Source organism: Ruegeria sp. C6 (assembly GCF_056537625.1).
The window spans coordinates 566,852-1,465,948 of the sequence record NZ_JBQFRW010000001.1; the positions used below are offsets into that span (position 1 = coordinate 566,852).

Here is an 899,097-nt window from a genome sequence, read left to right on the forward strand (position 1 = left end):
CAGGCGATCATGGTAGGGATCGTACCAACGCGGATACAAGATCATCGCAGCTGCAAAAAGCTGCGCCCGCGTAAGATTCCGTTGGCGACGGAGCAGGGGTGCATCATCTTGCGTCAGCCCCCACCCAGCGTAGAATGGTTGCCCGAACACGCGAGGTTTGTGCCCGGCCAATATCGCCTCAAATCCCATCTGCGAGGACAGCGTGTAAACCCCGATGGCCCCTTCAAGCAGCGACCATGGACTTATCGGGCTGTCGAGGATCGATATTCTGTGACTCAGATCCTGATCGGAAAAGTATCCCTTGCGGTGGCCTGCCGTGGTTTCGGGGTGGCTTTTGATGAGGATGCGTGCGCCGGGGTTTTCCTCTTGCGCGATTACCAGCATCTCGCGGAACCGTGCATAGTCGCCGTTGCTTGCGGTGACGGCAGCATCTCCCTGCGTCTGGTCGATCACTAGAACGTAGCCAGGATCGGGAGGCGTCAGATCAAGGTCAAAGGCCGAGTATTTGCTCAGATGCAGCTCTCGGATGCGCGCGATTGCGCCTCGCGCGCGATCCAGCAGGGCGGTGTTATCCAGCGGATGCGTGACCAACAGAGTTTCCAGATCCGAAGGCACACTCGGATCAAAATGCAGACCCGATCGATCCAACAACAGACCCATGGGTGCCTCACCGCTTCGTCCAGGGTGCAGAGACCGCAGGAACGCGTCTTCGACCCTCAGGACGGGCACATCGCGTTTCTGCGCGATACCCATGCCCCGATGGGCTGTCGGGCTGTTGCCCCAAACCCCGACCAGATCGTCTGGCTGTGGCAGTCCAAGCCGGATGTCATACCCGGCCAGAGACAATATACGACGCAGCCGCGACTGTGACAGGAACCCACCGTTGTAAACAAAAAGCCGGGAGCGTTCGCCCCCGGCCGTGTTCTCCGATTCAGAGAGCATTCATCAGTTACCCGTAAGCGTCGCCACATTCGCAAATGGCGTCAGACCTCCAGCAATCAGCGAGACAGATTTGCTCCACTGTGCATATGGGGCCTCGGTGACATATATCGTGTCATCGTCTCGGATCACGAAATCGCGGGCGATGAACAGGCCATTGGGTGCGGTCAGGTTCAGCAAATAGATCATGCGCTGATCACCCTGTAGCTCGGGACGTCCCATGACATTGCGCGCCACATCCTGCCGTTCCTCACGCAGAACAAAAATACCGGTCGGGTCTGAAGATAGCGGCTGTAGGCCTCCGACCTGTGCCAGCGCCTCAAGGGCGGATAGGTCCTGACTTTCAAAGGCCACGCGGGATTGCCCGCCGGTCGAACCCAGCGCGATGTATGAGCGGCTGTCCTGTTCGACCAGAATGCGATCGCCGCCGCGCAGGGCGATATCGGTTTCCGGGTTGCGGAACAGATCGTCGTACCAGATGGTTCCTCTTTGCTTGCCCCTGATCACAGTGACCAATGCGATATCGGATGCAACTGCCACCCCGCCTGCTTGCGCGAGCATGGTCGACAACGAGCCAGTCGGTCGCTCAATCGGATAGATTCCCGGCGCACCGATAGTTCCGGTCAGAGAAACGGTCGACCCATCACCCGGAGTACGCGACACTTGGACCTGCGGATCCGGAGTCTGTTCTTCCAGCTTCGAGGAAATCAACGTGCGGAGCTGCTCAGGCGTATTGCCCGCTGCACGCAGCCGCCCTGCATAAGGGACAAATATGTAACCTTCGCTGTCGACCTGCACCTGATCCAGAACGGTTGCGCCACCGGCTGCGGAACTTAGCAACCCATCCTCGACATTTTCCCAGATGCTGAGGCTCAGAATATCGCCGGGGCGTACGGTATCGGATGCGACGCTTTGCGCGCTGCGGAAGGATTTCGAAAACCCGTATTGCGGAATCACCGATGTGGCCCGCGCAACACGGTCGTCGACCTCAACCACAAAGGCGTTACCCCCGTTTTCGACCGACCCGGCTAGAATTTCGTTTTTGTTCGGTCCGGATTTGGGAAGCTGGCATGCTGCCAGCAGGCCAAGGGCCGCCACAAGGGAAACCCCCCGGATCCATCGGGTAGGAAAGCGCTGCACTGCCGATTTACCTCAATCGTCTTTGTTTTGGGAAGGTTACCCGCATCGCTTCGAAACATCCAGCAGCAGGTTGCCCGCGATCATTCAACAACGCGCAACTGTGGCGCTGTGGCCTCTTTATCGGAGAGCAACCCTTGATAGGGGTCCTGAGCCGATAGCATCATATCAGCCGCTCGCCGCAGCAATTGACGACGCCCTTGGCGAGAATAGAACCCCCCGGGGACTTGGCAGGTTTCCAGAAGAAATTGGCGATAAGCCCGATAGGCCTTGCCGCCCGGGGCATCTGGCTGGGCAAAGAATGCCTCAATCGATTGCCGAGATACGAATTCGGGCTTGTCATAAACCGACTGCCCAAAAATCCGCAAAGGAATGCCGCGCCACAGAACCTGCTGGCCTGCCGTGGAATTCACCGTCACGGCGGATTTTGCATCGTCTAGCAACCTGGCCAGCTTACCACCGGGCACATAGTGAATTCGGTTTGTGATGCCGTGCTGTGCTGCAAGCTGGCGCGCCCGCAGCCGCAGCGGTTCACGGTGGTTCTCAAGCGGGTGTTCCTTGATGACAAGGTGGTGATGCGCAGGGGCGCCTTTGGCGAATCCGGCGATCACTTGTTCGAGAAAATCGGACATACCGGAAAAATCCGAGTGATATTGGACCGAGCTGTCATGCCCCAATTGCAACAGCACAAGGTGATAGGGAAAACCGCTCCACCTGACCTGTGCTGTGGCCCAGCCCCGCTGTAGCCTGTGAATGGGCATCAGACTCAGACGTTTGAAGTACAAACGAAACTCTTTCGAAACCGGCAGCTCTCGATGGGGTCGGAAATTCCGGTATCTGCGATTCAGAAACAGCACGAACCAGTGATAGAGGGCACCGTAAAAGATGTGCTGGCGCATATCGCCCCAATGGGAAGGCGGTGGGGGGGCGTGCCCTTCGGACTGTTCCAGCGCCGTCTGCATCTGCGCCACATCCAGTTCCATCAGGCGTGAGTTTCCGTTCGACCCGTTTCGTTCATAGGTCACCCACCAAGGGCGCAGGTAGCCTTCTTCAAACACATGAACAGTGGTCCCGCGTGCTTTGGCAATCTCAACTGCGCGTGCATGCACGGGCCGGGTGTCGCCATAGAGCACGATATCGGTCACATCATAGTGGGTGAGCAATTCGCTTAAGGTCTCCGGCCAATCATCTGGCGCGCCGCGATATGGAATGTAACTGGATTTGTCGCCCCAGAAAGCCTGATCGCCCGCGTTGAAGCCGACCCGCCAGACCTGAGCACCCGCAGCCCGCAGCATCCGACCAAGCGCGTTAAAGAACGGACCATGCGGTCCTTGTAGAAACAGGAACACACGCCGGTTAGGGCTGTTGGCCAAAGGGATCATGCGGTCTGCTCGTGTGGTGACTTTTGGTGCGTTTGTATAAAATTATGCCTCTTTGTCGTTTTCACGGCAAGGCAGGGCTTGCCGGTAGAGCTACGTGCCTTTACCTCGGCTATTGAAGCTAGGTTCAGAGGGTTAATGACATGTTCACAGGGATCGTCACCGATATTGGCACCGTTACCGAACTGGACCAGCAGGGAGACCTGCGGGCACGGATCAAGACAAGCTATGAAACGGCGGGCATTGATATTGGCGCTTCCATCGCAAGCGATGGCGTCTGTCTGACCGTCATTACACTGGGCGATGACTGGTATGATGTCCAGATCAGCGCTGAGACGGTTTCGAAAACCAATCTGGACAGTTGGCAGTTGGGCAAGCGCGTCAACCTGGAACGTGCCTTGAAAGTCGGGGATGAATTGGGAGGGCACATCGTCTCGGGCCACGTGGATGGCGTGGCAGAGGTGGTCTCTGTGATAGACGAGGGTGACAGCACGCGGGTGACATTGCGGGCGCCGGCCAATCTGGCCCGGTTTATCGCTCCGAAAGGGTCCGTCGCGCTGAACGGCACATCGCTGACGGTTAATGATGTGGACGGGTGTGACTTTGGTATCAACTTCATTCCCCACACCAAAGAGGTCACCACATGGGGTGACGTCTCGGTTGGTGATCGCGTGAACCTTGAGATCGATACTCTGGCCCGATACGTCGCGCGACTGGCCGAGATGTCCTGACCTTCAGGTGGAAGGTCCAAATTTGGCCGTCAGCCTCTTGGACAGCCACCAGAAGCATGAAGCCAGCAGGATTGAGACATACCCGTCGATGGCGTAGTGCCAGGCGAGGTGAACCGAGCCTAATAAGATGATGAAGACAAACACCGACAGCGCCCAGCCGAGCCAACGCGAATAGGTGAAGCCGTAGAACGCCAGCAGCACGGTAGAGGCAACATGCATGCTGGGCATCGCCGAGATTCCGCCTGCTAGCCCATTATTCCGATAACCATCCAACAGCATTTCATGCACATTCAGCGCCCAGACCGGGCTGATTTCGTGTGAATTGCGTAACAGCTCTATCTGCGGAACGAAGTCAGAGCCAAGATTGAAGGGTTCGTAGTAAACGGGACCAACCGAGGCAAAGATGGTTGCAATCACGTTGCCGCCTACAAACCAGCACAATGCAAACGCAACCAGAAAAACGGTGCTGCGGTTCGGGTCACTGCGGTCCAGACAGGCGACGCAAACCGCAATGTAAATCATGGGAAACCAGATGTGATAGGCGCCATTTATCGCAGTGGTTACGATCGGTGATCCCAAAATGGGCCATAGCAAAGTCCACGGATCGACGCCGCCGTGCAGAAACCGGTCCCATTGTACAAATTGCTCATCCCAGAGTGTCGGATTCACAGCATGTATTTCGTTCTTCAGGAAGGTATAGGTCAGGATAAGAGCGACGATGCTGAGAAAGCAGATAACCGCATCGGTCGCTTTTTCAACATCTGCCATCTTGGATTGCAGATCTTGCAACATCCATTGAATTGGCTTTTTGGGTCGCACAACGAACATGGCAACGCCAAGTCGCCAAAGAACGAAATTTGCGAACATGAAACCAAGCAGACGAACTGAGATGACAATCAGGGAAGAGGTCGAAAAATCCCAATATGACCGTCCTACATAGATGCTAACGGCAATGGCATAGACCATCTGCAGTGCAATGAGTGATAGCAGCAGCCTGTTTCGCCGAAGGGCGCTTACACGCACGAAATTCGCAGCGGGCAGATCAGCGGTCTTAGACACTGGGCTCAAATTCTCGTCTAGCTAGGACATTATACAATGACTGGTGCCCAGGATATCAGGCGATCCAAGGGCCCAATTGGGGCAATTTGTGGACAAAGTTCACGCAACCGGCCTAAAGGTTCAGCTATTGGCAACAATGCGCAGAAAAGGCCTAAGTCAAAACTGGCGCATAGGATTGGTAAACTGAGTTGGCACCAGATTTCATCGCTGGCCCTATAGCGCTGGGCATATCAATCTATCTCGCAATGCTTACAGGCTGGTCTTTGCGTCCACTCTGGTCTATCCCGCCATTCAAACCCGTTGTGCGAAAGGCTGCCCTATGAGTTTTGAAACCCCCGGACCGGTAGAGGCCCAATTGCGCGAGGCGATCAGTCCGATTGAAGAGATCATCGAAGAGGCCCGTAAGGGCCGGATGTACATTCTTGTGGATCACGAGGACCGCGAGAATGAGGGTGATCTGGTGATCGCGGCCGAGTTCGCTGACGCGGAGGCGATCAATTTCATGGCGACCCATGGGCGCGGGTTGGTCTGCCTGCCGATGACGGCTGAACGAATCGATAGTCTGGGGCTGCCGATGATGGCGGTGAACAACTCGTCGCGTCATGAGACAGCCTTCACCGTGTCTATAGAAGCCCGCGAGGGAGTTTCGACGGGAATATCGGCCGCTGATCGCGCACTAACGGTGGCGACCGCGATCAACGAGCAAAACACTATGGCTCACATAGCGACCCCAGGCCATGTCTTCCCCTTGCGCGCCAAAAGGGGCGGGGTATTGGTGCGGGCGGGGCATACCGAGGCCGCCGTTGATATCTCGCGTCTTGCCGGGCTGAACCCCTCGGGCGTGATCTGCGAGATCATGAAGCCCGATGGCACAATGGCGCGCCTGCCTGATCTGGTCGCCTTCGCCAAAGAGCATGACATGAAGATCGGCACGATCAGTGATCTGATCGCCTATCGCTCGCGTAACGACAATCTGGTGGTTGAAACTTCGCGCGAGACAGTGAATTCCGAATACGGTGGCGAATGGGAGATGCGGATTTTCACCGACCAGACCCACGGTATCGAACACGTTGTCATGATCAAGGGCGACATCACAACGCCCGAGCCGGTCCTGACCCGGACCCACGCCCTGCATGAAGCGCCCGATATTCTGGGTCTTGGCCCGAAATCTTCACGAGAGCTGCCCCGCGCGATGGAAAAGATCGCCGAAGAGGGGCGCGGCGTCGTTTGCCTTTTCCGTCAGCCGCGAAATTCGCTGTATGCCGCAGACGACGAAGGCCCGCGCACGATCAAGCAAACCGGTCTGGGTGCGCAGATCCTGTCCAAGATGGGTATTCAGGAACTGGTGTTGCTGACAGACTCGCCTGAAACCGTATATCTGGGGCTCGACGCGTTTGGACTGTCAATCGTCGGCACCCGCTCGATCCTCAAGGAAGACTGATAATGGCTGAAAAAGACAAACATGGCATTCTGCCGACTCCCAGCTTCGACAAGCCGGTGAAACTGCTGCTGGTGGTGGCTCCGTTCTACCGTGCCATCGCTGACAACATGGTCGCTGGTGCCAAGGCCGAGATCGAGGCCGCAGGCGGAACCTGCGACGTGGTCGAAGTGCCCGGTGCGCTGGAAATCCCAACCACTATCGCCATGGCCGACCGCCAGTGTAACTACGACGGCTATGTCGCGTTGGGCTGTGTCATTCGGGGCGAGACGACGCATTATGAAACCGTCTGCAACGACTCTAGCCGTGCAATCCAGTTGATGGGCCTGCAGGGCCTGCTGATCGGCAATGGCATCCTGACTGTCGAAAACGACGAACAGGCCGAGGTACGTGCAAACCCCGAAAAGATGAATAAAGGCGGTGGAGCGGCGGCTGCGGCCTTGCATCTGATCGCGCTCAGCCGTAAGTGGGGCTCTTCCAAAAAGGGCGTGGGCTTCAAGCCACCGTCCGAGTCCATCCTTGTGGCGGGCGACAGCAACGGACCCACGACAGCATGACCCAGACAGACGCGCCGAAACCGGCCAACCAGAAACGCCTTATGAAATCCGCCGCCCGGCTTTATGCCGTGCAGGCACTGTTCCAGATGGAGCAGTCGGGCCAGACGACTGAACAGGTTGTGAATGAGTTTCTGGATCATCGGTTTGGCGCGGTCTACGAGGGGGATGAGATGCTGGATGGCGATATTAGTGTCTTCCGTAAGTTGGTGGATGACGCCGTGAACTACCAGGCCACCATCGACCAGATGACCGATCGTGCATTGGTCGCCAAATGGCCTATTGCGCGCATCGATCCGACCCTGCGCGCTGTGTTTCGCGCGGCCGGGGCTGAGTTGACCCAGAGCGACACGCCGCCAAAGGTCGTGATCACCGAATTCGTCGATGTCGCACGTGCGTTCTTCCCGGAAGGCAAAGAGCCCAAATTCGTGAACGCTGTGCTGGATCACATGGCGCGCGAAGCCCAGCCCGAGGCGTTCTGACGCCTTTACCGCGACCCTGCATGCGCTAGACTCACCATCACAGCGCAAGGAGGTTCGCCATGCCCAAACTGGTCCGTCTCTACATTACGCAAGTCATCTGGGGCTTTGTGATCTCGGCCGTCTTTGTCGGGGTGCTGCTGGCGCTCAACGTGGCCAATCTACGGCATCTAATCACCAGTTCGGAAATTGGTCTGATCGCGTTGGCCATGATCTGGTTCATGAACGGGATCGTCTTTGCGGGTGTGCAGTTCGCCTATGCTATCATGAGCATGGCTGAGAAGCCGAACAAACCAAGTGGTGGAACACCGATTGCTCATGGTTTGAAGCCTGCGCCGATCAAACAGGAAGTGCGCGCAGGGCGCTGATTTATTAGGTAAATATGTGGCGGGACCACCAGTCAACCGTGCGGTTTGATTCCCGAGGACCTGTATGTACAGGTGGGCGCCAGGTAATCAGGCCAGGACCTAAACAGAGCCAGCCCCCTCGGAATTGCTTAAGGCCACCAGAATGCTACCTGTCACAAGAAGGGCAGAACCCGCCACGGGCCTAAGTAGGGCCTGAAGCAGGTTCGCACAAGGGGTTAAGCATCAACAGTTTCGTGCAATGCGGTGCGCATCTTGCCGAAATGTTCATCCCATCCGTCATCCAGCGAAAGGATCAGGCCAAAGGCGTCAGCCCCTTGAGGTAAGCCCTCGTGCAGCAGTCCAAGGCGTGTACCGCCGGCGACGGGTTCCAGCGTCCACTTGACCACACTTTCGGCGCCGCCCATCGGTTTTATGGTGAATGTATATTCAAGATACTCTGGACGTCTCGCTTCACGCACTTCACCCCAAATCAGAAGGTCGCCACTGGTCGTCCCGAACATCTCAAGCTTTTGTCCAGCAGCAAGGGGACGTTCGGGTTTGTGAAACCACTCGGCCAACCGGTCGGGATCAGTCAAATAGTCCCAAACGACTTCCGGTGTGGCGCGGAGAAAGATTGTTTTCTGCAAAACTGCGTCTGTCATTTCTTATTCCCTTCGATAGCTTTCTTCAGATTTGCGAGGCGATCATCCCAGAACCGGTCGAAGTAGCTGAGCCAGTCCAGAACCGGAGCCATTCCTTTGGGTTCAAGGCGATTGATGCGTTCGCGTCCACGAGCTTCGACGGTGATCAATCCTCCGTCGGACAAAACGGTCAGATGCTTTTTGACGGCCGCGCGAGTCATGTCGAAACGCTCGGTTAGTTGAGCGATCGTCATATCCTGCGCTGCCAGCATCTGAACGATGTCGCGGCGGGTCGGGTCCGCCAGAGCGCGAAATGCGTTTTGGGTCTGTGTCTTCATCGGGCACCTCTTATTGGATACCATTTGGTTTCATATTATTGCGATACCAAATGGTACCATGTCAAGCTGCTTGATTTTTGTTCATGAATTGTTCACATTCTCGGAATGACACTAATTATGCAGCCCGGACAAAAGCTGGCCCGTGGTGTTTCGCGTCACTTGTTGACCCACGGCTATGTTTCGATTGAAGAATTTGTCCCCACCCGAGGGTTGCGTGTCGATGTGATGGGGCTGGGCCCTAAGGGTGAGATATGGGTGGTCGAGTGTAAATCCAGCCGCGCCGATTATCAGTCGGATTCCAAATGGCAGGGCTATCTTGACTGGTGTGACCGATTCTTTTGGGCGGTTGATACGGATTTCCCGACCGAGCTTCTGCCTGCGGAAACAGGCTTGATCATCGCTGATGCCTATGATGCCGAAATCATCCGTATGGGGCCAGAAAGCAAGCTGGCCCCGGCGCGGCGCAAAAAGATGGTTCAGAAATTCGCGATGGATTCTGCGCGTCGGTTGCAGGCCTTGCGTGACCCCAGGGTTTAGCTTTTGATGGCGCGCGCGGCTTGGGCTGCGGCGCGGATTTCCTCGGCGATTTCTTCGGCCTCTTCGGGGTCGAAATCCATTGGAATCTCAATTCCGGCACCTTCAATGAACAGCCGCACCATACCATGATCGGTGGGGCCGATCTGCAGGTTCGCTTCGATATCGCGTTCGGTATTGATGCTCATGTTCGCCTCCGGGAAATGCGCTTTGGTGCTAACGCGCGATGGGTTGAGAATCAAGCCGACTATGGGGTCAGATAGGGCATGGTGACGGCAACGCTCAGACCTTTCCGCGCCGAGGATGCGCCGTGGCTGGTAGAACAGCATGACCTGCTCTATTCCCGCGACGAGGGGTTTGATGACAGTTTCGGCCCGCTGGTTGCCCGCATTCTGACGGAATTCATCGCGGATCATGATCCAACTTGCGAACAAGGCTGGATCGCCGAGTGCGACGGGGATCGTTTGGGTAGTATTTTCTGTGTCAGGCTGGATGATCAAACCGCCAAGCTGCGGTTGTTTCTGCTGCTGCCCGAGGCTCGTGGACAGGGGCTGGGCAAGCGGCTACTGACTGCCTGCATGGGTTTCGCCCGCGACGCAGGATATCGCCAGATGGTGCTGTGGACCCATGAGAGTCACGCCGCCGCTTGCGGGCTGTATCGTGCGTTTGGGTGGGAGCTTGTCGACAGCAAGCCGGTGCATTCCTTCGGTGTCGATCTGGTCGAACAAAGCTGGCGAATTCAGCTTTAATCCCCTTGCAATCCCCGTACGCCTTCGCTAAATCGCCCCTCACAAGTGCCGCCTTAGCTCAGTTGGTTAGAGCGCTGGATTGTGGATCCAGAGGTCCCCTGTTCAAGCCAGGGAGGCGGTACCATCTCCCAAAACCCAAGAACGGTTTGCCGGTTGCAGGTCTTTCTGTATACCCGGTACTTGGCGAAAGCTGCGTTCCGATGACATGAGCAAGATATGCCGGATAAGAAACCTGTAGACATCCGTAGAAGTGCGAGACTGTCTGTCGCGCCGATGATGGATTGGACCGACAAGAATTGCCGGTTTCTGCATCGTTTGCTGAGTTCTGAGACCTTGCTTTATACTGAAATGGTCACAGCGCCTGCTTTGGTGCGCGGCGGCGCGCTGCATCTGCTGGACTTTAATCCTCAGGAGCACCCGGTTGCGTTGCAGCTAGGGGGTTCTGACCCGCAGGAATTGGCGCAGGCGGCCATGCTGGGCGCTGAAGCCGGATATGACGAGATCAACTTGAACTGTGGGTGTCCGTCTGACCGGGTGCAATCAGGGACATTTGGTGCGATATTGATGCGCGCACCCGAAAAGGTCGCGGAATGCGTTGCGGCGATGCGCGAGGCAGTGAAGGTCGAAGTCACGGTGAAATGCCGTATCGGTGTTGACGAACAGGAACCTTCAGAAGTGCTACCTGCTTTCCTCGACCAAATTCGCGAGGCCGGATGCCAACGTGTCACGATCCATGCGCGCAAAGCTTGGTTGCAGGGGTTAAGCCCGAAGGAAAACAGGGATATTCCACCGTTGGACTATGGTCTTGTGCACCGGATGAAGGCTGATTTTTCGGACATGCACATCTCGATCAATGGTGGCATTACGTCGCTTGCTCAGGCGCAACAGCATCTGGAGGCTGGGCTTGATGGTGTCATGATCGGTCGTGCCGCCTATCACCAACCGACAGATATTCTGGCGGCTGCGGACCCGTTGATCTTTGGAACGGGCAGTGTCGCGGATCCCATTGAAGTGGTGCAAAATATGCTGCCCTATGTCGAGGCGCATCTTGTCGACGGTGGTCGATTGCACCAGATCACGCGGCACATGCTGGGCCTGTTCGCGGGGCGTCCTGGTGCGCGGGGATGGCGGCGGATGCTCTCCGAAGGTGCTGTGCGCGAGAATGCCGGCCCAGAAGTGATCCTGCAGGCTCTGGACTCTGTCGCTGCGCTATCGCAGGTGGAACAGGTAGGCTAAGACGGCTTCGAGCCGCTATGGGGGAATGATGCCCGAGACGATGTTGCTGGCCCAGATGCTGGGCCTTTTGCTTGTGATCGGCGCTTTGGCCGGGGTGTTGGCTGGGCTTTTGGGCGTTGGTGGTGGAATCGTTCTGGTGCCCGCGTTTTTCTATGCGTTTCAGACACTTGGATATGGCGGGCCTCAGCTGATGCAGCTATGCCTAGCAACTTCGCTGGCGACGATCATTGTAACGTCGATCCGATCGGTTCTTAGCCATAACAAGAAAGGCGCGGTGGATTGGGGCATCCTGCGCGGCTGGGGGCCAGGCATAGCGGTGGGTGCGGTGATCGGTGTTCTAGTGGCTTCAGCTCTGAGGACAGAGTTTTTGCAGGCGCTGTTCGGCATGCTTGGCATGGTCATCGGCGTCTATCTTGGTTTGGGAAAATCCGAGTGGCGGTTGGGGGATGCAATGCCCAAGGGATTGCGCCGCGCTGTGCTTTCGCCTTCGGTCGGGTTTCTGTCGGTACTGATGGGAATTGGCGGGGGCAGTTTCGGTGTTCCGCTCATGAGCCTTTATAACACTCCGATCCACCGGGCGGTTGCGACCGCAGCGGGCTTTGGCGTGATCATCGCTGTACCGTCGGTGCTGGGTTTCTTATTTCTCAACATCGCTCCGGAGCATCGCCCGCCGCTGACCATTGGCGCGGTCAATCTGGTGGCTTTCGGTATCGTCGTTGCGATGACTATGATCACCGCCCCGTGGGGCGTTAAGCTGGCGCATGCGATGGATCCGAAGCCGCTCAGGCGGGTCTTCGCGGTATTCCTTACACTGGTTGCTCTGAATATGCTGAGAAAGGCGTTGGGGTGGTAGCGACGTTTTACGAGCTAGGTTGGGTAAAGTTTCCTTATGATGGAGCGTTGGCGGATTGGGTGGCGCACGCTCTTCCCACTGCGCGTGCGTCCGTCAGCGATCCGGCTCATGCAGCTTGGCACGATTGCGATGGCACGTGGTTCATTGGCGTTGATGCACTGGACAATGATGCGCAGGGCAGGGTCGCGGGTTCGCCTGCACTGGCGGGCGCGGCCATCGAACTGGCACATCAGCAGTTTGGATCGATTGATCTGCACAAAGGGCAGGTGTCGGTAATATATCCGGGCTACCCTCAACCCCGGCGTGGCGAAAGCGAGGCTGCGGCGCGGTATCGTGCGCGGCGAGATGCGGCGCATGTGGACGGGCTCAAGCCAGCTGGCCCTGATCGACGACGGCGGGTGGATGAACCTCATGCCTGGATATTGGGTATCCCACTTACCGAGGCCAGTGTGGACGCAGCACCAATGGTGCTGTGGGAGGGAAGCCACAAAATCCTCGGCGATGCTTTTCGGTCCGCGATGAAGAAGGTGCCGCGGCATGAATTGGGCGAGGCCGATATCACAGATGTCTATCAGGCTGCGCGCCGCGAAGTATTCGAGACCTGTCCGCGCCTCGAACTACCAGCACGCCCAGGCGAAGCCTATCTGTTGCACCGCCACTGTCTGCATGGTGTTGCACCATGGGGTCCGAATGCCAGCGCTGGACCGGATGGACGGATGATCGCCTATTTCCGCCCTCAGTTGCCTGGTGGTGTAGCGCAGTGGCTCGAATCCCCGTAACCTCCTGCCATTGTTTGGCTTTGGAGAGTTGGTTCGATGATTACGGTTCACACGAATGCAGATGGTGCCCTTATTGAGGTCGAGCTTTCGGGCGAGGTCACTAGCGCAGATTACGCGAGCACGCTTGTTCCCGCTATTGAGGCCGCATTGGAAGAGCACGACGCCATACGTCTGCTGGCGATCGTTGGGTCCGAGTTCAAGGGATATGATCTGGGTGCCGCATGGTCTGATACCAAGTTGGGGCTCAGCCATTGGCGCGGATTCGACCGGATTGGCGTTGTGGCGGACCAGGGATGGGTGCAAACAAGCGTCCGCCTGGCTGCCCCGATCCTGCCTTGCCCGGTGCACGTTTTTGGAATGGATGAGGTGGAGGAAGCGCGTCGCTGGATGCGCGAATCTCTCGGGGCGATCCACGTGACGGATCTGGGCGGACCTTGCGTGCAGATCAGCCTGATGGGCAAACTGGATTCACAGGAATACGGTCAGGCTCAAACCGATCTTGATGCGCTATTGCGCGAACGTGACGGGTTTCGCCTGTTGATCGATCTGCGCGAGTTCGATGGTTGGCAGGGTCTGACTGCAATGGCAGCCCATTTCAGACTGGCGGCTGGTCACATTGGGATGCTGGATCGTGCAGCGATTGTCGGTGACAAGACATGGCAAAAAATGGCGCAACGCATGGCCAGTCATGTTCTGGGAACGCGGACTCAGTATTTCCCGGCGGAGGAATACGAGAATGCAATAACCTGGCTTGCGACTGGCTAAATGCTCTAAAAATGTTTCAGAAACAATGTCTTGCAATCATAGGCATTGTTCTTTTTTGCGTTGACGTTACGGAATGCAACTTTAAGTTAGCGCTATTATTGACTGGTTGGTCAAATAACTTAAAAAGTCCTTACCTGTCCCGGATTTAGAGGGAGAGGCAACAAGCTGTTTCGCGTCGCTGTGGGCCACCACTCACTCAAACACAGCTTCCGGACTCTTCCCCCTCGGTGTTCGGAACGGTCCCGCAGTGGCGCGTCGTTTATTACATATTGGAAGAGCAATGATTTTTCGCTCAGTACTAAAGCGCATTCTTTCGAAGGACACCCCCGAACAGGCTGAAAGCCACGAGTTGGAAGCTGAGTTGCGCCCGCGACCTGCAAAGACGACAACCCAGAACGAGCTGGTTGAACTGTTCGGTTCTGAGTTGCGGGATCACGAATCTCTGAGTGATCTTAAGCCTGCGCGGTCGCCAAAATACTAGGCTTGCGGATCAGGACCCTTGCAGCCGGGCGACACGGCCACCACGGCGCTTTGCCAGACGGGGTTTGCGTTCCGGCAGATCCTGCATGATTTCGGCCCGTTCGGTGCTGTCCATCTTTGACCAGCGCGTGATCTCCTCAATGGTGCGGTAGCAGCCGGTGCAGATACGTTCGGTCGGATGAACGACGCAGATTTGGATGCAAGGGCTTTCGACCTCGTCCCGTTTCCAAACCATATTCGTCATGGGCGTTTTCCGATCCGTCAAAGAAAGCGCAGTCTGTCCAGCGCGCCTTGCAGAATATAACCTGCTGCGACGTGATCAATAACCTGTCCGCGACGTTTTCGTGTCGTATCCGCCTCAAGCAGTGCTTTTTCTGCCGCAACGGTACTTAGTCGTTCGTCCCAGAAACCGATGGGCAGATCGGTCAAACGGGTCATGTTTCGTGCGAAGGCGCGGGTTGACTGGCAGCGCGGCCCTTCGCTGCCATCCATGTTGCGCGGCAGTCCGAGGATGATTCCGCCGATCTCACGTTCGGTCACAATCTCGATCAAACGCGCGGAATCCAGTGTGAATTTCTTGCGTCGCACCGTCTCAAGCGGGGTGGCCACGCCGCGCATCCGGTCCGAGACGGAAACGCCGATGGTCTTTTCTCCCAGATCCAGCCCCATCAGGGCTGACATTGGGGGCAGGGATGCTGCGAAGTCTTCGAACGCGTCGTGGATCATTGAGCGATTCCGGCCTGCAGCGCGGCAGCGTCGATCATCTCCAACGCTTCGGCGTTACCCGCAAATACTTCCTTGGCTTCGTTCCTGATTTTGATGGCGCGTTGGCCTTCGCCCAGCACGCCCAAGGCGGCAATCAGGCGTGCCCACTCCTCGGGTGTCCCGCCCTCGGTCGCAAGGCGGTCCGAAAGGCCATCGACCATACCGCGGATCATTTCTTGTCGTTCTTCTGGCGACATCTCGGTAGCGGCATTTACATCGTCTTGGCTGGGGCCGGATGCAGCAGAAAAGTCGGGTGTGTTGAACACGCCTGCGCGGAATGCCAATTCATCGATCTGTGACCGGATGGCATTCGCCCATGGCGCGCCGGCCGGGGCGTCATTCAGGGTTTCGACCCAAACGCGATAAGCCATATCAGGCCGCCCGGTCTGTGCCAGCATCTGCCCCCAATAATACCGGGCAGGACCCAAGCGCTGATTGCGCTTAAGCGCCTGTCGCAAGGCGGCTTCCGCTTCTGGTGAGACGTAGCCGCCAGCGGCCAAAATCATCATCTCTGCCTGATCCGAATAGGCCTGAGCCGAGGCATTGTCACCCGACAGTTCGATCACACGGGTTTGTGCCTCATACCCTGCTTTGAAGTTCCCCGCGTTGGTTTCATGCTGTGCCAGCAGGGTATGGCCTTGCAGATCATCGGGGCGTTCGGCCACAGTTTCGCGCAGCCGGTTCAGCAAAGTTGCATAGCTTTCGTCCAGCGGAGGCGTCTGGAGCGGTGTGGCAATGCCCTCGGCCTCAGCCTGGCTGGGTCGATTTTCGCGCAGGTCTTCTGCCATTTCCAGACGAACTGAAAGGGGCATGTCAGGGAAACCGGCGGCACCCAACTGACGATACATCGCCAAACCGCCACCAACCAGAACGGCGGCCATGGCGAGGAACGCTATTATGGTAACCAAGCGTGATGGCCCGGTGCCTTTGTCTTCATTGCGCATCTGCGCGTCTGCGGCCAGGATACGGCGCGAGATTTCCGTGCGTACACGCTCGGCATCAGCTTTCGCGATCACGCCGCGCGCCAAGTCTTTGTCGATGCCTGCTAGCTGTTCACGATAGACTCGCAGATCATAAGCAGCTGTCGGGCCGGTGCCGCGACGACCGCGCAGCATCGTGTAACCCAGGAAAATCGCGATCAGCAGCGCGATCAAAAAGATGAGAACCCAGAACGGCATGGTCCCTCCAAAATGGTTGCCCTGACTTAGACCTGTCGGCGCATGGAAAAAAGGGACAAATAGCCGCGAAGGGCGCTCATGTCGCAATAGTGCATTATTGCGGCGTTGCGCGGCAGGGTTAAAATGTACGGGCACGGCATACCTGCGCCCAATCATCGAAGACCGGACGGATTCGCACATGAAACACTACTCAGCCTTTGCTGTAGCGCGCGAAGCGCTGCGCTATCACACCGGATGGGAGCGCGCATGGCGTTCGCCGGAGCCTAAGAAGCGCTATGACGTCATTATCGTCGGGGCCGGCGGTCACGGTTTGGCAACAGCCTACTATCTTGGCAAGAACTACGGCATCCAGAACGTCGCCGTAATAGAAAAAGGCTGGTTGGGCGGTGGCAACACCGGTCGGAACACGACCATCATCCGATCGAACTATCTGCAGGACCCGTCAGCGGCGATTTACGAAAAGGCGCGCGGTCTCTACGAAGATCTGAGCCAGGAACTGAACTATAACATCATGTTCAGTCCGCGTGGCGTAATCATGCTGGCGCAGACCCAGCACGAGATTCGCGGCTATCAGCGTACTGCGCATGCGAATGCGCTGCAGGGTGTTCAGACCGAATGGATTGGGCCCGAGCGTGTGAAAGAACTGGTGCCGATCATTAATCTGGAAGGTCCGCGCTATCCGGTTCTGGGCGGGCTTTGGCAGGAACGTGGTGGGACCGCGCGCCATGATGCGGTGGCATGGGGCTATGCCCGTGCATGCTCGGCCATGGGTATGGACATTATCCAGAGATGCGAAGTCACCGGCGTCCGGTCCGAAAACGGTCGTGTTGTCGGGGTCGATACCACAAAAGGGGCCATCGATTGTGACAAGCTGGGGATCGTGGTTGCGGGGCATTCCGGCCAGTTGGCTGAGATGGCGGGTTTCCGACTGCCACTGGAAGCCGTCGCGCTGCAGGCGCTGGTATCCGAGCCGATCAAACCCTGCATGGATGTCGTTGTGATGGCGAACACCGTACACGGCTACATGTCTCAGTCCGACAAGGGCGAGATGGTGATTGGTGGTGGCACGGACGGGTTCAACAACTATACCCAGCGCGGCAGCTTCCACCATATCGAGGAAACGGTACGCGCATTGGTCGAAACTTTCCCGATGATCTCGCGCCTGAAAATGCTGCGCCAGTGGGGCGGTATTGTGGATATGACCGGCGACCGTTCACCCATCCTGTCGAAAACACCGCTTAATGGCTGCTTTATCAACGCAGGCTGGGGCACCGGCGGCTTCAAGGCCATTCCGGGATCAGGCTGGGGCATGGCACAGCTGATGGCCACGGGGCATTCACCACTGACCGAAGCCTTCTCCCTGGATCGTTTCAAAGAAGGCCGCTTCATCGACGAAAGCGTCGCGGCCGGGGTGGCGCACTGATGAAGATTTTTCGTCGAAAAATCTCGCACGCCCGTCACGCAGAATCTGCAGGCAGATACGTCTCGCCTGCTGCCAAGAGGATGATCACATGCTGATCTTGAAATGCCCCTATTGCGGCGTCGAAGCCGAAGAAACTGAACTGGCTGCAGGTGGCGAGGCGCATTTGAAGCGTTATGGCCCGGGCTCGTCAGATGATGAGTTCCACGACTACCTGTTCATGCGCGAAAACCCCAAGGGCGTTCATTTCGAACGCTGGCGCCATGCCAATGGGTGCGGCAAGTGGTTCCACGCCGCGCGCTGTACGAACACGCTTGAGGTCTTTGGCACCTATCCGGCGCAGACAACCGAGCCGCCGCAAGAGATCAAGGATGCCATCACCGCCAAGCGTCCCGGCTGGACGTGGAGAGAGTACAAATGATCCGTACAGCCATCCAAAATACCGCCTGCGAAAGGTCCGCATCATGAGCACCCGTCTCGCAAAACATGGCCGTTTGATTGATCGGTCGAAAAAGGTCAACTTCACCTTCAACGGCACCTCGATGCAGGGCTACGAGGGCGATACGCTCGCGTCTGCCTTGCTGGCAAATGATCAGATGATGATGGGCCGGTCGTTCAAGTATCACCGCCCGCGCGGCGTGGTCGCCAGTGGCGCGGAAGAGCCAAACGCTCTGGTCGGTCTGGGTGAGGGCAACCGGTTTGAGCCGAACCAGCGCGCCACCACGACAGAGCTGTTCAATGGTCTGACATCCGCATCACAGAACCACTGGCCGAACCTCGAGTTCGACATCGGCGCGATCAATACGCATCTGTCGCGGTTTCTGCCCGCCGGTTTCTATTACAAGATGTTCATCCATCCGAAACCGTTCTGGAAACATGTTTACGAGCCGTTTATTCGCCAGTCGGCGGGTTTGGGCAAAGCGCCCGACAAGGACAACCGTGACGCGGACACATACGAGCACTTTTACGCCTTCACCGATGTCTTGGTGATTGGCGGTGGCGTTGCAGGTCTGCAGGCCGCCAAAACGGCAGCCCAGTCCGGTGCCAGGGTAATGTTGATTGAACAAACCGCACATTGGGGCGGTCGCGCTCCGGTTGATGGCGGTACCATCAATGGTGAGCCTGTGGATAAGTTCGTGGAACAATTGGTTTCCGAACTCGAAACAATGGACAACGTCACCATGCGCAATCGCTGCATGGGCGCTGGTGTCTATGACCACGGTTATGTGCTGGGTTATGAGCGCCTGACAGACCACAAGCCGGGTGTTCAGGGCCCGCGTCACCGCCTGTGGCGCATTCGTGCGAAGCAGGTCGTGACCGCGACTGGTGCGATTGAGCGTCCGCTGTCATTCGCAGGCAATGATGTGCCTGGCGTCATGCTGGCCTCTGCCATGCGCGACTATGTGGTCAACTGGGGCGTGACGCCGGGTGACCGTGTCATCATCGCCACCAACAATGATGACGCCTACCGGACTGCAATTACCTTGAAGCAGGCCGGTGTCGATGTCCTGCGCGTGGTTGATGCGCGCGACACCGCCGGACCTCTGGCCGAAGAGGCGCGTCAGCTGGGTATCCGCGTCGATCCGGGCAAGGCGATCGCAAAGGTCAAAGGCGGCAAGCGGGTCAAGAAAGTTGCGATCTGCAATCAAGAGGGTATCGGAGGCGCCCGGGAAGAGGTCGAATGCGATGCGATTGCCATGTCAGGTGGCTGGTCTCCGGTCGTGCATATGTGGTCGCATTGCGGCGGCAAGCTGATCTGGGACGAGGCGAACGCGCATTTCCGCCCCGATCCTTCGCGTCCTCCGCTGGGGGCCGACGGTGCAGGTTTTGTTCTGGCGGCAGGGGCTTCGAACGGCCCGCTGGCCTTGGGAGATGTCCTGAAGGATGCAGATACTGCCGGCAAAGCGGCAGCGAAGGCGGCCGGGTTCGCTGCGAAGCGCACCAAAGCGCCAGTTGGTGAGACTACGGCCGAGGCCCCAATGGCCGCTGTCTGGCTGATGCCTTCTAATGCCGAGATTGATCTGCGCATGAAATCGTGGCTGGACTTCCAGAACGACGTCAAGGTCTCGGACGTGCAACTGGCTGCGCGCGAGGGCTATGAAAGTGTCGAGCATACCAAGCGCTACACCACGCTGGGCATGGCAACGGATCAGGGTAAGTTGAGTAATATCAACGGTCTGGCAATCCTTGCTGATGCGCTGGATTCAGAGATCCCGAAGGTCGGCACCACCACCTTCCGCCCGCCCTATACTCCCATCTCGATGGCTTCGATTGGTGGTGAAGCGCGTGGTGAGGTGTTCCAGCCGATCCGTCAAACGCCGATTCATAACTGGCACGATAAGAACGGAGCCGATTGGGAGCCGGTCGGCCACTGGCGCCGGACCTATGCCTATGTCCGTCCCGGTGAATCCGTGCATGACGCGGTTAACCGAGAGGTGAAAAACACCCGCGAAAACCTCGGGCTGTTGGATGCTTCGACACTCGGCAAGCTGATCGTCAAAGGCCCCGACGCAGGCAAGTTCCTGGACATGATGTACACCAACATGATGTCCACGCTGAAGGTCGGCAAATGCCGCTATGGCCTGATGTGTTCCGAGAATGGCTTCCTGATCGACGACGGCGTTGTTGCCCGCATCGATGAGGACACATGGCTGTGCCACACCACCACAGGCGGGGCCGAGCGTATCCATGGCCACATGGAAGAATGGCTGCAGACGGAGTGGTGGGACTGGAAAGTCTACGTCGCGAACGTGACCGAGCAATATGCTCAGGTTGCCGTTGCGGGCCCGAACGCCCGCAAGGTGTTGGAGAAGCTCGGCGGCATGGACCTGTCGAAAGAGGCGCTGCCCTTCATGGAATGGCGTGACGGTAAGATCGGTGCGTTCGACGCGCGGGCCTACCGTATCTCGTTCTCGGGTGAGCTGTCCTATGAGATCGCGGTCCCTGCAAGCCAAGGTCAGGCGTTCTGGGACGCTCTGATCGAGGCAGGGCAGGAGTTCGGAGTGATGCCATACGGCACCGAATGTCTGCATATTCTGCGTGCCGAGAAAGGCTTTATCATGATCGGCGATGAGACCGACGGCACCGTGATCCCGCAGGATCTGGGGCTGCACTGGGCGCTGTCCAAAAAGAAAGAGGATTACCTCGGAAAACGCGCCCATTCGCGGACCCATATGGCCGATCCTGAGCGTTGGAAACTGGTTGGTCTTGAGACTGTGGATGGATCGGTTCTGCCGGACGGTGCCTATGCGGTGGGCGAGGGCGTGAATGCGAACGGTCAGCGCAACATGATCGGTCGCGTAACTTCGACCTACTACTCGGCCAATCTGGGCAAAGGCATCGCCATGGGCCTGATCAAACACGGCCCCGACCGGATGGGCGAAGTGGTCGAGTTCCCGGGCACTGACGGCAAAACCTACAAGGCCAAGATCGTGGACCCGATCTTCTATGACAAGGACGGGGAGAAGCAGAATGTCTGAACCCATCAGCGCACTGAACCACGCCTCATATGATGGCATCGCCAAGATCGAGGAATGCGGCCTACAGGGCATGATCACACTGCGCGGTGATCTGTCGGATAAGGTACTGGCTAAGGCTGTCAAAGACGCCACCGGGCAGAAAGTGCCCGGTCAGCGTGAAGCGTTTGTGAATGGCGACACCGGTGTTTGCTGGATGTCCACCGACGAATTGCTGGTGCTTGTGCCTTATGCCGAGGTCGAGGCCAAACTGGCCGCGATGACCAACGCGCTAAGTGGTACGCACGCGCTGGCGGTCAACGTCTCCGACGCGCGGGCCGTATTCCGCGTTTCGGGCGCGAACGCACGCGAGGTATTGGGCAAGCTGGCTCCGGTTGAGCTGTCGGCCGAGGCATTCCAACCCGGCCAGATCCGCCGTTCGCGTTTGGCGCAGGTGGCAGGTGCCTTCTGGATGGACGACGCTGAGACTTTCCGCATCGTCTGCTTCCGCTCTGCGGCGGACTATGCGTTCAAATTGCTGAAGGTTGCGGCGCAGCCCGGCAGCGAGGTCGGGGTTTATTAAGCCCTGATCGCCTGATGATATGTGGGTGAGGGGGCTTTGCCCCCTCGGCCTGCGGCCTCACTCCCAAGGTATTTCTGTCGAGATGAAGGCCGGATCTCTGGTTCGGGTGTCAGGGGTTCGCGCTGAACAGGAATGTCGGGAATTGAGTGAGTGCACGCTTGCCCGTGAGGGCTGACTTGCCGGTTTCGCCTGTGTGTGGGTCGTGGCAATGGCTATAGAAAGCCAGGTCTTCTGATAGTTTTTTCATGGCCGCGCTGCGGTTGTCTGCGCTCAGATAAGGTGCGTGCGTTGAGAGAAACAGCGCAGGGTTATCTTTTTCTAACCAAGGCAGCATAGAAGGCAGGACCGAAAATTCAGCGCCTTCGATATCCATTTTGACCAAAGAGACATCAGTCAGGTCGACGGATTCAGAAAATTGATCCCAACCGATGGTAAGTGCGTCGGTGCCATGGCTTCCTTCGTGGAGCAATGATGACGTTGAATCGCCTGCCTCTCCGTGCGCTGAAGCCATTCGTGTCACTCCAAACCCATCTGACAAGGCGATGCTGAAGGCTGATACGTTTCGGATGTCGTTCAGCTCTAGGTTCCAGACCAAATGGCGGTAAGCCACTGGGTCAGGCTCAAAACACCACACATGGCGAGCGCGGCGCGCGGCATAGAGGACCGTGGGGCCGATCCATGCACCGATATCAAGATAGTCCTTTTCGGGCGACAGATAGTGGTCCAGCACCGAAAATGTCTCAGGTTCCCACTCCCCGGCTGATACCTTGCGCCAGAATTTCGAGTGGTAGGGGTCCAGGCGAAAGGGTTCACCGTTCAAGTTGCCCGCATAGTATCCGCGGGCGCGATAGAACATTTTGCGCGCCTGTGTCAGCATCGCGGACCTCCGGGTTTTTGTGTTGCGGCCCTTGACCTGCGGCGGCTGTCAAAGCATTTAACCTTTGGAACCGCAACATTCATTTTCAACAGGGGGCCGAGATGGCTTTTGAACTTCCTGATCTTCCTTATGCACATGACGCGCTGGCAGCCAAGGGTATGTCCGCGGAAACGCTGGAATATCACCATGACCTGCACCACAAGGCCTATGTCGACAACGGCAACAAGCTGATCGCCGGCACCGAGTGGGACGGCAAGTCACTGGAAGAGATCATCGTTGGCACATACGACGCAAATGCCGTCGCGCAGAACGGTATCTTCAACAACATCAGCCAGCTGTGGAACCACAACCAGTTCTGGGAGATGATGGGCCCCGGTGGCAACGCGATGCCCGGTGAGCTGGAGAAGGCTCTGACCGAGAGCTTTGGTTCGGTTGACGAATTCAAGTCGCAGTTCAGCGCTGCCGGTGCCGGTCAGTTTGGTTCCGGCTGGGCGTGGCTGGTCAAGAATGCCGACGGTTCGTTGGCAGTGACGAAAACTGAAAACGGCGTGAACCCGCTGTGCTTCGGTCAAACCGCACTGCTTGGTTGTGATGTGTGGGAGCATTCCTATTACATCGATTTCCGCAACAAGCGTCCGGCGTATCTGTCGAACTTCCTCGACAATCTTGTAAATTGGGAAAACGTCGCCTCGCGGATGTGATTTCCACTTGGTAGAACTTAATGAATGGCCCGCTGGCAGTGATGCTGGCGGGCTTTTTGTTATGAATTGATGGGTGGCCGGTAAAAACCTGCCGGTACGTCAACTTTCATTATTCCACCTATTGTGCACGGCCTTTCAGCACCTACGTAAAGTAGGCGGAGGGAGAGTACCGCCAATCAACCAAAAACCTATCAAAATGCGAGCGAAACACCAACGCCGCATCGTTAAACAGGTGTGTCTAAGGGACAGGCGAAGGCCAACCTAAGCGATACAGGAGATCACGAATGGCTGCACTTGAACAGGGAACATGGGTTATCATCGCCGATGGGGAAAAAGCGCTGGTGATGGAGAATATCACGGACGCACAGGACCCCAACTTGGTCGTCGTGTCGGTCGAAGAACAGGACGCAGCACCGACAAAGCCAAGTGACAGGGCAGGGCGGCGACCCGATACGGGACCGAACCAGAAATCTGCAGTTGAAGAGGAGACATGGAAGTCCCACGCAAAATCTCTGTTCGTTCAGGATGTGGCGAACCTTCTGAATCGCAAGGGGCTGAAAGGGGCCTATAAACGATTGGTGTTGGTTGCCAGTCCGCATGTTCTGGGCCTGTTGCGCCGTCGGCTGCACAGTGAAGTGCTGGCAAAGGTTGTGGCCGAAGTCGACAAAACACTCACAAACCACCCGTTGCACAAGGTCGAACGGATACTGAAGACTCGGTTGGCGAAACCTGCCTAAACGAATACTGAGACTCGGGCGGTTTGCGCCGCCCGATTGCCAGTTTTTCTTAGTTCAGTAATTTGCGAAGCGCGGACATGGTCGCATCCGGTGTGTCGACCCAGGTGATGAATTCTGCCAGAGAACCATCTGCAAACCCCTGACCGATCAGTTGATTCAGCAGCGTGTGCAGCGTGTCCCAGTACCCGTCAACATTCATCACCAGAATGGGTTTGTCATGAAGCCCCAGTTGCCGCCATGTCAGTGCTTCGAAAAGTTCGTCCAATGATCCGGGGCCGCCGGGCAGGACAACTACGGCATCCGCGTTCATGATCATCACTTTTTTACGCTCGTGCATCGTCTCGGTCACGATGAACCGGGTAAGGTCGGTCTTGCCGACCTCGCGCTGAAGCAAGTGCACCGGGATCACCCCAAATGTATCGCCGCCGGACGATTGTGCCGCCCGCGCGACCTCGCCCATAAGACCCACATCTCCGGCCCCGTAGACCAGCCGCCAGCCTTCGTTGGCCAACAAGGTTCCAAAGCTGTGGGCAGCGGCGGAGTAGGCAGGATTCACACCATTGCGTGACCCGCAGTACACACAGACGGATTTCTGGGACATAGGTAGGGCTCTCTGCTCTTGTGTTAGGGGTTTTGACCCCTGATAGCGGGATTGATAGGTTGGCTCAACCGCTCCATGAAATGCGCGCCAAACTGGGCATTTCCCGGGCGGAGTGAAAGGAAAAGAATGAACGCCAAATCGGGAAGCGGAGGTTCTGGTACCTTCATATGGGGGCTGGTTGCCGGGATCGTTGTGGTGCTCGTTGCGGGCGGGTTGTACCTGTCCGGTCTGTTCGGCGAGCCGGAACAGCAGGCTGAGCAGGAAGCAACCGAAACATCCGAGCCGATTGCGGAGGTCGCTGAGCCGGAAACCCAGCCAGCGGAGGCGCAGCCCGAAAGCCAGGCGGCGGAAGCCAGCGAATCTGTTGCTGAAGACACACCGCCCGAGATTTCCGATCAAACTCCGGATAGCGAAGAAGCGGATGTTCCGGTTTTGGCCGCGCCGGTTCTGGATCAGATATTCGTTGAAACCGATGGAAACGCGGTACTATCCGGCAATGCCGAGCCGGGGTCCGAGGTCAGTGTTTTGCTGGACGGTGAGACTGTTCACAGCTTCACCGTCGATGACAGCGGCCAGTTCGCCGAGTTTGTATCGATCCCGTTTGCAGACGACGCTCGCGGGCTTGTTCTTGAGACCCGGAAAGGCGAAGACACCAGCCGTTCAGATGATTATCTGATCGCGGCGCTGCCCGAACCGGTCCTGCCGACCGTGTCAGAGCCCGCTGCCGATGAGCCGGTCGAAGAGGTTGCCGAGGCACAGACGACGGATACGGAAACAACCGATCAGCAAGCAGCCAACCAAGCTGAAACCGAAGAGAATGAACCAGAAGTTGCAGGTGCCGCAACGCCACCTGTGAATGAGAACGCGCCCGCGACTGAAACTCAGCCGGAATCAGGCGACGCGCCTGACCAGCAGGTTGCGATCCTGCGCTCGGGCGAAGAAGGGGTTGAACTTTTGCAAGCACCCACTGTTCAGGATACGCCGCCAGAGCAGATTGCCCTGGACACGATTGGCTATTCGGACGCGGGTGATGTGGAATTGACCGGGCGGGCACAGGATGGATCGGCCGTACGCTTGTATCTGGACAACCAGCTTGTGGCCGACATTGCACCAGCGACTGACGGGCAATGGCGCGGCGAGGTCGAGGGCATTGACCCCGGAGTGTACACTCTGAGGGTGGATGAGGTTGCCCCTGATGGCACTGTGGTCAGCAGGCTTGAGACACCGTTCAAACGCGAACCCGTTGAGGTTTTGCGCGCGACCGAAACCACCAATCCGAGTGAGGCCTCAACCGACGCTCCGGCGATCCGCTCGGTCACGGTTCAAAAGGGTGATACGCTTTGGGCGATCTCGCGCGACCGGTTTGGTGACGGTGTGCTGTATGTCAAACTTTTCGAGGCTAACAAAGATTCGATCCGTGATCCTGACCTGATCTATCCAGGGCAGATTTTCACCATTCCTGAATAAACATGACCACTGGCCCAACTGGGCCAGGGCAATTCTCTGACCGCAGTTAAGGTACGTGATGAGACAACCATCCGCGATCAAAACCGATACGGACGAGCATCGTTCGGGCTGGCGAACCATCCGCAAGGTTTCGCCCTATCTTTGGCCCGAGGACGAGCCATGGGTGAAACGGCGTGTCATTTTGGCGATGGCGATGCTGGTGCTGGCCAAGCTGATCGCGGTGTATACTCCCATCCTGTACAAAGGTGCCGTGGATGGTTTGGCGGGCGAAGGTGTACCGCCGCTTGCGTTGGGTGCGATCGGATTGACCGTTGCCTATGGTGTGGCCCGCATGATGACTGTTGGCTTCCAGCAATTGCGGGATGCGTTCTTTGCACCGGTTGGGCAACGCGCGCTGCGAGCGCTGGCGCTTGAGACGTTCCAGCACATTCACCAGCTCTCGATGCGCTATCACGTGACCCGGCGCACGGGTGGTCTCAGCCGGATAATCGAGCGGGGCGTGAAAGGCGTAGAGTTTCTGTTGCGGTTTCTGCTGTTTTCAATCGGGCCGCTGATCCTGGAATTGCTTCTGGTGTCGATCATCCTGCTATGGTTATTCGACGTCTGGTATCTGGTTGTCGTTGCGGTGACGATTGCGCTTTATATATGGTTCACCTTTGCGGTGACCGAGTGGCGCGTGAAGCTGCGGCGCGAGATGAACGATCAGGATACCGAGGCCAACCAGCGCGCCATCGACAGCCTGCTGAACTTCGAAACAGTCAAGTATTTCAATGCCGAAACCCGTGAAGCCGAACGGTATGATGTTTCGATGAAGGGTTACGCGAAGGCCGCGCTGAAGACGGCCTATTCGCTGGCATTCCTGAATTTTGGCCAGTCGTTCCTGATCACATGCGGCCTGATTGGCGTGATGGTTCTGGCTGCAATGGGCGTGCAGAAGGGGGCGCTGACCGTCGGCGATTTCGTTATGGTTAATGCTTACATGATCCAGATAACCGTTCCGCTGAATTTTCTTGGCACGGTGTACCGCGAAATTCGTCAATCTCTGGTGGATATGGGGCAGATGTTTGATCTGTTGGAACAGCCAGCAGAAGTGATGGACAAACCCTGCGCCCCGAACCTGAAGGTAAATGGTGGGGAGGTCACGCTTGAAGATGTCCGCTTTGGATACGAGCCTGATCGCGAAATCCTCAAGGGCGTTTCCTTGACCGTACCAGCCGGTCAGACCGTTGCGATTGTCGGCGCCACCGGGTCTGGGAAATCCACAATCGGACGGCTGCTGTTTCGGTTCTACGATGTCACCGGCGGGTCGCTGAAAATCGACGGGCAGGATGTGCGCGATGTTAGCCAGTCAAGCCTGCATGCCTCGATCGGTGTCGTTCCGCAGGATACGGTCCTGTTCAATGACACGATCCGATACAATATCGCTTATGGGCGCGAAGGCGCGACCCAGCAGGATGTAGAGACCGCCGCCAAATCCGCGCAGATTCATGATTTCATCGTCAGCCTGCCAGAAGGGTACGATACCAAGGTCGGCGAACGCGGCCTGAAACTATCAGGCGGAGAAAAGCAACGCGTCGGCATCGCCCGAACCTTGCTGAAAAACCCGCCGATCTTGTTGTTGGACGAAGCGACGTCAGCCTTGGATACGGATACCGAGCAGGACATCAAAGATGCTTTGGCCCGGGCGGGTGAGGGGCGGACGGTGATTACCATCGCACACCGCCTTAGCACCATTGCCGAGGCCGACCGGATCGTCGTGCTGGAACGTGGTGAGATCATCGAGCAGGGCACGCATGATGAGCTGCTCAGCCGCGAAGGGCGATATGCCCAGCTATGGAACCGTCAACAGGCCGACAGCGAAGCGGCCTAGGCCCGACAGCCTTGACTGCCAATGATTGTGCGGATCGGTTCGAAAAGAAAATCGGCTGCTGTGGTACGGTTTCCGTTTGACGCGGATCCGCCGCCGCGACACTTTGCAGACCGAAACACAGACAAGGAAAAACTTCATGAAAATGCGAGCAGCAGCAGCGTTGACTGCAACACTGTTGATGGCCACTTCGGCGGCAGCCGAGGATCTGGAATTCTTGATTATCAACGAAACCAGCTATGACCTGGTTGAGTTCAACGTGTCTCCGGCCTCGTCCGGCAGCTGGGAAGGCAACCTGCTTGAGGGTGGTTATCTGGGCGCGGATTACGAAGTAGACGTCCTTATTGCGGACGGGCTGACCACCTGTGTCTATGACATCCGCGGTGTTTTCAGCGACGGAGAATCGATTGAAGACTATGGTCTGAACCTGTGTGATCTGGGCGAATACGCGTTCGTCGAGTAACGCGTCTGCCAGAATTGAAAAGGCGAGCCCGAAGGCTCGCCTTTTTTTATTCCGCCGCCTTCAACGGTGTTGTTGGAGGATGATCAGGGCGGTCGTCCTGAGCGCTCTGATCAGGGGCAGCTTTGTCCTGTTCATCGGTCCAGATCATTTCGGCTGCTTGCACATCTCTCGCGCTTTGGCCGATTGCCATGTCCTGCGCGATTTGGCTGGATCGGCCCGCCGTGGCGCGAGCCAGCGCCTTACCCAGCCATACCGCGTAGGTTGTGACCCACACTCGCAGCGCCAGGAATGACGGCGTCACGATCAGTGTCAACACCGTGGCCGTACCCAAGCCAAAGACCACCGCCGTGGCCAGCTGTTTCCACCACAATGCCGTGGGGCTGTCGATCGAATACCCTCCGCCGATGAAATCCAGCGACAGGCCGAACATCATCGGGGTCAGACCCGCCATTGTTGTCAGCGTAGTCAGCAGAACCGGACGGATGCGCGCCTCAGCCGTGCGGACAATTGCATCAATGCGAGACATGTAGCCGCTATATTCCTGGTAGGTGTCGATCAGAACAATGTTGTTGTTCACCACGATCCCGGCCAACGCCACGATCCCGGTCCCGGTCATGATGATCGAGAACGGTTGTTGCATTACCATCATGCCCAGCAACACGCCGGTCGTAGACAGAACCACGGCCAGCAGCACCAGCACCGAGTTGTAGAACGAGTTGAACTGCGCCAGCAGGATCACGAACATTAGACCCAGTGCTGCCAGGAATGCGCTGGACAGGAACGCCTGGCTTTCAGCCTGATCCTCCTGATCGCCGGTCCATTCCCAAGTGATGGTGCGACCAAAAGGGTCGGTTTCCAGCCACTCGGTCAGCACGGCAATCCGTTCGTTCGGATTGATCAGGGCAAACCGAGCGTCACCGCTTTCGATGGCGGACCGCACTTCACCCACGTTCTCGGCACCCGTTAGTTGAACGAGTTCGAACTCTGCTCCGTCCGCGCTGGTAATCGTGGTGCCAGTTGGTGTGGCACCTTCGCCAATCGCGCGCACGGTTGCCAAACGCAGCTCTGCACCGTCAGGACCGGTGGTCACGATCTTGCTCAGCCCAGGCTCGACATCCGCTTTAACGTCATAGTAGCGCTGTTGATCCGCGCGATTGATCTCGGCGAGCTTAGCCACGGGTTTGCGGGTGACGAAGTTCGACAGGGGGACCAACCCGTCCGGTGTGCGAACTTTCAGCGTATCCAGCGTCGACAGGACGCGATCCTGATCAGGTAGGCGGACGCGGATTTCTACCTCTTCATCGGTTGAATCCGGTCGCATTTCACCCAGCAAGATGCCACGCGTCACAAGCTGTACCATCGCGCCAACGGTTGCGACGTCCGCGCCGAATCGACCCGCCTTGGCCACGTCCACGTCGATCTGCCAGTCGATGCCGGGCAGGGGCAGGGTGTCCTCGATCTTGATCAAGCCGGGTGTGGTGTCAAAGGCTTCTCGTGCTGTGACGGTCGCGGCCGTCAGATCCTCCCAGCTATCGCCTTTGATGCGCAGATGAACGGGCTTGGCGGAAGCAGGACCTTGTTCCAGCGCCTGAAGATCAACGATAAAGCCAGGAAGGGTTGCCAGCTCTGCGGTTAGTTCGTCCAGAACAAAATTGCCGTCATATTCCGCCGCGACCTCTTCCTTTGCAAAGCCAAGTAGACCTGCAATCGGTCCCCAGAACCAACCGGTAATCTGTTCAGAGCTGATTGGGCGATCTTCCCAAGGAATGAGCTCGAACTGGACGCGACCAATTGTGTCGGCGGGGGCTTCTGCACCGCCATTGTTCTGATTGAGCCCACCTTCGCCCGCAAAGGCAAATACGTTGATCACCGCCGGGTGTTCGCTGATCACGCGCTCGGCCTCAAGAACCATTTCGTCCTTTTCAGCCAGAGACAGGTTGCCGCGCGCCCGGACATAGGCCGTGGCCTGTTCCGGTTCGCTTTCCACGAAGAATTCAACGCCGCGAGAGTTTTGCGGGAATATGATGAATGCGACCCAAAACACCGCTGCAAAGACGACTGCGATGGACACCACCGGCATGACCGGATTGCCGACCAGGAACTTGATCACATAACCGAAGGGCGTGTGCTCTTTAGCGGTATGAACATGTTCATCCGGGGCGCGTTCGATCTTGGCAGCACTCAGCGTGACCGACCCAGCGAAGGCGCCGAACAGAAACAGCAGCACGCCAGCAAGTGAACCGCCGGGCAGCAGATAGTTGGGGTTCAAAACCTGCATCGCGCCGAGGAAGATCATATATAATGAAGGCGGCACCAGAAGCACTCGCAGCCACCAAGGCGTGCGGGCTCGCAGCCAGTTCGAGCTGCGCTCGAAACTGCGGCTCATACGGCCCGAGACACCGCCCACGACCGGCAGGTAGATCAGTGCCACAATCAGCGAGGCCGACAGAACGAAGATCAGCGTGATGGGCAGCATCTTCATGAACTCGCCGGGAATACCGGGCCAGAACAACATCGGAAGAAATGCACACAGTGTAGTGGCCGTCGACGAAACAATCGGCCAGAACATCCGTTGCGCCGCCTCGACATAGGCGTGCATCGGACCAACGCCTTCTTTAATGCGCTTGTCGGCATATTCCACAACAACGATGGCGCCATCGACCAGCATGCCCACGGCAAGGATCAGGCCAAACATCACCATATTCGAGATGGTGACCCCGATCATCGCGAGGAAGGCGAAGCACAACAGAAACGAGGTAGGAATGGCAAAACCCACCAACAACGCGGCGCGTGTTCCCAACGAAGCCAATACCACGATCATCACCAGCGCGACGGCAGTCAGAACCGATCCTTCAAGCTGGCGCACCATTGAATCGACGATGCGGCTTTGGTCGTTTGAGGTGCCCACATCAACAGCGGCCTGCAGTTCGGCTGGCCACTTGATTTGTTCTTCGGCGACGGTGGCTTTGATCAGCGCAACGGTGTCGATCAGATTGAAGCCCTTGCGCTTGACGACCTGCAGCGCGACGGTGGGTTCGCCGTTGAACCGGGCTGTGCCCGCGCGGTCTTCAAACGTATAGTTGATTTCGGCCAGTTCGCCTAAGGTGACCACGCGGTCTCCGTTGACCTTTACGGGCAGGCCATAGACGTCCTGAGCAGTCTTAAATGACGACGGGATCTTGACCGAGAACGTGCCCTGTTCGGTCTCGACCTCACCTGCAGCGATCAGTTGGTTGTTGTTTTGCACAACGTTGATCAGTTCGGCGGCCGTGACGTTGTAGGCCTCAAGCCGCAGCGGGTCGATCACGACCTCAAGCATTTCATCGCGGTTTCCGGCAATGCCAGCTTCCAGCACTGCGTCCAACGCCTCAAGTTCGTCCTGCAGATCTTTGGCAACGCGTGCCATTGTACGCTCTGGTACCGGGCCGGTCAGGTTAACAATGACGATGGGAAACTCGGAGAAGTTGACCTCGGTAATCGTGTATTGCTCAGCCCCATCAGGGAAATCAGCTTGCGCGGTGTTCATGGCATCGCGCACATCCGCGATGGTGGCGGATTTGTCCCAACCGAACTCGAACTCCAGCAGAATGCCTGCGTAGCCCTCGGCGGCGGTGGCGGTCATCGTGTCCAACCCGTCGAGATCGGCCATCTCGGTTTCCATCGGCCTGATCAGCAGGCTTTCGCTGTCCTCGGCTGAAATCCCTGGAAACTGCACCGACACAAAGAGCATCGGGATATCGATGTCGGGTTCACCCTCTTTTGGGAGCCCGACATAAGCATACCCGCCGATAACCAGCGAAATCGCGATGAAAGCCAGCACCATTCTGGCACGGCTTGCGGCCCAACTGACGATACCCGTCATTGCGATGCTTCCCTGTATGTCGGCGCGACCGTCACACCACGTGTGACGAATTCCTGCCCGATCACGATGATATCAGCAGTTTCCGGCAGGCCACCAACCCATACACCATCAGCGGTGTCACGCAGAAGGCGGATCGGAACAAAATCAACGACATTGTCGGCTACCACGGTGCGAACACCAAGCTCACCTTCATTGTTCAAGGTCAGTGCGGATTGGGGCAGCAGATGTGCCTTGACCCCTTCGGCCGCGATCTGAATGTTGGCGGTTTGGCCGTCACGGATCAGCAGTTCCGGGTTTGGCACTGTGATCTCGACCTCGAATGTCCGCGTGGTTTCATCGGCCGAACGGCTGAGGAAGGTCACGCGCCCCTCGACCTGCAGACCCGTAACCAACTGCGCAGTTGCCATCGATCCGACAATGATCCGATTCACTTCTGATTCAGGCACAAAACCCACCAGCTTGATCGGATCGAGCTGGATGACGGTTGCGCAGAGCGAGCCGGGCTGCATCAGGCTGCCCAATTCCGCAGTATCACTTTCAAGCAGACCCTTGAACGGTGCGCTGATGGTCAGGCGATCAATCTCGCGCTGAGCGGCTGCTACTGCTGCGGTGGCGGCTTCAATCCCGGCTTGCGTAGCTTCCAAACCAGCCTCGGCGGATTTGATTCCGGCCTCGGCAGTGCTCATTTCAGCTTCGCTTGAGATACGGCGCGTTTCTGATCCAAACCCGGTTTCAGACAGCTTGCGGGCTGCTTTCAGATTGATTTCGGCTTCAGCCAAACGGGCGTGAGCTTCTTCCAGGCGCGCTTCGGCCTCGGGAACGCGGCTTTCGGCCTCAAGCTTGGCTGCCATGGCTTCGGCCAGGCTCGCGGGCCGGGTTCCGGGGTCAAGCTCGCACAGCAGATCTCCTGCTTCGACAAAAGCTCCTTTGCGCTTGGGCTCGGACAGGACTGTCGAAATGGTTTCGGCAAGGACCTCGACCTGGCGGTTTGCCTTGGTCTGACCCCGTAATTGAACGGCGCTGCCGATCTCGCGCGCAGATGAGCGCAGCACAACAACGCCGATCGAGTCCGGTGATTGCACCGATTCCGAGGCCTCGGTCGCGGTCTCGGATGGTTCGTCTCCGCGACCTGCAAATGCAAACAGCGCGTCGCGCTCGAAAACAAGAAAATACAACGCAACAATAACCAAAATGGCGTTAACGAATGAAATCAATCGCATGCGGTAGAATCTCCAGATCTGTTCGCGCGGTCGGCTTTAGCCGCTATCCCTTAAAATGGGGCTGTGGCCATGTCTTTTCCATACTGAACTGAATAGTTCGGTTTAGTTTTTTACGCAAGGGTCACCCACATGGTGGCAAATGTATGAATTCGGGCACTTGGCTTGGCCTGATCGCCGGGGTATGACATGGCGCTAGAAAACCGGACACTTAAGCCTGGGGGCAGGGATGAGCGACGCCGACAGTTTTATTGAAGAGGTCACCGAAGAGGTGCGCCGCGATCGCATGTACCTTCTTTTGCGCCGTTGGGGCTGGGTCGGTGTGCTGGCTGTCGTGGCCATTGTCGGGGGCGCTGCGTTCAACGAATACCGAAAAGCACGCGATACCAACCAGGCCGAGGCTCTAGGTGATGCGATTCTGTCAGCGCTGGCTGAAAACGGATCGGTCGAACGGGCACAAAGCCTGCAGGCGATCGATGCTGCGTCTGTCGGCGGTGACGCGGTTTTGAACATGTTGCTGTCCGCCTCTCAGGCCGAGGCCGGATCGGCGCAAGATGCGGTGAACAGTCTGAACGCGATCGCCACGCAGGGGGATTTGCCCGAAATCTATCGCGCGATTGCAAGTTTCAAGGCATTGCTACTGCAAACTGACACGATGCCAGTGGCGGGTCGTCGTCAACAGTTCGAAGCGCTGGCCATACCTGGTGCTCCTTTGCGTCTGCTCGCCGAAGAACAATTGGCCCTGATCGATGTGGCCGAGGGCAATACGCAAGCCGCTTTGGACCGTTTGCAGGCGTTGCGCCAGGACGCCGAGGCCAGCGTCGATCTGCAACAGCGCGCGGCTCAACTGATCGTCGCGCTTGGGGGCGAACCCGAGCCCGTGGCGAACCAGCAGGGTTAACCGGCAGCGAAACGGAACATCACAGGCGAGTTTGTAGATTATGCTATCACGTTATTTCTCAGGCTTCGGATTTCCCGTTGCGGCAGCCGCGCTCACCGTTCTCAGCGCCTGTCAGGAACCCGAAGTCATTCTGCCGGGTGAGCGTGAGGATATTCGTGCCTCCATCGACAACGAAACCGTTGAAACCCGTGGCACCAAACCGATCAGTATTCCGGCTCAAAGCCGCAACGCCAACTGGTCGCAAAGCGCGGGTACACCCGCCTTCCGTACTACCAACGCAGCGCTGAGTGCCACACCGCAGCGTATTTGGTCTGCTAACATTGGGTCCGGCGATAGCCGAAAACAGCGGATCACCGCAGACCCTGTTGTTGCTGGTGGCCTGATATATACGCTCGATTCCGGGGCAAATGTCTCGGCTGTTACGCCCCAAGGGCAGGTCGCCTGGAGCACAAACCTGATCCCGCCGAATGAAAAGGACGGGGATGCCACAGGCGGAGGGCTCGCCTATGCCGACGGTGTGCTTTATGTCTCGTCGGGTTTCGGTAGGCTGACCGCCCTCGATGCGAAATCCGGGGCGCAAAGGTGGCAGAAACGTCTGAATGCAACTGGCAGCGGTGCTCCTTTGGTTAGCGGCGGCATACTCTATCTGGTGGCCGGGGACGAAACCGGTTGGGCGGTGAATACCAAGGATGGGCGGATCATCTGGCAAATCGAAGGCACGCCGAGCGTCGGCAACGTTCTGGGTGCACCTGCTCCCGTGATTGCCTCGGACCTGTCAGTCTTTGCCTTTGGATCGGGTGATGTCGCGGCAACATTCCGCCGGGGCGGTATTTTACGCTGGAACGCGTCCGTTGCAGGCGGGCGTCGGGGCCGAGCGGCAGCTCAGATCGTGGATGTGACCGCCGGGCCCATGGTGTCGGGTAGTTCGGTCATAATCGGCAACCACTCGGGGCGCACGGTTTCCTTCGACGGGAATTCGGGTGAGCGGAACTGGACTGCACCGGAGGGGGCCGTTGATACAGTCTGGCCGGCGGGGAACAGTGTTTTCCTGATCAGTGATCGCAGTCAATTGGTACGGCTGGATGCAGCCGATGGCTCGACTGTCTGGGCCATCGATCTGCCGGGCTTCGTCAAGAACAAGCCGGGCCGCCGGGGTCCGATCTTTGCCCATTACGGCCCGATCATGGCCGGTGGACGCCTTGTCGTGGCTTCGAACGACGGCTATCTGCGCTTCTTCAATCCCGTCGACGGAGCGCTGGTGCATCAGGTCGAAGTGCCGGGTGGCGCGACCACGGCACCGGTTGTGGCGGGTCAGACGCTGTATGTTGTGTCGACCAAGGGCGAACTGCACGCTTTCCGTTGACGACAAGATGCGTTAAAGGGCGCATCTTGAGTCTTGAAAGTTGAGTATCATGTCGCTGACCCTCGCCATCGTGGGGCGCCCGAATGTGGGCAAATCCACTCTGTTCAATCGCCTTGTGGGCAAACGCCTGGCATTGGTCGACGACCAGCCCGGCGTAACGCGTGACCTGCGCGAAGGTGAAGGGCGGCTGGGCGACTTGCGTTTTACCGTGATCGACACGGCGGGTCTTGAGGACGCAACCGATGACAGCTTGCAAGGTCGGATGCGCCGCCTGACCGAGCGTGCAGTGGACATGGCCGATGTCTGCCTGTTCATGATTGACGCGCGGGTGGGCTTGACGCCCACGGACGAAATGTTCGCCGAGATTCTGCGTAAGCGCTCCAAACACGTGATCCTGGCAGCGAACAAGGCCGAAGGGAACGCGGCTGATGCGGGCGTGCTTGAAGCATACAACCTTGGCCTTGGCGAGCCGGTGCGTCTGTCGGGCGAACATGGCGAGGGGATGACGGACCTCTATGCGCAGTTGATGCCACTGGCTGACGCGGCTGAAGAGGCGCGCGTAGAAGAGACACCGCAAACCGATATCGAGCTGGACGAAGACGGGGAAGGCGAAGCCCCGCTGATCACCGCTGACAAACCCCTGCAAGTCGCAGTAGTTGGCCGTCCGAATGCCGGTAAATCCACCCTGATTAACAAGATCATCGGCGAGGATCGATTGCTGACCGGCCCCGAGGCCGGGATCACGCGCGACGCGATCAGCTTGCGGATCGACTGGGCCGACCCTGATGGGGACAGCACCCCGATGCGGATTTTTGATACCGCCGGAATGCGGAAGAAGGCCAAGGTGCAGGAGAAGCTTGAGAAACTCTCGGTTTCCGACGGGCTGCGCGCAGTCAAGTTTGCCGAGGTCGTCGTCGTGTTGCTGGATGCGGCTATCCCATTCGAGCAACAGGACCTGCGCATTGCCGATCTGGCCGAACGTGAGGGTCGTGCTGTGGTCGTCGCCGTCAACAAATGGGATATCGAAGAAGACAAACAGGAAAAGCTGCGCGATCTGAAAGAATCCTTCGAACGCTTGCTGCCGCAGTTGCGTGGAGCGCCGCTGATCACAGTCTCGGCTAAAACAGGCCGCGGTTTGGAACGTTTGCGCGCCGCGATATTGCGTGCCCATGACGTGTGGAACCGCCGCGTGCCGACCGCTGCGCTGAACCGTTGGCTGACCGCCATGCTGGAACAGCACCCGCCGCCAGCCCCGCAGGGGCGCCGGATCAAGCTGCGGTATATGACGCAGGCCAAGACCCGCCCGCCCGGGTTTGTGGTCATGTGTTCGCATCCGGACAAGATGCCTGACAGCTATTCGCGTTATCTGGTCAACGGCCTGCGCGAGGATTTTGATATGCCGGGCACCCCTATCCGCCTGACGTTGCGCGGACAGGGCGATAAGAACCCCTACAAAGGGCGGCGCAAGAAAAACGCAGGCGCACTGGCCAAGCATCTCAAGGGACGGGCGTAACTGCGCTAATTTCCAGCATTTTCAGAGAGGGGGCGTGACAGCCCCGTTTCTGCGCGTTAGCATTCAAGCACGTGCATTTGTTTTGCACGTGCTGCTTGTTTGCGGGATCTCCGCACTTAATTTTGAATTTGTGATTGGTCGGACCTCCGTGGGGAGCGGGCGTGATGGATCTGAGAGAATATACAAGACAATACGCGGTGCAGGACAACAAGCTTGCCGCGCTCAGTTATTTCGGAACATTCGCGGTGTATTTCGCATCGCTTACATTGGCGATCACCTATATCGACCGCTGGTACATCATGATCCCGGCGGGGATCGTTTTTGCCTTCTCTGCCGTGCGTCTCTATGTCCTGCAGCATGATTGCGGGCACCATTCGTTGTTCGAGACGCGCGAGCAGAACGAATGGGCTGGCCATGGGTTATCGCCCTTCACATTTGCCCCGTTCGAGGTGATGAAGCAGAACCACAATCTGCATCACGCCGGAATCGGCAACCTCGAGCATCGCGAGACCGGTGAAATCCACACCATGACGCTGCGCGAATGGAACGAGGCGGATTGGAAAAAGCGTTTGTTTTACCGACTGTATCGGAATCCCTTCATTCTGGTGCCGGTTGGCGCGCTATTCACATACTTCATCCGCTATCGCTGGCCCAAGAACACCGTGCGGTTCGGTGTGATGGGCGTGGTGCTGCACAACCTCTCGATTGTTGTGTTTTTGGGACTGCTGTATTTGATCGCCGGTGCCACCGGCATTCTGGTCTGGCTGGTGTTTTCGCTGCTGGGCGGGATGCTTGGGGTGTTCCTGGTGTATTTGCAGCACAATTTCGAGGACACCTACTGGGATCGCCGCCCCGAGCTGGATCCAAAGCTGGCTGCGTTGGAGGGGTCCTCGGCGCTGGATTTCGGCTGGTGGTTCGATAATGCGGTGGCCTGCATCACATTGCATGACATCCACCATTTCAATGCGCGCATCCCATCTTACCGGCTGCGCGCGTGCCACTATAACCTGCCGCCAGAATACACACCGCGACGGATCAAGTTTCCCGAGGCAGTGGCGGCGCTGAATCTGAAACTATGGGATGAAGACGCCAAAAGACTTGTCCCATTTCCCAGCCGAACTGCAGGCCATCGCCTGGCCGAAAGCGGGTAACCTCCTATCTAATTCTTGAATTGGCGCTCTCTCAGGAACGTATGTGCTGTGCATTTACAATCTGGGGGAGTTAACGAAAGGAAACGAAATGACCGCAGTTACTGAGGTGCGTGGCGTAGGGCCAGCGCTTGCTAAGGCATTGAATGCAAAGGGCTACAAAACAGCAGAAGCCATTGCCAAGGCCAAACCGGAAGATCTGTCCGGCACCCCGCGCGTCGGTTCCACCCGCGCAGCTAAGCTGATCGCGGCTGCGAAAGAAGTCGTCGGTGCCAAGCCCGAGCCCGCGCGCCGCGCTGCCACCCGCAAGCCTGCCGAGCGGAAATCGGCTGTGCAGCGCGCGACAGCCAAAAGCAATGCGGCTGCGAACAAGGCCGAGGCCGAGCGTAAGGCGGCAAAGGAGCGCGCGGCGGCAGAACAGGCCGCTGCCGAGGCCAAGGCAAAGAAAAAGGCGAAAGCCAAGGCCAAGGCTGAAAAGGCGGCCAAGAAGAAGTCTGAAATGGAGGCGGTGTTTTCCAAAGCCAAGGAAAAGGTCAAGGAAAAGACCAAGAAGGGTAAGAAAAACAAGAAGCCCAAAAAAGACGTTAAGAAAAAGGACGCCAAAAAGAAGGACGATAAGAAGTCTGACAAGAAGAAGTCCGAGAAGAAGCCCGGAAAGAAGAAAGATAAGAAAAAGGCGAAGAAGTGATACTTCTGCGCCTTGTCTGATCGGAAACCGGCGCCTAAATGCGCCGGTTTTTTTATGTCAGCGTGCCGTTGGTCTGAAGGGTTAGCTTGCCGCCCAGATAGGGTGCCAGAACCTCGGGCAGGGTGACCGTCCCATCCGCATTCTGACCATTTTCCAACACAGCTATCAGGCAGCGCCCCACGGCCAGGCCCGAACCATTCAGGGTATGGACATATTCTGGCTTGCCCCCGGCCTCTGGCCGGAAGCGCGCATTCATGCGGCGCGCCTGAAAATCCCCGCATGTCGAGACCGAGCTGATCTCGCGATAAGTATTTTGGCCCGGCAGCCACGCCTCGATGTCGTAAGTGCGTCGTGCACCAAAGCCCATGTCGCCGGTGCACAAGATCACGGTGCGATAGGGAATGCCCAGCTTTTCAAGAATGCCTTCGGCGCAGCGCAGCATACGTTTCTGTTCATCATCCGACTTGTCCGGTTGGGTGACCGAGACCATCTCGACCTTTTCGAACTGGTGCTGCCGCAGCATCCCGCGTGTGTCCTTGCCGGCACTACCAGCCTCGGACCGGAAGCACAGCGAATGCGCGGTATAGCGGCGAGGCAGGTAACTCTCCTCGATCATCGTGTCGTTGACGATGTTGGTCAGCGACACTTCGGAGGTTGGAATCAACCACCAGCCTTCGCGGGTTTGATAGCTGTCCTCGCCAAACTTCGGCAACTGACCAGTACCCTGCATCATTTCCGAGAGAACCAGAACCGGGCCGTTGACCTCGGTCAGATCATTCTCGTTGATATGGGTGTCCAGCATGAACTGCGCCAAAGCGCGGTGGATGCGCGCGACGCCGCCCGAAAGCAGCACAAAGCGCGAGCCAGAGAGTTTGGCGGCCGTCTCAAAATCCATGCCGTTTTGGACGGCATCGATTTCGAAATGCTCTTTAGGTGCAAAATCCAATTCGCGTGGTGTGCCCCAGCGGTTGATTTCGACATTGTCGTTCTCATCCGCGCCTTCGGGCACATCCTCGGCGGGCAGGTTCGCGATGCGGATCAGCTGGTCGGCCAGCAGAGCATCCAGATCCTTGGCCTCGGTCTGCATCCGCGCCACTTCGGCCTTTTTCTCGGCGACCAGAGCGCGCAGGCGTTCGAATTCAGCTTCATCCCCGCGCCCTTTGGCAGCGCCAACCTCTTTGGAGGCCTTTTTCTGCTCGGCCTGAGCTGTCTCAGCAGCCAGAATCTTGGCGCGGCGGCTTTCGTCCAGCCTCAGCAGGTCTGACGACACCGGCGCGTCCCCACGGCGCGCAAGGGCGGCGTCGAAGGCGGCTGGGTTTTCGCGTATGGCGCGGATGTCGTGCATGGTTCAGATCCTTAACTGCGTGAATCACTGAATCCGCTTATGCACCATCTGAATGGCAGGGTGTAGCACCGGTTACGACTTATCCGATTCCTCGTGGGATTCATGCGCCAGATGGCCATCCCACTCTTCGGTTGGGATTTTCGGCTCGGGCGGGTCGGCCATGTACGAAGGTGTCATGATCTGCACGTTATTCTCATTGAACACGGCCACGATGTTGCGGTGCAAATCCGAGCGGATTTTGGGAATGATGCTGCCTCGCGTGGTATAGCCGTTGATCTGATAGTTGATCGCGTAATCGGCCAGGGCGGTCCACAAAACAAAAGGTTCGGGCTTGGCCTTGATTCCCTTGGTGCGATGGGCTGCCTCGATCAGCATCGCTTCGATCTTTTCGGGCGGCTCTTCATAGCCAATCCCGACGGTCGTATGCAGCAGCAACCCGCTACCGTCTGTTCTTTTTGAGAAATTCACCACGTCCGAATTCATCAATTGGGCGTTCGGGATCGAGATCAGTTCATTCTTGATGGACTTCAGATGCGTCTCCATCAACTTGATCTGCACCACATCGCCAATATGGTCCCCGATCTGGATCCGATCCCCAATCGAGGTTGAGCGGCGATAGATCACGAAGAGCCCCGCCAGCATGTTCGACACGACCGAGTTTGCGCCCAGCGACAGCATGGCACCAACCAGAATCGTCAGCCCCTGAAACGCCGCCGAATCTGATCCGGGGATGTAAGGGACAGCAAAGACCAGAGCGATCAGGATAACGACGACGCGGGCGATGTTGAAGGTCGGGTTCACCCAGTGGCTTTCAAAATCGCCCATGTCAAAGGTTCCCGCCTCGACGGCGTCAAAGAACACACGCATGCCCCGGATAATATACAGCGTTATCCATGCGATCAGTATCAACATGATCAGGTTTGGGATGTAGCTGAGGATGCCTTTGAAGATCAGCAGGACCGGCTCGGTCAAGTAGGTCAGCAGGAGTTGCGCGAAATAGCGCGTCTCGGCAAAGGCAAGCAGAACGAAGGAGAGGTAGTAGTAGAAGCCGAGGAAAAAGATCACCAGCAGGACAAAATTCAGAGCATACCGGATCAACGCGGCGATGGCCTCGGCCTGAACACTTTTGGCGGTCGCGGTTTCGACATCCTTGAGGTAACGCTTGACCAGTTTCAGCGTACGGCGGCGAATGCGCCGGTGCAGCCACAGGATAACGACGACAAAAAGCGCGAATCCAGCTGTCCATGCTAAGGCTTCGATGGCACCCGAAACACGCGCCTGTTCGGTGCGGTTTGCGCGATAGCTTTCAATGGATTGTTTAATAGCGTCGCCGTGCAACAAACTGAGAACGTTCAAGTCCATCTGCTCAAGCTCGGAATCGGCATCGGTCACGATCGAAACTTGAACACCATCGGCAAAGATTCGAATGCCGAACTCTGAGTCCTCGAAGGTTATAGAGACCTGCTCGGCGTCTGAGGCCTCGGCGATTTCGATTATCTTGTTCTGTACACCCGCGGCCCGTTCCGGTGCGGGCAGTGCGCTGGAGCCGCGCAGGTGAAACAAGGTGTCGCCGTCAACGATAACCGGAGCCTGAAAAATCTCTGACTCAGTGTCTTCTATAGCAGGCTCTTCGCTAGTGGCGTTCTGTGCCCATACGGGCGACGCCAGAAGACCTAAACAGGCTGTCACGAGCATCAGGCGAACAAACGCGCCAAGGGTCTGGATTGATTGAATCATTAGGCCTCCTGCCACAGGACTATATCTGACTGGAAGGGTCTGCCTAGAACATATCTGCAACGTCCGGCAGCAAACCTTTGAACCCGATGGTCGAAATGGGGCCAGGTTTGCTTGCAAACCCATGTTTCAAAGCATAGGTTCCCGCAAACTTTGCAGAGAGCTCTCTGCATCATCAGAACAAAGGAATATCCCATGGAAGGTGGCGCAATCGCCCAGTTTCTCCCGCTGATCCTGATCTTCGCGATTATGTATTTTCTGCTGATCCGTCCGCAGCAGAAAAAGATGAAGGAACATCAGGCCATGGTCGAAGCCGTGCGCCGGGGCGATCAGGTTGTCACCCAAGGCGGGCTGATCGGCAAGGTGTCGAAGGTCAAGGAAGGCGACAACGAGATCGAAGTCGAGATCGCCGAGGGCGTTAAGGTTCGCGTGGTCAAATCGACCATCGCTCAGGTTCTGAACAAGACCGAACCTGCGAAGTAACTTCGCGCGACAATTCCTTGAAAAGGCAGGGTAATGCTGCAAATTGATTCCTGGAAGCGGGTTCTGATCTGGTCGGTCTGTGTGATCGGTCTGTTCCTTGCCCTGCCGAATGCGTTTTATACGCGCGTAGAACAATCTAACGATGCCAAGGCTGCGATTGAGCTGGGCATTGATACACCTGAAATGCAGGCCGAGGCCGCGCAATGGCCGAACTGGCTGCCGTCGTCTCTGGTCAATCTCGGGCTCGACTTGCGCGGCGGCGCGCATTTGCTTGCCGAGGTCAAGGTTGATGATGTCTACGAATCCCGGATGGAGGCGATGTGGCCCGAAATCCGCGACGCGCTGCGTGATGAACGCGCGACGGTCGGCACGATCCGTCGTCAGGATTCGGCGCCTGACGAGATTCGCGTGCGCATCAGCCAACCCGAGGGCATGTCCCGCGCATTAGAGGTTGTGCGCGGTCTGGCCCGACAGGTGCAGACGCTGACCGGGGCAGGGGCAACAGATATAGAGGCCCGCGCTGAGGGGGACACTATCGTTGTCCAACTGTCCGAGGCCGAAAAGCTTGCTTCGGATGACCGCACCGTGCGCCAGTCCCTTGAGATCATCCGCCGTCGGATCGACGAGGTTGGCACACGCGAACCAACTATCCAGCGCCAGGGCGCTGATCGTATCCTGATTCAGGTGCCCGGTATCGGCAGCGCCGGGGAGCTCAAAGAGATTATCGGCACGACGGCACAGTTGACGTTCAATCCTGTCGTTGGGCGCGGGACTGACCCGGATGCCATTCCGGGCGTTGGTGAGAAGCTTGTGCCATCGATCGATGAAGATGGTGTGTACTACACTCTGGACGCCGCACCCGTCGTGACCGGTGAAGAATTGGTCGACGCGCAGCCATCCTTCGACCAGAACGGCCGCCCTGCGGTCAGCTTCCGGTTCAACACCTCTGGCGCGCGCAAATTCGGCGATTACACGCTAGAAAACATTGGCGCACCCTTTGCTATCGTCCTGGATGACGAGGTGATCTCGGCCCCTGTAATCCAAAGCCATATCCCAGGTGGTTCGGGCATCATCACTGGCAACTTCACAGTTGAAGAAAGCACCAATTTGGCCGTTCTGCTGCGCGCAGGTGCCTTGCCTGCAGGTCTGGACTTCCTCGAAGAGCGCACCATCGGCCCTGAGCTGGGTCAGGACAGTATCGACGCAGGTAAAGTCGCGACAATCGTGGCCTTTGTCGCCGTGTTGGTATTCATGGCTCTAAGCTACGGCCTGTTCGGCATCTTCGCCAATATTGCGCTGATCCTGAACGTGGGGCTTTTGTTTGGCCTGCTCTCACTGATCGGCGCCACGCTGACCTTGCCCGGGATCGCGGGTATCGTGCTGACCGTCGGCATGGCAGTTGACGCCAACGTGCTGATCTTCGAGCGTATCCGCGAAGAGCTGAAATCTGCCAAAGGTCCGGCGCGTGCCATCGAGCTGGGATACGAAAAAGCGCTTTCGGCCATTCTGGACGCAAACGTGACCACATTCATTACCGCAACCATCCTGTTTGCCATGGGCAGTGGTCCCGTGCGCGGCTTCTCCATTACGCTTGGTCTGGGTATTCTGACCTCGGTCTTCACCGCGATCTTTGTGACGCGTCTGATGATCGTGATGTGGTTCGAACGCCGCCGTCCGAAAACGATCGAGGTTTGACATGAGACTGAAACTCGTACCCCAAAACACCTCGTTCGATTTCTTTAGCCGTTGGAAGGTCTGGCTGGGCATCTCGGGTTTGATGATGGTGATCGCATTCACGTCATTCCTGCTGCAAGGGCTGAACTTCGGCATCGACTTTCGCGGCGGCACCACGATCCGGACCCAAAGCGCGCAAGAGATCGACGTCGGCGCCTATCGCGACGCCATCGCGCCGCTTGAGCTTGGCGATGTGACTATCACCGAGATTTTTGATCCCACCTTTGGCGAGGATGAAAACGTCGCGATGATCCGCATTCAGGCACAGGACGGGGCCGAAGCTGTGGCGGCCGCAACCGTCACAGCCGTCGAAGAAGCGCTGACCGTTGCCGCGCCGGATATCCAGTTCGTCTCGGTAGAATCGGTTGGCCCCAAGGTTTCGGGTGAGTTGATCCAGACCGCGGTCATTGCGGTCGCCTTGGCGATTGGCGCAGTGCTTGTCTATATCTGGCTCAGGTTCGAATGGCAGTTCGCACTCGGGGCGGTCGCCGCGTTGGTGCATGACGTGATCCTGACAATCGGCATCTTCTCGGAACTACAAATCCGTTTTGACCTGGCGATCATCGCCGCTCTTCTGACTATCGTCGGCTATTCGCTGAACGACACCGTGGTCGTCTTCGACCGGGTTCGCGAAAACCTGCGGAAGTACAAGAAGAAAGACCTCAAAGAGGTGCTGAACATCTCGATCAACGAAACGCTCAGCCGGACGGTGATGACCTCTGTGACCACGCTGCTGGCGCTGATCTCGCTCTATGTACTGGGCGGAGACGTGATCCGAGGCTTTGTCTTCGCGATGATCTGGGGCGTGATCGTCGGGACCTATTCGTCTGTCTTCGTGGCCTCGACCATCCTGCTGTGGTTGGGGGTCAAGCGCGACTGGTCGAAGCCGTCGAATACGGCGGGCAACCAGTTTGCCAACATTGATGCCTGAGTATTTCGGCCAGACCCCAACCGGTCTGGCCGTTATTATTTTCGCCGCCTTTGTTGGGGGCATCGTGCGCGGGTTCTCCGGCTTTGGGACGGCCCTGATCTTCCTGCCCATCGCCAGCCCGTATCTTGGCCCCTTCGGTGCCATCATCGCGCTGACGGTCATGGACATATTTGGCCCGATCCCGAACCTGCGCCGCGCAGGGACGGTTGTTGACAAGGCAGATCTGATGCGCCTTTTGGTCGGGTGCGCGCTACTTCTACCGGTTGGCTTATGGCTGCTAACCCGGACCGATCCCGAAGTGTTTCGCTATATCGTCAGCCTGATTTCATTGTCGATGCTGGCCGTTCTGGTTTTTGGTCTGCGCTACCGGGGAGCGGTATCGCGTGGCATGGTTGCTGCGATCGGCGGGGCTGCAGGGCTACTGGGCGGGGTAGCCGGGATACCGGGGCCTGCTGTCATCCTGTTTTATATGTCACGGCCCTTACCGGTTGAGATCATCCGCGCGACGATCCTACTGTTCCTGTTTGCTTTCGATTTGCTGATCCTTGGATATCTCGGTGGGATGGGGCGTCTTTCGATCGCGAGCATCGGATTGGGCCTTGCTTTGGCAGTTCCCAACCTTGCGGGCAACTGGCTGGGAGGCTGGATGTTCCGACCCGAGTACGAGAACCTCTACCGCGCCGCAGCCTATCTGGTGATTGCAACAGCGGCCTTGTCCGGCCTGCCGCTTTGGGGCTAGAACCCTGCACATGCGCCTGAACGAGATCACATATACAAACGCTCAGCCGGTTGATGGCTATGGCCCCGGGTTCTTTCGGATAGGCGGGGAAGTTCATGATGGGGCAGTCCTGACCGGCCCCACCGGTACATCGGCTTGGGCGGGTTACTCCGACGCCCAGACCCTGCTGGCCTTGTCCGAACATGTCGATGTTCTGTTCATCGGTACGGGCAAAGAACTGACCCACATCCCAGCCGACTTGCGCACCACATTGGAAGAGGCAGGTCTGGGTGTCGAAATCATGAACTCTCCGGCGGCCTGCCGCACCTACAACGTGCTGCTTTCCGAAGGCCGCCGCATTGCGCTTGCGCTGATCCCGGTCTGAGGATCTGTTCTTCCACTGGCTAAAAATATCTCGGTGAGTGTGAGGGGCTGGCCCCTCACTGCGATCCGACCAGCCGCTCTGCGGCAATTCCGACCTTTTGCCCACACGCACAATCCGCTAAGCGGGCTTCATGACTTTAAAGGTAACCGATCTGGCCATCGCACGCGGCGGAGTTCCCGTGCTCGAAGGGCTGAGCTTCTCGCTTGAGGCAGGAAGGGCGCTGATTCTGCGTGGACCGAATGGGATCGGAAAGACAACATTACTGCGTACGCTTGCGGGCCTGCAACCGCCGCTGGCAGGGCAAATCGACGGGGCAGAAGACCAGATCGCATACGCGTCCCATTCCGACGGGTTAAAACCGACCCTGACCGTTGTCGAAAACCTCAACTTCTGGGCGTCGGTCTTTGGCACCCGTGATATCCAGCACGCCCTTGATGCGTTTGAGCTGAACGAGTTGGCTGACCGCCATGCGGGCAACCTTTCGGCAGGGCAGAAACGGCGTCTGGGATTGGCGCGTATGTTGGTTACTGGCCGCCCGATCTGGATGCTGGACGAGCCGACGGTCTCGCTGGATCGTCACGCCGTGCAGATGTTTGCGGATGCTGTGCGCGCGCATCTGGGGCAGGGTGGTTCGGCCCTGATCGCGACCCATATTGATCTTGGCTTGGACGGAGAGGTTCTGGACGTTGGCCCCAACAAGGCCAAGCCCAAGCCCATCGACGATTTCGACGGAGGTTTCTTGTGATCGCCTTATTGCTGCGTGATCTGAAATTGGCCTTCCGTGCGGGGGGTGGCTTTGGTCTCGGTCTTGCTTTCTTCCTGATCGTCACCGTTCTGGTGCCATTCTCGGTTGGCCCGCAATCTTCGCTGCTTTCGACCATCGCACCGGGCGTTCTTTGGCTGGGCGCGCTTTTGGCGTGTCTGCTGTCACTTGATCGCCTTCTGGCGCTGGATTGGGAAGACGGCTCGCTTGATCTGCTCGCGACCGCGCCGCTTCCGTTGGAATCGGTTGTTACCGTCAAAGCGCTAGCCCATTGGCTAACCACCGGATTGCCGCTGGTTCTGGCCGCGCCGTTCCTAGGCGTGTTGCTAAACCTGCCTGTACCCGGGTTTTCGTGGCTAGTGATCTCACTGCTCCTCGGTACTCCGGCGATGAGCGTTATCGGCACTTTTGGCGCGGCCCTTACTGTTGGTCTAAAACGGGGCGGTCTGCTACTGTCGCTTCTGGTTTTGCCGCTCTACGTGCCGACTTTGATTTTCGGAGCCGAGGTCGCCCGACGCGGTGCGACAGGCATGGAGACGCAAACGCCCCTGCTAATGCTGGCAGGGATTACCGCCGCAACGGTCGCACTTTTACCCTTTGCCAGCGCAGCGGTACTGCGCATCAATCTTAGGTGATGGCCACAAAGCTTGACTGAGGTCAATTGAGAACCACGCCGACTCGGACTAGATAGAGCCCATGACAATCGCAGCCAAAGCCAATGCCCTTTGGGAATACGCCAACCCGCGTAAGTTCCTCGCGACCAGCGAACGGGTCCTTCCGTTCTTCTGGATCAGCTCAGGTCTTTGTCTGGTCGTCGGATTGATCTGGGGCTTTTTCTTCACCCCGGATGACTACAAGCAAGGCTCGACCGTAAAGATCATCTATTTGCATGTGCCCGCCGCGTTGATGGCGATCAATTGCTGGCTGATGATGCTGGCAACTTCGCTGGTCTGGCTGGTGCGTCGCCACCATGTCAGTGCGCTGGCTGCCCGCGCCGCTGCGCCCATCGGCATCGTGATGACGCTGATCGCATTGGCCACCGGAGCGATCTGGGGGCAGCCCATGTGGGGGACATGGTGGGCCTGGGACCCGCGCCTGACCTCGTTCCTCATCCTGTTCCTGTTTTATCTGGGCTATGTCGCCCTGTGGGAGGCCATCGAAGACCCGGACACCGCGGCTGACCTGACCTCGGTCCTTTGCCTTGTGGGTTCGGTCTTTGCGTTCCTCAGCCGGTATGCGGTGAACTTCTGGAATCAGGGGCTGCATCAGGGGGCTTCGGTGATGCGCGCCGGGGCGATCACAGGCACGGATACTGAGGAGAAGGTAAGCAATATCTACTTCTATCCACTGCTGCTTTGCATCATCGGCTTTGTACTGCTGTTCATTGCGCTGGTCTTCTATCGTACGGGCACAGAAATTCGCGCCCGCCGGACCAAGGCGCTTATGGCGCGTGAAAGGGTGAGCGGATGATGCCTGATCTTGGAAAATATGCCGATACCGTCTTGTGGTCCTATGTCGTGTCAATCGGACTTCTGATCGCATTGGTGGGTTTCAGCGTGATCCGGGGCCGTAAAGTACGGGCCGAGATGGAGAAGTTTGAACAAAGGATGTCACGCAATGGCTAAGATTTCGCCCCTGATGATCGCGCCTCCGCTGATTTTCGGCGCCTTCGCTGTACTCGCGGGCATCGGCATGTTCCGCGACGATCCTAACGCCTTGCCCTCGGCGCGCGAGGGTCAGCCAGCGCCGCCGGTTGTACTGACCGAGTTCGCGGGCAAACCGGGCTTCGATGATGCCACACTGCGTGATGGCGAGGTCAAGCTGGTCAACTACTGGGCCAGTTGGTGTGCACCATGCCGCGTCGAACACCCCAATCTGCAGGCTCTGTCTGACGAGGGTATCCCGGTCTATGGTATCAACTACAAAGATCAACTGGACAACGCCGAAGGATTTCTTGCCGAACTGGGCGATCCCTATGCCGGTATCGGTCGGGATGAACAGGGCCGCATGGGGCTGGACTGGGGCGTCTACGGTGTGCCCGAAACCTATGTGATCGACGGTGAGGGCACGATCATCCTGCGCTGGGCTGGTCCGGTCACTCAGCGGGTGATCGAAAGCACGATCCGCCCAGCACTTGAGAAAGCCGCAGGTGGCTCATAAGCGATAGCCACCGGTGACGCCCAGAACCTCACCAGTGATGAAGGATGCGGCATCGGACGCCAGAAACCTGACGACTTTGGCGATATCCTCGGGCTTTCCCGCGCGACCTAAAGCGGTTTCTTTGACAAACAGCGCGGTCAACTCCTCGGACCGGGGCGCTTCGGGGATGTTGATCGCACCCGGCGCGACTGCATTAACGCGTATCCCCTTTGGCCCAAGCTCCTTTGCCATGGCGTGGGTCCATAGATTCAGGGCGGCTTTGCTGGCCCCATAGGTCACCGCATCCCGAGGCGGCAAGACCGCGTTCATAGATGAGATACTGACGATTGAGGCGTCGCGTTTCAAATGTGGTAGCGCAGCAGCCAACAATGCGGCAGGGACCAGCAGGTTCAAATCCAGAATGGCGCGGTGGTCCTCGGCCCGAAATTCCTCTTTGGGGGTAGATTTCACAAGGCCGGCATTGTTGACGATCACATCCAGCCTTCCAAACCTCTCGATCACCTGCGAAATCACGCTAGCCGGCTGGTCGGGCGCAGATAGATCGGAGCGTATGGCCAGAACATCCCCACCCAGTAGCTCGGGCGTGGGTTTGCTCGACAGCCAAGTAAACGCGACGCGGTGATCACGGCTGAGGTCTTCGACGATTGCACGCCCAATTCCGCGTGCACCGCCGGTTATCAATGCGACTTTGTCCATAATCGTAGGAAATCGGTAAAATGGCTGGGCTTCAAGCCGTTACTTACGGACCAAAATCCAGATCATCGCGCCGATGAATGCAAAAGTGGTCAGATTCATAAGCGTATCCGTCAGATCACCGATCAGCATGGCTCAGCCCCTCTTCTCGTAGCCCTCGGAACAGGCAGACCATCAGCAGAACCGAGATGAACACAAAGGGCAGCGCCCCGAGTGAGATCAGGACTTTGACCGATTCCACCGAGCCCGAAAGGATCATCGCGACACTCAATAAGCCCAGCAATGCACCCCAGATCAGCCGCACGCGCGGGGGCGGGTTTTCATCCCCCTGGGACGAGAATGTACCCAGCACAAAGGCCGCGCTTACAACGCTGGTTACGATGAACAGAAACGCCGCTGCTACGGTTGCAAGTATTGTGATCTGCGATAAGGGCAAACGGTCGAGCAGGGCGAAGGTCACACGCTCGATGTTTGTTTGCGTATAGGCCAGCAGTTCTCCGGCACCGTTGAGCGCCTCGAACAGACCGATGCCGCCGAAGGCACCGAACCAAAGGATCGAGAACAGCGTGGGCGCAAAGAGTACTCCGATCACGAATTCCCGGATCGTGCGACCGCGAGAGATACGCGCGACGAACACACCAACAAAAGGTCCCCAGGCGATCCACCAGACCATATAGGTGAGGGTCCAGTCGCTGAACCATTTGGTGACGTCATCGCCGAAGAAGGTGAAGGTCTGAAAGCCCCGAGGGATGACATTGGTGACGTAATCGCCGAACCCTTGAACCACAGTGTTCAACAGATACTCTGTAGGCCCGAGGACCACTGTGTAGGCCACAAGGCAGATCGCGATCAGCATTGCCGCATTCGACAAGCGCGCCATGCCTTGGCCAAGGTCGATTAACAGAGCAGGGATGTAGGCTGCGACCATCGCCAGGAAAACAACGCCGATCAGAAGGGCACCAACCGTTTCCCGGCCACCCAGAACCGCAATCCCGTCCGCAACCTGGAACACACCCATGGCCATTGAACCGCCAACACCGATAGAGATTGCAACAATGGCCATGAAATCCGACAGCCACCCGACCCGCTCGGCCCAGCGTTCTCCTGGGAACAGGCTTTTGATCGGTGCACTGACCATCATGCCTGTCCCGCGCCGAAAGCTGAAATAAGCAATGGTCAGCGCGGTCGAACCGTAAATCGCCCATGCGTGCAGGCCCCAATGGAAGTTTGTTGCCAGCATGGCCTGCTGCGCGGCGACATAGTCGGGTGCCATGCCCGAGATGAAGTTGAAATGGGTAAGGGGCTCGGCGACCGCCCAGAACAGCAGTCCAACGCCCATTCCTGCGGAGAACAGCATTGAGATCCAGGTGGCGGTCGAGAACTCGGGCTCTTCATCATCCCGGCCCAGACGGATTTTGCCATAGGGCGAAAAGGCCAGAACCAAACACCCGATCAACATGCCTGAGGCCGCGAGCATCACGAACCAACCGCGACTGTGGAAGGTTTGTTGCACGATGCTATTGGCCCAAGTCACCAAGCTTTCGATATCGACGACGCCCCAGATCCCGATCACGGCGATGACGCTAAGCGAGCAAACCAATAGGGCGTTGGGCTTTTTCATGGTGATGAAATTCCGAAGACTGTCTTGCCCAACAGTTTCAGATTTTTGAATAAATGGCCAGAAAACAAAACCCCCGGCGCAGGGCCGGGGGCTGAGGTTGGATATCAACCTGCTGATTTATGACGCTTTTGCGAGATTGCGCAGCACGTATTGCAGCACACCGCCGTTTTCGATGTATTCGATCTCGGGCGCGGTATCGATGCGGCACTTCAGGGTGATCGTCTTTTCGGTACCATCTCCGTAAATGATGGTGCAGGGCACTTCCTGCAGGGGCTCAACTGAATCCAACCCGTGGATCGATACGGTCTCATCACCCTTCAGACCCAGTGTCTTGCGGGTATCACCATCGGTGAATTCGAACGGTATGACGCCCATGCCTACCAGGTTTGAACGGTGGATGCGCTCAAAACTCTCGGCGATCACTGCCTTGACGCCAAGCAGAGCTGTGCCCTTGGCCGCCCAGTCGCGTGACGAACCTGCACCGTACTGTTCGCCGCCAAAGACGACCAGCGGGGTGCCTTGCTCCTGATAGGCCATCGATGCTTCGTAGACCGAGGTTTGTTCACCATCCGGGCCTTTTGTATAACCGCCTTCGACGCCATCCAGCATCTCGTTCTTGACGCGGATATTGGCGAAGGTGCCGCGCATCATGATCTCGTGGTTGCCACGGCGTGAGCCATACGAGTTGAATTCGCGCGGCTGAACCTGACGATCGGTCAGATACTTCCCTGCAGGTGTCGTTGTCGCAAACGAACCGGCGGGCGAGATATGGTCGGTGGTGATCATGTCGCCCAGGATCAGCAGAACTTTTGCACCATCGATATTCGAGATCGTGCCCGGCTCAGGCCCCATGCCTTGGAAATAGGGAGGGTTTTGAATGTACGTTGACGTCGGTGGCCAATCATAGGTTTCCTGTTGCGGAACCTCGACCTCCTGCCATTTCTCGTCGCCCTTGAAGACATCGGCATATTTCGACTGGAACGCCTCGCGGGTTACGGTTGCCTCAACCAATTCGGCGATTTCGCTTTGGGTCGGCCAGATGTCTTTCATGTAGACATCGTTGCCGGCCTGATCCTGTCCAATCGGTTCCGAGGTCAGGTCGATGTCCAACGTACCAGCCAAAGCATAAACCACCACCAGCGGCGGTGAAGCCAGATAGTTGGCGCGCACGTCGGGCGAGATGCGGCCTTCAAAGTTGCGGTTGCCTGAAAGAACCGAAGTGGCAACAAGATCGCCTTCGGCAATCGCTTCGCTGATTTCCCTTTGGATCGGACCTGAGTTGCCAATACAGGTGGTGCAGCCATAGCCAACAAGGTTGAAGCCGATCTTGTCCAGATCTTCCTGCAGACCCGCAGCTTCCAAGTAGGCGGACACAACCTGCGAGCCGGGCGCCAATGAGGTCTTTACCCACGGTTTGCGATCCAATCCCAGCGCGGCGGCTTTACGTGCAACGAGGCCCGCGCCGATCATTACATACGGGTTCGACGTGTTGGTGCAGGAGGTGATCGAGGCGATCACGACTTTGCCCGATTCCATGCCGTAGTTTTCGCCTTTGACCTCTATTTGTTTGCCCATCGGGCGTTTGAAGGTCTCGGCCATTTCCTTGGTGAATGCGGCCTTGGCGTCGGTTAGTGCGACATAATCCTGCGGCCGTTTCGGGCCCGAGATCGCAGGAACAATTGTGCCCATATCCAGCGACAGAGTGTCGGTGTAGATCGGCGCGTAATCGGCATCGCGCCAGAAGCCGTTTTCCTTGGCGTAGGCCTCGACCAATGCGATGCGGTCTTCGTCGCGTCCAGTATTGCGCATATAGCGCAAGGTCTCGCCGTCAATCGGGAAGAAACCACAGGTCGCGCCGTATTCGGGGGCCATGTTGGCGATGGTTGCGCGATCGGCCAAGGGCAAGCGGTCCAGACCTTCGCCGTAGAATTCAACGAATTTACCAACCACGCCTTTCTCGCGCAGCATCTCGACGACTTTCAGGACAAGGTCAGTTCCCGTTGTGCCTTCGACCATCGAACCGGTCAGTTCAAAGCCCACAACCTCGGGGATCAGCATCGAGATCGGTTGACCCAGCATCGCTGCCTCGGCCTCGATCCCGCCAACGCCCCAGCCCAGAACGGCCATGCCGTTGACCATGGTGGTGTGGCTGTCAGTACCAACAAGTGTATCGGGATAAGCGACTTCTTCGCCGCTTTGGTCCGTGTCCGTCCAGACGGTCTGCGCCAGATATTCCAGGTTTACTTGGTGGCAGATACCGGTGCCGGGAGGCACGACGCGGAAATTGTTGAACGCGTTCTGACCCCATTTCAGGAACTGATAGCGTTCCATGTTGCGCTCATATTCGCGGTCCACGTTCATCTGAAACGCGCGTGGGTTGCCGAACTCATCAATCATGACCGAGTGGTCGATGACCAGATCGACCGGGTTCAGCGGGTTGATCTTTTGCGCGTCCCCACCAAGGCCCTTGATGCCGTCGCGCATCGCTGCCAGATCCACCACGGCCGGAACTCCGGTAAAGTCTTGCATCAGAACCCGGGCAGGGCGATAGGCAATCTCACGTGGGTTCTTGCCACCGTTGGCACCCCATTCGGCAAAGGCTTTGATGTCATCGACGGAAACCGAGAACCCGTCATCTTCGAACCGCAGCATGTTTTCCAGAACCACTTTCAACGCGGCAGGCAGATTCGAAAAATCGCCTAAGCCTGCTTCTTGCGCGGCTGGAATCGAATAATAGGAAATGGATTTGCCATTCACGTTCAGGCTGCGGCGTGTCTTGGCGGTGTCCTGTCCGACCTTGATGGGCATCTGTGGCCTCCCTCTCAAATGACTTGGAATACGGGCTTCGCTAAGGGTTATCTGCATTACCACACCAGTTGTTTCAAGGTGAAACGGGCAGTTTGGGTGGTTTTTTGTATACCATTGCACACATTTTGTCGAAAGCTTGTGTCTGAGGTCTCAAGAAACCTTGATTGGCAGTTTATTCGGTTCCGACTTAAACCTTTCAGGCAATCATCCTCTATCGAGAGAAAACATGCTCAGATCAGTCGCTGCGACCGCGTTTGTTTCACTCTTTCTTGCTGCCCCGGCTCAGGCGCAGGATGATCCGGTGGTGGTCGAACTGTTCACCTCGCAGGGGTGCTCGTCCTGCCCGCCAGCGGACCGGATCATGCATGAATTGGCCAAGCGGGATGATGTAATCGGTCTGGCGTTGCATGTGGATTATTGGGACTACATTGGCTGGAAAGATGAATACGCCAATCCCGACCACACCGATCGTCAGCGCGCCTATGCACGTGAAGGCGGGCGGACGATGATCTACACGCCGCAGATGGTTGTGAATGGGCAGCAGGATGTGGTTGGGGCCAAGTCAATTGAACTGAACCGGCTAATCGATGCACACCTGGCTGCGCCGCCGGAGGCCGAGGTCAGTGCCACGCGTACTGCGAACGAAGTATCCATGAATGTCGTTCCGATCGAGTTACCAGACGACGAAACCTATGATGTTCGGATTGTGCAGTATTCGCCGATGCGTCGCACCTCGATCCGGCGTGGCGAATTGGCCGGACATGATCTGGATTATGCAAACGTGGTCGAGAATTGGCAGATTGCCGGTCGCTGGGATGGCCAAACACCGCAGAGTTTCACCGCAACATTGTCATCGGAATTGCCTGCCGTTGTTCTGATCCAGCGCAGTGGCCATGGTCCGATCGTGGCCGCAGCGCGGGTTAAGTGATCAGGGCATATCCTTTGGCTGGACCCCCAGTCCCCTCCAGGACTTCCAGCGCCGATGAATCCAGAACCATTGTCCCATGTGCTGACGCACCATCGCTTCCAGGTCGTCATTGGTGAACTGGGTCATGGTTTTGGCATCAGTATGCGGGACCGGGTCGTGTAGGACGATCTCAAAATCGATCCCGTTGGGTTGGCGCACTGCATAGCAGGGGATCAGCACAGCCTTGTATTTGATCGCAAGTTCCGCGTTCAGCACCGAGGTGACGGCGGGTTTGCCGAAAAAGGTCAGCTCCTCACCACCATGCGCATGCAGGTCGGATACAATGGCAATGATGCCTCCGCTTTTCAGTGAACGGACCATTTCGACCATACCTCGGCGGCCCTGTTCGAACATGGGCGACCCGGTCTGATAGAATGCCTCGACATACATGTCGTTGAAATATGGATTTGCCATGCGGCGATAGAGGCTGCCGATGGGTTTACCGCTACGCGCCTGCAGCGCGACCCGCGCGGCCAGATAGTGCCCGAAATGCGCAGTGATCATCATCACTGGACGCCCTTCCGCCACGGCGGCATCAAATGCTTCGACACCCGAGCCCGATACTTTGGCCTTGCTTTGTCGCTCGATGAAACCGTCGGCTGAAAAATGCTCCATGATCGCGCGCCCGGCATTGTCAGGCACGGCGCGGCAGATGCGTTTGACCTCGGCCTCGGGCAGGTCTGGGCAGGTGAGTTTCAGGTTGCGGCGCACGCGGGTTCGAAACCCGACAATAGGGGCAAGCCAGCGCACAATCGCGCCCATCGCTCCGATGCGGCGCTCATATGGCAGCAGGCGCATGCCGCGGATTACGCCGGTCAGAAACAGGTTGGCGACGTAGTATTTTCCAAGCTCAAATCGGCTTAGTTCCGACTTTTCGACGGGCATGGGGAGAGACACCTGAGCGTTGTGAACTGCGCGACGAGACATACAGGCCCCATCGTGCGATCACAAGTGGTCGCGCCTTGCCGGACTATTCTGCATTCTCCTCCGCCTCGACCAGTGCGATCGCGCCCTCGTCCAAAAGCGCGCGGATGGCTGCAACGATCTGCGACATCGCATCTTCACTGTCGGATTGTTTGACCTTGCCACGTTCGGCCATTTCTTCCCGTAAGTTTTCCGCCATGCGAGAGGACATGTTGGCTAGGAAGAACTCGACCGTGGCGAGGTCATCGTCGCTATTGGCTCCGGCCAACGCCGTGATGAGAACGGGTTGATCCACACCGCGCAGAATCGCTGGAACATCGCGGGGTTGGATGCGCGAGGGCACATGCGAAAAGATGAAGATCGATTGCCGGACGGTATCCGCAAAATCGGCGTCTTCTTCGTCCAACGCGGTCAGCAAACCATTACGCGTCGCCGCGGCTGACTGGTTGAGGATCGCGCCCACACGCTCACCCGGCCCATCCCGAAAGGCGGGCTCGGGGCGTTGATCCAGCTGAGCGGCCAAGGACCATCCGATCCGCTCAACCGCCTCGGGCGTCACGTTGGCCGTTTTCGAGACTGCATAAGTTATCCGTCGCGCTGTGGGGCCGGGCAGGTGGCCCAACAACTGGGCAGCCTTGGCGGTTTCGAGTTTCGACAGCATAACGGCGGCGACTTCTGTGCTTTCAGCTTTGGCCATTTCGGCCAGATCTTCTGAGGGTACTTCGCGCAAACGCTGCCATGGGTCACCGATCTGCCTCACGCCAGCTACCTTGCGCAGCCGGGCGGCGGTGGCTGGGGCGATCTTGCCGTTCACCGCGTCCAGAGCACCGGCTAGCCCATGTGGAAATGCAAGCCCTACGCCATCCAGCGCATCGGCAAATTCCTGTGCGACGGCGGCCAACGTTACCCGGTCAACCAACCCCATCTGTCCAAGTTGGTGGGTAAGTTGTTCCTGCAGTGAATCGGGAAGCTCTTCCAACGGGATATCCGCCCCCTCGTTCAGCAGCAGCCGAACCACAACCGCGGCTTTCTCTCGGTTGCTGAGGGCGCGCGGCACAACACGTGGCGCATCATTGTCTTGTTCAACGACCGGGGTTTGCGTGCCCGGCGTCATCTGCACCATTAGGTTCGTGTCCTGCATCTGCCTGCAATGCCTCATTCGCGTTGCAGGCAGAATATAGAGAGTCGGGTAAAGAAACCCTGAAACTCAGTAGCTATATGTCAGCCCTGTTCTGATCGCTTCGCGCAGCGATGTCTCAGCCCATGTGCCTTCGCCACCACGCGCCTTGATCTCGCGCCATTGTGCGATGGCCAACTCGGTCTTGCCCTGGGTAACAAATCCCTGACCCATGTAGCTGCGGGCGAGGATGTTGTCGGGGTTGGATTCAATTGCTTTCTGGTAAAATGCGTCAGCCAGTTTCAGCTCACCCATCTTGCGATAGGTGAATCCCCAATAGGTCTGCACCCGATCATCATCTTGATCCATGATACGCAGAATGCCCTGAGCATTTTCGTACTGCCCGTCGTAAGCCAACTCGCGCACGGCATCATACAGTTGGTCTTCGGTGAAATTTGTCTTGTTGGGTTTGACGCAGCGCCCGGCTGCCTCGTCATAAACGCGGCCAAACAGGCATTTCTTGGTGGTGTTGGTGGGCTTGGGCGGGCTGCTGTCCCCACCACCCGCAGCGATGGCCATGGGCGCGAAGGTAAAGGCCTGAAGAGCGATGGCCGAGGCTAGTACAAGACGCATTTTCCTACTCCGTTGTCAAAGAGACTTGTTACAATCATAGCTTGATCTTCAAAAAAGCTAACGATTGACTGATCGCTTTTATTCACAAGCAGGAAATAAAAATGTCAGCTATTGACGATTTTCATGCAGCTTTGGCTTTCGCTGTCCCAAATTGTGCCTTCAGCACAGGACTGGGTTTGCTTGGTGTTACCGTTACAGGCAAATCCGGCGGTGCCCGCACAGATAAGAGCAATTGCGCATAGAGCAGTTCGTAGCATCGAGTTTTCCTTTCGCGGAAACTGTGCCAACAGATTAACCGATTTTTGCCAATCTGGCAAAGACACAAGGCCCGGCTGCATTGAGCAAGCCGGGCCAAGTTTTTAGCACTGTTTGAGTTTGAATTATTCGCCGAATACGCGGGCGAAAATCGTATCTACATGTTTGGTATGGTAGCCGAGATCGAATTTCTCTTCGATTTCTTTCGGGCTCAGCGCGGCGGTGACATCAGCGTCGGCCAACAGTTCCTCTTTGAAGTCGGTGCGATGCTCCCAGACTTTCAGTGCGTTGCGCTGAACCATGGCATAGGCATCCTCGCGGCTTACACCGGCTTGGGTCAACGCCAACAGCACTCGTTGGCTCATAACAAGACCGGGGAACTTGTTCATGTTCTCGATCATGTTCTCGGGGAAGATCAGCATCTTGTCGATTACACCGGTCAATCGCGCGAGTGCAAAGTCCAGCGTGATAGTGGCATCCGGCCCGATCATGCGTTCGACCGAGGAATGCGAGATATCGCGCTCGTGCCACAGCGCCACGTTCTCCATCGCCGGGATCACGGCCGCACGCACCATGCGCGCAAGACCGGTCAGGTTCTCGGTCAGGACCGGGTTCTTCTTGTGCGGCATCGCCGAGGAACCTTTCTGTCCCATCGAGAAGAACTCGGCACCTTCCAACACCTCTGTCCGCTGCATATGGCGGATTTCGATAGCGATGTTTTCGATGCTGCTGGCGATAACACCCAGTGTGGCGAAGAATGCGGCGTGACGGTCGCGGGGAATGACCTGTGTGCTGATCGGTTCAGGCACCAGACCCAGCTTGTCGCAGACATGCTCTTCAACCTGCGGGTCGATATTCGCAAACGTCCCGACCGCGCCGCTGATCGCTCCGGTGGCGATTTCCGCGCGGGCATCGCGCATCCGGGACAAGTTGCGGTCCATCTCGGCATAGAAGCGGGCAAAGGTCAGGCCCATCGTGGTGGGTTCGGCATGGATACCGTGGCTGCGACCGATGCGAACGGTGTCTTTGTGCTCGATCGCGCGGCGTTTCAGGGCAGCCAACAGACCTTCGAGGTCTGCAATCAGCAGGTCGGCGGCGCGGGTCAGTTGCACATTGAAGCAAGTGTCCAGCACGTCCGAGGAGGTCATGCCCTGATGCACGAAACGAGCTTCCTCGCTACCCACATGTTCGGCCAGATGGGTCAAGAAGGCGATGACGTCGTGTTTGGTGACGGCCTCGATCTCGTCGATACGGGCGACATCAAACTCCACATCCTTGGCTTTCCACACGGCCTCGGCGTTTTCACGCGGGATCACGCCTAGATCGGCCATGGCGTCGCAGGCGTGCGCCTCGATCTCGTACCAAATGCGGAACTTGCTCTCGGGTGACCAGATGGCGACCATATCGGGGCGTGAATAGCGGGGAATCATTGGCGGCAGCACCTTTTTATGATTGGGATGAGGCGTTGGCGCGGGGTTTAGCCGCGCATTGACCAAGGAACAAGGCGCGAGTGCTGGGATGAGACGGTTTGCCCTGATTTTATTGCTTTGGCCCGGATTTGTGGCCGCCGACGAGTTTCAGCAACTGACGGGTGATGAGATTCTGATGGCGCTTGCTGGCAAGAAGCTCGACTATGGCGAGGGGATCACCCAGACCTTCGATAGCAATATGCAAACGCAGTACTTTTCAGGCCGCCCAAGTTCGGGACGATGGGCCGTTCGTGATGATCGCTATTGCTCGGTCTGGCCGCCTTCGGATTTCTGGGCTTGTTATGATGTTGAGCAAAGCGGTGAAACCATCCGGTTTGTGGATGATTCAGGCAATACAACTGACGGAATCTATTTGAAGTGAGCCTGCCCAGAAATATTTATGATTTCCAGGGGGTTTGGGACCTGAGCCGCCTCATCCGGGACGAGCGTGCAGGCCAGATCATTCAGGCCGAGGGTAAGGCAGAGCTACGGCAAGATACCCAAGGGTTGGTCTATGATGAGACGGTCACGCTGCGTGTTCCGGGGCAGCCTGCAATGACGGGAACGCGTCGATACCTTTGGCGCGACGCCGGTGATCGGATCGCTATCCATTTTGATGATGATCGGTTTTTTCACGCACTCAAACTTGGCCAAACCCGCGTCAAGGATCATCACGATTGCCCGCCGGACAGCTATGATGCAGACTATGATTTCTCAGGATGGCCGCGCTGGACAGTCCGCTGGACTGTATCAGGACCGCGAAAATCCTATGAAATGGAGACCAAATACGCGCTGCGATAGCGTAATCATCTTGCAGCAACGGCCCGGAACGGGCATTGCTGCATGTGCAAATAAGTCCGAATGTGGAGAAATGAGATGAACGCAAACGTACTGGCCAATGCTTTTGGCCCGCGTGAGGGGACGGCGCTGCGCGTCAAGCAGGTGGTTCTGGTTGCCCTGGGTATCGTTGCTCTGGCTGTTGCAGCCAAAATCAAAGTGCCGATGTGGCCGGTTCCGATCACCATGGGCACATTCGCCGTTTTGACCATCGGCACCGCTTATGGCGCGCGCCTTGGCCTGATCACGATGCTGGGTTACCTGCTGGTTGGTGCTCTGGGCTTTGACGTGTTTGCAGGTTCCTCGGCCGAAAAATACGGCCTGACCTACATGATGGGTGGCACCGGCGGCTATCTGGTCGGTTACCTGATGGCGACCATTCTGCTGGGCGCACTGGCCGCGCGCGGCTGGGATCGTTCGGTCGGCAAGCTGGCGCTGGCGCTGGTACTGGCCAACGTGCTGATCTACGTGCCGGGCCTGCTGTGGCTGGGTCAGCTGTATGGCTGGGACAAGCCGATCCTGGATTGGGGTCTGACACCGTTCCTGCTGGGTGACGCGATCAAGCTGGCGCTGGCCGCTCTGCTGATCCCTGGCCTGTGGAAGCTGCTGGGCGACGCACGCACCTGATAGCGCGCTCTTGCGCAAGATACACCCGCGTTCGGAGCTTTCCGGACGCGGGTTTTTTATTGTCTGCAGAACAGGATACTGGACAAAGTCAAACTGCATGGGCAACCTGACATCAGAAAACTGATCAGGTTATTGAGATATGCGTATTTTGTTAAGCTTGGCGCTTGCTGCAAGTGCCGTGACTTGGTTGGCTGTAACGCCTGTGCAAGCTGACACACCGGTGACCTACACCGATGAAGGGCGCGCCCTGTTCCGCTTTGAGGTTCCCGACTTTTGGGCATTGCGTACCGGTGGCCCGCGTGAAATCGAGGATACCAATCTGGGCGATGCCCGTGCGGTTTCGCGCGTCATGGGGATCAGACCGGTGACCGACGATAATGTCTGGATGGGCTTCGTCTCACCATCACGGGTTTCCAGCATTCAGGGCGGGGTGCGCTATCTTGAGGATATCGACAAATTCCTCGTCAAGGACCCGACGGTGACCAGCACCAGTGATACAAGGATTGGTGGGAGGCCTGCGCATGTTATCCGCGGCACCGGCAATCGGGATGGGCGAGGCGTAAACTTTACCGCCACTGTGATCGACCTGCCGCGAGACCGTGTTGCGATTGGGGTTGCGATCCTGCGTGACGGGGCCGACCCGTCTTATGTTGATGCCTTGAACGCCGTTTTCGCGTCGTTCCGGTCTTTGCAGTAAGGAGGCTCGGATGACTCGCAAACTGTTAAAACGGTCTGTTCTGGCGCTGGGGTTGGGTACTGCAACGTTTACATTGTCCGCCTGCGATGGCGTGTCCGTCGGGGTGGGGTATGGCGTTGGGTATGACCCGTTCTACGACTCGATGCTGTGGAATGATTACTACCACGACCGTAACGTGAATGTAGATGTTGACATAAACCGCCCAGACCGGCCCGACCGCCCCGATCGACCGGTTCGTCCGAACCCTCCACCGCGGCCAAAGCCACCGATCGCCAAACCGCCGTCGCGTCCGCATCCCCCGGTGGCGCGTCCTCCGACGGCACGGCCACCAATTCACCGACCCTCACCGAGGCGCCGTTAGAAAAAGGGGGCAAAAGCCCCCTTCAATCATTATCATAAGCTGACAAAGGTGGTTTTTAGTCCAGCAGCTCAGTCGTGATATGGGCCGAGCCTTCAAGGGTTCGGTGCACGGGACATTTATCTGCGATCTCCAATAGCTTAGCACGTTGCGCGGCATCCAGCGGCCCTTGTAGCCGTATCTTGCGGCGGAACTGATCGACCTTGCCATCGCTGGCCAGTCCGGCGTCCTGGGCGTGTACCTTGTCGTGGCAGACATCGACGGTGATACCTGTCAGCGGCCATTTCTTGCGCCGCGCATACATGCGAATGGTCATCGAGGTACAGGCGCCCAATCCCGAGGACACAAATCCATAAGGGGACATGCCTCGGTCCGTTCCTCCGTACGAAGCGGGCTCGTCAGCGACCGCATGGTGGCGCGGGCCGGACTGGATGTCTTGCAGGAACCCTGCCGGGTCTGCCTCGGTCACGCGAACAACACCTTCCGGGGCGCCGGGTGGTGGGGCGGGCGGGCACAGTTTGACGTATCGCGACACCCAAGCCGCAATGACATCCGCCGCGTAATCCGCATCAGCGGCGCGTGTGATCAGATGGTCGGCATCGTCCAGCGTGACAAAACTTTTTGGATGCTTCGCAGCCAGAAAGATGGTGCTGGCGTTGTCAATGCTGACCGTGTCATCGCGCGGTGCGTGCAGGATCAGAAGCGCTGCTTTCAAATCTGAAACGGCAGGGCTAAGCGCGGCCTCTGAAATGTCATCGACAAAAGCTTTGCCAATTCGGAACGGGCGACCGCCAAGCGAAACCTCTGCGCTGCCTTGCGCCTGAATCTCGGGCAGGGCGGCCTCGAAATGGTGTGATACGTGGCCCGGGTCAGCAGGCGCACCCAATGTGACGACCGCCTTGATCGACGGTATGCCAGCGCGTGCGCGCAGTACCGCAGCGCCGCCAAGTGAATGGCCAATAAGCAGGGCGGGGGCCATGTTGCGGCCGGACAGGTAGTGCGCTGCAGCGATCAGATCTTCGACATTTGAGGTGAATGTCGTATTCGCAAACTCTCCATTCGAGTGGCCAAGGCCTGTAAAATCAAACCTGAGCACGGCGATGCCCATCGCCGCCAAACGCGCCGAAATGCGCCGTGCGGCAGGTATGTCCTTAGAGCAGGTAAAGCAATGCGCAAACAAAGCCGTTGCCAGTACCGGCCCGTCCGGCAGATCAAGGCGCGCGGCCAATTGGCTGCCGTCGTGACCGGCGAAAGTAATGCGTTCGGTGGGCATGATGAATCCTTGGTGGTCCAGGTTTCGACAATACTGTGTGCTGTGTGCGGTTCTCTCAACCCCTGTGTCAGTGGCGTAACAGGAAGGTGAGGGGGTGGGACCACGTAGCCCTTGGCGCGTCGCATCAATGCATTGTTGGGGTTGGTATCTGAACAATCAAAAAATGTGATGATAATTCGGATAAACATTCATTTTACTTATTTATACTTGGACCCCAACTTGCAATCATCCTTCTTATCCAAAGCAGAGGTCAAAATGGCACATACAACATCTGCACCGCTAAGCCCGACACTCCACGCCGGAGTTCTGTTGGCAATTCTCGTGACTGGCGCAATTGGTTTTGCACTGGGACAAAGCTGGCCGCTGACGAATACGTCTGAGGACACGCCAACTCTCACAGCGCCTGAGGATTGGCACGGTAATGTCAGACGGTCCCACTGGTCAAACTAGGCGATAGCGCTTAGCCAGACCCCATCAACTGTGCGTCGAACGGATACTTCGTGAGGTTTTCATAGCCGTCTTCGGTGATCAGCACCTGATCTTCCAGCTTGATCGAGAAATCGCCGCCAACCTCGCCAACTGCCGCTTCGACGCACAACACCATTCCGGGTTCAAGTGGATAATCATAGGATCCCTCGACCGCCTTGTCGGGATAGGCTACCAAGGGCCATTCATCGCACAATCCAACTCCATGCATCAGGCAGCCGTATTTCTGTGCCTGAAACTTGTCATCCAGCCGATGGGCATTCGCAGTTAGTTCCGGGATCATGACGCCGGGCTTCAGCATTTCCATATTGGTCATGATATGCTCATGCGCGTGCTGCATGGCATAGATCATGTCGGGGCGCGGTTTTTGATCGCCGATCCACCAGGTTCGTGAGATGTCGACGCAAATGCCGTAAGACCCGATCAGGTCGGTATCGAACGCGATGATTTCATTTTGCCGCGTGATGCGCGGGCCGCATTCCTGAAACCAGGGATTGGTGCGCTGGCCCGAGGCAAGCAAGCGGGTCTCGATCCATTCACCACCGCGCCGGATGTTTTCAGCATGTAGCACTGCCCAAATGTCATCCTCGGATGTCTTCCCGTCTCCGACATTGACACGTGCGAAGCGCTCCATTTCGGCCACTGCGGTCTCGCAGGCGTGGCTGGCGCAGCGCATGGCGAGGATTTCGTCTGGGCCTTTGATGGCACGGGTTTTCTCGGTAAGCTCTTCGCCCTCCATCACCTCGAACCCCTGAGCCTCAAGCGCGCGCAGGCCGTGCAGCATGATCTTGTCGACACCCAGCCGCATGTTGCCGCCGCCGTGTTCTTCGATCAGGGCGCGCACCTCGTTTGAGAACACATCTGCGGCAACGTCAATCTTGTCGCCCCGGTCGAAATAGAACAGATCGGCGCCCGAGCGCTGCTCGCGCACCAGCGGGTTGAATTTCGACAAGAACGGAGAGTTCTTGTAGTCCCAGATCACCATATACCCGTCAGCGCAAACCAGAACGGCCCGGAACGGGTTATGGGTGTTCCACAGCTGCATGTTGGTGCTGTCAGTCGCGTAGCGGATATTCAGGGGGTCAAACAGCAAGATCCCGCCCCAATCGCGTTGCACGATGGCCTGAGTTAGGCGTTTCCAGCGAAATTCACGCATCCGCTCCAGATTGGGCAGGCTCAACCCAGCTGCGGCCCATTCGTCAAAGGCAAGCTGTGTCGGTCCGATCTCGATCCTGTCGTTGTCGTTCGGAGTTCCGTCCCCGAGTGTGGCGCCTTTGGTCGGGTCGATCTTGCGGGTGTCGCGATATGGTGTGTTCACGGCTGGACCTTTCTGCTTGCCTGCTCAACCTGCAAATCCAAACGCGCCACGTCTTCCAGGTTTGCGACCGTCTTCTGGTCGCTTTTTGACCGACAGAACCAGAGCAGGGTGCTATGCCTCGACTATGACCGTGATACTACAGCAAGCCATTCCATATGATCCACTCGCGCCAAACCCGCTGCCCGGCATCAAGCCCGCAGACCCAAGGGACTGGCTGCATCGCGACGATGCGTTTGCTGCCCAGATGCAACGACGTGCCGCGCTGATTGCGCAGCAAAAATCGGACGTCCTGGCGCAAAGCCCCGAGGCGTTGCTACCCGCGCAGGAGTTGCTGGATCTGGTCATTCAGCAAGCCTATCCGAATGCCTCCGATCACGTTGTACGGCCAGACGGCATTAGGGTCGAGGTTGATCGAGATCGTCCGCTGGAAACGCTCGGTCATCTGGTGCAAGAGGATTTCTGCATTCTGCAGAAACACGGGGATGAGCATGTTCTGACGGGCGCGATCCTGTGCTTTCCCGCAAGCTGGATGCTGTCCGAAAAGTTCATGCGCCCGTTGATTGGGATCCATGAGCCGGTTGACGCCTACGACGCCAATATTGCCCGCAGAGTTCAACGTTTGTTTGATGGCATTCAGCCCGACCGACCGCTTTGGCGATTTAATGCGCTTTGGTACCATGATGCCGAACTGTTCCAACCGCGCAGTCTCATGCAGCGGCGCACGCCAGAGGACGAAAATTCGGCCCGATTTCTGCGCAGCGAACGTCAGACTCTTTTGCGTTTACCAAAGACACAGGCCGTGGTGTTCGCGATCCACACTTATGTAATGGCCGCTGATCAGGTCCTAAAAATGGAAAACCCCGCCTGACGGCGGGGCCTCCAAGGAGGGTCTTGGGTAATTTGGTTACATGCCGAGCGCGTTGGCGACCTCGGCAAAAGCATTCGTTGCGTTCAGGCCAAAAATCGCTGTGGTAAAGGCCAGAACCTGAGTGTTGAGGCGAAAATCCTCACCCCGGATCAAATTGACTGCGGCCAAGGACATCGCAATGGGGGTCGATATACTTGCGACAGCGCCGGTCATGCCCCAGCTGGTCAGTCGCAGAATGTCGCTTGGACGTTCCGTTTCGTCCGCGGACTGCGCATTGTCAGTTGTCACAGGGGTCTCGGTGCGGAATGCGATGCTGAGCAATTGGTCGTCGCTTAGTTTAATCGGCCGCGGCTTGGTGTGTTTTGCCTGAGCGTACTCCGCGTCTGGATCAGGTAGGTCCAGCCCCGCAAACGGGCCGCTGACCGCTTCGAAAATCTGCTTGCGATTCCGTGCGTTGCGCGGTGCGATTGAATCAAAGGCGCTCATGAATTGTTCGATGGTCAGAACCGTTTTGGGCGACAACCACTCGACTCGGCGGGTGGTGCAGATGTCGACCATTCGGTACAGGATGACCACAAGCATCAACTCGGATATCTCACTATCATCAAGCAGTTTTGACACTGGACAAATCGAGATCGTCAGCCTGTTAACCGGCGGCGTCACCGCAGCACGCGGCATAGTTTTGAGACCAGCGGTTCGATCCATCCGCTCATGGTGATTGTGATCTACTTGGGTTGGTTCCGAGTCCAATGTCAGACGCACGAGATATTGGCTGCTGACGATACTGGCCTCCGATGCGCTAAGAAGCGTCTTGCGCTCGACCAGATGGCCATAGTCACCCAGCGTCGTCGAGACGACCTCGCACATACGCTCAAGCGCGCCATGTGCCGACCCGTCAAACTGGAGCCCACCGTGGTAACTATGCTTTGCAGTCACAGCATGTTCCTTTGCTGTCATAATCTTCACAACAAATTAACAGGCGAAATGGCGCAAATTTTGACCAAAATGGAAAAAAGTCGAAATATTCCAAGATTGATTACGCTTTGGAAACCAAGAAAATCGGGGTTTCCTTAAATCTATGTGGCAACAATGTGGCCGAATTCAGGTGCTCTGACGTCAAGCCTATGACTGCCCTAGTTGTCGATTCGCGCCGCCATGATTGCAATGGATTGCTGGTAGACCGAGGCCGCATTCCATTGCTGTATGACCGCAAAATTCGGCTCTCCGGGTTGATAGCCGCGACCGAGCTTCCACCCTTTCTTACGTAGAAAATTCGCGGTCGAGGCAAGCGCGTCGGTCATGTTATAAAAATCGACCCGACCATCGCCCGTGGCGTCCACACCATAGGTCAGGGCATTGCCGGGCAGAAACTGTGTATGCCCCAGCTCGCCATGTTTTGCCCCTTTTGTCGCCATCGTAAGGGTACCTTGGTCAACCAGTTTTAAGGCGCCGATAGCGTGCGGGATGAAGAATTCGGATCGGCGACAATCATAGGCTAATGTCGTGATTGCGGAAACAACCTGACTATCTCCCATGAAACCTCCAAAGCCGGTTTCCATGCCGTGAATGGCAATTAGCACACCCGCCGGTACGCCATATTGACGCTCGAGCGCGGCGTAAAACTGCGGATTGCGAGCTTTGCGCTTGCGCCCTTGCGCAACGATGGTGTTTGCCCCGCGCACCTGCATGAATTTCTCCAATGAGTATTTAAAGCTCTTCTGATTGCGATCCGCGGCAATCGTACGTGTTGCATATTGCGTTTGTGCGAGCGCTTGCAGACCCTTCTTTTTCACACCCGCTCGTTTGGCGGTTTTGGCAAAGTCGGCTTTCCAGGCCTCAAACCCGCTGCTGGTATTCCCACAAGGGGCGGACAGTGCCACCGAGGGCAGAAGGAACGCGAGTGCAGCGTAAAGGCGAAGACGAGGCATAGAGGAAATCCGAGTGCAAAAAAAAACTACGCTCAGCCTAAGCCGAGTTCGACCTACCGCAAAGTGCTTTAATAGAGATCAAGCTCGTCTGTGCCTTTCAGGGATTCGAACCATTCATCCGGGGTTTTGTCGATCTTGGCATGTTTGACCATCATCGCGTTCATATTTGGCAGACTGGATGAGTCCGGCCATTCATCGGGTTGCCACAGGTTTGATCGAATGATGCATTTGGGACAGTGCGCAAAGACGGTTTCGACATGGATCAACAGGGCCAGCTTGGGCACGCGTCCACCAACGGCCATGTTTGAAAGAAGTTCGGGATCTGCGCTAATTCTCGCGGATCCCCGCAGGCGCAGAGTTTCCAATTTTCCGGGGACAAAGAATATCACGCTGACGCGCTGATCTTTCAGCAAATTATGAAACGTATCCACGCGCTTGTTCCCGGGCCGGTCCGGGATCGTAATCATCGAGTTCGAGAGCACCTGCACAAACCCCGCAGGATCGCCACGAGGCGAAATATCGAGATGCCCATCGGGATTGGCCGAAGCGATCAGGCAGAACGAGGACATGCCGATGAAGTCTCGACACATCTCATCAAGTGCAGGCAATTCCTTTGCAATGATCTGCGGCAAGGGTTGCCCGCAAATGCGTTCCAGATCTTTTTCCGAGGTTACAAGTCCTGAATACTCAGAAAAGGGTTTGTCGCTTGCGGGCATGTGCTCTCTCCGCCTGATGTTGAGCTCAAATTTTGAAAGATCATCATCGATCCGTCAAATCTCGCGGAGATACAGAAAAAGGGGCGCCCGATGGGCGCCCCCTGAGAATTTTCGTCGAAAATTCTTAATCAGCAGCTGTAGTACATGCCGTACTCAACCGGGTGAGGTGTGTGCTCGTAGGTTTCTACCTCTTCCATCTTCAGCGCGATGTAGCCGTCAATCTGGTCTTTGGTGAACACGTCGCCTTGCAGCAGGAAGTCGTGATCAGATGCCAGCGCTTCCAGAGCTTCGCGCAGGCTGCCGCAGACGGTCGGGATGTCGGCCAGTTCTTCGGCAGGAAGATCGTACAGGTTCTTGTCCATGGCTTCGCCCGGATCGATCTTGTTCTTGATGCCGTCCAGACCGGCCATCAGCAGCGCGGCGAACGCCAGATAGGGGTTTGCGGCCGGATCGGGGAAGCGGGCCTCGACGCGCTTGGCTTTCGGGCTTTCGGTCCACGGAATACGCACGCAGCCTGAACGGTTGCGGGCCGAATAGGCGCGCAAGACGGGGGCTTCGAACCCTGGGATCAGACGCTTGTAGCTGTTGGTTGCCGGGTTGGTGAAGGCGTTCAGCGTTTTGGCGTGTTTCAGGATGCCGCCGATAAAGTACAGCGCCTCATCAGACAGGTCGGCGTATTTGTCGCCCGCGAACAGCGGCTTGCCGTCTTTCCAGATCGACATGTTCACGTGCATGCCGGTGCCGTTGTCACCTGCGATTGGCTTCGGCATGAAGGTCGCCGATTTGCCATAGGCATGTGCAACGTTGTGGATCACGTACTTGTATTTCTGCAGCTCATCGGCCTGCTTGGTCAGGCTGTCGAAGATAAGGCCCAGTTCGTGCTGACAGGATGCAACCTCGTGGTGGTGCTTGTCGACCTTCATGCCCAGACGCTTCATTGTCGACAGCATTTCCGAGCGCAGGTCCTGCGCTTCGTCAACGGGGTTTACGGGGAAGTAACCACCTTTGACGCCCGGACGATGGCCCATGTTGCCCATCTCGTATTCGGTGTCGGTGTTCCACGATGCATCAGTCGCATCAACTTCGTAGGATACCTTGTTGATACTGTTCGAGAAACGAACGTCATCAAAGAGGAAAAATTCGGCCTCAGGACCCATATAGGCCACATCACCAATACCGGAAGCCTTCAGGTACGCTTCGGCTTTCTGAGCGGTGCCTCGCGGGTCACGTTCATAGGCTTCACCAGTGTCAGGCTCCACAACCGAGCAGTGCAGGCAGATGGTCTTTTCCGCATAGAACGGATCGACATAGGCGCTGTCGGTGTCGGGCATCAGTTTCATGTCGGAAGCTTCAATCGACTTCCAGCCCGCGATGGACGAACCGTCGAACATAAAGCCCTCTTCCAGGAAGTCCTCATCGACCTGATCGGACATGATGGTGACGTGCTGAAGTTTGCCACGCGGGTCGGTAAAGCGGATGTCGACGTATTCGGCGTCTTCATCACGGATCAGCTGAAGAACTGCGTCCTTGCTCATACTATTTGTTCCTCTGATTTGAAGATTGCTGTGTTACAGGGCTTCCGAACCGGTTTCGCCGGTGCGGATACGAATGGCTTGTTCGATAGGTGAGACAAAGATTTTTCCGTCCCCGATCTTGTCGGTCTTTGCGGCGCTAACGATGGCTTCGATCGCTGCGTCAACCTGATCATCATCCAGCACGACCTCGACCTTTACCTTGGGTAGAAAGTCGACAACATATTCTGCGCCGCGATAAAGTTCGGTGTGACCTTTCTGGCGACCAAAGCCTTTCACCTCGACCACGCTGAGGCCCTGGACTCCCACGTCTTGCAGCGCCTCTTTCACTTCGTCCAGTTTGAACGGCTTGATGATCGCTTCGATCTTTTTCATTCCGGCTCACCTTGTATGGTTGTCTCGATGGCAATGATCACGTCTAAGATCGGGCGGCAATGGAACTGCGAATTTGGTCGCCTTGTGGTGCTGCGAAATCGTGCAACGGGTTAAATTTTGATCGATGTGCACAAAATGTAATCAGAATTGAATCGCGTGAGGGCGCAATATGGCAGAGTTGCTGACAGCGGCACAGATGCGGACGATCGAAAAGTCCGCGATTGAGTCCGGTGACGTGAGCGGGCTGGAGCTGATGGAGCGGGCGGGGCGCGGTGTTCTTCAAGCCGTATTTGAAGAATGGCTAGAGCTGCAGCGGGGGCCAGCCCCCGCACCCCCGAGGTATTTGGGGCCAGATGAAGAGGATCCGCTGCGTGCGGTAATTCTTTGCGGGCCAGGAAATAACGGGGGGGATGGATTTGTTGTTGCACGCTTGCTGCGGGAGCGCGGCTGGGAGGTGGCGGCATTTCTTCTTGGTGATCCGGCGAAGCTGCCACCAGATGCGCGTGTGAATCATGACAGGTGGGGCGAATTGGGGGAGGTTCACCCATTTTCCGAAGTGTTTGCCGCGCATCAAGGGGCTGACCTTTATGTCGATGCGTTATTCGGGACGGGCTTACAGCGACCGCTTGAGGGTGATGTTCTAAAATGGGCAGAAATGACTGCCTCGGATCCAGCCATCGCCGAAAAGACAGTATCCGTTGATATGCCGTCTGGCCTGTGTTCCGATAGTGGGCGTGAGCTGGTCCCGGGGACCGCGACGGTTCAGGCCAGGCTCACGGTATCGTTTCATACTGCAAAGCTGGGGCATTATCTGGGGCTGGGGCCGGTCAGAAGTGGCCGATTGGTCGTCAAGGACATTGGTTTGGAGGAGGGAGTTCAGGGCGCGGTCAAACTGGTGACCACCCCTGATGCTGATTTTTCGAAGGCAACTGCCTTACACAAATATGCGCATGGGCATGCCTTGATTATTAGCGGAGGTGCGGGGGCAACCGGCGCGGCAAGGCTGGCGGCACGTGGTGCATTACGCATCGGGGCCGGATTGGTGACGCTGGGTGTTCCACCCTCGGCTCAGATGGAGGTTGCCAGTCACATCACTGCGCTGATGCTGCAGCGGGTCCAGAGCGGCGATGATCTGATGGAAGTCCTGATGGATGCGCGGTTGAATGCACTATGCCTCGGTCCTGGTTTAGGGCTGGCGCGTGCGCAGGAGCTGGTTCCTGCGGCGCTGGCCTTGGGGCGTCCCGCAGTGCTGGACGCGGATGCTTTGACGGCGTTTGCTGATGCGCCAGAGGTGCTGTTGGACATGCTCCATGACAGATGTGTTCTGACACCGCACGGGGGCGAGTTTGCGCGATTGTTCCCGGAGATCTCCGAAAAGCTCTCGATCAAGCCGGGCAGAGGGCCGGCTTATTCCAAAGTGGATGCCGTGCGTGAGGCGGCCAAGCAGGCTGGCTGTGTGGTACTATACAAGGGCCCCGACACGGTGATTGCTGCACCGGATGGGCAATGTGTGATCAATGCGGCGCTGTTTGACCGGGCGGCGCCCTGGCTGGCGACAGCAGGGTCGGGCGATGTGCTTGCCGGGTTCATAACGGGGCTACTGGCGCGGAGCTTCAACCCGATGGCTGCAGCCAAGGCCGCAGCTTGGTTACATGTGGAATGCGCCAGGCTATTTGGGCCGGGGTTGATTGCTGAAGATCTGCCGGAACAAGTGCCAGCGGTATTCGCACGGCTTGAAATAAATGGGTCATAGGCAAATATTGGCCGATCGCGGGTCAAAGCGGCAATGTTTCGCCTTATGATTTACCTGTGCGCATAACGGGTGTTTGCAAGCTGCAACACGCAGCGCAAGAATTGTCTTGCAGGTTAGCAGGGTGCTGCTTTCGAACTAGGCCAAAATATTGATTATAAAACGCTTTCCCTGAAGGCCCCCGCTTCCGCCTGTGGCAGAAATGCAATGCCGGGCTAATAAGCTTTAGCAATCATTGGAACCGTTAATCCAGGTGCGCATATCGGCAATATCAAAAAAACTGACCCATCTATGGTGAATGACATGACAGTGAATTTTAAGCTGACTTCGATAGCAGCGGCGCTTGTCGCAACAACGGCAATCCCCGCCGCCGCCGAACTGAAATACGAAAACAACACGGGCGGTTATGTCCTGCTTTATGGTCAGTTGCACCCGGCCTTAATCTCGGTTGACGACGGTGAAGAGACCGAAACGCGCGTTCTGGACAATGACCTGTCAAACAGCCGCGTCGGTTTGGAACTGTTGCAGCCCTTCGGCAACAACGATTTCACCTTCCGTTTTGAAACCGGGCTTGGTCTGCCGAGCTCGAGCGAGTGGAACCAGCTGGGCACAGATTTCAGCGGCTGGACGCGTGAAGATATCCGTCACGCGGATTTCGCACTTGCCGGTGACTGGGGTAAATTCTCGGCCGGTCAGGGCAGCATGGTGGCCGATGGCGCTGCCGAAGTGGATCTGTCTTACGTCGGAACCGCGCTGTATTCCTTTACCAACGATGAAAATGGCGGGTTCTTCTATCGCGGTACTGACGGTTTTCTGAGCGACATCACCGTTGGCGATTCCAGCAGCAACTTTGACGGTGCGCGCCGTGGCCGCGTTCGGTATGACACGCCGGAGTTCAGCGGTTTTAAGGCCGGCATCGCCTATGGTCAGAACATTCTGTCCAGCAGCGATGACGATGACTATTACGATATCGGCCTTCGCTATAACAACACCTTCGGCGGCGGGGTTGAATTTGCAGCGGCGGTTGCATACTCGGTGCGCTCGGCTGACGATGGATCGGGGGACCGCAAGGATACGATCGGGTCGGCCTCGGTTATGCTGCAAAACGGCCTGAGCTTCACCGTAGCCGCCGGTACGCGGGACAATGACGCGGATGGTGCGTCTGACCCGAACTACTTCTACGGCAAGATTGCCTATGAGGATCGGTGGGTATCCTGGGGTAAAACCGGTATCGGGATCGACTATTACTCGGGCTCGGACTTCGTAAATGACGGCTCCAGCACCGATGCTTGGGGCATCGCTGTTGTTCAGCGTATCGACAGCATCAATACAGATGCATATCTGAAATACCGCAATCACGATTTCGAAGATGGCGCTTCGTTCGACAACAACGAGGCGTGGGTGCTGGGGGCCCGCTGGAGGTTCTGATTTCTCAGCTTTCGATGATCGAACGCTCCGGCCTGTGCCGGGGCGTTTTTTCGTCTGTAATAGGGGTAAAACCAGCCTGAAAGGGCCTTTGCCTCTTGCACGCAGGCGGCTGTGCAAATAGAAGGCGTCAAATTTGCCCGGCGCGCCCGTTTTGCGCGCCCCGAATCCTATGGGGACTACCAAAATGCAGGTTACCGAGACGCTGAACGAAGGTCTGAAGCGCGGCTACAACATCGTTGTGACCGCAGCCGAGCTGGACGACAAGGTCAACGAGAAACTGACCGAAGCGCAGCCCGAGGTTGAAATGAAGGGTTTCCGCAAAGGCAAGGTGCCGATGGCTCTGCTGAAAAAGCAGTTCGGCCAGCGCCTGCTTGGCGAAGCGATGCAAGAAACCATCGACGGTGCGATGAACAAGCACTTTGAGGACAGCGGCGAACGTCCTGCTTTGCAGCCCGAGGTCAAGATGACCAACGAGGACTGGAAAGAAGGCGACGACGTAGAAGTTGCGATGTCCTACGAAGCGCTGCCCGAGATTCCGGAAGTTGACCTGAAATCGGTCGAACTGGAGAAGCTGGTTGTCAAAGCGGACGACGCAGCCGTGGAAGAAGCGCTGAACAACCTGGCTGAGACCGCGCAGAACTTCAAAGCGCGTCGCAAAGGTTCGAAAGCCAAAGACGGTGACCAGATCGTGTTCGACTTTGTTGGTAAGGTTGACGGCGAAGAGTTCGAAGGCGGTTCGGCTGAAGATTACCCGCTGGTTCTGGGCTCGAACAGCTTCATCCCCGGCTTTGAAGAGCAGTTGGTTGGTGTGAAGGCCGAGGAAGAAAAAGACGTCAACGTCACCTTCCCCGAAGAATACGGTGCTGAGCATCTGGCCGGCAAAGACGCCGTTTTCACCTGCACCATCAAAGAGGTGAAAGAGCCGGTCGCGGCTGAGGTCGACGACGAGTTGGCCAAGAAATTTGGTGCCGAAGATCTGGCTGGGTTGAAGGCACAGATCGCCGAGCGTCTGGAAGCCGAATATGCTGGTGCGTCCCGTGCAGTTATGAAGCGCGCTTTGTTGGACGTGCTGGACGAGAAAGTCTCGTTCGACCTGCCGCCGTCACTGGTAGAAGCCGAAGCCAAGCAGATCGCACACCAGCTGTGGCACGAGGAAAACCCTGACGTTGAAGGTCACGATCACGATCCGATCGAACCAACCGACGAGCATAACAAGCTTGCCGAACGCCGCGTGCGTCTGGGCCTGCTGCTTGCCGAACTGGGCCAGAAGGCCGAGGTTGAAGTGACCGACTCGGAAATGACACAAGCGATCATGAACCAGGCGCGTCAGTACCCGGGCCAGGAGCGCCAGTTTTTTGAATTTGTGCAGCAGAACGCCCAAATGCAGCAGCAGCTGCGTGCGCCTATCTTTGAAGACAAGGTTGTCGACTACGTCTTCGAACTGGCTCAGGTTGCGGACAAAGAAGTCAGCAAGGACGATCTGCAAAAAGCCGTTGAGGCACTGGAAGAGGAATAATCCTCTTCCTTCCCCCATTAGGGGTCAAAAAAAAGCGGAGCCGTCTCGAATTAGACGGCTCCGCATGGGTGGCTTTGTACTATGAGGTGAGGGGGTCAGGCCTCATGAGCAAAAGCACGGGGGGTCTGTAACAGAGCGGTCTTCTGCTCTGGGGTGAATGTGTCGGACAGCGCTTCGATCAGTTTCAGCACTGCCTGCCTTTCTTCTTCCGTCTTGGCCGCACTCATCTGTTCGACAAAGTACTTCTCAAGATCGGTGAGCGGCTTGTGGTCACGATTTGCCGGGCTGAGTTTGGCGGCCTTTTTGGCCTCGAAGAACTCCAACGCCTTTTCTTCTTCGATAAAGACATCGTGGTGAATGTCTGCGAATTCGCGAAGACCCGAAATCCTTTCTTCTGTGCAATCCAGCAACGCCGCCATGGCCGGTACCTTGCCCATCGGAACGGTTTCGCCCACATAGTCGTAAGGCGCACAGTTCGAGCGTTTGAGAACGCGGTTCATAACCGGGTCAATCACGGTGATGATGTCCTGGATACCCGCACTACGGCAGTATTCCAGAGATCCGATCATCAGCTCACAGGTCGCGTAAGAAACCGAGTTCTTCTCTTTTCCTCGGGTCAGTCGCTGCGTGTCGACGCAGAAGCGGGTGGATTCCCACATGGTCGCGCTGCGCATCGGCGCTTCGCCGCATAAGATATCCGAGAACACATCTGAAAGCATGTGCGGGCCGGTGGTCTGGAGTGCACGTACTGCGGCTACGACGTTCCCCTCATCGTCGAGACCAATTACGTATGCAGGATCCAGGTGATCGAACTGATCGATTTCCTTGCCGTCTTCGATGTGGACGTCCCATCCAAGTCGTCCACCAAAAACCCGAGCGCGCAGTTCGAACATATCGTCAAGAACTTCGGTGAACAGATGTCTGTTCAGCCCATCAACTACCAAAATCATGTTAACCCCCTTCGAGTGATCTGTCTGTGGATAAGACGTTACCCGGTTTCCACAGCGAATCTATTGGGGGTTTCCCGTAATATTGGCTTTTTTTAGCCCAATTTCGGCAAAATTTGGCTTTATCCTGGGTAGATTAAGCCGATTCCGATGGCCCGACCGACAGCCTGCGGAGTCGTCAGTGCATTAAGCTTTTCGCGAGAAGAGCGCAAGTGCACCTCAACCGTGCGGTGCGAAATCGACAGGATATCGCCGATATCTTGTTGCGATTTACCCGCTGCGGCCCATTGCAAAATCTCCAATTCTCGGCTGGAGAGGGTCGGGTGGTACAGCATCCGGCTGATCGTATCCGATGTCATGACATTGTCATGGATGTGTACGGCCAATGATTGCAGGTCACTTATCACGTTGGGCACCAGTTTCTTCCACTCATCCCGGCTGCACTCGCGCACTGCGCTAAGCAAGCCGATATCTCCGTACGGCCCGCGAACCGGAATCGTAATGCCTTGATCTGGAATGCCAAAATCATGTGCATCGCGAAAAACGCGCTGGAAATCTTTACCGCGTTCCAGACGGCTCCAGTCGACCGGAGCGATACTGCGCTGGCTCATGTGCAGCGTCGGATCGATCAGGTGCAGGCCTTGCTCTTGATAGTGGGTTTTCCAGTCGTCCCCATAAGTCACATGGCCGTGAATCGTACCTGCAGCAGGATTCATACCCGCATAGGCTGCGTGGTCCATTTCATATTTGTCACAGACCTGACGCAGGAACTCGTCATACCGAGTATCCTGTTCGGGAAGAGTGCTGAGATCAACAATATCCATACGGTAACGACCAGTTAGACCCGAGTGAGCGGGCGGATCCCCTTGGCCAGGAAAATGATACTGTCTTCCCTGACGTCAAGCAGGACACCACATTTCGCTTGTCAAGACAAGAAGATGTGGGAAATGTCTGCCTTTTATAGGTAAATGTGCCTTTCGGGCACACAATTACGCACCTTTAAAAGATTTAACGTCAGAGTTGTGCAGTAGGTCATGGGATTCGCCGTGGCATTTCGAAGGTTATGTATGTGCATTACAATCGAAATGCGAATTAAACATGCCTATTCTGTGGCAGAAACCAGACCCGTCTCGACGAGCATGCCTCTGGCCTTTGCTTCGGGCCAATATCCTTTGGCATAAAGAAAGATGGCACGTTGCTGATCTCCATCAGACAAAAGCCAGGCACCTCGCAGGTATTTTCCGGCAAACTCCAGATTGGTATCGGCGTCCAGCAGGCCTTCGGCATTTCCAGTATAACCCATTGATCGCGCAGTGGCCGGGAGGATTTGCAGAAGCCCATAATAGGGCCGGTTCACCGCCCACGGCCGATGTGTACTTTCACGGATGGCCAGCTTGTGCACCAACTCCCGCGGGAGCTCGTAGTGGTCAGCCCATTTATTAATCGAAACGCGAAGCTCGGGTGTTTCATTGGGGTAGAGGGGGGGATCGAACGTATCGCCGGAACCCGAGCTGCCAGGACTGCCACAAGCTGCAAGCGGTGCCATAAGCAACAAGGTTAAGACGTGGCGACGAAGGAGGGGGGTCATCAAAATACTCCTGATTGCGAATGGCGATGATATGAAACCCTCGCCGGTCTGCAAGGCCAGGCGAACAATCGGGCCGAATTTTGCTTGCGATGTAACAAAAAGAAAAAGGGCCGCGTAAAAGCGCGGCCCTTTGATATTGGATATGCAGTCAGATCAGGCTTTTGCTTCGTCTTCTTCGACCGGAGCTTCTTCGGCAACCAGATCTTCGTCTTCCGAAGCGGCAGAGCCTATGTCGTCGAACAGCTCGGCGATCTCGAATTCGGCAGCGGCTTCTTCTTCAGCAGCCAGTTCCTGGATCGATTTGCCCGATGCCTGCAGTTCGGCTTCTTCTTCCGAACGTGCGACGTTCATCTTGATCTCGACTTCTACCTCGGGGTGCAGGTTGACTGCGACCGAGTGCAGACCCAGTTCCTTAATCGGAGCGATCAGGGCAATCTGTTTCTTGTCGACGGTGAAACCAGCTTCGGTTGCAGCGTCTGCGGCGTCACGCGGGGTGACCGAACCGTACAGAGCGCCGGCATCCGATGCCGAGCGAATCACGATGAACTGCTGACCGTCCAGCTTTTCAGCCAGCGCTTCAGCTTCTTTCTTAGTTTCCAGGTTGCGTGCCTCAAGCTGCGCTTTCTGGGCTTCGAACGACGCGATGTTGGCGTTCGATGCGCTCAGCGCTTTGCCTTGGGGCAGCAGGAAGTTGCGGGCGTAGCCGGGCTTGACGTCAACGACGTCGCCCATCTGACCCAGTTTCGCAACGCGTTCCAGAAGGATAACTTGCATGTCAGTCTCTCCTTACTTCACGGCGTAGGGCAGCAGGGCGAGGAAGCGGGCGCGCTTGATAGCACGGGCCAGTTCACGCTGCTTTTTCGCCGAAACGGCGGTGATGCGCGAAGGTACGATCTTGCCACGCTCAGAGATGTAGCGCTGCAGCAGACGAGTGTCTTTGTAGTCGATTTTCGGCGCGTTCTCACCCGAGAACGGGCAGACCTTGCGGCGGCGGAAAAATGGTTTTGCGGCCATGGTTTATGTCCTTTCGTCAGGCGTTGATCAGCGGCGCTCGCGGCGGCCTTCGCGCTCATCGCGCTTCTGCATCTGGACCGAAGGGCCCTCGGCATGCTCGTCGACCTTGATGGTCAGAACGCGCATCACGTCATCATGCAGGCGCATCAGGCGTTCCATTTCCTGAACCGCACCCGAAGGGGCATCGGTTTTCAGGAAGGCATAGTGGCCTTTGCGGTTCTTGTTGATCTTGTAAGCCATCGTCTTGACGCCCCAGTACTCGCTTTCGACGACGTTGCCGCCGTTGTCAGCCAGAACGGTGCCGAAATGTTCGACAAGGCTTTCTGCCTGCGCGTTGGACAAATCCTGACGCGCGATCATTACATGCTCATACAGTGGCATGTGCACTCCTGTTTATATCAAGGCGCATTTCAAAGGCGGGGCCATATGGTCCTTCGCGACCCTGCCACGAGAGGCTGCGCGATTCATAACTCCTGCGAAGGATGGCCCCGTATACACGTTTGAGCGGGCGGGGCAAGCCCTGCCACATATGCCTTTGTGAAGTCGCCCTATTTCCACTGGTGCGCCCAATTCCTGACGCTTTTCGCCCCGAGGTTGTTCATGAAGCCGGGAGGACCCGGTAGATTGGAAAACATAGACAGGGCAAGACAATGGCCGTCATGAACACAAACACTTTTGAACAATCGGCGCCTGCCGCGGTATTTGATAAATCCGTCCCCGTTCTGATTACGTTTGCGCCGAATTGGCGGGCTCGGATGTTTCTTCTGCGTGCCGTTGGTGTCTTTCTGATCGTGTCGGCCTTTTCGATGTGGTTGATGCCGGGTTCGGTTATGGGGGCCGAGGTTTGGCCTATCAAGTTGGTCGCTTCACTGATGTTCCTGATTGTTGGCGTCAGCCTGCTGACCATCGAGGTGATGGATGCGCGCCCAGACGCCTATTTTGACCCAATCCGCCGCGAGGTTCGCATTCTGCAGAAAAACGAAAACGGTCGGCCGCAAACGGTATTGCGCCGCAGCTACGACTCGCTGGGTGGCGCGCGTTTCGCTGACGACCAGGTCGAACTGTACGATGTAGACGGAAGCCTGCTGATGAAGCTACCACTGGAATCGGCGGATGTTGGCTCAGCGCTCAAAGGTCAACTCAGCCAAAACGTAACAATTTTCGCCTGATTTTTATTCTGTTCAAAAAGGAACAGAAGTTGTGAATCAAAAAAACTTGTGTGCCGCCCTTGGGCGGCACATTTTCGTAGGTGAGCAACCCACCCGGTTTGCAACAACACCATTGCGGAGATTGTTATGAAATCCACCCTTATTGCTGCTGCTTTGGCCGTATCGGCGACCACAGCATTCGCCAGTGCTGAAAAATACGTTTTGGACTCCAGCCATAGCCAGGTCATCTTCAGTTGGAACCACCTTGGCTTTTCGACCACCACGGGCATGTTTTCGGGCTTTGAGGGCGAAATCATGTTTGATCAGGAAGACCCGGCAGCATCGAGCGTGACTGTTTCGATGCCGGTCGTTGAGATGATCACCGGTTGGAAACCGCGCGAAGATCACTTCATGACCGAAGATTTCTTTGGCGCAGCCGAAGGTGATCTGGTGACCTTCACTTCAACTGGTATTGAGGTCACTGGCGAGAACACAGCCAACATCACCGGTGATCTGACCATGAATGGTGTCACCAAATCCGTGGTTCTGGATGCCAAGCTGAACCAAGTGGGTGAACACCCGATGGCGGGCAAGCCATGGGCCGGATTTGACGCCACCACGACGCTGGTGCGCAGCGATTTTGATTTGGGCCAATTCGCTCCATTCGTGGGTGACGAGGTCGAGGTCAAGATTTCGATCGAGGCACAGAAGGCCGACTAATCCCTTCATGATCCCAAAAAGAAACCGTCGGGGTTATGCGCCCCGGCGGTTTTTTATTTGTTGTCGCGTTCTGCCGTCAATTCGACTGCCACGATAACCGTGAACCCCAACGAATCTTCGGTGGGTTGCGATGTTCCAACGTCGAAATCCATTCGGTTGAGTTCCAGATTCCCCGACATCGTCGCTGCATCGTCGGCCAGTTCCAGCGTAAATGGCAGGACGACATCGATAGATTTGTCCCGGATTGTCAGAGGTCCTCGCGCCTCATAACCCGCATCCGTTTTGAACAGGTCGGCCTTAAATTGAGCCGTAGGAAACTGCGCACTGTCAAAGAAATCCGCACCCATCGCTTGGTCGGTGACTGTGCCGAGGCTGAGTGAACCAATGGCAATCGTTACATCGACGGAACCGGCCAACCCCGGCTCGGCGGGATCCTCAAACGCTATCGCTGCAGTCCAGTCAGCAAACTCGCCGCTTACGGGACTGCCCAATTGCGAGATAGTAATCGACAGGGATCCGTCTTCGACCTCCCATTCCGATTGAACTTGCGCAAGTTCGGCCGTGTCTTCGGTTGCTTTGGACTGGTCGTCAAAGACACCGGTGGACCAACCTCCGACCAGCACCGCGCCCCAGATTGCCAAGGCGGCGAAGGCGGGAACAATGGAATGGTGCTGCGCCGGGGGTTCCGGCGCGTCCGATTGGCCGGGCAGCATACGGCGCAGGGTACTGTCTTTGTCCACGACATGGTGTTTCAGCGCGCCCGCTATGTGCAGCACGAGCGCCACACCCAGGGCCCAGACGAAAAGCCAATGCAGGCTGGCGCTGATGTCGGCAAGGAAAGCTGACTTCGGAATAAGCGGCAGGTTCTGACCAAGGGGCCATAGGATCGGCGCGAAGCCGTCGGTGGCGGCGTGGTGGATCCAGCCGCTGAGCGGAGCCAGTACAAGCGAGCCGTACAGCAGCCAGTGCACAGTTTCGGCGGCGAAGGCCTCGGGTTTGTTTTCAGCGTTCAGCAAGCCCGGCTTCGTCTGGGTAACAGCCCAAAGGATTCGGGCCAGTGCGACGAAGAACACGGTAACACCAATGGTTTTGTGCAGTGAAAACAGCTGGGCGGCGCGGGCGATGTCATCCTCGGTCGTGGGAATGCTCGGATCGTAAATCGCATGGGCCAATTGGTTCGCGAACCAGCCCAGCGGCAGAGCCGTCAGGATCAGTAGTGCGGTCAGCCAGTGAAATGCTTTGGTTACACCACCATAGCTGGACCGGGTGTTGGTAAGGGGCATCGATTGGCTCTCCGAGTTTCTGAATTGAGGGTAAGTTAAATGGATGCCGTGTGGACACAAGACAGAGAAATGCACAGTAAAGGTGTCCTGATGCAGAACGCAGGCAATGCTTGTGCCGCGCCGATTGTCAGTTTAAACCCCGCCGAAATCTGACGTCACGCAAGAGGCACCAATGACACGCGCGTTTGTTTTCCCCGGGCAGGGCGCCCAGACCATCGGAATGGGCAAGGCCTTGGCTGAGGCATATCCAGCCGCCCGCGCCGTTTTCGATGAGGTCGATGAGGCCTTGGGCGAAAAACTGAGCGATCTGATCTGGGACGGCGATATCGCAGAGCTGACCCTGACTCAGAATGCACAGCCCGCGCTGATGGCAACCTCGATGGCCGCAATGCGCGCACTTGAGGCCGAAGGCGTTTCGATTTCAATAGCATCTTATGTGGCGGGTCACTCGCTGGGTGAATACTCGGCGCTGGCTGCGGCCGGAGCCTTGACGGTTGCCGATACTGCCCGCCTGCTGCGGACGCGCGGGCAGGCCATGCAAAGTGCAGTGCCGGTGGGCGAGGGCGCAATGGCCGCCATTCTGGGGCTCGATCTTGAAGCGGTGCGCGCCGTTGCGGACGAGGCCGCGCAAGATGAGGTCTGTCAGGCAGCCAATGACAACGACCCGACCCAGATTGTTGTGTCTGGTTCAAAGGCCGCTGTTGAGCGCGCAGCCGAGATCGCCAAGGAAAAAGGTGCCAAGCGTGCAATTATGTTGCCGGTAAGTGCTCCATTTCACTGTGCGCTGATGCAGCCTGCGGCAGATGTAATGGCAGAGGCTTTGGCCTCGGTTGAAATCAAAGCGCCTGCCGTGCCTTTGGTTGCGAATGTTCGCGCCGAAGCTGTGGCTGATCCAGATATGATCCGTCAGTTGCTGGTGGAACAGGTCACCGGCTCGGTTCGGTGGCGTGAGAGCGTACAGTACATGGTCGCGCAGGGTGTGACCGAAGCGTGGGAGATCGGCGCGGGCAAAGCTCTGTCGGGAATGATCCGCAAGATCGATCGAGCATTGGCGTGCACAGCGGTCGGGGCGCCTGAAGATGTACAAAAAGCCGTTAACCCCGGCGCATGAACAAGGGACAGCCGCCGGATTCGGCGGCCAGAGAGGAAACATAGATGTTTGATTTGACAAGTAAGAATGCGCTAATCACCGGTGCTTCGGGTGGTATTGGCGGCGATATCGCCCGCGCGCTTTACGACGCTGGTGCAACTGTTGGCCTTTCCGGAACGCGCGTGGAGCCTCTGCAAGCTCTGGCCGACAGCCTTGGCGATCGTGCGCATGTCTTGCCGTGTAACCTGAGCGATCCCGAAGCCGTCGAGGCCCTGCCGAAACAAGCGGCTGAGGCGATGGGCTCGGTTGATATTCTGGTGAACAACGCAGGCATCACACGCGATAACCTGTTCATGCGCATGTCGGATGAAGAATGGCAGAGCGTGATCGACGTGAACATGACCGCAACGATGAAGCTGTGCAAAGGCGTGATCAGGGGCATGATGAAGGCGCGCTGGGGTCGGATCGTCAATGTCTCGTCCGTTGTGGCTGCGATCGGAAACCCAGGGCAAGCGAACTATGCTGCCTCCAAGGCCGGCATGATCGGCTTTTCCAAGGCGCTGGCGCATGAGGTTGCGACCCGTGGCATTACCGTTAATGCGGTTGCGCCGGGCTTTATCACCACCGCGATGACCGAGAAGCTGACGGATGAGCAAAAGAAGGGTCTGCTGCTCAAGGTTCCGGCCGGTCGTATGGGTGATCCGCAGGAAATCGCAGCCGCTGTGCTGTATCTGGCAAGCCCTGAAGCAGGTTATGTTACCGGAAGCACCTTGCATGTGAATGGCGGTATGGCCATGTTGTAATCGCAATTCAGGGTGGGCGCGAAAGCGTTTGCCTTGTGCGTTGTCTGTGCTATAGGCGGCGCATATGCGCAGGAACCGGTCCAAGGGCCGGTTCTCTGATTTCCCGGGGACCCGGGACCCAAACCGCCCGGAAAGGGCAAAACAAGTCCACCCCGAACGGGCAAGGGCAGAACCGGGCGGACAGCCCTGAAATTGAAATGAGGAATAGACATGAGCGACGTCGCAGATCGCGTAAAGAAGATCGTTGTTGAGCACCTGGGTGTTGAAGAGGACAAGGTTGCCGAAAACGCCTCGTTCATCGACGATCTGGGCGCAGACAGCCTGGACACCGTTGAGCTGGTAATGGCGTTCGAAGAAGAGTTCGGCATCGAGATTCCGGACGACGCAGCCGAGACCATCCAGACCTTTGGCGACGCGGTCAAATTCATCAGCGAAGCTTCCTAAGCTGACCTGACTGAGACAAAAACGGCGCTTCCGGGCAACGGAAGCGCCGTTTTTTATGCTCTGCCACATTTCGCGCTTGCTTTGAGGCGTTGAGGCTCCGCACTCTGACACCTGAGGCAAGTTTCTGAGCGGGCAAGGGCATGATAAGATCCACCCCGATGATCAATACGGCGCGTCTGACCTTGTGTGCAATGCGCCCCGAGGATTTCAACCGGTTCGCCGAAATCTGGCGCGACCCCGAAGTTGTACGCCATATCGGAGGCACCCCGAAAACGCGCGGCGAGGCGTGGGATTCTTTCCTGCGCAACGCTGGACATTGGCAGATGACCGGGTTCGGTCAATGGGGTGTGATGCTGCAGTCGAATCGTACTCTGATCGGGCAAGCCGGGTTCTTCTATGGCAACCGGTCTCTGGGCGATGATTTCGATGGTTTTCCCGAAGCCGGCTGGGTTCTGGCCCCTGACATGCAGGGGCAAGGATACGGGTGTGAGGCCGCGCAGGCGGCGCACGACTGGTTCGACCGGATCATTCCGGGCCCGTTGGTTGCGCTGATCGACGCGGACCATGCAGCCTCACAGCGATTGGCTGAAAAGCTGGGCTACAAGCTGTTGCGCGAAGCTGAATACCGCGGCACCCCCGTTCATCTGTTTCGCCGTGACGGACCTCCTACACGGGTGTGAAACGCATTAGGCAGTGCGATGCCGCAAAATGGACGAGCTTTGCCGATCTTGTGAAACAAAGCGGCAAACTGAGACTCTATGCTATCGTGGAATTACGGAATGATTCAGCGGAGGATATGAATCATGATGATTTACCCCACGATGGAGTTGCAGAACGGTCGGTGCGTTACGCTGGACAAGGGGCGTCTGGATGAAGCGATGATCTGGCATGTAGATCCAGTCGAGACCGCGCGCGGCTGGTCTGCGGCTGGAGCGGAATGGATGCAGCTTACGGATTTTGACGCGATCGAGGGCCGGGATACCAATTCCGAACTGATCGAAGAAATCATTCGCTCCTCTGAAATGTCAGTGCAGCTGGCAGGGGGGATGCGGACCCGCGAGCATGTTGAACATTGGATCAACAAAGGGGCCGGTCGAATCGTGATTGGCACACTTGCGGCCTGGGACCCGCAGTTGGTTAAGGAACTGGCCAAGCTTTATCCCGACCAGATCGTGTTGGCGGTTGATGTTTGGCAAGGGCAAGTGATGACCGAAGGTTGGCGCAGCCAAAGTGCGTTTACCCCGGAAGCCTTCATCGAAGCTTTCGCGGATACGCCTCTTGCTGCCATTCTGGTGACCGATATCGATAGCGATATGGAAGACGTCGAGGCGCAGCTGGGTCTGATTTCAGGACTGGCCGAAAAATCGCGTACACCGATCATAGCCAGCGGTGTCGTGCGTACCAGCGACGATATCTCTCGTCTCGCCTATATCTCGAATATTTCGGGTGCGATCGTTGGCCGGGCACTGTTCCGCAAGTCCGTCGATCTGTCCGAAGCATTGGAAGTCGCCCAATCGGCACACGAGCCAGTCGCCGAGTTCCAGTAAACTTCAGTACCAGACGACCCGCCTTTCCCGTTGAAGGAAGGGCGGGTTTTTGCTTTTCAGGCATCGTTCAACTCAATTGACAGAGGATTTGAACAGGTTACGGCACAAGGATGCCGGTTCAGAATATGCCGTTGCTCTTGCCCCCGCACCCCGGGCCGGGGTATGAGCGGTTCTCATAACAGGAAGCAGGCAAGAGGCACTTCATGCGCAGAGTCGTTGTAACCGGTCTTGGATTGGTCACTCCTTTGGCCAGTGGGGTTGAGGAAACATGGTCACGGCTGCTGGATGGAGAATCCGGCGCAGGACCAATCACGCAGTTTGATGCCGAGGCAAGCGGGGTCACCACGACCTATGCCTGCGAAGTGCCGCGCGGAGATGGCACCAATGGGACATTCAACCCCGACGACTGGATGCCGCCGAAAGAACAGCGCAAGATCGAGGATTTCATCCTATATTCCATCGCTGCAGCCGAGATGGCTTGCAAGGATGCCAATTGGCTGCCCGAAGACGAAGAAGACCGCCTGCGCACTGGCGTTCTGATTGGGTCCGGTATCGGTGGGCTGGGATCAATTGCCAACACGGCCAACCTGATCCGCGACAAAGGTCCGCGCAGGGTTTCTCCGTTCTTTATCCCGGGCGCGCTAATCAATCTGGCCTCGGGGCAGGTTTCGATCCGTCATGGGTTCAAGGGGCCGAACCACTCGGTCGTGACTGCTTGCTCGACCGGTGCCCATGCGATCGGTGATGCCAGCCGCATCATCCGCGCCGGGGATGCAGACGTGATGATCGCAGGCGGCGGCGAGGGCTGTATTTGCGAAATCGGTATCGCCGGCTTCAACGCCTGCAAGGCGCTGTCGACCAAATACGCCGATGATCCGAAGAAAGCGAGCCGCCCCTATGACATCGACCGCGACGGTTTCGTCATGGGCGAAGGTGCAGGCATTGTAGTTCTTGAGGATTACGAACACGCCAAAGCGCGCGGTGCCAAGATCTATGCCGAGGTTCTGGGCTACGGCATGTCCGGCGACGCCTACCACATCACCGCGCCGTCTGAGGATGGCGACGGGGCTGAGCGCTCGATGAAAGCCGCATTGCGCAGCGCAGGTTTGGAACCGAAGGATCTGGATTACATCAACGCGCATGGCACCTCGACCATGGCGGATACAATTGAACTGGGTGCAGTTGAGCGCCTGCTGGGCGATCATGCCAGCAATGCGACTATGACCTCGACCAAATCGGCCACCGGTCACCTGCTGGGCGCTGCTGGCGCGATTGAGGCGATCTTTTCGATCCTTGCGATCCGCGATCAGGTTGCACCGCCGACCATCAACCTGGACAACCCTGCGGTGGAGACTCCGATCGACTTGGCACCGAATGCAAAACGAGAGCGTGAGATCAACGTGGCCTTGTCAAATTCGTTCGGCTTCGGCGGCACCAATGCAAGTGTGATCTTCGGAAAGGTCAACTAAATGTGGCGAGCGCTCGCTTCGAACGCGTTGACAATACTGATCGTTGGGCTGTTCCTGATGGGCGGTGTCGTCCTGTGGGGGCAGTCGCAATACAAGTCCGAAGGACCGCTGGAAACCGCGATCTGCCTGCAGGTAAAGCCAGGCTCCAACATGACACGGGTCAGCCGTGACCTCGAGGATCAAGGTGCGATCAGCAGCGGGTTGATTTTCCGCTTAGCTGCTGATTACACAGACAAATCTCAGCAGCTGAAAGCGGGTAGCTTTCTGGTTCGCGAAGGCGCGTCGATGGAGCAAATCGTCGACGACATAACTCATAGCGGCGCCAGCACTTGCGGGACCGAGATCGAATACCGCATTGGCGTGACCCGTATGCAGACCCGCGTGCGGGAGCTGAACCCGGCGACTCTGGATTTTGATGAGGTGGCTTCCTTTGTGATCGGCGAAGAGGACGCCCCGGAAGTTTATGCAGAAAAACGCGGTGAGGCGGATACGCGTTATCGCATCTCGTTAGCTGAAGGCGTCACCAGTTGGCAGATTGTTGAGTCGCTAAAGGCGATGGATTTGCTAACCGGCGAAGTAGCCGATTTGCCCGCTGAAGGGATGTTGGCCCCTGACAGTTATGAGGTCAGACCCGGTGAAGATCGGAATGCAATTCTTGCTGAAATGCAGGAAAAACAGCAGCTTAGAATCAACGCAGCGTGGGAGGGGCGTCAGGATGGTTTACCTCTGAACAGCCCCGAAGAGATGCTGATTTTGGCTTCGATCATCGAAAAAGAAACAGGTCAGCCGGAAGAGCGTGGCCAGGTAGCCAGCGTTTTCGTTAACCGTCTGAACCAAGGTATGAGGCTGCAGACAGACCCGACGGTGATCTATGGTGTAACCAAAGGGCAGGGTACTTTGGGTCGCGGTTTGCGGCAAAGCGAACTGCGCGGTGCGACGCCTTGGAACACCTATGTCATCGAAGGGCTGCCACCCACCCCGATTGCCAATCCGGGTCTTGCGAGCCTTGAGGCTGCGGTGGCACCTGACAACACGGATTTCATCTTCTTTGTTGCGGACGGAACCGGTGGTCATGCCTTTGCCGAGACCCTGCAAGAGCACAATCGCAACGTCGCAAAGTGGCGTGAGATCGAGGCTGAGCGGAATTCCGGGAACTGATTCAATCGTCCGTGTTGTGCAGGTTTGAAGCGGCACTTTGTCCGACTTGTACAACACGAATCTCTGACCCCGATAAAGCAACGGCCCGGTCAATCGACCGGGCCGTTTCTTATTCAGGCCGCTTTCGCGCGACGCGGTCGGCGGCGTCTCTGACCGCCCGGTTTGGGCGCACCAGAGTGCTGAGGTTTCGGGCCGCGACGGCGGTTGCTTGGACGGCGCGGGGTTTTCTTTGGTGAGATTGCTTCAGGCATCTCACCGCTGGCGACCGGGATTTCGATCTTCATCAGCTTCTGAATCTGACGCAGCAGGTCGACCTCTTCCGCCGAGCAGAAGGCAATGGCCTCGCCCTCGCGGCCTGCACGAGCGGTGCGGCCGATGCGGTGGACATAGTTGTCCGGTACCTCGGGCAGGTCGTAGTTGATCACATAGGCCACGCCCGGAATATCGATGCCGCGCGCGGCGACGTCGGTAGCGACCAGAACATTGACCTCACCGGCGCGGAACGCCTTGATTGCGCGGTCGCGCTGGCCCTGACTTTTGTTGCCGTGGATCGAGGCTGCATTGTAGCCATCGGCGACAAGCCCCTTCATCAGCTTTTCCGCTCCGTGTTTGGTACGAGAAAAGACCAGCGTCAGCGCGTCCATGTCAGCCGAGAGGATCTCGCGCAGTTTGGCGGGTTTTGCAGGCTTTTCAACAAAGTGGATCGACTGCGTGATCTTGTCGGCTGCTTTGCCGGGGGGCGAGACCTGCACCCGTTGCGGGTTGGTCAAATAGGCACGGCTGAGCTCTTCCATTTGCTTCGGCATGGTGGCTGAGAACAGCATGGTTTGGCGCGGCGTGCCCAGTTCCGGCGCGATCCGACGCAGGGCATGGATGAAGCCCATATCGAGCATCTGGTCAGCCTCGTCCAGTACGAGGTGCTTGACTGAACCCAGATTAACCGCACCGCGATCCATCAGGTCGATCAGGCGACCGGGGGTGGCGACAAGAATGTCGGTGCCGCGCGCCAGAAACATGATCTGCTTGTTGATCGACTGACCGCCAACCACGGTCGCGACGCGGATCTTGGTTTTCTTGGTTAAGTTGCGAAGGCTGTCGGCGATCTGGTTGACCAACTCGCGGGTGGGCGCAAGGATCAGCGCCTTGGCGGTTTTGGGATCGGGCTTGCCGGGCTGGGCCAGCAGATGGTCGATCAGCGGCAGGCCAAAGGCCAATGTCTTACCTGTACCGGTCTGGGCGAGGCCAAGGATATCGTGACCATTCAGGGCCAGCGGGATCGCCTGGTTCTGGATCGGGGTCGGTTGAGTGAAGTTGGCGCGTTTGAGCGCATCATTTAGAGCGGGCGCAAGGCCCAGCATATCGAAGTCGAACAAATAACTATCCTTTACAGCCCGAGGCAAAGGTCCACGGGCAAGTCGTGATGGGCCGCTTCCGCGACCGGCAGGGGTTGTGCGAAACCTCAGGACGTGCAGGCGTTCCCTGCAGCATCTGATTGTCGCGTCAAGAACCCTGCGTGATGGGGAACTATGGGTGAATCGGGCGCTGTTGGGGGCGGTGTCGCCCACGTGCTCACGCGGTAGCGTTGTTTGAGGGGCACATGCGCCTTGCGGTCGCGATTGTCAAGCGCCGTGTCGGCCATAAGCTTGCGCGGGTTGCGCGTTTGCCAGATACGGTTCGGAAGGTTTTATGAGTCGGGTCATGACATTCAGAGCTTTACACGGAGCGGATTTGAGGACCGCCAGCGTCGCCCTTGTCATCGGCGGGATGATGTGGGGGCTGTACTGGATTCCGGTTCGCTACTTTGTCGACCAAGGACTGGATGGCCCATGGCCCGGTATTGTGATGTACACCTCGGCGTTGATCGTACTGACGCCTTTCCTGATGCGCGAACGGCAAGCGCTTTTGAAAGACTGGCGCGGGCTGATCTTGAGCGGGATGTTCACCGGTGCTGCGTTCAGCTTGTTTACCATCAGTCTGGTTTACACAGATGTCGTCCGGTCAATCCTGCTGTTCTATCTGACACCGGTCTGGGGAACGATCCTTGGAATGGTGTTTCTGGGTGAACGTCTTGGCCCGGCGCGCGTGCTGGGCTTACTCTGCGGTCTGGGTGGCATGTTCATCGTGCTTGGCGGAGAACAGGGGTTTCCTTGGCCGCGCAATACTGGAGACTGGCTGGCCCTGATCTCGGGGATCACTTGGGCGATGGGATCGCTGGGGCTTTATCGGACGTCCGGTATCTCTGTTCCGGGGCAGGTTTTTGCCTTTGTTTCAGGCGCTTTGGTGTTGTCTCTGCTGAGCGTTCCATTCAGCGGCGGTTTGGCGTCATCAGAGGCAGTCGGCGAGATGGTTATACGTATCGGCCCGGTCGCGTTGCTGTCGGTCCTGTACACCTTGCCGATGTTTTTTCTGACGATTTGGCCCGCAACCAAGCTTACCCCGGCACGCGTTGGTCTACTGCTGATGAGCGAAGTTGTGGTGGGCCTGATCTCGGCGGCGGTCTTCTCGGGCGAGCCGTTTGGGATGAGAGAAGCATTGGGTGCGGCTTTGATCGTAAGCGCTGCGTTTCTTGAGGTCATGCGGGGCTGATCGTTAACGGATCGGACGCCGGGTGTTGCATCTTCGTTGCGTAACGCGTTGACTTTGCGCGCTTTTCTTGGTACGAATTATGTCATGCTAGAAGAGGTGGGCAACGGCCCCGGGGCGACCCGGCGGTCGTTTTTCGTTTCTCTCGTGCGGAAAAACTCACGCATGAGGTCACAGGCAAACATGACTTTGATTACCCCGGAAGAGCGGATTTCTCAGACGGCTGATTTGTTGCAGTCGCTCGAAAGATCCATTCGCGATCTGCGCCAAGCAGCGGAAGAACTGCGAAAACAGATCGGTGCCGGGGAGGATGCAAACCTTGCCGGAACAGGCAAGCAACTGGGTCAGCTAGAGGGGCTGATCCGCAGTTGCCAGAAAGTGGAGACAAGCTTTGTCGAACAACATCACAGACAAGCCGGAATTGCCCAAGGGGGCTATGCGCTCGACCTTGATCGGGCACGATCTGAGATCGGGTGCAGGCTGGCTCGCCTCCGCGCCTGCTGCGGTGCAGGACAGATTTCTGAGTGAGATCGGGGAGGGGGGGCTGTGTGCCCTCCCTTTCCTGTTCGAGTTCTGGGCGCTGCCGCATCAGTTGCCGCCCGAGGGCGACTGGCGGTCGTGGGTGATCATGGGCGGGCGCGGGGCCGGTAAGACGCGGTCGGGGGCCGAGTGGGTGCGGTCGGTGGTCGAGGGGTCATTGCCTCTGGATCGGGGGCAGGCGTGTCGTGTGGCTCTGGTCGGTGAGACATTTGATCAGGTGCGCGATGTGATGATCTTTGGGGATAGCGGGATATTGCAGTGTTCACCGCCGGATCGGCGGCCTGTTTGGAAGGCGTCTGAACGCAAGCTGGTTTGGCCTAACGGGTCCGAGGCGCAGGCGTTTTCGGCGCATGATCCCGAGGGGCTGCGGGGGCCGCAATTCGATGCGGCCTGGGTGGATGAGCTGGCCAAGTGGAAGAAGGCGGGCGAGACCTGGGATATGTTGCAATTTGCGCTGCGGCTGGGGGAACGGCCGCGGGTCTGTGTGACCACGACGCCGCGCAATGTGAAGGTTTTGAAGGATTTGCTGGCGTCGCCGTCGACCGTGCAGACCCACGCGCCGACCGAGGCGAACCGGGCCAATCTGGCGGACTCGTTTTTGCAGGAGGTGCGCGCGCGTTACGCGGGCACGCGGCTGGGGCGGCAGGAGTTGGACGGGGTGCTATTGTCGGACGCCGAGGGGGCGTTGTGGACGGGTTCGATGCTGGAGGCGGCACGCTGTGCGCAGGTGCGCGCATTGGACCGGGTTGTCGTGGCGCTGGACCCGGCGGTGACGACGGGGTCGGATGCGGATGCCTGCGGGATCGTGGTCGTTGGTGCTCAGTTGCAGGGGCCGCCCGAGGACTGGCGGGCCTATGTGCTGGCTGACCGGACGGTGCAGGGCGTTGGCCCGGCGGGCTGGGCGCAGGCGGCGATTGACGCGATGGGCGAGTTTGGGGCCGAACGACTGGTGGCCGAGGTCAATCAGGGCGGGCAACTGGTGGAAGAGGTCGTGCGGCAGGTGGACCCTTTGGTGCCTTATCGCGCGGTGCGGGCGTCGCGCGGCAAGGTCGCGCGGGCTGAGCCTGTGGCGGCGCTGTACGAACAGGGGCGGGTAAGCCATGTGGCCGGGCTGGATGCGCTAGAGGAGCAGATGTGCCAGATGACCGCGCGCGGGTTCGAAGGGCAGGGCTCACCCGACCGGGTCGACGCGTTGGTCTGGGCGCTGCATGAGTTAGTTGTGGCACCTGCGGGGGCGTTTCGGCGGCCCAAGGTGCGGAGTTTGTGAGCACTTTGAGGGTTGCTCTACAAACAATCATATTTCGCCTTAAGGGCTGCTCTTTCGCTGGGCGCATTCAGGTTCAGGACGTTGGGTACTCTTGATTCCAACTGTCCTCGTATTCGCCGAGCAACCGGGACAACGTCAGCAGCGAAGAAAACAGCCTTGCGTGGACATCCGGCGACATCATTGTTTTGTAGTCATCAAGCAGCTGCACAAGAACGACTACGTTGGAGGCAAACACCTCATAGACGTGTTTGTCGGCAGCGGTCGGTTCCTTGGTCCAGTTATTGTTTGTATCGGAGTGTCCGGACGGCACAGGTTCGTTTTCATTCATCGGGTGGCCTCTTCAATTTGAAGCACACGTGGGGGCATGTGAAACGCAGACAATTGCCGTGGCATGAAATCACAAGAACTTGGCGGTGATTGCAAAGGATTTAAGTTAAGTGTCCAGCAAGCCGCTAAGCCTTACAATTGGCCATGATGGATTCAGGGACAGGATTGGCCTGATCGGGTCGACGCGCCGGTCAGGGCGCTGCATGAGTTGGTGGTGGGGCCAGCAGGGGCGCATCGGCGTCCTCGGGTAAGGGCTTTGTAAGAGATAATGCTTCTTCTGCGTTCTGTTACTGTTAGTCCCGACTTGCATATCTTTGTCGGCAGCGTTTACCTGCCTCGGAATTGGGCTGAATGCGAGTAAAGTCAAATGAGTAGCAATAGGATTCTGGGCTATCTTCTGACGTGCATCGCCGTATTTCCCGTCTTGGCATCGGCGCAACTTCTGGGCAGCCCTTACGGGAAATTCACATTCGTTTTGCGGGTTGAGGACAGCGGTGATCAGGCTGGTATTCACTCCATCGCCACTGCGGTTCAGATTTTGGACAATCAAGAAAAAGTAGGATCTGAGCCTAACGCCCAGGATGCTGAACTTAGCTTTTTCTTTGCTTCCGGACGCGGTTTTATTGAGAATGATAGAGTTTCTATCAAAGCCCTCGAGCAGTTTCCTAGAGAATTGGTTGATGCAGTAGTTAATCTGCCTACCAATACTGACATTTGTTATGTTCAAGGCTTCAAACTGTTGGTGCAAGACGGCTCTCGTACACAAAATTTGGTCGTTTCAGTTCATGATAGTACTGACGCCGAAATGGAGGATGCTTATCGGTGTTTTGCCGCGGGTGTTTGGTACTTCAAGTTTGGAAACATCGGCGGGTTTGAGGCGAGCCGTTGGAGAGAAATGCTGGCTAAAGTAATTGGCTCTAGTAGACGAGATTAATGATCATTTCTGTCCGTTGCCCACCCCCCGTACGCATCATTCCCGGGGCTTAAACTTCTTTCCGTCATAACTCCTTTCAACAAGCCGAGCAGAGCGGCGGCAGAAAGGAGCACAGATGGTATTCGATTTCTTGCGTCGTGGATCGGCTGGCGAGGCGCCCGAGGTGAAGGCGAGCGCGGCGGGGCCGGTTGTGGCGTGGCAGACGGGTGGGCGCGTGGCGTGGAGCCCTCGGGATGCGGTGTCGCTGACGCGGACGGGGTTTTCGGGGAATCCGGTGGGGTTTCGCTCGGTCAAGTTGATTGCCGAGGCGGCGGCGGCGTTGCCTTTGGTGTTGCAGGATCTAGCGCAACGGTTTGATGTTCATCCGATCCTGTCGCTGATGCGTCGTCCGAATGCGGCGCAGGGGCGGGCGGAGTTGATGGAGGCCTTGTTTGGGCAATTGCTGCTGTCGGGCAATGCTTATGTCGAGGCCGTGCAGGCCGATGAGGGCCTGCCGGTTGAACTGCATGTGCTGCGATCCGACCGGATGAGCGTGGTGCCGGGGGCGGATGGGTGGCCAAAGGCGTATGATTACGCAGTGGGCGGTAAGACGCATCGGTTTGCGGCGGAAAATATCTGTCATATCAAGTCGTTCCACCCGCAGGATGATCACTATGGGTTCTCGCCGATGCAGGCGGCGGCGATGGCGATTGATGTGCATAACAGCGCGTCCCGGTGGTCGAAATCGTTGTTGGATAATGCGGCGCGGCCTTCGGGGGCGCTGGTGTGGAAAGGCGATGGCCACGGGGTAATGGCCGAGGATCAGTTCCGCCGCCTGTCCGATGAGATCGAGCAGAATTATCGCGGGGCGCGGAATGCGGGCCGTCCGATGGTTCTGGAAGGGGGGCTGGATTGGAAGCCGATGGGGTTCTCACCGTCCGATATGGAGTTTCAAAAGACCAAGGAAGCCGCCGCCCGCGAGATCGCGTTGGCCTTTGGGGTCCCGCCAATGTTGTTGGGGATACAAGGCGATGCGACCTATTCGAACTATCAGGAGGCCAACCGGGCGTTTTATCGCCTGACCGTGCTGCCCCTGGTGACGCGGGTGGCGGCGGCGGTTTCGGAATGGCTGGTGGGCTTTACCGGCGAAGAGCTGGTGCTGAAACCCGATCTGGATCAGGTGCCTGCGTTGTCGGCGGAACGCGATGCGCAATGGGCGCGGGTCAATGGGGCCGATTTCCTGACGGATGCTGAAAAGCGGGCGTTGCTGGGGCTACCTGAGCGTGCGGATGTCTGAGGGGTATCCTCCGTTCGACTGCTCGCCGGGTCTGCGCCTGGCGGCGCATGAGCGGGTATCCGAGATCCAGCATGCGCACCTGTGCAGGCGTCTGGATCAGATCGAAGAGATGATGGAGCGGCTGGAGAAGCGGTTGTGGCTGACGGTCTATGGCGTGGCCGCCGTGATCCTTGCGCAAGCCTTTCAGTCTATCTTAGTGGTAACGCCATAAGTTCAGTATGTTACATGGAGAAGTTCATGGAGTTGGAGCATAAATTCGCGCGTTTTGGCGATGGTTTGTCGGTGTCCGACGATGCGGTGATCGAGGGTTATGCCAGCCTGTTTGGGCAGGTTGATCAGGGCAGTGATGTGGTGCAGCGCGGGGCGTATCGCGGCTCGCTGGACGGGCTCGCTAAGGCCGGTCAGCGGGTCAAGATGCTGTGGCAGCACGATCCGGCACAGCCCATCGGCGTCTGGGACGAGGTGCGCGAGGACGACACTGGCCTGTGGGTCAAAGGGCGCTTGCTGGAGAGCACGCAGAAGGGCCGCGAGGCGGCGGAGTTGATCCGGGCGGGCGCGATCGATGGCCTGTCGATTGGTTATCGCACCAAGCGGGCTGTTAAAAATGACAAGGGCCAGCGGGTCCTGACCGAACTGGAGCTGTGGGAGGTGTCTTTGGTGACCTTCCCGATGCTGCCCAGTGCGCGGGTGGCGGCGAAGGGGACGGACCCTGAGGCCGAGAACACCTGGCGCAGTATTGCCGAGGTGTTCGACGACGCTCGGCAGGAGCTGGCGCGGACCTAGCGCGCCTCAATTCCACCCCGAAAAAGGAAGTGCTGATGAGCAAGACCGAGACTCCGGCCTTGACCGGAGAGGGTGAACCCCTGGTTCAGGAGGTGAAGCAGGCGATGGCTGGCTTCGTGAATGAATTCAAGGGCCTGAAGGCTGAAGTTAAAACCAAACTGCAACAGACAGAAGAGCGACTGACCATGCTGGATCGTAAATCAACCATCGCGGCGCGCCCGCATCTTGCGGCCTCGATCGAGGACGGCGCACCGCATCAGAAGGCCTTTGACGCCTATGTGCGTTCGGGCGAGGATGACGGGCTGCGCGGGCTGGAGATGGAATCGAAATCTTTGTCGACGGCGGTGAACAGTGATGGCGGATTTCTGGTTGATCCGCAGACCGCTGAGGCGATCAAATCGGTACTGAATTCGACCGCTTCGATCCGTTCGATTGTGTCAGTGGTAAATGTCGAGGCGAACTCATTTGACGTTCTGATTGACCACACGGATGTGGGTGCGGGCTGGGCTGATGAAAACTCCGCCACAGCGGAAACTGGTACGCCGTCGATTGACCGTATCTCGATCCCGCTGCACGAGCTGAGCGCGCTGCCCAAAGCGTCGCAGCGTCTGTTGGATGACAGTGCGTTTGACGTCGAAGGCTGGCTGGCCGGTCGCATCGCCGACAAGTTTGCACGGGCCGAGGCGGCGGCGTTCATCAATGGTGATGGTGTGGACAAGCCCAAGGGTATCCTGACCCATCGTACGATGGAAAACGGCAGCTGGGGCTGGGATAGCCTGGGTTATGTCGCGTCGGGCATTGATGGTGGCGTCGATGCGGATGCGATTGTGGACGTGGTCTATGCGCTGGGCGCGCAGTACCGGGTGAACGGCACTTTCGTGATGAACTCGAAAACCGCGGGTCTGATCCGCAAGCTGAAGGACAGCGATGGCCGCTTCCTTTGGTCGGATGGCCTAGCCGCTGGTGAGCCTGCGCGTCTGATGGGCTATCCGGTGCTGATTGCCGAGGACATGCCGGATGCGGCGACCGACAGCTATTCGATTGCCTTCGGTGACTTCCAGTCGGGCTACACCATAGCCGAACGTCCCGATCTGCGCGTGCTGCGCGATCCGTTCAGCGCCAAGCCGCATGTCCTGTTCTACGCGACCAAGCGCGTGGGCGGTGATGTGAGCGATTTTGCTGCAATCAAACTGCTGAAATTCGGCATCGCCTAAGCGGTGGCGGATCCGGGGGGCTGCAAGGCCCCTCGGGCGGCGGGCGCGGGCCGGGGTGAGATCCCCCGCGTTGTCTAGCTGCTCCCCTCCGTCCGAGCAACGTGGGGCGGCGCGTGCCCGTCATTTTCCAAGGATACGGCCCCGGAGGGGTCCGAGATTGCGGAGTGAATGGATGATGTTGATCGAAGAAACCGCCATCGCGGATGCGGCGCTGCCGGTGGATCAGTTCAAGGCGCATCTGCGGCTGGGCACGGGGTTTGCCGAGGGCAATGTGCAGGACGAGGTGTTGAATGGCTTTCTGCGTGCGGCCATTGCGGCGATTGAGGCGCGCACCGGTAAGGTGCTGATCGAACGGGATTTCTCGTGGAGCCTGAACGGTTGGCGCGATCCAGCAGGTGAAGTGCTGCCGGTGGCCCCGGTGGTCTCGGTTGCTGCGATCACGCTGACGGATGCGGCGGGGACCGACACGCTTGTGGATGCCGAAGCTTACCGTTTGGAGCGCGACATGCAGCGCCCTAGGTTGCGTCCGGTTGGCGCTTGTTTGCCAAGGGTGCAGACCGGCGGCTCGGTGAAGATTGCCTTCACTGTCGGGATGGCCACGGATTGGGGCGGGCTGCCCGCTGACCTTGGGCAGGCGGTGCTGCTGCTGGCGGCGCATTACTACGAATACCGCGATGAGACGGCGCTGGGCGCGGGGTGCATGCCATTTGGTGTCACCAGTCTGATCCAGCGTTATCGAACTGTGCGCTTCGGCGCGGGGGTGACGCAATGAGCGCGCCGCGACTGAATCGCAAGCTGGTGCTGGAGGCTCCGATCCGTAGTGCCGATGGTGCGGGCGGCTATACCGAGACATGGGCTGCGCTGGGCGCGCTTTGGGCCGAGGTGACGGCACGTAGCGGGGCGGAACGCGCGGTCGGTGGCGCCTCGGTGTCGCGGGTTGGCTATCGGATCGTAGTCCGGGGCGCACCTGAGGGATCATCCATGCGGCCCACGCCTGATCAGCGATTTGTTGAGGGGGCGCGCCGGTTTGTCATTCGTGCAGTGGCCGAGCGCGATCCACGCGGCCAGTACCTGACTTGTTTCGCAGATGAAGAGGTGGCCGCATGAGCTATGGCGTTGCAGCCGCTTTGCAGGCGGCGGTGTTTCAACAATTGGCGGGCGATGCGCAGGTCAGCACCCTTTCGGGTGGTGCGATCTATGACGCGGTGCCGTCGGGAGTGTTGCCGCAAACTTACGTGACACTTGGCCCGGAAGAGGTGCGCGACGCGTCGGACCGGACGGGCGCAGGCGCGGTGCATCGGTTCACGGTCTCAGTGGTGTCCGAAGCGGCGGGCTTTGGCGCGGCCAAGACATTGGCGGGCGCAGTGTGTGACGCGCTGGAAGGCGCGGCGTTGACATTGGACCGGGGCCATCTGGTGGGGCTGTGGTTCGAACGCGCTAGCGCCCGACGCACGGGAACCGGCGGCGCGATCCGCCAGATCGATCTGAGATTCCGCGCCCGCGTGGAAGACGACTAAGCAATCAACGGAGAGAGCATATGGCTGCCCAGAACGGAAAAGACCTGTTGGTCAAAGTGGATATGAACGGCACCGGCCTGTTCGAGACCATCGCGGGGCTGCGCGCCACGCGTATCAGTTTCAACGCGGAAAGTGTGGATGTGACCAGCCTGGAAAGTCAGGGCGGGTGGCGCGAGCTGCTGTCGGGGGCCGGGGTCAAATCGGCCGCTATTTCGGGCTCGGGCGTGTTCAAGGATGCGGGCACAGATGAGCGTGCGCGCCAGCTGTTCTTTGACGGTGAGACGCCCGGCTTTCAGGTGATCATCCCCGATTTCGGTATTGTCGAAGGCCCGTTTCAGGTCAGCAGCATCGAATATGCGGGCTCGCATAACGGTGAGGCGACCTACGAGATGAGCATGGCAAGCGCCGGCGCGCTGAGCTTTACGGCGCTCTGATGGCCAATCCGTGGACGGGCGAGGTGGCGCTGACAATCGATGGGGAGCAGCGGGTGCTCAAGCTGACATTGGGTGCTTTGGCGGAATTGGAACAAGAGCTGCAGGCCGGGTCTCTGGTCGAGCTGGTGCAGCGGCTCGAGGGTGGCGCGTATTCCAGCGGCGATGTGCTGGCGTTGCTTGTTGCCGGGCTGCGCGGCGGCGGGTCTCAGGTGACCCGCGATGATCTGCTGCATGCCGAGATTGCGGGCGGGCCGATGGCGGGGGCCAAGGCGGCAGCCGAGTTGCTGGCGCGGGCCTTCATGGTGCCCGAGTGAGCGGGTTCGACTGGGCCGTACTGATGCGGGCCGGGTTCCTCGGCCTTCGGCTGACGCCGGATCAGTTCTGGCGTCTGACCCCGGCTGAGCTGCGGCTGATGCTGGGGCAGGGCGCCGGGATGCCCGCGATGAACCGGGCAGGGCTGGATGCGCTGCTGGCGGCCTATCCGGACAAGACACAAGGAGAGCGTAATGACGGATCGTGATGGTTTTGACGACCTGCAGGAGCGGGGAGAGGCGCTGGGTGATGCGCTGGGCGATGCGGCGACCATGGCCTCGGCATTTGATGGCCAGATGCGGCGGATCAAGGCCGCGTTTGAAGAGACCGGCAAGGATGTGGCCACGCTCGAGCGTGGCATGTCCGGCGGGTTGCGCAAGGCGTTTGATGGCGTGGTGCTGGACGGAATGAACCTTTCAGGCGCGCTGGATGTGCTGAAGAACTCGATGATCCGCACGGCGTATTCGGCGGCGATCAAACCTGTGACGGATCATTTTGGCGGCATGCTGGCCAACGGGGTTGGTGGGTTGGTTCAGGGGATTCTGCCCTTCGCGGACGGAGGCAGTTTTTCTCAGGGCCGTGTGATGCCGTTTGCCAATGGTGGGGTCGTTAGCAGTCCAACCATGTTCCCGATGCGAGGCGGCACCGGGTTGATGGGTGAGGCGGGTCCCGAGGCGATCATGCCACTGGCGCGCGGGGCCGATGGCAAGCTGGGTGTGCGGTCACAGGGCGGCGCGCGAGCGGTCAACGTGGTGATGAATATCTCAACACCGGACGTGCAGGGGTTCCGCCGCTCTCAGGGGCAGATTGCGGCGCAGATGAGCCGCGCATTGGGCCGCGGCAATCGCAACAGATAAGGGGAGCAGGCGATGAATTTCCACGAGGTGAGATTTCCCGCCAGCCTGAGCTTTGGCTCGGTCGGTGGGCCGGAACGGCGCACGGATATCGTGACGCTGGCCAACGGGTTCGAAGAACGCAACACGCCCTGGGCGCATTCGCGCAGGCGCTATGATGCCGGGCTGGGGATGCGGTCGCTAGACGATATCGAGACGCTGATCTCGTTTTTTGAGGCGCGGCAGGGCCAGATGTTTGGATTCCGCTGGAAGGACTGGTCGGATTTCAAGTCGGGCGCAGCAACGGCTGAAGTCGACAAGGGCGATCAGGTGATTGCGCGCGGGGATGGCGAGACGACCGATTTTCAGCTGATCAAGAGCTACAGCTCGGGTGGATTCAGTTATGTAAGGCCAATCCTGAAGCCGGTACTGGGGACCGTGACGCTGGGGCTGGATCAGGACGCGCAACGCGAAGGCGTGGACTTTGAGGTCGATCTGGCGACCGGGCGCGTGATGTTCTCGGCCCCGCCGCCTGAGCAGGTCGAGATTACAGCCGGGTTTGAGTTCGACGTTCCGGTACGGTTCGACACCGACAAGATCCAGACCAGCGTTGCCAGCTTTCAGGCCGGTGACGTCCCGAACGTACCGGTGGTCGAGGTGCGGGTCTGATGAGCGGGGACAAACAGGCGCTGCAGGCGCATTTGCAAAGCGGGCTGACCACCACCTGTCGTTGCTGGGCAATCACGCGCAGCGACGGGCAGGTCTATGGTTTCACGGATCACGATATGGAGTTGCGCTTTGACGGGCTGGTGTTCAAAGCCAGCACCGGTCTGACCGCTGCGGCGATCGAGCAGGCAACCGGCCTGTCGATCGATAATACCGAGGCGATGGGCGCGCTGTCTGATGCCTCGGTCCGGGAAGAGGATATCGAGGCGGGGCGCTTTGATGGGGCCGAGGTGCGGGCCTGGCTGGTCAATTGGGCCGATCCTGAGCAGCGGATGCTGCAGTTTCGTGGTTCGATTGGCGAGTTGCGTCGCGCTGGCGGGGCGTTTCATGCGGAATTGCGCGGGTTGACCGATCTGCTGAACCGGCCTTTAGGGCGGATTTATCAGAAGCCCTGTACGGCAGTGTTCGGGGATAAGGCGTGCCGCTTTGCCCTGGAGACGCCGGGTTATCGCGCTGAGGCTGAAATTGTCGCGCTGGACGGCGCGGCTTTGCGTTTGCAGGGCGCGGAGAGTTCTGATGCGGGTTGGTTTGAACGCGGCAGGCTGGATGTGCTGGACGGGGCTGCGCAGGGCCTGTGGGCCTCGATCAAGCTGGATGAACAGGTCAGAGATGGCCGCGATGTCACGCTGTGGTCGGCGATTGGCGGCGGGCTGGCGGTTGGGGACCGGGTCCAGCTGATCGCCGGGTGTGACAAGCGCATGACCACTTGCCGACTGAAGTTCAACAACATGCTGAATTTTCAGGGCTTCCCTGACCTGCCGCACGAGGATTGGGTCATGGCCGTACCCAAGCGCAGTAGTCAACACAAAGGGGGAAGCAGGCGGTGATGCGGACAAAACAAGATATCGTGGACGAAGCGCGCGGATGGCTGGGCACACCTTATGTTCATCAGGCCTCTGTTCGGGGTGCAGGCGCTGATTGTCTGGGCTTGCTGCGGGGCGTTTGGCGCGCGGTGATGGGGCATGAGCCTGAGGCGGTGCCGGTCTACAGCATGGATTGGTCCGAGCCGCAGGGTGAGGAACGCATGTGGGCCGCAGCCCGTCGCCATCTAGTCGAGAAATCGCCCGATGATTTGGCCCCGGGGGATGTATTGCTGTTTCGGATGCGGGATGCGGCCGTGGCAAAGCATCTGGGCATCGTCAGCGCCCAAGACCCGATGCGATTCATCCACGCCTATACCGGGCATGGTGTTGTTGAAAACACGCTGAGCGAGCCTTGGCGTCGCCGCGTGGTCGCTTGTTTCGAATTCCCGCTGGAGGATTTCTGATGGCCACAATAGTTCTGTCTGCTGCAGGTGCGGCAATAGGTGGTTCGATCGGGGGCTCGGTTGCGGGTCTGTCCACGGCGGTGATTGGCCGCGCGGTCGGGGCGACGCTGGGGCGGGTGATCGACAACCGGTTGATGGCCAGCCAATCCGTAATGGGCGGCGGCAGCGAGGTGGTCGAGACCGGGCGTCTGGATCGTTTCCGTCTCACCGAAACCGGTGAGGGTGCGACCGTCGCGACGGTCTTCGGCCGGATGCGAGTTGGAGGACAGGTCATCTGGGCCTCGGACTTTCTGGAAACCCGATCGACCTCGACGACGACGCAAACATCAGGCGGTGGCGGTGGAGGCAAGGGGAAACCCAAGCCCGTTGAAGTGACGACAACGACAACCACGCATAGCTACAGCTATTCTGTGTCTCTGGCGATTGCCGTGGGCGCGGGACAGGTTGCGGATATCACGCGTGTCTGGGCCGATGGTGAAGAGGTCGAGCGTAGATCGCTGAACATGCGAATTTATCGCGGCGATCACGAGCAATTGCCCGACCCGCTCATTGAAGCGGTCGAAGGGGCAGGCACGGTGCCCGCTTATCGCGGCACGGCTTATGTGGTGATTGAAGATCTGGCGCTGGGTCCCTTTGGCAACCGAGTGCCGCAATTCTCGTTCGAGGTGGTGCGGCAGGAACAAGACGAGATGCCGGATGCCGAGGACGCGCTGTCTCGGATCATCAAGGGGGTGGCCTTGATGCCGGGTACGGGGGAATACGCGCTGGCTTCATCTCAGGTTAATTACACCAAGGGCCGTGGGCGCAGTTGGGCGGCGAATGTCAATTCACCATCGGGCAAGTCCGATCTGGTGACCTCGACGCGGGCGCTCGACCAGGAATTGCCGGGCTGCGAGGCGGCTTCGTTAATCGTGTCGTGGTTCGGCGATGATTTGCGCTGCGGAGAATGCCAGATCCGCCCCAAGGTTGAACGCAAGAATATCGAGGGCGCAAACATGCCCTGGAGTGTTTCAGGTCTGTCCCGAACTGCGGCGGGGCAGGTGAAATGGCAGGATGGGCGTCCGGTTTATGGCGGCACACCGGCTGATGCGGCCGTAGTGCAGGCGATCCGGCACCTGAAGAAATCGGGCAAACGGGTTATGTTTTATCCGTTTATTTTGATGGAGCAATCAGAGGGCAACGGCCTGCCTGATCCGTGGTCCGATGCGCCGGATCAGCCACATTTGCCTTGGCGTGGGCGGATCACTTTGGATGTTGCTCCGGGGCGGCCAGGCTCGCCGGATCAAACAGCCGATGCGGATGCGCAGGTGGCGGCGTTCTTTGGTACGGCGCGCGCGTCACATTTCTCGACCAGCGGCAGCAAAGTGACCTATCGCGGCCCTAGCGAATGGGGATTACGGCGGTTCATTCTGCACTATGCGGCCCTTTGCAAGGCGGCGGGCGGCGTGGAGTCCTTCTGCATCGGGTCCGAGATGCGCGGGCTAACGCAAATCCGCAGCGCGTCTGGCTTCGCTGCAGTTGCGGGGCTGCGGTCTCTGGCCGCGGAAGTGCGCGCGATATTGGGGCCGGAAACTAAGATCGGCTATGCCGCAGACTGGACCGAGTATTTCGGGTATCAGCCGCAAGACGGCACCGGAGACCGGTATTTCCACCTCGACCCGCTTTGGGCCGATGAGAACATAGATTTTGTCGGCATCGACAACTATATGCCGCTGTCCGACTGGCGGGACAGGGCCTCGCATCTGGACGCTGAGGTGTCGAATGGGTCGATCTACGATCTGGACTATCTGCGCGGCAATATCGAAGGCGGCGAGGGGTATGATTGGTACTATGCCTCACCGGAGGAAGCCGAAGCGCAGATCCGAAGCCCGATCACTGATGACGATCATGGCGAGCCGTGGGTCTGGCGGTACAAGGACCTGCGCAACTGGTGGGCAAACCGACATCATGAGCGGATCGGGGGTGTGCGGCAGGAAACGCCAACGGGTTGGGTTCCGGGGTCCAAGCCAATCTGGTTCACCGAACTGGGCTGCGCGGCGATCGACAAGGGCACGAACCAGCCGAACAAATTCTTGGACCCAAAGTCGTCTGAATCAAATTTGCCGCGGTATTCCAACGGGGTACGGGACGATTTTATCATGGTTCAGTACCTTCGGGCCGTCCTTGGCTATTGGGGTGATGCTGAGATCAACCCGGTTTCAGATATCTATGACGGCCCGATGGTGGACCTGTCGAACGCCTTTGTCTGGGCTTGGGATGCGCGTCCGTTCCCGACTTTCCCGAACCTGCGGTCGCAGTGGTCGGACGGCGATAACTATGCACGTGGGCATTGGCTGAACGGGCGATCCGGGTCGCGGACTCTGGCCTCGGTCGTGACAGAAATCTGCCATGAGGCAGGGGTGACCGCGATTGATGTGTCCGAGCTCTACGGCGTGGTACGCGGTTACGCGGTTGAGGACGTAATGAACGCTCGGCAGGCCTTGCAGCCGCTGATGCTGCGCTATGGGTTCGACGCGATCGAGCGGGACGGGGTGCTGAAGTTTAAAACCCGCGACGGGCGTCGGGCCGTTGAAATCGACCCCGAGCAGATCGCCATCAGCGCGGATATCGACGGGCCAGTGGAACATCGCCGCGAGGCTGAGGCCGAGATGACCGGGCGTGTGCGTCTGCGGTTCGTCCAGTCGGATGCGGACCATGATGTTGTCGCGGAAGAGGCCGTCTTGCCTGATGACAGAACCCATTCGGTCGCCGTCAACGAAATGCCTCTGTCGATGACCCGCGCCGAAGGGCGTCAGACGGTCGAGCGCTGGCTGAGCGAATCCCGCATTTCGCGCGAGACGGCGCGCTTTGCTCTGCCGCCCTCGCTGCTGCATGTCGGGGCCGGCGATGTGGTGCGTTTGCCGGATGCCGGGGACGGAACGCTATATCGGATTGACCGGCTGGAACAGGCCGAGATGCAATTGGCGGATGCAGTACGGATTGAACCCGGCGTCTATACGCCGTCCGGCGTGCTGGACGATGTGGCGGCAGCCAAGCCGTTCATTGCTCCGGTGCCAGTTCTGCCGGTGCTCATGGATCTGCCGCTGATCACTGGATCCGAAGCGCCCCATGCGCCGTATCTGGCGATATCGGCCGAGCCCTGGCCCGGTAACGTGGCTGTTTATTCGGCTGCACAGGATGAGGACTATACCTTGCATCAAGTGATCGCGGGGCAGGCGGTGATTGGCTTCACCGAAACACCCCTGCGACGCGCAGGCGCTGGGATCTGGGACGAAGGGGCCGCGTTGCGTGTCAACCTGATCGATGGCGTGTTGGAGTCTCGCCCACGCTCGGCGTTGCTGAGTGGTGCCAATCTGGCTGCCATCGGTGACGGAACACCGGGCAATTGGGAAGTGTTCCAGTTCTCGGATGCGGTCTTGCAGGAGACTGGCGTTTACAATTTGTCAGGCCGCTTGCGTGGTCAGCTGGGTACGGATGCCCTGATGCCGGATGTATGGTCTGAAGCGTCTACCTTTGTCCTACTGGATGAACGTGTTTATCAGACCGGATTGCTGCGCACCGAACGCCGCGTGGCCAAGCATTACCGTATCGGCCCTGCAACGCGCGGCTACGAGGACCCGGCATATGTGCATCTGGTTGAAGCGTTCGATGGCAATGGGCTGAGACCTTATGCGCCAGTGCATTTGCAGGCTTCTGCGTCGGCTACCGGGGACAAGATCTCGTGGGTGCGCCGCACCCGGATTGACGGCGATGACTGGAGCGCATTGGATGTGCCTCTGGGCGAAGAAAGCGAATCCTATCTGATCCGCGTCTTCACTGAGGGTGCTTTGTTGCGCGAAACTGTCACCAGTGATCCGGTTTGGCAGTATTCTGCCGCGATGAAAGCCGATGACGGGCTGGCCGGACCCTACGATATCGCAGTCGCGCAGGTTTCGGCTACCTACGGACCCGGGGCGTTTGCGCGCCTTTCGGTCTGCTAGCCGTGCGGCCAGTCCTGCACGGAGATCTCAGCGCGGCGGCGCGGGCTTTGCTGGCCGCGCCGCGAACCGACCGCGATAGGATAAGCACCCTCCTGATTGCTGAGGCCGAACTGGCGGATCGACATGTCGCCAGAACAGGGCGGTTGCATCCTGTTTATGGAAATGGCTCGTTGATGGCAGCCGCGCGCTGCCGGCCCTTGGCAGACGAGCCAAATTTCGACGATCTGCAATATTGCCAATGTTTCGAGATGGTTCTGCGCAAACTGATCCGGTTCCAAATCAGCCAGATGCGCAGCTGACACATTTTGAGGCGGCAAGGTCCAGCTCTAGCCTTCCGTGCGCTATTTCCTCGCCGCAATCTTCGCAATAGCCGAATTCGTCTTCGTCCATCCGGTTCAGCGCGGCCCGAAGCCGATGCGTTTCGGTGTCGCGCCGGGCCTGTTGCGCCTTGGCCATTGCTTGATTTTGCAACGCATCCATCCGGCTGAGCCGACCCACTGCCTGTTGATCCAGCTCCACAACTGATTGCGCATCCTGACCGGCGGCGGATTGCGCGGCCAGATCGCGAAGGCGCTGGTGAATAAGCTTCCGAAAATGGTCCAGATCGGCTGAGTTCATTTTTTGTTGTAGTGCATATCAAGGGTTTGCGTTTGGTAATTTTACGACTAGATGGCTATTCTAAGCGCAGCAAAGGATGAAAAGCCATGTTCGAAACGCGCAGCCAAGTGACACCTGTGGACCCGGTTTGGGACCGCATCACCTCGGAAGCCCATGCAGCCGTCGAGAAAGAGCCGCTGATGGGTGGGTTGGTGCACGCCTGTATCTTGCATCACCGCAGTCTTGAGAGGGCATTGTCCTATCGCATCTCGGCCAAGCTATGCTCGAATGAGATGTCGATGATGGTACTGCGTGAGATCGTGGATGAGGCCTATGCTGACGACAAAGCGTTGATTGAAGCCGCGCGCGCGGACCTGATGGCTGTTTATGAACGCGATCCGGCCTGCCACCGCCTGCTGCAACCGATCCTTTATTTCAAAGGGTATCAGGCGATGCAGGCTTATCGCGTGGCCCACTGGCTTTGGAACAAGGGGCGCCATGATCTGGCGTATTTCTTCCAGATGCGATCTTCCGAGATATTCGGCATTGATATCCATCCAGCTGCCCGCATCGGTAAAGGCATCATGATCGACCATGCCCATTCTATCGTGATCGGTGAAACCGCTGTGGTTGGGGACAATGTTTCGATGCTGCATTCGGTGACGCTGGGCGGAACCGGTAAGGAAGAAGAACAGCGCCATCCAACCATTGGTGACGGCGTTCTGATCGGCGCTGGTGCTAAGGTTCTGGGCAATATCGAGGTTGGCCATTGCAGCCGTATCGCCGCCGGATCAGTGGTGCTGCAGGAAGTGCCACCGTGCACGACGGTCGCTGGCATTCCCGCCAAGATCGTGGGCGAGGCCGGGTGCGATCAGCCGTCAATCTCGATGGATCATATGCTGGGGAAAGACCAGTAATTCGGAGTGAATAGACGAAAAAGGCCGCCTTGGGGTTCGAGGCGGCCTTTTTTTGTGCATGATCTTCTGGGCTTAGGCCAACATGACCATCGGATTTTCCAGATTGTCGACGATGGCTTGCAGCAGCTGAGCGCCAAGCGCGCCGTCGATGACCCGGTGATCGACCGACATGGTGACGGACATGACGGTTGCGACCGTCAGTTCTCCGTCATCGCCCACGATGGGTTTCTTGAGGCCGGTACCAACTGCGAGGATACCTGCATGCGGCGGGTTCACGATGGCATCGAAATTGTCGATGCCGAACATGCCGAGGTTCGAGACCGCGAAAGTACCGCCTTGGTACTCGTGCGGGGCCAGCTTGCGCTCGCGGGCGCGTCCGGCGAGGTCTTTCATCTCGGCCGACAGCGCCGACAGCGATTTGGTGTCGGCATCTTGCAGGACCGGAGTGAACAGACCGCCCTCGATGGCGACGGCAACAGCCACATCCGAAGGTTTCAGTTGCAGAACCCGGTCACCCGCCCAGACGGCATTGCACTCGGGCACCTGCTGCAGCGCGTTGGCGACGGCCTTGATGATGAAGTCGTTGACGCTGAGCTTCACACCCCGGCCTTCGAGCTGCTTGTTCAACTGGCTGCGGAACTTGAGTAGCGCATCCAGCTTAATGTCGCGACGCAGGTAGAAATGCGGGATGGTCTGTTTGGCCTCAGACAGACGCGCGGCGATGGTCTTGCGCATGCCATCGAGTTTGATCTCTTCATATTCGCGGCCTTCGTACATCTTGGCCACGGCGTCCGCCGATGGACCTGCGGGAGCGGCGGCGGTTGGGGCGGCTGCAGCAGCAGGCGCAGGTGCCGCTGCAGGTGCGGCTGTGGCGCTTTCCACATCGGCTTTGACGATACGGCCATGTGGGCCAGAACCTGAGATTTGAGCCAGATCTAGACCCCTTTGCGCGGCAATCCGACGAGCAAGGGGGGATGCGAAGATACGACCGCCATCCGCTTTGGCCGGTGCCGCTGGGGCAGGGGCGGACGCCTCGGGTGCCGCCGGTGCGGCAGCCTCGTTGCCCGCTGCGGCAGCTGGCGCAGCCGCGGGAGCAGCGGTTGGCGTTGCACCGATATCATCAGCGCTTTCCCCATCTTCCAGCAGGACTGCGATGGCGGTGTTGACTTTAACGCCTTCGGTTCCCTCAGGAATAAGGATCTTGCCGACGGTGCCTTCGTCAACAGCCTCGAACTCCATTGTTGCCTTGTCGGTTTCAATTTCGGCCAGCAGATCGCCCGAGGAGACGGTGTCGCCTTCCTTGACGAGCCATTTTGCAAGTGTGCCTTCCTCCATCGTCGGGGACAGGGCAGGCATCAGGATTTCGGTGGGCATTTCAGCGCTCCTCAATCAGAGTAATTTGGTCAAAGGGCGCCTTGGGGCGCCCGGTGCCGCGTGCGAGTGTCGCAATCGCAGCCTCGATTTTGTCTTTGTTCTCCGCCATCCAGACATAGGCGGTCTGGTGTGAGGGGCGCGCGCCGATCAACCGCATATCCGCCGCCAATCGCTCGGGTACAAGCGCCCGCACGATGCGGTTGTCGATGTCAATCTCGACACGGTAGCATTCGGTTGCTGGATCGCGGCCCCTGATCTCCATTACCGGTAGGTCACCTGTTTCACCGCAGCGATCACCTCATCGGTGGTGATCAGCGCCAGCTTTTCGAGGTTCGCCGCATATGGCATCGGAACATCTTTGCCGGTGAGGGTGATGACCGGGGCGTCGAGATAATCGAACGCTTCCTGCATGACCACCGAGCTGATGTAGCTACCGACGGAACCTTGCGGCCAGCCTTCTTCGACAGTCACAAGACGGTTGGTTTTCATCACCGAGTTGATGATCGCACCGGTGTCCATCGGGCGGATAGTGCGCAGGTCGATCACCTCGGCGCTGATGCCGTCTTCGGCCAGTTTGTCTGCGGCTTCCAGCGCATATTGCATGCCGATGCCGAAGCTGACGATGGTCACATCCGAGCCTTCGCGCCAGATGCGGGCCTTGCCCAGCGGGATGGTCAGGTCATCCACTTGTGGCACGTCGAAGGACCGGCCGTAGAGGATTTCGTTTTCCAGGAAGACCACCGGGTTCGGGTCGCGGATGGCTGATTTCAGCAGACCTTTAGCATCGGCTGCGGAATAGGGCATCACCACTTTGAGACCGGGCACCTGCATGTACCATGCGGCGTAGTCCTGCGAGTGTTGCGCGGCCACGCGGGCAGCGGCACCGTTAGGGCCACGGAATACGATCGGACAGCCCATCTGACCGCCAGACATATAAAGCGTTTTGGCGGCAGAGTTGATGATCTGATCAATCGCCTGCATGGCGAAGTTGAAGGTCATGAACTCGACAATCGGTTTCAGCCCGCCAAAGGCCGAGCCGACGGCGATGCCGGTGAAGCCGTGTTCAGTGATCGGGGTGTCGATGACACGTTTGGCACCGAATTCATCGAGCAGGCCTTGAGAGATTTTATAGGCGCCCTGATATTCAGCGACTTCTTCGCCCATCAGATAGACATCTTCGTCGCCGCGCATTTCTTCGGCCATCGCGTCGCGCAAGGCTTCGCGGACGGTTTGCTGCGCCATCTCGGCGTCGGCAGGCCAATCGGGCGACAGGTCCACAACCGGAGCAGCGGGGGCTGCTGCGGCAGGAGCGGGGGCCTCAACCGCCGCAGGGGCGGCTTCGGCCTCCGCTGCGGCTGCGGGCGCAGCCACGGGCAGGGCGGAGGCGTCTTCACCATCTTCGACCAGGATCGCGATAGGGGTGTTTACTTTGACCCCTTCGGTGCCCTCGCTGATCAGAATCTTACCGACGATGCCTTCATCGACGGCTTCGAACTCCATCGTCGCCTTGTCGGTTTCGATTTCGGCCATGATGTCGCCCGAGGATACGGTGTCGCCTTCCTTGACCAGCCACTTGGCCAATGTGCCCTCTTCCATCGTGGGCGAAAGGGCGGGCATGAGAATTTCGGTTGCCATGTCTTATTCGTCCTCTCAGGCGTAGATATCAGTCCAGAGCTCGTCCAGCGACGGCTCGGGGCTTTCTTTCGAGAATTCGGCGGCCTGATTGACGACCTCTTTGATCTCTTTGTCGATCGCCTTCAGGTCATCCTCGGTCGCGTGTTTGCCGGTTAGCAGCAGCTCGCGTACATGTTCGATCGGATCGCTTTGTTCGCGGACCTTCTGAACCTCTTCGCGTGTACGGTACTTGGCCGGGTCAGACATCGAGTGGCCGCGATAGCGGTAGGTTTTCACCTCGAGGATGTAGGGACCTTTGCCCGCACGGCAGTGGGCGACCGCTTTTTCACCTGCGGCTTTGACGGCCAGCACATCCATGCCGTTCACCATTTCACCCGGTATTCCGAAGGCTTGACCGCGGTGGTAGATGTCGGCCGAAGAGGTCGAGCGTGCTTGCGCGGTGCCCATGGCATACTGGTTGTTCTCGATCACGAATACCACCGGCAGTTCCCAAAGAGCAGCCATATTGAAGGTCTCATAGACCTGACCCTGGTTGGCCGCGCCATCACCGAAATAGGTGAAGGTGACGCCGCCGTTCTCTTTGTACTTGTCAGCAAAGGCCAGACCCGCACCCAGCGGAACCTGTGCGCCAACGATGCCGTGGCCGCCATAGAAATTCTTCTCTTTCGAGAACATGTGCATCGAGCCGCCTTTGCCTTTGGACAGCCCGCCTTCGCGACCGGTCAATTCGGCCATTACGCCGCCCGGGTCCATTCCACAGGCCAGCATGTGGCCGTGATCGCGATAGGACGTGATGCGCTTGTCGCCTTCTTTGGCCGCGGCCTCAAGGCCGACAACAACCGCTTCCTGACCGATGTAGAGGTGGCAGAAACCCCCGATCAGACCCATGCCGTAGAGTTGACCTGCCTTTTCCTCGAATCGGCGGATCAGCAGCATCTCGCGGTAATATGTGGTCAGTTCTTCCGCAGAAACATTTGGTTTCTTTGTGGTTTTTCGGGCAGCCATAGTGGCGATCTCCCCCTTTCGGCAAGATAGTTTAGCGTTAAACTATCTCATAGAGCATTTCACACGTTCTGGCGAGTACTAATGTTACGCGAGGGCAGGATACGCGAGTTGCGGCCTGCCACAGCTTATCTTCCGGGCGTTAAGGTACAGAGATTCTTAGTCAAAAATTTCGTCAGCGGATGACGATCTCATCCGCGCGGATCATGCCGAGCACTGAGCGGGCCTGTTGATCCAGCAGATCGAGATCCAGATAGGTGTCTGACAGTCGGCGGGTCAGGTTCTCCATCTGCTCGATCTCGGCGTTCAGCTGCGCCAGATCGCGAGACAAAACATCGCGCTCGGCGGCAATCTCGACCCGGCGAAACAGACCGTAATCCCCTTGAACGGCGGCAAAGGTGAAATACACCCCCAGCATGAAGGCGATTGAGAAGAAAATGAAAGCCCCTAAACCGGGCCGATTGGAACGGGACACTGTGTTAACCGCCGTGTGAAATACTGCCTCAGAAACGCACCCTTTTTGGATGTCTCGACGCACTATGTCACAGGTGATTCGGGTTGTGAATCCCCTGTGTAGAAAAAGCTGAGACCTGAGGTTTGAGCGCTTACGGGTCCAGCGCGGCCACACCCGGCAAGGTCTTGCCTTCCATCCATTCAAGGAAGGCACCACCAGCAGTAGAGATATATGAGAAATCCGTTGCCGCGCCCGAGGCGTTCAGTGCGGCCACCGTGTCGCCCCCGCCCGCGACCGAGGTCAGCTTGCCATCGCGGGTTAGTGCAGCCGCCTTCAGCGCCGCCGCATTGGTTGCGGCATCGAAGGGGGTCAGCTCAAACGCCCCCAGTGGGCCGTTCCAAATCAGGGTCTGGCTTTTTTCCAGCACTTCGGACACGGCTGCGACGCTTTCGGGACCGGCGTCTAGGATCATCGAGTCAGAAGGGCACTGATCAGCGGGCAGCACCTGATGCGGCGCGTTGGCCTCGAACACTTCGGCCACGACGATGTCGCGCGGCAGGACGATCGTACAGCCAGCGGCTTCGGCCTTGCCGAGGATTTCGGCGGCGGTATCGGTCATGGCGTGCTCGGCCAGTGATTTGCCGACATCGATCCCCTGCGCCAGTAGGAATGTATTCGCCATGCCACCGCCGATGACCAGATAGTCAACCTTTTCGATCAGGTTGCCCAGCAGGTCCAGCTTGGTCGACACTTTGGCGCCCCCGACAACCGCTGTGACAGGCCGCTTGGGCGCGCCCAGGGCGGCCTCAAGTGCGCTCAGTTCCTGCTGCATCAGGCGTCCGGCACAGGCGGGCAGCAGACGGGCCAGCGCCTCGGTCGAGCTGTGGGCGCGGTGCGCGGCCGAGAAGGCATCGTTGCAATAGATGTCGCCCAGCTTTGCCATGCCTTGGGCAAGTGGGACGCTGTTCTTGGTCTCCTCGGCATGGAAGCGGGTGTTTTCCAGCAGCAGAACCTCACCTTCCGCCAGGGCGGAAGCTGCGGTTTCAGCCTCATAGCCCACGCAATCATCGGCAAAGCGCACGGGAGCCCCAAAAGCGGATTCAAGTGCTGGCACAAGCTGCTTCAATGACAGCTCGGGTACATGCTGACCACCGGGGCGTCCGAAATGGGCCAGCAGGATGGGTTTACCGCCTGCGGCGAGGATATCGCGCACGGTTGGCACGATCCGTTGAATGCGGGTGTCGTCGGTCACCACGCCATCCGCGACCGGTACGTTGATATCCACGCGCACCAGAACCCGCTTACCGCCAAGATCCATATCGTCCAGAGATTTCCAGCCCATCGCGCTCATCCTTGCCCATTGCATCCAGTTTCAGCGGTTCTTTTCCTGCATTTTGCGTTCAGGTCAATGCGTCACTTGGCATTCGCGCGCCCGCGTCATAGGTATTTGCGCAAGTTTCAAAGACAGGAGGGCCAGATGGCCGAGATCAAAGACCCCGAAAACACGATCATCATTGAGCTGAAAGACGGCAATGTCGTCATCGAATTGCTGCCTGATGTGGCCCCTCAGCACTCGGCCCGCATGAAAGAGCTGGCCCGTGGTGGTGAGTATGACAACGTCGCCTTCCACCGTGTGATCGACGGGTTCATGGCGCAAACCGGCGATGTGCAGCATGGCGACATGGAAGACGGGTTCAACATTCGTATGGCGGGCACCGGTGGATCGTCGCTGCCGAACGTACCTGCCGAGTTTTCGAAACTGCCTCATGATCGCGGCACGTTGGGTGCGGCACGCTCGGCCAACCCGGATTCGGCAAACTCGCAGTTCTTCATTAACTTCAAGGACAACCATTTCCTAAACGGCCAGTACACCGTGTATGGCCGCGTCATCGACGGGATGGAGCATGTAGACGCGATTGTGCGTGGTGAGCCGCCAGCGAGCCCCGACCGCATGATCAGCGTTAAGGTGGCTGCTGATGCATAAGCTGGCCGCAGTTTTTACCTTGCTGGCCAGCCCTGCGCTGGCAACCGGGCTTGAGATCGAGATCGAGGGCGAGGGGGCCAATGGCACCGTCACCGTCGACCTGTTCGAAGATATTGCGCCCAAGCATGTGGAGCAGATCACCGCTCTGGCCGCTGCTGGTCAGTACGATGGGGTTGTGTTCCATCGTGTGATCGATGGGTTCATGGCGCAGACCGGCGATGTTGAGTTTGGCCGTGTCGGTGGCGACATGCGTCGTGCGGGTACGGGTGGATCGGATCGCCCTGATCTGCCTGCTGAATTCTCGGATTTCAATTATGAACGGGGCGTCGTGGGTATGGCGCGGGCGCAGGACCCAGACAGCGCGAACTCGCAATTCTTCATTATGTTCGAGCCTGGCCCGTTCCTGAATGGTCAGTACACGGTTGTCGGTCAGGTGACAGAAGGGATGGACGTGGTCGATGCGATCAAGCGGGGCGATGGCCCTAATGGCGCAGTGATCGGACAACCGGATGCGATGAAAAAGGTCACTGTGACCGAATAAAAGAAAACCCCGGCGCGCTTCTGCGGGCCGGGGGTTCTTGATGCGGCCGGGTCAATCGTCGTCCGACATCGCCCGCCAGATCAGCGCGCCAATCGCGCCGCCGATCAAAGGTGCCACCCAGAACAGCCATAGCTGCGCCAGTGCCGGACCATCGGCAAACAACGCCACGCCGGTTGACCGGGCAGGATTCACAGAGGTGTTGGTCACCGGAATCGAGATCAGGTGGATCAGCGTCAGCCCCAAACCAATCGCGATCGGGGCGAACCCGGCAGGCGCGCCGCTGGAGGTCGCACCGAGAATGATCACGATGAAGAACGCCGTCATGACGATTTCGATCACCAACGCTGACATCATCGAATAGCCTTCGGGTGACGCCTCGCCATACCCGTTTGAGGCAAACCCCCCGACGCCTTCAAAGCCCGGTGCTCCGCTGACGATCAGATAGAGCACGGCTGCTGCGGCGATCGCTCCGATCACCTGCGCGATCCAGTAGGGGATTAGATCCTTGGCATCGAACCGCCCGCCGATCATCAGCCCAAGGCTGACCGCCGGGTTGAAATGCCCGCCCGAGATATGACCGACCGCGTAGGCCATGGTCAGCACCGTCAGGCCGAAAGCGAACGAAACGCCCAGCCAGCCGATACCCACATCGGCTACGCCTGCAGCCAGCACCGCGCTGCCGCAGCCGCCCAGAACCAGCCAGAATGTACCGAAGAATTCGGCCATGAGTTTTGATGACATGAAAAGCCCTCCAGAAATCAATGACTTTAAGGTTAATTCAAAAAACGCTTTTTGTGAAACTGTGAGAATGCGGGGAATTTTCCTTCAAGACACGTCAGATAGGGGGACTGTTAGGGAATATGCTTATTCCGGTGAGCTGGCGATTGAGAACGACACACTCGGCTCAACTTGCGTTTTTCTCCTTTGCGCCCCAATGTCCGGTATCGGTTGTGGGCTTGCGATGTGGTGGGGGTATCAAAGTGAAGTTCAAAAAACTGTATTCGGATGCTCAAGGCGAAAGCCATTGGAAAGACATCGAAGTCGAACTTGAAGAGCAAAGCTTTGCACCACCTGCGAAAGCAATCGAGATTTCAAAGCCAGAAGCTGTCAAGCAAACCATGTTCTTGAGACTCAAGAAGGGTTGGGATGAGCCAATTCATCCCACACCTGTCGCTCAAAAGCTCATTTGTCTTTCTGGCTCAGTGCGCGTGACCGCGAGCGACGGGGAATTCAGAGATATTGGTCCGGGTGACGTCTGGCATATGGAAGACAAACACGGCAAAGGCCACCACACAGTAGTAACAAGCGATGATGATTTTCTTTCGGTGATCGTACAGTACGAGTAGCGGGGGCAGCGCAGACCAAGCCCTCCTGATCAACCAAGCGCATTGCGGCACTTGCGCGGTGTAAGGCCGCTTCGTCCCGCATTGAGGACATTGTTAGATTTAGACGAACACCCCAAAACAAAAAAAACGCCGCAGGGTATCCTGCGGCGTTGCTGATTGGTCTTGCCGATAAGTGTTTACTGCTTCACTTCAGCCGCCGGGTTGGCACCCGATTTGCCGCTGCGGCCCGGGTTCAGCGGGTCGTCCTGACGCTGCACCGAACCTTCGAAATGCGCGCCGCTTTCAATGGCGATGGTCTTGTGAATGATGTCGCCTTCGACGCGGGCGGTCGAGGTCAGGCGGACCTTCAGGCCGCGGACGCGGCCCACGATACGGCCGTTGACCACTACGTCATCTGCAGTGACTTCGCCCTTGATGGTGGCGGTCTCGCCGATGGTCAGCAGATGGGCGCGGATGTCGCCTTCGACGGTGCCCTCGACCTGGATATCGCCCGAGGTCTTGATGTTACCGGTGATGTGCAGATCCGAGGACAGCACCGATGCCGGTGGCTTGGGCTTGGGAGGGGTGCTGGCCTTTGTTTCAGCCGGTGCAGGTGTTGCCGGAGTGGCCGGAGCGGCCGGTTTTGCTGCCTCAGTCTCTTTCGACCCGGGTTCGTTGATTTTGCTCTTAGAAAACATTTCTCGCAGCCTTGATGTAAGTCATTGGGTTCATGGGTTTTCCGTTCACGCGCACCTCATAGTGCAGATGCGTGCCGGTCGATCGTCCGGTGGTACCCATATCAGCAATATGGTCCCCGCGCGAGACCCTTTGGCCAACCTTAACGCGAAGATTGCTGTTATGAGCGTAAAGTGTCTCAATCCCGAAGGCGTGTTTGATTTTCACCAGCTTTCCGAAACCGGATTGCCAGCCCGCATGGGTGACAACGCCATCGGCGGTCGCAAAGATATCGGTCCCGCGAGGACCGGCGAAATCCGACCCGTTATGCATGCGCCGGCCGCCGGTTTTGGGGTCGCGGCGGGTTCCGTAGCCACTGGTATAACGGACAGCGGCGCGCACCGGGCTGGCGAAGGGGGCCTTTTCCGCAGCGATGCGATAGAGGTTCAGCTGGTCCATCTGTTCCAGCAGGATATTGGCGCGGATCTGGTCGGGGCTCAGTTCCTCACCGCGGGTGCTGAAGGATAAAGGGGTCAGCGGACCGCCCATACCGCTATATCCGCGCCGAACTTCGTCGAGGATACGATCTGTTGGCATGCCCGCGCTGCGGAACATCTTGTCGAGAGGTTCGACTGAGATCAGCATCGCCTCTTCCAACTGGCGGAAAATCTCGTCGCTGCGCTCCTGCATCAGGCGGATTTCAAGCTCTAGCTCGTCACGCTGGTCCAACGCGCCTTGCGCATCGGCAGCGATCTGGTCGCGCTGCGCCGCGGTCCGGGCCAGGGCATCGGTCATAAATGCCATCTGTTCCGGGTTTGCCGATGCCATCGCATAAGCCGCGTCCGCATCATTGCTGGGTTGCAGTTCGGCCAGTTTGGTCCGCGCGTCTTCGCGCTGCTTCATAGTGGCGCGCAGCGTGGTTTGGATCACCTCGATGCCGGTCTCCAGCTCGCGCCGGCGGTTCTCGGATTCCAGCAATTCGGACTGCATGACCGAAATCTGTTCCAGAGCTGCGTTGAACCTGTCATGTGCAGCCAGCGCTTCGGCCGCACGCGCATCGCGCTCTTCCGACAGGATGTTCAGACGTTCTTGATACGTAGCCTGATCGCGCTTGGCCTGTTCCCGGAAATTGCCCGATCCGATGCTGTCCATCAACAGAACTGACGTGGCAATCGCGGTCCAGGCGACCATCACCGACACACCGGCGACTGCAGCGATCTGAGTTTCAGAACTCAGTCGGATGAACCGCGTGTCGTTGTCAGATTTCAGAAAAACACGGCGCTCTGGAAAGTGCCGCTCGAGCAGTGAGTGTAGTTTAATTGCCAGACGTGTCCGCACGCGTCCTACCTCAATTGTCCCCATATCTCGGAGCCGGTCGTGAGTGAGTAGCCGCTCCTTGACGCGATTGCATAAAGCGGTCGAGGCATTCGGGCAAGTTTGTTAACCAATCAAGAGCTATGAACGGAGAATTACCGCACGTGATCGGCGAGAACTTGCCGATAGCGAGCATTTGCTGTCAGTCCGACACAACTCCGGGTGGTGGCAGGTCTTCGGTCAGGGGCCAATAGAAATCTGGCGGCAGTCCGGCCTCGGCCCGTTTCTCTTCGTTAAATGGTGGTTTCAGCGCGCCGTGGAAATAGCGGCGGACGAGGGCGTGGAATACATCCTTGGGGTCGGCATTCTCGCGCCCGCACAAGAAGTGGAACCATTTCGAGCCATAGGCGACGTGACCAACTTCCTCGGCATAAATCACTTCCAGTGCAGCGACTGCGTCGTCAGCCTTGGCCTTGCGGAAAATGTCGATCATTCCGGGGGTCACGTCCAGCCCACGTGCCTCAAGCACCATTGGGACGACGGCAAGACGACCCATAAGATCCTCGGCAGTGTCCTCGGCGGCGCGCCACATGCCTGCATGGGCGGGCAGGGCACCATAATGGCTGCCTATCTGTTCGAGGCAGTCGCAGACCATCTCAAAATGGCGTGATTCTTCTTCGGCGCATTTCACCCAATCATCGTAGAACCCGATGGGCATGGGCACATCCCCGAACCGGGCGATGATGTCCCAGTGCAGGTCCACCGCGTTCAATTCGATATGGGCAACGGCGTGCAACAGCGCGATACGACCTGCTTCTGACCCCGGCCTGCGGCGGGGTACATCGCGGGGCGATAACAGCTCGGGTTTATCGGGACGCGCAGGGTAAAGCGGAGGCTCGGCAGTGCCCACTGCGATCTCGGGTGCTTCGCCTTTTCGGGCGGCAAACCATTCGGCGGCATAGCGTTTGGACAGAGCAGTCTTCTCGCGCCCGACCGATGTGGTCAGAATCTCGGTCGCCATTTCGGTCAGTGTTTTTGACACGCTTGCCCCCTTACGCTGCACTCCGCGCGGGTCATACCCTTGATGCCCGCGCGGGTCGAGAGGGCTAGAGCGCGCGTGCGGCCTCCAACACTTCGTCCACATGACCCGGCACTTTCACCTTGCGCCAGACACGGGCGATTTTTCCATCCGCATCAATCAGAAAGGTCGAGCGTTCGATGCCCATGGATTTGCGTCCGTACATGTTCTTTTCGACCCAGACGCCATAATCTTCGCACACGCTCTGACCCTCATCGGACAAAAGCGGCGTCGTCAGGCCGTGCTTGGCGACAAATTTGTCATGCTTTGCCAAGGTATCGCGCGAGATGCCGAAAACGTTAGCACCCGCATCCGCAAAGGCTTGTAGTTGTTCCGAGAAACCGATGGATTCCTTGGTGCAGCCCGGCGTATCATCGCGGGGATAGAAAAACAGAACGACCGCGCGGCCACGCTGTTCCGACAGGGTCACCTCGCCGCCGCCGTCGCGAGGCAGTGTAAAGTCGGGTGCGATGTCTGAGACTTCGGGCATATTCAAACTCCGGCTGAGAAATTAACGGTTGCCGCATATCATAGGGCTCCGTTGACAGGTTGAAAGGCGTGAGACGCAAATTGGTCCAGCAAGAACAGCAGGATGACACGAAGGCGGATAAGAAACCCCGCCGTCGGTCGCGGCGTCGGACCGCAGGCCTGTGGACATTGCGCGGTGTCTTCATCCTTGGATTTCTGGCACTGGTCACCGGCTTTATGGTTGTCGGCCAGCGCATGCACGCGCCGGATTGGTTGCGCGACCGGGTCGAGGCGCGCCTTGATCAGACATTGGGTGGCGTCAAAGTTCGGTTCGGCGATGTCAGTTTCATCATTCATGAAGGCTGGCGTCCGCGACTGCGACTGACTGATGTTCGTATCAGCGATGCGGACGGACGGCAGATTGCCGAAGTGTCCGACCTGCGGGCCAGCCTGTCGATGCGCCCGCTGTTGCGCGGGCATGTGCGCCCGAAGCGGATCATATTGCAAGGCGCGCAGATTGCACTGACAAGGGGTGTCGATGGAGCGCTGTCGCTGACCGTCGGTGCCGGAAGTGCGCCGGTCGGTCAGGCCCGGAACCTGGCGCAGCTGATTGAATCATCGGACGAGGTGTTCCAGGCACCTATTTTGTCAGCCCTGACCTCGGTCGAACTGGATACAATTACGCTGGACTATCAGGACCTGCGGTTGGGCCGGTCCTGGGTGCTGGACGGCGGGCGTATTCAGGCCAACCGCAGCGCGGGTGAGGTTCGTCTGGCCACCAATTTCTCGGTGCTGGCCGGTCGCGATTATGTCAGCACGATCGAGGCCAACTATACCAGTTTGCTGGGCAGTCCCGCTGCGCAGTTCGGCATCTCGATCACCGATCTTCCCGCCGAGGATATCGCAGGCCACAGCCCGGCGCTGGCATGGATGCAGGTACTTCGCACACCGATCTCAGGTGCTTTGAGGGGTGGCATTGATACTGAGGGCGCGCTGGGGCCGGTCTTTGCCACGTTGAATCTGGGTGCAGGCGCCGTGCAGCCCACGCCTGAAACAACACCGATCAAATTCGACGCGGCGCGGACGTATTTTACCTACGACCCGAAACAACAGGCGCTGGATTTCAATGAAGTCTCGATCCAGTCTGCCTGGGGTACGGTGCAGGCAGATGGCAAGGCCTTTCTACATGGGGTCAAAGCTGGCGGGTTGGACAGTATGTCGGGGCAGTTCCGCCTCAGCGGGATTGAGATCAACCCGGCCAATCTGTTCCCCGAAGCACTGAATCTGACGCGGGCCGATGTTGATTTCCAGATGAAACTTGCGCCGTTCCGTATACAGCTGGGGCAAATGACGGTTGAAGATGGTGCACATCGCGCACGGCTCAGCGGGTCTCTGGCTGGTTTGACCGACGGCTGGGTCGCAGCCATTGACGCGCAGATTGATCGGATGAGCTCTGATCAGCTGTTGAACTACTGGCCCGAACGACTTGCCCCGAAACCGCGCCTTTGGGTCACCGATAACCTCTATCACGGAGAAATGTCCGATCTGGATTTCGCCCTGCGTCTACGGCCCGGCGAAAAGCCGGACATCTATGCGGATTTCGAATTCGACGAGACCGAGATTCGGTTCGCCAAGACGTTGCCAACTATCCAAGACGCGCAGGGGCAGGCCAGCCTGCTCAACCGGCGCTTTACCGTCTCGGCGCAAACGGGGATTGTGATCGCGGATGAAGGAGGTGCTGTTGATGCCTCGGGCACCTCGTTCATCATTCCCGATACCGGCATCAAAAAAACCACCCCGGCCATTGCGCGGATTAAGGCCAGCGGCAGTGTAACCGCAGCCATGTCATTGCTGGACCGCCCGCCGCTGCAACTGTTGACCAAGGCCAATCTGCCGGTGGATCTGGCCGACGGTCAGGTCAGTCTGAGTGGAACGCTTTCCTTGCCGCTGATCAAGGGCCTGAAGCTGGAAGATACCAGGTTCCATTTCGTTGGCGAGTTGTCGAATTTGGACAGCAGCAAGCTGGTACCCGGATTTGAAGTCAGCGCAGACCGATTGGACCTGAGCGGCGACCAGACGCAAGTGGCCATCCAGGGCGAGGGGCTGTTTGGTGTTGTACCGGTTGAAGCGCTTTGGCGGCAGCCGATCGGAGGCGAAACCCCGCAGCAAAGCGAACTGACAGGTCAAATCGAATTCTCCCCGCGTCTGATGGAACAAATCAATGCCGGACTGCCGCGCGGCATGTTGACCGGAGAGGGGATCGCCGATTTCAGCCTGAGTCTTGGTGCGGGTGAGCCCCCGCGCTTGTCCGCACAATCCGATCTGGTTGGTGTCGCGCTGGCGATCCCTGAGCTTGGATGGCGCAAATCAGCCAGCACTGGCGGCTCTCTGACTGCCGAGGCCACGCTGGGCGCTCAGCTAAGTGTCGATTCCCTTCGGATCAACGCTGCTGGTCTACGGACAACTGCAGCGATCTCGTTCCGGGATGGCGGGTTCGAAAGGGTACGGTTCAGCACGTTCGAACTGGGCGACTGGCTTGCAGTTCCGGCGGAATTGATTGGGCGTGGTGCCGCGCTGCCAGATATCCGTGTGTTGGGCGGCGTGCTTGATCTGGGAAAATCCACCATCGGTGAGGGAGGTAGCAGCGGTGGTGCTGCCGGGCCCGGGCCAAAGCTGGATGTGAAGCTGGACCGACTACAAGTCACTGAATCCGTTGCGTTGACCGGGTTGACTGGCTCGTTTCAAACCACTGGCGGACTGACCGGCAGCTTTGCGTCGCAAGTCAATGGCGGTGCAGCGATCCGCGGTCAGGTCACCCCGCGCGCGTCCCGATCTGCGGTTGGTCTAACCTCGGACGATGCAGGGGCAGTTCTGCGATCAGCGGGGGTTCTGACGCAGGCACGCGGTGGAACAATGCAATTGCAGCTGGATCCGATCGCAGAGCCTGGAAACTATGACGTCGACCTGAAAATCAAAAATACGCGGATCACGGACGCCCCGGCCATGGCAGCGATATTGAACGCGATCAGTCTGGTGGGGTTGCTGGATGAAATGGCGGGGCAAGGTATTTTCTTCGCAGCCATCGACAGCAAAATGCGTATCACTCCGACCGAGGTGAAAGTGCTGAGCGGTAGTGCCGTGGGGCCATCAATGGGGCTGTCCTTTGATGGTACGGTCGACACTGTAGCCGGGATGCTGAACCTGCGCGGCGCGATTTCACCGATCTATCTGGTCAATGCAATTGGCAGCGTTCTGACCAAAAAGGGGGAAGGTATCTTTGCCTTCAACTACACTTTGTCCGGACCGCTGTCCGACCCGCAAGTTTCGGTCAATCCTCTGTCTGGTCTCGCACCTCTGTTTCTGCGCAACCTGTTGCGCGAGCCTGCGCCAACGGTCTCGGATGGCCCGAATGCCACACCGGATCGATCTGGCGAACCCAATCCCGCCTTCCAGACACGTGGTGAGGATCGCTGATCTGAGCTGTGGCCGAATCTGTCGGGCCGATGTATGGCGCGGCCATGAAACTCAGCGACTTTGACTTCCACCTGCCCGAACACCTGATTGCCACGCGTCCCGCCAGCCCGCGCTCGTCCGCGCGACTGCTGCTTGCGCAGGGTGATGCTGTTCAGGACCGGCGCGTGTTCGATCTGCCGGACATATTGCAGCCCGGGGACCGTCTGGTGCTGAACGACACCCGCGTCATTCCCGCTCGCCTCAGCGGTCGCCGCCACCGTGACAGCGCGCAAGGGCCGGTATCTGCCGCGATTGAGGCGACATTGCTGGACCCGCAATCTGATGGTTGTTGGGCCGCGCTGATCAAGCCGCTTAAGAAGATCAAACCGGGCGAAGAGATCGTATTCTCAGACGATCTGAGCGCAACCCTGGACCGAGTTGCCGATGGCCAAGCCTATCTGCGCTTTAACCTGACCGGAGAGGATTTCGATCAAGCGTTGGAGCAGGCCGGCGCGATGCCGTTGCCTCCCTACATCGCAGCGAAACGTGCGGCGGATGAACAAGACAAGACCGACTACCAAACTGTGTGGGCGCGAAACTCCGGAGCCGTAGCGGCCCCAACCGCGTCCTTGCATTTTGATGATGCGCTTTTGCAGGCGCTATCGGAGCGCGGTGTCGAGTTCACGCATGTCACACTGCATGTGGGGGCAGGCACATTTCTGCCGGTCAAAGTGGAAGACGTGACCACCCACAAGATGCACGCCGAATGGGGACGGGTCAGCGCGCAGGCCGCTGCCGAGATTGCGGCGACCAAAGAAGCGGGCGGGCGCGTTATCCCGGTGGGCACAACTGCCCTTCGACTGATCGAAAGCGCAGCACGACGCGGCCGGATCGCGCCGTGGGAAGGCGAGACCGATATCTTCATATACCCAGGTTTTGAATTTCACGTCACTGATGCGCTGATGACCAACTTCCACCTGCCGAAATCCACATTGCTGATGCTGGTTTCGGCGTTGATTGGGCAGGATCGGGTCAAGTCGGTCTATGACCACGCTATCGCAGAAGAATATCGCTTTTTCTCATACGGCGACGGGTCTCTGCTTATACCATAGTCGTATCTTGGCCATCTGCGCCCTTACAATGTCGTAGACAAGCGCGACGTGCTTCGTCATTGACGGCAAAGCGGACAAAACACACCGGCAATTTTGGATAGACAGAATGCTTCAGGTTCTTTCCAGCGCTTGGGCGCTTCTTTTGGGAATGGGATTGCTGATGGTCGGCAACGGCCTGCAGGGCACGTTGCTGGGTGTGCGCGGCGAAATCGAGGGCTTTTCGACCCTCGAGATGTCTTTTGTTATGTCGGCCTATTTCCTTGGCTTCCTAGGTGGTTCGCGTTTGGCCCCCGAGATGATCCGGCGAGTTGGTCACGTGCGCGTATTCGCAGCGCTGGCTTCCTTTATCTCAGCCGTCATGATCATGTATCCGATGCTCACGGATCCGATTGCATGGTCGCTGGGCCGTGTGATTATCGGATTCTGTTTCTCGGGCGTGTACGTGACGGCGGAAAGCTGGCTGAACAACGCGGCCAACAACGAGAATCGGGGACAGGCGCTGTCGCTTTATATGATGGTGCAGATGACGGGGGTCGTGAGTGCTCAGGCATTGCTGCTGGTCGGTGACCCGGCGGGATATGAGACCTTTGTCATCGCTTCTATTCTGGTTTCGATCTCATTTGCGCCTATTCTGCTGTCCATCTCTCCAACACCGGCGTTCGATACCACCAAACCGATGACATTACGCCAACTGATGGAAACATCGCCACTGGGCTGTGTCGGCATGTTCTTGTTGGGCGGGATATTCTCAGCGCAATTCGGGATGAGCGCCGTTTATGGCGCTCAGGTGGGGTTGAGTCTGGTCGAGATTTCGACCTTCGTCGCGGTGTTTTATATCGGCGCCGTAGTCCTACAATATCCGTTGGGCTGGATGTCCGACAGAATGGACCGCCGTCTGCTGATCATGCTGGTGGCCGCTGTTGGTGGGGTAGGCGCCGTGATAGGCATGATACTGGGCGTCACTTTCACCATGCTTCTCGTAGCTGCCTTTATCATCGGCGGCATGACAAGCCCGCTCTATTCTCTGTTGATCGCGTATACCAATGACTACTTGGAGTATGACGATATGTCGGCGGCTTCGGGCGGTCTGGTTTTTATTAACGGCTTGGGCGCAATCGCAGGTCCAATTATCACCGGTTGGCTAATGGGGGCTGGCGTGCTCGGCCCACAAGGCTTTTTCCTGTTCATCGCGGCGCTGATGTTCATCATGGCCGCCTATGCGGCCTATCGTATGACCCAGCGCGTCTACAAACCCGTGGATGAAACCGGATCGATTGCCCCGATCTACCCGACATCTTCGCCCGTTGCCCTGGAAGTTGCGCAAGAGGTCGCCATTGAAGCAGCCCAGGACGAGCAGGATACGCAAGAACCCGCCTGAGCGCCGGAAATGTGACTTTTGTGTTGCAATATGTTACTGTCACAAATCTGTAAAAGTGATTTTAATGACGTTACGTCCTGGGGAGGGCAATTACGGAGTCTAGGGCAATGGTAGGTCCTGAAGAAGTATTGAGTTTTTGGTTAGATGAGGTTGGCCCCGAGGGGTGGTACCTGCAGGATGAAGCGCTGGATGCGCGGATCCGGGAAAAATTTCTTTCAACATGGGAAGCCGCGTGCGAGGGGAAATTCTCGCTTTGGTTGACCTATCCCAGCGGATCACTGGCCTATATTATCCTTATGGATCAGTTGCCTCGCAACATGTTCCGGGGAAGCAAACAGGCATTTGCATCGGATCGGGCTGCACTGGCTGCAGCGAAATGCGCAGTCGACAAAGGCTGGGATCTTAAGATCGACGAACCGGCGCGGCAGTTCTTTTACCTGCCGATGATGCATTCGGAAAATCTGTGTGATCAGGAGCGTTGCGTGCGCCTTATGATCGAGCGGATGCCAGAAGGCGGCGACAGCAATTTGCTACATGCGCGCGCTCATCGTGAGGTGATCCGCAAGTTCGGTCGTTTCCCATATCGCAACGATGCGTTGGAACGCGCGACTACTGAACACGAAGCCGCATATGTCAGCAATGGCGGCTACGGGTCGACCGTGCGCGAGTTGCAGGCCGCGACCTAGGTCGCGGGCTCACAGCCTTTAAGGATCAGAAGCCGGTCGGTGACAGTGTCGGCAGATGTCGTGATGGCATAGTCGATCAAGTCTTCCGGTTTTTCGACCAGGCCCGCCAATCGGGCCTGAGTGTCTTCCAGCTTCCCCTCCAGATCACCCAAACGTCGCAATGCCGCATTCAGCTGTTGGCGCGTGACCGCATCGAGTTGCGTGCCCTGACTGCTAAGGGTTGCAAGATCGCTGCGCAACGCGGCCAGTTCCCCACGAATTCCCTGCGCCTGATCTCGTAGCGGCGCCACGACCTGCAGGTTCTCAGCAAACCCGACCCGGATCTGATCGACAGACTGCGCAAGTTTCCACCCCAGAAACAGGCATAAAGCCAACAATATCAATGTCGCGTTCAAAAGAGCGAGCAGTAAATCTTTGAGCGTTTTAGCCATGATACGCCTTTCGAAAATCGGGAAGGTCAAAAACTGGTAGTGCATATTCGTCAGTTCTAGCCTTTGCGGTAACGTGGGTATAGGCTGAATTCAGCTCCAAATACCTGATTTGACCCCGCGTCACATATGTCGCGGGCTCTGATGTTGATGCGTTGTAAAAAATAGTTTAACGGTAAACTAGTTTTTGAACTGACCTGTGCCGAGAGGGAAACATGGCTGCACAATCTTATGATCTGATCGTAATCGGGGCTGGCCCCGGTGGCTATGTGGCCGCTATTCGCGCGGCGCAACTGGGCCTGAAGACCGCTGTTGTCGAGCGCGAACATCTGGGTGGTATCTGCCTGAACTGGGGCTGTATCCCGACAAAGGCACTACTGCGGTCATCGGAAGTGTTCCACCTGATGGAGCGTGCCAAGGATTTTGGCTTGAAAGCAGACAAGGTCGGCTACGATCTGGATGCGGTTGTGAAGCGCTCGCGCGGTGTTGCCGCGCAGTTGTCCGGCGGTATAGGTCATCTGCTGAAAAAGAACAAAGTCGCCGTTGTCATGGGTGAGGCATCGATCCCCGCCAAGGGCAAGGTCAGCGTCAAAACAGACAAAGGCACGGAAGACCTAACTGCGAAGAATATCGTTCTGGCCACCGGTGCCCGGGCGCGCGAACTGCCGGGCCTTGAAGCGGATGGCGATCTGGTCTGGACGTACAAACACGCGCTGCAACCGCCGCGGATGCCCAAGAAACTGCTGGTCATCGGCTCGGGTGCGATCGGGATCGAATTCGCCAGCTTCTATAACACTTTGGGCGCGGACACGACCGTGGTCGAGGTGATGGATCGAGTGCTGCCTGTCGAAGATGCCGAGATCAGTGCATTTGCCAAGAAAGCTTTCACCAAGCAGGGCATGACCATCATGGAAAAGGCGATGGTTAAACAATTGGACCGCGCCAAGGACAAGGTGACTGCGCATATCGAGGTGAAAGGCAAGGTTGAGAAACACGATTTTGACACGGTGATCTCGGCCGTGGGCATCGTCGGCAATGTGGAAAACCTCGGGCTTGAAGCCTTGGGTGTGAAGATCGACCGCACGCACGTGGTCACCGATGAATACTGCCGCACTGGGGTAGACGGGCTTTACGCTATAGGTGATATCGCCGGGGCGCCCTGGCTGGCACACAAAGCCAGCCACGAAGGCGTGATGGTCGCGGAACTGATCGCGGGCAAACACGCACATCCGGTCAAGCCTGAAAGCATCGCGGGCTGCACTTATTGCCAGCCTCAGGTCGCTTCGGTTGGGTATAGCGAAGCCAAGGCCAAAGAGCTGGGCTATGACATCAAGGTCGGACGCTTCCCGTTCATCGGCAACGGCAAGGCCATCGCGCTTGGTGAGCCCGAGGGACTGATCAAGACCGTCTTCGATGCCAAGACTGGGGAACTGCTAGGTGCACACATGATCGGTGCCGAAGTCACAGAGCTTATTCAGGGCTATGTGGTCGGTCGCCAGTTGGAAACCACTGAAGAAGACCTGATGAACACCGTCTTCCCGCATCCGACGCTGTCTGAAATGATGCATGAAAGCGTGCTGGATGCCTATGGACGCGTGATCCACATGTAAGGACAGGGGGCTCTGCCCCCGCCGCGGCAAGCCGCGACTCCCCCGAGATATTTATAGCCAGATGAAGCAGGGGATCCGTACTTCATCTGGCCGAAAATACCTCGGAGCGCGAGGCAGAGCCTCGCAAAGGATCCTCATTTATTTATTGCTTCCAATATACGGGCCCACGAGCGGATGCCTCTGTGGAAGCTTTTGACGTCGTATTTCTCGTTCGGCGAGTGGATGGCATCATCGTCATTGGCATACCCAACCAGCATCGAATCCAGCCCCAACACTGTATTGAAATATCCAACCACTGGGATTGATCCGCCCATCCCGGTGAAAACGGCCTCGCGATTCCACTCGTCCGAAAGTGCTCCGCGGGCCGCTTCGAATTCTGGGCGGCTAAGGTTCATCACCGAAGCAGGAGAGCCTTCGAGATCACTGTCCCAGACCACTTTAGCATCCGTGGACAGGCGCTCTTCGACATGTTTGCGGATCCTTTTGCGGAGCGCGTCCGGGTCCATGTCGCCGACCAGGCGGCAGGTGATCTTGCAATGTGCCTCGGACGGGATAACGGTTTTGGAGCCCGCGCCGTTGTAACCTCCCCAAAGGCCATTCACTTCGAGCGTGGGTCGCGCCCATTGTTGTTCCAGCGTGGAATAGCCTGTTTCACCGTGCGGCTCGGTATAGCCAACCGAATTCAGGTATTCCGTTTCATCGAACCCGCAATTCTCCCATTGGCGCAACTGCTCGGCCGGGACTTCGTGTACGCCTTCGTAAAAACCTTCGACTGCGACGCGGCCGGTTTCTTCATCATAGAAGGATGCGACGATGCGCGACAGTTCCCGCAGCGGGTTCAGACCCGGCCCGCCATAGTGGCCCGAATGCAGGTCGATGCGGGGACCGATGATTGTGAATTCATCCTTGAGCATGCCGCGCAATTGCGACGCTATCGAAGGCACCCCCCGCGACACCATCGAAGTATCACAGACCAACGCGAGATCCGCCTGAAGCTCGGATTTGTTTGCTTTGAGAAATGGCACGAGCGAGGGCGACCCGGATTCTTCCTCACCTTCGAAGAAAAACGTGATGCGGCAGGGCAGGGTGCCATGCACTGCTTTCCAGGCGCGGCAGGCCTCGACGAAGGTCATCAGTTGGCCTTTGTCGTCAGAAGCGCCGCGCCCGCGTATCACCTGTCCGTGTGGAGTGTCTTCCAAAGCCGGATCGAAAGGATCGCGTGTCCACAGCTCCAGCGGATCGACAGGTTGCACATCATAGTGTCCATAGAACAGAACATGCGGCCCACCGCTGTCCTCACCGACATGGCCAACGACCATGGGATGTCCCGGAGTTTCGCGCTTTTCGGCTGCAATACCGATACTTTTCAGATCCGCCACCAGCCAATCGGCAGCCTGGTCGACTTGGTCCTTGAAGGCCGGGTCAGTCGAGATGGAGGGAATGCGCAGAAACTCCATCAGGCGGTCAATGGAGGTGGTCAGATCGGCGTCGATCCGGCTCAGTACAGCGTCAAGCGACATAGGGGTCTCCTGGGAAGGTCTTGAAATTGGGCAGAGCCTATCAGCATGGGCGGTACCGTCCAGCAGGTTTCTGTGCTGGATCTGGGGGAAAGGCCTGCGGCGTTTCCTCGCGTCTTGTGGTCGTAACTTTGCTTGTCGGTTTAGGCGTTTGGCGTTATTTGATGCAAATCAAAGTTGGGTTCAGCTGTTCGGCTGTAGGCCAGTTGGACAGATGAACGCGACGCCATACTTCCAGCCCGGCTTGTGAAGTGGCGAAAAAAGTCGCCCGGGGCTATAATAACCGGGCATCCAAGGAGGGTCCGTTGGACTATACTGCTCAGCTCGATACAGCGATTGCCAGGCTGCATGACGAAGGACGTTATCGGACCTTTATCGATATTGAACGCCGGAACGGTCATTTTCCGCATGCGGTACGGACTTGTCCCGATGGTTCGCAGCAGAACATCACCGTGTGGTGTGGCAATGATTATTTGGGCATGGGTCAGAATCCTGTTGTTCTGGAGGCCATGCACGAGGCGGTGGAGGCCGCAGGCGCAGGCTCGGGCGGAACGCGCAACATTTCAGGCACGACAGTCTATCACAAACGGCTGGAAGCTGAATTGGCGGACTTGCACGGCAAAGAAGCCGCACTGCTATTCACCAGTGCCTATATCGCCAATGACGCGACACTCAGCACTCTGCCAAAACTGTTCCCCGGCCTGATTATATATTCCGATGCACTGAACCATGCGTCGATGATCGAAGGCGTGCGCCGCAACGGGGGTGCCAAACGCATCTTCCGCCACAATGACGTGGCACATCTGCGTGAGTTGCTTGAGGCTGATGACCCTGCAGCCCCCAAGCTGATCGCGTTTGAGTCGGTCTATTCGATGGATGGCGATTTCGGACCCATTGAAGAGATTTGCGATCTGGCCGATGAATTCGGTGCTTTGACCTATATTGATGAGGTTCACGCAGTTGGCATGTACGGCCCCCGCGGCGGGGGTGTAACCGAGCGTGATCGGTTGGCGCATCGCATTGACATCATCAACGGAACGCTTGCCAAAGCCTACGGTGTCATGGGCGGCTACATCGCGGCGAGTGCCAAGATGTGTGACGCCATCCGGTCCTATGCGCCGGGCTTTATCTTTACTACCTCGCTGCCACCTGCGGTTGCGGCAGGGGCGGCAGCCTCGGTGGCCTATCTCAAGCGCGCGCCTGAACTGCGCGAGCAGCACCAGACCCAGGCCAGCATTCTTAAGCTGAGGCTGAAAGGACTTGGCATGCCTCTGATTGATCACGGCAGCCACATTGTGCCGGTGATCGTTGGCAACCCCGTCCACACCAAGAAGTTGAGCGATATGCTGCTGGATGACTATGGTATCTATGTGCAGCCAATCAATTTCCCGACCGTTCCGCGCGGCACCGAACGTCTGCGGTTTACGCCATCTCCGGTGCATGGACCCGACGAAATGAACCGTCTGGTGCAGGCGATGGACGAACTTTGGTCACATTGTGCGCTAAATCGCGCCGAACTTGCTGGATAACCTCACGCTAAAGTGTGCAACGAGTTTGCTGCGTGTTAAGCTTACGCTAACAAAAGAAGCGGACGAATCGTTATAGGGGCGATTCGACGTTTGCGCGTAACACGCGACAGGCAAAGATGGGGCAGCAGGAATGATTGGGCGCAGATCACAGCGCGATTCCGAAGAAGACATGGACGTCAGACCCAAGGGTTTTGATGACTATGAGGTACGGCTTGGCGATGTCATGCGCGGCGAACGTGCAACGATGGGCAAGTCGCTTCTGGATGTGCAGCGTGAACTGCGAATCAAAGCCAACTACATCGCCGCCATCGAAAATGCAGATCCCGATGCCTTTGACACACCCGGCTTCATCGCCGGGTATGTGCGTTCATATGCCCGTTATCTGGGCATGAACCCCGATGATACTTTTGCGACCTTCTGTCAGGAAAGCGGTTTCGAGGTTGCGCATGGCATGTCGGCCGAGGCGTCGGTGGTCAAAAAAGCGCAAGGTGGTTTGCCTTCACGCGGGCCGATGGGGCGTGATCCGTTTGTCTCGCCCAGTACGCCTTATATTCCGGGCCGCGAATCCGTAGTCAGCCAGATTGAACCGCGTGCTATTGGATCGACGCTGGTGCTGTTGGCCGTCATTGGCGGCATCGGTTATGGGGGCTGGTCGGTTCTGAACCGCATTCAGCAGGTGCAGGTCAGCCCGGTTGAGCAGGCCCCCGTCGTGCTTACAGACCTTGACCCGCTGGATGCCGCACAGGCCCGGCCCGAGGGAACCGAGCTGGCCAGCGCCGAGGTGCCAAGCTCTGAAGCGCTGGATCGTCTGTATCGTCCGCAGGCACTTGATGTGCCGGTGCTGGTGGCGCGGGATGCGCCGATTTCCACGCTTGATCCGCGCAATGTCGGAACGTTCCGCGCGCCTGAACCTCCGCAAATCAAAGTGACCGAAGTTCATACGGTTGAACGCCCGGCCTTGCCTCAAGTGGTTGAAAAGCTGGATACGACGCTGAAGATCGTGGCCGTGAACCCCGCTTGGATGCGTGTCACGGCAGCCGATGGCAGCGTGATTTTCGAAGGAACTCTGGGCACCGTTGAGCAGGGCAGCACGTTCGAGGTGCCGCTCACCGAGGAACCCCCGCAACTGCGAGCAGGAGCCGCGGGGTCGGTCTATTTCTCGATGAATGGCGAACATTTTGGTCCTGTGGGCGCGCCGGGTACGGTGGCCAAAGGTGTTGTTCTGTCAAAAGATGCCGTTGCAGAAACCTTCGCAGTTGCCGATCTTGAGGCCGATCAGAACAGCGCACTCAAGCAACTGGTGGCCGAGTTGCAGACCGAGGCGGCAGAAGCGCCCGCCGAGTGATCTTGGCATTGCTCCCCAAGGGATGGCGAACTATCTAAGGGTCAATTCAGGCTGATCCGGATCGATCCTCATGTCGCTCAATCACGTGCGCCCCTGGCGCAATATCTATCGCCGCAAATCCCGCCAGATCATGGTTGGCAATGTGCCCGTCGGAGGTGACGCACCGATTGCCGTGCAGACCATGACCAACACGCTGACCACCGATGTGGCTGCGACCGTGGCACAGGTGCAGGCGGCAGCAGAGGCGGGGGCGGATATCGTGCGGGTCTCGGTCCCGGATGAGGCCTCGTCAATAGCGCTGAAAGAGATCGTGCGCGAAAGCCCTGTTCCTATCGTGGCTGATATTCATTTCCACTACCGTCGCGGAATCGAATCCGCCGAGGCCGGTGCGGCCTGTCTGCGGATCAATCCGGGCAATATCGGCGATGAAAAACGGGTGAAAGAGGTCATCAAAGCCGCGCGAGACCACAATTGCTCGATCCGGATCGGGGTGAACGCAGGGAGCCTGGAAAAGCACCTGCTTGAGAAATACGGCGAGCCGTGCCCCGAAGCGATGGTCGAGAGCGGGTTGGAGCATATCCGTATTCTCGAAGACAACGACTTTCACAATTTCAAGATCAGTGTGAAAGCCAGCGACGTATTCCTGTCAGCCGCGGCTTATCAGGGCATTGCCGAGGCGACGGATGCGCCCATCCATCTGGGCATCACCGAGGCCGGAGGGCTGGTCAGCGGCACCATCAAATCGGCCATCGGTCTGGGCAATCTGCTGTGGATGGGCATTGGCGACACGATCCGCGTCAGCCTGTCTGCTGATCCGGTGGAAGAGGTCAAGGTCGGCTATGAGATCCTGAAATCTCTGGGCTTGCGCCATCGCGGCGTGAACATCATCTCATGCCCCTCCTGCGCGCGACAGGGTTTTGACGTAATCAAAACGGTTGAGGCGTTGGAACATCGCTTGGAACACATCAAGACACCCATGAGCCTGTCGATCATCGGCTGTGTCGTGAACGGTCCGGGTGAGGCGCTGATGACAGATGTCGGTTTCACCGGTGGCGGGGCAGGCTCGGGCATGGTCTATCTGGCAGGCAAAGCCAGCCACAAGATGTCAAACGACCAGATGATTGATCACATCGTTGAAGAGGTCGAAAAGAAGGCAGCAGAGCTGGATGCGGCAGCTGAAGCTGCTGAGTAACAAGGCCTATGCAACAGGCATTTGCTGTGTAGCGCAGTGAATGCCGCCGCCCAGCTCGCCCAATACGTCGACATTCAATGCAATGATCTCGCGCCCGGGGTAGTGACGAGCCAGGGCCATCTGTGCAATCTCATCGGTTTCGCGGTCTCCGAACTGGGCCATCACGATGCCGCTATTGCAAACATAGTAATTCGCGTAAGACGCCACGAATTCGGGATCGTTAACTCGGCGCCTATTGGGTTCAGGGATCACCTCAACCTGCAATCCTTCGGCGACGAGACGGTCATGAGAATCAAGGGCCGCGACATGAAACGGATCATCCATATCCGGCTCGTCTGGCAGGTTGATCAAAACGCGCCCAGGGCCGGTGAAGCGCGCCAGACTGTCGATGTGGTAATCGGTGATATCCTCGCCCCAGACCCCATCAGACCAGACCATGCGGTCAGCCCCATAGGCTGCCAGTAATCGGGATTCAATTTCGTTGCGTGACAGGTCTGGATTGCGGTTCTCATTCACCCACGAGCTTTCATGGGCCATGATCAACCCATGCCCGTCTTGTTCTACACCACCGGCCTCGCCCCTCAAGCCGGACGGAAGCAGGGGCAGGCCGAGGTGATCGGCAACCTTACTGGCGATTTGCGCATCGTGTTTGTGCACCTGTTTCCGGCCCCAGCCATTGAACTGGATACGAGTGACCGCAATCCCGCCTCGATTGTCGATCACGAAGATTGGACCTGCGTCGCGGCACCACAAATCTTCGGTTGGAACATCCCAGAGCTCGACTGATGAGGAAAGTTTTTGACGCGCATCCGCATGGTGCTTTGCCGCCGCAAGCATTGTCACGGGTTCAAAGGCGGAAATGGCGTTCGCGATTTCCGCGATGGTTTGTTGCACCATATCCAGAAAGATCTGGTCACGGTAAACTTTGCGGCTGACCGGCCATTGCATAAATGTGCGTTCGTGGGGCGCTTCTTCCGCCGGTACAAAGAAGTTTGAGGTGCGCTGAGCGAGGGGTTGCTTAGACAGGCCCATAAAACTCAGCGCGCCTCCAGTGAGTAAGAGGTTCCGTCGATCCATGCTGGAAACCTACAGTGATGACTTAACCCTGTTCTGCCCGAACTCCATTTGCGATCTGGAGCATTTGGTCTGCGGGCAGGTACCCGCGCATCATTTCGGTGCCCAGAACAAAGGATGGTGTGCCTGAAATCCGCAGCTTTTGCGCCAGATCGCGGGTTTTTGCGATTTCTTCGGTGACCTCATCGCTGTTCATTGCCGCGATGATCGCGTCGCTGTCCAGACCCAGCCCATCTGAAATCCGGCGCAGGGTCACCTCGGAGGGCTCGCCGCTGAATTCCAGCAGAGCGTCATGCACCTGCTTATAGGCATCGTCTCCCGCCACCTGTTTTGTTGCGATGGCAAAGCGGGATGACGCTACAGAGGCATCGCCCAGGATCGGCAATTCCTTAATCACAAGACGGATATTGCCGTCCTCGGCCAGCAGGGTGGCCACTTCGGGCACGGCGCGCCGGCAGTAACCGCAACGGTAGTCCATGAACTCGACCAGAGTAACATCGCCGTCCGGATTGCCACCGACCCAGCTGTAACCGTCATTAAAAAGCTCGTCAGCGTTGGCCGCGACGAGCTCCTTGTCAGCCTGAGCCTCGGCAACGGCATTGCGTTCCTCAAGGATGTTGATCGCCTCGAGGATCACTTCGGGGTTTTCCAGAAGGTATTCGCGCACCTGTGCGCCAAACTCGGCCTTCTCGGCGTCGCTCATCGCGTTCAATTCCAGCGCCTGCGCAGGACCAGTGATCAGGGAAAGACCCAATAGGGCCGGTGCAGCATGTCTCAGGATCATTTCCGTTTCCTCTGTTTCTTCTTCTTTGCGCGCTCCGAGGCAATCAACACATCCTGTGCCCTTTGCCAACCCGGAGAGCCTTCGGGGAGCTGTGCAACAGCCCGTTTAGCATGTATGCCCGCATCATCAAGTCGGCCCTGCAGCGCATAGCGTTCTGCAGTCACCGCAGACGCCATTCCGTTGTTGCCCACCTGCGAATAGGCAGAACCCAGATCCTGCATCAGCCGGGCATTGCGATAGTCGCGTGCGCGCGCCTTTTCAAGCACTTGCAGGGCTTTCTTCGTCTTGCCATCCGCCAGCAAAGCACGTCCGTAACCGGCGAGGATCAGGGCATTGTTGGGCGCCATATCAACGGCTGCACCGTAGGCATCCACAGCTTCGCGCACGCGCCGGTTCTCCAATAGAATCTGGCCCTTCAATTCATAAAAAAACGGATCGTCAGGGCGAATCTCCAGCGCACCATCGATTGCGGCGCGGGCACTGGCGAGATCGCGATTTTGATGATGGGCCGATGCCTCGCGCATCAGGCGTATGTCACGATCTTTTTCTTCGCCCGCGCGACGCATGGTCCAGGTCGGGGATCGAAGAAAGGCTGACAACTTACCTTTGATCCGCGCGAACCAGTAATCGGCATTTGCGTTTTGCTCTGCCTTGTCGCCGAATTCGTTCAGAAAGGCCTCGGCCGCGCGCAAACGTTCGCGGCTGGTAGGGTGTGAGCGCATGTAGGGGTCTTGATTGACGGGGTTCAACAGCTCTTGCCCCGCGAACTTACGGTGCAGGTTGACCATCCCGCGCGGAGATACTCCCGCCCAACGCAAATAGCTGGCAGCACTTCGATCCGCCGAGGCTTCTTCGGCCCGCGTATGGCCCAGAAAGCTGCGCAGCGCCGAGGCTTGTGTGCCCGCTGCAATTCCTGCAGCAGCTTCTCCGCCACCTGCGGCTGCGGCTGCAAGCGCTAAAAGTGTCCCAAGCTGCGCGTTACGTTGTGCCGCGCGCAGGTTCTCTGAGCGTCTGGCCAAGTGGCCGTTGGCGATGTGCGCGGCCTCGTGTGCGATCACCGCTTGCAGCATCTCGGGCGTATCGACGCTCAGGATCAAGCCATAGTTGATATAGATCGTGTTGTAATCGATCACGAAGGCATTGAACGTACCATCATTGACGATCAGTACGCGCACCCGGTTGGTGTTCAGGCCAGCGGCCCGCAGGATCGGAAAGGCAAGCTCTTGCAGCCCGTGTTCAATGTCGGGATCGCGGATAAGGCTTTGCGCGCTGGCCTGCATGGCGCTGATCGACCATGTCACTGCCAGCAGCAACACGGCCGGGATTGACGCCAGCCGGGATAAGCGTTCAAAAGCCATGGCTGCAACATGGGAGATGGCCATGAGAAACTCAACCCGTTCCGGGGTCGATCCCTTCATCGTGATGGACGTGATGGAGGCCGCGCGCAAGGCGGAAGAAGCCGGGCGGCATGTCGTTCACATGGAAGTAGGTCAACCGGGGACCGGCGCACCCAAAGGGGCAACCGAAGCATTGGCGAAGGCCATGGAACAAGGGCCGCTTGGGTATACGGTGGCTTTGGGTTTGCCCGCTCTTCGTCAGCGGATCGCGCAGATGTATGGTGAATGGTATGGCGTTGATCTCAATCCAGAACGGGTGGTCATCACACCGGGATCATCGGGCGGGTTTTTGCTCGCCTTTACCGCTCTGTTCGACAGCGGTGATTGGGTGGGGATTGGTGCCCCGGGATATCCCTCATATAGGCAAATCCTGAAAGCATTGGGTTTGGTGCCGGTAGACTTGCCGACAGCACCGGAAAACCGGCTGCAGCCGGTGCCCGCCGATTTCACGGGGCTTGATTTGCAGGGATTGATGGTTGCCTCGCCTGCCAACCCGACTGGGACAATGCTGGATCATGCGGCGATGCAGGCGCTGATCGATGCGGCGCACGCGCAGGGTGCATCGTTCATCAGTGACGAGATTTATCACGGGCTGGAATACGAGGCCAAAGCCGTCACTGCGCTCGAGCTGACGGATGAGTGCTATGTGATAAACTCATTCTCCAAATATTTTTCGATGACCGGCTGGCGCGTTGGCTGGATGGTTGTGCCCGAGGATCAGGTACGGGTGGTTGAGCGGATTGCCCAGAACATGTTCATCTGCGCGCCTCACGCCAGTCAGGTGGCCGCATTGGCAGCTATGGATTGTAACGACGAATTGCAGGCAAATCTGGATGTATACCGCCGCAATCGTCTGTTGATGCTGGACGGGTTGCCCAAGGCCGGTTTTACCAATATCGCACCGCCGGATGGGGCGTTTTATGTTTACGCGGATGTCTCAGACTTGACCGATGACAGCCGGGCATTTGCAGCCGAGATTCTCGACAAAGCCGGGGTTGCCGTGACGCCGGGGCTGGATTTCGACCCAGTGCGCGGGCACACGACGCTGCGATTTTCCTATGCGCGATCGACCGAAGACATTCAGGATGGGCTGGATCGGCTGCAACGTTTTATGGCCAAGCGGGGTGCGATCCCGCAATCGGCCTAAAGCGTTCACAAAGGCGGCGTCATGCGATAGGCTCTGCCTCAAACGATCTCGGGATAACTTGAGGCCATGAGCAGGATTTTCTACGCAATCGCCCTGATCTGGGCGTTGAACGGTGTCGCTGTCGCGCAGGACTTCAGCGCGCTCGCACGCGTCCTTCCGGACCAGAGCGGCATCGTCGATGATGGTAATACCGGCGTAAGGGTCGAACTTGGGCTGACTCAAGGCGTGCCATACCGCGTGTTCACGCTGCGCGATCCATACCGCGTGGTTCTGGATTTCCAAGAGGTCGACTGGTCTGGCCTGAACCGCGAGACCTTCCTACAAACCAGCCGGATCAGCGGTGTTCAATTCGGGGCATACGTGCCCGGTTGGTCGCGTCTGGTGTTGGAGCTGGGCGCTCCGCTGGCGGTGGAAACAGCTGATCTGCGGTTTGATCAGGCGACGGGCACTGCTCAACTATCGCTGCACCTAAAAGGCACTGATTTTGACAGTTTTGCAGCCAGCGCAGGTGCCCCCCGTCAGCCCGGCTGGGATTTGCCGGAACCCGCAGTGACACCGGCACTGCCGCGGCGCGACGGCGTGCGGGCGGTACGGGTCATGCTGGATCCCGGGCATGGCGGCATTGATCCCGGGGCAGAATTCGCTGATACCAATGAGAAAACACTGATGCTGACCTTCGCGCGAGAGCTGCGAGAGGCGCTGCTGCGTACCGGCGGTTTCGAAGTGGTGATGACGCGTGTTGACGATCAATTCGTCTCGCTCGAACGCCGTATCTCGCTGGCACATCAGGCCGGGGCCGACGTGTTTATCTCACTGCACGCGGATTCGCTTTCCGAAGGGCTGGCGCATGGGTCGGTCGTCTACACTCTTTCAGAGGAAGCTTCAGACGTTGCCAGTCAAAAGCTGGCCGAACGGCATGACCGGAGTGATTTGATCGCAGGTATTGATCTCAGCGGTGCAGACGATCAGGTCGCTGATGTGTTGCTGGATCTGGCTCGGCAAGAGACTGTGCCACGCAGTAGCGCACTGGCGCGCTCGCTGGTGGATGGAATGACGCAGCAGGGAGGCCCGATGAATCGTCGCCCGCTACGTTCTTCGTCGTTTTCGGTGTTGAAGGCAGCAGATATCCCGTCGGTTCTGGTTGAGCTGGGTTTTTTGTCCAGCCCGCGCGATTTCAAGAACATCTCTGATCCAAACTGGCGCGCATCCATGGCGCATGGGCTTGTGCAGGGGCTTGAGAACTGGCGTCGGGACGATCTGGTGAAGCGATCTCTGATCGGACAATGACGCAGCGGCGCAAAACAGCCATTGTAGCCTTTCGTGTTTTGACCCTGCGCGGGGGCGACACTATATAGGCGTCATCGCGAGTAAAAGGCAGTAACGTGATCCGGTTCATTCTTTCGTTCTTCGGGGCAATTTTCAGTCTCGTGACCTTAGGTATTTTTATGGCCGCGCTGGTCGTTGGCGCGGTGTTTTGGATGTATGGCCGAGACCTGCCCAGTCATGAATCATTGGCACAATACAAACCACCGACGATCAGCCGGATTTACTCGGGTGAGGGCCAGCTGATCGACGAATTTGCGCAGGAGCGCCGCCTGTTCACGCCGTCCGAGGAAATTCCCGATCTGGTAAAACAGGCGTTTATCTCGGCGGAAGACAAGAATTTCTATATCCATCAGGGCTATGACCCGCGCGGTATCATTGCTGCCGGGGTCGAGGCCGTGCGCACTAAAGGCGAAACCGTTCGTGGTGCGTCAACCATCACGCAGCAGGTGATGAAGAACTTCCTGTTGTCCGGTGACCGCCGGGCCGAGCGCAAGATCAAGGAAATTATCCTCGCCACCCGGCTTGAGGATACCTTGGACAAGGAACAGATCCTCGAGCTCTATATGAACGAGATCTTTCTGGGCCAGAACTCTTATGGTGTGACCGCTGCTGCGCAGACCTATTTCAACAAAACTCTGCAGGAACTGGCCCCGCATGAAGCCGCGATGCTGGCGGCGATGCCCAAGGCACCATCGGACTACCATCCTGTGCGGCAGAAAGAACGTTTGCTGAACCGCCGCAACTATGTGCTGCGCGAGATGCAGCAGAACGGCTATATCGATCAGGCCACCTATGAGACCGAAGTCGAGATGCCTTTGCGTTCGGTTCAGAACGGGGATTTTGAAAGCTTCCGCACTGCACTGCCGCCGCGTGACTATTTCACCGACGAAATCCGACGCCAGTTGAGCGAGGATTTTGGCGAGGGTGAGTTCTTCACTGGCGGTTTCACCGTACGCGCCTCGGTGGATGAGGAAATGCAGGTCGAAGCGGCGAAAGCCCTACGCACGGCGCTGCAGAAATACGACCGCTCTCGCGGGCGGTGGCGCGGCACAGGCGAAGTCATCGCCGAGGAGAAGCTGGCGGATGAAGCACAGTGGCGCGAGGCGCTGGCGATCATGGAAATCCCCCGCGACGTGGTGCTGCCGACGCAGTGGTATCCGGCCGTTGTTCTGAACGTGGCCGACCAATCCCTGACCGTCGGGATCGAAGATGGCCCAGCAGATGGCACAATCCCGCGCGAAGACATCAAGTGGATGCAGGGCAATTTCCAGGACAATTTCAAACGCGGTGATGTCATTCTGGTGATGGCCGGCGAAGAAGGGCAATGGTCCGCCCGTCAGGTGCCCGAAGTGCAGGGCGGCTTTGTCGCGATGGACGTAAATTCGGGCCGTGTTCTGGCGATGCAGGGTGGGTTCTCGTATCAGGACACCGTGTTCAACCGCGCCACTCAGGCGCAGCGCCAGCCCGGGTCCAGCTTCAAGCCATTCGTTTATGCCGCTGCTCTGGATAGCGGATACAGCCCCGCGACGATCGTTGTGGATGCGCCGATCGAGGTGAATACACCGCAGGGCCTGTGGCGTCCCAAAAACTCGACGAACAAGTTTTACGGTCCAACGCCCTTGCGTACCGGGATCGAACAGTCGCGGAACCTGATGACCATCCGTCTGGCGCAAGAAGTCACAATGCCCGTGGTCGCAGGTTATGCCGAGCGGTTTGGCGTTTATGACCGGATGGGTGCGTTCCTTGCGAACTCGCTAGGGTCTGAAGAGACTACGCTGTACAAAATGGTCGCTGCCTATGCGATGTTCGCCAATGGTGGCGAGCGGGTTGAACCCACACTGGTTGACCGTATTCAGGACCGGTTCGGCAAGACCATCTATCGCCATGACGATCGCCAGTGCGTCGATTGTAACTCTAGCTGGCTTGAGCCTGATGAGTCGCCCACGATCCTCACCGATCGCAGCCAGGTCATGGATGCCATCACCGCCTACCAGTTGACGTCGATGATGAAGGGCGTGGTTGATCGCGGCACTGCATCACGTGTTGTGAACCTGCCCGTGCCCACAGCGGGCAAGACCGGCACCACGAACGAATCCAAGGATGCGTGGTTCATCGGTTTCACCTCAAATATCGTGGCCGGTTGCTACATCGGTTATGACCGCCCGCGCCCGATGGGCCGAGGGGCCTACGGCGGCACCTTGTGCGGTCCTGTGTTCCAAAGCTTTATGGAAAAAGCAGTCGAGAAATACGGCGGTGGCCCGTTCGAGGTGCCTCCGGGTGGCCATTTCATCAAGATTGACCGTTTCAGCGGCGCGCGCCTGCCAGAAGACGCGAGTGGAGAATATGTGGTCGCCGAGTATTTCCGTGATGGCGTGGATGGTTTTATCGATCGCGTCTATGACGGTGGCTTCGCGATGGGATCTGACCTACCGTTGTTTGAAGAGGCAAGTTCGGGCCGTCAGGTGACCACCTCAACCGGGGATACGATCACGGTTGGCCCCAATGCCAGCCAGGGCGATCTGCAGGGCGGCGGGCTTTACTGATCCGCCCAAGTTTCCCGGCTCAGTCGTCTTGTGGTGCCTCGCACCTCTTGCTATCACGCACACCTGATTGAGCAAGTTGGGACCTGACCATGCGCGCCGAAACCCAGAATATCGTGGCGGAAATCGAAAAGTCGCTGGAGCTGCTGGCGCAGCGCATGGACTATCAAACAGCGCCGCACCGGTTGGAGGAATTCAACGCGCGTGTTGAAGATCCGAACCTGTGGGACAATCCCGAGAACGCGCAGAAATTGATGCGCGAACGGCAGTTGCTGGTCGATGCCATCGAGACCTACGAATCCATCAAGACCGATCTCAGCGACAATATCGAGCTGATCGAACTGGGCGAGATGGAAGAGGACGAAGAGGTCGTGACCGACGCCGAAGAAGCGATCAAAAAGCTGCAGACCAAGGCCGCAAAGAAAGAGCTTGAGGCGCTGCTTGATGGCGAGGCGGACGGCAATGATACCTTCCTTGAGATCAACTCGGGCGCGGGCGGTACGGAAAGCTGCGACTGGGCCTCGATGCTGGCGCGGATGTATGTCCGCTGGGCCGAGAAAAAAGGCTATACGGTCGAACTGCAATCCGAGACAGCGGGGGAAGAGGCGGGGATCAAGTCCGCCGCCTACAAGATAACTGGCCACAACGCCTATGGCTGGTTGAAATCGGAAAGTGGCGTGCACCGTCTGGTGCGTATCTCTCCGTTCGACTCGGCGGCCAAGCGTCATACCTCGTTCAGTTCGGTCTGGGTTTATCCTGTGGTGGATGACAATATAGAGATTGAGGTGAACCCGGCCGATATCCGCGTCGACACCTATCGCTCGTCCGGTGCTGGTGGTCAGCACGTGAACACCACCGACTCGGCGGTTCGGATTACGCATATTCCAACCGGAATTGTGGTGACCAGTTCCGAGAAATCGCAGCACCAGAACCGAGATATTGCCATGAAGGCGCTCAAGTCCCGGCTGTACCAGCAAGAACTGGATCGCAGAAACGCCGAGATCAACGCCGCCCACGAAGCCAAGGGTGATGCGGGCTGGGGCAACCAGATCCGGTCTTACGTGCTGCAGCCCTATCAGATGGTCAAAGACTTGCGGACCAATCACGAGACATCGGACACCAAGGGTGTGCTGGATGGTGATCTGGATGGTTTCATGGCGGCGACACTGGCCCTGAATGTCTCGGGCAAAAGCCGGTCCGAGGCACAGGGCGACGGCTAATTGCGGCAGTCCCTGACCTCGGCTGTGAACCTGATCAAGGGCCACTGGCAATTGATCGCAATTGTCGCGTTGGTGTTTGTGTTCTGGAACACGATGCTGGTGCTTCCGTTGAAAATCCTGGTTGTGTTCCTGCATGAGCTTTCGCATGCCGGTGCCATTATCCTGACCGGTGGTTCGGTTGAAAGTTTCTCGGTCTCTCCACAACAAGGTGGCCTGGTTATTGGCCGAGGAGGCAATCGGTTGGTCAGTCTGTCAGCGGGATATCTTGGGTCCTTGATGCTTGGGATGGGCCTGCTGATGATCGCCCTGCGCACCAATGCCGATCGGGCTGCGCTTGGTCTCTTTGGGGGAGTCATGCTGATTGTTGCGCTCCTGTATATCCGGGAACCGTTTGCCATGGCGTTCAGCGCGGGCTGTGGAGCGGTGATGCTGGCCACCGCGTGGTTCCTGAACCGCAACCTGTGTGATCTGATTCTACGGGTCATCGGGCTGACCAGCATGATCTACGTTCCGTTTGACATTTTCGATGACACGATCCGACGCGCGGGATTGCGATCAGATGCATATATGCTGGCTGAAGAATTCGGCGGAACCACCATGATGTGGGGCGGGTTGTGGCTGGTGCTTAGTCTGGTGATGATCGTCTTTGGTCTGAAGAATGTGCTGGGCCGCAATAGCAATGTGCGGATCGACCTCAGGATCAGATGATGCGCGCTCTTGCGCCGCTCTTCTTCGCGAAATTCTAAAAAGATACATTTAAACAGTGGCTTTAAATGGTCCGAGCACGTCGCTAGGCTGATGACGAGCAGCCAAAGGACCAACCCGCATGGATTTGACCAGAGCATCCGCGACGGACATTCTTGACGCCTTGTCCCGCCGACAGCTTTCAGCTGCAGAACTGATGCGCGCGACGCTGGATCGGATCGCCCAGGTGAACGGTGAGGTAAACGCGATTGTCGCGCTGCGGGATGAAGACGCTTTGATGGCCGAGGCGCGGGCGGCGGATGCCGCGTCACCTCGCGGCGCGCTGCACGGGTTGCCGATAGCGGTGAAAGATCTGGTAAATGTGGCAGGGATCACTTCGACGCAGGGTTCGCCATTGTTCAAGGATCATGTGCCGCAAACTGACGATCTGCTGGCCGTCCGGCTAAGGGCTGCTGGGGCAATTCTGATCGGTAAGACCAACACGCCGGAATTCGGACTGGGTTCGCACACGTTCAATCCTGTCTATGGTGCAACACGCAACCCTTATGATCCCACGAAAACCTGTGGAGGTTCATCGGGCGGTGCAGCAGTGGCGTTGGCGACGGGAATGCTGGCGCTGGCGGACGGCTCGGACATGATGGGCAGCCTGCGCAACCCGGCCGCATGGAACAACGTATACGGGTTCAGGCCAAGTTGGGGGCGCGTTCCGTCTGAGCCAGTGGGGGACGGTTATCTGCATCAGCTTTCAACTCTGGGGCCTATGGCGCGCAGCCCTGAAGACATCGGGCTATTGCTTGACGTCATATCCGGCCCCGATCCAAGGATGCCATTAAGCACAGAGGTCGAGCGCGTGTCGCCCGTTCAAGCGGCTGATCTGACAGGGATGCGCATAGGCTGGTTGGGCGACTGGGGCGGGGCGTTTCCATGCGAAGAGGGTATCCTCGCGCTATGCCGCGATGCGTTGCACGTTTTCGAAGAACGCGGTGCGCGAGTTGAGGCGCTTGCACCCCCGTTTGACGCGGACCTGATCTGGGACAGTTGGATTACTCTGCGCTCCTGGTCAGTGGCCGCAGGGTTGGAGCCTTTGGCCAAGAAGAAATCATCACTCAAAGACACCGCGCAATGGGAGTTGGAGCGCGGCCTGGCGCTCAGCGCGATGGATGTGCACCGGGCCAGTGTGAACCGGTCTGACTGGCACAAGCGGGCGGTGGAGCTTTTCGAAGACTATGACGCCTTGGTGTTGCCCGCAGCGCAGGTCTGGCCGTTCGAGCTCGAAACGCCGTACCCAACCGAAATCAAGGGGCAGGGGATGGATACCTACCATCGCTGGATGCAGGTCGTGACACCCGTTAGCCTTTTAGGGTTGCCCTGTCTGGGTGCGCCTGTCGGTTTCGGACCAAAAGGGCTGCCGATGGGAATGCAGCTGTTCGGTCCGCGTGGTGCAGATGCGCGGATCTTGTCGATTGGGGCGGCATATCATTCTGCAACGCTTTGGCCTCAGAAACGACCCGCCATGTAGAACAACCGCCCGGGAGGAGAAAACAAGAATGGACAAACCCTTTGGTGTGCCGACGCTGAAACCCGTTGATACCGCGATGCTTAAAGAGGCACTGCGCCGAGCGTGGCAGGATTATCGCCGCGCGCCGCTTTTTGGGCTTCTGTTCGCAGGCTTCTACGTGCTGGCCGGGTGGCTGATGGCGTGGGTCACGCTGCAGACGGGAACGTCGTTCTGGCTGGTTTTGGCCGCGATCGGCTTTCCCCTGATCGGGCCGTTTGCTGCCGTGGGATTGTATGAGGTCTCGCACCGGTTGGAACAGGGTGAGCCGTTGAATCCCGGTGCGATCTTCGGCGTGGTCATACAGCAAAGCCGAAGGCAACTGCCGTCGATCTGCGCCATTATCGTGGTGATCTTTCTGTTCTGGTTCTTTCTGGGCCACATGATCTTTGCCCTGTTCATGGGGCTGTCGACGATGACCAACATTTCAACATCATTTGAGGTGTTCCTGACCCCGAATGGGCTGAGCATGTTGGTACTGGGCACACTGGTCGGGGCCGTATTTGCAATCATTCTGTACATGATCACCGTGCTGTCGATTCCTATGTTGCTGGATCGTGAGCTGGATTTTGTGACCGCGATGATCACCAGCTTTGCCTATGTCAAAGCGAACATGGGTGTGATGCTGGCGTGGGGGGCCTTCATCGCGATCATCACTTTTTTGGCGATGATCCCTTGGTTCCTGGGCCTGTTTATCGTCCTGCCTTTGCTGGGGCATGCCAGCTGGCATCTTTATCGCTTGATCTTGGACAACGATCCGTCCGGGGCTGCTCAGCCGACACCCTCTTAAATCTGTCCGTTTAAGTCAGGCCCTGATGAATTGTGCGCCTTTCGGGCCGATTGCAGTGCTGCGGACAAATCATGCCCAAGGTGATGCAGCGTAAGCCGTCTTACATCGGATCCACTGCCACCGGCCAACCGATACACATAACCCGACCATTCCTGAGGTGCCCATTCAGGCGGAAGGTTCAGAACCATCATTCTGCAATCCTGTGCGCCGGGCCGGGACATCAATACGCAGACTTGTCCGCCGATGTGAGAAACGATGCCCTGAACCTCACGCGTGGGGGCGGAGCATCCGGGCATCTGCGACAAGGGCTCATAGCTGCGTAACAAGGTGCAATGCCGAATGCGGCGGATAAACAGCAGCCGGTGCAGTGTTGGTTCGCGTCGGTTTGGCGGGGCCTCAGCGGCGTGATAAAATCCGGTCGCCATAGTTTTTTCTGACCTGGTGACGAGAAATCGATCGATGATTTCTGATGCGGGATGAGCGGCGACCGGTTCTATTTCATCCAAAGGTTTCAGCAGGATACGCGCGTCGATATCGAAGAATCGACACATCCGGTCCAGCACATCCGGCCTGGGAAAACTTTCACCTGACAGATAGCGATTAAACTGCGTTCGATTGATGCCCAATTGGCGGCAAAGCTCTGAAACCGACCGATAACTGTTTGCGAGCTGCCTGAGGTTGGCTCCGAACATGCTGCGCAATTCTGCGGGGCTTCGATTGATGTCGGTCACTTCTGTCCCAGATTTCCGTTTGTATCTTCAGCAAAAACAGGTTTGCGGCGGCACAGCGGCCGCGCAGTATTCAGAAATCGTAAAGTTGACCCCAACGGGCGCTGCAAAGCGCCTCGCTACGCGTCACAGGCTAGTCTGATGATAAGCAAAATCAATAGGCTTTTAGCCTATTTGCATGATCTTTTTCATGCTGTTGCTCATATATGATGAACGCATTAAGCCTTTTTGAGGTTAGCAGGGCACCATGGCCAAGCAGGCCGCCGCCCCAAGATTGAATTCAGTCCCAGGGCGGAAATGGGGCTTAGTCACCGCGCAACAGGGCAGCAACTCCGGTACGGGCGATTTCAATCAAGCCAAGAGGGCGCATCAGATCGGCAAAGGCATCGATCTTGTCCGGTGCACCGGTGATCTCGAAGATGAACGAATTCAGCGTACTATCGACGACATTGGCCCGGAAAATGTCGGCCAGTCGCAGGGCTTCGACCCGTTTGTCGCCTTCACCCACAACCTTTATGATCGCCAACTCGCGCTCGACCGAAGCACCTTCGACTGTCAGATCATGCACGTCACGGACCGACACGATGCGTCCAAGCTGCGCCTTGATCTGCTCGATCACTTGCGGGGTGCCGGTGGTGACGATGGTAATTCGGCTGAGATGCCCGGTATGGTCAACCTCGGCAACCGTTAGACTTTCAATATTATAGCCACGACCCGAGAATAGACCAATTACGCGGGCCAGAACCCCCGGTTCGTTTTCAACCAGCACCGCGATCGTGTGTTGTTCCTGCACGTCCGAGAATGTTGGGCGTAGGTTATATGCAGAATGGCGGGTTGCACCTTTTTTGATTTGCAGGGCAGACATTCATGTCCCTTTCATGATCTTGAGAGAGCCGGGCGCCATCCTGCGCCCGATAAAGTTAGTCGAATTTTGTTAAACCAGAACCGACCCCTTGCTATCGATCACGCCCTGCGTTTCGGCTTCGCCCAGCAGCATCTCATTGTGGGCCTTGCCCGATGGGATCATCGGGAAGCAATTCTCGTGCTTTTCGACCACGCAGTCGAAGATGACCGGACCGTCGTAATTGATCATCTCGATGATCGCGTCGTCCAGATCGGCCGGGTCGGAACACAGGATACCCTTGGCACCAAAGGCTTCAGCGAGCTTGACGAAATCAGGCAGGGCCTCGGACCACGAATGCGAATAGCGTTCGCCGTGCAGCAGTTCTTGCCATTGTCGTACCATTCCAAGCCGCTCGTTATTCAGAATGAACTGTTTCACGGGCAGGCGGTATTGCGCGGCCGTGCCCATTTCCTGCATGTTCATCAGCCACGAGGCCTCACCAGCCACATTGATGACCAGCGCATCGGGATGTGCCATTTGCACACCGATCGAGGCGGGGAAACCATAGCCCATGGTGCCCAGACCGCCCGAGGTCATCCAGCGGTTGGGGTCTTCAAAACCCAGGTATTGCGCCGCCCACATCTGGTGCTGTCCAACCTCGGTTGTGACATAGCGGTCGTATTTTTTCGTCAGCTCTTCAAGCCGTTGCAGCGCGTATTGCGGCTTGATGGTCTTCTCGCTGTTTGTGAAGGCAAGGCAGTTGACCTTGCGCCATTCGTTAATCTGGTCTTGCCACTGCTTGATATTGGCAGCGTCTGTTTTGCGACCGCGTGCTTTCCAGACTTTCAGAATATCCTCAAGCACGTGGGCAACATCGCCAACTATTGGAATGTCGACACGGATAACTTTGTTGATCGACGAAGGGTCGATATCTACATGGGCTTTGATTGAGTTCGGCGAGAACGCATCGATCCGGCCGGTGATACGGTCATCAAATCGCGCGCCGATGTTTATCATCAGATCGCAATCATGCATCGCCATGTTGGCCTCGTAGAGCCCATGCATCCCAAGCATACCGATCCAGTTTTCGCCAGAGGCCGGATAGGCCCCAAGCCCCATCAGAGTCGAAGTGATCGGAAAGCCGGTTGCATCCACCAGTTCGCGCAGCAGCTGGCTGGCAGCTGGACCAGAATTGATAACGCCACCACCGGTATAGAACACTGGTTTCTTCGCGGTCTCGATTGCTGCGACAAGTTCCGTGATTTCTTCCAAATCGCCTTTCAATACCGGCTGATAATGGGAAGTTGACGGTTTCGGCGTTGTATACTCTCCCGAGGCAAACTGAACGTCCTTCGGAATATCGACCAGCACGGGGCCGGGGCGACCCGATGTGGCCACATGGAAGGCTTCGTGCATAGTCGCCGCCAGCGAGTCGGTATCCTTCACCAACCAGTTGTGCTTGGTGCAGGGGCGGGTGATGCCCACGGTGTCGGCTTCCTGAAAGGCGTCAGAGCCAATCATGAAGGTCGGAACCTGACCGGTCAGAACAACGATCGGAATTGAATCCAACAACGCATCGGTCAAGCCGGTCACGGCATTGGTCGCGCCAGGACCGGATGTGACCAAGGCAACGCCCGGCTTGCCGGTCGAGCGGGCATAGCCTTCGGCAGCATGTACCGCACCTTGCTCATGCCGTACCAGAATGTGACGGATGTCATTTTGCAGAAAGATCTCGTCATAGATCGGTAGGACGGCGCCACCTGGGTATCCGAATACCGTGTCCACGCCCTGATCCTTGAGGGCCTGAACAACCATCTTTGCGCCGGTCATCTCACGTGTCATCTGCTTTGCTCCGTTCGCGACATGTGTCTTGCGTGTTGCCAAAAAAAAGCCCCCGAGATTTTCGGAGGCGCATGGGTTCGATTATGGTTTACCGTTACCGGCCCATGCGCGTGTTTCCTACGATTACGACTAGCGCTTTCATCGCCAGAGGCTCCTTCTTTGCGTGCAGGGACATTATGGTTGAGGGGAAGGGGCGTCAACAGGCAAATACAAAAATATTGTAAGTCTGGGCTTGTGGGATTTGATATTTTGTTGCGCAAAATGACGCAGGTCGAGAAATATCCGCGAAAATTCGCCGCAAATTGGTAGGCGATCGGGTGATCAACAGTGGTCTGATTGCGTCAGGCCCATGTCTGAAACAGACCAGAGCAGCGCCCGATGCTGAGACAGGCTGGTGAAAACAGCGCTAAATCGGGAGGTCAGACATGCTGCACGATCTTGTGGATCTGGGGCGCTATCCGATCGATCGGCCTGATTCATACGGGTACAGGCAGCTGATCGCGGACCTGAGGCGGGACCTGGAAGCTGATGGATGCGCGGTCCTCCCCGGCTTTGTGCACGAAGATGGCCTTGGGAAACTGATCGCTGAGGCCGATCACGTCGCTCCCAAAGCCCATCGATCGTTCAATCGCACGAATGCCTATTTTACGCAGGATGATCCCAGTTACGGGATCGGTCATCCAATCCGACGGTTTTATGACCGATCCAACGCCTTTGTTCCGGCTGACAACTTCCCTGTCACAAGCCCGCTGCGGCGTATTTATCAGTATGAAGGTTTCATGCCTTTCATCCGCACGGCTTTGAACGAGCCGGAGGATCGGTTCTTCCGATATGATGACCCGTTGGCGGATGTGATCATCAATGTGGTCGAGAAGGGAGGCGGCTTTCCGTGGCATTTTGACACCAATAATTACACCGTGACGCTGGCAATCCAGAATGGCGAGGAGGGCGGTGCATTCGAATACGCACCCAATCTGCGGACCAGTGAAGACGAGAATTTCAAAGGCGTCGCTGCGATTTTGGATGGCAGCAGGAGGGGCGTACACCAATTGGAACTGCAACCGGGCGACCTGCAGATTTTCAAGGGGCGCTATGCCTTGCACCGGGTTGCGCCGGTTGGAGGACAACGGAAACGCTATGTTGGTATCTTTTCGTTTGTCGAAACCGAAGGCATGTGTGGTGGGGTGGAGCGGACCCGTCAACTCTATGGCCGTGTGCTGCCGCATCATTATGAGCGTGAAGGGTTGCGGGGTGATCAACTGCTTGACTGATATGTGCTAGTCTCGGGCCCGAGGTTGGAAGAGGGCTGTTTAGATGCAGATATTACAACTTACACCATTTGTCCTTTGTTCTTCTTTGGACGCGCAGATTGAGTTCTACACTCAGCGGCTTGGGTTTTCCTGCACATTCAGGCAGGACAATTATGCCTTTTTGCGCCGTGATCCTGTAGCGATCCGATTATTGGAATGTCCACCGCGTCAGGATGGGCGCGCATTGGGGGATGAGCAGTCGTTCTATGTTGACGTCAAAGGAATCGACAGCCTGTTCGAAAGCCTGCGCCCCAGGTTGGAGGAGCTGCCTGAAGGGCGGGTGCGCCCGCCATTCGATCAGCCCTATCAGCAGCGCGAATTTCATGTCCTCGATGAAGACGGGACTTTGGTGTTCTTTGGTGAAGATATCAGTGAACGCGGCAGCGTGTAGTGCTCCCGCCCGACTTCAATGTGCCGTTGGCACATCTCCTTCGGTTGGGCCGGGCAGCGCGTTTCGCGCTGCGGTCATAGCCCGGGGCTGGTGCCCTGCAGGACGCCATGCTCCAGGGCATAGCGGGTCAAGCCGGCGGTGGAGGAGATGCCAAGTTTGCGCTTGATGTTCTTGCGATGCGTCTCAACTGTGCGCACCGAAATGTCCAGCGCCAGTGCCACCTCTTTGTTGGATTTACCCTGCGCCAATTCCAGCAGGATTGTCTGTTCCCGGCCGGTCAGCGCCTCGCGCGTGTTGCCGTCCTTGGGCTCCAGCGAGCCGCTGGCCCCGGTACATAGATACCGCTCGCCCCGCATCACGGCATCGATGGCTTGCTTGATCTCTTCGGTGGGAACGTCCTTGAGGATATAGCCTTTGGCGCCGTGGCTGAGCGCGGTTGAGATGTATTCGGGACTGTCATGCATCGACAGGATCAGAACGCGGGTTTTGGGCAGGCGCTCTAAAATGATCTCGGTGGCGTTCAACCCGCTCAGGCCGGGCATATTGAGATCCATCAGGATCACGTCCGGCTGCAGGTGGGTTGCTCGATCGACAGCTTCTTGTCCGTTGGAAAGTGTGCCGACAACTTCGATCTCATCATAGCTTTCCAGCAGAGACTGAATGCCTTCGGCGACCATGGGGTGATCGTCGACAATAAGGACCCGGATGATTGAGTCGGACATCAGATACCGGCCTTTCGTTTTGGCGTTGGGTCTTCCTGTGGTGGCAGCATATGACTGAGCGGCAAGCTGACCTCAATCACGGTGCCGCTGCGCCCGCCGCGCGATGAGAGGATGCGTAAAGTGCCGTCAAGCTGTTCGATCCGTTCCTGCATGTTGCGTAGCCCGATCCCGGTGCTGACATGGCCTGGTTCGTTCCGCAACCCGCGACCATTGTCTGTAATCCGCATCGTGGCGCCTTTCTTATGACCCCGCAGGTCAATGGTAACACGGGTTGCTCCCGAGTGGCGCTCGATATTGGTCAGGGCTTCCTGCGCAATACGGTAGAGGGCGATCTTGCTGTCTTGATCCAATCGGTTTCGGAACACCACGGTTGAGAAATCGGTTTCAATACCCGTGCGTTCACTGAAATCGTCGGTCAAAGCCTTGAGCGCTGGCCCAAGCCCAAGATCATCCAGAACACCAGGACGCAGGTCGCGGCTGATGCGGCGAACCTCGGTGATGGCGGTGGCCAGATTGTCGATACCTGTTTGCAATGGTTCCTGCGCCGACTCGTCATCCCCGCGGATCAGACGTCGTCGGGCGTTGTCCAGTGCATAGCGTACGCCAACCAGAATCTGGCTGATGCCGTCATGCAATTCGCGGGCGACGCGCCCGCGCTCTTCTTCCTGAGCGTCCAATACCCGCTGTGTCAGTTCCTTAAGCTTGGCATCAGCCAGCCGCCGTTCGCGGAAGTTCAGCAACATGCCCGAGGCAAAGACGATCAGAACAGCGGCCAGAACAATGCCTCCGATATAAAGGAAGGTTCGCTGCACGCGCGCCTCAACCTCAGCACGGGCATTGGCGACGGTGGCGACGATGTCATCGATGAACACACCCGTGCCCACCACCCAGCGCCAGTCCTGCAGGCCAACAACATAGGCGATCATCTGAGCCTCTTCACCGGTCGATGGTTTTTGCCACATAAAGCTGTGCCAGCCCGCGCCCTGTCGGGCGAGCGTGATAAACTCATCCACAATCGGGGTGCCATCGCTGTCGGTCAGATCGGCCCAGTTGCGATTGATGAATTCAGTCTGGCGCGGGCTGACGAGGTTGTTGCCGTCATAGTCATAGACAAAGAAGAACCCGTCCTTGCCGTAAATCATCGCCGACAGAATCTGGGTCACGAGGTTTTTTGCGATTTCGTCATCCGGGGAGGCGCGACCGTAAATATAGGCAAACCCATTCCGCGCCTGGGTCACGTAATTACGCAGCTCTTCTTTTTTGGCTTCGATCAGGCGGCGCTCGAGGGCCTGTATCTCACTCTCGGCGGTCGCGCGGGATTCATAAGCGACCACCATTGCAATGGCCGCAACCGCTGCGATCAGCGGGATTGCGGCAACCAGCGACAGTTTTTGCGCATAGGTTAGCGAGATTAGGTTCCGGATTCCTCCCATGTTCGAATCGATACGCAAGCTGCCGGGAAATTGCAAAAAATTTGGAAGAACACAGTGCTCGGCCACAGTGATTTGGGCGTGAGCGGGTAAAATCAACCGGATTTGTGCTTTAGAATGTGGAAAAACCCGACTGGCTACGTAGTAGTAGGTATTCACATTCATGTGTGTGGAACTAGGCTAACGCGCACTAGAAACGATCGACCCGGCATCACCCGGGGAATGAATATGAAGGGGAGGATCACTCATATGGATCGTCGTAAGTTTCTGAAAACATCAGCACTGGGCGGCTCGGCCGCTGCAGCCACCACGCTGGCAGCGCCCGCCTATGCGCAAGGCAAGCGCACGCTGACTATGGTCACCTCGTGGGGCCGTGGCCTCGCAGGTGTGTTCGACAGCGCGCAGCGTTGCGCCGACAGCATTACCACAATGTCGGATGGCGACCTGAACGTTGAAATCAAAGCCGCTGGTGAACTGGTTGGTGCCTTTGAGGTGTTTGACGCGGTATCGTCCGGTCAGGCCGATATGTACCACGCGGCAGACTACTACTTTGTGGGTCAGCACCCGGGCTATGCGTTCTTCACCGCTGTTCCATTTGGCATGACCGCGCAGGAACTGGTGAACTGGTACTACCATGCCGGCGGCATGGAGCTGCATGATGAGCTGGGCGAAATCTTCGGCCTGAAATCCTTCCTGGCCGGTAACACTGGCGCGCAGGCAGGTGGCTGGTACTCGAAAGAGATCAACAGCCCCGAAGACTTTAACGGCCTGAAATTCCGCATGCCGGGTCTGGGCGGCAAGGCGCTAGGCAAACTGGGCGCTTCCGTTCAGAACATTCCGGGGTCGGAAGTGTATCAGGCGCTGTCGTCCGGTGCTATTGACGGAACCGAGTGGATCGGTCCCTGGGCTGACGAAAAAGCGGGCTTCCAGGAAATCACCAAAACCTACTACACCGCGGGCTTCCACGAGCCGGGTGCGGGTCTGTCGCTGGCCACCAACCGCGAGGTTTATGACAGCCTGTCCGCCGCGCAGCAGAAGATCATCGAGATCGCAGCTGCCGAGTGCCACCAGTGGAACCTGGCACAATTCCTGGCCAACAACGGTGCAGCGCTGCAGCGTCTGCAGGCCGGTGGTGTCAAGGTCATGGAATTCCCTGACAGCGTTTGGGACGCGTTTGGCGCAGCCAGCCAGGAAGTTCTGGATGAAAACATGGGTGATGAGCTGTTCAAGCGCATTCACGACAGCGCTATGGAGTCGATGGCAGCATCGTCGGCATGGAACAACCTGTCGTCGGGTGTCTACACCTCGCAGCGTGACCGCGTACGCGGCTAAGCAATCCGCTCAATGCAATCGGTTCCCCCGTCAGCGGGGGAGCCTTTCCTGTTGCACATAAGCGGCCCGGACATGCCGTCATAACCAAACGTGCAACCGATGCGACCTGGGGACAACATGCAGGACGAAAACGGTATCTCGTTCTTCGGCGCCCTGTGGAATGGACTGGTCTGGTTCATTCAGAACATTGCCGAAGCCTTCTATAATTTCGGATACGCCATCACGCATCCGCAGCTCTGGCTGGACTGGTCGAACAAAGAAGCAATCATGCGCTTTGTTTATTATGGCGGGTCTGTCGAGTTCTTCTTCGTGATCTTCGCGCTGTTTCTGGTGCTGACGGCCATTGGTCTTTACTATCGGAACTTCATGTGGGGAATGGTGCGCGGGCTCGAGGGCTTCGCCAATACCACTGGCCGCTTCTTTGCGTGGGCGGGATTGCTGATGGTAATTCAGCAGATCGTTATAGTATTCATGCAGCGGGTGTTCACACGGCCGGATATGTCCTTTGGGCTGGGTATCCCTTTTCAAATGGATATCAGTTGGTTCGCCGAAGAACTTAAACTCTACAACGCCATGGTTGTGTGCCTTTGCTGCACCTACACATTCGTGCAGGGCGGCCATGTGCGCGTTGACCTGATTTATGCGGGCATCAGTCACAAGGCCAAACGCGTCGTTGATATGTGCGGGGCGGTTCTGTTCATGATGCCCATGGCCGTTCTGACCTGGATGTATGGATGGTACTTCATGTGGCGGCACCTGATCGTGCCGAAACCCTCGGCCAGTGACACGCTGGATAGGCTTGTGGCCAAGTCCCGAGCGCTGCGTTGGAACGTGGAAACCATCGGGTTTAGTCCCAACGGGTTCAACGCCTACTTCCTGTTCAAAATCCTGCTGGTGGCCTTTGCCGCCATGGTGTTCCTGCACGCGATTGCGTTCCTGTATCGCTCGTATCTGGAATACGTGGAAGGGCCGGAAAGTGAAGGAAAATACCTCGACAAGGACAGCCTTGGCGAGGGTGAAGAAGCCTACGAAGGCGCGCATTAGGGACGGAGAACCAGACAATGCTATTCGGACTTGATGGCGTCGAGATAGGCCTCATTATCGTATTTTTCTGCCTCTTCGGAGGCATTCTTTCGGGTTTCCCCGTGGCCTTTGCCATCGGTGGGGCCGGGGTGATTTCGTTCGGGATTATCGCTGCATTGGATAGTGCCGGACTGTTGATCCACCAGGCGATCGACACCGGCTCGCAAGCCTACCGCGACGTGGTGAATTCTGGCGTCAAACCTGACGTGATATCCGTGTTCCGATACCCGGATTTGCCAAGGATCGCCGAGCCGGTCTTTGTACAAGGCTGGGAAACCGCGCTGGACCGGAATGTTTCCTTCATCGTGAACCGCATGAACGAACGTGTTCTGGCCGGGCAGTCGATCGAGACGCTGCTGGCGGTGCTGATGTTCGTTCTGATGGGCATCACGCTGGAGCGTTCAAAAATTGCAAACGACCTGCTGACCACGATGGCGCGCGTCTTTGGCCCGCTGCCCGGTGGCCTTGCGGTCTCGATTGTGGTCGTGGGCGCGTTCCTTGCTGCCTCGACCGGTATCGTCGGCGCGACCGTTGTTACCATGGGACTGTTGGCCCTGCCGACCATGCTGCGGAACAACTATTCGCCGGAATTGGCGACAGGTGTGATCGCGGCCTCGGGTACGTTGGGGCAGATCATTCCACCCTCCATCGTGATCGTTCTGCTAGGTACACTGGCTGGTGACCTCTATTCGACCGCGCAGGAAACACGCGCGGTTGAGGCCGGGTGCACCGACGCGCTGACCTATCTGGGCGAGCCTGCAGTTGTTTCGGTGGGTACACTGTTCCAGGCGGCGCTGCTGCCTGGGATCATGTTGGCGCTGCTCTATGCGCTCTATGCCTTTGGCTATGCGCTGTTGAACCCGGAAAAGGCCCCGGCTGTTGAATTGTCGGGAGGCTCGGGTGAAACCATCACGCGCTCGGAAGGGCTGACCTGGCTGCTGGGCGCTCCGGTTGCTCTGATTGTTGGCGCGGTGCTTCTGGGAAGCGCGGGAGTGATTGGCAGCCAGAACATCTCGGTCTCGGCATTTACGGATATCGGGCAGGGCGCCTCGCTGCGCACGAACGTGTCCGAAGAGTGTAAGGCTTCGATGATCGAACTGCATGGGCAATCAGCCTGGGACCAGGCCGTGGCCGAGCAGGAAGCGATTGACGAAGCAGGTGGTTCGTCCGAAGCCCAGCGTCTGAGCGAAGAGGAACTGGCTGCTGCGCAAGAGGCCAAGATCGCCGCTGCAGCGCCAATTGGCAACGGTGTCGCCGTGATTGTGGTACTGCTGGGTCTGACACTGGTGCTGGGTCGCGGAATCGCACCGTCGCAAGCGCCGCAGCCTCTGATCGTCGGAGCGATTGGCCTGTTGCTGATGCTGTTGGTCGACGTGTTGCTGATCGCGCCAACGACTTCGTCCGGGGCTACGTTCCTGATACTCGCCATACCTTTTGCGCTCGCAATGCATGGGTGCAAAGAAGCTGCCGCCCGTTGCGCGACCAATGATCTGATCCGTGTGGTCTTCCCACCGCTGGTGCTGATCATCGCGGTGTTGGGTTCGATTCTTGGCGGTGTCACCAACCCTACGCCGGCTGCGGCACTGGGGGCGGGTGGAGCGATCATGCTAGCGGCCTATCGGAAACTTCAGGATCAGAACCGGTCGGGCAAAGTGATCATCTGGTCAACCTTCGCAGTGATCATCGCACTGGTGATGGGGGTGAACTTCGATCTGCGCATCAATCAGGGCAATGTTTCGGTTGAAAGCTGGATCGCGTTCATCATCGCCTATTCGGCCTACCTCTATGCGCTGTTCGGCTTGATCTACGGCTGCTGGGTTCTGTTCTCAAGCGGGGTTCTGACACCGGTGGTGCGTGAGACAGCGAAGGTGACGTCGATGGTCTTCACCATCCTGATCGGATCGCAACTGCTGAACCTGGTGGTGATTTCCTTTGGTGGAGAGCACTATATCCAGCAGTTCCTGCGCAGCTTTGATAATGAATTCACGGTCTTCCTGATAGTGATGCTGGTGCTGTTCATTCTTGGCTTTGTGCTGGATTTCCTTGAGATCATCTACATTGTGATCCCGATCGTGGGCCCCGTGATCTATGGCGGATCGTTTGATCCGAAATGGGTGACCATCATGGTGGCGGTGAACCTGCAGACCTCGTTCCTGACGCCTCCGTTCGGATTTGCGCTGTTCTATCTCAGGGGTGTTGCGCCGAAAGAGGTCACCACTGGCCACATCTATCGCGGCATCATACCGTTCGTGATCATTCAGGTTGTGGGCATCGCAATCCTGTGGTTCTTCCCGTCGATTGTAACCATCGTTCCTGACCTGATCCCGAACTGATCTGTCGCTTAGACTGACGAATACGGAGGCCCATTAGGGCCTCCGTTTGTTTTTCAGGAATTCGGCTGTGGGTGTGTCAGCCTTTCAAACTCCGCTTCAGTGGCATGATCGATTGCAAGGTCTGTGGTCTCGACAAGTCCGGCATTGGGATTGTCGAACGTGGCCTTGTCCAGCTTGCCGACCTTTTGCCCGACAATGGTGGTCACCACCGCATCGCCAGTGACATTCACAACCGTCCGCATCATATCGAGGATCCGGTCGACGGCCAGAATGATGCCGATGCCTTCCAGCGGCATACCCAACTGGTTCAGAACCATCGCCAGCATCACTATCCCCACACCGGGCACACCTGCCGTGCCGATTGAGGCCAGAACCGAGATTGAAATCACGGTCAGATAACCGCTCAACCCCAGATCGATGCCATAGGCGTTGGCCAGAAATACCGTCGCCACACCATGCATGATTGCGGTGCCGTCCATGTTGATCGTCGCCCCTAACGGAATACCGAACGAGGCCACGGAACGGTCAACGCCGACGCGCTGAGTCACGCATTGTAAGCTGGCCGGAATTGTCGCGTTCGAGCTTGAGGTCGAGAACGCAAACACCTGCGCCGAGCGCATCTTGCGCAGGAATACCCGAGGGCTCAGCCCGGTCGTAAAATACAGCAGCGCCATCAACGTGACACACAGATGGAATACCAGCGTCAGGCTGATCGTGGTCAGATAGCCGATCACCGGTCCGAACAGGCCAAAGCCCTCCATCGCAAAGGTTTTGGCAATCAGGCTGAAGACGCCGATGGGGGCGAAGGCCATGACGATATTGACGATCTTCATCGCCAGTTCATTCATGAACTCGCAGCCTTCCACAAAGGCCTTGGCGCGGCTGCCCATCATTAGCACTGCAATACCAACGACCATCACGTAGAAGATGATCTGCAGCATCTCACCATTGGCCAACGCGTTGATCGGGTTCTTGGGAATGATGTTTGCCAGTATTTCCCAAGTGGTCTGTGGGTTGGCGACGCTTACGCTGTCACCGGCCAGATGCAGGCTCGTGAATCCGGTACCCGGCCCAATGAGGCCCGCAAAGATCAAGGCAGTTGTCACGGCCAAGGCCGTGGTGGCCAGATAGGTGACGAAGGTCAGCCCTCCGACACGGCCCAGCAATTTGACATCGCCAATGCCGACAACGCCGCACAGCAGTGAGAATACAACCAGCGGCACAACAAGCATCTGAAGTGCATTAAGGAACATTTGCCCAAACATGGACAGCACACCCTGCACAAGTGTTGCGTTGAGCGCAGCGATATCGAGATAGTTCAAGACCAGACCAAAGATCGAGCCCAAGGCGAGCGCGACCAGAATCTGGGTCGTCAGCGTGGCCGAAACCAGTCGGCGTGCGGCATATGTCATTTTCCCCCTCCTTCAGAACCTCTGCGACAGGGTGGGAGGCCTGCCGTAGCGACAATAAAGCCAGCCCGGTCAGCGTCTGATTGAGCTGCGGGTTTCAGGTTTGGGCTGGACGTTTAGAAGTGCGGCTAATTTGGTGACCTTGCGTCAACTTTCAATCGCACGGGCGGGGGAAGGTCGATTAAGATTGCTTAACAATTGGGCACAACATGGCGGAAGGTAGTTTAACGTGATGAAAAAAATGTATTTATTTTGTCGATGCAGGTGCTGAAAATTCGATCAAGTCCCAACGATTTCCGAAAGGATCCCGCCAGACGGCGACAATTCCATAGGGTTCACGGCGCGGGCGCTCTTCAAATCCTACGCCTGCTTCCAGCATCGCCGCGTGATCGCGGTAGAAATCATCTGTTTCGAGGAAAAAGCCAACGCGCCCACCGGTTTGATTGCCGACCGATGCGATCTGTTCCGCGCCCACCGCCTTGGCCAGCAACAACGAAGCACCATCCGAGCCCGGAGGCGTGATCCGCACCCAGCGTTTACCATCGCCCAGATCAATATCCTGCGTCAGAGTAAAGCACAGCACTTTGGTGTAGAACGCGATCGCTGCGTCATAATCCGGGACGACCAGCGTCACCGCATGAAGGCTCTGACGCATGATAGATTAACCTTTGGTGGGGTGGCGGTCAGGCAGCTGGATGTTGGCCACCTGCTCGGCAATCGGGGCCGACGAAAGGGGGTGGTGGGCCGTATGGTCACACTGCTCGGGATTTTTAATTCGCTGCCATTCACCCTGCATATAGACCTGCAAGCCCGCGAATTTGGCCTTGTACCCCATCTTGGGGCTGCCGGGCACCCAATAGCCCAGATAAATATAGGGCAACCCAGCCTCGCGCGCGATCTCGATATGGTCGAGAATCATGTAAGTGCCCAGCGAGCTTTGCTGGAACTCTGGATCGTAGAATGAGTAAACCATGCTCAGCCCGTCATCCAGTACATCGGTCAAACTGACGGCGATCAGCTCACCGGTTTCGGGATCGGCATATTCTACGACTCGGCTGCGGATCGGAGTTTCCTCGATCATCGCGGCGAATTCGAAGACATCCATATCGGCCATGCCGCCATCCGCATGGCGCGCGTCCAGATACCGACGGAACAGGTCGAACTGTTCATCCGTTGCCCAGGGCGATGTTGCACGTCGGATCAAGTAGGAATTGCGCTTGTGGGCCCGTTTTTGGCTTTTGCTTGGCTGAAAGGCTGACACATCGATACGGGCAGACAGACAGGCGGCGCAGTCGGTGCAGGACGGGCGATACAGAACATTCTGCGAGCGGCGAAATCCTTGTTGTGAAAGGCAATTGTTCAATTGATCCGCACCTTCCCCCTGTAGGGCGGTGAACAGTTTGCGCTCCATCCTGCCCTCAAGGTAAGGGCAGGGCTGGGGTGCCGTCACATAGAATTGTGGCGCAATTGGCAGCGTGTGTCGCATGAAGGTCCCGCATTTCCTCGGAACCGATGATAGCAACGGTTTTTGACGCAGCCAAGTGTTTCACTCAGGTGTTTTTAGGCGCGCTGGTTGATCATCACGGTGCCGAGGAAGGCATCGGTCAGGCCCTGACAGCGGGCGCTGGTCATCATCATGATGACCGAAATGATCTGTAGTACCGGGATCGCCATGCTGACAAAGTAACCTGCCGTATGTGCAATGGCTTTCCCCGTATCCATTCGGGCGCCAAAGGCGTCACGCAACTCTATCCCCATGAAGCGCATCCCCAGCGTGGCCGAGCCGTTGGCGATGGTAACGACGCGATAGACAAAGCTGATAACTGCGTAGATCAGCGCCAATATGAAGAAGCCCATGCCAAAGGTCAGCAGAATCGCAACTGTACAGAGCAATGAGATAAAGGCGATGTCGAACAGCCACGCGAAAAAGCGCTTGGTCGCTACGGATTGGTAGAATTCGGGTTGGCTGTCGGGGTCAGGCAGATGAGACATAGACTGTAATCCGGGTATTGTGCAGAAACACCCTGTCCCGATGGGCGGGACAGGGCAAGTCGCAATTAGGCAGGTTGTTCGCCGTTTTCGTCATCACGATTATCGCGGGCGCGTTCGTCCATGAACTCGTCGAACTCGGCCTTGTCCTTGGCTTCGCGCAGGCGGTGCAGGAACGCCTCAAAGTCTTTCTGTTCACGCTCCAAACGTGCCAGTGTGTCGGCCTTGTAGGCGTCAAACGCGCTGTTGCCCGAAGGTTTCATAGCGCTCATGTGGCTGTTCCACGACGAACGGCGGCTGCAGGATTTGCTGAACATGCGTTTGCTCCAGATCATATAGGCAAGAAAGGCCAGGCCGATGGGCCAGAAGAAGATAAAGCCAAGGACCATTGCGGCGATCCAGGCGCCTTTGCCCTTGCTATCAAGCCAGGCTTCGCTTCGGTGCAGCCATCCCGGATTTTGGGGAACGGCGTGGTCGGACAATGCGGTCATGTGCTCTCTCCAGTTAGGATGTAAATGCTTTTCACATTGCCAAGATGGGAGGGGGGATAGGTGGTTGCAAGGGGGTATGTGAAAAAGATTTACATTTTTCGGAATCCAGCGTCTGACCGGGCGATTCAATCAGCGGGGTAAGGCGGATTTGCGTCTCAGTATTGCAGGCCGAGCGACGCAGCCCATCGATTAAACGTTTCATTAAGAAGGCTTAATAATCAAACCCTTCCATAGGGTTTGCACGATGGCTGCATACATAGTTTTCCGAGGAGTAATCAAGGGAGGTCGCTGAAATGGTTGTTGTGAACACAACTCATTGGCCGTTCGGGTCAGAGGAGAGTTTCATCTTGTCGACCGAACCAGGCCTAGCTTCGCAAGGCGGCGTATCTAGTTCGATTGATCAAGTCGATTTGCCTTTTTTGAACCTCGATCCCCATGATCTCGAAGGGAAAGAAGATCTGCCGGATATCGAACTGCGCGGGTTTTGGGACGGGGTGATCGACAGCACGGTCAGCGCGTATCAGGGCGCTGGGTCTCACGAGGTTGAGTTCAGTCTTTCGATGGTGAACTACGAGATCGCGACACGCGGAAGCGCCACGCTCATTTCCGAGCTGTACCATACACAGCAAGTCGCGCTTGAAACCATAAGCATGCATGGAACGGACATACCTGTTTCTTATGAGGCCCGGTCCGCCTTTGGATTTGAGGGCGTTCACATTAGTCAGGCAGCACAGTTTCAGCATCTGTCTATAGCCAGCGAACTGGGGGAGATGTTCGATGTGCATGGGTTCGATGCAAATGGCGATCTGGTTCTGGCGTCATACGGCTATTACGAGGTCGTCGAGATCGCAGGCAAGCTTCATCAAAACGGAATTTCTGATTTTGCACTGAGTTTCGAGGTGTCGTTCGAGCTCGAAATGAATGAGACCGGTCTTTATGAAGTATTTGCTGCGGTCTCGTTCGATGGCCAAATTGACTTTAACGACGGAATGTCGCGCTTTTTTGAGTTTGAAGAGGATATGTATTTCCCAGCTCGCGATCTGGGGAGTGTGGAATTTGGCCCTTTGCCAGATGGCTTGTTCCAACAACTGGCGATGTTTCAGGCTCATATGGGTGACGCCTGGGACGAGTTGGTGAGTTTGAACGATCAGCTTGAGGCGGTGTTTTTGCAGCTTCGTGAAGACGAGCACTATGATGAGTGGGATTTGGCCGGGCAGGGGATTGAAAATCCGTTCACTTTCGATTTGCCGCCAGTGGATCAGTGGCTATAACGATTTGGACATTCGGCCCTTTCTGCTGTTCAATCGGACAGGGCTAAGCCAACTCTGTCCGATCATGTGCGCTGGCCGCATCTGATTTTCGGCCGTCACAAGTCATAGGCAAATGGAAGATATTGAAAACACCAGCCCACCGTCACTCGATCAGATCCTCTCGCTGGAAAAACAGGTATGGACTGCGCTGGTTGAAGGCAATGCACAGGCCGACCGGGCGCTGCTGAGCCCCGATTTTCTGGGCGTGTATCCAACGGGTTTTGCCAATCGCGACGATCATGTTGGCCAGTTCGCCGATGCGCCTACGATGGCGCAATATGAACTCAGCGATACCAGGTTGCGCGTCTTATCGGCGGATGTGGTTTTGCTCTCATACAGGGCAGATTATCTGCGCCCCGAAGCACAGGAATGGGAGGCGATGCTGATCTCATCCCTGTGGGAGCGGCGTCACGATGTCTGGATCAACAGTTTCAGCCAGGACACGCCACTGGAACGGTCATGAGCCAGCCTCTTGTTATCAACCGCTTGCCGCGCGCTTTTCATACCGATCTGGGTGACGAAACACGCGCGGCGCTGCCCGATTTGACTGCCGAGCAGGGGGAGTTGATCGCGGGAACTGCGGGCTCTAGCCCCTACCTGAAAGGGTTGATTGACCAAGAAAGGAACTGGTTGCCACACGCGTTGCAGCAACCGGACCAGGCATTGTCGGAAGTGATGGACGCGGCGCGCGCGCTGCCGTCGAATCAGTTGAAACCCGGTTTGCGGCAAGCGAAGAGGCGCATGGCCTTGCTGACGGCGCTGGCCGATCTGGCGGGTTCTTGGCCGTTGGAAAAGGTAACTGCCGCGCTGACCGACTTTGGCGCTTTGGCCGTAGATGTGGCAGCGAAGGCCGAAATTGCTGCGTTGATCCGGCGCGGCAAGCTGCCGGGTATGACCGAGAATGATGTCGAAGCCGCTGCTGGCATGGTCATTCTGGCGATGGGCAAAATGGGCGCACATGAGCTGAACTACAGCTCGGATATCGATCTGATCGTGCTGTTCGACGAAACCCGTTTCGATCCCGATGATTTCTACGAAGCGCGACAGGGCATGGTGCGCGCCACGCGGAATTTCTGTGCCACGCTCAGCGACAAGACGGCGGATGGCTATGTATTTCGCACCGATCTGCGACTGCGCCCGGACCCGGCAGTCACACCCGTGTGTCTGGCGATGGAAGCGGCCGAGCGGTATTACGAAAGTCTTGGGCGCACGTGGGAACGTGCGGCCTATATCAAGGCACGCCCCTGCGCCGGGGATATCGCGGCAGGTCAGAGATTTCTCGATGCATTGCGCCCGTTCGTTTGGCGGCGGCATCTGGATTTTGCCGCCATTCAAGACGCTCATGACATGCGACTTCGTATACGCGAGAACAAGGGAACGGGCGGAAGCCTCTCGATTCCCGGCCACGATATGAAGCTGGGGCAGGGCGGTATTCGAGAGATCGAGTTCTTCACCCAGACCCGCCAATTGATCGCTGGCGGACGTGATCCAGACCTTCGCGTCCGGGGCACCGTTCCCGGTCTGGCGGCGCTGGCCTCAAAAGGCTGGGTGCCCGAAGATGTCGCCGAGAAGCTGACCGATCATTACCGTGCCCACCGCGAGGTCGAGCATCGAATCCAGATGGTGCATGACGCGCAGACCCATAAGGTGCCAAATTCAGAGGACGGTATCGAACGGGTCGCGTGCCTGATGGGCATCAGCAGCGCCGAATTGACCGCCGAACTGACCCGCCGCCTGACCGAAGTGCACGAACTGACCGAAGGGTTCTTCGCCCCTGGACCAGGCGCGGCACCCGTGCCGCTTCAGGAGGTTGAGTTTGACAAGGGTGTGCTGGCCCGCTGGCCGACTTACCCGGCGCTTCGATCGCAGCGTGGTGCACGGATATTCGAGCGGCTCAGACCGGAACTTTTAGCGCGATTGGCGAAAACTGCGAAACCCGACGAAGCATTGCTGGCGCTGGATGGGTTTTTGGCAGGATTACCCGCTGGGGTGCAGCTGTTTTCCCTGTTCGAAGCGAACCCGCATCTGATTGATCTGCTGGTCGATATCGTTGGGACGTCACATGCGCTCGCCACCCATCTGTCGCGCAACGCCTCGGTTTTTGATGCGGTGATTGGTGGCAGTTTCTTCAGCGATTGGCCCGGGCAGGCGACCTTGCAGTTGGACTTGACGCAGGCCTTGGCAGAGGAAAGCGACTATGAAACACAGCTCGATTTCGCACGTCGCTGGTGCAAGGAGTGGCACTTTCGCATCGGTGTGCATCATCTGCGCGGACTGATCGATGGGGCGCAGGCCGGGCAGCAATATGCCGAACTGGCGCAGGCCGTGATTGCGGCGGTTCTGCCCTGCGTTGTCGACCAGTTCTCCAAAAAGCATGGACCGGCGCCCGGGCGCGGCGCCGCGGTTTTGGGCATGGGGTCACTTGGGGCAGGTCGCATCAACTCGCAATCCGATCTGGACATGATTGTCATCTACGATCCTCAGGATCAGGACATGTCCGATGGCCCTCGCCCGCTGGCAACGCGGACATACTACGCTCGTTTCACCCAGGCTCTGATCACGGCGCTCAGCGCGCCAATGTCGCAGGGACGGCTTTATGAGGTCGACATGCGTCTGCGCCCGTCGGGCAATCAGGGGCCGGTGGCCACAAGCTGGGCCAGCTTCACCAACTATCAGCAGAATGAGGCCTGGGTGTGGGAACACCTTGCTTTGACTCGCGCCCATGTCGTCGCAGGCGACGCCGGTCTGGTCGAGGATATCGAAAACTTCCGCGCTGATTTCCTGTCGCAACCGCGCGACCGTGACAAAGTGCTGAAAGAAGTGGCCGAGATGCGCGAAAGGCTGGCCGCCGCAAAAGCGCCAGCGGGCGTTTGGGACGCAAAGAATGGGCCGGGCCGCATGATGGATATCGAACTGATGGCAGAGACGGGCGCATTGCTGGCCGGATTGCCCCAGCGCGATGTACACTCGGGTCTGGACGGGGCGGTCGCTGTCGGGCTGCTGGATGTCGCGCAGGCGCAAACCCTGAAGGGTTGTTACGATTTATGCTGGTCGGTGCAATGTGCGGCGCGTCTGCTGTCGGGAAAGGTGATCGAGGCCGATAAGATCGGTGAAGGCGGTACGGCCTTTCTGTGCCGGGCGACCGGGTTCGATCAGGTCGAACAGCTGCAATCCGCGTTGCAAGACAATTACAGCACTGCGGCCTCGTTGATTGGCGCAGTTGTCGGAAGGGTTGAAGATGGCACGCAGTGATGATCCGAATGACCACAAAGGCCTGATCCGCGAGGCGTATCGCATTGAAGGCATCACCTTGCCCGAGTGTCGCAGCATCTTTCTGGATTGGGCGCTGAGCCTGCCCGGAGAGCTTGATCAAAATCAGGCCTTGACCAACCTGCACGCAGTCTATTCGGAACAGGCTGCTGATCATCCGATGACGCAGGTCCTGACCGAGGGTTTGCAGGCGGCCCAAGCCCCCAAGCGTCGTGGCGGCTGGCGCAAGCGCAATCGTTAACGGGGCTTTCACCCCCGTGCATTCACGATTATGAGGGCGCCATGACACCCGTAGCTGACCGCCCCCGTATCCGTTTGAAACCCAAGGCCAATGCGCGTGGCCTGCGCCACGGGTTTCCCTGGGTCTATGCCAATGACATCGTCACCGACCGCCGGACCCGCAAAATCGGGCCGGGGTCCTTGGCTGTGCTGGAAGACGAGAAGCGCGCGCCAATCGCTCTGGTCGCGGTGAATCCGGTCTCGAAGATCATGTGCCGGGTACTTGATCGCGATATCGGCGCGCAGTTGGATGCGGACTGGTTTGAAACCCGTCTGCGCCGCGCGCTTGAGATGCGCGAGCGACTGTTCGATGCGCCGTACTACCGCCTGATCCATGCCGAGGCGGATGGGTTTCCCGGGGTGATCATCGACCGGTTCGGCGACGCCTGCGTGATCCAACCCAACGCAGTCTGGGCTGAGGCACATCTTGAATCTCTGACCGACGCGCTAGTCAAGGTGACCGGGGTCGACACAGTGCTGAAGAACGCCTCGGGGCGCACGCGTGTGCTCGAGGGGTTGGACGACACCAATCTGACCTTGCGCGGCACCGCGCCCGATAAGCCTCTGCCGGTGCCAATGAATGGCGCAACCTACATGGCTGACCTGACTGGTGGGCAGAAAACCGGCCTGTTCTATGACCAACGCCCCAATCACGCGTTTGCCGCCAAGTTGGTTCACCCCGAGGCGCAGGTGCTGGATGTATTCAGCCACGTCGGAGGCTTTGGTCTGGCCATGCTGGCGGGCGGCGCAGCACAGGCATTGTCCGTTGACGGCTCGGCAGCGGCGCTCGAACTGGCGGCGAAGGGCGCAGAAGCCTCAGGATTTTCTGCCCGTTTCCAGACCCGACAAGGCGACGCCTTTGATATACTGACTAAACTCGGCGAAGAGGGCGCGTTGTTCGACGTCGTCATCTGTGATCCCCCGGCTTTTGCACCTTCGAAACAAGCATTGGACGCAGGCCTGCGCGCCTATGAGCGTACCGCACGTCTGGCGGCTCCGCTGGTCAAACCGGGCGGGTATCTTGGCCTCTGCTCCTGTTCTCATGCCGCTGATCTGGGCCGCTTCCGCGATGCCTCATCCCGTGGGATCGGACGGGCAGGACGACAGGCCCAACTGATCCGAACTGGCTTTGCCGGGCCGGACCATCCACAACTGCCGCAGCTGGCAGAAAGCGGCTACCTCAAAGCCGTGTTTTACCGTCTGTGAAGGCGGTTCTTGATACCTGCGTCATCTATCCCACGGTGATGCGAGAGATGCTGTTGGGCGCTGCGAGGCTTGGTTATTTCACGCCCGTCTGGTCTGCACGTATCCTCGAAGAATGGGCTCGTGCCGCCCGCAAACTCGGCCCCGAGGGCGAGGCGCAGGCGCGCGCCGAAATCGCGCTGGTTCAAGCCCATTGGCCAAATGCCGAGCGACCTGCCAACCTCGGTGTTGAACAGCGCCTATGGTTGCCGGATGCCGCCGACATCCACGTTCTCGCAACGGCGGTCACAAGCTCGGCAGATGTCATTGTCACCGTCAATGCCAAAGACTTTCCCAAGAATATGTTGGCCGACGAAGGGCTTGAGCGGCGCGATCCGGACGGGCTGCTGCATGAACTCTGGCTGTCCGACCCCGAAGGCATGACGCAGGTTTCCAAAGCGGTCCTTGCTGAAGCCAACCGGCTATCCGGTGCTCAATGGACCTTGCGCAGCTTAATGAAAAAAGCCCGCCTGCCGCGCCTTGGCAAAGCCCTGAGTACTTAATTCGGGATCCCATTCATCTGGCCAAAAATATCTCGGGGAGCGCGAGGGGCTGGCCCCTCGCTCCTATCCTAAACTCCCACGCCCCACTTTTGTTCAAGTACTTCCAGAGCTGCGATCCGCTCATCCGTCTTTGGATGACTCATCAACCAAGCGGGCACAACGCCCGCGCGCTGCTGTGTCAGATCCTCAAGCTTGTGGAACAAAGACTTCTGTGGACCAATCCCGATCCCGGCTTTTGTCAAAAGCGCTGCCGCATATTCATCCGCCTCATATTCATCACTCCGCGACAGGCGGGAGGCCAGCAAATGAGTCAGCATATTTGCAATCCAGGCTCCAATGAAGGGGATGAAGCGGTTCAATAGCATCATCAGCGCAGCACGCAGGGCGTTTTGACCCGAGAAATCAATCATCCGCCGCCGGGCGTGGCCAAGGGCGACATGGCCCAATTCATGCGCGATTACGCTTGCCATTTCTTCCGCTGATACTTCGCCGTTGCCAAATTTGCGATAAAAACCGCGAGTGATGAAAATACGCCCATCCGGCGCGGCCAGCCCGTTCACCGGATCGATCTCGTAGATGTAGACTGGGACCCGATCAATCTCCAAGGCTGCAGCCAGCCGGTCCGTCATGCGTTTTAGCGCAGGATCGGCCAGTTCGGTGGACTTCGCATCCAACTCACGATGCGTGCGCCAGACGGATATCCGGTACATCACAACGGCATAGGCTATGGCCAGCAGGATGGGTGTTAAGCGAAGCATGAGTTAGATATGGGCGGCCCACCCCGAGGAGGCAAGCGGTAACTCGCCCTTCACGTCCGATCAGTTATGCGGCTCAATCCAGCCTTACCTGCCTGGCGAGGGCAGGTGCAGGTTCGAATGAAACTCGGCAAGGGACTGCTTGGTTAAGACCTCGCCCTTCGAAGCCTCAAAAAATGCGCGTTCAGCTTCCTTTTCTGCGACCAGAGCATCAACTCTCAGGTCCCTCACATCCGCGCGCAGAGCGTCGCGCGCCTCCTCGTAGGTTTCAGCATCGCGCAGCTCATCCTCAAGCGCACTCAGCTTGTCATCATAGTCCGGGTCCGCAGGATCAAGTGCGGCGATATCATCGGCGATGTCTTCGCTGCTGCGGCCATCGTAGTCTTCGTTCAGATCACGCAGTTCACGGCGCGCCTCATAGAGGTCACCGCGTAAGTCGTAATAGGTTTCCGCCGCCGCCTGGTAGGTCGCGATTTTGCCGACATTGCTGTTGGGTGAAGCATTGCGGAACGCCGGGGCCGCTGCCTTAGACGCATTCAGGTTACGCAGCTTGTCCGAGCCATAGGGATCGGTGATCGCTGCAACAAGCGGGTCGCGGTAATAGCGATAGCGGTCCTTCTTGCGATCGGAATATGGCTTGTCGTAGCGCAGTCGATAGTCGGTTTCATCATAGATCTTCTTATCGTCCGAATAGCGGAAGCCGTCAGGACCGTAAGGCACCGGCTGGACCGTTGCCCAGTCCTTGTGCCGGTAGTTTGGCTGTGGCAGATCGAGATTGCCGTGGAACTCGCCCAGCGTCGCCTTGGTCAATGTACGCCCTTTCGAAGCGTCATAAAAGGCAGCCTCCGCATCTTGCAACGCGTCGCGGATTTCGTATTTCAGATCCCTCAGATCCGCGCGCAGATCGTCGCGCGCCTCCTCATAGGTTTCAGCATCGCGCAGCTCATCCTCAAGCGCACTCAGCTTGTCATCGTAGTTCGGGTCCGCAGGATCAAGCGCGGCGATATCATCAGCGATGTCTTCGCTGCTGCGGCCATCGTAGTCTTCGTTCAGATCACGCAGTTCACGGCGCGTATCATAGAGGTCACCGCGCAGGTCGTAATAGGTTTCCGCCGCCGCCTGATAGGTCGCGATCTTGCCGACATTGCTGTTGGGTGAAGCATTGCGGAACGCCGGGGCTGCTGCCTTAGACGCATTCAGGTTACGCAGCTTGTCCGAGCCATCGGGATCGGTGATCGCTGCAACAAGCGGGTCGCGATAGCGACGCTTGCTGGGCTTCTTATTGTCATAGTGCTTGGATTTATAATCCGTGCGAGCAACAGGTCGCGGGGAATACTCAACAGGAGCCACCGACGCCTTGCGGTACGATTTCTTTACCCGGTTCGCGCTTGACTTGGTTTTTACCGGCGAACGCTTGCCAAATAGTTGCTCGACATCGCGTTTAAACTCTCTTCCAAAGCCCGCCAGTGTGGTTTTTTGTACCTTGCCGTTACGTCCCTTAGCTTTAGCAGAGGTTTTGGCTGACCGGTGGTGTTTTGCCTTTTGCTTCTTGTTGAACCCGAAAGCCTTTTCCACGCGGTGCGTTTTGGACTTGGCCTTGCCGGGATCTTTACCCGCGCTTTTGGCACCCTTAGTCTTGCCGGATTTTCCCTTTTCGCCACCTTTGTTGCCGTCGTTGCTTTTTCCAGAATTACCTTTGCCGCCGCCGCGGCCCTTTCCATTGCCATTATCATTCTTGGCATAAGCGGCGTCAGGGGAAAGTACCAATGTCGCGGTCGCACCCGATGCAATTGCGAACGCTGTAATGGTCAAAACAGATGTCAGTATATTTCGTAGTTTTGAAATGGTCATCTCAGCCCCCCAGCTTCAATCCCTTTGTCGTATATCACGAATTCGAGAGAGGCAGGGAATTTTGCCGAGATTGTTTCTTTGGTGGTGCTTTTGACGCGAATATCTCTGAAAACTAGGCCTATTGTTTCCGGTTTCTGAGTTAACCAGGACTCCGACGGTGACTAGCGCGTCAGTTCCCGCATACCTTGTTCCAAACCCGCCAGCGTCATGGGTACCATGCGATCTTCGAATATCTCACGGATCATGCCGATCGAATGGGTATATTCCCAATACTTCTGAGGCACTGGATTGATCCACAGGTTCGATGTCCACTGTTCGCGTGCACGCCCCAGCCAGACTTGGCCAGATTCCTGATTCCAATGCTCATTTGCACCGCCGGGATAAGCGATCTCGTAGGGACTCATCGAGGCATCGCCGACAAAGATGCATTTGTAGTCCGGCCCGTATGTGCGCAAGACCTCGTGCGTCGGAGTTTGCTGATCCCAGCGGCGGCGATTGTCGCGCCAGACGCCTTCATAGAGGCAATTGTGGAAGTAGTAGTATTCCAGATGTTTGAATTCGGTTCGGGCCGCTGAGAACAGTTCTTCGACGACCTTGATATGCGGGTCCATCGATCCGCCCACGTCCAGAAACAAAAGCACTTTGACGGCGTTGTGTCGTTCGGGTCGGGTTTTGACATCCAGATATCCGTGTTCAGCCGTAGCCCTGATCGTTCCATCCAGATCAAGCTCTTCCGCTGCACCTTCACGCGCCCAGCGGCGCAGGCGTTTCAAGGCAACCTTGATGTTCCGGGTGCCCAGTTCAACAGTGTCATCTAAGTTCTTGAATTCGCGCTTGTCCCAGACCTTTACTGCACGCTGATGGCGGCTTTCTTTCTGGCCGATGCGCACGCCTTCGGGGTTGTAGCCATAGGCACCGAAAGGTGAGGTGCCCGCGGTGCCGATCCACTTGTTACCGCCCTGATGGCGACCCTGTTGGTCCTTGAGGCGCTCGCGTAGCGTCTCCATCAGTTTATCAAAGCCACCAAGCGCCTCGATCTCGGCTTTTTCTTCATCCGAAAGGTGCTTTTCGGCCATCTTTGCAAGCCACTCGGCGGGAATATCGACCGCCTCGAGTACTTGATCGAAACTGATTTCACCCAACCCTTCGAAACTGGCGGCAAAGGCACGGTCGAACTTGTCGATGTTGCGCTCGTCTTTCACCATCGAAACGCGGGCGAGATAGAAAAACGCCTCGACATCGTATGTCGCCAAGCCCATTTTCATCCCTTCCAGAAACGTCAGGTACTCGCGCAGAGATACGGGAATGCCAGCGTTTCGGAGGTTTTCGAAGAAGGGCAGGAACATCGTTCTATACCAGGCGGACAATGACCAGTGAAATCACCAGCCCGACCAACGCAAAGGCAATGCCGTAACCTGCGGCGTATTGAACCATATCAGCACCGCTTCCGTTACGTTTGCGTGCTGTCAACGCGCCCAGAATCGCGCCCAGAATAGCCATGCCCAGAACCACTATCATGTGACGTTATCCACCCGTGCTTGTGGCGGCTGACTGCGCGATGTCTTGTGTGACCGAGCGCACCACCAAATCCGAGCCGAAGCCGTAACGTGCCCATCCGATACTGTCCAGCCGAACGCGACGTGCCTGATCTAGTTGACCGGACTGCCGCAGTGCCTCGGATTTGAGCAGCAGCAGGGTGGCCAGAAGGGCGGCGTTCTCGGCCTTGGTCATGACATTGATTGCTTTGTTCAATTCGGGCAGGGCCTCGGTGCCCTGACCCTGTGCCAAAGCAAATGCTGCGGTTTGTGCCGTGATATGAGCGCGCTGAATTTCCGTTCCCGGGGTGGCGTTCAGGTATTTCAGGGCAATTTCATATTGCTGCTGCGCCGCCTCGGGGTCGTCGAATTGCCCCATGCGCCCCAGCAGATAATGCGGATAGGCGCGGCGGTGGTCGGTCCAGCCTTGCTGTTGACCAATTCGCGCTGCCTCGTTCGCAGCGTTAACGCGCTTGGCCGTACCAGCGCCAGCCCCCAAAGCGCGTTGAACTGCATTAATCCACGCCCGAGGTGTCTCAGTAACCTGTTGTGGCGCAACCCGATCCCCTCTGGGGTTCAGCCGGCTGAGTACGCCGGGCAGAACCGCTGCCACCTGTTCGCGTGTCATGCCATTTTGCAACTCAGGCGCATAGGCTGCGCGCAGGATCAACATGTCGAATCCGGTCAGAACCGTGTGGAAATTGTCGTCGTTGAATACTGAATCGGTTAGGCGATAGAGGTCGTTCAGAGGTCCAAGTGCCTGAGCCAATTCTTCATGCAGGCAGTCCCGAATTTCCTGTGGGCTGGCATCGTAGGGGATGAATATCCCGATCCGTTCACGTTTTCGCAGTTCGGTCCAGTTGCTTTTGCTTTTGCGCCTGTCACGGCGGTATTCTTCCAGACTTGAAGAGTTGGGAACGACGAAACAGGCTGCCTGCGGCAGGATGCGGCGGATCTGTTTCTGGCTTACAGCCTCGATCGTGATGTTCGCCTGACCCTCTGGAATCTGCCGGATGTCGATCTTCGCCTCACGTTGCAACCGGGTCAGTAGCCGGCTCAGGTCGGTCTGCATCGTTGGTGGCGGTGTCCCAGTCAGACGCACCGTGATGGGTCCATCAAATCGGGTGAAAACGGGCAACTCTGCGCCGCTCTCAAGTGCGAAATGCAGCGATAGGAAATCTGCGGCGATGTTCTTGTTTGAGCGGGCAGGCGGGCTTGGACGAGCAGCGCCGAAGGATTTAGACGGCGGCAGCGAAGCTTCAATCACCTGGGTACGGGTCGGCGTCTCGATCCGGTCGACCGTGGTGCAGGCAGACAGCGCCGCCAGAACTAGGGTTGCGCCTAAAAGCCTCATGGTCGCTGATACTTCAGGAACGGCGACAACTTGCCGATGCGGTCATAGAGTTTGCGTGCGGTATGGTTGTTTTCCTGCGTCAGCCAATAGACTGAGGGGGCTTTCTGCCTGTCCGCTTCTTCATAGACGGCCTCAATCAGGGCGCGTCCAACTCCGGTGCCTCGCGCTTCTGGGCGGGCATAGAGATCCTGCAGATAGCAGACACTTTCTTCCTTCCAGGCGTGGCGATGAAACAGGTAGTGGGTCAGTCCAAGCAGTTGCCCATCCAAATCCGCGACTATACAGGAAAAGTCATTCGGATCATCACCTAAGAGCCGCGCAAAGGTGCTTTGGAAAGTCGAATCCGGCACTTTGGTTTCATAAAATGCCAGGTAGTCACGCCACATTTCGGCCCATTGATCCCGGTCTTCTGGTCGCAAGGGGCGAATTGTGAGGGCGTTAGTCATTTTATTATTTCCTGCTCTGGAGGCCCGATTGGCGCGGGGTCTTTCGTTGATGTAATGCTGACACCCGACCGTACCGATGACAAGCTGTGATCACCGCTTGCTACGCGCCATAAAGGCCAGCCGTTCAAACAGGTGTACGTCCTGCTCATTTTTTAGAAGCGCACCATGCAGCTTGGGCAGTGCATTCACACCGTCGCGTTTAAGGTCCTCAGCGCTCAAGTCCTCAGCCAAGAGCAGTTTCAGCCAGTCCAGCACTTCCGAGGTCGAGGGCTTTTTCTTCAAACCCTGCGTTTCGCGGATTTCGTAGAACTGGGTCAGCGCGGTGGTCAGCAGCGCATCTTTGATGCCGGGGTGATGGACTTCGACGATACGGCGCATCGTGGCTTCGTCTGGAAAGCGGATGTAGTGAAAGAAGCAGCGGCGCAGGAATGCGTCAGGTAGTTCCTTTTCGTTGTTCGACGTGATTATGACGATAGGGCGGTTCTTGGCACGGATCGTCTCGCCAGTCTCGTAGACGTGGAACTCCATCTTATCGAGTTCTTGCAATAGATCGTTGGGGAATTCGATATCAGCCTTGTCGATCTCGTCGATCAGTAGCACGACCTTTTCATCCGCATCGAATGCCTGCCACAGCTTGCCCTTGCGAATATAGTTCGAGACATCATGCACGCGCTCTTCGCCAAGCTGGCTATCGCGCAAACGGCTGACCGCATCGTATTCATACAACCCCTGTTGCGCTCGGGTGGTGGATTTCACGTTCCACTCAATCATCGTCAGCCCCAGCGCGCCTGCGACCTGTTTCGCCAGCTCGGTCTTGCCAGTTCCGGGCTCGCCCTTGACCAACAAGGGGCGTTCCAGCGTGACGGCAGCGTTCACGGCAATGTTCAGATCGTCGGTGGCAACATATTCTGCGGTGCCTTGAAAACGTGCGGTCATGGGACCCCTCATGTGGTTTCCGCGGAATGCGGGCTGGGTTTGCTCTGCTCGGGTTACAGAGAGGCAAGGTTATTTACAAGCCGGGCCGCAGCGTCGCGAAAGGATGGGATGGGCTGTAAGTCCAATCTGTTTTGGGCGATTCGTTCGGGGCGGGGTATCGCAGGGGTTGAAGCTGCCTGAAAAACGCCTTGCGAGAACCACAGAAAAACAAGGTTTTGTTGTTACAAGTCTCAATATTAGAGCAGTCGGAGTGACGCGGCGGCGAGGCATACGTTTGTGTAGTGACAATCTCTGCCCCGTCGGATAAACGCTCCGCAGAAGGGGGTGCCGAATGTCAGGTAATACAATCGCAACCGACGTTTCAGGCCATACCGAGGGAGCAAATATGAAGCAGGAAGTTTTTCTGCCGGAAGATTACCGTCCGGCTGAAGATGAACCTTTCATGAATGATCGCCAGCTTGAGTATTTTCGCCGCAAGCTGATGGATTGGAAGACAGAACTACTCGCAGGCAGCCGTGATACGATCGAAGGTCTGCAGGACAACACCCGAAACATTCCCGATGTCGCTGACCGCGCAAGCGAAGAGACCGACCGTGCGCTGGAACTGCGCACCCGGGATCGTCAGCGTAAGCTGGTGGCCAAAATCGACTCGGCCCTGCGCCGGATCGAAGAAGGGGAGTATGGATATTGCGAGAAGACCGGTGATCCGATCTCGCTCAAGCGCCTGGATGCGCGTCCTATCGCGACTATGACGCTTGAGGCGCAAGAGCGTCACGAGCGCCGCGAAAAGGTCCACCGCGACGATTGATCGCTGGGAAATTGCAATAAAACAACAGCGCCGGGGCCTGTCGCCCCGGCGTTTTTGCGTTATGGCAGGCCCATGAATATCAATGGTCTGAATTTCTGCGTCATTGGCGGCGGCATTGGGGGCATGGCGGCGGCACTCGCACTGCGAAGTCAGGGTGCTCAGGTGACGGTTCTGGAGCAGGCCCCAGAACTGACCGAAGTTGGTGCTGGATTGCAAATCAGTGCGAACGGGATGGCGGTACTGCGTGCGCTAGGCGTAGCTGGTAAGGTGCCGGAGGCCGGACAAATCTCGGGTGGGACCGTTCTGCGCGATTACCGTAATGGGCGCGTGATCAGTCGGGTCCCGGTCCCTGCCGCTGGGTCGACTTACTATTATCACCGGGCAGATCTGCTGGACCTGTTACACAAAGCCGCCTTGCGCTCTGGGGTGGATATTCGGCTGGATGCACGTGTCGCCACGGTTCATAAACACCCAAGCGAAGCCGAGATCGTTCTGGAAAGCGGCGAAAGGCTGCGTGCGGAATGCGCGATCGCCGCAGACGGTGGGCGCAGCGCTATCCGTCCGATCTTGAATGGCCCCGAGGTCCCGGTTTTCACCCATCAGGTTGCCTGGCGAGCAACGATTCCCTGGACCCAGCGAGAAGAACTGCCATGCGCGTCCTTGACGATGGGGCCAGGCCGGCACGTGGTAACCTACCCGCTGCGCGATCAACGCCTCGTGAACATCGTGGCCATAGAAGAGCGTTCCGACTGGAAAGAGGAAGGCTGGCGACGTCAGGGTGATCCCGACGACCTGCGAACCCGGTTCGCCGATTTTGGCGGACCGGTTGGTGACATATTGTCAAAGATTGACGAGGTTCACCTTTGGGCGCTGTTTCTGCGCCCCGTGGCGCAAATCTGGCAGAATGGGCGATTGGCCTTACTTGGGGATGCGGCGCACCCGACGTTGCCTTTTATGGCCCAAGGAGCTTGCCTGGCACTGGAAGATGCCTGGGTCCTGACACGCGCGTTCCAGGACAACTCAGGCGTCGCCCGCGCATTGGCTACCTATGAAGCCACTCGACGACCGCGTGCCAGGCAAGTGGTTGGCGCCGCAGGCGCAAATGCGCGTAATTTCCACCTTCGTGGGCCAATGAGGCTGGCCGCACAGGCCGCCTTAATGGCGGTTGGTCCACGCTTGGCACGGCGCTACGAGTGGATCTATAGCTACGACGCGACCGCGTAAGCGTTCACAGGTCGAGATCAACCCAGACCGGCACATGGTCCGAAGGTTTTTCGTGCCCCCTCACTTCGGCATCGATCCTGCAATCACGCATCAAATCTGCAGCTTGCGGCGTCAGAAGAAAGTGATCGATGCGAATCCCGTCGTTTCTGTTCCACGCGCCGGCTTGATAATCCCAGAATGAGTAATGACCAGGGCCTTGCGTTCGCGCGCGAAAGGCTTCAGTGAAGCCCAGATTCAATACCTTGCGGAATGCAGCGCGACTTTCGGGTCGAAAAAGCGCATCCTCGCGCCAGGCGTCGGGGCGCTTGGCATCTTCGGCCTGCGGAATAATATTGTAATCCCCGGCCATCAACGCGGGTTCCTCTGATGCCATCAAATCGCGGGCACGATCATAGAGGCGCTCCATCCACTCAAGCTTGTAGTCATATTTCGGCCCCGGCACCGGATTGCCATTTGGCAGATACAATCCGCAGATGCGCAGTGCTCTCTTTCCTATGACAGTAGCTTCGATCCAGCGCGCCTGCTCATCACTTTCATCACCGGGCAACCCACGGGAGACATCCTCAAGCGGCAATTTCGAAAGGATTGCAACGCCGTTGAAGCTCTTTTGCCCGTGGGTTTCAACGTTATATCCGCGCTCCTCGAAAATCTCGCGGGGGAAATTCTCATCAATAGATTTGATTTCCTGCAGCAACACAACATCGGGCTGCGCCTCATCCAACCAGCGAGGTAACGCCTCGGCCCGTGCCTTGATACCGTTGATGTTGAATGTGGCGATTTTCATGCGTGATCCTCCGGTGCCATTGGCAACCTATCGCGCAGAATACACGCTACGGCAAGTTGCCGAACAAGTAAGCGAGGCTCTGCCTCGCGCTCCGAGGTATTTTGGGCCAGATGAAGAAACGGATTCTTAACCATATTCGTCAAAACTGAGTATGCGGTACAGGCGGAGGCGCCGATGACCGCGCCAGGTGAAGTTCTCTGACTTTGACTGTCAGAGAGCGGATCCCTCTTCATCTGGCTAAAAATACCTTGGGGGTGTGGGGGCAAAGCCCCCACTTGGCGCTACATCGAGAACGATGTGCCGCAGCCGCAGGAAGACGTGGCGTTGGGGTTCTCAATCACGAAGCGCGCGCCGATGAGTTCCTGTGTGAAATCAATTACCGCGTTCTCCAGAAACGGCAGAGAGATCGAGTCGACGATGACCTTTTGGCCTTTGCCCTCTAGCACCAAATCGTCCTCTTTCGGCTCATCCAGGGCGATCTCGTATTGAAAACCGGAACATCCGCCACCCTCCACAGCGACACGCAGGGCCTGGCCCTGATCTGCGGCACCGATTTCGGCCAGGCGTTCAAAGGCGCGTTCTGTGACTGTTGGGGGCAGATTCATGCCGGTCTCCAAAGGTTTATTTCCTTAGCATCGTACAATATATGGAACCTAACGACAGGCGACAAGGACAAGACCTTTGGACAGAGCGGGTTTTGCCTCGGACCCAGGCCGCGCAAGGGGGCGGCTTGTACCTGAGGAGGAAAGCAGTTTTCGGTCATGCTTTCAGCGCGACCGGGACAGGATTATTCACGCTAGCGCATTTCGGCGGCTCAAACACAAAACCCAAGTGTTTGTTGAGCATGAGGGTGACAGTTATCGAACCCGCCTGACGCATTCCATAGAAGTGGCTCAGGTGGCCCGAACGATTGCCGGGGCCTTAGGCCTGAACGGCGAATTGACCGAAGCGGTCGCGTTGGCGCATGACCTCGGGCATACACCGTTTGGTCACACGGGCGAGGACGCTCTGCATGCGTTGATGGAGCCATATGGTGGCTTCGATCACAACGCGCAGGCCATTCGGATCGTAACCAAACTTGAGCGTCACTACGCCGAGTTCGATGGGTGCAACCTGACCTGGGAATGTCTGGAAGGGATAGCCAAGCACAACGGGCCGGTCACTGGTGCATTGCCTTGGGCATTGGCCGAGTGTAATCGGGGCTTTGACCTCGAACTTCACACCCATGCGAGCGCCGAGGCGCAGGTCGCGGCGTTGTCAGACGACATTGCCTACAACAACCACGATCTGTTTGACGGATTGCGGGCGGGATTGTTCAGAGATGAAGACATTCAGCAGCTTCCCATAATTGATGCCTGTTTCGCCGAAGTGGATGCCAAATTTCCGGGTCTTGACCCTTATCGCCGTCGGCACGAGGCGCTCAGACGGGTATTTGGCGTCATGGTTTCGGATGTTATCGACACCTCACGCGCGTTGATAGCGGTCTCGGGGGCGCAGTCGGTCGAGGATATCCGCCATCTGGGTTATCCGGTCATTCAATTCTCGGATGATCTTTGGGCGAAGCTCAAACAGATCCGCGCCTTCCTGTTTTCGCGCATGTATCGCGCACCGAGCGTGATGGAAGTGCGCGTCAGTGTCAGCAAGGTGGTTGAGGAACTGTTTCCGATTTACCTGTCCGATCCCAAACAGATGCCGCGCCATTGGCACAGCGATATCAAGGCGGCAACAGATGAAACCGCGCTGGCCCGCATCGTCTCAGATTATATCGCGGGCATGACCGACAGGTTTGCGCTGCAAGACCATGCCCGGCTGACCGGAGATCACTCGATCGCAATATAGGCGATGGCCCAGACCTGTTGGCTGGCTTGTGTTTGAGCCAGTTCAGCATCATCCGTGGGCGGGAAAACGATCATCGTGGGGCCGTAACTACCAATGCCCATCGGCACGCCATCCGCGTGGGTGGCCACGATGGGTTGATGTGTCTCGATGCTTTCCCATGGAATTTCAGCCTGATAGCCATCCATAGCCATGGGCAGAGCAGATTTGCCCCTCGCACCTGCCATCGTCATCACGTCAGATAACAGCGGACCAGCGAAGGTATAGTCGCGCTGGTTCTCTGGCGGGCCATAGCGGATGGTTATTTCGATCTGATCCAACCCGTCCAGCATGGCAGCGTCAAAGCCTGCTGCACCGTCATGTGTGACTTCGAGAAAACCCAACAGCCCACCGTCATTCTCAGCGCGCGCGGGCAGATTGGTTTCGGTGATGGCGCCACCGAGCGTCAGCAATACGTGGCCTTGAGGTGAGGGCATCTCGGCCCATGTGGGCAGGGCGGTGGTCAGCAGCAAGGCGAAGGGCAGGGTAAGGCGCATTCAGGGGCTCCGGTCACGGTTTTCCCCGACCTTAGCCCTGATAGCGGTTAATCCAAGCGCAAAATTTAGGCGTCCATTGACCTTGGCGCTTTGCGTGGTAAACCCCGCGGCAAGCAAAAGGACATCCGAAATGAACCTGTTTTCCGAGATCCGCGGCCTGGTACTGGACGCGCTGGCGCAGATGCAGTCCGAAGGCGCGCTGCCTGAGGGGCTGAGCTTTGACAACGTGGCGGTTGAGCCTCCGCGCGATGCGGCGCATGGCGATATGGCGACCAATGCGGCGATGGTACTGGCGAAACCAGCGAAGATGAAGCCGCGGGACATTGCGGATGTGCTGGCAGGCAAGCTGTCTGCGGACGGTCGGATCACCAGCGCCGAGGTGGCAGGTCCGGGCTTTCTAAACCTGCGGCTTGCGCCTTCGGTTTGGCAGGGAGTGTTGGCTGCGGTGCTGGAAAAGGGCACCGATTATGGCCGTTCGACCATGGGACATGGTCAGAAGGTGAACGTGGAGTATGTCTCGGCCAACCCGACCGGCCCGCTGCATGTGGGCCACACGCGGGGGGCTGTGTTCGGTGATGCGCTAGCAAGCTTGCTGGCCTATTCGGGCCATGAGGTGACCCGCGAATACTACATCAACGATGGCGGCGCGCAGGTGGATGTGCTGGCGCGGTCGGCATATGAACGGTATCGCGAGGCTAACGGGCTGAGCCCCGAGATCGCAGAAGGTCTCTATCCCGGCGATTACCTGATCCCGATCGGTCAGGCGCTGAAAGAGAAATACGGCGACAGCCTGATCGACAAGCCTGAAAGCGTATGGCTGGAAGAGCTGCGCGAGTTCTCGACCGGCGCTATGATGGACCTGATCCGCGCCGACCTGAAGGCGCTGGGTGTTGAGATGGATGTGTTCTTCTCAGAGAAGTCGCTCTACGGCACAGGGCGGATCGAGGCTGCGCTTCAGTCGCTAACCGACAAGGGCCTGATCTACGAAGGCGTTCTTGAGCCGCCCAAGGGTAAGAAACCCGAGGATTGGGAACCGCGCGAGCAGACCTTGTTCAAGTCGACCGAACACGGGGATGACGTCGACCGCCCGGTCAAGAAATCGGACGGCAGCTGGACCTATTTCGCCCCGGATATCGCTTATCATTATGACAAGGTGAGCCGTGGGTTTGACGCGCTAATCGACGTGTTCGGTGCGGACCATGGCGGCTATGTCAAACGGATGAAGGCGGCGGTTTCGGCCCTTTCCGATGGTAAGGTGCCGCTGGATATCAAGCTGACCCAATTGGTGAAGTTGTGGAAGAATGGCGAGCCATTCAAGATGTCCAAGCGGGCAGGGAACTTTGTCACGTTGCGCGATGTAGTCGATCAGGTCGGGCCTGATGTAACCCGTTTCGTGATGCTGACCCGCAAGAACGACGCACCGCTGGATTTCGATTTCGACAAGGTGTTGGAACAAAGCCGCGAAAACCCGGTGTTCTACGTCCAATACGCCCATGCCCGCGTCATGAGTGTGCTGCGCCGCGCCGCTGAGGCCGGGATTTCTGCCGATGATGCTACGCTATCTGGGGCAGATCTGGGCAAGATCGACCACGCCTCTGAGCTGACCGTTGCCAAGAAGCTGGCAGAATGGCCACGTCTGGTTGAAATCGCCGCTCGCACAAATGAACCGCACCGGGTTGCCTTCTATCTCTATGAATTGGCAGGAGATTTCCACGCGCTGTGGAACAAGGGCAATGACGAAACCCAGTTGCGCTTCATTCAGGATGGCGATGTTGCCACAAGCCAATCGAAAATCGCACTGGCCCGGGCTGTTTCTGTTGTGATTTCAGCGGGCTTGGGTATTCTTGGCGTTACCCCGGCGCAGGAGATGCGATAACAAATATCGCCCGAACCGCCGGTCTGAGGCAGACAAGAAATGACCCGCGCGCCACTTTTTACGGCGCAATCGGGCGGTGAGGCGGAAATGGCAAGTTACGATTACTCGGGGCAGCATAGCCCCGAGCAGATGCATTACTCGAATCAATCGCATCCTGAAGATGCGTATGATTATCCTGATGAAAGCTATAGCTATGATGACGCCCCGCGCGCAGGCGCTGGGCTGGGCCGCATTGTCAACGTGCTTGGGGCGGTTGCGTCTTTGGCGCTGGTCGCCGGAGTCGGCGTTTGGGGCTACCAACTGATCATGCGCGACGTCAGCGGGGTACCGGTCGTGCGCGCCGCCGAAGGACCCATGCGCGTGCAGCCCGAAAATCCCGGCGGGACGCCTGCCGATCATCAGGGACTAGCGGTAAATGCAGTTGCCGCTGTCGGGACTGCTGCACCGCCAGCAGATCGTCTGATCCTCGCACCGCGCCCCGTGTCTCTGACTGATGAAGACACGCCCATGACCGCGCTTGAGGCCACAAATGCAGTGCAAGTGATTGAGGAACCCGCCACTGATCAGGCGATCGTGAACGCTCTGGCCGAAGGGCTCGCCGCTGAACCTCTGCCTGAACAGACGCCTGAGCAGGGCGTGCAATTGGCTTCCCTGGTCACGCCCGAAGACGAGCCCGCGATTGATCCGGCTGATTACGCCGCGCAACAGCCCGACCCTAAGATTGCTGCACTGCCTGGTGTGCGCCGGTCGCTGCGTCCGCATGTGCGTCCAGCCCGCGCTACGCCAAGTTCTATTTCGTCCAACAGCGCTACGGAAGCTGCGATCAATGCTGCAGTAAAGGCTGCTGTTGGTCTGGATGTTGATCCCGATACATTGACCAAAGGCACGCGATTGGCTCAGCTTGGGGCATACGAAAGTGCAGATGTGGCGCAGGCCGAATGGGCACGTTTGAATGGCCGATTTGGAGAATATATGGATGGAAAACAGCGTGTTATCCAGAAGACCTCAAGCGGAGGACGAACCTTCTATCGTCTGCGTGTCATGGGGTTTGATGATCTGAGCGACTCGCGCCAGTTTTGCGCGGCCCTAGTCGCGCAGGGTGCAGACTGTATCCCGGTCGCCGTCCGGTGAGATTTGGCGCGGTTATCACCGATGCCGAAGGGCTGCGCCTGACGCCGGATGAAAAAGCTTTGTTCAAAGAGATGAACCCGTTCGGGTTCATTCTGTTTGCCCGCAACATCGAATCCGCTGACCAGACCCGCGCCTTGTGCGAGGACTTCCGCGAGGCGGTTGGCCGAAATTGCCTAATCACAGTCGATCAGGAGGGGGGCCGCGTACAACGTCTGCGCGCACCTTTAGCCCGTGAATGGTTGCCCCCTTTGGATCATGTCGCGCATGCCGGAGATCAGGCCGAGCGCGCGATGTATCTGCGCTATCGTCTGATCGCGCATGAACTGCTGGGATTGGGCATCGACAGCAATTGTGCGCCGATGGTTGATCTGGCCCGCGAGGGTACTCATGCGTTCCTGAAGAACCGCTGCTATGGGTCTGATCCCGAAAAGGTTTCCGCGATTGGTCGAGCCGTTGCCAACGGACACTTTGATGGCGGAGTGTTGCCGGTAGTAAAGCACATGCCCGGCCACGGTCTGTCGACGCTCGACAGTCATCACGAGTTGCCGCATGTGGATCTTTCTCTAAGTGCACTGGAAGCGGCAGATTTTGCACCATTCCGCGCGCTGAACGACTTGCCGATGGGGATGACGGCGCATTTGGTTTATGACCAGATCGATCCACGGCCCGCAACGATTTCTGCTGGAATGATGACGTTGATTAGGGAGCGCATCGGTTTCGACGGTCTGATTATGACCGACGATATCACGATGAAAGCCCTGAACGGCGCGCCCGCCGACTTGGCCCGACAGGCACTGGACGCTGGATGCGATGTTGCTTTGCACTGCAACGGGGCCTTTGAAGAACGCGCGCAGGTGCTCGAAGCCGCTGGTGAGATGTCGGATGCGGCACAAGCCCGCGCAGATCGGGCGCTGGCCCGGAGACAACCGCCACAGGAACTTGACATCCAAGCCGCCGAGGCGGAACTATCTGCCCTAATGGGCGGGCAGGTATATGCAGGATAACCTTTTCAGCGAAGACCCGGTCTCGGTTGCCGATCGGTTGGCCGCCGAGGCTTTGATTGTGGACGTCGATGGGTTTGAGGGTCCGCTCGATGTGCTTTTGACACTTTCGCGTACGCAAAAAGTGGACTTGCGCAAAATCTCGGTTCTGGCGTTGGCGCAACAGTATCTGACCTTTGTCGAAAAAGCGCGGCAGTTGCGGATCGAACTGGCCGCCGACTATCTGGTGATGGCCGCTTGGCTAGCTTTCCTCAAATCCCGCTTGCTGCTGCCCCCGGACCCGGATGATGAAGGCCCCTCGGGTGAGGAACTGGCCGCGCACCTCGCATTCCAATTGGAGCGTCTGCAGGCCATGCGCGATGCCGCTGCGCGCCTGATGGCGCGTGATCAATTGGGCCGTGATTTTTTCAAACGTGGGCAGGGTGAGGATGTTACGCGTATCCGCACCGTGACCTATTCCGCGACGCTACTGGACCTGATGCAGGGCTACGCGCGTATCCGCACGCGTGACGAGTTCCGACCCTTCGTCATGGACCGCGACGCCGTTTTCACCATGGAACAAGCGCTTGAGCGGATGCGGCCCCTGATAGGCTTTGCCGGTGCGTGGACGGATATGGAGACCTACCTGCCCGAAGGCTGGGATGCTGATCCGGTGCGGCGACGCTCGGCCACGGCTGCAACCTTCGCAGCCTCGCTTGAGCTGGTGAAAGAAGGACATATGGAGATCAAGCAAAGCGAGACCTTTGCGCCGATCCATCTGCGTAAGAGGACTGAGACACGTGACTGACGCCAACGAAGAGACATGCACACTGTTCGAAGCGCCGCCCTTGGCGGAACAGGAACGTATGGTCGAGGCCGTGCTGTTTGCCAGCGCCGAGCCAGTGACGATTGGTGATCTTGAAGCGCGGATGCCCCATGGAAGCAATGCCGCGCAAGCTGTTGAATCGCTTCAGAAACGATACGAAGGGCGCGGGGTGCGTGTGGTGCGCGTTGGTGAGGCTTGGGCGATCCGCACAGCCCCCGATCTTGGCTTCCTGATGCAGAAGGAAACGGTTGAGACCCGCAAGCTTAGCCGGGCGGCCATCGAAACGCTGGCGATCGTGGCTTATCACCAGCCCTGCACGCGTGCGGAGATCGAGGAAATCCGGGGCGTGTCCGTTTCGCGCGGCACCATTGACCAACTGCTTGAGATGGAGTGGATCCGACTGGGCCGCCGTCGCATGACACCAGGCCGTCCGGTGACATTCGTCGTAACGCCTGAGTTTCTGGATCATTTCGGGCTGGAAAACGCCCGTGACCTGCCGGGCCTGAAGGAGTTGCGCGCAGCCGGATTGTTGGAGAATCGCCCACCCCCTGGTGCTGTGCCGCTGGGCGAAGGGCAGGGTGATGACGAGGACGAAGATCAAACCGAACTGTTCGAAGAAGAGTGATCGGACAGCCCTTTTATTGCCGCAGATCCCGCCTATCATAGGGTGCAGGAAACGGAGTTGAGCCAATGAATGCCAATCGGATCATCGATATGATCGTGCGCCGGGTGATGCGTCGCCTGGTGAACCACGGTGTGGACAAGGGTATTGATATGGCCAGCAAGGTGGGCCGCAAACCGGGTCAGTCTGATGTTGAGAATGGCCCCGAGGCGGATCGCCAGATGCGCGATGCGACCAAGCGCCAAAATCAAAGCGCAAAGCAGATGCGTCAGGTGTCGCGTCAGATGCGTCGGTTCATGAAGTTCTGAAACTCAGCCCACAGCTTTGAAATGCTTGGACAGTTTCAGGCCTTGACCCTGATAGTTCGAGGCAATCCCAGCACCATATAGCTGTGTCGGCATTTCTGCCATCTTCTCATAAACCAGGCGCCCGACGACTTGTCCGTGTTCCAACACAAATGGCGCTTCGTGGCAGCGCACTTCCAGCACCCCGCGTGATCCAGCGCCGCCTGCTTCGGCATGTCCAAAGCCCGGGTCAAAGAATCCGGCGTAATGTACCCGGAACTCGCCGACCATAGCCAGATAAGGGGCCATTTCAGCAGCATACATTGGCGGGATATGCACCGCTTCGCGGCTGACGAGAATGTAGAACGCGCCGGGGTCGAGGATGATGCGACCATCCTTGGTATGCACCTCTTCCCAGTATTCCTGCGGGTCGTATTCGCCGATCCGATCCAGATCGATCACCCCGGTATGGGGCTTGGCGCGATAGCCGACCAGATCGGTATCGGGCAGTTGCAGATCGACCGAAAACCCCAACCCGTCCTGAATGACGGCTGGCCCATCAACCAACGGCGTTTGACCATGCAACGCGGTCAGCTCGGCGTCGCTGAGTACCGCCTGACCTTTGCGGAAACGGATCTGATTCAGACGCATTCCGGGGCGCACCAGAACCGAGAACGATCGCGGGCAGATCTCGGCATAAAGCGGACCTGTGTAGCCTGCGGGAACCCGATCAAACTCGGTTCCGCCATCGGTGATCGTGCGCGTGAGCAAGTCGAGCCGCCCGGTCGAGCTTTTGGCATTGGCCACCGCACTGACGTCATCGGGCAGGGCGAGTGATTCCATCAGCGGCACCAGATAGACACAGCCCTTTTCCAGAACAGCGCCTTCAGTGATGTCGATGCGGTGCATCTCAAACTCGGCCAGCCGGTCTGCGACAGAACGCCCTTCGCCCGCCAGAAAGGACGCGCGCACCCGGTAAGCCACTGTGCCCAAACGTAGATCAAGGCTTGCCGGCTGCACTTGTGCAGGGATGATATCCGGGCTTGCGGCGATCTCAGCGCGTGCAATCATCGCCTCAAGCTGTTGGTTTGGGCAAACACCTGTCATCTCGATCCCCTCTGCTGCCAGAGCGGGATCTGGCCTATGTGCCATAAACGTCGGTGTGATTTGGTCGGGCTAGCAGGACTCGAACCTGCGACCTTCCGTCCCCCAGACGGACGCGCTACCAGGCTGCGCCATAGCCCGACGTTGAGGTGTTCATAAAGACTTTCCCGGCGGGGGCAAGAGGAAATCATCGCCTTTTTTGCTATCCCGCCGTGTGGTGTTCGACGCGATCCAGCCACCTGCGCAGGTCCTTGGCGATGGGTGCAATTTGGTGCAACAGCTCATCGTCATACTCGTCACGATTCCATGCCAGCGAGGCAATACCACCCATCAGCGGCGCTGCATCCAGCTCAGCCGGTATCGGGTTGGGTTCGGGGGTTGCGACGGGTTTCGGAGCCCTCGGGGCAGGGGAATGGGCGGGTTCGCCCAAATCCATGTCGATCTGGTTTGCGGATGGTTCCGGCGCTGAAGCGAACGGAACCACAGTATCGTCGATGCTGGGTACGGGCGCGTTTTCATCCAGGCTAGGTGACAGCGATGCAACATGCGCAACGCCCTGTTCCCGAAGGATACGCTGAACACCTTTGATGGTAATCCCGTCCTCGTGCAGCAGTTTCTTGATACCGCCCAGCAGACGCATATCATTGGGGCGATAATATCGCCGCCCACCGGCGCGTTTGACGGGTTTGACTTGGGTAAACCGGCTTTCCCAGAAACGCAGCACATGAGCCTGAACTCCGAGCCAGTCCGCAACTTCACTTATGGTGCGAAAGGCATCGGGGGACTTACTCATAACCTGGATGTCCTGAACTTACTTGCGGTTCCCTGCGGCGACGCGATCCTTCATCAGGTGCGACGGACGGAATGTCAGTACACGACGGGGCTGGATCGGAACCTCTTCACCGGTTTTAGGGTTGCGACCGATACGGGCAGTTTTGTCCCGAACGCTGAAGGTGCCGAAGGACGAAATCTTGACCTGTTCGCCACGCACCAGCGCGTCAGACATGTGGTTCAGAACGCTTTCGACCAGCTGTGCGCTTTCATTGCGTGACAGGCCAACCTCACGAAAGACGGCCTCGCTCAGATCCATTCGGGTCAGTGTTTTGTCGCCCATGCTTTTTCCCCTGTTGATGTCTGAGCATATGGCTATGCAAAATTCGCTGTCAATATCAATGAATTGCAGGAGGCTCTGTAAGCCGGATTGTGCCGGTCACCAACGCAGTGCGACCGCACCCCAGGCCAGACCGCCACCAATCGCCTCTGTAACGATCAGATCGCCGGTTTTGATCTGGCCGTTTTGCTTGCCCACCGACAAGGCCAGAGGGATGGAGGCTGCCGATGTGTTGCCATGGTCCTGAACGGTGACCACAACGTTATCCATCGGCAGGCCCATCTTCTTGGCGGTGCCCTGAATAATGCGGATATTGGCCTGATGCGGCACGATCCAGTCAACATCGTCGCTGGACAGACCTGCACGCTCCAGCGCAACTTCTGCGGTTCGGGCCAGTTTTTCGACCGCATGACGGAAGACCTGATTGCCCTGCATCCGCAAGTGGCCGGTGGATTGGGTCGAAACCCCGCCATCAACATAGAGAAGGTCTTTGTAGCGTCCGTCCGAATTCAAGTCGGTCGCAAGAATACCGCGATCATCCGAAGTGCCCTGACCCTCTTGCTCTTCCAGAACCAGTGCGCCCGCGCCATCGCCAAATAGCACGCAGGTCGACCGGTCGGTCCAGTCCATGATTCGTGAAAAGGTCTCGGCGCCGATCACCAGTACGCGCTTCGCCTGACCGGACAGGATCAGGGCGTTGGCGTTGCTGAGCGCAAAGACAAACCCTGCGCAGACCGCCTGTACATCGAAGGCAAAACCATTTGTCATACCCAACCGGGCCTGAACCATGGTTGCCGCCGAAGGAAAGGTCAAATCAGCTGTGGAGGTTGCCAGCACAATCGCGTCGATATCATCCGCCGTCAGTCCGGCATCAGCCAGTGCGGCTTCGGCCGCTTTGGTGGCCAGATCGGATGTGGTTTCGTCCTCGGCCGCGAAGTGTCGCCGCTCGATCCCGGACCGGGTGCGAATCCATTCGTCCGTCGTATCCAGCGTTTTCTCGAACTCAGAGTTCGGTACAACGCGCTCTGGCAAATAATGCCCGACACCTACAACAACTGAGCGGCCTGCCATGCTGGGGTACTGCCTTTTTTGTTATTATTCCGATTGAGACACGGAATGGGCCGCATCTTGTGCAAGTGCGGCTGTTGATGCAACCCGTGCCGCCAATTTTTCGGCGAAACCGGATTCAGCCAGAGTGAAGGCCAGCTTAACCGCTGCGGAAACGCCGGTTGCGTCCGCTCCGCCGTGGGATTTCACCACGGTTCCGTTGAGTCCCAGGAACACGCCGCCATTGACGCGGCGCGGGTCTATCCGCTTTTTCAGACGATTCAACGACGTGATTGCCAGGATCGAGGCCAGCCGGGATAGGGGCGAGTATTTGAACGCTTCACGAAGCAAATCACCGATAAGGTTCGCGGTGCCTTCGCCGGTTTTAATGGCGACATTTCCAGTGAAGCCGTCGGTCACGATCACGTCAGCTTTGTCGCCGGGGATATCGCTGCCTTCGACAAAGCCCACGAATTCGAAATTCGCCTGATCGGCAAAGTCCGAGATCATCGCGTGGGCTTCTTTCAGTTCGGCGCGGCCCTTGTGTTCTTCGGTGCCGACATTCAGCAACCCGATCCGAGGGCGGCTGAGCGCCATACCGTTGCGCGCGTATGAAGCCCCCATCAGCGCGTATTGCAACAGGTCCTTGGCATCAGCGCGCACATCTGCGCCGACGTCCAGCATCACGTTGAACCCATGCGGATTGCGCGAGGGCCACAGGATCGCGATGGCAGGGCGGTTCACGCCGGGCAGCTTGCGCAGCCGCAACATGGACATGGCCATCAGCGCGCCCGTATTGCCGCAGGACACCGCGCCGTGCGCTTCACCTGCACGCACCGCTTCCAGAGCGGACCACATCGACGTGCTCTTGCCGCTGCGGACAACCTGGCTTGGTTTGTCTTCCATCGTGACCACGTCCGGGCAATCACGAAAAACGACGCGCCCATCAAGGACACGCCGTTTGGCAACCAGCTTGCGCAGTTCCTGTTCCTGACCGTGCAGGATGAACCCGATCTTCGGGTTCTTGTCCGCAGATTTTGCAATGCCCGCCACAACGACGGCAGGGCCCGAATCTCCGCCCATAGCGTCAACCGAGATGATGATCCGTCCGGTCTGCGTGGGCTGATCCGTCATGCCTTGGCCTGCGTCCAATCAGGCTTAGGCCGCGTCTTCGTCCAGGTCGATTTCGTCGGCCTGAGCGACGACTTCACGATCGTCATAGTGGCCGCAAGATGCGCAAACGTGGTGCGGGCGCTTCAGCTCGCCGCAGTTCGGGCATTCGTTCGGGTTTGCAGCAACCAGAGCGTCGTGTGCGCGGCGGTTGTTGCGACGCGACTTGGAAACTTTGTTCTGTTGGACGGCCATGGTCTCAACCTTTGTCTGATATGGGCTGACAGATTCGCTGTCAGCCGGGTTACGTACTTTGTTTTCTCGTGGTTTGACGCGCGTTTAAGGGGCTTGCCCCGCAATGTCCAACCCAAATTCCAATGAGCGCGCGAAAATACTGCGATTCTCGTCATGTTCAAGCGGTTTTTCTGACGGCCTGCTATGACAGGAAATCCCTCGCCTGTCACTCGTCTTTTTTCATCGCATCCCGCAGCCCGGCCAAACCACCGAAGGGTTTTACATCCTCATCCGTGAGGGCCTGTTTGCCCGGTTCGGTATAGTCTATCTGGCCCAGCTCGACTCCATCCTTCCGTGGGTATTGGGGCAGGGCCAGCGACAGCGCTTCAACCATGATCAGCGCAGGATCGATCTCGGGGCCAAGCGGTTCGGTTTCGTCATCCTCGGGGATTTCGAACTCGGGCTCCTCCGGATCGCTCCAATCAGCCACAAAGACGCGACTCACCGGGGTGTCGATGCGTGTGGTCACAGGTTCCAGCGTCACGACACAAGGTTGGATCACCGTTGCGCCCAGCTTGCCTGAAAGCGTCCAATCCCGTTTGCCCTGCGCGCGCAATTCGCCGACAAAGCTGAGCTTGCGCAGGCCAAGCAGGCCGAGCTCTTGTTTTATGGCCTCCAGCGCCTCGCCGGTCGGGCGCAACTCAAACGGGGTCGGAGCGTTTTGCGGCAGGTCTGCGACGCGTAAAGATGTCTGGTTGCTCATTCGTGAGGTTTTCCTGTGTTGAACCGGAGCCTTGGTTTCTGTAATCGGATAGGGTCCGCAAGGGGCCATGGCAAGAGGATGTGCATGTTGAAGGGTTTGAACAGGTTGAAACCAGCGTCGAAAACGCTTGTCTTTGCGGCCTGTCTGGCGGTCGTGGGCGCATGTTCACCAATCTTCAAGAATCACGGCTACGTGCCTCCGCCAGAGGATCTGGCCAAAATCAAGGTCGGCGTCGATACCCGCGATAGTGTTGAAGAAACCATCGGCGCGCCCAGCTCGGCGGGCGTGGTGCGGGATTCGGGCTATTACTATGTCGCCTCGCGCGTCCGTCATTATGGGCCCAAACGACCCGAGGTCGTTTCACGTGAACTGGTCGCGATCAGCTTTGATCAGCGCGGTGTCGTTCGCAATATCGAGCGGTTCGGCCTGGAAGACGGCTATGTCATCGTGCTGGATCGTCGCGTGACCGATTCCAACGTGGAAGACAAAGGCTTCCTGCGTCAGCTTCTGGGTAACATCGGCAACTTCAACCCGGCAAATATTCCTGGCGCAAACAACTAAAGCGACCAATTCTCTTGCAGTGGTCACAGGACAGTCACACATTCTGTAGTAAGGACCAGACAGATGTGACCGGTCAGCAACCGCAGGAGGATGCGACCATGGCGGTTTTGTTGGACAAGGGCCGATATCGCGCCCGCTTGGCGCAAACCGAGCAAGACGTGGCGGCGGCGCAGACGCTGAGGATGCTGACCTTTGCTACTGATGGTCAGGATTGTGATGCTTTTGACGAACGCTGCGCCCATGTTCTGGTCGAAGATCTGCAGGCCGGTGAGGCGTTGGTGTGCTGTTTCCGTGTGCTGACAATGCAGGGCGGCTTCGAAGTCGGACTCAGCTACTCGGCACAGTTCTATGATCTGTCGGCGCTACGCGATTTTACCGGACCGATGGTCGAGATGGGTCGGTTCTGTATCCACCCGGACTACAATGATCCGGATATCTTGCGTGTCGCGTGGGGCGCAATGACGGCGTATGTCGATCAGAACGGGATCGAAATGCTGTTTGGTTGTTCGTCATTCGCTGGAACAGAAACTGCCGAATATCTTGATGCTTTTGCGATGCTCAAACACCGGCATCTGGCACCAAGGCGTTGGTTGCCACGAGTCAAGGCGCCGGATGTGTTTCGCTTTGCGGCGCGTTTGCGCCGACGCCCCGATGTAAAACAGGCGATGCTTAGGATGCCGCCCTTGTTGCGCACCTATCTGATGATGGGGGGGTGGGTCAGCGATCATGCGGTGGTGGACAGGCACATGAACACCCTGCATGTGTTCACTGGCCTTGAAATCGGAGCAATTCCCCCAGCTCGTAAACGGTTGCTGCGCGCGGTGGCTGGGTGATTTGAGTATCTGGGAAAAGGTGAAGTTGGGGCGTTGACGCCTTGCTTTGGCCGGTTTAGCTGGCGGGTATGGCGAGAATTCCTTTATTGCAGATGTCCGGTATCTCTCTGACGTTCGGGGGTGATCCGGTGTTTTCCGATCTGGACCTTGTGGTTCAACCCGGTGATCGCGTCGCGCTGGTCGGGCGGAACGGGTCTGGCAAATCCACCTTGATGAAAGTGATGGCAGGGCTGGTTGAGGCCGATCAGGGTGAAATCGTCATCCCTCCTGGTAAATCAGTGGGTTACATGGAGCAGGATCCCGGAATGCAGGGATTCGCGACGCTTGGAGATTATGCCTCAAGCGGGTTGGAACCGGGTGAGCTGTATAAGGTCGAACGCGCGGGCGAAGGGCTGAAATTCGACCCTGAGCGTGCGGTCGAAACCGCTTCGGGTGGGGAAAGGCGACGCGCCGCCTTGGCCAAGCTGATGGCCGAAGCGCCGGACCTGATGTTGCTGGACGAACCGACGAACCACCTGGATATCGAGGCGATAGCGTGGTTGGAGCGTGAGTTGGGCTCGACCCGTGCAGCCTATGTTCTGATCTCGCATGATCGCGCATTCCTGCGTGCGTTGACCCGTGCGACGCTGTGGATCGATCGCGGAGTTGTGCGGCGGCAGGAACAGGGCTTTGCGGCCTTTGAAAACTGGAGGGACAAGGTCTGGGAAGAGGAGGATCAGCAGCGCCACAAGCTGAACCGCTTGATCAAGTCCGAGTCGCGATGGGCCGTCGAGGGTATCAGCGCCCGCCGCAAGCGCAATCAGGGTCGTGTTCGGGCGCTACAAGCCTTGCGCGCCGAGCGTGCAGCGCAGATCAAACGTCAGGGATCGGCTGCCATGACGTTGGAATCCGGTCCGAAATCAGGCCGCAAGGTCATCGAGGCCAATGGCGTTTCAAAGGCATTTGACTCTCAGCAGATCGTGCACAATTTCGATCTTCTGGTTCAGCGCGGTGACCGTGTGGCCTTTGTTGGGCCGAACGGTGTGGGCAAGACCACGTTGCTGAAAATGCTGCTGGGTCAGGTCGAACCGGACAAGGGTTCGGTGGTGCTGGGTACTAACCTTGAGATCGCCGTGTTCGATCAGGCGAGGGCACAGCTGGACCCGGAAATGAGCCTGTGGGACAGCTTGACCGGCGATCCCGAGATGCGGGTCTCGGGCAAGGCCGATCAGGTGATGGTCGGCGGGCAGCCCAAGCATGTGGTGGGCTATCTCAAAGAGTTTCTGTTTGATGATGCGCAGGCAAGAGCGGCTGTTAAGTCATTGTCCGGAGGGGAAAAAGCCCGGTTGCTGTTGGCGAAACTGATGGCAAAAACCTCTAACCTGCTGGTGCTGGACGAACCAACCAACGATCTGGATGTCGAAACGCTGGATCTGCTGCAGGAATTGCTGGACGACTATGATGGCACGGTGCTGCTCGTTAGCCACGATCGGGATTTTCTGGATCGTGTTGCGACCACAACCATCGCCATGGAGGGCAACGGGCGCGCGACCGTCTATGCTGGTGGTTGGTCCGATTACATCGCTCAGCGAGGTGATGTGATTGCGAAAAAGGAAGAAAAACCAAGGCCTTCAAAGCCGAAAGTGAAGCAAGAGGCGAAGCAGAAGGCGGGGCTTTCATTTTCGGAGAAACACCGACTTGAGAAGCTACCAGCAGAGATCGCGCGCCTTGAAGCCGAGATCGCCAAGCTCGAAGATCTGATGTCTGATCCTGAGCTGTTCACACGCGAACCGATCAAGTTCCAGAAGGCAACCGATGCCCTGGTCGAACGGCAGGTAAAACTGTCAGCGGCTGAGGAAGAGTGGCTGATGCTGGAAGAGAAGGCCGAAGCCGGTTGAGTCCGAGTTGTACAACCTCAATCGACTAGATTGTCTGAGTTGTACAAACCTATGCACCGGTTTGCGCGTGCTCAAATGGGGCGGGCGGGGTTACCGGCAACAGTTGCTCCGGCGGGGACGTCCTTCGTGACGACACTGCCCGCGCCGACGATGGCGCGGTCTCCGATAGTGACGCCGGGCATGATGATCGCGCCGCCGCCGATCCAGACGTTTTCGCCGATTGTCACCGGGTGGTCGATTTCCAGACCCTGTGCGCGCAGGGCTGGGTCTTTGGCGTGTTGGGCGCAATAGATCTGTGCCGTGGGGCCGAGCATCGAGTCACTGCCGATGCGAACAGGCGCGGTGTCGAGAATGACACAGCCCGCATTCAGATAAACCCGGTCGCCCAGCGACAGGTTCATTCCATAAGCGCAGTGGAACGGAGCCTCAAAATAGCAATCTTGCCCGATCCCCGCAAAGAGCGCCGCCAATTCGGGAGCTATAGCCCCTCGGTCATCGGGCGGGCAGGTGTTGTGGGCATGGACCGCGCGGCGTGCTTTCATACGAAGCACTTCCAGTTCGGGGTCGAGGCAGCAATACCACTCGCCTGCCGCCATTTTCTGCCGCTCGGTCATGAAACCCGTCTTAGCGCATCCGCAGGGCACCGTCGATGCGGATGACCTCTCCGTTCAGGTAGTCCATCTCGACGATGAACCCGGCCAGACGACCGTATTCGCGCGGGTCGCCGAGGCGAGCAGGGTTGGGGACGTCCGCCGCAAGCTGTTGCTGCACCTCTTCAGGCAGGCCGGCCAGCATCGGGGTCATGAAGATGCCCGGTGCGATGGCCATCACACGGATACCAGTCGAGGCCAGATCGCGCGCCATGGGTAGCGTCATGCCGACCACGCCGCCTTTCGAGGCTGCATAGGCCGCCTGACCCTTTTGCCCGTCAAAGGCCGCGATCGAGGCGGTGTTGATAATCACGCCGCGCGCGCCATCCGGTTCGGGGTCATTCTTTGCCATCTCTGCGGCAGCAAGACGCGAGACGTTGAAGGAACCGACCAGATTGATGTCGATGGTACGCTGGAACGCCTCCAGAGGGTGGGGGCCGTCTTTGCCCACAGTCTTAGCTCCAATCGCAATTCCGGCGCAGTTCACTGCGGCGGTGATGCGACCCATCTTGTCCATCGCATGTGCAATCGCTGAAGCGACCGAGGCCTCAACCGTCACATCGGTTTGTGCGAAATGTCCGCCGATTTCAGCCGCGACCTGCGGGCCACGCTCGGCGTCGCGGTCAAGGATTGTGACCTGCGCGCCGTTCTCGGCAAAGTGACGGGCTGTGGCTTCACCCAGGCCGGAGGCTCCGCCGGTGATCACCGCAGCTGTGGTTGAGAGTTGCATGGCGGGTTCCTTCCTGATCTGAACACTTGTTCAGATAATCCCAACCATGGCCCTCTGTCCAGTCACAGCTTTGATCAATCAAGCCTGCTGCGCTGCTGCATCGGCGTGACGCCAAACGCAGCCCGGTACACACGCGAGAAATGGCCGGCGCTTTCGAAACCGCAGGCAAAGGCGACCTCGGTCACCGAAGATTCGGTCTGCAACAGCAGATTGCGGGCGCGGTCCAGCCGCAATTCCATGAAGTATTTCTTAGGCGAGGTGTTCAGGAATTTCCCAAACAGGCGCTCCAGTTGCCGGGTTGAGATGCCGATATCGCTGGCAATGACCGAGGGGGACAACGGGCTTTGGATATTGTCGGTCATGATGTGGATTGCCTTGGCCAGATGCGCGTTCCGCATCCCGTTGCGCGATTGCAGCGAAACGCGCTGATCGGCGGTGGCGTTGCGCACGGCGTTATAGACCATTTGATCGGCCACTGCGACTGATAGATCGTGACCGTGGTCGCGTTCGATCAGGTGCAGCATCAGATCGGCGGTTGCGGTGCCACCCGAGGCGGTCATGTGTTTTTCGTCGGCGACAAAGACGCTGCGAACAAGGTTTATCTCGGGGAAGGCCTCCATGAAAGCATCATGGTATTCCCAATGGATCGCTGCCTGCATCCCATCCAAAAATCCGGCCTCGGCCAGCAGCCATGCACCGGAACACAAGGCGCTGATATTGGTGCCCCGTGCCCGCTCTCGGCGCAGGGTTGCGAGCAGCGGACGCGAGACGTGATTGCGCATGTTTATTCCTGACAGAACAAACAGTTGGTCACATTTTGGGATAGATCCCAATCCGCCATGCACCAAAGTGACCGATCCGTTTGAACAGACCGCATGCTCTGCGTGTTCGGACAGGAAGGACCATCGATAAAGATCTTCCTCGGCCAGCAAATTTGCGATCCGCAATGGCTCGACCGCGCAGGAGAAGGCGAGATGCGAGAATTCCTCGACCAGTATGAAGGCGTAGTGCTGTGTTTGGCTCATCGATAGGACCGGAATCAGGGCGTTCTGACAGTTTTCTGCATGCTGCACGAAAACTAACTGTATACAACATGTATTTTTATACGATACCAGAGGGCAAGCTATCGATTCGCGGGATCGTGATGAAGGGGATCGGATGAGGGACGAAGGGAAATCACCAAAAGAGGCGTTGGCTGAGCATCTGAAGATGTCGGTTCTGACCCTGCGTTTGCGTCCCGGAGAGGATTTGGACGAGGCGCAGCTGTCGCAGGCCTTTGGCCTGTCGCGCACGCCATTGCGCGAAGTGTTCCGGCAGTTGGCCGGTGAGGGGTATCTGGACCTGCGCACCCATCGCGGGGCGCGGGTGTCAGAGATGTCTCATACCACGCTACGCGATTTCTTTCTGGTTGCGCCGATGGTCTATGGCGCGGTGCTGCGTCTGGCCGCGGCGAATGCGACGCACGATCAGATCGATCAGTTGAAAGAGGCGCAAGAGACGTTTGGGCAAGCCTTGCGTACAGGCTCGGCTGAGGAGCGGACGCTGGCCAATACCCGGTTTCACGAGGTGACCGGAGAGATGGCGGGGAATGTCTATTTATCCCCATCGTTCAACCGGTTGCTGATCGATCACGCGCGGATCGGGATGACATTTTATCGCCCGCAGACCGCACGAATGGCTGAGAACCTTTCAGAGGCGAGCGACCAGCATGACGCCATCATCGCCGCCATCGAGGCGGGCGATGAGGCCGCTGCTGCGCAGCTGGCCGACGACCACTGGACCCTGTCACGCGATCAGATCGAGCTGTTCGTGATGCCCGAGGGGTTGGATTTTCCGCTGGGGCAGGTCCCCGGTAAGACTTCTGCATGAGGGACACATGACTCCGATCTTCAGATTTGAGGGTATTTATACGCCGGTGGTGACACCCTACACGGCGGATGGTGGCGTGAACTGGGACGCGTTGGTCGAGGTGATCGAGTACCTGATCGAGAATGGTGTGCACGGGCTGATCTCGGGCGGGTCCACCGGCGAAAACTATGCGCAGACCGTCGATGAGCGGCTGGAACTGGCGCGCTTTACGCATGAACAACTGAAGGGGCGTGTGCCTCTGGTTGTGGGAACGGGGGCGATGCTGACCGGGGATTCCGTCGCTTTGGCTTCAGGTGCGCGAGACCTAGGCGCTGATGCGATCTTGTTGGCCAGCCCGCCCTATTCGGTGCCCACCGACCGCGAGAATGCGCTGAACGCTCTGGCAATCGACAAGGCGGCTGACCTGCCGGTGATGCTGTACAACTATCCACACCGGACCGGCACGATGATGGGGGAAGAGTTCCTGGACCGCGTAGGCCGCAGCCGGAACTTCTGTGGCATCAAGGAAAGCTCGGGCGATATCAACCGGGTTCATCTGCTGGCGCGGGATTATCCGCATATTCAGCTGGGCTGCGGCATGGATGATCAGGCGCTGGAGTTCTTCGCCTGGGGAGCGCCGTTCTGGGTCTGTGGTGGGTCGAACTTTCTGCCCGCCGAACACGTGGCGCTGTATCAGGCTTGTGTGATCGAGGGCAACTTTGCCAAGGGCCGTCGCATCATGAGCGCGCTGATGCCGCTGATGCGGGTGCTGGAGCAGGGCGGCAAGTTCATCCAGACGATCAAACATGGCGTCACCATGAACGGGATTGACGCAGGCGTGGTAAGACCGCCTCTGAAAGGTTTGAACAAAGATGACAAACGCGCGCTGGAGCAGGTGACGCGCGTTCTGAAACGCAAAATCGCAGATATTTTGGCGGAGGGTTAAGGCATGGGCTTGTTGACGAAAGACGAATACGAATCCATCGCTGCGCATCTGGATCTGCCGACGGGCGCTTTCATCGATGGCGGCTACCGCCCGGCGACCTCAGGGCAGGTGTTCGAGACTATCAATCCAGCCACCGGGGCTGTGCTGACCAGCATTGCTGCCTGCGGATCGGAGGATGTGGATTTTGCGGTCGAAAAGGCGCGAGAAGCCTTTGACGACGGGCGTTGGTCAAAGATGCACCCCTCGGATCGCAAGGACATTCTGATCCGCTTGTGCAAGCTGCTTACCCGCAACGCGCGGGAACTGGCGGTGATGGAGAGCATCGACAGCGGCAAGACGATCTTTGATTGCGAAACTGTGGATGTGCCCGAGACGATCCACTGCCTGAAATGGCATGCCGAGGCAATCGACAAGATCTATGATCAGGTCAGCCCGGCCAGTGATGACCACATCGCCATGGTCGTGCGTGAGCCCATCGGCGTGGTTGGGCTGGTCCTGCCGTGGAACTTCCCCTTGCTGATGCTGGCGTGGAAGATCGGGCCGGCGCTGGCGGCGGGCTGTTCGGTGGTGGTGAAACCGGCGGCCGAGACTTCTCTGACCGCTTTAAAGGTGGCGGAGCTGGCGTCTGAGGCCGGGTTGCCGCGCGGTGTGCTGAACGTGGTACCAGGTGGTGGCGCCGAGGTGGGCGAACCCATCGGGCGGCATATGGACATCGACATGGTGTCTTTTACCGGCTCGACCGTAACCGGAAAGAAGTTCCTGAGCTATTCCGCTGAAAGCAATGCCAAGGAAGTTGTGCTTGAAATGGGCGGCAAAAACCCGGCCATCGTCTTGCACGATGCGGAAAATCTGGATCGGGTGGCGGCGCATGTCGTCAATGGCGCATTCTGGAACATGGGCGAGAATTGCTCGGCCTCGTCGCGGTTGATCGTGCATAAGGACGTGAAGGCAGAACTGCTGGAACGGATCGCGCATCATGCCAAGCACTGGAATGTCGGCGACCCGTTGGACCCAGAGACCCGCATGGGCGCGCTTGTCAGCGAGGGGCATTATTCCAAGGTGTGCGGCTATCTGGATCAGGCCGAGACTGTGCTGATTGGTGGCAAGGCGGAGAATGGGTTTGTTGAAGCCACGGTGGTCGAGGTGCCCGGAAACGATGCCACGCTGGCGCGCGAGGAGATCTTTGGCCCGGTTTTGTCGGTGATCGAAGTTTCGGGCTTTGACGAGGCGATCAGCATTGCCAATGACACCGAGTATGGGCTGTGCGCCTCGATCTTCACGGCCAACGCCAAACGCGCGATCCGGGGTGCCCGGGCGATCCGGGCGGGTACCGTCACGATCAACAGCTTTGGTGAAGGGGATATCACCACACCCTTTGGTGGCTACAAGCAGTCCGGGTTTGGTGGCCGGGACAACTCGGTTCACGCCCATGATCAGTATACCCAGCTGAAAACCATCTGGATTGATCTGGCCGATGACGAAGATGAGGCGGTAGATTGACGATCTACACCGCCAAACGTTTGCCCCGGCAAACCGGCGTGGCAGGATGGAATGCCATCCTGCCTCTGCAGCAAGACCTGCCTCGGCTTGAGCAAGACCAGACCGCAGATGTGACCATCATCGGCGGTGGTTTTGCCGGGCTGTCCGCAGCGCTGAGGCTGCATCAGCTTGATCCGACGCTGAAGGTTGTGGTGCTTGAGGCTGGGCGCTTTGCGGAAGGCTCTGCCGGGCGCAACTCAGGGTTCATGATCGATCTGCCGCATGACTTGGCCTCGGACAATTACGCCAGCGATGGGCTGGAGGCAGATCGGGCCACAATCGCGCTGAATCGCCAGGCGATTTCCTTTGCGACCCGGGTAGCCGCTGAGTGCGACCTGTCGCCGGAGATGTTCGACCCGTGTGGCAAGATCAACGCTGCTGCGACCGCAGCGGGTGATCGGCACAACGCAGACTACGCAGTGCATTTGGCACGATTGGGAGAGCCCCACGAGCTTTATGACGCACACCAGATGCAGGCGCTGACGGGCAGCCCGCATTACACTTCGGGTCTGTTTGCGCCGGGGACGGTGATGATCCAGCCAGCAGCCTATGTTCGGGCTCTCTCAACGCATCTGGCTGGGCGGATCGGTGTTTATGAAAACTCTGCCGTGACCGGGTTTCGCAAACAAGGCGGTGGCTGGGCGGTCGAGACCGAACAGGCGCGGGTTTCGACGGGGCGGATCGTGATGGCAACGAATGGTCACCTGGAAAGCTTTGGGTTTTACCAGCGGCGTCTGATGCACATCTGCCTCTACGCGTCGATAACGGAACCGCTGACGCCAGATCAGATCGCCACGCTGGGCGGACAGCCACGCTGGTCGGTAACGCCAGCGGATCCGATGGGCACTTCGGTCCGGCGGGTTTCGGGCAGTTATGGGGATCGCATTCTGATCCGGACCTGTTCAAGCTTTCATCCTGAAATCCACAGCGGCGACAGCCATTTGAAACGGGCAGGCGCGGTGCACGATCGTAAGTTTCAGGAGCGATTTCCCAACTTGCCGAATGTACAGATGCAGCACCGTTGGGCTGGGATGCTGTGCCTCAGCCGCAATGGCTCGGCCGCGTTCGGTGAGATCGAGCAGGGTGTATATGCCGCCTGCTGTCAAAACGGATTGGGTATAGCGCGAGGAACATTGCAGGGAATGGGCGTGGCAGAGCTTGTACTGGGGAAAGACTCCCAGATTGCAGATCATTTTCTGGCGCAACCGATGCCACCGCGTTTGCCACCCGAGCCCTTCGCATCGGTTGGGGCCAATGCGTATCTGCGCTGGAAAGAGTGGCGATCAGGGGCGGAATAGCTTGCAGGCTGGTCAGGGCAGGCTGAGCTTTGCCATCCGTCCGCCATCGATCGTGTAAATTTGACCGGTGACAAAACCCGCTTCCTCGGCTGCCAAGAACGTGACCAGTGCGGCGACTTCTTTCGGGTCGCCGGTGCGGCCTACGGGATGAATGCGGGCGATATCCCGGCGGAATGAGCCGGGGTCGTTCATGCTCTCGATGAAATCGATGTTGAGGTCTGTGTCGATCCAGCCCGGTGCCACTGCATTGCAGCGAATGCCTTCTGCTCCGTGGTCCACGGCAACCGCGCGGGTCAGCCCATGCAGCCCGGCCTTAGAGGCGCAGTAGGCGGCGTGGCCGGGGTTGCTGCCCAACCCCTCGACCGAGCCGATATTGACAATGCTGCCCTTGGTTTTGCGCAGATGTGGCAGTGCAGCCTGGATCAGCAGGAACGGGGCGGTCAGGTTGACCATGAGGTTGCGTTGCCAATCTTCAAGCGGCATGTCGTTGACGGAAGCCTCCTGCATCATGCCTGCATTGTTGATCAGTACGTCCAGCTGGCCCGCGCTGTCCACAACCTGCTTGATGATCTGCACCGGGCTTTCCGGGTTTGCAAAATCCGCCGGGATAGAGGGGAACTCATCATCCTTACCGCGCTGCGCAGTGTAGACATTAGCCCCTTCTTCGCGCAGCCGCCGGGCGATGGCTTGTCCGATGCCACTGCGGCCACCGGTCACGAGCGCTGTTTTTCCTGCAAATCTTTTCATTGTACCGGCTTGCCCCCATTCACTTCGACCAGAGCACCACACATGTAGCGCGCCGAATTCGAGGCGAGAAAAAGGATCACTTCGGCTATATCTTCGGGTTCGGCAATACGCCCTAAAGGCACCGACTTCCCAAGCTCGGCAATCGCCGTATCAGGATCGAACCCACGTTTGGCAAAGCCCGAACGCAGCATCGGTGTGTTCACCTCGTTCGGGCAAACGGCGTTGATGCGGATGCCCTGATGGGCGTGATCGTGCCCCATGCATTGGGTGAGGCTGGCAATGGCCGCTTTGGTCATGCAGTACACCGCATGATCCGGGCCAGGTCGAAGGCCCCAGCACGAGGCAGTGTTCACAATAGCACCGCCACCCGCCGCCGCCATGATTGGAATCGCAGCGCGGCAGATACGGAAAGGGGCCTCGACATTCACTCCGACGGACAGGGCCCAGTCCTCATCGGATGTTTCAGTCACCGGGCCGCGGGTGATCACGCCTGCATTGTTGATCACGATATCAAGACCATCCAGCGCCTGATGCGCGGCCAAGGCCAGCCCGTCGCAATAGTCGGGATCGCGCAGATCGCCGGGCAGATGCGCCTCGGATTCAAGGCTGCCCACATCGCGGTCAGCAACAGCCACACGCGCGCCTTCGGCCCGCAGCTGGCTGACGATGGCGGCCCCGATCCCGCCCGACGCCCCTGTGACGAGTGCGGTTTTTTCAGCGAACCTCATTCGTGTACCTCCCCGGGATTTAGTAGGACTGGTTCAGCTCATCCGCAGCCGGTATTTCGCGCTCGCGCCGGGCGATGTAATCCAGCAGCTCTTCGTTCTTGGCGATATCGAGCGTTGGTTCCTGATACTCGGCCAGCAGCTTGCGGGCGTGTTTCAGGGCGCGTTCGGTGATTTCAACACAACCCTCAGCCTGCCATTGTTCGATCGAGTTGTTGTCGAACATATCCGGCATGAAGAATGCGCTCTGGAAATTGTCCTGCGTATGCGGATGCCCAAGGTAATGCCCGCCCGGACCGATATCACCGACTGCCGAAACGGCCTGATCGAAATCGCCCCATTTCGGGCCCTCGGCCATGCGATAGGCCATGGCGCATTGTTCTGCGTCAACGATGAACTTGGCGGTCGAGCAGTGCATCCCGGCCTCGTTCCAGCCCGCCGAATGCCAGATGTAGTTGGCGCCGGAATGGATCACGGCCTGCAGAGTGGTTGCGGATTCATAGCCTGCCTGCGCGTCGAACGTCTTGGCTCCGCCCAGAGTGTTTGAGGTACGCCAAGGCACTTCGTAATACCGGGCCATCTGTCCAATCATGAAGTTCATCAGACTGATCTCGGGCGTGCCTGCCATCGGTGCGCCGGATTTCATCGAGACGGTCGACAGGTAGTGCCCGTAGATCGCGGGCGCGCCCTTGCGGATCACCTGCGTATAGGCCAGCGCGCTGAGCGCCTCGGCATTCAGTTGCGCCACGGTCGCCGGAACGCTGGCAGGCGTATTGGCCCCGCCCAGAACGAAGGGCGAGCACAACACCGGCTGCTTTCGGCGACAGAAGGCGCGCATCGCGCCCAGCATGGTTTCATCCCAGACCAGCGGCGAATTGCCGTTGCAATTGCCAGTGGTGACCGGGTGATCTTCAAGGAAATCCTCGCCGAACAGGATGGCGCACATCTCCATGACATCTTCGGCATTCTTGGGGCTGGTGGTCATGCCCATGAAGGTTTTGTCAGAGTGCTTCATTGACGAATAGGTAATCCGCAGATGCCGCTGACTGATCGGGTGATCATAGGGCTCCACGATGTGATGGGCCGAGGAATGCAGCGCGGGCAACATATGGCTGAGCTTGTGGAACATCGCCAGATCGTCCAGCGTCGGGTTGCGGCGCACATCTTCCAGATCGCGCAGGAACGGCGCGCCGGTCATTGGCACGAAGATCGAGTGTTTACCGCCCAGCCGCACGTTCTTTTTCGGATCGCGCGCGTGGTAGGTGAAATCTGACGGAATGGTCGCGATCAGCTCACGCACCAGACCGCGATCCAGATAGACGAGCTCGCCGTCTACCTTGGCACCAGCCTTCTTCCAGTCTTCCAGCGCGATGGGATCACGGAACTGGACACCCCCGTTTTCCAGAATATCCATCGAGGCCGCATCAATGCGTTCTACCTGTGCGCCGTCCATAACCTCGCATAACGGAATGCCGCGGGTCAGGCCCGGCAACATCTCGAAGTTTGGAGCGGTGCGCATGGCGCGCCGGGCTGAGCGCCCTCCGGTACGTGTGGCTGTGGCAGTTCTGGTCATATGGTGCCTCCTTCCGGTTCAGAGTGGAACGGAAAGGGTGAGGTCCACATGCAGGAATGCGAAAGACTGTTGCGAAATGCGACGCCGAAATATCACAAGTGTAAATAACCACTCGAAGTCAGCCCATAGAGTAGTATTGTTAGTCTTACGCCCATTTGGGTTTCAGTACCATCAGACAAAAACGATTCCGAAAATGCCTTTGTCAGGACATTCGTGTATGACATTGCTCAATGTCTGCTCAGCGGACAAAGCTACCCTTCACTTGTTTGGTTTCAATGAACACTCGCAACCAAATGCGGACATACCCGATCCGCAGTTTGTACAGGGAGCAACTATGGCCGCTTAGGTAAACTAACGTTGGGCATGCGATGAAGTCGGCTTTTTTTCGCAACCTATTCTGCGCGGTTGCACCTGCATCCGGTCAATTTGCGCGCTTCGCAATCGACTAGTGCCTTGAGCCGATCTACCACCTCAACGACATCGAGGTAAATCGCTTTAGAACCCACTTAAACGTTCTATGAGCCAGTACATCGATACCGACCCGATGCCATAAGCGGCAATCACAGTCGCCCTTTGGCTAACTGGACGTGCCATCAATCGCCAGATCGCGACAAGAAGTGCCAAAGCTCCGACAAAGCTCAACTGACCAGCTTCGACGCCTAGGTTGAAGGCAAACAAGGCTGCAGGAATATCGTTGGAGGGAAGTCCTATCTCGGCCAAAGCGCCTGCAAAACCAAGGCCGTGCAAAAGCCCAAATCCGAAACAAACGATCCAGGGCTTTTGTTTTGAAAGTCGAAAACGCCCGTCACCGCCCTTAACAATTTCCATTGCCAAAAAAACGATAGAAAGCGCAATGACGGCCTCGACCGGCGGGCCGGGGACATTCAGAAATCCCAGCGTTGCCAGTGCCAGTGTTATTGAATGTGCCAAGGTGAATGCCGTGATTGCTCCCGCCAGTCTCCACGGATCAGGGACCAAAATAAATAGGGCGAAGACGAAGAGCAGATGATCCCAGCCTTCTAGTATGTGTTCATAACCCAACTGAAAATAAGCTATGAAAACAGACCATGTTGTCTGTTCAAAAGGTATGTTTTGGATGGCTTCATCCGGGGTGAAACGAAGCGTGGCAGGCTCGGCGTGCAGAGGATGCACACGGACCAAAACGTCGTTCTTTTGTGCCGCCAGTCCGTCGATCTCGATGGATTGGCCCGCGATCTCAGCACGGCATTCGACAACCCAGGAAGAAACCCACGCTCGCCCATCGGAGATTGGGTCAGGGCCGTGCGTGGGTGTACAGCCATCCGGTAACACCGCATCAATCGCCATTGGTTGACCATACACATCTGGTTTTCGCCAATGGACACTCCAAGTGTCCGTAGTGATTTGTCGAATTTCCAAGTATCCCGGATCAAGCGCATGCGCGTTGGCGTACCCCGTGGGCCACGCGAACAGCAGAGCAAACATCAAGCTGAAGAAGAAGTTCATTTGACCTGACCTGTGAGATCGGGTGCTGTGATCTCATAATTGTCGGCAAGAGCCTCGTATTGCGCCTGCGCCAAATCTTCGCTCATGGCGCGACGCCAATCACGAAGCACCACACTGTGGATCTCTTGCAAGCGAGGTATCCGGCTTGGTTCAATGGCAAGCACTTTCACCAGATGGATGCCGTAACCTGATTGGACCGGCCCCATCCACTGACCTTTTTCGAGATTGGAGAGACCATTGGAAAATCCGGTTCCAAAGACCGAGTCGATTACCCGTGTCGCGGTTAGGGGCATTGATGCAGGCAGTAGTGTCGCGCTTTCCAAGCCGGAAGTCTCTTGTTCCGCACGCAAGGCGGCCAGTGCACTTTCAATCTCAGTCTCACTTGGTCCTTCACCAAGAAAAACTTGAGTGAACGCGACCTTATTGGGTGTCGCGTAGCGGTCCGTGTTTTGTTGGAGGAAAGCCTCTAGATCTTCGTCTTCTGGAATAACTGAAGCGGCGATGGCTTCGGTCAGAAAATCCATCTTTTGGCTCAGCCGCGATCTAATCACGCTATCTCCGCGTTCCAAGCCAAGCTTCCTTGCTTCCCTAACTAAAACTTCTTCGCGAATTGAAGCGTCGACCAACGCTTGTAACTCGGAACCGCTTGGCTGGCGTTTCCACCTTGCTTCGAACTGTGAAGCTAACAGCGCGGCATCACTTTCGCTTATAGCTATCGTCTCCGGATCCGCAGCGGCGTCGTTATCTGGTGATATTATGTGGAACCAAATGAATATGGCAGCTCCGATCAAGAAGAAATGGAACAGAGGTTCTTTCACTATTCGCATGAAGGCTCCTGCGTGAAACGCGATACGGCATTATGTTTTATGCTGGCATCAGGCAGTTGAATAACACAAGGAATTGCAACTCAAGGCGCGCCGCTTATCAAAAGAGCGTCCCGAGTTAGTGATTGCGACCTGGGTCCCCAAATCTGCACGAAGTAAGGTCACTCTGCCGGCGTGTACCAAATCGGCGAGGAATACGCGCGCTCCTGATGCGTAAGTACCGCATCTTCTGGCAGCTCCGCACCAAACCTCAGTTTGTCGTACAACACCCAGCGTGGGGTTGGGATTTCGAGCGCACGTACGTAATAGAATGCCCGCGCATTTGGATCGAAATCAGGATCAGACCAAACGGTTACCAGTTCGGCGGTTCCAATTGTATTGGTCCAGCTGGCGGTTTCCAGATCCACGGTATTCCCAACCGCAGGGATCTTGCCGTTTTGATCGGCAACACGGTTGTCCGACCATGCCACGTCATAAACGCTTTCCTGCAAAGCACCTTCGGAATCGAGCCATCCCTTTATCACCTGTACGCGATCCAGGTTGGCCCCGACCGGGTCGCGCAGAGCAGCGATCAGGAATGTGGGCGGACCTTCACCCTCGCGAGGTCGCAAATCCGAACCCATTGGAACACCTTTTGTGTAGCCCACATCTGCAAGAAAGCGAGTTTCAACATCAGCGTCGAGGAAATCCCATCCGCCAAAGAACCGTAGACCAATCCGCGGTCCAGTGCTCGCGTAGGTTTCGCGCCGCTTGAACGCATCGAAGATCGCAGCGCGAGTATTGTCGGTCGCCCAAACGGCCGTGTATCCAGAAGCTACAAGGAGGTCGCCAGGAATTTCGCCAAGATCGTTGGCGATGAAAGGATGCTTTATTCTCGTGGCCGAAGGTTCAACGCTGACGGATTTTCCGAAGAAGTTATCTTCCTCAGCGGTTGCTAGAGACGTATGGCTGTCCGTCGCGCCACCCATGCCAAACTTATATGGGTTCACGCCGAACTTCTCTTCCAACAACAAACCGCGCTTCAAGGCTTCTCGGGCGTACTCGCCGGCCAGCATGTCATCGGTTTTCAGCTCGGTTATGTCGAGATTGCCAACGTCCCAGTTTTCGTAATCCGCGAATTCGTCGTCGGGGCTCAGATAGGGGTGCGCTTCGCCGTCGCCCTTGATCTGAGTGACTTCGTAATGGGGCTCCCATTTTGCGCGGGCAGCCACATATTCCTCGTCGACCTTGCCACCGTGATAGGTGTCTTCGGTCGGGAACATCCATCCGTTCGAAAGGTTGCCGTTATGGGCGAAAGCTACCGCGCGACCACCCGTTTTTTCTTGATAGTCATCTAGCCATGCATACAGCGTCCTTGGGTCGGTATCACCAAATGGCGGTTGCGTGACTGGCGGCACCATCTGAAGCGCCCTGATGGGCCCATCGCGCAGCATAACATTCCGGTGCAGGTTGAAGCCCTTGGGTACAGAAGTCCACTCGAACCCTATGAACGCCGTGAAATTGCCGGGGTCGTTGTGTTCTTCCGCAGCCAGAACGATTTGCTCCCATGTAAAAGCAAAAGCGTCAGCACCCGGGCTGTAGGAGTCCAGAAGGACTTCTGGCAGGGTCATTTGCGAGAAATTGGTAATGATATCGAACGCCGCTTTGCCGGCCTCTTCGCCGCCTGCCTTGTAACCTTCGTACCATTCCAAACCTTTCGGATCGGCAAGAACGCCTGGCTTGCCAGCCTGAAGGTCAGGGGCGAATCCCATTAGGTCAGTGTGATCCGTAAGAACCATCCAGTCCAGGGGCCGGGCCAGTCTTACTGGTTGACCCGTTGAAGAAGTAACCTGTTCACCTTTTGCAAAACGCCATGCTTCATCAGGCAACAGAGTGTTCCCAAAAGCACCTGCGTCCAGCGAAAGCCCGGTGTGAAGATGCGTGTCTCCCCACAGCGGTCGCTCGGGGAAAGTGCGTTCGGCATACGGGGAATACGGTTGATCTGAGAACAAGCCTGCCGCGGCTTCTTCACTTGGAACAGCATCTGCAAGGACAGTCGATGATGCCAGCCCTAGTGAGATAGAACAAACAAAAGCTCGAAGCATATGGAACTCCTAAATCAAGATAGCGCGGTGGTGCCGATGACCTACAACTCAAGAATTAATATTCCTATTTCTCTATATAACATCAATTTTCCGTTTGTGGGGATATTCCGCTCTTGGCATTGTCACGATGGTACACTTAGGAGTTTGTCTGAAGAAGTTGGTCTAACGATAACTCCATAAGCCATCTCCTAGATTGTTGTGCTCAACATCGAGAAAGGAAGCTTTAGAGAAATTGCGACTCAGCACCGTTTGGATTGGCGAATGCCCATCGTCTGCCTGTATACACTTTGCAAAGTTGGCATTGCGGCGATGAGATGACATCCCGGGCTATCGCGACATGGATCATTATAGGCTCGAAGCGGAATCTCGCAGGATGTAGGCCAAGGTTGTTGCAGTTCGAGTTACTCGACGTGCAACATCTGCCATTTATCGCTGGTGCCCGCAGGTGGCCGTCCGATTGTATCAACCCAATTGAACCAGTGCGTGACGCTTCTTGCCCGCGCTCAGCTTGATCGGCGATGACAACGCGCCTGCGTCGATCATCAAGCCCGCATCTGTCAGCGGGGCATCGTCCAGTTTGGCGCCGTTTTCGGCGATCAGGCGTTTGGCTTCTTTGCCGGATTTGGCAAGGCCGGATTTGACGATCAACTGCACGATGGACATGCCGTCACCCAGCTCTGATGCGCTGAGGGTCAGGGTCGGGAGGTCTCCGCCAACGCCGCCCTTTTCGAACACCTCGCGCGCGGTCGCCTCGGCGGTTGCAGCGGCTTCTGCACCGTGCAGCAGAGTTGTGACTTCGTTGGCGAGGCGGATTTTGGCCTCGTTGATTTCGGACCCTTGCAGCGCGGCCATGCGGTCGCATTCGTCTACCGGAAGCTCGGTGAAGATTTTCAGGAACCGTCCCACATCGGCGTCGGTCGTGTTGCGCCAGAACTGCCAGAACTCATAGGCGCTCAGCATGTCGCCGTTCAGCCAGACGGCTCCACCTTGCGATTTGCCCATTTTGCGACCATCGCTGGTGGTCAGCAGGGGTGTGGTCAGACCGTAGATTTCGTGATCCAGTACGCGGCGGGTCAGGTCGATGCCGTTGACGATGTTGCCCCACTGGTCCGAGCCGCCCATCTGCAGAACGCAGTTATACCGGCGGTTCAGTTCGAGGAAGTCATAGGCCTGCAGGATCATGTAGTTGAATTCGAGGAACGACAGCGATTGCTCGCGGTCCAGCCGCGATTTCACCGATTCAAAGCTCAGCATCCGGTTAACCGAGAAATGCCGCCCAATATCGCGCAGGAAATCGAGGTAGTTCAGGCTGTCGAGCCATTCGGCATTGTTCAGCATCAACGCGCCGGTCTCGCTGCCATCGTAAGACAGGTATTTCGAGAACACCTGTTTCATGCCTGCGATATTGGCGTCGATCTGTTCAGGGCCCAGTAGCGGGCGTTCGTCTGAACGGAACGAGGGATCGCCCACTTTGGTCGTGCCGCCGCCCATCAGGGTGATCGGTTTGTGCCCAGTCTTTTGCAGCCAGCGCAGCACCATGATGTTCATCAGGTGACCCACGTGTAAAGACTGCGCCGTGGCGTCATAGCCGATATAAGCCGTCTGCACCCCAGAGATCAGCGCGTCGTCAAGGCCCTGATAATCGGTGCAGTCGGCGAGAAAGCCGCGCTCGATCATCGTGGCGATGAAATCCGATTTGGGGTGGTAGGTCATGACGCTCAACAGGCCTTGTGTTCTGGCCCTCTCTGCAAGGGCTGGTGTAAGTCATAGGTCAGTAATTTCAAAACCAGACCCGCTTGGTCGCAAGACGGAAGGTACATTCATGCGACTGGCCTTCTAATTCCCTAAGTCTCGCGGAATGTCCAGTCATTGGCGAGCAAGTGCAGTCCGTACTGAAAGAATCTTGCGGATGAGCTTTATGAGGGAAACGCGAAGAAACAACGCATAACGAAACACAGAATATCGCGTCAGTCTTTGAAGCGTACCAAGTCCTGCCGGATAACCTCTGGTTCTAGCGTGCAGTGTGTCTGGACAGAAGCGGCTTTTCATTCTTGATGTGGCGTTCAATCAGTTGCTTTTGCAGCTTCCCGGATGGGATCGGGCAGGCGGGCTTGGGGGCAAATTCCAGTTCTGTTATCTCGGGGAATATGCTCAGGATTTCTATTCGTGCTTCTGGACTGATGGCCTTGAGCACTTCCGGTCCGGTGAACAGGCTTTCCGATGGTGCGCCTTCGGCATAGACTACCTCGTGCTGTCCAAAAAGAAGGTGAAAATACTCGACGCTCTGGGCATCCTGGTCGATGAAAATACCGGGCAGCGAAGTCAGATTGACGGCGGGTACCAGAACTTCGGAAGTCCTGAACATCCGCTCGACAATCTTCGAAGACACCAGCATCCGGTGCTGCCGGGACACCACAAGATCACGCTGAGGCAAGCCCAGACCTAACGCTCCGGCGCTGATACGAACCGGGCGCAGTTTGGGGTTTGCGGCCAGTTCCGGGGCAGATATCGTGCGGCGAAACACCCGCAGCAGGGTGGCAAATCCGGGCCCATCACCTGTGGGATCAAACACTTCGATCTCATCGCTGGCTTTCAGATCCTCGACCGCCTTATGGCCACCCCTTACCCGAATATTCGTGCCACTGGTGAAACAGGGAACAAAGTCGTCAACGGGCAGATTTACGACTGGACTGGCGAAGGCACCGTCACCCAGCGCCGTGATCGTCAGTGTTGTGTTGAGCGGGGGGACATCCCCCAAAAAGCCGATGAAAAATCCTTGCTCGGCTCCGCCGCCAAACGCGCCGTTGCCGCTGGAATCATAGTCGAAAACACCAATCGTATAGGTGTTGGTGCCATCCGTGACTATGTAATTGTAGTCCCAGGCAATTGCATTCCCCAGATAGGTTTGCGTGGGGTCGTCTGGGAATTCGTTGTTTACACCGTCTCCTTCGATGGTGTTGGGGTCAACACCATCAGTAATTTCGATCGTATTGTACGCGGAGATCTGAAATGTCGTTCCAACGCCGCCGAATTGGGCCTGGTTCGTGGTCAGAGTCGTGTCCGTCCGAAATGCACCGTATATGTTTGGCATAAACCCTGTTCAGGCCAATTCACTGCCGCTTTTTACTAAGCGGTATGAACCTACTCACCCGTCCTCAATTTGTTGTCTGTGCTTTGCTGCATATTAATATCTCATCTATAAGCATTGGTGCAACATTTGCGAATATCCGGGGTTTTGAGCCTGCGCTTTTATTGCACTGAACATCCCAAAGTACCTGCCATTATTCAGTCGCTTTGTTTCAATGAAAATCTGACGAAGCTGAGCTATATGGAATGATCGTAGGTGCTTCAGATCAAGTGGAACACTGAAACCGGCGACGGGCATTCTTGGGAGAGCTTGGCACCTGCTGTAGCGATCTGCGAACATGTGGTAATGGACTTTGTACAGCTCTTTCATGAGCACTCGGAACTGCGCTGCGTTTGAGAACGCCCTGTTGCCTTCATTCGCGGTCTCATGCCTTTCGGTACACTGTAGCGGGGCACTGTATAGGCGGGGGCAGGGGCGAGGAAAAGGCACCTTTTCCAAGAAAAATGAAGCTCGCGCATGATGTGTCTTGCCTTGGCTTTGCATTACCGTGCAGGTTGTGCTCAGAACCCGGCGAAACGGGTGGAGAGACGCAATACGAGGTCGGCGTGGGCAGGGTCATCAGCAAATCGGGGGCGATCAGAGCGTTGGGGGCCATGTCGGGCACATCGCTGGACGGTGTGGACGCTGCGGTCGTTGAAACTGATGGGCAGCAGATATTCGGCTTTGGTCCCAGCGGGTATCGCGCTTATTCCGAAGAAGAGCGTGCCACACTGCGCGCGGCGCTGGGGCTTTGGCATGGACCAAAGGTTGATATCTCGGCTGAGTTGGTGACCCGGGCACATGCCGAGGTTCTTTCAGAGTTCGAAGAGGTCGACCTGATCGGCTTCCACGGTCAGACATTGGCGCATGAGCCGCGTGGGCGTGGCACGTTGCAGGTGGGTGACGGGCTGGGCCTGTCGCAGGCTTTGGGGCTGCCAGTGGTCTGGGATTTTCGCAGCGATGATGTGGCGCTGGGCGGAGAGGGTGCGCCTCTGGCCCCGTTCTTTCATTTCGCCTGCGCCAAATGGATCGGGGCGGAAGAGCCGCTGTGCTTCCTCAATCTGGGCGGTGTTGGGAACCTGACCTACGTTGACCCGTCTTTTGACGGGCCAGAAGCGCCAGGGGCGTTGCTGGCTTTCGACACCGGACCCGCCAACGCGCCGGTTGACGATCTGATGCAGGCGCGGTTGGGGTTGCCGATGGATCGGGACGGCGCGCTGGCCCGAGAGGGTACGGTCGAGACCGGCGCACTGGAGCTGTTTCTGGCCGAGCCCTATTTCAACCGAATGCCGCCCAAATCGCTGGACCGGAATGATTTCTCGGAAATGATCGGTCTTGTGACCGAGCTGAGCGATGCGGATGCGGTGGCCACGTTGACCGGGATGAGCGCTGCGGGTGTGCTGCAGGGGATGGAGCATTGTCCCAAGCCGCCTGTGCGCATGCTGGTTACCGGTGGCGGACGTCACAACCCAGTGCTGATGGAAATGCTGCGCGTGTCGCTGGATTGCCCGGTCGAGCCGGTTGAGGCGGTTGGGCTGGATGGCGATATGCTGGAGGCGCAGGCCTTTGCCTATCTCGCCGTGCGTGTGGCGCGGGGATTGCCGACCTCATGCCCGGGTACCACCGGGGTAAGTGCGCTGGTCGGGGGCGGTGTCGTGTCGTCTCCGGCGAGGGGTGTCGTGGTGAGCGGGTAGGGGGCTCTGTCCCCGTCGCTGCACGACTCCCCCGAGGTATTTTTGGCCAGATGAAGGGACGGATCTAGCGATTTAGGGCGCGGGCGTAATCCAGGGTGAATTCGGTGTAGCCGTCCGAGGTGGATTGCAGGTGTGCCTGGGTCCAGCGGTGGAAGGCTGGAAGGTGGTGGAAAGGCACGTTTGGAAAGGCGTGGTGTTCCGCGTGGTAGGGCATGTTCCAGGCCAGAAATCGGATCATTCGATTGGTAAAGGTGGTACGGGAGTTTTCGAGCATATTTGCCACCGGCGGGCAGAGGCCGTGTTCGGCGAGCAGGTATAGGCGCAGGAAAGGCTGGCCGATAAGGGCGGGCAGAAGCCAGAGCCAGAACAACAAGGGGCTGAAGAACAGGCTGAGTGCGCCCAGGGCATATAGTGTGGACAATATTCGGGCTTCGGTTCGTATGGCGTTGTGCTGGCGGGTTGGCAGGTAAGCGGCGTCAATCCTGCCGCGCGCGTTGTCGGTCAACACACGGGCCATACCCGTCCAATATGGCCAGCCGCTGAGATATATCGCAAGGCTGCGCCAGTTTTCGGGGCGAGGTTTGCCGCCAAGTTCCGGGTCTTTGGTTGGGTGGTTTGTCCATTTGTGATGGGCAAGATGAAAGTAGCGAAACCATGTGAACGGCAGGCAGATGGGAATTGAGACAAGGTGCCCAACCGCTTCGTTGATCCAAGGGGTTTTGAACGGCGTCTTGTGGGTGCATTCGTGGCTGAGCGTAAAGAGGAAAACCAGCAATAGGCCTTGCGGCAGGAGCAGTAGTGGCCAGAGGGGAACCTGTAGGATGATACCGGTGCTGGTTGCTGTCAAAGCGCCGAAATAGATCGCTAGATGTCTGAGACCTGCCGTGTCTGACCGCTGTTGCAGCCTGTCCTTGGTCTCGGGCGGGATCGCGGCGATCAGGGCGCGGTGGTCCATGGAATTACACTCCTGGAATATCAAAGCCGGGTGGCGCGAGTTCAAACCCGTCAAATTCAAATCCCGGTGAAACAGTGCAACTGACCAACGTGTAGTTTCCACTGCTGCGCGCCGCCTGCCAATGGCCCTTGGGTACAATAAGCTGCGGTGCGCCTTGGGTCAGATCAGGTGTCAGGATGTGGTCTTTGGCAGGGCCTGTATCGGAGGCGCTGAGCGAGAGGATCAGCGGAGCGCCGGAATGGTAGAGCCAGATCTCGGTCGCATCTACCTTGTGCCAGTGGCTGCGCTCACCCTCTGCCAGTAGGAAGTAGATGCAAGTGCCGGTGGCACGGCCGGGATTGTCGGCACGCCAGGTCTCTTTGAACCAGCCGCCTTCGGGGTGCTGCTGCAGGTTCAGGTGTTGGATGATGTCTTGCGCGGTCATGGAAGCCTCGGGTCTGTTTGTGGGATTATGCACGCACGCGCACGATCTGCTATGGCAATTGTGTATGCAGAGCATATGTTTGCCGCATGACTTTGATGATCCCGTTTGACAACAGCTATGTTCTCCTGCCGGACACTTTCTTTGCGCGGCAGGGGCCTGTGCCTGTGCGTGCACCGAAGCTTGTTGCCTTCAACGGAGATCTGGCGCGACTGTTGCGGATTGCGCCGGGCGACGTTGAAGAGATGGCGCAGGCTTTTGCAGGCAATACCGTGCCCGAGGGGGCCGAGCCGCTGGCGCAGTTATATTCCGGGCATCAGTTCGGCACCTATAACCCTCAGCTAGGAGATGGGCGCGCGGTTTTGTTAGGTGAGACGGTCGGATCCGACGGGATTCGGCGGGATATTCAATTGAAGGGCTCAGGGCAGACACCTTTCTCGCGCCAGGGAGATGGACGTGCCTGGCTGGGGCCGGTTTTGCGCGAATATGTGGTTTCCGAGGCGATGCATGCGCTGGGCATTCCCACCACGCGCGCCTTGGCAGCGGTTGAAACCGGAGAGATCGTGCTGCGCGAGGGTCCGATGCCCGGGGCGGTACTGACACGTGTGGCGCAGAGCCATTTGCGGGTGGGCACGTTTCAGGTGTTTGCAGCGCGAGGGCAGATAGAGAGCCTGCAACGGCTGACTGAATATGCCGTTCAGCGCCACTATCCTGAGGCGGACGGGGCCATGGGTTTGTTGCGCGCGGTTCGGGATGCGCAGGCCGGGTTGATCGCTCGATGGATGAGCGTGGGTTTCATTCACGGGGTCATGAATACTGACAACAGCTCGATCGCCGGTGAGACGATCGACTATGGCCCATGTGCGTTCATGGACAGCTATCACCCGAATACAGTCTATAGCTCGATCGACCGGATGGGGCGGTATGCCTACTCGAACCAGCCTGAGATTGCGGTTTGGAATCTGGCGCAGCTGGCAACGGCCCTAATTCAGCAGTTTGAGGACAAGAATGCAGCTGTCGAAGAGGCCACCGAAATTGTCCATGCCATGCCTGCGTTGATGCAGGCACATTGGCTGGAACGTTTCAGGGCCAAGATCGGATTGGTTCGGGCAGAGGAGGGGGATCTTGAAATGATCTCGGATCTTTTGACGCGGATGGCGCAGAATCAGGCGGACTTCACAAACACGTTCCGCGCGCTGGGCAGCGACCGCGCGCGAGACCAGTTTGCCGACCCGGCGGCTTTTGACGAATGGGCAAAGGGGTGGCAGGAACGCTTGGCGCGTGAGGATGCGCCTTTGGACGTGATGGATGCGGCCAATCCGGCCTTCATTCCACGCAATCATCGGGTGGAGCAGATGATTCAGGCTGCGGTGCAAGGCGATTACGCACCGTTCAATCGGCTGAATGAAGTGCTGTCACGGCCGTATGAGGATCAACCAGATTCAGCTGACCTGATGCGCCCTCCGGCGAAGAACGAGGTCGTACACGCGACATTCTGCGGTACGTAACAAAGTGACGGTTTCTTATGAAGAAACCGAGCCTGAAACTTTTGAAGTTTCAGGTTTCGAGGCTATCGGGGCGTGTCTGCAAAGGGCTCGGCGATCACCTGACACGCATCTTCATAGACAATGTAGCCGATCCGGTCTGATCGCAGAGTATCGATCTGATATCCGTTTTCTTTGAGCAGTGCGACCATCTCATACGACTTGCCCAAAACCTCATTGGCTTCGGGTTTGAACCAGCTGAGGCCTTTGGTGTTGCGCTGAAAGGCGCTTTTAGATTTTGTCCTGTTGAAACGATAGGGGATTTCAAGGTTTTCCCGGAACCAAGCCAGTAGCGCCTCAATTCGATCGATTGTGTATTTATCCAGAGCGGTGGTGTCGCGCAGGTCGTAGGCAGCGCAGAAGAACCCCTGACGCGCGTCCATATCTTCTATCTTGATCGGGTGGACAAACCTTATGAACATGATCGTGAAGGTGGCCGAGAGGCTGCGCGGGCTCAAGGCCGTTTTGCACAAATGTTAGCGGAGCAGGCGGCGCGTTGCCATTCAGCGCTGGGTTCGGCTTGCACTTGGCCGACCAGTTGGCGATCTTGGGTTAAATCAGTTTAAGTGTGCCGATGACCTACCGCTCGACCCTGCGCCTTGCCAGTTACAACATTCAGAAATGCGTGGGCCTCGATTTCCGGCGGCAGCCGCAGCGGATATTGCAGGTCATCGAAAGCATGCAGGCCGATATCGTTGTTTTGCAGGAGGCGGACAAACGATTGCCGCCCCGTCCTGCCGCTTTGCCACATTTCATGCTGGATGAGGCCGGATGGCAGATCGTGGACTTGGGCGGTGCCGGTAGTCTTGGTTGGCATGGCAACGCGGTGATCTGGCGTGGGGACGCCATTCAGGTGCGTCAGGCAGGTCATCATGATTTGCCGGGTCTGGAGCCCCGCGGCGCCGTGCGGGTCGAGTTTGATACGCAGATCGGGCCTTTGCGGGTGATGGGGATGCATCTTGGGCTTTTGCCGGCGTCGCGACGCCAACAGATCAGTCATATCCGTCGATGTGATTCTGATCTGGAACACATGCCCACCGTCTGGGCCGGGGATTTCAACGAATGGTCACGCCAGCCGGTTCTTGATCATTTGGCCCCGGACATGCGGTTTCTGCCACCGGTTCCTAGTTTTCCTGCCGCGCAGCCGTTGGGGGCACTGGACAGAATCGCGGTGGGGCAGGGGCTTGAGGCTGCACTGCACGGGGTGCATGATGCGCGGCCCGCGCATATCGCCTCGGATCATTTGCCGGTCTGGGCCGATCTGCGACGCATCGCCTGACCGCAAAATCGTCTGTGGCGCAGGGCGCGTAGACATATTAAGACAGAACACCGAACAGTCCCGGGGGTCACCATGTCCGACACGATTATCGCCCGTTGCGAAGCCAAGGGCCTGCGCATGACCGGCCAGCGGCGGACCATTGCACAGGTCTTGCAGCAAAGCGAAGATCACCCGGATGTAGAAGAGCTTTATGCCCGTGCTTCAGCCGAAGATGCGGGAATTTCGATCGCGACAGTCTATCGTACCGTGAAGTTGTTCGAAGAGGCCGGGATACTTGAGCGGCTGGAGTTCGGTGACGGGCGCGCGCGGTACGAAGATGCGGAGCGCGATCACCACGACCACCTGATCGACATGCAGTCAGGCGAGGTGATCGAGTTTGTCGACCCTGAGATAGAAGCTCTGCAAGAAAAGATTGCAGCCAAGCTTGGCTACAGGCTGAAAGGCCATCGCCTTGAATTGTACGGCGTACCGTTGGAAAAAGACTGACACATCACGAAAATCGATCGGTCGGTGAACGCGATTTCATCGAACATGTCGTAATACTGCTTGCGACGTCGCAAAGGTTGCGGTTTTGCTGCCGGAAAGGTCCGCCTGTCAGCGGCCTGTTCCAATGGAAACGCGCATGAACAACGTAAACGGCATTTTGCTGATCATCGGCTCGATGGCAGCCTTCGCGCTTGAGGACATGTTCATCAAGCATCTCTCGGTCAGTGTGTCGACCGGGCAGATCATGATCGCATTGGGTCTGATCTGCGGGGCTGTGTTTACGCTTATGTCTATGGCAACACGCAAACGCATCTTCGACCCGGTCGCGTGGCAACCTTTGCCGCTGATCCGTGCCGGGACCGAAGCCTTTGGTGCGCTCAGCTTCGTGACCGCGCTGTCACTTGTTGATCTGTCGACTGTGGCGGCGGTTTTTCAGGCGATGCCACTATTCGTCACGATGGGGGCAGCACTGTTTCTGGGTGAGCAGGTCGGTTGGCGCCGTTGGAGCGCCATCGGGATCGGCTTTGTCGGCGTCTTGATGATCATCCGCCCCGGGTTCGAGGGATTCCAGCCGGAATCATTGTTTGTTTTGGTCTCGGTCGTTGCAATTGCCGCGCGCGATCTGATCACGCGTAGGTTGGATGTTCGTGTGGCCTCGTCGGTCGTCGCATTGCAGGCCTATATCGGAGTGGCGCTGGCTGGTGCGGCCCTTATGGTGTTCACAGCACAGCCCGTTGTGCCGCTGCAAGCTGCGCAGATCGGGCCTTATCTGGGTGCCATCGGGTTCGGCGTATTGGGCTATTACGGCATCGTAACCGCGATGCGGATTGGCGAAGCTTCAGCGCTGACGCCGTTTCGGTATACCCGGTTGGTGTTCTCGATCACGGCTGGGATGCTGATGTTTGGCGAACGCCCCGACAGCATGACGTTGGCCGGTGCCGGTCTGATTATCGGATCAGGTCTGTATACTTTCATTCGAGAACGCCAGTTGGCGCGGGCATTAGCAGTGGCCTAAGCGCCCGCGGCCTGTTGGCGCAAACAGCAAACTGTTAGCCCTAAAGGCCGAAAAATATAAGTGTTAGCGATAACGGAAACGGTTTACTTTTCGCCGCGTGCTGGTATGAGGCATGCAACCGTTGGCATCATTGGGACCCGTATCATGAGCACGATCATCGACATCCACGCACGCGAAATACTGGACAGCCGGGGCAACCCGACGGTCGAAGTGGACGTGATTCTGGAAGACGGCACCATGGGCCGCGCCGCTGTGCCTTCAGGGGCGTCGACCGGCGCCTACGAGGCGGTGGAAAAGCGCGATGGTGACAAATCTCGTTACATGGGCAAGGGCGTGCTGGAAGCGGTTGCTGCCGTTAACGGTGAGATCGCCGAAGAACTGGTGGGCTTTGACGCGACCGAGCAGGTGGCCATCGATCAGGCGATGATTGAACTCGACGGGACCGAGAACAAGGGCCGTCTGGGCGCGAACGCTATCCTGGGTGTCTCGCTGGCGACGGCTAAGGCGGCTGCGGATTTCACCACGCAGCCTCTGTACCGCTATGTTGGCGGTACCTCGGCGCGCGTGCTGCCGGTGCCGATGATGAACATCATCAATGGCGGCGAACACGCCGACAACCCGATCGACATTCAGGAATTCATGATCATGCCGACCTCGGCCGCGAATATCCGCGAAGCCGTGCGCATGGGGTCGGAGGTGTTCCATACGCTCAAGCGTGAACTGTCGGCTGCCGGACTGGCCACCGGAGTGGGGGACGAAGGTGGTTTTGCCCCTAACATCGCTTCGACCCGTGAGGCACTGGATTTCATCCTGCAGGCGGTCGAAAAAGCGGGCTACAAACCCGGCGAAGAGATCCATCTGGCGCTGGACTGCGCCGCGACCGAATACTATCGCGACGGAAAATATGTTCTGTCGGGTGAAAACATCTCGCTGACCTCAGAGGAAAACGCAGAGTATCTGGCGACCTTGGTCAAAGATTACCCAATTATCTCGATCGAAGACGGCATGTCCGAGGACGATTGGGATGGCTGGAAAGCGCTAACTGATGCCATCGGCAACGAAGTACAACTGGTCGGCGACGACCTGTTCGTAACCAACCCAGAGCGTCTGGCAGAGGGGATCGATCGTGGCTGTGCCAACTCGATGCTGGTCAAGGTGAACCAGATTGGATCACTGACCGAAACTCTGCGCGCCGTCGATATGGCCCACCGTGCACGGTATACCAACGTGATGTCGCATCGCTCGGGCGAGACCGAAGATGCCACCATTGCCGATTTGGCTGTGGCGACCAACTGCGGGCAGATCAAAACCGGCTCGTTGGCGCGGTCGGACCGGTTGGCCAAATACAACCAGCTGATCCGCATCGAGGAATCGCTGGGTGAGGTCGCAGAATACGCCGGCGCGTCGATCCTAAAGCGCTGAGTTTGGCGTACTTGGTAAAACCAGATCAGGCCCCGGCAGAACGCCGGGGCCATTTTTTTTCTTTGCGTCATTGCCGATCCGTCTAAGCTGGGCATCGAAGGCCAACATGGGAGAGGGCGATTTATGACAACATCAAACGCATCGTTGGCGCTGGGGCGCTATTGATCCTGCCTCAGCTTGCAGGGGCTGATCGTCCGCCTCAGGCAGTGTGCCAGAAAATGGTGGAAGGCGATCCCAGCGGGCAGGTCACGATGGAGGAATGCCTGTGCACCTATAATGTCGCCAACACGGTTTTGGACGATGACATCAAAGAATTATTGTTCGAGTCCTGGTACACTGGTGAGAACATAACTGAACAATTGAATGCGCTGCCCAAATCCAAACGCGTGCCCCGGCAGTTCAAGACCATGGAGCAGACGTTCAATAAGAACTGCCGCTGATCGTTAAGCTAAACAAACATAAATGTCGTTATGTGTGAACTTGTTCCTATTGCGGCGCTGTGACTCCCGATAGTCTGCAAACATTGCAGAAAGGGGGACGATATGTCTGCTTCAAAGGTCTTTCTCGTAATTTCAATGCTTTGCGCGGGGATGCTGGCCGCATGTTCAGAGCCTGGAACCTATCCGATCACAGGGATGCAGGTTTCGCAGGATGATCCGGTGCAGGAAATGGCAAATCCGGCGGTAATCTTCCGGGGGGAATCGCGCTAAAGCGATTTGCTCATCAGCATGTAGCGATCGCGCGGTTTAAAACCTGACCGCAGATATAGTTTCTGCGCGGTTTCGTTGGTCCGATCGACCTCAAGATGCAGGGCGGTCAGACCGGCCTCGGCCAGCGCCTTGGGGAGATCATGCAGCACTTCGGTGGCGATACCGCGTCCGCGAACGGCGGGGCGGATGTAAATCTCATCCACAAAGGCATCCATGCCACCAAACTCGACCGACCAGCCGAAGGTGAGGATGACATAGCCCAGCGGCGCGCGGCCCGGACCGATCAGATATATGCACCCATGGGGTATTCCATCCAGCAGAGGGGCCAGCGCATTGCGACGTTTGTCGTCATCCTGCGCGATGCCGGATTCCGAGTGAAACGCTGCGACCAGCGCCATCAGTCGGTCCAGATCGTCGGGGCGGGCAAGGCGGAGTGCGGCGGTCATAGGCGGGCAAGTCTTTCTGTGAGAAGGTCGAAGAAACCTTGGGCATCCACGTCACCCATGAACATGGCGTTTGGTGCGCGATCAGTGACCCGCCACCAGTCGGCCACTGTCATACCCAACGTCAATTCTGATTGGGTTTCGATCTCAACATTGATGTGGCGGCCCGAGAACAGATCGGGCCGGATCAGATAGGCGGTGACGCAGGGGTCGTGCAGCGGTGCGCCCTCCGAACCGTATTTTTCCTTGTCGAAACGTTCGAAGAAATCGGTCATCTCTGCCACTGCATGACCAACCTTGCTGTCCAATGCCCGGAATGCATCGTTGCGATGGGGCGTGACAAGCGCATCATGTGTGACATCCAATGGCATTACGACGATATGAACGCCGGATTTAAACACAATATCAGCGGCTTCTGGGTCGACATAAATGTTGAATTCGGCTGCTGGTGTGATGTTTCCAACCTCAAAATACGCACCACCCATCAGCACGATTTCCTGCACCCGGTCAATAATATCGGGAGCTTTTTTGAACGCTGTTGCGATGTTGGTCAGCGGCCCCAGAGGGCAGAGCGTCACAGTGCCGGGCTCATGTGCGCGTAGGGTATCGATGATAAAATCGACCGCGTGACCTTCGGCCAGAGGCATTTCAGGATCTGGCAAAACAGGGCCGTCGAGCCCTGTTTTACCATGCACATGCTCGGCGGTGACGAGCGGGCGTTTCAGGGGGCGATCGCATCCGGCGTAGACGGGGATATCGGTGTGCCCCGCCAACTCGCACACGACGCGGGCGTTTTTGGCGGTCAGCTCCAAAGGCACGTTTCCAGCGACGGCGGTGATACCCAGAACCTCGATCTCTTCGGGGCTGGCAAGCGCCAGAAGAATGGCGACGGCGTCGTCCTGTCCGGGATCGGTGTCGATTATGATCTTGCGGGGCATTGTGGTCTCCGGGGCCGTGAAGGGCGGACACTCGCAAGTGTCGCGGGGCTTGTCCAGCGGTTTCAGGCCTCGCGTGTGGCATCCACCGGCGGGAGTTTGCCGTTGGCGCGGTGTTCCTCGATTTTCACCTCGTCCCACAGCGCGTCCATTTCGGCCAGATCACTTTGGGTGGGCGTTTTTCCGCGTTCGGCCAGCCGGGCTTCGACCTTCTCAAAACGACGAGTAAACTTGGCGTTTGTGCGGCGCAGGGCGGCTTCGGGTTCGATGCCTAAGTGGCGGCCGAGGTTGACAATCACGAACAGCAGATCGCCGAATTCATCCTCGAGCGCGTCGGCATCCATGCTGTCGCGCGCCTCTTCCAGCTCAGCGGCTTCCTCGGTGATCTTGGCGAGCACATGGCTGGCGTCAGGCCAGTCGAACCCTACGCGCGCGGCACGTTTCTGCAGCTTATGTGCGCGTAGCAAGGCGGGCAGGTTCGCGGCGACACCGTCTAGTGCACCTTTTTGTTCTTTGCCCGCGCGTTCGGCGGCTTTGATGGTTTCCCAGTCCTTTGTCTGTTGATCCGCCGACTTGTCTCGGGACTCATCACCGAAGACGTGTGGGTGACGGGTAACCATCTTGTCCGACATGGTGCGCACCACGTCCTGAAAGGTAAAATGCCCAGCCTCTTCAGCCATTTGCGCGTGGAAGACGGATTGGAACAGCAAGTCGCCCAGCTCTCCCTTCAATTCGTCATAAGCCTCGCGTTCGATGGCATCGGCGACTTCATAGGCTTCTTCGATCGTATAGGGCGCGATGGTCGAAAAATCCTGTTCGATATCCCACGGGCAGCCGGATTGAGGGTCGCGTAAGCGGCGCATGATTTCCAGCAAACGCTCGATACCTGCATCCGTGTCGTGGATCAGAGGATTTTCGGCCATTGCGAACCCTTTCGTTCCGGTGTCAGATGCATCCATCCCGCAGTCAGGATCAGGAGTCCACCCCAGATGCCCGTCGTCAACCGAATTGCCGATTACGCCGCTGATATGGCCAAGTGGCGCCAGCACCTTCACACCATCCCCGAATTGGAATTCGAATGCTATGAGACCGCCGCCTATGTGGCCGAGCGTCTGCGCGAGTTTGGGGTAGATGAACTGCATGAGGGAATCGCCAAAACCGGCATGGTCGCGATCATCAACGGGCAGGGCGTGGGACCGACTATTGGTCTGCGCGCTGACATGGATGCTCTGCCGATTACCGAGGAGACGGGCGTGGACTACGCCTCGAAGAACCCCGGTAAGATGCATGCCTGCGGTCATGACGGGCACACAACCATGCTGCTGGGTGCTGCGCGCTATCTGGCCGAAACGCGGAATTTCGCGGGCCGCGTTGCGCTGATCTTTCAGCCTGCCGAGGAAGAGGGCGGCGGCGCGGGCGTGATGGTTGAAGAAGGCATCATGGATCGGTTCAATATCTCTCAGGTTTACGGCATCCATAACACTCCGGGTCGGCCCGAAGGGCTGTTCGAAACCACGCCGGGGCCGCTGATGGCCGCAGTAGATACGTTTGAGATCCATATTCAGGGCGTGGGCGGCCACGGGGCAATGCCGCATGAGACGCGCGACCCAGTGATGGCAGCTTGCGGGATGGCGCAGGCGATCCAAACCATCGTCAGCCGCAACCACTATGCGCTGGACGATCTGGTGGTGTCGGTGACGCAGATTCACACCGGGACGGTGAATAACGTGATCCCTGACACCGCTTATCTGAACGGCACTGTTCGCACCTTTGATCCGGCCGTGCAAAGGATGGTCAAAGAGAGAATGGCGCAGATCGTGGCGGGGCAGGCGGCCTCGTACGGTGTCGAGGCCAAACTGGACTATCAGGAGGGTTATCCTGCCACCATCAATGACGCCGACAAGGCGGCATTCGCGGCTGAAGTGGCGCGGGATGTATCCGGCGCGGAACGCGTGAAAGATGATGCTGGGCGTGAGATGGGGGCAGAGGATTTTTCCTACATGCTGCAGGCCCGACCTGGTGCTTACTTGTTCATGGGGCAAGGAGATGGCGCGGGGCTGCACCATCCGAAATACAACTTCAATGACGACGTCGCGCCGATCGGAGCGTCCTTCTTCGCACGGATCGTCGAAAAGGCACAGCCGTTGGGCTGATAGGGAAAAGACATGGCACTGGAAGATGCAAAGAACCAGGTGGATGAGGCATTCACCAACCCCGATCTTAAGGGGCTGTCCTATGAAAACACCTTTGGCGGCGCAACTTCATTCCTGCGGCGGCTTTATACCAAAGACCTGACGGGTGCGGATATTGCTGTAACCGGCGTGCCTTTCGATCAGGCGGTGACAAACCGCCCCGGAACCCGGCTTGGCCCTCGCGCGATCCGTGAGGCGAGCGCGCTGCAATCGCCGGATGCGCCTTATGGCTGGCCTTTTGATGCTCTGAGTGAGCTGGCCATCGTGGATTATGGCGACATGGCCTATGACTACGCCAATATCCCGGCCTTTCCCGACACGCTGACCGACCACATTCGGACCATTCTGAAGGCCGATGTCGCTTCGGTCACGCTGGGCGGGGATCATTATATCAGCTTCCCGATCCTCAAAGCTTATGCCGAGAAATATGGGCCAATGTCACTGCTGCAATTCGATGCGCATACGGACACCTGGGCCGATGACGACATGTCCCGCGTGGATCACGGGACGATGTTCTACAAGGCGGTAAAATCGGGGTTGGTTGATCCGAAACGCTCGGTTCAGGTGGGCATTCGCACCACCAACGAAGACACGTTGGGCGTCAACATCATCGACGCGCGCGAGGTTTACGAATCCGGACCCGCCGCCGTGGCGCAGAAGATCAGGGGTATTCTGGGCGACAGTCCGGTCTATCTGAGCTTTGACATCGATGGCCTCGATCCGGCCTTTGCGCCGGGGACGGGCACACCGGTCTGGGGCGGTCTAACTTCGATTCAGGCGCAGATCATTCTGCGCGACATCGCCGGGATCAACATCAAGGGCGGCGATGTGGTTGAGGTATCTCCGCCATACGATACCTCTGGTGCGACGGCGATTGCGGGGGCTCATGTGGCGACGCAGATCATTTGCTTGCTTGGGTGGAACAAGCTGGTGAAACCTTAACCTTTGGTTAGGCATAATCCCGGTATCTGCTTGGTTAAGGCACCGGATCGGAGACAGTACATGACCCAATACAACCAACCGATTGGCGGCAATGATCTGGCACGGTTTTCGGGGCCGAACACGTTTATGCGGTTGCCACAGGCGTCGTCGCTGGACGGGCTGGATGTGGCGATCCTGGGGGTTCCGATGGATATCGGCACTTCGTGGCGGTCGGGCACGCGGTTCGGACCCAAGCAGATTCGCAGTGAAAGTGCGATGATCCGGCCTTATAACATGTCCAATGGCGCGGCACCGTTCGACCATTTGCAGATCGCAGATATCGGCGATCTGGCGATCAACACTTTCTCGCTCGCCGACAGTCTTAAGATCATCAAGGAAAGCTATGACGGCATTTTGGCGCAAGGTGTTGTCCCAGTGGCGATGGGTGGGGATCACTCGATCACTTTGCCGATCCTGCGGGCGATGGCGGCCAAGCACGGGCCGGTGGCTCTGGTGCACGTGGACGCTCATGCTGACGTGAATGATGAGATGTTCGGTGAAAAGGAAACCCACGGCACTGTCTTCCGCCGCGCCTATGAGGAAGGGCTGATTGTCCCTGACAAGACCTTTCAGATCGGCATTCGAGGCTCGGGTTACGCCGCCAGCGACTTTACCGAGGCACAGGGTTGGGGGTTCCGTCAGTACCCGGCGTGGGAGCTGTGGCAACAGAACCTGACCGAAATCGGCTCTTTGATCCGTAAAACTGTTGACGATCACCCGGTCTATATTACCTACGATATCGACAGCCTTGATCCGGCCTATGCACCCGGAACAGGCACGCCCGAGATCGCAGGTCTGACCACTCCGCAGGCGCTGCAGTTGATCCATGCGCTGGCGGGCATGAACGTGGTGGGCTGCGATCTGGTCGAAGTATCTCCACCCTATGATCCGTCGGGCAATACGGCACTGACCGCAGCCAATCTGCTGTTCGAGATGCTGTGCATTCTGCCCGGAGTGACGTCACGATAGGGGTGCGACGCCATCCTCTGACCGAGTAAGCAGGGCATAGCGGGAATGAATGGGCAGATGAAAATGGTGCTGTGGCTGTTGATTGCGGTGGGCCTTGCAATGGGTGCCTATATCAGACTTGCGCCTTCAGATCCTGTGCGCTGGCATGTGGCCCCTGAAGACACGGAACGAGACCTGAAGGGTGGTGTCGTTCGGGTCGTCGAAACCGGTCCTGATGGGCTGGCGCGTCTCGATAAAATTGCGCGCGCAACACCACGCACCAGTGTGCTGGCCGGATCGCTGGAAGAGGGCATGATCACCTATATCACCCGTACCAAGGTGTTCAGTTTTCCCGATTACACCACCGTGCAGCAAGACGGTGATACGCTGCGTATCTATGCCAGATTAAGATTTGGCCGGAGAGATTTCGGCGTCAATCGGGACCGGGTCACCCAGTGGCTTGCTTTGCTGCAACCCTGACGACAAACAGCCCTCTTGCACCTCGCGCCACATGGGCACGTTCAGCGACATCTGGCATTGGGCCATGAACATGCGGCCGTCGACCTGCAGGCATATCATTTCTCCCAACTCGATGCGGGTGCCGGATTTGTCGGTGCAATAGCAGTCTTGCACTTTGCCTCCGGGGCCAACAACATCGGCCATTCCGGGCGTCGCAATGAGTGTCAGGGCTATTATCAGTCGCTTCATGGTCCAAGCCTAGCACAAGGCAGGGCCTTGACCAAAGCCTCTGGATGATAGACACCGCGCGGATGATCCCCGAAGAACGCCTTGAACAGATAACTCAGCGATTCCAATACCTCGAAGCGGCCATGGCGGATGGTGCCTCGGGCGGGGATATTGCAGCTTTGGCAAAGGAATATTCCGACCTCAAGCCGGTGGTCGATCAGATCATGGCGTGGCGTCAGCTGGTTTCTGATCTGGCCGAGGCCGAGGCAATGCTGTCCGACCCGGACATGAAAGAGCTGGCCGAAGAGGAAATTCCAGAACTGCAGGCGCGTATCCCCGAGGCGGAGCATGCCTTGCAGCTGGCGCTGTTGCCCAAAGACGCGGCTGATGCGCGCCCGGCAATGCTGGAAATTCGCCCCGGCACCGGCGGGGATGAGGCCGCGCTGTTCGCCGGAGACCTGCTGCGCATGTATCAACGCTATGCCGAAGCGCGGGGCTGGCAGTTCGAGATCATCGAGGAACAAGCGTCTGATCTTGGTGGGATCAAAGAGGTGGTGGCACACATCAAGGGCGACAATGTCTTTGCGCGGATGAAGTACGAATCCGGCGTGCATCGCGTGCAACGCGTGCCCGAAACCGAAAGCGGTGGGCGCATTCATACCTCGGCGGCGACGGTGGCGGTTTTGCCAGAGGCCGAGGATGTGGACATTCAGATCGATGCCAATGACATCCGAATTGACACGATGCGCAGCTCGGGCGCGGGGGGGCAGCACGTGAACACGACGGATTCGGCCGTGCGGATTACTCACTTGCCCAGCGGTATCGTGGTGACCAGTTCCGAGAAATCCCAGCACCGAAACCGTGAGATAGCGATGCAGGTGCTGAAAACGCGCCTTTATGATCTTGAACGGCAGCGGATCGACAGCGAACGCTCGGCGGATCGCGCCAGTCAGGTCGGTTCAGGTGACCGGTCGGAACGGATTAGGACGTATAACTTCCCGCAAGGCCGCATGACGGATCACCGCATTAACCTGACGCTTTATAAGCTGGATCAGGTGATGCAGGGCGATCTGGATGAGGTGATCGACGCGCTGACCGCAGATGATCAGGCTCGGCTTCTGGCCGAAATGGCGCAATGATTTCGGCGCTGACAGCCGCGCAGGCCATGGTCGCTGCAACCGCACGTTTGCGCGCAGCCGGTGTGCCTGATCCAGCGCGGGATGCGCGGGTGCTGCTGGCGCATGCGGCGCGGATCGAGGCCAGTCGGGTGACGCTGATCGCGCCCGAGGAACTGCCGGTGGATATCGCGGAACGCTACGATCAATTGATCTCGCTAAGGGCCATCCGAGTGCCGGTATCGCATCTGCTGGGCGAGCGTGAATTCTATGGTCGGCGGTTTCGGGTCAGTCGCGATGTGCTGGACCCGCGCCCGGAGACCGAGGCATTGATCGAGGCGGCGCTGAGCGAGCCGTTTGATCATGTACTCGATTTGGGTGTGGGCTCGGGCTGTATCCTGATCACCTTGCTGGCCGAGCGGGCGAGTGCCTCGGGCGTCGGCGCCGACCTCAGCGAAGCTGCCTGTCTGCAGGCCAGCGCCAATGCAGTACAGCATCAGGTCCAGGCGCGCGCCGAGATTCGGCAATCTGACTGGTTCGAAAACATTGAGGGTCAGTTCGATCTGATTGTTTCGAATCCGCCCTATATTTCAGCGGACGAGATGCACGCGCTTTCCCCTGAAGTGCGTGAGCATGAGCCGCGCATGGCGCTGACGGATGAGGGCGACGGTCTGGATGCCTATCGCCGTATTGCGGCGTCGGCCCCGGATTATCTGATGCCCGGCGGGCGTATCTTGGTTGAAATTGGCCCGACACAGGGCGCTTATGTTTCTGCCCTTTTTGATGCCGCTGGTTTGACCGGCGTAAAGGTGATCCCCGATCTGGACAGGCGTGATCGTGTTGTGGGGGCCAGAATGCCGCCTTCTAAGCGAAACTGAGGCCGAAAAATGCCGATTGATGTAAAAAAGCTGCGACATTTTCGAGAATCCCCTTGTCTGAACGCTCAGGACATGTTTACTCAGGATTAGTCGGCGAGGTTGACGCTGTTTCAGCGCACCCCTGACGCCAAGCCCAAAAAGTCGATAGCGCGTAACGGCACAAGCCACTGAGCAGCGTTAGATACGGGTTGATCGACAGTGAATTGATAAGGCTGACGTAAAGTAAGATGAGATCTTCCAAATCCCGCTCGCGGGCCAAGAACAACCGCAATCGTCCTTCTGGCGGAAACGTCGTAAACCGAGTTTTTGACAGCTCGGGCCCCGAAGGCAAGGTGCGTGGCACACCGCAGCAGATCATTGACAAATACAACCAATTGGCGCGCGACGCTCAGCTGTCGAATGACCGCGTGGCAGCTGAGAACTTTCAGCAACACGCCGAGCACTATCTGCGCATGCTGAGCGAAGCGCAGCGCGAGATCGAAGCGCGCCGCGAAGAGCAAGAGCGTCAGAACCGCGAACGACAGGCCGAGCGTGATCGTGAACGCGCCGAGCGTCAGGAACGCGAAGCAGCCCGTCAGGCCGATCCGGCCGAGGCTCCGCAGCCGGACGTTGTGGATTTCGGGAATGAGGCGGCTGCGCCCGATACAGGGCTGGTCGAGACGCCGGAAAGCAAGGATGCCGAGCAACCCGAAGCGACCGAGCGTAAGGAAAAGCCGCGCCGCCCGCGCACCCGGAAGCCAAAGACTGCCACCCCTGCGGCTGAGGATGCACCCGCTGACAAGGGCGACGCACCCGAGGCAGCTGAATAAGCGCTTTTCGATCATGAATTGAATGAAAACCCCGGGCAAAGGCCTGGGGTTTTTTCGTTCAGGGTTTGCGAATTTCGCGCGCGAGCGCGCAGAAGGCTTCGAGCGGGATCTGCTCGGCCCGGTCGGTGGGTTTGATTCCGGCTGCGATCAGGCGGTCCTCGATATCTGGCGCTGCCCCTTTGAGTGAGGCCCGGAGCATTTTGCGGCGCTGATTGAAGGCTGTGGCAACCACGCGCGACAGGGTTGCGGCGTCAGCGGGATAGCGGGGTTCGGGCAGGGCAGTCAGGTGAACCACGGCGCTTGAGACCTTGGGCGGTGGAGTGAAGGCTCCGGGTGGCAGGGACATCGCAATGCGCGCTTCGGCCCGCCATTGGGCAAGGATGGCGAGGCGGCCATAGGCCTTGTTGCCGGGTTGGGCCACGATCCGCTCGGCCACTTCACGTTGAAACATAAGGGTCAGGCTCTGCCAGAAGGACGGCCATTCGGGCGGGGTGAGCCAGCGGACCAGAAGCTCGGTCCCGACATTGTAGGGCAGGTTCGCGGCCACCCGGATCGGAGGTGTCAGGTGGGCCAGCGGCTCGATTTCCAGCGCGTCGCCGTTGATCACTTCCAGCTGGCCCGGATAGGCGGCGGCGATGTCGTTCAGGGCGGCGATGCAGCGGGTGTCCTTTTCCACGGCCACGACCTTGCGCGCGCCTTCGGACAGAAGCCCGCGAGTCAGACCTCCGGGGCCTGGGCCGATTTCAAGGACATCGCATTGAGTCAGATCACCCGCCTGCCGCGCGATCTTCGCGGTCAAGTTGAGGTCGAGCAGGAAGTTCTGGCCCAGCGACTTGCGGGCCGAAAGCTGGTGAGTTGCGATAACCTCGCGCAGCGGGGGGAGGGAGTCGATGGCGCTCATGACTTTAGCGTTGTTCAGAATGGAGGGGGAGCGCCAGAGATTTTTTTGCCTCCGGCGGAGGTATTTGGGGCCAGATGAAGCATTAGCGGGACTGCGCCATTCGCTGGGCGAGCTTCAGGGCCTCGATCAGGCTGTTGGGGGTCGCGCTGCTTTGGCCCGCGATGTCCAGAGCGGTGCCGTGATCCGGCGAGGTCCGGACGAAGGGCAGGCCCAAGGTTACGTTCACACCGCGGTCGAAATCCAGGGTCTTGATCGGGATCAGGGCCTGGTCGTGATACATCGCAATCGCGGCATCATATCGTGTGCGCGCCGCGGCGTGGAACATAGTGTCTGCCGGGTGGGGTCCGGTCACGGTGCAATCGACTGGATTGAGGTCTGCGATCAGTGGCGCGATCCAGTCAAGCTCTTCCGTACCCATTTTCCCGCCTTCGCCTGCATGGGGGTTCAGCCCCGCGATGGCGATGCGAGGGTGGGGGATGCCGAATTGGGTGCGCAGGCCTTGGGCGGTGATCTCGATGGTTTCACGCAGCACATCCGGGGTGAGTGCGCTTGGGACCTGGGAGAGCGGGATGTGGATGGTGGCAGGAACCACGCGGAGCTGTTCGCTGGCCAGCATCATTACCACGCGCGACCGGCCTGCCAACGCCGCAAGAAATTCGGTATGGCCGGGGAAGGCAAAACCCGCACCGTCGATCAGCGCCTTTTTGTGGATCGGGGCAGTACACAGTGCGGTGGCTGCGCCGGAACTCACCAGCTCAACACCTTTTTCGATAGAATCGATGACCGAAAGGGCGTTTGCTGGATCGGGGTGGCCGGGCCTGTTCGGGGCAGGAAAGTCGAAATGCAGCACCGGCAGAGCCGAGGCGCTGGCCGGTGTGGCCTCAGACGGGTCGGCGATCCGGGTAATGGGTGTTCCATCGGGCAAATGTGATGCGTCGCCGATGTAGAAGAACGGACAGGTATCGCGCAGGGCTGCCCAAGCTTTGGCTGCGATTTCGGGTCCGATCCCGGCGGGCTCACCGCAGCTTAGTGCGATTGGGGCGATCATTGTTCGATGATGACGGCGTCGGCCCTCAGCTGTTCCAGCAGGCTGTTTGCAAGGGCCTGCAACCGCTGCTGGGTCAGTGCGTTTGCTACGTCCACACGGGTGGTGTCTTCGCCCAGGTTGCGGGTGCGATTGCACAGCATCAGGAACATCAGCGTCTGCCCGTTGTTGCGCGTCAGCGTGGCCGATGCCTCATTTGGATCAAGCTTGGCCAGCTCAAGCGCTACGTCGCGTGGAATCGCCGAGGGGCTTTGGGTAAGGCGTTCCAGCACGTCGGGCGATTGATCTTTGGCGATGCCGTAGAGGTCATCGCAAGTGTCGATCTCTTCCTTGAGCTTTTCGGCTTTCGCAAGCGTTTCGGTGCTGCGGCCACCGGGAAGGTAGTAGATCGCGTAGTCGATCTCGGAATAGGTTGGGGCACCTGCGGCAACTTCGCGGATGCCGCGCATCTGGAACAGAGCCACGGCGTTCGGGAGCGAAAGCGGGTCGGTGATCTCACCGTTTTTCAAGCCCAGAATGACGGGTTGCAGGGCCGGAGGCAGGTTGTTGAGCGACAGCCAATCCAGTCGCCCGCCATTCTCGCGTGTGGCAGCGGCAGAGTATTGCGTAGCAGCCGAAGAAAAGCTGTCTTGATCGGGAAGTTGTGAGATTTCATCGGCAAGGGCTTCAGCCTGCGCCAGGGTCTGCGGTGTTACCGGAATGATAATTTCGGACAACAGAACCTGCAGGCCGCCGCCGCCACCCTGACCCAAAGCACGGTTGATCTCATCTTCCGAGGGACGAGCCTGCGACAGAAAGCGGGTGCTGACAAAGTCGCGCCAGGACAGTTGATCGGCGACAAAATCCCGGACGGTTTCCTTTGATACGCCCGCATCGTTGAGCAGCTGCAGAAACTCTTCGCTGCTAAGGTTGCCGCGCGAGGCGAATTCATCAATCCCGGTCTGGATATCTTCGGGCGCGGCTTCGATGCCGGCATCGCGCATCGCCTGTTTGCGCAAACGATCCTCGATCAAGGCTTCGCGGACTTCGCGCTCGGAACTGCCCGGAACGCCGAGCAGTTCGAGAAACTGCTGACGTTGTTGAAGTTCATACCAGGTGACGATGTCCTGATTGACCCGGATTGCAGGCGAGAACAGGCTTTGAGCCTGGACCTGTGGTGTGGCCATTGCAACAAGCGCGGCAGCCAGCACCGGCAGCACCGATCTACGGCAGCCAGAGCGGAGAGATTTTGTGAAACCTGAGATCAACTGCATCTTCTCTTAAACTTCTGTCCATCGCCTTCGACGGAATACCCTGTCAGGGCAACGGTAAAGCCGAATTCTGTCGAAGGCTCAATACTTGATGTGGAGGTAAAGCGTCTGTTGACGTTCACATTTACCTGCACACACTCATTTTCGTAGGTCACGCCGAACCCAAGGCGGAGTGGTTCGGATTCGCTGAAATCATAGCGTGCGCTAGCAAGGGTTAGCCAATTTTGGTCTACGCGGTAGCGGCCACCGACCCGTAGTTCCGAGATTTCATCATTATTTGCTTCAGCAGGATCAGGTTCGAGCCAGATGTACCCGCCGGAGATTGCCGTATCTCCATTAGACCAGCCTGCACGAATTTCAGCTTTGGTAAAACTGAAATCGCTGTTCAAAAGCCCACGCGCGGCCAATGTCAGCCCCTTGCCGTTATTCAATTGCCCGGCAAGCAGAATGTCGGACTTGGTACCCTGCAGCCCCGATGTGAGCGTGAAATCCGGATCCGCATCGGACCGGAAGACCTGTCCGATTGTCGCCAGCGCCCGCCAGCCGTCAGCGTTGTACCGAGACCAGTTCAGGCCCACAACGGCTGTTGCACCGTCTTCGCGGCGGTCGGGGGCCGGAAAGCGCGAAAGGGACAAAAGATTGCCCTGATCGAGTTCCTGAAAGGTACTTTCATCGTTGGGAACGTCATTGTTCGAAACATGCGTCCAACCAATTTGCGCGATTGGCTCAAGGATTTGTGTTGCACCGGACTGCTCGCGGCGCAGCATGGGGTAGCGCAGGGTAAAAGCTGCACGCGGGGTCGAGCGGGTTACATTGTTCGGAAACTCGCTGTCATTGCGGATATTGAAGGTATCCACTGACGCGCCCACCAATGCTTCTGCACGTAATCCGGTCGCAAAGGTCCAGTTGCGCAACCATTCCGCATCGAATGTTGCCCTGGCGACGTCGCGACCAATAATATCTTCGTCACTGGTTCGCGTGTGGGTGTGACCATCGAGGCTTAGTTCAACTTCACCTCCTAAGGTGCTGGGGAAGAGTCGCTTTCGATAGTTGATGTCGAAGACACGCGATGGGATTTCATCCTGATTTTCGCTATCCCGAAGGGACTTGTAGTGGATGAAGCTGGTTCTGAACGCCGTATCACGCTTGATCCGCTCAAGTGCAATTTCGCTACGAAGGCGGTCAAAATCGGGCAAGCCGTAATCTGCCAGATACGAGTCATCCGAAGTTGTTTTGATATCGAATGTCAGCCGGTAGTCATTTCCAAGACCGAACCGGCCATCGGCGAAGAAATACCCCCGATCCTGACCGGGCTGCAGGTCGTCGCGTGTATAAGAGCCCCGCAGCCGAATGCGCCCGCGTTTGAATGCCTGTCGGTAACGAAACCCAAGTGTGCGGGTCTTGGACGACAGATACGGCGTCAGAGTCAGGTCCTTGTGATCTCCGATCTTGAAGAAATACGGCACCTGAACGCCAGTGCCCAGTTGCGAAGTGGTGCGGATCGACGGCACGAGAAAGCCGGTCGCCCGCTCAAGTGTCGGGTCGGGTAGGCGCAGCGTGGGAAAGTAGAAGACCGGGACATCAAGTATTCGGAACTGTGCGCCTTCGAAATAGAGCTGCCGTTCAAGCTGGTCATGGGTCACTTTACGGGCGCGAATTTGCCAGATCGGGGGTCTGCCATTCGCGCAGACATGACATGAGGTTGCGGCGACCTTGCTGAATTGCGTGTAGCGACCTGCCGCACGGGTGGCCTGGACTGAGGCGATCTGCACTTGCTGGTCAAAGACCATGCGCGCGCCCATCAAAAGGCCATTTTGTATCCCGCTGTCCAACTGCGCGGAATCGGCCAGCAATGTGCTGTTTCCGCCCTGATCGATCCGGATTGGGCCGGTCAGGGTCAGCTCGCCGGTTTCGCGATCATAGGTGACGCTTTGCGCTGTCAGTTTGACGTCGCCTTGGAAGGCCTCGACATTCCCCTCTGCGACCAGTTTGCGATCCGGGGTAATGAATATCTCATCGGCCACCAGTAGGGCGGGTTGATTCTGTTCAGTCGCGTCAGCCTCGCTGGCGGCACCTTCTGGTTCGGACTGTGCGGCAACTGCTGCAGGCAGCGAGAGGATCAGTGCGCTCGACAGCAACAAAGACAGGACGGAGCGCATCAGCCATCCTCCGCATGGAGCAACAGGCCCAGAGACAGTAGAATGCCCGCAAAGGGTGGGGCCCAGGCCGAGACCAGAATAGGTAATTGCCCGTTTTCGCCAAGAATTTGGGCGAAATTCCGGATGAAGTAGATACCGAACCCCAGCAATACAGCGGTCAGCACGGCAACTCCGGTGCCGCCGAACCGGACATGGCGCATTGTGAAGGCCGCCCCGATCAGAACCATCGAAACCAGAAACAGGGGTCGCGCAAGTTGTACCTGCAGCCAGACCTCATATTGCTTGGTTGAAAATCCCGCCTCGCCCAGATCACGAATCAACTGGGGCAGATCATAGACCGAAACTGAATCCTTTTGCCCGAGAGTGTCCAGAATCCGGTCTCTGGTCAGCGTTGTGGGTAGGTTCAGGATCTCATGGCTGGTGGCATTTGCTTCGGGATTGAGATCGTCCTGAATGGGCCAGATTTTGGCCTGATGCAAGGTCCAGAATCCATCCTCCAGATCAGCTTGCTGGGCCGAGATTTGCTGGTTCGGCTTGCCGTCGGATGAGAACGTTGTGATGGTCACGTTCCGCAGGGCGAACCGGTCGCCGTTGACAGTGCCGGTTGCGTGAATCACCGACTGACCGTTGGCTGAGCTCTGGCGCAGCCACAACCCCTCGCGGCTGATGGACAGGGCTGAGCCACCCTGGTTGCGATAGCCATCGGACAAGCGTTGGAACTCTTCCGACGTCGCGGCCGCGATGGGATTCAGCAAAGTCACAGCAAGTGCGCCGATGGTCAGCGCAAGCAACACGGGCGCCAGCAGGGCTCGGATACCGGATCGCCCGATAGCGCGGGTCACCACCAGTTCGGAGCTGCGGGCGAGGCCGACAAACAGCGCGATGGTGGCCAGGATCATCAGCAGGGGCAACATCTCGCTGATCGCGGCCGGTGTGTTCAGCAACGTCAGTTGCAGCAACTGGCCAAAGGATAGGTCAACACCATCGAACCGCCGCACCTGTTCGATCAGATCGATCAGGATCATCAAGGTCAGAAAAATACCGCCGATTACAAGAAAGCTTTGAATAAAGCGGCGGGCAAAATAGCGGTCGAGGATCACTTGGGCATCCCCGTCAAACCCCGGCATCCAAGAATCACAATCGGGCATGGAATCATGCGCGACGGCCTGTAACTGCCGATTGGTGTCACGTTCTCTCCCCCGAGCCTGCCGTTATTTTCGCGCGACCATAATGCAATTGCCCGGCGGGGAAAACTGCTATCTGGTCAACGGTGGCTGCGCGGGCTAGGTCTTGGGCAACGCATTTTTCAGGAGAATGATATGAGCAGTCTTGTGCCCGTCCGATTCACCCCCTTTGACCTTGATGCGATAGCGCAAACCGAAGGGCGCGTGGCCATTCTCATTCCCGCCGATGGCAAGATGAGCCCCGCCGCGCGTCGAGCCAATCGCCTGACCAAAGGCGCGGTTGCGCGGCTGGTCGAAAGCGAGCGGTTCAGCAAGGTCAAATCGGGTAATGTTATTTCGCTGGCCTGGCCTGCCGGAATGGTGGCCGAGGCGCTGGATATTCTGGTGTTGCCGCGTCGCCCCGACTCTGACGAGGCACGCAAGGCCGGGGCCAATCTGGCGAAAGCTGCAGCGGGCAAACCCGTGCTGGTCATGGCCGCCAATCACGCGCGTATCGAAGAGGTAGCCTTGGGCATGGTACTGCGGGCCTACGATTTCGATGTCCACAAATCCAAGGACTCAGACCCGGCGGGTGAGATCACCATCGGTCACTCCAAGCCGGAGGAGGCCGAAGCTGACTTTGCGCCGCTCTATGCCGTCGCAGACGGTGTGCGCATGACACGAGATCTGACAAATGAACCCGCGAATGTGCTGACGACAACTGAGTTCGCGGACAGGTTGGTCGAGATGGAATCGCTGGGCCTGAAGGTCGAGGTTCTGGAAGAGGACAAGCTGGCCGAACTGGGCATGCGTACGCTGCTGAGCGTCGGGCAGGGCTCGGTCAGCCCCTCGAAAGTTGTGGTGATGCAATGGGACGGCGGCGACAAGGATGACGCGCCGCTGGCCTTGGTCGGCAAGGGCGTCGTGTTCGATACCGGCGGTATCTCGCTTAAGCCGGCCGGAGGCATGGAAGACATGACCATGGACATGGGCGGCGCGGGTGTTGTTGCCGGAACCATGCGAGCGTTGGCCAAGCGCAACGCCAAAGCCAATGTCGTGGGGCTGGTCGGGTTGGTCGAAAACATGCCCTCGGGCAATGCGACCCGTCCGGGCGATGTGGTCACTTCGATGAAAGGCGACACTGTCGAGATCATCAACACCGATGCCGAGGGTCGTTTGGTTCTATGTGACGTCATGTGGTACGCGCAGGATCGGTTCCAGCCGGTGGGCATGATCGATCTGGCCACTCTGACGGGCGCGGTCATCATTGGTCTTGGGCATGAGAATGCCGGTGTGTTTTCAAACAATGACACCTTCTGCGACGCCTTCCTGAAGTCGGCCAAGGCCGAGGACGAGGGCGCATGGCGGCTGCCCTTGGGTGAAGGCTATGACAAACAACTTAAATCGCGCATTGCGGATATGAAGAACGTGGGCGGGCGGCCCGCAGGTTCGATCACCGCAGCGCAGTTCCTGCAGCGTTTCGTCAAGGAAGAGACGCCGTGGATTCACTTGGATATCGCAGGTGTGGCCTCTGTCTCTTCCGAGACCTCTTATGCGCCGAAAGGGGCCACGGGCTGGGGCGTCCGCGCGCTAAGCCGGTTCGTGCAGGACAATTTCGAGTAAGCGTATGGGTGCCGTCTATTTCTACCACCTGACCCGCCAGCCGTTAGAGCACACATTGCCTGTGCTGCTCGACAAGGCACGGCAGGCCGGGTGGCGGATTGCCGTGCGGGGTATCGACCCTGTGCGGATGGACTGGCTGGATGAGAAATTGTGGCTGGGACCTGAGGACGGGTTCCTGCCGCATGGCCGCGAAGGTGGCCCGCACGACGCGGCACAGCCCGTTCTGCTGACGACCGGCCAAGGGGCAGCAAATGGCGCGACCTGTGTAATGGCTGTCGATGGGGCAACGGTTGAGGCGGAGGAAGTTTCGACCATGGAGCGTGTCTGCATTCTGTTCGACGGGAATGATCCGGAGGCGGTTCAACATGCGCGCGGGCAGTGGAAGGCTCTGACCGGGGCGGGGTGTTCGGCACAGTATTGGTCCGAGGAATCCGGACGATGGGAGAAAAAGGCCGAGGCTTGATCGGCCACAAATATATTTTAGGAGATTTCAAATGGATATGAAGCCTTTGGGCCGCACCGGGATCATGGTGTCGGATTTATGTCTTGGGACAATGACCTTTGGTACTCAGACCTCGGAAACTGAGGCGCACCGCCAGATGGACATGGCGCTTGCGGGTGGGATCAACTTTGTCGACGCGGCTGAGATGTATCCGGTGAACCCGATCTCGGCAGAGACGGTCGGGCGGACCGAAGAGATTCTTGGCAATTGGAATGCCGCCAATCCTTCGCGGCGCGGGGACTATGTGCTGGCCACGAAACACTCTGGTGAAGGGTTCGTGCATGCGCGCAATGGCGCCCCAATCTCGAAAGAGACCATACCTGAGGCGATAGAGGGTTCACTGCGTCGTCTACAGACTGACTGTATAGATCTCTATCAGTTCCACTGGCCAAATCGTGGCAGCTACATGTTCCGACAGAACTGGGACTATGCACCCTCGGGTCACAACCGGGACGAGATTATGGACGAGATGCGCGAAAGCCTGATCGCTCTGCAGGCGCAGGTGGACAAGGGCAATATCCGCGCCTTTGGTCTGTCGAATGAAAGCGCTTGGGGTACCGCTCAGTGGTTGCGGGCATCGGATGAGGTTAGTGGACCTCGGGTCGCGTCGATCCAGAACGAATATTCTTTGCTCTGCCGGTTATTCGATACCGACCTGGCTGAATTGTGTCTTCTGGAAGATGTCGGGTTACTATCATTCTCACCGTTGGCGGCAGGTTTCCTGACTGGGAAATATCAAGGTGGTGCTGTTCCAGAAGGATCACGCATGGCGCTGGTGCCGAATATGGGCGGGCGCAAAACAGATCGCGTTTTTGATGCAGTGGCGGCTTATCTGGATGTCGCCGCGCGGCATGGGCTGGACCCGATCCACATGTCACTGGCGTGGTGTTGCAGCCGTCCGTTCATGGCCTCAACCATCTTTGGCGCGACAAATGTAGCGCAGCTAGAACATATTCTGGCGGGTAAGGATTTGAAGCTGTCGTCCGAAGTGATGGCCGAGATCAGTGCGGCGCATCGGGCGTTTCCGATGCCATATTGAAGGGATGGGGGCTCTGCCCCCGTCGCCTTTGGCGACTCCCCCGAGGTATTTTATGCCAGATGAAGTTGGATCGTGTCAGTGATGGGTTGGTTGCGTACGGTCTTGCCTGAGGTCGCGAGCCGTGAGGCCGTGGGCGGTTCGGAACGCGCGGGCGAAGCTGGATTGCGAGGCGAAGCCGGTGGCCAGCGCCACGTCCATCAGCGGCAGGTCGGTATCGGTAACCAGACGGCGGGCCTCGGCCAGTCTGAGTTGCAGGTAGTGATCCTGTGGAGTTGTATTCAGGCGCAGGCGGAACTGCTGCTGCAGGGTGCGCGTACTAGTGCCGAGTCTATCGGCGATGTGCGCAAGGGACAGGGGGTCGTCCAGTGAGGATTCCATCAATGAGTTGGCTTTGGCTGTGAGCGCGGTGTGACGGTGCGGCGCACCGGTGCGGCTTTGTGGTTTTGAGGGCTGAGACGCACCTTCATAGAGGAATAGCCCGGACACGCGGGCGGCAAAGCCCGCGCCATGACGTGCAGCAATAATATGGAGCATCATATCGATCGCCGGGACGGCGCCGCCGGAGGTCAGGCGGGTATCGGATACGGTAAATCGGTCAGGGCGCACATCGACATTGGGAAAGCGCGCAGCGAAGTTCTCCAAATCCTCCCAATGGGTCGTCGCCGCGTGACCGTCGAGCAATCCAGCCTCAGCCAGCAACCAGGGGCCGCCATCGATCCCGGCGATTGTTGCACCGGTGGCCGCGATCCTGCGGAGCCCGGCGAGCAGGCTGGGCGTCGCGTGACGGGCCAATTGGAATCCGGCAACTACGATCAACAGATCGCAGCCCTGCAACCGGGCCAGGGGAATGCCCTGCACACTCAGGGCGCTGGTCAGCATCGCGGGTTCTGCGGTTGCCGTGACGTAGTCCCAATCAAAAGCGGGCCGATCCGCTAGTCGGTTGGCAGCACGCATCGGATCGACGGCGGCCGCGAAGCTGAGTGTGTTGCATTCGTCCAGCACCAGCACCGCCGTTTTCAGGGCGCGATGTTCGGGCTGCAGTATGTTTTTTGCGGATTTCATCAAGTCTGATTCGCATTTTGCTAAGTGGTTCCCTCAAGGCTGCGTCAGAGTTGGCGTTGACGCAAATCGGAATCCGGGGAGAAGCCTGGGGAAAACCCACGGTAAAACCGGGTATAAGCTGGGGATAACGCCATGCCTTTGGAAATGAACCGCGAAGTCTTTATCACCTGTGCCGTCACCGGCTCGGGCGGGACACAGGATCGCAGCCCACATGTGCCGCGTTCGCCGAAGCAGATTGCCGATAGTGCAATTGCTGCAGCGAAAGCCGGTGCGGCCGTGGTGCACTGCCATGTGCGCGACCCCGAGACCGGTGCGCCTTCACGCGATCTGGCGCTGTACCGTGAAGTCACGGACCGCATTCGCGATGCCGAAGTAGACGCGGTTCTGAACCTGACGGCGGGCATGGGCGGAGATATGGTGTTTGGAGGTGTCGAGAACCCTCTGCCGCTGGCTGAGGTTGGAACCGATCTGGTTGGTGCCACTGAACGTGTTGCACATGTAGCGGAGTGCTTGCCTGAAATCTGTACTCTGGATTGTGGCACGATGAACTTTGCCGAGGCCGATTATGTGATGACCAATACGCCCGGCGCCTTGCGGGCGATGGGGCAGATGATGACCGATCTGGGTGTGAAGCCCGAGATCGAGGCCTTCGACACCGGCCATCTGTGGTTCGCCAAGCAGCTGGTGAAAGAGGGTGTTCTGGAACCGAACGCTCTGGTCCAGCTATGTATGGGGGTGCCGTGGGGGGCTCCGGATGATCTCAACACCTTTATGGCGATGGTGAACAATGTGCCGGATGACTGGACGTTCAGCGCGTTTTCGCTGGGGCGCAATGAGATGGCGTATGTCGCGGCCTCGGTTCTGGCGGGCGGCAATGTGCGCGTCGGGCTGGAGGACAACCTGTGGCTGGAAAAGGGTGTTCTGGCCGAAAACTGGCAGTTGGTCGAGCGTGCAGGCAGCATCATCGAAAACATGGGCGCGCGGGTGATCGGGCCGCAGGAAGTACGTGAAAAGTTGGGGCTTACTAAGCGGGCTCCGGTTGCGAAGTAGTCGCGGATTGGGGGCCAGCCCCCAAACCCCCGAGATATTTTTGGCCAGATGAAGAGGCGGATCGTGGGCAAAGAACAGCAAGCAAAAACAGCAGCAATCATCGGAGGCGGTGTGATTGGTGGCGGGTGGGCTGCCCGGTTCCTGCTGAACGGATGGGATGTTCGGGTATACGATCCCGACCCTGAAGCCGAGAGGAAGATCGGTGAGGTGTTAGATAACGCGCGCCGTTCTTTGCCGGGGTTGAGCGATGTACCTCTGCCGCCCGAAGGGACCCTGAGCTTTCATGACGATCTCGGTGAGGCAGTTCAGGGCGCGATCTGGATTCAGGAGAGCGTACCGGAAAGGCTCGATCTCAAGCTGAAGGTTTACAAGAGCTTGCAGGGGGTTTGTGATCCAGATGCAATCATCGGGTCTTCGACCAGCGGGTTCAAGCCATCGGAGCTGCAGGAGGCTGCGTTGCGGCCCGAGCAGATCGTGGTGACGCATCCATTCAACCCGGTTTATCTGTTGCCGCTGATCGAACTGGTTCCGACCGACAAGAATTCACCCGAATTGATCGGGCGGGCCAAACAGCTGTTGACCTCGGTTGGCTTCTTCCCGCTACACGTCAAGAAAGAGATTGATGCGCATATTGCCGACCGGTTTCTTGAGGCGGTGTGGCGCGAGGCGCTTTGGCTGGTGAAAGACGGCATCGCAACGACCGAAGAGATCGATGAATCCATCCGCATGGGTTTTGGTATCCGTTGGGCCCAGATGGGACTGTTCGAAACCTATCGCGTGGCCGGTGGAGAGGCCGGGATGCGGCATTTCATGGCTCAGTTCGGCCCGGCGCTGAAATGGCCCTGGACCAAGCTCATGGACGTGCCTGAGTTCACCGATGAGTTGGTCGACATGATTGCGGATCAGTCGGATGCGCAGTCTGGCAAGTACTCGATCCGCGAGTTGGAGCGTATCCGGGACAATAACCTCGTTGGTATGATGCGGGCGCTGAAGGCCCAGAACTATGGTGCAGGGGCGGTATTGAACCAGCATGATGCGGCCTTGAAGCCAGGAGCGCTGCCGACGCTGGACGAGGCGGATCTGAGCCAGCCGATCCTCACGCTGTCGCGCGCCGTTCCGCTGGATTGGACCGACTACAATGGCCACATGAATGAAGCTAAATATCTGGAGGCCTTTGCAGCGGCCACGGATCGTTTCATGGAAATCATTGGCTGCGATATGGAGTATATCGCGACAGGCGGCAGCTATTTCACTGCCGAAAATCACATCCGTTACATGCAGGAGACCCATGCGGGGTCGCGGATCGAATGCCGTACGCAGATGCTGTTAGGGCAGGGCAAGAAGCTGCATGTCTTCCACAGCATGTACGAGGGTGAAACGCTGCTGGCCACAGGCGAAAGCTTTCTTCTGCATGTCAGCCTTGAGACCCGACGCCCCAGCCCACCTTCACCTGAGATCGAGGCCGCGATGGCACGGGTTGCCGAGGCGCAGGCCGGGTTGCCTTATCCCGAAGGCGCGGGCGCGGCGATCCGCAAGCCCGCATGAGCAGCCGCGTCTTGATTACCGCAGGCGCCTCTGGCGTCGGCAGGGCCATGGCTGAAGCGTTTGATGCTGCCGGGGCTCAGGTCTGGGTTGCGGATGTTGATGCGGATGCGTTGGCGGATTGCCCGGCGCATTGGAAGCAAAGCCAGCTTGATGTGTCGGATGAGGATGCTGTCGCGGCTGCGTTTACCGACCTTGAGACCGAATGGGACGGGCTTGATGTGCTCTGTGCGAATGCGGGGATAGCGGGCCCCACCGCAGCGGTTGAGGACGTTTCCCTGACGGATTGGAGGTCATGCCTTTCCATCAATCTAGAGGGGTCATTTTTGTGCTCTAAATACGCTGCACCTCTGATGAAACAGCAACGCAGCGGCGCGATCTTGATCACTTCATCGACTGCAGGCCAGTACGGATACCCCAACCGCGCGCCGTACGCGGCGGCCAAGTGGGGCATGGTGGGATTAGGCAAAACGCTGGCGATGGAACTTGGGCCGCACGGAATCCGCTGCAATGTGATCTGCCCGGGTTCGGTCGAAGGTCCACGAATGGAGGGCGTGTTGCAGCGCGAGGCCGATGCCAAGGGCATGACCCGGGATCAGGTTTACGACGGCTATGCCTCGGGCACGTCCATGGGCCGCTTTGTAGAGGCGCAGGACATTGCGAACATGGCTGTATTCCTGGCTTCAGATGCAGCGAGGCTGGTGTCGGGTCAGGTAATCGCGGTGGATGGCCATACGGTCAATCCTGACCCGAAACTGTGAATCAGCCCTGATTTGGCCCCCGAATCTGGCGGATGGCGCTGCGGACGGCTTGCCAGTCCTGCGCCTCCTGCTGATTTCCGGCGGCTTCGCATTCGCGCATTTTCTGCGCAGCTTCGGCTTCGGCCCGATCGCCATGGGCCGTATAAAGGGCACGTGCGTATTCAGCGGTTTTGAGTGCGTCCATTCCCGTCATCCTCCATCTCAGATCGGAATGTCTGTAGTTTCGCGCCAAATGACTATACTACAGCTTTGAGCCCAGGTCATGTCTGAGAGATTTCTGAGCGCAATTGCTGTAGATGGTCCGGGAAATCACGCGCGGTCATATCCGCCTCTCGAACCAGCCGGTCGAAATGGAGCGTAAAGACCTCAATCCGATCACGGTCTCGGAAAGCCATGTAGTGGCTTCCGGCATAGAACACGCAAAGAAGTGGGCCGAATATCGTGACGGGGGCAGAGTAAAGACGTTTTGCATCAAATAGATAGATGCGCAGACGTGGATAAAGCTGCTCACACACCGACAGCAGGTGATCGATCTGATCCAACCGGACCTGAAGCGGTAGTCCCTCGTAGTAACCGGTGGCATAGGCAAAGCTGTGAAGCTCGTACAACGGCATGGCAATCTCATAATCGGACTGGGCGCTGCGCATCCATGCCAGCCGGTCTGCCGAGGCGCCAATGGCTTGATCTGCAGTACGGCCGAGATGCGGAGCGTATTCCCATTCAAGCACGGCGCGGGTCTTGAGCATGTCGGGCAGGGTGGCCGGAACGTAGCGTATCTTGTAGCCGGCAGCCTCCTGGTGCCATTCAAAGATGCGCTCATCAACCAATGCCCGGGCGGCCTCGGTTAGGGTGAGGGAACTGGCCAATAGTTCTGCCGCGCTTTCTGGTCGGTTGGAAAGCCCAAGAAGCCAGTCGGCGGAAACCCCGAGCGCCGAGGCGCAGCTACCGACCACATGCGCATTGGGCAGGCGCGCGCCCGCACCGGTCAGCAACTGCGAAACGGTCGATCGGTCAACACCGATGTCGCGTGCCAGGGCGCTTTGGCTGACATCTCGATCCTGCATTGCTCGGGCCAGGCGCTGGCGAAAATGCAGGGCACGATCCCGTTTGTCGATTTTATCAATCATGTGGTGATTAATATCACCTTTGGTGAGAATTGTTAATCATATTCAGAATTCACGACCCTTGGCTCTGTCTGTAACGCTGGTGTTACAAAAATAAGAATGGGGTCTGGAATGGAAACGCGACGCAGGTCGGTCGTGAAGGCGCTGGTGTGGAATGCGATGGGGCTGGCGATGATGACGCTGGTTGGTTTGATCGCCACGGGTTCAGCAGCACTTGGAGGGATGGTTGCTTTGGTCAATACAGCCATTGGCTTGACCATGTATGTAATTTACGAGCGTATCTGGGCCGGAATCACGTGGGGCCGCAATGGCTGAGCCGGTCACACCCAAATCGCCCGAATGGGCGACATTTGCCCTGATTATCGCTTGTTATTCCGCTTGGCTTGGTGCGATTTTCTGGCTGGCAGGCATATCATTGTGGCTGGCGATCCCCTTCATGGGGCTGGTAGCCGCTCTGCATTCCTCGCTGACGCATGAGGCGCTGCACGGGCACCCCTTTCGCCAGAAATGGCTGAATGAGGCGCTGATAGCGATGCCGCTGACTTTGTTCATTCCTTACAATCGGTTTCGAGACCTGCATCTGGCGCATCACTGTGACGCGAACCTAACCGATCCCTACGATGACCCTGAGACCAACTATCTTGACCCACAGGTCTGGGCGTCTCTGTCCGGTTGGCAGAGGCGGATGTATCAAGTGAACAATACTTTGCTGGGGCGGATGGTTCTGGGGCCTGCAATTGGGCAGGTTGCGTTCTTGCGGGATGAACTGCGTGGTGCACTTCGCGGAGATCGGGCGATTTTGTTGGCATGGGCGCTGCATATGCCCGGCGTTGTCGCGACTCTTTGGATCGTCGCGCTTTCGCAAATGCCGATCTGGGCCTTCGCCCTTTCAGCATATATCGGGTTGGGTTTGGTCAAGATCCGCACATTCCTGGAACACCGCGCGCATGAGAAATCGCGCGCGCGCACAGTGATCGTAGAAGACCGTGGCATCCTTGCATTTCTGTTTTTGAACAATAACTTGCACGTCGTTCATCATATGAACCCATCAGCACCTTGGTACCGATTGCCTGCACTCTACCGCACGGGCAAGGAAAGGTACCTGGCCTGTAACGAGGCTTATGTCTACCGTTCGTACGGGCAGATATTCCGAGAGTATTTCTGGCGCGCCAAAGATCCGGTGGCACATCCGCTCTGGCCAAAGCCTTGATTTAACGACAGAAGGGAAGCCATGAGTTTATGGATTCCCGTCACCATCGCGGCCGCATCGTTCCAGACGGTGCGGTTCATGCTGCAGAAATCCCTGAGCAGCGTGAAGCTTTCGGCTGCCGGGGCGACATTTGCACGATTCGCCTATTCCATGCCATTGGCCTTGCTGGGGCTTTTCATTGCTTTGGGCGCGACGGGGTACGAAATGCCAGCGCTGTCGGCGAAGTTCTGGATATTTGCTGTCATCGGCGGGACCACACAGATATTGGCCACGATCTGCGTTGTGGCATTGTTCAAGCAGCGCAACTTTGCGGTAGGGATTACGTTCAAGAAAACTGAGGTGATTCAAACCGCTATTGTGGGGTTCCTTGTCCTCGGCGATCAGGTCTCTACCGGGGCGCTGGGGGCAATTCTGCTTGGGTTGCTGGCCGTCCTGTTATTGTCAAAAACGCCCGGAGGCAGCGGCGCTTGGTGGCAACATCTGACAAACAAAGCCTCGCGTCTTGGACTGGGGTCAGGCGTGTTATTCGCATTCTCCTCGGTCAGCTATCGCGGCGCCTCTTTGCAATTGGGCGACATCGATGCGTGGTTCCGGGCACTTGTGACACTGGCCGTCGTGGTAACGTTTCAGTTTCTCAGCATGTGGCTGTGGCTGCTTTGGCGAGACAGGGCCGAGCTGCGCGCGGTGTGGGAGACTCGCCTGACCGGTGTTTTTGTCGGCCTGACCAGCCTCTGTGGTTCGTTTTGCTGGTTCTTCGCCTTCACGTTGCAGAACGCAGCCTATGTAAAGGCCTTGGGTCAGATCGAACTGATCCTCAGCCTGTTCGCATCGCTGCTGTTTTTCCGTGAAACCATCACCCGGCGCGAGATCGCCGGGATGACGTTGCTTGGCTTGTCGATACTGGCGCTTGTGCTGACAATCTAGCCAGCGCGACGCTCATCAAAGCTGAGAGCGATAAAGCTGGGGAGGTGATCCCCCATGCCTACAACTGCTGGCCCGCCATCGTCGCGACGCCCACGACCACGGGTTTTGGGCTCTCGCTCTTTGCGGCTCTCGCTCTTTTTGTTGTCCGACGCTTTGGCCTTCTTCTCTGGCTTTGGCGCCTCGGGCTTGGGCTCGTCTGCCTTGACCGGATTGTCGATGCGCGGAATGTCTTTCTGAATCAGGCTTTCGATCGCGGCCAGCGCCTTTTCATCGCGGCCCGAGCAGATCGTGATCGCCTTGCCCTCGCGCCCAGCACGACCGGTGCGGCCGATGCGGTGGACGTAGTCCTCGGCATGGCCGGGAACGTCGAAATTGAACACATGGCTGACCGAGGGGATATCCAGACCCCGTGCCGCAACGTCCGAGGCCACAAGCAGCCGCAGTGATCCATCGCGGAATCCGTCCAGTGTTTTCATTCGCTGCGACTGGTCCAGATCACCATGAATCGCGGCGGCATTGTAGCCGTATTTCTTCAGTGATTTGGCGCAGATATCCACATCCGTCTTGCGGTTGCAGAAGATGATGGCGTTGGTGCATTTGTCACCTTCGGCATCGATCAGCGCGCGCAGGGTTTTGCGTTTCTGGCTTGCCTCACGATCCCGACGACCGCCTTTGAACATCACCACGCCCTGTTCGATGGTTTCCGAGGCGGTGGCCTGACGCGCGACTTCAACCCGGGTTGGGGCTGACAGGAAGGTGTCGGTGATCCGTTCGATCTCAGGTGCCATGGTGGCCGAGAAGAACAGCGTCTGGCGGGTGAAGGGTGTCAGCGAGAATATGCGTTCAATATCGGGGATAAAGCCCATATCGAGCATCCGGTCGGCCTCATCCACCACCATGATCTGAACACCAGTCAGCAACAGCTTGCCACGCTCGAAATGGTCCAACAAACGGCCCGGGGTGGCGATCAGAACGTCAACACCGCGATCAATCAGAGCATCTTGCTCTTTGAACGATACGCCGCCGATCAGCAGCGCTTTGGTCAGCTTGAGGTGCTTGGCGTAGGTGTCGAAGTTTTCGGCCACCTGTGCTGCCAGTTCCCGCGTCGGGCACAAGACCAGCGAGCGGGGCATCCGCGCTCGCGCACGCCCGCGTGCGAGCAGTGTGATCATGGGCAGGGTGAAGCTGGCGGTTTTGCCGGTGCCGGTCTGGGCAATCCCCAAAACATCGCGCCCTTCCAGCGCGGCTGGAATTGCGCCTTCCTGGATCGGTGTCGGAGTTTCGTATCCAGCTTCCTCAATGGCTTTGAGGACCTTCGGGTTCAGGTTCAGTTCGTTAAACTTTGTCATGTATGTCCGGTTCAAGCGGACACTAGACCTGGCCCGCGCGTCAGAAAATGCCGGGCCCGGATGGCCATGCGCCCCATGCGCGTTTCGGCTGTGGCGCGGGCATAACAAAAACGTGGGGCAGGGTCAAATGAAGTCGGTTTAATCCGTGGCAAATCTGCCGGTAACAAGGATTTCCGCAACAATTCAGATGGTTCCGGGAAAGTGTTTCGCGACTTTTTGGTCCAGATCAAGCGGCCGGTGACGGATCATGTCGTTATCCTCAAGCCGTTCCAGCACTTCCGGGTCAGCAGCGCTGATTTCATCGTAAAATTCCCGCAGGCCATCGAGCCCGTATTCGGTCTCCAGAAGGGTGATCAATTCGTACCTGTCTAGCGCACCGATCTTTCGCGGGCGATCCGGGCTGGCCTGGTACGAGCCGCGTTCGAGGCGGAAACGATAATGCGCCAGCCAATGCTCCCAATCCGGGGCGTGGCGATGACACAGATCGATCTGAGGAAGCTCGGTTCTGACTGGCAGAAACTCACCGTGCTGATAGAGGTTGTGGATACGGTCGCTCAGTTTTTTCAAACCGCCGCGTACGAACAGTTTGCCCTGAATGTGGCTCATAAAACCGGCCAGAACGTAAGTGCCGAAATTGGGATAGAGCGCTTCGACCAGCGCTTGTCGATTCTGACCTTCGGGAATGAACGCTTTGTAGAGGTCCTGGCCACCCGCCAGCGCCTCAATCGGGCGGACGCGGACGGCGGGGATGTCATCGGGAATGTCGCGCAGCAGGTCGGGGATCGGGGACATTGGCCACAAAAACTCATCGACATCGATATGTGCGACCCAGTCCAGATCAGTCCTGTTGTAGATCAAATTCGCATTCGAGGATTGGCGAACCTGATGTTTGTCCGGCCTCTCACGCCTGCGACGCTTCCAGAACGCCGCATCGCAGGTACGCACCCGGATCCGGGGATGCTCGCGCAGGGCTGAGATGTCCCCCTGGACCGGCTCGTCCAGAAAGATGTGAATCCGGTCCGCGCCGATATCGAGGTGGTGGGCGGCAAAGCGCAGAATATCCTCACGCGGGGCGCGGATCGTGGACACAATCCCCCATTTGGTCACTTCTGGATTGCCCGCAGAGTCCGTCAGGTCATCATTTCCTTAGTCGCGGTCAGGCTCAGCTCGGGATAATCGCGGACGACCCGGTCGATGTCCCACTGCAGCCGCGTCAGATAGACGATATCTCCATCGTGATCATGGGCAATATGCTGCTTGTTGGCGTTGACGAATTTGTCGATCTCAACCTTGTTGCCACTGACCCAACGGGCCGAGGTGAACTGAGACGCCTCAAACCGCACAGGCAGGCCGTATTCCATCTCAATCCGGCTGGCGAGCACCTCGAATTGCAGCGCACCGACGACTCCGACGATGAAGCCCGACCCAATCGAAGGTTTGAATACCTTCGCGGCACCTTCCTCGGCAAACTGCATCAGCGCTTTTTCCAGATGTTTGGCTTTCATCGGATCGCCTGCACGCACGGTTTGCAGCAGTTCCGGCGCGAAGGACGGGATGCCGGTCACCCGGATCGCCTCACCTTCGGTCAGCGTGTCGCCGATGCGCAGCTGACCGTGGTTGGGAATGCCGATGATGTCTCCGGCCCAGGCTTCCTCGGCCAGTTCCCGGTCAGAGGCGAGGAACAGCACGGGGTTCGATATTGCCATCGGTTTCTTCGATCGCACATGCGTTAGCTTCATGCCGCGTTTGAAATGGCCCGAGGCCATGCGGACAAAGGCCACCCGGTCGCGGTGTTTGGGGTCCATATTGGCCTGCACCTTGAACACGAAACCGGCGACCTTCTTTTCATCGGGCGCGATCTGACGGGGCTCAGCCGACTGAACCTGCGGCTGCGGACCATAGGCGCCGATACCCTCCATCAGTTCCTTGACGCCAAACGAGTTGATGGCCGAACCAAACCAGATCGGGGTCATGTGCCCCTCAAGCACCGCCTGAGGGTCGAGCTTGGGCAGCAATTCGCGTGCCATCTCAACCTCTTCCAGCAGCTTGTCGAGCAATTCAGCGGGCACATGCTCGGCCAGCTTAGGGTCATCCAGACCATTGATTTGGATGCTTTCGGCCACCTTGTTGCGGTCGGCGCGGTCCATCAGCTCAAGCCGGTCGCGCAGCATGTCGTAGCAGCCGATGAAATCGCGACCCACACCGATAGGCCACGCGGCTGGCGTGACGTCGATCGCCAGCATTTCCTGAATTTCGTCGATGATCTCGAACGTATCCCGGCTTTCGCGGTCCATCTTGTTACAGAAGGTCAGGATCGGCAGATCGCGCAGGCGGCAGACCTCGAACAGTTTCTGCGTCTGGCTTTCCACACCTTTCGCACCGTCAATGACCATGACGGCGGCGTCTACGGCCGTCAGGGTGCGATAGGTGTCTTCGGAGAAATCCGAGTGGCCGGGTGTGTCCACCAGATTGAACCGGAAGTTCCCATAGTCGAACGACATGGCTGAGGCTGAGACCGAAATACCACGATCTTTCTCCATCTGCATAAAGTCCGACCGCGTCCGCCGTGCCTCACCCTTGGCCCGTACCTGTCCAGCCATCTGGATCGCGCCGCCGTACAGCAGAAACTTTTCCGTTAGCGTCGTCTTGCCCGCATCCGGGTGCGAGATGATAGCGAAGGTCCGGCGACGAGCGATCTCGGGCGGCAGGGTGGGTTGGTTCGAAGTATCAAGCATAAGCGCGCGTATAGGCGGGGAATCCAACTGAGGCAAGACAAAGGGGGTGGTTCGAATCATGTGGCTGTGGCAATAAGAACATATAGTGAACAAAATATGGAGTGGACCAATGAATTTGAAAGAAATCGCAGACGAACTGGTTGCTGGATGCCGCGAGAACCGGGCCAAGGAGAACCTCGAGAAGCTTTATGCCTCGGATGCTGTTTCTGTTGAGGGACAGGATTTTGCGGGCATGGGGCGCGAGACACACGGATTGGAAGCCATTCGTGGCAAGCACGAATGGTGGGAAGGCGCTCATGAAGTATCGGGCGCGTCCGTCAGTGGCCCGTACCCGCATGGTGACGACCGCTTTGCCGTGATCTTTGAAGTGCAGGGCAAGGTGAAAGAAACCGGTGAGAGCTTTGATATGCGTGAGGTCGGTGTCTATCACGTCGCCGATGGCAAGATCGTGCGTGAAGAGTTCTTTTATTAATCCGCAAGATCCCATTCTGGTCTTCTTTGCCGGGCCGATGTTAGATGTGTGCCGAAGATAGGGAGGGCCAGAATGGACTTGGGAATTCGCGGAAAACGTGCGCTGGTTTGTGCCAGCAGCAAAGGCTTGGGATTGGGCTGTGCCGAGGCGTTGGCCGAAGCCGGCGTTGATCTTGTGATGAACGCGCGCGGAGCCGAAACGTTGGAGGCTGAAGCCACGCGTTTGCGATCATCATATGGCGTTGCCGTGCAGACAGTGGCTTGTGATGTTACCACACCAGAGGGTCAGGCCGAGGTGATAAGTGCCGCGCAGGGTGCTGATATCCTTGTCACAAACGCGGGTGGCCCTCCGCCCGGCATGTGGTCAGACTGGGAGCGTGATGATTTCATCAAAGCGCTGGATGCCAATATGCTGACACCCATAGCTTTCATGAAGGCTCTGCTGCCGGGCATGATGGATAAGGGCTGGGGTCGCGTGGTGAATATCACCTCGCAGTCGGTACGCGCGCCGATTGCGGTGCTGGGCCTGTCGAATGCGGCGCGAACTGGATTAACCGGCTATGTTGCGGGCACATCGCGCCAGGTGGCACCACATGGCGTGACGATCAATAATCTGCTGCCAGGTATCCACGCCACCGACCGCGCGAACGCGCTGGATGGCGGGGTGTCAGAGCAGAAAGGTATTTCGATGGCCGAGGCACGGGCTGAACGCGCTGCAACCATCCCAGCGAGACGCTATGGCACGAGGGAAGAGTTTGGGGCGACCTGCGCGTTTCTATGCTCGCAGCACGCCGGGTTCATTGTCGGGCAGAACATTTTGCTGGACGGTGGTGGCACCAATCTGACGATGTAGGTATGGCACAGAACTTTTCTCTGAAAGATCAGTTGTTCAACGCGGAAAAGGTAAGCTTTCTTGCGGGCTTGTTCGCCAATGCTGGTTCCGATTTCAAGGAAGAAGCATTCGCGGCGAAAGTGATGTCGCGTTTGCCCGAGCTTGAACTGAAAGAGCGTATGGCGTGGATTGCAGAGTGTCTGCAAGAATCGGTGCCCGGCGATTTGCCGGCAGTGGCACCGGTCATTCTGCGGGCGCTGCCGCCTCCGCTGGACCCCGCCAAAAGTGATGATGACTTCGGAGACTTTATCTTTGCGCCCTTGGGTGATTGGGTTTGTGCAATCGGCCTGGATCATCCCGCTTTGGCGCTGGATGTATTCGAAGAGCTGACCCAGCGATTTTCGATGGAATGGGCGATCCGCCCGTTCCTCAATCACCACTCCGAACTGGTCATGGCGCGGATGCAGGGCTGGTGCACCCATCCCAGCTATCACGTGCGTCGTCTGGTCAGCGAGGGCACGCGGCCTCGTTTACCGTGGGGGCAGGCCGTTGGCTTGGCAATGTCAGACCCATTGCCGTTATTGGACCGGTTGCACGGGGATCGGACGCGCTATGTGACGCGCTCGGTCGCCAATCATCTGAATGATATCACCAAGAAAGACCCCGATCTGGTGCTGGAACGTCTGCGGGATTGGGGCAAGGCAGGGCGGCAGGACAAGGATGAACTGAACTGGATGACATCTCATGCATTACGAGGCCTTGTGAAATCTGGGCATCCCAAGGCGATGAAGGTGCTTGGATACGATCCCGATGCAGATATTGCGGTTGAGATTCAGGTAAACGGTCCGGCCCGGATTGGTGAAGCGCTGGAGTTTGAAACCCGCCTGAGCGGCGCAGAAGATCAGCCAGTCTTGGTCGACTATATCGTTCATTTCCAACGACCTGGCGGAAAGATCTCACCCAAGGTTCACAAGTTGAAACAGGCCGCGCTTACAGGTGGTCAGTTGACACTTAGAAAGCGGCACAAGCTGAAGGGCAATGCAACAACGTTCAAGTTGGTTCCTGGGCCGCATCGGTTGGAGATTCAAGTGAACGGCCGCGTGCACGCAGGCGTGGATTTCGACCTGCTCGCTTGAGCCCTGTCACGGTTTCGTCAGATCGGGCGCTGGTGGATTGCGTGGTGTGGATTGCTGCACTAGCTGCAAAAGACCAGTGACAAAAGGATTGCCCCGATGAAGCACGAGGCTGTGCAGAACTACTATGGTGAGGTGTTGCAAGGCAGCGCGGATTTGCAAACAAATGCCTGCTGTACTCCGGATGATATGCCGGATCACTTCAAGAAAATTCTGTCGCAAATTCATGATGATGTGCTGACACGTTACTATGGATGCGGGCTGATTGCTCCGTTGGATCTGGAGGGAATGCGTATCCTGGATCTGGGCTGTGGTGCGGGGCGCGATGTGTATGCTTTATCCGCGATGGTCGGTGAAAAGGGCCGTGTTGTCGGCGTTGACATGACGCCTGAGCAGCTCGACGTGGCGCGCGCGCATCAGGACCATCACGCGAAGGCATTCGGACATTCGGCCAGCAATGTCGAGTTTCACCACGGCTATATCGAAAAGCTGGATGAGCTGGACCTCGAACCGGGATCGTTCGATATCATCGTCTCAAACTGCGTGATCAATCTGGCGACCGACAAGGCTGCTGTGCTGCGTGGTACGCATCGGCTGCTAAAAGAGGGCGGAGAGATGTATTTCTCGGACGTCTACGCCGATCGCCGGGTGCCCAAGGCGATGGCCGAGGATGAGATCCTGTATGGCGAATGCCTGTCGGGTGCGCTCTATTGGAACGATTTTCTGTCGATGTCGCGTGCGGTCGGGTTCAGCGATCCCCGTCGGTTGACGCATCGGCCTTTGACCATCGAGAACCCAATTCTGGAAGAACGGGTCGCACCGCTGAGCTTTATTTCGGCCACCTACCGTCTGTTCAAGCTGCCGGAGTTGGAACCTGCATGCGAGGATTACGGTCAGGCTGTGATCTACAAGGGCACAGTGCCGCATGCGCCGCATGAATTTGTGCTGGATGACCACCATACGATCGAGGCCGGCAAAGTATTCCCGGTCTGTGGCAACACGTGGATGATGCTGCAAGACACCCGTTTTGCACGACATTTCGAGTTTATCGGCGATTTCTCGACCCATTACGGGATTTTCGAAGGCTGCGGCGGGGATAGCCCGTTTGTTGTACAGGGCGAAGCTGCCTCGACCGGGTGCTGCTGATCCCTTGCGCCTGATGGGCGGGGTTGTTATCCCCGCCTAAGCCCGATGGATTTGATCGGGAAAGGCAATGGGGTCCATCGGTGACAGTGACGACAACTCCTCCTCGATTGGAAATCCGCAATCTGATTGCGCGCTTTGGCGGGCGGACGGTCGTGGATGATGTATCGTTGACCGTGCACGCGGGGCAGGTGACTTGCCTGCTGGGGCCTTCGGGCTGCGGAAAGTCGACCACATTGCGGATGATCGCGGGGGTCGAAATGCAGACCTCGGGCGAGATTTATGTAGATGGCAAGCTGATCTGTGACACGGTGTTCCGAGTACCGCCCGAACGGCGCGAGATTGGGCTGATGTTTCAGGATTTTGCGCTGTTTCCGCATCTCAGCGTGGCGGATAACGTCGCGTTCGGCCTGAAAGGCAGCAAAGAGCAGAAACGCGCGCGGGTCGAGGAACTGCTGACCAAGGTCGATCTGATGCGGTTCATCGATGGATTTCCGCATCAGTTATCTGGGGGTGAGCAGCAGCGGGTTGCTCTGGCGCGTGCGTTAGCCCCACGTCCGCGGATCATGCTGATGGATGAGCCGTTCTCGGGCCTCGATAACCGTCTGCGCGACGGCATTCGGGACGAAACGCTCGCAGTCCTCAAAGAAGAGGACGCTGCTGTTCTATTGGTCACGCATGAGCCGGACGAGGCGATGCGAATGGCTGATGAAATCGCGCTGATGCGGCGCGGCAAGATTGTGCAGCAGGGGGCGCCATACAATGTCTATACCCGGCCTGCAGACAAGGCAGCAGTTTCGTTTTTTAGTGATATCAACGTGTTGAAGGCCCAAGTTAATGGGGCGTTGGCGCATACTCCGTTTGGCCGTTTTCTTGCGCCCGGTGTGCCGGACGCGACCGATGTTGAAATCGTGTTTCGACCCCAGCACGTCAAGCTGGACTTCGACCGCAATGGCAAAGGGCCTGCGCCGACGCCGACAGACGGCATTGCCGCCCGAGGCGTGGTTGAGCGTGCTCGGTTTTTGGGAAATGAAAGCCTTGTCGAGTTTCGCATGGACTATGATGGCTCGATCCTGAAGGCGACGGTCCCGAACGTCTTTGTACCCAAAGAGGGCCGTGTCATGTGGCTGACCATTCGCCGCGACCGGTGTTTTGTATTCCCGGCCTGACGCTCAAATCCTGCATTTTCATCCAAGTGGTGCGTGAAAGCCTCAGATTGCGCATGTGCATTGCTTGTCGCAGCGCTGAGGCGGGTCTATCAAGGGCAAAACGAGGGGTGGACCGGGCATGCGAATTCTTCTGACCAATGATGACGGCATCAATGCGCCGGGACTGATTGTGCTTGAAGCGATCGCGGCTGAACTGGCCGGTCCCGATGGCGAGGTCTGGGTCGTCGCGCCTGCCTTTGAACAGTCGGGCGTGGGCCATTGCATCAGCTATACCCACCCGATGATGGTCGCCAAACTGGGCGAGCGTCGCTATGCCGCCGAAGGGTCTCCGGCGGATTGTGTGTTAGCCGGTTTGCACGACGTTATGAAGGACGCCCCGCCCGATCTGGTGTTGTCAGGGGTGAACCGGGGCAACAACTCGGCTGAAAACACGCTGTATTCGGGAACAATCGGCGGCGCGATGGAGGCGGCGTTGCAAGGTGTGCCCGCGATTGCCTTGTCTCAGTATTTCGGGCCGCGCAATCTGGGGCTGGACGATCCGTTTGAGGCGGCTGCCAAATTTGGGGCCGATCTGGTGCGCCGCATTCTTGATGCGACACCCGAGCAGCAGGGCGACTATCGTCTGTTCTATAATGTGAATTTCCCTCCAGTTCCCGCAGATGAGGTGCTGGGTACGCGCGTGGCCCCGCAGGGGTACCGACGCGATACACATTTCTCTGTCGAGCCGCACAGCTCGCCCTCGGGTCGCCGGTTCCTTTGGATTAAGGGCGGGTATCAACATAACCCAACTGCTCCGGGCACGGATGCGGCGGTCAATCTGGAAGGATATATCTCGGTCACTCCGATGCGCGCTGATCTGACTGCATACGACACGCTCGAGGCGCTAAAGGTCATCGAATGACTGGACCAAGCGCAGAAACCATAATGCAGTTCCTGTTTGCCCTGCGCTCGCGCGGGGTGACGGATGCACGTGTACTGGCAGCGATGGAGCAGGTTGACCGGGGGCGGTTTGTCAAAGGCCTGTTCGCGGACCGGGCCTATGAGGACACTCCGCTGCCTATTGCCTGTGGACAGACCATCAGCCAGCCTTCGGTTGTGGGGCTGATGACGCAGGCGCTGCAGGTGCGTCCGCGTGATACGGTTCTAGAGGTCGGCACCGGCTCGGGCTATCAGGCGGCGATCCTGTCCAAGCTGGCGCGCCGGGTCTACACGGTTGAGCGGCACAAGAGGCTGGTGCGCGAAACGGGAGAACTGTTCCTTGAGCTGGGGCTGACGAATGTGACCGCGATGCTGTCGGATGGATCATTTGGACTGTCCGAACAGGCCCCGTTTGACCGTATCATTGTGACCGCGGCCGCCGAAGATCCACCGGGGCCGCTCTTGGCGCAGTTGAAAATCGGCGGTATCATGGTGTTACCCGTAGGCCAATCGGACGCGGTGCAGACCCTAATCCGGGTCACGCGCACTGAAACCGGTCTGGACTATGACGAATTGTTGCCGGTCCGTTTTGTGCCCTTGCTTGAGGGGCTGGGAAAAGACGGAGCGTAAAGGTATATTAGAGGCGCCAGAACCCCGGAGAACAGGGGCAGGTGTTGAGGACAGTAAAATGAGAGCAGTTTCCAAATCAGCAATGCGCCGCTATGCGACAGGTGTTGCCGCGCTGGCAATTCTGGCCGGGTGTGAAGGGCCATATGACTATGACCTGCGCGGCAATGTCGGCGGGTTCTCCACTGCAGATGCCGCCCTTGCAGCGACCGCCAACCGCCCGACGCCGGATGCGCGTGGCGTGATCACCTATCCGAACTATCAGGTCGCGGTAGCCCGCCGTGGGGATACAGTTGGCGATGTCGCCACCCGGATCGGCATGCCGGTGGCCGAATTGGCCCGGTTTAACGGATTGCAGCCAAATGACAGCCTGCGTGACGGTGAAGTTCTGGCCTTGCCGCGCTCGGTCGGTGGGACGAGCAATGTTGATATTGCGACCATTGCCGGAACCGCGATTGACGAGGCACCGGACACAGGATCTGTACAGACATCGACATTGGAGCCCGCGCAACCTGCTGCGGCTCCGGCACCGGTTGCTACGGGGCCTGAGCCGATCCGGCACAAGGTCAAGCGGGGTGAGACAGCCTATACAATTTCGCGCCTCTATCAGGTGCCTGTGGAGTCTCTGGCAGAATGGAACGGTTTGGGACCAGACTTTATGGTGCGCGAAGACCAGTACCTGTTGATCCCGGTCAAGAATCAACCGGCACCTCGGGCAGCAGCGCCGGCCGCCACGGCAACTGCGGTAACCCAACCGGGCGAAGGCTCACCAACTCCTACGCCGCCGAGCGCGACGCAGCCATTGCCGGATGAGAAAGTTGCCGCGGCAACGCCTGCGCCGGATATCACAGCCGAGGCCCCGACCAATTCGGGAAGCTCGGCGCTGGCAAGCCCGGTGAGCGGCACCATCATTCGGACCTACAAGAAGGGTAAGAATGAGGGGATAGATATCGCCGCAGCGCCAGGCGCGTCGGTCAGTGCGGCCGAGGCAGGCACGGTCGCCGCGATCACCGCGGATGCGGATCAGGTTCCGATCATCGTTGTGAAACACAACAATGACTTGCTGACTGTTTATGCCAATGTCGACAATATCACCATCAAGAAAGGTGATCGGGTGCGACGGGGACAGAAGATCGCCTCGCTGCGCGGGGGCGACAATGCATATGTGCACTTCGAAGTGCGCAAAGGGTTCGAGTCGGTTGATCCCGAGCCTTACCTGAAGTGACCGAAATGGCCCGTTCCGGGCCATGCCTCCGGCGGAGGTATTTGGGGCCAGTTGAAGGACGGATCACGCATTGGGATCGTAGTCGCTGAGCCGTTTACCCGGTTCGTCAGTAAAGAGTTCCGGCAGAGGCGTGACGTTTTCTATCAGGTCGATGCGGAAGACGCGGAAGTCGTTGCGCAGCTCGCACCAGGCAGTCAGTGTCCAGACACGGCCCCAGTATTCCATATGTAGCGGTCGGATGGTGCGTTCGGTCAGCGCGCCGTCAATGCGACGGTAGCTGAGCTGCAATTTCTGGCGCGATTTGATCGCGGCGCGGATCGGGGCCATATGTGCCATTCCGCGTACGACATCAGCGAAGGGATAGACCGCGAATTTCCAGCTGTCGGCCTCGGCAATGACCTGCGTGGGCAGGACGGCGTCGATTTTCTCGGCTAGAGATTCTGCGGCGGATTTAAGATCGGGATCGGCGGCCTCGGCAACGATCGCCATGCCGAGGTTCAGAGCCTCAAGCTCGGCGGGTGTCAGGTTTAGCGGGGGCAGCGTGATCTGTTCACGCACCATGTAACCTACGCCGCGTTCGCCTTCTACAGGTACGCCCGAGGCCACCAACGTGTCCATATCGCGATAGATCGTACGGACCGACACCTCAAGTCGGTCCGCGATGTCCTGCGCGCGGTGCAAGTTACCATCGCGCAGGATTTGTATGATGTCGAACAAGCGGTCAGTGCGGCGCATGACACGCCGTCTGAGCCGCCCTTAGGCGGTCATGTTCCATAGCACGGTCTCGTGACGCATCTGGGCGCTGTCGGGGTTGATTGCCGCCATCAGAGCGGGTGCAAAATCCTGTTGCATGAATGCAGCAGCGGCATCCTTTGCGGATTTCATATCGGTCCAGACGACATAGTCGGTCCAGCGGCCATCTTCGCCATGACTTAGCTGGCGGTGGGTAAAGCCGGGAGCCGCGCGGACGAAGGCTTCGGAGGCTTGGCTTAGCCTGATGAACTGTTCGGGCTTTGTGCCGTCGGCAAGGGTAAAGGTGACGATTTCTGCGACATGGGTCATGTGGTTCTCCGTAGACCAGGTTTCGATATCGTCCTTCTAGGTGATATCAACTGACATAAACCTGTCAGTTGAGAAATGCGAGTCCGCAAAAAACGCATGATCCGTTCAATTTTGCGCGCGGATTTGATCTGTCGCACTTTTGCTGATGCCCGTACGGGCGTAGACACGGGGCCAGACATATTCACGGCGCGCTGCGCCGACGTAGAAGGAGACAAGTCATGCTCAACAATATTGGCCTTCCGGGTATCCTGCTGATTGCTGTTGTGGTTCTCGTCCTGTTTGGACGCGGCAAGATCAGTTCGCTGATGGGTGAAGTGGGTAAAGGCATTACCTCGTTCAAAAAAGGCATCAAGGAAGGTTCGGAAGAGCTGGAACAAGACGCGTCCGAGCTGGCCAAAGACGTCACGCCTGAGACTGACAAAGACAAGGTCTGAGCCTAGATGTTTGATCTGGGCTGGACCGAGCTTCTGGTCATCGGCATCGTCGCGTTGATCGTGGTGGGGCCAAAGGACCTGCCTGTGCTGTTCCGCAATGTCGGACGGTTCGTCGGAAAGGCGCGCGGCATGGCGCGCGAATTCAGCACTGCAATGAACGAGGCTGCGGACGAAGCAGGCGTCAATGAGATCAAGAAGGGCCTGAACGCGGCGACCAACCCGGTTAGTACAGCGATGGACGGGATCAACGAAGCCGCGCGCGACGTGGCCAAATCCATCGACCCTACCAAGTTCGACCCTGACAGCGAGACCGGCAAGCTGGCCACCGAGCGAGCAGAGCAAGCCAAGAAGATCCAAGCCACAACGGCGCGCGCTGCCGCTGAACGCAAGGCCAAGGAAGCCGCGGATGCGCTGGCCAAGGCGGAAGAGGCCGAAGCAGCGCTGAAAACCGAAAGCAAAACATGACCAAGACCGACGAGATCGAGGACAGCTCGGCACCCCTGATCGAGCACCTGGCCGAGCTACGTACGCGGCTGATCCACTGCGTTGTGGCGTTTCTGATCGGTATGATCATCTGTTTCACCGTGGCCACCCCACTGTTCAACTTCCTCACGCAACCGCTATGTGAGGTGCTGACCGAGCGTGGACAGGATTGTGGGCTGATCTTCATCTCGCCGCAGGAAGGGTTCTTTGTAGCGATCAAGGTTTCGCTGCTGGGCGGGTTCATTCTGGCCTTTCCCTATATCGGAATGCAGATGTGGAGGTTCGTGGCGCCGGGCCTGTATAAATCGGAAAAGAACGCGTTTCTGCCGTTCATGCTGGCCTCTCCCTTCATGTTCCTGCTGGGCGCAAGCTTCGCTTTTTATGTGGTCACGCCACTGGCCTATGACTTCTTCCTCGGTTTCCAGCAATTTGGAGCGGAAGGGGAAGCTGTAGCAGAAGGCGCAACCGCACCTTTGAGCGTGGTGTTTCAGGGTTCGGCGCAGGAATATCTCAACCTGACCATCAAGTTCATCGTTGCCTTTGGCCTTTGCTTTCAATTGCCCGTATTGCTGACACTGATGGGTAAGGCCGGACTTGTCAGTGCCGAAGGTCTGGGGGCAGTGCGTAAATATGCGGTGGTAGGCATTCTGGTGTTGGCTGCGATTGTCACACCGCCGGACGTGATCACCCAGATCATCCTCTTTGTCGTAGTTTACGGGCTCTATGAAATTTCAATATTCCTGGTCGCCCGTGTCGAGAAGAAGCGCGAAGAACAGTTGCGCGCCGATGGATACTACGACGATGAAGAGGCCGAAGCCGACGCAGACGTGATGCAGGATTACGAAGAGAACAAGTAACCTGTTCCAATAGCTTTAAAGGCGCGCCCAAGGTAGGCGCGCCTTTTTCAATTGCTGCTCTTGTTGTGTTGATCGGAACATGGTTGAACTCCGCCAGAACATCCCGGAGGAGCCGATGGACGACCAAGCCCTGAATCGCATTGCGGACGCGTTGGAACGCATGGCGCCCGCGCCGCTGGCGGCACCTGATTTCAACGCGGCCCCGGCTTTCGTCTGGCATGTCGAGCCTGACCGGCTGGAACCCGTCACACAGGTCAATCGGGTCGACCTTGATCTATTGGTAGGGATCAACCGCTCCCGCGATACGTTGCTGGACAACACGCGCCGCTTTGCTGCGGGTTACAAGGCTAATAACGCGCTCTTGTGGGGCGCGCGCGGAATGGGGAAATCCAGCCTCGTCAAAGCGGTGCACGGTACGTTGCAGGATGAGCATCCTGACCTGAAACTGGTCGAATTGCAGCGCGAGGATATGGGCTCGGTCGCGCGTTTGCTGAACCACCTGCGTGCCGCGCCGCACAGGTTCATCCTGTTTTGCGATGATTTGTCGTTCAGCCACGATGACCAGCATTACAAATCGCTCAAGGCCGTGCTGGATGGCGGTATCGAAGGTCGCCCGGAAAACGTTGTGTTCTACGCCACATCAAACCGCCGCCACCTGATGCCGCGCGACATGATCGAAAACGAACGCTCCAGCGCCATTAATCCGTCCGAGGCGGTCGAGGAGAAGGTCTCACTCTCTGACCGTTTCGGCCTGTGGCTGGGGTTCCACCCCTGCGATCAGGACGAATATCTAGCGATGATCGATCGCTACTGCGCCGCTCATGGCGTCAAGGTTGATCCCGAAACTCTGCGCGCCGAAGCCATAGAGTGGCAAGCCACCCGGGGGGCACGCTCGGGCCGCGTCGCCTGGCAATTCTTCGTCGACCTCGCCGGGCGAAACGGCGTCCATATCGGTTAGTCCGCGCGCTTCATCTGGCCAGAAATACCTCCGCCGGAGGCATGGCCCGTCAGGGCCATTCTCACAACAGTGCTATAATCCGCGCCGCCTCATCCGCAGTGCTGGTTAATACATCCCGATCCTCACCGGGATGGAAACGCGCACGTACGGCGGTCGGCATCGGTGCAGGCTCAACAATCGACACGCGCGGTCCTGTCCGCGCGGTCTCGGTCGCCCAGCTGCGAGCCAGCGCCATCTGCGCCGCTTTGGTGGCGCCGTAGATGCCATAGAACTTCTCGCCTGCCTTCGGGTCATCGAAGAACACGGCATGGCCAGTTTCGCCCAACAAAGGCGCGACATACGGGATCAGAACCGAGGTGGCGTTTGCATTGATGCTGACTGCCTTGTTCCATTCCTTCGGATCAACGAAATGCACTGGCGTCAGGGCTGAGGTATGGATTGCAGTATGCAACCACAAATCGATCTTGCCCCAGCGATCGTGAATGCTCCGGCACAGGGTCGCCATCGCATTGGGATCGGTGATGTCCATGGGGGCCAGAGTGGCCGAGCCACCCTTCGCCTGGATGCGGTCATCCAGCTCTTCCAGCCCGCCCTGAGTGCGAGCGACAGCGACGATGTGATAGTCGGGGGCCAGCGCTTCGGCCAGCGCCGCGCCCAACCCGCGAGAAGCCCCGGTGATAAGGGCGATTTTGGTCTGATCGGTCATGAGGGGGGTTTGAACCTGCACGCGCAGGGCGTCAAGTCAGGATCAGCTGCCGGGGATGTCGATCCGGCGGTTCTGGCCGCTTTGTCGCAGCACAACGCCATTTTCATCAATGGCGACAACCTTACCCGGGCCGACACGACTGCCGGGTTTCACTTTCTTAATGCGCCCCGACGACATGCGGACCAGGGCTTGCAGGTCCGCCTTGGGCCCAAAAATGCCCAATACCGAGACCGCGTTCTTCTTGAGCGCCCCCGCCTGTGTGGCGGCGCTTTTCACCGTTGCGTTTGCCATGATCTGTGGCCGAGCTGCGCGCCCGGACCCCGTTTTGTGAGTGGTTTTCGGCATTCGGGTAACACGGGCTTTGCCGGACCAAAAGGCCGGCAGCACTCGGTTGGAAGCGGTTCGAATGCCGCATACCGAACCCTTTGCAAATGCAGCCCGTTCAGCAATAGGTTGTCGGCGGATTCTGACCTATGGCCGCTAGCGCAAGTCTCTTGGCCGACGCCTCAGGACAAAACGATTCGCCCGATCACCCAGAGGCCAGTTTCGCCGCGTTCCACGAACTGCCGACCACCTGCATATCTTCACGCTTTTTGCTGACCCGACTGCTGTTTTCTAGGCTGCCCAGATATTCCTCATCGACGCCGGTGACGTAGTTGCCGTCAAAGCAGGAACAGTCAAAAGCTTCGATCTCGGGGTTGCCTTCCTTGGCAGCCCAGATCAGATCGTCGAGATGTTGGTAGAACAGCGCATCCGCACCCAGTTCTTCGCGAATCTCCTCGATCTCTTTGCCATTCGCGACAAGCTCGTGTCGGGTTGGCATATCGATGCCATAGACATTGGGGTATTTCACCGGTGGCGAGGCGCTGGCGATATAGACCTTTTTGGCGCCGGCCTCACGGCACATCTGGACGATCTTTTTGATTGTATTGCCGCGCACGATCGAATCGTCGATCAGCAGTACGTTATGACCGTCAAACTCCAAAGGCACCGCGTTCAGTTTGCGACGCACGGATTTCTGCCGTTCTTCCTGGCCCGGCATGATGAAGGTGCGGCCAACATAACGGTTCTTCACAAGCCCCTCGCGATAGGGAATGCCTGTGATCTTTGCGGCCTCAAGCGCGACAGGGCGGGCGCTATCTGGCACAGGGATGATCCGGTCGATCTCAAGTCCCGAGTCCTGAATTTGCTTGGCCAGCGTCTGCCCCATTCGCATCTGGGTTTTGTAAACCGACACCCCATCCAGCAGCGAATCCGGTCGGGCTAGATAGACATACTCGAAGATGCAGGGTGTCAGTTTACCTTCAACGGCCTGGAACTCGTGCATATTGCCGTCGAGGTCGATAAGGATCGCCTCGCCGGGACCTAGGTCGCGCAGCTTGTCAAAACCGTTGATGCCGAATGCCACATCTTCGGACGCAAAGGCATAATCATCGCCGTCACCAGTTGCAGCACGCTTGGCAACAGACAAAGGTCGGATGCCGTAAGGATCGCGGAAGGCCAGCATCCCTACGCCCGCGACGAGGCAGATCACCGAATACGCCCCCTGAACCCGCTCCATCGTCATTTTGACACCGGCAAACAGGTTGCGGATCGGATCAGCATTACCATTGACCTTGATCGCATCAGCGACCTTGTCGGCCAGTACGTTCAGAAGGACCTCTGAATCCGAAGTTGTGCGCAGGTGGCGGCTGTATTTGGCAGTTACCTTTTCGCGTTGTTCTTCGGTATTGGTGATGTTGCCGTTGTGAACCAGATAGATGCCATAAGGCGCGTTCACGAAAAATGGTTGCGCCTCGGCCGCGCTGAGCGAGCCAGCGGTTGGATAGCGGACATGGCCCATGCCGACCTTTCCCAACAGGGTTTCGGCGTCACTGGCATTGAACACGTCTTTGACGAGACCATTTGCTTTCTTCTCACGGAAGAACTCGCCGTTGTAGGTGACGATCCCCGAGGCGTCCTGACCTCGGTGCTGAAGCATCAGCAAGCCGTCATAGATTTCCGCAAAGACATCATGTGTCCGGCTTGCGATCCCCAAAATCCCACACATACACGGGCTCCAATTTCTATGACTTGCTTAGGATGGCGTTCAGGTCGGATCGGGTGCGGACGGGTATCTGAATGGTGTGTTTTGGTCCGTTTGCACGGGACTGAGGCACAAGCACGAAAGCGGCTAGCGCATAAGAAAACAGATACAGCAAGGTCGGCAGCTCCGATTCCATGTCGGTATGGCCTCCACATAATGCCAAACGATGCGTGTGTCATCAAAGGATCACATTCGCGATTTGACGCAGGTGCGAATTGTACACGCTGCGGGTTTAGGATGACAAATGTACAGACCTATGCTGTCATATCATTGCGAAGGTTTTTTGCATGCAGTCCGGCAATACCTGGTGGAGCAGTCGCCATGTGGCAACACAAGCAAAACACACCGAAGGACAAACCTGTCAAGCGGCGTTGCCACCGATGTCGTGGGGCAGGGCGCGCACCCTGCGAGATCTGCAAGGGAACCGGTGAAGTGATCAAGAGCCGAGACCAGTATGGCAAGCCGATCTCAAGCCGATGTGACGGATGCTTTGGCCTGAAGACCATCCGTTGCAATATTTGTGGTGGCGAAGGGTTTATCTGATTTTTCCGAACCAAACGCAAAAAAGCCCGGCTGAAACCGGGCTTTTCTTTGGAATTTGGTTTGATTAACCCTCAGAGGCGTTGTCGGCGGTGCAGCTTGCGACCAGCTCTTCGTACTGGGCGGTAACCCAACCCAACGCCGCCTCGGGATTTTGTTCTTCGATCTGTCCGCTGAACTGTTCGAACACTTTGGCAGAGCGGCTTTCATCAACCATGGTATAAGACTGGCCGGTCATCACCGTGTCGTAGACAAAGAACGCGATGGCAACCAACAGGATGCCGCGGGCGATGCCGAAGAAGAAGCCAAGCGCCTGATCCAGCCCGCCAAGCGCGGAACGCTGCACCAAAGACGAAAAGAGCGGTGTGAAGATGCTGACCACGATCAGCGCAATGGCGAAGACGGCGGCAAAGCCCGTAATGACCGAAAGCTCGCAGCTATCACGCAGGAATTCTCCAACCACCGGGACCTCTTTGACCAGTGGTACGGCCTGCGGTGCGAAGATGAATGCTAGAACTGCCGCGGCGACCCAGCCTGCGATGGCCAAAACCTCGCGCATGAAACCGCGCGAATAGGCCAGCAAGCCCGACAGCACGATGATCAGGGCCACAACCCCGTCAATTATTGTAAAACCTTCCATGGCCCTCGCCTGTTCGTTTTCTGCCCCTCAAGGCGCGACTTTACCCTGCTCCGAAGGTTTCGCCAACAAACCCCACCAAATCAGAGGGTCGGGTGAGTGTCAGACCTGCCACAGTGCCAGTTTTGCCACCTGCCGGAGCAATTGCCGCTGTGAAACCAAGTTTTTGCGCTTCTTTCAACCTGTTTTCGGTCTGCGGGGCTGGTCTAAGTGCCCCGGATAGCGAGATTTCTCCGAAAACGACCGTATCGGCAGGCAGGGCGGTGTCTTCACGAGCGCTGAGCAGTGCAGCAGCAACGGCGAGGTCGGCAGCAGGTTCGCTGACTTTCAGCCCTCCGGCGACGTTCAGGTAGACATCGAGCCCGGCAAAGGGGATGCCGCAGCGGGCTTCGAGTACTGCAAGGATCATGGCGAGCCGCCCGCTATCCCATCCCACAACCGTGCGGCGGGGCTGGGAATGGGGGGACGGCGCCACCAGTGCTTGCAATTCGACCAGCACGGGGCGGGTGCCTTCGATACCTGCGAATACGGCGGAACCTGGGCTGGGCTTACCGCGTTCCGATAGGAACAGGGCCGAAGGGTTGGTGACTTGCGCCAGCCCTTTGCCGGTCATTTCGAAGACGCCAATCTCATCCGCTGGGCCAAAGCGGTTCTTAACGGCGCGCAGGATGCGGAACTGGTGCCCGCGTTCGCCTTCGAAGTAAAGCACGGTGTCGACCATATGTTCGACTACACGGGGGCCAGCGATCTGGCCTTCTTTGGTGACGTGGCCAACCATGATGATCGATACGCCGTGGCGTTTTGCAAATGTCGTCAGCTCATGCGCTGCGGCGCGCACCTGCGACACCGAGCCCGGCGCGCTGTCGACATTGTCGGCCCACATCGTCTGGATCGAGTCGATGATGGCGAGGCCGGGTTTTTCTGCCTCTAGCGTCGTGAGGATGTCCCGAAGGTTGGTTTCAGCGGCCAATTGCACCGGCGACTCTTCCAGACCTAACCGGCGCGCGCGCATCCTAACCTGTGCGCTGGCCTCCTCGCCCGAGACGTAGATGGTTTTGACACCTTTGCGGGCAAAACGTGCGGCGGCCTGTAGCAACAGGGTGGACTTGCCAATACCGGGGTCTCCGCCCACCAGCAGCGCCGATGCAGGGACAAGGCCGCCGCCGAGGACACGGTCCAATTCTTCAACACCGCAGAGGGTGCGGGGCGGGGGTGTTTCTTCGGTCGAGAGGTCGGTGAGCGCGATGGATTGACCGCGCTTGCCCCCGAGCGACTTCTTGACTGGTCCTGCCGAGAGCGGGGCTTCCTGAACGATGGTGTTCCATTCGCCGCAGCCGTCGCAGCGGCCTGACCATCGTGTATGTGAGGCACCGCAGGCGGAACAGGTGAAGGATTGTGTCTTTGCCATGTCGCCCTTGGTGCCCGAGGAATGGCGGTTCTTCAAGCCCTTGCTGGCTTTCCTGACCGCCGGTGGCGCGCCACGTCCTCAGGCCCTGCGGGCCATCGTCCGCTGCGGGCGCTAGACGCGCCTATTCCGCGGCACGCGGCGGGGTCATCGCAACCACGCTGCCTGGTTTTTGATCGTCCGTGGGGGATTGCAATTGCGCCGACAGTTCCGGAAGCAGATCGAACAGCTCATCCCTGAGGCGCGCGAGTTGCGATTTGGCGATGGATTCCTCGATCTCGATGTCTCGGGTCCATTGGCGCAGCTCGTGCTGGATGATTTGGGCTTCCTCGATGCGCTGCTGGAATTGCTCGACCTCTTCCTGACGTTGCCGCAGGAAGGTACGGGCGCGTTCGACCTTTGTGTCCCCATAGGTCTCGGCCAGTTCCTGGCTGATCTGGCTCATCTGAGCAGCCAGTTCCAGCACCTGCGGTTCGAGCCCCTGCAAATCGGGGTGATCGCGCAGGAAGGCCATGCGCTCTTTCACCGCGTCGAATTCGGAGGCCAGCGCAAAGGCGCCGCTGCGGTCGGCGGCATGGGCGACCTGATAGGCCCCGGCCACGTCCTGCATATTCATTGTGAACTTACGATGGGTGTTTTCAAGCGCCATCATGCGGGCGTTCGATGGCAGATAGAAGACCAGCATCAGGATCAGGGCGGTCAATCCGGCCTGAACATATACGCCTGCGTCAATCGTTGCACCGTTGCTGAGACCGGCCTGCAACGAGAGCCAGGGCAGGATGCCAATCGCGGATAAAATGGTGGTCGTCACCGCGAACAATGCTGCGGCGCAGATCAGGAAAAAAGTGAGCCTTAATAAGGTATTCTGAAATTGCAATGTTATTGTGTGGAGGGCGGCCATGATCGTCGTTCTCCTTCTTCAACCGGTACAAAAACCGGGCCGAAGCGGAAGGTTAAACAGACGCGAAGTGATCCGCTACGGACCCGAAAACTACAAAATTTACTGCTCGAAATATAAAGATGATACTCAGAAATCTGTTTTCAATCAATTAGGTCTGAGGTTTTCGTGATCCAAATGTCATCTCTGTAATATGGCCCAGTGCAAGTGAGGCCAGAATGCAGCCGGTGAACAGGTAGAGACCCCATGCGGTTTCGATGGTGGCGTATGAGATGCCTTTGGCCAGCGTGATGTAGAGCGCGATGAGGAAGATATCGGCCATCGCCAGCTTGCCGAGGATGTTGAGCGCGGGCTGGACGCGCGGGTCCAGCAGGTTCCATTGGATCAGCGCGGTGCCGATGGTTTTGACGTAGGGCGCGAAGAGGGCGAAGACGGTAACGATCAACGCGAGGAAGATGTCGGACTTCCACAAGGACTGGAGCCCGGTGATGACGCTGATTTCACTGAGGCCGAAGATCGGGAGGAGACCGGCGCGCATCAGCGGGGCGAACCACGCGATGGGGTAGAGGATCAGGAGGGATAGGGTGGCGAGGCGGAGGGTCATGAACAAGAATTTTGATAAGGCAGTTGAATACTTAATGAGTGGAGGTATCTGCGGCAAGTTCTGAGTTGCGGTCGCTTGAGTTGAGTGTAAGTTTAAGTAAGTCCTAAATTAATCAGCTTTAGATTGCAGTGCCTGACCCAATAATAAAGATCGTAAATGGCCCATCCGCATTTAATAAAGGAACCGTTGCTGCGGGAACTGACGGCTTAAATGCTGTCTTTTCAGCTGCGAGTGCGGCAGCAGACAGGTTGCCGTTTGACCGAGAGCAGCTCTTTGGTGTTTTGCATTTCCGACTTTACGAAACGGATCGCGCACGAAGAAGAGCGGTATGGTTTGGTGGCCGTCTATTCAACAGGTTTTCTGGCGAAGATCCCGGCTACATCCCGGTTTCCGGAACACATCTTCGCCAAGTGTTTGATGCAATACGCATTCAAACCCCCGACTTTGTGATAAGCGCAGGGCAATATCTATTGCGCTATGACTACGCTAAGCGCGCGTATGATCAGTTAAAGCAGGATCGTGAGGCGGAGAGAGCTTAACGCACCGCCTCAATCGGCCCCTCGGCACTGCCGCTGATGAACTGCTCCACATAAGGATCGCCCGAGGCGTCCATCTGGCCGACCGGGCCGGTCCACTGGATCACGCCTCCGTGCAGCATGGCGACGTTGTCGGCAATCGCGCGGACCGAGCTCATGTCGTGGGTGATGGTCATCGCGGTGGCGCCCATCTCGGTCACGATTTCGCGGATCAGGTCGTTGATGACGCCGGACATGATGGGGTCGAGGCCGGTGGTAGGCTCATCGAAAAAGATGATCTCGGGCTCGGCGGCGATGGCGCGGGCGAGGCCGACGCGTTTTTGCATGCCGCCCGACAGCTCGGCCGGGAACCGGTCAGCAACGTTGGATTTCAGGCCCACGCGGCGCAGTTTCTCGATGGCGATTTCGCGGGCTTCATCAGCGGGGCGTTTCAACGAGCCGCGCAGCAGGCGGAAGGCGACGTTTTGCCAGACGGGCAGCGAGTCGAACAGCGCCGCGCCCTGAAACAGCATTCCAAAGCGGGCCAGAAACGCATCGCGGTCGCCTTTCGCGGCGTCTTTGCCGTCGACGTAGATCATGCCGCTGTCGGGTTTGATCAGGCCGAGGATACATTTCAACGCCACGGATTTGCCAGTTCCAGAACCGCCGATGATGACCATCGAGGTGCCCTTGGGGATCTCAAGGTTCATGCCTTGCAGGACGTGGTTGTCGTCAAAGGCCTTATGTACGTTCTCCATCCGGATCATAGCGAGAAGAACACCCCTGTAAGAACGAAATTGGCGGCGAGGATCAGCACGGCAGCAGCCTCGACCGAGCCCTTGGTGGCGCGGCCCACGCCCTGCGCGCCGCGGCCCGATGACATGCCGTAATAGCAGCCCATGATGGCGGCGATCACACCGAAGGCGGCACCTTTGACGAGTGACGAAACGATATCCCGCGCTTCAAGGAAATCGACGGTGTTTTTCAGATAGGCTGCCGGGTTGAAGCCCAGATTTTGCGTCGCGACGGTGTAGCCGCCTGCAATGCCGATGATATCTCCGACCCCGACCAGCGCTGGAACCGTGATCAGGGCGGCCAGCACGCGTGGGGCGGTGAGGTATTTCATCGGATGGGTGGACAATGTGACCAGAGCGTCGATCTGCTCGGTCACTTTCATCGTCGCAATCTCGGCGGCGATCGAAGACGTCACGCGGGCGGCGATCATCAGGCCGACCAGCACCGGGCCAAGCTCTCGCACCATGCCTATGGCGACGATCTGGGGCACAACGGCTTCGGCGTTGAAACGCGCGCCGCCTGCGTAGATCTGCAGCGCCAACGCGCCGCCGGTGAAGATGGCGGTCAGGCCGACCACGGGCAGGGACAACCAGCCGATATTCAGCAGGGCGATGCCGAACTCGCGCGGATAAAACGGTGGTCGAAAAATGTGCGAAACCGCGTCGAGCGCGAACAGCGCGACGCGGCCAAACGCGGCGAGCATGGTCAGGATAGAACGCCCCAGCTCACCCAGCAATGAAACGGGATTCATTCCACGTAGCCCCGCGAAAAGCGACTGCCGAGCGAGGTCAGAATTTCATAGCCGATGGTGCCAGCGGCTTCGGCCAGATCATCGACGGTTTGGTGCCCGTTCAGGATACGCAGGCGATCAGGTTTATACGGCAAGTCAGTCACATCCACGGTGATCAGGTCCATCGAGATACGTCCTACCACTGGGCAGGGCTGATCACCAGCGAATGTATCGATGCCGCCCCCAATGGCGCGATGCAGCCCATCGGCATAACCGGCCGCAACGGTCGCAATCTTCGACGGGCGGCGCGCGCTCCAGCTGTTGCCGTAGCCGACGGTCTCGCCCACGGCGACGTCGCGCACTTGAATCACCGGCATATCGACGGTGACGACCGGCTTGGCCCCGGCAAAGGGCATCCCGCCGTACAGGCCAATCCCTGGGCGGCAAAAGTCAAAGTGGAATTCCGGCCCCATCAGAGTACCACCCGTCGCCGCAAGCGAGCGCGGCACGTCGACGCCATCGGTCATCTGTTTGAACGTGTTCAACTGTTGGCGGTTCATTGGGTGTTCAGGCTCATCCCCGCAGGCCAAATGCGACATTATCACCAACGGGTTCAGGGCAAGGGCTTCGTGCCGCAGTTCGGCCCAGTCCGCAGGCTCAAGCCCAAGGCGATTCATACCGCTGTCGAGCTGGATACCAAAGCCACGATCGGGCAGGGCCTGACGATGACGCTTGAATTGTTCGGGCGAGTTGATCAACGGCGTCAGATCATGCTGGCGCAGCAGATCCGTGTCACCCTCCATATGTCCGGAAAACACCGCAACCAGCGGGCCGGGGCCCACAGCCTCACGCACGGCCACGCCTTCCTCGGCAACGGCGACGAAGAATTTTGCAACGCCTTCCTCAGCCAGCGCAGAGGCTACTGGACCGGCACCTAACCCGTAAGCGTCAGCTTTAACCACTGCGCCGGTCTCAACCTGGGTCTTTGCGTCAAGCGCCTGCCAGTTCTGGGCGAGCGCGTGCAGATTTATCGTCAGATGTGCGGTACTCATAAACGCCGTTCATCACATAGGATTGGCCCAGGTCAAGGGGGAGCACCTTAATTCTTGGCGGGTTTATGCGCCTCATAGGCCGCTTCCAGCTCGGAACGCAGGAAATCCGCAAATAATAAGGGGCTAAACTGAGGTTGGCCGGTCCCGGGTAGGGGTTCGATGATTGTGCTGACATGAGGATCAAAGAAGAACGGAACGCTATATCGTTCACGGCCAGAACGGTTGATGACCCGATGCGGCGTCGATAGCAGGCGACCGTTTGACATCCGGTTCAGCATATCCCCGACATTGACGACAAAGGCGTCGGGACGGGACGGAACGTCAACCCAATGCCCTGACGGTGTTTTGACCTGCAAGCCGCCCACCTGATCTTGAGCGAGCAGCGTTAGGCATCCGAAATCAGTGTGCGGGGCCGAGCCGAACAGATCATCGGGGCTGGTCTTTGCTTGCGGAGGATAGTGAAGCAGACGCAGCCAGAATGTAGGCTCATCAAACGCGGAAAGGACCGAGAAATCCTGCGCCTCGCAAGCGATCAGCGCGATATGCATCAATCTGCGTCCGAGGGCCGACATAGCCTTAACGTAGGTTTCCAGGGTGTCGCGAAAATCCGGTAGATCAGGCCATCGGTTTGGACCCGAGAGGTAGATATCGGGATCAACACCAGCATCCTCGCGCATCATCATGAAGCTGGCGGATTGGTTGGGTTTTTTTACATCGGCCAGTGTTGAGTTCACATCTGTCGATGTGTTGATGGCGATGTATCCGCGATGCGTGTGGTCGACTGCGATTGCCAGCTTTTGATCCAGCGGCAGTGCGTGAAACCGTTTTGAGGCTTCGAACACATCGCGCATCAGCTGCGGGTCGATCCCGTGATCTTCGATATAGCCAAAACCGGTCGTGCCGTAGGCCGAACGAAACTCGGCCGCGATTTCCTCATCAGGGCGTGCACCCAGACGAATAACGGGGATCTCTGTGAATTCAGTCATGTCTCTCTCGCTTATATTGGGAAGATTGCAGGGGCAAAAATGCCCCCGGTCTATCCCGCAAAGCGTTTGCGGCGATGCCCGAAATGACGCGCCAGAATCACGCGCCGGGGTAGGGGATTGAGACAAGCTTGCATGGCCCGATCCGTACACATCGGCTCGGGTAGGTCAAGGGATCAGTAGCCCTCGATCTGGCTGTCCTGTTGCCAAGGTTTGACCAGATTGCCAAATCGGGTGAACTGAGCTTCGAACGACAGCTCGACCGTGCCGATGGGGCCGTGGCGCTGCTTGCCGACGATGACCTCGGCTTTGCCATGCAGGCGCTCCATGGCCTGTTTCCACTCTTCCATCTTTTCCAACTCGTGATCGCCGGGTTTTTCGCGTTCCTTGTAGTATTCCTCGCGGAACACGAACATCACAACGTCGGCATCCTGTTCGATCGAGCCCGATTCCCGCAGGTCAGACAGCTGCGGGCGTTTGTCGTCACGGCTTTCTACCTGTCGGCTGAGCTGTGACAATGCGATGACCGGGATGTTGAGTTCCTTGGCGATGGCTTTCATGCCCATCGAAATCTCGGCGATTTCGTTGACGCGGTTGTCGGCCATTCCGCGGCAGAGCTGAAGGTAGTCGATCACCAGCAAATCCAGCCCGTGCGTCCGCTTCAGCCGCCGTGCACGGGCAGCGAGTTGCGAGATCGGCAGGGCGGGGGTGTCATCGATGAATAGCGGGCAGGCTTCCAGTTCTTTCGCGGCGTCAACGAAGCGGCGGAACTCGGACTCGGTCATGTCGCCCTGGCGGATTTTGTGACTGGAGATCTCGGAAGCCTCGGCCAGAACCCGGCCCGCAAGCTGTTCGGCGCTCATTTCGAGTGAAAAGAACCCAACCACACCGCCGTCGATCGCACCTTCAGAGCCGTCCGGCTTGGTGCCGCGCTTGTAGGCCTTGGCCACGTTAAATGCGACGTTTGTTGCCAGCGATGTCTTACCCATCGACGGACGCCCGGCCAAAATGATCAGGTCGGACGGGTGCAGGCCACCCAATTGCTTGTCGAGATCGGCCAGACCGGTGGAAATCCCCGCCATGCCGCCACCGCGTTGGTACGCCTCGTTGGTGACGTTGACGGCTTCTGTGACCGCCTTGAGGAAGGATTGAAAACCCTGTTCGGTCTGGCCCTGCTCGGATAACTGATAAAGCTGTTGCTCGGCCTCGACGATCTGTTCTTTGGGCTCGCTGCTGACATCGACCCGCGCAGCCTTGTCAGAAATGTCCCGGCCCAGCCGGATCAGCTCGCGCCGAATGGCGAGGTCATAGATCATCTGGGCGTAGTCATGCACCGCAAAGGCACTGATTGAGGCACCGGCAAGCTTGACCAGATAGGCCGGACCACCCAGTTCCTTCAGGCCCTCATCCTCGGCCATGAAAGACTTCAGCGTGACGGGTGAAGCCAGCGCATTTTTGGCGATACGGGTCGACGCGACTTCGTAGATGCGCGCATGAACCGGATCATAGAAATGCTCGGCCCCAATAATCGATGCGACCCGATCATACAGATCATTATTCGTCAGAATCGCACCCAGAAGCTGCTGCTCGGCCTCGATGGAGTGCGGCATTGTTTCTGGGTTCTGAATCTGTGCGGCGGCCTGCTCGATACTGCTGATCTCGTTCATTGCTGTTCTCTTTGTCCCCTGGACAGAGGCCATAGCGCGGCCCTGTGAGTCGGCGCAAATTGTATGTTTTCTGGGGATATGCTGTGCATATCTCTCTGCCCCATCATATTGAAGGATGAGGCAGGGTTGCGTCAACATCTTGTGGATGAAGCGATCGACGCAGCGGTTAGTGTTTCCATTCTGAAAACAGTTTGCGCAACGTCAGCTTTTATGTGCGTCCTGCCAACCACGCGGGTCGTTCAGGAAGGCCTCGACGCCATCAAGCGTCTCTTCGTCAAAGGCCTTTTGCGCTTTGGCTTCCGCCAAAACATCCCACCAAGTACAAAGCGAGTGCAATTTTACGCCGTGATCGCCCAGCGTTTTCTCGGTTTCGGCGAAAATACCATAATAGAAGATCACAGCCGTATGCCCACAGGTCGCACCGGTTTCGCGGATCGCGTCGACAAAGGACAGTTTTGAGCCTCCATCGGTGGTCAGGTCTTCAACCAGCAGTACCCGCTCACCCTCGCTCATCGCGCCTTCGATGCGGGCGTTCCGGCCGTAGCCTTTGGGTTTCTTCCGCACGTAGGTCATTGGCAGTGCCATGCGCTCGGCCACCATTGCAGCGAAGGGAATACCTGCTGTCTCGCCACCGGCGATATTGTCAAACGCTTCGAACCCCGCGTCGCGCATCACGGTAACCGTCAGGAAGTCCATCAGGGTTGAGCGGATGCGCGGGTACGAGATCAGCTTGCGGCAATCGATATAGGTCGGGCTTGGTAGACCGCTGGCCAGCGTGAAAGGTTCGCGGGAATTAAAGTGTACGGCTTTGATCTCCAGCAGCATCCGTGCGGTCAGGCGGGCGATTTCGGTGCTGTCGGGGAAGGAACTGGGGATCATGGCGCAGACCTCTGGGCTGAAAGGGTGTCGCAGGCTGATAGCCTGACCCCCGGCCCAGAGTCGAGAGGGCACGCTAAAAGAAAAGCGGACCCCCAAGAGGTCCGCTTGATGCCCTTGCGGGCAGAGCAGCCAAGGTGGGCTTGACTGCTCATTTCTCAGGCTCGCTTTCCGCAATCGGCAAGACTGTGCCTTCAATCTCGGTTTCGACGTGTATGCGAGGCGAGGTAAGAAGCGCAACCACCATTGCCGTCACAAATGCGTAGGCTGCCGCGCAGTAACTGTATACAGCGCCCAGTATTCGAAATGATGCGCTGTAGACTGCAGGTATTCTTAGGTCCGAGCCAGATCAGCAAGAGCGTCTCTCAAAAGGGTCAAAGCGTGGTCCCGCGCAGCGCGACGTACGTTATCCCGTCCCTGGGCTCCGAATTCCACGGTCTCGGTTCGGGTCGGTTGACCCTGTGCAGCGAGGCCAAAGCATACGCGGCCTTCGGGTTTGTGTTCGGACCCGCCGGGGCCCGCGATGCCAGTGATCGAGACCGCCAACTGCGCCCGCGAATTCTGCAGGGCGCCATTGGCCATTTCTTGGGCGACTTCTTCTGAAACTGCGCCATACGTCTCAAGCGTATCGGCGCGCACGCCCAGCATCTCTTGCTTTGCGGTGTTGGTGTAGGTGACAAAGCCGCGCTCAACCACGGCAGAGCTGCCAGGGATGTCAGTCAGTGCAGCGGCGACCATACCGCCGGTACAGCTTTCAGCAGTGGCGATCATCATGCCCTGCGCCTTGGCGCGATCCAGCAGGTCGACAACGGTCATAGACCCATGACTCCATGTGAGATACCGGCGAGGACGACCACACCGATGGCCGCAAAGACGCCAGCGATCACATCATCCAGCATGACACCCATCGGATCTCCACGCCGGTCGGCCCAGCCAATGGGACCGGGTTTGGTAATGTCGAAGAGGCGGAACAAGAGAAAACCCGCGATCCAGCCGGGCCAGAGCGCTGTGATGTCGATCCCATGCGCCCAAGACGGGTAGGAAATCGCCCATATCGCGATGAACTGGCCCGCGACTTCATCAATGACAATTTCGGACGGGTCGTGGTCATCTTGTCCAGCTGTCATCACTTGCGTAGCCCACAGGCCCCCGAAGAAAACCGCGAGTGTTGAGATGACCAGCAAGGGGAAGCCACCCAGCGTATGCAGAACCCATCCCAGCGGCAAAGCAGCCAGCGATCCCCAGGTGCCGGGGGCAGGGCGGAGGTAACCGACGCCGCAGACGGTTCCGATTAGACGAGCCGCTGTCATGACTTCACCAGACAGGCAGTTGCGAGCGAGGCAATGCCTTCGCTGCGACCGGTAAAGCCCAGCCGTTCGGATGTGGTGGCCTTGACCGAGACCTGATCGGTGCGCAAGCCCATGATCCGTGCCATTTCGGCACGCATGGTATCGGCATGAGGGCCGATCTTGGGAAATTCGCAGACCAGTGTGCAGTCGACATTCGAGATCTCATAGCCCAACTGCCCAGCCAATTCGACTGCGTGGCGCAGGAAAATTTCACTCGCTGCACCTTTCCACTGCGGATCGGAGGGCGGAAAATGCTGTCCGATATCACCCCGCGCCAGGGCGCCATAGATCGCGTCGGTGACCGCGTGCATCCCCACATCTGCATCGGAGTGACCTTGGAGCCCACGATTGTGCGGCACCTTCACACCGCAGAGGATCACGTGATCTCCGTCACCAAAGCGGTGCACGTCGTAGCCGTTGCCCAGCCTTACATCCATATTCATACCCATTGTACGTTCGGCCCGGGCGAAATCCTCGGGCCGTGTGATTTTCAGGTTATCCGCATCGCCCGGAATAATCGCGACTTCGACTCCTGCAGCGCGCGCGACTTCTACATCATCCGCCGCACCTCCGGGATGGGCTGAATGGGCGGCGGTGATTGTGCCAAAATGAAATCCCTGCGGTGTCTGCGCAGCGTAAAGGCCGGATCGATCATGCGTTCCTGTCACCATCGAGCCGTCTCCTGTCCATAGCGCATCCGTGACGGCCAAGCCTGGAGCAGCTGCCGTATGCGTGTCGAGTGCTTTCAGAACATCGCCGATTATCCGAGCGCTGACGCAGGGACGGGCAACATCGTGAATCAAAACCTTTTCAACGCTGTACGCTTCCAAAGCCTGCAACCCGTTGCGCACTGATCCGGCGCGGTCTGCACCGCCGGGTGCAAGGATCAGGTTTGTCGCGCTGAATTCTTCCCAAACGGCTGTGTCCTCTTCGGCCAGCACCAAAACGACGTGATCAACCAACCCTTCGAAGCGGTCAATCGCCCAATCGGCCACGCGCCTCCCGCTCAACGCACGCCACTGTTTGGGCACTCCGCCTCCGGCGCGCAGGCCGCGCCCGGCGGCGACGATGATGGCGGCTGTGGTCATCTGAAAGGCCTCCTGATTGGGGCATTGTTTAGGGGTCGGTGAATGCAGAGGCAATCACCCGCGTCAATTTGCTTAAAAAATAAGCATATGATGATTTTGCGGGCTTGAATGCTCCCGTTTTATTGTTCATATGCCGCAATTTCGATATCAAATGCGCAACTGCTCAAGGATTAAGCACATTGGCCCTGCGTCTTGCTGAAAAGGATCTGACCCCTCCGGTGCTGTTGGCGCCAATGGCCGGAATCACCGACCGGCCTTTTAGGGACCTTGTGATGCGCTTCGGCGCGGGGATGGTTGTCAGCGAAATGGTCGCCAGCCAAGAGATGGTGCAGGCCAAACCAGGCGTACGTGAACGGGCCGAGCTTTCGGCGGATGTGGAAAACACCGCTGTGCAACTGGCCGGACGCGAGGCGCATTGGATGGCCGAGGCCGCCCGGCAAGTCGCTGACCGGGGCGCGCGCGTGATCGATATCAATATGGGTTGCCCAGCCAAGAAGGTAACCAACGGCTATTCCGGTTCGGCTTTGTTGAAAACTCCGGACCATGCACTGACGCTGATCGAGGCCGTTGTGGGTGCAGTTGATTTGCCTGTTACGCTGAAAACGCGGCTAGGCTGGGATGACAATCTGCTGAACGCGCCGGATGTGGCGCGGCGTGCGCAGGACGCAGGCATCCGGATGGTGACCATCCATGGGCGTACGCGCTGTCAATTCTATAAAGGCCGGGCAGATTGGCGGGCGATCCGGGCGGTGAAAGAAGCCGTCTCGATCCCTGTCATCGCAAACGGTGACATCGTCGATACCGAGGCCGCGCAAATCGCGCTGAATCAGTCCGGGGCCGATGGCGTCATGATAGGTCGGGGGGCGCAGGGCAAGCCCTGGCTGCTGGCGCAGATTTGCCATGATCTCTATGGCGCTGCTTCTCCAACCATTCCCACGGGCACTGAACTGATCGAGATGGTGCGTGGCCACTATCTGGCGATGCTGGAGTTTTACGGTACCGATCTGGGCCTGCGCGTCGCACGCAAACATCTCGGTTGGTACATGGATGAGGCTGGAACACCCGCCACCTTGCGGCGGGCTGTCCTGACATCCCGCGACACCAATGATGTGTTATGGCTTTTGGCAGATGCGCTTAGTGGCACGGCGGAGGCAGCAGCATGACCTCTGACCAGAGCATCTGGACCTCGCTTCCGGTTCCGGCGTTCATTATCGATGCCGAAGATCGGATATCGGACGTCAACTCCTCGGGTGAGGGGTTTCTGAACGCCTCCCGCAAGGCAGTGATTGGACACCCGGTCTGGGATCAACTCGCGGTTGACGCGCCGTTGGAAGAGGCGTTTTTGCGCGCGCGTCAACAAGGTACACCGCTGTTCGTGAACGATGTGGACGTTGGGTCGGGCAATCGCGCGCCGCTGCAATGTGCGCTGCAAATCGCGCCGCTGATGGGGCATCCCGGTTCAATGATCATGATCATCTCGCCGCGCGAACTGGCCGGTCGGATGACCCGTGGCAACACTGTGAAATCGGCAGCGCAGTCTGCGATTGGTATGGCAGAGATGCTTGCGCATGAGATCAAGAACCCTTTGGCAGGGATCACCGGTGCGGCGCAATTGCTCAGCATGAATATTTCGCAGCAAGATCTTGAGCTCACTGACCTTATCGTTGAGGAAAGCCGCCGCATTGTGAAGTTGTTGGAGCAAGTAGAACAGTTCGGCAACCTGTCTCAACCCGATTTCAAACCGGTCAATATCCACGATGTACTGGATCGCGCGCGCCGGTCAGCGCTGTTGGGTTTTGGCGCGCATATGACGATTATCGAGGATTACGACCCCTCGCTGCCCTTGGCCTACGGGGACCCGGATCAGTTCCTGCAGGTGGTTCTGAACTTGCTCAAAAACGCTTCGGAAGCTGCTGATGGCAACGGTACAATCCGGCTGCGTACCTATTTTGAGCATTCATTCCGACTTCGGCGCAGTGACGGTTCGGGTCATTCGCTGCCTCTGCAGATCGAGATTATTGATGATGGGCCGGGCCTGCCGGAAAATATTCGCAGTGATATTTTCGACCCCTTCGTGTCGGGCAAGGAGAACGGCACCGGGCTTGGGCTGGCGCTGGTCAGCAAGATCGTTTCCGACCACGACGGCTGGATTTCGGCTGAATCTGTGCCCGGTCGCACTAGTTTTCGACTGTCCCTGCGGCGTGCACCGAACGACGCGTATGAAAAGGAGAGCATCTGATGGATGGCACAGTTCTGGTTGCCGATGACGACCGCACGATCCGCACGGTTCTTACACAGGCCCTGACGCGGGCGGGGTGCAAGGTTCACGCGACATCTTCGCTGACCACGCTGATGCGCTGGGTAGCCGAAGGCAAGGGCGACGTTGTGATCTCGGATGTGGTAATGCCGGATGGAAACGGGTTGGAGATGCTGCCAAAGATCGCGCAGGACCGTCCCGGTTTGCCGGTCATCGTGATCTCGGCCCAGAACACCATCATGACAGCCATTCAGGCGGCTGAGGCCGAAGCTTACGATTATCTGCCAAAGCCTTTCGATTTGCCCGATCTGATGAAGCGCACCGCGAGGGCGCTGGATCAAAAGCAGCGGGTACAGGCAGAGCCGGTGATGGCCAGCGAAGACCGCCCTGATGAACTGCCGCTGGTTGGGCGCACCCCCGTGATGCAGGCGCTTTATCGTCTGGTCGCCCGGGTGATGAACACGGATCTGTCTGTGATGATTTCTGGTGAAAGTGGGACGGGTAAATCTCTGATAGCACGCGCTATTCACGATTTCTCTGACCGAAGGACACTGCCCTTTGTCACCGTGACAGCTGCCGATCTGAGCGATTTGGAAGGCCCGGCACGGGTTATGGCGCGCGTACGTGGTGGTACGCTGCTGATCGATGAAATTGCCGATATTGATGATGAGATTCAGGCCCGTATCGTGCGCATGATGGACACGCCGGGCGATCACGTGCCGCGTTTCATGGCCACAAGTCAATCAGATCTGACCGACGCAATGGAAAGTGGTCGCGTACGACAAGATCTCTATTACCGTCTCTGCGGTGCGACGATCCACGTGCCTGCGTTGCGCGAGCGGGTTGATGATATCACCTTGCTAACCGATCACTTTCTGGCGCGGGAGGAGCGGGAAAGTGGCGCGCAGCGTCGCCTCAGCCCCGAAGCGGTTGAGTTGGTGCGCCGGTATTCCTGGCCCGGCAATGTCCGACAGCTTGAAAATGCGATCCGGCGTCTTGGTCTAACCAGCCGTTCTGATGAAATCTCGCGCACCGAAGTTGAGATGGTGCTGGGTAGCCAGCCCGAGGCCGAACCAGTTCTGGGTGATGGCGAGCGTGAGAAGCTGTCATCTTCGGTTGGTCGTCACCTGCGCCGGTATTTTGATCTGCACGGAAACATCCTGCCGCCTCCCGGCCTCTATCAACGTATTCTACGCGAGGTCGAGGCACCGTTGATCGAAATCGCGCTGGATGCGACCGGTGGAAATCAGGCAAAATGTGCTGATCTCCTGGGGATTAACCGGAATACGCTGCGGAAAAAGATTACTGACCTCGATATTCAGGTGACACGCCGTCGCAAACTGATGTAATATCGCCACACAAACAGTGGCATTCGGGTTCGACCCCGGGAACGACCACGATATATGGCGGTAAGCCGCGCAAGCGGCACATCAGAATGAGGGCAGACGGTGGCAACCCGTGCACAGAACGGGCCGATCCTATCGATCAACCGGTGGCGCAAGTCCCGGAGGATGCGCAATTTCAGTACCTTGGGACTGGTTATGCTGGGCCCGGTTCTGGCGCTTGCAACCTATCTCGTCATTGGCCCTTTTGATCTTGGCGCTGCGGCACCGACACTGCGGCTGATTTTGTTGGCTGATCTGGTCTACGTGCTGGTCGTAGCTGCGCTGGTGTTGGGCCAATTGTTCAGTCTGATCGCCGCGCGTCGCGCAAAATCTGCGGGCTCCCGTCTTCACCTGCGCCTGATCGGCGCTTTCACGCTGTTGGCTTTGGTGCCGACGGTCACCGTGGCGATTTTCGCCGGGCTGACGGTGAATATCGGCCTTGAAGGTTGGTTCTCGGACCGTGTGCGGCAGGTGGTTGGGTCGTCACTAACTGCAGCCGAAGCTTACGAACAGGAACACCGCGAGGGCCTGACGCAGGATGCGGTTGTTCTGGCGCGTTTCCTCGATAACGCGCGATCGTTGGATTATTTTGTCTCAGACGCCGAATTGCGAGAGGTTCTGGCCCAGGGTCAGGCCCAGATACAACGCGGTTTGCGCGAGGCCTATGTGATCGATGGCAGCGCCGAAATCCGGTCGCGCGGTGATCGGTCCTACCTGTTCGACTACGAGGCACCAACTCCCGAAGAGATGATCGAGGCCAATGATCAGGGCGTGGCCATCATTGCCGATTGGGAGAACAGCGAATTCCGCGCGCTTGTTCCTTTGCATGCCTATCTTGACCGGTATCTTTATGTCAGTCGCGAGGTTGATGGGCAGCTTCTGACCCTGCTTGATGAAACCAAAGAGACAGCACAGTTCTACAGCCAATTGGAAAGTGAGCGGGGCAGGGTCCTGTTCGAATTCGGCCTTCTTTATCTCGGCTTTGCTGTGATCCTGATTCTGGCCGCGATGTCGCTGGGCATGTGGTTCGCCGAACGTCTTTCTCGCCCTGTTGGACGGCTGACAACGGCGGCGCAGCGCGTTGGTGCTGGTGATCTGAGTGTTCAGGTCATCGAAGAGGCCAGCGATGACGAAATCGCGATGCTGGGCCGCTACTTCAACCAGATGACTCGTCAGTTGAAGGGGCAGCGCGACACGCTGTTGGAAAACACTCGCCATATCGAACGTCGAAGGCGGCTATTTGATTCAGTTCTAAGCTCGGTGACATCCGGTGTCGTTGGCGTTGATTCAGAGGGCTGTGTGACCTTCGTAAACCGATCCGCGGAACGTCTTCTGGGCTGGTCTGGTGGAGAGCAGAACCTGGCAATCGGCATCGCTGTTCCCGAATTTTTGCCTTTGTTCGAAGCCCTTAAGGACAGCGGGCAAGAGGCGGTTCAGGGGGAGATCAAGGTAACCCGCAAAGGCCGGTTGGAGAACTTACTGGTACGCATGGCGACGCGGCGTGGCGAGGATGGAAGGCTGGAAGGCTACGTTGTGGCCTTTGATGACGTGACCGATCTGGTAAGCGCGCAGCGCATGGCGGCCTGGGGCGATGTGGCCCGTCGCATTGCGCATGAGATCAAGAATCCGCTGACACCGATCCAACTGAGCGCCGAGCGGATCAAGCGCAAATTCTCGCGCAAGCTGGACGAGGACGATTGCGATAGCCTGGAATCGATGACCGACGTGATCGTGAGGCAGACCAATGATCTGCGGCGGATTGTTGATGAGTTCTCGAAATTCGCACGCATGCCCGAACCGGAACGGCGCGAAGAGAATATCGTGACGCTAGTGCGTGAGGCGGTTCTGTTGCAGCAGGCGGGTCAGCCTGATGTTCAGATCGATGCGGATTTACCTGAACAGCCCATTTTGGCGGATGTGGATTCGACCATGTTGAGCCAAGCGTTGACGAACCTGATCAAGAACGCGGGCGAGGCTATTGAAACGCTGAAAGAAAAAGGCGCACCGGACAATCTGAAACCTCAGATCAAAGTCGTAGTCTCCACTGACGATGCAGGAACGCAGATCACCATAGCGGACAATGGCATCGGTCTGCCCGAGGACAGGGCACGGCTGTTCGAACCTTATGTGACTACGCGTGACGAAGGCACAGGCCTTGGCCTGCCCATCGTAAAGAAGATCATCGAAGAACATGGCGGAGCGCTGACATTGGAAGACGCGCCCACATTCGACGGACAGGACCATTTCGGCGCAATGGCTGTCATTCGTCTACCCGGGGCCTCAGGCGGCCCGACAAATGCGCCGGAAAAACAGGCGATTAAAACAAACAAACTGAAAGCAGGCCAAAGATGAGCGACATTCTGATCGTAGATGACGAACGCGATATTCGCGAATTGGTGTCCGACATTCTGGAGGACGAAGGCTATTCCACCCGGCTGGCAGCAAACTCGGACGAGTGCATGTCGTCGATCAATGCTGAACCTCCGGGATTGTTAATCCTGGATATCTGGCTGAAAGACAGCCGTATGGACGGGATCGATATCCTGAAAGCGGTGAAACGGGACAACCCGGATGTGCCGGTGGTGATCATTTCGGGCCACGGTAATATCGAAATTGCGGTGGCCGCGATCAAACAGGGGGCATACGACTTTATCGAAAAGCCCTTTAATATTGACCAGTTGATGGTTGTGATCCGTCGCGCGATGGAAACCTCGCGCCTGCGTCGCGAGAATGCCTCGCTGAAGCGGCAGGAGGTCAGCTGTTCAGACATGATTGGCAATTCTGCGTCGTTCCGAGCGATGCAGGGGCAGTTGGACAAGGTAACAAAGTCGAATGGCCGGGTTATGCTCAGCGGGCCGGCTGGGTCGGGCAAGGAAATTGCCGCGCGCTATATCCATGCCCATTCCAACCGGGCGAATGCCCCATTTGTGACGGTCAATTGTGCGGGGATTGAACCTGAGAGGGTTGAAGAGGTTCTGTTCGGACGAGAATCGTCTGAGCGCGGAATCGAGTCAGGCCTGTTGGAAGAGGCGCATGGCGGCGTTGTCTACTTCGACGAAGTCGCTGACATGCCGCTGGGGACGCAGTCCAAGATTCTTCGCGTGTTGGTTGATCAGCAATTCCAGCGTGTCGGTGGCTCTGACAAGGTGCGGGTTGATCTGCGGGTCATCTCCTCGACCAACCGCGATCTGGAAGAAGAGATCGCCGCCGAACGGTTCCGCGAAGAACTGTATCACCGGCTGAATGTGGTGCCGATTGCGGTTCCCTCGCTGGAGGAACGGCGAGAGGACATCCCGGTTCTGGCGCAACATTTCATCGAGATGTGCAACGATACACAGGGTCTGCCGATGCGCGAGCTGTCGGATGAGGCTATTGCTTTGCTACAAACGATGACATGGCCGGGCAATGTGCGTCAGCTGAAGAACCTGATCGAGCGGGTGCTGATCCTAGGCGACAGCACTGGCCCGATCGAGGCCCGCGAGTTGCCCAACGAAGAAGAGAAATCCGACGAGTCCGGGCGCGTGGTACTGTCTGGCGCACTGGCGACGCTGCCGCTGCGTGAGGCGCGCGAAGCGTTCGAGCGTGAATATTTGCTGACCCAGATCAATCGGTTTGGTGGCAACATAAGCCGCACGGCCAGTTTTGTCGGCATGGAGCGCAGCGCCTTGCACCGCAAGCTCAAGTCGCTGGGCGTCGTGACCTCGAACAAATCCGGTGCGCGGGTGGCTCAAATTGACGAGCCCGAACCAGCCGAGTGATTGCTGCGCCGAATAAAAAGACCGCAGCCGTTTCCATCGGTTTTCCCGCCTTTGGTAAACGGTTGAAGCGGTTGCGGCGGTCGGTTGGACTTAAGCAATCCGCCCTCGCAGATCTGATTGAAGTCGACCAAACCACGATTTCCCGGTGGGAAAACGGGGGTCAAACGCCATCGCCGCATATTCAACAGTCCGTTTTTGCGGCGTTGGGGCCGGTTCGGGTGCAGGATTCTGCGCTGAAACGTCTGGTCGTTCATTCGGCAGAGTGCTTGCACCTTGTCGAAGAGGCCAGCCATACCTGCCTTGCTTATTCGGGCAGCCGGGCGCGGGATTGGAAGACCTCACAGCGCGCCTTGCTGGGCGTTTCGCTTTGGCAATTTGCAACGGATGAGATCAGGCAAGCCGAAGCAGAACTGCAGAAAGATGGCTGGTGGGATTTGCATTCGCCTTCACCCAAAGCGTTTCTGACTTCCGAGGCTGTGCACGATCAAATCAGGATCAGCGCCGGGCAAATCGTGTGGGAGCGGTTGTATCTGGGTGATGGTACTCCGGTCCGTCTGGTCAGCGGGCGGCGCGAAGTCACCGCATAATTTATGCGTTCCGCTGACAGGTTAGGCGCGATAGACCGGCTGCATGAGTGACTCTTTTCGCACATTTTTGCAGGTCATGCTGATCTGGTTTGCTGGCCTCGGTGCGGCAACCCAATTTGCAAAGATTGCCGTACCATTTTCTGATGTGGGGCTGTTGTACCCGGACAATGCTGCCGTGATCGGCTGGTTGCTGTCCATTATCAGTCTAATGGGGGCTGCCTTGGGCGCGATATCCGGAGCGATCACAGCGCGTATTGGGCCAAATCGTCTATTGCTATTAGGGCTTGTGCTCGGCGGCGCGTTATCTTTGCTGCAAGCAAGCTTGCCGGTTTTTCAACTGATGCTGCTCAGCCGGGTGATCGAGGGGCTGTCCCATCTTGCGATTGTGGTGGCGGCACCGACGCTGATTGCTCAGATCACATCCGGTCGGGCGAGGTATAATTCCATGGTGCTGTGGAGTACATTCTTTGGCGTTGCATTCGCATTAAACGCTTGGGTTGGGCTGCCCATCGTCGATCGTTTGGGACTGCCCACATACTTTGCCATGCACGGGGGTCTGATGCTGCTGATCGCCGCGCTGATCGCGCTTAGCAATCTGAAAACCGACATGGGCCAGACGGAGAGTACCGGGTGGGGACTCTTCGCCTTCCTTGATGTGCATATCAGGACCTACCGCTCACCCTTTATTTCGGCCCCGGCAATTGGCTGGTTCTTTTACACGCTGACATTTGTTTCTCTGTTAGCGATCCTGCCGGGTCGTTTACCCGAAGGGCAGGGTGCATCGATTGCAGCACTTATGCCCCTGGCAGGGATTGTACTGTCATGGCTGCTGGTGCCCTTGCTGTTGACCGTCCTGTCCTGCGTCAGCGTCGTCAATCTGGGCTTTGTGCTGGGGATCGCGACGATCATCGCATTGTTTCTGGGGGCGCCCCTTACGTTCGGATGTATCGCCTTGTTTGCCGTGCTCGGGCTTGTACAGGGCGGCAGCTTCGCCGCAGTGCCAGAGCTAAACGGTACCACCGAAGCCCAAGCTCTGAGTTATGGTGCGATGGCGCAGATGGGCAATGCCGGAAACCTGCTTGGAACCCCGGTATTGCTGGCGGTATTGCTGGGCGTCGATGAGGCTGGCATGTTTGTAGCCGTCGCCGCGTTCTATAGCATCGCGATCATAGCGCATCTGCTGCTGGCGCGGCGTCGCAAATCAGCCGGCTTGTCCCGGAGTGATGATCTGAAATGACCCGTCGTCAAATTTCACGAAACAGGACGCGCTGTTCAGCGGCGGGAGCGTCGTGGTGCGCGTGGGCGTGACCCGCGATTTGACACCCTGTTTGCAAGGCGGAAGGCTGACCGGGCGATAGCCCTTTTGGGCCATGCACTGCGCCTCGACCTTGTTTCTCAGCCTCTGGTTCACGTCGACGGTATAGACCCGCCCGGGCTCCCACCATCCGGGGTTGCGATAGCAGCGTCCTCGGCCATCGCAATAGGTGCGCCCGGGCCAATAGACTGGCGGGCTCTGCCGGACCTGATTGGCGACAGGGGCGTCCTTGAGGGCCTGCACCTGGCAGTTCGTGGTCTCGGTCTGCATCCGCGAGACGCTCTCACCTTCGCGATAATACAAAGAAAGCGGACCACAGGCGGACAGCGTCAGCAGGCAAATCAGGGCAGGCAGAATGGTTTTCATATGCTTACTTTGGCGCAGCTTAGGAGGCATGACAATTCAATTGACCGCTTTGGGGGCATCTGTCATTCAAAGATTTCAGGCAGAAAGGCCAAGAGCATGAAGGTCATCATATGCGGTGCCGGTCAAGTCGGCTGGCAGATTGCGCGTCACCTTTCGGGCGAACTGAACGATGTGACGGTGGTCGACAACAATCCCGATCTGGTACGTCGCGCGACCGAGACGCTGGACGTGCAGGGGATCGCCGGTTTCGCCAGTTATCCGGATGTGCTGGATCGGGCAGGGGCGCGGGATGCCGATATGATCATCGCCGCGACACATTCGGATGAGGTGAATATGGTCACCTGCCAGATGGCGCATTCGGTTTTTTCGATCCAGCGCAAGATCGCGCGTTTGCGGTCGAAATCCTATCTTGAAGCAATCCATTCCGATCTCTACCGCCGCGATCATCTGCCCATTGATGTAGTGATCAGCCCGGAACGCGAAGTTGCCGCCGCAGCGATGCGCCGTCTTTCGGCACCTTCTGCTTTCGATACCGAGATATTCATGGATGGAAAGGCGCAGCTGCTGGGCATTCGGGTCGAGGAGGACTGCCCCATCGTCAACACACCGCTGCGACAATTGACCGACCTGTTTTCCACGCTCAGCTCGATTGTGGTTGGTGTGCGCCGCGAAGGGACGCTGTTTGCACCGGAATCCGAGGATCAGCTGTTTGTAGGCGACGAATGCTACGTCTTCACCAGCGTCAAGGACGTTGAACGTACGATGGAGGTGTTCGGCAAGGCTCAGCGTAAGCAAGATCGTGTGGTGATCGTCGGTGGCGGTAATGTCGGATTGGAAGTGGCCCGCACACTGGAAGAGCGCGAAAGCCGGGTGCGTGCCAAGATTATCGAGCGTGACCGCAAATGCGCCGAAATCGCTGCCGAGGCATTGGAGCGGACGATTGTTCTGAACGGCGACGGTCTAGATTCATCTTTGCTGAGCGAAGCAGGGATTGAGCGCGCCGACGCGATGTTGGCGGTCACGGATGACGATCGCACCAACATGCTGGCCGCGGTACGCGCCAAGGGAGAGGGTTGTCCACTGGCCATCGCGCTGATCAACGACCCCAGCATGGTCGCTTTGATGGGACCGCTGGGGATTGACGCATATATCAACCCGCGCGCCACCACTGTCAGTTCGATCCTGCGTCACATTCGGCACGGGCGCGTGCGTCAGGTGTATTCCATTGGAGATGCCGAGGCCGAGGTAATCGAGGCCGAAGTGCTATCAACTTCGCCCATGGCTGGACAAAAACTGCGCGACATCGATTTCCCAGAAGGCGTTCTGGTCGGCGCAGTACGCAAAGGTGACGAGGTTCTGCGCCCGACCGGCAGCCTGCGCATCGACGAGAAAGACGTGGTGGCGATCTTTGCAATGGCCAAAGACGTGCCCGAGGTTGAGCGTCTGATGCAGGTTTCAATCGATTTCTTCTGATGTTGCAAGCACGCGGACAGCAACGGATCGGAGTATTGCGGCGATTGCCGCTGCTGCTGATGATCTGGGGTATCGTGTCGCTGGCAATGTGGATACCCGCAGTTTATGCGCTGGCGCTGGATGATCACGCCACCTCACGGTCATTCTTCTATTCCGGATTGCTGGGTGTTTTTGCGGTGTCGATCATAGCTCTGGCCATGTCGAACCGACGACCACGGCGGGGAACGCTTGGCCAATTGGCGGTTCTGCTGGCCGCCTTTACCGTACTGCCGATATTTCTTGCTATTCCGTTTCATGATGCGCTGGGGACAACCAGCTTCCTGAACGCCTATTTCGATATGGTCAGCGCGCTGACCACAACCGGCGCTGATCTGTTCCCCGATCCCGCACGCCTTTCGGCGCCGTTGCACTTATGGCGCGCGTTGGTCGGTTGGATGGGCGGATTGCTGATGTGGATCTCGGCGGCCGCGATTCTGGCACCCTTGTCGTTGGGCGGTTTCGAAGTCACAGCCCGGGGGCAACCAGGGCGTCCCGTCTCGGGCGTGGCACAGAGCGAGAAGTCCGATCCACGCGGCCATCTGATCCGCGTGTCGCGCACATTGGCACCCGTCTATGCGGGTTTGACAGCTGTGATCTGGATCCTGCTGTTGATCGCAGGTGAGCAAGGGCTTACTGCCGTGAGCCACGCGATGTCAGTGATTGCGACTTCCGGCATATCACCCGTCGGTGGATTGGAAGGATCGACCGCAGGAATCACTGGCGAGGCGATCCTGTTCCTGTTCCTGTTCTTTGCCCTGTCGCGGCTGACCTTTTCGACCGATACAGCGACCTCAGGGTATTCGCGGCTGGACAAAGACCCAGAATTTCGGATTGGCATCTTCATCGTGCTGGCGGTCGCTGTGCTGCTGTTCATCCGGTTTTTGGCTGGAACGGCCGAACTGAACATTGCCGTCGAAGTGCGGCAAGCACTTGGCGTTTTTTGGGGGTTCATGTTTACGGCGATGTCGTTTCTGACCACGGCCGGATTTGAAAGCGCCAACTGGAACGACGCGCAGCAATTGTCGGGCTTGAGCACACCGGGCCTGATTCTGATGGGGCTAGCCCTGGTCGGAGGAGGCGTGGCGACGACTGCGGGTGGGGTAAAGCTGTTGCGGGTTTTTGCGCTCTATCTGAATGGCAAGCGCGAGATTGACCGACTGATCTATCCTTCTTCGGTCAGCGGAGAGGGTGGCGGCAACCGCCGCATTCAAAGCGACGGTGCCTTCATCGCCTGGATCTTCCTGATGATGTTCGCCCTGACGTTGGCCTTGTTCGATTTGTTGCTGGCCGTCATGGGCGTAGGTTTTGAACAGGCCATGTTGCTCAGCGTTGCCGCACTCAGCACCACGGGGCCGTTGATTGAATTGGCAACGGATGTGCCCATACGTCTGATTGATCTTTCCAGCGGGGCCAAGTTGACGGTCTGCGCGGCGATGGTGATCGGGCGGTTGGAAACTCTGGCGATCGTGGCACTGATTACGCCAACGCTGTGGCGCGATTGACCCTGCGTCAGGCACCTGGTGTTACTGCCTGATTTTTCATCTGGAATATCTGTGCGCGGCACTCCATACTCTGCCGGAGGGAGCGCGTTGGTCCGCAGCGCGTAGCAAGAACAATGGCGAGATAACAAAATATGGCTTCGGACAGACAGAATCTGCAGGACGCGTTCCTGAACAATGTACGGAAAGCAAAGGTCCCGGTCACAATATTCCTGATCAACGGTGTGAAATTGCAGGGTGTAATCACCTGGTTCGACAACTTCTGCGTGCTGCTGCGCCGCGACGGACAGTCGCAGTTGGTGTACAAGCATGCGATTTCGACCATCATGCCGTCACAGCCGATCAACCTTTATGAGGGCGAAGACGCCTCTTGATGGAACATGAGAGGGCGCGCACCCGGGCTTGGGTGCTGCATCCCGAAATCAAATCAGATGAACAGCGCCGTGTGCCCGAACCAGCGCTGGAAGAGGCGGTGGCACTAGCTGCCGCTTTGCCCGATCTGGATGTGGTCGGTTCCGAAATAGTGCGCCTACCGCGCGCGCAGGCTGGTTTTCTGTTCGGCAGCGGCAAGATCGAGGAACTGGCCGAACGCTTCCACGACAATGAGATCGAGCTGGTTCTGATCGACGGGCCAGTGACTCCGGTTCAGCAGCGCAATCTGGAAAAAGCGTGGAAGGTCAAAATCCTCGACCGGACCGGTTTGATTCTGGAAATATTCAGCGACCGTGCGCGTACCCGTGAAGGTGTGCTGCAAGTTGAGATGGCCGCGCTTAGCTATCAGCGTACGCGACTGGTTCGGGCCTGGACCCACCTGGAACGTCAGCGCGGTGGCCTTGGGTTTGTGGGTGGTCCCGGTGAAACTCAGATCGAGGCCGACCGGCGTGCCATTGATGAACAACTGGTCCGCCTGCGCCGCCAATTGCAAAAAGTGGTGAAGACCCGCACCTTACACCGCGCAGCGCGCGCGAAGGTTCCATACCCGATTGTTGCACTTGTTGGCTATACAAACGCCGGGAAATCCACGCTGTTCAACAGCCTAACCGGGGCCGAGGTGATGGCAAAAGACATGCTGTTCGCCACGTTGGACCCAACCATGCGACGGGTTGAGCTGCCGGATGGCCCCGAGGTGATCCTGTCCGATACCGTGGGTTTCATCTCGAACCTGCCCACGGAACTGGTTGCGGCCTTCCGCGCCACGCTGGAAGAGGTTCTGGGGGCTGATCTGGTCGTGCATGTCCGCGATATCAGCCACGAAGAAACCGAGGCACAGGCACGGGATGTTGAGGCGATCCTGAACTCTTTGGGTGTTGAGGACAGTCGCCCCCGGTTGGAGGTTTGGAACAAGATCGATCTGCTGAGCCCGGAAGACCGCGAAGCCGCGCTTGCCCGGGCCGAGCGTGATCCGGCGATCTTTGCCATATCGGCCGTAACGGGCGAGGGTGTTGATCCGCTGCTGTCTGAAATCGCCACGATCCTGCAGGGCACGCGGTATGAGACTATCCTGAAACTGGGCTTTGCCGATGGTGACAAACGCGCGTGGCTCTATCGTCAGGATGTGGTCAGGTCTGAAGATCAAACCGAAGAGGGGTTCGAGATCACGGTGCTCTGGACTGACAAGCAGGCGTCCCGCTTCGCGGCGTTCTAGGTACCGTCTATCTGGCGCTGGTAATCCTCTGCATCGAACCACCCAAGCGACGATAGCACCTTGTTGTCCTTTGAAAGCTCCCACTCTTCCCAGCCGCGTGTAACGACACGGTTGCCGGTCTCGACGTGATGGCCTTCGAGGGTCCAGACAAAAATGGCATGCCCTCCGGCCCAACGCATCATATCGCAACGCACCTCAAGATCGGGGAATTCTGCATAGAACCCGCGGGCCATTTCAGCGATTTCGGCATGGCCGCGCAGGGGCTCACCGCGATTAATGCTGATCTGACCTTCGGGGGCGAAAAAACTGGCGACCAAGTCGGGATCGCCCGAGCTCCAGGCGATCGCATAATCGCGTGCGAGATTGTTTAAGGTGTCTCGAAAGCTGCCCATGCATTTTCCCCCTTCGTGCAATGCGACGGCCAGACGAGTTTAGGCGATAACGAAGGGGTGCGCCACGCGAGGTTCAAAAAGGGGCGGGGATTTGCCGATCAGATCAGCGCGGGTTCAGGACGGTCACACCAACTGCCGCTGCTCGGGCAAGCCCGATATCCAGCGACATGGGGATGTATTCCCCGCGCCGCCATAGTTGGGCCTGATCGTCATAATAGCGAGATAGGAAATGGCCTGACTGGCCAGTTGCGGTGATGAAAACCGAACTATCGGGGTCCGCAAAATCGTAGACGCCACGATAACCTGCGCCATGCACATTCTGGAACGGGTCCGGTCCTTCGCCTGACGTGCGCCCGCGCAGCAGGGTGTTATCGCCACCGCTGGTGGATTGGCGGATGTTGACGAAAAACCGCAGCACCGGAACCTGGCCCAGCGCAGGGTGGTCCTGGGTGGCCTGATGCGCATCGCCCCAGCGTAAAGATTCGAGTGCGGGGCCATAGCGCTCGGAAATCCAAATGATCGCGTCATCCAGGGCCAGTCGTGCCATGTCGGTGCAATTTTCAACGGGAGCGCTCTGAACCACGTCGCACCAGACCGAGGCACCGTCGATATCGCGATACACCCGTTCGATAAACAGCGGCTCGACATGCTTGTATTCGGCAGCCAGCGGGCCAAGTTCGTCCGAGATCAGGCGGATTTGCAGCGCGCGCAACCATGCGGCGTAGATCAGGGGTTCCGGCAGATGCTCGTTCATCTCACCGTTCCAGTTGGCCAGCAGATCCAGCGCGATCTGACGCTGCCGTTCGGGCGTGCCTTCGGGTGCCGACTCACCGGTAAACCAGAGGTCGGCGCCGATCAGAGGAAGCAGTGATCGCGCTGTAAAGCTAACCGTGTCCAACTGCGCTTCGATAAAACTGTCACGCGTATGTACCTCGCGCGATTGCATCAGGCGTTCCCAGCGATTGACCCGCTGGGTGTCGCCCCACTCGTACGACACATGGCGCGGGAAGGGCCGGTCGATAATCTTGTTGTTGGTGTTACCCAGAACTCCGCCGACCGGGGCCACGAATTCAGGATTGTCTGAATAGGGCAGGCGGCCCTGCCAACGGTTCCGTTCCAGCCAGCCGGGGGTGGGAATGCGGCCTCGGCTTTGATTGTTCAGATCGCGCCGGGGCATTGCGCCGACCAGTTTCATGCCGATCGTGTCTTTATCGACAAGCGACAAGTTTTGCGAAGGGGCAATATAGTCCTCGGCCGCGTCGATGGCGTCTCGAACTGAATCGGCATTCATCAGCGCCAAAGAGGCGCTCATGGATGTATCGCGGGGGCTTAGCGCGCTCCACGACAGAGACGCGACATGGCCCGGTGGTGTGATGGTTTCCAGATCATAATGCGTGCCCGGCAGAACCGGGCCATTCTCGGTCCAGCGCAGGGTCAGGGTAATTGGGGCGGCGTCTTTGATCTCGATAATCGAAGGGCGGGTCTGAAAGCGTTTGTAGCCGTCTGGGGTAAGGTATTCTTCGGGATTGTCGGGGTTCAGTTGTTCGATGTGAACGTCCTGATCGTCCAGATAGGAGGAGGTAAGGCCCCAGCCCAAGCGCTCACTCCGTCCGGCTGAGATTGCCGGTACGCCTGGAATGGTTGCACCGATAACGCCGCCTTTGGCCAGTTCCAGCCGCGCCAGATACCAGATACCCGGGGCGGTGAGGCCCAGATGCGGATCGTTTGCCAGCAACGTGCCACCGCTGGCCGAGCGGGACGGCGCGGCGGTCCACGCATTTGACGCACCTGCCAGCCCGCGCTGCGGGAAAGGCGACAGCGGCGTGTCGGGCATCGGAGTGCCTTGGGCATAGCGTGGAAGGTCTGGAAACAGATCAGCATACTCGGGCAGCGCGGCAATACCGGGGCCGGGGACGTCGGGCAGAATGTCGGCCAGCCGTGCGGGATTATCCAGCATCAGCGATGTGCGTGCGCGCAACACTTCATCAGCAAGATGGCCGGAAAGCTGCAGGCTCATCAGCTTGATAATCGCTACGCTGTCGCCCGGCTGCCATGGGGGAACGGGGGCGTTGAACAGGAACATCTCGGGGGCGCCACGTCCAAGCGCCTGTTCGTTGATCTCGGTAAGCCGGGCGTTGATCCCTGCGGAATAAGCGCGAAGCGCGGCCTTGGTATAGTCGTCCTGAAACTCGACTGAGCGATGGGCGAGCCCGTAAAGATCGAAACGACGTAGCAATTTGTCGATGGCTACCGTGCGCTGGCCGAACACTTCGGACAAGCGGCCCTGTGCAGTCCGACGCAGAATGGTCATCTGCCACAGCCTGTCTTGTGCATGGGCATAGCCCAGACCAAAAAACACGTCCGGGTCGGACTGGCCCAGTATATGCGGCACATTTGCAGTGTCGCGAACGATCTCGACAGGGGCAGTTATACCTTCAACTTCAAGGGTTTGATTGTATTCAGGCAGGGATTGGCTGGCCAGAAAGTAGACCAACCCCACAGCAGCGATTGCCAGCAGGATCAGGCCTGTCGTAAGTCTCACCAGCCAGCGAAAAACCAGGCCCATTTGTCCCCCGAGAATTCTGTGCGGTCATTTGCGCCAAGGTTACTGGAACCTCCGCCCGACCGAAAGAGGAATGCCACTGGAATTTGTGGAAAACCGCGAAAACTCGGAGCCCCGCCACAAGATGTAGCGGGGCTCGTCAGAGGGGGGAGGGTGGTATCTTGGGTCTTAGGGGATGATGCGCGTATATTTGGTGCCTTCGACCGTCGCGCCGAACTTCAGACCCGCTTGTCCAAAGACTGCGGCCAGCACGGGTTTGCGCAACTGAGTGGTGTCGGTCGATAAGGATTCTCCGGTCGCGTCGACGACGTATCCGATATCTGCACCGGCCGTCCAACCGCTGGAGCGGCGGAAATCGTTCAATGCCTCTTCGGTCATAAAGAACAGAACATGCGCATATTGCTGTGCGCCGATCTGCAGACCCGCAGTACCGGAGATGGCGGAATAGTAGTCGACCGTCGCGCCCTGAATACGCAGTGCACCCTGACCATAGGCGCCACCAAAGATAAATCCGGCATCTGTAATCAGTGGCATGACCAACATTCCGTTGGCCTTGTTGGCAATCTCAACGGTGTTGGGATACTTGCTGTACATCTCGTTCAGTGTCGCGTCGACACGCGCGTCGAGTGTGACGGCGTTGGAGTTGCCAACGCCGTTGCCGCAAGCGGCGGTCAGCGTCAGTCCGGCCATGCCAAAAGCAAAACCGCGACGGCTAAGTCGGGGGGAGTTTGAACTGCTCATGTTTCTCTGTCTCTGTGTATGTGCCTGATATGTCGGGTGATCCCGATCTTGTCTGCAAGAATACGCCGATTGCACCGGCCTGTCACGGGAAAGCTGTGCTGCGCACGCAGCAAATCGGCGAAAAATTGCGACAATCTGAGGTGTTAGCCCTGCAGGATGCGCGCGGCTTCGGGTGCAAAATAGGTCAGGATGCCGTCACAGCCTGCGCGCTTGAAGGCCAGCAGGCTTTCCAGCATCACCTTTTCGCCGTCGATCCAACCGATTTGTGCAGCGGCTTGGATCATCGCGTATTCGCCAGACACCTGATAGGCATAGGTCGGCGCACCGAAGCTGTCTTTGACCCGTCGGCAGATATCCAAGTATGGCATCCCCGGTTTGATCATGACCATATCTGCACCCTCGGTCAGATCACGCTCGATCAGACGGAGGGCCTCGTCCGAGTTGGCAGGGTCCATCTGATAGGTCTTCTTGTCACCGGTCAGAGCGCCCGATGCCCCAACGGCGTCGCGGAAAGGGCCGTAGAAAGCGCTGGCATATTTGGCGGCATAACTCAGGATCATGACATTGTGGTGACCCGCCGACTCAAGTGCGCTGCGCATGGCGCCGATACGGCCATCCATCATGTCGGACGGGCCGATGATGTCAGCTCCGGCTTGGGCCTGCGCCAGCGTCATTTTCACCAGCGCCTCAACAGTCTGGTCATTCACAATCTCGCCATCGACCACATAGCCGTCATGGCCGTTGATGTTGTAGGGGTCCAGGGCCACATCCGTCATCACCGCGATTTCGGGCGCAGCGGTCTTGATCGCACGAATGGCGCGGTTGGACAGGTTGTCGGGGTTCCAGGCCTCGGCACAATCCTCGGTTTTCAGGCTCGGATCGGTGTATGGGAAAATACATATTGCAGGAATGCCAAGGGCTTGCGCTTCAACCGCGGCTTTGGCGATCAGGTCGACCGAGCGTCGCACGACCCCGGGCATCGACGGGACGGGTTCTTCGATATTTTCACCGTCGCGCACAAAAATAGGCCAGATAAAGTCATTCACGGTCAAGGTGTTCTCGCGCACCAGACCCCGGATCGCCTCGGATTGGCGGGCCCGGCGGAAACGGGTCCGGGGATATGGGGCGATAGTCGGTTTCATGGCGCACTCTCCTTGAACAATTGCGCATTGGGTGGCATGAATTCCCGGTGGTCTCAAGGGTAACAATGGACGCATCGCTGCGATGACGGTCCCTGCGGACGTTGAACAAAGGGCAGACGCTTGGACATTTACTCTTCGATTTTCGAACTCATCGATATGCGGAGCTTCTCAAATCTGTGGTATTGGATCGGCTTGGCCGCCCTTTGGTCATCTGCAAGCCATTGGACCATGGGAGTGCCCTATGATCTGGTGATGCGCGCCCGTCGTGTGGGTGGTCAAGCGGAACAGGACCTTTTGGATATCGCGCGGATCAACTCGAACAGAGTGTTGTACATCGTTGAAGCCTCGGGTCTGGTATTGATGGCAATTTGCTGTTTTGTTTTGACTGGCCTTGCGACGTTGGGTTTCTTCTACGACGTGGAATTCGCACAGGCCGTATTCCTCCTTCTGCTCCCGATGTGTTTTGTCATGATGATCAGTATTGCGGCAGCGCGTCGATTACAGACTCAAGAAGCGACCGTAGAAAATGTTTCCAAAACGCTGACGCGAAGTCGGACCTTTACTCAGATCATCGGTATGTTCTCGATCTTGATCACTGCGTTCTGGGGAATGTATCAGAACATTTCGATTGGTGTCCTGGGTTAGTAGTCCCTGAAAGGCAAGGTAATGACGGCTCCGAACCACGTAACAGTCGGCGGCGGCCCCGAGGGGTTTGATGCACAGCTTGTGCTGAATGAGATCGCGCGCTCGGGCGGTCCAGTCTGTCATATCGCCCGCGATGACAAACGGATGGAGGCGATGCGGGCAGCGTTGGCATTCTTTGCGCCGGACATGCCCGTATTTGTATTCCCCGGATGGGACTGCTTGCCCTATGATCGGGTGTCGCCCAACGCCGACATTTCTGCTACCCGCGTGGCAACACTGGCTGCTTTGGCGCATCAGATGCCGCAGCGGTTCGTGCTGCTGACCACGCTCAATGCCGCGACCCAACGGGTACCCGCGCGTGCAGTGTTGCGAGAGGCCGCATTCACCGCTCGCGTAGATCAGCGCATAGACGAAGATGCCCTTCGCAACTTTCTGGTGCGGATGGGCTTTACCCAAAGCCCCACGGTGATGGAGCCCGGAGACTACGCTATCCGAGGCGGTATCATCGACATCTTCCCACCCGGTGAGAGCGGTCCCGTGCGGCTGGACTTGTTCGGGGATGTTCTGGATGGTGCACGCCGGTTTGATCCTGTCTCGCAGCGAACGACTGAAAAACTTGATGTGGTCGAGCTTGCCCCGGTGTCCGAGGTCATACTGGACGAAGCCGCCATCACCCGATTCCGTCAGAACTATCGCATCGAATTCGGCGCCGCGGGTACGGATGATCCCTTATACGAAGCTGTCAGCGCAGGTCGCAAGCATCAGGGGATCGAGCATTGGTTGCCGTTTTTCCATGAAAAACTGGAAACGCTGTTCGACTATCTTCCAGGGGCCTCAATCTCGCTTGACGATCAGGTCACGCCTGCTCGGCTGGCGCGCTGGGATACGATTGCGGATCAGTATGAGACGCGAAAGCTCGCTTTGGAAAACCGCTCGCGCATGGATACGGTTTATAAACCGACGCCTCCCGGTCTGCTCTATATGGACGATGCTGCATGGGCAGATGCAGTGGGCGATCGTCGCGTTTTGCAGTTCAGCCCGCTGCCGCAGGCGAGTGGTCCGGGCGTGATCGATGCAGGCGGACGGATCGGGCGCAACTTTGCACCCGAACGTCAGCAGGAAAGCATCAGCCTGTTTGGCGCTCTGGCGGCGCATATCACCGAAAAGATGGACAAGGGGCCGGTCCTCATTGCCTCTTACTCCGAAGGCGCTCGTGAACGACTGACCGGCTTGATCGAAGATGAAGGCCTGGCCGAGGCAATCCCGGTGACCGACGGAACCCGGGTTGGAAAGCGCGGCCTGCATCTTGCGGTTTGGGCATTGGAACACGGGTTTGAAGCGCCCAATCTGACCGTGATCTCGGAACAGGACGTTCTGGGCGACCGTCTGATCCGCCAACCCAAGAAACGCCGCAAGGCCGAGAACTTCCTGACTGAAACGCAGTCGCTATCGCCCGGTGATCTGGTGGTGCATGTTGACCACGGGATCGGGCGGTATCAGGGGATGGAGGTCGTTACGGCTGCTGGGGCCGCCCATGAATGCCTGCTGCTGGAATATGCTGAACAGTCCAAACTCTACCTGCCGGTCGAAAACATCGAACTGCTTTCGAAATATGGCCATGACGAAGGGCTGCTTGATCGCTTGGGTGGTGGCGCTTGGCAGGCCAAGAAGGCCAAGCTGAAAGAGCGCATCCGCGAAATGGCGGACAAGCTGATCCGCATCGCCGCCGAACGAGCCCTGCGGAAAGCTCCTGTCATGGACCCACCGCCGCATGCATGGGAAGAGTTCAGCGCGCGTTTCCCATATCAGGAGACCGACGATCAGTTGCGCGCGATTTCCGAGGTGATGGAAGACATGCATTCCGGCGCGCCGATGGATCGTCTGATCTGTGGCGATGTAGGCTTTGGCAAGACCGAGGTCGCCATGCGCGCAGCCTTTGTCGCCGCGATGTCGGGCGTACAGGTTGCCATTGTGGCACCGACCACGTTGCTCGCGCGGCAACACGCGGCGTCCTTCAAGGATCGCTTCCGGGGTTTCCCACTTGAAGTCCGACAACTGTCGCGCTTTGTCTCGGCCAAAGAGGCGCAGCAAACCCGCGATGGGTTGGCGCGAGGCACGGTGGATATCGTGATCGGCACCCATGCGCTGTTGGCCAAAGGGATACGGTTCAATAATCTGGGTCTGCTGATCATCGACGAGGAACAGCATTTCGGCGTGGGCCACAAGGAACGGCTGAAACAGCTGCGCTCGGACGTGCACGTCCTGACCCTGACAGCGACACCGATCCCACGAACTCTGCAACTGTCCCTAACAGGCGTGCGTGATCTGTCGATCATAGGCACGCCCCCCATCGACCGGCTTGCGATCCGCACCTATGTTAGCGAATTCGACGCGGTAACAATCCGTGAGGCGCTGCTGCGCGAGCATTATCGTGGCGGGCAGAGCTTCTATGTGGTGCCGCGCATCTCTGACCTGCCTGAGATCGAGGAATTCCTGAAAGAGCAGTTGCCTGAGTTATCCTACGTGGTCGCACACGGGCAGATGGCTGCGGGTGAGCTTGATGACCGCATGAACGCGTTTTACGACGGTAAATACGACGTTCTGCTGGCCACGACGATCGTAGAAAGCGGGCTGGATATCCCGAGTGCCAACACGATGGTCGTGCATCGGGCGGATATGTTTGGCCTAGCGCAGCTCTATCAGATCCGGGGGCGGGTGGGGCGCTCAAAAACCCGCGCCTATGCCTATCTGACCACCAAACCGCGCCAGCGCCTGACGGCGACGGCTGAGAAACGGCTGCGGGTTCTGGGCTCGCTGGATACGCTCGGGGCCGGGTTCACACTGGCATCGCAAGATCTCGACATTCGTGGTGCGGGCAACCTGCTGGGTGAGGAACAGTCCGGCCAGATGCGTGATGTGGGCTACGAACTCTACCAATCGATGCTGGAAGAGGCGATTGCCAAGATCAAAGCCGGCGAGATGGAGGGGCTATCGGATGCCGATGACCAATGGGCGCCGCAGATCAATCTGGGTGTCCCGGTTCTGATCCCCGAGGATTATGTGCCCGATCTGGACGTGCGTCTGGGCCTCTACCGCCGCCTGTCGTCACTGTCGACGAAAGTGGAACTGGAAGGATTCGCTGCCGAGTTGATCGACCGCTTCGGCAGCCTGCCGAAAGAGGTGAATACCCTGATGCTTGTCGTGCGCATTAAGGCGATGTGCAAACGTGCCGGGATCGCCAAGCTGGACGGCGGGCCAAAGGGCGCAACGATACAGTTCCACAATGATAAGTTCGCCTCACCCGAGGGGTTGGTCGAGTTCATTCAGAACCAACGCGGGCTGGCCAAGGTCAAGGACAACAAGATCGTTGTGCGGCGCGACTGGAAGAAGGACAGCGACAAGATCAAAGGTGCGTTTGCCATCGCCCGTGATCTGGCCGAAAAGGTCGTGGCTGTGAAGAAAAAGGCGAAAGCCTAGTCCCCTGTCACAAAAGTGCAGAGCTGCCAGTCGCCCGTATCGGATTTAACAAACGCAGCGCGGTAGCCAACCATCGATGTCAGAAAATCGCTGAGTAAGTAGCCCGATGTCCCATCGGTTAGTCTGATTTTCTGGTATTCCCCATCAGGTTGATAGTCAGGGACGATCACGATTTCATGACTGATCAGCGCGAGGATGGGCGCGCCACGAGACGGTGCTTGACGCAGTGTGATGCTTTCGCCCGAAACGTAGAAGGCGGTGAAAGGGTCCACTGTAGCGGGAAGAATGATCCGCCAATAGTGCGGCATCCAGAATTCACCCTGATCGTCAAAATATCCCGGTTGGGAAACCGTTTGCTGCAATTGCGACCAGTAAAAATCACGTAGCTCCGCAGCCTCGTCCTTAAATTCTTCACCAAGCGTTTCCGGAGGCACAGTCAAGTTGGTGCGAAACTCTTCCGGTCCACCTGCTGTACCGTGGCTGAGATAGATGTCGGGACAAGCGGCGGCGACAACTGCATCGGTATCGCGTGCCTCGATTTTCGCCAGCAAGTCAGCTCGGAATGCGACCAGTGATGGATTTTGACCTGCCTCGTCGATAGGTGGAAAGGTCTGGCGCTGTGCCAGCGCTGGAGTGGCAAGCAGCAGGCCTGCCACCAAAAGGAATAGCTTCATTCCGCAGCCCTCATAGCGGCTTGGGCACAGAAGCATGACGCGCCGACGGTGCGGTCCGCGCGCGCCAAGGCAAGATCAAGGCGTTGCTTGATTTGGCGGATTTCTACTGTCTCGCCGCGTGCTTTCAGGCAATCATGCAAACCCTTCAAACTCCAGACATTGTCAGGGTGGATCGAGGCGCGGCTGAGCGTGCCACCCAAGCCTAGATCTTCACGATAGACTGCCTCGGCCTCGTTCACATGCCCTTGTTCGAACAACAACGCACCAAGCGCATGGCGTGTTGGTTGCATCCAACCCCATGGCTCGTCATAGGGCAGCGTGTCATCCAACTCGACCGAGCGGCGTAGATGTGCATAGGCAATCTCGTAGTTGCCTTTGCGATACTCGATTTCTCCGCGCAGCATTTCCGCTGCGATCTCCAGAAGGTCGATGACCCGATTGTTGTGCAGGCGGCGGGTCTCGGGCACGCAGGTTTTTGCGGCAAGGAACAACTGCTCTTCGGCCTCGGCTTGCGCCACCTCATCAGTGGCCGCATGGGCGATGGCGCGAGCATAATGTGTTGTTGCTGTCAAAGTGCGATAAAGGTCAGGGTCGTCTGGCAAATTCAGTGCCTTGGCCTCTTCCCAGCGGCCAAAGCGGATCAGGATATGCGGGCCCATGGACATGTAGCTTTCAAAATAATCCGCCATGGGCGGGCTTTCGATCCGAAGCATATTTTCGGGGGTGGTATCCCACAGGCCCCGATTGGCACGCAGGGCTGGTTCCATCTGACCGAGAAACAGAGCGCCATAGATGGTGAAGTGATAGTTGTGCTGACGATAGCCGGTATAAATGTTGAACGCGCCTTCACGCTCATAATATTTCAGATCGGCCTCGGTGGCCTTTTCGTTCCAGTAGGCAACGTTGTGATAGTGGCCGCACAGCACGTCGATATGGGTCGGCATATGCACCAGGTGACCGGCATCGGGTACGAGTGTACGCAGGATGTCTCCGGCCTGCAGCGCCTTTTCTGGCGTCGGCGACATCTCCATCAGGTGCACATATAGGTGAAGTAGACCGGGATGAGACATCGACGCCGGGTCATTGACCATAGCGCTCTCCAAAGCGTTTTGCGCTTCGAGGGTCGCGGCACCCTCGGCCGGTTGGCCCGTTTTCAGGTCCCACATCTGCCACGGGGTGATGTTCATCAGCGCCTCAACATGGATCGTGCGCAGGTCCAGATCATCAGGCTGTTCGGCAAATGCGGCGCGCATGGCGTCCGCATAGTCATAGTCCCACTGGTGCATGTTTTCGATGGGGTCACGCTGAGGGTATCGGGAGGGTAGGGCGCGGATCAACGCTTGCTCAACCGCTGTGCACCCGTCGAGCAGCGACAGCGCCTTCTGTGTTGCATCATAGGCGATGGCCAGTGATTTGGCCTGGCCCTGATCGTCCCGCAATTCCCACGGCAGGTTATAGTTTGGGCCTGCTGCATAGGCGACGCCCCAATGGGCCATGGCGCAATCCGGGTCAATCTCGGCAGCTTTCTGAAAGCACGTGACCGCTTCGTCGTGGTTGTAGCCATACGTCCAGACCAATCCGCGATCGAACCAAAGCTGCGCTTCGGGTGATGCTGTGGTGACGGCACAGGAATACGTGCCCAGATCATAATAGTCGCTCATGGCGCCCCCCCACGATTTGCGGGAAGGTTAGCGTGTTTCAGCGGCTCTGCACAGATCAGGCGGGCAGTCTGTTTTCGATCCGGCCCATATGTAGCATCAGGCCGAAGCCAAGCATGCACATCGTCAGTACTCCGGTCGTCAGCGGTGTGATCGACCCGTCAAATAACAGCCCAATAGGGGCCGCGATGGCAGCCGCCAGAATTGTGGCGATCGATCCAATGACCGAGGCAGCCATTCCCGCGATATGACCCATAGGTTCCATGGCAATGGCGTTCAGGTTGCCCATGGTTACACCGGCCATAAAGAAGATCGAGGTCTGCCACGCCACAAAAACAGCAAATGACGCGCCCGGTGAAAGTGGTGTCATGTTCAGGATGATGACGGCGCTTGTGATCAGAATCTGCGCGCCCAAGGCCCAGGTCACCATACGGCGCATCCCGACGCGTACGACCACGGCGGCGTTCAAAAGGCTGGCCGAACCCGAGATCAGCGCCACGAAGGCGAACCAGAAGGGAAAGCTGTCTGCCCGATCATGGATGACGTCAAAAACCGGCTGAACCATCGTTAGCATGGTGAACAGCAACCCCATGCAAAGGGTCTGCACCAGGATCGAGAGGCGTACGGTGGGGTGTGCGAACATCTCATGCACTGCCGCAATCATCAGGGGCAGGCGGAAGGGGCGTCGGTTTTCGGGCGCCAGAGATTCAGGCAGGCGCGTGGCCATCCAGATCACGATGATCGTGGCGAATATGATGAAGGACACAAAGATGCCGCGCCAGCCGACCAGTGCAATAACGCCTGCGCCTAGCAGCGGTGCCACGGCGGGGACCAGAGTAAAGATCATCATCGCAATCGAGATGATGCGCGCCATCTCGCGCCCTGAAAACAAGTCGCGAATGATCGCCATAGCCACAACGCGCGGCCCGGCCGCCCCGAGGCCCTGCGCGATGCGCGCAGCCAGCACCAGTTCAAGCGATGAGCTCGACCACGCAACAGCGCAGGCAAGTATATAGAGAGCGGCACCACCATAAATCACCGGCTTGCGCCCGACCGCATCGGAAATTGGCCCGGTAAAGAATGTGCCGATCCCCATGCCCAGCACAAAAGAGGTCAGGATCAACTGTGCTTTGTTCAGATCGTAGGGGCTGAGCTCTGCGCCGATCTCGGGCAGGGCTGGCAGCATTGAATCGATCGAAAAGGCTATCGTGGCGAACATCATCGCGATCAACGCAATGAATTCGCCCCGGGACATGCGGTCGGCCATGGGGAACTCCTTCCCGAATGCGCTATCACGGCGTTTCGGGTTGGACTAGATCAGAAATGCACAGGGGTATGTGCTATTCTGCAGGGGAAGCCTCAATCTGAGACATGATCTCAGAGATCACTTTTGCCCACAATTCAGGAGGTTGCGCGCCCGGAACGGCGTGCTGGTTTGCAACGATATATGTGGGAACCGAATTTACGCCCATTTCGCGTGAATGGCTGTCGCGGTTACGGATATCTTCTAGGTCGGCGTCTGACTGCAGCAGTTTCAGTACGACCGCTGCGTCCATGCCGACGCTGTCGGCGACATCAGCCAACACCTCATGATCACCAATATCACGCGCCTCGACGAAGTAAGCATTAAAGAGTGCATCGACCACGGCATCCTGCTTGCCCTCAATCCCCGCCCAGTGGATCAGGCGGTGGGCATCCAGCGTGTTGGGCGTGCGTTTCATGCCTTCGAAATCGATATTCAAACCTGCGTTTTCGGCATGTTCGACAACGGGAGCGTATGCGCGAACTGCTCCGTCCTTACCGCCGAACTTCCGTTCAAGGTATTCGCGCCGATCCATGCCCTCGTCGGGCATATCGGGGTTCAGCTGAAAGGGGTGCCACTCGATCATAAAGGGGTGGTCTGGCACTTCGGCGAGCGCTTTGTCCAGATGGGTCTTGCCGATATAGCACCAGGGGCAAATCGGATCGGACATGATGTCGAGCTTTACAGTGTGTGTCATTCGGTCGTCGCCTTGAAATAGGCCGGCAGGGCGCGGCGCAGAAGTTTGCCGTTGCCTCCGGTGGGCAAGGCGGGCAGATGGACAAAGGCACGCGGCTGTTTGTAGCGCGCCAACTTGTCAGACACATAGGCGTGCAGGTCCGCCGCGTCCAGTTCTTCGGGGCCAGTGTAGAAGGCAACGATGATCGAACTGTCCTGTTTTACCTCGACCGTAGCCGCCCCGACCTGGGTGATCTCGGGATGGGTGGATAAGGCCGCCTCGACTTCGACCGGGGAAACGCGATATCCGCCCGCATTCATCATGTCGTCATCTCGACCCAGATAGGTGATTTGCCCATCAACGGCCATCGCGCCTTGATCACCGGTCAGGAACCAATCCCCCTGCATCCGAGCAGCGGCCTCGTCCGGGGCATTCAGATAGGTTAGCATCAGGCCCGGATCTTCGCGATGTACGGCTATTGTACCTTCCTGACCTTGTGGCACAGGGCCATCCGGCCCGAGGATGGCAATCCGACGCCCGGGCTGCGGCTGCCCCAACGCTGTGCCGCGTGCCGGGTGGCTTGGGCTGGATGAGATGAAGGTCGAGCATTCGGACATGCCGTAAGCCTCATAAAGCTCGGTGCCGGTGGACTGCACCCATTGTTCATGCAGGTGTCGCGACAGCTTTTCCCCGGCGCAAAGGCCGTGGCGCAGATCGGGAAGGCCGGGATGCGCGTCACTTTGCATCATCTTCCGAAAGACCCCCGGTGCGGCTGCAAAGATGGTGGCACGATGTTGTTTCAACAGGGCAGGCAGATCGCGTATGTCTGTCCCGGGTTCAGGGATCAGAGCCGTTGCACCAATGGCCCAAGGGTCCATCAAGCCGGTGCCCAGCGTGTAGGTCCAATTGAATGCCCCCGCATGGCAAAGCCGGTCCGAGGATTTCAGGCCATACCAGCCGTCGACCATCATCTGCCGAGCCCAGATGGCGCGGTGTGCATGCGCAACCGCACGGGGTTTGCCCGAAGTGCCCGAAGTGTAGACCACGTAGGCCAGCCGCTCGGGATCTCCCATGGCAAATCTTGCAGGTGGCAGTGATCGCATCCGGGCCAGTTCAGGCAGCATGATCTGATCCGGGTGCGGCGCGCAGGCGACCTGGGGATCTCGCAAAATAGCGGCGGGTTTCAGATCGTCGATGATCTTTGCCGTCTCTTGCTCGGTCAGTTGTGATGAGGTGGGCACGGGGACCAGCCCCACGGCGATTGCGCCCAGATAGGCGATCGGAAAATCGACGGTATTGCCCAATCGCATGAGAACAATGTCTTGGGCGCGAAGGCCGCTCTGCAACAATCCTGCACCGGTGCCCATTATCGCCGAATGCAGATCGCCATAGGTCCAGTCTGTTGCACCATCCGATCCCAGCACCGAAAGCGCGGTCTTCTCAGCTGAACTTTGCGCATGGCGCAGCACATGCGCGGCAAGATTGAACGGGCGCGGGCAGGGCGCGGGCGGCCCCTGATCAAAGATCGACAACATGAGAACTGGCTATCGTCGTGCGAGGCGCGTTGCAAGCAGGGCATGCTCGCCCTATAGAAAGACCCATGGCCACCAATGATCATAAATCTATCGTCAGAATTGCCCGCGACAATGGTGTCAACACCGAGTTGGAGCCGGTCGATCTGGGCGCGCGCGTGCGCGAACTGCGTAAAGCCCGCAACTGGACGCTGGAACAGGCGGCGAGTCAGGCGGGTCTGGCCCGGTCGACACTCAGCAAGATCGAAAATGGTCAGATGTCTCCGACCTATGATGCTTTGAAAAAGCTGGCGACCGGATTGGAGATTTCGGTGCCTCAGCTTTTTACGCCGCCACAACGCGATCAGGTGATCGGTCGAATGGCAGTGACCAAGATGGGCGGGGGTGCGGCCCATGCGACCACCACCTACGAACATGAGTTGCTGGCAGAAACGCTGACCAAAAAGCAGATGCTGCCCTATCGCGCCCGTGTACGTGCACGCTCGATGGAAGAATTTGACGGCTGGGTGCGTCACGATGGTGAGGAATTTCTGTATGTTCTGACCGGAGTGGTGCGGTTGTTTACCGAGTTCTATGAGCCGGTCGAAATGCGCCGCGGCGACAGCGCTTATTACGACGGCAGCATGGGGCATAACGTCATTTCGGTCAGTGATGAGGATGCGACGATCCTGTGGGTGACGTCACTTGCTTAGGGCTTGAGCCGCTTCGCGGTTCAATGCTTCGGTGAACAGGAAATCCTCAAGCTCTTCGCGCGCCTCGTTTACGGTCAGGTGGTGACGCTCGGCCAGGTAAGCTTCGAACTGTTTGCGATCTTCGCCAACGCGCGCCATATCCCTATCCCGCAGGTTCGGAAACCTACGTTTTGCACGCGCATATGACGCGTCCCAGTCTTGCGTCAGATCAGCCCAGTTTAGCATCTGCGAGCCTTCCTTAGTTGGTGTTTCAGGATTGCTCTCCCCCAAGACAGCCTACGGAGCGCCGTGCGTTGCTGCAGACATGACAAAATGTCGCAGCCGGAGTCGGGAGATAAGATGCAAAAAACCCGCTGCGGAGATACCGCAACGGGCCCACGGACCTGCTGTAAAGTGAGTGGCGGCCGGTCCGTTATTCTGCTTGTTCGAATAACCAGTTCAGTATTTTGTGTCCGATAAATACAGCAATTAACTGCATAATTATGAACATCGGAATGTGCGCAGGGTATATCCCCGCAAAGGTATCCGTAAAGCCCCTTGCGATGGTAACGGCCGGATTAGCAAAACTTGTGGAAGACGTATACCAGTAGGCGCCGGTAATATAGAGGCCCACAAGGGCTGGTACCGTGTCCGGCTTGTGCCGAATTCCGCCGAAAATCACAAAGAGCAAACCCAAAGTGGCGACAATCTCCGAAAACCACTGATGTGCCCCGGTACGATGCATCGTTTCCGAAGTTTGCAGAATCGGCAGGTCAAACATGTAATGGCTGGCCCAGACCCCCGCGATACCTCCGGCAATCTGAACAAGCATGTAAGGGGTGACCGCACGCCAGGGATGTTCACCGCGCAGCGCAAAGGCCAATGTCACTGCAGGGTTGAAGTGAGCGCCCGAGACAGGGCCGAGCGTAGTGATGATAGCGTAAAGGATGCAGCCGGTCGCAATTGCATTGGCCAGCAACGCCAGCGCGATGTTCCCGTCGGACAAGGTTTGCGCCATGATGCCTGATCCGACAACGCCGATCAGCAGGAAGGCGGTTCCGAGGAATTCGGCAAAGTATTGGCGGGCGCTCACAGCAGGGCTCCTATACGTTTGAGATGGGCCGAGAGTTCAACGCTGTCCATGGTTTCAATGGGCAGCTCCAGAAGTGCCTCGGCGCGGCGCCCAAGAATGTCATATGCGGTCCTAAAGGCGGTTTCCCAGTCTGACTGAGACGCGGCGGCTGGGTCCTCGACACCCCAATGCGCGCGTACGGGGGCGCCGGGCCAGACGGGACATGTCTCTTCGGCGGCTGAGCCGCAAACCGTGATCACTATGTCCATTTCCGGAGCATTTTCTGCTGCAAACTCATCCCAGCTTTTAGAGCGGGCATCGCGGACGTCATGGCCTTCGGCACCAAGCAGCGTCAAGGATTGCGGATGCACCTTCCCGGTCGGGTTGGAGCCTGCTGAATAGGCGCGTACACGCCCTTCGCCGGTGTGATTGAAGAGCGACTCCAGCAGAATCGACCGAGCCGAGTTGCCGGTGCATAGAACCAGTATGTTCATGGGGGTATCCTTGGATTGATCGAGGACTATTCGGCCATTCGACCGATATCATCCACCTTGTGCTGTAGTGAGATGCGGTCGAGCGTTTCGAACGGGAGGCTTGCAAAGGCGGTGATACGGTTGCGCAGCAATCCGTAGGCCTGCTGGAATGCCAGCTGCTTTTGCGCGTCGGTTCCTTCAACTTTGACCGGATCGGGCAGACCCCAATGCGCGCTTATCGGTTGTCCTGGCCAAGCGGGGCAGGCCTCGTTCGCTGCGTGGTCGCAGACGGTAAAGACAAAATCCATCTTTGGGGCATCAGCAGCGGCAAATTCTTCCAGTGATTTTGAACGGAGTGAGGTCGTGTCGTAGTCTTTTTGCTTCAAGAGTTCCAAAACGATTGAATTTGGTCCGTCCGATGGTGCCGTTCCTGCCGAATAAGCACGAAACAAGCCGTTACCTTCATTGTTCAGGATGGCTTCCGCCATGATCGAACGGGCCGAGTTTCCGGTGCAGAGGAAAAGCGCATTCATAACGCGGCCAGGGGACGCCATAACGGGGTCATCCGAGGGTTGCATGCACAGATCAGGACGATTTTGACAGCAACCGCCCAGCAACTCATCAAACAGCCCGCGCACCGCTGGTAAGTTGGCGGCATATTGCAATGATGTCCCGCTGCGCGACTGCTGGATCAGCCCGGCGGATTTCAATGCATTCAGGTAGGTTGACGCAGTATTGGGTTTCAGCGCTAAAGCCTCGGCAATCTGACCCGCAGCTACGGAATCTGGATAGCGACGCATCAACAGCCGGAACAGATCCAGCCGCTTGGGATGTGCGAGTGCGTTCAGCCTGTCATGAATCTCTATTTCCATAATTCATGAAATATGGAAATAGAAAGGACTCGTCAATCCTGAAACCACCAGACCTGTGGCATATATTCTGGCCCATCGCCATAAATTGGCAGAGTGTCGGGTTGTTTCAGCTCTTTGACATGGGCGATACGGCCGACATCAAAGCTCCAGATAGGAATAACATAGCGACCCGCTGTCAGAACACGATCCAGCGCGCGCGTTGCCGCAACAAAATCCTCGTGGCTTTCCGAGGCCAGCATCGCGTCGATCAGCCCGTCCACGGCGGGCGAGGTCAGACCCATGACATTCCGCGTCCCGGGAGCGTTGGCGTTTTCGCTGCCCCAATACAGGCGTTGTTCGTTGCCTGGCGAGAGCGACAGCGCACGACGGAACGGGGTCATGTCAAAATCTTGCGCATCGATGCGTGAAGTATATTGCGCGTCATCTACTTTCTCGACTGTCAACTGGATACCCAGGCGTTCGAGGGCGCGGGCGTAGATTTCCGCGATCACGTCGACATCCTGGACCACGTTCAGGCTGCCCTGGCTGATGACCAGATCAATCACAAACGGCTCACCGCTGGCGTTGCGAAGCTGGCCGTCCTGAATGATCCATCCGGCCTCTTCCAGCAGTTTAAGCGCTTTGCGGATATTTCGGCGGTTGCGTTCGGTTCCATCGCTTTGAGGCAATTCATATCCATCCAGCGTGCCCGGTGCCAACTCGGCGGCATAAGGTTGAAGCAATTCCTCGACACGACCAGTGGCCGGTCCGGGTTGCATCCCCAATTCCGAACCCGAGAAATATGAGATGATCCTGGGCTGCGCCCCGCCTGTAATGGTGTCGTTGATGAACTCGAAGTTGAAGGCCAGCGTTAGTGCCTCGCGTACGCGCCAGTCATCGAATGGGGCCTTGCGTGTGTTCATGACAAAGCCGGTCATGCCTGACGGCTTTTGATGGGGAATTTCCGTCTTCACAACGTCACCGCGCTGAACCGCTGGGAAGTTGTACTGCGTGTTCCATTTATCCGCGTTGAATTCACGAACGGCCGAAAGCTCGCCAGCTTTGAACGCTTCAAACGCGACTGTGCCGTCTCCGTAGAACTCAATCCGCATGTCATCCAGATTCATCGTGCCCTTGCGGTAGGGGATGTCGGCACCCCAATAGTCAGGATTGCGACGCAGGTTCACATAGCGGCCAGCCTCATAGTCATCGATTACGTATGGTCCGGAACCGATGGGTATATCGTGTAGTTGAGCGTCAGCGAACGACTTTCCCTCCCACTGCGCTCTTTGCAGGATCGGGCGCATTCCGGCGATCAGGGCCAGTTCGCGATCCGGTTCGTTAAAGGTGATCCGAACGCTGCGCGGTCCAGTCTGTTCAATGCTATCAATCTTGCCCCACAGCCCGCGATATCGCAGGTGGCCTTCGGTGCCCAGTGTCTCATACGACCAGATCACGTCATCGACAGTGACCGGCGATCCATCCGAGAATTCAGCATTTTCGCGCAGCGTGAATTCGACCCAAGTTCGGTCCGAATCTGTCTCAACTGATTCGGCTAACAACCCGTAAAGAGTGAAAGGTTCGTCCCAGGAGCGGCCCATCAGGCTTTCATGAGTCCAAAATCGCAACTGCCACGGAGCGGTACCTTTTTGCACAAACGGGTTCAGACTGTTATAGCCGCCGGTATTGCCAAATACGACCTTGCCGCCCTTGGGCGCGTCAGGATTTGCGTAGGGTAGCGACACAAAATCCGGTGGTAGGGCCGGGTCACCATACATAGCTATGCCATGGGCCGATTCTGCTGACGCCATTGAGGCGGCGAAAATACAGGTGATTCCCACAATCGCGGGACGAAGGGGGCGGAGATAATCGGGGCTCATTTTGGAAACAATCCTGCTCTGGCCTTATTTTGTTTGGGATTCACCGTAGCCATGATTTTTCTTATTATCAAACTTTTAGCTTGGACGAGGGCGTGGAATTGCTTATAAAGGTTCTACTGCTCGATAGGTTTCTTGCCTGTATGAAACCTGCCTCAATAACTTAACGCCCGCTTCGTGCGGGCGTTTTTTTTGGCAAAACTCGTGCGGGTGCGCGGATCAGATCATTCCCCGTTTTCTTTGCAGGTGCAGCATGGCACTGTGTTTGAGAAACAAAAACTCATAAGGAGAGTGCCATGAGTCTGTCGGGCAAAACAGCCGTCGTCACGGGGTCGAATTCGGGGATTGGGCTGGGCATCGCGCGTGAGCTGGCGAAGGCCGGGGCGGATGTGGTGCTGAATTCGTTCACCGACCGTGATGAAGATCATGCGCTGGCCACCGAGATTGGCAAAGAGACGGGAACCAACGCGCGCTACATCAAGGCAGATATGTCCAAGGGCGATGAATGCCGTGCACTGATCGAACAGGCAGGTGCTTGTGACATTCTGGTGAACAACGCCGGCATTCAGCATGTGGCCCCGATCGATCAGTTTCCGTCGGACAAATGGGATGCGATCATCGCGATCAACATGAATTCGGTCTTTCATACGATGGCGGCAGCGCTTCCGATGATGCGCGCGGCGGGTTGGGGGCGGATCGTGAATATTGCCTCGGCTCACGGTCTGACGGCCTCGCCCTACAAGGCGGCTTACATCGCGGCAAAGCATGGTGTCGTCGGCATGAGCAAGACCGTGGCGCTAGAGACTGCGCAGGAGCCGATTACCTGCAATGCTATTTGTCCGGGATACGTACTGACTCCATTGGTTGAGGCGCAAATTCCCAACACGATGAAAGAGTACAATATGAGCCGTGAGGATGTGGTGAAGAACATCCTGCTGGAGCGGCAGCCGTCGAAGGAGTTTGCCACGGTCGAGCAGCTGGGCGGAACTACGATCTTCTTGTGCTCGGATGCAGCGGCACAGATCACAGGAACGACGATATCCGTGGATGGGGGATGGACGGCATTGTGAGGGACCATGGGGGCTCTGCCCCCATACCCCCGAGGTATTTCTGGCCAGATGAAGAGGCGGAACCATGAAACGGATCAATCTTGCATTGCAGGGCGGTGGGGCGCATGGCGCGTTTACCTGGGGTGTACTGGATCGATTGCTGGATGAAGAGGATATCGAGGTTGCCGCGATCACTGGGACTTCGGCCGGCGCGCTGAACGGGGCAGCGTTCAAATCTGGGATGGTGCATGCAGGGCGCGAGGGCGCGCGGGCCTGTCTGGATGGGCTTTGGAAACGCATGGGTGCCGTCGGCGATATGCGAATTGCCCATTGGATGCGGGGCATTGAGCCTGCTCATGTTGCACAAGCGTTAGAGTACTCCGTTCCGTTCTCGATGGCCGAAGCATGGTCGCGGCTGGTATCGCCTTACGCCTATGGGCCGTTTTATCGCAATCCGCTCACCCCGGTTGTGGATCGGTTCAACTTTGATGAGATTTGTGCAGACGAAGGGCCCGCGCTGTTTGTCTGCGCCACCTGTGTGCGCAGCGGCAAGATTCGCGTGTTCACAGGCGAGGAGATTTCGACCGATGCGATTCTGGCCTCGGCCTGCTTGCCGAACCTGTTTCAGGCGGTTGAAATCTATGACCCGAAATCCGAGCGGACCGAAGCGTATTGGGATGGCGGCTATACCGGAAACCCGGCGCTTTATCCGTTGTTCGGTGGAGATTTGCCAGATGATGTGGTGATTGTGAACATCAACCCGCTGGAACGCGATGAGGTGCCTAAAACGCCGCAGCAGATTCAGAACCGGATCAATGAGATCAGCTTTAACTCATCGTTGTTTCGCGAGCTGCGTGCGATCAATTTCGTTCAACGGCTTCTGGCCGAAGGCAAGCTGAAGGCTGGTGAGATGAGCCGGGTGCTGGTGCATATGATCGCTGACGACGCCTTGATGAACGACCTTTCGGCGGCCACCAAGATCGTGCCAAACCCGGTTGTGCTGAACCGGCTGAAACAGTCCGGGCGCGATGCGGCGGATCAGTTTCTGAGCGCGCATAAGGACGATCTGGGTCAGCGAAGCACGGTCGATTTGCCCGCAATGTTTGGTTGATTATTCAGGCGGCTGGGTTGGGTCTTTGTCATTCGGGTAAACCAGGCCCGCTGAGATCACCAGCTTGGCTGCGTCCTCGATGGACATATCCAGCAGGATCACATCCTCTGCGGGGAAAAACAACAGGAACCCGGATGTGGGGTTTGGGGTTGTCGGGACAAACACGCTTAGCAACTCGCCCCCGGTTTCGGCGCGATCGCTCACTTCACCGCGCGCTGTTGTCGAGACGAAGCCGATTGCCCAGATGCCCCGGCGCGGATACTGGATCAGGCAGGCTTTTTCGAAAGACCGCTCGGTCTGGGCGAACACAGTTTCCGAGATTTGCTTGATCCCGGAATAAACCGAACGGACCACGGGCATGCGGTCGACGACACTCTCGGCGAAATGGATCAGAGAACGGCCCAGAATGCCCTTTGCGATCCAGCCGACGATAATCGTGAACAGCAGGAATATGACCACGCCAACGCCGCGCAGGTTGATGCCGACATATTCCGAGGGTTGGAACCGTTGCGGGATCAGTGGCAGGACGGCGCTGTCGATCCAGCCAACCACAGACCAGATCAACCAGATGGTCAGCCACACCGGAGCAATGACGACGATACCAGTCAGAAAGGACGCGCGTAGCCGGGAGAACAGGCCGGGGCGTCGGTGGGGTTCTTCGTCAAACGGAGTGTTCATTGCGGTCCTGAGTGGTTTGCGGAATTAGGTAAGCAGTCCGGGCGCTTGGTGCAATAGCTGGGGTCAGTGGGCTGATTCCGTTAGCGCACGCGCGATGACCGCTGCCAGTCGGGCGTTGTTGCGTACCAAAGCGATGTTGGCGGTAAGCGAACGGCCTTCGGTCTGTTCATAGATACGCTGTAGCAGATAAGGTGTGACGCCTTTACCTGTGATCCGGTGAGTTTCTGCATCGGCCTGTGCGGACGCGATGATCGGGGCCAGCTCCTCGGACGGGATCTGGTCGGCTTGCGGGATCGGGTTAGCGACCAACTGACCACCCGGCAGCCCCAACGCACGCCGTGCTGCGTGGGCTTTTGATATGTCAGCGGCATCATCCATGCGCAGCGGGGCTGCCAAGGGTGATTTTGCGGACCAGAAGGCCGGGAACTCGTCCTGTCCGTGGGCGATGACGGGGACGCCGAGCGTTTCCAGAACTTCAAGTGTTTTGGCGAGGTCGAGGATGGCTTTGGCCCCGGCCGCGACCACAGTCACCGGGGTCTGCGCGAGCTCGTGCAGGTCAGCGGAGATGTCGAAGGAGGTTTCGGCCCCCTGATGCACCCCACCGATGCCTCCGGTGGCGAAGACCTCGATGCCTGCATAATGTGCGGCGATCATTGTTGCGGCGACGGTGGTGGCCCCGGTGCCGCCTGTGGCGAGGCAGGCGGCCATGTCAGCGCGTGACAGTTTGGCGACGCCTTGCGCCTGACCCAGTGCGCTCAGCTGGTCGGCTTCGAGGCCGACGTGCAAAACTCCGTCAATAACGGCAATCGTTGCTGGAACGGCGCCCGCATCGCGGATGTCTTGTTCAACCTGTGCCGCGACCTCGATGTTCTGGGGGTAGGGCATGCCATGGGTGATGATGGTGCTTTCCAATGCCACGATCGGTTGGCCCGCATCCTTGGCGGCGCGGACCTCTGCAGAATAATGAATGGTGATCACAGTGGGGTTTCTCCGGAAACATAGGTTGCAGCGGCGCGCAGCGCGCGGCTGAGTGCCGCGTCGCTGTCGGCACCATTCGCCTCGGCCGCGATATGGGCGGCCATGAAAGTGTCACCCGCGCCGGTCACGCGGGTGACCAGAACGGAAGGGGGTGTTTGGGTCAAGACAGCATCAGCATCCCCGACGGTGGCCGAGTTGCCGCCATCGGTCACAAGAACCCGCAACGCGCCACGGTCCAGCAGGCCTTTGGCGGCGCTCTCGGAATCGGTGAACTCGCGCTGGCAAAGCAGTCCGGCCTCTTCGAGATTCACATAGAGCGTTGCACGGGCGTGTTTGAGGAAGGGCAGCAGCCGTTCTGCCTTGCCGGGCGAGGCCGGGGCGACGCGCAGGTCGGCTTTAGCGAAGGCGGGGCTTTGGGCGATCTCTTCCAACAAGGTCAGCGTCAGGTTGCCGTCCAGCGCGATAGGTCCTTCAAATGGGGTATTCTCGTAGCCCAGTGGCCCGTGCATCAGGGGGTGCAGGATTTTGGCTCCGGCAGCTTCAAGCGAATGCGCATCGGCAATGGCGGCGATCAGCCCGTTGGCTCCTTCAACCGCCATATATCTGTCGGTTGGCAGGTCTTGCGAGCGATAGATGTGATCGGTGACCATCCCCAAACGCGCGCAGGACCGGACCAGTTCATCCCCTTCAGCGTCGCGGCCAATTGCGGTCAGCAAAGTCGGGGTCATTCCGAACCGCACCAGCGTCATGGCGATGTTCATGGCGACGCCACCCGGCAGGCGAGTAATGCGGCCGGGTACATCCGAGCCCTGTCGCATGGCGCTGGCCGAGCGTCCGATCACGTCCCAAAGGACCGAGCCGATGCACAAAATTTCGCTGTTCTTGTTCATGCCTTGTGTCATGCCGCAGCCCCGACGCGGGTGCAAGGGTTAACGCTCGCATCCCTCAGCGCATTGCGGCAATCAGAGAGTTCAGCGCCTCCAACGGGTTATCTTGCGACCAGATTTCCTCTCCGATGCCGAAGAAATCGGTGCAGGGGGTGAGGTCTCGGATCAGATCAGACGTCAGGCCGCCCTCGGCCACGACGGGAACCTCGATCATTTCGGACCACCATTGGAACAGGTCCTTTTCGGCCTGAGTACCATCGCCCAGCGTGGCTGAACCAACCGGGCCAAAGGCCACGTAATCCGCGCCACTTTCACCAGCAGTCATCCCGTCATGACTGGAAGACCCGCAAAAACTGCCGACAATCGCATCCGTGCCCAGCTCCTTGCGGGCTGCCCTGACAGACCGCGCGCCGTCATCCAGATGCACCCCGTCCAGACCCAACCGCTGCGCCAGCAATACATGGTTGGAAATCACGATGGCTACATCGCGCGCATGCGCAACTTCGCGGCAAGCATCGGCGGCGCGCGCGATGGTATCTTCGTCGCTTCCAGCCAAGGCGAGGCGGATACATGCAATTTCAGACCCGTCCAATACGTGGCCCAATTGATCAGGGAATGTACTCAGCGCGATGGTCGGAGGCGTGATCAGGTAAATCTGCGGCTGCTCGGGGGTGTCCATGGCGCGTCCTTCGGGTTTGTCATCTTTCGCGCGGTTTAGCGGATTGCGCGCGGGAAGCAAACTTTTATGCCGGCTACGTACCCTTTTGCGAACAGAAGACGCCGGGCCGACTTGCCCTCGACCCATGCGGCCATTAGAGCAAGCGGAGTTTTTCGGAGTTAGCCATGCCCAGCGATACATCACAGCCGTCTTTTGTTCTGGTGCGCCCTCAGATGGGTGAGAACATCGGTGCTGCCGCGCGGGCGATGTGGAACTTTGGGCTGGATCGGATGCGGATCGTGGCACCGCGCGACGGCTGGCCCAACCCCAAGGCGGTGGCGATGTCCAGCGGGGCCGGGCGGCTTTTGGATGAGGCGCAGTTGTTCGACGATCTGGCGGGCGCGCTGGAGGACACCACCTTTGTCTTCGCCACCACAGCGCGGCAACGTGGGTTGACCAAGCCTGTCTATAGCCCGGAGCGCGCAATGCAGCTTGCATCGCAGAAAGTGGCGGCGGGCGAAAAGGTCGCTGTTCTGTTTGGCCCGGAACGGGCAGGGCTTGAAAACGAAGATATTGCCAAGGCCAATGCGATTATCTCGGTGCCAGTGAATCCGGAATATGCGTCGTTGAACCTCGGGCAGTGCGTTCTGCTGACCGCCTATGAATGGATGCGCCAGACCGGGGATGTCGTGCATGAGGCAACTGATCTGGGCAAGGGCGATTGGGCGACCGGGATCGAGGTTGAAAAGTTGGTCGAGCATTATGAGGACCGTCTGGAACAGGCCGGGTTCTTTTATCCGCCGGAAAAAGCCGAAGGAATGAAGGTGAACCTGCGCAATCTGTGGTCGCGGATGCGGATGACACGGGCCGATGTACAGATGCTTCACGGGATCATGCGGCAGATGGTCCGCTGGAAAGACAAAAGCTGAGGCTGGACCTATCTTCCGCCAAACCATAGCTTGCGACGAAATCAGGACATGAGGACAGCATGAGCGGTAAGCGCAGCATCTTCGAAGAGGTCTCGGACAGCGAAAAACAACAGGCCGTCCAACCCGGTATGATCGACCGGGGGCGTGGCGGTGCGCGGGCCGCGATCCGGGTTTGGCTGATGATCCTGTTCGCGCTGGTCGTGATCATGATTGCCGTGGGCGGGCTCACGCGGCTGACCGACAGTGGACTATCGATCACCGAATGGCGACCTATTACGGGTGCGATCCCACCGATGAACGCCGCCGACTGGCAAGCCGAATTCGACAAATACAAGCAGATTGACCAGTGGCGCATTCAGAACCAATGGATGGAGCTGGATGATTTCAAAACCATCTATTGGTGGGAATGGGGCCATCGCCAGTTGGGCCGCGTGATAGGATTGGTTTGGGCCGTTGGATTTATCGGTTTCCTTGTGACCCGCAAGATTCCGACAGGATGGGCTGGTAAGCTGCTGATCCCCGGCCTGCTTGGCGGTGTTCAGGGTGCTGTAGGCTGGTGGATGGTCGCCTCGGGCGTCACACAGGGTGAAGGCATGACCGCCGTTGCCAGCTATCGTCTGGCAACGCATCTTGGCTTGGCCTTCGTGATCCTCGGCTTTCTTGCCTGGTACATCTTTGAACTTGGCCGTGACGAACGCGACCTGATGCAGGCCCGCCGCGCGAAAGAGGCTAAGCTTTTCTCGATATCGACCGGACTGCTGCACTTCACCTTCCTGCAAATCCTCATCGGTGCGCTGGTGGCCGGGATCGACGCGGGGAGGTCCTACACTGACTGGCCCCTGATTGGCGGTCAGTTGCTGCCGCCCGATGCGACCATGCTGGAACCGATGTGGCGTAACTTCTTTGAAAGTCCCGGTCTGGTGCAGTTTATCCACCGTTGCGTCGGCTATCTGCTCTTTATTTTCGCCATCATAGTCTGGCGGCGCGGTGGCAGCAGCGCGCACCCACAGACCCGCTTTGCCTTCAACGCCATGTTCGCAGCTTTGTCACTGCAAGTGGTCGTGGGCATCATCACAGTCGTCTATGCGGCACCTTGGCAGATCGCCATTTTCCACCAGTTCATGGCCGTGGTCGTCTGGACCCTGATCCTGCGCGCCCGCTTCCTGACAGCTTACCCTATCGCAACATCTGTGCGCGGAGCATGATCCCATGACAGCATACAATGACCTGATGGCCTTTCAGCGCGAAACCTCGGCCCTGGGCCAGATTGCCGGTAGGCTCGGCTGGGACCAGGAAACGGTGATGCCGCGTGGTGCCGCGCCGCAACGGGCCGAGGAAATGGCAGCGATCGAGGCTGTATTGCATGCTCGCCGCTCTGACCCTCGGGTTGCCGAATGGTTGGAGCAGGCCGCACCGCAAGATGAGGTCGGCAAGGCACAACTGCGTGAGATACGCCGCGCCTATGACCGCGCGGTGAAGGTGCCCGCCGATCTGGCGACGGCGATTGCACGCGTGACATCCGCCGCGCAGGGCACATGGGCCCAGGCGCGAGCGGACGAAGATGTCTCAGCCTTCCTGCCGGTTCTGGAAGAAGTTGTCTCGCTGAAACGGCAAGAAGGTGAAGCGCTGGCACAGGGTGGCGACGTTTATGATGCGATGGTTGAGGATTACGAGCCCTACACAACCGGCGCTCAGATCGCCGCGATCTTTGACGAAATGCGCCCACGTCTTGTGGCTCTTCGCGCCGCCGTTCTGGATCGCCCGGAACCTGTCGCGCTGACCGGCAACTTTGACGAACTGACCCAGATGCGCCTGACGCAGAAACTGGCCACGACATTCGGCTATGACCTGAACAATGGCCGCGTCGACAAAGCGGTGCATCCGTTCAGCTCGGGCAGCGGGCTGGACGTTCGGATCACCACCCGCACCAGCGAGACCGATCCGTTCAACTGCTTTTACTCGACCATTCACGAGGTTGGACACGCCGCCTATGAGCAGGGCATCGACCGCGATTACCTGCTGACCCCGCTAGGACGTGGTGTGTCGATGGGTGTGCATGAAAGCCAAAGCCGGATTTACGAAAACCAGCTGGGCCGCTCGCGCGCCTTTACCGGATGGCTGTTTGACCAGATGAAAGAGGCGTTCGGTGATTTTGGCATCGCCGATGCGGATGCGTTCTATGCCACCGTCAACCGCGTCCACAACGGCTATATCCGGACCGAGGCGGATGAGGTGCAGTACAATCTGCACATCATGCTACGGTTTGATTTGGAACGCGCACTGATGGCCGGTGACTTGCAGGTCGGCGACCTTGAAGCCGCTTGGAACAACCGCTTCAAAGCAGATTTTGGTTATGCGGTCGACAAGCCCTCGAACGGGTGTTTGCAGGACGTACACTGGTCGGTTGGCCTGTTTGGCTATTTCCCGACCTATTCGCTGGGTAATGTCTATGCGGGATGCCTGTATCAAACACTGCGCGCGGCAATTCCCGGACTTGAGGGGCAGTTGGCAGCTGGCGATACTTCCGGGGCGACCGGTTGGCTTCGAGAGCATGTGCAGCAGCATGGAGGACTGTACGCGCCCCGCGAAATCATTCAGCGCGCCAGTGGGGTGGAACCAGGGCCGGAGCCGCTGTTGGCTTATCTGGAGCAGAAGTTCGGGGCGTTGTACGGGCTTTGAGGCGTGTTCGTGGCGCTCCGGCGTTACACTGGTCCTGACGGTACCATTTCGATACGCAAGGCAACAGCGGCGAAGAAAAGGCCGCTTCCTGCCAATACAAATACGTGCCAGATGGTGTTGTGGTAGGGTAGCCAGTCCAGAAGGTAGAATACCACGCCTGCGGTATAGATGAGGCCTCCGGCGATCATCAAATTAAGGGTAAGGGGTAAAAGTTCGGCCAACATGGATTGTCCGGCCCAAACCGCGGCCCATCCCATCAGAAGATACAGCGCCAGCCCGAACCAGCGGAAGCGGTTCGGGTCGATCATCTTCAGAACAGAGCCCAGCGTCGCAGAAGACCACAGCCCCAGCAAAAGCCCCGGAGGTTGCGAAGCCGAGAGCAGCAGGAACGGCGTATAAGTTCCTGCGATCTTCACGTAGATACCCGAGTGATCAAGGCGGCGCAGAAACTCTGCCCACTCATCATGCTCGATCATGTTGTAGAGCGCCGAGAACGTCAGCATCAAAACCAGAGTTATTCCATAGATCGAGGCGCCCAACACCGCCGCCGGGTCTGACCGATAGAAGACTGTCATGATGATCAGTATAGGCGCTGCGATCACCGCCGAAGAAACACCCAGCACATGAACAACACCGTCACTTATTCGCTCAGCACGGCTATAGGCAGGTCGGATATGGGCGAATGACCACATATCGAAATGCTAGGCGTGCCGGGTCTGCTGGGGCAAGCCCACCCTCGTGCCGTTGGCAGGAACGTGACCCTGAGTAACAAAAACGCCCGCAATACGGGCGTTTTGTTACACTTCTGTAGTGCTTTGTTATTCCTCGGCTTCTTCGTCACCCTGGTCGGCGATCCAGGCCACACTGACGACTTCCTCGCCTTTGCCGGTGTTGAATACACGCACACCACCCGCGCTGCGGGAGCGGAACGAGATGCCCTCGACCGGCACCCGGATCGATTGGCCTTTCGAGGTAGCCAGCATGATCTGATCGTCGATTTCTACGGGGAAGGAGGCAACCAGTTCGCCACCGCGCATGGCTTTGTCCATCGCCGCCACACCCATGCCACCGCGACCGCGGACAGGGTAGTCGTGACTGGAGCTCAGCTTGCCCGCGCCGCCCGACGTGATGGTCAAGATCAGGTTCTCGGCTGCCGACATCTCGGCATAGCGTTCCTGCGTGATACTGCCAGGCGCGGCTTCGTCCTCGTCCGTTTCGCCGTCATCCGCAATGCCCGCGACTGCGCGGCGCATCTTGAGGTAGGCGGCGCGCTCGTCCGGGTCGGCCTCGAAATGGCGAATTACGGACATCGAGACGACACGGTCGCCATTGCTCAGCCTGATGCCGCGCACACCGGTAGATTCGCGTGAGTTGAAGACACGTACATCAGTGGTCCGGAAGCGGATCGCACGGCCCGAATTGGTGACCAGCATCACGTCTTCATCTTCTGAACAGATGCGAGCGTTTACCAGTTCCACATCCTCGGGCAGTTTCATCGCGATCTTGCCATTGCGGCGGACGTTCGTGAAATCTGACAGACGATTGCGACGCACGTCACCCGCGCTGGTGGCGAAGACGATTTGCAGGTTCTCCCACTCTTCATCCGGCACATCCACGGGCATGATCGCCGCGATGGAAACTCCGGTCGGGATCGGCAGGATGTTGACGATCGCTTTGCCCTTACCGGTCCGGCTGGATTGCGGCAGACGCCAGGTCTTAAGTTTGTAGACCATGCCTTCGGTGGTGAAGAACAGCAGCTGAGTATGCGTGTTCGCCACGAAGAGGTTGGTGACCACGTCCTCTTCTTTGGTCTGCATTCCCGACAGGCCTTTCCCGCCGCGTTTCTGAGCCCGGAAATCGGCCAGCGGGGTGCGCTTAATATAGCCGCCCGAGGTAACGGTCACGACCATGTCTTCCCGCTCGATCAGGTCTTCGTCTTCCATGTCGCCGGACCAGTCGACGATCTCGGTGCGGCGGGGAACGGCGAACTGCTCGCGGACGCTGCGCAGCTCATCGGCGATGATGCCCATGATACGCTCGCGCGAGGACAGAATATCCAGGTATTCCTTGATCTTGGCGGCCAGTTCTTCAAGCTCGTCCGTGACCTCTTTGACGCCCAGTTGGGTCAGGCGTTGCAGGCGCAACTCGAGGATGGCGCGGGCCTGAACCTCGGTCAGGTTATAGGTCCCGTCGTCATTCATCTTGGACAGAGGATCGTCGATCAGGCGCAGATAGCCTTCGATATCAGATGCAGGCCAACGGCGAGTCATCAGCTTTTCACGCGCCTCTGCGGCATCAGCGGACGAGCGGATCGTGGCGACTACTTCGTCCACGTTCGAAACCGCAACAGCCAGACCACACAGGATATGGCTACGCTCGCGTGCTTTGCGCAGATCGTACGCGGTGCGGCGGGCAACAACGTCTTCGCGGAAGTCGATGAACGAGGTCAGGAACCGGCGAAGGGTCAGCTGTTCAGGCCGACCACCGTTCAGAGCCAACATGTTGCAGCCGAACGAGGTTTGCATCGGCGAGAAGCGGAACAGCTGGTTCAGAACAACCTCGGGCGTTGCATCACGTTTCAGCTCGACCACGACGCGCACGCCGTTCCGGTCGGATTCGTCCTGCACATGGGCCACACCTTCGATGCGTTTCTCACGCACCGCCTCGGCGATCTTTTCGATCATCGAGGCCTTGTTCACCTGATAGGGAATCTCGTCCACAACAATCGCGTAACGGTCTTTGCGGATTTCCTCGGTGCGGGTCTTGGCGCGGATGATGACGCTGCCACGGCCTTCCAGATAGGCTTTACGCGCACCAGACCGGCCAAGCATCACGCCACCGGTCGGGAAATCCGGGCCGGGGACGTATTCGATCAATTGCTCGGAAGTCAGATCGGGGTCGTCGATCAATGCCAGCGTGGCGTCGACCACTTCGCCCAGATTGTGCGGCGGGATATTGGTCGCCATACCCACGGCGATACCACCGGCGCCATTGACCAGCATGTTCGGGAAGCGGGCGGGCAGGACGGTCGGCTCTTTGTCCTTGCCGTCATAGTTGTCCTGAAAATCGACCGTCTCTTTTTCGATATCAGCCAGAAGGGACGCGGCGGGCTTGTCCATCCGCACTTCGGTGTAACGCATCGCCGCCGGGTTATCGCCGTCCATCGAGCCAAAGTTGCCCTGACCGTCCAGCAGCGGCAGCGACATCGAGAAATCCTGCGCCATCCGCACCAACGCGTCATAGATCGCGCTATCGCCGTGCGGGTGATATTTACCCATCACGTCGCCCACCGGACGGGCCGACTTGCGGTAGGCCTTGTCATGGGTGTTCCCGGTTTCGTGCATCGCGTAGAGGATACGTCGGTGCACCGGCTTCAGCCCGTCGCGCAGATCGGGGATCGCGCGGCTGACGATGACCGACATCGCATAGTCCAGATAGGACGTGCGCATTTCAGATTCGATGGAGACCGTCGGGCCGTCATAAACGGGGCGATCAGGCGGGGTTTCGTCCATGTTTTCAGGGATTTCTGGCGTATCGCTCACGTAGGCTGCCCGTGTCTTGTTCTTGATCTATATCTTGTGGATACACTTTATCAGACCCGGCATATAAGGTGCAAGCAAGCAACCGTCCCCCGGCCAAATTAGCTCGGTAACACCAGAGTAACATATTGTTATCTAAGTATTAGGAGAGTTCCGTGTTACCCTGAGTGGACCTTGTAACAAGTTTGGAGGTCTGCATGGCGCAAAGTGAAACTGAACTCATGCTTAAGGGGTACGGGCTGACCACGGCGGAATTCTTCTACCACATGCCTGACTATATTCACGTGCTGAACACGTTCATCTGGCAGGATTACGACCTTGCTCCGGACCATCCCAAGCTGTTCGAATTCGTGGAATTCTGGCAGAAAGAGATCGAGGGGCCGCTGCATTCGGTCCGCTTCACGCACCGTAAAATGATCGCGCCGGGGGAATGGCGCAATATGGTGGGTGAGTTCCGGGTGAACTAGCCCTCAGGCCGAACAGCTCGCGCCGCCCAATACACAGAATTTGGCGCAGTGCGGGTGGTTCAGATGTACGTCGGCCTCGGCTTCGGCGAGGGTCTCGCCCATTTCAAATTCCGGCGAATAGGGCAGCAACGTGCAGGCCAGTACTGCCGGACGTTCGGCGCCTTTGCGTTTGACCACCATACGCGAACTGGCGCACATCACCGCATCGGGGGATTTGTCCAGGATGCCCCAGCAAGCGGTTGTAATTTCAGGGACTTCGACGGTTTCGTCCATCTCGGGGAATAATACGGTTTGCCCCGGATTTTGTGCATCAATGTCAAAGCCGTGCTTGGCAAAGAATGCTGCATACCCCGCGCGGCTTTCAGCGTCGCTATCCCCCCAAACGGTGCGCCCGGCGATGGCCATCTTGAAGCCGTTATCCCGCAGCCACTCCATCCCCGTCAGGGTTTTGGCAAAACTGCCTTTGCCGCGTTCTTCGTCATGCAGATCGGGGCGGTAGTGGTCGACGGAGACACGCAGCGTCAGTTTTTCTGCGTAGTCGCGCTGTAATTCCAGCAAACCCTCGCGCATTTTGCGGCGCATCATCGGCCGCATTGCATTGGTCAGGATCAAAACTTCGTACCCGCGCTCTAGCGCAACGCGCGTCATCTCGATCATCTCGGGGTTCATGAAGGGCTCACCACCTGTAAAGCCTATCTCGCGGATCGGCCATTGGCGCTGTTCGATCTGATCCAGATAGTCGCGGACTTCGTCGGCGGTGATGTAAACCAGAGCATCGTTGGTTGGGCTGCTGGCGATATAACAGTTTACGCACTCGATGTTGCACAGCGTTCCGGTGTTGAACCAAAGGGTTTCGGGATGAGTCAGCGCGACGGACGCGCGCGTTTGCCCGTCTGCTGTCACTAAACTGTTCTGAAACTTCCCGATATTCGCAGCCTGTTGGGCGTTGTCTTTCATTCCGGCATCCGGTTCTGTGCTTGTGCCAAACCGACTTAACCGTTTGTGCCGGTTTAGTTAAGAGTATCTACCCCTCGCTGACAGAGTTTTGATGTGGGAAGAAAGTTGCTGATTGGTTGCGCTAACATTGGACATGCCCCAAGCGGCAAGGTAAGGAAAAGCCATGGTTTCTCGTGTCATACCTGTTGACCCATTTGATCTGGTCATATTCGGCGGAACCGGCGATCTGGCACAGCGCAAGATCGTTCCGGCCCTGTTTCGGCGTTACTGCGCCGGGCAGTGGCCCGAGGCCACCCGGATCATCGGCGCAGCGCGGGGCGCTCTGACCGTTGATGGCTTTCGCGAGATGGTGGCCGAATCGTTGCGCCAGCACGCACCGAAGCGGGCAAATGATCAGGAGGCTGTGAACGGTTTTCTGCAGCGCGTGGAGTATGTCCCGCTTGACGCATTGTCCGAAGATGGTTGGGCCCAGTTGGCCGAAATGCTGAATGCGGATCGTATCAGGGCCTTCTATTTCTCGGTAGGCCCCCGATTGTTTGGCCCGCTGGCCGAACAGATCAGGGCGCACAATCTGGCCACCCCGCAAACCCGTATCGTCGTCGAAAAGCCTTTTGGGCACGATCTGGAAAGTGCACGCGCGTTGAATGCGACACTGGCGGCGCATTTTGACGAAGGGCAAATCTATCGGATCGATCATTATCTGGGTAAGGAAACCGTTCAGAATCTGATGGCCGTTCGGTTCGGCAACATGCTGTTCGAACCGCTTTGGAACAGCCAGTATGTCGATCACATTCAGATCACTGTGGCCGAGACCGTCGGGATTGACGGTCGTGAAGAATATTACGAGCGCGCCGGCGCCATGCGCGACATGATGCAAAACCATCTGATGCAGCTTTTGTGTCTGATCGCGATGGAACCACCCGCAAAATTTGACCCGGACGCGGTGCGCGATGAGAAACTCAAGGTCATACGCGCGTTGGATTCGGTTGAGCCGCACCATATCGTACGAGGTCAGTTTGCAGGCGGTGCCGATGGCCGGGGGTATCGTGAAGTTGTCGGCAATCAAAGGTCGACGACGGAAAGCTACATCGCATTGCGCGCGCATATCAGCAATTGGCGTTGGGCGGGCACACCGTTCTATCTGCGCACGGGCAAAGAGCTGGTGGCGCGGTCCTCGGTCATCAATGTGATGTTCAAGGATGCTCCGCATTCGATTTTTGGCGAAGAGGCCGGGCGTCATGCGAATGCTCTGTCGATCCGGTTGCAGCCCAATGAAGGCATCACTTTGAAAGTGACAATCAAAGAGCCGGGGCAGGGAGGCATGCGTCTGGTTGACGTTCCGCTGGACATGAGCTTTGCCGAAGCGCTTGGGCCTGAAAACCAGGACCCACCTGACGCTTATGAGCGGCTGGTGATGGATGTCATTCGCGGCAACCAAACGCTGTTCATGCGCGGTGATGAGGTAGAAGCCGCATGGGCCTGGACCGATCCGATTATCGCGGGCTGGGAGGCGCGCGGTGATGTTCCCAAACCCTATGAAAACGGCAGCACCGGCCCGGGCGACGCCGAGCTGCTGATGAAACGAGACCACCGCCGCTGGCAAGGAATAAATCCATGAATATCAAAGAATACGCCGATCGCGACATGCTGGCGATTGATGTCGCGAATGCATTGGCCGGAGATCTTGAGGCCGCATTGCTACATCATGATACTGTCTCGTTGGCCGTTCCGGGCGGAACCACACCGGGGCCGATCTTTGATGGATTGTGCGCTGCGGATCTGGAATGGGATCGTGTGCACATACTGCCGACCGATGAAAGATGCGTGCCGGGTGATCACGAGCGTTCGAACGAGAGGTTGATCCGGGAACGGTTGCTGACCAGTCGCGCATCCATTGCACAATACATGCCGCTCTATGTTGCGGAACATGAGCCTGAGGCGGTTTTGCCCGAGATCGAAAGCCTGATTAACCCGCATCTGCCGCTATCGGTTCTGGTGCTGGGTATGGGTGAGGACATGCATACCGCCTCGCTCTTTCCGGGGATGCAGGGCTTGTCTGCTGCTCTGAACAACAACGCCCCGACACTGGCGGTAGCGCGGACCGATGTGCAGCCCGAAGCGCGTATCACGCTGACGGGTCCGGTTCTGGACGGCGCTTTGTCCAAGCATCTCGTCATATTCGGAGAAACTAAACGGAGTGCCCTGGATCGTGCCATGTCACTGCCACCCGAGGAAGCTCCGATCGCGGCCGTGCTCAGCGGCATGACCGTACATTGGGCGGAGTAATCACGATGCAGCTGGATCAATTGAACTCACTCGCAGCCACACAGACGGGCCGTCGGATACTCGATCTGTTTGACGCCGATCCAAACCGGGCGCAGGGTTTCTCTGCTTCGACCGGAGATCTGCTGTTTGACTATTCGAAGACACAAATCGACGAAGATATCCGCGCGGCACTGATCCAGCTTTGCGATCAAGTCGAATTGGCAGAGCGTCGGGCCGCGATGTTCTCCGGTGAAAAGATCAACGAAACCGAAGGTCGGGCTGTATTGCATACCGCGCTACGCAATCTCGACGGAGGCCCGGTCGAGGTCGATGGTCAGGATGTAATGCCGGACGTACTGGGCACTTTACAGCGAATGCGCGTCTTTGCCGAAGAAGTGCGTGGCGGGGCGATCAAAGGGGCAGGGGGCAGCTTTACGGATGTGGTCAACATTGGCATCGGCGGCTCGGACCTTGGGCCGGTGATGGCGACGCATGCCTTGGCACCTTATCACGACGGGCCAAGGCTGCATTATGTCTCAAACGTGGATGGTGCGCATATTGCGGATACGCTGCGCCCGCTTGATCCGACACGGACTCTGGTGATTGTCGCTTCGAAGACCTTTACGACCATCGAGACGATGACCAATGCACGCACGGCGCGGGCTTGGATGGTCGATGGTGGTGGTGATCCGGCGCGGCAATTCGCAGCGGTCTCCAGCGCTGTTGACAAGACTCAGGCCTTCGGGATTCCCGAGTCGCGGGTGTTTGGCTTCGCGGATTGGGTCGGCGGGCGGTACTCGGTCTGGGGGCCGGTCGGACTGCCGGTGATGATCGCCGTTGGCTCGAACGCGTTTGACGCGTTTCTACGGGGCGGTCAGGCGATGGATCTGCACTTTCAATCCGCCGAATGGGCAGAAAACCTGCCAGTTATGCTGGCGCTTGTGGGGGTCTGGCATCGTCAGGTGCTTGGGCATGCCAGCCGCGCAGTTCTGCCATATGATCAGCGTCTGCTGCGCCTGCCTGCCTATTTCCAACAGCTTGAGATGGAATCGAACGGTAAATCTGTCGCGATGGATGGCAGCGCACTGACCATGCCTTCAGGTCCGGTTGTCTGGGGCGAACCCGGCACAAATGGGCAGCATGCATTTTATCAGTTGATCCATCAGGGCACCGATGTGATCCCCTGCGAATTCATGGTGGCTGCAAACGGGCATGAGCCGGAACTGGCCCATCATCATCGCCTTCTATTGGCCAATTGCTTGGCCCAGTCCGAAGCGCTAATGCGGGGTCGGTCGCTGGATGTTGCACGCGCACGCATGGCCGAAAAGGGCCTGACAGGCGACGAGTTGGAGCGTCAGGCACGCCATCGTGTGTTTTCGGGCGACCGCCCGTCAACCACGCTGATCTATCCGCAGCTTACCCCGTTTGTGCTGGGTCAAATCATTGCGCTTTATGAACACCGTGTGTTTGTCGAAGGCGTGCTGCTTGGCATCAACTCGTTCGATCAGTGGGGTGTTGAGCTGGGCAAGGAACTGGCAACGTCTCTGGGACCGATCGTGGACGGTGAGGTCAGCGCCGATGGCAAAGATGGCTCGACCTCGGCGCTGGTTGGATACGCATTGCGACATCGCGGTTGACGCGGCACCCTGCCGCACTCTCTTATTGTCAGACAATTGAATTCTTGGCAGGGTTGTTGCCAAGACATAACGGCGCGGCCAAGCGCTGACGATGGGAGGAATGTCCATGCTGGGACAGATGATGACGCAGCCTTTGCTGATTTCGTCGCTGATTGAACATGCTGAACGTTATCACGGGCAGACCGAGATCATCTCGGTCGAAACCGACGGAACCGTGACCGAGACCAACTGGTCCGGGATCGCGCAGAACGCCCGACGGATGGCTTCGGCGTTAGAGAAACTGGGGCTGCAACCGCAGGATCGCGTGGGCACGCTGGCCTGGAATAACCGCCGCCACCTTGAGATCTACTATGCGGTGTCCGGCGCGGGCTTTGTCTGCCACACGATCAACCCGCGTCTGTTTCCCGAACAACTAACCTATATCATTAACCACGCGCAGGACCGGGTCCTGTTCTTCGATGCGACCTTCCTGCCTTTGGTCGCCGCGCTGCAAGAGCATCTGACCGAGGTGCAGTACTATGTGCTGATGGGTGCGCGGGACGAGGCTGCGCTGTCTCAGGTGCCGGGGTTGGTTTTTTATGACGAGCTGATTGAAACCGGCGATACAGACTACGGGTGGCCCAGCTTTGATGAAAACACTGCCTCCAGCCTCTGTTATACTTCGGGTACCACTGGGAACCCCAAAGGCGTTCTCTATTCCCACCGCTCTACAGTTCTGCACAGCTTCGCGTCGAACACGCGCGACGTAATCGGCTATTCCGCTATGGATGTGGTGATGCCGGTGGTGCCAATGTTCCACGTCAACGCTTGGGGCTCGCCCTATGCCAGCGCTATGTCTGGTTCGCGAATGGTGATGCCGGGGCCGGGATTGCATGGCGAGGCATTGGTCAATCTGATCGACACATATGGCGTCACGCTGGCGATGGGCGTACCGACCATTTGGCAAGGTCTGCTGGCCCATGCCGCGACATGCGGGACCAAGTTGAAAAGCCTCAATCGTACTGTAATCGGTGGTGCGGCATGCCCGCCCTCAATGATTGAAACGTTCCGCGAAACTTATGGCGTCGATACCGTCCACGCCTGGGGCATGAGCGAAATGAGCCCGCTGGGCACGACGAACTATCCGATGGCCAAACATCTGGACATGCCCATGGAGGCACAGCACAAGCTGCGCGAAAACCAAGGCCGCCCGCCCTTTGGGGTTGAACTAAAAATCGTCGATGATGATGGCAGAGATCTTCCCCATGACGGTGAAACGCAGGGCGATCTGATGGTGCGCGGCCATTGGGTGCTGGACAGCTACTTCCACATGCAGGATGAGGCCTTGTTGCAGGATGGCTGGTTCGCGACTGGCGACGTTGCCACACTGGACCCGGATGGGTACATGACCATCCGCGACCGATCGAAGGACATCATCAAATCGGGGGGTGAATGGATCAGCTCTGTCGAGTTGGAGAATATCGCGGTCGCACACCCTCAACTAGCGACGGCTGCCGTTGTGGGCGTGCCGCATCCGAAATGGGACGAACGCCCGCTTTTAGTAGCAGTGAAGGCCGAGGGCGAAGAACCGACCGAGCAGGATTTGTTGGCATTCTTCGACGGCAAAATCGCCAAATGGCAGGTGCCCGACAAGGTCGTGTTCGTCGACGCCTTGCCCCTTAACGCGACCGGAAAGGTCCTGAAACGCACGTTGCGCTCGGATTTCAGTGATGCGCTGATGGTATAAGTGCCAGTCTGGGAAGAATGGCTCCGGCGGTAGGGATCGAACCTACGACCAATTGATTAACAGTCAACTGCTCTACCGCTGAGCTACGCCGGAACGGTCCGCGCCGTATAGCAACCTCAAATTGCGGCGTCCAGTGGGGTAGTGGAGTTTTTTCTGCGAAAAAACTTCGCCGTGGTTCACGCAGCTAATTATGAAGAATTTGGTGTGATTTGGCTCCGGCGGTAGGGATCGAACCTACGACCAATTGATTAACAGTCAACTGCTCTACCGCTGAGCTACGCCGGAACTGAGGGGCGTATAACAACCCGTATTTTCGGCGTCCAGAGGGGAAGCGCACGGGCCGTCAATTTTTTCCGATTCACGCGATGCGCTTGAAACGAGACGCAACTGACAGATCCCCCAAGGGCGCTACACGGGATCTGCCGGTCAGATCAACCAGATGGGCGAAGACATTACGCTCGGCCGCGGGAAGCAGCGCGGCGGGGGTTTCGATATAGATTCGCTGGGCAAGCTGTTGGGCCGTTTCTGGGCCATTTTCCAGGGCGTCGAGTATCTGTGATTCCCGCTGCAATCGGTGGTCTATCAGCCAATCCAGGCGCTTGGCAGGATTCGTGATAGGGGCACCATGGCCCGGATGAAAAACCGACCACTCGCGCGCACGCAGGCGGCGACAGGCCGCCATGAAATCCGTCAGGTCTCCGTCCGGGGGCGAGACCAGAGAGCTGGCCCAGCCCATGACGTGATCAGCCGTAAAGCAGACATCCCCCCAGGCCAACGCGACATGGTTGCCCAGATGGCCGGGTGTGTGGATCACTTCGAGTTGCCAGCCTTCTGCCGCGACGCGTTCACCGTCTTCAAGCTCGATATCAGGGCGGAAATCGGCATCGATTCCCTCACCACCTCCGGCAAGCCCGTTCTGGGCCAGCTCGGTCATGACTTCGCTGCGTCCAGCTTGCGGACCACCAAAAGCCAGAATCGGAGCGCCGGCGCGGGATGCGAGCGGGGCGGCCAAAGGCGAGTGATCCAGATGGGTGTGCGTAACAAATATGTGGCTGATCCGCTGCCCGGGTTCCAGCGCATCAACAATGGCTTGCAAATGGGCATCACTCAATGGCCCAGGGTCGATGACAGCAATGTCCTCATCGCCCAGAAGGTAGGTATTCGTACCACGATAAGTCATTGGCGAGGGATTGGGCGCAAGAATGCGCCTTAGCCCCGGGGTGAGCACGGCAACCTGTCCAGGGAGAGGGTTGAAATCGTCGGGGGCTTGCATTCTGACCTCTTCCTCTTGCCCGGGCAGCCCGCTAGGTTTAGCGCATGTCGACCCAATGGCTCAAACCCTATATGCCGCGTAGCCTATATGCGCGTGCCGCACTCATTCTGGTACTGCCGGTCATTGTCGTGCTTTTGGTGGTGGCGATTGCCTTTTTGCAAAAACATCTTGAAGAAGTGACCGCCCAGATGACCCGCACGGCGGCGCGCGAGGTGACACTGGTGCTGGACGTGATGGAGGGTGCGGAAACCCAGCAGCAGGCATTGGCAGCTGCGCGGCAGGACTTGTCGGTCTTGAACATGACCGCCCGGTTTCTGCCAGTGAATGAAGAGCCGAAAAGCAGCTCGCGTCGCTGGTACGATTTCATTGCCCCCCAAGTAGATGCGGAAATGCGTAGCTTGTTGCCCGAAACCCAGTATGTGGCTCTGCCGAACGGGCAGGATGTGCGACTTTTTCTAGCGACCAATCTGGGCATGCTTGAGTTGGGGTTTGACCGCCGACGCCTGTCGCCGACCGCGCCGCATCAATTGATCGTGACAATGGTGTTCTTTGCGGCGCTGATGACGACGATCTCATTTCTTTACATGCGCAATCAGTTGCGCCCGATCACGCGCCTTGCGGATGCAGCGCAGGCTTTTGGTCGCGGGCGCGTGGTGCCGTATTCGCCCGGAGGTGCGATTGAGGTACGCGCGGCTGGCAATGCCTTTGTTGATATGCGCGCCCGAATCGAGCGGCAGATCGAGCAGCGCACGCTCATGTTGTCTGGGGTCAGTCACGATCTACGCACGCCTCTGACACGCCTCAAGTTGGGGCTGTCGATGCTACCCGAGGATGAGGCCGCGCCATTGTTGCAAGACGTGGACGAGATGCAATCGCTGTTGGATGCATTTCTGGACTTCTCACGCGGTGCTGCCGAAAGCGCTCCCGAGGAGGTCGAGCCCGAAAACTGGCTAAGCCAGATCGTTGATGATGCACAACGAGCAGGCCAGAACGTCGAACTGATCTCGGTCGACGGGCAGGGGGCGGCCATGTTGCGCCCTTCGGCCATGCGCAGGGCGGTAGAGAATCTGATTGGAAACGCGAATCGCTATGGGTCGCGCGCCGAGGTGAGCCTGTCGATGACGCCAAAGTCGCTGCGCATTCGAGTCGAAGATGATGGCCCCGGTATCCCGGTCGAACAACGCACCGAGGCCGTTAAACCCTTCACGCGCCTTGATCCGGCGCGGAACCAGAATCAAGGCACCGGCGTGGGGCTGGGCCTTGCAATTGTTGCCGACATCGCCCGCGTACATGGTGGGATTCTGCGCCTAGGCAGCAGCGAAAGGCTGGGCGGATTATGCGCGGATATCGTGATTGGACGGTGAATTGGTAGGCCCGGAGGGACTCGAACCCCCAACCAAAGCGTTATGAGCGCTCTGCTCTAACCAATTGAGCTACAGGCCCGCCTGAGGGCTTTGCCTATCACGATGGCAGCCCGCGTCAAGCCTGACCGTTGCAACATGGCCCACAATCGAATAACCCGCGCGCAAAGCACTCATGAGGGATTGGCCATGACAGCGGGCAAGAACGGAATCACCTATGCCGACGCAGGTGTAGATATCGACGCAGGCAACGCTCTGGTCGATCGGATCAAGCCTGCCGCCAAGCGCACCAACCGTTCGGGCGTGATGAGCGGGCTAGGCGGGTTTGGCGCTCTGTTCGACCTGAAAGCGGCTGGCTATAAAGACCCGGTTCTGGTGGGCGCAACCGATGGTGTGGGCACCAAGCTGCGGATCGCAATTGATACTGGCGTTGTCGATGGCGTGGGAATCGATCTGGTGGCGATGTGCGTCAACGATCTGATCTGCCAAGGCGCTGAGCCGCTGTTTTTCCTGGATTATTTTGCCACCGGTAAGCTGGACACCGATACGGCCGCGCGGATTATCGAAGGAATTGCCGAGGGGTGTGTCCAATCTGGCTGCGCCCTGATTGGTGGTGAAACCGCCGAAATGCCGGGTATGTATCCTGACGGCGATTTCGATCTGGCCGGTTTCTCGGTTGGCGCCATGGAACGCGGGACCGCATTGCCCGAGGGCATTGAAAAGGGTGATGTCCTGCTGGGGCTGGCTTCGAACGGGGTGCATTCCAACGGCTATTCGCTGGTGCGCAAACTGGTTGAAATGTCCGGGCTGGGCTGGGAGGCAGAGTCGCCTTTCGGTGGCGGAACATTGGGTGAGGCTCTGCTGACCCCCACGCGGCTGTATGTGAAACCAGCGCTGCAGGCGATCCGGGCTGGCGGCGTTCGCGCGCTTGCCCATATCACCGGCGGCGGCCTCACCGAAAATCTGCCGCGCGTATTGCCCGAAGGGCTCGGGGCCGAGATTGATTTGAATGCTTGGGACTTGCCGCCTGTGTTCAAATGGATGGCCGAGACCGGTGGGATCGCCGAATCCGAGATGCTGAAGACCTTCAACTGCGGCATCGGCATGATTGTTGTCTGCGCTGCAGATCAGGCGGATGATCTTACAACACTGCTTGCAGAGGCAGGCGAATCCGTTGCGCGCATCGGAACGGTCACCGCAGCGCCGGGTATGGCCTATTCAGGCAAACTGCTGTGAGCCACAAGCGCGTCGCGATCCTGATCTCCGGGGGCGGATCGAACATGCTGTCGCTGGTCGACAGCATGAATGGCGATCATCCCGGTCGGCCATGTCTGGTATTGTCGAACGATGCAAATGCCGGAGGGCTGAAGAAAGCTGCACAGCGCGGAATTCCGACCGCAGCCGTCGACCACAAGCCCTTTGGCAAAGATCGCGCTGCGTTTGAGGCAGAACTGCTTAAACCGCTTATGGCAGCCCAGCCGGATGTTGTCTGTCTGGCCGGTTTCATGCGTGTATTGACGGGTGAATTTGTATCGCGTTTCCAGGGCCGGATGCTGAACATCCACCCATCGCTTTTGCCTAAGTACAAGGGTTTGAACACCCATGCCCGCGCCATTGAAGCAGGCGACGCCGAACATGGCTGCACCGTTCACGAAGTTACTGCAGCGTTGGATGACGGGCCGATTCTGGGTCAGGCGCGCGTGGGTGTACGGGTAGGGGACACGCCTGAGGAGCTCGCCGCCCGCGTGTTGACCTGGGAGCACAAACTCTACCCTGCCGTGCTTCGCCGTTATTGTATGGGCAACAATGACCCAGTTCTTCTGCCCTAACGCGGAGGGGTGATTTACACGCAAAGGTTATTCGTCTTATGGTCGCATATCGCTCGGGACGAGGACGGCACGGGCAGTCACAATAACCAAAAGCAAGAACAGCACCGCGCATGAAAACCCTGACGACGACGCAAGAGCTGGCCGCATTCTGCTCGGCTGCTGCACAATATCCTTATGTCACTGTAGATACCGAATTTCTGCGCGAACGGACCTATTATTCGAAACTCTGTCTGGTGCAGCTTGCAGTGCCATCGGAAGATGAAGACAGCGCCGTTCTGGTTGATCCATTGGCTGACGGCATGTCGCTGGAGCCTTTGTACCAGCTGTTCAGCGACGAAAGCGTGGTCAAGGTTTTCCACGCCGCGCGGCAGGATCTTGAAATTTTTTGGGTCGACGCGGGCGTCTTTCCGACTCCGTTGTTTGATACTCAGGTCGCTGCGATGGTCTGCGGTTTTGGTGAACAGGTTGGCTATGAAACTCTGGTCCGGAAGATCTGCAAGGAAGGGGTCGATAAAACTTCTCGCTTCACCGATTGGTCACGGCGCCCTCTGACGGATGCGCAGAAAACATACGCATTGGCAGATGTAACCCATCTTCGGAAAATCTATGAGCATCTGGCTGCAGAACTTAAGAAGTCGCGCCGGGATCACTGGGTCGCAGAAGAGCTTCGCATACTGACCCGACCCGAGACATATGACATTCGCCCGGAAGAGGCATGGCGGCGGGTCAAAACGCGGACCAACTCTGCCAAGTTTCTGGCCGTGGTTCGAGAGCTGGCGCAGTTCCGCGAGGCCTATGCGCAAGAGAACAATGTGCCACGAAGCCGTGTGTTCAAAGACGATGCGTTGATCGAGATGGCCTCGACCAAGCCCAAGACGCCCTCTGATCTGGGCGGGTCGCGCTTGTTGCTGCGCGAAGCGCGCAAAGGGGCAATCGCAGAAGGCATTCTGGAGGCGGTAAAACGGGGCGTAGGTTGCCCGCAAGACCGATTGCCGAAAATTGACAACAGCCGTGACAAGTTGAAGGTCAACCCGGCACTTGCAGATTTGCTGCGCGTTCTTTTGAAATCAAAGACCGAAAGCGCAGGCGTTGCCGCAAAATTGATCGCCTCCAGCGCGGAATTGGATCAGATCGCTGCAGGCGAACGAGAAGTTCCCGCCATGTCCGGTTGGCGGTTCGAGGTTTTTGGCGAGGACGCGCTGAAGCTTTGCGAAGGAAAGATTGCTTTGGCCGCCAAGGGACAGGCAGTGCAGGTTGTCTCGCTTTAACGGCGACGAGATTCCAACGCGTTCTGCTGGCCTTTGACCCGAACTAAACGAATACCTTCCAGTTCTTTTCGGCTTACATTGACGGCCTCTGAAACCATCCGCGACCGTTCGGTGCCCTGCGCAGTGGCGTAGTCCGGGTAATCCACGCGGAAGGTGAACTCCATAACGCCATTTTTGCTGAGTTCTTCGGATCTTACGCGCGCGAGCTGTGCGTTGAACGCACCCTGTCGAATGGCTGTGCCAGCCGCATAGATGATTGCGCCCGTCGAGGTTGGGTCGATCCGCAATTCGTTGATCACGGCGATTGGAACGCTGTTATCCTCGGCGTCCGGACGCTCGAACAGGCCTTTTTTGTCGGCATTTTCGGGAACCAATGCATTGGCGTCATCGGCTGATACTTCGGATGGGCTGGGTGTGCTGCTGCCAAACCAGTTCGATGGATTCGCGCTTGAGTTGCTCCAGTTGCTACAAGCGGACAGAGCCATTGTGAAGATCATCAGAACAGGCAGAGTTTTGTGCATGGACCCAGTACTTTGTGCAACTTTACCTGCATCGGGTTAACGCAAATTCGATCGTTTGAAAAGCCACGCTGGGGACTGGACAGTCGGTAACGCTGAGCATAGTTCACAATTGTGAATGCGTAACGCAAGGACGGACCCGATATGGCAACGCCAGCCTTCGAAGAGATAGTCGAGGATTTCGAGTTCCTGGAGGACTGGGAAGACCGCTATCGCCATGTGATCGAGCAGGGCAAAGCGATGGAGCCTCTGGATGATGCATTCAAAGTCCCTGCGACCAAGGTGAATGGTTGCGCCAGTCAGGTCTGGCTGCATCCAACCATTGAGGGCGGTCAATTCCGCTTTGACGGTGACAGCGATGCCCTGATTGTTCGGGGCCTGATTGCGGTTCTGCGTAGCCTGTATAACGGCTTGCCGGTGGCCGAGGTGCCCGGTGTTGATGCCGGTGGAGAACTCGCGCGTCTGGGGTTGCAGGATCATTTGTCTGCCCAACGTTCAAACGGGTTACGCGCTATGATAGAACGTATTCGCGAAGTGGCATTGGCCAGCGCCTGACTTTTAGGTGGATTTGCGCGCTGCCCAGTCAGCAAGCGTGGTTTCCAAATCGCCATAGCCGGTTTGCCGACGCTCGAACTCCAGCCCCATCCGATCAGCGCACTCCTGCGCGCGACGGGTCAAGTCGGGATCATCGGTTTGCGCCTGATAAACGAGCTTGGTGTAATTGCCGAAATACATCTCACGTAATTCAGGATGCCGGTCCAGACCCAGCGGTTTCCAGACAAACGCATCAAACTGCCGCGCAAGGAAATCTGTCAGATAAAAAGCGGTGGTTTCATCGTCGCCATGCGCGGCAAAGGCCAAATTGCCCTCGAAGAAAGAATAGCAATGGGGCCCTTGGATCATCTCGACCCCCAGCCGCTCGCATGCTGCCTGTAACAAGCCACCGGTTCCACAATCGGCATAGACAACGTAGATGCGGTCGTATGAGCCCCGATGCTTGGCAACCGCATCCTCGACCGCCTGTGTGATCTTTTCCGGGTGCACATGCAAAATGGCGGGCAGGCAAGTCAGGGCCATGTGATCCCAGCCGTTCCGTTCTTTCAGGTCCAGAATCTCGCGGGCCAGTGCACCGCATGCGATCAGAAGAATCGACTCGGCGCTGTGCGGTGCGACATAGCCTTGACGGGTCAGGCTGTCATCGTCTGGGATCTGTGAGCCGGTCATCTGATCTCTCTGGCTGGTCTTTAGCTATATATGTGCCCGAGGTTCGGACAAAAAAGGCCGCCCCAAAAAGGACGGCCTGTCTCACGATATGATCTCGCGCCTTAGCCGGCCAGTTGGTTGTGCTTGCGCGACATGAAGTCCTTGGCCATTTCCACCGCCACGGCTGCGTCGCGGCAATAGCCGTCAGCGCCGATCGCCTTGCCGAACTCTTCGTTCAGCGGAGCGCCGCCAACCAGAACGGTGTACTCATCACGCAGGCCTTGTTCGACCAACGTGTCGATTACGACCTTCATATAAGGCATCGTCGTCGTCAGCAGAGCGGACATGCCCAGAATGTCGGGCTGTTCGTTTTCCAGCGCTTCGAGGTAGTTCTCGACCGGGTTGTTGATGCCGATATCGACAACTTCGAACCCGGCGCCTTCCATCATCATCGCAACAAGGTTCTTGCCGATGTCATGGATGTCGCCCTTTACGGTGCCGATCACCATCTTGCCAACGCGCGGAGCACCAGTTTCAGCCAGCAGAGGCTTCAGGATCGCCATACCGCCTTTCATGGCGTTGGCCGCCAGCAGCACCTCAGGCACGAACAGGATTCCGTCGCGGAAGTCGTGGCCGACAATTGTCATGCCGCCAACCAGCGCTTTGGTCAGGATGTCATAGGGTTGCCATCCGCGCTCGAGCAGGATGTTCACACCTTCTTCGATCTCTTCCTTCAGGCCGTCATAAAGGTCATCGAACATCTGTTCGACGAGTTCGTCGTCATTCAGTTCGGATAGGACGATGTCTTCTTCATCAGACATGGGTATTTCCCTGAGCTGTGCGGGCCTGCGGCCCGTGGTGGCATTTTCACCGTTTTGGCCATTTCGTCGCAGGTCTACTGTGACGATTGCGACCTAGGTCGTTCTGAGACCGACCTATAGGCCGAATATTCGCACTCAGCGACATCGAATTTTGCAAGATCATCCTGCATTGGTTTCATTAGCCACGGTAAATTCACCTGCAGTCTAATGCGTCGTCGGTTTCGAGCATCTGATGATTTTTGGGAATCGAAACATGAATCTTGCCAGTGAAACTGGTTTTAATTACATCTAGTGATAGGAACAAAAGGCGAACAAATGACTGCTGCCATCAAAAGCCCTGGGCGCGGAGCAACCTCAAACGAAGCAGGTCGATTCGAGAGGTTTACAACCGAGTTGACCGAAGATGGCTGGGATTTGCCAGAGGAACTGCCCCCGTTGCGGACCGAAGTTCGGGAAGAAATGGCGCGCAATCTGATCACCTATAACAAGTCGCCGGACCTACCTTTTGACCGATCCATAAACCCATATCGGGGCTGCGAGCATGGATGCGTGTATTGCTTTGCTCGGCCAACGCATGCGTATCTGGGGCTGTCTCCGGGTTTGGATTTCGAAACCCGCCTTGTTGCGCGACCCAATGCGGCTGAGCTATTGCGTCGCGAACTCTCGGCACGTTCTTACAAGGTGGCCACGATTGCACTGGGAACCAACACCGATCCCTATCAACCGATTGAAAAAAACCGCAAGATAACAAGAAGCTGTCTAAAGGTTCTGAGAGATTTTCAACATCCGGTCGGTATTGTGACCAAGGGGACTCTGATCGAGCGTGATCTTGATATTCTGGCACCGATGGCCCGCAATGGCCTTGTCCGGGTTGGCATCTCGCTGACCACATTGGACCGCGATCTTTCCCGACGGATGGAACCCCGGGCGCCTTCACCGCAGCGCAGGCTCGGAATGATCCGCAACCTGACCGAGGCTGGCGTGCCTGTGCGCGTTATGACGTCTCCAATCGTGCCCGGATTAACCGATCATGAGCTGGAAAGTCTGCTGGAGGCCGGAAAGCAGGCTGGCGCCGATGCTGCAAGCTGGATCATGCTGCGACTTCCCCGTGAAGTATCCGCGCTCTGGCGCGAGTGGCTGATCGAACATCAGCCGGGCAGGGCTGAGAAGGTGATGGCACGGCTGCGCGAAATGCATGGGGGTAGGGAGTATGATCCCCGATGGGGCCACCGCATGCGGGGCGAAGGGACCTATGCCGAGATGATTGCGCAACGGTTCAAGGCCGCAGTCAAACGTCTCGGGCTGTCGACTGATATGCCGCCACTAAACTGTGCGGCTTTTGCGCCGCCACCTCAGCCCGGTGATCAGCTGGCTTTGTTCTGAAACCTTTGTTCAGAAACTGATGCCAATCCCGGCGGAGAATCCGTTAACCGTATCGCTGCCGTAATAACGGACCATAAACCGTGTCGTTGATACCCAAGGCACCCATGTGTCGGACAGATCAACCTCGATCCCGCCACCTACGCGGGCCAGCCAGTCGGTGCCCAATACAAGTGACTGATCCCCGATCAGATAGGACAGGGACAGATCGCCCACCCAGCGGACCGGGCGACCGAACATGCGTTTTCCAGTTGGAAAGCGGTAGCGTGACCACAGAACTGCATTTGCGGCAGTTGATTCAACCAACAAGTCCTCGTTGTCTCCGATAGGCCAGTATTCGATATGGGTATAGCGCAGGCTTGCCTCGAATTCTCGGTCGTTGGACAGAACTTTCTCGTACGAGACCGTCATCGATCCGCCTGCGCCACCAGCCCAGATGCCGCCGCTTTCGAGAAAGTCTCGATCAAGCCCCAGGCGGTTGGCGATGGCTTGCGCACCGACAGATGCGTCGGATTGCGTACGTCCGACCGAGATATGGGCCATCGGGGTCATTTTCCAATACTCGCCGATGTCGAACTGATAGCCGACACCGCCGGTCAGGGCGAGGCTGGTCCATTTCAGCGGTATACGCGTGGTATCTCCGGTGCCGCTGAAGGTCAGAACGGGGTCATAGCGCGCATAGCCTATATACCCCTCAAGATAGATCGGCACGCCCTCAGCAAGGCGAAACCCGCCGCCCAGCTGGGCGGATTTGAAATCGTAATCGCGATTGTCTGTATTTGATTGCAGCGAGATTGCGCTGGCAGAATCGTCCGGGATGCCTGCTAGCCCTAAGATTGCCAGCGATCCGGCGGCGTTTTCCTGCTGCTGCTTCTCAAAAGCACGTTCCAGCACGCTTTGAGCGGATGCCGATTGCGCAAGTAGCAACATAATGAACAAGAGGATTAAACGCATGAGAACCAAACACTATTCGCCGGACGCGGCAACATTAGGCGGACTAACGCAGTGCGGAAAGATGCATCGAAACAGTCATTTACGTTTGGTTTCGAACGGTCTCATTTTGGTGACGCTACGGAAAAAAGACCCCGGATAACCGGGGTCTTAACATCGATATTGTGTGTGGATCAGCGGTTTTCGATGTCCACGTAATCGCGGTTGGTCGCGCCCAGATATAGCTGACGTGGGCGTCCGATCTTATTCTGTGGATCGGCAATCATTTCTTTCCACTGGCTAACCCAGCCAACGGTACGTGACAACGCGAAGATTGGCGTGAACATCGAGGTCGGGAAGCCCATCGCTTCCATCACGATGCCCGAATAGAAGTCGACATTCGGGAACAGTTTCTTCTCGATGAAATACGGATCTTCCAGAGCCTGTTTTTCCAGCGCCTTCGCGACCTGTAGTTTGGGATTGTTTTCCACGCCCAGCAGGTCAAGCACTTCGTCTGCCGATTGCTTCATCACTTTCGCGCGTGGATCGAAGTTCTTGTAGACGCGGTGGCCAAAGCCCATCAGACGGAACGGGTCATCTTTGTCTTTGGCGCGCTCGATAAACTCGGGGATGCGGTCGACGCTGCCGATCTCTTCCAGCATTTCAAGGCAAGCCTGGTTCGCACCACCATGGGCCGGACCCCATAGACAGGCGATACCGGCCGCGATACAGGCGAATGGGTTTGCACCCGAAGAAGATGCCAGACGCACCGTCGAAGTCGAGGCGTTCTGTTCGTGATCCGCCTGCAGCATGAAGATACGATCCATGGCGCGTGCCAGAATCGGGTTCACCTCGTAATCTTCGGCAGGAACGGCAAAACACATGCGCAGGAAGTTTGACGCATAGTCCAGGTCGTTGCGCGGATACACGAAGGGCTGACCAATATGGTATTTGTAGGCCCAGGCCGCGATGGTCGGCATTTTTGCGATCAAACGGTGCGAAGCTACTTCACGCTGACGCGGGTCCGCGATGTCGGTCGAATCGTGATAGAACGCGGACATGGCACCAACCACACCCACCATGATGGCCATCGGATGCGCATCCCGGCGGAATCCGCGATAGAAATACTGCATCTGCTCGTGCAGCATCGTGTGGCGGGTGATTGTGGTCTCGAAGTTCTCCAGATCCTTCGCCGAAGGCAGCTCGCCATACAGCAGCAGATAGCTGAGTTCGAGGAAATGCGACTTCGAGGCGATCTGTTCGATCGGATAACCGCGATGCAGCAACTCGCCCTTGTCACCGTCGATGAATGTAATGGTGCTGTCACAGCTTGCGGTGGAAGTGAAACCCGGATCATAAGTAAAGACGCCAGCCTGACCATAGAGCTTGCGGATATCGATCACATCGGGCCCAGCGGTCGGAGAAAACACCGGCAGATCATAGCTTTCGCCGTGGACAGTCAGTTTGGCTGATTTTTTGCTCTCGGTCATGTTTGTCCCTTCTTCATTCGTGCGCATGCCGGATCGCTGTCCGACAAAGCAGGCAACGACTGCGTTCCGTCGCGCAGTCCGTTCTTAACGGAGCAGCGTTACCCTTATGTGAAATCAGGCCGGGTTCGCTGCATCAGAAAGCCGCGCCAGGGTTTCATCGCGCCCAAGCACAAGCATCATGTCAAATACCGAAGGTGTAACTGCCCGGCCCGCTAGTGCCGCCCGCAGCGGACCAGCCAATTTGCCGAACTTAACCCCATTCGCCTCTGCGAACGAATTCAGGGTCTCCTCCAGTTCGTTCCGGGACCAGCTAGCATTTTGCAGCTGCGGCGTCAATTCTTTCAGTATACCGTCGGATACAGATGCCAGCGCCTTTGCGGCCTTTTCATCTGGCTGGATAGGTCGCGACGTAAGCACAAAATGAGCTTTTTCAATGAGTTCCGGGAACGTGCGTGCGCGGTCCTTGAGGCAATACATCGCACGGACCAAATCACTGGATTGTGTTTCAGAAAGCGGCGGCAAACCAGCTGACTTCAGATATCCCTGAATTTCATGCTGCAGCGCGGCATCTTCCCCGACGGCAATATGTTGTCCACAAAGGTTTTCAAGCTTCTTCACATCAAACCGCGCCGGGCTTTTGCCAATGCCATCCAGATCGAACCACTCTTTAGCTTGGGCATCGGTAAAGAACTCATCATCCCCATGGCTCCAGCCCAGCCGAGCCAGATAGTTGCGCATTCCGGATGCCGGATATCCCATGGCCTGATATTCTTGCGCCCCCAACGCACCGTGACGTTTGCTGAGCTTTTTCCCATCGGGTCCATGGATCAAAGGGATATGCGCCCAGACTGGTACATCCCAACCCATCGCCTCGTAGATCATCATCTGACGGGCGGCGTTGTTGAGGTGATCGTCGCCCCGGATCACATGGGTTACGCCCATATCGTGATCATCAACCACAACAGCCAGCATATAGACCGGAGTCCCATCCGAACGCAGCAGGATCATGTCGTCCAATTGCTCATTTCGAATAGTCACATCGCCCTGCACTTGATCACGGATCACGGTGGTGCCGTCTTGCGGGGCCTTGATGCGGATCACGTAAGGGGCGTCCGGATGGGTGGCCGGGTCGGCCTCGCGCCATGGGCTGCGGAACAGGGTCGATTTCCCTTCGGCCCGGGCCTGTTCGCGGAACGCAGCGATTTCTTCCTGCGTCGAAAAGCACTTGTATGCCTTGCCGTCGGACAGCAACTGATGCGCGACCTCTGCATGTCGAGGGGCACCCTCGAATTGGCTGACGACCTCACCGTCATGATCAAGCCCTAGCCAGTCCATGCCTTGCAGTATGGCCGCTGTTGCTTCCGGCGTGGAACGTTCCCGATCGGTATCCTCGATCCGCAACAGGAACTTGCCGCCGCGACCCCGCGCATAAAGCCAGTTGAACAGCGCAGTGCGGGCGCCACCGATATGCAGAAATCCGGTGGGAGAGGGGGCAAAACGGGTGACGACCTGATCGGACATGGTGTGGATTAACCTTTTGGTAACCTTAGCGGGCATAGTTTGGCGACTATCTACCCAGCCCGAAGGACGGGGGCAACCATGCGTGTTCTGACACGGGTCGAGACCGCATTGCTGACCCAGCGGGGACACTTGTTTCCGTGGTCCCCGATCTGCCTGGCGGTCGGGATTGGTTGGTATTTCAGCCTCAGGTTCGAACCCGAGGTTGAGCTCTATGTCGGCGTTCTGGCGCTTGCCTTGCTGGCGCTTGCCTCCACCCGTTGGATGGGGGCCGCGTGGTCACCGCTGGCCACTGGCTTAGCCCTGATCGCGATGGGGTTCGCTCTGGCCGGGGCGCGGGCACATATGGTTGCGGAGCCGGTCCTGCAATGGCGTTACTATGGCCCGGTCGAGGGGAGGGTCGTAGCGCTGGACCGCTCTGCGTCGGATGCGCTGAGGGTGACATTGGATCAGGTGCGGATCGGGGACGTTCCTGCTGATCAAAGACCCCGGCGCATCCGGCTTTCTATTCACGGTGAGTCAGTTGCGCTGTCCCCGGGTCAGCGGATTATGACCACAGCACATCTTTCGCCGCCGCAAGGGCCAGTTGAACCCGGAGGTTTTGATTTTCGCCGCCACGCCTGGTTCCAGCAACTCGGCGCTGTTGGATACACTCGGGTTCCGGTCCTGACGTCGGCTGCGGCGCAAGATGGTTTGGACGGAGTGCGTATCACGGCCTGGCGCATGGAGATCTCGGATCGGGTGCGCACGATCCTGCCGGGCGAAGTCGGGGGCTTTGCCGCCGCTGTAACTACCGGTGATCGCAGCGGGATGGGGCAGGCCTCGTTAGAGGCGTTGCGCGCGTCCAACCTGGCTCATTTTCTGGCGATTTCGGGCCTTCACATGGGTTTGTTGACCGGTTTCGTTTTTGTGGCATGCCGCATGGGGTTCTCAATGGTACCTGTCATCGCGCTTCGCATGCCCGTACGCAAGGTGGCCGCGCTCTGCGCGTTATTCGCGTCGACAATCTACCTGCTTCTGTCTGGTGGGAACGTCGCGACTGAGCGCGCCTTTGTGATGGTCTGCGTTATGCTGGGGGCCGTATTGTTGGACCGGCGCGCGATTTCATTGCGGGCGGTGGCCATGGCTGCGCTGATTGTTCTTACCTTGCGCCCGGAAACTCTATTGAGCCCCGGATTTCAGATGTCTTTTGCTGCTACAACCGCCTTGGTCGCAGGGTTCGGCGCATTGCGGGACTATGGCCCAATGCCAGGCCCAAAGTGGCTGCGGCCTGTGCTGGCCTTGTTGACATCCTCGGCGATCGCGGGGATCGCGACAGCTCCGATCGGGGCGGCGCATTTTAACGCTATTTCGCACTATGGGTTGTTGGCAAATCTCGTCTCCGTGCCCGTCATGGGAACGCTGGTCGTTCCAAGTGCGGTGGTCGCCGCCCTTCTTGCACCTTTTGGGCTTGAAGCGATTGCATTGCACGTAATGGGTCTTGGGCTGAGATGGATCCTTACCGTTGCCAATTGGGTCGCGGGACTGGAGGGCACGCGCGGGTACGTAGTAAGCCCAGACTATTTCGTATTGCCTGCTCTGGCTCTGTCTCTTCTGTGGCTAATGCTGTGGCAAGGGCGCGCACGGTGGCTCGGCATCGCTCCGGCAGCACTAGCGATAGCGCTGTGGGGTCAGGGAAGCCGCCCAGACGTGCTGATCGCCGATACCGGCGGGCTGGTCGGAGTGATGACTGAACACGGGCGCGCGCTGAGCAAACCGAAAGGCAGCGGATTTGTCGCGTCGGTGTGGCTGGAAAATGACGGGGACGGGGCAGATCAACCAAAGGCCGCTTTGCGATGGCCAGAGGCATCAGCGGGATTTCAACGTTTTCTTCTGGGAGACAAAGAGCTTGTCCACTTGACTGGCAAGCGGGCTGCGAGCGCCTTTCAGGAATGCAGGAAAGATCAGATCATTGTCGCCCCGGTGTCGTTGACTTTGACCGGTGAATGCAGCGTTTACGATACGGAATTTCTGCGGAAGACAGGCAGTCTTGCGTTATCCAAGGGGCGTTTGTTCGCGAGTTCTGATATCTCAGGCCGCCGCCTATGGTCCCCCAAGCTGCCTCAGTAGCTTCGGATCAAGCCTACCAGGCGGCCCTGAACTTTCACCTTGTCCTCTGGCAGCACGCGGGTCTCATAGGCCGGATTCGCCGCTTCCAGCGCAATGGCCTGACCTCGGCGGAAAAACCGTTTCAGCGTGGCTTCCTGATCTTCCACCAATGCCACCACGATGTCACCGTTGTCAGCGGCCGTTGTTTCGCGGATCACCACGACATCGCCATCGTTGATACCGGCGTCGATCATCGAGTCGCCACGAACCTCAAGCGCATAATGTTCACCACGGCCCGAAACCATCGAGCCCGGTACCGCAACGCGGTGCGAAACATGGCTGATCGCTTCGATCGGTACACCGGCAGCAATCCGGCCCATAACAGGCAATTCCATCGCATCAACTGTGACGGGTTCAAAGTTCGCGGGGCGTGGACCTTCAGGGCGATCGCCTTCAATCACACGCGGTTTGAAACCTGCCGTGGGCTCTCCCCCAAGGCTTTCTGGCAGCTTGACAATTTCGATGGCACGGGCTCGATGGGCAAGGCGGCGGATAAAGCCACGTTCTTCCAGCGCGGTGATCAGTCGATGAATCCCGGATTTTGACCGTAGATCCAACGCGGCCTTCATCTCATCAAAACTGGGCGGAACACCGTCCGCTTGCACGCGTTTGTGGATGAATTCCAGCAAATCCAATTGCTTCTTGGTCAGCATTGCTCATACCTCGTCGCTCATGCGTTTTCTTTTGTTCTACGCATGTTCACGTTTTGTGTCAACGGATTTGCTAGATCGGCAGGTAAAGGACCTCATCCCCGGCCTCGCGCGCGGGATCGTGGGGTTGGCGTACCAATAGTGCATTGGCTTGCGCCAAAACACTTAGCAGCGAGCTGTCCTGATCATCACAGGCGCGGATGCCGCCGCTGTCCAACACCGCCCGCATATAATGCTCACGCGGGCCATTTTTTCCGAGCGGGGCAGAAAGGCGGGCGCGCTTGAACGGGTTCAGGACCCTTTCGATCCCCGACATGCGGCGCACCATCGGGATAAGAAACAGATAGCCGCACACCATGGCACTGACCGGGTTTCCGGGTAGACCGACCATCGCAGCATGCCCAAGCCGCCCGGCCATCAGTGGTTTACCCGGTCGCATGCGTATCTTGTAGAACGATTGCTTCAGCCCAAGACCTTCCGAGACATCCGCAACCAGGTCGTACTCGCCAACCGACGCCCCTCCGATTGTCACCACAAGGTCAGCGCCCTGTGCCAAGCCAAAAGCTGTTTCTAATGACGCTAAGGTATCTTGTGCGATAGGAAGTACACGAACTTGTGCGCCAGCATCTTCCAGTAACGCCTTAAGACCAAAGGTATTTGAGGCGATGATCTGATCGGGGCCGGGTGTTTCTCCGGGCATCACCAGTTCGTCACCGGTTGAGATTAGTGCAACCACGGGTTTGCGGGTCACAGGGACCGAAGCGATGTTCATCGCTGCCATTAATGCGACATCTTCGGGTCTGAGCTGGCGCGGGGCCGTGATCTGCGTACCGATGCTGAAATCGATCCCCGCAGGGCGGATATTGGCCTTTTCACCGGGGGCGTCGGTTATGGTGATCAGATCACCGCGTCGGTCGACATCTTCCTGTATGACGACGAAATCTGCACCATCCGGCACAGGCGCACCAGTGAATATCCGCACAGCTTGGCCGGGTCCGACGCTTCCAGCAAAGCGACGTCCGGCCGCTGCTTCGCCAACCACTTTGAACATTGCATGCAGTTCGACTTCGGCCGCCCTGACGGCGTACCCATCCATCGATGACGCAGCAAAAGGCGGCTGATCACGCGTTGCTGCAACGTTTTCTGCCAGGATACGACCGGCAGCCTCGGCAAGGGCAACCGTTTCTGCGGGCAGCGGTGAGACCAGATCGAACAGCAGAGCCCGCGCTTCTTCAACCGAGATCATGATGCCTCGTAACGCCCTGATTTTCCGCCGTCTTTCAGTAGAACACGAATGCCGCCGATCTCCATCGATTTGTCCACGGCCTTCGCCATATCGTAAACCGTCAGTGCGGCTGTCGAGACTGCTGTCAGCGCTTCCATCTCTACGCCGGTCTGGCCCGAAGTTTTTACAGTTGCTTCAATCTGAACGCCGGGAAGGTTCGGGTCTAAGCTCAGTTCAATGGCGACTTTGGTCACGGGTAGCGGATGACACAGAGGTATCAGGTCAGGCGTTTTCTTGGCGCCCATTATGCCCGCAAGTCTGGCAACACCAAGAACATCGCCTTTCTTAGCGCGTCCTTCTGAAATGATATCAAAGGTTTCCTTCGCCATCTTGATGTATCCAGATGCAACCGCAACCCGGTCAGTGACAGCCTTGTCGGACACATCCACCATATGGGCCTCACCTTTGGCATCAAAATGGGTCAGCGGCATCACATCACTCCGGGAATGAGCGGGTTGGCGAGCAGTGCTCGAGTTGCCGAAGCTACATCATCCTGACGCATCAGGCTTTCACCAATAAGGAAACAGCGCGCACCGTAGCGGGCGATATCGGCGAGGTCCGCCGGAGTGCTCAGGCCGCTCTCGCAGACGATCGTGCGATCCGCTGGAACCAGCTTTGACAGATGACGAGTTGTATCAAGAGTCGTCTCGAAGGTCTTGAGATTGCGGTTGTTTATCCCGATCAGCGGGCTTTTCAGCTGCGATGCCCGCTCAAGCTCGTCTGCGTCATGGACTTCGATCAGAACATCCATGCCCCAGTCAAACGCGGTTTGCTCAAGCTCGGCGGCCTGTGCATCGCTGACCGATGCCATGATGATCAGGATGCAATCCGCACCCAATGCACGCGCTTCGACCACCTGATAGGGGTCGTACATGAAGTCCTTCCGCAATGCTGGCAACGAACAGGCCGCGCGCGCTTCGGTCAGAAAGGACTTGTCACCCTGAAAGCTAGGCGTGTCCGTCAGAACCGACAGGCAAGCCGCGCCGCCCTCTTCATAAGCTTTGGCAAGCGCGGGCGGATCGAAATCAGCGCGGATCAGACCTTTGGACGGGCTGGCCTTTTTGACCTCGGCGATCAATCCGTACCCCTTGCGCATAGCCGAATGCAGGGCTTCGGCAAAACCGCGTACCTCGGGTGCGTTCCGTGCCTCAGATTCTAGTGTTTCCAGAGGCTTATGCGCCTTATCCGCAGCGATCTCTTCCAGCTTGTACGCTTTGATTTTGTCCAGAACGGTCTCGGTCATGCGGCTTCCTGTGTAATGCGCGCCAGCGCGGTGATCTTTTCACGGGCCTTGCCGCTATCAATGCTTTCTGTGGCCATCGAAACGCCCTCGCGCAGATCGCGTGCCGCATCTGCAACGACCAGCGCCGCTGCCGAGTTTAGCAACACCGCGTCGCGGTAGGCTGAAGGTGCCCCATCCAGCAGGGCGCGGAAGGCGACCGCGTTCTCTTCGGGCGTGCCGCCGATGATATCTTCGAACGGATGCACCGGAAGGCCTGCATCTTCGGGGTGAAGCTCGACCTCTTTGACAACGCCGTCCTCAACTGATGCGACCCAGCTGACCCCGGTGATCGTAAGCTCATCCGTACCGTCTGAGCCGTGGACTAGCCAGGCATGTTCAGCCCCAAGCAGACCCAGAGTTTCGGCCATCGGGCGGATCAGGTCGCGGCTGAACGCACCGGTCAGTTGGCGCTTCACTCCGGCGGGGTTGGTCAGGGGGCCCAGAATGTTGAAAATCGTGCGCGTCCCCAGTTCTTGCCGCGAAGGCATGACATGAGCGATCGCCGGGTGGTGCATTGGGGCCATCATAAAGCCGATACCGACCTCTTTCAGCGCTTTTTCAACGACTTCCGGGCCGACCATTACGTTGATACCTAGCTGCCCAAGAGCATCTGCTGCGCCGGATTTCGAGCTCAGATTCCGATTACCGTGTTTTGCAACGGTGACACCGGCGCCAGCCGTCACAAAAGCCGTGGCTGTCGAGATATTGAGTGTTCCTTTGCCGTCGCCCCCCGTGCCAACGATGTCCATCGCGCCAGCGGGAGCTTTCACTGCATTGCATTTCGCGCGCATTACGGCAGCGGCGGCGGCGTATTCCTCGACCGTCTCGCCGCGCGTGCGCATTGCCATCAGCAACCCGCCGATCTGGCTGGGCGTGGCGGCCCCATCAAAGAGGATGCCAAAGGCCTGTTCAGCCTCGGCACGGGTCAAAGGTCGATCGGCCGCAGCACCGATCAGAGGTTTCAGAGCGTCGCTCATGCGGGGACTTTCATTTCGTTCAGGAAGTTCTTAAGCAGGGCGTGACCATGCTCGGACGCGATGGATTCCGGGTGAAACTGGACGCCGTGGATCGGCAGTTCTTTGTGCTGCAGACCCATAATCGTGCCATCCTCAAGCTCGGCCGTGATCTCAAGGCAATCGGGCAGGCTTTCGCGTTCTACAACAAGCGAATGATACCGGGTGGCCTCGAAGGGCGAGGGCAGGCCAGCGAATACACCTTTGCCGGTGTGTTTCATCGTGCCCATTTTCCCGTGCACGATCTCATGACAGCGCACAACCTTGCCGCCAAATGCCTGACCGATGGTTTGATGCCCCAGACAGACACCCATCAGCGGTGTTTGCGTTTCGGCTGCCGCCTCGGTCAGCGCCAGACAGATACCCGCCTGATCGGGGTCACATGGGCCGGGGCTGAGCAGAATACCAGCCGGGTTCATCGCCATTGCTTCCTGTACGTCCAGCGCGTCGTTCCGGCGCACGACCATCTCGGCCCCGAGCTCACCCAGATAATGAACGAGGTTGTAGGTAAACGAGTCATAGTTGTCGATCAGCAGCAGCATTTGGGCACTTATCTTCCTATGGGCATTTCGGGCTGGCGATGCAGTCCCTGAGCGCGGTATAATGTCGGGACATACATGCTCAGGCTTGTGCGGCAGCGTCAAGAGGACATACCCAACTTGACACCGTGCGGGTGAGCGCCGCGGAAGATGGCGTCTGGGTGGATGAGGCACGAAACAACGCGAGAGGCGAGATTTCGATGAGCGGATTTTACGGTGGAGTGATCGCCGGGGCGGTCTCGGTATTGGCACTGGGCGCGGTTCTTTCGCTGACAACTCCTTTGTCACGTAAACCAGATGTGACGGCAACCGCGCCCGAAGTGGCTGATACTCCGCAGCCCCTGGAGCCTGCGAAAGTTGAAGAAAGCAATGCCGATGCCGATCTGGTTGAGTTGCCACCATCCGGCCCTGAAACCCCCGATCTATCATCAGATTCGCTGGATGGCCTGGCAGGTATCGAGCTTGAGCCCGGTGCCCGTCCTGAGGCGGGTGGAGCACCGACCGTAGCCGAGGCACCTGCAGCGATCTCATCTTCTGACGTGACCGTTCAAACCGAAGCGCCCGCGGCACCGCCAAATCCACTTGCCGAACCGACCTCGCCACAACAGGAAGCCGAACCGGCAGCGCTCGCGGATGCTCCAGCAGCGCCTGCGCCCGAGGAAGCCCCGGAACCGCAGGTGGCGGAAGAAACGCCCAAGGAGGCCCCTCGGGTCGCTGCCTTGCAGCCTGAGAACGCGGATGTGCCGGAGGCAGCTCCAGAGGCTCAGGAAGCGGAACCCGTGCCTGATGAAAATCCAATCGCGGTTGAGGGTGAAGAAGATACCCGCCCTGTACGTCAGCCGCGCGTATTGACCCTGCCGCAAATTGGCGGAGAGGGGGCCACAGGTTCCGGCTCGTTGATCGGCAAGCGTGTCGTGCCCCTAACCGAGAGGGATGACCCGCCCGTCGAACAAGCCGTGATTACTCCAGAAGTGGTGGCCAAGCCCATCGAAGCACATGCTGCCACCTTCGAAAACCCAGAATCCAAGCCATTGATGTCGATCATTCTGATCGATGATGAAGGGGCTTTTGGGGCCGAGGCGTTGCAGGATTTCCCATACCCGCTAAGTTTTGCCGTCAGCCCGTCGGACCCTAATGCAGCGGAAAAAATGGCCCGTCATCGCGAGGCTGGATTTGAAGTATTGGCCTTGGTTGACATGCACGAAGCCGCCAGTGCTCAGGACGCTGAGGTGTCGTTGTCGGTGTGGTTGGATCAATTGCCTCAAACCGTTGGCATTCTGGAAGGTGTCGGAAGCGGCATTCAGGGCAACCGAAAGCTGGCTGATCAGGTTGCGGCGATTGCCGGAGATACCGGGCGCGGGCTGGTGACGCAGGACAATGGTCTAAACACTGCGCAAAAGCTTGCAGCGCGCAACGGCATTCCATCCAGCGTAGTGTTCCGCGATTTCGATGGTGCCAAACAGGACCCCAAGATCATGCGGCGTTTTCTGGATCAGGCAGCCTTCCGCGCCGGACAGGAAGGTGCCGTGGTGATGCTGGGTCGTCTGCGTCCCGAGACGATCTCGGCCCTGTTGCTGTGGGGGCTTGAGGATCGCGGCAGCCGCGTGGCGATGGCCCCAATTTCTGCCGTGATGATGAAAGAAGTCCAGCAGGGCGTTGCCGGATCGCTGACGGACGGGTGATGGCAGCGACCATCCGCCACCCCGCTAGCTGTTTCCGCTGCCTGTAAACCGCGCCGCATCCGCAGCCGCGCGGCGAATGGCGTTCGATTTATGGACGGTCTCCATGTATTCCGCTTCGGGGTCGCTGTCATAGACAACGCCGCCTCCAGCTTGGATATACAGTTTGTGGTCTTTCACAATGGCCGTCCGCAGCGCGATGCACATATCCATGTCGCCGCCTGCGCTGAAATACCCGACACCGCCACCGTAGATGCCGCGCTTTTCAGGCTCCAACTCGTCGATGATCTCCATCGCGCGCACTTTGGGCGCGCCTGATACCGTGCCTGCAGGCATCCCGGCAAAGAACGCGTCCAATGCGTCCTTGTCTTCGGCCAGTTCACCGACCACGTTTGATACGATGTGCATCACGTGGCTGTAGCGCTCGATGATGAACTCTTCGGTAGGACGCACGGTTCCAATCTTAGAAACACGCCCGGTGTCATTGCGGCCCAGGTCCAGCAACATGAGGTGCTCGGCGAGTTCTTTTTTGTCGGCCAGCAGGTCGATTTCGTTGGCCTTGTCTTCTTCGGGCGTCGCGCCACGCGGGCGGGTACCCGCGATAGGGCGGATCGTGACCTCATTGCCGAAGACACGCACCAGAATTTCTGGGCTTGCACCTACGACCTGAAAGCCGCCGAAGTTGAAATAGAACATGAATGGCGACGGGTTGGTGCGCCGCAGCGAGCGGTAGAGGGCAAATGGCGGTTGTGGAAAATCCTGTGTCCAGCGTTGGGCCGGGACGACCTGAAAGATATCACCCGCACGGATATATTCCTTGGCCTTTTCAACGGCTTCCATATAGCCCGATTTGGTGAAGTTAGAGACAGGAGCCCCAACTTCAATTGCGTCACCCAGATCGCGCGTCTCGGCCGGCATGGCACGCTCAAGATCACGCACGGCATCCATCACACGCTCAGCGGCCTGCGCATAGGCGGCTTTGGCGCTTTGGCCCTCGCTGGCCCATGCGGGCGACACCACGGTAACCTCGCCTTTGACGCCGTCCAACACAGCAATGACCGAGGGGCGCAGCATGATCGCATCGGGCAGGCCCAACGGGTCAAGGTTCACATCCGGCAGGTATTCCACCAACCGGACCATGTCGTAGCCCAGATAGCCAAACAGGCCAGCGGCGGCCTGCGGCAGGTCATCGGGAAGCGCGATGCGGCTTTCAGCCAACAAGGCGCGCAAGTTGTCCATCGGGTTGCCATCCTGTGGCTCGAACGCCTCGGCATCGAAGCGGGCTGATCGGTTCAAGGCCGATGTCTCGCCTTGACAGCGCCAAATCAGATCGGGCTTCATTCCGATGATCGAATAGCGCCCACGCACTTCACCCCCGGTTACCGACTCGAGCATGAAGGCGTCTTTCTGAGCGCCTGTCAGTTTCAGCATTAGTGAAACCGGCGTATCCAGATCAGCGGCGAGGCGGGTATAGACGACCTGATTTTCGCCCGCATCATAAGCGCGCGCGAAACTTTCGAAATCCGGGGTCAGGGCCATGTTCTGTCTCTTTTAGTAACTGGCCCGTACCGCGTTCAGCGCTTGCTGATCCAGCACAGGGCGTGCGCGTGTCTGGGCATTGCGCACATAGATGTCAAAGATGTTCTGCGCCAGCGCCTGGCTCAATTGCGCAGCCAGTGCATCCTGCATCTGGCGTTGCTCATCGGTTTCCGCCGGAGGCAGCTCTTCATCCAGACGCACGATCAGGGCGTTACCGTTTCCGGGAATGACACGCAGCTCGCCAGGGTCCATTTCAAACACCTGAGTCATGAAGTCCACGGGAACATCCTCGAGGAATGCGGTACGTGTCAGCGCATTTTCGACGCGGAAGGGCAGGCCTGTGGCGGTAAAGTCGCCATCTGTTGCAAGTTGGGTCAGAACCGTGTTGCCCTGATTTTGCAGCGCTTTCGCAGTTTCTACCTGCAGCCATGCCTCGGCGACACGGTCACGGGCGCTTTCCAGAGGTTCCGGGCGCGGCTCTAGCACTTCATTCAAGCGCAGCGCAAAGATCGAACCATCTTCAAGGAACGCGACCTCTGGGAAATCACCTTCTTGCACAGCCTCAGCGACTGAGCGGAAGCCGTCATACGCGGCAACGCCATCGTCGCTTTGCTGGGTCCAGTCGATCTGACCCAGTTCCATCTCGGTCTCACCGGCCAGTTCTTCCAGTGTTGCGCCGCCTGCAAGCAGGTCGTTGATGTCTTCGGCCTGTGCTTCGATCTGACGGCGCGCTCGGTCGGCGGCGAGTTCTGCACGAAGTTCGGGTTCGGCGTCTTCGAAACTGACATTGTTCTCGGCCAGCGATCCATTGATCCGGAACAGGGCAGGGCCGAACACCGTGGGAAGCGGGCCGACCACATCGTCGATCTCGGCGGCAAACACGGCGTCGGCTGCATCGCCCAGATCTTCACGGGTGACATCGCCCAGATCAACATCGCTAAGCTCAAGCTGACGTTCGCGGACCAACTGTTCGAAATCGGCCCCGCCAACTTCAAGTTGTGCCAGCGCCTCGGTTGCGGATTCTTCGCTGGGATAGGGAAGGCGCTCGACCAAGCGGCGCTCGGGTTGGAAAAATTCGTCAGCGCGTTGGTCGTATAGACGGCGCAGAGAATCTTCGTCCACTTCGATCGTATCGAGCAGCATGTCGGGCGACAGAATGGCGTAGGTCAGTTGCTTGGTGCGGGGCAGTGTGAACTGATCGGTATTCTCATCGTAATATGTCTGAATCTGCGCGTCTGTGGGTTGGGCCACGGGCGTTTCGAGAAGGTCGGCTGACAGGGTCGCCACGGTAAAGCTGCGGCGGGCCAGCACATAGTTCGACAAAGCCTCGGTCAGCGTACGGGGCATTTCAACACCGCTCATGACCGCACCTTGCACGATGGTGCGTGAAGATTCTTTGCGCAGATCCGATTCGAATTCGGAATCGGTCATTCCGACCTGTTCCAGCTGAAAGCGATAGGCTTCGCGGTCGAATGTACCGTTTACACCTTGGAACGCCGGTATCTGTACAATCTCGTCCTGCAGGTTCTCGTCACCGATCGAAATGCCAAGCTGTCCGACCTCGTTATCGATTGCGGCCAGCGCGATCAGGCGCGAAAGGGCAAGTTGATCAAGGCCAAGATCATATGCCTGCGAAATCTGCATTGCCTGACCGGTTTGCGCTTCGACGGCCCGGATCTCGCGCTGAAGCTCACGAAAATACGCGTCGACCGAAATGCTTTCATCACCGACCTGCGCAACCGTACGCACGGTTCCGGTCAGGCTGGTGGCGCCAAAGCCCGCAAGGCCCAGCATCAAAAGACCCATGAGAATCCAGACAAAGGTTTTGGATAGGTTTTTCATGCCTGCGGCCATGGTGCCCTCTTGGTTTTGTCGGCAAATGTCTGCCCAGTCGGTTGCGGCCCTGAATACGATGCGTGCAGCCGGGGGGCAAGCTTAGAAGGACAAGCCCTGCAATCGGTCGAACAATTGCGCGATACCGGCGCGGTCGAGGTTGGCAAATGCTACACGAACCTGCCGCTTTCCCGCGGAATCGCCCTCTGGCATGAACATGGTACCCGGCAAAAGCAGTATACCTGCCTCGGGTACCAGCCGTCGGGCCAATTCGTCGGAAGCGATGCCAAAGGGATGTTCGAGGTAGGCAAAGTAAGCGCCAAGTCCCAAAAGACGCCAGCCTTTGTCTTCAAGGCGTGGCATTCCTTCCGCGATGGCCGCTCTTCGGTCGAGAATTTCATCTCGTTCACCCGCAACCCATTGGGTCAAGTTCCGCATGCCCCAAAGCGCGGCAAACTGGCCGATCTGGCCGGGGCAGATTGCGACCGTGTCCAGAAATTTCTCGATCTCCGCCAAAAGGGCGGGGCTGGTTGAAATCGCGCCAACACGGTGACCGGTCAGGCGATAGGCTTTTGAGAACGAGTAGAGATGGACAAACGTATCGTCCCAACCCGATTGCTGGAACAGGTCATGAGGCGCGCCTGATCGGCTGTCGAAATCGCGATAGGTTTCGTCAACCAACAGACGAAGCCCCGTTTCCCGCGCAAGATCATAGAAGCGGCGCACCAAGTCCGAAGGGTATTCGACACCACCGGGATTATTCGGCGTCACCAACGAAATCGCCCGTGTCTTTTCGGTGATAAGGGCGCGGGCGCGTTCCAGATCGGGAAGCAAATCATCGTCTGTGGGCAAATCAACGGTTTTTACCCCAGCCATATCCAGCCACATCTTGTGATTGAAGTACCAAGGGGTCGGAAGGATCACCTCATCCCCCTGATCGGTAATTGCCGAAATCACGGCTGAAAAGGCCTGATTGCAGCCCGAGGTGATTGCGATCTGATTCGCCGTTACCTCAGCCGCATAATGTGCGCTGATCTGAGCCGCGAGCTCGGACCGCAGATCATCGTTGCCCAAGACCGGGCCGTAAAGATGTGCGCTGTCCTGCTCGACTGCGAATTCGGCCATTGCTTGCCGCAGCGCTAACGGGGGCGGATCGACTGGAGCCGCTTGACTGACATTGATCAACGGACGGTCAACCGCGAACTCGACCCCGTCCAGCCAACGGCGTGCCTCCATCACCGGAGGGGCAAAGGTGGCGGTAGTGCGGGTCATTGTCATGGTGAGTCCGTGATTTCAGCGCTTAGTTGAAACGCTTGATTAATCAGTGCCCCGATAGGGTTCGACATATTGCAGGGCCATGTCCCATGGGAAGAAAATCCATGTGTCCTGACTGACCTCGGTAATGAAGGTGTCTACCATCGGACGGCCTTTAGGCTTGGCGTATACGGTCGCGAAATGCGCTTTGGGGAACATCTCGCGCACCAGTTCCAGCGTTTTGCCGCTATCGACCAGATCGTCGATGATCAGAATACCGGTGCCATCACCCATCAGATCAACATTGGGCGCTTTGAGAATTTCTGCTTCGCCCTGCGCCTGATGATGATAGGATTTCACGCTGACGGTATCGACCGTACGGATATCCAGTTCGCGGCTGACGATCATTGCGGGGGCCATGCCGCCACGTGTAATTGCCACGACCGCACGCCAAGCGCCATCATCTGGTCCTTGCCCATCCAGACGCCACGCAAGAGCGCGCGAGTCGCGATGAATCTGATCCCAGCTGATGTGGAAGCCTTTTTCGTGTGGCAGGCGGTCCTTGGCGCTCATTGTCTATTATCCTTTTTCAACGTCCGGCGCGTCGACGGCCTTCATTCCGACGATGTGATAACCTGAATCCACGTGCAGATTCTCACCTGTCACTCCGCTGCTGAGATCAGACAGCAGATACAGGGCCGATTTACCAACATCATCGATGGTCACATTCCGGCGCAGGGGCGAGTTATACTCGTTCCACTTCATGATGTAACGGAAATCGCCGATGCCGCTGGCCGCGAGCGTCTTGATCGGGCCTGCCGAGATCGAATTCACGCGAATGCCGTCTTTGCCCAAATCCTCGGCCAGATACTTTACGGATGCCTCAAGGGCGGCTTTTGCAACACCCATTACATTGTAGTGTGGCATGACCTGTTCAGCGCCGTAATAGGTGAGGGTGATCGCACTGCCGCCTTCGTTCATCATTTTCTCCGCGCGCTGCATAACGGCGGTGAAAGAGTAGACCGAAACATCCATCGTCAGGTTAAAGTTCGCGCGCGATGTGTCGACGTAGCGCCCGCGCAATTCGTTCTTGTCAGAAAAGCCAATGGCGTGGACGACGAAATCCAGTTTACCCCATTTCTTTTCGAGCGCGCTGAAGAGTTCATTAATTGATTCTTCGTCGCTGACGTCACAGGGCAAAACGATCTCGCTGCCCAACTGCGCCGCCAATGGATCGACGCGTTTTTTTAGGGCGTCCCCCTGATAGGAAAAGGCCAACTCGGCCCCGGCGTCGGACAAGGCGCGGGCGATACCCCATGCGATTGATTTGTCATTGGCCAGTCCCATGATGAGGCCGCGTTTTCCGGCCATCAACTGATTTGACATCTTCGGTTCTCCGCCTGTCGTCGCATTGTGTTCGGTTGGTTTATGCCATTGATTGTCCTGCTTCAAGGCCATGCGCTCTTGCCCGCAGCGGGTTCTCGCCTTAGGGTCATGTTAATTGTTTCCTGGGGATGGAAATGAACGAGCATAATGGCATCTTCGCCGGGGCTGATCCGTTTGAAATCGCGGATCGGTGGCTGGCCGAGGCAGAAAAGACCGAACCGAATGATCCTAATGCGATTGCTTTGGCAACCGTGGACCCGGAAGGTTTGCCGAATGCCCGTATGGTTCTGCTGAAGGAAATCGAGAAGGACGCGTTTGTTTTCTATACGAACTATCACAGCGCAAAGGCTCAGGAGTTGGACAGCGCCCACAAAGCGGCTTTTGTGATGCATTGGAAATCTTTGCGGCGACAAATCCGTGTTCGTGGTACAATCACCAAGGAAGATGGGCCGCAGGCGGACGCATACTACGCCTCGCGCTCGCTCAAAAGCCGCTTGGGTGCTTGGGCGTCACACCAGTCGCAACCGCTGGAAAGTCGTGCATCCCTGATGGCCGAAGTGGCTAAAGTGACCGCAAAGTTGGGTACCAACCCGCCTCGCCCTGAATTTTGGGGGGGATACCGTGTAACACCTGTCGAAGTCGAGTTCTGGGCCGATGGTGCCTTCAGGTTGCATGACAGGTTTCAGTGGAAGCGACAAAATGTCGATTCCGACTGGCAAGTGCTGAGGTTAAATCCATGACGTTCGCGTTGCGTGAAATGCAACTGTTTGCAGACAATAGCTTTTTTCAGCTTGAATTTGCGAGCCAAAACATAAACAAGAAACCCTTAACGACTTGCCTATCGTAATGGGAAAACAGTGCCAGAAGATTTGAACAGCATGTACCGCGTCCGTGGACACGTAAAATGGTTCGATCCCGCCAAGGGATACGGATTTGTTGTGTCTGACGAAGGCGGCCCGGACATTCTGTTGCACGTCAACGTGCTGCGAAACTTCGGGCAAAGCTCGGTCGCGGATGGCGCCGGCATCGAGATCATGACCCACAAAACTGATCGCGGTGTTCAAGCGGTCGAAGTGATCAGTGTTGACCCGCCTGTTCGCGCGGAAACCATGATGCTGGCCGATTTTGCCGAGCTTGATCCAGCCGTGATCGGCAGCGCTCCGCTTGAGGCTGCGCGCGTCAAATGGTTCGACAAGGGCAAAGGGTTTGGCTTTGCCAATGTTTTCGGCAGCAGTGAAGATGTATTCCTGCATATCGAGGTGCTACGTCGTTCTGGGTTGGCAGATCTGCAACCGGGCGAAGCGCTGGCCATGCGGGTCATTGATGGCAAGCGCGGAAGAATGGCCGCGCAGGTTCTGGCCTGGGAAGCGGCCCTGAACGACTAGGTTCTGAATGATGAGAACGGCTTTCGTACTGGCGCTCCTGAGTTTTTTGATTGGCGGGATCGCGCGGGCTGAATGCCGTCCGGATCGTGTCGAGCTTCGAAATGATCTGGCAGAGGTTCGTTTCGACGTTGAACTGGCCATCACACCGAAAGAGCGATCGCGCGGATTGATGTTTCGCGAAAGCATGCCCAACAGATCTGGAATGTTGTTTGTTTTTGATCCCCCTCAACCTGTTGCGTTCTGGATGAAGAATACCCTGATTCCGCTTGATATGATCTTTGTTGATCGCGCGGGCACTGTGACGCGTGTGCACGAAGGTGCAATTCCGGGGGATCTGAGCCCAATCGAAGGCGGCGATTCGGTTTATGCAGTCCTGGAAATCAACGCTGGCCTAGCCGAGCGTTACGCCATTCGGCCTGGATCGCAGATGCGCCACGAAGTTTTTTCGCAAGGTCCTGCAATTTGGCCCTGTTAGGGCTTTTCAAATCAGATCGGCACGTTTAGGAAGGCGCACGGTCCGGGGCGTGGCGCAGTCTGGTAGCGCACCTGTTTTGGGTACAGGGGGTCGTAGGTTCGAATCCTGCCGCCCCGACCATTTTTCCTCTACACTGGCGTTCCGCCATAGTCGGTGTAGAGTTTGGAAAAATCCCTGTCCAAATCTTTGCTTTCAATAGGTATTCTAAGAGTTGAACCATCTTTCTGCGGAACCAGAAAGTACAACTCTGCGTCCACGCGATACCCGGCCTGATTCTTGGTCGAGCTCAGCCGCGTTACGATTTGCGGCAAGTTCTGCGGATAGCCGTTGAAGCTGAGAATCAAATACGCCGTTGCCTCGGGCGGCAAGGTCTCGCGGCATTCAAAGATGCTTGCGGTGGTCTTGATATACTTGTCGCCCGGCCCCGCGCAGTCGGTCCTGAAGGAATTGAAAAGGTTCTGCGGATAACCGTCGAATTGCGCGCTGCGAGATGCAGGTGGTGCTTCCTGTGATGTGCAGGACACGATTAGCGCCACAATAGTTAACAATGAAATCAAACGCATGTAGAGTAGATTTCCCATCCAGAAATGTCGTGTGATTTCAAGTATGGCACGCGCTGCGATGTCGTGACGATGATTCTCTGAACATGTCCTTAACGCGGGATCGGTTGATCAATGACCTCTAACTGTGGCGGAAAACACGAGAAATCACTCTGACACATCAAGGCGGAATGGGCTGGTCGTCCGGGACATGTCTGTGGAGGAATCGCGATGCGGCGAAATTCCGCCGGTTCAGCAAAACAGGTCAAGCTAAAAGATTCCAAAAATGACCGAAAAAGCCCGTTGACCAACTATGGGAATATACGTCAGATTGTATGGGCCGAAAGACGAGCCACTAAATCTGGTAGGCAATGACCAGAAAAGGCATCGGGCGAGGGACGGAAAGCAAACCACTATGACGTAGACCGTATTCGCGGTTCTGCGCTGTTCTAGGCAGCGTCCGGTCCCTTGCGTCTCAAATTCGTCGGTAGTGCGGGCGGCACCCCGCAGCATCAAGATTTAGTGCCGGGACTTGAAATTTGGACAGATCGAAGCTGGGGCAGCGGACATGAAGATTGAAAGAAAATTCACCAAACCGGGACAGGATGCATATGGCGATCTGGATTTTGTGTCTGCAACATCCGAGATTCGCAATCCGGATGGCACAATCGTGTTCCGTCTGGACGAGATCGAAGTGCCTGCAAAATGGAGCCAAGTGGCCAGCGATGTCATCGCACAGAAGTACTTCCGCAAGGCCGGTGTTCCTTCCAAGCTGAAGAAGGTTAAGGAAAAGGACGTTCCCGAATTCCTGTGGCGATCGGTTCCTGCGGAAGATGCTGAGTTTGATGGCGAAACCTCATCGAAACAGGTTTTTGATCGCCTGGCCGGCGCGTGGGCTTATTGGGGCTGGAAGGGCGGCTATTTCTCGACTGAAGAGGACGCGAGCGCCTATTTTGACGAGATGCGCTATATGCTGGCGACCCAGCGTGCAGCGCCGAACTCGCCGCAGTGGTTCAACACCGGTCTGCACTGGGCATATGGGATCGATGGCCCGGCGCAGGGGCACCACTATGTTGACTACAAAACCGGCAAGCTGACCAAATCGAAATCCGCCTATGAGCATCCGCAGCCGCATGCATGTTTCATCCAGTCCGTCGATGATGATCTGGTGAACGAAGGCGGCATCATGGATCTGTGGGTGCGCGAGGCGCGCCTGTTCAAATACGGCTCGGGTACCGGGACCAACTTTAGCCACTTGCGCGCAGAAGGTGAGGCGCTGTCGGGTGGCGGCAAATCCTCGGGCCTGATGGGCTTTCTCAAGATCGGCGACCGCGCCGCTGGCGCGATCAAATCAGGCGGGACAACCCGTCGGGCAGCAAAGATGGTAATCGTCGATGCAGATCACCCCGATATCGAGCAATTCATCGAATGGAAGGTGATCGAAGAGCAGAAAGTGGCCTCGATCGTTGCCGGATCGAAGATGCACGAGAAGATGCTGAACGGCATTTTCGAGGCCATTCGCTCATGGGACGGCGCTGCTGATGACGCCTATGATCCGAACAAGAACGACAGCCTGAAAAAGGCCGTTCGTGAGGCGAAAAAGGTCGCCATCCCGGAGACTTACATCAAGCGCGTTCTCGATTATGCGCGGCAGGGGCACGACAGCATCGAGTTCCCAACCTACGATACTGACTGGGATTCGGAAGCCTACAGCTCGGTCTCGGGTCAAAACTCGAACAACTCGATCCGTGTGACCAACGCGTTCCTGACCGCTGTTGAGAAGGATGCCGATTGGGAACTTATCAACCGGACCGATGGCAAGGTCGCCCGCACCGTCAAGGCGCGTGATCTATGGGAAAAGGTGGGCCACGCCGCATGGGCCTGTGCCGATCCGGGCATTCAGTTCCACGACACCGTCAACGAATGGCATACATGCCCGGAAGACGGCGAGATTCGCGGATCGAACCCGTGCTCGGAATACATGTTCCTCGATGATACGGCCTGTAACCTGGCGTCGATGAACTTGCTGACTTTCCTTAAGGATGGTGAGTTCCAGGCGGCAGACTATATGCATGCCTCGCGTCTGTGGACGCTGACGCTGGAAATCTCGGTGACCATGGCGCAGTTCCCGTCTAAGGAAATTGCGAAACTCTCTTACGACTTCCGCACCTTGGGGCTGGGATACGCCAACATCGGCGGCCTGTTGATGAACATGGGTTACAGCTACGACTCGGATGAGGGGCGTTCGATCTGTGGCGCGCTGACCGCGATCATGACCGGTGTGGCTTATGCGACCTCGGCAGAGATTGCAGGCGAGCTTGGCCCGTTCAAAGGATATGAGCGCAACGCAGACCACATGCTGCGCGTCATCCGCAACCACCGTCGTGCGTCGCAAGGAGTGACCGATGGTTATGAAAAACTGGCTGTTAAGCCGGTGCCTCTGGATCACGACAATTGCCCGGACAAACGTCTGATCGATCTGGCCATGTCAGCTTGGGATGAAGCGCTGAGCCTCGGCGAAAAGAACGGTTATCGCAACGCGCAGGCCACAGTTATCGCACCAACCGGCACCATCGGTCTGGTGATGGATTGCGACACGACCGGGATCGAACCGGACTTTGCTCTGGTCAAGTTCAAGAAGCTGGCCGGCGGTGGTTACTTCAAGATCATCAACCGCTCGGTGCCTTCGGCGCTGGAAAAGCTGGGCTATTCCTCGGCTCAGATTGAAGAGATCGTGGGTTATGCGGTTGGTCATGGCACCATCGGCAACGCGCCGGGGATTAACCACACCTCGCTGACCGGTCATGGTTTTGGCCCGAACGAGTTGGCAAAAGTAGATGCCGCACTGGAAAGCGCGTTCGACATTCGGTTCGTCTTCAACCAGTGGACGCTGGGCGAGGACTTCTGTACCGGTGTTCTGGGCATCCCGGCGACCAAGCTGAATGACCCGACTTTCGATTTGCTGCGCCATCTGGGCTTTACCAAGGCGGATATCGACGCGGCCAACGACCATGTTTGCGGAACCATGACGCTGGAAGGTGCGCCGCATCTGAAGGAAGAGCATTACGCCATCTTCGACTGCGCCAACCCGTGCGGTAAAAAAGGCAAGCGTTTCCTTGGGGTTGATAGCCACATCACCATGATGGCGGCGGCGCAGAGCTTCATCTCAGGCGCGATCAGCAAGACGATCAACATGCCGAATGACGCGACCATCGAGGACTGCCAAAAGGCATACGAACTCAGTTGGTCGCTGGGTGTGAAGGCGAACGCGCTATACCGCGACGGCTCGAAACTGTCGCAGCCTCTGGCCGCGGCGCTGGTCGAAGATGATGACGAAGCGGCGGAAATTCTGGAAAGCGGTTCGACGCAAGAAAAAGCTGTCGTTCTGGCCGAGAAGGTGATCGAGAAGGTTGTGGTCAAGGAAATGATCCGCAGCCATCGCGAGAAACTGCCGCATCGCCGCAAGGGCTATACCCAAAAGGCAATCGTGGGCGGCCACAAGGTTTACCTGCGGACCGGTGAGTTCGAAGACGGTAAGCTGGGCGAGATTTTCATCGACATGCACAAGGAAGGCGCTGGCTTCCGGGCGATGATGAACAACTTCGCCATCGCCGTGTCGGTTGGCCTGCAATACGGCGTGCCACTGGAAGAGTTTGTGGATGCCTTTACCTTCACCAAATTCGAACCAGCGGGGATGGTGCAAGGCAACGACTCGATCAAGAACGCGACGTCGATCTTGGATTATATCTTCCGCGAACTGGCCGTGTCCTATCTGGATCGCACCGATCTGGCGCATGTCAAACCCGAAGGCGCAACCTTCGACGATCTGGGTCGCGGCGAAGAGGATGGTCTGTCCAACGTATCGGAAATCAGTGAAAGCGCGGCGACCAAATCCTTGGAAGTGCTGAAACAAATCAGCTCGACTGGGTATCTGCGCAAGCGGCTACCGCAGGATCTGATGGTCTTCAATGGTGGTCAAGCCGACGTGTCCGGTATGGCCGAAACCGCAGCGACATTCGAAGCACCCGCTGAGACGGCGGTTGCGACCGGAATGGACGCTCGTACCAAAGCCAAGATGCAAGGGTACGAGGGCGATCCCTGCGGCGAATGCGGAAACTACACGCTGGTGCGCAACGGCACCTGCATGAAATGCAACACCTGCGGCGCGACAAGCGGGTGTAGCTGAGTTTAGCGCCCCGGCAACCCGGGGTGCAGGGGTCGGATGCTGCCACAGTAACCGGCCCCGACGAATACGAAGCAAGGCGCTGAGACTTACCATCGATGCCGTGTTTCACTCGGCCGACATGCCCGTGTCGGCCGGGAACAGGGTGGGGCGGAATATTTGCTCCCTCCCACTCTCTCACGGGACGGGTGCGCTCGTCCCATGCGCAGTCCAGGCCGCAGGCAAAAAAACACCGGGCGGTCAACGAAATGAGCCTGGAAGGCGAAACTGACAGGGGGCTTCGGCCCCCTTTCTTTTTTCAACCCCGAGTCGTGGATTTGAGCAGGGCATTGCCGGATCATCCTGTTTGGATCGGGCAAGAGTTGCCGAAACCTGTCCTGGCCATTTCGCCCAGCAAGCCTCCGCAGATGCGACTCAGTCAAACACGCAGAGATTGGCTTGAAAGCGGCCATATCAATCTGAGCGGGTGACACGCCTTCAGGATGGCCTTTTTTTGGCGCTTGTCCGGACGCAAACACTCAAGAAAACGCAATCAGGAGGCATAACATGAAACCGCAAATTCTGGCCCTTATCTCAACCTTCGCACTTGGCCTGCCGACATTGGCCGTCGGCCAAAGCGCCGCCGATACCAACGGCGACGGAGTACTGACGATCGATGAAGTTCAGGCCGTCGTGCCTGACGTTGATGCCGAAGGCTTTGCGCAGATGGACGCAAACGGCGACGGTGCGCTAGATCAGGATGAGATCACCATCGCTGAACAAGCGGGCCTGCTGCCGCCGTCCAACGGCTGATCAAGCAGGAATGCTGGCGGCCCGGAATATCCGGGCCGCTTATTTTTCAGCGGCTTACGCGGGTAAGTAAATGTTGAACTTGCCGCGAATTTCCGCGTCCAAAAGCGGGTCGAATCTGGCCGGGGATGGCACGGCGAGGATCTCTTCCTTCCGCTTCACTGCCTTTTTGATCAGATCTGGTTTGCCAAGCTCAACCCATTCCTTCGGAGATGATCGGTCACCAAAGGTAGGATAGACGTAATCTGCCTGCATACGGCCTAGCGTCGCATCGGTGCCAAGATAATGCCCAGGACCACCCATGCAGACTTCGGCCATCTGATCCAGTGCCAGCGTCTCGTCCGTTACCTCGATTCCGCGCACACAGCGCTGTGCCTGTCCGATCAGGTCATCGCTCAGGATCAGGCTCTCGTGGCAGAACCCCAGCAACGAGGCATGCATGCCTGCGGCTTCATACACCATGTTCAGGCCTGACAGCCCAGCCATGACGTTCGAACACATTTGTTCCCAACCGGCCTGCATGTCGGGCAATTTCGCGTCCGATGCACCAGCTGCGGCACCACCGGGCAGATCGTAGAACTGGTGCATTTGCGCGCAGCCAGCGGTTAGCAGAGCTTGTTCACCCGAGCCGATGGACATTGCACCCGTGCGCAGGTCCAGACCAAAAGGCCAAGTGCCAAAAATCGCGGGAGCACCGGGCTTTACGGCGTTTACATAAACCAAACCCGCCAGACATTCGGCGGTGGCTTGTGTGATCGCTCCGGCAACGGTCGAGGGTGCGGTAGCTCCTGCCATGCCCGCAGAAAGCAACAAAACCGGCATTCCGGCCTTGATGCATTCTTCCATCACCTCGCAGCTTTCGGTGGCGAATTTCATCGGGGGCACAACGAAGCAGTTGGAGTTGGACATGAAGGGCCGCTCGCGCCACTTGTCCTCTCCGCCCGCGATCATGTGCAGCATCTCGATGGCGGGGGCCACATGGCTGGGCTCCGTGAACGACGTACCGATATGTTTGAACGTGCCTGAGGTGGTGGCGTAGACCGTGTTCAGATCCATCTCAAGGTTGTCGGCGATATCTCGGCACACCATGGGGCGTTGAACAAAGTGAATGTTTTCAAGCTGTTCACAGATGCGAGTCGCGTCATGCAGGTCCTGCAGGGTCGAGTCGCGATATTCCTGCCCATGCACGTCGACCATGCTGACCGCTGCGCCTGCGGTGCCATAATGGACACGCGTTCCCGACAGCTCCAGATCCGATTTGCCGTCCCGGCTGTGCAGAGTGATCGAGCGATTGGCCTTGGCGATTGTGTCCTCGACCAATGCGCGCGGAAAGCGGATGCGGCCATCGTCGCCCAAGGTGCATCCCGCAGCCACGAGATAGTCGATCCCACTTTGTGGCGCATCAGCAAGGCCGATGGTTTCCAGTGCGGTCAGAGCGGCCTCGTGGATGCGTTCGATCTGTGCTTGGGTCAGAACCTTCAGGGTTCCGCCCTCCATACCAGGCCGAATCGGGCGAAGATGTTCCGGAAGAGCTGACGCACGGGCGGCACGACGCGCGGCGCGGCCACCGCTGCGGGATGAGTTTCGGGTTTGTTCGTTCATGTGTGTGTCCGGTCAATAAAGTACGTTGTGGGTGAGTGTACCTAGACCAGTGCTGGCCGTCCTCGTGCCGCACGACCGCGATCCGCACCAATGGTGCGGCTGACCAGTCGAATCTTCCAAACTTCGTTATGCATCAACTTCCTCAGTCTGATGCGCCCATTGTTTCAATGCACTTCTGGACAATCTGTTCTGTTTGCGACTTTGGACTAATTTTATTGGGTCGTCAGTCAAAATGAACTGGGCGCAAATCCTCGTGACTAAATGTTTTTTTCCAATTGCGGTAAGAATCTGTTAATCTGCACGTAGTTATTTGGATTTGTACCTTAGGTTTAAGTAAATACTGGGGTTGGCTGATCAGCAGATCGCTGCCTCGGGGATGCGCCCAAACCGGCAACGGATGTTTGGAGGTCTGCATGAAGTCATTACTGGCCGCACTCGCCACAGCACTGATAACAGGTGCAGGGCAGGTTGTGGCAGAAGACTGGACAGGGGCGTATGCTGGTTTCAGCTTTGGTTATGCAGATGTTGATGGGTCCGGAGGGGCAGGCGGAAGCGGGGGCAGTTTTGGCCCGCTGATCGGATACGACTATGATTTTGGAAATTTCGTGCTTGGCGGTGAGTTGGAATATAACCGCCTGAATCTTGATCTGGGACAATCCGAAGGAAGCCTTGATAGTATGTCGCGATTGAAGTTGCGCGGCGGCTACGATTTTGGATCAGCCCTTGGCTATGTCGTCCTTGGAACCGCGCGGGCCAGTACGTCGGGTGACAGTGATACGGCAGCCGTTTACGGGATCGGTGTTGCCTATCCGCTTGGCGATCGGTTTGTAATCAGTGGCGAAGCGCTGCGGCAGAACTTCGATGATATACCGGAGTCTGGTCGAAGCCTCGACGCAAATGTGTTCAACTTGCGCACCACATTCCGCTTCTGAAACTCGGTGGTCGATTGTCATCCCTCTGCCAATTGAGCGGCAAATTCGCATAGGGTCTGTAGCGATGTGACGAATTTCTCGTCATCGATTGTCATGGCCACGCGGATGTGACCTGCGGCGGCAGAACCAAAGCTTTCACCGGGCATCACAGCGATGGCATGCGTGTCCAGCAGCGCATTTGCGAACACATCACCGCTAAGACCCGTAGCCCGGATATCCAGCATCAGATACATCGCGCCTTGCGCCGGTATTAAGGTGACGACCTGCTGCGCAGCCAGCACTTCAATCGCCAGAGCGCGGCGGCGGCGAAACGGCGCGGCGATTTTGTCTTCGAGAGGTTGTCCCACGCTCAGCGCATAGTTGGCCGCATCCTGTATAAAGCCGGGCACACCATAGGTTGTGTGTGTTGCCAAGTTGATCAGGTGGTCGATGACGCTTTCCGGAGCAACGATCCACCCACAACGCGAGCCAGTCATGGCATGAGATTTCGACATTGAACCCACGACTAGAGTGCGCTCAGCCATGCCGGGTAGGGCGCGAGGTGACATGTGTTCACCCTCCCAAACCTGCGTATCGTAGACTTCATCGGAAATCAGCCATAGATCGCGGCGCTGACAAACCTCGGCGATGGCAGAAAGTGTTTCGGCGGAATAGACCACACCAGTTGGATTGTTTGGGGAGTTTATCAGCAGCGACACCGCCCCGCCTGCCGCGCCATCGATATCGGAAGCGCGAGGTTGGAACAAATCTTCGGCGCGTGTTTCTATGCGTTTGGCTTCCGCTCCAACGCCACGGATCGTGCCGGGGTAGGTGGCATAATACGGATCCAGGTAGAGCGCGATATCGCCCGGATCGCAAAGCGCGGTGTGTGCCGCAAACAATGCGGCCTGACCGCCAGGGGTGATGATAACGTTGTTGCGTGTGGTCGCTACACCTGTTCGCATTTGGACACGGGCGGCCACAGTATCACGCAGCAGATCAGTGCCCGGAACCATCGCGTATCCTGTGTGCCCGCTGCGGGCCGAACTTTCCATGGCCGACAATATTGACTGATCGGTCCGAATGTCATGCTCGCCGATCGTCAACTCGGTAACGGCATGGCCTTCGGCAATCATCCGACGCGCGCGGATGAACACCTCCCAGCCGTCTGATCCACCCTCGGTCAGATGCGTAATGCGATGCGATAGTTTCAAGGGATTCTCCCGACCGGCTATGACGCCGAATGGGGCAAAGCACAGCAATTTTGTCAATCAGCTTCGCGGCGGCAAACTCGCCTGTATCTTCTTGGTCAGCGATGCACGGATGATATCGTATGAGGTGATCAGGCGATGTTGCATCTCGTCGGCGTCAGTTTCCCACGGCAGGCGAACCCAGCTGCGGTGAAAATACGGGGCCTTGGTGCCAATCCCTGCGTCGATCAGCATCTGCGCGGTCTCAATGTCGGGAGTCTTGACCGATACACCATCCCCGACCGAGCCGACGCAGGCGAACATCTTGCCGCCAACTTTCCATGCGTCGTGGCCGCCACCCCAAGGGTCCGAAAGTTCGGCACCGGGCAGGTCTGCGCATACGGAATTGACGTAATCACGGGTCATGGTGGGCAGACTGCCTCTGTGGAGGTTGAAACTCAAGGCTTGGCTCAGCATCAATCCCGTGCTAGGCAAAGCGCATGAACCGGAAAACTTGCATCATTATCTGCTGCATTACCTGCTGATTTCTCAAGCGGGCCGGTTTCTTTCGTTTTCATCTCTGAGACAAGTTGCTAAGCCCGCGCCAACGCGTGACGTATATGCTGTTTCAGGAGCACGACCCGATGACGACGATCAAACTGCACAATACAAGGACTCGGACGAAAGAGGATTTCGTGCCGATCGATCCCGATAATGTGCGGATGTATGTCTGTGGTCCGACGGTCTATGATCGGGCGCATCTGGGGAACGCACGGCCTGTGGTTGTGTTCGACGTGCTCTATCGTTTGTTGCGGCATGTATACGGTGCTGATCACGTGACCTATGTGCGCAATTTCACCGACGTGGATGACAAGATCAACGCCACCGCATTGTCGCGCAAGAAGGCTGGGGCTGACGGGTCTTTGGAACAGTTGGTGCAGGAACGTTCGGACGAAACCATCGGCTGGTATCTGCACGACATGGGCGCGCTGGGGGCGTTGGAACCCAACGCGATGCCGCGCGCCACAGAGTATATCGCGCAGATGATTGCGATGATCGAAGACCTGATGGCCAAGGGGCACGCTTATGCTGCCGAGGGTCACGTGTTGTTCGCGGTGGACAGCTGGAAGGAACACTATGGTGCGCTGTCGGGGCGGTCGGTTGATGACATGATCGCCGGGGCGCGAGTCGAGGTCGCGCCTTACAAGAAGAACCCGATGGATTTTGTGCTGTGGAAGCCGTCGACCGATGAGTTGCCCGGCTGGGACAGCCCATGGGGCCGGGGGCGTCCGGGGTGGCATATCGAATGCTCGGCCATGAGCTATGAATTGCTGGGCGAGAGCTTTGATATTCACGGTGGCGGCAACGATCTGATGTTCCCGCACCACGAGAACGAGATTGCTCAGAGCAAATGTGCCCACCCGCATGGCGAATTCGCGCGTGTCTGGATGCATAATGAAATGCTACAGGTCGAGGGCAAGAAAATGTCCAAATCGCTGGGCAATTTCTTCACCGTTCATGATCTGCTTGAGCAGGGTGTGCCGGGTGAAGTGATCCGGTTTGTGTTCTTGCAGACCCATTATCGCAAGCCGATGGACTGGACCGAGAAGAAGGCGCGCGAAGCCGAGGCAACGTTGCGCAAGTGGCGGGCGCTGACAGCGGGCATCGAGCCCGCTGCCGCCGCGGCACCTGCGGTCATTGATGCGCTTACCGATGACATGAACACGGCAGGTGCCATCGCTGAACTTCATCGTTTGGCTGCTGACGGCAACGCTGCTTTATTGCTGGCGAGTTCACAGGTGGTCGGGCTGTTGACGGATGAAATGGCAGCTTGGGCGCAAACCGCCGTGGCTGATCTGTCATCCCACGCAGAAAAACTGGCCGATGCCCGCGCTCTTGCGATGCAGAACAAGGATTTCTCTGAGGTCGATCGCCTGAAGGCGGCCTATGTCGCCGCAGGGCTGGAGGTTCGGATGAGCAAGGACGGTGTGGAGTTGGTGCCAGGTGCTGGCTTTGATGTTGCGAAGTTGGAGGCGGTCGAATGACCAAAGAGCGCCTTTACCTCTATGACACCACCCTGCGCGACGGGCAACAAACGCAAGGCGTACAGTTCTCGACAGCCGAGAAGGTACAGATCGCGCAGGCTCTGGATTCGCTGGGGATTGATTACATCGAAGGGGGTTGGCCCGGAGCGAACCCGACCGACAGTGCGTTTTTTGATGCCGCGCCCAAGACTTCGGCCTGTATGACGGCGTTTGGAATGACCAAACGCTCGGGCAGGTCGGCTGAGAATGATGACGTTCTGGCGGCTGTAATGAACGCGGGAACACCAGGCGTTTGTCTGGTTGGGAAATCGCACGATTACCACGTGACCCACGCACTTGGTATCACGCTGGAGGAAAACACCGAGAACGTTCGCGCCTCGGTCGCGCATATCGTGGCGCAGGGGCGGGAGGCTCTGTTTGATGCCGAGCATTTTTTTGATGGCTACAAGGACAACCCGGAATATGCGGTGGAAGTCTGCCGCGCTGCGCTCGATGCAGGGGCAAGGTGGGTGGTTCTGTGTGACACCAATGGCGGAGCATTGCCGGCAGAGGTCGGGCGGATCGTATCCGAGGTGATTGCGGCCGGTCTGCCGGGGGATCGGCTGGGCATTCATACGCATAACGACACCGAGAACGCAGTGGCGTGCTCGCTGGCTGCAGTCGATGCGGGGGCGCGGCAGATTCAAGGTACGTTGAATGGGTTGGGAGAGCGCTGTGGCAATGCCAACCTGACCGCTTTGATCCCAACGCTGATGCTGAAAGAACCCTATGCCTCGTGCTATGAGATCGGAGTGATGCCCGAGGCGCTGGCCAGGCTGACGCGCATCAGCCGGATGCTGGATGATATCCTGAACCGAGTGCCCAGCAAGCAGAGCGCCTATGTGGGCGCGTCGGCTTTTGCGCATAAGGCCGGGCTGCATGCCAGCGCGATCCTCAAGGACCCGACAACCTATGAGCATATCGATCCGGCAAGTGTTGGAAATGCGCGCATCATTCCGATGTCGAACCAGGCTGGGCAATCGAACCTGCGTAAACGTCTGACCGATGCGGGATTGGCCGTAGAAGCGGGCGATCCGGCGTTGGGACGTATCCTTGAGCGGATAAAACTGCGCGAGGCCGAGGGGTATTCCTATGACACCGCGCAGGCTAGTTTTGAGCTGCTGGCGCGGGATGAGTTGGGGCAATTGCCCGAATTCTTTGAGGTCAAGCGCTATAAGGTGACCGTTGAACGCCGGAAAAACAAATACAACAAGATGGTCAGCTTGTCCGAAGCGGTTGTTGTTGTGAAAGTGGATGGCGAGAAGAAGCTGTCGGTAAGTGAGTCGCTGGATGAAAGCGGTAGCGATCGCGGTCCGGTGAACGCGCTCGCCAAAGCTCTGGCCAAGGATTTGGGGCAGTATTCGCAGATACTGTCTGATATGCGGCTGGTCGATTTCAAGGTGCGTATCACGCAAGGCGGGACTGAGGCGGTCACGCGCGTGATCATTGACAGCGAAGACGGGCAAGGGCGGCGCTGGTCTACGGTTGGGGTGAGTGCGAACATAATTGATGCCTCGTTCGAAGCGCTACTGGATGCGATTCAGTGGAAACTGGTGAGCGATTGCGCCCCGCAGACAGCGGCCGCCGAATAAGGTGGAGTTCGACGACGACATCAAGGCTTGTGCTGCGCTGGTTCATCGGGCCGATCCCGATCGCTTTATGGCTGCCATGGCCGCACCAGTTGAGGCACGGGCAGTTTTGTTCCCGATTTATGCGCTGAACGTCGAGGTGGCCCGTGCCCCGTGGGTGACGCAAGAGAGCATGATCGCCGAGATGCGGCTGCAATGGTGGCGCGATGCCTTGCAAGAGATTGCCGAAGGTCCATCTGTTCGTCGGCACGAGGTTGTCACACCTGTGTCGCGCGTGATTTCTCCGCATCTGGCAGCGCTGCTGGATGAATATGTGGCCGTAAGGCGTTGGGATATCTATCGTGATCCGTTCGAGGATGAGGCGCATTTTGACGCCTATATTGCCCATAGCGCTGGAACATTAATGGTGGTGTCGGCGCAGGCTCTGGGTTCGGCGGATGAAACTGTTCTGCGTGATTTCGGATATGCAGCGGGGATCGCGAATTGGCTGCGCGCAATTCCCGAGCTTGAGGCACGTGGGCGCATTCCTTTGCTGGACGGAACCCATAACGGGGTTCGGGCGCTGGCGCAGAAAGCTTTGGACCGATTGGCGCAAGCGCGGTCCACCCGCAACGAGATCTCGGCACAAGCACGGCCTGCGCTCTATGCGGGGTGGCAGACGGAATGGGTGTTGCGGACTGCATTGGCCAGACCGGACCGGGTGGCCGCAGGTGCGTTGGATCAGGGTGAAATCCGACGTCGGTTTACGCTGATGAAAACCGCAGCGACCGGGCGCTGGTAACGTCAGACGGTTTGTGGGTCCGAAGGCCTCAGAACCAGCCACAGCAGCGCGCCACCTGCAAGGGTCAGCAGCGGGATCATGGCGAGGTTTACGGCCGTCCAACCCTCGACCGCTGAACCGCCCGAGCAGTTCATCAATCCGCCAGAGGCAAGCGAAGCAAAGGTCACGCCGCCAAACACCAGCAAGTCATTCAGGCCCTGCATTCGCCCGCGTTCGTGCACTTCATGCGAGTCTGCTAACATGCTGGTGGCGCCAATGAAGCCAAAGTTCCATCCGATGCCCAGCAGGATCAGGGAGACGAAAAAGTTACCTAGATCGACACCTTGCAGGGCGACAATGCCTGCACCGCCAAGGATTGCCAAACCGAGAGCTACGATCTTTTCGACCCCAAACCGCGCGATCAGGTGGCCGGTGAAGAAGCTGGGAATGTACATCGCCAGTACGTGGCTGGTGACGATATCCGCGGCATCACCTTCGGTATATCCGCACCCGACGACGGCCAAAGGTGTAGACGTCATTACAAGGTTCATCAGCGCGTAGGAAACCATTGCGCAGATGATCGCCACTGCGATGCGCGGGGTTTTCAGCAGTTCCAATCGGGTCCGGCCTTTCGGCTCGTCTTCGGTTGGTTTCGGCGGGGTCGGGATGTCGAGGAAAAAGAACAACGCCGACCCCAGAACGTTGATCGCGATCACCGCCAGATAAGTGCCCAAAAACGGGACCACATACGCCTGCGAGGTCAGCTTGACGATCTGAGGGCCGATGATCGCCGCCGCAAGCCCTCCGGCCATGACGTATGAGATCGCCTTGGGCCGAAATGCATCAGAGGCGGTGTCCGCTGCTGCAAAGCGATAAAAGCCATGTGCGCTCATGTATATGCCGGTCAGGAAGCTGCCGACCAGGAAGATCGGGAACGAGCCGAGATAAAGCCCGTAAGCCCCGATAACGCCCCCTGCGGCACCTGCGGTTGATCCCACAAGAAACCCGGCACGGCGTCCCCAGCGTTGCATGATGGCCGAAATCGGCGTGGCCGCCAGCATTGAACCCAGAACGATCAGTGAAATCGGCAGCGTCGCAAGGCAAGCGTTGCTCGCCAGCGATTGGCCTGCCAGCCCGCCGACGATGAACATCATGGGCATCTGTGCACCCAGGATTGCCTGTGCTGCCACCAAAACGGCAACGTTGCGTTTGGCCTGACTATCGTCAGGGGTGGCAGCGATCATTGTCATGGGCGAATGGTTATCTACGATTGAGACTTGGCACAAGCGGGTTGCATATGCGGCACATCCGCCTAACGTGCGGACAAGGATCACTTATCGGAGAGCGCATGTCCGTCGGACGCATCATCGAAACACCGGACTGCGTTAACGAAGGGGCCGAGTGGTTGGCTGAGGCCTGCCCCCGGATGGCTTATGCGATGGAGCAAACCGGACCTCTGCCACTCAGGCGCAAGCCTGACGGGTTCGCCCAATTGCTCAGCGCGATTGTCAGTCAGCAGGTCAGCGTGGCCTCGGCAAACGCAATCTGGAAGAGGCTGCAGGACGCAAAACTGACCGGTCCGCGCAAGATTATGTGGGCCACTGATGATGATCTGCGCGCTGTGGGTCTCAGCCGTCAGAAAATTCGCTATGCCCGCGCCTTGGCCGAAGCGCGGATCGATTACAAAGCGTTGCGTGATACGCCAGATGACGAAGTGGTCGCAATTCTGACCGAGGTACCGGGAATCGGTGTCTGGACCGCCGAGATTTATGCGATGTTTTCGCTGGGTCGCGCCGATGTGATTGCACCGGGCGATCTGGCCTTACAGGAAGCTGCACGCATCCTCTATGAATTGTCAGAACGACCAAAAGACAAAGAGTTACGCCAGATAGCTGAAGCCTGGTCGCCGTGGCGATCGGTTGCGGCGCGGGTGCTGTGGGCCTATTACCGGGTCGCAAAAGACAGAGAAGGGATCAGATGACACGGGTTTTGAACGCGCTCAGGAAAGAGCCGGTTTCAGGCGACACACGCTCGGTCGTGGTGTTTGTGCATGGTTATGGTGCAAACGGGGCCGATCTTTTGGGGCTGGCTGATCCGTTGGGCGAGCATCTCCCGGATACGTTGTTTGTAGCTCCGGACGCGCCTGAACAGATCATCGGTATGCCCAACGGTTTCCAGTGGTTCCCGATCCCGTGGATTGATGGCTCATCCGAGGAGGAAGCCCGACGGGGTATGGAAATGGCGGTTGAGGATTTCAACGCGTTCCTTGATGCGCTGATGGTGGATGAGGATGTCCTGCCAGAGCAGGTAGTGCTGTTCGGTTTCAGCCAGGGAACGATGATGAGCTTACATGTAGCCCCGCGCCGCGAGGACCCAGTGGCCGGGATCGTAGCGTTCTCGGGACGTTTGCTGGAACCTGATTTGCTGCCGGACGAAACCGTAAGTCGCATGCCAATCCTGCTGGTGCATGGCGATGCTGATGACGTTGTACCGCCGCAATCGTTGCCAGAAGCAGCTGAGGCACTTCAGGCGGCCGGGTTCAAAGAGGTTTATGCCCATATAATGAAGGGCACCGGCCACGGGATTGCTCCGGATGGCTTGAGTGTTGCGCTGGCCTTCATGCGGGATAAGCTGAGCCTCTGACTTGCGGGGCGATCTAAGGAGAGCATGATGCTGATCGTGACAGGAGTGGTCGAAGTTTCAGATGCAGCGGTCGAGAAAGCCATTGATGCCGCGCAGGAAATGGTTGCGGAAACTCTGAAAGAACCCGGATGCCTGATCTATGAATTCAGTCAAATCCTGGGTCAGGCGACCCGCTTTCGGGTCTATGAGGAATGGCAGGATCAGGCCGCGCTTGAGGCCCATTTCGCGACCCCTCATATGGCTGCTTTTCAGGCGGCACTTGGTGAGGTCGGCGTTGTCTCTAGCGAAATCTACCGTGTGATCGGGGGCGAGAAGCAGCCGCTTCGCTGATCGATCACTCCCACAGCCTTCCTTCCGAGAATTCGACCGAGTTGCCTGCAGGGTCTCGTACATAGAGCGACCGGGCTCCGTTGGGCCAGTCGAACTCGGCATCGACAGGGATGTTCCAGTCCAACAGATGCTTGCGCATCACGGTGATTTCATCTCGGGTTAGGACAAGGCAAACATGGCTGGGACCGCGCGCCCCATGCGGTGGGACCGGCAGATCGGGGTTGCCTGGCGGTTTCTCGGTTTCGCTGGCATTGAACAGCAACAGGACAGACCCGCCGATTCGATAGAACACATGGCGGTCGGTGACGCGCTGGATTTTCTCTAGCCCCAATATCTGACCATAGAAATCCTCGGCCGCATCTAGATCGTCGACATACAGCGCGGCTTCCAGGATGGCAGACGGGGCAGGGATATCCGGTGTGACCTTCATGCCCTAAGCCTATCACATCACGCAGTTTTTGTCACCGGCGCGGGCGGCGGTCCCGCTTGCGCGACGGTGCTGCGTCAACAGCTGGCATCGGCAGGCTTTCCCACTGACCGGGATCAAGGCCGTCCAAAGTCCAATCTCCAACACGGGCTCGGATCAGGCGTAGAGTTGGGTGCCCGACTGCGGCTGTCATCCGGCGAACCTGACGGTTGCGGCCCTCTTTTATCGTCAGTTCAACCCAACTGTCGGGCACCGTTTGGCGAACCCGGATCGGCGGGGTGCGTGGCCATAGCCATTCGGGTTCGTCAATCAGTCGCACCTTGGCGAGGCGCGTCAAACCATCCTTAAGTTCAACACCTTCCCGCAACGCCTTTAGCGCCGCTGTATCGGGAATGCCTTCGACCTGAACCCAGTATGTCTTAGGCATCTTGTGCTTGGGGTCTGATATCTGCGCCTGCAATCGCCCATTATCAGTCAGCAGCATCAAACCCTCGCTATCCCGGTCCAAGCGTCCCGCAGGATAGACACCGGGCAGGTCGATAAATTCCGAGAGCGTGCTGCGGGGTGAGTCAGAATTGGCGCGGTCGGTGAACTGCGGCAACACATCGTATGGTTTGTTGAAACGGATGAACCAGGACATGCCCCGCCATAGCTTGCAGACCACATCTGCGCAACCTGTGGATAAGTGTCACTTATCTGTTACGTATTCGGCCTAACCAATACCCGAGATGTTGTGTGAACTCGGCACTTGTCAGAGATTTAACACGATATATAGTTAACTTAAGGCCGGGGCGGGTGTTCCCCGCTCTGATGTCACAAACGGGCAGTACAGAGCGAGGAGCGATTCTGTTATGGACGGAGACTTCAGGACCGAATTTGTCAGGGAAACCGGTGCGCTCAAGCATCATCCGGCATTGGTTTTGAACGCCGATTACAGACCTCTTTCCTACTACCCGTTGTCTTTATGGCCGTGGCAGGAGGCGATCAAAGCTGCCTGGCTGGACAGGGTGGATATTGTTGCGGAATATGACGAGGTTGTCCGCAGTCCCAGTACCGAGATCCGAATACCCTCGGTCGTTGTCCTGAAAGACTATGTAAAACCCAGAAAGCGCGTGGCCTTCACGCGCTTTAATTTATTCTTGCGGGACGAATTCAAATGCCAGTACTGCGGCAGCCGTGAAAACCTGACCTTTGATCATGTTGTACCGCGCGCTTCGGGCGGGGTCACAAGTTGGCAGAATGTCGTTGCAGCGTGCAGCCCGTGCAATCTGCGCAAGGGCTCAAAATCCCTGCGACAGGCCAGAATGTCACTGAATAAACCGCCGCGTCAGCCGGATGCTGAGGCTTTGCGCAATATCGGTCGGAAGTTCCCCCCGAACCATCTGCACGAAAGTTGGATCGACTTCCTCTACTGGGATGCCGAACTGGATCAGCTATGAACCCTAGCGCGCGCGCCAGGCTGCGATCCAGATCAGGACCAGACCCGTCGAAATCAATCCATTCCAGCCCGCCATGGAAATCCCGAACATCTCCCACGGGATGTCATCGCAACGCACGAGCGGGGCAGACATGATCTGATCCATTAACTCTTCGGCACTCAGACCACCGATATCACCAGATGTGCAGGTCGATGGGCCCTCCCACCAGCCTTGCTCGACCCCAGCATGGTAAAACCCTATTCCCGCCGTTGTGGCCGCCGCCAGAGCGCCTAGTAGGGGCAGGGGGCGGACGCCCGGGAAGGCAAAGGCTAGAGCACCAAGAATCACTGCGACACCATGGGGATACCGCTGCCAGATGCACATTTTGCACGGCGCGAGCCCACCGATGTATTGAAAGCCCCAAGCCCCAAGTAGCAACGCGGCCGAGCCGGATGCGGCAACCAGAACCAGAAGTCTTTTGCGCGTCATAAGTATTTCACCACAAGAAAGCCGCCAAACAGCAGGATTATGAATAGGGTAAACATCAAACCCAACCGTTTTTCGATGAAGTCACGGATGGGTTCCCCAAATTTCCACAGCAGCCCGGCCACAAGAAAGAAGCGCAAGGCGCGTGCCAGGATCGAGGTGGCTATGAACGTCCCAATCGGCATCCCGGTCCAGCCCGACATGATGGTAATGACCTTATATGGGAAAGGCGTCACGCCAGCCGCCAGCACGGCCCAGAAGCCGAAATCATTGAAGCGGGTATTGAATTCTTCCATTGCGTGGGCTTTGCCCATGGCTTCCAGAACAGGCTGCCCAAGGCTTTCGTAAAAGAATGCCCCAATTGCATAACCCAATATCCCACCCAGCACCGAGGCAACCAAGGCGACCGTCGCGATCAGCCAGGCCCGCGACGGACGCGCAAGGATCATGGGAATCATCAAAACATCGGGTGGGATCGGAAAAAACGAACTTTCGACAAAAGCCACAACAGCCAGCGCCCAAAGCGCATGAGGATGTTCGGCCAGACGAATGGTCCAGTCATAAAGGGATCGCAACATGAAGAATAAGTATCCTGGTAACCGCTGCGGCAAGCCAAACCATGCACCCGACTGACCGTCAACCTCCTTCGATGAAACATTCAGAGCAGTGGTTGTTTTTTGCCTCTGGACCTTCTCTCGGTAGGGCGCTAATCCAGTGTTCGTGGCCCAAGTGGCGGAATGGTAGACGCAGGGGATTCAAAATCCCCCGGTAGTGATACCGTGCCGGTTCGAGTCCGGCCTTGGGTACCAAAGTAAAAACAGTGAGTTAGGGGAGCCGGCTCGCTGTTTTTTCTTTTGGGGACATTTACTTTGAACTGTTTTGATTCATCAACGAGTTTGCTTTGAATGCACGAGTCATATCGCCATTTCTGGACAAGCCGTGGCTTCACAATTCTAGGTTTATGCAGATATTTCACACTTCCATAACATTTTCTGGACGGTCGGTTTCGGTATTCAGAATGGGTGCTAATCACGCGCGTTCCAGCGCTCGATCCCGCCAGTGCGATATTGGTTGAGGCAACGCGCCATTGCCCACTAAATCGCGGAACTCTGAAGTAGTCACATCCAGCAATTCTTAATAGTTCTGATGCCCAGTCGCGCGAGATGGCGGCTTTGTAATTGACCTGTGGGTGGGACCCGCTGCTTAGAACGCAGCGGGCAGAGCGTTAGCTACACTTTTGCTCGTAGTAGGCATCAAGTAATTCAATGATCCACTTGATGATAAATTTGGTTGCACCGTTCGCCTTTTCCTTGATCTTTTCCAGAACCACTCGTACCACAGGCCACGCATCGCAAAAATCGATACCTTTTACCTGTTCTGGTTGCCCTAGATCGAGTGAGTTCAAATAGGCTTCGATCTCTTCGCGGCTCACTTCAACGCCATTAGCCATTTTCAATTCCTTTCAAATAAGTGTGTGTAACAGGCAACGCCCGAATTTGATTAGTTATAAATAGTTTTATTGAAACGGGCGAAATTGCCGTGTTTTGAACACTAGTGGATTTGATCGAATTTTTCAATTTTCCGCACAACCGCATGAGCGAAATGGAAACATGTTCGGCTTGCGCCTCGCTCAGACCAGACAGCTATTGCAAGTCTTCTGCGTATTCCTCGCGTGTTTTGTTAACGTGTTATGACAAAGCGATTTTTCTGATTCCCTCGCCTCCCATCGATTAAAAATATGTGCAATCCTGACCGGGTGTTTATCGCACTCAGGATAGTCGAGTATGTTATAATACGACGAGGTTCAGTGTCGTGAAACTGATCTTCAGCTCCGACATCAAATACCAACAAAGCCCTGCAAACAGCTCGGGAATATCACTATGATGTGTGGGACGGTTCGGCGTGTTGTTTCTTGTGCCTCTGAATATGACCAGGAGTGGGAACTGGATTTCCACATGGTCTCGAATTTGAATAAGTGGGCGCTGGGTATTGCATGACCCTGAAAAGCAAGCTCTGACCCCGTTTGGGGACATCCGCTAGCTTGAAAGAACACGAAATTTCAACTTCAATACCCCGTCATCTCAAGATATCCGCGTCCTGTGTGGCTACCTGTGATGGTGATTGGGCCTTCCCAGTATTCGAACCGGGTTCCCATCCAGGCTTTCGGGGTTATGGCATCGACTTCAACATCGATCCCGCGATCCGGCAAGGATACCTGCCATTTGATCGGAACGTCACGATGCGCCACGCGGGCGGTTTCAAGGGGCATTAGCAGAACTGAGCCATCGGGCAGGGGGGTCGTTTGCCCATCAGGCTCAATCCATGTAGCGGCTGTGAAATCCCCTCGATCCCCGCGTAGGCGGAAGGCCATCAGCTTGTCACCGTCGTCAAAGCTGAGCGAGAACCAGTCCCAGCCGCTTTGATCTTCGGCCAAGGGTTGCGAAGACCATTCGCGATCCAGCCAACCCTGGCCGGCGACCTCGACATCTTCGTTGGGCAGGTGGAGCGTGCCCTCGACCGAGTAGAAGGGTTGTGAATAGTAATAGCTGGCCTGACCATCGGCGGATTTCACCGAATACCCCTCGGCCCCGTGAAACACCAATGGGCCTTGGGCCTTCAGAGTCAGATTATACCCAAAGTCTGATCCGTTTGCTGTCAGGCTTAGGGTTTCCAAATCATCGCCGCGCATGTGCCATTCATCGATCCATGCCTCAAACGGATGGGCCGTGACGCCAGCCTGTCCGACACCGCCGCGAGAGAGTCGTTCGGCGAAATAGTGTGTTTCTGGCGTTGTGAGCGCGGCATGGCCCATCCAGATCTGTGGGTTTTGCCAGCCGTCAGCTTCGGATGGTTTCAGTGCCGAACGGAATAAGGTCCATTGTATGCCATAGTCGCGACCCTCTGCGTCTTTGAGGTTTGCCGTCAGATACCACCATTCAATCCGATAATCCGGATGGGCGCCGTGATCTTGCGGAAACTGAAAGCTGTAGCCCGGTTCAGGACGCGTAAAGCCATCCGCATTGCCGCCCAACCCGGCATAACCCTGCGCCCAACCAGTAATTGGAAGGAGGATGAACAGAATGAAGGCTTTAACGTTCATTGGCAAAAACCCTCAACAGCGCAGCAGGTGGTAGGCGGAGCAATCGTAATGCGGGTAGGGCCGCTGCGAGCACGGCGGCAACCAGAGTCAGCAGGAATAAGCTCAGCCAATCAGTTGGGAACAAATACATGGGCAAGCGCCATCCGAAGGCCTGCACGTTGATCACGGCCAGCAGCACCCATGCCAATACAAGGCCCAATGGAAGGGCAAAGCAAGCGGTCATCACCGCAAGCAGGACACTGCGCAGAAGCTCTAGCTTGGCCAGTTGCGCGCGCGTAAGGCCCAGCGCCCAGACCGGTGCGACCTGAGGCAGGCGCTGGGTCCACAATGTCAGCAAACTGGTGAGTATCGCGAACCCCGCAACGCCCAGTGTCAGGACATTCAGCGCTGAGGTGACGACGAAAGTTTTCTCAAAAACAGCCATCGATTGCGCTTTCATAGCGGCCTGCTGCACAACTGCCGATGGGGGTAGGTCAAATTGGTCACGCAACGCCTGTGCCAGCTCCGAGGCCTGATCCGGCATGATGCGGATGCCGAAGCGGCGTGTATCCGTATCCGGGGCAATCTGATCTAGCATCGGCATAGCGACGATGGCCTGACCTGTCGGGTTCCCGTAATCGGAATAGACACCTGCAATCGGCAAGCTGTGCTCGGGTGTGATCGAGATGGTATCTCCAGGCCATAGATCCGCGCGTCGTGCGAGTTGCTCGTTGATGAGTACGGCGCCGCGATACAGGACGTTGTCCCAGACGTCGGGATCCTTGGCGATCAGTGGCCAGTTGTTGCGATAGCTATCGTGATCAACAATCCCGTACAGAAACAACGGCCCGGTCTCGTGCAGCAATTCGGTGCTGCGAATGGGTAGGACAGCTGACGCCCTTGGGGCGAGCCAATCGATAAGGGCTGCGCCTTGTGCATTGTCGGCTGCGGTCACGTAAAGTTCGGAGGTCAGCCGTTGATCGAGCCAGCCAGTAAAGGTGAGGCGGAAGCTTGAAACCATTGTGCCCACGCCGATATTCGCGGCGAGCGCTAGCAGCAAGGCCATCAGCGCAAGTGACAGACCGGGCAATTGCGCCCGCATGTCCGCGAGCACCCATTGACCAACAGGCGTGCGGGCCCGGCGCAGGCACAAGGTCAATATCCCTGACAGTGCGAGCGGCAGCAACAAGGCCGCTCCGGTCAGCATCCCGGCAAGCAAGGCAAATCCTGCGATAAGTCCGCCGATTGTGAAATATGCGATAAAGCCCACTGCTAGCAGGGCTAGGCCACATGCGCCTGTAATCTGGGCCGAGGCTTTACTGCAACGCCAAGCTTGTAAGCCCGGCCCTGCGAGGATGGGCATGCGCGAAAGTCGCCAAAGAGCGTGGCCACTGGCCGCCAACGTGCCGCCTGTTGCCATCGCAAGACCTGCGGCGACCCATTGGGGGCGTAATGACATCTGCCCGTCGATTGTTGCCCCGTAGAGGCCGCGCAACGTGGCGGCGACATCAGGCAACAAGGCTCCAGCCAGAAAATACCCCAGGATTAACCCGAACAGGCCACCGATCAGGGCCAAGAGAAGTAATTCACCCAGAACGATCCAGATCAGGCCCCGCATGGGAAGGCCCAACGCCCTTAATGTACGGATAGTGCCACGCCTCTGCGCGAAGGCGAGGCCGACCGTTCCGTGAACGATGAACAGGCCGACGGCGAAAGACAGCAAGCCGAAGGCTGAGAGGTTCAGGTGAAAGCTGTCGGTAAGTTGCGCGGTATCCAATTGGGCCGAGGGGCTAATGCGTTGAAGTTCAGGCGCAAGTTCTGACAGAGACGGGACACCACGGGGCTGATTGGGCAAGATCACCAGACGGGAAATCTGACCGGGACGGTTCAGAATACGCTCGGCCACTCCAATATCGGTGAGCACCAGATCAGGTGGCAGCGCGGTGCTGGAAAGCACCGGTGGGAAGTCGTCGCTAGATTGAAACAGCGGGGCCAGGGCGGGTGACATCAGCAGCCGCCCCGGAGCTGTCAGCATATCAGCTGGGTCGGGGGCATCCGCGCCTTGCTCGATCTGGGTGATCGCGGGCAGGACAGGGTAGGCCACCAAATCCACCCCCATCAGACGTACGGAACGGCCCTTGATGCGCAGCGTGCCTTCTAAGACGGCCGCCACTTGCCAACCTGCGCGCCTGAGCTCGGCGTAGCGGGAAAGAGGGATCGTGGAACCGGAGGCGCGCAGTTCGTCGAATTGTCCGATGGCAAGCTGGGCGCTGGCGCGTTCATAGCTGGCGCGCGCTTCGGCATTGATGGCTTGCACGGCCGACCACAGACAAGTTGCCAGCGCGATACCCGTCAGAAGCGTCATCAATTGCAATGGGTGCATCCGCCAATGGGACACCAGCGCCAGGACCGCAGCGCGTGTCATGCGATATGCCCGCCCGTCAGGTGGGCACGTCGGTCGAGACGGCTGGCGATGTCATTCGAGTGGGTGACCAGCAGGAGCGCAGCGCCGGTATCGGCAACCAATGAAAGCATCAGGTCCAGCACCACCGCACTTGCTGTTTCGTCCAGATTGCCCGTCGGCTCATCCGCTAGCAGCAATCGTGGTCGGATCGCCATGGCGCGTCCGATGGCAACCCGCTGCTGCTGTCCGCCCGAAAGGTTCTCGGGGTAGCGATCTTGCAGTTCTCTCAGGCCAAGGCGCTCGGTCAGGTGGACAACCCAATCCGGGTCGTTCCGACCCACAAGTCGCGCATGGATCGAGAGGTTCTGGGCAACGGTCAGCGACGGGATCAGGTTGAACTGCTGAAAGACCAGAGACAGGGTGCCGCGACGCAATTCGGCGCGTTCCGCATCATTCAGGGCCGACATGGCGCGCCCGTCCAGAGTAATCTCTCCGCTATCAAACCCATCCAGCGCCGCCACCAGATGCAATAATGTGCTTTTGCCACTGCCACTTTCTCCGGTCAGCGCCAAGGTCTGCCCTTGTTCCAACGTCAATGAAACATCGGTCAGGACAGGTCGCCCACCGGGATAGGATTTTCGAACGTGATCAATTGATAGCAACATGCAAACTCTCATCTGGTCCCGTCACAATGTGCAACGCGGCGCGCCAGTGTCCAGAGCCGAGATCGGTTCTATTCGCCGCAGCCTTACGCATCGCATGGGGTTGTCGGCAACGCGCGAAACCCCCATGCTTGCACAGTTTTCAGCGATCAGAACAAAGGCCGTTTACATGACATTGTCGCAACAAATCATTTGGGGCAGCTTCTATCTGGGTATTTGTTTTCTGATCGAAATCATGCTGCTGACATGGTGCGTTCTGGTCATCCGAAAACTGGTCGCGAAATGGGAGACGCGCAGCACTATCCTTGCAACCGCAGGCCCGATCAGCGTGGCGCTGGTGTTTATCGTGCTGACCCATACGGTTCAGGTCTGGATCTGGGCGATTGTCTGGGTGTGGGGTGATGTGCTGCCGGATTGGAATTCGGCCCTCTATTTCTCATTGGTGACGTTCACAACGCTGGGTTACGGCGACATCGTCTTGGGCGAAGGGCTGCGCATCTTCGGAGCGTTTGCATCGGTCACTGGCCTACTGGCCTTTGGGCTGTCGACCGCGTTCCTGGTGGCCCTCATGACGCGGGTGTTTGAAGAACGGTTCCTGAACTAGAGGATCGGTGCAAACAACCGAGCAAGCGGCGCACCAAAACGGATGTGGAACGGTTGCTGGGGCAAATTGCGGGTCAATTCGTAACTTGCTTCAAAATCGGTTTCCAGCATCGCAGCCACTGCGTTTGCTGCGCGACGATCAAAGAACAGGGCCATCGCCTCAAAGTTCAGACGGAAAGATCGGTTGTCCAGATTGGTGGTGCCAACGGCGGCCAAGGTATCGTCTACAACAAACGCTTTTTGATGCATGAAGCCGTCGGTATAGCGAAACACCCGGGCGCCACAGTCTCGGATTTCGTCGAAATAGGCAAAAGCGGCCAGCCAGGGCAGACGATGGTCGATGACATCCGGCACGAGTATTCGTACATCCACACCACGCAACGCCGCGTGCTGTAGCGCGGTCATGATGTCGATGTCGGGCACAAAATAGGGCGAGGCGATCCAAAGCCGTTCTTTCGCCTCGGTGATGGCCGCAAAGAACATCATTGCGCCGGTTTCTGTTTCGTCGCCCGGGCCCGTTGCCACCAGCAGCGCATTCATGTCCTGATCAGATTCAGTTCCAGCCCAATCGAGTTGGTCGATCAGGTCTTCGCTGCGCGCCCAGTGCCAATCCTCGGTAAAAATCAATTGCAGTTGCCGTACTACGTGGCCGGTCATCTTTATATGCGTGTCCCGCCAGCGACCGAACCGAGGGCTTTGCCCCAAGTATTCAACGCCGATGTTGTGACCACCGATAAAGCCGACATTGCCATCCACGATCACAGTTTTTCGGTGGTTGCGATAGTTCAGTTGAAACCGGAAATTGGGCCCGCGTTGTTCGCGGGGATCTGCAACATCCACACCGGCCTGGCGCAGCGTCTCAAAATAGCTGGACGGCAAGCCATAGCTACCCACTGCATCGGTCATGAACCGAACATGTACGCCACGCTTGACCGCGGCGATCAGCCGGTCCCGCACCCTTCGCCCAAGATCATCATCCCGGACGATGTAGAACTGGATCAGAACGTAATTCTCGGCCTTATCTATGGCGTCGAGAATGGCATCAAACGTAGCTTCGCCGTCGATCAGCAGCTCGGCTCCATTCCCACGTGAGACGGGCAAATGGGCCAGCGCTTCAAACGCGCGAGGATTGACTCGCATCGTCTGAGGGTCGGGTTTCGAGAAATCGGCAAAGGTCTTGATCCCTTCGACGACGCGCTCACTTTCTTGCCGAGCGATCCGGTATCCTCTGAACCGATGGTGACCGAGGAATAGATACAGCGGCACGCCAAACATCGGGGCCGACAGCAGGAACACAACCCAGCCAACCGCTCCTTGTGGTGTGCGTGCAGTCTGCGCAGCGCGAACTGCAAAGACGACCGCTACGCAATAGAGTGAAAACAGAAAAAACGAGACGAGTAATGTCCACATCGGGGCGCAGCGATCCGGGTTGCTTAGTTTGCCCCAGTGTAGATGCGGGACCAGTCGTTGGCCATATCAACAATGACCCATCCCATATCCGGGCCTTTGTCCAACCCATCGACTAGCCGTCCAACCGGGCTTTCGCGGTCGTAGGCCCATTCGCGATCCGCATCAGTGTGATGGATCAAAACGCCCAGCCGTGGCCCGTCGCCTGCGGTGGTCCATTCAAGCATGGCAAAATCCCCGTCCGAGTTTCCTCCGGCAAATATGGGACGCTTGCCGATGGTGCGCTCGATATTGATAGGTTTGCCCTCTTTATCATCGATGAAGGCGATGCCGGGGGCCTTGTTGATTACGGGCGTGCCGTTTTCGCTGTCATAAGTTGTTTCCCCATAGGTGCCCAGAATCTGTTCGGGCGGGATGCCATAGGCCTGTTCGGCGAAGACACGCATGAAATGCAGGCCTCCGCCTGAAACGATATAAGTTTTGAAATCCTCATCCCGCAGGTAGCGCAACAGCTCGACCATCGGCTGATAGGTCATCTGGTCGTAGGGCAGATCGGTCTCGGGATGTCGTGCAGTACTAAGCCAATCGGCCACCGACGCCTGAAATACTTCAACGCTGCTGCCGGAATGCGATGCGTTGACCACTTCGATCAGAGCGTCGTGCCCGCCTTCCAGAATGGTTTTCAGATCACCCTCAGCAGCCGCTTTCAACGCTGGGGTCGATAAGATTGATGGGTCTTGTTTAGCAAGCTCTGCCAGTTGGTCCATGGCAAATATGAACTGAAAATAGACCGGTTGTTCAGCCCAGAGCGTGCCGTCATTGTCAAACACCGCAATCCGGTCGGCGGGAGTGACATAGAGTTCATTCGCCGGGTCGCTGACCGCGTCAACAAAGTCGATGATCTGCTGTTTTGATGCCGAGTCGGTCCAGCTGGGCAGGGGGTCTGCGAACGCCACAAGGGGGACGGTGGCTATAAACGCCGTGAGTTTGAGAAATCTCATGTAATAGCCTCTGATACTGGAAAAAGGGGCCGCGCTTTACGGCGGCCCCTGTCTTGTTTTCTAGTTCGAAGTTGGTGTGGCCAATTTCTGCATCACCTGATCAAGGCTGAAGCTGGCCGCCTTCTGACGTGGTGGGAATTCTTGGAAAGTACTCAGGAAACTCGCCACATATTGCTGCGCCGGTACTAGGAAATACACCCGGTCGATCATCCAGTCGTAGTATGTGTTGGATGTACGGTATCCACGCTCATAAGGGTCGCGGCGCAAATTCACGATGATCGGCACGCGCAGTTCCGTGAATGGTTCCATCCATGCGCGCAGGGTGGCCCATGCTTTTTGCTCCAAAAAGATCAGCTTCCAGTCGTCAAAACGCAAAGCGGACAGGTCGCCGTCATCCGTGAAATAAAAGATTTCTCGGCGGGGGCTTTCAGTGGTCTCACCGGTCAGCAGTGGCAAGATGTTGTAGCCATCCAGATGCACTTTGTAGTCGCGACCCATGGCAGGTGAGGAATAGCCGGCTTTCAGCTTTTCCTTGATTTCGGGGTCGCCAGCGACCGCCAGATAGGTGGGCAGCCAATCCATGTGATGCACGATTTCGTTCGAGATCGAACCCGCTTCGATCTTACCGGGCCAACGCACCATGGATGGTACGCGCCAGCCGCCTTCCCAGTTGGTATTCTTTTCGCCCCAGAACGGTGTCGAAGCGGCATCCGGCCAAGTGTTGTAATGCGGGCCGTTATCGGTGGAATAATGAACGATAGTGTTGTCGGCGATGCCGAGTTCGTCCAGCAGATCAAGCAGTTGGCCGACCTGAATGTCATGTTCGATCATGCCCGCCGTGTATTCATCGGCCGGACTACCTAGGATTTCGTTGGCTGTTTCGCGCATTTCTTCCCCGACATGGGTGCGGAAATGCATGCGTGTGCCATTCCACCAGACATAGAATGGTGTGCCGTTCTGGTTGGCCTCACGAATGAACTCAACGGCAGCTTCCAGGGTTTCCTGATCCACCGTTTCCATGCGTTTGCGTGTCAGTGGACCGGTGTCTTCGATGGGGCCGCCTGCGCTGGACTTGATCACACCGCGCGGACCATAGGCCTCGCGGAACGTGCGCCCGTCGGGCAGAACCGCGTCCCCGGGATAATCTTCATGCTCGGGTTCTTCTTCGGCATTGAGGTGATAGAGATTCCCAAAAAACTCATCAAATCCGTGATTTGTCGGCAGATGCTCATCCCGGTCGCCCAGGTGGTTCTTGCCAAACTGGCCGGTCACGTACCCATGATCCTTAAGCAACCCTGCAATCGTGGGGTCTTCGATCTGCATCCCTTCTTTAGCGCCAGGCAAGCCAACCTTGGACAGTCCAGTCCGGAACACCGATTGGCCCATGATGTAAGATGAGCGGCCAGCTGTGCAGGATTGCTCGCCATAATAATCGGTGAAGATCATGCCTTCATCGGCGACCCTGTCGATATTGGGGGTCTGGTATCCCATAAGGCCCATTGTGTAGGCCGAAATGTTGGATTGGCCGATGTCATCGCCCCAAATGACCAAAATGTTGGGTTTTTGATCCTGCGCCCATGCGGGCAGTGCGACCAGAACCGCAATCGACGCTGCTGCGGTACGGCGCAGTCCGATACGCCAGCTTTCCAAGAACCTGGTTGTAGTTAACATGTTTTACTCCTGAACTTGTGGACAATTTGTCCCTGTGAACTATCTGAGACTTGTGTCCAGAATAGGATTAGTTGCAGTCGTTAAGCATTGGATATCCCGCGAAAATAGCCAGATTGCGGGATTCGTGTGTAAGTAATGTAGGCCAGTGAGCCTGATTGAAATTTATCATATGATGAAGTTTAAATATATAGATGGCATTAATTGAAACTGATCTAGACGCGCTGCAGGAAAGTTCCTGGTTCAAAACCAGATCTCCCGCCTTTCAGGATGCACTGTTACGCAGTGCCGTGCGCCGAACTTACGGTGCTGACGAAGCTTTGTTTGTCCAGGGTGATCCCGCCAACGGGATCCACGCTGTATTGGATGGTAGTGTTAAGATCACCGTCCCCGCAGATGACGGTCAGGAATTTGTCATACACCAAGAGGGACGTGGCTTTTGGATCGGCGATCTCGCGTTGTTTGCGACTGCACATCGGCTGATCAGCGTGGTAGCGACTCGGCCAACCGAGACGCTTTTCTTTCCGGCCTCGCGGCTAGAACGCTTAGTGCAGGATTCTCCTGACTTTGTTCGGGATTTCTACGCTTTGAGTCATGAAAACATGCAAAAAGCCCTGCGTATCGTAGCCAATCTTGCGGTGACCGGCACCGAGAAACGGCTGGTTTTGAGGCTGCTGCATCTGGATGAGGTGACATCCGATGCAGAGGGTTGGATACCGGTTTCGCAGGAAGAGCTGGCGGCTATGATTGCAGTCTCTGCGCCAACGCTTCACCGAGCATTACACAGGCTTATCGAATTGGACTTGATCGAAGGCGGGTATGGTCGGCTGAGGTTGAAAGATCGACGCGCCCTCGTCGCTAGCTGTCAAAGTTGACGGACGTTCAAGCCGAATGTTCGGTTGACGACCGATCATCCTCACCGAGCCTTCCATCCAAAGACATCAAGATCGCGACAGGGCGCAGCGCGGGGATGTGGCTGAAGATGATCAGGATGCAGACGGTCAAAGGCACACTCAGGAACGCTCCGATCAGACCCCAGACCGTAGTCCAGAAAGTTAATGCCAAAATCACTAGGAAGGTCGACATGTTCAGCGATCGGCCCAGCATAGCCGGATCCAGAAAGTTGCCGATTAGAAACTGTAGTGTGCCGCACCCCAGAACGATCACGAGAAATGGCCCGATCGTCTCAAACTGAACCAGAGCGATCATTGCGGGAAAGATGACGGCGATGATCGAACCGATTGACGGGATGAAATTCAGGGCGAAAGTCAGCACGGCCCAGGTTTCAGCATATTCCAGACCCAGCGCTTTGAATACGGCGTAGCTGATGGTGGCGGTGATCAGACTGATAAATGTTTTCACGCCGACGTATCGCTGCAGGCTGTACGAAATCGCATCCAGAACCAAGGCCAGGTCAGCCCCCAGCCGCGGGTTGCCGGCGGCAAGCTGGATTTTCTTGCGAAAGGCCAACCGCTCGGCCATCAAAAAGGCGACATAAAGGCTGATAAGGAAGAACTGGTTAAGCAGCGATGTGGCACTGCCCAGCAATATCCGAGCGACATAGGACATATCGATGCTGACCAGATTGTCTCGGATAAAACTTGTGACATCGTTGCCGACCAACCCGGTAATTCTATGAACAGCCCCGTCAAACTGGCTTTCGTAGGTGTTGATCGAGCGTGCAAACTGCGTGGCCTGACTGCCCAGTATGTACATGATCATGAACAAACCGGCCAATACAACCGTTACTCCCGCGACATTCGCCAACCAGATTGGCACCCGCGTCACTGCAATGACCCGGTCGCTAAGGGCCAGGATCAGCACGTTGACCAGTAACGCCATGGTCAACGGCACCAGAAAGTTTGCCCCTGCATAGAGGCCAAGCACCATTAGCGTGGCCACGATCGCTACATCCCGCAATACGCTCAGTTGCGGACGCGCACGGGATGGGCTGTTTTCTGGGTCAGAGGTCATAAGATGGCCTTGGTCTGAGTGCTGCCTGGATGTGTTTTGATTGATCCTGCACAGGCTGGCGGGTTTATGCAATCCATACAGAAGGTTATACGCATGAAATCGGTGGCCTGATCCGATTGGCGGTTCTGCCAAAGGAAAAGGCAGGCTAGGCTAGCGCAATGCCAACTGTTTTGATTCCCTCGTTCGGCCAATTCCTGCGTGCGCTCTGGCTTGCTGTGCGCCGATTTAATGACAAAAACGGCTTCGTCATGAGCAGCCACGTCGCCATGTCGTTGATGATGGCCCTTTTTCCATTCGTTCTATTCACGGTCGCGTTGGCAGGGGCCTTGTCACAGGGCTATGTGACCGATGAACTGATCGAACTGATATTTGGCGCGTGGCCCAAAGACGTGGCCGATCCCATCGTTTCAGAACTGCGTGCTGTTCTGGCCGGTGCGGGCTCGGGCGTGATCACTTTGGGTGGCTTGTTGGCGATCTACTTTGCCTCGAACGGAGTCGCCGCTGTGCGAAAGGCGATGGCGCAGGCCTATCACGACACGGACAATTGGCCGTTCTGGAAGACCCGACTGCTGTGCTTTGTGCTGGTCATAATCGGCGGTGCTGCCATTCTGGCCATCGCGGCGGTCGAAGTCGTTCTGCCGGTCTATACCCGTTTGGTTTCGGAAAAGACGGCGGTGGATGTGGACAACTGGTTGTCGGTGGATCGTCTGCGATGGACCTTTACCGTGGCTGTCCCCGCTGGCACCGTTCTTTTGGCCCATCTGATCTTGCCCACCCGACGGCACAGCCTACTACAGATATTGCCGGGCGTAATCCTGACATTGGCTTTGTGGGCTGCAGGTGGATGGGGCTTTTCAATCTACATCGCCAAGTTTGCGACCTATAGCGCGACGTATGCCGGGCTTGCAGGGGCAATGGCAGCGCTGATTTTCCTGTACTTATGCTCGGCCATGCTGATCCTCGGGGCCGAATACAACGGTGCGCTGATCGATTTGCAAAACGAAGAGGGGCAATGATGTATCTCCGCGCAATCTCGGTGACCGCGATCCTTTGGGCGACCGCGCAGCAGTCGCAGGCGCAGGACTATGTTGGATCAGACGCTTGCTCGGATTGTCATAAGGAAGAAACCGAAGCCTGGGAAAGCTCATACCATGCGCTTGCCTGGACTGAGGTGGAAGACGGCCATGTTCAGGCTGATTTCGATGGAACACGATTCTCGCATGATGGAATGAGCGTGGCCTTTGCGGATCAAGATGGAGCTCTTACGGCGCAAGTCACCGAAAAAGACGGCGTTACAACGACCTATCCGGTCCATTCAGTGGTTGGTATCGCGCCGCTACAGCAATATCTTTTCGAAACCGAGCCCGGCCGATTGCAGAGTTTTGATGTGGTTTGGGACGTCGAAAAGGGCCGTTGGTTCCACCTTTACCCGGATCAGGATCTGCCTCCGAATGATGGGCTGCACTGGACCGGTCCGTACAAAAACTGGAACGCCCGCTGTGCCGAGTGTCATGCGACCGGTTATGTGAAGAACTACGACTCTGAGGAAAGGCGCTATGCCTCGACACAGGTCGAAATTGGTGTCGGGTGCGAGGCTTGCCACGGGCCGGGCTCTGCGCATTTGGAGTGGACGACCGGAAAAGTGTTGCAAGACGGTTTGAGCGAGTTCGGATTCCCTACGACATGGGGCAGGGGGCAGACAGAAGCGGAAATTCAGCAATGCGCCGGCTGTCATTCCCGGCGCGAGGCGTTAGAAGATGGTAATCCGCTTCCCGGCAAGCCGTATCACGACGCCTATAACCTGGCGTTGCTGCGACCGGGTTTGTATCACCCAGATGGCCAGATTTTGGACGAGGTCTATGTTTATGGCTCATTCCTGCAGTCGCGCATGTATGCAGAAGGGGTGGGTTGCATGAATTGCCACGATCCGCACCGGGCTGAGGTGAAAGCCGAGGGTAATGGGTTGTGTACCCAATGCCACTCCCCCGCTGGCAACCCGGATTTCCCGACCCTTCGGCTGGCCGAATATGACACGCCCGCGCATCACCAACATGCTGAAAATTCTGCGGGTGGCCAATGCAAGAACTGCCACATGATCGAGCGTGTCTATATGGGGGTAGATGGCAGGCGCGATCACAGCTTCCGCATTCCCCGCCCTGATCTGGGGCTCGGAACTGATGCCTGCACCGATTGCCATGCGGATGAAGATCAGTCTTGGGCGGCGCAGCAGATTGAACTCTGGTTCCCAGAAACATCCTATAGAGTGGCGCATTATGGCACGACATTTGCAGCAGCAGGCAGTGGTCAATTGGACGACCCTGAAACGCTGGTCGCGATCGCTCTGGATGAAGGGCAGGCAGGTATCGTTCGCGCAACCGCTCTGTATTTGTTGCAACCTTTTGCAACGCCTGATCTTGCCGAGCGTCTGGCACCGTTGCTGGCCGATCCGGACCCACTGATACGGGCCAATGGACCGGTACTGCAGCGTCAGGTTCCTGCCCAGTTGCGCGCTTCGCGGTTAGAGCCGTTGTTATCCGACCCCATGCGCAATGTACGCATCTCGGCTGCGAAAGAGTTCTTATCGATCCCCGCACAGGCCATGACGCAAGACCAACGCGCAAGCGCGCAGCAGGGCATGGCGGATTGGCAACGTAGCATTTCCAATCGTTTGGACTTTCCTGAGACCCATTTGGTGCTGGGTGGTTGGGCGCTTACGCTCAGAAACGCGCCGGCTGCAGAACGTGCATTCCGCGAGGTTGTAACGCTCGACCCGCAGCGCGTTGAGGCTTGGCCGATGCTGGTTCAACTTGCCCACATCAATCGCGGTGTTCAGGCTGCGTTGGCGACATTGGACGAGGCCTTGTTAGTTCTTCCCGATGATCCAAACTTAATGCAACTGGCGCAGGAACTCGGGAGATAACTGGCATGGAACTGGCAGATTTGCGCCATCTTCACGGCGCATTCTGCGGTTAGCCAACCGGTATAAGCACTCGGATTGCTACAGGTGATGTATGCCGGATCGCACCGCTACCCTCGCAAAGCCGCTGACGGCGGCCCGTAAAACGACGCTTGACCAGCGTATTGAAGAGCTGCGCGCGCGCAAGCCTGTCGATATCAATCATGGCGAAGCACTATTGCTGCAAGGCATAGCTGCAGCGTCTCTGCGGAAACAGAGTATAGCGCCGGGAAAGATCGATCTGGATTAACGCCGCTTAACCCCGGAAGCCGGTGGCGACAACAAACTTCTCGGAACTATCAGAACGTGAGGCCGGAGGCTTCACATTGGCAACCTTGTTGAATTTCTGCTTGAGCAGTTTCTGAAGGTCCCCCTCAGCCCCGCCAGCAAGCACCTTGGCAACGAAGGTGCCGCCCTCATCCAGCACGTCGAACGCGAAATAAGCCGCCGTTTCGCACAGGGCCATGATCCGCAGGTGGTCAGTCTGTTTGTGGCCCGAAGACGCAGCCGCCATATCAGACATGACCACGTCCGCTTTGCCACCCAGCCAGTCCTTGACCTTCTGATCGGCGTCATCTTCCATGAAATCAAGGACATGCGCGGTGGCACCGGCGACGGGCTCAACCTCTTGAAGGTCAACCCCCAGAACGGTGCCGATGCGCTTGCCGCTTTTCTCGCCGAGTGCATTGACGCGTTTCACAGCGACTTGCAGCCAGCCACCGGGCGCACAACCCAGATCGACCACGCGCGCGCCGGGTACGAGAAACCGGAACTTGTCGTCCAACTCAAGTATCTTGAATGCCGCGCGTCCGCGATAGCCTTCGACCTGCGCGCGTTTGACATAGGGGTCGTTCAACTGCCGTTCCAGCCAGCGGGTCGAGCTGAGCTTGCGCCCGCGCGCGGTCTTGACCTTCACCTTCAGGTCGCGTTGCCCGCGACCCGAGTTGCTTTTGCCAGTTGGTGTCTTCGCCATCAGAACGGTCCGTCTTCCAATACACCGTCCGCACTCATTTGCGCATAAAGCAAACCCTCGCGCAGCCCACGGTCCGCCACAGAAAGGCGATCGGTGGGCCAGCAGCGCAACAGCGCCTGCAAGATGGCCGAGCCGGACATGATCAGGGCCTGCCGATCTTCTCCGATCCGGGGATCACGGCGGCGCCCACGAGGGCCGAGTTCTAGATAGCCTCGTATCACCTTGTCAATCTGATCGCTGGTCATCCGCAATCCGTCCACCTTCGTCCGGTCATAGCGCTTGAGGCCAAGGTGTGAGGCGGCGACAGTGGTCACCGTTCCGCTGGTGCCCACAATCTGAAACCCTTCGCGGGCCTGTTCATCCTTGTAAGGTGCGAAATCGGCCAGATTTTCTTCGAAAAACCAGCTCATTAGCGCAAAACGCGCGGCATCGTCTTCGACGTCGTTGAACTGATCACGCAATGTTGCCACGCCCAGCGGGACGCTGATCCAATCGACCACCTTGGCCGCAGGGAAAGGGCTTTCTGGTGTGTGGAACCCGTTATGCAATCTCATAATCGCGGCAGGCCGATCCCGACGAGGAACAGAGGAGATGTCGATCCAGACCAATTCGGTTGAGCCGCCGCCGATATCGACGACCAACAATTGCTCGGTCTTGGTCGACACCAGCGGTGCACAGGAAATCACAGCCAGACGTGCTTCTTCCTCGGGCTGGATGATGTCGAGCGTCAGGCCGGTTTCGCGTTTAACTTGCCGGATGAAATCGCGGGAATTCTTGGCGCGACGGCAAGCCTCGGTTGCTATCAAGCGCATGCGCTTGACCTTGTTACGCTTGAGTTTTTGCTGACAAATCCGCAGCGCCTGTACGGTACGTGCCATGGACGCCCGCGACAACCGCCCGGTGCGTTCCAGACCGGCACCCAACTGCACCGATTTGGAGAAGCTGTCCACCACATGAAATCCACTGCCCTTGGGCTGGGCGATCAACATGCGGCAGCTATTTGTCCCCAAATCCAGTGCCGCATACAACGCATCTGGATCGGGTCTTGCCGGCGCGGGGCTTTCGACCGCTTTCGGGAACGCGCCCGCACCTCTGGGACGCTTGGGCGCCATCTTAAACGCCCTCCGATTTTCGAGTTACCCCGACCATAGGTCGCGCAATTGGATCACGCAAGACGCTCATTAAAGTCATTAGGATTTTGATGTTCGGTTTTGGCCACCAAGGCATTAAAAGCTGCGGTACGCAGCCGTGGGCAAAAAGGTCGCTGCAAATACGCCGTATGTCGAAAATCGACCGACTTGGACCCACATTGAAGTTTAGAACCGGTCCATCTGGTTAGGAGGAATCACGGTAATGCCTGACGTCACCATCGTATATTGGCGCGATATTCCCGCCCAAGTCATCGTCGGCAAGGGCCGTCGTGGCGCTAAGCGGCAGTTGGAAGAGCGGTTTGAACAAGCCATCGACCGGGCCGCAATGAAGGTGAACGCCAAGGATAGTGATGCCTATCTGGCCGAGTGGCGCAAAGCCGAGCCTTTCGCAGTTGAGGGCGACCCGTCCGAAATTGCCGAAGCCGAGGCCGCGCGTTTGGAAACAGAGTACGATCAGGACCGTATCAAGACCCTGATCGCCAATGACGGTTGGGCATGAGCCCCAGATATTTATGGGAGGCCGCTATGGCTTTGCTGAACTTCAAGAAACGTGATGCGGTCGAAAACGGCCCTGTGAACCCGACCGTCGAAGCCTTTTTGCAGGGGTACTCGATCGAGGTGATGCCGCGCACTGCGGAAAAGGTCGAAGATTTCCGCGCGCTGCTGCCAGAAGGCACCCGTGTCTACATCGCCCATATCGAGGGCACGCCAATCGAAGACATGGTCAAAACCGCCAAGCGCATCGCGGCCGAAGGTTACCCTGTCATGCCGCATTTCCCGGCACGGATCATCAAGGATGCCGCGACGCTGGAAAACTGGATTTCCATGTATCAGGGTGAAGCGGGTGTCGAGCAGGCGCTTCTGCTGGCCGGTGGGGTCGCCAAACCGCATGGTGATTTCGACAGCTCGATGCAGCTGCTGGAAACCGGACTGTTCGACAAGGCGGGTTTCAAGCGACTGCACGTAGCCGGTCACCCCGAAGGCAACAAGGATATCGATCCCGACGGCTCGACCAAGAATGTCGATGACGCGCTGCGCTGGAAGCAGAAGTTTTCGGAAACCACCGACGCCGAAATGGCGCTGGCCACTCAGTTTGCGTTCGACGCCAAGCCGATCATCGCTTGGGCAGATAGCCTGAAAGAAGCGGGTATTGATCTGCCGATCCATATCGGTATCGCGGGCCCGGCGAAGCTGCAGACGCTGATCAAATTCGCTATCGCCTGCGGCGTTGGTCCATCGTTGAAAGTCCTGCAGAAGCGCGCCATGGACGTGTCCAAGCTGCTGTTGCCTTACGAGCCAACCGATGTGGTCACCGAACTGGCCAATCACAAGGCAGCCAACCCGGATTTCAATATCACCAAGGTACACTTCTTCCCGCTGGGCGGGATCAAGACCAACGCCAACTGGGCGATCAACAACGGCGGCGCTTCGGCAAAGCCGGTTAACTCCTAAGGAACGGACATGACCCGTACAGTCGTAGAATCAAAAACAAAAACTGCCGTTCTGGGCTTTGACGAACCGTTCTGCGTTATCGGTGAGCGGATCAACCCAACGGGCCGTAAGAAACTGGCTGCCGAATTGGAAGCAGGCGATTTCTCGACAGTCGAAAAGGATGCTCTGGCGCAGGTCGCTGCAGGCGCGACCGTTCTGGATATCAACGCAGGTGTCGTCTACAACTCGAACCCCAACCCGAACGAGACCGAGCCGCCGCTGATGACCAAGATCGTCGAGCTGGTGCAGGGGCTTGTTGATGTACCGCTTTGCATCGATTCCTCGGTTCCGGGCGCTTTGGAAGCCGGTCTTGAGGCGGCGGAAGGTCGTCCGCTGTTGAACTCGGTCACCGGTGAAGAAGAGCGTCTGGAACTGGTTCTGCCACTGGTCAAGAAATACAACGTACCCGTTGTGGCGATCTCGAACGATGACACCGGAATCTCGGAAGACCCTGATGTGCGTTTTGCCGTCGCCAAAACCATCGTTGAGCGTGCAGCCGATCACGGCATCCCGGCTCATGACATCGTGGTCGATCCGCTGGTCATGCCGATTGGTGCGATGGCAACTGCTGGCCAGCAGGTGTTTGCTCTGGTCCGTCGTCTGCGGGAAGAGCTGGGCGTGAACACCACATGCGGTGCGTCCAACATCTCGTTCGGCCTGCCGAACCGTCACGGTATCAACAACGCCTTCCTGCCGATGGCAATGGGTGCTGGAATGACTTCGGCGATCATGAACCCGGTGGCTCTGCCGGTGACTCAGAAGAAGATTGCTGAAAAGAAAGAGGCCGTTGCTGCCGCCGGTATCATTCTGCCCGAGGATATGGACGACGAAACCTTTGTACAGATGTTCGGTCTGGGTTCGACCCTTCCGCGTGCGGGCAAAGAGATGGAGGCCATCCGCGCCGCCAACCTGCTGACCAACAACGACGCACATGGCGGTGAGTGGATCAGGTTCAACAAACCACCCGCCGAGGCCGGAGCCGAAGGCGAGGGTGCACGCGGACGTCGTGGCGGCGGTCGCCGTCGCCGCGCTTAAGGTATATAAAACAATCGATTGGGCCGGATCTTTGATCCGGCCTTTTCGATTTGTCAGGGTTTGTTGACCCTTGAACCCCGGTAAAGAGCAGTGCTAATCAATGCCCAGCGGCGGGTATGATGTAATGGTAGCCTGTCAGCTTCCCAAGCTGAACGCGCGGGTTCGATTCCCGCTACCCGCTCCAATCATTCTGCGCGTCGGGCCTGATAGAGGTTGATCATCGCCGGGATGAGGATCTCCGAACCAGACTGATACTGTCGGAACTCTTCTGCGACCGCTTGTTGAATAGCGTCAGTATCAGCCTCACTCCCTTCGAAATGAGCAACAACACGGCCCGCAGGACCAACACGTGTCACCAGCCTCGCCGTGCCTTCAACGCCGCCAAAACCCGTCAGGTTCACTGTGATCGCGTCGCCGGTTACTTCAGACAGCCCCGCTTGGGTCATCAGACCTTTGACATGGTCGATGTCGTGGAACGCCAGCGGCCCGGGCGCATAGCGGTCTACGCGGGGCGGTTGACCCATTCGCCGAACGGCGGCGACATGGGGTATCTTGAACCACGGGTTGACGTCCAATGGCCCCCAGGAAGCGAACGTCATTTGCCCACCGGGTTTCAGTGCCAAGGCGATGTTTCGGAATGCTGCGATCGAGTCGCTAAAGAACATGACACCAAACCGGGAGATTGCGGCATCCATTTGTCCGGGTTCAAACGCGTGGGTTTGCGCATCCGCGCGCTGAAAAGTGATAGTCTGTATCCCGTTGCTTTCAGCGCGTTTGGCTGCGCGGTCCAGAAAGGGCTGTGAAATGTCAGCGGCCAGAACGTGCCCGTTCGGTCCTACCGCGCGGGCGGCAGCGATTGCGCTGACGCCCGTGCCACATCCGATATCCAACACTTGCATACCCGCCGACAGGGCGGCCCGGTCCAGAACGAGATCAAGAACGGGCGCGAAGGCGTGGTCAAGCTGATCCTCATAGGTCAGCCATTTGGTTCCTTGTTCCGAGTTTCCCCAGAATTCCGCCTGTTCCTCGTTCACTGATGTCATATTCGCCTCCTGTGGATGGGGCGACTATGACCTCCGGCGGCGTCGACGGCCAGATTTTTCATCATCCCCGCCGCCGGTATTGAAGGACGGAGCGGGCAGGGTGACGACCTGCGCCAATTCAGGGAACGGATCGGTTTTGTGCGGGATCGCATTGGCGGCGACGAAATGGTCTTGAAACTTGGGTTCGATTGCCGTTTCGACCTTGGTGATCTCGCGCACCACGCGTTCGATCTCGGCCCGCGATCCGATGTTACACAGCGCGATCCGGGCACCGGTTCCAGCGGCATTACCCGCGCTGGAGACCTTCTCCAGCGGTGCATCAGGGATCATACCCAGCACCATCGCGTGTTTGGTCGAAATATGCGCGCCGAAGGCACCGGCAAGTACCACGCGATCCACACGGTCAACCTCCATCTCATCCATTAGGAGACGCGCTCCGGCGTAGAGCGCGGATTTAGCCAACTGGATGGCACGGATATCACCCTGAGTTACTGTGATACGCGGACCGCCCTCGGCGCTGGCATCGTGGATCAGATAGGAGTTGGTGCGGCCTTCGGGAACGCAACGCGGTGTGCCCGTCTGCGCGACCGAGCCGATCAGCCCGCTTTCGTCCAGAAGACCTGCAATGCGCATCTCGGCCACGGCCTCGATAATGCCTGAGCCGCAGATACCGGTGATGCCCGTGGTGGCAATGTCCTGATCAAAGCCTTCGTCATTCGACCATTTCTCGGACCCGATCACGCGGAAACGCGGTTCTTTGGTGACAGGATCGATTTCGATTCGTTCAATCGCACCGGGCGCGGCTCTCTGGCCCGAGCTGATCTGGGCACCCTCAAATGCGGGGCCGGTGGGTGACGAACAGGCCAGAACGCGGTGGGTGTTGCCCAGCAAGATTTCCGCATTGGTACCCACATCCACGATCAGTACCAGATCGTCGGACTTGCCGGGTTCCTCGGATAGGGCAACGGCAGCGCAGTCCGCACCCACATGGCCCGCAATACACGGCAGGATGTAGACCTGCGCGCGCGGATTCATCGTGGTCAGGTCCATCTCATGCGCAGGCAGGGACATGCTTTCAGACGTCGCGAGCGCAAATGGCGCCTGACCCAGTTCGACTGGGTCCAGACCCAGCAAAAGATGGTGCATGACCGGATTGCAGACGAACACCGCTTCGACGATCAAAGCGGCATCGATCCCGGCCTCATCAGCGATTGAAGTGGTCAGATCGCTGATCGCTTCGCGCACGGCCCGGGTCATTTCCTTGTCGCCACCGGGATTCATCATGGCGTAAGACACGCGGCTCATCAGGTCTTCGCCGAAACGAATTTGCGGGTTCATCAGGCCGGAAGAAGCCTTGACTTCACCTGTTTCCAGATCGGTCAGGTGCGCAGCGATGGTGGTCGAGCCGAGGTCGATAGCCAGACCGTAAAGCCCATGTTCGTGCAGGCCGGGCCAAATTTCGACGATACGGGCTACGTTGTCCTTGTGGCCTTTGTGGACGGCGACCGTGACCTCCCATTTCCCTTTGCGCAGCACTGGCTGCAGCTTGGACATCAGCGACAGATCGGCGGTAATCGCATCGATCTTCCATTGTTCGCGCAAGGCGCGTTCTAACCGTTCCAGATCGCCTGTGGGCGAGTGCATGTCGGGTTGTTCCACCACCACGAAATACAGGCGTGTTGCAGGGTCCATGGTGATGGCGCGGGCGGCGGCGGCCTTGCGGACCACCTGACGGTGAACCTGGCTTTCAGGAGGCACGTCGATCACCACGTCACCCTGAACCGAGGCCTGACAGCCCAAACGGCGCCCGGGTTTCAAGCCTCGCTTGTCGTCATATCGCTGTTCAACCGCGTTCCATTCGCTCAGCGCGTCCTCCGAGACGGTCACGCCATGCTTGGGAAACTCGCCATAGCTGGGGGTGATCTGACATTTCGAACAAATACCGCGTCCACCGCAGACTGAATCAAGATCGACACCCAACTGGCGCGCTGCCGTCAGGATTGGCGTGCCAACGGGAAAGTGTCCGCGTTTGCCGGACGGGGTAAAAACGACAAGAGGATCGGTGGTCATGAATGGCCTGCCTTTGTATTCGCGCGTATGCCGGCGAACATATGGGTTTGAACGCAAAGGGAAAGGGCATTCAGCGGCACGTTTTGCATTGCTTGCGTCGTTTTCGGGCGTGGCAGAAGCCCGCAGGGGAAAACAACTTGGGTTCGGGGCTTTCCCTCTGGTGAAATCCATGCAATAGGGTCACCGTCAAACGGGCTTTTGCATGGGGTTATCAAATGCAGATTCGTGAGGCACTCACCTTCGACGACGTTCTTCTGGTTCCGGGCGCATCTTCTGTGCTGCCGGCAACCGCTGATACCACCACGCGCGTGACGCGTGAGATTACGATGAACATCCCGCTGCTAAGCTCGGCGATGGACACGGTGACCGAGGCGCGTATGGCTATCGCCATGGCGCAGGCTGGAGGCATCGGCGTGGTGCACAAAAACCTCTCGGTCGAGGAACAGGCTCGTGAAATTCGGCGGGTAAAGCGGTTCGAATCCGGTATCGTCTATAACCCGGTCACGCTGCGCGCGGATCAAACATTGGCAGATGCTCAGGCTTTGGTAGAGCGCTACAACTTCACCGGCTTCCCGGTCGTTGAAGAAAGCGGTCGTGTCGTCGGCATTGTCACCAACCGAGATATGCGCTTTGCGACCTCGGATGACACGCCGATCAAAGCGATGATGACCTCTGACAATCTGGCGATGCTGCAAGAGCCCGCCGATCTGGAAGAGGCCAAAAGCCTCATGCGTGCGCGTCGGATCGAAAAATTGCTGGTCGTCGATGGCGAGGGCAAGCTGACAGGCTTACTGACGCTGAAAGATACCGAGCAGGCCGTGCTGAACCCTACAGCCTGCAAGGACCGGTTGGGCCGTCTGCGTGTGGCTGCTGCAACCTCGGTCGGAGACGCTGGGTTCGAGCGGTCAGAGCAGTTGGTCGATTCCGGGGTCGATATCATTGTTGTGGATACCGCACATGGTCATTCGCAAGGGGTTCTGGACGCGGTGAAACGTGCCAAGACGCTGTCGAATGAGGTTCAGATCATCGCCGGTAACGTCGCCACTGCCGAGGCCACCAAAGCGCTGATCGATGCAGGTGCAGACGCGATCAAAGTGGGCATCGGGCCCGGCTCGATCTGTACCACACGGATGGTCGCGGGTGTTGGCGTCCCTCAGTTGACGGCCATCATGGATTGTGCCGCTGCGGCGGGGGAAGTTCCGGTCATTGCTGATGGTGGCATCAAATTCTCGGGCGATTTCGCCAAGGCGATTGCGGCAGGGGCATCTTGCGCCATGGTGGGTTCGATGATTGCGGGCACGGATGAAAGCCCGGGCGAGGTGATCCTCTATCAAGGCCGCTCGTTCAAATCGTATCGCGGCATGGGAAGTCTGGGTGCGATGGCGCGCGGCTCGGCGGATCGATATTTCCAGAAGGACGCCGCGAATGACAAGCTGGTGCCCGAAGGGATCGAAGGCCAGGTGCCGTACAAAGGGTCCGCAAGTGCTGTTGTGCACCAACTGGTTGGAGGTTTGCGCGCGGCGATGGGCTATACCGGTTGTGCCACCGTCGATGAGATGCGCCAGAACTGCAACTTTGTCAAAATCACTGGCGCAGGTTTGAAGGAAAGCCATGTGCATGACGTTCAGATCACACGGGAAAGCCCCAATTATCGCGTGATGTAAGTTTGTGAGACCCTTCAGGGGGTCTCTCGAAATTGATCGTGTAGACGAACGGAAAACGCGATGACACCTGCTGCTCGGGTACAGGCCTCGATCGAGATCCTCGATGACATTCTTGCCGGTGCACCGGTCGAGAAGGCGTTGACCGGCTGGGCTCGACGCAGTCGGTTCGCGGGATCTAAGGATCGCGCTGCGATCCGGGATCATGTGTTTGATGCATTGCGGTGCAAGCGATCCTTCTCGGCGCTCGGTGGATCCGAGACGGGGCGCGGCCTGATGATCGGTGCCGCCCGATCCTTGGGCTCAGACCTAACGTCAGTATTTTCGAGCGCGCGATATGCACCTGCAGAGGTAACCGAGGCTGACCAACCCAGGTCATTTCGGAGCGACGCAGAACGTCTGGATATCCCCGAGTGGTTGTGGCCCCAATTTCAGGCCGCGTTGAAGGACGAAGCTGAACTTGCCGCAGCCGCGCTACAATCGCGCGCTCCGATTCATCTGAGGGTCAACCTGCTGAAAACTGACCTGCCTACAGCCATTCAACGACTGGCTGCCGAGGAGATCACGGCGCATCCACATCCGGCCTGCGATACTGCATTGGAAGTTACCGAGGGCGCACGCAAGATATCTCAGAGCGGTCCGTATACAGATGGGCTGGTTGAGTTGCAGGATGCCGCAAGCCAGGCGGTTGTTGCCGCGCTTGATTTGCAGCCAGGCATGCGAGTTCTGGACTACTGTGCAGGCGGCGGTGGTAAGGCTTTGGCTTTGGCGGCAAGGGACCCCGGCGTTCACGTCTTTGCCCATGATGCCAGTCCCAAACGCATGCGGGATTTGTCAGCACGCGCGGCAAGGGCGGGCGCAGATGTCACGATCTTGACCACAGGCCAAGTCTCCAGCCAGGCGCCGTTCGATGTCGTTTTGACAGATGTGCCCTGTTCCGGCAGCGGATCGTGGCGCCGCGCACCGGCAGGGAAATGGGCGCTTACACCGGAGCGCTTGGACGAGCTGACGCAGATTCAGGCCGCTATTCTACAAGATGTTTCACCTCTCGTTGCGCCCAAAGGCGTGCTTGCTTATGCGACCTGCTCGATGCTGACGATTGAAAACGACGGCATTATTGATGGATTCTTGGCCAGCAATCCCGAATGGCAGAGCGGATACCGCAAAACGTGGCTGGTTTCACACGGGACCGATGGATTTTTCACAGCACACTTGACGCGAATATAAACTTTAAAACACAACCTTAAGAAGTTTATGTCACTGATCATTAAGCAGCAATTAACCATTGCAGGCAGATATTGATCAGAAATTGTAATAATCCGGGCTGTTTATGTCTATTCAATCTGAATTTACCCCCTCTCGATCAAGTGGATGGGGCATCGATCGTGGGCGCTATGCCTCGCTGGCATTGATCGCCATTTTATTGAGCGTACTTTCCTTCTTTGACGTCTTGCCGCCACGGTTAAGTGCCGGGGTCGCAGCCTTTGGCTTGTCCTTCCTGGTAGTAGTGGTCTTTGCCTTGGCGCGCGCTTGGATATTGAATCAGATCGAAGCGCAAACATACGCTGCGATGACGGGTTTTCTAGAGCAAGAAACCGATGCCTGTGTCATTTCGGATGCGATGGGCGAGGTGCTAGTTGCAAACGCGCAGGCCAATGCGCGTCTTATTCGGAACGCGGGTACGCGATTGGATGAGTCTCTGCGTACCGTATTTGCAAACCCGTCGGCGGTGCTGTTGCGTTTGCAGTCTCATGCCCTGAAACGGGGCTTTTGGGAAGAAGATGTTGTCACGCGCGGACAAACAATACCCGTGTCTGTTTCAAAGCTGGGTGAAAATCGGTTTTGCTGGCGTTTTAGGATAGATGCACCCCAGATCTGGCGCAGCGTGCAGCGGCCGGTTCTGACGGTCGGACGAAATGACGTGGTGCTGGATGCCAATGATGCGGCAATTGAACTTTTTGGTCAGATTCCCACATGCCTCAAGCCGATGGTTCAGGCTGGCGGTGCAGTTGATGGTAGCATCATACAGATAAAAACCGGGGAAACCGAAGCACCATTCACTGTCACAACGCTAAGGCACAGCGGTATTGTGCGTGAGTTGCTTTTGACGCCGCTGCAGCACGCCGAAGGACCGCAGCACACGACATCATTTGCAGATTTGCCAGTTGCGATCATGTGCATGTCTCCCGATGGAGATGTTAGCGAAGCAAACCACCTCGCAGTTGAATTGGTCGGTGAGATCCAACCGGGGCGGACGAATATCGAAAGCATGATGCAGGGGCTCGGCTATCCGATCAGGGACTGGCTGGCGAGTGCTGCCGAACAAGGCGCAGCACCGCGGTCTGAATTCCTGCGTTTGGTGCGCAAGGACAAAGAGGTATTTGTGCAAGTTACGCTGTCACGGATTCTCAGGGATGGTCAGGTCTGTCTTATTGCGGTTCTGAACGATGCCACCGAACTGAAAACGATGGAGGCGCAGTTTGTTCAAGGCCAGAAGATGCAAGCCGTTGGGCAATTGGCGGGCGGGGTGGCACATGATTTCAATAACTTGCTGACGGCGATTTCGGGGCATTGTGATCTGTTGCTGTTGCGCCATGACCAGGATGACCCGAATTACGGCGATCTTGTACAGATCAATCAGAACGCCAACCGTGCTGCAGCGTTGGTCAGCCAGCTTCTGGCCTTTTCGCGCAAACAAACGCTTCGGCCCGAGGTATTGGATCTGCGCGACACGATTTCAGATCTTATCCATTTGCTAAACCGTCTTGTGGGCGAGAAGGTCCGCCTGACGCTCAGTCATGATCCGGTGCTCAAATCCGTCTGCGCGGACAAGCGCCAGTTAGAGCAGGTGTTGATGAATCTGGTCGTCAATGCGCGTGATGCGATGCCCGAGGGCGGGGAGATTCGGATCGAGACCGAAGTGGTGACATTGGATCAACCGATCACCCGCGACCGGGCGACGGTGCCGCCGGGGGAATATGTCACGGTCAAAGTCATCGACAGCGGTATCGGGATTCCTTCGGACAAGCTGCAAAAAGTGTTCGAGCCTTTCTATACCACCAAACGCACTGGCGAGGGGACGGGGCTAGGGCTATCGACCGTTTACGGGATCGTAAAGCAGACCGGTGGTTTCATATTCGTCGACAGTGTTCAGGACCGGGGCACGGAATTCACCGTTCTTCTGCCCGTTAGCTCCGGGCCCCAAACACAGGAACCCGAGGCGCCCGGCACCTTGGAGGTGCAGAGCTCTGGCTTGGGTGAAGGCGTGGTTTTGCTGGTCGAAGACGAGGCCCCGGTACGGGCCTTTGCGACGCGGGCGCTTCGGCTGAAAGGGTATACAGTGCTTGAAGCTGAATCAGCCGAAGATGCGCTGAAATTGTTGGACGATCCCAATTTGTTGGTGGATGTCTTTGTCACTGATGTGGTCATGCCCGGAATGGACGGCCCGACCTGGGTGCGCGAGGCGATGAAAGCGCGCCCAGACGTGCGGGTTGTCTTCATGTCAGGCTATACCGAAGGTGCGTTTGGCGAATCTGGCCCCCAAGTCGAAAACTCCACTTTCCTGCCCAAGCCGTTTTCGCTGACCCAACTGACCGAGGCGGTGTTTCAGCAAATGAACTGAAACCCCTATTCGGCGGATTGATACAAGGCGTATTCAGCGGCGTTCAAAGTCTGAAACCGGTGTTCGGTCTGCTTTGAAATGTCCATCGGACAAGTGGGTGAGACATTCTCAAGCGACAGTTCGATTTTACATTCCAACCGATTCTGAAGGAATTCCAGTATCTTCTGCTGATTGTCATATTTGAAGACATGGGTCACGCCGGCACCGTTGCTGCGGGGTTGCAGAAATTCGGTCTGACTTCCCACATCTGCGAAGGCCGGGCGAGGGTTCTGCATGTAGGCGTTCAGGAACGCCTCGAAGCTAATATCCTTCGTGGAATGCGCATGATCGGCCAATTCGGGGCGCGTTCGATATCGATACCAGCTTCCCAGCCAATCGATGGGTTCGCGTACAATGGCCATGACGTCCATTTCAGTATCAAACATCTTGCGGAACATTGTCTGGAAGAAGCGATCATAGCGACGCATGTTCGCATGTTTCAGGTCAGTTGGGCCGGCCACAACAATGTCAGCCCGGTCGCGCAAGGCCGATTGATACGCTGTGCTGCCGGTCTTTGGGACGGACAGAAGCGTCAGCCGCTTTTCGTAGAAAACAAGCATTTATCTTTTCTCTTCAATGCCTTTCATGTCTCAGATTGTCGTAAACGACTCTTTAACACAATTGCTGAAAAGTAGTTTTCATAAGTTTTAGTTGAAATGTTCTCTTTTTGGTCCCATAAGGAACAAGAGGCGAACAAAGCAGCGATTGCCGCCCGATCAAGGGTGTGACAAAAGAGAAGGCGACAGGACAATGGCGGATCTTCTGACGATGAGCGATAAGAAAAACGCAGACAAGCAAAAGGCGCTCGACAGCGCATTGGCCCAGATCGAACGGCAGTTCGGCAAGGGCTCGATCATGAAGCTGGGCGAAGATTCCAAGCAGGATATCGACGCGAGCTCGACCGGCTCATTGGGCTTGGATATCGCGCTGGGGATTGGCGGCCTGCCGATGGGCCGTATTGTTGAGATCTATGGCCCGGAAAGCTCGGGTAAGACCACGCTGACGCTGCATTGTATTGCTGAACAGCAAAAACGCGGCGGTGTCTGCGCGTTCGTTGACGCGGAGCATGCGCTGGACCCGCAATATGCGCGCAAGCTGGGCGTGGATCTGGATGAGTTGCTGATCTCTCAGCCTGATACCGGCGAACAGGCGCTTGAGATCACCGACACCTTGGTGCGATCGGGGGCCGTGAATATGGTCGTGGTCGACTCGGTTGCGGCGCTGACGCCGAAATCCGAGCTTGAGGGCGACATGGGTGACAGCAGCGTGGGTGTGCAGGCTCGGCTGATGAGTCAGGCGATGCGCAAGCTGACCGGCTCGATCAATCGCTCGAATTGCATGGTGATCTTCATCAACCAGATCAGGATGAAGATCGGTGTGATGTTTGGCAGCCCGGAAACCACTACCGGTGGTAATGCGTTGAAATTCTACAGCTCGGTCCGTCTGGATATTCGCCGTATCGGTGCGATCAAGGATCGGGACGAAGTTGTGGGCAACCAGACCCGCGTCAAGGTCGTCAAGAACAAGGTGGCACCGCCGTTCAAGCAGGTGGAATTCGACATCATGTATGGCGAAGGCATCAGCAAAATGGGTGAGCTTCTGGATCTGGGCGTCAAGGCCGGTGTGGTCGAAAAGTCGGGTTCGTGGTTTAGCTACGGTGATGAGCGGATCGGGCAGGGGCGTGAGAATGCCAAGCAATATCTGCGTGACAATTCCCGTGCGGCGCTCGAGATCGAAGACAAAATACGTGCCGCGCATGGGTTAGACTTTGAAATGCCACCCGAAGCGGAAGAGGATGACATCCTCGAAGCTTAAAGCGTGCCTGAGGGGGAACCAAAGAAATCCCCCGGCACCCCGGTAGTGCTGAATCTATCTGGAACAGGGTGGCCCCTAGGGGCCGCCTTGTTTCGTTTCGGATGGGCCAATGCTGTGGACACTCTCGGGGGGTGGGGCTAAACCATTGCTGACCATTACGACTGCGCGCCGAGAGAGCCTTATGCCAACGCTGAACGACATTCGATCTACCTTCCTGAACTACTTTGCCAAGCAGGGGCACGAAGTGGTTGCGTCTAGCCCGCTGGTTCCGCGCAATGATCCGACACTGATGTTCGTCAACTCGGGTATGGTTCAGTTCAAGAATCTGTTTACTGGCGTCGAAACCCGCGACTACAGCCGTGCTACCACTGCACAGAAATGCGTGCGTGCAGGCGGCAAACACAACGATCTGGACAATGTGGGCTATACCGCTCGCCACCATACGTTCTTTGAAATGCTGGGGAATTTCTCATTCGGGGATTACTTTAAGCATGAGGCGATACCGTTCGCTTGGGAACTGATCACCAAAGAATTTGGTATCGATAAGAACCGTCTGTTGGCCACTGTCTATCACACCGATGATGAGGCATTTGAAATCTGGAAAAAGGTTGGTGTCCCTGAAGACCGGATCATCCGCATCGCTACTAATGACAATTTCTGGCAAATGGGCCCTACCGGCCCCTGCGGCCCGTGCACCGAAATTTTCTATGACCATGGTGATCATATCTGGGGTGGGCCTCCGGGTTCGGCTGAGGAAGATGGCGATAGGTTCATCGAAATCTGGAACATCGTTTTTATGCAGAATGAGCAGTTCGAAGACGGCTCGATGGTCGAACTCGATATGCAGTCGATCGATACCGGCATGGGATTGGAACGCATTGGTGCGTTGCTGCAAGGCAGCCACGACAATTATGACACCGATCTGTTCAAAACGCTGATCGAAGCCTCCGCGGATGCGACCGGTGTTGATCCTTATGGGGATCAAAACGTGCATCATCGCGTGATTGCGGACCACTTGCGTTCAACTTCGTTCCTGATCGCGGATGGTGTGATGCCGTCAAATGATGGGCGAGGGTATGTTCTGCGCCGTATCATGCGCCGCGCGATGCGCCATGCGCATCTGTTGGGGGCCAAAGATCCGGTGATGCATCGCCTGGTACCCACGCTGGTGCAATTGATGGGTGCGCAATATTCAGAGCTTGGTCAGGCGCAGCCACTGATCGAAGAGACACTGCTGCTTGAGGAAACTCGGTTCAAGCAAACTTTGGATCGCGGTCTGAAGCTGTTGGATGAGGAAGTCTCGGGCTTACCTGAAGGCGATCCACTACCCGGAGACTCGGCGTTCAAACTGTATGATACCTATGGTTTCCCGCTCGATCTGACGCAGGATGCGCTGCGCGAGAAAGGTCGAACCGTCGACACCGATGGATTTGACGTGGCGATGGCCGAACAAAAAGCCAAGGCACGCGCGGCGTGGGCCGGATCTGGCGAATCTGCCGATCAGGTGGTTTGGTTCGATGTGCTGGATGCGGCCGGTGCGACCGATTTCCTTGGCTACGATACTGAAAAGGCCGAGGGGCAGGTCGCTGCGTTGGTGGTCGATGGTGCATTGGTCGACAAGATCGAGAAGGGTGGTACCGGCTGGGTCGTAGTCAACCAGACACCGTTCTATGGCGAGGCCGGCGGCCAGGTCGGCGACACCGGTGAAATTCGCAGGCTGGATGAGCGCGACGATATCGCCCGTGTTGAAGACACCAGAAAGTTTGCTGATGGCAAAGTCTATGCTCACAAGGTCACGATTGATCATGGGGCGATCTCAAAAGGTGACGCAGTTGAGCTGGAAGTCGATCACGCGCGCCGCACGGCCATTCGTGCCAACCACTCCGCGACGCACCTTCTGCATGAAGCCCTGCGTGAGACATTGGGTGACCACGTAGCGCAGCGCGGGTCGCTCAACGCATCAGATCGTTTGCGGTTCGATTTCAGCCATTCCAAGGCTCTGACACTGGAAGAAGTGCAGAAAGTTGAGCGAGAGGTGAACGCATTCATCCGCCAAAACTCAACCGTGGAAACCAGGATTATGACACCGGATGACGCCCGTGAACTGGGTGCTCAAGCTCTGTTCGGTGAGAAATACGGGGATGAGGTGCGCGTGGTTTCGATGGGCAAAGCACCCACCGGCAAAGGCCAGGATGGTGAGACATGGTCGATTGAACTGTGTGGCGGCACCCATGTGCGCCAGACCGGTGATATCGGAACCTTCGTCGTGCTGGGCGATAGTGCCAGCAGCGCAGGCGTGCGGCGGATCGAGGCTTTGACCGGTGATGACGCGTTTAAGTATCTGTCGAAACAGGATCATCGCCTTTCAGCAATTGCGCTTGAGTTGAAAGCCCAGCCGGATGACGTTGTGGCGCGTGTGAAGACTCTGTTGGACGAGCGTAAATCGCTGCAGAACGAAGTTGCGCAGTTGCGCCGCGATCTGGCGATGGCCGGAGGTGCGGGGCAGGGCAGTGGCGCTGAAGCGCGCGATGTGAACGGTGTGGCGTTCTTTGCGCAGTCGCTCACGGGTGTTTCCGGAAAGGATCTGCCTGCGTTGATTGATGAGCACAAAAGCCGTCTGGGTACGGGCGCAGTATTATTGATTGCTGATACCGGCGGCAAAGCGGCTGTCGCAGCGGGTGTGACTTCGGACCTGACAGACACGGTATCTGCGGTGGATCTGGTCCGGGCGGCGGTCGCTGAACTGGGCGGCAAAGGCGGTGGCGGACGGCCTGACATGGCACAGGGGGGGGGCAAGGATGCCTCGAATGCAGAGGCTGCAATCAAGGCCGCTGAACAGGTTTTGGGAGGATAAGATGCCAGCACTTTGGATCGCACACGTCACTGTGACAGACGCCGATGCTTATGGAAAATACGCCGAGCTTGCAGGGCCGGCAATTGCGGCGCATGGGGGTGAATTCATCGCCCGCGCGGCACGTTACGTGCAGTTAGAGGGCAAAGAGCGACCACGCAATGTGGTCGCCCGCTTCCCAACCGTAGAGGCTGCGGTAGAGTGCTACAATTCTCCTGCATATCAGCAGGCATTGGATCATGCCCGTGGCGCCAGCGAGCGAGAGCTGGTGGTCGTTGAAATTACCGACTGAGAATCAGGCTAAATCTACCTTCGCATGAAATTTGCAAATTCTGCCCGGCCCCGAGCCGTGCGTCCTGCCATGCATTTTAGCGTGGGCGGCTCTTCACGATCGCTCTGAATTTATACACATTATTACAATGGGTTGTGCGTACTTCCTGTTGATTTTGAACATATTTCTCTGTCCGATTGTGGCACTTCGCGCCACTTTCTTGCGCGGAAATGGTCACGAAATGTGACGAATTTCCGCCGTTTTTTCCGCTCAATCTCGGATTTGATTGCGTGACAACCACGGTTTGCGGATATGGTCCGGTATACAGATGGGTTCTGATCCACGCAGTTTGCAGGGATTAATAGGACTCGAGGGACAGCATGAAATTCTTTGGTACGACCATAGATGCCCACTTAAAGAGCGCTGCCAAGCTTGGCGGGCTGTTTGGTTTGGCTATCCTGATTAACGGTTCGCTGTTGTTTGGGACTGAAGCATCGGCGAAAGATGCCGCGTTTATCCCGAGTATCGCTGCCTCGCCACCACCCTCCGGTGCGCGTCAGCTTTGCGGTAAGTATTCCTGGGCATGTGCGCAAAAAGGTATCGGTTCCTTATCTACCAGCCAAGAATTGAAGCTTGTCAAAGAGATCAACCGCCGCGTTAATCGATCCACGCGAGAGGTCACGGATCAGTCGCAATACAAAACCAGTGAACTTTGGGCGCTTCCAACGTCGCGCGGTGGTGACTGCGAAGATTTTGCGCTTCTAAAGAAAAGAGATTTGATCCAGGCTGGTTTCGACCCTCGTAAACTACTGCTCGCGACAGTGTTGGATACGCGCAGAAACTCTCATGCTGTTTTGGTTTATCGGTCGAGCGGCGGCGATCTGGTCCTGGATAATTTGACCAATCAGATCAAGCCTTGGAAAGCGACGCGCTATCTGTTCTTGAGGATGCAAGACCCAAAGCAGCCACGAAATTGGGTCGGGGTTTTCGGTAAGAGCTAGAAAATCGTGAAACAAAGATACGGGCGCCTGCTATTAGCAGCGCCCGTATCTTTGTAATAGTTAACAAAATACTAGTGTTTACCCTGGTATTCGAATTTTTTTCTACCTTTTGTCTTTAGACCTTTTCTCCTTCAGCTTTAAGTTGTGTAAATTATTGTCTTTGGTTTGATTGTCATCAGGATCTTTGTTTTTTCCGTTGTCCTCGCTTTCCGGCGTCAAGGAACCAGGGTCGTTGTCTGGAGAAGGAATACGGCTCGGGCCGGAACATGAACATTCCCGCTCTGATTCATCCCATGGACCATCGTCTGATCTTAGGTTGGCAAAGCCGGTGCTCAAAGTTGGCAAGTCAGTCAAGACTGCCACAAATTGAGGACAATCAAGAATGGTACGCTCCAAAGTCAACTTAATATCTGCGCGTCTCTGGATGCAACGGAGTATGCCCGCAGTAATCATTTCGCACGTACAAATAGTGTTCGACGATACAGATTTTTGTCGTTCTCACGGCGCATTTATCGGTTGCCTAAGCGAATTCACGAAGATGAAGTGTATGATTGCTAAGGCAAAGCAATTAATAACAGTTTGGATTCAATGCGCATAGGACACTGCTCAAACGCTCATTAACTAAACTGCCGTAGACTCGAGCGGCGTATCGCTCTTGAGACAATGCCCACTTTCTGCCGCCTATTATCAAACAAGCTATTTGTCTGATTACAGTGAGCTGGCTCACTCAAATGAAGATTAACCCATAAGAAACAAAAAGAAGACCTGCTGTTGCACCAGGTCTTCTTTTTCTGTGTTGTTTCTAGCCTGACGCAAAAATGTCACGAATGTGGCAATGTTTCCAAAACGTGAACAAGTTCACAGCAATGATCAGGCTGATTTTGACATCCGTTTACGCTCATGCGGATCCAGATAACGTTTGCGAAGCCGGATCGCATTGGGCGTAACCTCGACCAGTTCATCGTCGTCGATATAAGCGATTGCCTCTTCAAGCGAGAACTGAATATGAGGGGTCAGCCTTACTGCGTCGTCCGAGCCGCTGGCACGCACGTTTGTCAGCTTCTTCCCTTTCAGCGGATTCACTTCCAGATCGTTGTCTCGCGAATGCTCTCCGATCACCATGCCCTGATAGACATCAGTTTGCGGGCCAACGAACATGCGGCCACGCTCTTCCAAATTCCAAAGCGCATAGGCAACCGCCTGGCCGTTTTCCATCGAGATCAGAACACCTGCGCGTCGGCCGGGGATCTGTCCTTTATGGGCCGCCCAGCCGTGGAAGACACGGTTCAAGACACCAGTTCCGCGCGTATCGGTCAGGAACTCTCCGTGATAGCCGATCAGGCCACGAGACGGCACGTGGGCGATGATCCGGGTTTTGCCTGCCCCTGCAGGGCGCATTTCAGCCAGTTCACCTTTGCGCGCACCCGTGATTTTCTCGATCACCGCGCCAGAATATTCATCATCCACATCGATCGTGACTTCTTCGATAGGTTCAAGGCGCTGGCCGCCCTCCTCGCGGAACAAAACCTGTGGGCGCGAGATGCTGAGCTCGAACCCTTCACGGCGCATGTTTTCGATCAGAACACCCATCTGCAATTCGCCGCGACCAGCAACCTCGAAGGCTTCGCCGCCGGGCGTGTCGCTGATGCGGATGGCTACGTTCGATTCGGCTTCTTTCATCAGGCGATCACGAATGACCCGAGACTGAACCTTTTTGCCGTCACGACCGGCCAGCGGGGAATCGTTTATGCCGAAGGTCACTGTGATGGTTGGCGGATCGATAGGCTGGGCAGGCAGGGCCTCTTCGACTTGCGGGGCTACAAGGGAGTCTGCCACGGTGGCTTTGCTCATACCCGCAATCGTGACAATGTCGCCTGCTTCAGCGACGTCGATGGGTTGTTGAGCTAATCCACGGAATGCCAGGATTTTCGACGCGCGGAAGCTTTCAATCTGGGTGCCGTCTCGGCTGAGTGCCTTGAGGCTGTCACCTGCTTTCAGAGTTCCACTTTCCACGCGACCGGTCAGAATGCGACCGATGAATGGATCGCTGCCCAAAGTGGTGGCGAGCATCCTGAACGGTTCGTCCTTTTTCTCGATCTGCTTGGGGGCGGGGACGTGATCAACGATCAGATCGAACAGGGCGGTCAAGTCCTTGCGCGGACCGTCAAGCTCCATATCGGCCCAGCCGGACCGGCCCGAAGCATACATGGCCGGGAAGTCCAGCTGATCGTCATCGGCGCCCAAGTTGGCGAAAAGGTCGAAACATTCGTCCAGAGCGCGATCAGGCTCGGCATCGGGTTTGTCGACCTTGTTCAGCACGACAATCGGGCGCAGGCCCAAAGCCAGCGCCTTTGAGGTCACGAATTTGGTTTGCGGCATCGGGCCTTCGGCGGCGTCGACCAGCAGTACAACGCCGTCGACCATGCTGAGAATACGTTCGACTTCCCCACCGAAATCAGCGTGGCCGGGGGTGTCGACGATGTTGATGCGGGTATCCTTCCACTCAACACTGGTGGCTTTGGCCAGGATGGTAATGCCGCGTTCGCGTTCCAGGTCGTTGCTGTCCATGGCGCGTTCTGCCACGGCCTGGTTTTCCCGGAACGCGCCGGATTGTTTAAGCAGCTCATCCACCAGGGTCGTCTTGCCGTGGTCCACGTGAGCGATGATTGCGATGTTGCGCAGGTCCATGAGAGGTCAGCCTTTGAACGGGAAGTTGCCGCGCGCATAACGCGGCGCGACAAAATATACCAGCCCTAACCGGCGGTCAGTGGCCCGCTGTAGCTGAAAACAGGTGGATGATCAGAATGCCGCTCAAAATCATGCCCAAACCCAAGACTGCGGGCCAATCGAGTTTTTGGCCAAAAACCAGAAATCCAATCAGTGCGATCAGGGCAATACCAAGGCCCGACCAGATTGCATAGACAATGCCCACAGGCATGACCTTTAACGTGAGGGCCATAAGATAAAAGGCCGACCCATAGCCAACCACGACAAGAGCCGACGGCCAAAATCGCGTAAACTGATGGCTAGCCTGCAACGCAGTCGTGCCGATGGTTTCCGCGATAACAGCCAACATTAGGATTAGGTAGGTCTTTGGCACGAGCGATGCCTCTCTGAATTATCGCGAAAGGTTGAGCATACTTGCGATCATTTGGGCAAGGGGATTCACATGCAGATGATCAAAACCCTAACTTTACCAAAGGTCAGGTAAACCCGACTATTCGGGCTTTTGCATTCGTGCTAAACACTCGATTGTTTTTAGTGTGTTTTTAATGAGTTTGATAAGATGACGACTTTTGCAAAATCGGTCATTATCGTTTCGGTTTTGATTGTGGCGTTGGGGTGGCTTGCAGACGGGGGGTCCGTCGACATTGATGCAGCCCAGAATGTTGAGCGGTTCACAGGTTTTCCGGTTTAGGCGCCCACCGAGCGATATCCTCGAAAAGGAGCTTTCGGGCTCCTTTTCTTTTCTTCAGACGCTGAGCAATCTTTACTGCTTTTCGATCGCTTTCAGCTTGGATCGATGTTCAGACAGTCTTTTCACCACGAATTGCCGCGCCTTGCGTTCCGCCAGCCTAACCCGGATTTCGGTCAAGAACGCTTCTTCCAGAGATTGCGAGGCTGCACCGAGAACGTCTCCAACCTCCACAAAGAATCGATCCTCGCCCGTCTCGTCCATAACCTTCATCGTGTCCTCGGCCAATCTGGCGGCCAGGGTAGTGATGGTATCGGACATCAGCGCGTATTCTCTGTCAGGCGACGTTTCACGTAATCCGTCACATCTGTCATCAGTGTGTCCATGTGGCGGTCTTGGAAGAAGTGATCGGCACCTTCCACCTCATTATGGGTGATGGTGATACCCTTTTGTTCATGCAGCTTTCCGACCAGAGACGCAGTGTCTGCAGGTGGCGCTACACGGTCCGCCAATCCGTTGATGATCAAGCCAGAAGACGGGCAGGGTGCCAGGAACGAAAAGTCGTACATGTTTGCGGGCGGCGATACACTGATGAAGCCAGTGATCTCGGGGCGGCGCATCAGAAGCTGCATTCCGATCCATGCACCGAACGAGAATCCAGCGACCCAGCAATGCTTGGAGTTGTTGTTCATCGACTGAAGGTAATCCAGCGCTGATGCTGCATCGCTCAGCTCACCTACACCCTGGTCATACTCGCCCTGGCTGCGACCAACGCCGCGAAAGTTAAAACGCAGAACCGTGAAGCCCATGTTGTAAAAGGCGTAATGCAGGTTATAGACCACCTTGTTGTTCATGGTCCCGCCAAATTGTGGATGCGGGTGAAGCACGATAGCGATCGGTGCGTCTTTTTCCTTTTGCGGGTGGTAGCGGCCTTCCAGGCGGCCTTCGGGTCCGGGAAAAATCACCTCGGGCATGTGTGCTTTGGTCCTGTTTTTTGACGCGTCGGCCCCGAGATTATCTTGACGGTAATCCTCAGGTACCTTAGAACGGTTCTAATTACATTGTGTCGCGTGAAAACGCTGTCAGTGGGAGATACGCACTGGCTCGGGCGACGTCAATGTTTTCGCGCAGTTCTTGCCTGAAGGAAACAAAATGAAGCTGTCTACCAAAGGCCGCTATGCGATGGTTGCGCTGGCGGATATCGCCCTTCAGTCCTCGGACAAACTCGTCACGTTGGGCGAGATTTCCGAACGTCAGGATATTTCACTGCCGTATTTGGAGCAGCTTTTCGTGAAACTGCGCCGAGCTGATCTGGTCAGTTCAGTACGCGGACCGGGTGGGGGCTATCGCCTGGCGCGACCAGCCTCGGAAATCCGTGTGGTCGAGATACTGGCCGCGGTTGATGAGACGGTGGATGCGATGCACAAGGGGGCAGGTGCCTCGGGCGCGTCTTCGGGCAGCCGGGCGCAGTCACTGACCAATCGGTTGTGGGAAAGCCTGAGCGCGAATGTTTACGTATTCCTGCATCAAACGCGGCTGTCGGATGTAATTCGGAATGATCTTGCACCGTGTCCCGCTGTTCCTAGCTTGTTCGCAGTCGTGGACGATTGATCTGATGACGTTTTTCTGTGCTCCGTCAAAACCCATCTTGGAAAAGATACATCTATGAAACGGGTTTATCTCGACCATAACGCAACCGCCGCTCTGAGGCCCGAGGCCCGCGATGCAATGATCGCGGCGATGGATTTGGTGGGCAATCCGTCCTCGGTCCATGCCGAAGGGCGCGCCGCAAAAGCGGTGGTCGAGAAAGCGCGGGCTCAAATCGCAACAGCGTTTGGGGCCGATGGTGCCGACATCGTGTTTACATCCGGCGCGACTGAGGCAGCGGCTTTGGCTATGGCGGGGCGCGATCTTCAAGGTGCAGCGATTGAACATGACGCGGTAAGATCGTGGATTAATGAGGTTTTGCCTGCGGCCCAGAGTGGGCACGTTGACGTGCTGGAGGCGTCCCGATCCACGCTGCAACTGGCCAATTCGGAAACCGGGATTGTTCAGTCTTTGCCTGCCGGTCTTGCGGTCACTGACGCGACTCAGGCTTTTGGTAAGTTGCCGATAGCCTTCAACTGGCTGGGGGCTGAGATGGCGCTGATTTCAGCCCACAAACTTGGCGGGCCAAAAGGGATCGGGGCGTTGGTGATGAAACGCGGCACCAATCTTGCTGCGCAAATCAAGGGCGGCGGGCAGGAGATGGGGCGTCGCTCGGGCACAGAAAATGTCACTGGAATTGCGGGGTTCGGAGCAGCAGCTGAAGCCGCGTCCCGTGATTTAGCAAATGGCGTTTGGGAAAACGTTGCAGAACTTAGAAATATTCTAGAAAACGCTCTTGAGGCTGGTACGAAAGCTACTATTTTTGTCGGGAAAGACCAAAGGCGACTCCCCAACACTCTGTGCTTCGCCACACCGGGATGGAAGGGCGAGACACAGGTCATGCAGATGGATTTGTCAGGCTTCGCGATCAGTGCGGGCTCGGCCTGTTCCAGCGGCAAGGTTCGCGCAAGCGCCGTACTGACGGCCATGGGATTTGATGAGATGACGGCATCCAGCGCAATCCGCGTATCGCTGGGGCCAGAGACGGCAGAAGAAGATGTGCTGCGTTTCGCGGAAACGTGGCTTGAAAAAGAGAAAAAGCATCGCGCGCGGGCCGCGTGATCTGACGGAGGGTGAATTATGGCCGCTTTGGACCAGACCCAGGTGAAAGAGGGTGTCGATCAGGAAACCGTAGACGCGGTTCGCGAGGTCAGCACTTATAAATACGGCTGGGAAACTGATATCGAGATGGAGTATGCGCCAAAAGGCGTGAATCCCGATATCGTTCGTCTGATTTCGGACAAAAATGATGAACCTGAGTGGATGACCGAATGGCGTCTGGCCGCGTTCGAGCGCTGGACCCAGATGGAAGAGCCTAAATGGGCGATGGTGCACTACCCGCCGATCGACTTTCAGGACCAGTATTATTATGCCCGTCCGAAATCGATGGAAGATAAACCCAAATCTCTGGATGAGGTCGATCCCAAGCTTCTGGCGACTTACGAAAAGCTAGGTATCCCTCTGAAAGAACAGATGATCCTGGCAGGTGTCGAGGGCGCTGAGAATGCACCGGCAGAAGGCCGTAAGGTTGCTGTTGATGCAGTATTTGACTCGGTGTCGGTCGGGACGACTTTTCAGGAAGAGTTGAAGAAAGCCGGCGTTATCTTCTGCTCGATTTCCGAGGCGATCAAAGAGCATCCGGAACTGGTCAAAAAATACTTAGGGACGGTCGTACCGGTCTCGGACAATTTCTATGCCACGCTGAACTCAGCTGTATTCTCGGACGGCTCGTTTGTTTATGTCCCTCCGGGCGTGCGCTGCCCGATGGAACTGAGCACATATTTCCGCATTAATGCAGAAAATACTGGCCAGTTTGAGCGCACGCTGATCATCGCCGACAAGGGCTCTTACGTCTCGTATTTGGAAGGCTGCACAGCGCCTCAGCGCGACACTGCACAGCTTCACGCGGCGGTTGTCGAGATTATCGTCGAAGAAGATGCCGAGGTGAAATACTCGACCGTTCAGAACTGGTTCCCCGGGGATGAGAATGGCAAAGGCGGTATCTACAACTTTGTGACCAAGCGCGCCGATTGTCGGGGTGATCGGTCCAAGGTGATGTGGACGCAGGTCGAAACCGGCTCGGCTGTGACCTGGAAATACCCGTCCTGCATCCTGCGTGGCGACGATAGCCAGGGTGAGTTTTACTCGATCGCAATCACGAACAACATGCAGCAAGCCGACACCGGCACCAAGATGGTGCATCTGGGCAAGAACACCAAGTCGCGGATCGTATCGAAAGGGATCAGCGCCGGTAAGGCGCAGAATACCTATCGTGGTCTGGTGTCGATGCATCCAAAGGCCAAGGACAGCCGCAACTATACGCAGTGCGACAGCTTGCTGATTGGCGACAAATGCGGGGCGCATACGGTTCCGTATATCGAGGTGAAGAACAACTCATCTCGGGTCGAGCACGAGGCGACGACATCAAAAGTGGATGACGATCAGCTGTTCTATTGCCGTCAGCGTGGCATGGACGAGGAAGAAGCCGTGGCCTTGGTCGTCAACGGGTTCTGCAAGGACGTTCTGCAGGCGCTGCCGATGGAATTTGCGATGGAAGCGCAACAGCTTGTGGCAATCAGCCTTGAGGGATCAGTCGGCTGATGACACCAAAACCCCAACAGCGAATCCGAAAGGACGATGTCCTGACCGTGCTTGGCTATGCGTTGCCGGTGCTCGGCGGCCTGTTGGGGGTTGCTTACGTCAATACCAAGTACATGGACTTCATAAACCCGGTTTGGGCAGTGGGCGCAGGCGCGTTGCTTGGATGGATCATCGCCCGCGTGATCCGCAAGGTGCTGGGATAAGAACTTATCGGGGTCGCAATGCGCCCCTTGCGAGATGCTAAAGGACAGAAAATGCTGGAAATCAATAACCTGCACGTCAAACTTGAGGAAGAAGACAAGCAAATTCTGAAAGGGGTCGACCTGACGGTCGAGCCTGGCAAGGTGCATGCGATCATGGGGCCCAATGGCTCGGGCAAATCAACGCTCAGCTACGTGTTGTCTGGTCGTGATGGCTATGAGGTGACCGAGGGCGGCGCGACGCTTGATGGCGAGGATCTGCTTGAGATGGAACCGGAAGAACGTGCAGCCGCAGGTGTGTTTCTGGCGTTCCAGTACCCGGTCGAGATTCCCGGTGTGGGCAACATGACCTTCCTGCGCACCGCCGTGAATGCGCAGCGCAAAGCACGTGGCGAGGAAGAGCTGTCGGCGACGGATTTTTTGAAAGAGGTTCGTGCCAAGGCCAAGGCGCTGAAAATCGACGCTGAAATGTTGAAACGTTCGGTCAATGTTGGCTTTTCGGGTGGTGAGAAAAAGCGCAACGAAATCCTGCAAATGGCGATGCTTGAGCCGAAGATGTGCATCCTGGATGAGACAGACTCGGGCCTTGACGTGGACGCGATGAAACTGGTGGCCGAGGGCGTAAACGCCCTGCGCGATGAAGGGCGGGGTTTCCTTGTTATCACGCACTATCAGCGGCTTCTCGATCACATCAAACCTGACGTGGTTCACATCATGGCGGATGGTCGTATCGTGAAATCCGGTGGTCCCGAACTGGCGCTGGAAGTTGAAAACAACGGCTATGCCGACATACTGGCCGAGGTGAACTGATGGCTTTGCCCCAAGCAAAACAAACGGTGACCGAGGAACGGCTGGCAGCGCTGACCATGCCGGATGCGGGATGCACACGCAAAGCGCGCGAAGCCGCAATTGCACGTGTACGCGCGATGGGTTTGCCCAGTCGTCGAGATGAATACTGGAAATATACCCGTCCAGACACTCTGGTCTCTGCGGAAGCTCCCAGTGCTGCTTTGTTCAAAACGGATGAACCGGCTCTGTTCCACGCGCTCGACCGACTGAAGATCGTTTTCATTGATGGCGTATTCAGCCCGGAAGAGTCTGATGATCTGTCTCTGGAGGGTGTAACGATCGATCGGCTGGAAGATATCTGTTGCAAAGATATCCATTGGGCCAAAGAGTTATACGGCGTTCTTGAAGCAAAAGGCCAAGATCCAGTGGCGCGTCCCTTGGCGGCGCTGAACACGGCCTATGCGTCAGATGGAGTTGCCATTCATGTATCCGGCAAGCCGAGCAAACCGATTAACCTGATTTATCGCCATGAATCTGAAACGTCGGATGCGATCCTGCATCACGTCGTTCGGGTTGAAAGCGGTGCCGAAGTCACGATCCTTGAAAACGGACCCGCAGCGTCGCGCTTCAACAAATGCATGGAGATCGATATCGCCGACAATGGCACGCTGCATCATATCCGTGCGCAGGGCAGGGATCATCAACGCCGTGCGGCGACTCATATGTTCTCGCGGCTTGGTAAGGAATCCGTCTATAAATCCTTCACGCTGACCGTGAACGGAGTTTTAACGCGTAACGAGCAAGTCGTCGAACTGACGGGTGACGATGCGGTCGCGCACGTGGCGGGTGCGTGTGTTGGAGACGGTGATTTTCTCCATGATGACACGGTCTTTGTCACCCATGATGCGGTGAATTGCGAGAGCCGCCAAGTGTTCAAGAAGGTGCTTCGCAACGGTGCGACGGGTGTTTTTCAGGGCAAGATCTTGGTGAAGGAAGGTGCCCAGAAAACCGATGGTTACCAGATCAGCCAGTCGTTGCTTCTGGACGATGACAGTCAGTTCCTCGCCAAACCCGAGCTTGAGATTTACGCCGATGACGTGGCGTGTTCGCACGGTTCGACCTCGGGCGCCATCGATGAAACGGCTTTGTTCTACCTGCGCTCCCGTGGCGTCCCAACGGCAGAAGCAACCGACATGTTGACACTGGCCTTCCTAGCTGAAGCCGTTGATGAAATCGAGGACGAGGATCTGGCAGCTGATATCGTGTCCCGATTGCAAGATTGGCTGGCACGCCGCCGCTGATGCCTGTCACAACTGATATCGTGGCCACGTATCGCGGACCGGGGCGTGTGGTGCGTCGACTGCTTGATATGGGGCCGCGCGAGGATCGCGCATTGGCGTTTGTGATGGCGTTCTGTGTAATAGGCTTTATCGCACAGTTGCCCGGCCTTGCACGGAGGGCTCATCTGGAAGGGATAGAGCTGAACATGCTGATGGGCGGGGCCCTGTTGGGCTCGGTCTTTATTCTGCCATTGTGCTTTTATCTTCTTGCTTGGCTCACCCATTTCATCGCGCGGATGATGGGGGGCGTTGGCACCAGCTATGGCGCGCGGCTAGCCTTGTTCTGGGCGCTTCTCGCGTCAGCGCCTTTGGTGTTGCTGAATGGGCTGGTGTCCGGTTTCATCGGCCCCGGGTCAGCGCAAACACTTGTGGGGCTGTTATGGGTTGCGGTTTTTCTCTGGTTCTGGTTGTCGGGCCTCAAGCAATCGCAAAAGGCTGCTAAATGAATTCCACCGCACTGCTCAACCTGGTCGTTCTGACCCTGTCCAATCCAGCCGAAGCCGCAAGACGATTGCTCGCGTTGCGGCTGGGTACGGATGTACTGTGGCTCGCCTTCTCTCTCGCGGTGATCCTGAACGCTCTGGTCCAGTCTGCGTCCAGCTTCGTCCTGCCGCTTATCAGTCCGGATGTTCAGCAACTGGCTGAGCCACTATCGAGGACGCTTTTTGTTTCCGTTGCGGCAATCATGATCAGCGTCGTGACGTTCCTGTTAGTGGGCCGCGTCCTGGGTGGAACGGGAACGTTCAATGACTTCATGACGCTGATTGTCTGGTTGCAAATCCTGCAAATTGCGGGGCAAGCAATCATTCTAGCGCTGGTTGCAGCGCTGCCGTTTCTATTCTTACCGGCCAGTCTGGCGATGCTGGGTCTTAGCCTTTACATCACCCTGCATTTTCTCAACGAGGCGCATCGATTTAATTCGTTGGGAAAGTCGTTTGTTGTGATCCTGATCTCTGGTCTTGTGGCCGTCCCGTTTGTTCTTTGGCTGATCCCCGCCGGGTCTGTATAGGGAAGTCCTGTCTATGTATGACGTACAAAAAATCCGCGCAGATTTTCCGATCCTGTCACGTCAGGTCAACGGAAAGCCGCTGACTTATCTAGACAATGGGGCCTCCGCGCAGAAACCCCAGGTAGTGATCGACGCGATCACGCAGGCCTATGCGCACGAATATTCGAACGTGCATCGAGGGCTTCACTATCTGTCAAATCTCGCAACCGAGAAATATGAGGCCGTCCGTGGCACGGTTGCGCGGTTTCTGGGCGTATCAAACGAGAATGAGATTGTCCTGAATTCGGGTACGACCGAGGGGATCAATTTAGTCGCCTACGGTTGGGCAATGCCACGCCTGCAGGCGGGGGACGAGATTGTCCTCAGCGTGATGGAACATCACGCCAACATCGTACCGTGGCACTTCCTGCGCGAACGGCAGGGCGTGGTGCTGAAATGGGTCGATGTCGATGCGACCGGCCATCTTGACCCTCAGGCGGTAATCGACGCCATTGGCCCCAAGACAAAGCTGGTTGCGGTGACCCAGTGCTCGAACGTGCTGGGCACTGTGGTTAATGTCAAAGCAATCACGCAAGGCGCCCACGCCAAAGGCGTTCCGGTTCTGGTGGATGGCAGCCAGGGCGCGGTTCATATGCCCGTCAATGTCGATGACATCGGATGTGACTTCTATGCCATCACGGGTCATAAACTGTACGGCCCGTCCGGTTCTGGCGCAATTTTTATCAAATCGGACCGCATGGCTGAAATGCGCCCCTTTATTGGTGGCGGTGACATGATCAAAGAGGTTTCAAAAGATCAGGTGATCTACAACGATCCGCCAATGAAGTTCGAGGCCGGAACCCCCGGCATCGTGCAGACCATCGGGTTGGGGGTGGCGCTTGACTATATGATGGACCTTGGCATGGAGAGCATCGCATCGCATGAGGCCGGCTTGCGCGACTATGCAATGCAACGGTTGAATGGATTGAACTGGCTGCAGGTTCAAGGCACCACAGCGAACAAAGCCGCGATATTCAGCTTTACTTTGGATGGGGCAGGGCATGCCCATGATGTTTCAACCATTCTGGACAAAAAGGGTGTCGCCGTGCGCGCAGGCCACCACTGCGCCGGGCCGCTGATGGATCATTTAGGGGTCACTGCTACCTGTCGTGCCAGCTTTGGGCTTTATAACACGACGGATGAGGTCGACACTCTGATCGATGCGTTGGAGCTTGCCCACGATCTGTTTGCCTGATCGTACTGCGGATTTGCAGTTGCACCCGGATTGGAACGAGGGTAGCTAACGGCCAAGGCACCTGTAGCTCAGCTGGATAGAGCGCTGCCCTCCGAAGGCAGAGGCCAGAGGTTCGAATCCTCTCAGGTGCGCCATTTCACCCTTGCTAGTCGTCATATTACGCAGAACTGACGGTGCACGAACCTGTTTTTCCAGGCAAAACAAAACCCCCGCCAGAACTATCTGATGGGGGTTGTGCAACAGCGAAAGATGAAATGCTCGATTAGCCGCGCCACGAGCGGATGACACCGCAATCCATGTGAACGAAATTCGAACGATAGTACTGTCCAACGCCACCGGCACGGCAGGCCATCGCTGCTTTGCCCATTTGCGAGACCGAGCGTGATGACAGTCGCAGATCAGCAGCCTGACCCTTCATATGAAGCGAATTCTTGGCAACACCCCGCGAGCGGCGGCGCAGCATTGCGTTGGTTTGCGGCGAGCGGTAACCCGACAGCAGCATGTATGGCTCGCTGACATCCAGAAGGTTATGAGTGGCCGCCATGATGTCGACGGTCCTCAGGTCCACGGACTTGACTTGATCGCTGCGCCAGTCGCGCATGAAGTGGTTGACCTCTTTCACCGCGTCTTTGATGTATTTGCCATCAACCCAATAGACCATATCGATACGTTCACCGGTACGGCCGGAATACATGCGGATACGGCGAATATCACCTCCGCCGCGAAGGAAGCCTGCTGCGTTGGAATATGTGGGGGCCGCAACAACTGCGGTTGCGGCGAATGCGCCCAATAGGGCACGCCGGGTCAGGCCCGAGGTACTGCTCTTGGTCATTTTTTGTTTCGTCCCGTACTGTTCCTGCCTGCACACGATGTTACGCGCGCCGTATTAATTTTTTCCCATCCCAGATGCGGGATTTATGGCACAGTAGGATTCAACAGCCAAGAAATCTTTGGTCGCAGCCAAATCAAGGGGGAAATTTCGGCAGTTTTTTGCGCAACTGATGCAAGTATGCTTGCTTTTGGCGCAGTTCGCGCGTCGGCGATGCAAACGCGCACCAGGGGTCAAAGAAGCGGTCTGGTGATGAATTTGTGAATAGACATCAGGCGCTCAGCAAAACATTATTTTCAGACGCCGCTTATAGGGCGTGACAAGTCATTGAAGAAACAGGGCCATCCTATGTCATTTGTTACCCGTGCTCGTTCAAGTGTTTTTATCGCCGCTTTCCTTGTGGCTTCGGCCTCAGTCGCGCAGGCGGGGACGGATGGCACAGCGTTTCAAATGGCCGTTGCGGAAAGTGTGTCCAACAGCCCAGCAATTGCTGAGTTTTATCGCTCAAACGGGTTTGATCCGGTTTGGGTTGGCGATACGCCCGAACATGCTGCACGACGCAAAGCCCTGATCGAAGCGCTTTCGACGACCGATCTGCATGGATTGCCTGGGGCACGTTACGACGTCCAGACTTTGAAGACAAAGATGCAGGACGCGCGCAACACCCGTGATCTGGGCATGCTCGAGGCCGAGCTGACTCGGGTTTTTGTCAAATATGCCAGAGACTTGCATTCCGGTTCTGTAACGCCTTCGCAGATTGATCCCGGCCTAGTGCGGGCGGTGGAACGACGCAGCGCCGCAGAGCATCTTGAACTGCTCGTTTCCAGCCAGGGTGATACCTATTTCAGGGATATGATGCCTCAATCGCGCCAGTATCTTGCGCTGTTGAAACAGAAGAAGGCGCTGGAAGCGCTGATGACACAAGGTGGCTGGGGCGAGACCGTTCCTGTCTCCAAGCTTGAGCTTGGGGACACAGGGAACAGTGTCATCAGGCTGCGCAATCGACTTGTCGCGATGGGTTATCTGAAGCCTACTGCCAGCCCAAACTATGATGATGCGCTGTTTGCGGCGGTGCAATCCTTTCAGGCTGCTCATGGTCTTGAGGCGGATGGCGTAGCTGGCAAAGGCACTATTTCCGAGATCAATCGCCCAGTTTCAGACCGCTTGAAAGCTGTTTACGTTGCGCTTGAACGGGAGCGCTGGTTACCCAAAGACCGTGGTGAGCGGCATATTCTGGTGAATCTGGCCGATTTTTCTGCCAAGATCGTCGATGACGGGCAGGTCACGTTTGAGACTCGTGCCGTGATCGGCAAAAACACACATGATCGCCGTAGCCCAGAGTTCTCGGATGAGATGGAGCATATGGTGATCAACCCAAGTTGGTATGTGCCACGCTCGATCATCACGAAGGAATATCTGCCGCAATTGCGGGCCAATCCAAATGCTGTCGGCCATATCCAGATCACCGATCGCCGTGGCCGTCAGGTGAATCGTGGATCGGTTGACTTTACCCAATTCACTGCGCGTAATTTCCCGTTTTCCATGCGTCAGCCCCCCAGCAAAAGCAACGCACTGGGGCTGGTGAAGTTCATGTTCCCTAATAAGTACAACATCTATCTGCATGATACGCCTCAGAAATCTCTGTTCGCACGCGAGGTTCGGGCATTCTCGCATGGATGCATCCGTTTGGCGCAACCGTTCGAGTTTGCCTATAAGCTGCTGGCCAAGCAGGAAGAGGATCCAAAGGCGTTTTTCCACCGCGTGCTGAACACGGGCAAAGAAACGAAGGTTGAACTGGATAAAAAAATTCCGGTGCATCTGATTTATCGCACGGCCTATATTGGCCCCAAAGGCGAGGTGCAGTATCGCCGCGACGTGTATGACCGGGATCGCAAAATCTGGGAAGCGCTGCAAAAGGCAGGGGTGGTCCTGCCGGACGTTCAAGGGTAATCACGAGGCAAATCCCGCCACGAGGACGCCCGACATGCAGTTTACCGTTCAACAAATCGCCGATTCCCTGGGGGTCGCCGCAGAAGGCCAGACTGGCCTGACCATCTTGCGGGCAGCCGAGCCGGGAGATGCCGGGCCAACCGATCTGGCCATGGCGATGTCGCCAAAATATGCTGAAGCTTTGGAGACCGGTACAGCACGGGCCGCGGTTTTGTGGGATGGCGCGGACTGGAAAGCACTGGGGCTTGAGGCCGCCATTTTTGTGCAACGCCCCCGCATGGCGATGGCAGGGATCACCGCGATGCTGGATCGCGGGCAGGGGATTGCGCCGGGAATTCATCCGTCGGCTGTCATTGATGAAACCGCCGAGATCGGGGTTGACGTATCGGTCGGCCCGCTTGCTGTTATCGGCGCGCGCGCGCGCGTCGGCGCGGGTTCGGTTATCGGCCCGCATTGCGTGATCGGGATGGATGCGTCGCTTGGTGAAAACGCGCTGCTGCGCGAAATGGTCAGCATCGGTGCGCGGGCTCAAATCGGTGATCGATTTATCGCGCAGCCGGGTGCCCGTATCGGCGGGGACGGTTTCAGCTATGTCACGCCAGAAGTCTCGGGTGCCGAAAATGCGCGGAAAACTCTGGGTGATCAGGGGGATGCAAAGGCGCAAAGCTGGTTGCGCATCCATTCGCTGGGTGCGGTCGAGATTGGCGATGACGTCGAGGTCGGCTCGAACTGCACTGTCGACAACGGGACCATACGCAATACTGTAATCGGAAGTGGATCGAAACTGGATAATCTTGTCCACGTGGGACACAACACCCGAGTCGGGCAGGATTGTTTGTTATGTGGGCAAACCGGCGTTTCTGGTTCGGTCGAGATTGGTAATAACGTAGTACTGGGTGGTCAGACTGGTGTTGTCGATAATATTTTCATAGGTGATGGCGTGATTGCCGGTGGCGGCACCAAGATTCTGTCAAATGTTCCTGCTGGTCGCGTGATCATGGGCTACCCGGGCATTAAAATGGAAAGCCATACCGAGATATATAAAGCCCAACGTCGTCTGCCCCGATTGTCGCGCGACGTCGAGGCGTTGAAAAAGGCTGTTTTCAAACAGCCTTCAAGTGATTAAATCATCCCCAAGGCGAAAATCAGGGGATCGAGATGAGCATCAGCGACCGCGTCATAGCAATCATTGCCGAACAGGCCGTGCTTGAGCCTTCGGATGTGACGCCTGACAGTACGCTCGAAGAATTGGGCATCGATAGCCTGGGTCTTGTCGAGAGTATCTTTGCCATTGAGGAAGAGTTCGATATCACCGTGCCCTTCAACGCAAACGAGCCCACATCCGGCGATTTCGACATTTCGAATGTGACAACGATCATTGCGGGTATCGAAAAACTCGTATCGGAAAAGGTCTGACCGCCGGTATGAAACGCGTCGTCATTACGGGTGCTGGCACCATTAATGCGTTGGGCCATTCCGTCCCCGACACTCTGGAAGCCATGCGCGAGGGTCGTTGTGGTATCTCCGAGCTTGAGTTTCGTGATGTGGATCGCCTGTCGATCAAGATCGGCGGTCAAGTCCGGGGTTTTGAGGCCGAGGGCCGTTTCAACCGCCAACAGATGACGCTGTATGATCGGTTCACGCAGTTCACGTTAACCGCCGCCAAAGAAGCGATCGATCAATCCGGCATTGTATTCTCGGGTGACACAGCCGCGCGGTCGGGGGTGGTTCTGGGAACGGCCGGCGGAGGTGTCTCGACCTGGGATGACAACTACCGCTCGGTTTACGAGGATGGCAAAAATCGCGTGCATCCTTTTGTCGTGCCCAAGCTGATGAACAACGCGGCGGCCAGCCACGTTTCGATGGAGCACAACCTCAAAGGCCCTAGCTTTACAGTATCAACAGCGTGTGCGTCTTCGAACCATGCGATGGCGCAGGCATTTCAGATGGTGCGCAGCGGGGCAGCGCCTGCAATGGTGACCGGTGGGTCCGAGTCGATGCTGTGCTTTGGGGGCGTCAAGGCATGGGAAGGGCTTCGCGTCATGTCAAAAGATGCCTGTCGGCCCTTTAGCGCAAACCGAAACGGGATGGTGCAAGGCGAAGGTGCGGGTGTTTTTGTGTTCGAAGAATACGAACACGCGTGCGCGCGCGGAGCAGATATCCTGTGCGAGGTCGTGGGCTTCGCCATGTCCTCGGACGCGGCCGACATAGTTATGCCGAGCAAACAGGGTGCAGCACGGGCCATGGCCGGGGCGCTATCGGATGCACGGCTGAATGCAAGCGATGTGGGTTACATAAATGCCCATGGGACCGGCACGGCTGCAAATGACAAAACCGAATGTGCAGCCGTTGCTGGTGTGTTTGGTCCGCACGCCGACGATCTGATGATTTCGTCAACAAAGTCCATGCACGGACACCTGATCGGCGGTACCGGCGCAGTTGAGCTTTTGGCCTGTATCATGGCCCTGCGCGACGGGGTGATCGCCCCGACCATTGGCTATGAAGAGCCCGACCCCGAATGCGCGCTGGATGTGGTGCCAAACGAGGCGCGTGAGGCGAAAGTTAATGTCGCCCTTAGCAATGCTTTCGCCTTTGGTGGGCTGAACGCCGTTCTTGCGTTGAAGCGTATATGAAGAAGCCGCCGTGTTATCATGGCGGCTTTCTTATTCGATGCTTTTGCGGGGCTTAGTTTATGGAAACGTTCAGTCCGTCAAAGCCTGCTGTGAAGCCAGACAAAGACATGTCCATATTCAGAACCTGATCTGGCAGGCGCGCAGGAACCAGCGACAGCACTGCCTTTTGGCCTGATTTCATCGCGTCGATATCACCCTGTGTCAAACCCAGTTGCGCCACGCAGCCAACTGGAATGCAGTGGTGATAATTGTAAAGCTTGCGCGGTGCCCCATCGATCGACATAGCCAATTGCGCCTGCAGCAGGGTTTCGAGCGGTACAACAACATTCGCCCAAGCAACAGCGGCACCGCCTTCGGGCAGTTTTCCGATCGAAACTTCGGCAATCGGATCACCCTGTTGGTTATTGAGGATCTGAACCATCGCGCAGGGATCGTCTTCGCCTTCGGTTTTGATGCAGGAAATATTCCATTCACCCGTTTGTTCTTTGACGTATTGCTCGCCAACACGGGGACCGGATTCACCCAGATCCAGATCGCTGCCAACTTCGGCTTCAGCACCGGCTTCAGGTTGCTGTGTGGTTTCCTGCGCAAATGCTGTTCCGCATAACAGTGCTGCGGCCGCCACATTAAAAGGGACAAGTTTCCTGATCATGAATGCCTCATCTAACTGATCCAGTTTTTTGTTTCCTCTATCACCGCAATTCAGTGGTGTCAGGGTAAATCCGAATTCCAGACCGTGAATTGATCGTTTTTTGCCGAAATGCGTGGGAAACACCGCGATCTGCAACGAAAAAGGGAGCCGGTGGAGCGGCTCCCTTCCTGAATATTTTCTCCCCGTCGGACTGGCCGACTTAGTTATGCGCAGACGTTACGAAAGGGGAACCCGTTGGTCAACTCCTAACCCTAAAAAACTATTCTTGCGTCTTTCGGTTTTCGTAGAACTTTAAAAAAAGCCGTGCCCAAAGGCACGGCCAGTCGACAGGGAGGAAGTTTGCCCCCGCAGCCAGGCCACGAGAAGCAACATTTACTCTCGCAGCGAAAGGTTAACTTTGTATGCTTGCAGCAGATCGGTAGAATTCGGGACAGATTTTCAATGGACAACAAGATCTTCGTAGGCGGTGGTGGCGACAGCTATTCAGTGGCACAGGGGCTGTCGCTGAAATATGCGAACCGCCATGGCCTGATTGCTGGTGCGACCGGTACGGGCAAAACGGTTACGCTGCAAATTCTGGCTGAAGGCTTCTCACAGGCAGGGGTTCCAGTGTTTCTGGCCGATGTGAAAGGTGACTTGTCGGGGCTGGCGCTGCCTGGAAGCGAAACCCACAAATTACACCAGGCTTTTTTGGATCGGGCCGCGAAGATCGGGTTCGGCACATTCTCTTACGCCGCGTGTCCAGTCACGTTCTGGGATCTGTTTGGCGAGCAGGGGCATCCGGTCCGGACCACAGTGACCGAGATGGGCCCACTGCTGCTATCGCGATTGATGGAACTGAGCGAGGCGCAGGAAGGCATTCTGAACATCGCCTTTCGGGTCGCAGACGAAGAAGGCATGCCGCTGCTCGACCTGAAAGACCTGCAGGCATTGCTGGTCTGGATAGGCGAGAATCGCGCCCAACTATCGCTGCGCTATGGCAATGTCTCGACATCTTCGATCGGTGCTATTCAACGCCGCTTGCTGGTTCTGGAAAATCAGGGCGGTACCAATCTGTTTGGCGAGCCTGCGCTGGACTTGGCCGACCTGATGCGGACAGATGCGAACGGGCAGGGGATGGTGAACATTCTGGCCTCTGACAAGCTGATGGGCTCTCCGCGCCTATACGCGACTTTCCTGTTGTGGCTGCTTAGCGAATTGTTTGAAGAACTGCCCGAAGAGGGGGACCCTGAAAAACCGAAGCTGGTGTTCTTCTTTGACGAAGCGCACTTGCTGTTCGAGGACGCCCCCAAGGTGCTGGTGGACAAGGTCGAGCAGGTGGCGCGCCTGATCCGATCAAAGGGCGTTGGCGTTTATTTCATCTCGCAGAATCCGGCAGACATCCCGGAAGATATTTTGGGTCAGCTGGGCAACCGGGTCCAACATGCGCTGCGGGCCTTCACAGCGCGCGACCGCAAGAATCTGCGACTTGCTGCTGAGACCTATCGTGAAAACCCAGCTTTCGATACTGAGACCGCAATCCGAGAGGTGGGCGTGGGCGAGGCCGTGACGTCGATGCTGCAAAAGAAGGGTGTACCGGGCGTGGTCGAGCGCACTTTGATCCGGCCACCGGGCTCACAACTTGGTCCGATTACCAAAGCTGAGCGTCAGTCGGTGATCAAAGCTTCGCCGATGGATGCAAAATACGGCAAGCGTATCGACCGCAAATCGGCGTTTGAGATTCTGCAGGCGCGCGCGGATGCCGCTGCGAATGCGGCGGAACAGGCGGAATCCGACGAAGTTCTGGAACAGCAGACCCCGGCAGAACGCGAATACGCCTCGGCCCGAAGGTATTCGGGCAACCGCGTTGGGCGATCTTCATCTCGTCTTTCGCGCAAAAAGGATACCTTCGCCACGGTCATGAGCGAGGCCGTGATCAAAGAGCTGAAAGGAACAACTGGCCGCCGCATCGTCAGGGGCATACTGGGCGGCTTGTTCCGCAATCGCTAGAATCCGGAGTGCGGCGCGCGCCGAACCAGTCGCGCGCCCATATTGTTATCGATTAAGCCGGCGCAGGCCTTCCTGTCTGCAATAATTATCCGCCTCGGGCACCGACATTTTGGTGGCCGGAAAATCGATTGCGCGGTCCCAGGTGACGCGGTCCTGGCGGTAAAGCTGACAGGTCACAACACCTTTGGGCGTCTGGACCTTGACCGGGGTGGTCTCCAATTGTTCAGGTGAGGGAATACACGCTGATAGCGTTGCCATCAGCGGGATCCCGATTGCGAAAACTCTGAGTGGTTTAATCATTGCGACTACGGTGCTCTCATCTTGGTTAACTGTCAGATCGTTACAACTCCGCACCAAACAAACATGGTATGGGGCACAGCGCGATGTGGTGGATCACGATACACCGATTTAGAGCGTTCTGACTCGCCGCACAATAAAACGCACCGATTAACGGTGCGTTAGGGGAATTTCGCAAGAAATTTTGCTTATTTCTCGGGGATCAGCCCTCTTGGACTGAATCTGAGAACAATCAAAAGAATCAGCCCCATGGTGAACAGGCGCATATGTGCGGCGCTATCTATCAGATGCGTCTTAAGTGCGCTGCCGTCAGGCATGCCTGAGGTTATCAGGGTCATCAGCCACAGGCCCATGGGTTCAACCTGAACCCACAGGAACCAGATCAGGAACGCTCCCAGTACGGCTCCGAAATTGTTGCCCGACCCGCCGACGATCACCATGACCCAGACAAGGAAGGTAAAGCGAAGCGGGTTGTAAGTGCCCGGCGTCAGCTGCCCGTCCAAAGTGGTCATCATCGCACCGGCGATGCCGCAGATGGCCGAGCCCAGCACGAAGATCTGCAGATGACGGCGGGTGACATCCTTGCCCATCGCCTCGGCGGCGACCTCGTTGTCGCGGATGGCGCGCATCATGCGGCCCCAAGGGCTTTTCAACGCCATCTGAGCCATCCACAGCAGCACCAGGAGCACGATCAGGAACAGAAAAGAGTAGCCCAGCTTGACGGAAAGCGTCGAGGCAGTAACCGGATCCAGCCCGAACCACTCGGCCCTTGCAAGGAAAGTTGGGTCTTGCTGCAATTCAACTTCGTAGCCAACCACCGGTGAGGGACGTGGAATGCCGTAGACGTTCTTGACACCACGTGCCAGCCAGTCCTCGTTTTTCATGACGGCGATGATGATCTCGGCGATACCAAGTGTGGCAATTGCCAAATAGTCCGAGCGCAGGCCCAGCGCCGTTTTTCCGATCAGCCATGCTGCGCCCGCCGCCAAAAGTCCCCCGGCAGGCCAAGCGAATAGGACAGGAAGGTTCAAACCGCCGATATTACCTGCGACAGCAGGATCAATCGCTTCGATCGCAGCTACGTTGGGATCAAAAATTGCGCGGTAAACAAAAAAACCTACGACCAGAATACCGATGATCGCAAAGGTTTGTGTGCGTCCCTTGGGCATTTTTTGGGCCACCATCACAGCTGCAACCACGGTTGCCGCGCCCATCAAAAGCGACAGGATGACGCCATACCCGCCACCAGACCAGGCGCCGGGGGTTGGGGGTGTCGAAACCAGCACAACCGCTAGCCCGCCCAGCGCGACAAAGCCCATGACACCAACGTTGAAGAGGCCAGCAAAGCCCCATTGCAGGTTGACGCCAATCGACATGATGGCCGAGATCAAGCCCATGTTCAGGATCAGGATTGCGGCGTTCCAGCTTTGGGTGAATCCGGTCAACACGATGAGTGCGCCGACGACCACGAAAAGCAGCGTGTTTTTGACGGGCTCGCTCATATCACTTTTCCTTTGAACAAGCCGGTTGGCTTAAACAGAAGTACGATCAGCAAAATGGCAAAGCTGACAGCGAATTTGTAATCGGTGGACAGGAACTGCACCAAACCTGACGGCTCCAGATTTTCAGGTGCCAGATAAGTCAGCACTTTCTTCCACGCGTAGGTGATCGTCACCTCAGAAAACGCGATGATGAAACCGCCTGCGATGGCTCCCAGAGGGTTTCCGAGGCCACCCACGATAGCCGAGGCAAAGATCGGCAGCAAAAGCTGGAAATAGACAAATGGCTTGAAGCTTTTGTCGAGGCCGTAAAGCACGCCCGCAGTGGTCGCCAGCGCGGCAACGATGATCCATGTGATCATCACCACGCGCTCGGGGTTGATACCGGACAGCAACGCAAGATCCTCATTGTCGGAATAGGCCCGCATCGATTTGCCAGTGCGCGTTTTGTTCAGGAACCAGAACAACAGCGCCACGGCGACAACCGCCACGATCACCGTGATGCCCTGGGAGGTCTTGATAGCCAGCCCCTCACGCAGCCCAGTCATCGCCTTGAAATCTCGCGCCGAGACGATGAAACGCGCTCCGTCCGAGAACCTTTGGTCATCCGGACCGATGATGAAACGAACCAGCCCGTTCATGATGAACATCACACCCATCGAGACGATCACCAGAATGACCGGTTTGGCCTTCTGTTCCCGATAGAAGCGATAGACCAACCGGTCGGTGATCAGCACCAGAACGATACAGCCCAGAATGGCAAAGGGCAGGGCGAGCAGAGCCGTTGGCAACGGCCCGAAACTGACGCCAGCGGCTTGCAGGCCCCAAGTGACCAGCACCGCGATCATCGCGCCAAAGGCCATTGTATCGCCATGGGCAAAGTTAGAAAACCGCAGGATGCCGTAGATCAGCGTCACCCCCAAAGCGCCAAGCGCCAACTGGCTGCCATAGGCGATTGCGGGAACAAGAACGAAGTTGGAGAGCGCCACAAGGGCGTTGAGGAAGTCCATTAGTTCGTTACCTCATTTTCCAAGTTCGTACGTCTTTTCGACCTGATTTCAGAGTGATCAAACACGAGAGTAGCTATCACTGGCGTCATCCCCCCAAGAAACTCTTGCGAACTTCTGGATCGGCCAACAGCTCCTTGCCTGTCCCGGTATAGGCATTGCGACCCTGGACCAGTACATATCCCTTGTCCGCAATCTCCAGCGCCTGACGGGCATTCTGTTCGACCATCAGGATCGGTAACCCGGTGCGCGAGACCTCGATGATCCGGTCGAACAGCTCATCCATCACGATTGGTGAGACACCGGCGGTGGGTTCGTCCAGCATCAACACTTTGGGCTGGGTCATTAGCGCACGGCCCACGGCGACCTGTTGACGTTGACCACCTGACAGCTCTCCGGCGGCCTGGTTGCGCTTGTCGCGCAGGATGGGGAAGAGGTCATAGACCTGTTCCATCGTCTGGCTGATGTCGTCGCGCCGGATGAAGGCACCCATCTCAAGGTTCTCTTCCACTGTCATCGACGTAAAAATGTTCGAGGTCTGCGGGACAAAGCCCATGCCGCGTACCACGCGGTCTTGCGGGCTGAGATTGGTGATATCTTCGCCATCCAGCCGCACAGACCCTTGGCGTACGTCCAGCATGCCAAACACAGCCTTCATTGCGGTGGATTTGCCCGCGCCGTTGGGGCCGACGATCACCGCGATCTCGCCCTTATCAACGGCGATGGTGCAGTCATGCAGGATGTCTGGCCCTTTGCCATAGCCACCAGTCATAGTGTCGCCAATCAGGAAAGGACCGCCCTCGACCCGATGCGTTTCACCGCTTTTGCGATGCGCTGGAGTCATGGTGCCGACACCATGCGTATTGGTGATCGAGGCGTCCTTGTTGCCCTTATCGTCCTGGTAGGGGTTGTCGCTCATGCGCCCGCCTCCAGCTTGTCTTTGTTCTTAAGGCCGGTGCCTAGGTAAGCTTCGATCACGTGCTCATTGGCCTTGATCTCGTCCAGAGTGCCTTCGGCAAGCACCTTGCCCTCGGCCATGCATATGACTGGGTCGCAAATCTTGCCGATGAAATCCATGTCGTGCTCGATAACGACGAAGGTATAGCCGCGCTCCTTGTTCAGGCGCAGGATCGTGTCGGCGATGGTCATCAGGAGCGTGCGGTTCACACCAGCGCCGACCTCGTCCAAAAACACGATCTTGGCGTCGACCATCATGGTACGGCCAAGCTCCAGAAGTTTCTTCTGACCGCCCGAGACCTGACCGGCCTTGTGATCGGCCAGATGTTCGATTGTCAGGAACTCCAGCACCTCATCGGCTTTCGCCCTAAGTGCGCGTTCCTCATCCGCGATACGCTTACGCCCGAACCATGTGTTCCACAGCGATTCCCCGGATTGTGCGCCGGGCACCATCATCAGGTTTTCACGGCAGCTCATCGACGAAAACTCATGCGCGATCTGGAAGGTGCGCAGCAGACCTTTATGAAACAGCTCATGCGGGGGCAGGCCAGTGATATCCTCACCGTCCATATGTACCTTACCGCTAGTCGGTGGAAGTACGCCCGCGATCACGTTGAATAGCGTGGTTTTTCCGGCCCCGTTCGGTCCGATCAGACCGGTGATCGAGCCCTTTTGGATTTCCAGCGATGCCCCGTCCACCGCATGAAACCCGCCGAAATGCTTGTGCACGTCATCGACGACGATCATCTTTTCCCCTAGCCGCCGTTTTCGGCGTTTTTACCATCCCCGTTAACCGGAGTGCGGCCTTTTTTCATTGAAACAGCCCGGACACAAGGGCCGGGCTGCTTGTTTTTATGACTTTTAACCTTGGATCAACGGAAGTTGACGGTCTTGTTTTCGCCGTCGGTCACCTCGATCTCGCGATACGAACCTGCGCTTTCACCTGGGCCGATCAGTTCAACGCCCGATGCGCCGACATAATCGATGTCCTGACCGGCAGCCAACAGCTCCAGACCTTTAGCCAGTTCTCCGGGGAAGATTTGCTCACCCGGAGCATTGGCGACATCCATGATTTTCGCGCCGTATTCAGCGGGGTTGGTCGAACCTGCGGCCTGCATCGCCAGCATGAACAGCGCGGCGGCGTCATAGCTTTCCGGCGAGTAGGGCGACGAACCGTCAAAGCCCGCAGCTTCAGCCATGGCAAAGTACTTCTCGGCACCTTCACCGCCCGAGCCAGCGATCTGACCGAACGAGCCGTTCAGGTCGGGACCAACGTTTGCCGGCAGCGAGTCACCGATCATGCCGCCCGGCAGACCGAACGTGTCAAACGCTCCGCTGTCCAGAGCCGACTGGATGATGCCCAAACCACCTTGGTCCAGATATCCTGCGACCACGAGAATATCGCCACCGGCCGAGGCCAGCGCGCCAACTTCGGCCGAATAGTCGGCCTTGCCGTCTTCGTGCGCGGCAACGATGGTGACTTCGCCGCCCGAAGCCTCGAACGAGGACTGGATCGCGTCCGCCAGTCCCTTGCCATAGTCGTTGTTGGTGTACGTCAGAGCAATCGAGCTGATGCCACGGTCATTCAGGATGTCTGCCATTACCTGACCTTCACGCGCATCCGACGGCGCGGTGCGGAAGAACAGGCCGTTGTCTTCCATGGTCGACAGACCCGGAGATGTGGCCGACGGCGAGATCATGACCATGCCGTTCGGGATCGCGACGTTCTGCAGGATTGCGCCAGTGACGCCCGAGCAGTCGCCGCCGATGATACCGGCAACGCCGTCGGCAATCATACGTTCGCCGTTCGAGGTGGCCAGACCATTGTCGATACAGCCGGTATCGGCGCGGGTTCCGGTCACGCTTGCGCCGTCCAGCAGTTTGCCGGATTCGGTGACCTCGGCCATCGCCATTTCTGCGCCCGAACCCATGGCCGGGGCCAGCGATTCAATCGGGCCTGTAAAGCCGAACAGCACGCCCAGCTTCACGTCCTCGGCCATAGCGGTACCCGCCAGCAGAGCGGTTGCTGCAGTAGCGGTAAGCAGCTTTTTCATTAGGTTACTCCCTATTTATCGTTTGAACGTCGTCGTTCTGGGCATGACCCTAGGCAAGCTGTCCGAAAAAGAAAAGTCCTAACAAAAAAGTGCTTTTGAAAGCAGCAATCCTATCTGTTTTGTTAGGCTAGGTCAGTTTGTTGCGGTGCACCACTAGGGATTGGGTCGATATGATCAGAACTTTTGCGATTCTCATTCTGTCGTGCTGGTCGATTGCAGGCTGGTCCGATGTCATCAACACAACCGGCGGGCCGGTTCAGGTTACTCAGGTGGTTAGAGGCCTTGATACACCTTGGGCGATTGGCATTCTTCCGGATGGCAGCTTTGTTGTCACTGAGCGAGATGGCGAGCTTTTGTACGTTGCCGGAGGTGAGGCGAAGCGCATCAAGGGTCTGCCAAAAGTGGTCGCGAACGGGCAGGGCGGTTTGCTAGATGTCACCATCGCGCGTGACTTCAATCGGACCCGCGAGCTTTTTCTGACTTTCTCCAAATCGCAACGAGGCGGTGCAGGCACCGCTGTCGCTGTCGCTCGTTTATCGGAGAACGGAGAACGTCTGACCAATCTGCGTGTGATATTCGAGGCCTCTCCCGGTGGCTTCGGCGGGCGCCACTTTGGTTCTCGCGTCGTTGAAGCGAATGATGACACGTTGTTCGTCACTATCGGTGACCGAGGTGATCGCCCGGCTGCGCAGGATCGAACGAACCACATGGGTACGGTCATTCGGATCAACCGTGATGGTTCAGTTCCCAGTGATAACCCGTTTGTGGGCAATCCCGGTGTCCGCCCCGAGATCTGGTCGTTTGGTCACAGAAACCCTCAGGGTGCCAATTTGGATCAGCAGGGCCGGCTTTGGGTTTCGGAACACGGGGCAAAAGGCGGGGATGAGGTTAATCTGATCAGACCCGGTGCCAATTATGGCTGGCCAGTGATTTCGTATGGCGTTCATTATTCGGGTCAGAAGATCGGTGAAGGCACGTCGAAGCAAGGAATGGAACAGCCCGAGCATTATTGGGATCCTTCCATCGCACCCTCTGGCTTGATGGTCTATTCCGGAAAACTTTGGCCGGAATGGAAGGGGAATCTGTTCGTTGGCTCTTTGAAATTCGACTACATTGCACGTTTGGCGGGCGATCCACTGCGTGAGGCTGAGCAGATCGAAGGCCCCGAGACCGAACGTGTTCGCGACATCGTCGAAGCACCAGATGGGTCGATCTGGTTCATTTCCGTTGGGCAAGGCGCGGTTTACCGAATGACGCCCCTCTGACGGTATTAAACGGGGTTAGGGCGTTTGCTTCTATGCCATTCGGTCACGGTGTATCTGTTCCGGGCTTCAGGGTGATCAGGAGATTTGAATGAGTGATTTTGTAATCGAGCTTTGTGAAACAATGCCGCCAAAGCGCGAACTTAATACGATCCTGGCACAATATTACGCGCTTATAGTGCAACGAATGCAGGATATGGGCTTTGAGATTGATCCAGCGGCCCCCGAAAGCGCATTGGCGGAGTTTTGGGCGCATACAGAGGATTACCTACCCCCGAATGGATGTCTTGTGGTGGCGCGAAACGATGCCGGAGACATCATTGGATGTGGGATGCTGAAACGATTTGATCACCAAACCGGTGAACTTAAACGGGTTTTTGTGACCGAGGAGGCACGGGGGACCGGTGCCGGGCGTGCCTTGATCGAAGCCCGGGAACAGGCCGCGCGTGATATGGGTTTGAAACGCCTCATCGCCGATACGCTTACACCGAATGTCGAAATGCGCGACCTGTACCCCAAACTTGGTTTTGTTGAACTGGACTCACCAATCGAAACCACGACCTATCTGGATCAACCGATGTTACGGCCGCACCTGCACTACTTTGCGAAAGATTTGTAAGGTTTCCCTGCGGCTTTGGATTAAACAGACAACCGACCGCTCTGTGCACCGCGTTCGCGATAAGGCGTGGTGTTGTAATGCGCCCGGTAGCATTTAGAGAAATGCGACGGGCTGGCAAAGCCGCAAGCCAGCGCCACATTGATGACGCTCATATCGGTCTGCATCAGCAAGTTCCGCGCTTTATGTAGGCGCAACTCCATGTAGTAGCGCTTGGGCGAGCGGCTGAGATAGCGGCGGAACAGACGTTCTAGCTGGCGCGTCGACATGCCTACGTCCTTGGCTAGAATAGAAGGCGAGATTGGCTCTTCTATGTTCTTTTCCATCATCAGGATAACCTGACTGAGCTTGGGGTGGCGCACGCCGATCCGTGTAGGTGTCGACAAACGTTGCGTGTCCTGATCCGTACGTATCGAAGAATAGATCATCTGATCAGCGACCGCGTTGGCCAGATCTTCTCCGTAATCTTCGGCAATCAGCTTGAGCATCAGGTCAATCGAGGATGTGCCGCCTGCAGTTGTCATTCGGTTGCCATCAACCAAAAACACCGACTTGGTCAGCTCTACAGTGTCGAATTCTTCGGCAAAACTGTCTGAGTTTTCCCAATGGATCGTAGCGCGCTTGCCTTCCAGCAAACCGGCTTTGGCCAGCGTATAGGCCGCGGTGCAAAGACCGCCGATTTTCAACCCTTTACGCGCTTCGCGGCGTACCCAGTTCAGGATGCGTTTGGTGGTTGCCGCTTGTACATCGACCCCCCCGCAGATCAGGACGACGTCGTCACGCTGCAATTCGGTCAGATCAGAATCAAGATTGAAAGAAGTACCGGCTGAACAAGTCACTGTTTCACCGCCTTCGCCCGTCAAGGTCCAGGTATAAAGCTCTCGGTTGGCCATTCGATTGGCGATCCGCAGACTGTCCAAAGCCGAAGCGAATGACAGAAGGGAAAACTTGTCCAAAAGCACAAATACAAAGTTATGCGGCTTGCCTGTGCTATGATCCACAGTGACAACTTGGCGTTGCTCTTGCATGGCGAACTGTCCTTGATTCGGCGCGCACCGGGATTTCCACGGTGGCGGATATGCCAGTCACCATGCTCAAAGCTTGATTATGGCGTCAAGAGGCGCAAAAGGGATATGGCCTCTCATTCATGCATTTTGTATAGAGGCCACCTGAAATACTTCAGCGGAGATAAAAGCTATGACTGAATGGCAAAAAACGAACTGGCGCAACAAGCCCCGGGTTCAGATGCCAGACTATACCGACGCGGCCGCGCTGGCCAAAGTCGAGGCGCAGCTTTCGCAGTATCCCCCGCTGGTTTTTGCGGGTGAAGCGCGACGGCTGAAGCAGCATCTGGGAGCCGCGGGTCGTGGCGAAGCGTTCCTGTTGCAAGGCGGGGATTGCGCTGAAAGCTTTGAGCAGTTCAGCGCGGATGCGATCCGTGACACGTTCAAGGTGATGCTGCAGATGGCAATGGTGCTAACCTACGGCGCCAAGGTTCCCGTGGTTAAAGTTGGCCGCATGGCGGGCCAGTTCGCAAAACCGCGCAGTGCGCCGACAGAGGTTGTGGACGGTGTGGAGCTGCCCAGCTACCGCGGTGACATCATCAATGAGCTGGCCTTTACACCCGAGGCACGTATTCCGAATCCCGACAAGATGCTTCAGGCCTATACACAGGCGGCGGCAACACTGAACCTGCTGCGGGCGTTCTCGACCGGTGGTTTTGCGGATATGAGCCACGTGCACTCGTGGACGCTGGGTTTCGCCGATGGGCAAGATGTTCAGAAATACTCTGAGATCGCTGACCGCATCCAGGATTCGATTGATTTCATGGGGGCCGCAGGCATCACCGCCGACACCACCCACGAATTCTCATCGGTGGAGTTCTACACCAGCCACGAAGGCCTGTTGCTTGAGTATGAAGAGGCGCTGACCCGTCTGGATTCGACCTCGGGCAATTGGTTGGCTGGTTCCGGGCACATGATCTGGATCGGCGACCGCACCCGTCAGCCCGACGGTGCGCATGTCGAGTTCTGCCGTGGCGTACTGAACCCGATCGGTCTGAAATGTGGTCCGACAACCAGTGCCGAAGACCTCAAGGTCCTGATGTCCAAGCTGAACCCCGAAAACGAAGAAGGGCGCTTGACCCTGATCGCGCGCTTTGGTGCAGGTAAAGCGGGTGAGCATCTGCCGCGTCTGGTCAAAGCGGTGAAGGAAGAGGGCGCACAGGTTACTTGGGTCTGCGATCCGATGCATGGCAACACGATCAAATCCGCGACCGGCTACAAGACCCGGCCGTTTGATTCCGTGCTGCGCGAAGTACGCGATTTCTTTGGCGTACATCAGGCTGAAGGCACGATCCCCGGTGGTGTTCATTTCGAGATGACAGGGCTGGATGTCACCGAATGCACCGGAGGTGTGCGCGCGGTGACCGAAGAGGATCTTTCGGATCGCTATCACACAGCTTGTGACCCGCGCCTGAACGCCTCGCAGTCGCTGGAACTTGCATTCCTTGTCGCGGAAGAACTGACCAACCTACGTCGTGACCGCAGCAAGCGCGCTGCAAGCTGACTTCGAATACATCCTGAATTAGTAAGACGGCGGGCATCATGCCCGCCGTTTTCATTTAGTCGTCACGTGATGATACCAACCTTAGGTGCGGTGCCCCTTTGAACGTGGTCTGGTCTTCAGCGAACCCCTCTGCTTGCTGTTGGACAGGCCTCGGAGGCTGTTGCAAATCAGAGATCGTGTTGACGCGGCGATCCGAGACGATGAAGCGACGCGGTGTCGACCCGATGGTTCCGTCGCTGACCATGACCCCAAGAATGCGGCTGACGTCGCCCAGATCGCTTTTAAGCGGCAGCAGGATCATGCGGGCCTGAAGGCTGGTTCGTCCCAGCTTGCCTTTCGAAAGCAAGCCCAGTTCGGCAACCGCGGGGCGGGTGAGGACTTGGTCCAGAATGGATTTGACATCATCGCGGGCGCTCGGTTCGAAAAAAGCCGTTAGGGGCATACCGCGAACTTCCATGCCCGCCAGATTGTTCAGGTGACTTCCCGCCAGCCGAAACCGGGCCAAACCCGGCGCGATGCGTTCCAGTATGAAAGTGTATTCGAGAATATTCTCCAGGCCGCGCGGATCGATCTGCGAGCGCATCGGAACGCATTCACCTGTCAGCAAGGCGGTCCAATAGGCTTCGGCCTGACGGATGGGAGAAAGGCTTCGCCCGCTGTCAAATCGGTCCATTGCGATGATCTTTCCAAGTTCTGAGCCGGAACCAGTCCCGAAAAAGGTTTTCATTTCATCACCCTACCATCAATCACTCGCGATTTTCCTAAAATGCCATCTAATGGGCAAAGCTGCGATCCGCCAGCTTTTCTGACTGTCAGATTGACACGAGTTAATACAATTTTGGAGCAATTCTTTAACGAATGGTTAACCTCTTGGCATTGATTGGGGAATGAGCAAGGTCTTGCCCCTTGCTGGTCAATGGCATTAGGTGCGACCAGTGAATTTGACGGAAAGGGCAGGCATGATCAAATCCATGACCGGTTTCGCCTCGGGCAAGGGGGCGTTTGGTCCCCATAGCTGGACTTGGGAATTGCGCAGCGTCAATGGCAAGGGGCTGGATCTACGTCTGCGGCTTCCCGATTGGTTGACAGGGTTAGAGGCCGCGCTGAGAGGCGATCTGTCGAAGCAGGTCAACCGAGGGAACATCACGCTGTCCCTTCGGATGGGACGGGAAGAATCCGCCGCGGATGTCCGGTTGAACACCCCAGCGATGGAAGCTGCGCTGGATGCACTGGCCCAGACCGAAGCGCTTGCAGGCGCGCGGGGCGTATTGTTGGCTCCGTCCAAAGCCAGCGATCTTCTTGCCTTGAAAGGCATGTTGGAAGCCGGAGCTGACGCGGATGATCCAGCCCAGCTTGTCGAGCACCTGAAGTCTGAGTTCGGTGGCTTGCTTGCTTCATTCATTGAGATGCGCGGTTCCGAAGGTGAAGCTCTGTCAGGCATTCTTGCGGGACAACTCGACCAAGTCGCAAAGCTGACGGATCAGGCCGCTGATCTGGCCGAGCGTCGCCGCGAGGAAATGGCGCAAAACATGCGCGAAAACCTGACACGCGTTCTCGACAATACGCAAGGTGCGGACCCTGATCGCGTTGCACAAGAACTGGCCCTGATCGCGGTCAAGGCCGATATTACCGAAGAAATTGACCGGTTGAAGGCCCATGTCACTGCGGCGCGTTCCCTTTTGACGCAAGACGGCCCGGTTGGGCGTAAGCTGGATTTCCTGATGCAAGAATTCAATCGTGAGGCCAATACGCTCTGCTCGAAATCGCAGAATGCCGAACTGACGGCGGTTGGGTTGGAGCTGAAAGCGGTCATCGATCAGATGCGCGAGCAAGTGCAGAACGTGGAATAAGGACGGGAACATCACATGGCGGATCGCCGCGGTCTATTAATCATACTGTCCTCGCCTTCGGGCGCAGGTAAATCCACTCTGGCCCGCCGTTTGATGCAATGGGATGTCGGTTTGGAATTCTCGATCTCGGCCACCACCCGTGCTCCGCGCCCGGGTGAGGAGCATGGCCGGGAGTACTACTTCCTATCCGAGGACGAGTTCAAACAGCAGGTGGCGGATGGGCAGATGCTGGAACACGCGCATGTGTTCGGCAACTTCTACGGCTCTCCTGCTGGACCGGTCCGCGAGTCCATCACACAGGGGCGCGATGTGCTGTTTGATGTTGATTGGCAGGGTGAAGTGCAGATCCGCAATTCAGATTTGGGCAAGCATGCGTTGTCGATTTTCATCCTCCCTCCCTCGATCCGTGAACTACGCCGCAGGCTGGAAGGGCGTGGGCAGGACAGCGAAGACGTGATCGCCAAGCGCATGTTGAAAAGCTGGGATGAGATCAGCCATTGGGGCTACTACGACTATGTTCTGATCAACGATGATTTGGATACCACGGAGGAAAGGCTAAAAACCATCGTCAGCGCAGAACGCATGCGTCGCATCCAACAGCCCAGCCTGCAGAACCACATCCGCTCGTTGCAGACCGAGTTCGAGGGCTTGTCATGACCATCTATGCTTTGGGCGATCACTCGCCGCAAATTCACGAAGACACCTGGGTAGCCCCCGACGCCAACTTGATCGGCAAAGTGGTCCTGGAACAAGGCGCTTCGGTCTGGTTCGGGTGCACCATCCGGGCCGATCACGAAGAAATCCGTGTGGGCGCAGGCAGCAATGTGCAGGAAAACTGCGTGATGCACATCGATGCGGGCTATCCGCTGACCATTGGGAAGAACTGCACAATTGGTCACAAGGTCATGCTGCATGGTTGCACGATCGGAGACAATACGCTGATCGGTATGGGGGCTATCGTTCTAAACGGGGCGAAGATCGGAAAGAACTGTCTGATCGGGGCAGGGGCGCTGATCACCGAAGGCAAAGAGGTTCCCGATAATTCGTTGGTCATGGGCTCGCCGGGCAAAGTTGTGCGGCAGCTTGATGAGGCGGCGGCCCAGAAACTAACGCTGAGTGCGCTGCACTATCAGGACAATATGCGTAAGTTTCGCCAAACATTGCGTCCGGTCTAAACGCGCATGACGGATACCCTGCTTGCCGAATTGGTTTCAGCCATTCCGATGCCCGCCGTGCTGGTCGGTCAGACCGAGCGTATTGTCGCCGCAAATAGCGAGGCGCGGACGCTTTTGGGGCACGCAATCGAAGGCAGGCATTTTGCCACAATCCTGCGCCAGCCTCAGGTTATCGATGCCGTCGAACAATGCCTGCGCTCGAAACAACCCGGCAAAGCGCGGCATCTTTCCAATGATGGTGCTCAGGATACGACGTTTGAGGTGCAGTGCAGATTCGTCGGTGGGACCGAGGCGGTATTGGCGGTATTTCAAGATATCACGCATCTGGAACAGGCAGGTCAGATGCGGCGCGATTTTGTGGCCAATGTCAGCCATGAATTGCGCACGCCGCTAACGGCCTTGATGGGGTTTATCGAAACATTGCGAGGCCCCGCCCGCGATGACACCGCCGCCCGCGACCGTTTTCTTCAGATCATGGCGGATGAGGCCAATCGGATGAACCGGCTTGTGGGGGATTTGCTGTCGCTGAATCGAGTGGAAAGTGAAGAACGGGTCAGACCCAAAGAGCCATTGGAACTGACAGGTCTGATTCAATCGACCTTAAACACTCTGCGACCGCTGGCGGATGATGCCAGTGTTGTTGTTTCGTTGGATGCCCCAAACGAGTCGATCGAGATGGTCGGAGACAGCGATCAGCTTCGTCAGGTGATAACCAATCTCGTTGAAAACGCGATCAAATACGGGGGCAGCGGTGGCAAGGTCGGTGTGGTCGTTACCCTGTCTGAGCGGGATACGGCGATGCGCGGTCCTGCGGTACGTATCAAGATCATTGATCAAGGGCCCGGTATTGATGCCAAACACCTGCCCAGGTTGACCGAACGGTTCTATCGCGCAGACAGTCACCGCTCGCGCGAGTTGGGCGGAACCGGACTGGGGCTTGCAATCGTGAAGCATATCGTCAATCGCCATCGGGGCAGGTTGCGGGTGGAAAGTGAGCCGGGGCAGGGCGCGACGTTTACGGTCATTCTACCACGCTGAGGTCGTGCCAAACGCAGGCTTTACTGGGGTGACGCTTCGTCAAGTTAAGAATTTCTGAGAAATTCATGAGTTGTCATGAAACCGTTACATACCTGTCACAAAAGGCTTACGCAGGCGTCATAGTGCTGCGCTCAGATCATCATGGGGATGATCAGTACCCATCCTTTTCAAGGAGACTGAAATGTCCTTTGTAAAACTGTCGGCTTCTGCGCTGGCTATCGCTGCCGTCTCGGCAACCACTGCTGCTGCGCGTGACAACGTTCAAGTTGCTGGCTCTTCCACCGTTCTGCCTTATGCGTCAATCGTTGCAGAACTGTTCGGTGAAAATACCGACTTCCCCACACCGGTTGTTGAATCAGGCGGCTCGTCCGCCGGTCTGAAACGCTTCTGCGAAGGCGTCGGTGAAAACACGATCGACGTTGCAAACGCATCGCGTGCCATCCGTGAAAAAGAGATTAAAGCATGCGCCGAAAACGGTGTGACCGACATCATGGAAGTCCGCATCGGTTATGACGGCATCGTATTTGCAAGCCAGCAGTCGGGTCCTGCGTTCACTGCGTTTGAGCCTGCGGATATTTACAACGCCATCGGATCGAAAGTGATGAAAGATGGCGCGCTGGTCGACAACAGCTTCAACAGCTGGGCCGAGTTCAACGCTGACCTGCCGGATGTGGAAATCGCAATGTTCATCCCGGGCACCAAGCACGGCACCCGCGAAGTGTTCGAAGACAAAGTTCTGCTGGCAGGTTGTGAAGCGACGGGCGCGATGGAAGCCATGGTCGCGGGCGGCCTAAGCGAAGATGACGCCGAAGATGCATGCCTGGACGTGCGCACCGACGGCAAATCGGTCGATATCGACGGTGACTACACCGAAACTCTGGCCCGCATCGACACCAACACCAATGGTATCGGCGTGTTTGGTCTGGCGTTCTACGAGAACAACACCGACAAGCTGAAAGTGGCTACGATGGGTGGTATCGCACCGTCGACCAAGAGCATCGCGTCGGGTGAATACCCCGTCTCGCGTCCGCTGTTTTTCTACGTCAAGAAAGCGCATATCGGCGTGATCCCCGGTCTGAAAGAATACGCCCAGTTCTTCACTCATGAAGAAATTGCTGGTCCCTCGGGCCCGCTGGCCAACTACGGTCTGGTTGCCGATCCTGAACTGGCAAAAACGCAGGACGCGATTGCCAACGAAGTAACCTTGGGTTCGGGCAGCTAATCACTCACCCCGATCGAATTGACTGGGGGCGGCGTTTTCTGTCGCCCCCAATTTTTCCCTAATCCCGATCAAGACCTATGGGGGCGTCATGCCAATTCTTTGGCTCATTCTGATCGTGCTTGCGATCGCGGCAGTCGGATATGTTTTGGGGCGAATGCGCGCCTTGCAAAGTGCCGGAGGGGACAGCCGCAATCTGCATTCTCTTCCCTCGTTTTATGGCGCTAACGTCGCACTGAAAGTCATAGTTCCCGCCTTAGGTTTGTTGATCGTCTGGCTGCTGGTTCAGCCGCTCTACGTTAACTCTCAGGTCTCGGAGATGGTTCCCGAAACGGCGATCAAGGAAGGATCGTCGCGCAGTCTTGTTATGGCCGAGGTGCGTCGGACCGCAAATGGTCTGGACAGTGCCGTTGCGCAGGGACATCTCACCGAAACGCTCGCACAGGATGCGCGGGCGGATATTTCCGAGATGACCCAAAAGTTGAAGGACGCGGGTCAAGTCGTAACCTCGGACATCACGCAGACGGTTTTGCATGCAGCTCAAGCCTATCGGGCGATAAATTCAACCGGTTACGCGATAATGTCCGCCGCTGTGATACTGGTCGCCTTGGCCGGGGCTGTGTTCAGTTGGTTACAGACGCATTCTGAATATCGTGCCCGCAATGTGGTTGAGCAGGGAATTCGTGTGATGCTGCTGGCGGCTGCGTCGATTGCGATCCTGACAACGGTCGGCATCGTCCTTTCGCTGGTTTTCAATACGTGGGAGTTCTTCAAGCTTTACCCGGCATCAGAATTCTTTTTCGGTACCACCTGGGCGCCCAGTTTCTCGGGCCGTGGTGGGGCATCAGATCTGGGTATCATCCCTTTGCTGTGGGGCACGTTCTATATCTCGTTGGTGGCGTTGTTGGTGGCCGTGCCAATCGGTCTTTTCGCTGCGATTTATCTCAGTGAGTACGCTTCTTCACGCGTGCGCTCGATCGCCAAACCAATGCTTGAGGTGCTGGCCGGTATCCCGACCATCGTTTACGGCCTTTTCGCCCTGCTGACCGTTGGCCCGCTGTTGCTGAGCGTGTTCGGGGATGATGGTTTGGGCTGGATGAAAGCCGGTACGGCAGTGATGACCGCCGGTCTTGTCATGGGCATCATGCTAATCCCGTTCGTTTCATCGCTTTCTGATGACATCATCAACGCAGTGCCGCAGGCGATGCGGGACGGCTCTTACGGGTTGGGGGCCACGCAGTCAGAGACCATCCGACAAGTCGTCTTGCCTGCTGCTTTGCCCGGGATCGTCGGTGCGATCTTGCTGGCAGCTTCGCGCGCCATCGGTGAGACCATGATCGTGGTTCTGGGGGCAGGGGCCGCCGCGCGTCTGGACCTGAACCCGTTCGAGGCCATGACCACCGTCACCGCCAAGATCGTCAGCCAGCTGACGGGCGACGCCGATTTCGCCTCGCCCGAGGCCCTCGTCGCCTTCGCGCTTGGCATGACGCTGTTCATCCTCACGCTGGGGCTGAACGTTTTCGCCCTTTATATCGTGCGCAAGTATCGGGAGCAGTACGAATGACCGACGCCAGCATGCAAAATACCTCGACCTCGCTGACTGCATCCGATGCCCGGACCAAAAAACGCGAGGCTGCTGAAAAGCGTTTTCGCGCCTATGGGATCGTCGCCATCGCGACCGGATTGTTCTTTCTGATTGTGCTGTTTGCCTCAATCTTGTCGCAGGGCATCCCGGCCTTCCAGCGCACAGTTATCAGTTTAGAATTCACGCTGAGCGAAGCGCAGCGCGATGAAGCCGAAGGCACGATGTTCAAGACAAAGGCCTACTCCAATCTGTTCATTTCGGAACTGAATGAACAACTGGCCGAAAGTGGCATCACCGTGGATTTCGATCAGGATGCCATCGAGCGTCTGTTGGGCAAAATCGGCGGTACGATCCGAACCTTCTATGCCGATAATCCTAGCAAGCTGGGTGAGCCGATCATGTTCGATCTGGCGGCTTCAAGCCGTGTGGATGGCTACTTCAAGGGTCGGGTGTCTCGTGACACACTGCAGGACAGCCGCTTCCTGCAACTCAGCGATCTGGATCTGGTGGACGCGCTGAAAGAAGCGGGGATCATTAAACAGGCTTTCAACTGGCCGTTCATCACTGGTGCGGACTCGGGCGTGGATAACCCCGGTGGCGCGGGTATTGGTGCCTCGGTCGTCGGTTCGTTCTTCATGATGTTGGTGGTGCTGTGCCTGTCGCTGCCCATTGGAGTCGCCGCCTCGATCTATCTGGAAGAATTCGCGCCGCAGAACAAATTTACCGACCTGATCGAGGTGAATATCTCGAACCTGGCCGCCGTTCCGTCTATCGTGTTCGGTATCCTGGGTCTGGCCGTGTTCATCCAATTTATGCACCTGCCGCAATCAGCGCCGCTGGTGGGTGGTCTGGTCCTGACCCTGATGACGTTGCCAACGATCATCATCTCGACCCGAGCCTCGCTAAAGGCGGTTCCCCCGTCTATCCGCGACGCGGCGTTGGGGGTAGGGGCCTCGAAGATGCAGGCCGTCTTCCACCACGTGCTGCCGTTGGCCGCGCCCGGTATCCTGACTGGTACCATCATTGGTCTGGCGCAGGCGCTGGGTGAAACTGCTCCGTTGCTGTTGATCGGCATGGTGGGTTTTGTCGCCCGAGGCTATCCCGATGGCTTTTTGGCGGGCTTCACCGAGCCGAACTCGGCCATGCCGGCACAGATCTACACCTGGGCCGCGCGTGCCGATGTGGGTTTTTACGAGAAAGCCTGGGGCGGCATCATCATCCTTTTGATGTTCCTGCTGACCATGAATATCATCGCTATCATCCTGCGCCGCCGCTTTGAACGCCGCTGGTAGGAGGGGTTTAAAATGAACGATATGACACGAGTGGAGAGAACCGTGGACTCCAAAGACATCAAGATCAACGCCAAGCAGGTTCAGGTCTACTACGGTGAGACCCACGCCATTAAGGACGTGAGCGTCGATATCGAAGACAAGACTGTGACGGCTTTCATCGGTCCCTCTGGCTGCGGTAAATCCACCTTCTTGCGCTGTCTGAACCGGATGAACGACACAATCGACATTTGCCGGGTGCAGGGTGATATCCTGCTGGACGGTGAAGACATTTACGACAAGCGCGTCGATCCGGTACAGTTGCGTGCCAAGGTCGGCATGGTTTTTCAAAAACCGAACCCGTTCCCCAAATCGATCTATGACAACGTGGCTTACGGTCCGCGTATCCACGGCCTTGCCAAGAATAAGGCAGAACTGGATGAAATCGTAGAGAAATCTCTGCGTCGTGGTGCGATCTGGGATGAGGTCAAGGACCGTCTGGATGCCCCCGGTACCGGCCTTTCTGGTGGTCAGCAACAGCGTCTTTGCATCGCGCGCGCCGTAGCCACCGAGCCTGAGGTGCTATTGATGGACGAACCCTGTTCGGCGCTCGACCCAATCGCAACCGCGCAGGTCGAGGAACTGATTGACGAACTGCGTTCACGCTATTCAGTGGTGATCGTAACCCATTCGATGCAACAGGCCGCGCGGGTCAGTCAGAAGACAGCGTTTTTCCATCTGGGGAACTTGGTTGAGTTCGGCGAAACCGGGCAGATCTTCACCAACCCCGAAGATCCCCGAACCGAAAGTTACATCACCGGCCGGATTGGCTGAGCACAGGATAACTGCAATGAGCGAACAACATATTGCATCCGCGTTCGACCGCGACCTTGAGGCCATCCAAGCACACATCATGAAGATGGGTGGACTGGTCGAAGCCGCCATTATGGGCGCGGCCCGGTCGCTGGAGACCCGCGACGAAGAACTGGCAAATGAAGTGCGTCAAGGCGACAAGGCCATCGACGCACTGGAAGAACTGATTGACGAAGAGACCGCGCGCCTGATTGCCTTGCGTGCACCGACGGCCAGCGATTTGCGGCTGGTGCTGTCCGTGCTGAAGGTTGCGACCAACCTTGAACGGATTGGAGATTACTCCAAGAACATCGCCAAGCGAACGACCGTTCTGGTGAATGCCGGCGAAATCAACGGCAGTGCCGCCGCTCTGCGTCGAATGGCGCGCGAGGTCGAGCGGATGCTGCGCGACGCGCTGGATGCCTATATCCAGCGTGATGCTGAGCTGGCGCAGGACGTGATCGAGCGGGATCTGGAAGTGGACCAGATGTATAACGGCCTGTTTCGCGAGTTCCTGACCTTCATGGCGGAGGATCCGCGCAACATCTCATCGTGTATGCACCTGCATTTCATCGCAAAAAATATCGAACGCATGGGCGATCACGTCACCGCCATTGCCGAGCAGGTCGTCTATCTCGTCACCGGCGAGAGACCCAGCGAAGCGCGCCCCAAAGCCGACAACACGTCGCAAACGATCTAGGAGATCTCAATCATGTCCGCTGATCAACCGACTGTGCTGGTTGTTGAGGATGAATTGGCACAGCGAGAGGTGCTGGCCTACAATCTGGACGCCGAAGGGTTCCGCGTTACGCGCGCCGCTAATGGCGACGAGGCTTTGTTGTTAGTCGAAGAAGATCGCCCGGATATCATCGTTCTGGACTGGATGATGCCCAATCTGAGCGGTATCGAGGTCTGCCGCCGCCTGAAAACGCGGCCCGACACCCGATCGATCCCAATCATCATGCTGTCGGCACGTTCCGAAGAGGTCGACAAAGTGCGCGGCCTGGAAACAGGCGCGGATGACTATGTGGTCAAGCCTTACTCGGTTGTCGAATTGATGGCGCGCGTGCGAACGCAACTGCGCCGAGTGCGCCCGGCAACCGTTGGCATCCGGTTGGAGTTTGACGATATCATACTGGACTCTGAGACCCACAAGGTCAGCCGCGACAACAAGCTGTTAAAACTGGGCCCGACCGAGTTCCGGTTGCTGAGCACATTCATGGAAAAGCCCGGCCGGGTCTGGAGCCGCGAGCAGTTGCTTGACCGCGTATGGGGCCGCGATATCTACGTCGACACGCGTACTGTTGATGTTCATATCGGTCGTCTGCGCAAAGCGTTGACCCAACATGGCGGTGAAGATCCGGTGCGCACGGTGCGCGGGGCAGGGTACGCGCTCGGCTAACGCGGCAATGACTCTTCGGTCTGGGCCTGAGAAGCAAGCCAGTGTCGAAACTCTCGCAATGATCCGTCATCCGATTTTTCGCGCGGCCAAACCAGATAATATGCCCCCATCGTCTCTATCGCGTCAGGGAAGGCTGCAACCAGCCTACCTGTCGCAAGGTCTTGTTCCACCAGATAGTTTGGCAACAGGGCAACACCCAGGCCGTGCAGCGCGGCTTGGTTGATGGTGTTGAACTGGTCGTGGACGGTGCCGGGCAGGGGATGCGGGTGCGTGACACCCATCTGTTGAAACCAGTCCTGCCAGGCGCGCGGTCTTGTCTGGATATGCAGCAGCGGCAGTTTTAGCAGATCGCGGGGTGACGTCGGAGTGCCTTTGGGTAAAAGCTCGGGCGCGCAGACGGGCAAAACCCGCTCGACACTTAATAGCAAGCGATCAGTTCCGGGCCAATCAGGTTCCCCAAAATGTAAAGCCGCATCAAAGGGTTCCGAAGCAAAACTAAACGGTCGCAACCGCGTGGTCATGTTGATTGTGATATCCGGATGGCGGCGGGCGAAATCCGGCAGACGCGGTACCAGCCAGCGCATTCCGAATGTCGGCAGAATCGCCAGATTCAATGTCCCACCGACAGGGGAAATGTGCAGTTTCAGCGCCGCCTGCGCGATCTGAGACAAGGCTGGCCGAATTTCTTGTACATAGTCCTGTCCAGCCTTTGTCAGTGACAATCGCTTGCGATCACGGCTGACCAATTCTGCGTCCAAATGCGCTTCAAGCGTCTGCAGTTGCCGACTGACCGCGCTCTGCGTCAGTGCCATTTCATCCGCGACTGCCGAGGCTGATCCAAGGCGATCCAAAGCTTCAAGCGCGCGCAGCGCGGATATAGGCGGCAGGATAGGGCGCTTGGTGTCCATCTATGCGTTTTGATCATGAAACAATGCAAATGTCTCGCTGTTTTTTGAATATTTCTCAGATTATACTTGCCCAAACCTATTCAATTCGGAGAAGCAAAATGAACGCTCCAGATACAAAGCCTGTCCTGCGCGCAAAAGATGCGCCTGACCTTGGACGTTTCAACTGGGACGACCCATTTCGCTTGTCGGACCAGTTGGAAGAGGATGAACGCCTGATTGCCGACAGCGCGCGCGCTTACGCCCAGGAGAAATTGCAGCCGCGTGTCACCAAGGCTTTTGCAAACGAAGAAACCGATCCCGAGATCTTTCGTGAAATGGGTGAAATGGGCCTGTTGGGCACGACAGTCCCCGAAGAATATGGTGGGATCGGTGCAAGCTACGTATCTTATGGACTTGTGGCGCGGGAAGTTGAACGGGTGGATTCCGGCTATCGCTCGATGATGTCGGTGCAAAGCTCGTTGGTGATGTACCCGATTTTCGCCTATGGCAGCGAAGAACAGCGTCGCAAATATCTGCCGAAACTGGCAAGTGGCGAGTGGATTGGGTGTTTTGGCCTGACAGAGCCGGATGCGGGTTCGGACCCGGCGGCGATGAAGACCCGCGCCGAGAAGATTGATGGCGGGTATCGTCTGACCGGCAGCAAGATGTGGATTTCAAACGCACCGATCGCAGATGTCTATGTGGTCTGGGCCAAGTCAGATGCGCATGACGGCAAGATTCGTGGGTTCGTGCTGGATAAAGGCACCAAGGGCCTGAGCGCACCGAAGATCGAGAACAAGCTGAGCCTGCGTACTTCGATCACAGGTGAAATTGTAATGGATGGCGTTGAGGTGGGCGAGGGCGCTTTGCTTCCACATGTTCAGGGTCTCAAGGGGCCGTTCGGCTGCCTGAACCGCGCACGCTATGGTATCAGCTGGGGTGCGATGGGGGCCGCGGAATGCTGCTGGCACGCAGCGCGTCAGTACGGCTTGGATCGTAAACAGTTCAATCGACCACTTGCGCAGACCCAGTTGTTTCAACGCAAACTGGCAGAGATGCAGACCGAAATCTCTTTGGGACTGCAAGCAAGCTTGCGCGTCGGCCGTCTGATGGATCAGGCTGAAGCTGCGCCCGAGATGATCTCGATCATCAAACGTAACAATTGCGGCAAGGCATTGGACATTGCGCGGATGTCGCGTGACATGCACGGCGGCAACGGTATCTCACTTGAGTTCCAGGTGGTGCGTCACATGATCAATCTTGAGACAGTCAACACCTATGAGGGCACGCACGACGTTCATGCATTGATCCTGGGGCGGGCGCAAACCGGACTACAGGCATTTTACTGAGGCTGCACTTATTACTCGCATAATCGGTATTATGTAAAATACGTAGCAAGCGAGCCACGACTATAGAACACACATTGGTCGTGGCTTGCCAATATGTTACGCTGTGTTTGAGAAGTAAGACACGAGCTATGCAATGGTTCTGATTGGGAAGACCGTCGTCATCACTGGCGCTGCAAATGGCATAGGTAAAGGTCTTGCCAAGCGGTTCTCAGAAGAAGGTGCGCATGTAGTCTGCGCCGATATCGACCTTGCCGGCGCGCAGGCCGTGGCGGCGCAAATTGGCGGTGATGCACTCAGCTGTGATGTGTCCAAGGAAAGTGATATTCGAAATCTGATTGAGACTGTCGAGGATACGATCGCTCCGATTGATTTATTCTGTGCCAATGCGGGAATACTCACCTTAGGTGGATTTGAAGTGCCGGATGCTGAATGGGACCGCATCTGGCAGATCAACGTGATGTCTCATGTCTGGACCGCGCGGCACCTGGTCCCAAGGATGGTTGCGCGTGGTGGTGGTTATTTGATGATCACAGCATCAGCGGCTGGATTGCTCAATCAACCCGGCGCAGCCCCTTATGGCGTAACCAAACATGCGGCTGTGGGTTTTGCTGAATGGGTTGCGATGACCTATGGCGATAAAGGTCTCAGGGTTTCGGTTCTGTGTCCACAGGCCGTTCGGTCGGAGATGATACGTGGACATGAGGATTCGGTCGCCGCGATTGACGGAATAATTGAACCTGATGAGGTCGCCCAAGCCTGTGTCGAGGCGCTGGCGGATGAACGTTTTTTGATTCTTCCGCATCCACAAGTGCTTGACTATATGCGTTTAAAAACAGAAGACTACGACCGATGGTTAGGTGGAATGATGAAGCTTAATCAAAGGTTTGCTGGCAGTTCTTAGCGCGGTTTCCGTCTTCTGAGCAGGCCTTCTTGCGCGACGGATGCAACCAGTTTGCCATCCTGCGAGAAGATCGAACCCCGATTGAAGCTGCGCCCCTGCCCTGTCCACGGCGACTCCATCGAATACAGATGCCAGTTTTGAAACTGCACGGGTGCATGAAACCAGATGGCATGGTCCAGACTGGCCCCATCAATTTCACCAGTGAACCAGCTCAGCCCATGGGGCCGCATTCCGGAACTGAGCAAGCTCATATCCGAGGCATAGGCCAATAGAAGATGTTGTGTAACGGTGTCCGCGTGGTTCGCTGCGCCCATGCGAAACCAGACGTGGTTCTTGTCATCTGCCTTGGCGGGTGCAAACAGGTCCAGCGGATCGATTTCGCGCACTTCGATCGGGCGCTCGCGCAGCAATTCAGCTTTCAGCTTTTCGGGAACGCGATCCAGGTATTTTTCGCGCAATTCGTCACGCGATGGATGGTGCTCGGGCGCTTGAACGTCCGGAATCGGATGCTGATGTTCCCATCCGTCATCCTGCTTGTGAAACGAGGCCGACATGTTCAAAATTTGCTTGCCATGCTGGATCGCAACCACGCGGCGGGTTGTAAAAGAACCTCCATCGCGCGCGCGATCCACTTGATATATAACCGGAATTGACGGATCTCCGGGCCTTATGAAATAGGCGTGCAAGGAATGGCATAGACGATCCTCGACCGTCCTGTACGCTGCCGCAAGCGCTTGCGCGATCACCTGCCCGCCAAAGATACGCGTTGGTGTCTCGCCACCAGAACCGGTTCCGCGAAACAAATCGACCTCAAGCGGTTCGATATTCAGCAGATCAAGCAATATGCGTTCGGCTTCGGTCATTCGGGGCTCTCCGGCGTCTTGGCCTTTTCCGGTATCACTCAAACACCGATCATTCAACGAGCGCCGCGTGAACAAGCGCCTTTAACTCGGCTCGGGATGGATAAGAGCTGGATGGCGAGAGCTGTGTAAAAAACACAGTCGACAGCGCGTTGACCGGATCGATCCAGAAGTAGGTCGAGGCCATCCCGCCCCAGCCATAGTCGCCAACCGAGCTTGGGGCTCGGGTGCGCGCCGGGTTCAGTACCACCGCGCCTCCGATGCCAAAGCCTGTGCCTTCCATGGGTTGCTCGGCAAAGCTTTGTGGACCCATGGATGCAATATCGTCCGGTAAATGGTTGCGAAACATGAATTCTACAGTCTTCGGCCCAAGCAATCGCGCGCCATTTGCGGTTCCTTTGTTTCGCAACATCTCGGCGAACTTGCTGTAATCGTCGATGGTACTGATCAATCCGCCACCGCCAGAAAAGGTCGTTGCCGCCTCAAACGGGGACTCTCCGGCCCGATCCACCAACCGCAGTGTTTCGCCACCCGATTTTGCGGCATTCAGCGCCATGGCATCGCCTTCGAGTGGGGTGTAGAGCGAGGCAAATCGGTCCTCTGCCCCTTCAGGTACTGAAAACGCGGTTTCACTCATCCCAAGTGGTCGAAAGATGTGTTCGGTTAGAAACACGTCCAGCGGTATGCCTGATACGACTTCAATCACGCGGCCAATCACGTCGATCCCTACCGAGTACTCCCAGCGACTGCCTGGCTGAAAAGCCAGCGGCAACCCTGCCAGCACTTTAACCCGACCCGCCAGCGGGCCTTGTTTCGGGGAAAAGATCAGATCGAGCTCATCCATGGCCATTGGCAAAAGGCCGGGATTGAACGGGTAGCTCAGCCCGCTGGTGTGCGTCAGCAACTGATGCAGGCTGGGTGTCGGCGCGTCCTTGGTCTGGTTCAACTGCGTTGCACCCGGGACCAAAGCTTGCATGGTTGCAAACTCTGGCAGGAATTCAGAAACCGGGGCATCTAGATGAAACAACCCCTGTTCCACCAGCATCATCAAGGCAACGGACGTCACAGGCTTAGTCATCGAATAGATCCGAACCAGGCTATCGCGTTGGAACGCGAGGTCGGTTTCAATGCAGCGGCGGCCAAATGCGTGAAAGAATGCCTCTTGCCCGTTCTGGTGGATCAGAAGGGCGCTGCCTGCGTATTTCTGCTGCTCAACATATCTGTGCATCCATTGGCGGATGTGGGTCTGCGCGGTCGGATCAAATCCCATGAGGCAACTCCATCTTGATCAGGCCGATCTTGCCTTCGTGAGATCCGAGGCAACAGCGAATTCTGCTGATTTTTGCTGGATTTGTTGAAGGGCGCCGAGAATACTGCCTACGTTTTTTGCAGCGCAGATAATCCGTGTTGGGCGAAGACCGGCACATAGGCACCGAAAGCCTTAGCGCGTGCCGGGTCTGATGCGTTTCCATCCAAGGCCCGCTTGTAGACACCTTGCAGAATGCCGGCCATCCGAAAGAAGTTGAAAGCAAGGTAGAAGCCAAAATTCTCAATCCCCGTTAGGCCGCGGCGCGCGCAATACTCGGCGATGAAGTCCTGATCTGACGGTAGCCCAAGGCTTAACCGATCTACGCCAGCCAACCCCCGACCCTCCTTGCCCGGGGGCAGCTGCCATTGCATGATGACGGCTGCCAGGTCCGCATATGGGTGACCGATGGTCGATAGCTCCCAATCCAGCACTCCGATGCAGGCGGTGCCATGCGCCTCGAACATCAGATTGTCGATTCGGTAGTCCCCATGAACCAGTGTTCTTTGATTGTCATCCTCGGGGATCTGGCGCTCAAGCTCGGCGATCAGCTGATCCATCTCGGCGATTTTTTCGGTCTCAGAGGCGCGATATTGTTTGGTCCAGCGAGCAATTTGCCGCTCAAAATAGTTGCCTGGAGGTCCGAAATCCGAAAGACCCACCGCATCGATATCGACCATGTGCAGTTCGGCCAGTACGCGGTTCATCTCTTTCAGTACACCCGTGCGCGTCGCATTGTTTTCGCCTTTCATGACAGGGTCGACAAATGTGCGCCCTTTCAGATGCTCCATCACGTAAAAGGCAGAGCCTATGACGCTGTCATCTTCACAAAGCAGATCTACTTGCGGGACGGGCACTTTGCTACCAGCCAGCGCCGCTTGTACGCGAAATTCCCGATCCACTGCATGTGCGGATTTCAGCAATATGCCCGGCGGCTTGCGTCTCAGAACATAGGATTTGGCCGGCGTACGCAGCAGATAGGTTGGGTTCGACTGACCCACGGTGAATTTTGTAGCCTCAAGAGGGCCATGATACCCAACAAGATGCGTGTTTAGATAAGCGTCGACGGACTTGATATCCAGAGTGTTTTCAGTGTGTGTCATATATTCAGCCTGCGTATGAACCCACGGCTAAAGGGCATCGGCAAAGATATTGCCACCGGTCTGCACATTTATCCCGCCGGAGACAGGGATGGCCGCGCCAGTTACATAGCTGCCTCCGCGACCGCATAGAAACAACATGCAACCAGCGATATCCTCGGCCTGGCCAACCCGGCCCAGTGGAACACCTTTGCCGACCCGCGCGCGCTTGGTTTCGTCCTCGGTAGCAAAGGCCGTCATGCGCGATACGAATGGTCCCGGGGCCAGCGCATTCACCGTAACTCTGTAGGGTGCCAATTCTTTAGCCATGATTTTGGACAGGTGAATAACCGCCGCTTTGGACGCGGAATAGCTGTAGGCCCCGTCACCCATCGGAACTTCACCCATGACCGAACCTACATTGATGACCCGCGCAGGATCCTCGTCGGTTGCGGATTTCATCAGAAGTGGCAGCAATTTTTGGGTCAGATCAAATACGCCTGCGACATTAACCGACATGACTTTGTCCCAAGCGAAATAAGGGAACTGCCCCATCGGCGCGCCCCAAGACACACCTGCATTATTCATCAGTATATCAATCGCTTGAGTGCGACTTTTGACTTTATCTACCAGCGCATCTATACCCGCCTCACTGCTGATGTCGCCAGCAAACCCTTCGGCCGAGCCTGGCGCGTCCAGAGCGTTCAACTCTGTTGCAACCTCCTCGCATGCCTCGCCTTTGCGAGAAGCGATCAGTACATGCGCCCCGGCACGTACCAACGCCTCGGCCGCCATTCGACCGATACCGGTGGCACCCCCCGTTACCAGTGCCGTCTTTCCACTGAGCGAAAACAAAGTCTCGGGCGTCATGTGCACTCCATTCAGGCGATCTGGGATTCTGGCGTGAGGTCTTCTTGACAATACGTGCTGACAATCCAACGATTTCAAAACAGGTGAAGCAAGAGGCAAATGAAAAACATGCAGGCATTACTCAGCGTCACACCAGGCGGCCCCGAGAGTTTGGAACTGACCACCCTGCCCGATCCAACCCCTGAGTCAGATGAAATTGTATTGCGTATCCGCGCCGCCGGGGTGAACTTCCCTGATACGCTGATGATCCGGGACCTCTATCAGATAAAACCACCCCGCCCCTTTGCGCCAGGTGGTGAAATCGCCGGAGAAGTTGTCTCGGTCGGAGAAGGCGTCACAGACTTCGCGCCTGGTGATCGGGTTCTGGCGCTCACAGGGCACGGAGGGTTCGCTACGCATCTGAAGCTCAAACCAGCGACTGCCGTCAAGATACCCGACGTGATGCCGTTTGAAGATGCGGCCAGCTTTGTCTTCACCTACGGCACTTCATACCACGCCCTCAAGGACCGTGCGCTACTTAAGTCCGGCGAAAAAGTACTTGTTCTGGGGGCCGCCGGTGGCGTTGGGTCTGCGGCGATCGAGCTAGCCAAAGCGATGGGGGCACATGTGATCGCGGCGGTCTCGTCTGAAGGTAAAGCATTGTTTTGCAGAGATATTGGCGCAGACCAGACGCTGATCTACCCACGCGATCTGGACCGCGAAGCGCAAAAGGCCCTGTCCGCCGAGATAAAGGCACTGGCCCGGGGCGAAGGTGTGGATGTGGTCTACGACGCGGTCGGCGGAGACTACGCTGAGCCCGCCTTGCGAAGTATGGCATGGGGTGGGCGTTATCTGGTTGTTGGCTTTCCTGCCGGCATCCCCAGCATTCCGCTGAACCTGACTTTGCTCAAGGGCTGTCAGATCGTCGGGGTGTTCTGGGGCGCGTCCGTATTTCGCGACCCGAAAGGGCACACACAGAACCTGGCCGAGTTGTTCCGCCTATATGGTTCGGGAGAGATTTCACCCCGTATCAGTGCACAATTTCCGCTAACCCAGGCGGCAGAGGCAATTGGCATGCTCGAACGGCGCGAGGCTCTCGGTAAAGTTGTGGTCACGATGGAAGATAATTGAATAGAGGCTGGGATTGAGCCGATCCAGCAACCTGCATGCGTCAATGAAGCTCTACTCATAAGAGCGAAGGTCGCTGGACGACCTTTAAATTCATGTTTATGAAAAAAGGAAGATGGGGACAGTTTGAATATGCACAATATACTGGTTCTGAATGGTCCGAACCTGAATTTGCTTGGTACACGGCAACCCGAGGTCTACGGCGCAACGACGTTGCAGATGATCGAGGACCTGTGCGTTGCGCATGGTGAAACGCTGGGTCAAAACATAACCCATCTCCAATCCAATCACGAAGGCGCGCTGATTGATGCGATCCACGCGGCACGCGGCGTTCAGGATGGCATAGTACTGAATGCAGGCGCATTCACGCATACATCGATTGCGCTGATGGATGCGATATCTTCGGCCGAAGTACCCGTGGTTGAAGTTCATTTATCTAACATCCACGCGCGCGAGGCGTTTCGTCACAAATCGCATATCGCACCAGTCGCGATTGGACAGATCTGTGGTTTTGGCGCGCAAAGCTATGTTCTTGCACTGAACGCGATTGCCGCGCATCTGGCTGAGAGGGACACAGGATGACCCTCAAAGAGTATCTGAATTTTCTGAGCTACACGAAAACTCTGGAAGAGCTTTGGGATGCACATTGCCGCCAGATGGAAGAGTATGGCTTCGACCGGCTGTTGTATGGGTATACGCAATACCGAACTGCGACTTCGCTGGGCGATCCAGAAGACTTTGTAATCCTGACCAATCACTGCTCGGATTACTTGGAAGGGTTCCTTCAATCCGGCCTGTATTTTCACGCCCCCATGCTGAAATGGGCGCTGAACAACGAAGGCGCTGCAAGTTGGAGCATGATACAGGACATGATGTCCAGCGGGGTCATGTCGAACGAAGAGCTTCGGGTTTTTGAGTTCAATAAGTCGCGTGATATTACAGTAGGTTATACGGTCAGCTTCAACTCGGTGTCGATGCGTTCCAAAGGGGCGATTTCGCTTGCGGCACGTAATCACAGCCAGGAGGAGATGGACGAGGTTTGGAACGAGCACGGCGACGATATCCTTCTGATGAACAATGTTGCCCATCTCAAAATCCTGACCTTGCCATATCATGCCCCGAACCGCGCGCTGACCAAACGCCAGCGCGAAGCTTTGCAATGGGTCGGTGACGGAAAGACCACGCAGGACATCGCGCTATTGATGGGTTTGACTTCGGCAACGGTGGAAAAACACCTGAGACTCGCGCGTGAGGCGCTTTCGGTTGAAACAACGGCACAGGCCGTGTTGAAGGCCGCGTTGCAGAATCAGATGTTTGTGATGGAAGCATGACCCTATTTTGATGCTAATTAGCATCAAATTGACCTAGGGTAAGGAATACATGACTTTCCGAATCTCCCGATAAAATTGCAAATTGATATTGTTCCGTGAGTGGTGGCTTTAGCCAGGGAACGTTTTGATCGGATCTTTGTAATACCAAAGCTCTCTGATCGCTCTGACACCGAGGCGTCTATTCGTCCACGTCTCTTTGTCGGGATTATTGAGGGGCCCTTCCATCCCCATCATGCAGGGCCCCTCAATTCACTAATCTTCGCAAGCATTGGTTCACAGGCTTTTGACATGAAAAAAACCCGGCTGCGCTATGCAACCGGGCTCGGTATTTGTTGCAGCCTCCAACCGAAGCTGCAAAAGATTTTAGCCTTGGGCTGCCTTTGCAACTTCGGCAGCGAAGTCTTCTTTTTCGACCACGATGCCCTCGCCTACTTCCATGCGGACAAAACCGGTGATGGTAGCACCTGCTTCTTTGGCAGCCGCTTCGACGGTCAGATCAGGATTCACAACGAAGTCCTGGTTCAGCAGGGTCGCTTCGGCGACGAATTTCTTCATGCGACCGACGATCATCTTTTCGATCACCTGCTCCGGCTTGCCGGATTCGCGAGCGATGTCCATCTGGACCTGCTTCTCTTTCTCGACAACTTCCGGATCCATGTCCGCCTCGGACAGGGCCGCCGGGTTCACCGCTGCAATGTGCATTGCAACCTGCTTGCCGAAGGCTTCATCGCCGCCGGACAGAGCAACCAGAACGCCGATTTTGCCCATGCCGGTTGTCGCCGCGTTGTGAACGTAGGACACGACGGTATCGCCCGACAGTTTCGACATACGGCGGACCGACATGTTTTCACCAATGGTGGCGATCTTGTCGGTCAGGGTATCTGCAACAGACTTGCCGCCCAGATCGACAGCCAGCAGCGCGTCGACGTCATCAACACCTTCGGCTGCGTAGGTGATCTTGCCGACCATCTCTTGGAATTCGCTGTTTTTCGCAACGAAGTCGGTTTCCGAGTTCACTTCGACTGCAACACCGTTGCCGCCGTTGACGTGAACAGCAACCAGACCTTCCGCTGCAGTACGGCCCGATTTCTTGGCCGCCTTGGCCAGGCCTTTGGTGCGCAGCCAGTCAACGGCTTCGTCCATGTTGCCGCCGGTTTCGGTCAGCGCTTTTTTTGCGTCCATCATGCCTGCGCCGGTCGAGTCGCGCAGTTCTTTTACCATTGCTGCTGTGATTGCCATCTTTTGGCTCTCCTCAATTCAAACGGAATTGGGGCAGGTCTACCCTGCCCCATATGTCATTTACGTGACGGGCAGCTTACGCTTCGGCTTTGACTTCCGGTGCGGCCTCTTCAGCGGGTGCTTCTTCGGCAACCACTTCTTCAACCGGCGCCTCTTCGAACGCACCCAGGTCAACGCCAGCAGCACCCATCTGAGCGGTCATACCGTCCAGAGCGGCACGTGCGGCCAGATCGCAATACAGAGCGATTGCGCGCGCTGCGTCGTCGTTGCCGGGGATGATGTAGTCAACGCCATCGGGCGAGCAGTTGGTGTCGACAACAGCCACAACCGGGATACCCAGCTTGTTGGCTTCGGCGATAGCCAGTGCTTCTTTCTTGACGTCGATAACGAACAGCAGATCCGGAACGCCACCCATCTCGCGGATACCGCCCAGTGAAGCCTGCAGCTTGGCCTGGTCACGTTCCATGCCCAGACGCTCTTTCTTGGTCAGGCCTTCGGCACCCGATTCCATGGCTTCGTCGATCTGGTTCAGACGGTTGATCGACTGGGAAACGGTTTTCCAGTTGGTCAGCGTGCCGCCCAGCCAGCGGTGGTTCATGTAGTACTGAGCCGACTTTTCAGCGGCATCTGCGATCGGCTGAGCTGCCTGACGCTTGGTGCCTACGAACAGAACGCGGCCACCTTTTGCGACGGTATCACGAACAGCCTGCAGAGCCTGATCCAGCATCGGAACGGTCTGAGTCAGGTCCATGATGTGGATGCCATTGCGCGAGCCGTAGATGAACGGGCCCATGCGGGGATTCCAACGCTGTGTCTGGTGACCAAAGTGAACGCCAGCTTCTAGCAGCTGACGCATGGTGAACTCGGGAAGAGCCATGCTTTACTTTCCTTTTCCGGTTTACGCCTCGGCGGGGGTGAAAGAAGCGGATGCTCCAACCGGCGGGCCAGATAAGGATGTCTCCCTCAAAAAGCCCAAACCCCGCCTGCGGGTTTGAATGGCGCGCGTATACGGCAGGTTTAGCATCAGTGCAAGGGCCAAATGCCCCTATTTTTCAAGCCGCGCCAGTGAATGCGCATGACGTACCGCGTCTTCGCAATGGGCTGCCAGAGCTTTGCGGTTTTCAAAGTCGCTAACCTTGGCTGGCGCGTGGTAGATCAATTCCACGGTGCCTTGTCGAAGTGCCCCCAAAGTCTTAAGCAAATGCGGTCCGAAATCCATGTCGCCCCACCAGCCATAAAACCTATCGGGCTGACCTTGGGGAGCGTGAAAGATGACCGAAACCGGTTGAACATACATGAATTCCCGCAGCTCTTCAGTGAAGAACGCGGCAAAGAGTGTTGTTTTAAAGGGTAAAACTCGCTGTCCGTCGGTCGAGGTGCCTTCAGGAAAGAACAACAGCTTGTGCCCGGCTTTCAGACGTTCCTCGAAAATCCGGGTCTGCTCGCGGGCTTTCTTGCGATCACGTTCGATAAAGACCGTACCCGTCGCGCGTGCCAGCCAGCCGATGCCGGGCCATTTTGCAACTTCGGCTTTCGATACGAAATACACGCGCTTACGCGCATTCAGCGCAAAGATATCCAACCACGACGTATGGTTTGCAACCACAGCGCCGCGTTCCTGCATGAGCGCGCCAGAGGTGCGAAATCTGATCCCGAGAATTCGAAATGCATTGCGACAAACGAACTGAGAAATGAACGGTGTCACCGGCCGTTGAACGCCATAAAGCGGTCGCTCGATGAGACGTATGGCCAATAAGACGAACAGCCCCCCAAAAACCAAAAGGGCCAGCGGCAGACCGCGAAGTATCACCAGGACCCAACCTAAGAAACCAAGCTCAATTGGATCAGGAGCGTCTTCACTTTGCCACGATGGGTCGCTCACAGGGTTATGCTCCACCATAAATACGCCGCTGACGCTCATTCATGCGGGCTGTGTCAAGGATCAGACACACATCGGTTGTGTTGAAGGCATGATCGATAAATGCCCCCTCGCCCACGAATCCACCGAGGCGAAGGTAGGCCTTGATGAGAGACGGCACTTGAACCATCGCCGCGCGCCGATCCAGCGCGTTGGGTGCCAAAAGGTCCATTGATTGAAATACCTCTGGCTGGGCCCGAACCCGCAAATCCAGCGGGGCAAGATGGTTGTGATGCAGCATCGACAGCGGCTGCGCCAATTTGCTCACGTCGGTTCCGTGGAAACTCGCGACCCCGAACAAGATCTCAATACCACGCTCAGTGACGTATGCAGCCAGACCATTCCACAGATGATACATCGCCGTGCCACCACGATAATCCGGATGCACGCACGAGCGTCCAAGCTCCAACAGCTTGCGCCCGCTTTGTTTCAGAACGGTGAGATCGTATTCATCCTCGGAGTAGAATTGCCCCAGTTCGGCAGCTCGCTCACCAGGAAGCAGTCGATAGACGCCGATCACCTCTCCAGATGAATCGTCGATGGCGAGCATATGATCGAAGTATGGATCGAACCGATCCTTCTCGAGCCCCGCCTCATGATCCACCATCTCGCCGCCACCGCCCAATTCCTGAACAAACACGTCATAGCGCAGACGTTGGGCCGCCCGCAGTTCAACCTCGGTATTGGCCAATTTGACAGTGAATGAGGGGCCTTCGTCTGGCATCAAGAAAATTCCATCGATCGCGGTTGCGCGCTGATAACGCGATTGCTCGGCCAAAGGCAACAAGCCCGCGTTTTGCCCGAGTTGTTAACCTTTCCTAAACCAGTTTCACGGATCAAAGACCGGCATCAGGGCTATGCGTGTCCCGTCGATCACCACTTTCCCCTGCTCGCGAAAGTTAACGGTGATCTTGCCTCCGATATTGGACTGCACTTGTCCAACGCCCCAATCGGGGAAATCGGGGTGGCGGACATACATGCCCGGTGCAAGAATGGCATTCAGATCTGTCATGTTGGGCTCCGGGTCCAATGGCAGGTGCAGCAGGAGGTACGCATGGGCGCGTCAGACGTCAACCTGGCCGAATTGATCGGCTCTCGGATCTGTCATGATCTGATCAGCCCCATTGGGGCAATTACCAACGGGCTTGAGCTGTTGGAGATGGTTGGCGCAGTCCAAGGCCCTGAAATGGAGCTGATTTCAGGCAGCGTTCGCAGTGCAGGCGCCCGCATCCGGTTTTTCCGCGTTGCCTTTGGATCAGCAAGCGATCAGCCATTGGGTCGCACCGAAGTGGTCGAGCTTCTTAAAGATGTGGAAAAGGCCGGGCGCCTGCGGATCAGTTGGAACCTGACCGAACCTGTCCCGCGCAATCAGGTTAAACTCGCGTTTCTGGCTGTGATGTGCTGTGAAAATGCGATGCCCTTCGGCGGCGAAGTGGAAATCGAAACTCAGGGCGACGCATGGACGGTGACTGGCGTTGCTGACAAGCTGAACCTCAATACGGGACTGTGGAAAGGGATTGGCTCGGGGCGATTTACCGAAAAACTAAGCCCGGCGCAGGTTCAATTTGCCCTGCTGCCGGATACAGCCTCGACGATGGGTCGCAGAATCACGGTAGAAACGACCGCAACCCAGGTGACACTGCGGTTTTAGTGCCGCGTGGTCCCGTTTCCGCGTACCAGATACTTAAAACTGGTCAACTGAGCGGCACCGACAGGACCGCGCGCGTGCATCTTGCCGGTGGCGATACCAATCTCAGCACCCATGCCAAACTCACCGCCATCCGCGAATTGGGTCGAGGCGTTATGCATCAGGATTGCGCTGTCAAGCCGTTCGAAGAAGTGCTCGGCGGCCGCAGTATCCTCGGTCATAATGCAATCGGTGTGGCTTGAGCCAAACTGCCGGATATGCGCAATCGCGGCGTCGATATCTGCTACGGGCCGTGCAGCGATGATACTATCTAGGTACTCTTTGCCCCAGTCATCATCCGACGCAGGAATGGTGTTTTCATTGGCCAAAACGCCTTCGGCATGCACTTCAACACCCGCAGCTTGAAGAGCAGCGATCAGATCACGGCCCAGTGTTTCTGCAACGTCTTGATGGATCAGCAAGCATTCTGCCGCGCCACAGATACCGGTGCGCCGGGTTTTGGCGTTCAACACAACATCCAGCGTCTTCTGGGGATCGGCGGCTTTATCAACATAAATATGAACGATGCCTTCGAGATGCGCAAAGACGGGCACGCGCGCCTCGCGTTGCACAAGACCCACCAATCCTTTGCCACCTCGGGGAACGATGACGTCGACATAATCAGTCATGGTCAAAAGCTCTTGCACCGCAGCCCGGTCGCGAGTCGGCACCAGTTGAATGGCGTCTTCGGGCAAGCTAGCAGCTGCTAGCCCCTCAACCAGACAGGCATGGATCGCGGTTGACGAATGAAAGCTCTCAGACCCGCCGCGCAAGATCACGGCGTTCCCGGATTTCAGGCACAATGCACCCGCATCCGCCGTCACGTTGGGACGGCTTTCGTAGATCACGCCGATCACACCCAAAGGCGTGCGCACACGCTGAATGTTGAGGCCCGAGGCCATGTCCCATTCGGCCAACACCTCACCCACAGGATCGGTCTGATCGGCAACGGTGCGCAGCCCGTCAACCATGCCCTGAACGCGTGCTTCATCCAGCATCAAGCGGTCCATCATCGCGGGGCTCAAACCCTTTTCTCGCCCGAACTCCAAATCCTTCTTGTTCGCTTCGATAATGTCGGCACGTTTGTGCCAAACGGCGTCTGCGGCTGTGATCAGCGCAGCGTGCTTGCGTTCTGCGGTGGCAAAAGCAAGCTCTTGCGAGGCTGCTTTGGCGCGCGCACCAAGGTCGGCCATCATTGCGGGAATGTTGTCGAAATCCTTCATCTCAAGCGCCTTTCGGTCTCAGTTTATCAAATCACGCCCTTACAGCGCCAGATCGTCCCGGTGGATCAGGGCCGCGCGGCCTGGATAGCCTAGCGTCGCCTCGATTTCTGACGATTTACGTCCTTTGATCGCATCCGCCTCTTGCGCGGTATAGCGACTTAGCCCCTGTGCCAGCCTCCGCGCCTGCGCATCCAGAACAGCGACGGGATCGCCGCGACCGAAATCACCCGTGACCTCGACAATGCCAGCGGGCAACAGGCTTTTGCCATTGGAAAGCGCCCTTGCCGCGCCGTCATCGATCACGATCTCTCCGCGCGGTTTCATCGCCGAAATCCAGCGTTTCCGGGCTGCATGCGGATCGAGCGTGGCCGTGAACCAAGTGCAGCTCGCTCCATTTTCAAGCGTTTTCAGCGGGTTCAGGGGTGATCCTTCAGTTATCGCCATATCGCAGCCAGCTGCGGTTGCCATCTTGGCAGCCAACAGCTTGGTCTTCATGCCGCCCTTTGACAGCCCCGATCCCGCGTCACCTGCCATGGCCTCGATCTCGGGCGTGATCTGTTTGATCACGTCATACCGGGTGGCTGTCGTGTCCTCGTTGGGATTGCCCGAATAGAACCCGTCGACATCTGAAAGCAGGATCAACTGATCCGCGCCGATGGTCACGGCGATTTGCGCTGCCAGCCGGTCATTGTCGCCATACCGGATCTCATCCGTGGCGACTGTATCGTTTTCGTTGACAATCGGAACAACACCCAGGCTCAGCAGCGTTTCCAGCGTTGCCCGGGAATTCAGATAACGCCGCCGATCCGCGCTGTCTTCCAACGTGACCAACACCTGAGCGGTTTTGATCTCATGCGGCGTCAACGCTTCTTCATACGCACGGGCCAGCCGAATTTGTCCAACCGCCGCAGCGGCCTGTGACTGTTCCAGCGGCAGATTCTGCATCGGCAGGCCAAGTACACCTCGACCCAACGCGATTGACCCGGACGAAACCAGAACAACATCCGTCCCCTGCCCTTTCAGCCAAGCCACGTCCTGCGCCAGCGATTTCAGCCAATCCGACCTGAGCAATCCCGTATCCCGGTCGACCAACAAGGCCGATCCGATCTTGACCACCAGGCGGCGGGCATGGGTCAGGGTTGCCAAGGCGTGGCCTCCTCGGCGGGTTTCTGGCGCAGGCGGTTTTCATCGATCTGAGCCCGCAAGGACCGCAGCACCTCGGTCACGCCCAAATGCGCAACGCCTGACATGGTTATGACCGGGCCGCGAACGGTTTCTTCCAGTTCGGCCTTGATCAGTTCGCGTTCCTCATCGTCCAGAGCGTCGATCTTGTTCAATACGGTGATACGCGGCTTATCCGCCAGCTCTCCGCCATAGGCCTCAAGCTCGGTGATGATTGTGCGATAGTCATCGACCACAGTTTCCGAGGTGCCGTCGACCAGATGCAACAGTACCGCGCAGCGTTCCACGTGGCCAAGAAACCGGTCACCGATTCCACGCCCCTCATGCGCGCCTTCGATCAGACCTGGAATGTCGGCAACGACGAACTCCACGTTATCGACACCGACAACGCCCAGATTGGGGTGCAGCGTAGTAAAGGGATAGTCGGCGATTTTGGGCCGTGCATTGGATGTGGCAGCCAAGAAAGTTGATTTCCCGGCGTTGGGCATGCCCAAAAGACCCACATCCGCAATCAGCTTCAGCCGCAGCCAGATGGTGCGGTCGATCCCCGCCTGCCCCGGATTGGCGCGGCGCGGGGCCTGATTGGTCGCGGATTTGAAATGCAGGTTGCCAAAGCCGCCGTTGCCGCCTTTTGCCAGCAAAAACCTCTGGCCAACCTCGGTCAGGTCACAAATCACGGTCTCTTCGTCTTCGTCCAGAATCTCGGTTCCGACGGGAACGCGCAGGATGATGTCGTCACCATCCTTACCGGTGCGTTGCTGACCGCGACCGGGTTGGCCGTTCTTGGCGAAGAAATGCTGTTGATAGCGAAAGTCGATCAGGGTGTTCAGCCCGTCCACAACTTCGGCCCAAACAGACCCACCCTTACCGCCGTCCCCACCATCGGGTCCGCCGTATTCGATGTACTTTTCACGTCTAAAGCTGACGCAGCCGCCACCTCCGGCCCCGGACCGGATGTAGACCTTTGCAAGATCGAGAAATTTCATAGCTGTCCCCTACTGCAAAGGCCCCATCGGCCACAAGTCAGAGTTTCTTTGTATAGGTCCAGGTGGGCACATTCGCATCGCGCGCCACCGAATAGGTTTCCGCATCGCCAAGATACTGGAATCCGCAATGGGTCAGAACCCGGGCCGAGGCCGGGTTGTCCTGGAACACGCTGGCGAACATGGTCGCGTTTTCCAGCGGATTGGCGTTGACCAGCGTTTCAACGGCCAGCGATGCAATGCCGGTGTTCCAATACACCGGGGCGACCCAATAGCCGACCTCGGACTGGTTGCGATCCAGCCGAGTCAATGAAATCAGTCCGATCAGCTCCGGGCCACCATCCTTTGTGGCATCCATTGCCCAGACATCCTCGTCCCGGTCTTCGGCCATCGCGCGCATCACAAACGCCTCAATCGAGCCGGGTGGCAATGGATGCGGGATCGATGTCGTCATGCGCGCCACACGCTCATCGCCTGCGTAATGCTCAATGAGACCCAAATCCGACCGACGCAGAGGGCGAAGGTCGAACCGCTCGGTTTCAATGACCGGCTGATTTATTATTGCCTCAATCTTCATGAGTGCGTTCCTCCTCCGAACAACACAAAAAGTACGGACGCAACTGTCAAACTGGCTAACGTCCACATCAGATATTTTTCTGCAGGCCGACCTTCAACCGCATGGGCGATCCGATCTCCTGCAAATGTCCAGATCGGGTGCAATACGATCTGGCAGATTAACAAACAGAGAGCGATCGTGAGGGTCGCCTCAAAACTGGGTGTTCCTGTTGCCACAAACCCGGTGAAACCTGCGATAATCATTGCCCAAGCCTTAGGGTTAAGCGGATGCACTATTAACCCCGCCAGAAAACCGGGCACTTGCTTATCCGATTGACCTCGGGAAAGCCGCAGATTGGCAATTTTCCACGCGAGCCAGCAAATATATGCAGCAGAAGCATATTTGAGTGTCTCGAACACCAACGGCACCTGATCAGCCAGTTGCATCAGGCCAAAACCAACCGGCCAGATGATCAGCTGTTTGCCCAGAATGACCCCGCCCACAAAGGGTAGAGCCGACCGAAAGCCATAACGCGCACCTGTTCCCAGCAGGACCATATTGGCCGGTCCCGGCGTGCCGACCTGCGAAGCGGCAAAAATCAGGAAACTGGTGGTTGCGACTGTCATCGGTTCTGGTGATCACGACTGCGTTAAAACGAAAAAGGGACCGGCACTTTGTGCCGGTCCCCCATGAATTTTTCTTAAACCTTCTGGGTTTCGGCTTACTCTGCGGCCTCCGCCACTGGCAGGACCGAAATAAAGGTGCGGTTTTTAAGTCCCTTATGGAACTTCACGGCGCCATCGACAGTTGCAAAGATGGTATGGTCTTTGCCCATGCCTACGCCTTCGCCCGGCCAGAACTTGGTGCCGCGCTGACGCACGATGATGTTGCCTGCGATGGCGGCCTGGCCACCATACAGTTTCACGCCAAGGCGACGACCAGCTGAGTCGCGACCGTTACGGGAGGAACCGCCAGCTTTCTTATGTGCCATTCTCTCTCTCCTTAGCCCTGAGCCAGCTCTTTGGCTTGCTCAACCCATTCGGGTTTCACTTTGATGGTGTCGATAGCAGCAATCTGCTCGTCCGACAAGGCGGCCAGAGCGGCAAAGCTTTCGATACCGGCTTCAACCAGCTTTTTGGCAGCGGCAGGGCCGACACCATTAAGAGCTGTCAGATCGTCAGCGGCAGCAGCTGCGGCGGGTGCCTCTGCTTTGGCTTCAGCTTTCTTGGCAGGCTTTTTCGCTACCGGAGCAGCTTCGCCAGCCGGTGCCGAACCGGTTGCAGCTTTGATGCCCGACTTGTCAGCGCCCGACGACAGGATGTCGGTGATTTTGACCAGAGTCAGTTTCTGACGGTGACCAACGGTACGCTTCGAGCTGTGCTTACGACGGCGCTTGACGAACTTGATGACCTTGTCACCTTTGATCTGTTCGATCACTTCGGCCTGTACGCCTGCCCCTTCAACGAAAGGTGCACCAACAACCGGTGCGTCGCCGCCCAGCATCAGAACATCGTTGAATTGAACTTTTTCACCTGCGTCGGCAGCCAGCTTTTCAACACGGAGCACATCGCCCGCCTGAACCTTGTACTGCTTGCCGCCAGTCTTGAGGACCGCAAACATGCGTCTTTCCTTTGTCTAACCGCGTTCTGTGGTCCCCGATTGGGTGTTTCCGGCTTTCGCCACCTCGAACAGCGCGCCCTTTTCGGGCTGTGTGAATGACCTTTGGCACATGCCATCAGGTCAAAGAATAACGATACCCGGCGCGGAAAGCCGGCCGGGATGCGCGCTTATCGAAGCATTCATGAAGAAAGTCAACCAAAAATCCGCAGCTTTGAGATCCGAAAATCTGCGGCTCAGAGATCCGACGCTTTCATGGCTTGCGCAACGGATTGCCCAAGCTGGTAAGAGATGCCGTTTAGCATTTCATCAAAACCCATGAACAAAGCGGAATTCAAGGCACGACCCGCATCGGTGCGGGAAAAGGCGATGTTCTCTCGCATCTGAGACTCGTTCAACGGCTGATAGGCCAATAAAAGGAACGAGTACATCCATTCAGTTGTCTCCGCCCTGGTGTTCTCATGCTGAGTTAGCAGTTCCTGCAACACGGATGCATCGTCAAACAGGGCGCTTTGCCCAGAGGCAAGTCCTTGGTAAAAACTATAATCAGCGCTGATGGTGCCTTGCACATTTTTCTCGATCAGGTCGTTGACCTGCACATATTCATCTACAAGACGAAAAAACATGCCCTCGCGATCAGCCTGTTCGTAAGCGCTGCGTGCCATCTCTTCGATCGCGTCATCTGCAATGGCCCGGCGCGCCGAGTTTTCCAGAGAAACGATGCTTTGCCCCAGTTCGCTTTCAAAAAAGATCGAAGCTTGTTCTAGCTGCACATCGGACATCATCTCGCCAACCGACAGCGAAAGTTGTTGGTGCATCGTGGTCGGATCGTACAAATCCTCAACTTGCGCCAAAAAATAGGCTCCTCCTGAGCTGCCCAGCATCGACTCGTTGATTGCATGCCCTTGCGCCACGCCTTCTTCACTAAGAATTTTCATAAAATCCAAAATATGCATCGCCTGCATCAGTCTTTCAGCACGCTCGCTTGCGGCCAGAGGCAGCGCCCAGATCGTCAAACAGAGTGCCGTAGCTAAAACTCGCATCAGATATCCTGCGCCGGGCGCAATTCGGCCATGCGGGCGGCTAATACTTCAAACCGCATCGCCATGATTTCATATTGGATCGCATTCAACAGCTCATAGACCTCCTGCATCAGAGGCTGTTCCAGAGCGTCAACATAAGCGTCGACATCCTCATCCGAGAAATCCTGGTAGGTGTAAGCCGCCCCTGCCAAAGCTGATAGTTGCAGAGATCGACGCAACTCACCTTCATTGCGTTGGATCATCGCGCGCAGTTCATCTCCGCTCAGTTGCATGTCGATAATGCCAGACGCGCTTGCCGCTAGCAAAAACCGCACCTGGATCTCTTGCAGCGCGCGCAGCGAGGTTCCGCTGGCGTCCACCGCACGGTTCATGCGCTTCAGGCTTTCAACACGAGATGAACCTTCTTTTATCAACTTCGAGACGATTTCCTGCCCGGCCAGCTGTTTGGCATCATCATCGTCATCCATATGAGCGGCGTTTTCAGCAACGACCAGTCTTTGCCCCAACTCCGAGGCGTAAAACGAGACCGCGTGGACCAGCGCCTCTTCGCTAAGCGTCTGTTCAAGGATCGAGACGGCCGTTTCGTGCATCAAAGCGGTATCAAACACCTCTTCGGTCAGACGCGCCCAATCCGATCCGAAGCCGTCAGGGTCGATACCCAGCATCTGCGGGGCCGAAGCAGAGGCCTGCGCTATGCTTTCCAAGGCAACGTCAAACCCTGTCGTGGTCAGAAACGCCTCAATCTGATCCTGACTGGCGGCCTGAGATGGCGGGGCCATGACACCAAGCGAGAAAATTGGAAGGATGAGGCTGATTGTGAACTGGCGTATAAAGTAAGTCATACATATCAGCCTAGGTGTTTTCTTACCTCTGGCAATGGAAAATCCCACTATCGTCAAAATCCGGAATTTTCTGCTTGCACCCCTGCCCGTTCACCACTAAATCCCCCCCTCACAGACCCCCGCGGAGAGGTGCCGGAGTGGTCGAACGGGGCGGTCTCGAAAACCGTTGTGGGTGCAAGCCCACCCAGGGTTCGAATCCCTGTCTCTCCGCCACTATGCCCTAAAAAACAGTGAAAATTGCCTGGTCTCAGGACTTGGTACAGCTTTAGGATTGGCGTTTCAGGAGGCCAAAAGTGTAATACTATGCCCATTCTCAGGCCTTCTGATTATGCCAGCTATGCTCCTATTGGTGCACACTACGTCACCTTTGGGCCATTCCAAATTCGTTCAGGCAATCGAAAAAGGGGCCTACGCCTGCAGGATCCCTTTAGATCTTTGCGGCTTTTCCTCCGTTCATTCAAATTTGGAGATAGAACAAAAGCGATTTGCCGATTAGATATCAGGCAAGTTTTTTTCTTAGCCAATCCTCAGAAGCGTGATGGGCAGGTCGGCTAACGACCAGTTTCATCTGCGGCTTCACCGGAAGCGGCGAAAAAGACTGAACTGAAATGACTGTCTTTTGCCCAAGGGAGTTTGATGCAGATGATGGCGATGTGCGATGAGTTCGAAGCTTTCTTGCAGTAGCCTGGAGAGGTCGCTTGGACTATATCGGGCGACTTGGAGGCCGCTGCATTTCTCTGGTCCATCTGGCGCAAAGGTGGCAATGATCACATGTCCGCCGACACTCACCCCACGCCGGAGACTTTTCAAATAGGCCGCCTGCTCTGCTGGATCGACGAGGAAATGGAACACCGCCCTATCGTGCCACAGGTCGTAATGGCGATCAGGCACCCAAGAAGTGATGTCTGCCGAAATCCATTTCACTGTTTCACAGGCTTGTCCAAGCCGGTTCCGCGCTATATCCAGAGCGACCTGCGATAGATCGAGGACTGTAATATCGTGGAGCCCCATAGCGAGTAGAGAGCTCGCAAGGCGGGATGTTCCTCCGCCAATGTCGATGACTGATGAATTCGCAGTTGCGCCAGACATCTCGATCAGTTCGAGAGAGAGAAGTGGATCATCTTGATGCCAACTCAACTGGGCCTCGGACTTCTCGCCATAGACGACGTCCCAGTGTTCCTTTCTTTCGACCGTCATATCTCCACGCTCCACCAACTTAACGTAGCGAAAGCACTCTTCGAAAGACTGCTCTGCCGGGTTTGCCTATCTGCCTTCCTTTTAGTCCGCGGAAGGCAGTATTGGCTGAAATCACGAAAAAAGAAGGCGACCAACACATTTTAGCGGCTTGGCTTTCTTTTTTGCTGGTGACTTACCGAACTATTCTCAACCAACTGTACATCTCGAGTTACGATTCAATCGCCGCCATTCAAAGCAACCGTAAAGAGATTCAAACGCACGGCGGTTTCGTTTGCGGTATACGTTTAGGTTTCCGATCAAGCTGCCTTGTAATGGTTGAAAACTTCAGTGGTGCCATCCTTACCGATCAGGAAAACCGAATAGGCTTCCCGCTCACTCTCCGGCCCCATACCAGGTGAGCCATAGGGCATACCTGGCACTGTCAGCCCGACCGCATCAGGGCGTTCGGCCAACAAGCGCCGGATGTCCGCCGGGGGCACATGACCTTCTATGACATAGCCCTCGAGCAAGCCCGTGTGACAGGACGCCATCTCTTCTGGAATACCCTTGTTAGCTTTGTATTCGGACAAAGTCTCCCAGGAGGCATTCTGCACTTCCATCTCGAATCCTTCGCGTTGCATAATATCAATCCACGCGCCACAACACCCGCATGCGGGGTCCTTGAGAACCTGCACCAGCGGTTTGGTCGTTGCAAATGTAGGTGAAGCTAGGGCGATGCCGGAGGCGCTGAGGCCAGCCAGGAAAAGGCGTCGGTCAAGTTTCGTGGTAGTCATGTCATTTCCTTTCCGTGTTTACGCCTGCGCTGTGATATTCGGTCTTGTGACCGAAATCGCAGGCAAGTGCTATGATTTGTGTCAAGCGGGCGATCATGACCAGCCCTGTTTCTGTTCGCTTTCGGTGCATAGCGCACGCATGTCGCAACCGCTTGGATAAGATGAGCGCCAAGGCAAATACTGATATTTTAGCCTCTCTTCCACGCATAATAATCTCCTGACGACCGCAGTGCATGCTCGAACAGAAACAATTTGAAAACCCGCACTTTCGGGACTTTGGATGTTAGGATATTTGTGGAGGAAGATTGGGCGTCAGAGGCGTTTGAGAATCATGGTTATCAGTGTCCATGTTACGGTTTCTCTGGCCATAAGCTTCCACCAAAACCACAGGTCCTAATTGGGTCGGGTTTTCACCTACGCAACAGGTTCCAGTGTGGCATGCCCCGCCACAACTCATGCAGTCGTCCGCGCAATCTTGATCGGCGGTAGAATGAAAACGGCGATTGTTGTGTTTGAATTCAGATGCTTTTGACGCGATCGAAACGCCATACTGTTTGTGGCTGTCTGCGATCTCAAAGTCGTTGTTTGCAAAAGCAACAGAGCCGATGATTGTCACAGTAAGACAGACGCACACTAAAAGCGTTTCTCTTAAAACAGGGATCAACTCATTCACCGTACTGCGGTCGTAGTGTGATCGTGGCAACGTGCTGACCCGAAGCCAACAAAACTACAATTGATAGCGCGGCTCGCACTAGAGAAGAGCGGATTGCCACGTCTGAAGAAAAAGATTGCCAAACTTGGAGGCAGATCAAACAACAAGGTTAACTACGCTTGGCCCAAGTTTTTTAGAATTGGACAGTCTGGGCGGTGGTCGCCAGCGCATTCTTCGATCAGATGAGACAGTGTTTCATGCATCGCCTTCAGATCGGAAATCTTATCGTCGATCTCTTTCAGATTCTGTTTTGCAATTTCTTTCACGTCCGCGCTTGCGCGTTCTTTGTCCTCGTAAAGCGCCAGTAGCGAACGACAATCCTCAATGGTAAAGCCCAATGAGCGGGCCCGCCCGATGAAGGCCAGCTTGTGCAGTTCCTTTTCGTCGAAATGGCGATACCCATTGAGGCTCCGCTTGGGTTTGATGAACCCGATATCCTCGTAATAGCGGATGGTTTTGGCAGGCAGACCCGAACGTTCTGCTACATCTCCGATATTCACAGCGGTTCTCCTATACTATCCAGCATGCACTGAACGCAGCGTTTGCTCGGTGTTCTGCGAGATCTGTTCTCGCCCAACTTTGATCGGCTTTACCCAGCGCAACCGTAGCGCATTGGTTAGGACAAATACGCTGGACAGCGCCATGGCACCTGCGGCCAAAACCGGCGACAGCAGCGGGCCGCCAAACGGATAAAGCACCCCTGCCGCAACCGGTATGAGTAGTGTGTTGTAGCCGAACGCCCAGAACAGGTTTTGGCGGATGTTACGCATGGTGCGCTGACTAATATCGAAGGCATTGACCACGCCCGTCAGGTCGCCTGACATCAGAACGACGTCAGCCGCTTCGATGGCAATGTCAGTGCCTGTCCCGATCGCAATTCCTACGTCAGCTGCCGCCAAAGCAGGCGCATCATTGATGCCATCACCCACAAAGGCCAGTTTTCCGCCATTTGAACGCAAATCCTGTAACGCGGATACTTTACCCTCGGGCAGAACTTCAGCCACGACATGATCGATGCCAAGCTGCGCCGCAATGGATTTGGCAGTAGAGGCATTGTCGCCGGTGATCATCGCTACTTTCAGGCCTAGCCCGTGCAGAGCTTCGATTGCGTCCGGCGTGGTGGTTTTGATTGGGTCCGCCACAGCGATTACGGCCGCGATAGCCCCGTCTACGGCAGCATAAAGTGGAGTCTTTCCGTTGATTGCGAGTTCAGCGCCCCGATCAGACAACGCGCCCATTTCTACCCCCTCGCGACTCATCAGGCGGTCGGCCCCGATCAGGATTTTATGGCCTTCGACTGAGGCGCTTACCCCGTAACCGGTGATCGACGTGAAGTCTTCTGGCTTGGAAAGCTCCAGACCACGGGTTTCTGCCGCGCGCACGATGGCTGTGGCGATTGGATGTTCGGATGTGACCTCAACGGCAGCAACAAGGTGCAGAACCTCGTCTTCGGTCATTCCTTCGGCCACAATCAGGTCGGTCAGCTCCGGACGCCCTTCGGTCAGGGTGCCCGTCTTGTCCACCGCAACAACGGTGGTTTCCTGCAGCATTTGTAAGGCATCGCCCTTTCGGAACAGGACGCCCATCTCGGCAGCGCGGCCAGTGCCGACCATGATGGAAGTAGGTGTTGCCAACCCCATGGCGCAGGGGCAAGCAATGATCAGTACCGCAACCCCGGCCACCAACGCCAGGCTAAGCGCGGGATCGGGTCCGAACAACATCCATACCAGCACAGTCACAACGGCCACTGCGATCACTACCGGCACAAACCACAGCGTGATGCGGTCGACCAGGCCTTGAATCGGAAGCTTGGCACCCTGTGCTTGTTCGACCATCTGAATGATCTGGGCCAACATAGTGTCTGCGCCGATCTTTTCAGCACGGTACGTCAATGCACCCGCGCCATTTACGGTCCCCCCGACCACAGTTGCGCCCTCGGTTTTTTCGACGGGAACCGGCTCTCCGGTGATCATGCTTTCATCGACATATGACGCGCCGGTCATTACGGCACCATCCACCGCGATTTTTTCGCCCGGTCGAACGTGCACAATATCCCCTACAACGATCTGCTCAATCGGTAGCTCGACAACCGATCCGTCGCGCTCAACTCGGGCTGTTTTTGCCTGCAGACCGACCAGTTTTCGGATCGCTTCACCCGTTCGGCCCTTGGCGCGCGCCTCGAGGAACCGCCCAAGCAATATAAGAACCACGATTACCGCTGCGGCCTCGTAGTAGACATTTGCGGTTCCGGCAGGAAGAATATGCGGCGCAAAGGTCGAGATCAGTGAGAACCCATATGCCGCCGAAGTGCCCAGGGCCACCAGAGAGTTCATGTCCGGCGCGCCTTTGACCAAGGAAGGGAATCCCTTGGTGTAGAACTGCAAGCCTGGCCCAAAAAGAACGATCGTGGTCAGAAGGAATTGCAGGTAATAGCTGTTCTGGATGCCGATGGTGCTCGCTATCAGGTGGTGCATGCCCGGAATAACATGCGAGCCCATTTCGAGAATGAATACCGGCAATGCGAGCAAGGCGGCGAAGCTTGTTCGCCGCGCCAAATGGCTGATCTCTGCCGCTTTACGGTCGTGTGGTTCGGTCTGCGTTGCGGATCGCAGGCTCGCCGGATAGCCAGCAGACGCCGCATGCGCCGCTATGGCTTCGGGTGTTGTGACTCCCTCAGCATAACGCACAGTTGCACTTTCAGTGGCCAGATTGACCGACGCGGACAAGACGCCGCCATCGGCTTCCAGGGCTCGTTCAACGCGCCCTACACAGGATGCGCAGGACATGTTCTGAATATCCAGCGTGACCTCTGCGGTCCGCGCCGGATATCCGGCGCGGTTTAACGCATCAGCAATGGCCGCTTTATCGGCTGGATCGCGGAAATCGACCTGAACGCTTTCACTGGCGAGATTAACCGAAGCGGCATCTACCCCTGGCACATCTTTCAATGCGCGCTCGACGCGCCCAACGCAGGAAGCACAGCTCATACCCTGAACCTGGAACCGCGCATGTGAATTTTCAGTCATATTGTCACCACGTATGTTCTGCTGACGGGCAACATAAGGGTTCCAGCAAGTGGAAGGTCAAGGGATGAGGCTGACTTTCTTTCTCATCATTCATGACGACGCTAAGTATCCCGGATATGAGCTGCGGGCACCGCAAGTCAGCTATAGACAAAGCCATTGACACAGTAAGTTCCTCCGCACAGTTGGACTTTGACATGAAAAACCGCAGGGTACGTGTCTTAAGCACCAATCAACTTGATCATATCCTTGCAGCTCAGAGTCCGAGGGATACGAAGCCACGTTCGCAACAGAAGTTTAGGAGCGCAAATGCTGTCGTCCCTTAGTTCTATCTTGCGTCTCTGACTGCCTCGATTAGCCGGGTCATTTCATCTTCGGCGATCAGACCCGGGGCAAGCGCATCTCCAATCACAAACGAAGGGGTGCCACTGAAGCCAAGCTGCCGGGCCAATTCCATGGACACCTGGATATGCGCGTCGACTTCCGGCGCCTCCATGTCTGCGCGCAATTGATCCTCGTCCAGGCCAAGTTCCCGAACAACTTTCAGGACGCTGGCCTCAGTCGCACGACCGTTCAGCGCCATAAGCGCCCAATGGAATTCTTCATATTTTCCCTGGTTTCGTGAGGCAAGCGCGGCGCGTGCCGCAAAGTCGGAACCTTCTCCGAGTATGGGCCATTCTCGGTAAACAACTCGGACATCGGAATCGCCTGCGATTACGTTTTTCACGACCGGGGCCGCGCGTTTGCAATATGGGCAGTTATAGTCAAAAAACTCGACTACGGTTACATCACCTTCCGGGTTTCCGATGACAGGCGCATTCGGATCCTGTTCCAGCAATTCACGCTGATTTTCCAAGACGTTTCCAATGGCTTCGGCTTTTGCCTGATCTTCGCGCTGTTGAAGCAATTGAATCGCCTGCATGATGATTTCGGGGTTTTCCATAATGGCTTCCAGAGCCAGCCGTTTTACATCGGAGTCAGACAATTCGTCAGCACTCGCCATAGCAGCACCAATCGACATAGTGATGGCAATTAAACCTGAAAAAAATCGTTTCACGTCAGTTTCCTTCCGTTTGTTCTGCCTCGGTGCGCTGCTCTTGCAGCTTGCGTTCCCGATCCGGCCAACTCTCCTTGATGAAGGCAAGGATGTCCCAGATTTCCTGATCCGACAGAGTGTCCTCGAAACCTGGCATACCGCTTTTGACATCAGCGACGCCCATCTGTTTTAGTGTTTGGTACCCGCCAAGCTTTGTATAATCGAACAACAGCTTGTCGCCGTGATGCCAGGTGTGCCCTGTTCGGTCATGCGGGGGAGCTCGCAAGACGCCATCTGGATCAGGTGTCTGCCAATCTGGTTGACCCTCCAAATCTGCCCCGTGGCATGACGCGCAGTTTTCGGCGTACAAAACTGCACCACGTGCCGAATCCGCTGATGCACCGTTTTGTGCGCGCCCGCTCAGGCCCCAGCCAGCGACCGCGACAATGATCACCACAGCAGCTAGTGACACCCATTTCGCCGCGCTCTTGTTCATGACGCCACGCTCAGCCAGGTCTTCATTCCAGCGGCCTGATGCGAAAGCATGTGGCAATGAAACAGCCAGTCCCCCGGGTTATCCGCAACGAACGCAATCTCCCGCGTTTCCATCCGGTCAACCAGTATTGTGTCTCGCAGAGGTCCCAGGCTCCCGTTCGGCAGAACTTCCTGAAAGTGCGTCCCGTGCAAATGCATGGCGTGCGCAAAGACGGTGTCGTTCTGCATCTGAATACGGACTATGTCGCCACGCGAAACAGAAGCGAGCGGGTCTTCGGGTAACCCTGCGACTCCGTTGAATGTCCAGATCTGTCCTTCCTGAACCAACTCATTAGCGCTCATGACTTGGCCGTTGTAAGTACCTTGACGCAGTCCGCCCATCGCCCCGCCTTCCATCACCAATGGAACCTTTAAGGCGTCAGAAACATCTTCAAGAAAAGAAACAGGGTTGGGTGGCAGAGCTTCGATCTCACCGCGGCTGGCAGATGTACCGCTTCCCGAAACCGGGATCTCAGCGATAACAAATGATTCATCGCGTTCGTGAAGAGTTATTTGAACGGCTTCGTTCGATTCCGCTGTGACGTCGACAATCAAATCTGCTCGCTGCGCAGGTCCGAAAACAAGTGTTTCGAAATCTTCTGGCTGCCTTACAGGCATGCCATCATAAGCGACCAGTTTCCCGTTTGCGCCACCTACTGACACATACATGATCCGATCAGTTGCCACGTTGACCATTCGAATTCGCAATCGCTGGTTCGTCAAAACTTCGGTCATTGGCGATATGCGCGCGTGAACGTAGTTTCCCATGCGACCTGCATGGGTCCAATCATGCATTGCACCAAAATCATCTACTATTTGAGCGTCCTTACCCAACCGCCAATCATCCAGAAGGATCGTGATGTCATGGTCCGTGTCTGGCGGGTCCGTTTCGTCGACGATGAACGCGCCGTAAAGGCCCTTGGCCACTTGTTCCGTTGACTGGTTGTGAGAGTGATACCAGAAGGTCCCCGCGTCCTTCAGAGGCAAGTCATACTGAAATTTGCCGCCGATTGGTACAGCCTCCTGCGTAAGGCCCGGCACCCCGTCCATATTGTTCGGAACCCGCAATCCGTGCCAATGGATTGCTGTAGGCTGAGGTAGCGAGTTCAGGAGTGTCCGGCGAACCGTTTCGCCTTGCCGGGCTCGAATTTCAGGGCCCGGAACACCGCCATCATATCCCCATATCTCGGTCTCCGGATAGTTGTCGGGGGCAACACGCGCCAATCCTGAGCGCGCCTCGATTATTCGGGGGGCGGTAGCCGCCCTCCCGATAGTCGGCACCGCGAACAATGCCGACGTGCCCGCAACGAATTGCCTGCGATTGAGCTTCATTAGGACTTCCTTCCAAAGAATACTTGATCTCGCACTGGATTATCCCTCGTCGTGTACATCCAGCAGATAGGTCGCCATTGCCTTCCGATCTTCGTCTGTCAGAAAGCTGGTGCCATAGTTTACGACCTCTCCCATGGCGCCGCCGAAGACATCGCCATCAGGCATGACGCCGGTGCGCAACGCGTAGGCCAGATCATCAACTGTCCACCCACGCATTTGCAGGGTCTCAAAGTCGATGGCCGGTGCCTTGTCACCGCCCGGCAGAGAGTCACTTCCCTTGAAGTGTTCCGTGTCCGAATTTCTTGCGCCAGCCAGGTTTCTCCCGGTGTGACAGGCGGCACAATGCGTGGCACCTTCAACGAGTAACCGGCCCCGGTTCCATACATCATCATTGCCCGGTACGGGATCGGTCCGCGGCGGTTCCAAAAATGCCGCCCGCCACAGCTTCAGGCCCCATCTCTGATTGAAGGGGAACACCATTTCCTGCTCTTTTGACGGTTCCGCTACTGGCGGAACCGTTTGCCAGGCGGCCCAAAGATCGGCGATGTCCTGATCCGTGAAGTTGGCATAGAACGGATAAGGAAAGGCCGGGTAGTAGGGTTGTCCGTCGGGCGACACACCCTGACGTACTGCGCGGGCAAATTCCTCGATGGTCCAATCACCGATCCCGTGATCGGGATCTGTGGTCAGGTTCGGCGAAAAGAGCGAGCCGAACGGGGTATCCAACTCCACCCCACCGGCCAAGGGCGCACCTCCTTTGGCAAAGTCTGTGTGGCAGGCGATACAGCCGCTTGCCCTTGCCAGATACGCCCCGCGGTTAACGTCACCTTGAATGTCGAGAGTTTGTAAGGGCTGGCCAATCGGCCAAGCCATCACAGCAACAAACCCTGCTGACGCCGTAACGGCGGCAGCAAGACCCAACCGTATTGTCGGCTTCATGATGCATTCCTATTCCGACCGAAATCGCGTGTGACACGCCGAGCATGTCTGGCTCAGCATCATGAACACACCATCTGCCGGCATTTCAGACAGCTGTGCTAAGTTTGGACTGCCAGCCATCATCCCGCTGCCCATCATGGAACCACCTCCCATCATGGAACCACTTCCCATCATGGAACCACCTCCCATCATGGAACCACTTCCCATCATGGAACCACTTCCCATCATGGAACCACTTCCCATCATGGAACGACCTCCCATCATGGATTTGCCGCCCATCATGCCGGAACCATGACCCGATCGGGACGCCATCAGCCCGTTGTCTGCCGAAAGCGCAAGGCCTTCTGAGTAGATTTCCAACTGTCTGGCTATTTCTGTAAAGGAACCCCAATCCTGCCAGATTTGCGATTTGGCCTCCGAGGGTTTGCCATCAGATCCCTCTGGAAACAGCTTTGTCATGCTTTCACCGGCGTGGCTTCCGATTTTCTTGGCTTCGCTTCGTACCGTTTGCGCATTGTAGGGCGTTTTCCCCTGCATCATCGGTGTAAGGACCTTCATGCTGTCCTTCATCGCGGACATACCGTCCATGCGTTCTTTGACGACGCCGGTTGCGCCACCATGCGCCAAGGCGGCCGCCGCAAATAGAGAAACCAGGGCCACGCCTGTAGTCATTTTTAGAAAGTTCATTTCTTTGTCCTTTTCGTCTGCTTCGACGCGCCCATCTTGAGCGCAATTCGACTCGTCAGATCAGGACACGCGGCGGTGGTGGGTCAAACGCGATAATACCAAGAACCCGGTATTGAGCTCGCGGGATCGAGTATCTTCGTTCCGTGCCTTGGGGACCAGGCGGTGTTGGACCCATCAAAAATAGTCCAACAGCGTTGCAGATCGCTCCGCCATGACAATGCCCGGGATGACCCTGCTTGACATGTTCGACGTCCGCAGAGTCGGTTTGGTCAATCACATGCTGTGAATCACCGCCATGTGCATGAGCAGAATCGGCCGTTACAAGTAGCCCGCCAATAGCCAGCGCAATTGACAGGATGGAGTAACGAATTGCTGTGCTCACTAGACTCGTCACCTTCAGAAAATCCCGTTTTCTTGCTGTAACTCTCTTATGTACGCCACGATGCCCTTCACATCCGCGCGGGTCAAACCATCGACCGGCGGCATGTTACCGAACTTCCAATGGTGTGCCCGAACACCATTCTGGACGGCCACGTAAAATGCCTCGTCCGAATGGTGGCTTGGTTCATAGATTTTATGCACCAATGGTGGTGCAAGGCCCTCCAGACCAGTTGCATTCCCGCCATGGCACGCCGAGCATTTTGCGTCGAATGCCACTTTGCCGACGGCCGCAAATTCGCTTAGCTGGTCCGGTAGATTGACGTTTTGGATTGGGTCTCCCGACGCCAGCGTCGACGTATCAGGTGTCGTCATCGAATGGCCAGCTGGTTGCTGATTTAGATTGTAGACGATTACGACGGCACCTGCGATCGCCACACCGCCTATCATGAGTGTAAGTTTATCCATTTTACTATTTCACGTCGTTGTCAGTTACCGAGCTTAAGCACCTGTCCAGAAAAGCCGACTTGACCATGGTCAGATCAGTTTTACCTGCGTGCCCACGGTGGCCAGTTCGAACAAGTCCGCGATCTGCTCATTGTACAAGCCGATGCAGCCATTGGAGGATCTTCTTCCGATCTTGCGTGTGTCGTTGGTGCCGTGGATCCGGTAGTATTGCCAGCTCAAATAAAGTGCATGTGTCCCCAGAGGATTCTCCGGACCCGGGCCCACATAGTCGGGCCAAGCGGGGTTGCGCTTTTTCATTGCTGGTGTCGGTCGCCAAGATGGCCCCTCAACCTTGCGAGTTACTGTGGTGTAGCCCAGCCTTGTAAGGTCTTCCGTCAGCGGCACGCTGGTTGGATACATCCGATAGACGCTCTCGTCTTCTGACCAATATTGCAGGACCTTGGACTGTGTATCGGACAGGATCACACCATTCTTAAGCGTATCAAAGTGATCCTGCCATTTAGCAACGCGGAATGAAGAAACATTGCGGTGCGTCCCCTCGGTTGTCATCGATTGGGCCCAAACGGCCGGTGCTGGAAAAAGAGTTGTCGCAGCAAACGCGGCAATCACTCCGCGTCGCGTAACAGCCTTTCTATCCCTGTTCGGTTTCATGCCTGCCACCCCAAACGTGTATTCTTGCTTTACGACTCATTTGGGCTGTATGCCCGGTTCCCGCGCTGGAAGGTCAACAAACAACAGGTTTTGCGTAAGCGAAATTTCGTCTGGAATACTGCTGCCGTCGGCACATGGGGCGGTTTCAAAGGTGGCTTCAGATCGTCAAGCCATTGTGAAGAAGAAACTATTCTTGGGTACTCACACCGAAACAACGTCAATACAGGTAGAGAGCAAGAATGGAGCGTTTTCCCGAGCTCCTATCGCCTTTGTTCAGATTGCTGTCCGCTTTCTGTGCCGAACCTGCCCATCTTGCCGCCACAAAGCTCTTGTCTCTTAATGCAAGGACTTCTGTTTTGATGTAGAACACGGTCTCGGAAATCGTTGTGAGTGCAAGCCCACCCAGGGTTCGAATCCCTTTTACTTCGTCATCAATCAATTCATCCTTCAAGGCTGTTTCTTTGCTTGTGTTGCGATTCCTGCAATGGATGGCATGATGTTGCCACTGCCTGCAGTGTCAATCAGCGCAGTGTGGCTCAAACCCGCAATATGCTGCAAACTCACGTGTTTTCCCCTTTGCTTTAACGTACCTTAACCCCATCTGAGCGACACATCATTTGAAGGAGACATCCAATGTCGCGTCTTTTACTTATCGTAGCCATCGCCGTTATCGGCGGAGGCGCTTACTATTTCGCCACAAAACCTGAACCAACCCCTGCCGAGCAGTTGCAATCGGCGGCTGAAGATGCCTCAGAGGCGGTTGGTGAAGCAGCCTCGGCAATACAAGAGGGCGCTGCTGATGCCGTTGAGGCGGCGACTGAACAAGCATCCGAGGCTGCGTCCTCGATTGCGGATCAGGCCTCGGAAGCTGCATCTTCGGTATCGGAACAGGCCAGCGACGCTGCTACATCTTTGACCGAGCAGGCCAATGATGCAGCCTCAGCAGCTGGCGATCAGGTCGCAGCGCTTGCCGGACAGGGACAGGAACTGTTCAACTCGTGGGTTCAGGACGGCATGCTGACCGCGCAGAATTTCGACTATGACGCAATCGTCACGTCAGTTCAGGAAAGCGCCTTGTCTCAGGACATCAAAACACAGGTTATGAAGATCCTCGACGAGATCAAAGCGTCGCCTGAGCTGGTTGTCGCGAAGATACAGGATCTGCGCAATCTGATGACGCAGCAGTGATCAATTCCAGAACCAGCCCCAAGAGGGCTGGTTCACCCGGTCGGGATGCGACTTAATTTGCGTCACTTTACGGCATTACCCAATTGACATAGCTCACCGTGTTTGATTGCTTTCTTGAGATTGTTTTGAAAAAATAAAACCTTTTGTCAGTGTGTTACATTGTGACGATGAAGGCCTCGTGCTGAACTCGCATCAAAGAAGGATCGAACGATGACCACCCTGCCCGACACCATGTTTGCCGTTGTTCAGACGCAGGACGGATATTCCGGCACAGCCACGGGACCGACGCTGGAGAATGCCTCGGACTGGTTAGCGGAGGCTGAACTGCCTGTACCTGTCCCAAAGGCGGGACAAGTGTTGATCAAAGTGCGCACTGCCTCGGTGAATCCTTCAGATATCCATTTTATCAAAGGGGAATATGGTCAGCCGCGGGTCAAAGGCGCCGCAGCAGGGTTCGAGGGGTGCGGAGATGTTGTTGCCACCGGTACCGGGGCTGACGCACTGCTGGATCAGCGCGTGGCCTTTGTGGCAGCAGGCTCTGGTGCTTGGGCCGAATATGTTGTGACGCAGGCCCAGATGTGTATCCCCTTGCGCCCCGAAATCTCGGATGAAGACGGGGCGGCGCAGATCGTAAACCCGCTAACCGCAATGGCGATGGTGGATATCGCACGGGCTGAGGGCGAGGCTTTTGTGGTCTCTGCCGCCACCAGCCAGCTTGGTAAGTTGATGTGCAGCCTTGGACGGGATCTTGGGTTGAAACCGGTCGCTCTGGTGCGGCGCGCCGAAACGGTCGAGATGTTAAAAGGCCTGGGTGCGGCAGAGGTGGTCGTGACCAGCGATACGGATGCGCCGACGCGGTTTGCCACGATCAGTGCAGATCTGAAACCTCGTGTTTTTCTCGACGCGGTTGCCGACCAAATGTCAGAGCAGGTGTTCTGCGCGATGCCCAATGGCGCGCGGTGGGTTTGCTATGGGAAACTCAGTACGGAAATGCCGAAGTTGACTCAGATGGGCCAGTTGATCTTCATGAGCAAACGGATCGAGGGCTTCTGGCTGACCCGCTGGATGATGGACACACCCCCGGCTGATCAAATGCGAGTTGTCAGCGAAGTGCAGGCGCGATTTGCAGATGGGCGCTGGCGCACAGATGTTTCCGCACGGCTTTCGCTACGAGAAGTGCTGCCAAATCTGGCGGATGCTCTGAAAAAGAGTGACGGGAAGGTGATAATCACTCCATAGTAGAACAAAGCGCCGGACTTAACCGGCTTAGGGAGGGTGAGATTGGATAACGCACAGCTGCTGATTAGCGGGCTGGCGAATGGTTGTGTCTACGGCCTGATCGCCCTTGGCTTTGTACTGATTTACAAAGCCACCGAGGCAGTGAATTTTGCGCAGGGCGATTTCATGATGCTGGGTGCGTTTGTCACCATTGGCCTTACGAATACGGAATATATGGGGCTGCCCTTCTGGGTGGCGCTACCGATTTCACTGGGGATTATGGGCGCACTTGGGTATCTGATCGATCGGCTGATCATCCGCCGCGTCTTTGGCGAAAGTCAGACTGCCGTGGTGATCCTAACCATCGCCTTGGGCTTTGTGATCAGGTTTGCAGCTGGTCTGATCTGGGGGCACGAGCCGCAAACGCTGCAGAACCCATTGGCTGGTAAAGAAATCCGGTTCGGTGGTCTTGTGCTGGGGATGGAGGACGTGGCCGTGATTGTTGTCACCGTCCTACTGACCTGGGGTCTTTATGTGTTCTTCAGCAAGACCAAGCTGGGGCTTGCCATGCAAGGTGCGTCTCAAAACCAGTTGGCGGCATATTACATGGGGATCCCGGTCAAGCGGGTTCAGGGCTTAATCTGGGCATTGGCCGGAGTTGTCGCCGGGATTGCCGGAATTTTGTTCGCGGCCAAAGGCTCGGTCGATCCCACAACTGGGCTTCTGGGGATCAAGGCATTTGCAGCAGCTGTGATCGGCGGGTTCGGCAGCCTGCCCGGCGCATTGGCCGGCGGGTTAATCGTCGGCGTGATTGAGCCCTTCGCTAGCCGCTATATCGCAGCCGGGTACAGTCAGATCGCGCCTTATGCGCTGTTGCTGGCAGTTCTGATCTTTCGACCGCATGGGCTGTTCAGCCAGGTGCGGGTCAAGAAGGTCTGATCGCATGCGGATTGTTTTCAAAACAAACTATATGCAGGACATTCGCCCTTGGAAGGATGGCTATCAGCTCAGCCTCTATCTGATCCTGTTGGCGGTCGTAACCGCTGCGCCGTGGTGGTTGGATGACTTTTATCTTGGCGAACTGACCAATGTTCTGATCTGGGCCATCGCGGGTTTGGGCTTGATGATCCTAACCGGCCACACCGGGCAGGCCAGCCTTGGCCATGCCGCCTTTCTGGCCGTTGGGTGCTATGCCAATGTCATCCTGATCGAGGCAGGAGTACCATTCCTCATCGCTTTCCCTCTGGCGGGTCTGTTGACCGGCATCGTCGGAGCAACCGTCGCTATTCCTGCCCTGCGCCTGCATGGCATCTATCTTGCGATCTTCACACTGGCTCTTTCTGTGCTCATGGACGACATCATCGTTCTGGCCGAACCCGTCACCGGAGGCGTCGCGGGTAAATATCTGGGTGGTGTCGAAATCTTCGGATATCTGGTCGATCGTTGGGCCACCCCGGCCCCGTTTTTCTGGCTGGTGCTGGCCGTCGCCGTTATCGTGACACTGGGCTATATCAACCTTTTGCGCGCGCCCTTGGGCCGCAGCTTCATCGCCGTACGAGACTCTGAGGTCTCAGCGCAGGCGATGGGTGTGGATATCGCGCGCACCAAGACGATCTCTTTCGCCCTCTCCTGCGCCGTCACCGGACTAGCAGGCGCTTTGATGGGTATGTTCTCTGGGGCGTTCAATAACGAGACCTTCAGTGTCGTAATTTCCATCCAATTGCTGATGATGATCGTTATCGGAGGTCTGGGCTCAATCCAGGGCGCGTTTTTGGGCGCAATCGTGATCGGTTTCCTGCCGCAGTTTTTGTCGATTTCCAAGGAATACGCAGCAGCCCTGTTTGGTGGTAATACGGTCGCCATTCCGGGGCTCGAATTCGGCATCTTTGGCATGATCCTGATCGCCTTCATCCTGTTCGAACCGATGGGTCTGTATGGTCGATGGCTAAAAATCCGGACGTGGTTCGAACTGTTCCCCTTCTACCGCAAGGACATGTTCAAAAGACAAAAGTCCTATCTCAAGACGGAGCGTCTGAGATGAGCTTGCTGGAGTTTGAAAACGTTACCCTGAAATTCGGCGGTCTGACTGCTGTGGATGATCTGTCCTTCAACGTGCAAGAAGGTGAGGTGTTCGCCATCGTCGGTCCCAACGGCGCCGGCAAATCAACGGTCTTCAACCTGATTTCGCGCTTCTATGATCCTTATGCAGGGGCGATCCACTTTGACGGGCATGATCTGCTGCGTATCAAGCCCTCGGGTGTCGCGGCCTATGGCGTCGCGCGGACATTCCAGAACATTGAACTGTTCGAACATGCGACCGTTTTGCAGAACCTCCTGGTCGGGCGCCACCGGCACCGCAAAACCAATCTGATCTCGGAAATTCTGTTCTCGCCCTCTGCACGACAGCAGGAGATCGAGAACCGAGAAAAGGTTGAAGAGATCATCGACTTCCTCGACCTCCAGGCCTTTCGTGACAAGATGATCTCGGGCTTACCCTATGGCGTGCGTAAGGTGGTCGAAGTCGCTCGAGCGTTGGCCACCGATCCAAAACTCCTGCTGTTGGACGAACCCGCCTCGGGCTTATCGGTGGAAGAGACCACAGATATGCGTTGGTGGATCGATGACATCCGGCGTCAGATGGGCATTACCGTGCTTATGGTAGAGCACGATATGGGTCTGGTCTCGGGCGTGTCCGACCGGGTTCTTGCCATGGCCGACGGAGCGAAGCTTGCCCTTGGAACCCCAGCCGAAGTTCAATCTCATCCTGCTGTGGTAGAGGCCTATTTGGGCAAAGCTTCATGAACCAACCGATCCTTAGCATTCGCAATGTTGAAAGCTTTTATGGCCCGATCATGGCCATTCGTGGCGTGTCATTGGACGTGCATCGAGGGCAGGTCGTTTCAATCCTGGGCGCAAATGGCGCGGGCAAGACAACGCTGATGAAAACAATCTCAGGCGTGATGGATCCCGAAAAAGGTTCAATCACATTTGACGGTCAGCAGATACAGGGATCGGAACCTCACAAGGTCGTGCAAAAAGGCATCGTCCATGTGCCCGAGGGACGCGAGGTCTTTCCACTTTTGACCGTCGACGAGAATCTGAATCTTGGGGCTTATACCCTGTCGGATAAAGGACAGATCGATCATGACCGCGATCTGGTGTTTTCCTACTTTCCTGTGTTGAAAGACCGCCGCAATCAAGAGGCTGGCACTCTGTCCGGCGGGCAACAGCAGATGCTGGCGATTGGGCGCGGCCTGATGGCTAACCCGCGTATCATGCTGCTGGATGAGCCTTCGCTGGGCCTATCGCCGCTGCTGGTGCAAGAGATTTTTGGCATTCTCAAACGCCTGAATGACGAACAGAGCATGACAATGATGCTGGTCGAGCAGAACGCCAATGCGGCACTGGAACTCGCCCATCATGGCTATGTAATGGAGATCGGACGGATCGTTATGGATGGTGCGGCTGAAACCTTGCTGCAATCCGAGGACATTCAGAATTTCTATCTGGGCGTTCAGGAAGAAGGCGCGCGAGAAAACCGCCGCTGGAAACGCAAGAAGACATGGAGGTGAGCTGGATGGACGCAAGCCCCCTGCCCCCTCAGACCAGTATCAACGGTGTGCAGTTCAACGCTACGCCAGGTCAGAGACCCCTGCGAGTCGATGGCTGTGTCACGATATGCGAGTTATTCCAGAAACGCTGTGCCGAACTGGGACCGCGTACGGCGCATCGCGAGAAGGACTTCGGCATCTGGAAATCCTACTCATGGGCCGACTACTGGCAACACGCCAAATGGATCGGGCTGGCCCTGCGCAAGCTGGGTCTGCAACGTGGCGAGGTTGTCTCGATCCTGTCCGAAGACCGCAAGGAATGGGCGTGGTTCGACATGGGCATCCAGTGTGTCGGAGGGATTGCTTCGGGCGTCTACACCACAGATTCGGCCAGCCAGTTAGAATACCTGATCAATGACAGTGGCAGCCGGTTGCTGATCGTTGAAGATGAAGAGCAGTTGGACAAGTTCCTCGAAGTCGAGGCGGATCTGCCCGATCTGCTCAAGGTCATTATCCTTGAGGATGAAGGCCTGCACGACCTTGATCATCCGCGTTGCATGATGATCGAGGACTTGTATGCTCTGGGGCAGCAGGCTGAGGTCGATGAAACCGGCGCATTCGAAGCAGAAATCGCTGAAACCACGTCACAAGACACCGCCCTGCTCATATATACTTCAGGTACCACCGGTAATCCCAAAGGCGCCATGCTGAGCCATGAGAACATCATGGCCGCGATCGAGGCAGGGGCACATTCCCTGCCCTCCCAATCAGCCGACGAACAGCTATGTTTTCTGCCGCTCTGTCATATCCTCGAACGCGACGTGTCGATCTACTACCCGCTTGCGATGAAGACTACTGTGAATTTCGCTGAAAGCCCCGAGACAGTGTTCTCCAACCTGCAAGAGGTCTCTCCCGCCACCTTCACTGCCGTCCCACGCGTGTGGGAGAAGATCTACTCGCAGGTCATGTTCATGGCGAAAGAAGCAACGCCCACAGGGCGCTTCGCCTTTGCACAGGCGCTCAAGTCTGGAATGGCGCGGGCCGAATTTATCCTTGCAGGCAAACCTGTTCCAGCACCGATCGCTATGCAGTTCTGGCTTTGGGATCGGCTTGTTCTGCGTAACCTGCGCCGGATGCTGGGCTTAGATCGTCTCCGCCGAGGCGGCTCTGGTGCAGCGCCGATCTCTCCCGATTTGCTCAGGTGGTATTGGGCAATTGGTGTGCCCATTGTCGAGGGCTTCGGTATGACTGAAACCGCCGGCATAGCAGCGCTGAACACGCTTGAGGCCAACAAGATCGGCACCATTGGAAAACCTGTTCCTGGCAACGACCTGCGCATCGCGGAAGACGGAGAAATTCAGGTCAAAGGCCTGAACGTCTTTCAGGGCTACTGGCGCAACAATGCCAAAACAGCTGAAAGCTTCACCTGCGACGGTTGGCTGCGCACTGGGGATATGGGGCATATCGACGAGGAAGGTTTTGTCACCATCACAGGGCGCCTCAAGGACATCATCATTACTGCGGGCGGTAAGAACGTCACGCCCGCAGAGATCGAGAGCGGGTTGAAGTTCAGCCAGTATATCTCGGACGCGGTGATCATCGGGGATCGGCGCAAGTACCTGACGGCGCTAATCATGATCGATCAGGAAAATGTCGAGAAATTCGCACAAGAGCGCAAGATCCCCTTTTCGAACTTTTCTTCCCTTTGTGCTGCGTCCGAAGTGACGGAGTTGATCGGCAATGAAATCGCAGCGGTTAATAAGGACTTTGCGCGGGTCGAACAGATCAAGGATTTCCGGCTGATCGACGTGTTGCTCACTGCCGAAGATGAGGAGCTGACGGCGACGATGAAACTCAAACGTGGTCTGGTGGAAAAGAAACACGCACATCTCATTGAAGATATGTACAATTAGTTAAGGGGCGACCCAACAGGGAGGAGAAGTATGAAACACTTATTTAAGGGCCTTGCCGCAGCGACGGCATTGACTGCATCCGCCACGATCAGCTGGGCGCAAACACAAGGCGTGACAGATGACGAGATCGTCATTGGCTCAGTCAACGACCTCAGCGGCATCTTCGCTGCCGTGGGCGTTCCGGCCACCAAAGGCGCAAATGTGGTCTTTGATCGCGTCAACGCCGAGGGTGGCGTGCATGGCCGCAAGATCCGCTTTGTCGTCGAGGATAACGGCTATCAGATGCCACGCGCGATGCAGGGCTATAACAAGCTGCTGAACCGTGACAAGGTTTTCGCGATGTTGCAGTCGCTGGGTACGCCGATGAATGTTGCTGGGTTCAAGCTGCTGGACCCGAAAGGTATTCCTAATGTCGCCCCCTTGACCGCCGCGCGGCAAATGCTGCAAGAGCCGATGAAGAACAAGTTCACCTCGTTCTCGACCTATTACGATCAAGCTCGGATTGGGGTGAAGTATCTGAACGGTGAATTTGGATCGCAAACCGTTTGCACCATGTACCTGCCTACTGATTTCGGTGAGGAAATTCTGGAAGGCAGCAAAGCCGGAGCCGAAGAGGCTGGCATCACTTTCGGCGCTGAGACCACCCACAAACCGGACGAGACGGATTTCGTGGGGTCCTTGAGCAAGCTTAAAGAAGAAGGTTGTGACATCGTCACGATGGCGCTCGGCGTGCGTCAAGCAATCACTGTTGTTGGAACGGCCAAGAAAATGGGCCTGACCGACATGAAGTTCCTCGGCACCTCTGCCAGCTTCCTAACCGTGGTGGCGCAGGTGCCCGGTGGTGTGACCGACGGTTTCTATGCGGCGGCCTCGTGGCTGGATCTCTGGGCGCGCGCCGAAGAGCCAGCCCCGGCAGCATTTATTGCTGAATACAAAGAGGCTACGGGCGAAGACCCGGTCGGATTTTCAATGCTGGGCTATTCAGCGGCCGAGATGATGGTCAAAGCACTTGAAGCTGCAGGTCCTGATCTGACGCATGATAGCTTCATTGCCGCGATGGAATCTCTGGATTACATGGATGAGTTGGTCGGCAACCAGATCACCTATGGGCCCGATGACCATCAGGGTGCTGACACTGTATTTGTCAGCGTCGTCGAAAATGGTGCGTGGAAACTGGTTTACGAAGAATAAACCGACCAAGAAAAAAGGGCTCGCAGTTGCGAGCCCTTTCCAATTCGGTATCCGCAGCGATTAACGCTTCGAGAACTGGAACGAACGACGCGCTTTGCGCTTACCGTATTTCTTACGTTCCACAACGCGGCTGTCGCGGGTCAGGAAGCCAGCGGCTTTCAGAGCGCCACGCAGGTTGGGATCGTACAGTTGCAGCGCTTTCGAGATGCCGTGCTTGACCGCACCGGCCTGACCGGTCAGGCCGCCGCCTTTGACGGTTGCAACAACGTCGAACTCACCTTCCACACCAGCAACCTGGAACGGCTGGCGCAGGATCAGCTGCAGAACGGGACGCGCAAAATACTTGTCCTGATCCTTGCCGTTCACGGTGACCTTGCCGGAACCCGGCTTGATCCAGACGCGGGCAACAGCGTCTTTACGCTTGCCGGTGGCGTAGGAACGACCCAGCTCGTCACGTACGGGTTCACGTACGATGACTTCTTCGGCCACGGTTTCAACGCCTGCGACGGCGCTCAGCTCTTCGAGAGTATTGATCTGATCAGCCATCGGTCATTAGCTCCGGGTGTTTTTCTTGTTCATGGACTTTACGTCCAGAACTTCGGGCGCTTGCGCCTCATGAGGATGCTCGGCACCAGCATAAACGCGCAGGTTGGTCATCTGCTGACGCGCCAGACGGTTGCCCGGCAGCATGCGCTTGACCGCTTGGGTCACGACGCGCTCGGGGTGTGCACCCTCAAGGATCTGCTGCTTGGTGCGCGACTTGATGCCGCCCGGGTGGCCAGTGTGCCAGTAGAAGTTCTCTTCGCGCTTCTTGCCGGTCATCTGGATTTTGTCAGCGTTGATCACGATGACATTGTCGCCCATGTCCATGTTGGGTGTGAACGACGCTTTGTGCTTGCCACGCAGGCGCATGGCGACGATCGAGGCAAGACGGCCCAGAACAACGCCCTCGGCGTCGATCAGGATCCATTTCTTATCGATGTCTGCAGGTGTTGCAGAAAAGGTTTTCATGGCAGGATAGTCCTGTTTGATGTGAAAGACCGCCCCTTGGCGGAGCGGCCCTAATTCGATGGAGGGGGTTTAGACCTACTAGTTATGCAGGTCAATACAGGCAAAGTATAATATATCTATCAATAACAATAACTTATAAAATAGGTATTATTTTACCCCAAAATTTCTTCGGCATATCCAATTTTGCGTAGCTTAGTTAAGCTAGACTCAACCAAGATCATCCAATGTCGGAGGTGGCTATGCAAGAATTGGAACAGGTTATCGCTGCCTATGGTGCGGCATGGCAGTCGACCGATCCCGAAAGGCGACTGAGCCTTCTTGAGCAGTGTTTTGCACAAACTGGTCGTTACGTCGATCCAACTGCAGAAGTTTCCGGCAGAGATCAACTCAATGCCCATATCGGAGCGGTTCTGAGTGATACAAAGGGCCGAGTTGAGCTGACCAGTGAGCCGAATTCACACCATGATGTGGTCCACTTCACCTGGCATATGATTGCTTCCGATGGGTCCACTATGGTTACCGGGCATGATTTCATTCGTCTCGATGCCGATGGCAAGATTGCACATTTGGCGGGCTTTTTTGGCGACCCTGCCCCATTGCAATAGGTGCTAGACGCTTATTTGCTCGGGCGGGTTGTCCAGCAATGCGCGCAGACGCAGCATGGCGTCTTCGAACTTCTCAAGCGAGACATGCCCATTCACCGCTATACGAACGGCATTTGGCGCGCGACCATCCCGCAGCGCGAATTCATCGGCCGATCGCAGCTGAATACCTTCCCGCTCGGCCGCCCGGCTGAACGCAGCAGACCGCCAACCGGAAGGCAGATGAAGCCAGACGAAGGGAATCTCAGAATCCCAGTTTAGATCGAAGCCACCCAGGGCGTTTACCGCCACACGTACATATTCGCCCATCTTGGAGCGAACGTTTTTTGCAAGTTGCCTCGCCTCTGGATGTCCCAACAGCAACCGCGTCAACTCAGCCAAAGGCTGGGCGAGCCCGAAATACCCGTATTCTGCAGAACGCCGCAGATCGACGCTCTGCTCTTTCGGTGCAATGGCGAAGCCGACCCGCAACGCTGGTGTAAGGGTTTTCGAAATTGACGAAACATGCCATCCCCGTTCGGGTGCCAAAGCACGATAGCTGGGCGCGCGGGCCTCGCCCATGCGATAGCAATCGTCTTCGATGATCTGTAATTCATGCTTTCGCGCAATCTCGACAACTTCTTTGCGCCGTTCCAACGGCGAATGCCCGCCCGTTGGGTTCTGCACTTCGGGTGAGACGCAGATCGCCTGTGCCTTCGTTTGCCTGAGGATGTGGTCCAGCGCATCGGGGCTTATGCCCCATTTGTCCATTTTTACCCCGACAACCTCGGCGCGCATCAACTCACCTGCCCGTCTGAACCCGGCATAAGACAAGTCCTCAACCAACACGATGGGTTTCGGATCTTTCAGAACGGTCTGGAACACGACGCAAATGCCACTTTGCCCACCGTGTGTCAGTACAATGTCATCTGCATTCAATGAGCCCAGAGGAAGATCTGACAACCAGTCGGCCACAACCTGGCGCACGGGTAGGTAGGCATCTCGGGTCGGATAGTTCATAAACATCCGCGGATCGCCTTTTGCAACCTTTTCAAGGCATTCGCGGATTAATGTCACCTGCCCCACATCTGGCAAGCGTGGGCTGAACAGGCTGACATTGGATTCATATTTGTCGTCCCTCAGATGTAGCTGCCGCGACCAGACATCATCCAGAATGGGCGATCTCGGCGGGGCTACAAATGTACCACGCCCGACCTCGGCTTGTAGCAAACCTTCATCGGTCAGGATCGTATAGGCGCGCGCGACAGTGCCTGGTGTAATCTTTAATCGATACGCTAACTCACGCACCGGAGGTAGTTTCTTTCCAACCTCCAGTGTTTTGTTTTCTATCGCTTTTCGGATCGTGTCAGCGACCAGAGTATATTTTGGACCTTTGGATTTCGGTAACGCCTCTGGCCAAATTGTATCCATTACAATTCTTCCTTTGATTTCGACACAATGCTGAATGTATCAAGACAGTGTACCGAACATATTTACTTTGTGTCAATACAATTTGAAAGGATACCCAAGATGACACGCGCAATGCACAACCCCGCCCTCTTGCTGCTGAACGACAGCCCTCGGCTGCCGCTGATCGCCGCGCTGGCCGTGCGGTTTGCGGCGTCGGTCACACAATGGGAACAACGTCGCCGCAGCCGGGTAAACTTAGGTAAGCTGGATGACAGGCTGCTCCGCGATGTCGGGCTGACCCGCCATCGGGCAGATGCAGAAGTCAGCCGCTATTTCTGGATGAAATAGACTATCCCCAGTCCCATCTAAGGGACCTCTTCCTGGCCGGGGTTTATCCCCGGCCTTTTTTACCCAAAGGCAGCAGCGGCTGAGCCTTCTGGAGGAAGCGAATAGGTCATGCTGGCCCGCGCGACGGGCTTGTCAGAGCCCACCGAGTAAATCAGCACATCCCCAACAGCCAGTGTACGACCTAATTTCAACAACTTACACTCAGCAATCAGGTCCGCCCCGCCTTCGGGCTTGCGCAAGAAATCCAGAGAACTGTTGGTGGTGACAGCCAGAGATTGCCGACCTTTCCGTGCCAAAACCATTGCATATACACTGACATCGGCCAGCCCGAACATGGACGGACCAGATACTGTGCCTCCGGGGCGCAGGTGACGGTCTTCGACCCTCAGGCGCATGGTGATGTTTGCTTCTCTCAGATCCTCGACGACAAAGTCGCTATGAACCTGTGGGAACACCTGCGCCAGGTATTCCGTCAATTCTTGTTTATTCAGTGCTAATGACATGCTTCCCCTCGTCGCTCTGCCCGCCTAGAGTTGGCCTGAACGCCAGCGGGAGGGCAAGATGGCAATTCTGGAACGTAACGATACAGGTGCGATTGCACGGCTTCGAATGAACGCGCCTGAGCGGTTGAACGCCCTCAGCGATGAAATGCTGGCGGCCCTGCAGGCAGAGTTCGATGCGCTGCGCGAAGACAAGTCGATTCGTGTTGTTGTTCTTTCCGGTGCGGGGAAAGCGTTTTGCGCGGGGCACGATCTGAAACAGATGACCCAAGGGCGGCAGGCACCCGATGGTGGGCTTTCCTATTTTCAGGATCTGTTCGACCGATGTGCCAAGATGATGATGTCCATTCAGTCCCTGCCCCAACCCGTGATCGCCCAAGCGCACGGGATCGCCACTGCCGCAGGGTGTCAGCTTGTAGCAACCTGTGACCTGGCAATCGCGGCCGAGGGCACACGGTTCGGCGTAAATGGTGTCAATATCGGCTTGTTCTGCTCCACTCCGATGGTGGCTCTCAGCCGGAATATACCGCGGAAACAGGCGTTTGAAATGCTCACGACCGGTGATTTTATCACCGCCGAACGCGCGGCTGAGCTGGGTCTGATCAATCGAGCGGTTCCCGAGAACTTGTTGGAAGATGAAACCAATGCGTTGGCCGAGAAGTTGGCAGGCAAGCTCAGCAGTGCCGTGAAAATCGGTAAAACCGCTTTTTATCAACAGATTACAATGCGGACTGATCAGGCATACGATTATACCGCCGAGGTAATGGCACAGAATATGATGGACCGGAATACTGAGGAAGGGATTAGTGCCTTTATCGAAAAGCGCCCGCCTGATTGGCACCAGTAACGCAATTATTTAATACATTTTTGCCGACTGTTCGCATTTTTTCACTTTTCAAAAGGGCGACACTGTGGCAAAGCTGGGTCAAGGCCAAGGCCTGACCATACTTTTGGGTCGCCGTGGGCGGAAGGTCCCTCCAAGCTGGTTTCTCTCACCGGCGTTGACATTCCCGCAGCGGCGACCCCAAGAATCCCCCTCAGAACTAAAGCGATTACTGCGCATTGCGCATGGCGCTGCTCTGCCCTATTTGGCAGCACATGACAGAGACATTGCATATCGTGGGCGGCGGCATGGCCGGGTCCGAGGCTGCCTGGCAGGCAGCGGAAATGGGCGTGGATGTCGTGATCCACGAAATGCGTCCTAATGTGGGCACGTTTGCACACCAGACCGGCAATCTGGCCGAGATGGTGTGTTCGAACTCATTCCGATCGGATGATGATGAACAGAACGCAGTCGGCTTGCTGCATTGGGAAATGCGCGCGGCAAACGGGTTGATCATGACGACCGCAGATAGCCATCGCCTGCCTGCGGGTGGCGCGCTTGCGGTTGACCGTGATCCTTTTGCCGAAGCCGTAACTGCCAAGCTGAAGGCCCATCCACGGGTCTCGGTCTCAGCGGAAGAAGTTACCAGTCTACCCCAAGACGGAAAGTGGATCTTTGCAACCGGGCCGTTGACCTCGCCCGCATTGGGGGAAGCCATTCGCGCAGAGACTGGTACCGAGGCGCTGGCCTTTTTCGACGCGATCGCCCCCATCGTCTATGCAGACAGCATTGATATGAGCAAAGCCTGGATGCAGTCACGCTACGACAAGGGCGAGACTGAGGAAGAGCGCACCGCCTACCTCAACTGTCCGATGAATCGTGATCAGCACGAAGCCTTCATTGATGCGCTGCTGGCTGCAGATAAGACCGAATTCCACGAGGGAGAGACCGCTGGTTATTTCGACGGCTGTCTGCCGATCGAGGTTATGGCCGAGCGCGGTCGTGAAACTTTACGCCATGGCCCGATGAAACCTGTTGGCCTGACAAATCCGCATCAACCGGAAGTAAAACCTTATGCCGTCGTCCAATTGCGGCGCGACAATGCCTTGGGCACGTTGTTCAACATCGTCGGTTTCCAAACCAAGATGAAATACGGTGCGCAAACCGAGGTATTTCGTATGATACCGGGTTTGGAAAATGCCAGCTTTGCGCGATTGGGTGGCATTCACCGCAACACTTTCATCAACTCTCCGACTTTGCTGGACGCGCAGATGCGGCTCAAGTCTAGGCCAAATATTCGTTTTGCGGGGCAAATCACGGGGGTGGAAGGGTATGTGGAAAGCGCAGCGATGGGCCTTTTGGCAGGCCGTTTGGCCGCTGCCGAAATACTAGGCCGATCCCTTCCTGACGTACCGCAAGACAGTGCGATGGGCGCATTGATCCACCACATCACGGGCGGCGCCGAAGCCAAGACCTTCCAGCCGATGAACGTGAATTTTGGTCTGTTTCGCCCGGTCGACGGCCTGAAAGGGGGGCGCCGAGGCCGCAAGGACCGCTACAAGGCCTATACCGATCGCGCAAAAGAAGTCTGGAGCGATTGGGTAAAGCAGTGTTGACTGGACGTCGCCCCCAGCCTGCGCCTAACATGTAAGGTATGAGCGATAAGTTTCTGAAAGACACATACAATCTGAATTCTGCCCAGGAAACGCACGATCACTACCAAAAATGGGCGGCCTCATACGATGATGAAGTCGGTGAGCACGGATATGTCACCCCGGACCGTGTTGCGGCAGCATTGAAATCCTTTGTCTCAGATGCTGCTGTGCCGGTGCTGGACTACGGATGCGGTACCGGGTTGTCGGGTTTAGCACTTCGCAAGGCGGGTTTTCGTGTCATCGATGGGATGGATCCAACACCAAAGATGCTGGAAGGTGCCGCTGCCAAGGGGGTTTATCGCAACTTGATAAACTTCGAAGTTACTGATCCCAACCCCATTGAGGCCGAGGCTTACTCAGCCATAACATGCATTGGCGTCATCGGCGTTGGTGCCGCGCCGCCTGAAACCTTTGATCTACTTATGAACGCGCTGCCACGTGGCGGATATCTGGCGTTTTCCTTCAACGATCACACTTTGGCTGACCGCACTTACACCGGGCGGCTGAACGACTGGCTGGACATGGGTCACGCAAGGCTGTTATTCCGCGAATACGGTCCGCATCTACCGGGTATGGACATGAAATCAGACGTTTATGTTGTTGAAAAAACGTGACATTCACAACGCGTTTCGCACCATCTCCAACAGGTCCGCTGCATCTAGGGCATGCCTATTCCGCGCTTCTTGCGTTTGATCAGGCACGGGCTGCGGGTGGATCATTTCTTTTGCGGATCGAAGATATTGATCAATCGCGATCCAGGTCCCGTTGGGAAACCCAGATCTACGACGACCTGCACTGGCTTGGACTGCGCTGGCCGCACCCGGCGATGCGCCAGTCGGACAGGCTGCCGCGATACAGAGAGGCATTGGAAATTCTGAAAAACATGGGCCTTGTCTACCCTTGCAGCTGCAATCGTGCCGATATCGAATCTGCGGCCGGTGCTCCGCAGGAAGGTGTACCCCAGTTCGGACCAGACGGGCGCATCTATCCAGGCACGTGCCGCGACCGTCCTTTGTCGGATGCTTCAGCTGGGGATGTTCTGCGCCTGAACATGCACAAGGCAATCAAGGCATCCGAACTTCGTGGATTTTGTGAAACTGGTGCGAAGTATTTGGGAACGCATGAGCTTGATGCGCACAACCTCATGAACGCGGTTGGCGACATCATTCTCGTTCGGCGCAATATGGGCAGTTCGTATCACCTGTCCGTCGTGGTTGATGATGCGGATCAGAACATCTCCCATGTGGTCCGGGGCGAGGATTTGTTCGATGCCACGCAGATACATGTCCTTTTACAAGGGCTGCTTGGGTTGCCGACACCTGTTTATCATCATCACCGTCTGATCCGGGACAACAACGGCAAACGCCTCGCGAAACGTGACGACGCACGCGCCATCTCGCTTTATCGCGAACAAGGAGCATCTCCCGCTGAAATCAGAGAGATGGTGGGCATTTGACCTGACCACCATCAGAGGCCCCACTATTCCATCGGCTTCATGAGTTCGACTTCGGTCCCATCGCGGACGGCCGTGTAGAAACAACTTCGCCGGTTGGTGTGACAGGCTGGCCCCGTTTGGTTCACCACAACCAGCAGGCAATCCCTGTCGCAATCGACGCGAAAATCCACCAGGGCCTGCAAGTGGCCTGAGCTTTCGCCCTTGATCCAGAACGCCTGTCGTGACCGCGACCAATACGTAACCCGTCCGGTTTCCAACGTGTGCTCGATGGATTGGGCATTCATCCAGGCCATCATCAGAACCTCGCCCGTCGCTTCGTCCTGTGCGATCGCGGGGATCAAACCCGCCTCGTTGAATTTCAGTGTCGACGGATCGAACAAGACTGCGTCAGCCATCGCAAAAACCTTTTGCATCCCAGAATCCCGCCATTATGTATGGGGAATGGACAACGAGGGAAAGCCATGAGCGGCGAAACCGATCTGATCAAGCTCTATTCCGGACGCATCTTGGCGCTAGCTGCGGATATTCCTCATCTGGATCGCTTGGATAATCCCGATGCGACGGTAAAGAAACGAGCCCCTTTGTGTGGATCGACCGTGACTGTAGACGTCAAGCTTGAAGATGGGCGGATCGTGGACTTTGGGCAAGACGTCAAGGCCTGTGCGTTGGGTCAGGCCTCGGCTTCGGTCGTAGGCAGCGCCGTGATCGGGGCGACGCGGTCGCAGGTCGAAACCGCACGTGATCAGCTTTCCGCAATGCTGAAGAAAGACGGCCCTGCCCCCGAGGCGCCCTTTGACGGGCTCGGAGTCCTGATGCCCGCGCGGGACTACAAGAACCGCCACGCGTCAATCCTGCTGGCGCTTGACGCGACCGCCGAGGCGATGGAGCAGGCCGAACAAGCCAACTGCGCCTGATTGGCTTTTCCATACAAAGCCGTATAGGGTGCCCCCAAAGATTGGGGGCTAACGTGAACAATTTGCTGGAACATTTTGTGACGCTCTGGGTCGTGATCGACCCGATCGGCACCATCCCCGTCTTTATCGCTGTCACTGCTGGGATCGCGACGGGTGCGCGTCGTAAAACCGCTTTACTGGCCGCGTTGGTCAGCGCAGGCATTCTGCTGTTCTTTCTGATCTTTGGGCAACTTGTGATCGAGGCTTTGGATATCGGCCTTAACTCGTTTCAGGTTGCAGGCGGAATTATTCTGTTTCTCTTCGCTCTGACCATGATCTTTGGCGAAAGCAAACAGGTGATCGAGCAGCGCCAGGCCGAAGAAGACCTGGACGACAAAATGCACAAGACCAATCCGGCCATTTTCCCTTTGGCCGTCCCTTCGCTTGCGTCACCGGGCGCGATGCTGGCGATAGTGGTTCTAACGGACAACAACCGATACAGCGTCGCCGATCAGAGCATCACTGCACTGGTTATGTTGGTCGTTATTGCCATAGCGTTTGTGCTGATGCTGCTGGCCGAGCCGATCATCCGGTTGATCGGGCATTCCGGCGCAGCGATCATCAGCCGCGTAATGGGGATGATCCTTGCATCCGTCGCCGTAAATTCAGTTCTATCCGCCACGATCGAAATCATCAAAACCGGACAGCTGTAAAAAGAACCGCCGCACCTTCCGGGCGGAAAGGGCGGCGGCAAGTCATGCGTTTCTCATGTAGGGTCCGGATCACCGCACGGGGCCGAGGCAGGCCCCTTCAAGGGAAATGGGACAGGCAGGTCACCCTTGACTATGACGGGGAGACAAGCGCGGTGTGATCGGCACGAGATCGCAGGCAGAAAGGCTTAGAACCCGGTTGGCAGGTGAAGGGCAACCACCAGCATCACAACCAGTGAAACCGCGCCCGCTGCATCCTGCAAAATCGTGGATTGTGAACGGGTAAAGGCAGTTTTGATCTGGCTCAGCATGGTCTCACCTCCGGTCAGGTTTAATCCTTTGTTGACCTTTTGTTCTCATATTTTAACGAGTCGGTAAAGAACTTTTTGAGAACATTTGTGAACTTAGTGGGATTTTCGGTCTAACCCACTGATATCAAACGGATCGCCTGATCCTGCTTCATAAGCCACAGAAGAACACGCGCAGCCTGCCCCCGATCCGAGGTCAATTTGGGGTCTGCGGACAGCAAAGCGCGCGCATCTGATTGCGCCACCGCCATCAGCCCAGCTTGCCTTTCAAGATCAGCTATCCGGAACTTTGGCAGGCCAGATTGTGCGGTTCCGATCAAGTCACCCGCACCGCGCATCTGCAGATCGGTCTCGGCAATGCGGAAGCCGTCTTCAGTTTCTCGGAGTACCTCCAGCCGTTTGCGACCACCCTCGCTAAGCGGTGACTGATACATCAACAAACAGGTTGAGGCATCTTCACCACGTCCAACTCGGCCCCTAAGCTGATGCAACTGCGCCAGACCAAAAATCTCTGCCCGCTCAATCACCATGATCGTGGCGTTGGGCACGTTCACCCCAACCTCGATCACCGTAGTAGCGACAAGGACTTTGGTCTTACCACTCTGAAACGCCGCCATTGCCGCGTCTTTATCGGCGGGCGGCATTTGGCCGTGTACCAGACCCACCACATCGTCCCCCAAGATCGCGCGCAACCTTTTGAAACGCTCTTCAGCTGCAGTCAGGTCCGAGACCTCGGATTCATCGACTAATGGGCACACCCAATAGCATTGTTTGCCTGCATCAATCGCACCGCGCAGATGGGCCACAACTTCGTCCATGCGTTGCGTGCTGACGACTGCGGTCTTGATCGGTTTACGACCCGGCGGCTTTTCATCCAGCACCGAGACGTCCATATCGCCGTACTGCGCAAGCGCCAAACTGCGCGGGATGGGCGTAGCGGTCATCACCAGCACATCCGCGCGTTGGCCCTTTTCGGACAGCTCCATGCGTTGGCGGACGCCAAAACGGTGCTGCTCATCAACGATGGCCAGCCTTAGGGCTTTGAATTCAACATCGTCCTGAAACACCGCGTGGGTACCGACCAATATCTGAATATCTCCCTGCTTCAGCGCAGCCAGCTTCGCTCGACGCTCAGCCCCCTTGTCGCGCCCGGTCAGGATTTCCAGCACAACTCCGGCTTCTTCTGCCAATGGTCGCAGCCCTTCAAGATGCTGCCGGGCAAGGATTTCGGTAGGGGCCATCATTACCCCCTGCCCGCCAGCTTCGACGGCTATAAGTAGCGAAACAAATGCTACCAGAGTCTTTCCTGCCCCCACATCGCCCTGAAGCAACCGGTTCATCCGCGTCTCAGCGGCCATATCTGCCGAGATTTCCTCGATCGCGCGTGTCTGCGCTCCGGTCGGTCGATATGGAAGGCTTGCCAGCACCTTGGATTGCAACACGCCGGTGCCGAGACTGATGATCCCCCGCGCTTTACGCTCACGCTGTCGTGCCAGGGCCAGCGTCAGTTGATGTGCGAGCAGCTCATCGTAAGCCAGACGTTCCCGCGCAGGCGCAAAAGGTGCTACGTCGTCCGCCCCATGCGGGTGATGTGCAGCGTGAATTGCTGTTGTCCAATCTGGCCAATTCTGTTGTGCCACCTGAGCGGGGTCGGCCCATTCGGCCAATGCAGGTACTCGCGCCAACGCACTTTGAGCAGCTTTATAGGCAGTTTTTTGCGTCACACCCTGCGTCAGATGATAAACCGGTTCAAACTCGGGCAATTCGCCTGCGTTTTCAGGCGCGACCATATGATCGGGGTGTACCATCTGAGCCATGCCATCGAACAGCTCAAGCTTTCCCGATACCACCCGGCGTGCGCCCTCCGGCAACAGCTTCTTCAGATAGTCCCCTCGGGCATGAAAAAACACCAGTTGGAAATCCGCCTGACTGTCTTCAACATGAATGCGATATGCGCCCCCTTTGTTCCGCGGTGCTCGATGCGCGCCGATTGTCACCTCAACAGTCAGAGTCGTCGGAAGGTCGGCACCCTGAATCGTATCGCGTCGCCGCCGGTCAATCACCGCATAGGGTAGCGAAAACAATACATCGCGCGGTGAATCGATCCCTAATTGGCCCAGAAGCTGCGCGGTCTTCGGCCCCACACCATCTAGTGTTTCAAGACCCGCAAACAGCGGAAAGAGCTGTTCAGGCCTGCCGCTCATAGATCGCCAATCAGTTGAAGCCAGCTATCTTCATCCAAGGTTTCGATGCCCAGATCAGCCGCTTTTTTCGCCTTGGACCCTGCACCCGGGCCCGCCACGAGCAAATCAGTTTTCTGGCTGACTGAGCCGGACACTTTGGCTCCCAACGCTTCGGCGCGGGCCTTGGCCTCGGCGCGTGTCATCTTTTCAAGCGTTCCCGTAAACACGACGGTTTTTCCTGCGACCGGACTGTCCGACGCAGGAGCCTCTGGTGGAACAACCGTCAGATGTTTACGCAGATCATCAAATGCTTGGCGTTCCTCCGAATTGGCAAACGCATCAGATAGTGACAACCCGAGCGTGGCGCCGATTCCGTCGATACCAATCAGATCAGCCCAGGCGCTGGCGGCATCTGTCGAAACATCCATTCGCACAAAAGCCGCATCCCGAACTTCTTTAACTTTCGCACGCCTCGCTTCTGCAGTAGCCGCGATTCTCTCGGCGTCTTCCGCTTCATCGGCTGCACGCTGCGCAAGCGCGGCAGGCCGGGCCGTATCAATGGAGGCCGCCATTACATCCCATTCCCGATAAAACAACGCCAAATCTCGTGCACCAACTTCGCCCACATGACGAATCCCCAGAGCGAACAACAGGCGGGCAAACGGTATGGTTCGCTTGTCATCGATCGCTGCAAACAGGTTGCTTGCCGATGTCTCGCCCCAGCCGTCGCGGTTTTTCAACCGGGCCAGGTTTTCGGTGTCGCGATCTTTCAACGTAAATATATCAGCGGGTGTGTTTATTGGCAGAAGAGGATCGCCATAAAACATCTCGATTTGTTTTGCGCCAAGCCCTTCGATATCGAACGCCTTGCGCGATACGAAATGTTTGAGTTTTTCAACCGCCTGAGCGGGACATATCAGCCCCCCTGTGCAGCGGCGGACCGCATCCCCCTCTTCCCGGATCGCGTCGCTGTCACATTCCGGGCATGTCGTCGGGAAAGCGAAGGGCCGCGCATCATCGGGTCGTTTCGACAGATCAACATCCGAGATTTTCGGGATCACATCCCCGGCCCGATAGACCTGAACCCAATCTCCAACGCGAATATCCTTGCCCTCACGAATGACTCCGCCTTTGGCGTCCCGCCCTGCAATATAATCTTCATTGTGTAGGGTCGCGTTCGAAACAACTACCCCGCCAACGGTTACCGGATGCAGCCGCGCTACCGGGCTAAGCGCGCCCGTACGACCCACCTGAATGTCGATGGCTTCAAGCCGCGTCCAAGCCAGTTCGGCAGGAAACTTGTGCGCAATCGCCCAGCGGGGCGTGGTAGATCGGAAACCCAGCCGGGCCTGCAGACTCAGATCATCGACCTTGTATACGACCCCATCAATGTCATAGCCCAAGGTCGCGCGCTGAGCTTCAATCTGACGGTAATGTTCCAACATCTCATTAGTCGTTGAGCAACGCCTTGTCAGCGCATTTACCTGGAACCCCAAGGTTTTGAGGCGATCAATTGCGCCCATCTGAGTCTCAGCTAGCGGTGCAGACAGTTCACCCCAGGCGTAGGCAAAGAATTTCAGCGGGCGAGATCGTGTTATTTCGGAATCCAGTTGACGGAGCGAACCAGCCGCAGCGTTGCGCGGATTTGCAAAGGTCTTTCCACCTGTTTCGACCTGACGTGCGTTCAAAGCCTCGAAATCATGGTGAGACATGTATACCTCGCCGCGAACCTCAAGAACGTCTGGTGCACCCTCAATTCGGTGTGGAATATCGGAAAGCGTACGCGCATTTGCGGTAACGTTTTCACCGGTCTCACCATCACCACGTGTTGCAGCCTGCATCAGTTCACCCTGCTCATACCGTAGGGATAATGACAGGCCGTCGATTTTGGGCTCAGCTGTATAGGCGAGCGGTGCCTCATCTCCCAGTCCCAGATATTTGCGGATCGAGCGGTCAAAATCGGCAACATCCGTGTCATCAAACGCATTGCCCAGTGACATCATACGCACGGCGTGGGTCACTTTTGCAAACCCATCTGAAACGCGTGCGCCCACTTGTTCAGTAGGGCTGTCGGAGCGTTTCAGTTCGGGGAATCGCGCCTCGATCTCGGCATTGCGACGCTTGAGAGCATCATAGTCGGCATCCGAAATTTCTGGAGCATCTTCAGTGTGATAAAGCTGGTTTGCCCGCAGCAATTCCTTGGCGAGCCGGGCCAATTCTTCCCGTGCTTCATCTTCTGTCAGATCTGCGATTTCTGTGGTATCGCTCATGGCCCCGCCCTGTCACGTCGTCTTGAAAACCAGTGATAGGACGAGGCCATGGTCAGGTCCAGTGTTGTGCTGACACGCGAGTGGATTTACCGCCCCGGACCATCGACGGTAGCAATCAGATCAGATTAGGCACCCACGGCCATGCGGGTTTCACCCATGTTGTTGGCTTGCGGATCACGCAGGACATATCCACGGCCCCAGACCGTCTCGATATAATTCTCACCACCGGTCGCATTGCTGAGTTTCTTGCGTAACTTGCAGATGAAGACGTCGATAATCTTGAGCTCGGGCTCATCCATGCCGCCGTAGAGATGGTTCAGGAACATTTCTTTGGTCAGTGTTGTTCCTTTCCGCAGGCTCAGAAGTTCCAGCATCTGATATTCCTTGCCTGTCAGGTGTACGGTTTTTCCGTTCACCTCTACGGTTTTGGCATCCAGATTTACGGCGACCTGCCCGGTGTGAATCACGGATTGAGAATGCCCCTTAGAGCGGCGGATAATCGCATGAATGCGCGCCACCAGCTCTTCTCGATGGAAAGGTTTGGTCAGATAATCGTCTGCTCCAAATCCAAATCCCTTGATCTTGCTTTCGGTGTCATCAGCGCCCGACAGAATCAGGATCGGTGTCTCTACCCGTGCTATGCGCAGTTGGCGCAATACTTCATGGCCGTTCATATCCGGCAGATTCAAGTCCAACAGGATGAGGTCGTAATCATATAGCTTGGCCAGATCGATGCCTTCTTCGCCAAGGTCCGTCGCATACACGTTGAGATTGGCGTGTGTCAGCATCAGTTCGATGCTTTTGGACGTGGTTGGATCATCCTCGACAAGAAGTATGCGCATGTTCACTGCTCCAATTTAGGTCAAATTCTTCAACTGATTTGAGCCTGAATAAAAATGGTTAATCTGACGTTACCGTTGAATCATTTATTCACTTTCACCTTTAAGTTGTCGATATTTTTTTAAGGCCGTCACCTTCAACCCATCGATCCCGTGCTCAGCAACTGCTGAGACCCACGAGTTGAACTCTTCATCGCTGATGCCATAGCGCTTTTTGGCTTCAGACAATGAAATCAACCCATAAAGTACACCGCGCACAACGATCACCTTGCGCGACGCCACCCAGCGCCGCGTATCCGCAGGAGGCAAATCGGCGCGTGTCAGCACGCTCCCGTCCGGCAGGGTGACCGACCTTGGACCTTCCACTTTGTGCAAATACATTTCTCATACCTTCTGCTGCTGCGACAAAGCTGCACCCAGCCTACTTAAAAGGGCGTGAAACCGCCCCTTGAGAGTGTCTAGAATTTTCTTATATTCTGCCGGTCTTTCTTAACCCGGACAGGAACCGCCTATGGCCCTCGATACCGAGACCCCGCTGAACTCGCTTGGCTTTGCCAAACCACCCTCGGAAACGCGGGTTGTCGTGGCCATGTCCGGCGGTGTGGACAGCTCTGTTGTGGCGGCCCATCTCGCTGATCAAGGCTATGATGTCGTAGGTGTTACTCTGCAGCTTTACGATCACGGTGCGGCGTTGGCCAAGAAAGGCGCGTGCTGTGCGGGGATCGACATCCACGATGCGCGTCGCGTGGCGGAAGAACGCGGGTTCCCTCACTACGTCTTGGACTATGAAAATATCTTCAAGGACGCTGTAATCGACGAATTCGCCGACAGCTATCTTGCCGGCGCGACTCCGGTGCCCTGCATCCGTTGCAATGAACGGGTGAAGTTCAAGGACTTGCTTGAGACCGCCAAGGACCTTGAGGCCGACTGCATGGCCACAGGCCATTACATCCAGCGAAAGATGGGCCCGAATGGCGCCGAGCTTCATAGCGCTGAGGATGCAAATCGCGATCAGTCCTATTTCCTATTTTCGACCACACCGGAACAGTTGGATTTCCTGCGTTTCCCGCTTGGCCACCTGCCCTCCAAAGACGCCACGCGCGAGATGGCGGCACAATATGGGCTGGCCGTTGCGGACAAGCCGGATAGTCAGGACATCTGTTTTGTGCCCAACGGAAACTATGCCAGCGTGATCGAAAAACTGCGCCCCGGAGCCGCAGAACCCGGTGAGATCGTACACGCCGATGGCCGCGTTCTGGCGCAGCATAACGGGGTGATTCACTATACGATCGGTCAGCGTCGTGGGCTCGGTATCGGTGGTCTCAGCGAACCTTTGTATGTGGTCAAGCTGGATGTGGACAAGAAACAGGTTGTTGTCGGCCCCAAAGAGATGTTGGCCACAAGAACCGTTCCCGTGCGCGAGATCAATTGGCTGGGAAACGAACCGTTCACGTCAAAGAACGAATGGCATGTTTCGGTCAAAGTCCGCTCGACCCGCCCCCCGCGTGAGGCGATTATTCGCCCCCTTTCGGACACAACAGCCGAGGTTGAATTGCTGACGCCCGAGGAAGGTATCTCTCCGGGTCAGGCTTGTGTGTTCTACGAAACCGATAGCAGCCGTATCTTTGGCGGCGGCTGGATCTGGCGCGGTTACTAAATCGCGTCAGTCCACGAGTTGCTGAGGATATAGATCCCGGCACAAATCATCACGTAAGGCACCAGTTTCTCAAGCCGACGTGCGAAACCGCCGGTCATGATTGGGGATTGTGCACCCCAAAGCCCCAGCATGGTCAGCGTCAGCGCTGCGGCCACCGCGCCGGTGACACCCGCAATCCGATAGCTGGGGGCTGAGTCGGCCAATAGCGGCGCAAGCACAGCGAACGTGTCCATTGACAGACTTATGAACAGCAGCATGGTGACGAATGTTGAGGCACTCGTGGATATTTGGGGGGCCTCGTCGGTTTCTGATCCGCGGAACTGACGGATAACTCCGATCAGCCCGAGGCCAAGTGGTATCACGCCCAGATATCCAGCCCAATGTGGCACCACATCATCGACACCCAAGGCCAACAATAGGGCGGCAGCGATGATTAACATCTGCGCCAGCAGGAACCCCGCAACGGTCCGGCGCGGACCAGACACCATCATCAACGCTACAAGAGCTGCAAGGTTGTCGAGATTGGTCAAAACCTGCGCCATGAAGGCCGAAGCAGCGAAGATCGTGTGATCCAGCATCACGATTTCATTCTGTCCAAAACGGCCCTTGCCGCACGCCGACCCGGTGCTTCGCCACCGCGACCAAGACGCTCCATCGTCGTCGCCATGGCTTGATGTTGGGCGTCGGGGGTGGCGGCCACCTGTTCCAACGCCGAAGCGATCTTGTCCGGTTGGCATTCATCCAGCAGACATTCGGGTACTGCGTGTGTCTCCGAGACCAGATTGACCAGTGTGACGGTGTCCAGCTTAACCATTCGTTTTGCGATCAGCGTGGTCAGCCAGTTGAGGTTATAGGCGATCACCATCGGTGTTGCCTGCGCGGCCAGTTCCAATGAGACCGTGCCGGATGCAGCCAATGCAAGATCAGCTGCGGCAAACGCTGCCCGTTTCTGCGTTTGCGCGTCGTCCGAGGGCAATTCCCGCGGATCAACAACTATCGGATTCCCCGGCCAGTTCCGAACCTGTTCGGCGACCGCATCAACCATATGTGCAACTGCGGGCACGACCACGCGCATACCGGGACGGTCTCTCAGAAATTCCTGCAAAGCAGCGCCAAAGATCGGAGCCAGCCGCTCGACCTCACCCCGTCGGGAGCCGGGCAATGCCAGCACGATGGGCGCGTCGCCCAGATGGTGAGCCGCGCGGAATCGCTGGATATCCTGATCGGACGCAATGGGTTCGTTCACAACCGGATGGCCGACAAAGTCACACTCCATCCCTGCCCGCTCCATATAAGGCGGTTCAAAGGGTAACAGCGCAAGGACGTGATCGATTACTTTCGCCATCTTGTCTGCGCGCCCCGGCCTCCAGGCCCAGACGCTGGGGGCAACGTAGTGGACAGTGCGAATCTCGCTGGAGGCCTTTACCAGCTTAGCCACACGCAACGAGAAATCCGGGCTGTCGATAGTGATCAGTACATCAGGCTTCGTGTCTAGAACGGCCTGAGCAGTCTCAGCGATACGGCGTTTTAGGTGAAAGAACTTGGGCAGAACCTCGACCAACCCCATAATGCTGAGTTCAGACATGGGAAATCGGCTGGTCAGCCCCTGCGCCTGCATTAGCGGCCCGCCAACCCCATCAAACTGCACCTCTGGCAAAAGGGTACGCAGACCTTCCATCAACGCGGCCCCTAAACGGTCGCCCGAAGGTTCACCGGCGACCAGAAATACGCGCATCAGACCGTGCGCTCGCGGACATAAAGAAACAGACCAAGGCGATTGCATTCTTCAATCACGCGATCGCGTTGCAAAACGATGACGCCGCCCTTTTCGATGACAATGCCCGACAGGCCCGCCGCGACAGCCGCCGAAACGGTGTCGGGTCCGATGGCAGGCATATCTGCGCGGCGATCCTGATCTGGTTTTGGACCCTTGTACAGAATGCCACCGCCCGCGTCGGGGCGCTGAGTCAAGGATTGCAGCATCCATGCGGTGCCATAGATGCCCTCGATCGCCAACGCTTGAGATTTCAGTACTACGCAAGCCTGACCGATATCCGCCGTCCCCATGTTGCGCAGGATTCCTGCCGCTCGATCTGCGTCGGCGTGATCAGTTTCAGAAGGCTGGGCTTCGGTCGATGAGCCAAGAGGCGGCAGCAAATCCGGCGCGATCTCATGCGCCGCACGGACCGTCAAACCGGCATCCTCAAATATTCCAATGACCGCGCGCAATGCGCCGTCGTCACCGGCCATGATGGCCTTTTGCAGGATCGGCACCAGCGGCATCGTCGCCGCATCAATGCGAGCTGGATTGACAGTCGGACGACGCACTGCCCCTGCCATGCAAATCTCGGTCACGCCGCGGGCTTTGAGATCGGCGATGAAGCTACCCAGTTGCTCCAATGGAAAAACCAAGTCGGTGGTCAGTGTATCGGGCTCAAACCCTTCCAGAGCGCAGATTAGCGGGCGGTTTGGCAGACAAGTGACCACCTCGTCTGGTAAAGCGCCAGTTCCTGCGATCAATGCCAGCATTGGCCTACTTCCTCGGGGTCAGGAACGAACGGTCTGTTTGCCCCGTCACAAATTCGACGATCTGGCGCACATATTCGTTGTCTGCATCCTCGCCCAGCCGGGTGGCGCGATCCATGAAGGTGCCGTCTCCTTCTGACAGTTCCTTGAAGGCCGCGCGCAATGCCGAGATATCCTCACGCGTTACACCACGCCGTTTCAAACCGACCAGATTCAAGCCATCCAGTTCGCCCCGAGGCGCCTGAACAAGCCCATATGGAATCACATCATTCGGGACCATCGTAAGCGCGCCAATGATGGCACCGCGACCTACGCGCACGAACTGATGTAAGCCCGAAATTCCGCCAACGATGACGTCATCCTCGATAATACAGTGACCAGCCGCGCCAGCGTGATTCACCAGAATGACCCGGTTGCCGATTTGTACATCATGCGCCACGTGGACACCGGCCATCAGTAAGCAATCATCGCCAATCCGGGTGATACCACCGCCGCCATCCGTGCCGGTGTTGATAGTGACGTGTTCGCGGATACGGTTGCGCTCACCGATTTCAAGGCGCGTGTTCTCACCACCGAATTTCTTGTCTTGCGGAATTTCCCCGACAACAGCAAAGCTGAAAATCACTGTGTCATCACCAATTGACGTATCGCCGGTGACTACGACATGGGATTTCAGTTCGACCCGATCGCCCAGACGGACCTGCGGACCGATATGGCAGAATGGACCAATCGTACAACCCTGCCCGATCTGCGCACCGTCTTCGATAATGGCGCTGGGATGAATACCGCTCATGTTGTTTTTTCCATGTCCCAGTCGACATAGGCCGAAAATTCAGCTTCGGCAGCAACCTCGCCCTCGACTGTCGCGCGGCCGCTGAACTTGAAGATCTTGCCACCTTTCTTACCGCGTACAGTTTCGACATGCATTTCGAGAACATCGCCAGGTACGACCTTGCGGCGGAATTTGCATTTGTCGATATTCATGAAATAGATCAGCAACTCGCTGTCGATTACATCCATGCCGACACCCAGCATAACCCCTGCAGTCTGCGCCATCGCCTCGACAATGGTCACGCCAGGCATGATCGGAGTTCCGGGGAAATGGCCCTGAAAGTGCGGCTCGTTCATGGTGACATTCTTGATGCCCACCGCTGATTGATAGCCATCGATATCCACAACCTTGTCGACCAACAAAAACGGATAGCGATGCGGCAATATACGCTGAATCAGCTGAATGTCGGCGCTCTTGGTTTCCGTGGTCATGGTGCGGATGTCCTGTTCTGGATGTCTCTTTCAAGCGTGGTTAGCAATACCCGTACCCAAGGGCAAGCCAGCCTATTCGTTGTTATTGTTTTCAAGTGTAGCGCCGTCGCCGATTGCGGCATCGATCCTGGCGATCGCAGCGTTGGTAATATCTGAGGCGTCCGTGCTTAGAACCACATTGGACCGCTCGATCACAATCGAGGCGCCAAATTCGCGCAGCAATTCGATCAGCACCGGTTGCGCCATTTCAAAAAACTGACCACGCGCCTCTTCGCCGCGCCGCGCTAATGCGTCCAGTTTGGCGCGCTGGCCGTCACGGTGTGATTGAACTTTCTCGTCAAAAGCTTCGGCAAGCGGGCGAAACTCGTCCGCCGAAAGATCTGACCTCATTTCGGTCAGATCTTTTTCTTCCTTGCTCAACTGCGCCACAATCCGTTCGTTTTCTTCAGCCAAAAGGGTGCTTTCGGCTTCAATCTCGCGAAAGACGCGCTGCCCAAAGGCGGAATCTGCAAACAAACGCTCACTGGAGATTGTCAGAACGTCTGTTTGTGGCACGCCCAATTGCTGCGCACCCAGCGGCATTGCTACAGCTAGAAGTACCAAAACGCACAGGGCCCTTAGCGGGCCCTGCAGGATGTTCTTAACTTCGGTGATCATTCGCGATCAGAACCTGGCTTGAACGGTCAGGTCAAAGCTTTGCTCTTTATCGAAGTCCTCTTTCTTGAGGGCCTGCGAGAAGTTGAAGCGAAGCGGACCAAACGGTGTTTCCCACAGTACGGATACCCCTACAACATGCCGGATCGAACCGCTTTCACCAACAATATCAGCGCCAGCGGTGTTGACGTTGTTGAGATTGTAGAGGTTGCCAACATCATAGAAGACGCCGCCACGCAGCCCCAGTTCTTCGGGCAGCCCCAGCGGGAAGTCCGATTCGAAACGAGCAACCCAGTAGTAGTTGCCGCCGATGGCATCGTCCTGCCCGTTCGAAAGGTCACGCGGCCCGATACCAGCAGGCTCAAACCCGCGGAATGTGCTAGGACCTAGAACAAACCGGTCGAGCGTGCGGCTGAAATCGTCCCCGGTCCAGTTCAGTGCACCCAATTCAAGCGTCGCGCGCAATACGACTTCTTCGTTGAGGACGCGTTTTTGGGCTATCGCCCGTGCCGTGGTTTTGAAGAATTCATTGTCCCCGCCAAGACCAGCAGCATCCACGCCGACTTCGAACAGGACGCCCGCTGTGGGGTTCAGGCCACCAATACGGCTATCGTATACGTAGGACACACCCAGAGAACTGCTGGTTCGTTTCCCCTGATCGATCTCTGATGAGATGACAGCGCCGTTCCGCTCATTGCTCTGCTGGGTCATTTCGCTGCGATCCCAACCATAGCGAAGACGCAGCGCCGACAATTCACCGATCGCGTAGCTCAGCTGTGGGCGGAAGAACACTGTTTTTGTGTCGTAGCTGGCAAAGCTCGAATTGGTGCTGGCCAGACCAAGCCCAAGATCAAAGCGTAGCTTACGGCCCAGCAGATAAGGCTCGGTAAAGTTGATAACGTACTGCTCAGAATCCTGAGCTGTCGACAACGTGATACCCAGGTTTTGCCCGCGGCCGAGGAAGTTCGATTCATTCAATCCGATTGCGATCCCGAAACCGTCCGAGACCGAGTAGCTACCACCCAGACTCAACGAACCGGTTGGTTGTTCTTCGACATCCACGTCCACGATAACCTGGCTTGGCGACGATCCCTCGCGGGTTTCCACATCAGCGACCGAGAAGAAACCCAAGGCGCGAATACGTTCGGCGCTCTGGCGGATTTCGCGGGGATTGAAGGGGTCGCCTTCAACGGTATCGAATTGGCGGCGGATCACACGGTCCAGGGTGGTTGTGTTCCCCTCGATATCGATGCGTTCCACAAAGATACGCGGGCCACGGGTCAGCACGAACTGGACATCCAATGTCAGATCGCGGGGATTACGCGTTACCCGGGGCTCGACCCGCAGAAAATCAACGCCGTTTTTCAGCCCCAGACGCTCCATCCGCGCGATCGAGTTCTCAAGCACCGTCGGAGAGTAAATTACACCTGGTTTGACTTTCAGAGCCGCCTGATAAGGCGCCGGGTCCACACCCGGGATCTCACTGACGGTCGTAATCTGACCGAACGAGAACCGCTGTCCTTCTGTGACGTTCATAACCAGAAAGAATGCATCCCGTTCGCGGGTGAATTCGACATTGGCACTATTGACGCGAAAATCGATATAACCGCGTGACAGGTAGAAATCACGGATCACCTGTTTGTCGAATTCGATTCTGTCGGCAATGAAGGTGTCGCCGCGAAGGAAGGTCCGCAGAATGTTCGCCTGCTTTGTTTCAAGCACGCGGCGCAGTCGACGGTCCGAAAACGCGCGGTTTCCTACAAAACTGACTCGCTCGACCTCGATTGTCGTTCCCTCGGCGACTTCGAACACCAGATCGACACGGTTATCGCTGCGACGAATGATGCGCGGGATAACCGTCGCGGATACGCGGCCCTGCGCCGAATATACTTCGGCAATCAGGTCAGCGTCCGCTTCGGCCTGTTGAGGCGTGAATACGCGGCGGGTTTGGGACGATATCGCTTCGAGCAGGAGATCATCTTTTACGCGGCGATTGCCCTCGATGCTAATCTGGTTGATGGTCGGGTATTCCTCGACCGCGATGACCAACGTACTGCCACGCGGTGTAAGTTCGACTGTTTCAAAAACACCACTGTCAAGCAAACGCTGGAAGGCATCATTCAATTGTCCTGCCGTAACAGTCTGCCCCGGTTCGATTCCGGTGCGGGCGATAATCGTCGAAGTCTCGATCCGTCGATTGCCCTCAACCTCGAAGCTGTTGATGGTGTAGGATTGCGCCTGCGCGGGCTGCGTCAGAACCAGTAAACCCGGTGTAGCAAAAAGGAAAAAGAACGTTAGTGCCTGCCACAAAATGTTGCTTTTCCGCCCCCGCGAGCCGCAGTATGTGCCCGTGCGCCTGCTGTCAGTCATTTTTATCACTACCCAGAATTTTCAGCCTTTAGCTGCTGAGTAGCCCGATTGTGAGGCCATGTCAAAAGACGAAAAAGCAAAAACGGCCCATCAGGCCGTTGCATGTAAGTCAGACATGTTCTGGAGAATCACAAACCGAGCAGATAACCACCAACAGCTAGGGCCAGTGCGGTCACGGCAAAGCTAAGCAGCATATCCCAGTTCAACTGGAACAGGACACTGACACTCTGATAGGATTTTTGAAACGCCTTGGTCATTGAACTCAAGCCTACACTTATCGATGCACCCCAATAAGATAGGCTTGAATTGCGGCAATTTTGCGTCGGAACGGTGCCAAGATCGCCTTAATCAGCAGAACAGATCATTACTGACCGAGAAAAGCATCAATGACAGGATCAGTGTGACACCGACCCCCATCAGTACCCTCAGCGCTTTGTCACTGGGTGGTCTGCCAGACACAGCTTCATAAGCGTAGAATAGCAAATGCCCCCCATCCAAGGCTGGGATCGGGAACAGGTTCAGCAACCCGACCGCCGTTGACAATACGGCGATGAAGAAGATGAAGTTCTGTGCCCCCTGGCTGGCCATAGCACCCGAGGTTTCGGCAATACCGATCGGCCCGGAAATGTTGCAGGTGCTGATCGCTCCGGTGATCATGTGCCACATTCCCGACAGCGAGCCTTCGATGATGCGCCCGGTTTGGACCACGCCACCTTCGATCGAATCCCAAATGCCCGCTGGAACGGTTTCGGGATCGATCATCATGCCGCCTACGATACCGATGCGCCAATGGGTGATGAAACCACCAGTCGACGTCGGCTCGTCGGTGCGTCGGGGCGCAAGTGCAAATTCTAAATCCGCCCCGTCGCGCCATACATCCAGCAGCAATACGCGCCCGTTCGATCCTTCGACATGTTCCTTAAGCTGCTCGAACGCAAAGATCGGATCACCGTCTACCGCCGTGATTACGTCGCCTTGCTGCAACTGTATGTCCATCGCTGCACTGCGCGGCGTAACCTGTTGGATTAGCGGTGGAAAGAGCCAAGGTGCCACGACATCAGTGGTCTCTCCATCTCGGATAACCGTATAGTCCAGCTCTGGTTCTACAGGCAGCGAATTGATGAAATCGGACCAGTTGCTTGCGTCATCGAAATCCGGTGTTGGAATGCCTGCGATGGCGATAATCTCATCGCCCTCCTGCAAACCCTGAATTGTACCAGGCAACGGCTGCAGTGCGCCAACAGTCAAAGGTTCACGGGAAACACCCTGCGACCAGAAAATCAGGCCAAACACCAATATCGACATCACGAAATTAAAGACCGGCCCTGCCGCAACAGTAATCGCACGCGCCCAAAGCGGGGCACCGTGCATGGTGCGGCGCAGCTCTTCCGGGTTTTGTGCAGAGATCTCACTCATTGCGTCTACGTCCTTGCCGGACGCGGCATTGGCATCCCCCAGGAATTTGACATAACCGCCAAATGGCAGCAGCGCGACCTGCCAGCGAGTGCCGCGCTTGTCTACACGGCTCCATAGAACCGGGCCGAAACCGATCGAGAACACTTCGGCATGAATGCCAGACCACCGACCAACGATGTAGTGGCCGTATTCGTGCACCGCGACGATCACTGAAAGCGCAATAACAAAGGCTATTATCGTGTAGAGCAGATTGCCAAATTGCGGGATCAAAGAGAGTATGTCCAAAAGTTCTATCCTGCTCGTTCCAATACGGTTTCATCGACCCACTGACGTGCGAGATGGTCCGTTTGCTGTACATTATCAAGGGTCAATGGTGCATCAATCAGGCTGTCTGAAGCCTCAAAACGCTCCAACACGGCCGACACCGTGTCTGCCATATCCAAAAAACGTATCCGGTTTTCTATAAAGTGGTCCAATGCGCGCTCTTTGGCGGCGTTGAAGATCGCACCGGACAAGCCACCGCGTTGCATCACTTCGCGGGCAAGACGCAAAGCCGGATAACGCACTTCATCCGGTGCATGAAATCGCAACTGACCCAGTTGCGCGAGATCCAGGCGCGCAACAGGTAAATCGCGCCGTTCGGGCCAATGCAGCGCGTACCCGATGGCATGGCGCATATCCGGAGCCCCCAGATGTGCCATCAAGGCGCCGTCCTGAAATCCGACCAGTGCGTGAACGATGGATTCGGGGTGCACGAGGACTTCGATATTCGATGGGTTAACGCCAAAATATTCTTTGGTTTCTATAACTTCCAATGCCTTGTTGAACATAGATGCGCTGTCGATCGTAATCCGCTGTCCCATGTTCCAGTTCGGATGACTCGATGCCTGTTCAACAGTTGCTTTGGCCAGATCGCCAAGCGGCCAATCCCGGAACGCTCCACCGCTTGCGGTGATAATGATCCGTTCGACGCTTGTCATATCCTCGCCCACAAGCGCCTGAAAAACTGCCGAATGTTCGCTATCCACGGGTAATAGCGTGGCGCCATGCGCCCGAGCCGTTTCCAAAACCAGCGGCCCGGCACAAACCAGCGTTTCCTTGTTGGCAAGCGCGAGTGTCGCCCCTTGTTTCAACGCTTCGATCCCCGGAGCCAGTCCTGCGGAACCGACAATTGCAGACATCACCCAATCCGCCGGTCGCGCCCCGGCCTCGATCAGAGCGGCCTGCCCCGCAGCCGCTCGCACTCTGCTGCCGGCCAATGCGTCACGCAGATCATCGAGTTTGTCATCAAACGCAGTCACCGCCACGTCTGCATCCAGGCGCACTGCATCGCCTGCAAGCTGCGCGACGTTGCGTCCACCGGTCAACGCGACCACGTCATAGGCATTCGGATTTCTTGCGATCAAATCAATCGTATTCTGGCCAATGGAACCAGTCGCACCAAATATGGATACCCTTCGCATCACATACCTCCGGGCGCGTAAAACAGCCCTGCGAGCAACACAAAGACTGACGCGCCCATCATCCCATCAAACCGATCCAGAAACCCGCCATGGCCGGGTATAAGGTTTGAGCTGTCCTTAACGCCAAAGCCACGTTTTGTCGCGCTTTCAACAATATCACCGATCTGGCTGGCCATAGAGGCAAGAACCGAGACAACGATAAAAGCAATGCCGAAACCGGCATAGTGCGCAAAAACTGTTCCGACCAGCGCGGCAGCAACCCAGCCTCCAACCGTACCGGACCATGTCTTCTTGGGGCTAACTCTGGGCCAGAACTTAGGTCCGCCAAGCGTTTTGCCCACAAAATACCCGGCGACATCCGTGGCCACGACCACAAGGATCAGCCAAACCATCCATCCAAATCCCAGGTTTTCTCGGATCGATATGAATCCCAGCCCCGACATCGCGATCCAAAGGGCAAACAGGACGTATATCCCGCGCGCACGGTTGATCTGTCCTGCTCCTACCAATGCCGGGGCCACCAAACATGGAAGCTTGTATAGCGGTGGTAGATGATAGCTTAGGACCACGGCGAACCCGGTCAGTATCGCCAGCTGAATCGCGACACCCTGACGTTCTGGGTCGATCATCCGGATCAGTTCCCATATCATCAGACCGCAGACGGTGCCGATAAATATCTCAAACCACAGGCCGCCTAGCCAAACTTCGACTGCCGCAATAGTCACAAGAACCGAAGCCGACAAAACCCGGGCAGTCAGATCAGACCATCGGCCATCACTCATGCCGGGACCGCTCCAAACCGCCGTTCACGCGATCCATAGTTGCGGCACAGCCGTTCCAGTTCTGCAGCGGTGAAATCAGGCCACAGAGTATCGATGAATTCGTATTCGGAATAGGCAGACTGCCACAGCAGGAAATTCGAAATCCGCGCTTCACCACTGGTACGGATCACCAAATCGGGGTCAGGCAGAACGCGCGTGTCCAGATACTTGGGCAGAGTTTCCTCGTCCACGTCCTCGGGGCGCAGTACGCCATCGGCAACGTCACATGCCAAACGTCTGGTCGCGCGCGCCACCTCGTCACGACCGCCATAGTTCAAGGCAACGGTTAGATGAACCAGGTCATTGTTCTGTGTTTCACATTCAAGCGTATCCATCAGCTCGGTCAACTTGGCATCCAGCCGAACTCTATCCCCAATGAAACGGACCCGAATGCCGTTATCTTTCAAGGTCTTGGTCTCTTTGACGATGTAACGGCGAAACAAGCTCATCAGGCCTGCAACTTCGACCTGAGTGCGTTTCCAGTTTTCAGTCGAAAACGCAAATACTGTCAGATACTTGATCCCTAAACCCGGGCAGGCCTCGACCACCTCACGGACGCGGCGCGCACCTGCATGATGGCCAAACAATCGAGGCCGCCCGCGCGACTGTGCCCAGCGACCGTTGCCGTCCATGATGATAGCAACGTGGCGCGGCCCTGCAATCGGAGAGGTATCGGGATCCTTTGGCATATCCGAGGCTCAGACCTGCATGATCTCGGCTTGTTTGGTCTCGAGCGCATCATCGACGGATTTGATCATGGTATCCGTCAGCTCCTGAACCTCGGTTTCCCAGAATTTCTGATCGTCCTCGGACATGCCGTCTGCCTTGGCCTTTTTGATCTGGTCCATGCCATCACGGCGCACATTCCTGATCGAAACCCGTGCGCTTTCTGCATATTGACCCGCGACCTTGCCGAGCTCGCGACGGCGTTCTTCGTTCAGTTCGGGAATCGGCAGCATGATGATGGTACCATTCAGTTGCGGGTTTATACCCAAACCGCTTTCCCGAATGGCCTTTTCAACTTTGCCTACGAGGCCCTTGTCCCAAACATTCACGGTTACCATGCGCGGTTCAGGGACGTTCACGGTACCAACCTGATTGATCGGAGTCATCGCGCCGTAAGCATCGACCATGACGGGCTCAAGCATTGAAGCCGATGCACGACCGGTCCGCAGCGAAGCGAATTCGGTTCTGAGGTTGGCCATGGCACCGTCCATGCGGCGTTTCAGATCATCGGTATCGAGTTCGAAATCATCAGACATGCTGCTCACTCCCCGTCTTCAGGTGATGTTCGGATGGGTCTTAAGCCATCACAAATGGGATGTATAGCAATCATGGTCACGAAATGTGGCAATGGCCAGAACTGTTTCCGGCATTTCGGCCTCATTCCCGACAATTGGGTCGGCCGGATGCATGCTCCGGCCGATCCGTTGTCTGTTTTGTCTATCAAGCGTTCACGTTTACCACGACGCGCCCTTTTACCTGACCTTGCAGGATGTCCGCTCCCAACTGGGGCAGATCAGAAAGGGTTGCTGCATGGACCATCGCCTCAAGTTTATCCATGGGCAGATCGGTTGCGATACGCGTCCAGGCACGGACCCGGTTGTCATATGGCTGCATCACGCTGTCGATGCCCAACAGATTTACACCGCGCAGCAGGAATGGGATCACGGTTGCGGGCAGCGCCGCACCACCGGCAAGGCCAACCGCAGCTACCGAGGCCCCATACTTCATCTGCCCCAGCACGCGGGCAAGCATCGCTCCGCCCACCGCATCAACACATCCGGACCAAGTTTCACTTTCCAGCGGACGCTTGGTGGTCTCGTTCAACTCGTCACGCGGGACAATTGTGGTTGCACCCAGTGATTTGAGATAATCTTCGGTTTCAGGACGCCCGGTCACAGCTGCAACCTCATAGCCCAGATGAGCCAAAATGGCCGTTGCGACCGAGCCGACACCTCCTGCAGCACCTGTGACCAGCACGGGGCCATGACCCGGCTGCAAACCTTGATCCTCCAGCGCCATGACGGCCAGCATAGCGGTGAACCCGGCAGTGCCAACTGCCATCGCCTGCCGTGTATCCAACCCATCCGGCAACGGCACCAGCCAATCTGCTCGCGCGTTTGCTTTTTGTGAATAACCGCCCCAATGCGCTTCACCTACGCGCCAGCCCGTCAGCACGACCTTGTCGCCAGGTTTGTAGCGTGCATCCGAGGACTGCTCGACCGTGCCCGCATAATCGATGCCCGGAATATGAGGATAGCTACGCACCAGACCACCGCCTTTGGGCGACATGCACAGACCGTCCTTGTAGTTCACCGTTGAATATTCAACGGCGGTCGTCACTTCTCCATCCGGCAGCGCATCCAGAGAAACCTGCTTCACCGAAGCGCTTGCGAGGCCGCTTTCTTCATCTTTTTCAACGACAAGTGCATTAAACATGAACTTACTCCTTCTATTGCCTCAATCGGCTGTGTTCCTGAAATAAGGGCTTAGCGCCAGAATTTTTCCTGCACTTCGGCCCATCGCATTCCATGTTCGGTCATCAATTCGATCCGCGTACCTGGCGCCCAATGGGACCGGTCGACCATTCCAATGGCTACATTCACTCCAAACTCGGGTGAATACGCAGCCGAAGCCACCTGCCCGACCTGCCGGCCCCCGGCCATCAGCGGCCAAGACTCGGTGCACGGTCCGATCTCACCTTCAATGACAAGCGGACGGATCTGCCGGGGCGGACCGTTTTTCGCCTGATCCGCCAAAGCGGCTTTGCCGATATAATCCAGCGGAGAATTGCAGAACCGTGCTAGCCCGCATTCATAGGGCGTATTCTCGCGCCGCATGTCCGACCCGAAACTCAATAGACCGCTTTCAACACGCTCAATCCCGTTTGGGCAACCTGCCCGCACGTTCAGGTCTCGGCCATTAGAAAACAGCGTGTCCCATAGTGGCATGCCATAATCCGTCCCTTCGACGTATATCTCGAACCCGCCTTGTTTCGACCAGCCTGACCGGGCGACGACGAAAGATGTATCTTCAAACGCTAACCGTTTATATCGAAAGAACTTTATATCCCTAACTTCATCACCAAAGACGCGCGTCATCAGCTCGTCCGCCTTGGGGCCTTGTACCGCCAAGGGCGACACATCCGGCTCAGAAATATCGACATCCAGCCCCAGCGCAATCACGATTCCCAGAGCAAATTGCCAAAGGTCACCATCGGCAACCGACAACCAATAGTGATCATCCGCCAGTTTGATCGCAACAGGATCATTCAGCATGCCGCCATTGTGATCTACTATCGGCACATAATAGCACTGGTTCGCCTGCATTTTGTCCATATCGCGCGGGCTGAGCATCTTCATCAGCCGCAACGCATCCGGGCCTTTGATCTGTACCTGCCGCTCACACGAGACATCCCAGACCTGAACATGCTGTTTCAGATGCGCCGCATCAGCCTCGACGCTTTCAAAAGCCGTCGCAAGCAGCATGTGATTATAAACGGTATACCCTGTGACGCCTTCGGCCTCGACGCCCGGAGTGAATGGGGTTTTGCGCACGCGCCGGTTCGGTGAGATGACTGCCATGTCAGAAATCCTCTGGCAGAAAGACAAGATCGCTGACAGGTGCCTGCGAACCAGCCTCGGTCAGCATTTGGTGCAATTGTCCGCGATGATGTGTCTGATGATTGAACATATGAATGACGCATTGCCCGTAAGGCTTTGTTACGTCGTTCTCTTTTGCAGCCGAGTACCACGTGAACGAACTGCTCAGGACATCATCCCCCAACGTATTGGCCCATCTGGCAATACGGGCGTCAATCGTATCGCGCAGCGGCAGCCAGTCGGCCATGCCAGTGCAGATCGAGACACTCTCAGGAATGCCACCACCTGGCCCCGGTCCCTTGTCAAACCGGGAAATCCAGATCCAATCCCCCCAAAGCAGATGATTGGCAGTTCCCATGATCGACCCGAAAAAAGCGCCGCGATCCCGTGCCAATTCCTCGTCTGAAAGAGCTTTGAGAAAGCTCTTTAACTGGTTGTTTTGCCAGTGGTTATATCGCGCCATTTCACGGGCATAGGCACCGGTTATCATTACTTTGGCCCGTGCCAGTCAATCGGGCAGATCTCGGCTGACTTGCCGCCGAAGTCCCATACGCGACCATAGTCGCGCACCTTGGATTTCGTACCTTTTGCTACAATGATGTCCGGCCCCATCCAGTATTTCGAATTTGAAACCATCACTGGGTGCTCTGGGTCTTTGCCCGCAAGCATTTCGATCTCACCCTGAATCTTGCGCCCTATCATGATCCGGCGTTTGGTGCCGTCCCTTTCGATCTGAACCGGTGCACGTTCAGCCCCTATGATCTCGCTGACCAACATAGTGAACAGCCCGGTTGTGCCACCTGCCTGACCGCTGAATATCTGCAACAGTCCATTGTAAGCCTTGCCGCTAGCACGTTCATCCACATAAGCCGCGACCTTCCACTGGCCTTCGCCCATGCGTCCGGGGATATCGACCAACAGGCCTACATTCAGTCCGGACAAATCTTCGCCTTCGTAATGGCCTTCGTCGATCGCGATACCCATCCACGCATGGCAATGCCCTTCGGTCGGAGGGTGTGCACCCAGCGAAACCACGCATGGGCAGAATACGTCACACGAACAGTTCAGGATCAGTTCACCCTTAACCGCCCAATCGGTCGGGCTCATCTCACGCCGCTTGGGATTTGGCATCCGGCTGTCAATTCTTTGACTGACCGGCAGCTTGTCTGCATCCGGTTTTCTGTTTTTAGCCATCGGCTTATCCTCCGTAAACAATGTGATGAGCGAGCAGTGCAAAACCACCCGCAATCAAGACGAATCCCATAGGACGGGTCACGGCGTGCCCGATCTGGGGAAGTTTTTCCAATACCATGAACAGGGTCGCCAGCCCCATCCAGAGCAGGCTCATGACGCCGCCGACAAAGCCCAACGCCATGAAGCCCCAGCAGCAACCGACACAGAACGCACCCAGTCCGACGCCCATGCGTACACCGCCGCCGAATCCGGTTTTCCAGTGGCCCAGAAAATACGTCATCGGTGCATGGCAAACACCGTGGCAGACTTCTTTCACCCGAGAAAACTGAAAGGCACCCACGGCGATCAACAGGCCGGCGGCCAGATATGGCGATTTAGCGATCCCCAACATATCAACCGCGCCGCCAAACAGCAGCGCCAATTGCAGGCCAGTGATCAGCGCAGCAAAGCCCACCCAAACTATGAAATATCCGGATAGAACGCCCAGCCACCCTGCCCGCGTACCGTTCGCGCTGCGGATTAGATCATCATAACTGCGCAACGTGGGCACCAAAGTCGGCAGCATCATGGCCGCCATCATGATCGCCCACATCCAGAAAAGTGGGCCGAACTCGGCCATGGGCATATACATGTCCATACGCGGATCCATGGCCGCCATCGCCTGACCCATCGGTCCGGGTCGACCGATCCAGTCCACGTCCATATCGCGGCTCATCGAGACCATCATCCACCACGACCAAAGGATCGTGATGTAGAAGCCCAACCAAAGCGCGCTGCGGAAAATTGAGCGACTCACTTGCTCCTCCCGACTCAACTCTCTTGCTTTTCAAATGTCAGACTTTTAAATGTCAGACAAATAAAAATTACGCATCGCCGAAAACAACCATGAAAATCGACCCTCAGAGTACTGCAGATCTATCCGCTCAAATTGCTCAGGCGATCCGCGACGCCATTATTTCGGGTCGGTTAATCGTAGATGAGCGTCTGCCATCAGAATCTGAGTTGGCCGATCAGTTCAAAGTATCACGGCCTACGGTTCGCGAAGCACTGAAACGTCTGGCAGCGCAGTCCCTTATCCGCACGCAACGCGGGGCATCGGGTGGTGCGTTTGTGAACCGACTGAGTTTTGAGGATGCCTATTCCCAACAAGTCACAACCTCGACACTGCTGCTGTCGATGAACGCTGTCAGTTTCGACACCGCATGCGAAGCGCGTTATGCGCTCGAACGTGCATGCGCTGCTTTGTCGTCACAACGCCGCACCGCAGATCAACTCGCCACCATGCGGGCCGAGATATTTCGTCAGGCGCAACCAGGTCTCACAGATGAGGCTTTCTGCGCGTCCGACGTCGCCTTTCATCGCGCGCTTGTGGATGGCGCGGGCAACCCCGTTCTGTCCTACCAATTGGCCGGTGCGGTCGAGGCTATGCAACCTCTGATGAACATGATTACGTTCACGGCCCGATCCCGCGAAGAGATCATCGCCCTCCACAGTGACATCACAGACGCACTAGAAGCGCGTGATGCCGGCTCGGTCGATGCAGCATTGATCAAACTTGAGGCCTACACACGGCAACTGGCGCAGGACGTGGCCGAAAGACGACGCAAACCCGCCTGACCACAGGCAAAAAGGAACGAAGGACGGCGAGGTGCCCGAGCAGGCAGCATGACATCCGGCGTTAAGACCGGAACTTCCAACATGAATTGAAGATCAATGACTTACGGGAGGACGTTATGAACCAAAGACCGGACCCAACCTTTTACCCATCAGCCAAACTGGCGATGGAGGGCCCCACTGAAACGCTTGCATTCACGTTGATGCTAAGCCCTGATTTTTCCCAACCAGACGGTTTGGCCGTCGTGAACGTGGATCCGACTTCGGATGATTACGGAAAAATTGTTCATCAGGTGATCATGCCAGAAAAAGGCGATGAGTTTCACCATTTCGGGTGGAACGCTTGTTCCTCTGCGCTGTCACCGCTTAGTGGCCATGCGTTTCTGGAACGCCGCTACCTCATTGTTCCTGGCATACGATCAAGCCGGATCTACATTATCGACGTCAAGAACCCGCTTGAGGCCAAGATACACAAGATCATCGAACCCGAAGAAGTTTTTGCAAAAACTGGATATTCCCGCCCGCACACGATCCATTGCGGACCGGAGGGGATCTACGTGAGCACGCTTGGAGGCGGTGGCGAAGACGGCACGGACGGTCCTCCGGGCATTTTCATCATGGATTGCGAGAGCTTCGAGATCATCGGGCGCTACGAGATCGAGCGAGGTATCCAAGACAAACACTACGATTTCTGGTGGAACCTGCCACGCGACTATATGGTCAGTTCGGAATGGGGACTGCCTCCGCAATTCGAAAACGGCATCGTGGCCGAGGATCTGCTTTCGAACAAATACGGGCACAGCATCCATTTCTGGAACCTACGCAGCCGGACCAATATTCAGACCATCGATCTGGGTGAAAATCACCAGATGGCCCTGGAAATCCGGCCCGCTCACGATCCGGTCAAACAATATGGGTTCTGTGGTGTGGTGGTTGACACGACCAATCTGCAGGGCGCGATCTTTACTTGGTGGCGTAATGATGATGGCACCTTCGAGGCAAAGAAGACCATCACGATCGATCCGCAGCCCGCTGATCCAGATGACTTGCCTGAATTGCTGAAAGGCTTCTCTGCCGTTCCGCCACTGGTCACGGATATCGACCTCAGCTTGGACGATAAATACCTTTATGTGGCCTGTTGGGGCACGGGTGAGATGCATCAATACGATGTCTCTGATCCGATGAACCCGACCCTTGCGGGCAAAGTCGAGATCGGGGGGATCGTCAAGAAAACAAAACATCCCAACGGGCAAGACTTTGGTTACGGGCCGCAGATGGTTGAAATCAGCCGCGACGGAAAGCGGGTATATTGGACCAATTCGCTTTATTCCACTTGGGATGATCAGTTCTATCCCGGTGAACGCGGGGCTGCGATGGTCAAGGCGGATGTTGGCGAAAACGGAGGCCTGACATTGGATCCGAAGTTCTGGGTCGACTTCCCCGACGGATATCGGGCCCACCAAATCCGGCTTGAGGGTGGAGACTGTTCTACCGATAGTTTCTGCTACCCATCGGTCTGAGTTGGAGACTCTGATGACATCAACGGCTGGTCTCTGGCTGGCCGTTGTGCTTAGCGGCGCTTATCATGGCCTGAATCCCGGAATGGGCTGGCCGCTTGCGGTATCTTCGGCGCTGATGGAACAACGGCCATCAGCTTTGTGGCGCGCATTGACCGCCCTGGCTGGTGGTCATTTCGTCGCCATGCTGGGGGTCCTACTGCCATTTGCTATGATGGCAGTTCTGGTTGAATATCAACGCGAAATTCGTATCGGTGCTGCGCTGATTGTGATCACAATGGGTGTTTACATCGCCATAACACGCCGGCATCCCCGGATGTTGTCGCGCGTACCGCCAAGCAAATTGGCACTTTGGTCGTTCCTCGTTGCGCTGGCACACGGCGCGGCGTTGATGTTGGTTCCGATTTATCTTGGATTGTGTGGATCAGACGAGTTGGAAACGGGCCAGATCGCAGTCTCTCAGATCATGGCGAGCAATGGCCTGCTCGTACTGACGGTCGCTGCACTTCACACAGCCGCCATGATCCTTGGCGGGGGTATTCTGGCCTTCGCCGTCTATCGCTGGCTGGGCCTTCAATTTCTGTCACGCAGTTGGTTCAATCTGGAACTTGTCTGGGCTCTCAGCCTGATCGCGGTCGGAGTTATAGGCTTGTGGTCAGCGATTTAGATGCTTTTCTTTACATAGTGCTGCGCTAGACTCTGCGGGCAGAGCAAAAAGGGAAAAAAGTCCATGATCACAGCCCTTAACGTGATTGCCGCCTTGCTGACCATCGGCTTTGGTTTGTTCGGATTTCTGGCCCCGGCCTACACAGCCAACGCGCTGGACCTAGCCCCCACCAAAAGCACCATGGGACTTAGTGAGATGCGAGCCTCGGTTGGCGGGTTGTTCGTGGTGACAGGTGCCGTGGTTCTCTGGCTCAACACACCGATGGCATATGCCATGCTGGGCGTTGTTTATGCAGGGGCGGCGTTGGGTCGGTTTGTGTCTTTGGCGCTGGATAATCCCCCGTTCGTCAAGGCGCTGACTTTTGGTGGAATCGAGCTTGTTCTGGCCCTTTGGCTTATTCTCGCCAACTTGAACAGAGCTGCTTAACTTATTGAATTTGATACAAGTCAACCTTAGCATTCCGGGTTTGCATCCGACGACGTCCTAACCTATATATGAGGGGTCCTTCGGGACTATGGACATAAACGCGCTCGTAATAAGCGGATCGGACCCGGGGGCGGTACCCGGCGGCTCCACCAACATCCTTCGTTTGAGGATCATGGGGCCGAAATAGGATCGACGAACGTCTAAAGGGGTTAGCTTTGTCTCGGCTGTCTGCCACCGTTACCGGCGAAACTAGTACAATTGCAAACGACAATCGTGCTCCGGTTGCAGTTGCTGCGTAAGCAGTAGCAAGACCGAAACTTAAGCCCTTGCGCCTAGCCGCGTAAGGCGGGGTTCGCAGGTACCTGGCAACAGAAACCTGCATTTTACCGATTATGTCTGCTCCATGCCCATAACTCACCTGAGATTCAGGGTTTATTCACTTCTCTGCTTCATCTTCCTGAACAAGCGACAGGAGGGCTGAGATGACGAATTCTGACAGGCTTAGGGCGTGGTATTCAGAGGTCTGGGAACAAGGCAATACCGATGCAATCGATCAGTTTTTTGCCCCGGATACGATGGCCGAAGGGTTGATACCCGAAATGCAGGTTGGCGCGGATGACTTTCGCGATCTGGTCATGGCGTTTCGTCATGTTCTGGGCGAGATCACAGTCGAACTGCCGAAGATCATCGAAAATGGTGATTGGGTCTCGGGTATTCTGCATGTCCGCACTTTCCGGGCCGATAACGGTGCCCCGCTTGAAGTTACCGGACAAGTCATGGCGCGCTTCAAAGGGGACAAGATGGTCGAGGCCTATAATCAGTTTGATTTCATTACACTTTTTGAACAACTGGGGCAGTTCCCACAGGATACTCTTCCGGTTTGCATGACCGGGCAAAGGTTGGACTGGGCCTGATAAACTTGACCGCAAGCTTGACCCATCCCGCATTTGCGCGCTAGCAGAGGATCAAGGGGTAAGCTTGCGAACACCCCGTGAGGCGGCAGCCCAAGTTCGCATGTATCCAAAGCAATAAGGAAACATGCAATGGCTGCCCCCAATGCAATTACACCCCGACAACTCTTGCGCCTGATCGGTACGCCTCAGGCTCCTATCCTGTTTGATGTGCGCACAGATGGGGATTTCGACGATGATCCCTCCCTCATACCCGGCGCATTCCGAATGCCATATCAAAATGTTGATGGCATAAGAAATCATACCGGCGATCATTCTTGCGTTGTAATTTGCCAGAAAGGCAAAAAGCTGAGTCAGGGCGTTGTTTCATGGCTGCAGGCTGAAGGGGTGGTGGCAGAATTTCTGGAAGGTGGAATGTTCGCCTGGCGCGCTATGCCGGGCGCAATGGTCGTGCCTGTGCCTGCCCTTCCTGCAGTTGCAAAAGGCAACACGGTCTGGGTGACGCGGCACCGCCCCAAGATTGATCGCATCGCGTGCCCCTGGCTGATCCGCAGGTTTGTCGACAGGCGCGCTCGGTTCCTGTTTGTAGCACCGGATGAAATTCAGGGGGTTGCCGAGCACTTCGGTGCCACACCCTTTGATGTTGAAGGAACTGATTGGAGCCATCGCGGCGACAATTGCACCTTTGATACGATGCTGGATGACTTCAAGCTTCGATCTGAGCCTCTGGACCGCATGGCGACGATCATACGTGCCGCCGATACAAACAGGCACGATCTGGCGCCTGAGGCCGCCGGGGTGCTGGCCCTTTCGGTCGGCTTGTCGCGCCAGTATCGGGATGACCAACAACAATTGCAGGCTGGAATGCACATCTATGATGCACTCTATCGCTGGGCGCGCGATGGCTCTAGCGAGACGCATGATTGGCCCGCGGGTCACGGCAGATGACCCCTTCATATCAAGAGTTGATCAGGGTGTTTGGGCGCATCGGGCTTTTGTCATTTGGCGGCCCCGCCGCCCAAATCTCACTCATGCATCAGGAACTGGTCGAAAAGCGCCCCTGGTTGGACGAACAGACCTATCTACGCGCGCTTTCGCTGTGCATGCTGTTGCCGGGTCCCGAAGCCATGCAGCTTGCCACTTATGCTGGCTGGCGGCTGCGCGGCGTAGCCGGAGGGTTGATCGCGGGCAGCTTGTTTGTGCTGCCGGGGGCTCTGGTGATCGCGCTGTTGGTTTTGCTCTATGCGGCCTATGGCACATTGCCTTTGGTTCAGGCCGGGTTTCTGGGCATCAAGGCCACCGTGATCATCATCGTCCTTCAGGCGCTACGGAACCTATCGAAAAAAGCGCTGACAGATGTTGAGCATCGGATGATCGCGGGCCTCGCCTTTTTAGGGATTTTTGTCTTCAACCTGCCCTTCCCGCTGATCATCCTGTGCGCCGCCGTTTGGGGGTTCGCCACTTCGAAGGACCATGCACCAGCCGCCGTTCAAACCAGCCCAACGCTTGCCAATCCCGTTCGCACTGCGGTTTTCTGGCTTGTTCTTTGGCTGGGGCCGTTGTTCGTGCTGTCTCTGACGGGTCAGGAACTGCTCAGCGATCTGGGTTGGTTCTTTGCCCGGCTCGCGGTTGTTACCTTTGGCGGGGCCTATGCGGTGCTGGCCTATATGACCCAGACTGTGGTCGAGACCTACCAATGGATCAGCACGGACCAGATGATCGACGCGCTGGGGCTGGCCGAAACGACGCCCGGGCCGCTGATTCTGGTGACTCAGTTTGTGGCCATGCTTAGCGGTCAGATTGCCGGAGGCGCCTCGCTGGCGTTTGCGGCGGGCATTGTCGCTTTATGGGCGACGTTTGTACCGTGTTTTCTGTGGATTTTTCTTGCAGCCCCGCATCTGGATAGAATCGCCGAGCGTCCGCGTCTTGAGGCCGCGATGCACGGAATCACAGCTGCGGTCGTCGGAGTGATTCTCAACCTCTCCGTGTGGTTCGGGCTAAACGTCTTGTTCACCTCAATTCCGGGGTGGCATTGGGGACCAGTTTCTCTCCCCCTACCCGACCTTTCGTCGCTTGAATTCAGCGCACTTGTGCTGACCGTTCTGGCTGGCCTGTTGATTTTCCGTATGAAATCCGGTTTAGCAACCACACTTGGTATCATGGTTCTGGCCGGACTAGGCATGCAGATTTTGTAATCAATACAGCCCAGCACAGCCTTTCGTTTCCGTCCGAATGAACTATGCTGGGATTAACCACTTTCGAGGATCAACCATGTCGCAAGACATCGACTACGGGAATCTGATGCACACGGCCATGCGAGGCCTGATCAAGACCGTCCTGACCGACGTGTCCGAAACCGGCCTGCCCGGTTCGCATCATTTCTTTATCACTTTTGATACACGGCATGAGGGCGTTGAGTTGGCCGATTGGCTGCGTGAGCGCTATCCAGGCGAGATGACGATTGTCATGCAGCACTGGTTCGAAAACCTCGAAGTCGGTGACGATGGCTTTTCGATTACGCTGAATTTCGGGGATGCGCCGGAACCCCTTTACATCCCCTATCTGGCGATCAAGACCTTCGTGGATCCTTCGGTTGAGTTTGGCTTGCGCTTTGAAAGCCCAGAAGACGAGGACGAAGAGATCCATGTGACGGAAGAAGCCCCGATTGAGCTTGAGGCCGAAGAGACGGAACCTCAGCATGATGCGGATGTGGTCTCGCTGGACAGCTTCCGGAAATGACCCAGAAAACCCCGCTTGATGCGGGGTTTATTCTTTTCGAAGGAATGTCTCGACCGAGCGCGACTTAATCCCATCGCGAAACCGGGAAAATGACAGGTCGAGCCCACCATCAGCTAGTGTCCGGTCAAATTGCTGAAGCTCATAGCCACCGTTTTCGGCTATGAACAACGAAAACACCGTCAGAGTATCTCCTTCGATCCGCCCCCAAACAAAGGGTTCCCCTTTCATCGGGTCAAGCGGCACCTCATGGCCAAACACATTACGCTTCATGGCCGCAGAATAAACATCGGGCCGATCCGAGCTTTGAAAATCAACCGAGTATTTCTCATCCTTGATGCGACCGTCGGCTTTGTAAGTCGTGGTGGTCCAACTCACGTTGAAGCCCCCTTTAATTTCCTGTATCGAAACGCTCATATCCCGAGGGGTCGCCGTACCATCCGCATCAACAACGTCGGCCGAACCGGTATAGTCGCCCACGAACGGCTCGATTCCCGTCGCCTGAGCGTGTTGCACAAATACTGCCAGCCAAAAACTCGCGGCAAACAATAACGCAAGCGTATACAAAGGGCTTTTGAGAAGTGACACGCGCATGGTTGCCTCCGTCAGGGTTATTGTCCCATCTTAACTTTAGCCCGCCGACGTACAATGGCACTGTTTTCGCTAACAGAAATTATTTGTAGCTGTGCCGCGTCTATACCTTTGCGCGGCCTAAGTTTAAGGTGCGCTCAACTGGCCGATTGCGCCACAGCCTTGCTGCGGGTAAACGGCATACGACTGCATACCAGACCGGAGCGACCGATGTCTCAAACCCGCACTGAATCCGACAGCTTTGGCCCGCTTGAGGTGCCTGCCGATAAGTACTGGGGCGCGCAAACGCAGCGTTCGATCATGAACTTCCCCATCGGCTGGGAAAAGCAGCCCGTCGCCATCGTGCGCGCGCTGGGTGTGATCAAAAAGGCCTGTGCAATTGAAAACAAGGCCATCGGCAAGCTGGACGCCAAGATCGCCGACGCGATCATACAAGCGGCCGGTGAAGTGTTCGAAGGCAAGTTTGACGACAACTTTCCTCTGGTCGTATGGCAAACCGGCTCGGGCACGCAATCCAACATGAACTCGAACGAGGTCATTGCGAACCGCGCGATTGAGATTATGGGTGGCGAGATTGGCTCGAAAGATCCCGTTCACCCGAATGATCACTGCAATATGGGTCAATCCTCGAACGATACTTTCCCCACCGCGATGCACATCGCCACAGCGATGAGTGTGCGCGATGTGTTGATGCCCGGGCTTGAGAAGTTCGCCTCGGCGCTGGAAGCCAAGGCAAAAGAGTTTGCCGGTATCATCAAGATCGGCCGCACCCATACGCAGGATGCCACGCCGTTGACGTTGGAACAGGAATTCGGCGGGTATGCGCACCAAATCCGTCAGGGCATTGCGCGTGTAGAAGCTGCAATGCCCGGTATCTATGAACTGGCTCAAGGCGGTACTGCTGTGGGTACCGGTTTGAACACGCATGGCGGCTGGGATGAGGCTGTCGCCAAGAATATGGCCGATATCACCGGCCTGCCCTTTGTGACCGCGCCGAACAAATTCGAAGCTCTGGCCGCACATGATGCCATGGTCTTTTTGTCGGGCGCTTTGGCCACGATTGCCGGTTCCTGCTACAAGATTGCCAACGATATCCGTCTGTTGGGTTCGGGGCCCCGCTCAGGATTGGGTGAGCTTATCCTGCCCGAAAACGAGCCCGGTTCCTCCATCATGCCCGGAAAGGTGAACCCGACACAGGCCGAAGCGCTGACTCAGGTGGCCGCGCATGTGATGGGCAACGACGCAGCAATGAAGTTTGCAGGCTCGCAGGGCCATTTCCAGTTGAACGTCTACAACCCGATGATGTCCTATAACCTGCTGCAGTCGATCCAGCTGCTCGGCGATGCAACCGACAGCTTTACCGAGCGAATGCTGTTGGGCATCAAAGCCAACGAGTCACGCATCGACAAGCTGATGAAGGAATCCCTGATGCTGGTGACTGCTCTGGCACCAACAATCGGGTATGACAACGCCACGACCGTCGCCAAAACAGCGCACAAGAACGGCACAACACTTAAGGAAGAAGCCATTGCGTTGGGCTTTGTGGACGAGGCTACGTTTGATGCGGTTGTACGGCCCGAGCATATGATTGGACCCAAGGACTGATGGGTAAACCGGTTAACCTGAACCGGTTTCGAAAAGAAAAAGCGCGGGCTGAAAAAAAGGCCCGCGCGGATGCAAACGCTGCGAAACACGGACAATCCAAAGCCGACAGGACCGTTGTAAAGCTGCAGCAAGACCGGCAGCGCCGGGACCTTGACGGTCACAAGGTCGACGAATGAGTGGACGTCCTGTCAAACGCTCCCTGACCTTGCAAGGTCATCGAACATCCGTTTCGCTTGAGGATGAGTTCTGGCAAGCCTTCCGTGATATCGCGCGGGAAAAAGATATCCCAATCAATGTCCTGGCGGCAAATATTGATGCAGAGCGCGACCCGGAAACCGGACTGGCTTCGGCCATTCGTGTCTTCATTCTGAATTGGTATCGTCAAACCGATTGAGTACTTGATTTCAAACAATCGCGTCGCTTATCCTCGCGGAGAACAAAAAGGGTACATTCATGAACGATTTGGCAACGGGCCCAGATGGAAAACCTCGGTGTTCGTGGTGCAACGCCGCCCCCGAATTCTTTGACTATCATGATAACGAATGGGGATATCCGGTTTCCGATGACAGACGATTGTTTGAGAAACTGTGCCTCGAGAGCTTTCAGTCAGGCTTGAGTTGGCGCAGCATTCTGTCAAAACGCGAGAATTTCAGGGCAGCGTTTAGAAACTTTGATTTCAACAAGATAGCAGAATTTTCTGATGCAGATATCAATCGACTTCTGAACGACAAAGGCATCGTGCGACACCGCGGCAAGATTGAAGCCGTTATCAACAATGCCTGCCGCGTGCAGGACCTAATCGCTTCCGAAGGATCATTGGCCGCTTATGTCTGGAGGTACGAGCCTACGGCGCCACCCGCCCCGCAAAGCGCTTCCACGTCGGCAGAATCCATTGCGATGTCGAAAGATCTGAAAAAACGCGGTTGGAAATTCGTAGGCCCCACCACGATCTTTGCCTTTATGCAGGCCATGGGGTTGATCAATGATCACGCCAACGGATGTGTTATGCGCGAAAAAGCGGCGCAATTGCGCCGCGATTTCATCAAACCTGGATAGATTACCCCACGATCAGATCGAGGCGCGGAAGATATTGTCGATATTCCCGCCGAGCGCTGCATTGAATTCCGCGTCTGATTGCTGCTTGGACAGCCCTTCGGTCAGTGCGCGCGAAAACGACGCGATCATCTTGCTGTTTTGGCCAAGCAGGTCGCAGGCCTGCTCGGTCGAGTATCCGCCGGAAAGCGCCACAACACGCAGGACGCGCGGGTGATCCGCCACCTCATCATACAGGTTGGCCTGGCTGGGGATCGTCAGCTTCAGCATCACTTCCTGACCCTCGACCAATTGATCCAGGTTCTTCAGAATTTCTGATTTCAGAATGTCCTCAGCTTCGGCCTTGGTTTCCGAGTGGATGTTTACCTCAGGCTCGACAATTGGGACCATTCCCGCATCAGTGACCACGCGTGCGACCTGGAACTGCTGCGCGACAACGTCGGCAATGCCCTGAGCATTGGCTTCGTGGATAACTGAACGTTCCTTGGTGCCAAAAACCCCATCCGCCTTGGACAGCGTTTCAGCCAGCCCCGGAATTGGCTTCATCATCTGAACACCGTTGGCCTGATCCTCAAGTCCCTTGTCGATTTTCAGAAACGGCACGATGCCTTTTTCGGACCACAGATAATCCGCGACCTTCTTGCCGTCGATTTCTTCGCCCAAGGTCCGTTCGAACAGGATCGCGCCAATCACTTTATCCTTGGTGAAATCGTCAGCCAGAATGATCCGCGCGCGCATCTTCTGAATCTCGCCGAACATCTCTTCGTCTGATCCGTAATCCGATGCTTCAACACCATACAAAGCCAGCGCTTTGGGGGTTGAACCGCCGCTTTGGTCCAGTGCTGCGATAAATCCTGCGCCTTCGGACATCTGCGCGCGCTGTTCTGCTTTCGACATAACTCAATCCCGTTCAATATGATTCCGCATTTTCAATCCGCATACAGCATGCCGAAGAGCGATGGTAGTTTGTTAGCGCTCAACCAAGCGCAACCAAATTCCGTCTTTCGATCTGACGGTCAAATGCGCGACCGGTACCGGCGTTTCGTCTGGTATTGTTTCGAATCGGTAACGACGCAAGAGCATCGATAAGATCAAAGGACCTTCTACCATCGCGAACCCTGCGCCCGTGCAGACCCGGGGGCCAGCCGAAAAGGGAATATAGGCCTCGCGCTGGCATTTCTTTCCGTTTTCCGTCGTCCATCGCGTGGGGTCGAAATCGTCCGGCCGGTCCCAAAGCCTTTCGTGCCGATGTAAGTGCCAGGGGCTTACAACGATCTGAGAACCCTGCGAAATATCCCGATCACGGAAGCGTTCAGGACATGTCGCCTCGCGCACCATCATTGGAACTGGTGGATACAGGCGCAAAGCTTCACGAAACACATCGCGGCTAAGTTTCAATTGGGACATGGTTGAAAATTCGGGTGTGTCCAGAGCTTTCGCTTCCTCAGCCAGCTTTTCCTGCCAGTCCGGATACATCGCCATCAGATAGAGCGTCCAAGCCAGTGCAGACGCGCTGGTTTCATGCCCCGCCAAAAAGAAGATGGCGACCTGATCGACCATTTCCTGCGCATCAAACCGGTCTCCGGTTTCCGGGTCTGTAGTCGTCATGATCTTGGTGGCCAGATCATCGGGGGCCGACCCGTTTTCGATTGCTATAGCGCGTTCATCCGTCAATCGGCTGATCAGATCCCGAATCTCGCCGGCGGTTTGTCGAGTTTTGCGAGAATGAAATCGGGGCATCCAGCTTGGAACCGGCACGAATGCGGCCAGGTTCAGCAAGGGCTGTTCGCGCTGATAGATTCGGAATTTATCGAAGACCTGCGCGGCAACCTCATGTTCGATAGGAACCGAAAACAGGGTACGGAAAATCACATCCGCCGCGACATGGCTTGTGATTTCTTCACATTCCACCCTCTGCCCAACTCTGCCTGAAAGCCGATCCGCACAAGCCTGCGCCGCATTTAACATTGCGGGAAACGTGTCTTTCAAACGTCCGCCTTCAAAGGCGGGATCAATGATCCTGCGCTGCCGTTTCCAGACTTCGCCATTGGTCAGGAACACGGACCGGCCCAATAAGGGGCGTAAGCCTTCGCTGATGCGATTTGATTTTGGAAACGCATCCGGGCGCTCTTTCAGAACAGCGTGGATCAGATCGGGTTGGTTGACCATATACGAGCGAAAGAACAGCGTTCGGAATTCAGCCATCCATGCTCGATATAGACGCTGGGGCTGAGCAGACAGCAAGTCTTGCCGAAACAGACGTAGATACCGCCACAGCGAGACTTTATCCGGTCGTGCTTCGGGCTTTGGGGGCGTCATGCTTCCACCGCAATGTATTTCGAAACCGCCCGTTCAATGCGCGACCGAGATGGCGCGCGCCCTTCAAACCGCTGCTTCAATGTTTCAGGACCTGCGGTGATGCGGAAATAGTCATAAAGTCCAGGTTGATCGAACGCACAAAGATATTGAAAGTGCAGGCGAAAAAAGCGCCAACGCAATTGCTGCCATCGCGCGGGGGACAGTGTTTGGGTGAAGGCCGCAGAAAGAACCAGCGGCCCGCATTTTTTGGGGCCAGCGACGCCGCTGACCGCGACCGGATCGCACAACGCAAACGCGCAGCCATCCCCCGGTGCAGAGACATCGATCCAAGTCATATCCGCGCGTTCGGATAGATATTTAAGATCAGCGCGAAGCGTGTGTGCCTGCGGTAGAAACGAAACCATTGGCACCACCTGTCCCAAGGTCAGAAAGGATACGACTGGCTTATCCAGTACACCGCCCCGTCGTCGTAAAACATCTGCCAACACTGACACACCAAGATGGGCGCCAGAGCTGTGACCTACGACCAGCACCTCATCGGTGTCTGTGTCCAGCGTCTCGGTGATCAGGCCAGAAAACTCCCGCAGCCTCGATTGCAGATCTTGCGAATACGCGCCGTATAGCTTCGCCGAGTGGGCATAGTCATGCATAAGGTAATAAGCGAACAGTCGATTATCGATCTTTCGGAACCATTGCATCAGAGCATAGATTACCCCGGCAGCAGGTACCAAAGACCACCACCCAACGAGTGGTTTCAATACAGAGACTAAACCCCAAGCAATCAACAACGATGCAAAAAGCTGCAGCAGCAGCATTGCCACCGGGTATAGCGCCGCAATTACGGGCCCCTTGCGCAGCTGCATCAGCCGCCAAAGCGTACCGGTCGAGATATATATCCAGGCGGTTCTCGCCAGTTGCAGATAGGTTGCCGGGATCGATTGAGCCATGCTGTCACGCACGATATCGGACCAGACCAGAACCTGAACATCTGCATCAACAGGATTGCCGTCCTGCTGAGAAGTCACCTGCCAGCCGTAGGGACCTTCTCCCGCCCTGGCGCCAATATCGATCTGGTATCCCGATATCTCAGCCTGGGCGCCCCCCTCTTTGCGGTAGAGCTCTCGATATCGGCGCGGATGAATCGGGTCGTAGCCGGGAATGTAAAACACCCGGCGTTTGCGCACCTGCGGATTGGATTGCTGACTGCTCATTACCCGGCCCTCTGCGCCAAAGATTAGCGCAGCGTTGACGCCAAGGTAAGACCTGGCGTCTATCCATCCGTGTTTAAAGCCAGAGGGTTAACCGAGGTTTGCCAAAGCCGGAAATGTTTCCAGCAGCCACCAGCTGAATTCGGTGAACAAACCGGTGACAAGCATGATGCCGACAAAAAGCAGCAGCCCGCCCATCACCTTCTCGATTGTGCCCATATGCGGTTTGATGCGGTTCATAACCGCCATCGAGCGGTTCAGGAACATCGCAGCCAGCAAGAATGGAATGCCCAGGCCTGCCGCATATACGCCAAGCAATACGGTGCCACGCGTGACTGATGCTTCGGAGGCGGCCAGCGACAAGATTGCACCTAATTGTGGGCCGATACACGGCGTCCAACCGAAGGCGAAGGCCAGTCCCAGAATATATGCCCCGAACACAGATCCGCTGGAGTCACCCGTATCAACGCGTGCCTCACGATCCAACAAAGGAATACGGAACACGTTCAGAAAGTGCAGGCCAAAGACAATGACGACAGCGCCCGAGAGTTTGGCGAAAAGCACCTGATTCTGAAGTACAAACGCCCCAAAGACCGAGGCTGTGAAGCCTAGCAGCAGGAACACTGTCGATAGACCCAAAACAAAAAACAGTGCCGCCAAGGTCGCCTTGCGCCGCGCGCGCGCCTCATCCTGCATCTCGTTGATAGTCACACCGCTCATATACGCGAGGTAAGGTGGCACAATCGGCAGCACGCAGGGAGACAGAAAACTTATCAACCCGCCCAGCATGGCGATAAACATGGCAGGCAGAAGGCCCGCGTCTATGATCTCAATTCCGAACATGACTCAGCACATATGGTATCGCGCGGGTTTCGTCACGAGGCCATTCGGTCACATCCTCGTGGTTGCGCGCTGGACAGTATCGCTCGTTAGAAATATCTCAGCCCCATGACCAATGAGATTGAAACACTGGATGCGTTGGGATTGTTGTGCCCCCTGCCTGTTTTGAAGGCTCGGAAGCGCCTGAAATCCTTGCCTGCGGGGGGTATGCTGCGCGTGCTGGCCGATGATCCAGCCGCGACTATCGACGTACCGCATTTCTGCACCGAATCTGGCCACACACTTGTCTCGCAAGAAACAGTGGATGGTCATCAGATATATGTGATCCAAAAATCGGCCTGAGGTTTCTTTGGAACGCACGCTAATGCAAAAAGGCGGGCCAGTTGGCCCGCCTTTTTCTTACTGTCCCAATGACCACCACCCTCGGCGCTTTGGCTTGGCCGGCGCGGGTTCGGGTTCGTCCGCCACTGCCTCCAAGACCGGCTCTGGGGTGGCAGCCTCAATGACTTCGGGTTCTGCTGCCACGGTCGATTCTTCGGCAACCGGTTCAGGCGCTTCAGCAGGTTCCTCTGGCACTTCTTTGGCGACTTCAGAAGCCGACGTTGCTTCGGCGATCTCAAGCTCTGATGGTGCATCAGCACTATCGGGCTCAGCGGCTGGTTCGATGCTTTCAGACTCATCGGCTGGCTCTTGCTGTTCAGCCTCGGCGGCCTCAGCATTGACCGGCTCTTTCTGCGGATCGGAGTTCGCATTATCCGCTTCGGTCTGCGTCTCGCTTGCTTCGACTGTGGCCTCAGTATCCTTTTTGCGTCGACGCGGTGCCCGGCGCTTTTTGGGTTTGGCCGCTTTCTCAGCATCTTCCTCAGCAACAGGCTCAGCCTCGGTCTGCTTGGCCTCGACGCTCTCAGCTTCGTTGCTCGAGTCGGTTACACTGTCTGCGTCAGACTCGTCTGCATTGCCATCCGGCGCGTCACCATTGCCCGAACTCTTCTTGCGCCGGCGCCGACGCCGTTTACGCTTGGGCTTAGTCTCTTCCTCGGTCTGAACCGCAGTTTCTTCTTCGTTTTCGTCCTCATCCGTGGCGTCGACCATATCCATCAGCGACGCATCAACCGATACCACCGGCGCAGTTGCTTCAGGAACAACGCGGCTAGCGGTCTTGAACTTCTCCATCGAGAAGTCGGGGCTGACCAAATGAACGTCCCCTTCGATCCGAACCGACAAACCATACCGCGCTTCGATCTGCGCGATGTGTTCGCGTTTCTGGTTCATCAGGAAGTTGGCGATGCTAACCGGGCAACGCACCAATACCTCACGCGAACGGCGGCGAGTGCCTTCCTCTTCAATCTGGCGAAGGATTGACAGTGCCATATTGTCGTCCGACCGGATCAGGCCGGTACCATGGCAAGACGGGCATGGCTGGGTCGTCGCCTCAAGCATTCCAGGACGCAGACGCTGACGGCTCATTTCGAGCAGTCCAAAGCCCGAAATCCGGCCCACCTGAATACGGGCACGATCCGTTTTCAGCTTGTCCTTCAGTCGCTTCTCAACGGCCGAGTTATTTTTGCGCTCGTCCATATCGATGAAATCGATCACGATCAGACCGGCCAGATCGCGCAGACGCAATTGGCGCGCCACTTCTTCGGCGGCCTCCAGATTGGTCTTCAACGCGGTTTCCTCGATCGAGCCTTCTTTGGTCGCCCGGCCCGAGTTCACATCGATCGCCACCAGCGCTTCGGTCACGCCGATCACGATATAGCCACCGGATTTCAGCTGAACCGTCGGGTTGAACATCCCGGCCAGATAGCTTTCCACCTGATATCGCGCGAATAGCGGCAGCGCGTCTTCGTATCGCTTCACGTTCTTGGCGTGCGACGGCATGATCATCTTCATGAAGTCTTTGGCGATGCGATACCCGCCCTCGCCTTCAACCAGAACCTCATCGATGTCGCGATTATACAAGTCGCGGATCGAGCGTTTGATTAGGTCGCCTTCTTCATAAATTTTCGCAGGCGCAATGGATTGCAACGTCAGCTCGCGGATCTGCTCCCACAGTCGTTGCAGGTATTCATAGTCGCGCTTGATCTCTGATTTGGTCCGCTTGGCACCCGCCGTACGAACGATCAGACCCGCGCCCGTGGGCACGTCGATTTCAGCGGCAATGTCTTTCAGTTTCTTCCGGTCAGCGGCATTGGTGATCTTGCGGCTAATTCCGCCGCCCCTTGCGGTATTGGGCATCAGTACGCAGTACCGACCCGCCAAAGACAGATACGTGGTAAGTGCCGCACCCTTGTTGCCGCGCTCTTCCTTGACCACCTGCACCAGCAGGACCTGACGCACCTTGATAACTTCCTGAATCTTGTAGCGGCGCGGGCGTGGCTTGCGCGGAGGACGGATATCCTCGCTATCGTCTTCGTCCGCCACCGACTCGATGGTATCGTCTTTCGAAGCCGCGTCAGCGCTTTTGCTTTCTGTCTCGCCATCCGCCTCGGGCTCATCGCCAGAAGCTTCCGCCTCCTCTTCGTCAGACTTGGCTTCGACCTCATCCGAAGGTTCTTCTTGGTCGGTATCAGTTGCTTCGACCGGCGCGTCTTCCGCTACCTCAGCAGTCTCTTCTGGCGCTTCCGCCTGTCGATCTACATCTTCGGACTTGGCTTCTTCGATCGGAGCTTCTTCAGCGACAGGCTCGGCGGCATCCTCAGGCTCTTCCACCGGCGTCTCGGCAACGATTTCCATCGGAGACGTCCCTTCGGGCACCTCCGTCTCTTCACCGTCATCCAGATCGATGGTTTCCATTCCGGTCGGCTCTGAGGAAACCTCCAGCGTCTCAACCGGATCGTCCGTCTTGACGTCAGCGGCCTTCGAGCGCGAACGCGACCGGCGCTTCTTGGGCTTTGTTTCCTCGGCCTCATCCCGCGCCTTCATCGCCTCGGCATAGGCGCGCTCTTCCTCCATCAGCGCCTCGCGGTCAGCGACGGGGATCTGGTAGTAGTCGGGATGGATTTCGGAAAAGGCCAGAAACCCGTGCCGGTTCCCGCCGTAATCCACAAATGCCGCCTGTAGCGACGGCTCAACCCGTGTTACTTTTGCAAGATAGATGTTGCCAGCAAGCTGGCGTTTGTTTTCGGATTCAAAGTCAAATTCCTCAACCTTGTTTCCGTCGACCACCACAACGCGGGTTTCCTCCGCGTGGGTGGCATCGATAAGCATTTTCTTAGCCATGTGTCCTTGGTGCACCGCGCCAAACGCGTTGTCCTGACCCGTCCAGGCGGACAGGCGCTTTTGGGGAGGTGTCTTGTACGGGCGATATCGGACGGCGCGCGGCAGGGTCTGGCGCTTTGGCCCCCTGCCCGTATACTCAATCGTTGCGCGCGCGTCATCGCGGTTCTTCTCCGACAGGCGCGTCTAAATGCGGCCCGCCCATTTATTCCTTTCACCCGCATAGACGGGTTCAGGCGTTCATCTGCCCCATTGGGGCATAATCGGTCTGCCGCGCCGCGCAGGATCTATCCTCACCATCAGCTCAGCAGCGAAACTCAAAACACGGGGCTTGCAGGCACAAAATACCCGGCCCGTTCGATCACAATAAAAGCAGTCCTGTGGAAAAGACAATGGGCAAACTGCATCGCGCCCCAAGAACGCGCCGAAGAGTCCCTTCATCTGTTCAAAATATCCAGGGGTTGAATTGAACCGCAGGCTCAAGAGGGGGCCAGCCCCCTCCTCCACCTTCACAGGTAATCCGAACGCTGCAACCCGTACTTCGCCATCTTTTCGTTCAGTGTCCGGCGTGGCAGGCAGAGTTCTTCCATCACCGAGGCGATCGATCCCTTGTGACGGCGCATCGTATTGTCGATCAGCATCCGCTCGAAGGCTTCAACATATTCCTTCAACGGCTTGCCTTCAGTTGTCATCACTGGCTGCATCTCTTCGTGATCCGACATCAGCAGCGAAGCAATTGTCCCCGACCCGCGCCGCGACTGCAGCACCGCACGCTCAGCAATGTTGATCAACTGCCTCACATTCCCGGGCCACGGGGCCTGAAGCAGCTGAGCCGCTTCCTGCGCACTGACCTGAGGCGCGTCGCAGCCATATTCCTCTGCGAACTGTTCGCTCAGACGGGTGAACAGCGTCAGGATGTCCTCACCCCGCTGTCGCAGCGGAGGCATGGTGATGCGCAGCGCCGCCAACCGATAGAACAGATCGGGACGCAATACATCTTCTGAGGTTTTGCCCGCTTCCTGCAGGTTCGAAATCGCAACGATCCGCGTTTCCGCAGGGGTGCCCTGTTCATTCATAACGCTCAATAGACGGGCCTGCAGCGTATCACTCAGGGCTTCGACATCCTCAAGAACCAGCGTACCGCCTCGGGCCTCTTCGATGGCGGGCAACTGCGTGTCTTCGGGGAGCATCGGGCCAAACAGGCGTTTCGACAGCGCTTCTTCCTCAAGTGCTGCGCAAGAAACCAGGACGAATTTCTTACCCGCCCGGCTACCAACCGCGTGCAATGCATGCGCCACCAAAGTCTTTCCGGTTCCGGTTTCCCCATCGATCAGGACATGACCATCCGCCTGCCCCAGATCCAGAATATCTTCACGCAACCGCTCCATGACGGGGCTGGCACCGATTAGCTTGTTCATGATCTGCGTACCGCCAGACAGCTCACGCCGCAGGGCTCGGTTGTCGAGCGTCAGACGACGCGCATTGCTGGCGCGTTTGGCCAGTTCGGACATGCGATCGGGGTTAAACGGCTTTTCAAGGAAATCGAACGCCCCGACACGCATCGCCTCTACGGCCATTGGCACGTCGCCATGTCCCGTGATCATGATCACCGGAAGCGTGCTATCGGCCCCCATCAGCTTTTTCAGCAGTTGAATGCCATCCATTCCAGGCATCTTGATGTCAGAAATCACGATCCCGGGGTATTCTGGCCCCAACACCTTGAGCGCATCCTCGGCGCTTGAAAAGGTTTCGGTGTCGTACCCCGACAAAGCCAGCCACTGGCTGATCGACTGGCGCATGTCCTGTTCATCATCCACGATGGCGATTTTCATGGCCTGTGCCATAGTCACTTCCTCTATTCCGCGGCCTCAAGGCCGTCGCTTCCCAATATGGGCAATTGCATCTCAAACACCGCGCCACCCTGTTGGCCGTTGCGCGCGGTCAGCCGTCCGCCATGGTCGTTCACGATCCCGGACGAGATGGCAAGCCCCAGACCAACGCCGTCCCCCGGGCGTTTGGTCGTATAAAACGGCTCGAACAGGTTTTCGATATCCTCGATCCCGTGGCCATTGTCCCGCACGGTCAGTACCGCAGTTTCACCTGCAGCGAGAATGATCTCGACATCCGGCTCATCCACAGACTTGGTCGCATCCAGCGCATTGCGCAAGAGATTGACCATAACCTGTTCGATCCGCATCCGATCACCCATCACTATAACAGGTTCTTCGGGCAAAATCTGGGTTATCTTCACATGCCGCTGACGCAGCTGCGGCTCCATCATCGACAGGGACGAGGCCAGCGCTTCGCCAAGATTTACTGGCGAAAATGCATCTGCACCTTTGCGCGCATAGGATTTGAGCTGGCGCGTGATCGCCCCCATCCGCTCGATCAATCCGTCGATCCGTCCAAAGCTGGCCAACGCCTCCTCGGGTCGGTTTCGACGCAAAAGCAGACGCGCGCCGGCCAGATAAGTTTTCATCGCAGCCAGAGGTTGATTTAACTCGTGACTGACTGCCGCAGACATCTCTCCAAGTGCTGCCAGTTTTGAGCTCTGGGCAAGGGTTTGTTCGGCAACTTCCAGCGTCTTTTCAACACGTTCACGCTCAGCGATTTCCCGCTGCAGCCTTACGTTCAATGCGCGAAGCTCCGCCGACTCGCGCTGGAACAAGGTCATGCGCAACGTCGCTCTGCGGCTGAGCGCATAGAAGGTCAGCGCCAGAAGAATCGCAAATGCCATGATCTCAAGCGCCAGAACGCTGTTCACCCGCTCGCGGATCGATGAATAGGTGGTGAACGAAGTCATTTGCCAGCCCCGGAACGGAATGCGGGTCTCCATCCGCATCACAGCCTCGCCCTGAAGATAGGCATCGGGGGGCAAAGCGCTCCAATCGGTTGTGGCCCGGATTGCGCGCTGGATCGCGTTCTGAGGGGGTTGGCGCAACATGGCACCGCTTTCATCCAGACCTCGCCACTGAGGCTCGGTCGAGAGGATGATCGTACCGGTGCTGTCGGTGACCATCACCGCATCAGAAATACCTGCCCATGCGCGTTCAAATTTCTGCAGATCAACTTCAACTACGATCACGCCAAGGATCTCTGCATTCGCCTCGATTCGCCGCGAGTACACAAAGCTGTAACCGCCGGACTCACGTGGAATGACCGAGAATATAGTGGCATTCGACCGGATAGCATCGATGAAGTAAGGCGAGTTCCGGTGGCTTTCCTGCAACCGGTTCCGGTCGGTTGCAGCACGTGTCAGGCCATCCCCATCCAGCAAAACCAGCGAGGCCGCCCCGATTTCTTCAACGAAAGAGATCAGGCGCTGGCTCGACAGCGTGTAATCGCTGGATTGCAGGGCCGAAATCAGGGTGGGGTCACGGGCAAGCAACTGCGGCACGATGGCGTTTCGTCGCAACTCACTCAGCAGGTTGCCGGAATACAAGGCTAACCGCAGTTCGGCCCGGTTTCTGGTCGATTCGGTGAAGCGACTTGTTAGCAGACTGTTGGTGATCCACACTGTGGCGACGGTAGCAAGCAGCAACAAAAACACGGCAAGACGCAGCCGCCAGCCCATAGGCGCGCCGCGAAACCGGTTCAGAAACCCTTTGCTGTTTGCTTGATCTTCCGCGCTCATGTACTGACGCTACGCGTCCCGACTGATGACCTCAAGTCACGCGGGCGTCAGCACCCCGGCCAATGCGCGGAAGAGCGCCGTCCCGTCAGTGCCTCCGTGGCCTGAATCCGCCGCCCGTTCTGGGTGGGGCATCATGCCTAACACGCGCCGGTTGTGCGATAAAATCCCTGCAATATCGTCGCGCGAACCATTGGGATTTTCGGCATATGTGAAGGCAACGCGATCCTGATCTTTCAACTCGGCCAAGGTCTCATCGTCTGCGAAATAATTGCCATCGTGATGCGCAATCGGGATATCGATCACATCCCCGGCATTGTACCCTTCAGTAAAGGCGCTATCGCTGGTTTCGACCTTCAGTCCGATCGTTTTGCAGATGTATTTCAGACCGGCATTGCGCAACAGCGCGCCAGGCAGAATTCCGGTTTCGGTCAGAACTTGAAAACCGTTGCAGATGCCGACGGCATAGCCACCACGCTCGGTATGCGCGGCCAGCGCTTTACAAATGGGCGATTGCGCCGCAATCGCGCCGCAGCGCAGATAGTCGCCGTAAGAAAACCCACCCGGCACACCGACGATATCTATACCCACGGGCAGCGCGGCATCCTTGTGCCAGACCATATCGACGGAAAAACCGGCCTGCTCGAAAGCAACGGCAAGATCACGATCGCAGTTGGAACCGGGGAAAACAATGACGGCTGCGCGCATGGCGGACCCTCCTAGGTCGGAAAACTCAGAGCAGTTCGATCTCGAAGCGTTCGATGACCGTGTTGGCCAACAGCTTTTCGCACATCTTGGTTACGTCCGCCTCGGTCGCGCCGTCTGCCAGTTCCAGATCGATCACCTTGCCCTGACGGACACCTTCGACCTGATCAAAGCCCATCGCACCCAATGCGTGACGCACAGCCTCGCCCTGCGGGTCCAGAACCCCGTTCTTGAGCATCACATGCACACGTGCTTTCATTTTCGAGAACTCCACTGATGGACCGCGCATCGATCCGTTTCGTTGGGCGCGGGATACCCCGCTTGGGTTTGTCGGACAACCCTGTCGATATGAGACAGGATCAGTTGATCAGCGTTGGTTTTGTGACATTGCTTTTGGGCAGAACGCCAAGACGGCGGGCGACCTCAGAATATGCATCAGTCAGACTACCCAGATCACGGCGGAACACATCCTTGTCCAGCTTCTGACCGGTTTCGATATCCCATAGACGGCAGCTATCGGGGCTGATTTCGTCCGCAATGATCAGTCGTTGGAAATCGCCTTCGAACACGCGCCCGATCTCGATTTTGAAATCGACCAGACGAATACCAACCGCCAGCATCACGCCGCTCATGAAATCATTAACGCGCAGTGCAAGGCTCAGGATATCGTCCATATCCTGCTGGCTCGCCCAGCCGAATGCCGCAATGTGCTCTTCGGTCACCAGCGGATCACCCAGCGCATCGTCCTTGTAGCAGTATTCAACAATCGGGCGCGGCAGTTGAGTACCCTCGGCGATACCGAGGCGTTTGGACATCGATCCGGCGGCATAGTTGCGGACGATCACTTCCAGTGGAATGATCTCACAATTCCGCACAAGTTGCTCCCGCATGTTCAGACGGCGAATAAAGTGCGTCGGAACTCCGATCTGGGCCAGACCGGTCATGAAGAATTCGCTCAACCGGTTGTTCAGAACGCCCTTTCCATCGATCACGTCTTTCTTCTCGGCGTTGAAAGCTGTGGCGTCATCCTTGAAGTACTGCACGATGGTGCCCGGCTCGGGACCTTCATACAGGATCTTGGCTTTACCTTCGTAAATCTTCTTGCGACGCGCCATGAGCGACCTTTCCAGTCTGGGGAAAGGGAATGAGTCCCTTCACGTTGGCGCCCTCATAGTGCAAGCCCCGCTTTCCCGCAAGTTCGCAACCCCGAGAGGCTTTGACGCAGCGCAAATACCTTGCGCACAGGGCGTCGTATAGTCATATCATCAGAAAAGAACATCTAACCCAAGAGGTCCCCAACCAATGACCACATTCGACGAACGTGAAGCCGCGTTTGAAAACAAATTCGCTCATGACGAAAAGATGCAGTTCATCGCCCGGATGCGCCGCAATCGATTTATGGCTGTATGGGCCTCGGCGCTGAAAGGCGAGACTGTGGAACAGGCGCGTAAATACGGGCAGGAACTGGTCCACACCGACCTGCAAAATGTCAGCGAAGACGATGTTGTCGAGGCGGTCAAAGGATACCTCGGTGATCTCGCGGATGAGGCTAAAATCCGCGAGAAGATGGTCGAACTTCTGGTCGAAGCCAAAGAGCAGGTGATGGCAGAAGCCGAGTCCTGATGCCTGAGCTTCAAAACTCATGATCTTCATGAGTTTTATGAATTTGATTTGACGCCCCGGTCATGAGACACGGGGCGTCTCATATTTTTACGGGCTGTGGCCCCAATTTTGGAATACTCCAATGACAAACGCGCTCAGCAACCTTCTGGAAACCGTAGACGTCATTCTGGCGGATGGCGCGACCGGGACGAACCTGTTCAACATGGGCCTGCAATCAGGCGATGCGCCGGAATTGTGGAATGTCGATGCGCCTGACAAGATTCGTGCTCTGTATCAGGGCTCGGTCGATGCCGGCAGTGATCTGTTTTTGACAAACACATTTGGTGGAACAGCCGCGCGTTTGAAGTTACACGACGCCCAGAACCGCGTGGCCGAGCTGAACCGTACTGGCGCTGAACTGGGTCGCGAAGTCGCTGATAAAGCAGGCCGCCCAATCATCGTGGCCGGATCCGTTGGTCCGACCGGCGAGATCATGGAACCTGTCGGTAGCCTCTCACACGCCGAAGCCGTCGAGATGTTTCATGAACAAGCTGAGGCATTGAAGGCCGGAGGCGCAGATGTTCTGTGGCTTGAGACCATAAGCGCGCCGGAAGAATTCCGGGCTGCGGCAGAAGCGTTCGCTCTGGCAGATATGCCGTGGTGCGGCACCATGAGTTTTGACACGGCTGGCCGCACAATGATGGGTGTTACATCTTCTGATCTCGCAATGATCGTGGAAACTCTGCCCAATCCTCCGTTTGCGTTCGGGGCGAATTGCGGCACTGGTGCCTCGGATATACTGCGGACGGTGCTTGGGTTCGCTGCCCAAGGAAACGAACGTCCACTGATTTCCAAGGGCAACGCAGGGATCCCGAAATATGTGGACGGTCATATCCATTATGATGGAACGCCTGAACTGATGGGCCAGTACGCCGCCATGGCGCGCGATGCAGGTGCAACGATCATTGGCGGTTGCTGTGGCACTATGCCTGCGCATTTGCGCAAAATGCGCGAGGCGTTAGATAACGGTCCGCGCGGCGAGCGCCCGACCCTGGATCAGATCGTATCGGCGCTTGGTCCGTTTACCTCAGCCTCAGATGGCACTGGGGACGAGGCCGTTCCCGAACGGCGCACTCGTCGCCGCCGCCGGGCCTGATTGAATGATCAGCGCCCTTCGAATTTCGCAGGGCGCTTTTCAAGAAATGCTACGACGCCTTCGGCAAAGTCTCGGGTACGTCCGCATTCGCCCTGCAGGTGGGCTTCGGCTGCAAGTTGCTGAGGTAATGTTCTATCGTAAGTTCCCCGGATCGCTTGTTTGATCGCGCGAAACCCAGAGGTTGGGCCATTCGCCAAATACGCAGCTCTCTTGCGCCAATGAGCGTCGAACTCATCATCCGCAACCGCTTCCCAGATCAATCCCCATTCATCCGCCTGGCGCGCGCTGATCTTGTCTGCAAACAACGCTGCACCCATCGCTTTGGCAAACCCCATCTGACGCGGCATGAACCAGGTGCCGCCTGCATCGGGCAGCAGACCGATCCGAGCGAAAGCTTGCAGGAAATAGGCACTCTCGGTTGCTATCACCACATCGGCACAAAGTGCCAGGTTAGCCCCCGCCCCCGCTGCTGGTCCGTTAACTGCCGCTATAGTTGGCACGGGGCAATCATAGACAGCCTCAAGCATCGGTTCATATTCGTCCCGAAGCGCGCGTTCGAGGTCGATCTTTCCTGTGCTCGACGCGTCGCCAAGATCTTGCCCCGAACAAAAGGCAGGTCCAGCACCGGTCAGGACGATCGCGCGAGCGTGTTGCGCGGCGTCTTTCATTGCGTAGGTGATCTCGGCCCGCATCTGCGTAGTCAACGCATTCATCTTATCCGGCCGGTTCAATGTCAAAACCGCCAAGTTATCAGTAATGTCCAGAAGGACCGCTTCGTATTCCATGCAAAACCTCAGCTGCGCAGCGTTCTGCAAAACACTGACGCAAATGCGGAAAAAGGAAAAGAAGAACCGCGCGTCAGTCTTCCAGAATTCGGCGCAGACGCTCTTGTTCTTCCTCACTAAGGCCTTCTGAATGCGCTACTTCCTGATGCTGCGAACGCTTGCGCAAAAAGTTCCACCCCATGCCGGCCGCTATCAGCAGCATGACAGGAGCCGACAGCCATAACAACAGATTGGCGCCGGTCGCGGTAGGTTTCAGCAGCACATATTCGCCATAGCGATCAACGATGAAGTCCATAACCTCTTGATCAGTATCCCCCGCAACCAGACGTTCTCGCACCAAGATACGCAGATCACGCGCAAGTTCAGCATTGCTTTCGTCAATGCTTTCGTTCCGGCACACCAAGCAGCGCAGACCGGTACTGATATCCCGTGCTCGTGTCTCGAGCGCCGGGTCGTCAAGCACTTCATCCGGCTGAATAGCCATGATGGGGGATGCAATCAGCAGCAGGATAACAAGCAGGCGCTTCATTCGGCAGGAACCCCGCTTGCAGGCGTTTTCCGTGCACCGGCTGCAACACGGAAACGGCGATCCGACAGGCTGAGCACACCGCCCAGAGCCATGAGGATACATCCGCCCCAAATCCAGTTGGCCAGAGGTTTGATATAGGTACGCATCACCCAGCCGCCATCAGCTTGTTGATCCCCGATCACAACATATAGATCGCGCAGAAAGCGGTAGTCGATTGCAGCCTCAGTTGTCGGCATCCGTGCCACAGGGTAGTCGCGCTTTTCCGGGTTAAGAGTCGCGATATAGCGCCCGTCCTTCTCAACAAGCACATCCGCCATGGTTGAGAAATAGTTCGGCCCCTGTACCTGACGCACATCTTGCAACGTCAACGTAAACTGCCCCACTTCAAAAGGCTGACCCGGTTGAGCGACGCGAATATCCTCGACTTCCCAAGCGGTTAGGCCTGCGATGGCAAACATGGTGACGCCCAAACCACTATGGGCCACCGCCTTACCCCAGTCTGCGCCGGGCAGTCGAAACAGGCGTCCAAAACTGCCTTTGCGGCCAGTGCGGCTCCAAAGATCGACGATGGCGCCGAAGGTGATCCACGCCCCCAGGAACAAACCTACGGGTCCCAATGCGCTGCGTCCGGTCTGCATCACCCAGACCAGTATCGCGATCGTGACCGCCAGCACAAATGCATAGCGCAAAGACCATGCCGCCCGGCTTAGCTTGCCCCGCTTCCACGGCAGCATTGCGCCGACGGGAAGAACGATTCCGAGGGCGACCATGAATGGGGTAAATGCCGCATTGAAGAACGGCGCGCCCACCGAGAGTTTTCTATCGAACGCCATCTCGGCCACCATTGGCCACATTGTGCCAAAAAACACGACAAAGCAGCTAACTGCCAACAAGATGTTGTTCAGAACCAATGCACTTTCGCGGCTGACCATTCCGAAGACACCCTTCGCCTCCATCGCCTGCGCGCGTGCAGCAAACAGGGTCAACGCACCGCCGGTAAAGATGATCAGGATGAACAGGATAAATACGCCACGCTCAGGATCATTGGCAAAAGCATGGACCGAAGTCAGCAGCCCCGATCTCACGATAAAGGTCCCGATCAGAGAAAACCCAAACGCGATAATCGCAAGCAAGATCGTCCAGCTTTTCAACGACTCGCGTTTTTCCACCACGATGGAGGAATGCAATAGAGCGGCCGCCAGTAACCAAGGCATAAAGCTGGCGTTCTCAACAGGATCCCAGAACCAGAACCCGCCCCAGCCCAATTCGTAGTAGGCCCACCAGGATCCAAGCGCGATACCGATCGTCAGGAAGACCCAAGCCGCCAATGTCCAAGGCCGTACCCAACGCCCCCAAGCCGCGTCCACCCGGCCCTCGATCAATGCAGCAACGGCAAAACTGAACGCCATGCTGAGGCCGACATAGCCCAGATACAGGAATGGCGGATGGAAGGCCAAACCGGGGTCCTGCAGCAGCGGGTTCAGGTCCCGTCCATCGAATGGAGGAACAGGCAGTCGGTCAAACGGGTTCGATGTGAAGAGGATAAAGGCATAGAAAGCCACTCCGATCGCGGCCTGAACGGCCAGCACCCGCGCCTTTAAGGTCGGAGGCAAGCCAGCGCCGAATATGGCGGCCATCGCGCCGAATATCGCTACAATCAGGACCCATAACAGCATCGAACCTTCATGGTTTCCCCAGGTCCCGGTGATCTTGTAGAGCATCGGTTTTGCCGAATGGCTATTCTCGACCACGATCCGCAACGAGAAGTCAGACGTGGTAAACGCCCAGACCAGCGCACCAAAGGAAAAGGCGGCCAAAATGAACTGCGTGATGGCGGCCGGTTCAGCGAAAACCATCCACCCGTTCCAACGGTTGGCAGCCCCGATCAACGGCACCACAGTTTGGACGATGGCAACGAGGAAGGCTAAGATAAGTGCGAAATGGCCGAGTTCTGTAATCATGGCCTGCTTATACTGCGGCACCGGTGCAAGTGCCATTCACATTCGCCTCGGATCACCGCACATAATGTCGCGCCTCAGGTCTTTCGTAGTCGCTTCCAGTCCTCCAATGCAGGGTTCGAATCCGGCTGGTTGACTGCTTCGGCCAACGATGCGTCCGAGCCAGTATCGGCGACACCCGGACTGTCATCGCGCAACCCGCGGATCGTTTCACGATTGGCGATCACCTCAGGCGCCCTCAGCATTGTCGCGCTGATTTCTCTTTGAAAATCCTGCGCTTTGATCTGATGCCGCGCGCCAAAGTAAAACGACACGATCACCCCTAACAGCCACCACAGTGGCTCTGGCACCAGCGCAATTCCCTGCATACGTGCTGCGAACCGCAGCGGATCGATCATGGCGGCCAGAAACAAACCCAATGTTCCCAAAGCCAGCGCCGGTCGCGGAAGGCGATTCAGCCCATCCATGAATCGATCAAACCTGGTTTTGCTTGGAGCTTGGAATTCAGTGCCGAATTGCGCCATGGCCGCACCGCGCAGTTCGACAGAACGCTCGGCACCGCTTTCTACATTTTCGCGAAACACTTCCGCAGTTTCGCGAACCACATTGCGACCTCCGCCAAACAAGAGCGCCAACAAACCCGAGATCAAACCCATCCTGAAACCCTTTTCTGAAACGCGTCCTCGCTAAGATGATACTTGGGCGATAAAAACTCTTCGGCACGCTTGATCCATCCGCCTTTGCCGCCCGCGCGAGTTCTGGCATATTTGCGAAGAGCGATCCGCCGGTCTGCTAAACGGAAGTAATAGTTTCGCCTTGCGACCCCATAGGCATCACGAAACACCAGAGGCTTTGGACTAGCCGCCTCCCGGCTAGCCTGCGCAGTCTGAGGGCCGATGACCCCGTCAACCGTAATGTCATACTCCATCTGCCGCAGCAGGTTCTGCAGGATTTTCACCGCTTGAGCTCCTGCATTGACGTACATGTCGAACACGGATGCCTGTACGGCTTCCGGCAGCACCTGAAGGCGAGGTTTCTCAAAATAGTGTTCCAGAAAAATATCGACGGCCTGCGCTTTGCTAAGCATGCGCACGTCTTGTTGCGTCACCGAACCATCTCGGTCCAGATCGAGACCCAATCTGCGCATGGTATGGATCGTCACCCCGTATTTCGTGGCACCGCCGGGATCATCGGGGTCATCCACAAAACCACCTTCCCGCGCCACGATCCCTTTTGCAATCTGTCGTACCGTCAACATCGTCACCCCTATGCCAAACTTTGGCAAACGGTCGGACAATTTCGTTAACACCACTGCAAAACAAAGGGCGCTGCCTACCTTAGCACGCAACGCCCCGCTTCTTCTGTTTAGAAATTTTAACGCCAATGGCATTCAGCGATGCTGCATTCAGCTATCGCCTGATTCCTGATAAACGCCTTGCTCTTTTAATGCGTCCACAACCTCTTTGGGCATGTAGGTTTCATCGTGTTTCGCAAGGATTTCAGTGGCTTCAAAGACTCCATTCACATAACTTCCGGTGCCCACCATACCCTGATTTTCCGAGAACAGATCAGGCAGAACACCGGTAAAAGCGACCTTTACGCTTTCACCGCCGTCGGTCACGACGAAATGCACAGTCTCACCCTGCCCGCGAATGATCGAACCTTCTTCGACCAATCCACCGATACGGAACACCTCGGTCGGTTTCGGCGGTTCTGCAATCACCTGACTGGGTGAGCGGAAAAAGTTGATGCCATCACGCATCGCATATCCGATCAGACCCGTCGCCAGTATCAGGGCCGCAACAGCCACTAGAATGACTTGTACACGACGACGTTTCTTAAGCGTTTTCATACCGTCCTCACGGGAACAAGGGGGCCATCATCAGACCCAGGGTTTCATCCTCACCTAACATCAGGTTGGCGTTCTGCAAGGCTTGCCCACTGCTACCTTTTGTCAGGTTATCCAATGCTGCCACCACGATTGCACGGCGTTCGATCCGATCTCCAACGACACCGATATGGCAGAAGTTCGACCCCCGCACATGGTGGGTTGAGGGCGTCTCGCCAAATGGCAGCATCTCAATGAAGGGCTCGGCTTCATAGGCCGATTGAAGTGTCTCATACACGCTCTGCGGGTCGCCCTTTACATAGGTTGTGGCCAGAATACCCCGGTTGGCCGGGATCAGGTGCGGTGTGAACTGCACATGCACCGTCCGTCCAGCCAGTTCCGAAAACTCCTGATCAAACTCGCCCAGATGCCGGTGCGTCCCGCCAACGGCATATGCGTTCGCCCCTTCACTGAGTTCTGCGTGCAATAGATTCTCTTTCAGCGCCCGACCTGCGCCCGAGACCGCGCATTTCAGGTCCAGAATGATGTCATCCAGATCAATCACACCCGCCGAAATCAGCGGACGCAGCACATACTGACCCGTCGCGGCATTGCATCCGGTCCCGGCAACCAGCCGAGCGCCGCGGATTTCGTCACGGTAGAACTCGGTCAGACCATAAACCGCCTCTTCCTGATGCCCAAGCGCGGCATGTGAATTCCCATACCACTTCTTGTATTCGTCGCCATCGCGAAGTCGAAAATCTGCTGACAGGTCAACAATTTTCAAGGTGTTGGGCAGTTCGCGAATGACTTCCTGACTAGTCTTGTGCGGCAGAGCGCAGAAACACAGGTCGATTTGGCTAAAGTCGATCTCGGAAATCTTGCAAAGCACCGGCAAATCCATATGGCGCAGATGCGGAAATACCTGCGCCATTGTCTGTCCAGCCTTCCGCTCGGCGGCCAGAGATTTGATTTCCATACTCGGATGCCCGGCGATCAGCCGCACGAGTTCCGCGCCGGTGTAACCAGAAGCGCCAAGAATTGCGATTTTGTGGGTCATGTCAGACCTCTTTCATTCATGTGTCACATGGGGTGACCGCCGCTGTGACGGTCAACGAATTACGGAATCGGAAAAGCGCCGTCCTTGACCTAGGTCAGGCGGCTTCAAAGGTGATTTGTCGTCGCAGGAACTGAGTCGCGCGATCCGTCACAACGCCCGGCTTACCCGTTGTCAGGAAGCCATCGGTGCTCTCACCCAGCATATTCGGATGCCGTTGCAAGTAGTCTGCAAGGCTTTCCGCAACCAGATCACCCTGGCTATAGACTTTCACATCCGGTCCGAGCGCCAGCTGAAACGTCTCTGCCATCAGCGGGTAATGCGTACAGCCCAGAATGGCTGCTTGCGGTTCCGGCATCTTGCGCTTCAGAGCATCCACATGGCTGCGTACCAAAGCCTCGGCCAAGATCATGTCGCCCTCTTCGATGGCGTCCACCACCCCGCCGCAGGCTTGCGCTTCGACATCAACCCCTATCGCCCGAAACGCCAGCTCCCGCTGAAACGCACGGCTCGACACTGTCGCGGGCGTCGCAAACAGCGCAACATGCTGCACCTGAACCTCACGCGGCGGAGAGTTGTCGCCCCATTGCCGTTCAGTCAGCGCCTCAATCAAAGGCACAAATACGCCCAGTACACGCTTTCCTTCTGGCACGCCCGCTTCTTGCATCCGACGCAGGGCGGCGGCGCTTGCGGTATTGCAGGCCAGAATCACCAGATTGCAACCGCGATCCCAAAGGTCCTGCACAGCGTTTCGTGTCAGGTTAAAGATATCCTCGGCATCGCGCACACCATAAGGCGCATGCGCGCTGTCCGCGAAATAAAGGAAATCAACGTCGGGCAGACGTTTCTGCGCGGCGTTCAGGACGGTCAAACCACCCAATCCGGAATCAAAGATACCTACTGCCATTTGCCCCTTCAGGCGCGATGCCGTTCCTCGAATTCATAGCCATAGTCATAAGACTTCAATGGCTCTGGAGACAGCTCATACGTGGCTTTGCGCAGGAAATCCATCATCTTGCGCGTATCCTTGCCCAGCGGGTCCAGAATGTCGCGCCCAATGGGGTCTCCTACAACCACGCGGACGGGGGTATCGACACGTTTCTTGAACTCTTTGATCAGCAACCCCATCCGCAGAGTGTTGTGCAGATGGCTGGCAATCTGGAACAAACGCGAGGTGTGACCATCGAAGAAAACCGGCACAACGGTCGCATTGGATTTGGCAACCATCCGCGCTGTAAATCCCCGCCAGCCCGGATCCATCGGATGAGAAAATGGCTTGGCCGCAGTGCTGACTGTGCCACCTGGGAAGATCCCGATTGCACCACCATCGCTTAGGTAGTTCAGAGCGGTTTTGCGAGTCGCAAGATTCAGCTTCATCGCATCTTTTGTGGCATCAAACGAAATTGGCAGCACGATGCTGTTCAGGTCTTCAGCTTTGCGAAAAACATGATTGGCGAGAATGCGAAAGTCTGTCCGAGTCTGAGACAGGATGTGTCCCATCATTAGCCCGTCTAGAATGCCGTAAGGATGGTTCGCAATCAGGATCAATGGCCCATCTTTTGGGATGTTCGACAACGCACCGCCAACCACGTCTAATGTCAGCCCATATCGATCCACCATTACGGACCAAAAATCACGCCCCTGTGCGACCTCCTGCTCATACCCGTCAGCGCGGCGGATAAGACGCAGACGACCGGTCGTGTTTTCCATCAGCTTGATCACAATACGCCCGCTCCGCGTTTCTGCGGAATGGGCGTAAGAGATGTCACGAGCGACGTGATGGCGCGAGGGCATTGGCTACTCCGGTTTGCTGCCGCTTAGATAAGGCCGGGTAGCCATTTTGCATAGGTTTGATGACAAGCTTGTAAAGCCTCACTCTGCCGCAGCTTTCATCTGAGGCCCGCCATCGCGAATAACAGCCAACAATTCCTCGCGACGTTTCGCAGCCTTGGCTTCATTCGCGACCAAAACCGGACCGAAACCGCGAATGTCCAATGGCAGAGCCGCAAGGGCCGCGATCGCATCACTGGTTTCGGGTGTCAGGCTGGGCAAAACCTCTTTCATGTCCTTTTCATACTGGCGGATCAGAGCACGCTCCATTTTGCGCTCTGTCGTGTAGCCAAAGATATCCAGCGGAGTGCCGCGCAAACCTTTCAGCTTGGCTAGAACCTTCAACGGACCAAGAAACCACTCTCCGAACGCTTTCTTGGCCGGGCGTCCATTGTCGCTCTTCGTCCCCAGGGTTGGCGGCGCAAGATGGAAGGTCATCTTAAAGTCACCATCAAACTCGTCCTCCGCCTTCTGGCGACTGTCGAGCAGCAATCGGGCGACTTCATATTCATCCTTATATGACAAAAGCTTATGGTAGCCTTTGGCAATAGCCTCACGAACGTGTTGATCTTCAACGCTGTCGACCAGCTTGCGATAACGTTTCGCCAACCGCTTATTCTGATAGTCGATCAGGTGCGCAGCGCGGAAATCGATCACTTGATCGAGGGTCTTTGGCAACTCTTCCACGTTGGGGCGCAAAATATTGGCCACGTCGTTGGGGTGGGTCACCGCCCAGCGACCAACTTCAAAGGCGCGTTTGTTGCGCTCGACCGCCGCACCATTCAACTCAATAGCACCCATTATCGCTTGGTGACTGATCGGTAGCAGACCACGCTGCCAGGCTGCGCCAAAGACCATCATATTGGAATAGATCGAGTCGCCCATCACGGCTCGCGCCAGATCGGTGGCATCGAAAAGGGCCACCCCGTCTTTCAACCGCGCCTGCAGCGCAAGCTGCAATTGATCGCTGGGGATTGTGAATTCTGTATCGCGCGTGAAGTCACCGGTGATAATCTCATGACTGTTCACAACAGCGCCGGTCTGGCCGGTTTGCGTGAGGCCAAGCGTCTTGGCCCCGGCCGATACCACCAGATCACCACCGATCAGCGCATGCGCTTCGCCAGTGGCAACACGGATCGCGCTGATATCATCGGGCCGGTTGGCCAGACGGCAATGGATATGTACGGCGCCACCCTTCTGTGCGAGGCCGGCCATTTCCATCATACCGGCACCCTTGCCGTCGATTTGTGCGGCTTGCGCCAGAACCGCCCCGATGGTGACAACGCCTGTGCCACCAACGCCGGTGATCACGACATTATGGGTGCCGTTAATCTGTGGCAAAACGGGGTCCGGTAGGTCGGGCAAGTCGAGGTCGGTCGTCGCCTCTTTGCGGATTTTCGCCCCTTCAACGGTTACAAAAGACGGGCAGAACCCGTTCAAGCAGGAAAAATCCTTGTTGCAGCTTGACTGATCAATCGCACGCTTGCGGCCAAGTTCGGTCTCTTTCGGTACGATGGAAACACAGTTCGACTGAACGCCGCAATCTCCGCAACCCTCACAGATATCAGTATTTATGAACACTCGCTTATCGGGGTCGGGGAACGTGCCGCGCTTGCGTCTCCTGCGCTTTTCAGCTGCGCAGGTCTGAACATAAACAATGACCGATACACCCTCGATTTCGCGGAATTTTTCCTGAACCTGCATCAGTTTTGAACGCTCGAACGTCTCAACGCCCGAAGGCAACGCACCAAAATTCACATCTTCTTTTTCGTCGTAAACGACAGCGACGTTGCTGACACCCATTGCGCGGACCTCGGCGACGATGCGTTCGGCACTTAGCCCACCTTCGTTCTCCTGACCTCCAGTCATCGCAACGGCGTCGTTATAGAGGATCTTAAAGGTGATATTTGTGCCCGCAGCCAGTGCCGCCCGGATCGCCTGCACGCCGGAATGGTTATAGGTGCCATCGCCGAGGTTTTGGAAAACATGTTGTGTGGTCGAAAACGGAGCCTCGCCGATCCAGTTTGCGCCTTCGCCGCCCATCTGGGTGAAACCGGTGGTTTCGCGATCCATCCACTGCACCATGTAGTGACAGCCAATCCCGGCATAGGCTCGGCTGCCATCAGGCAGCTTGGTTGAACTGTTATGCGGACATCCAGAACAAAAGTATGGTAAACGCGCCGCGATTTCCTGCGCATTGTCAGCCCGGCGCGCTTCGGACAGCGCCTCCAGTCCGGCACGAACGCCATCTGTATCGCGCCCCTCTTCGATTAGGATCTCACCCAGCTTCTCGGCAATCATGATCGGGTCAAGCGCCCCTCGGGTCGGGAACAGTTCTTCGCGGTGCAGCGTCCCCGCGCCGCCTTTGTACCAGCCATAAACACGGCGCCCACGACGGTCGTCAAAGATCGCTTCTTTGACCTGAACTTCGATCAGCTTGCGCTTTTCCTCGACGATCACGATCAGGTCCAGCCCCTCAGCCCAATCGTGGAAGCCCTTCATATCCAAAGGGAAAGTCTGACCGATCTTATAGGTGGTAATGCCTAGCCGTTCGGCCTCATCCGCGTTGATGTTCAGCAGCGACATGGCATGAGTCAGATCAAGCCAGTTCTTACCCGCCGCCACAAACCCAATCTTGGCGCCCGGTTTTCCCCAGACCCTTTTGTCTAGCTTGTTGGCGTGCGAAAAGACCTCTGCCGCAAAGCGCTTGTGGTCGATTACGCGCGCTTCCTGCAGATGCGGCGTATCACCCAGCCGAATATTCAGCCCACCCTCTGGCATATCGAATTGAGGGGTGACCAGCTGCATTCGGTCAGGGCGGCCATCTACGACGGAAGTCACTTCGATCGTGTCTTTCATCGTTTTCAGCCCGACCCAGACCCCGGCGAACCGGCTGAGCGCAAATCCATAGATGCCATAGTCCAGAATTTCTTGCACACCTGCCGGGCTGACCACGGGCATATACATGTCCACCAGTGACCATTCCGACTGATGTAAAACGGTCGAGCTTTCACCAGTGTGATCATCGCCCATGGCCATCAATACACCGCCATGTTGCGCCGTGCCCGCCATATTGGCATGGCGCATCACATCACCGGATCGATCTACGCCCGGCCCCTTGCCATACCAGAGCCCAAAAACACCATCGAATTTTCCGTCGCCACGCAGCCCCGCCTGTTGGCTGCCCCACAATGCGGTTGCAGCCAGATCTTCGTTCAATCCGAATTGAAAGGTGACATCCTTTTCGGCAAGTTGCTTTTCGGCACGAGACATCTGAAGGTCTACAGCACCAAGCGGAGACCCCCGATAGCCTGTGACCAGACCCGCTGTGTTCAATCCCGCCGCAGTGTCTCGTACTTTTTGCATCAGCATCAAACGCACCAGTGCCTGTGTGCCGTTCAAAAGAACCGGGCTTTTGGACAGGTCGAACCGGTCGTTGAGTGAAATTTTCGGCTGACTCATCTGACGTCTCCCCTCGTCGGATTAGTGTGCTTTATTCTCGTGCATATTAGGTCATAAATACTGACCTGTATAGTGATTTTACTCTATTCCGTAACGATTTCCGGGTTTCATTGTGGAATTTGTTACCTGTTTCATATAGGGCTGCGCGAGGATAACGAAAGTTGCGGCGATGGATTGGGACAAGCTCAGAATATTTCACGCGGTTGCAGACGCTGGCAGCCTCACACACGCGGGAGACAAGCTCAATTTATCTCAATCCGCGGTGAGCCGTCAGATCCGCGCGCTTGAAGAATCACTCGATGCAACCTTGTTCCACCGCCATGCACGCGGCCTGATTCTGACAGAACAAGGCGAATTGTTGTTCGATGCTACGACAGCTATGCTGAAACGTCTGGATGCCGCTGCAGCGCGTATCCGGGATAGTGAAGATGAGGTATTTGGCGTACTGAGGGTGACCACCACCTTCGGGTTCGGCACGCTGTGGCTCGCCCCGCGCCTACCGAAGCTCTATGAACAGTATCCCGACCTCAATATCGACCTCATGCTTGAAGAACGGGTATTGGATCTGCCAATGCGTGAAGCCGATGTGGCCATCCGCATGAAAGAGCCCAGCCAGGCCGATCTCGTGCGCAAACGGCTGATGACTGTGCAGATGCTGCTCTATGCAACGCGCAGCTATTTGGATGCTCATGGTGGGGCGCCTGAAACGCTGGAAGACATTTCCAAGCACCGATTGATCTGCCAAACGCCCGCAGCCCCTCAGGTTGGGGCAAGCGCGTCGATGGTTCGTCACCTTATGACATACAATCCCGGCTCGTTACTGACCGTGAACAACTATTTCGGCGTTCTTCAGGGCGTGCTGCATGATCTGGGTATCGGAGTACTTCCTGATTATGTGACAGAGGACTTCCCGGATCTGGTCCCCGTCATGTCAGACATCGAAAGTGCTGATGTGCCGGTTTACCTCGCCTACCCCGAAGAATTGCGTCATTCCAAACGGATAGCGGCATTCCGGGACTTTGTGCAGGATGAGATAATCGCCCATCGCAAACAGCTGAGGCAATTGGGCAAGCTATAGCCATGCACTCAGAGCATAGCGGGCATGACGCCGGGGTCTGCTAATAGACCTTGATCGTTAATAAACTGATCCCTAAATGAGCACATGAAGGCGGTGATGCTGAAACGCTCATCATCTTCATACCTCCCTGTTGGACTACGGCCGAGCTTAGTGCTCGGCCTTTTTTTTGCGCCAGGCTGATGCAATTCAGTGGAAAGCACTGGGAAAATCCAACGCGTAGGCCTATGATCCCGAAAAAACACCTAAATTTCGTGTTCGAGGGCTAATTCATGTTCCACTCATTCCGCCTATTGTTGGCGATGATTTCAGTCTTGTTCCTGGCCGTGCCACTTCATGCACAAGACACAAGCACAACCGCTACAGTTGAAATTCCCGAAGATCTGACGCCAGAACAGGTTGATGATCTGGTTGCGCGCATGTCTGACGACCAGGTGCGGGCAATCCTTCTGGAACGCCTTGACGCTGTTGCCGAAAAGCAAGCGGCGGAAAAGGAAGGTCAGGAAGACCCGCTGACCGAGCTCAATGAGATCTGGGCAGAAATGGTCGCATCCTGGACACATGTTCTGACCACAGTTCCCAATATCATCAGTGCGCAAATCACTGCATTTAGCAATTTCTCTGACAAATTGGGGGGCGCTGGTGTTCTGACGCTAATGGGGCTGGTGCTCTCGGTCCTGATAGTCGGCTTCATTGCTGAGAAGCTATTCATTTTCCTGACCCGCCGCTGGCATGAGGCAACCGAGCCATCGGGTGACGCTGATCTCAGAGGCGCTGTGAACTACCTGTTCCGCCGATTTTGCCGCGAAATTGCAGGGCTTATCGTATTCTACGTCGTCATTCGGGCGATTGGCCGAGGATTGCTGAGCCCCGAGCAGATCATCTATGCAGCCCCATTTGTATTCTACCTAATCTGGGTGCCGCGTCTGGGGGCAGCAGTCTCGCGCTTTGTTCTTGCGCCGCAAAAGCCACAATTCCGATTGGTAAACATTGACGACCACTGGGCAAAATACCTGCATCGCAACCTGATCGGTCTGCTGATCCTTATCGGCTTTACCTTGTTCGTACTAAGGTTCAACGCGCTCAACGGGGTAACCGGCGATCAGACACGCATCGGTTTCTGGCTGAACGCAGCAATCCACGTCTATATTGGCATAATCGCCTGGACTGCGCGCGAAGGTTTGTCACAGATGATGCTGGGCACCGACCCAGACCACACCAAGTTCGACGAAGAAGTCGCGCGGTATTACCCGTATTTTGCAATCGGCGTTTCGGTTGTGATTTGGCTGCTGGTCGAATTCCTGGTAGCACAACGCAACCCGGCGCTGATCCGCGTGCTATCCGGTGGAGCGCATTTCACAACCATGTTCTGGCTGTTGATTGCACCTGCACTTGATACATTGATACGTGGTTTGGTGCGCCACCTGCAGCCGCCAATGTCGGGCGAAGGGCCATTAGCAGAACGCGCCTATCGATCGGCCAAGCGCAGTTATATTCGCATCGGTCGGGTGATTGCTGGCCTCTTCGTCGTCTTCATGATTTCCCGTGTTTGGCAGCTTGATCTGCGCCATGTTGCGTCCGCAGGTATCGGTGCCGAAGTTGGCGGCGCAATCATCGAGTTCCTGCTGATCATCGCTGTCGGCTACATCCTGAACGAGATCGTCTCGCTGTGGATTAACCGTCGTCTGGCCAAGGAACAGACAGCGGCCGAGGAGCTGGATGAAGAAGCCGGCGGAGAAGGTGGCGGCGCGGGTGGTTCGCGTCTGGCGACCGTCCTGCCCTTGTTGCGGATTACCGCACAAGTCACCATCTCGGTGATCTTCGGCCTACTGGCCCTGAGCGCTTTGGGCATCAACATCACGCCGCTGCTGGCTGGTGCTGGTGTTTTGGGTCTGGCCATCGGCTTTGGTGCGCAGAAACTGGTGGCCGATATCGTTGGCGGCATCTTCTTCCTGATCGATGACGCCTTCCGCGTTGGCGAATATGTAGATGTCGGCGGGACCATGGGAACGGTCGAGAAAATTTCGATCCGCTCAATGCAGCTTCGCCACCATCGTGGTCCGGTGCACACTATACCTTATGGCGAGATTCAAAAGCTCACCAACTTCAGCCGTGACTGGGTGATCATGAAGTTGAAATTTACTGTGCCGTTCGACACCGACCCCAACAAGGTCAAGAAGATCTTCAAGAAGATCGGTGCCGAGATGATGCAGGACGAGGTTCACAAAGATGGCTTCCTGCAGCCCTTCAAATCTCAGGGTGTGTTCGACTTCGACGATGTCGGTATGATCATCCGAGGCAAGTTCATGGCCAAGCCCGGCAAGCAATTCACACTGCGTAAGGAAATCTTTAACCGTGTGAAGGCCGAATTCAACGCAAATGGTATCGATTTCGCCCGCCGCGAGGTGCGCGTCGCCATCCCGGGGTTGGATGAGGCTGAGAACATAACTGAGGAACAAAAAGCTGCCGCCGGCGCAGCCGCCGCAGATGCGGTCAACAAAGGGCAAAACCCCGCCTGACACTTAGGCTTCGACACTTTTCAGCCGCTCGCTGAACCAAATCAGCACGCCTCTGAAATCGGAACCGGTCTTATGGCCGGTTCCGTTTTTTATTGCCCGATGTCCCCTGTGCGGGTTTGGCCCTTTCCTCAAGCGGCCCATTGCCCTAAAAGGCCCGCAATCTCGGCCCACATGGACACAGGACAGAAGATGCAAGAGCCCGCCATCACACCCGATCTGATTGCCGCACATGGGCTCAAGCCCGAGGAATACGACATGATCCTTGAGATCATCGGGCGTGAGCCGACCTTTACCGAGCTTGGCATCTTTTCAGCGATGTGGAACGAGCATTGTTCTTATAAGTCGTCCAAGAAATGGTTGCGCACCCTTCCGACCTCTGGCCCTCAGGTCATCTGCGGCCCAGGCGAGAATGCGGGTGTCGTCGATATCGGCGACGGCCAGGCCGTGGTGTTCAAGATGGAAAGCCACAACCACCCTTCGTATATCGAACCTTATCAGGGCGCGGCGACCGGCGTGGGCGGCATCCTGCGGGATGTTTTTACCATGGGCGCACGGCCCATCGCCTCGATGAACGCACTGTCCTTTGGCGAGCCAGGCCACCATAAGACGCGCCAATTGGTGAACGGAGTGGTCGAGGGGATTGGCGGCTACGGCAACTGCTTCGGTGTGCCTTGCGTGGGTGGCGAAGTTCGGTTCCACCCGGCCTATAACGGCAACTGCCTTGTGAACGCGTTTGCCGCTGGTCTGGCTGACAGTGACAAGATTTTCTACTCGGCCGCTTCGGGCGTTGGGATGCCCGTCGTCTATCTGGGCGCAAAAACCGGTCGTGACGGTGTGGGCGGAGCAACCATGGCATCGGCCGAATTCGATGACACCATCGAAGAAAAACGCCCCACCGTTCAGGTCGGCGACCCCTTCACCGAAAAGCGCCTGATGGAAGCAACGCTGGAACTGATGCAGACCGGTGCCGTGATCTCGATCCAGGACATGGGCGCAGCGGGCTTGACCTGCTCGGCTGTAGAGATGGGCGACAAAGGTGGTCTGGGCGTGCGTTTGGACCTCGAGAATGTCCCGCAGCGCGAAGAGAACATGACAGCCTATGAAATGATGCTGTCGGAATCTCAGGAACGGATGCTGATGGTCCTCAAACCTGAGCTTGAGGCCGAGGCCCGCGCCGTGTTCGAAAAATGGGACCTCGATTTTGCCATCGTAGGCGAAACCATTGCCGAAGACCGTTTCCTGATCATGCACAATGGTGAGATCAAAGCCGATCTAGTCCTGTCTAAACTGTCCTCGACCGCGCCTGAATACGACCGCCCGTGGGAACCGACCCCTGAGTCCGCGCCACTGGAAGACGTACCACAGATCGATCCGATCGACGGTCTGCGCGCCCTGCTCTCTTCACCCAATTACGCAGGCAAACAATGGGTCTATGAGCAATACGACACCATGGTCATGGCGGATTCAACTCGCACGCCGGGTCTGGGCGCTGGCATGGTCCGCGTACATGGCACCGACAAGGTGCTAGCCTTTACCAGCGACGTAACCCCACGCTATGTCCGTGCAAACCCGGTGGAAGGCGGCAAACAAGCGGTGGCCGAGGCCTATCGCAACCTGACCGCCGTGGGGGCCAAACCACTTGCCACCACAGACAACCTGAACTTCGGGAACCCCGAAAAGCCCGAGATCATGGGTCAGTTCGTCGGCGCGATCCAAGGTATCGGTGCCGCCGTTGGTGCGCTGGATATGCCCATCGTGTCGGGCAACGTCTCGCTTTATAACGAGACTGACGGCCAGGCTATCCTGCCAACCCCCACTATCGGCGCGGTTGGTCTTCTTGCTCATAGCGACGAGATAATCGGAAACGAAGTTCGGGATGGCCATGTTGCGCTGGTCATCGGCGAAACCAACGGCCATATGGGTCAGTCCGCCCTGCTGGCCGAGGTATTCAACCGCGAGGACGGAGACGCGCCGCATGTTGATCTGGCTGCAGAGGCGCGCAACGGGGAATTCATCCGTGCCAATCGCGAGATGATCAAAGCATGTACTGATCTTAGCGATGGCGGCCTTGCACTGGCTGCGTTTGAACTTGCTGAAGCTGCAGGCGTCGGCGTTTGCCTGGATGATGCATCATCCGAGTTCCTATTCGGCGAAGACCAGGCCCGTTATCTTGTGGCGTGCAACTTCGATCAAGCCGAGGCGCTGATGATCGCTGCCGGTCAGGCCGGTGTCCCGCTGGTCTCGGTTGGCCGGTTTACCGGTGACAGCGTGAAGATCGGCAATTCCGAAGCTCCTTTGGCAGAACTGACCGAGACCTTCCGCCAGAGCTTTGCCGCCGCGGTCGCCTGATAAATCGTTTCTTCCGAATTCCAGAATTCCCGCGTCTTCCATAGGCGCGGGATTCGCGTATCTGAAAGATGCTCGACATCTTGCACGCCCGCTCCCATCACTCTACATCTTGGGAAAGACCTACAGGAGTGAACCTACATGCCGATGAGCGCCCACGAGATTGAAACCCTGCTGCGCGAAAGCTTTCCCGATGCGGAAATTCAGGTTGGTGGCAGCGATGGCGTGCACATGTCCGCCATGGTCGTGGACGAAAGCTTTCGCGGCAAAAACCGCGTTCAGCAACAGCGTGCGGTTTACGCTGCGCTGAAAGGCAAGATGGATGGATCTGATGGGGAATTGCACGCGCTGGCGTTGACGACGAAGGTACCTGAATGACACAGCACTACTTTCAAAAAGGCGCCTAAGTGGCTTTGAAAAGATGAGTGGCTGGCCCTTCTGGATATCTCTTCTTGGTGCATTGATAGTTGTCGCCGCCCTCATCGAAGCCTATGTCAAACGCAACAGAAAACGAAAACTGTCGGATATGCGCCCTGACCCCGATACGCTTAGCAAGGTTGGGGGAATTGAACGATACGGGCTTGATCCGGTGACGCTTGCACAAGCAGAACACCGGCGGCTTGAAGAAGAAGGATGGGCACCTGAACTGCCCGATAACCGAACGACCGCCGCGCACGCGGATGAAAAGGAAAAGCAAGATGAGCGACGTTAAGACCCAGATCGACGAAACCGTCAAAGCCAACGATGTGGTGCTTTACATGAAAGGCACCAAAGAGATGCCGCAGTGCGGGTTCTCATCCCGGGTGGCCGGTGTTCTGAATTACATGGGTGTCGAATACACCGATGTGAACGTTCTGGCTGACGAAGCTGTGCGCCAGGGCATCAAGGACTACTCCGACTGGCCAACCGTGCCTCAGCTTTATGTCAAAGGCGAGTTTGTCGGCGGTTGCGACATTATCACTGAAATGACGCTGTCGGGTGAGCTAGACACACTGTTCGATGAAAACAGTGTGGGCTATAACAAAGACGCTGCGGACAAAATCCGCGAAGCAAACGCGTAAGCTATCGGCTGCTACAGTCCTTGAACAATACGAGTTCCGGGGCTGTGTCGCCTTCGGCCTGATGGCTGATCGTGGCATCCCACCCCTTGGAGCGCAGGGTGTATGTCCCTGCCCCTCCGACGGATTCATACCGGATGCCCGAGCCGCTTGGAACCTGTTTCATAGGGATCAACTGATCATCGATCATCATCGCAGCCGCCCCATCGCCATTTGAGGCGTTAAAGTAGGACACCGGCACTTGCGTGTTGTTTTCACAGGTAAACGTCACGGACAGAATGTCGATATCGGCCTTTGCCATCGTGCCAGTCAGCGAGACGACGGCCGCGCAAAAGGCTATTCGGGCGATCGGCATTAGGCCGTCCTTTCTTCAATGACTGCCGCCAGGGCTTCGGCGCGCGCCGCCATTTCAGCCAGCGTATCCGTGACAGATGGCGGCACTACCGCGACCTCGATCCGTTCAGGTTCCGGCTGCGGTTGGCTGCGGAGCCGCTTCAATTCGGTCTCCAATTCAACCAGCTTGGCCTCGGCCAGTTTCATGCGATCTTCATGCGCGGCTGCCTTGTCTGCCAACATAAGTCCCGCCATCAGCAGCATCCGCGATTCCGGCATACGTCCGATCTGGTCCGACAAAACCTGAGCCTCATCATCCAGCAGTCTGGCTGCCGCCTGCAGAAACGGTTCTTCACCGTCCTGGCACGAGACATCAAAGCCGCGGCCACCGATATGAATGGTTACTTCGGGCATTATTCCACCTCTCCCTCGGCCAGATTGGCATGACTTAGCAATGGCTCAAGCCGAGCCAGGACCGCATGCGCTTCGGCTGCGTCCGACGCGCGCGCGGCACGTATGGCTTCTAATTCGGCTGTCGTGGCCCGGTTCAGCATGTCAGCATCCGTGACACCGTCCTCTGCGGCGGCGCGTAATTCATCGACAGCGCTTCGGAGCTGATCGTTTGCATTGCGAAGCCGTTGCAAATCATCATCCAACCGGGACATCGCGGCCCCATGGCTAGCCCGTTCCGCGCGCAGCATCTCAAGCTCGGCATTGAGTTCGGTTAACCGCTCGCTATCGACCAGTTCAGCCCGCAGACGCGCCAATTCGGCCTCCATCTCTTCCGCGCGATCCGCGATTGGGGTCAGTTTCTCGACCTGCGCGCGCAACGTATTCGCCTCTTCTGCAGCGCCCTGATGTGATCGCAGAGTCTCAATCTCTGCCTTCAAGCCCTCGACTTCGTCCGTGTTTTCAAGCGCAGCCTTGGCATCCGCCAACTCGGCCCGCGCAGCCTCAACCGTGGCGAGCTGAGAAGTCGCCTCGGCCAATTGCGCACGCAGCGCATCCACTTCCGAACTCGGTGCCGGTTGCGCACGCAGCGCGTCAATCTCTTGCGCGTGCCTCTCTTTGATCGTTTTCAGCCGTTCCTCAAGCTGGGCATTGGCCACCCGCTCTTCTTCAAGCGCCGTTCGCAGCGACGTGTCATCACCGGCTGCGGATCCAGCATCGTGCAAGGCCTCGACACCATTACCGATCCGCTCCATCGCGGTGATAATACGGCGTTGTAGTTCTTCGATCTGACTCATGCCTGTGTCACCTCTTTATCAAGGTTCGTTCTGATATTCGCCTACCCGAATCAAAAGCGGCGGCGCTCAGCCCTAGTCTAACGGAATGCGACAGAAAATACCCACTGTTTGGTTTCAACCACTTGCACATCGCTCTTGAAGCGCCAATTCGGTGTGCCACGCGGTTCTGCTTGCACTTTGACAATCGGATGGTATTCAGCGCCCATCTGCCCGTAAACCAAAGGAACTACGCCCGTGGACCTGACTGCGCTGCGCAATGCCAACCCCGAACACTGGGACAAGGCTGCGGCCATCCGCACCCTGACCCTCGACGCTGTCGCCGCCGCCAATTCCGGCCATTCCGGTATGCCGATGGGCATGGCCGATGTTGCGACCGTATTGTTCGAAAAGCACCTCAAATTCGACGCCACTGCCCCGAACTGGCCGGACCGCGATCGGTTCATCCTATCGGCGGGTCACGGTTCGATGCTGGTCTATTCGCTGCTGTATCTCACCGGGCATGGCGATGTTACGCTGGAAGAGATCAAGAACTTCCGTCAATTGGGCGCCAAAACTGCCGGGCACCCTGAAAACTTCCTGATCGATGGTGTCGAAACCACTACCGGACCTTTGGGTCAGGGCATTTCGAATGCCGTTGGCTTTGCGATGGCCGAGGAAATTCAGCGTGCGCATTATGGCAAGAAGATCGTTGATCACTATACCTACGTGATTGCGGGTGACGGCTGCCTGATGGAAGGCGTCAGCCAAGAGGCGATCACTTTGGCCGGTCGCCACGAGTTGAGCAAGCTGATCGTCTTCTGGGATAACAACAACATCACCATCGACGGCACAGTCGACATCGCCGACCGCACCGATCAGGTGCGCCGTTTTGCGGCCTCGGGCTGGCATGTGCTTGAGATTGACGGCCACGACCCCAAGGCCATCGATGCGGCCATCGTGCAGGCGAAGAAGTCGAACAAACCGACGATGATTGCTTGTGAAAGCCACATTGCACTGGGTCACGCGGCGCAGGACACTTCAAAAGGCCATGGCGCTCTGACCGATCAGGATCAGTTGAACGCCGCCAAAGAAGCATATGACTGGCCGCATGATGCGTTCGTCATCCCTGCTGAGGTCAAAGCCGCTTGGGAGGCCATTGGTGCACGTGGCAAAGCCGAGCGTGCAGCGTGGGAGGAGCGTTTTGCGCAAGTCTCCGAACGTAAACAAGCCGAATTCAACCGCGCCTATGCGTTTGAGGCACCAAAGAAGCTGGCCGGCGCCATCCGGTCGTTTAAGAAACAGATGTCGGAAGACCAGCCAAAGCTGGCCACTCGCGCCTCGTCTGAGAAGGTGTTGAATGTCGTTAACCCGATCATGCCCGACACCATTGGCGGCTCGGCTGACCTGACTGGATCGAACAACACCAAATCGGCTGATATGGGCGTGTTCCTTCCGGAAAACCGCAAGGGTCGGTATATCCATTACGGCATTCGTGAACACGGTATGGCCGCTGCTATGAACGGTATGGCGCTGCATGGTGGCATTCGCCCGTATGGCGGTACGTTCATGGCCTTCACAGACTATGCGCGGCCCTCGATGCGTTTGGCTGCACTTATGAAGATCCCGACGGTCTTCGTGATGACCCACGACTCGATTGGTCTGGGCGAAGACGGTCCGACGCACCAGCCGGTGGAACATCTGGCGATCTCACGCGCGACGCCGAACACTTATGTGTTCCGCCCAGCCGATACGATTGAGACCGCCGAAGCCTGGGAATTGGCGCTGACCTTCAAGGATAGCCCCTCAGTCCTGTCGCTGACCCGTCAAGGCGTGCCAACTGTTCGGACCCAGCACAAAGCCAAAAACCTAACCGCACAAGGCGCTTATGTATTGGCTGACGCAGAAAACAAGCGTCAGGCGATTCTGATTGCCACAGGTTCCGAGGTTTCGCTGGCGATGGAAGCTAAAGCAATACTTGAGGCCGAAGGCATCGGCACTCGGGTCGTTTCCATGCCCTGTATGGAGCTGTTTGCCGAACAAGACGAAGCCTACCGCAAGCGCGTATTGCCTGCGGGAGCCGTCCGCGTCGGTATCGAGGCTGCGGTTCGCGCCGGAGGCTGGGACCGTTGGCTTCTGGGCGAGCGTGGTCGCGAGGCCAAAGCCGGGTTCATCGGCATGTCCAGCTTTGGTGCGTCGGCACCCGCCGGAGAGCTCTACAAGCATTTTGGCATCACGACCGAGGCAACAGTCGCCAAGGTCAAAGAACTGCTGGGTTGAACCTACCCAAATTAGTCAGAAGGCCTCGGTTAAAACCGGGGCCTTTTTTGTTAGACGAAAATTATTACTGACTGCATACCATCGACAATTAGATCACCATCGGTGTTCCACATCCGCATGACCTGAGAGCTGTAGCCGTCATGTCCAGCTGTCAATTGATGTTCCATCAACCACCATCCATCGCGAGTATGAATATCTTCGGACAGCACGTTGAAAATCCAGTTCATTGACGAGTTGTTTCCCGGCTTCTTCAATGTCGGGAATATGGCCGGTGGCAACAGGTCCGCAATTGCGATCAACCCTTCGATCCTATCGCGCATATCGGCATCATTATGGCGCGCCCAAACCTTCACATAGCCACGCTCTGCACTAGCAAATGGCCGCGCCCCGTCGATCAACCGAACGTCGAAGTTCTCAAGAAATGCGATGGGAAGTTTTGGCAAATCTGGCGGGAAATAGTGTTCTGTGATCTCTGGCTGTATCTCTGCCTTAGCCGGATGTTCGAATGCCACATGGCTGTCCTGTGCCTTGCCAAACGTAAATGTCCCAAGTGCGGCTGTATTCCCCTCAATCCTTGCTCGTGTATTGATCGTTGTGACATTCCGCCCATTGCGAAGCACCTCGGTTTCGATCAGCGGAGGTGATCCGATGGGCGCGGTAAAATTGATCAGGGCCGAGCGTAATGGAGGCAGAACATCGACCGCATTTCTCGCAGCAGCCAGCAGCAAGGCAGACGAGAAGCCGCCATATGTTGTGCGGCCTTGCATCCAGTTTGGCGGCACCGGAAACTGCAGCATCCCGTTCAACCGATCTGAACTGGCAAGGACTTGGGAAAGGCTGAGTTTAATCATCGATCTCACACCGGATATGCTTCGATTGGAACTTACCCCGCTCTTACCGTTGTGCCAGATGAAACCTCACGTCACATGATCCTGATTTCAGTGTTTGTTCGCAGATCCCGAAATCGCGCTGATCGCGGGGGACAGCAGCTTGGTTGCCACCGGTATCAGCGCCAGCCCATAGACCAGACCGAATACACCATCCATTGTCGCCTTCGCGATCCACTTTACCGCGCCTGCCCATTGTTCAGACACAGCATGACTCGCAGCATTTGCCCAGTCGTAAATGTGATGGCCCAGCCAGCCAAAGCCCAGGACCTCCATACCGTGGATCATGATCGACCCGCCGACCCACAGCATCGCAGCAGTACCAACGATAGACAGAACTTTCATAACAACGGGCATCGCTTTGACGAGGCCCCTTCCCGTTCCACGCCCTATCGGCGTCGGAGCGTTTTGCGCCAGGAACAACCCGACATCATCCATTTTCACGATCAGAGCGACCGAGCCATAAACGGCGACGGTGACCCCAACGCCCACAACGGCCAGCGTCGCGGCTTGCATCCACACATTCGGCGCTTCAATGGCCGCCAAAGCGATGGTCATGATTTCGGCAGACAGGATAAAGTCAGTCTTGATCGCACCCTTCACCTTCTTTTCTTCCAGATGGCCAGGATCAGGATTTTTCATATCCTCTTCGATCGCATGGCTCCCATGTGGAAACAGGACGTGAAAAATCTTCTCGGCCCCCTCGAAACACAGATATGAACCACCGAGCATAAGCAGCGGTGTGATCAACCAAGGCGCAAAATTGGCGAGTAGCAAGGCAACCGGCAACAACAGAATGATCTTGTTGAAAATTGATCCGCGCGCGATGCGCCAGATGATCGGCAGTTCCCGCGCCGGGGCAAAACCCTGAACGTATTTGGGCGTCACGGCCGCATCGTCAATGATCACACCCGCAGTCTTGGCCCCAGCCTTGCCGGCAGCGGCCACCACATCGTCCACCGAAGCCGCCGCGACCTTTGCAATGCCCGCCACGTCGTCCAACAGGGCCAACAGACCACTCATCGCGCTTCCTTTCCATTCATCTGTTCGATCGGACCCTACCTGATCCAACGGCTAGCGCAAGCGTTAGCGCAATCGGCGCAGGTTTGCGCTAACACCTTAAAAATATGCCATTTTTGCCCTTTTGAGATTCAATATTCGCGGCTATATGGCCTGCAACGCAAGCGCATTTTTGGAGACGTCGGATGACCATCAAGGTCGGTATCAATGGTTTTGGCCGCATCGGCCGCTGTACTCTGTCGCACATCGCCGCATCGGCGCGCAACGACATCGAAGTGATCAAGGTCAACGCCACCGGCCCGCTGGAAACCTCGGCGCATCTGTTGAAATACGACAGCATCCATGGACGTTTCCCACGCGACGTCTCGGTCGAAGGCAACACCATGGATCTGGGTCGCGGCCCGATGGAGATGTTCTCGACCTACGATATGAACGAGCTGGACTGGGAAGGCTGCGATGTCGTTCTGGAATGCACCGGCAAGTTCAACGACGGCCTGAAAGCCAAAACCCATCTTGAGCGCGGCGCTGGTAAGGTTCTGCTGTCGGCTCCCGGCAAAAATGTCGACAAGACCATCGTATTTGGTGTGAACCACAACAGCCTGACCGCAAACGACAATATGGTGTCGAACGGTTCTTGCACCACCAACTGCCTTGCTCCGCTCGCCAAGGTTCTGGACGAAGGTATCGGCATTGAGCATGGCATCATGACCACGATTCACGCCTATACCGGCGACCAACCGACGCTGGACCGTCGCCACAGCGATCTGTATCGCGCCCGCGCTGCCGCCATGTCCATGATCCCGACGTCCACTGGCGCCGCTGCAGCACTGGGAGAGGTTCTGCCGAACCTCAAAGGGCGCCTGGACGGCTCGGCCATCCGCGTACCTACCCCGAATGTTTCGGCCGTTGACCTGTCTTTCCGCGCCTCGCGCGACGTCACTGTCGAAGAGGTCAACGCCATCGTCGAAGAGGCAGCGAAAGGCCCGATGCAGCGCGTTCTAGGGTATGAGCCCGCGCCGCTGGTTTCGACCGATTTCAACCACACCGAAGAAAGCTCGATCTTTGCGCCGGATCAGACCCGAGTTGTCGACAACCGTATGGTGCGCGTATTGGCATGGTATGACAACGAATGGGGATTCTCGGTGCGTATGGCGGATGTCGCCGTCGCGATGGGCCGCCTTAACTGACCCTTCGCACATCGCTTGTACCTTTATGCCCGCTCAGGTTATCTGAGCGGGCATTTACGTTCAGGGCGCAGAAATGACAAATCAAATCGCTATCTGGCTTGGAATCCTAATTCTGGGCGGTCTGATGCTGGACGTGGCACTATTCGGCACCGAACACCTGCTGTTCCTGGGCAAGAAGCTCTACGATTTCCTGGATTGGCTCGCCTTCTGGCGCTGACAGAGGTTTTTCTTGACTTTCGCGCCAATCTGGCTTTGTTAGCGCTAACCATCTATGGACCATGTTCTGACGGAGCGCATTATGACACTCAAGCTGGCAATCAATGGATTTGGACGGATCGGGCGCGGCGTTCTTCGGGCCGTCATGGAATCCGGACGTACTGATGTTGAAATCATCGCAATCAACGATCTGGCAAAGCCCGAAATGAACGCACATCTGTTCGAGTTCGACAGTGTGCATGGACGCTATTCCAAACCCGTAAGTCTGACTGATGCAGGTCTGGATGTGGGTGCTGGGCCCATCCGGCTGACCAGCGAGCGTGATCCCGAAGCACTGGACTGGTCTGATGTGGATGTGGTTTTGGAATGCACCGGTGTTTTCCGGACCCGTGAAGCAGCTGAGCGGCACCTGAAAAACGGATCAAAGAAAGTATTGATCTCGGCCCCTGCCCGTGGCGACGGCGGCGTGAAGACAGTCGTGTTCGGCGTGAACGATCATGAGTTAACCGCCGACGATATCGTTGTTTCCAATGCCTCGTGCACCACCAACTGCCTGTCGCCGGTCGCGGCGGCTTTGGACGCAGGACTGGGCATCAAACACGGCAACATGACCACAGTTCATGCATACACGGCCAGCCAACCGGTTCACGACACTGCGGGTAAAGACCCCTACCTGTCGCGCGCAGCAGCACTGTCAATGATTCCGACGACAACTGGCGCGGCATCGGCTGTTGGTCTGGTTCTGCCGCAGCTTGCTGGTAAGTTGACCGGGCAAGCCATTCGTGTCCCAACGCCCAATGTCTCAGTCGTTGATCTGGTTGCTGAGGTTTCGCGACCGACGTCCGAAGAAGAGGTCAATGCCCTCTTTGTAGAAGCCGCCGCCAAAATCCCCGGCGTGCTGGCGGCCGAGAATCGCCCCTTGATCTCGATCGATTTCAACCACGACTCGCATAGCTCGACGGTTTCACTGGCTGAAACCAAAGTAACTGACGGCACATTGGTTCGTGTGCTTGCATGGTACGACAACGAATGGGGCTTCTCGAACCGGATGCTGGACACAGCCGCCGCGATGGGCGCGCTATCCTAACCGCTCTTTCAAGGCGGAATTGACGCGGGGCGTGACGAATTTTGACACGTCCCCGTTCAATCTGGCGATTTCTTTGACCAGTTTCGACGCAATGGCTTGATGCCGTGCCTCCGCCATCAAGAACACGGTCTCAATCGAGTCGTCCAACGCGCGATTCATCCCAACCATCTGGAATTCATACTCGAAATCCGCAACCGCACGCAGTCCGCGCACGATGATCTGAGCGCCTACATCGCGGGCGCAATCGATCAGCAGGTTTTCAAACGGATGCGCGACAATCTCGGTGCCAGTCTGCTCGGTTAGATGGGCGCATTCGGCCTCGATCATCGCGACACGCTCTTCCAAAGAAAACAGCGGGCCCTTGTCCCGGTTGATAGCAACACCAATGACGAGCTTATCCACCAGCGCAGCCGCGCGGCGAATAATGTCTATATGACCCATGGTGATAGGGTCGAAAGTACCGGGATATAATCCAACCCGCATTGGGCTCTCCAGCGCAACAATATTTCTGCGCAAGCAAACATAACTTTGCCGCAGGTGCAAGAGGCTGAAACAGCCCCCGCGTTCAGTGCCCCATGATCATGCCCTCAAGCGCGTCTTTTTCCATAGCAAGTTCAGCCAGTTGCGCCTTGACCGCATCACCCAGCGTAACGATGCCGACCAGTTTGCCATCTTCCAATACAGGCATGTGGCGAAATCGTCCTTCGGTCATCTGGGACAGGATAGACTCAACAGTATCCTGCTGGCTGGCGGTCACAAGTTGCTTGGTCATATAGTTGCTAACGGGTTTATCCAAGCATCCGCTGCCGCTGGCAGCCAACTCGCGAACAATGTCTCGTTCGGATAAAATGCCCGCTGCCGTCTGCCCCCCATCCTCGGAAATGACCACAGTACCAATCCGCTTTTCCGCAAGAATCTCGGCAGCCTGAGAAACGGATGCCGTTGGCTCGACCGTCTCCACACCGCCGCTGGCCTTGGATTTGAGAATGGCCTGTACAAGCATAAGCGAAAACCTCCGGAATTACGTACTGTTTTCCAAAGCGTTGCCGGAATGTGTGAATGTGTCAAGGTGAAGCTTCGCGCTCAAGCCGCGCTACTTCGTCCCGTATTCCGCGCGTCAACGCCTCGGCAAAGCGGTTCAACCGCTCATTGCGCTGATCGCCCTGATGGCGGACCAGATAGAACCCCCGGGTCAGACTGACCTGATCCGTCAGGATTTTCTGCAATCCCCGATGAAACGGCAATGTGAAATCATGTGCCACGCAGACCCCTGTTCCCAGCGAAACTTGTCGCAGCTGAACGGAAACAGAGTTTGATGCAAGCGCGACACGTTCAACACCGATGTCGTTGAGATAGTCCAGCTCGCGGTCGAAAATCATGTCCGGAATATAGCCTATCATCCGATGCCCTTTTAGATCCTCGATGGATCGAATTTCGGCGTGACGACTCAGGTATTCCTTCGTTGCGACCATATGCAGCCGATAGTCGGATATCTTCTGCACCAGCAGTTTCCCTGCGGTGGGCGCACTGACTGTTACCGCCATGTCGGCCTCTCGCCGGGATAGGTTGATGATGCGCGGCAACGCCAGGATCTGAATGTCGAGATCAGGATTGGCATCGCTGATCTTGGCGCAGACCTGTGGCAACAGGTAATTGGCACTACCATCCGGGGCACCAATTCGGATCTGACCGCTTAGCGATTTGGCAGAGCCTGACATGACACCAGTCGCTGCGCGCATAGCTTCTTCCGCCTGCAGCCCATGCTCCATCAGGCGTTGTCCTGCAGTCGTCAACACATAGCCCTGCTGTGATTTCGTGAACAACACCGCGTCCAATGCCGCTTCGAGCCGCGCGATTCTGCGCCCGACTGTCGCCGGGTCGATCTTGAGAACCCGCCCCGCACCCGAAAGGCTTTCATCGCGCGCGACCGCCAGGAAAACCCGCAAATCATCCCAATTCGGCGTCATGTTCTACCCTTTGCATTTTTGCAAAACTGATTTGAAATATTGCCTCTGTTCAGGTGATTTTCGCAAGTCTATTCTTCGCGCAACTTAATCCGGAGGAGTTTGCAATGCAGAACCTGACCCATTTCATCAACGGCGAAAATGTCGCTGGCACATCTGACCGCTTTGACAATGTATTCAACCCAGCAACGGGTGAAGTGCAGTACCAATGCCCGATGGCCAGTGTCGCCGAGACCACCGCTGCGATCGAAGACGCTGCAGCAGCTCAGGTCGCTTGGGGCGCAACCAACCCGCAGAAGCGCGCGCGCGTTATGATGGCGATGGTTGGCTTGATGAACCGCGACATGGACAAGCTGGCCGAGGCTCTCAGCCGCGAGCACGGCAAAACCATCCCGGACGCCAAGGGTGATCTGCAGCGTGGTCTGGAAGTGATAGAATACTGCATCGGCGCGCCCCAGATGCTGAAAGGTGAGTTCACCGACAGCGCGGGCCCGGGCATCGATATGTATTCGATGCGTCAGCCACTGGGCGTGGTCGCTTCGATCATGCCATTCAACTTCCCCGCAATGATGCCGCTTTGGCACGTCGGCCCGGCACTGGCCTGCGGCAACGCAGTTGTTCTGAAACCGTCCGAGCGCGACCCCTCTGTTCCATTGATGCTGGCAGAGCTGTTTGTCGAAGCTGGTCTGCCCAAGGGCGTGTTCCAAGTCGTAAACGGTGACAAAGAGGCCGTGGACACCCTGCTGGACAGCGAAATCATTCAGGGCGTGTCGTTCGTGGGTTCAACCCCGATCGCGCAGTACATCTATGCTCGTGCAACCGCCAACGGCAAACGGGCGCAGTGTTTCGGTGGAGCCAAGAACCACATGATCGTTATGCCTGACGCCGATCTGGATCAGGCTGCTGATGCGCTGGTCGGTGCAGGTTTCGGCGCGGCTGGCGAACGCTGCATGGCAATCTCGGTGGCCGTGCCTGTGGGCGAAGAAACCGCAGACGCACTGATCGAAAAACTGATCCCTCGCGTGGAGAAGCTGAAAGTCGGCCCCTACACAGCGGGCGACGACGTAGACATGGGTCCGGTTGTTACTGCTGCCGCGAAAGAGCGTATCCTTGGCCTGATCAACTCGGGCGTTGAGCAGGGCGCGAAGCTGGTTGTCGACAACCGCGACTTCAGCCTGCAGGGCTATGAGGATGGCTTCTTTGTCGGCCCGCACCTGTTCGACAACGTCACTCCCGACATGGATATCTACAAGCAAGAGATCTTTGGCCCGGTCCTGTCGACCGTCCGCGCGGGTTCTTATGAAGAGGCGCTGAAACTGGCGATGGATCATGAATACGGCAACGGCACTGCGATCTTCACCCGCGACGGTGATACGGCGCGCGACTTTGCCAGCCGTGTGAACATCGGCATGGTCGGCGTCAACGTTCCGATCCCGGTTCCGCTGGCCTACCACACTTTTGGCGGCTGGAAGAAATCGATGTTCGGCGACCTGAACCAGCACGGTCCGGACAGCTTCAAGTTCTACACCCGCACCAAAACAGTGACATCGCGCTGGCCGTCGGGCATCAAGGAAGGTGGCGAGTTCAACTTCAAAGCGATGGACTGATCATTCAGCTTACAAATCAGGAAACCCGGCCCTACATGGGTCGGGTTTTTTCGTGCATGCGCCAGTTGCTGCCTGATCGCGTACCTCACAAGAAATTCAGAGGTCGCCCTCTGGAAAAAGCAGGCAATCACTAATATTTTATCGGTAATTCAACTATCCGAGCAGCTCATAACTCCCTGGAGGCAACCTTGTCCCAAAATCGTTTTACCCGTCGTCACGCCCTTTTGGGCGCTGCATCGCTGATTGCGGCCCCTGCTATCGTGCGTGCTCAAAGCACTGATGCTTTCCCACAGACCGAGGAAGCAATCAGCACGCAGCTTCCAGTACGTCGTAACATTTCATCGTTCTCGCAGCAGAATTGGCAGGATCACTTTGACGAGTTGGGCGTCGGCGCATTGTTGGCCGATATCACCAGCCGGGCTGTTCATTACTGGGGGCCGGATGGAACCTACAAGCTGTACCCCAGTTCTGTCCCGATGAGCGAAGAGCTGACCAAGCGCGGCTATACCAAAGTCACACGCAAGGCGGAGAACCCAAGCTGGACACCAACCCCATCAATGCGCGAGCGCGATCCCTCGTTGCCAATTCGCATGGAGGGTGGTGAACCTGGAAACCCATTGGGAACTCGCGCTATGTATCTTGGCTGGCCTGCCTACTTGGTTCACGGCACCTATGATACTCGCAAGATTGGACGTCAGAGCTCGTCCGGCTGTATCGGTCTTTATAACCAGCACGTTGAAGAGCTGTATCCGCTGGTAAAGGTCGGCACTCAGGTACGTTTGGTCTAAACGGCGAGTTTCTACACGAAACACAAAAAAGCCCCGTCCATCAGGAACGGGGCTCTTGTTTTCGTGAAGGTGGTAGATTTATTCGGGAATGATCACTTCGTCGACAACGTGAATGACGCCGTTGCTGGCTTCGATGTCGGCCTGCACAACTTTGGCACCATTAACTTTCACGCCATTTTTTGCGTTCACGCTTAGTCGGTCGCCTTGCACGGTCAAAACCTTCGCGCGCTTTCCTGCAATGTCGCCGGACATCACTTTGGCTGGCACGACATGGTAGGTCAGGATCGACACCAACTGGTCCTTGTTTTCTGGCAGAAGTAGGGTTTCAACAGTGCCTTCAGGCAGAGCTGCAAAAGCTTCATCCGTGGGTGCAAAGACGGTGAAGGGCCCATCGCCTTTCAGCGTATCAACCAGGCCTGCGGCCTGAACGGCAGCAACCAGGGTGTTGAAAGACCCGGCAGCAACTGCGGTATCTACGATATCAGCGGCCTGTGCCTTGACGGGCAGTGCAAGTGCAAATGCGGCGGCTGCGCCCATGAATGTGCGGCGGAACATGGCTGTTAACTCCTCTCCAGCTTGTTATGGAAAGGGGTACGGGCCTGAGTTCGAACCGGATCACACAGAAGTCAATTTTCTTTGAGCTGAACCCAGATGCTCTGCGCACGGCCCTCTTCTAGAAACGGCAGCGCTGCGACGGCGTCGGGGCGATCCTGCTGCAGGTAATATCCGGGCCAAAGCATTGAATAGAAACCGGATTGCAGCAAGGCGTGCAAAATGTACTGCTCACCCCATCCTGGGCAGTCATAGAAGAATCGTTTGGGATATTCATAAGGCAGAAAAACATCGTGGACATGAATGACAACGCCGGGTTTCAGCGCCGGAATGATCCGACAGAATAGATGGGCGACATCGTTGCTCATCCGAACCACATGGCTTGAATCGATGAACAGAACATCCCCAGCCTCAAGCTGATCGAACAGCGCGGGATCTACTTCTTCCAGTCGCTTCTGCTCAAACTGATCGACGACATGGGCGATATCTGCGCGCGGGTACGGATCAATTGCCGTGATCGTCGTATCCAAACCACCATCTATGATCGCCTGCCGCGTCACGCGAGTAGAGTTCCCGCAGCCGACCTCGATCACGCGCTTGGGCTGAAAGCGGCGGATCATCAGGTAAAGCGCATCCGCATCCGGGCTATCGTAATATCCATTGCCGGTGTGATAACCGGTTTGGTTTCGCGCCGGGTCCTTCAAAGCTGCAAGCGCATCGGCATGGCGCGTATACTCTTCGACAAGTTGCGCGATATCGAATCCGTCCATTCCCGGCGACAGGGCATAAGCGGGCCTGGTCAATCCCCCTGCCCGTTCGAACGCTTCCAGCCGCGCCCGTTCATCCTGTTCCGTAACCTTGTCGATCAGCTTGACGCCCAACTCATCTAGGGCTGCATTGATCTGCGGAAATTTTCTGGGTTTCACGAGGACGGCTCCACATTGCGTTGCGCCCGCTCTTTACCCGTGCACGCAGGACTTCCGCAAGAACCGACAGGCCAAACCCTTGGCAAAACGCTAATTTCCGTATTCACTGATGTGAATTGACCAACGAGGGCCGCCATGCAGCAGGAATTCACGATCGGCATTGAAGAGGAATACCTGCTGGTCGATCAAGACAGTCTGCAGCTCGCCGAGGCGCCCGCAGCATTGATGGAAGCTTGTCAGGCAGATTTCGAAGGCCAGGTCAGCCCGGAATTTCTGCAGTGCCAGATCGAAGTTGGGACCCGCCCACATGCTACGATCAGATCGGCGCGCGAAGATCTAAAGCGCCTGCGTTCTTGTGTATCAAAACGTGCAGCCGAGTATAATCTGGCTCCGATCGCGGTCTCTTGCCATCCGTTTGCGAACTGGAAAGATCAACACCATACACGGAAAGAACGCTATGACGCCCTGCAGCATGCTTTGGGCGGCGTGGCGCGGCGGATGCTGATCTGCGGAATGCACGTGCATGTGGGCGTCGAAGATCAAGCCTTGCGCGCCGACCTGGTACCCCAGCTTTCTTACTTTCTGCCCCATCTGCTGGCGTTGTCGACCTCGTCTCCTTATTGGAACGGCGAAGACACCGGGCTTTCCTCCTATAGGCTCACCGTGTTCGACAATCTGCCCCGGACCGGTCTGCCCCCGGTGTTCAGCAGTTGGGGCGAATACGAACGCACCACCGGCGTGCTGGTCGAACTCGGCGTGATCGAGGACACCTCTAAAATCTGGTGGGACCTACGTCCATCTCACCGGTTCCCCACCCTAGAAACACGCATCATGGACGTACAGCCAAGGCTTGAACATACGCTTTCGCTTGCAGCGCTAGTGCAGGCGCTGACCCGGATGCTGTGCCGCCTGAAAGACCGCAATCTTCGTTGGCGGCAATATGATAAGTTTCTGATCGGCGAAAACCGTTGGCGCGCGCAGCGCTACGGTGTGGGCGAAGGTCTGATCGATTTCGGTGATCGCTCAATCAAGCCGATGGCTGAACTGATCGGAGAGCTGATGGGCATGTTGGCCGAAGACACCGAGGCATTGGGTACCATGACCGAACTCGCCCGACTTCGGCAGATCGCAGAAAATGGCACCTCCGCCACCCGCCAACGCCGTGTTTACGCTGAAGCTTTGGCGCGCGGGGATGATCCGGGCATGGCGGTGGTCAAGCACCTGATCGAGGAATTTCACGCCGACCTATAAAGTCAAACCGCCGCCAAAATCTCTTTGATCCGGTCCGCTACAGGTTCATACAAATCGCGATCCGTCCAGTATCCGTTATGCGAAAGCGGGTTCCACGACGTAAAGATTTTGCCCGCATTGATCGGCTTATCCTTCAAGGCCCCACTTTGAGCGAGCTGTTCATAGCTTGGCGCGCTTTTGCCCAAAGGAAAACCCAAAACATCATGCTTGTCATAGTAGTTTCGCCACCAGGTCGAAAACTGCAACGCAGGCGGCAGCGCGCGGTTCGGGGCCATGATCGGAAAAATCTCATTCTCGGGATATGCGAACAGAAAAATCGGAATATTGCACCCAAACGTCACGAGGCCAGCAACGGTTTTCATGTTTTCAACATCTGTCGGGTGAACCGGTGAACCACCCTGGCGCAGATGCCTTTGCATGTCATAAATATAGTTCGACATTATGTGCCCACCCAGCGAATGCGCCAGGATCAGTACAGGCCCCTGTGGTCCGACCTGGTATTTGACGACCCCCATCACATTCTCGATTTTCTTGTGGATCGCCTCATAGATCTTATCGCCATCATCCGGAGTTGGTCGGTAAGAAGCCGCATCCGACAGATTGCACACTACAAACTCGCGCAGCTTGTCGTATCCTAGGCTGCGGTTGACCTTGCGCAGATATGCCTTTTGCCGCCCTTGCAGGATCTGTGCCCAGACCACCTCGTGCCAGATCACATCATCCATATCCGCGCCGACCCGGTTCGAAACGCGTCGTTTCAGCCCTTTGGAAAACGTTGGGGTCGTGGATGGGGGCTGGTTCTGAGGATTGTACTGGCTGCCCATGCCGTGAATCGCGATAACAGCAAGCTTGTGTGACGACATAAGAATACTCCGTAATGATCAAGAAAGCAGAATTCCCGCAGTATACCTCACCGTCCAGAAATCCCCTAAATCGCCGGGTTTGCCGTCATTGAAAAATTTCTGTAAGGATTGAAGAATAAAACGCTCGTTCAATTCTATAGCCATCAGGAAGCACACGTCATGGATTTCGCGCTGACCGAAGAACAAACGGCCATTTTCGACATGGCCTACGCCTTTGGCCAAGACCACATCGCCCCCTTCGCGCGTCAGTGGGAAGCAGACGGAACCATCCCCAAAGAGCTTTGGCCCAAAATCGGCGAACTAGGATTTGGTGGACTTTATGTCTCGGAAGAGGCTGGTGGTTCGGGTTTGACGCGATTGGATGCGACACTGGTGTTCGAAGCGCTATCGATGGCCTGCCCCTCGGTCGCGGCATTCCTGTCGATTCACAACATGTGCGCCAAAATGCTGGACAGCTTTGGCAGTGACGATCTGAAGTCCCGCATTATGCCAAGTATCCTCAGCCTCGAAACCGTCCTCAGCTACTGCCTGACGGAACCCGGATCGGGATCGGACGCTGCGGCGCTGAAAACGCGCGCTGAACGGACCAATGAAGGCTTCACGCTCAACGGCACAAAAGCGTTCATTTCCGGCGGCGGCTATTCGGATGCCTATGTCTGCATGGTTCGCACGGGTGAAGACGGCCCTAAAGGAATCTCTACCGTCTATGTCGAAGACGGCACGCCGGGCCTGAGTTTCGGTGGTCTGGAACAAAAAATGGGTTGGAAAAGCCAGCCAACCGCGCAAGTTCAGTTTGACGATTGCAAAATTCCATCCAGCAATCTGGTCGGGGCTGAAGGCGACGGTTTCAAATACGCGATGATGGGGCTGGACGGTGGCCGCCTGAACATCGCCTCCTGCTCGCTGGGGGCAGCTCAGAACGGTCTGGACATGACGTTGCAGTATATGTCCGAGCGCAAGGCCTTTGGACAATCGATCGATCAGTTTCAGGCGCTGCAGTTCCGACTGGCAGATATGGAGATTGAGCTACAGGCGGCGCGCACATTCTTGCGTCAGGCAGCGTGGAAACTTGATCAGGGCGCACCGGACGCCACAAAATTCTGTGCGATGGCCAAGAAATTCGTAACAGAAACCGGATCGAAAGTCGTGGATCAGTGTCTGCAATTGCACGGTGGATATGGTTATTTGGCTGATTATGGCATCGAGAAACTGGTGCGGGATCTGCGTGTGCATCAAATTTTGGAAGGCACGAACGAGATCATGCGCGTGATCGTTGCACGCCAGATGCTCTCCAATCGCTGAGGTCTTTGATGTCCGATATCGACATTCGCACCACAGGCCGTGCCGGGCGCATCACGCTGACACGACCACACGCCCTGAACGCCCTTAGCTATGAGATGTGCATGGCCATTGATACCGCTCTGCGCAACTGGCGTGAGGATGATCAAGTCGATCTGATCATTCTCGATGCCGAAGGCGACAAAGCCTTTTGCGCTGGCGGAGATATTGCCGAGCTTTATGCGACCGGCACCAAGGCGGACTATGCTTATGGCCAAACGTTTTGGCGCGACGAATACCGCCTGAATGCCTTGATTTTTGAGTACTCAAAACCAGTGATCAGCTTCCTGCAAGGTTTCACCATGGGTGGCGGGGTTGGCATCGGGTGCCATGGCAGCCATCGAGTGGTTGGAGAAAGCTCAAAGATCGCGATGCCGGAATGCTCAATCGGGCTGGTTCCTGATGTGGGCGGATCGCTGATGTTGGCGCTGGCGCCGGGGCGATTGGGCGAGTATCTGGGCACCACCGGCCACCGCATGGGGCCCGGAGATGCGATCTATGCCGGGTTTGCCGACCATTTCATTCCCCAAGAGCATTGGGCGGGGCTGATAGACCAGTTGGAAGCCTCTGGACGGGCGGAACTGGTGGATGAGCATGCAGTGCCCGCACCGGATAGCCCCTTGGCTGAAATGCAGGGCGAGATTGACAGGCTATTCAGCGGAGAAAGCCTTGGCGATATCCTGAACAGCTTGCGCAGCGATGACACAGAATTTTCGACGAAAATTCTCGGCACACTGCAGCGAAACTCTCCTATCTCCATGGCTTGTGCTGTCGAGATGTTGCATCGGCTGCGCGGAACCAACCTGACATTGCAAAAAGCGCTGGATCTGGAGTACCGGTTTACCTATCGCGCGATGGAGCATGGCGATTTTCTGGAAGGCATTCGCGCCCAGATCATCGACAAGGATCGCAACCCGAATTGGCAGTTTGCAGATTTGGATGTGCCTGCCGTCGCAGTGTCCAAGATGCTGCAGCCGCTCGGTGCGGATGCTTTAAGCTTTTCAGAGGAGTAAGGGATGAAAATCGCATTCATAGGGCTTGGCAACATGGGCGGCCCGATGGCGGCCAATCTGGCGCGCGCGGGCCATGACGTCATCGGCTTTGATCAAGTTGATGTCGCCATCGAAGGCGTGGCCATGGCGTCTTCCGGCGCTGCCGCTGCTGCGGAAGCCGACGTGGTTATCACCATGCTTCCCAACGGGCAAATTCTGCGCGCTGTGGCTGATGAAGTTGTCCCTGAAATGCAAGACGGCGCGGTTCTGATTGACTGCTCTACGGTCGATGTCGACAGCGCCCGCGCGGTGGCGCAGCAAGCTGCTCAGGCTGGTCTGCTATCAGTTGATGCACCTGTATCCGGCGGGATTGGTGGGGCCGCTGCAGGCACTTTGACCTTTATGGCCGGTGGATCTGACGCAGCTTTTGCCAAGGCGGCTCCGTTATTTGAAATCATGGGGCAAAAAGCGGTTCACTGCGGTGAAGCTGGCGCGGGTCAGGCCGCCAAAATCTGCAACAACATGATCCTCGGCGTGACGATGATCGCGACCTGCGAGGCATTTGCGCTTGCTGATAAATTGGGACTGGACCGGCAAAAGATGTTCGATGTGGTCAGCACCTCGTCAGGGTACAGCTGGACAATGAACGCCTATTGCCCTGCCCCAGGCGTTGGACCCCAAAGCCCATCCGACAATGACTATACCCCTGGTTTCGCCGCCGAGCTGATGTTGAAAGATCTACGCCTCAGCCAACAGGCCGCCGAAAGTGCGAATGCCGATACGCCCATGGGACAGGTTGCGACAAAGCTCTATGAATCGTTTGTCGAACACGAAGATGGCTTGGGGCGCGATTTCAGCGCCATGCTGCCACGTTTTGAGAAGCGGTCCAGAGACTGAACAACCTCAGAACGCAGCGCTCTACGAAGCACCAGAGAAGAAAATTCGCAGCATTTTCTTCTCTCGCTCTGTTCCTATTCGGCAGCTACGGCTTGCCCATCCAGCATTGGCTTCAAATAACGCCCAGTGTGGCTACGCTCACATTCAGCGACGTCTTCGGGCGTACCCTCAGCCACAATCTGACCTCCGCCATCGCCACCTTCCGGGCCAATGTCGATTATCCAGTCGGCGGTTTTTACGACATCGAGATTATGTTCGATGACAACAACAGTATTTCCTTGGTCGACCAGTTCGTGCAGGACTTCCAACAGTTTACGTACGTCCTCGAAATGCAGACCCGTTGTGGGTTCGTCCAGAATATACAGCGTTCGACCCGTTGATCGCTTGCTCAGTTCTTTAGAGAGCTTTACACGCTGCGCCTCACCACCGGAGAGCGTGGTCGCCTGTTGACCAACTTTGATGTAGCCGAGCCCAACGCGAGCCAAGGCATCCATCTTGTCACGGATCGATGGCACCGCTTTAAAAAACTCCTGCGCATCTTCCACTGTCATATCAAGTACATCCGCGATGGACTTACCCTTGAACTTGATCTCAAGCGTCTCACGGTTATATCGCGCGCCTTTGCAGGTTTCGCAGGTGACATAAACATCAGGCAGAAAGTGCATCTCGATCTTGATGACGCCATCACCCTGACACGCTTCGCACCGGCCGCCTTTGACGTTAAAGCTGAACCGCCCGGGCTTGTATCCACGCGCTTTGGCTTCTGGCAACCCGGCAAACCAGTCTCGGATCGGGGTGAAAGCCCCGGTGTAAGTCGCTGGATTTGAACGTGGAGTCCGGCCAATGGGTCGCTGGTCTATGTCGATCACCTTGTCCAGATGCTCAAGCCCTTTGATCGTTTCACAGGGCGCCGGTGTCTGGCGAGCGCCGTTCAACCGCATCGAGGCGGTTTTGAACAAAGTCTCAATCGTCAGCGTCGATTTTCCACCGCCAGACACACCGGTCACACAAACAAATTTTCCGAGCGGAAATTCGGCCGTCACGTTCTTGAGGTTGTTTCCCGTCGCCTTAACAACGGTCACTTTCTGCTTCTTTCCCTTTCGCCGCTCAACTGGCACCGGGATCTCGCGTGTGCCCGAAAGATATTGACCGGTGATCGAGGCCGCATCGCCGGCGATATGCTCGGGCGTACCGTGGCTGACCACCTGTCCGCCATGCACTCCTGCACCGGGACCGATATCAAACACATAATCCGCCTCGCGAATGGCCTCTTCGTCATGCTCAACGACGATGACCGTGTTGCCCTGGTCACGCAAATTCTTAAGCGTTCCCAGCAAACGATCATTGTCGCGTTGGTGCAGACCAATCGATGGCTCGTCGAGCACATACAATACCCCGGTCAGGCCCGAGCCGATCTGGCTCGCCAGACGGATACGCTGACTTTCACCTCCGGACAGGGTGCCACTTGAACGAGACATCGTAAGATATTCTAATCCAACATTATTCAAAAAACCCAACCGCTCGCGAATTTCCTTGAGAATTGCGCGCGCGATCTCGTTCTTTTGTGCGCTCAGATGATTTGGGGCATCCTCAACCCAGGCCAGCGCCTCGCGGATCGACATTTCGACGACCTGCCCGACGTGCAAACCCGCGATCTTGACGGCCAGCGCCTCAGCACGCAGACGGTAGCCTTTGCATGTGCCGCAGGGTCGGTTGTTTTGATAGCGCTCGAATTCTTCGCGAATCCAGGCGCTGTCAGTCTCGCGATAGCGGCGCTCCATGTTGGGGATGACGCCTTCAAAGCTTCGGGTAACCTGATAGACGCGGCCACCTTCATCATAACGGAACTGGATCTCTTCATCACCAGACCCGCGCAGAAACACCTGCTGGACTTTCTTGGGCAAGTCCTTCCAGGAAGTGTTCTTGTCAAACTCGTAATGTCGCGCGATAGCTTCGATCGTTTGCAGAAAATACGGTGATTTACCCTTCCGCCAGGGCGCAAGCGCCCCGTCATAGAGTTTCAATGTCTGGTCCGGCACGACCAGACGTTCATCAAAGAACAGTTCGACCCCAAGCCCGTCGCAATCGGGGCAAGCCCCAAAGGGCGCGTTGAATGAGAACAGGCGCGGCTCGATCTCGGGGATGGTGAACCCACTGACCGGGCAAGCAAAATTCTCACTGAATGTGATCCGTTCCGGGTCGCCCTCCTTCGGTGCGGTTTCGAGGATTGCGATCCCGTCCGCCAGATCCAGTGCGGTCCTTAGGCTGTCGGCCAGGCGTGTTTCCATGCCTTCTCGTACCACCAGACGATCGACAACGACGTCGATATCGTGGCGGAACTTCTTGTCCAGTGTCGGCGGCTCATCCAATTCATAGAACTCACCATCTACCTTGACGCGCTGAAAACCCTGCTTGCGCAGCTCAAGGAATTCTTTCCGATATTCACCCTTCCGATCACGAACGATGGGGGCCAGCAGATAGCCGCGCGTGCCCTCCTCCATCGTCATGATCCGGTCGACCATGTCCTGCACCTGCTGCGCCTCAATTGGCAATCCTGTGGCCGGGCTGTAAGGCGTACCAGCACGGGCAAAGAGCAAGCGCAGATAGTCGTAGATCTCGGTTACGGTGCCCACGGTCGAACGCGGGTTTTTTGAGGTCGTCTTCTGCTCGATCGAAATCGCGGGGCTTAGTCCGCTGATGTGATCCACATCAGGCTTCTCCATCATATCGAGGAACTGGCGCGCATAGGCCGACAGGCTTTCGACATAGCGGCGCTGCCCTTCGGCATAGATCGTATCAAATGCCAAAGAAGACTTTCCCGAGCCCGACAGGCCAGTGATCACCACCAGCTGATCCCGTGGGATGTCGACATCAATGCTCTTGAGGTTATGCTCGCGCGCACCGCGCACCTCGATATTCTTCAGCTCAGCCATTCAGGCCCCCAACAACCAACGTCACTCAGAGATAGGCGAGAGCGGCTGAGTCTCCAACCAAAAAATTAGAACAAAGTAAGAACAGGCGATTTTTCGACACTCGGCTTAAGCACTGGTTTTCTTAGCCAGAGCCCATGCGCAGATTGGAAAATCGGGATCGTTCTCCAAATTGTCTGTCTCAGGGTCATAAACAGGAGGCCATTCAAGTTCGAGATTGCGCAAAGCGGCGTGCCGATTGCCCCACTGTTCGGCCCGGATGAGATCCGGGTCGAACCCACACTCAGTGAGCAGGTTTTTCAATCCGCGCGCAGACCAGCGCGAACAGTCATGCGGAGCGGCGTGAAACGGAATGAAGAACGGGACGGCCAGCCAGAAATACCCTCCGGGTCTTAGCATCTCCAGCACGTTCAGCGTGGCTTCAACCGGGCGATCCAAGTGCTCCCACACCTGATTGGCCAAAACCAGATCGACCTTTCGCACCTGCTGTTGTTTGTTCAGAACGGGTCCGGTGCAGATATCATGTTGCTTATGCCAAATCTGTTCATAGCTGCAAAATCCAAATTGCTTACCCCACGAACCAGAAATCTCAATGACATCAAGTGTTTCCGGCTTCAGGCCGCGGACCCACTGCCGGCTGCGCCGTGCCATGATGACTCGATTTAGACTGGTCACTGCTTGCCCCTGATGTTTTGCAGGCAATAAACCATAAGATCAGTAAGATGTCGGCACAAAAAAACGCCCACAAGGGCGTATGACTTTCTAAATCGAAGGAAATGGCGCGGTTGACGGGGCTCGAACCCGCGACCCCCGGCGTGACAGGCCGGTACTCTAACCAACTGAGCTACAACCGCGCATTTAGGGTCTATGTGCGATCCGTTTGCCCGGATCAAAGGCTGGCAGCGATGGCGCGGTTGACGGGGCTCGAACCCGCGACCCCCGGCGTGACAGGCCGGTACTCTAACCAACTGAGCTACAACCGCCCACTGCCCGTTCATCTCTGAACGTTGGGGTGTATTATGGCTACACCCCGGCATCGTCAAGCGGCGTTTTCAAGTTTTTTGCTCGAACCTGATTTTTTCCGATCTATACGACTTGGCGGGCAATGTGTGAAAACCGGATTTCGTCTGACGCGCTGCAATTTGAACGCTTTGAACTTGCGGCGAAACACAAGCCACTGTATCAAACGCCGCTATGGGTGATTAGCTCAGTGGTAGAGCGCTTCGTTCACATCGAAGATGTCAGGAGTTCAAATCTCTTATCACCCACCATATTATTCAAATGCTTATGCGGCATAGTTGAAGCGTTTTGGAGCCATTTGGTTCAACGCTGCGAGCACAATGCTGTCATCCTCCGACATACACGCCGGATTTAGGACGATAAAAAACCTTTTGGTCATGCAGACGCCCCAGAAGGTCGTGTGCCTTGCGCACAAAGTCTTCACGGGTTTCCCTTTCTTCTACCCTCTCGTCAACAGGGACATTTGATCTGGAAGCTATGGCATGACGCATCGCCTCTTCGATTATATCCATATCTTCGACCGAAAGCTCGAACATATCATTGTACAGAGGCATCCTGGGTTCTCCTACCTTGGCACAGACGACCAGCGTGCCTCATGTTCCGAGTCAATTCCACTTCAAATACCTATTGCCGGCGATCGCGTTTCGAAGAACACGCCCAGCAGGATTTAGAAAATGAATCGGGCAGACCGCGTTCTCGCGAATTTTCTGCATGATATGTGGCACTTGCCATGTTTCCCGTGGCCTGCTTATCCTGATGTCATAGCCACCAATAAGGCACCCCTCTTTGGGCGAGAAATAACATGGCGAAACTGAAGCGGGAAATTGGCCTGGTCGGCCTGACCTTCATTTCGGTTGGAGGAATCATTGGGTCAGGCTGGCTTTTCGGCCCCCTACTCGCCGTGCAACACGCAGGCCCCGCCGCGGTTCTTTCTTGGATTATTGGCGCCGTTGCGATGTTCATACTGGCAATAACATTCGCCGAGATTTCAGCGATGTTACCTATCCCAGGCGGAATCGCACGCGTCCCTCAGTTCTCACACGGCAACATCGTGTCGATGGCGATGGGATGGACGGCCTGGATTGGCTACAACACCACCGCTCCGATCGAAGTTGAAGCCATGCTTAAATACCTCGCGCCCTACGCGTCATGGCTCCACGCCGCAGATACCGGCGAACTGACCGGCGCTGGTGTTTCGGTCGCCTTGCTGTTCATGTTGCTGTTCGTCGCTGTGAACGCACTGGGCGTAAAATTTTTTGCACAGGTAAATGCAACGCTGACCTGGGCCAAGATTGCCATTCCGATAGTGTTGTCCGTGTTGTTGATCGCGACCCGCTTTGACGTGCAGAATTTCTCCGCCCCTGACGGTTTCGCCCCCTACGGCCTGAAAGGCATCATGGCCGCAGTATCAACCGGTGGGGTGATCTTTTCCTTTATAGGTTTCCGACATGTTGTTGATATGGCAGGAGAAGTTCGAAACCCAAAATTCGACATCCCGGCCGCTCTGGTTCTATCCATTGTATTATGTGCCTTGATCTACCTTGGATTACAGGTGGCCTTTATCGGCGCGCTTGATCCCGCGATGATCCGCAATGGTTGGGCAAGCCTCAACTTTGGCGGACAAGGTCCCTTGGATGGCGTCATAATGTCCGTCGGGACATTGTGGTTCCTCAGCTTGCTGAACGTCGGGTCGGTCATCGGCCCGTTTGGCAATGGGTTGGTTGCAACAGGATCGAACGCTCGTATCGCTCTGGCCCTGTCGCAAAACGGGTTCCTGCCGAAACGTTTGCAGATCTTGTCATCGTTCGGAGTACCGCTTTGGGCCTTGGCTCTCAACTTTCTGATTGGCACTCTGTTTTTACTGACGGTCCCGTTCGCAACCGTAATCGCCCTGAACGGGGCCGCCATTGTGCTTTCATTCGCGGTCGGCCCAATCGCCGTGGTGTGTTTACGCGATCTGATGCCTGACCGCCCGCGCTCAATCCGTATTCCCGCCGTCAAACTTGTCGGGCTCACGGCCTTCGCGATATCAACCCTGATCGTCTACTGGAGCGGATGGGACACGGTCTGGAGGCTGGGAATTGCACTGCTCATCGGCATGGCGCTGCTGCTGATCCGCTTTCACAATCGGCTCGATGAAATGGACGCAACCGAGGCGCTTTGGCTGATGCCCTATTTCTGTGGTTTGGGGCTGATCTCTTACATGGGTCAGTTTGGAGAAGGCGCGCAAAAGCAGATCCCGTTTGGTTGGGACATTGTGCTGTGTGCGGCATTTTCGGCGGTGATTTTTGCGCTCGCCGTACGCTCGGCGCTGTCAGACAAAAAATTCCAGGCTTACATCGAAAACGAAGAGGTGCTGGACCCGGCCAAACCTGTCATTGGACTTTGAACAAAAAAAGGCGGGGAATGACCCCGCCTTTCTAATTAATCTGTTTCAGGCTTAGTGGGCTGTTGCCGACGGTCCTGCCCCTTCGGCCGCCTTGGCGGCAGCGGCAGCGGCCTCTTCAGCGGCCTCATCCCACTCAATTGACTCGGGCTTACGTATCAACGCTTGCTCCAGTACTTCCGAGACGTGTTTGACCGCGATGATCTCCAGCCCTTCTTTCACGTTGTCGGGAATATCTGCCAGATCCTTTTCATTCTCTTCGGGAATGAGGACGGTCTTGATCCCGCCACGCAGGGCAGCCAGCAGTTTTTCTTTCAGCCCGCCAATCGGCATCGCGTTGCCGCGCAGCGAAACCTCGCCTGTCATGGCGATGTCCTTGCGCACAGGAATACCGGTCAGGACCGAAACAATCGAGGTCACCATAGCCAAGCCCGCAGACGGACCATCCTTTGGCGTCGCACCATCGGGCACGTGTACGTGGATATCGATTTTGTCGAACTGCGGCGGTTTAACTCCGATCTGAGGCGAAATTGATCGGACGTAAGACGACGCCGCGTCGATCGATTCCTTCATCACATCGCCCAGCTTACCAGTGGTCTTCATCCGCCCTTTGCCGGGCAGTTTCAGAGCCTCGATATGCAGCAGATCACCACCGACCGAAGTCCAAGCCAAGCCAGTGACTACACCAACCTGATCGTCCTGTTCAGCCAAGCCATAACGGAACTTGGGCACTCCAAGAAAATCATCCAGATTGTCGGGCGTCACCTTTACGGTCTCCGCCTCTTTCTTGATGATCTTGGTCAACGATTTCCGCGCCACTTTGGCGATTTCGCGTTCGAGGTTCCGCACACCCGCCTCGCGGGTATAGGTGCGGATGATCGATTGCAGCGCCTCATCGGTCAGCTCAAACTCCTTGGCTTTCAGACCATGGTTTTTGACCTGTTTGTCGATCAGGTGTTGCTTGGCGATCTCGCTCTTTTCCTCTTCGGTGTAACCGGCCAGCGGGATGATCTCCATCCGGTCTAGCAGAGGCCCAGGCATGTTGTAGCTGTTAGACGTGGTCAGGAACATCACGTTGGACAGGTCATATTCGACCTCAAGATAATGATCCATGAACGTGTTGTTCTGTTCCGGGTCCAACACCTCCAGCATCGCCGAGGCTGGATCGCCACGGAAATCCTGCCCCATCTTGTCGATTTCATCGAGCAGGATGAGAGGGTTTGTGGTTTTCGCCTTCTTCAGCGCCTGAATGATCTTGCCGGGCATCGACCCGATATAAGTCCGACGGTGGCCACGAATCTCAGATTCGTCGCGCACACCACCCAGCGAGATGCGAATGAATTCGCGCCCCGTGGCTTTAGCGACCGATTTACCCAGCGAGGTTTTACCCACACCCGGAGGGCCAACAAGGCACAGGATCGGGCCTTTCAGCTTTTTCGAGCGCTGTTGAACCGCCAGATATTCGACGATCCGCTCTTTGACTTTCTCAAGTCCATAATGATCGGCGTCCAGAATGTCCTGCGCGCGACCCAGATCCTTTTTGACACGGGATTTGGTGCCCCACGGCAGTGACAGGATCCAGTCCAGATAATTGCGCACGACGGTTGCTTCAGCCGACATGGGCGACATGTTCTTGAGCTTTTTCAGCTCACCCTCGGCCTTTTCGCGCGCCTCTTTCGACAGCTTGGTCTCGTTGATCTTGGCTTCCAGTTCGGCAACTTCGTTGCTGCCGTCCTCACCATCGCCAAGCTCCTTCTGAATGGCTTTCATCTGCTCATTCAGATAGTATTCGCGCTGCGTCTTCTCCATCTGGGATTTGACGCGGGTCTTGATCTTTTTCTCGACCTGCAGAACCGACATCTCGCCCTGCATCAGGCCATAGACCTTCTCAAGCCGCTCGCTCACCGAGAGCGTCTCAAGCAGTTCCTGTTTCTGTTCAACCTCGATGCCCAGATGACCCGACACAAGGTCGGCCAACTTTGCAGGCTCGGTGGTTTCACCAACAGCAGCCAGCGCTTCTTCGGGGATGTTCTTGCGCACTTTGGCATAGCGCTCGAACTCGTCCGCGACGGTGCGCAGCAGTGCTTCGGTGGTGGTTACATCACCTGGAATCTCGGTAAGATACTCGGCGCGGGCTTCGAAAAACTGATCGTTTTCAAGAAATTCCGTGATCTGCACACGCGCCTGACCCTCGACCAGCACCTTGACGGTGCCATCGGGCAGCTTCAACAGTTGCAGTACATTGGCCAGAACGCCCGAACGGTAGATACCGTCGATTTCCGGATCATCCTCACCGGGATCAATCTGGCTGGACAACAGAATTTGCTTGTCATCCTGCATCACCTCTTCCAGGGCGCGGACCGATTTGTCACGGCCCACGAACAGCGGCACGATCATGTGTGGGAAGACCACGATATCGCGCAGCGGCAGGACGGGGTATGAGGAATTCAGAGGCTCTTGCATGCTCTATCCTTATCATTGGCAAGACGGCGCTGGTCCCTGATTCAGGCAACCTTTGGCCATCTCCTGTCTTGGACGATAAAGGTGGGGCACCTGTTCCCCCATTTCAACCTCATCGTCATTTGTCGTGATGCAGCATGACCCGATGATTTGGGGACTTCAAGGCATCCGACAGACATATCCACCGATTTTAGCGAACCCAGCATTAAAACGGGCAACAAATCATCCAGCGTGGATCAGAACACCCTCTGCTTAGCTCGCGACAAAAAGAAGCCATGACCGACTTCGTTTCTACATTCCAAGCCCTTTTTCGAGGAATGGCAGACGAACCCGCCAAACTCTCCGGTTACGCCGTAGTCTGCACGGTCAAATCCGTCCCGGTTATGGCTGACTGGTTGGCACAGCATGCGGACGGCGCCCGTATTGGTCATGAAAAAATCATGTCCCCAGTCCGACTGGCAATCCGCCGGGCGCGGGAACGCAGGCGCTCCGCTGCGCTCAATTATGGTGCAAGACAGGTCCGAAACACTCGCCCCCTGCCCGACGACACACTGAATATTCTCGGACGGGGTTTCGAAGGTCCAGACATCCGCAAGAGATGTCGATGCGCAAAGAACGATTGCGATAGAAACAATAAAGCGAGGCATTGAATCCTCCTGAACAAAACAAATGAAAATGGTAAATAATGCGCGAACAGTATAGCAAAAAATACCGCGTTTGTCACCGCAATGGCCACAATCTACAGCGGTTCAATATCGCCTTGCTCCCGAAGCGCGTGGAATTGCGATTGCCACTCTGCGAATGTGCCCTGTGAAATCGCGTCCCGCATTCCCTGCATGATTTCCTGAAAGTAATGCAGATTGTGCCAAGTCAGCAGCATGCCCGAGATCATCTCATTCGAGCGGAACACGTGATGCAAGTAGGCCCGAGAATAACTTGAACACGCGGGGCATGTGCAGTTCTCATCGAGCGGGCGTGGGTCGTCAGCATGGCGGGCGTTCTTGATATTGACCACACCGTAACGCGTGAACACCTGCCCGGTGCGACCCGACCGCGAAGGTAGAACGCAATCCATCATATCTATCCCGCGTGCAACGGCACCTACGATATCATCAGGCTTGCCTACGCCCATCAGATAACGCGGTTTATCCTGGGGCAAGAAGTCAGGCGCATAGTCAAGGCAGCTGAACATGGCCTCCTGCCCCTCACCCACGGCAAGGCCGCCGACGGCGTAGCCTTCAAAACCGACCTGCTTAAGTGCCTCGGCACTTTCTTCCCGAAGATCTTGTTCCAGCCCGCCCTGCATGATCCCAAACAGGGCATGTCCGGGGCGGTCTCCAAACGCTTCGCGCGACCGCGCGGCCCACCGCATCGAAAGGCGCATGGACTCGGCGATGCGGTCGCGATCGGCGGGCAGCGCAGGGCATTCATCAAAGCACATGACGATGTCCGAGCCCAAAAGGCGTTGGATTTCCATCGACCGTTCCGGCGTCAATTCGTGCTTCGAGCCATCGACGTGAGATTTAAAGGTCACGCCCTTCTCAGTCAGTTTACGCAAACCCGCCAGCGACATCACTTGAAACCCGCCCGAATCCGTCAGGATGGGGCGGTCCCAGTTCATGAATTTGTGCAGGCCTCCCAAACGATCAATCCGCTCGGCCGTGGGGCGCAGCATCAGATGATAGGTGTTGCCCAACAGAATATCGGCACCCGTGGCGCGCACACTTTCCGGCATCATCGCCTTGACGGTCGCGGCTGTGCCCACAGGCATGAACGCCGGCGTCCGCACCTCACCGCGCGGCGTGTTGATCACGCCTGTGCGGGCCTTGCCATCGGTGGCTTTCAGGTCGAAAGAAAATCGCTGGGTCATGGTAACGCCTTGGATCGCTGAACCGGGCAGGCTTTGCCCGATCTGCAAGGGCATTGCAACCCGTCAGGGCAGCGAGGCTACACGGTCCGTAAACAGGCGCACCACCCCTGCCCCATCGACATCCCGGCACACTCGCACTGGTGGCCGTGCAGGGTCAGGACGAGTCGCACCGATCTCAACCCCGTCCAACGCCACCTGCAAACCCGTTTCGACCATTTCGAACATCGGTTCATGGGTGCAGGCGATAACGGCAGTCGAGTCATGCAATCCGCACCCTTCAAGCCCACCGATCTCTTTGTAGAACTTTAAATAGAAGCGCGAGATATCACGCAGAAAACGACCCATGTCAGGGGAACGTTCAGCGAGCGCCTCAAAATCAGCGGTCTCGTAGAGCGTTTTCAGAGTCACATCCAATCCCACCAGAATCGTAGGCGGCGGCGCGGCAAAGACTTCGTCTGCAGCTTTGGCATCGTGATAGATATTCGCCTCGGCATGTTCGGTGATATTGCCCGGGCAGTACACGGCCCCGCCCATGATGACGAGCTTGCCAAGATTGTCCGCAAACTCGGGGTCCAATCGCATGGCATCAGCGATATTGGTCAATGGCCCAACCGCGCATACGACCAGCTCTCCGCGATGGCTGCGCGCCATGTCGACAAGAAACTCTGCGGCGGACAAGGCGTGGTTTTCACCGATCTCTTCAATCTGGGTCAGGTCACCAAAGCCTTCGGGGCCGTGCACATGTTCCGAAGGTGAATGCGTGCTCTCTCCCAAAGCGGAGGACGCGCCTTGGGCCACGGGTATGCCCAGCCTCAGTTTGTCCACCAGAAACCGCGCATTGCGGCTGGATTGATGCACATGGGTGTTGCCGAACACGGTGGTCAGGCCGATCAGGTCAATTTCGGACGCAGCGGCGGCATAGGCAATGGCCATTGCGTCGTCGATGCCGGGGTCTGTATCGATAATCAGTTTCATCCTCGTCCGATAACGCAAACACCAGTGGGATGCAAAGCTGCCACAAAAGGGAATTTCTGGCCGGTATGAACGTTTTCACCGATTTGCATTCCGGCCAGCACAATCCATACCAGAGTTGAAATTGAGCGACTCAATCCCCATATGTATACCATAGTACACAATAAATGAGGACAGTATGATAGAAGACCAGATTATCGGACTGATTACTTCGAACATTATCTACCTGCTGGCAGCGGCGCTTATTGCCATTGTCATATTCAAAGGCATCAAAATCGTGCCTCAATCCGAAAAGTACGTGGTTGAACGGTTTGGCCGCCTGCATTCGGTGCTTGGGCCCGGGATCAATTTTATCGTTCCTTTTCTAGATGTTGCCCGCCACAAGATATCCATCCTTGAGCGTCAGTTGCCAAACGCAACGCAAGACGCAATTACCAAGGACAACGTTCTGGTGCAGATCGATACCTCGGTGTTCTACCGCATTCTCGAGCCAGAAAAGACGGTTTATCGCATCCGCGATGTCGACGGTGCGATTGCAACGACTGTAGCCGGTATCGTCCGCGCCGAGATCGGCAAGATGGACCTGGATGAAGTGCAATCGAACCGGGCGCAACTGATTGAACGTATTCAGGAAAGCGTAGAAACCGCTGTTGACGATTGGGGGATCGAAGTAACCCGCGCTGAGATTCTGGACGTGAACCTCGATCAGGCCACTCGTGACGCGATGTTGCAGCAATTGAACGCCGAACGTGCCCGCCGCGCGCAGGTGACCGAGGCCGAGGGTCAAAAGCGTGCCGTTGAGCTGCAGGCAGATGCCGAACTTTATGCGGCAGAGCAGACCGCCAAGGCCCGCCGAATCTCGGCTGAGGCCGAAGCTTATGCGACTCAGGTCGTGGCAAAGGCCATTCAGGACAACGGGCTGGAAGCGGCACAGTATCAGGTTGCGTTGAAACAGGTGGAATCGCTGAACGCCCTGGGCAACGGCACCGGCTCGCAGACCATCGTTGTGCCTGCAAACGCACTTGAAGCCTTCGGCAATGCCTTTAACATGCTTAAAGGAGGAAAATGATGGCCGATCCTTTCTGGCTGACGTGGTGGATTTGGTTGGCCGGAGCGCTTGCTCTGGGCATCCTTGAGGTCGCGCTGCCCGGCTTCATTTTCCTGGGTTTTGCCATCGGTGCAGCCATTACCGGAGTGGCTTTGCTGATCCCTGGCCTCACGCCATCCCTGCCCGTTCTGCTGTTGATATTTGCTGTTCTGTCACTGGTCGCATGGCTGGTTCTGCGCCGTATGTTTGCCCTGCCGCACGGTCAGGTCAAAACCTTCAGGCACGACATCAACGACTGATCTGTCGTGGCGCCCAAATCAGGCGCCACGGCACCTCTGGACGCTGCCCGGCACTTTCCCTATATAATTTCTCAGGTAACAGACCCGAGGCATCAATGACCCACCCCAGTGAACAGTTCGAAGGCAGCCCTCTGATCGCTCCCTCGACCATCGATCACCCGCTCTACGAACCCGTGGTCGAAGCTTGCCGGACGGTGTTTGACCCAGAAATACCGGTCAATATCTACGATCTCGGTCTGATCTATACGATCGACATCACCGGAGAAAACGCGGTCAAGGTGATCATGACCCTCACTGCGCCAGGTTGTCCTGTCGCAGGCGAAATGCCCGGTTGGATCGTGGAAGCAATCGAACCCGTTGCTGGCGTCAAAGAGGTCGACGTCGAACTGACTTGGGAGCCACCTTGGGGCATGGAAATGATGTCAGATGAAGCCCGGCTTGAGCTGGGTTTCATGTAACTCTCGACTTACTCACAAAAAACATGGCGATGTTACAAAACGGTGTACTGCGTGTTACTTAACCGTTTTCATGTTGTCACAATGCTGGGTCACAAGGTCCTCAGGTACTGACCCAGTGATTAAGCATGCGTTTTTCGATCTGCTGGACGTGCTGGCGCAGGATGTCGAGTAGCGGGCGTCTTATCCGATTGCCCCGCTAAATTGACATACTTCGTGAATTGCATGGGCCTCTGACCATAGCCATCCCCCATTCAATGGGCCCATTCCGGGCCGCTCTTGCCCGAGAGCGGCCCTTTTTGTTTGATTATTCGATGTTACAGGTCGACTTGATTTCAGCAGCGCGCGCGTCCAGCTCTTTTATATAGTCGCCTGACAGCATCTTCAGGTGCTTGCTCTCGGTTCCTGTGACGAGACCCAGCAAGGCACCGGCAGGGAGGATCGAGAACACGCTTTCAGCCTGCTGGTCCTCGGCATGTTTCTTTTCAGCTGCGATTGCGCGCAGATCACCGGGTGCGGTAGCACAGTTGACCGGGTGCCGTTTTGTGTCATCTATCGCAAGTGCCGCAGACGCGGACGCCAGCAACATAGATGTGAAAATGGCTGCTCCTGCCCAGTTCTGCGCTCTCATCGATCCAAACCTCTCTGGAATGCCTGTCCTTTACTTCAGGTACGCTAAAGCTTTGCGCACCATCGTGACAACCCTGCGCGGAGTGTGTATTTGAACAGGCTCTCTCTTGAGCCCGGCGCGTGTCGGCCTTAGATTAGAGATAACGCGCGATAACGGAGCCCACCATGTTTGGCATTCCCGGCAAACAAGCCGTGACCATGACACCTAAAGCTGCTGAACAGATTGTTCGGCTTATGAAATCCGGCGGTCACACCGGATTGCGCATCGGCGTCAAGAAAGGCGGCTGTGCGGGGATGGAATACACCATGGACTACGTCGATGATGCCGACCCGAACGACGAAGTGGTCGAGCAGGATGGCGCGCGTGTAATGATCGCCCCCATGGCACAGATGTTCCTGTTCGGAACCGAGATCGACTACGAGGTTTCACTGCTTGAGGCCGGGTTCAAGTTCCGAAACCCGAATGTAGTCGATGCATGCGGATGCGGAGAATCGATCAAGTTCGACGAAACCTTGGCTGAACAACGCTAACTCGCAGCTTTTAGGTGGACGTAGGTCTCATTAAATCGCCGCGTCAGGTGCTCTCCAGCGCGGATCGTGGCGTATGAACCCGGGGGCGCAACATTTGTGTCGTAAGAAGGATTAAAGAACAACGGAACCGAGATCCTCTCGTTCACGCTGCCTTTGACTCTATGCTCGGTCGCTTTGACTTCTCCTGCCGTCCAAAACTCCAGCATCTCCCCGAAATTGATTATGAATTGTCCCGGCGTGGCGTTTACAGCTTGCCAATCGCCATCAGGCATACGAACTTCCAGACCCGGTGTGCCGTCCGTGGCCAGCAAAGTCAGGCAGCCATAATCCGTATGCGCGCCGATACCAAAGTCCTTTTCTCCCGCCCAATCAGGGCGTTGCGGATAGAAGTTACCGCGCAGCAGCGCCATTGGCGTATCAAAGGCCGCATCAAAACTGTTTGCATCCCTACCGATGGCAATCGCAATCGCGCGCAAAACGCGAATGGCAACTGAGCAGGCATCTGAATAGTAACTCTGGATCGTTCTCCGAAAGGCGTCGGCCCCGTCTGGCCAGAGATTTGGGGCATACACACTTAATCCACGCCCCGCATAGGGATCATCGGCTGGCAGTTCAAAACCGCTATCATAGACTTCTTTGAAATCCGGGTTCGCCCTGAGATCCACCTGTTCGGAACGCGGCGCACCCCAACCGCGGTTGGCACCCGTAGCTGCCATATCGACGCTCTGCTTGATCTCATCGGGTTGACGAAAAAAATCGCGATACGCGTCAATCACCTGCTTCACACGGGCGGCATCGAGGCCGGAATTGGAGATTGTTAGAAATCCGATCTGGCGAACAGCATGTCTCAGCTTTTCCATCTCAGCTGGATCACGCAGATCCAATTTGGCGAGATCGAGATCGTCTATCATGCCATCCTCCGCAACAACGCGCGCAATGTGTCCTGACAAGTAGCGCTATGCAACCGGAATTGTCAGCCCCGCCTGCGGGTGATATCCGAGGGTTCAAAGCAGAAAACCGGAGGGATCGCGATGCGGCGTAAGTTGGCGGCAGGCAACTGGAAAATGAACGGAACTGGCGTTGCGCTGAGCGAGTTGGAAGCGTTGAAAGCCTCGCACCCATCTTCTGCGGTAGAAATCCTGATATGCCCACCAGCCACTTTGCTTCATCGCGCGGCAAATACGGTTGAAGGTTCGGGCATTACCGTTGGCGGCCAAGACTGCCACGCGGCGCTCTCGGGTGCGCATACCGGGGATCTGAGTGCCGAGATGCTGTTGGATGCAGGGGCGAGCGCAGTGATCCTTGGCCATTCCGAACGCCGTGAAGATCATGCTGAGCAGAACGAAGACATCCGTGCCAAAGCCCGCACCGCCATGGATGCAGGCCTGAAGACGATCATCTGCGTTGGTGAAAGCCTTGAACAGCGCGAAGCAGCAAATACTCTGGATATCATCGGTGGACAGATGTCAGGTTCGATCCCGGATCAAGCGACAGGCGAGAACCTGATTGTCGCATATGAGCCGATCTGGGCCATCGGCACCGGTAAGGTTCCAACGTTGGAAGAGATCGGAGAAGTGCACGATTTCATACGCGCACGTCTCGAACGCCGATTTGGCGAAGGTGTCGGCCGGTCAGTCCGCCTGCTGTATGGCGGATCGGTCAAACCTGGTAATGCTGCCGAGATTTTTGGCGTTTCAAATGTTGACGGAGCGTTGGTGGGTGGCGCCAGTCTGAAAGCAAATGATTTCTCGGGCATCATTCAGGCGCTTGAAAGCGCCTGATCGCCAACTTCATTCGGCAATATCTTCGGCCCAAAGCGCGGGCTTCTCTTCGATAAAACGCTTCATCAATGCAATGCAGTCCGGGTCATCTGCGATGATGACCTCTACACCGCGATCGCGCAGGAAGTCCTCATTGCCGCCAAAATTCACGGTGTCTCCGATCACAACACGCGGGATACCGAACTGTACGATCGTGCCAGAACACATCATGCAAGGCGACAGCGAGGTATAGAGCACAGTATCGCGATAGGTCTTCTGCCGCCCTGCCTTGCGCAGCGCATCCATTTCCCCATGGGCAATCGGGTCGCCCAGTTGGACACGCTGATTACGCCCTTGCGCAACGACCTCACCACCCCGCGCAAGCACTGAACCGATTGGGCAGCCTCCTTCGTCAAATCCAGCTTTCGCCTCATCATAGGCGACGCGCAGCAAGCGTGCATCGGTGTCGGTCAGCATATGCAGGTGTCCTTTGTTCGGAGTTGTTTCGCAAAGCTGCCCGACACCAATCTGGCGGTCAACGCTTAGGCCAGTTTCATGATGACCAAACCCGTCACGATTAGAACCGCAGCGCCGATCCGCATGGGCGTCAGCGCTTCGCCCAGGAATAGGACGCCAACAGTGAACGCCCCTACTGCGCCGATCCCGGTCCAGATCGTATAGGCGGTACCAAGCGGCAGATCCCGCATGGCCATTGCAAGCAGGCCAAATGACCCGATCATCGCAACACCCATGATCGCCGTCGGCCACAGCCGCGTGAAACCAGCGGTCTGCTTCATCGCGACGGCCCAGACGATTTCGAGCAGGCCAGCAAACAACAGTAATATCCAGGGCATAAGAACACCTCACTTTCCGAGATCGGGTCGTCCCGAATAATCGTCCATGATGGTGAGGTCGTCCTCTGACCCTCAGATATGCGTTTGGGCATCAGTTTCAAGACAAAAAAAACCGGGCGGATTACACCGCCCGGTTCATATGCTCGGTTTAACCGATCTAGTTGGTTATGATCTCAGGCCCCATGAATGTGTTGGGCAGGAATGTCGAAATCCACGGGATATACGTAACCATGATGAGGAAGACGAACAGCACGGCCAAGAACGGCAACGCTGCCTTCACAACACTCATCATCGGCATACCTGCCACGCCCGAGGTTACGAACAGGTTCAACCCGACCGGAGGCGTGATCATCCCGATCTCCATGTTCACCACCATGATAATGCCCAGATGGATCGGATCGATACCCAACTCGATGGCAATCGGGAAGACCAGCGGGGCCACAATGACCAGCAGACCTGAGGGCTCCATGAACTGGCCACCGATCAGCAGGATCACGTTGACCACAATCAGGAAAGTCACTGGCCCCAGACCCGCCGATAGCATGGCGCTTGCGATATGCTGAGGCACCTGCTCATCCGTCAGCACATGTTTTAGGATCAGCGCGTTGGCGATCACGAACAGCAGCGTGACAGTCAGCTTGCCCGCCTCGAAAAGTGTATGCTTGGTGTCGGGGTGCACAAAGGCCGTGATCAACGCATAGGGTTTCTTGAGCAGCGAGATGTTCTGCGCATCCCCTTCGGTGCTGAGCGGCCCCATATCCTTGTAGACAAAACTTGCGATCAGGAACGCATAGACGGCAGCAACAGCCGCGGCCTCGGTCGGGGTAAAGATACCTCCGTAGATACCGCCGAGGATGATGACGATCAGGAACAGACCCCAACCGGCCTCGCGCGCCGAGGTGAAAACTTCGCCCCAACCTTTCCAATCGCCTTTGGGAAGGTTCTTGACCTTGGCCATGACGTAAATGGTGATCATCAGCATCAGACCGGCCATCAAACCCGGAATAACGCCTGCAAGGAACATTCGCCCGACCGAAACCTCCACGGCTGCCGCATAGACCACCATCACGATTGATGGCGGAATCAGAATGCCCAGTGTCCCTGCGTTACAGATAACACCGGCGGCGAATTCCTTGGAATAGCCCACCTGACGCATGCCAGCGATGACGATCGACCCGATTGCGACAACTGTCGCCGGAGACGACCCCGACAAGGCCGCAAACAACATACACGCGAAGACGCCAGCAATTGCCAGACCTCCGGGCAAGTGCCCTACACAAGCGATCGAGAACCGGATGATCCGCCGCGCCACTCCACCTGTGGTCATGAAAGATGACGCGAGAATGAAAAACGGGATAGCCAAGAGGGTGAAATGCCCCTCAAATGCCTCGAACAGCGTGCCAGCGACCGAAGCCAATGAGCTGTCGGAATAGATCAGCAGGAAGAGGGTCGAGCTGAGACCAAGTGCCACCGCGATCGGAACTCCGATCAACAATAGGCCAATGACCATCGAGAAAAGTAGTACGACGTCCATCAGTCATGCTCCCCCTGCTGGGCGCGGACTTCTTCGATCTCGTCCTCAACCTCGTGGCTAGCTACAAGGCGATCAGTTTCACCGCGCCAAATCTGTACCGCGACCTGTGCAAAACGGATCACCAGCAGCAACATCGAAAGAGGCAGAACGAAATACGGAACGACCTTGGGCAGTTTCTCGTAATACTCGCCATAGTTGATCATATCTTCCAGAAACCGCAGCGGCGCGACCATCGGGATATCATCAACTTCATAGAAGCTCTGGCTGCGCGCACTCATGTCAAAGCCGGTCGGAAACCAGCGACCCGAGGTTGGCGGCAGATCGGCAAACACTGCCCAGTAGTCATACGACCCCTTGAGCAGGAGCAGAGAAAACACCAGACAGCAAGCAACGGCTATCAGCGCTAAAACCCGGCGTGGCGCGGGGGCCAGCATGTTCAGGATCGCATCAACACCCAGATGTGCATGCTTCTTCACTGCATAAGACGCACCCAGCAGCACCAACCAACCGAAGGTGAATACTGTCAGTTCCAGCGCCCAAAGAATGTTAGAATTGAATACAAACCGCGCGATCACATTGGCGAAGGTGACAAGTGTCATCAGACCCAACAGGCACGCAATCATGGTTTCTTCGATATGGTCGACCAGCCCGCCTTGGCCGGGTTTCGCACCAGACATCTCTCTGTCCCCGCATTTTTTTGATGAGAGTGGTGGGAGTGTGGCGGGCCATTAAGGCCCGCCCAGCCTATGCGTCCATAACTCCCCAGTCCCCGGACGCGTGGCTTGAACCGGGATCAGAACCCGGCGTTGATCGCCTGTGCGGCGTCGATCTTGTCCTGACCAACGTCACCGGCAAATTTGTCCCAGACTGGCTTCATTGCATCGACCCAGGCCTGGCGCTGCTCGGGGTTCAGTTCCCGGATGATGCCCCCTGCGTCAGTGATCGAAGCCTTGGCAGCTTCGTTTACGGAAAAGGCCTCCTTATTACGGGTCTCGGTCACTTCGGCGAGAATCGTCAGGAATTGATCGCGAACTTCAGGCTCCAGGCTGTCCAGCCAGTCAACTGAGGTTACAACCAGATAATCGATGATACCGTGGTTCGTTTCTGTGATGCCGTCCTGCACCTCGAAGAACTTCTTGCCGTAGATGTTCGACCAGGTGTTTTCCTGCCCGTCAACAACGCCCTGTTGCAGAGCACCGTACACTTCCGAGAACGCCATCTTCTGAGGGCTGCCACCAATTGCCTCCATCTGGGCAACCAATACGTCCGATGACTGAACGCGGAACTTCAGGCCGTTCGCATCCGAAGGATCTTCCAACGGCTTGTTTGCAGACATCTGCTTCATGCCATTGTGCCAGAATGCCAGCCCTTGAAGGCCGCGGCGCTGCATGCTGTCTTTCATCGCCTGACCATCAGCCGAGGCTTGGAACGCATCCACAGCATCGATGTTCTTGAACATGAACGGCAGATCGAACAGGCGGAATTGCTTTGTAAATTTCTCGAACTTCGACAGCGAGGGCGCGGCCAACTGCACGTCGCCCTGCAGCATCGCTTCAAGAACCTTGTCATCGTTGTAAAGAGTGGAGTTCGGATAAACCTCCATGCACATCACGCCGTTCATCTCGTCATTGACGCGCTGCTCAAGCAGCGAAGCGGCGATGCCCTTGGGGTGTTTGTCCGTATTGGTCACATGCGCAAACTTCACGACGATCTCGCCATCATCGCAAGCTGCTACACCAGCGGTCGCTGTCACGGACAGTGCGATTGCAGTTGCTGCCGTTGTCAGGAATTTCATCAGTCTTATCCTCCCAGACTTCCCTAAAACTTCCATCGAGCGCTCAATCAGCGCCGTATGTTGCGGAGTGAACCGAATCGGCTCCTCACTCTCAACATTTTGTTTAGATGTTGCTGAAATCTGTTTTTTCCGAATAATTTCTTACAGTTAAATTATGTTCGTTATAAATCTGGTGTTTCGGCAGAACTACGCTGTGCGATTTTTCGCACAGGCAGTCAGCACCTTGTGCGAATTTCCGCACAATATCCGAATCGATGCGAGCGAATCGCTCGCTTAAGACGCAGCGCAGCCGCGGCTCGCCCTAGCGGAAGTGTTTTGCTAACGACGATAGTCTTCTGGCCTAATGTGGTAGCGGGTCAGCTTGTCATAAAAAGTTTTGCGCGGCAGCTTCAGTGCCTTGGCGGCATCCGCAGCCTTGCCATTGTGGCGCCCAAGGGCTGCAATCAGCAAAGACCTCTCAACACGCGCCAATTGCTCGCTCAACCCCAGATCAGCGGCCTGTGCAACCTCATCCGGCATCCCCAACACAAACCGCATTGCCGCCGACATCAACGATCGGGCATTGCCCGGCCAATCCTGCGCCATCAGCGAGGCCAGATGCTTGGGTGTCACTTCAGGTTCCGCAATCCCGGCCTGCTCAGCGGCCTGCGCCACATAGCGGCGAAAGATGACGGGGATATCCTCGGGCCGTTCTGACAGGGCCGGGATTCGCACCCGCATGACATCCAACCTATAGAACAGATCGGCATTGAACCTTCCCTGTGCAGTAAGGTCCGACAAATCGGCCGTTGCCCCTGCGATGATTCTGGCTTCCGTCCCTTGTTCGATCAGTTCCAGCGCGGCGTATTGCGTGGCATCCGACATCGCCGAGATCTCATCCAGATACAGCGATCCGCCTGCCGCGTCCTTGCAGACACGCAATAAATCATCCGGGTTCAGGCCTGAGGCAGGGCGTTTGACAAATGGCCCCTGTCCAACCGGAGACATCAGATGGACAACTTCAGCGACCTTTGAAACTCCGCTACCCGCTGGCCCGGTAACCAGTACCTCGGCCCGTGTTGGCGCTACGCTCCGCACTCGCTCACGCAAGGCCTCGGCTTGATCTGACAACCCAAACAGCATGCGTGCTGCGGGATCGCCACGCTCAAGTTCGCGCCGTTGCTCGCGTTCCTGCAGAATTTCTGCGCGCGCGGCAAAGGCTCGTTCGAGTACCGCCAATAAATCCGCTGCTGCACAGGGCTTTTCCAGAAAATCAAATGCTCCCTGCCCCATGGCCTGTACCGCCATCGGGATATCGCCTTCACCTGTCAGCAATACCACCGGAAGCTCAGGATCAACCTCGCGCGCGTATGCGAGCAGATGAAACCCATCCCGCCCCGGCATGCGAATATCCGAGATGATCACACCGCCGAAGTCACGATGAATATGATCCTTTGCGGCCACGAAAGATCCCGCGGTGACCGGTTCATACTCGGCCAATTCGAGGGTTTGCGCCAAGGCCTCACGTACGGCGGCATCATCATCGACCAAAAGCACTTTGCGGATCATGCTGCCTCATCTTCTTCAAAGGGTTCCAGTTCAACCGTGAATTCAGCACCCTCGTCCGTGTTGGCACCGCGAATATCCCCCCCGAAGCTCTGAACCAGACCGTAGGATATCGACAGCCCCAGACCCATCCCCTCGGACGTCCCAACTGTTTTTGTGGTGTAGAACGGCTCAAACACGCGGTCGGGGTCCTCGATGCCGGGTCCGGTATCCCGCACCGACACGCGAATAGGCTTCCCCCCTGACAGAGTGACCAATATCCTGCGCGTCGGTCGATCGACCATCGCATCCGCTGCATTATTGATTAGGTTGACAAACACCTGTACCAGTCGCACCTCTCCACCCCAAGCATAGACCGCATCCTTTGGCGGCACCCACTCCAACGCGACATTCTCATCGCGCAGGCGCGCCTCGGTCAATTCGGTGGCAGTGTTCAGAACCTGGACCAGATCAACGCGCCCCATTGGTTCGCTTTCATTTCTCGCAAAAGCCCGCAGGTTCTTGATGATCCGCGCCATGCGTGCGGCCATATCGGAAATACGGCCCAGATTTTCGCCAGCTCTCTGGCCCTTGCCGCGCTCAAGAAAGGCGGACCCGTTGTCGGCGAACTGCTGAATCGCCATCAAGGGCTGGTTCAATTCATGACTGATGCCAGCCGACATCTTGCCCAAAGCGCTCAACTTACCAGCCTGAACCAAATCGGCCTGCGCTTGTTTGAGCGCGGCCTCCGCCTCCTGCCGCTCGGCAACTTCGTGGCGCAAAGCGCTATTAGCCGCCGTCAAGGCGCGCGTGCGTTGCGCGACCCGGCTTTCCAGCACGGTATTTGCCTCTGCAAGTGTCCGACGGCGTTCCGAGGCCAGAAACAACAAAGCACCAAAGGCGAAACAGATCGCCGCAACCGCCGCCGCCTGCAACCCCGCCAACCGGCGCGCCGGGGCGACATCAACCAGCATCTCTGCGGTCATCGCAATCACCGGAAGATCGAGCGTCAGATGCAGGGCGCGACGGGGCAGATAGCGACCCCAATTGAGCTTCCACACTTCATATCCCGCAATCCGGGTTGAGGCGAAATCGACATTCTCACCTTCTGGTGACATCAGCCCTTGCTGCCCTTGCCCGCGGCGCCATAGTAGCAGATCCGATCGGTTCGAGATAAAGACAACCCCATCCGTATCAACGAAAAACACCGCATCGGTACTGCCGCGCCATGTTTGTTCCACATCCTGCACATCGGCCAGAACCATCAACGCGCCTTCTATTTGGCCCAAATCCCCGAATGATGGGGCCGCGTATGAATAAATGCGGTCACTGCTTGCGTCTTCGACCCCATGTGCGCTGCCCAGGGCCCCCTGCATGGCGCGCTCGAAGGCCGGATGTGCGGACATATCGCGCCGCGTCACCGGTTGGGCCGCGACCAGAACCTGACCCTCCGGATTCAGGTACATAACGTTAACGGCAGCGGTTTTGTCTGCCACATCCAGCAGCACCTTTCGGGCGGCCCGTTGCTGTTCTGATGTTTCTAGCTCCTGCAAAGCAGGATGATCCGCCATCAAGGCGGCCACTTCCTGATAGACCTGCATTTGCGTGCTCAGACGGTCGGCGGCCAGTTCCAAATCAGCCTCGGCCTTCTCGCTCAGTTGCGACAGGGCCTGACGATAGCCATAAGTCCAGACCGCCGCTGACAGCAATCCGACCGCGCATAAGAAACCGGCTATGATCCAAAAACGTTGCATATCTAGGGTCTTGCATTCAGCAGCCGCCATGGCAAGTCTGCACCGCATGAAGACGCTGACCCAATCCCCGACCGACCCGGCATTCGTGCAAAACCCATACCCCTTTTATGACAGCGCACGTCAGTCGGGCGATCTGTTCTACTGGAAAGACTACGGCCTTGTCGCGGCTGTCTCGCACAAAGCGGTGCAAATTCTGCTGCGCGATCGGCGCTTCGGGCGTGAAATCCCGGCGGAACTTGCAAAACCCGGCCCAGAGCATCTTGCACCCTGGCTAGAAGTCGAATCCCATTCGATGTTAGAGCTTGAACCCCCGCGTCATACTCGATTGCGTTCTCTGGTTCTGAGGGCTTTTACCTCACGCGCGATCACGGCGCTTGAGGGGTCCACTGAACAGTTGTGCCACGATTTGATCAAGCAGTTCCCCGCTGGCCCCTTCGATCTGCTGGAGGCCTATTGCACCCAGGTCCCCGTGATCACGATCTGCCGTCTGCTTGGTGTGCCGGAAGACATGGCACCGCAACTGTTGCAGTGGTCGCACGCCATGGTGGCCATGTATCAGGCAAACCGGACGCGCCAGACCGAAGACGAAGCCGTCCGTGCCACACAAGCCTTTACCACCTATCTCGAAGAATACATCGAAAAACGCCGCACTGACCCGCGTGACGATCTGATCACCCGGTTGATCGCGGCAGAGGAAGATGGTGAAAAACTCTCGCGCGACGAACTGATCACGACCTGCATTTTGTTGCTGAACGCCGGTCACGAAGCCACCGTGCACGCCATCGGCAATGGCGTGAAGACTATGCTGACGACGGGTACACAGCAGTATGTCCTGACGCCCGGCACCATCGACGGCGCAGTCGAGGAAATCCTGCGTTTCGATCCACCACTGCACATGTTCAGACGCTATGCCTATGAAGACATTGAACTCTTCGGTCACCGCTTTGCGCGTGGTGACGAAGTTGCCTTGCTTCTGGGCGCAGCCAATCGCGACCCTGCTGCTTGGTCCCAACCCGATACATTCGACCCGATGCGAGATGTAAGCGCCAATACTAGCTTTGGTGGTGGCCTTCACTTCTGTGTAGGCGCTCCGCTGGCCCGGCTTGAGATGCGGATCGCCCTGCCCATGCTGTTCCAGCAATGCCCAAAGCTAAAGCTGACGGCAGAGCCGCAATATTCGGACAGCTACCATTTCCACGGGCTGACCAAACTCATGGTAACGGTCTGACTTAATATCCTGTCAAGAAACCCGGATCCGTTCTTCATCTGGCCATAAATATCTTGGGGGAGTCGCCTTCGGGCGGCGGGGGCGGCGCCCCCATTCACGCTTCAAACTATCCGACAGACTTCAATGGCAGCATTGTGGTCGATTTGATCTCTTCCATCGAAAGCAAGGCTGTGACGTTGTGCACCCGTACCTCTGAAATCAACGCCTGATAAAACGCATCGTACGCACGCGCGTTCTTGACGCGCACTTTCAGAATGTAATCGATGTCTCCAGCCAAACGGTGCGCTTCCTGAACCTCTGGACGATCGCGCAACGCTTTCAGGAACTTCTGCTGCCACTCTGCTTCATGTTCCGACGTACGGATCAGCACAAAGAATGTGGCCTCAAAGCCCAACGCTTCGGCATCCAGCAATACGGTCTGCTGGCCAATGACCCCTGCCCCCTTCAGCTTGCGAATGCGATTCCAAACCGGCGTCTTGGAGCTCCCTACACGGGCTGCGATTTCGTCAAGCGACTGGCTGGCATCCCGTTGCAGCTCGGCTAGAATTTTCCGATCCGTGTCGTCTATTCGCACCGACATTCCAATTTCCCTTCCAATTCAGAACAAACCTGCTTTCACTCACCGCATATAGAACATTTGTTCTTATTTCTTCGCGCATATGGCGATTTGGCGGGAATATTTCCTATATTGGCACACAAGTCAATTCAGTCACGAGATGATCCGATGCAGGTCAAACAAACAAATATGCGCATTCACAAACCCGGCGTCGCCCGAGTTGCGCAATACCCGCACGTAGTCTCGGTTTTCAATAAGGAGCTTGCCTGATGGCCCGCGCTTTTACCCCCAAAGTCGTCACCGCCAACGACTTGTTGGAAGGTGATGTGATTTACCAGACCGAAGATGACCGGTGGTCGCGCGAGTTGTCCGATGCCGAACTGATCACGGACGAAGCTCACGCGCAGGTTCGTCTGCTGGATGCCGCGCGTCAGGCCAACAAGATCGTCGGCGCCTATCTTGCCGACGCGGTGGCCGGAGAAAACGGCCCCGAACCCACCCACTTTCGGGAGGATTTCCGCCGGACTGGTCCGTCCAACTATGCCCACGGCAAACAGGAAACCTCCCCGCAGCCTCGGGCCTGATCTCAGGCCATTCTCTCTCCCCTTCAAGGCCCCGGGTCCGGGGCTGCAACTAAGGACAGCTAAACATGTATCGCTACTCCGAGTTCGACACAGCATTTTTGGCAGAACGCAACGCGCAGTTCCGTGCGCAGGTTGAGCGTCGCATTGACGGTTCGCTGACTGAAGACGAATTCAAGCCACTGCGCCTGATGAATGGTCTGTATCTGCAATTGCACGCTTATATGCTGCGGGTCGCTATTCCATATGGCACGCTGTCCAGTGCTCAGATGCGTCAGCTCGCTTTGCTGGCCGAGAAATGGGACAAAGGTTACGGCCATTTTACCACCCGTCAGAACATTCAGTACAACTGGCCGAAGCTGAACGACGTGCCGGATATGCTGGACGCACTGGCCGAGGTTGGCATGCACGCCATCCAGACCTCGGGTAACACCATCCGCAACGTGACCGCCGATCATTTCGCCGGTGCCGCCGCGGATGAGGTCGCTGATCCGCGCCCCTATGCCGAACTGCTGCGCCAGTGGTCAACCGACCACCCTGAATTCCAGTTCATGCCCCGCAAATTCAAGATCGCCATCACCGGCAGCGAGAATGACCGCGCCGTGATCAAGGCGCATGACATCGGTCTGCAATTGGTTGAGCGTGATGGCGTTCTGGGTGCCCGCGTCATCGTTGGCGGTGGTCTGGGCCGTACGCCCATGATCGGCAAAGAGCTATCGGAATTCGTCGCCTTTGACGACCTGCTGGCCTATCTTGAGGCCACCGTTTCCGTGTGGAACCAGATCGGCCGTCGCGACAACAAATACAAGGCACGTATCAAGATCACCGTGCATGAGCACGGCATCGACGCCATCCGTGCCAAAGTGAACGAACGCTTTTTGAAGGTTCGCCCGCAATTCAAAGGCGCGGATATGAACCTGCTGGAAGAAATCAAAGGCCACTTTGCGCCTCCGGCCTTCCGTGATGGTTCGGTTGCCTCGTTCGAGAGTGCCTACACCAACGATCCGGTCTTCCGTTCGTGGGTCGACACCAACATCGCGCCGCACAAGAACGCGGACCACGCGATCGTCACGATCTCGATCAAGAAGCACGGCCAGACGCCGGGCGATGCGACTGCCGAGCAGATGCGCGTAATGGCTGATCTGGCCGAAGAGTTTGCCTATGACGAACTGCGTATCAGCCACGAGCAGAACGTAATCCTGCCGCATGTCCACAAATCCGACCTGCCCGCGATCCACGCAACGCTGAAAGAACACGAGCTGGCCACCGCAAATATCGGCTTGATCAGCGACATTATCGCCTGTCCCGGTATGGATTACTGCGCACTGGCGACGGCACGTTCGATTCCCGTGGCGCAGGAAATCGCGACCCGGTTCGAAGACCTGAAACTGGAGCATGATATCGGCTACCTGAAGATCAAGATCTCGGGCTGCATCAACGCCTGTGGTCACCACCATGTGGGTCACATCGGCATTCTTGGCCTGGACCGCGCTGGCGTCGAAAACTACCAGATCACTCTGGGTGGTGACGGTACTGAATCCGCAGCCATCGGTGATCGTACTGGCCCGGGCTTCGCCTATGACGAGATCGTTCCGGCGGTCGAGCGCATCGTCGACACGTATCTGGAGCAGCGCGACAGCGCGGAAGAGACCTTCTTGCAGACCTATCGCCGCGTTGGCATGGCACCGTTCAAAGCGGCGCTTTACCCCGAGGCACAGGCCAATGCCGCTTGACCTGATCCAAACGGAACTGGGGGCTGACCGCGCCGAACTGACCGAAAAGGTCGAGGCGCTGAACGCCCGCTTCCGCCACCACAGTGCCCATGATGTGATGCATGGCGCATTGGACGAGATCGATGAGCTTGCTCTGGTCTCCAGCTTTGGCGCAGAATCGGTGGTGTTGCTGCATATGGCTGCAGTGGTCGACAAGATGACCCCAGTGCTGTTCGTGGACACCCAGATGCTGTTTGCCGAAACGCTGGAATACCAGCAGGAGGTCAGCGAGCGTCTGGGCCTGCGCAATGTGCAGATCATCCGCGCCGAGGATGAAGATGTTCAGCGCGACGATCCTTATGGCGCGTTGCGTCTGCGTGACACCGATGCCTGCTGCAACCTGCGCAAGACCTTCCCGCTGCAGAAAGCTCTGACCGGGTATTGTGGCTGGATCACCGGGCGCAAACGGTTTCAGTCCGGCACCCGTGCCGCGCTGGACTTTTTCGAGGTCGAGGACGGAACCGGCCGGATCAAGGTCAACCCGCTGGCCCATTGGGCACCCGAGGATGTGCGCGCCTATATGGACGAAAACAACCTGCCCCGGCATCCGCTGGTGGCCAAAGGATACCCCTCGATCGGCTGTGCGCCCTGCACCTCGCCGGTCAAAGAAGGCGAAGACCCCCGCGCCGGGCGCTGGCGCGATCAGAACAAGGAAGAATGCGGCATCCATTTCGTTGATGGAAAAATGGTGCGCATCGGAGAGAAAACATGAACGTAATCGTAAACGACGAGGGCTTTGCCCCCGATGATTGGACCGATGGCTATGTCACGCTGGACGATGCAGCGAATGACGTGGTTGCGCTGGATATCGCCTCGGACACTGACCCCGATGAACTGTTTGATCGGCTGGGCAGCGCCCAAATGGTGCGCGTGGACTTTCCATCCTCAGCGGATGGGCGCGGCTTTACGATCGCGCGCGTTCTGCGTCTGAAAGGTTATACAGGTCGCCTGCGGGCAAAAGGCCATGTTCTTGCAGACCAATACGCCATGGCGCGTCGTAGCGGCTTTGACGAAGTCGAAATTGATGACACCTTGGCGAACCGGCAGCCCGAAGATCAGTGGCTGGCCCGGGCCAATTGGCAGGACAACAACTACCAGGCCCGCCTGCGCGGCTGACCCGCCATCGCCAACCTGTGATACGAAAGGGGCAATCTGCCCCTTTTCCTGACTTGGATCAAAGATTAAACGGAGATGTCGGTTTAGCAGACCGGTAGTGAAACGATGACAGAGATGAAACCCGTGAGTGAAGCAACCGCCGTTAAGGCCCCTGTCCTGCCCGATGCCCAGACCGTGACCGAGGTCAAGCACTGGACCGACCGCCTGTTCTCTTTCAAGGTGTCGCGCCCGGCTTCCTTGCGCTTTCGCTCGGGTGAGTTCGTTATGATCGGCCTACTGGGCGATAATGGCAAACCGCTGTTGCGCGCATATTCCATCGCCTCGCCTTCATGGGATGAGGAACTGGAATTCTACTCGATCAAAGTGCAGGATGGCCCGCTGACCTCAAAACTGCAGCACATCCAGCCTGGTGATCAGATCATTCTTCGGCCCAAACCCGTCGGCACGCTGGTGCATGACGCATTGCTGCCCGGCAAGCGCATCTGGTTCTTCGCCACCGGCACAGGCTTTGCGCCCTTCGCGTCGCTGCTCCGTGAACCGCAGACCTATGAGGATTATGACGAGGTTATCATCACCCATACCTGCCGCGACGTAGCTGAACTGGATTACGGTCGCGAGTTGATCGAGGGCGTCAAACAGGACGAGTTGCTGGCCGAACTGATTGGTGACGGTTTCGCCGACAAGATCCGCTATTATCCCACCACCACGCGGGAAGAGAGCCCAAAGATGGGCCGTATAACCGAGCTGTTAAAAGACGGCACCGTATTTGCCGATCTGGGCATCGAAGGTGGTATCAAGCCAGATACTGATCGCGCGATGGTTTGTGGCAGCCTTGCCTTCAACCATGACATCAAAGCAATTCTGGAAGAGTTCGGCTTGCGAGAAGGTGCAAATTCCGAACCCAAGGAATTCGTGATTGAAAAGGCATTTGTGGGCTAATGGGGTTTGCCGGTGGAGTTATCGACACCCTAAACCGGCAAAAACTCACGAAATTCATGGAAAATTCATGCGGCTTGCAATTTATGCCGCTTGAAACACCTCTCAGCCCGGTCTAAATTCCGGGCTCGAAATTCTGCAATCATCAAAGGAATGAACCCATAGCCCGCAGACCTCACAACGCGCCGCCACAGCGAGATACCGGCCCGCGCGTCAATGACAAGATCCGTGCTCCCGAAATTCGCCTGATTGGCGCCGAAGGTGAAAATGTCGGGGTGGTTCATCCCGCAAAGGCCATGCAGATGGCCGCCGATGTCGGCCTCGATCTGGTTGAGATTTCGCCCAACGCGAACCCGCCGGTCTGCAAAATCATGGATTTCGGCAAGTTCAAGTACGAACAGCAGAAACGCGAAAGCGAAGCCCGCAAGAAGCAAAAGATCATTGAGGTGAAAGAGGTCAAGTTCCGGCCCAACACCGACACGCATGACTATGACGTCAAGATGCGCAACGTGTTCAAGTTTCTTGAGAACGGCGACAAGGTCAAAGTCACCCTGCGTTTCCGGGGCCGCGAGATGGCGCACCAGAACCTGGGGCGTGAGCTGCTGGAACGTGTGGCCGAAGACGTCAAGGATCTGGGCAAGATCGAGAACATGCCCAAGATGGAAGGCCGTCAGATGATCATGATGATTGGCCCGCTGCCACAGAAGTAGGTTTTCTTTTTGTAGAATGACAAAAGCCCCTCCGAAATCGGAGGGGCTTCTTTGTTTTCTGGCTTCTCGCCTAAATCAGATCACCGAGGATATCGCCCGATCCAGCTTGTCTACAAGCTCGACCAGTTGGTCATCTTCAATGACAAAGGGCGGTGCTAGGAGGATATGATCTCCGTTGCGTCCATCACGCGTTCCCGACATCGGGTAACAGATCAATCCCTCGGCCATGGCGGCCTTCTTGATCTTGGCCGCTAGGCCGCGCGACGGATCAAACGGAGTTTTCGTATCCCGATCCTCGACCAACTCAATTCCTCGGAATAAGCCGCGGCCCCGTATGTCCCCGACATTCGGGTGTTGGCCAAACTTGTTTTCCAACATGCTCTGCAATTTGCCCCCCATTACGCCGGCCCGCGCTGGCAGTTCACGAGAAGTAAGTTCCTGTACAACGGCAAGCGCAGCCGCAGTCGCAACCGGATGACCGATATAGGTGTGGCCATGCTGGAAGAAGCCCGATCCATCCCGGATCGCATCATAGATTCGACCCGAACACAGCATCGCTCCGATAGGCTGATACCCAGCCCCCAACCCTTTGGCGATACAAAGAATATCCGGCGTGACATCGTCATGATCACAGGCAAACAAATGCCCGGTACGCCCCATGCCGCACATTACTTCGTCGAGGATCAGAAGAACGCCGTGTTGATCGCAAATTTCACGGATTCGCTTGTAGTACCCCTCGACTGCCGGAACAGCCCCAAGCGTCGCACCAACCACCGGCTCCGCCATGAAAGCCATGACCGTTTCAGGCCCAAGGCGCAGGATTTCTGCCTCCAGCTCATTCGCAACGCGCTGACCATATTCAAAACTGCTCTCATCCTCAGGCTTTTCGGCGTACTCATAGCAAGGAGCGATATGAGTCATCTCGATCAGCATCGGTGCAAACTGCGCCCGCCGCCATTCATTGCCACCCGCCGAAAGTGCCCCCAAAGTGTTGCCGTGATAGCTTTGTCGGCGCGCTATGACATGACGGCGTTCAGGCTGGCCGGTTTCCAGATAATACTGCCGCGCCAGTTTGATAGCAGCCTCGGTCGCCTCTGACCCGCCCGAGACAAAATAGACCCGGTCCAGTTCGCCGGGGGAGTGTTTAATCAGCAGATCGGCCAGTGCCTCGGCCGGTGCCGAGGTCATAAAGCCCGTATGCGCAAACGCAATCTGCGCCACCTGATCCTGCACCGCTTTGACCACAGCGGCGTTGGAATGGCCGAGGCATGAAACGGCAGCATCACCACAATCCAGATAGCGACGGCCGGTTGAGTCGATGAGATAACAGCCGTCACCACCAGCGGCCTCAGGCAGTTCCGACTTTGTATGGCGTGGAAATACGTGACTCATGTCGACGTCCTTTTCAGAAGATCAATCAGCGCCGCGACGGATGCGGCATTGTCAGCCCAGGTTTGTCCATCCGGACCGGCAAGGCTGTTCTCAAAACCCACGCGCACATCGCCACCCAACTGCGCGGCCTTTTGCAGGCACGCATGCTCCTGCCCTCCAAAGGCACAGACCATCCATGGATCAGCGCTGTGCGGAAACACATCCAGTTCATTCGGACTCGATTCCTGCGCCGTGGCATAGCGACCAAGGACAAGCAGACGGTCGACCTGATCCGATTTTACCACCCCTTCAGCCTGCCAATGGGTCAGTAACTCGACGTCAGCGACATCATAGAGGATATGCTGAACACGAGTCCCTTGTTCCGCGCATAGTGCGTAGACCTTTGGCGCAAGTTCGGGCGACCGTGCAATCTCGCGCACCGAAATCGAAGCCCAGTCCGGGCGCACATTTTGCAAACAAGCAAGTTGCGCTTGAACGCCGAAAACGCCAGCAGCTTCTGTCGTAATCTGGATGTCCATGTCAGGGACCGCAGCACGCAGTTCAGCAATGGTTTCACAATACAAACCCGCATCAAGCGAATGCTGACCCGTCTGATCACGAACATGCAGGTGCAGGCCTTGCGCACCTGCCCGATTGCACGTCTTCGCAGCTTTGACGATTTCGTCCGTTGTGATCGGCAGCGCAGGATGATCCCCATGCCCCCGCCGCGCCCCGTTCGGAGCCACCAACACGTATGGCCTTCCCGCCATCCTCGAACCAGTCTCTGACATTCCGTCACCTGTTTTGCACGATCCCGAATTAGACACCCTGCCAACGTTTTCAATTTGCATTCTTCATAACATTTGTTTTTCTTACCAAATGCAACACACCTCATCCCAACTGACCGAGCAGCTTCGGCACGAAATCGACACCCTGCCTCAGCAAATGCAAGCCGCAGCGAAATACATCATCGACCACCCTGGCGATTTCGGGCTCGACCCGGTTCGGCTTACCGCCGAAAAGATCGGTGTCAGTTCAAACGTTTTGGTGCGGTTGGCACAACGCATGGGATTCGACAGTTTTGAGTCGTTCAGACGACCCTTTCGCCAAACCCTTGTCACAGACCGAGAAGATCGGCTGGGTCAGGGCTGGCTGGATCGCATGAAATCGGGGGGGCAATTCAGCGCCGCGCAAGCTGGGTTTGCGCAAAACGAACTGAACGTCGTAGCCCGCTCCTTGCGGTTGGCCGATCCTGATTTGATGCAACAGGTCACAGAGTACATGATTGCAGCTAATCGCTGTTTCCTAACCGCGACCCGGGCCAGCTATGCTTTGGCCTACTATCTCCACTATGCGGGTCGGATGGCACACCCAGGATTTCAACTTATCCCGCGACATATGGGATCAGCCATCGATGATTTGCTCGAGGCCGATGAGGCGGACTGCCTTTTCGCTATTACCGTTCACCCCTATTCCTCTGACACTATACAATCCATGCGTTTTGCGCGTAAACGCGGCATGCGCATCGTGCTATTGTCGGATAGCGACGTCATCGCCCCTGGTGTTGACCCTGACATCGTGCTGCCTGTAAGTACCCGCGCGCAACATCACTTTTCCAGCTTCTCCGGAGCGATGGCAGTGCTTGAATGCCTGCTGGGTCATCTCTTTGCCGCAGGGGGATCAGCCGCGCGTGACCGCGTGGAACGCTATCAGACAGCCAGAGAAGACACCGGCGCCTACTGGCGCCCCGCCAAGCTCCCAAGAGTTCGGAAAGAATAAAGAGCCCCGGCTTTCACCGAGGCTCTCAAAGCTGATTAACAATCAGATCAACTGCAAGCTTCGACAGCCCGTTTCGTCATAACAGTGACCAGATGCGCCCGATACTTTTTGCTCCCGTGCAGATCACCAATCATGTTCATCGGATTGATGTGCAGCCCCATCAAAGCGTCCGCGCGGAACTCTTTGTTCAGGGCCTCCTCAGCCTCCGCCCAGCGGAAAACTCCGTCCTCGCTTGCACCGGTTACTGCAACCCGAACGCCATCGGCAAACCGGGCAAGATATACCCCGACCAACGCAAACCGAGACGCGGGCTGCAAAAACTTCTGATAACTCGCCGCCTGAGGCACGGGGAAACGCACCGAAGTGATAATCTCGCCCTCTTCCAGAGCTGTCGTAAACATTCCCTGAAAGAAGTCATCCGCCGCTATCTGGCGATTATTGGTGACAATGGTCGCGCCTGAACCCAGCACTCCCGCCGGATAACAGGCCGCTGGATCATTGTTGGCAATCGAACCGCCAATAGTGCCACGATTACGCACCGCAGGATCACCGATCTGGCCGGCCAGCGCTGCCAGCGCCGGATAGTTACCAGCAGCTTCAGCGGCCACATTTGCGTGGGTTGTTGCACCGCCTATCGCCACCGAGCCATCATCCTCGACGCAGACCCCTTTCATTTCAGCGATTCCATTGACCGAAACCAGCTTGGATGGCGCGGCCAACCGCTGCTTCATTGTGGGGATCAGGGTTTGCCCACCCCCCAATGCCTGTGCATCCTCAACTCCCAACGCAGTAACCGCGTCAGCGATGGTCGAGGGTTTCTCAAACTCGAAATTGTACATTTCGTTCTTCCTTTCCGAAAAGCGCGGATCCGCCCTTCATCTGGCTATAAATATCTCGGGGAGCGCGAGGGGCTGGCCCCTCGCACCCGAACCTCTCAACCATGCATTGCTGTCCAAACACGCGACGGGCTCATCGGCATGTCAATGTGATCAACAGCCTTTCCACCCGAGTTCAGTGCATCCAGAACCGCGTTGACTACCGCAGGCGGCGAGCCAATCGCACCAGCTTCACCGCAGCCCTTCACACCCAACGGGTTGTGCGTACACGGCGTCTGGCTGGAATGGTCGACCGCATAGAACGGCAGATCATCGGCGCGTGGCATCGCGTAATCCATGAAGGATGCGCTCAGCAACTGGCCATTCTCGTCATAGGCGCAGTTTTCCAACAACGCCTGACCGATACCCTGACCGATACCGCCATGTACCTGACCATCCACAATCATCGGATTAACGATGTTGCCAAAGTCATCCGCAGCGGTGAAGGCTTCGATGGTCACCTGTCCAGTCTCGGGATCCACCTCAACCTCGCAGGCATATGCCCCCGCCGGGAAGGTGAAGTTGGCCGGGTCATAAAATGCGGTCTCCTCCAACCCCGGCTCAACCTCCAATGGGAAGTTGTGCGGTACATAGGCTGTCAGAGTCACATCACCCCAGGCCACCGACTTGTCAGTGCCCGCGACGCTGAACTGACCGTCCTTCAGCTCGATATCGGCCTCGGACGCCTCGAGCAGGTGGGCCGCGATTTTCTTGGCCTTGTCGATCACCTTTTCGGTCGCCTTAACCATGGCCGAACCACAGACCGCCAGCGAGCGTGAGCCATAAGTGCCCATGCCGAACGGGATCTTCGATGTGTCGCCATGCACAATCTCGACCATCGACTCGTCGATGCCGATCATGTCCGCCACTACCTGCGGGAAAGCAGTCTCATGCCCCTGCCCGTGGCTATGTGCACCAACCATGACGCTGATGGAACCGGTGGCGTTTACCCGCACCGTGGCAGCATCATAAAGACCCGCCCGGGCCCCCAGCATACCGACGATGTTCGAGGGCGCGATGCCGCAGGCCTCGATATAGCAATTGACGCCTAGACCACGCAGCTTGCCATTGGCCTCGCTTTCCGCCCGCCGCGCGGCAAAACCAGCCAAATCAGCAGCAGCCTCAAGCTTATCCATCGTCCCGTTGTAATCCCCGGTGTCGTAGGTCAGCGCCACCGGTGTGTCATACGGGAACTGGGTGATGAAATTCTGGCGACGCAGGGCGATCGGATCGACACCCAGTTCACGCGCTGCCTTGTCGATGACGCGCTCTAACTGATAGGTCGCCTCTGGCCGACCCGCACCGCGATAAGCGTCCACCGGCACTGTGTTGGTGAACATTGCCTTCACATTCACCTGAATGACCGGCGTTTTGTAGTTGCCCGCCATCAGAGTGCCATGCAGCCAAGTCGGAACCGAGCTTGAGAAGGTCGACAGATACGCGCCCAGATTGGCGTAGGTGTCAGTGCGAAGGCCTGTGAAGTTATTGTCCGCGTCCAACGCGAGCTCAATCGTGCTGACGTGGTCGCGGCCCTGCGCATCCGACATAAACGCCTCGGACCGGCTGGCGGTCCATTTGACCGGACGGTTGCAGGCCTTGGCAGCGAATGTACAGAACGCCTCTTCCGCGTAGTGGAAAATCTTCGTGCCAAATCCACCACCAACATCAGGCGCTACAACACGCACTTTGTGTTCAGGCAAGCCCAGAACAAATGCGCACATCAGCAAGCGGATCACATGCGGGTTCTGCGAAGTGGTGTAGAGCGTGTACTCATCCGTACCCCGGCTGTACTCGGCCACCGCAACGCGCGGCTCCATCGGGTTTGCGACCAGACGGTTATTGATCAGGTCCAGAGTGGTGACATGGGCCGCGTTGGCAAAAACCTCATTGACCTTGTCATTGTCTTCTTCGCCCAGATGCCAGTCATAGCAGATGTTGTTCTTCAGATCCTCATGGATAAGCGTCGCGCCATCCTGCGCTGCGGCTTTCATATCCAGCACGGCAGGGAGCTCTTCGATATCCACTTCAATCGCTTCCGCTGCATCTCGGGCGAGTTCAAGGCTGTCTGCGACAACGGCAGCAATGGGATCGCCTACATGTCGGACCTTGCCTTGCGCCAGAATGGGATGCGGTGGTTCCTGCATCGGGGCGCCATGGCGGTCGGTTACTTCCCAGCCGCAGGGCATTCCGCCCACGCCTTCAAAGTCCTTGCCGGTGAACACCTTCACAACCCCCGGCATACCCTCGGCGGCAGATGTGTCAATGTTGGTGATCCGGCCATGCGCGATGTCGGACCGTAGGAAATGCACATAGGCCTGGCCATGTACGTTGATGTCGTCGGTGTAATTGCCTGCTCCGGTCAGAAAGCGTACGTCCTCGCGCCGCTTGGAACTGGCTCCGATGCCACTGTCTTTGGGCATTGCTTGTTCTCCTCCGTGGAAAAGAATTTTCGTCGAAAATTCTTAACCGCCTCACTCGGCGGCGATGCTGGAAACGTCTTGACCCGATGCGGCCATGATTGCCTTGACGATGTTGTGGTAGCCTGTGCACCGGCATAGGTTACCCTCAAGGTACTTGCGAATTTCGCCTTCGGTCGGGCGCGGGTTATCCTTGAGCAATGCTGCAGCGCTCATCACCATGCCCGGAGTGCAAAATCCACATTGCAGCCCGTGATGATCCTGAAAGGCCTGTTGGATCACGTTCAGCGTGCCATCTTCGGCCGCCTGCCCCTCGATCGTGCCCACATCCGCGCCGTCTGCTTCCAGCGCCAGCATGTTGCAGGATTTGACCGCCTCACCATTCACGTGCACCACGCACGCGCCACATTGAGCCGTGTCGCAGCCAATATGTGTGCCTGTCAAATTCAGGTGGTCGCGTAGAAATCCGGATAATAGAGTCCGCCCTTCAACATCACCGCTGACGGCAACGCCGTTCACGGTCATTGAGACCTTGGTCATAAGATCCTCCCCTTTTTTGGCTTATTTGCTAAGCCAGAGTTAAACACGGTAAATTTCGTTTGAGAACAAAAATATTTGCCTGATTTTTCCGCAGTTTCGCTGATCAGCCTTCTAACAGTGATGCGTCCACCAAACAGGGCAAAATTGCCGTTGCGTCATTTACTCTTGGCAGCGCGGGGCTGTGGCCGCGTCGGGATTTCTTTTAGCAGCCCACCGACACCCATCCCTGCGATGTCCGCGCCCGTCGTTTCGATTCCGCAAGCAACGCGGGACAAGACCCAATCCGCCCCGTTCAATGCTGGTGAGCGCGCGCATCCGGGCAAACCGATGATGGGGCGCTCGCCGGAAGATCCCAAAAACAACAGGTTCCCCGGATCGACCGGCATTCCAAACCGGTCGACGATACCCCCCGCCGCCCGCACAGAAGCAGGCGCCACATCATCTTTATCCGACGTGGCCGATCCGGTCAGGATCATGACGATCTCACCCCGAATGGTCGAAATCGATGCTGTTAAGTCGCCCATCCGATGCGGCACCACCTGAACATCTGACAGATTCATACCCAAAGCCTCAACCCGGCTACGAATAGCAGCGATACCTTTTTCGTTAGATGGCCCGCCAGCAATGTCGGTAACGATGAGACCCGCATTTTCGTATTTGGGCACCGATAATCGAATAGCGTCCTGCGCATGACGGGCCGCACACTCAACGTCGGATCGAGGTACGGCATAAGAAATCACCTTGATCGTCGCGACCATACCGCCAGCCGCCATCTGCTGGTATTGCGGCACCGTCGCAACCGTGATCATCGGATTGACCTGATTGAACTTTTGCAAGGCATCGGTATCCAGCACCGCGACGCCTGGTCCATTTGCTAAAAGGTTGACCCGGCCTGTAAAGGCTTCGGTGACACGCAGATTTGCCTGTGTGGGACTTGGTGCAAGCGCTTCTGCCAGCAGCGCTGCGGCTTCGTCCTCATGGCAATCACCTTGCTCCAGTCTGGCGACTGTGACCTCGGTCAGACCGGCTTGGTGCAACTCGGCTATGTGCTCGGACGAAAGCGTTATACCTTTCCTAAGCTTGCGGTTTCCCGCTTTGACGGAATGGGCCAATATCGCACCGTTGGCGTCGGAAACGGGTACCGGACCAAACTTCACGCTCTGCCTCGCAGGACCGCCGTCATCTGCGCCAGGATCGCAACGGCTATCTCAGACGGTCCAGCCGCCCCGATATCAAGCCCAACAGGTCCGTGAATCAGTGAAATCTGGTCATCGTTGAACCCGGCCTGCTTCATCCGCTCCACGCGTTTGGCATGTGTGCGCTTAGATCCGAGTGCGCCGATGTAGAACACATCAGCCGCCAAACCGGCCTGAAGCGCGGGGTCATCAAGTTTGGGGTCGTGGGTCAGCAACACAAGCGCCGTGCGCGAGTCGAGACCCAGCTTTGACACAGCCTCATCCGGCCAATCCGTCAGGATGGTTTCTCCGGGAAAACGTGCGTCCGATGCGAAGGCCTCGCGCGGATCTATAATCGCCGGGTCATAGCCCGCGATCCGGGCCATCGGCACCAGAGCTTGGGCGATGTGCACCGCTCCCACCACTATCAACCGTAGCGGTGGGTTGTGGACAGCGACAAAGGTTTGCCCATCCTCTTCGAACCCGGACCTGTCCATACGCAAGCGTTCGGAATAGGCATTACGGCGCAACGCGCGCTGGCCCGTCTCGACATTGACTTCATAGGCCAAGGGTTCGCGCCGCGCCCGTGCCGCGACCAGTTCGGCCAGCATTGGTTCGGGCAGGACCTTGCCGACCGGTTCAACCAAAACCCTGATCGTACCGCCGCAGGCCAGACCGACGGCAAACGCATCCTCGTCGCTTACACCGAACTCTAGCAGCCTTGCCTCGCCTTCCTCTATGGCTTCCAGCGCTTCGACGATCACGGCACCTTCGACGCAACCACCAGAAACCGAGCCTTCGATCCGACCATCGCCCGCAATGACCAACTGCGCGCCTACACGGCGCGGCGCGCTGCCCCAGGTCTCAACCACAGTGGCCAAAGCCGCGCCCTTCCCGGCGCGATACCATTTTAGTGCGGTTTCCGGGCTACTATCGAATCGTTCCATTTAGACCTCCGGCCGTGCTTGGGTTCAACATAGTCAGCTTTGGAGCAATGAAAAGCGCTCAGCGGGTCGATCTTGTGGCGCTAACAAGCCGATTTTGAACTCACATTCACAAATTGTTGAATGTTGGAAGGCGTCATTCTAGCCTGCATGCGATTCCGGGGCCTATTCGGGATCGTCCCAACATATTTCATAGCGGAGACAAACAGTTGAAACGCATTTTTACACTCGGAGCAGCGATCGGCCTGTTGACTGCCAGCACCGGCTGGGCTGACACATTTCTGAAATACGGTGAGGTCGAAGGCTGGAAGGTTTTCATTGATCAGGACAAGAAATCCTGCCTGATCGAAGCGGTTGATGACGCTGAAAATGTCGTACAGATGGGCCTGACCGAAGATCGCGGCGTTGGCTATGTGGGCGTCTTCACCAAAGCCGAGACCAACATCAAGAATGGCGAGAAAGAGGCTGTTGCCATCCTTATCGGCGACAATATTTATGTCGGAGAAGCCACCGGTATGAAGGGGAACATCACCAAGGGCTATTCGGGCGGGTATGTTCTGTCAGACGACCCTCAGTTCGCAGATGATCTTGCCAAGAAGAAGGTGATGGTCGTTTTCCCGGAGAAAGAGTTCGCCTTCACCGTTGACCTGACTGGCACTTACAAAGCCATGGAGATGGCACGGAAGTGCAATGAAGAGCAGCTTTCGTAACAGCTAGTCTGAAAGCGCGGACATCAGCCGCGCTTTCTGCCCCTGATCATCTGGTTGCGAAATCACGGCGGCCAGATCTTCCAGCGACGCAATCGAATGCCCGGCGCGGAAGCTGTCGACATGTGGAAGCATTGTCGCCACACCCTGAGCTTTCGGTGCGAACCCGTCCCAGCGCAGCAATGGGTTCAGCCAAATTAGACGCCGCGACGACAGGTGTAGGCGCTCGATTTCCTTTTCCAGCATCTCGGGATCGCCCCGCTCTAACCCGTCGGTGATCAACAACACGACCGCCCCCTGCCCCATGACGCGCCGCGACCAGTCGCGATTGAACTGATGCAGGCATTCTCCGATCCGGGTTCCGCCTTCCCAGTCCTGCGCCTCGGCCCCAGCAGCGGCCAGCGCTGCATCGACATCACGTTGATGCAGATGGCGGGTGATGTTGGTCAGGCGTGTGCCAAACGTGAAGGCGTGCACTTTGGCCCAACCTGCGCCTTTGGCATTCGAAACCGCGTGTAGAAAGTGCAGAATGATCCGACTGTATTGGCTCATCGACCCGGAGATATCGCACAACGCCACCAAATTCGGCCAGCGAGGTTTGGGTTGCAAATGCGCGATATCGCGTAGTTCGCCACCCTGCCGCATCGCTGACCTAAGTGTCCGAGCGCGATCAATGCGGTGACCGAGGTGACTGGCCTGACCTCGGCGAGACTCGATGGGTTTGACCGGTAAGTTCAGGCGCGACAGCATGCGTTTGGCCTGCGCGATCTCGGATGTACTCATCTGTTCGAAATCGAGGTTGCGCAAGCGTTCTTCAGATGACGCGGTTTGGGTTGCGTCGATCTCGATCTCGCTTTCCTCTTGTTGCTCGGTTGATTCTGGCAAGTCGCGTTCGACGCCATCCAATAACGCCTCAGCCGCGCGCTTTTCAGCCGCATCCGCTTTGCGCTCCTCCTGAACACCGCGAATGGCGGGCAGCATCATGGACATCATATGTTCTAGATACCGCGGATCGCGCCAATAGAGGCGGAAGACTTGCGCAAAAACCGTTCGATGTTCCGGCCGGTTCACGAAACAGGCATGCAGCGTCCAGTAGAAATCTCTTTTCTCGGTGAACCCCGCAGCCTGCACCGCGCGGATCGCGTCAATCACGCGCCCAGTTCCTATCGGCAGTCCGGCCTTGCGCAAAGCGCGCGCAAAATGGGTGATGTTCTGGGCCAGTTTGGGGTTGTCCGGTATATCGAGTGGGAGTTGTTCGGCCATCAAACCCCCAAAGTATTTTCGAGCATATGAAGCATCAGGCTGGTTCGAGATCGGCTTTCGCCTGATCCAGAATGCGTTTGGCCTCGGACCCCTGCAACTTTTGGATGTCGTCCTGGTATTTCAGGATGGCACCCAACGTATCGCCGATTACTTCGGGACTGAGGTTGATAACGTCCAGCGCCAGCAGACACTTAGCCCAATCGATGGTCTCGGCCACCCCCGGTTTCTTGAACAAATCTTCAGTGCGCAAGCGCTGAACAAAGGCGACCACCTCACGGCTCAGCGCTTCTGCCGCTTCGGGAGCCCGTGCGTGCAGGATTTCGATTTCGCGCGCAAAGTCAGGGTAATCAACCCAATGATATAGGCAGCGGCGTTTCAGTGCGTCGTGTACTTCGCGCGTGCGGTTCGAGGTGACGATCACAATGGGCGGTTCTGGAGCTTTGACAGTACCAAGCTCGGGGATCGTGACCTGAAAGTCACTGAGCGCCTCCAGCAAGAAAGCCTCAAAGGGTTCGTCGGTCCGGTCCAATTCGTCAATTAGCAATACAGGTGCCCCATTGGCATCCGGACGCATGGCCTGCAGCAAGGGGCGTTCGATCAGATAATCATCCGAGAACAGCTCGGTCTGCAACGCGCCTCGGTCCGCCCCACCCGACGCTTCTGCGGTTCGGATCGCCACCATCTGGGCGGGGAAATTCCACTCATACACAGCGGAAGAGGCATCAAGGCCTTCGTAGCACTGCAACCTGATCAGGCGCCGCCCCAATCCTGCGGCCAGCGCCTTGGCGATCTCAGTCTTGCCGACGCCCGCCTCGCCTTCCAGAAATAGAGGTCGACTAAGTTTCAGCGAAAGAAACACAACCGTCGCCAAAGCCCGGCCACAGACATAACCCTCAGAGCCCAAAAGCTCTTGCACGGCATCGATGGAGTTTGGCTGTGTCATGAGTTCCCCTTTTTCCTGCGCCCCAACAGGTCATGACCACAACCAGAGGTCAAGACCACCATCCGTCAGTGACTTACGGCGATCTGTCTCATCGGCAAGGGCAAGAGGGTCTTTCACCACCCAAGCGGCTGTGTTAGCCGGGGGCTATGACCCAATCCCTGACGATCCGCCGCCCCGATGACTGGCATTTGCATCTGCGCGATGGCGCGATGCTGCAAGCCGTCTTGCCTGAAACCGCGCGCCATTTTGCCCGTGCCATCGTCATGCCGAATCTGGTTCCGCCCGTTGTCAAAGGTGACGACGCAGCAGCTTATCGGGACCGCATCCTTGCTGCTCTGCCAGAGGATATGACGTTTGAGCCGCTGATGACGCTCTACCTGACCGAAGACACGGACCCGGCGGATGTGGCCGCCGCACATGCAAGCGGTCTGATCAAGGCGGTCAAATTGTACCCAGCTGGGGCAACAACCAACTCGTCTTCGGGCGTTCGCGATTTCGACAAGGTACGCCCGGTGCTGGAGAAGATGGCCGAAATCGGTCTGCCGCTATGTGTGCACGGCGAAGTCACGGATGCCGAGATCGATATATTCGATCGCGAGGCGGTGTTCATCGACCGCGTTCTTGATCCGATTCGCAAAGCAACACCCGGACTGCGCGTGGTGATGGAGCACATCACGACGTCAAACGGCGTGGATTACGTCAAGGCGAATGAGAAAGATCTGGGTGCGACGATTACAACGCATCACCTGATCATCAACCGCAACCACATTCTGGTCGGCGGCATCAAGCCGCATTACTACTGCTTGCCGGTCGCCAAACGCGAAGAGCATCGGCTGGCGCTGTTGACCGCCGCGACCTCGGGCGACGCGCGTTTCTTCCTTGGCACAGACAGCGCGCCGCACACGGATGCTAACAAGGAAATGGCCTGTGGCTGCGCCGGCTGTTTCACTGCAACCAATACGATGTCACTGCTGGCCGAAATGTTCGAGCGCACAGATGCGTTGGACAAGCTAGAGGCGTTCACGTCACTCAACGGCCCGGCCTTCTATCGCCTGCCAGTGAACGAAGAGACCATCACGCTGACCAAAGTTCATGAGGTTATCTATCCCGCCAAAATCGAATGCGGCGAAGGCCCCGTGACCGTATTCGATCCGGGCTTTCCGCTGCATTGGCGCGTCGCTTAATCAGTTAGCCTTTCAGCCAAATCCGCTGCGCGCCCGCCGGTGCGTAGCATTGACCATATGGCGTCTGCCTCATCCCCCCCGATCAGCTTCGCCGCTTTCTCCCTGACGCGATCTTCGCGATCCGATAAAGACATCGGTGCCAGCAGATCATGGTTGGCCTCGCGGCGCGCGCCGTCCCGGCGTAACAGGGACAGATGGGCTTGTGTCTCGGATAGACTCTCATCCGCCTCGACCGTGATCCGGTCCCTTAAGGATTGCAGTCTTGGATCAGCACAAATCTTGTCGGAATAGCTCCCCGGCAGAGCTGTATCGTAGCCCATCGCCTGCATCGCGATCACCGTACGATAGGAAAACTTCGCACCCAAACCACTGGTCGGCTGCAGTTGATTGCACACGCTCATCCAGCGGGGGTGGGTTTTGATCTTGATCTCGGCCACTTCAGGTTCTGCAATATCGAGATCTCGCGCGGCCTCAAGCGCCGCGTGCAGGCCGTGGCAGCAGGCGTGGAACTTGTGGCTGACGCTTTCGAACAGCCACTCGTCCCCCAAACCATCAAGCGAGGCAGCTATGTCGCCTGCCCCCAAATGGGTCGCCCCAAATCCAAACGGGCCTTCCAAAGCGTCGGCTCCAGGTTGAAACCCGTTGCGGATCAACTGCGCGGCCTCGACCCCATTCGAAGCCGCAAGCCCAGCGTTATAGGGTTTGCCCATGGTTCCGAACTGCGATTTTTGCCCTGAAGCGCGGGTTGCGGTCAGACCCAGCAGATCCCGCATCTGTTTGACATCAAACGCCAGAATCCGACCTGCGGCAACTGCTGCCCCAAACGCACCCGCCGTGGCGGTTTGGTGGAAACCGGCCTGATAGTGACCACGGCCCAGCCAGAGGCCGACGCGAATCGAAAGCTCCATCCCGACAAGTGCCGCTTCGAGCAGATCGACCAACGGACGATCCTCCCATGCCGTAAGCGCCAGAGCGGCTGGGAACACGGCAACCGAAGGATGACCGATATGAGCGAAATGCGTGTCGTCATAATCAAGCGCATGAGAAATGGTACCATTCACCAGCGCCGCTGCGCGTAGCGGCGCATCACCGCCTCCGAACAAACGCGACTGTGCGGCACCGCTCTCGGAAAGAACCATCTGACGTATGATGCGGGAAACCGGCTCATCTGCGCCTGCCCGCCCCACAGCAAGCCAGTCCAACGCGGATAGAGATGTCACGATACGAGCCTGCGCCGTGGTCGACACAGAACCAGCAGCAAACTCGGCAAGGGCAGTTGTCAAATCGGTCATGTGGCGCAGTCTAGCGCGCGCCGCTCAGGCGTAAAGCCTCAGCCGTATAGGACGGCAGCACGTTGTTCGAATGCTCGGACGATACGGTGCATGGCTTCGTTGAAAACCACGCCAATGATTCCTTGCAGAACCGCGTTCTTGAATTCGAAATCAACGTGAAACGAGACGTTGCAGCCATCAACTGTATCCTCGAATTCCCAATCCGAGCGCATGTATTTGAACGGACCGTCCAGATACTCGGTATCGATCCGTTTCAGCTCATCAAATAGCGTGACCCGACTGCCAAAGCGTTCGCGGAACACCTTGAATGAAATAACCAGATCCGCTTCCATCACCTTGCCATCGCCCGCGGCATAGGTCCGACGGATACGGGCCGCAGCGCACCAAGGCAAAAATTCAGGGTATTTCGCCACATCCGCGACCAGATCATACATCTGCTGTGCGGTGTAAGGCAGCGGGCGGGTCTCGGAATGGGTTGGCATGATATCCGGGATTAACTGGTGACAATGGCGCGTGATTTCGTATGTTGCGCGCCAAAGATCAAGGGGGCAGCGATGAGCCAGCGCGCATATGTGATAGATGAGATGATCTCGGCCAAGGCAATTGCTGCCCGGATCGAAGAGCTTTGCCGCGAAATAACGGCTGAATTCGGCGGCACCGACAAGCTGGTCGTTGTCGGCCTGCTGCGCGGCAGCTTCGTCTTTATCGCTGATCTGGTGCGCGAGCTGGACCTGCCCATCGAGGTCGATTTTCTGGAGGCATCGTCCTACGGTGACTCGATGGAAAGCAGTCGAGAGGTTCGTATTCTTAAGGACTTACGCGGCGCTATTGAAGGGCGCGATGTTTTGGTGGTCGAGGATATCGTGGATACCGGCCATACCCTGAACCACGTCTCCAAGCTGCTCCGTACCCGCAAGCCACATCGGTTGAAATCCATCGCCCTTCTCGACAAACCCAGCCGGCGCGAGGTTGATTTCCGCTCGGACTGGATCGGGTTTGAAATCCCTGATGAATTTGTCGTGGGTTATGGCATCGACTATGCGCAGCGCAATCGCAACCTGCCGTTTATCGGCAAGGTTCGATTTGTGGAAGATCAGGACTGATGAGTCTGCGCCACTTTGTTCGCATGTCAAAATGGGGGCGAAACCCGCCGTCGGAACGGCGCGTGAAACTGGTGTTTGGCGCAATCCTTATCTGCCTGATGATTGCCGGAATTGAATATATGGGGTGGTGGCCCGAATGGGCAGAAAGCCAGCCCAGAAAACTCAGGCCTTGAGCGTTTGTTCGATAGCAGCCAGAAAAATATCTGTCCCGATCGGGATCAAAGCATCCGGGAAATCATAGTCGGGGTTGTGTAGCTGCGGATGATCCCGCCCCGCGCCTAGCCAGAACATGGCGCTTTTTGCACCTTTTCCGAACTGCCCGAAATCTTCCGAAAACCTTTGTGGGGTCGCAACCAGCTTGCAAGGAATGTCGCGGCTTTGGCAGGCCTCTGACAGGATCTGCACGGCTTCACCCGAATTTGTGCAAGCCTCAAACACATCGTCATAGGTGATTTCAACACCTAATCCCTGTGCCTGAGCACGTGTAGCCACCAGCTGTTCTGCGTCGCGGATCAGGCTTGCCATCCGGCTGTCCGAGACCGTGCGCAGGGTCACCCACAGTTCGGCCTGACCGGGTGCGATACCAAAAGTGGCCTCACCCAGCCTAGCATGGGTTACCGTTGTTAGCGCATATTCTGCATCCAGCGCCCCACCCTGCCCCAGAATGGCCAAAGCAGGCATAAGCTCTGCCAACGCACCGGCTGGCGACACTCCATCCTGAGGAGCCGCCGCGTGCGAGGTTTTGCCCGTCAAAACAATTCGCATCCCACGCGAGGCGCAATTCGCCGGACCCGAGCAAAGCTCAACCCCGCCCAATTCCAAACCCGGCAAATTGTGTAAAGAAAACACATAGTCCGGAGCGATATCCGCAAACTTGGGATCAGCACGATAGGCAATCGCACCTTGACCGGTTTCTTCGGCGGGTTGAAAAATCAGAACCACCCGCCCCTTGGTCGGACGCTTGTCCCCCAATACAAAGGCAACACCAAGCACCATCGCCATATGGCCATCATGCCCGCAAAGATGCCCCTTTCCGGGATGTTGCGACGCGTATCGGGCACTTGAGATTTCCTGGATCGGTAAACCGTCCAATTCACACCGGATTCCGATGGTAGGTCCGGGCTGTCCGCTATCATAAACCGCCGCGACACCGTGGCCACCGATACCTGTCAGCACCGCATCGGGATCACACGCCTGAAGCAAGTTCGAGATACTCGTCGCGGTTCCACGTTCCTCGCCCGATATCTCAGGCACTTGATGCAGTTCATGGCGCTTTTCGGTAAGCCAGGATTGAAGTTCGGGTTTCACCTCTGGTTCAACTTCTTTTGTCGAGCTTCGCGCAAACGGGCGAAATCATCGCCCGCATGGTAAGACGACCGGGTCAAAGGAGTTGCCGAGACCATAAGGAAACCTTTTCCGAACGCAGCTTTTTCATAGGCCGCAAACTCTTCGGGTGTAACAAAGCGGTCAATGCCATGATGCTTGGGTGTTGGCTGCAGATACTGGCCGATAGTCAGAAAATCGATATCCGCCGCGCGCATGTCATCCATGACCTGACGAACTTGCTGCTCGTCCTCGCCCAGTCCGACCATTATGCCGGATTTGGTGAAAATGGACGGGTCCATCTCTTTGACCCGCTGCAGCAAGCGCAATGAGTGGAAATATCGCGCACCGGGACGCACCTGAGGATAAAGGCCCGGCACCGTTTCAAGATTGTGATTGAACACATCTGGCTTGGCCTCGACCACAATCTCAAGCACCGAGGGATCGCATTTCAGGAAATCCGGCGTCAGAATCTCGATCGTAGTCTTGGGCGAGCGGTGGCGTACTGCGCGTATGGTTTGGGCGAAATGGTCAGCCCCACCATCCTGCAGGTCATCCCGGTCCACGGATGTGATGACCACATGGTTCAAACCCAGCTTCTGCACCGCATGCGCCACGCGACCCGGTTCAAATGCATCCAGAGTATCCGGCTTACCGGTCGCAATGTTGCAGAAGGTACAACCGCGCGTGCAAATCTCGCCCATGATCATCATGGTCGCGTGACCCTGGCTCCAGCACTCACCTACATTCGGGCATCCGGCTTCTTCGCAGACGGTGACCAGATTGTTGTCACGCATGATCCTATGCGTCTCGGCATAGCCCTTGCCACCCGGCGCTTTGACCCGAATCCAGTTCGGTTTGCGCGGAGCCGCATTGTCAGGTCGATGTGCCTTTTCGGGGTGTCTTTGCTCGGGTATTTTCAGATCACGCACGGCTGGCTTTCCTGACTTTGGGTCAATTTTCTTAGTTCATAACATAGACCGACTCATTTGGTTACACCAGCGGCGCATAGCCGCTATGCGGCACGTCTACGCTCGTGCAGCGAAAGTGACCACGAACATCATTTTACGCATTACTTATAATGCTTTATCGCCATCAAAGATATTATGCTTTTGCAGCATATATATCATTGAAGCCGAGTTAGAATCATTTTAACTCTCGCGGCAAACATATGTGAATCACAGGAGTTTGATGATGAAAACCGGTGCAAAACTGCCTGACGTAACCTTCCACACCCGTGTCCGCGATGAGGCCGTCGAAGGCCCCAACCCGTTCCGTTGGGAAGACAAGACAACTGCAGATTACTTTGCAGGCATGCGCGTTATCCTGTTCTCGCTGCCCGGCGCATTCACCCCGACATGCTCGACCTATCAATTGCCTGGTTTCGAAAAAGGCCACGGCGATTTTGCGGCCAAGGGCATCGATGCAATCTACTGCATGTCCGTCAACGACAGCTTTGTCATGAACAAATGGGCCGCCGATCAGGGTCTGGAAAACGTCAAGGTCATTCCTGATGGGTCCGGTGAGTTCACGCGTAAAATGGGCATGCTGGTCGACAAGGACAATCTGGGCTTTGGCATGCGCTCGTGGCGTTACGCAGCCATCGTCAACGATGGCGTTGTGGAGGCATGGTTCGAAGAGCCCGGCCTGATGGATAACTGCCCCGAAGACCCTTACGGCGTGTCGTCCCCAGAAAACCTGATGAAGCATCTGGACGAAGCCCGCGAACCGGCGCTGGCATAATCCTGTCATGCCCTACTTTGAAAGGCCCGCCATTTCGGCGGGCCTTTTTCGTTAGGTTCGAGTTTTAGCTACCACGTCTTCACCGACCTGCCGGATTACTTGCGCCAATCGATCGAACCACTCCTCCGCTCCGGTCGAGCTGCGACGCACCAGGCCAATGGTCCTCGCCGGTTGCGGCGCACCAAATCGCAACAATCGCAGACCAGGGACTGCATCCGTCTCGGCCTGCGCCGCAAGTTCAGGCATCAACGTCAGGCCAAACCCTTCGGCGACCAAACGCGACAACGTGGCAAGTGAGGACGCACCCATATTAATTTGGCCGCTGGTACGATCCTGACCGCAAACTTCTAGCGCCTGATCTGTCAGGCAGTGCCCGTCTTCCAACAGCATCAATTGCGCTGTCTTCAAGTCCACAGGCCGCAACTCTTCCGGGCTGATGGTCAATCGATTCAAGCGAGTCTGACTTCCTGCCAGCAAGAACCGATCTTCGAACAGTGGCTCTTCGTGGAAAGTTCCATTTCCCAGGGGCAGCGCCAGTACGGCGGCATCTATTTCGCCCAAGCCCAACATGGATAGCAGCCGCTCGGTCCGAGCCTCACGAATCTGAACCCGCAACGAGACATCCGCAGCCCGCAACCCGGCTAGCACCCCCGGCAGCAAATATGGTGCAACCGTAGGAATAATCCCGATCGACAGGGACCTATGGCCACCCGAATGGTCGCGTGCAAACCGGTCCAACCGTTCGGCCGCGTTCAGGACATGTTGGGCATAGTCCAAAACGTCTCGACCAAGTGGTGTCAACAGGATGTCGCGGGCCTGCCGTTCGAACAACGGCCCACCGATCGAGTCTTCCAGTGACTTGATTTGAACTGAAAGCGCAGGCTGCGAAACATGGCAGACCTGCGCGGCACGGCCAAAGTTACGCTGTTCGGCGACGGCCTGGAAATATTGCAGCTGGCGGAAGGTGAAATTCATAACCCCTGACTATCATTTGGGGTCATTTCCGCAAGGCCGGTATATGGCTGTATGAATCGTTCAGCCGATCATCCGATCCCGCTCGGTCTGGTCCTCGTAGTGGCGCTTCAGCCTTTGCAACGCGATCCGCAGAACGATCTTGCCTGATCGCGCAGACCAGCCCATCCGCTTTTCAGCCAGCTCAAGCCCTTCTAGATAGCAACAACAGCGCAGCGCGACGTCGCTCAAACCCGGCCCAAGGTCAGACAGCGCGCGAGCCACACGATCCCTGGCACCAGAAGGTCCTCGCCCCACATGGCTGTCCGAGGCAAAGTCACCGCGTCCACCGCCTGTCAGAAAGCGATCCCAATTTTGTGTGACCTGAGGTCCGATCTGGGCCAGTTCGAAATCCTCACGCAAGCGCTCGCCCGCGCTCACCAGAGTTTCATCCAGAAACGGCTTGCCATCCCGGTCGCGGCGGCGCGCCAAAGCGATCAGCGGGCTTTCCACAGTGCTGTAACGGACGCGAGGCTGTGATGGCGCCCTTGCACCCGCAGTTGCGGGTTTGAATGCGGCCTGCGCTTCCGCCATGCCAAATTCATTCTGCGTGCGCGCTCGATTTTCGGCCTCGGCAATCAAATGACTTAGCGCAGCCCTGCCCGGGGTTGAAATCCGGTAGCGCGAGATTCGACCCGGACTATCGCATGAAATCCAATCATTCAGCGCCAGAGCCTGCGCGATCCGGCAATCTACAACTGCTGTTTTGGTAGTTCCTCCTTTGCCGTTGTCCCGAACCACAACAGCCTTGTCCATATCCTCGGCCACGGCAAGCACGGCACCGGATTCACACATGCGCCTCAGTACACGCAGCGACTCGCGCTCGAATTCGTCGTCTTGGGCTTCGGGCCGTCCTGCCTCAGACGTCAGGATTGCAAATGAAGAACCTGTGCGCTCCATTGGCGCAAAGTGTGACTGGGCCAGAGAATGCAGAGCTGCATCCACCAAAGGATCGTCCCTGCGCATCTCAACCCTGCGGATCTGACGCAGAATGGTCGAGGCATGGCACCCTGCGGACCGCGCAATATCCCGGATAGATCGCCCTGACTCCGTATGGTCCAGATATCGTTGCGCCCCTTCGGGAACCCATGCCGGAACAGTGAATGCCACGCTGTTTTCCATATTTCTTCGCCCTCGTCGACAAAACAAACTGACAGTTTTAGCCGTCGGATTCTTAGTTAACCAAATCTAACTAGAGTTGCTTTCGTTACTCGTTCGTTAATCACTGACGGCACAGAGCAGAATTGATTCAAAAAGATAAACAGTGGTGAAACCATAGTTCGGGGTGATCCCGCACAAGGCAACACCCGCTTAGGTTGTGTCACATTTCAGACAGCGAAATTGAAAAAGAAGGAAAGCTGCCGTGCAGGACCTGATGACCATGATCACCACACTCCGCCGCCCGCGATTACTGGCCCGTGCCGCCAAGATCGGGGTGCAGGACTATAATCGCGACCGCCACCTGCAACGGCTTCTTGGATATGGATCAACACCGGGCACTGGTGCAGCGTTGATCCGTTTGCTGGAATTGGAGCGTGAGATTAACGCGCAACGCATCGAAGAAGACGCGGCCTATTCACTGGTGCGCCATCTTGATCTGCTGATTGCATTAAATGGCGAAGCGCAACTGTATCAGGCCAGTCGCGCCACGCAGTATCAGTAATCAGGTGAACGCGTCCGGCATCGATGCTTTCTTTTCGGCAACATATGCGTCGAGCGCAGCCTTTACATCAGGGTCAAGCTGCGGCTGCTGGTAGTTCGCCAACAGATGCTCAACCCGTGCCGAAGCCAGCGTCCGTGTATCGCGGGCGCCTTCTTCTTCCCAGGTCTCAAACGGCTTATAATCCAAGAGATCGGTTTTCCAGAACGCTTCCTTGAAGTTGGCTTGCGTATGGGCACAACCCAAATAGTGACCTCCGGGACCGACTTCGCGGATGGCGTCCATCGCCTGTGCATTCTCATCATAGGCCACACCTTTGGCCAATCCGTGCAAGACGCCCAACTGATCGGCATCCATGACGAATTTCTCGAAATCCGCCACCAAGCCGCCTTCGAGCCAACCGCAGGAATGCAGCATGAAATTCACGCCCGACATAAGACCCATGTTCAACGAATTCGCGGTCTCATACGCAGCTTGCGCATCCGGCAATTTTGAACCACAGAACGAACCCGCAGAGCGATATGGTAGACCCAGTCGGCGCGCCAACTGACCCGCGCCATAAGTGACGTGCGAAGCCTCTGGGGTGCCAAAGGTCGGCGCTCCTGAATTCATGTCGATCGACGATACGAACGCCCCAAAGATCGCAGGAGCACCCGGACGGATGATCTGGCTATATGCTACACCTGCCATGACCTCGGCCAGAACCTGCGTCAGCGTGCCCGCGACCGAAACCGGTGCCATAGCACCACCCACGATGAACGGCGAAATAATGCAGGCCTGATTGTTTGCGGCATAAACTTCCAGAGAACCCATCATCACGTCGTCAAAGGTCATCGGCGAGTTGATGTTGGTCAAAGATGTCATCACGGTGTTGTTCTGCACGAACTCTTTGCCGAACAGGATCTCGCACATCTCGATCGAATCCTGCGCCCGGCTGGGATCAGTGACCGAACCCATGAACGGTTTGTCGGACAGAGTCATATGCGCCATCAGCATGTCCAAATGGCGCTTGTTTACCGGAATATCTGTCGGTTCGCAGACCGTACCGCCCGAATGGTGCAGCCACTTGGACATGTAGGCCAGCTTCACGAACTTGTTGAAATCGTCCATTGTCGCGTAACGACGTCCGCCTTGCGCATCGCGTACAAACGGAGGACCATAGACCGGAGCCAGAACCATATTGCGGCCGCCGATGACTACCGATTTCTCGGGATTGCGGGCGTGCTGGGTAAATTCGCTAGGGGCGGTCTTGATCAGCTCACGTGCCAGGCCGCGCGGCAGGCGGACGCGCTCACCATCCACATCTGCACCCGCGTCTTTCCAGCGCTCAAGCGCTGCCGGATTGTCTACGAAATTGACGCCAATCTCAGCCAATACGGTTTCCGCATTGGTTTCGATAATCTCCAGCGCCTCTTCGTTGAGGACCTCGAAATTGGGGATATTGCGTTCGATATATTTCGCGGTTTCGATCTTGACCGCCGTACGCTCGGCACGACGGGCGGCACCACCGCCACCCCGTGCCCTGCGCCGGGTGTTTGCCTCTGCCATTGAGTAAATCCCGTGATTGGTTGGTTTGGTAGATGTGTTACATGAACGGCAAACTCCGCCACAGGTAGTTTACGGCGCTCTAGAGGTAAAAGCGACATGAACTGTAGGCCACAGCGACATATGTCTGTCAGTCCCTACTTTGCCCATTTCTGCATGACGACAGAATTCCCTGCCTCCTCGACCTCCACCCAACCCAGATGGGTGTACATTTCACGGGTCGCGTGCATCAATCGGTGAGTCCGCAAGCGCAGGATAGAAAGCCCAAGCTCAACAGCCTCAGCTTCAGCAACTGCAAGTAATTGCCGCGCAACACCTTTGCCCTGAGCCTCTGGCGAAACGGCGAGATTGAATATCATCATAGCCTCGGCCTGTTGATCAAATATGATGACACCGAGAAGTGTACCGTCCACTTCAGCAATGACGACCTGATGCTCTGCGATCTCTTCCTCGATACCAGACGCAACATCCGGCAGATCGACAATGTCTCTCATCGCATCGGCATAAGCGCTTGCGATACAAACTTGTATCGACTTGGCGTCGCTTCGTTCGGCAGTTCTGAGTTTTATGGTGGTCATGTATCAGCCTCCTCGCTGAATTGACGTCATTACGCTTGCACAAGCAAGGCTTGCGACCTAATAGCCAATCATGACCCAAGACAGCCATGACCGCCTTTTGATCATCGACTTCGGCAGCCAGGTGACGCAGCTTATTGCCCGCCGCTTGCGCGAACTGAACGTCTATTGCGAAATCCACCCCTACCAGAACGTCACGATGGATTTCGTGCGAGAGATGGCGCCCAAGGCCGTCATTTTTTCGGGCGGCCCTGACAGTGTTACGCGCGAGGGTTCACCCCGCGCCCCGCAAGAGATTTTTGACTACGGCGTGCCGATCCTGGGCATCTGTTATGGTCAGCAGGTGATGATGCATCAACTGGGCGGCAAGGTTGAAAGCGGGCACGGCACTGCAGAGTTTGGCCGCGCATTTGTTACTCCGAATAATCGGCTTGATATCCTTGATGGCTGGTTCGCCGAGGGTGACGAACAGGTCTGGATGAGCCACGGCGATCATGTCAGCGAAATCGCTCCGGGTTTTGAGGTGTTCGGTACTTCACCCAACGCGCCGTACGCCATCACGGCCGACGCCTCGCGTCATTTCTATGCGGTGCAATTTCACCCCGAGGTTCATCACACACCCAAGGGTGCAAAGCTCTATGAGAATTTTGTCAAACTGGCAGGGTTCAAGGGCGATTGGACCATGGGGGCTTATCGGGACGAGATGATACGCAAAATCCGCGAACAGGTCGGGGACAAAAAAGTCATTTGTGGCTTGTCTGGCGGTGTCGACAGCTCGGTTGCGGCGATCCTGATACATGAGGCGATTGGCGATCAGCTGACCTGCGTGTTTGTCGACCATGGGCTGCTACGCAAGAACGAGGCTGCCGAAGTCGTCGGCATGTTCCGCGACAATTACAATATCCAGTTGATCCACGCGGACGAAAGCGAACTGTTCCTGGGTGAACTTGATGGACAATCCGATCCTGAAACCAAGCGCAAGATTATCGGTAAGCTGTTCATCGACGTGTTCCAGAAACACGCCGATACAATCGACGGCGCCGAGTTCTTGGCACAGGGCACCCTGTATCCAGATGTGATTGAATCCGTGTCGTTTTCGGGCGGTCCATCTGTGACCATCAAATCGCACCACAATGTGGGTGGCCTGCCTGAAAAGATGGGTTTGAAGCTGGTCGAGCCTCTGCGTGAACTCTTCAAGGACGAGGTCCGCGCGTTGGGCCGCGAGTTGGGCCTGCCCGACAGCTTCATCGGTCGCCACCCCTTCCCCGGCCCCGGCCTTGCCATTCGCTGCCCGGGTGAGATAACTCGCGAAAAGCTTGAGATCCTGCGCGAAGCCGATGCCATCTATATCGACCAGATTCGCAAACATGGTCTGTATGATGAGATTTGGCAGGCCTTTGTCGCCATTCTTCCGGTGCGCACAGTCGGTGTAATGGGGGATGGACGAACATACGATTATGCCTGCGCCCTCCGCGCGGTCACATCCGTCGATGGCATGACAGCGGACTACTATCCGTTCAGCCACGAATTCCTCGGTGAAACCGCCACGCGTATCATCAACGAAGTCAAGGGCATCAACCGATGCACTTACGACATCACCTCAAAACCTCCCGGAACGATTGAATGGGAATGATTTTCCCCCTCGATAGTGCTGAAATGCACCGCATTTGACGGGAGAAGGACAATTCGATGAGCAACTACTCGGTACATGAAACGGCAATCGTCGATGAAGGCGCGCAGATCGGAGATGGCTGCCGAATCTGGCATTGGGTGCACATCTGCGGCGGCGCCAAACTGGGCCGAAATGTTTCACTCGGGCAGAATGTCTTCGTTGGGAACAAGGTCATAATTGGCGACGATTGCAAAATTCAGAACAACGTTTCGATCTATGACAACATCACGCTGGAAGATGGCGTATTCTGTGGGCCGAGCATGGTGTTCACGAATGTGTACAACCCGCGTTCATTGATCGAACGAAAGGCCGAATACCGCAATACTCTGGTAAAGAAAGGGGCCACGCTGGGCGCCAATTGCACGATCGTTTGCGGTGCCACAATCGGGGAATACGCGTTTATCGGCGCAGGTGCCGTTGTTAATGCTGACGTGAAGCCATACGCACTGATGGTGGGCGTCGCTGCAAAACAGATTGGCTGGATGAGCGAGTATGGCGAGCAGTTGGATTTACCTCTCACTGGTCGTGGTGAGGTTACCTGCCCTCATACCGGTGCTCGATACGTGTTGAACGGCGATTCGGTCAGCAAAGCTCTGCCGACCACCTGAGTATCAGTGCCAGCACGCCGAACGGCTAAGAACCCCTTTTATTTGCGGGTTCGCGTCAGAATACTGGCATCATCTAAGCCGCTCACGCAATGCGATCATAGACGGCCAGACTTACATTTAGCCTTGCTTCATCGGGTAAAACGCAATCTATTCAGCCCGTTGCACCACGGCACATGTAAGAGATCTCATGAACAGCAATAAAATGCAGATCGGTAAGGCGGCGCTGTGGATGACAGGGGCGATCGCCTCATTCACATCGATGGCCATTGCCGGCCGCGAGCTGAGCGTGACGCACGACACCTTTGAGATCATGTTCTATCGCAGCCTAGTTGGTATCTGCGTGGTGGCAATCGTCCTCTCGGCTTCACGCAAATGGCATCAGGTAACCACCGAACGTATTGGTTTGCATGGTATTCGAAACGTGTTGCATTTCACCGGGCAGAACCTGTGGTTCTATGCAGTAACGGTGATCCCGTTGGCCCAGGTCTTTGCACTCGAATTCACTCAGCCCATCTGGGTGATCCTGCTGTCCCCACTGCTGCTGCACGAGAGGTTGACCGCTTTGCGTCTGACCGCAGCCCTGATCGGATTTGCCGGGATTCTCATTGTGGCCCGTCCAGGAGCCGCCACACTTAGTCCCGGCGTTATTGCTGCGGCCGCATCTGCGATTTTCTTCGCGTTAACAGCAATATCGACCAAGTCCTTAACGCGCACAGCCAGCATCGGATGCATTATGTTCTGGCTTACTTTGATGCAGGCCGGTTTGGGTCTGGTTGCATCAGGTTTGGATGGGCAAATCACACTTCCAACCTTAACGACTGCGCCGCTTCTTTTGCTTGTCGGCTTGGCAGGCCTATTGGCCCACTACTGTATTACCAATGCCCTGGCCATCGCGCCTGCGACCGTGGTCGTGCCGTTTGATTTTGCACGCCTTCCGACCATCGCGATCCTCGGGATGGTCCTTTATCACGAGCCGCTGGATCACTGGACGCTTCTGGGGGCCGTGGTGATCTTTGCCGGGATTTTCCTGAACGTTTGGTCCGAGAACCGTAGCAATTCAGCAACACCCGCATAGAGCTATTTTGCTGAATAACGCTCCGTCACCGGTTGACCCAATTTTAAAGTTTAAGACAGTAAAAAGCGGTAACGAGGCCGAATACGCCCAATGAGGATGCGTATAACAGGCAATTTGGACAGTGTAGGGAGGAATATATGAAACGAGTGTTGTTGCACACATGCGCGTTGTGCATTGGGGCAACCGCGGCGCAGGCCGGCGGCCTAGACCGAAGTGGGCAAGGTGTTAACATCCTGTTCGAAGAGGGATCTGTCGTGCAGTTTCGGCTTGGGTATACAAAGCCGGATGTAAGCGGATCGATGGAGGATCAAATCCCGACCAGCCCGACGTTTGGGGAAACGATTGACTCGGGCAATGTCTCGAACAGCTTTTTCACGCCGCATCTGGCATACAAGACTTCTTTGACTGAAAAGCTCGACTTCGCGCTGGTTTATGACGAGCCGTTTGGCGCGGATATCGACTATTCTTCGGATTATCCCTTGTCGCAGAATGTCTTGGCTCTGGCAGGTCTTCCCGGAGCAACAACTGACGTGCTTCGCGCAAAAGCAGATACCGATGCGATCACGGCTTTGCTTCGCTACAAATTGGATGGTGGCTTCAGTGTTATCGGTGGTCTCCGCGCCCAGCGTCTGAAAGCAAGTGTTTCAGTTCCGATCGCTGGTGCAAGCACAACACCATTCGCGTCCGGCGGATACCGCGTTGAAACCGATGCCGAGATCGATTTCGGTTACGTTGTCGGTGTTGCTTGGGAACGGCCAGATATCGCCGCACGGGTCGCTCTGACCTATAACTCGAAAATCACACATGATCTATCGCAGACCGAAGCGAACGATGCCATCACTGGAATTGTTCCACCCGGAATACCCGTCGTGGGTCGCGTCAGCGCCGATTCATCGACCGAGGTTGTGACGCCTCAATCGGTCAATCTCGATTTCCAGACAGGTGTCGCGCCAAAAACGCTGTTGTTTGGTTCGATCCGTTGGGTTGACTGGCCGCAAACCGTGTACGCACCGCCGGTCTATACTGGTCTGACAGGTATTAACCTGGTCGACTACGAAGAGGCGACATGGACCTACTCACTGGGTCTCGGCTATCAGTTCAGCGAAGAATTCTCTGGCGCGGTAACGCTGGGTTACGAGAGCTCTCAGGGGAACTCGGTCTCGAACCTAGGCCCGACGGATGGGTTCTGGAGTATCGGTCTGGGCGGCACTTACTCTCTTGAAAAGGCCAAGATTTCCGGTGGTGTACGCTATACGGATATTGGGGATGCCACTGCCAACGGTACTGGCCCCGATAACCGTGCCACGTTCACTGGCAACAGCGCATGGAGCGTTGGTATTCAGGTGACTTACGCGCTGAACTAAAGCAGATGCAAATGTGCATATTAAGCCCCGCCATCTCGGTGGGGCTTTTTCGCATGTTCCGGGTCGATATTCTGATTGAGAGATGCCAGAACAAGCCATGACTTCTCAGAAAACACTCACAGCTCGCACTTGGTCCGAATTGATACTGCTTGGTGTCATTTGGGGAATGTCATTCCTTGCGATCCGAATCGCACTTGATACGATTCCCGTCATAACATCAGTTTTCCACAGGGTTTTTTGGGCAGCGCTGGCGTTGTGGATCGTCATCATCTTTCAACGCCAACCGGTCCCGAGCGATCCGAAGGTCTGGGGTATTTTTCTGATCATGGGGCTGTTGAACAATGTCCTGCCATTCTCGCTTATGGCCTGGGGGCAGCTCTATGTCGAAACTGGGCTGACATCGATTCTGAACGCTGCCACCGCGATCTTCGGCGTCCTTTTAGCGGCCTTGTTTTTTCGCGACGAGAGGCTGACCAAAACCCGCCTCCTTGGCGTAGGGCTTGGGTTTCTGGGCGTTTCAATCACAATTGGCCTCAGACAGTTTAGCAACCTAAACCCAAGCAACCTGGGTCAGGTTGCGATCCTGGCTGGGACGCTTTCTTATGCGTTTGCAGCCATCTGGGCGCGTAGCCACATGAGCGCCCTTCCCCCTAAGATCGCCGCGGCAGGTATGTTGACCGGATCCGCGATCCTGATGACGCCTGTTATGTTGTTGGTCGATGGAGTTCCTACCTTCACCCTGCCCCTGCAAACTTGGCTGGCAATCGCCTATTACGCCCTGCTGGCGACAGCCGGAGCCTATTTGCTGTACTATCGGGTGCTACAACAAGCAGGCAGCGGCAATGTTCTGCTCGTAACGCTCATCATTCCGCCAATCGCAATCCTAATGGGTGCTTTGGTGCGCGATGAAGCTTTGCCACCACGTGCTTTTGTCGGCTTTACGGTACTGGCGATCGGCTTGCTCATCCTCAGCCGATCTCGCCGACGCGATTGACGCCGCCAGCGGCCCGTTTTAGCTAGGGCAAAACAAGGGACGGCGGATTATGATCTACAACTCAGCAACGGACTGGCGTCAGGCTACGCGAAAGAAGGTGTTGTTCTTCGGTATGTCCGGGTTGGGAAAATCCTATGTCTCAAACACGCTGCGAGATGCCGGGGACTGGTTCCACTATTCAATCGATTACCGCATCGGCACCCGCTATATGGGCGAACATATCGCGGACAATGCCAAGGCTGAGGCGATGAAAGTACCCTTTCTCCGCGAACTTTTGCTGTCGGATTCAATATATATCGGGTCGAACATCACGTTTCAGAACCTGACCCCGGTGTCGACTTATCTGGGCAAGCCGGGCAATCCCGATCTGGGCGGCCTTGAAATCTCGGAATATCAGCTGCGGCAAGACCAGTTTCGGCAGGCCGAAATCCATGCCCTGTTGGATACCAAGTATTTCATAGACCGGGCCAATCGTCTTTATAGCTATCCACACTTTATCTGCGATACCGGCGGGTCAATCTGCGAATGGGTAGAGCCTGAAAATCCAAATGACCACATTCTGACCGAATTGTCGCGCCAGACCCTGATGATCTGGATCAAGGGCGATGAAGCCCACACAGAAGAACTGATCAAACGCTTCGACAAGGCACCAAAGCCTATGTCCTATAAGGCCGAGTTCCTGCAGCGGGTTTGGGACGAATACCTCGCCCTCAACAAGTGTTCCGGCACCAAGGTTGATCCGGATGCATTCATCCGCTGGACCTATGCGCAAGCGCTGGCGCACCGGCAGCCACGCTATGAAGCGATGGCCCGAAATTGGGGCGTTACAATAGCAGCCGATGACATCGCCAAAGTGCGGGATAGTGGCGATTTCGATGAGTTGATCGAACGCACCCTTGAGACCCGCCCCAACCCCGCCTAAGTTCCAGACTTCCTTCGCAGTTTCAACAGCGTGACCAAATGCCGATCAAAATCCCCTCTGACCTGCCCGCCTTTGAAGTCCTGACAAATGAGGGCGTCATGGTCATGGCTGATGATCAGGCCGCACGGCAGGATATTCGCCCCCTTCGGATCGGGCTTTTGAACCTGATGCCAAAGAAGATACAGACCGAAAACCAGTTCGCACGCCTGATCGGAGCAACCCCACTGCAGATCGAGCTATCGCTGATCCGCATGACGGAACATCAGACCAAGAATACCGCCGCCGAGCATATGGCCGAGTTCTACCATCCTTTTCAGGAGGTGAAGAACCAGAAGTTCGACGGCCTGATCATAACCGGTGCACCAATCGAACATCTGGATTTCGCTGACGTCACCTATTGGGATGAAATCCGCGAAGTGTTTGAGTGGACCCAGACCAATGTGCATTCCACATTCGGCGTATGCTGGGGTGGTATGGCGATGATCAACCATTTCCACGACGTTGAAAAACACATGCTGGATGCGAAGGCCTTTGGCTGCTTCCGGCACCGGAACCTTGCACCCGCGTCTCCATTTTTGCGTGGTTTTTCTGATGATTGCGTGATACCCGTTAGCCGCTGGACCGAGATGCGGCAATACGAGATCGATGCGGTTCCTGATCTGATCACCCTGCTTGGCAGTGATGATGTCGGCCCCTGCCTGATCGAAGATCCCGTGCATCGGGCGCTCTATATCTTCAATCACTTTGAGTATGACAGCGATACGCTCAAACAGGAATATGACCGGGACATCGCAAATAACACGCCGATTAATGTGCCTATCAACTACTATCCCGACGATGATCCAAGCCAGAACCCTCAGAACAGGTGGCGCAGTCACGCGCATCTGCTTTATGGTAACTGGATCAATGAAATTTACCAGACAACCCCGTTTGATATGAGTAAAATTGGCCAGTAAGCTTTTGATATCGCTCAGCGTTGCGCTTGTGGGTCTCGCCCTTGTGACCGCATGGCGCAGCGCGCAGCGTGAAAGCAGCGCCGAGGCTTCGTTTCCGCCAGAAGGCCAGATCGTCGATGTCAATGGCGTTGCTGTGCATGCCGTAGTGATGGGCGTAGGGCCGGATGTGGTGCTTATCCACGGGTCCAGCGGAAACACGCGCGACATGACTTTTGCGCTGGCCCCAATTCTGGCCGAGACCTATCGCGTCATCGTCTTTGACCGCCCGGGTCTTGGATACTCAGATAGCTTTAACTCCGACGGCGAAACCATTGTCGAACAATCGGAAATCCTACAACGAGCCGCATCGAAACTAGGCGCAGAAAAACCGATCGTCGCCGGGCAAAGCTATGGCGGTTCGGTTTCGCTTGCCTGGGCTGTCACCCGGCCCGACAACATCGCAGCTTTGGTCCTGATCGCTCCGGCGGCGATCCCGTGGGAAACACCTCTGGACGCGTTCAACACTATTGGTGCGACGACAGCGGGCAACGCCCTTGCCTTGCCTTTGGTCAGCGCATTTGTTCCTGACTGGTTTGTTACGAAGGCATTGGACCAGGTGTTTGCACCGCAAAAAGCCCCCGAAGGATATGCCGAGCATTTCGGGCCGGGCTTGACCATGCGCCAGTCTTCGATGCACGCAAATGCCAAACAGCGTGCAAATCTGCTGGATGAAATCACCGAGCTTCAACCCCGCTATGGCGAGATCTCCGTGCCAACCGAAATTGTCCACGGTACGGCGGATACGACTGTCGGGCTGGGCTGGCACTCCGAGCGCCTGATCGAACAAATCCCTGGCGCTGAGCTGATCGAGTTGGACGGTATCGGACACATGCCGCAGGTCGTGGCAGCCCCAGAGGTTGCCGCCGCAATCGACCGCGCAGCCGAGCGCGCGGGTTTGCGTTAAGTCCATCCGTAATTCATAGTAAGATATGGATTTTATGGCGAGGCCGTGCATGACCCAATCAGACCCGGACACTATCGAGAACTATTTTCACAACCACGCCCCAAAACCCATACGCTCGGCTATTGAAGAGGCCAAGAAGGGTGAAATTCTGAACCCGACCTACCCCTACTCCAAAAAGCTTAAAGGCAAGGAATACGATCAGCAGATGGAAGGTCTGCAAATTGAGCTGGTCAAGATGCAGCGATGGGTCAAGGAGAATGACCAGCGCATCGCTATCCTGTTCGAGGGCCGTGACGCCGCTGGCAAAGGCGGAACCATCAAACGGTTTCGCGAGAATTTGAACCCAAGGGGCGCGCGGAACGTGGCGCTTAGCAAACCCTCGGACGCAGAACGCAGCCAATGGTATTTCCAACGCTATATCTCTCATCTCCCATCGGCTGGTGAAATCGTGTTTTTTGATCGCAGTTGGTATAATCGGGGCGTTGTCGAAAATGTCTTTGGCTTCTGCACGACGGAAGAGCGTGAACGTTTTTTCAGGCAGGTCCTGCCCTTGGAAACCGGGTTTAGCAATGATGGCATACATATCTTCAAGTTCTGGCTGAATGTCGGGCGCGCCGAGCAGCTTAACCGCTTTCTTGCCCGCGAAACCGACCCTCTGAAGCAGTGGAAACTCAGCCCGATCGACATCGCAGGCCTACACAAATGGGACGAATACAGCCAGTCGATTACCGAAACCCTTACACGAAGCCATTCCGAAAACTGCCCTTGGACGATCATTCGATCGGATGACAAGAAACGCGCCCGGCTGGCAGCCATTCGCACCGTGCTAAGCCAACTCGACTACGAAGGCAAAAACCTGGAAGTGGTGGGCATGCCGGATGAAAAGATCAGTGGTGGTCCGGAAATCTGGGATGCATAAGCTAATTGCAACACTCTGCTCAGCCTACGCTGGATTAGGCCCTGGCCGCTGCATATATACAATAAAACGCGCCTGAGGCCGGGATGACGAAACGCGGATATCACCACGGAAACCTAAAGCAAGCCTTGATGGAGGCCGCCTTATCCCTGATCGAACAGAAGGGACCGACCGGTTTTACATTGTCAGAGGCCGCAAAGACCGCTGGGGTCACTCCCGCAGCCGTCTATCGCCATTTCGAAGGGCGTGAGGACCTGATCGCCGAGGCTGCCCGTCAGGGGTTTGAGATGTTCGCCGACCTGATGCAATTTGCCTATGACAAAGGGCAACCCTCGGCACTTGCGGCGTTTGAGGCCACGGGCCGCGCCTATCTTGCCTTCGCCCGCAAGCACCCCGGCTATTATATCGCGATGTTCGAAAGCGGGATTTCAATCAATCGTACACCGGAACTGGCGCTGGCCGCGAACCGGGCCAAAAACGTGCTTGAAAAGGCCGCCAGCGATCTGTCGCAGCATATTCCGCCGGAGAAGCGTCCGCCCGCTTCGATGTTCAGCGCCCATATCTGGGCCATGAGCCATGGTGTTGTCGAACTTTTCGCACGCAATACCGGCGCAAGTTCCCCCTTCCCGCCTGAAGACCTTCTGGAGAGCGGAATTGGTATCTATCTGCGCGGTTTGGGTCTGGTCGCACAGGACGAATAAGACCCTGCCAGTCAATCACTTTCGCGGGCGGTCCCGCCGTCGATCAACGGGACTCCCGCTGCCCTCACGCCTGCAATAAGCGCATCAACCGGTTGCGACTCTTTGAATACGCGGCGTTTCAGGGCCTCCAGCGGAAAACCAGGCCAAGTTTTCTGGTAAACATTGGCGAGACGCCGTGCCTCGACTTGTTCGCCATTGTTCCAATGCGCGGCCATCAGATAGGCCGCTGATATCGGCCCAAATGGTCCTCCGCGCTCGATCGTGTCCTCGTAAGTTCGGATCGCCGCTGCATAGTCTCCGGTATGAAAATGCACAGACCCTAGTACATTGCCAAAGACAAGCCCGCCGCTGCGTTCCGCAAGCTCTTCATACCATTCAGATTGCGCCAGGATCCGCTCGAAATTCAGAGTATAGAGTGAAATAAGTGCATCGAATTCAGCGACATGCGGATCGGTGGGGGCCAGATCAACGGCTCTGCGAGACAGGGCTGATGCCCGATCGTAATTGCCCAGTGCAAATTCCAGCCAGGCCCGCGCCGAAAGCGCCCAAGCCTCATCAGGTGCGATATCCATCGCATGGGCGCTTTTTTCATTGGCAGACTTCAAATACTTTTCTGCATCCGGTTCAAAGAACAACAAAATGGCCAGCATGGTCTCGACCTGTGCCGCTCCGGCATAGCCACAGAAAAAGAGTGGATCTCGTTCAATCGCCGTCTCAAAAATCAGCAAAGCCGGTTGCAGACGCGATAGGTCAACGACGGGGAACATCACATCGCGGCCAGCACTGCAAAGGTTTATCGCTTCTACCCGGGCGGGAGATACGTCATAAATCGCGCTTTGCCCTCGGCCCACAGCGCTGCGTGGCTCATTCTTTGAATAATAGCCTGATACCCAGATGCCTACGCCAATCAAAGCCAGAAAGAACGCGATGACCAACGCGCTTCGCCGAATGCCCTGTGGGTTCTGGGCTTGCGAACTCCCCAGCGTAAATTCGGGTGCATAGCTACCGACAGGCAGCGAAATCACCACCGCATCAGTTGCGCCATCACCTCCGTAGTAAGCTTTTAGCTTTCGCCGGACACGACCCGCATCGACGCGCACAACCCCTTCCCGCTTGGTCAAGTCGTCGGCGCTGTAACCATAAACATCCATGGCAATGGTCTTGGCGCGGATCTCATCCTTGCGGCCCGCAAGCGCTTCGGTCACGACATAGCTAAGAAAGGCCCGCATTCGGGCAGATCCTTTGAAGCCACCTGAGTTCAATACCCGCTCAAGAGCACTTCGCACCTCCTCATCCGAGAAAGAAGGCGCTGTGTCACGTTGTTTGTTATCCGCCTGGGCAGTCAAGAACTATCCTTTCATGACAATGGCTTGACCCCATGGTGCTACGGTAGCATGCGGCTTTACACGTTCAAGTCATATTCTAGGGAACGCATGCTTTACGAGCAATTTCCACGAAGGCAACGCGGATGGACGAAGAAGACTTCTTTGACGCACAATTCCCGGGAACCTCCGTTCTGATGCGAAACATGCGCGCCCAAGACAGTGAGTTCGACCGGATTTGCCTCGATTATCAGGAGATGATGACCGAGCTGGCACAGTCTCCTCTTTCCGACACGGGCGTTCGCCCTCGGTACCTCGCGGATCTGGCGGAAACCGTTACTGATTTGCGAAGCTCTATCGAAGCAAAGCTGTCAGACGTTCCGGGTACGCCTGGGCATATGGATAAAACGAAAGGCTTGAAATGACCCTGAAACACATTTTGCCCGCGCTAATCCTCACCGCAGGTTCGGCATATGCCCAACAGAACCCGATTATTCACGATGGTGAGTTCGAATTTCTGCGTGCCCAGTTCGGCGCGGTCTGGGATGCCCAGGACATTGAGATTGACGCGAAACTGGCCGAAATCCGCGACGCAAACGGGGGCAAACCACCCAATATCCTGTACATCCTGATCGACGACATCAGCTTTGGTCAGATGGGTGATCGCAAGATGAACTACGTCATGGGCATCGAAACGCCCAGCATCAACCAGTTCGCCACCGAAGGTTTGTCGCTGATGCGAATGTACACGGAACCCTCGTGCACGCCGACCCGAACGGCGATGCTGACCGGGCGACATCCGGTGCGTGCCGGTGTGACAGAAGTCAAAGTGGCTCTGGTAGGCGAAGGCCTTCCAGCCAGCGAGGTGACCCTGCCCGAGATCCTAAAAGAGGTTGGCTACAACACCGTGCATGTTGGCAAGTGGCACCAAGGTGACATCGAACAGGCCTACCCCCACAACCAAGGTTTCGATTGGGCCGCCTTCCCCCTGCATCAACAAGTTCAACTGAGCCTCATGACCCCCGAGGCGATGCGCGCGAATAACATGCTCGGATACGTGCCCGAGGGGCAGAACAATCAGTTTCTGCTGGATGAGCGTTTCAAACCCTACGGACTGGTGACTGGTGTCGAGGCAGAAGCAGGCGGCACCGCCCGAGAGGTGGATATGTCACCGGGCGAGGTCTGGACCCAAGCCAAGTATGAAGCGATGAACGAGAGGTATCAGCGTCAGGCTCTTGAGCAATTGGAGCGTGCCGCAGCCGAGGAAGAACCGTTTTTCCTGCAATATTGGCCGCTCTACCCGCTGAATTTCGTTTATTCCGAGAACGCGATCTCTCGCAACGGCGGGTTTCATGCTGACAAACTGCAACTACTGGATGGCTGGATCGGTGACCTGCTGGTCAAGCTCGAAGAAACCGGAGAAGCCGACAACACGATTGTGGTTTTGATGGCCGACAATGGACTGATGTACCACTACGAAGGAACTTCGGGGCTCAATCAACTGATCTATCGTGGCGGTAAGACACAACATCTGGAAGGTGGCGTACGCACGGATGCATTCATTCGCTGGCCCGGAGTAATCGAGGCTGACAGCGCCGCCGGAGATATCTTTCATGTGTCTGATATCTATACCACAATGGCTCGGATCGCAGGCGCGACTGATCATATCCCGCGCGACCGCATCATCGATGGTGTCGATCAGACCGCCCTGCTGCTGAACGGTGAAGGCAACGGTCGCCGCGATTATGTATATGTCTATGAAGGCCCGGTTTTGCGCTCGGTGGTCAAGCAGGAATTCAAGATGCACCTGCCCGCGCCCGGCCAACCCGGAGCGGCGGCCCCGACCTTCAACATCTATCGTGATCCACGCGAACTGCACCCTTTGGTCGGTTACTCACTTTGGGCCGGAGCGTCGTTTCAGGACATGATCAAACGCCATCAGAAGATGATCGCGAAACACCCGCATTCCGAAATCGGGCGCGGCATCCCCTACGAGGGCATCGACAACCTGCGCCCGGAATCTGAACTGGCTCGCGATGTGTTCACCAGCTGGCAGCAGTGAAGGCTACAGAAATTCCTGTTTAAATATGATAATGCTTTAATGTGAAATCAGCGGCAGGAGTGTTTGCGTTCCGCCCAGTACACGATCGGGGGATATCGAATGAAGATTTCAGGGGTATTGGTTTTATTCGTCGGCCTTGCCGCGCGCAGCACGTTCGCGCAAGAAAACCCAATCCAACACGATGCCGAATTCTATATCTTGCAAGCACAGCGCGCAGAGCAATGGGCCCAGGATGATATGGCTGTGGATGAAGCCCTGGCTGCATTTCGCGAAGGCAACAACGGCAAGCCACCGAACATCATCAGCGTTCTGATCGATGATCTGGGATTCGGCGACATGGGGATACCCGAGTTGAACGCCGTTCGGGGTTATTCGACGCCGAATATCAACAATTTCTCCGACGACGCGATGCGCATGGTTCGGATGTATACCGAACCCTCTTGCACCCCTACTCGCGTCGCCCAAATGACGGGGCGGCTGCCTGTACGCATGGGAATGGGCGATACCACCGTTGATATTGCCGGCTTTGGCCTGCCGGGGGAGGAAGTGACGTTGGCCGAAGTGCTGAAACAGGTTGGTTACGCAACCAGCCATGTTGGCAAGTGGCACATGGGAGATATCGCGGAAAGTTGGGCGATGAACCAAGGCTTTGACTATGCGCAACACGCCATTCACCAGCAGGGTCAGCTGACGATTTTCAATGATGATGCAATCAAAGAGCAGGTCTCGGTCGCGATCAGAGATTATGATGACAAATACACGCTGGACGGTTGGTTCAGGCCGGACGCCTCAGCGATGATGACCGTCATCGAAGGCGAAACGGGCGGTCCAATTCGCGAAATTCGGATGGAGTCAGGTGAGCGCTGGAATGCGGCCAAATACGATGAGATGAACCAGGCCTTTCAGGACAAAACCTTGTCAGAGCTTGAACGTCTTGCCAGCGACGATACTCCCTTTTTCCTGCAATATTGGCCGATGATCCCTCTGGATAATACCCGCGCCGGACGTTCTGGTCCCGAAAGCGCGAATGGCGGTCTCTATGTCGACAAGATGCAACTTTTGGATCAATGGCTGGGTGATTTGTTCGCCAGCATGGCAGAGTTGGGGGTCAGCGAGAATACCATCGTCATCGTTATGGGGGACAACGGCCACTTTACCAAATACGCCCCGCAATCGGGCTATACTCCGATGATTTATGCTGGTGGCAAAGGGGATACGACTGAGGGCGGCGTTCGGGTCGACGCCTTTATTCGCTGGCCGGGGATGATTCAGGCAGATGGTTTGCTGAACAGCATCATTCACGTGTCGGACCTTTATACAACGCTTTCGCGTTTTGCGGGGGCCGAGCAATACATCCCGCGAGATCGTCTGGTGGATGGCGTCGATCAATCCGCAGCGCTATTGTTTGCGGACGAAGCCAAAGCGCGCCGAGATCACGTGATCATCTATTCGGTGAACAAACCCGAGGCGATCGTGAAGGACCAGCTTAAGCTCAAACTGCCGGGAGCCGGGGAAAGCGCTATTCTGGCAAAGTTCTTTGATCTCTACCGGGACACGCGCGAGGAATATTCAGTCTCGACCGAGGTTGGCGCCTGGGGCGGGCAGGAATTCGCACGCATCCTTGGCCGACACATGGCCCGCAAAGAGAAATTCCCCGACACGCCACCCGCGTATGGCGTGCCCTATGAAGGGATCGAGAACCTGCGCCCCGAAACCCAACAAGCGGTCGAGGCTTTCCTGATCAAAAGCCAATCCCCGCAGCAATAGCACGGTGTCGCCGTCGTCATTCACTCAAGTTTCTAGGATCATCACATGCTTGGATTACTCCTATTCGCACTGGGTTTAATCGGATCACTTGGGATCGGGTTCGTCTACTTCCGTGATTTGGGCGACGTGTCCCAGATGCTGTTGAAGGTAAAGCGCGAGAATATGGTGCGTTTCATCCGCAATGAATACCGCTTGATTGCCATCGGGTTGGGCGCATTTGCTCTCGCAACGCTCGCGCATTTCGCCCTGGGAGCCGGGCCGTTCTGGCTTTGGCTCATTGCCGCTTTACTTGTTCTACTTCTCTATGGCTTTCCCTATGTCTGGGTTCATCTAGGTCTGAGAAATCAGCTAAATGACGCGCAGTTTTTTCCCATCGACGAGGCCCGCAAATATGTCGGGCCGACTGCCCCCGTGATGGTGATTGAAAATGACGGCCATGCCCGAGCCCATCCTGATGCACAAATCATGCGCCCACATTTGGCGGGCGATGATAAAGGGCTGGGCGGAGAAGACGTCGTGATGACCTATTGCGCCATGGCCAATCTCGGTCAAGGCTATGCGCCAAGCATCGAAGGCAAACGGCTGAACCTTGAGGTTCTCGCCCAGCATGGCAACAACCTGATCCTGCGGGACAACGATACTGGCGAGCCCATCCAGCACATATACGGTTTTCGCGAAGCGGATCGTGACACAAATGCACACGGTCTCGCGTGCCCTCTGCGGCCCGAAGCGCAGATGACACCCTGGCCAACCTATCGGATGACTTTCCGTGGATTTCAAAAGGCTTTCCCGGAAGGCGAGGTGTTTTTGAACAAACCCTCCCCAAACCCCTTGCTGCGGCTGCTGGACATGATGACCGAGATCACGTTCGGCTGGGGCATTGGCCGCCAGCATCAGGAAGAGGCTCCGGTGATGGACAACATGGACCGTTCGGACAATCGGCTGCCGAATAAAACCTATGTCTGGGGGATCACAATCGGACAGGATGCCACCTGCTGGACCGACGATTTCGTTGTCGACAACGATTGGATCGTCAACGCGCGTGTCGGCGGGCGGGATATCGTCGTCAGCCTCGATCCAAAATTTGAAAGCTTGGGCGTTTGGTACAATGACAGCGGTCAACCCGTGACCCAATGTGACTTTTGGGGAATGTCTGATCAGGGCCAACTGCAACGGGTCGAAACCCTGCGCGCAGGCGTGTTCTGGCATGTCTGGTCCGAGTTTTTTCCCAGCACCGATATCAATCGTGTCGGTGACGGCGCAGGCAAATCCGAAGACGTGGCAGCATGAAAGAATGAACATTGCGCTTGGCTAGATTGGCATGAGGCGACAACGGAATTTCAATTCAAGGTTCTTGGCGGGAGACGGAAAAATGGATGTGACAGTAAAGTGGACAGGATTGGCGCTTGGCCTCGCAATGGCAGGTTCGATGGCACCAATGGCCTTGGCCCAACAGTCGGACTGGTCATATGAGGCCTCAATCTATCTTTTCATGCCGGAAACTGAGACCTCACTCAGCACACCGATGGGTACACTGGATGGCACCCTGAGTTTTTCCGATGCGTTGGACAATCTCGATTTTGCTTTCATGGCCGCGTTTGCCGCCACAAATGGCCGGTGGTCCCTGTTGGCCGACTATAACTATACCAATCTGTCTTTCAGCAGCGACACTCCCGGCCCTGCCAGCTCAGGCTTGGACACATCCTTTACCACGCAATTTCTCAGCGGCTATGTCGGCTATAGGGTCTACGAGGATCAAACCGCGAATGTGGATATTGTCGGTGGATTCAGGTGGTTCAGCACGGAAACCGACTTTGAATTGCAACCAGGCGCGGCCCCCGGCCGTCGAACAACGGTTGATTCAAGCTGGACCGATCCCGTGATCGGGGCCCGCGCACGCGTCAAGTTCTCGGACAAATGGTCAGGAACTGGGTTTGTAGACTATGGCGGCTTCCGCAGTGGCAGCGAGACATGGCAGGTTCTGCTGACAGCCGACTATGCGATTAATGATCGTTGGCTGATCCGCGGTGGATACCGCTATATCTCATTCGACCACGACATCGACGGAAACGATTTCAAGTTCGACCAATCCGGTCCAATGATTGGCGCGACTTACCGCTTTTGAGCGGCTTTTAGTGACCGCCAAAGTAAGCCTCGAGCAATCGCTTATCATTCCGCAACTCATCTGCGGTGCCTGATGTCTGCATGCGTCCTGACTCGAGCACGTAAATCCGGCTCGCCAGCGAAAGCGCGAAGTTGGCGTTTTGCTCGGTAATCACCACCGTCAGCCCGTATTCCTTGTTGAGCTTGCGCACCACCTCGGCGATTTCGTGACAGATTTTCGGGGCCAGACCAATCGTCGGTTCGTCGACGAGCAACAGCTCGGGGCTGGTCATCAGCGCGCGTCCGAACGAGACCATCTGACGTTCCCCGCCCGACTGGGTCGAGGTCTCCTGCCCTTCCCTCTCTTCGAGACGCGGGAACAGGCTGTGTACCATTGCCAGATTGCTTTGGATGTCTTCGCGGGCCGTGAAGGCACCGACCATTAGGTTGTCACGCACCGACATATAGGGAAACAGGTTGAAGCGTTCGGGCGCATAACCCACGCCATGTCGTACAATTTCGGAAGGCGTCCGACCGGCAAGGCTGTGCCCCCTGAGCCGGATATCGCCCTCGATTTTGACTAGCCCCATGATGCTGTCCAGCAAGGTCGATTTTCCAGCCCCATTTGGACCCACCACAGCGACAATTTCACCGGGTTGGACGGTGATCGAGATGTCGGTCAGCGCTTGCGCCTTGCCATAGAATGCCGACAGGTTTTCGATTTCCAGATACGACATTACGCGCCCCCCAGGTACGAGGCCTGAACAGCCTTGTCGTTCATGACTTCGCTGAACGAGCCCTCGGCAATCATGGTGCCCCGTTCAATGGCGATCGCACGGTCGACCAATGGCTCAAGCGCAGGCAAATCATGGCTGACGATCAGAAAAGTCATCCCATCTTTGCGCATCGACTGAATGAGATCAGAGATTTGGGCGATCTCTCCTGTGGTGAGACCCGCAAACACTTCATCCAGCAGCATCACCTTGGGCGCGGTTGCCATTGTGCGCGCCATCTCAAGTTTACGCAGATCACCCATGGCCAGTTCTGTCGGCGCGCGTTTCAAGTCCGCTTCTGTAAACCCGACGCTGAGCGCAAGCTCTCGCTCACGTTCTTTATCTGGGGGTGAGACGATCATCTGCCAGATATTGTCGGGCATTAGGCCAACCCGGATATTTTCGGCAACGCTCATATCACCAAACGGGCGCGGGATCTGATAGGTTCGGCTGACCCCGGCCCGAATGCGTTGTGGCGTCGACAGTGTCGAAATCTCCTGCCCGAACAGTTCGATCGTTCCGCCGTTTTGCCGCAACTCACCCATGATCTGGCTGAACACGGTCGTCTTGCCTGCCCCGTTGGGACCGATCAATCCAAGCGACTCGCCCTCTTTGAGAGAAAACGACAGATCATTCGTCGCGACTAATCCGCCGAAACGTTTTACCAGACCTGAAACCTGTAACGCCACGCTCATGTCGTCCGCCCCTTGCCCAGGCCTTTGAAACCACGCCGAACCAGCTCAACAATGCCTTTCGGCTGATACATATAGAGGAGCAGCGCTATGGCTCCGTAGACGAAATACCGTTCGGCGCCAGGAAGGACCGGTCGCAGATACTCCAACAGGAATGTCATGAAGAACGCGCCGATCATGGGGCCGATGATGGTCGAGGTTCCGCCCAGAAGTGCCGCAACGATGATTGTGAACAGGAAGTTAATATCAAACAACGCACGCGGCGCGAGCGATCCCAGATAGTGAACGTAGAAGGCACCACCCAAGCCCGCGATCATCGCACTTGTCAGAAAGGCAAAAGCCTTGAGGCGTGTGGTGCTGAGACCCGAACCGCGCACACTTTCTTCGTTCATACCGATGGCAGACAAGGCCGTTCCAAGCCGCGTCTTCATCAGCAACCACATGCTGACGGCGATCGCCAGCATCAGCGTCGTGGACAGGTAATACCCGTTGGCCGCGCCGCGTGTCAGCGTTTGAATGCCCGACATGCCGCGCGTTCCGCCAGTCAGATCCGGGCGAATGACCTGGACCAGTTGATACAGCAATTCCATGAAGGCCAGTGTGACCAGAGCGAAGTAACTGCCCCGAATACGTAGCGCCGGTAGCAGTACCAGCAGCCCTGCAATCATGGTGACAAGCACCGCGATCGGGATCGAGATTTCAACCGCGACATCGAACCGCTTTGTCAGGATCGCAGTGGTGTAGGCCCCGATACCGATCAGGAATGGATGACCAAAGCTCACATAGCCTGTTCGGCCAGACAACACGTCCCAGCTGATAGCGAAGATCGCCAGGTAGTTGGCAAAGATCATCGTGCGCATCGTCCCGTTCGAGACGAATTGCGGAAGCAGGAACATTCCGACGATCAAGCCACCCCAGAGTGCAAAGTGAAACCAGCGTAGCCCCATCGTCACAGCTCCTCTCGGCCGAACAGGCCCTGCGGTCGCGTGACCAGCACCCCGATGATCAACAGCATCGTGAAAACACCGCGCAACTCAGGTGCAAGCGTCGCCACAACGATGACTTCGAGGAAGCCCACAATATGCGCCACCACCAAAGTGCCCAGGATCGATCCGATCCCGCCAACGATAACCACAGCCACCGAAATGATTAGCGGAGCCACCCACATGGAGGGCGATAGCTGAGTGTAGCTGGCAAAGAAGACGCCTCCGATTGCGCCCAATGCGCCAGAGATACCCCAGGTGATCAGATTGATGCGATCCGGATCGATCCCGGAAATTGCAGCGCCTTTAGCATCCATCGACACCGCCTGCATCGCCCGTCCGGTATGTGTCAGCCGCACAAAGGCATAGAGCCCAAGCAGAATTGCCCAGCTAATAAGGGTTGCGATCAGGATGTTATACGTGACCGAGGCCCCGGCCACATTGATCACCCCGGGAACAATCGGCAAAAGGATTTTGCTGCTGTCGCCAAAGACCAAAACGATCCCGGCCTGAATGACGACCGCAAGGATCAGCGTCGAAATCTCGACAGCCACGTGATCCCCTTTGAGCGTTTTGACAATCAAACGGTACTTCAGAACTCCCATCAGAACACCCAGCGCGGCGGCCACGGCAACCCCCATAAGCTTAGGCATTCCAAGTGACTGCGATATCCAGAAGTAAATGTAGCCGCCGACCATCAGATAGGCGCCATAGGCGAGATTCAGAACGCGGCCTATGCTGAAGATCAGCGTAAACCCCATTGCTATAAGCGCGTAGAGACCGCTGAGCAAAAGCCCCTGAATCAGTATCTGCAACATAAATGGATCCTTGGCTGCGGGTGCGCGCTGCCGCGCACCCGTTTCAAGCTAACGACGCGACCGGGTTACGGCTTGACCCAGCTGGGAAGCGTGAATTCGCCCGTCGCGTATTTCTCGGGGTACACAACTGCGGCAGTGCCGTCTTCATACCACTGAACAACGACCATCGACGGGGCCGCATCATCAAACGGCTCGGAAAGATCAAAGCGAATGTTGTGGGGATAGGTGCGGCCTGTCACAGGCTCGACCTCATCATCGCCCCAGAAGGCATAGCGCAGCCAAAGCTGACCATCCATCTCAAGAACCAGATCCTGCTTCTTCATCGCATCGGCCCAGCCTTCGACATTGTCGAAGCCACCCGCCTCTTCCGCGGCAGCCATGGCCTGCTTCAGCCCGTGATAGGCGTTGAACCCATTGAAATGCGGCAGCAGTGGGCGGCTGTCATACTTGGCCTGATAGGTGTCGACAAAGGTCTGGCTTGCCGGGTCAAGTTTGAACCCTACAGACGGGATCGGTGACAGGGTCGAGATGCCGCCACCGGCTCCGCCAGTGTCTTCCCAATATTCCATACCCAATGCGGCTACGTTCACACCTGTCATCGCCATGGGGACCTGCAGTTTCACATATTGCGACGAAACCACCTGAGAATTCACGGATGAGACCTGATAGATGAAATCCGCCCCTGTATCCTGCGCCCGGCTGAAAATCGGCGCGAAATCTACGGTGGCGACGTCATAGGTGATGATGTCCTTGACCTCGATCCCCGCAACCGGCGCAAGCGCCTCGGTCACCAATCCGGTGATCGCTTCGCCAAACGCTGTATCCTCAGCCAGAATGACAACGGAGTCCCAACCCATCTTTTCCTTCAGAACATCCGCGCCGAAATTGATATAAAGCGTGGCAAGCGCCTCGTCTGAGGCGATGTTCATGAAATATGGTGCCATGCTTTCGGGATCTTCGACCACCATGTCGATGATGCCGATATATGACGTCCACGTGTCCAGCGTCGGAATTCGGTATTCCTGCATTCGCGGCAGCCAGCCCAGCGAAACATCATCGATAGAGCCTGAGATGATGAAATCCACTTCTTCGGTTTCCGCCAGATATTCATAGGCCCGCACACCTTCAGTCGGGTCCTGACCGGTATCGGCAGACACCAGCGTGATCTGTTCCCCCATAACGCCGCCATTCGCATTAAGCTCTTCAATCGCGATCTCTGCACCACGCAGCGTCGACAGACCGGTGTCTGAGGAAAGAGATCCAATAAAGCCCACCTTGATTTCAGCTGCGGCCGCCGAGGCCACAAGCGCGATACATGTTCCGCTGAGTAGCGCTGTCTTGATCATCACATTAGCTCCCTGTGTCTTATTGTGCCCTTCTTGTATTCTGTATACAGTACACAAGACGATAGTTCGATCAAATCCTTTCTTGGTGACTCATGTTCAGATTCCGCTGATTTCGCCGTTTACGTCGTGAATTACCGCATCCACATCTATTTCCACCGTCAATCCAGGCTGCGTAAGCCCCGCTTGAACGGCTGTCAGAACCGGATCGATATCTTTGAATACCTCTCCGTGAACGCTCGCGAATTCACCCGCGCGCGACAGATCGGTCAGATAGGCGCGGACCCGGCCTACATGGCGCATCTCGGCACCGACGGCCTTAAGCGCCTCTTCTATACGGGACAGAATGTATTTTGTTTGGGCGCCCACATCTCCTGGCGCATGAATACGCCCGCTGGGTTCGATCGCTGTGGTCCCTGCGACCCAAACGAAGGGACCGATGCGCTTTGCGCGGGAATAAGACGCAACTTCTTCGAACCGCCCGCCTGACTTCCAGATGCGGAGGGTCACAGGCCTAACCTCGATCGGATGGCATCCGCCGCTTTCTGCAAGGCTGCTTGTTCTTGATCGGTCAGCCGCAACTCCTCGACTTCGACCAACCCGGAAGACCCCAGATGGGCAGGAACACCAAGCACAACCCCATCGATGCCATATTCCCCCTGCAACATGACCGAGACCGGAACCGGGCCGGTGCGTGCGCCCCGGATATGGTCGATCAACTCGATCGACGCGTGCGCCGGTGCTATGGTTGCGGAACCGGATTTCTTCAGGGCAACTACCTGCCCACCGCCGGTCACGGCGTCCTGAACGCAAGCCTCGATCTGATCAGGCGATAAAAACACATCCAATGCCCTGCCCTTAATTTTTGCCCGGCTTGGGATTGGCGCCATCTCGTCCCCGTGGCTTCCGAGCGTGAAGGCTTCGACATCAGCGGGCGCTACTCCCGCAGCCATAGCAAGGGCGTTGCGAAACCGGCTGCTGTCCAGAGTACCGGCCATGCCCAGCACTCTTTCACGAGGGAACCCGGTTGCGCTCAGCATTTCTACGGTCATTTCGTCAAGCGGATTTGTCACCACGATGACGATGGCATCAGGCGCAGCGGAGCGTATGGCCTCAGCGGCCTGGCGGATCACGCGCGCATTCACGTCGATCAGATCCGCGCGGCTCATACCCGGACGCCGGGCACGGCCTGCGGTCACCACGACCACCTCAGCCCCTGCCACAAGGTCCAGCGACTCGCCGCCAATACACCGGGCGCGCGCTCCGGTGATGCCTGAAGTGTGATTCAAATCCAACGCGGTTGCAGCCGCCATCCCCGGAGCAATGTCGATCAGAGCAATCTCATCCGCGATATCCTGCATCGCCGCCAGATGCGCCACATTGCCCCCGACGCCCCCTGCCCCGATCATGGCAAGTTTGCCAAGCCTTCGGACCTTGCGTTTCGAACGCACCGGAGCAACCCATTTGGGCGAGCGGCGATACAACACACGCTGCATTGAAATAGCAGCGTCTGTACGCGTTGGTTGTGGCTTTTCCAGCGGTCCGTCGACAAGCTTTATGCCAACACGCTCGGCAGTTTCGCGTGCCAAGGCCGTCACGATATCGTCGGGCAGGACTTCAAACACGATCCGACCGCGACGGCGGGCATCTTCGACCGCCTCTGAACCTATGACGCGCGGCACTGCCATCAGTTGGCTTGCCCGTCCACCGCCTCTATCGCGCGGGTTGCGGCCTCGACGGCGGTCTTGACCGAGTTTTCAGACCCCGAGATGAACAGGCGGCCAAACCGCCCCACGGCGCGCACTTCGACAATATCGATCTCTGCCGCCTTCTCCGCTTCATTCGCGGCAATCGAGATATAAGCAGCCGGGGCACATTCGACGATGCCCAACGTCTGCCCTGGAACGATCAGAGCCCCCTTGCGCCATTTGTTCAGCAGTTGCGCCTGATAGGGTTCGACGCTGGTAATAATCTGCGTGGAACTGATCGCCGGTTTCAACCGGTCAGACATTGTTGCGCCGAGCTCGGCCAGCATCGCATCGCGCGCGGCGGACACCTCCGCATTCGACGGAGACCGCAGGATAAAGAACCCGAACTCGCGCTCGACCATCTGTGTTGTCGCCTCAACCGAAGATGCCTTGAGCGCCCGGTCGATCAGCGAGAATACTCCGTTACCCGGCGCAAACTCTCCGATCAAAACCGTATCCCCGGACAAAGGCACCGACCCTTGCACCGTCGCACCGTTATAGGCGGCGAATTTTGGTTGCAGGTTGTCGATCTGCATCAGCGCCCGGATGGTAATCTCGCTCATGCGCCATACTCCTCGTAAATGTCGCGCCAGGGTCTGCTTTCATAGGCTACCCGTTTGATGTTGATGAGATGCAGGGCCGTCACATTGTCCGAAGTGATCGAACCTGACCACGTGCCAGTGCCCAGCATGAAGGATGGTTCCAGATCAGTCGAATATCCCATACCGCCCAAGATGCCCGGTGTATTCACCAGTACCCGACCCGTCGGCACAGTGGCAAAACGGGCCACGATCTCAGGGTCGTCCGAATGGATGACCGAGGAATGACCCCAGCCTTCGAACTTGGCGATGGATTGCGCCAGATCGATCCCATGGTCTGTGGATTTCGCCGCGTAGAACGCCAGAACGGGGTTCAGCTTTTCTGCAGACAGCGGGCGTTTCCAGCCTACTTCAGTCTCTTCCGAAACAAGGCACCGGGTGCGTGGGGGGATGGAAAAACCAGCAGCGTCAGCCAGCGCCTGCGGGCTTTGCCCCACCTTCTCAGGGTCCATGGCCTGCACGCCTTTGAAGATCACCCCGGCAAGACGATCCGCTTCGGCCGGAGTGCAGAAATAGGCACCTTTCAATTTAAGCTCGTGGCGCAAATCACGTGCGATCTCGGGATCAGCGACGACGGCCTGCTCACTGACGCAGGCGGTCCCGTAGTCAAAGCTCTTCGACGTCACGATCATCTCGGCGACTTCCGCCAGATCGCGTGCTTTCGACTTGTGTACGTAACACGGCACGTTGCCCGCACCGACCGCGAGCGTGGGTTTGCCGCTGGAATACGCCGCTTTGACCATGGCAGGACCACCGGTTGCCATCACAACCGAGGTACGGCGATGTTTCATCAACTCGGCTGTGCCCTGAATTGTCACGGAATCCAGACATTGGATTAGACCCTTGGGCGCACCCATTTGTTCAGCCACGCGCGCCATAATTCGCACCGTTTCGATGCCACAACTCACGCCACGCGGATGCGGCGCGCACACGATCGCATTGCCTGCCTTCACCGCAGAAAGCACTTTGTAGATGATCGTTGAAGTGGGGTTCGTCACCGGGATCAGAGCTGCCACAACGCCCATCGGTTCACCGAAGGCTGCGATCTTTGTCGCATCATCGCGCCAGAGCAATCCCAGCGTTGTCACATCTCTTAGATAATCCGCGACTGAAAGCGCGTTGAACAGGTTTTTGACGCGCTTGTCCGGCACATTCCCATATCCGGTTTCCTCGACGGCCATTTGCCCCAGCCGTTCGGCATCGGGCTCGATGGCGCGCGCCATCGCGTCGACTATTGCGTCTACCTGCGCCGGGTCAGTGCCCAAAAAGGCGCGATAAGCCTCGAAAGCGCTATCTGCGGCACGCCGTGCGGCGGCGATTGATTTCAGATCTGCATCCATCAAGAAGCTCCGGTGACCATGGTGTCAAAGATACGGCGCGCTTGATCAACGTCGCCCGCTGAAACTCCTATGGCTTCGAGGCGCCGTCCGGCGGCAGCCACATCCGCCCCCAAAATTCGGTCGGACATCGCGATTAGGCTGTTCGTCAGCGGGCTCGGGATACCCGCAAGCTCACCCGCTGAGACCAAAGGTACAAGCGAGCCCAACACGCCATCCCGCATCATACCGCGCGACGTTTGCTGATCCGGGATCGGACGCGCGCCCGAGCCACGTTCGGCGCCGGCAAAGGTGGCTATCCACTGCCCTGTCTCCGGCAGGTTGCGAACTCCAAACGCAGCAGCAATGCGTCGCCGTTCGTCTGCAAGCCCCTGAATGACCTCCGTCTGGTCCGGACCAATCAGAGACGCAAAGGTCTGGTTATCCTCAAGCTGAACACCACCCATTGGAATGTCAGGACCACCTGTCCCCATTGCGGCACCGCCGAGGATCAGCGCAGGTATCTCGACTGCGGCCGACAGATCGTTGAAGCCGCACGACAAAACCGAGTCGACCGCCTGAACGTTGGACAAATAGGCGGACACGGCGTCCAGAACCTCTTCCCGACCGCGCGGCAAGGTTGCCGCAGCCATCGGTGCCGCCTGCGAAAGCGTCAAAGCTGCGCCCTCGGAACGGAACCAGTATGGCAGACCCTGAACCTCGACCAGCGTGACGTCCGCCGCGCAGCCTCCGATCCGCAACAACCAGGCTGTTTCCACAGCCCCCAAAGATCGTCCCGGCGCAAGGACCAAGATTTGCCCGTCGCTGAGGTGATCGGCCAGCACCATCGCATAAGTGCGCTGTTTGTGAAGCGGTCCGGTCAGGAATATCACCTGTGCATCGCGCACCGCTGCATCCAGCTCAGCGGTTGTGCGCACCGACGGCCCATCCCGATCGACTTGATAGGTCCCGACCGGACCTTCACCGCGAAGCGAGATGCCCGAGGACTGGGCCAACAGCGACAGTTCGGCCCCATAGGCCGAAAACAAGGTGACTTCAGCCCCTTCGGCAAGACAAAGAGCGGCCAACAGGCGTGCATCAGCCCCGCCGCCCAACACCGATATCCGGTCGAGCTTGGGATGTTCAGGTGCACCCCGGGTTGAGCCACGTGTCGCTGCACGTGTGAATTCCTCGAAACCGGCTGACATAGCGTCTCCTCAAGACAGACGGATTAAGCCGCAGAGCCAGCACCAAGGCTGTCGATTATGGCCTCAAGTTCATCATGTGGGCGCGCGATCACGTGGACGGATACGACTTCACCCACTTTGTTTGCCGCTGTCGCACCGGCATCCGCGGCGGCTTTGACTGCGCCGACTTCACCACGCACAAGGGTGGTGACTAGGCCTCCGCCAGCCTTGGTTTGGCCGACAATCGAAACGCTGGCCGCCTTGACCATCGCATCTGCCGCTTCGATCGCGCCGACCAGTCCGCGCGTTTCGATCATGCCCAGGGCCATTTGCCCCGCCACTGGTTTCGCCATTTTTCGTTCCTCCAAAGAAATTTAGATGTTTGGTGTTCTTGGTTCAGGTCGTGGACACGCGATCCACAATCGCGATGATCGCCAGATCGACGGGCGCGGTGGACAGACCGGCGGCCATACGCGCCGCCGAGCCGTTGACCAGCAGAACCGTATCCCCCACCCCTGCACCGCAGGTGTCGACGGCGACCCGCGCCGGTTCGATCACCTTGCCTTTGCTATCGACCAAATCCGTCACCAGCAGTTTCGTACCGACCAGTTTTGCGTCTTTGGCCGTGGCTGTGACGGTCCCGGCGACCTTGCCCAAATGCATCAGAAGGTCCTCAGGTAACGGTCCAACTCAACCGGAGTGACCTGTTGATTGAAGAATTCAAGCTCGCGCTCGGCCTGTTGCAATACCAACTCCCACAGCATTTCGCCCATGAGATCGCGAAGCCATTCGGATCCTCGCGCCAGTTCGATCGCCGTTGGCAAGTCGGTCGGGATCGGATCGCCGATCCCTTCTTCGTAACCGTTGCCGGTTGTCGGCTCTGACGGAGCCAGGCCCTGCTCGATCCCGTCCAGCCCCGCTGCAATCTCGGCCGCCAGCAGAAGGTAGGGATTGGCATCTGCACCAGCGTCACGTTTTTCTACGCGCACCGCGCTGTCGGATCCTTCAATGACCCGAATACCAACGGTCCGGTTGTCATAACCCCAGCTCGTGTTGATCGGGCAGAAAGTATAAGGCTGACGGCGTCGATAACCATTGACGGTGCCACTGCCACAGATTGCCGTTTCGCACATGCGTTGTTGCAGCCCGGCGATGAAGGATTTGCCGGTATCGTTTATCTTGCCGTTATCGGCAAAGACATTCTTGCCGTCTTTCCAAAGCGAGTAGTGTGTGTGGAAGCCGTTGCCGGACTGATCGAAGAACGGTTTTGGCATGAAGGTTGCCAGATAGCCGTGGGCGATGCCCAGCTGGCGGATCAGCGACTTAAACAAGACGACACGATCTGCCGCTGCCAGCGCTTCGCCGTAACGGATATTCACCTCAATCTGACCCGCAGCGTATTCGGGGTTCGATTGCTCGATTGGAATACCGCACTCGTTGATCTGTTGGCGGATCGGCCCAACGATGTGCTCCATCCGCGCAGCACGGCCCAGACCGTAGACCTGGATCCCGCTATCGCGCGGCTGTCCGGTCTCCGGATCCAGTAGATAGAATTCAAGTTCAGTACCGACATTGACCTCGAACCCCATTTCGCGGGCCCGTTCAACTTGACGCACCAACGCCTGACGCGGATCGATCGGAACAGGCTTGTGATCCATACCTTCCGCCCGACCAAAGCAAACAGCGACGCCTGGCTCCCACGGCACAGCGACGGGCTGGGTCATTGGGAAGACGTGCATATCGGGGTAGCCGTTGTCGAAATTGACATAAGGCGTATCCCAGACGTCGCACGTCATATCGATCGCCATCAATGCAATCGACAGCGCATTGCCGCTTTTGCAGACGTGGTCCCAGTGGCTGGCCGGAATGCGCTTGCCACGCATGATGCCGTTGAGGTCACCCACACCAAGTATGACGGTGTGCGTGCCTTCGGGCAGATCAAATCCCGAACTCATTGATGCGCTCTCCCTGTTTTTTGGCTTTATAATTGTTGTATTCTGTATACAGTATTCACAAAGACAATCGATAAACAAGGAAAATCTGCATCATGTCCAAGAACTCGGTCATCGTTGTCGGAGGCGGCATCGTCGGCGTCATGACGGCGCTTACACTGCAACGACGTGGTGAGGCAGTGACTTTGATAGATCGCTGGGAACCGGGACATTCCCGTGCATCTTCAACGGATTACAACCGTGTCATCCGTGCGATTTCCGGGCGGGATGAGTTCTATACACGTTGGGCCCGCGAAAGCCGCCTGCGCTGGCTGGAACTGCAAGCCGAGAGCGGCCAGAACCTGATGTATGAATGCGGTGCGCTGATTCTTGCAACAGGCGGTCATTGCGACTGGGAGAACGCCACAGCCGAAACCTTCGACCGCGTTGGTGTGCCCTACTACAAGTTCGGGCGGCAGGACATCGAATCGCGATTTCCGCAGTTTCGCGTTCCTGACATCGAATACGCCCTGTTCGAACCCGAAGCCGGAATGCTGATGGCGCATCGCTGTGTCCTGACCGGGCTTGAGCTGTTTCGTCGAGCGGGCGGGATCGTACAGCGCGGTCGCGTGACCACCGATGGATCAGAGCGCCCAATGCTGGATGGAAAGCCGCTTGAGGCTGATCTTATCATTGTCTCAACCGGTCCCTGGATGGCGGACATGTTCCCCAGGACGATCAAGCCGATATCGACGGTGGTTGGTGTGAATGTCCTCTATACCTCAACGCCAGATGGGTCCGAGGAGTTCGATATGAGCCGAATGCCCTGCTGGATCGATCATGGTCAGGGCTCATTCGGGCTGCCCTCCTCCGAGGGTTCAGGGGTAAAAGCGGCAGTCGTCATCCCGGACAAGATCGATCTGGACAATGACGAAAGGCTAATCCGACAGGAAACGCTGGGACGCACTCGCAGCTATATCCGTCATCGTCTTCCGGGCCTTGAGGGTGAGCGGGTGGTGGATTCCAAATTCAACCAAATCATCCTGACACCTGACACGCACTTTATTGTCGACTGGCACCCCGAGCATGAAAACGTGCTGTTCGCCGGAGGCTGCTCGGGACATCTGTTCAAACACGCGCCGGTTTTTGCAGAGTTTGCGGCCGGTGTTGGAATGAAGGATTTCGGAACGGCTGATCGTTTCAAGATCACCGGTCGAAGAAAACTGAGCCCAAAAGAAAGTCCAAGCGGGCGTTAACCTTCTGAAAGCGCCGCATAGAGTCCTGAATTCGGGCACTTTTCCTGAGGCAGGCGAACACCTGATCGAATTGCATCTCGGCAGGTCTTTGCTTGGCGACAATGTCCACATTTTTCCGCCAACTCAAGGCCAAGCTCAGGATGGGCGTTAAGATCATCTTTACTCAGGCCAAACTGACTAGCCATCGAGAGTATACGCTCTCGCGCGTTGGGCGCGCCAGAACGCAACATGGCCAAATCAGTGCGGGATAGGCCGAGATCCGATAGCTCCAGATCGCTGATACTTCCCTCGCGTGGAGCATTCACGATCCGCGCAATCCTCTCAAAGAAATCCTTGTATCCCGTCATTGCCAAATCTCCCAACCGATTGCGTATACAGTATACTTAGTGCGGCTTGGCTGGACTTGATTAGGATCAAGAGCCGTTCGCTCAAAGGCTTATTGCTCAGGGACGTATGTACCGCGAAAAAGCTCTACTGCTTGAAGCGCTGCAATATCGTCGGGCACATTTGCCGCGTTGACCGAGGACATCCCATCATCCGCTTCCGTAGCTGACAAAAGCACCTCTCGACCTCTGGTGAACAGATCGCGCAAGTGATGCGCCTTATATTCGGGATGAAACTGAACAGAGCGGGCAGGAAAATCATAATCCAGTGCACCAACTGGACAGTGGCCCGCTGATCCGGTCACCCGAGCCGAGTCCGGAATGCTTGTTACCTGATCCTGATGCCAGACATATGCATCCACGCTATCTCCGCCATAGTTGAAGGGCCGTGCGCCAACGACATTGCCTACCTCGGCTTTCTCGGCCCGACCACCATAGACGTCAGCCATGATCTGATGTCCGAAACAGATACCAAAGACTGGATTTCGGATTTCTCGACAACGGTCCAGGAAGGCACGTAGCGGCTGCATCCAATCCGTGTCATCATAAACACCAAATTCAGATCCGCCGACTATAGCGCCGTCGAAATCGCTCTCGTCCGGGAGCGGTTCTCCATCAACAACCCCCACTACTACGAACTCGGCTTCCGGTAGGTGTGGGGCGATCCACTCCTGAATCTGCTGTGAAGTCCGCGGCATTCCCTCCAACAATGGCAGCGGGTGGCTAGTCAACTCAAGAACTGCGATTTTCACCAGTCAAAAGCCCTGTCAATTCCAGCCATTTTCACCCCAGTGAAAGCTGACGCTTGAAAGCTAAGCGCGCGCAGGTCTTCAGTTTCCAGATTGTGTACCGAGGACTTTCCGCAGGCTTTCGCAAGCGCTGTAATCTCCATGGTCATGGCCGTCAGATAGCGCGCAATGCGCTCTGCCCCTGCATTCGGGTTCATACGAGCTTCGAGACTTTCATCCTGCGTCGCAATCCCGACCGGGCAGCGACCTGTGTGACAATGGTGGCAGGCACCGGGGGATGTTCCCAAGGCCGCGTAATCTTCGAGATAGCGCGGACTGTTGCACCCTAGCGCAACCATGGCCGCGTTGCCGATCATCACAGCGTCAGCACCGAGGGCCAGACACTTCGCCGCGTCCACACCGGACCGAATGCCACCGGCAGCGACCAGAGAGACTTTGCCGGTCATGCCGCATTCGTCTAATGCTTCACGCGCAGCGCGAATAGCGCTCATCGTTGGGATACCGGTATGGTTTAACAACAACTCAGGAGACGCGCCGGTACCACCTTCGGCACCATCAACTACTACAACATCAGCACCCGCTTTGGCGGCAACTGCCACGTCAAACCGGGGACGTGTCGCACCCATCTTGATGAAGATCGGCACCTGATAGTTGGTGGCGATGCGCAATTCTTCAATCTTCACTGCCAAATCATCAGCGCCGAGAAAATCTGGATGGCGGATCGTAGATCGCTGATCCACGCCTTCGGGCAAAGTTCGCATCTGGCTGACGCGCGGGCTGACCTTCATACCCAGCAACAGACCCCCGGTTCCGGGTTTCGCACCCTGCCCCACGACAAGTTCCAAGGCATCCGCGCGGCGCAGATGATCCAGATCCACACCATACCGCGCGGGTGACATCTGATAGAGCAGGCGTTGGGAGGCTTCGCGCTCCTCTTCCAGCATGCCACCCTCACCTGTGCAGGTCATGGTTCCTACTTTCGAGGCCCCATAGCCCAGCGATGCCTTGGCCGATGCCGACAAAGCACCAAAGGACATTGAAGCGATGTAGATCGGGATCTTCAATTCAAGCGGGCGCTCCACAAGGCCGCGCCCTCCACCCAGAACGGTCGTCGTATCGCAATTCTCGCGATAGCCTTCCAGCGGCAGGCGGGTCATCGTTGCAGGAACGAATGTCAGATCATCAAAAGTCGGCAATTGCTTGTTGAACGTGTTGTATCCACGCACCTGATAGCGCCCAAGCTGCGCCAGCGCGTGAACTTCCGAGATCGCCTCGGGTGTCCAGCGGGTCGATCCTCCTTCGTCATACGACGAAGGAACGCCAGCCGGGCGGCCGTCGATCGCTCCCGCATCGCGGAACCTGATTTCCTCTTCCGAGGCAACATCGAACGGATATTCGTAAGGTTTACTCAGATCATGAGCCATGCGCTTGCGTCCCTGCTTTCAAAATACCAAAGACGCTGGCCCGAAACCATTTTGCGCCAATTTCGCGAACTGTCGACAAGCCCGAGCGGGTCGAGGATCGCATCAACCTCGGCCACTTCTTCAGCAGTCGGTTCGATCACGTCGACATCCACACCCAGGCTGTCGACCTCGCCAGCTACCCAGACTTCGCCTTCCCAAAGCGCATCAGCACAGGATTCACCCGCACCGCCAAGCGCTATGATCCGACCGGAATGCGCCATGAAGCCGGACTGATAGCCAATCTTTCCTTCGACGACGATGTTTCCACCTTTCATCGCAACGCCCACCCTTGGCCCCGCATCGCCTTTGACATGGATCGTGCCGCCGATCATCGCAGCACCACAGGACATACCGGCATAGCCACCGACAGTGATGTGCCCTTTGGCCATACCTTCGCCAACGGCCCAGCCGCAGTTGCGTTCGATAGTGATTTTCGCCCCGGTATTGAGACCGCCGCAGTAATAACCAACCGACCCCTCGAAAGTGATATCCACATTGTCTGGCAGACCCACGCCCAAATTATGACGAGACAGCGTATCTACCACGCGGATCGGCCGACCCATTGTGCAGGCTTCCATTATCTCACGATTGACCTCGCGGATATGTCGCTTGCCGACTTCGATGACGATATCATCCATCTTTGCAGCCACCTCATTCATGCCGCCAAACTCCGGTTTCCGACGCCCCAGATACCGGTCAGCGACGGGCCGTCGTAGTTGATCACATCGCATTCCTCGGTCATCACCCGGCGGACCGCTTGTTCTTCGGTCGCAGCCGCCAGATCGCCATTGCGGTTGACGACGACCAGAGGCTTCATTGCAAATCGGTCTTTGGCAAACCCAATCCCGTTTGGCGTTGCGATCATGTAGGTAAACACACCATCGATAGAGGTAATGGACTTCTTTAGCGCCTGCTCCATGGTCAGGCCCGCCTTCATCTGGTCGCTGACCCAGACGGCAATCAACTCGCTGTCATTCTCAGTCAAGAACCGATAACCCATTCGGGTCAGCTTATCGCGCCAGGTGAAGTAATCGGTGATCTGCCCGTTATGTACGATCGCGACATCCGAAAATGGGCGCGCCCAGAACGGATGCGATGCGTTAGGCAATACCGAACTTTCCGTAGCAAGCCGTGCATGCCCCAGCCCATGTGTTCCTATCATATCGCGAACTCCGTGCTTTTCGGCCACGGCTTCGGCACCGCCAATATCCTTGATGATCTCAAGACTGCGGCCGCAGGATTGAACTTCAATGCGGTCTGTCAGCTCATCCGCGTCCGCGACCCAGGCTTGAAGATTCCTTGGGTCTGAAATTTCCATCCGAAAGCAATAGTGACGACTTTGGTCCGTTACGATTTGGGGGTCAGACAGAAAGCTGCTTCCGTGTTCACGCAATATCGTTTCAAACGCGGAGAGATCCGCATCCTGTTGAGACTTGTCGAATCCCATTCCGCGTAAAACGTATCCCGTTTCTCGTGGCAAACCATAAACGGCGAAGCCAGTGCTGTCGGCGCCTCGATGTTCCTGCGCATCCATCAGGTCAACAAGATCCGCCCCAACCTTCCCGGGCGCGGCCAGTATTCTACCAGCAATTCCACACATGAAGAGCTCCCTGTTCATTCTTTCCTGTATACTGTATACAGTACACGAACAATAGCAACCCCATTCGCCTTGGCAGCAGTTGTTTTATTGAATACAGAATTCATGAAGGACAGAAAGAGAGGCTCCGAGTGGCTCTGAAACAAATCAAAACACAGCGCAGACGCCTGGCCGACGAGGTCTATGACCAACTGGTCGAAGCCATCATGAGTCGCGAGATCACCGGTGAAGATCGGCTAGTGCAGGAAAAGTTGGCCGCCGAGTTGAACATCAGCAGGACGCCTGTACGCGAAGCGCTCATGCGGTTGGAGACTGAAGGCGTGTTGGAAGTGGCCGCCAGCGGCGGATTTCGACTGGCGCGCATGGACCAGACCGAGGTGCGGCAACTATACCAGGCACGCGCAGCCATCGAAGGTCAAGCCGCGCGCATACTTGCGGTACACGCTGAACCAGAGGTTCTTGATCGATTGCGCGAACTCATTCGTCGCGAAGAAGATCTGAGCCAGCCAACGACACGAGACTATTTTATCGCAAACCGACGCATTCATCGTGCCTTCATGGTTGAGGCGGGCAACAAATTTCTGATCGATATGTTCGATATGATCTGGGGCAAAGCGATGGCGTTCCATCTGTTTTCAGCGATTGAGAATGTTGATATCTCCAAATCGCTCGGAAACCACCTGACCCTTGTTGACGCGATTGCGACGGGTGATGTCACCGAAGCGCTGGAGACTTTCACCAGCCACATTCAGGAAGGTTTCGACCTTCAGATCGAAGGTCTGAAAGAAGCAGATAACGGTTAAACCGCGTTTCTGAGCGAGCGGCCAATCTGGGCCTTTGCCTGATTGGCCGCAGCTCGTTCAAATCACGAAATGCAGCCTGTCGAACTCAGCGCGCCATCCAGATACCTCGGATAGAACGGATTCACCGCTCAAGCCACGTCGGATCAGTTCTGCCAGACGCTCTGCATCTCCTGCTGTCATACCCCACCGGACCAGTTCGGGCGTGCCGATCCGTAGGCCATTCATGTCGCCTTCCACCGGCTCAACTGGCAATCCGATGCCACATGCCAGAAACCCGGATTTACGAAGCAGTTTGGAGGCAGTCTGACCGCCACCATACGGCGCTGCCAGTACCGCGAATTGATGCGAATTGGTGAAACCCTCTCCACCCGCGAAGACCGGAACACCTTGCGCATCCAACGCGGCAGCAAGTGCTTTGGACATCGCAATCATCTCATCTGCATAGGCTGAGCCAAACTCTTTCCAATCCAGCATGGTGACGGCAAGTGCAGCCGTCTTTGCGGCATCAAAGTTGGCTGTCATACCGGGGAAAGCAATTGCATCCAGCGCCTTGGCGATTTCTGCATCGTTTGACACAATCAGACCCCCGGCCGGTCCGCCCAGGCTTTTGTAGGTACTCATGGTCATGAAATGCGCACCCTCCTTCAGCGGGTTGGACCACGCATGCCCGGCGATGATCCCGCACTGGTGGGCGGCGTCGAACATGACCTTTGCGCCGATTTCATCCGCTATGGCACGCACTTCGGCCACGGGATGCTCAAACAGGTTCAGACTGCCGCCTATCGTGATTAGCATGGGGCATTCGGTCTTCGCCAATGCCCTCAAGCGTTCCAAATCAACGGTATACCCATCCGCATTGACGGGGGCCTCAATAGTGCGCAGACCAAACAGCCCCGCACACCCCGCCAAATGGTGAGTCACATGGCCACCAATCGACGCGGGCGGAGCGATTATCGCATCACCGGGATTGCAGGTCGCCATAAAACCATAGAGGTTGGCAATTGCGCCCGAAGGCACGCGAACCTCGGCGAATTGCGCGTCGAAAACATGGGCACACAACTCTGCTGCGATGACTTCGATCTCTTCGATCGCCTCCAACCCCATTTCATATTTGTCACCAGGATATCCCAGCGATGGTCTGGACCCGATGCCTGACGACAAAAGTGCCTCGGCCCTTGGGTTCATGACATTTGTCGCCGGGTTGAGATTGAAGCACTCTTTTTCGTGGATGCGCCGGTTTTCCTCTGCCAAATTCTCGATCCGGGCCAGTAAATCGCCAGACGACGTCGATGCGGCCTTGTTCGCGATATCCTGAATCAGGGTTTCGCTTGCGGCAGGCACCCAGTCTCTTTGTACAAGTGTCATCTGACATCCTCCTGTTTTTCGCAGTTTGGCGGCTTTCGCGTGACACCGCAAAGCAGAATTGTTATTTCTTGGCGTAGAAAAACTAAGGCTAGATCAATGAGTGTCGCCCCCAAACGCCCCAAGGGACCTCCGCTGAACGCAATGCGGGCGTTCGAGGCAGCAGCGCGGCATGTCAGCTTTGTCGCGGCGGCGGAAGAGTTGAACGTCTCACCGGGGGCGATCTCGCAACATGTAAAGGCGTTGGAGGGTTGGGCAGGTGCGCCGCTGTTTCGCCGCAACGCGCAAGGGGTTGAACTGACGCCCCAAGGTCAATCACTTGTCGCGGTCTTCACCACAGCCTTTGATCAGATGGGCGATGCCGCTCGGGACCTTCGGAACCTCAAGCCAAATGCCGATTTTCACATCGCCGCCTTGCCTGCTGTTGCCCAACTCTGGTTGCCCAAACGATTACGCCGGATCAGAGAGTGTTTTCCGCATATCAATTTTTCGGTCACGGCGCTGGAAACACCACCCAGCCTTTCGCGTGAGATGTTCGATTTGGCAATCTTCTTCGCGACCTTGGACGAAGCACCTGACCAAATTGTGCTGTGCGAGGATGAAACCCAACCGGTTTGCGCCCCTGCTCTGCTGGATCAGTTAACCGGCAACAACGGGTTTCAAGGCACTCCCTTGTTGCACGATCAGACGTGGAGCAGCGATTGGTCCACATGGTCGCGAAGCACAGGTTGTGAGGTCCCAGATGTCAAAACTGGCCCGCAGTTTTCGCTTTACAGCCTTGCCGTGGAAGAGGCCAAGGCCGCAGCTGGCGTGCTAATGGGGCACCTATGCTTACTCGAAGAGCCATTGAAATCTGGTGCACTCGTAACGGCCCACGCGCAATCCTGCCCGACAGGGCGTGCTCTAGCGGTTCAAGTGCCGGTGGCATCGCGACAAAGACCCGAAACCGATCAAGTCATCGCCTTGTTGTCAGATTGAGTCAAATCTCATCAATCCGGTGCATTGTGCACGACACTTCACATTGAAAGCCGTGCACAAAACAGTCTCGCATAGACCGCAAGGCAACTCAGATTTCATAGGGCATATGGCGGAGAGACAGGGATTCGAACCCTGGAGACGGTTTCCCGCCTACACACTTTCCAGGCGTGCGCCTTCGACCACTCGGCCACCTCTCCGGTAGAGGTGACTTATGCGAATTTCTGAACCGAGTGCAAGGCCCCTTTCGCAAAAATGGACGGGTCAGAAAATACGAAAGCTGGCAACAAATGGCAGATGATCCGAAACCTCATCCTTGAACGCCTCGCGCCCCATATTCATGGTCCAGTGCATTGGAAACAGTCGCAGGCTGCCGCGGACATAATCGGTGGAATAAGTGCGTGATACGGCAAAACCGTCCAGTAAATTGGCGCGACCCCTATCCAGAATATGCGAAAATCGGTCTTGCAGATCCCAGCACGAAACAAAGTCCATCATGTCATCCCCACCAAGATGGTGGAAATTGCTGACGTCCTGACCGGGGATCATGTTGAAGTCGCCCATCAGCAGAATCGTGCGTTGTGTCAGACCGGGGGTCGAGCGGATTTCAGCGATCTTATCACCGATGATCTTGCATTGGCTGTCACGTATCTGCTGCTCGGGCCGGTCTCGTCCGGATTTAAGATGCACAGCGATCAGCTTGGCCTTGAATTTGCCGACCTCGACATCGGCGATCAGGGCCTGACGTCCGCCGGGATCGTCACCTTCCGAGCCGTCGATCAGCTGCAAACCTGTCACCGAGACCCCCGGTTTGTGCAGAAACCCGATATGGATATTGCCGTTGGGCTGCGGCAGGATCTTGACCTGATAGTCCAGCCCCTTATCGGCCAGACCCAAGGCAAGCCGATCAATATGTTCGATGGGGCTGACCTCGACCAGAGTGATCAGTTCGGCGTCCAGCAGGGCCAGCCCTTCGATTTGATGGGTGACTCGGTCACTGCTGGCTGGAATACCCAGACTTGTGTTCACCGGATTGAAGCCGGCCAGATTCCAGACGGCAATACGCGCGAGGCTGTGTGAAAATGTAACCATCAAAATTCCTCCTGCAAATGACTTCAGACTACATCAAAATGAAACAGTCCGATAACCATTTGCGGGAAAATGCCGATCGCATCACGCTCAGTGGTTGTCGCCCTCGCCGTCCTGATCCCCTGCCGCGTCCAGATCGTCTGCTGTCATGTCCACTGGTTTTGTCGATGGCGCTTGGGGTGATAGGTCGTCATCCAAGGCAGAAGCATCATTGGACGGATCGGACTGACCCGTCAGCACCTCAGGGTTACGGAGCCACAGGTCACGCTGCGCGAACGGGATCTCGATACCTTCCTCAACGAACCGGCGATTGATCTCGTGGTTCATGTCGGATTTGACAGACAGCACCCAGTTCACATCCCGCAGGATTGCGCGGATTTCAAAATCCAACGAGTCTGCACCGAAGCCCTGGAACACTACGCTGGGCGCGGGATTGGCCAGAACCATCGGGTGCCCGTTTGCGATCTCGCCCAGAATAGTTTCGACCTTGCGGGTATCGGTACCATAGGCGACGCCTACAGGCACGATCACTCGGCCAATCGTATTGCCCCGGGTGTAATTCGTAACCACCCCACTGATCAGGTCCGAGTTTGGAACGATCACATCCGTCCGGTCGAACGTCTCGATCCGCGTCGACCGGACTGAGATATCGCGCACATATCCCATCATCCCGTTCACATCGATCCAGTCACCTTTGGAGATAGGACGCTCAACCAGCAGGATGATCCCTGAGACAAAGTTCGATACAATGGTCTGAAGACCGAAACCGATGCCGACCGACAAAGCACCCGCCACGATCGCAAGCGAGGACAAGTCAAAACCGGCAACCATGATGGCGATCAGTGCCGCCAGAAAAATTCCGACATATCCGGTACCCGACACGATGGCATTCTGCCCGCCGGGATCAATGCTGGTCTTCGGCAGCAGTGAATTGCGCAGCCCGCTTTGCAGCAAACGGGTCAGCGTATATCCAATGGCGAAAATGGCAACGAACGTCAGGAAGTTACTGGGTGAAATCGTAACCCCGCCAATATCGAACCCCAGCAACAATCGCGACCAAGCTTCAAGCAAGTCCGTCTGGCGCGCGCCCCAGTAAAGCGCCAATATCGGCAACGCCAGAATGGCAAGCGCGAACCCGACCAGAACCGAAAACAGTGAATCGCGCGCGGCGTCGCCCTGCCCCGAAAGCCAGCCATATACCGTACCAATAAATCGCTGCACGATCACTAGAGCTGCAATCAGAACCAGCGTTTTGATGGCAGGAAATACGATAGCTTCGGCAGCGTTAATGTATCCGAAAGCCCCCAGGATTGGAGTCGCAATCCCAAGCATGAACAAGGCGCGCCGCAGGAACTCGACCAATTGGCTGAACCCTGCGCCACGGCGGGTAGCTTCCTGGTCCGTCTGTTCTTGCTGAGGCTCTGATTGGCGGACCTGACGCACACGCAGCAGAAGAAGGGCCGACACCACAACGATCGGGAAGCCAACAACGGCACGGGTCGCGTCCGAGATATTCTCGATCTGCTCGAACAATTGCGCCAGCTCATGCAGAATAAGCATGACCGCCAACAGGTCGATATAAACCCGCAATTCTCTGATTTTGCCTGCGGACAGTCTTTGGAAGTTCTGCGCCGCTCCCATCAGATAGACCTGCCGGCCGATCCAATCAAAATAGAAGATAATCGCGGCCCAATAGGGGATTTGCTGGAACAAAAGTGTACCGCGCAGGCCCAGCACGCCAGTTAGCACGACGGCGGTGACCAACGCCAACACGCCCAACCAAGGCAATAGAATGCGCAACAGCGAGACAATAAAGGTCCAGACCCCGCTGCCGCTACCTCCTAGCGAGCGGAGATATTCGCCGCCTTTCTCGGACCATTTGCGCCCAAACAGCAATAGAACTGCTGAAACAACCAACAGCACGAGAATGCCAAGACCGCGCTCGCGGATTTGTTCGCGCACCACATCAGAGCGCAAGTTTTCGATGGTTTCGTTAATAAGACTGCGCGTCGCTTCTTTGATATCGACCCAGGCTGGACCCCAATAGATGGGGTTGATCGGCGATGGCCCGCGTTTCAGCATCTCTTTCTTTTGTCGGTCGCGGACGATCCGATCGATTTCGCTGATCAGCCCATTGGCACGGCTAAATGCCTCTTCCGAGATGATGCGGGGTACACGCAGGCTGTTCAGCTGTGTTTCGAGATGCGCGCGCAGATTGGCGATATCTTCAGGCTCGGTTTCCCCTTCGGCAGGCTTCGGGCCAAGCGCCTTGAGCTGGCTTTCCAGTGTCTGAATACGATCGGTGTTGGCACCCCGTGCCTTGTTAAAGTCTTCGCGATACTCGTTTATTTCCGAGCGCAAATTCTCTAGTGCGGCGTTGGATGCACGGTTCGCGCGAATAACAGATTCCGCCCGGTCCGCCGTGCTGACCCAGCCCTGATAATACTCGCTCTGCCGGTCAGTAAGTTGGGCAGAGGCGATCCCGCCCAACCCAATCAGGCAGAATAGCACCAGAACCAGACACAGGCGGACCTGTTGCAGCATCACACGTCCTCAAACACGCCAGGAATACTGCGCGGCGCATCGGTCATCCAATCGGGCACGGGAAGTTCCTTTTCACGCAGGAATTCAGGATTGAACAGTTTGGATTGATAGCGAGTGCCGTAGTCACACAAAATCGTAACAATGGTGTGCCCTGGCCCCAGTTCTTTCGCCAAACGGACGGCACCGGCAATGTTGATCGCGGTTGACCCGCCCATCACCAGACCCTCTTCGCGCAGCAGATCGAAGATATAGGGCAGCGCTTCGCTATCGGTAATCTGCCAGGAATGGTCAGGTGTGAACCCTTCGAGGTTCTTGGTAATCCGCACCTGTCCGATACCTTCTGCGATAGAACCACCCTCCATCGCGATCTCACCAGTGGTGTAGAAGGAATAGAGCCCCGCCCCCATCGGATCAGCCAAACCGATCTTGACACCCTTGGGCTGCAACGCTTCGGCCACCCCGGCCAGAGTACCACCCGATCCAACGGCACAGATGAAGCCATCGACTTTACCGCCGGTCTGCTCCCAGATTTCGGGACCAGTGGTTTCCACATGTGCCTGACGGTTGGCGACATTGTCGAACTGATTGGCCCAAATCGCGCCATTTGGTTCGGTTTGAGCCAATTGTTCGGCCAGACGGCGCGAATAGTGCACAAAGTTGTTGGGATTACGGTACGGCGCCGCAGGCACCTGCACAAGCTGAGCCCCCGCCAGGCGGAGCATATCCTTTTTCTCTTCGGATTGGGTTTCAGGAATGACGATCACCGTCTTGAACCCCATCGAGGCACCAACCAGCGCCAGACCGATGCCGGTATTCCCGGCCGTGCCCTCAACAATCGTGCCGCCGGGTTTCAGATCACCGCGCGCTATCGCATCGCGGATGATAAACAACGCAGCACGGTCTTTGACGGACTGACCCGGGTTCATGAATTCGGCCTTGCCGAGAATCTCGCATCCCGTTTCTTCGCTGACGCGACGCAGCCGGATCAAAGGTGTTTTACCGACAGCGTCGGCAAGGTCTCGTGCAATGCGCATGGCATCCTCTTGTCATATGGTATTGCAGCAGATTTACAGGTGCCCTGACGCGATCACAAGCAGGGATCACTTAGCGCGCAGTCGATCGCGGTTCCGCGCCAACCAATAAGCAAGAGTTAGAAGCGGCAGATCCTTGAAAACATGAGCATCTACCATGCTCATGAATTCATCAAACGGCAGAATTCTGCTGCGGATATCCTCACCTTCGGAAGCGAGGCCACCGCTTTCAACCGTACTAGTCAGATCCCCAAGACCGACATAGAGATAAACATATTCTGTTGACGATCCGCTGGATGAATAGGCACCACCTGCATATTCCAGTTGGTATAGTGAAATCTGCGCTTCTTCCATGGCCTCGCGGGTGGCCGCCTGCTGAGGTGTTTCGCCCGGGTCGATCATGCCAGCCACAGGCTCCCACATCCACGGCTCGGGGTCGTCGATCAGGAACACGGGCGCGCGGAATTGCTCTACCAGCAACACCGTATCGCGCACCGGATCATAAGGTAGGACGACCACAGCGGACCCTTGCATCAATCCATTGCGATGCAGCACCGGACTCATCTCGCCGTTATTCTGACGATGCTGCAGTTCAATTTCATCCATCCCAAAATAATTTATATAGGCGTGCTTGCGGTCATGAACGATCACGTCATCCGCAACGCTCCGCTCATCCCCCGTTCCACGTTGTCTTGCCGCTAATCTGGCCCAGGCGCGTGTTCTTATAGCTGGAAAGCTGCGCACGATGTCCAAGGCATCGACTCTTCCATAATGGGCCATCACCTCGTCAGCCGCGAACACCGAAAGCGCACCCCAATCCCTGATCCAGGTTTCAAGATCCCACGGTGCGCCTTTTTTCCAAATGTCAGTATCCGGAAAGAACACCAAGGCCTGATGTTCTTTTTCATCCTCAGTCACGATTGTCTCCGGGCGCAGTTCATATTCGAACCCGCCTTCATAGAAGACCAATCGACTACGCTCGACGTCACCTAGGCCCTGCACCAGAACGCCACTGGCCTTACTGCCCTTTTCGGTGACAATCATTGGAAAGGGTTGATCTTGAACCGCATATACGGCGTGATCGGGCAAAACAGCCTGCATCGCCGATAAATCGTCTGCGCTGCGACCCATGACGAGTTCCAGCAAAGAGACATGGCGCAGAGTGCCATAGAAAAACAGATTGGACAAAGTTGAGGCCCCGAATTGGCAGATCAGATTTAACGCCAGCGGCGAAAGGCAATTTCGGTAAGTATCCCGCTGAGAACAGCACCAAAACCCAGCGTAAGCAGGATTTCCGGTGCCAGAAGCTGTTCACCATAGCCAATCCCGATCTGAAAGATAGCAAGCAGAGCCTCAAACGGACCACCAAACCGATGGCGCATCGCCTGACTGAACATCTCGTAGGTGCCCTGAACGAACAGCCCCCAGAACACCAGCGCCGCAACACCGGTCAAACCGTTGTTGACGGCCGCGGTCCAGCCACGGCCAGCACGTTTACCCATGACAACCCAGCCGCAGATCCAACCCAGGATTATGTTCACGTAGGTGAAATAACCATAGTCCTTACCCTCTTCCCCGTTGTCGATAATCATGCCCGACACAAGGAACGCGATCACCAGCAGACACAACGCGGCGACGAGACGTGAGGCTGTAGGCATTCGATTTTTCCGTTCTTCAACTGGGTTTGGCTATCGTGATCTGTGTCACATCACAATTACCGGTGTCAAAGGCTGCGCCACATGCGGTCAAATAATAATTCCACATGCGGCGAAAACGCTCATCAAACCCCATCTCCGATATCTGATCCCACTTGGCATTGAATGTCTCGTACCAGCGTCGCAGGGTCAGATCGTAGCTTTTGCCAAACTCTTTTGAGCGTACAACGGTCAACCCCGCCTGATCGATCTGATCTCTAAGGATTGACGGTGCGGGCAGCATCCCACCGGGAAAGATGTATTTCTGAATGAAATCAACGCCGTTCTTGTAAATGTCCCAGCGATGATCCGCGACCGTGATGATCTGCAAAGTGGCATGGGCGCCAGGCTTCAACCGATCACGGACTGTGTTGAAATATGCGGGCCAGTATTTCTGACCGACTGCCTCGAACATCTCGATCGAGGCAATTCCATCATATTGACCCTGCTCATCGCGGTAGTCCTGTAGCTTGAACTCCACGAGATCAGAAAGTCCCGCTTTTTCAATTCGCTCTCTAGCAAACTTCAACTGCTCTTGGCTAATGGTCAGCCCGGTGACGCGCAGCCCACGCTCTTTCGCGGCATATTCGGCGAACCCGCCCCAGCCGCACCCGATCTCAAGGATATGATCCCCCGGTTTGGCCCCCATTTCATCCACCAGGCTGGCGTATTTCGCAGTTTGCGCCTTTTCGAGGCTTTCCTGACCCGTTTCAAATATGGCGCTGGAATAGGTCATCGTGTCATCCAGCCACAGGCCATAGAAGTCATTGCCGAGATCATAGTGATACGAGATGTTCTTTTTCGCCTGCGACCGGTTGTTACGATGCAACCAGAACCGCAGTCTTTCATAGGCTCGCACAAGAAACTGTCCGGTAAAATCATCGTAGACCGTTTCAGTTCCCAGATGCACGAGGTCCATGAAACTGCGTAGGTCCGGTGTGCTCCAATCGCCTTCAAGGTAGCCGTCCGAGAAGCCCAGCTCTCCCTCGCGAACCAGCCGGGAAAAGACGTCGGGGTCGTGGATGTCCACATGTGCCACGGGGCCTGGTTGGGGCGCATCCGCGCGGAAAATGCGTCCGTCTGGCAGCGCGATGTCAAGTCGGCCGCGCTCCATCCTCTTCAGCATCTTGAAGACTTGTGTAAAATATCTCGGCAGGTTTTCCTGCCCTTCGGTGCTCGTCAGGAACATCCGCTCTCCCCTCTGCGGTTGCGGGTCAAAGCTAGGACGGGATTCGGTTTCTGGCAAGTTTTCAGTTCCTTACTGGTCTTTTCCGGCATTATACGCGCCCAACGCACGGGCGCGGCCTTCCTTCAGCCCCACCACCGGTGCGGGATACATCTGGTCACGAGAAAGCCCCCATGATCGCGGCACGGCATCAAAATAGGCCAGCGCGGTCGATGGCGGCTCGGATTGGCCCTCGGCAATCCAGCGACGCACATAACCTGAGTTTGGATCAAACCGCTCGCGCTGTGTGTCGGGATTGAAGATACGGAAATACGGTGCGGCATCAGGGCCGCAACCGGCCACCCATTGCCATCCCATCGCATTTGCAGCTGGGTCCCAGTCGATCAGGCAATCCCCGAACCAGTCGGCGCCGATTTTCCAATGCGTCATCAGATGCTTTGTCAGATAACTCGCGACAATCATCCGCGCTCGGTTGTGCATGCGTCCGGTGACATACATTTGTCTTAGACCGGCATCGACAAGCGGAATTCCGGTTCTTCCCTGACGCCACGCGCGCACTTCGGGCGTGTCGGGATCAGTATTCCAAGGGAATGCGTCCCATTCAGGCTTCCAATTGGCACTCAGAAGATGCGGCCAGTGGTACATTAAGTGATATGCGAACTCACGCCACACAAGCTGACGCAGATAGCCTTCACCACCATGCGCCCCGGTTTGGTCGGCGATTTGCACTCGATGCCAGATTGTACGCGGCCCGATCTCGCCCAGAGCAAGGTATTCTGAAAGATCAGAGGTTCCAGATTGATCCAGTTGGTCCCGCTGTTCGCGATACTGATCAATACGTTCTAGAAACGCATCCAACTGGTCCAGCGCCGCATTTTCGCCCGGGTGGACAAACGGGCGGACCACTGCGGCCCCGCGCTGCATATCCCGATCCAGTCGCCAATCAGACAATTGATCGGACGCAGGCCAGGTTTTCGGCGTCATAAGCCGCGTGGGCACGGGCTCGGGCAAAGAGACTTCGCGCCCCTGCACTGATCGCCACATCGGAGTGAAGACCCGAAACGGCTGGCCGGTTTTGGTGGCGATCGTCCAAGGCTCAAACAGAAGTTGGCCAGCAAAAGACTGTGCCTGGATACCCTGTTCGGTCAAAGCGGCCTTGATCTGGGTATCCCTGTTGATCGCCTCCGGATCATAAGCCCGCGTCCAGAATACGGAGCCTGCCCCAGTTTCTCTGACCAGTTCACAAAGAACATCCAGTGCTTGACCCTGGCGCAGTATCAACTTGCTGCCAAGCTGCTCAAGCCTGCCGGCAAAAGCGTCAAGGCCCAGACCAAGGCGCCATTTCGGCGCGGCACCCAAAGTCTGAACCTGATGATCGAGAACAAATACGGGCACGATGGGTCGACCTGATTGCACCGCCGCGCTCAGCGCCGGATGATCTCCTAACCGAAGATCGCGCCTGAACCACAAAATGATCGGAGAATGATCAAAATTCATGTCCGCCCCATGTTTTCTTCGAACTACGAAGCGCCGCAGAAACTGGATCACAAAACGCGGTCAAGCGCCTCCAAAAGCTGATCAATTTCCTGTCGACTGGTGTAGTGTGTAAAGCTAAGGCGCAAGACCCCTTGTTCTGCGTCAACGCCCATCGCTTGCAACGGGCGATGTGCGTAGAAATCACCGCCACCTGCCATGATACCGTGTTTGGAAAGCTCGGCAGCAACAGGCTCGGCCTTCTTATTCAGACTTAACGCTACCGTCGGTGCACGCCGGCTGGCATCAGACGGTCCGATGAGGCGCAGAGCGTTCCGGTCTTTGACCGCGTCCAGCAGAGGTTGCAATAAAGTGACCTCGTGTTCCCGCATCAGATCATGCACAAAGGACCCCCTTGCCGAAGCTCCTGTTTCCGGTCCTCCATGATGGGCACAAAGCAGGTCCACATAGTCCGCCATGCCTGCGCTGGCCGCGATCTGAGCATGGTCAGGCCCGGCTGGTGTGAACCGCTTAAAAAGAGTGTCGCCGTTAAAATAATGCGCTTGGTTGGGCAGCAATTCACCCAAAGCTCGTCGAATAACCATGCAACCCTGATGCGGGCCATAGGTTTTGTAGGCGGAAAACAGATAGATATCAGGGCCCAGATCACCGACATTGGGGAACCCGTGCGGTGCGTAAGAAACCCCGTCGACACAGGCAAAAGCACCCGCAGCATGGGCGATCGCGGTGATTTCCGTGACCGGGTTGATTTCCCCAACGACATTCGAGCAATGCGGAAAGCACACCAGCCGCACTTTCTCGTCCAGCAAATTCTCCAAATCTTGCGGGTTCAAAGACCCACTCTCCGGATCAATCTTCCATTCCCGAATTTCGATCCCCTCATCGGCCAATCGCCGCCAGGGCCCCGAGTTTGCTTCGTGGTCCTGATTGGTCACGACAATCGCTTCGCCCGGCTGCATCCACTGCCGGAATGCCTGAGCCAGTACATAGGTGTTCTGCGTCGTCGAAGGGCCAAAGCTCAGCTCATCTGTTTCCACCCCCAATATCGCGGCAAGTCGCGCTCGTGCTTCGTCCATTTCCGCGCCACCCGCACGGCTCGCCTCATAGGGCGCGTAGGGCTGAACCTTTCGCTGGGTGTAGAACCGGCTCAACCGATCAAGCACAGGTTTGCAGGTATAGGACCCACCTGCATTCTCAAAAAAGGCCTGTCCTTGAAGGCTGGGTTCCGAAAAGGCCGGGAACTGTGCCCGAACGAATTCAATATCAAGAGCGCCCATCGCATCTCTCTCCCTTATCATGCACTACAGTCCGGGTCGTTGCCCGCGCAAAGTCCGGACATCCCCGAAAACAAGGCAGGTCTTCCAGCCCAGCCGCAGGTCCTTGGAACGGGTAAGGATCGACGGCAGCCCCCATGATGGCCCCATCACCACCAGCAGACCCGGCCAGATAGCCAGAGGCAGAAGGTTGGGTCAAGTGATTGCGTTAATGGTATTTTTTGCCGCCACGCAATGCGTGCACTGACGAAGTCATTGGCCCACGCGGGGCTTAGTTTCTTTTAGGTAGGAAAGTGCCGGGCAGAGATGCCCGGCTCAGTGTTGTTCAAATCAGCATTAGCCCTGAACTTTGGTATAAGTCCCCTCACCCGCCAGGATGCCGCGGAACCCGCCGGGTTCATCCAGACCGAAGACGATCAGTGGCAGATTGTTGTCGCGCGCCAATGCAATGGCCGATGCGTCCATCACGCGCAGCCGCTTGGCCAAAACATCGTCATAAGAAACCTGATCATAGCGCACTGCATCCGCGTGCACCTTGGGGTCTTTGTCATATACGCCATCCACACCGTTCTTGCCCATGAAGATCGCCTGACACGCCATTTCGTTAGCACGCAGAGTCGCAGCGGTATCGGTGGTGAAATAGGGGTTCCCGGTTCCTGCGGCAAAGATGCAAACCCGCTTTTTCTCAAGGTGACGAACAGCACGGCGGCGAATGTAGGGCTCGCACACCTCATCCATCCGAATGGCCGAAATTACACGTGTAAAGACCCCTACCCCCTCCAGAGCGGATTGCATCGCCAGCGCGTTCATGACAGTCGCCAGCATGCCCATGTAGTCGGCTGTCGTACGCTCCATCCCCTGCGCAGATCCAGACAGACCACGGAAGATATTGCCACCCCCGATGACCATGCAAATCTCAACACCAAGATCATGAACCGATTTGACCTCTTGCGCGATGCGCTGAACGGTGGGCGGATGCAGTCCGAATCCCTGATCTCCCATCAGCGCCTCGCCGGAAATCTTCAACATGACACGGTCATATGTTGTTTTTGGGGTCTCGGTGGTCTCGACGGAAGGGGAAAGGCTCATGTTGCGCTCCGGGCTGGCACGGGGTTATTTTCCGGCGCAAAATGAAGCAAAACCTCCGCAGGTTCAATGCGGATAGTCAGGAACGGGGCAACCAGTCATGGCCGACAACTCTGAGAACCGGCTTTTGGCGCAATTGCCGTCGATTCCCGATGACAAACCTGTATTGATCGCCGGGCCCACTGCCTCGGGTAAATCGGCGCTGGCGCTGTTGATCGCCGAGCGTTTCGGAGGCGTGATTGTCAACGCCGATGCCAGTCAAATCTATGACTGCTGGCGTATTATCTCGGCCCGACCCTCGCCCGAGGATGAGGCCCGCGCACAGCACCGTTTGTATGGGCATGTTGCCTATGACCAGACCTATTCGACTGGTCATTGGCTGCGAGAGGTCACGCCGATGCTGTCGCAACGCCCTCGTCCGATAATCGTCGGAGGGACCGGTCTGTATTTCACAGCTCTGACCGAGGGGATGGCCGATATCCCTGCAACCCCGCCGGAAATCCGGGAACACGCGGATAAGTTGCCGTTGCAAGAACTGATCGCGGGTTTGGACGGTCTGACCCTGCAGAGGATCGACACCCAAAATCGCGCGCGTGTTCAGCGCGCCTGGGAGGTTCAGAACGCAACCGGGCGATCCCTTTCGGATTGGCAGGCTGACACACCCGCCCCGATACTGGATATTCAAAACACGGTACCGATTGTTTTCGACGCCAGAAAAGACTGGCTTCTGGATCGCATCAACCGGCGGTTCGACCTGATGTTGGACCAAGGAGCTATAGAGGAAGTGGAGGCCATGCGCGATCGCTATGACCCCTCTTTTCCCTCCTATAAAGCGATCGGCGTTCCGGAGCTAATGGGCTACCTGGACGGCCGCATGACACTGGATGAGGCGCGCGAAAAAGCGACGATCGCGACACGTCAGTTTGCCAAGCGCCAACGCACATGGTTCCGTGCGCGCATGAAGTTCTGGCATCACCTTGACGCTGCGCGTTGAAGGTTGCAGCCGCCGGATACGATAAAGCCCAAAATAACAACGCCTTAATCAGCACCATGGTGAGAGATAGATATGTATCCATCTATCCGTCACAACGTGTCTCGTTTCCTTTCACATTGAAACTTTCCGAACCTCACTTTCTGCCCGGATGTCGTTTTTGTACCATCTATGACGATTTCCAACATTGACGCAGGGAAAAAACTGGTGCCGAATGCGGCTATGGGGATGTTGATAAATCGTAAATCCAAGCCCGTGGCCCTACCAACCGAGACCAAACGGTCCCTGTAGTGCCCGGCTCTATCAATCAGAAACACGAAATAAAAAAAATTATGTGTCACAGGGAGACATCTATGGAAAACCAGACAATCAACGGAAAGCCGATGCATTGGGCGGCAGAGATGCACGCCAAGGAATATCGTGAGGGCAATCTTAGCCGTCGTGAATTTCTGGCCCGTGTAACCGCGCTGGGCGTTGCTGTACCGACGGCATATGGCATGATTGGCCTGCAGTCACCGGCAGCCGCTGCCGAACCTCAGCGTGGCGGCACCATCCGCTATCAAATGGAAGTGCGCGCACTGAAAGACCCGCGCACATATGACTGGACGCAGATCGCAACCTTCACGGCTGGCTGGCTGGAATATCTTGTCGAATACAATAATGACGGCTCGTTCAAACCCATGCTGCTGGAAAGCTGGGAAGCCAATGATGACGCCACTGAATACACGCTGAACGTCCGCAAAGGTGTGAAGTGGAACAATGGTGACGATTTCACTGCCGAAGACGTAGCTCGCAATATCGAAGGTTGGTGCGACGGGTCTCTGGAAGGGAACTCGATGGCCTCGCGCATGGCCTCACTGATGGATGAGAGCACTCAGAAAGCCGCAGATGGCGCCATCACCGTTGTCGACTCGCATACAGTCAAGCTGAAGTGCAACGCGCCGGATATCACGATCATCCCCGGCATGGCAGATTATCCGGGTGCAATCGTACACAGCAGCTTTGATGCAAATGATATGCTGTCCAACCCAGTTGGTACGGGTTTCATGATGCCGGAAAGCCATGAGGTCGGCGTGAAGGGCGTTCTGGTCCGCAACGAAGGCTTTGACTGGTGGGGCTACGAAGCTGGTAAAGGCGGCTATATCGACCGGATCGAATTCATCGATTATGGCACTGACCCTGCTGCTTTCTTGGCCGCCTATGAGGCCGAAGAGATCGATATGAACTGGGAATCGGTTGGTGAGTTTGTCGACATCTTTGACAGTATTGGCCTTGTCCGCTCGGAAATCCCATCGGGCTTTACCATTGTCATTCGCCCCAACCAGCTGGCTGAAGACGCCGATGGCAACAAAATCTATGGCGACAAGAGGGTCCGTCAGGCCCTTGCCATGGCAGTTGACAACGCCGTCTGCCTTGAACTTGGCATGTCCGGCTACGGCATCACTGCCGACAACTGTCATGTAGGCCCGATGCACCCCGAGTACGACTCGGCTGTGACGCGTATCCCTTACGATCCGGCAGGCGCAAAGGCGCTGATGGACGAAGCGGGTATGGGCGATTTCGAACACGAAGTACAGTCGATCGACGATGACTGGCGTCGCAATACCACGGCTGCGGTAGTGGCTCAGTTGAACGATGCGGGCATCAAGGCAAAGCACACGGTTCTGCCTGGTTCGACATTCTGGAACGACTGGACCAAGTACCCGTATTCCTCGACCAACTGGAACCACCGCCCGCTGGGCACGCAGGTTCTGGCACTGGCGTATAAGTCGGGTGTCGCTTGGAACGAATCTGGTTTTGCCAACGAAGAGTTCGACAAGCTGCTGGCCGAGGCGAACTCGATCGCGGATGTCGATATGCGCCGCGAGGTGATGGCGAAACTGCAGGCGATCATGATCGACGAAGGCGTGGTCATCCAGCCCTATTGGCGGACCGCGATGCGTCACCACCGCGACAATATGGTCGGTGTCGAAAAGCACATTGCGGACCTGCCGCAGCTTTATAAGTTCGGCCTGACTTCCTAAGCCGAAACCTACAAGGGCCGCGCCGAACTGGCGCGGCCCTTCGTCCTCAATACGGCGACCAGAATAATAGCAATGCGTGGGGCGAAATGCCTGTCACGCCAGCCGATCAACAGGGGCTAACATGGGACTTTTTATTCTAAGGCGTGTGGGGATTATGCTGCTGACAGCATTGTGCCTGACATTCCTGGTCTTCTTCCTTACCAATCTCTACCCGAACCTGGAAAAGCTTGCGAAGACGCAGGGCAATTTCAGGATGTCTGATGAACAGGTCGAGAGCTATCTGGAGAAAAACGGCTACCTCCAGTCCACGCCGATCAAATACGGTGAATGGCTCGGTGTCCTGCCCTCGTTCCGACACACGAATGAGGACGGAACCGTTCAGGGTAGATGTATCCTGCCAGGCAAAACAGCCGAGGAATCTCCGAATTTCTGCGGTATCCTGCAGGGGTACTGGGGATATTCAACTGTCTTCAAGGAAGAGGTCTCTACCGTTGTTGGCAACCGGCTGGCACTGACCGGACGGCTGATGTTCTGGGTGATGCTGCTGATGGTCCCTTCGGCACTTATTCTGGGCATCCTGGCCGGGATGAAGGAAGGTTCGGCCACTGACCGGACGCTTTCAACCTTTGCCATTACGACGACGGCGACCCCAGAATACGTCTCGGGTGTGATCTTCATAGCGATCTTCACATCCTCCGCCGTCGGACTCAAATGGTTCAAAGGCACCGCCACTCAGGCGATGGAGAACCCGACATTTGAGAATTTCTTCTTACCAGTGTTGACCATCGCGCTTTACGGGATGGGCTATATCGCCCGGATGACCCGCGCCTCAATGACCGAGGTGATGACGGCGCAATACATCAGGACGGCGCGTCTGAAAGGCGTGTCATTCCCGAACATCGTCATGAAACACGCGCTGCGCAACGCGCTTATCGCGCCCTTTACAGTCATCATGCTGCAGTTCCCATGGCTGCTGAATGGTGTCGTGATCGTCGAGACCCTGTTCAACTACAAGGGCTTTGGCTGGGCGCTTGTACAGGCAGCGGGCAACAATGACATCCAGCTGCTGCTGGCGATCTCGGTCGTGTCGGTCTTTGTGGTGCTGGTGACGCAGCTGATCTCGGATATCGGCTATGTCTACCTCAACCCGCGCATCCGCATTTCGTAAGGAGGGATAGATCATGGAACCACTTACCTGGACCGGCTCTATCGCCTTCCTGAACCCGCTGTTGATGCTTGCGTTGGGACTGATGCTTTTGTCCATCGTTGTCTGGATGCTGGGAAGTATCGTGCTGCCCGAAGATCAGATGATTGTGAATGCCGATGGGACGCTCAGTTCGAGCTCTGGCCTGAGAATCCTGATACAATCGGCGCTGCGCTATAGCTTTTTGGCAAGTGTGGGAATCGCGGTGGCGTACATTGTCCTTGGCATCCTGATGGGGACCAGTGCTGGCATCATCGGCGCTATCTCTCAGCAGTTTCTGCCCGTCTGGCTGTCGCTGATCATCCTTTATGCGATGTCGATTGCGTTCAAGCGCAAGCTGGGCCTATATGGCAAGCTGTTCGACAGCCCCATTGGTATGATCGGCTTTGGCCTTGTGATGTTCTGGGTGTTCACCGGCATATTTGGCGCACTCGATCTGATCGTAACCCACGATCCCCTGTCGCAGGTCTCGGGTATGAAGAACAAAGTGCCGGGCACCCCGCTTCCCAATCTGGAGGACGGTCAATACGCTTGGTATTTGCTGGGTGGAGATAACCTCGCGCGCGACGTCTTTAGCCGTATGGTTAAAGGTGCTTGGATCGTCGTGCAGATCGCGCCGCTGGCGACGATGTTTGCCTTCATGGTCGGTATCACTCTGGGTCTACCCGCAGGCTACTATGGCGGGCGTCTGGATACGCTCCTGTCATTCCTCGCGAACCTGATCCTGGCCTTTCCCGTGATCTTGCTGTTCTACCTTTTGGTAACGCCCGAGATCGTAGCGACCGGCGTGCCGAACTATATGGCGGCGATCCTTTTCGTGTTCCCGATCATCTTCCTCGGCGTTCTGCTGAATTCGCGTTTCTATACGCGTCCCAGTTTTCGAACGCCTTTGTTGATCGGGGTTCTGGGTGTTGCGCTCTGGCTCTACCTGTCGCTGATTTCGACCGGTGGCTACATCATCAACACCGACAGCTACCGCATCTGGGGTCTCCCGACCTACCTTGATCTGTTCGATATTCCAGGCGGTATTCTGGTGGTGTTCGTCTCGGTGGTCTTCGTGAACTCACCGACCGTGTTCCGCATCGTGCGCGGACTGGCGCTGGACATCAAAACTCGCGACTATGTGGCTGCGGCCCAAACGCGCGGCGAGGGTCCATGGTACATCATGCTGTGGGAAATCCTGCCCAACGCGCGTGGCCCGCTGATCGTCGATTTCTGCCTGCGCATCGGCTACACGACCATCCTACTTGGAACCTTGGGTTTCTTCGGGCTGGGGTTGCCACCGGAAAGCCCCGACTGGGGCTCGACGATCAACGAGGGGCGCAAGCTTCTGTCGATCTATCTACATCCCGCACTGCCGCCCGCGCTGGCATTGCTGTCGCTGGTTCTTGGCTTGAACCTGCTAGCGGATGGTCTGCGCGAAGAAAGTCTGAAGGACTGATTGTGATCGAGGCCGGGGGCTCTGCCCCCGGGCCCCCGAGATATTTTTAGCCAGATGAAGGGGAACCCCCGGACTCTCGCGAGGAGTAATAAGATGAACAAACTGGCGGATTATGACGGGCCAATCCTGGAGATCGACAAGCTTTCGATTTCCTTCTTTACCCGCCTTCGTGAGATCCCTGCCGTGATGGATTTCTCGGTCAGTGTGCAACCCGGCGAAGCCGTCGGTTTGGTGGGTGAATCAGGTTGTGGGAAATCTACCGTTGCGCTGGGTGTCATGCAGGATTTGGGCAAGAATGGCCGCATCGTCGGTGGCTCGATCAAGTTCAAGGGGCGTGATCTGGGTGAAATGACCACCGAAGAGCTGCGCGACATACGTGGCAATGAAATCGCGATGATCTATCAGGAGCCGATGGCCTCGCTGAATCCGGCGATGAAGATCGGCAAACAGCTGATGGAAGTACCAATGATTCATGAGGGCGTTGGTGCCGAAGAGGCCTATGCTCGTGCGTTGGAAGTGGTCACCGATGTACGCCTGCCCGACCCTGAGCGGATGCTGAACTCGTTCCCGCATCAGCTGTCAGGCGGTCAGCAGCAGCGGATCGTGATTGCGATGGCGCTGATGTCGAAACCTGCCTTGTTGATCTTGGATGAGCCAACAACCGCTCTGGACGTGACGGTCGAGGCCGCCGTGGTCGAGTTGGTCAAGGATCTGGGCAAGAAATACGGCACCTCGATGCTGTTCATTTCGCACAATCTGGGTCTGGTGCTGGAAACCTGCGACCGGCTGTGCGTGATGTATTCAGGTGAAGCCGTCGAGCGTGGCTCGATCAAGGATGTATTCGACGAGATGCAGCACCCGTATACGCAGGCGCTGTTCCGCTCGATCCCGCTGCCGGGCGCTGACAAGAACTCGCGCCCACTGGTCGCCATACCTGGGAACTTTCCCCTGCCCCATGAGCGGCCTCCGGGATGTAACTTTGGTCCGCGCTGCGACTATTTCGAAGAAGGCCGCTGTGACGCCAAGGATATCCTGATGGAGGCGGTACCGGGCAACGACCGACACCATACGCGATGCTTGAAATTCCAGGAAATCGACTGGAACGCGCCAATCACCGTTGGTGAGCAGAAAGAGAAAGGCGAGATTGGCCGGACTGTTCTGAAAATGGATAACCTCAAGAAATACTATGAGGTGGCTGCGAATGCATTGTTCGGCGGTGGTGAGACCAAAGTGGTCAAGGCCAATGAGACGCTAAGCTTTGAAGCGCATGAATCCGAGACGCTTGCCATCGTCGGCGAATCCGGTTGCGGCAAATCCACTTTTGCGAAGGTCTTGATGGGGCTGGAAACGGCCACCGACGGGCAGATCCTGCTGGACAATCGCAATATCGAGGACGTGCCCATCGAAGAACGCGACGCCAAGACCGTTGGCGAAGTGCAGATGGTGTTTCAGAACCCGTTCGACACGCTGAACCCGTCGATGACCGTAGGCCGTCAAATCATCCGGGCGCTGGAAATCTTTGGCGTCGGTGACTCCGAGGCCGATCGCAAGAAGCGGATGCTGGAACTGCTGGATCTCGTGAAATTGCCCCGCGCCTTCGCGGACAGGATGCCACGCCAGCTATCAGGCGGTCAGAAGCAGCGCGTCGGTATCGCCCGCGCCTTTGCCGGTGATGCACGGATCGTGGTTGCGGATGAACCGGTTTCGGCGCTGGACGTATCCGTACAAGCTGCCGTTACGGACCTGTTGATGGAGATTCAGCGCGAGCACAAAACCACGCTGCTGTTCATCAGTCACGACCTTTCAATCGTACGCTATCTCAGTGACCGTGTGATGGTGATGTATCTGGGGCATGTGGTTGAACTGGGCACCACCGATCAGGTCTTTAGCCCACCCTATCATCCCTACACCGAGGCATTGCTAAGTGCGGTTCCAATCGCGGACACATCGATCGAAAAACAGCACATCGTGCTTGAGGGCGATATCCCCTCGGCCATGAACCCGCCGCCGGGTTGCCCATTCCAAACACGCTGTCGCTGGAAATCAGAAGTGCCGGATGGGCGATGCGAATCCCATGTGCCCCCGGTGCAAACACTTGCGGATGGTCATCAGGTGAAATGTCACCTTGCCGAAGACATTCTGGCCAAAATGGAGCCGGTTATCAAAATTGCGGCCGAATAGATCCGCGCAAACGAAAGAGAAGGGCCGGTCAAAACCGGCCCTTTCAATTTGCGTCACGTTTAGTGGGGAGACAGGCGACGCAGGTCGTGGGTGAGTGGCAGTTTCTGATCGTAATCAGCCCGTCATCACGTTGTTGCCGAAGTGCATGAACTCCTGATTCATACCCGCCACATCTCCGGCTTCCAGTTTTAGACTGGCGCTGTCGAGCATCTTGTAACTCTGCTGGCTTTTGACCCAATCGTCTGCGGCCTGCAGCGTCGTAAGCGTGTATGACGTAACCTCATTGAGGTAGTGCGTCGGGATGATGATCTTGGGCTTGAGCTTGGCGACAATATCGTTGCCCTGATCGAAGCTAAGGATGTGTTCCGATCCGTCGACGGGCAAAGTCAGCACGTCTACCTGTCCTATAGCATCCCAGAACTCCTGAGGCGGATTGTGGCGGTTGTCGCCCCAGATCAAGGTGCGAATGCCTCCGGTTTCGACAAGGTAGACCACCATGTCCATATGTCCGACGTTGTTGGGCGGACAAGCTTCCGCGCCAAACTCGGCCAAGGCGTTGGTCCATTCGTACCAACCCGGCGCAACGCAGGCATGTTTGTCAGCAAAACCTGTGATCTTAAGATCAGCAAATTCAAAATTGCCCGCCATCCTGTCTAAAACCATTGTGGAACTTGGTCGCTCGATAGCGTCATGGTCAAAATGAGCATGAGTGGACATGGTGATATCAACTGGGATCTGCGGGAACTCGTTGCGGAACCACAGGCCCCATGCGCCGGAGGGATCATCGCGCCAAGGATCAAACAACACGGTCGCTCCGTTTGGAGAGGTAATTTTGATCGCGCAGTGACCGTAATAATCGATTCCAACCGCTCCCGTGCTTGCCTGACCAGTTGAGCCCTGTAGATCGATTACATGGTTATTATTGCCAGGCTGCAGCCAGGCCTGCGATTGCGCGTCGGCCGGTTTGCTACCCAACAGTGAGGCCCCTGCACCGACGCCGGCGGCCCCGGCAGCCATAAAGAACGATCGACGCGACAGACCACTTGCCAATGTGTCGCGTTCTCCGTTTAGAATTGTGGGTTTCAGATCTTTGCGATCCATTTTTTATCCTCCCGAGTTGAAAAGGCCCGGCTTGGTCCGCACCCTTGCGACCAGCCTAGCGCGCGTGGCACAGGTTGCTCAGATCAGAAAAATCGGGGGGGAATATGGGGGAAATCCCCATATTCAGAAATCACGAAATCGACAAAAGATGGCTTCGCAAGTTCTGGTCACGGCCTTCGAGGCCAAGTTTTCGACGAATATTGTTACGATGAAAATCAATTGTAGAAGTTTCGCGCGACATCGCCCGGGCGATATCTTTCGTGGTTTTGCCCGACATGACCAGCTGAGCAATTTCGATCTCGGTCGGCGTCATGACCGAAAACGCATCCGAAAGCTTGTCGGAAATCATTGAAGTAATCTCTTGCAGATTACGCTCGGCTAGTTCCAGATAAACTTGCGAGGCGTCGCCTTCAGTCAATTGCCCGCGCAACTTGTCCAGATAAGGCAACACCATCGTGCGAACCTGATCTACGATATCCTGATCCCGGTCTTTCCGATCGTCGTCCAAACTGGTCAACAGCACCCGTAGCGCCGTGTTTGTTTCCTGCAGCTCCCGCGTCCTCGCCGCGACGCGGTGCTCCAGTTGCGCCAGAGTTTCATTCAACTTCACTTCCAGCGCTCGGCGCAGGTAAACCTCTTGGATCAAAGCCAAATCCGATTCAACCATGCGCGCAAACTGTGCCAAACCTTCACGAAACAACAAGGCCCGGCGATTGCGGTGACGGTCCAAGACGCAGATTGTTCCGAATACCGAACCATCCGGCCACTTCAGCGGAAAACCGATATAGAAGGACATGCCATGCTCCATGTCCTCATTGTCGCTCCAAGCCGGGTCACAGGTTGCGTCCTCGACAACAAATTCGCCGTCGCGTTCCAGAACGCCCTGACAATAGAGCTTCGGGTTCAGTCGAAAATTCATGCCGACCGGGTATGGGTTTTCTGGATGATCCGATGTGATCAGAACCGCATGATCCGGCGCTTCGGTCTTCATGATCAGAGTGGCGGGCACATCGGCCAGCTGCGAAACAAGGTCGACCAAACGCTGCCAGTTCGCCATTGTTTCGGGCGGTATGTTGGGTCGATCTTGGATCATCGCAATTCGCACCAGTCCGAAAAGTTATCCAATCAGACTAGGACAGCGTTTGGCGGTAGATCAAGAAACAGACACGCTGCGGCGCAGCTAGCCCCCCCAGATCACTTTTACGTAGTTCTGGGTTTCCTTGTAGGGTGGAATTCCGCCGTGCTTTTCAACTGCTTTGGGCCCTGCATTGTAAGCTGCCAGTGCAAGGCGCCAAGACTTGAACTTGCGGTATTGCCAGGAAAGATAACGCGCACCACCCTCCAGATTCTGGATCGGATCGTGCGGATTGACGCCAAGCAGCCGCGCGGTCTGGGGCATCAGTTGCGCAAGACCCAAGGCCCCTTTGTGGGATTTGGCATTCGGGTTCCACCCGCTTTCTTGTTGAACAAGTCGCAGGAAAAGTTCTTCCGGCACGTTATGTTGCCGCGCTGCTTTTCTGGCATGATCCAGATACTGGCCTCGATAGTTACCAGAGTAACGCTTGACGAATTTCCCACGCTCGGTCTTGGGTTTAAGCCGTTCAGAGCCGCGATATTGCGTAGCGGCCCGATTATCCAAAACCTTGGATTGCTTGAGGAATATCGCCTTGCGATTCTTGGTGGACAGCGTTTCTGCCTGCGTCGCGAACGACGTCAGACAAAGACCCAATACCGAGATACCACCGACCAGAAAACGCATTAATGCCAATCCTGCACCCTCAACAACCAATCAGATTATAGTTAAATCAGCCGGAAATGAAAGCTTGGTTAAGACAGTCCTAATGTTTTCCTGCTCACCGTTGCACGATCAATCATGTTTCAACCAAGTCGTAGCCCGTATAGGGTCAGCAGCAGAATACAGCGCCAGATTCGGGCGCCATCCAGTCAGAGTAAAACGAGGGAATATATGGCGGGTTCAGTCAACAAGGTCATTCTGATCGGCAATCTCGGTGCCGACCCCGAGGTGCGATCGTTCCAGAACGGTGGTAAGGTGTGCAACCTGCGCATCGCAACATCAGAGACATGGAAAGACCGCAACACTGGTGAGCGTCGGGATCGAACCCAATGGCACACAGTCGCCATCTTCTCGGAACCTCTGGTTCGCGTTGCCGAGCAGTATTTGCGTAAAGGCAGCAAAGTCTATGTCGAGGGCCAGTTAGAGACCCGCAAGTGGCAGGATCAGTCGGGGCAGGATCGCTATTCGACTGAGGTTGTCCTGCGCCCTTACCGCAGCGAGCTGACTATGCTGGATGCCCGCGGTGAAGGCGGCGGCGGTGGTGGTGGCTATGGCGGTGGTCAGGCCGGAGGAGGCTATGCTGATCCCTATGGTGGTCAGTCCAGCGCCCCTGCCCCTGCATCCGGCGGCATCGATGACGACGAGATTCCGTTCTAAACCAAACGGAGAAACAACATGGCATGGTCCTTCTCACTTGGCCGATTGCTCGGCTCGGAACTGAGGGTCCATGTCACCTTCTTCCTGCTGCTCGCCTGGGTTGGTTTTGCAGCGTATTCCAGCGGCGGTTGGCCCGCTGCGCTCAACAACATCCTGTTCGTTCTGGCTTTGTTTGCCTGTGTCGTCGCGCATGAATTCGGTCACGCGCTCATGGCAAAGCGATACGGGATTCGCACCCCTGATATCACTTTGCTGCCAATCGGTGGACTGGCACGTCTTGAGCGGATGCCAGAAAAACCGATGCAGGAGGTTTGGGTCGCCTTAGCAGGCCCGGCCGTAAACGTCGTCATCTGGGCCATCCTCGTGGTTTTAGGCGCGGGGATACAACTTGGATCGCTGGCCCAGATCGACTCGGCAGGCACGAACCTATTGAGCCGTCTGGCCTATGTGAATCTGCTGCTGGCGGCCTTCAACATGATCCCGGCATTTCCGATGGACGGCGGGCGTGTATTCCGCGCCTTGCTATGTATGAAGATGGAACGTGCCAAGGCAACGCGGATCGCCGCCCTTGGCGGTCAGATCGTAGCGGTCGGGCTTGGTTTTCTGGGGCTGACCTCTGGCAACCCAATCCTGGTTCTGATCGCCGTATTTGTCTTCATTGCCGCGAATTCCGAAAACCAGGACGTTGCGCTACGTTCGGTTGCGCGTCGTGTGAAGGCCCGGGATGCGATGATCACCGAGTTCAAGGCGTTGTCGCCCGATGATACGTTGGCGACGGCGGCTCAAGCGGTCATTCATACGACCCAGCACGAGTTTCCGGTCTTGGCCGAGGATGGCAGCCTTTTGGGTTTTGTCACCCGTGACCGACTGTTTGCAGCGTTAGCAAGCGACCATCCTCGATCCGAGCCTGCAGCGTCGATTATGGATAAGAACATACCACAAGTCGCACTCACCAGCGGTTTGGATCAAGTTCTGAATGGCCTGCATAAAGGTGCACCTGCAATTGCTGTTTGTACCAAATCGGGACACATGGTTGGCTATATCACCCGCGAAAACATCGGCGAGCTGATGGTAATCCAGGGGCGCTGAATTTCAGCAGGCGGCCAGCGCATCATCAAGCACCGAGACCACTGTCTCGCGCGGCACTTCTGAAGTGACGAATGCCTGCCCGATGCCTCGTGCCATAATGAAACGCAACTGGCCATCCACGACCTTTTTGTCCTGCGCCATCAGATCGACCAGTGTTTCTGCATCCGGCAGTTCACCCGGAATATCGGCCAGATCAGTCTTCATGCCCATGGCGCGCAAATGCGCCCTGACACGGCTTGGATCTTCTTGCGGGCAAAGCCCCAGCCGAGAAGAAGTTTCAAACGCCAGCGCACAGCCGATGGCGACACCTTCACCGTGCAGCAATCGATCAGAATAATCGGTCGCAGCCTCAAGCGCGTGGCAGAAAGTATGACCCAGATTGAGCAGCGCCCGGTCGCCCTGCTCGGTCTCGTCGCGCGCCACGATATCGGCCTTCATCTGAACCGAACGTGTGACGGCCTGCACGCGCGCCGCCATGTCGCCGGATGCTAACAGAGGCCCGTTGTCTTCAAGCCACTCAAAGAACTGGGCATCGCCCAACAGTCCATATTTGACGACTTCGCCATATCCGGCGAGAAAGTCCCGCGTCTGTAAAGTACCCAGCACGTCCGTGTCGGCCAACACCAGTGACGGCTGGTGAAACGCTCCAATCAGGTTCTTGCCCTGTGGCGAATTGATCCCGGTCTTGCCGCCAACCGAGCTGTCGACCTGTGCTAGCAGCGAGGTAGGTATCTGAACAAAGCGCACCCCGCGCCGCATAACCGCAGCAGCAAAACCCGCCAGATCACCGATTACACCCCCACCTAGCGCAACGACGATGTCGTTCCGTTCGACCTTCTCTGCCAGCAACCATTCCACAGCGCGCTCAAAATGCGGCCAGCTTTTGGTCGCTTCACCTGCCGGAAGCGCCAGCGCATTCATCCCGACCCCGGCTGAGGCCAGACCATCGCGCAGGGCGTCCAGATGCATACCAGCAACCGTTTCATCGGTCAGAACTGCAACGCGGGGGCGCTTTAACAGCGGGGCAATCCGTTCCCCAGATTGCGCCAAAAGGCCGGGGCCGATCTCTACATCATAAGAACGCTCGGCCAAATCAACATGTACGGTTTGATGCATTAAATTCGTTCCAAAATATCAGGGCGCGTCACCAATGCGGCAATCACCCGATCCACCATATCTTCGATTGCGGTTTCGCCATCTGAGTCAGCCACCAGATCGGCCTGTTCATAGATCGGCACGCGCGCCTCGTACAAACCGCGCAACGTTGCATACGGGTCTGCCGTACGCAGCAACGGGCGCGTGTCTTTATGTTTGACGCGATTCCACAACACGTTCAGATCGGCCCGCAACCACACAGATGCACCGCGGTCTGAGATCATATTTCGATTGCCTTCTGCTAGAAACGCGCCGCCTCCGGTCGACAGGATGCCTTTTTCCTCATCCAGAAGCCGCCCGATGATCTGGCTTTCCTTGCTGCGAAAGAACGCCTCGCCATCGCGGGCAAATATCTCGGGGATGGTCATGTTGGCCGCCGATTCGATCTCGGAATCGCTATCGAGAAAGGGAACGCCGAGCCGAGCCGCCAGAGCCCGGCCCACCGCAGTCTTTCCAGCCCCCATCATTCCGACCAAAACGACGGTTTTGTGCAGTTGAAATTGCGCCGCTGTGTCGGAACGCACCGTGTTATGCTTAATTTCGCTCATTTCGTCGTGAATGACGTGATCTTAAGAAAAATGCTAGTTATAACTTGGGCAAAAGCAAAAATTGAGGCAGCGTTCACCCATGGGCCGTTTGATCAAGTTCCTGATTTACCTCATCTGCCTGTGTTTCATCGGGCTGGTTGGGTATGCCTATGTCGGGCCGTTTTTTGGTGCGGACTTTTCCGCTCCTCAAAGTGAAGTCCGCGAACCGGTCATCTTGAATGCCGACTAGAACCACTCTTCTGGCGTTTTTTCTGGCCGGAACTGCGCAGGCACAATCGACGGAGCCCTTGTCGATCATTGACTGGCTGACCGACCCCCCAGAAAATCTGCCGGGCACAGTGCTGATGGAACCGCCTGTGACCCAGACAGGGTTGCAGCCGGATATTCAGGTCACCCCGCTTGAGGCGCTGTCGCCACCGCTGGGTTTGGTGGCCTCTTCCGTCACGGGTCTGCCGGTCAACTTGTGGCAGAACAGCGATGCAGATCGCTTGGCGGAACTGATCGCGCAGGTGCGGGTCAAGTCCAACCCCGCTATGCAACGGCTGCTGTTCACCCTGCTCCTTTCCGAGGCACGTCCCCCGAGCGGAGGACAGGCAGAAGACAAATTGCTGATGGCGCGACTGGACCGCCTTATGCAATTGGGCGCATCCGATCCGGTACAATCTCTGGTTCAGCTGGCCGGTCCGACCGATACGCAAGCTCGTTTCAAACGCTGGTTCGATGCGACGTTGCTGACGGGTGACGAAGACCGGAGTTGTACGGCGCTGATCGCGCAGCCGAATTTGTCTCGGGATTACGCAGCGCAAATATTCTGCAAGGCCCGTCGTGGAGATTGGGCGTCAGCTGCGCTGACACTCGAAGCCGCTCATGCGCTGCAGGTGCTGCCCGAAGACCAGCTTGCGTTGCTCGATCGCTTTCTCAGCCCGGAATTGTTCGAAGGGGCTGAGTATCTTCCTCAGCCCGACGACCCGAATCCGCTAACGTTCCGTCTGTTCGAAGCCATTGGTGAACGTTTGCCCACGGCTTCGCTGCCACGGGCGTTCGCCAATGCCGATCTGCGCGATGTGGCGGGCTGGAAAGCCCAGGTCGAAGCTGCTGAACGATTGACGCGGATTGGGGCGCTGACACCCAATCAGTTGCTTGGCCTGTATACCGAACGTTCGCCGGCTGCTTCGGGCGCCGTGTGGGATCGCGTGGCAGCCATTCAACGGTTCGAAACCGCATTGGGAACCGGAAATCCCGATGCGGTTTCCAAGACTTTAATTGAGGTTTGGGCCCAGATGAAGTCAGTCGGGCTTGAGGTTCCGTTTGCCGAACTTTTTGCCCCGCGTCTGGCAGCAATGAAACTATCTGGTTCGGCCGCCGAGAATCTGCGGTGGCGTATTCTGCTGTTGTCCGAGCTTTATGAAGACGCGGCACAAGATGTGCCTGAAGGTTCCGATGCGAATATGTTTCTGGCCGCCCTGGCGCAGGGCGATCCGCAGCGCGCACCGTCACCAACCCCTCTGGCGGATGCCATTTCGCAGGGCTTTGCTTGGTCCGCGCCCATCCCTTCGGATATCGACGGGCTTCTGAGCAACGATCAATTGGGCGAAGCCATTCTGGAAACGATGCAATTGTTCGCCCATGGCGCGCGCGGCAATCTGGTCGACCTGACCGCTGCAATCGCTGCGTTCCGCCGCGTGGGTCTTGAAGACACCGCACGTCGGGCCGCGTTGCAGTTGATGATCTTGAACGGGGCTTGAGCATGACCGCGCCCGCGTCTCAGGAGCTGTGGATTTCCACCTTCCTCGAAGCGCAAGCTGCTGAGCTTGGCGCCGCCACCAACACCCTGCTCGCCTATGGCCGGGATCTGAAAGATTTCTCTGATTGGTTGACGCGTCGCAAATCGGGCTTTTCCGAAGCGGATCGCGATCGGATTGAAGGTTACCTGATCGATTGCGATGCGCAGGGCCTGTCGCGCTCGACAAGGGCACGGCGGTTGTCGGCGATCAAACAATTGTATCGATTTGCTTTCGAAGAAGGCTGGCGCGAAAGCAACCCGGCCATCCAGATCAAGGGACCAGGGCGCCCCAAGCGATTGCCTAAGACACTGGACGTGCCCGAAGTTGACCGCCTGCTTGCGGCAGCACGGCGCACGGGTCGTTCCGACGCAGACAAAATTCGCAACACGTGCCTGATGGAACTGCTCTATGCGACGGGGATGCGGGTGACAGAACTGGTATCGCTGCCGGTCAGTTCGGCCAGAGGTGATCCCCGCATGCTGCTGGTCCTCGGCAAAGGCGGGAAAGAGCGGATGGTTCCGCTGTCCCCCCCTGCCCGCGAGGCGTTGGCAGACTGGCTGCAAGCCCGCGATGCGGCCGAGGAAAAAGCCGTTTCCAAAGGGGGGCAAGCGTCGCGTTTCCTGTTCCCGTCGCGCGGGAAATCCGGTCACCTGACGCGGCATCGCTTCTTTCTGCTGGTCAAGGAACTGGCGATCGAAGGCGGTGTTTCGCCTGAAAAAGTCACACCTCATACGCTGCGCCATGCGTTTGCGACGCACCTGCTGGCCAATGGCGCGGATTTGCGCTCGATCCAGACGCTGTTGGGCCATGCAGATGTGGCGACAACCGAGATCTATACGCATGTTCTGGATGAGCGCCTGTCGGAACTGGTGTTGGAACACCACCCGCTGGCCAAAGACGACACCACAGATCAGGGCTAACCCCTTGATTGGTAGGGCCCGCACCCCCATAACGATTGCAGCAACACGAACAACCTAGGACCAATGGAACCCACTCCTTCTCTGCTTGATGGCGCATTCTGGATCACGACAGGATCCATTCTTCTTCTCCTTGTCCTATCGGGCTTTTTCTCGGGCTCCGAAACTGCGCTGACCGCATCATCGCGTGGCAAGCTGAGAGCGCAGGCTGACAAAGGCTCGCGCGGGGCGAAAAAAGCGCTGGAAATCACCGATGATAACGAACGTCTGATCGGCTCGGTCCTTCTCGGCAACAACCTTGTCAACATCCTTGCCGCTTCGTTGGCAACCGCCCTGTTTACCCGCCTGTTCGGCGAAAGCGGTGTGGCGCTGGCGACGCTCGTGATGACCCTTCTGGTGCTGATCTTTGCCGAGGTGCTGCCCAAGACCTACGCGATTACCAACGCCGAAAAAGCCGCCGCCTTGGTGGCACCCGTTATCAGCGTCGTCGTAACGGTGTTCTCGCCGGTGGTGGCTGCCGTCCGACTGCTGGTGCGCGGTGTATTGCGCCTGTTCGGCGTACAGATCGACCCTGATAGCAACATCCTTGCGGTCCGTGAAGAAATCGCTGGCGCATTGCAACTGGGCCATTCCGAAGGTGTGGTCGAAAAAGAAGATCGCGACCGTATTCTGGGCGCGCTCGATCTTGGCGACCGCGCGGTGGAAGAGATCATGCTTCACCGCTCGAATATCGAGATGATCGATGCGGATGACGAACCCGAGGCGATCCTGAAACAGTGTCTGGAAAGCCCACACACCCGCCTGCCTGTGTTCCGTGAAGAACAGGAAAACATCGTGGGTGTCGTGCACGCCAAAGACTTGTTCCGCGCAATGTATGCGCAGGTAGGTGGCGCCGATGGTGATCCAGAGCGGCTTAAGAATTTCGACATCGCGAAGGTTGCCAACGATCCTTATTTCGTGCCCGAAACCACCACTCTGGACGACCAAATGCGTGAGTTTCTTCGCATGCACAGCCATTTCGCGCTTGTTGTTGACGAATATGGATCGCTGCGCGGGCTGATCACGCTGGAAGATATTCTGGAAGAGATCGTGGGCGAGATCGCAGACGAGTTCGACATCGACGAAGATGTCCCAGTTACCCGATCTGACGACGGCCAGTATCTGGTCGAAGGCGCGATGACCATCCGCGACGCCAACCGCGCGCTAGACTGGTCGCTGCCGGATGAAGAAGCCAACACGCTGGCCGGGTTGGTGATCCACGAGGCTCAGATGATCCCCATTGTGGGCCAAGTATTCTCGTTCCACGGTTTCCGGTTTGAGGTCACGGCCCGCGAAGGCAACAGGATCACCGCCCTCAAGGTTCGTCCTCTCTAAGCCCTACAGCATGCGTATTCAGCAAACGACGCGCGGTGTCGCGAACGGAACAGTAATACGCCAGAGCCCTCGGCAGGCTCGGCCAAAAGCCGAGGGAGAAACATCGTGAAAACCACCACCCGTGTCGCAGTTATCGGAGGCGGCGTTGTCGGATGCTCGGTCCTCTATCACCTGACCAAGCTCGGTTGGTCGGATGTGATGCTGCTGGAACGGTCTGAGCTGACCAGCGGTTCGACCTGGCATGCGGCGGGCGGGTTTCACACCCTGAACGGTGACACAAACATGGCCGCCCTGCAGGGTTATACCATCCGGCTGTACAAAGAGCTGGAAGAGATCACGGGCATGTCGTGTGGCCTGCACCACGTCGGCGGCGTCACGCTGGCCGACAATCAAGACCGGTTCGACATGTTGCTCGCCGAACGCGCCAAGCACCGATTCATGGGTCTTGAGACCGAGATTGTCGGGCCAGAGGAGATCAAGAAAATTGCTCCGATCACCAATATCGATGGCATCCTTGGTGCGCTTTATGATCCGCTGGACGGGCATCTTGATCCGTCCGGTACAACACACGCATACGCCAAAGCCGCACGTATGGGCGGGGCTACGATCGAAACCCATTGCATGGTGCGCGAGACCAACCAGCGCGCGGACGGAACTTGGGACGTGGTGACCGACAAGGGTACAATTCACGCCGAACATATCGTCAATGCGGGCGGATTGTGGGCGCGCGAGGTCGGTGCGATGGCCGGGATCTACTTCCCGTTGCATCCGATGGAGCATCAATATCTGGTCACCGATAACATACCCGAGATCGAGGCCATCATCGACGCAGGTGGCGAGCACCCGCATGTGATGGACCCCGCTGGCGAAAGCTATCTGCGGCAGGAAGGGCGTGGACTGTGCATCGGCTTTTACGAACAGCCCTGCAAACCTTGGGCGGTCGACGGCACCCCGTGGGAGTTTGGCCACGAACTGCTGCCCGATGACTTCGACAAAATCACCGATAGCATCGAATTCGCCTACAAACGCTTCCCTGTTCTCGCTGAGGCGGGTGTCAAATCCGTCATCCATGGGCCGTTTACCTTTGCCCCGGATGGCAACCCTCTGGTCGGTCCGGTGCCTGGCGTGCGGAACTACTGGTCAGCCTGCGGTGTCATGGCCGGTTTCAGCCAAGGCGGTGGTGTTGGCTTGACCCTTGCTCAATGGATGATCGAAGGCGAACCCGAACGCGATGTGTTTGCCATGGATGTGGCGCGGTTTGGCGATTGGATCAGCCCGGGCTATACGCGCCCCAAGGTGATCGAGAATTATCAGAAGCGGTTCAGCGTCGCTTATCCGAACGAGGAACTGCCAGCAGCGCGTCCCAACCGAACCACACCAATGTACGACATCTTCAGCGATCTCGGTGCCGTTTGGGGGCAGCAATACGGGCTGGAAGTACCAAACTACTTTGCCCAAGGCGATGAACCGGATTTCGAGACACCCTCGTTCCGCCGTTCCAACGCCTTTGAGGCCACCGGCCGCGAAGTTCGTGCCGTGCGTGGAGGTGTTGGGATCAACGAAGTCCACAATTTCGGAAAATACCGTATTACGGGTGCCGGTGCTCGTGAATGGCTGGATCGCATCATGGCGGGCCGCATACCCAAACCAGGCCGCGTTTCACTGACACCAATGTTGTCGCATAAAGGTAAGCTGATCGGCGATTTCACCGTCTCCTGCTTGGGCGACGACCTGTTTCACCTGACCGCCTCCTACGGCAGTCAGGCATTTCATATGCGCTGGTTCCTGAAAAACCAGGACCATGGCGTGGGCATCGAGAACATCAGCGACCGGTTGAATGGGTTTCAGATCGCAGGCCCCAAGGCCACCGAGGTTTTGTCGGCCTGCACCCGAGAAGCAGTCAACTCGCTCAGGTTCCTCGACGTGCGCGAGATGACAATTGGCATGACGGGCTGCATCGTTCAGCGTGTCAGCTATACCGGCGATCTGGGTTATGAGATTTATTGCGACCCAATGGCCCAACGGCAACTCTGGTGGAGTTTGTGGCAAGCGGGTCAAGCCCATGACATGACCCCATTTGGCATGCGCGCAATGATGAGTCTGCGTCTGGACAAGTTCTTTGGCTCGTGGATGCGAGAATTTTCACCCGACTATACAGCGGCAGAAACCGGGTTGGATCGGTTTATCTCATTCTCCAAGAGCAGCGATTTCATAGGCCGAGCAGCGGCCGAGGCCGAGCGCGCATCTGGCGCTGATCGCCGCTTGGTGGCTTTTGAGGTCGACGCGGCAGATGCAGATGTAAACGCGTACGAACCGATCTGGTTAGATGGCGTTGTTGTCGGCTTCTGTACATCTGGTGGGTATTCGCACTTTGCGGGCAAGTCGATTGCGATGGGGTTCCTCCCGACTGAACAGGCCACCGAGGGACGTGCGGTTGAAATTGAAATTCTAGGTCAGATGCGCAAAGCGCGTGTCATCACGACCCCACTTTTCGATCCCGATGGCGCAAGAATGCGGGGATGACTTATTAATCCACCGACGGCATGCTTGCGAAATGACCCAGATTCCCATCATCCTGCTCGCTGCCGGGCAATCCAGCCGCATGGGTGGTGCTGATAAGTTAATGCAACCGATTGAAGGCGTGCCGCTTCTGCGCCGAGTGGCTCAGCGGGCGCTTGCCGCAGGTCACGTTATCATCGCCCTGCCCCCGGCCCCACATCCCCGATATACGGTGCTGGAGGGCCTCGATGTTCAACTGGTCGAAATCCCAAATGCGCAAGAAGGCATGAATGCCAGTTTGAGAGGTGCAATGGCCTCCGTTCCAACAAATGCACCTGCGGTCATGATCCTGTTATCGGACCTTCCGGACCTCACAACCCAAGACCTGAACAGCGTTCTCCGATCAGTCAAAACCCACCCTGACAATCTGATATGGCGTGGGGCTACTGACGAAGGCGCTCCCGGCCATCCTGTCGTCTTTGATCGTTCTCTATTTTCAGAGCTTTCGGAACTGAACGGTGACAGCGGCGCGCAGATTGTCGTGCAACGCTACAAGGGCAAGGTTCATCTGCATCGCCTGCCCGCCCAGAATGCGCTGCTTGATTTGGATACACCCGCCGATTGGACCCGTTGGAATGCGGGCCGACCGCAAAAGCAGCCCCTCAAATAAACGCGACCCGGTCAATAATGACCGGGTCGCATGCCCAAAAACAGGACTACCACTTTCACCAATCTCTAAAGCGCGGTCAGATCGCCAATCAGGCTTCCCGACGTTGTGCCGCTGAACCTAAACAAGACCCCCTCGTTAACATGCCGCTCAGCGCTATGGAGACTGAGATGCGCCTTTGACACCCCCTAGTGCCTAAGGCCCCCCTCACTTGGGCAACTCCAATGTCGCTGATCCGATGCGTTCAAACAATGTAAAATTGGATGAAATGGTAAATTTCAGCACAGGCGCACTGGCTTTTGAGCAACAATGCAACACTCTGGATTCTACCAATGGTTGCATCGACTTATACTTTTTCCAGAAGTTTCCGTCAGTTGCGCACTTAGAATACGGCTAACTTACCTATTTCAAAGGCATCGACGGGCGTGCTCGAAATTTGAACACTCCATCTCACGCAACTTTTAGGAGAAGTATTTTTGAGACCGCAAAAGCGTCGTTTCTTTGTTAACAAAAATGAATCAATTCAATGCTTTTTCGAAATTATTGACTTTATCGGCAACAATCCACCGATTCGCCACATAGCACCCAAGCTGATTCTTGCTACCCGAGCACCTTGAACGGAGTCATTAAAGCGGCGAAACGTGGCGAAATTAAGGTTTCTTAATATTTCTCTCAGGATATCCCAAGGTTGCCAGTGCATCTCCTGTCTCAATGCGCGGGATCAACCGCCGAAATAGACAGGAGTCAAAATGAGCATCCGTAAATCCTCACTGCTTATTCCACGCACATCCAGCTGGATGGGAGCTACCGCACTGGGCGCGGCCATGATGGCCACCACCGCCCTGCCCGCAATGGCAGACGAGGCTCTGGCCGATCTGGTCGAAACCGTCTCGCCTTCGGTGGTCACGATCACCGCCAAGCAAGATGCCAAACCACGCCCCACACAAGGTCAGGAGTTCGACCTCGAAAACCATCCCTTTGGCGAGTTCTTTAAACGGTTCGGCGGTCCTGAAGGATTTGACATGCCGCAGCGAGGCCCCAGCCAGGGTTTGGGATCAGGCTTTGTACTTGATAAGGCGGGATACATCGTCACCAACCACCACGTTGTCGACAACGCCAGCGAAGTGACCGTACGTCTGAGCGATAACCGCACATTCGAAGCTGAAATCGTTGGTACAGATCCGCTTACGGACATCGCCGTGCTTAAAATCGACGCAGGAGAAGACCTGCAAGCCGTTCAAATGGGTGACAGCGACGTCATTCGCGTAGGCGAAGACGTCGTCGCCATCGGCAACCCGTTTGGCCTGAATGCAACCGTTACGACCGGTATTGTTTCCGCGAAGGGGCGCAATATTTCGGAAGGCCCCTACGCCGAATTCATCCAGACCGACGCTGCTATCAACAAAGGCAACTCGGGTGGTCCGCTATTCAACATGGATGGTGAGGTGATCGGTGTGAACTCGGCGATCTATTCGCCCAGCGGCGGCTCAGTCGGGCTCGGCTTTGCGGTGACTTCGAATATTGTAGATCACATCACGGCTGATCTGCGCGATGACGGCGAGGTCAGCCGCGGTTGGTTGGGAGTGTCGATCCAGAATGTCAGCCCCGAACTGGCTGCTGCGATGGGTATCGATACGGCAACAGGTGCACTGGTATCGGATGTTGTACCGGACAGCCCGGCCGATGGCGTACTGCAGCAAGGTGACGTGATCCTGACCTTCAATGACGAAGCCGTTGATTCCAGTAGCGATCTTCCGATCCTGGTTGGCACGACCAAGGTAGGTACTGATAGCACGCTGACTGTTCTTCGAAATGGCAAAGAAGAACAGATCGAACTGACAATCGGTCAGCATCAGTCAGCCTCGGCGGCGACCGATAGCGTGGTTGAAGACAAGTTCGAAGGTACGTCGCTGGGCGTAACCGTGGCACCGCTGACCGAAACCGCCCGCGCCGAGATTGGCGTGGCCGAGAACGTCGATGGTGTTGTTGTCACTGATCTGGAGCCCGAAAGCCCCGCGGCCAAGGCCGGATTGCAGCGTGGTGATGTGATCGTTCGACTGGGCAATCTGGATACCGTCACGCCAGACGCTTTGAAAGAAGCGCTGGAGAACGAAAAGACGGATCCAGCTCTGGTTTTGATCAATCGCGGTGGCAACCAGATCTTCGTCGCGGTCGAAATCGCCTAACCCTACACCTAAGCGCGCCACATGATGGGGAAATCTGGAGCGCTTATTCTGGCAGGCACGGATTGTCCACGTGCCGCCGGAACAGCCGGGTGCACCTTTGCACCCGGCATGTTTTTTTCAAAGAGTATGTGTGTTTAAATCCCATTGGGAAGGAGCCCTGACCATGAGCAGACGCTTGTTGATCGTTGAAGATGACCAAGACACACGGGACTTCATTGCCAAGGGATTTGGTGAAGAAGGCTATGTTGTCGAAGTCGCATCAGATGGCCGCGAAGGCCTGTACCACGCAACTGACGGCGGATTTGATGCGGTCGTACTGGACCGAATGCTTCCCGGGCTGGACGGGTTATCACTGATTAAGTCAATGCGTGCGGCTGGGTTGAAAACACCTGTTCTGATGTTAACCGCCATGAGTGCAGTGGACGAGCGAGTCAAAGGCCTCCGCGCGGGCGCAGACGATTATCTGGTCAAACCATTTTCATTCCAGGAACTTCATGCCCGGATCGAAGCCCTGTTGCGTCGACCGCAAGAAGCCGAAGAAACGCCGACCCTTGCCTGCCGCGATCTCGAAATGGATCTGTTGACCCGCAAGGTCACGCGCAACGGTCGTGAAATCACCCTGACTCCGCGCGAATTTCAAATTCTGGAGTTCTTTCTGCGCCGAAAAAACCGCGTCGTCTCGCGCACGATGTTGCTTGAAGGTGTGTGGGATTACCACTTTGACCCGAACACCAACGTGGTCGACGTCCATATTTCGAAACTGCGCCGCCAGCTTGATGAAGACGGAGCCGACCCGGTGATTGAAACAGTCCGAGGCGCCGGATACATGGTTTCGGATGGATAACCTGCGCCTGTCGCTGAAAAACTCTCGTACTCGGTTGGTTCTGGCCAGCATGGTGCTTAGCACTTTGCTGACGGCGACCGTTCTGACGATGGTGTATTTTACGGCCAATCGCACGATTTCAGGCGAGACGCGTTCGGTCGTTCAGGCCGAGCTTACGGGCCTCGCAGATGAATATGAACGGCGTGGCATGATCGGGTTGATCTCTGCCATCGACCGCCGTTTGCCGACAGCGGCTGAGCGGGATGCCTTGTACCTGCTGACAGGTCGGCAAGGCACGAAACTGGCGGGCAACCTGACGCATTGGCCGGAAGGGATAACTCCGGGCAGCGGCTGGGTCGATCTTCAGCTTCGCAAAGAAGATACGGATCAATATGTCCCGATCTCTGCCGCTTCAGTCCGGCTGCCGGGTGGTGAGAGGCTGCTTGTCGGGCGTGATTCATTGGCCAGACAGCAATTCGACCGGGTTCTGTTCCGGTCTGTCGCGCTGGCACTTGCCACGGCATTGGCGCTGAGTTTATTGACCGGCTGGCTGCTGACCCGGCTGGTGTTTTCACGACTGAAAGACATCGCCAATACAGCCGACAATATCGTTTCCGGCGATTTAGCTCTGCGCATGCCTCTACGTGGCACGGGCGATGAATTCGATCAGGTCGCGGGCACGTTGAACAACATGCTGGACCGTATTGAAGAGTTGATCAGCAACCTGCGCACAACCTCCAATTCGATTGCTCATGACCTGCGCTCTCCCTTGTCGCGGCTGCGGCAAAGGGTCGAATCCCTGGCTGAGCCCGGCAAAAGCGATCAAGATCGCGAGATCGACATGGCGCGCGCAACCGGCGAGATTGATCACCTGCTGCGCGTTCTCAGCCAACTGACCGAGATTTCGCGCGCCGAGGCCGGCCTGGGCCGCGAACAATTTGAACCGGTAAAGCTTTTGCAACTGGTCGGTGACGTGGTTGAGTTATACGAACCTGTCGCGTCTGATCAGAACATCCGACTTGAGGTCGTTGGAAACGCGGACCCAATCCAAGGCCATCGCCCTCTGCTGTCTCAAGCACTGTCGAACCTTCTTGAAAACGCCATGCGCTACGCCCCGACTGGCACGGCGATCACCATCGAAATTCGAGACGACGGCGACTATGCGTTACTCAGCGTTCGCGACCGGGGCCCTGGCGTACCAGAAAGCGATCTGCCCCGATTGCAGATGCCGTTTGTCACGCTTGATCCCGCAAGGACAGGGCGCAATGCTGGTCTTGGACTAGCGCTTGTGGCGGCAATTTCGCATATGCACGGCGGCACGTTTCTAGCGCGTAACCGGAAGCCAGGGCTTAAGACAACTCTGAAGTTGTCACGCAATTCGTAATTTCATGAAGAACATCTACTAGAGCGTTGATCAAATTACATAACTGCAGGCAAGGAAGCGTATCCGTGAAAGCGAATGCGACCACCCTGCACCCGTTTTCCTTGAATCTGGTAATCGGGAAAACGATTCAACAACCGGCCCAATGCAACACGACCTTCAAGACGCGCCAAAGTCAGGCCAACGCAGACATGCGGCCCGCCTGCGAAAGCTAGGTGCCTGTTTGGCTTGCGTGTGATGTCAAACCGGGTCGGGTCGGTGAACACCTCGGGATCACGGTTCGCTGCCCCGATACATAGATGCAGGTTCGTTCCTTTGGCGATCTGATGTCCTCGGATTTCAACGTCCGCCGTAGTTTCCCGGTTGCCAAATTGGTTGGGCGACCGAAAGCGCAAGACCTCTTCAACCGCCGGAGCAATCAATTCGCCATCTTCCAACAGTCTTTGGCGTTGTTCTGGATAGTCATGAAGCAGCGCCAGCCCATTGCCGATCAGATTGGTGGTCGTTTCGTGGCCCGCGTTCAGTATGAAGATGCAGTTTTGCAGAAGCTCAATCTCGCTCAGCATCTCATCCGCGCCTTCGCCACGGATCAGACGTGTCAGAACATCTGTTTCCGGATCTCCCGGTTTTGCGCGACGACGGGCGACGAGATCCCTAAGGTAAGTTTTGAAGTCGCGAACAGCAGTGTGACCCTTTTCCAGCTGAGCTTCCGTCAAAGCGGGTTCCAAAGCACCAAGGATAGCCAGAGACCAATCGCGCAGAGGCGCGCGTTCATCCATCGGTACATCCAGCAGATTGCCGATGATCTGGATTGGAATGGTCGAGGCAAAATCCGCAATCAGATCAACCCGTCCCCTGCCCGCCATATCATCCAGCAGCGCATCAACGGTTTCGATCAGACCCGGCTCCATACGCGCGATTGCCCGGGGCGTCAGGGCTGAGGTCATGATCTTGCGCACCCGCGTGTGCAGCGGCGGATCGGAGAACACCAATGACGTTGTATGATGTTCGAACAGCGGCGAGCCAACACCGAATTTAGGGCCAAACGCCGCCTCCTTATCCGAGGAATAAAGCGTCGTGTTGCGATAAATGGCATCCAGATCCGCATGGCGCGACAACAACATGGAACCGTCCGGCTGCCGCAATATTGGCGCATGCTCAAGCAGAGCATCGTAAAAGGGGAACGGGTCGTCGACAAACCCCACGGGCGGGTTCATCAGGTCCAGATTTTGCGCGACATTCTCTAGGCTTAGATCGTTCATTCTTGGCCCCTCCAACGCTTGGGTAGCGGAAAGGGAAGCTGCAAACAACCTTGAGCGGGTGACAGGCCGCATCGGGCGGGATAAGACAAGGCATGTCTGATCCAATCTCCTCCATCCGCAATCTTGGCCCGGCATTCGAGCAAGCCTGCGCACGTGCGGGCATTATGACAGCTCAGGAGTTGCGAGCGTTGGGAGCAGACGAGGCTTATACGCGCCTGCTACAGGCCGGAACGCGCCCTCATTTCATCGGCTATTATGTATTGGTCATGGGCTTGCAAGGCCGCCCCTGGAATGACTGCAAGGGCGAGGAAAAGAAGGCCTTGCGCGAACGGTTCGATGCGATCAAAGCCGGAGTCAGCATAACGCCAAAGCATCAGATGATTGCCGATCTTGATGCTTTGGGCGTGCGAATTTCAGCCAAGGATTTGGCGGCAGACTAGGCTTCGAGCGCCCCGATCATATCGACCCGCGTTGCGTGGCGACCACCTTCAAATTCGGATGTCAGGAAAGCAGCCGTGATTTCCAGTGCTTGCTTTTCATCGAGAATCCGCGCCCCCAGCGAGAGCATGTTTGCGTCATTGTGCTGACGGATCATCTGGGCCGAAAAGACATCACTGCAAACACCACATCTGACGCTGTTGATTTTGTTCGCCGCCATCATGATGCCCTGCCCGGTGCCACACAGGATGATACCAAAGCGACAATCACCCGAAGCCACCAGGCGCGCGGCAGCAGCTCCGTGTTCAGGATAATGCGTGCTTTCCGAAGTCGTCGGGCCGATATCCACGGCCTCCCAACCTTGGGCCTCAACGTAAGCAGCAATGGCCTGCCTGAGGTCGATTGCTGCGTGATCACTGGAAAGAACAATGCGTTTGTTTGTGCTCATGACGGCGTTTCACTCCTGTCAACCAAAGCAATGCGGACAGACACTGTTGAATCCTGCCCTAATAAGAAAGGCCGCACCCTATGTAGGGTACGGCCTAAAGCTGTGATCTGACGCCCGATTAGCCGACCAGTTCGATGCCCGAGAAGAAGTAGGCGATCTCAACCGCGGCAGTTTCCGGTGCGTCCGAACCGTGGACCGAGTTTTCACCGACCGATTCAGCGAACTCGGCGCGGATGGTGCCAGGTGCTGCGTCTGCGGGGTTTGTTGCGCCCATGACTTCACGGTTCTTGGCAATGGCACCTTCGCCTTCCAGAACCTGAACAACAACAGGGGCCGACGACATGAATTCGCACAGTTCGTCATAGAACGGACGCTCGGCGTGCACGTCATAGAACTTGCCAGCTTGAGCTTTGGTCATGTGGATGCGCTTTTGCGCAACGATGCGCAGGCCAGCTTCTTCGAACTTGGCATTGATCTTGCCAGTCAGGTTGCGGCGGGTTGCATCGGGTTTGATGATCGAGAATGTGCGTTCCAGTGCCATATTGGCCTCTCCTTGACTTAAGGGCGCGATCCTCGCGCCGAAATCCATCGCGCGCCGCCTAACATGGTATTTGTCTCATGAAAAGCGTTATGATCGTTTATCGCTCAGATCGCCTCAGGCAGTGGGTCGGTACGATCCAACCGGCGGACATAGAGCACTGCCAAAAGACCAGCAAAGCTGCTGCCGCACATCATGCTCAGCACCAGATATGGCCCATTTTCAGGGCTTACAAACGTCCCGGTCATCATGGTCAAGACAGCCCCCAGTGCCACAATCAAGGCGCCTGATAATCCAGCCGCGCTGCCGGCTAGTTTCGGACGTACCGACATCACCCCGGCCGAGGCATTTGCATTGGTCAAACCATTTCCGAAACCAACGCAGATGGCGGATCCAAAAAACACCCAGACCGAGCCCATATTGCCGATGAACAGCAGCAGCCCGCAAAATGGCCCAACCGACGCCACTACCCGACCGAACAAGATCATTGTCGTCAGCTGGGTGCGCTTTGCGATGCGCCCGGTGACAAAGTTGCCGACCATAAACCCGCCCGTGATGATACCGATGCCCAGACCCAGCATTGCTGGGCTCAGGTCGAACCAGGCTGCGGCGACCAATGGCGCGCCGGTGATAAAACTAAAAAAACCGCCGATGGAGAACGCGGCGCATAAGGCGTAACCCCAGAACCTACGCGCGCGGAACAAATGCGGGTATTCCCGCATCTGCGCCGCGAAAGTCGACGAGCGGTTGGTGTTGGTTTCACCCATGTCAGCCCAAAGCAGCAACAGCACCCCTGCCCCAAGCAGCGAATACAGCACGAACCCGGCCCGCCAACCAAAAAGCATATCCAGCGCGCCACCTAGCATTGGCCCAAGCATCGGTGCCAGTGCCATGGCCATTGCGACATAGCCCAGCTTGCTGGCGGCCTCGTTTGGTGGATATCGGTCGCGGATCGAAGCACTCGACAGCACCGGCCCGGCCACCACCGCCGCCTGAATCATCCGAAACGAAAGGAAAACCCAGATTGACTCGGCTAAGACGCATCCAATTGAAGCGGCGACAAATATGACCATCGCGATCAACAAGACAGGTCTTCGCCCGTAGCGATCCGACAGCGGCCCGACGATCAACTGCAAGACCGCCGAGACAAATAGGTACCCTGCGACGGCCACGTTCATCAGGCCATAATCCACGCCGAAATCTTCGCTCATATGCGCCAGCGACGGCAGGAACATGTTCAGTGTCAGAACCGAGAGCGCCGTTGCAAAGATCAGCGTTATCAGGGTCGGAGGAGATTGAGCCGCACGCATAGCGAAACCAATTGGAGGACGAACCGGAACAGCGCTAACACATCGCTTCTGAATTGAACATGGCGACCTCTGGCGGCGGTTTGGATGCTCTGGTAAGAGCGGCTCATGCTACGGATCGAGAACATCACCTACGCCGTTGAAGGCCGTCCTCTGTTCGACGGGGCCAGTGCGACCATTCCCGATGGCCACAAGGTCGGCCTTGTCGGGCGCAATGGTACCGGAAAGACGACGCTCTTTCGGTTGATCCGGGGCGAGCTGTCGCTTGAATCAGGCAATATATCCCTGCCAAAACGCGCGCGGATCGGGGGCGTGGCGCAGGAAGTGCCGTCCTCGGATGTCTCGCTGATCAACACGGTTCTGGCCGCGGATGTGGAACGCAGCACATTGATGGCCGAAGCAGACAGCGCAATAGATCCGGACCGCATTGCTGAAATCCAGACACGGCTGGCTGATATTGATGCTTGGTCGGCTGAGGCTCGGGCAGCCTCGATCCTCAAAGGACTGGGCTTTGACGATGAGGATCAGCTGAAACCCTGTTCGGATTTCTCGGGCGGATGGCGCATGAGGGTGGCGCTGGCGGCCGTACTGTTTTCGCAGCCTGACCTGTTGCTGTTGGACGAACCGACCAACTATCTGGACCTAGAAGGTGCGTTGTGGCTTGAAAGCTATCTGGCCAAATACCCTCACACCGTCATCATCATCAGCCACGACCGGGGGTTGTTGAACCGCGCCGTCGGATCAATTCTGCATCTCGAAGATCGCAAGCTGACATATTACGCGGTTCCCTACGACAAGTTTGCCGAACGTCGCGCTGAACGTCTGGCACAAGCAGAGTCGGAAAACGCCAAGGCCAAGGCCCGCATCGCACATCTGCAAAGTTTCGTGGATCGTTTCCGCTATAAGGCGTCAAAGGCCGTACAGGCCCAGTCTCGTTTGAAGATGATCGAGCGCATCCAACTGGTTTCAACTCCACAAGAGGCGGCTTTGCGCGCCTTTTCATTCCCCGAGCCAGAAGAGCTGTCGCCACCGATCATTCAGCTTGAAGGAGGCGTGACCGGTTATGGTGATACCGAGGTTCTGCGACGACTGAACCTGCGTATTGATCAGGATGATCGCATCGCTCTGCTGGGCAAGAATGGTCAGGGCAAGTCAACCCTTTCAAAACTGCTATCTGACCGCCTACCCCTGATGGCAGGTAAAATGACCCGAAGCTCCAAGCTGCGCATCGGCTATTTCGCGCAGCATCAGGTGGATGAGCTGCATGTTGACGAAACACCATTGGATCACCTGCGCCGCCTACGCCCCAATGAGGCGCCCGGCAAGTGGCGTTCGCGTCTGGCGGGGTTCGGATTGAACGCGGATCAGGCAGAAACGCTGGTCGGTCGCCTGTCGGGCGGACAAAAGGCGCGCTTGTCGCTACTGATCGCCACCATCGACGCGCCGCATATGCTGATCCTAGACGAGCCGACGAACCATCTGGACATCGAAAGCCGCGAAGCGCTGGTCGAGGCGCTGACTGCCTATTCCGGCGCGGTCATCTTGGTCAGCCACGACATGCACCTACTGTCGCTTGTCGCTGATTGGCTATGGCTGGTCTCGGATGGCACCGTGAAGCCATTCGATGGCGATCTTGAGGCCTATCGCGCTCTTTTGCTGGCCCGCGAGAAACCGGTCAAAGATAAACTACAGGCGCCCAAACCCAAACGTGCGTCACGCGAGACCGTATTGGCCCTGCGTGCGGATCTGCGCAAATGCGAAGACCGGGTCGAGAAACTGACCAATATGCACGACAAGCTTTCTGCCAAGCTGGCCGATCCGGCGCTTTATGAAGATGACCGGATCAACGATCTGGAAACCTGGAACCGCAAATTCGCCGAGGTGGTCGAAGCCATGCAAAAGGCTGAAGCCCTATGGGTCGCCGCCGCAGAACGGTTGGAACAGGCAGAGAGCGCAGCATGATCGACATGGCCTTTTTCATAACGGCTTTCACCACGATGTTTGTGGTGATCGACCCTTTCGGAACCACGCCAATTTTCGTTGCCTTGACGCAGGACATGGATGCGGCCACACGCCGTAAGATTGCCATTCGCAGCTGCCTGACCGCGGTTTTCATCCTGATCGCCTTTGCCGCTTTTGGTGAAGCGGTTCTTGGATTCGTCGGCATCTCGATGGAAGCCTTCCGCGTTGCAGGTGGCGCGCTTTTGTTTCTGACTGCGCTGGACATGCTGTTCGACCGCCGTACCAAACGCCGCGAGGACCGCGCCGAGGAAGAAGATCATTCTGACCCTTCGGTGTTCCCTCTGGCCATACCCCTGATCGCGGGCCCTGGATCGATCGCAACAATCATTCTTTTGGCCGGACAAAACCCGGGCGTCCCTGGGATCGCAGCGGCCTGCGCTGTTATGCTTGCCGTCATGTTGGTTGTATTTGTGTTCTTTCTGGCCGGCGGCATGATCGCCCGTATTCTCGGTAAAACCGGGCTGAACGTGCTGACACGGCTGCTGGGTATGCTGCTGGCCGCACTGTCGGTTCAGTTCATTCTTGATGGCCTCAAAGCCTTTGGTTTCGCCTCGTGAAACACCATATTGGTATGAGAAAACTGATTTCGGGTGATTGAATGGACGGCTACGATATTGGGCGCTTGACCTATCTGGTTCTGCTGGGTGCGGCCCTGTTGATGTGGTTTATCACTCAGAACCGTCAGTCTTTGGGCAAAACCATGCAGCAGGTCGCGGCTTGGGTGTTTATCTTTATCGGTGTCATTGCCGTTGTCGGATTGTGGGATGACATCCGTTCAACCGTCAGCCCGACCCCGCAACTGACTGTGACCGATCAGCGGATTGAAGTGCCCCGCTCTTATGATGGACACTACTATTTACCAATGCTGGTGAATGGCACAGCGGTGACCTTTCTGGTCGATACCGGGGCCAGCAATATCGTCATCAGCCCGAAAGATGCCGAACGAATTGGAATCGATACGGATCAATTGAACTATCTCGGCCGCGCCTCGACGGCCAATGGCATTGTGCGTACAGCGCCGGTTCGGCTGGACAGCCTGTCTTTGGGCCCCATCACCGATCGCGATATCCTGGCCTCAGTCAATGAAGGCGATCTGGGTCAATCCTTGCTAGGGATGGCGTATCTGCACCGCTTTTCGAACATCCAGTTCGCAGATGGGCGTCTAATCCTGTCGCGTTGACCGCATTCCCCAATTGAGAACAAAATGAGAACATGCTAATTTGATCAGCATGTCCACCAATCTTCTTGGCCGCAAGCCCGCGCGCACCCCACCCGGGGTGGCCCTGCACCCACAGATCAGTCTGCAACTGGCCCGTGTACACGAAGCCTGCGGCCCTGCCCGGCGTAGCTTTGCTCTGTGGGTGGCGGCGCAGACTCAAGGGCCAGTGATGTGGATTGCCCCGGCTTGGGAGGTGGCGCAGCTGCATCCCGAGGGCATGCTGCCTTTTGCCGATCCGTCCCGGTTTCTGCTGATCCGCCCTGACAAACCCGAAGACCTGTTGTGGTGCATGGAAGAAGCCTTGCGCAGCGGTGCCGCCCCGTTGGTCATTGGCGATTTGCCCGGCCCGCCGGGTCTGACCCCGGTCCGGCGGATGCATCTGGCTGCCGAACAGGGCGGCATATCGGGACAGGCCCCGCTGGGGCTACTGCTGACGCCTGACGATGGTGGCGCACAGGGGATTGAGACGCGCTGGCATATGGTGCCCACCTATCGGGACGAGGCCTGCAGTTGGTGTCTGACCCGCCGCCGCGCCCGCGCCCTGCCCCCGGCCAGTTGGCACGTGACGCGGGCTGCTCCTCATTGCGGACTGCAGTTAAAGCAGATCAAATCCGAAGACGCCCCGATGATCACATAACTTGTGACTGGCCAAAACCGGACTTGCCCCCTAGCGTGCCGGCATGACACACCCGATCCATGACAGCCGATATTCGTGGCTTCGCCTGCTGATCACCCTGGCCATCGCAACCGTGGTCAATGTGGGCATGTGGGCTGTGATCGTCGTCATGCCCGCCATCGAGGCCGAGTTTGGCGCGGACCGAGCCGCAGCGTCGATGCCCTATACGCTCGCCATGATCGGCTTTGCCTTCGGCAACATGTGGCTGGGCAAGCTGGTGGACCGACTGGGCGTGACAATGGCGTTGATCGGCGCCGCTGTGCTGAGTGCGGTAAGCTATCTGCTGGCAACCCTTGCGCCGAATATCGCGCTGCTGTCGGTTGCGCATCTTCTGCTGGGGCTCGGTACGTCAATCGGATTTGGACCACTGATCGCCGATATCTCGCATTGGTTCATGCGCAGGCGAGGGATTGCTGTGGCACTGGTGGCCAGTGGCAACTACCTGTCTGGCGCGATATGGCCCACGCTGCTGTCGGGCATTCTGCAGCGCGATGGGTGGCAGCAGGTCTATCTGAGTCTCGCCGTCATCACCCTGGTCGCCGTCATTCCTCTGTCCCTGCTTTTGCGCAGACAGGTCCCCGTCGAGGCGCATGGCACGGCAGCAGCGGCAGCACAGGTCAAAGCACAAAGCGTCGGCTTTTCACCCCGCGCCCTGCAGTACATCCTCGGGCTGGCTGGTATCGGCTGCTGCGTGGCCATGTCGATGCCCCAGGTCCATATTGTCTCCTATTGTGTGGGCTTGGGCTATGGCCCGGCCGTTGGTGCCGAGATGCTGTCTCTGATGCTGTTGGGCGGCGTGGTTAGCCGCATCATCTCGGGGCTTGTCGCGGACCGGTTGGGAGGGCTTTCAACACTGCTGATCGGCTCGGTCCTGCAATGTATCGCTCTGTTCCTGTTTCTCCCTTATGATGGGATGGTTTCGCTTTATGTCGTCAGCATGCTATTCGGGCTGGCCCAGGGTGGTATCGTCCCCAGCTACGCGCTGATTGTACGTGAATATATGCCCCCGCAAGAGGCCGGTGCGCGCGTGGGTTTTGTCATGATGATGACTATCCTCGGCATGGCTCTGGGTGGTTGGATGTCGGGCTGGATCTATGACGTGACTGGCAGTTATCAGCTTGCTTTCATCAATGGCATCCTTTGGAACGGGCTGAACATCGCAATCGTGCTGATGCTCATGAAACGCTCGCGCCCGCGCGGTCGCACGGCGATGGCATGAGGAACCTTACCCGACGCAGCCTGATTGCAAGCCTTTGCGCGTTACCAATGGCACGGGCAGCGATGGCCGCCCTCACCCCATATGCGCTGGCAGCATCGCGCAGTTCCGTTGGCTTCACCTATGATTTGTCCGGCGCGCTTCAGACGGGCACGATGCCAGTACAGTCGGCCCAAATTCTGATTGATACCAATCGCTTGCAAAACAGCCGGGTCGATGTCGTGCTGGACGTGGCCCGGGCGCGGACGAACCTACCATTTGCCCGAGGTCCGATGTTGGGAAAAGGTGTGTTGAACGCTGCCCAATACCCCACCATCCGTTTCATCACGACTAAGATTCAGCTGGGACCCACTGGCCGTATCTCGGAAGGTGCAACCGTGACCGGCGATCTGACAGTGCGCGGTATCACGCGTCCGGTGACTTTGAGCGCCAATCTGTATCGGAGACCGGGAAGCGCGGTGGATGATTTGGACACCCTGTCCATCCGGCTAGAGGGGGCGATCAATCGAAATGAGTTTGGCGCGTCTGGATATCCTGATCTTGTACAACCCACGATCGGCCTGGACATCCACGCCGAAATCATCCGGCAGGATTAACCACAAAAAGGCAAAAAACGACGTCAGGGCGTCGATTAGGCGCGCGCATTTCGTGGCGACAAGGTCAAGTTGCACCTATCATGCGTACGATCATTTCATTTGCCGCCCTCTTTCTTTCGGTCATTCTGCTGCAGCTCTCAACGGGCGGTGTTGGTCCGCTGGATGCAATCTCGGGGCTGACGCTTGATTTTTCGACCGAACAGATCGGTCTGCTGGGGTCATCGCACTTCATTGGGTTCTTTGTTGGTTGCTGGTGGGCTCCGCGGCTTATGGGCAGTGTCGGGCACTCGCGCGCATTTGCGGTCTGCACCGCTTTGGGCGCGATGGGGTTGCTGGGGCATACGCTGACTGAAAACCCTTATGTCTGGGCCGCGCTGCGTATCGCGTCGGGCACCTGTGTCGCAGGTTGTTACACCGTGATCGAGGCTTGGCTGAACGCCAAGGTCACCAACGAAACCCGTGGGCGCGCGATGGGTACCTACCGTATCGCCGATATGGGGGCCTCGCTTTGTGCACAGCTTATCATTGCTGTTCTGCCACCCGCCTCTTACGTTTCATACAACCTGCTTGCGATCCTATGCTGTGCATCGATCTTGCCGCTGGCCCTAACTCGCGCCAGCCAACCCAAGACACCGGACACCCCGCGCCTGCGCCCCAAGCTGGCCTGGCACAGCTCACCACTGGCTGTGGCGGGCGTTATCGTGGCTGCGCTCAGTTCGGCATCATTGCGCATGGTCGGCCCGGTATACGGTCAGGAGGTCGGACTGGGCGTAGATCAGATTGCATTCTTTCTGGCCTCTTTCGTTCTGGGCGGCGCACTGGCCCAGTACCCCTTGGGTTGGCTCGCAGACAAGTATGATCGACGCTGGGTGCTGATCTGGCTATCCGTGGCAGCGGTGCTAAGCTGCGGTGTCACGATGTTGGCTAGCGGAACTGGAACGGTCGGCGTTATGCTGGCCGCCGGGTTCTTTGGCCTGACCACGTTTCCGATTTTCTCGGTTTCCTCGGCGCATGCGAATGATTTTGCCACGACCGAACAACGCGTTGAATTGGCAGCGGCCTTGATGTTCTGGTACGCGCTGGGGGCGATTGCATCGCCCTACATCTCATCCACGTTGATCCAGCAATTCGGCCCTGGAGCCCTGTTTACTTTTGTTGCATTGGGTCATGTGTTTCTTATTGTTTTTGGCCTCGCCCGTATGCGCTCGCGCCCGACGCCCGAGAAACGGACGAATTATGTCTATGCTCCGCGCACATCCTTTACCATCGGCAGGCTGCTCAAGGGTTCTCGCGAAAAGCAATGAAAAAGGGCCGGGAAATCCCGGCCCTTCTGTTTTACTGCTGGACCGCTGGCCCATGGCCCTCGACCACGTCGACCACCTCATCTGGATCCACGGTGCTCTCAAGCGCACCGTTCACCACGCCCCCGACGCCGTTCTCCATGGACAAGCCAAGCTCTTCGCCCAGTTTCTTGAGCGCTGGCATCTGCACGGCCATTCCCATGATCGAATCCAACGCCTGATTGACAACCGGCTTTTCACCGCTTGAAACACCACCACCATTGGCAGCTCCGATCCCACCAACCTGATGGATTTTGATCGAGTCGATTTTTTCGGCCGGTTTGACCATTTCCGAGATGATCGAGGGCATGGTTTCAATGCGGGTCAAGTCGACCTTCATCCGGATCTGCTCAGGTGACAGGGCATTGTCGGCCTCTACGATCGCACGCTTACCTTCCGCCTCGGCCAGCATGTCGTTCTTCTTGGCCTCGGCGCGAATGTTCAACGCGTCTGCTTCGGCCTGCGCTTCCTCGCGGCGGGCTTCGGCGCGGTCTGCGGCGGCCTCTTTTTCGGCCTGCGCTGACAAACGGATCGCGGTGGCCTGGCGTTCGGCCTCACGGGTGGCTTCAATCAGAACAATCTGCCTCTGACGCTCGGCCTCGGCCACTTCGCGCGCCGTTGCCACGGCTTCGGTTGCTTTGGTCGCCTCGGCTCGAGCCAGATCGGCGGATGCGCGCGCACGGCTTTCCTCTTCGGATTTCTGCGCGATGATGATCTGGCGTTCCTGTTCCGCCACTTCGATCTCACGCTCTTTGGCGATCTCAGCATCGCGGATCTTGCGCTCGCGCTCAATCTCGGCGGAACGAATGGCCTCTTCACGGGCAATCCGGGCGCGTTCGGTTTCGCGTACCGAGTCTTCAGTTCGCGCAGCGATCTCCGCCTCTTGCGCCACACGAAGAGTTTCCACCTTCTGCGCCTGCTCGATGCGCGCCTGCTGTTCGTCCTGTTCGATCAGCAACTTCTGACGCTCCGCTTCCATCGCCGCACGACGCACCTCAACCTCGGCCTCGGCGTCGATCTGCGCGCGTTCTTTCTTGGATATGGCAATCACCTCGGCCAGCTTGCGCATACCCACGGCGTTAAAGGCGTTGTTCTCGTCCAGCGCTTCAAACGGCGTCTGGTCGAGCGCAGTCAGCGAGACGGATTCCAGCGACAAACCGTTCTTCAGCAAGTCTTCGGACACCGCATTCTGCACCTCTTGCACAAAGTCGGCGCGGTTTTCATGAAGACCATCCATGGTCATCTGAGCGGCCACGGCACGCAGACCGTCGATCAGCTTGCCTTCGATCATCTCACGCAGTTGCTCGACGTCAAAGGTGCGATCACCCAGCGTTTGCGCGGCGCGCGCGATGCCCTCTTCAGTCGCCATCACCGAGACGTAGAATTCGACACCCACGTCGACACGCATCCGGTCTTTGGTGATAAGCGCGGCCTCACCGCTGCGCTGCACCTCAAGGCGCAGAGTCTTCATGTTGACCGGGCTGACTTCGTGCAGCAACGGTACGATGATGACGCCGCCATCCATAATGACCTTTTTGCCACCCGCGCCGGTTTTCACTAGGCTGATCTCGCGCGTGGCGCGTCGATAAAGGCGGCCAAGTACAAGGCCTATGAACAAGAGTACGGCTAAAATAGTCACAACTGTAACGGCCAGGAATGATAGTTCCATGCAATATCCTCCGGATTGGGGTTAAGATTTTTTGGTTAAACTGACATGCGAACCAGAACGAACCGGTCGCGCCGTCGATCACGCAGAACAAGGACTTCTGTTCCCTGCTCCAGCGCATCTTTGTCCTGCAACGGCTCTGCGCGCAGGTAGTGCGTGTTGCCAAAGCGATCCATGACGCGGACTTCGGCTGGACGGCCTCGCGATGCGATACCCTGAGTGATCACGCCACGGCGGCGGGCCAGCATCCGTTCCGACATCGCTTCGGTTTCGGTTTTGGGCAGGAGGCGAGCGAAGACACCACCAAAGCCACGTGCGAACCATAGGCCGAATACTCCGGCCGGAATCGCGGCCAACCATGCAGGTAAGTCAAAGCCCAGCAGATCACGCAGCGCCAGTTGCAGGCCTATGCCACTCAGGCCGAAACCAGCCAGCAGCACAACGAGCCAGATCATGAATGGCATCTTGCCAATGCCCAACCAGCCAAACGGGCCGACGGGCGTAGCCGCAGGCACATCGGTTTCAATTTCGGCCAGTTCCAAGTCACTCAGATCGATGTCGGCGTCGATATCCAGATCAAAGTCGACGACGTCCAGATCGGGCGCGTCGACCATGTCCAGATCAACCTCGCCCTCGCCTGCCAGAAGACTTCCCCCGAAAACCAATGCGATCAGTTCAAGGCCCAGAAGACCGAACAGAAGCGCAAGCGCCAAGGTAAAGGGCACAAATGCGCCCTCTAGTAAAAAGTCAAACATCAGCAGATTGCCCTCGTTATTGTATACTTTTGTATACACTACAAATGGGAAGTCATTGCTACAATTTCAAGAGGTTGTGATTCTGTGTTTCAACCTGAGGTTATTTACATCCAAATGTCAGTTACAATCTGCAACCATGACATTAAGCTCAATTTCTTTCGCCCGTGCGAAACGTATTACCTGTTCACACCTGCTGGAGTAATTCTCTAATCGGTGGGCTTTGGCGGTGGTGCCGGGATCATTTCATCCAGGATTGATCCCGCCTCATATCCCAGCAGGTCAACCCGCATCCGTTCAGGGTCTCCGAACACCCATGCACCAACATGCCTCTGCATTCGAACGTATCCGGCGTATCCAGCCAACGCGTCGTTCCCGTGTGCGTTCTCAGCGAACAGAACCTGCCCGGCAGCAACCTTTTCCGGCATCACGCGCTGTAGGTACAGTAGCACGACATTGACGTCTTTGACGCTGGAGCCGCCGTGATGCACCACATACATCTTGGCCCACTCCTCTTCGCTTATGGCTGCGCGTGCATCGGACACGGCGGTATGAAGTGCGTTCAACTCCGCACGTGCAGATTTCTCCATATTCTCTGCCCAGATGGGCCGCATGTCGTTGATCACCTGCGAAACCGCTTCACGTGTGATCTGATCCTTGTCGAGTGCACCTTGAGCAAATGCCCGGGCTGTTTCGAGCATTTTGCGCTGGCTCGCCAAGTCGCCCTCGGTCATGCCCAGTCCGCCCAATGTCGCAAGAAATACATCTATCTCATTGATGATAATTGCAAACTCCGCCTTCCAGCGCTCATCATCGGTATTTTCATCAGGCCATGGAGTCACCGCCCCGATCAATCCCAACACAACGTGCGACGTGGACTTCAGATGTTGATAGGTTGGCGCATCCCTTGGATAGCTCGCCTCTCCGTCTTCGGTCATGACTGTGACATCACGTGCGATAATCATGACGGGCCGGGTTTCAGCCGTCAGCGCATCCTGGCCACGGTGAAAGATCGAGAGCATAGCGTGGTCAAAAGCATGCACCGGATCATCTGTGGCGCTCTGGTCGGCGATGGCGCTGGCGGTAAATACAATAGCTGCAACGGCGGCACAGCAGCCCATCCATAAACTCTGCATAATGAAATTCCCCTAAGCTGGGTTCTCCTGATCATCATACACCATTGGTACGCACGGGGCGAAATCGCTGACGAACGCGACACAAACTCCAGGGAATGCACGAAGTCGCGTGGTAATACCCGTTAAATTCAAGCGGGTATGAATGCGGGCTTTTGCTTACTGGCCACATAAGGTAGACGGGCGCGCAGACAGATACGTGGAAGCGCATTATGGCCCGAATTCTCATCACCTCGGCGATCCCTTACATCAACGGGATCAAACATCTCGGCAACCTAATCGGTTCGCAATTGCCTGCCGATCTGTACGCTCGCTATCAGCGCGGCCGGGGCAATGAGGTCATGTTCCTGTGTGCAACCGACGAGCACGGCACCCCGGCCGAGCTGGCCGCCGCCAAAGCGGGCAAACCGGTAGCTGAATATTGCGCTGACATGTACGCAGTACAGGCCGATATCGCCAAGCGCTTTGGCCTGAGCTTTGATCACTTTGGCCGCTCGTCCAGCGATCAGAACCGTAAACTGACCCAACATTTCGCTGGCAAACTGGATGAGGCCGGGCTGATCCGGGAAGTCAGCGAAAAGCAGGTTTATTCCAACGCCGATGGCCGTTTTCTGCCCGACCGCTATATCGAAGGCACCTGCCCCAATTGCGGCTATGATCGCGCACGCGGCGACCAGTGCGAAAATTGTACCAAGCAGCTAGACCCGACCGACCTGATTGAGCCCCGCAGCGCGATCAGCGGCTCGACCGATCTTGAGGTGCGTGAGACCAAGCACCTGTATTTGCGTCAATCCGCAATGAAAGATCAGTTGGACGCGTGGATCGACAGCAAGACAGACTGGCCGATCCTGACAACCTCGATCGCCAAGAAATGGTTGCATGATGGCGACGGCCTGCAGGATCGCGGCATTACCCGCGATCTGGATTGGGGTGTACCAGTCAAGAAAGGTGATCAAGATTGGCCCGGCATGGAAGGCAAAGTCTTCTATGTCTGGTTCGATGCCCCCATTGAATACATCGCCTGCGCCAAGGAATGGGCCGACGCCAATGGTAAGTCTGATGCCGATTGGAAACGTTGGTGGCGCACCGACAAAGGCGCAGAAGATGTGCGTTACGTTCAGTTCATGGGCAAGGACAATGTGCCCTTCCACACCCTGTCTTTCCCGGCCACCATTCTGGGATCGGGCGAGCCCTGGAAGATGGTCGACCACCTGAAATCATTCAACTACCTGAACTATGACGGTGGCCAATTCTCGACCTCACAGGGCCGTGGAGTGTTCATGGATCAGGCGCTGGACATTCTGCCCGCCGATTACTGGCGCTGGTGGCTGTTGAGCCATGCGCCAGAAAGCAGCGACAGCGAGTTCACATGGGAGAACTTCCAGCAGTCGGTGAACAAAGATCTTGCGGATGTTCTGGGTAACTTTGTCAGCCGGATCACTAAGTTCTGCCGCTCGAAATTCGGTGAAGCAGTGCCCGAAGGTGGTGCGTATGGCGAACGTGAACAGACCCTGATTGCTGAGCTTACTAGCCGAGTACGTGCCTACGAAGGCCACATGGAAGCGATGGAAGTGCGCAAATCCGCGCAAGAGCTGCGTGCGATCTGGGTCGCGGGCAACGAGTATCTGCAGGCTGCCGCACCATGGTCAACCTTTAAGGAAGATCCTGCGCAGGCTGCGGCGCAGGTGCGGCTGGGGCTGAACCTGATCCGCCTCTATGCAGTTCTGAGCGCGCCGTTTATTCCGGATGCGTCTGCAAAAATGCTTAGTGCGATGAACACACTCGATACCAGCTGGCCCGAAGATGTCGATGCCGCGCTGCGCGCCCTGCCCGCTGGCCATGAATTTTCGGTTCCCGACGTGCTGTTTGCCAAAATCACGGACGAACAGCGCGAGGACTGGCAGAATCGGTTTGCGGGAACGCGTGAATAACAACAAAATTCGATTTATGAATGCCGCAGCGGAGCCCTGAAGCCTCTCCGCTGCTGGTTTTTGGCAGAGAAAATTCGCCCGCCCCTATTGTCATCGGGCAGGTAAACGCCTGCGGATGCAGGCTAAGTCTGCAGACTGGAAAGAAATTTCGGGTCGATTCTTGCCAACGCATTACCTCAACACGCTTGAGAAACTGCGTCAAACCCGCCATCCTGCCTATAAAATCAATCGACTCATCCGGGGGTTTCTGTTGCCCGGTTGTGCAATCTTTACTTTGAACGAGGCGCCAACATGTCCCTTGCATTTAAGAAGCCAGCACTCCGCCCACGCGGCTATTTCAGGGCACTAGGCGTTTCTGCCGCTTTGTTTGCATGTTCCAGCCTGCCTCAGATAGCGGTCGCGCAGGATCAGGGTGATGCCCCTGCGCCCAAGGTGTCGATCGCCGCAGCTTATACCGAAGAGATCACCGATCAGGCCACCTTCATTGGACGGGCCGAGGCAATCGACAAGGTCGATATTATCGCGCGCGTCAGTGGTTTCCTGGACAGCCAGAACGTCGACGATGGCTCTCCGGTGAATGAGGATGACCTGCTATTCACGATCGAACCTGATCTTTACGAAGCCACGCTTGAGGCGCGTAAAGCCGATCTGGATCGGGCGCAGGCAAACCTTGAACTGGCCAAAGTCGATCTCGCCCGCAAGGAAGAGCTGTATAAGCGCGACGCTACACCGGAATCAGAACGTGACATTGCCCGAGCCAATGAACTGGTCGCCGAGGCCGAGGTCAAAGCCGCCAATGCAGCGATCCAACAAGCCGAGCTTGATCTGAGCTACACACAGATCCACGCCCCGTTTTCGGGCCGCATCGGCCGCGTGGAAACCAGTGTCGGTGATGTTGTGGGCCCCAACAATCCGCCGCTTGTCACCCTGGTCAGCGAAGCCCCCATCTATGTGAATTTTTCGTTGAATGAGAAGCAGTTCACGTCGGTTCTTGAACAATTTGGCGAAGACCCGGCCACGCTAGCTGAAAGCAGCCAAAGCCCGAATGTTCATGTGACTCTGCCGAATGGTACTGAGCTGGATGAAACCGGCGAAATCATTTTTGTCGACAACCGCATTGATCCACTGACCGGCGCCATTACGATCACGGCTCAATTCGACAATGCCAAGCGTCTGCTCGTTGATGGTGCCTTCGTGAACGTTCAGATCGAAGCGCTTGAGCCGACGCTGCAGGTATTGATCCCTCAAGCAGCGCTGCAGCGTGATCAGCGCGGCGAATTCGTTTTGGTCGTCAATGACAAGCAGATGGTTGAACAGCGCTACATCACAACCGGAGATACCGTGGACTCGGCGATTATCGTCACAGATGGCCTGCGCGAAGGCGAAAGCGTCATCGTCGAAGGCCTGCAACGCGTGCGCCCCGGCGTCGCCGTTGATGCAGTCGTTGCGTCCGAGCAGCCGGAGAATAACTGATGTTCTCAGCCCTGTTTATCAGCCGGCCCAAGCTGGCGCTTGTCATTTCGCTGGTCCTGACCATATTGGGCGGGATCGGGTATCTGGTTCTGCCGGTTGCGCAGTTTCCCGACATTACCCCCCCGGTGGTCAGCGTAACGGCCACCTATACAGGTGCAAATGCCGAAACCGTGGAAAACACCGTCGCCGCCCCGATCGAGGCGCAGGTCAACGGTGTGGACGACATGATCTATATGACGTCGACTTCATCGGATAACGGCTCGTACTCGTTGAACGTCACGTTTGAGGTGGGCACCGATCCCGATATCGCCTCGGTAAACGTGCAAAACCGCGTGGCACAGGCGATGGCATCGCTGCCGTCCGAGGTGACCTCATCGGGGGTTGTCACGCAAAAAGCGTCAACCAACATGTTGTTGCTGGTCACGCTGACCTCGCCCAATGGCACATATGACAGTGTGTTCCTGTCGAACTATGCCTCAATCAACTTGAAAGACGCGCTGGCGCGGGTTCAGGGCGTGGGTAAAGCGGATGTTCTGACCAATCTGGAATACGCCATGCGGATCTGGATGGATCCGGACAAGATGGCCGCGCTGTCAATCACTCCGGGTGATGTGATCAATGCCATCCGCGAACAGAATATCGAGGTCTCTGCGGGCTCAATCGGGTCACCGCCTGTACCTGAAGGGCAGACCTTTCAGTATACGATCAAGACCAAAGGCCGCCTGACCTCGGCCGATGAATTCGGAGATATTGTAATCCGTACAGGCGAAGCCGGTGCGATTGTGCGCGTCAAAGACATTGCGCGCGTCGAGTTAGGGGCGCAGTTCTATTCCGCCTCGGGCTATTTCGAAAGCGTTCCTGCGACCGTTATCGGCATCTATCAGGCCCCCGGCGCAAACGCCCTTGCGGTGTCCGAACGTGTTGAGGCCGAACTTGAGCGCCTGTCACGGTCCTTTCCCACAGATGTCGAATACGATGTTCCATTCAATACGACGGATTTCGTGGAACAGTCGCTCAATGACGTGGTCTCGACCCTCATCCTGACATTCATATTGGTGATCACAGTTGTGTTCATCTTCCTTGGCAGTTGGCGGGCGACGATCATTCCGGCGGTGGCAATTCCGGTCTCATTGATCGGGACATTTGCCTTCCTGCTGGCCTTTGGCATGTCGCTGAACACAATCTCTCTGTTCGCGCTTGTGCTGGCCATCGGGATCGTTGTGGATGACGCGATCGTTGTGGTGGAAAACGTTGAGCGTATCATCGCCGACGAAGGCCTTTCCCCTGCCGAGGCGACCCGCAAGGCCATGGGTCAGATCACCGGCCCCGTGATCGCAACCACGTTGGTACTGCTGGCCGTGTTCGTGCCGGTGACGTTCATGCCCGGCATATCCGGACGATTGTATTCCCAGTTTGCCGTTACAATCTCGACCGCTGTTGTGATCTCATCGATCAACGCTTTGACCCTTTCACCGGCCTTGTGCGGGCTTGTGCTACAGGCGCGCTCGGGGCCGCCAAAAGGGTTGCTGGCCGTGTTCGAGAAATTTATCGGCGGAATGCGCAGCGGCTATGTCGCCATCGTGCGAAAGCTACTGATCCTGCCGGTCATTTCGCTGGGGATCATTGCGGCATTCGCAGCGGGCACCGGGACCATTATGGGCAACACGTCCAAAGGGTTCATTCCGCTGGAGGACAACGGATATCTGTTCGTTGATATCCAGCTTCCCGATGCGGCGACGCTTGAACGGACCGAGGCGGTTTCTGCGCGGATCGATGAACAGATTCAACAGATCTCCGGCGTATCCAGTACCGTTCTGGTCAATGGGTTCTCGCTGTTGAACGGGACCACTACCAATGGCGCAGCCATCTTTGTCAACCTGACCAACTGGGAAGAGCGGCAGGAACCCGAGCTCAGCGCGGATGCGATCCTGAACCAGGTTCTGGCAATTGCATATGGTGAATCTGCGGCGTCAATTGTTGCGTTCAACCCGCCACCCATTCAGGGCCTTGGTATGTCTGCAGGGGTTGAAATGGAAGTGCAGCAGACCGGTGGCGGCTCGCCGCAGGATCTGGCCTCGGCCGTTGGGTCTTATGTCTATGCCGCAAACCAGCGGCCTGAGATTGCGCAAGCCTATACCACTTTCCGCGCGAACGTGCCGCAATTGTTTGTCGATCTAGATCGGGAAAAGGCCAAAACCCTGCAAGTCTCGGTGGCCGAGATTTTCCAGACCATGCAAGCGCAGCTTGGCTCGTATTACGTAAATGACTTCAACCTGTTTGGTCGTGTCTACCGCGTGATGATCCAGGCCGAAGGCTCGTACCGGAATAAAGTCGACGATATCTCAGAGCTATACGTGCGTTCCAACAAGGGTGAGATGGTACCGCTGGGCACGCTGATCGATATCGAGAACGTGCTGGGTCCGGTCCTGCTGAAGCGGCATAACCTGTTCCGCTCGGCCACTGTGACAGCGGTTCCGGCACCGGGGCTCTCCACCGGGGACGCCATCAATGTCATGACCGAGGAGTCGGCGACCGCCCTGCCCCCCGGCTATGCCTACGAATGGACCGGAACGGCGCAGCAGCAGCTGGCCTCGGGCGGTCTGGTCGTGGTGATCCTTGGGTTGGCGATCCTGTTTGGGTACCTGTTCCTTGTCGGCCAATATGAAAGTTGGACGATGCCCGTTTCGATCCTAATGTCGGTGACCGTGGCCTTGTTCGGTGCCGTCGCAGCGGTGGCGATCGTTGGCAGCGACATCAACCTCTACACGCAGATCGGGATGATCATGCTTGTCGGGCTTGCGTCAAAGAACGGGATTCTGATCGTCGAATTCGCGATGGAGCAAAGGGCCAAGGGGCTGTCAATCAAGGAGGCCGCGGCCGAAGCCGCATATCAGCGTTTCCGCGCTGTGATGATGACCGCCCTGTCCTTCCTTTTGGGCGTGGTTCCCCTGCTGGCCGCGAACGGGGCCGGAGCTGCCAGCCAGAAGGCCATCGGCGTCGCCGTGTTCGGCGGCATGCTGGCTGCGACGCTGTTCGGGGTGATTCTGGTTCCCGTGCTCTACGCCGTGATGCAGAGCCTGCGCGAGTGGGTCAAAGGCAGCAAGAACGATCCGGAACCGTCAGAGGAAGCTGCGTAGGGCCGGCATTGAAATCGAAATACGCCCCGCACATCTGCGGGGCGTTTCTTTTTTTGCACGGATCAACCGATCCGCGCGCTAGTCAGTTAACCGTTTGACCATCCAGTCGTCTATCCGGCCGATCTGCTCGAGGCTGAGCCTTAGACCCAGCTTATTGCGCCGCCACACGACATCCTGAGCGGTGCGCGCGTATTCCTTGTCCATCAGCCAAACCAGTTCCGCCTCGGTCAACGTCGCGCCAAAATCGTCACCCAGATCGCTCTGATCCTTTGCCGGACCCAGAAGGTCCCAGGTCTCGGTGCCATAGGCCCGGATCAATCGACGGGCCCAAAAATCGGTCAGGAACGGGTACTCCGCTATCAGTTTCCCGATCAAATCCTGCACGCCGTCGACCGGAAAATCCCCGCCGGGCAATGGGACGCCTGCGGTCCATGGTCCGCCAAGATCTGGGAAATGTTCTCCGATCTTCTCCAGCGCGCTTTCCGCGAGGCGTCTGTAGGTGGTGATTTTACCACCAAAGACATTCAACACCGGAGCCCCGCTCTCGGCATCAACTTTCAGCGTGTAATCGCGGGTAGCCGCCGTGGCACTGCTTGCGCCGTCATCATATAGCGGACGGACGCCTGAATAGGTCCAGACAATATCTTCACGGGTAACGGGCTTCGCGAAGTAATTCGATGCGAAAGCGCACAGATACTCCTGCTCGGCCTCGGTACATACCGGAGGCTCGGAGGGGTCAGAATGATCCTGATCCGTGGTTCCGATCAAGGTAAAATCCTGCTCGTACGGGATCGCAAAGATGATGCGCCCGTCTTCGCCCTGAAAGAAATAGCACTTGTCATGGTCAAACAGCTTGGGTGTCACGATATGGCTGCCACGCACCAGACGGACGCCTTCTCGGGAATTGACCCGGATCTTGGTCTGGATGATGTCACCGACCCAAGGTCCGCCCGCATTGATCAACATCTTCGCAAGGACGGTTTCGGTCTTGCCGCTATCCCGATCCCGAATCGTAACCTGCCACAGTTCATCGATCCGCTCAGCCGAAAGAACCTCGGTCCTGACCATGATCTTGGCACCACGTGCCTCGGCATCGCGGGCGTTCAGGACCACCAGCCGCGAATCCTCGACCCAGCAGTCCGAGTATTCATAGGCGGTTTCAAATTTGTCTTGCAGCGGGGCCCCCTCGGGTGCCGCGCGCAGGTTCAGCGAACGTGTACCCGGCAGGATTTTGCGACCGCCCAGATTGTCATACAAAAAAAGGCCAAGCCGTATTAGCCACGCAGGACGACGCCCGCGCATCCATGGCATCACCGTACTGAGCAACCGTGAGGTCGGCGTTTCAGAGTCAAAACGCATATCGGCGTGATAGGGCAGCACGAAACGCATGGGCCAACTGATATGGGGCATAGCGCGCAGCAAGGTCTCGCGTTCGACCAGCGCTTCACGCACCAAACGAAATTCAAAAAATTCCAGGTACCGTAGCCCGCCATGAAACAGTTTGGTCGAGGCTGACGACGTCGCCGAGGCCAGATCGTTCATTTCAGCCAAGGTGACCGATAGACCCCGACCTGCCGCATCACGTGCGATACCGCACCCATTTATACCCCCGCCGATCACAAAAAGATCGGTAACTTGGCTGCTGTCCGATGACATATCCGATTGATTCCCCAACGTGGAAGTTTCAAGCGCATTAGCAGCATGATGGTTCGTATCGTCAACTTTATTTTTCGATAATGTTCGTTTTAGCTGAAACAACGAATATTAATAAATGCAACTAACGAATTCCCTTGCTTAACCGCAAAATTAGAACAAAAACGAAAACACCGGAGCTCAGGACCGCCCATGTCACTATCATTTCGCCAATCGGACATTCTTTTAGTCGCCGAGCAAGAGGGCCGCGTTACTGTCGAAGGACTGGCCGAGCGCTTTCAGGTGACGGTTCAAACCATTCGCCGTGACCTGACTGAACTGTCAGAGGCAGGTAAGTTGGATCGGGTTCACGGGGGTGCCGTTCTGCGTTCTGGCGTGTCTAATATTGGATACGAAGACCGGCGCGCCCTGAACCATGAAGCCAAGACACGCATCGCTGAACGCTGCGCGGCCGACATCCCCGAGGGCAGCTCGATCTTTATGAACATAGGCACCTCGACCGAGGCCGTTGCCCGCCAATTGCTGAAACACAAAAACCTAATGGTCGTGACCAACAATATGAACGTCGCCAATATCCTGGCCGATAACCCCGATTGCCAGATCGTCGTTGCAGGCGGTGTGCTGCGCAGATCAGATAGTGGGTTGGTCGGGAATCTTGCGGTCGCGACCATCCGCCAGTTCAAATTCGATCACGCGATTATCGGCTGTTCCGCATTGGATGCGGATGGGGATCTAATGGATTTCGATCTCCAAGAAGTACTGGTCAGTCAAACCATCATTGAACAAGCCCGGCAGATCAGCCTTGTAGCGGATGCTTCAAAGTTTCAGCGCACCGCGCCCGCACGCATCGCCTCATTATCCGATGTTGATATGGTTTATACCGATCTACCGCTACTCGGCGACCTCCATCAGAAGTGCATAGACTGGAACACCAAAATTATTGAATGCTGATGCATCCTTCCGATCAGCCAGAAAGTGATTGATTAGCTGGACAACAGCGCCCGAGGATGGAACAGTTTCCAACAACAGGAGGCGCGAGCATGGGACTTTTGGGGCAGCCGCTGGGCTACTATGACTATCTGACATTTGTGGCACTTATCTTGCTGCTGGCAGCGGTGATGGCGTTGTTTCTATTCATAATGGGTCTGCCCGGACGTATCGCGATCAAACGCAATCACCCCCATGCCGAAGCGGTCAAGATCATGGGATGGATGGGATTTTTGGCGATTGTCCCTTGGGTGCATGCCTTTATCTGGGCGTTTCACGACGGCGTCACCGTCGACATGCGCCGCGGCCCTGATGAAGAACGCAAGGCCATAAGGGATGAAATCAAGCGTCTGGGAGGCACCGTCAAACCGGAATACCAGGACCCACTTGATACCGACGAAACAAAGCAAGCCTAAGGCCAAAGGAATTCAGCACTCATGTTCGTCGCCCTAGGCATCACGCTTTTCTACATTATTTTTGTCTGGTTCATCTTCTTCAAGGTGCAATGGCTGAAATTCAACATCATGTGGGGGATCGTCTCATTCTGGGTCGGCGCTCATCTGCTGCTGATCTTTTTGGTCGCGCTGCGCTTCTTTCAGCCCTTTTCCGTCGACAGCCACGTCGTGCGCTCCACCATCCAGATCGTCCCGCGCCTGACTCAGCCCACAATCCTGTCCGAGGTTTTGGTCGAGCCCAACACCTGGGTCACTAAGGGCGATCCGCTGTATAAGTTCGACGACACGGTGTTTTCGCTGGCCGTGGACAAGGCGAATGCACAGCTGGTGGCGGCGCAGCAAAACGCGAAGATCCTTGAACAGGATGTCATCGCCGCTGGTGAAGCGGTCGAACGCGCAAACGCGCAGTTGGCCTATGCGCTGACCGAGCAAGCGCGATACGAGAATCTCGTTCCCGCCGGAGGTGCCCGTCAGGACGAACTTGACCGCTGGAACGAACAGGTCGCGGAAGATCAGGCGAAGATTAAGGAAGCTCAGGCCAATTTGGAAAAGGCCAACCTTGCGCTGGATTCGCAGATCGACGGCGTGAATACGGGCATTATTGAGGCTGAGGCGCAGCTGGCCGAGGCCGAGTATTTTCTCGACAACACAACGATCTATGCCCCCGAAAATGGCATGATCGTTTCGCAACAGGCCCGCCCGGGGATGGTTGTGGGGGAAATTCGTCTGGGTGCCATTGCCAGCTTTGTCACCGAAGAAGACCCCTATATTCTAGCCACCTTCCGCCAGCAGAACCTGAAATTTGTCGAGGTCGGCCAACCAGTCGAAGTTGCTCTGGACCTCTATCCCGGAGAAATTCTGACCGGCAAGGTTGAGGCGGTCTGGTGGGCCACACGTCAGGGCCAATACTTGCCCTCAGGCCGCCTGCCCGGCTTTGAGCTGCCAAAACTGCCCGGTCGGATCGCCGTTCAGATCTCGGTCGATGTGCCTGAGGGGCATACTTTTCCTGCAGGTGGCCACGCTGCGGTGGCGATTTACACCGGCATGGGAAAAAGCTTTGAATTTCTGAGGCGCATCAACATTCGCCTCTATTCCTTCGCCAACTTCATCCGGCCACTGGATATCTGAGGATGCGTACGATGACACTCCGCCGGTTGTTAGGCACTGCCCTTTGCGCCGTTACCCTCACCGCCTGTACGCCAGTGGGGCCTGATTTTGTGCGCCCCAACTCTCCGGTCGTGAAGCAATGGATGGAGGTCAACAACCCCAGCGCGGGCCAGAGCGGCCTGACCTCACGCAGCGCTCCGGTTGTGCGCTGGTGGGAAACGTTTAATGATCCGACGCTGAACAAGCTGATCGCCGAAGCCTATGCGCAGAACCTGACCTTACAGGTCGCAGGTGCCCGCGTACTTCAGGCCCGCGCGCAGCTTGGTATCGCATTCGGAGAGCTCTACCCGCAATCGCAGGCCGTGGGCGGTTCGCTCCAACGCCGACAGATCAGCGACAATCTTGGGCCGATTTCGGACATCCGGCGGATTATTCCCTTGGACACCGAATTCTCGACTTCGCAAGTTGGGTTTGATGCGCAATGGGAACTGGACGTATGGGGCCAGCAACGTCGCGGCGTACAGGCCGCGCGATCGAACCTGGCACTGCAGGTTGCTAATTATGACGACGCACTGGTCACGCTGACCGGGGACGTAGCGGCGCTTTATATCAACATCCGTTCGTTGCAAGAGGCTCTGCGCATCGCGCGGGAAAACATCACGATTCAGCAGGCATCGGCAGACCTCACTCAGCTGCGCTTCAACAACGGCGTTACAACCGAGTTGGATGTGCAGGAATCGACTGCCCTGCTCAACAACACCAAGGCACTCGTGCCCGAGTTGGAAAGCGATATCCAACAAGCCAAGAACGCACTGGCGGTTCTGTTAGGAAAAACGCCGTCTCAGATGGCGGGCTTGATCGGAAACTCGGGTCGCATTCCAACAGGGCGCAGCAACGTGGCCGTGGGTGTGCCTGCCGAATTGCTGCGGCGGCGGCCCGACGTCCGCGCCGCCGAGTTGGCGGCAGCCACCCAATCGGCGCAGGTCGGGATCGCGTTAGCTGATCTCTATCCGCAGTTCGTTCTGTCGGGTGCGATCGGTTTGCAGGCCTCGGGTGGGCGCGATCTGTTCAGCACCAACAGCGCCACAGGATTGGCTAGCGCAGGCGTTGTCTGGAATGTCCTGAATTATGGCCGCATTAAGAACAATGTCCGCGCACAGGATGCCGCCTATCAAGCGTTGATCGCCAATTACCAGAACACTGTGCTGACCGCCTATTCCGAGGTCGAAAGTGCGATGGTCGCTTATACGCAGGCGCGCAAACAGGTCACCTTTTATCAGCGCAGCGTTGAGGCCTCGCGCAAGGCCGCTGATATTGCCGTCGATCAGTATCGCGACGGCATCGCCAGTTATTCGCGTATTCTAAATACGCAGACCGCCCTGCTGCGGTCGCAAGCGAACCTGATCGAGGCCCGACAGGAGGTCTCGTCCAATCTGGTCGCGATCTACAAAGGATTGGGCGGCGGCTGGCAGATCCGGCAGAACCAAGAATTCTTGCCCGAGACGGTGCTGGCCGAGATGGCCTATCGCACCGATTGGGGTGATCTGTTGGAGAAAACGCCAACACGCGCCAGCTTGAATTAAGCCCTATTTCGTCAACCCGCGCAGGCCACCCGAGATCAGGATGTTAACTTCGTAGAGGATACGTGGCGCGGCCAACCCGCCGGGGCTGGCTAGATAGTTGGGGCTCCATTCCGGATCGAATTTCTGCTTGAAGGCGCGCAGGCCTTCGAAGTGGTAGAATTGTTCGCCATGTTCATAAACGAACCCACCGATCCGATTCCAAAGCGAGGCCAACTGCCGGTTTTCGATCCCTGAAAATGGCGCAGCACCCAGTGAGAACCAGTGGAATCCCTGCTCGGACCCCCAGACCATCATCTCAGCAAACAGCGCATCCATGACAAAGCTGGGGCTGTCCGGTTCATAACGCATCAAATCCAGAGACAGTTCGGATTTGTTTCCGCCTTGAAACAGGTTCGCAAAGGCCATGATCTTGCCCGTCTCATCCCGCAGAACCGCATGGTCGAAATAAGAAAGGTAGGCATCATCAAAGCCGCCCAAGGCAAAACCCTTTTCCTCACCTGCCTTTTGCGCCAACCAATCGTCCGAGATCTGACGAAGTTCGGGCAACACCGGTGCAAGCTGTTCCTTGGGAATAATTTCGAACTTGTACCCCTCACGCTCGGCCCTGTTCTTCGCCTGCCGGAACCGTTTGCGCGATTTTCCGTCCAGCGAGAAATTCTGCAGCGGTACGCGGGCCACTTCTCCGATCTTCAGGATCGATAGGCCGAGGTCCAGGAATGTCGGCAGATATTTGGTCGATACACTGTAAAACGCACAAAGCTTGCCTTCGCGATCGGCCATTTCTCGCAATTGCCAGATCAGTTGCTGTCCCGCTTGCTCATCACCCACAGGCTCTCCTTTGGTGATCAGCGCATTGCCAGTATCGGCATAGGCAAGGAATGCGGTTTCGTCAGGCGAGATCAGGAATTGCTTATCACCCGTCAGTGAAATCTGAGATTCGGTGTCTTCGCTCTCCATCACGAGACGTTCGACAACTTCGGGGATTTCAGTCCTAACCGGCGCGGGGATTTCACGGCCGAACAGCGAGTTCACCGCCACGATGCCAACGATCACGGCCACCACGAGGCTGGACCGCAGGAATCGCGAGGCATCTCCACTCCAGGCAAAGTCCCACCACAGCGCGTTTTGATATTCGACATGGGAATAAGCGAACAATCCAATCCAGAAAATCACCGCCAGCAACGCGACGACGCTGACCAGCCAAGGGATATTCAGCCGAAAGATAGATGCACCGCTTACCCGGTAAAACGCACCCCGAAACATCGCCAAAAGGCCAATCGTGAACAGCAATGAAAGGGCTTCATGCGTATCAAGCCCTTTGGCGAGCGAGGCGAAGAAACCCGCCACCATCAAAAGCATGGCAACAACCCATGCCCGATAGAGCTTGCGGAATAGGCCACGTGAGACAAGTAGCAGTAGGACACCCACGGCGCTGCCTGCAAGATGAGATGCCTCGACAAATGACAAAGGCAAAACCTCTCGCAGTACGCCAAGGTTCTGTGAACTGGAAGGCAAAGCCCCTGAAACCAACAGGATAACTCCTGCCACAGCCGCGACGCCGGCAGCCACCATCGGGACAATGGGGCGAATTGCGCGATAGACCCAAGTGACCGCGCCCCCGATGCGATGGCGCTGTGTCAGCACCGACGCGACCGCGATCGACAGGCTGGCGATGGCAAACGGAAGGAACGTATAGACCAGTCGGTAGAGCAGAAGCGCAGCGATCACATCAGACCGGCCCGACGCCCCTAGACCAGCGATCAGAGTGGCTTCGAACACACCGATTCCACCCGGTGCATGGCTAAGGATACCCACCGCTATAGCGCCTATATAGACCGCGAAGAAATACGGGTAGCCAACCCCCAGATCGTCCGGCATGAGCACATACAGCGCCATTGAAGCGCCGAACAGATCGCCTACCGCCGCGATTGTCAGCAAGCTGGCGAGCTTGCCGCCTGGCAGGTTGAACCCAAACCCACCATAGGCCAATCGCCGCCCTCCGCTTGAAAGCCAGACAAACAAGACCGCAAGCCCCGCCAACATGCTCAGACCGATCACAGTTTCCGTCGTTTCACTGATCGGCAGGACCTTGGAAATGCCATCCGGGTGTATTGTAAGCAACAGGCCCAAAAGCAGGATCAGTCCCATCCAGAACGCCACCCAAGAGGTCGCGATCACCCCGGCCACGCGGCCAAGATCAAGCCCCAGCGACGCATAGATACGGTATCGGATCGCGGTGCCGGTGATATAGGAGAATCCCAGGCAGTTCGATACCGCATAGCCGCTTGCACCGGCCATCCCCGCAACGGGCAGAGGCACTTTTCCATCGGCGACGCTCTGCACGGCAAGCACATCGTAGAACGAAAGCGACAGAAAACTGAAAGCCGTCCAGCACATCGCAAAAAACATGAATTTCCATGGTTTCGCTGCGATATCGCTTTGGATATCTGACCATTTCACATGCGCAGAGAGGTCATGCAGAACCGCAAGCGCGATTCCTGTAATCAGCAACGGAACCGCAATCTTGACCAGCGGCTTTTCCAACAGCCCTGTCACATACTCGGCCAGACGTACGGCGCGTGTCTCTTCCGTTGTCGGCTGTGTCGTCATTCCGTTCGCCCCTGCCCCGCGATCCTCAGATCAGTGTCAATTCAAAGCTTTGCACGAATTTTCCATCCGGCAAAGGGCCTTGGGCAACGCGTCACGAACGGCCCTTGCGTGTCGAGAGCAACAGATTGGTCTCAGATCGTGTGACACCCTCCATCCGACGGATCTGGAACAGGACTTCATCAAGCTCATCCAGTGTATCGGTTCCGATCTCTGCGATCAGATCCCAACTTCCATTGGTTGAGTGCACCGCCCGAACTTGACGCATGGCAGCGATCCGCGATCTGATCCGCTCGGTCCCGCGGCCTGCGATCTCAAGCATCATCAATCCACGAACAGGGCTTTCCGATACGCCCTGCCGTGTCACAACGGTAAAGCCGACGATTTCGCCAGACTGCTGAAGCCGCTTTAGTCGGCTGCGCACGGTTGTTCGGGTCACCCCGAGCAGTTCAGCCAGTTCCGACAACGATGCCCGAGCGTCCCTGTGCAGTGCGTTCAATAAGCGATTGTCCAGTTCGTCCATGCGTGATTACCAAATCGGAATTAGCCAATTCACTTTGACCAATTTGATCTCTTTTCTCAACTCATATCGTATCGATAGATAGACTTATGAGCAAAATGAACATCATTCTCGCCGGAGCGCCGATGGATGCCGGCAAACACCGCCAAGGCTGTCGGATGGGTCCAGATGCCTATCGGGTCGCGGGTCTCGCCCAAGCGCTGTCAGATCTCGGGCATTCTGTGTCGGACATCGGTGACACGCGACCAGATGCCGTCGACATTTCGGAAGATACCCATCTGTTCTCTTTACCGGAATGCGTGGGCTGGACACAGGCGCTAAGCCGCACGGCACAAGAGGCCGCGCTTGAAGGCCTTCCTATCTTCATGGGCGGTGATCACGCCCTGTCGATGGGCACGGTGGCAGGAATGGCGGCACATGCAGACCGTATCGGGCGCCCTCTTTTCGTGCTCTGGCTGGATGCACACAGTGATTTCCATACGCCCAGCAGTACGGCCAGCGGTAATTTGCATGGAACGCCGGTCGCTTATTTCACTGGCCAGTCAGGCTTTGACGCCTTTCCACCGCTGATATCGCCGATCCCAACGGATCGCGTCGGTATGATCGGTCTGCGCTCGGTCGATCCCGCCGAACGTGCGGCGTTGGAAAAAGATCACGCGATGCTGGCCGATATGCGTAGCATCGACGAGCACGGGATCAAGGCACCCCTACTGGCCTTCCTTGATAAAGTACGCGCAGCAAACGGCATCCTGCATGTCTCGCTGGATGTAGATTTCCTTGACCCGTCGATCGCACCAGCCGTCGGCACCACTGTCCCCGGCGGTGCCACCGAACGTGAGGCCCATCTGGTCATGGAATTGCTGCATGAAAGCGGTCTCGTTTGTTCGCTGGATTTAGTTGAACTGAACCCATTCCTGGATGAGCGCGGCCGAACCGCAAAACTGATGGTCGATCTTGCAGCCTCGCTGATGGGTCGTCGCATCTTCGATCGCCCAACCCGGAGCTTCTGATGATTTCTCTTCAATCTCCTTCAGCTGTCGTGATGGTGCGCCCCCATGCATTTGCGTCAAATCCAGAGACCCGCGACGACAATGCGTTTCAAACATTGGCAAATCGATCTGCTGCAGCGACGTCTGCTGCCGCGCGGGATGAGCATGACAAAGCAGTAGAACAGCTTCGCGCTGCTGGTGTGACCGTTCATGTGTTTGACGACGAAGGCGAACGTGACACACCCGACAGCGTGTTCCCAAACAACTGGTTTTCGACCCATCCAGGCGGTCATGTCGCTGTTTATCCGATGTTCGTTCCATCGCGCAGACGCGAAAGACGCTCAGATGTAATTGAGTTACTGAAGCGGGAATATCGAGTGCAAGACGTCATCGACTATTCCGGCCTCGAACAGGACGACCTCGCGCTTGAGGGCACTGGCGCAATGGTTCTGGATCACGTGGGCCGTATTGCCTACACTGTTCGATCCAACCGCGCCGATCCGGTGTTGTTGGAGCGTTTCTGTACGCATTTCAACTATGAGCCGATTGCCTTTGATGCAAAGGACGCTGAAGGCCGTGATGTCTATCACACCAATGTCCTGATGGGGATCGGGACGCACTACGCGCTGATTTGTTTGGACATGATTTCCGACCCGGAACGCCGCGCAACAGTTCGGGCACGGCTGGAAGAATCTGGGCGGACTGTCATCGATCTGTCCCATGAGCAGATTGCAGATTTTGCAGGAAACGCGATTGAGCTTAGTGGCAATGATGGTCTTGCCCTGGCGTTGTCCAGCCGAGCGCTACAGGCTCTTACACCTGCTCAAGTCGCGATCATCGAAGCCAGTGCAACTCCGCTGCCGCTCTCGGTTCCGACAATTGAAACAGCCGGCGGATCCGTACGTTGTATGATCGCTGGTATCCATCTTTCCCGCCGATAGGAGTCTTTGATGCAACCTTCTGATAAGGCCCTCGTGCCGTTTGTATCCGTCGACAACATGATGCGTCTGGTCCACCACATCGGGGTCGAACAGATGATCACGCAGATTGCCGCGCAGATCGAATCCGATTTTAAACGCTGGGAGAGCTTTGACAAAACGCCCCGCATCCCGGCCCACTCACCACATGGGGTGATCGAACTGATGCCAACCTCGGATGGTGAGGCATACGGGTTCAAATACGTCAACGGGCATCCCAAGAACACGTCTGAGGGCCTGCAGACCGTTACCGCGTTTGGCCTGCTGGCTGATGTCTATACCGGTTACCCGACATTGTTGACCGAAATGACGATGTTGACTGCTTTGCGGACAGCGGCAACCTCTGCGCTGGTCGGCAAATATCTCGCGCCCAAATCCGCGACGACGATGGCGATGATTGGAAACGGCGCGCAATCCGAGTTCCAGTGCCTCGCCTTCAAAGCCATGTGCGGAATCGATACGGTCCGTCTCTACGACACAGACCCGAACGCGACGGCGAAATGTGCAGCCAATCTGCAGGGCAAAGGGCTGACGGTCGTGCCCTGCAAAACGCCGGAGGACGCAATCGAAGGCGCTCAGATCATAACGACCTGCACCGCTGACAAGAAATACGCCACCATCCTGACCGACAACATGGTCGGCCCCGGTGTGCACATCAACGCGATTGGCGGTGATTGCCCCGGCAAAACCGAACTGCACCGCGACATTCTTTTGCGGTCGGAGATCTTTGTAGAGTACCCCGAACAAACGCGGATCGAAGGTGAGATTCAGGCTCTGGAGGATGATCACCCTGTCACCGAGATGTGGGAAGTTATGACCGGCCAAGCCATAGGGCGCACCGATGATCGACAGATCACGTTGTTCGACAGTGTCGGCTTCGCGATCGAGGACTTCTCGGCACTACGTTACATCAAAAGCGCGATTGAAGGCACTGATTTCTATGAGGCATTGGATATGCTGGCAGACCCTGACGACCCGCGGGATCTGTTCGGGATGTTGATGCGGGCAGGATAAAGAACCCGCACTTCTAAAACTGTGCCCCGGCCTTTGGCCGGGGCTTTTTCTTATCCCGCAAGCGATGGCAGGTATAGAACAATCCCTGGAAAGGCCACCAGCAGTGCGATGGTAAGTGCATCGGCAATGAAGAACGGCGTTACCCCTTTGAAGACATCCTGAACACTAAGATCAGGCCTCACGCCTGCGACAACAAAACAGTTTAGACCAATAGGAGGTGTGATCAGGCAGAACTCGGCCATTTTGACCACCAAGATACCAAACCAGATCGCACACATCGGCCCGGACATACCAAAGGCGCTGTCTGCTGCGCTGACGGCCTCGCCTCCGTTCAGGGCCATAACGGCGGGATACACGACCGGAAGTGTCAAAAGCAACATACCGATCGCATCCATGAACATGCCCAGCACTGCATAGGCCAGCAGTATGCAGATCAGGATCAACATAGGTGACATTTCGAGCGAAGTGATCCAGTCGGAAAACGCCCCCGGCAAATCAGCAAATCCTAGAAACCGCACATAGATCAGAACACCCCAGATGATTGCGAAGATCATGGCGGTCAGTTTGGCGGTTTCAAGCAAAGCCGATTTGAATTCAGGCCAGCGCATGCCGTGGATCAGGGCAAAGCAGAACACGATGAAGGCCCCGATGGCCCCGCCCTCGGTCGGGGTGCCCCAAGCCTTGTCGCCGAAGGGGTTATAGACAAAGCAGATTATGATGAGGATCACCGCCACAATGGGCAGTGCGCCCGGAAGTGCAGCAAATCGTTGTTTCCAGGTAAACCCGGTGACCGGCGGTCCGACGGACTTGAAGATCACGGCGATACCGACGATCAGCAAGCCATAGATCACCGCCGAAAACGCGCCGGGGATGAAGCCTGCGAGCAGCAGTTTTCCCACATCCTGTTCGACAATAATGGCGTAAATCACAAGGATCGCGGATGGGGGGATTAGCGAGGCCAAGGTTCCGCCAGCGGCAACCACACCGGCGGCGAAACGTTTGTTATACCCGACGGCCAGCATTTCAGGGATGGCGATGCGCGCAAAGACGGCTGATGTGGCGACCGATGCACCTGATACGGCGGCGAAACCGGCGGTCGCAAAAATCGTTGAAACGGCCAACCCGCCAGGCACCCATGCCACCCAGCGTTTTGCCGCCTCAAACAAGGCGCGGGTCAGGCCAGCGTAGTAGGCTAGATAGCCGATCAGGATGAATGTTGGGATCAGGCTCAGCGTATGAGACGCCACCTTGGAATGTGGCACCTGGCCAGCCGTTTTGACGGCCACAGTCAGTGCCTTACCAAACCGCTCGGGATCATACCCAAACTTTGCCCAGAATATCCAAACAAGGCCAACCAACCCTGCCAGACCTGCAGCAAATGCCACCCGCATGCCTGTGACGACAAGAACCAACAGTCCGGCAGTGACCCAAAGGCCGATATCAATCGTGTCCATGGGTCAGTTACGTCCTTCGAATTGTTCGGCCTCGGCTGCAGCCTGTGCGGCGGCATCCTGTATCAGCGGTACGGCCACCGGTGCCTCGAGCCCCAGCATGAAGGCTCGTCCATAGCCCCAGACCTGCAAGATTAGCCGGGCGCACAGCACCGAAAAAGCAACGGGCGCCAGCAGCTTGGCTGGCCAAATAGGAATCCCGATATCAATCGAGCTGTCGCGACTCCACATCGGAGCGCCGAAGTCAAAGGACCGGTCAAAGTGGGACCAACTACCCCAAACCAGCGCCAGCATCAGCAGCAGTATCAACAGAACCGAGATCAGCTCGAACAACCACAGCGCCCGCCCTTTCAGGCGCGAGATAACGATATCCATTCGGATGTGCCCGCCATCGCGCTGCACAAACGAAATACCCAGAAACGCGATCAGGGGCATCGCCTGTTCAATCCAGTCAACATATCCGGGCAAAGGCGCGTTTAATGCGTTTCGGCCGCTGACTGACACAACAGCCAGAACCATCAGCCCGAAAACCGCGAAACCGCTGATCAGCGCCATAAAACGCTCTAGACGTAACAAACGGTGATCCAACCGGCTTAGAAGACTGCCATCCTCAAGCACCGTGGCATGTCCTGCCATCTCAGCATTCCTTTGATTGAAGGAAATGCCGGGTGCCTAATGACACCCGGCTGTGGCGATCAGTTACCGCCGCGCTGCTGTTGCAGCGTCGATTGCACAAGATCATAAAGATCCTGCGCAGGCAGACCCTGGGCGGTCATGTCTTCGATCCACTTCGCGCGAATCGGATCAGCGGCTTTGGCGCGAAACTCCTCAAGCACGGCATCGTCAATCTCGACCTTTTCAACGCCTTTCTCTGCCAGCACGCCATCCCACTTTTCAAGCAGTCCACCGTAGTTGGCCAGATAGTGATCGATAGCCTCATCAATCGAGCTGTCCAGCGCTTCGCGATGTTCGGCTGGCAGCGCTTCATAAGCGTCGATATTCACCACCACCGGACAATTTACCGTTCCAGGATTCAGATTGGCCGTCCACCAGTCAGCTTCGTTGATCGTCCCGAATGACAAATGCGCATGCTGAGCGAAGGCCACGGTATCGACCACGCCAGATTCCATCGCATTATAGGCTTCGGTCGCGGGCACGGACGTAGGTACGCCACCAACCGCCTCAAATGCTTGCCCCAAACCGCCAGTGGCGCGTACGCGCATACCGTCGAACTCGGCAAGCTCATCACGAGGGTCACCGGTGCCGACAAGGTTATATTGAGGCATCGGTGAAGTCATGATGATGCGCGCGTTCCACTGCGCCATCTCGTCCTTGACTGCTGGATGATCATAGACTGCGTGGCTGACGGCCACCTCTTCATCCAATGTGTTTACGCCAAGGAAGGGCAGTTCCAAAACGGTGATCGCGCGGTTCTTATCGCGGTGATAGCCCGCACAAAACTGCGCCATCTCGAACGCGCCAATCTCGATACCATCCAGGTTTTCCTTGGGCTTCGATAATCCGCCATAGCTAACATTGATGGTGAAATCGCCGCCGGTTTTTTCGCTCACCAGTTCAGCCAGTTTCTCAACATGCTCGGTAAATGCGCGGCGCTTACCCCAGACCGAGGCATTCCATTCGGTCGCGGCTGCTTCGGTGACAAACGCCACGCTCAGGGCGGCAAAAGCCGCACCGCTCAACATCTTTTTCATAGTGATATCTCCCTTAGTTGCGCCCCCTATCGGGATGCTTGATTGTGAAGCTAGCGCCAAGTCTAGAAGCTGCCAACCCCTGCGAGGAGAAGTGGTGTTATCGCCACCAGACTTCGAGATTAAAGTGAAGCTATCGGCCAAAGCCCCAGACACATGCCAATAAGCGCTTATGTCACTACATCTATCTTACTGTTTTAAAATATATTTTACGCACAATTTCAGATTTGTTTACAATACTAGTGCCGGAAATGAAATTTCTTTACAAATAAATCCAAGGATTATGGCAATTTATTTATTTCTTTTCTGATCCCCGTATTATTCAACTTGGGGAGGAACCGGATCGACATTGCCTGATCGGCTGGCAAAATCGATCCCATGTAATCCAGTCCAGAGGGAGGAGCTTCAAAGATGACTACCGCTGCCCAGGCAGATGCCAAGACATTTCCGCCATCCGCAGAAACTGTCGCCCGTGCGCATGTCGACGCCGACAAATACGCAGATATGTACGCTGCGTCGATCAACAACCCCGAAGCATTCTGGGATGAGCAAGGCAAGCGCGTTGACTGGATCAAGCCTTATACTCAGGTCAAAGACGTCAGCTATGATTTTGGTTCGGTTGGTATCAACTGGTATGCGGACGGCACGCTAAACGTCTCGGCCAACTGTCTTGACCGTCATTTGAATACGCGCGGCGATCAGACAGCGATCATCTGGGAACCGGATGATCCAAACGACGAAGCTCAGCACATTACCTACGCCGAACTGCACCGTCGCACCTGTCGCATGGCCAATATTCTCGAGTCGATGGGCGTGCGCAAAGGTGACCGCGTTGTAATCTATCTGCCGATGATCCCTGAAGCCGCCTATGCGATGCTGGCTTGTGCACGGATCGGAGCAATCCATTCGATTGTATTTGCTGGGTTTTCACCCGATGCGTTGGCAGCCCGAGTCAACGGATGTGATGCCAAGGTCGTCATCACTGCCGATGAGGCACCACGTGGTGGCCGCAAGACTCCGCTGAAGTCCAACGCAGACGCGGCCCTGCTGCACTGCAAAGACAGCGTGAAATGTCTGGTGGTCAAACGCACCGGTGGGCAGACCACTTGGATTGATGGCCGCGACTATGATTACAACGAAATGGCGCTTGAAGCGGATGACTATTGCGCACCCGCCGAGATGAATGCCGAAGATCCGCTGTTCATTCTCTATACTTCCGGTTCGACCGGTCAGCCCAAAGGTGTCGTCCATACGACCGGCGGTTATCTGGTCTATGCCGCGATGACGCATGAGATCACATTCGACTACCATGAAGGCGACGTTTACTGGTGCACCGCCGATGTCGGCTGGGTCACCGGCCACAGCTATATCGTCTATGGCCCGCTGGCCAACGGAGCGACCACACTGATGTTCGAAGGCGTGCCGACCTATCCGGATGCATCACGCTTCTGGCAGGTGTGCGAAAAGCACAAGGTGAACCAGTTCTACACCGCTCCGACGGCAATTCGCGCTCTGATGGGTCAGGGTACCGAGTTCGTCGAGAAATGCGACCTGAGCGATCTCCGGACGCTGGGCACAGTCGGCGAGCCGATCAACCCGGAAGCCTGGAACTGGTACAATGAAGTTGTTGGCAAAGGCAAATGCCCGATTGTTGACACCTGGTGGCAGACCGAAACCGGCGGTCACTTGATGACCCCCCTGCCCGGTGCGCATGCGATGAAGCCGGGCTCGGCGATGAAACCGTTCTTCGGCATCCAGCCGGTGGTTTTGGACCCGCAATCCGGTGTTGAGATCGAGGGAAATGGCGTTGAGGGTGTTCTGTGCATCAAAGACAGCTGGCCCGGTCAGATGCGCACCGTCTGGGGCGATCATGAGCGGTTCGAGAAGACCTATTTCTCGGACTACAAAGGCTACTACTTCACCGGCGATGGCTGCCGTCGCGATGAGGATGGCGATTACTGGATCACTGGCCGCGTCGATGATGTAATCAACGTCTCCGGCCACCGGATGGGCACGGCCGAGGTGGAAAGCGCGCTGGTCGCCCATGCCGCCGTCGCCGAGGCCGCTGTGGTTGGTTACCCCCATGAAATCAAAGGGCAAGGCATCTATTGCTATGTCACTTTGATGAATGACCGCGAGCCGTCGGATGAGTTGCTGAAAGAGCTGCGCACCTGGGTCCGGACCGAGATCGGCCCGATTGCCTCGCCTGATGTGATCCAGTGGGCCCCCGGCCTGCCCAAGACTCGCTCGGGCAAGATCATGCGCCGAATTCTGCGCAAGATTGCCGAGAACGACTTTGGTTCGCTTGGCGATACGTCGACCCTGGCCGATCCGTCAGTGGTCGAAGACCTGATCGAAAACCGGGCAAACAAGTGAGGATGTGATGGACGCTGCCACGACCATATCCCCCGCTGTTCTGATCCTTCTCGGCCCTCCGGGCGCCGGGAAGGGTACGCAGGCTCGTATGCTTGAAGAGAAGTTCGGGCTTGTACAACTCAGCACCGGTGATCTGCTGCGTGACGCGGTCGCCGCAGGTACCGAGGCTGGTAATGCTGCCAAAGCGGTTATGGAGGCAGGCGATCTTGTCAGCGACGGCATCGTCATCGCGATCCTGCGCGACCGCATGGCAGAACCGGACTGCGCCAAGGGCGTCATACTAGATGGTTTCCCCCGGACCACAGTCCAGGCCGAGGCTCTTGATGGTCTGCTCGCGTCTTCAGATCAGAAGATCAACGCGGCCATCAGCCTTGAAGTTGAAGACGCCGAGATGGTGACGCGGATTTCGGGTCGCTACACCTGCGCTGGATGCGGTGAGGGCTATCACGACACGTACAAGCAGCCCGTCGAAGACGGCAAATGCGACAAGTGCGGACACACAGAATTCAAACGCCGCGCCGACGACAATGCCGAGACGGTCGCGTCGCGTCTGGCGGCCTATCACGCGCAGACCGCACCGCTGATTGACTACTATCAAGCCCAAGGTGTGCTGAAAGGCATCGATGCCATGGGTCAGATCGACGACATCGCGCAAGACCTTCAAGGGATTGTCGGCGAGGTCATGAAATAAGGGGAGGAGATAAGCCCTAGGGCTTTGATCCTAAATCAGAATACTTCAATGGACCCGCCCTGGCGGACCAGAGAAGTTATGCCTGACGTCACGGGGCGTTTGGCACAACCGAGAAGCGGCCCACCGCACTGGAGGAGTTGGGCAATGGGCCGCCAATGAGGGAAGCGAAGGAGGAACCCGCGATGGCGGATCATTCAACAAACTCCGCGCAGACTGCTGAAGCCGACAAGGGCTATTGGCAGGCCAACCTGCGCCTCATCTACATCAGCCTCGCGATTTGGGCGCTGGTGTCGTTTGGATTCGGCATTCTGCTGCGTCCGCTGCTGTCCGGCATCGCCGTTGGCGGTACAGATCTGGGCTTTTGGTTCGCTCAGCAAGGATCGATCCTGGTCTTTCTGGTGCTGATCTTCAACTACGCCTGGCGCATGAACAAGCTCGACGCTGAACACGGCGTGGACGAGGAGTAATAGGCATGGATCAGTTTACCATCAACCTGCTGTTTGTGGGCGCGTCTTTTGCGCTTTACATCGGCATCGCGATCTGGGCCCGTGCGGGTTCCACATCGGAATTCTATGCCGCCGGTCGCGGCGTTCATCCGGTCACCAACGGTATGGCGACAGCGGCGGACTGGATGTCTGCGGCCTCGTTCATCTCGATGGCGGGCCTGATTGCCTTTACCGGCTACGACAACTCGACCTTCCTGATGGGTTGGACCGGTGGCTACGTGCTGCTGGCCCTGCTGCTTGCGCCCTACCTGCGTAAGTTCGGCAAGTTCACCGTGTCGGAATTCATCGGCGATCGTTTCTACAGCCAGACTGCACGTATCGTTGCGGTGATCTGTCTGATCGTTGCGTCGGTGACCTACGTGATCGGTCAGATGACCGGTGTTGGCGTGGCCTTTGGCCGCTTCCTCGAAGTGTCCAACACTACAGGTCTGCTGATCGGCGCCGGCGTTGTGTTTGCCTACGCAGTGTTTGGTGGGATGAAGGGCGTGACCTACACTCAGGTCGCTCAGTACTGCGTGCTGATCACCGCTTATACCATCCCGGCCATCTTTATCTCGCTGCAGCTGACCGGCACGCCTGTTCCGGCGCTGGGTCTGTTTGGTGACACCGCCAGCGGTGAACCCCTGCTGACTAAGCTGGACGCCATCGTGACCGAGTTGGGCTTCAACGACTACACGGCTCACCACTCGAACACGCTGAACATGGTGCTGTTCACCTTGTCGCTGATGATCGGTACAGCTGGTCTGCCGCACGTCATCATGCGCTTCTTCACCGTTCCCAAAGTGTCTGACGCACGTTGGTCGGCAGGCTGGGCGCTGGTCTTCATCGCTCTGCTGTACCTGACGGCTCCTGCTGTTGGTGCAATGGCGCGCCTGAACATCACCGACATGATGTGGCCCAATGGTGGCATCGAAGGTGGCGCTGTTTCGGTTGAGGAAATCGACAATGATCCGCGTTACGACTGGATGGCCACTTGGCAGAAAACCGGTCTGCTGGATTGGGAAGACAAGAACGGCGACGGCAAGATCCAGTACTACAACGACAAATCCGAGGCGATGACTGCAATCGCCGAAGAAAAAGGCTGGGTCGGTAACGAGCTGACCAAGTTCAACCGCGACATCCTGGTTCTGGCCAATCCTGAGATTGCCAACTTGCCAGGTTGGGTGATTGGTCTGGTCGCTGCTGGTGGTCTTGCGGCTGCTCTGTCAACCGCTGCGGGCCTTTTGCTGGCGATCTCGTCGGCTGTGTCCCATGACCTTGTCAAAGGTGCAATCAACCCGTCGATCTCTGAAAAGGGTGAACTTCTGGCGGCACGGATTGCCATGGCTGTAGCCATCGTGGTTGCAACCTACCTGGGTCTCAACCCTCCGGGCTTTGCGGCACAAACCGTGGCCTTGGCCTTTGGTCTGGCAGCAGCCTCGATCTTCCCGGCGCTGATGATGGGGATCTTCTCGACCCGCATCAACAACACCGGCGCGGTTGCAGGTATGCTGGCTGGTCTGACCGTAACCCTGGTCTACATCTTCCTGCATAAGGGCTGGCTGTTCATTCCGGGCACCAACTCGTTCACCGATGCTGATCCGCTTCTGGGTCCGATCAAGTCGACCTCGTTCGGCGCCATCGGTGCGATGATCAACTTCGGCGTCGCCTACGTCGTTGCCGGTATGACCAAAGAGACTCCGCAGGAGATCAAAGATATGGTCGAAAGCATTCGCATTCCCCGTGGTGCGGGCGCAGCTCAGGATCACTGAGTGTGATGCGGTCGGCGGCTCTTGTCTTCGATCGCATCTTTCGACTTACTGTTCCCGCCCGGCACACCACCGGGCGGGATTTTTTATTCGGAACTCCGGAGAGCGTAAATGCCCCTGTCCCATGACGAAATCACCCGGTTTCTGAAGTCTGTACACCCCTATGACTCGTTGCCCCATGATGCTTTGGACGATCTGGCCAAGCAGATCGAAGTGCGCGAAGTCGATGCCGATGGCAGCATTTACCAGTTGGGCAACGCTCTGCCCGGCGTCTTTGTGATCTATGAAGGACAGGTAGAAATTACCGATGAGAACGGCGCTGTCGTTTCGCATCTGGGATTGCGCAATTCTTTTGGTGAGCGCGGATTGCTGAAGGACGGCAAAGCCGCCACACATGCGCGCGCGCACACGCCGTCAGTGTTGATCGTGTTGCCGCCAGACCTTGTGAAAAACCTGATCGAAGGTCACGATGTGGTGTCCAAGTTCTTTAACCGTTCACGCGGAGGGCGGAGCGGACCGCAAAGCCTGGCTACCAGTGCAATTGATGTGCTGATGGCTCGTGACCCTGCCACCTGCCCGCCCGATACTCCGGTTCAAAACGCCGCGCAGATCATGCGCGACCGCCATATCTCATCGCTTTGCGTGACCGAAGGGGACAGATTGTTGGGTATCGCAACCCTCCGCGATATTTCCGGCAAATACGTCGCCGAGGCGATGCCCGCTGACACCGCGGTTTCGGCGATCATGACCGCCGATCCAATCATTCTTGCCCCGACAGATATCGGCTCGGACGTATTACACGTGATGATGGAACGTGGCATCGGTCATATTCCAATTTCCGAGGCCGGTAAGCTGGTCGGAATCGTAACCCAAACCGACCTCACCCGCTATCAGGCGGTCAATTCTGCCGAGTTGGTAGGACGAATTGCCCGCGCCGACAGCCCGCAAGAGATGGCTCAAGTCACCGCTGAGATACCACAACTGCTGGTCCAACTCGTCGCGGGTGGCAACCGGCACGAGATCGTTACACGGCTGATCACCGACATCGCAGACACTGCGACGCGGCGGTTGCTGGCACTGGCTGAGGCTGAACTGGGTGCGCCGCCAGTGCCCTACTTGTGGCTTGCTTGCGGCTCGCAAGGACGGCAGGAACAGACCGGAGTTTCTGATCAGGACAATTGCCTGATGCTAGATGACAGTGTGGCGGACGGCGATATGGCCTACTTCGCTGCGCTGGCCAAATTCGTCTCAGACGGGCTGGATACCTGCGGTTATTTCTATTGCCCCGGTGACATGATGGCGACCAACCCTCGCTGGTGCCAGCCCGTGCGCGTCTGGCGCGAGTATTTCAATGGCTGGATTGCCAAACCCAACCCCGAGGCGCAAATGCTGGCCTCGGTGATGTTTGACCTGCGGCCCATCGGAGGGTCCTTCGATCTGTTCACCGACCTGCAGGCCGATACGCTGGCGGCAGCCAATGCGAATTCGATCTTTGTCGCGCATATGATTTCGAACTCACTGAAACACACGCCTCCTCTGGGCCTGCTGCGTGGATTCGCCACCATACGTTCGGGTGAGCATCGCAATACGCTCGACCTCAAGCATAATGGCGTGGTGCCTGTCGTGGATCTGGCACGCATCTACAGCCTGCAGGGACAATTAACCGAAGCGAACACCCGCGCCCGTCTTAGCGCCGCCGAGGCTGCGGGTGTGCTCAGCGCGTCCGGCGCACGCGATTTACTGGACGCATATGACCTAATCGCTGAGACCCGATTGGAACATCAAGTGCGTCTGGTCAAATCCGGGGATGCACCGGACAATTACCTGCCACCCGCTGAATTGTCGGACTTTGAGCGAAGTCATCTCCGCGATGCCTTTGTCGTGGTAAAAACCATGCAATCAGCGGTTGGCCATGGCAAAGGAATGCTGGGTTAAGAAACTGGAAATGAACGGAGAAATCACATGTTTCTGGAACTGATCGGCACGATTTTTGCAGGCTTTGCCTTTGCGGGTGTCGTGATGGTGGTGAACAAGCTGACCGGGGGCCGCTTGCCCAAATGGGCCGCGCCGGTTGCGGCAGGTGCGGGGATGATCGGTATGACGATTACCAGCGAGTATTCTTGGTATGACCGTACGCGCGACCAACTGCCCGACAGCCTCACCATCGTGCAGGAGGTGGAAAGCCGCGCCTTTTATCGCCCTTGGACGTATGCCGTGCCCTTTGTCGACCGCTTTGCTGCGATCGACGCCACATCGGTACGCACCAATGCCAATTTGCCGGACGAGCGTCTGGTTGATCTTTACTTTTTTGGTCGCTGGGCACCGGTCTCGAAGATGCCGGTCGCTGTAAACTGCGCCGAAAACAGCCGCGCCAACCTGGCAGACGGGGCCGAATTCGCCGATGACGGACGTTTGCTGAACGCCAGCTGGATCAAGATCGACGCTGAAGATCCGGTAATCGAGGCAACCTGCGGGGTCTGACCATGTTGAACCATCTGAGCCTGCGCCTGAGGGTGTTCCTGTTCTTCCTATTACTTGCGGCAGGAGGGCTGATCATCAGCACCCTGGCTTTGTGGGTCGGTTATCAGAGGGCAAGTGATCCTGCTCTTATGGATGCGTTCATCTTCGCAGAGATACTGATCGCTTTTGGAATGTTGGCGCTAGTTGCCGGAGTCTGGCTTCTTTTTGATGACAACGTTGCAAAACCGATCGAGCGGCTCTCGGCCCAACTCCGGGCGCGCGCACACGCCGGGGTCAGCACGGATTTGGACCTTCAGGCGGCGCGTTATTTGGGCGATCTGGCCCCAGCCGCCGCTGGACTGGCCGAACAACTAGCTGCCAACGCCATGACCACGGCTGAGGCCGTGGCCGCGGAAACGGCCCATCTGGCCTCGGAAAAACAACGTCTAACGGCGCTGCTGACCGAGATTCCGGTTGCAATGCTTTTAGCCGGACCGAAGCATCAGATCGTTCTATATGACGCGCAGGCGGCTGAGGTTTTGGCACAGATCGCACATCCCCGGCTAAACGCCTCGCTGTTTGACTACCTCGAAGCAACCGGTCTGACGGATTCCTATGCGAAACTGATAAAAACCGGTAAAGACGTCCATTGCACACTGACCAGTGTCGATGGGCGGCAATCGTATTCAGCCCGTATGAAACCATTGGGCGATGCCCCCGGTTACATGCTGGTCTTCGATGACAGTGCCGCGCAAATCGATCCCGACGCGGCCCGCCCGCTGGTTTACGATTTCGAACTTCTCGACACACCCGGTGACGACGCGTTTGAAGATAGACCCCTGTTGGACCTCTGCTTCGTAGTCTTTGACACCGAAACCACGGGCCTGCTCCCGCATAAGGATGAGATCGTACAGATCGGTGCTGTGCGCGTCGTAAAGGGTAAAATCGTCGAAGGCGAACGGCTTGATACCCTGGTCGACCCCGGCATCCCGATCCCCCCAGCTTCAACCAAAGTGCATAAGGTCAGCGACCGGATGGTTCAGGGTGCGCCTGATATTGCCGAGGCCGGTCGCAGCTTTCACCAATTTGCCCGGGATGCCGTCATTGTTGCCCACAATGCACCATTCGACATGGCTTTCCTGCGCCGCCATGCCGAGCGTATGGGGGTGGAATGGAGCCACCCCATTCTGGATACGGTCCTGCTGTCGGCGGTGCTGTTCGGGGCAAGCGAAACGCATACGCTGGACGCTGTCTGCGAACGGCTTGGCATAACAATTCCCGAAGCCCTGCGTCACACGGCCTTGGGTGATGCCGTCGCGACCGCCGAAGTGCTGGTTCGGATGCTACCAATGCTTACGGCCCGTAATTTGGTGACCTTTGGCGACGTCATCACCGAGACTCGCAAACACGGACGGTTGCTTGAAGACCTGAACTGACCAGAAATTGCTACCACCACCGCAGCTTTCCGTAGACAATTCTGGCGTCGCGTGGCACCTGAGACAGGCCCATGTACGAGCGCGCGATGACTGAAAAGACCTTCATTCCCAGCCCCGAGCAAAGCCTTGCCTTTCGCGAGGCCCTGAGCTGTTTCGGCACCGGCGTCACCGTTGTGACCACAAATACCTCCGAGGGCCCTGCAGCAATCACGGTGAACTCATTTGCGTCTGTATCGCTGGACCCGCCGCTGGTCCTGTGGTGTCTTGATCGGGATTCGAACCGGTACGACGCGTTCCACAACTGCGAATATTACGCGATCCACGTAATGGCGCAGGACCAGCACGACCAAGCATTGCAATTCGCGCGAAACGGGTTCGATTTTTCCCATGCGGATTGGCAGGAGGATGACGCCGGGCGTCCCCGACTTGCGGAATGCCTCGCCCGCTTCGATTGCCGTCTTTCGGCCCGGCATGAGGCAGGTGACCACCTGATCCTTGTTGGTCATGTTGAACAGGTCATGCATCGCCCAGGTCAGGGGCTGATCTTCAAGCGCGGACAATTCGGCGGCTTCGCCGATCTGATCTAATCGTCCAGCGAGCCGTGGACGGCCAACGCTTCAAGTTGCGCCTCTTGCGGGGCGATCACGCGGAATGCCTCGTGCACGCCTGCACCCGTCAGCTCTCGGGCGACGGTCAGCAATGTGTTCGGGGCATGATCTTCGCACAGCTCGGACATATGCGAGATTTCGGCCTGCGCCACTTCTAACGCGGCTTCAACCGAAGGCGCGCCGTAGAATTGCACGAAATGCTCGGCCAGATATTGCGTGATCTGGTTAATCTCGGCCTGCTCGACCCGCGTAACGGCAACAAATGTAACGCGCCCGAAGGTTTCAAGCCCCAGCCATCCATTGGCAAAGGCCTGACGCGCCTTACCTTCCAGATCAGCCTCACTCCAGTTCGAAAACTCGAATCCGCCCGAGATGCACCATTCACCGGTTCTTGCGGGTGAATGAAACACGTTCATATCGCTTTCATCAAAATGGATAGCACGGGCGAGTTTCATCTGGCGGTCTCCAATAATTCTGTCAGGGGGCGTATATGTGTGTCCGCGCCGTCGCGGATCAGCATACCGAAGCGCTCATCGGTGCCCAGAAAGACACCCCCTTCTGCAATAGGTTCTCCGACACCGCGCAGCAGCCCCATCCACTCTGCGTGAAGCGGCGCGTTACCGTCCTCGTTCCAGCGGTTCAACCAGGTCAACATGTGACGCGACCAGCTCTCGACCAACTGCGTCGCAGAAACCTCGGCGCATCCTTCATCATAGAGCGAGGTAACATCCGGTGTTTCCCCCGGTGCATCGCTGGTTTGAAGCAAGGCCAGTTCCCAACCAACGATCAGCCAATCGGGAACCTCATCCACCTCGGCAGACGAGGCTGAGACTTTTATTGTCCCACATTTTGCACCGTTTACACAGATCAGCCCATCCCAACCCAAGTGCACCGCGACCTCGGGCGGGGCCAGCGCGCCCAGCGCATTCTGGAACCCGACAGCACAAAGCGGCAGCATCGCCATAGCATCCTGCAACGGAACCTCGGGCGCGAATACAATCGCAACGCGCAGACGATCCGCCTGAATATTGTGGACCACAGTTCCCGCGTCACAGCCCAGCGCTGCCATCGCCTGGGCACGCTCGAACGGGTCTTCGCCAGCCTTGGCAGGTTGCCCTTTGAGCAATGGGGGAAAGACCGGCTGGGTCACGCGTTGCCCTTGGCAATCATGTCGCGGGCGATCTTGCGGAAGGCTTCGGCTTGCGGGCTGTCAGGTTTGCTGACAACGATGGGGGCACCCCCGTCGGCGGCAACTCGGATATCCAGATGCAGCGGAATTTCCCCTAGCAATGGCACGCCCAGCGCCTCGGCTTCTGAGGCAACACCGCCATGGCCAAAGACATGTTCTTCGTGTCCGCAATTCGAGCAAATATGCGTCGACATATTTTCGATCATCCCAACAATGGGCGTCTTGAGCTGGTTGAACATATCGATCCCCTTGCGGGCGTCGATCAAAGCAACATCCTGTGGGGTTGAGACGACAATGGCTCCATCCACCTGAAACTTTTGGCTCAGCGTCAGTTGCACATCGCCGGTTCCGGGGGGCAGATCAACGATCAACACATCCAATGCGCCCCATTGCACCTGACTCATCATCTGCTGCAAGGCGCCCATCAGCATGGGGCCACGCCAGACAACCGCCTGCCCTTCGTTGGTCATTAACCCCATCGACATCATGGTGACACCGTGATTGCGCAGCGGTAGGATCATCTTGCCATCTGGGCTGGCCGGTCGCCCCGACACGCCCAGCATCCGGGGTTGTGAAGGGCCATATACGTCTGCGTCCAACAGGCCTACGCGACGGCCTTCAGCTGCCAGCGCGCAGGCAAGGTTGGCCGACACGGTGGACTTGCCCACGCCACCCTTGCCCGACGCAACCGCGATGATCCGGTCCACACCGGGAACGGCCTGCGGTCCGGTTTGTGAGGGCTTGGGCTTGGGCTTCAAATCAGGCGGCGCCTTGTCCGAATGCGCGGTCAACATTGCCGAGACCTTGGAAACACCATCAACCATCTGCGCCGCCTGTTCGGCTGTGGCTCGTACGGGCTCCATCTTCTCGGCCTGTTTGGGATCGATCTCCAGCACAAACCGAACGGTATCGCCTTCAACATTCAATGCACGCACGATACCCGCGCTCACAATATCCTGACCAGAAACCGGATCGGTAATCTTCTTCAAGTTTGCTAGAACTGCATCACGGATGCTCATGCCGTCTTCCCCTTGATCCGCCCCGCGCTGGGCGCCTTGCGTATCGACAGAATATAGTCGCCGCTCATTGCATGTGTCTCCGTCTCATTTTGTACATTTGACGCATCGGGTCAGCCACCGTTAGGCTTAACCATGCGCTTTGTCCTGTTGTGCCTGAGCCTGACGCTCACCGCCACCCCCTCTTGGTCGCAAGAGGCATTGGGCCTTGCCGCCCCGGATGAGGTGACAAACTCAGGTCTTTTGCAACATATTCTTCCGCGCTTTTCTCTCAAGACCGGAATACGTGTTGTTGCGGATGAAAGCGGCGTCATGTCACTGGCCCCAAGTTCGCCCGGCGATCCGGTCTTTGCCCGTGACGGGGTGGTCTATCATCTAAGAATCGACGACAGCGCCAAGCAGGTAAGGTTTCGTGAATGGCTACTTTCCGACATTGGCAGACGGACGGTTGAAAACTTCATCCCCGACGAGGGCACGCCCTTTAGCGCAAGTTTCGAAACTGCCACTGTTACCAAAGAGGTCGTGGTCGACGGAAACGCGCTGCTTGGCGAAGATCTGTCGATGACCCATTGTGGCCGGTGCCACGTAATCGGCCCAAAGAATCGGATGAACGGGCTGGGTTCGACCCCGTCTTTCGCAGTGCTGCGCGCAATGCCCGACTGGTCGGAACGGTTTCAGGCGTTCTTTGCCCTGAACCCACACCCAGCTTTCACGCAGATCGAGGGCGTCACCGAACCTTTCCCGCCCGAGCGCCCCTCGCCGATCCATCCGGTCGAGATGAGCCTGGATGACCTCGAAGCAATTCTGGCTTTCGTGACCGCCATGCGCGCCGCCGATCTGGGCGCGCCACTGCAACTTCAGTGATCCTTGCGCTTTGAAAGGTAATCATCCGTTGTGACAACCCGTGGTCTGGGGGCGGATTGAAATGGATTGTCAGCGCTATGGAACTGGGCGTTCACCCGGCAATTGTCGCACATCTGGATCATCCGCGCCTGATCCGAGGTCGCGAACATCGGATGTGTGCCCGACAACTTTTCCATGATCCGCTCAACCGTTGATTTAACGCCAAACGCTGCGCCGCATTCGACGCATTCAAAGGGTTCCTCTTCATTCAGCACCTGTTGTGACAGCGCTTGGTCACTCAGATCAAGCTGGGGCACTAGTGTGATCGCCTGTTCTGGGCAGATCGTTCGGCAAATCCCGCATTGCAGGCAGGCGTCCTGCTGGAAATTCAACTGCGGCTTGTCCGGGTTATCGATCAGCGCCCCCGATGGGCAAAGGGACACGCAACTCAGGCACAATGTACAGGTGTCGGTATTCACTGCAATCGCGCCATAAGGCGCGCCCTCGGGCAAGGCCAGCGGCACCTCGACCTCCGGGTTCAAAGCTTGCCCCGCCAGACGCGCTATTTGACGACGATTACCCAGTGGAAGCACCGGATCAATCAATGGCTGCGGAACATCTTGCGCATAAAGCAGATCTGCCAGCGCATCCGGGTCGGTTTCATCGATCAGACTCAGTGCGTCTTGCACTGCGATAGCCCGAGCCAGCTCTAATTCACGATCAAGCGCGTCCCGTTCGGTCTTAGGGCTAATCAGGATATCGGCGCGCGCAAAGCCATGCGCCAGCGCTGCGAGCATCTCGGCATGTCCAAAGCCCGAAACCACGTTCAGCTCCAGCGGAATGACATCCGCTGGCAGTCCTCGTCCAAACCGGGCCGCCATCCGGATCATCTGCGCCCCATGGGCGTCGTGCACCAGCAGTCGCGGTGCAACGCCGCCCGCGCGCCGGAAGGTCCGGGCCAGTATGTGCATCCGCGACAATACCGCCGAGACCGGAGGATCTTCATATGTGATGGCAGTCGACGGGCACAACGCCGAACACTCACCGCACCCGGCGCAAATCATCGGATCAATGGCTACATGATCGCCAGCCGGTGTGATCGCACCGGTCGGGCAGACGTCCAGACAGTTTGAACACCCCGTTTGTTCCGCTCGCGAATGGGCGCAAAGCGTCTCATCCAATCGGACATAGAGCGGTTTTTCAAAGGTCCCGACCAGTTGCACCGCTTCAAAAGCAAGACGCGCGACGGCCACCGCATCTCGGGGATCAGCGCGCAAGTACCCCTCGCGCTTTTCGGGGGCATTAACCAAAGGTGTTGCTCCGGTCAGATCAACAACAATGTCGCAACGCGACGTTGCACCGTCACGGGGTGCGCTCCAACCAAATTCTCCGCGTCCGCCGGGATCCAGTTGCTGCACTTCATCCAGATGCCAAACAAATCCACCCAGCGCGCCGGTCAGTCTGCGTATTCGTGCGCGCGCAACGTCATAGTTGCGGCTTAGCGGTTCTGCATCGTCAACCAAAAGCACAGTCACGGCCAACACAGCGGACAGCTGTTCGGCCAACGGAAAGACAACCTCTCCGGGCCCCACAATACAGCAGGTACCTTCACTGATGACATCGAAACTTGGGGTCACTGGCTGCGGCAGTAATGCCTCAGCCGCGAGCGCAGCCATTTTGGGGGTTGCATTGGTCCCCTGTTCGGACCAGCCAGCTCGGTCGCGCAGATCGACAAATCCGGGCGCTTCAACACCCAGTTCCTCGGCAAGCTCGCTAAAAACTGCACTTTCCTGAGCGCAGGCAAACACCACCTGCTCATCGCCCGTCATCAACTCGGCGGCAGTTTGAATCTGGCGCGTACAAAGGGCGGTATGCACCTTCGAGCACTCCGTATCGCAGGCTGCAGAAATACCATCTGCGTTCAGGGACTGCGTCCCCTCGCAATCACACAATATGAGCTTGCTGGCCATTTCCCCTCCCGACGCTGCGTTTTGCCCCATCAGCAGCTTAGACCCAATCCGCGCCGAGGCAATGCGAAGCATCAGAGAAAATCCCGATATGTGCATTATTTTTCATCACAAATCGCCATCAAAACCTGAAGTTGGAAATAAACTCTAACTGAATGTCTCATATTAGGCGAAACTAGACTTGGCAGGTCGCCAATTTATGTAACATAGTACATCAATGGAAGGCAGGGGAGAGCCTTCCGGGGAGGAGCCAGTGGCCAAGGCCGCAAGCCGGACTGAAATGACAATTGGCGTCGTCGTGCGCAGAACACCCGGGGTGACACGCTGGGCGCGTTGGAACTGGCGCGCGGTCGCTGTTTTGCCAGGTGCAGGGCCTGCCGACTGGCAAGAGTTGCGACGTGAAGGTGAGGCCATCGAATACCATGCAGCCACCCTGCCCCTCACCCTCTGGGCCGATGAAACCGAAGCCTACATGGTCAACCTGTCGGACGGTCAACCTTCGCTGTACCTGGTTTTGCGGGATGAGCTGAAAGGCAAAACACCCCTGAATGCCGTATTGATCACCGCCTCACCGTTCGAGGGGCAGGATTATGCGGATACCGGCGAAGAGATCGTTGAGAAGATTCCGATGACCGAAGGGTTGATTGCATGGCTCCGCGATTTCACCTTGCAGCATCATCAGGACGAGGTGTTCATAAAACGTAAACGGGATAAGAAACGCACCGATCTGGTGGAAGACGGCAAGGGCGATGCACGAATCCGGCAGGATTCAGATGTCTACCGGGCTCCGCGTCGGGTGCTGCAATGACCCAGACCCGCGATTTCTGGTCCCGCCGCAAGGCCGCCGTTCAGGCCGAGACTGAAGCAGAAGCTCTGGCCGCAGAGGAACAGATCATCACAACGCGGCAAGCTGAGCTGGAGGAAAAAAGCGACGCTGAAATTCTGGCCGAGTTTGATCTGCCCGATCCCGATACACTGGAAGCCGGCGATGATGTCTCGGGCTTCATGGCCAAAGCTGTACCTGACCGTCTGCGCCGCCGCGCCTTGCGGCGCCTATGGCGGTTGAATCCTGTTCTGGCCAATGTCGACGGGCTGGTCGATTACGGCGAGGATTATACCGATGCGGCTTGCGTGATTGAGAACATCCAGACCGCGTATCAGGTTGGCAAAGGTATGTTGGCGCATGTCGAAGCGCTCGCTGCCGAGGCAGAAGTGTCCGAAGCAGAAACGGAAGCTGACATGCCCGAGGCGATCGAGTCAGATGCAGAACCGATCAACGCCGTCGAACCTGAACCGGAAGCCCCACAGATGGCTGAAATGGAAGAGCCAGAGGAGATCGAACTCCCCCCTGCTCCACGCCGTATGAAATTCGAATTCGAAGGATAACTCTATGACCGCAGACAACGCGCAAACATTGGATATCTCGACTGAGGATCGTCTGCGTGCGGATTTCTATAATTTTCTTGGCCTGCTATTGGCCGGTCCACCCGATCAGTTGCTTTTGGATCAGATGGCCGGGCTAAGCGGTGATGACTCGGATCTAGGTCAGGCCATTCGGGCAATGGCACGGGTGGCCAAGGTGACCAAGCCTGCCGCCGCAGAGCGCGAATTCAACGCACTTTTCATCGGATTGGGCCGAGGCGAACTGCTGCCTTATGCCTCTTTCTACCTGACGGGCTTTCTGAACGAAAAACCCCTGGCGCAGCTGCGCAATGACATGGCCGTGCGAGGCATCACCCGGGCGCAGAATGTTTATGAACCCGAAGACAACATCGCCTCGCTAATGGAAATGATGGCGGGCATGATCGTCGGTCGGTTCGGCGCGCCCGCCACGCTGGAAGATCAAAAGGCGTTCTGGAGCAAACATATTGGGCCCTGGGCCGCGCATTTCTATTCGGATTTGGAAGGTGCCGAGAACTCGGTTCTCTACGCCTCGGTCGGCACGGCTGGTCGGGTGTTCATGGAGATCGAACGTGAAGCCTTTCGAATGACGGCGGCCTAGCCCGCCACTCGCCGGTGCCTTTAGGCACCAAACCGCAATTGGGACAGGAGGAGCCCATGAGCAAGACCAAGGAAGAAGGCGCAACCCGCCGCGACTTCCTGAAACTGGCCGGAACCGCAGCGCCCGCTGCTGTAGCCGCCGCCAGCCTGTCTGGGAAAGCCGAAGCAGCCGAACTGCCGACGGACGAAACCCGGATGCAGGACACCGCGCATACGCGCGCATACCTCGACAGCGCCCGGTTCTGACCCGGACGTAGTCATACCCGACAGACGGTTGCGATTGGCCCTGACGTCGGTTTCGCGAAGTACCAAGCCAGCCATGGGTTACATGGCCAGCAAGGGAGGAAAGAAATGCTTAGGAAAAAGACCAACGGGGTTGCGAGACGCCCCCAGCGGACAAGTATCCTGTCCCAGGTCGGCGAGAAAACCGTCGATCGCCGCGCATTCTTGCGTGGCTCGGGCCTGACGATCGGCGGCCTTGCCGCGATCAGCGCCACGGGTGGAACCGTGACGCCCGCCAGTGCCCAGACAGCGGCAAACACCGCCGTTGAGAATATCAAATCCGTATGCACTCACTGCTCGGTCGGCTGCACGGTCGTTGCCGAGGTACAGAACGGAGTCTGGATCGGGCAAGAACCCGGCTGGGACAGCCCATTCAATCTGGGTGCACACTGCGCCAAGGGGGCCTCGGTCCGCGAGCACGCCCATGGCGAGCGCCGCCTGAAATATCCGATGAAAAAGGAAGGCGGTGAGTGGAAGCGCATCAGCTGGGAAGAGGCGATCAACGAGATCGGCGATGGCATGATGAGCATCCGCGAAGAATCCGGGCCGGACAGCGTGTACTGGCTGGGGTCTGCGAAGCACAATAACGAACAGGCCTATCTGTTCCGCAAGTTCGCCGCCTATTGGGGCACGAACAACGTGGACCATCAGGCCCGTATCTGCCACTCGACCACTGTTGCGGGTGTTGCGAATACATGGGGCTACGGCGCCATGACCAATTCGTACAACGACATGCACAACAGCCGGGCCATCTTCATCATCGGTGGTAACCCGGCCGAGGCGCACCCCGTCTCGCTGCTGCATATCCTGCGCGCGAAAGAGCAGAACAATGCGCCTTTAATCGTCTGCGACCCGCGCTTTACGCGCACCGCGGCCCATGCGGATGAATATGTCCGCTTCCGCCCCGGTACGGACGTCGCTCTGATCTGGGGTATCCTGTGGCACATCTTCGACAACGGCTGGGAGGACAAAGAGTTCATCCGCACCCGTGTCTGGGGCATGGACCAGATCCGCGAAGAGGTTGCCAAGTGGAACCCGGATGAGGTTGAGCGCGTCACCGGTACGCCCGGCTCGCAGCTGCGCCGCGTCGCACGGACCATGGTGAACAACCGCCCCGGTACCGTTGTATGGTGCATGGGTGGTACGCAGCACACCAACGGCAACAACAACACTCGCGCCTACTGCGTGCTTCAGCTTGCGCTTGGCAACATGGGCACCTCGGGTGGTGGCACCAACATCTTCCGCGGCCATGACAACGTGCAAGGCGCGACGGACCTTGGTGTTCTGTCCCACACCCTGCCCGGCTACTATGGCTTATCCAAAGGCGCATGGGGTCACTGGGCACGAGTCTGGGGTGAAGAGCCCGAGTGGCTTGCAGGCCAGTTCGCCACGATCAAGGATAAGGAAGGCAAGGATAAACCGCTGCAGAATGAGCGCGGCATCCCGGTTTCCCGCTGGATCGACGGTGTTCTCGAAGACCCAGCTAACATGGATCAGGACAACAACGTCCGCGCCATGGTTCTGTGGGGCCACGCGCCCAACTCGCAGACCCGGATGACGGAAATGAAGACGGCGATGGAGAAGCTGGACATGCTGGTCGTGATCGACCCGTATCCCACCGTCTCGGCCGTGCTGCATGACCGCACCGATGGCGTCTATCTGCTGCCCGCCTGTACGCAGTTCGAAACCCGTGGCTCGGTCACGGCCTCGAACCGATCGCTGCAGTGGCGGGACCGCGTGGTCGAACCTCTGTTCGAAAGCCTGCCGGACGAGGTCATCATGGCCAAGTTCGCCAACAAGTTCGGCTGGGCGGATCGGTTCTTCCGCAATATCGAGATGGAAGATCCCGAAACCCCGAATGTTGAAAGCATCACGCGTGAGTTCAACAGCGGCCTTTGGACAATTGGCTATACCGGTCAGTCGCCGGAACGTCTGAAAAGCCATATGGCCAACCAGCACACGTTCGACAGAACCACGCTGCAAGCCATTGGTGGCCCCAACGACGGCGAGTATTACGGTCTGCCCTGGCCCTGCTGGGGAACGGCTGAGATGGGTCATACGGGGACACCAAACCTGTATGATATGTCCAAACCGGTGGCCGAAGGTGGCCTGACCTTCCGCGCCCGTTTCGGCGTGGAACGGGATGGTGACAACCTGCTGGCCGAAGGGGTCTATAGCGTTGGGTCGGAAATCCAGGATGGTTATCCGGAATTCACGATGCAGATGCTGATGGACCTTGGCTGGGACGGTGACCTGACGGCTGAGGAACGTGCGGCCATCGACGCCGTTGCGGGACCAGAGACCAACTGGAAAACCGACCTTAGCGGCGGTATCCAACGGGTCGCGATTGCCCATGGCTGTGCGCCCTTCGGGAACGCAAAGGCACGCGCGGTCGTATGGACCTTCCCGGATCCGATCCCACTGCATCGCGAGCCGCTTTACACGCCGCGTCGCGATCTGGTGGCGGACTATCCGACCTACGAGGACCGGCATGCATATCGCCTGCCCACGCTATATGCCTCGATTCAAAAGAACGACTTTTCAAAGGATTATCCGATAATCTTAACGTCAGGTCGTCTGGTCGAGTATGAAGGCGGCGGGGATGAGACGCGGTCGAACCCGTGGCTGGCCGAGCTCCAGCAGGACATGTTCGTCGAGATCAATCCGCGCGATGCCAACAACCTTGGTATTCGGGACGGATCACAGGTCTGGGTCGAAGGTCCTGAGGGCGGCAAGGTCAAGGTGATGGCGATGCTGACTAACAGAGTCGGCGCCGGTGTCGCCTTCATGCCCTTCCACTTTGGCGGCCATTTCCAGGGCGAAGACCAGCGGCACAAGTATCCTGCCGGTGCAGACCCCTATGTGCTGGGTGAAAGTACCAACACCGCCCAGACCTATGGCTATGATTCAGTGACCCAGATGCAAGAGACCAAAGCGACTCTCTGCAAAATCTGGTCAGCGTAAGGAGGACGATAATGGCTAGAGCAAAGTTTCTCTGCGACGCTGAACGCTGCATCGAGTGTAATGCCTGCGTAACCGCGTGTAAGAACGAGCACGAGGTGCCGTGGGGCATCAACCGCCGCAGGGTGGTGACGATCAATGACGGCAATCCGGGTGAACGCTCGATCTCGGTGGCCTGTATGCATTGTTCGGATGCGCCCTGCATGGCGGTGTGCCCGGTCGACTGCTTCTATCAGAACGAAGAAGGGGTCGTCCTGCACTCCAAGGACCTGTGCATTGGCTGCGGCTATTGCTTCTATGCGTGCCCCTTCGGCGCGCCGCAATACCCGCAGGCGGGCAACTTCGGATCGCGAGGCAAGATGGACAAATGTACCTTCTGTGCTGGCGGCCCCGAGGAAACGCACTCGACCGCAGAGTTCGCCAAATACGGACGCAACCGGATCGCAGAGGGCAAATTGCCCATCTGCGCCGAGATGTGTTCTACCAAGGCCCTGCTCGCCGGCGATGGCGACGTGGTCTCGGCTATTTACCGCGAGCGTGTCGTCGCGCGCGGATTTGGTTCGGGCGCTTGGGGTTGGGGCACGGCCTACGATCAGAAAGACGGCTGACCCCGTCTACTAAAGCAAAACGGATGACCCGCAGATGTGGGTCATCCTGCATTGGATTTTTATTGAGGTTCCGATGTTGCGCTTATTCATCGCTTTGCTGCTTTCGCTAACGCTGACCCAAGTTGCGGGCGCTCAAACCAGTGAGGGGGCCGCCCCTGCGGATTCGACCGACCGGTCTACAACCGGCGGCGCGACCACGCTTGAGGACATTCTGGCCCGCCAGCGTGGCGAGAAGGTCGACAACAGCTACAGGTCTGAAAACACCGGTCAGGGCAATGTTGAAGGCCTGCTGGGACAGTTCGGCACCCGCGGTGTTGCCTCTGACAGTGACGTCTACCGCGCGCTGCGTTACGGATCTGCGGACGTCACCGTTTCATCCCAGGGACCTGCGGACAGCGTGCTGATTCAAGACGGCGGCATGTGGTGGTTGAACTTCCGAACTGGCCCGTTGCGTGATTATGGAACCTACATTCTGGGCGGAATGCTTGCGATCATTGTGCTTTTCTTTCTGATCCGAGGAAAAATCCGCATCGACGGAGAAAAAACCGGCCGCACGGTCCTTCGTTTCAATAGTTTCGAACGTTTCGGTCACTGGCTCTTTGCCGGGTCGTTCCTTGTGCTCGGCATCACAGGCCTACTGACCCTTTATGGCCGCGATTTCTTGATCCCGGTCTTTGGCAAAGAAGGGTTCGCCACTATCGCGCAAGGGTGCAAGTGGCTTCACAACAACCTCGCATGGGCCTTCATGCTGGGACTGATAATCATCACCATAAATTGGATTGCCCATAACATCCCCAACAAGACCGACCTGAAATGGTTGGCCGCCGGAGGGGGCTTGTTCACCAAAGACAGCCACCCACCAGCCAAGAAATTCAATGCGGGTCAAAAGATAATCTTCTGGGCTTGCATTCTACTGGGTGTCTCTATCAGCCTGTCAGGCCTGTCGCTGCTATTCCCGTTCGAGCTGCCGATGTTCGCCAAAACCTTCTCGATCGCCAATTCGACAGGTATTCCGCAGGCGTTGGGTCTGAACCTGCCAGTGCAGATGTCACCGCAGGAAGAGATGCAATATGCCCAAGTTTGGCATGTCATGGTCGCCTACGTGTTCATCGCCATCATCATCGCCCATATCTACCTTGGCTCGGTGGGCATGGAGGGTGCGTTTGACGCCATGGGCACCGGTGAAGTCGAAGAACAATGGGCACGCGAGCACCACTCGCTGTGGCTGGAAGAGGTGCAAGAAAAAGAGGCCGGCAAGGCAGCGGCCTCACCTGCAGAATAGATGCGCTGGCTCGCTCTAGCGCTTGTTTTGACCCCCCTGCCCGCCTGGTCCGAGTTTTTCACGCTCAAAGGCCATGGCGGGCCGATCATGGGGATCGCTTCGGCGCCGGATGGGCGCATCGCAACGGCCAGTTTCGACAATTCGGTCGGTCTCTGGACCGGACAGACACCGGAATGGCTGGAGGGGCACGAAGCGGCAGTGAACTCGGTCGTTTTCAATGGCACTGCAATCTATTCTGCCGGGGATGACTTTACCCTCCGCCGCTGGCCTGGAGGGGATGTTGTCGGGCAGCACAAAGGCAAGATTATCGGCATTGCAGCGTCGAAAACTCATATCGCGACGGCCAGCTGGGATGGCACCATCGGCCTGTGGCCGGTGGACGGGTCCGAGCCGACCCTGCTTGGGCCAATCGGCAGCGGGGTGAATGCAGTTGCTTTTACGCCGAACGGAAAGCTGCTTTATTCGGCAGGTGTCGACGGAGCGTTGCGTATCTGGGATGTCGCCAGCGGTCAGGAAACAAATCGCCTGATCGAGCATGGTTTTGGCATCAATGAATTGGTCCTGAACGCACAAGACAACTGGATCGCCTACGGTACCGTCGATGGAGTGACACGCATCCTGAGCCTCACCACCGAAGAAGAACATGACTTTACGTTGGATCGGCGCCCGATCCTCGCCATGGCATTGAGCCCCGATCGCAAGCTGTTGGCTGTCGGTGATGGTGAGGGCTTTATAATGGTCATCGACACGGCTGAATGGCGCATTGCACAAGATTTCCGCGCCACCCTGCGCGGTCCGGTTTGGGCGCTCGCTTTTTCTGCCGATGGTCAAAACCTTCACGCAGGCGGCATTGATGAGGCAATGTACAGCTGGCCCGTTTCAGCATTGGGCGATCGCGAACAGATGGCCGCTGCCGAACCCAGCTTTCTGAAAGACCCAAGCGAGATGGGCAACGGAGAACGGCAATTTGCGCGCAAATGTTCGATCTGTCACAGCCTGACGCCAGATGGGGGTCGACGTGCGGGTCCTACCTTGCACGACATCTTCGGGCGGAAAGCGGGCACATTGCCCGGTTATTTGTACTCGGATACGCTGCAAGACTCTGATATCATTTGGAATGAAGAGACCATAAATGCCCTTTTCGACGAAGGCCCGGACCACTACATTCCTGGGTCAAAGATGCCGATGCAGCGGATCACGCAAGCACAGGACCGGATAGACCTGGTCGCGTTCCTGCGCAGCGCCACCGCACCGCAGGATTGAGCCGGAGGAGAACATGAAAGCCTTTCTGACCGCCGTCGCCGCGATGGTCGTGATCACTGTCGCCGCTCCTTACACGCTGGATCAATTCGGTTTCAGCGCCGCCGACAAGACGTCCGGTTCGGCTGTACGCCTCGACTGAATGCCGCAGTACCTGACCACCCGCGAATTGGCGGATCTGCTGCGCATTGGTGAGCGGAAGGCCTATGATCTGGCATCCTCGGGCGAAATCCCCTGTGTACGCGCCATGGGCAAGCTGTTGTTCCCAAAAGCCGAGATCATAGCGTGGCTCAACGCCTCACGCTCTGGCCCCGATGTCGTCGAACCACCCCTGCCGCCGATCGTGGCAGGTAGCCACGATCCCCTGCTGGACTGGGCTTTGCGGGAAAGCGGCTCTGGGCTTGCGACTTACTATGATGGGTCTTTCGACGGGCTGAATCGTCTTGCGGAGCGCAGCGCACAGGCGGCGGCCTTGCATATCCACGAACCAGAAGGCTTCAACACTCAGACCCTGCGCGACACGATTGGCGAAGCACCTGTGATCCTCTACCAGATTGCCAACCGGCAGCGCGGCCTGTTGCTGGCACCCGGTACCTCGGACATCTCGGGGTTTCAGGATCTGAAAGGCAGACGGATCATTCTGCGGCAAGACAGCGCCGCCAGCCAGCGTCTGTTCGATGCACTGCTCGACGCCCACGGTCTGGGTCGTGATGATCTGAACACCCTGCCTGTTTGCGCCCGCACCGAGGAAGAACTGGCCACCGCTCTGCGTGACGGCAAGGCAGAGGTTGGTTTTGGCCTCGGTGCACTGGCGCGCCCGTATGGGCTGAGTTTCATGCCCACCCATTCCGAGCGTCTGGACCTTGCAATCTGGCGCCGCGCCTTCTTCGAGGCCCCCATGCAGACGCTGACCCAGTTTTTGAAATCCGAGCGTTTTATCGAACGCGCTGATGAACTAGGCGGCTATGATCTCGCAAATCTGGGTCGGATCCACCACAACGGCGCCAGTGGCTGATCCGTCGTCCATTCCTTGTTGCGCCAACCCGAGGCGAACTTACTGTGCGTTTGGAAAAAACAACTGCTCACCATCCAGCGTGTAAGACGCAATCGCCGCCTGTCCATCAGGACCGGTCAGCCAGTCGATGAACCTCTGCCCGGCAGCGGCGCGGACGCCTGTGTGCTTTTCAGGGTTCACAAGGATTACACCATATTGGTTAAACAGGCGCGGATCGCCCTCGACCAAGACCTCCAGATTGCCCCGGTTTCCGAAAGACAACCAAGTCGCCCGGTCGGTCAGAGCATACGCGTCCATGCCGCTGGCCACGTTCAGCGTTGCCCCCATCCCCGATCCGGTCTCGCGATACCAAGTCCCCGAGGCCTCCGTCGGGTCAACGCCTGTCGCCTCCCAATAGCGCATCTCGGCTTTGTGAGTGCCGCTATCATCACCGCGCGAGGCAAACGGCAGTTTCGCTTCGGCCAAAGCGGTCAAAGCGGTTACAATGTCGTTGCCACCGGCAATTTCGGCTGGATCAGATTTCGGGCCAACCAATACAAAATCATTGTACATGACATCGAACCGTTCGACGCCCCAACCGTCTGCTACAAACTGCTCTTCGGCGGGCTTGGAATGAACCAGAAGAACATCGCCATCCCCGTTGATTGCATTCCTGATTGCCTGACCGGTCCCGACGGCTACAACGCGTACATCGATACCTGTTTCAGCCTCAAACCCTGGCAGGATATAGTCCAGCAGACCCGAGTTCTGCGTCGAGGTCGTTGATTGCACAACGATAAAGGGTTCTTCGGCCAAACCTGCGCCTGCGGTCAGCCCAAGCGCGACAATTGATGCCCGAACGAAATCAGGGATCATTCGAAGTCTCCATCTCTGTTCATCAGGTTACCAGACCGCCAGCCAGATACCGGCGCGACTCGTTGCTTTTGGGGGCTTCCAGAACCTGCTGCGCCCTTCCGTGTTCCACCACACGCCCTGCCTGCATCATCACGATGTCAGATGCCAGGCGCCGCGCCTGCCCGATGTCATGCGTCACCATCACGATGCGCACACCCCGGGCCGAGGCGCGCAAGACCATCCGTTCGATCATCTGCATAGCACTTGGATCCAATGCGCTGGTGGGTTCGTCCAGGAACAAGGTCTTGGGGTCTAAGGCCAACGCGCGCAGGATCGCCAACCTTTGCGCCTCGCCACCAGACAGCGAACGCGCGGATTGACGTGCTTTACCATCCAGTCCTCCTTCGGCCAGCAAAGCTTCGATACGATGCCTGCGCAAGGCACGGGGCATCGAATTCCGCTTTAGCACAAAGTCCAGATTGGCCGCGACCGAGCGGCGCAGCAACACGGGGCTTTGAAACACCATCGCCTGCCGCGCTTTGTGGGCTGCATTCAACACGACACCGTCCTGACAGACACGCCCGCTGTCGGGTTGAATCAGACCATGCAGACAACGCAGCAACAGACTTTTGCCAGCGCCGTTTGGGCCCAAGATCATGGTCGGACCCGGGCCATCCAAACACAAATGCGGGACATCGAGCAGCACCTTGCCTTCGCGCGCAATGTGCAACCCTTGGACCTCCAACATGCCCGGCGCCTCGGTCAGGACATCACGCATGGCGCAGCCCTTCCCGCTCGGCCCGCAGGGTCAACGCGCTAACCATCGCGTTTACTGCCACGGCCAAACCGATCAGGATCACACCCAAGGCCAGCGCCAGCGCCAAATTCCCCTTCGAGGTTTCGAGCGCAATCGTGGTCGTCATCACGCGCGTCACGTGATTGATATTGCCGCCGACAATAATCACCGCGCCTACCTCGGCGATTGCCCGGCCAAACCCAGCCAGTAATGCGGTGACAAGAGCCAGACGCGCGTCCCACAACAGCACCGGGATCGAAGCCAACCGCGATACGCCGAGCGAGCTGAGTTGTTCAGAATACTCCTCGGCCAGCATCTCGACCACCTGCCGGGTAAGTGCGGCCATGATCGGCGTCACCAGCACCACCTGCGCTATGATCATTGCGGTGGGGGTGTAGAGAAGTTCCAGCACCCCCAGAGGACCGGATCGGGACAACATCAGGTAGACCAGCAAACCGACGACGACTGGTGGGAACCCCATCAGAGCGTTCACAAGGATAATCAGCGCCCGCCGTCCCGGAAACCGCGCGACGGCCAAAGCTGCCCCAATAGGCATCCCGATGACCGCCGAAATCAGAACAGCAAAGATCGAAACACGCAGCGACAACAACACAATTGCCCACAGCTCTGCATCCCCTTCGAGGATCAGCGAGAGCGCTTGGGTGAATTCTGATGCAAATCCCTGCATATTCTACCATTCATACCCTATGCTGTTACAAAATGCTATAAATTACAGGGAAATACTAAAGGTTCTGGCCAGCAAGTACAGGCACAAATTCGACATTCAAAACTAAGAACGCGGCCCCGTCAGGGCCGCGTTTGATTGGCACGTCTTTTGCTGTAGCTGGTTCAGTTCAGCGCAGCGTCGGTGATCTGATGTGTCCATGCCCCTTCAGGCTTTTTGGTGATAACCGGATCAGATCCACCCGCCAGCAGGGTATCAACCGTGCGGTCGAAATCGGCTGGATCCAGCGCCCCGTTCGACCCTGCGGTCAGCTTGGCAATCTCGCCCATCATGCGCTTTTGATGCTCCTCGGTCTGGGCACCGGTCGCATCGTTTTCGAGAACGATCTCGGCGGCTTCATCCGGGTTCTCTTCGGCGTATTTCCAACCCTTCATCGAGGCACGGACAAACCGTTCCATCTTGTCGGTGAAGGCCGCATCGCTCAAATTTTCTTCAAGCACATATAGACCATCCTCAAGCGTCGCGACGCCCTGATCTTCGTATTTGAAGGTTACCAGTTCTTCGGGCGTGACACCGGCATCAATAACCTGCCAATACTCATTGTAGGTCATGGTGCTGATGCAATCGGCCTGACGCTGCAGCAGCGGGTCGACGTTAAAGCCTTGTTTCAGCACTTCGACACCGCTGTCGCTTTTGCCATCGGTACCGATTCCCAGCTGACTCATCCAGCTCATGAACGGGAATTCGTTGCCGAAGAACCAGACTCCCAGCGTGCGATTTTTGAGATCTTCGGGCGAGGCAATCCCCGCATCTTTCCAGCAGGTCAGCATCATGCCCGAGCTCTTGAAAGGCTGTGCGATGTTCACCAGAGGCAGACCCTTTTCGCGCGCAGCAAGTGCAGCCGGCATCCATTCCACCGTAACGTCTGCTCCACCACCTGCGATCACCTGTGTAGGCGCAATATCAGGACCGCCGGGCAGAATGGTGACGTCCAGCCCCTCTTCTTCGTAGAACCCTTTATCTTTTGCCACATAATAGCCCGCAAACTGCGCTTGCGTGACCCACTTCAATTGCAGTGTCACCTCATCCGCAGCAAGTGTCGCACTGGCTGCCAGGCTAAAGGCCGCAACCGCCCCACTGAGTAGCTTCTTCATCTTCATATCTCCTAGTTGCTTATGTTTGCCCCGTTTATGGGGTCTGTTGAGTTATTCCTTTATCCTCGCTGCGACGGATGCCAGAAGGTCACCGCCTTTTCGATCATCGCCACTACGCCATAGAAGGCCGTCCCCGCTAGCGCGGCCACCACAATCTCGGCCCACACCATATCCAGCGACAATTGCCCGACGCTGGTCGATATCCGAAAGCCCATGCCCAATGTGGGGGAGCCAAAGAACTCAGCCACGATAGCGCCGATCAGCGCCAGAGTGGTAGAAATCTTTAGCCCGTTGAAAATAAACGGCATCGCGGCGGGGAGGCGAAGTTTCAGGAAGCTCTGCCAATAGGTGGCGGCATAGGTCTCCATCAGATCGCGCTGCATCGTTGTGGCTTCGCGCAGCCCTGCCACCGTGTTCACCAGCATCGGGAAGAACACCATCACTACGACGACCGCCGCCTTGGAATGCCAGTCGAACCCGAACCACATCACTAGAATGGGTGCGGTGCCCACGATCGGCAGCGCTGCAACGAAGTTGCCGACGGGAAGAAGCCCGAGGCGCAGGAAATCCCATCTATCCACGGCAATTGCCATGAGAAAGGCCGAACCGCAGCCGATGATGTAGCCGCTGAGTGCTCCCTTGATGATCGTTTGAACAAAGTCAGCCCAAAGTGTCGGCAAACTGTCCCAGAAACGGTCCCAGATGACTGATGGCGCAGGCAGAATGACCAAGGGCACTTCTAGTCCACGCACCACCAGCTCCCAGATGCCAATCACGGTCAGACCGAAGATCAGGGGCGCAAGAAACCGCACCATCCGTGTGTCAGAATAGGGTCCGCTGGCCAGACGGCTGTTCAACCACCAGCCCAATAACCAGACAGCGATTGCACCAAGAATAGGTATCATTGTGCCATCCCCATTCGCTTCAGGACGGTCCGCTCGATCAGCCCCAGCAACCCGACGAGACAGGCGGCGAGAATGGCCGCAGCAAACAGCGCCGACCAGATCTGTACCGTCTGGCCATAGTAGCTACCGGCCAGCAGCCGTGCACCCAACCCGGCAACAGCCCCGGTCGGCAGTTCTCCAACAATGGCCCCGACCAGCGAAGCAGCGACGCCAATTTTCAGCGATGTGAAGAGATAGGGCATCGAGGCCGGCAGGCGCAGTTTCCAAAACCCCTGCGAACGGCTGGCATTGTAGGTTCGCAGCAAATCCAACTGCATAGCATCCGGGCTGCGCAGCCCTTTTACCATGCCTACGACGACGGGGAAGAAACTCAGATACGCCGAAATGATCGCCTTAGGAATGATCCCCTGAACCCCGACAGAATACAGAACGACAATGATCATCGGAGCCAGCGCAATGATAGGAATGGTCTGGCTGACGATCGCCCAGGGCATCACCGACAGATCCATCACCCGACTGTGCACGATCCCGACCGCCAGTAGGATGCCCAACCCGGTTCCGATAGCAAAACCCAGCATCGTGGCGCTCAGCGTGACCCAGCCATGATAAATCAGAGAGCGTTTCGAGGTGATTTTTTTCTCAATCGTGGTTTCCCACAGCTCAATCCCAACTTGATGCGGTGCAGGCAGCCGCGGGCGGTCCTGCTCCCATGTGGCTGGGATTGCAAACGCGTTGTTCAAGGCCAGACCGATCTCCCCCATGTCCCGGCGATCCTTGGCTGAAGGTGGTTGGACTTCAGCACCCGCGCGCTCCTGTTCAGTCAGAACCCCTTTGATATTCATAGGAATACAGGCCGCGTACCAGACAACGACAATGGCGGCGATCACGGTGAGGACTGCAATGATCTGCTTCATGCGTGCCACTCCATCCGAATGACAGGCACCGTGTCAGGTGGCACCGGAGGCTCTCTTCCCGTCTCAACAAAGCCCTCGCGCCGATAAAACCGTTGCGCGTCGACATTTGGCACATGTGTGGTCAGCCAAAGATGGTCGCGCCCCTCCTTCGCCTTATCCAGCAATTGCTTGCCGATGCCCTGCCCAGTGCGCAAACAATACAGCGCACCAACCTTATGTTCGACCGGATCGACAGACATATAGCAATCAATCGGATCACCTGCGATCCAGATGTCCCTGTTCGGAAACGCCTCAAGGATCAGATCCGCCAGCTTTTCTTCTGGCAATTCCTCGGGTATCCAATCGGTCTGGGCGGCCCAGGTCGCGATGATGCGCGCGCAATCCCCCACATCTTCGCGGGATGCCCGTCTGATGCCTTTATCCGCCATCACACATCATCCCCATGACCCGCTCGCAATCCTTCTCGCACGCGGTGGGCGACCTCGATAAACTCGGGCGTGTCACGGATATCCAAAGGCCGCTCTTTCGGCAGAGGGCTATCGATCACATCCGTGATCCGGCCGGGACGAGGGCTCATCACCACGATCTTGGTGCTGAGATACACCGCTTCGGGGATCGAATGTGTTACGAAACCGATGGTCTTCTCGGTGCGCGCCCATAATGCCAGAAGCTGTTCGTTCAGATGGTCGCGCACAATCTCATCCAGCGCACCGAACGGTTCGTCCATCAGCAGAATATCCGCATCAAATGCCAAGGCCCGCGCTATACTGGCCCGCTGTTGCATCCCGCCCGAGAGCTGCCAGGGGAACTTACCGCCAAATCCATCAAGATCAACAAGTTCCAGAACCTTTCTAACGCGTTCCTCCTGCTCGGCAGAGGAATAGCCCATGATCTCAAGCGGCAGCTTGATGTTCTTTGCAATGGTCCGCCACGGGTAGAGCCCGGCCGCCTGAAACACATACCCATAAGCGCGCTTTCGCCGTGCTTCGTCAGGCGTCATGCCATTCACGGTCAGGGTCCCGCCGGTCGGTGTTTCCAGCGCTGCGATACAGCGCAGGAACGTCGTCTTGCCGCAGCCCGAGGGGCCGATAAAACTAACGAACTCCCCCTTGCCAATCGACAAGTTCACATCTTTCAGCGCATGAATAGGCCCATCATTCGTCTGAAATGTAAGATCCAGCTGCCTTGCCTCAATAACGGGCTGAGTAGTATTTTCTGTATTCATTCCATTGCCTTGAAGAAGCTCAGACCCGGATCGCCAGAAAGGCGACCCAAGGGGTTTATACACCCGTTGCCGGTATACCTGTCCGCTCAACAGGCCGGGGCGCTGTCAACTCTTTCCAGGTGCTCAGCGCCTTGTTCACATGGGTGTTGGCCTCGCGCGCAACGAACTTCCCGTGCCCTTCCTGAGTCTGAATCTCGCCATCATGTACAGCCACCGCACCGCGGGTCAGCGTGAACCGGGGCAGGCCTCGCACCTCTTTGCCCTCGAAGACGTTGTAGTCGATCGACGACTGCTGCGTATCAGCCGAGATCACCTTGGCCTTATCCGGATCCCAAACCACCAGATCAGCATCCGCTCCCACGAGAACCGCACCTTTTTTCGGATAACAATTCAATATCTTGGCGATGTTAGTTGAAGTAACAGCCACGAACTCATTCGGCGTCAATCGCCCGGTATTCACCCCATGCGTCCAAAGCATCGGCATCCGATCCTCCAGCCCTCCGGTCCCGTTCGGGATTTTGGTGAAATCACCCACGCCATATCGTTTCTGCTCGGTCGTAAAGGCGCAATGGTCCGTGGCCACGACGCTCAGAGTTCCCGATTGCAAACCGTTCCACAAGCTGTCCTGATGCTGCTTATTCCGGAACGGAGGGCTCATGACTCGCCGTGCCGCATGCTCCCAATCGTGATGGAAATACTCGCTTTCATCCAATGTTAGGTGTTGGATCAAAGGCTCGCCCCAAACCCGTTTGCCCTGCATCTTGGCGCGTCGAATAGCCTCATGCGCCTCCTCACAGGAAGTATGCACCACATAAAGCGGTACGCCCGCCATATCCGCGATCATGATCGCGCGGTTGGTTGCCTCACCTTCCACCTGTGGCGGGCGGGAATAGGCATGCGCCTCTGGCCCGGTATTACCTTCTGCCAATAGCTTCGCACTCAGTTCTGCAACCACATCGCCATTCTCGGCATGAACCATCGCGGTGCCACCCAACTCGGCCAGACGCTTGAACGAAGCAAACAGCTCATCGTCGTTCACCATCAGCGCGCCTTTATAGGCCATGAAATGCTTGAACGTATTGATGCCACGCGTCTCGATGACGGTTTTGATGTCGTCAAACACCTGCTCGCCCCACCAGGTCACCGCCATATGGAACGAATAATCACAGTTCGCGCGCGTAGACTTGTTGTCCCAACGCTTCAGGGCGTCCAACAGGCTTTCGCCCGGATTAGGCAACGCGAAATCCACAACCATCGTGGTCCCGCCTGCCAGCGCTGCGCGTGTTCCGCTTTCGAAATCATCGCTGGAATAGGTTCCCATAAACGGCATTTCCAGATGCGTGTGCGGGTCGATCCCTCCGGGCATGACATAACAGCCCGATGCATCAAGTTCCTTATCACCACGCAGGTCCGGCCCAATCTCAGTAATCACACCACCTTCGACCTTTACATCCGCCTTATAGGTCAGATCAGCGGTCACAACGGTTCCGTTCTTGATTACAGTGCTCATGTTAAACTCCCTGATGCGGTCTGCGCCGCTTGCTTCATCTGGCTAAAAATACCCCGGGGGAGCCGCCCATCGGGCGACGGGGGCAGAGCCCCCTATTCCACGATCCCAGCCGTCTCGACGACCGCATGCAACAGAACATCCGCCCCGGCTGCAGCCCAATCCTTGCTGATCTCCTCAGCTTCGTTATGGCTCAACCCATCAACGCATGGGCACATCACCATCGCCGTTGGCGCTACCCGGTTGATCCAGCAGGCATCATGCCCGGCGCCCGAGATGATATCCGTATGCGAATACCCCAACCGCTCAGCCGCATCGCGCACCGCCGCCACGCAACCCTCATCAAACTTCACTGGATCAAAACCGCCCACTTTCTCGAATTCGATCTGCAGCCCCATCTCTTCGACGATGTCTTCAGCTGCGACCCGCAGACGGTTCTCCATATCAGTGATCACGTCCAACTCGGGCGAGCGAAAATCGACCGTGAACACTGCCTTTCCAGGGATCACATTGCGTGAGTTCGGATAGACATCGATATGCCCCGCCGCACCCACGGCATGAGGTGCATGCGACCATGCAATCTCGTCCACTTTCTCAAGAATACGCGCCATCGCCAGCCCGGCATTCTTGCGCATCGGCATCGGTGTAGACCCAGTATGCGCATCCTTGCCGGTCACGGTAACCTGGGTCCAGCTCAAACCCTGACCGTGGGTTACAACGCCAATATCCTTACCCTCAGCTTCCAGAATCGGGCCCTGTTCAATGTGCAACTCAAAGAAAGCGTGCATCTTGCGCGCACCAACCTCTTCATCGCCGCGCCAACCGATGCGGTTCAATTCATCTCCGAACTTCTTTCCTTCGGCATCCTCACGTGCATAAGCCCAGTCCTGAGTGTGCATTCCGGCAAACACCCCCGAAGACAACATCGCCGGGGCATATCGCGTCCCTTCTTCGTTGGTCCAATTGGTGGCCACAATAGGGTGCTTGGTCTTGATGCCTAGGTCATTCAGCGTGCGAATGATCTCCAGCCCACCAAGCACGCCAAGAACGCCATCATACTTGCCACCTGTGGGCTGCGTATCCAAATGCGACCCTACATAAACCGGCAGTGCCTCGGGGTCCGCTCCCTCTCGTCGGGCAAACATGTTGCCCATCTGGTCCAACCCCATCGAGCAACCGGCATCCTCGCACCATTTCTGAAACAGCGCGCGCCCTTCGGCGTCCTCGTCCGTTAGCGTCTGACGGTTGTTGCCACCCGCGACGCCTGGGCCGATCTTGGCCATCTCCATCAGGCTGTCCCATAACCTGTCGCCATTGATCCTGAGATTCTGCGCCGGAGCTGCCATCATGTTCTTCCCTGTTGCTTGCGATTTGGCTCGCTTTTGGTGTCTTGATTTGACCATCTGGTCAAACTCACGCTATCACGGGTTCGACATCAGTCAAGAAATTGCAGTGGCCTGCCGGAATTTTCGACATAATTGACGCCCAACTGGCCGAAAAAAGGACAACAGGTGAACATGCCCAAAGACCGCGCCCCAACCCGGATTCAGCAAAAGAACCGAGCAGCGATTCTCGAGGCGGCCCTGAATGTGTTCTCAGCCCACGGTTTTCGCGGCGCAACCGTCGACCAAATTGCAGCTGAGGCGGGGCTGAGCAAGCCCAACCTGCTCTATTATTTTCCATCGAAAGAAGCGATCCATACAGCCCTGTTGTCGGGACTGCTTGAAGTCTGGCTCGCTCCCCTGCACGCGTTGAATGAGGATGGCGACCCGCTGGAAGAAATACTGTCTTATATCCAACGCAAGCTTGAGATGAGCCGCGACCTGCCTCGCGAGAGCCGCCTCTTTGCCAATGAGCTTGTTCAGGGCGCGCCGCGCATTCATGAAGCTTTGTCCAGCGATCTCAAAAAACTGGTCGATGAAAAAACCACGATTCTGACAAGCTGGATGGCTCAGGGCAAAATTGCACGAGTCCATCCCTATCATCTGATTTTCTCGATCTGGGCACTGACACAGCATTATGCGGATTTCGATGTTCAAGTCCGGGCAATTCTTGGGGAAGAAGACCCTTTCGAAGGCGCGGTTCCGTTCGTGGAAACGCTCTATCGAAAACTGCTTACACCTTAAGAGACGCTTAACCCTATTGAGAAAAGCTTGGAGCATGATGACGTATCGCTCAGATCCCGAGCCTTGGATCACCCAGCTTTTCTCGTCCCGATCTGCTCGAACGGGAGCTGTTGTGCGACGCTTAGTTGCTTGGGTCGAACGCGAGGTTGGTCACGCGGCTTTTCAGGCTGAAGTGAAACGGCGCGGATACTATTTGATCCGCACCGCCAATCAATATGTCATCATCTGCCACAACGGACCCATCGACATTCTGTTCTGAGAAAATTCGCCGAATTTTCTCCGCCAAGATTTTTCGACAAAAAATCTCTGACTACTCCGCCGCTTTCGCCATGGGGTTGTTGGGGTGTGTCGTCCAATTGGCATATTCAGGATCAACGACCTTGCCTGTGCGCGGATCAACCGCTCCGGCGGCCATCGGCTCCATGGAAATACACCCCTCTACAGGGCACACATCCACGCAAAGATTGCAGGCCACGCATTCCTCGTCGATAACCTCGAACACCCGATCCGCCGACATCGAAATCGCCTGATGGCTGGTATCTTCACAGGCTGCAAAACAGCGACCGCATTTGATGCACTGATCCTGATCGATCTTCGCTTTGGCGATGTAGTTGAGGTTCAGATATTGCCAATCCGTCACATTGGGCACTGCGCGTCCGATCACTTCGTCGATATTGGCATAGCCTTTCTCATCCATCCATTCTGATAAGCCAGCCGTCAATTCATCGATGATTTTGAACCCATAGGTCATCGCTGCAGTGCAGACCTGAACATTGCCGCAACCCAGCGAGATAAACTCTGCTGCATCGCGCCAAGTGGTGACGCCACCGATGCCTGAGATCGGTAGCCTATGCGTGGCTTCAGCCCGCGCAATCTCGGACACCATCGACAACGCGATTGGTTTCACCGCCGGTCCGCAGTAGCCACCATGGCTGCCTTTACCGTCAATCGAGGGTTCGGGGCTGAACGTGTCCAGATTGACACTGGTGATCGAGTTGATCGTATTGATCAGCGATACCGCATCCGCGCCCCCATTCTTCGCCGCCGCCGCAGGTTTGCGGATATCCGTAATGTTCGGCGTTAGCTTCACGATAACTGGGCGGTCGTAATACTGTTTGCACCAACGGGTCACCATTTCGATGTATTCCGGCACCTGCCCGACGGCAGACCCCATACCCCGTTCACTCATCCCGTGCGGACAGCCAAAATTCAGCTCGATCCCGTCCGCACCGGTTTCAGCCACACGCGGCAGAATGGCCTTCCAAGCAGCCTCCTCACAGGGCACCATGATCGAGGCGATCAGGGCGCGATCTGGATAATCCGCCTTTACGCGGGCCATTTCCTCAAGGTTCACCTCAAGCGGCCGATCTGTGATCAGTTCGATGTTGTTGAGCCCCAACAACCGGCGGTCCGCGCCATAAATCGCGCCATAGCGTGGGCCGTTCACATTCACGACCGGAGGCCCCTCGGCCCCCAAGGTCTTCCACACTACGCCGCCCCATCCGGCCTCGAAGGCGCGGCGAACATTGTACTCCTTATCCGTCGGTGGCGCGGAGGCCAGCCAATACGGGTTCGGGCTTGATATTCCAATAAAGTTTGATGTTAAATCAGTCATTTATCCGGCCTCCCTGATGCAGTTCTGCATCTTTGTCTTTGAGTTTCACGCGCTCAGAGCAGCGTGGATATCCATCGCGGCATCGCGACCTTCGGCTACGGCGGTCACGGTCAGGTCTTCGCCTCCTGCCGCACAGTCTCCGCCAGCCCACACACCGGTCATTGAAGTGCGTCCCGCCCCGGTCACGGCAATCTTATTGCCATCCAGCGTTAGGCCTTCCGGCGCACCGTCAAGCGTCTGACCGATGGCCTTAAAAACCTGATCGGCGGGCACACGGACAGTTTCACCCGTTCCGGTCAGTCGACCATCATGGCTAGCAGTATACTCCAATTCGATCTCTGCTGCGGCACCATTTCCGTGAATAGCCACCGGCTGAACATTGCAGAGAATCCGAACACCATGCGACGCCGCCAAATCCTGTTCGTACCGGCTTGCACCCATCGCGTCGCGACCTCGGCGATAGGCGATGGTGACGTGCTCAGCGCCTAGCAGTTTCGATTTCACTGCCGCATCTACGGCAGTCATACCACCGCCAATCACAACGACATTGCGACCCACAGGTAGATCAACCAGATCGCTGGCCTGTCGCACATCCGAGATAAAGTCGACCGCCGGGCGCACCCCGTCTTTATCGACCCCATCAGCCCGCAGTGCGTTCACCCCCGCAAGTCCTATTGACAGGAAAACAGCGTCATAGTTCTCCTGCAACCCTTCCAGAGAAATCGTCTCTCCCAGAATCGAACCGGTCTCGATCGCGATCCCGCCTATTTTAAACAGCCAATCGACCTCGGCCTGTGCAAAATCATTGGTAGATTTATACGCCGCAATCCCGTATTCGTTCAGACCGCCTGGCTTGGGCTTGCCTTCGTGGATCACCACATCGTGCCCCTGCATCGCCAGACGATGCGCACAGGCCAGACCGGCGGGCCCTGCCCCAACTACGGCAATTGTCTTGCCGGTTGATGCGGCGCGCTCGAACGGATGCGCACCCGAGGCCATCACATCATCGGTTGCATAACGCTGCAGGCGTCCGATCTCGACCGGCTTGCCTTCGGCCGTCTCACGCACGCAAGCCTCTTCACACAAAGTTTCGGTCGGACAAACCCGGGCACACATGCCGCCCAGAATGTTCTGCTCCAGAATGGTCTGCCCTGCCGCCTGCGGTTGCCCGGCCTGAATCTGGCGAATGAACAACGGAATATCGATATCCGTCGGACAGGCCGTCACACATGGCGCGTCATAGCAGAAATAGCATCGATCGGCGGCCACGGCGGCCTCGTGCGGGGCCAGTGGCGGATGCAGATCGGTGAAATTCGAGGTCAGCTCATCGCTGGAAAGCCGCCCGGAGACGATCCCGGGTGCCATCTGGCCCTGTGCCATCACTCTACTCCCTGTAGATATGTTTGTTATGGACCCTAGCTTGCCACAATCTGATTTTTTATCAATTGGTAAAATTTGCCAAATGGTCAAAAAATGAAAAATCCGGGCGGAATCGCCCGGATTCAGTTAGAAATTGCCTATTTTGTTGGCAGCGGCGGCTCAGACCATCCCGCCCAGGTGGCCGGATTTGATCCAAACACGGGCTCCGCCCTCTCCTGCTACAGCAACAAAGCGTGGTCCAGGCGGCAAGCGCAACCAGTCCCAAGTGCCAAATTCCTCGCCCGCCTCGGCAAAGCCACCTTCGATAACAAAGACCTCAAACCCCTTATCTGCGTCCAATTCAATATGTTCGCCCGCGCCCCAGGTTTGCACCTGGACATCCTCATGCGCATCCTTGAACAAATCGATATTTCCGCCCCCGTTGATCGAGCGCCGAACCTCGGTGCGGTCATCGGGGTCGAACTGATGCAGTTTGACCAGAATAGTCGCGCCTTCGCTGGCCGAAGGTGTATGGCAGGACGTCGGGGGATTGCGTACATAGCTGCCGACAGGGAAGTCTCCGGTTTCATCCTGGAACACTCCGTCCAGCACCAGATATTCCTCACCCCCGTCATGAGTATGCGACGAAAACGCGCTGCCGGGGGCAAAGCGCACGATGGTTGTGGCACGCGCCACTTTCTCGCCAATGCGGTCCAGCATCTTGCGTTCGACGCCAGCAGCCGGTGACGCGACCCATTCGGTCTGATCAAAGTGAACGGCGACCCGCTGTGTGAAATCTGCATTGACCCGCATATGCAATCCTCCTGCGTTGCTGTCACATTAGATGGGAGCACGAGCCGGATTTGCAAACCGGTCATGTTTGGGGTTTTGACGCCCTTCACAGCTTGTTGTACTTCCGGTTGAGGCAGCGGCCGAATACCGGCCCGATCAGAAAGCGCAACACGATGCAGGCAAGCCCGGCGACATTCAACATCCTCATCATCGGGCAAAACAACCGGCTGCAATACGAGGCTCTTTTGTTCGCCGCCTCGCTGCGCCACAGCTCACCAGGGTTCAAAGGTCGGCTGTTCGTCGGGGTGCCACAGCCCGGCCCTCTTTGGCCTCAGAACCCCAGCATTCAGGATGCCGAAGTTCTTGAAGCCCTGCAGCATCTGGGTGCCGAGATTCTGCCTTTTGAATCTCATGCTTTTGGCTCGAGCTATCCCAATGGCAACAAGATCGAAGCTTTGCTGGCGATGCCAGAGGGCGAGCCCTTTGCCTTTTTCGACTCCGACACTCTGATCACCGGCGAAATTTCCGACGTCCCGTTCGATTTCGAACAGCCCGGCGCCTCACTTCGGGTCGAGGGAACATGGCCCAAACCCACGCTCTACGGCCCAGGATATGAGGGTATCTGGCGCGCACTGTATGACCGGTTCGGGCTGGATTTCGAAAGCTCTCTCGATCCCAGCCAGCCCGAGGGTTATTGGCGGCGCTACCTGTATTTTAACGCCGGTTATTTCTTCTACAAATGCCCCCGCCAATTTGGTGAGCGGTTTATGGGCTATGCCCGCACCATTCGCGACGAGGAAATCCCCGAACTGACCGGGCAAGTTCTGAACCCGTGGCTAGATCAGATCGCCTTGCCGCTGGTCATCCATTCCTTCGGTGGCGGACGGGATGCCCTGCCCGAGGGCCTGCTGGATGGTCGGATCAGCTGCCACTATCGCCTGTTCCCGATGCTCTACGCCCGCGAAAGCGATCATGTGGTCGAGATATTGGAAACCGTCGTGGCCCCGAACAAGATCAAAAAAGTGCTCAAAGGCTATGATCCACTGAAGAAGCTCGTGATACAGCGCAAGGGTGCGAAGATCCGGGCATTGTTCGACCGAAACAACCTGCCCGCACGCGAACAGGTAATTCGCAAAACGATCAAGTCCAAGGGGCTTTGGCTGCGGTGACGCGGACATTGTGCCGGGCGAGCCAATGTCCTAGAGATTCAGCAACACACATTCCAACAGGAGATTTCCTCGATGTCGGACGGACCCACCTACGGTTTTGACACGCTGCAAATTCACGCCGGGGCCCGCCCCGACCCTGCCACAGGCGCGCGCCAGACACCGATCTACCAGACCACGGCATATGTATTTCGCGACGCGGAACACGCCGCCGCGTTGTTCAACCTGCAGGAAGTGGGTTTTATCTATTCGCGACTGACCAACCCGACTGTAGCGGTGCTGCAGGAACGTGTGGCGACGCTTGAAGGCGGTGTCGGTGCGGTCTGCTGTTCCTCGGGACACGCAGCGCAGATCATGGCGCTTTTCCCGCTGATGGGGCCGGGCTGCAATGTTGTCGCCTCGACCCGCCTCTACGGTGGGACGGTGACGCAGTTTAGCCAGACGATCAAACGTTTCGGCTGGTCGGCCAAATTCGTTGATACCGATGATCTGGACGCTGTGAAGGCCGCTATCGACGAAAACACCCGTGCAGTTTTCTGCGAATCCATCGCCAATCCTGGCGGCTATGTCACTGATATCCGTGCTCTGGCGGATTTAGCCGATGCAGCAGGCATTCCGCTGATCGTCGACAACACCTCGGCCACGCCCTACCTGTGCCGCCCGATTGAACACGGCGCGACTCTGGTCGTTCACTCGACCACCAAGTACCTGACCGGCAACGGCACCGTGACCGGCGGCTGCATCGTGGATTCGGGCAAGTTCGACTGGTCGGCGAATGACAAGTTCCCCTCGCTCAGCGAACCCGAATCCGCCTATCACGGCCTGAAATTCCACGAGACCTTCGGCCCGCTCGCCTTTACATTCCACGGCATCGCGATCGGTCTACGCGATCTGGGCATGACGATGAACCCTCAGGCGGCGCATTACACGCTGATGGGGATAGAAACGCTATCGCTACGGATGGAGCGCCATGTCGAAAACGCGCAGAAAATAGCAGCGTGGCTCGAGGCAGACGACCGTGTGGATTACGTGACATATGCTGGCCTGCCATCCTCGCCCTATAGCGACAGGGTAAAAAAGCACTACCCGCGCGGCGCGGGCGCCCTGTTCACCTTTGCGGTCAAGGGCGGCTATGACGCCTGCGTAAAGCTGGTGAACGCGCTTGAGATCTTCAGCCACGTCGCCAACCTTGGCGACGCACGGTCGCTGATCATCCACTCGGCCTCGACCACACACCGTCAGTTGACGCCCGAGCAGCAGGAAGCTGCAGGCGCAAGCCCTGGAGTGGTGCGCGTGTCCATCGGGATCGAGGATGCAGACGATCTGATCGCTGATCTCGATCAGGCTCTGTCCAAAGCCAGCGCCTGATCCGATGACCGGGCACAACACAAATGAACTGGGTCAACCCATCGGTTTTTCGGTCACGGGCGAGTTCCCTCGCCCCACGCCACCTTACACACCGATGCAGGGCCGGTTCTGTTCCGTTGTGCCATTGGATGTAAACAGGCACGCGCCCGGCTTGTACCGGGCGTTTGCCAATGACATGGACGGCCGCAATTGGACTTACCTTCCCTACGGCCCGTTCGACTCTGAGGCGGATTTCACCGCATGGGCGCAGTCAAATTGCATGGATGCGGACCCGATGTTCCATACAGTGTTCGACGCGGATGAGGTACCCGTCGGGATGGCCTCGTACCTTCGAGTCGAACCAGCCGCGGGTGCAATAGAAGTGGGCCACATCCATTTCTCACCCTTGCTGCAGCGTAAACCGCAATCAACCGAAGTGATGTATCTGATGATGCGCCGGGTGTTCGATGAGCTTGGTTATCGCCGCTATGAATGGAAATGCGACGCCCTGAACGCGCCATCAAAACGCGCAGCTGAACGTTTGGGTTTCACGTTCGAGGGCGTCTTCCGGCAGGCGACCCATTACAAAGGGCGCAACCGGGATACGGCGTGGTTTTCGATTATCGACAGCGAGTGGCCGCGCATTCGCGCGGCATTCGAGAACTGGCTTGCGCCGGGGAATTTCGATGCATCGGGCCAGCAGCGCCAACCGCTGCAAGCCCGCGTTGGATCGTAGCTTACTCCGCGATTTCGAACTCCATCGCGATATTGACCGAAACGGAAATCTCTCCGCCTGCGACCGGCACGCCACCGGCGTCCGACATCGCCATCTCGCGCATCTGAGCCATCGGGCGAACACCTCCGCCGTGGTCGTTGATCGATAGGATGGGACCCAGCGTAACCCCGGACGCCTGCGCTAGTTGCTGCGCCTTCTCGGTCGCATCTGCCACAGCTTTGGCCCGTGCTTCAGCCTCAAGCGGTTTGGGCTCTTGCACGCCAAAGCTCAGACCGCCGAAATCATTCGCACCATCCTTGATGACCGCATCCATGATCTGGCCCAGATTATCCAGATCCCGCACGCGAACCGAAACGCGGTTGGACGCGGTGAACCCAGTGATCTTGGGTGGCTCATTGCTGGAATTGCTGCGCCCCGACCAGACCGGTGAAAGCGAAAGATCGCGCGTCTGAACATCGCGCGCCTCCAATCCCATTTCGTCCAGTCGTTTGAGGATCTGCGTCACCGCATCCGAGGTCGCCTGCATCGCTACCGATGCCTGCGCATCCTGATTGGTCACGCCCAGTATTATCGTTGCCATATCGGGTGCAACCAGAGCCGTACCGGTCCCGCTGACCGAGATGCGACGTTCTTCCGCATGGGCGGGCAGAGTCGCGGTGGCAGCGGCCATGGCGGCCAAAAAAGCAAGTGTCTTCAAGATGATCCCTCCTTGATGCTTGCTCTCAAGATGGGTGGTCGGGCCCGTACACGGCAAGGGGGAAACGTGCCTTTTTCTTTCCCTCGGCGAGTTCCTGCTCTAATCTCGGCGGGCAGACATCTAAGCGTTTGCATAAAAGCCGACAATTATGGTTCATCGCGATTATGAAACCCGCCTTTGCGCTGTCATTTTCTGAAAACGGCATTTCCTTGCATCATCAGTCGGATGGAGACTGGTACTGCATTGGAACCGTTCCATTAGATGCGTCAGATTTCGCGGACCAGATGCAGGCCCTTCGGGATCAGGGATTCGCGCTGGAAAATGACCTGAGTTGCAAGCTTGTTATTCCATCCGATCAGGTGCGCCTCTTGGTTGTCGACACCGATGGTTTGGACACCGATGCAGCGGCGAAAAAGGTCAAGGATACGTTGGCCGCAGCCACGCCCTATGAGCTATCAGAGCTGGCTTATGTCGCGGGCGACGTGGGGACTGAGACCCCGGTTGCCGCTGTGGCCCAGCAAACGCTGGACGAAGCCAGCGCATTTGCCACCGATCATGGCTTTATCCCCGAGGCATTCTGGGTCAGCGCAACCGGCAACGATGCTCTGGACGCGCCATTTCTGGAACTGCCGATCATTGTGGATGAGGACGCAGTGATTGCGGCCCCCAAACCCGTTGATACGCCGGACATACCGGTTCACGCCATCGCTGAAGATGCAGCCCCCCCTGCATTTGAGCCTGCTACCAAAGCACTGCCCTCGTCTGCCAAGACAGGAACGGATCTGAAACGCTTTGCAATTCCTGCGATCGCAGCGTCGGTTGTGGTTGGAATGTTGCTGGGTGTCTGGTCTTACAACAGCTCTGACCCCGAAATTGTCGAAGTGGCCGAACCGTTAGAGCCCGAGCTGCAGCCAGAGCCAGAAACTGCAACTGCAGAACCGCAGGCACAACCCGAACCTCAGGAAACCGAGATCGCAAGCCTCCCACAAGAACCTGAAGTGGCAGAGGAAGAACCGGTGCTCACCCCCACGGACGAGGCCATTCTCGAAGCACTGAAGATTGAACCGGAGCCGGTCGAAGACATCGCTGATCTGCCAGAGAGCAGAACCGAGTTTCGTGAGTTTACCGGCACCGCCCCCGTTGAACCTTCAGGCCTGGAGCCAGCGCCTGTGGCTGGCGTGGATAATCAATATCTCACATCGGTCGATCGCTCGGACCTGTCGACCGATTCCGTCGCACTACCCGAACTTGCCAGCCTCGACACAGATGCGTCTTTTGAGTCGATCTCTTTGCCAGGCCAAGCGGGGCAGCGGTTCAACCTGGATGAACGCGGACTTGTGACGCCAAGTGCCGAAGGCACGCTGAACCCGGCCGGTGTGATGGTTTATCTGGGTCGTCCCGCATCCGTGCCCCCCGAACCCCCAACCAGGTTCGAAACAGAACCCGTTGTCATAGAAGAGGTCGATGAGAGACTCGCGGCGTTTCGCCCACGGCCACGCCCGGAAAATCTGGTGGATCAATTCGAACGCCAGCAACTTGGCGGTCGATCCCGGCAAGAGCTGGCCTCGGTCCGGCCTAAGCTGCGGCCCGAGTCTCTGCAAACCCCTCCGCAGGTCGATGAAACCCCGACTGCGCTGGCTGTTGTACGGGTACCCCGTCCAAAAATCAGGCCTGCCAGCATCACGGCGCGCGCGACACGGCAACCTAGTTCTGGGAGTGCAGCGCTGGCCTCGACCGCAAATGTGGCCAGTAATGCCGATGAAGTTGGTTCGTTCCAGCCCAGAACGGTCAATCCCAAAATTCCGTCTTCCGCGTCAGTTGCGAGACAAGCAACCATCGACAACGCGATTAACCTGCGCAAGTTGAACCTAATCGGCGTGTACGGCACCCCGGCAAACCGCCGTGCTTTGGTCCGCCTGCCCAGCGGACGCTACAAAAAGCTGAAGGTGGGCGATCGCATCGACGGAGGTAATGTCATCGCCATCGGCGACAGCGAGTTGCGCTATCAGAAGCGCGGCAAGAACATCACGCTCAAGATGCCGCGCGGGTAAAGAAAAAGCGCCATGTCGGTCAGACACGGCGCTCGGTTGATTTCATTGATTCATGTTTAGGCTGCCGAGATTTCACCCGACTCGATCTGCTCGCGTTCGATCGATTCAAACAGGGCTTTGAAGTTGCCCTCACCAAACCCGTCATCCCCTTTACGCTGAATGAACTCAAAGAAGATCGGGCCAATGACTGTTTTCGAAAAGATCTGCAGCAGAATCTTGGTCTCACCGCCATCAACTACACCTTCGCCGTCGATCAGAATGCCGTGCTTCATCATCCGATGCTTGGGCTCATCATGGCCGGACACACGGTCGTAAGACATGTCATAATAGGCCTCGTTCGGACCGGGCATGAACTTCAGACCCTTCTCGGCAATGGCATCGGTCGAGGCGTAGATGTCGTCGCTGCCCACCGCGATATGCTGGATGCCTTCGCCGTTGTACTTCTTCAGGTAGGAGACGATCTGTCCGGTCTCGCCACGATCTTCATTGATCGGAATGCGGATGCGGCCACAAGGTGAAGTCAACGCGCGACTGTAAAGCCCGGTGAACTTACCTTGAATGTCGAAAAAGCGGATTTCACGGAAGTTGAACAGGTCGCCGTAGAATTTGAACCACTTGTCCATGTTGCCCTTGAATACGTTGTGGGTCAGGTGATCGAGATAGTAGAACCCATCGCCGCGCGGTTTTGACTGCTCCAGCCATTCAAATTCCTCATTGTAGGGCGAGGTGTCATAATACTGATCGATGAAGTAGATCAGCGAACCACCAATGCCCTTGATCGCCGGAACGTTCATGGTCTTGTCTGCGCCATCATAGGGCTCAGCCCCTTTGGCGATCGCGTGCTCATAAGCCTTCTGAGCATCAACAACGCGCCAGCCCATGGCAGGGGCGCAGGGGCCGTGCTCGGCCACGAATTTGGCTGCAAAACTATCAGGATCCGCGTTCAGAATGTAGGTTACATCACCCTGTTGCCAAAGCTCGACCTTGGGGGTGTCGCGGTGATAGCCGACATAGTCGAAGCCCATTCGCGCAAACAGGTCTCGCAGCTCTTGCGGCTCGGGGTGTGCGAATTCAACAAACTCAAACCCGTCGGTACCGGCTGGGTTTTCTTCGCTGATGACAGATTTCGGGGCGTTATGCGGGAAAGGACCCATGGCGCGTCTCCTCGGAAAACAGGAATTTCTTTGCTGATTCAAAAATACGCCTTAATGAGTGCTGTTTCTGCGCATTGTTTTCGTATAAACTAAGTTTAGATGCGTACTTTCCGCATATTGATTGCAAATCTTGAGGAAACGCCGCACGTGCTGGATCGGATTGATATCGGAATACTCGCAGCTTTGCAGCGCGACGCGCATCTGACGTCGCAGCAATTGGGTGATGTGCTGAATCTATCCGCCAGTCAGGCGGGCCGTCGCCGACAGCGCCTTGAGGCCGAGGGTTACATCACAGGGTACACCGCACGACTGGACCCGCTGAGGCTGGGGCTACAGGTTCAGGGGTTCATTCAGGTGCATCTGGGCACTCATGGTCCCGAACAATCCGCAGGCTTCGCCCGCATGGTCAACACCCGCCCCGAGATCACCAGCGCCTGGACGATGACAGGTGAGGCAGATTATCTGCTTCACGTCTATTGTGACGACTTATCCGCACTCAATACCTTGCTTCACGAAGTGATCCTGCCGCATCCTGCAGTTGCACGGGTGCAAAGCCAGATCGTAATGGACCAATTGAAACGCGACGCGCCGCTCCCGACCTGAGCGGATTTAAGAGGACAATAATGAACGAGTTCCTTTATCAGGCATCGATCTATCTGGCAGCTGCGGTGATCGCGGTGCCGCTTTCCGCCCGTCTGGGTCTGGGATCGGTGCTTGGTTACCTAGCTGCGGGCATCGCCATTGGCCCAATTTTGGGCCTTGTCGGGGCCGAGACGGAAAGCCTGCAGCATGTGGCCGAATTCGGCGTCGTGATGATGCTGTTCCTGATCGGGCTCGAGCTTGAGCCCCGTGCCTTGTGGGATATGCGGGACAAATTGTTAGGCTTGGGCGGGCTGCAGGTCGGCCTGTCGACCGCAGCAATCGCAGCTGTGGCGTTCTATGCGGGTCATCAATGGTCGGTGGCGCTGGCGGTTGGATTGACCTTGTCGCTTTCTTCCACTGCAATCGTGCTGCAGACCCTGTCCGAAAAGGGCCTGATGCAAACCAACGGAGGTCGAGCGACCTTCTCGGTCCTGCTGACGCAGGACATTGCCGTAATCCCGATCCTAGCTTTCCTGCCGCTGCTTGCCCTGCCCGCAAGCATCCACATCGAAGATGACGGCTCCATCAGCCGTGGCGTAGGCATAGCCAAAGACGCGGATTATCACGCCAAACTCTCGCTGGTCGAAGGTCTGCCCGGCTGGGCCGTTACACTTGTCACCATTGGCGCCGTCGCGTTTGTCGTATTGGCCGGCATCTACCTGACCCGCCCACTGTTCCGTTTCATCCACGCCACCCACCTGCGCGAAATGTATACGGCACTGGCGCTAATGATCGTGGTCGGCATCTCGTTCCTGATGACCCTTGTGGGCCTGTCGCCCGCTCTTGGCGCGTTTCTGGCCGGAGTGGTTCTGGCCAGTTCGGAGTTCCGACACGAAATGGAAAGCGACCTTGAGCCGTTCAAGGGGCTGTTGCTGGGCCTGTTCTTCATCACTGTGGGCGCTGGGATCGATATCGGGTATTTCTTCGCCGACCCGTTTGACCTGATCGGTTTGGCCTTGCTGGTCATACTGGCCAAGGGGATCATCCTGTTCATCGTCGGGCGCGCCTTCAAGCTGCGCGGGCGCGATCACTGGCTGTTCACGCTGGGTTTGGCCCAGGCCGGTGAGTTCGGCTTTGTCTTGTTGGCGTTTTCTACGCAGCAGAACGTGATTCCGCCGGGCTTGTCGCAAAAACTGTTGATGATCATCGCGCTGACCATGTTGATCACACCGCTTCTGTTTATCGTCTACGACGTACTTTCGCGCTTTCTCGGCGAGAGCAATCCGCAGGTTGAACCCGATCAGATCGACGAAAAAGGCCCTGTCATCATCGCCGGGATCGGTCGCTTTGGGCAGATCGTCAACCGGCTGGTACAGGCAAGCGGGTTTAAAACAGTTGTTCTGGACCACGATATCGAAACGATCCAGCTGATGCGACGGTTCGGAGTCAAAGGCTTCCTTGGCGACCCGACTCGCCCCGAATTGCTGCGCGCTGCTGGAATCGAAAAGGCAGCGGTCCTTGTCGCGGCCATGGATGACTACAAACAGGTCACACGTCTCGTCGGATATGCCCGCCGCCAGCGGCCCGATCTGCACATCATCGCCCGCGCCCGCGACCGCAACCATGTCTATGAACTGTATCAGGCCGGGGCCAACGACATTGTCCGCGAGATGTTCGACGGATCGCTACGCGCGGGCCGCTATGTTTTGGAGAATATCGGCCTCAGTGAATACGAGGCCGCACAGGCCGAGCAGACCTTCTATCACCACGACCGGGGATCGGTGCGCGAGCTTGCAGAACTGTGGATCCCCGGCATGCCGACAGCCGAAAACAAGAAATACATCGAGCGTGCGCGGCAACTGGAAAAAGATCTGGAAACCGCGCTGCTGGAACTGGCCGAGGAACACGCCAAGAAGTCGGCTTAACCGTCCGACACACCCGCTTCAGCGAATGTCGCCATGCCGGAATGGCAAGCAACCGCGCTTTTCAGAATGTTGATCGCCAACGCCCCGCCCGAGCCCTCGCCCAAGCGCAGGCCGAGGGTCAGTAATGGCTCCTTGCTGAGCTTGCCCAGCATCGCGGCATGCGCGCCCTCGGCGCTTTGGTGGCCCGCGATGGTGTGATCAAGCGCTGTTTCCGAAATCTGCGCCAGACAGGCTGCAGCTGCGGTGCAGATGAATCCATCCAGAATGACCGGTATCCGCAATACGCGCGCGGCGGCTATCGCACCAGCCATAGCCGCAATCTCGCGTCCGCCGAGACACCTTAGAATATGAAGTCCATCGCCCTGACCATGCAGAGCGACGCCTTCCGCAACAACCCGGGTTTTGTTCGCCAGACCTGCATCATCCACACCGGTCCCGCGGCCGGTCCAGTCGGCAGAATCCCCGCCAAACAACGCGCAAGCGATGGCGGCAGCCGGCGTGGTATTTCCGATCCCCATCTCTCCAACAACCAGCAGATCGGCCTGCGGATCAACCGCCTGCCATCCTGTGCGCAGTGCGCTTAGCAATTCCTCTTCGCTCATCGCGGGGGCTTGGGTAAAATCTGCGGTCGGACGGTCCAGCTCCAGCGCGTGCACGTCCATCTTCGCGCCCGCAGCCTTTGCCAACTGGTTGATCGCCGCGCCGCCATGTTCGAAATTCATGACCATCTGCACCGTCACTTCGGGCGGGAACGCCGAGACACCTTGAGCAGTTACGCCATGGTTGCCAGCAAACACGATGACCTGCGGCGCATCGATCCGAGGCCGCGCATCCCCGCGCCAACCTGCATACCAGATCGCCAGATCCTCAAGCCGCCCCAACGCGCCGGGCGGTTTGGTTAGTTGACCGTTGCGCTCTTCCGCGCCCTGCTTGGCAGCGGGGTCCGGACCGGGTGCGCCGGTCAGCGCATTGCGGAAACTGTTCAAGTCATTGAGTTCGGGCAGCATGGAAAGCCTCGTTGCATCAGAGTGGTTGTGTGTGTTTAACCAATGCTGGCAAAGCAACAAGACCCGGAAAGGCCTGGGAGTGACCAAAAACGACACCGCCCCGTTTTCCCTGTGGGATATCCCGCTGGCTCTGGTCCTTTTGACGCGCCTGCCCCTGCCACCCCTGCCCGATCAAGCGTTCACCCGCCAGTCGCGTGCGGCTTGGGCCTATCCCCTTGCCGGGCTTGTTGTGGGGGCGCTGGCTTGCGGCGTCGCCTGGATTGCAATCTGGGCGCAGCTGCCAACCCTTGCCACCGCCGCCCTGCTGGTCGCCACGTTGATCATCGCAACCGGAGCGATGCACGAAGACGGGCTAGCCGATACGGCCGACGGGCTTTGGGGCGGCTTCACAACCGAACGTCGACTGGAGATCATGAAGGACAGCCATATCGGCACTTACGGCGTACTGGCCCTGTTGCTGGGCCAACTGCTTCGAATTGCTGCTGTCATGGCACTGATCGGTGCGGGTCTGTTGACGGGCATATTGGCCGCCTGCCTGTTCTCACGCGCCATGATGCCCGTGCTGATGCGCGCGCTACCCAACGCTCGCAAATCGGGGCTGAGCCATTCGGTTGGTGCGCCCCCCTTGTCTGCGGTGCTGGCCGGTATCGTGTTGGCTATCGTCCTGTCGCTATTGCTGCTGGGTGGATCAGCCATCACGCCGATGCTCTGCGCCCTGCTTGCAGCGGCTTTTGTCGCTCGCATCGCCAAGACCAAGATCGGTGGCCAAACCGGTGATATTCTGGGGGCCACGCAGCAGGTCTCGGAAATCATCTTCCTCCTGGCGCTAACAGCCTCAATCTAAGACGCCCCACCGGTTTCAATGCGCAGCGTCGCGCCACAGTGTTTGCAATGCACAGCATCCGGATCGTGCCGGAACAGGCCGCAGCTTGGGCATTTGTAGCGCACTTTCTGCGGCATGAAGATCGCCTGCGCCAGACGGACAAACAACGCCACGCCCACAACCATGATGAAAACGGAAAACAGCTTTCCAGCTGGTGTGCCCAGCGTGATATCTCCGAACCCCGTTGTCGTCAGGGTCGCCATAGTGAAATAAAGCGCGTCGATATAGGGGGTCTGCGCATCTTCGGGGACGAAAAAGACCAGTACTGCAGTCGAGGTTGCAAAAACAAAGACCATCAGATTGATCGCCGCAATCACCGCGTCTTCGTGGGTTCGAAAGAAAGGACTATCTCGGCGCAAATCCCGCAGCAGATGATAGGAATGGATCAGCCGCAATGCGCGCAATATCCGCAAGAACGCGAGATTGCCGGTCAGGAACGGGTCAAGCAGCAGCGACACGATCACAACGATGTCTGCCATCGTGTAAATCTGGCGCAGTAGTTTCCAGCGGTCTTTGGAAATCCACATCCGCGCGCAGAAATCCATTAGGATGATCAGCCCGACACCCAAACTTGCCGCCGTCAGCCCAGGCCCATGCGGGATATTCGCCGTGGAGACAAAAAAGATGATCGAGGCGATATCGAACAGGATCAGCCCATAGCGAAACCAGACCGAGACCGGCTCGTGGCTGATGTAGAGAAACTTGACAGTTTGCTTCATCATGTCCCCGTATCTTCCTGCAGTTACAGAAAAATACCCGACACACACCACAAGACCAAGCGCCTAGTCGCGAAAAAGGGCCGCCCCGGATATCGGGACGACCCTTAAATTGGCTTGAACGCGATCAGGCTGCGCGTGAGGTCAGAACCTCATCGACCTGTTTGGCAGCCGAAATCTCATCGGCGCCAGAAACTGCGGCCACTTCGCGTGTCAGACGTTCCAGCGCGGCTTCGTACAGCTGACGTTCGGAATAACTCTGCTCGCGCTGGTCGTCGGTGCGGTGCAGGTCGCGGACCACTTCGGCGATCGAGATCAGGTCACCCGAGTTGATCTTTTGCTCGTATTCCTGCGCCCGGCGCGACCACATGGCACGCTTGACCTTGGCTTTGCCCTTCAGCGTCTTCATTGCCTGGCTGATCACATCCGGTGAGCTGAGCGACCGAAGCCCCGATTCAGTGACCTTGTTGGTTGGTACCCGCAGGGTCATTTTGTCTTTTTCAAAAGAAATCACGAACAGCTCAAGCGAGAAGCCTGCAACTTCCTGCTCTTCGATTGATACGATCTGACCTACGCCATGAGCCGGGTAGACGACATAATCGTTCGGGCGGAACTCAAGCTTTTTCGATTTCGACATTCATATTCATCCTTCATTACTGATCCGGATATGAGACGACAAAAGCACCACAGCCGAGGCCCTGCATGGCCCCGTCAGGCGGCTTATTTGTCATAAATTCAGAACTCCAAAGCGAGCATACTTACGGAGCACATCCCAATCACAGTCATCATTCGGTCCTAAGTATATCACAAATTTGCGACACTCAAAAGACCGCGCCAAGGTAAATGGGAAATTCCCTTTCTACCTCAACTAATTAATGCACAGATTGATGCCAAATGAACGGTAACCGGCTGCCGAATCGGTCAACCGCCCTCGCCTGGGGCTTCCGAGAAATATTTCTCCATCTTGCCTTCTTCGCCGTCGCGTTCCTCGGCCTCAGGCAAGGGGTCTTTTTTGGTCACGATCACCGGCCACATTTCCGAGTATTTCCGGTTGAACTCGACCCACTGCTCCATCCCCGGCTCGGTGTCCGGGCGGATGGCGTCGGCGGGGCATTCGGGTTCGCAGACACCGCAGTCAATGCATTCGTCGGGGTGAATGACCAATGTGTTTTCACCTTCGTAGAAACAATCCACCGGACAAACCTCGACACAGTCGGTGTATTTGCAGCCAATGCAGTTTTCGGTGACAACGTAGGTCATGTTGGATTTCCCGTTTGCGCTTTGGCGACTAGCTAATCCAGTCTGACCGCCGCTTCAAGGTCAGATCACCCCTTTGGGATGCGAGAAAGATCAAGCGCGCGTCTTTCTTTCTTGGTTGGACGACCTTTTCCCTCAAACGTAGGATTCTTGGGCGATACGTCCTGCTTTTCGGTCATATCGAAGTACAAAGCTTGCGCCTCGGGGGCCGGGCCGCGACGCACGCCAAGCGCTTCGATACGTACAACCCGAACAATACGCCCCTGCGGAAAGGTCAGGACATCTCCGGGTGCCACGGCTTGCGCCGGTTTCAGCACCCGATTTCCGTTCAGACGCACATGGCCGCCGCTGACCTGTTTGGCGGCCAGGCTACGGGTCTTGAAGAACCGCGCCTGCCACAACCATTTGTCGATCCGCAGCTTGGCCTCGGCCATCGCGGATCAGTTGCCGTCCTTCAGACCCATCAACGCTGCCGCAAATGGGTTATCGGGATCGATTGCCTTTTCCTTTTTGGGTGGCCGTGACGAGAAGGTCTTGGCGCCCTGAGGCTTGCCCCCCTTCTTGCCATGCGGCTTGCCCTGAGGTTTACCACGCGGCTTGCCCTTGCCCTGCCCCTGCTCGCGACGCGGACCACGGTTTTGCTGACGTTGGCGCCCCCAAGTGAAGGTGTAGAACACCTCAATTTCGGGCTCATCCGATTTGGACTCTGCTGATTTCTCAGTGGCCGGAGCCTCTGCTGCCGCCTCGGTGCTTTCGGAGGCTTCGGCTACCGCCTCGGCGGTTATACCGACGTCATCCGCTTCGGCATTTGCGGTCGGTGTCTCATCGACGACGGGTTGTTCCTCGGCTTCCGCCACAGGCTGCTCCGTGGGGACCGGCTTGGCCTTCTCACGTTCGCCGCGTTCGGCCTTGTAACCCAGTCCCTGCATCAGGTCTGCAAACTGTTCCAAGGTCATGCCGGTAATTGACAACATGTCGGGTTTGGCTTCGAACCCACCGCGGCTATCCTCGGACCGCAGCATGTCGGCCAGCCGTTCCAGCATATCGATCCGGATTGAGCGTTCGCCCGCATCGCGGTAGCCGCACATGGTGTCGTAGCCCTGCGGCGCGTCCTTGGCGACCGGAACGGTAACCAGACCCGGAGGTGGTGCTTCGGGGAACTCCTGCAAGCCGCCGGACAATGCCCATAGTACCAGACGCAGGCGCGTTGGCGCGGGTTTCAGCAGCAGCGGCATGAAGATGGTGAATTGACCGAACCGGATGCCATGTTTACGCAGCGCACCACGGGCGTCCTGATCCAGATCCTTGACCTCTTGCGCAACCTGCACACGGGGCAGCACGCCCAACGACTCGACCATACGGAAGGCAAAGCCCTTCGCCAGGCCCGTCAATTCTTCATCCCGCGACAGGTTCAGAAGCGGTTCGAACAGGGCTGCCACTTTGCGGTCGATGAAATGCTGCAGGCGGCGCTGAACCTTCTGTTCCACGTCCGGCCCGGCGGCCTCATCGACAAAAACCTCGACCACAGGCTTGAGAGGCTCGGCACCGGCAACAAGTTTGCCCACGGCATACTCGCCCCACATCAGGCCACCCTGATCGGTGAAATCAATTTCGGTATCGGGCGCATTGTAGAAGCGATCGGCACGCAGATGGAATTGCGGCGCGAGTGCTTGCAGAGAGGCTGACTTCAAGGCTTTCGCTTCAGTCCCCTGCGCGCTTTTGTCCGGGGTAAACCGGAACCCTTCCAGACGACCGACGAATTCACCTTCGACGGTCACTTCACCCTTGTCATTTACTTCGGCCAAAAGGGCCTCCTTCTGTTTGAGCCGGCGCAGCAACACTGACGTGCGCCGGTCCACAAATCGCTGAGTCAAACGGTCGTGAAGAGCGTCCGACAGCCTGTCTTCTACAGTGCGCGTTTCCTCGCGCCAATGGGATTCGTCACGCACCCAACCGTTTCGTTGCGCAACATATGTCCAAGTGCGAATATATGCCAACCTTTTGGACAATGCATCAATGTCGCCATGGGTTTGGTCGATACGGCGGATTTGCCGCGCCATGAAATCATCGGGGATACTTCCGCGCTCATGCAGATGGCCATAGATCACCTCAAGCAGGCTGGCATGTTCGGCATGGCTGATGCCGCGAAAATCGGGGATTCTGCACACATCCCATAGCAAACGGATCGACGGTCCATCGCTGGCACGGGCAACGACTTCGGTGACTTGGGACAGAGATTTCATGACGTTCAGATCGTCAGCTGGCCGCGCTTTGATCAGGTGCTCATTGTCTGGGCTGACCTCAAGCGAGTCGATTAGTGCGTCGATTGAGCCGAACCGCAAAGCGGCATTCCGCCAATTCAACTTTTTCATAGGCGTGAACCGGCTGTCCATAATGGCTTGGGCTACGCCCTCATCCAGCGGCGGAGCCTCGCCCGTCACACCAAACGTGCCATCCGACATTCCGCGCCCGGCCCGTCCTGCGATCTGGGCCAACTCGTTGGGGGCCAGAGGCCGCATTCGGCGGCCATCAAACTTGGTCAGAGATGAGAACGCCACATGGTTCACATCCAGGTTCAACCCCATACCGATGGCATCCGTAGCCACCAGATAATCAACCTCACCGTTTTGATAGAGGTCAACCTGCGCATTCCGCGTGCGAGGGCTGAGCGCCCCCATGACGACCGCCGCCCCGCCCTTTTGGCGACGAAGCAGCTCGGCGATGGCATAGACATTGTCGACCGAGAATCCGACGATCGCACTGCGCGCAGGCATTCGGCTGATCTTTTTCGAACCGGAATAGACCAGCTGAGACATCCGTTCACGCCGGATGAACTGCGCTTCGGGCACAAGGGCCGCGATGGGGCCGCGCATTGTGTCAGAGCCGAGAAACAGCGTTTCATTGGTGCCGCGCGACCGCAACAGGCGATCAGTAAAGACATGGCCGCGTTCGGGATCCACGCAAAGCTGAATTTCGTCAATCGCCACAAAATCAGTGCCCATGCCTTCTGGCATCGCCTCAACTGTACAGACCCAGTATTGCGTGCGCGGCGGTACGATCCGTTCCTCGCCTGTCACCAGCGCCACAACAGACGGACCGCGAATAGCGACAATCTTGTCATAGACCTCGCGCGCGAGCAGCCGCAGCGGCAGACCGATGACACCGGTCCGGTACCCCAGCATACGTTCAATCGCGTAGTGAGTTTTACCTGTGTTCGTCGGGCCAAGTACGGCCACGATTCGGGATGACCCGCTCACCTTTGCCCCCTGCGCCCTGAGACTTACAGCGCCTTGCCTTCAACCTGAGGCTTCAGCCGATTCACGGCATTGGTTACTTCTTCATGATGGGGATGTATAGCCAGCGCACGTGAATAGGCCTCAAGTGCTTGTTCTGGCTTGCCCACGATCTCAAAGATGAGGCCAAGGCCGTAGATAGCGTCGTAGTTGTTCGGATTCAGCGTCAATGCCTGTTCAAGATCCGCCGCAGCCATGCCAAACCTGTCAATGCCGAAGAAAACCGAAGCGCGCACATGCCAACCCTCGGCAAATTCGGGTGCGTGATCGGTAAGCGCCGTCAAATGATCAAGCGCGGCCTCGACATCCCCGTCATCCAGCGCTTCGCGTCCGCGTTCCAACAGCAAATCCGCTGAAGCCGAACCTGATTGTGACCACAGCGCCTGCAATTGCCGATCCAATCCGATGGCCTGTTCGGGCGTCGATTGTGCCAGTTGCTGCAACAGTGATGCCTCGTCCCGCGAATCCGCCTGCTGCGCGATGCAACTGGTGGAAAACGTGACTATGACGGCAAGTGCCGCGACGGTACGTTTGAGATTGGTGATTGCAATACCCATAACAATGGTCAGTGTAGCGTAGCGACCGGGGATGTCCATTCACGGCGCATGAACAATATGAGGAAGACCATGAGCGATATTCTGGAAAAAGCCGCGGCGGCATTGAATGAGAAACTGTCGGGCGGCGATTTCGATGCGTCAGCCAAATTTGCCATTGCCGATCTGGGTTCTATCATTCTGGATGCAAGCGGTGCGCGGGTAAGCGACGAAGATGCTGATGTGACCCTCAGCGCCGATGCGGACACCTTTGAACAGATCCTCAGCGGTGACCTGAACCCAACCGGTGCGTTCATGTCCGGCAAGCTGAGCGTTGACGGAGACATGGGTATTGCCATGAAACTCGCCTCGGTGCTGGCCTGATGGAGTTTTCGCCGGCCCCCTTATTCGAAGACGTGGCCGGCGGCCCTGCCGATGGTGCGGCGCATTGGCTGATCACCGAAGATGGCAAACGTATCCGCGTGGCACATTGGCTGCCCGACGGCGATGCGCACGGCACGGTGATGCTTTTCCCCGGTCGCACGGAATACATCGAAAAATATGGTGATACCGCCAAGGAATTTGTGAACCGGGGCTTTGCAAGTCTCGCGGTCGATTGGCGCGGGCAAGGGCTTGCAGATCGCCTGCTGGATGATCCGCGGATCGGTCATGTCGAACAATTCACCGATTACCAGCACGACGTTCGCTCAATACTGAAACTGGCCGAACAACTGGAGTTGCCCAAGCCCTGGTACGTCATAGGCCATTCCATGGGCGGAGCTATCGGGCTTCGCGCCGTTTTGGAGGGGGCTGATTTTGCGGCCTGCGCCTTTACGGGCCCGATGTGGGGGATTTTCTTTACACCAATCATGAAGCCACTCAGCCAGCTAACTGCCTATTGGGGGCCACGCTTGGGCTTGGGCGAGAAAACCCCGCCCACCACCACGCTAGAGAGCTATGTGGCCTCACAGCCCTTCGAAGGAAACGTGCTGACACGCGATCCGGCGATGTACCGAATGATGCAGGATCAGTTGGCCGCACACCCTGAACTTGCTTTGGGCGCACCGTCTACCATCTGGCTGCGCGAGGCGCTGGATGAATGCACCTGGCTGGTGGAACAGGCCGCGCCCGAGATCCCTGCCCTGACCTTCTTGGGTAGCCATGAACAGATCGTGGACCGCAAGGCCATTCGGGCACGTATGGCCAACTGGCCTAGCGGTACTCTGGTCGAGATTCCCAACGGCGAACACGAAGTTCTGATGGAGGCACCCGAGGTGCGCGGGCCGGTCTTTGATCAACTTGCTGCACATTTCGCGGCAGCCGCGGCGAAACCAAAACCCGAGCCCTGTCATTAAGGTTTGACCAGACAGCTTGCTTGTGATCCGGACGTGCCGCGCCTAAATGTTTGCCAACGCAGTTTATTCGAGGTGTTCCATGCGCGACCTTCCCTTTCCCGTCCGTGATGCAAATGCAGGCGGCGGTGCCGATGATCTGGGCAATTTGCCGGAATGGGATCTGACGGACCTCTATGCCTCGGAAGATGCACCCGAACTGGCCCGCGATCTGGACTGGCTGGAAGGCGAATGTGCGTCCTTTGCCACAGATTATGAGGGTAAGCTGGCCGAATTGGACGCAGCTGGCCTGCTGACCTGCGTGCTGCGCAACGAAAAGATCAACGCCATCGCCGGGCGGATCATGTCCTTTGCCGGATTGCGCTATTACCAACTGACCACTAACGCGGATCGCGCCAAGTTCCTGTCGGACATGCAGGAGAGGATCACCGTCTTCACGACGCCTCTGGTGTTCTTCACACTGGAACTGAATCGCATCGACGATGACGCGCTGGCTGCGCATTTCGCCGCCAATGCTGATCTGGCCCGGTATGAGCCCGTGTTCCGCCGTATCCGCGCGATGAAGCCTTATCAACTATCCGACGAGCTTGAGAAATTTCTGCACGACCTCGGCGTTGTCGGTGACGCGTGGGAACGCCTGTTCGACGAAACAATCGCGGGTCTGACCTTCACCGTCGATGGTGAAGAGCTGAATATCGAAGGTACGCTGAACCTGCTGACCGAGCAGGATCGCGCCAAGCGTGAAGCCGCAGCGCGCGAACTCGCCAACGTTTTCCAAAGCAACATCAAAACCTTCGCGCGCGTTCATAACACGCAGGCCAAAGAAAAAGAGATCGTTGATCGCTGGCGCAAAATGCCATCTGCCCAGACCGGTCGTCACCTGTCGAACGATGTCGAGCCCGAAGTGGTCGAAGCCCTGCGCGAAGCCGTTGTGGCCGCCTACCCCAAGCTGAGCCATCGTTACTACGAACTGAAACGCAAATGGCTTGGTCTGGACGTGATGCAAGTGTGGGACCGTAATGCTCCGTTGCCGATGGAGGACACTCGCATCGTCGATTGGTTCGAGGCCGAGAAGACGGTGATGGACGCCTATAACGCGTTTGATCCTCGGATGGGTGAGATCGCAGCTCCCTTCTTCTCGAAGGGTTGGATCGATGCGGCCGTGAAGCCCGGCAAAGCGCCTGGCGCCTTTGCGCATCCCACCGTGACCGAAGTTCATCCCTACGTGATGCTCAACTATCTGGGCAAACCGCGCGATGTGATGACCTTGGCGCATGAATTGGGCCACGGCGTGCATCAGGTATTGGCCGCCGATCAGGGCGAGATGCTTTCATCGACCCCGCTGACCTTGGCCGAAACTGCTTCGGTCTTTGGTGAAATGCTGACCTTCCGCAAAATGCTGGATCAGGCCGAGACAGCGGAACAGCGAAAGGTGCTTCTGGCCGGTAAGGTCGAGGACATGATCAACACAGTCGTCCGCCAGATCGCCTTCTATGACTTTGAATGCAAACTGCACGCCGCCCGTCGTGAGGGCGAGCTGACACCAGACGACATCAACGCCCTTTGGATGAGCGTTCAGGCTGAAAGCCTTGGCCCCGCATTCGAATTCATGGACGGGTACAAGACCTTCTGGGCCTATATCCCGCACTTCGTCCACTCACCGTTCTACGTCTATGCCTATGCGTTTGGCGACGGCTTGGTGAACGCGCTCTATTCGGTTTACGAAAGCGGTGCGGACGGGTTCGAGGACAAGTATTTCGAAATGCTGCGGGCTGGTGGCTCCAAGCACCACAAAGAGCTTCTGGCCCCGTTCGGACTGGACGCCAGCGACCCTGAGTTCTGGGACAAAGGCCTGTCGATGATCTCGGGCTTTATTGACGAACTGGAAGCGATGGAAAGCTAAAGTTGAAAGGCAGCCTGTATGGCTGCCTCATTTCTCTTTGGCTGATTTCATCGTCGTCACGAAAATGGCCGTGACAATCAATACCGCGCCAACAATCGAAAGCGGTGTGATCGTTGCGCCCAGAAACAGTGCCGAGTTGACAAAGGTAAACACAACCGAGGCGGCGAATAGCAACGTCGCCGTCAATGTCGACACGCGGGCGGCGGCCTCGTACCAAAGATAATAGGCAAGCGCGGTCGGCAAAACGCCCAGAAGGATCAAGAAGATCACGTCGTTTGCGGTCGGCATCTGAATAGAAAAAGCCGCCAGTGGCACCAGCAAAACACCCGAGCACAAAAAGATGCCAAACAGGAAGTTCAACCTTTCGGCAGTGGTCTCAGATGACTGCATCGCGCGGCTGCTGGAAATCAGGAACACCGCCCAGCTAAGTCCCGCCCCGATTTCCATCAGATCGCCCAGCAGGGGTTCTCCCCCGCCTTGAAAATCCCGATAGACGGTCAGAAACACACCGAGGATCGCCAGCAAGGTCGCCAATACATCAGTCCGGCCAACGGTGGTATCCGCGAAGAAATACAGGAATATCAACACAAAGAACGGCGCGGTATTCTCAAGCACCATCGCATTCGCGGCACCTGTATGCTCCAGGCCGATATGGAACAAAATATAGTTCACCACCGTCGACAACACCGCCAGTCGGAAGTTCCAATCCCTGTACTGGATTGAAACCCGTGCACCCATCACCCGCAACATGCAGTAAATCGCAAAAGCAGCAATGAACAGGCGCGACACGGCAATCTGTAACCCGCCGAGATCACTAGTCAAATATCGCACGATAACGCTGTGCGTGCCCCATAGAAACGCGGCTAGGAACCCAAGAACCAACCCGTTTTGCAGTACTGATCTCTGCGGCTGATCCTTCACCGGGTGCTCCTCGCGTTATTTTAACTGACTGTCTTTCGAACCCCGCCGATTGATCCCGCCGCGGGATTTGAAGCTGCTGTCACGCTCTTGCTGACAGTCCAGGCACAGCTTTACGCCGGGCAGAGCAAGGCGGCGTTTTTCGGGGATCGGTTCTTCGCATTCAGCACAATGTGTCAGGCTTTCGCCCACAGGTCGCTTTTGCGCCTGCATCCGCGCCAGCTCATCGGAAATCGAAGCTTCGATCTGTTCACTCACCGCGCCATCGCGCGCCCAGCCGCCCGCCATTTAGCCCTCCTGATCCGGTCGGGACAGGATACGCGAGACACCACAGGGGTGGCAAGCTAGAGCGAAACGGCGGCGTCAAAGACCTGATCGATAACCTCTTGTGTGCCCCTCACGAATTCCAACGAACAGGGATATTCAACCCCTTCGCGAACCGATTGGCAGAACGCTTCGACCTGCAATTGATAGTGGTTGTCCGCAGGAAACCGGGGCACCAGAACCTCAAGGCCCGGTCGGTGCAGTTCAACCCGCGCCTCGCCGAACACACGGGCATTGAACGGAGCAGTCAGACGGATCATGCCACCTTCTCCGTGAAACACCATTTCCTGATGTGGATGCATGCGTGTTGAGACGTAGGCGGAATAGGTAAATTCGGGAAACTGCGCGCGTATTTCGGTGAAGACATCCACGTCATTTTCCCACCGGATCGCACCGCTGACCAAGACCGGCTCTTGCCCAGTCGCAAACCGAGCGCTGCCGATAACATACACCCCGATGTCACGCAGCCCGCCCCCACCGGTTTCCGCACGGTTGCGGATGTTGCCCGTGTCCGCCCGGTTGTCATAGCTGAACGCCCCGGTGACATGGACCAGCCGGCCGATCGCTCCGTCCGCGATCAGTTTACGGGTCAGATGCCACTGAGGGTGATGCACGATCATATATGCTTCGGCAGCCAGCAAACCCGTCTGGTCCCTCTTTGCGATCAGCGCGTCAAACTCATCGGCCCGCATGGTCATCGGCTTTTCGCACAGCACATGCTTGCCAGCATCCAGCGCCTTCAGGCTCCATTCGACGTGAAGATGGTTGGGCAGCGGGATGTACACCGCCTCAATCTCAGGATCGGCTAGCAATGCCTCATAGCTGTTGTAGACATTCAAATCAGGGCAATATCTGGCAAAGGGCTCGGCCTTGGCCGGATCCGAGGTCGCCAACCCCGCCAGCCGCGCGCCCTCTGCCGCATGGATGGCGGGCGCCATGTGTTGTCGTGCGAATCTGGCTGCACCCAGAACACCCCAATTGACCGGTTTATGCATTTGCGCCCCCTAAAAATTGATGTAACCCGCTCACGGCGAGCTCAATGTAATTCAGTTCCTGATCTGTCTATCAACCACCTGCCAATAAGTCAGTCCTATCTCTATCTATTTGAAAATCATACGCCTCAATAAATTTTTTGATGAGATTAAAAGACCCCGATAACCTTATACTTTATATCGATAATCTAAAATCGATCAGCGTCAAACCTGCCCTCGCAAATCAGTATTGTTGATCCAGTCTGATACTGCCGCCGTAGCTCAAACATCGACTGAATCATGCTCGGATGGTGCTCTGGCAGCATCCGGAGCAACGGCAAACAGGGTGGGAGGCTTACTGAAATGCCAGCAACACATACGATTACAGGAACAGTGCTAAAAAGCGGTGATCCCGGAACGTTTGACAGCGACAATCAGGATTTCGACATTCTCCGCGAAGCGGTGATTGCAGCCGGGCTGGCGGAAACGCTGGACAATCCTGAGGCAGAACTGACCGTCTTTGCCCCAAATGACGCCGCCTTTATTGCTCTGGCACAAACACTTGGGTATCAAGGCGATGACGAGGCTGGAGCATTGGGCCACATCATCAAGGCGCTCACCCTGCTTGGCGGCGGAGACCCTATCCCTTTGCTAACCAACATTTTGAAGTATCACGTGGTCGATGGTGAGTTCGACAGCACCACAGTGGTCGGTCTAGGCGACGGGGCTGAAATCCAAACTCTGCTTGGGTCGTCAGTCGAACTGAACCTTGAAAGCGATCCTCCCAGCCTGGGCGATGCCGATCCGGGCATCGACGATCCCGGCTTGATCGCGTTCGACGTGGATGCGTCAAACGGTATCATTCACGTACTTGACGGCGTACTTCTACCCGTCTCGGTGTCGGGCATTCTGGGCAAAAAGAACACGGACTTTATCCTGGGTGACAGCAGCGATGAATTCATCTTTACCGGACGCGGCAAAGACTTTGTTCACGGTGATGGTGGCAATGACGTGATCAACACCGGCTCGGGCAATGATGTGGCGCTTGGCGGTGCCGGGAACGACATAATCTTCGGGGGGCGCGGAAAGGATATTCTGCGTGGCGATGAAGGCCATGACAAAATCTTCGGAGGTCGTGGGAAAGACATCATCGACGGCGGCGAAGGCAATGACAAACTCTTTGGTGGGCGCGGTAAGGATACGTTTGTATTCGATGAAGGCGACGGTCACGACTGGATTGTCGATTTCCGCGTCGGCAAGGACAAGATCGACCTGTCCGAATACGATGGCATCAACAGCTTTGAGGACATCGAAGACGATATCGACGGTAAGTTCTTCGGGACCAAGATCGAGTTGGACGACGGAGACAGCATCTATCTGTCAGGCGTCTGGGCAAGCCACCTGTCCGAGTCCGATTTCATTTTCGCATAACAAAAAAATCAGCCCGCTCATATGGCGGGCTGATATCAGTCTGGGGTCAGTTTGAACCCAGCATACCTTTTTCGCGCGCAAGCTCTCGCATCTTCTTTTGCAGCTTCTCGAACGCGCGCACTTCGATCTGACGAATACGTTCACGGCTGACATTGTACTGCGTGCTCAGCTCTTCCAGCGTAACAGCCTGGTCCATCAGACGGCGCTGAGTCAGGATGTCTTTCTCGCGGTCATTCAGAACATCCAGCGCAGCAGCGAGCAATTCGCGCCGGGCTTCCAATTCATCGCGCGCTTCGTAGTCGCCAGCCTGATCGGCATCTTCATCTTCCAGCCAATCCTGCCACTGCATGGTGCCTTCGCCTTCGGACCCCACGGTCGCGTTCAGCGAAGCATCGCCACCGGACATCCGACGGTTCATGCTGATCACTTCTTCCTCGGTCACTCCGAGGTCTTCTGCAATCTTGGCCACGTTTTCAGGACGCAGATCACCCTCTTCCAGCGCGCCAATGCGTGCCTTTGCTTTACGCAGGTTGAAGAACAGCTTTTTCTGCGCCGATGTTGTACCCAGTTTCACCATCGACCACGACCGAAGGACGTATTCCTGGATCGAAGCGCGGATCCACCACATGGCATAGGTCGCCAGCCGGAAGCCTTTTTCGGGGTCAAACTTCTTGACCGCCTGCATCAGGCCCACATTGGCCTCGGAAATCACCTCGGCTTGCGGAAGACCATAGCCGCGGTATCCCATGGCGATCTTGGCTGCCAGACGCAGATGCGACGTGACCATTTTATGCGCGGCCTCGGTATCCTGTTCCTCGACCCAACGCTTGGCCAGCATATATTCCTCTTCTGGCTCCAGCAGAGGAAACTTGCGAATCTCTTGCATATAGCGGTTCAGTCCCCCTTCAGGAGACGGCGCCGGAAGATTTGAGTAATTTGCCATTTATTTCTGCCCCTTGGACAAATGTTTAAGCCCTTAACATGGGATATGGGTACCCGACCCGGAACATTCAAGAGGATCTAATAACAGTCTGAAATTAACCCTATGTAAAGGAAAGCTGAAAAGGCCATATTCACAAGCCTTTGCAGATTATTTCAACGGTTTTCTTAGATTTTCCAATAGCTCAGCCATATCCTGCGGCAGAGGTGCCTCAAAACGTAGCATCTCGCCTGTGACTGGATGTTCGAACCCAAGTACGGCGGCATGCAGGGCTTGTCGTGGGAAAACTTGCACCGCGTCTGCAGCCTCGGTTGTAAAGGCGCGCGCCGCCAGCTTTCGTTTGCCGCCATAAACCGGATCGCCAACCAGACCATGGCCAGCGTGGGCCATATGGACACGGATCTGGTGTGTCCTGCCCGTCTCAAGCCAGCATTCGATCAAGGACAGACCGCCGGGCGTTCCAAAAACTTCGACAATCCGCGCCCGTGTCACTGCGTGGCGGCCTCCGTGAAACAGCACGGCCTGCTTTTGCCGATCCGTCTTGTGCCGCGCCAGTTGAGTTGTTAGGCGCATGATGTTGCCGGGCTCAAAACTGACACCCTTGATCCCACGCAACCGAGGGTCATTGGCATCCGGCACACCATAGCAGATCGCGCGATAGTAGCGCTCGACGCTATGCGCCTCGAACTGGGCAGCCAGCCCGTGATGCGCCGCATCCGATTTCGCCACAACCAGCAACCCGCTGGTTTCCTTGTCGATCCGGTGCACGATGCCCGGGCGCTTGACGCCCCCCACACCCGAGAGATCATCCCCGCAATGATGCAGCAGCGCATTGACCAGCGTCCCGTTCGGCGAGCCCGGCGCCGGATGCACGACCATCCCTGCTGGTTTGTTGATCACGATCAGATCGTCGTCCTCATAGACGATCTCCAATGGGATATCCTCGGGCCCGATATGGCTATCTTCGGCCTCGGCCACAGTAATTCCAACCAGCGCGCCTTCGGAAATCTTAGCCTTGGCGTCCTCAACCGCAATTCCATCAACGGTCACGGCCCCGTCACTGATCAACCGGGCCAGACGGGTACGCGATAGGTTCTCTTCCGCTGGCACATCCCGCGCAAGCGCCTTATCAAGGCGGGGCGGCGGTGCGGCCGCGATATGAAACTCTATCAGGCGAGTGCCCATGACTGTCCCTTCCGAACCTCAGGAACCGCAGGAAACGCCTCAGCTTCGATTGCTGCGGCGCATGGTCATGTTGCTGACCGCGGTTATGATTGGCGGGGTTCTAGTGACATTCGCTCTGATTGTCATCCGCCTATCGGACCGCACTCCGAAGCTGCCCGACCAGATCGAACTTCCGGACGGCGCAAAAGCGCAAGCGTTGACCATCGGCAACAACTGGTATGCGGTCGTGACCGAGGACAATCGGATTCTGATCTTCGACAAGACAACCGGAAAACTACGGCAAGAGGTCGCGCTGGATTAGCGTCAGGCCTGACCCGAAAGCCGGTTCAGCTGATTGGTAAAGCGCTTGTGAGGCGGATAGAGATCGCGCGCTTTCTCAAGATAGGGACGTGCCTTGTTCTTGTTCCCGCGCCGCATGTGTATCTGGCCCGCCATGCCCTGAATAACGACGGTCACGTCATCAAGATCGGCAGCTTTCAGAATAAGCTTCTCGCCCTGCCCGATCTTGCCCGTCCGCTCAAGCAAGTGACCCATGGCGAACATGAGAAACGGGCTTTCCGGGTCACAAGCCAGCGCCTCAGCCATCGTTCGATGCGCAGCTTCGGTATCGCCTTCTGCTTCGTAAAGTTCGGCCAGCCGCTTTTGGTACAAGGCACTTTCCGGCACACCAGCTACGATCTGGCGGGTTTTATCGATCGCCTGAGCTCCGGATATTTCCCCTAGATGCCTCTGTAGTATCACCCTCGCGCCCAACAATCGCGGGTCGTCTGCTGGTACGTCGTGAACCTCATCGAGTGAGGTAGAAAGCGCTTCCAATCTTTGTTGGTGATCAAAGATACGACTTGCGCGTTGATCCAGCGCCAACTCGGCCCAATCCAAGAGTATGAAATCGAAGTTGCAAGGACGCCTGACAACAACATTGCGCTGAACCAGATACAGGTTATTGAACGGTGGAAATCGGCGTTGCCGAACGACCTTCTGCAACGACCAATCCACAGGCGGCATTAGCCTAAGCGCAAGTTGGGCGCAGTAGAGCATTCTGGACCCCAGCACCACAACATCCGGCCGTAAGGGTTTGGACCAGAACGCTTTAGCAAAGTGCAGCGTCGCCGCACCGCGCTTGCCCTGCATGCCAAGAACAGCGCCGCGCAACGCGCACAAAACAGTATAGTCTTCGGGCCAGAGATGCGGGTTCTGCAATCCCTCTTTGGCATGTGCCTCGCTTTCCTGCCACTTCGACAGGTAAAAACAGTTCAGGGATTGCAGAAGTGGCATAAAGGCGTTGTCGGCCCCGGCGTCCAGAATAGGTTTCGCATTATCATACGCCTCTTCGCAGCGATCCTGCGCTGACAGATGTTGCACCGCCTTTGAATAGATATGCGCCGCCTCTGAGGGATTCAGAAAGGCCGATGGCCCCTTCGCAACCCGTTCGATGAACCGCGCATTGGCCGCCTGCATCTCATCCTTGGACAATACATCGCGGAACACTTTACGCTGCTGCCCCGAAATCCGGGCTGCAGCCATTGAAAAGCCAGATATGTGTGGCGCGATCACCTGATCCGCCCGTGACATCGCAAAAAGCTCCAGAAAGTCCCGCTGCGCCCGGGTCAGAGCCGACAGATCAGCGATATCCGACATCTGCATGAGCTCCGGAAACCGTTGCTTGAAACGGTCTATCACCTCTGGCTGATCCGAAAACATGATCGCCGTCTGGCCCTTGGATTTCTCCAGATGGGCCTCGTAAAACTCGTCAGGTTCGATCTTGGCGGGCCAGATCGAATGCTTCCATGGTAATCCGTTCAGGATTTCTCCGCGCCGAATGTGGTAAGCCGAAACCCCCTGCCCCGAGAGCTTCTGATCCGCGCGATCCATGATCTGACGAACCTCATCCACAAATCCAACGCTATGTATGAAATCGCGATAGCGGGGACGGATGGTTTCGATCTTTTGCCACGGGAAGACCAATATCTCGTTCGCTTCTTCGACCAGAACCGAACGGCCAGACGCCAAATGGTCGATCAGCCGCTCGGGCGATGGATCGTGTTGGAAGGCCCAAATTGGCAGAGCGGTCGCGCTTATCGTGTCGAACTCTGCCTGATCAAGGAAATGCGCATCCATCCAGTCTTTGGTGAATAACTCCTCAGGATGATCCAACTCCGGCGCATCGGTGCCTTGCGGGAACCAGTTCACCCGGTAGTCTGTCCCAAAGTCTTCGGCCAGACGGATACAGGTCAGGATCATCAGCAGGCGCGCGCCCAAACAATCCGTGCGCCGACCAATGAAAACGCCACGCGTTTGGATCATTGCGCGATCCGGGTGGTCAATGCCCTGCCAATTATTCCAATTATCTGATACATACAGACATTCCCAAACCACGTTCGCCTAAGGTCTTACACAACCGCTACAGTTGAGGCGAGATGTGAAAAACGCGGTGTTTCGCAATTTGTTGCAACACAAGGTTAAGCAACTGCCGGACGGGCCTGCGACAAATCCGGAGAAATGCGAATGGCCTGCGAGATCAAGTTCAGGCGCGCGATTGAGCGCTGGGAAATGATATCCGCCGGAATGCGTGTGGCCGCTGCCAAGGCGTCCGTCAGTGAAACGCCGACATCCGTTGTCAACACGCGCAGCGCGGTGGTCAGGTTCAGATCGGCCCCGGCCAGGGTTCCATCCGGCAAGGTCAGCCTGCTGTTTTCACGTTGGATGACACGCCCTTCCAGCTTGAATTCCTGCAGATCCGTTCCAGCAACGGCCATCGCGTCGCTCACCAGAAACAGATGCCCCGGCCCCTGTTTAGCTGCAAAGGCGGCGCGCATCGTCTGCGGGTGAACATGGATTGCATCCGCTATCAACCCGGCAGACATCGCACCGCTGGACAAGACTGCGCCAACCAGCCCCGGTTCGCGGTTGCCCAACTGACTCATCGCGTTAAACAAATGGGTGGCGCAGTGCGCGCCCGCCTGTGCGTAAGCCACGCAGGTCTGAAACTCGGCATCACTGTGCCCCAACGACACGATGACCCCCGCCTTGCTGAGCGTTTCGACCTGAGCAATCGTGACACTTTCAGGCGCAAGCGTAACCATCAATGCAGGCAACGCCCCTGCCGCTTCTATCAGCTGTGCAAGATCAGCGTCCTGCATCCGGCGGATCAGCCCGCCGTCATGCGCGCCCTTGCGTCGCACCGAGAGATGCGGCCCCTCAAGATGCAAGCCGACAATCCCCTGAACTCCGCGCTGAATGGCCTGAGAAGCAGCAGAAATGGCAGCCGTTGTCTTTTCGGGCGTGTCCGTGATCAGCGTCGGAAGGATCGACGTCGCGCCAAGCTTGCGATGAGCCGCCGCAATACGCTGTAATGTCTCGACCGATGGATCGTCGTTGAACATGACGCCTCCGCCGCCATTCACCTGCAAATCTACATAGCCGGGGCTTAAAATATCGCCCGACAGATCCTGAACCATCTCATCCGAAGGCAACTCGGCTTCGGGCAAAATACTGTCGAGCAGCCCGCCGACGAAACGGGCGGCGTGGCCGTCCTTCAGGGTTTTACCATCAAAGATAGGCCCGCCCGCGAAGGTGATCGTCGCATCGGTCATACCGTCTCCGTCACTTTCCGCAGGTGACGCGGTGCATCGGGATTGATGCCCCGGCGCTTGGCCACAGTTTCGACCATACCGTAGAACGAAGCGATTGAGGCTACCGGATCTGTCATCCAGTGCGTGGTGCGGACATGTGGTAGCCTCACGGCATCAGACACCTGATTGGTCGTTGCGAAGACTTTTGCGCCCTTAGCTGCGAGCGCATCGGCGACTTCGGCGATGTTGGCCTCAGCCGCGTCTCCGGACGAGAACGCAATCACCGGAAAGCCCTGATCCACGATCGAAACCGGGCCATGCAGAACTTCGGCCGAGGAATAGCTTTCCGCATGAATTTGGCAGGTTTCCTTGAATTTTAACGCCGCCTCATTCGAGATCGCCCAGGACATCCCCCGCCCCAGAGTGAACAGGGATTGGCCATCGACTGCCTCGACCACCGCACTCCAATCGCAGGTGATCGCCCGCGATAAATCTTCCGGCAATTTGTGAATTGCAGCCAGCAAGGTATCGTCGCCCTTGACCTCGGCCAGCAACCAAAGCCCGGCGACCAGAGAGGTGACGAAAGTCTTGGTGGCAGCCACGCTAAGCTCGGGGCCTGCAAGGATGGGCAGAGCCGAGGTGGCGTTCTGGGCCAGTGCAGACGTGGTATCGTTCGTGATCGCCACCGAATACGCGCCGCCTTCTGTCAGGGACTTCGTCAGCTGTACGATGTCGGGGCTTTGACCCGATTGGGATACCGAAATACACAGCGCACCGGGGCATCGCATATCGACCCCATAGATCGATTTCACGCTCGGCCCAACCGAGGCCATGGGCAGGCCCAGCAGCAGTTCCGAAGCGTATTTCAGATAGCTGCAGGCATGGTCCGACGAACCCCGCGCAACCGAAATCAGGAAGCCGGGATCGTGCGCGCGGATCGCGATGGCCGTCTTTGTAATCGCCGTGGCACCATCAGTGAGAAGCCGATCAACGGCAAAAGGTATCTCATTGATTTCCTGCCGCATTTGAGTTGTATCGCTGGACATGAGCCCCGCCTTTCAGGTTGACAGACGCAGCTCTGCCACGAAATCGTAAGCATCGCCGTGATAGATGGATCGGGTCAGTTCAGCAACGCGCCCGCTTTCTAGATACGAGGTCCGCTGAATGCGCAGCCCCGCCGTACCTTCTGCAACATCAAGCAATCCAGCCTCGGTTGCTTCGAGATTGATGGCCGAGATTTTCTGGATCGCGCGCACCGGACGATTGCCTGAGTGTTCGAGAAAGGCATAGAGAGATCCGGTAACCTCAGTCGGGTTGGGCAATATATCCAGCGGCAACGCCGCGCGTTCCAGCGCCATCGGTCGCCCGCCAGCCGCGCGCAGACGATGAATGCGGGCGACCTGATCACTCGCCGATAGGCCCAGCGCCAGCATTTCATCAGGTGACGGCAGGAATATTCCGCGCTCCAACCAGGTTGAAGTCGTTTCAAAACCGCGCCTCTCCATGTCTTCGGTAAACGAGGTCAAATGCGACAGCGACTGCTCAACCCGTGCAACCGCTTGACGCACGAATGATCCCGAGCCTTGCCGCTGTTCAATCGCGCCTTTGCGCACAAGTTCCTGAATCGCCTTGCGGACCGTCACCCGCGACAGGTCCGTCAGTTCGGCAATCTCGCGCTCGGGCGGGAGTGAACTGTTCGGGGCCAGAATACCCTCTTCAATCCCCTGCTCCAGCCGCTGCCGCAACTGCACGTAACGCGGACCGGCAGTCTGACCCAGCCAACCCTCGGGCCGCAAGAAGTCAGCAACGCTCATGTCGGGTCTCCTTTTGAAAGGCGTGGGCCAACGCGATGGCACCGGTCAACGGATCGCCCAGCGGTTCGGCCAATTCCTGTTGCATTGGCGCAGGCAGAAATTCCGCATATTGCGGGCCGATGCCGCCGGTCAGGCAGATCGAAAGGCCGGGCATCCAGCCCATCGCCAACATCTGATCCGACAGATACTGTGCACTATCCTCCATGATCGACAGCGCAAGCGCATCTCCTTGCTTTGCGTGTTGCGTGACAACAGGCGCCAGCGCTCCGAACTCGGTAGGCGACATCTTGGAGGCGGTCCTGACAATCCCAGCAGCGCCATCAAAACGCGACAACAGGCTGTTCGCCAATTCAGACGCAGGCTTCAGAGCGTCCACACAGTCAAGCGTACAGGCCAAAGCCCGCCGCCCAACCCATTGCGCCGAGGCCTGATCCCCGAGAACAGGCCCCCAGCCCCCGGCAAATGACCTGCGATCCCCATTCTGGACCGCCAGAAAAGAACCCGTTCCGCAATGCGCTACGAAACCGTCTTTCGAACCCAACGCACCACGTAATGCGGCGGGCCTGTCATCTTCAATCAGAACATGGTCAAATGGCAGCTTCTCTGCCAGCCGATCAGCCAGCGCGCGCCCCGTGATACCGGCCAGCCCCAAGTAGGCTGGCGCACGAGCGATTTGAGTTGCCTCTAGTCCGGCACGTCGGGCCAAAGCAGCAATTCCGTGCATCAACTCAGCGCAGGCTGCGTCAAAATCGGTTGATACATTTGCCGCACCAACCTCGACACACTGAACCGCAGAGCCGTCTGAAACAGCAAGACGGCAGCGCGTTCCACCGCCATCAGCGGCCAGCACAATGGTATCAGAAGGGCGACTCATGGAGATACCTTTATAATACCTATTTCAAATTTTGAAGACCAAATTACGCAATAATGCAGCAATAGTTGTCTAAATCTTGAAAATATTGGGCGTAAAAATAAAATGGTAGACTAATGGTATCTAAAAGGTATGATATTCAAAATTTCGGGGGAGAATCACGTGACCAAGCCAGTTACCGAACAGCTACATCAAGACGCGATCGGACTTGACGCCCGACCGCTGACTGAAGTGGCCGAGCTGCTGGCCCGCTCGCAAGCCGACGCTGCCGCTGCCCCGCTTTCCTCGCTGCCCACCCTCTGCGCAGGCGCAAAAGCTATGGCGCAATCCATCCGATCGGGCGGGGTTTTGCGCTATTTGGCGGCAGGCTCTTCCGGCTTGATGGCCGCCTCGGATGCGCTGGAACTGGGGGGAACTTTTTCGATACCAGCCCGCCAGATTCGCATCCACATGGCAGGTGGATTGCCCTCAGGGGTAGAGATGCCGGGAGATGTCGAAGATGCCACCGACAGCCTTGCCCGAGACCTGGCCGATCTTTCTGCCAAAGACACCTTGATCACCGTCTCGGCCAGCGGAACCACACCGTACACAACCGCAGCAGCGCGGATCGCGCGGGACAGAGGCGCCACAGTTATCGGCATTGCCAATAACGGGGGCACCGAACTGTTGCAGCTTTCTGACCATCCAATCCTGCTTTCCACACCACCTGAACTGATCTCGGGCTCTACCCGCATGGGCGCTGGTACAGCGCAGAAAATCGCACTGAACATGCTTTCGACGCTGATGGCGATGGAGCTGGGGCATATTCAGGACGGCATGATGATCAATTTGCGCGCTGACAATGACAAGCTACGCGCCCGAGCCAACGGGATCGTCTGTCAGTTGACCGGTGTTTCCTCCGCGCAGGCTACAAAGGCGTTGACTGCGGCAGAGGGCAACCTCAAATGCGCGGCCCTTTTGGCTGTAGGCGCAGGGTCCCTGGACGCGGCGCAAGCAATGCTAAGCAACACCGACGATCACCTCCGCCCTGCGCTGGAGCGGATGAAACAAAACCAAGAAACCATCAACCTGGGAGATATCAAATGACACGCAAAGTTCTGAGCCTTGCCATGATGAGCACGGCGCTGGTCACAAGCGCCTATGCGCAAGAGGCCACTTTGACCATCGAAAGTTGGCGAAACGACGATCTGGCGTTGTGGCAGGAAAAGATCATTCCGGCGTTCGAGGCCGAGAATCCCGGCATCAAAGTAATATTCTCGCCCTCTGCACCGGCAGAATACAACGCTGTCTTAAACTCAAAGCTCGAGGCCGGATCGGCTGGCGATCTGATTACCTGCCGTCCGTTTGATGCCTCGCTTGCGCTATACGAGTCGGGGCACCTGACCGATCTGTCTGATCTTGAGGCCATGGGAAACTTCTCGGACGTGGCCAAATCTGCGTGGCAAACCGATGACGGTTCAGCCAGTTTCTGCGTCCCGATGGCGTCAGTGATTCACGGCTTCATCTACAACAAAGATGCGTTCAATGAGTTGGGCATCGAAGTTCCAACTACCGAAGCTGAGTTCTTTGCCGCCCTCGATAAGATCAAGGAAGACGGTACCTATATCCCGATGGCGATGGGCACCAATGACCAGTGGGAAGCCGCAACGATGGGCTATAACAACATCGGCCCGAACTACTGGAAGGGTGAAGAAGGTCGTCAGGCGCTGATCAAAGGCGAGCAGAAGCTGACCGACCCCCAGTGGGTCGCCCCGTATGCGACACTGGCCAAGTGGGCCGACTATCTCGGCGACGGGTATGAAGCGCAAACCTATCCCGACAGCCAGAACCTGTTCACGCTGGGTCGTGCAGCGGTCTATCCAGCAGGCAGCTGGGAAATCTCGGGCTTCAACACGCAGGCCGATTTCGAAATGGGCGCCTTTAAGCCACCGGTCCAGAACGCGGGCGACACCTGCTATATTTCGGACCACACCGATATCGGCATCGGCATGAACGCGGCGAGCGAGAACCAGGAAGCTGCGCGCACCTTCCTGGCTTGGGTCGCAAGCCCGGAATTCGCCAGCATCTTCGGTAACGCCCTACCTGGTTTCTTCCCGCTGTCCAGCACTCCGGTCGAGCTGGAAGATCCACTGGCCAAGGAAATCGTCGGTTGGCGGGATGAGTGCGAAAGCACAATCCGCTCGACCTACCAAATCCTGTCGCGCGGCACACCGAACCTCGAAAACGAGACTTGGGGTGCATCCGTTGCAGCCATCAAGGGTGCCGAGACACCCGAGGCGCTGGGTCAGCAACTGCAAGACGGTCTGGCCAGCTGGTACGCACCGCATCAGTAACACCTAGGCCACTCACACCGGACGCGGCTACCGCGTTGCGTCCGGACCTTTCCCCCGGAGATTCCCATGCAGACCCGCCGCATACGCTGGCACATTGCCGTTTTCCTCGCCCCTGCGGTGCTGGTCTACACGGCAGTGATGATCTTCCCCTTGTTCAACACACTGCGCCTCGCACTGTTCTCCGAGGTTGATCAGACACGTATCTACGTGGGCTTGCAGAATTTCCGCACCCTGTTCTTCGATCCGATCTGGTCCGAGCAGTTCTGGAACGCTTTGGGCAACAACTTCTGGTTCTTCCTGATCCACATGCTGGTTCAGAACCCCATCGGCATCGCTTTGGCCGCGCTTTTGTCGCATCCACGCTTGCGGTTTGCCGCGCTCTATCGGTCCGCGATCTTCATTCCGACCATTCTGAGCTTTGTGATCGTCGGTTTCGCGTGGAAGCTGATATTGTCCCCGCTTTGGGGCATCGCACCTTCAATGCTGGACGCCATTGGTCTGAAGTCGCTGTTTGCACCATGGCTGGGCAAGGAAGAATACGCGCTGACAACACTGGCACTTGTCTCGGTCTGGCAATTCGTCGGCATCCCGATGATGTTGATCTACGCCGCCCTGCTGTCGATCCCCGAAGAGATCCTTGAAGCTGGAGAAATAGATGGCATCACTGGCGCTTCGGCGTTCTGGAAGATCAAGCTGCCGTTGATCGTTCCCTCGATTGGCATCATCTCGATCCTGACATTCGTCGGCAATTTCAACGCGTTCGACCTGATCTACGTCTCGCAAGGTGCGCTGGCAGGGCCGGATTTCTCAACCGATATCCTAGGCACCTTCATGTACCGCACCTTCTTTGGCTTCCAACTGCAACTGGGCGACCCGCATATGGGCTCCGCCATCGCTGGCGCCATGTTCGCGATCATCCTTGTGGGTGTCTGCATCTACCTTTTCGGCATCCAGACCCGGATGCGCCGGTATCAGCTGTGAGGGTGAACGCATGAACAAAGCACGCCATAACCCGCTGAACACGGCCGCCATGCACGGGGCGCTGATCCTCTACACGTTGATTGCCCTCTTCCCGGTCTTCGTGATCATCATCAACAGCTTCAAAACCCGACGCTCGATTTTCCGCGAGCCACTCGCCCTGCCCGATGCCGAAAGCTTCTCGCTGATCGGTTACCAGACGGTGATGAAACAAGGGGATTTCTTCCTTTATTTCCAAAACTCGCTGATCGTGACCGTGGTGTCGTTGGCCTTCGTTCTGCTGTTCGGCGCCATGGCCGCCTTTGCCCTGAGCGAATACAAATTCAAGGGCAACACTCTGATGGGCCTCTATCTGGCGCTTGGGATTATGATCCCGATCCGCATCGGCACCGTGGCGATACTTGAGATGATGGTGGCAACCGGTTTGGTGAACACCCTTTGGGCCCTGATCCTTGTCTATACCGCGCAAGGTCTGCCGCTGGCGGTGTTCATCCTGTCTGAATTCATGCGGCAAGTCTCGGACGATCTGAAGAACGCAGGCCGCGTCGATGGGCTGTCCGAATACACCATATTCTTCCGATTGGTCCTACCGCTGGTCCGCCCCGCCATGGCGACCGTGGCCGTGTTCAACATGATCCCCATCTGGAACGACCTCTGGTTCCCGCTGATCCTTGCCCCGGCCGAGGAAACCAAAACACTGACGCTGGGCAGCCAGGTCTTTATCGGCCAGTTCGTCACCGACTGGAACGCGGTTCTGTCGGCGCTCAGCATGGCGATCCTGCCGGTGCTGGTGCTCTATGTCATCTTCTCGCGCCAACTGATCCGCGGCATCACTTCAGGAGCTGTCAAATGACCAAAGTTCTGATCGCTGGCCTCGGCAATATGGGGCTGAGCCACGCTTTGGCCCACCATCACCACCCGGACGCTGAAGTCGTGGGGCTGGTGAACCGGTCTGGCCGCGTGGATCATCCTGGCCTGACAGGCTATCCGGCTTATTCAGATTTTCAGGCAGCTCTGACTGAAACCAACCCGGATCTGGTGGTCGTCGCCACCTATTCTGACAGCCATGCTGATTACGCCTGCACCGCGATGGAGGCCGGAGCGCATGTCTTCGTTGAAAAGCCGCTGGCAACCACTGTGGCTGATGCCAAACGAGTCGTCGCGAAAGCCATTGAAACCAAACGCAAACTAGTGATTGGTTACATCCTGCGCCACCATCCTTCGTGGATGCGCCTGATCGCCGAGGCGCGCGACCTTGGCGGGCCTTACGTCTTCCGACTGAATCTCAACCAACAAAGCAGCGGGGCCGAGTGGGAAACACACAAAGCTCTAATGCAGACCACCTCGCCCATCGTCGATTGCGGTGTGCATTATGTCGACGTGATGTGTCAGATCACTGACTCCGACCCCGTGCGAGTCCACGGCATGGGCCTTCGCCTAAGCGATGAGATCGCCGAAGACATGTACAACTACGGCCAGTTTCAGGTGGTCTTCGAGGATGGCTCGGTCGGCTGGTATGAGGCCGGTTGGGGCCCGATGATGTCCGAAACTGCGTTCTTCGTGAAAGACATCGTGTCGCCCTACGGCTCGGTCTCGATCACCGATGGAAACAAGGGCGCATCCGCCGATATCGACGGACACACCAAGGTTGGCGGCCTTCTGGTCCATCGCCCCGATGGCGACCAGACAATCGACATGCCCGATGAACCCGGTCATCAGGAGCTCTGCGATGCCGAACAAGCCTATATGCTGCGCGCCATCGCCGAGGACATCGACCTGACCCGCCATATGAACGACGCCGTGCAATCGCTGGCCATCTGCCTCGCTGCCGATGAAAGCATCCGCATTGGCCAACCCATTTCGCTGAAAGAGGCACGCACATGACCGCCCTGACGCTGACAAACGTGAACAAGTCCTTCGGCACTGTCGAGGTACTGAAAGATATTAACATCGAAGTCGAAGACGGAGAATTCGTCGTCTTCGTCGGCCCCTCCGGCTGCGGCAAGTCCACCCTGCTACGCGTGATCGCGGGGCTGGAGGACGTGACCTCGGGCGAAGTGCGCATTGGCGGAGAGGTGATGAACCTTACGCCTCCCTCGAAACGCGGCATCGCGATGGTGTTCCAAAGCTATGCACTCTATCCCCACCTGAATGTGCGCAAGAACATGTCGCTGGCACTGAAACAGGAAGGCCAGGGCAAGCAGGTCATCGAAGAACGCGTCGCCAAGGCCAGCAAGATGCTGAACCTTGAGCCCTATATCGACCGTTACCCCTCAGAACTGTCAGGCGGCCAGCGCCAACGTGTCGCCATCGGGCGTGCCATTGTGCGTGAACCCAAACTGTTTCTGTTTGACGAACCTTTATCCAATCTGGACGCCGCCCTGCGTATGAATACGCGACTGGAAATCGCCAACCTGCATCAGCAGCTCGATGCATCGATGATCTACGTCACCCACGACCAGACCGAGGCGATGACGCTCGCTGACAAGATCGTCGTCCTGCGCGACGGGCGCGTTGAACAGGTTGGCAGCCCGATGGAGCTATATAATAACCCCGCCAACCAGTTCGTCGCGGGTTTCCTTGGCGCTCCGTCGATGAATTTCTTCCCCGCCAGCGTAATCGGCGACAGCGCGGACACAACGTTGGGTATCCGCCCAGAGGATCTGTATTTATCCGACGAAGGCCCCCTGACCGCGAACGTGACACATGTTGAGCATCTGGGTGGAGACACAAACGTGATCGCGATGATGCAAGACCACCAGATCACCGCGCGCCTGTTCGGCCAGCATCAGGTCAACGCTGGTGAATCCGTCCATTTCGGCTACGCCCAGGATCGAACCTATCGCTTCAACCAACAGGGCGCCCGTCTCACCTGACAATTTCGGGTAACGATTTCAGGATGTTGGTGCGGTCGAGAAGACTCGAACTTCCACGGGTGTTACCCCACAGCGACCTCAACGCTGCGCGTCTACCAATTCCGCCACGACCGCACTGCCAATGACTTGGTAGAGGGGCGTATAGACGCTGAGCCGCGCGATGTGAAGAGGCAAAAACACAGCCGATTGAAATCACGTGCTTTAGCCATATCTAACCGCGATACAATGCAATCTGGAGCAGCCATGCCCTCGCCCGATCCCCGCCCTACCGTGCAGATTGATGTCGTCTCGGATGTGGTCTGTCCGTGGTGTATCGTAGGTTTTCGTCAACTCGATGCCGCGCTGAAGCAAGAGAATGTGCCGGCCAGATTGCGTTGGCATCCGTTCGAACTGAACCCCAACATGGGGCCAGAGGGGCAGAATCTGAGGGAGCATATTGCCGAGAAATATGGCTCGACGCCCGAGCAAAGCCAGCAGGCGCGCGAGCGGTTGACTGCGTTGGGTACTGAACTTGGGTTCACCTTCAATTTCACTGATAACAGCAGAATCGTGAACACCTTTGCCGCGCATCAACTGCTTGACTGGGCGGAAACACAGGGGCGTCAGCATCCGCTGAAACTGACCCTGTTCGAAACCTATTTCACCAAGCAACAGGATGTCTCTGACGTCGAAGTGTTGATGGGCGCGGTCGAGGCGGCCGGGCTCGACCCGGAGGCGGCGCGAACCGCACTTGAATCAGGTGCGCATGCCCGACCGGTGCGTGAAAAACAACAGTTCTGGACCAGCCGGGGTATCTCGGGCGTGCCTTCGATGGTGTTTGGAGGGAAATATCTGCTGACCGGCGCACAGGGCACGGACACTTATGCGCAGGTCCTGCAACGCTGCCTGGCCGAGGCCGCCTGACCCCTTCCCCCTGCCCCGCAGACGGTCTAAGGAACGAGCATGGAATGGAAGACTACCGACGGGCTGATCGACTACGACGAGGCCACTGCCTTCATGGAGGCGCGCGTTGCCGCGATTGCAGCGGGTGAGGCGGACGAATGCATTTGGCTGTTGGAACACCCGCCGCTTTATACCGCTGGGACTTCTGCCAAGCGAGAAGATCTGACCGATCCGGATCGCTTTCCGGTCTATGAAAGCAAGCGCGGTGGACAGTACACCTATCACGGCCCCGGTCAGCGCGTTGTTTACGTCATGCTTGATGTGGGCAAACGCGGTCATGATGTGCGCCGCTTTGTACAGCAGCTTGAGGCATGGGTGATTGCGGCTCTGGCCGAGTTCAATGTCACCGGTGAGATCCGCGACGGCCGCGTGGGCGTCTGGGTGCAACGGCAAGACAAGCCGCTGACGATCACCGGCCAGCCAGCCGAGGACAAGATCGCGGCCATCGGCATTCGCCTGCGGAAATGGATCAGCTTTCACGGCATCTCAATCAATGTCGAGCCGGACCTGTCACATTTCACCGGTATCGTGCCCTGCGGAATTCAGGAACACGGGGTGACCTCACTGGTCGATCTTGGGTTGCCGGTGACCATGGATGACGTCGATGTTGCGCTAAAAAAGACCTTTGATGAGGTCTTCGCCACCGAAGGCGCCTAGTTTATAGGTGATTCCACGTATTCGGACAGATCTGGCCAGAATACGCAAAAGACAATGCTAGAATTTGGGGCACTCTGTTTCGAAAATCATTCAGAAAATTCCTTTGAATGGTCTCAATTCGCCTCAAATTCAGGGATTCTTCACATCCTCTCCTTACAAACGCCATCTGACCACATAGTATGTAATGACCGTTCATGAGTGAGTGGTGTGTTAACCGGTGATCTCAGGGCTGCCCTGCGAAATCCGTGAAAGTGTTTGGTTACGAGTCTGCCGTTCCGACCCCATATCGGAACGGCAATTCTCGTTTTAGGCCCCTAAATCTGTTGATGCCCAAATCGGGTTGATCCGACGCAAGCGTGCCCGCTGGCTTCGATTTCAAGCGTAACATGACCAAGCCCAAACTTGTTCTGCAGAACCTGCTTGACCATCACCCGGATATCCTCGGCACTATCTTGTGCGTCGGGTTTGATGACCAGATGCGCCGACAGCGCGGGCTCACGCTCCTGCATGCTCCACAGATGGATGTGGTGAACTCCTGCCACGCCCGATACGCCCTCAATGGCTGTGGCGACCTCTTCCGGATCCAATTCTGTTGGCGCGCCCAACATCAGAACGCGTATGGTTTCACCGATCTCGGATTTGACGTGCCAAAGGATGTAAAGTGAGATCATGATGGTGACCGCTGGGTCGACCCAAGTCCAGTTGAAGACAATTACAGCGGTACCTGCGACAATCACGGCGACAGACCCCAATGCATCGGCCACATTGTGCAGGAATGCCGCACGAATATTCATGCTGTCCTTGGACATGGAATAGGTCAGCATAGCGGTGACAAGGTCGACGACCAATGCGATCCCAGCGATCCAGACAACGATCCAGCCATTAACCGGCTCGGGCTCGACAAACCGCATTACGCCTTCGTACAGCAGATAGACCGACAGAACGATCAGTGTTGTGTAGTTAACCAGCGCCGCTACAACCTCGGCCCGGCCATACCCGAAACTCATACGCGCGTTTGCGGGTCGACGAGCGATCTTGCGGGCAAAGAATGCGATGACCAGCGCAATCGCATCTGACAGGTTGTGCAAGGCGTCCGCAATCAAGGCAAGCGACCCTGAAATAACCCCGCCCACAATCTGTGCCAGCGTCAAGAACATATTGACCGCGATGGCCCAGGCAACGCGCGCATCTCCGGCCTGCGGATCAACATGCGCGTGGCTGTGCCCTTTGTGGGAATGCTGATGAGCCATTTTAGTGTGTCCTATTTACTGAATCACCATGCTACATAATTCCTCTAGTGACTAGAGGTTCAAGGGGGTGTTTTCGAAAATGAATGCAATCGGGGCTCCCTCATTTCGCACTGGATTCAAAGCACCTACGATCCGGTTCTGGACTTCTACCGCCGTTCGAACCTACTGCGGGTAATCGGCGCCGCTATGACGAAACCGCGCTGCGGCGGTTGCAATGCGTACGCCATGGCCAAGATCTGGCCACCCGCTGGCCCAATTAGAGGCTTTGCTCACGCTCGAAGCTGCAAATGGAAAAACTTGAACCGGGCTAATGAAATCGCCGAACAGTTGCCTGAATATCTACGAATCCGGATCGCACGCCTGAAATGAATGGAACAAGACTGATCCGTATTCCTCAGGTCTGCGACGAGCAGCGCTGTTACGCAAGTGTCGTGCTCCATGCGTTTGGTGATCACGACGCCTGCGACAGCTCGCTTCGAAGGTGGATCAGGTCAGTGCCGCGCGGATCTTGTCGGCGTGTTGAGCAATCAGGTCAAAATCGCCCATTTTACCGGGTGGGCGTATCGAGACGCCCTCGTGGCGCGGCAATACATGCACATGAAGGTGAAATACCTCTTGCCCGCCTGCGGCCTCATTGAATTGCTGAACGGTGACGCCATCAGCGTCAAACGCTTCTTTCACAGCGTGAGCCATCTTCTGTACCGTCGCCATCACCGCTGCCAGTTGCTCGGGCGTTGCATCCAGCATGTTGCGACAGGGGGTTTTGGGGATCACCAACAAGTGCCCGTCCGCCCGGGGCATAATATCCATCAGCGCGACGGTGTCGTCGTCTTCATACACACGGTTTGACGGGATTTCTCCGCGCAGGATCTTGGCAAAGACATTTTCGGGATCATAAGCGGTCATTACAGGCCTCCGGTGTTGGACTTACCCGTTGTTCTGAGCCGCCGCTTGATGCGGGTCAAGCGGGTTTCCCCGTCACCACTTGTAATCGCGGACTGAATCCCCAAATCCCTCGCATCCGAGGTCAGATTATCGCGCAGCACAGTCTGCCCGCGACAATTAATCTTGATCCAGATCAAACTCGACCATTGAAGGTCGCCCCTTCGCAATCTAAAACCAGCAGGAATCCCGCGCGTTGGAGAGGTCCGACTGCGCGGTACAGTTGCAACAGGAGGCACCTAATGGCAGACGCAGCCATTCATGGTCACGAGCATGAAGATCAGCGCGGCTTTTTCACCCGCTGGTTCATGTCGACCAACCACAAAGACATCGGGATTCTCTACCTGGTCTTTTCGGCCCTTGCCGGTCTGATCTCGGTTCTGATGACTGTCTATATGCGGCTCGAACTGATGCACCCCGGTGTTCAGTATATGTGCCTCGAAGGTTTCATGGCCGATCCATGTACCCCCAACGGTCACCTCTGGAACGTAATGATCACCTATCACGGTGTTCTGATGATGTTCTTCGTGGTCATCCCTGCCCTGTTCGGCGGTTTTGGCAACTATTTCATGCCGTTGCAGATCGGCGCGCCGGACATGGCGTTCCCGCGGATGAACAACCTGTCCTTCTGGCTGTATGTCGCTGGCACCTCGCTGGGCGTCGCCTCGCTGCTCAGCCCCGGTGGTAATGACCAGCTTGGTTCAGGTGTTGGCTGGGTTCTGTATCCACCGCTGTCGACGACCGAAGGCGGCATGTCCATGGACCTTGCGATCTTCGCCGTGCACGTATCGGGCGCCTCCTCGATCCTCGGCGCGATCAACATGATCACCACCTTCCTGAATATGCGTGCCCCGGGCATGACACTGTTCAAGGTGCCTCTGTTCAGCTGGTCGATCTTCGTCACTTCGTGGCTGATTCTGCTGTCGCTGCCGGTTCTGGCAGGCGCGATCACCATGCTGCTGATGGACCGCAACTTCGGCTTCACCTTCTTTGATCCGGCCGGTGGCGGCGATCCGATCCTGTATCAGCACATCCTTTGGTTCTTTGGCCACCCGGAAGTGTACATTGTGATCCTGCCCGGCTTTGGCATCATCAGCCACGTGATCGCGACCTTCGCGCGCAAACCAATCTTCGGCTACCTGCCGATGGTCTGGGCGATCATCGCGATCGGTGTGCTGGGCTTCGTCGTATGGGCGCACCACATGTACACCGTTGGCATGTCGCTGCGCCAGCAGGCCTACTTCATGCTGGCCACGATGGTCATCGCGGTTCCGACCGGCGTTAAGGTCTTCTCGTGGATCGCGACCATGTGGGGCGGCTCGATCGAGTTCAAAACCCCGATGCTGTTCGCCTTCGGCTTCCTGTTCCTGTTCACCGTTGGTGGTGTGACCGGCGTTGTGCTGTCGCAGGCCGGCGTGGACCGTGCCTATCACGACACCTACTACGTCGTTGCGCACTTCCACTACGTGATGAGCTTGGGTGCCGTCTTCGCGATCTTCGCTGGCGTGTACTTCTACTTCTCGAAGATGACGGGCCGTCAGTATTCCGAGTTCTGGGGCAAGGTTCACTTCTGGCTGTTCTTCATCGGCGCCAACCTGACCTTCTTCCCGCAACACTTCCTGGGCCGTCAGGGCATGCCACGCCGCTATATCGACTACCCTGAAGCGTTTGCTCAGTGGAACTTCGTTTCGTCGATTGGTGCGTTCATCTCGTTCGCCTCGTTCCTGCTGTTCTTCGGCATCGTGATCTACGCCCTGCTGCGTGGTGCGAAAGAGACACGCCCGAACCCGTGGAACGAATACGCGGATACGTTGGAATGGACCCTGCCCACGCCGCCGCCGGAACACACGTTCGAGCAGCTGCCCAAGCAGGAAGACTGGGACAAGGGCCACGCGCACTAATCCCGCCATCCAAACCAAATTCAGCAAAGCCCCGCCCCGTGCGGGGCTTTGTGTTTTTTATGCCCCCAGTCCGCAACTTGCTGCACCCAACACGTAGACGCACCAAAGATCAGGCCGCTAGTATTTGCGAAAACAGCATAATCTAAGACGGGTGCGCGCCACATGATTCTCCATCACGGCATCACACTTCGGCAACTGGTCAAAGGCTCTGCCGGGTTCATTTGCATCGTCATGGCCTGGATACTCCTGCTTGAACTAGTGGATGAAGTTACTCCACTTGAGTTGATCTCGAACTCCAGCCCACCGGTCACGATGCTGGGTTTGGCAGTGGCATTTTTTCTGGGTTTCAAGAACACCTCGGCCTATGGCCGCTGGGTCGAGGCCCGCAAGATCTGGGGGGACATCGTCAACGCCAGTCGCGATTGGGGCAACACGATCAGCAATCTGGTTCAGGCTGACGGCACGCCGCTTGCGCCCGAGATGCGCCGCGAGTTGCTGGAGCGTCATATCGCATTGCTCAACATGCTGGCATTTCAGCTGCGCCAGCCCGCAACGCATGGGCGCGCCCGCCGCCCGTGGATGTTCGGACACAAGCCGGTCGTGGACAAAATCGCGCTGCATCAGGAACCCGAATGCTGGCACAATACCCAACTGGCGGCTGATATGCCTCTGCTCGAAGGGAAATCCAACCGTGCGGCGTACCTGTTGTTTCTTCAGGGTGAGCGGCCTTCTTCACTGGCGCAATCCGGCAAGATCGACCCCTATTGGCATGTGGCGCTGATGAACCGGCTAGCACGGTTTGCAGACGCGCAAGGCCAAAGCGAACGTATCAAGAATACCCCCTTCCCACGGCAGGTCGCCGAGGTCGGACGCATCTTCAGCTATATTTTTATCTTCATGTTACCGCTGGCGTTGAATGACCAACGCTCGATCACCGCTGGCATGGGCTACTCGGTAACAAAATCCGTTCTGCTTGACTGGGCAGTCTTTGCTCCGATCGGAGCGTTGGTTTGCTGGATTTTCTTCGTGACTGAACGGGTCAGCGCCTCGATGGAGGACCCGTTCGAAGGCGACGTAACCAATGTTCCGATCTCGTCCATCTGCCGCATGATCGAAATCGACCTGCGCCAGATGACATCCTGCGGCACTGTCCCTCAGCCGACAGAACCCATCGATAAAGCGCTACTTTGACCACTTAAATTGGGCAAAGATCGAAAAAACCTCCGTTTTGCGGTATTCTGGTTGGCAAAGCCCCTTTTGACAGGAGCCTTGCTATGCCCGAGATCGACTTTTGGTATTCAATCGGCAGCACTTACAGTTTTCTGACCATCACGCGCCTGGATGGCTGGTGCGAAGAAAACGATGCGACGGTAACCTGGCGCCCCTTCAACGTGCGCACGGTGATGTCGGAACAGCAAAATATACCCTTCGCGGGCAAACCGGTGAAGTCGGCCTATATGTGGCGCGATATTGAGCGGCGCGCCGCGAAATATCACATCCACGCCAAACTTCCCGCCCCCTATCCAATTTCTGACCTGGCGCTGGCAAATCAGGTGGCTTTGCTGGGCATGCAGGACGGCTGGGGCGCCGGGTTCACGCAAAATCTTTATCGGATCTGGTTCGAGGACGGGATTGAGGCCGGTAGCGAAAGCGCCATTTCCGAAGCCCTGCTTCGGTGCCAACAAGATCCACGCCTGATGCTTGCCCGTGCCCGCAGCCCGGACGCTGTTGCAGCCTTGGAGGACGAGACAAACAAGGCCATCAAACTGGGGGTTTTCGGCGCACCCAGCTTTGTTGTCCGCGACGAAGTGTTCTGGGGTGATGACCGGCTTGACGATGCCCTGTCATGGGTCCGCGTCGGCCACGTTGTCTGACTGATTTTTGCTTCGATATTGCGCCGGTCTGAGCTAGGTTCCCGCCATGCCTTATCAATGGACAGAAAACTCGGACGCTGAACAGGAACTGCGGCTTTGGCCGCACAACTCCTTGCCACCACGTGGTGCAATGACCGTCATCTTGTCGGTGTTCCTGTTCGGACTGATCCCGCTGCTGGCGATGTTGGGTTCGATCGTCCTGTGGGGTCTGCTGCCGTTCCTACTGCTGACGGTTCTGGGCCTCTGGTTGGCAATCCAGACAAACTATCGCGCGCGCAGCGTGTTCGAGGTTCTGACCTTAGGCCAGACGCAAGCCCACCTTGTGCACCACCACCCAGACAAGGGCGATCAGGAATGGACCTGCAACCGCTATTGGGCCCGTCCTGAAATGCACACCAGCGGTGGTCCGGTACCCCATTACGTAACGCTGATCGGCGATGGGCGCGAAGTTGAGATCGGCGCGTTCCTGTCCGAAGACGAGCGGATCGCACTGTTTGATGATCTGAGTCAGAAACTGCGTAAATCGACGTGATTATGCACCGTTCGAGTTAGCGCAAAGATGATCTTTGACCATCGGTCCTACTTTGCCGAAATCCATCTGACCGGTATAGCGCGACTTCAACTCGCCCATCACCTTGCCCATATCGCGGATTGAGCCCGCCCCAGTAGACGTGATGGCGGTCTGAATGGCCTTGCTAACCTCGTCGTCGTCCAGCTGTTTGGGCAGGAATTCCTCAATCACCTCAACCTCGCGCAGTTCCCGCTCGGCCAAATCAAGGCGTCCGCCCTCTTCGTAGGCGCGTGCGCTTTCCTTGCGCTGCTTGGTCATTTTACCCAGAATTTCAAGCACTTCGGCATCGCCGCAGCCTTTGGTCTCTTCATTGTCAGAGGCGCGCGAAGCAATATCACGATCCTTGATCGCCGCATTGATCAGGCGCAGTGTCGAAAGACGCTCGGCGGCTTTGTCTTTCATAGCTTGCTTCAGGGCAGAGTTCACCCGTGATCGCATATCCATATGGTCTGTCCATCCCCATGGCAAAGGAACCCTGACCATATCGAAACAAAAAGGTTGGTACAACAGTGGACATTAATTGTAACTCATTGATTTTTAACAATAGCCCAAAATTTGAACAGACTTGACCCTAGCGTATAACCAACTTAGTTATGCGCCCGTTTACCTTACAGGAGAGTCGCGCCATGGCCCAGAACGCCCCGTCCAAGCCCACCGCATGTCTGGCGTTGGCCGATGGAACCCTGTTTTACGGTGTGGGCTTCGGCGCAACCGGTCAAACCGAGGCCGAGTTGTGTTTCAACACCGCCATGACGGGCTATCAAGAGATCATGACCGATCCTTCTTATGCGGGCCAGATCGTGACCTTCACTTTCCCGCATATCGGCAATGTCGGAGTGAATCCCGAAGATGACGAAACCGGCGACCCGGTGGCAGCCGGGATGGTGGTCAAATGGGACCCGACCGAGCCGTCGAATTGGCGCGCGACAGAAGAGCTAAAAAGCTGGTTAGCCCGCCGTGGTCGCATCGCAATCGGCGGCGTCGATACCCGCCGCCTGACCCGCGCGATCCGCCAGCAAGGCGCACCGCACGTGGCGCTAGCTCATGATCCCGAGGGAAACTTCGATATCGAAGCCCTGATTGCTGCAGCGCGTAGTTTTGCGGGTCTCGAAGGGATGGATCTGGCCAAAGAAGTCACCTGCGCCCAAAGCTATCGCTGGGATGAGATGCGTTGGGCTTGGCCCGATGGCTACCAGCGTCAGGAAGCTCCGATGCACAAGGTGGTCGCGATCGACTATGGTGCCAAGCGCAACATCTTGCGCTGCCTCGCCTCGGCGGGTTGCGACGTAACCGTATTGCCCGCCACCGCAACGGCTGCGGAGGTGCTGGCACACAAGCCGGACGGAGTGTTCCTGTCAAACGGACCCGGCGATCCGGCGGCTACCGGCGAATATGCTGTTCCGATGATAAAGGAAGTGCTGGATACAACAAATCTGCCCGTCTTTGGCATTTGCCTAGGCCATCAGATGCTGGCACTGGCGCTTGGCGGGCAGACGATCAAGATGAACCACGGCCACCATGGTGCCAATCATCCGGTCAAGGATATGGAAACCGGCAAGGTCGAGATCACCTCGATGAACCACGGCTTCGCCGTGGACGCGGAAACACTGCCCGATGGCGTAGTCGAAACGCATCGCTCTCTGTTTGACGGCTCGAACTGCGGCATCCGCATGACGGGTCGCCCGGTTTATTCGGTGCAGCATCATCCAGAAGCGTCACCCGGCCCGCAGGACAGTTTCTACCTGTTCGAACGCTTTGCCGCGGCGATGGCGGATCAAAAAGCACAAGCTTAAAGGCGAATTCAACAGCGTTAACCGTGTGTTAACTCTGACTAAGCAACCCTGCCGGATGTTACATGCGGCAGGGTTTCGTTATGGTCGAATTGAATCTCCAGCGTCAGACACTGGCGCAGCCTGTGCCCGGGCCGCATTCGCGCAAACCGCTCGGCACATGTCTCGTCGAACAAGGCATCATCACACCCGACCAGTTGGCGCGCGCCCTGCGGATGCAAGTATTCCAGAACGCGCCATTGGGGGAAATACTGGTCAGTGAAGGATGGGCCAGCCGTGCGCAGGTTCTCTCGGCGCTGTCTGACCAAACCGGCCTTCAGATCGCCGATCTTGCGCAGGTACCACCTGCCGCAGACCTCTGTTTGCTCGAACCGGTCGAGTTTTGGTTGGAGCACAATGTACTGCCCTGGATGCGTGTGGGGCCAATCCTGCTGATCGCTACAGCCAGGCCAGATACATTCGACGCAGTGGCAGACGCATTGAAACGCCACCGTTACACAATCATCCCGGTTCTGGCAGGACCCGAGCAGATCGATGCCGCCATCGCCCGTCAATATGCTCAACCGCTGGCACAAGCTGCAGAAACTCGCGTTGAGGCGCGGCAAAGCTGCAGGAATTGGTCGGCCCAGACGCGCCGTGGGCCGATCATTGGATTTATCCTGTTCGCGGCACTCTGTGTTTGTTTCCCGATAGTTGGCCTCGGCCTTCTTTTGGGCTTTGCACTGCTGACCCTAGGACTGTTCTTGTCTCTCAGGCTCTCGGGGCTCATTGCTTATCTGTGGCGAGAAAAATCTGAGCCAACAACAAAGACCTCTGAGTCACTTCGCCTACCCCGCGTCTCGATCCTTGTGCCGCTATATAAGGAACGCGAGATTGCCGATGACCTGATCGCCCGGCTGCGCCGCCTGACCTATCCCAAAGCGTTGCTGGATGTCATTTTGGTGCTGGAAGAGCGGGATGACGTAACCAATGAGGCGCTCAGGCAAATAGAACTGCCAACCTGGATGCGCGCCATTGTTGTGCCGGATCGGGGTGACCTGACTACCAAGCCCCGTGCGATGAACTATGCGCTGGATTTCTGCCGTGGAGAGATTTTGGGCGTTTGGGATGCCGAAGACGCGCCGCAATCCGATCAGATTGAAACCGTTGTCCGCCATTTCGCGAACGCCCCAAAGGAGGTGGTGTGCCTGCAAGGTATTCTAGACTACTACAATCCGCGCACCAATTGGCGGTCGCGCTGTTTTAGCATCGAATACAGCGGCTGGTTTCGCGTCGTCCTGAAAGGCATCGCGCGAATTGGTCTGGTCGTTCCGCTGGGCGGCACAACCTTCTTTTTTCGCCGCGACAAGCTGGTCGAACTGGGCGGTTGGGATGCCCATAATGTCACCGAAGATGCCGATCTGGGTGTCCGCCTAAGCCGTGCCGGATATCGGACCGAGATCGTCAGCACCACGACCTATGAAGAGGCGAACTTTCGCGCCTGGCCATGGGTCAAGCAGCGTTCGCGTTGGCTGAAAGGGTTCATGGTAACCTATCTGGTGCATATGCGCGCACCACGCCAATTGCTGCGCGATCTGGGGTTGCTGCGCTTTTTGGGCTTACAGGCCTTTTTTCTGGGAACACTGGGCCAATTCCTTCTGGCCCCGCTTTTGTGGGCGTTCTGGCCCATCTTTTTCGGGCTGCCCCACCTGTATCAACCAATCCTGACACCCGGTTTATTGACTGCCTGCGTGGTTCTGTTTCTCGTCGCCGAAGCCGCCAACCTATTGGTGGGTATCTTCGGTGTCATCGCAGGCAAACGCAGGTTCCTGCTACCCTGGGTGCCGACCATGGTGCTTTACTATCCGCTGGGCGTGTTGGCGGCCTACAAAGGCCTGTGGGAACTGGCGGTCAATCCGTTCTTCTGGGACAAGACCCAGCACGGCCATGCGGTCGAGGAACGTGAGGCCGTTATTTCTCGCGCCGGATCGCATCCTGTTTCAGCCGCGTCATGAAGGCGACCGAAATGTGATCCTGCAACGCCTTGGCCGCCGCGTCCTCGTCTCGCGCCGCAATCGCGTCCACGATGCCTTTGTGCTCGCTCTGCGCAATCTCGCCACGCCCTTCTGCGGCCAGCGATGTGGTCGCCATCAAGGCCATGGTCCGATGCACCAGATCAAGCTGCTGCACCAGATAGCGGTTATGCGAAGCCAGGTGAATCTGTTCGTGAAATCTCCGGTTGGCCCGCGACAGCGCAACAGGATCTCCGATCAACTCATTGTCAGCCACCACCATGTCCCGAAGGACCCGAATTTCCTCTTCGGTTGCGTGTTTTGCGGCCAGACGTGCGGCCAGCCCTTCCAATTCACGCCGGACAACATAAAGCTCGGCCATCTGGTTGTGGTCCAATGAGGCCACGATCAACGACCGCCCGTCCCGTTCCAGCAACGACTGCGTTTCCAGCCGCTGCAGCGCCTCGCGGATCGGAGTGCGCGAAACGCCAAACCGCTCGGCCAGTTCGCTTTCCACCAGCCGATCACCAGGCTTGTAGACACCGACGTCTATCGCTTCGAGAATAAGGCTATAGGCGTCCGTATTGGACTGTTTGGATTGGGGCATCGGCTGAATTGTCTCCTCGTTCGGACCTGTCTAGCCGCCACACGCCCCCCCGATCAAGTGCGGCATTGAAAACCGCAGCCCATCGCCCTAAACCCAAAGCATGGTCAAACCTGCCTTTTCCCATGTCACCCAATGGGTGTTCGATCTAGACAACACGCTTTACCCGCCGCATATGCGCCTGTTCGATCAGATCGAAGTGCTGATGACGGATTACGTCGTGCAAGCTATCGGCGTCGACCGCCCCGAGGCCGACCGGCTGCGTTCGCATTACTGGCGCGAATACGGCACGACACTCGCGGGCCTGATGGCAGAGCACGATCTGGACCCCGATCCCTATCTGCACGCCGTGCATCAGGTGGACATGAGCCATATGGAACCCGATGTTGCGCTGGCGGAACATATCCGCGCTTTGCCCGGGCGACGCATCGTCTATACCAATGGATCTGCACCTTATGCCGAGCGCGTTCTGGCGGCACGCGGTCTGATTGGGCTGTTCGACGCGATCTATGGCGTAGAACACGCAGGCTATCGCCCCAAGCCGCAAAAAGCCGCGTTCGAGGCGATCTTTGCGCAGGATGGAATCGATACCGCGAAAGCCGCCATGTTCGAAGATGATCCACGCAATCTGGCCGCCCCGCACGAGATGGGAATGCGCACCGTACACGTCGCGCCTGACCCGCACGAGGCTGACCATATTCACCATCACACCGATGATCTGACCGGGTTTCTGGGTCGCCTGCGATAGGCTGTCACACTGCGACGATCTGTTCGTTTCGCAGGTGCAGAATTGACCCCATATGCAGCTCAGCGACGAACAGAATCGGAGACCCCAATGACCGCGCTTGAGATGCCTCAGCGCCTGCCTCTTTGGCAGCGCCTTTTGTTTGCAATTCCCGTGTTTGGCTGGATGGCCCGGGACGCGGCCAATGCCGAAGCTGAAGACCTTTATTATACAGCCGCGGCGCTGGTCAGCATGTGGGGCTGCTCCATCCTTCTGTTCGGCCTGCCGGGTCTTTATATTCCTGCTCTGATGCTGGTGCCGACGATGTTCCTTGTCCTGATTTTGATCTCTCGGGGATAAAGCACGAGACAGGATGTCACTTGGCGCCCACCGCGCAACAGCACTAGTGTCTGCGGCAACGGAGACATACTCATGACTGACAGCTGTGACATCCTGATTTCCGGCGGCGGAATCGCCGGATTGACCGCCGCCGCCGCCTTTGGCGCTGCCGGGTTCGACGTAGTCTGCGTCGATCCCACCCCTCCGATCACCGAGCGGGACGTGGACGGATCGGATCTGCGTACCACCGCTTTTTTGCAGCCTGCCCACGGTCTGTTGGAACAATGCGGGCTTTGGGCCAAGCTGGATGCCCACGCCGCGCCCCTGCAGATCATGCGCATCGTGGATGCGGGTGGCGATGTGCCCGAACCGCGCGTCGTGCGTGATTTCAACGCCGCCGATATCTCGAACCAGCCATTCGGATGGAACCTGCCCAACTGGCTGCTGCGCCGCGAGATGGTGGCGCGACTAGCCGAACTGCCGAATGTCGATTTCCGCCCCGGCACCGGTACGGTCAGCCTGTTCACCCGCACCAATGAGGCACGAGTCGGCCTGAGCGACGGCACCCGCATCCGCTGCAAACTGGTAATCGCCGCTGACGGGCGCAGTTCACCAATGCGCGAAGCTGCCGGGATCAATGTTCAAACCACGCGCTACGGCCAAAAGGCCCTCGCCTTCGCCGTCACACATCCTATCCCGCACGACAATGTCTCGACCGAGATTCACCGCTCGGGCGGGCCGTTCACATTGGTCCCCCTGCCCGATTGGCAAGGCCAGCCGTCCTCGGCCATTGTCTGGATGGAACGTGGGCCACGTGCCATTGAACTGTTAAACCTTGAAACCGACGCGTTCGAAGCCGCCATGACCGAACGCTCTTGCGGGCTGTTCGGACCGCTGAAATTGGCCTCACGCCGGACGATCTGGCCGATCATCAGCCAGTCGGCGGAACGGTTGTCGGGTGAACGCATCGCGCTGATGGCCGAGGCCGCGCATGTGGTGCCACCTATTGGTGCGCAGGGGCTGAACATGTCGTTGGGCGATCTGCGCTGCTTGCTGGAATTGACGCAAGCCCGGCCCGAGGGCTTAGGCGATGCGCAGATGCTGGATTCCTATCACAAGGCCCGCCATACTGAGATCGAACTGCGCGTCAAGGGCATCGACCTGCTGAACCGCGCCTCGATGATCGAAGCGCGTCCGCTGCGCGACGCACGAGCGATGGGGCTGAATGCGCTCTATTCCCTACCACCCGTGCGCAAGACGCTAATGCAAATGGGCCTCGGCGTCCGCTGAACCGTAGGGCGGGCTTCTGCCCGCCACGCTATTACAGCACCTGATCCAGAACCCGTTTCAGGCGCGCAATCGTGTCGTCAACATCATACAGCTTGTCCAAGCCAAACAGGCCGAGACGGAAGGTGCTGAACCCTTCGGGTTCGTCACATTGCAGCGGCACGCCCGCTGCGATCTGCATGCCCAGGGCCGCGAACTTCTTGCCGTTCTGCACTTCGGGGTCTGCTGTATAGCTGACCACCACACCGGGCGAGCCGAACCCTTCGGCAGCAACCGACATGACGCCCTTGTCCCTAAGATAGGCCCGGACGCCATCACCCAGCGCCCATTGCGCCGCGCGCAGCTTTTCGAAGCCGTACGCGCGCGTCTCGGCCATTGTGTCGCGGAAGGAAAGCAGAGAATCCGTGGGCATGGTGGCGTGATAGGCATGCCCGCCATTCTCGTAGGCCTGCATGATCTGGCGCCACTTCTTCAAATCTATCGCGAAGCTATCGGATGAGGTCTCGGCCAGTCGTGCCTCGGCGCGTTCGGATAGCATGACAAGACCGGCGCATGGCGTTGCGCTCCACCCCTTCTGCGGAGCCGAGATCAGCACATCCACTCCGGTGGCCTTCATATCGACCCAGGCACAGCCCGAGGCGATGCAGTCCAGCACCATCAACGCCCCCACCTCATGCGCAGCAGCGGCCATCGCTGTCACATAATCATCAGGCAGAATCACTCCGGCCGAGGTCTCAACATGCGGCGCGAAGACAATACCCGGTCGTTTCTCATGGATTGTCGCCACAACTTCATCAATCGGGGCCGGAGCAAAAGGTGACGGGCTGGAATTGCCGGTTTCGCGCGCTTTGAGAACGGTGGTCGACGATGTCAGATCACCTGACTCGATGATCTGACTCCACCGATATGAAAACCACCCATTGCGTACGACAAGCACATCAGCACCCCGCGCAAACTGTCGCGCGACAGCTTCCATCCCGTAGGTGCCTCCGCCGGGAATGACCGCAACGCCTTCAGCATTGTAAACTTCACGCAGCATTGCCGAAATATCGCGCATGACTTGCTGAAAACTTGCAGACATATGGTTCAGAGAACGGTCGGTAAAAACCACCGAGAACTCCTCCAGCCCGCCCGGGTCAACAGTATTCAGTAGTGCCGGCATGACGCATCCTTTCTATTGGGTCCTTTTTGTTCTGCCTTGTCTTGCGCGCTCGGTAAAGCGTCAAACGCGGCCTGAAGTTGACCCAAAGTAACCCACAGCCAAAAATTTCATTTTGAGTTTTTACATGCCACAATTAGCAGAAATGACGCCAACCAGAGTCAGGTCCCCTTTACACCCTAGCGTGTTTCTGAACAGATACACACACTTTGAACAAGAACGGATAATTTTACTCGTGACTGCGCAAAAGCGGATTAGTTTTCAAGTCGTTCGAGACGAGGTAAAGCGGCGGATTGAATCCCGCATATGGCCTCAGGGCTCGCTTTTACCCACCGAAACCCAATTAGCGGAAGAGTTCAATTGTGCCCGCGCCACAGTGAACCGGGCGCTGAGGGAGCTCGCCGAACAGGGCTTTGTCGAGCGCAAGCGCAAAAGTGGAACGCGGGTCAAGAAAGAACCACGCAAACAAGCCAAGCTTGAAATTTCACTTGCGAGACAAGCGGTTGAGAACCAAAACTCAGCCTATCGCTATGCTCTGGTGGAACGGAACGTGGTCTACAGCCCCGGCTGGTTGACCTCGCAACTGAATGTCGAACCGGACGCGCGCGTTCTGCACGTGATCTGCATGCACTATGCAGACAACCGCCCCTTCCAGCTTGAAGAACGCTGGATCAATATCGAAGCCGTACCCGAGGTCGAGCAAGCCGACCTCAACAAAAGTGGCCCACACGAATGGTTGTTGAATGCTGCCCCGTTCACCGAAGCTGAAATCGCCTTTTGCGCGATCTCGGCGGACAATCGTCTAGCTGATTTCATGGGCACAACCACTGGCACTTCGATGATTCAGCTGGAACGGACCACGTGGAAGGACGGGCAGCCGATGACTTTCGCCCGCATGACCCATCATCCGGGGTTCCGCATCCGCACTAAATACTAACCGATCGGCCCGGGCAGGCGTTCTTCGCTCAGCAGTACATTGGCTTCGACCTCTCCGGCCCCTGGTAAGGTCATCACCCTCCGGCGCAGAACCCGTTCGAAATCTGCCAGATCCCGCGCCACGACGCGCAAGCGATAATCATAAAGACCCAGCACATGCTCAACAGTCTGTACCTCGGGAATGGCGCTGACGGCGCGCTCGAAATCTTCAAGGCTGACCTGCCCTTTTCGCGCAAGTTTCACGCCGAGAAAGACGGTCACTCCAAAACCCAGGGCCACGGCATTCAGACGCAGCCGCCGCCCCTTGATCACGCCTGCTTCTTCCAGTCGACGAATACGCCGCCAGGTCGCGGGCTGCGATAAGCCAAAGCGGCGCCCCAGTGCCCCCGCGCTTTGGGTCGCGTCCTGCACCAGCCCGCGCAGAATTCTGCGGTCGATCTCATCCAGTTCGATCATACCGGCAACACCTCATCCCGTTTGACTCGGGCGATATGCATAAGGGCTTCGATATCGGCGATATGCGGTAGGGTCAGAATGCGATCGCGATAGACCTGTTGATAATGCGCCATATCTCGCGCCAACACCGATAGGCGCACATCCACCCGACCAAGGAAGGTCTGGATCTCGATCACCTCGGCCACGTTCCGCGCCGCCGCCGTGAATTCGTCGAACGCCCGTGCCTGCGTCTTGTCCAGCGTTATTCGCAAAGAGACCTCGACCGCATAGCCCAAGGCGGCCCAGTCGATAACGGCTTCCTGCCCCTCGATCACTCCTGCCGCCTGCATTTTTTCGATCCGGCGCCAGCAGACGCCCGAAGTGATGCGGCATCGCTCAGCCAATTCTGCCGTTGTCAGGCTTGGCTCGGCCTGGAAGTGGCGCAGTATACGTCGATCAACATCATCAAGCATGATTTTTTCACGTTTCGTTCAATAGAAGAATTATTCTTCATCTATTTGTCAAATACTCAATCCAAACCCTATCGCCAATAGCAATCACGCAAGATAGAAGCACATCAATCGAAACTGAAAGGACCGGCGAAATGCGCGTCTATTACGATCGCGATTGCGACATCAACCTGATCAAAGACAAAAAAGTGGCGATTCTGGGCTACGGCTCGCAAGGCCACGCCCACGCGCTGAACCTGCGCGACTCGGGCGCCAAGAACCTGGTCATCGCCCTGCGCGAAGGCTCCCCCTCGGCCAAGAAAGCCGAAGCGGAAGGCCTGCAGGTGATGGGCATCGCCGAAGCCGCAGCCTGGTGCGACGTTATTATGTTCACCATGCCTGACGAACTGCAAGCTGAGACGTACAAGAAATACGTGCACGACAACATCAAGCCAGGTGCGGCCATCGCGTTCGCCCACGGCCTGAACGTCCATTTTGGCCTGATCGAGCCGAAAGAAGGCGTCGACGTGATCATGATGGCCCCCAAAGGCCCCGGTCACACCGTGCGCGGCGAATACACCAAAGGCGGCGGCGTTCCTTGCCTCGTCGCGGTCGACAACGACGCGACCGGCAAAGCGCTGGAAATCGGCCTGTCATACTGCTCGGCCATCGGTGGCGGCCGTTCGGGCATCATCGAAACCAACTTCCGCGAGGAATGCGAAACCGACCTGTTCGGTGAGCAGGCTGTTCTGTGCGGCGGTCTGGTTGAACTGATCCGCTGCGGCTTTGAAACGCTGGTTGAGGCCGGCTACGCGCCCGAGATGGCATATTTCGAGTGTCTGCACGAAGTGAAGCTGATCGTTGACCTGATTTATGAAGGCGGTATCGCCAACATGGATTACTCGATCTCGAACACCGCTGAGTACGGCCAGTACGTTACCGGCCCGCGTATTTTGAAGTACGACGAGACCAAAGCGCGTATGAAAGAGGTTCTGAACGACATCCAGCAGGGTAAATTCGTCCGTGACTTCATGCTGGAGAACGCTGTAGGCCAACCGACCATCAAAGCGTCGCGCCGTGCGAACGATGAGCACATGATCGAGGAAACCGGTGCAAAACTGCGCGCCATGATGCCCTGGATCTCGGCTGGTAAAATGGTCGACAAAGAAAAGAACTAAGTCTGACAAATGTCAGCGAAAGGGCGGCCCCGGTGGCCGCCCTTTTCATTTGGTGACAGCATTTGCGTAGCATTCGCCCAGAACATAATCCCAGCCACTGTCGTAACCGGTGCGTTTGTCCGACGCCTCAGATGCCCAGACTTCCCAGCCCGAATGGGTCAGAGTGACCGTGGTATGCCCGGCTCCGTGGGCTGCGAACCGGACCTCAACCCGCGTGGGGCGGTCGGTGTTGGTGCCGGGGTGCCAGCTGAAGGCCAGGCGAGCCCCCTGTTCGAAGATCAACACTTTGCCCCAATCAGCGCGGGTGCCATCGAACATGGTTTCATAAACCGCACCGCCGACATGAGGTTCGATCACAACTGCCAGCGCAGGCTTGCCTTGCGCCGCTGAGACAGCGTGCCCATCCAATGGCCACCATTTGGCAATGCGATTTACAAAAACATCAAAGGCGTGCTCGGGCGCTGCGTTCACAACAATGGTCTTGATGATTGGTTCGATCATGCATCTCGTCCTTCGTTTACCTCGGCGGCGAAACTCTCCAACACGTCCGACCAGTATTGCTCGAGCCAGGCGCGCAGTTCTGCCAGCCCCTCGGGTCGGGCGGCATAGATGCGGCGCGTTCCCTCAGCCCTGCAAACGACAAGTCCGGCATCGGACAAGACCTTTAAATGTTGCGAGACCGCCGGGCGGCTTACGGGCAAATCCGCAGCCAGATCACCAACCGCCCTGGGGCGCTTGGCCACCGCCTCAAATACCTTGCGACGGGTCGAATCCCCTAAAGCCGAAAGCACTTCTTTGTAAGCCATATCTTACGGTAAGTAATGACTTACCTAATGTCAATATCAGCGCGTGACACCGTCAGATTCGCGGGATAAGTGGATGGAATGGTTCAACAACCGACAAAACAGGATTGGAGCGGTGTTTTCACGCTGGGCCTCATCTGGGGCGGGACGTTCATGGTGGTTGCCATGGCGCTGGAAGGCTATGGACCGGTCACCGTGGCGACGTCGCGCACCACATTGGGTGCCGTTATGCTGCTGGTGCTGATGCGCCTTACCGGACGGCGTATTCCGAGTTTGACACCAGCCCTTTTGAGTTCGATTTTCTTCATCGGCATTCTGTCGACGGCGGTTCCCTTCATGCTGTTAAGCTGGGGGCAACAATTTGTCCCTTCGGCCTTTGCGGGTCTGTCCATGGCGGCGATTCCGCTGATGGTTCTGCCGCTGGCACATTTCTTTTCGGATGAGCCTATGAACCTACGGCGTCTGGTCGGCGTTTGCCTTGGCTTCTCTGGCGCGCTTGTGTTGATCGGGCCCGGTCTGGCGCAATTGGGTCAGGGTACGCAGCCACTGGCGCAAATGGCCTGCGTCACGGCAGCCTTGTGCTACGCCAGTTCGTCGATCCTGACCCGCCGCTGCCCTCCGATTGAACCGATGGCTCTGGCAGCCCTGACGCTGCTGGTTGGCGCAGTACTATTGATACCTATCATGCTGCTAACCGAGGGGCTTCCCTCGTGGCAGGGAACGCGCCCCAGTCTGGCCCTGATCGTTCTGGGCCTTGTCCCCACGGCCTTCGCCACCCTGCTGCGAGTATCCATCACCCGCAGCGCCGGGTCCGTCTTTCTGACGCTGGTGAACTATCAGGTGCCCGTTTGGTCGATGGTGTTCGGGGCCTGGATTCTATCCGAAGCCCTGCCGCTGCGGTTCTATATCGCGCTTGCCATGATCCTAACCGGGCTGGCAATCAGCCAGTGGTTCACTCTGCAGAAAATGCTGCTGGGGCGTTAACCTGTCGCCGCCTCAACCTCGGATACGATCCCATCGACCACTTGGGTCAGCAGTGCGGCATCCTCGCATTCCGCCATCACCCGGATCAGAGGTTCCGTGCCCGATTTGCGGATCAGCAAACGCCCCTGCCCATTCAGACGCGCCTCGGCCTCGGAAATCGCGCTTTTGACGCTGGCCGCTTCCAGCGGGGCCTGCCCCGCGCTAAAGCGCACATTCTTCAGCAATTGCGGCACCGTCTCAAACTGGCGCGATAGGTCCGAGGCTTTCTTGCCGGATTGCACCATCTCTGCCAGAAAATGCAGCCCCGCCATCAGACCGTCGCCGGTTGTGGCATAATCGCTCATCACGATGTGACCTGACTGTTCGCCACCAAGATTGAAACCACCCTCGCGCATCCGTTCAACCACATAGCGGTCGCCAACGGCGGTCCGCTCCAGACGCAGCCCCTGCCCGGCCAGGTGCCGCTCCAACCCGAGGTTCGACATCACAGTGGCGACCAAGGCGCCGCCTTTCAGCTGATCCGCGCGGGACCAGGCGGTCGCCAACAGGGCCATCAACTGATCCCCATCAGCAACAGCGCCGGTTTCGTCGATCACAACGACGCGGTCGGCATCCCCATCCAGACAGATACCTACATCGGCGCCATGTGAAACCACGGTTTCGGCCGCAACACGAGGCTGGGTTGAGCCACATCCGAGGTTGATGTTCTTGCCGTTCGGCGCGATGCCGACCGGGATCACATCTGCTCCCAACTCCCAAAGAACTTCCGGCGCAGTACGGTGCGCGGCACCGTTGGCGCAGTCGATCACGACCTTCAGCCCATCCAAGCGCAGATTGCGCGGCAGCGATGATTTCACACGCTCGCCATAACGGAACCGTGCATCGTCAACCCGACGCGCACGACCAATATTCTGCGCCTGTGCGGGGCTTACACCTTCTTCGATCAACCGCTCGATCTCAATCTCGGCCTGATCGGACAGCTTGAACCCGTCCGGCCCAAAGAATTTAATTCCATTGTCGATCGCCGGATTGTGACTGGCCGAGATCATCACGCCCAGATCCGCGCGCATCGAGCGCGTCATCAACCCTACCGCAGGAGTCGGCACCGGCCCCAGCAGCAGTACGTTCATACCGGTCGAGGTCAAGCCTGCCGTCAACGCATTTTCCAGCATATAGCCCGACAGCCGCGTATCCTTGCCAATGACAACGCGGTGTACGCCTGAGGCATCGCGGCGGAAATAACGCCCCACAGCCGCGCCAATCCGCAAAGCCATTTCCGCCGTCATAGGGTGCGTGTTGGCGGTGCCCCGCACCCCGTCGGTTCCAAACAGCTTGCGCATAAGTCGGTCTCCTGAAAATTCCTTTTGCCCGGATTAGCGGACGGCGGCCCATAGACGCAAGGCCTGAGCCGTCTCGGCCACGTCATGTACCCGTACAATCTGCACGCCCTGTGATATTCCCGCCAGAGCAACCGCGATTGACCCCGGCGCGCGGGCATCCTTGCGCGGCTCTTTGCCGATCTGACCAATAAATCCCTTGCGAGAAACACCCAGAAGGATTGGACAGCCCAGCCCGTGAAACAGGCTGAGATTGCGCAGAAGGGTCAGGTTGTGGTCCAGATTCTTGCCAAACCCGATGCCCGGATCGATGACAATCAAATCGCGGCTGAGCCCCAGTCCTTCAAGATGGGCGATTTGCCCCTCAAGGAAATCGTAAACATCCAGCAGAACATTGTCATAGTGCGGGTCATCCTGCATCGTGGTCGGATCACCCTGCATATGCATCACACAAACCGGAGCCTCAATCTGCGCGCAAAATGGTGCAAGTTTGGGATCGAAGGTAAATCCCGACACATCGTTGATCAGTCCCGCACCCGCCTGATGCGCTGCCTTGGCAACACCGGCCTTGCGAGTATCGATCGAGATCAACACATCCGTCTCGCCCCGAATTGCCTCAATCAAAGGGCGTGTGCGGGCAATCTCTTCGTCTTCAGGCACAAAATCAGCACCCGGGCGCGTGGATTCGCCGCCAATGTCCAGAATACTTGCACCATGCGCTACCATGTCGGCGGCAGCGGTCCGAGCGGCCTCGACCGAGTTATACAGCCCCCCATCCGAGAAGCTATCCGGCGTGGCATTCAGAATGCCCATGATCTGCGTTCGTGCCATATCAAGCCCGGCAATCGCTGGACGCGTGCAGGTCAGACGATCCAGCTGTTCCTTTGGGATTTCAACGGCATCGACGATCTGGGTGCTTTGCCCGCGCTCAATCCGCTCGGCCTGTGAGAACCACAGCACCTGCCCTGCAAGTGGCACCGCCCCGTCGGCGCGCGCGCTCCCATGCTGGACCAATGGGCGGTAATAGACGGTCACAGTTGCGCCTGCTCCACCGGAACTGCGCGCAATGGCGTTTTGGGGGCTTCGGGCAGGTCTCCGCCAATAACCAGCATCTCGCTGGCTTCAAAGGTTGCTGCGAACCAAGCAGCCAGCGCCACCGCGTCAGACGGCGCGGCTGAGGGGCCATCGACCGCATCCAGAACAATTTTGGAGGGTGCCCAAACACAGATCTGGCCGTTTTTCATCGCCCAATCCAGCTCGGTCCGGGTTGAAACGACCACGCAACGGTGATCGCGCGCAGCCAGAACCCAGGCGTTCTGTTCAATTGCCAACAGATCTATCCGGCGTTGGGTCATTGCGTGACCCGTCTGCGGCACATCCAGATCAGACGCCCCAACACACAGGATCAGCGGGCGCTGGCGATTCTCAAGCTGATCGATCCAGCCGGTGAGATTACCTGATGAAATCGCTGCGTTCGACAGAAAGACCAACCGTGGATGTGGCCGCTCTTCTTCGGTCACATCATGATGTACCGCATCCTTCCCGCGCACGATCTCGACGCCAAGCGCGCCAGGTCCACGATCCAGTTTTTCAATGCGAACAAAGGCTCTTACAGCCTGAGGCTCAAGCAGAATGCGCTCCGCCACGCGATCTGCCAGTGTCTCGAGCAAATTTAGTCGTTCAGCAGCCAACTCGAACGCAATCGCTTCGGTTACACGGTCGTAAGACAGAATACGATCCACGTCATCATCGATGGGGTCTGTCAGCGGACGCACCTCGACCACGATGTTAAAGCAGATCCGTTGCGTGGTACCGCGTTCGGCCTGAAACGCCCCGATCTCGACCTCAACGATGTGATCGCGCAGCGAAATGCGGTCCAGCGCACCGCGCGCGGCGGTAGCCTCGGACCGTTCGGACGGGTGCGCAAAGGCAAGACGGATTTCAGAGCTCATGCGGCGGACCTTTTCGGGCTCGGTGGACTGATGATCAGCCCACTTTAGGCGTTTCGCGGGCGTATAGCATCGCAGCAAACGCCTTTCCAGCTACGGAATGCGGCGTTACGTGACCCGGAACCAGCTCATCATACCCGATGCCGCATGGCCAAGCATGTGACAATGCAACAGCCAGTTGCCCGGATTGTCAGCTACCAACGCTACCTGCCGCACCTGCCCTCGCTCGACTAGAACAGTGTCGCGCCACGGCCCCAGTGTACCGTCCTGCAGGATAATGCGAAAATGGTGTCCATGCAGATGCATCGCATGTGGAAACGCCGTTTCATTTGCGAATTCAATCCGATGAACTGATCCCAATCGCGCATCCAGAAACGGATCATCTGGCCGCTCTGCATATCCGTTCAAAGCCCAGAATCGTCCAAGCTGAGCCAACTCGCGCCCCGACAGCTCGGAATCGCCCAATTTGGCGCTCTCCAGCCAGCGCATTGCACCCCCCTGCATCGTCATACGATGCAGAGGTGTATTCTGCAGTTCAATTTCGGGCATTCGGTTTGCTGGCAACGGTCTAACTTTTGCATCAGCAATACGCGATCGTACTCCGAACACATCAAATTTGACGAGTCCGTAAGCGCCATCCCGTTCTACACTCACAATACTTGCCGCCTGGCCGGATTCCGCTGAGACATCAACGATCAAGTCAACCCGCTGCGCAGGCGCCAAAGGAAAACTGCTCTCAACTCGCAATGGAACCTCAAGCGGCATACCGTCAAGCGCAACAATCCAGCCAGCAAGCCCGTCGAGCGCTACGTCGAATACTCGGGCATTCGCGGCATTGATCACCCGCAATCGCAATCGTTCAGACGCCAGCACTGGATAAGAAGGGTCAAACTCTCCGTTCACCGTTACGATGTTGCCCAGCCGACCCGCATGGCTCAGATCATGACCATTGTCGAAATCGCTCGATATCTTTGCGCTCTCGGTGTCAAGGCGCCAATCGTCCAGCATTAAGGTCAGGTCCTGATCAACATCGGGTCCGCTGGCTTCTTCGACGATCAAAGGGCCATAAAGCCCACGCGCGACCTGCTCCATCGATTGGTTGTGCGCATGATACCAATAGGTTCCCGCATCCGGCACCACGAAATCATATTCAAAGTTGGAAACTGGCTGCACAACTTCCTGCGTCAGGCCGGGCACTCCATCCATCGCATTGTCGATCCGGATGCCATGCCAGTGAACGGTCGTTGGTTGCGGCAGCATGTTTACAAGCTTGCGGCGTACCCGAGCCCCCTGCGGAACACGGATTTCCGCGCCCGGAACACCGCCGCCATAACTCCAGACCGGAGTTTCCGGATATCCCTGGGGCGCGATCTGCTGGAGGGAAGTCTGTGCCACCAGTTCGGTGGCAGATGCCATCGCCACGCGTGGTATCATCGACAAGGCCAGGGTCGATTGCAGAAACTGTCGGCGTGTTATGGTCATTGCGAGCCTCCTGGCTCGCAACATAGTTGGTAAAACGCCTGTTGCCAGCACCCTTCCAGCGCTGGTGCGTCAATCAGTTGCTGGCCGTGCGATAATTGTGCTTGTAGAAGATATGCACGCCAATACGCGCCGTTTCTTTATAGACGCGGGACCAGGACGGGCGCACTGCCTTGGTGTGATAGTGCGTGGCACCTGCGGTCATCTCTTCAGCTACACCATCGATTGCGGCACGGGCGACTTTCGAAACGCGATCATAAGCGCGTTTTTCGTTGATAATCTCTTTCTGCCCGTCACAGGTGTAGGTGAACTGGCACTGATATTTCTTGCCCGTTCCTTGCTTGATCACACCGCACAGTGAATCCGGAAAGCGACCGCTTTCAACCCGGTTCAGGATAACCTCGGCCACTGCAAACTGACCGCGTACGCTTTCACCGCGAGCCTCGAAATACAGCGCTTCGGCAAGACAACGGAAATTTTCATCTCCGGTCGCCTTTGGCTGCTGGTCCAGCCAGGCTTTGGTGTAGGAGATTTCGACTTTTTCCGGCGCCTTACGCGGCTTAAACAGTTTCAGGTAATCGCGGAAGCTTTGTGCTGGCAACTCGTTACGTGTGACCAACTCAACAGATTTTGTATCGCCTTGCCTATCGGCAAAGGACAAACTCGGTAGCAAGGCTGCGGCCCCCACGGCAACAGCCACTATGTAGCGTCTCATCAGATAACCTCGCACAGGCACAAACGCGCCATACCCTCCCCCGGCGGGCGCGACGAGGCTAATACCCCAGACGAAGCGAGACGTCCAGTTCTGAAAAAAATGCAAGAGAAAAACCGCTCACGCCGCCAATTATTATCGACAGCGGAACGTTTCTTACGCCACTATTTCTAGGTAGGAGACAGTTAGTCAACCCCCAAGTTTGGACGAAATCGCCAGTTGAGCGGCAGACAGCCGAGCGACAGGAACCCGGAAAGGGGAACAGGACACATAGTCGAATCCAAGTGACCGGCAGATTGCGATTGATTCGGGGTTACCACCATGTTCGCCACAGACAGAAAGCGTAACGTCTGGTTGGGCTTGACGCCCGCGCTCGGCCCCCAGCTTCAGCAATTCACCTACCCCATCTGCATCCAGAACGTGAAATGGATCTTCGCCAAACACGCCTTGGCGGACATATGCCGACATGAAGCGCCCCGCGTCATCGCGCGACAATCCGTAGGTCATCTGGGTCAGGTCGTTTGTTCCAAAGCTTAGGAAAGCGGAATGTGGCGCAATCTCATTCGCGCGCAGACAGGCCCGAGGCGTTTCCACCATCACTCCCAATCGATAGTCGAACTCCTGCCCCTGCTCCGAGGCAACCTCGGCCGCTACAGTATCGATGCGTGTTTTGACCAGTTCAACCTCGCGCTTGGCCGAGACCAGCGGGATCATGACCTCGGGCACGACAGGGGCACCTTCTTTGCTGGCCTCAACCGTCGCCTCGAAGATCGCGCGTGCCTGCATGTCGTAGATTTCCGGCACGGTGACACCCAGACGAACCCCGCGCAATCCCAGCATCGGGTTGTACTCGCTCATCGCCTCGACCCGACGTTCGACATCCGAGATTGGCAAATCCAGCGCCTCAGCCAGCTCGCGCTGACCAGTGCGCGTAGTGGGCAGAAACTCGTGCAAGGGCGGATCGAACAGGCGGATGCAGACCGGCTGCCCCTCCATAATCCGGAACAACTGCACAAAATCCTGCCGTTGCATCGGCAGCAACCGTTCCAGCACAGCGGCACGTCCAGACGGGGTCTGCGCAAAGATCATTTCGCGCATAACGGTCAGGCGGCCAGGATCGAAGAACATGTGTTCCGTTCGGCACAACCCGATCCCTTCTGCTTTGAAGTTTCGCGCAGTTTGCGCGTCAGCGGGTGTATCGGCGTTGGCGCGGATAGCGATGTCCCTCTCGGCATCGGCCCAGCTCATCAGTGTCTGAAAGCAATCATCCAGCGCCGCTTCAAGCATCTCGGGTTGTCCGGCCAGAACCTGACCCGAAGTCCCATCGATGGTCAGAATATCGCCTGTCTTGAACACACGCCCATCCAGTGCGCTTAGCAGCTTTTTCTTGGTCTGGAATCGCATCTCGGACGCGCCGACGATACACGGCAAACCCAGACCACGGCCAATCACCGCCGCATGGCTGGTGATCCCGCCCTTTTCGGTCAAAACAGCTACTGCGGCATGCATTCCGCGCACATCTTCGGGCGAGGTTTCTCGGCGCACAAGAATACAGGGCTCCCCCCGCGCGGCGCTGGCCTGCGCTTCGGCAGCCGTAAAGACAATTCGACCGGTCGCTGCACCGGGGCTGGCCGCGATGGCTGTGGTCAGCACATCACGCTCGGCCTCAGGATGGACCTGCCGGTGCAGAAGTTCATTCAGCGAATGCGGGTCGATCCGCATCACGGCCTCTTGCGGCGGAATGATCCCGTCTTCGGCCAAGCGCACCGCGATCCGCATCCCGGCCCGCGACCCGCGCGGAACCCGCACGCCGTCCAGAATATGCACCTTGCCGTTCTGCACCACGAATTCGACCTGCATCTCTTCGCGCAGCTTCTCGCGCATTAACGCTGCGTGGGCCTTGAGATCGGCAAAAGCCTCGGGCGCCACATCCTCCAGCGATTGGCCACGCTCGTCCTTTTCCAGATATAACGCAGCGACACCTTCGCCCAGAGCATCGCGCCCCTGGCTTTGGCTCAGATAGCGGCCCGTGATTTGGGGCATACCTGTCGCGGGGTCAATCAGTTGCAACACGCCTGAACCGCATTCCCCCTGTCCGACGCCCGGGATCATCTCTTGAATCACCAGCCCCAAACCGGCATCCGCAGGTGCGCCCTTGGCCTGCCGCAGCAGCCGGGCCGACGTGCCATCCCAGGCACGCGCCATCGAGCGCAGAACACCAATCAGTTGCTCTCCTCGATCTTGCGGGAAGGCCTCGTCGGTTTCATCTTCATACGCCCGCAGGGACAAGCTCAGCCCTTCGCGCCCATCCGCATCGATGGTATCGAATACATCTGGGTCCAGACGCGCAATATGGAGCGCATAGCTCTGCACAAACCGCAGATATAGCGCCGCCGCTGCATCCGCCCCCATTTCCGCAGACCGATCCAGAAATCGGGCATCGTTCATGCCGATATTCAGCACCGCCCCCGGTCCACCCCAGTCAGGATCTTCCGAACTGGGCCGTACACACAGCAATGACTCGGCGTCGAACTGTTCCAGAATGGCCGCGATGTCCGGAATGTCGCCCTGGGCAATTCGCTGCACCGCGTCAAAAGAAAGGGCCACGGTCCGCGGCACCGGCATGTCCAGCCGGACCAGTCGTTGCAGGCACTTTGCCCGGCCACCATGGGTATTGGCGGCAACGGGCGCTTTTGGAGTGATAAGCGTGGTATGCGGATTATTCTGCACTGCGGCACCTTTTGGTTTCACCGCAGCATAAGCCCCTGCGCCCTTGGCGCAAGGGCGTTATCCCTCGATACGGGTCAGATCAGCAACGCTAGAGCAGACCTTACGGATCTGGCTCAGCAGGTTCAGACGGTTGCGGCGCAGAATGTCATTATCGGTATTGACCTGCACGTCCTCAAAGAACGCATCCACCGGCCCGCGCAGTTCGGCCATTGCCGCCATCGCTGTCGGGAAATCCTCGGCCTTCAGAGCAGGATCGATCTTGGCCTCTGCCGCGTCAAGCGCTGCAAACAGTGCCTTTTCGCTGTCAGTTTCAGCAAACTTCACATCCGCGCCGTAAGAGTATTCGACTCCATCCTTCTCTTCCGCCTGAGACAGGATGTTGTTCGCACGCTTGAACCCCTGCACGAGGTTCTCTCCATCCTCGGTCGCAATCACCGCATTCAGAGCGCGGGCGCGTTTGACCAGCAGGTTGAGGTCGTCATTCCCCTCCATCGCGATACAAGCGTCGATGACATCATGGCGGATGCCCTCGTCTCGGAGGAAGACTTTGAGGCGGTCGTGGAAGAAAGAAAGAAGATCGTCAGACGCGTCAGGAACCTTTTTCTCAAGCTCAAGAAATGCTGCTGCGGGCGATCCTTCAAGCTTTTCTTTGACAGTCTGGAATGAAGCACCAAAGACACCATGTTTTGCGATTTCTTCCAGGAGGTCGCGGACATTCGCTTCGGGCAAAGCCTCATTGATAGCGCGTTCTGATCGAACCAGTTGACTATCGAAAAAACGGTCCAACCGAAGACGCAGATCATTATTCACGATTAGTCGAATTACCCCTAACGCCGCACGACGCAAAGCAAACGGATCTTTCGAACCCGTGGGTTTCTCATCTATCGCCCAGAACCCGGTCAGCGTGTCCAACTTGTCGGCTAGCGCCACTGTCACAGACAACGGTGCGGTCGGAACATCATCCGACGGCCCCAACGGCGAATAATGCTCCTGAGCCACAGCAGCCACGGCAGCGTCCTCGCCCGCCGCATCGATGTAATATCGCCCCATAAGCCCTTGAAGTTCAGGGAACTCATAGACCATTTCGGAGTTCAGATCAGCCTTGGCCAAACGCGCGGCTTTCTCGGCCTGATCCGCATCCGCCCCGACCACCGGGGCCAGTTCTCGGGCCAGCGCGGCAATGCGGTCGATGCGTTCCGCCTGAGTGCCCAGCTTGTTGTGGAAAGTCACATTCTCCAACGCGCGGGTCCATTGGGCGATGTCCGACTTGGCAACGCGCAGGTCGTTCTCCCAGAAGAATTTCGCATCGGCCAGACGGGCCGACAAAACCTTCTGGTTCCCCGCCAAAATGGTCGCGCCGTTATCGGCGGTCTCGCGATTGGCGACGGTAATGAAGCGCTCGATCCGCCCCGTCTTGGGGTTCTTCACAGAAAAGAACTTCTGATGCTCTTTCATCGAGGTCTGCAGTACCTCGGGCGGCAGCTCAAGAAACTCCTCGTCGATCTGCCCCATAAGCACAACGGGCCATTCGACCAGACCGGCAACTTCTGCCAGCAGACCCTTGTCGTCGACGACTTCCAGACCTGCGGCGAAGGCCATGTTCTGGGCATCGTTCCAGATATGTTCGGCGCGCTCTTCGGGCGACAGCACCACGAATGCGCGTTTCAGCTTGGCGGCATAATCCTCGAACGAGGTCACCGTAAACCGGTTCGGGGCCATAAAACGATGGCCCTCAGTCGTATCACCGGACGTGATCCCTTCGATCGCAAGCGGCACGACCTGCGCACCTGCTTCATCGGTCAGGATGCACAGGATCGAGTGCAAGGGCCGTACCCACCGCATCGATCCAGCCCCCCAGCGCATGGATTTGGGCCAGGGGAAGTTTCGAATGGTAGCTTCTAAGACCTCGGCGATGATTTCAGCTGCTGGACGACCCGCCTTTTCAATGGTGGCGAAATACACTGCGCCTTTGGGCGTGTCGCGCTCTTCCAACTGGTCTCGGGTCAGTCCCGCGCCGCGTAGAAAGCCTTCGATGGCTTTGTCAGGCGCGCCGACCTTTGGGCCTTTGCGTTCTTCGCGGATTGTCGGGCTTTCCGCCAGCAGGCCTTCAACCGCCAGCGTCAGGCGACGCGGCGTCGTCAGTGCAGCGGCAGAGGCATAGGTCAGACCGCCTTCGACCAGACCATCGGTGATCCGCTTTTTCAGGTCTTCACCGGCGCGGGTCTGCATGCGCGCGGGGATTTCCTCGGAAAACAGTTCGATCAGCAGGTCGGGCATTTTCGGTCCTTAGAAATTGACAATCGTCTGAATGACGATGGCATTGGCGATGTCCACAAAGAATGCGGATACAAGGGGCAGTACGATAAAGGCAATAGGCGACGGGCCATATCGCTTGGTTACGGCGGTCATATTTGCGATAGCTGTGGGGGTAGCACCCAGAGCGAACCCTCCGAACCCGGCGGCCAGAACGGCGGCGCGGTAATTCGATCCCATCAACGGAAACAGAACCCAGATCACGAACACCACGGCAAACAGGGTCTGGGCGGTCATGATCACCGCAATCGCAAGGCCCAGTTCGGCGATGGTCCACAGTTGCAGGCTCATCAGCGACATCGCCAGAAATGCACCAAGCGCGAATTCCGAGATCAGCGCCAGCGAGGGTGTGCGTGAGACCGGCTTGGCATTCGGCGCGAACATGGCGCGGAGATTGGCAATCACGATCCCCATGATAAGGCAGGGCACAAACAACGGCAGTTTCAGCCCTGCGGCGCTGATTGCTTCGCTCAGGATCGCGCCTGAAATGATCGCGAGGTTGAGATACAGCAGCACCCGCATGATTGTCAGATGATCAATCTCGGATTTCTGGTCGACCTCATTGGGCAAACCCACCGTATGCTCTTCCCCGGGGCGTTCGGGGCTGAGATTGCGCCCCTCGATCAGCAGCCGCGCAATCGGCCCCCCGACCAAAGCCGCCAACACGAGACCCAATGTGGCCACGGCCACCCCCAACTCGGTTGCGCCACTCAAACCGGTGGCGCCCGCAACTTCGGGGGCCCAGGCGATCGCGGTTCCGTGCCCCCCGATCAGCGCAGCAGACCCGAACAGCACCCCGGCTTGCGCCGGATAACCGAACATCGCGGCCCCCGCAGCGCCGATCACGTTTTGCGCAACGATGGTCAGAAGCGTCAAAATCAGAAGCAAAAGCAGAGGCTTGCCGCCCGCGATCAAATCGGACAGACGGGCATTTAGACCAATTCCGGCAAAGAACAGAACCAATAGGAAATCTCGCGCGGTCAAGCCAAAGGATAGCTCGATGCCGAAACCAAGATACAGCGCCAATACCACGAGCGAGGCCAGAAGGCCCCCAGTTACCGGCTCGGGGATGTTGAAGCTGCGCAATTGTGTGACACGGGCGTTGATCTCTGCCCCCAGCAGATAGACCGCAAAGCCCAGCGTTGCTGTCAGGAACTCCGGTATCTCAACGACCATCTGCATCAGCCCTCGGGCCTGGGTGGGCACTCCTCGCCCACAACCGTGCCGTCATAGGCTTTTTCACCGCAATTGTTCAGCGCATGCCAGACGTAGCCTTTGCCATCCTGTGTAATGGCAACGATCCGGTCGACACCGTAATGGATGTTCTTGGTGCCCAAGAAAGCCTGTGCTTGACCCGATTTCAATACGTCGGCCAGCGCAACTGCGTCGTAGCAGTCAAACCACCCTGGCGCGGTCAATGGCTCGGGGTTCTCGACAGGGGTAAAATCCACCATCTGATCCGGCCTTAACTCGGTTTCGAAACAGGCCCGATACCGGATCGGAGAACTGTCGGCGTCAATGGCCTTAAACCCAGTATAGGCGATGGCTTCGGGCGCTTCCGCCCCTTGCGCCAGCAGGACCACATCCTGGCCCGGGCGCGGTTCTACCTCATAATAGAACCCATAAACCTGCAGGTAATACATCCCAGCACCGGCCAGAACGCCAGAAATCAAAAGGATTAGCGCAACCAATTTTCCAGTCATCGTTTACGCCACCTCTTTCAAGTTCATAGAAAATAAGACAGGTTCCCAAGCAGTACGGTCAGAAACGAGGCTACTCGCATGGAAACCACTCTTGCCGTCGGATTCTTTGGCGCGCTTTTTGCAATCATGAATCCGATTACCAACTTGCCTGTGTTCCTGAGTGTTACGCAAGACCTGCCCATTTCGGATCAACGCAAAGTGGCTGTGAAGACTGCGCTTTATTGCACGATCCTCGGTGGCGCCTTCGCTGCGATCGGCAGTCAAGCGCTTGGGCTCTTTGGCATCAGCGTCGATGACCTGCGCGTCGCCGGTGGCCTTGTTGTACTGATGATCGGCCTGAACATGCTGAACGGGAACGAGAGCAGCTCGCATCACGGAACCGACGGAGAAAAGAAATCCTATCCCGCGCCCGAGACCGTTGCGTTCTATCCCTTGGCTTTTCCCATTCTGGTCGGCCCCGGAACAATCACAACACTGATCCTTTATGCGCACCACATCAAAACCCCGGTCGAAGCCGTTGTCTATGCAGGTGTATTTCTGTTCGTGGTGGCCTTGCTTTTGATCACGTTCTGGAACGCATCGGCGTTGGCTAAGCGGCTGTCGGACAATGCCCGAGTGATAATGAGCCGCTTCATGGGCATGATCCTTGCGGCTATCGCAATCAGCATGATCGCAGACGGCCTGAAGGCGTTGTTGCCCGGACTGGCCTAGGCGCTGCATCAAGCTTCGAACCCGGCAGCCTCGGTCTGCACGAACGCATCGGCGCATTGCTTGGCCAATGCGCGAACGCGGCCGATATAGGCCTGTCTTTCGGTAACCGAAATCACCCCGCGGGCGTCCAGCAAGTTGAAGATGTGGCTGGCCTTGATGCACTGATCATATGCGGGATGCGCCATGATGATGCGCTTGCCCGTCTTCGGGTCGTCATGTTCCTGCGCCAGAATGGTCGCGCATTCGGTTTCAGCCTCTTCGAAATGACGCAGCAGGACCTCGGTATTGGCAATATCGAAGTTCCAGCGGGCGTATTCCTCTTCGGTCTGCTTGAAGATGTCGCCATAGGTCAGCGGGCTGGGCGACTGAGGATCGTTGAAGGGCATGTCCATCACATGGTCGATGCCCAGCACATACATGGCCAGACGTTCCAGACCATAGGTCAGCTCACCGGAAACCGGCGCACAGTCATGGCCGCCGACCTGCTGGAAATAGGTGAACTGGCTGACTTCCATGCCGTCACACCAGACCTCCCATCCCAGACCCCACGCACCCAGAGTGGGGCTTTCCCAGTCATCCTCGACAAAGCGGATGTCGTGCAGATCCATGTCGATGCCGATGGCCTCGAGGCTGCCCAGATACAGTTCCTGCAAATCAGGCGGGCTGGGTTTGATCAGAACCTGATACTGATAGTAATGCTGCAACCGGTTCGGGTTTTCGCCATAACGTCCGTCTGTCGGGCGACGCGAGGGCTGAACGTAGGCCGCTGCCCAAGCCTTGGACCCCAAAGCCCGCAACGTGGTTGCTGGATGGAACGTACCTGCGCCGACCTCCATGTCATAGGGCTGTAGGATCGCACAACCTTTCGACGCCCAATAGGACTGAAGCCTTAGGATAATCTCTTGAAATGAACGTGGTGCGCTATTGGGTTCGGTCATGACAATTCCCTTGGACGCGCGGGGCGCCCGGTTCCGGTAGGTTCGGCCCTTCCTATGCAAGGCATCCAAGGGCGTCAACGGGCCAATCGGCCACTCTGTCGCTGAGCGGCCACACACAGAATTCCCCGTATTCCGGGCATGGCAATCGGACCGCGATTCCGCGTAATCTGCGCCAAAGTGAAAACACTGCAGAACACGGGCAGACAATGACACGCGTATTTACGGTTATTACATTCTTTATCCTCTTCGGCCTGCGCGCCGCTTTTGCCCAGCAAGATGCGGGCGTCTTTGTTCAGATCGAGGCGCAGCCGTCGCTGCGCGAGGCGCAGGAACGGGCGCAGGTCTATGCGAACGCGCTGCCCGATGTGAACGGGTTTCGGCTGAATTCTGGCTGGTATGCCATTGTTATCGGGCCCTATTTACGCGACGACGCCGAACAGGTGCTGCGCGTTTACAGGGCCGAGCGTCAGATCCCAACGGACAGTTTCATCGCCTTCTCCAGCGCGCTGGGGCAACAGTTCTGGCCCATCGGTGCCAACATCCTGAACCGCGGCGTCGTCACCGCCCCGATCCAGCCCGAGCCGCAACCAGAGCAGCCCTTGGCCGGTCTTACCCTGCAGGACGCAGATGAAACCCGTTCGCAGGCTCTGCAGGGCGAACGCCTTTTGACCGCGCAAGAGCGCAGAGACTTGCAAACCGCGTTGCAGGCAGCCGGGTTCTACAATTCAACAATTGACGGAGCCTTTGGTCAGGGCACCCGCCGCTCGATGGGCGATTGGCAACGTTCCAACGGGTTCGACGCGACTGGCGTTCTGACCACGCTGCAGCGCAAAACCCTGATGGATGACTACAACGCTCCACTAATCAGCGTCGGGATGGCACGCTATTCCGACCCGCAAGCCGGGATCGAACTGGATATGCCAATGGGCGTCTTGGGCTTCGAACGTTACGAGGCACCCTTTGCCCATTTCAACCCCACTTCTGATCTGGACGCCAAGGCGCTGCTGATCTCGCAGGAAGGCTCTGCCGCAACCCTGCGGGCGCTCTATCAAGTGATGCAGTCGCTTGAAATCGTTCCTCTGGACGGTGAGCGCAGCCTGCGCGGCAACAGCTTCACGATTGAAGGGCGCGGAAATGGCATGACCTCGTTCACGCAAGCAGCTCTGAAAGACGGCAAGATCAAAGGTTTCACGCTGGTCTGGCCTGCCGGGGATGAGGCTCGCCGCGCCCGAGTTCTGGCCGCGATGCGCGCAAGCTTTGCCACGACCGATGCCGTACTGGATGCCGGTGCCGGAGCGGATGCTGACCAGCGCATCGATTTGATGTCAGGACTGCAAATCCGCAAACCGCGGCTATCGCGATCGGGCTTCTTCGCCGACGCTGATGGTACGGTTCTGACGGTCACCGAGGCCGCTGAAAGCTGCACCCGCATCACGCTGGACGGTGACCAAGAGGTTCAGCTGGCTTGGCAAGATGCCGACCTTGGTGTCGCTGTGCTGCGTCCTAGCCAGACCCTTGCCCCGATCAGTGTTGCCGAGTTCCGCGCGGGCGTTCCGCGTATTCAGTCTCAGGTCGCTGTTTCGGGCTTTTCTTACGAAGGCGCATTGGGTGCCCCTACTCTGACCTTTGGCGAAATCGCTGATATCCGCGGCCTGAATGGAGAAGATGGCGTCAAACGCCTTGCACTGTCCGCCCAGCCCGGCGACGCGGGAGGACCTGTCTTTGACGATAGCGGCAGCGTTGTTGGCATGTTGCTACCTGCCCCTTCCGATGGGCGTACCCTGCCCGACTCGGTCAGCCTTGCGGCGAATGTGGCACGTCTGACCGAAGTTCTGACCAAGGCGGGCATCTCAGGTCAGCCCGCGCAAGGCTCAGCCCAGATTTCACCCAACGAACTGAGCCGCAGAGCCAACGGAATGACCGTTCTGGTGCACTGCTGGGACTGAACAATCAGGTTCAGGGAAAAGGCGCTGCACGAAGGTGCACGCCTTTTTTCATAGGTTTACAGGATATCCGGTGTGACCCGTATCAATGTGGGAACCTCGGCCTGAAAGGCGGCGCGCACTGCGGCCTGCATCTCATCCCGCGTCTTCGGTGCAGCTGACAGCGCCCCGAACGCCTCGGCCAGTTTGCAGAAATCCGGGTTTCGCGCGATCACCGCATTAGGCGCGATCTGTCCGCGCACCATGCTCTCTTCAATCTCTTTGAGTTTACCATTGTCCCACAGAATGATGGGTAGCGGCAGGCCGAGTTCGACAGCAACCCCAAGCTCTTGCATTGTGTAGTGAAAACCATAGTCACCCGCGATGACCGCTGTGGGTTTGCCCCGCCGTGCTACTGCACCACCGATCCCGGCTGGCAGGGCGTACCCCAGCGTGGCAAATCCAGTCGGGTGGTGCCAATGATAAGGAAAGCCCATGTCCCAGACTTCTTTCGCGACATACGCGAATTGGGTCATGTCCGAATAAATCATCGTATCCAAGGGCATGGCCGCCCTGAGTGCATCGACCACGGGGACAATGCCCGGGCGCTCGGCATCCACCTCGGCCCGCCAGCGCGCGCGCGCCTCGCGCACCTCGTCCGCAGACCAACCAGCGGCTGGTTTTACCTGATCGGACACTGCCCACAGCGCATGCGCAAAACTCTCACCATCTGCCTGCAGTTTGACAGCCGCACGATGGTGGTCTGACAGCACTTGCGGGTCCAGATCAACACGTACCATGGTTGCGTTGTGGCCCAGATCATGGCGCCACAGATCAACCTCGCCCAGTTCAGCACCGACAACAACGACAAGATCAGCCGAGGCAATTACTTTGGCGCTGCCCGGTCGTGGCAGCATCGATCCGAAATCCAGCGGATAATCGGACCCGGCCAGCCCGCGACCGGCATAGGTCGTGAAGCACGCCGCCCCCAACTGGGTCAGGATCTGTCGCCAAAGGTTAGACCGGCACCCGCCGCCTAATATGAACAAAGGCCGCTGCGCGATATTCAGCAGCGACAGAACCGGTGCCACATCCGGTGGAACAGTCTGGTTGCGCAAGGCAGGCTGGTTTGGAAAAGGCGCAGGCGCTGCCTCGGCCTCCAATTGCGCGATGGGTACCTGAATGTGTTTCGGTCGCGGGCGCGACAGCTCAAACTCTTCGAAGGCGCGCTCGATCAGACCATAGGCAGCCTGGGCATTGTTCGCCTGACAGGACCAGTCTGTAACTGTCTCGGCCGCAGCGCGCTGATCCTTCATCTGATGCAATTGGCCACGCAGTGCTTGTGTCTCTTCGAGGCAAGAAGACAACACCAGCATCGGCACTGAATCCGAATAAGCCTGCCCCATCGGCGTCATGATGTTGCACAGGCCCGGTCCGGTGATCACATAGGCCACCCCTGGCTTGCCAGACGCGCGGGCATATCCATCGGCCATGAAACCGGCCCCCTGCTCGTGCCGGGCCAGAACATGCGTGATCCCGGCCTCTTCGATACCGCGATACATCTCCTGATTATGCACGCCCGGTATGCCAAAGATCACGTCAACGCCACGATCCTTAAGCATGTGCGAGATCTGCGCCCCAAGGGGTCGTTTCATTAGCCTCTCCAGAATTGAACGGTAAAGATTGCGTAGACAGCCAGCAGTTCAAGGCGTCCGACCAGCATCCCAATCGTCAGCAGCCACTTGGCACCGTCATTCAGCCCCGCAAAGTTGCCTGCTGGCCCGATCTGTTCCCCCAGTCCCGGCCCCACATTAGCCAGTGCCGTCGCGGCCCCCGATACCGAGGTGATAAAGTCCAACCCAGTCAGGGCCAGCGCCCACGACAGAACCCCCATCGATAGTGCAAAGAACATGAAGAAACTCATGACCGAGGTCAGCACGTCGCGACTGATCGGTCGTCCATCATAGCGCGGCACGAACACACCATGCGGCGAACGAATTCGGCTGAGCTGGGTTTTAATCGACGCAAACAGCAATTGATAGCGGAACACCTTGATCGAACACGCGGTGGACCCCGCGCAACCGCCAATCAATCCGATCAGGAAGAACAACATGACCGGAAAACTGCCCCAGCCCATATAGTCGACACTCGCGTACCCGGTGCCCGAAATGATCGATGTGATGTTGAACAGCGACTCGCGGAACGCCTGCTCCCAATGGTGCGGAAAGACCGAAGTCAGGAAGATCGACATAATCACAACCAGAACCACGATGGTTGCCAGAAACGCCCGAATCTGGCTGTCTTTCCACAACGAGCTTGTGTGACCATTGGCCAATTGCACATACCGCACAAATGGCAGCGCCGCGAGGATCATGAAGATGGCAGCGGCATATTCCAGAGGTCCCGAAAACCGGGCGAAAGAACTGTCATAGTTTGAAAACCCGCCCGTCGCGATTGTGGTCATGGCATGTACGACGGCGTCAAAAAAGCTCATGCCGAAACCGGCATAGACCAATGCGCAGACCACCGTCAGAAATACGTAGATCAAGGAAATCTGCCCGGCGATCTCTTGCGCGCGGGGCAGAATTTTCCCCATGGTTTCAAACCCTTCCGAGCGGAAGATCTGCATCCCACCAACGCGCAGCTCGGGTAGGAACACCATCGCCACGACGATGATTCCGATGCCCCCCAACCATTGCAAAACGCCCCGCCAGAGCAACAAGCCCTGTGGCAATTCGTCGAGCCCCGAGATCACGGTTGAACCTGTGGTGGTCAGCCCCGACATCGCCTCGAAATAGGCATCGACGAAACGCAGTTCAGTTTCGCCGAACAGAAACGGAATTGCGCCAAAAACCGGCAACGCCACCCAGACACCCGAGGTCAGCAAAAAGGTCTGACGGATGGTCAGACCTTCGCCCACCCCGTTGGAACAACTCATCGCAAGAACACTGCCGGTCAGCAGTGTGATGACCGCGCTTTCAAAGAAAACATGCCACTCGCCCCGCCCCTCGATCATGTCGACAAGCATGGGCAGCAGCATGGTCGCCCCTAGAATGGCGACCAGCAGGCCAATCACATATCCGACCGGGCGAAGATCCATCATGACGGGCAGCGTTGGCGCGCCAGCCCGACGGTGTCAAGCAGATGATCCGTGTTAACTGTCGGATTTTATCTCAACGCCCGGCATCGCGGGTGGCTTCGACGGGGCGCGTGCACGACGCGGTGCCGGTTTGGCCTGCTCAGCCGACGCAGCTGCGGGTTTCTTCGTCGCAGGTTTTGCAGCGGCAGGTTTCGGAGCCGCTGTGGCCAGAGGCGCAGCTTTTGCCGGGGCGGGCTTGGCTGGGGCGGGCTTAGCCACCGCAGGTGCCTTGGTCGCAGCTTTTGCCGTGTTTGCCGATGCTTTTGGCGCTGTGGCTGCCGGTCGTGCCTTGGCCTGTGCGGAAGATTTGAACTCCGCAACCGGCTTGGCCGCCGTTGATACTGGCTTGGCCGCTTTCGAGGCGGGTTTTGCAGGTACTTTGGCCTTCGCCGGTGCTGCTTTCACAGCCGGTTTGGCTACCGGGGCCGCCTTGGGTGCAGGGGCCGCAACCTTAGGAGCCGCCGCTTTCGGCGCAGGTGCCACCGCAGGCTTAGCCGCCGCCTTCGGCTTTGGTGCTGCTTTGGGTTTCGGCGCCTCTTTAGGCTTTACTGCAACCTTGGCTTTTGCAGCCGGTCTGGCTGGCTTTCGCGTTGCTGGTGTCGCCACTTCGCGGGCAACCGGTGCGGGTGCCTCGGCTGTCTTCAGTCCGTGCAGAGGTGTCATCGGCAGATCAAAAGCCGCGCGGGTCATGATCTGCATGATCTCCATCTGACTGGCCATTGCGTAACCGGCCATCCGGATGGCGGCTGCCTGAAACTCAAGTGGTTGAGTAATCGGATTCATTGCATGTCTCTCCTGATAAAACCGAGGCAGCGGGTAGATGAGTAAAGGACCCCGCCCGCCCCAATCGTCCGGGCGGATTTGCAGGTTGGCGGTCCAAGGCGTTGCACGTCCCGGTTTCCTTTCGGGCTGCGCGACCCGGTTTTTACGGATGCGCAGCAGCTGCACTCGGGGACAATCTAGCGCAATTCAGGGTGCAGATGCAGCATTTCCTGCTGCATTGCGGCAAAAAAGCGCCCATGCAGGATTTTTGACTGTTTTTCCAGCAGCTTCCGCGGGGTCAATCAGCCCACATGAAACAGCGTCGTGAACAAACGCGGGTCTAGGCTCGCGGATTCGAAGGTTGGACCTTCGGTCAGAATCGAGACCGCATCATGGCTGTGCAGGCTTTCCTGATGGCTGGCGATCACACGGAAATCGCCGACATGATGATCGGCCTGCAGCTCGGCGCAGAACAGACGCGCGGCATCTTCCACGAATATGGGATTGGCAGCGTTCAGTTCGGCAAAGGCCTGTTCATCTTCGCGCTTGACCATCACCTGAGTTTCGGTTGGCACCGCGCGGCGGCACAGCGCGATCAGATCTTCGAACCACAGACAATCGGCGTTGCAATCGATAACCACCGAAATCCGCGCCACCGAGCGCTGGGAATGCGGCGTCGCCAGCTGCCCGCGGGTTGCGCGCGCGTGTTCGCTCAGTTCCAATGAACAGGGGCATGTGGACGAATAGACATAGTCCAGATGCATAATCTTCAGACGTTCTCCGCCTTGATCAACCAGTTCCAGCGCGATGTCGTAATACTGGTATCCGGACAAGCCCGAACGCAGGCTCTCAATCCGATCGGGATAGGAAAACCGCATCTGTATGCGCGCATCCAAACTATCCAGATCAGTCAGATAGTCGTTCAGCGCTGCCTCCATCACCTCAAAACTAAAGGTGCGCTCGGCGTGCTTGTAGAAGGACCGCATGATCCGAGACATGTTGATGCCCTTCTTCTCGGCCTCAAGGCTGACAGACCCGGTGACCGAGGTCTCAAGTGTCAGCTCGGCACCACTTTTGCGATGGAACCGGATCGGCAGGCGGAAATTCGAGATGCCGACATGCTGGATCTGCTGCTTCGAACCCCGGATCAGGCTGGACGGACCGTTTTGCAGATCCGGCAATGTGGCCTTATAGGCTGCATCCGCCTCGAACTCGTGGGGATATTCGCGCGACAGGGCCGGATAGTTTGACGGCAACAGCCCCGGGACAAGCTGCGCAATGGCCGGGTCCAGTTGACTGATCTCGGCCGCCGAGGCTGATTTCGCCCATTCGCGCAGCACCTTGAGCGCTGCTGCGGCCTGATCGTGATCGGGTGTCTCGTTGATGTCGCGCGGATGAATGTTCATTGGCACGGATCCCTTGCTAGGCCGACGGTTATATACCACCGAGGTTTAATTACCAGTCCTGAACGATACGCGCGGAATAGCAGTCCGGATCGAAATTCGAGGCAAGAAATCGTCATTTTACAACCAAATGCGCCGGATCAGGCGGATCACATCCGCCTGATGGTGCATTCCCGGCGCATCACTAGCCCTGAGATACGTCTAGCGCGCGCTGGATATCCGCCAGCAAATCACCGGCATCCTCAAGCCCAACCGAAAGGCGGATCAGGCCCGGCGTGATACCCAACTCATCGCGTTGTTCGTCACTCAGACGCTGGTGCGTTGTGGTGGCCGGGTGCGTTGCGATCGACTTGGCATCGCCCAGATTGTTCGAGATCACAGGGATCGTCAGCGCATTCAGGAAAGCAAACGCCGCCGCTTTGCCGCCCTTGATGTCCAGCGATAGAACCGTACCGCCCTTGCCGCCCAGCTGCTCTTGCACCAACGCGTTTTGCGCATGGGTTCTCAGCCCGGGATACAGAGTCCGCTCCAATGCAGAATGCCCTTCTAAAGCTTCTGCAATCTTCTGCGCGCTGTCGGCTTGCGCGTTTACGCGCAGGGCCATAGTTTCAAGACCTTTGACCATGATCCAAGCGCTGAACGGGCTAAGCGCACCGCCGGTGTGCTTCATGTAAGGCTCGACCGTGCCACGGATGAATTCCTTAGTGCCGATGATCACGCCGCCCAGCGCCCGGCCCTGCCCGTCGATATGCTTGGTCGCCGAATAGACCACCACGTCGGCTCCCTGTTCGATCGCGCGCGAGAACACGGGTGTCGAGAACACGTTGTCCACGATTACAACCGCACCCACCGCATGGGCCAGCTTAGACACGGACGTGATGTCGATCACTTCAAGCGTCGGGTTCGACATGGATTCAAAAAACACTGCCTTGGTGTCAGGCCGGATCGCGACCTCCCACGCGTCCAGATCGGTGCCGTCTACAAAGGTCACCTCAACGCCATAACGCGTCAGGATGTTTTCAAGGATATACAGACAGGACCCAAAAAGCGCCTTGGCTGAAACCACATGGTCGCCCGCCCGCAGCATCGAAGTCAGCGCACCGTTCACAGCGGCCATACCTGAAGCGGTGGCAAACGCATCCTCGCCGCCTTCCAAAGCTGCGATACGCTGCTCGAACATCGACACGGTGGGGTTGCCGTAGCGGGCATAGATGAACTCATCCGGGCCGCTTTCAATAAACCGGGCCTCGGCCTGCTCGGCGTTATCGTAGACAAACCCCTGCGTCAGAAAGATCGACTCAGAAACCTCATTGTACTGACTGCGACGGATGCCGCCATGGACGGCTTGGGTGCGTTTGTTCCAGCTCTCGCTCATCTCATTCCTTTCAGCCCCGCATTGGAGGCAAACAAAAAACCCCAGACGCGGCCAAGCGAAAGGGGTCTTTCATCCTGACCTTTTAGCGGTGTTGTTTAACGTGGCCCGCAATCCGGTAACAAATCGCCACATGAATGAAGATGCGTTTACGCCCCGCCCCGGAACACGTCAAGCCCGACTGATCACCGGTCACGCTTTCGTAACACGGCCAGGCGCGCTCTTGCCGTTTGTGCAGAAAGCTTCATGATCGCCCAAACTCAAGGAGGCCCCATGATTGAACTCTATTTCTGGCCCACGCCCAACGGCTGGAAAGTGTCCATCGCTCTGGAAGAGATGGAGCTGCCCTACAAAACCCACCTGATCAACATCGGCAAGGGCGACCAGTTCGATCCCGAGTTTCTAAAGATCTCGCCTAACAACCGTATGCCCGCCATCGTCGACCCGGACGGCCCTGACGGCGCGCCTGTTTCGGTCTTCGAAAGCGGCGCGATCCTGATGTACCTCGCCCGCAAGACCGGGCGATTCTACGGCAATTCCGAACGTGACAGGATCGCAGTCGAGGAATGGTTGATGTGGCAAATGGGCGGCGTTGGTCCGATGGCCGGCCAAGCGCATCACTTCCTTAAATACGCCCCACATCTGGACCCGCCACAAGACCATCCCTATCCGAAAGATCGCTATCGCAGTGAGGTCGGGCGTCTCTACGGCGTTCTCGACCGGAGGCTGGTCGAAAACGAATACGTCGCGGGCGATTTTTACTCCATTGCCGATATGTCGATCTGGGGCTGGGCGAGCCTATGGGAAGGCCAGCAACAAGTGCTGGAGGATAAACCGCATTTTACCCGCTGGCTGGACATGATGAGCGCTCGTCCCGGCGTTGAGGCAGGTCGCGCACTACATGCGGAGTTGCGTGGCGATAACCGGGACAAGCAGGCGCAAAGCAATTTGTTCAAGCAGTAGGACTTCGCTGCTATACTGTCATCTTGAACAGAAATAGGATATTATTCAGCCCCATCCGATGCGCCCAACGCAGGGGCACCGAGAAAGATAAGGATGCAATTGATCGGACCTGCAAGGGAACGAGTAACTTCATGCGAGTTTTAGCCCTTTCGTTTATCGTATGCGCGGGTATTGCAAGTGCCGCACCGGATTGCGAGGAACCCGCGCAGGCGCAACCTCACGAACTTGTCGCCCTTGAACCGCCCGTTGAACTAGACGTGATCATAGAAGAAGCCGTCGATGGGCCTCCTAAACGAGAGTTGACGGTTTCCGCCAGACCACGACTGCGCCCCTGCAAATTTCGTCAGATTGAAATCGGGCGAGATCGTATGCGTCAACGCGGCGCGGTATGTGGCGACTGGACCATACTCGGCGAGAACCGAAAGCCTTTTACAGGTAAGTTTCGGGAGTGCGGCATAGCCGATCCAGTGCTTATCCGCATGGTGTCTAACATCTTTCTCAGCCAGTTGGCACTGATGGATTGCAAGACGGCCATTACGCTGAAGACATGGTTGGAGAATACGGCCAAACCGGCCTTTGCGGACCAAGGAGGCGGCCTGAAAGGAATACGTTTGGCTGGTCATTATGCGTGCAAGACACAGAACAATCAACCGCGCGCACGGATTTCAGAACATGCACGAGGGCGCGCGATTGATATTTCGTCCTTCATATTGATGGATGGCACCGTGATTACCGTGCTTGACGGCTGGGGCGACGAAGGGTCAAGCGACGTTATGCGCGAACTTCACGCAGGTGCATGCGGATTGTTCGGAACGGTGCTTGGCCCCGACGCGGACCACAATCATAAAGGGCATTTTCATTTAGATACTGCTCGCCGCGGCAAGGGCCCTGTTTGCCGCTAGCCTGTTCCTCCTGCCCCTGCATCAAAGCATATTGCTTGCCCTAGATATGCGCGATCATATGGGTCACCAAACTCACCAGCTGCATCCGGCTCGTGATCCTTAGTAGGCGTCCCGAGTTCAAGGTACGGCGGAAGCGTTCGCAGATCTCGCTCCAGACCAACACATTTACGATGTCCATCTCATCCTCCAGCTTGACAAATTCACAACTTGGTCGTCCCAGGCCTTTGCCACGGGATCACAACCCGGCCACTGCCATCAGCGCCCTCTATGACGGATTGTTCAGCCGGATAATGGGCAGGCAAGCAGGTGGGCATGGACAGTCCCAGTTTGAATCCGCAGGGAAAATAGAGGCAACAAGCGTGAGAACATATAGGGAACAACCTACAGGAATGTCCAGACGTGGCATCATGAGATGCAGATGATGCTGGAAAGACCAAGCGCCCTTCACTAATGAAGACTCCGACACATGCAAAAGGAAGACGCAAGCAATGGCAAAGATCACCTATGTCGAGCACAGCGGTACCGAACATACAGTCGACGTCGCCAACGGGCTGACGGTCATGGAAGGGGCCCGCGACAACAACATCCCCGGCATCGAGGCCGATTGCGGCGGCGCCTGCGCCTGCTCGACCTGCCACGTCTATATTCATCCTGACTGGGTCGAGAGAATCCCCGCCAAGGACGACATGGAAGAAGACATGCTGGACTTCGCCTATGAACCCGACCCGACCCGCTCGCGCCTGACCTGCCAGATCAAGGTCACCGACGCGCTGGATGGTCTGGTTGTGCAGATGCCCGAAAAGCAGATCTGATGCACTCTGATGCGCCGCGCCAGCCCAACCGCCTTTGGCACCGTCGGGCGCGCGGCGCTGTTCTGATGGTTTGCATTTGGCTAACGGGGAATATGCCCGCAGCCAGCGGCGAAACCAAAGTATCTGCTCGCTTCACGGAACCAACAACACGCTACGCCCATGGGGTGCTTGGCGACGCCGTCGAATACGGTGCTTTGGAAATCGACGTCGGAACAAGTATTTCCTCGGCGGCAAAGCGAAAAGCCGATAGCTCCAAACGCTCGACCGTTACAATACGTCTGCCCGAAGACCGCGTATTCGAAGATCTTGCCCCACGCCTGGCCGATATCGATCAGGACGGGTTGCCCGAAGTCATCGTTGTAGAGACCCAGCAGCATACGGGTGCTCAACTGGCGATCTATGACGTCAATGGTCAAAAAATCGCCGCCACCCCCCATATCGGCACGCGCAACCGCTGGCTCGCCCCCATCGGTGCCGCCGATCTGGACGGTGATGGTCATGTCGAGATCGCCTATGTCGACCGCCCACACCTTGCGAAAACTCTGCGCATCTGGCGTTACAAAGACGGTGAACTCATTGAAATCGCCACAATCCCTGGCCTTACCAATCACAGGATCGGAGAAGATTTTATTTCAGGCGGTCTGCGCCAATGCGAAACGCACCCTGAGCTGATCCTCGCCAGCGCCGACTGGTCGCGGATCATAGGCGTCTCGTACAGCAAAGGCTGGCGACAAAAAGACCTCGGACCACTCAACAGTCTCAAAGATCTGGCCAACGCACTAAAGTGCTGATCAGATCTTCATCTGGCCATAAATACCTCGGGGAGCGCGAGGGGCTGGCCCCTCGCCCCGAAATCATCAAGCCGGGCGCAGCCCGACTACTGAGTTAAAGCGCGCGCCAGCCGATGTCGCGACGGAAGAACCCTTCAGGCCAATCAACACCTTCAACCATGTCATACGCCCGGTCGCGTGCGTCTTTCAGCGTTTCCCCACGCGCAGTCACATTCAGAACGCGGCCACCCGCGGCCTGAACCTTGCCTTCAGCCGCTTTTGTCCCCGCGTGGAATACCATGTTGCTACTATCCTCGGCCAGATCACCCAGGCCGTTGATCACAGTGCCTTTTTCATAAGAACCAGGATACCCCTTTGCCGCCATCACGACCGTGATGGCGTGATCGTCGGCCCAGTTCACCCGCGTCTCAGCCAAGCGACCCTCGGCCGCCGCGTGCATCAGGTCCATGGCCTGAGCGCCAAGGCGCATCATCAGTACCTGACATTCGGGATCTCCGAACCGCACGTTGTACTCCACCAACCTGGGCTGACCATCCTTGATCATCAAACCGGCGTAGAGCACACCCTGAAACGGTGTCCCGCGCCGCTTCATCTCGGCCACCGTCGGGCGCACGATCTGATCCATCGCAAGGGCCTCGATCTCGGCGCTCAGCACCGGGGCCGGAGAATAGGCGCCCATCCCCCCAGTGTTCAGCCCGGTATCGCCCTCGCCGACGCGCTTGTGATCCTGCGCTGTGCCGATCGACAGGATATCCTCTCCGTCACAGAGCACGAACAGAGACGCCTCCTCGCCCTCCATGAACTCCTCGATCACCACTTCGGCCCCCGCGCCACCAAAGGCTCCGCCGAACATGTCGTCAATCGCGTTCAGGGCGGTTTGCTCGTCCATCGCAACGATCACGCCCTTCCCGGCAGCCAGCCCATCGGCCTTGACCACGATCGGGGTCCCCTGCGCACGGATGTATTCCTTGGCGGGCTCAGCCTCGGCGAACCGGGCATAAGCCGCCGTCGGCGCGCCGGATGCGTCACAGATTTCCTTGGTGAAACTTTTTGAGGCCTCCAACCGCGCCGCTTCTGCCGAGGGCCCGAAAACCAGCACACCCGCTTCGCGCAGCCGGTCAGCGACCCCTGCGGCCAAAGGCGCTTCGGGGCCAACGATCACGAAATCAATCGCGTTTTCCTCGGCAAAGTTGACCACAGCACCGCCATTCTCAATGTCCACCGCCGCGCACTCTGCGATCTGGGCGATCCCGGCATTCCCCGGCGCCACAATCAGGCGATCACATTTGGGGTTTTGCATCACCGCCCAAGCCAGACTGTGCTCGCGTCCACCGCTGCCGAGAATGAGGATATTCATGAAACGCTCCGATCTGCTTGGCCTTGCCTGCGCGGCGTTCTAAGCTGCGCAGAGATTTGACACAAGGCGCTGAAATGTCCGACCTGCTAGATGACCCGATTCCGGGTCAGAACACCCCCGAATACACTGTCTCGGACATCTCAGGCGAGGTGAAGCGCACGCTCGAGGGCACCTTTGGCCGAATCCGTGTGCGTGGAGAAGTGGGCCGCGTGTTCAAGGCCCGTTCGGGTCATCTGTATTACGACATAAAGGACGACCGGAACGTGCTGGCCTGCACAACTTGGAAAGGGCAGATTTCTGGTCTTTCAGTTGTTCCCGAAGAAGGCCTCGAGGTTGTCGTCACCGGGCGCCTGACAGCTTTTGGAGCCCAGTCGAAATACAACCTGAATGTCGATGAAGTCGCCGTCGCCGGGCAAGGCGCGCTGATGGCATTGCTGGAAAAGCGCAAAAAGCAGCTCGAATCCGAAGGCTTGTTTGCGGCTGAACGCAAGAAACCCCTGCCCTACTTGCCGCAGATCATCGGCGTTGTCACTTCGCCCTCCGGTGCGGTGATCCGAGACATCTTGCATCGGCTGCGCGATCGGTTCCCGCGCAAAGTACTGATCTGGCCCGTCGCGGTTCAGGGGGCAAACTGTGCCCCCGAAGTGACCCGCGCCATCGAAGGCTTCAATCAACTCACACCGGGCGGGGCCCTCCCGCGACCCAACCTGATTATCGTCGCGCGCGGCGGTGGGTCCATAGAAGACCTCTGGGGCTTCAACGAAGAAAGCGTCGCGCGCGCGACTGCAGCCTCAGAAATCCCGCTGATCTCGGCCGTCGGGCACGAGACGGACACCACCCTGATCGACTATGTCTCGGACCGCCGCGCGCCTACGCCAACCGCCGCTGCCGAACTTGCCGTACCGGTCCGCATGGAACTGCTGGCTTGGACCAACGAACAAGGTGCCCGCCTGTCGCGCGCGGCAACAGATGCCGTACAACGCCGCAGTCAACGGCTGCGCGACCTGTCCCGAGCCCTGCCCCGCCCCGATACACTGCTGGAAAGCCCGCGCCAAAGGCTCGACCAAATCTCGGAACGCCTGCCTAACGCGCTGATCCGGGGTGTTCAAAACCGCCGCGTCAAGCTGCTGGACAGTGCGGCGCGTCTGCGCCCCTCGACCCTGCGCAGTTTTGTCGAAACCCGCCGCGACCGCTGGCGCAACCTGTCCTCGCGCCTGTCAATGCGCCCGATCCAGCGCGAGCTGGAAACACGGCGCGATACCCTCAACCGACTGACCGATCGCCTGAACGCCGCGCAATCCACACGGCTGGACCGCCTCCGCCAGCAGATGGAGGCCACCGATCGCCTGCGCGAAACGCTGAGCTACAAAGCGACGCTTGGGCGTGGCTACGCCGTCGTGCGCGCCGAAGGAGAGGTCATCACAACCAAAGCTCAAGCCTCCGGTCACGCTGTTCTTGAGATCGAATTCGCTGACGGTCGCCTCAGCACCGGGGCTGCGGGCAAGGCGCCACCCAAGAAATCCAAACAGGCACCTCCTGATCAGGGATCGTTGTTCTGACCGATGTTGACGATCTGGGGCCGTAAAACATCCTCGAACGTTCAGGCCCTAATGTGGTGCGTGGGTGAGCTTGGCCTAGAATACCAGCGTCACGATCTTGGCCATCGCTTCGGCGGGCTGGACACTGCAGCGTTTCGGGCACTGAACCCAAACAAAACCATCCCCGTCCTGCAAGATGGCGACAACCTACCGCTTTGGGAAACCGGCGCCATCCTGCGATATCTGGCCACCCAATATGGCGATCAGGCATTCTGGCCTTCAGATCCTACCCGGCGCGCCACAATCGACAAATGGGCCGAATGGGCGAAACTCAACGTGGCGATGGCGTTCACCGTTCCGGTGTTCTGGCAAATTGTGCGAACACCCGTTGAACAGCAGGACCAAACAGCGATCCATCGGGCCGTCAGCGATTTGGAAATAAAGCTGGCAATCGCGGACATGGAGCTGGACCAAAACACGTTCCTTGCGGGTGAGCGTTTTACACTGGCGGATATACAGCTCGGCCACGTCCTTTACCGCTACTACGATATCGACATCGTCCGCGCTCCGTTACCGCATTTGCGTCGATACTATGAACGGCTAACCGAAAGGCCCGCGTTTCAACATCACGTCATGCTGGACTATGAAGACCTGCGACCATTTCAGACCCCGACATCCGGTCCGTAGCACAACATCTCTTCGCCAATATCCTCGGCCTCGTACAACTCGGTCGCTGTCGGATCGCCCTCGAATTGCGCGATCAATCCGCCCCCGGATTGCCAGAACACCCAGCATTGCGGCGCCAATTGATCCTCATAGATGAAACAGATCTGATCTTCCTGCTCGTACCAAACTCCGTTCATGCAATTGCCATCCAGAAATGACCAGATGACTCGGCGGTCTGGCAGATACCGTTCGACTCCGTAGGCCTGCCCATCGAACCCGTAATACAAGGTTTTTCCACGCGTATACGCATCAAACTCAGGCCCTGTCAGAGGCGACTGCGCCGCAACGGGCTGTGAGGCAAGGGTCAGTAGAATCAAGCAAGTTCGGATCATGGCCACACTGTGTCAGAAGCTGCCCACAAGTGCCATTCAACCTTTCCACATCGCGACGATCGGCAAGATAACTCCACGTCACGCCTTGATGCACGGCCGAGATCATGGCGATGATTGCCTCAAAAACATCGGGGACGCACCATGACGACACTTCTTTTCTGGATTGCGGCGGCCTGCGCGCTGACCTACCTGCCACTTACCGCGCGCCCGGCCGGCACCCTGCGTAGCATGCTGAAAACAGCATCGGTCGTGCTGCTGGCAGGCGTCGCCATACTGGCAAGCGCGCCATGGCTCCTGATCCTCGCCCTTACCTTCTGCGCGATAGGCGATGCCCTTCTGTCACGCGAAACCGACAGCACATTCATGGCAGGCATCGGTGCATTTGCTGCGGGGCATTTGGCCTATATCGCCTTATTTTTGACGAGCCCCAGCAGCAACCCTGAACAGATCTTCGACCACCCCGCGATCTTCTGGTCCCTGATCATCCTGGGCATCGTTATGGCCACGCTGCTCACCCCCCGCGCCGGAGACCTCAAAATCCCCGTCCTCGCCTATATTCCAATCATCCTGGGCATGGGCATCACCGTTCTTGCCCTTCCCGAAACTGGAGCCTTACGCTGGGCCCTTCCCGCCGCGATGGCATTCATCGCCTCGGACCTGGCGCTTGCGACTGAAAAGTTCCTGCTACCTGCCAATCACCCGGCCCTGAAGCTTGCGTCCTATCTGGTCTGGCCGCTTTATTGGGCGGCCCAAGCCGGGTTTCTGATCGCCTTCACCTGACCCTTTGCAACTGCCTTCAATCCACATTAGGTGAGGGGAACACCTGCGGAGATCAAAAATGGCGTTTTTCTCAAAGCTCAAGGACAAGCTGTTCAAATCCTCATCGCGCCTCGAAGAGGGGCTGGATGCAATTGTCGAGGATGGCGGCGAGGAAACCCCAAATCCTGATCCGGTGATCCCCGAACCTGAGCCCGAACCGCAACCGGTTCCCGAAGTGCCGGAACCCACGCCCGCGCCCCAACCGGTCGAGCCTCCCGCTCCGATCCCGGCTGATCCCACACCGGCGCCTCCACCCCCAGAGGTTCCAGAATCCAAGGGTTTGATGGGTCGCCTGTTCGGCCGAAATGAATCCAAGACCGTTGTCCGCCGCACGCTGGACGACGACATGCTGGAGCAACTCGAAGAGCTTCTGATCGCCTCGGATATGGGCGTCGACACTGCCTTGCGCGTTACGTCCAACATGGCCGAGGGCCGCTTTGGTCGCAAACTCTCGACCCAGGAAATCAAACAGCTGCTGGCGCAGGAGGTTGCCCGCGTGATGGAACCCGTGGCTAAACCCATGCCGATCTACCCCAAACGCCCGCAAGTGGTGCTGGTTGTTGGCGTCAACGGTTCGGGCAAAACTACGACAATCGGTAAGCTTGCCAGCCAGTTCAAAGCCGCCGGCAAGAAAGTCGTCATCGCCGCCGGAGACACATTCCGCGCTGCCGCCGTCGAACAGCTGCAGGTCTGGGGTGACCGCGCAGGCGTGCCCGTACTGACGGCACCCGAAGGGTCCGACCCTGCCTCGCTCGCCTTCGATGCACTGACCAAGGCCCAGAGCGAAGGTGCTGACCTTCTGATGATCGACACCGCAGGCCGCCTGCAAAACCGCGCCGATCTGATGGAAGAGCTGGCCAAAATCGTCCGCGTCATCCGCAAGGTTGACGACACCGCACCGCACAACACTCTGCTGGTGCTGGACGCCACCACCGGGCAAAACGCCCTCAGTCAGGTCGAAACCTTCCGCAAACTGGCCGATGTCTCGGGCCTCGTGATGACCAAACTGGACGGCACAGCCAAAGGCGGCGTGCTGGTCGCCCTCGCCGACAAGTTCGGCCTTCCGATCCACGCCATTGGTGTCGGTGAGCAAATCGACGACCTCGCCCCGTTTGATCCCGAAGAATTCGCCGCCGCCCTGACGGGCCTACAATCCTGATCCGCCCCTTCATCTGGCCGAAAATACCTTCGGGGGGCTTGGGGGGCAGACAGCCCCCCACTCTCTCCGCCCAAGCGAAAGCCCCGATTTGAGCGACTGGCTGATCTCCCTCGAAGGCACCGAAGCAGGCCACCAACTCGCCCTCGCGCTCGCGCTGATGGCGGCCTTCCTGCATGCGGTTTTCGGTGCACTGCAAAAAGGCCGCCACGACCCGTGGATGTCGCGCGGGGCGATCGATGCCTGCTACTGCCTTATGGCGATGCCATTCGCCTTCTTTATCGTGCCATGGCCCGAACCATACATGTGGCCGATCTTTGGCGTCGTTTGGCTGATCCATATCGGCTATAAGGTGCTGCAGGCGATGGCCTACACCAAAGGCTCCTATACCGTTGTCTATCCGGTCGTGCGCGGTACTGGCCCGCTCTTCACCGTGATCGGAGCTTATCTTTTGTTCGGTGAAACCTTCTCGGCCATCCAATGGCTAGGAGTAGCGACGCTTCTCGCGGGCATCTTTGGCCTTGCCGCCTATAACCTGCGCTACCTTGAGACCAATCGAGATACGCTGCAAATCGCGCTGGTGCTGGCGGTCGTCACGGGCCTCTTCGTGGCGCTCTATACGACCTATGATGCCTACGGTATCCGCGCTACGGCCGACCCGTTCACCTTCCTTGCGTGGTTCTTCATGATCGACGGGGCCGCGATGCCTATCTATGCTGCGCTCAGATACCGCGCAATGATCCACCGCCCTGCGCTTGGACCTCTGATGCTTCGCGGGTTCGCGGGCGGCATCATTGCGCCGATGTCCTTCGGTGCCATCATGCTCGCCACGCGACTGGACAAGGTCGGAGAGGCGGCGGTCCTGCGCGAAACCTCCACCGTTTTCGCAGCACTCATCGGCTGGCTGGTGCTGAAAGAAACTGTCGGCCCCAGACGCATTGCGTTGATGGCATTGATTGCACTCGGCGCAGTAATAGTTGAAATGGGCGGGTAAGCAGCAGGTTGGAATCATGGCAGAGAAAAAAGACATCAACCCATTCCTCAAACAGGTACTGGAACTTGGCCCCCCACTGGCCTTCTTCTTCATCTACCTGCGCCTGCGTGATGACAATTTCGTGATCGGCGGCACCGAGTATTCTGGGTTCATCGTCGCCACCATCCTGTTCGTGCCGCTGATGCTGGCTGCCATGGGCATCCTCTGGTACCTGACTGGCAAACTCAGCCGGATGCAGATTTTCACCGCATTCATGGTGATTTTCTTCGGCGGCCTCACCGCGTGGTTCAATGACGAGCGGTTTTTCAAGATGAAAACAACGCTGGTCTATGGCTTCTTTTCCGCCATCCTCGGGATCGGGCTTTTGCAGGGGAAATCCTACCTGGCATATGTTCTGGACGAGATGCTACCCATGCAGCACGAGGGCTGGATGATCCTCACCCGGCGTCTGTGTGCCTGTTTCGCGGTACTGGCCGCAGCCAATGAATTGGTCTGGCGCACGATGTCAACGGACCTATGGGTCAAGATCGAAACCTTCGGCTTTCCCATTGCCTTGATGGCGTTTCTGATGATGCAGTTCAACCTGCTGCAAAGCTATATGGATGATCCCGACAAGCAATAACTGTTCTTGCCCAAGCGTAACAAGCTAACAAAATTTCTTGGCTTAAGCTTGAAGCTGTGAAAAGTTGGGTCACCACCCGCACCACTCAACCCCGGAGATCAGCGCCCGAATGATGGCATTTCCCAACAGTGGATTCCTGTCCGAAGCCTCTGAAGAGCTGCGCACCATGCTGGCAGCCCAGGCCACCGAAGTCACATTGGATCGGGGCGATGTCCTGTTCGAGCAGGACGATGAAGGCGATGCGCTCTATGCCATTCTTTCCGGTGCGCTCGAAGTGTCATTTCTTGCGTCGAGCGGGCGCAAGCTGTCTCTCAGCATGATGCGCCCAGGTGAGGTGTTCGGGGAAATCGCGTTGTTCGACAGCGGTCCCCGCACCGCAACCGTAACAGCAGCTGAGCCCTCCAAAGTCCTGCGCGTTCGCCAGAAAGACATGATGGCGCAGATCCGGGAACACCCTGACCTTGCGGTGGATCTGATCCGCTTGGCCGGTCTTCGCATGCGCTATATGGGCGCTCAATTGAACGAGCAGGTATTCCTGCCGATGCCGATCCGACTGGCGCGCAAGCTTTTGCACCTGGCAGGACAACAGGACAGCCCAACGGCACGTATCACGCTTTCGCAGAGCGAATTGGCCGAATTTGTCGGTGCGACGCGTGAGGCAGTGTCAAAGACCATTTCGACATGGAAACGCGACAATGTCGTCGAAGCTTCGCGCGGCGGGCTGCAGATCCACGACTTTGACGCGCTGCGGCAACTGGCCGAATCCGATTTAATCTAAATTTTCGGCACAGATGTGATCCGCTTCACATACGCAGCTTTAAGATTGCCCTAAGGTCAATCCCGTTACCGTAGGAGGTCGGTTTTATCATCCCCGATATCTGTCCACCGACCTCTCCCTGTACAGAGCCATATGCCTTCCCCGGCATATGGCTTTTTTCTTTACAAAGTATGAAAAAGGCCGGGAAAATATCCCGACCTTCTAATTTCAGATCTGTTCGCTGAGTTTATTATTCTAGGCTCAGCGCTACGAACCGGGGTTCCCCGCCCCGCCGCACCAGCAGCAACAGAGATTTGCGTCCTGCTTCACGCGCCTCATCCATCCGCGTCTCCAGATCAGTGATCGAAGTCACCTTCTGCTGCCCCGCCTCAGTGATAAGATCACCGGCGCGCAGACCCTTTTCAAAGGCTTCCGAGGATTCATCAACATTGGTCACCAACAATCCTTCGGCGTCGGCATCCAGACCCAATTCCTCGCGCTGGCTATCCCCCAGCGGAGCGATGGTCAGGCCAAGAATATCCTTGTCTTCCTCCGTCGGCGTTTCGGCTTCCGGCTCTTCGCCGTTCTCGGCACGTTCGGCGTCTTCGCGGCGGCCCAGCGTCACCAGCACGGTCTGGGTGCCTCCATCACGGTGCACGACCACACGCACGGATTTGCCAACGGTGGTCTCTCCCACCTGCCGCACAAGGCCGCGTGTATCCTCGACCTCGACGCCATCAAAGCTGATGATCACGTCTCCGGCCAGCAGGCCCGCTTCTTTTGCCGGGCCGTCCGGTACATCGCTGATCAACGCACCTCCGGGTTTGTCCAGCCCCATCGCCTCGGCCATATCCTCGGTCACGTCCTGAATGCGCACGCCCAGCCAACCGCGGCGGGTCTCCCCGAACTCACGCAGTTGATCAACGACCTTGATCACCACGTTCGAAGCCATCGAGAAACCAATCCCGATCGAGCCGCCATTGGGCGACAGGATCGCAGTATTTACGCCGATCACCTCGCCATTCATGTTGAACAGCGGCCCACCCGAGTTGCCCCGATTGATCGCAGCATCGGTCTGGATGTAGTCATCATATGACCCGCTCAGCGCCCGATTCCGGGCCGAGATAATCCCTGCTGACACCGAAAAGCCCTGCCCCAGCGGGTTGCCCATCGCGATCACCCAATCGCCCACGCGGGCAATGTCGCTGTCACCGAACTGCACGTATTTCAGCGGCCCTTCCGCCTCGACTTTCAGCAGCGCGATGTCGGTCTTTTCGTCCCGGCCGATTACCTTGGCAACCAAATCTTTCGCGGGCTGACCATCACCGGGAAAAAACTCGACCAATATCTCATCGGCTTCGGCAATCACGTGATTGTTGGTGACGATATAGCCGTCTTCCGAGATCACGAAGCCCGAGCCCAGCGCATTGCTGCGACGTGGACGATTTTCATTGTCCCCGCCATTGCGATCCTGAAACTCTCGGAAAAAGTCTTCGAATGGTGAGCCCTCTGGCACGATCCCTTGCGGGCCAGTCTGGCCTTCGATCAGTGTCGACGTGGTGATATTGACTACCGCAGGGCTAATCTGTTCAGCCAGCGGCGCCAGGCTATCACCCCGCGCCTGCGCGGACACCGATTGAGCCAAAACCAGCAGCACCCCCACTAAGATCAGCCACATCAGCCGCATCTTCATAACAAAATCGTCCCGTCGGACGGACACACTGCGCGCCTTAGCCTGCACTTGGGGTCTCCTTGTTGACTAATTCTCTGTTGGCATCACCCGGATGCCCTTCTTTGCAACCAATGTAGTCAGTTTGTCCCGGCCCGCAACTCGGGATCGCGGGGAAATCACCGGTGCGTGAAACCATCGCATCAAAAACCGACCTGATATGCGCCCCACAGCAGCACCAGCCCACTGACCACACAAAGCAGCCCGACCAGCCGCCGCGCCTGTTCCGGCAACGCGCGCAGCGCCTCAAGCATGCGTTCTATAAGCGAAGGGGCCAGCGCATAGGCCAGCCCCTCGACAATCAGTACCAGCCCGAAGGCCAGAAGGATCATGCCCATCACTCAGCGGCCGCAGCTGCCGGTGCCCGACGCCCGGTCGGAGAAGCAAGGTAGTTGAAGAACTCCGAGTCCGGGCTCAGGATCAACGAGCTGTTGCTGCCTTGCAGAGCGTTCTCGTAAGCAGTGAGCGACCGGTAGAATTCAAAGAATTCCGGATCGGCACCATAGGCTTCGGCGAAGATCGCGTTGCGTTCGGCATCGGCCTCACCGCGAATGATCTCGGCCTCACGGTTGGCGTCCGAGACCAGTTCAACCACGGTCCGATCGGCCTGCGCGCGCACACGCTGCGCGGCTTCGTTACCGCGAGCGCGTTCGTCGGTCGCTTCACGTTCACGTTCCGCCTTCATCCGGTCAAACGTCGCCTCAAGGTTGGCCTGCGGCAGATCGGTCGCCTTCAGACGCACGTCGATTACGTTCACGCCCAGCGCACGTGCCTGTGCAATCGCGCTGTTGCGGATACGCAGCATCAGCGCGGCACGATCCGAGCTGAGGATGTCACGGGACGAAACCGAACCCAGTACTTCGCGGGTTTCCGCGCGCAGAATGCGGTCCAGACGATCCTCGGCAACCGGGATACCGCCGACACCAACGGCCTGACGGAACTGTTCCAGATCAGAAATCCGGTAGCGTGCGAAGGCATCGACCACCAGACGACGATCGTCTAGAGGCGTCACTTCCAGCGGCTGAACGTCAATCGACAGGATACGGTCGTCATACCGCACCACTTCCTGAATCAGCGGGATTTTGAATGCCAGCCCCGGATCTTCCTTAACCGCAACAACGCGACCAAATTGCAGAACCAGAGCGCGTTCACGCTCGTCCACGATGAAGATCGAGGACAGAACACCGACTATCGCAAGAAAGATGATCGGCAGAATAAACGTTGTCTTACGCATCAGTTGCTCTCCCCTGCAGGGTTACGGCGCAACTCGTTGAGCGGCAGATAAGGCACAACGCCCTGCCCCGATCCTGTCGAGTTTTCATCCAGAATGATCTTGTCCACATCACCCAGCACCTGCTCCATGCGTTCCAGATACAGACGTTTGCGGGTCACATCAGGTGCTTTGGAATATTCCTCCAAAACCGCGCTAAAGCGGCTGGCTTCACCCTGTGCACCGTTGATCTGCTGGGCACGATAAGCTTCAGCCTCTTCCAGTACCTGCGCGGCTTCACCACGCGCCTCAGCGAGAACGCGATTGGCATAGGCGTCAGCGACGTTCTGCAACCTGTCACGCTCCTGCGCGGCGGCCTGAACGTCGCGGAACGCGGCAATCACGTCCTGCGGTGGATCAGCCTTGTCAAAGTTCACACGAACGATGTTTACACCCGAATCGTAGCTGTCCATTGTCTCTTGGATCAGTTCCTGCAGGCGATCAGCAATGATACCGCGATCCCGGTTCAGGATCGGCGCAAGTTCGCTCTGCGCAATAATCTCGCGCATCGCCGATTCAGACACGGCGCGGATTGTCTGGCGCGGATCACGCAGGTTGAACAGGAATTTCGCCGGGTCATTGATGTTCCAGACAACCTGATAGTCGATATCGACCACATTCTCGTCGCCGGTCAGCATCAGACCATCGTCGCTGCCACGGGCACCGCCCATGTCTTCGTTCTGTTCGCGGGTGACCGGAATGACCTCGGCGGTCACAAACGGCCAAGGCGCAAAGTTCAGACCCGGATTTCCGACAGCCGAGAACTCACCCAGAAACAGTTCGACAGATTGTTCTTCGGGTTTGACTGTATAAAAGCTTGCTAGCCCCCACAGACCTGCCGCAACCAACAGACCGATCGCAACGGTCCCTTTGGTAAACGCGGGGCCACCGCCGCCGCCCGAACCATTTGTACCACGGCCACCGCCGCCACGACCGCCCATCAGGACGCGCAGCTGTTCCTGGCCCTTTTTCATCAGCTCATCGATCTCGGGGATCTGCGGGCCGTCACCTTCGGGGGGCTTGCGCCCGTCCCCGTTGTTACCCCGATTTCCTCCGCCTCCGGATGAGCCTCCGCCCCCCCAGGGGCCGCCGCTGTTGCCCGCCATATGTATCTTTTCCCTTGTGTTGGACCGTGTGATCACGGGTTCCCTTGTAACGTGTGTGCGCGCGCTTGCAAATCAAGCCGTGCGCACAGGTTGCCGCATTGTCACCAGTTCTTCGGCCATCACCGGATGAACTGCAACCGTACGGTCGAAATCTTCTTTGGTGGCACCCATCTTTACGGCAATTCCGGCAAGTTGGATCATCTCACCCGCGCCCGGCGCAACGATGTGACAGCCGAGTATTTTCCGCGTCTCTTGCGACACGATCAGCTTCATCAGCACGCGCTGTGTGCCTCCGGCAAACGCCTTCTGCATCGGCTTGAATGAGGTCGCATAAACCTCGATCGGTTCCTGTTCCGCAGCCGCTTCCTCGCTGAGGCCCACAGTACCCATTTCCGGCTGGGTAAAGATGGCGGTCGGGATCAGTTCGTGATCAACGGGCGTTGGGTTGCCTTTAAAGACGGTCTCGACAAAGGCCATGCCTTCGCGGATCGCC

881 protein-coding genes, 15 tRNA genes, 1 other RNA gene, 1 pseudogene and 1 riboswitch (2 of these 899 only partly in view) are annotated in these 899,097 nt (G+C 57.2%); of the genes and pseudogenes, 443 read left to right on the plus strand and 455 right to left on the minus strand.

Features of this window, described 5'->3' with window-relative positions; genetic code table 11:
* The 3 genes from ACR0MJ_RS02770 to ACR0MJ_RS02780 all read right to left on the minus strand — a co-directional run.
* On the minus strand, window positions 1-942 hold the start of the coding sequence (locus ACR0MJ_RS02770; protein ID WP_480759049.1) for a capsular polysaccharide biosynthesis protein. The gene continues 1,056 nt to the left of window position 1, outside the view; only the first 942 of its 1,998 coding nucleotides appear in the window; its start codon is at window positions 940-942; its stop codon lies off the left edge, out of view.
* Window positions 943-945: 3 nt separating this feature from the next.
* Window positions 946-2,079, minus strand: a complete 1,134-nt coding sequence (locus tag ACR0MJ_RS02775) for a polysaccharide biosynthesis/export family protein (RefSeq protein ID WP_170663731.1) — start codon at window positions 2,077-2,079, stop codon at window positions 946-948.
* Window positions 2,080-2,159: 80 nt separating this feature from the next.
* The gene (locus ACR0MJ_RS02780) at window positions 2,160-3,458 is read right to left on the minus strand and encodes a capsule biosynthesis protein (protein ID WP_480759052.1); all 1,299 of its coding nucleotides are present in this window, start codon (window positions 3,456-3,458) and stop codon (window positions 2,160-2,162) included.
* A gap of 140 nt (window positions 3,459-3,598) precedes the next feature.
* On the opposite strand from ACR0MJ_RS02780, the gene ACR0MJ_RS02785 reads away from it, so the two are divergent.
* Window positions 3,599-4,186, plus strand: a complete 588-nt coding sequence (locus ACR0MJ_RS02785; protein ID WP_170512828.1) for a riboflavin synthase — start codon at window positions 3,599-3,601, stop codon at window positions 4,184-4,186.
* Window positions 4,187-4,189: 3 nt separating this feature from the next.
* Here ACR0MJ_RS02785 and ACR0MJ_RS02790 read toward each other — a convergent pair whose 3' ends face one another.
* Window positions 4,190-5,245, minus strand: a complete 1,056-nt coding sequence (locus ACR0MJ_RS02790; protein WP_480759057.1) for a phosphatase PAP2 family protein — start codon at window positions 5,243-5,245, stop codon at window positions 4,190-4,192.
* Between the two features lie 319 nt (window positions 5,246-5,564).
* Here ACR0MJ_RS02790 and ribB point away from each other — a divergent pair, with 319 nt between their 5' ends.
* From ribB to ACR0MJ_RS02810, 4 genes are read left to right on the plus strand one after another with little or no spacing between them, the layout of a single operon-like run.
* Window positions 5,565-6,686 (plus strand): 3,4-dihydroxy-2-butanone-4-phosphate synthase, encoded by a 1,122-nt coding sequence (gene ribB / locus ACR0MJ_RS02795; protein ID WP_170403318.1) that lies wholly within the window; start codon window positions 5,565-5,567, stop codon window positions 6,684-6,686.
* A 2-nt stretch (window positions 6,687-6,688) separates the two neighbouring features.
* The gene (locus tag ACR0MJ_RS02800) at window positions 6,689-7,240 is read left to right on the plus strand and encodes a 6,7-dimethyl-8-ribityllumazine synthase (RefSeq protein WP_170396313.1); all 552 of its coding nucleotides are present in this window, start codon (window positions 6,689-6,691) and stop codon (window positions 7,238-7,240) included.
* Window positions 7,237-7,719 carry a transcription antitermination factor NusB gene (nusB, locus tag ACR0MJ_RS02805; RefSeq protein ID WP_170396315.1) on the plus strand — a complete coding sequence of 161 codons (483 nt, stop codon included), beginning with the start codon at window positions 7,237-7,239 and terminating at the stop codon, window positions 7,717-7,719. Before ACR0MJ_RS02800 ends, nusB begins: the two co-directional genes overlap by 4 nt.
* Window positions 7,720-7,778: 59 nt before the next feature.
* A complete protein-coding gene (locus ACR0MJ_RS02810) occupies window positions 7,779-8,084 on the plus strand; it encodes a hypothetical protein (protein WP_480759062.1) in 306 nt (101 codons plus the stop codon).
* A 215-nt stretch (window positions 8,085-8,299) separates the two neighbouring features.
* Here the strand turns inward: ACR0MJ_RS02810 and ACR0MJ_RS02815 are convergent, their stop codons facing one another.
* Window positions 8,300-8,725 (minus strand): SRPBCC family protein, encoded by a 426-nt coding sequence (locus ACR0MJ_RS02815; protein WP_170626627.1) that lies wholly within the window; start codon window positions 8,723-8,725, stop codon window positions 8,300-8,302.
* On the minus strand, window positions 8,722-9,042 hold the full coding sequence (locus ACR0MJ_RS02820; protein ID WP_170422312.1) for a metalloregulator ArsR/SmtB family transcription factor: 321 nt from the start codon (window positions 9,040-9,042) through the stop codon (window positions 8,722-8,724). The genes ACR0MJ_RS02815 and ACR0MJ_RS02820 overlap by 4 nt, the downstream gene beginning before the upstream one ends.
* A gap of 117 nt (window positions 9,043-9,159) precedes the next feature.
* Between ACR0MJ_RS02820 and ACR0MJ_RS02825 the strand changes: the two genes are divergently transcribed.
* On the plus strand, window positions 9,160-9,579 hold the full coding sequence (locus ACR0MJ_RS02825) for an MmcB family DNA repair protein (protein ID WP_480436653.1): 420 nt from the start codon (window positions 9,160-9,162) through the stop codon (window positions 9,577-9,579).
* Here the strand turns inward: ACR0MJ_RS02825 and ACR0MJ_RS02830 are convergent.
* Window positions 9,576-9,764: a DUF6324 family protein gene (locus ACR0MJ_RS02830; protein WP_170396325.1), complete on the minus strand. Its 189-nt coding sequence runs from the start codon at window positions 9,762-9,764 to the stop codon at window positions 9,576-9,578. The genes ACR0MJ_RS02825 and ACR0MJ_RS02830 overlap by 4 nt on opposite strands.
* Window positions 9,765-9,842: 78 nt before the next feature.
* Between ACR0MJ_RS02830 and ACR0MJ_RS02835 the strand changes: the two genes are divergently transcribed.
* The 7 genes from ACR0MJ_RS02835 (at window position 9,843) to ACR0MJ_RS02865 (ending at window position 14,439) form a co-directional block, all read left to right on the plus strand.
* On the plus strand, window positions 9,843-10,325 hold the full coding sequence (locus tag ACR0MJ_RS02835; protein ID WP_480759069.1) for an N-acetyltransferase family protein: 483 nt from the start codon (window positions 9,843-9,845) through the stop codon (window positions 10,323-10,325).
* 47 nt (window positions 10,326-10,372) lie between these two features.
* A tRNA-His gene (locus tag ACR0MJ_RS02840) sits at window positions 10,373-10,449 on the plus strand.
* Window positions 10,450-10,541: 92 nt separating this feature from the next.
* Window positions 10,542-11,561, plus strand: coding sequence for a tRNA dihydrouridine(20/20a) synthase DusA (dusA, locus tag ACR0MJ_RS02845; protein ID WP_170403303.1), 1,020 nt, complete (start codon window positions 10,542-10,544; stop codon window positions 11,559-11,561).
* A gap of 28 nt (window positions 11,562-11,589) precedes the next feature.
* Complete coding sequence (locus ACR0MJ_RS02850) at window positions 11,590-12,414, plus strand: sulfite exporter TauE/SafE family protein (RefSeq protein WP_170396331.1); 825 nt, start codon at window positions 11,590-11,592, stop codon at window positions 12,412-12,414.
* Entirely contained in the window at window positions 12,408-13,193 is a 786-nt protein-coding gene (locus ACR0MJ_RS02855; RefSeq protein WP_170403300.1) for a hypothetical protein, read from the plus strand. Before ACR0MJ_RS02850 ends, ACR0MJ_RS02855 begins: the two co-directional genes overlap by 7 nt.
* A gap of 36 nt (window positions 13,194-13,229) precedes the next feature.
* Window positions 13,230-13,958, plus strand: coding sequence for a SpoIIAA family protein (locus ACR0MJ_RS02860; RefSeq protein ID WP_170403297.1), 729 nt, complete (start codon window positions 13,230-13,232; stop codon window positions 13,956-13,958).
* A 280-nt stretch (window positions 13,959-14,238) separates the two neighbouring features.
* Window positions 14,239-14,439, plus strand: coding sequence for a hypothetical protein (locus ACR0MJ_RS02865; protein WP_480759075.1), 201 nt, complete (start codon window positions 14,239-14,241; stop codon window positions 14,437-14,439).
* 9 nt (window positions 14,440-14,448) lie between these two features.
* Here ACR0MJ_RS02865 and ACR0MJ_RS02870 read toward each other — a convergent pair whose 3' ends face one another.
* Genes ACR0MJ_RS02870 through ccmI form a run of 3 tightly spaced genes read right to left on the minus strand, consistent with a single transcriptional unit; the run spans window position 14,449 to window position 16,381 of the window.
* Entirely contained in the window at window positions 14,449-14,682 is a 234-nt protein-coding gene (locus ACR0MJ_RS02870) for a DUF1289 domain-containing protein (protein ID WP_170403291.1), read from the minus strand.
* A gap of 17 nt (window positions 14,683-14,699) precedes the next feature.
* Window positions 14,700-15,164, minus strand: coding sequence for a Holliday junction resolvase RuvX (gene ruvX / locus ACR0MJ_RS02875; RefSeq protein WP_170403288.1), 465 nt, complete (start codon window positions 15,162-15,164; stop codon window positions 14,700-14,702).
* Complete coding sequence (gene ccmI, locus ACR0MJ_RS02880; RefSeq protein WP_480759079.1) at window positions 15,161-16,381, minus strand: c-type cytochrome biogenesis protein CcmI; 1,221 nt, start codon at window positions 16,379-16,381, stop codon at window positions 15,161-15,163. The genes ruvX and ccmI overlap by 4 nt, the downstream gene beginning before the upstream one ends.
* A gap of 178 nt (window positions 16,382-16,559) precedes the next feature.
* Between ccmI and ACR0MJ_RS02885 the strand changes: the two genes are divergently transcribed.
* From ACR0MJ_RS02885 to ACR0MJ_RS02900, 4 genes are all read left to right on the plus strand, one after another.
* On the plus strand, window positions 16,560-17,804 hold the full coding sequence (locus ACR0MJ_RS02885; protein WP_170396345.1) for a sarcosine oxidase subunit beta family protein: 1,245 nt from the start codon (window positions 16,560-16,562) through the stop codon (window positions 17,802-17,804).
* 88 nt (window positions 17,805-17,892) lie between these two features.
* Window positions 17,893-18,222, plus strand: coding sequence for a sarcosine oxidase subunit delta (locus ACR0MJ_RS02890; RefSeq protein WP_170396347.1), 330 nt, complete (start codon window positions 17,893-17,895; stop codon window positions 18,220-18,222).
* Between the two features lie 43 nt (window positions 18,223-18,265).
* Window positions 18,266-21,280, plus strand: coding sequence for a sarcosine oxidase subunit alpha family protein (locus ACR0MJ_RS02895; RefSeq protein ID WP_480759080.1), 3,015 nt, complete (start codon window positions 18,266-18,268; stop codon window positions 21,278-21,280).
* A complete protein-coding gene (locus tag ACR0MJ_RS02900; protein ID WP_170422292.1) occupies window positions 21,273-21,839 on the plus strand; it encodes a sarcosine oxidase subunit gamma family protein in 567 nt (188 codons plus the stop codon). Before ACR0MJ_RS02895 ends, ACR0MJ_RS02900 begins: the two co-directional genes overlap by 8 nt.
* 109 nt (window positions 21,840-21,948) lie before the next feature.
* Here the strand turns inward: ACR0MJ_RS02900 and ACR0MJ_RS02905 are convergent, their stop codons facing one another.
* The gene (locus ACR0MJ_RS02905) at window positions 21,949-22,716 is read right to left on the minus strand and encodes an FkbM family methyltransferase (RefSeq protein ID WP_170396353.1); all 768 of its coding nucleotides are present in this window, start codon (window positions 22,714-22,716) and stop codon (window positions 21,949-21,951) included.
* Between the two features lie 101 nt (window positions 22,717-22,817).
* Here ACR0MJ_RS02905 and ACR0MJ_RS02910 point away from each other — a divergent pair, with 101 nt between their 5' ends.
* Window positions 22,818-23,417, plus strand: a complete 600-nt coding sequence (locus ACR0MJ_RS02910) for a superoxide dismutase (RefSeq protein WP_113789565.1) — start codon at window positions 22,818-22,820, stop codon at window positions 23,415-23,417.
* A gap of 284 nt (window positions 23,418-23,701) precedes the next feature.
* Window positions 23,702-24,154 (plus strand): baeRF12 domain-containing protein, encoded by a 453-nt coding sequence (locus tag ACR0MJ_RS02915; protein ID WP_170396355.1) that lies wholly within the window; start codon window positions 23,702-23,704, stop codon window positions 24,152-24,154.
* A 49-nt stretch (window positions 24,155-24,203) separates the two neighbouring features.
* Here the strand turns inward: ACR0MJ_RS02915 and ACR0MJ_RS02920 are convergent, their stop codons facing one another.
* Entirely contained in the window at window positions 24,204-24,755 is a 552-nt protein-coding gene (locus ACR0MJ_RS02920) for a TIGR00730 family Rossman fold protein (RefSeq protein WP_170396357.1), read from the minus strand.
* Window positions 24,756-24,881: 126 nt separating this feature from the next.
* Here ACR0MJ_RS02920 and ACR0MJ_RS02925 point away from each other — a divergent pair, with 126 nt between their 5' ends.
* From ACR0MJ_RS02925 to ACR0MJ_RS02935, 3 genes are all read left to right on the plus strand, one after another.
* Window positions 24,882-26,222 (plus strand): LysM peptidoglycan-binding domain-containing protein, encoded by a 1,341-nt coding sequence (locus ACR0MJ_RS02925; protein ID WP_480759082.1) that lies wholly within the window; start codon window positions 24,882-24,884, stop codon window positions 26,220-26,222.
* A gap of 58 nt (window positions 26,223-26,280) precedes the next feature.
* The gene (locus tag ACR0MJ_RS02930; RefSeq protein WP_170512862.1) at window positions 26,281-28,092 is read left to right on the plus strand and encodes an ABCB family ABC transporter ATP-binding protein/permease; all 1,812 of its coding nucleotides are present in this window, start codon (window positions 26,281-26,283) and stop codon (window positions 28,090-28,092) included.
* A 136-nt stretch (window positions 28,093-28,228) separates the two neighbouring features.
* Window positions 28,229-28,552 (plus strand): hypothetical protein, encoded by a 324-nt coding sequence (locus tag ACR0MJ_RS02935; RefSeq protein WP_170612419.1) that lies wholly within the window; start codon window positions 28,229-28,231, stop codon window positions 28,550-28,552.
* Window positions 28,553-28,598: 46 nt separating this feature from the next.
* Here the strand turns inward: ACR0MJ_RS02935 and ACR0MJ_RS02940 are convergent, their stop codons facing one another.
* Both ACR0MJ_RS02940 and ACR0MJ_RS02945 read right to left on the minus strand, forming a co-directional pair.
* Window positions 28,599-32,414 (minus strand): efflux RND transporter permease subunit, encoded by a 3,816-nt coding sequence (locus tag ACR0MJ_RS02940; protein WP_480735841.1) that lies wholly within the window; start codon window positions 32,412-32,414, stop codon window positions 28,599-28,601.
* Window positions 32,411-33,634 (minus strand): efflux RND transporter periplasmic adaptor subunit, encoded by a 1,224-nt coding sequence (locus tag ACR0MJ_RS02945; RefSeq protein ID WP_480759087.1) that lies wholly within the window; start codon window positions 33,632-33,634, stop codon window positions 32,411-32,413. The genes ACR0MJ_RS02940 and ACR0MJ_RS02945 overlap by 4 nt, the downstream gene beginning before the upstream one ends.
* A gap of 226 nt (window positions 33,635-33,860) precedes the next feature.
* Here ACR0MJ_RS02945 and ACR0MJ_RS02950 point away from each other — a divergent pair, with 226 nt between their 5' ends.
* The 5 genes from ACR0MJ_RS02950 to ACR0MJ_RS02970 all read left to right on the plus strand — a co-directional run bounded on the left by ACR0MJ_RS02950 (window position 33,861) and on the right by ACR0MJ_RS02970 (window position 39,244).
* A complete protein-coding gene (locus tag ACR0MJ_RS02950) occupies window positions 33,861-34,532 on the plus strand; it encodes a hypothetical protein (protein ID WP_480759089.1) in 672 nt (223 codons plus the stop codon).
* 40 nt (window positions 34,533-34,572) lie between these two features.
* Entirely contained in the window at window positions 34,573-35,895 is a 1,323-nt protein-coding gene (locus ACR0MJ_RS02955; RefSeq protein ID WP_480759092.1) for an outer membrane protein assembly factor BamB family protein, read from the plus strand.
* A gap of 49 nt (window positions 35,896-35,944) precedes the next feature.
* Window positions 35,945-37,408: a ribosome biogenesis GTPase Der gene (gene der, locus ACR0MJ_RS02960; protein WP_170396374.1), complete on the plus strand. Its 1,464-nt coding sequence runs from the start codon at window positions 35,945-35,947 to the stop codon at window positions 37,406-37,408.
* A 164-nt stretch (window positions 37,409-37,572) separates the two neighbouring features.
* Complete coding sequence (locus ACR0MJ_RS02965) at window positions 37,573-38,559, plus strand: fatty acid desaturase (protein WP_480759096.1); 987 nt, start codon at window positions 37,573-37,575, stop codon at window positions 38,557-38,559.
* A gap of 88 nt (window positions 38,560-38,647) precedes the next feature.
* Window positions 38,648-39,244, plus strand: coding sequence for a helix-hairpin-helix domain-containing protein (locus tag ACR0MJ_RS02970; protein ID WP_480759099.1), 597 nt, complete (start codon window positions 38,648-38,650; stop codon window positions 39,242-39,244).
* A 52-nt stretch (window positions 39,245-39,296) separates the two neighbouring features.
* Here ACR0MJ_RS02970 and serS read toward each other — a convergent pair whose 3' ends face one another.
* Together serS and ACR0MJ_RS02980 are read right to left on the minus strand one after the other, a co-directional pair.
* Window positions 39,297-40,589, minus strand: coding sequence for a serine--tRNA ligase (serS, locus tag ACR0MJ_RS02975; RefSeq protein ID WP_480759104.1), 1,293 nt, complete (start codon window positions 40,587-40,589; stop codon window positions 39,297-39,299).
* A 72-nt stretch (window positions 40,590-40,661) separates the two neighbouring features.
* The gene (locus tag ACR0MJ_RS02980) at window positions 40,662-42,326 is read right to left on the minus strand and encodes a mechanosensitive ion channel family protein (protein ID WP_480759109.1); all 1,665 of its coding nucleotides are present in this window, start codon (window positions 42,324-42,326) and stop codon (window positions 40,662-40,664) included.
* A gap of 192 nt (window positions 42,327-42,518) precedes the next feature.
* Between ACR0MJ_RS02980 and yajC the strand changes: the two genes are divergently transcribed.
* From yajC to ACR0MJ_RS03030, 10 genes are all read left to right on the plus strand, one after another.
* Window positions 42,519-42,806: a preprotein translocase subunit YajC gene (yajC, locus tag ACR0MJ_RS02985; RefSeq protein ID WP_155151194.1), complete on the plus strand. Its 288-nt coding sequence runs from the start codon at window positions 42,519-42,521 to the stop codon at window positions 42,804-42,806.
* Window positions 42,807-42,839: 33 nt separating this feature from the next.
* Entirely contained in the window at window positions 42,840-44,501 is a 1,662-nt protein-coding gene (gene secD, locus ACR0MJ_RS02990) for a protein translocase subunit SecD (RefSeq protein ID WP_170403231.1), read from the plus strand.
* Window position 44,502: 1 nt separating this feature from the next.
* On the plus strand, window positions 44,503-45,471 hold the full coding sequence (gene secF / locus ACR0MJ_RS02995; protein ID WP_170396385.1) for a protein translocase subunit SecF: 969 nt from the start codon (window positions 44,503-44,505) through the stop codon (window positions 45,469-45,471).
* The gene (locus ACR0MJ_RS03000) at window positions 45,452-46,210 is read left to right on the plus strand and encodes a TSUP family transporter (protein WP_480759112.1); all 759 of its coding nucleotides are present in this window, start codon (window positions 45,452-45,454) and stop codon (window positions 46,208-46,210) included. The genes secF and ACR0MJ_RS03000 overlap by 20 nt, the downstream gene beginning before the upstream one ends.
* A gap of 10 nt (window positions 46,211-46,220) precedes the next feature.
* Window positions 46,221-46,574 (plus strand): Mth938-like domain-containing protein, encoded by a 354-nt coding sequence (locus tag ACR0MJ_RS03005; RefSeq protein ID WP_170626639.1) that lies wholly within the window; start codon window positions 46,221-46,223, stop codon window positions 46,572-46,574.
* A gap of 130 nt (window positions 46,575-46,704) precedes the next feature.
* The gene (ccmA, locus tag ACR0MJ_RS03010; RefSeq protein ID WP_170396391.1) at window positions 46,705-47,319 is read left to right on the plus strand and encodes a heme ABC exporter ATP-binding protein CcmA; all 615 of its coding nucleotides are present in this window, start codon (window positions 46,705-46,707) and stop codon (window positions 47,317-47,319) included.
* Entirely contained in the window at window positions 47,316-47,972 is a 657-nt protein-coding gene (ccmB, locus tag ACR0MJ_RS03015; protein ID WP_170396393.1) for a heme exporter protein CcmB, read from the plus strand. Before ccmA ends, ccmB begins: the two co-directional genes overlap by 4 nt.
* Before the next feature lie 61 nt (window positions 47,973-48,033).
* Entirely contained in the window at window positions 48,034-48,807 is a 774-nt protein-coding gene (locus ACR0MJ_RS03020) for a heme ABC transporter permease (RefSeq protein ID WP_170396395.1), read from the plus strand.
* On the plus strand, window positions 48,804-48,962 hold the full coding sequence (gene ccmD, locus ACR0MJ_RS03025) for a heme exporter protein CcmD (protein WP_480759115.1): 159 nt from the start codon (window positions 48,804-48,806) through the stop codon (window positions 48,960-48,962). The genes ACR0MJ_RS03020 and ccmD overlap by 4 nt, the downstream gene beginning before the upstream one ends.
* The gene (locus ACR0MJ_RS03030) at window positions 48,955-49,497 is read left to right on the plus strand and encodes a DsbE family thiol:disulfide interchange protein (RefSeq protein WP_170396396.1); all 543 of its coding nucleotides are present in this window, start codon (window positions 48,955-48,957) and stop codon (window positions 49,495-49,497) included. Before ccmD ends, ACR0MJ_RS03030 begins: the two co-directional genes overlap by 8 nt.
* Here the strand turns inward: ACR0MJ_RS03030 and ACR0MJ_RS03035 are convergent.
* The 3 genes from ACR0MJ_RS03035 to acnA form a co-directional block, all read right to left on the minus strand.
* Window positions 49,492-50,193 carry an SDR family oxidoreductase gene (locus ACR0MJ_RS03035; RefSeq protein ID WP_170396398.1) on the minus strand — a complete coding sequence of 234 codons (702 nt, stop codon included), beginning with the start codon at window positions 50,191-50,193 and terminating at the stop codon, window positions 49,492-49,494. The two genes, ACR0MJ_RS03030 and ACR0MJ_RS03035, sit on opposite strands and share 6 nt — an antisense overlap.
* A 115-nt stretch (window positions 50,194-50,308) precedes the next feature.
* On the minus strand, window positions 50,309-51,811 hold the full coding sequence (locus tag ACR0MJ_RS03040) for a BCCT family transporter (protein ID WP_170403204.1): 1,503 nt from the start codon (window positions 51,809-51,811) through the stop codon (window positions 50,309-50,311).
* Window positions 51,812-51,928: 117 nt separating this feature from the next.
* Entirely contained in the window at window positions 51,929-54,619 is a 2,691-nt protein-coding gene (gene acnA, locus ACR0MJ_RS03045; protein WP_170512889.1) for an aconitate hydratase AcnA, read from the minus strand.
* Between the two features lie 226 nt (window positions 54,620-54,845).
* Here acnA and ACR0MJ_RS03050 point away from each other — a divergent pair, with 226 nt between their 5' ends.
* Window positions 54,846-55,547 carry a DUF1223 domain-containing protein gene (locus tag ACR0MJ_RS03050; protein WP_170403201.1) on the plus strand — a complete coding sequence of 234 codons (702 nt, stop codon included), beginning with the start codon at window positions 54,846-54,848 and terminating at the stop codon, window positions 55,545-55,547.
* Here the strand turns inward: ACR0MJ_RS03050 and ACR0MJ_RS03055 are convergent, their stop codons facing one another.
* The 4 genes from ACR0MJ_RS03055 to purB form a co-directional block, all read right to left on the minus strand.
* Complete coding sequence (locus tag ACR0MJ_RS03055; protein ID WP_170396406.1) at window positions 55,548-56,471, minus strand: lysophospholipid acyltransferase family protein; 924 nt, start codon at window positions 56,469-56,471, stop codon at window positions 55,548-55,550.
* Window positions 56,472-56,556: 85 nt separating this feature from the next.
* Window positions 56,557-57,633: a flagellar motor switch protein FliG gene (locus ACR0MJ_RS03060; RefSeq protein WP_480760272.1), complete on the minus strand. Its 1,077-nt coding sequence runs from the start codon at window positions 57,631-57,633 to the stop codon at window positions 56,557-56,559.
* 84 nt (window positions 57,634-57,717) lie between these two features.
* Window positions 57,718-58,260, minus strand: a complete 543-nt coding sequence (locus tag ACR0MJ_RS03065; RefSeq protein WP_170403198.1) for a hypothetical protein — start codon at window positions 58,258-58,260, stop codon at window positions 57,718-57,720.
* Window positions 58,261-58,640: 380 nt separating this feature from the next.
* A complete protein-coding gene (gene purB / locus ACR0MJ_RS03070; protein ID WP_170396410.1) occupies window positions 58,641-59,945 on the minus strand; it encodes an adenylosuccinate lyase in 1,305 nt (434 codons plus the stop codon).
* 88 nt (window positions 59,946-60,033) lie between these two features.
* Between purB and ACR0MJ_RS03075 the strand changes: the two genes are divergently transcribed.
* The 5 genes from ACR0MJ_RS03075 (at window position 60,034) to ACR0MJ_RS03095 (ending at window position 62,506) form a co-directional block, all read left to right on the plus strand.
* Window positions 60,034-60,366, plus strand: a complete 333-nt coding sequence (locus ACR0MJ_RS03075) for a hypothetical protein (RefSeq protein WP_170396412.1) — start codon at window positions 60,034-60,036, stop codon at window positions 60,364-60,366.
* Entirely contained in the window at window positions 60,363-60,785 is a 423-nt protein-coding gene (locus ACR0MJ_RS03080) for a DUF6314 family protein (RefSeq protein ID WP_170422260.1), read from the plus strand. The genes ACR0MJ_RS03075 and ACR0MJ_RS03080 overlap by 4 nt, the downstream gene beginning before the upstream one ends.
* 75 nt (window positions 60,786-60,860) lie before the next feature.
* Window positions 60,861-61,448: a biotin transporter BioY gene (locus ACR0MJ_RS03085; protein WP_480759130.1), complete on the plus strand. Its 588-nt coding sequence runs from the start codon at window positions 60,861-60,863 to the stop codon at window positions 61,446-61,448.
* Window positions 61,449-61,587: 139 nt separating this feature from the next.
* A complete protein-coding gene (locus tag ACR0MJ_RS03090; protein ID WP_170403186.1) occupies window positions 61,588-62,145 on the plus strand; it encodes a hypothetical protein in 558 nt (185 codons plus the stop codon).
* Window positions 62,146-62,155: 10 nt separating this feature from the next.
* A complete protein-coding gene (locus ACR0MJ_RS03095) occupies window positions 62,156-62,506 on the plus strand; it encodes a hypothetical protein (protein WP_170403183.1) in 351 nt (116 codons plus the stop codon).
* Window positions 62,507-62,561: 55 nt separating this feature from the next.
* On the opposite strand, the gene ACR0MJ_RS03100 is transcribed toward ACR0MJ_RS03095, so the two are convergent.
* On the minus strand, window positions 62,562-63,776 hold the full coding sequence (locus ACR0MJ_RS03100; protein WP_480759133.1) for a bifunctional alpha/beta hydrolase/OsmC family protein: 1,215 nt from the start codon (window positions 63,774-63,776) through the stop codon (window positions 62,562-62,564).
* Window positions 63,777-64,236: 460 nt separating this feature from the next.
* Complete coding sequence (gene dddP / locus ACR0MJ_RS03105) at window positions 64,237-65,580, minus strand: dimethylsulfonioproprionate lyase DddP (protein WP_480759135.1); 1,344 nt, start codon at window positions 65,578-65,580, stop codon at window positions 64,237-64,239.
* 124 nt (window positions 65,581-65,704) lie between these two features.
* Here dddP and ACR0MJ_RS03110 point away from each other — a divergent pair, with 124 nt between their 5' ends.
* Entirely contained in the window at window positions 65,705-66,448 is a 744-nt protein-coding gene (locus ACR0MJ_RS03110; protein ID WP_480759137.1) for a heme-dependent oxidative N-demethylase family protein, read from the plus strand.
* A 36-nt stretch (window positions 66,449-66,484) separates the two neighbouring features.
* Here ACR0MJ_RS03110 and ACR0MJ_RS03115 read toward each other — a convergent pair whose 3' ends face one another.
* From ACR0MJ_RS03115 to ACR0MJ_RS03135, 5 genes are all read right to left on the minus strand, one after another.
* Complete coding sequence (locus ACR0MJ_RS03115) at window positions 66,485-67,384, minus strand: hypothetical protein (RefSeq protein WP_480759141.1); 900 nt, start codon at window positions 67,382-67,384, stop codon at window positions 66,485-66,487.
* A 197-nt stretch (window positions 67,385-67,581) separates the two neighbouring features.
* On the minus strand, window positions 67,582-68,376 hold the full coding sequence (locus tag ACR0MJ_RS03120; protein ID WP_480759145.1) for a lytic murein transglycosylase: 795 nt from the start codon (window positions 68,374-68,376) through the stop codon (window positions 67,582-67,584).
* Between the two features lie 68 nt (window positions 68,377-68,444).
* Window positions 68,445-69,092, minus strand: coding sequence for an MSMEG_1061 family FMN-dependent PPOX-type flavoprotein (locus ACR0MJ_RS03125; RefSeq protein ID WP_480759149.1), 648 nt, complete (start codon window positions 69,090-69,092; stop codon window positions 68,445-68,447).
* A 128-nt stretch (window positions 69,093-69,220) separates the two neighbouring features.
* Window positions 69,221-70,627 (minus strand): type I glutamate--ammonia ligase, encoded by a 1,407-nt coding sequence (gene glnA, locus ACR0MJ_RS03130; protein WP_170396436.1) that lies wholly within the window; start codon window positions 70,625-70,627, stop codon window positions 69,221-69,223.
* A gap of 33 nt (window positions 70,628-70,660) precedes the next feature.
* The gene (locus tag ACR0MJ_RS03135) at window positions 70,661-70,999 is read right to left on the minus strand and encodes a P-II family nitrogen regulator (protein WP_170396438.1); all 339 of its coding nucleotides are present in this window, start codon (window positions 70,997-70,999) and stop codon (window positions 70,661-70,663) included.
* A 169-nt stretch (window positions 71,000-71,168) separates the two neighbouring features.
* On the opposite strand from ACR0MJ_RS03135, the gene ACR0MJ_RS03140 reads away from it, so the two are divergent.
* From ACR0MJ_RS03140 to tig, 3 genes are all read left to right on the plus strand, one after another.
* Window positions 71,169-72,752 (plus strand): NAD(P)H-hydrate dehydratase, encoded by a 1,584-nt coding sequence (locus ACR0MJ_RS03140; RefSeq protein WP_480759152.1) that lies wholly within the window; start codon window positions 71,169-71,171, stop codon window positions 72,750-72,752.
* Window positions 72,753-73,052: 300 nt separating this feature from the next.
* Window positions 73,053-74,177, plus strand: a complete 1,125-nt coding sequence (locus ACR0MJ_RS03145) for a porin (protein ID WP_480759155.1) — start codon at window positions 73,053-73,055, stop codon at window positions 74,175-74,177.
* A 184-nt stretch (window positions 74,178-74,361) separates the two neighbouring features.
* Window positions 74,362-75,693, plus strand: coding sequence for a trigger factor (tig, locus tag ACR0MJ_RS03150; protein WP_170396960.1), 1,332 nt, complete (start codon window positions 74,362-74,364; stop codon window positions 75,691-75,693).
* A 95-nt stretch (window positions 75,694-75,788) separates the two neighbouring features.
* Here tig and ACR0MJ_RS03155 read toward each other — a convergent pair whose 3' ends face one another.
* From ACR0MJ_RS03155 to rpsF, 6 genes are all read right to left on the minus strand, one after another.
* A complete protein-coding gene (locus tag ACR0MJ_RS03155; protein ID WP_170396444.1) occupies window positions 75,789-76,643 on the minus strand; it encodes an acyl-homoserine-lactone synthase in 855 nt (284 codons plus the stop codon).
* Window positions 76,644-76,762: 119 nt separating this feature from the next.
* A complete protein-coding gene (locus ACR0MJ_RS03160) occupies window positions 76,763-77,464 on the minus strand; it encodes an autoinducer binding domain-containing protein (RefSeq protein ID WP_170396446.1) in 702 nt (233 codons plus the stop codon).
* A gap of 278 nt (window positions 77,465-77,742) precedes the next feature.
* The gene (locus tag ACR0MJ_RS03165) at window positions 77,743-78,228 is read right to left on the minus strand and encodes a transglycosylase SLT domain-containing protein (protein ID WP_480759160.1); all 486 of its coding nucleotides are present in this window, start codon (window positions 78,226-78,228) and stop codon (window positions 77,743-77,745) included.
* 153 nt (window positions 78,229-78,381) lie between these two features.
* Window positions 78,382-79,002, minus strand: a complete 621-nt coding sequence (gene rplI / locus ACR0MJ_RS03170; protein ID WP_170396450.1) for a 50S ribosomal protein L9 — start codon at window positions 79,000-79,002, stop codon at window positions 78,382-78,384.
* Window positions 79,003-79,014: 12 nt separating this feature from the next.
* Window positions 79,015-79,242 (minus strand): 30S ribosomal protein S18, encoded by a 228-nt coding sequence (gene rpsR / locus ACR0MJ_RS03175; RefSeq protein ID WP_005608650.1) that lies wholly within the window; start codon window positions 79,240-79,242, stop codon window positions 79,015-79,017.
* 27 nt (window positions 79,243-79,269) lie between these two features.
* Window positions 79,270-79,623, minus strand: a complete 354-nt coding sequence (rpsF, locus tag ACR0MJ_RS03180) for a 30S ribosomal protein S6 (RefSeq protein WP_068332653.1) — start codon at window positions 79,621-79,623, stop codon at window positions 79,270-79,272.
* A 374-nt stretch (window positions 79,624-79,997) separates the two neighbouring features.
* Between rpsF and ACR0MJ_RS03185 the strand changes: the two genes are divergently transcribed.
* Together ACR0MJ_RS03185 and ACR0MJ_RS03190 are read left to right on the plus strand one after the other, a co-directional pair.
* Window positions 79,998-80,411 carry a hypothetical protein gene (locus ACR0MJ_RS03185; RefSeq protein WP_480759164.1) on the plus strand — a complete coding sequence of 138 codons (414 nt, stop codon included), beginning with the start codon at window positions 79,998-80,000 and terminating at the stop codon, window positions 80,409-80,411.
* 126 nt (window positions 80,412-80,537) lie between these two features.
* Entirely contained in the window at window positions 80,538-81,110 is a 573-nt protein-coding gene (locus ACR0MJ_RS03190) for a YceI family protein (RefSeq protein ID WP_170422240.1), read from the plus strand.
* A 53-nt stretch (window positions 81,111-81,163) separates the two neighbouring features.
* Here the strand turns inward: ACR0MJ_RS03190 and ACR0MJ_RS03195 are convergent, their stop codons facing one another.
* On the minus strand, window positions 81,164-82,393 hold the full coding sequence (locus tag ACR0MJ_RS03195; RefSeq protein WP_170396455.1) for a cytochrome b/b6 domain-containing protein: 1,230 nt from the start codon (window positions 82,391-82,393) through the stop codon (window positions 81,164-81,166).
* A 172-nt stretch (window positions 82,394-82,565) separates the two neighbouring features.
* Here ACR0MJ_RS03195 and fabD point away from each other — a divergent pair, with 172 nt between their 5' ends.
* From fabD to mltG, 7 genes are all read left to right on the plus strand, one after another.
* Entirely contained in the window at window positions 82,566-83,504 is a 939-nt protein-coding gene (gene fabD / locus ACR0MJ_RS03200) for an ACP S-malonyltransferase (protein WP_480759167.1), read from the plus strand.
* 44 nt (window positions 83,505-83,548) lie between these two features.
* Window positions 83,549-84,286 (plus strand): 3-oxoacyl-[acyl-carrier-protein] reductase, encoded by a 738-nt coding sequence (fabG, locus tag ACR0MJ_RS03205; protein ID WP_480759171.1) that lies wholly within the window; start codon window positions 83,549-83,551, stop codon window positions 84,284-84,286.
* A 210-nt stretch (window positions 84,287-84,496) separates the two neighbouring features.
* On the plus strand, window positions 84,497-84,730 hold the full coding sequence (locus ACR0MJ_RS03210; protein WP_008756330.1) for an acyl carrier protein: 234 nt from the start codon (window positions 84,497-84,499) through the stop codon (window positions 84,728-84,730).
* A gap of 140 nt (window positions 84,731-84,870) precedes the next feature.
* On the plus strand, window positions 84,871-85,410 hold the full coding sequence (locus ACR0MJ_RS03215; protein ID WP_170396461.1) for a GNAT family N-acetyltransferase: 540 nt from the start codon (window positions 84,871-84,873) through the stop codon (window positions 85,408-85,410).
* Window positions 85,411-85,533: 123 nt separating this feature from the next.
* Window positions 85,534-86,277 (plus strand): 1-(5-phosphoribosyl)-5-[(5-phosphoribosylamino)methylideneamino]imidazole-4-carboxamide isomerase, encoded by a 744-nt coding sequence (locus tag ACR0MJ_RS03220; RefSeq protein ID WP_170396463.1) that lies wholly within the window; start codon window positions 85,534-85,536, stop codon window positions 86,275-86,277.
* Window positions 86,278-86,480: 203 nt separating this feature from the next.
* Window positions 86,481-87,746, plus strand: a complete 1,266-nt coding sequence (fabF, locus tag ACR0MJ_RS03225) for a beta-ketoacyl-ACP synthase II (protein WP_170403139.1) — start codon at window positions 86,481-86,483, stop codon at window positions 87,744-87,746.
* Complete coding sequence (mltG, locus tag ACR0MJ_RS03230) at window positions 87,747-88,904, plus strand: endolytic transglycosylase MltG (protein WP_480759174.1); 1,158 nt, start codon at window positions 87,747-87,749, stop codon at window positions 88,902-88,904. It abuts the gene before it with no gap.
* A 113-nt stretch (window positions 88,905-89,017) separates the two neighbouring features.
* Here the strand turns inward: mltG and ACR0MJ_RS03235 are convergent, their stop codons facing one another.
* Window positions 89,018-90,277 (minus strand): DEAD/DEAH box helicase, encoded by a 1,260-nt coding sequence (locus ACR0MJ_RS03235; protein ID WP_170396469.1) that lies wholly within the window; start codon window positions 90,275-90,277, stop codon window positions 89,018-89,020.
* Window positions 90,278-90,602: 325 nt separating this feature from the next.
* On the opposite strand from ACR0MJ_RS03235, the gene ACR0MJ_RS03240 reads away from it, so the two are divergent.
* Both ACR0MJ_RS03240 and ACR0MJ_RS03245 read left to right on the plus strand, forming a co-directional pair.
* Window positions 90,603-91,490 (plus strand): DMT family transporter, encoded by an 888-nt coding sequence (locus tag ACR0MJ_RS03240; protein ID WP_480759176.1) that lies wholly within the window; start codon window positions 90,603-90,605, stop codon window positions 91,488-91,490.
* Between the two features lie 433 nt (window positions 91,491-91,923).
* Entirely contained in the window at window positions 91,924-93,294 is a 1,371-nt protein-coding gene (locus ACR0MJ_RS03245; protein ID WP_480760274.1) for a DNA-packaging protein, read from the plus strand.
* Window positions 93,295-93,367: 73 nt separating this feature from the next.
* Here the strand turns inward: ACR0MJ_RS03245 and ACR0MJ_RS03250 are convergent, their stop codons facing one another.
* Window positions 93,368-93,622, minus strand: coding sequence for a hypothetical protein (locus ACR0MJ_RS03250; RefSeq protein WP_170598023.1), 255 nt, complete (start codon window positions 93,620-93,622; stop codon window positions 93,368-93,370).
* A 423-nt stretch (window positions 93,623-94,045) separates the two neighbouring features.
* Between ACR0MJ_RS03250 and ACR0MJ_RS03255 the strand changes: the two genes are divergently transcribed.
* The 17 genes from ACR0MJ_RS03255 (at window position 94,046) to ACR0MJ_RS03335 (ending at window position 107,196) form a co-directional block, all read left to right on the plus strand.
* Entirely contained in the window at window positions 94,046-94,555 is a 510-nt protein-coding gene (locus ACR0MJ_RS03255; protein ID WP_480759182.1) for a hypothetical protein, read from the plus strand.
* A 115-nt stretch (window positions 94,556-94,670) separates the two neighbouring features.
* Window positions 94,671-95,831 (plus strand): phage portal protein, encoded by a 1,161-nt coding sequence (locus ACR0MJ_RS03260; protein ID WP_170403126.1) that lies wholly within the window; start codon window positions 94,671-94,673, stop codon window positions 95,829-95,831.
* Complete coding sequence (locus tag ACR0MJ_RS03265) at window positions 95,824-96,042, plus strand: GTA head formation protein, RCAP_rcc01685 family (RefSeq protein WP_480759186.1); 219 nt, start codon at window positions 95,824-95,826, stop codon at window positions 96,040-96,042. The genes ACR0MJ_RS03260 and ACR0MJ_RS03265 overlap by 8 nt, the downstream gene beginning before the upstream one ends.
* Before the next feature lie 26 nt (window positions 96,043-96,068).
* Window positions 96,069-96,614: an HK97 family phage prohead protease gene (locus ACR0MJ_RS03270; protein ID WP_480759188.1), complete on the plus strand. Its 546-nt coding sequence runs from the start codon at window positions 96,069-96,071 to the stop codon at window positions 96,612-96,614.
* Window positions 96,615-96,649: 35 nt separating this feature from the next.
* Entirely contained in the window at window positions 96,650-97,828 is a 1,179-nt protein-coding gene (locus ACR0MJ_RS03275) for a phage major capsid protein (protein WP_170403117.1), read from the plus strand.
* Window positions 97,829-98,000: 172 nt separating this feature from the next.
* Window positions 98,001-98,600, plus strand: a complete 600-nt coding sequence (locus ACR0MJ_RS03280; RefSeq protein WP_170396484.1) for a head-tail connector protein — start codon at window positions 98,001-98,003, stop codon at window positions 98,598-98,600.
* Window positions 98,597-98,935: a head-tail adaptor protein gene (locus ACR0MJ_RS03285; RefSeq protein ID WP_170422221.1), complete on the plus strand. Its 339-nt coding sequence runs from the start codon at window positions 98,597-98,599 to the stop codon at window positions 98,933-98,935. Before ACR0MJ_RS03280 ends, ACR0MJ_RS03285 begins: the two co-directional genes overlap by 4 nt.
* Window positions 98,932-99,345, plus strand: coding sequence for a DUF3168 domain-containing protein (locus ACR0MJ_RS03290; protein WP_170422219.1), 414 nt, complete (start codon window positions 98,932-98,934; stop codon window positions 99,343-99,345). Before ACR0MJ_RS03285 ends, ACR0MJ_RS03290 begins: the two co-directional genes overlap by 4 nt.
* A 20-nt stretch (window positions 99,346-99,365) precedes the next feature.
* Window positions 99,366-99,779, plus strand: coding sequence for a phage major tail protein, TP901-1 family (locus tag ACR0MJ_RS03295; protein ID WP_170396490.1), 414 nt, complete (start codon window positions 99,366-99,368; stop codon window positions 99,777-99,779).
* Complete coding sequence (locus tag ACR0MJ_RS03300) at window positions 99,779-100,093, plus strand: gene transfer agent family protein (RefSeq protein WP_480759191.1); 315 nt, start codon at window positions 99,779-99,781, stop codon at window positions 100,091-100,093. The genes ACR0MJ_RS03295 and ACR0MJ_RS03300 overlap by 1 nt, the downstream gene beginning before the upstream one ends.
* Window positions 100,090-100,299 carry a rcc01693 family protein gene (locus ACR0MJ_RS03305; protein WP_170403104.1) on the plus strand — a complete coding sequence of 70 codons (210 nt, stop codon included), beginning with the start codon at window positions 100,090-100,092 and terminating at the stop codon, window positions 100,297-100,299. Before ACR0MJ_RS03300 ends, ACR0MJ_RS03305 begins: the two co-directional genes overlap by 4 nt.
* The gene (locus tag ACR0MJ_RS03310) at window positions 100,286-100,948 is read left to right on the plus strand and encodes a phage tail tape measure protein (RefSeq protein ID WP_170403101.1); all 663 of its coding nucleotides are present in this window, start codon (window positions 100,286-100,288) and stop codon (window positions 100,946-100,948) included. The genes ACR0MJ_RS03305 and ACR0MJ_RS03310 overlap by 14 nt, the downstream gene beginning before the upstream one ends.
* Before the next feature lie 12 nt (window positions 100,949-100,960).
* On the plus strand, window positions 100,961-101,593 hold the full coding sequence (locus ACR0MJ_RS03315) for a phage distal tail protein, Rcc01695 family (RefSeq protein ID WP_480759195.1): 633 nt from the start codon (window positions 100,961-100,963) through the stop codon (window positions 101,591-101,593).
* Complete coding sequence (locus tag ACR0MJ_RS03320) at window positions 101,593-102,477, plus strand: DUF2163 domain-containing protein (RefSeq protein WP_480759198.1); 885 nt, start codon at window positions 101,593-101,595, stop codon at window positions 102,475-102,477. Before ACR0MJ_RS03315 ends, ACR0MJ_RS03320 begins: the two co-directional genes overlap by 1 nt.
* Window positions 102,477-102,917, plus strand: coding sequence for an NlpC/P60 family protein (locus ACR0MJ_RS03325; protein WP_170396502.1), 441 nt, complete (start codon window positions 102,477-102,479; stop codon window positions 102,915-102,917). Before ACR0MJ_RS03320 ends, ACR0MJ_RS03325 begins: the two co-directional genes overlap by 1 nt.
* Window positions 102,917-106,897, plus strand: a complete 3,981-nt coding sequence (locus ACR0MJ_RS03330; protein ID WP_480759201.1) for a baseplate multidomain protein megatron — start codon at window positions 102,917-102,919, stop codon at window positions 106,895-106,897. Before ACR0MJ_RS03325 ends, ACR0MJ_RS03330 begins: the two co-directional genes overlap by 1 nt.
* Window positions 106,898-106,899: 2 nt before the next feature.
* Window positions 106,900-107,196: a DUF7742 family protein gene (locus ACR0MJ_RS03335; RefSeq protein WP_170403088.1), complete on the plus strand. Its 297-nt coding sequence runs from the start codon at window positions 106,900-106,902 to the stop codon at window positions 107,194-107,196.
* Here ACR0MJ_RS03335 and ACR0MJ_RS03340 read toward each other — a convergent pair.
* Window positions 107,177-107,515 carry a TraR/DksA C4-type zinc finger protein gene (locus ACR0MJ_RS03340; protein ID WP_170396506.1) on the minus strand — a complete coding sequence of 113 codons (339 nt, stop codon included), beginning with the start codon at window positions 107,513-107,515 and terminating at the stop codon, window positions 107,177-107,179. The genes ACR0MJ_RS03335 and ACR0MJ_RS03340 overlap by 20 nt on opposite strands.
* Window positions 107,516-107,601: 86 nt before the next feature.
* On the opposite strand from ACR0MJ_RS03340, the gene cysE reads away from it, so the two are divergent.
* Window positions 107,602-108,411, plus strand: a complete 810-nt coding sequence (gene cysE / locus ACR0MJ_RS03345) for a serine O-acetyltransferase (protein ID WP_170396508.1) — start codon at window positions 107,602-107,604, stop codon at window positions 108,409-108,411.
* Window positions 108,412-108,483: 72 nt separating this feature from the next.
* Here cysE and ACR0MJ_RS03350 read toward each other — a convergent pair whose 3' ends face one another.
* The 6 genes from ACR0MJ_RS03350 to ACR0MJ_RS03375 form a co-directional block, all read right to left on the minus strand.
* Entirely contained in the window at window positions 108,484-109,785 is a 1,302-nt protein-coding gene (locus ACR0MJ_RS03350) for a pyruvate dehydrogenase complex dihydrolipoamide acetyltransferase (protein WP_480759204.1), read from the minus strand.
* Between the two features lies 1 nt (window position 109,786).
* Complete coding sequence (locus ACR0MJ_RS03355; RefSeq protein ID WP_170403080.1) at window positions 109,787-110,047, minus strand: hypothetical protein; 261 nt, start codon at window positions 110,045-110,047, stop codon at window positions 109,787-109,789.
* Window positions 110,047-111,420: a pyruvate dehydrogenase complex E1 component subunit beta gene (locus tag ACR0MJ_RS03360; protein WP_170396514.1), complete on the minus strand. Its 1,374-nt coding sequence runs from the start codon at window positions 111,418-111,420 to the stop codon at window positions 110,047-110,049. The genes ACR0MJ_RS03355 and ACR0MJ_RS03360 overlap by 1 nt, the downstream gene beginning before the upstream one ends.
* A 15-nt stretch (window positions 111,421-111,435) precedes the next feature.
* Window positions 111,436-112,425, minus strand: a complete 990-nt coding sequence (gene pdhA, locus ACR0MJ_RS03365) for a pyruvate dehydrogenase (acetyl-transferring) E1 component subunit alpha (RefSeq protein ID WP_170396516.1) — start codon at window positions 112,423-112,425, stop codon at window positions 111,436-111,438.
* A 172-nt stretch (window positions 112,426-112,597) separates the two neighbouring features.
* Complete coding sequence (locus ACR0MJ_RS03370) at window positions 112,598-112,897, minus strand: septum formation initiator family protein (protein WP_170396518.1); 300 nt, start codon at window positions 112,895-112,897, stop codon at window positions 112,598-112,600.
* 130 nt (window positions 112,898-113,027) lie between these two features.
* A complete protein-coding gene (locus ACR0MJ_RS03375; protein WP_480759206.1) occupies window positions 113,028-114,218 on the minus strand; it encodes a phosphoglycerate kinase in 1,191 nt (396 codons plus the stop codon).
* Window positions 114,219-114,353: 135 nt separating this feature from the next.
* Between ACR0MJ_RS03375 and ACR0MJ_RS03380 the strand changes: the two genes are divergently transcribed.
* Window positions 114,354-114,860 (plus strand): peptidylprolyl isomerase, encoded by a 507-nt coding sequence (locus ACR0MJ_RS03380; protein ID WP_170396522.1) that lies wholly within the window; start codon window positions 114,354-114,356, stop codon window positions 114,858-114,860.
* Window positions 114,853-115,401: a peptidylprolyl isomerase gene (locus tag ACR0MJ_RS03385; protein ID WP_480759208.1), complete on the plus strand. Its 549-nt coding sequence runs from the start codon at window positions 114,853-114,855 to the stop codon at window positions 115,399-115,401. The genes ACR0MJ_RS03380 and ACR0MJ_RS03385 overlap by 8 nt, the downstream gene beginning before the upstream one ends.
* A 51-nt stretch (window positions 115,402-115,452) precedes the next feature.
* On the opposite strand, the gene aqpZ is transcribed toward ACR0MJ_RS03385, so the two are convergent.
* Window positions 115,453-116,142, minus strand: a complete 690-nt coding sequence (aqpZ, locus tag ACR0MJ_RS03390) for an aquaporin Z (RefSeq protein WP_170396526.1) — start codon at window positions 116,140-116,142, stop codon at window positions 115,453-115,455.
* A gap of 239 nt (window positions 116,143-116,381) precedes the next feature.
* Here aqpZ and ACR0MJ_RS03395 point away from each other — a divergent pair, with 239 nt between their 5' ends.
* A complete protein-coding gene (locus ACR0MJ_RS03395; protein WP_170403066.1) occupies window positions 116,382-116,747 on the plus strand; it encodes a cupin domain-containing protein in 366 nt (121 codons plus the stop codon).
* 176 nt (window positions 116,748-116,923) lie between these two features.
* Here ACR0MJ_RS03395 and ACR0MJ_RS03400 read toward each other — a convergent pair whose 3' ends face one another.
* From ACR0MJ_RS03400 to ACR0MJ_RS03415, 4 genes are all read right to left on the minus strand, one after another.
* Window positions 116,924-117,424, minus strand: a complete 501-nt coding sequence (locus ACR0MJ_RS03400) for a bactofilin family protein (protein WP_170396528.1) — start codon at window positions 117,422-117,424, stop codon at window positions 116,924-116,926.
* Entirely contained in the window at window positions 117,414-118,739 is a 1,326-nt protein-coding gene (locus ACR0MJ_RS03405; protein WP_170422207.1) for a DUF5930 domain-containing protein, read from the minus strand. The genes ACR0MJ_RS03400 and ACR0MJ_RS03405 overlap by 11 nt, the downstream gene beginning before the upstream one ends.
* Before the next feature lie 178 nt (window positions 118,740-118,917).
* Window positions 118,918-119,736: a ferritin-like domain-containing protein gene (locus ACR0MJ_RS03410; RefSeq protein WP_480760277.1), complete on the minus strand. Its 819-nt coding sequence runs from the start codon at window positions 119,734-119,736 to the stop codon at window positions 118,918-118,920.
* An 85-nt stretch (window positions 119,737-119,821) separates the two neighbouring features.
* A complete protein-coding gene (locus ACR0MJ_RS03415; protein WP_480759210.1) occupies window positions 119,822-120,283 on the minus strand; it encodes a peroxiredoxin in 462 nt (153 codons plus the stop codon).
* A 68-nt stretch (window positions 120,284-120,351) separates the two neighbouring features.
* Here ACR0MJ_RS03415 and ACR0MJ_RS03420 point away from each other — a divergent pair, with 68 nt between their 5' ends.
* From ACR0MJ_RS03420 to ACR0MJ_RS03435, 4 genes are all read left to right on the plus strand, one after another.
* Window positions 120,352-123,735, plus strand: a complete 3,384-nt coding sequence (locus ACR0MJ_RS03420; protein ID WP_480759213.1) for a YhdP family protein — start codon at window positions 120,352-120,354, stop codon at window positions 123,733-123,735.
* A 44-nt stretch (window positions 123,736-123,779) separates the two neighbouring features.
* Window positions 123,780-124,826, plus strand: coding sequence for a tRNA preQ1(34) S-adenosylmethionine ribosyltransferase-isomerase QueA (gene queA / locus ACR0MJ_RS03425; RefSeq protein WP_480760281.1), 1,047 nt, complete (start codon window positions 123,780-123,782; stop codon window positions 124,824-124,826).
* Window positions 124,827-124,932: 106 nt separating this feature from the next.
* Window positions 124,933-126,204 carry an MFS transporter gene (locus tag ACR0MJ_RS03430; protein WP_170403056.1) on the plus strand — a complete coding sequence of 424 codons (1,272 nt, stop codon included), beginning with the start codon at window positions 124,933-124,935 and terminating at the stop codon, window positions 126,202-126,204.
* A 107-nt stretch (window positions 126,205-126,311) separates the two neighbouring features.
* Window positions 126,312-126,890 carry a DUF924 family protein gene (locus tag ACR0MJ_RS03435; RefSeq protein ID WP_170598066.1) on the plus strand — a complete coding sequence of 193 codons (579 nt, stop codon included), beginning with the start codon at window positions 126,312-126,314 and terminating at the stop codon, window positions 126,888-126,890.
* On the opposite strand, the gene ACR0MJ_RS03440 is transcribed toward ACR0MJ_RS03435, so the two are convergent.
* Complete coding sequence (locus tag ACR0MJ_RS03440; protein ID WP_170598068.1) at window positions 126,887-127,321, minus strand: hypothetical protein; 435 nt, start codon at window positions 127,319-127,321, stop codon at window positions 126,887-126,889. The genes ACR0MJ_RS03435 and ACR0MJ_RS03440 overlap by 4 nt on opposite strands.
* A 212-nt stretch (window positions 127,322-127,533) precedes the next feature.
* Between ACR0MJ_RS03440 and lpdA the strand changes: the two genes are divergently transcribed.
* Window positions 127,534-128,928: a dihydrolipoyl dehydrogenase gene (gene lpdA, locus ACR0MJ_RS03445; RefSeq protein WP_170733358.1), complete on the plus strand. Its 1,395-nt coding sequence runs from the start codon at window positions 127,534-127,536 to the stop codon at window positions 128,926-128,928.
* Window positions 128,929-129,062: 134 nt separating this feature from the next.
* Here the strand turns inward: lpdA and ACR0MJ_RS03450 are convergent, their stop codons facing one another.
* On the minus strand, window positions 129,063-130,448 hold the full coding sequence (locus ACR0MJ_RS03450; RefSeq protein WP_480759217.1) for a dipeptidase: 1,386 nt from the start codon (window positions 130,446-130,448) through the stop codon (window positions 129,063-129,065).
* Window positions 130,449-130,750: 302 nt separating this feature from the next.
* Here ACR0MJ_RS03450 and hemA point away from each other — a divergent pair, with 302 nt between their 5' ends.
* From hemA to ispG, 3 genes are all read left to right on the plus strand, one after another.
* A complete protein-coding gene (hemA, locus tag ACR0MJ_RS03455) occupies window positions 130,751-131,974 on the plus strand; it encodes a 5-aminolevulinate synthase (protein ID WP_170403046.1) in 1,224 nt (407 codons plus the stop codon).
* 130 nt (window positions 131,975-132,104) lie between these two features.
* The gene (locus tag ACR0MJ_RS03460) at window positions 132,105-133,319 is read left to right on the plus strand and encodes a helix-turn-helix domain-containing protein (protein ID WP_480759222.1); all 1,215 of its coding nucleotides are present in this window, start codon (window positions 132,105-132,107) and stop codon (window positions 133,317-133,319) included.
* Between the two features lie 70 nt (window positions 133,320-133,389).
* Window positions 133,390-134,511, plus strand: coding sequence for a flavodoxin-dependent (E)-4-hydroxy-3-methylbut-2-enyl-diphosphate synthase (gene ispG, locus ACR0MJ_RS03465; RefSeq protein ID WP_480613267.1), 1,122 nt, complete (start codon window positions 133,390-133,392; stop codon window positions 134,509-134,511).
* A 6-nt stretch (window positions 134,512-134,517) separates the two neighbouring features.
* Here ispG and ACR0MJ_RS03470 read toward each other — a convergent pair whose 3' ends face one another.
* Genes ACR0MJ_RS03470 through ACR0MJ_RS03480 form a run of 3 tightly spaced genes read right to left on the minus strand, consistent with a single transcriptional unit; the run spans window position 134,518 to window position 137,751 of the window.
* A complete protein-coding gene (locus ACR0MJ_RS03470; RefSeq protein WP_480759224.1) occupies window positions 134,518-135,588 on the minus strand; it encodes an agmatine deiminase family protein in 1,071 nt (356 codons plus the stop codon).
* A gap of 22 nt (window positions 135,589-135,610) precedes the next feature.
* Entirely contained in the window at window positions 135,611-136,369 is a 759-nt protein-coding gene (locus ACR0MJ_RS03475) for a DsbA family protein (RefSeq protein WP_480561366.1), read from the minus strand.
* A complete protein-coding gene (locus tag ACR0MJ_RS03480) occupies window positions 136,366-137,751 on the minus strand; it encodes a M48 family metalloprotease (RefSeq protein ID WP_480759228.1) in 1,386 nt (461 codons plus the stop codon). Before ACR0MJ_RS03480 ends, ACR0MJ_RS03475 begins: the two co-directional genes overlap by 4 nt.
* Here ACR0MJ_RS03480 and ACR0MJ_RS03485 point away from each other — a divergent pair.
* The 7 genes from ACR0MJ_RS03485 (at window position 137,750) to ACR0MJ_RS03515 (ending at window position 147,049) form a co-directional block, all read left to right on the plus strand.
* The gene (locus ACR0MJ_RS03485) at window positions 137,750-138,913 is read left to right on the plus strand and encodes a pyridoxal phosphate-dependent aminotransferase (RefSeq protein WP_480759231.1); all 1,164 of its coding nucleotides are present in this window, start codon (window positions 137,750-137,752) and stop codon (window positions 138,911-138,913) included. The two genes, ACR0MJ_RS03480 and ACR0MJ_RS03485, sit on opposite strands and share 2 nt — an antisense overlap.
* A gap of 66 nt (window positions 138,914-138,979) precedes the next feature.
* A complete protein-coding gene (locus ACR0MJ_RS03490; protein ID WP_480759234.1) occupies window positions 138,980-140,200 on the plus strand; it encodes an N-acetylmuramoyl-L-alanine amidase in 1,221 nt (406 codons plus the stop codon).
* 95 nt (window positions 140,201-140,295) lie between these two features.
* Window positions 140,296-142,782 (plus strand): penicillin-binding protein 1A, encoded by a 2,487-nt coding sequence (locus tag ACR0MJ_RS03495; RefSeq protein WP_480759237.1) that lies wholly within the window; start codon window positions 140,296-140,298, stop codon window positions 142,780-142,782.
* Window positions 142,783-142,871: 89 nt separating this feature from the next.
* Window positions 142,872-143,999 carry a peptide chain release factor 2 gene (gene prfB / locus ACR0MJ_RS03500; RefSeq protein ID WP_480759239.1) on the plus strand — a complete coding sequence of 376 codons (1,128 nt, stop codon included), beginning with the start codon at window positions 142,872-142,874 and terminating at the stop codon, window positions 143,997-143,999.
* Window positions 144,000-144,707, plus strand: a complete 708-nt coding sequence (locus ACR0MJ_RS03505; protein ID WP_480759241.1) for a M50 family metallopeptidase — start codon at window positions 144,000-144,002, stop codon at window positions 144,705-144,707.
* Window positions 144,708-144,825: 118 nt separating this feature from the next.
* Window positions 144,826-146,223 carry an amidase gene (locus tag ACR0MJ_RS03510; RefSeq protein WP_480759243.1) on the plus strand — a complete coding sequence of 466 codons (1,398 nt, stop codon included), beginning with the start codon at window positions 144,826-144,828 and terminating at the stop codon, window positions 146,221-146,223.
* A gap of 28 nt (window positions 146,224-146,251) precedes the next feature.
* The gene (locus tag ACR0MJ_RS03515; RefSeq protein ID WP_170396570.1) at window positions 146,252-147,049 is read left to right on the plus strand and encodes a DUF2189 domain-containing protein; all 798 of its coding nucleotides are present in this window, start codon (window positions 146,252-146,254) and stop codon (window positions 147,047-147,049) included.
* Here ACR0MJ_RS03515 and ACR0MJ_RS03520 read toward each other — a convergent pair.
* From ACR0MJ_RS03520 to ACR0MJ_RS03530, 3 genes are all read right to left on the minus strand, one after another.
* Window positions 147,046-147,741, minus strand: coding sequence for a helix-turn-helix domain-containing protein (locus ACR0MJ_RS03520; protein ID WP_480760282.1), 696 nt, complete (start codon window positions 147,739-147,741; stop codon window positions 147,046-147,048). The genes ACR0MJ_RS03515 and ACR0MJ_RS03520 overlap by 4 nt on opposite strands.
* Before the next feature lie 340 nt (window positions 147,742-148,081).
* Complete coding sequence (gene ilvN / locus ACR0MJ_RS03525; protein ID WP_010442156.1) at window positions 148,082-148,642, minus strand: acetolactate synthase small subunit; 561 nt, start codon at window positions 148,640-148,642, stop codon at window positions 148,082-148,084.
* Window positions 148,643-148,711: 69 nt separating this feature from the next.
* A complete protein-coding gene (locus ACR0MJ_RS03530) occupies window positions 148,712-150,463 on the minus strand; it encodes an acetolactate synthase 3 large subunit (RefSeq protein WP_170403007.1) in 1,752 nt (583 codons plus the stop codon).
* 425 nt (window positions 150,464-150,888) lie between these two features.
* Here ACR0MJ_RS03530 and ACR0MJ_RS03535 point away from each other — a divergent pair, with 425 nt between their 5' ends.
* Together ACR0MJ_RS03535 and ACR0MJ_RS03540 are read left to right on the plus strand one after the other, a co-directional pair.
* Window positions 150,889-151,734: a HalD/BesD family halogenase gene (locus ACR0MJ_RS03535; protein WP_480759245.1), complete on the plus strand. Its 846-nt coding sequence runs from the start codon at window positions 150,889-150,891 to the stop codon at window positions 151,732-151,734.
* A 43-nt stretch (window positions 151,735-151,777) separates the two neighbouring features.
* Complete coding sequence (locus ACR0MJ_RS03540) at window positions 151,778-152,164, plus strand: bleomycin resistance protein (protein WP_480759248.1); 387 nt, start codon at window positions 151,778-151,780, stop codon at window positions 152,162-152,164.
* Window positions 152,165-152,238: 74 nt separating this feature from the next.
* On the opposite strand, the gene ACR0MJ_RS03545 is transcribed toward ACR0MJ_RS03540, so the two are convergent.
* Both ACR0MJ_RS03545 and ACR0MJ_RS03550 read right to left on the minus strand, forming a co-directional pair.
* On the minus strand, window positions 152,239-152,886 hold the full coding sequence (locus tag ACR0MJ_RS03545) for a response regulator transcription factor (RefSeq protein WP_170396590.1): 648 nt from the start codon (window positions 152,884-152,886) through the stop codon (window positions 152,239-152,241).
* Window positions 152,886-154,319 carry a cache domain-containing protein gene (locus ACR0MJ_RS03550; RefSeq protein ID WP_170396592.1) on the minus strand — a complete coding sequence of 478 codons (1,434 nt, stop codon included), beginning with the start codon at window positions 154,317-154,319 and terminating at the stop codon, window positions 152,886-152,888. Before ACR0MJ_RS03550 ends, ACR0MJ_RS03545 begins: the two co-directional genes overlap by 1 nt.
* A 246-nt stretch (window positions 154,320-154,565) precedes the next feature.
* Between ACR0MJ_RS03550 and ACR0MJ_RS03555 the strand changes: the two genes are divergently transcribed.
* The 3 genes from ACR0MJ_RS03555 to ACR0MJ_RS03565 all read left to right on the plus strand — a co-directional run bounded on the left by ACR0MJ_RS03555 (window position 154,566) and on the right by ACR0MJ_RS03565 (window position 159,064).
* Complete coding sequence (locus ACR0MJ_RS03555) at window positions 154,566-155,648, plus strand: TRAP transporter substrate-binding protein (RefSeq protein ID WP_170396967.1); 1,083 nt, start codon at window positions 154,566-154,568, stop codon at window positions 155,646-155,648.
* A gap of 117 nt (window positions 155,649-155,765) precedes the next feature.
* Window positions 155,766-156,692, plus strand: a complete 927-nt coding sequence (locus ACR0MJ_RS03560) for a TRAP transporter small permease subunit (RefSeq protein WP_170396594.1) — start codon at window positions 155,766-155,768, stop codon at window positions 156,690-156,692.
* A 17-nt stretch (window positions 156,693-156,709) separates the two neighbouring features.
* The gene (locus ACR0MJ_RS03565; RefSeq protein WP_170396596.1) at window positions 156,710-159,064 is read left to right on the plus strand and encodes a TRAP transporter large permease subunit; all 2,355 of its coding nucleotides are present in this window, start codon (window positions 156,710-156,712) and stop codon (window positions 159,062-159,064) included.
* A 53-nt stretch (window positions 159,065-159,117) separates the two neighbouring features.
* On the opposite strand, the gene ACR0MJ_RS03570 is transcribed toward ACR0MJ_RS03565, so the two are convergent.
* The 5 genes from ACR0MJ_RS03570 to ACR0MJ_RS03590 all read right to left on the minus strand — a co-directional run bounded on the left by ACR0MJ_RS03570 (window position 159,118) and on the right by ACR0MJ_RS03590 (window position 162,953).
* Window positions 159,118-160,476: a dicarboxylate/amino acid:cation symporter gene (locus ACR0MJ_RS03570; RefSeq protein ID WP_170512093.1), complete on the minus strand. Its 1,359-nt coding sequence runs from the start codon at window positions 160,474-160,476 to the stop codon at window positions 159,118-159,120.
* Window positions 160,477-160,720: 244 nt separating this feature from the next.
* Window positions 160,721-161,128 (minus strand): VOC family protein, encoded by a 408-nt coding sequence (locus tag ACR0MJ_RS03575; RefSeq protein ID WP_170566016.1) that lies wholly within the window; start codon window positions 161,126-161,128, stop codon window positions 160,721-160,723.
* Between the two features lie 6 nt (window positions 161,129-161,134).
* Complete coding sequence (locus ACR0MJ_RS03580) at window positions 161,135-161,959, minus strand: arginyltransferase (protein ID WP_170396602.1); 825 nt, start codon at window positions 161,957-161,959, stop codon at window positions 161,135-161,137.
* A gap of 74 nt (window positions 161,960-162,033) precedes the next feature.
* Window positions 162,034-162,465, minus strand: a complete 432-nt coding sequence (locus ACR0MJ_RS03585) for an RDD family protein (RefSeq protein ID WP_170396604.1) — start codon at window positions 162,463-162,465, stop codon at window positions 162,034-162,036.
* A 65-nt stretch (window positions 162,466-162,530) separates the two neighbouring features.
* Entirely contained in the window at window positions 162,531-162,953 is a 423-nt protein-coding gene (locus ACR0MJ_RS03590) for a DUF2852 domain-containing protein (protein WP_170396606.1), read from the minus strand.
* Window positions 162,954-163,300: 347 nt separating this feature from the next.
* On the opposite strand from ACR0MJ_RS03590, the gene ACR0MJ_RS03595 reads away from it, so the two are divergent.
* The 6 genes from ACR0MJ_RS03595 to ACR0MJ_RS03620 all read left to right on the plus strand — a co-directional run bounded on the left by ACR0MJ_RS03595 (window position 163,301) and on the right by ACR0MJ_RS03620 (window position 169,557).
* Window positions 163,301-164,224, plus strand: a complete 924-nt coding sequence (locus ACR0MJ_RS03595; protein WP_480759252.1) for a hypothetical protein — start codon at window positions 163,301-163,303, stop codon at window positions 164,222-164,224.
* Between the two features lie 112 nt (window positions 164,225-164,336).
* Entirely contained in the window at window positions 164,337-164,726 is a 390-nt protein-coding gene (locus ACR0MJ_RS03600; RefSeq protein ID WP_170396632.1) for a nuclear transport factor 2 family protein, read from the plus strand.
* Window positions 164,723-167,515 carry a [protein-PII] uridylyltransferase family protein gene (locus ACR0MJ_RS03605; RefSeq protein WP_480759254.1) on the plus strand — a complete coding sequence of 931 codons (2,793 nt, stop codon included), beginning with the start codon at window positions 164,723-164,725 and terminating at the stop codon, window positions 167,513-167,515. The genes ACR0MJ_RS03600 and ACR0MJ_RS03605 overlap by 4 nt, the downstream gene beginning before the upstream one ends.
* Entirely contained in the window at window positions 167,502-167,774 is a 273-nt protein-coding gene (locus ACR0MJ_RS03610; protein ID WP_170396636.1) for a hypothetical protein, read from the plus strand. Before ACR0MJ_RS03605 ends, ACR0MJ_RS03610 begins: the two co-directional genes overlap by 14 nt.
* A gap of 41 nt (window positions 167,775-167,815) precedes the next feature.
* Complete coding sequence (locus ACR0MJ_RS03615) at window positions 167,816-169,018, plus strand: RSP_2647 family RNA methyltransferase (protein ID WP_170635195.1); 1,203 nt, start codon at window positions 167,816-167,818, stop codon at window positions 169,016-169,018.
* Window positions 169,015-169,557, plus strand: a complete 543-nt coding sequence (locus ACR0MJ_RS03620; protein ID WP_170646303.1) for an RSP_2648 family PIN domain-containing protein — start codon at window positions 169,015-169,017, stop codon at window positions 169,555-169,557. The genes ACR0MJ_RS03615 and ACR0MJ_RS03620 overlap by 4 nt, the downstream gene beginning before the upstream one ends.
* A 68-nt stretch (window positions 169,558-169,625) precedes the next feature.
* On the opposite strand, the gene ACR0MJ_RS03625 is transcribed toward ACR0MJ_RS03620, so the two are convergent.
* The 7 genes from ACR0MJ_RS03625 to ACR0MJ_RS03655 form a co-directional block, all read right to left on the minus strand.
* The gene (locus tag ACR0MJ_RS03625) at window positions 169,626-170,315 is read right to left on the minus strand and encodes a M48 family metallopeptidase (protein WP_170396642.1); all 690 of its coding nucleotides are present in this window, start codon (window positions 170,313-170,315) and stop codon (window positions 169,626-169,628) included.
* Between the two features lie 84 nt (window positions 170,316-170,399).
* Window positions 170,400-172,163: a hypothetical protein gene (locus tag ACR0MJ_RS03630; protein ID WP_480759258.1), complete on the minus strand. Its 1,764-nt coding sequence runs from the start codon at window positions 172,161-172,163 to the stop codon at window positions 170,400-170,402.
* Between the two features lie 161 nt (window positions 172,164-172,324).
* Window positions 172,325-173,509 carry a vWA domain-containing protein gene (locus tag ACR0MJ_RS03635; protein ID WP_480759260.1) on the minus strand — a complete coding sequence of 395 codons (1,185 nt, stop codon included), beginning with the start codon at window positions 173,507-173,509 and terminating at the stop codon, window positions 172,325-172,327.
* A gap of 4 nt (window positions 173,510-173,513) precedes the next feature.
* Entirely contained in the window at window positions 173,514-173,681 is a 168-nt protein-coding gene (locus tag ACR0MJ_RS03640; protein WP_480705065.1) for a hypothetical protein, read from the minus strand.
* Between the two features lie 6 nt (window positions 173,682-173,687).
* Window positions 173,688-175,052, minus strand: a complete 1,365-nt coding sequence (locus ACR0MJ_RS03645; protein WP_480759263.1) for a DUF2927 domain-containing protein — start codon at window positions 175,050-175,052, stop codon at window positions 173,688-173,690.
* Window positions 175,049-175,498 (minus strand): GNAT family N-acetyltransferase, encoded by a 450-nt coding sequence (locus ACR0MJ_RS03650; RefSeq protein ID WP_170662787.1) that lies wholly within the window; start codon window positions 175,496-175,498, stop codon window positions 175,049-175,051. The genes ACR0MJ_RS03645 and ACR0MJ_RS03650 overlap by 4 nt, the downstream gene beginning before the upstream one ends.
* 90 nt (window positions 175,499-175,588) lie before the next feature.
* On the minus strand, window positions 175,589-176,434 hold the full coding sequence (locus ACR0MJ_RS03655) for an AAA family ATPase (RefSeq protein ID WP_170396653.1): 846 nt from the start codon (window positions 176,432-176,434) through the stop codon (window positions 175,589-175,591).
* A 385-nt stretch (window positions 176,435-176,819) separates the two neighbouring features.
* On the opposite strand from ACR0MJ_RS03655, the gene dksA reads away from it, so the two are divergent.
* A complete protein-coding gene (dksA, locus tag ACR0MJ_RS03660) occupies window positions 176,820-177,242 on the plus strand; it encodes an RNA polymerase-binding protein DksA (RefSeq protein ID WP_074736317.1) in 423 nt (140 codons plus the stop codon).
* A gap of 72 nt (window positions 177,243-177,314) precedes the next feature.
* Window positions 177,315-178,466: an FAD-dependent monooxygenase gene (locus ACR0MJ_RS03665; RefSeq protein ID WP_480759268.1), complete on the plus strand. Its 1,152-nt coding sequence runs from the start codon at window positions 177,315-177,317 to the stop codon at window positions 178,464-178,466.
* A 4-nt stretch (window positions 178,467-178,470) separates the two neighbouring features.
* On the opposite strand, the gene xth is transcribed toward ACR0MJ_RS03665, so the two are convergent.
* Window positions 178,471-179,250 (minus strand): exodeoxyribonuclease III, encoded by a 780-nt coding sequence (gene xth / locus ACR0MJ_RS03670; RefSeq protein WP_170406381.1) that lies wholly within the window; start codon window positions 179,248-179,250, stop codon window positions 178,471-178,473.
* Window positions 179,251-179,531: 281 nt separating this feature from the next.
* Window positions 179,532-179,855, minus strand: coding sequence for a HesB/IscA family protein (locus ACR0MJ_RS03675; protein ID WP_170406378.1), 324 nt, complete (start codon window positions 179,853-179,855; stop codon window positions 179,532-179,534).
* A gap of 76 nt (window positions 179,856-179,931) precedes the next feature.
* Between ACR0MJ_RS03675 and ACR0MJ_RS03680 the strand changes: the two genes are divergently transcribed.
* Entirely contained in the window at window positions 179,932-181,089 is a 1,158-nt protein-coding gene (locus tag ACR0MJ_RS03680) for a deoxyguanosinetriphosphate triphosphohydrolase (protein WP_480759271.1), read from the plus strand.
* On the opposite strand, the gene ACR0MJ_RS03685 is transcribed toward ACR0MJ_RS03680, so the two are convergent.
* Window positions 181,071-181,622, minus strand: a complete 552-nt coding sequence (locus ACR0MJ_RS03685) for a molybdopterin-binding protein (RefSeq protein WP_170406372.1) — start codon at window positions 181,620-181,622, stop codon at window positions 181,071-181,073. The two genes, ACR0MJ_RS03680 and ACR0MJ_RS03685, sit on opposite strands and share 19 nt — an antisense overlap.
* A 130-nt stretch (window positions 181,623-181,752) precedes the next feature.
* Between ACR0MJ_RS03685 and argS the strand changes: the two genes are divergently transcribed.
* The 6 genes from argS (at window position 181,753) to ACR0MJ_RS03715 (ending at window position 187,365) form a co-directional block, all read left to right on the plus strand.
* A complete protein-coding gene (argS, locus tag ACR0MJ_RS03690; protein WP_170406369.1) occupies window positions 181,753-183,498 on the plus strand; it encodes an arginine--tRNA ligase in 1,746 nt (581 codons plus the stop codon).
* Window positions 183,499-183,537: 39 nt separating this feature from the next.
* Complete coding sequence (locus ACR0MJ_RS03695) at window positions 183,538-184,629, plus strand: SPOR domain-containing protein (RefSeq protein ID WP_480759275.1); 1,092 nt, start codon at window positions 183,538-183,540, stop codon at window positions 184,627-184,629.
* Window positions 184,626-185,633, plus strand: a complete 1,008-nt coding sequence (gene nagZ / locus ACR0MJ_RS03700; RefSeq protein WP_480759278.1) for a beta-N-acetylhexosaminidase — start codon at window positions 184,626-184,628, stop codon at window positions 185,631-185,633. Before ACR0MJ_RS03695 ends, nagZ begins: the two co-directional genes overlap by 4 nt.
* The gene (locus ACR0MJ_RS03705; RefSeq protein ID WP_170509855.1) at window positions 185,623-186,417 is read left to right on the plus strand and encodes a segregation and condensation protein A; all 795 of its coding nucleotides are present in this window, start codon (window positions 185,623-185,625) and stop codon (window positions 186,415-186,417) included. Before nagZ ends, ACR0MJ_RS03705 begins: the two co-directional genes overlap by 11 nt.
* Entirely contained in the window at window positions 186,410-187,060 is a 651-nt protein-coding gene (gene scpB / locus ACR0MJ_RS03710; RefSeq protein WP_480759281.1) for an SMC-Scp complex subunit ScpB, read from the plus strand. Before ACR0MJ_RS03705 ends, scpB begins: the two co-directional genes overlap by 8 nt.
* A gap of 65 nt (window positions 187,061-187,125) precedes the next feature.
* A complete protein-coding gene (locus ACR0MJ_RS03715; protein ID WP_170396673.1) occupies window positions 187,126-187,365 on the plus strand; it encodes a hypothetical protein in 240 nt (79 codons plus the stop codon).
* Between the two features lie 3 nt (window positions 187,366-187,368).
* On the opposite strand, the gene ACR0MJ_RS03720 is transcribed toward ACR0MJ_RS03715, so the two are convergent.
* From ACR0MJ_RS03720 to ACR0MJ_RS03755, 8 genes are all read right to left on the minus strand, one after another.
* Window positions 187,369-188,448, minus strand: a complete 1,080-nt coding sequence (locus ACR0MJ_RS03720; RefSeq protein ID WP_170406356.1) for a 2'-deoxycytidine 5'-triphosphate deaminase — start codon at window positions 188,446-188,448, stop codon at window positions 187,369-187,371.
* 61 nt (window positions 188,449-188,509) lie between these two features.
* Window positions 188,510-188,586, minus strand: a tRNA-Pro gene (locus ACR0MJ_RS03725).
* 61 nt (window positions 188,587-188,647) lie between these two features.
* Window positions 188,648-189,238 (minus strand): MerR family transcriptional regulator, encoded by a 591-nt coding sequence (locus ACR0MJ_RS03730; protein ID WP_480759285.1) that lies wholly within the window; start codon window positions 189,236-189,238, stop codon window positions 188,648-188,650.
* 18 nt (window positions 189,239-189,256) lie between these two features.
* Window positions 189,257-189,559: an integration host factor subunit alpha gene (ihfA, locus tag ACR0MJ_RS03735; RefSeq protein WP_008755922.1), complete on the minus strand. Its 303-nt coding sequence runs from the start codon at window positions 189,557-189,559 to the stop codon at window positions 189,257-189,259.
* A 96-nt stretch (window positions 189,560-189,655) separates the two neighbouring features.
* The gene (locus tag ACR0MJ_RS03740) at window positions 189,656-190,627 is read right to left on the minus strand and encodes a beta-ketoacyl-ACP synthase III (RefSeq protein ID WP_170509411.1); all 972 of its coding nucleotides are present in this window, start codon (window positions 190,625-190,627) and stop codon (window positions 189,656-189,658) included.
* Between the two features lie 24 nt (window positions 190,628-190,651).
* Window positions 190,652-191,737, minus strand: a complete 1,086-nt coding sequence (gene plsX, locus ACR0MJ_RS03745) for a phosphate acyltransferase PlsX (RefSeq protein WP_170396680.1) — start codon at window positions 191,735-191,737, stop codon at window positions 190,652-190,654.
* Window positions 191,738-191,761: 24 nt separating this feature from the next.
* Complete coding sequence (rpmF, locus tag ACR0MJ_RS03750; protein ID WP_008756996.1) at window positions 191,762-191,968, minus strand: 50S ribosomal protein L32; 207 nt, start codon at window positions 191,966-191,968, stop codon at window positions 191,762-191,764.
* Window positions 191,969-192,173: 205 nt separating this feature from the next.
* Complete coding sequence (locus tag ACR0MJ_RS03755) at window positions 192,174-192,710, minus strand: YceD family protein (protein ID WP_480759289.1); 537 nt, start codon at window positions 192,708-192,710, stop codon at window positions 192,174-192,176.
* Between the two features lie 84 nt (window positions 192,711-192,794).
* Here ACR0MJ_RS03755 and ACR0MJ_RS03760 point away from each other — a divergent pair, with 84 nt between their 5' ends.
* From ACR0MJ_RS03760 to ACR0MJ_RS03770, 3 genes are all read left to right on the plus strand, one after another.
* Complete coding sequence (locus tag ACR0MJ_RS03760; protein ID WP_170509417.1) at window positions 192,795-193,271, plus strand: outer membrane protein assembly factor BamE; 477 nt, start codon at window positions 192,795-192,797, stop codon at window positions 193,269-193,271.
* A 98-nt stretch (window positions 193,272-193,369) separates the two neighbouring features.
* Complete coding sequence (locus tag ACR0MJ_RS03765) at window positions 193,370-194,104, plus strand: GNAT family N-acetyltransferase (protein WP_480571107.1); 735 nt, start codon at window positions 193,370-193,372, stop codon at window positions 194,102-194,104.
* 68 nt (window positions 194,105-194,172) lie between these two features.
* Complete coding sequence (locus tag ACR0MJ_RS03770; protein ID WP_480759291.1) at window positions 194,173-195,981, plus strand: ABC-F family ATP-binding cassette domain-containing protein; 1,809 nt, start codon at window positions 194,173-194,175, stop codon at window positions 195,979-195,981.
* A gap of 71 nt (window positions 195,982-196,052) precedes the next feature.
* On the opposite strand, the gene ACR0MJ_RS03775 is transcribed toward ACR0MJ_RS03770, so the two are convergent.
* The 3 genes from ACR0MJ_RS03775 to ACR0MJ_RS03785 form a co-directional block, all read right to left on the minus strand.
* On the minus strand, window positions 196,053-196,595 hold the full coding sequence (locus tag ACR0MJ_RS03775) for a sugar O-acetyltransferase (RefSeq protein WP_170662771.1): 543 nt from the start codon (window positions 196,593-196,595) through the stop codon (window positions 196,053-196,055).
* A gap of 10 nt (window positions 196,596-196,605) precedes the next feature.
* Window positions 196,606-197,361, minus strand: a complete 756-nt coding sequence (locus ACR0MJ_RS03780; protein ID WP_480759295.1) for a 3-hydroxyacyl-CoA dehydrogenase — start codon at window positions 197,359-197,361, stop codon at window positions 196,606-196,608.
* Between the two features lie 74 nt (window positions 197,362-197,435).
* Complete coding sequence (locus tag ACR0MJ_RS03785; RefSeq protein WP_170396693.1) at window positions 197,436-198,386, minus strand: GlxA family transcriptional regulator; 951 nt, start codon at window positions 198,384-198,386, stop codon at window positions 197,436-197,438.
* 133 nt (window positions 198,387-198,519) lie between these two features.
* Between ACR0MJ_RS03785 and ACR0MJ_RS03790 the strand changes: the two genes are divergently transcribed.
* Genes ACR0MJ_RS03790 through ACR0MJ_RS03805 form a run of 4 tightly spaced genes read left to right on the plus strand, consistent with a single transcriptional unit; the run spans window position 198,520 to window position 202,992 of the window.
* Complete coding sequence (locus ACR0MJ_RS03790; RefSeq protein WP_480585272.1) at window positions 198,520-199,230, plus strand: GntR family transcriptional regulator; 711 nt, start codon at window positions 198,520-198,522, stop codon at window positions 199,228-199,230.
* A gap of 7 nt (window positions 199,231-199,237) precedes the next feature.
* The gene (locus ACR0MJ_RS03795) at window positions 199,238-200,155 is read left to right on the plus strand and encodes a dihydrodipicolinate synthase family protein (protein ID WP_480759299.1); all 918 of its coding nucleotides are present in this window, start codon (window positions 199,238-199,240) and stop codon (window positions 200,153-200,155) included.
* 3 nt (window positions 200,156-200,158) lie between these two features.
* Complete coding sequence (locus tag ACR0MJ_RS03800) at window positions 200,159-201,655, plus strand: aldehyde dehydrogenase (protein WP_170817863.1); 1,497 nt, start codon at window positions 200,159-200,161, stop codon at window positions 201,653-201,655.
* Window positions 201,652-202,992: an NAD(P)/FAD-dependent oxidoreductase gene (locus ACR0MJ_RS03805; RefSeq protein WP_480759302.1), complete on the plus strand. Its 1,341-nt coding sequence runs from the start codon at window positions 201,652-201,654 to the stop codon at window positions 202,990-202,992. The genes ACR0MJ_RS03800 and ACR0MJ_RS03805 overlap by 4 nt, the downstream gene beginning before the upstream one ends.
* A 12-nt stretch (window positions 202,993-203,004) precedes the next feature.
* On the opposite strand, the gene ACR0MJ_RS03810 is transcribed toward ACR0MJ_RS03805, so the two are convergent.
* The 8 genes from ACR0MJ_RS03810 to ACR0MJ_RS03845 form a co-directional block, all read right to left on the minus strand.
* Window positions 203,005-203,739, minus strand: a complete 735-nt coding sequence (locus ACR0MJ_RS03810; protein ID WP_480759306.1) for an SDR family NAD(P)-dependent oxidoreductase — start codon at window positions 203,737-203,739, stop codon at window positions 203,005-203,007.
* Window positions 203,736-204,467, minus strand: a complete 732-nt coding sequence (locus ACR0MJ_RS03815) for an SDR family NAD(P)-dependent oxidoreductase (protein WP_480759308.1) — start codon at window positions 204,465-204,467, stop codon at window positions 203,736-203,738. Before ACR0MJ_RS03815 ends, ACR0MJ_RS03810 begins: the two co-directional genes overlap by 4 nt.
* Before the next feature lie 19 nt (window positions 204,468-204,486).
* On the minus strand, window positions 204,487-206,037 hold the full coding sequence (locus tag ACR0MJ_RS03820) for a trimethylamine methyltransferase family protein (RefSeq protein ID WP_480759312.1): 1,551 nt from the start codon (window positions 206,035-206,037) through the stop codon (window positions 204,487-204,489).
* Between the two features lie 495 nt (window positions 206,038-206,532).
* Window positions 206,533-207,189 carry a HupE/UreJ family protein gene (locus ACR0MJ_RS03825; RefSeq protein WP_480760286.1) on the minus strand — a complete coding sequence of 219 codons (657 nt, stop codon included), beginning with the start codon at window positions 207,187-207,189 and terminating at the stop codon, window positions 206,533-206,535.
* 329 nt (window positions 207,190-207,518) lie between these two features.
* Window positions 207,519-208,349: a peptidyl-prolyl cis-trans isomerase gene (locus ACR0MJ_RS03830; RefSeq protein WP_480759316.1), complete on the minus strand. Its 831-nt coding sequence runs from the start codon at window positions 208,347-208,349 to the stop codon at window positions 207,519-207,521.
* 158 nt (window positions 208,350-208,507) lie between these two features.
* Window positions 208,508-210,430: a DUF3604 domain-containing protein gene (locus ACR0MJ_RS03835; protein WP_170406303.1), complete on the minus strand. Its 1,923-nt coding sequence runs from the start codon at window positions 210,428-210,430 to the stop codon at window positions 208,508-208,510.
* 462 nt (window positions 210,431-210,892) lie between these two features.
* Window positions 210,893-212,143, minus strand: coding sequence for a tyrosine--tRNA ligase (tyrS, locus tag ACR0MJ_RS03840; protein WP_480590110.1), 1,251 nt, complete (start codon window positions 212,141-212,143; stop codon window positions 210,893-210,895).
* Window positions 212,144-212,441: 298 nt separating this feature from the next.
* On the minus strand, window positions 212,442-213,521 hold the full coding sequence (locus ACR0MJ_RS03845; RefSeq protein WP_480759320.1) for a Hint domain-containing protein: 1,080 nt from the start codon (window positions 213,519-213,521) through the stop codon (window positions 212,442-212,444).
* Between the two features lie 650 nt (window positions 213,522-214,171).
* On the opposite strand from ACR0MJ_RS03845, the gene ACR0MJ_RS03850 reads away from it, so the two are divergent.
* Window positions 214,172-215,251, plus strand: coding sequence for an anhydro-N-acetylmuramic acid kinase (locus ACR0MJ_RS03850; protein ID WP_370644450.1), 1,080 nt, complete (start codon window positions 214,172-214,174; stop codon window positions 215,249-215,251).
* Window positions 215,252-215,315: 64 nt separating this feature from the next.
* Here ACR0MJ_RS03850 and ACR0MJ_RS03855 read toward each other — a convergent pair whose 3' ends face one another.
* Together ACR0MJ_RS03855 and ACR0MJ_RS03860 are read right to left on the minus strand one after the other, a co-directional pair.
* Window positions 215,316-216,206, minus strand: a complete 891-nt coding sequence (locus tag ACR0MJ_RS03855; protein WP_170396713.1) for a fatty acid desaturase — start codon at window positions 216,204-216,206, stop codon at window positions 215,316-215,318.
* 4 nt (window positions 216,207-216,210) lie between these two features.
* Entirely contained in the window at window positions 216,211-216,630 is a 420-nt protein-coding gene (locus ACR0MJ_RS03860) for a cupin domain-containing protein (RefSeq protein WP_170396715.1), read from the minus strand.
* A gap of 86 nt (window positions 216,631-216,716) precedes the next feature.
* On the opposite strand from ACR0MJ_RS03860, the gene ACR0MJ_RS03865 reads away from it, so the two are divergent.
* Window positions 216,717-218,135, plus strand: a complete 1,419-nt coding sequence (locus ACR0MJ_RS03865; protein WP_480759323.1) for a protein adenylyltransferase SelO — start codon at window positions 216,717-216,719, stop codon at window positions 218,133-218,135.
* A gap of 62 nt (window positions 218,136-218,197) precedes the next feature.
* On the opposite strand, the gene ACR0MJ_RS03870 is transcribed toward ACR0MJ_RS03865, so the two are convergent.
* A complete protein-coding gene (locus tag ACR0MJ_RS03870; protein WP_480759325.1) occupies window positions 218,198-218,629 on the minus strand; it encodes a hypothetical protein in 432 nt (143 codons plus the stop codon).
* Window positions 218,630-218,745: 116 nt separating this feature from the next.
* Here ACR0MJ_RS03870 and ACR0MJ_RS03875 point away from each other — a divergent pair, with 116 nt between their 5' ends.
* The 6 genes from ACR0MJ_RS03875 (at window position 218,746) to ACR0MJ_RS03900 (ending at window position 223,083) form a co-directional block, all read left to right on the plus strand.
* Window positions 218,746-219,450: an endonuclease/exonuclease/phosphatase family protein gene (locus ACR0MJ_RS03875; RefSeq protein WP_170396721.1), complete on the plus strand. Its 705-nt coding sequence runs from the start codon at window positions 218,746-218,748 to the stop codon at window positions 219,448-219,450.
* A gap of 72 nt (window positions 219,451-219,522) precedes the next feature.
* Complete coding sequence (locus ACR0MJ_RS03880) at window positions 219,523-219,936, plus strand: Fur family transcriptional regulator (protein WP_170396723.1); 414 nt, start codon at window positions 219,523-219,525, stop codon at window positions 219,934-219,936.
* Between the two features lie 136 nt (window positions 219,937-220,072).
* Window positions 220,073-220,951, plus strand: a complete 879-nt coding sequence (locus ACR0MJ_RS03885) for a DMT family transporter (RefSeq protein ID WP_170422062.1) — start codon at window positions 220,073-220,075, stop codon at window positions 220,949-220,951.
* A gap of 144 nt (window positions 220,952-221,095) precedes the next feature.
* A complete protein-coding gene (gene eno / locus ACR0MJ_RS03890; RefSeq protein ID WP_170406273.1) occupies window positions 221,096-222,373 on the plus strand; it encodes a phosphopyruvate hydratase in 1,278 nt (425 codons plus the stop codon).
* A gap of 161 nt (window positions 222,374-222,534) precedes the next feature.
* Complete coding sequence (locus ACR0MJ_RS03895; protein WP_170406271.1) at window positions 222,535-222,813, plus strand: hypothetical protein; 279 nt, start codon at window positions 222,535-222,537, stop codon at window positions 222,811-222,813.
* Window positions 222,814-222,915: 102 nt separating this feature from the next.
* Window positions 222,916-223,083, plus strand: a complete 168-nt coding sequence (locus tag ACR0MJ_RS03900) for a hypothetical protein (RefSeq protein ID WP_170396730.1) — start codon at window positions 222,916-222,918, stop codon at window positions 223,081-223,083.
* Here ACR0MJ_RS03900 and ACR0MJ_RS03905 read toward each other — a convergent pair.
* The 3 genes from ACR0MJ_RS03905 to mazG form a co-directional block, all read right to left on the minus strand.
* Window positions 223,080-223,529 (minus strand): GNAT family N-acetyltransferase, encoded by a 450-nt coding sequence (locus ACR0MJ_RS03905; RefSeq protein WP_170734901.1) that lies wholly within the window; start codon window positions 223,527-223,529, stop codon window positions 223,080-223,082. The two genes, ACR0MJ_RS03900 and ACR0MJ_RS03905, sit on opposite strands and share 4 nt — an antisense overlap.
* Window positions 223,526-224,464: a nucleoside hydrolase gene (locus tag ACR0MJ_RS03910; RefSeq protein ID WP_170406263.1), complete on the minus strand. Its 939-nt coding sequence runs from the start codon at window positions 224,462-224,464 to the stop codon at window positions 223,526-223,528. The genes ACR0MJ_RS03905 and ACR0MJ_RS03910 overlap by 4 nt, the downstream gene beginning before the upstream one ends.
* Window positions 224,465-224,526: 62 nt before the next feature.
* Window positions 224,527-225,384, minus strand: a complete 858-nt coding sequence (gene mazG / locus ACR0MJ_RS03915) for a nucleoside triphosphate pyrophosphohydrolase (RefSeq protein WP_480759328.1) — start codon at window positions 225,382-225,384, stop codon at window positions 224,527-224,529.
* Window positions 225,385-225,450: 66 nt separating this feature from the next.
* Between mazG and ACR0MJ_RS03920 the strand changes: the two genes are divergently transcribed.
* From ACR0MJ_RS03920 to ACR0MJ_RS03935, 4 genes are read left to right on the plus strand one after another with little or no spacing between them, the layout of a single operon-like run.
* Window positions 225,451-226,614 carry a M20 aminoacylase family protein gene (locus ACR0MJ_RS03920; RefSeq protein WP_480759333.1) on the plus strand — a complete coding sequence of 388 codons (1,164 nt, stop codon included), beginning with the start codon at window positions 225,451-225,453 and terminating at the stop codon, window positions 226,612-226,614.
* A 12-nt stretch (window positions 226,615-226,626) separates the two neighbouring features.
* Complete coding sequence (gene speB, locus ACR0MJ_RS03925; RefSeq protein ID WP_170396740.1) at window positions 226,627-227,595, plus strand: agmatinase; 969 nt, start codon at window positions 226,627-226,629, stop codon at window positions 227,593-227,595.
* Between the two features lie 60 nt (window positions 227,596-227,655).
* A complete protein-coding gene (gene speB, locus ACR0MJ_RS03930; RefSeq protein ID WP_170396741.1) occupies window positions 227,656-228,603 on the plus strand; it encodes an agmatinase in 948 nt (315 codons plus the stop codon).
* A gap of 45 nt (window positions 228,604-228,648) precedes the next feature.
* Window positions 228,649-229,062, plus strand: a complete 414-nt coding sequence (locus ACR0MJ_RS03935) for a DUF1499 domain-containing protein (RefSeq protein WP_480759340.1) — start codon at window positions 228,649-228,651, stop codon at window positions 229,060-229,062.
* Here ACR0MJ_RS03935 and ACR0MJ_RS03940 read toward each other — a convergent pair.
* A complete protein-coding gene (locus tag ACR0MJ_RS03940; RefSeq protein WP_480601409.1) occupies window positions 228,988-229,290 on the minus strand; it encodes a hypothetical protein in 303 nt (100 codons plus the stop codon). The two genes, ACR0MJ_RS03935 and ACR0MJ_RS03940, sit on opposite strands and share 75 nt — an antisense overlap.
* Window positions 229,291-229,352: 62 nt before the next feature.
* Between ACR0MJ_RS03940 and prfA the strand changes: the two genes are divergently transcribed.
* The 3 genes from prfA to ACR0MJ_RS03955 all read left to right on the plus strand — a co-directional run bounded on the left by prfA (window position 229,353) and on the right by ACR0MJ_RS03955 (window position 232,071).
* Window positions 229,353-230,408 (plus strand): peptide chain release factor 1, encoded by a 1,056-nt coding sequence (gene prfA, locus ACR0MJ_RS03945; RefSeq protein ID WP_170396981.1) that lies wholly within the window; start codon window positions 229,353-229,355, stop codon window positions 230,406-230,408.
* A complete protein-coding gene (prmC, locus tag ACR0MJ_RS03950; RefSeq protein WP_170422042.1) occupies window positions 230,405-231,262 on the plus strand; it encodes a peptide chain release factor N(5)-glutamine methyltransferase in 858 nt (285 codons plus the stop codon). Before prfA ends, prmC begins: the two co-directional genes overlap by 4 nt.
* 227 nt (window positions 231,263-231,489) lie before the next feature.
* On the plus strand, window positions 231,490-232,071 hold the full coding sequence (locus ACR0MJ_RS03955) for a DUF4167 domain-containing protein (RefSeq protein WP_480759344.1): 582 nt from the start codon (window positions 231,490-231,492) through the stop codon (window positions 232,069-232,071).
* Window positions 232,072-232,129: 58 nt separating this feature from the next.
* On the opposite strand, the gene rsmA is transcribed toward ACR0MJ_RS03955, so the two are convergent.
* The 5 genes from rsmA to lptG all read right to left on the minus strand — a co-directional run bounded on the left by rsmA (window position 232,130) and on the right by lptG (window position 238,526).
* On the minus strand, window positions 232,130-232,972 hold the full coding sequence (gene rsmA, locus ACR0MJ_RS03960; protein ID WP_480759347.1) for a 16S rRNA (adenine(1518)-N(6)/adenine(1519)-N(6))-dimethyltransferase RsmA: 843 nt from the start codon (window positions 232,970-232,972) through the stop codon (window positions 232,130-232,132).
* Window positions 232,973-233,054: 82 nt separating this feature from the next.
* Complete coding sequence (pdxA, locus tag ACR0MJ_RS03965) at window positions 233,055-234,020, minus strand: 4-hydroxythreonine-4-phosphate dehydrogenase PdxA (protein ID WP_480759350.1); 966 nt, start codon at window positions 234,018-234,020, stop codon at window positions 233,055-233,057.
* The gene (locus ACR0MJ_RS03970; RefSeq protein ID WP_170396753.1) at window positions 234,017-235,270 is read right to left on the minus strand and encodes a peptidylprolyl isomerase; all 1,254 of its coding nucleotides are present in this window, start codon (window positions 235,268-235,270) and stop codon (window positions 234,017-234,019) included. Before ACR0MJ_RS03970 ends, pdxA begins: the two co-directional genes overlap by 4 nt.
* A complete protein-coding gene (locus tag ACR0MJ_RS03975; protein ID WP_480759352.1) occupies window positions 235,261-237,426 on the minus strand; it encodes an LPS-assembly protein LptD in 2,166 nt (721 codons plus the stop codon). Before ACR0MJ_RS03975 ends, ACR0MJ_RS03970 begins: the two co-directional genes overlap by 10 nt.
* The gene (lptG, locus tag ACR0MJ_RS03980) at window positions 237,426-238,526 is read right to left on the minus strand and encodes an LPS export ABC transporter permease LptG (protein ID WP_223118273.1); all 1,101 of its coding nucleotides are present in this window, start codon (window positions 238,524-238,526) and stop codon (window positions 237,426-237,428) included. Before lptG ends, ACR0MJ_RS03975 begins: the two co-directional genes overlap by 1 nt.
* Window positions 238,527-238,745: 219 nt before the next feature.
* Here lptG and ACR0MJ_RS03985 point away from each other — a divergent pair, with 219 nt between their 5' ends.
* From ACR0MJ_RS03985 to ACR0MJ_RS03995, 3 genes are read left to right on the plus strand one after another with little or no spacing between them, the layout of a single operon-like run.
* Window positions 238,746-240,212, plus strand: coding sequence for a leucyl aminopeptidase (locus tag ACR0MJ_RS03985; RefSeq protein WP_170626835.1), 1,467 nt, complete (start codon window positions 238,746-238,748; stop codon window positions 240,210-240,212).
* Between the two features lie 4 nt (window positions 240,213-240,216).
* Window positions 240,217-240,675 carry a DNA polymerase III subunit chi gene (locus ACR0MJ_RS03990; protein WP_170732376.1) on the plus strand — a complete coding sequence of 153 codons (459 nt, stop codon included), beginning with the start codon at window positions 240,217-240,219 and terminating at the stop codon, window positions 240,673-240,675.
* Window positions 240,676-240,706: 31 nt separating this feature from the next.
* The gene (locus tag ACR0MJ_RS03995; RefSeq protein ID WP_480436753.1) at window positions 240,707-241,753 is read left to right on the plus strand and encodes an aldo/keto reductase; all 1,047 of its coding nucleotides are present in this window, start codon (window positions 240,707-240,709) and stop codon (window positions 241,751-241,753) included.
* 75 nt (window positions 241,754-241,828) lie between these two features.
* On the opposite strand, the gene ACR0MJ_RS04000 is transcribed toward ACR0MJ_RS03995, so the two are convergent.
* Window positions 241,829-242,815 (minus strand): GlxA family transcriptional regulator, encoded by a 987-nt coding sequence (locus tag ACR0MJ_RS04000; protein ID WP_480759357.1) that lies wholly within the window; start codon window positions 242,813-242,815, stop codon window positions 241,829-241,831.
* Between the two features lie 132 nt (window positions 242,816-242,947).
* On the opposite strand from ACR0MJ_RS04000, the gene bcoG reads away from it, so the two are divergent.
* From bcoG to ACR0MJ_RS04015, 3 genes are all read left to right on the plus strand, one after another.
* Window positions 242,948-243,865 (plus strand): 3-dehydrocarnitine:acetyl-CoA trimethylamine transferase BcoG, encoded by a 918-nt coding sequence (gene bcoG / locus ACR0MJ_RS04005; protein ID WP_170800613.1) that lies wholly within the window; start codon window positions 242,948-242,950, stop codon window positions 243,863-243,865.
* A 63-nt stretch (window positions 243,866-243,928) separates the two neighbouring features.
* Window positions 243,929-245,410, plus strand: coding sequence for a carnitine 3-dehydrogenase (locus ACR0MJ_RS04010; protein ID WP_480759360.1), 1,482 nt, complete (start codon window positions 243,929-243,931; stop codon window positions 245,408-245,410).
* Window positions 245,407-246,168 (plus strand): SDR family oxidoreductase, encoded by a 762-nt coding sequence (locus ACR0MJ_RS04015; RefSeq protein ID WP_170396769.1) that lies wholly within the window; start codon window positions 245,407-245,409, stop codon window positions 246,166-246,168. Before ACR0MJ_RS04010 ends, ACR0MJ_RS04015 begins: the two co-directional genes overlap by 4 nt.
* Before the next feature lies 1 nt (window position 246,169).
* On the opposite strand, the gene ACR0MJ_RS04020 is transcribed toward ACR0MJ_RS04015, so the two are convergent.
* A complete protein-coding gene (locus tag ACR0MJ_RS04020; RefSeq protein ID WP_170396771.1) occupies window positions 246,170-246,352 on the minus strand; it encodes a hypothetical protein in 183 nt (60 codons plus the stop codon).
* Between the two features lie 76 nt (window positions 246,353-246,428).
* A complete protein-coding gene (locus ACR0MJ_RS04025) occupies window positions 246,429-247,295 on the minus strand; it encodes a helix-turn-helix domain-containing protein (RefSeq protein ID WP_170732373.1) in 867 nt (288 codons plus the stop codon).
* 108 nt (window positions 247,296-247,403) lie between these two features.
* On the opposite strand from ACR0MJ_RS04025, the gene ACR0MJ_RS04030 reads away from it, so the two are divergent.
* Genes ACR0MJ_RS04030 through ACR0MJ_RS04040 form a run of 3 tightly spaced genes read left to right on the plus strand, consistent with a single transcriptional unit; the run spans window position 247,404 to window position 249,426 of the window.
* Entirely contained in the window at window positions 247,404-247,607 is a 204-nt protein-coding gene (locus ACR0MJ_RS04030; RefSeq protein ID WP_170396775.1) for a DUF2061 domain-containing protein, read from the plus strand.
* Window positions 247,600-248,502, plus strand: coding sequence for a fatty acid desaturase (locus tag ACR0MJ_RS04035; protein WP_480759365.1), 903 nt, complete (start codon window positions 247,600-247,602; stop codon window positions 248,500-248,502). The genes ACR0MJ_RS04030 and ACR0MJ_RS04035 overlap by 8 nt, the downstream gene beginning before the upstream one ends.
* 21 nt (window positions 248,503-248,523) lie before the next feature.
* A complete protein-coding gene (locus ACR0MJ_RS04040) occupies window positions 248,524-249,426 on the plus strand; it encodes an EamA family transporter (protein ID WP_480759368.1) in 903 nt (300 codons plus the stop codon).
* Here the strand turns inward: ACR0MJ_RS04040 and ACR0MJ_RS04045 are convergent.
* From ACR0MJ_RS04045 to ACR0MJ_RS04055, 3 genes are all read right to left on the minus strand, one after another.
* Window positions 249,423-250,775 carry a DEAD/DEAH box helicase gene (locus ACR0MJ_RS04045; protein ID WP_170396782.1) on the minus strand — a complete coding sequence of 451 codons (1,353 nt, stop codon included), beginning with the start codon at window positions 250,773-250,775 and terminating at the stop codon, window positions 249,423-249,425. The genes ACR0MJ_RS04040 and ACR0MJ_RS04045 overlap by 4 nt on opposite strands.
* 183 nt (window positions 250,776-250,958) lie before the next feature.
* Window positions 250,959-251,864, minus strand: coding sequence for a glycosyltransferase family 2 protein (locus tag ACR0MJ_RS04050; RefSeq protein ID WP_170406195.1), 906 nt, complete (start codon window positions 251,862-251,864; stop codon window positions 250,959-250,961).
* A 41-nt stretch (window positions 251,865-251,905) separates the two neighbouring features.
* Window positions 251,906-253,510: a peptide chain release factor 3 gene (locus ACR0MJ_RS04055; protein WP_170421995.1), complete on the minus strand. Its 1,605-nt coding sequence runs from the start codon at window positions 253,508-253,510 to the stop codon at window positions 251,906-251,908.
* Between the two features lie 109 nt (window positions 253,511-253,619).
* Between ACR0MJ_RS04055 and ACR0MJ_RS04060 the strand changes: the two genes are divergently transcribed.
* From ACR0MJ_RS04060 to ACR0MJ_RS04095, 8 genes are all read left to right on the plus strand, one after another.
* Window positions 253,620-253,982: a SnoaL-like domain-containing protein gene (locus ACR0MJ_RS04060; protein ID WP_170396787.1), complete on the plus strand. Its 363-nt coding sequence runs from the start codon at window positions 253,620-253,622 to the stop codon at window positions 253,980-253,982.
* 72 nt (window positions 253,983-254,054) lie between these two features.
* Window positions 254,055-254,834: an SDR family oxidoreductase gene (locus ACR0MJ_RS04065; RefSeq protein ID WP_170396789.1), complete on the plus strand. Its 780-nt coding sequence runs from the start codon at window positions 254,055-254,057 to the stop codon at window positions 254,832-254,834.
* Window positions 254,835-254,836: 2 nt separating this feature from the next.
* Complete coding sequence (locus ACR0MJ_RS04070) at window positions 254,837-255,949, plus strand: hypothetical protein (RefSeq protein WP_480759372.1); 1,113 nt, start codon at window positions 254,837-254,839, stop codon at window positions 255,947-255,949.
* A gap of 96 nt (window positions 255,950-256,045) precedes the next feature.
* On the plus strand, window positions 256,046-257,092 hold the full coding sequence (locus ACR0MJ_RS04075) for a methyltransferase domain-containing protein (protein WP_170406181.1): 1,047 nt from the start codon (window positions 256,046-256,048) through the stop codon (window positions 257,090-257,092).
* A gap of 80 nt (window positions 257,093-257,172) precedes the next feature.
* A complete protein-coding gene (locus tag ACR0MJ_RS04080; RefSeq protein WP_170396795.1) occupies window positions 257,173-258,258 on the plus strand; it encodes an ABC transporter ATP-binding protein in 1,086 nt (361 codons plus the stop codon).
* 118 nt (window positions 258,259-258,376) lie between these two features.
* On the plus strand, window positions 258,377-259,159 hold the full coding sequence (gene surE, locus ACR0MJ_RS04085; RefSeq protein WP_170406170.1) for a 5'/3'-nucleotidase SurE: 783 nt from the start codon (window positions 258,377-258,379) through the stop codon (window positions 259,157-259,159).
* Window positions 259,156-259,806 (plus strand): protein-L-isoaspartate(D-aspartate) O-methyltransferase, encoded by a 651-nt coding sequence (locus tag ACR0MJ_RS04090; RefSeq protein ID WP_480759376.1) that lies wholly within the window; start codon window positions 259,156-259,158, stop codon window positions 259,804-259,806. Before surE ends, ACR0MJ_RS04090 begins: the two co-directional genes overlap by 4 nt.
* A gap of 58 nt (window positions 259,807-259,864) precedes the next feature.
* Window positions 259,865-261,028 carry a peptidoglycan DD-metalloendopeptidase family protein gene (locus ACR0MJ_RS04095; RefSeq protein WP_170406164.1) on the plus strand — a complete coding sequence of 388 codons (1,164 nt, stop codon included), beginning with the start codon at window positions 259,865-259,867 and terminating at the stop codon, window positions 261,026-261,028.
* Window positions 261,029-261,091: 63 nt separating this feature from the next.
* Here the strand turns inward: ACR0MJ_RS04095 and ACR0MJ_RS04100 are convergent, their stop codons facing one another.
* The gene (locus ACR0MJ_RS04100; RefSeq protein WP_170406161.1) at window positions 261,092-261,763 is read right to left on the minus strand and encodes a helix-turn-helix transcriptional regulator; all 672 of its coding nucleotides are present in this window, start codon (window positions 261,761-261,763) and stop codon (window positions 261,092-261,094) included.
* A 21-nt stretch (window positions 261,764-261,784) separates the two neighbouring features.
* A complete protein-coding gene (locus ACR0MJ_RS04105; RefSeq protein ID WP_170636189.1) occupies window positions 261,785-262,090 on the minus strand; it encodes a hypothetical protein in 306 nt (101 codons plus the stop codon).
* A 218-nt stretch (window positions 262,091-262,308) separates the two neighbouring features.
* Here ACR0MJ_RS04105 and ACR0MJ_RS04110 point away from each other — a divergent pair, with 218 nt between their 5' ends.
* The 4 genes from ACR0MJ_RS04110 to ACR0MJ_RS04125 all read left to right on the plus strand — a co-directional run bounded on the left by ACR0MJ_RS04110 (window position 262,309) and on the right by ACR0MJ_RS04125 (window position 264,822).
* On the plus strand, window positions 262,309-262,524 hold the full coding sequence (locus ACR0MJ_RS04110; RefSeq protein WP_010440381.1) for a twin-arginine translocase TatA/TatE family subunit: 216 nt from the start codon (window positions 262,309-262,311) through the stop codon (window positions 262,522-262,524).
* 6 nt (window positions 262,525-262,530) lie between these two features.
* Window positions 262,531-262,989, plus strand: a complete 459-nt coding sequence (gene tatB, locus ACR0MJ_RS04115; protein WP_170396807.1) for a Sec-independent protein translocase protein TatB — start codon at window positions 262,531-262,533, stop codon at window positions 262,987-262,989.
* Complete coding sequence (gene tatC / locus ACR0MJ_RS04120; protein ID WP_170396809.1) at window positions 262,986-263,864, plus strand: twin-arginine translocase subunit TatC; 879 nt, start codon at window positions 262,986-262,988, stop codon at window positions 263,862-263,864. Before tatB ends, tatC begins: the two co-directional genes overlap by 4 nt.
* A gap of 115 nt (window positions 263,865-263,979) precedes the next feature.
* On the plus strand, window positions 263,980-264,822 hold the full coding sequence (locus tag ACR0MJ_RS04125; protein WP_170406155.1) for an ATP-binding protein: 843 nt from the start codon (window positions 263,980-263,982) through the stop codon (window positions 264,820-264,822).
* A 61-nt stretch (window positions 264,823-264,883) separates the two neighbouring features.
* Here the strand turns inward: ACR0MJ_RS04125 and ACR0MJ_RS04130 are convergent, their stop codons facing one another.
* From ACR0MJ_RS04130 to ACR0MJ_RS04210, 17 genes are all read right to left on the minus strand, one after another.
* Complete coding sequence (locus ACR0MJ_RS04130; protein WP_170509579.1) at window positions 264,884-265,528, minus strand: SDR family NAD(P)-dependent oxidoreductase; 645 nt, start codon at window positions 265,526-265,528, stop codon at window positions 264,884-264,886.
* A gap of 42 nt (window positions 265,529-265,570) precedes the next feature.
* The gene (locus ACR0MJ_RS04135) at window positions 265,571-265,819 is read right to left on the minus strand and encodes a hypothetical protein (protein WP_170396813.1); all 249 of its coding nucleotides are present in this window, start codon (window positions 265,817-265,819) and stop codon (window positions 265,571-265,573) included.
* A gap of 238 nt (window positions 265,820-266,057) precedes the next feature.
* Entirely contained in the window at window positions 266,058-267,578 is a 1,521-nt protein-coding gene (purF, locus tag ACR0MJ_RS04140; RefSeq protein ID WP_170396815.1) for an amidophosphoribosyltransferase, read from the minus strand.
* Between the two features lie 16 nt (window positions 267,579-267,594).
* Window positions 267,595-267,750, minus strand: coding sequence for a hypothetical protein (locus ACR0MJ_RS04145; RefSeq protein ID WP_170421970.1), 156 nt, complete (start codon window positions 267,748-267,750; stop codon window positions 267,595-267,597).
* 471 nt (window positions 267,751-268,221) lie between these two features.
* Window positions 268,222-268,794: a CvpA family protein gene (locus ACR0MJ_RS04150; protein ID WP_170406144.1), complete on the minus strand. Its 573-nt coding sequence runs from the start codon at window positions 268,792-268,794 to the stop codon at window positions 268,222-268,224.
* Between the two features lie 40 nt (window positions 268,795-268,834).
* The gene (gene radA, locus ACR0MJ_RS04155; protein ID WP_480759385.1) at window positions 268,835-270,199 is read right to left on the minus strand and encodes a DNA repair protein RadA; all 1,365 of its coding nucleotides are present in this window, start codon (window positions 270,197-270,199) and stop codon (window positions 268,835-268,837) included.
* 121 nt (window positions 270,200-270,320) lie between these two features.
* Complete coding sequence (locus ACR0MJ_RS04160; RefSeq protein ID WP_480759387.1) at window positions 270,321-271,097, minus strand: DNA repair protein; 777 nt, start codon at window positions 271,095-271,097, stop codon at window positions 270,321-270,323.
* Between the two features lie 148 nt (window positions 271,098-271,245).
* The gene (locus tag ACR0MJ_RS04165; RefSeq protein WP_170396825.1) at window positions 271,246-271,698 is read right to left on the minus strand and encodes a paraquat-inducible protein A; all 453 of its coding nucleotides are present in this window, start codon (window positions 271,696-271,698) and stop codon (window positions 271,246-271,248) included.
* Window positions 271,699-272,233: 535 nt separating this feature from the next.
* On the minus strand, window positions 272,234-272,980 hold the full coding sequence (locus ACR0MJ_RS04170; RefSeq protein WP_170396829.1) for an ATP-binding cassette domain-containing protein: 747 nt from the start codon (window positions 272,978-272,980) through the stop codon (window positions 272,234-272,236).
* Window positions 272,977-273,759, minus strand: coding sequence for an MlaE family ABC transporter permease (locus ACR0MJ_RS04175; protein ID WP_170396831.1), 783 nt, complete (start codon window positions 273,757-273,759; stop codon window positions 272,977-272,979). The genes ACR0MJ_RS04170 and ACR0MJ_RS04175 overlap by 4 nt, the downstream gene beginning before the upstream one ends.
* Window positions 273,756-274,790, minus strand: coding sequence for an alanine racemase (gene alr / locus ACR0MJ_RS04180; RefSeq protein WP_480759389.1), 1,035 nt, complete (start codon window positions 274,788-274,790; stop codon window positions 273,756-273,758). Before alr ends, ACR0MJ_RS04175 begins: the two co-directional genes overlap by 4 nt.
* 47 nt (window positions 274,791-274,837) lie before the next feature.
* On the minus strand, window positions 274,838-275,776 hold the full coding sequence (locus ACR0MJ_RS04185) for an isopenicillin N synthase family dioxygenase (protein WP_480759392.1): 939 nt from the start codon (window positions 275,774-275,776) through the stop codon (window positions 274,838-274,840).
* A 173-nt stretch (window positions 275,777-275,949) separates the two neighbouring features.
* Window positions 275,950-277,440: a replicative DNA helicase gene (locus ACR0MJ_RS04190; protein ID WP_170421945.1), complete on the minus strand. Its 1,491-nt coding sequence runs from the start codon at window positions 277,438-277,440 to the stop codon at window positions 275,950-275,952.
* A gap of 201 nt (window positions 277,441-277,641) precedes the next feature.
* Window positions 277,642-278,319 carry an orotate phosphoribosyltransferase gene (locus tag ACR0MJ_RS04195; protein WP_170626869.1) on the minus strand — a complete coding sequence of 226 codons (678 nt, stop codon included), beginning with the start codon at window positions 278,317-278,319 and terminating at the stop codon, window positions 277,642-277,644.
* A gap of 330 nt (window positions 278,320-278,649) precedes the next feature.
* On the minus strand, window positions 278,650-279,132 hold the full coding sequence (locus tag ACR0MJ_RS04200; protein WP_170396841.1) for a CinA family protein: 483 nt from the start codon (window positions 279,130-279,132) through the stop codon (window positions 278,650-278,652).
* Window positions 279,129-279,626: a phosphatidylglycerophosphatase A family protein gene (locus tag ACR0MJ_RS04205; RefSeq protein ID WP_480759396.1), complete on the minus strand. Its 498-nt coding sequence runs from the start codon at window positions 279,624-279,626 to the stop codon at window positions 279,129-279,131. Before ACR0MJ_RS04205 ends, ACR0MJ_RS04200 begins: the two co-directional genes overlap by 4 nt.
* Window positions 279,623-280,753: a bifunctional 2-C-methyl-D-erythritol 4-phosphate cytidylyltransferase/2-C-methyl-D-erythritol 2,4-cyclodiphosphate synthase gene (locus tag ACR0MJ_RS04210; RefSeq protein ID WP_480759398.1), complete on the minus strand. Its 1,131-nt coding sequence runs from the start codon at window positions 280,751-280,753 to the stop codon at window positions 279,623-279,625. The genes ACR0MJ_RS04205 and ACR0MJ_RS04210 overlap by 4 nt, the downstream gene beginning before the upstream one ends.
* Before the next feature lie 179 nt (window positions 280,754-280,932).
* Between ACR0MJ_RS04210 and dusB the strand changes: the two genes are divergently transcribed.
* The 7 genes from dusB (at window position 280,933) to ACR0MJ_RS04245 (ending at window position 289,977) form a co-directional block, all read left to right on the plus strand.
* Window positions 280,933-281,916 (plus strand): tRNA dihydrouridine synthase DusB, encoded by a 984-nt coding sequence (gene dusB, locus ACR0MJ_RS04215; protein WP_480590185.1) that lies wholly within the window; start codon window positions 280,933-280,935, stop codon window positions 281,914-281,916.
* On the plus strand, window positions 281,913-282,992 hold the full coding sequence (locus ACR0MJ_RS04220) for a two-component system sensor histidine kinase NtrB (protein WP_170396849.1): 1,080 nt from the start codon (window positions 281,913-281,915) through the stop codon (window positions 282,990-282,992). The genes dusB and ACR0MJ_RS04220 overlap by 4 nt, the downstream gene beginning before the upstream one ends.
* On the plus strand, window positions 282,992-284,359 hold the full coding sequence (locus tag ACR0MJ_RS04225; RefSeq protein WP_170396851.1) for a sigma-54-dependent transcriptional regulator: 1,368 nt from the start codon (window positions 282,992-282,994) through the stop codon (window positions 284,357-284,359). Before ACR0MJ_RS04220 ends, ACR0MJ_RS04225 begins: the two co-directional genes overlap by 1 nt.
* Before the next feature lie 162 nt (window positions 284,360-284,521).
* The gene (locus ACR0MJ_RS04230) at window positions 284,522-286,747 is read left to right on the plus strand and encodes a sensor histidine kinase NtrY-like (protein WP_480453723.1); all 2,226 of its coding nucleotides are present in this window, start codon (window positions 284,522-284,524) and stop codon (window positions 286,745-286,747) included.
* Complete coding sequence (gene ntrX / locus ACR0MJ_RS04235; protein ID WP_170396856.1) at window positions 286,744-288,153, plus strand: nitrogen assimilation response regulator NtrX; 1,410 nt, start codon at window positions 286,744-286,746, stop codon at window positions 288,151-288,153. Before ACR0MJ_RS04230 ends, ntrX begins: the two co-directional genes overlap by 4 nt.
* Window positions 288,150-288,740, plus strand: a complete 591-nt coding sequence (locus ACR0MJ_RS04240) for a helix-turn-helix transcriptional regulator (protein WP_480736069.1) — start codon at window positions 288,150-288,152, stop codon at window positions 288,738-288,740. The genes ntrX and ACR0MJ_RS04240 overlap by 4 nt, the downstream gene beginning before the upstream one ends.
* 43 nt (window positions 288,741-288,783) lie before the next feature.
* Window positions 288,784-289,977 carry an MFS transporter gene (locus ACR0MJ_RS04245; protein WP_480759401.1) on the plus strand — a complete coding sequence of 398 codons (1,194 nt, stop codon included), beginning with the start codon at window positions 288,784-288,786 and terminating at the stop codon, window positions 289,975-289,977.
* Here the strand turns inward: ACR0MJ_RS04245 and ACR0MJ_RS04250 are convergent.
* Window positions 289,942-290,421 carry a hypothetical protein gene (locus ACR0MJ_RS04250; protein WP_480759404.1) on the minus strand — a complete coding sequence of 160 codons (480 nt, stop codon included), beginning with the start codon at window positions 290,419-290,421 and terminating at the stop codon, window positions 289,942-289,944. The genes ACR0MJ_RS04245 and ACR0MJ_RS04250 overlap by 36 nt on opposite strands.
* A gap of 96 nt (window positions 290,422-290,517) precedes the next feature.
* Between ACR0MJ_RS04250 and trkA the strand changes: the two genes are divergently transcribed.
* From trkA to hflX, 4 genes are all read left to right on the plus strand, one after another.
* Window positions 290,518-291,894, plus strand: coding sequence for a Trk system potassium transporter TrkA (trkA, locus tag ACR0MJ_RS04255; protein ID WP_170396865.1), 1,377 nt, complete (start codon window positions 290,518-290,520; stop codon window positions 291,892-291,894).
* Entirely contained in the window at window positions 291,894-293,435 is a 1,542-nt protein-coding gene (locus ACR0MJ_RS04260; RefSeq protein ID WP_170396867.1) for a TrkH family potassium uptake protein, read from the plus strand. The genes trkA and ACR0MJ_RS04260 overlap by 1 nt, the downstream gene beginning before the upstream one ends.
* Before the next feature lie 131 nt (window positions 293,436-293,566).
* Window positions 293,567-293,806: an RNA chaperone Hfq gene (hfq, locus tag ACR0MJ_RS04265; protein WP_005982826.1), complete on the plus strand. Its 240-nt coding sequence runs from the start codon at window positions 293,567-293,569 to the stop codon at window positions 293,804-293,806.
* Window positions 293,806-295,077 carry a GTPase HflX gene (gene hflX / locus ACR0MJ_RS04270; RefSeq protein ID WP_480759406.1) on the plus strand — a complete coding sequence of 424 codons (1,272 nt, stop codon included), beginning with the start codon at window positions 293,806-293,808 and terminating at the stop codon, window positions 295,075-295,077. The genes hfq and hflX overlap by 1 nt, the downstream gene beginning before the upstream one ends.
* Here hflX and ACR0MJ_RS04275 read toward each other — a convergent pair.
* The 4 genes from ACR0MJ_RS04275 to hemB form a co-directional block, all read right to left on the minus strand.
* On the minus strand, window positions 295,074-295,469 hold the full coding sequence (locus ACR0MJ_RS04275; RefSeq protein WP_170421920.1) for a nuclear transport factor 2 family protein: 396 nt from the start codon (window positions 295,467-295,469) through the stop codon (window positions 295,074-295,076). The genes hflX and ACR0MJ_RS04275 overlap by 4 nt on opposite strands.
* 103 nt (window positions 295,470-295,572) lie before the next feature.
* A complete protein-coding gene (locus ACR0MJ_RS04280; RefSeq protein WP_170567136.1) occupies window positions 295,573-298,035 on the minus strand; it encodes a penicillin acylase family protein in 2,463 nt (820 codons plus the stop codon).
* A 165-nt stretch (window positions 298,036-298,200) separates the two neighbouring features.
* Complete coding sequence (locus ACR0MJ_RS04285) at window positions 298,201-298,773, minus strand: lipid-binding SYLF domain-containing protein (RefSeq protein WP_170396874.1); 573 nt, start codon at window positions 298,771-298,773, stop codon at window positions 298,201-298,203.
* A 143-nt stretch (window positions 298,774-298,916) separates the two neighbouring features.
* A complete protein-coding gene (gene hemB / locus ACR0MJ_RS04290) occupies window positions 298,917-299,915 on the minus strand; it encodes a porphobilinogen synthase (protein ID WP_480759410.1) in 999 nt (332 codons plus the stop codon).
* 120 nt (window positions 299,916-300,035) lie between these two features.
* On the opposite strand from hemB, the gene ACR0MJ_RS04295 reads away from it, so the two are divergent.
* Window positions 300,036-300,560, plus strand: coding sequence for a component of SufBCD complex (locus ACR0MJ_RS04295; protein ID WP_170406087.1), 525 nt, complete (start codon window positions 300,036-300,038; stop codon window positions 300,558-300,560).
* A 21-nt stretch (window positions 300,561-300,581) separates the two neighbouring features.
* Window positions 300,582-304,037, plus strand: a complete 3,456-nt coding sequence (mfd, locus tag ACR0MJ_RS04300) for a transcription-repair coupling factor (protein ID WP_480759415.1) — start codon at window positions 300,582-300,584, stop codon at window positions 304,035-304,037.
* On the opposite strand, the gene ACR0MJ_RS04305 is transcribed toward mfd, so the two are convergent.
* The 5 genes from ACR0MJ_RS04305 to ACR0MJ_RS04325 all read right to left on the minus strand — a co-directional run bounded on the left by ACR0MJ_RS04305 (window position 304,034) and on the right by ACR0MJ_RS04325 (window position 309,883).
* Entirely contained in the window at window positions 304,034-304,711 is a 678-nt protein-coding gene (locus ACR0MJ_RS04305) for an SH3 domain-containing protein (protein WP_480759418.1), read from the minus strand. The genes mfd and ACR0MJ_RS04305 overlap by 4 nt on opposite strands.
* The gene (locus ACR0MJ_RS04310) at window positions 304,708-306,372 is read right to left on the minus strand and encodes a hypothetical protein (protein ID WP_480759421.1); all 1,665 of its coding nucleotides are present in this window, start codon (window positions 306,370-306,372) and stop codon (window positions 304,708-304,710) included. The genes ACR0MJ_RS04305 and ACR0MJ_RS04310 overlap by 4 nt, the downstream gene beginning before the upstream one ends.
* Window positions 306,373-306,427: 55 nt before the next feature.
* Window positions 306,428-307,636 (minus strand): multidrug effflux MFS transporter, encoded by a 1,209-nt coding sequence (locus ACR0MJ_RS04315; RefSeq protein ID WP_170636174.1) that lies wholly within the window; start codon window positions 307,634-307,636, stop codon window positions 306,428-306,430.
* 73 nt (window positions 307,637-307,709) lie between these two features.
* Window positions 307,710-308,369, minus strand: coding sequence for a DsbA family oxidoreductase (locus ACR0MJ_RS04320; protein WP_480759424.1), 660 nt, complete (start codon window positions 308,367-308,369; stop codon window positions 307,710-307,712).
* Window positions 308,366-309,883, minus strand: a complete 1,518-nt coding sequence (locus ACR0MJ_RS04325; RefSeq protein WP_480759426.1) for a class I adenylate-forming enzyme family protein — start codon at window positions 309,881-309,883, stop codon at window positions 308,366-308,368. The genes ACR0MJ_RS04320 and ACR0MJ_RS04325 overlap by 4 nt, the downstream gene beginning before the upstream one ends.
* A 65-nt stretch (window positions 309,884-309,948) precedes the next feature.
* On the opposite strand from ACR0MJ_RS04325, the gene ACR0MJ_RS04330 reads away from it, so the two are divergent.
* Window positions 309,949-310,572: an XRE family transcriptional regulator gene (locus tag ACR0MJ_RS04330; protein ID WP_170396891.1), complete on the plus strand. Its 624-nt coding sequence runs from the start codon at window positions 309,949-309,951 to the stop codon at window positions 310,570-310,572.
* On the opposite strand, the gene ACR0MJ_RS04335 is transcribed toward ACR0MJ_RS04330, so the two are convergent.
* The 5 genes from ACR0MJ_RS04335 to ACR0MJ_RS04355 all read right to left on the minus strand — a co-directional run bounded on the left by ACR0MJ_RS04335 (window position 310,561) and on the right by ACR0MJ_RS04355 (window position 314,827).
* The gene (locus tag ACR0MJ_RS04335; protein ID WP_170396893.1) at window positions 310,561-310,797 is read right to left on the minus strand and encodes a hypothetical protein; all 237 of its coding nucleotides are present in this window, start codon (window positions 310,795-310,797) and stop codon (window positions 310,561-310,563) included. The genes ACR0MJ_RS04330 and ACR0MJ_RS04335 overlap by 12 nt on opposite strands.
* Window positions 310,798-310,984: 187 nt before the next feature.
* Window positions 310,985-311,644 (minus strand): MIP/aquaporin family protein, encoded by a 660-nt coding sequence (locus ACR0MJ_RS04340; protein ID WP_170421892.1) that lies wholly within the window; start codon window positions 311,642-311,644, stop codon window positions 310,985-310,987.
* Window positions 311,641-312,117, minus strand: coding sequence for an arsenate reductase ArsC (locus tag ACR0MJ_RS04345; protein ID WP_170396900.1), 477 nt, complete (start codon window positions 312,115-312,117; stop codon window positions 311,641-311,643). Before ACR0MJ_RS04345 ends, ACR0MJ_RS04340 begins: the two co-directional genes overlap by 4 nt.
* Before the next feature lie 26 nt (window positions 312,118-312,143).
* Complete coding sequence (locus tag ACR0MJ_RS04350; protein WP_480759428.1) at window positions 312,144-312,968, minus strand: arsenate reductase/protein-tyrosine-phosphatase family protein; 825 nt, start codon at window positions 312,966-312,968, stop codon at window positions 312,144-312,146.
* Between the two features lie 32 nt (window positions 312,969-313,000).
* Complete coding sequence (locus ACR0MJ_RS04355) at window positions 313,001-314,827, minus strand: extracellular solute-binding protein (RefSeq protein WP_480759432.1); 1,827 nt, start codon at window positions 314,825-314,827, stop codon at window positions 313,001-313,003.
* A 293-nt stretch (window positions 314,828-315,120) separates the two neighbouring features.
* On the opposite strand from ACR0MJ_RS04355, the gene ACR0MJ_RS04360 reads away from it, so the two are divergent.
* Window positions 315,121-315,894, plus strand: a complete 774-nt coding sequence (locus ACR0MJ_RS04360) for a 3-hydroxybutyrate dehydrogenase (protein WP_170421879.1) — start codon at window positions 315,121-315,123, stop codon at window positions 315,892-315,894.
* Between the two features lie 64 nt (window positions 315,895-315,958).
* A complete protein-coding gene (locus tag ACR0MJ_RS04365; RefSeq protein ID WP_480759435.1) occupies window positions 315,959-316,984 on the plus strand; it encodes a patatin-like phospholipase family protein in 1,026 nt (341 codons plus the stop codon).
* Here the strand turns inward: ACR0MJ_RS04365 and ACR0MJ_RS04370 are convergent, their stop codons facing one another.
* The 4 genes from ACR0MJ_RS04370 to ACR0MJ_RS04385 form a co-directional block, all read right to left on the minus strand.
* The gene (locus ACR0MJ_RS04370; RefSeq protein WP_170396909.1) at window positions 316,985-317,662 is read right to left on the minus strand and encodes a DUF502 domain-containing protein; all 678 of its coding nucleotides are present in this window, start codon (window positions 317,660-317,662) and stop codon (window positions 316,985-316,987) included.
* Window positions 317,663-317,725: 63 nt separating this feature from the next.
* A complete protein-coding gene (locus ACR0MJ_RS04375; protein ID WP_480759437.1) occupies window positions 317,726-318,640 on the minus strand; it encodes a pseudouridine-5'-phosphate glycosidase in 915 nt (304 codons plus the stop codon).
* A complete protein-coding gene (locus ACR0MJ_RS04380; RefSeq protein WP_170406044.1) occupies window positions 318,637-319,530 on the minus strand; it encodes a PfkB family carbohydrate kinase in 894 nt (297 codons plus the stop codon). Before ACR0MJ_RS04380 ends, ACR0MJ_RS04375 begins: the two co-directional genes overlap by 4 nt.
* Window positions 319,531-319,585: 55 nt before the next feature.
* On the minus strand, window positions 319,586-320,206 hold the full coding sequence (locus ACR0MJ_RS04385) for a thiamine phosphate synthase (protein WP_480704952.1): 621 nt from the start codon (window positions 320,204-320,206) through the stop codon (window positions 319,586-319,588).
* A 164-nt stretch (window positions 320,207-320,370) separates the two neighbouring features.
* On the opposite strand from ACR0MJ_RS04385, the gene ACR0MJ_RS04390 reads away from it, so the two are divergent.
* Genes ACR0MJ_RS04390 through ACR0MJ_RS04400 form a run of 3 tightly spaced genes read left to right on the plus strand, consistent with a single transcriptional unit; the run spans window position 320,371 to window position 323,793 of the window.
* A complete protein-coding gene (locus ACR0MJ_RS04390; protein ID WP_170396917.1) occupies window positions 320,371-321,114 on the plus strand; it encodes an RNA methyltransferase in 744 nt (247 codons plus the stop codon).
* Between the two features lie 59 nt (window positions 321,115-321,173).
* Entirely contained in the window at window positions 321,174-322,319 is a 1,146-nt protein-coding gene (ctaA, locus tag ACR0MJ_RS04395; RefSeq protein ID WP_480736085.1) for a heme A synthase, read from the plus strand.
* Between the two features lie 4 nt (window positions 322,320-322,323).
* On the plus strand, window positions 322,324-323,793 hold the full coding sequence (locus tag ACR0MJ_RS04400; RefSeq protein WP_170662680.1) for a carboxypeptidase M32: 1,470 nt from the start codon (window positions 322,324-322,326) through the stop codon (window positions 323,791-323,793).
* A 23-nt stretch (window positions 323,794-323,816) separates the two neighbouring features.
* Here the strand turns inward: ACR0MJ_RS04400 and trhA are convergent, their stop codons facing one another.
* Both trhA and gyrA read right to left on the minus strand, forming a co-directional pair.
* Window positions 323,817-324,485: a PAQR family membrane homeostasis protein TrhA gene (gene trhA / locus ACR0MJ_RS04405; RefSeq protein ID WP_480759441.1), complete on the minus strand. Its 669-nt coding sequence runs from the start codon at window positions 324,483-324,485 to the stop codon at window positions 323,817-323,819.
* 126 nt (window positions 324,486-324,611) lie between these two features.
* Entirely contained in the window at window positions 324,612-327,335 is a 2,724-nt protein-coding gene (gyrA, locus tag ACR0MJ_RS04410) for a DNA gyrase subunit A (RefSeq protein WP_480759445.1), read from the minus strand.
* A gap of 194 nt (window positions 327,336-327,529) precedes the next feature.
* On the opposite strand from gyrA, the gene ACR0MJ_RS04415 reads away from it, so the two are divergent.
* Window positions 327,530-327,799, plus strand: coding sequence for an usg protein (locus ACR0MJ_RS04415; protein WP_039535770.1), 270 nt, complete (start codon window positions 327,530-327,532; stop codon window positions 327,797-327,799).
* Between the two features lie 3 nt (window positions 327,800-327,802).
* On the opposite strand, the gene ACR0MJ_RS04420 is transcribed toward ACR0MJ_RS04415, so the two are convergent.
* A complete protein-coding gene (locus ACR0MJ_RS04420; RefSeq protein WP_480759447.1) occupies window positions 327,803-328,756 on the minus strand; it encodes a radical SAM protein in 954 nt (317 codons plus the stop codon).
* 163 nt (window positions 328,757-328,919) lie between these two features.
* Here ACR0MJ_RS04420 and zwf point away from each other — a divergent pair, with 163 nt between their 5' ends.
* The 4 genes from zwf (at window position 328,920) to ACR0MJ_RS04440 (ending at window position 334,384) form a co-directional block, all read left to right on the plus strand.
* Window positions 328,920-330,374, plus strand: coding sequence for a glucose-6-phosphate dehydrogenase (gene zwf, locus ACR0MJ_RS04425; RefSeq protein WP_170732317.1), 1,455 nt, complete (start codon window positions 328,920-328,922; stop codon window positions 330,372-330,374).
* Window positions 330,371-331,042, plus strand: coding sequence for a 6-phosphogluconolactonase (gene pgl, locus ACR0MJ_RS04430; RefSeq protein WP_480759450.1), 672 nt, complete (start codon window positions 330,371-330,373; stop codon window positions 331,040-331,042). The genes zwf and pgl overlap by 4 nt, the downstream gene beginning before the upstream one ends.
* A 5-nt stretch (window positions 331,043-331,047) precedes the next feature.
* Entirely contained in the window at window positions 331,048-332,658 is a 1,611-nt protein-coding gene (gene pgi / locus ACR0MJ_RS04435) for a glucose-6-phosphate isomerase (protein ID WP_170406019.1), read from the plus strand.
* Window positions 332,659-332,764: 106 nt separating this feature from the next.
* Window positions 332,765-334,384 (plus strand): long-chain-fatty-acid--CoA ligase, encoded by a 1,620-nt coding sequence (locus tag ACR0MJ_RS04440; protein ID WP_480590851.1) that lies wholly within the window; start codon window positions 332,765-332,767, stop codon window positions 334,382-334,384.
* Between the two features lie 18 nt (window positions 334,385-334,402).
* On the opposite strand, the gene ACR0MJ_RS04445 is transcribed toward ACR0MJ_RS04440, so the two are convergent.
* The 3 genes from ACR0MJ_RS04445 to ACR0MJ_RS04455 form a co-directional block, all read right to left on the minus strand.
* Window positions 334,403-334,477 (minus strand) — tRNA-Asn (locus ACR0MJ_RS04445).
* Between the two features lie 117 nt (window positions 334,478-334,594).
* Window positions 334,595-334,669 (minus strand) — tRNA-Asn (locus ACR0MJ_RS04450).
* A 73-nt stretch (window positions 334,670-334,742) separates the two neighbouring features.
* Complete coding sequence (locus ACR0MJ_RS04455) at window positions 334,743-335,657, minus strand: MBL fold metallo-hydrolase (protein WP_480759457.1); 915 nt, start codon at window positions 335,655-335,657, stop codon at window positions 334,743-334,745.
* A gap of 44 nt (window positions 335,658-335,701) precedes the next feature.
* On the opposite strand from ACR0MJ_RS04455, the gene ACR0MJ_RS04460 reads away from it, so the two are divergent.
* The gene (locus ACR0MJ_RS04460; RefSeq protein WP_480759462.1) at window positions 335,702-337,021 is read left to right on the plus strand and encodes an ATP-binding protein; all 1,320 of its coding nucleotides are present in this window, start codon (window positions 335,702-335,704) and stop codon (window positions 337,019-337,021) included.
* Window positions 337,022-337,023: 2 nt separating this feature from the next.
* Here ACR0MJ_RS04460 and ACR0MJ_RS04465 read toward each other — a convergent pair.
* A tRNA-Ile gene (locus tag ACR0MJ_RS04465) sits at window positions 337,024-337,100 on the minus strand.
* A 107-nt stretch (window positions 337,101-337,207) separates the two neighbouring features.
* Between ACR0MJ_RS04465 and purM the strand changes: the two genes are divergently transcribed.
* The 3 genes from purM to rnd all read left to right on the plus strand — a co-directional run bounded on the left by purM (window position 337,208) and on the right by rnd (window position 340,115).
* Entirely contained in the window at window positions 337,208-338,254 is a 1,047-nt protein-coding gene (purM, locus tag ACR0MJ_RS04470; protein ID WP_480759465.1) for a phosphoribosylformylglycinamidine cyclo-ligase, read from the plus strand.
* Window positions 338,251-338,847, plus strand: coding sequence for a phosphoribosylglycinamide formyltransferase (gene purN / locus ACR0MJ_RS04475; RefSeq protein WP_480759467.1), 597 nt, complete (start codon window positions 338,251-338,253; stop codon window positions 338,845-338,847). The genes purM and purN overlap by 4 nt, the downstream gene beginning before the upstream one ends.
* A gap of 110 nt (window positions 338,848-338,957) precedes the next feature.
* Window positions 338,958-340,115: a ribonuclease D gene (rnd, locus tag ACR0MJ_RS04480; protein WP_170406001.1), complete on the plus strand. Its 1,158-nt coding sequence runs from the start codon at window positions 338,958-338,960 to the stop codon at window positions 340,113-340,115.
* Here the strand turns inward: rnd and ACR0MJ_RS04485 are convergent.
* The gene (locus ACR0MJ_RS04485; RefSeq protein ID WP_170392961.1) at window positions 340,112-340,636 is read right to left on the minus strand and encodes a hypothetical protein; all 525 of its coding nucleotides are present in this window, start codon (window positions 340,634-340,636) and stop codon (window positions 340,112-340,114) included. The two genes, rnd and ACR0MJ_RS04485, sit on opposite strands and share 4 nt — an antisense overlap.
* A 141-nt stretch (window positions 340,637-340,777) precedes the next feature.
* Here ACR0MJ_RS04485 and ACR0MJ_RS04490 point away from each other — a divergent pair, with 141 nt between their 5' ends.
* Window positions 340,778-341,188 (plus strand): SufE family protein, encoded by a 411-nt coding sequence (locus tag ACR0MJ_RS04490; RefSeq protein ID WP_170595504.1) that lies wholly within the window; start codon window positions 340,778-340,780, stop codon window positions 341,186-341,188.
* Between the two features lie 3 nt (window positions 341,189-341,191).
* Here ACR0MJ_RS04490 and ACR0MJ_RS04495 read toward each other — a convergent pair whose 3' ends face one another.
* Window positions 341,192-341,857: a DUF1638 domain-containing protein gene (locus ACR0MJ_RS04495; protein WP_170595506.1), complete on the minus strand. Its 666-nt coding sequence runs from the start codon at window positions 341,855-341,857 to the stop codon at window positions 341,192-341,194.
* Window positions 341,858-341,958: 101 nt separating this feature from the next.
* The gene (locus tag ACR0MJ_RS04500; protein WP_170392964.1) at window positions 341,959-342,657 is read right to left on the minus strand and encodes a corrinoid protein; all 699 of its coding nucleotides are present in this window, start codon (window positions 342,655-342,657) and stop codon (window positions 341,959-341,961) included.
* A gap of 315 nt (window positions 342,658-342,972) precedes the next feature.
* On the opposite strand from ACR0MJ_RS04500, the gene ACR0MJ_RS04505 reads away from it, so the two are divergent.
* Entirely contained in the window at window positions 342,973-344,040 is a 1,068-nt protein-coding gene (locus ACR0MJ_RS04505) for a PA0069 family radical SAM protein (protein ID WP_480759474.1), read from the plus strand.
* A 9-nt stretch (window positions 344,041-344,049) separates the two neighbouring features.
* Here ACR0MJ_RS04505 and ACR0MJ_RS04510 read toward each other — a convergent pair whose 3' ends face one another.
* The 3 genes from ACR0MJ_RS04510 to gltX form a co-directional block, all read right to left on the minus strand.
* Window positions 344,050-344,991, minus strand: coding sequence for an autotransporter outer membrane beta-barrel domain-containing protein (locus ACR0MJ_RS04510; protein WP_480759476.1), 942 nt, complete (start codon window positions 344,989-344,991; stop codon window positions 344,050-344,052).
* Between the two features lie 170 nt (window positions 344,992-345,161).
* Window positions 345,162-346,457 (minus strand): citrate synthase, encoded by a 1,296-nt coding sequence (gltA, locus tag ACR0MJ_RS04515; protein ID WP_170392967.1) that lies wholly within the window; start codon window positions 346,455-346,457, stop codon window positions 345,162-345,164.
* A gap of 114 nt (window positions 346,458-346,571) precedes the next feature.
* Window positions 346,572-347,978, minus strand: coding sequence for a glutamate--tRNA ligase (gene gltX, locus ACR0MJ_RS04520; protein WP_480759479.1), 1,407 nt, complete (start codon window positions 347,976-347,978; stop codon window positions 346,572-346,574).
* 78 nt (window positions 347,979-348,056) lie between these two features.
* Between gltX and ACR0MJ_RS04525 the strand changes: the two genes are divergently transcribed.
* Window positions 348,057-350,084 (plus strand): ComEC/Rec2 family competence protein, encoded by a 2,028-nt coding sequence (locus ACR0MJ_RS04525; RefSeq protein ID WP_480759482.1) that lies wholly within the window; start codon window positions 348,057-348,059, stop codon window positions 350,082-350,084.
* Here the strand turns inward: ACR0MJ_RS04525 and lexA are convergent.
* From lexA to ACR0MJ_RS04555, 6 genes are all read right to left on the minus strand, one after another.
* Complete coding sequence (gene lexA, locus ACR0MJ_RS04530) at window positions 350,078-350,776, minus strand: transcriptional repressor LexA (RefSeq protein WP_170392970.1); 699 nt, start codon at window positions 350,774-350,776, stop codon at window positions 350,078-350,080. The two genes, ACR0MJ_RS04525 and lexA, sit on opposite strands and share 7 nt — an antisense overlap.
* 70 nt (window positions 350,777-350,846) lie before the next feature.
* Window positions 350,847-352,019: a molybdopterin molybdotransferase MoeA gene (locus ACR0MJ_RS04535; protein ID WP_480759484.1), complete on the minus strand. Its 1,173-nt coding sequence runs from the start codon at window positions 352,017-352,019 to the stop codon at window positions 350,847-350,849.
* Entirely contained in the window at window positions 352,016-352,489 is a 474-nt protein-coding gene (moaC, locus tag ACR0MJ_RS04540; protein WP_170421818.1) for a cyclic pyranopterin monophosphate synthase MoaC, read from the minus strand. Before moaC ends, ACR0MJ_RS04535 begins: the two co-directional genes overlap by 4 nt.
* Window positions 352,489-353,301, minus strand: coding sequence for an indole-3-glycerol phosphate synthase TrpC (gene trpC / locus ACR0MJ_RS04545; RefSeq protein ID WP_170392973.1), 813 nt, complete (start codon window positions 353,299-353,301; stop codon window positions 352,489-352,491). Before trpC ends, moaC begins: the two co-directional genes overlap by 1 nt.
* On the minus strand, window positions 353,298-354,317 hold the full coding sequence (trpD, locus tag ACR0MJ_RS04550; protein ID WP_170421815.1) for an anthranilate phosphoribosyltransferase: 1,020 nt from the start codon (window positions 354,315-354,317) through the stop codon (window positions 353,298-353,300). Before trpD ends, trpC begins: the two co-directional genes overlap by 4 nt.
* Window positions 354,314-354,895, minus strand: coding sequence for an anthranilate synthase component II (locus tag ACR0MJ_RS04555; RefSeq protein WP_170392975.1), 582 nt, complete (start codon window positions 354,893-354,895; stop codon window positions 354,314-354,316). The genes trpD and ACR0MJ_RS04555 overlap by 4 nt, the downstream gene beginning before the upstream one ends.
* A gap of 197 nt (window positions 354,896-355,092) precedes the next feature.
* Here ACR0MJ_RS04555 and ACR0MJ_RS04560 point away from each other — a divergent pair, with 197 nt between their 5' ends.
* Window positions 355,093-356,574, plus strand: a complete 1,482-nt coding sequence (locus ACR0MJ_RS04560) for a divergent polysaccharide deacetylase family protein (RefSeq protein ID WP_480759487.1) — start codon at window positions 355,093-355,095, stop codon at window positions 356,572-356,574.
* Between the two features lie 24 nt (window positions 356,575-356,598).
* On the opposite strand, the gene trpE is transcribed toward ACR0MJ_RS04560, so the two are convergent.
* The 5 genes from trpE to fabI form a co-directional block, all read right to left on the minus strand.
* Window positions 356,599-358,110, minus strand: coding sequence for an anthranilate synthase component I (gene trpE / locus ACR0MJ_RS04565; RefSeq protein ID WP_480759489.1), 1,512 nt, complete (start codon window positions 358,108-358,110; stop codon window positions 356,599-356,601).
* A 12-nt stretch (window positions 358,111-358,122) separates the two neighbouring features.
* Entirely contained in the window at window positions 358,123-359,964 is a 1,842-nt protein-coding gene (locus ACR0MJ_RS04570; protein ID WP_480759492.1) for a peptidyl-prolyl cis-trans isomerase, read from the minus strand.
* An 81-nt stretch (window positions 359,965-360,045) separates the two neighbouring features.
* A complete protein-coding gene (locus ACR0MJ_RS04575) occupies window positions 360,046-361,221 on the minus strand; it encodes an aminotransferase (protein ID WP_480759496.1) in 1,176 nt (391 codons plus the stop codon).
* Between the two features lie 39 nt (window positions 361,222-361,260).
* Window positions 361,261-361,770 carry a xanthine phosphoribosyltransferase gene (gpt, locus tag ACR0MJ_RS04580; RefSeq protein WP_480759499.1) on the minus strand — a complete coding sequence of 170 codons (510 nt, stop codon included), beginning with the start codon at window positions 361,768-361,770 and terminating at the stop codon, window positions 361,261-361,263.
* Window positions 361,771-361,776: 6 nt separating this feature from the next.
* Window positions 361,777-362,583, minus strand: a complete 807-nt coding sequence (fabI, locus tag ACR0MJ_RS04585; protein ID WP_170405951.1) for an enoyl-ACP reductase FabI — start codon at window positions 362,581-362,583, stop codon at window positions 361,777-361,779.
* A 134-nt stretch (window positions 362,584-362,717) separates the two neighbouring features.
* On the opposite strand from fabI, the gene pdxH reads away from it, so the two are divergent.
* The 4 genes from pdxH (at window position 362,718) to ACR0MJ_RS04605 (ending at window position 364,563) form a co-directional block, all read left to right on the plus strand.
* Window positions 362,718-363,323 (plus strand): pyridoxamine 5'-phosphate oxidase, encoded by a 606-nt coding sequence (gene pdxH / locus ACR0MJ_RS04590; RefSeq protein WP_170405948.1) that lies wholly within the window; start codon window positions 362,718-362,720, stop codon window positions 363,321-363,323.
* Between the two features lie 117 nt (window positions 363,324-363,440).
* A complete protein-coding gene (locus tag ACR0MJ_RS04595) occupies window positions 363,441-363,968 on the plus strand; it encodes a cold shock domain-containing protein (RefSeq protein ID WP_170662646.1) in 528 nt (175 codons plus the stop codon).
* A 7-nt stretch (window positions 363,969-363,975) separates the two neighbouring features.
* Window positions 363,976-364,443 carry a DUF192 domain-containing protein gene (locus ACR0MJ_RS04600; RefSeq protein ID WP_170392984.1) on the plus strand — a complete coding sequence of 156 codons (468 nt, stop codon included), beginning with the start codon at window positions 363,976-363,978 and terminating at the stop codon, window positions 364,441-364,443.
* Window positions 364,444-364,486: 43 nt separating this feature from the next.
* Window positions 364,487-364,563 (plus strand) — tRNA-Pro (locus ACR0MJ_RS04605).
* 8 nt (window positions 364,564-364,571) lie between these two features.
* Here the strand turns inward: ACR0MJ_RS04605 and ACR0MJ_RS04610 are convergent.
* Window positions 364,572-365,006 (minus strand): hypothetical protein, encoded by a 435-nt coding sequence (locus ACR0MJ_RS04610; RefSeq protein ID WP_170392985.1) that lies wholly within the window; start codon window positions 365,004-365,006, stop codon window positions 364,572-364,574.
* Window positions 365,007-365,550: 544 nt separating this feature from the next.
* On the opposite strand from ACR0MJ_RS04610, the gene ACR0MJ_RS04615 reads away from it, so the two are divergent.
* A complete protein-coding gene (locus ACR0MJ_RS04615; protein ID WP_480759503.1) occupies window positions 365,551-369,168 on the plus strand; it encodes a vitamin B12-dependent ribonucleotide reductase in 3,618 nt (1,205 codons plus the stop codon).
* Between the two features lie 543 nt (window positions 369,169-369,711).
* Window positions 369,712-369,957 (plus strand): EF-hand domain-containing protein, encoded by a 246-nt coding sequence (locus tag ACR0MJ_RS04620; protein WP_170405941.1) that lies wholly within the window; start codon window positions 369,712-369,714, stop codon window positions 369,955-369,957.
* A 54-nt stretch (window positions 369,958-370,011) separates the two neighbouring features.
* On the opposite strand, the gene ACR0MJ_RS04625 is transcribed toward ACR0MJ_RS04620, so the two are convergent.
* A complete protein-coding gene (locus ACR0MJ_RS04625; RefSeq protein WP_170392988.1) occupies window positions 370,012-371,556 on the minus strand; it encodes a trimethylamine methyltransferase family protein in 1,545 nt (514 codons plus the stop codon).
* Between the two features lie 413 nt (window positions 371,557-371,969).
* Here ACR0MJ_RS04625 and ACR0MJ_RS04630 point away from each other — a divergent pair, with 413 nt between their 5' ends.
* A complete protein-coding gene (locus ACR0MJ_RS04630) occupies window positions 371,970-372,488 on the plus strand; it encodes an outer membrane beta-barrel protein (RefSeq protein ID WP_170392989.1) in 519 nt (172 codons plus the stop codon).
* A gap of 17 nt (window positions 372,489-372,505) precedes the next feature.
* On the opposite strand, the gene ACR0MJ_RS04635 is transcribed toward ACR0MJ_RS04630, so the two are convergent.
* Window positions 372,506-373,681, minus strand: a complete 1,176-nt coding sequence (locus ACR0MJ_RS04635) for a pyridoxal phosphate-dependent aminotransferase (protein WP_170421790.1) — start codon at window positions 373,679-373,681, stop codon at window positions 372,506-372,508.
* A 57-nt stretch (window positions 373,682-373,738) separates the two neighbouring features.
* Window positions 373,739-374,083 carry an MmcQ/YjbR family DNA-binding protein gene (locus ACR0MJ_RS04640; protein WP_170392991.1) on the minus strand — a complete coding sequence of 115 codons (345 nt, stop codon included), beginning with the start codon at window positions 374,081-374,083 and terminating at the stop codon, window positions 373,739-373,741.
* A 218-nt stretch (window positions 374,084-374,301) separates the two neighbouring features.
* Here ACR0MJ_RS04640 and cysS point away from each other — a divergent pair, with 218 nt between their 5' ends.
* From cysS to ACR0MJ_RS04655, 3 genes are read left to right on the plus strand one after another with little or no spacing between them, the layout of a single operon-like run.
* Window positions 374,302-375,702: a cysteine--tRNA ligase gene (gene cysS / locus ACR0MJ_RS04645; RefSeq protein ID WP_480759506.1), complete on the plus strand. Its 1,401-nt coding sequence runs from the start codon at window positions 374,302-374,304 to the stop codon at window positions 375,700-375,702.
* Window positions 375,699-377,333, plus strand: coding sequence for a citramalate synthase (gene cimA, locus ACR0MJ_RS04650; RefSeq protein WP_480759508.1), 1,635 nt, complete (start codon window positions 375,699-375,701; stop codon window positions 377,331-377,333). Before cysS ends, cimA begins: the two co-directional genes overlap by 4 nt.
* A 1-nt stretch (window position 377,334) precedes the next feature.
* Window positions 377,335-378,111, plus strand: a complete 777-nt coding sequence (locus ACR0MJ_RS04655; RefSeq protein ID WP_480759511.1) for a squalene/phytoene synthase family protein — start codon at window positions 377,335-377,337, stop codon at window positions 378,109-378,111.
* 2 nt (window positions 378,112-378,113) lie between these two features.
* Here ACR0MJ_RS04655 and ACR0MJ_RS04660 read toward each other — a convergent pair whose 3' ends face one another.
* Window positions 378,114-379,340 carry an MFS transporter gene (locus ACR0MJ_RS04660; protein WP_480759513.1) on the minus strand — a complete coding sequence of 409 codons (1,227 nt, stop codon included), beginning with the start codon at window positions 379,338-379,340 and terminating at the stop codon, window positions 378,114-378,116.
* A gap of 98 nt (window positions 379,341-379,438) precedes the next feature.
* On the opposite strand from ACR0MJ_RS04660, the gene ACR0MJ_RS04665 reads away from it, so the two are divergent.
* Genes ACR0MJ_RS04665 through ACR0MJ_RS04675 form a run of 3 tightly spaced genes read left to right on the plus strand, consistent with a single transcriptional unit; the run spans window position 379,439 to window position 381,063 of the window.
* Window positions 379,439-380,071, plus strand: a complete 633-nt coding sequence (locus ACR0MJ_RS04665) for a DNA-3-methyladenine glycosylase family protein (RefSeq protein WP_480759515.1) — start codon at window positions 379,439-379,441, stop codon at window positions 380,069-380,071.
* Complete coding sequence (locus ACR0MJ_RS04670) at window positions 380,068-380,733, plus strand: alpha/beta fold hydrolase (protein WP_170392997.1); 666 nt, start codon at window positions 380,068-380,070, stop codon at window positions 380,731-380,733. Before ACR0MJ_RS04665 ends, ACR0MJ_RS04670 begins: the two co-directional genes overlap by 4 nt.
* Window positions 380,734-380,760: 27 nt before the next feature.
* A complete protein-coding gene (locus ACR0MJ_RS04675; RefSeq protein WP_170405913.1) occupies window positions 380,761-381,063 on the plus strand; it encodes a putative quinol monooxygenase in 303 nt (100 codons plus the stop codon).
* Between the two features lie 4 nt (window positions 381,064-381,067).
* Here ACR0MJ_RS04675 and ACR0MJ_RS04680 read toward each other — a convergent pair whose 3' ends face one another.
* On the minus strand, window positions 381,068-381,493 hold the full coding sequence (locus ACR0MJ_RS04680; RefSeq protein ID WP_170405910.1) for a VOC family protein: 426 nt from the start codon (window positions 381,491-381,493) through the stop codon (window positions 381,068-381,070).
* A gap of 31 nt (window positions 381,494-381,524) precedes the next feature.
* Window positions 381,525-382,130 (minus strand): rRNA large subunit pseudouridine synthase E, encoded by a 606-nt coding sequence (locus tag ACR0MJ_RS04685; protein WP_170817796.1) that lies wholly within the window; start codon window positions 382,128-382,130, stop codon window positions 381,525-381,527.
* A 211-nt stretch (window positions 382,131-382,341) separates the two neighbouring features.
* Between ACR0MJ_RS04685 and ACR0MJ_RS04690 the strand changes: the two genes are divergently transcribed.
* Window positions 382,342-382,929 (plus strand): HNH endonuclease, encoded by a 588-nt coding sequence (locus ACR0MJ_RS04690; RefSeq protein WP_223118015.1) that lies wholly within the window; start codon window positions 382,342-382,344, stop codon window positions 382,927-382,929.
* Between the two features lie 3 nt (window positions 382,930-382,932).
* Here the strand turns inward: ACR0MJ_RS04690 and ACR0MJ_RS04695 are convergent, their stop codons facing one another.
* On the minus strand, window positions 382,933-383,397 hold the full coding sequence (locus tag ACR0MJ_RS04695; RefSeq protein WP_170421771.1) for a disulfide bond formation protein B: 465 nt from the start codon (window positions 383,395-383,397) through the stop codon (window positions 382,933-382,935).
* Window positions 383,394-383,972, minus strand: a complete 579-nt coding sequence (locus ACR0MJ_RS04700; protein WP_170393003.1) for a YqaA family protein — start codon at window positions 383,970-383,972, stop codon at window positions 383,394-383,396. The genes ACR0MJ_RS04695 and ACR0MJ_RS04700 overlap by 4 nt, the downstream gene beginning before the upstream one ends.
* A gap of 145 nt (window positions 383,973-384,117) precedes the next feature.
* On the opposite strand from ACR0MJ_RS04700, the gene ACR0MJ_RS04705 reads away from it, so the two are divergent.
* Window positions 384,118-384,203 (plus strand) — tRNA-Leu (locus tag ACR0MJ_RS04705).
* Window positions 384,204-384,619: 416 nt separating this feature from the next.
* Here ACR0MJ_RS04705 and ACR0MJ_RS04710 read toward each other — a convergent pair.
* From ACR0MJ_RS04710 to ACR0MJ_RS04725, 4 genes are all read right to left on the minus strand, one after another.
* Window positions 384,620-384,844 carry a hypothetical protein gene (locus ACR0MJ_RS04710; protein ID WP_170393004.1) on the minus strand — a complete coding sequence of 75 codons (225 nt, stop codon included), beginning with the start codon at window positions 384,842-384,844 and terminating at the stop codon, window positions 384,620-384,622.
* Between the two features lie 615 nt (window positions 384,845-385,459).
* Entirely contained in the window at window positions 385,460-386,494 is a 1,035-nt protein-coding gene (locus ACR0MJ_RS04715; protein WP_480759521.1) for a lipocalin-like domain-containing protein, read from the minus strand.
* Window positions 386,484-388,898, minus strand: a complete 2,415-nt coding sequence (locus ACR0MJ_RS04720) for an ABC transporter permease (RefSeq protein ID WP_480759523.1) — start codon at window positions 388,896-388,898, stop codon at window positions 386,484-386,486. Before ACR0MJ_RS04720 ends, ACR0MJ_RS04715 begins: the two co-directional genes overlap by 11 nt.
* Window positions 388,895-389,542, minus strand: a complete 648-nt coding sequence (locus ACR0MJ_RS04725; RefSeq protein WP_170646116.1) for an ABC transporter ATP-binding protein — start codon at window positions 389,540-389,542, stop codon at window positions 388,895-388,897. Before ACR0MJ_RS04725 ends, ACR0MJ_RS04720 begins: the two co-directional genes overlap by 4 nt.
* Here ACR0MJ_RS04725 and ACR0MJ_RS04730 point away from each other — a divergent pair.
* The gene (locus ACR0MJ_RS04730) at window positions 389,541-390,143 is read left to right on the plus strand and encodes a potassium channel family protein (RefSeq protein ID WP_370644421.1); all 603 of its coding nucleotides are present in this window, start codon (window positions 389,541-389,543) and stop codon (window positions 390,141-390,143) included. The genes ACR0MJ_RS04725 and ACR0MJ_RS04730 overlap by 2 nt on opposite strands.
* Here the strand turns inward: ACR0MJ_RS04730 and cls are convergent.
* Genes cls through ACR0MJ_RS04745 form a run of 3 tightly spaced genes read right to left on the minus strand, consistent with a single transcriptional unit; the run spans window position 390,140 to window position 394,221 of the window.
* Window positions 390,140-391,552, minus strand: a complete 1,413-nt coding sequence (cls, locus tag ACR0MJ_RS04735; RefSeq protein ID WP_480759528.1) for a cardiolipin synthase — start codon at window positions 391,550-391,552, stop codon at window positions 390,140-390,142. The two genes, ACR0MJ_RS04730 and cls, sit on opposite strands and share 4 nt — an antisense overlap.
* Before the next feature lie 23 nt (window positions 391,553-391,575).
* Window positions 391,576-392,550, minus strand: coding sequence for an HAD family hydrolase (locus ACR0MJ_RS04740; RefSeq protein ID WP_480759532.1), 975 nt, complete (start codon window positions 392,548-392,550; stop codon window positions 391,576-391,578).
* A 60-nt stretch (window positions 392,551-392,610) separates the two neighbouring features.
* Window positions 392,611-394,221 (minus strand): arylsulfatase, encoded by a 1,611-nt coding sequence (locus ACR0MJ_RS04745; protein WP_255612093.1) that lies wholly within the window; start codon window positions 394,219-394,221, stop codon window positions 392,611-392,613.
* 191 nt (window positions 394,222-394,412) lie between these two features.
* On the opposite strand from ACR0MJ_RS04745, the gene ACR0MJ_RS04750 reads away from it, so the two are divergent.
* A complete protein-coding gene (locus ACR0MJ_RS04750; protein WP_223118021.1) occupies window positions 394,413-395,093 on the plus strand; it encodes a Crp/Fnr family transcriptional regulator in 681 nt (226 codons plus the stop codon).
* 7 nt (window positions 395,094-395,100) lie between these two features.
* Here ACR0MJ_RS04750 and ACR0MJ_RS04755 read toward each other — a convergent pair whose 3' ends face one another.
* The gene (locus tag ACR0MJ_RS04755; RefSeq protein ID WP_170393011.1) at window positions 395,101-396,192 is read right to left on the minus strand and encodes an AI-2E family transporter; all 1,092 of its coding nucleotides are present in this window, start codon (window positions 396,190-396,192) and stop codon (window positions 395,101-395,103) included.
* A 158-nt stretch (window positions 396,193-396,350) separates the two neighbouring features.
* Here ACR0MJ_RS04755 and ACR0MJ_RS04760 point away from each other — a divergent pair, with 158 nt between their 5' ends.
* The 3 genes from ACR0MJ_RS04760 to ACR0MJ_RS04770 all read left to right on the plus strand — a co-directional run bounded on the left by ACR0MJ_RS04760 (window position 396,351) and on the right by ACR0MJ_RS04770 (window position 399,398).
* On the plus strand, window positions 396,351-397,208 hold the full coding sequence (locus tag ACR0MJ_RS04760; RefSeq protein WP_170393012.1) for a YihY/virulence factor BrkB family protein: 858 nt from the start codon (window positions 396,351-396,353) through the stop codon (window positions 397,206-397,208).
* Window positions 397,208-399,112, plus strand: a complete 1,905-nt coding sequence (locus ACR0MJ_RS04765) for a cytochrome c3 family protein (protein ID WP_480760290.1) — start codon at window positions 397,208-397,210, stop codon at window positions 399,110-399,112. Before ACR0MJ_RS04760 ends, ACR0MJ_RS04765 begins: the two co-directional genes overlap by 1 nt.
* Window positions 399,113-399,203: 91 nt before the next feature.
* Window positions 399,204-399,398, plus strand: a complete 195-nt coding sequence (locus tag ACR0MJ_RS04770) for a hypothetical protein (protein ID WP_170393013.1) — start codon at window positions 399,204-399,206, stop codon at window positions 399,396-399,398.
* A gap of 6 nt (window positions 399,399-399,404) precedes the next feature.
* Here the strand turns inward: ACR0MJ_RS04770 and ACR0MJ_RS04775 are convergent, their stop codons facing one another.
* Both ACR0MJ_RS04775 and ACR0MJ_RS04780 read right to left on the minus strand, forming a co-directional pair.
* On the minus strand, window positions 399,405-400,121 hold the full coding sequence (locus tag ACR0MJ_RS04775) for an RlmE family RNA methyltransferase (RefSeq protein ID WP_480759536.1): 717 nt from the start codon (window positions 400,119-400,121) through the stop codon (window positions 399,405-399,407).
* Window positions 400,121-401,233 carry a Ppx/GppA phosphatase family protein gene (locus ACR0MJ_RS04780; RefSeq protein WP_170393015.1) on the minus strand — a complete coding sequence of 371 codons (1,113 nt, stop codon included), beginning with the start codon at window positions 401,231-401,233 and terminating at the stop codon, window positions 400,121-400,123. Before ACR0MJ_RS04780 ends, ACR0MJ_RS04775 begins: the two co-directional genes overlap by 1 nt.
* A gap of 241 nt (window positions 401,234-401,474) precedes the next feature.
* On the opposite strand from ACR0MJ_RS04780, the gene ACR0MJ_RS04785 reads away from it, so the two are divergent.
* From ACR0MJ_RS04785 to ACR0MJ_RS04800, 4 genes are all read left to right on the plus strand, one after another.
* The gene (locus ACR0MJ_RS04785; protein ID WP_170393016.1) at window positions 401,475-401,771 is read left to right on the plus strand and encodes a virulence factor; all 297 of its coding nucleotides are present in this window, start codon (window positions 401,475-401,477) and stop codon (window positions 401,769-401,771) included.
* Window positions 401,772-401,797: 26 nt separating this feature from the next.
* Window positions 401,798-402,724, plus strand: coding sequence for a methylenetetrahydrofolate reductase (locus ACR0MJ_RS04790; protein WP_170393017.1), 927 nt, complete (start codon window positions 401,798-401,800; stop codon window positions 402,722-402,724).
* Window positions 402,725-402,733: 9 nt separating this feature from the next.
* Window positions 402,734-403,798, plus strand: coding sequence for a methyltetrahydrofolate cobalamin methyltransferase (locus ACR0MJ_RS04795; protein ID WP_170393018.1), 1,065 nt, complete (start codon window positions 402,734-402,736; stop codon window positions 403,796-403,798).
* Window positions 403,799-403,908: 110 nt separating this feature from the next.
* Window positions 403,909-403,982 (plus strand) — tRNA-Gly (locus ACR0MJ_RS04800).
* A gap of 1 nt (window position 403,983) precedes the next feature.
* Here ACR0MJ_RS04800 and ACR0MJ_RS04805 read toward each other — a convergent pair.
* Both ACR0MJ_RS04805 and ACR0MJ_RS04810 read right to left on the minus strand, forming a co-directional pair.
* On the minus strand, window positions 403,984-404,841 hold the full coding sequence (locus ACR0MJ_RS04805) for a class I SAM-dependent methyltransferase (protein ID WP_480759539.1): 858 nt from the start codon (window positions 404,839-404,841) through the stop codon (window positions 403,984-403,986).
* 24 nt (window positions 404,842-404,865) lie between these two features.
* Complete coding sequence (locus ACR0MJ_RS04810) at window positions 404,866-406,911, minus strand: ASKHA domain-containing protein (protein WP_480759541.1); 2,046 nt, start codon at window positions 406,909-406,911, stop codon at window positions 404,866-404,868.
* Window positions 406,912-407,126: 215 nt separating this feature from the next.
* On the opposite strand from ACR0MJ_RS04810, the gene guaB reads away from it, so the two are divergent.
* The 3 genes from guaB to ACR0MJ_RS04825 all read left to right on the plus strand — a co-directional run bounded on the left by guaB (window position 407,127) and on the right by ACR0MJ_RS04825 (window position 412,194).
* Entirely contained in the window at window positions 407,127-408,575 is a 1,449-nt protein-coding gene (gene guaB, locus ACR0MJ_RS04815) for an IMP dehydrogenase (RefSeq protein WP_170405866.1), read from the plus strand.
* 60 nt (window positions 408,576-408,635) lie between these two features.
* Window positions 408,636-409,799, plus strand: a complete 1,164-nt coding sequence (locus tag ACR0MJ_RS04820) for an RsmB/NOP family class I SAM-dependent RNA methyltransferase (RefSeq protein ID WP_480759545.1) — start codon at window positions 408,636-408,638, stop codon at window positions 409,797-409,799.
* 103 nt (window positions 409,800-409,902) lie between these two features.
* Window positions 409,903-412,194 carry an ATP-binding protein gene (locus ACR0MJ_RS04825; protein ID WP_480759547.1) on the plus strand — a complete coding sequence of 764 codons (2,292 nt, stop codon included), beginning with the start codon at window positions 409,903-409,905 and terminating at the stop codon, window positions 412,192-412,194.
* 5 nt (window positions 412,195-412,199) lie between these two features.
* On the opposite strand, the gene ACR0MJ_RS04830 is transcribed toward ACR0MJ_RS04825, so the two are convergent.
* The gene (locus tag ACR0MJ_RS04830) at window positions 412,200-412,793 is read right to left on the minus strand and encodes a gamma-glutamyl kinase (RefSeq protein WP_480759550.1); all 594 of its coding nucleotides are present in this window, start codon (window positions 412,791-412,793) and stop codon (window positions 412,200-412,202) included.
* 190 nt (window positions 412,794-412,983) lie between these two features.
* On the opposite strand from ACR0MJ_RS04830, the gene recA reads away from it, so the two are divergent.
* The 4 genes from recA (at window position 412,984) to ACR0MJ_RS04850 (ending at window position 418,171) form a co-directional block, all read left to right on the plus strand.
* A complete protein-coding gene (gene recA, locus ACR0MJ_RS04835) occupies window positions 412,984-414,048 on the plus strand; it encodes a recombinase RecA (RefSeq protein WP_170393025.1) in 1,065 nt (354 codons plus the stop codon).
* A gap of 181 nt (window positions 414,049-414,229) precedes the next feature.
* The gene (gene alaS / locus ACR0MJ_RS04840; RefSeq protein ID WP_480760294.1) at window positions 414,230-416,902 is read left to right on the plus strand and encodes an alanine--tRNA ligase; all 2,673 of its coding nucleotides are present in this window, start codon (window positions 414,230-414,232) and stop codon (window positions 416,900-416,902) included.
* Window position 416,903: 1 nt separating this feature from the next.
* Window positions 416,904-417,191 carry a DUF1330 domain-containing protein gene (locus ACR0MJ_RS04845; RefSeq protein ID WP_170393026.1) on the plus strand — a complete coding sequence of 96 codons (288 nt, stop codon included), beginning with the start codon at window positions 416,904-416,906 and terminating at the stop codon, window positions 417,189-417,191.
* Window positions 417,192-417,550: 359 nt separating this feature from the next.
* Window positions 417,551-418,171, plus strand: a complete 621-nt coding sequence (locus ACR0MJ_RS04850; RefSeq protein ID WP_170405851.1) for a transglutaminase-like cysteine peptidase — start codon at window positions 417,551-417,553, stop codon at window positions 418,169-418,171.
* 870 nt (window positions 418,172-419,041) lie between these two features.
* On the opposite strand, the gene typA is transcribed toward ACR0MJ_RS04850, so the two are convergent.
* Together typA and ACR0MJ_RS04860 are read right to left on the minus strand one after the other, a co-directional pair.
* Window positions 419,042-420,859, minus strand: coding sequence for a translational GTPase TypA (typA, locus tag ACR0MJ_RS04855; RefSeq protein ID WP_170405848.1), 1,818 nt, complete (start codon window positions 420,857-420,859; stop codon window positions 419,042-419,044).
* Between the two features lie 76 nt (window positions 420,860-420,935).
* On the minus strand, window positions 420,936-421,271 hold the full coding sequence (locus ACR0MJ_RS04860) for a DMT family transporter (protein ID WP_480453698.1): 336 nt from the start codon (window positions 421,269-421,271) through the stop codon (window positions 420,936-420,938).
* Window positions 421,272-421,457: 186 nt separating this feature from the next.
* Between ACR0MJ_RS04860 and ACR0MJ_RS04865 the strand changes: the two genes are divergently transcribed.
* Window positions 421,458-421,589 carry a hypothetical protein gene (locus tag ACR0MJ_RS04865; RefSeq protein ID WP_480759554.1) on the plus strand — a complete coding sequence of 44 codons (132 nt, stop codon included), beginning with the start codon at window positions 421,458-421,460 and terminating at the stop codon, window positions 421,587-421,589.
* 72 nt (window positions 421,590-421,661) lie between these two features.
* Here ACR0MJ_RS04865 and ACR0MJ_RS04870 read toward each other — a convergent pair whose 3' ends face one another.
* Window positions 421,662-421,907, minus strand: coding sequence for a hypothetical protein (locus ACR0MJ_RS04870; protein ID WP_170393030.1), 246 nt, complete (start codon window positions 421,905-421,907; stop codon window positions 421,662-421,664).
* Complete coding sequence (locus tag ACR0MJ_RS04875; protein ID WP_008758207.1) at window positions 421,907-422,560, minus strand: alpha/beta hydrolase; 654 nt, start codon at window positions 422,558-422,560, stop codon at window positions 421,907-421,909. The genes ACR0MJ_RS04870 and ACR0MJ_RS04875 overlap by 1 nt, the downstream gene beginning before the upstream one ends.
* 178 nt (window positions 422,561-422,738) lie before the next feature.
* Here ACR0MJ_RS04875 and iscR point away from each other — a divergent pair, with 178 nt between their 5' ends.
* From iscR to ACR0MJ_RS04925, 10 genes are all read left to right on the plus strand, one after another.
* The gene (gene iscR, locus ACR0MJ_RS04880; RefSeq protein ID WP_170393031.1) at window positions 422,739-423,197 is read left to right on the plus strand and encodes a Fe-S cluster assembly transcriptional regulator IscR; all 459 of its coding nucleotides are present in this window, start codon (window positions 422,739-422,741) and stop codon (window positions 423,195-423,197) included.
* A 54-nt stretch (window positions 423,198-423,251) separates the two neighbouring features.
* Window positions 423,252-424,295: a cysteine desulfurase family protein gene (locus tag ACR0MJ_RS04885; RefSeq protein ID WP_480759557.1), complete on the plus strand. Its 1,044-nt coding sequence runs from the start codon at window positions 423,252-423,254 to the stop codon at window positions 424,293-424,295.
* 18 nt (window positions 424,296-424,313) lie between these two features.
* Window positions 424,314-425,834, plus strand: a complete 1,521-nt coding sequence (sufB, locus tag ACR0MJ_RS04890; protein WP_170393033.1) for a Fe-S cluster assembly protein SufB — start codon at window positions 424,314-424,316, stop codon at window positions 425,832-425,834.
* A complete protein-coding gene (locus tag ACR0MJ_RS04895) occupies window positions 425,834-426,037 on the plus strand; it encodes a hypothetical protein (RefSeq protein WP_170405842.1) in 204 nt (67 codons plus the stop codon). Before sufB ends, ACR0MJ_RS04895 begins: the two co-directional genes overlap by 1 nt.
* Window positions 426,038-426,088: 51 nt before the next feature.
* Window positions 426,089-426,844: a Fe-S cluster assembly ATPase SufC gene (sufC, locus tag ACR0MJ_RS04900; RefSeq protein WP_480759560.1), complete on the plus strand. Its 756-nt coding sequence runs from the start codon at window positions 426,089-426,091 to the stop codon at window positions 426,842-426,844.
* Window positions 426,844-428,124, plus strand: a complete 1,281-nt coding sequence (gene sufD, locus ACR0MJ_RS04905) for a Fe-S cluster assembly protein SufD (RefSeq protein ID WP_480759563.1) — start codon at window positions 426,844-426,846, stop codon at window positions 428,122-428,124. Before sufC ends, sufD begins: the two co-directional genes overlap by 1 nt.
* Window positions 428,124-428,609 carry a YIP1 family protein gene (locus ACR0MJ_RS04910; RefSeq protein ID WP_170393037.1) on the plus strand — a complete coding sequence of 162 codons (486 nt, stop codon included), beginning with the start codon at window positions 428,124-428,126 and terminating at the stop codon, window positions 428,607-428,609. The genes sufD and ACR0MJ_RS04910 overlap by 1 nt, the downstream gene beginning before the upstream one ends.
* On the plus strand, window positions 428,606-429,172 hold the full coding sequence (locus ACR0MJ_RS04915; protein WP_170421699.1) for a Yip1 family protein: 567 nt from the start codon (window positions 428,606-428,608) through the stop codon (window positions 429,170-429,172). Before ACR0MJ_RS04910 ends, ACR0MJ_RS04915 begins: the two co-directional genes overlap by 4 nt.
* Before the next feature lie 13 nt (window positions 429,173-429,185).
* A complete protein-coding gene (locus ACR0MJ_RS04920) occupies window positions 429,186-430,406 on the plus strand; it encodes a cysteine desulfurase (RefSeq protein WP_480759566.1) in 1,221 nt (406 codons plus the stop codon).
* 57 nt (window positions 430,407-430,463) lie between these two features.
* Window positions 430,464-430,540, plus strand: a tRNA-Arg gene (locus tag ACR0MJ_RS04925).
* A 128-nt stretch (window positions 430,541-430,668) separates the two neighbouring features.
* On the opposite strand, the gene mepK is transcribed toward ACR0MJ_RS04925, so the two are convergent.
* Entirely contained in the window at window positions 430,669-431,238 is a 570-nt protein-coding gene (mepK, locus tag ACR0MJ_RS04930; protein ID WP_170509840.1) for a peptidoglycan L,D-endopeptidase MepK, read from the minus strand.
* Window positions 431,239-431,583: 345 nt separating this feature from the next.
* Here mepK and ACR0MJ_RS04935 point away from each other — a divergent pair, with 345 nt between their 5' ends.
* Genes ACR0MJ_RS04935 through ACR0MJ_RS04950 form a run of 4 tightly spaced genes read left to right on the plus strand, consistent with a single transcriptional unit; the run spans window position 431,584 to window position 435,818 of the window.
* On the plus strand, window positions 431,584-433,185 hold the full coding sequence (locus ACR0MJ_RS04935) for a L,D-transpeptidase family protein (protein WP_480759570.1): 1,602 nt from the start codon (window positions 431,584-431,586) through the stop codon (window positions 433,183-433,185).
* A 34-nt stretch (window positions 433,186-433,219) separates the two neighbouring features.
* Window positions 433,220-434,311: a UDP-3-O-(3-hydroxymyristoyl)glucosamine N-acyltransferase gene (gene lpxD, locus ACR0MJ_RS04940; protein ID WP_170510276.1), complete on the plus strand. Its 1,092-nt coding sequence runs from the start codon at window positions 433,220-433,222 to the stop codon at window positions 434,309-434,311.
* Window positions 434,312-434,343: 32 nt separating this feature from the next.
* On the plus strand, window positions 434,344-434,601 hold the full coding sequence (locus ACR0MJ_RS04945; RefSeq protein ID WP_480759572.1) for an acyl carrier protein: 258 nt from the start codon (window positions 434,344-434,346) through the stop codon (window positions 434,599-434,601).
* A gap of 8 nt (window positions 434,602-434,609) precedes the next feature.
* Window positions 434,610-435,818 carry a beta-ketoacyl-[acyl-carrier-protein] synthase family protein gene (locus ACR0MJ_RS04950; protein WP_480759575.1) on the plus strand — a complete coding sequence of 403 codons (1,209 nt, stop codon included), beginning with the start codon at window positions 434,610-434,612 and terminating at the stop codon, window positions 435,816-435,818.
* A 52-nt stretch (window positions 435,819-435,870) separates the two neighbouring features.
* Here ACR0MJ_RS04950 and ACR0MJ_RS04955 read toward each other — a convergent pair whose 3' ends face one another.
* The gene (locus ACR0MJ_RS04955) at window positions 435,871-436,470 is read right to left on the minus strand and encodes an invasion associated locus B family protein (RefSeq protein ID WP_170393045.1); all 600 of its coding nucleotides are present in this window, start codon (window positions 436,468-436,470) and stop codon (window positions 435,871-435,873) included.
* 441 nt (window positions 436,471-436,911) lie between these two features.
* On the opposite strand from ACR0MJ_RS04955, the gene ACR0MJ_RS04960 reads away from it, so the two are divergent.
* Complete coding sequence (locus ACR0MJ_RS04960; RefSeq protein WP_480759577.1) at window positions 436,912-438,459, plus strand: helicase HerA-like domain-containing protein; 1,548 nt, start codon at window positions 436,912-436,914, stop codon at window positions 438,457-438,459.
* Window positions 438,460-438,504: 45 nt separating this feature from the next.
* On the opposite strand, the gene ACR0MJ_RS04965 is transcribed toward ACR0MJ_RS04960, so the two are convergent.
* From ACR0MJ_RS04965 to ACR0MJ_RS04990, 6 genes are all read right to left on the minus strand, one after another.
* The gene (locus ACR0MJ_RS04965) at window positions 438,505-438,717 is read right to left on the minus strand and encodes a hypothetical protein (RefSeq protein WP_480438555.1); all 213 of its coding nucleotides are present in this window, start codon (window positions 438,715-438,717) and stop codon (window positions 438,505-438,507) included.
* 227 nt (window positions 438,718-438,944) lie between these two features.
* Window positions 438,945-440,258: a branched-chain amino acid ABC transporter permease gene (locus tag ACR0MJ_RS04970; protein ID WP_480759579.1), complete on the minus strand. Its 1,314-nt coding sequence runs from the start codon at window positions 440,256-440,258 to the stop codon at window positions 438,945-438,947.
* Window positions 440,255-441,265, minus strand: a complete 1,011-nt coding sequence (locus ACR0MJ_RS04975; protein ID WP_170393049.1) for a branched-chain amino acid ABC transporter permease — start codon at window positions 441,263-441,265, stop codon at window positions 440,255-440,257. Before ACR0MJ_RS04975 ends, ACR0MJ_RS04970 begins: the two co-directional genes overlap by 4 nt.
* Window positions 441,266-441,350: 85 nt before the next feature.
* Window positions 441,351-442,181 (minus strand): ABC transporter ATP-binding protein, encoded by an 831-nt coding sequence (locus ACR0MJ_RS04980; protein WP_170393050.1) that lies wholly within the window; start codon window positions 442,179-442,181, stop codon window positions 441,351-441,353.
* Window positions 442,178-442,966 (minus strand): ABC transporter ATP-binding protein, encoded by a 789-nt coding sequence (locus tag ACR0MJ_RS04985; protein ID WP_170393051.1) that lies wholly within the window; start codon window positions 442,964-442,966, stop codon window positions 442,178-442,180. Before ACR0MJ_RS04985 ends, ACR0MJ_RS04980 begins: the two co-directional genes overlap by 4 nt.
* Window positions 442,967-443,091: 125 nt before the next feature.
* Entirely contained in the window at window positions 443,092-444,273 is a 1,182-nt protein-coding gene (locus ACR0MJ_RS04990; RefSeq protein WP_170393052.1) for an ABC transporter substrate-binding protein, read from the minus strand.
* 170 nt (window positions 444,274-444,443) lie between these two features.
* On the opposite strand from ACR0MJ_RS04990, the gene ACR0MJ_RS04995 reads away from it, so the two are divergent.
* Window positions 444,444-445,538 (plus strand): PQQ-dependent sugar dehydrogenase, encoded by a 1,095-nt coding sequence (locus tag ACR0MJ_RS04995; protein WP_480759582.1) that lies wholly within the window; start codon window positions 444,444-444,446, stop codon window positions 445,536-445,538.
* 88 nt (window positions 445,539-445,626) lie between these two features.
* Window positions 445,627-446,154, plus strand: a complete 528-nt coding sequence (locus ACR0MJ_RS05000) for a GNAT family N-acetyltransferase (protein ID WP_170562711.1) — start codon at window positions 445,627-445,629, stop codon at window positions 446,152-446,154.
* A 20-nt stretch (window positions 446,155-446,174) separates the two neighbouring features.
* Here the strand turns inward: ACR0MJ_RS05000 and ACR0MJ_RS05005 are convergent, their stop codons facing one another.
* The gene (locus tag ACR0MJ_RS05005; RefSeq protein WP_170393055.1) at window positions 446,175-447,179 is read right to left on the minus strand and encodes a GlxA family transcriptional regulator; all 1,005 of its coding nucleotides are present in this window, start codon (window positions 447,177-447,179) and stop codon (window positions 446,175-446,177) included.
* Window positions 447,180-447,348: 169 nt separating this feature from the next.
* Between ACR0MJ_RS05005 and ACR0MJ_RS05010 the strand changes: the two genes are divergently transcribed.
* Window positions 447,349-448,719 carry a class II 3-deoxy-7-phosphoheptulonate synthase gene (locus ACR0MJ_RS05010; protein WP_223118039.1) on the plus strand — a complete coding sequence of 457 codons (1,371 nt, stop codon included), beginning with the start codon at window positions 447,349-447,351 and terminating at the stop codon, window positions 448,717-448,719.
* Window positions 448,720-448,774: 55 nt separating this feature from the next.
* Here the strand turns inward: ACR0MJ_RS05010 and ACR0MJ_RS05015 are convergent, their stop codons facing one another.
* Window positions 448,775-449,446 carry a PAS domain-containing protein gene (locus tag ACR0MJ_RS05015; RefSeq protein WP_480759587.1) on the minus strand — a complete coding sequence of 224 codons (672 nt, stop codon included), beginning with the start codon at window positions 449,444-449,446 and terminating at the stop codon, window positions 448,775-448,777.
* 232 nt (window positions 449,447-449,678) lie between these two features.
* Here ACR0MJ_RS05015 and ACR0MJ_RS05020 point away from each other — a divergent pair, with 232 nt between their 5' ends.
* The 10 genes from ACR0MJ_RS05020 (at window position 449,679) to phoB (ending at window position 459,108) form a co-directional block, all read left to right on the plus strand.
* Entirely contained in the window at window positions 449,679-450,569 is an 891-nt protein-coding gene (locus ACR0MJ_RS05020) for a YicC/YloC family endoribonuclease (protein ID WP_170393692.1), read from the plus strand.
* A 15-nt stretch (window positions 450,570-450,584) separates the two neighbouring features.
* Window positions 450,585-451,226 carry a guanylate kinase gene (gene gmk, locus ACR0MJ_RS05025; protein WP_170683828.1) on the plus strand — a complete coding sequence of 214 codons (642 nt, stop codon included), beginning with the start codon at window positions 450,585-450,587 and terminating at the stop codon, window positions 451,224-451,226.
* Window positions 451,223-451,744 carry a gamma carbonic anhydrase family protein gene (locus tag ACR0MJ_RS05030; protein WP_170646059.1) on the plus strand — a complete coding sequence of 174 codons (522 nt, stop codon included), beginning with the start codon at window positions 451,223-451,225 and terminating at the stop codon, window positions 451,742-451,744. The genes gmk and ACR0MJ_RS05030 overlap by 4 nt, the downstream gene beginning before the upstream one ends.
* A gap of 6 nt (window positions 451,745-451,750) precedes the next feature.
* A complete protein-coding gene (locus ACR0MJ_RS05035; RefSeq protein WP_170393060.1) occupies window positions 451,751-452,782 on the plus strand; it encodes an ATP-binding protein in 1,032 nt (343 codons plus the stop codon).
* Between the two features lie 181 nt (window positions 452,783-452,963).
* Window positions 452,964-454,004, plus strand: a complete 1,041-nt coding sequence (locus ACR0MJ_RS05040) for a substrate-binding domain-containing protein (protein ID WP_480759593.1) — start codon at window positions 452,964-452,966, stop codon at window positions 454,002-454,004.
* 88 nt (window positions 454,005-454,092) lie between these two features.
* Window positions 454,093-455,565, plus strand: coding sequence for a phosphate ABC transporter permease subunit PstC (gene pstC / locus ACR0MJ_RS05045; RefSeq protein ID WP_170405796.1), 1,473 nt, complete (start codon window positions 454,093-454,095; stop codon window positions 455,563-455,565).
* Entirely contained in the window at window positions 455,562-456,878 is a 1,317-nt protein-coding gene (pstA, locus tag ACR0MJ_RS05050) for a phosphate ABC transporter permease PstA (RefSeq protein ID WP_480759600.1), read from the plus strand. Before pstC ends, pstA begins: the two co-directional genes overlap by 4 nt.
* Window positions 456,879-456,890: 12 nt before the next feature.
* Window positions 456,891-457,688 carry a phosphate ABC transporter ATP-binding protein PstB gene (gene pstB, locus ACR0MJ_RS05055; protein WP_170393064.1) on the plus strand — a complete coding sequence of 266 codons (798 nt, stop codon included), beginning with the start codon at window positions 456,891-456,893 and terminating at the stop codon, window positions 457,686-457,688.
* Between the two features lie 16 nt (window positions 457,689-457,704).
* Window positions 457,705-458,406, plus strand: a complete 702-nt coding sequence (phoU, locus tag ACR0MJ_RS05060) for a phosphate signaling complex protein PhoU (RefSeq protein ID WP_170393065.1) — start codon at window positions 457,705-457,707, stop codon at window positions 458,404-458,406.
* Between the two features lie 12 nt (window positions 458,407-458,418).
* Window positions 458,419-459,108: a phosphate regulon transcriptional regulator PhoB gene (phoB, locus tag ACR0MJ_RS05065; protein ID WP_039535547.1), complete on the plus strand. Its 690-nt coding sequence runs from the start codon at window positions 458,419-458,421 to the stop codon at window positions 459,106-459,108.
* Here the strand turns inward: phoB and ACR0MJ_RS05070 are convergent.
* Window positions 459,105-460,016 (minus strand): LysR substrate-binding domain-containing protein, encoded by a 912-nt coding sequence (locus tag ACR0MJ_RS05070; protein WP_480759604.1) that lies wholly within the window; start codon window positions 460,014-460,016, stop codon window positions 459,105-459,107. The genes phoB and ACR0MJ_RS05070 overlap by 4 nt on opposite strands.
* 98 nt (window positions 460,017-460,114) lie before the next feature.
* Here ACR0MJ_RS05070 and ACR0MJ_RS05075 point away from each other — a divergent pair, with 98 nt between their 5' ends.
* Together ACR0MJ_RS05075 and ACR0MJ_RS05080 are read left to right on the plus strand one after the other, a co-directional pair.
* Window positions 460,115-461,344: an acyl-CoA dehydrogenase gene (locus ACR0MJ_RS05075; protein ID WP_170562735.1), complete on the plus strand. Its 1,230-nt coding sequence runs from the start codon at window positions 460,115-460,117 to the stop codon at window positions 461,342-461,344.
* A 133-nt stretch (window positions 461,345-461,477) separates the two neighbouring features.
* Window positions 461,478-462,245 carry an SDR family oxidoreductase gene (locus tag ACR0MJ_RS05080; protein WP_480759607.1) on the plus strand — a complete coding sequence of 256 codons (768 nt, stop codon included), beginning with the start codon at window positions 461,478-461,480 and terminating at the stop codon, window positions 462,243-462,245.
* Here the strand turns inward: ACR0MJ_RS05080 and ACR0MJ_RS05085 are convergent.
* From ACR0MJ_RS05085 to ACR0MJ_RS05100, 4 genes are all read right to left on the minus strand, one after another.
* Window positions 462,242-463,108 (minus strand): acyl-CoA thioesterase, encoded by an 867-nt coding sequence (locus ACR0MJ_RS05085; protein ID WP_170393070.1) that lies wholly within the window; start codon window positions 463,106-463,108, stop codon window positions 462,242-462,244. The genes ACR0MJ_RS05080 and ACR0MJ_RS05085 overlap by 4 nt on opposite strands.
* A 49-nt stretch (window positions 463,109-463,157) precedes the next feature.
* The gene (locus tag ACR0MJ_RS05090; protein WP_480759610.1) at window positions 463,158-464,375 is read right to left on the minus strand and encodes a serine hydrolase domain-containing protein; all 1,218 of its coding nucleotides are present in this window, start codon (window positions 464,373-464,375) and stop codon (window positions 463,158-463,160) included.
* A gap of 107 nt (window positions 464,376-464,482) precedes the next feature.
* A complete protein-coding gene (locus ACR0MJ_RS05095; protein WP_480759611.1) occupies window positions 464,483-465,514 on the minus strand; it encodes a phosphotransferase family protein in 1,032 nt (343 codons plus the stop codon).
* A 27-nt stretch (window positions 465,515-465,541) separates the two neighbouring features.
* Entirely contained in the window at window positions 465,542-466,360 is an 819-nt protein-coding gene (locus ACR0MJ_RS05100; RefSeq protein ID WP_480759613.1) for an SDR family NAD(P)-dependent oxidoreductase, read from the minus strand.
* A 108-nt stretch (window positions 466,361-466,468) separates the two neighbouring features.
* On the opposite strand from ACR0MJ_RS05100, the gene ACR0MJ_RS05105 reads away from it, so the two are divergent.
* From ACR0MJ_RS05105 to ACR0MJ_RS05115, 3 genes are all read left to right on the plus strand, one after another.
* The gene (locus ACR0MJ_RS05105) at window positions 466,469-467,470 is read left to right on the plus strand and encodes an NADPH:quinone oxidoreductase family protein (RefSeq protein WP_480760297.1); all 1,002 of its coding nucleotides are present in this window, start codon (window positions 466,469-466,471) and stop codon (window positions 467,468-467,470) included.
* A 129-nt stretch (window positions 467,471-467,599) separates the two neighbouring features.
* The gene (gene aroQ / locus ACR0MJ_RS05110; RefSeq protein ID WP_170509909.1) at window positions 467,600-468,049 is read left to right on the plus strand and encodes a type II 3-dehydroquinate dehydratase; all 450 of its coding nucleotides are present in this window, start codon (window positions 467,600-467,602) and stop codon (window positions 468,047-468,049) included.
* Complete coding sequence (locus tag ACR0MJ_RS05115) at window positions 468,046-468,798, plus strand: autoinducer binding domain-containing protein (RefSeq protein WP_480759618.1); 753 nt, start codon at window positions 468,046-468,048, stop codon at window positions 468,796-468,798. The genes aroQ and ACR0MJ_RS05115 overlap by 4 nt, the downstream gene beginning before the upstream one ends.
* A 363-nt stretch (window positions 468,799-469,161) precedes the next feature.
* Here the strand turns inward: ACR0MJ_RS05115 and tsf are convergent, their stop codons facing one another.
* From tsf to ACR0MJ_RS05140, 5 genes are all read right to left on the minus strand, one after another.
* On the minus strand, window positions 469,162-470,037 hold the full coding sequence (gene tsf / locus ACR0MJ_RS05120; protein ID WP_480759620.1) for a translation elongation factor Ts: 876 nt from the start codon (window positions 470,035-470,037) through the stop codon (window positions 469,162-469,164).
* Window positions 470,038-470,113: 76 nt separating this feature from the next.
* Window positions 470,114-470,914 (minus strand): 30S ribosomal protein S2, encoded by an 801-nt coding sequence (rpsB, locus tag ACR0MJ_RS05125; RefSeq protein ID WP_170405761.1) that lies wholly within the window; start codon window positions 470,912-470,914, stop codon window positions 470,114-470,116.
* Between the two features lie 168 nt (window positions 470,915-471,082).
* Window positions 471,083-471,937, minus strand: a complete 855-nt coding sequence (gene olsA, locus ACR0MJ_RS05130; protein WP_480760299.1) for a lyso-ornithine lipid O-acyltransferase — start codon at window positions 471,935-471,937, stop codon at window positions 471,083-471,085.
* Window positions 471,924-472,679: an L-ornithine N(alpha)-acyltransferase gene (olsB, locus tag ACR0MJ_RS05135; protein ID WP_480569703.1), complete on the minus strand. Its 756-nt coding sequence runs from the start codon at window positions 472,677-472,679 to the stop codon at window positions 471,924-471,926. The genes olsA and olsB overlap by 14 nt, the downstream gene beginning before the upstream one ends.
* Window positions 472,680-472,784: 105 nt before the next feature.
* Window positions 472,785-472,967: a DUF3553 domain-containing protein gene (locus ACR0MJ_RS05140; RefSeq protein ID WP_010440107.1), complete on the minus strand. Its 183-nt coding sequence runs from the start codon at window positions 472,965-472,967 to the stop codon at window positions 472,785-472,787.
* 42 nt (window positions 472,968-473,009) lie between these two features.
* On the opposite strand from ACR0MJ_RS05140, the gene ACR0MJ_RS05145 reads away from it, so the two are divergent.
* Entirely contained in the window at window positions 473,010-473,606 is a 597-nt protein-coding gene (locus tag ACR0MJ_RS05145; RefSeq protein ID WP_480759623.1) for a histidine phosphotransferase family protein, read from the plus strand.
* Here ACR0MJ_RS05145 and ACR0MJ_RS05150 read toward each other — a convergent pair.
* The 9 genes from ACR0MJ_RS05150 to ACR0MJ_RS05190 all read right to left on the minus strand — a co-directional run bounded on the left by ACR0MJ_RS05150 (window position 473,603) and on the right by ACR0MJ_RS05190 (window position 481,088).
* Window positions 473,603-474,865: a glutamate-5-semialdehyde dehydrogenase gene (locus tag ACR0MJ_RS05150; protein ID WP_480759625.1), complete on the minus strand. Its 1,263-nt coding sequence runs from the start codon at window positions 474,863-474,865 to the stop codon at window positions 473,603-473,605. The genes ACR0MJ_RS05145 and ACR0MJ_RS05150 overlap by 4 nt on opposite strands.
* A gap of 39 nt (window positions 474,866-474,904) precedes the next feature.
* Entirely contained in the window at window positions 474,905-476,011 is a 1,107-nt protein-coding gene (gene proB, locus ACR0MJ_RS05155; protein WP_170393083.1) for a glutamate 5-kinase, read from the minus strand.
* Window positions 475,999-477,033: a GTPase ObgE gene (gene obgE, locus ACR0MJ_RS05160; RefSeq protein WP_480759628.1), complete on the minus strand. Its 1,035-nt coding sequence runs from the start codon at window positions 477,031-477,033 to the stop codon at window positions 475,999-476,001. Before obgE ends, proB begins: the two co-directional genes overlap by 13 nt.
* Window positions 477,034-477,070: 37 nt before the next feature.
* Window positions 477,071-477,607 (minus strand): GNAT family N-acetyltransferase, encoded by a 537-nt coding sequence (locus tag ACR0MJ_RS05165; protein WP_170393085.1) that lies wholly within the window; start codon window positions 477,605-477,607, stop codon window positions 477,071-477,073.
* A complete protein-coding gene (locus ACR0MJ_RS05170; protein WP_170595640.1) occupies window positions 477,604-478,212 on the minus strand; it encodes a LysE family translocator in 609 nt (202 codons plus the stop codon). The genes ACR0MJ_RS05165 and ACR0MJ_RS05170 overlap by 4 nt, the downstream gene beginning before the upstream one ends.
* 95 nt (window positions 478,213-478,307) lie before the next feature.
* A complete protein-coding gene (gene rpmA, locus ACR0MJ_RS05175) occupies window positions 478,308-478,577 on the minus strand; it encodes a 50S ribosomal protein L27 (RefSeq protein WP_010440093.1) in 270 nt (89 codons plus the stop codon).
* 11 nt (window positions 478,578-478,588) lie between these two features.
* Window positions 478,589-479,206, minus strand: a complete 618-nt coding sequence (locus ACR0MJ_RS05180; RefSeq protein ID WP_170421606.1) for a 50S ribosomal protein L21 — start codon at window positions 479,204-479,206, stop codon at window positions 478,589-478,591.
* A 233-nt stretch (window positions 479,207-479,439) separates the two neighbouring features.
* Complete coding sequence (locus ACR0MJ_RS05185) at window positions 479,440-480,219, minus strand: DUF2059 domain-containing protein (RefSeq protein WP_480759632.1); 780 nt, start codon at window positions 480,217-480,219, stop codon at window positions 479,440-479,442.
* Between the two features lie 26 nt (window positions 480,220-480,245).
* On the minus strand, window positions 480,246-481,088 hold the full coding sequence (locus ACR0MJ_RS05190; RefSeq protein ID WP_480561510.1) for a DUF2059 domain-containing protein: 843 nt from the start codon (window positions 481,086-481,088) through the stop codon (window positions 480,246-480,248).
* A 123-nt stretch (window positions 481,089-481,211) separates the two neighbouring features.
* On the opposite strand from ACR0MJ_RS05190, the gene ACR0MJ_RS05195 reads away from it, so the two are divergent.
* A tRNA-Ser gene (locus ACR0MJ_RS05195) sits at window positions 481,212-481,301 on the plus strand.
* Between the two features lie 363 nt (window positions 481,302-481,664).
* Here ACR0MJ_RS05195 and ACR0MJ_RS05200 read toward each other — a convergent pair.
* The 12 genes from ACR0MJ_RS05200 to ACR0MJ_RS05255 form a co-directional block, all read right to left on the minus strand.
* A complete protein-coding gene (locus tag ACR0MJ_RS05200) occupies window positions 481,665-482,285 on the minus strand; it encodes a class I SAM-dependent methyltransferase (RefSeq protein ID WP_480759636.1) in 621 nt (206 codons plus the stop codon).
* Between the two features lie 296 nt (window positions 482,286-482,581).
* On the minus strand, window positions 482,582-483,058 hold the full coding sequence (locus ACR0MJ_RS05205) for a DUF411 domain-containing protein (RefSeq protein ID WP_170564198.1): 477 nt from the start codon (window positions 483,056-483,058) through the stop codon (window positions 482,582-482,584).
* An 825-nt stretch (window positions 483,059-483,883) separates the two neighbouring features.
* Window positions 483,884-484,270: a Cu(I)-responsive transcriptional regulator gene (gene cueR, locus ACR0MJ_RS05210; protein WP_170392471.1), complete on the minus strand. Its 387-nt coding sequence runs from the start codon at window positions 484,268-484,270 to the stop codon at window positions 483,884-483,886.
* A gap of 15 nt (window positions 484,271-484,285) precedes the next feature.
* Window positions 484,286-486,796 carry a heavy metal translocating P-type ATPase gene (locus ACR0MJ_RS05215; RefSeq protein WP_480759639.1) on the minus strand — a complete coding sequence of 837 codons (2,511 nt, stop codon included), beginning with the start codon at window positions 486,794-486,796 and terminating at the stop codon, window positions 484,286-484,288.
* A gap of 325 nt (window positions 486,797-487,121) precedes the next feature.
* A complete protein-coding gene (locus tag ACR0MJ_RS05220) occupies window positions 487,122-487,850 on the minus strand; it encodes a DsbA family protein (RefSeq protein ID WP_480759641.1) in 729 nt (242 codons plus the stop codon).
* Window position 487,851: 1 nt separating this feature from the next.
* Window positions 487,852-488,325, minus strand: coding sequence for a c-type cytochrome (locus ACR0MJ_RS05225; RefSeq protein ID WP_170392473.1), 474 nt, complete (start codon window positions 488,323-488,325; stop codon window positions 487,852-487,854).
* Window positions 488,322-489,695, minus strand: coding sequence for a multicopper oxidase family protein (locus ACR0MJ_RS05230; protein WP_480759644.1), 1,374 nt, complete (start codon window positions 489,693-489,695; stop codon window positions 488,322-488,324). The genes ACR0MJ_RS05225 and ACR0MJ_RS05230 overlap by 4 nt, the downstream gene beginning before the upstream one ends.
* Window positions 489,696-489,734: 39 nt before the next feature.
* Window positions 489,735-490,634 carry a c-type cytochrome gene (locus tag ACR0MJ_RS05235; protein ID WP_480759649.1) on the minus strand — a complete coding sequence of 300 codons (900 nt, stop codon included), beginning with the start codon at window positions 490,632-490,634 and terminating at the stop codon, window positions 489,735-489,737.
* Between the two features lie 9 nt (window positions 490,635-490,643).
* Entirely contained in the window at window positions 490,644-491,321 is a 678-nt protein-coding gene (locus ACR0MJ_RS05240; protein ID WP_480759654.1) for a c-type cytochrome, read from the minus strand.
* A gap of 396 nt (window positions 491,322-491,717) precedes the next feature.
* Entirely contained in the window at window positions 491,718-492,167 is a 450-nt protein-coding gene (locus tag ACR0MJ_RS05245) for a c-type cytochrome (RefSeq protein WP_480759658.1), read from the minus strand.
* A 69-nt stretch (window positions 492,168-492,236) separates the two neighbouring features.
* Window positions 492,237-492,716: a L,D-transpeptidase gene (locus ACR0MJ_RS05250; protein WP_480759663.1), complete on the minus strand. Its 480-nt coding sequence runs from the start codon at window positions 492,714-492,716 to the stop codon at window positions 492,237-492,239.
* Between the two features lie 319 nt (window positions 492,717-493,035).
* A complete protein-coding gene (locus ACR0MJ_RS05255; RefSeq protein WP_480759668.1) occupies window positions 493,036-493,269 on the minus strand; it encodes a hypothetical protein in 234 nt (77 codons plus the stop codon).
* Window positions 493,270-493,451: 182 nt separating this feature from the next.
* Between ACR0MJ_RS05255 and ACR0MJ_RS05260 the strand changes: the two genes are divergently transcribed.
* From ACR0MJ_RS05260 to ACR0MJ_RS05295, 8 genes are all read left to right on the plus strand, one after another.
* Entirely contained in the window at window positions 493,452-494,006 is a 555-nt protein-coding gene (locus tag ACR0MJ_RS05260; protein ID WP_170393102.1) for a hypothetical protein, read from the plus strand.
* Window positions 494,007-494,216: 210 nt separating this feature from the next.
* Window positions 494,217-495,245 (plus strand): alcohol dehydrogenase catalytic domain-containing protein, encoded by a 1,029-nt coding sequence (locus ACR0MJ_RS05265; RefSeq protein WP_480759673.1) that lies wholly within the window; start codon window positions 494,217-494,219, stop codon window positions 495,243-495,245.
* A 42-nt stretch (window positions 495,246-495,287) separates the two neighbouring features.
* A complete protein-coding gene (locus ACR0MJ_RS05270) occupies window positions 495,288-496,163 on the plus strand; it encodes a branched-chain amino acid ABC transporter permease (RefSeq protein ID WP_480759678.1) in 876 nt (291 codons plus the stop codon).
* 4 nt (window positions 496,164-496,167) lie between these two features.
* Window positions 496,168-497,265, plus strand: coding sequence for a branched-chain amino acid ABC transporter permease (locus ACR0MJ_RS05275; RefSeq protein WP_480759684.1), 1,098 nt, complete (start codon window positions 496,168-496,170; stop codon window positions 497,263-497,265).
* Window positions 497,262-498,026 carry an ABC transporter ATP-binding protein gene (locus ACR0MJ_RS05280; RefSeq protein WP_170732179.1) on the plus strand — a complete coding sequence of 255 codons (765 nt, stop codon included), beginning with the start codon at window positions 497,262-497,264 and terminating at the stop codon, window positions 498,024-498,026. The genes ACR0MJ_RS05275 and ACR0MJ_RS05280 overlap by 4 nt, the downstream gene beginning before the upstream one ends.
* Window positions 498,023-498,796: an ABC transporter ATP-binding protein gene (locus tag ACR0MJ_RS05285; protein ID WP_170405694.1), complete on the plus strand. Its 774-nt coding sequence runs from the start codon at window positions 498,023-498,025 to the stop codon at window positions 498,794-498,796. Before ACR0MJ_RS05280 ends, ACR0MJ_RS05285 begins: the two co-directional genes overlap by 4 nt.
* A 5-nt stretch (window positions 498,797-498,801) precedes the next feature.
* Window positions 498,802-500,688 (plus strand): AMP-dependent synthetase/ligase, encoded by a 1,887-nt coding sequence (locus ACR0MJ_RS05290; protein ID WP_480759691.1) that lies wholly within the window; start codon window positions 498,802-498,804, stop codon window positions 500,686-500,688.
* A 30-nt stretch (window positions 500,689-500,718) separates the two neighbouring features.
* Entirely contained in the window at window positions 500,719-501,879 is a 1,161-nt protein-coding gene (locus ACR0MJ_RS05295) for an ABC transporter substrate-binding protein (protein ID WP_170595653.1), read from the plus strand.
* 60 nt (window positions 501,880-501,939) lie between these two features.
* On the opposite strand, the gene rpsI is transcribed toward ACR0MJ_RS05295, so the two are convergent.
* Together rpsI and rplM are read right to left on the minus strand one after the other, a co-directional pair.
* Complete coding sequence (gene rpsI, locus ACR0MJ_RS05300; RefSeq protein WP_010440030.1) at window positions 501,940-502,425, minus strand: 30S ribosomal protein S9; 486 nt, start codon at window positions 502,423-502,425, stop codon at window positions 501,940-501,942.
* 6 nt (window positions 502,426-502,431) lie between these two features.
* Window positions 502,432-502,890, minus strand: a complete 459-nt coding sequence (gene rplM / locus ACR0MJ_RS05305) for a 50S ribosomal protein L13 (protein WP_039536983.1) — start codon at window positions 502,888-502,890, stop codon at window positions 502,432-502,434.
* A 239-nt stretch (window positions 502,891-503,129) separates the two neighbouring features.
* Between rplM and ACR0MJ_RS05310 the strand changes: the two genes are divergently transcribed.
* Complete coding sequence (locus tag ACR0MJ_RS05310) at window positions 503,130-503,495, plus strand: nuclear transport factor 2 family protein (RefSeq protein ID WP_480759697.1); 366 nt, start codon at window positions 503,130-503,132, stop codon at window positions 503,493-503,495.
* 3 nt (window positions 503,496-503,498) lie between these two features.
* Here the strand turns inward: ACR0MJ_RS05310 and ACR0MJ_RS05315 are convergent, their stop codons facing one another.
* Window positions 503,499-504,902, minus strand: coding sequence for an aminotransferase-like domain-containing protein (locus ACR0MJ_RS05315; protein ID WP_170625923.1), 1,404 nt, complete (start codon window positions 504,900-504,902; stop codon window positions 503,499-503,501).
* Between the two features lie 99 nt (window positions 504,903-505,001).
* Between ACR0MJ_RS05315 and ACR0MJ_RS05320 the strand changes: the two genes are divergently transcribed.
* Window positions 505,002-505,229, plus strand: coding sequence for a YjiS-like domain-containing protein (locus ACR0MJ_RS05320; protein WP_170393113.1), 228 nt, complete (start codon window positions 505,002-505,004; stop codon window positions 505,227-505,229).
* A gap of 59 nt (window positions 505,230-505,288) precedes the next feature.
* Here the strand turns inward: ACR0MJ_RS05320 and ACR0MJ_RS05325 are convergent, their stop codons facing one another.
* Window positions 505,289-505,732: a PaaI family thioesterase gene (locus ACR0MJ_RS05325; protein ID WP_480759701.1), complete on the minus strand. Its 444-nt coding sequence runs from the start codon at window positions 505,730-505,732 to the stop codon at window positions 505,289-505,291.
* A gap of 49 nt (window positions 505,733-505,781) precedes the next feature.
* Here ACR0MJ_RS05325 and ACR0MJ_RS05330 point away from each other — a divergent pair.
* From ACR0MJ_RS05330 to gluQRS, 4 genes and pseudogenes are all read left to right on the plus strand, one after another.
* Window positions 505,782-506,576: pseudogene (locus ACR0MJ_RS05330) on the plus strand (enoyl-CoA hydratase); the annotation flags it as partial.
* 251 nt (window positions 506,577-506,827) lie between these two features.
* Window positions 506,828-508,168, plus strand: a complete 1,341-nt coding sequence (gene trmFO / locus ACR0MJ_RS05335) for a methylenetetrahydrofolate--tRNA-(uracil(54)-C(5))-methyltransferase (FADH(2)-oxidizing) TrmFO (RefSeq protein WP_480759704.1) — start codon at window positions 506,828-506,830, stop codon at window positions 508,166-508,168.
* A 38-nt stretch (window positions 508,169-508,206) separates the two neighbouring features.
* The gene (locus tag ACR0MJ_RS05340; RefSeq protein ID WP_170405671.1) at window positions 508,207-508,821 is read left to right on the plus strand and encodes a class I SAM-dependent methyltransferase; all 615 of its coding nucleotides are present in this window, start codon (window positions 508,207-508,209) and stop codon (window positions 508,819-508,821) included.
* On the plus strand, window positions 508,818-509,663 hold the full coding sequence (gene gluQRS, locus ACR0MJ_RS05345; protein WP_480759707.1) for a tRNA glutamyl-Q(34) synthetase GluQRS: 846 nt from the start codon (window positions 508,818-508,820) through the stop codon (window positions 509,661-509,663). The genes ACR0MJ_RS05340 and gluQRS overlap by 4 nt, the downstream gene beginning before the upstream one ends.
* 23 nt (window positions 509,664-509,686) lie before the next feature.
* Here gluQRS and hisI read toward each other — a convergent pair whose 3' ends face one another.
* The gene (hisI, locus tag ACR0MJ_RS05350; RefSeq protein WP_170421534.1) at window positions 509,687-510,076 is read right to left on the minus strand and encodes a phosphoribosyl-AMP cyclohydrolase; all 390 of its coding nucleotides are present in this window, start codon (window positions 510,074-510,076) and stop codon (window positions 509,687-509,689) included.
* Between the two features lie 48 nt (window positions 510,077-510,124).
* Between hisI and ACR0MJ_RS05355 the strand changes: the two genes are divergently transcribed.
* Window positions 510,125-510,577, plus strand: a complete 453-nt coding sequence (locus ACR0MJ_RS05355; RefSeq protein WP_480759709.1) for an iron-sulfur cluster assembly scaffold protein — start codon at window positions 510,125-510,127, stop codon at window positions 510,575-510,577.
* 53 nt (window positions 510,578-510,630) lie between these two features.
* Complete coding sequence (locus ACR0MJ_RS05360; RefSeq protein WP_170393121.1) at window positions 510,631-511,269, plus strand: MarC family protein; 639 nt, start codon at window positions 510,631-510,633, stop codon at window positions 511,267-511,269.
* A gap of 185 nt (window positions 511,270-511,454) precedes the next feature.
* Here the strand turns inward: ACR0MJ_RS05360 and ACR0MJ_RS05365 are convergent, their stop codons facing one another.
* From ACR0MJ_RS05365 to sciP, 5 genes are all read right to left on the minus strand, one after another.
* A complete protein-coding gene (locus tag ACR0MJ_RS05365; RefSeq protein WP_255612104.1) occupies window positions 511,455-511,577 on the minus strand; it encodes a hypothetical protein in 123 nt (40 codons plus the stop codon).
* Between the two features lie 110 nt (window positions 511,578-511,687).
* Window positions 511,688-513,778: an ATP-dependent DNA helicase RecG gene (gene recG / locus ACR0MJ_RS05370; RefSeq protein WP_480759711.1), complete on the minus strand. Its 2,091-nt coding sequence runs from the start codon at window positions 513,776-513,778 to the stop codon at window positions 511,688-511,690.
* Window positions 513,775-516,027, minus strand: a complete 2,253-nt coding sequence (gene ligA / locus ACR0MJ_RS05375) for an NAD-dependent DNA ligase LigA (RefSeq protein ID WP_480759714.1) — start codon at window positions 516,025-516,027, stop codon at window positions 513,775-513,777. Before ligA ends, recG begins: the two co-directional genes overlap by 4 nt.
* Before the next feature lie 125 nt (window positions 516,028-516,152).
* Window positions 516,153-516,869 carry a response regulator transcription factor CtrA gene (gene ctrA / locus ACR0MJ_RS05380; protein WP_170393124.1) on the minus strand — a complete coding sequence of 239 codons (717 nt, stop codon included), beginning with the start codon at window positions 516,867-516,869 and terminating at the stop codon, window positions 516,153-516,155.
* Between the two features lie 84 nt (window positions 516,870-516,953).
* Window positions 516,954-517,247, minus strand: a complete 294-nt coding sequence (gene sciP, locus ACR0MJ_RS05385; protein WP_170662503.1) for a CtrA inhibitor SciP — start codon at window positions 517,245-517,247, stop codon at window positions 516,954-516,956.
* A 130-nt stretch (window positions 517,248-517,377) separates the two neighbouring features.
* On the opposite strand from sciP, the gene mnmA reads away from it, so the two are divergent.
* Window positions 517,378-518,523, plus strand: a complete 1,146-nt coding sequence (gene mnmA / locus ACR0MJ_RS05390; protein ID WP_480759718.1) for a tRNA 2-thiouridine(34) synthase MnmA — start codon at window positions 517,378-517,380, stop codon at window positions 518,521-518,523.
* Here the strand turns inward: mnmA and ACR0MJ_RS05395 are convergent.
* The 18 genes from ACR0MJ_RS05395 to ACR0MJ_RS05480 form a co-directional block, all read right to left on the minus strand.
* Entirely contained in the window at window positions 518,520-519,101 is a 582-nt protein-coding gene (locus ACR0MJ_RS05395; RefSeq protein WP_170625932.1) for a cadmium resistance transporter, read from the minus strand. The two genes, mnmA and ACR0MJ_RS05395, sit on opposite strands and share 4 nt — an antisense overlap.
* Window positions 519,101-520,258 carry a lipid-A-disaccharide synthase gene (gene lpxB, locus ACR0MJ_RS05400; protein WP_480759722.1) on the minus strand — a complete coding sequence of 386 codons (1,158 nt, stop codon included), beginning with the start codon at window positions 520,256-520,258 and terminating at the stop codon, window positions 519,101-519,103. The genes ACR0MJ_RS05395 and lpxB overlap by 1 nt, the downstream gene beginning before the upstream one ends.
* Window positions 520,258-521,052 carry a UDP-2,3-diacylglucosamine diphosphatase LpxI domain-containing protein gene (locus tag ACR0MJ_RS05405; protein ID WP_170405641.1) on the minus strand — a complete coding sequence of 265 codons (795 nt, stop codon included), beginning with the start codon at window positions 521,050-521,052 and terminating at the stop codon, window positions 520,258-520,260. Before ACR0MJ_RS05405 ends, lpxB begins: the two co-directional genes overlap by 1 nt.
* Window positions 521,053-521,056: 4 nt before the next feature.
* Window positions 521,057-521,842: an acyl-ACP--UDP-N-acetylglucosamine O-acyltransferase gene (gene lpxA / locus ACR0MJ_RS05410; protein WP_170405636.1), complete on the minus strand. Its 786-nt coding sequence runs from the start codon at window positions 521,840-521,842 to the stop codon at window positions 521,057-521,059.
* The gene (fabZ, locus tag ACR0MJ_RS05415) at window positions 521,839-522,312 is read right to left on the minus strand and encodes a 3-hydroxyacyl-ACP dehydratase FabZ (protein ID WP_170393131.1); all 474 of its coding nucleotides are present in this window, start codon (window positions 522,310-522,312) and stop codon (window positions 521,839-521,841) included. Before fabZ ends, lpxA begins: the two co-directional genes overlap by 4 nt.
* Before the next feature lie 72 nt (window positions 522,313-522,384).
* On the minus strand, window positions 522,385-522,969 hold the full coding sequence (locus ACR0MJ_RS05420) for an OmpH family outer membrane protein (protein WP_480759726.1): 585 nt from the start codon (window positions 522,967-522,969) through the stop codon (window positions 522,385-522,387).
* 6 nt (window positions 522,970-522,975) lie between these two features.
* Entirely contained in the window at window positions 522,976-525,336 is a 2,361-nt protein-coding gene (bamA, locus tag ACR0MJ_RS05425) for an outer membrane protein assembly factor BamA (RefSeq protein WP_170393133.1), read from the minus strand.
* Between the two features lie 128 nt (window positions 525,337-525,464).
* Window positions 525,465-525,593: a hypothetical protein gene (locus tag ACR0MJ_RS05430; RefSeq protein ID WP_255612105.1), complete on the minus strand. Its 129-nt coding sequence runs from the start codon at window positions 525,591-525,593 to the stop codon at window positions 525,465-525,467.
* A 91-nt stretch (window positions 525,594-525,684) separates the two neighbouring features.
* A complete protein-coding gene (gene rseP, locus ACR0MJ_RS05435) occupies window positions 525,685-527,037 on the minus strand; it encodes an RIP metalloprotease RseP (RefSeq protein ID WP_480759730.1) in 1,353 nt (450 codons plus the stop codon).
* A 5-nt stretch (window positions 527,038-527,042) separates the two neighbouring features.
* Entirely contained in the window at window positions 527,043-528,215 is a 1,173-nt protein-coding gene (gene dxr / locus ACR0MJ_RS05440) for a 1-deoxy-D-xylulose-5-phosphate reductoisomerase (protein ID WP_480759732.1), read from the minus strand.
* Window positions 528,215-528,997, minus strand: coding sequence for a phosphatidate cytidylyltransferase (locus tag ACR0MJ_RS05445; RefSeq protein WP_170393136.1), 783 nt, complete (start codon window positions 528,995-528,997; stop codon window positions 528,215-528,217). The genes dxr and ACR0MJ_RS05445 overlap by 1 nt, the downstream gene beginning before the upstream one ends.
* A complete protein-coding gene (gene uppS / locus ACR0MJ_RS05450; protein ID WP_480759735.1) occupies window positions 528,994-529,725 on the minus strand; it encodes a polyprenyl diphosphate synthase in 732 nt (243 codons plus the stop codon). Before uppS ends, ACR0MJ_RS05445 begins: the two co-directional genes overlap by 4 nt.
* Window positions 529,726-529,734: 9 nt before the next feature.
* On the minus strand, window positions 529,735-530,298 hold the full coding sequence (frr, locus tag ACR0MJ_RS05455; protein ID WP_170393138.1) for a ribosome recycling factor: 564 nt from the start codon (window positions 530,296-530,298) through the stop codon (window positions 529,735-529,737).
* Between the two features lie 184 nt (window positions 530,299-530,482).
* Window positions 530,483-531,478: an acryloyl-CoA reductase gene (acuI, locus tag ACR0MJ_RS05460; protein ID WP_480759738.1), complete on the minus strand. Its 996-nt coding sequence runs from the start codon at window positions 531,476-531,478 to the stop codon at window positions 530,483-530,485.
* 50 nt (window positions 531,479-531,528) lie between these two features.
* Window positions 531,529-532,623 (minus strand): dimethylsulfoniopropionate demethylase, encoded by a 1,095-nt coding sequence (locus ACR0MJ_RS05465; RefSeq protein WP_480584996.1) that lies wholly within the window; start codon window positions 532,621-532,623, stop codon window positions 531,529-531,531.
* A gap of 1 nt (window position 532,624) precedes the next feature.
* Window positions 532,625-533,131: a DinB family protein gene (locus tag ACR0MJ_RS05470; RefSeq protein WP_480759741.1), complete on the minus strand. Its 507-nt coding sequence runs from the start codon at window positions 533,129-533,131 to the stop codon at window positions 532,625-532,627.
* On the minus strand, window positions 533,131-533,835 hold the full coding sequence (locus ACR0MJ_RS05475) for a DUF1326 domain-containing protein (protein WP_170393142.1): 705 nt from the start codon (window positions 533,833-533,835) through the stop codon (window positions 533,131-533,133). The genes ACR0MJ_RS05470 and ACR0MJ_RS05475 overlap by 1 nt, the downstream gene beginning before the upstream one ends.
* A gap of 4 nt (window positions 533,836-533,839) precedes the next feature.
* A complete protein-coding gene (locus tag ACR0MJ_RS05480; RefSeq protein ID WP_170393143.1) occupies window positions 533,840-534,631 on the minus strand; it encodes a DUF2182 domain-containing protein in 792 nt (263 codons plus the stop codon).
* Between the two features lie 89 nt (window positions 534,632-534,720).
* Between ACR0MJ_RS05480 and ACR0MJ_RS05485 the strand changes: the two genes are divergently transcribed.
* The 9 genes from ACR0MJ_RS05485 to ACR0MJ_RS05525 all read left to right on the plus strand — a co-directional run bounded on the left by ACR0MJ_RS05485 (window position 534,721) and on the right by ACR0MJ_RS05525 (window position 541,709).
* A complete protein-coding gene (locus ACR0MJ_RS05485) occupies window positions 534,721-535,452 on the plus strand; it encodes a FadR/GntR family transcriptional regulator (RefSeq protein WP_170405607.1) in 732 nt (243 codons plus the stop codon).
* A 116-nt stretch (window positions 535,453-535,568) separates the two neighbouring features.
* A complete protein-coding gene (locus tag ACR0MJ_RS05490) occupies window positions 535,569-536,969 on the plus strand; it encodes a selenium-binding protein SBP56-related protein (protein WP_170393145.1) in 1,401 nt (466 codons plus the stop codon).
* Window positions 536,970-536,982: 13 nt separating this feature from the next.
* Window positions 536,983-537,633, plus strand: a complete 651-nt coding sequence (locus ACR0MJ_RS05495) for a hypothetical protein (protein WP_170421484.1) — start codon at window positions 536,983-536,985, stop codon at window positions 537,631-537,633.
* A 63-nt stretch (window positions 537,634-537,696) separates the two neighbouring features.
* Window positions 537,697-538,059, plus strand: coding sequence for a DUF4345 family protein (locus ACR0MJ_RS05500; protein ID WP_170625938.1), 363 nt, complete (start codon window positions 537,697-537,699; stop codon window positions 538,057-538,059).
* A gap of 36 nt (window positions 538,060-538,095) precedes the next feature.
* Window positions 538,096-538,442, plus strand: a transfer-messenger RNA (tmRNA) gene (gene ssrA / locus ACR0MJ_RS05505).
* A gap of 99 nt (window positions 538,443-538,541) precedes the next feature.
* Window positions 538,542-538,973 carry an ester cyclase gene (locus ACR0MJ_RS05510; RefSeq protein ID WP_170393148.1) on the plus strand — a complete coding sequence of 144 codons (432 nt, stop codon included), beginning with the start codon at window positions 538,542-538,544 and terminating at the stop codon, window positions 538,971-538,973.
* 129 nt (window positions 538,974-539,102) lie between these two features.
* Complete coding sequence (locus ACR0MJ_RS05515; RefSeq protein ID WP_170465383.1) at window positions 539,103-539,918, plus strand: sulfurtransferase/chromate resistance protein; 816 nt, start codon at window positions 539,103-539,105, stop codon at window positions 539,916-539,918.
* Complete coding sequence (chrA, locus tag ACR0MJ_RS05520) at window positions 539,915-541,165, plus strand: chromate efflux transporter (RefSeq protein ID WP_480759744.1); 1,251 nt, start codon at window positions 539,915-539,917, stop codon at window positions 541,163-541,165. The genes ACR0MJ_RS05515 and chrA overlap by 4 nt, the downstream gene beginning before the upstream one ends.
* Before the next feature lie 76 nt (window positions 541,166-541,241).
* Window positions 541,242-541,709, plus strand: coding sequence for a ClpXP protease specificity-enhancing factor SspB (locus ACR0MJ_RS05525; RefSeq protein ID WP_170405597.1), 468 nt, complete (start codon window positions 541,242-541,244; stop codon window positions 541,707-541,709).
* 27 nt (window positions 541,710-541,736) lie between these two features.
* Here ACR0MJ_RS05525 and ACR0MJ_RS05530 read toward each other — a convergent pair whose 3' ends face one another.
* Window positions 541,737-542,300, minus strand: a complete 564-nt coding sequence (locus tag ACR0MJ_RS05530) for a hypothetical protein (RefSeq protein ID WP_170405595.1) — start codon at window positions 542,298-542,300, stop codon at window positions 541,737-541,739.
* A 207-nt stretch (window positions 542,301-542,507) separates the two neighbouring features.
* On the opposite strand from ACR0MJ_RS05530, the gene fumC reads away from it, so the two are divergent.
* Genes fumC through ACR0MJ_RS05550 form a run of 4 tightly spaced genes read left to right on the plus strand, consistent with a single transcriptional unit; the run spans window position 542,508 to window position 544,958 of the window.
* The gene (gene fumC / locus ACR0MJ_RS05535; protein ID WP_170610531.1) at window positions 542,508-543,902 is read left to right on the plus strand and encodes a class II fumarate hydratase; all 1,395 of its coding nucleotides are present in this window, start codon (window positions 542,508-542,510) and stop codon (window positions 543,900-543,902) included.
* Window positions 543,902-544,078 (plus strand): DUF4169 family protein, encoded by a 177-nt coding sequence (locus ACR0MJ_RS05540; RefSeq protein WP_170393154.1) that lies wholly within the window; start codon window positions 543,902-543,904, stop codon window positions 544,076-544,078. Before fumC ends, ACR0MJ_RS05540 begins: the two co-directional genes overlap by 1 nt.
* A complete protein-coding gene (locus ACR0MJ_RS05545) occupies window positions 544,075-544,296 on the plus strand; it encodes a ribbon-helix-helix domain-containing protein (RefSeq protein ID WP_170393155.1) in 222 nt (73 codons plus the stop codon). Before ACR0MJ_RS05540 ends, ACR0MJ_RS05545 begins: the two co-directional genes overlap by 4 nt.
* A 59-nt stretch (window positions 544,297-544,355) precedes the next feature.
* Window positions 544,356-544,958, plus strand: coding sequence for a DNA-3-methyladenine glycosylase I (locus ACR0MJ_RS05550; RefSeq protein WP_480759748.1), 603 nt, complete (start codon window positions 544,356-544,358; stop codon window positions 544,956-544,958).
* 12 nt (window positions 544,959-544,970) lie between these two features.
* Here the strand turns inward: ACR0MJ_RS05550 and ACR0MJ_RS05555 are convergent, their stop codons facing one another.
* From ACR0MJ_RS05555 to ACR0MJ_RS05570, 4 genes are all read right to left on the minus strand, one after another.
* Complete coding sequence (locus ACR0MJ_RS05555) at window positions 544,971-545,852, minus strand: fructose bisphosphate aldolase (protein ID WP_170405587.1); 882 nt, start codon at window positions 545,850-545,852, stop codon at window positions 544,971-544,973.
* 72 nt (window positions 545,853-545,924) lie between these two features.
* Window positions 545,925-547,274: a cytochrome P450 gene (locus ACR0MJ_RS05560; protein ID WP_480759752.1), complete on the minus strand. Its 1,350-nt coding sequence runs from the start codon at window positions 547,272-547,274 to the stop codon at window positions 545,925-545,927.
* Window positions 547,271-548,485 (minus strand): hypothetical protein, encoded by a 1,215-nt coding sequence (locus ACR0MJ_RS05565; RefSeq protein WP_480759754.1) that lies wholly within the window; start codon window positions 548,483-548,485, stop codon window positions 547,271-547,273. Before ACR0MJ_RS05565 ends, ACR0MJ_RS05560 begins: the two co-directional genes overlap by 4 nt.
* A gap of 87 nt (window positions 548,486-548,572) precedes the next feature.
* The gene (locus tag ACR0MJ_RS05570; RefSeq protein ID WP_170393160.1) at window positions 548,573-549,325 is read right to left on the minus strand and encodes a cytochrome c biogenesis CcdA family protein; all 753 of its coding nucleotides are present in this window, start codon (window positions 549,323-549,325) and stop codon (window positions 548,573-548,575) included.
* A 105-nt stretch (window positions 549,326-549,430) separates the two neighbouring features.
* Between ACR0MJ_RS05570 and ACR0MJ_RS05575 the strand changes: the two genes are divergently transcribed.
* Window positions 549,431-549,664, plus strand: a complete 234-nt coding sequence (locus ACR0MJ_RS05575) for a sulfurtransferase TusA family protein (RefSeq protein WP_480759758.1) — start codon at window positions 549,431-549,433, stop codon at window positions 549,662-549,664.
* Window positions 549,665-549,721: 57 nt separating this feature from the next.
* Here ACR0MJ_RS05575 and ACR0MJ_RS05580 read toward each other — a convergent pair whose 3' ends face one another.
* The 6 genes from ACR0MJ_RS05580 to purC form a co-directional block, all read right to left on the minus strand.
* Window positions 549,722-552,544 (minus strand): Rne/Rng family ribonuclease, encoded by a 2,823-nt coding sequence (locus ACR0MJ_RS05580; protein WP_480759760.1) that lies wholly within the window; start codon window positions 552,542-552,544, stop codon window positions 549,722-549,724.
* Between the two features lie 506 nt (window positions 552,545-553,050).
* Window positions 553,051-554,385 (minus strand): sigma-54-dependent transcriptional regulator, encoded by a 1,335-nt coding sequence (locus ACR0MJ_RS05585; protein WP_170393162.1) that lies wholly within the window; start codon window positions 554,383-554,385, stop codon window positions 553,051-553,053.
* Window positions 554,386-554,396: 11 nt separating this feature from the next.
* Entirely contained in the window at window positions 554,397-556,175 is a 1,779-nt protein-coding gene (locus ACR0MJ_RS05590; RefSeq protein WP_480438519.1) for a sensor histidine kinase, read from the minus strand.
* Between the two features lie 36 nt (window positions 556,176-556,211).
* Window positions 556,212-556,880, minus strand: coding sequence for a phosphoribosylformylglycinamidine synthase subunit PurQ (gene purQ, locus ACR0MJ_RS05595; RefSeq protein WP_480759762.1), 669 nt, complete (start codon window positions 556,878-556,880; stop codon window positions 556,212-556,214).
* 25 nt (window positions 556,881-556,905) lie between these two features.
* Window positions 556,906-557,136 carry a phosphoribosylformylglycinamidine synthase subunit PurS gene (purS, locus tag ACR0MJ_RS05600; protein WP_010439914.1) on the minus strand — a complete coding sequence of 77 codons (231 nt, stop codon included), beginning with the start codon at window positions 557,134-557,136 and terminating at the stop codon, window positions 556,906-556,908.
* A gap of 100 nt (window positions 557,137-557,236) precedes the next feature.
* Complete coding sequence (purC, locus tag ACR0MJ_RS05605) at window positions 557,237-557,992, minus strand: phosphoribosylaminoimidazolesuccinocarboxamide synthase (RefSeq protein ID WP_170393164.1); 756 nt, start codon at window positions 557,990-557,992, stop codon at window positions 557,237-557,239.
* Window positions 557,993-558,179: 187 nt separating this feature from the next.
* Here purC and ACR0MJ_RS05610 point away from each other — a divergent pair, with 187 nt between their 5' ends.
* Window positions 558,180-558,500, plus strand: a complete 321-nt coding sequence (locus ACR0MJ_RS05610; RefSeq protein WP_170393165.1) for a DUF1476 domain-containing protein — start codon at window positions 558,180-558,182, stop codon at window positions 558,498-558,500.
* Between the two features lie 121 nt (window positions 558,501-558,621).
* The gene (gene bmt, locus ACR0MJ_RS05615) at window positions 558,622-559,635 is read left to right on the plus strand and encodes a betaine--homocysteine S-methyltransferase (RefSeq protein ID WP_480759765.1); all 1,014 of its coding nucleotides are present in this window, start codon (window positions 558,622-558,624) and stop codon (window positions 559,633-559,635) included.
* Window positions 559,636-559,643: 8 nt separating this feature from the next.
* Here bmt and ACR0MJ_RS05620 read toward each other — a convergent pair whose 3' ends face one another.
* The 10 genes from ACR0MJ_RS05620 to ACR0MJ_RS05665 all read right to left on the minus strand — a co-directional run bounded on the left by ACR0MJ_RS05620 (window position 559,644) and on the right by ACR0MJ_RS05665 (window position 571,084).
* The gene (locus ACR0MJ_RS05620) at window positions 559,644-560,420 is read right to left on the minus strand and encodes an enoyl-CoA hydratase-related protein (protein WP_170393167.1); all 777 of its coding nucleotides are present in this window, start codon (window positions 560,418-560,420) and stop codon (window positions 559,644-559,646) included.
* A gap of 73 nt (window positions 560,421-560,493) precedes the next feature.
* Window positions 560,494-560,949 (minus strand): cytochrome c-type biogenesis protein, encoded by a 456-nt coding sequence (locus ACR0MJ_RS05625; protein ID WP_480759769.1) that lies wholly within the window; start codon window positions 560,947-560,949, stop codon window positions 560,494-560,496.
* Window positions 560,946-562,910 (minus strand): heme lyase CcmF/NrfE family subunit, encoded by a 1,965-nt coding sequence (locus ACR0MJ_RS05630; protein WP_480760303.1) that lies wholly within the window; start codon window positions 562,908-562,910, stop codon window positions 560,946-560,948. Before ACR0MJ_RS05630 ends, ACR0MJ_RS05625 begins: the two co-directional genes overlap by 4 nt.
* A 74-nt stretch (window positions 562,911-562,984) precedes the next feature.
* On the minus strand, window positions 562,985-563,563 hold the full coding sequence (locus ACR0MJ_RS05635) for a holin family protein (RefSeq protein ID WP_480759771.1): 579 nt from the start codon (window positions 563,561-563,563) through the stop codon (window positions 562,985-562,987).
* Window positions 563,554-564,165: a holin-associated N-acetylmuramidase gene (locus ACR0MJ_RS05640; protein ID WP_480561545.1), complete on the minus strand. Its 612-nt coding sequence runs from the start codon at window positions 564,163-564,165 to the stop codon at window positions 563,554-563,556. Before ACR0MJ_RS05640 ends, ACR0MJ_RS05635 begins: the two co-directional genes overlap by 10 nt.
* A gap of 147 nt (window positions 564,166-564,312) precedes the next feature.
* Window positions 564,313-564,759 carry a cytochrome c maturation protein CcmE gene (gene ccmE / locus ACR0MJ_RS05645; protein WP_170405562.1) on the minus strand — a complete coding sequence of 149 codons (447 nt, stop codon included), beginning with the start codon at window positions 564,757-564,759 and terminating at the stop codon, window positions 564,313-564,315.
* Between the two features lie 7 nt (window positions 564,760-564,766).
* A complete protein-coding gene (gene argC, locus ACR0MJ_RS05650; RefSeq protein ID WP_170610496.1) occupies window positions 564,767-565,795 on the minus strand; it encodes an N-acetyl-gamma-glutamyl-phosphate reductase in 1,029 nt (342 codons plus the stop codon).
* 94 nt (window positions 565,796-565,889) lie between these two features.
* A complete protein-coding gene (locus tag ACR0MJ_RS05655; protein WP_480759775.1) occupies window positions 565,890-566,699 on the minus strand; it encodes a glutamate racemase in 810 nt (269 codons plus the stop codon).
* An 8-nt stretch (window positions 566,700-566,707) separates the two neighbouring features.
* A complete protein-coding gene (locus tag ACR0MJ_RS05660) occupies window positions 566,708-567,586 on the minus strand; it encodes a lysophospholipid acyltransferase family protein (protein ID WP_170393174.1) in 879 nt (292 codons plus the stop codon).
* A gap of 78 nt (window positions 567,587-567,664) precedes the next feature.
* On the minus strand, window positions 567,665-571,084 hold the full coding sequence (locus ACR0MJ_RS05665; protein ID WP_480759777.1) for an indolepyruvate ferredoxin oxidoreductase family protein: 3,420 nt from the start codon (window positions 571,082-571,084) through the stop codon (window positions 567,665-567,667).
* A 169-nt stretch (window positions 571,085-571,253) separates the two neighbouring features.
* Here ACR0MJ_RS05665 and ACR0MJ_RS05670 point away from each other — a divergent pair, with 169 nt between their 5' ends.
* From ACR0MJ_RS05670 to grxD, 6 genes are all read left to right on the plus strand, one after another.
* Window positions 571,254-572,162, plus strand: coding sequence for a LysR family transcriptional regulator (locus ACR0MJ_RS05670; protein ID WP_170393176.1), 909 nt, complete (start codon window positions 571,254-571,256; stop codon window positions 572,160-572,162).
* Between the two features lie 269 nt (window positions 572,163-572,431).
* Window positions 572,432-574,678: a mechanosensitive ion channel family protein gene (locus ACR0MJ_RS05675; protein ID WP_170393177.1), complete on the plus strand. Its 2,247-nt coding sequence runs from the start codon at window positions 572,432-572,434 to the stop codon at window positions 574,676-574,678.
* A 189-nt stretch (window positions 574,679-574,867) separates the two neighbouring features.
* Complete coding sequence (purL, locus tag ACR0MJ_RS05680) at window positions 574,868-577,027, plus strand: phosphoribosylformylglycinamidine synthase subunit PurL (protein WP_170393178.1); 2,160 nt, start codon at window positions 574,868-574,870, stop codon at window positions 577,025-577,027.
* Window positions 577,028-577,165: 138 nt separating this feature from the next.
* Window positions 577,166-577,402, plus strand: a complete 237-nt coding sequence (locus ACR0MJ_RS05685) for a BolA/IbaG family iron-sulfur metabolism protein (RefSeq protein ID WP_170562863.1) — start codon at window positions 577,166-577,168, stop codon at window positions 577,400-577,402.
* Between the two features lie 43 nt (window positions 577,403-577,445).
* Window positions 577,446-577,736: a hypothetical protein gene (locus ACR0MJ_RS05690; protein ID WP_480759780.1), complete on the plus strand. Its 291-nt coding sequence runs from the start codon at window positions 577,446-577,448 to the stop codon at window positions 577,734-577,736.
* A complete protein-coding gene (gene grxD, locus ACR0MJ_RS05695; RefSeq protein WP_170393181.1) occupies window positions 577,723-578,085 on the plus strand; it encodes a Grx4 family monothiol glutaredoxin in 363 nt (120 codons plus the stop codon). Before ACR0MJ_RS05690 ends, grxD begins: the two co-directional genes overlap by 14 nt.
* Before the next feature lies 1 nt (window position 578,086).
* On the opposite strand, the gene ACR0MJ_RS05700 is transcribed toward grxD, so the two are convergent.
* From ACR0MJ_RS05700 to ACR0MJ_RS05710, 3 genes are read right to left on the minus strand one after another with little or no spacing between them, the layout of a single operon-like run.
* The gene (locus ACR0MJ_RS05700; RefSeq protein WP_170510516.1) at window positions 578,087-578,437 is read right to left on the minus strand and encodes an MliC family protein; all 351 of its coding nucleotides are present in this window, start codon (window positions 578,435-578,437) and stop codon (window positions 578,087-578,089) included.
* Window positions 578,437-578,829, minus strand: coding sequence for a cell division protein ZapA (locus tag ACR0MJ_RS05705; protein WP_170393183.1), 393 nt, complete (start codon window positions 578,827-578,829; stop codon window positions 578,437-578,439). The genes ACR0MJ_RS05700 and ACR0MJ_RS05705 overlap by 1 nt, the downstream gene beginning before the upstream one ends.
* The gene (locus tag ACR0MJ_RS05710) at window positions 578,829-579,662 is read right to left on the minus strand and encodes a coiled-coil domain-containing protein (protein WP_170393184.1); all 834 of its coding nucleotides are present in this window, start codon (window positions 579,660-579,662) and stop codon (window positions 578,829-578,831) included. The genes ACR0MJ_RS05705 and ACR0MJ_RS05710 overlap by 1 nt, the downstream gene beginning before the upstream one ends.
* Window positions 579,663-579,896: 234 nt before the next feature.
* Here ACR0MJ_RS05710 and tkt point away from each other — a divergent pair, with 234 nt between their 5' ends.
* The gene (gene tkt, locus ACR0MJ_RS05715; protein WP_170735111.1) at window positions 579,897-581,918 is read left to right on the plus strand and encodes a transketolase; all 2,022 of its coding nucleotides are present in this window, start codon (window positions 579,897-579,899) and stop codon (window positions 581,916-581,918) included.
* 50 nt (window positions 581,919-581,968) lie between these two features.
* Here the strand turns inward: tkt and ACR0MJ_RS05720 are convergent, their stop codons facing one another.
* A complete protein-coding gene (locus ACR0MJ_RS05720) occupies window positions 581,969-582,769 on the minus strand; it encodes a thioesterase family protein (RefSeq protein WP_480759784.1) in 801 nt (266 codons plus the stop codon).
* Between the two features lie 87 nt (window positions 582,770-582,856).
* A complete protein-coding gene (locus ACR0MJ_RS05725) occupies window positions 582,857-583,828 on the minus strand; it encodes a DUF808 domain-containing protein (RefSeq protein WP_170421414.1) in 972 nt (323 codons plus the stop codon).
* Between the two features lie 182 nt (window positions 583,829-584,010).
* Between ACR0MJ_RS05725 and gap (ACR0MJ_RS05730) the strand changes: the two genes are divergently transcribed.
* The 3 genes from gap (ACR0MJ_RS05730) to gap (ACR0MJ_RS05740) all read left to right on the plus strand — a co-directional run bounded on the left by gap (ACR0MJ_RS05730) (window position 584,011) and on the right by gap (ACR0MJ_RS05740) (window position 586,315).
* Window positions 584,011-585,012, plus strand: a complete 1,002-nt coding sequence (gene gap, locus ACR0MJ_RS05730) for a type I glyceraldehyde-3-phosphate dehydrogenase (RefSeq protein WP_170393188.1) — start codon at window positions 584,011-584,013, stop codon at window positions 585,010-585,012.
* Between the two features lie 73 nt (window positions 585,013-585,085).
* On the plus strand, window positions 585,086-585,229 hold the full coding sequence (locus tag ACR0MJ_RS05735) for a hypothetical protein (protein ID WP_010439846.1): 144 nt from the start codon (window positions 585,086-585,088) through the stop codon (window positions 585,227-585,229).
* An 81-nt stretch (window positions 585,230-585,310) separates the two neighbouring features.
* Window positions 585,311-586,315, plus strand: a complete 1,005-nt coding sequence (gene gap, locus ACR0MJ_RS05740; protein WP_170645989.1) for a type I glyceraldehyde-3-phosphate dehydrogenase — start codon at window positions 585,311-585,313, stop codon at window positions 586,313-586,315.
* Here gap (ACR0MJ_RS05740) and coaD read toward each other — a convergent pair.
* The 3 genes from coaD to ACR0MJ_RS05755 form a co-directional block, all read right to left on the minus strand.
* Complete coding sequence (coaD, locus tag ACR0MJ_RS05745; RefSeq protein ID WP_170393190.1) at window positions 586,307-586,798, minus strand: pantetheine-phosphate adenylyltransferase; 492 nt, start codon at window positions 586,796-586,798, stop codon at window positions 586,307-586,309. The genes gap (ACR0MJ_RS05740) and coaD overlap by 9 nt on opposite strands.
* A gap of 82 nt (window positions 586,799-586,880) precedes the next feature.
* The gene (locus ACR0MJ_RS05750; protein ID WP_170405529.1) at window positions 586,881-587,318 is read right to left on the minus strand and encodes a CBS domain-containing protein; all 438 of its coding nucleotides are present in this window, start codon (window positions 587,316-587,318) and stop codon (window positions 586,881-586,883) included.
* Window positions 587,319-587,379: 61 nt separating this feature from the next.
* Window positions 587,380-588,282 (minus strand): LysR family transcriptional regulator, encoded by a 903-nt coding sequence (locus tag ACR0MJ_RS05755; RefSeq protein WP_170405527.1) that lies wholly within the window; start codon window positions 588,280-588,282, stop codon window positions 587,380-587,382.
* 104 nt (window positions 588,283-588,386) lie between these two features.
* Here ACR0MJ_RS05755 and ACR0MJ_RS05760 point away from each other — a divergent pair, with 104 nt between their 5' ends.
* Both ACR0MJ_RS05760 and ACR0MJ_RS05765 read left to right on the plus strand, forming a co-directional pair.
* Window positions 588,387-589,886 (plus strand): CoA-acylating methylmalonate-semialdehyde dehydrogenase, encoded by a 1,500-nt coding sequence (locus tag ACR0MJ_RS05760; protein WP_480759792.1) that lies wholly within the window; start codon window positions 588,387-588,389, stop codon window positions 589,884-589,886.
* Window positions 589,887-590,074: 188 nt separating this feature from the next.
* The gene (locus ACR0MJ_RS05765) at window positions 590,075-590,674 is read left to right on the plus strand and encodes a L,D-transpeptidase (protein WP_170610467.1); all 600 of its coding nucleotides are present in this window, start codon (window positions 590,075-590,077) and stop codon (window positions 590,672-590,674) included.
* 78 nt (window positions 590,675-590,752) lie between these two features.
* Here the strand turns inward: ACR0MJ_RS05765 and ACR0MJ_RS05770 are convergent, their stop codons facing one another.
* Both ACR0MJ_RS05770 and ACR0MJ_RS05775 read right to left on the minus strand, forming a co-directional pair.
* Window positions 590,753-591,229 carry a fasciclin domain-containing protein gene (locus tag ACR0MJ_RS05770; protein WP_170393195.1) on the minus strand — a complete coding sequence of 159 codons (477 nt, stop codon included), beginning with the start codon at window positions 591,227-591,229 and terminating at the stop codon, window positions 590,753-590,755.
* A 71-nt stretch (window positions 591,230-591,300) separates the two neighbouring features.
* Entirely contained in the window at window positions 591,301-592,152 is an 852-nt protein-coding gene (locus tag ACR0MJ_RS05775; RefSeq protein ID WP_480759795.1) for a class I SAM-dependent methyltransferase, read from the minus strand.
* Window positions 592,153-592,287: 135 nt separating this feature from the next.
* Between ACR0MJ_RS05775 and ACR0MJ_RS05780 the strand changes: the two genes are divergently transcribed.
* The gene (locus ACR0MJ_RS05780) at window positions 592,288-593,403 is read left to right on the plus strand and encodes a carboxylate-amine ligase (RefSeq protein WP_170610460.1); all 1,116 of its coding nucleotides are present in this window, start codon (window positions 592,288-592,290) and stop codon (window positions 593,401-593,403) included.
* 2 nt (window positions 593,404-593,405) lie between these two features.
* Here the strand turns inward: ACR0MJ_RS05780 and ACR0MJ_RS05785 are convergent, their stop codons facing one another.
* A complete protein-coding gene (locus tag ACR0MJ_RS05785; RefSeq protein ID WP_170393198.1) occupies window positions 593,406-594,266 on the minus strand; it encodes a hypothetical protein in 861 nt (286 codons plus the stop codon).
* Window positions 594,267-594,425: 159 nt separating this feature from the next.
* Here ACR0MJ_RS05785 and ACR0MJ_RS05790 point away from each other — a divergent pair, with 159 nt between their 5' ends.
* From ACR0MJ_RS05790 to mmsB, 3 genes are read left to right on the plus strand one after another with little or no spacing between them, the layout of a single operon-like run.
* On the plus strand, window positions 594,426-595,568 hold the full coding sequence (locus tag ACR0MJ_RS05790; protein WP_170421396.1) for an acyl-CoA dehydrogenase family protein: 1,143 nt from the start codon (window positions 594,426-594,428) through the stop codon (window positions 595,566-595,568).
* Between the two features lie 8 nt (window positions 595,569-595,576).
* A complete protein-coding gene (locus ACR0MJ_RS05795; protein WP_480759799.1) occupies window positions 595,577-596,617 on the plus strand; it encodes an enoyl-CoA hydratase/isomerase family protein in 1,041 nt (346 codons plus the stop codon).
* Between the two features lie 3 nt (window positions 596,618-596,620).
* Window positions 596,621-597,493: a 3-hydroxyisobutyrate dehydrogenase gene (gene mmsB, locus ACR0MJ_RS05800; protein WP_480759803.1), complete on the plus strand. Its 873-nt coding sequence runs from the start codon at window positions 596,621-596,623 to the stop codon at window positions 597,491-597,493.
* Between the two features lie 74 nt (window positions 597,494-597,567).
* Here mmsB and uvrA read toward each other — a convergent pair whose 3' ends face one another.
* The 4 genes from uvrA to ACR0MJ_RS05820 all read right to left on the minus strand — a co-directional run bounded on the left by uvrA (window position 597,568) and on the right by ACR0MJ_RS05820 (window position 601,406).
* Window positions 597,568-600,426 (minus strand): excinuclease ABC subunit UvrA, encoded by a 2,859-nt coding sequence (gene uvrA / locus ACR0MJ_RS05805; RefSeq protein WP_480759806.1) that lies wholly within the window; start codon window positions 600,424-600,426, stop codon window positions 597,568-597,570.
* A gap of 105 nt (window positions 600,427-600,531) precedes the next feature.
* Window positions 600,532-601,098 carry a methyltransferase domain-containing protein gene (locus ACR0MJ_RS05810; protein ID WP_170393203.1) on the minus strand — a complete coding sequence of 189 codons (567 nt, stop codon included), beginning with the start codon at window positions 601,096-601,098 and terminating at the stop codon, window positions 600,532-600,534.
* A 102-nt stretch (window positions 601,099-601,200) separates the two neighbouring features.
* Window positions 601,201-601,277, minus strand: a tRNA-Asp gene (locus ACR0MJ_RS05815).
* A gap of 52 nt (window positions 601,278-601,329) precedes the next feature.
* Window positions 601,330-601,406 (minus strand) — tRNA-Asp (locus ACR0MJ_RS05820).
* A gap of 213 nt (window positions 601,407-601,619) precedes the next feature.
* Here ACR0MJ_RS05820 and ACR0MJ_RS05825 point away from each other — a divergent pair.
* Window positions 601,620-601,694, plus strand: a tRNA-Val gene (locus ACR0MJ_RS05825).
* A gap of 75 nt (window positions 601,695-601,769) precedes the next feature.
* Here the strand turns inward: ACR0MJ_RS05825 and ACR0MJ_RS05830 are convergent.
* The gene (locus tag ACR0MJ_RS05830; RefSeq protein WP_170405503.1) at window positions 601,770-601,997 is read right to left on the minus strand and encodes a hypothetical protein; all 228 of its coding nucleotides are present in this window, start codon (window positions 601,995-601,997) and stop codon (window positions 601,770-601,772) included.
* Window positions 601,998-602,245: 248 nt separating this feature from the next.
* Between ACR0MJ_RS05830 and ACR0MJ_RS05835 the strand changes: the two genes are divergently transcribed.
* Window positions 602,246-603,832, plus strand: coding sequence for an APC family permease (locus tag ACR0MJ_RS05835; protein ID WP_480759811.1), 1,587 nt, complete (start codon window positions 602,246-602,248; stop codon window positions 603,830-603,832).
* A gap of 51 nt (window positions 603,833-603,883) precedes the next feature.
* Here ACR0MJ_RS05835 and lon read toward each other — a convergent pair whose 3' ends face one another.
* The 4 genes from lon to ACR0MJ_RS05855 all read right to left on the minus strand — a co-directional run bounded on the left by lon (window position 603,884) and on the right by ACR0MJ_RS05855 (window position 609,134).
* Window positions 603,884-606,292 carry an endopeptidase La gene (gene lon, locus ACR0MJ_RS05840; protein ID WP_170393206.1) on the minus strand — a complete coding sequence of 803 codons (2,409 nt, stop codon included), beginning with the start codon at window positions 606,290-606,292 and terminating at the stop codon, window positions 603,884-603,886.
* 233 nt (window positions 606,293-606,525) lie between these two features.
* Entirely contained in the window at window positions 606,526-606,936 is a 411-nt protein-coding gene (locus ACR0MJ_RS05845) for a DUF6636 domain-containing protein (RefSeq protein ID WP_170405494.1), read from the minus strand.
* Window positions 606,937-607,028: 92 nt separating this feature from the next.
* Window positions 607,029-608,159 (minus strand): tRNA guanosine(34) transglycosylase Tgt, encoded by a 1,131-nt coding sequence (gene tgt / locus ACR0MJ_RS05850; RefSeq protein ID WP_170596111.1) that lies wholly within the window; start codon window positions 608,157-608,159, stop codon window positions 607,029-607,031.
* Window positions 608,160-608,222: 63 nt separating this feature from the next.
* Window positions 608,223-609,134, minus strand: coding sequence for a nucleoside hydrolase (locus tag ACR0MJ_RS05855; RefSeq protein WP_480759814.1), 912 nt, complete (start codon window positions 609,132-609,134; stop codon window positions 608,223-608,225).
* A gap of 175 nt (window positions 609,135-609,309) precedes the next feature.
* Here ACR0MJ_RS05855 and ACR0MJ_RS05860 point away from each other — a divergent pair, with 175 nt between their 5' ends.
* The 3 genes from ACR0MJ_RS05860 to ACR0MJ_RS05870 all read left to right on the plus strand — a co-directional run bounded on the left by ACR0MJ_RS05860 (window position 609,310) and on the right by ACR0MJ_RS05870 (window position 610,936).
* Window positions 609,310-610,200 (plus strand): SPFH domain-containing protein, encoded by an 891-nt coding sequence (locus ACR0MJ_RS05860; RefSeq protein WP_170393209.1) that lies wholly within the window; start codon window positions 609,310-609,312, stop codon window positions 610,198-610,200.
* A complete protein-coding gene (locus ACR0MJ_RS05865) occupies window positions 610,200-610,478 on the plus strand; it encodes an NfeD family protein (RefSeq protein WP_170393210.1) in 279 nt (92 codons plus the stop codon). The genes ACR0MJ_RS05860 and ACR0MJ_RS05865 overlap by 1 nt, the downstream gene beginning before the upstream one ends.
* Before the next feature lie 95 nt (window positions 610,479-610,573).
* The gene (locus tag ACR0MJ_RS05870) at window positions 610,574-610,936 is read left to right on the plus strand and encodes an SUF system Fe-S cluster assembly protein (protein WP_170393211.1); all 363 of its coding nucleotides are present in this window, start codon (window positions 610,574-610,576) and stop codon (window positions 610,934-610,936) included.
* 304 nt (window positions 610,937-611,240) lie between these two features.
* Here the strand turns inward: ACR0MJ_RS05870 and ACR0MJ_RS05875 are convergent, their stop codons facing one another.
* Window positions 611,241-611,564: a hypothetical protein gene (locus ACR0MJ_RS05875; protein ID WP_170393212.1), complete on the minus strand. Its 324-nt coding sequence runs from the start codon at window positions 611,562-611,564 to the stop codon at window positions 611,241-611,243.
* A gap of 164 nt (window positions 611,565-611,728) precedes the next feature.
* Here ACR0MJ_RS05875 and ACR0MJ_RS05880 point away from each other — a divergent pair, with 164 nt between their 5' ends.
* Window positions 611,729-612,094, plus strand: coding sequence for a HesB/IscA family protein (locus ACR0MJ_RS05880; RefSeq protein ID WP_170465407.1), 366 nt, complete (start codon window positions 611,729-611,731; stop codon window positions 612,092-612,094).
* Here ACR0MJ_RS05880 and ACR0MJ_RS05885 read toward each other — a convergent pair.
* Window positions 612,091-613,005 carry an isopenicillin N synthase family dioxygenase gene (locus ACR0MJ_RS05885; protein ID WP_480759817.1) on the minus strand — a complete coding sequence of 305 codons (915 nt, stop codon included), beginning with the start codon at window positions 613,003-613,005 and terminating at the stop codon, window positions 612,091-612,093. The two genes, ACR0MJ_RS05880 and ACR0MJ_RS05885, sit on opposite strands and share 4 nt — an antisense overlap.
* 120 nt (window positions 613,006-613,125) lie before the next feature.
* Between ACR0MJ_RS05885 and tpiA the strand changes: the two genes are divergently transcribed.
* On the plus strand, window positions 613,126-613,875 hold the full coding sequence (gene tpiA / locus ACR0MJ_RS05890) for a triose-phosphate isomerase (protein ID WP_170465411.1): 750 nt from the start codon (window positions 613,126-613,128) through the stop codon (window positions 613,873-613,875).
* Between the two features lie 9 nt (window positions 613,876-613,884).
* On the opposite strand, the gene ACR0MJ_RS05895 is transcribed toward tpiA, so the two are convergent.
* The 7 genes from ACR0MJ_RS05895 to ACR0MJ_RS05925 form a co-directional block, all read right to left on the minus strand.
* Window positions 613,885-614,331, minus strand: a complete 447-nt coding sequence (locus ACR0MJ_RS05895; RefSeq protein ID WP_170817714.1) for a nucleoside deaminase — start codon at window positions 614,329-614,331, stop codon at window positions 613,885-613,887.
* Window positions 614,332-614,396: 65 nt separating this feature from the next.
* Window positions 614,397-614,708, minus strand: coding sequence for a DMT family transporter (locus ACR0MJ_RS05900; RefSeq protein WP_170595757.1), 312 nt, complete (start codon window positions 614,706-614,708; stop codon window positions 614,397-614,399).
* Window positions 614,709-614,865: 157 nt separating this feature from the next.
* On the minus strand, window positions 614,866-616,242 hold the full coding sequence (locus ACR0MJ_RS05905) for a TRAP transporter large permease (protein ID WP_170393218.1): 1,377 nt from the start codon (window positions 616,240-616,242) through the stop codon (window positions 614,866-614,868).
* On the minus strand, window positions 616,242-616,919 hold the full coding sequence (locus ACR0MJ_RS05910; RefSeq protein ID WP_480759828.1) for a TRAP transporter small permease: 678 nt from the start codon (window positions 616,917-616,919) through the stop codon (window positions 616,242-616,244). Before ACR0MJ_RS05910 ends, ACR0MJ_RS05905 begins: the two co-directional genes overlap by 1 nt.
* A gap of 116 nt (window positions 616,920-617,035) precedes the next feature.
* Window positions 617,036-618,037 (minus strand): DctP family TRAP transporter solute-binding subunit, encoded by a 1,002-nt coding sequence (locus ACR0MJ_RS05915; RefSeq protein ID WP_480438504.1) that lies wholly within the window; start codon window positions 618,035-618,037, stop codon window positions 617,036-617,038.
* A gap of 318 nt (window positions 618,038-618,355) precedes the next feature.
* A complete protein-coding gene (locus ACR0MJ_RS05920) occupies window positions 618,356-619,585 on the minus strand; it encodes a sigma-54-dependent transcriptional regulator (RefSeq protein WP_480759834.1) in 1,230 nt (409 codons plus the stop codon).
* Window positions 619,582-621,315 carry a sensor histidine kinase gene (locus ACR0MJ_RS05925; RefSeq protein WP_480759836.1) on the minus strand — a complete coding sequence of 578 codons (1,734 nt, stop codon included), beginning with the start codon at window positions 621,313-621,315 and terminating at the stop codon, window positions 619,582-619,584. Before ACR0MJ_RS05925 ends, ACR0MJ_RS05920 begins: the two co-directional genes overlap by 4 nt.
* A 46-nt stretch (window positions 621,316-621,361) precedes the next feature.
* On the opposite strand from ACR0MJ_RS05925, the gene ACR0MJ_RS05930 reads away from it, so the two are divergent.
* The gene (locus ACR0MJ_RS05930; protein ID WP_480760307.1) at window positions 621,362-622,543 is read left to right on the plus strand and encodes a cytochrome P450; all 1,182 of its coding nucleotides are present in this window, start codon (window positions 621,362-621,364) and stop codon (window positions 622,541-622,543) included.
* Between the two features lie 106 nt (window positions 622,544-622,649).
* Here ACR0MJ_RS05930 and ACR0MJ_RS05935 read toward each other — a convergent pair whose 3' ends face one another.
* Window positions 622,650-623,123, minus strand: a complete 474-nt coding sequence (locus tag ACR0MJ_RS05935; protein ID WP_010439761.1) for an Lrp/AsnC family transcriptional regulator — start codon at window positions 623,121-623,123, stop codon at window positions 622,650-622,652.
* Window positions 623,124-623,368: 245 nt separating this feature from the next.
* Between ACR0MJ_RS05935 and ACR0MJ_RS05940 the strand changes: the two genes are divergently transcribed.
* The 6 genes from ACR0MJ_RS05940 to infC all read left to right on the plus strand — a co-directional run bounded on the left by ACR0MJ_RS05940 (window position 623,369) and on the right by infC (window position 628,214).
* Complete coding sequence (locus ACR0MJ_RS05940) at window positions 623,369-623,683, plus strand: DUF2849 domain-containing protein (RefSeq protein ID WP_170393224.1); 315 nt, start codon at window positions 623,369-623,371, stop codon at window positions 623,681-623,683.
* Between the two features lie 65 nt (window positions 623,684-623,748).
* A complete protein-coding gene (locus ACR0MJ_RS05945) occupies window positions 623,749-625,413 on the plus strand; it encodes a nitrite/sulfite reductase (protein ID WP_480759840.1) in 1,665 nt (554 codons plus the stop codon).
* Entirely contained in the window at window positions 625,403-626,164 is a 762-nt protein-coding gene (locus tag ACR0MJ_RS05950; protein ID WP_223118113.1) for a phosphoadenylyl-sulfate reductase, read from the plus strand. The genes ACR0MJ_RS05945 and ACR0MJ_RS05950 overlap by 11 nt, the downstream gene beginning before the upstream one ends.
* A complete protein-coding gene (locus ACR0MJ_RS05955) occupies window positions 626,161-626,568 on the plus strand; it encodes a DUF934 domain-containing protein (protein WP_170393227.1) in 408 nt (135 codons plus the stop codon). Before ACR0MJ_RS05950 ends, ACR0MJ_RS05955 begins: the two co-directional genes overlap by 4 nt.
* Window positions 626,569-626,673: 105 nt before the next feature.
* On the plus strand, window positions 626,674-627,507 hold the full coding sequence (locus tag ACR0MJ_RS05960; RefSeq protein ID WP_170510187.1) for a ferredoxin--NADP reductase: 834 nt from the start codon (window positions 626,674-626,676) through the stop codon (window positions 627,505-627,507).
* A 245-nt stretch (window positions 627,508-627,752) separates the two neighbouring features.
* Window positions 627,753-628,214, plus strand: coding sequence for a translation initiation factor IF-3 (infC, locus tag ACR0MJ_RS05965; protein WP_238528775.1), 462 nt, complete (start codon window positions 627,753-627,755; stop codon window positions 628,212-628,214).
* Window positions 628,215-628,289: 75 nt separating this feature from the next.
* On the opposite strand, the gene ACR0MJ_RS05970 is transcribed toward infC, so the two are convergent.
* Together ACR0MJ_RS05970 and ACR0MJ_RS05975 are read right to left on the minus strand one after the other, a co-directional pair.
* Complete coding sequence (locus ACR0MJ_RS05970) at window positions 628,290-629,606, minus strand: aspartate aminotransferase family protein (protein ID WP_170510190.1); 1,317 nt, start codon at window positions 629,604-629,606, stop codon at window positions 628,290-628,292.
* Window positions 629,603-630,376, minus strand: a complete 774-nt coding sequence (locus ACR0MJ_RS05975) for a beta-keto acid cleavage family enzyme (RefSeq protein ID WP_480759848.1) — start codon at window positions 630,374-630,376, stop codon at window positions 629,603-629,605. Before ACR0MJ_RS05975 ends, ACR0MJ_RS05970 begins: the two co-directional genes overlap by 4 nt.
* An 88-nt stretch (window positions 630,377-630,464) precedes the next feature.
* On the opposite strand from ACR0MJ_RS05975, the gene ACR0MJ_RS05980 reads away from it, so the two are divergent.
* Window positions 630,465-631,364, plus strand: a complete 900-nt coding sequence (locus tag ACR0MJ_RS05980; protein WP_170405443.1) for a MurR/RpiR family transcriptional regulator — start codon at window positions 630,465-630,467, stop codon at window positions 631,362-631,364.
* A gap of 47 nt (window positions 631,365-631,411) precedes the next feature.
* Here ACR0MJ_RS05980 and ACR0MJ_RS05985 read toward each other — a convergent pair whose 3' ends face one another.
* From ACR0MJ_RS05985 to ACR0MJ_RS06005, 5 genes are all read right to left on the minus strand, one after another.
* A complete protein-coding gene (locus tag ACR0MJ_RS05985; RefSeq protein WP_480759852.1) occupies window positions 631,412-632,203 on the minus strand; it encodes an FAD binding domain-containing protein in 792 nt (263 codons plus the stop codon).
* Between the two features lie 95 nt (window positions 632,204-632,298).
* Complete coding sequence (locus tag ACR0MJ_RS05990; protein WP_480759855.1) at window positions 632,299-634,659, minus strand: xanthine dehydrogenase family protein molybdopterin-binding subunit; 2,361 nt, start codon at window positions 634,657-634,659, stop codon at window positions 632,299-632,301.
* Window positions 634,660-634,710: 51 nt separating this feature from the next.
* Entirely contained in the window at window positions 634,711-635,196 is a 486-nt protein-coding gene (locus ACR0MJ_RS05995; protein WP_170393234.1) for a (2Fe-2S)-binding protein, read from the minus strand.
* 155 nt (window positions 635,197-635,351) lie between these two features.
* Window positions 635,352-636,353 carry a molybdopterin-binding protein gene (locus ACR0MJ_RS06000; RefSeq protein WP_480759858.1) on the minus strand — a complete coding sequence of 334 codons (1,002 nt, stop codon included), beginning with the start codon at window positions 636,351-636,353 and terminating at the stop codon, window positions 635,352-635,354.
* Window positions 636,350-637,318, minus strand: a complete 969-nt coding sequence (locus ACR0MJ_RS06005; protein WP_170421340.1) for an XdhC family protein — start codon at window positions 637,316-637,318, stop codon at window positions 636,350-636,352. Before ACR0MJ_RS06005 ends, ACR0MJ_RS06000 begins: the two co-directional genes overlap by 4 nt.
* Before the next feature lie 206 nt (window positions 637,319-637,524).
* Between ACR0MJ_RS06005 and ACR0MJ_RS06010 the strand changes: the two genes are divergently transcribed.
* Window positions 637,525-638,025 (plus strand): hypothetical protein, encoded by a 501-nt coding sequence (locus ACR0MJ_RS06010; protein ID WP_480759861.1) that lies wholly within the window; start codon window positions 637,525-637,527, stop codon window positions 638,023-638,025.
* Window positions 638,026-638,028: 3 nt separating this feature from the next.
* Here ACR0MJ_RS06010 and ACR0MJ_RS06015 read toward each other — a convergent pair whose 3' ends face one another.
* Together ACR0MJ_RS06015 and ACR0MJ_RS06020 are read right to left on the minus strand one after the other, a co-directional pair.
* Window positions 638,029-639,285, minus strand: coding sequence for a vWA domain-containing protein (locus tag ACR0MJ_RS06015; RefSeq protein WP_480759865.1), 1,257 nt, complete (start codon window positions 639,283-639,285; stop codon window positions 638,029-638,031).
* 34 nt (window positions 639,286-639,319) lie between these two features.
* Entirely contained in the window at window positions 639,320-640,228 is a 909-nt protein-coding gene (locus ACR0MJ_RS06020; RefSeq protein WP_480759868.1) for an AAA family ATPase, read from the minus strand.
* Between the two features lie 146 nt (window positions 640,229-640,374).
* Between ACR0MJ_RS06020 and pyrC the strand changes: the two genes are divergently transcribed.
* Window positions 640,375-641,412 (plus strand): dihydroorotase, encoded by a 1,038-nt coding sequence (pyrC, locus tag ACR0MJ_RS06025; RefSeq protein WP_480759871.1) that lies wholly within the window; start codon window positions 640,375-640,377, stop codon window positions 641,410-641,412.
* Here the strand turns inward: pyrC and ACR0MJ_RS06030 are convergent.
* Both ACR0MJ_RS06030 and ACR0MJ_RS06035 read right to left on the minus strand, forming a co-directional pair.
* Window positions 641,409-642,704, minus strand: a complete 1,296-nt coding sequence (locus ACR0MJ_RS06030; protein WP_480759874.1) for an MmgE/PrpD family protein — start codon at window positions 642,702-642,704, stop codon at window positions 641,409-641,411. The genes pyrC and ACR0MJ_RS06030 overlap by 4 nt on opposite strands.
* 38 nt (window positions 642,705-642,742) lie before the next feature.
* Window positions 642,743-643,186 carry a type II toxin-antitoxin system RatA family toxin gene (locus ACR0MJ_RS06035; protein WP_170510230.1) on the minus strand — a complete coding sequence of 148 codons (444 nt, stop codon included), beginning with the start codon at window positions 643,184-643,186 and terminating at the stop codon, window positions 642,743-642,745.
* 72 nt (window positions 643,187-643,258) lie between these two features.
* On the opposite strand from ACR0MJ_RS06035, the gene hpt reads away from it, so the two are divergent.
* Entirely contained in the window at window positions 643,259-643,807 is a 549-nt protein-coding gene (gene hpt / locus ACR0MJ_RS06040) for a hypoxanthine phosphoribosyltransferase (RefSeq protein WP_010439696.1), read from the plus strand.
* A 162-nt stretch (window positions 643,808-643,969) separates the two neighbouring features.
* On the opposite strand, the gene ACR0MJ_RS06045 is transcribed toward hpt, so the two are convergent.
* On the minus strand, window positions 643,970-645,115 hold the full coding sequence (locus ACR0MJ_RS06045; RefSeq protein ID WP_170595785.1) for an amidohydrolase: 1,146 nt from the start codon (window positions 645,113-645,115) through the stop codon (window positions 643,970-643,972).
* Window positions 645,112-646,062, minus strand: coding sequence for a lipoyl synthase (gene lipA, locus ACR0MJ_RS06050; protein ID WP_480759878.1), 951 nt, complete (start codon window positions 646,060-646,062; stop codon window positions 645,112-645,114). Before lipA ends, ACR0MJ_RS06045 begins: the two co-directional genes overlap by 4 nt.
* 262 nt (window positions 646,063-646,324) lie before the next feature.
* Here lipA and ACR0MJ_RS06055 point away from each other — a divergent pair, with 262 nt between their 5' ends.
* On the plus strand, window positions 646,325-646,873 hold the full coding sequence (locus tag ACR0MJ_RS06055; protein WP_480759881.1) for a redoxin family protein: 549 nt from the start codon (window positions 646,325-646,327) through the stop codon (window positions 646,871-646,873).
* 51 nt (window positions 646,874-646,924) lie between these two features.
* On the opposite strand, the gene ACR0MJ_RS06060 is transcribed toward ACR0MJ_RS06055, so the two are convergent.
* Together ACR0MJ_RS06060 and ACR0MJ_RS06065 are read right to left on the minus strand one after the other, a co-directional pair.
* On the minus strand, window positions 646,925-647,848 hold the full coding sequence (locus ACR0MJ_RS06060) for a hydrogen peroxide-inducible genes activator (protein WP_170562940.1): 924 nt from the start codon (window positions 647,846-647,848) through the stop codon (window positions 646,925-646,927).
* A gap of 60 nt (window positions 647,849-647,908) precedes the next feature.
* The gene (locus tag ACR0MJ_RS06065) at window positions 647,909-649,006 is read right to left on the minus strand and encodes a DUF6456 domain-containing protein (protein ID WP_480759883.1); all 1,098 of its coding nucleotides are present in this window, start codon (window positions 649,004-649,006) and stop codon (window positions 647,909-647,911) included.
* 241 nt (window positions 649,007-649,247) lie between these two features.
* On the opposite strand from ACR0MJ_RS06065, the gene ACR0MJ_RS06070 reads away from it, so the two are divergent.
* Window positions 649,248-649,547 (plus strand): DUF6477 family protein, encoded by a 300-nt coding sequence (locus ACR0MJ_RS06070; protein ID WP_170510658.1) that lies wholly within the window; start codon window positions 649,248-649,250, stop codon window positions 649,545-649,547.
* Here the strand turns inward: ACR0MJ_RS06070 and ACR0MJ_RS06075 are convergent, their stop codons facing one another.
* Both ACR0MJ_RS06075 and ACR0MJ_RS06080 read right to left on the minus strand, forming a co-directional pair.
* Window positions 649,548-651,092, minus strand: a complete 1,545-nt coding sequence (locus ACR0MJ_RS06075) for a trimethylamine methyltransferase family protein (RefSeq protein WP_170393250.1) — start codon at window positions 651,090-651,092, stop codon at window positions 649,548-649,550. It lies immediately after the preceding gene.
* A 134-nt stretch (window positions 651,093-651,226) separates the two neighbouring features.
* Window positions 651,227-651,667 (minus strand): GNAT family N-acetyltransferase, encoded by a 441-nt coding sequence (locus ACR0MJ_RS06080; RefSeq protein ID WP_480759887.1) that lies wholly within the window; start codon window positions 651,665-651,667, stop codon window positions 651,227-651,229.
* Between the two features lie 70 nt (window positions 651,668-651,737).
* Here ACR0MJ_RS06080 and guaA point away from each other — a divergent pair, with 70 nt between their 5' ends.
* The 10 genes from guaA to ACR0MJ_RS06130 all read left to right on the plus strand — a co-directional run bounded on the left by guaA (window position 651,738) and on the right by ACR0MJ_RS06130 (window position 661,815).
* On the plus strand, window positions 651,738-653,297 hold the full coding sequence (gene guaA, locus ACR0MJ_RS06085; protein ID WP_170421311.1) for a glutamine-hydrolyzing GMP synthase: 1,560 nt from the start codon (window positions 651,738-651,740) through the stop codon (window positions 653,295-653,297).
* 56 nt (window positions 653,298-653,353) lie between these two features.
* The gene (locus tag ACR0MJ_RS06090; protein ID WP_170393253.1) at window positions 653,354-653,944 is read left to right on the plus strand and encodes an acyltransferase; all 591 of its coding nucleotides are present in this window, start codon (window positions 653,354-653,356) and stop codon (window positions 653,942-653,944) included.
* A gap of 187 nt (window positions 653,945-654,131) precedes the next feature.
* Window positions 654,132-655,019, plus strand: coding sequence for a DMT family transporter (locus tag ACR0MJ_RS06095; protein WP_480759893.1), 888 nt, complete (start codon window positions 654,132-654,134; stop codon window positions 655,017-655,019).
* 137 nt (window positions 655,020-655,156) lie between these two features.
* Window positions 655,157-656,383: an OmpP1/FadL family transporter gene (locus ACR0MJ_RS06100; RefSeq protein ID WP_170393255.1), complete on the plus strand. Its 1,227-nt coding sequence runs from the start codon at window positions 655,157-655,159 to the stop codon at window positions 656,381-656,383.
* A 97-nt stretch (window positions 656,384-656,480) separates the two neighbouring features.
* The gene (locus ACR0MJ_RS06105) at window positions 656,481-657,377 is read left to right on the plus strand and encodes a DMT family transporter (protein ID WP_480759895.1); all 897 of its coding nucleotides are present in this window, start codon (window positions 656,481-656,483) and stop codon (window positions 657,375-657,377) included.
* Between the two features lie 49 nt (window positions 657,378-657,426).
* The gene (locus tag ACR0MJ_RS06110) at window positions 657,427-658,299 is read left to right on the plus strand and encodes an ATPase (protein WP_480759899.1); all 873 of its coding nucleotides are present in this window, start codon (window positions 657,427-657,429) and stop codon (window positions 658,297-658,299) included.
* A 38-nt stretch (window positions 658,300-658,337) separates the two neighbouring features.
* Window positions 658,338-659,255 carry a homoserine O-acetyltransferase MetA gene (gene metA, locus ACR0MJ_RS06115; RefSeq protein ID WP_170610376.1) on the plus strand — a complete coding sequence of 306 codons (918 nt, stop codon included), beginning with the start codon at window positions 658,338-658,340 and terminating at the stop codon, window positions 659,253-659,255.
* On the plus strand, window positions 659,245-660,198 hold the full coding sequence (locus ACR0MJ_RS06120) for an alpha/beta fold hydrolase (protein WP_480759903.1): 954 nt from the start codon (window positions 659,245-659,247) through the stop codon (window positions 660,196-660,198). The genes metA and ACR0MJ_RS06120 overlap by 11 nt, the downstream gene beginning before the upstream one ends.
* A 49-nt stretch (window positions 660,199-660,247) precedes the next feature.
* A complete protein-coding gene (gene ppk2, locus ACR0MJ_RS06125; protein ID WP_170393259.1) occupies window positions 660,248-661,117 on the plus strand; it encodes a polyphosphate kinase 2 in 870 nt (289 codons plus the stop codon).
* A gap of 83 nt (window positions 661,118-661,200) precedes the next feature.
* Complete coding sequence (locus ACR0MJ_RS06130; protein ID WP_170393260.1) at window positions 661,201-661,815, plus strand: TetR/AcrR family transcriptional regulator; 615 nt, start codon at window positions 661,201-661,203, stop codon at window positions 661,813-661,815.
* An 11-nt stretch (window positions 661,816-661,826) separates the two neighbouring features.
* On the opposite strand, the gene ACR0MJ_RS06135 is transcribed toward ACR0MJ_RS06130, so the two are convergent.
* Window positions 661,827-663,044: a tetratricopeptide repeat protein gene (locus ACR0MJ_RS06135; protein WP_480759905.1), complete on the minus strand. Its 1,218-nt coding sequence runs from the start codon at window positions 663,042-663,044 to the stop codon at window positions 661,827-661,829.
* Window positions 663,045-663,283: 239 nt separating this feature from the next.
* Between ACR0MJ_RS06135 and ACR0MJ_RS06140 the strand changes: the two genes are divergently transcribed.
* The 5 genes from ACR0MJ_RS06140 (at window position 663,284) to ACR0MJ_RS06160 (ending at window position 669,091) form a co-directional block, all read left to right on the plus strand.
* Window positions 663,284-663,562, plus strand: coding sequence for a hypothetical protein (locus ACR0MJ_RS06140; RefSeq protein ID WP_170405375.1), 279 nt, complete (start codon window positions 663,284-663,286; stop codon window positions 663,560-663,562).
* On the plus strand, window positions 663,559-665,199 hold the full coding sequence (locus tag ACR0MJ_RS06145; protein ID WP_170625986.1) for a sulfatase-like hydrolase/transferase: 1,641 nt from the start codon (window positions 663,559-663,561) through the stop codon (window positions 665,197-665,199). The genes ACR0MJ_RS06140 and ACR0MJ_RS06145 overlap by 4 nt, the downstream gene beginning before the upstream one ends.
* 99 nt (window positions 665,200-665,298) lie before the next feature.
* On the plus strand, window positions 665,299-666,966 hold the full coding sequence (locus ACR0MJ_RS06150; RefSeq protein WP_480759910.1) for a sulfatase-like hydrolase/transferase: 1,668 nt from the start codon (window positions 665,299-665,301) through the stop codon (window positions 666,964-666,966).
* Window positions 666,967-667,011: 45 nt separating this feature from the next.
* A complete protein-coding gene (locus tag ACR0MJ_RS06155; protein WP_480759913.1) occupies window positions 667,012-668,256 on the plus strand; it encodes a DUF3179 domain-containing (seleno)protein in 1,245 nt (414 codons plus the stop codon).
* Between the two features lie 82 nt (window positions 668,257-668,338).
* Entirely contained in the window at window positions 668,339-669,091 is a 753-nt protein-coding gene (locus tag ACR0MJ_RS06160) for an outer membrane protein (protein ID WP_480759915.1), read from the plus strand.
* Between the two features lie 7 nt (window positions 669,092-669,098).
* Here the strand turns inward: ACR0MJ_RS06160 and ACR0MJ_RS06165 are convergent, their stop codons facing one another.
* The 13 genes from ACR0MJ_RS06165 to ACR0MJ_RS06225 all read right to left on the minus strand — a co-directional run bounded on the left by ACR0MJ_RS06165 (window position 669,099) and on the right by ACR0MJ_RS06225 (window position 680,483).
* Complete coding sequence (locus tag ACR0MJ_RS06165) at window positions 669,099-669,806, minus strand: ABC transporter ATP-binding protein (RefSeq protein WP_170393266.1); 708 nt, start codon at window positions 669,804-669,806, stop codon at window positions 669,099-669,101.
* Entirely contained in the window at window positions 669,806-670,537 is a 732-nt protein-coding gene (locus tag ACR0MJ_RS06170) for an ABC transporter ATP-binding protein (protein WP_170393267.1), read from the minus strand. Before ACR0MJ_RS06170 ends, ACR0MJ_RS06165 begins: the two co-directional genes overlap by 1 nt.
* Window positions 670,534-671,481: a branched-chain amino acid ABC transporter permease gene (locus ACR0MJ_RS06175; protein WP_170393268.1), complete on the minus strand. Its 948-nt coding sequence runs from the start codon at window positions 671,479-671,481 to the stop codon at window positions 670,534-670,536. The genes ACR0MJ_RS06170 and ACR0MJ_RS06175 overlap by 4 nt, the downstream gene beginning before the upstream one ends.
* A gap of 2 nt (window positions 671,482-671,483) precedes the next feature.
* The gene (locus ACR0MJ_RS06180; RefSeq protein ID WP_170510277.1) at window positions 671,484-672,335 is read right to left on the minus strand and encodes a branched-chain amino acid ABC transporter permease; all 852 of its coding nucleotides are present in this window, start codon (window positions 672,333-672,335) and stop codon (window positions 671,484-671,486) included.
* Between the two features lie 65 nt (window positions 672,336-672,400).
* On the minus strand, window positions 672,401-673,681 hold the full coding sequence (locus ACR0MJ_RS06185; protein WP_170393270.1) for an ABC transporter substrate-binding protein: 1,281 nt from the start codon (window positions 673,679-673,681) through the stop codon (window positions 672,401-672,403).
* A 96-nt stretch (window positions 673,682-673,777) separates the two neighbouring features.
* Window positions 673,778-674,188 carry a Rid family hydrolase gene (locus ACR0MJ_RS06190; RefSeq protein WP_223118136.1) on the minus strand — a complete coding sequence of 137 codons (411 nt, stop codon included), beginning with the start codon at window positions 674,186-674,188 and terminating at the stop codon, window positions 673,778-673,780.
* Window positions 674,185-675,366, minus strand: a complete 1,182-nt coding sequence (locus tag ACR0MJ_RS06195; RefSeq protein WP_480453646.1) for a malate dehydrogenase — start codon at window positions 675,364-675,366, stop codon at window positions 674,185-674,187. Before ACR0MJ_RS06195 ends, ACR0MJ_RS06190 begins: the two co-directional genes overlap by 4 nt.
* Window positions 675,366-675,989: a BMC domain-containing protein gene (locus ACR0MJ_RS06200; protein WP_170393272.1), complete on the minus strand. Its 624-nt coding sequence runs from the start codon at window positions 675,987-675,989 to the stop codon at window positions 675,366-675,368. The genes ACR0MJ_RS06195 and ACR0MJ_RS06200 overlap by 1 nt, the downstream gene beginning before the upstream one ends.
* Window positions 675,986-677,365 (minus strand): aldehyde dehydrogenase family protein, encoded by a 1,380-nt coding sequence (locus ACR0MJ_RS06205; protein ID WP_480759918.1) that lies wholly within the window; start codon window positions 677,363-677,365, stop codon window positions 675,986-675,988. Before ACR0MJ_RS06205 ends, ACR0MJ_RS06200 begins: the two co-directional genes overlap by 4 nt.
* On the minus strand, window positions 677,365-678,549 hold the full coding sequence (locus tag ACR0MJ_RS06210; RefSeq protein WP_480590605.1) for a hypothetical protein: 1,185 nt from the start codon (window positions 678,547-678,549) through the stop codon (window positions 677,365-677,367). The genes ACR0MJ_RS06205 and ACR0MJ_RS06210 overlap by 1 nt, the downstream gene beginning before the upstream one ends.
* A gap of 23 nt (window positions 678,550-678,572) precedes the next feature.
* Window positions 678,573-678,881: a BMC domain-containing protein gene (locus ACR0MJ_RS06215; RefSeq protein ID WP_170393275.1), complete on the minus strand. Its 309-nt coding sequence runs from the start codon at window positions 678,879-678,881 to the stop codon at window positions 678,573-678,575.
* A gap of 43 nt (window positions 678,882-678,924) precedes the next feature.
* Window positions 678,925-679,191, minus strand: a complete 267-nt coding sequence (locus ACR0MJ_RS06220) for a EutN/CcmL family microcompartment protein (protein WP_170393276.1) — start codon at window positions 679,189-679,191, stop codon at window positions 678,925-678,927.
* On the minus strand, window positions 679,191-680,483 hold the full coding sequence (locus tag ACR0MJ_RS06225) for a glutamine synthetase family protein (protein WP_170405351.1): 1,293 nt from the start codon (window positions 680,481-680,483) through the stop codon (window positions 679,191-679,193). The genes ACR0MJ_RS06220 and ACR0MJ_RS06225 overlap by 1 nt, the downstream gene beginning before the upstream one ends.
* A gap of 92 nt (window positions 680,484-680,575) precedes the next feature.
* On the opposite strand from ACR0MJ_RS06225, the gene ACR0MJ_RS06230 reads away from it, so the two are divergent.
* Entirely contained in the window at window positions 680,576-681,715 is a 1,140-nt protein-coding gene (locus tag ACR0MJ_RS06230; RefSeq protein ID WP_170393278.1) for an FAD-dependent oxidoreductase, read from the plus strand.
* Here the strand turns inward: ACR0MJ_RS06230 and ACR0MJ_RS06235 are convergent.
* The 5 genes from ACR0MJ_RS06235 to ACR0MJ_RS06255 all read right to left on the minus strand — a co-directional run bounded on the left by ACR0MJ_RS06235 (window position 681,712) and on the right by ACR0MJ_RS06255 (window position 685,910).
* Window positions 681,712-682,062, minus strand: a complete 351-nt coding sequence (locus tag ACR0MJ_RS06235; RefSeq protein WP_480759921.1) for a hypothetical protein — start codon at window positions 682,060-682,062, stop codon at window positions 681,712-681,714. The two genes, ACR0MJ_RS06230 and ACR0MJ_RS06235, sit on opposite strands and share 4 nt — an antisense overlap.
* An 89-nt stretch (window positions 682,063-682,151) precedes the next feature.
* Complete coding sequence (locus ACR0MJ_RS06240; protein WP_480759924.1) at window positions 682,152-682,796, minus strand: type 1 glutamine amidotransferase; 645 nt, start codon at window positions 682,794-682,796, stop codon at window positions 682,152-682,154.
* A gap of 50 nt (window positions 682,797-682,846) precedes the next feature.
* Entirely contained in the window at window positions 682,847-684,271 is a 1,425-nt protein-coding gene (locus tag ACR0MJ_RS06245) for an FMN-binding glutamate synthase family protein (RefSeq protein ID WP_170393281.1), read from the minus strand.
* A complete protein-coding gene (locus ACR0MJ_RS06250; RefSeq protein WP_480759926.1) occupies window positions 684,256-684,969 on the minus strand; it encodes a GltB/FmdC/FwdC-like GXGXG domain-containing protein in 714 nt (237 codons plus the stop codon). Before ACR0MJ_RS06250 ends, ACR0MJ_RS06245 begins: the two co-directional genes overlap by 16 nt.
* Window positions 684,966-685,910 carry a class II glutamine amidotransferase domain-containing protein gene (locus ACR0MJ_RS06255; protein WP_170421277.1) on the minus strand — a complete coding sequence of 315 codons (945 nt, stop codon included), beginning with the start codon at window positions 685,908-685,910 and terminating at the stop codon, window positions 684,966-684,968. Before ACR0MJ_RS06255 ends, ACR0MJ_RS06250 begins: the two co-directional genes overlap by 4 nt.
* Window positions 685,911-686,038: 128 nt before the next feature.
* Between ACR0MJ_RS06255 and ACR0MJ_RS06260 the strand changes: the two genes are divergently transcribed.
* A complete protein-coding gene (locus tag ACR0MJ_RS06260) occupies window positions 686,039-686,710 on the plus strand; it encodes a GntR family transcriptional regulator (protein WP_170405336.1) in 672 nt (223 codons plus the stop codon).
* Window positions 686,711-686,767: 57 nt separating this feature from the next.
* Here ACR0MJ_RS06260 and ACR0MJ_RS06265 read toward each other — a convergent pair whose 3' ends face one another.
* Entirely contained in the window at window positions 686,768-688,075 is a 1,308-nt protein-coding gene (locus tag ACR0MJ_RS06265; RefSeq protein ID WP_480759930.1) for an aminotransferase class I/II-fold pyridoxal phosphate-dependent enzyme, read from the minus strand.
* 96 nt (window positions 688,076-688,171) lie between these two features.
* Between ACR0MJ_RS06265 and ACR0MJ_RS06270 the strand changes: the two genes are divergently transcribed.
* The gene (locus ACR0MJ_RS06270; protein ID WP_170635624.1) at window positions 688,172-689,050 is read left to right on the plus strand and encodes a LysR family transcriptional regulator; all 879 of its coding nucleotides are present in this window, start codon (window positions 688,172-688,174) and stop codon (window positions 689,048-689,050) included.
* Window positions 689,051-689,157: 107 nt separating this feature from the next.
* On the opposite strand, the gene ACR0MJ_RS06275 is transcribed toward ACR0MJ_RS06270, so the two are convergent.
* The 10 genes from ACR0MJ_RS06275 to pyrH all read right to left on the minus strand — a co-directional run bounded on the left by ACR0MJ_RS06275 (window position 689,158) and on the right by pyrH (window position 700,448).
* Window positions 689,158-689,247 (minus strand) — tRNA-Ser (locus ACR0MJ_RS06275).
* Between the two features lie 64 nt (window positions 689,248-689,311).
* Complete coding sequence (locus ACR0MJ_RS06280; RefSeq protein WP_170732004.1) at window positions 689,312-690,139, minus strand: exonuclease/endonuclease/phosphatase family protein; 828 nt, start codon at window positions 690,137-690,139, stop codon at window positions 689,312-689,314.
* An 87-nt stretch (window positions 690,140-690,226) separates the two neighbouring features.
* On the minus strand, window positions 690,227-692,680 hold the full coding sequence (locus tag ACR0MJ_RS06285; RefSeq protein ID WP_480759935.1) for a DUF3772 domain-containing protein: 2,454 nt from the start codon (window positions 692,678-692,680) through the stop codon (window positions 690,227-690,229).
* Window positions 692,680-693,714, minus strand: coding sequence for a cysteine synthase A (locus ACR0MJ_RS06290; protein WP_170393289.1), 1,035 nt, complete (start codon window positions 693,712-693,714; stop codon window positions 692,680-692,682). The genes ACR0MJ_RS06285 and ACR0MJ_RS06290 overlap by 1 nt, the downstream gene beginning before the upstream one ends.
* Window positions 693,715-693,780: 66 nt before the next feature.
* Entirely contained in the window at window positions 693,781-694,899 is a 1,119-nt protein-coding gene (locus tag ACR0MJ_RS06295) for an NUDIX domain-containing protein (protein ID WP_480759939.1), read from the minus strand.
* A gap of 29 nt (window positions 694,900-694,928) precedes the next feature.
* Window positions 694,929-695,369, minus strand: coding sequence for a TrgA family protein (locus ACR0MJ_RS06300; RefSeq protein ID WP_170405320.1), 441 nt, complete (start codon window positions 695,367-695,369; stop codon window positions 694,929-694,931).
* 16 nt (window positions 695,370-695,385) lie between these two features.
* Window positions 695,386-696,594, minus strand: a complete 1,209-nt coding sequence (locus ACR0MJ_RS06305) for an SAM-dependent methyltransferase (protein WP_170393292.1) — start codon at window positions 696,592-696,594, stop codon at window positions 695,386-695,388.
* Window positions 696,595-696,663: 69 nt separating this feature from the next.
* Window positions 696,664-698,088 (minus strand): cryptochrome/photolyase family protein, encoded by a 1,425-nt coding sequence (locus ACR0MJ_RS06310; RefSeq protein ID WP_170421262.1) that lies wholly within the window; start codon window positions 698,086-698,088, stop codon window positions 696,664-696,666.
* 47 nt (window positions 698,089-698,135) lie between these two features.
* Window positions 698,136-699,362 (minus strand): aminotransferase class V-fold PLP-dependent enzyme, encoded by a 1,227-nt coding sequence (locus ACR0MJ_RS06315; RefSeq protein ID WP_170608850.1) that lies wholly within the window; start codon window positions 699,360-699,362, stop codon window positions 698,136-698,138.
* Window positions 699,363-699,695: 333 nt separating this feature from the next.
* Window positions 699,696-700,448 (minus strand): UMP kinase, encoded by a 753-nt coding sequence (gene pyrH / locus ACR0MJ_RS06320; RefSeq protein WP_170393296.1) that lies wholly within the window; start codon window positions 700,446-700,448, stop codon window positions 699,696-699,698.
* A 97-nt stretch (window positions 700,449-700,545) separates the two neighbouring features.
* Between pyrH and miaA the strand changes: the two genes are divergently transcribed.
* From miaA to ACR0MJ_RS06345, 5 genes are all read left to right on the plus strand, one after another.
* Window positions 700,546-701,439 (plus strand): tRNA (adenosine(37)-N6)-dimethylallyltransferase MiaA, encoded by an 894-nt coding sequence (gene miaA / locus ACR0MJ_RS06325; RefSeq protein WP_480759946.1) that lies wholly within the window; start codon window positions 700,546-700,548, stop codon window positions 701,437-701,439.
* Between the two features lie 350 nt (window positions 701,440-701,789).
* Complete coding sequence (locus ACR0MJ_RS06330; protein ID WP_170393298.1) at window positions 701,790-703,460, plus strand: ABC transporter substrate-binding protein; 1,671 nt, start codon at window positions 701,790-701,792, stop codon at window positions 703,458-703,460.
* A 121-nt stretch (window positions 703,461-703,581) separates the two neighbouring features.
* Window positions 703,582-704,628, plus strand: a complete 1,047-nt coding sequence (locus tag ACR0MJ_RS06335) for an ABC transporter permease (RefSeq protein ID WP_170393299.1) — start codon at window positions 703,582-703,584, stop codon at window positions 704,626-704,628.
* A gap of 13 nt (window positions 704,629-704,641) precedes the next feature.
* Window positions 704,642-706,105 (plus strand): ABC transporter permease, encoded by a 1,464-nt coding sequence (locus tag ACR0MJ_RS06340; RefSeq protein ID WP_480759950.1) that lies wholly within the window; start codon window positions 704,642-704,644, stop codon window positions 706,103-706,105.
* A 93-nt stretch (window positions 706,106-706,198) separates the two neighbouring features.
* The gene (locus ACR0MJ_RS06345) at window positions 706,199-708,286 is read left to right on the plus strand and encodes a dipeptide ABC transporter ATP-binding protein (RefSeq protein ID WP_170393301.1); all 2,088 of its coding nucleotides are present in this window, start codon (window positions 706,199-706,201) and stop codon (window positions 708,284-708,286) included.
* Window positions 708,287-708,400: 114 nt separating this feature from the next.
* Here the strand turns inward: ACR0MJ_RS06345 and ACR0MJ_RS06350 are convergent, their stop codons facing one another.
* From ACR0MJ_RS06350 to ACR0MJ_RS06360, 3 genes are all read right to left on the minus strand, one after another.
* Window positions 708,401-709,387: an MBL fold metallo-hydrolase gene (locus tag ACR0MJ_RS06350; protein WP_480759953.1), complete on the minus strand. Its 987-nt coding sequence runs from the start codon at window positions 709,385-709,387 to the stop codon at window positions 708,401-708,403.
* Window positions 709,388-709,517: 130 nt separating this feature from the next.
* Entirely contained in the window at window positions 709,518-710,480 is a 963-nt protein-coding gene (locus tag ACR0MJ_RS06355) for a LuxR C-terminal-related transcriptional regulator (RefSeq protein WP_480759957.1), read from the minus strand.
* An 87-nt stretch (window positions 710,481-710,567) separates the two neighbouring features.
* Entirely contained in the window at window positions 710,568-711,146 is a 579-nt protein-coding gene (locus ACR0MJ_RS06360; RefSeq protein WP_170421251.1) for a lytic transglycosylase domain-containing protein, read from the minus strand.
* 207 nt (window positions 711,147-711,353) lie between these two features.
* Between ACR0MJ_RS06360 and ssb the strand changes: the two genes are divergently transcribed.
* Entirely contained in the window at window positions 711,354-711,839 is a 486-nt protein-coding gene (ssb, locus tag ACR0MJ_RS06365) for a single-stranded DNA-binding protein (protein ID WP_480759961.1), read from the plus strand.
* 18 nt (window positions 711,840-711,857) lie between these two features.
* The gene (locus tag ACR0MJ_RS06370) at window positions 711,858-712,928 is read left to right on the plus strand and encodes a site-2 protease family protein (protein WP_170510331.1); all 1,071 of its coding nucleotides are present in this window, start codon (window positions 711,858-711,860) and stop codon (window positions 712,926-712,928) included.
* A gap of 3 nt (window positions 712,929-712,931) precedes the next feature.
* On the opposite strand, the gene aroB is transcribed toward ACR0MJ_RS06370, so the two are convergent.
* Both aroB and ACR0MJ_RS06380 read right to left on the minus strand, forming a co-directional pair.
* Entirely contained in the window at window positions 712,932-714,044 is a 1,113-nt protein-coding gene (gene aroB / locus ACR0MJ_RS06375; protein ID WP_480759965.1) for a 3-dehydroquinate synthase, read from the minus strand.
* Window positions 714,044-714,631: a shikimate kinase gene (locus ACR0MJ_RS06380; RefSeq protein ID WP_170405283.1), complete on the minus strand. Its 588-nt coding sequence runs from the start codon at window positions 714,629-714,631 to the stop codon at window positions 714,044-714,046. Before ACR0MJ_RS06380 ends, aroB begins: the two co-directional genes overlap by 1 nt.
* A 79-nt stretch (window positions 714,632-714,710) precedes the next feature.
* Here ACR0MJ_RS06380 and ACR0MJ_RS06385 point away from each other — a divergent pair, with 79 nt between their 5' ends.
* The 9 genes from ACR0MJ_RS06385 (at window position 714,711) to ACR0MJ_RS06425 (ending at window position 726,265) form a co-directional block, all read left to right on the plus strand.
* Window positions 714,711-714,860 carry a hypothetical protein gene (locus tag ACR0MJ_RS06385; RefSeq protein WP_170393309.1) on the plus strand — a complete coding sequence of 50 codons (150 nt, stop codon included), beginning with the start codon at window positions 714,711-714,713 and terminating at the stop codon, window positions 714,858-714,860.
* Window positions 714,850-716,376, plus strand: coding sequence for a hypothetical protein (locus ACR0MJ_RS06390; protein WP_170635616.1), 1,527 nt, complete (start codon window positions 714,850-714,852; stop codon window positions 716,374-716,376). The genes ACR0MJ_RS06385 and ACR0MJ_RS06390 overlap by 11 nt, the downstream gene beginning before the upstream one ends.
* 2 nt (window positions 716,377-716,378) lie before the next feature.
* Window positions 716,379-717,335, plus strand: a complete 957-nt coding sequence (locus ACR0MJ_RS06395) for a site-specific tyrosine recombinase XerD (protein WP_480759970.1) — start codon at window positions 716,379-716,381, stop codon at window positions 717,333-717,335.
* Window positions 717,336-717,398: 63 nt separating this feature from the next.
* Window positions 717,399-718,706, plus strand: coding sequence for an HlyC/CorC family transporter (locus ACR0MJ_RS06400; RefSeq protein WP_170393312.1), 1,308 nt, complete (start codon window positions 717,399-717,401; stop codon window positions 718,704-718,706).
* Window positions 718,707-718,811: 105 nt separating this feature from the next.
* Window positions 718,812-721,229, plus strand: a complete 2,418-nt coding sequence (locus ACR0MJ_RS06405; protein ID WP_480759973.1) for a GcvT family protein — start codon at window positions 718,812-718,814, stop codon at window positions 721,227-721,229.
* 31 nt (window positions 721,230-721,260) lie between these two features.
* Entirely contained in the window at window positions 721,261-721,875 is a 615-nt protein-coding gene (locus ACR0MJ_RS06410) for a nucleotidyltransferase family protein (RefSeq protein ID WP_170645923.1), read from the plus strand.
* A gap of 746 nt (window positions 721,876-722,621) precedes the next feature.
* The gene (locus ACR0MJ_RS06415; RefSeq protein WP_170421237.1) at window positions 722,622-724,058 is read left to right on the plus strand and encodes a DegQ family serine endoprotease; all 1,437 of its coding nucleotides are present in this window, start codon (window positions 722,622-722,624) and stop codon (window positions 724,056-724,058) included.
* Between the two features lie 163 nt (window positions 724,059-724,221).
* Window positions 724,222-724,902, plus strand: coding sequence for a response regulator transcription factor (locus ACR0MJ_RS06420; RefSeq protein WP_170393316.1), 681 nt, complete (start codon window positions 724,222-724,224; stop codon window positions 724,900-724,902).
* Window positions 724,859-726,265: a sensor histidine kinase gene (locus tag ACR0MJ_RS06425; protein ID WP_480759978.1), complete on the plus strand. Its 1,407-nt coding sequence runs from the start codon at window positions 724,859-724,861 to the stop codon at window positions 726,263-726,265. The genes ACR0MJ_RS06420 and ACR0MJ_RS06425 overlap by 44 nt, the downstream gene beginning before the upstream one ends.
* Window positions 726,266-726,300: 35 nt before the next feature.
* Here the strand turns inward: ACR0MJ_RS06425 and ACR0MJ_RS06430 are convergent, their stop codons facing one another.
* Window positions 726,301-727,524 carry a cytochrome P450 gene (locus ACR0MJ_RS06430; protein WP_480759981.1) on the minus strand — a complete coding sequence of 408 codons (1,224 nt, stop codon included), beginning with the start codon at window positions 727,522-727,524 and terminating at the stop codon, window positions 726,301-726,303.
* A 92-nt stretch (window positions 727,525-727,616) separates the two neighbouring features.
* Here ACR0MJ_RS06430 and ACR0MJ_RS06435 point away from each other — a divergent pair, with 92 nt between their 5' ends.
* Window positions 727,617-727,964 (plus strand): TfoX/Sxy family protein, encoded by a 348-nt coding sequence (locus ACR0MJ_RS06435; RefSeq protein WP_170405257.1) that lies wholly within the window; start codon window positions 727,617-727,619, stop codon window positions 727,962-727,964.
* Here the strand turns inward: ACR0MJ_RS06435 and rpiB are convergent.
* The 3 genes from rpiB to ACR0MJ_RS06450 all read right to left on the minus strand — a co-directional run bounded on the left by rpiB (window position 727,961) and on the right by ACR0MJ_RS06450 (window position 730,258).
* Entirely contained in the window at window positions 727,961-728,410 is a 450-nt protein-coding gene (gene rpiB / locus ACR0MJ_RS06440) for a ribose 5-phosphate isomerase B (RefSeq protein ID WP_480759983.1), read from the minus strand. The two genes, ACR0MJ_RS06435 and rpiB, sit on opposite strands and share 4 nt — an antisense overlap.
* A 118-nt stretch (window positions 728,411-728,528) precedes the next feature.
* Entirely contained in the window at window positions 728,529-728,951 is a 423-nt protein-coding gene (ndk, locus tag ACR0MJ_RS06445) for a nucleoside-diphosphate kinase (RefSeq protein WP_008757405.1), read from the minus strand.
* Between the two features lie 104 nt (window positions 728,952-729,055).
* Window positions 729,056-730,258, minus strand: coding sequence for a multidrug effflux MFS transporter (locus ACR0MJ_RS06450; protein ID WP_170405251.1), 1,203 nt, complete (start codon window positions 730,256-730,258; stop codon window positions 729,056-729,058).
* 105 nt (window positions 730,259-730,363) lie between these two features.
* Between ACR0MJ_RS06450 and ACR0MJ_RS06455 the strand changes: the two genes are divergently transcribed.
* The 7 genes from ACR0MJ_RS06455 (at window position 730,364) to ACR0MJ_RS06485 (ending at window position 737,288) form a co-directional block, all read left to right on the plus strand.
* The gene (locus ACR0MJ_RS06455; RefSeq protein ID WP_170405248.1) at window positions 730,364-732,217 is read left to right on the plus strand and encodes an ABC-F family ATP-binding cassette domain-containing protein; all 1,854 of its coding nucleotides are present in this window, start codon (window positions 730,364-730,366) and stop codon (window positions 732,215-732,217) included.
* On the plus strand, window positions 732,214-732,834 hold the full coding sequence (locus ACR0MJ_RS06460) for a MarC family protein (protein WP_170393323.1): 621 nt from the start codon (window positions 732,214-732,216) through the stop codon (window positions 732,832-732,834). The genes ACR0MJ_RS06455 and ACR0MJ_RS06460 overlap by 4 nt, the downstream gene beginning before the upstream one ends.
* 41 nt (window positions 732,835-732,875) lie before the next feature.
* Entirely contained in the window at window positions 732,876-733,457 is a 582-nt protein-coding gene (locus ACR0MJ_RS06465) for a TIGR02281 family clan AA aspartic protease (RefSeq protein ID WP_170405245.1), read from the plus strand.
* A 49-nt stretch (window positions 733,458-733,506) separates the two neighbouring features.
* Entirely contained in the window at window positions 733,507-734,133 is a 627-nt protein-coding gene (locus ACR0MJ_RS06470; RefSeq protein WP_170393325.1) for a hypothetical protein, read from the plus strand.
* Between the two features lie 43 nt (window positions 734,134-734,176).
* Window positions 734,177-735,391, plus strand: a complete 1,215-nt coding sequence (locus ACR0MJ_RS06475; RefSeq protein ID WP_170510795.1) for an MFS transporter — start codon at window positions 734,177-734,179, stop codon at window positions 735,389-735,391.
* On the plus strand, window positions 735,388-735,984 hold the full coding sequence (locus ACR0MJ_RS06480) for a YceI family protein (RefSeq protein WP_480759992.1): 597 nt from the start codon (window positions 735,388-735,390) through the stop codon (window positions 735,982-735,984). Before ACR0MJ_RS06475 ends, ACR0MJ_RS06480 begins: the two co-directional genes overlap by 4 nt.
* Before the next feature lie 80 nt (window positions 735,985-736,064).
* Window positions 736,065-737,288 carry an MFS transporter gene (locus tag ACR0MJ_RS06485; RefSeq protein ID WP_480759994.1) on the plus strand — a complete coding sequence of 408 codons (1,224 nt, stop codon included), beginning with the start codon at window positions 736,065-736,067 and terminating at the stop codon, window positions 737,286-737,288.
* Between the two features lie 31 nt (window positions 737,289-737,319).
* Here the strand turns inward: ACR0MJ_RS06485 and ACR0MJ_RS06490 are convergent, their stop codons facing one another.
* The 3 genes from ACR0MJ_RS06490 to ACR0MJ_RS06500 all read right to left on the minus strand — a co-directional run bounded on the left by ACR0MJ_RS06490 (window position 737,320) and on the right by ACR0MJ_RS06500 (window position 740,878).
* Window positions 737,320-738,993 carry a flotillin family protein gene (locus tag ACR0MJ_RS06490; protein WP_480759996.1) on the minus strand — a complete coding sequence of 558 codons (1,674 nt, stop codon included), beginning with the start codon at window positions 738,991-738,993 and terminating at the stop codon, window positions 737,320-737,322.
* A gap of 35 nt (window positions 738,994-739,028) precedes the next feature.
* On the minus strand, window positions 739,029-739,745 hold the full coding sequence (locus ACR0MJ_RS06495; protein WP_170393710.1) for an OB-fold-containig protein: 717 nt from the start codon (window positions 739,743-739,745) through the stop codon (window positions 739,029-739,031).
* Between the two features lie 206 nt (window positions 739,746-739,951).
* A complete protein-coding gene (locus ACR0MJ_RS06500; RefSeq protein WP_480759999.1) occupies window positions 739,952-740,878 on the minus strand; it encodes a hypothetical protein in 927 nt (308 codons plus the stop codon).
* 209 nt (window positions 740,879-741,087) lie between these two features.
* Here ACR0MJ_RS06500 and metG point away from each other — a divergent pair, with 209 nt between their 5' ends.
* The 3 genes from metG (at window position 741,088) to ACR0MJ_RS06515 (ending at window position 747,416) form a co-directional block, all read left to right on the plus strand.
* A complete protein-coding gene (gene metG / locus ACR0MJ_RS06505; RefSeq protein ID WP_480760001.1) occupies window positions 741,088-742,806 on the plus strand; it encodes a methionine--tRNA ligase in 1,719 nt (572 codons plus the stop codon).
* Window positions 742,807-743,097: 291 nt separating this feature from the next.
* The gene (locus ACR0MJ_RS06510; protein ID WP_170393332.1) at window positions 743,098-744,279 is read left to right on the plus strand and encodes an efflux RND transporter periplasmic adaptor subunit; all 1,182 of its coding nucleotides are present in this window, start codon (window positions 743,098-743,100) and stop codon (window positions 744,277-744,279) included.
* Window positions 744,279-747,416 carry an efflux RND transporter permease subunit gene (locus tag ACR0MJ_RS06515; protein ID WP_480760004.1) on the plus strand — a complete coding sequence of 1,046 codons (3,138 nt, stop codon included), beginning with the start codon at window positions 744,279-744,281 and terminating at the stop codon, window positions 747,414-747,416. The genes ACR0MJ_RS06510 and ACR0MJ_RS06515 overlap by 1 nt, the downstream gene beginning before the upstream one ends.
* Window positions 747,417-747,494: 78 nt before the next feature.
* Here ACR0MJ_RS06515 and glpD read toward each other — a convergent pair whose 3' ends face one another.
* Window positions 747,495-749,072, minus strand: coding sequence for a glycerol-3-phosphate dehydrogenase (gene glpD / locus ACR0MJ_RS06520; protein ID WP_480760007.1), 1,578 nt, complete (start codon window positions 749,070-749,072; stop codon window positions 747,495-747,497).
* A 189-nt stretch (window positions 749,073-749,261) separates the two neighbouring features.
* Here glpD and ACR0MJ_RS06525 point away from each other — a divergent pair, with 189 nt between their 5' ends.
* The 4 genes from ACR0MJ_RS06525 (at window position 749,262) to ACR0MJ_RS06540 (ending at window position 753,201) form a co-directional block, all read left to right on the plus strand.
* The gene (locus ACR0MJ_RS06525) at window positions 749,262-750,020 is read left to right on the plus strand and encodes a DeoR/GlpR family DNA-binding transcription regulator (protein WP_480760010.1); all 759 of its coding nucleotides are present in this window, start codon (window positions 749,262-749,264) and stop codon (window positions 750,018-750,020) included.
* An 89-nt stretch (window positions 750,021-750,109) separates the two neighbouring features.
* Window positions 750,110-750,472, plus strand: a complete 363-nt coding sequence (locus ACR0MJ_RS06530; protein WP_170393336.1) for a DUF3302 domain-containing protein — start codon at window positions 750,110-750,112, stop codon at window positions 750,470-750,472.
* Window positions 750,473-750,493: 21 nt separating this feature from the next.
* Window positions 750,494-751,639: an HlyD family secretion protein gene (locus ACR0MJ_RS06535; protein WP_170393337.1), complete on the plus strand. Its 1,146-nt coding sequence runs from the start codon at window positions 750,494-750,496 to the stop codon at window positions 751,637-751,639.
* An 11-nt stretch (window positions 751,640-751,650) separates the two neighbouring features.
* Window positions 751,651-753,201 carry an efflux transporter outer membrane subunit gene (locus ACR0MJ_RS06540; protein WP_480760013.1) on the plus strand — a complete coding sequence of 517 codons (1,551 nt, stop codon included), beginning with the start codon at window positions 751,651-751,653 and terminating at the stop codon, window positions 753,199-753,201.
* 3 nt (window positions 753,202-753,204) lie between these two features.
* On the opposite strand, the gene mprF is transcribed toward ACR0MJ_RS06540, so the two are convergent.
* Entirely contained in the window at window positions 753,205-755,811 is a 2,607-nt protein-coding gene (gene mprF / locus ACR0MJ_RS06545; RefSeq protein WP_480590680.1) for a bifunctional lysylphosphatidylglycerol flippase/synthetase MprF, read from the minus strand.
* Between the two features lie 91 nt (window positions 755,812-755,902).
* Window positions 755,903-756,331 carry an Lrp/AsnC family transcriptional regulator gene (locus ACR0MJ_RS06550; RefSeq protein ID WP_170393340.1) on the minus strand — a complete coding sequence of 143 codons (429 nt, stop codon included), beginning with the start codon at window positions 756,329-756,331 and terminating at the stop codon, window positions 755,903-755,905.
* Between the two features lie 86 nt (window positions 756,332-756,417).
* On the opposite strand from ACR0MJ_RS06550, the gene rocF reads away from it, so the two are divergent.
* Genes rocF through ACR0MJ_RS06565 form a run of 3 tightly spaced genes read left to right on the plus strand, consistent with a single transcriptional unit; the run spans window position 756,418 to window position 759,308 of the window.
* Window positions 756,418-757,338, plus strand: a complete 921-nt coding sequence (gene rocF / locus ACR0MJ_RS06555) for an arginase (protein WP_170510398.1) — start codon at window positions 756,418-756,420, stop codon at window positions 757,336-757,338.
* On the plus strand, window positions 757,338-758,258 hold the full coding sequence (ctlX, locus tag ACR0MJ_RS06560) for a citrulline utilization hydrolase CtlX (RefSeq protein WP_480760015.1): 921 nt from the start codon (window positions 757,338-757,340) through the stop codon (window positions 758,256-758,258). Before rocF ends, ctlX begins: the two co-directional genes overlap by 1 nt.
* A gap of 6 nt (window positions 758,259-758,264) precedes the next feature.
* Entirely contained in the window at window positions 758,265-759,308 is a 1,044-nt protein-coding gene (locus tag ACR0MJ_RS06565; RefSeq protein WP_170510833.1) for an ornithine cyclodeaminase, read from the plus strand.
* Between the two features lie 50 nt (window positions 759,309-759,358).
* On the opposite strand, the gene ACR0MJ_RS06570 is transcribed toward ACR0MJ_RS06565, so the two are convergent.
* Genes ACR0MJ_RS06570 through ACR0MJ_RS06580 form a run of 3 tightly spaced genes read right to left on the minus strand, consistent with a single transcriptional unit; the run spans window position 759,359 to window position 762,471 of the window.
* Entirely contained in the window at window positions 759,359-760,762 is a 1,404-nt protein-coding gene (locus ACR0MJ_RS06570; RefSeq protein ID WP_170393344.1) for a TRAP transporter large permease, read from the minus strand.
* A gap of 3 nt (window positions 760,763-760,765) precedes the next feature.
* On the minus strand, window positions 760,766-761,395 hold the full coding sequence (locus tag ACR0MJ_RS06575; protein ID WP_170393345.1) for a TRAP transporter small permease subunit: 630 nt from the start codon (window positions 761,393-761,395) through the stop codon (window positions 760,766-760,768).
* 59 nt (window positions 761,396-761,454) lie between these two features.
* Window positions 761,455-762,471 (minus strand): C4-dicarboxylate TRAP transporter substrate-binding protein, encoded by a 1,017-nt coding sequence (locus ACR0MJ_RS06580; RefSeq protein WP_480760018.1) that lies wholly within the window; start codon window positions 762,469-762,471, stop codon window positions 761,455-761,457.
* A gap of 408 nt (window positions 762,472-762,879) precedes the next feature.
* Between ACR0MJ_RS06580 and acs the strand changes: the two genes are divergently transcribed.
* From acs to ACR0MJ_RS06620, 8 genes are all read left to right on the plus strand, one after another.
* Window positions 762,880-764,844, plus strand: a complete 1,965-nt coding sequence (gene acs / locus ACR0MJ_RS06585; RefSeq protein ID WP_480760023.1) for an acetate--CoA ligase — start codon at window positions 762,880-762,882, stop codon at window positions 764,842-764,844.
* 7 nt (window positions 764,845-764,851) lie between these two features.
* Window positions 764,852-765,535 (plus strand): adenylate kinase, encoded by a 684-nt coding sequence (locus ACR0MJ_RS06590; protein WP_170393348.1) that lies wholly within the window; start codon window positions 764,852-764,854, stop codon window positions 765,533-765,535.
* Between the two features lie 182 nt (window positions 765,536-765,717).
* Window positions 765,718-766,002, plus strand: a complete 285-nt coding sequence (locus ACR0MJ_RS06595; protein WP_010439512.1) for a DUF4212 domain-containing protein — start codon at window positions 765,718-765,720, stop codon at window positions 766,000-766,002.
* Between the two features lie 5 nt (window positions 766,003-766,007).
* Window positions 766,008-767,792: a sodium:solute symporter family protein gene (locus tag ACR0MJ_RS06600; RefSeq protein ID WP_170393349.1), complete on the plus strand. Its 1,785-nt coding sequence runs from the start codon at window positions 766,008-766,010 to the stop codon at window positions 767,790-767,792.
* A gap of 108 nt (window positions 767,793-767,900) precedes the next feature.
* Complete coding sequence (locus tag ACR0MJ_RS06605) at window positions 767,901-769,724, plus strand: DUF294 nucleotidyltransferase-like domain-containing protein (RefSeq protein WP_170405191.1); 1,824 nt, start codon at window positions 767,901-767,903, stop codon at window positions 769,722-769,724.
* A 27-nt stretch (window positions 769,725-769,751) separates the two neighbouring features.
* Complete coding sequence (locus ACR0MJ_RS06610; RefSeq protein WP_170393351.1) at window positions 769,752-770,270, plus strand: hypothetical protein; 519 nt, start codon at window positions 769,752-769,754, stop codon at window positions 770,268-770,270.
* Between the two features lie 2 nt (window positions 770,271-770,272).
* Window positions 770,273-771,685 carry a 3'-5' exonuclease gene (locus tag ACR0MJ_RS06615; protein WP_170405188.1) on the plus strand — a complete coding sequence of 471 codons (1,413 nt, stop codon included), beginning with the start codon at window positions 770,273-770,275 and terminating at the stop codon, window positions 771,683-771,685.
* 86 nt (window positions 771,686-771,771) lie between these two features.
* A complete protein-coding gene (locus tag ACR0MJ_RS06620; RefSeq protein ID WP_170405186.1) occupies window positions 771,772-772,272 on the plus strand; it encodes a flavin reductase family protein in 501 nt (166 codons plus the stop codon).
* Here ACR0MJ_RS06620 and ACR0MJ_RS06625 read toward each other — a convergent pair.
* Genes ACR0MJ_RS06625 through ACR0MJ_RS06635 form a run of 3 tightly spaced genes read right to left on the minus strand, consistent with a single transcriptional unit; the run spans window position 772,269 to window position 774,501 of the window.
* Window positions 772,269-772,748, minus strand: coding sequence for a DUF6505 family protein (locus tag ACR0MJ_RS06625; protein ID WP_170405182.1), 480 nt, complete (start codon window positions 772,746-772,748; stop codon window positions 772,269-772,271). The two genes, ACR0MJ_RS06620 and ACR0MJ_RS06625, sit on opposite strands and share 4 nt — an antisense overlap.
* Window positions 772,745-773,443 (minus strand): biotin/lipoate--protein ligase family protein, encoded by a 699-nt coding sequence (locus tag ACR0MJ_RS06630; protein ID WP_480760026.1) that lies wholly within the window; start codon window positions 773,441-773,443, stop codon window positions 772,745-772,747. Before ACR0MJ_RS06630 ends, ACR0MJ_RS06625 begins: the two co-directional genes overlap by 4 nt.
* The gene (locus tag ACR0MJ_RS06635; RefSeq protein ID WP_480760028.1) at window positions 773,440-774,501 is read right to left on the minus strand and encodes an Mrp/NBP35 family ATP-binding protein; all 1,062 of its coding nucleotides are present in this window, start codon (window positions 774,499-774,501) and stop codon (window positions 773,440-773,442) included. Before ACR0MJ_RS06635 ends, ACR0MJ_RS06630 begins: the two co-directional genes overlap by 4 nt.
* A gap of 132 nt (window positions 774,502-774,633) precedes the next feature.
* Here ACR0MJ_RS06635 and ACR0MJ_RS06640 point away from each other — a divergent pair, with 132 nt between their 5' ends.
* Window positions 774,634-775,362: a cytochrome c family protein gene (locus ACR0MJ_RS06640; protein WP_170405173.1), complete on the plus strand. Its 729-nt coding sequence runs from the start codon at window positions 774,634-774,636 to the stop codon at window positions 775,360-775,362.
* On the opposite strand, the gene ACR0MJ_RS06645 is transcribed toward ACR0MJ_RS06640, so the two are convergent.
* Window positions 775,356-777,311, minus strand: a complete 1,956-nt coding sequence (locus tag ACR0MJ_RS06645; RefSeq protein ID WP_480760310.1) for a 4Fe-4S binding protein — start codon at window positions 777,309-777,311, stop codon at window positions 775,356-775,358. The two genes, ACR0MJ_RS06640 and ACR0MJ_RS06645, sit on opposite strands and share 7 nt — an antisense overlap.
* Before the next feature lie 250 nt (window positions 777,312-777,561).
* On the opposite strand from ACR0MJ_RS06645, the gene ACR0MJ_RS06650 reads away from it, so the two are divergent.
* The 10 genes from ACR0MJ_RS06650 (at window position 777,562) to ACR0MJ_RS06695 (ending at window position 786,717) form a co-directional block, all read left to right on the plus strand.
* Complete coding sequence (locus ACR0MJ_RS06650) at window positions 777,562-778,116, plus strand: DUF3305 domain-containing protein (protein ID WP_480760030.1); 555 nt, start codon at window positions 777,562-777,564, stop codon at window positions 778,114-778,116.
* Window positions 778,113-778,694 carry a DUF3306 domain-containing protein gene (locus tag ACR0MJ_RS06655; protein WP_480760033.1) on the plus strand — a complete coding sequence of 194 codons (582 nt, stop codon included), beginning with the start codon at window positions 778,113-778,115 and terminating at the stop codon, window positions 778,692-778,694. The genes ACR0MJ_RS06650 and ACR0MJ_RS06655 overlap by 4 nt, the downstream gene beginning before the upstream one ends.
* A gap of 4 nt (window positions 778,695-778,698) precedes the next feature.
* Window positions 778,699-779,310: a TorD/DmsD family molecular chaperone gene (locus ACR0MJ_RS06660; protein WP_480760035.1), complete on the plus strand. Its 612-nt coding sequence runs from the start codon at window positions 778,699-778,701 to the stop codon at window positions 779,308-779,310.
* Window positions 779,311-779,366: 56 nt separating this feature from the next.
* The gene (locus ACR0MJ_RS06665) at window positions 779,367-779,555 is read left to right on the plus strand and encodes a ubiquinol-cytochrome c reductase iron-sulfur subunit N-terminal domain-containing protein (protein WP_170393361.1); all 189 of its coding nucleotides are present in this window, start codon (window positions 779,367-779,369) and stop codon (window positions 779,553-779,555) included.
* Between the two features lie 105 nt (window positions 779,556-779,660).
* Window positions 779,661-782,555: a formate dehydrogenase subunit alpha gene (locus ACR0MJ_RS06670; RefSeq protein ID WP_170510865.1), complete on the plus strand. Its 2,895-nt coding sequence runs from the start codon at window positions 779,661-779,663 to the stop codon at window positions 782,553-782,555.
* Between the two features lie 11 nt (window positions 782,556-782,566).
* On the plus strand, window positions 782,567-783,160 hold the full coding sequence (gene fdh3B / locus ACR0MJ_RS06675) for a formate dehydrogenase FDH3 subunit beta (protein ID WP_037307340.1): 594 nt from the start codon (window positions 782,567-782,569) through the stop codon (window positions 783,158-783,160).
* Between the two features lie 73 nt (window positions 783,161-783,233).
* Entirely contained in the window at window positions 783,234-784,442 is a 1,209-nt protein-coding gene (locus tag ACR0MJ_RS06680) for a formate dehydrogenase subunit gamma (RefSeq protein ID WP_480760038.1), read from the plus strand.
* Window positions 784,443-785,705 carry a c-type cytochrome gene (locus ACR0MJ_RS06685; RefSeq protein ID WP_480760040.1) on the plus strand — a complete coding sequence of 421 codons (1,263 nt, stop codon included), beginning with the start codon at window positions 784,443-784,445 and terminating at the stop codon, window positions 785,703-785,705.
* A gap of 13 nt (window positions 785,706-785,718) precedes the next feature.
* Window positions 785,719-785,844, plus strand: a complete 126-nt coding sequence (locus ACR0MJ_RS06690; protein WP_255612119.1) for a hypothetical protein — start codon at window positions 785,719-785,721, stop codon at window positions 785,842-785,844.
* A complete protein-coding gene (locus tag ACR0MJ_RS06695) occupies window positions 785,845-786,717 on the plus strand; it encodes a substrate-binding domain-containing protein (RefSeq protein ID WP_480760042.1) in 873 nt (290 codons plus the stop codon).
* A 39-nt stretch (window positions 786,718-786,756) separates the two neighbouring features.
* On the opposite strand, the gene ACR0MJ_RS06700 is transcribed toward ACR0MJ_RS06695, so the two are convergent.
* The 10 genes from ACR0MJ_RS06700 to ACR0MJ_RS06745 form a co-directional block, all read right to left on the minus strand.
* Window positions 786,757-787,572: an ABC transporter substrate-binding protein gene (locus ACR0MJ_RS06700; protein WP_480760044.1), complete on the minus strand. Its 816-nt coding sequence runs from the start codon at window positions 787,570-787,572 to the stop codon at window positions 786,757-786,759.
* A 22-nt stretch (window positions 787,573-787,594) separates the two neighbouring features.
* A complete protein-coding gene (locus ACR0MJ_RS06705; protein ID WP_480760047.1) occupies window positions 787,595-788,329 on the minus strand; it encodes an ATP-binding cassette domain-containing protein in 735 nt (244 codons plus the stop codon).
* Window positions 788,322-789,035: an ABC transporter permease gene (locus ACR0MJ_RS06710; RefSeq protein WP_480753559.1), complete on the minus strand. Its 714-nt coding sequence runs from the start codon at window positions 789,033-789,035 to the stop codon at window positions 788,322-788,324. Before ACR0MJ_RS06710 ends, ACR0MJ_RS06705 begins: the two co-directional genes overlap by 8 nt.
* Window positions 789,036-789,196: 161 nt before the next feature.
* Window positions 789,197-790,186, minus strand: coding sequence for an ABC transporter substrate-binding protein (locus tag ACR0MJ_RS06715; protein ID WP_170393369.1), 990 nt, complete (start codon window positions 790,184-790,186; stop codon window positions 789,197-789,199).
* 59 nt (window positions 790,187-790,245) lie between these two features.
* On the minus strand, window positions 790,246-791,091 hold the full coding sequence (locus ACR0MJ_RS06720) for an ABC transporter permease (RefSeq protein WP_170421165.1): 846 nt from the start codon (window positions 791,089-791,091) through the stop codon (window positions 790,246-790,248).
* Window positions 791,088-792,005: an ABC transporter permease gene (locus ACR0MJ_RS06725; protein WP_170405143.1), complete on the minus strand. Its 918-nt coding sequence runs from the start codon at window positions 792,003-792,005 to the stop codon at window positions 791,088-791,090. Before ACR0MJ_RS06725 ends, ACR0MJ_RS06720 begins: the two co-directional genes overlap by 4 nt.
* Entirely contained in the window at window positions 792,002-792,433 is a 432-nt protein-coding gene (locus ACR0MJ_RS06730; protein ID WP_170393374.1) for a GNAT family N-acetyltransferase, read from the minus strand. The genes ACR0MJ_RS06725 and ACR0MJ_RS06730 overlap by 4 nt, the downstream gene beginning before the upstream one ends.
* Window positions 792,433-793,230: an ABC transporter ATP-binding protein gene (locus ACR0MJ_RS06735; protein ID WP_170421163.1), complete on the minus strand. Its 798-nt coding sequence runs from the start codon at window positions 793,228-793,230 to the stop codon at window positions 792,433-792,435. The genes ACR0MJ_RS06730 and ACR0MJ_RS06735 overlap by 1 nt, the downstream gene beginning before the upstream one ends.
* A 55-nt stretch (window positions 793,231-793,285) precedes the next feature.
* Window positions 793,286-794,740, minus strand: coding sequence for a dihydropyrimidinase (hydA, locus tag ACR0MJ_RS06740; RefSeq protein WP_170393377.1), 1,455 nt, complete (start codon window positions 794,738-794,740; stop codon window positions 793,286-793,288).
* Window positions 794,741-794,832: 92 nt separating this feature from the next.
* Window positions 794,833-796,083 carry a Zn-dependent hydrolase gene (locus ACR0MJ_RS06745; RefSeq protein ID WP_170563162.1) on the minus strand — a complete coding sequence of 417 codons (1,251 nt, stop codon included), beginning with the start codon at window positions 796,081-796,083 and terminating at the stop codon, window positions 794,833-794,835.
* Between the two features lie 171 nt (window positions 796,084-796,254).
* On the opposite strand from ACR0MJ_RS06745, the gene ACR0MJ_RS06750 reads away from it, so the two are divergent.
* Complete coding sequence (locus tag ACR0MJ_RS06750; protein WP_170393378.1) at window positions 796,255-796,863, plus strand: TetR family transcriptional regulator C-terminal domain-containing protein; 609 nt, start codon at window positions 796,255-796,257, stop codon at window positions 796,861-796,863.
* A 112-nt stretch (window positions 796,864-796,975) separates the two neighbouring features.
* Window positions 796,976-797,122, plus strand: coding sequence for a hypothetical protein (locus ACR0MJ_RS06755; protein WP_480760051.1), 147 nt, complete (start codon window positions 796,976-796,978; stop codon window positions 797,120-797,122).
* A gap of 51 nt (window positions 797,123-797,173) precedes the next feature.
* Here ACR0MJ_RS06755 and preA read toward each other — a convergent pair whose 3' ends face one another.
* The 3 genes from preA to ACR0MJ_RS06770 form a co-directional block, all read right to left on the minus strand.
* Entirely contained in the window at window positions 797,174-798,478 is a 1,305-nt protein-coding gene (gene preA, locus ACR0MJ_RS06760; RefSeq protein WP_480760054.1) for an NAD-dependent dihydropyrimidine dehydrogenase subunit PreA, read from the minus strand.
* Between the two features lie 45 nt (window positions 798,479-798,523).
* Window positions 798,524-799,858 (minus strand): NAD(P)-dependent oxidoreductase, encoded by a 1,335-nt coding sequence (locus tag ACR0MJ_RS06765; RefSeq protein WP_480760057.1) that lies wholly within the window; start codon window positions 799,856-799,858, stop codon window positions 798,524-798,526.
* A gap of 159 nt (window positions 799,859-800,017) precedes the next feature.
* On the minus strand, window positions 800,018-800,650 hold the full coding sequence (locus tag ACR0MJ_RS06770; RefSeq protein WP_480760059.1) for a cupin domain-containing protein: 633 nt from the start codon (window positions 800,648-800,650) through the stop codon (window positions 800,018-800,020).
* Window positions 800,651-800,802: 152 nt separating this feature from the next.
* Between ACR0MJ_RS06770 and ACR0MJ_RS06775 the strand changes: the two genes are divergently transcribed.
* The 3 genes from ACR0MJ_RS06775 (at window position 800,803) to ACR0MJ_RS06785 (ending at window position 803,878) form a co-directional block, all read left to right on the plus strand.
* A complete protein-coding gene (locus ACR0MJ_RS06775; RefSeq protein ID WP_170817645.1) occupies window positions 800,803-801,798 on the plus strand; it encodes a hypothetical protein in 996 nt (331 codons plus the stop codon).
* 72 nt (window positions 801,799-801,870) lie between these two features.
* Entirely contained in the window at window positions 801,871-803,163 is a 1,293-nt protein-coding gene (locus ACR0MJ_RS06780; protein ID WP_480760062.1) for an O-acetylhomoserine aminocarboxypropyltransferase/cysteine synthase family protein, read from the plus strand.
* A gap of 4 nt (window positions 803,164-803,167) precedes the next feature.
* Window positions 803,168-803,878, plus strand: a complete 711-nt coding sequence (locus ACR0MJ_RS06785; protein ID WP_170735250.1) for a GNAT family N-acetyltransferase — start codon at window positions 803,168-803,170, stop codon at window positions 803,876-803,878.
* Window position 803,879: 1 nt separating this feature from the next.
* On the opposite strand, the gene ACR0MJ_RS06790 is transcribed toward ACR0MJ_RS06785, so the two are convergent.
* Window positions 803,880-804,575, minus strand: coding sequence for an SIMPL domain-containing protein (locus tag ACR0MJ_RS06790; protein ID WP_480760064.1), 696 nt, complete (start codon window positions 804,573-804,575; stop codon window positions 803,880-803,882).
* Window positions 804,576-804,739: 164 nt separating this feature from the next.
* Here ACR0MJ_RS06790 and ACR0MJ_RS06795 point away from each other — a divergent pair, with 164 nt between their 5' ends.
* On the plus strand, window positions 804,740-806,626 hold the full coding sequence (locus ACR0MJ_RS06795; protein ID WP_170735252.1) for a hypothetical protein: 1,887 nt from the start codon (window positions 804,740-804,742) through the stop codon (window positions 806,624-806,626).
* Between the two features lie 56 nt (window positions 806,627-806,682).
* Here the strand turns inward: ACR0MJ_RS06795 and hppD are convergent, their stop codons facing one another.
* Window positions 806,683-807,780 carry a 4-hydroxyphenylpyruvate dioxygenase gene (hppD, locus tag ACR0MJ_RS06800; protein ID WP_170563182.1) on the minus strand — a complete coding sequence of 366 codons (1,098 nt, stop codon included), beginning with the start codon at window positions 807,778-807,780 and terminating at the stop codon, window positions 806,683-806,685.
* A gap of 147 nt (window positions 807,781-807,927) precedes the next feature.
* Between hppD and ACR0MJ_RS06805 the strand changes: the two genes are divergently transcribed.
* Complete coding sequence (locus ACR0MJ_RS06805) at window positions 807,928-808,383, plus strand: Lrp/AsnC family transcriptional regulator (RefSeq protein WP_170405101.1); 456 nt, start codon at window positions 807,928-807,930, stop codon at window positions 808,381-808,383.
* Between the two features lie 20 nt (window positions 808,384-808,403).
* Entirely contained in the window at window positions 808,404-810,287 is a 1,884-nt protein-coding gene (locus tag ACR0MJ_RS06810) for a monovalent cation:proton antiporter-2 (CPA2) family protein (RefSeq protein ID WP_170393396.1), read from the plus strand.
* Here the strand turns inward: ACR0MJ_RS06810 and cobT are convergent.
* Window positions 810,284-811,294, minus strand: a complete 1,011-nt coding sequence (gene cobT / locus ACR0MJ_RS06815; RefSeq protein WP_480760067.1) for a nicotinate-nucleotide--dimethylbenzimidazole phosphoribosyltransferase — start codon at window positions 811,292-811,294, stop codon at window positions 810,284-810,286. The genes ACR0MJ_RS06810 and cobT overlap by 4 nt on opposite strands.
* Before the next feature lie 79 nt (window positions 811,295-811,373).
* Here cobT and cobS point away from each other — a divergent pair, with 79 nt between their 5' ends.
* Window positions 811,374-812,138, plus strand: coding sequence for an adenosylcobinamide-GDP ribazoletransferase (cobS, locus tag ACR0MJ_RS06820; RefSeq protein ID WP_480760071.1), 765 nt, complete (start codon window positions 811,374-811,376; stop codon window positions 812,136-812,138).
* Here cobS and ACR0MJ_RS06825 read toward each other — a convergent pair.
* The 6 genes from ACR0MJ_RS06825 to ACR0MJ_RS06850 form a co-directional block, all read right to left on the minus strand.
* Window positions 812,135-812,896 (minus strand): ion channel, encoded by a 762-nt coding sequence (locus ACR0MJ_RS06825; RefSeq protein ID WP_170406404.1) that lies wholly within the window; start codon window positions 812,894-812,896, stop codon window positions 812,135-812,137. The genes cobS and ACR0MJ_RS06825 overlap by 4 nt on opposite strands.
* Before the next feature lie 124 nt (window positions 812,897-813,020).
* Window positions 813,021-813,530, minus strand: a complete 510-nt coding sequence (locus ACR0MJ_RS06830) for a CarD family transcriptional regulator (RefSeq protein ID WP_010439402.1) — start codon at window positions 813,528-813,530, stop codon at window positions 813,021-813,023.
* A gap of 284 nt (window positions 813,531-813,814) precedes the next feature.
* Window positions 813,815-814,153 (minus strand): ferredoxin FdxA, encoded by a 339-nt coding sequence (gene fdxA, locus ACR0MJ_RS06835; protein WP_010439399.1) that lies wholly within the window; start codon window positions 814,151-814,153, stop codon window positions 813,815-813,817.
* Window positions 814,154-814,218: 65 nt separating this feature from the next.
* Window positions 814,219-814,584, minus strand: coding sequence for an RNA-binding S4 domain-containing protein (locus ACR0MJ_RS06840; RefSeq protein WP_480561700.1), 366 nt, complete (start codon window positions 814,582-814,584; stop codon window positions 814,219-814,221).
* Window positions 814,585-814,590: 6 nt separating this feature from the next.
* Window positions 814,591-817,407: a helicase-related protein gene (locus ACR0MJ_RS06845; protein WP_480760074.1), complete on the minus strand. Its 2,817-nt coding sequence runs from the start codon at window positions 817,405-817,407 to the stop codon at window positions 814,591-814,593.
* Between the two features lie 23 nt (window positions 817,408-817,430).
* Window positions 817,431-818,039, minus strand: coding sequence for a tetratricopeptide repeat protein (locus tag ACR0MJ_RS06850; protein ID WP_170405089.1), 609 nt, complete (start codon window positions 818,037-818,039; stop codon window positions 817,431-817,433).
* A gap of 30 nt (window positions 818,040-818,069) precedes the next feature.
* Here ACR0MJ_RS06850 and ACR0MJ_RS06855 point away from each other — a divergent pair, with 30 nt between their 5' ends.
* The 3 genes from ACR0MJ_RS06855 (at window position 818,070) to ACR0MJ_RS06865 (ending at window position 821,231) form a co-directional block, all read left to right on the plus strand.
* On the plus strand, window positions 818,070-818,360 hold the full coding sequence (locus ACR0MJ_RS06855) for an SCP2 sterol-binding domain-containing protein (RefSeq protein WP_170393409.1): 291 nt from the start codon (window positions 818,070-818,072) through the stop codon (window positions 818,358-818,360).
* Window positions 818,360-819,331, plus strand: coding sequence for an alpha/beta hydrolase (locus tag ACR0MJ_RS06860; protein WP_170405086.1), 972 nt, complete (start codon window positions 818,360-818,362; stop codon window positions 819,329-819,331). The genes ACR0MJ_RS06855 and ACR0MJ_RS06860 overlap by 1 nt, the downstream gene beginning before the upstream one ends.
* A gap of 79 nt (window positions 819,332-819,410) precedes the next feature.
* A complete protein-coding gene (locus ACR0MJ_RS06865; RefSeq protein WP_480760078.1) occupies window positions 819,411-821,231 on the plus strand; it encodes a M3 family oligoendopeptidase in 1,821 nt (606 codons plus the stop codon).
* Window positions 821,232-821,258: 27 nt separating this feature from the next.
* Here ACR0MJ_RS06865 and ACR0MJ_RS06870 read toward each other — a convergent pair whose 3' ends face one another.
* From ACR0MJ_RS06870 to ACR0MJ_RS06880, 3 genes are read right to left on the minus strand one after another with little or no spacing between them, the layout of a single operon-like run.
* The gene (locus ACR0MJ_RS06870) at window positions 821,259-822,152 is read right to left on the minus strand and encodes a DMT family transporter (protein WP_170393415.1); all 894 of its coding nucleotides are present in this window, start codon (window positions 822,150-822,152) and stop codon (window positions 821,259-821,261) included.
* Between the two features lie 15 nt (window positions 822,153-822,167).
* Window positions 822,168-822,437: a DksA/TraR family C4-type zinc finger protein gene (locus tag ACR0MJ_RS06875; protein WP_170393417.1), complete on the minus strand. Its 270-nt coding sequence runs from the start codon at window positions 822,435-822,437 to the stop codon at window positions 822,168-822,170.
* A gap of 56 nt (window positions 822,438-822,493) precedes the next feature.
* Window positions 822,494-823,468, minus strand: coding sequence for a Gfo/Idh/MocA family protein (locus ACR0MJ_RS06880; RefSeq protein ID WP_480760080.1), 975 nt, complete (start codon window positions 823,466-823,468; stop codon window positions 822,494-822,496).
* A 339-nt stretch (window positions 823,469-823,807) separates the two neighbouring features.
* Here ACR0MJ_RS06880 and ACR0MJ_RS06885 point away from each other — a divergent pair, with 339 nt between their 5' ends.
* Window positions 823,808-824,875 (plus strand): fasciclin domain-containing protein, encoded by a 1,068-nt coding sequence (locus ACR0MJ_RS06885; RefSeq protein WP_170735260.1) that lies wholly within the window; start codon window positions 823,808-823,810, stop codon window positions 824,873-824,875.
* Between the two features lie 46 nt (window positions 824,876-824,921).
* Here the strand turns inward: ACR0MJ_RS06885 and rpoH are convergent, their stop codons facing one another.
* Window positions 824,922-825,818, minus strand: a complete 897-nt coding sequence (rpoH, locus tag ACR0MJ_RS06890; protein WP_170682988.1) for an RNA polymerase sigma factor RpoH — start codon at window positions 825,816-825,818, stop codon at window positions 824,922-824,924.
* A gap of 147 nt (window positions 825,819-825,965) precedes the next feature.
* Window positions 825,966-827,000: an RluA family pseudouridine synthase gene (locus tag ACR0MJ_RS06895; protein ID WP_480760085.1), complete on the minus strand. Its 1,035-nt coding sequence runs from the start codon at window positions 826,998-827,000 to the stop codon at window positions 825,966-825,968.
* Here ACR0MJ_RS06895 and ACR0MJ_RS06900 point away from each other — a divergent pair.
* A complete protein-coding gene (locus tag ACR0MJ_RS06900) occupies window positions 826,999-827,301 on the plus strand; it encodes a DUF6476 family protein (protein WP_170563212.1) in 303 nt (100 codons plus the stop codon). The genes ACR0MJ_RS06895 and ACR0MJ_RS06900 overlap by 2 nt on opposite strands.
* A gap of 2 nt (window positions 827,302-827,303) precedes the next feature.
* Here the strand turns inward: ACR0MJ_RS06900 and ACR0MJ_RS06905 are convergent, their stop codons facing one another.
* The 5 genes from ACR0MJ_RS06905 to ACR0MJ_RS06925 all read right to left on the minus strand — a co-directional run bounded on the left by ACR0MJ_RS06905 (window position 827,304) and on the right by ACR0MJ_RS06925 (window position 833,260).
* Entirely contained in the window at window positions 827,304-829,304 is a 2,001-nt protein-coding gene (locus tag ACR0MJ_RS06905; RefSeq protein ID WP_480760087.1) for a hypothetical protein, read from the minus strand.
* Window positions 829,305-829,459: 155 nt separating this feature from the next.
* Window positions 829,460-830,593: an N-acetylglucosamine-6-phosphate deacetylase gene (gene nagA / locus ACR0MJ_RS06910; protein ID WP_170393430.1), complete on the minus strand. Its 1,134-nt coding sequence runs from the start codon at window positions 830,591-830,593 to the stop codon at window positions 829,460-829,462.
* Window positions 830,590-831,618 (minus strand): SIS domain-containing protein, encoded by a 1,029-nt coding sequence (locus ACR0MJ_RS06915; RefSeq protein ID WP_480760089.1) that lies wholly within the window; start codon window positions 831,616-831,618, stop codon window positions 830,590-830,592. Before ACR0MJ_RS06915 ends, nagA begins: the two co-directional genes overlap by 4 nt.
* A gap of 12 nt (window positions 831,619-831,630) precedes the next feature.
* On the minus strand, window positions 831,631-832,386 hold the full coding sequence (locus ACR0MJ_RS06920) for a GntR family transcriptional regulator (protein ID WP_170393434.1): 756 nt from the start codon (window positions 832,384-832,386) through the stop codon (window positions 831,631-831,633).
* Window positions 832,373-833,260 carry a glucosamine kinase nucleotide-binding domain-containing protein gene (locus tag ACR0MJ_RS06925; RefSeq protein WP_480760091.1) on the minus strand — a complete coding sequence of 296 codons (888 nt, stop codon included), beginning with the start codon at window positions 833,258-833,260 and terminating at the stop codon, window positions 832,373-832,375. The genes ACR0MJ_RS06920 and ACR0MJ_RS06925 overlap by 14 nt, the downstream gene beginning before the upstream one ends.
* Before the next feature lie 159 nt (window positions 833,261-833,419).
* Between ACR0MJ_RS06925 and ACR0MJ_RS06930 the strand changes: the two genes are divergently transcribed.
* From ACR0MJ_RS06930 to ACR0MJ_RS06955, 6 genes are all read left to right on the plus strand, one after another.
* Window positions 833,420-834,343, plus strand: coding sequence for an N-acetylmuramic acid 6-phosphate etherase (locus ACR0MJ_RS06930; RefSeq protein ID WP_170421117.1), 924 nt, complete (start codon window positions 833,420-833,422; stop codon window positions 834,341-834,343).
* On the plus strand, window positions 834,340-835,590 hold the full coding sequence (locus ACR0MJ_RS06935) for an ABC transporter substrate-binding protein (protein WP_170405048.1): 1,251 nt from the start codon (window positions 834,340-834,342) through the stop codon (window positions 835,588-835,590). Before ACR0MJ_RS06930 ends, ACR0MJ_RS06935 begins: the two co-directional genes overlap by 4 nt.
* A 66-nt stretch (window positions 835,591-835,656) precedes the next feature.
* A complete protein-coding gene (locus tag ACR0MJ_RS06940) occupies window positions 835,657-836,571 on the plus strand; it encodes a carbohydrate ABC transporter permease (protein ID WP_480760093.1) in 915 nt (304 codons plus the stop codon).
* Between the two features lie 10 nt (window positions 836,572-836,581).
* Window positions 836,582-837,421, plus strand: a complete 840-nt coding sequence (locus tag ACR0MJ_RS06945) for a carbohydrate ABC transporter permease (RefSeq protein WP_170393445.1) — start codon at window positions 836,582-836,584, stop codon at window positions 837,419-837,421.
* A complete protein-coding gene (locus tag ACR0MJ_RS06950; protein ID WP_480760096.1) occupies window positions 837,418-838,452 on the plus strand; it encodes a Gfo/Idh/MocA family protein in 1,035 nt (344 codons plus the stop codon). The genes ACR0MJ_RS06945 and ACR0MJ_RS06950 overlap by 4 nt, the downstream gene beginning before the upstream one ends.
* Entirely contained in the window at window positions 838,449-839,444 is a 996-nt protein-coding gene (locus ACR0MJ_RS06955; RefSeq protein WP_480760099.1) for an ABC transporter ATP-binding protein, read from the plus strand. Before ACR0MJ_RS06950 ends, ACR0MJ_RS06955 begins: the two co-directional genes overlap by 4 nt.
* Window positions 839,445-839,471: 27 nt before the next feature.
* Here the strand turns inward: ACR0MJ_RS06955 and ACR0MJ_RS06960 are convergent.
* Window positions 839,472-839,558: transfer RNA gene (locus ACR0MJ_RS06960), tRNA-Leu, on the minus strand.
* A gap of 129 nt (window positions 839,559-839,687) precedes the next feature.
* On the opposite strand from ACR0MJ_RS06960, the gene ACR0MJ_RS06965 reads away from it, so the two are divergent.
* Both ACR0MJ_RS06965 and lipB read left to right on the plus strand, forming a co-directional pair.
* Complete coding sequence (locus ACR0MJ_RS06965) at window positions 839,688-840,347, plus strand: DsbA family oxidoreductase (RefSeq protein WP_480760101.1); 660 nt, start codon at window positions 839,688-839,690, stop codon at window positions 840,345-840,347.
* A gap of 39 nt (window positions 840,348-840,386) precedes the next feature.
* A complete protein-coding gene (gene lipB, locus ACR0MJ_RS06970) occupies window positions 840,387-841,043 on the plus strand; it encodes a lipoyl(octanoyl) transferase LipB (protein WP_170393453.1) in 657 nt (218 codons plus the stop codon).
* 314 nt (window positions 841,044-841,357) lie between these two features.
* On the opposite strand, the gene ACR0MJ_RS06975 is transcribed toward lipB, so the two are convergent.
* On the minus strand, window positions 841,358-842,293 hold the full coding sequence (locus ACR0MJ_RS06975; RefSeq protein WP_170393456.1) for a cation diffusion facilitator family transporter: 936 nt from the start codon (window positions 842,291-842,293) through the stop codon (window positions 841,358-841,360).
* 486 nt (window positions 842,294-842,779) lie between these two features.
* Window positions 842,780-843,199 (minus strand): HIT family protein, encoded by a 420-nt coding sequence (locus ACR0MJ_RS06980; protein ID WP_170393458.1) that lies wholly within the window; start codon window positions 843,197-843,199, stop codon window positions 842,780-842,782.
* Between the two features lie 278 nt (window positions 843,200-843,477).
* Here ACR0MJ_RS06980 and ctaD point away from each other — a divergent pair, with 278 nt between their 5' ends.
* The 4 genes from ctaD (at window position 843,478) to ACR0MJ_RS07000 (ending at window position 847,542) form a co-directional block, all read left to right on the plus strand.
* Window positions 843,478-845,136 carry a cytochrome c oxidase subunit I gene (ctaD, locus tag ACR0MJ_RS06985; protein WP_170393460.1) on the plus strand — a complete coding sequence of 553 codons (1,659 nt, stop codon included), beginning with the start codon at window positions 843,478-843,480 and terminating at the stop codon, window positions 845,134-845,136.
* A gap of 162 nt (window positions 845,137-845,298) precedes the next feature.
* Window positions 845,299-846,327, plus strand: coding sequence for a bestrophin family protein (locus tag ACR0MJ_RS06990; protein WP_480760104.1), 1,029 nt, complete (start codon window positions 845,299-845,301; stop codon window positions 846,325-846,327).
* A gap of 83 nt (window positions 846,328-846,410) precedes the next feature.
* Window positions 846,411-847,010 carry a 2-hydroxychromene-2-carboxylate isomerase gene (locus ACR0MJ_RS06995; protein WP_170393465.1) on the plus strand — a complete coding sequence of 200 codons (600 nt, stop codon included), beginning with the start codon at window positions 846,411-846,413 and terminating at the stop codon, window positions 847,008-847,010.
* A 46-nt stretch (window positions 847,011-847,056) separates the two neighbouring features.
* Window positions 847,057-847,542 (plus strand): DUF2244 domain-containing protein, encoded by a 486-nt coding sequence (locus ACR0MJ_RS07000; RefSeq protein ID WP_170510555.1) that lies wholly within the window; start codon window positions 847,057-847,059, stop codon window positions 847,540-847,542.
* On the opposite strand, the gene ACR0MJ_RS07005 is transcribed toward ACR0MJ_RS07000, so the two are convergent.
* Window positions 847,543-848,025 carry a GatB/YqeY domain-containing protein gene (locus ACR0MJ_RS07005; RefSeq protein WP_170393469.1) on the minus strand — a complete coding sequence of 161 codons (483 nt, stop codon included), beginning with the start codon at window positions 848,023-848,025 and terminating at the stop codon, window positions 847,543-847,545.
* Between the two features lie 182 nt (window positions 848,026-848,207).
* Between ACR0MJ_RS07005 and carA the strand changes: the two genes are divergently transcribed.
* Together carA and ACR0MJ_RS07015 are read left to right on the plus strand one after the other, a co-directional pair.
* Complete coding sequence (gene carA, locus ACR0MJ_RS07010) at window positions 848,208-849,374, plus strand: glutamine-hydrolyzing carbamoyl-phosphate synthase small subunit (RefSeq protein ID WP_170510981.1); 1,167 nt, start codon at window positions 848,208-848,210, stop codon at window positions 849,372-849,374.
* A gap of 62 nt (window positions 849,375-849,436) precedes the next feature.
* Complete coding sequence (locus ACR0MJ_RS07015) at window positions 849,437-851,365, plus strand: glycosyltransferase family 2 protein (protein WP_480438428.1); 1,929 nt, start codon at window positions 849,437-849,439, stop codon at window positions 851,363-851,365.
* On the opposite strand, the gene ACR0MJ_RS07020 is transcribed toward ACR0MJ_RS07015, so the two are convergent.
* Window positions 851,322-851,969, minus strand: coding sequence for a GntR family transcriptional regulator (locus ACR0MJ_RS07020; RefSeq protein ID WP_170393473.1), 648 nt, complete (start codon window positions 851,967-851,969; stop codon window positions 851,322-851,324). The genes ACR0MJ_RS07015 and ACR0MJ_RS07020 overlap by 44 nt on opposite strands.
* Window positions 851,970-852,069: 100 nt before the next feature.
* On the opposite strand from ACR0MJ_RS07020, the gene ACR0MJ_RS07025 reads away from it, so the two are divergent.
* The 3 genes from ACR0MJ_RS07025 (at window position 852,070) to ACR0MJ_RS07035 (ending at window position 854,319) form a co-directional block, all read left to right on the plus strand.
* The gene (locus tag ACR0MJ_RS07025) at window positions 852,070-852,714 is read left to right on the plus strand and encodes a pyrimidine 5'-nucleotidase (protein WP_170405027.1); all 645 of its coding nucleotides are present in this window, start codon (window positions 852,070-852,072) and stop codon (window positions 852,712-852,714) included.
* 87 nt (window positions 852,715-852,801) lie between these two features.
* Window positions 852,802-853,050, plus strand: coding sequence for a hypothetical protein (locus ACR0MJ_RS07030; RefSeq protein WP_170405023.1), 249 nt, complete (start codon window positions 852,802-852,804; stop codon window positions 853,048-853,050).
* 72 nt (window positions 853,051-853,122) lie between these two features.
* Entirely contained in the window at window positions 853,123-854,319 is a 1,197-nt protein-coding gene (locus tag ACR0MJ_RS07035) for a UbiH/UbiF family hydroxylase (protein WP_480760115.1), read from the plus strand.
* Window positions 854,320-854,350: 31 nt separating this feature from the next.
* Here the strand turns inward: ACR0MJ_RS07035 and ACR0MJ_RS07040 are convergent, their stop codons facing one another.
* Window positions 854,351-855,478 (minus strand): aminotransferase class V-fold PLP-dependent enzyme, encoded by a 1,128-nt coding sequence (locus ACR0MJ_RS07040; protein ID WP_480760117.1) that lies wholly within the window; start codon window positions 855,476-855,478, stop codon window positions 854,351-854,353.
* Window positions 855,479-855,710: 232 nt separating this feature from the next.
* Between ACR0MJ_RS07040 and ACR0MJ_RS07045 the strand changes: the two genes are divergently transcribed.
* Entirely contained in the window at window positions 855,711-856,412 is a 702-nt protein-coding gene (locus ACR0MJ_RS07045) for a GntR family transcriptional regulator (RefSeq protein ID WP_170393483.1), read from the plus strand.
* On the opposite strand, the gene ACR0MJ_RS07050 is transcribed toward ACR0MJ_RS07045, so the two are convergent.
* Together ACR0MJ_RS07050 and ACR0MJ_RS07055 are read right to left on the minus strand one after the other, a co-directional pair.
* Window positions 856,409-856,867: an Lrp/AsnC family transcriptional regulator gene (locus tag ACR0MJ_RS07050; RefSeq protein ID WP_480760120.1), complete on the minus strand. Its 459-nt coding sequence runs from the start codon at window positions 856,865-856,867 to the stop codon at window positions 856,409-856,411. The genes ACR0MJ_RS07045 and ACR0MJ_RS07050 overlap by 4 nt on opposite strands.
* On the minus strand, window positions 856,864-857,319 hold the full coding sequence (locus ACR0MJ_RS07055; RefSeq protein WP_170393487.1) for an Lrp/AsnC family transcriptional regulator: 456 nt from the start codon (window positions 857,317-857,319) through the stop codon (window positions 856,864-856,866). The genes ACR0MJ_RS07050 and ACR0MJ_RS07055 overlap by 4 nt, the downstream gene beginning before the upstream one ends.
* 131 nt (window positions 857,320-857,450) lie before the next feature.
* On the opposite strand from ACR0MJ_RS07055, the gene ilvC reads away from it, so the two are divergent.
* On the plus strand, window positions 857,451-858,473 hold the full coding sequence (gene ilvC / locus ACR0MJ_RS07060; RefSeq protein WP_170393489.1) for a ketol-acid reductoisomerase: 1,023 nt from the start codon (window positions 857,451-857,453) through the stop codon (window positions 858,471-858,473).
* Window positions 858,474-858,518: 45 nt separating this feature from the next.
* Here the strand turns inward: ilvC and ACR0MJ_RS07065 are convergent, their stop codons facing one another.
* Window positions 858,519-858,974 (minus strand): SRPBCC family protein, encoded by a 456-nt coding sequence (locus ACR0MJ_RS07065; protein WP_480569191.1) that lies wholly within the window; start codon window positions 858,972-858,974, stop codon window positions 858,519-858,521.
* Window positions 858,971-859,279 carry a metalloregulator ArsR/SmtB family transcription factor gene (locus tag ACR0MJ_RS07070; protein ID WP_170610146.1) on the minus strand — a complete coding sequence of 103 codons (309 nt, stop codon included), beginning with the start codon at window positions 859,277-859,279 and terminating at the stop codon, window positions 858,971-858,973. The genes ACR0MJ_RS07065 and ACR0MJ_RS07070 overlap by 4 nt, the downstream gene beginning before the upstream one ends.
* Before the next feature lie 78 nt (window positions 859,280-859,357).
* On the opposite strand from ACR0MJ_RS07070, the gene ACR0MJ_RS07075 reads away from it, so the two are divergent.
* On the plus strand, window positions 859,358-860,260 hold the full coding sequence (locus ACR0MJ_RS07075) for a DMT family transporter (RefSeq protein ID WP_170405007.1): 903 nt from the start codon (window positions 859,358-859,360) through the stop codon (window positions 860,258-860,260).
* Here ACR0MJ_RS07075 and glmM read toward each other — a convergent pair.
* The 9 genes from glmM to ACR0MJ_RS07120 form a co-directional block, all read right to left on the minus strand.
* Window positions 860,257-861,600 carry a phosphoglucosamine mutase gene (gene glmM, locus ACR0MJ_RS07080; protein WP_170393497.1) on the minus strand — a complete coding sequence of 448 codons (1,344 nt, stop codon included), beginning with the start codon at window positions 861,598-861,600 and terminating at the stop codon, window positions 860,257-860,259. The two genes, ACR0MJ_RS07075 and glmM, sit on opposite strands and share 4 nt — an antisense overlap.
* A 33-nt stretch (window positions 861,601-861,633) precedes the next feature.
* A complete protein-coding gene (gene folP / locus ACR0MJ_RS07085; RefSeq protein ID WP_480760127.1) occupies window positions 861,634-862,632 on the minus strand; it encodes a dihydropteroate synthase in 999 nt (332 codons plus the stop codon).
* The gene (locus tag ACR0MJ_RS07090; protein ID WP_170393501.1) at window positions 862,629-863,549 is read right to left on the minus strand and encodes a dihydroneopterin aldolase; all 921 of its coding nucleotides are present in this window, start codon (window positions 863,547-863,549) and stop codon (window positions 862,629-862,631) included. The genes folP and ACR0MJ_RS07090 overlap by 4 nt, the downstream gene beginning before the upstream one ends.
* A 105-nt stretch (window positions 863,550-863,654) precedes the next feature.
* Window positions 863,655-865,028, minus strand: a complete 1,374-nt coding sequence (locus tag ACR0MJ_RS07095) for a multicopper oxidase family protein (protein ID WP_480760130.1) — start codon at window positions 865,026-865,028, stop codon at window positions 863,655-863,657.
* A 73-nt stretch (window positions 865,029-865,101) separates the two neighbouring features.
* On the minus strand, window positions 865,102-865,740 hold the full coding sequence (locus ACR0MJ_RS07100) for a cell wall hydrolase (protein WP_170393504.1): 639 nt from the start codon (window positions 865,738-865,740) through the stop codon (window positions 865,102-865,104).
* A gap of 186 nt (window positions 865,741-865,926) precedes the next feature.
* A complete protein-coding gene (locus ACR0MJ_RS07105) occupies window positions 865,927-868,488 on the minus strand; it encodes a putative PEP-binding protein (protein ID WP_480760132.1) in 2,562 nt (853 codons plus the stop codon).
* 36 nt (window positions 868,489-868,524) lie between these two features.
* Window positions 868,525-870,744 carry a glycine--tRNA ligase subunit beta gene (gene glyS / locus ACR0MJ_RS07110; RefSeq protein WP_480760135.1) on the minus strand — a complete coding sequence of 740 codons (2,220 nt, stop codon included), beginning with the start codon at window positions 870,742-870,744 and terminating at the stop codon, window positions 868,525-868,527.
* A gap of 9 nt (window positions 870,745-870,753) precedes the next feature.
* On the minus strand, window positions 870,754-871,962 hold the full coding sequence (gene gltS, locus ACR0MJ_RS07115) for a sodium/glutamate symporter (RefSeq protein ID WP_480760138.1): 1,209 nt from the start codon (window positions 871,960-871,962) through the stop codon (window positions 870,754-870,756).
* A complete protein-coding gene (locus ACR0MJ_RS07120; RefSeq protein ID WP_170465487.1) occupies window positions 871,962-872,483 on the minus strand; it encodes a DUF6446 family protein in 522 nt (173 codons plus the stop codon). Before ACR0MJ_RS07120 ends, gltS begins: the two co-directional genes overlap by 1 nt.
* 78 nt (window positions 872,484-872,561) lie before the next feature.
* Here ACR0MJ_RS07120 and ACR0MJ_RS07125 point away from each other — a divergent pair, with 78 nt between their 5' ends.
* A complete protein-coding gene (locus tag ACR0MJ_RS07125; protein ID WP_170404988.1) occupies window positions 872,562-873,194 on the plus strand; it encodes a MarC family protein in 633 nt (210 codons plus the stop codon).
* Between the two features lie 8 nt (window positions 873,195-873,202).
* Here the strand turns inward: ACR0MJ_RS07125 and ACR0MJ_RS07130 are convergent, their stop codons facing one another.
* On the minus strand, window positions 873,203-874,132 hold the full coding sequence (locus ACR0MJ_RS07130) for a glycine--tRNA ligase subunit alpha (protein WP_480584710.1): 930 nt from the start codon (window positions 874,130-874,132) through the stop codon (window positions 873,203-873,205).
* 206 nt (window positions 874,133-874,338) lie between these two features.
* On the opposite strand from ACR0MJ_RS07130, the gene ACR0MJ_RS07135 reads away from it, so the two are divergent.
* Window positions 874,339-876,078 carry a serine protease gene (locus tag ACR0MJ_RS07135; protein ID WP_480760144.1) on the plus strand — a complete coding sequence of 580 codons (1,740 nt, stop codon included), beginning with the start codon at window positions 874,339-874,341 and terminating at the stop codon, window positions 876,076-876,078.
* Window positions 876,079-876,134: 56 nt separating this feature from the next.
* Here ACR0MJ_RS07135 and ACR0MJ_RS07140 read toward each other — a convergent pair whose 3' ends face one another.
* The 5 genes from ACR0MJ_RS07140 to metZ form a co-directional block, all read right to left on the minus strand.
* On the minus strand, window positions 876,135-877,709 hold the full coding sequence (locus ACR0MJ_RS07140; RefSeq protein WP_480760148.1) for a thiamine pyrophosphate-binding protein: 1,575 nt from the start codon (window positions 877,707-877,709) through the stop codon (window positions 876,135-876,137).
* Window positions 877,709-879,157 (minus strand): TrkH family potassium uptake protein, encoded by a 1,449-nt coding sequence (locus ACR0MJ_RS07145; protein WP_170393516.1) that lies wholly within the window; start codon window positions 879,155-879,157, stop codon window positions 877,709-877,711. The genes ACR0MJ_RS07140 and ACR0MJ_RS07145 overlap by 1 nt, the downstream gene beginning before the upstream one ends.
* 51 nt (window positions 879,158-879,208) lie before the next feature.
* Entirely contained in the window at window positions 879,209-879,976 is a 768-nt protein-coding gene (locus tag ACR0MJ_RS07150; RefSeq protein WP_170510603.1) for a hypothetical protein, read from the minus strand.
* A gap of 281 nt (window positions 879,977-880,257) precedes the next feature.
* The gene (gene folE2 / locus ACR0MJ_RS07155) at window positions 880,258-881,361 is read right to left on the minus strand and encodes a GTP cyclohydrolase FolE2 (protein WP_170563343.1); all 1,104 of its coding nucleotides are present in this window, start codon (window positions 881,359-881,361) and stop codon (window positions 880,258-880,260) included.
* 181 nt (window positions 881,362-881,542) lie between these two features.
* Window positions 881,543-882,733 carry an O-succinylhomoserine sulfhydrylase gene (gene metZ / locus ACR0MJ_RS07160; RefSeq protein WP_170421071.1) on the minus strand — a complete coding sequence of 397 codons (1,191 nt, stop codon included), beginning with the start codon at window positions 882,731-882,733 and terminating at the stop codon, window positions 881,543-881,545.
* Window positions 882,734-882,795: 62 nt separating this feature from the next.
* A riboswitch (SAM riboswitch) is annotated at window positions 882,796-882,873 on the minus strand.
* Between the two features lie 130 nt (window positions 882,874-883,003).
* On the opposite strand from metZ, the gene ACR0MJ_RS07165 reads away from it, so the two are divergent.
* On the plus strand, window positions 883,004-883,693 hold the full coding sequence (locus tag ACR0MJ_RS07165; protein ID WP_480760154.1) for a glutathione S-transferase N-terminal domain-containing protein: 690 nt from the start codon (window positions 883,004-883,006) through the stop codon (window positions 883,691-883,693).
* Window positions 883,694-883,824: 131 nt separating this feature from the next.
* A complete protein-coding gene (locus tag ACR0MJ_RS07170; protein WP_170404967.1) occupies window positions 883,825-884,595 on the plus strand; it encodes an extensin family protein in 771 nt (256 codons plus the stop codon).
* Between the two features lie 40 nt (window positions 884,596-884,635).
* On the opposite strand, the gene ACR0MJ_RS07175 is transcribed toward ACR0MJ_RS07170, so the two are convergent.
* On the minus strand, window positions 884,636-884,773 hold the full coding sequence (locus ACR0MJ_RS07175; RefSeq protein ID WP_170404964.1) for an error-prone DNA polymerase family protein: 138 nt from the start codon (window positions 884,771-884,773) through the stop codon (window positions 884,636-884,638).
* Between the two features lie 310 nt (window positions 884,774-885,083).
* On the opposite strand from ACR0MJ_RS07175, the gene ACR0MJ_RS07180 reads away from it, so the two are divergent.
* Together ACR0MJ_RS07180 and ACR0MJ_RS07185 are read left to right on the plus strand one after the other, a co-directional pair.
* Window positions 885,084-885,407: a 2Fe-2S iron-sulfur cluster-binding protein gene (locus ACR0MJ_RS07180; RefSeq protein ID WP_170404961.1), complete on the plus strand. Its 324-nt coding sequence runs from the start codon at window positions 885,084-885,086 to the stop codon at window positions 885,405-885,407.
* The gene (locus ACR0MJ_RS07185) at window positions 885,407-886,198 is read left to right on the plus strand and encodes an FG-GAP repeat domain-containing protein (RefSeq protein ID WP_480760159.1); all 792 of its coding nucleotides are present in this window, start codon (window positions 885,407-885,409) and stop codon (window positions 886,196-886,198) included. Before ACR0MJ_RS07180 ends, ACR0MJ_RS07185 begins: the two co-directional genes overlap by 1 nt.
* Before the next feature lie 94 nt (window positions 886,199-886,292).
* Here ACR0MJ_RS07185 and purD read toward each other — a convergent pair whose 3' ends face one another.
* On the minus strand, window positions 886,293-887,555 hold the full coding sequence (gene purD / locus ACR0MJ_RS07190) for a phosphoribosylamine--glycine ligase (protein ID WP_480561771.1): 1,263 nt from the start codon (window positions 887,553-887,555) through the stop codon (window positions 886,293-886,295).
* Between the two features lie 74 nt (window positions 887,556-887,629).
* On the opposite strand from purD, the gene xseA reads away from it, so the two are divergent.
* Both xseA and ACR0MJ_RS07200 read left to right on the plus strand, forming a co-directional pair.
* The gene (gene xseA / locus ACR0MJ_RS07195; protein WP_480760164.1) at window positions 887,630-889,114 is read left to right on the plus strand and encodes an exodeoxyribonuclease VII large subunit; all 1,485 of its coding nucleotides are present in this window, start codon (window positions 887,630-887,632) and stop codon (window positions 889,112-889,114) included.
* Between the two features lie 3 nt (window positions 889,115-889,117).
* Window positions 889,118-889,780 (plus strand): glutathione S-transferase family protein, encoded by a 663-nt coding sequence (locus ACR0MJ_RS07200; RefSeq protein ID WP_480760168.1) that lies wholly within the window; start codon window positions 889,118-889,120, stop codon window positions 889,778-889,780.
* Here the strand turns inward: ACR0MJ_RS07200 and ACR0MJ_RS07205 are convergent.
* Window positions 889,756-890,151: a hypothetical protein gene (locus ACR0MJ_RS07205; RefSeq protein ID WP_480753698.1), complete on the minus strand. Its 396-nt coding sequence runs from the start codon at window positions 890,149-890,151 to the stop codon at window positions 889,756-889,758. The two genes, ACR0MJ_RS07200 and ACR0MJ_RS07205, sit on opposite strands and share 25 nt — an antisense overlap.
* A gap of 141 nt (window positions 890,152-890,292) precedes the next feature.
* Between ACR0MJ_RS07205 and ACR0MJ_RS07210 the strand changes: the two genes are divergently transcribed.
* The 5 genes from ACR0MJ_RS07210 to ACR0MJ_RS07230 all read left to right on the plus strand — a co-directional run bounded on the left by ACR0MJ_RS07210 (window position 890,293) and on the right by ACR0MJ_RS07230 (window position 894,520).
* Window positions 890,293-890,931, plus strand: coding sequence for a lysoplasmalogenase (locus tag ACR0MJ_RS07210; protein WP_170635539.1), 639 nt, complete (start codon window positions 890,293-890,295; stop codon window positions 890,929-890,931).
* 58 nt (window positions 890,932-890,989) lie between these two features.
* Complete coding sequence (ftsY, locus tag ACR0MJ_RS07215) at window positions 890,990-892,129, plus strand: signal recognition particle-docking protein FtsY (protein WP_170421053.1); 1,140 nt, start codon at window positions 890,990-890,992, stop codon at window positions 892,127-892,129.
* Between the two features lie 88 nt (window positions 892,130-892,217).
* Entirely contained in the window at window positions 892,218-893,120 is a 903-nt protein-coding gene (locus tag ACR0MJ_RS07220; protein ID WP_170393546.1) for a DMT family transporter, read from the plus strand.
* Window positions 893,121-893,136: 16 nt separating this feature from the next.
* A complete protein-coding gene (locus ACR0MJ_RS07225; protein ID WP_170393548.1) occupies window positions 893,137-893,742 on the plus strand; it encodes an inner membrane-spanning protein YciB in 606 nt (201 codons plus the stop codon).
* Window positions 893,743-893,851: 109 nt separating this feature from the next.
* On the plus strand, window positions 893,852-894,520 hold the full coding sequence (locus ACR0MJ_RS07230) for a Crp/Fnr family transcriptional regulator (RefSeq protein ID WP_170393550.1): 669 nt from the start codon (window positions 893,852-893,854) through the stop codon (window positions 894,518-894,520).
* 229 nt (window positions 894,521-894,749) lie between these two features.
* Here the strand turns inward: ACR0MJ_RS07230 and ACR0MJ_RS07235 are convergent, their stop codons facing one another.
* From ACR0MJ_RS07235 to gor, 5 genes are all read right to left on the minus strand, one after another.
* A complete protein-coding gene (locus ACR0MJ_RS07235; protein ID WP_480760313.1) occupies window positions 894,750-896,192 on the minus strand; it encodes a Do family serine endopeptidase in 1,443 nt (480 codons plus the stop codon).
* A gap of 179 nt (window positions 896,193-896,371) precedes the next feature.
* Window positions 896,372-896,566 (minus strand): DUF2065 domain-containing protein, encoded by a 195-nt coding sequence (locus ACR0MJ_RS07240; protein ID WP_170393554.1) that lies wholly within the window; start codon window positions 896,564-896,566, stop codon window positions 896,372-896,374.
* Window positions 896,566-897,462: a protease modulator HflC gene (gene hflC / locus ACR0MJ_RS07245; RefSeq protein WP_170393556.1), complete on the minus strand. Its 897-nt coding sequence runs from the start codon at window positions 897,460-897,462 to the stop codon at window positions 896,566-896,568. The genes ACR0MJ_RS07240 and hflC overlap by 1 nt, the downstream gene beginning before the upstream one ends.
* Complete coding sequence (gene hflK, locus ACR0MJ_RS07250) at window positions 897,462-898,604, minus strand: FtsH protease activity modulator HflK (protein WP_170393723.1); 1,143 nt, start codon at window positions 898,602-898,604, stop codon at window positions 897,462-897,464. Before hflK ends, hflC begins: the two co-directional genes overlap by 1 nt.
* Before the next feature lie 72 nt (window positions 898,605-898,676).
* A protein-coding gene (gene gor / locus ACR0MJ_RS07255; protein WP_480760171.1) for a glutathione-disulfide reductase crosses the window boundary here: on the minus strand, window positions 898,677-899,097 show its final stretch. It continues 938 nt past the right edge of the window; only the last 421 of its 1,359 coding nucleotides appear in the window; its start codon lies beyond the right edge, outside the window — the gene reads right to left on this strand; the stop codon is at window positions 898,677-898,679.

Excerpts from the sequence above, each read along its gene's own strand:
- ACR0MJ_RS05685 (WP_170562863.1), top strand. The coding sequence starts at position 577,166 with ATGCCGATGAGCGCCCACGAGATTGAAACCCTGCTGCGCGAAAGCTTT.
- pstB (WP_170393064.1), top strand. The coding sequence starts at position 456,891 with ATGAACGATATGACACGAGTGGAGAGAACCGTGGACTCCAAAGACATC.
- tgt (WP_170596111.1), bottom strand. The coding sequence starts at position 608,159 with ATGACCCAGCGATTTTCTTTCGACCTGAAAGCCACCGATGGCAAGGCC.
- ACR0MJ_RS03260 (WP_170403126.1), top strand. The coding sequence starts at position 94,671 with ATGGTATTCGATTTCTTGCGTCGTGGATCGGCTGGCGAGGCGCCCGAG.
- ACR0MJ_RS05550 (WP_480759748.1), top strand. The coding sequence starts at position 544,356 with ATGAACGATTTGGCAACGGGCCCAGATGGAAAACCTCGGTGTTCGTGG.
- ACR0MJ_RS03450 (WP_480759217.1), bottom strand. The coding sequence starts at position 130,448 with ATGTCGCTTGACGCTGTACTGAGCCGGATCGACGCCGATCTGACCACC.
- ACR0MJ_RS04275 (WP_170421920.1), bottom strand. The coding sequence starts at position 295,469 with ATGGGCAGCTTTCGAGACACCTTAAACAATCTCGCACGCGATTATGCG.
- rpmA (WP_010440093.1), bottom strand. The coding sequence starts at position 478,577 with ATGGCACATAAGAAAGCTGGCGGTTCCTCCCGTAACGGTCGCGACTCA.
- ACR0MJ_RS03970 (WP_170396753.1), bottom strand. The coding sequence starts at position 235,270 with ATGCAGTTGATCTCAGGTTTCACAAAATCTCTCCGCTCTGGCTGCCGT.
- ACR0MJ_RS05240 (WP_480759654.1), bottom strand. The coding sequence starts at position 491,321 with ATGAACTTTCTAAAAATGACTACAGGCGTGGCCCTGGTTTCTCTATTT.
- ACR0MJ_RS07020 (WP_170393473.1), bottom strand. The coding sequence starts at position 851,969 with ATGCCCCAATCCAAACAGTCCAATACGGACGCCTATAGCCTTATTCTC.
- ACR0MJ_RS05080 (WP_480759607.1), top strand. The coding sequence starts at position 461,478 with ATGGTTCTGATTGGGAAGACCGTCGTCATCACTGGCGCTGCAAATGGC.
- ACR0MJ_RS06955 (WP_480760099.1), top strand. The coding sequence starts at position 838,449 with ATGACCGCCCTGACGCTGACAAACGTGAACAAGTCCTTCGGCACTGTC.
- ACR0MJ_RS05225 (WP_170392473.1), bottom strand. The coding sequence starts at position 488,325 with ATGAACAAGAGCGCGGCGAAATGGGTGTCACTAGCTGCTGTGGTGATC.
- ACR0MJ_RS06915 (WP_480760089.1), bottom strand. The coding sequence starts at position 831,618 with ATGTCCAGCGATACAACTCAAATGCGGCAGGAAATCAATGAGATACCT.
- ACR0MJ_RS03440 (WP_170598068.1), bottom strand. The coding sequence starts at position 127,321 with ATGGCTAAAACGCTCAAAGATTTACTGCTCGCTCTTTTGAACGCGACA.
- phoB (WP_039535547.1), top strand. The coding sequence starts at position 458,419 with ATGTCCGCTGATCAACCGACTGTGCTGGTTGTTGAGGATGAATTGGCA.
- ACR0MJ_RS06775 (WP_170817645.1), top strand. The coding sequence starts at position 800,803 with ATGCAGGCAAGCCCGGCGACATTCAACATCCTCATCATCGGGCAAAAC.
- ACR0MJ_RS05105 (WP_480760297.1), top strand. The coding sequence starts at position 466,469 with ATGCAGGCATTACTCAGCGTCACACCAGGCGGCCCCGAGAGTTTGGAA.
- ACR0MJ_RS05885 (WP_480759817.1), bottom strand. The coding sequence starts at position 613,005 with ATGATAGACGATCTCGATCTCGCCAAATTGGATCTGCGTGATCCAGCT.
- ACR0MJ_RS04285 (WP_170396874.1), bottom strand. The coding sequence starts at position 298,773 with ATGAGCAGTTCAAACTCCCCCCGACTTAGCCGTCGCGGTTTTGCTTTT.
- ACR0MJ_RS07055 (WP_170393487.1), bottom strand. The coding sequence starts at position 857,319 with ATGCTTGATGATGTTGATCGACGTATACTGCGCCACTTCCAGGCCGAG.
- ACR0MJ_RS05485 (WP_170405607.1), top strand. The coding sequence starts at position 534,721 with ATGAAAATCGACCCTCAGAGTACTGCAGATCTATCCGCTCAAATTGCT.
- ACR0MJ_RS04935 (WP_480759570.1), top strand. The coding sequence starts at position 431,584 with ATGTCATTTGTTACCCGTGCTCGTTCAAGTGTTTTTATCGCCGCTTTC.
- ACR0MJ_RS06160 (WP_480759915.1), top strand. The coding sequence starts at position 668,339 with ATGGATGTGACAGTAAAGTGGACAGGATTGGCGCTTGGCCTCGCAATG.
- ACR0MJ_RS05015 (WP_480759587.1), bottom strand. The coding sequence starts at position 449,446 with ATGAAAACCTTTTTCGGGACTGGTTCCGGCTCAGAACTTGGAAAGATC.
- ACR0MJ_RS04105 (WP_170636189.1), bottom strand. The coding sequence starts at position 262,090 with ATGACCCATGTCGCAGAAATCGTCACCTTTACCCTTGCCGACGGCACA.
- ACR0MJ_RS04145 (WP_170421970.1), bottom strand. The coding sequence starts at position 267,750 with ATGGAATCGGAGCTGCCGACCTTGCTGTATCTGTTTTCTTATGCGCTA.
- ACR0MJ_RS04025 (WP_170732373.1), bottom strand. The coding sequence starts at position 247,295 with ATGATTGATAAAATCGACAAACGGGATCGTGCCCTGCATTTTCGCCAG.
- ACR0MJ_RS06280 (WP_170732004.1), bottom strand. The coding sequence starts at position 690,139 with ATGGTTACATTTTCACACAGCCTCGCGCGTATTGCCGTCTGGAATCTG.
- ACR0MJ_RS04795 (WP_170393018.1), top strand. The coding sequence starts at position 402,734 with ATGACCCGTACAGTCGTAGAATCAAAAACAAAAACTGCCGTTCTGGGC.
- ACR0MJ_RS04220 (WP_170396849.1), top strand. The coding sequence starts at position 281,913 with ATGACCTCTGACCAGAGCATCTGGACCTCGCTTCCGGTTCCGGCGTTC.
- ACR0MJ_RS06450 (WP_170405251.1), bottom strand. The coding sequence starts at position 730,258 with ATGCGTGCGGCTCAATCTCCTCCGACCCTGATAACGCTGATCTTTGCA.
- pgl (WP_480759450.1), top strand. The coding sequence starts at position 330,371 with ATGAATATCAAAGAATACGCCGATCGCGACATGCTGGCGATTGATGTC.
- ACR0MJ_RS03905 (WP_170734901.1), bottom strand. The coding sequence starts at position 223,529 with ATGACCGCCGCACTCCGCCTTGCCCGCCCCGACGATCTGGACCGACTG.
- ACR0MJ_RS05525 (WP_170405597.1), top strand. The coding sequence starts at position 541,242 with ATGTCGCAAGACATCGACTACGGGAATCTGATGCACACGGCCATGCGA.
- ACR0MJ_RS03755 (WP_480759289.1), bottom strand. The coding sequence starts at position 192,710 with ATGAGCAACCAGACATCTTTACGCGTCGCAGACCTGCCGCAAAACGCT.
- ACR0MJ_RS07140 (WP_480760148.1), bottom strand. The coding sequence starts at position 877,709 with ATGAAACGACCCCTTGGGGCGCAGATCTCGCACATGCTTAAGGATCGT.
- hpt (WP_010439696.1), top strand. The coding sequence starts at position 643,259 with ATGAGCCAGCGCGCATATGTGATAGATGAGATGATCTCGGCCAAGGCA.
- ACR0MJ_RS05070 (WP_480759604.1), bottom strand. The coding sequence starts at position 460,016 with ATGGACACCAAGCGCCCTATCCTGCCGCCTATATCCGCGCTGCGCGCG.
- ACR0MJ_RS04455 (WP_480759457.1), bottom strand. The coding sequence starts at position 335,657 with ATGCAAGCCCCCGACGATTTCAACCCTCTCCCTGGACAGGTTGCCGTG.
- ACR0MJ_RS04365 (WP_480759435.1), top strand. The coding sequence starts at position 315,959 with ATGAAACGGATCAATCTTGCATTGCAGGGCGGTGGGGCGCATGGCGCG.
- ACR0MJ_RS03685 (WP_170406372.1), bottom strand. The coding sequence starts at position 181,622 with ATGCGCCTTACCCTGCCCTTCGCCTTGCTGCTGACCACCGCCCTGCCC.
- ACR0MJ_RS04730 (WP_370644421.1), top strand. The coding sequence starts at position 389,541 with ATGCAAACTCTCATCTGGTCCCGTCACAATGTGCAACGCGGCGCGCCA.
- fdxA (WP_010439399.1), bottom strand. The coding sequence starts at position 814,153 with ATGACCTACGTTGTCACCGAAAACTGCATTGGCTGCAAATACACCGAC.
- ACR0MJ_RS06695 (WP_480760042.1), top strand. The coding sequence starts at position 785,845 with ATGCCGCAGTACCTGACCACCCGCGAATTGGCGGATCTGCTGCGCATT.
- ACR0MJ_RS05030 (WP_170646059.1), top strand. The coding sequence starts at position 451,223 with ATGACCATCTATGCTTTGGGCGATCACTCGCCGCAAATTCACGAAGAC.
- ACR0MJ_RS03585 (WP_170396604.1), bottom strand. The coding sequence starts at position 162,465 with ATGTCTCATCTGCCTGACCCCGACAGCCAACCCGAATTCTACCAATCC.
- acuI (WP_480759738.1), bottom strand. The coding sequence starts at position 531,478 with ATGTTTAATGCACTTGTCGTTGAAAAAGATGAAGAAAGCGGCCTCGCA.
- ACR0MJ_RS04960 (WP_480759577.1), top strand. The coding sequence starts at position 436,912 with ATGGACAACAAGATCTTCGTAGGCGGTGGTGGCGACAGCTATTCAGTG.
- ACR0MJ_RS04700 (WP_170393003.1), bottom strand. The coding sequence starts at position 383,972 with ATGTTGCGATCCCTTTATGACTGGACCATTCGTCTGGCCGAACATCCT.
- ACR0MJ_RS03695 (WP_480759275.1), top strand. The coding sequence starts at position 183,538 with ATGACCCGCGCGCCACTTTTTACGGCGCAATCGGGCGGTGAGGCGGAA.
- ACR0MJ_RS03575 (WP_170566016.1), bottom strand. The coding sequence starts at position 161,128 with ATGCGTCAGAGCCTTCATGCGGTGACGCTGGTCGTCCCGGATTATGAC.
- ACR0MJ_RS07240 (WP_170393554.1), bottom strand. The coding sequence starts at position 896,566 with ATGGGCATGATCCTTCTGGCCTTCGGGCTGGTACTGATTGTCGAGGGG.
- ACR0MJ_RS06435 (WP_170405257.1), top strand. The coding sequence starts at position 727,617 with ATGTCTGATCCAATCTCCTCCATCCGCAATCTTGGCCCGGCATTCGAG.
- ACR0MJ_RS07135 (WP_480760144.1), top strand. The coding sequence starts at position 874,339 with ATGACACGCGTATTTACGGTTATTACATTCTTTATCCTCTTCGGCCTG.
- cysE (WP_170396508.1), top strand. The coding sequence starts at position 107,602 with ATGTTCGAAACGCGCAGCCAAGTGACACCTGTGGACCCGGTTTGGGAC.
- hflC (WP_170393556.1), bottom strand. The coding sequence starts at position 897,462 with ATGCGTAAGACAACGTTTATTCTGCCGATCATCTTTCTTGCGATAGTC.
- ACR0MJ_RS06990 (WP_480760104.1), top strand. The coding sequence starts at position 845,299 with ATGATTCTCCATCACGGCATCACACTTCGGCAACTGGTCAAAGGCTCT.
- ACR0MJ_RS02860 (WP_170403297.1), top strand. The coding sequence starts at position 13,230 with ATGATTACGGTTCACACGAATGCAGATGGTGCCCTTATTGAGGTCGAG.
- ACR0MJ_RS03995 (WP_480436753.1), top strand. The coding sequence starts at position 240,707 with ATGGATATGAAGCCTTTGGGCCGCACCGGGATCATGGTGTCGGATTTA.
- ACR0MJ_RS04485 (WP_170392961.1), bottom strand. The coding sequence starts at position 340,636 with ATGCACAAAACTCTGCCTGTTCTGATGATCTTCACAATGGCTCTGTCC.
- secD (WP_170403231.1), top strand. The coding sequence starts at position 42,840 with ATGCTGCAAATTGATTCCTGGAAGCGGGTTCTGATCTGGTCGGTCTGT.
- ACR0MJ_RS05290 (WP_480759691.1), top strand. The coding sequence starts at position 498,802 with ATGGACGCAAGCCCCCTGCCCCCTCAGACCAGTATCAACGGTGTGCAG.
- ACR0MJ_RS06720 (WP_170421165.1), bottom strand. The coding sequence starts at position 791,091 with ATGATACCTATTCTTGGTGCAATCGCTGTCTGGTTATTGGGCTGGTGG.
- ACR0MJ_RS06055 (WP_480759881.1), top strand. The coding sequence starts at position 646,325 with ATGAAAACCGGTGCAAAACTGCCTGACGTAACCTTCCACACCCGTGTC.
- ACR0MJ_RS06840 (WP_480561700.1), bottom strand. The coding sequence starts at position 814,584 with ATGGCCGAGGCCAAGCTGCGGATCGACAAATGGTTGTGGCAGGCGCGG.
- ACR0MJ_RS07030 (WP_170405023.1), top strand. The coding sequence starts at position 852,802 with ATGACCGCGCTTGAGATGCCTCAGCGCCTGCCTCTTTGGCAGCGCCTT.
- ACR0MJ_RS04330 (WP_170396891.1), top strand. The coding sequence starts at position 309,949 with ATGGCCACCAATGATCATAAATCTATCGTCAGAATTGCCCGCGACAAT.
- ACR0MJ_RS03985 (WP_170626835.1), top strand. The coding sequence starts at position 238,746 with ATGAGCAGTCTTGTGCCCGTCCGATTCACCCCCTTTGACCTTGATGCG.
- ACR0MJ_RS04820 (WP_480759545.1), top strand. The coding sequence starts at position 408,636 with ATGACACCTGCTGCTCGGGTACAGGCCTCGATCGAGATCCTCGATGAC.
- ACR0MJ_RS02945 (WP_480759087.1), bottom strand. The coding sequence starts at position 33,634 with ATGCGATTGATTTCATTCGTTAACGCCATTTTGGTTATTGTTGCGTTG.
- ACR0MJ_RS05770 (WP_170393195.1), bottom strand. The coding sequence starts at position 591,229 with ATGTTCCGCCGCACATTCATGGGCGCAGCCGCCGCATTTGCACTTGCA.
- miaA (WP_480759946.1), top strand. The coding sequence starts at position 700,546 with ATGGCCGACAACTCTGAGAACCGGCTTTTGGCGCAATTGCCGTCGATT.
- ACR0MJ_RS04685 (WP_170817796.1), bottom strand. The coding sequence starts at position 382,130 with ATGTCCTGGTTCATCCGTTTCAACAAACCATACGATGTGTTGCCGCAG.
- plsX (WP_170396680.1), bottom strand. The coding sequence starts at position 191,737 with ATGACGGATCAGCCCACGCAGACCGGACGGATCATCATCTCGGTTGAC.
- ftsY (WP_170421053.1), top strand. The coding sequence starts at position 890,990 with ATGGCGTTTTTCTCAAAGCTCAAGGACAAGCTGTTCAAATCCTCATCG.
- ACR0MJ_RS06600 (WP_170393349.1), top strand. The coding sequence starts at position 766,008 with ATGGATCAGTTTACCATCAACCTGCTGTTTGTGGGCGCGTCTTTTGCG.
- ACR0MJ_RS06580 (WP_480760018.1), bottom strand. The coding sequence starts at position 762,471 with ATGAAAAAGATGTTGAGCGGTGCGGCTTTTGCCGCCCTGAGCGTGGCG.
- ACR0MJ_RS04555 (WP_170392975.1), bottom strand. The coding sequence starts at position 354,895 with ATGCTGCTGCTGATCGACAACTATGACTCGTTTACCTACAACCTCGTT.
- gltS (WP_480760138.1), bottom strand. The coding sequence starts at position 871,962 with ATGCAGATGGTCGTTGAGATACCGGAGTTCCTGACAGCAACGCTGGGC.
- ACR0MJ_RS03250 (WP_170598023.1), bottom strand. The coding sequence starts at position 93,622 with ATGAATGAAAACGAACCTGTGCCGTCCGGACACTCCGATACAAACAAT.
- ACR0MJ_RS06830 (WP_010439402.1), bottom strand. The coding sequence starts at position 813,530 with ATGTCGAAATCGAAAAAGCTTGAGTTCCGCCCGAACGATTATGTCGTC.
- lipB (WP_170393453.1), top strand. The coding sequence starts at position 840,387 with ATGGAATGGAAGACTACCGACGGGCTGATCGACTACGACGAGGCCACT.
- ACR0MJ_RS03355 (WP_170403080.1), bottom strand. The coding sequence starts at position 110,047 with ATGGAGATCAGGGGCCGCGATCCAGCAACCGAATGCTACCGTGTCGAG.
- ACR0MJ_RS05570 (WP_170393160.1), bottom strand. The coding sequence starts at position 549,325 with ATGTTCGGAATTGAGATCATAGACGCGGGCCTTCTGCCTGCCATGTTT.
- alr (WP_480759389.1), bottom strand. The coding sequence starts at position 274,790 with ATGAGTACCGCACATCTGACGATAAATCTGCACGCGCTCGCCCAGAAC.
- ACR0MJ_RS05295 (WP_170595653.1), top strand. The coding sequence starts at position 500,719 with ATGAAACACTTATTTAAGGGCCTTGCCGCAGCGACGGCATTGACTGCA.
- ACR0MJ_RS04910 (WP_170393037.1), top strand. The coding sequence starts at position 428,124 with ATGCCTGTCACAACTGATATCGTGGCCACGTATCGCGGACCGGGGCGT.
- ACR0MJ_RS05940 (WP_170393224.1), top strand. The coding sequence starts at position 623,369 with ATGGCCCGCGCTTTTACCCCCAAAGTCGTCACCGCCAACGACTTGTTG.
- ACR0MJ_RS03715 (WP_170396673.1), top strand. The coding sequence starts at position 187,126 with ATGAATGCCAATCGGATCATCGATATGATCGTGCGCCGGGTGATGCGT.
- ACR0MJ_RS05230 (WP_480759644.1), bottom strand. The coding sequence starts at position 489,695 with ATGAAGCTCAATCGCAGGCAATTCGTTGCGGGCACGTCGGCATTGTTC.
- ACR0MJ_RS04095 (WP_170406164.1), top strand. The coding sequence starts at position 259,865 with ATGAGAGCAGTTTCCAAATCAGCAATGCGCCGCTATGCGACAGGTGTT.
- ACR0MJ_RS04225 (WP_170396851.1), top strand. The coding sequence starts at position 282,992 with ATGGATGGCACAGTTCTGGTTGCCGATGACGACCGCACGATCCGCACG.
- ACR0MJ_RS06540 (WP_480760013.1), top strand. The coding sequence starts at position 751,651 with ATGACACTCCGCCGGTTGTTAGGCACTGCCCTTTGCGCCGTTACCCTC.
- ACR0MJ_RS07095 (WP_480760130.1), bottom strand. The coding sequence starts at position 865,028 with ATGACCATAACACGCCGACAGTTTCTGCAATCGACCCTGGCCTTGTCG.
- ACR0MJ_RS03270 (WP_480759188.1), top strand. The coding sequence starts at position 96,069 with ATGGAGTTGGAGCATAAATTCGCGCGTTTTGGCGATGGTTTGTCGGTG.
- ACR0MJ_RS06765 (WP_480760057.1), bottom strand. The coding sequence starts at position 799,858 with ATGGCACAGGGCCAGATGGCACCCGGGATCGTCTCCGGGCGGCTTTCC.
- ACR0MJ_RS03155 (WP_170396444.1), bottom strand. The coding sequence starts at position 76,643 with ATGATTTTGGTAGTTGATGGGCTGAACAGACATCTGTTCACCGAAGTT.
- ACR0MJ_RS04775 (WP_480759536.1), bottom strand. The coding sequence starts at position 400,121 with ATGGCGAAGACACCAACTGGCAAAAGCAACTCGGGTCGCGGGCAACGC.
- ACR0MJ_RS06850 (WP_170405089.1), bottom strand. The coding sequence starts at position 818,039 with ATGGACATCCCCGGTCGCTACGCTACACTGACCATTGTTATGGGTATT.
- ACR0MJ_RS04620 (WP_170405941.1), top strand. The coding sequence starts at position 369,712 with ATGAAACCGCAAATTCTGGCCCTTATCTCAACCTTCGCACTTGGCCTG.
- mepK (WP_170509840.1), bottom strand. The coding sequence starts at position 431,238 with ATGACCAAGAGCAGTACCTCGGGCCTGACCCGGCGTGCCCTATTGGGC.
- ACR0MJ_RS04535 (WP_480759484.1), bottom strand. The coding sequence starts at position 352,019 with ATGATCTCGGTTGAAGAAGCGCGGGCTCTGCTGTTCGATCTGGTCTCA.
- rocF (WP_170510398.1), top strand. The coding sequence starts at position 756,418 with ATGAGCAAAATGAACATCATTCTCGCCGGAGCGCCGATGGATGCCGGC.
- ACR0MJ_RS03410 (WP_480760277.1), bottom strand. The coding sequence starts at position 119,736 with ATGGCGACCGAGATTCTGACCACATCGGTCGGGCGCGAGAAGACTGCT.
- pdhA (WP_170396516.1), bottom strand. The coding sequence starts at position 112,425 with ATGGCTGCCCGAAAAACCACAAAGAAACCAAATGTTTCTGCGGAAGAA.
- ACR0MJ_RS06265 (WP_480759930.1), bottom strand. The coding sequence starts at position 688,075 with ATGACACTTGTACAAAGAGACTGGGTGCCTGCCGCAAGCGAAACCCTG.
- ACR0MJ_RS05040 (WP_480759593.1), top strand. The coding sequence starts at position 452,964 with ATGTCCTTTGTAAAACTGTCGGCTTCTGCGCTGGCTATCGCTGCCGTC.
- ACR0MJ_RS04680 (WP_170405910.1), bottom strand. The coding sequence starts at position 381,493 with ATGAAGGTCACACCGGATATCCCTGCCCCGTCTGCCATCCTGGAAGCC.
- ACR0MJ_RS03780 (WP_480759295.1), bottom strand. The coding sequence starts at position 197,361 with ATGCAACTCTCAACCACAGCTGCGGTGATCACCGGCGGAGCCTCCGGC.
- ACR0MJ_RS04160 (WP_480759387.1), bottom strand. The coding sequence starts at position 271,097 with ATGGCCGCCCTCCACACAATAACATTGCAATTTCAGAATACCTTATTA.
- ACR0MJ_RS06615 (WP_170405188.1), top strand. The coding sequence starts at position 770,273 with ATGTTGAACCATCTGAGCCTGCGCCTGAGGGTGTTCCTGTTCTTCCTA.
- fdh3B (WP_037307340.1), top strand. The coding sequence starts at position 782,567 with ATGGCTAGAGCAAAGTTTCTCTGCGACGCTGAACGCTGCATCGAGTGT.
- ACR0MJ_RS04125 (WP_170406155.1), top strand. The coding sequence starts at position 263,980 with ATGGACGACCAAGCCCTGAATCGCATTGCGGACGCGTTGGAACGCATG.
- ACR0MJ_RS04245 (WP_480759401.1), top strand. The coding sequence starts at position 288,784 with ATGAGTGACTCTTTTCGCACATTTTTGCAGGTCATGCTGATCTGGTTT.
- gmk (WP_170683828.1), top strand. The coding sequence starts at position 450,585 with ATGGCGGATCGCCGCGGTCTATTAATCATACTGTCCTCGCCTTCGGGC.
- ACR0MJ_RS05275 (WP_480759684.1), top strand. The coding sequence starts at position 496,168 with ATGCGGATTGTTTTCAAAACAAACTATATGCAGGACATTCGCCCTTGG.
- ACR0MJ_RS04825 (WP_480759547.1), top strand. The coding sequence starts at position 409,903 with ATGTCTATTCAATCTGAATTTACCCCCTCTCGATCAAGTGGATGGGGC.
- ACR0MJ_RS05100 (WP_480759613.1), bottom strand. The coding sequence starts at position 466,360 with ATGACGCCCGAGACTTTGTTTTCGCTCAGTGGAAAGACGGCACTGGTA.
- ACR0MJ_RS06705 (WP_480760047.1), bottom strand. The coding sequence starts at position 788,329 with ATGCGTGATGTCCTGACCGAGGCGCCGGGCATGTTGGAGGTCCAAGGG.
- dxr (WP_480759732.1), bottom strand. The coding sequence starts at position 528,215 with ATGCGAAGGGTATCCATATTTGGTGCGACTGGTTCCATTGGCCAGAAT.
- ACR0MJ_RS03035 (WP_170396398.1), bottom strand. The coding sequence starts at position 50,193 with ATGGACAAAGTCGCATTGATAACCGGCGGTGCACGCGGAATTGGGCGT.
- ACR0MJ_RS06940 (WP_480760093.1), top strand. The coding sequence starts at position 835,657 with ATGCAGACCCGCCGCATACGCTGGCACATTGCCGTTTTCCTCGCCCCT.
- grxD (WP_170393181.1), top strand. The coding sequence starts at position 577,723 with ATGAGCGACGTTAAGACCCAGATCGACGAAACCGTCAAAGCCAACGAT.
- ACR0MJ_RS04715 (WP_480759521.1), bottom strand. The coding sequence starts at position 386,494 with ATGAACGTTAAAGCCTTCATTCTGTTCATCCTCCTTCCAATTACTGGT.
- ACR0MJ_RS03605 (WP_480759254.1), top strand. The coding sequence starts at position 164,723 with ATGAGCCAGCCTCTTGTTATCAACCGCTTGCCGCGCGCTTTTCATACC.
- hisI (WP_170421534.1), bottom strand. The coding sequence starts at position 510,076 with ATGCAAAAGGTTTTTGCGATGGCTGACGCAGTCTTGTTCGATCCGTCG.
- purD (WP_480561771.1), bottom strand. The coding sequence starts at position 887,555 with ATGAATATCCTCATTCTCGGCAGCGGTGGACGCGAGCACAGTCTGGCT.
- ACR0MJ_RS03790 (WP_480585272.1), top strand. The coding sequence starts at position 198,520 with ATGAGGGACGAAGGGAAATCACCAAAAGAGGCGTTGGCTGAGCATCTG.
- ACR0MJ_RS03360 (WP_170396514.1), bottom strand. The coding sequence starts at position 111,420 with ATGGCAACCGAAATTCTCATGCCCGCCCTTTCGCCCACGATGGAAGAG.
- ACR0MJ_RS03470 (WP_480759224.1), bottom strand. The coding sequence starts at position 135,588 with ATGGATCGACGGAACCTCTTACTCACTGGAGGCGCGCTGAGTTTTATG.
- ACR0MJ_RS06310 (WP_170421262.1), bottom strand. The coding sequence starts at position 698,088 with ATGAATTTTGATCATTCTCCGATCATTTTGTGGTTCAGGCGCGATCTT.
- ACR0MJ_RS03415 (WP_480759210.1), bottom strand. The coding sequence starts at position 120,283 with ATGCCCGAAGTCTCAGACATCGCACCCGACTTTACACTGCCTCGCGAC.
- ACR0MJ_RS05725 (WP_170421414.1), bottom strand. The coding sequence starts at position 583,828 with ATGAGTGGTCTGTTGGCCCTGTTGGACGACGTGGCGGGCATTGCAAAG.
- coaD (WP_170393190.1), bottom strand. The coding sequence starts at position 586,798 with ATGCGGGTTGGATTATATCCCGGTACTTTCGACCCTATCACCATGGGT.
- ACR0MJ_RS05215 (WP_480759639.1), bottom strand. The coding sequence starts at position 486,796 with ATGACTGAAAATTCACATGCGCGGTTCCAGGTTCAGGGTATGAGCTGT.
- ACR0MJ_RS04380 (WP_170406044.1), bottom strand. The coding sequence starts at position 319,530 with ATGAACAAGAACAGCGAAATTTTGTGCATCGGCTCGGTCCTTTGGGAC.
- moaC (WP_170421818.1), bottom strand. The coding sequence starts at position 352,489 with ATGCCGCTGACCCATTTTGATGCCAAAGGTGAGGCCCATATGGTGGAT.
- ACR0MJ_RS07200 (WP_480760168.1), top strand. The coding sequence starts at position 889,118 with ATGTTGACGATCTGGGGCCGTAAAACATCCTCGAACGTTCAGGCCCTA.
- ACR0MJ_RS03190 (WP_170422240.1), top strand. The coding sequence starts at position 80,538 with ATGAAATCCACCCTTATTGCTGCTGCTTTGGCCGTATCGGCGACCACA.
- queA (WP_480760281.1), top strand. The coding sequence starts at position 123,780 with ATGAAACTCAGCGACTTTGACTTCCACCTGCCCGAACACCTGATTGCC.
- ACR0MJ_RS06005 (WP_170421340.1), bottom strand. The coding sequence starts at position 637,318 with ATGGAACGATTCGATAGTAGCCCGGAAACCGCACTAAAATGGTATCGC.
- ACR0MJ_RS04525 (WP_480759482.1), top strand. The coding sequence starts at position 348,057 with ATGCGTGTTCTGACACGGGTCGAGACCGCATTGCTGACCCAGCGGGGA.
- cysS (WP_480759506.1), top strand. The coding sequence starts at position 374,302 with ATGACGACGATCAAACTGCACAATACAAGGACTCGGACGAAAGAGGAT.
- ACR0MJ_RS06300 (WP_170405320.1), bottom strand. The coding sequence starts at position 695,369 with ATGCCTACAGCCTCACGTCTCGTCGCCGCGTTGTGTCTGCTGGTGATC.
- pyrH (WP_170393296.1), bottom strand. The coding sequence starts at position 700,448 with ATGAGCCTTTCCCCTTCCGTCGAGACCACCGAGACCCCAAAAACAACA.
- ACR0MJ_RS07180 (WP_170404961.1), top strand. The coding sequence starts at position 885,084 with ATGGCAAAGATCACCTATGTCGAGCACAGCGGTACCGAACATACAGTC.
- ACR0MJ_RS05700 (WP_170510516.1), bottom strand. The coding sequence starts at position 578,437 with ATGCCGATCGCCCGAATAGCCTTTTGCGCGGCCGTCGTCTCGCTGACT.
- ACR0MJ_RS05720 (WP_480759784.1), bottom strand. The coding sequence starts at position 582,769 with ATGATTAAACTCAGCCTTTCCCAAGTCCTTGCCAGTTCAGATCGGTTG.
- ACR0MJ_RS02870 (WP_170403291.1), bottom strand. The coding sequence starts at position 14,682 with ATGACGAATATGGTTTGGAAACGGGACGAGGTCGAAAGCCCTTGCATC.
- rpsI (WP_010440030.1), bottom strand. The coding sequence starts at position 502,425 with ATGGCTGATCAGATCAATACTCTCGAAGAGCTGAGCGCCGTCGCAGGC.
- ACR0MJ_RS04035 (WP_480759365.1), top strand. The coding sequence starts at position 247,600 with ATGGCTGAGCCGGTCACACCCAAATCGCCCGAATGGGCGACATTTGCC.
- bmt (WP_480759765.1), top strand. The coding sequence starts at position 558,622 with ATGACAAACGCGCTCAGCAACCTTCTGGAAACCGTAGACGTCATTCTG.
- ACR0MJ_RS06690 (WP_255612119.1), top strand. The coding sequence starts at position 785,719 with ATGAAAGCCTTTCTGACCGCCGTCGCCGCGATGGTCGTGATCACTGTC.
- ACR0MJ_RS05660 (WP_170393174.1), bottom strand. The coding sequence starts at position 567,586 with ATGCCCTCGCGCCATCACGTCGCTCGTGACATCTCTTACGCCCATTCC.
- ACR0MJ_RS04675 (WP_170405913.1), top strand. The coding sequence starts at position 380,761 with ATGCTGATCGTGACAGGAGTGGTCGAAGTTTCAGATGCAGCGGTCGAG.
- ACR0MJ_RS04195 (WP_170626869.1), bottom strand. The coding sequence starts at position 278,319 with ATGATCCCCAGTTCCTTCCCCGACAGCACCGAAATCGCCCGCCTGACC.
- prfB (WP_480759239.1), top strand. The coding sequence starts at position 142,872 with ATGCGCGCCGAAACCCAGAATATCGTGGCGGAAATCGAAAAGTCGCTG.
- lpxA (WP_170405636.1), bottom strand. The coding sequence starts at position 521,842 with ATGAGCGGTATTCATCCCAGCGCCATTATCGAAGACGGTGCGCAGATC.
- ACR0MJ_RS05635 (WP_480759771.1), bottom strand. The coding sequence starts at position 563,563 with ATGGGTTTGATCTCGGGTTTGTTGGCGCTCTTGTTTGGCGGAGGTCGC.
- ACR0MJ_RS04575 (WP_480759496.1), bottom strand. The coding sequence starts at position 361,221 with ATGACAATGACCCGCACTACCGCCACCTTTGCCCCTCCGGTGATGGAG.
- ACR0MJ_RS03615 (WP_170635195.1), top strand. The coding sequence starts at position 167,816 with ATGACACCCGTAGCTGACCGCCCCCGTATCCGTTTGAAACCCAAGGCC.
- ACR0MJ_RS03935 (WP_480759340.1), top strand. The coding sequence starts at position 228,649 with ATGAATGGGCAGATGAAAATGGTGCTGTGGCTGTTGATTGCGGTGGGC.
- ACR0MJ_RS06495 (WP_170393710.1), bottom strand. The coding sequence starts at position 739,745 with ATGTTTGACTTTTTACTAGAGGGCGCATTTGTGCCCTTTACCTTGGCG.
- ACR0MJ_RS06270 (WP_170635624.1), top strand. The coding sequence starts at position 688,172 with ATGAGTGTCGCCCCCAAACGCCCCAAGGGACCTCCGCTGAACGCAATG.
- ACR0MJ_RS03060 (WP_480760272.1), bottom strand. The coding sequence starts at position 57,633 with ATGGTGCAGATGACGCCGGGCACGCAAACCCCGGTCGTTGAACAAGAC.
- ACR0MJ_RS06680 (WP_480760038.1), top strand. The coding sequence starts at position 783,234 with ATGTTGCGCTTATTCATCGCTTTGCTGCTTTCGCTAACGCTGACCCAA.
- ACR0MJ_RS03850 (WP_370644450.1), top strand. The coding sequence starts at position 214,172 with ATGTCGGGCACATCGCTGGACGGTGTGGACGCTGCGGTCGTTGAAACT.
- ACR0MJ_RS03555 (WP_170396967.1), top strand. The coding sequence starts at position 154,566 with ATGGATCGTCGTAAGTTTCTGAAAACATCAGCACTGGGCGGCTCGGCC.
- ACR0MJ_RS03510 (WP_480759243.1), top strand. The coding sequence starts at position 144,826 with ATGGATTTGACCAGAGCATCCGCGACGGACATTCTTGACGCCTTGTCC.
- ACR0MJ_RS05355 (WP_480759709.1), top strand. The coding sequence starts at position 510,125 with ATGAGCGGCGAAACCGATCTGATCAAGCTCTATTCCGGACGCATCTTG.
- ACR0MJ_RS03855 (WP_170396713.1), bottom strand. The coding sequence starts at position 216,206 with ATGGACCACCGCGCCCTGATCGCCGCGATCCCGCCCGAGACCAAGGAC.
- ACR0MJ_RS03195 (WP_170396455.1), bottom strand. The coding sequence starts at position 82,393 with ATGCCCCTTACCAACACCCGGTCCAGCTATGGTGGTGTAACCAAAGCA.
- ACR0MJ_RS04320 (WP_480759424.1), bottom strand. The coding sequence starts at position 308,369 with ATGACACACACTGTAAAGCTCGACATCATGTCCGATCCGATTTGCCCC.
- ACR0MJ_RS05785 (WP_170393198.1), bottom strand. The coding sequence starts at position 594,266 with ATGTCGTCACACAAGCTTGCTGTTATCGCGATTCACGGCATGGGCAGC.
- gap (WP_170645989.1), top strand. The coding sequence starts at position 585,311 with ATGACACTCAAGCTGGCAATCAATGGATTTGGACGGATCGGGCGCGGC.
- ACR0MJ_RS03600 (WP_170396632.1), top strand. The coding sequence starts at position 164,337 with ATGGAAGATATTGAAAACACCAGCCCACCGTCACTCGATCAGATCCTC.
- ACR0MJ_RS06470 (WP_170393325.1), top strand. The coding sequence starts at position 733,507 with ATGTCCACCAATCTTCTTGGCCGCAAGCCCGCGCGCACCCCACCCGGG.
- ACR0MJ_RS03385 (WP_480759208.1), top strand. The coding sequence starts at position 114,853 with ATGCATAAGCTGGCCGCAGTTTTTACCTTGCTGGCCAGCCCTGCGCTG.
- speB (WP_170396740.1), top strand. The coding sequence starts at position 226,627 with ATGGCACTGGAAGATGCAAAGAACCAGGTGGATGAGGCATTCACCAAC.
- ACR0MJ_RS05310 (WP_480759697.1), top strand. The coding sequence starts at position 503,130 with ATGCAAGAATTGGAACAGGTTATCGCTGCCTATGGTGCGGCATGGCAG.
- ACR0MJ_RS06640 (WP_170405173.1), top strand. The coding sequence starts at position 774,634 with ATGCGCTTTGTCCTGTTGTGCCTGAGCCTGACGCTCACCGCCACCCCC.
- ACR0MJ_RS06920 (WP_170393434.1), bottom strand. The coding sequence starts at position 832,386 with ATGAGCGTTGCTGACTTCTTGCGGCCCGAGGGTTGGCTGGGTCAGACT.
- ACR0MJ_RS06980 (WP_170393458.1), bottom strand. The coding sequence starts at position 843,199 with ATGACCGCTTATGATCCCGAAAATGTCTTTGCCAAGATCCTGCGCGGA.
- ACR0MJ_RS03795 (WP_480759299.1), top strand. The coding sequence starts at position 199,238 with ATGACTCCGATCTTCAGATTTGAGGGTATTTATACGCCGGTGGTGACA.
- ACR0MJ_RS05500 (WP_170625938.1), top strand. The coding sequence starts at position 537,697 with ATGATCACAGCCCTTAACGTGATTGCCGCCTTGCTGACCATCGGCTTT.
- ACR0MJ_RS06860 (WP_170405086.1), top strand. The coding sequence starts at position 818,360 with ATGGAGTTTTCGCCGGCCCCCTTATTCGAAGACGTGGCCGGCGGCCCT.
- ACR0MJ_RS05545 (WP_170393155.1), top strand. The coding sequence starts at position 544,075 with ATGAGTGGACGTCCTGTCAAACGCTCCCTGACCTTGCAAGGTCATCGA.
- ACR0MJ_RS06095 (WP_480759893.1), top strand. The coding sequence starts at position 654,132 with ATGAACAGCAATAAAATGCAGATCGGTAAGGCGGCGCTGTGGATGACA.
- trmFO (WP_480759704.1), top strand. The coding sequence starts at position 506,828 with ATGACAGAGACATTGCATATCGTGGGCGGCGGCATGGCCGGGTCCGAG.
- ACR0MJ_RS06015 (WP_480759865.1), bottom strand. The coding sequence starts at position 639,285 with ATGGCCGAACAACTCCCACTCGATATACCGGACAACCCCAAACTGGCC.
- ACR0MJ_RS03435 (WP_170598066.1), top strand. The coding sequence starts at position 126,312 with ATGGTAGGTCCTGAAGAAGTATTGAGTTTTTGGTTAGATGAGGTTGGC.
- ACR0MJ_RS06715 (WP_170393369.1), bottom strand. The coding sequence starts at position 790,186 with ATGAAGAAGCTACTCAGTGGGGCGGTTGCGGCCTTTAGCCTGGCAGCC.
- ACR0MJ_RS06575 (WP_170393345.1), bottom strand. The coding sequence starts at position 761,395 with ATGGCAGGACATGCCACGGTGCTTGAGGATGGCAGTCTTCTAAGCCGG.
- ACR0MJ_RS04370 (WP_170396909.1), bottom strand. The coding sequence starts at position 317,662 with ATGAACACTCCGTTTGACGAAGAACCCCACCGACGCCCCGGCCTGTTC.
- purL (WP_170393178.1), top strand. The coding sequence starts at position 574,868 with ATGCAAGAGCCCGCCATCACACCCGATCTGATTGCCGCACATGGGCTC.
- ACR0MJ_RS05420 (WP_480759726.1), bottom strand. The coding sequence starts at position 522,969 with ATGATCACCGAAGTTAAGAACATCCTGCAGGGCCCGCTAAGGGCCCTG.
- speB (WP_170396741.1), top strand. The coding sequence starts at position 227,656 with ATGACCCAATACAACCAACCGATTGGCGGCAATGATCTGGCACGGTTT.
- ACR0MJ_RS05180 (WP_170421606.1), bottom strand. The coding sequence starts at position 479,206 with ATGTTTGCGGTCCTCAAGACTGGCGGCAAGCAGTACAAGGTTCAGGCG.
- ACR0MJ_RS03635 (WP_480759260.1), bottom strand. The coding sequence starts at position 173,509 with ATGTTCCTGCCCTTCTTCGAAAACCTCCGAAACGCTGGCATTCCCGTA.
- ACR0MJ_RS07185 (WP_480760159.1), top strand. The coding sequence starts at position 885,407 with ATGCACTCTGATGCGCCGCGCCAGCCCAACCGCCTTTGGCACCGTCGG.
- ACR0MJ_RS03975 (WP_480759352.1), bottom strand. The coding sequence starts at position 237,426 with ATGCGCTCCGTCCTGTCTTTGTTGCTGTCGAGCGCACTGATCCTCTCG.
- ACR0MJ_RS05250 (WP_480759663.1), bottom strand. The coding sequence starts at position 492,716 with ATGACAACCGAGGGGACGCACCGCAATGTTTCTTCATTCCGCGTTGCT.
- ACR0MJ_RS04510 (WP_480759476.1), bottom strand. The coding sequence starts at position 344,991 with ATGCGTTTAATCCTCTTGTTCATTATGTTGCTACTTGCGCAATCGGCA.
- ACR0MJ_RS04660 (WP_480759513.1), bottom strand. The coding sequence starts at position 379,340 with ATGACAATGATCGCTGCCACCCCTGACGATAGTCAGGCCAAACGCAAC.
- ACR0MJ_RS05735 (WP_010439846.1), top strand. The coding sequence starts at position 585,086 with ATGACAAATCAAATCGCTATCTGGCTTGGAATCCTAATTCTGGGCGGT.
- ACR0MJ_RS03625 (WP_170396642.1), bottom strand. The coding sequence starts at position 170,315 with ATGCTTCGCTTAACACCCATCCTGCTGGCCATAGCCTATGCCGTTGTG.
- ACR0MJ_RS03860 (WP_170396715.1), bottom strand. The coding sequence starts at position 216,630 with ATGACCGCGCAAGACATCATCCAACACCTGAACCTGCAGCAGCACCCC.
- ACR0MJ_RS04665 (WP_480759515.1), top strand. The coding sequence starts at position 379,439 with ATGTCCGTCGGACGCATCATCGAAACACCGGACTGCGTTAACGAAGGG.
- ACR0MJ_RS05490 (WP_170393145.1), top strand. The coding sequence starts at position 535,569 with ATGAACCAAAGACCGGACCCAACCTTTTACCCATCAGCCAAACTGGCG.
- ACR0MJ_RS05910 (WP_480759828.1), bottom strand. The coding sequence starts at position 616,919 with ATGTCTGGTGCGAAACCCGGCCAAGGCGGGCTGGTCGACCATATCGAA.
- ACR0MJ_RS07145 (WP_170393516.1), bottom strand. The coding sequence starts at position 879,157 with ATGATGGATCTTCGCCCGGTCGGATATGTGATTGGCCTGCTGGTCGCC.
- ACR0MJ_RS04805 (WP_480759539.1), bottom strand. The coding sequence starts at position 404,841 with ATGACATCAGTGAACGAGGAACAGGCGGAATTCTGGGGAAACTCGGAA.
- ACR0MJ_RS06525 (WP_480760010.1), top strand. The coding sequence starts at position 749,262 with ATGTCACTATCATTTCGCCAATCGGACATTCTTTTAGTCGCCGAGCAA.
- ACR0MJ_RS05170 (WP_170595640.1), bottom strand. The coding sequence starts at position 478,212 with ATGACAGTCGCAACCACCAGTTTCCTGATTTTTGCCGCTTCGCAGGTC.
- ACR0MJ_RS06885 (WP_170735260.1), top strand. The coding sequence starts at position 823,808 with ATGCCAGCAACACATACGATTACAGGAACAGTGCTAAAAAGCGGTGAT.
- ACR0MJ_RS06235 (WP_480759921.1), bottom strand. The coding sequence starts at position 682,062 with ATGACGGGATACAAGGATTTCTTTGAGAGGATTGCGCGGATCGTGAAT.
- ACR0MJ_RS05405 (WP_170405641.1), bottom strand. The coding sequence starts at position 521,052 with ATGCTGGCATTGATCGCAGGAACTGGCGCTTTACCAGACGAGGTGGTC.
- ACR0MJ_RS06380 (WP_170405283.1), bottom strand. The coding sequence starts at position 714,631 with ATGAGCGAAATTAAGCATAACACGGTGCGTTCCGACACAGCGGCGCAA.
- uvrA (WP_480759806.1), bottom strand. The coding sequence starts at position 600,426 with ATGGCTGAGCTGAAGAATATCGAGGTGCGCGGTGCGCGCGAGCATAAC.
- zwf (WP_170732317.1), top strand. The coding sequence starts at position 328,920 with ATGGTTTCTCGTGTCATACCTGTTGACCCATTTGATCTGGTCATATTC.
- ACR0MJ_RS04075 (WP_170406181.1), top strand. The coding sequence starts at position 256,046 with ATGAAGCACGAGGCTGTGCAGAACTACTATGGTGAGGTGTTGCAAGGC.
- rnd (WP_170406001.1), top strand. The coding sequence starts at position 338,958 with ATGAAAACCCTGACGACGACGCAAGAGCTGGCCGCATTCTGCTCGGCT.
- hppD (WP_170563182.1), bottom strand. The coding sequence starts at position 807,780 with ATGGGTCCTTTCCCGCATAACGCCCCGAAATCTGTCATCAGCGAAGAA.
- ACR0MJ_RS07120 (WP_170465487.1), bottom strand. The coding sequence starts at position 872,483 with ATGACTGGAAAATTGGTTGCGCTAATCCTTTTGATTTCTGGCGTTCTG.
- ACR0MJ_RS05000 (WP_170562711.1), top strand. The coding sequence starts at position 445,627 with ATGAGTGATTTTGTAATCGAGCTTTGTGAAACAATGCCGCCAAAGCGC.
- ACR0MJ_RS04690 (WP_223118015.1), top strand. The coding sequence starts at position 382,342 with ATGGACGGAGACTTCAGGACCGAATTTGTCAGGGAAACCGGTGCGCTC.
- ACR0MJ_RS04560 (WP_480759487.1), top strand. The coding sequence starts at position 355,093 with ATGAGCGGATTTTACGGTGGAGTGATCGCCGGGGCGGTCTCGGTATTG.
- pstC (WP_170405796.1), top strand. The coding sequence starts at position 454,093 with ATGCCAATTCTTTGGCTCATTCTGATCGTGCTTGCGATCGCGGCAGTC.
- ACR0MJ_RS06900 (WP_170563212.1), top strand. The coding sequence starts at position 826,999 with ATGACTGTCCCTTCCGAACCTCAGGAACCGCAGGAAACGCCTCAGCTT.
- ACR0MJ_RS06180 (WP_170510277.1), bottom strand. The coding sequence starts at position 672,335 with ATGTTGCAGATACTGATTCAGGGGCTTTTGCTCAGCGGTCTCTACGCG.
- ACR0MJ_RS03475 (WP_480561366.1), bottom strand. The coding sequence starts at position 136,369 with ATGATCCTGAGACATGCTGCACCGGCCCTATTGGGTCTTTCCCTGATC.
- ACR0MJ_RS04785 (WP_170393016.1), top strand. The coding sequence starts at position 401,475 with ATGCCTGACGTCACCATCGTATATTGGCGCGATATTCCCGCCCAAGTC.
- ACR0MJ_RS06250 (WP_480759926.1), bottom strand. The coding sequence starts at position 684,969 with ATGAATGAGGTGGCTGCAAAGATGGATGATATCGTCATCGAAGTCGGC.
- olsB (WP_480569703.1), bottom strand. The coding sequence starts at position 472,679 with ATGCCAGACGAAGGCCCCTCATTCACTGTCAAATTGGCCAATACCGAG.
- ACR0MJ_RS04420 (WP_480759447.1), bottom strand. The coding sequence starts at position 328,756 with ATGAAAGACAACGCCCAACAGGCTGCGAATATCGGGAAGTTTCAGAAC.
- mazG (WP_480759328.1), bottom strand. The coding sequence starts at position 225,384 with ATGGCCGAAAATCCTCTGATCCACGACACGGATGCAGGTATCGAGCGT.
- ACR0MJ_RS04355 (WP_480759432.1), bottom strand. The coding sequence starts at position 314,827 with ATGAGCCCCGATTATCTCCGCCCCCTTCGTCCCGCGATTGTGGGAATC.
- ACR0MJ_RS03520 (WP_480760282.1), bottom strand. The coding sequence starts at position 147,741 with ATGTTCGGAGCCAACCTCAGGCAGCTCGCAAACAGTTATCGGTCGGTT.
- ACR0MJ_RS02950 (WP_480759089.1), top strand. The coding sequence starts at position 33,861 with ATGAGCGACGCCGACAGTTTTATTGAAGAGGTCACCGAAGAGGTGCGC.
- ACR0MJ_RS03320 (WP_480759198.1), top strand. The coding sequence starts at position 101,593 with ATGAGCGGGGACAAACAGGCGCTGCAGGCGCATTTGCAAAGCGGGCTG.
- ACR0MJ_RS04695 (WP_170421771.1), bottom strand. The coding sequence starts at position 383,397 with ATGACGCGCAAAAGACTTCTGGTTCTGGTTGCCGCATCCGGCTCGGCC.
- ACR0MJ_RS02955 (WP_480759092.1), top strand. The coding sequence starts at position 34,573 with ATGCTATCACGTTATTTCTCAGGCTTCGGATTTCCCGTTGCGGCAGCC.
- ACR0MJ_RS03275 (WP_170403117.1), top strand. The coding sequence starts at position 96,650 with ATGAGCAAGACCGAGACTCCGGCCTTGACCGGAGAGGGTGAACCCCTG.
- ACR0MJ_RS05510 (WP_170393148.1), top strand. The coding sequence starts at position 538,542 with ATGACGAATTCTGACAGGCTTAGGGCGTGGTATTCAGAGGTCTGGGAA.
- pdxA (WP_480759350.1), bottom strand. The coding sequence starts at position 234,020 with ATGATCGCCCCAATCGCACTAAGCTGCGGTGAGCCCGCCGGGATCGGA.
- ACR0MJ_RS04250 (WP_480759404.1), bottom strand. The coding sequence starts at position 290,421 with ATGAAAACCATTCTGCCTGCCCTGATTTGCCTGCTGACGCTGTCCGCC.
- glnA (WP_170396436.1), bottom strand. The coding sequence starts at position 70,627 with ATGAGCAAGGACGCAGTTCTTCAGCTGATCCGTGATGAAGACGCCGAA.
- ACR0MJ_RS04770 (WP_170393013.1), top strand. The coding sequence starts at position 399,204 with ATGCCGGATCGCACCGCTACCCTCGCAAAGCCGCTGACGGCGGCCCGT.
- ACR0MJ_RS02910 (WP_113789565.1), top strand. The coding sequence starts at position 22,818 with ATGGCTTTTGAACTTCCTGATCTTCCTTATGCACATGACGCGCTGGCA.
- ACR0MJ_RS05620 (WP_170393167.1), bottom strand. The coding sequence starts at position 560,420 with ATGGAATACGAAGCGGTCCTTCTGGACATTACTGATAACTTGGCGGTT.
- ACR0MJ_RS05895 (WP_170817714.1), bottom strand. The coding sequence starts at position 614,331 with ATGCTGACCGACACCGATGCACGCTTGCTGCGCGTCGCCTATGATGAG.
- ACR0MJ_RS06150 (WP_480759910.1), top strand. The coding sequence starts at position 665,299 with ATGAAGATTTCAGGGGTATTGGTTTTATTCGTCGGCCTTGCCGCGCGC.
- ACR0MJ_RS02850 (WP_170396331.1), top strand. The coding sequence starts at position 11,590 with ATGCCCGAGACGATGTTGCTGGCCCAGATGCTGGGCCTTTTGCTTGTG.
- hydA (WP_170393377.1), bottom strand. The coding sequence starts at position 794,740 with ATGAGCACTGTAATCAAGAACGGAACCGTTGTGACCGCTGATCTGACC.
- ACR0MJ_RS06410 (WP_170645923.1), top strand. The coding sequence starts at position 721,261 with ATGACCCAGATTCCCATCATCCTGCTCGCTGCCGGGCAATCCAGCCGC.
- prfA (WP_170396981.1), top strand. The coding sequence starts at position 229,353 with ATGATCCCCGAAGAACGCCTTGAACAGATAACTCAGCGATTCCAATAC.
- ACR0MJ_RS05995 (WP_170393234.1), bottom strand. The coding sequence starts at position 635,196 with ATGACCAAGGTCTCAATGACCGTGAACGGCGTTGCCGTCAGCGGTGAT.
- ACR0MJ_RS05020 (WP_170393692.1), top strand. The coding sequence starts at position 449,679 with ATGATCAAATCCATGACCGGTTTCGCCTCGGGCAAGGGGGCGTTTGGT.
- ACR0MJ_RS02785 (WP_170512828.1), top strand. The coding sequence starts at position 3,599 with ATGTTCACAGGGATCGTCACCGATATTGGCACCGTTACCGAACTGGAC.
- ACR0MJ_RS03570 (WP_170512093.1), bottom strand. The coding sequence starts at position 160,476 with ATGACATATGCCGCACGCCGACTGGTTTCGGCCACGCTGACGACCCAG.
- ACR0MJ_RS06255 (WP_170421277.1), bottom strand. The coding sequence starts at position 685,910 with ATGTGTGGAATTGCTGGTAGAATACTGGCCGCGCCCGGGAAGGTTGGG.
- ACR0MJ_RS05285 (WP_170405694.1), top strand. The coding sequence starts at position 498,023 with ATGAACCAACCGATCCTTAGCATTCGCAATGTTGAAAGCTTTTATGGC.
- ACR0MJ_RS06975 (WP_170393456.1), bottom strand. The coding sequence starts at position 842,293 with ATGGCTCATCAGCATTCCCACAAAGGGCACAGCCACGCGCATGTTGAT.
- lpxB (WP_480759722.1), bottom strand. The coding sequence starts at position 520,258 with ATGCGCGTATTTCTGGTCGCCGGTGAACCTTCGGGCGACCGTTTAGGG.
- ACR0MJ_RS03800 (WP_170817863.1), top strand. The coding sequence starts at position 200,159 with ATGGGCTTGTTGACGAAAGACGAATACGAATCCATCGCTGCGCATCTG.
- ACR0MJ_RS06535 (WP_170393337.1), top strand. The coding sequence starts at position 750,494 with ATGTTCGTCGCCCTAGGCATCACGCTTTTCTACATTATTTTTGTCTGG.
- lon (WP_170393206.1), bottom strand. The coding sequence starts at position 606,292 with ATGCAAGAGCCTCTGAATTCCTCATACCCCGTCCTGCCGCTGCGCGAT.
- ACR0MJ_RS07090 (WP_170393501.1), bottom strand. The coding sequence starts at position 863,549 with ATGAGCTCTGAAATCCGTCTTGCCTTTGCGCACCCGTCCGAACGGTCC.
- ccmA (WP_170396391.1), top strand. The coding sequence starts at position 46,705 with ATGACTTTAAAGGTAACCGATCTGGCCATCGCACGCGGCGGAGTTCCC.
- gltX (WP_480759479.1), bottom strand. The coding sequence starts at position 347,978 with ATGTCCGATCAGGTCGTCACCCGTTTTGCCCCCTCTCCCACCGGATTT.
- ACR0MJ_RS04305 (WP_480759418.1), bottom strand. The coding sequence starts at position 304,711 with ATGAAGCTATTCCTTTTGGTGGCAGGCCTGCTGCTTGCCACTCCAGCG.
- ACR0MJ_RS06665 (WP_170393361.1), top strand. The coding sequence starts at position 779,367 with ATGAGCAAGACCAAGGAAGAAGGCGCAACCCGCCGCGACTTCCTGAAA.
- ACR0MJ_RS06165 (WP_170393266.1), bottom strand. The coding sequence starts at position 669,806 with ATGTCGTATCTGGAAATCGAAAACCTGTCGGCATTCTATGGCAAGGCG.
- ACR0MJ_RS04460 (WP_480759462.1), top strand. The coding sequence starts at position 335,702 with ATGTCGACCCAATGGCTCAAACCCTATATGCCGCGTAGCCTATATGCG.
- ACR0MJ_RS07050 (WP_480760120.1), bottom strand. The coding sequence starts at position 856,867 with ATGATCGAACTGGATGAGATCGACCGCAGAATTCTGCGCGGGCTGGTG.
- ACR0MJ_RS03540 (WP_480759248.1), top strand. The coding sequence starts at position 151,778 with ATGCAGATATTACAACTTACACCATTTGTCCTTTGTTCTTCTTTGGAC.
- ACR0MJ_RS06225 (WP_170405351.1), bottom strand. The coding sequence starts at position 680,483 with ATGAGTTCGGGATTTGATCTGCCCGAAGGCACGCACACCGTCATACTT.
- ACR0MJ_RS06360 (WP_170421251.1), bottom strand. The coding sequence starts at position 711,146 with ATGCGTTTTCTGGTCGGTGGTATCTCGGTATTGGGTCTTTGTCTGACG.
- mfd (WP_480759415.1), top strand. The coding sequence starts at position 300,582 with ATGACGGCTCCGAACCACGTAACAGTCGGCGGCGGCCCCGAGGGGTTT.
- ACR0MJ_RS06155 (WP_480759913.1), top strand. The coding sequence starts at position 667,012 with ATGCTTGGATTACTCCTATTCGCACTGGGTTTAATCGGATCACTTGGG.
- fabZ (WP_170393131.1), bottom strand. The coding sequence starts at position 522,312 with ATGACCACGGAAACCAAGAGCGCCGACATTCAGCTGATTCAGCGTATA.
- ACR0MJ_RS05880 (WP_170465407.1), top strand. The coding sequence starts at position 611,729 with ATGTTTGGCATTCCCGGCAAACAAGCCGTGACCATGACACCTAAAGCT.
- trpC (WP_170392973.1), bottom strand. The coding sequence starts at position 353,301 with ATGACCGAGACCGTTCTGGACAAAATCAAAGCGTACAAGCTGGAAGAG.
- radA (WP_480759385.1), bottom strand. The coding sequence starts at position 270,199 with ATGGCAAAGACACAATCCTTCACCTGTTCCGCCTGCGGTGCCTCACAT.
- ACR0MJ_RS03050 (WP_170403201.1), top strand. The coding sequence starts at position 54,846 with ATGCTCAGATCAGTCGCTGCGACCGCGTTTGTTTCACTCTTTCTTGCT.
- ACR0MJ_RS03030 (WP_170396396.1), top strand. The coding sequence starts at position 48,955 with ATGGCTAAGATTTCGCCCCTGATGATCGCGCCTCCGCTGATTTTCGGC.
- trhA (WP_480759441.1), bottom strand. The coding sequence starts at position 324,485 with ATGTGGTCATTCGCCCATATCCGACCTGCCTATAGCCGTGCTGAGCGA.
- ACR0MJ_RS03185 (WP_480759164.1), top strand. The coding sequence starts at position 79,998 with ATGTTTCTTCTGCGTGCCGTTGGTGTCTTTCTGATCGTGTCGGCCTTT.
- ACR0MJ_RS04670 (WP_170392997.1), top strand. The coding sequence starts at position 380,068 with ATGACACGGGTTTTGAACGCGCTCAGGAAAGAGCCGGTTTCAGGCGAC.
- ACR0MJ_RS04765 (WP_480760290.1), top strand. The coding sequence starts at position 397,208 with ATGTATCTCCGCGCAATCTCGGTGACCGCGATCCTTTGGGCGACCGCG.
- ACR0MJ_RS06935 (WP_170405048.1), top strand. The coding sequence starts at position 834,340 with ATGACACGCAAAGTTCTGAGCCTTGCCATGATGAGCACGGCGCTGGTC.
- ACR0MJ_RS04200 (WP_170396841.1), bottom strand. The coding sequence starts at position 279,132 with ATGACCGTTGTCGACCTGCTGGATCGCGCCAAGGCGCAGGGCATGATG.
- ACR0MJ_RS06430 (WP_480759981.1), bottom strand. The coding sequence starts at position 727,524 with ATGAACGATCTAAGCCTAGAGAATGTCGCGCAAAATCTGGACCTGATG.
- ACR0MJ_RS05990 (WP_480759855.1), bottom strand. The coding sequence starts at position 634,659 with ATGCCCAAAGACAGTGGCATCGGAGCCAGTTCCAAGCGGCGCGAGGAC.
- ACR0MJ_RS05670 (WP_170393176.1), top strand. The coding sequence starts at position 571,254 with ATGGATTGGGACAAGCTCAGAATATTTCACGCGGTTGCAGACGCTGGC.
- ACR0MJ_RS05780 (WP_170610460.1), top strand. The coding sequence starts at position 592,288 with ATGCAGCAGGAATTCACGATCGGCATTGAAGAGGAATACCTGCTGGTC.
- ACR0MJ_RS05140 (WP_010440107.1), bottom strand. The coding sequence starts at position 472,967 with ATGACAGATCTGAATGCCATTCTTGCACCGGGCATGTATGTCCGCCAC.
- ACR0MJ_RS03610 (WP_170396636.1), top strand. The coding sequence starts at position 167,502 with ATGGCACGCAGTGATGATCCGAATGACCACAAAGGCCTGATCCGCGAG.
- olsA (WP_480760299.1), bottom strand. The coding sequence starts at position 471,937 with ATGGTGGAGCATAACCCTGTGAGCGACCCATCGTGGCAAAGTGAAGAC.
- rpmF (WP_008756996.1), bottom strand. The coding sequence starts at position 191,968 with ATGGCCGTCCAACAGAACAAAGTTTCCAAGTCGCGTCGCAACAACCGC.
- ACR0MJ_RS03315 (WP_480759195.1), top strand. The coding sequence starts at position 100,961 with ATGAATTTCCACGAGGTGAGATTTCCCGCCAGCCTGAGCTTTGGCTCG.
- ACR0MJ_RS04260 (WP_170396867.1), top strand. The coding sequence starts at position 291,894 with ATGTTGCAAGCACGCGGACAGCAACGGATCGGAGTATTGCGGCGATTG.
- ACR0MJ_RS05235 (WP_480759649.1), bottom strand. The coding sequence starts at position 490,634 with ATGAAGCCGACAATACGGTTGGGTCTTGCTGCCGCCGTTACGGCGTCA.
- ACR0MJ_RS05830 (WP_170405503.1), bottom strand. The coding sequence starts at position 601,997 with ATGCCTCTGTACAATGATATGTTCGAGCTTTCGGTCGAAGATATGGAT.
- purC (WP_170393164.1), bottom strand. The coding sequence starts at position 557,992 with ATGGCGCGTCGCAAGAAGATTTACGAAGGTAAAGCCAAGATCCTGTAT.
- ACR0MJ_RS04205 (WP_480759396.1), bottom strand. The coding sequence starts at position 279,626 with ATGACAGCGGCTCGTCTAATCGGAACCGTCTGCGGCGTCGGTTACCTC.
- ACR0MJ_RS05630 (WP_480760303.1), bottom strand. The coding sequence starts at position 562,910 with ATGATTACAGAACTCGGCCATTTCGCACTTATCTTAGCCTTCCTCGTT.
- phoU (WP_170393065.1), top strand. The coding sequence starts at position 457,705 with ATGAGCGAACAACATATTGCATCCGCGTTCGACCGCGACCTTGAGGCC.
- ccmE (WP_170405562.1), bottom strand. The coding sequence starts at position 564,759 with ATGAAAACGCTTAAGAAACGTCGTCGTGTACAAGTCATTCTAGTGGCT.
- ACR0MJ_RS04350 (WP_480759428.1), bottom strand. The coding sequence starts at position 312,968 with ATGGAAATAGAGATTCATGACAGGCTGAACGCACTCGCACATCCCAAG.
- aqpZ (WP_170396526.1), bottom strand. The coding sequence starts at position 116,142 with ATGTCATCAAAACTCATGGCCGAATTCTTCGGTACATTCTGGCTGGTT.
- ACR0MJ_RS04955 (WP_170393045.1), bottom strand. The coding sequence starts at position 436,470 with ATGATCAGGAAACTTGTCCCTTTTAATGTGGCGGCCGCAGCACTGTTA.
- ACR0MJ_RS03590 (WP_170396606.1), bottom strand. The coding sequence starts at position 162,953 with ATGACCGCATTGTCCGACCACGCCGTTCCCCAAAATCCGGGATGGCTG.
- ACR0MJ_RS04045 (WP_170396782.1), bottom strand. The coding sequence starts at position 250,775 with ATGACAAAGTTTAACGAACTGAACCTGAACCCGAAGGTCCTCAAAGCC.
- ACR0MJ_RS04210 (WP_480759398.1), bottom strand. The coding sequence starts at position 280,753 with ATGACCACAGCCGCCATCATCGTCGCCGCCGGGCGCGGCCTGCGCGCC.
- ccmI (WP_480759079.1), bottom strand. The coding sequence starts at position 16,381 with ATGCCGTTCTGGGTTCTCATCTTTTTGATCGCGCTGCTGATCGCGATT.
- ACR0MJ_RS04750 (WP_223118021.1), top strand. The coding sequence starts at position 394,413 with ATGGCATTAATTGAAACTGATCTAGACGCGCTGCAGGAAAGTTCCTGG.
- ACR0MJ_RS06305 (WP_170393292.1), bottom strand. The coding sequence starts at position 696,594 with ATGTTCCTGACGAGCACCGAAGGGCAGGAAAACCTGCCGAGATATTTT.
- ACR0MJ_RS05790 (WP_170421396.1), top strand. The coding sequence starts at position 594,426 with ATGGATTTCGCGCTGACCGAAGAACAAACGGCCATTTTCGACATGGCC.
- ACR0MJ_RS07235 (WP_480760313.1), bottom strand. The coding sequence starts at position 896,192 with ATGAAGATGCGGCTGATGTGGCTGATCTTAGTGGGGGTGCTGCTGGTT.
- trkA (WP_170396865.1), top strand. The coding sequence starts at position 290,518 with ATGAAGGTCATCATATGCGGTGCCGGTCAAGTCGGCTGGCAGATTGCG.
- ACR0MJ_RS04720 (WP_480759523.1), bottom strand. The coding sequence starts at position 388,898 with ATGACACGCGCTGCGGTCCTGGCGCTGGTGTCCCATTGGCGGATGCAC.
- ACR0MJ_RS07230 (WP_170393550.1), top strand. The coding sequence starts at position 893,852 with ATGATGGCATTTCCCAACAGTGGATTCCTGTCCGAAGCCTCTGAAGAG.
- ACR0MJ_RS06515 (WP_480760004.1), top strand. The coding sequence starts at position 744,279 with ATGTTCTCAGCCCTGTTTATCAGCCGGCCCAAGCTGGCGCTTGTCATT.
- ACR0MJ_RS07000 (WP_170510555.1), top strand. The coding sequence starts at position 847,057 with ATGCCTTATCAATGGACAGAAAACTCGGACGCTGAACAGGAACTGCGG.
- ACR0MJ_RS03055 (WP_170396406.1), bottom strand. The coding sequence starts at position 56,471 with ATGCCCGTCGAAAAGTCGGAACTAAGCCGATTTGAGCTTGGAAAATAC.
- glpD (WP_480760007.1), bottom strand. The coding sequence starts at position 749,072 with ATGTCATCGGACAGCAGCCAAGTTACCGATCTTTTTGTGATCGGCGGG.
- ACR0MJ_RS04020 (WP_170396771.1), bottom strand. The coding sequence starts at position 246,352 with ATGGACGCACTCAAAACCGCTGAATACGCACGTGCCCTTTATACGGCC.
- ACR0MJ_RS03375 (WP_480759206.1), bottom strand. The coding sequence starts at position 114,218 with ATGGGCTGGAAATCTCTGGACGATATGGATCTTGGCGGTAAGCGGGTT.
- guaA (WP_170421311.1), top strand. The coding sequence starts at position 651,738 with ATGACCCAAGACAGCCATGACCGCCTTTTGATCATCGACTTCGGCAGC.
- ACR0MJ_RS04230 (WP_480453723.1), top strand. The coding sequence starts at position 284,522 with ATGCGCAATTTCAGTACCTTGGGACTGGTTATGCTGGGCCCGGTTCTG.
- ACR0MJ_RS02810 (WP_480759062.1), top strand. The coding sequence starts at position 7,779 with ATGCCCAAACTGGTCCGTCTCTACATTACGCAAGTCATCTGGGGCTTT.
- ACR0MJ_RS03085 (WP_480759130.1), top strand. The coding sequence starts at position 60,861 with ATGAACGCAAACGTACTGGCCAATGCTTTTGGCCCGCGTGAGGGGACG.
- ACR0MJ_RS03785 (WP_170396693.1), bottom strand. The coding sequence starts at position 198,386 with ATGAGCCAAACACAGCACTACGCCTTCATACTGGTCGAGGAATTCTCG.
- ACR0MJ_RS03550 (WP_170396592.1), bottom strand. The coding sequence starts at position 154,319 with ATGGGAGGAATCCGGAACCTAATCTCGCTAACCTATGCGCAAAAACTG.
- ACR0MJ_RS07210 (WP_170635539.1), top strand. The coding sequence starts at position 890,293 with ATGACGACACTTCTTTTCTGGATTGCGGCGGCCTGCGCGCTGACCTAC.
- ACR0MJ_RS04995 (WP_480759582.1), top strand. The coding sequence starts at position 444,444 with ATGATCAGAACTTTTGCGATTCTCATTCTGTCGTGCTGGTCGATTGCA.
- ACR0MJ_RS06655 (WP_480760033.1), top strand. The coding sequence starts at position 778,113 with ATGACCCAGACCCGCGATTTCTGGTCCCGCCGCAAGGCCGCCGTTCAG.
- ACR0MJ_RS03160 (WP_170396446.1), bottom strand. The coding sequence starts at position 77,464 with ATGGATATTGTTGATCTCAGCACTCTTCCCGAACAGGATACTCGGTAT.
- ACR0MJ_RS05755 (WP_170405527.1), bottom strand. The coding sequence starts at position 588,282 with ATGACGCCGAATTGGGATGATTTGCGGGTTTTCCTGGCGGTCGCGCGC.
- ACR0MJ_RS05870 (WP_170393211.1), top strand. The coding sequence starts at position 610,574 with ATGACCCACCCCAGTGAACAGTTCGAAGGCAGCCCTCTGATCGCTCCC.
- ACR0MJ_RS06550 (WP_170393340.1), bottom strand. The coding sequence starts at position 756,331 with ATGGACGAACTGGACAATCGCTTATTGAACGCACTGCACAGGGACGCT.
- ACR0MJ_RS03650 (WP_170662787.1), bottom strand. The coding sequence starts at position 175,498 with ATGACTAACGCCCTCACAATTCGCCCCTTGCGACCAGAAGACCGGGAT.
- purM (WP_480759465.1), top strand. The coding sequence starts at position 337,208 with ATGACAGCGGGCAAGAACGGAATCACCTATGCCGACGCAGGTGTAGAT.
- ACR0MJ_RS03295 (WP_170396490.1), top strand. The coding sequence starts at position 99,366 with ATGGCTGCCCAGAACGGAAAAGACCTGTTGGTCAAAGTGGATATGAAC.
- ntrX (WP_170396856.1), top strand. The coding sequence starts at position 286,744 with ATGAGCGACATTCTGATCGTAGATGACGAACGCGATATTCGCGAATTG.
- ACR0MJ_RS03885 (WP_170422062.1), top strand. The coding sequence starts at position 220,073 with ATGAACAACGTAAACGGCATTTTGCTGATCATCGGCTCGATGGCAGCC.
- ACR0MJ_RS06810 (WP_170393396.1), top strand. The coding sequence starts at position 808,404 with ATGAACGAGTTCCTTTATCAGGCATCGATCTATCTGGCAGCTGCGGTG.
- ACR0MJ_RS03350 (WP_480759204.1), bottom strand. The coding sequence starts at position 109,785 with ATGCCCACCGAAATCCTGATGCCTGCCCTGTCCCCGACGATGGAGGAA.
- ACR0MJ_RS02815 (WP_170626627.1), bottom strand. The coding sequence starts at position 8,725 with ATGACAGACGCAGTTTTGCAGAAAACAATCTTTCTCCGCGCCACACCG.
- mmsB (WP_480759803.1), top strand. The coding sequence starts at position 596,621 with ATGAAAATCGCATTCATAGGGCTTGGCAACATGGGCGGCCCGATGGCG.
- ACR0MJ_RS04975 (WP_170393049.1), bottom strand. The coding sequence starts at position 441,265 with ATGGACTTCCTCAACGCCCTTGTGGCGCTCTCCAACTTCGTTCTTGTT.
- ACR0MJ_RS07225 (WP_170393548.1), top strand. The coding sequence starts at position 893,137 with ATGGCAGAGAAAAAAGACATCAACCCATTCCTCAAACAGGTACTGGAA.
- ACR0MJ_RS06795 (WP_170735252.1), top strand. The coding sequence starts at position 804,740 with ATGAAACCCGCCTTTGCGCTGTCATTTTCTGAAAACGGCATTTCCTTG.
- ACR0MJ_RS02915 (WP_170396355.1), top strand. The coding sequence starts at position 23,702 with ATGGCTGCACTTGAACAGGGAACATGGGTTATCATCGCCGATGGGGAA.
- ACR0MJ_RS05865 (WP_170393210.1), top strand. The coding sequence starts at position 610,200 with ATGGCCGATCCTTTCTGGCTGACGTGGTGGATTTGGTTGGCCGGAGCG.
- ACR0MJ_RS06610 (WP_170393351.1), top strand. The coding sequence starts at position 769,752 with ATGTTTCTGGAACTGATCGGCACGATTTTTGCAGGCTTTGCCTTTGCG.
- ACR0MJ_RS02865 (WP_480759075.1), top strand. The coding sequence starts at position 14,239 with ATGATTTTTCGCTCAGTACTAAAGCGCATTCTTTCGAAGGACACCCCC.
- ctaD (WP_170393460.1), top strand. The coding sequence starts at position 843,478 with ATGGCAGACGCAGCCATTCATGGTCACGAGCATGAAGATCAGCGCGGC.
- ACR0MJ_RS03645 (WP_480759263.1), bottom strand. The coding sequence starts at position 175,052 with ATGAGGCTTTTAGGCGCAACCCTAGTTCTGGCGGCGCTGTCTGCCTGC.
- nusB (WP_170396315.1), top strand. The coding sequence starts at position 7,237 with ATGACCCAGACAGACGCGCCGAAACCGGCCAACCAGAAACGCCTTATG.
- tyrS (WP_480590110.1), bottom strand. The coding sequence starts at position 212,143 with ATGACCTACCACCCCAAATCGGATTTCATCGCCACGATGATCGAGCGC.
- ACR0MJ_RS05590 (WP_480438519.1), bottom strand. The coding sequence starts at position 556,175 with ATGAGCGCGGAAGATCAAGCAAACAGCAAAGGGTTTCTGAACCGGTTT.
- ACR0MJ_RS02890 (WP_170396347.1), top strand. The coding sequence starts at position 17,893 with ATGCTGATCTTGAAATGCCCCTATTGCGGCGTCGAAGCCGAAGAAACT.
- ACR0MJ_RS03730 (WP_480759285.1), bottom strand. The coding sequence starts at position 189,238 with ATGAGTAAGTCCCCCGATGCCTTTCGCACCATAAGTGAAGTTGCGGAC.
- ACR0MJ_RS05115 (WP_480759618.1), top strand. The coding sequence starts at position 468,046 with ATGACCCTCAAAGAGTATCTGAATTTTCTGAGCTACACGAAAACTCTG.
- ACR0MJ_RS07070 (WP_170610146.1), bottom strand. The coding sequence starts at position 859,279 with ATGGCTTACAAAGAAGTGCTTTCGGCTTTAGGGGATTCGACCCGTCGC.
- ACR0MJ_RS03120 (WP_480759145.1), bottom strand. The coding sequence starts at position 68,376 with ATGCCTCGTCTTCGCCTTTACGCTGCACTCGCGTTCCTTCTGCCCTCG.
- ACR0MJ_RS02780 (WP_480759052.1), bottom strand. The coding sequence starts at position 3,458 with ATGATCCCTTTGGCCAACAGCCCTAACCGGCGTGTGTTCCTGTTTCTA.
- ACR0MJ_RS03515 (WP_170396570.1), top strand. The coding sequence starts at position 146,252 with ATGGACAAACCCTTTGGTGTGCCGACGCTGAAACCCGTTGATACCGCG.
- ACR0MJ_RS05855 (WP_480759814.1), bottom strand. The coding sequence starts at position 609,134 with ATGAAACTGATTATCGATACAGACCCCGGCATCGACGACGCAATGGCC.
- aroB (WP_480759965.1), bottom strand. The coding sequence starts at position 714,044 with ATGCATCAAACCGTACATGTTGATTTGGCCGAGCGTTCTTATGATGTA.
- recG (WP_480759711.1), bottom strand. The coding sequence starts at position 513,778 with ATGAGCGGCAGGCCTGAACAGCTCTTTCCGCTGTTTGCGGGTCTTGAA.
- ACR0MJ_RS02835 (WP_480759069.1), top strand. The coding sequence starts at position 9,843 with ATGGTGACGGCAACGCTCAGACCTTTCCGCGCCGAGGATGCGCCGTGG.
- ACR0MJ_RS04965 (WP_480438555.1), bottom strand. The coding sequence starts at position 438,717 with ATGGCAACGCTATCAGCGTGTATTCCCTCACCTGAACAATTGGAGACC.
- hflX (WP_480759406.1), top strand. The coding sequence starts at position 293,806 with ATGGAACATGAGAGGGCGCGCACCCGGGCTTGGGTGCTGCATCCCGAA.
- ACR0MJ_RS06875 (WP_170393417.1), bottom strand. The coding sequence starts at position 822,437 with ATGGCGGGCGGCTGGGCGCGCGATGGCGCGGTGAGTGAACAGATCGAA.
- ACR0MJ_RS05325 (WP_480759701.1), bottom strand. The coding sequence starts at position 505,732 with ATGTCATTAGCACTGAATAAACAAGAATTGACGGAATACCTGGCGCAG.
- ACR0MJ_RS03770 (WP_480759291.1), top strand. The coding sequence starts at position 194,173 with ATGGCGAGAATTCCTTTATTGCAGATGTCCGGTATCTCTCTGACGTTC.
- bcoG (WP_170800613.1), top strand. The coding sequence starts at position 242,948 with ATGCCTTTGGAAATGAACCGCGAAGTCTTTATCACCTGTGCCGTCACC.
- ctlX (WP_480760015.1), top strand. The coding sequence starts at position 757,338 with ATGATTTCTCTTCAATCTCCTTCAGCTGTCGTGATGGTGCGCCCCCAT.
- ACR0MJ_RS07125 (WP_170404988.1), top strand. The coding sequence starts at position 872,562 with ATGGAAACCACTCTTGCCGTCGGATTCTTTGGCGCGCTTTTTGCAATC.
- ACR0MJ_RS04030 (WP_170396775.1), top strand. The coding sequence starts at position 247,404 with ATGGAAACGCGACGCAGGTCGGTCGTGAAGGCGCTGGTGTGGAATGCG.
- ACR0MJ_RS03955 (WP_480759344.1), top strand. The coding sequence starts at position 231,490 with ATGAGATCTTCCAAATCCCGCTCGCGGGCCAAGAACAACCGCAATCGT.
- ACR0MJ_RS03220 (WP_170396463.1), top strand. The coding sequence starts at position 85,534 with ATGATGATTTACCCCACGATGGAGTTGCAGAACGGTCGGTGCGTTACG.
- ACR0MJ_RS03165 (WP_480759160.1), bottom strand. The coding sequence starts at position 78,228 with ATGACCCCCCTCCTTCGTCGCCACGTCTTAACCTTGTTGCTTATGGCA.
- surE (WP_170406170.1), top strand. The coding sequence starts at position 258,377 with ATGCGAATTCTTCTGACCAATGATGACGGCATCAATGCGCCGGGACTG.
- ACR0MJ_RS06415 (WP_170421237.1), top strand. The coding sequence starts at position 722,622 with ATGAGCATCCGTAAATCCTCACTGCTTATTCCACGCACATCCAGCTGG.
- tig (WP_170396960.1), top strand. The coding sequence starts at position 74,362 with ATGCAGGTTACCGAGACGCTGAACGAAGGTCTGAAGCGCGGCTACAAC.
- hflK (WP_170393723.1), bottom strand. The coding sequence starts at position 898,604 with ATGGCGGGCAACAGCGGCGGCCCCTGGGGGGGCGGAGGCTCATCCGGA.
- ACR0MJ_RS03760 (WP_170509417.1), top strand. The coding sequence starts at position 192,795 with ATGTTGAAGGGTTTGAACAGGTTGAAACCAGCGTCGAAAACGCTTGTC.
- ACR0MJ_RS06925 (WP_480760091.1), bottom strand. The coding sequence starts at position 833,260 with ATGAGTCGCCCTTCTGATACCATTGTGCTGGCCGCTGATGGCGGTGGA.
- ACR0MJ_RS04065 (WP_170396789.1), top strand. The coding sequence starts at position 254,055 with ATGGACTTGGGAATTCGCGGAAAACGTGCGCTGGTTTGTGCCAGCAGC.
- ACR0MJ_RS03135 (WP_170396438.1), bottom strand. The coding sequence starts at position 70,999 with ATGAAAAAGATCGAAGCGATCATCAAGCCGTTCAAACTGGACGAAGTG.
- gltA (WP_170392967.1), bottom strand. The coding sequence starts at position 346,457 with ATGACCGAGAGCAAAAAATCAGCCAAACTGACTGTCCACGGCGAAAGC.
- ppk2 (WP_170393259.1), top strand. The coding sequence starts at position 660,248 with ATGACCCAATCAGACCCGGACACTATCGAGAACTATTTTCACAACCAC.
- ACR0MJ_RS02935 (WP_170612419.1), top strand. The coding sequence starts at position 28,229 with ATGAAAATGCGAGCAGCAGCAGCGTTGACTGCAACACTGTTGATGGCC.
- ACR0MJ_RS03740 (WP_170509411.1), bottom strand. The coding sequence starts at position 190,627 with ATGGCAGGCCGCTCAGTTGTTGTAGGTGTCGGGCATTATTTGCCAGAG.
- ACR0MJ_RS03145 (WP_480759155.1), top strand. The coding sequence starts at position 73,053 with ATGACAGTGAATTTTAAGCTGACTTCGATAGCAGCGGCGCTTGTCGCA.
- ACR0MJ_RS06390 (WP_170635616.1), top strand. The coding sequence starts at position 714,850 with ATGCCGACTAGAACCACTCTTCTGGCGTTTTTTCTGGCCGGAACTGCG.
- ACR0MJ_RS06510 (WP_170393332.1), top strand. The coding sequence starts at position 743,098 with ATGTCCCTTGCATTTAAGAAGCCAGCACTCCGCCCACGCGGCTATTTC.
- sciP (WP_170662503.1), bottom strand. The coding sequence starts at position 517,247 with ATGTATTTGCACAAAGTGGAAGGTCCAAGGTCGGTCACCCTGCCGGAC.
- rsmA (WP_480759347.1), bottom strand. The coding sequence starts at position 232,972 with ATGAGCGCCATCGACTCCCTCCCCCCGCTGCGCGAGGTTATCGCAACT.
- ACR0MJ_RS03530 (WP_170403007.1), bottom strand. The coding sequence starts at position 150,463 with ATGACACGTGAGATGACCGGCGCAAAGATGGTTGTTCAGGCCCTCAAG.
- ACR0MJ_RS06485 (WP_480759994.1), top strand. The coding sequence starts at position 736,065 with ATGCGTACGATCATTTCATTTGCCGCCCTCTTTCTTTCGGTCATTCTG.
- ACR0MJ_RS04915 (WP_170421699.1), top strand. The coding sequence starts at position 428,606 with ATGAATTCCACCGCACTGCTCAACCTGGTCGTTCTGACCCTGTCCAAT.
- ACR0MJ_RS05085 (WP_170393070.1), bottom strand. The coding sequence starts at position 463,108 with ATGACCGAAGCCGAACGCATATTGCTTGATCTGCTGAATATCGAACCG.
- ACR0MJ_RS04600 (WP_170392984.1), top strand. The coding sequence starts at position 363,976 with ATGATGAGAACGGCTTTCGTACTGGCGCTCCTGAGTTTTTTGATTGGC.
- ACR0MJ_RS06750 (WP_170393378.1), top strand. The coding sequence starts at position 796,255 with ATGCCCAAAGACCGCGCCCCAACCCGGATTCAGCAAAAGAACCGAGCA.
- ACR0MJ_RS04740 (WP_480759532.1), bottom strand. The coding sequence starts at position 392,550 with ATGAGATTTCTCAAACTCACGGCGTTTATAGCCACCGTCCCCCTTGTG.
- mltG (WP_480759174.1), top strand. The coding sequence starts at position 87,747 with ATGTGGCGAGCGCTCGCTTCGAACGCGTTGACAATACTGATCGTTGGG.
- rplM (WP_039536983.1), bottom strand. The coding sequence starts at position 502,890 with ATGAAAACCTTTTCTGCAACACCTGCAGACATCGATAAGAAATGGATC.
- ACR0MJ_RS03775 (WP_170662771.1), bottom strand. The coding sequence starts at position 196,595 with ATGACCGAGCGGCAGAAAATGGCGGCAGGCGAGTGGTATTGCTGCCTC.
- ACR0MJ_RS03285 (WP_170422221.1), top strand. The coding sequence starts at position 98,597 with ATGAGCGCGCCGCGACTGAATCGCAAGCTGGTGCTGGAGGCTCCGATC.
- ACR0MJ_RS05960 (WP_170510187.1), top strand. The coding sequence starts at position 626,674 with ATGACAGAGATGAAACCCGTGAGTGAAGCAACCGCCGTTAAGGCCCCT.
- ACR0MJ_RS05955 (WP_170393227.1), top strand. The coding sequence starts at position 626,161 with ATGAACGTAATCGTAAACGACGAGGGCTTTGCCCCCGATGATTGGACC.
- cimA (WP_480759508.1), top strand. The coding sequence starts at position 375,699 with ATGACCAAAGAGCGCCTTTACCTCTATGACACCACCCTGCGCGACGGG.
- ACR0MJ_RS05200 (WP_480759636.1), bottom strand. The coding sequence starts at position 482,285 with ATGACGGTCGAAAGAAAGGAACACTGGGACGTCGTCTATGGCGAGAAG.
- ACR0MJ_RS06175 (WP_170393268.1), bottom strand. The coding sequence starts at position 671,481 with ATGGGGCTACGCTGGTTTCACTTTGCACTCTGGGGTGGCTTGATCGTC.
- ACR0MJ_RS06110 (WP_480759899.1), top strand. The coding sequence starts at position 657,427 with ATGATCTACAACTCAGCAACGGACTGGCGTCAGGCTACGCGAAAGAAG.
- ACR0MJ_RS05930 (WP_480760307.1), top strand. The coding sequence starts at position 621,362 with ATGAAGACGCTGACCCAATCCCCGACCGACCCGGCATTCGTGCAAAAC.
- ACR0MJ_RS07065 (WP_480569191.1), bottom strand. The coding sequence starts at position 858,974 with ATGATCGAACCAATCATCAAGACCATTGTTGTGAACGCAGCGCCCGAG.
- ACR0MJ_RS04170 (WP_170396829.1), bottom strand. The coding sequence starts at position 272,980 with ATGATCCGGATGGAGAACGTACATAAGGCCTTTGACGACAACCACGTC.
- ACR0MJ_RS04310 (WP_480759421.1), bottom strand. The coding sequence starts at position 306,372 with ATGAGCGACTATTATGATCTGGGCACGTATTCCTGTGCCGTCACCACA.
- ACR0MJ_RS03830 (WP_480759316.1), bottom strand. The coding sequence starts at position 208,349 with ATGCGAATAGTGAAAGAACCTCTGTTCCATTTCTTCTTGATCGGAGCT.
- ACR0MJ_RS05610 (WP_170393165.1), top strand. The coding sequence starts at position 558,180 with ATGACCACATTCGACGAACGTGAAGCCGCGTTTGAAAACAAATTCGCT.
- ACR0MJ_RS02825 (WP_480436653.1), top strand. The coding sequence starts at position 9,160 with ATGCAGCCCGGACAAAAGCTGGCCCGTGGTGTTTCGCGTCACTTGTTG.
- ACR0MJ_RS06335 (WP_170393299.1), top strand. The coding sequence starts at position 703,582 with ATGGGACTTTTTATTCTAAGGCGTGTGGGGATTATGCTGCTGACAGCA.
- ACR0MJ_RS07015 (WP_480438428.1), top strand. The coding sequence starts at position 849,437 with ATGCGGCAGGGTTTCGTTATGGTCGAATTGAATCTCCAGCGTCAGACA.
- ACR0MJ_RS03215 (WP_170396461.1), top strand. The coding sequence starts at position 84,871 with ATGATAAGATCCACCCCGATGATCAATACGGCGCGTCTGACCTTGTGT.
- ACR0MJ_RS06625 (WP_170405182.1), bottom strand. The coding sequence starts at position 772,748 with ATGAAACTCGCCCGTGCTATCCATTTTGATGAAAGCGATATGAACGTG.
- ACR0MJ_RS05665 (WP_480759777.1), bottom strand. The coding sequence starts at position 571,084 with ATGAGTCAGCCGAAAATTTCACTCAACGACCGGTTCGACCTGTCCAAA.
- rpsF (WP_068332653.1), bottom strand. The coding sequence starts at position 79,623 with ATGCCACTGTATGAGCATGTAATGATCGCGCGTCAGGATTTGTCCAAC.
- ACR0MJ_RS03490 (WP_480759234.1), top strand. The coding sequence starts at position 138,980 with ATGAGCAGGATTTTCTACGCAATCGCCCTGATCTGGGCGTTGAACGGT.
- ACR0MJ_RS05090 (WP_480759610.1), bottom strand. The coding sequence starts at position 464,375 with ATGGGATTTGATCCGACCGCGCAGACCCACATCCGCCAATGGATGCAC.
- ACR0MJ_RS05395 (WP_170625932.1), bottom strand. The coding sequence starts at position 519,101 with ATGCTGGATCACACGATCTTCGCTGCTTCGGCCTTCATGGCGCAGGTT.
- ACR0MJ_RS05970 (WP_170510190.1), bottom strand. The coding sequence starts at position 629,606 with ATGAGTCACGTATTTCCACGCCATACAAAGTCGGAACTGCCTGAGGCC.
- ACR0MJ_RS05260 (WP_170393102.1), top strand. The coding sequence starts at position 493,452 with ATGTCGCGTCTTTTACTTATCGTAGCCATCGCCGTTATCGGCGGAGGC.
- ACR0MJ_RS06195 (WP_480453646.1), bottom strand. The coding sequence starts at position 675,366 with ATGGCAGTGCCGCGCGTCATAGGTTCAGAGGCGGTCGAAGATGCCCGC.
- ACR0MJ_RS06060 (WP_170562940.1), bottom strand. The coding sequence starts at position 647,848 with ATGAATTTCACCTTCCGCCAGCTGCAATATTTCCAGGCCGTCGCCGAA.
- ACR0MJ_RS04845 (WP_170393026.1), top strand. The coding sequence starts at position 416,904 with ATGCCAGCACTTTGGATCGCACACGTCACTGTGACAGACGCCGATGCT.
- ACR0MJ_RS06290 (WP_170393289.1), bottom strand. The coding sequence starts at position 693,714 with ATGCGCATTGCACGAGACCTTGCCGACGCTGTCGGTAAAACACCTTTG.
- pdxH (WP_170405948.1), top strand. The coding sequence starts at position 362,718 with ATGAACGAGCATAATGGCATCTTCGCCGGGGCTGATCCGTTTGAAATC.
- ACR0MJ_RS06645 (WP_480760310.1), bottom strand. The coding sequence starts at position 777,311 with ATGGCCAGCAAGCTCATATTGTGTGATTGCGAGGGGACGCAGTCCCTG.
- ACR0MJ_RS04070 (WP_480759372.1), top strand. The coding sequence starts at position 254,837 with ATGGCACAGAACTTTTCTCTGAAAGATCAGTTGTTCAACGCGGAAAAG.
- ACR0MJ_RS05475 (WP_170393142.1), bottom strand. The coding sequence starts at position 533,835 with ATGGCTAAAAACAGAAAACCGGATGCAGACAAGCTGCCGGTCAGTCAA.
- ACR0MJ_RS03340 (WP_170396506.1), bottom strand. The coding sequence starts at position 107,515 with ATGAACTCAGCCGATCTGGACCATTTTCGGAAGCTTATTCACCAGCGC.
- ACR0MJ_RS04885 (WP_480759557.1), top strand. The coding sequence starts at position 423,252 with ATGAAACGGGTTTATCTCGACCATAACGCAACCGCCGCTCTGAGGCCC.
- ACR0MJ_RS06475 (WP_170510795.1), top strand. The coding sequence starts at position 734,177 with ATGACACACCCGATCCATGACAGCCGATATTCGTGGCTTCGCCTGCTG.
- ACR0MJ_RS04100 (WP_170406161.1), bottom strand. The coding sequence starts at position 261,763 with ATGCGCCGCACTGACCGCTTGTTCGACATCATACAAATCCTGCGCGAT.
- ruvX (WP_170403288.1), bottom strand. The coding sequence starts at position 15,164 with ATGATCCACGACGCGTTCGAAGACTTCGCAGCATCCCTGCCCCCAATG.
- fabD (WP_480759167.1), top strand. The coding sequence starts at position 82,566 with ATGACACGCGCGTTTGTTTTCCCCGGGCAGGGCGCCCAGACCATCGGA.
- ACR0MJ_RS06020 (WP_480759868.1), bottom strand. The coding sequence starts at position 640,228 with ATGACACAGCCAAACTCCATCGATGCCGTGCAAGAGCTTTTGGGCTCT.
- ACR0MJ_RS06210 (WP_480590605.1), bottom strand. The coding sequence starts at position 678,549 with ATGTCAGCCGGTTTCGAGGAATTCACACGTGCAGCGACACGTGGCTCA.
- lexA (WP_170392970.1), bottom strand. The coding sequence starts at position 350,776 with ATGCTGACCAAGAAGCAATTGGATTTGCTGGAATTCATCCACAAACGC.
- ACR0MJ_RS06075 (WP_170393250.1), bottom strand. The coding sequence starts at position 651,092 with ATGGCAGAGGCAAACACCCGGCGCAGGGCACGGGGTGGCGGTGGTGCC.
- ccmD (WP_480759115.1), top strand. The coding sequence starts at position 48,804 with ATGATGCCTGATCTTGGAAAATATGCCGATACCGTCTTGTGGTCCTAT.
- ACR0MJ_RS07100 (WP_170393504.1), bottom strand. The coding sequence starts at position 865,740 with ATGAGACGCTACATAGTGGCTGTTGCCGTGGGGGCCGCAGCCTTGCTA.
- ACR0MJ_RS03020 (WP_170396395.1), top strand. The coding sequence starts at position 48,034 with ATGACAATCGCAGCCAAAGCCAATGCCCTTTGGGAATACGCCAACCCG.
- ACR0MJ_RS03875 (WP_170396721.1), top strand. The coding sequence starts at position 218,746 with ATGACCTACCGCTCGACCCTGCGCCTTGCCAGTTACAACATTCAGAAA.
- ACR0MJ_RS04725 (WP_170646116.1), bottom strand. The coding sequence starts at position 389,542 with ATGTTGCTATCAATTGATCACGTTCGAAAATCCTATCCCGGTGGGCGA.
- ACR0MJ_RS03210 (WP_008756330.1), top strand. The coding sequence starts at position 84,497 with ATGAGCGACGTCGCAGATCGCGTAAAGAAGATCGTTGTTGAGCACCTG.
- nagA (WP_170393430.1), bottom strand. The coding sequence starts at position 830,593 with ATGACCGATGCGACGATCACCTTCGCGGGCGGGCCTATCTTTGATGGT.
- ACR0MJ_RS06570 (WP_170393344.1), bottom strand. The coding sequence starts at position 760,762 with ATGGACACGATTGATATCGGCCTTTGGGTCACTGCCGGACTGTTGGTT.
- ACR0MJ_RS04830 (WP_480759550.1), bottom strand. The coding sequence starts at position 412,793 with ATGCTTGTTTTCTACGAAAAGCGGCTGACGCTTCTGTCCGTCCCAAAG.
- metG (WP_480760001.1), top strand. The coding sequence starts at position 741,088 with ATGGCCCGAATTCTCATCACCTCGGCGATCCCTTACATCAACGGGATC.
- ACR0MJ_RS07025 (WP_170405027.1), top strand. The coding sequence starts at position 852,070 with ATGGTCAAACCTGCCTTTTCCCATGTCACCCAATGGGTGTTCGATCTA.
- chrA (WP_480759744.1), top strand. The coding sequence starts at position 539,915 with ATGACCCCTTCATATCAAGAGTTGATCAGGGTGTTTGGGCGCATCGGG.
- ACR0MJ_RS05365 (WP_255612104.1), bottom strand. The coding sequence starts at position 511,577 with ATGCTGAGCCAGATCAAAACTGCCTTTACCCGTTCACAATCCACGATT.
- ACR0MJ_RS04570 (WP_480759492.1), bottom strand. The coding sequence starts at position 359,964 with ATGGCCGCAGGCATGAAAAACCTATCCAAAACCTTTGTCTGGATTCTC.
- ACR0MJ_RS03430 (WP_170403056.1), top strand. The coding sequence starts at position 124,933 with ATGCTTCAGGTTCTTTCCAGCGCTTGGGCGCTTCTTTTGGGAATGGGA.
- uppS (WP_480759735.1), bottom strand. The coding sequence starts at position 529,725 with ATGCCAAAGGATCCCGATACCTCTCCGATTGCAGGGCCGCGCCACGTT.
- ACR0MJ_RS04950 (WP_480759575.1), top strand. The coding sequence starts at position 434,610 with ATGAAACGCGTCGTCATTACGGGTGCTGGCACCATTAATGCGTTGGGC.
- ssb (WP_480759961.1), top strand. The coding sequence starts at position 711,354 with ATGGCGGGTTCAGTCAACAAGGTCATTCTGATCGGCAATCTCGGTGCC.
- ACR0MJ_RS06400 (WP_170393312.1), top strand. The coding sequence starts at position 717,399 with ATGGAACCCACTCCTTCTCTGCTTGATGGCGCATTCTGGATCACGACA.
- sufC (WP_480759560.1), top strand. The coding sequence starts at position 426,089 with ATGCTGGAAATCAATAACCTGCACGTCAAACTTGAGGAAGAAGACAAG.
- ACR0MJ_RS06465 (WP_170405245.1), top strand. The coding sequence starts at position 732,876 with ATGGACGGCTACGATATTGGGCGCTTGACCTATCTGGTTCTGCTGGGT.
- frr (WP_170393138.1), bottom strand. The coding sequence starts at position 530,298 with ATGTCTGATGATTTCGAACTCGATACCGATGATCTGAAACGCCGCATG.
- ACR0MJ_RS04325 (WP_480759426.1), bottom strand. The coding sequence starts at position 309,883 with ATGTTGTCGATCTTTGATCAGGGGCCGCCCGCGCCCTGCCCGCGCCCG.
- cls (WP_480759528.1), bottom strand. The coding sequence starts at position 391,552 with ATGTGGACATTACTCGTCTCGTTTTTTCTGTTTTCACTCTATTGCGTA.
- ACR0MJ_RS05340 (WP_170405671.1), top strand. The coding sequence starts at position 508,207 with ATGAGCGATAAGTTTCTGAAAGACACATACAATCTGAATTCTGCCCAG.
- ACR0MJ_RS03940 (WP_480601409.1), bottom strand. The coding sequence starts at position 229,290 with ATGAAGCGACTGATAATAGCCCTGACACTCATTGCGACGCCCGGAATG.
- trpD (WP_170421815.1), bottom strand. The coding sequence starts at position 354,317 with ATGAGCGACGCTCTGAAACCTCTGATCGGTGCTGCGGCCGATCGACCT.
- ACR0MJ_RS04315 (WP_170636174.1), bottom strand. The coding sequence starts at position 307,636 with ATGGCCGACCGCATGTCCCGGGGCGAATTCATTGCGTTGATCGCGATG.
- mnmA (WP_480759718.1), top strand. The coding sequence starts at position 517,378 with ATGGCCCTCGATACCGAGACCCCGCTGAACTCGCTTGGCTTTGCCAAA.
- ACR0MJ_RS06205 (WP_480759918.1), bottom strand. The coding sequence starts at position 677,365 with ATGGATGCAGATCTGAAATCAATCGCCGCCGCACGGCGTGCCGCAGAT.
- trpE (WP_480759489.1), bottom strand. The coding sequence starts at position 358,110 with ATGGCCCTGACCCCGGATTTCGAAAGTTTCGCGCGCGCTTATGATGCG.
- ACR0MJ_RS04090 (WP_480759376.1), top strand. The coding sequence starts at position 259,156 with ATGACTGGACCAAGCGCAGAAACCATAATGCAGTTCCTGTTTGCCCTG.
- acnA (WP_170512889.1), bottom strand. The coding sequence starts at position 54,619 with ATGCCCATCAAGGTCGGACAGGACACCGCCAAGACACGCCGCAGCCTG.
- ACR0MJ_RS05320 (WP_170393113.1), top strand. The coding sequence starts at position 505,002 with ATGACACGCGCAATGCACAACCCCGCCCTCTTGCTGCTGAACGACAGC.
- ACR0MJ_RS07005 (WP_170393469.1), bottom strand. The coding sequence starts at position 848,025 with ATGGATATGCGATCACGGGTGAACTCTGCCCTGAAGCAAGCTATGAAA.
- ACR0MJ_RS03545 (WP_170396590.1), bottom strand. The coding sequence starts at position 152,886 with ATGTCCGACTCAATCATCCGGGTCCTTATTGTCGACGATCACCCCATG.
- ACR0MJ_RS05095 (WP_480759611.1), bottom strand. The coding sequence starts at position 465,514 with ATGACACACACTGAAAACACTCTGGATATCAAGTCCGTCGACGCTTAT.
- ACR0MJ_RS05165 (WP_170393085.1), bottom strand. The coding sequence starts at position 477,607 with ATGAAGATTGAGGCAATAATAAATCAGCCGGTCATTGAAACCGAGCGG.
- ACR0MJ_RS05655 (WP_480759775.1), bottom strand. The coding sequence starts at position 566,699 with ATGGCAGTAGGTATCTTTGATTCCGGATTGGGTGGTTTGACCGTCCTG.
- ACR0MJ_RS03920 (WP_480759333.1), top strand. The coding sequence starts at position 225,451 with ATGCCCGTCGTCAACCGAATTGCCGATTACGCCGCTGATATGGCCAAG.
- ACR0MJ_RS04040 (WP_480759368.1), top strand. The coding sequence starts at position 248,524 with ATGAGTTTATGGATTCCCGTCACCATCGCGGCCGCATCGTTCCAGACG.
- ACR0MJ_RS03095 (WP_170403183.1), top strand. The coding sequence starts at position 62,156 with ATGACTCGCAAACTGTTAAAACGGTCTGTTCTGGCGCTGGGGTTGGGT.
- ACR0MJ_RS03040 (WP_170403204.1), bottom strand. The coding sequence starts at position 51,811 with ATGAAAAAGCCCAACGCCCTATTGGTTTGCTCGCTTAGCGTCATCGCC.
- ACR0MJ_RS03675 (WP_170406378.1), bottom strand. The coding sequence starts at position 179,855 with ATGAATCTGCCCCCAACAGTCACAGAACGCGCCTTTGAACGCCTGGCC.
- ACR0MJ_RS04790 (WP_170393017.1), top strand. The coding sequence starts at position 401,798 with ATGGCTTTGCTGAACTTCAAGAAACGTGATGCGGTCGAAAACGGCCCT.
- hemB (WP_480759410.1), bottom strand. The coding sequence starts at position 299,915 with ATGAAACCGACTATCGCCCCATATCCCCGGACCCGTTTCCGCCGGGCC.
- ACR0MJ_RS03265 (WP_480759186.1), top strand. The coding sequence starts at position 95,824 with ATGTCTGAGGGGTATCCTCCGTTCGACTGCTCGCCGGGTCTGCGCCTG.
- ACR0MJ_RS05005 (WP_170393055.1), bottom strand. The coding sequence starts at position 447,179 with ATGCAAGAGCAACGCCAAGTTGTCACTGTGGATCATAGCACAGGCAAG.
- ACR0MJ_RS06395 (WP_480759970.1), top strand. The coding sequence starts at position 716,379 with ATGACCGCGCCCGCGTCTCAGGAGCTGTGGATTTCCACCTTCCTCGAA.
- ACR0MJ_RS06590 (WP_170393348.1), top strand. The coding sequence starts at position 764,852 with ATGGACGCTGCCACGACCATATCCCCCGCTGTTCTGATCCTTCTCGGC.
- ACR0MJ_RS04505 (WP_480759474.1), top strand. The coding sequence starts at position 342,973 with ATGACTGCTGCCATCAAAAGCCCTGGGCGCGGAGCAACCTCAAACGAA.
- ACR0MJ_RS02885 (WP_170396345.1), top strand. The coding sequence starts at position 16,560 with ATGAAACACTACTCAGCCTTTGCTGTAGCGCGCGAAGCGCTGCGCTAT.
- ACR0MJ_RS04755 (WP_170393011.1), bottom strand. The coding sequence starts at position 396,192 with ATGACCTCTGACCCAGAAAACAGCCCATCCCGTGCGCGTCCGCAACTG.
- rpiB (WP_480759983.1), bottom strand. The coding sequence starts at position 728,410 with ATGAGCACAAACAAACGCATTGTTCTTTCCAGTGATCACGCAGCAATC.
- ACR0MJ_RS04895 (WP_170405842.1), top strand. The coding sequence starts at position 425,834 with ATGACACCAAAACCCCAACAGCGAATCCGAAAGGACGATGTCCTGACC.
- ACR0MJ_RS03580 (WP_170396602.1), bottom strand. The coding sequence starts at position 161,959 with ATGCGACACACGCTGCCAATTGCGCCACAATTCTATGTGACGGCACCC.
- ACR0MJ_RS05530 (WP_170405595.1), bottom strand. The coding sequence starts at position 542,300 with ATGCGCGTGTCACTTCTCAAAAGCCCTTTGTATACGCTTGCGTTATTG.
- ACR0MJ_RS04335 (WP_170396893.1), bottom strand. The coding sequence starts at position 310,797 with ATGCTAAACTGGGCTGATCTGACGCAAGACTGGGACGCGTCATATGCG.
- ACR0MJ_RS06105 (WP_480759895.1), top strand. The coding sequence starts at position 656,481 with ATGACTTCTCAGAAAACACTCACAGCTCGCACTTGGTCCGAATTGATA.
- ACR0MJ_RS06200 (WP_170393272.1), bottom strand. The coding sequence starts at position 675,989 with ATGAGCGAGATTACCATCCGGGCGCTGATGCAGATCGACAACCTGCAA.
- argS (WP_170406369.1), top strand. The coding sequence starts at position 181,753 with ATGAACCTGTTTTCCGAGATCCGCGGCCTGGTACTGGACGCGCTGGCG.
- glyS (WP_480760135.1), bottom strand. The coding sequence starts at position 870,744 with ATGCCCGACCTGCTGATCGAACTGTTTTCCGAGGAAATCCCCGCGCGC.
- ACR0MJ_RS05465 (WP_480584996.1), bottom strand. The coding sequence starts at position 532,623 with ATGGCAGTCATCTCACCGAACCGGCGCGTGCGCAAAACCCCATTCACT.
- purF (WP_170396815.1), bottom strand. The coding sequence starts at position 267,578 with ATGTGTGGGATTTTGGGGATCGCAAGCCGGACACATGATGTCTTTGCG.
- ACR0MJ_RS05845 (WP_170405494.1), bottom strand. The coding sequence starts at position 606,936 with ATGCCTCGCTTTATTGTTTCTATCGCAATCGTTCTTTGCGCATCGACA.
- ACR0MJ_RS06710 (WP_480753559.1), bottom strand. The coding sequence starts at position 789,035 with ATGCAGGGATTTGCATCAGAATTCACCCAAGCGCTCTCGCTGATCCTC.
- ACR0MJ_RS03835 (WP_170406303.1), bottom strand. The coding sequence starts at position 210,430 with ATGCTTCGAGCTTTTGTTTGTTCTATCTCACTAGGGCTGGCATCATCG.
- ACR0MJ_RS03705 (WP_170509855.1), top strand. The coding sequence starts at position 185,623 with ATGCAGGATAACCTTTTCAGCGAAGACCCGGTCTCGGTTGCCGATCGG.
- ACR0MJ_RS07165 (WP_480760154.1), top strand. The coding sequence starts at position 883,004 with ATGATTGAACTCTATTTCTGGCCCACGCCCAACGGCTGGAAAGTGTCC.
- ACR0MJ_RS04055 (WP_170421995.1), bottom strand. The coding sequence starts at position 253,510 with ATGCTTGATACTTCGAACCAACCCACCCTGCCGCCCGAGATCGCTCGT.
- ACR0MJ_RS04490 (WP_170595504.1), top strand. The coding sequence starts at position 340,778 with ATGGCAACGCCAGCCTTCGAAGAGATAGTCGAGGATTTCGAGTTCCTG.
- ACR0MJ_RS03990 (WP_170732376.1), top strand. The coding sequence starts at position 240,217 with ATGGGTGCCGTCTATTTCTACCACCTGACCCGCCAGCCGTTAGAGCAC.
- ACR0MJ_RS05920 (WP_480759834.1), bottom strand. The coding sequence starts at position 619,585 with ATGATCCGCAAAGTGCTTTTGGTCGATGATGATGCCGCCGTACGTGAG.
- ACR0MJ_RS02830 (WP_170396325.1), bottom strand. The coding sequence starts at position 9,764 with ATGAGCATCAATACCGAACGCGATATCGAAGCGAACCTGCAGATCGGC.
- tatB (WP_170396807.1), top strand. The coding sequence starts at position 262,531 with ATGTTTGATCTGGGCTGGACCGAGCTTCTGGTCATCGGCATCGTCGCG.
- ACR0MJ_RS03630 (WP_480759258.1), bottom strand. The coding sequence starts at position 172,163 with ATGACCATTTCAAAACTACGAAATATACTGACATCTGTTTTGACCATT.
- ACR0MJ_RS04760 (WP_170393012.1), top strand. The coding sequence starts at position 396,351 with ATGCCAACTGTTTTGATTCCCTCGTTCGGCCAATTCCTGCGTGCGCTC.
- ACR0MJ_RS06455 (WP_170405248.1), top strand. The coding sequence starts at position 730,364 with ATGCTACGGATCGAGAACATCACCTACGCCGTTGAAGGCCGTCCTCTG.
- ACR0MJ_RS06135 (WP_480759905.1), bottom strand. The coding sequence starts at position 663,044 with ATGCGGGCCTTTCTTAGCTATGTCGTGACCGAAGCGCTTGCGGGCCGC.
- ACR0MJ_RS06140 (WP_170405375.1), top strand. The coding sequence starts at position 663,284 with ATGGACGAAGAAGACTTCTTTGACGCACAATTCCCGGGAACCTCCGTT.
- serS (WP_480759104.1), bottom strand. The coding sequence starts at position 40,589 with ATGCACGACATCCGCGCCATACGCGAAAACCCAGCCGCCTTCGACGCC.
- ACR0MJ_RS03125 (WP_480759149.1), bottom strand. The coding sequence starts at position 69,092 with ATGCCCGCAAGCGACAAACCCTTTTCTGAGTATTCAGGACTTGTAACC.
- ACR0MJ_RS05245 (WP_480759658.1), bottom strand. The coding sequence starts at position 492,167 with ATGGATAAACTTACACTCATGATAGGCGGTGTGGCGATCGCAGGTGCC.
- ACR0MJ_RS04185 (WP_480759392.1), bottom strand. The coding sequence starts at position 275,776 with ATGACTGAATTCACAGAGATCCCCGTTATTCGTCTGGGTGCACGCCCT.
- ACR0MJ_RS06030 (WP_480759874.1), bottom strand. The coding sequence starts at position 642,704 with ATGACCGATTTGACAACTGCCCTTGCCGAGTTTGCTGCTGGTTCTGTG.
- ACR0MJ_RS06220 (WP_170393276.1), bottom strand. The coding sequence starts at position 679,191 with ATGCATTTGGGCAAGGTCGCCGGGACCGTCACAGCCACGGCCAAAGAC.
- ACR0MJ_RS04390 (WP_170396917.1), top strand. The coding sequence starts at position 320,371 with ATGCCCAGCGATACATCACAGCCGTCTTTTGTTCTGGTGCGCCCTCAG.
- ACR0MJ_RS06865 (WP_480760078.1), top strand. The coding sequence starts at position 819,411 with ATGCGCGACCTTCCCTTTCCCGTCCGTGATGCAAATGCAGGCGGCGGT.
- ACR0MJ_RS05690 (WP_480759780.1), top strand. The coding sequence starts at position 577,446 with ATGAGTGGCTGGCCCTTCTGGATATCTCTTCTTGGTGCATTGATAGTT.
- hfq (WP_005982826.1), top strand. The coding sequence starts at position 293,567 with ATGGCTTCGGACAGACAGAATCTGCAGGACGCGTTCCTGAACAATGTA.
- ACR0MJ_RS03815 (WP_480759308.1), bottom strand. The coding sequence starts at position 204,467 with ATGAGGTTCGCTGAAAAAACCGCACTCGTCACAGGGGCGTCGGGCGGG.
- ACR0MJ_RS05265 (WP_480759673.1), top strand. The coding sequence starts at position 494,217 with ATGACCACCCTGCCCGACACCATGTTTGCCGTTGTTCAGACGCAGGAC.
- ACR0MJ_RS06240 (WP_480759924.1), bottom strand. The coding sequence starts at position 682,796 with ATGCCGCGGACTTCACAGCAGATTCAGGAGTGGATCGCCCCACACCTA.
- ACR0MJ_RS06245 (WP_170393281.1), bottom strand. The coding sequence starts at position 684,271 with ATGGCTCATGATCTGAGTAAACCTTACGAATATCCGTTCGATGTTGCC.
- ACR0MJ_RS03090 (WP_170403186.1), top strand. The coding sequence starts at position 61,588 with ATGCGTATTTTGTTAAGCTTGGCGCTTGCTGCAAGTGCCGTGACTTGG.
- ACR0MJ_RS04745 (WP_255612093.1), bottom strand. The coding sequence starts at position 394,221 with ATGTTAACTACAACCAGGTTCTTGGAAAGCTGGCGTATCGGACTGCGC.
- ACR0MJ_RS06995 (WP_170393465.1), top strand. The coding sequence starts at position 846,411 with ATGCCCGAGATCGACTTTTGGTATTCAATCGGCAGCACTTACAGTTTT.
- ACR0MJ_RS06635 (WP_480760028.1), bottom strand. The coding sequence starts at position 774,501 with ATGAGCATCCGTGATGCAGTTCTAGCAAACTTGAAGAAGATTACCGAT.
- ACR0MJ_RS06315 (WP_170608850.1), bottom strand. The coding sequence starts at position 699,362 with ATGGGCGCTCTTGATATTGAATTCGTTCGGGCACAGTTCCCGGCCTTT.
- acs (WP_480760023.1), top strand. The coding sequence starts at position 762,880 with ATGACTACCGCTGCCCAGGCAGATGCCAAGACATTTCCGCCATCCGCA.
- ACR0MJ_RS03290 (WP_170422219.1), top strand. The coding sequence starts at position 98,932 with ATGAGCTATGGCGTTGCAGCCGCTTTGCAGGCGGCGGTGTTTCAACAA.
- ACR0MJ_RS06090 (WP_170393253.1), top strand. The coding sequence starts at position 653,354 with ATGAGCAACTACTCGGTACATGAAACGGCAATCGTCGATGAAGGCGCG.
- prmC (WP_170422042.1), top strand. The coding sequence starts at position 230,405 with ATGATTTCGGCGCTGACAGCCGCGCAGGCCATGGTCGCTGCAACCGCA.
- fumC (WP_170610531.1), top strand. The coding sequence starts at position 542,508 with ATGTCTCAAACCCGCACTGAATCCGACAGCTTTGGCCCGCTTGAGGTG.
- ACR0MJ_RS05150 (WP_480759625.1), bottom strand. The coding sequence starts at position 474,865 with ATGAAGGATTTCGACAACATTCCCGCAATGATGGCCGACCTTGGTGCG.
- ACR0MJ_RS05985 (WP_480759852.1), bottom strand. The coding sequence starts at position 632,203 with ATGTACAATTTCGAGTTTGAGAAACCCTCGACCATCGCTGACGCGGTT.
- ACR0MJ_RS04135 (WP_170396813.1), bottom strand. The coding sequence starts at position 265,819 with ATGGCAAACGCAACGGTGAAAAGCGCCGCCACACAGGCGGGGGCGCTC.
- ACR0MJ_RS04440 (WP_480590851.1), top strand. The coding sequence starts at position 332,765 with ATGCTGGGACAGATGATGACGCAGCCTTTGCTGATTTCGTCGCTGATT.
- ACR0MJ_RS05430 (WP_255612105.1), bottom strand. The coding sequence starts at position 525,593 with ATGACCAAGGCGTTTCAAAAATCCTATCAGAGTGTCAGTGTCCTGTTC.
- ACR0MJ_RS05495 (WP_170421484.1), top strand. The coding sequence starts at position 536,983 with ATGACATCAACGGCTGGTCTCTGGCTGGCCGTTGTGCTTAGCGGCGCT.
- metZ (WP_170421071.1), bottom strand. The coding sequence starts at position 882,733 with ATGAGCGAGAGCTGGAACAAACGCACCCAAGCCGTCCATGGCGGCATC.
- preA (WP_480760054.1), bottom strand. The coding sequence starts at position 798,478 with ATGACTGATTTAACATCAAACTTTATTGGAATATCAAGCCCGAACCCG.
- ACR0MJ_RS04175 (WP_170396831.1), bottom strand. The coding sequence starts at position 273,759 with ATGAATCCCGTTTCATTGCTGGGTGAGCTGGGGCGTTCTATCCTGACC.
- ACR0MJ_RS05900 (WP_170595757.1), bottom strand. The coding sequence starts at position 614,708 with ATGCCCTGGATATTACTGTTGTTTGCTGGCCTGCTCGAAATCGTCTGG.
- ACR0MJ_RS04610 (WP_170392985.1), bottom strand. The coding sequence starts at position 365,006 with ATGCGTTTGATTTCATTGTTAACTATTGTGGCGCTAATCGTGTCCTGC.
- ACR0MJ_RS06230 (WP_170393278.1), top strand. The coding sequence starts at position 680,576 with ATGTCCAAGAACTCGGTCATCGTTGTCGGAGGCGGCATCGTCGGCGTC.
- ACR0MJ_RS04385 (WP_480704952.1), bottom strand. The coding sequence starts at position 320,206 with ATGGACACCCCCGAGCAGCCGCAGATTTACCTGATCACGCCTCCGACC.
- ACR0MJ_RS06345 (WP_170393301.1), top strand. The coding sequence starts at position 706,199 with ATGAACAAACTGGCGGATTATGACGGGCCAATCCTGGAGATCGACAAG.
- ACR0MJ_RS03765 (WP_480571107.1), top strand. The coding sequence starts at position 193,370 with ATGGCGGTTTTGTTGGACAAGGGCCGATATCGCGCCCGCTTGGCGCAA.
- argC (WP_170610496.1), bottom strand. The coding sequence starts at position 565,795 with ATGACCCACAAAATCGCAATTCTTGGCGCTTCTGGTTACACCGGCGCG.
- ACR0MJ_RS05445 (WP_170393136.1), bottom strand. The coding sequence starts at position 528,997 with ATGAGTGATGGCCGATGGTCTGATCTGACTGCCCGGGTTTTGTCGGCT.
- ACR0MJ_RS06685 (WP_480760040.1), top strand. The coding sequence starts at position 784,443 with ATGCGCTGGCTCGCTCTAGCGCTTGTTTTGACCCCCCTGCCCGCCTGG.
- ACR0MJ_RS06385 (WP_170393309.1), top strand. The coding sequence starts at position 714,711 with ATGGGCCGTTTGATCAAGTTCCTGATTTACCTCATCTGCCTGTGTTTC.
- lpxD (WP_170510276.1), top strand. The coding sequence starts at position 433,220 with ATGCAGTTTACCGTTCAACAAATCGCCGATTCCCTGGGGGTCGCCGCA.
- ACR0MJ_RS05945 (WP_480759840.1), top strand. The coding sequence starts at position 623,749 with ATGTATCGCTACTCCGAGTTCGACACAGCATTTTTGGCAGAACGCAAC.
- ligA (WP_480759714.1), bottom strand. The coding sequence starts at position 516,027 with ATGAGCGATACCACAGAAATCGCAGATCTGACAGAAGATGAAGCACGG.
- ACR0MJ_RS06420 (WP_170393316.1), top strand. The coding sequence starts at position 724,222 with ATGAGCAGACGCTTGTTGATCGTTGAAGATGACCAAGACACACGGGAC.
- ACR0MJ_RS05145 (WP_480759623.1), top strand. The coding sequence starts at position 473,010 with ATGGGCGCGTCAGACGTCAACCTGGCCGAATTGATCGGCTCTCGGATC.
- fabF (WP_170403139.1), top strand. The coding sequence starts at position 86,481 with ATGCGCAGAGTCGTTGTAACCGGTCTTGGATTGGTCACTCCTTTGGCC.
- ACR0MJ_RS04150 (WP_170406144.1), bottom strand. The coding sequence starts at position 268,794 with ATGGAAGGTTTTACAATAATTGACGGGGTTGTGGCCCTGATCATCGTG.
- ACR0MJ_RS06770 (WP_480760059.1), bottom strand. The coding sequence starts at position 800,650 with ATGCGGGTCAATGCAGATTTCACACAGCGGGTCGCCGTTCACTTTGAT.
- gpt (WP_480759499.1), bottom strand. The coding sequence starts at position 361,770 with ATGAGCGCCAAGGACCGCCTGCCACACGAAAAAGGCTTCCACATCAGC.
- ACR0MJ_RS05190 (WP_480561510.1), bottom strand. The coding sequence starts at position 481,088 with ATGACTTACTTTATACGCCAGTTCACAATCAGCCTCATCCTTCCAATT.
- ACR0MJ_RS03900 (WP_170396730.1), top strand. The coding sequence starts at position 222,916 with ATGTCTGCTTCAAAGGTCTTTCTCGTAATTTCAATGCTTTGCGCGGGG.
- ACR0MJ_RS02900 (WP_170422292.1), top strand. The coding sequence starts at position 21,273 with ATGTCTGAACCCATCAGCGCACTGAACCACGCCTCATATGATGGCATC.
- ACR0MJ_RS06170 (WP_170393267.1), bottom strand. The coding sequence starts at position 670,537 with ATGAGCGTGGCGTTACAGGTTTCAGGTCTGGTAAAACGTTTCGGCGGA.
- ACR0MJ_RS02820 (WP_170422312.1), bottom strand. The coding sequence starts at position 9,042 with ATGAAGACACAGACCCAAAACGCATTTCGCGCTCTGGCGGACCCGACC.
- pstA (WP_480759600.1), top strand. The coding sequence starts at position 455,562 with ATGACCGACGCCAGCATGCAAAATACCTCGACCTCGCTGACTGCATCC.
- ACR0MJ_RS05555 (WP_170405587.1), bottom strand. The coding sequence starts at position 545,852 with ATGTCGAAAGCAGAACAGCGCGCGCAGATGTCCGAAGGCGCAGGATTT.
- ACR0MJ_RS07075 (WP_170405007.1), top strand. The coding sequence starts at position 859,358 with ATGGTTCAACAACCGACAAAACAGGATTGGAGCGGTGTTTTCACGCTG.
- ACR0MJ_RS03910 (WP_170406263.1), bottom strand. The coding sequence starts at position 224,464 with ATGCCCCGCAAGATCATAATCGACACCGATCCCGGACAGGACGACGCC.
- ACR0MJ_RS04360 (WP_170421879.1), top strand. The coding sequence starts at position 315,121 with ATGAGTCTGTCGGGCAAAACAGCCGTCGTCACGGGGTCGAATTCGGGG.
- ACR0MJ_RS06130 (WP_170393260.1), top strand. The coding sequence starts at position 661,201 with ATGACGAAACGCGGATATCACCACGGAAACCTAAAGCAAGCCTTGATG.
- ACR0MJ_RS03400 (WP_170396528.1), bottom strand. The coding sequence starts at position 117,424 with ATGTTTTCTAAGAGCAAAATCAACGAACCCGGGTCGAAAGAGACTGAG.
- ACR0MJ_RS03460 (WP_480759222.1), top strand. The coding sequence starts at position 132,105 with ATGATTGGGCGCAGATCACAGCGCGATTCCGAAGAAGACATGGACGTC.
- ACR0MJ_RS06945 (WP_170393445.1), top strand. The coding sequence starts at position 836,582 with ATGAACAAAGCACGCCATAACCCGCTGAACACGGCCGCCATGCACGGG.
- pyrC (WP_480759871.1), top strand. The coding sequence starts at position 640,375 with ATGACCCAATCCCTGACGATCCGCCGCCCCGATGACTGGCATTTGCAT.
- ACR0MJ_RS06595 (WP_010439512.1), top strand. The coding sequence starts at position 765,718 with ATGGCGGATCATTCAACAAACTCCGCGCAGACTGCTGAAGCCGACAAG.
- ACR0MJ_RS05585 (WP_170393162.1), bottom strand. The coding sequence starts at position 554,385 with ATGGCACAGGCCATGAAAATCGCCATCGTGGATGATGAACAGGACATG.
- ACR0MJ_RS03325 (WP_170396502.1), top strand. The coding sequence starts at position 102,477 with ATGCGGACAAAACAAGATATCGTGGACGAAGCGCGCGGATGGCTGGGC.
- ctrA (WP_170393124.1), bottom strand. The coding sequence starts at position 516,869 with ATGCGCATACTTCTTGTCGAGGATGATCCAACCACGTCCAAAAGCATC.
- ACR0MJ_RS03485 (WP_480759231.1), top strand. The coding sequence starts at position 137,750 with ATGAGAAACTCAACCCGTTCCGGGGTCGATCCCTTCATCGTGATGGAC.
- ACR0MJ_RS06460 (WP_170393323.1), top strand. The coding sequence starts at position 732,214 with ATGATCGACATGGCCTTTTTCATAACGGCTTTCACCACGATGTTTGTG.
- ACR0MJ_RS06950 (WP_480760096.1), top strand. The coding sequence starts at position 837,418 with ATGACCAAAGTTCTGATCGCTGGCCTCGGCAATATGGGGCTGAGCCAC.
- ACR0MJ_RS06480 (WP_480759992.1), top strand. The coding sequence starts at position 735,388 with ATGAGGAACCTTACCCGACGCAGCCTGATTGCAAGCCTTTGCGCGTTA.
- ACR0MJ_RS06285 (WP_480759935.1), bottom strand. The coding sequence starts at position 692,680 with ATGCTGCAACAGGTCCGCCTGTGTCTGGTTCTGGTGCTATTCTGCCTG.
- purQ (WP_480759762.1), bottom strand. The coding sequence starts at position 556,880 with ATGCGCGCAGCCGTCATTGTTTTCCCCGGTTCCAACTGCGATCGTGAT.
- ACR0MJ_RS04110 (WP_010440381.1), top strand. The coding sequence starts at position 262,309 with ATGCTCAACAATATTGGCCTTCCGGGTATCCTGCTGATTGCTGTTGTG.
- ACR0MJ_RS03280 (WP_170396484.1), top strand. The coding sequence starts at position 98,001 with ATGATGTTGATCGAAGAAACCGCCATCGCGGATGCGGCGCTGCCGGTG.
- tatC (WP_170396809.1), top strand. The coding sequence starts at position 262,986 with ATGACCAAGACCGACGAGATCGAGGACAGCTCGGCACCCCTGATCGAG.
- folE2 (WP_170563343.1), bottom strand. The coding sequence starts at position 881,361 with ATGAACATTCATCCGCGCGACATCAACGAGACACCCGATCACGATCAG.
- ACR0MJ_RS05580 (WP_480759760.1), bottom strand. The coding sequence starts at position 552,544 with ATGGCTAAGAAAATGCTTATCGATGCCACCCACGCGGAGGAAACCCGC.
- ACR0MJ_RS04000 (WP_480759357.1), bottom strand. The coding sequence starts at position 242,815 with ATGAAATCCGCAAAAAACATACTGCAGCCCGAACATCGCGCCCTGAAA.
- ACR0MJ_RS05925 (WP_480759836.1), bottom strand. The coding sequence starts at position 621,315 with ATGCAACGTTTTTGGATCATAGCCGGTTTCTTATGCGCGGTCGGATTG.
- ACR0MJ_RS03300 (WP_480759191.1), top strand. The coding sequence starts at position 99,779 with ATGGCCAATCCGTGGACGGGCGAGGTGGCGCTGACAATCGATGGGGAG.
- ACR0MJ_RS03075 (WP_170396412.1), top strand. The coding sequence starts at position 60,034 with ATGAGACGGTTTGCCCTGATTTTATTGCTTTGGCCCGGATTTGTGGCC.
- ACR0MJ_RS04990 (WP_170393052.1), bottom strand. The coding sequence starts at position 444,273 with ATGAAAAAGCTGCTTACCGCTACTGCAGCAACCGCTCTGCTGGCGGGT.
- eno (WP_170406273.1), top strand. The coding sequence starts at position 221,096 with ATGAGCACGATCATCGACATCCACGCACGCGAAATACTGGACAGCCGG.
- ACR0MJ_RS04780 (WP_170393015.1), bottom strand. The coding sequence starts at position 401,233 with ATGGCGCCCAAGCGTCCCAGAGGTGCGGGCGCGTTCCCGAAAGCGGTC.
- ACR0MJ_RS03140 (WP_480759152.1), top strand. The coding sequence starts at position 71,169 with ATGGCAGAGTTGCTGACAGCGGCACAGATGCGGACGATCGAAAAGTCC.
- der (WP_170396374.1), top strand. The coding sequence starts at position 35,945 with ATGTCGCTGACCCTCGCCATCGTGGGGCGCCCGAATGTGGGCAAATCC.
- ACR0MJ_RS03480 (WP_480759228.1), bottom strand. The coding sequence starts at position 137,751 with ATGGCCATCTCCCATGTTGCAGCCATGGCTTTTGAACGCTTATCCCGG.
- ACR0MJ_RS03665 (WP_480759268.1), top strand. The coding sequence starts at position 177,315 with ATGAATATCAATGGTCTGAATTTCTGCGTCATTGGCGGCGGCATTGGG.
- ACR0MJ_RS07130 (WP_480584710.1), bottom strand. The coding sequence starts at position 874,132 with ATGACCGAACCCAATAGCGCACCACGTTCATTTCAAGAGATTATCCTA.
- fabI (WP_170405951.1), bottom strand. The coding sequence starts at position 362,583 with ATGTCAAATCAGTTGATGGCCGGAAAACGCGGCCTCATCATGGGACTG.
- ACR0MJ_RS07035 (WP_480760115.1), top strand. The coding sequence starts at position 853,123 with ATGACTGACAGCTGTGACATCCTGATTTCCGGCGGCGGAATCGCCGGA.
- ACR0MJ_RS05860 (WP_170393209.1), top strand. The coding sequence starts at position 609,310 with ATGATAGAAGACCAGATTATCGGACTGATTACTTCGAACATTATCTAC.
- ACR0MJ_RS06700 (WP_480760044.1), bottom strand. The coding sequence starts at position 787,572 with ATGATCCCTGATTTCGTTCGGGCATCAATTGTCGCGCTTGGGCTGACC.
- rpsR (WP_005608650.1), bottom strand. The coding sequence starts at position 79,242 with ATGGCCGCAAAACCATTTTTCCGCCGCCGCAAGGTCTGCCCGTTCTCG.
- ACR0MJ_RS04980 (WP_170393050.1), bottom strand. The coding sequence starts at position 442,181 with ATGAGCGACAACCCCTACCAGGACGATAAGGGCAACAAGGACGCCTCG.
- lpdA (WP_170733358.1), top strand. The coding sequence starts at position 127,534 with ATGGCTGCACAATCTTATGATCTGATCGTAATCGGGGCTGGCCCCGGT.
- ACR0MJ_RS06905 (WP_480760087.1), bottom strand. The coding sequence starts at position 829,304 with ATGATCCAAACGCGTGGCGTTTTCATTGGTCGGCGCACGGATTGTTTG.
- ACR0MJ_RS06965 (WP_480760101.1), top strand. The coding sequence starts at position 839,688 with ATGCCCTCGCCCGATCCCCGCCCTACCGTGCAGATTGATGTCGTCTCG.
- ACR0MJ_RS05980 (WP_170405443.1), top strand. The coding sequence starts at position 630,465 with ATGCAACACACCTCATCCCAACTGACCGAGCAGCTTCGGCACGAAATC.
- ACR0MJ_RS07040 (WP_480760117.1), bottom strand. The coding sequence starts at position 855,478 with ATGCCGGCACTACTGAATACTGTTGACCCGGGCGGGCTGGAGGAGTTC.
- ACR0MJ_RS03560 (WP_170396594.1), top strand. The coding sequence starts at position 155,766 with ATGCAGGACGAAAACGGTATCTCGTTCTTCGGCGCCCTGTGGAATGGA.
- ACR0MJ_RS03655 (WP_170396653.1), bottom strand. The coding sequence starts at position 176,434 with ATGACCGCACGTTTTCAAGGCACCGCAGAATATGTTGCCACCGACGAT.
- ACR0MJ_RS06855 (WP_170393409.1), top strand. The coding sequence starts at position 818,070 with ATGAGCGATATTCTGGAAAAAGCCGCGGCGGCATTGAATGAGAAACTG.
- ACR0MJ_RS03240 (WP_480759176.1), top strand. The coding sequence starts at position 90,603 with ATGACATTCAGAGCTTTACACGGAGCGGATTTGAGGACCGCCAGCGTC.
- ilvN (WP_010442156.1), bottom strand. The coding sequence starts at position 148,642 with ATGTCTGCCCTGCAAATCAAAAAAGGTGCAACCCGCCATTCTGCATAT.
- ACR0MJ_RS05625 (WP_480759769.1), bottom strand. The coding sequence starts at position 560,949 with ATGAAGCGCCTGCTTGTTATCCTGCTGCTGATTGCATCCCCCATCATG.
- ACR0MJ_RS03110 (WP_480759137.1), top strand. The coding sequence starts at position 65,705 with ATGACCGTGATACTACAGCAAGCCATTCCATATGATCCACTCGCGCCA.
- ACR0MJ_RS04165 (WP_170396825.1), bottom strand. The coding sequence starts at position 271,698 with ATGACCCTCCGCCTCGCCACCCTATCCCTCCTGATCCTCTACCCCATC.
- ACR0MJ_RS03310 (WP_170403101.1), top strand. The coding sequence starts at position 100,286 with ATGACGGATCGTGATGGTTTTGACGACCTGCAGGAGCGGGGAGAGGCG.
- ACR0MJ_RS06370 (WP_170510331.1), top strand. The coding sequence starts at position 711,858 with ATGGCATGGTCCTTCTCACTTGGCCGATTGCTCGGCTCGGAACTGAGG.
- ACR0MJ_RS03245 (WP_480760274.1), top strand. The coding sequence starts at position 91,924 with ATGCGCTCGACCTTGATCGGGCACGATCTGAGATCGGGTGCAGGCTGG.
- metA (WP_170610376.1), top strand. The coding sequence starts at position 658,338 with ATGCCGATCAAAATCCCCTCTGACCTGCCCGCCTTTGAAGTCCTGACA.
- ACR0MJ_RS04615 (WP_480759503.1), top strand. The coding sequence starts at position 365,551 with ATGAAGATTGAAAGAAAATTCACCAAACCGGGACAGGATGCATATGGC.
- ACR0MJ_RS06825 (WP_170406404.1), bottom strand. The coding sequence starts at position 812,896 with ATGAAGCAAACTGTCAAGTTTCTCTACATCAGCCACGAGCCGGTCTCG.
- ACR0MJ_RS03065 (WP_170403198.1), bottom strand. The coding sequence starts at position 58,260 with ATGCGTCTTGTACTAGCCTCGGCCATCGCTCTTCAGGCCTTTACCTTC.
- ACR0MJ_RS04630 (WP_170392989.1), top strand. The coding sequence starts at position 371,970 with ATGAAGTCATTACTGGCCGCACTCGCCACAGCACTGATAACAGGTGCA.
- ACR0MJ_RS06780 (WP_480760062.1), top strand. The coding sequence starts at position 801,871 with ATGTCGGACGGACCCACCTACGGTTTTGACACGCTGCAAATTCACGCC.
- ACR0MJ_RS04850 (WP_170405851.1), top strand. The coding sequence starts at position 417,551 with ATGAAATTCTTTGGTACGACCATAGATGCCCACTTAAAGAGCGCTGCC.
- ACR0MJ_RS05915 (WP_480438504.1), bottom strand. The coding sequence starts at position 618,037 with ATGAAATTCCTGACAACGGCAGCAACTGCAATCGCACTGTCCGTGACA.
- ACR0MJ_RS05075 (WP_170562735.1), top strand. The coding sequence starts at position 460,115 with ATGAACGCTCCAGATACAAAGCCTGTCCTGCGCGCAAAAGATGCGCCT.
- ACR0MJ_RS05975 (WP_480759848.1), bottom strand. The coding sequence starts at position 630,376 with ATGTCAGAGACTGGTTCGAGGATGGCGGGAAGGCCATACGTGTTGGTG.
- ACR0MJ_RS04400 (WP_170662680.1), top strand. The coding sequence starts at position 322,324 with ATGACAGCATACAATGACCTGATGGCCTTTCAGCGCGAAACCTCGGCC.
- ACR0MJ_RS05750 (WP_170405529.1), bottom strand. The coding sequence starts at position 587,318 with ATGCTTGTACAGGCCATTCTCAAATCCAAGGCCAGCGGCGGTGTGGAG.
- ACR0MJ_RS03535 (WP_480759245.1), top strand. The coding sequence starts at position 150,889 with ATGCTGCACGATCTTGTGGATCTGGGGCGCTATCCGATCGATCGGCCT.
- ACR0MJ_RS03820 (WP_480759312.1), bottom strand. The coding sequence starts at position 206,037 with ATGACCAGAACTGCCACAGCCACACGTACCGGAGGGCGCTCAGCCCGG.
- ACR0MJ_RS06080 (WP_480759887.1), bottom strand. The coding sequence starts at position 651,667 with ATGACCACCATAAAACTCAGAACTGCCGAACGAAGCGACGCCAAGTCG.
- yajC (WP_155151194.1), top strand. The coding sequence starts at position 42,519 with ATGGAAGGTGGCGCAATCGCCCAGTTTCTCCCGCTGATCCTGATCTTC.
- ACR0MJ_RS05760 (WP_480759792.1), top strand. The coding sequence starts at position 588,387 with ATGCAGAACCTGACCCATTTCATCAACGGCGAAAATGTCGCTGGCACA.
- ACR0MJ_RS04640 (WP_170392991.1), bottom strand. The coding sequence starts at position 374,083 with ATGACCCGTGATTACGTCAATTCCGTATGCGCAGACCTGCCCGGTGCC.
- ACR0MJ_RS06735 (WP_170421163.1), bottom strand. The coding sequence starts at position 793,230 with ATGAATACAGAAAATACTACTCAGCCCGTTATTGAGGCAAGGCAGCTG.
- ACR0MJ_RS04710 (WP_170393004.1), bottom strand. The coding sequence starts at position 384,844 with ATGGCTAATGGCGTTGAAGTGAGCCGCGAAGAGATCGAAGCCTATTTG.
- dusA (WP_170403303.1), top strand. The coding sequence starts at position 10,542 with ATGCCGGATAAGAAACCTGTAGACATCCGTAGAAGTGCGAGACTGTCT.
- ACR0MJ_RS03845 (WP_480759320.1), bottom strand. The coding sequence starts at position 213,521 with ATGCCAAACATATACGGTGCATTTCGGACGGACACGACTCTGACCACG.
- ACR0MJ_RS03380 (WP_170396522.1), top strand. The coding sequence starts at position 114,354 with ATGGCCGAGATCAAAGACCCCGAAAACACGATCATCATTGAGCTGAAA.
- ACR0MJ_RS06785 (WP_170735250.1), top strand. The coding sequence starts at position 803,168 with ATGACCGGGCACAACACAAATGAACTGGGTCAACCCATCGGTTTTTCG.
- ACR0MJ_RS04500 (WP_170392964.1), bottom strand. The coding sequence starts at position 342,657 with ATGTCTGATGAAGAAGACATCGTCCTATCCGAACTGAATGACGACGAA.
- ACR0MJ_RS06745 (WP_170563162.1), bottom strand. The coding sequence starts at position 796,083 with ATGGCAGCTCCGGCGCAGAATCTCAGGATCAATGGCGACAGGTTATGG.
- ACR0MJ_RS06350 (WP_480759953.1), bottom strand. The coding sequence starts at position 709,387 with ATGGATCGCAAAGATCTGAAACCCACAATTCTAAACGGAGAACGCGAC.
- ACR0MJ_RS06725 (WP_170405143.1), bottom strand. The coding sequence starts at position 792,005 with ATGAAGCAGATCATTGCAGTCCTCACCGTGATCGCCGCCATTGTCGTT.
- carA (WP_170510981.1), top strand. The coding sequence starts at position 848,208 with ATGGCCCAGAACGCCCCGTCCAAGCCCACCGCATGTCTGGCGTTGGCC.
- ACR0MJ_RS07150 (WP_170510603.1), bottom strand. The coding sequence starts at position 879,976 with ATGAATCCGATTACTCAACCACTTGAGTTTCAGGCAGCCGCCATCCGG.
- fabG (WP_480759171.1), top strand. The coding sequence starts at position 83,549 with ATGTTTGATTTGACAAGTAAGAATGCGCTAATCACCGGTGCTTCGGGT.
- ACR0MJ_RS02800 (WP_170396313.1), top strand. The coding sequence starts at position 6,689 with ATGGCTGAAAAAGACAAACATGGCATTCTGCCGACTCCCAGCTTCGAC.
- ACR0MJ_RS06185 (WP_170393270.1), bottom strand. The coding sequence starts at position 673,681 with ATGATCAAGACAGCGCTACTCAGCGGAACATGTATCGCGCTTGTGGCC.
- sufB (WP_170393033.1), top strand. The coding sequence starts at position 424,314 with ATGGCCGCTTTGGACCAGACCCAGGTGAAAGAGGGTGTCGATCAGGAA.
- pgi (WP_170406019.1), top strand. The coding sequence starts at position 331,048 with ATGCAGCTGGATCAATTGAACTCACTCGCAGCCACACAGACGGGCCGT.
- ACR0MJ_RS06065 (WP_480759883.1), bottom strand. The coding sequence starts at position 649,006 with ATGGAAAACAGCGTGGCATTCACTGTTCCGGCATGGGTTCCCGAAGGG.
- ACR0MJ_RS05935 (WP_010439761.1), bottom strand. The coding sequence starts at position 623,123 with ATGTCGGTGCGAATAGACGACACGGATCGGAAAATTCTAGCCGAGCTG.
- ACR0MJ_RS05470 (WP_480759741.1), bottom strand. The coding sequence starts at position 533,131 with ATGATAACCGGTGCCTATGCCCGTGAAATGGCGCGATATAACCACTGG.
- ACR0MJ_RS04130 (WP_170509579.1), bottom strand. The coding sequence starts at position 265,528 with ATGACCGATCAGACCAAAATCGCCCTTATCACCGGGGCTTCTCGCGGG.
- ACR0MJ_RS06215 (WP_170393275.1), bottom strand. The coding sequence starts at position 678,881 with ATGGCGAAACCAGTGGCGGGGCAAATGGCCCTGGGCATGATCGAAACG.
- ndk (WP_008757405.1), bottom strand. The coding sequence starts at position 728,951 with ATGGCACTGGAACGCACATTCTCGATCATCAAACCCGATGCAACCCGC.
- ACR0MJ_RS03880 (WP_170396723.1), top strand. The coding sequence starts at position 219,523 with ATGTCCGACACGATTATCGCCCGTTGCGAAGCCAAGGGCCTGCGCATG.
- purB (WP_170396410.1), bottom strand. The coding sequence starts at position 59,945 with ATGATTCCCCGCTATTCACGCCCCGATATGGTCGCCATCTGGTCACCC.
- ACR0MJ_RS04345 (WP_170396900.1), bottom strand. The coding sequence starts at position 312,117 with ATGAACATACTGGTTCTATGCACCGGCAACTCGGCTCGGTCGATTCTG.
- ACR0MJ_RS05315 (WP_170625923.1), bottom strand. The coding sequence starts at position 504,902 with ATGGATACAATTTGGCCAGAGGCGTTACCGAAATCCAAAGGTCCAAAA.
- ACR0MJ_RS07170 (WP_170404967.1), top strand. The coding sequence starts at position 883,825 with ATGCGAGTTTTAGCCCTTTCGTTTATCGTATGCGCGGGTATTGCAAGT.
- ACR0MJ_RS03005 (WP_170626639.1), top strand. The coding sequence starts at position 46,221 with ATGCGCCTGAACGAGATCACATATACAAACGCTCAGCCGGTTGATGGC.
- ACR0MJ_RS06660 (WP_480760035.1), top strand. The coding sequence starts at position 778,699 with ATGACCGCAGACAACGCGCAAACATTGGATATCTCGACTGAGGATCGT.
- ACR0MJ_RS06100 (WP_170393255.1), top strand. The coding sequence starts at position 655,157 with ATGAAACGAGTGTTGTTGCACACATGCGCGTTGTGCATTGGGGCAACC.
- dksA (WP_074736317.1), top strand. The coding sequence starts at position 176,820 with ATGAAGCAGGAAGTTTTTCTGCCGGAAGATTACCGTCCGGCTGAAGAT.
- secF (WP_170396385.1), top strand. The coding sequence starts at position 44,503 with ATGAGACTGAAACTCGTACCCCAAAACACCTCGTTCGATTTCTTTAGC.
- cobT (WP_480760067.1), bottom strand. The coding sequence starts at position 811,294 with ATGCTGCCCGAACTCAATGACTTGAACAGTTTCCGCAATGCGCTGACC.
- ACR0MJ_RS05675 (WP_170393177.1), top strand. The coding sequence starts at position 572,432 with ATGTTCCACTCATTCCGCCTATTGTTGGCGATGATTTCAGTCTTGTTC.
- ACR0MJ_RS02965 (WP_480759096.1), top strand. The coding sequence starts at position 37,573 with ATGGATCTGAGAGAATATACAAGACAATACGCGGTGCAGGACAACAAG.
- ihfA (WP_008755922.1), bottom strand. The coding sequence starts at position 189,559 with ATGGGCGACAAAACACTGACCCGAATGGATCTGAGCGAGGCCGTCTTT.
- ACR0MJ_RS06895 (WP_480760085.1), bottom strand. The coding sequence starts at position 827,000 with ATGGGCACTCGCCTGATAGAGTTTCATATCGCGGCCGCACCGCCGCCC.
- ACR0MJ_RS05705 (WP_170393183.1), bottom strand. The coding sequence starts at position 578,829 with ATGCCCGAAGTAACCATTCATATCGGTGGCCGCGGCTTTGATGTCTCG.
- ACR0MJ_RS04060 (WP_170396787.1), top strand. The coding sequence starts at position 253,620 with ATGAATTTGAAAGAAATCGCAGACGAACTGGTTGCTGGATGCCGCGAG.
- iscR (WP_170393031.1), top strand. The coding sequence starts at position 422,739 with ATGAAGCTGTCTACCAAAGGCCGCTATGCGATGGTTGCGCTGGCGGAT.
- ACR0MJ_RS04495 (WP_170595506.1), bottom strand. The coding sequence starts at position 341,857 with ATGACCGGCTCACAGATCCCAGACGATGACAGCCTGACCCGTCAAGGC.
- xseA (WP_480760164.1), top strand. The coding sequence starts at position 887,630 with ATGTCCGACCTGCTAGATGACCCGATTCCGGGTCAGAACACCCCCGAA.
- ACR0MJ_RS03720 (WP_170406356.1), bottom strand. The coding sequence starts at position 188,448 with ATGACAGGTGTTTGCCCAAACCAACAGCTTGAGGCGATGATTGCACGC.
- ACR0MJ_RS06330 (WP_170393298.1), top strand. The coding sequence starts at position 701,790 with ATGGAAAACCAGACAATCAACGGAAAGCCGATGCATTGGGCGGCAGAG.
- obgE (WP_480759628.1), bottom strand. The coding sequence starts at position 477,033 with ATGAAATTTCTCGATCTTGCAAAGGTCTACATCCGGTCCGGGGCCGGA.
- ACR0MJ_RS06490 (WP_480759996.1), bottom strand. The coding sequence starts at position 738,993 with ATGGAACTATCATTCCTGGCCGTTACAGTTGTGACTATTTTAGCCGTA.
- ACR0MJ_RS05950 (WP_223118113.1), top strand. The coding sequence starts at position 625,403 with ATGCCGCTTGACCTGATCCAAACGGAACTGGGGGCTGACCGCGCCGAA.
- ACR0MJ_RS03810 (WP_480759306.1), bottom strand. The coding sequence starts at position 203,739 with ATGAAAAGATTTGCAGGAAAAACAGCGCTCGTGACCGGTGGCCGCAGT.
- ACR0MJ_RS05795 (WP_480759799.1), top strand. The coding sequence starts at position 595,577 with ATGTCCGATATCGACATTCGCACCACAGGCCGTGCCGGGCGCATCACG.
- ribB (WP_170403318.1), top strand. The coding sequence starts at position 5,565 with ATGAGTTTTGAAACCCCCGGACCGGTAGAGGCCCAATTGCGCGAGGCG.
- ACR0MJ_RS06340 (WP_480759950.1), top strand. The coding sequence starts at position 704,642 with ATGGAACCACTTACCTGGACCGGCTCTATCGCCTTCCTGAACCCGCTG.
- ACR0MJ_RS05035 (WP_170393060.1), top strand. The coding sequence starts at position 451,751 with ATGACGGATACCCTGCTTGCCGAATTGGTTTCAGCCATTCCGATGCCC.
- ACR0MJ_RS06355 (WP_480759957.1), bottom strand. The coding sequence starts at position 710,480 with ATGATCCAAGATCGACCCAACATACCGCCCGAAACAATGGCGAACTGG.
- typA (WP_170405848.1), bottom strand. The coding sequence starts at position 420,859 with ATGGACCTGCGCAACATCGCAATCATCGCTCACGTGGACCACGGCAAG.
- purS (WP_010439914.1), bottom strand. The coding sequence starts at position 557,136 with ATGAAAGCACGTGTGCATGTGATGCTCAAGAACGGGGTTCTGGACCCG.
- ACR0MJ_RS02980 (WP_480759109.1), bottom strand. The coding sequence starts at position 42,326 with ATGATTCAATCAATCCAGACCCTTGGCGCGTTTGTTCGCCTGATGCTC.
- ACR0MJ_RS02905 (WP_170396353.1), bottom strand. The coding sequence starts at position 22,716 with ATGCTGACACAGGCGCGCAAAATGTTCTATCGCGCCCGCGGATACTAT.
- tpiA (WP_170465411.1), top strand. The coding sequence starts at position 613,126 with ATGCGGCGTAAGTTGGCGGCAGGCAACTGGAAAATGAACGGAACTGGC.
- ACR0MJ_RS02970 (WP_480759099.1), top strand. The coding sequence starts at position 38,648 with ATGACCGCAGTTACTGAGGTGCGTGGCGTAGGGCCAGCGCTTGCTAAG.
- ACR0MJ_RS06500 (WP_480759999.1), bottom strand. The coding sequence starts at position 740,878 with ATGCAGAGTTTATGGATGGGCTGCTGTGCCGCCGTTGCAGCTATTGTA.
- ACR0MJ_RS04970 (WP_480759579.1), bottom strand. The coding sequence starts at position 440,258 with ATGAGCGAGCCCGTCAAAAACACGCTGCTTTTCGTGGTCGTCGGCGCA.
- alaS (WP_480760294.1), top strand. The coding sequence starts at position 414,230 with ATGCCAACGCTGAACGACATTCGATCTACCTTCCTGAACTACTTTGCC.
- ACR0MJ_RS03100 (WP_480759133.1), bottom strand. The coding sequence starts at position 63,776 with ATGCCCACCGAACGCATTACTTTCGCCGGTCACGACGGCAGCCAATTG.
- ACR0MJ_RS05205 (WP_170564198.1), bottom strand. The coding sequence starts at position 483,058 with ATGACTACCACGAAACTTGACCGACGCCTTTTCCTGGCTGGCCTCAGC.
- guaB (WP_170405866.1), top strand. The coding sequence starts at position 407,127 with ATGCAGATTCGTGAGGCACTCACCTTCGACGACGTTCTTCTGGTTCCG.
- ispG (WP_480613267.1), top strand. The coding sequence starts at position 133,390 with ATGTCGCTCAATCACGTGCGCCCCTGGCGCAATATCTATCGCCGCAAA.
- ACR0MJ_RS04920 (WP_480759566.1), top strand. The coding sequence starts at position 429,186 with ATGTATGACGTACAAAAAATCCGCGCAGATTTTCCGATCCTGTCACGT.
- bamA (WP_170393133.1), bottom strand. The coding sequence starts at position 525,336 with ATGACTGACAGCAGGCGCACGGGCACATACTGCGGCTCGCGGGGGCGG.
- ilvC (WP_170393489.1), top strand. The coding sequence starts at position 857,451 with ATGCGCGTCTATTACGATCGCGATTGCGACATCAACCTGATCAAAGAC.
- ACR0MJ_RS06880 (WP_480760080.1), bottom strand. The coding sequence starts at position 823,468 with ATGCATAAACCGGTCAATTGGGGTGTTCTGGGTGCAGCCAGATTCGCA.
- glmM (WP_170393497.1), bottom strand. The coding sequence starts at position 861,600 with ATGCGCAAGCTGTTTGGAACCGACGGGGTGCGGGGCACCGCCAACACG.
- ACR0MJ_RS03865 (WP_480759323.1), top strand. The coding sequence starts at position 216,717 with ATGACTTTGATGATCCCGTTTGACAACAGCTATGTTCTCCTGCCGGAC.
- sufD (WP_480759563.1), top strand. The coding sequence starts at position 426,844 with ATGGCTTTGCCCCAAGCAAAACAAACGGTGACCGAGGAACGGCTGGCA.
- ACR0MJ_RS05515 (WP_170465383.1), top strand. The coding sequence starts at position 539,103 with ATGGCTGCCCCCAATGCAATTACACCCCGACAACTCTTGCGCCTGATC.
- ACR0MJ_RS04810 (WP_480759541.1), bottom strand. The coding sequence starts at position 406,911 with ATGACCACCGATCCTCTTGTCGTTTTTACCCCGTCCGGCAAACGCGGA.
- ACR0MJ_RS04945 (WP_480759572.1), top strand. The coding sequence starts at position 434,344 with ATGAGCATCAGCGACCGCGTCATAGCAATCATTGCCGAACAGGCCGTG.
- ACR0MJ_RS04865 (WP_480759554.1), top strand. The coding sequence starts at position 421,458 with ATGACGACTTTTGCAAAATCGGTCATTATCGTTTCGGTTTTGATTGTG.
- ACR0MJ_RS05540 (WP_170393154.1), top strand. The coding sequence starts at position 543,902 with ATGGGTAAACCGGTTAACCTGAACCGGTTTCGAAAAGAAAAAGCGCGG.
- ACR0MJ_RS05905 (WP_170393218.1), bottom strand. The coding sequence starts at position 616,242 with ATGGACGTCGTACTACTTTTCTCGATGGTCATTGGCCTATTGTTGATC.
- ACR0MJ_RS04280 (WP_170567136.1), bottom strand. The coding sequence starts at position 298,035 with ATGGGCCTGGTTTTTCGCTGGCTGGTGAGACTTACGACAGGCCTGATC.
- ACR0MJ_RS07205 (WP_480753698.1), bottom strand. The coding sequence starts at position 890,151 with ATGATCCGAACTTGCTTGATTCTACTGACCCTTGCCTCACAGCCCGTT.
- ACR0MJ_RS07175 (WP_170404964.1), bottom strand. The coding sequence starts at position 884,773 with ATGGACATCGTAAATGTGTTGGTCTGGAGCGAGATCTGCGAACGCTTC.
- ACR0MJ_RS06670 (WP_170510865.1), top strand. The coding sequence starts at position 779,661 with ATGCTTAGGAAAAAGACCAACGGGGTTGCGAGACGCCCCCAGCGGACA.
- mprF (WP_480590680.1), bottom strand. The coding sequence starts at position 755,811 with ATGACGACACAGCCGACAACGGAAGAGACACGCGCCGTACGTCTGGCC.
- xth (WP_170406381.1), bottom strand. The coding sequence starts at position 179,250 with ATGAAAATCGCCACATTCAACATCAACGGTATCAAGGCACGGGCCGAG.
- ACR0MJ_RS06605 (WP_170405191.1), top strand. The coding sequence starts at position 767,901 with ATGCCCCTGTCCCATGACGAAATCACCCGGTTTCTGAAGTCTGTACAC.
- ACR0MJ_RS04985 (WP_170393051.1), bottom strand. The coding sequence starts at position 442,966 with ATGATCGTCGTCGATGACGTGCACAAGCATTTCGGCGGGTTTCATGCG.
- ACR0MJ_RS06145 (WP_170625986.1), top strand. The coding sequence starts at position 663,559 with ATGACCCTGAAACACATTTTGCCCGCGCTAATCCTCACCGCAGGTTCG.
- ACR0MJ_RS05710 (WP_170393184.1), bottom strand. The coding sequence starts at position 579,662 with ATGAGTCAGATCGAAGAACTACAACGCCGTATTATCACCGCGATGGAG.
- ACR0MJ_RS06530 (WP_170393336.1), top strand. The coding sequence starts at position 750,110 with ATGGGACTTTTGGGGCAGCCGCTGGGCTACTATGACTATCTGACATTT.
- ACR0MJ_RS06730 (WP_170393374.1), bottom strand. The coding sequence starts at position 792,433 with ATGGCGGATAAAGGCATCAGACGGGCATCCCGCGAAGATGTGGGGGAT.
- ACR0MJ_RS02925 (WP_480759082.1), top strand. The coding sequence starts at position 24,882 with ATGAACGCCAAATCGGGAAGCGGAGGTTCTGGTACCTTCATATGGGGG.
- ACR0MJ_RS04415 (WP_039535770.1), top strand. The coding sequence starts at position 327,530 with ATGGCGCAAAGTGAAACTGAACTCATGCTTAAGGGGTACGGGCTGACC.
- ACR0MJ_RS05565 (WP_480759754.1), bottom strand. The coding sequence starts at position 548,485 with ATGAGCAGTCAGCAATCCAATCCGCAGGTGCGCAAACGCCGGGTGTTT.
- ACR0MJ_RS05575 (WP_480759758.1), top strand. The coding sequence starts at position 549,431 with ATGACCAATGAGATTGAAACACTGGATGCGTTGGGATTGTTGTGCCCC.
- tsf (WP_480759620.1), bottom strand. The coding sequence starts at position 470,037 with ATGGCAATCACAGCAGCAATGGTAAAAGAACTGCGCGACTCGACCGGC.
- ACR0MJ_RS04870 (WP_170393030.1), bottom strand. The coding sequence starts at position 421,907 with ATGTCCGATACCATCACTACCCTGGCCGCCAGATTGGCCGAGGACACG.
- ACR0MJ_RS05875 (WP_170393212.1), bottom strand. The coding sequence starts at position 611,564 with ATGAGAGCGCAGAACTGGGCAGGAGCAGCCATTTTCACATCTATGTTG.
- ACR0MJ_RS05640 (WP_480561545.1), bottom strand. The coding sequence starts at position 564,165 with ATGTTGACGGTACGACAGATTGCAAAAGGGATCGTGGCGCGGGAAGGT.
- ACR0MJ_RS05280 (WP_170732179.1), top strand. The coding sequence starts at position 497,262 with ATGAGCTTGCTGGAGTTTGAAAACGTTACCCTGAAATTCGGCGGTCTG.
- ACR0MJ_RS04015 (WP_170396769.1), top strand. The coding sequence starts at position 245,407 with ATGAGCAGCCGCGTCTTGATTACCGCAGGCGCCTCTGGCGTCGGCAGG.
- recA (WP_170393025.1), top strand. The coding sequence starts at position 412,984 with ATGGCGGATCTTCTGACGATGAGCGATAAGAAAAACGCAGACAAGCAA.
- ACR0MJ_RS03565 (WP_170396596.1), top strand. The coding sequence starts at position 156,710 with ATGCTATTCGGACTTGATGGCGTCGAGATAGGCCTCATTATCGTATTT.
- aroQ (WP_170509909.1), top strand. The coding sequence starts at position 467,600 with ATGCACAATATACTGGTTCTGAATGGTCCGAACCTGAATTTGCTTGGT.
- ACR0MJ_RS06035 (WP_170510230.1), bottom strand. The coding sequence starts at position 643,186 with ATGCCAACCCATTCCGAGACCCGCCCGCTGCCTTACACCGCACAGCAG.
- ACR0MJ_RS02930 (WP_170512862.1), top strand. The coding sequence starts at position 26,281 with ATGAGACAACCATCCGCGATCAAAACCGATACGGACGAGCATCGTTCG.
- rplI (WP_170396450.1), bottom strand. The coding sequence starts at position 79,002 with ATGCAAGTTATCCTTCTGGAACGCGTTGCGAAACTGGGTCAGATGGGC.
- gap (WP_170393188.1), top strand. The coding sequence starts at position 584,011 with ATGACCATCAAGGTCGGTATCAATGGTTTTGGCCGCATCGGCCGCTGT.
- ctaA (WP_480736085.1), top strand. The coding sequence starts at position 321,174 with ATGAGCGGTAAGCGCAGCATCTTCGAAGAGGTCTCGGACAGCGAAAAA.
- ACR0MJ_RS02895 (WP_480759080.1), top strand. The coding sequence starts at position 18,266 with ATGAGCACCCGTCTCGCAAAACATGGCCGTTTGATTGATCGGTCGAAA.
- ACR0MJ_RS02920 (WP_170396357.1), bottom strand. The coding sequence starts at position 24,755 with ATGTCCCAGAAATCCGTCTGTGTGTACTGCGGGTCACGCAATGGTGTG.
- rpoH (WP_170682988.1), bottom strand. The coding sequence starts at position 825,818 with ATGGCAAATTACTCAAATCTTCCGGCGCCGTCTCCTGAAGGGGGACTG.
- rpsB (WP_170405761.1), bottom strand. The coding sequence starts at position 470,914 with ATGGCTCTTCCCGAGTTCACCATGCGTCAGCTGCTAGAAGCTGGCGTT.
- ACR0MJ_RS04625 (WP_170392988.1), bottom strand. The coding sequence starts at position 371,556 with ATGAACGAACAAACCCGAAACTCATCCCGCAGCGGTGGCCGCGCCGCG.
- ACR0MJ_RS05010 (WP_223118039.1), top strand. The coding sequence starts at position 447,349 with ATGACTGAATGGCAAAAAACGAACTGGCGCAACAAGCCCCGGGTTCAG.
- ACR0MJ_RS04190 (WP_170421945.1), bottom strand. The coding sequence starts at position 277,440 with ATGAACGAGATCAGCAGTATCGAGCAGGCCGCCGCACAGATTCAGAAC.
- ACR0MJ_RS05560 (WP_480759752.1), bottom strand. The coding sequence starts at position 547,274 with ATGACGCCCCCAAAGCCCGAAGCACGACCGGATAAAGTCTCGCTGTGG.
- ACR0MJ_RS04875 (WP_008758207.1), bottom strand. The coding sequence starts at position 422,560 with ATGCCCGAGGTGATTTTTCCCGGACCCGAAGGCCGCCTGGAAGGCCGC.
- ACR0MJ_RS06620 (WP_170405186.1), top strand. The coding sequence starts at position 771,772 with ATGACTGAAAAGACCTTCATTCCCAGCCCCGAGCAAAGCCTTGCCTTT.
- ACR0MJ_RS03330 (WP_480759201.1), top strand. The coding sequence starts at position 102,917 with ATGGCCACAATAGTTCTGTCTGCTGCAGGTGCGGCAATAGGTGGTTCG.
- ACR0MJ_RS03640 (WP_480705065.1), bottom strand. The coding sequence starts at position 173,681 with ATGATAGTGGTTCTGGGCATGGCTATTCTGGGCGCGATTCTGGGCGCG.
- ACR0MJ_RS02940 (WP_480735841.1), bottom strand. The coding sequence starts at position 32,414 with ATGACGGGTATCGTCAGTTGGGCCGCAAGCCGTGCCAGAATGGTGCTG.
- ACR0MJ_RS05835 (WP_480759811.1), top strand. The coding sequence starts at position 602,246 with ATGGCGAAACTGAAGCGGGAAATTGGCCTGGTCGGCCTGACCTTCATT.